This window comes from Ruegeria sp. K7, assembly GCF_056531785.1.
On sequence record NZ_JBQFMJ010000001.1, the window covers coordinates 1 to 909818 of the forward strand.

A 909818-nucleotide genomic window follows, 5' to 3' on the forward strand; every position below is an offset into this window, starting at 1 on the left:
ACACAATGCATCTTGGTCTCGACGCGGCTCCGGCGGTGGTAACCGCTCCATCTTCGCCAGAGGGCGCGGCCGAGGTATTTCGATGCCCGCAGCGCCTCGTTGCGAGCTACGGCACCAGCGGTGATGGTCTTCCATGGCTTGGCGTTCTTGCCGGGCGGGATGACGGCGTGGGCGCCGCGGTCAGCGATGGCATCGTGGCAATTGCGTGTGTCGTAGGCCCCATCTGCCGTGACGATGCCGATTTCCTGGTCCGCCGGGATCTGGCCGAGCAGGTCGGGCAAATCCGGTGCTTCACCAATGTGGCTCCCGGTGATCTCAACAGCCCGGATCTCCAGCGTTTCCTCGTCAATCCCGAGGTGGACCTTGCGCCAGACGCGATGCTTCGGGCCACCATGTTTGAGGGCGTGCCATTCGCCTTCGCCCTCGACCTTGATGCCGGTGCTGTCGATCAGCAGGTGTAGCGGACCCTTGGAGCCGCAATACGGGATATTGACGGCCAACGTCTTTTGACGGCGCGACAGCGTGCTGAAGTCGGACACCGTCCAGTCGAGGCCAACCAGTCGAAGCAGACTTTCGACGAAGCCAGTTGTTTGCCGGAGCGCCATCCCGAACAGCACCTTCATCGAAAGGCACGTCTGTATAGCGGCGTCGCTGTAGATCTGCTGGCGGCCACGCCTGCCTGTCGGCGCGCCATCCCAGCTCATCTCTGGGTCGAACCAGATCGTCAGCGAACCCCGGCGCTTGAGCGCTTCGTTATAAGCTGGCCAGTTCTTGGTCCTGTAGGTTGGGGGTGTAGGTCTGCTCATGCATCCCAGCTACCACACTGGATTCACAAGATGAATCCCTCACGCGTTTTGTGCAACAGAGCCGATTGCGAGACTTCGATCAGTGAGCGCGAGACGATTATCGGCGAGTGCTTGCTGCAATCGAAGAGCTTCCTTCAACTTTCCAGAGCTGGTACGTTAGGTGATCAATTCCCGATACTAGCAAAGAAGAGATATTGGTGTTCGCGGAAGGAAAAGGAACTTCGCTCAGCCCCGGGGATTTCTTCCCAATAGCAAAGAGGCGGAGGCCGCAAAATGAGGCATGCAACCTCCGCCCAAAGGGTTTCGTCATCAAATCAACAATCAATATGCCAAGCAATTTGGGATCATGATTTGGCCATTACACGGCAAATCAAAGAAGGCGGATTGCTATGAGAATCAACCAGATCGGGCCTCTCACCTCGCCTCGCCTCGTCGACATAGAGAACTTAGCGGGAGGACACTGAAACACTTCTTGTAATACCCAGTAGTTACTTGGTTGCAGTATGTAGAGTGTTTCTAGGCCGAAATATTCTACGGGCCGATACATTTTCAACACGTGTATTGACAAAAACAGACAACACACAATACCACTCAGGACAGCATACATTTTGGGAAATATGTAGGCTGCCCTATGGGGGTTTACCTATAAACATAAGGTTTCATGGGCGCTAGTTCGATTGTTCTAGATGCTTCTCGACCGCACCAAAAATCCTTTTAAAGCAATGTAAAATTACCCTGAAAGTGAGGCGGATTTAGGCTGCCTTAGATTGCGTCCCGCGCTTGGCAAAATATGCTTGCTGGCCATGTAGCGCTTTACGTCTGTGAAATAATTGATCTGGCGGATCGTTGAGGCAGTTTTTTGCAAGCCGAAGGTCACCGGAGCATATCCGAATTCTGGATGTGGCTAAAGTCACCACGGAATGACCGCTTAGTCGAAGATCTCATTACCACCAGCTTTGCATCACCCAAACATGTTCACCCAGCGGATCAGCATTGGCGCAAGGCAAATCAACAACAAAACGGGCATCATGCACATGGCCATAACGGCGGACATTTGCACTGGAAGGCGGTTTGCCTTTTCCTGAGCACGTAGTTCGCGATCAAGCCTCATGTCAGTCGCAAACCTGCGCAACGATGCGGAAATGCTGGTGCCATACTGGTTGGATTGCAAAAACGCGTTGGCAAATGAACTCAACTCGTCGATTCCGACCCGGTCGGCCATGTCAAGAAAGGCGGCCTGTCGTTCCTTGCCCGCCTGCAATTCCAGCTGAAGAATTGAGAACTCCTGCGAAATCTCGGGCGCCGCACTTGCCATCTCATGTGACACACGGATCATCGCTGCATCAAAACCCAGACCGGCTTCAATTGCCACCTGCAGCAGATCGAGTGCGTTTGGCAGGCTGTGTTCAATTGCCTGGCGGCGTTTCTTTATGCGAAAGCGCAACCAGATTGCGGGTCCATAGAAGCCCGAGACCATCAAAACCGTTACGATCTGCAATGTGTTCATCCAAGTAACACCCTGCAATATGCCGGCGATCCCCAATTGAACCTGGGTTTCTATTGGCAGCGCCATGGCCGCGACAAACGTGGCCGGAAATACAAATCCCAAAATTACACGGCAGCTGTAGTATGTGCGAATGGCGTGCTTTCGTTGAATGCCAGCCTGTCTTAGAAGCTTGCCAATCTTGGAACGTTCGTTCTTCGACGACGGAACGAACGCCTTGAGAAGCCCGTGCGGATCGCTGTTGTCGCCTTGAATGAGGTCAAAATCCTGACCGTGCCCACTTGAAACTGACCCTCCACGCATGCGCTGCGCCGCAGTGTTGTCGGCCTCGGTTAACCCGGACAGGCCCATGACAACAAAGAACACGCTAAGGGCAACTCCGACGAGCAAAAAGAACTGCGGCGAGAGGCTTTGCTCACTCAGAAACTCTTGAATAATATCCATATCATCAGCCCTTTTTTTAGAACTTGAACTTAACCAAGCGGTTCAAGATGAGCCCCTGAGCAATTGTCAGGCCTACAATCACGCAGGCGAAATAGGGAAACAGTGGGTCATTGCGAACGTCGCCGTAGAAGGTAGGCGTGGAAATTTCGATCGATAGGTAGATAATTACCGGCAAGATCGTGAGGATCAGGCTGCTCAGACGCCCTTCAGCGGAAATCGCCTTGATTTTCTTCTGCATTGTGTGCCGATCCCTGATGGTCTGAGACAGGATATTAAGAACCCGCGCAAGGTTGCCGCCGGTTCCATGCTGAATGCCAATACTCACGGCAAGGTACTTTGCGTCCTCGGTGCCAACGCGTTGCGCAAAGTCGTGAAAGGCAGTCGCGACATCATCGCCGTAATTGATCTGGTCTTTGATGATGCCAAATTCCGTGCCGATTGGATCCGGCAAGTCCGTTGCGACGTTTCCAACCGTAACAGCAACCGGATGACCAACCTTCAATCCCCGGGCCATCAAATCCAGAGCGTCCGGCAGTTGTTTTGTCAGCTTCTTCGATCGAGCGTTCTTCATGGCGACCAGCACGATGAACGGCCCAACGAGACCGAGAACCGCGCTCAGAAGGGCTGCCAATTCCTGGACGAGAAACCGGGACGCGCCTGCGAATGTCAACAAGGCCAAGAACACGACTGCGAGGGCAGCCCATATCGGACTGATCGTTAACCCCGCTTGAACGAGCAAACGGCGAAAACGAACTATTGGACCGGCTTTTTCTCCGGCGGCGAGCATCGCGGGATCCCGAAGGACTTGCAGTACTTGATCACTTGAGGCTCCGTCCTGAATCATCTTCATGCGCCGGTTCCTGGCTTCGCTTTGGGTTTCCCTGCGAAGCAGAAGCTGGTGCAGACCCTCGTAAACCAGCAGAATGCCCAGAAAAATCGCGATGTAGATCAGAATGTTCAGTGTATTTGGTTGCAGATCAATCATGACGTCATTGCCCCGCGAATAAACATATCGCTATCCACATCAATGCCCGCGGCAACCAGTTGGTCGAAGCATTTTGGTCGGATGCCGGTCGGCAGGAACTCTCCCAATACATCCCCGTTTTCAGACTTTCCGCGACGTTTGAAAACAAAGATGTCCTGCATGGTGATCGTGTCGTCCTCCATGCCGGTGATTTCCGAAATGCTGACGACCCTGCGTGTGCCATCGCTGAGGCGGCTCAGTTGCAACACGATTTGGATGGCCGAAGCGATTTGAGACCGGATGGTCTTGATGGGCAATTCTGCCCCCAACATAGTCACCATCTGTTCCACCCGGCTGAGCGCATCACGCGCTGAGTTTGCGTGAACGGTGGTCATCGACCCGTCATGGCCGGTGTTCATGGCCTGAAGCATGTCAAAACATTCAGCCCCACGAACTTCCCCGACAATAATGCGATCCGGCCGCATCCTGAGCGCATTGCGCACCAGATCGCGTTGAGTGATCACGCCCTGGCCCTCCGAGTTTGGGGGGCGGGTTTCCAGACGAACCACATGGCTTTGTTGCAGCTGAAGTTCGGCGGCGTCCTCGATTGTTACGATACGCTGATTGCCGTCGATAAAGGATGAAACGGCGTTTAGCATCGTTGTTTTGCCGGAACCGGTGCCACCGGAAATCAGGATGTTCAACCTTGCTTCGACCAGCGCCTCCAGAAGCTTGGCAGCTTTGCCGTTCATGCTTTCTCGCTGAACGAGCTTGTCGATCGTCAAAGGATTGCGCGAGAATTTGCGGATCGACAGCGCAGGCCCGTCCACGGAACACGGGCGAATGATTGCGTTGACACGGCTGCCGTCTTCCAGGCGCGCATCGACCCATGGCTGGGATTCATCAATGCGACGACCAACTTTGCTGACGATCTTGTCAATTATCCGAAGCAGATGGCGTTCATCGCGAAAGCGTGCCGTCGATTCTTCTAACAAACCAAAGCGTTCCACGTAGACTTGATCATATGAGTTGACCAGAATGTCGTTGACCGTCGGGTCTTCCAGAAGTGGTTCCAGCGGACCCAGCCCCATCACTTCGTGAATCAACTCGTCGACCAGTGATGTGAAAGCCTCGGACCGCAAATGAAGGTTTTCCGCCTCGATCAGGCCTGTCACCAACGATGCGATCTGACGTTTCAGCTCCGACCGCTCAACCTTGTCGATCACGGACAAGTTTAGCCGGTCAAGAAGTTCGCCGTGCAAACGGCTTTTGAGCTCCAGATGCGCTTGGAGATCAACGTCCACGGGTTCCGGAGTCACCTTGGGCCTGGGTACTTCGATTGGCTGCTCAAGGACCAAGACATTCGAATTGGATGCAGCCTTGCGTGATCTATACTCATTGAACACGGTGATCTCCTTTTTTAATTCGTTTTTGTTGCCACGGGCCGAACGTCTTCAGACATCGCGCCAGCAAGTTTTGTCAGGGCTTTGCCAAGGTCGGATCCCGGCTTCATGTCCACGATGGGACGCCCAAGATCGACTGAGTTGCGGGCGACCTTGTGGTTCTCGGGCAGCCAGTGTTTCAGCTTGGTTTTCAGGACGTTCTCTGCCTCGCGAACGTGCCCCGGCTTGAGCAGAGTCTTAGGTTCGCGGTTGACAATAACCTCGACCGGAAGAGAGACATTGGCTTCGCGGTAGAAATCAATCAAACGTCGCGCTTGGCGCACGCATGGCACGGTTGTGTCAGTAACCAACGCAAGCTGGGTCGCACGCTTGAAAATGGGTTCGACCCATTCGACAACGGCACAGGGCAGGTCGATGACAATATAGTCGTAACGACGTTGAAGCAGATCGAGCATACCTTCGAGAAGGTTCGTATGTATCGACTGAAGCGGAACCAAAGGGGCAGGCGCGCAAAGCACGTCGATGCCGAGTTTGTGGCTCTGAAGGATCGATGACAGGAAATGGTCATCGGGATCATCCGAGTTTTCGATGAACTGAAGGCACCCTCCGTTGTCTTCGAGATCCAGGAACACGTTTGCGTTTCCGAATTGCAGATCGAAGTCCAAAAGTGCGACGCGTTTTTTCTCGGTCTTCCGAAACAAGGAGCCCTTGCTGCCAACCAGCGAGCACGCAAGGTTCACCGCAACAGTAGACGCGCCGATACCGCCACGGGATTTTGCAACCGGGATAACCCGACCCAAGGCGGACAGACCGTTCCTCGTCGGAAGCTGCGGGGCGCTGCGCGATATGGTTCTTTCACTGACCGCAGCTTTCAATCCCTCGCCATCGATCGACAAGGGAAGCACTTCGTCGATACCAATTTTCCGCAGTTCACGGGCTTTGGTGATCGAAAGATCATTCTGCGTCAGCGCCACGAACAAGGTGTCATCATCGCGATGCGTCAGCAGTTCTTCGACGGCTTGTACCTCGCCCGAGTCATCCGGGTCGATTTCAAATATTACCACGTCATGCTTGAACGCCATTTCGCGGGCGGTTCCGTTCAGTGTTTTGAACGAGCCAGCCAATTCAGAAACTTTGTTTTCTCTTACAGCGGGAAACGCGTTTGCGACCGCCTGCGCGATTGTTTCTCCTGCTGACAGAAGCATGACCGATTGTGACTTGAGATCTGAAACGTGGTTACTCATTACCCTGACTCTCCTAATGCAAGGTCTTCAGCAGGCAGCGAGACGCTGAAATTGGAATAGCTGGCTGTCGAAGAGATTGTGCTGCTTGTCGCACCCGCGGCGTTGGCCAAAGCGGCCAGAGGCGACACGAACTGAAAATCACTCAGGTTCAGTTCAACAGTGACCATGGGTGTGTAAGGGCCGCCCAGAAAACCCAGATTGGAATTGAAATCATAGGAAAATTGCAGTGCGCTGATGGTTGTGCCCGGTGGCAGAAGCGGACTGACGCGATCCCAGATTTCCGACGCAGTGGCGTTGGTGGCGATACCTGAACACGCCGGGGTCACGGGATCGGCGCATATGCCGACCGAGGCACTGCATGAGGTGCCGAAACGGGGTTGGAGCGCAGATGTTCCTCGCGTGTGAGTTTGCGGAACGCCAGCACACGCAGGTGGACGCACCACGGCGATACGAGCGGCCAACTGCGCTGCTTTTTGTGCGTTCACTCCACTGTACGAAAGCCTGCCAAAGTCCAACAGTGCAAGGAACAGAAAAGAAAACAACGACACGACCAGAGCAAATTCGACCAGAACGCCACCATGCTGCTCTTGCAGGAATGAGCGTCCGCTCTGTCGAAAACGCGCGTGGATATCCAGCAGGCGTCTCATTGGCCAAAAATCCGCGATGTATCAGCGACGTCCGTGGTCACTGATGTCGCGCCGCTGCCGAACAGCGTCAGGATGCCGCCCAGCGGAAACTGAATGGTGATATTGGCACTCACCTGGCCAACAGGGGCGGGGTTCATTCTATAGGTGCCGGACACGCAAGACAGGCTTGGCGTCACGGAATTGACCGTCACGCTGGACGGAAACAGGTTATTTCCGTTGATGTCCTGCTCAACAATGCTTTTCAAAGTCGTGGTCAGCCCCGCAACAGAGCCACCGGATTTGCAGATATCTGCAGGTGTAACTCGCGACAAGTAGCGGCTGGCATCGCGCACACCGGCAATAACCGACTGGTACGACCACATAAGGCGCGCCGACTCCAGAGTTACGGCCAATAGAAGCAACATGACCGGCATAACAAGGCCGAACTCGACAAGGATTGCGCCGTCGTCGTTCCTGGCGAAACGTTTGAAAGGAAATCTGTGCCTCATACTCATGAACGTACGCCTTTAACGATACAACTGTACGACGTCGCGGAAGATGCCACCGAAGCCATTACCGCCGCTCCCAACACCGGTGACATCCGGGAAGCCGACGACCTCGCCGTGAATGTCAAAACTGGGTGGCGAGCTGCCATCATCGCCCACCGGTTCCGTCAGGAAGACGGCAACGAATTTTGTTACGGGAACCCCGGTCGTCGAACCGGAAACAGGGTTTTGTGCGCAATCAACGCCGGCCGCTGTTACAACGCGCCGCGCCGGGTCATTCGACATTTGGCTTGAACACATTGGGCGGCCGGTTTCGGCAAGCGAAGGATCAAGGATGGCGTTTGCGTTTGGTGCTGCGTAAGGGTTTGTATTTCCGTAGGCAATTTCCCGAAGATACATCCCGTATCGCGTGCCCGCGAATACTGAATTCGACCCTGACAACGGGGGCAGGTGAGTGTCACTGCCAACACCGTCTGCCAGCCCATCGGCCAGATCGTGGTTCTGGTTCAGGTAGCCGGCCCGATCCCAGGTGCCATCGCCGAAACGGTTGTTTCCGCCGCAGGTACCCGCCGCCATGCACAGGTCGCGACCAAGGCCGGTTGTGTCGGGTGTCGGTTGTTCGTTGCCTTGAATGCAAGCGCCGCCACCGTTCTTTTCAATGCCCTTGATCACGTTCGGCGCCGGTGCGAAATCTATGTTGTTTTTCTCGCCATTGAGAACAGAGCGGTAGATGTCAAAACGCACGTTGAATGCCGCGTTTGTGATGCCGACTTTCTGCCCTGGTTCCGTGTCCAGCCCGTTGGTGAGAATGCACTGGGTGATCTGGTTTTGCGCCGCGATGAGGCACGCCAGTTTGTTACCTCCTTCGTCTGCACACACACCCGAGGTGTCCTGGAAGTTTGCCAGATCGATGAAGCCAAAATTACCGGGCCCCCAGGCAGTACCGTTGCCGCCACTGCGAAGCAGGATTTGATCGCCGACTGTCAGAGTGGACTCCCAATTCGGCGGAAGGCAGAACATGAGAGGTGAAATATCGCACGCGGCTTTCGAGTATCCGGCCACCGCTTCGGCCGAAACGCTGGCCGCCGAGAAACCGCTCCCTCCAAGCATTTTGTCCAGTGCGGAAGCAAGGCTCATGCTCAGCGATTTCGGTGTTAAGACGACGTGCGCGAACTTTGCTTGACGCGGGTCTGTCGTGAGGTCCGCGCCGAGCGGCGTAAGATCTGAAGCAGGAAGCGCGGAGTGAAACGAGAGGGTATAGTCAGATGAACCTGAAAGCGCGGCGCTGCCATTCGCAAATGTCTGACTGTCACTAATCAGATTTGCCGCCGCATTTGTGGCCCGCGAAATCGCATTTGGTTGTCCGTCCAGCTCAGCGGCCGCAGCCAGGGCCACATTGTCCGCAAACGACTGAAGCTCGGCATGGGTAGAGTTCAACCGGCCAACATCCAGAGTGATCGCAAAGAAGCCGAGGAAAGCGACCAAGGCGGTGCCCCACAGGATTGCTACCGTACCACGGTCATCCTTGATGAATTCGGATATGAAAGCAGCTACTCGCATGGCAGGGCTTACTGGCTGGGTGCCTGGCTGATTTTTATCGTTCGAGCGCGAGGTTTGACCTGCGGCGTCGCGACCGCCGGTGCAAGCTGAGCATCTTTCTGGGGGGTCGTTTCCAGTTCGGTGACAGGCTCGGCTTCTGTTCTCTCTTCCGCTTCGTTGAGCTGCCTTTGGATGGTTACAACCTCGGTCTCGGTTCCGCGACGGACCGTTACAGTTGGTTGAGCTTCGACTTTCTCCACCGGGCCTTCTTCCTGCAGAAGATCGCGCAGGCGAACCATTTCCATGGGTTCATCTTCAACATTATCCAGTGTTCTGAGCGTCAGACTCAGTGTTCCAGCCTTTTGAGCCAGCGCCAGACGTTGTCCCTGCTGTGGAGTGACCTCAACGGTTATCGTCCGGGCGATCTCAGGTTGATCGCTGAGTTCCTCTGACTGCTGATCCACGCCAATCACGCGGATGTTCTGCAAGATGGTCACCGCGCGAAGTTCCTGCTTCGCACCTTGTGTCAGGACGATGTCTACATGATCGCCCGGCGTAACAAATCCGCCAACCGCAGTCACGGCATCGACCTCGATCGCCATGGCGCGGGTGTTTTCTCCAAGTTTCTGAACCAGCGTGACTTTTTCACCAAAGTTCGAAACCTTTGAAAGAAGCATTACTTCGCCGGGGTAGAACCGCCCTTTGGCGCGGCGCAATTGGCGGCGGTTGTCGGGAACAAGAACGTCAATTTCCGTGAAAACTCCGGCCGGAAGTGCTTCGCGCGGCCAGGGGTGGATCGTAACGTTGTGAGCTTCGATCGTTTGGCCAAATGCGATCTCCGATCGGGCCACATAAATTTCGACCAAATCTGCATCAGGCGATACGCTTGCCGTGTTGGCCTTGAACTGAATATGGTCTTTCGCCAGGTAAACGGAACCGGAAGCTATCGCAATTCCAAACAGCGTAGAAATGATTGGTCTGATACGCATATCTCTCTCCAAAAGTCTCGCACTCAAATACGGAACTTCGGTTTTCCTGTTTTTGCGAAATTCCTGGCGGTAAATTCTGCGCCGCCAAACTTGAGAGAGGGCGCAGAATTCTTTGATGTTCTGACCTGGTTTCGGTCAGCAGGTTGCACTGCCCAAAGCAGCACAGGCACCAGTCACGTTTGTATTGGTGGTAGTGCCCAGATACGAAAATGCACCGACTGCAATCGAGGCGACCACCAAAAGGGCCAGTCCGTACTCAACAATTGCCGCACCGCTTTCGTTCTTAGCAAACTTCTTCACAAATTTGATCATTATTTCCCCCAAAAGGTTAAGTTAGTTTCAACGCTCCACAGTAATGCAGCGCAAGCCAGGCAAAAACTGCTTTAGCTTGGAATCAGAATAGGGGCGAGGGAAGCAGCATCCTTCCCTCAAAGGTAAATATATTACACGCAAAGGATGTAAGTTGTATGTTGCTATCACTTAGAGGATTAAAAGAATTAACCCAGCATTAACAGGGCGTTAAAGCGCAAAAGAATCATCTCGGCTGTCAACAATGGCTCGGCCAAGGCTTCAATTGTAATCAATTTGATGGCCAGTTTTGGGGTGTGGAAATTTTTCTCTGGAGGGAGCTTGGTAGTTGAGAATATGCAGAGATTTGAAAAAAATAGATAAATATGAATGAGTTATAGTAATCTGCTTGTGGCCCGTTTGAACGCGGATGTGCGCCCTGCGCGGTGAAATCGGTTGCTCATGGGTTACGTGTAGAACAAATTTGTCGTCCAGGTTCGGACGTGTTTGGTTCGAAGATTTTTTTATCTAGTTGGGTTGTGGGGTATGAGTGTCAGTTTTGTTAAGAGCACCCACGCGAGGGACAGTTTTAACTTCGTGATGGAGTGGACGCGGGCTGTAAATAACAATGGCTCTATTCTAAATGCAGCAAATTTTTTAATGCGCCTGCTAAATGCGGATGCGCTTTTAATTGTCAGGGTTTCGAAAGCTGGTTGGAAAGTTAAGCACATTGCACGGTGTTGCGTCCAACAAGGGAAGATATGGCCGTCGCAACCTCAAACCCAAGCGGAATTGGTTTTCGGGGATTGCATCTCAAATGCAAAGCCGGGATCTATCTGGAAATTAACGGACATGATGCTATCCGGTGCGGCACCAATGTCTCGCTATCAATATCATAAACCTGAAGGGTTGGTCGAAGTCATTGTGGTTCCGCTTGAGACAACCGCGTCACATATCGACTACATTGAATTGCACTACAGTGTCAGCCCTCTGGGACCCGATCTGGATTTGTTAGCTGTTTTGACTTCAACTCTTTCGTCTGGATGGAAGAACCGTTTGCCCGGTGCGATTTCTGCAAAGTCCGAGCAGCCCCGCAGCCATCGTCTGTCCGAAGACAGCGGCGGCGACTATGTCCCGATCCTTGATCCTCAGAACCCGGCGGCGCTCAGCAGATGCGAGTTCCGGGTTTGTGCGATGATGAGGGAAGGAATGACAGTAAAGCTAATCTCGGAAACTCTTTCGGTTGGCCCCGCAACTGTTCGTTCACACCTCAGTTCAATATTCTCTAAAACCGGAACGTCCAATCAGGTCGAACTATTGCACCTGCTAAATCGGAACGCCCAAGCTGGAGGAAAGCTCAAGGGTTTTGCTTGTTGACAAGGCAAGCTTGTTACAGGTGTTCGAAGCGTCTTGGCTGACGAAAGAGGGGTCGGCGTGTGAATTGCTCAGACTTTTGCCCGAAGAAACAAACCCTTTTACGTGATGGTCAACTGAACTCAAATCGGGTCATGTGAGTGACGAAGACCCGGCGCTTTCCTTAATTGTCGATGACGTGGAGCGATAGCGTAAGGCTGCCCTGTCGTCGTACAGACGTTCCGGTCTGGCCTAGAGTACCGTCAGGTCCGTTTTTCAAATGCTGCGTCGTTTCTGTTGGCCTCAGCGTCTTCGCGCATCCATTCACGCTCTGATGTGCGATCTATTGCCCATGGCAAGGACGCCGGCCCATTGCATTTTGTTTTTGGGCTTTCGCAAGTGAGACTTTGGGGCAAGGACCCAGCCCGATTTTGCTCCGCTACCGTTGAGAGGTTGCCCGTGTCCCCGCTTGCTATTGCTCTGGCCCTTCAAGGACAACAGGCCGTCACCGTTCTGTAGTATCGTGCCGTTCTTCGTGTTCTTGATATGTGCTGCTGATTGCTATGCCATCCAGGCCCCCATCTTGTGGGAGGTTGGTTGCTACATGTTGACCCAATCCGAGACGGTCGGCATTTGCAAAACACACCGCAGCAAAGTGGTAAGGGTTACTTGCAACATTTAGCGGGGGTAACATGGTGCCTCTCGATCGCACCACTTTTTCAACGAAAATAGATAAGTTACAATAACTAACGTTCATTTGCGCTGTTGCGGACCAACCTGTAGCCACCCTACAGTTTCTCCATCTGAAAAATACCCGGTTTAGGCTTTATTTGACAGGCAATCTGGTCAAATAGGAACTTTCTCTGTGTTCTGGTGCGACGATCAAAGAGACTTCGTCGCACTCGCGAAATGATGTGTATCCGGAAGCCTGAAAGACTGGTGTTGACCGCAACTCTCGGTTATGGGCAACGGGCATCGCGAAACCTACAAACCAAGCAGTACTTACTGAGGCGAAAATGGAGCACTCCGGTCAAAAGAACATTGATATCGAGACCCTTCGAGGGATTTCGATATTTTTGGTCCTGATCGCGCACCTTCCCTTTCTGATGCCTTGGACGCAGCTTACCTATGACTATACCTCTCGACTGCAGTTCGGTGCTGGCGTTGATCTGTTTTTCGTAATCAGCGGGTACGTAATCTCACTTTCCATTTTCAAAGAACTGGAAACCGGAAAATACTCGGCCAAGGAGTTGTTGCTTCGGTTTTGGATCAGAAGGTTTTTTCGCCTAATTCCTGCGGCGGCAATCGTCGTTTTGGTGACATTCGCCTCGGTTGTTCTTTTGTCCGGGTCAGACTTCTACACACAGTATGGCGGCATCGAGCATACAGGATACGCGGCTTTTGCCGCCTTGACCCAATGGCTGAACCTTTGGGGGTTTGTGCAGATTGAAAATGGGCAACCAATCTCTCTGCTTGCGCATTTTTGGAGCTTGTCGCTGGAGGAACAGTTCTACTTTTTTTGGCCCATATTGGTTGTTGTGGTGCTGCGCAAGCAACGTCTGGTTTTTGGGTGTTCGATTTTTCTGGCCATATTTTCCTTTTTGCAGCGGACGGATGTTTACGATTTGGCATGGTGGTTTCGGTTGGACGGCGTGATCTGGGGATGCTTTCTCTATTTCACAGTCCCTGTGCTAAAGGCACGCTATCAAATCCCGCGCAACAGGGTCGTGGCTGTTCTAACCACGGGACTGGGTTTGCTAATGGCCCTGGGTGGCCCTGCTGTATTCGGACCCGGACCATTTGCCAGCACGCTCACAAGCATCGGGTGCGCGCTGTGCGTGTTCACGGCAATAATTAATGAGCGAGCTTTGCAATTCGCCGGATGGCCAGTCCGGGCAGTGAACTATATGGGGTCCCGATCCTATACAATTTACTTGTGGCACATCTTGATATTCTCGCTGGTCAAAGTGATGTGGGTTGAACTTTATCCCGGCGTTGAAAGCAGTTTTTCCGTTCCTATCGCGGTTCTGGTCGTGCTTTGCGTTGCTCCGTTTGGATTGATCATTGAATTCAGTTTTAACACCGTTGAAGCGCGAACCCGCGAATTCGGGCGCAACGTGGCGGCTTTGCTGGTGCCGGGCCAGACACACCAATCCCCACGCCGCATTGAGACTTCGGTTCAAGGCGTGCGTTAGCGCAAAATACACCGAGCAACACTCTGAAGGCTTTCACCTTGTCGATTTGATGAACGTTTGGTGCTGTTTTTGGCTGAGTGCAGATCTTATGGATCTGGTGGCTGCTTGGGATTCTTTTGGTTCCCAATCCCTTTCAAAGGCGAGTGCGAAGGTGCATCAGTTTGTTCGGGATTGCCGGTTTGCTGGATTCCCGTCTCGCCCCGTTCTGCGTGCTTGTGTAAGACAGTGGGCAATTCAGATTGGGAACGGCTTGAATGTCACAGACCATTACCATCTTTACGACGATGAAAAACGAAGGCCCCTATATGCTTGAATGGGTGGCTTTTCATCGGATTCTGGGCATCGACCATTTCGTGATATTCACCAACGATTGTGAGGACGGTACTGACGAAATGGCCCGCAGGTTGCAGGATCTGGGGCTTGCGACACATGTGTCGAACGAGGTGAAAGAAGGGGGAAACCCTCAGCACCAGATGTTGCGGCGGGCGCGGCGCAAGCCCAAAGTCAAGGAGTCTGACTGGTTGTTGTGCCTGGATGTCGATGAGTTCTGGAACATCCGCTGCGGCGATAACAGCTTTGGCGCGCTGATTTCCCAGGTGGAACATCGCGCGGGGCAGCCAGTGGATGCAATCTCGTTTGCGTGGAAGCTGTTTGGCAGCGCCGGAAACATCAGCTTTGAAGACCGGCCCGTGACCGAGGCGTTTGTGATGGCGGATATGGAATTCCCGTATCACTCCAGCCGTGCTTTCGGCTTGAAGACGCTGTTTCGCAATAACGGAAAATTCACCCGGTTCGGTCCACACAGACCAAAAGGCATTGAAGAAGGAAAAGAGGGCGACGTTGCCTGGTCGGATGCCAGCGGCAATCTGTTCCCTGCGGCAAAGGTCGGCTGGCGAGCCTGGCGAAACTTCGATCACAGCTTTGGTCGAATTCACCACTACTCGGTCCGGTCGATGGACGGGTTTCTGATCAAGCGTGACCGCGGGAGAACCAATCACATTAAAGTGGATCAGGGGCAATCCTACTGGATGGATATGAATGCCAACAAAGAGATGGACCAGTCCATCCTGCCGGCGGCCCGCCGCGCCGCGCCTTTGCTGGCCGAGTTGAAGGCGGATGAGGAATTGGCCCGCCTGCACGAACAGGCTTGCAACTGGCACACGGCGAAAGTTCAGGAAATCAAAATGCGCAAGGACTGGGTGGACTTCCGGTCCTGGCTTGCGGACAATCTTGTTTGAGCATCATGACCGACCTGTCCAAAGAGCAACTGAAGCCCGAACACCCTGACCGCAAGACAGGGTACGAACGCATCCTGACCGACCCCGCACCGCCATGGTTTGTGGAACTGTATCCGGGCGGCGAAGGCAGGGGCTTTCTGCAGAAACTTGAACGCCACGCGTTTCTGTTTCACCACCGATCGACCTCTCGCCTGATTGTAAGCTTTGACAACATCGCCAACGCCAACGACCTGTCCTTTGCGCGCGAACCATGGGGCTGGAAGTTTTTCAGGGACGAAGGGTGGTCTCATCTTGGGGTGTTTGCCCGGACCAAGGCCTGGTATCGCGACACGGAAATCATTTCGTATCTGGAAGGAAAGGCCCGCGAAGGTTTTTTTGCCCAGTTCGATCAGGTGGTTTTTGCCGGTGCATCCATGGGGGGCTACGGCGCACTGGCGTTTTCCGCTTTGGTGCCTGGGTCGACGGTGATTGCCTTCAACCCGCAGACAACGTTGGACGAACGGCTGGTGCCATGGGAAACCCGATACCGGTTCGGTCGGGTTCAGGACTGGGATCTGCCGCTCAGCGATACTGCCGAAACCATCAAAACCGCCAAACGGGTTTATGTGGCTTTTGATCCGTTTTTCGATCTTGACCGGCAGCAGGCGGCGCGCTTGCAGGGGGGAAATGTCATCCCGCTGAAGACCTGGTGTTCAAACCATTTCGCGGCCCCGATGCTGCGAAAGCTCGATTTGCTCAAGCCGGTCATGCTGGGTGCGATGGACGGCTCGCTTGAGGCCGCAGATTTTTTTCGGATGATCCGGGCGCGCAAGCGTTTGCCGGTCTACATGAACAGACTGGAAGAGATGAGCCGTGACCGGCATCCGAAACTGGCACACGCAGCACGTCAGAGGTTTCGTGCCCTTCGCAGGCAAGCGGCTGCTGACACTGCCCAGGCAACCTCATGACCCCAGGCAGGGGGGTCTTTATCGGTCAACGCAAGGACAGGATGGGCGCGCGCCTGTTGATGTTGTTGACATGTATCCGCCTGGCCGAGGATTTCGATACTGATTTGCGGGTGAACTGGTTCCCGAAAGGCGCGGATGCACCCGAGTTGGAACATCCACAAGAACTGTTTTCCCAAGCGTGGATGGCGGACCATTTCCTGGATACCGACGCGTTCGAGGCGCTGTCACAAAAAGCCCAACCGATCTGGAAATTTCAGAACGACAAGACACCGGACCGGCTGATCAAGCATCTGGATGCCGGGCGTGCGGTTCTGGTCGAGGAGGGGTTCCAGATTCTGACGTTCCCCTGGGAAGACATTGAAACGATCCGCCCCCGCTATCGAGAGTTCATTCACCGGATCGGCTTCACCGACGAAATCCGCACCATCATGGACCGTGCGGACCAGGCGTTGTCGGGGCAGGGGGTGTCAGCCTACCACATCCGCCGGGGCGACATTCTGAACGGGTTGCCGTGGAAACACTCAACCTGGCCCGCGAAGATTGAGACCGAGGAGCTGTACGAAGCCCATCTGGACAAGTTCGCCGACAATCCGGCGATCATGTTTTCGGATCAGCCGGAGCTGATCACCAGGTTTCAGAAGCGCTATCCGCAACTGATGCGCATGTCGGACATCGCAGATCTTTCAGAGAAGACCCGGGCCAAGCGGGACTTTCTGGAGCTTTATGCAATGTCCCGGGCGGACCAAGTGATTGCCCCCCCCGTATCGGCATTTTCGATGGCGGCGGCCAGGCTTTCCGGGCAAGAGAACAAGATGTTTCGCGATGTTTTGTCCCCGCAGGAAATAAGTGAGGCCAACGAAAAGACAGTGGATCGGCTGCGCAAGGGGGCGAACGGATTTATCAACGCGTCAGAGGCTGCACATATCTACGCCAAGGCGACCTTTCACTTGTTCTCGCTCCAGGCTGAAGACCGGGCAGAAGAGTCACGCCAGTTTGCGGAGTCTTTGCTTGAAGCCGGGGCGGACAACGCGTTCCTGCCTTTGTTGAATGCACTGAACTGCTTTTACCTGCGCCGCTGGAAAGAGGCGTTGAAGCTGACAGAACAAGCCTTGGCAAACCCCCATATCTGGCCCGAGGATCACGCCGTTGCCTGCGCATTGCAGGCCGCAATTCTGGGCAGTCAGAAAAAGCGGTGGCTTGCAGCACAGGCTTTCACTCGGGCCTTCTGGGCAAAACCGTTGAGGCCCGACGTCATCATATTTGGTTCGCGACTGGTGTTTCGGGATCAGGTTTCTTATCGGGCGATGCCGCCTGTGGACTGGACCATTCAAAAAGCGATCCGCAGATCCTGGTTCAACTTCAATGCCCATGTCGCTCAGCGTCGGGTATTATCACGCCTTCCCTGCAACTTTGATGTGATCTTGCTGGACTGGAGCGATCTCGCACTCGACCAAAAGGCGCGCCGGCTGAATTCGAGCAGGGACAGGTTGGTTATGTTGCAGGATTGGCTGGGCAACATGCAAAACCTGTCGGAGAAGATGCAGGTGCCGCTGGATAGCCCGGAGTACCAGAGCTTTTCTACAATCCTTCGGTACCGGCTGGATGATCTGCCGTTGGAAAAAGCAATAGATGTTTCCCGGAACGTATCAAGCCTTCGCCCTGAAAACACGCTGTATCTCAAACGTTTGGCCGAGCTGTACGAGGCGGACGGCGAGAATTCTCAGGCGCGGCTCAAGATGGCTGAGGCTGTTGGAAATGATCCGGGAAATCCATTTCTGGTGTTTGCCATGGGCGGCTTGCTGGAACGAATCGGCGCGTCCGAGCAGGGGCAAAACCAGATCCTCGAGGCGGCAGATCTGGATGACAATACAGCAGCGATTCAGGGGGCGGCCGGTCAGTTGTTGCTGAGGCGGGGGGACAAGAAAAAAGCCGCCGGATATCTGCGCAAGGCAAGGGACCTCTGTCCGCCATACAAGCGGTTCGCCAATCAACTGAAACGAACAGAAACCTGACCGGACGGGAGGATGACAGCGTTTGGGCGGCTTGAAGGCAGGTTCAAATATGTGAAAACTCGTGTAGGACTAACAGGTGATGTATCCGCCGAAACCGGGACAATAAAACCAACAAAGGGCAGTCAGTCATGAATGAACAGGACCCACGCTTTGTCAGCGTGACCCCGATGAAGAACGAAGGGCCGTTTGTTCTGGAATGGGTGGCGCATAACCGGGCCATTGGTGTCGATCATCAGGTGGTTATGACCAATGACTGTACCGACGGGACGGACGCTTTGCTGCAAAGGTTGGACGAGCGTGGTATTCTGACCCATGTCGACAACAATTCACGTCGGAAGACCAGCCCGCAGAAACGGGCTTATAACACGTTTCTGAAAATGGAAGTTGCCCGCCCGCAAGACTGGGTTGCCGTGATCGACGCGGATGAACAGATCGTGGTCAAGACCGGAGATCACACACTGCGCGCCCTGACCGAGGCTATTCCGGACGCCCGCACGATTTCGATGACATGGCGGTTGTTCGGAAATGCGGGTGTTGTGCGCTACGAGGATCGGTTCCTGTCGGATCAGTTCAGACAGGCCGCGCGCGAAATGACCATCCGGCCGTTTCAGGCGTGGGGATTCAAGACCATGTTTCAGCGCGAACTCTGGGACGGGTTGGGGGTTCACCGGCCGAAGCGTCCGACAGTCGAAACCATGGCGGAATGCCACTGGTACAACGGATCGGGTCAGTTGATGCCCGACCGTTATTACGAAAGAAGCTGGCGGTCCGCCCGCGATTCCGTCGGGTACGAGTTCGTTCAGGTCAACCATTACGCGCTGAAGTCCTGCGAAAGCTATCTGGTCAAGAAGATGCGCGGTCGCGCTCATCATCTGGGCGAAAGCCTGGGGATGGAATACTGGAACATGATGAACCAGAATGCCGAGACGGACAGCGCGATCGACGTCGTTGCTGACCGCAAACGCGAATTCTATTACGACATGCTTTCTGACCCTGAAACCGCCCGACTGCATCACCTGACCTGTGATCTTCACCGTCAGCAAATCGCGCAGCTGCGGGAAGTCCCCGAGATGCAGGATCTGATGCAGCAGATGACTGACGGTGCCGTAGCCGGGAAGGTGGAATGACGGTTCTTTTTCAGGTTTGCGGAGGCGCCTGATGCTTTGGCTTCATATCGGGATGCCCAAGACCGGCACAACCGCCTTGCAGGGTTTTGTTCGCACGAACGGCGGATTGCTGGACACGGCCGGGCTGCGATACATGGAAACCGGTCGCCGGCGCCACGAAAACAGCCGGCTGACGATCAGCCACAATATCATCGCCTTCCACATAAACCAGACGCAGCAGCCGACAGACGGGTTCCGCGAAGCCATGGCTCTGGAATACGAGGCGCACAAGGATAAAACCTGCCTGGTCTCGTCCGAGATGTTGTACTCGGTGGATCTGGACCGGCTGGCGCAGATTTTTTCCGATATTCCGGCCCGGCAGATGCGCATTACCTTCTACTGTCGGCGGTATTCCGACTTTTGGGAGGCGGACTATAAGCAGCGGGCAAAGAATGGTCGCTTGCCCTCTGGCGGAACGCAATACATCCGCGCTCGTCTAGACGAGATCGCCGAAAACCCCGAGCTGCTGAGTTACAGCGCCATGCTGACCCGAATCCGAAGCGCGTTTCCCGGCGTGACGGTCGCGCCTTTCTTGTATGATCGGTCCGTAATGGCCAATGGAAATATCGTGGACGATTTCATGTCACGCATTGGTTTCACGCTTCCCAAGGGTAGCACGGCAAATCTGCCGTCCAATCCTTCACAGTCCCGCGCGGCAAGCGAGGCTTTCGGGATTCTGGCCCGGTCCATCGGGCGCCAGCGAACCCGACAATTGCGGCGACGTGTTGTCGACGATCCGGTAATGATCCGGCGAAATGACGTGCTTGAACCGAAAGAGCGTTTGTGGCTGGACGAACATCTGGCCGCACAGGACACTGATTTTCAGCAGGAATTTTTCCCGGATCGCGATCAGTTGTTCCCGCCCGTGCAACTGAGTGACGCCGATTTACAGTTCCGCCGCGACTCGTCCGAAGAATATGAAGCACTGCGGTTGGCGTCAGAGATTGTTTTCCGAATGGCGCTTGAAGAGTGATCGCGCCTATTCGACAACGATTTCCTGCCTCTGCCGCCCGGTTGTCTTGTCGAATATCAATATCCGGTTGTCATCCGTTACAACCGCGTACCAGTTGTTTCCGATGGTCACGGCCTGCGCTTTGGCGCCGTCCGGCAGTTCGATCTGGTCGGGCAGGGTGGGGGTGCGGTCCGATAGCCGGATGACAATCAGCGCGAATGTCACTAGAACCCCGCCAATCATCACCACGGTCAACAACATGACCATGCGCCGCAGCAGCTTAAGCTGGGGCGTTTCCTGCGGTTCTTGGGGTTCAGAAGGGACAGTCATGGGCACCCGGCAGATTGAGTTTCAGATCGCGGCCGCTCCGCCGCCACGTCTTGATAAGGCGCTTGCGCGGGATGTGCCAGCGGAAGAAAACCTGTCCCGTACACGCCTGGGGCGTCTGATCGACGAGGGGGCGGTGCAGGTCGATGGTGTCGTGGTGGCCGATCCCAAGGCAAAAGTCACGGAAGGCGCGCAGATCGTTGTAACCGTTGCCCAAGCCGAAGACAGTCATATCGGCCCCGAAGACATCCCGCTGAACATCATTTACGAAGACGCGGATCTGGTCGTGATCAACAAACCTGCGGGCATGGTCGTTCACCCGGCACCGGGTTCGCCCAGCGGCACGTTGGTGAACGCGATTCTGTTTCATTGCGGCACGGATCTGTCCGGCGTCGGCGGTGTCAGGCGTCCGGGCATTGTGCATCGCATCGATAAGGAAACCAGCGGGTTGCTGGTCGTCGCCAAATCGGATGCGGCGCATCACGGTCTGGCGGCGCAGTTCGAAGCGCACAGTGTCGAGCGCTATTATCGCGCGATCTGTTACGGAGTGCCGGACGCCAACGATCCACGCCTGCGCGGCGTCAAAGGTGTCAGTTTCGAACCGGGCAATGTCATGCGCCTGACCACGCAACTGGCCCGGCACAAGACGGACCGGCAAAAGCAGGCCGTGTACTTTCACGGCGGCCGCCACGCTGTCACGCGCGCCCGGGTCGTCGAAACATTTGGCGCGCCCGCGTCTCTGTCCCTGGTCGAGTGTTGGTTGGAAACCGGTCGTACACATCAGATTCGCGTGCATATGGCACATGCGGGCCACGGGTTGGTCGGCGATCCGGTCTATGGCGGTAAGCGCAAACTGGCCGCCCGCGCGTTTGATCCGGCGACGGCCGAGGCTGTCCGCGCTTTTCCGCGTCAGGCACTGCATGCCGCGGTTTTGGGGTTTGAACACCCGGTCAGTGGCGAAAACCTGCGGTTCGAAGCGGCCTTGCCGAATGATATGGAAAGCCTGATAGAACGGCTGCGCGCGCCGCTGACACAATAAGCAAACCCCTGTGAGTAAGAGTTTCTTATCTTTCCTTTATCAAAGTTTAATCTCAAACTGTTAGCAGCACCTCTTGAATGGGCAGGGTTCCTTACCCATATCCTATGTTAAATACTTAAACATTTGTCGGAGGGACATGAAACATGGCAAATTACGCAAATCTCCCCGCGCCGACGCCCGAGGGCGGCCTGAACCGCTATATGCAGGAAATTCGCAAGTTTCCCCTGCTTGAGCCGGAAGAAGAATACATGCTGGCCAAGCGCTGGGTGGAAGAACAGGATACCGAGTCGGCGCACAAGATGGTGACATCGCATCTGCGTCTGGCGGCCAAGATCGCCATGGGCTATCGCGGCTATGGCCTGCCGCAGGCCGAGGTGATTTCCGAGGCGAATGTGGGCCTTATGCAGGCCGTGAAACGCTTTGATCCGGAAAAAGGATTCCGTCTGGCGACCTATGCGATGTGGTGGATCCGCGCCTCGATCCAGGAATATATCCTGCGGTCCTGGTCGCTGGTGAAACTGGGCACCACCTCGGCGCAGAAAAAGCTGTTTTTCAACCTGCGCAAGGCGAAGGCCCGCATTGGTGCGCTGGAAGATGGCGACCTGCGTCCTGAAAATGTTGCGCAGATCGCCAACGATCTGGGGGTGACCGAGGAGGAAGTCATCAGCATGAACCGCCGCATGTCCGGTGGGGATGCCTCGCTGAATGCGACCGTTGGGTCCGAAGGCGAAGGTACCATGCAGTGGCAGGACTGGCTTGAGGATGAAGATGCCGACCAGGCCGGTGACTACGAAGCCCGCGACGAGTTGGAAGCGCGCCGCGAGTTGCTGAGCGCTGCGCTGGACGTGCTGAATGATCGTGAGAAGGACATCCTGACCCAGCGGCGCCTGATGGATCAGGCCGTGACTCTGGAAGAGTTGAGCACGCAGTACAATGTCAGCCGCGAACGCATTCGCCAGATCGAAGTCCGGGCGTTTGAGAAGCTGCAGAAAAAGATGCGCGAGCTGGCCCGTGAAAAGGGCATGCTTGGAAACAGCCACAGCTGACCGGACAGCCTTAGCGGACCGGCCGGAATTTTCCGGCCGGTTTTTTCGTGCCCGCGCTGCAGGCCCCGGTTTCGAATTCTACAGCTTAGAAAATGGCTGGATTTGCCTGACTTGGGTGTGATTCACTGCTAAAGGTACACCGCCACAGGCTGAACCCAGCCTTGCGACGAGGCTGCAACATTTCAGCAGGACAGTATTCGGAGTTCACGATGCAAAAGCCGGTTCAATGGGGCATTCTGGGTGCCGCCAAATTCGCACGGCAGTTTATGGCACCTGCCATTCATGCCGCAGACGGGGCAAGACTGTCGGGGCTGGCAACCTCAGACCCTACCAAAGCTGAGCCGTTTCAGCAGTTCTGCCCGGATCTGGCGGTCTATGACAGCTACGATGCGCTTCTCTCGGATCCTGAGATTGACGCGGTATACATCCCGCTGCCCAATCACCTGCATGTCGAATGGAGCCTGAAAGCCCTTGATGCCGGAAAACATGTGTTGTGCGAAAAGCCGATGACCATGAAGGGCGAAGAATTCGACGCCCTGATCGGAAAACGGAATCAGACCGGTTTGTTAGCAGCCGAAGCTTATATGATCGTGCACCACCCTCAGTGGCAGTTCACGAAAAGGTTGATTGCCGACGGGGCGATCGGAAAGCTGGCACATGTGACCGGGGCCTTCAGCTTCGACAACCGGGCGGACACGACGAACATCCGTAATCGCGCGGAAACGGGGGGTGGTGGATTGCGGGACATTGGCGTCTACGTTATCGGCGGCGCACGTTTTGCGACGGGGCAAGAGCCTGTCTCGGTACAATCGGCAATTCGCTGGCAGGACGGTATCGACACGTTTACGGAAATCCGGGCGCAATTCCCTGACTTTACATATTCCAGCTATGTTTCGATCCGCATGCACCCGCATCAGGAGATGGTATTTCATGGCGAAGGCGGCGTGATCCGGCTGACAGCGCCATTCAACGCCCGGGTCTTTGGCGAGGCCCGTGTCGAATTGCATCGCCCGGGGCTGGAAGTGCAGGTCACGCGTTTCCCGGCGGATGATCACTACAAACTCCAGGTCGAAGCGTTCTGCCGGTCTGTTCGGGAAGGGGCTGACTACCCATGCCCGCTTGAGTTCTCGCGGGGAACGCAAGAAATGATCGATCAGGTTTTCAGTCAAGCCGTACCGCTCTGATCCACCCACTTGCCTACCATGGCGAGCCTCGGTTAGCCTGTCGGGTACCCATTCAGGAGGTGCCCTATGGCTGGTGGTTGGGCGCGCGATGGCGCGGTAAGTGAACAGATTGAGGCGTCAATATCCGATGAGCTTGCACGGATGCAGGCGCAAAAACGCCCTTTGGGAGAAAGCCTGACCCATTGTGCTGAATGCGAAGAGCCAATTCCCGAGAAACGGCGCAATGCGATCCCGGGGGTGAAACTGTGTCTGGACTGTCAGCAGGAACGTGACGGGGCGTTCAAAGCCCGCAGCGGCATCAATCGGCGCGGGTCAAAAGACAGTCAGCTGAAGTAGGTTCCAGCGGAGCGGCACCTTGCAAGGCAACTCTGCCAAGCACGTATCCCTCCTGCAAAACGGCTTGCTTCTTGGCTTTTTGGCTGCGTTCTTGTGGGGCACACACAGCGTTATCGTTCGCTATCTGACCAGCGATCTTGGGGGAATGCAGATCGCCACGACGCGGTTGTTCATCGCCGCACTCGCAATCTACTGCATGTTGCGAGCGATGGGGGCGTCAGTTTCGATCCGGTTTGGGGATTGGAATTTCCGTCTGGCTGTATTGTCGACGGTGGTGAACTACATTCTTTTCCACATCGGACTGGAGCATACCGGCGCGGCCAACGCGATGGTGCTGGAAAACACAGCGCCCTTCTTCGTTCTGGTGTTTCTCTACTTTTTCGCGGACACACCGGTTGGCCGGACCGAAGTTCTCGCGACGGTATTGGCGATCTTTGGTGTTTTTCTGACGGTCTACCAGGATTTCGAAGGTGGTGGAGAGCCTCTGCTTGGCGATGTGATGGAAATCGGTGCTGGCCTAAGCTGGGCCGTGTTCCTGATTTCCAGCAGCCGGGCTATGAGAGCCTCTGAATCCACGCCCGAACGTTTGAATTTCCTGTTTGGGATATTCATCTGTTCAGGCGTTATTCTGTTGCCGCTTTCCCTGTTCGGAATTCAGATGCCGACAGCAAACGATGTTGTTTTTCTGGTACTTCTTGGTGTGTTGCCAACGGCGTTGGCTTACTACCTTTGGTACGAAGCGGCAGCGCGGGTTTCGACCCTCACGGCCACTTTGATGTTCGCCGCTTCTGTGGTGTTCACCTTCATCAACTCAGCACTGTTTCTGGGGGCGGCCATCACGCCGCTGGCTGCAATAGGCGCTGCGCTGATCGTCCTGGCCATATTCCTCACGACCAAATCAAATGAGAAAGACTAGGGAAACCTAGCGAGATTTGCGCCTCCATCGCCGATACAGGTTGATGTCCATTGCCGCCACCATGATGCCCAACGGGATCATCCAGAAGCCTAGAATGGGAAGAAACCCAAGAACACCGCCGAGTATCAGCAGGATGCCCACGATGATCCGCCAGCCCCGTGGCACGGTTCGGCGAATTCGGTTCATGGCAGGGCGCAGGCGCGACTTCAATGCGGCCCAACGCCCTGTGGATTGGGTGCTCACCCCTCCATCGCCTCAAGTTCGTCAATGAAGCCAGAGATCATGGACAGGCCCTTGTCCCAGAACTTCGGATCGCTGGCATCAAGGCCAAACGGTGCAAGCAGTTCCTTGTGGTGCTTCGATCCGCCGGCACGCAGCATTTCGAAATACTTGTCCTCGAACCCTTCCGAGCCGCTGGCGTAAACGGAATAAAGAGCGTTCACCAAACCGTCGCCGAACGCATATGCATAGACGTAGAACGGTGAGTGGACGAAGTGTGGGATATAGGCCCAGAAGGTCTCGTACCCCTCCATGAATTCGAACGCGGGCCCAAGGCTTTCGGCCTGAACGCTCATCCAAAGGGCGTTGATGTCGTCCGGTGTCAGTTCGCCCTCGCGGCGGGCGGCATGCAGTTTGCACTCAAAGTCGTAGAAGGCGATCTGGCGGACGACAGTGTTGATCATGTCTTCGACCTTACCGGCCAGCAGCACCTTGCGCTGTTCTGGCGTTTCGGCCTGATCCAGCATCTTGCGGAAGGTCAGCATCTCGCCGAACACCGAAGCGGTCTCGGCCAGGGTCAGAGGCGTTGACGATAGCATTTCGCCCTGACCTGCGGCCAGCACCTGATGTACGCCATGGCCCAGTTCATGCGCCAGTGTCATCACGTCGCGCGGTTTGCCCAGATAGTTGAGCATTACGTAAGGATGCACCTCGGTGACTGTTGGGTGGGCAAAGGCGCCGGGGGCTTTGCCCGGTTTCACGGCGGCATCGATCCAGCCTTTTGAGAAGAACGGTGCTGCAATCTCACCCATGCGTGGGTCAAACGCGTTGTAAGCGTCCATCACCGTTTTTTCGGCTTCGGCCCAGTTAACGATGCGCGTGTCCTCCATCGGCAGGGGTGCGTTGCGGTCCCAAACCTGCATTACGTCCAGGCCCAGCCACTTGCGTTTCAGTTCGTAGTAGCGGTGGCTCAGCTTGGGATAGGCGGCGACCACCGCTTCGCGAAGGGCATCGACAACCTCAGGCTCGACATCGTTCGACAAATGACGCCCGGTTTGCGCGGTGGGCATTTTGCGCCAGCGGTCGACGATTTCCTTTTCCTTGGCCTGCGTGTTGTGAACCCGGGCGAAGGTTTTGACATTCTCCTGAAACACCGAAGCCAATTCCCGTGCCGCAGCCTCGCGTTTGCTGCGGTCCTGTTCGGTCAGCAGGTTCAGGGTGCCTTCGATATTCAGCTCTTCGCCATCCACGGTGAATGTGAGGCCGGCAATCGTCTCGTCAAACAAGCGCTCCCATGCATCTCCGACAACGCCCAGATCGTGCAGGAATTTTTCCAGCTCGTCGGACAGCTGATAGGGCTTCATCGCGCGAATACGGCGGAAAACCGGCTCGTAACGCCCCAGATCCGGGTTTTCATCAAAATGGGCACGCAGCACGGTGTCATCGATGCGGTTGATTTCCAGCGTGAAGAATACCAGCGGTGTCGTAAAGATTGTTATCTTTTCCTGCATGTCCGACAGGAACTTGGCTCGCTCGGCATCCGTGGTCAGCTGATAGTAGCGCAGGCCGGCAAAGGACATGATGCGGCCGGCAATTGCATTGATCTTTTCGTTTCGATGCACGCATTGCAGCAGCTCATCCGCGTCCAGATCAGCCAGTTTGCCTTCGTAGTCCGAGGCAAAGGAGGCGCATTCTTTCTCCAGCCACTCAAGATCACGGCCAATCTCGGGTGCGTCTTCCGCTTTGTACAGATCACTCAGATCCCATTCCGGCAAATTGCCCAGATTGTCAGCCCCGCCGACAGCGTTTGCGTCACGGACGGGAAAGGGAAGGTCGCGCATGGATCACCTCGATGTTTTGCTTTCGGAAACATCTAGGCGCGGTCGGCAGGGATCACAAGCGGCCAGAGTGACGGATCGGCTATTAGCTTTGCAAAGCCGCATTAGGTGCGGCGTTTGGCTGGCTGGCCCTGAAATGCGCGGCAAGTTGATCAAAGACCGGTCCCCGAACCTCGGGTGATTCCATCATGACCTCATGTTCGCCCTCGGGAACTTCAATCAGCTTGCCTTTGGGCCAGTTGGCCATTCGGGCCCGGATGGCGTCACGATCCACGATCCGTTCGTTTCCGCCCAGATACGTCAGGCATGGTACATCCGGCGCAGGCTGTTTCATCAGCCAATCACATTCCGTCAGCGCCTCGCGCAGCCAGATTGTCGACGGCGCCCCAAGCGCCATTTCCGGATGCGCAGCCAGTTGATCCTGCATCATCCGGTACATATCCGGATCGCGGGTCAGCATATTGTCTTCGAAGGGCTGAATGGTGACATAGCTGTCCAATGTCGTGGTCGGAGGCGTTTTCTCGCCCAGTCCGAATTTCGGCCCCCAATAGGCCGTCATCCAGCTGATCGGCCGCATGATTGTGGAAAAGTAAATGCCCCACATTGGCCCGGTGAAGGCACAGGCCGCAAAGCAGTTCTGCTCGATAATCGCCCGCAACGCTATGGCACCGCCCATTGAATGGCCGATCACGTACCAGGGCTTTGGCAGGTTCAGTTCTTTTGCCATGTCCAGAACGGCGCGGACGTCCTTCTGGTAATCCGGAAATTTCGCGACATGTCCGATCCGGGGGTTGTCCAGAAGGCGATCCGCCAGTCCCTGACCGCGCCAGTCTATCGCCAGGAAGGCAAAGTGCCGTTTTGTGAACTCTCCAGCCGCGTTTCCGTATTTTTCAATGTATTCCGTGCGTCCCGGAAACATCAGCACAGTACCATTTGCACTGTCTTCAGGCACCCAATGCGCGACACGGATGCGTTTGGCATCCGAAGTTTCCAGCCAATGGGCCTTGCCACCGGCAGGAGCGCCGGCCACAGCTTCAAACAAAGGGGCCGGCGAAAAATCCATCAGGCCAGCACCGAGGCAAGTTTCATGGCAATCCCCATGTCTCCGTCCACGCTCAGCTTGCCAGACATGAACGCGCCGGTCGGGTTCAGGTCACCGCTGAGGATCTGCTCGAATGTATCAGCATCCGCGCTCAGGGTCACGTCGGTGTCTTCGTCGCTGACACGCGCGCCGTCTGCATCCAGAACGATCGAACCCAGATCTGCGATGGCGAATTTGGCCGAAGCATCAAAAGCCCCGCCCGCCAGTTTTTCATTCAGCGCGGCTGCGGCCTTTTCAAGAATCTCGCTCATGATCTTCCTCATTTTGTTTATGCGCCGAGAATGGACATCCCCGGTCGCAACGCTACACTGAACAATGTTATGAGCATTGCAAACCACAATCTCAAAGGTATCGTCGCGGCACTTGCAACACTGATGGTGTTTTCCACCATTGGTGCGGCCCAGCAAGCCGACTCCAAGGACGAATCCGTGCTGTTGGAGCAACTGGCACAGTCCACGCCCCGGCAGGCGATCAGCATTGACCGTCAGTTGCAGTCGCTCTGGTCGCAATCTGGCTCGGCCTCGGCCGATCTGTTGCTGGAACGCGGGCGCGAGGCGCTTGAGGACGGAGACGTCAAGGCGGCGATTGAACATCTGACGGCTTTAACCGACCACGCACCGCAGTTCGCCGAAGGCTGGCACGCCCGGGCATCGGCGTTTTTCGGTATCGAACGCTTTGGCATGGCGGCGGCTGATCTGGAACATGCCCTATCCTTGAACCCGAACCAATACGAGGCCATCTATGGCTTGGGTCTGATCTTCGAGATGCTGGATCAGCCGGAAAAAGCGTACGAGGCCTATTCCCGCGCTTTGTCTATACATCCCCATCACGAAGAAGTAACCAATGCCGTGAATCGTCTAAAGCCTCAGATCGAAGGCAAGGCGCTGTAAGGTCCGGGGCAGGGGGCAAAGGTGAACGGGTCATCCCGAATCGTGGCCGTTCTTGGCCCGACAAACACAGGTAAAACCCATTACGCGATCGAGCGGATGCTGGGACACAGGACCGGTGTGATCGGCCTGCCGTTGCGTCTGCTGGCACGCGAGGTCTATGACAAGATCGTAGCCGTCCGTGGACCCTCCGTCGTGGCCCTTGTCACGGGCGAGGAACGGATCGTGCCACCGCGTGCGCAATATTGGGTCTGCACGGTCGAGGCGATGCCCGAAGGCATGGGCGCGGATTTTGTGGCCATTGATGAGATCCAGCTCTGCGCCGATCCCGAGCGTGGCCATGTTTTCACGGACCGCCTGCTGCGCGCGCGCGGGACCAGTGAGACGCTGTTTCTAGGGTCAGATACGATGCGGGGTCCCATCGCTGCGCTGGTGCCCGAAGCACAGTTCACCCGCCGCGAGCGGATGTCGCAGCTTGTCTACTCCGGCTCGAAAAAGATCAGCCGAATGTCTCCGCGCAGTGCCATCGTCGGGTTCTCGGTCGACAGCGTCTATGCGATCGCCGAACTTCTGCGCCGTCAAAAGGGTGGTGCGGCGGTTGTTATGGGGGCGCTCAGCCCGCGTACACGCAACGCGCAGGTCGAGCTATACCAGAATGGCGAGGTTGACTACCTGGTCGCCACTGATGCCATCGGAATGGGTTTGAACCTGGATGTGAATCATGTGGCGTTTTCGTCCCTGACCAAGTTCGACGGTCGCAGGATGAGACCTCTGGCGCCCAACGAACTGGCCCAGATCGCTGGCCGGGCAGGGCGCGGCATGTCCGACGGCACGTTCGGCGTAACGGGTGAGGCCCCGCCTTTAGGTGATGGTGTGGCGCAGGCGATCATGGACAGCCGTTTCACGCCGATGAAAAAGCTGAACTGGCGGAACGCCGCCTTGCGGTTCGGCTCGATCGAGGCGCTGATCCACTCGCTTGAGGTCAGCCCAAACGACGAACACCTTATCAAGGCCCGGCCAGCCGATGATCTGAACGTGCTGAAATCTCTCTCGCAAGTGACCGAGGTCTCGGCGCGCGCCAGCGACGGTCCGTCGATCCGTTTGCTGTGGGATGTCTGCCGAATTCCAGACTTTCGTGGCATCAGTCATGCCGAGCACGCAAGTCTGTTGGAGGTGATCTACAACTACCTGCACGAGCGTGGAACGATCCCGGATGACTTTCTGGCGCGGCAAATCCGCCGGATCGACCGAACCGACGGAGATATTGATGCGCTGTCCAAAAGGTTGGCATATATTCGCACATGGACATATGTTGCGCAACGAAACGGTTGGGTACGTGACGAATCCCATTGGCGCGAGGAAACGCGCACTGTAGAAGACAGGCTGTCGGACGCTCTTCACGAACGTTTGACTCAAAGATTTGTGGACCGGCGCACATCCGTTTTGTTGCGCCGGCTCAAACAGAAGGAGGCCCTTTTGGCCGAAGTAAATGACAAGGGTGAAGTGACCGTCGAAGGCGAATTCGTCGGTCGTCTGGAAGGGTTCCGGTTTATCCCGGACAAAAGCGCGCAAGGAACCGAGGCGAAAGCTCTGAAATCGGCGTCCCTGCAAGCTCTCGCGCCGCAATTCCATCTGCGTGCCGACCGCTTCTACAACGCGCCCGATACTGAAATTGATTACACAGATCAGGGCGGCCTGATGTGGGGCGAATACGCCGTTGGCAAACTGGTTGCCGGGGCGGAGCCTCTCAAGCCGGTCGTCGAGGTTTTTGTGGATGAGGCTGCGGGACCGGATGTGGAGCAGAAGGTTCAACGTCGTTTGCAGCACTTCATCGACCGCAAGGTCGCGGCGCTGTTTGAACCGCTGCTGAACCTGTCGCGCGACGAAGAGCTGTCAGGCCTGGCCAAGGGGTTTGCCTTCCGAATGGTCGAAGCCTTGGGTGTGCTGCCCCGTGCCGGCGTCGCGCAAGAGGTTAAGGATCTGGATCAGGACGCCCGTGGCGCGCTGCGCAAGCACGGCATTCGGTTTGGCCAGTTCACAATCTTCATGCCGCTTCTGCTGAAACCCGCACCGACGCGTCTGCGACTGGTGTTGTGGGCCCTGTCCAGCGGATTGCAGGAGTTTCCCGAAGCGCCCCCTCCGGGTCTGGTCACCGTGCCTGTCGCCAAGGGCGCGCCCGAGGGGTACGACACGATGTGCGGATACAGGGATGCCGGCGAGCGTTCGATCCGTATCGACATGCTGGAGCGTCTGGCCGACATGCTGCGTGCAGAAGACAGCCGCGGCGGGTTCGAAGCCAAACCCGACATGCTCTCGATTACCGGTATGACGCTTGAACAGTTCGCTGACCTGATGCAGGGGCTGGGCTACAAGGCCGAGCGTGGCGAACGTGAAAAGGTCAAACCGGCGGCTGTCGAAGCAGAACTGCCTTCGACAGATACAGCCGAGCAACGTGTCGCCGAAGAAGTGTCCGCATCCCAAGAGGCAACCGAAGATGTCGCAGCACCCGCCGAGGCGCCAGCCGAGGCCGCGACAAGCACCGAGGCGGCAGCCGAGGCACCGGCTTCGGATGAGCCGGAGGTCGAAGTATTCTACACCTTCACCTGGGGTCGTCAGCGGCAGCCGAACCGTGGCCCGCGCCGCGAGCAGGGGCAGGGCAAGGGCAAGCCGCGTGGCAAACCGCAGGAAGGCCGTGGAAAACCACACGGAAAGAAAGGCGGCAAGCCGCAAGGCTCCAAGACTTTCTCCTCCCGTCCTCCGAAAAAGGAAAAGGCGATTGATCCTGACAACCCGTTTGCAGCTGCGCTGATGGGTTTGAAGGACGGCAACTGACCCGAGATGGCCGAGGCCCGGCTGCGGATTGACAAATGGCTGTGGCAGGCGCGGTTCTTCAAGACCCGCAGCCTGGCCGCCAAACAGGTCAGCGGCGGACACGTGCGGGTAAACGGAAACCGTGTGGTGAAACCGGCGCATTCGGTCGGCCCCGGCGACGCTCTGACGTTCACTCAGGGGCGTATCGTGCGTGTCGTTCGTGTTGAAAAACTGGGCGAACGGCGGGGACCGGCACCCGAGGCGCAAACGCTGTACTCGGACCTGACCGAAAAGCAGAACGCACCACCGCGTAATCCGGGTTTTGAAGGAAAAGGTCGTCCAACCAAGAAAGATCGGCGCGCACTTGATCTTTCTCGACCTCCGGAATGCTGATCCTCACTTGAAGAGCAAGCCATACTGAATTAGCTAGACGCCCAAACCGCAAACGGGAACGCCGCTATGACCTATGTTGTCACCGAGAACTGCATCGCCTGCAAATACACCGACTGTGTCGAAGTGTGCCCGGTGGACTGTTTCTACGAGGGCGAGAACACACTGGTCATCCACCCAGATGAATGCATCGACTGCGGCGTGTGCGAACCGGAATGCCCCGCCGACGCCATTCGCCCCGATACCGAGCCGGGTATGGAAGAATGGGTCGAGTTCAACCGCAAATACTCCGAGCAGTGGCCGGTGATCGTGACCAAGAAAGATCCCCTGCCAGACGCGGAAGAACGTGATGGGGAAGAAGGCAAGATGGAGAAGTACTTCTCCGAAGCGCCGGGTGAGGGCGGTTAAACGATTCGTCCTGGAATCTGGTGGGAAACTGTAAAGATTGAGGGATATCCTTCTGATTCCCAAGCAGCTTTTCGAAATTTCCCCGGCGTAAGCTTTCAGATGCCACTTTTTTGTGGTATACTACGTCCCTACATGATGATCGGGATTGGGGTGCGCTCCGTAAGTATGCTTGCTTTGGAGTTCTGAGTTTTCAACACAACCGCCGCCAGACGGGGCTTAGATGCGCCCTGTGGTGGTGTTTTTGTTGTCTGTACCCCGGTCCGCAACGAAGGAAAAAAGTGAATGTCAAAATCGAAAAAGCTTGAGTTCCGCCCTAACGATTACGTTGTCTACCCTGCGCACGGCGTGGGTCAGATCATCTCGATCGAAGAGCAGGACGTTGCGGGGTTTTCGCTCGAGCTGTTCGTGATCTCATTCGAGAAAGATAAGATGACCCTGCGGGTTCCGACCAACAAGGTCACCGAATCCGGTCTGCGCTCGCTGAGTTCGCCGGACGTGATCAGTCAGGCGATGAAGACGCTTAAGGGCAAAGCCAAGGTCAAACGCGCCATGTGGTCACGCCGGGCGCAGGAATACGAACAAAAGATCAACTCGGGCGATCTGATTTCGATCGCCGAAGTGGTTCGCGACCTGCACCGTACCGATGACCAGCGCGAGCAGAGCTATTCCGAGCGGCAGCTTTACGAAGCCGCGCTCGAGCGTCTGACCCGCGAAGTCGCCGCAGTATCCGGGCATGGAGAGATTTCGGCTGCCAAGCAGGTCGATGAGGTTCTGATGTCGCGTGCCGCCTGATCTCAATCGGCTACCGAGTTTCGGGCCGTCCCTCATCGGGGGCGGCCTTTTTTTATTCTGCTGCTTGGTCCCCGGTGGGTTTGAGGGTAATTTTGCCCTGAACAAAGGGGGATAGGCAGTGAAGGTAAAGCAAGCGATAAAGTTCCTCTATATCGGAAAAGACCCGATATCGGTGCGGTTCAGGTATACCTTGATCCTGTTTGATGCTGCTACGATCATCTTCTTTGTCGCCACCGCACATGGCGGTCATGGGCCCGGTATCACTCTGGTCAGTATGATTGTGGGCCTGATCATCCTTATGGATTTTTCGGCGCGGCTCTGGATTTCGAAGGATCGCAAAAGACTGCTGCGCAAAATCTACACGCTGGCCGATATCGTCGTGATCCTGTCATTGATCCTGGACCCGTTCCTCACCGGCAGCCTGGCCTTCCTTCGAATATTGCGCGCGCTACGTCTGATCCATTCCTATCATCTGTTGCGCGATCTGCGACGCGACAGCCCCTTTTTTCGAACGCATGAAGACGCAGTGATTGCTGCGATCAACCTGCTGGTTTTTGTGTTTGTGACCTCGACGGCAGTTCTGGTCTACTTCATCCCGGAAACCAGCCAGACGCCATATATTGACGCGCTGTATTTCACGATGGCGACGCTTACGACGACAGGATTTGGTGACATCACGCTGTCGACACCGTGGGGCAAGCTGTTCTCAGTTTTCATCATGGTGGTCGGCGTCGCACTTTTCGTGCGGCTGGCGCAGGCGATATTCATGCCCCAGAAGGTCAGGCATAAATGCCGAAGCTGTGGACTTTATCGGCACGACCCGGATGCCGTGCATTGCAAACATTGCGGTGAGGTGTTGCGGATTGAAACCGGCGGTGTCGCCTAGAGCCGCGCAATCAATGCGACAAGGATCGTGACCTCGGCCAATTGCTGCGCCGCGCCTAGAATATCCCCGGTCTGACCGCCGATTTTTGCCTTTGCGACGATGGCCAACAGACCGACGATCAGCGCCGCGCAAAGTACCGGGAAAAGGGCAGAGCCACCGATCAGCGCCACCGAGACTGCACAAGCAACAATCAGGCCTGCAATTGCACTCATCGAACGGGGGCGACCTACAGAGTGACTTAGTCCGGATGAACGGGCATTTGGTAAGATGGCCATCAAAACGGGCATCATCGCACGAGACATTACGCATGCGGTCAGGATGGCGCTGATCCCTCCGGCCGTCAGCAGGGATGCGACAGCGAACACCCGGATCAATTGTGAAAACAAAAGTGCCAGAACACCATAGGTGCCGATATGGCTGTCTTTCATGATCTCAAGCCGCCGGTCCCGCGTGAACCCGCCCCAAAGCCCGTCAGCCGTGTCTGCCAGCCCGTCTTCGTGCATTGCGCCGGTTGCTGCAATCAGAACTCCCACCAGCAACCCGGCAGAGACAAGGGCCGGCACGTTCAGGGAGATGGCAATCCATCCCACCAGACAGGCAATTATTCCGACGGTCAGCCCTGCAATCGGGAAAGCCCACGCAGCCTGAGCCTGACGCGCGAATACATGATCCGGCAGCCGGGGAACGGGCAGGCGGGTCAGAAGCACCAAAGCCAGGGGTATATCCCAGCCGGAAATGAGTTTGGTGTCGTTTTTGAGCACTCCCGCGCCTTTCGGGGTCTTGTTGGTCTGGTTGCTTCGGTTAAACACACAGGACCACTCTGATGCAACGAGGCTTTCGATGCTGCCCGAACTTACCGACCTGAAAACTTTCCGGAATGCGCTGAGCTCTGCACCCGGCCCGTACGAAACCGCAACAACTGGCGCGTCCGAGCGCAACGGCCAACTGACCAAGCCTCCGGGCGCGCTGGGTCGGCTCGAGGATCTGGCGATCTGGTATGCGGGATGGCGTGGGGATGCCCGGCCGCAGATTTCCGCGCCTCAAGTGATCGTTTTTGCCGGAAACCACGGTGTTACGGCGCAAGGCGTATCAGCATTTCCACCTGAAGTGACCGTTCAGATGGTGATGAATTTTCAGCATGGCGGTGCGGCGATCAACCAACTGGCCAAATCGGCTGGTGCGACGATGAACGTACACGCGCTGGATCTGGACACGCCAACTGCGGATTTCACAAAAGCTCCGGCAATGGATGAGCAAGAGCTTCTGTCAGCGTTGCGTACAGGCTGGCAGGCGGTCGATCCAACGGCGGATCTGTTGGTGGTTGGCGAGATGGGGATCGGCAACACAACTCCGGCGGCCGCAATTGCCTGCGCCCTGTTTGGAGGCGAGGCGGCCGAATGGACCGGGCGTGGCACCGGCGTTGATGATGCGGGTCTGGCCAACAAAACCCGGGTGGTCACTGAAGGTGTCGCCCTGCATGGTCAGGCTGGCGACGGGCTGGATATCCTGCGCTGCCTGGGTGGGCGCGAGATTGCCGCCATGGCCGGTGCCATCGCGGCGGCACGTGTGTTGAGGATTCCGGTCATTCTGGACGGTTTCATCTGTTCGGCGGCTGCCGCGTGTCTGGCGGACGTGAACGAAGGGGCGCTGGACCACACAATTGCCGGCCACCAGAGCGCCGAGGGCGCGCATGGCGCGGTCCTGGCGCGGCTTGGCAAAGAACCTTTGTTGAACCTGGGCTTGCGGCTTGGCGAGGGGTCGGGTGGTGCGCTGGCGATCAACATCCTGAAAAGCGCCGTCGCCTGTCATTCGGGCATGGCAACGTTTGCCGAGGCCGGTGTCTCGGACGGCTAAACGCTATATCTGACCCGGGTAGGGGCCTGGGTCAGGCTGACTTCTTGGCGTTTTCTTCTGCCATCTCCAAAAGCGCGGTTTCCAGCTCCTTCTGAAGCTCGCGCGATCTTTCGATGTATTTCTTGTTCTCGGCCGTCGGCATTCCCGGTATCCACAATTCGGCCAGCTCGCGCACGGACATTCGATCATGATGATAGAATGTCTGTTCCGCCTGTGCTGCCTCATAGTCGCTGAGGCCGATGTTCTCCAAGACATAGCGGCCAGCGCGAAGTGAGCTGTCGAAGGTTTCTCGGACGATATCGTTCGCACCGGCCTGATACAGCTCATAAACGTGGTTGCGGTCATAGGCACGGGCGATGATGTGCAGATCAGGGCGTTGTCGCCTTGCGTAGCCAACCAGCCGCGTGACCTGCTTGTGATCGTCCATGGCTGCGACAAGAACGGATGCCTTTTCGATCCCTGCCGCGCGCAGCAGCTCGGGGCGGGTCGGGTCGCCCAAAAACCCTTTGACGCCGAACCTGCGCATCAACTGCACCGTGTCGATGTCGTGGTCCAGAACGACCGTCTTGAAACCACTTGCCCGAACCAGTCGGTTTACGATTTGGCCAAAGCGGCCTATGCCCGCGATGATTACCGGGCCTTTTTCGTCAATCTCGTCCGGTTCCGGCTGCGGGCGCACATCGCCGATGCGGCGCGACAGTTGATCGTAGATGATGAACAGCAGCGGTGTAATCAGCATCGTCAGCGCGATGATCATCAGAAGTTTCTGGGAAAGATCGGTGGGGATGACATTCTGCTGCGTGGAAAAGGCCAGCAGGACAAAACCAAATTCACCCGCCTGGGCCAGACCCAGAGTGAACAGCCAGTGATCGCGCCCGCGAAGCTTGAAGGCACGTCCGACGATAAAAAGGATGATCCCTTTGACCAGGATCACCAGAAGCGCTAGCCCGATCAGGTCAAAGGGATCGTTGAAGAAATAGCCCACGTTGATCCCGGCACCGACTGTAATGAAGAACAGCCCCAGAAACAGACCTTTGAACGGCTCCAGATCGCTTTCCATCTCGTGCCTGAATTCCGAACTGGCCAGAACCACGCCGGCCAGAAATGCGCCCAAAGCGGGCGACAGGCCAACCAGCGTCATCAGGAATGAGATTCCCACAACGATCATAAGGGCCAGTGCGGTATACATTTCTCGCAGGCGGGTGGCGTGAATGAATCTGAACAGGGGACGGGTCAGGTAGACACCCGCCAGAATGACGAAAGCAACGGCGCCGAGCGTGACCAGCGTGACCGCCCAGCCCGGCAAGCCCTCGACCAAGGACAGGCTGTGATGGGCCGCGCCATGCGCATCGACATTGCCACGGTCGATAGAGCCGTCGCCTTCAAGGTGCGGAACGCGCGGAAGGGCCAGCAACGGCAGCATCGCAAGGATCGGAATGACCGCAATATCCTGTGTCAGCAGAACCGAGAATGTGGCCCGCCCGCCATTGGTCTGCATCAGCCCCTTTTCCGACAAGGTCTGCAAAACGATAGCCGTTGACGACAGCGAAAGGGTCAGACCAACCGCCAATGCCACGGTCCACGGGTGGTTTGCGTATATTGAAACACCGGCGATCACCGCCGTCGACATTGCGACCTGAAGCCCGCCCAACCCCAATAGCTTGTCGCGCATATCCCAAAGGGCGCGCGGTTCAAGTTCCAGCCCGATCAGAAACAGCATCATGACGACGCCGAACTCGGCTACATGCTGCAGGCTTTCGGTTTCAGCACCGACCAGCCCCAGAATGGGCCCGATCACGATACCGGCCGCCAGATACCCCAGTACAGAACCCAACCCCAGACGCGCTGATAAAGGCACCGCAATAACTGCCGCCGCCAGATAGATCGTTGCCTGGTAAAGGAAATCGTCCATGTTTGTCCTCGTGTCCCGGTCAGGTCGGAAGGGGTGCGTCGCGCTTGAGTTGATCCATTACAATTTGGCTTTGCACCCTCGCAACGGCAGGATGCGGCAGTATGACCTGATGAAGCAAGCGGTTGAGCGCGGAAAGGTCATCACAGAATATGTGCAACAGATAATCTGCCTCTCCTGTCATCGTCCAGGCGCTTGTTATCTCAGGGCGGGCGTCGATCATGCGGGCAAAGCTGGCAGATTGTTCGGGGCCGTGCGTGCCCAGATGGACCTGGACGAAACCCTGCACGTGCAGTCCCAGTTTCAACGGGTCCAGGCGAGCGGCGTAGCCGGTGATGTATCCTTCCGCCTCCAGCCTTTGTCGGCGGCGCCCTGCCTGACTGGCTGACAGGTTCAGCATTTCACCCAGCTGATGTGCCGTCAGGTGCGCGTTCTTTTGCAGCGCAGACAGCAGGCGTGTGTCCATGGCATCCAACATATGCGGATTCGCCCCGTTTTTCTTGTCTTTGGTGCGTAAATCGCGCACATACCGCTAGTTTACACGAAAATTATGCGCAGAAACAGCGTCAATTAAGACGTATTTTAGAATCAGCAAAGAAATTCCTGTTTTTTAGGAGACCCGCCATGGGACCTTTCCCGCACAACGCACCGAAATCCGTAATCAGCAAAGAAAACCCGGCAGGGACCGACGGCTTCGAGTTTGTCGAATTCGCGCATCGAGAACCGCAGGAGTTGCGCGACCTGTTTTCGAAGATGGGATTCGAAAGGGTGGGGCACCACAAAAAGAAGCCCGGCGTCGAACTGTGGCAGCAGGGCGATGTCACGTATATCCTGAACTCCGACCCCGACAGCTTTGCAGCCAAGTTTGTTGCCGAACATGGACCGTGCGCGCCAGCAATGGGGTGGCGCGTGGTTGATGCCCAAAAGGCCTATGAGCACGCCGTTGCAAAAGGTGCCGAGCCTTACGATGCCGACGACAAAACACTGAACGTGCCAGCCATTAAGGGGATTGGCGGCTCGCTGATTTACTTCGTCGATCAGTATTATGACACGTCGCCCTACAACCAGGAATTCGAGTGGACGCAGCAATCCAAACCCCGCGGTGACGGGTTCTATTACCTCGATCACCTGACGCACAATGTCTACAAGGGGAATATGGACAAGTGGTTCCGGTTTTACGAAAACCTGTTCAATTTCCGCGAAATCCGCTTCTTTGACATCCAGGGAAAATTCACCGGTCTTTACAGCCGTGCGCTGACCTCGCCCTGTGGCCGCATCCGCATTCCGATCAACGAGGACAGAGGCGAGACCGGCCAGATCGTTTCGTACCTGAAGAAATACAAGGGTGAGGGCATTCAACACATCGCAGTGGGAAGTGAGGACATCTACGATTCAACCGACGCGATTGCGAAAAAGGGGCTGAAGTTCATGCCAGGCCCGAACGAGACCTACTACAACATGTCTACTGACCGGGTCGCGGGGCATTCCGAACCCCTGGACAGGATGATGAAGCACGGCATCCTGATTGATGGCGAAGGTGTCGTCGACGGCGGCGAGACACGGATCCTGCTGCAAATCTTCTCGAAGACTGTCATCGGACCGATCTTTTTCGAGTTCATCCAGCGCAAGGGTGACGACGGATTCGGCGAAGGAAACTTCCAGGCGCTGTTCGAATCCATCGAACGCGAACAGATAGAAAGTGGCGAGATTTCAGCCGCTTGACGCGACTATATAAAGCGCGCGCTGGCGTGTCAGCGCGCGTGTTTTTTTCCCATTCGATTTTGGCTGTTAACTGCGGGGCATTTTCAAAGTCACGTTGCGCCCCTTCTTTTGGTACTGCAACTGACTGTCCCCAATCGCGATTACACGGCCACCATCCAGCCGATCCCCGACCTTAAGCTTTTTGTAGCGGCCGCTGGGCAGCCGGATCAGGGCGCGGCGGTTCGCTGGCGAACCGTAGACTCCGATCAGGTTGAGCTTTCGCAGGTTGATGGCATTGTCCAGAGTGGCCTGACGGGCGACAGAAGCCCGGCTCGGAATTTTGGGCGCAACGGATTTTGCCGCAAACGATCCGACATCGTCACTGCTTTGATCGATGGCGGCCGTTGCTCCCAGATTGGCTGACGTGGTGGTTGCCTTCGGCGCGGAAGCCGCTGCCAGATCTGCCGGGCGGGATTTGGGGCGCGGAACCCGAACGACCGCCAACGCGGTCGGGGTTTCATCAATCTGAGGTTGCTCCTGCAGGGATTTTGGCCGCAGTTTCGGCCGCAGCCCGGACAACTCGTCCCGAGTCCGACCACCCAGCTGCTGGCGCTCGAACCCTTCGACCAGATCATCTGGCCTGATTTTCGGCCGCAGCCCAGCCAGCCTGTCATTGCCCTCTTCGACGATGGGTTCCTGTTCGAAGCGAACCGGGACTGCCGGCGGAACCGAAGACGGTCGTCCGAGGAAAACCATGACCCCATCCGGATTCAGTGTACCGTCGGCCGTGGGGGTAACCAAACCCCGCTCATCAAGTACAAACCGTGTGCCCGCGCCGCTGGGTGCAGCGGGCTGTTCGAATGGCTGATCAGTGTCAAACTTTTCAGCCGCAGGCAGCGCCACCGCGTCATGCGAAAGGTTCGATGGATCAAGCGATGACAGATACAGGTCGTCGGATTGCACCGCGGGGGGTGGGATCAGCGCTTCGGGCGCGGTCAGGACGACGCCTGTCTGGGATTGCAGTTCCTGTTGCGCCTGAGGATCGCGGGCCACCTGCTCGACGGGTGTTGGGCTGACGTCCAACGCCTCGAGAATAGCAAGATCCGTCGTGGTCGGCTCGGCTTTTTCCTCAACCACAGGCGGAGAGATGGGGGTTTCAGAGAGCTCTGTGTCCGGTTCTGACGTTTCTTCCACCGGGGGTGGAGGGACAGCGACTTCGGCAATATCGCTTTCCTGTTTCGGTGCTTTTTCAACCAGTACTTGCTCTGGCACACTTGGGGACGCCGTTTCGTCCGGAACGCTCTGCGCCAGAAAGGGTTCCGGGCTGATTTCGTCTTCGGATCCGGTCAGGAACCATAGCCCGATGGCGACTGCAAGAACGCCTGCGACCAATGCCAGAGCTGTGTAGAGTTTGGCTTCACCTGGGTGTGCCGCACCAGTGCCAATCTCAGCGCCTGGCGCGGTCTGCGCCCGGAATGCGATTGGGGCATCGGTCGCCGCGATAGCATGGACCGGAGTGTTCGATTCCGCTTCTTCTTCCGGCTCTTGCGCCGTATCGGCCGGTTCGGGTGCACCGGGCAGTTCTGTGGTTTCCCGAGGTAAGAATATGGGCTCGGTCGGAAAAGGGTTTGGGCCGGTTTCTGCACTGAATACGACAGGAATGAACCCGTGTTGGGTCGCGAACTCCCGGGCCTCGTCCAAAGTTTGCGTTGCCACTGCCGCGACGTGAGTTTGCTGTCCGTCCGTCGCTGTATCATAAGCCAGTTCGTCCAGTGTATACGGGATGGCCCCGGTCAGTGCATCGCGTACTTTCTGCCCAGTATCGTCTGCGTCCGGTCCTTCGGCTTCGACTGTCAAAAACCGGATTTGGTCTTCCGGAATCACGACCTTGCAGCTTAGGTCGTTTTCCAGCGCAAAACCCGCGTCGCGCAACGCCTGCATGCGATCCGGGAAATCCGGCGCATCCAGCGGAACCGTGCCAATGCAGAACCAGTCGTCATCCGAATGGTGATGCAGGGAAATTCCGTCGGCAGAAAATGATAACGCAAAAGCGGGTTTCATAACTCCGAAGAACCATAATTGTCATCGTCAATGCAAACGACATTGCGTTCGCAGCACGACAGTAAAGCAGGATATCGCCGAGGGAAAGAAAAAGCCAAGTCACCTCTTGTACGAGAGCGCCCGGTCACCCCATCTTAAGACAGCAAGAATTGGAGGGATCACCTTGAAGACATTTGCTTTTCTGGCCGCCATGCTGGCAATGACGGCGGCAAGCGCGGCCCATGCGGAAGAACGTCGCATCACCGTCAGCGCGGCAGGGACCGTTCAGGCCACACCCGACATGGCGACCATTACATTGGGTGTCACAAACCAGGATACGCAGGCTTCGGTGGCGATGCAGGCAACATCCGACGCGGTTTCCAGAATTTTGTCGCGACTGGACGAAAAAGGGATCGAGGCACGCGACGTGCAAACCCGCGATCTGTCCCTTTCGCCGGTTTGGTCCAACCGAAACAATGTGCCGGGGCAGAACCCGGAAATCACAGGTTTTGCTGCGTCGAACCGGGTTTTTGTTCGGGTGCGTGACCTGACCAAGCTGGGTGAGATCATGGATGCGGTCATTCAGGACGGTGCCAATGACTTTGGCGGCCTGAGTTTCGATGTTCAGGACCCCAAGCCGCTTGAAGCAAAAGCCCGAGCGCAAGCTGTCGCCGAGGCAACCGCCAAGGCCGAGCAACTGGCCCAGGCCGCGGGCGTGACACTTGGCCCGGTTCAGTCAATTGACGAACAGGGCGGGGGTGTGCAGCCCATGCCACATATGCGCCAGATGAGCATGGCCGAAGCAGGCAATGTTCCGGTTGCCGGCGGTGAGGTTTCAATCTCGGTCAATGTCTTGATGGAATTCGAAATTTTCGAATAAAGTCAGACCTCTGCGCGGGCTTGCAGCGGTTGTCGTTGCTTGCCCGCAGCGTCGAAATTCTCGGGCAGCAACCAGGCTTCAAAGGCTTTTCGGATGCGTGGCCATTCGCTGTCGATTATCGAATACCATGCCGTGTCACGATTACGTCCCTTATAGTGGGTCGCCTGCCGGAACACGCCTTCAAAAGTGAATCCAAGGCGTTCGGCCGCGCGTCGAGACGGTGCATTCAACGCATCGCATTTCCATTCGTAGCGGCGATAGCCAAGCTCATCGAAAACGCGGCGCATCATCAGGTACATCACCTCGGTCGATTGCGGCCTGCGCTGCAAAAGGGGCGAGAAGTGGATGTGACCGACCTCAATCGATCCGGCAGCGGGCGTGATTCTCAGGTACGAGGCCATGCCGACCGGGACGTCATTGGCATCCAGAACCGAGTGAAACATCGGATCAGCATCGGAACAATTGTTCTGGGCCCATTCGACAAAGGCGGCTTCGGACTCAAAGGGTCCGTAGGGCAGGTAGGTCCAGTTGTGGCCGTCCGCGTCGTTTGCAAACGCCCGGTACAAACCGGGCGCGTGCCTGTTGATATCCAGCGGTACAACGGAACAGAACCCTCCTTGCATCGGCGTGTAAGGCGGTGTCGGACGCGGGAAGTCACCCGAAACGGGCCAGCCAATCGGCTGGCCAAGGTCGTTCGTTTCGCTGCCGGTTGCCATGGATCAGGCGCTTGCCTTGCTGAGCGCCTGGTCAAGATCGGCAATCAGGTCGTCGGCATCCTCGATCCCGATCGACAGACGTACCACGTTCGGGCTGGCACCGGCGGCTTCCTGTTGTTCGGGCGTCAGCTGCCGGTGTGTGGTCGAGGCCGAATGAATGATAAGCGAGCGTGCGTCACCCAGATTGGCCACATGGCTGAATATCTCCAGCGCATTGACCAGTTTGATGCACGCGTCATAGCCGCCCTTGACCGCGAAGGTGAACAGGGCACCGGCCCCGCGCGGATAGCACTTCTGGACCCGATCATAATAGGGCGACGACGGCAGGCCAGCATAGGTGACATATTCCACGCGATCATCTGCTTCGAGCCACGCGGCGATTTTCTGGGCGTTCTCTACGTGGCGCTCCATTCTCAGGCTCAGGGTTTCGATCCCCATCAGCGTGTAATGCGCAGCCTGCGGGTTCATCGTCATGCCCAGATCACGCAGCCCGATGGCAATTCCGTGGAAAGTATAGGCCAGCGGGCCAAAGGTCTCGTGAAATTTCAACCCGTGATAAGCGGATTCCGGTTCGCTGAGCGACGGGAACTTGTCATTTGCGGACCAGTCGAACTTGCCTGAATCCACGATGCAACCGCCAGTGACAGTGCCGTTGCCCGTCAGGTACTTCGTGGTCGAATGAACCACCAGCGTCGCACCTTGTTCAATCGGGCGGCACAGGTAGGGCGTGGCCGACGTGTTGTCGACAATCAGCGGAATGCCAGCGGCGTCCGCCACATCCGCAAGCGCGCGGATATCGGTGACATAGCCGCCCGGATTGGCGATGGATTCGCAGAACACCGCCCGTGTGTTTTCGTCGATGGCATCCTTGACGGCGTCCAGATCGTCGGTGTCGACGAACTTGGCGGACCAGCCGAAGCGTTTGATGGTCTGGCTGAACTGCGTGACGGTGCCGCCATAAAGGCGGGTTGATGCAACCACATTGCAACCCGGCCCCATCAGCGGAAACAGCGCCATGATCTGCGCGGCGTGACCCGAGGAACAACAAACCGCACCCACACCGCCTTCAAGGGTCGCGACACGCTCTTGCAAAACAGCCACGGTAGGGTTGGTCAGGCGGGAATAGATGTAGCCGACCTCTTGCAGGTTAAACAGCGCGGCGGCGTGGTCCGCGTCGCGAAATACATAAGCGGTTGTCTGGTAGATCGGCGTCTGGCGCGCTCCGGTCGCCGGGTCGGGCCGGGCACCGGCATGAATTTGCAGCGTGTCGAAACCATAAGTGGGTCCATCAGACATCTGGAACATCTCCTGTTGGTATTTGTGTTGCAGAACCTCTAGGGCATTGGCCGCGTGCGCACAACGATCCAGTCAGCGCATCCACAGTCCTTTGCTCTTGATCTGGTTGCGGATGACCTGCTCGCGCTGGGGCAGGTTCTCGCGGTCGAACATATTGCGGATCTTCTCGCCCTTGCGTTGGATCACCAGCTTTTTCAGCGGGTCGTAGTTCTTCAGAACCTTCTTGATCCGGTTCGGCGCGGTCACTGTTTCCAGAACCTCGATGACATGATCCGGCTCGCGCGCGTAAAGCAGAGGGAACAGCCGGTAGTGGCAACTTACGGTGCCATCCAGCAATCCATCCGGCAGGGCGTCGCGCCCGCCGCCAAGCGCGTGGATCACCAGCGGCAACGCGGCCTGATCCAGCCAGGGGTCAAGGTTCTGGCCAACAAGCTCTGGGATATCCTCGTCGCGGATGGCAAGCGCGTATTCCAGAAACCGTTTTCCGAAAGCGTGTGGGCAGGAATAGAAAAAATACCCTGCATTGAAGTACAGATAGCGCCGCCAGTGATCCAGCGGTTGGTCTGTGTCGATCGAGCTTTCGAAGTCCAGCCCGAACCGTTGATAGAGCGCGCGCCAGATGCCGTCGAAACCGGGGCCATACAGCGTGGGTTTTGGCCATGTTCCTTCGACCTTCAATGAAGCGCCGGGGCGGTCGAAATCGAACGGAACTGTGTTCAGATCGCCCGTGATTAGGGTGTCGCTGTCAAAGAACACAAATGGCTCACCCTCTGGCATGGCCAGCAATGCTTCGATCTTGTTGCCATAAGGATAGCTTTCGCCGAAGGCATGGTTGTCAAAGGGCAGAATCTCGGCGTCCAGTTGTTTCAGGACTTTGAGAACATCCTCGTTCTGAATGCTGGGGTTTTGTTGCCAGCGCGGGCCGGGTTGGGGAACCGCAACAAACAGACGGCCTGTGAATCCCGGTGAACAATGTCGAAGCGAGGCGGCAAACAGCACAGCCTCGTATTGCAGGCGGTTGTTCTGTCCGATGATGACAATATTGAACTTGGGGGCCTTGGCCTGCATCGATAAACTCACGGATTTTCGCCGTTCTCCGGCGCTGCTCTGGTTCTGGTGACGCACTGTAAGCGGCAGACGACGCCAAAACCAGATGCGAGATTGGAAAACCGCTGCGGCGCGCCCAATTCTGAACGCGACGCAGGAATTCAAACAGGCCTGGACATGTTTGTCATCAATGGCGGCTGGTAGGAAGCCGTCGAGTCATTTGGCGCCTGGGACTGGCTGCGCTGTCCGTCGAATACCCGCTGTCCCACCGCTGCAGGTGATTATTGGACCATGTACGGAGTTTAACTCGAAGATTTTTCTCGAATAGTTAAATTTGACCAAAAGCAATTAAAAACAAAAAACTATACGGTGAAGTTGAGGTCGTTCTCTCAGCTTTTTCGACTTTTTGGTGATTTTATAAATTTTACCAATTGATAAAAAATTAGTTTGTGGCAAGCTGAGGTCACAATAAACATATCTACAGGGAGTAGAGTGATGGCACAGGGCCAGATGGTCCCCGGTATTGTCGCCGGGCGGCTTTCCAGCGATGAGCTGACCTCGAATTTCACGGATCTGCATCCGCCGCTGGCCGCGCATGAGGCGGCTGTGGCGGCGGATCGGTGCTATTTCTGCTATGACGCGCCATGCGTTACCGCTTGTCCCACGGACATCGATATTCCGTTGTTCATGCGCCAGATTCAGGCCGGTCAGCCGGAAGCGGCAGGCCAGACCATTCTGGAAAAGAACATTCTGGGTGGCATGTGCGCCCGGGTCTGTCCGACCGAAACATTGTGCGAGGAGGCCTGCGTACGCGAAACCGCAGAAGGGTCGCCGGTTGAGATTGGTCGACTGCAACGTTATGCCACGGACAGCGTCATGGCGACCGGGGTGCATCCTTTCGAAAGGGCGCCATCGACCGGCAAGACAATCGCTGTGGTTGGCGCGGGCCCTGCGGGACTGGCTTGTGCCCATCGTTTGGCCATGCATGGCCACGATGTGGTGATCCACGACGCCAGGCCCAAGCCGGGCGGGCTGAACGAATATGGTATCGCGGCCTACAAATCGACCAACAATTTTGCTCAGGCCGAGGTGGACTGGCTGCTGAAAATCGGCGGTATCGTGATCGAGACCGGTTCCGCACTGGGTGACACCATCTCGCTGGACGGGCTGCGCCAGAATTATGACGCGGTTTTCCTGTCGATCGGTCTGGCCGGGGTGAACGCACTTCGCGCACAAGGGCATGATCTGGACGGGGTGCGCAATGCGGTCGACTTCATCTCGGACGTGCGGCAGGCAGATGACCTTGCGCATCTGCCGGTTGGGCGCAACGTCGTGGTGATCGGCGGCGGCATGACTGCCGTGGATGCGGCAGTGAAATCCCGCCTTCTTGGCGCCGAACATGTGACCATCGCATATCGTCGCGGTCGCGACGCGATGGGAGCCAGCCGGTATGAGCAGGATCTGGCGGCCTCTCATGGTGTTCGAATTCTGTGCAACGTTCAGCCTGTGGCCATTCATGGAAATGGCTCTACCGCCGAGATCGAGCTTGAATATACCGAATCCCGCGAAGGCAAGCTGAGCGGAACCGGCGAAACCATTCGTGTTCCGGCGGATCAAGTCCTCAAGGCAATTGGTCAGACATTGGAAGGGGCACCTGAAGGTTTGGATCTGGACGGCAACAAGATCGTCGTTACGGGCGCGGGCCGCACGTCCATGGAAGGTGTCTGGGCCGGGGGCGACTGTGCAACCGGTGGCGAAGACCTGACCGTGACCGCGGTGGCCGAGGGCAGGGATGCCGCGATGGACATCCATGCAACGCTTGTTTCGTGATATAGTGAGGCATTGATCTTTCAATCGCATTGCTGAGGTGTTGCCATGTCCCGGATCGAAGAAGCCGTTGCCCGCCACTATACGACAGGTGAACTGACAGAACGCGTTCGCGATGCGCTACGGCAGAGCGGTATCGACCCGGACGCGGCCACGGTTGCCGACCTGAAAGCGGGCGACGAATTCCACACAGGCGGAGTTGCCGCGACGGATCATCTGTTTGCGCAACTTTCGCCGACCCACGCAACGCGGGTGCTGGATATCGGTTGCGGTATCGGTGGAACGTCGCGCTACATTGCGGACCGCTACACCTCGACCGTTACGGGCATCGATCTGACCCCTGAGTTCGTCGAGACGGCAACCGCCCTCAGTGCGATTGTCGGTCTTGAAAGCAAGGTGCGCTTTCTGACCGGAAGCGCTTTGGACATGCCGGTGCCGAACGCCAGCTTTGACCTTGCCGTCATGCTGCATGTCGGCATGAACATTCAGGACAAACAACGCCTGTTCGCCGAAGTGGCCAGGGTGCTGGCAAAAGGCGGCACCTTTGCGCTGTTTGACGTGATGGGCGGTGCGGTGGATGAACCGATGGTCTTCCCATTGCCCTGGTCGACGACGCCCGACACCTCGTTCGTGGACACGCCTGGTGCGTACAGGGACGCGGCCTCGGCTGTTGGATTTGAACTGATCACGGAAAACGACCGCTCGGAATTCGCGAAAGCGTTCTTTGAAGAGGTCTTTGCCCGCACGGCCGAAAGCGGCCCCGCACCGCTGGGGATCCATCTGATGATGGGTGATACTGCCCCTGAGAAGTTCAAAAACTATGTCGCAAACCTTGACGCCGGGCGCATCCGCCCGACCGAGATGATTTTCAAGAAAACCGGTTAACCCGGTAAGGAGAACCCATGGCCAATCTGACAACTGACTTTCTGGGAATTTCCAGCCCCAACCCTTACTGGCTGGCATCCGCGCCGCCGACGGACAAGGAATATAACGTACGACGCGCATTCGAGGCTGGATGGGGTGGTGTCGTGTGGAAAACGCTTGGTGCCGAAGGGCCGCCGGTCGTGAATGTGAATGGTCCGCGCTACGGGGCCATCTACGGCGCAGATCGTCGCCTGCTGGGCCTGAACAATATCGAACTGATCACCGACCGCCCGCTTGAAGTAAACCTCGAGGAGATGGCGCGGGTCAAAGCAGACTATCCTGACCGGGCGCTGATCGCCTCGATCATGGTACCGTGCGAGGAAGAGGCATGGAAAGCCATCCTGCCGCGCGTCGCAGAAACCGGAGCGGACGGGATCGAGCTGAACTTCGGTTGTCCACACGGGATGAGCGAGCGTGGAATGGGGTCGGCCGTCGGGCAGGTTCCGGAATATATCGAGATGGTTACCCGGTGGTGCAAAAAATACTATGACCGCCCGGTCATCGTGAAGCTGACACCGAATATCACCGATGTCCGCAAACCCGCTGCTGCGGCCAAGAACGGTGGTGCGGATGCCGTATCGCTGATCAACACGATCAACTCGATCACCAGCGTCAATCTGGACACGTTCAGCCCCGAACCCTCGATTGACGGTAAGGGCAGCCACGGTGGTTATTGCGGGCCGGCGGTCAAGCCGATTGCCTTGTCGATGGTGTCCGAGATTGCGCGCGCAGAGGCAACCCATGGGCTGCCGATTTCAGGCATCGGTGGCGTGACCACCTGGCGCGATGCTGCGGAATTCATGGCGCTGGGGTGCGGCACTGTTCAGGTCTGCACGGCGGCGATGACCTATGGGTTCAAGATCATCGATGAACTGACGGCCGGTCTGTCCAAATGGATGGATGAAAAGGGCTATTCCGACGTGTCTGAAATCGTTGGTCTGGCGGTGCCGAATGTCACGGACTGGCAATACCTGAACCTGAACTACGTGGCCAAAGCCAAGATCGATCAGGACCAGTGCATCAAGTGCGGCAGATGCTATGCCGCCTGCGAGGACACCAGCCATCAGGCGATTTCGATGTCCGCCGATCGCGTTTTTGAAGTGATGGATGATGAATGCGTGGCCTGTAACCTGTGCGTCGATGTCTGTCCGGTCGAGGGATGTATCTCGATGGAGCCGATGGCAGCAGGGGAGATCGACCCACGCACACAAAAGGTCGTTGAGCCCGGTTATGCGAACTGGACCACGCATCCGAACAACCCAATGGCGAAAGCGGCTGAATAATCCAGTATCTTTTGGACGAAAACCTGATCCGAGAAAACGCATCGAGTTTCTTCGGATCAGAAAATCGATCGGCCCTTTGTGACAGCTGAAGGTTCATTGGTTGGCGGTGCGGATAAGATGATATCCGCGCTGCTTTGTTTCATTTAGAAACCACACGCGGCCAGCTTTGCGTTTAATCCAGGGTTCCGGGTTGGGTCTGGTGCAAGAAGAAGACTCTTCCTTAAGTTTGTTAACTGCTTCTCAAGGGGTTAACAGTTTGCGGTACAAGGTTTCCATGAAGGGCGCTGCGCCTTCGAACGGGTCCTCCTCACCAAGAATTGCCCGGACCTGCACTTCAAAATCGGCGTAGTGCTGGGTCAGGGACCAGATGGAAAAAATCAGATGATAGGGATGAAGACGGGCGATTTTGCCCTGATCCATCCAGGTGGTCAGAACGGCAGTTTTTTGGTCGACCAGAGACTTCAGGTCATTAGACAGATTATCCCGGATACGAGGCGCGCCCTGAACCAGTTCATTGGCAAACAGGCGGCTTTCACGGGGTAATTCCTGGCTCATCTGGAGCTTGCGGTTGATGTAAGACAGGATCTCTTCCAGCGGATCGCCGTTTTCGTCCAGATCGTGAAGCGGGGCCAGCCACACGTCCAGAAGCCCGGACAGAAGGGCGGTGTGAATCGCCTCCTTCGAAGGGAAGTAATACAGAAGGTTCGGTTTGCTCAATCCGGCTTCGGCTGCGATTTGGTCCACCGTCGCACCGCGGAAACCATGGGCTGAAAAAACGTTCAGCGCCGCCTCGAGAATCGCTGCGCGGTTCTTTTTCTGAATTCGGGTAGGCGCACGGTCTTTTGGCATTGATCCCAGTTACCCCAATTTTTGTCCGACGGGTGTTGATTATGCTTAAATTTCCGTCGACGCGATGCAATTTCTTGACTGATGTCGAACCCGTGATAGCGTGAGTTTGACCAGATGGTCAAATCAAGACACCAAAAGCGAGCCAAATCGCAAGCAACAGGGGAAAACAGATGGCAGCTCCGGCGCAGAATCTCAGAATTAATGGAGACAGGCTGTGGGATAGTCTGATGGAGATGGCAAAGATCGGCCCCGGCGTTGCGGGCGGCAATAACCGCCAGACATTGACGGACGAAGATGCCGAAGGGCGCGCGCTGTTCCAGAAATGGTGTGAGGAAGCCGGTTGCACCATGGGACTGGATCAGTTGGGCAATATGTTCGCCCATCGCGAAGGCTCTGACCCTGATGCTCTGCCAGTCTATGTTGGGTCGCACCTGGACACGCAGCCGACCGGCGGGAAATACGACGGTGTGCTGGGTGTGCTGGGCGGGTTGGAGATCATCCGGACACTCAATGACCTGGGGATCAAGACGAAGCACCCGATCGTTGCGACCAACTGGACCAACGAGGAAGGCACCAGATATGCGCCGGCCATGTTGTCCTCGGGCGTGTTTGCGGGAATGCACACGCAGGACTGGGCCTATGACCGGGAAGACGCGGAAGGAAAGAAGTTTGGCGATGAGCTGAATCGCATTGGCTGGCGAGGAGACGAGGAAGTCGGTGCGCGAAAAATGCACGCCTTTTTTGAACTGCATATCGAACAGGGCCCCATCCTGGAGGCCGAGGAAAAGGACATCGGCGTTGTCACGCATGGCCAGGGCCTGAGCTGGACCCAGATCACGGTTACCGGCAAAGACGCCCATACTGGGTCGACCCCGATGCCGATGCGCAAGAATGCGGGTCTGGCCATGGCGCGCATCCTTGAGAAAGTGGACGAAATTGCGTGGTCCCACGCGCCCCACGCGGTTGGGGCGGCAGGGCATATCGACGTCTACCCCAATTCCCGAAATGTGATCCCGGGCAAGGTGGTGTTCACGGTAGACTTCCGCTCGCCCGAATTGGACGTGATCACCGACATGGAAAACCGGCTGCGTGTTGCTGCCGAGGACATCGTGGATGAAATGGGGCTTCAGATTGAATTTGAGAAAGTCGGCGGTTTTGACCCGGTGAAGTTCGATGAGACCTGCGTTGCAGCGGTTCGAAGCGCGGCTGATCGTTTGGGGTATTCCCATACAGATATCATTTCCGGCGCCGGGCACGACGCCTGCTGGATCAATCGCGTTGCCCCGACGGCGATGGTGATGTGTCCGTGTGTGGATGGCCTGAGCCACAACGAGGCCGAAGAGATCAGCAAGGAATGGGCTGCTGCCGGGGCGGATGTTCTGTTTCACGCGGTCGTCGAAACTGCGGAGATTGTGAAGTAGGGGGCTCTGCCCCCGTCGCCCGCTGGGCGACTCCCCCGGGATACTTTTGGCCAGATGAAGCAAGCGGCGCAGACCGCAACAGGGAGTTTGACATGAGCACTGTTATCAGGAACGGAACAATCGTCACCGCCGATTTAACGTACAAGGCAGACGTAAAGATCGAGGCCGGCGTAATCACGGAAATTGGTCCAGATTTGAAAGGCGACAAGGAACTGGACGCAACCGGGTGCTATGTCATGCCCGGTGGGATTGACCCGCATACGCATCTGGAAATGCCGTTTATGGGAACCTATTCCAGTGACGACTTCGAAAGCGGCACGCGGGCGGCGCTGGCCGGCGGGACCACCATGGTCGTCGATTTCGCATTGCCGAATCCGGGGGAAAGCCTGCTGGATGCCCTGAAACGCTGGGACAATAAATCGACGCGTGCAAACTGCGACTATTCCTTCCACATGGCAGTAACATGGTGGGGCGAGCAGGTCTTTGACGACATCAAGACCGTGATCGAGACGCGGGGTATCAACACGTTCAAGCACTTCATGGCCTACAAGGGCGCGCTGATGGTGAATGATGACGAGTTGTTTGCGTCCTTCAGGCGTCTGGCCGAACTGGGCGGGACTGCGTTGGTGCATGCCGAAAACGGTGATGTAGTCGCGGAACTCAGCGCCAAACTGCTGGCTGAAGGAAATACCGGCCCCGAGGCGCACGCCTATTCCCGACCGCCTCAGGTCGAAGGCGAGGCGACCAACCGTGCCATCATGATCGCCGACATGGCGGGCGTGCCGCTCTATGTCGTGCACACCTCGTGTGAAGAGGCGCATGAGGCCATCCGCCGGGCCAGAATGCAGGGCAAGCGCGTCTGGGGCGAGCCGCTGATTCAGCATCTGACGCTGGATGAAAGCGAGTATTTCAACCAGGACTGGGATCATGCGGCGCGCAGAGTGATGAGCCCGCCGTTCCGCAACAAGCAGCATCAGGACAGTCTGTGGGCAGGCCTGCAATCAGGATCGCTAAGCGTGGTGGCAACTGACCATTGCGCCTTTACGACCGAGCAGAAGCGGTTCGGTGTCGGCGATTTCACCAAGATCCCTAATGGGACCGGCGGGTTGGAAGACCGGATGCCAATGCTTTGGACCCATGGTGTCGAAACAGGGCGGCTGACGCCGAACGAGTTTGTGGCGGTTACATCGACAAACATCGCCAAGATATTGAATTGCTATCCGAAAAAGGGCGCAGTTTTGGTGGGGGCGGATGCCGATCTGGTCGTCTGGGACCCCCAAAAGACCAAAACCATCAGCGCGGGCACGCAACAATCCTCGATCGACTACAACGTCTTTGAGGGCAAGAAGGTCAAGGGTCTGCCACGTTTCACGCTCAGCCGTGGGCAAGTCGCGGTGCATGATGGCGAGATCAAAACGCAGGAAGGGCACGGTCAGTTTGTTGCGCGTGAGGCCAATACCCATGTGAACAAGGCGCTGAGCACCTGGAAAGACCTGACTGCCCCACGACCGGTGGAACGCACGGGTATTCCGGCGACAGGTGTGTGATTTGCGCGGACTACTTTGTTCCATGGCTTCGTTGCTATGTAGCGGAACTGTCGCGTATGCGCAGTCAGGTTTTCCGGTATATGGCAACAACTCGGGATGCGACGTTCACTTTGAACGCAGCACCGCCGAGGCAACAGACATGGCCTTGTTGAAAGAAGGGCGGTTGCTGTTTTACGAAACCGCCTGCGATGTCTTGGTTGTTGGAAATCAAGATGGACAGATATCGACACTGACGGCGAAATGTATCGGTTATGAAGAAACCTATGACTTTACATGGGATTTCTACAGCGATGGGCACGAGGGGTTTGTCCTTGCAAACCCTGACCAGACCTACGCGACGGTTTTGAGCGTTTGTCGGTGAAAGGACAAATATGACAAGTAATGAACAGCCCGTCATTCAGGCAAAACAGCTGGACCTCACCTTCCAGACCAATGACGGGCCGATCCACGCATTGAAAGATGTAAACCTGTCGATCGACAAGGGCGATTTTGTCAGTTTCATCGGCCCCTCGGGCTGTGGCAAGACCACCTTCCTGCGCTGTATCGCGGCACTTGAAACCCCGACCGGGGGAACCCTGACAGTAAACGGCATGACCCCGGATGAAGCGCGGCGGAACCGGGCCTATGGCTATGTGTTTCAGGCGGCGGGGCTGTATCCCTGGCGGACCATCGCCAAGAACATCAAGCTGCCGCTTGAGATCATGGGGTACTCGGCGGCCGAGCAGGATGAGCGTGTGAAGAACGTTCTGGAACTTGTTGATCTTGAAGGGTTTGGTGGCAAGTTTCCTTGGCAGCTATCCGGTGGGATGCAGCAACGTGCCAGTATTGCCAGGGCGCTGGCTTTTGATGCCGATATCCTGCTGATGGACGAACCTTTCGGCGCTTTGGACGAAATCGTGCGCGACCACCTGAATGAACAGCTTCTTGCGCTGTGGGCGCGGACGGAAAAGACAATCGGGTTTGTGACCCACTCGATCCCCGAGGCGGTGTATCTGAGCACCAAGATCGTAGTGATGAGCCCGCGTCCGGGACGGATCACGGATGTGATCGACAGCCCGCTGCCCAAGGAACGGCCTTTGGACATCCGGGATTCTTCGGAATTCATTGAGGTGGCCCACCGCGTGCGCGAGGGGCTGCGTGCCGGTCACGGGGATGACGTCTGATGCCGGGTGAATCTATCAGACGGGCAGAGCGGGACGATGTCCCGGCCTGCGCACAAGTTATCTCGACTTGGATGAAGGCAACATGCTGGATGCCCGAAGAACTGCCCGTGGAAAAGCTTGCCGGATTGATCAATGAGGCCTTTCCGCAACGCGAAATCTGGGTCGTGGGCGACCCGGTAGACTGCTACATGTCCGTTGATCCCGTGGCGTGCAAGGTCGGCGCATTATACTGCCTGCGAACCGGCAAGGGGATTGGTAAGCGGTTGTTGGACAAGGCCAAGGAAAATCGCGATTTTCTGTGGCTGACAACACATGAGCCGAACAAGGCAGCGCAAAGGTTCTATCGCCGGGAAGGGTTTGTCGAGGCCGGAACGGAGCCGCCCGTGCCGCCCGAAACCCTGCCAGTGATCCGGATGGAGTGGCGTGCATGAAGCAGATTGTTGCCGTGTTGACAGTCGTGGCTGCTATCGTTGCCATTTGGTACGCCGCCTGTGTTCCGATGAACATCAAGGGTGTGCTGTCCGAGCTTGAGCGCGGCGGGGCTGAGGTTCAGCCGCCGACCGCCAGCGCGCGCCGCGACATGGGAGAGGCCAGGCTGGTTTTGAGCAACAGCTTTGCGATCCCCGCCACGTGGGAGCAGAAAAAACCGCGCCTGCCATCCCCGCACCAGGTCGCGATCGAGCTGTGGGAGACCACGATAGGCAAGAATATCACCTCCAAGCGGTCGCTGGTGTATCATGGTTGGGTAACCTTAAGCGCCACGATGCTGGGTTTTGTCATTGGTACCGGGCTTGGCATTTTGCTGGCCGTTGGGATTGTCCATAGTCGGGTCATGGACCTGTCTGTTATGCCCTGGGCAATTGTCAGCCAGACGATCCCGATCATTGCTTTGGCGCCGATGATCATCGTCGTTCTGTATTCGGTGGGTGTTCAGGGGATTATTCCCAAGGCGATCATCTCGGCCTACCTGAGCTTTTTCCCGGTTGTTGTCGGCATGGTCAAAGGCTTGCGCAGCCCGGATGCCATGCAACTTGACCTGCTGCGGACCTACAATGCCAACACGTCGCAGGGGTTCTGGAAACTGCGCCTGCCCGCATCGATGCCGTACCTGTTCGCTTCGCTCAAAATCGGCATCGCAGCGTCGCTGGTCGGCGCAATTGTCGGAGAACTGCCGACAGGTGCGGTTGCCGGTCTGGGCGCGCGGCTGCTGGCAGGCAGCTACTACGGTCAGACGGTTCAGATCTGGTCAGCCCTGTTCGCGGCGGCCATTCTGGCGGCTTGCCTAGTGGGTCTGTTGGGTCTGATTGAACGGGCGGTACTGAAACGCATGGGGATGGCGCAATGATACTGGTTTTTGGTGCAGTCCTGTTGTGGGTGTTCGGCTGGTGGCTGAACAGCCGGCTGGCCAGTGGTCCCTGGGCCGACACGCGCATGGTCAGGTTTCTGGCCCCTCTGGTTTTCGGGCTGACGGTTGTTGGCATCTGGGAAATGCTGGTGCGTGGGCTGGATGTTCCTCTGGTCATTCTGCCCGCACCGTCGGTCATCGCGCTGCGGTTTGCGGACAGTTTGCCGATCCTCTGGGCCGATTTCGTGCAGACGATCATCAAAGGCGCCTTCAGCGGATATGTGATTGGTTGCGGCGCGGCGTTTCTGATGGCGATTGCCGTGGACCGGTGGGATTTCCTGCGCCTGGGTCTGCTGCCGGTTGGTAACTTCGTTGCTGCGCTGCCGATCGTGGGCACCGCACCCATTCTGGTGATGTGGTACGGGTTCGACTGGCATTCCAAGGCCGCCGTCGTGGTTGTGATGGTGTTCTTTCCCATGCTGGTCAACACCGTGGCTGGCCTGCGCGAAGCGACAACCATGCAGCGCGACCTGATGGAGACCTATGCGGCGACCTATTGGCAGAGCTTTGTGAAACTCCGCCTTCCTGCGGCGATGCCATTCATTTTCAACGGACTAAAGATTTCTACCACCTTGGCCCTGATCGGCGCTATCGTGGCCGAGTTCTTTGGTTCGCCCATAGTCGGGATGGGCTTTCGAATTTCGACCAGCGTCGGACAATTGTCGCTGGATATGGTCTGGGCCGAGATTGTTGTGGCCGCGCTGGCCGGAACGGCTTTTTACGGGCTGGTGGCTATGATCGAAAAGGCGGTGACATTCTGGCATCCGTCACAACGAGGATAACGCAGGAAAGAATTCAACAGACCCCGAAAACGGGGCACCAATAGCAACTAGGAGAAATGAAGATGAATAAGCTACTCAGCGGGGCGGTTACAGCCTTCAGCCTGGCAGCCACTACGGCGCTGGCGGCGGACGAGGTAACGCTACAGTTGAAATGGGTCGGTCAGGCGCAGTTCGCGGGCTATTTCGTGGCCGAAGCAAAAGGCTATTATGACGAAGAAGGGCTGGATGTCACGATCAAGCCCGGCGGCCCTGATATCGCGCCGGAACAGGTCATCGCAGGGGGCGGGGCTGACGTCATCACCACATGGATGGCAGCCGGACTTGCGGCGCGTGAGCGGGGCGTACCCTTGGTCAACATCGCGCAGCCCTTCAAGACCGGCGGATTGCAGGTCAACTGTTTGAAGTCCACCGGCGTTGAATCTCCGGAAGATTTCCCGGGGCGGACGATGGGTGTCTGGTTCTTCGGGAACGAATACCCGTTCTATGCATGGATGGCATCTCTGGGAATCGAGACGGATGGTGCGGATGAAAACGGTGTTACGGTTCTGAAGCAGGCGTTTTCGGCAGATCCTCTGATTCAGGGGCAGGCTGATTGCATTTCGACCATGACTTACAACGAGTACCGCCAGATCCTGCAGGCCGGTATCACCCCGGAAGAACTGGTGACCTTCAACTACCTGCAGATGGGCTTTGGTATGCTCGAAGATGGTCTGTACGTCATGGAAGAAAACCTGGATGACCCGGCCTTTGTCGACAAGATGGAGCGCTTTGTTCGGGCTTCGATGAAAGGGTGGAAATACGCTGCCGAGAACCAGGAAGAAGCAGCCGAGATCGTGCTGGAGTTTGACGAAACCGGCGCACAGGAACTGGATCATCAGGTCTATATGATGGGTGAAATCGCAAAGCTGATCGAAGGATCGGATGGCGCGCTTGACCCCAGCGATTATGAGCAGACCGTGAAGACGCTTCTGTCGGCCGTGTCCGCGGAAAACCCTGCCATCACGAAGGAACCGGAAGGGGCATGGACTCATAAGATCACGGATGCAGCATTGAACTGACAACCGGATTACTTGAAACAACGAAACGCGGCTTGGAAACGGGCCGCGTTTTTGGTTTGAGGTGCCGCAAAAGTGTCTGTACTTACAATCATTTCCGATTAGTATTTCGTTGTGAATTGATGCAATTCGTACGAGTTGGCCTTCAAGTGGGATGAAATGCAGGATTTTGCATCAGAATTCAGCAAGGCGATGGCTCTGATCCTGAACGGGGATACAGAGCTTTGGTCGATTGTCCTGCTATCCCTGCGCGTTTCGATCTTTGCCGTGTTGATTTCAGCCGCCATCGGCATGCCCTTGGGCGCTGCTCTTGCCGTGGCTCGGTTTCCGGGACGCCGAGTGCTGATTGTTCTGATGAACGCCCTGATGGGTTTGCCGCCCGTGGTGGTCGGGTTGCTTGTCTATCTGATGTTGTCACGGTCAGGGCCATTGGGCGTCTTGCAGCTGCTTTACACACCAACCGCTATGATCATCGCGCAGGTGGTTCTGGTCACGCCCATCGTCGCAGCATTGACACGACAGGTGGTCGAGATGCTGGCCGAAGAGTATTCGGAGCAGTTGCGCTCGCTTGGCGTGTCGCGACTGGCCTCGGTTCCGGTCTTGTTGTGGGATGCCCGGCTGGCACTTGCCACGGCGTTGCTTGCGGGCTTCGGGCGGGCCATTGCCGAGGTTGGCGCAGTGATCATCGTCGGCGGCAATATCAATCACGTGACGCGGGTCATGACGACCACCATCGCGCTTGAGACATCCAAGGGCAATCTGGCGCTTGCGCTGGCCCTTGGGGCGATCCTGATCGGAATTGCGGTAGCGGTAAATGCCATGGTCAGCGCGCTGAGCCTCAGGGCTGAACGGGAAGGATTACGCCATGCGTGATCTGGCCGGTGAAATGTATAGAAAACTGCAGGTGAAGGATCTCAGGATCGCGCGTGATGGCAAGGACCTGCTGAACGTGCGGGAACTGACTTTGGACGGGCCTGGCCCGACGTTGATCCTCGGGCCGAACGGGGCGGGTAAAAGCCTTCTTCTCAGGTGCCTGCATGGGTTGATCGCGCCGGACGGTGGTCGAGTGTTTCAGGACAATGTGCCGCTGAATGCCGAACACAAGGCACGTCAGGCGATGGTTTTTCAGCGGCCGGTTCTGTTGCGCCGCTCTGTTGCGGGCAATTTGGGCTTTGTGCTGAAACGACAGGGGCTGAACCACGCTCAGCGCAGGGACCGAATTGCAGAGCTGCTGACCGAGGGCGGACTGGAAGCCAAGGCGCGTCAAGCGGCACGATCCCTTTCCGGAGGTGAGGCGCAGCGATTGGCCATTCTTCGGGCACTGGCTACATTGCCCGATACCTTGTTTCTGGACGAACCGACCAGCGCACTTGACCCAGGCGCGACGCAGAAAATCGAACAGATGATCTTGCGGGCTTCCATGCGGGGCGTCCGCATCGTGATGGTGACGCACGACATCGGTCAGGCCCGGCGATTGGCGTCAGATGTGGTCATGATGCAGGCCGGTCATGTGGTTGAACATGGCGCCGCCAATCAGGTACTTGAGGCGCCGACAAGCGAAGCCTCGCGACGCTACCTTGATGGCGGACTGGTCACTTGAAAACTCGACGGAGAACTGAATGATCCGAAACTTCATTCGGGCAGCGGTTGTAGCGTTTGGCCTGCAGCTTGCCCCCGCGCAGGCGGAAGCGCCGTTTATCATCGTTCAATCGACCACATCGACGCAGAACTCGGGCCTGTTGGATTACATCCTGCCGGGTTTTGAAGTGGAAACCGGAATTGATGTTCGGGTCGTCGCGGTCGGCACAGGGCAGGCGATCAGGAATGCGATCAATGGGGACGGTGATGTCCTTCTGGTGCACTCAAAGCCCGCCGAAGAGCAGTTCGTTGCTGACGGCTGGGGCGTCGAACGCTTTGACGTCATGTACAATGACTTTGTGCTTGTAGGGCCCAAGTCGGATCCGGCCGATATTCGCGGCGGCTCCGATGTTCTGGCCGCCCTGTCTGCGGTAGCCGAGGCCGAGGCCCCTTTCGCCTCACGCGGGGATGACAGCGGAACCCACAAGGCCGAAATGCGTCATTGGGCCAGTGCAGGGATTGATCCGACCAAAGCGTCGGGGAGGTGGTACAGTGAAACCGGATCGGGAATGGGCGCCACGCTTAATGTGGCAAGCGGGTTGCAGGCCTATGCGCTGACGGATCGGGCCACCTGGCAGTCATTCGGAAACAAGGGCGATCTTGAAATTCTTGTCGAAGGTGATCCGCGCCTTTTCAACCAATACGGCATCATTCTGGTTAACCCGGAAAAGTATCCGGGTGTCAGGGCCGCTGCCGGGCAGCGTTTTATCGACTGGCTGACAGGGCCTGACGGGCAGGCCGCCATCGAGTCCTACCAGTTGGACGGCCAACAGCTGTTCTTCCCAAACGCCAGATGAAAGCAGGCGCTCAGCCACTGGCCCCGTTATGATGGACTGTTCCCATACGGGACAGATCGTATCCGCCGAATTCGGTTGCTCGAGTGGAAAATCGTTCTGATCGCAGGAATCCCAGCAGCTTTTGCAGGGGTGCGTCAAAATAAGCGCGTCGCCAGATTGCAAGGTCCAGCCTCTCGGTATGCGTCGGGACAAAACCAAGATTATACAGTCCGGCCAAGGCCCCCAATCCGAATCCGACCTCGGCTTTGGCATCGTGCAGGGCCACAGCCAGTTCTTCCTCGGTTCGGGCGCAGGATGGCAGCGCGTCCAGATCATCCCGAGTGAGGCCGCAGGCGGACAGTTGTACGTCGAACAGATGTTGGCTTGCCGCACTATCCTGACGGAGTATGACCCGCCGCGCTTTCAGGTCCTCAAATTCCCTGATGCCCGACACGCCTGGGGCCAGCAACAGACCGCGCTGTCTTTGCGCGATCTCGATAAGGACAACCGGTGCTTCGCCGAAGGTGTTGCGCATCGCCTGGGTGTTGAACCCGTTTTCTTCGTGGATATGCAACACGGCAGCCTGCGCGCTGCGATCTTTCAGGCGGTTCAGGCCGTCGAAAGACCCGTCGTAATATGTTGCCAGACCCGATCCGCTTTCCCGCAAGGCCCAGTCCAGTAGGGGATCGTGACTTCCTGCGACAATCGGCGGAAGGGGCGGTTCCGCGACCTGCGGCCCGGACCGCGACGCATTCAGCCAGGCGATGACCTCGGCTCGGGGGAACAGCAGCTTGCCCATCGCACGCACGCAAGGCACTTCGCCCGAGGAGGCCAGATCATAGGCCTTCCGCTCACCAATGCGCAGCAGGTCGGCCAGTTCTTTTGTGGTAAGGTAGTGGGACATTCAGTCGAGGCGTACCGCGGAACCAGACCCTGCGTCCGCAGCACTGAACCCGGCCTGTTTCAGAGCATAAGGCGCGCTGACAGTGATAACGACCATCGCCGCAACGGCGGCAAGAAAGGCTTTCATGGTTCCCTCCGGCTCAGTTTTCTGGTGCCGTGGCGCGGCGCAGAAAGTCGATCAGATCCACTCTGTCCTGTGACCCGGCGATCCGCTGCATCGGCATCTTCGATCCCGGAATGTAATGGTCCGGACCCTGATCGAACAAGGTATTAATTGTGTCCTCATTCCAAACGATATCAGAGTCTTGCAGCGTGTCCGAGTAGAAATATCCGGGCAGGGTGCCTGCCTGCCGGCCAAAAACACCGTGCAAAGTCGGTCCGGCCCGTCGTTCATTGTCGGGGGTCAAGCTGTGGCAGATCGAGCATTTTCGGGTAAACTGGCGTTCGCCATTGCTCATCTCTTCCGGGTTTTTAAGGAAGCTGGGTTCGGCTGCGGCCATTTGTTCCTGATCCCCAAGGGCGGCGACGGGCCAGCTGTACATCGCCTCGTCAATGCCGCCGGCATGGATGTTCTGACCGTCCGACGAGAAGGCCAATGCCCAAACCGGCCCGCGCAAGGTTGCACGGAAATCCTGCGCGATGCGCCATTCTACCGTGTCGATCACCATGATGTAGCCTTCGCCATCGCCGACCGCCAAAAGGTTGCGATCGGGGCTAAGCGCCAGCGCAAGGATTGGACGGCGGTCGAGCGTAAAGTCGCGTTCTTCGTCGGTTGTCAGGTCCAGGATGCGCGTCACACCGTCCACGGCGCCATAGGCGATCCAGTTGTCAGTGGAGTTCAGAACCAGTTCGTTAATACCGAACCCGTGTTCGACCATCCGGTCAGTTTCCTGTCCACTGGCAACGTCCCAAACGCGCAATGTACCGTCCATGCCCGCCGAGTATAACGTGGCCCCATCCGGGGAAAAGGTAACGGCATTCACGCCGCTGCCCGCCTGAAGTGTCAGCGAGGCCGAACCATCTTCTGGCCAAATCCCGATGGTTCCGTCCCAACTGGCCGTGGCCACATGCGTCTTCGAGGCGGCAAGCCCAACGATCTTGCCTTTGTGTTGGCCAACGATCTCTCCGTCCGGCCAGCGACGCAGCGTGAAATCGTCTCCGGCGGAGTAGACAGCTCGGCCGTTGAAGGCGACGGAATTGACGGCGGCCTCGTGCCCTTCAAGCCATTCCGGCTTGCGGTCCGACCACAGCCCGACCGAGTTGTCGAAACTGGCAGTCGCAATCCGTCCGTCCGGCGCAGCGGCGATCCCCATGATCGGCCCGCCGTGACCCTTGAGCGTGAAAAACTCGGCCAAAGCCGGGAAGGGGATCAGGGCCAGTGCTATGACCAGCTTGCGCATCTATTCCGCGGGCGAGGCCGCTGCCTTGCCAGCCTCTTTTTCCTGGACGTCTTCCAGCCACAGCGAATGATGCTCGCGCGCCCATTGTTCCTCGACCTCGCCCGTGCCCATGGCGTCAAATGCGCCCTCCATGCCGACCGAGCCCAGATAGATATGGGCTATGATGATGGCGATGAACACATACGCGACCATCACGTGCCAGACTTGGGCATACTGCATCTCTTCCTGCGGGGACATCTGCTCGGGCAGGGTCAGGCCCAGCATTTGCGGAAGCCCGGTCGCGTTGGCGACCGAGAAGGTCTTTGCGAACATCGGCAGTTCAAAGGGGAACAGAAGCGACAGACCGGACAAGCTAATTGAGACGCCAAGCAGGATACAGGCCCAGAAGATGATTTTTTGGCCCGCGTTGAACTTCCAGGCGGGCGGGTGACTGCCTTTGGAAAACAGGCCTCCTCCGGCAGCGAGCCATTTCAGGTCGGTCCGGTTGGGGATATTGTGGGCGATCCAGTTCACCGTGACGATGATCAGGCCAAGCATGAAAGCCCAGGCGAGGTTGTTGTGCAGCCATTTGCACCCCTGAGCAATCGTTGCAAACCCTTCCTTGCCGACAAGCGGGATCAGGAAGTCGCGGCCATATAGAGTCAGCAGACCCGTGACGCCGAGGATCAGGAACGACCCGGCAAACAGCCAATGGCCAAACCTTTCAAATCCATTGAAGCGGGTCACCGTGCGGCCGGTCCTTTCGCCATCGATGCGGATTTTCCCGCGGATCAGGAAAAACAATACGATGACCGCCAGCATTCCGCCCACGATATAGGTTCCGTATTCGCGCAGCGGTCCGGTTCGAAAGTTCAGCCACCACATACCGCCGTCTTGGATCAGTACTCCGGCCGCTGGCCCTTTGGACGACACCGTCACGTCTGCCGAGCCATAGCGAAGGGCGCGATAGACATCGCTGTCCGAGGCGACGCCGCGCGTCCCCAACTGGCCAAGCAAGCCTTCGGCGTTGCCTTGGCCGGTATTGTCCGAGCGATAGCTGTTATCCACCTTTTCGCCGCGCTGACGCGCCAGGATGTCTTCAAGCGTTGTCGCGCCGCCAGTCGCTGACCTGTCGGCAGGGGCGGGGGCTTGGGTTTCACTTGATTGGGCGACGGCGATCTGGGCCATCGAGAATGTCAGCAGCAATACGGTGAGCAAGCGGAACATCTGAACCTCGGTCAAAATCCCTAGTCAGACGACCCGGCGCAGCGGGTCGTCTGTTTGGTTCAAGAAAACGGTTTTATCCGTCTTTCTGGTCGTAGGCCGTGCCCCAACCCCAGGCGCCCGAGCCAAAGCCACGGGCGACGACGCGCTCGCGGTAGATGGCCGAGACCACATCGCCGTCACCGGCAAGCAGGGCCTTGGTGGAACACATTTCGGCGCAGATGGGCAGTTTGCCCTCGGCGATCCGATTGCGACCGTACTTGGCGAACTCTGCGGTCGAGTGCGTTTCCTCGGGGCCGCCGGCGCAGAAGGTACATTTGTCCATCTTGCCGCGCGATCCGAAGTTACCGGCCTGCGGGTATTGCGGCGCGCCGAATGGGCACGCGTAGAAGCAATAGCCGCAGCCGATGCACAGGTCCTTGGAGTGCAGGACGACGCCTTCCTCGTTCTGATAGAAGCAGTCGACCGGGCACACCGCCATGCAAGGTGCATCCGAACAATGCATGCAGGCAACCGAGATCGAGCGTTCGCCCGGATTACCGTCATTGATCGTCACCACCCTGCGGCGGTTGATGCCCCACGGCACCTCGTGTTCGTTCTTGCACGCGGTCACGCAGGCGTTGCACTCGATGCAGCGTTCAGCGTCGCAGAGAAACTTTGCTCTAGCCATTATCGTCCTCCTTACGCTGCCCAGATCTTGCAGAGAGTACACTTGGTCTCCTGCATCTGGGTCACTGAATCATAGCCATAGGTCTGGGCGGTGTTGGAACTTTCACCCAAGACATAGGGATCGGCACCAGCAGGGTATTTCGCCCTGAGGTCTTCGCCCTGGAAATGGCCGCCGAAGTGGAACGGCATGAAGGCCACGCCGGCACCGACCCTGTTGGTCAGCATCGCCATTACCTTGACCTTGCCGCCTTCGGGACCTTCGACCCAGACCTGCGACCCGTCACGAATACCAAGGTTGTTGGCATCGCGCGGATTGATCTCGACGAACATGTCCTGCTGCAGTTCAGCCAGCCACGGATTCGACCGCGTCTCATCACCGCCACCTTCATATTCGACTAAACGACCTGACGTCAGGATTATCGGGTAATCCTTTGAAAAGTCGTTCTTTTGGATCGAAGCATAAAGGGTGGGCAGGCGATAGGCATGCCGGTCCTCGTAGGTCGGATAGTCCTCCACCAGATCGCGCCGGTTGGTATAGAGCGGCTCGCGATGCAGTGGGATCGGATCCGGGAAGGTCCAGACGACCGCGCGGGCTTTTGCGTTCCCGAAGGGCGCACAGCCATGAGCGATCGCGACCCGCTGGATACCGCCGGACAGGTCGGTCTTCCAGTTGGTCTCTGGTCCCGCAACGGCGTCGATAGCCGCGCGTTCCTCAGCGGTGAGGTCACCGTCCCAGCCAAGGTCCATCAGCATCTGCATCGTGAACTCGGGATAACCGTCCTGGATTTCCGATCCAACGCTATAGACACCTTCGGCCAGCAGGTTATCGCCGTCGCGTTCTACGCCAAAACGGGCGCGGAAGGTCAGGCCGCCTTCGGCCACCGGTTTGGACATATCATACAGGTTCGGTGTCCCCGTATGACCCATTTCCGGTGTTCCCCAGCAGGGCCAGGGCAGGCCATAGTACTCGCCGTCGTTGGGTCCGCCAATGGCTTGCAGCGTGGTTCTGTCGAACGTGTGCTGGTTGGCCATATGGCTTTTCAGACGTTCCGGCGACTGACCGGTGTAGCCGATGGTCCAGAGGCCCGAGTTGAACTCACGGGTGATGCTTTCAACATTCGGCGTTTCCGGGTCTTCCATCTCGATATTGCGGAAGAACCGATCCGCCCAGCCGAACTTGTTGGCGAACTTGGCCATGATGACCTCGTCCGGCAGGCTTTCGAACAGCGGATCAACCACCTTGTCGCGCCACTGCAGCGAACGGTTCGACGCCGTGACCGAGCCACGGGTTTCGAACTGCGTGCAGGCGGGCAACAGGTAGACCCCATCGGTGCGGTCATGCAGAACGGCCGAGACGGTGGGATACGGGTCGATCACGACCAGCATGTCCAACTTCTCCATCGCCGTTTTCATCTCCGGGCCTCGCGTTTGCGAGTTCGGAGCGTGACCCCACAGAACCATGGCACGGACGTTGTTGTCCTGATCCATGTTCGCCGGGTCCTCCAGAACACCGTCGATCCATCGGGAAACAGGGATGCCACGTTCGTTCTGAAGTGGTTTGTCCTTGCCTTCCTTGTCCTTGATCGTGGCGAACTGGCCAGCCAGCCATTCCGGTTCTTCACCCCAGACGCGGGCCCAATGGCCCCAGGCGCCGGCCGACAGGCCATAGTAGCCGGGCAGGGTGTGTGATAGAACACCCAGGTCCGTCGCGCCCTGCACGTTGTCATGGCCGCGGAAGATGTTGGTCCCACCACCCGAGGCGCCCATGTTACCCAAGGCAAGCTGCAACACGCAGTATGCGCGTGTGTTGTTGTTGCCGTTGGTGTGCTGCGTACCGCCCATGCACCAGATCACGGTGCCGGGACGGTTGTTGGCCATGGTCCGCGCAACGCGCTTCAACTGCGAGCCCGGAGTACCGGTGACGCGCTCGACCTCATCCGGGTTCCACTTGGCAACCTCTTCACGGATCTGGTCCATGCCCCAGACACGGGTGCGGATGAACTCTTTGTCTTCCCAGCCGTTGTCGAATATGTGCCACAGGATACCCCAGATCAGCGCAACGTCTGTGCCGGGGCGGAAGCGGACATATTCATCTGCATGCGCCGCGGTGCGCGTAAAGCGCGGGTCGCAGACGATCAGCGGCGCGTTGTTCTGCTCTTTCGCGCGCAGAACATGCAGCAGTGAGACGGGGTGCGCCTCGGCCGGGTTGCCGCCGATGATGAAGATGGCCCGGGAATTGTGGATGTCGTTATACGAATTGGTCATGGCACCGTAGCCCCATGTATTCGCAACACCCGCAACAGTGGTAGAGTGGCAGATACGGGCCTGATGGTCCACGTTGTTCGTGCCCCAGTAGGCGGCGAACTTGCGGAACAGATAGGCCTGTTCGTTGTTATGCTTCGCGGACCCCAGCCAGTACACGCTGTCCGGCCCGGATTCCTCGCGGATGCTCATCATGCCGTCGCCGATCTCGTTGATCGCCTCTTCCCAGCTGATGCGCTTCCACTCGCCGCCTTCCTTTTTCATTGGATACTTGAGGCGACGCTCGCCGTGGGCATGCTCGCGGACCGAGGCACCCTTGGCGCAGTGCGCACCCAGGTTGAACGGGCTGTCCCAACCGGGTTCTTGCCCGATCCAGACACCGTTCTGCACTTCGGCGACGACTGTACAGCCGACCGAACAGTGGGTGCATACGGATTTGATATTCTCAACGGCCTGGTTTGCCGCTGTCTGGGCGCTGGCTGGCGTCACGGTTCCACCCGTGGCGCTGATCGCGGCAAGGCCGCCGATCGTCAGGCCCGAGCCACGCAGGAATGCGCGGCGATCGACGGTTTTTTCGCCGACCTGGGACAGGATACTTGTCCGCTGGGGGCGTCTCGCAACCCCGTTGGTCTTTTTCCTAAGCATTGTTTTCCTCCCTTGCTGGCCATGTGAGCCATGGCTGGCTTGGTACTGCTGAAGCCGACGTCAGGGCCAATCGCAACCGTCAGTCGGGTGTGACGTCGTCCGGATCAGACCCGGGCGCTGTCGTCGCGGCTCAGAAGCGCGCGCTTTTCAAGTATGCGCGCGTATGCGCTGTGTCCTGAATCCGGGTCTCGTCCGTCGGCAGCTCGGCTGCCTCGGCTTTCCCGGTCAGGCTGGCGGCGGCAACGGCAGCGGGTGCTGCGGTACCGGCCAGTTTCAGGAAATCGCGGCGTGTGGCGCCGTCTTCCTTGGTCTTGCTCATGGGCTCCTCCTTCCCAATTGCGAATTAGCGCCGTTTGGGGCGCTGGCGAATGGCAGCAAGTTACGCTGCCGTCATCCGGAAAGCCTCCCGCTCGATCTCCATGAAAACCCGGCCTGCTGTTCCGACCGAGGCATAGAGAACCGAAGCTTCGGCGGCTTCGAGATCCGAATAGAAATGCATGGCCCATGGGCCGATGTGCTTGTTCCAGAACACCTTCTGGTCCTCCAGCGTGGCAGGCGCGTCAAAGCGCCCGACGATCATGCCCGCCATCATCTCCATCAGCGACGCGATGTTGTCCTCGGGTTCAAACACGTTTTGCGCCCGCGTAATCCCACGCGCTGCCATGTCGTTGCGTAGATGGGCCAGTGGTTTCTCGTTCAGGAAACCCGTCAGGTAGAAGCTGGCATAAGGCAGCAACTCGCCCCGACCCAACCCGATGAACAGCGCATTGAATTCCCGTTCCGCCGCTGCGGGTTTGGTGACTTTGGCAACCCTTGCCATGGCCTGAATGGCCTTGCCCAGTTCAGTGTCGTCGCCACCCAATCCGGCCATCTGATCCAGCAGCAACTGATCCGGCGGGCCCGCCAACAGCAAACCAAGAAAGTTGTAGAAATCCGCGCGCAGTCGGTCTTCGGCCGAGACATCCAGGTTTTGCGCGTTGCTTGCGGTCATTGGGCTATCCTTCGAATTCAAACGTCATACGGCGCGGGGCAGGGGTTAGTTCGGTATCGTCAGGCGTATCGCTTTCTGCGACCTGTACAGGTTCCGGTCGCGTGTCCTCAACGAGTGCCGGTTCGTCCCGGACTTCGGTGATCACCTCGTCCTCGCCTTCGGGTGGACGTTCTTCTTCATCATCTTCGGCGGCCAGCGCCTCGACATGGGCCAGCATACCTTTGCCGACCTGATAGGCCGTCTGAATGTTCTCGATGACGCATGCGGCGTCCGTATAGTCCTCACCGTAGTCGACCAGCCCGTCCACATTGGCCAGAACCGGATTCAATCGCCACAGGCGTCGCAATGCACGTCGGCGGAGGCGGTCGGGGACGGCCTGGGCCATGAACCCTGAAATGTCGTCACCGGGTTTCAGATCATCCGGGTCCGGCAGATCGAATGCGGCAAGAATCTCCGCATCTGACTTCTCTTCCAGCTCTGCCTGCTGTTCTGCCACTTTCTGCGCTTCGGAGGAGGTGCGTTCAGCCTCGGCTTCAGCCTGAACGGCAGCCTTGCGGCGGGACCAGAAATCGCGCACTTCCGTCATTGCACGATCCTCCGCGGCGCGCGATACACGTCCGAGGCCTGCCGAATGCGCGCATCCCCTTTTCCATCTTCCACCAGATCGGTCCGTTTCTTGTCACGGCGGCGTTTGACGAACACCTCATCCCGGTGATGTTGCAGGGTAAAGTCGCGCACCCACGCAATCAGACCTTCGCTCATGGGGATTTTTTCGACGATCTCTTCTCCGGTATCTGCATAGTCCTGACCTTCAAAAGGAGAAGCCGTGATTAGAACCGCATTCAACGGATGATCTCCGTCAAGCTCGTCCCGCAAGACCAGATAGACGGACGGCTGAATGTCAGCGAGGTTCACCATGTAGGCTTCGGTTTCGTCTGCCCAGAGTGTCAGCGGAAGGGTGGCTGCGTGGTACTCCACGGCTTCCCCCTCGCGGCGCAATTCCTTCCAATCTGCAGGTCCTGCTCCGGGCAAAGCCGCCACTGCACGCCAGCTCCACCGCGCCCAACGGGTCACACCCGGTGTTTTGCGCACAACAACGCCAACCGGCATTTCGATCTGATTTGCGGCCCTGGCCACCTAATCCTCCCCGAAAGGCTCTCCCCTGCCTTCCTTGGTGTCCACTATGGTACACAATACGGCTTTTCGCCAAGCATCTTATTAGAGCGAAACATGACAATTGATCACCACAAGTTTATTTTTTAACCAATTGGTAATGAATTTTGGTGCCCGGGCGAGGGTTATGCGGGGTCGATCCGGCGAATAAACCCTTCTTTGGTGCCGTGGACATTGCCTCACTGCGCATACGGCTTAATGTGCTGAGGGTGGGGAAAGCGATGGGGATGGATATGGCCATAAAGATGCTGCTTTGCGATTGCGCAGGAACCCAATCGCTGGATGCGGACAAGGTGGCCTCGGCCTGCGACGTGGCGTGTTCCAAAATTCACAGCGCGCTGTGCACGCGGGAACTGGAAGCCGCCGCCGATGCGCTGAAAGGCGAGGATACGACAATCATAGCCTGCGGGCAGGAGCAGGACGTGTTTCGTGACCTTGCCGACGATCTGGGTGTTGAAACGCCCGGCTTTGTCGATCTGCGCGACCGCGCAGGTTGGTCCGAACAGGGGCAGGATGCGGCACCCAAGATGGCTGCGCTGGCCGCCGAAGCACTGCTGCCGCAACCGATCACTCCCAGCGTCGATGTCGTTAGCGAAGGGACCTGCTTTATCATTGGGCCGGGCGAGGCCACTTTTGCGCTGGCCGGGCGCTTGTCAGATACTTTGGCGATCACGGTTTTGGCCACGGATGACGCTGTACCGGTCTCCAGATCGTTTGACGTCGTGCATGGGGAACTGCGCACGCTGAATGGGGCGCTTGGTGCGTTCTCGCTGAAGCTGGACAGGTTGAGGCAGTTGAAACCCGGCGGGCGGGGCGCGTTCGGTTGGACCGACGCAAAGGATGGCGCGCGATCGGTCTGCGACATTGTGATCGACCTGACCGGCGGCACCCCATTTGTTCAGGCCCCGGCCAAGCGCGAAGGCTACCTGCGCACCGATCCGCGCGATGCGCTGGCCGTCGAAAGGGTGGCGTTTGATGCGGCGCAATTGGTTGGAACGTTCGAAAAGCCGCTCTATGTTCGTCTCGATGAAACCCTTTGCGCCCATTCCCGGGCGGAACAGGTGGCTTGCACGAATTGTCTGGACATTTGTCCGACGGGTGCAATTACTCCGGCCGGAGAACACGTCGCAATAGATCCGATGATCTGCGCCGGATGCGGCGAATGTTCATCGGTTTGCCCGTCGACGGCGATCACCTACGAGGATCCGCCCCTGGCCGCTTTGCTGTCCCGGATGCATGTCCTGGCGCGCACCTACCGAAGGGCCGGAGGCATCGCTCCGCGTTTGCTGGTTCACGATGCCCATGGGGCCGAGATGATCCGGCTTGCTGCCCGGTTCGGTCGGGGCTTGCCTGCGGATGTGATCCCGCTGGAACTGAGCGTGATCTCGGGCTTTGGTCATGCGGAAATGCTGGCCGGTCTGGCCCACGGATTTGCACGAGTCGATGTCCTGCTTTCGCCAACGACCGAAAAGGACGCGCTGGACAAGGAACTGATGCTGGCGCAGGCAATTGCCGATCCCGAGTGTCTTGGTGTGATTGATGAAACTGACCCGGATGCACTGTCTGACCGTCTTTACGATCAGCATGTCCCGCAGGCTTTGACCGATCCGGTCCTCCCCTTGGGAAATCGTCGGCAGGTCGCGCGACTGGCAGCGCAGGCGCTGAACCCTGGCGCCCATGAGCCGATCACTTTGCCACAGGGCGCGCCATATGGGGCCATTGCTGTTGATACGGATGCCTGCACGCTGTGTTTGAGCTGCGTGTCGCTGTGCCCGTCCGGCGCATTGGTCGACAACCCGGATATGCCGCAACTGAATTTCCAGCAGGACGCGTGTTTGCAATGTGGCCTGTGTCGGACGATCTGCCCCGAAAAAGCGATTGCTCTGGTCCCGCAGCTGGACCTGAGTGACAAAGCCCTGTCTCAGCAGGTGTTGAACGAGGAAGAACCCTTTGCCTGCGTCGAGTGTGGAGCGTTGTTCGGTGTGAAGTCCACGGTCGAGCGCATTATGGACAAACTGTCGGGAAGCCATCCGATGTTTGCCTCATCCGAACAGGCGCGGATGATCCAGATGTGCGACAATTGCCGTGTAAATGCGCAGTTTCAGCACCAGGACAATCCTTTTCAATCCAGCCCAAGGCCGCGTGTTGTCAACACCGAGGACTACTTCTCGAAGCGAAAGGATCACTGATGCTGCAGTGGCGCGCCCAGATCGGCCGCGCGGATGTGCGATACGAAGGCGAGGATGGCCTCCAAGTCCTCCAGCGTGATTTCGACCGGGTGAATAGGCGAGGGCCGGGTCGGATCGAACGGCGGTGTCAGCCCCGCGATTTGCGTGAACGAAGGGTGCGGGTTCAGCGCAAAGAAGGCTTCGAACCGCTCCGACCAGTCGGGCATGGCGCGCAGAACCGCAAAGGAAGGGGTCGAGCCCAGACCGTTCATGCGGTTGCGCGGACCAATAACATGACACCTTCCGCAATGGGTAAACGACAGCTCGCGCCCGATCTCAGTGTTCGCGTTCGTTGCCGTTTCTTCTGCAGTTTCAACGGTGTCAAACTGCGTATCGAAAGGAGGGCCCTGATCCGGCACAAAGCTTTCGATCGTGCGCTTTCCAATGTCCGACAGCATCCAGTCCTCAAACCGGACCTGGCGGGGGTCATCCTGAATACGAAGATGGTAGGTGACGCCATCCCGGGCAAAGACGGGCTTACCCGGCGGGGAGGCCGCCACAGACATTATCCCGTTTTCATCGGCGATAACCCGGATTCCGGTCTTGAGGGAAAAGCGCGGAAGAATATGTTGCAGTAGACCCGAGTCCCTCACCTGATCCGGAGCCGCAAGCCCAAGCGCCTCCTGCGATAACGAAGGGGTGGCAGACAGCGACAGGCTCAGGCACAAAAGGATGGCACGCATTCCCCAAGCCTAGCGGCGATAGGCGGATAGCGTCAAATAAACTGAAAAAGACGGAGACACATGCAATGACAGGCGATACCCACACTATGGGGCGGAACAAGGAAACAGTTGCATGAGTGTTCGTGACGCGGTTCTGGCGAACTTGAAAAAGATCACCGACCCGGTTTCGGGTCAGGACATCGTCAGTGCAGGTGTGGTGCGTGCCCTGAATGTCGAAGGTGAAACCGTTCGTTTCGTGCTGGAGATCGACCCGAAACAAGCCGAGCGGATGGAGCCGGTGCGTGCCGCCGCCGAACAGGCCGCGAAAATGGTCGAGGGCGTAGAAAAGGTATCCGCGATGATGACCGCGCATTCCGAAAAGGCGCCGCCGGATCTGAAGCCGAAACCCAAGCCTTCGCAGACAGGGCCACAGCCGGTTGCGGGTGTTGACCGGATCATCGCCGTGGCATCGGGCAAGGGCGGGGTCGGTAAATCGACGGTTTCCGCCAATCTGGCCTGCGCACTGGTCGCCGAAGGTCGCCGTGTTGGACTGTTGGATGCGGATGTTTACGGGCCATCGCAGCCGCGTATGCTGGGGGTTTCCGGACGACCGGCAAGCCCTGACGGAAAAACGATCCTACCGTTGCGCAATCACGGTGTCACAATGATGTCGATGGGCCTGATGACCAACGAAGGGCAGGCGGTTGTGTGGCGTGGCCCAATGCTGATGGGCGCGCTGCAGCAGATGATGAACCAGGTGCAATGGGGTGCACTGGATGTGCTGATCGTCGATCTGCCGCCCGGCACAGGCGACGTGCAACTGACGCTGAGCCAGAAGTTCCGGGTGGACGGTGCCATCGTCGTGTCAACTCCGCAGGACGTGGCACTGATCGACGCCCGCAAAGGCATCGACATGTTCAATCAGCTCAAAACGCCCATCGTGGGGATGATCGAGAACATGTCGACCCATATCTGTTCGAATTGCGGACATGAGGAGCATGTATTCGGACACGGCGGAGTGGCCTCCGAAGCCGCTGCGCTGGGCGTTCCGCTGCTGGGGGAAATTCCGCTGCATCTGGACATTCGCGTCGCAGCCGATGGTGGTGCGCCGATCGTGGTCAGCAAGCCAGACAGTCCGCAGGCCGAGGCGTTCCGCAAGATCGCCCGCGACATGATCGCCAAAGGCCAGGCATGACCGAGCCGGTCTTCCCCCCATTGCTGACCGGACATCCGGTTCAGGGCGGGGAAGACCCGTTTGACCGTGCGCAGGCCATGGCTGCGCTGGGCTGTGACGCGGGCGCGGTCGTTTACAATATTCAGGCAGACCGTCTGCGGGTTGCGATTGTCTTCGCGCCCGAGGTGCCGCTGCAGGACGCAATGGCCATGCTGCCGTTGTGCGCCGTGGGCTTCCAGAACGCTTTGGGCGCGCTGGCCCCGCCCGAGGTTGCCGTACATCTGGGCTGGGACGGTTTGATCTGCGTGAACGGGGCCCGGTGTGGGCAGTTTCGGGCCGCTGCTTCCGCCACTAGTTTGGAAGAAATCCCTGACTGGTTGGTGATCGGGTGGGAACTGGCCTTGTTGCAGACAAGCGATGCGCCCGGGGAAAACCCTGATGTAACAGCGCTTTATGACGAAGGCTGTGCCGAAGTCGGCCCGGTGCCGTTGGTCGAAAGCTGGTCGCGTCACATGCTGACCTGGCTCAATCGCTGGCAAGAGGACGGCAACGGCCCGTTGCACGCAGAATGGATGGGACTTCTGCGCGGCGTGGGTGAGCCGATTGAGGAACAGGGCATGTTCCTTGGCACGGATGAAAGGTTCGGTATGCTGATCCGCAAGGGTTCGGACACTCAACTGCGCCCACTGACTGAATTGCTGGAGGCATCCTGATGAAATTGGCCCGTGCCATTCACTTTGACGAAAGTGACATGAATGTCTTTCAGTCGCCTGCGCGCACCGGTGAATGGTGTATTTCGGGCGGGTTCGAGTTTTCGAACTGGGGGTCGGCTGATCTGGCAGGCAAGGCGCGGCAGGCCTTTGCCAACGGCTGGCTGGGGCTTGAGACATTCGGACGGGTGACATTCGTCGCCGTTACCAAGGTCGAACCATCCGAACTTGAACAGATCGCGCAGAGCCTCGCGGATCATTTCGTTCGTTTCTACGGAGCCCCGTCAATCGATGCAGCCCTGGGCGTTGCACAGGCCGAAATTGACCATATGTCCGGCCTGTGTGAAGAACACGCGCCCAACACGCTGCTGACCGTTGCTCGCGAGTTGACCGATTCAGGTGTTTATGAAGCGTTTCGCGTCATCGTTCCCCAAGATGCTGAACTTGAGGCGCTTGCCGTCCATGGGTCACTGGACGAATAGCGTTCAGATCGTATCGACAAAACCACCGAACTGACCGCGTTTGAAAATCAGGCCCTGACCAGTCCGGTACATCGCGGTTTCGACGCGGCCCACCAAGATCAGGTGATCGCCCGCTTCGTGCCGGTCATGCAGATGGCAATCAAACCGCGCCAGGCAGCCGTCCAGTTGAGGGCGACCGGCAGGATCCGCGCGCCAGTCTGCATGCGAGAAATCAAAGCCGTTTCGGGCAAACTTCAAAGCCTGATCCTGCTGCTCCTGCGCCATGACGTGGATCGAATAGTCCGTGCATGCGCTGAAGGCGTCAAAGCGGTTGGAATCCTTGGCAAGGCACCACAGAACCAGCGGGGGATCCAGCGACACCGAGGAAAAGGAATTCACGGTAATCGCGCGCGGCCCTTCGGCCGTGTTGGTCGTGATGACCGTCACACCTGTGCCGAAACAGCCCAACGCCTGGCGAAAGGCGTTGCTGTGATCAGGGCCCGGGGTGAAGGTTCTATCCGTCATTGCGCGCTCGTGTTTTAGACGCGCATCAGGTGCCATGAGCGGTCGGGTTTGTCCATGGAAAGGTGAAAATGGCGTGAATATTTACGCGTCAGTTCAGATCTTCCAGCAATCGCCCATGTTTGCGTGTTTCGACCAGAACATCGCCAAATGTCACCATCCCGCGTGCCCGAAGCATGGGCAGCATCTTGACCAGAGCCTCGGCCGTCGCGACGGCGTCGCCCAATGCCGTATGGCGCAGCGCCTCCGGGATTGTGATGTCCAGTCGCTCGCATAGTGCATCCAGGGTGTGTGTGTCGCTGGCACCGAACAGCACAGCTGACAGCAGGACCGTGTCCAAAATCAGGTGGTTCCATTCCACACCCATGCGTTTCTCATGCCGGCGCATAAACGCCATATCGAACGGGGCGTTGTGGGCCACAATGACCGCATCATGAGCGAACTGATGAAAAACGCGCCCAGCCTGAGCAATGTCCGGAGCCCCCTGGACCATGTGGTCGCTGACCTTGTGCACCTTGGTCGAAGCCGGAGGGATCGGAATTCCCGGGTTGACCAGCAAATCCAGATGCTCGCCTTCGACGATCCGGCCCTTGACCACCCGGACTGCGCCGATCTGCACAACTTCATCCTTGTGCGGCAGCAGGCCCGTCGTCTCGGTATCGAACACCACGAAACACAGGTCGGTCAGGGCGCGATGTTCGAATTCTACATCGGTGGCTCCGTCCAGCAGATCGAAATTGTAAACCAGCGGGCGGGCGGCCTCGGGCGGGATATTGGCGGCGCTGTCGTCGAAGATCAGCATGTAGCCGGGCGCATGGCCCAAGGGTTTCATACGCGCGGCATAGCTTTGGTTGCCATCAATGCTGGTCAGCGTACATGCGACCTCGAGCCCGGTCTTGCACATCTTCTCATACGCCGCTGTCAGCGGGTTCGGCTGCAGATACTCGAAAAGAGAGGCGTTCAGCCTAGGATGGGAAATCTGGGCCAAAACCTCGGCGGCCTGCGCGTCGTAGAGAACGATTTTATGCGTCGGACCAGCCAGCAGCATTGCCACCGGAATTTCCGTCAACAGCGCCGTAAGCTTCCGCTTTTCAGCCGCGAGATGAGCAGTTTCCGCAGCGACGGCTTCGGCGATATCAAGGGTCTTGTCAGTGAGCCGATCCGCAAGCCCTGCCGCTGCCGGGGCCAGATCCCCCAAATACCGCGCGGCCTGAAGGTCAAGGTCGCTGCTGACACCGGCATGCGCACGGGCGCGCAGTTCAGCCGACAAGCGCTCGATCGGTTTCGCGACATTGTCGTCAAACAACAGCCAGACGCCGACACTTAGCGCCAAAAGGCCAAAGGCGATAAGAATACCGGCAAAAACAAACGCATTGGCCAGGTCCGGATTGCCCGTTCGTGCGTATCCGACCCACAGGGCTGCAATGCAGACGGTCAATCCGCCAAGCGCCAGCAGACAGAAGAACAGGAATACTCTCAGACGCAGGCTCAGCCGGGTCAGCATGATCAGACCTCGCAGGTGGCTTCTATGACCGGGTCTCCGGAACCCGCCGCGATCCAGGTGGCATTCAGCAGCTGTCCGTCATCGGCGAATTCGGCACCGTCTGCCAGGTTGGCGCGGCTGTTTTCGGCGCAATTGACTGCAACGGGCAGTTTGGAAACCGGGGCCCAGCGACCGAAGAAATACAGATCCACCAGGCGTTGCTCGGGAACCTGCGCGTTGGTGCGCACCGATACGGTATCGATCGCGGCAAAACGATCCACGAAGGGCACGGCATAGGTCCAAGGTCGATAGAAAGCGCGGCTTTCGACCTCCTGCACGATTTCCATTCCTTCGGGCAATGTTTCAAGCTGGCGCCCATACCACGAATATTCGCTGGCGATGGTCACTCCGATCATCCCGGCACCGGCGGCAACCGGCGCGGTCCAGCGGGGCAGACGGCCACCGGAAAGCTTGTTCAACAGCATTGCGATGCCTGCAAAAGCAAAACCTGCAAAAACCGTGCCGATCAATTCAAGAAACATGGCTAACCTTTCTGACTCAGGCGCGTCTCGCCTCTTCTTCTTGTTCCAAATACGGTCGCCGAAAGCGATCCCATCGTACTCGTCAAACTACACTTAACCCAACATGCCCTTACCGTGGCCTACCGCCGACTGCATCGTTTTTACCACGACAAAGGCATCGCGCAGATGACTTCGCTCAAAGTCGGACAAATCCGACGGGGGCAGGTAATTGTCGGGATCTTTCGCAGCCTTGATCTGCCGAACCTGATGTTCAAGCCGGGTTTCGGCAATCAGATCGTAGGCGTCCAGCAGATCCCGCGCGCCAGCGGGGCTCAGCACGCCGCCGGCCTCGGCGGCTTTCAGGCGTGCACGTGTGTTAGCTTCGGTGAATTGCCCCTGCAGACTGTAAATCCGGGCCAGATCCACCACAGGCACGACGCCGTTATGTTTCAGATCCATCGTGTTTCGATGCTCGCCCGAACGGATCGTTGCAAAGCCGCGGAGCAAGCCCAATGGCGGCGTGTGCTTGAGCGAGTTGGAAATCATGTGGGCGACAAAGATTGAATTTGCGCTGGCCGCGCCGAGCGTATCTGCCTGAAGATCCGAGAACAGCTCGAACGCGCCGCCGATGGGGCGCAGGTCGAACATAACCGAGGCCAACATCTGTGCCTCGGGGTTGGGTTTGGCGATCCAGCCCTTGAAATAGTCGCGCCAGACGCGGACCGGCTGACACCAGCGCGGGTTGGTGGCCATCATGTCGCCGGGGCAATAGAAATACCCGCAGGTGTCCAGACCGTCCGAAATAAATTTGGCCAGATCAGCAAAATATGGCATCTGGGCGTCCGTCACCTTATCGTCCAGCATCAGGCAGTTGTCCTGATCTGAAACACCCGTCTGTTCTTGCCGCCCTTGCGAACCGCACGCCAGCCACAGATAGGGAACGGGTGGCGGCCCAAGTTTGCCTTCGGCCAATACCAGCAATCGCCGGGTGGCAGTATCGGCAATGTCGGTGATCAGGCGGGTCACGATCTCGTGCCGGTTCCCTCCGGCAACCAACTGCACCAGAAGTTGAGGGATTTCAGCCGTCACCAGCGCCATCTCCTCGGCGGATTGGGCGCGGGCGATCCGACGCACGAGTTCGGCGGAATTGACGGCCTGATAGTGGGTCAGGTCCGTTTGCGTGACGATGCCGACAAGACGTCCGCCTTCGGAAATGGGAATGTGGCCGATGCCGCGCTCCATCATCACATGCAGAACGTCCGAGCCGATATCCGAGGGCGAAAGTGTGACCGGATTTACCGTCATGATCGACGAAACCGGCGTTGCTGCGGGCATTCCGTCTGCCACGAACTTGCTTGCAATGTCCCTAAGCGTGGCAATGCCCAGAAGGGTCTCGCCTTCGGTTACGCAAAGCGACGAGATATGCCTTTCTCGCATCAACTGCGCCGCCTTCTGAACCGGGGTGGAAGGTGGGCAAGTCGCAGGATCGCGTGCCATCAACACGTCAATAGCGGTGGTTGCCAGACTTTGCGGGGTGGAGCGGTTGCCCCGGGTTCGGTTGAAGAATCTCGAGACCACATCATGATCGTCGATCAGTTGGCGCACCAGGGCGGGCGGCAGCAGAATCAGAACAGACGGCGTGTCCGCGCGCGCATGCGTTGCCGCCTTGCCGTCTTTCAGCAGCCCCCGCTCGCCAAAGGAGTTGCGTAGACCAAGGTGGGATACGACCGCGCCGTTTTCATCTGTGATTTCGACCTGTCCTTCGTAGATTACGAAAACACCGGGCAGGGGGCCGCCCAACGCGTAAACCGGGCTATTCGCTTCGACTTCATGAACCTCGATCTGCCGGGCAACGGCGTCCAGCGTATCCGTGGGCAGGGCGTCATAGGGGTGAACGGATTTCAGAAACCGGGTGATCTCATCATGGGACAGGGGCATAGGGTCGTCCTTGGCTTCTGAATGAAAAGCCCCGCCCGGTGGGATGCCGGGCGGGTACAGTGGATCGAAAGATGTGGTCAGCCATGGAGGGTACCGACCACATCAGGCTCATTTGTTCTGAGCTGCGCCCGCACCACGGGGAATGCGCACGCTTTCGACCAATTCGACGATCTCCGGCGGAGTCTCCTTGGTCATACCGGCGACGACGTAGGCAACGCCGAAGTTGATCATTGCACCAATGGCACCGAACGAAGTCGACTTGATCGGACCCAACAGCGGGTCAGCATCGGTGAACGAGTTGGTGTCCGGAATGAACAGCCAGCCCTTGTGCAGGAAGATGTAGACCAAGGTCACGGTCAGACCTGCCAGCATACCAGCAACTGCGCCAGTGTTGTTGATGCGGGTCGAGAAGATCCCCATCATCAGTGCCGGGAAGATCGAGGCCGCCGCCAGACCGAAGGCAAGCGCCACGGTTTGCGCCGCAAAGCCCGGCGGGTTCAGACCCAGGTAGGTTGCAACGACGATTGCCACGGCCATGGCGATACGAGCCGCCAGCAGTTCTCCTTTTTCAGAGATCTGCGGGTTGATCGCACCTTTGACAAGGTCGTGGGACACCGCCGACGAGATCGCCAGCAACAGACCCGCAGCGGTTGACAGGGCAGCCGCAAGACCACCGGCCGCGACCAGACCGATCACCCAACCCGGCAGGTTGGCGATTTCGGGGTTGGCCAGAACCAGGATGTCGCGGTTGAACTTGGTCAGTTCGTTACCAACCCAGCCTTTTTCTTCCGCAATGGCCTGCATGTCGGCATTCGCGTCATTGTAGTACTGGATCTTGCCGTCGCCGTTCTTGTCTTCCCAGTCCAGCAGACCGGTTTTCTGCCATGTCTGCATCCAGTCGTAACGTGGATCGGTGTCGATGTCTTCAACCGAAACAGCGCCACCTTCGATGCCACCGTTGGGCCACATCATGTCGGTGATGTTCAGTCGCGCCATTGCGCCAACCGCAGGGGCAGTCAGGTACAGCAGAGCGATGAAGACCAGCGTCCAGCCAGCCGACCAGCGGGCGTCAGACACTTTCGGCACGGTGAAGAAGCGCATGATCACGTGCGGCAGACCTGCGGTGCCGATCATCAGCGACAGTGTAAACAGTACCATGTTCAGCGTGTTCGAGTGGTGGGCGGTATATTCGTTGAAGCCCAACTCGGTCACGATCGCGTCCAGCTTGCTCAGCAGAGGCTCTCCGCCTGCGGTGTCGCCGAACAGTCCCAGCGCCGGGATCGGAGTGCCGGTCAGCTGCAGCGAGATGAAGATCGCCGGGATCGTGTAGGCGGTGATCAGCACGCAGTACTGAGCGACCTGAGTGTAGGTCACACCTTTCATCCCACCGAAAACCGCGTAGGCAAACACGACACAGGCACCGATCAGAAGACCGGATGTGTTCGACACTTCAAGGAAGCGGCCGAAGGCCACGCCAACGCCGGTCATCTGGCCGATAACATAGGTCACCGAAGCCACGATCAGACAGATCACCGCAACGATACGGGCGGTCTGGCTGTAGAAGCGGTCGCCGATGAATTCCGATACGGTGAACTTGCCGAACTTGCGCAGGTAAGGTGCAAGCAGCAGTGCCAACAGCACGTAGCCACCGGTCCAACCCATCAGGAAGGTCGAGTTGTCATAGCCGGTAAAGGCAATCAGACCCGCCATCGAGATGAACGAGGCCGCGGACATCCAGTCCGCCGCTGTCGCCATACCGTTGGTGACCGGGTGAACGCCGCGACCGGCGGCGTAGAATTCGGATGTGGAACCCGCACGGGCCCAGATCGCGATGCCGATGTACAGCGCAAATGACGCGCCGACAAACAGCAGGTTGATGGTAAACTGGTCCATGGGGGTTACTCCTCATCCACGCCGTATTCGGCGTCCAGCTTGTTCATGCGCCAGGCGTAGTTGAAGATCAGCACCAGAAAGACCAGAATCGATCCCTGCTGAGCGAACCAAAAGCCCAGGTCGGTGCCGCCAACAGCGATACCCGACAGCAGCGGACGCAGCAGAATGCCGAATCCGAAAGACACCAGCGCCCAGATCACGAGGCTGATGTAGATGAGGCGCAGGTTGGCCTGCCAATAGCCCTTATCGGCCTCGGCAGCCTGCGCGGAGTTTGTAGATTGATCCGCCATCGCGGGTTCCTCCTTCGCTTCGTCGTTGAGCGGCCCCTTGCCCAACTCCTCCAGTGCGTTGGGCCGCCTCTCGAATGCGCCGAACGCCGGGTGGCGTTTGGCAAAACTCCTCCGGTCCGCCAAGGCGGGTCCGTTGAAGTATTCTTTTGTTGGATCAGAGCCCCAAATTGGGCTTCACTTATCCCCTTAACTCATCGCGTCGCCGACGATCTGTTCCAGATCACTGGCGATGTCTTCGATCCGGCCCATGGCGTTGGTCCGTTTCAAAACCTCATGACTTTCGTAGTAGTCGATCAGCGGAGCGGTCTGCGCATGGTAGGCTTCCAGCCGGGACGCAACGGTTACCGCATTATCATCGGCGCGGCGCTTGAACTCCGTGTGACCGCATTTGTCACATTTTCCTTCGACCGCCGGTTTCTTGAACTGATCGTGGTACCCCTCACCGCAACCAGCACAGGTATAGCGGCCCGAGATGCGGGTGATCATCTCGGCATCCTCCACCTCAAGGCTGATCGCAGCGCTGATCTTCTGACTGTTTTCGGCCAACAGTTCATCCAACGCTTCGGCCTGAACCGTAGTCCGCGGGAATCCATCCAGAATGACACCCTTGGCGCAATCCGGTTCCGCCATCCGGTCGCGCAGGATGGCTATGACGATCTCGTCACTGACAAGATCGCCGGCTTCCATCACGGCCTTCGCGGCCTTGCCCGCCTCGGTTCCGGCAGCAACGGCGGCCCGAAGCAGATCGCCGGTGCTCAGTTGAACCAGCCCGAACTTTTCTTCAAGCATGCGGGCCTGTGTGCCCTTCCCGGCGCCCGGAGGGCCAAGAAGGATCAGAACGGCGGGTGTGGTGATCGTGGCAGCGTCCATCACATCCTCACTTGTTCGCACGGTTTTCGATCAGGTCTTCGACGACCGACGGATCAGCCAGTGTCGAAGTATCACCCAAGCTGCCAAAGTCGTTTTCGGCAATCTTGCGCAGGATACGGCGCATGATCTTGCCCGAGCGTGTCTTGGGCAGGCCAGGCGCCCACTGGATCACATCCGGGCTGGCGATCGGGCCGATTTCGGTCCGGACCCAGGTCCGCAGTTCTTTCAGCAGTTCGTCGCTGGGCTCACGATCATTCATCAGGGTGACGTAGCAATAGATGCCTTGCCCCTTGATTTCATGGGGGTAGCCAACGACAGCGGCTTCGGCGACGGCAGCATGCGCGACCAGTGCGCTTTCCACCTCGGCCGTGCCCATACGGTGCCCGGAAACGTTGATCACATCGTCAACGCGACCAGTGATCCAGTAATCGCCATCTTCATCACGGCGGCAGCCGTCACCAGTGAAGTAATAGCCCTTGTAGTCCGAGAAATAGGTCTTTTCGAACCGCTCGTGATCGCCCCAGACGGTGCGCATCTGGCCCGGCCAGCTGTCCTTGATGCACAGAACGCCTTCGACCCCATTGCCCTCAATCTCAACACCGGATTGCGGGTCCAGAACCACCGGCACAATGCCGAAGAACGGTTTCATGGCCGAGCCGGGTTTCATCGCGTGTGCGCCGGGCAGGGGGGTCATCAAGTGACCGCCGGTTTCGGTCTGCCACCAGGTATCAACGATGGGGCATTTCCCTTTGCCGACAACTTCGTTGTACCAGTTCCAGGCTTCGGGGTTGATGGGCTCGCCCACTGTGCCCAGAACGCGCAGGTCGCTCAGGTCGCATTTGTCGACGAATTCATTGCCTTGTCCCATCAGGGCACGGATTGCGGTCGGCGCGGTGTAGAACTGGTTCACCTTGTGCTTTTCGCAGACCTGCCAGAACCGCGAGGCGTCCGGAAATGTCGGCACACCCTCGAACATCAGCGTGGTCGCGCCGTTGGCCAGTGGGCCGTAGACGATATAGCTGTGGCCCGTGACCCAACCCACATCTGCGGTGCACCAGTACACGTCACCATCGTGATAATCGAAAGTGATCTCATGCGTCATGGCTGCATAGACCAGATAGCCGCCGGTGGTATGCACCACGCCTTTGGGCTGACCGGTTGAGCCAGAGGTATAAAGGATGAACAGCGGGTCTTCCGCGCTCATCTCGGCGGGCGCGCAGTAGTCATCCGCCTCAAGCGCCATTTCGTTGTAGTCGTGGTCACGCCCATCCACCCATGTGGTTTGGCCACCGGTCCGCTTGACCACCAGACATTTCACGGTGTCTTTGCAGTGCAGCAAAGCCGCATCGGCATTCGATTTCAGTGGCGTCTTGCGGCCACCGCGCGGGGCTTCGTCGGCAGTGATCAGGACCTTGGCGTCGCAGCCATTGACCCGCGCTGCCAGGGCGTCCGGGGAAAAACCTGCGAAAACAATCGAATGGATCGCCCCAATCCGGGCGCAGGCCAGCATGGCATAGGCGGCTTCGGGGATCATCGGCAGATAGATCACGACCCGGTCGCCCTTGCGCACGCCCATTGATTCCAGAATGTTGGCCATCCGGCAGGTGCGGCGGTGCAACTCGGCATAGGTGATGTGCTGCGCTGCGTCGTTTGGATCATCCGGCTCCCAAATGATCGCGGTTTGATCGCCGCGTGTCGCCAGGTGACGGTCCAGACAGTTTGCCGAAACATTCAGCGTGCCATCGGCATACCAGTTGATCTTCACCGAGCCAAAGCTGTAGTCCACATCCTTGACCTGAGTATAAGGCTTGATCCAGTCGACGCGCTTGCCCTGTTCATCCCAGAAGGCATCAGGATCACTGACAGAGGCCGCATACATTGCCGCGTATTTGTCAGCATCGATATGCGCACGGGACACGATTTCTGCGGATGGCGGATATGTTTTGGCATCTGCCTGGGCAGCGGTTGTCATACTGAGGCTCCTCCCTCTAGGACTGGATATTTATGAACCGATTTTGCCCGTCAAACAGGCAATGTCGACCCGTTTCCTCCCGATTGCGAATATACGGGGTTCTGAAAACAAATAAATAAATTGCCGTAGTTCCACGATTTGTTTGTAAACAAATTTCGTTATCTGGTTAAAAAGTGTAAAAAAATACGAAAAGTATAAAAAAAATGTAAAAATAACAATGCCTACCGTGTAACTGTTTTCGAATTGAAGTTTTCCGGAATTTCCCGGATGCCTTTTGGATTCCCAATTCTTCTTTCGATTGTACCGGCAGGTCGCGCCCTGAAGGCGGCAACTCATCAGCGTCTGCGGGGTTGGCACATCCGGATGTTGGCGCTAGCTTTATGTCCAAGCGCTCTGACCAAGGGGCGCATCACAGGGAGAGATCACTATGAACAGGATGTTAAGCGCCGCCGCCGTCGCGGCCACTGGCGTGGCCTTTGCAGGCGAAGCCGTTGCGACCGAATGGAACGCCTCGGTCTGGGGCAAGCGCCGCGCATTTACAGAGCATGTTGAAAAGCTGTCCGAACTGGTTGCCGAAAAGACCGGCGGCGAGTTCACAATCAACGTCAGCTATGGCGGTTTGTCAAAACCCAGGGAAAACCTGGACGGGATCGAGATCGGCGCATTTGAAATGGCGCAGTTCTGTGCGGGCTACCATCGGGACAAGAACCGGGCGATCACCGTTCTCGAACTTCCGTTTCTGGGCGTGAACAATCTGGACGAGGAAGTAGCGGTCAGCCACGCGGTTTATGACCACCCGGCCGTCAAAGAAGAAATGGCGCAGTGGAACGCCCGGATCATCATGACGTCGCCCATGCCGCAGTATAACCTTGTCGGCACGGGCGAACCGCGCGACACTCTTGCCGCTTTTGATGGTATGCGCGTGCGCGCGACCGGTGGGTTGGGCAAAGCGTTTGAAGCCGTAGGGGGCGTGCCAACATCAGTGCCCGCCACCGAAGCGTTCAACGCGATGGAATCCGGCGTTGTCGATACTGTGGCATTTGCCCAGCACGCCCACCTGTCCTTCGGCACCATCAACGAAGCCGACTGGTGGACGGCCAACCTGAACCCTGGCACCGTAAACTGCCCGGTCGTGGTGAACATCGACGCCTATGAGGCGCTTCCGGCAGAACATCGCGAAGCACTGGACAGTTCGATTGACGAGGCGATCGATCATTATCTGGCCAATTACGGGGCCCTGCTAGAAAAGTGGGACGGTGTTCTTGAGGAAAAAGGCGTTCAGAAAGTTATGATTGACGATGCCGTCCTTCAGGAGTTCCGCGCCAAGGCGGCCGATCCGATCCGCGAACAGTGGATTGCCGACATGACCGACCAGGGTCTGCCTGCGCAGGACCTGTACGATCTTGTTCAGTCGACACTGCAGCAGCAACGCGGCGGAAACTGATGTTATGAACCGGATGCCATCGGGCGTCCGGTTCTCTTCAACGACAAGGAAAAAGCAGGATGGCGGGACAGGCCACCGTGCTGGAGGATGGCAGTCGTCTCAGCCGTCTGGACCAGCATCTTCTTCGGGCAGAAAGACTGCTGGCCCTGATCAGCGGTCTGGCGGTTTTCTCACTGATGGTTCTTGCCGTTGTATCGGTGAGCGGCCGGAATGCGCTTAACGCACCATTGCCGGGCTATGTCGACTGGATTGAACAGGCGATGCCGCTGATCGCATTCCTGGGCGTTTCCTACGTGCAGCGAGATGGCGGGCATATTCGCATGGACATCGTCATCGCGCGTCTTCGCGGCCGGGCGCTTTGGTTCTTCGAGACGATTTCCGTCGTCTTGATCCTTGTCTTGATGATGGCCCTTGTCTGGGGCAGCTGGTCCCATTTCGAGCGGTCGTTTGATTTTGCCGCGCCGATGTGGAGCAGGGACAGTTCCATCGATATTGGTATCCCTCTGTGGCCGGCCAAACTGTTGGCTCCGGTGGCGTTCTCCGTTCTGTGCCTGCGTCTTGTTCTGCAGATCTGGGGCTATGGGCGCGCGTTTGTTCTGGGGCTGGATCACCCGGTCGCTGTGCCTCTTATCCAGGACGCGGCCGCGCAGGCCGCCGCCGAGGCCGATCAGTTCGAAGGACAAGGCTGACTCATGGACACGATTGATATCGGATTCTGGGTCACAGGCGGCCTGTTGTTTTTTGTGGTCACAGGAATGCGCGTCGCCTTTGCGGCGGGGCTGGCAGGGCTTGTGGGGCTGGTTTGGATTTTCTGGGCCAAATTCGGATATGACCCCGACCGCTTTGGCAAGGCGCTGACGGTGGCAGTGAAAACGGCCGGACAGGTGCCGCATTCCAAGGTGGCCTCACACACGCTCAGCCTGATCCCGACATTCATACTCATCGGCTATCTGGCCTACTATGCCGGGCTGACCCGCGCCTTGTTCGAGGCGGCAAAACGCTGGATTGCCTGGGTTCCGGGTGGTTTGGCAGTGTCGACCGTGTTTGCCACCGCAGGCTTTGCCGCCGTTTCGGGCGCGTCTGTCGCCACGTCTGCCGTATTCGCCCGGGTCGCAATCCCCGAGATGCTGGAGGTCGGGTACAACAAGCGATTTGCAGCAGGCGTTGTCGCCGCCGGCGGGACATTGGCTTCCTTGATCCCACCGTCCGCCATCCTTGTAATCTATGCGATCATCGTCGAGCAGGATGTTGGCAAGCTTTTGCTGGCCGGGTTTATTCCCGGCGCGTTCTCGGCGGTCATCTATGGGGGTTTGATCGTCGGCATCGCCGTTGTGTTCAAATCAGTCGGCCCGCCGGTAACTGGCTTTACCTGGAAGCAGCGTTTCGCATCGCTGCCAGGGGCAATGCCAATCGTCGCGGTGATCCTGATCATTATCTGTTTTGTCTACAACCCATTTGGCGAAAAAGCCTGGGGCACGCCGACTGAGGGTGGGGCAATCGGAGCCTTTATCGTGTTCTGCTTTGCCCTTTATCACGGCATGCGCTGGGGTGAATTGAAGTCGGCGCTGCTGGAAACCGCCAAGCTGACGGCGATGATTTTTTCGATCATCTGGGGCGTTCTGATCTACGTCCGTTTTCTGGGTTTCGCCGATCTACCCGGAGCGTTCTCCGACTGGATCACGTCGCTTGAAATGTCGCCCATGCTGATCCTGATCTGCATCCTGTTGGCCTATGCCGTGCTTGGAATGTTCATGGACGCGATCGGCATGCTGTTGTTGACATTGCCTGTTGTATACCCTGCGGTAATGGCACTGAACGGCGGCGAAGCTGTCAGCGCTGCCGAGAGTGCTTTTGGAATGTCCGGCCCGATGTGTGCGATCTGGTTTGGAATTCTGGTGGTCAAAATGGCCGAGTTTTGCCTGATCACGCCGCCAATCGGGCTGAATTGCTTTGTTGTGGCGGGGGTGCGTCCTGATCTCAGTGTTCAGGATGTCTTCAAAGGCGTGACACCGTTTTTTGTGGCCGACGCCGTAACCATCGCTCTGCTTGTGGCCTTTCCGGGTATCGTACTCTATCTGCCGTCCCTGGCTGGTTGACCTGGGTTTTTGCGAGGCTCTGCCTCGCGCTCCGGGATATTTTTGGCCAGATGAAGTAACGGATCTTTAATCAAATTGTCGGATACGGGATTGGCGGTACAGGCAGGGATGCCGATGACCGCGCCAGGTGAAGCTCTCCGGACCAATGGTCGGAGAGCGGATCCCTTGTTCATCTGGCCAAAAATATCCCGGGGGAGTCGCCCGAAGGGCGGCGGGGGCAGAGCCCCCTTGACCATTGAAATTCCCAGCTGGTTTCAGGTTTCGGCGCGCATCAACATGCCATAGAGGTCACGTGGATCGTCGGGGTCTGCCAGCATGTCCAGAGGCTCGAAGAAGTCTGTCCCTTCGATGGCGCGTTTGATGTAACGAAGGGCGGAAAAATCCTCGATCGCAAAACCGACACTGTCGAAAAGTGTAATCGCCCGTTCATCCGTGCGCCCCTTGGCCTGGCCTGTCATCACCTGCCAGATTTCAGTCACGGGGTGGTCTGAGTCCAGGGCCTGAATTTCGCCTTCGACCCGCGTTTGTTCGGGGTATTCAACAAATATCTCCGAACGCAGCAGGATGTCCTTGTGCAACTCGGTCTTGCCCGGGCAATCACCGCCGATTGCGTTTATGTGAACGCCGGGACCGACCATGTTGTCCGTCAGAATCGTGGCGTATTTCTTGTCGGCTGTGCACGTCGTGATGATCTGAGCGCCTTCGATGGCGTCTTCCGCCGTTTTGCAGGAAACAACAGTCAGACCCTTGCCTTGCAGGTTTGCCGCGCATTTGGCCGTTGCATTCGTGTCGGTGTCATACAGCCGTACAGTGTCGATGCCGCACATTGCCTTAAACGCCAGGCACTGGAACTCGGATTGAGCGCCATTGCCGATCATGGCCATCGTCGTTGCGGATTTCGGTGCCAGATAGCTGCCGACCAAGGCAGAGGTTGCTGCTGTTCTCAGGGCCGTCAGCATGGTCATTTCAGTCAAGAGGGTGGGATAGCCCGTGTAAACATCCGCCAGCAACCCGAACGCGGTCACGGTCTGCAGACCCTCGGACGTGTTTTTTGGATGCCCGTTCACATACTTGAAACCGTATGCCTCACCATCCGAAGTTGGCATCAATTCAATCACGCCATGGGGGGAATGGGCGGGGATTCGGGGCGTTTTGTCGAAGCTTTCCCATCGCTTGAAGTCAGATTCGATCTGCGCGGCAATCTGCGTGATCATCTTTTCAAGGCCGATATGATGGACGAGGCGCATCATGTTGTCGACAGAAACAAAGGGCACAAGCGCCTTGTCAGAAGGTTGCATCAGGATCTCCTATCGGCGGGACAGGTGAATGCCTGCGATCATGCAGCGCACGGATCCACCCGCTGTTTCAATTGTGGGAACCGAAAGCGGCAGTGGTTTTGCACTGGCTTCGATTATGGAAATCTGTTCGGGCGTCAGCGCTTCCAGCGCCCGGCTGGACAAAGCCAGGACCAGACCGTCTTGGCCAGCCAGCTCAATGGCGTTGCCCGCGAATTCCGCGATCTGATCGTGGGTCAGGTCGATGACTGCACGACCGGTTTCCTCCAGCCTGGCTTTGACTGTCGCGCGTCGCTCGGGGTCGGTGATCATGTCCAGGCAGATCAGTGCGTATTCGGTGCCGATACCCATCAGAACGTTGGTGTGATAGACATCGCGCCCCAGGGCATCTTTCGCTTCGAAAACAATAGGCTCATAGTTGAAGTGAGTACAGAACCGTTCCAGCAGAACGGGGTCGGCGCGGTTTGATTTTACCGTGTAAGCCACCCGACCAATGTGATCCAGGACCATCGCGCCGGTGCCTTCCAGCGCCAGCTTGTCCTGTTCCAGTCCGGAATAGTCGATCACGTCCTGAACCCGGTATTCCTGTTTCAGCATCTCGATGACGTCGGAACGACGTTCGCGCCGCCTGGAAGGAACGTACATCGGATAGATCGCGACATGCCCACCGGGATGGGTCGAAAACCAGTTGTTCGGGAACACACTGTCGGGTGTGTCCAGTTCTCCGTGATCGTCAAAGACGTGAACCCTGACACCTGCGGCCCGCAGTTGCGCGACTGCCTGATCATGTTCATCGCGCGCCGTAGATGAGGTTGCGGTCGCCGAACGGCTGGCAAGTGTCTGGAACGCATTGTCCCCGTGCGTTTCCGGGTTCGAGGCAAATGCATGCGGCCGGATCATCACGACGGCCGAAGGGGCTTGCAGCGACTGCATCAGAAACTCCGGGTGGGGCGGTCGAATATGCGGCGACCGAGTAACGAGGCGGCCAGATCGACCATCAGTTTTGCGGTTCGGCCGCGTTCATCCAGAAACGGGTTCAACTCTACCAGATCCAGCGAGCGTACGAGGCCGCTTTCATGCAGTAGTTCCATCACCAGATGCGCTTCCCGTTCGGTCGCGCCGCCGGGAACGGTGGTGCCCACGGCAGGTGCGATGGCGGGGTCAAGAAAGTCGACGTCCAGCGAGACGTGCAGGATACCGTTTTCTGCGCGGACGCGGTCCAGAAAGGCCATCAGCGGTGCTTTGATGCCATTTTCGTCAATGCTGCGCATATCGGCCAGCATGGCGCGGTCCTGTTCCAGCGCGGCCCGTTCCGCGGGATCGACCGAGCGCAGGCCGATCATGCCGACGCGGTTGGTGGGCACAGGTGCCGTGAGCGGCGGAAAAGCGTCAAACCCGTGGCGACCGGTGAAATAGGCGACCGGGGTGCCGTGCAAATTGCCGCTGCCGGTGCTGTCGGGCGTGTGAAAGTCGCTATGCGCATCCAGCCACAGAACAAAGAGGGGCCGTCCGATGCTGTGCGCGTGGGTTGCCATTCCTGCGACCGTACCCATCGACAGCGCGTGATCACCCCCCATGAAGATGGGCAAACCTTGGCGGGCGCTTTCTTGCGCCGCACGGCTCAGCGCCTGGGTCCAACCGACACATTCGGGCAAGGCGAACAGGTGAGGATGCTCGGCGGATTGGACGTCGTCAGGGCGGACATCACCGAGGTCCGATACGCTGTGGCCCAGATCCATCAGGGCCTTCTGCAAACCCGCGACGCGATAGGCATCAGGACCCATGCGGCATCCCTGCCGACGTTTTCCGGCGTCCATTGGGGCGCCGACAAGTATTATGTTTTCATTAGCCATGTGTTTGTCTAACCTTTCAACACGGCATCCCGGAAGATAGCAAAGTGCTCAAAAAGAAACCCGGATAAACATACTGGTAAGCGACGATGGACGATTTGGATAGCAGGCTGCTGAACGCATTGCACCGGGATGCGCGCGCCTCGCTGTCGGAGCTGGCGCAGATTCTGGGCGTGACGCGAACAACCGTCCGCAGTCGACTGCATCGTTTGAAACAGTCCGGAGAGATCGTCGGCTTTACCGTTCTGACGCGGCGCGATGTTGCGCAAAGCCCGGTTCGAGGACTAATGATGTTGGAAATCGAAGGCCGGGGAACCGAGCGGACCATGGCAAGGATCGCCGCCATGCGGCAGGTAAGAGCGGTTCATACGACCAATGGCAGCTGGGACCTGATTGCTGAGATCGGGGCCGAAACGCTGGCGGAACTGGACGAGGTTCTGTTTCAGATCCGGCGGATGGAAGGGATCACGCGGTCCGAAACCAACCTGCTGCTTTCAACGCGGAAGGGGCGCGTCTGACAGGGTGGAGGACTTGCTGCCTGTAGCGCTTTGAATGGTAAGGAAATTGTGCCAAACTCCGCCTGGGCGGTCGGGCAGGCTTTAGCGGCTTTAGTTCCGTATACGCGATTGGTTTGAAGCAGGGAATGTCGTGATGACCGTACAGGAAACAAGTGACGATTCCCGGGTTTTGCGGATGGCCGAGAAGGCTGCGGCCATGCTGGAAAGACCCTGGGTTCGTATCGCGGTTCCGATCCTTATCACGATCATTGCGTTGACCGTCCTGCACGAGTTGTCTTCGCATGTGAAATGGTCCGACGTTCAGACCGATATTGCGGGTACGTCCTGGAAGCTCATGTTTTTCGCGCTGTGCTGGACCGCATTCAGTTTTCTGTCGCTGTCCTTTTACGATGTGTTTGCGGTTAAAAGCTTGGCGGAAGACAAGGTTCCGCTGCCGGTCGCCGGAATGGCCGGGGCCAGTGGCTATGCTGTGTCAAACTGTCTTGGGTTTTCCTACATCACGGGAACCGCGATCCGGTATCGGATCTATGCGTCGCTTGGGCTGGATCTGGCCCGTGTGGCCGGGGTTATCGCGACCTCGTGGGTGGCCTTCTGGATGGGTATGGTCCTGATCCTTGGCATCTTGCTGACGTTGCATCCGGACGGGATATCTCAGGTTCTTCCGATCAGTGAAACGACCGAAACCGTAATCGGCCTGTGCCTGCTGGCCGGGTTGGCGGCTCTGTTTGTCTGGCTTGCCAGCGGCGGGCGCCGTCTGGCGTATGGTGGGTTTGGCTTCAACCTGCCCGGAGGAAAGCTGGCCAGCCTTTTGACGCTGGCGGCAGTAGGGGATCTTTTTGGCGCATCAATGACACTGTATGTTTTGATGCCGAACGATCTGGGCGTCGGGTTTCCCTATTTCTTTGCCATCTACGTGGCGGCAATTGCCGTCGGTATCCTCAGCCACGCACCCGGCGGGATCGGTGTGTTCGAGGCTACACTGATCGCGGGTCTCGGCGCCTCTGGCCGATCGGATGTGATCGCAGCCTTGTTGCTGTATCGCGTGGTTTACACGTTTCTGCCCTTCGTCATCGCCAGCCTGTCCATTGCAGTGGCCTATGCGCTGACACAGCGCGACAGGATTGGCGGAGCAGCCAGCTGGGTCTATCGCGCTTTTCGCCCGATTGTTCCAATGGTTGCAGCTGGCGTTTCTGCAGTGGCGGGCGTTGTATTACTGGTGTCCGGCGCGCTGCCGTCCAATTCCCAAAGCCTTGGCGCGTTACGCGAGGTATTGCCGCTTTCGTTCGTCGAAGCCTCGCATCTGGCGGGCAGTGTGGTTGGGGTTCTGCTGATCCTCGTATCACGCGGCTTGTTCCGTAAGCTCTATCGCGCCTGGGTCGTCGCGATGGTTCTGATGGTGGCCGGGTTCATCGCTTCGCTCACCCGCGGCCTGGATATCCATGAAGCGCTGAGTATGGTGGTGACCATTGCCGTTCTTGCCGTGTTTCGCGGCGCGTTTTATCGGGTCAGCGGCGCGTCGGTCTTCCGTCTGAATATTCCATGGCTGGTCAGTGTGCTGGCACTGATGGCGGTGATTTTTTGGATCGGTTTGTTCGCGTATTCGCACGTTGAATATCAAAACGCCCTGTGGTGGGAGTTCGCCTGGAACGGCGATGCCTCGCGTTTTCTCAGGTCCAGTCTGGTGGTTGCGGTTATCCTTGGGGTGGTGGCTGTAAATTCCCTGTTCGGGCGCGAGATCCCGGTTCCGGTGCGAACCGAAATACCGGAGGCGGTGGAACGGCTAGCGTTGCAAAGCGAAGACACCGAAGCCCAGATTTCACTGACGGGCGACAAGCAGTTCCTGATCTCGCCGGATGAAACCGCGTTTCTTGCCTATGCCGACACCGGAAACGCGCTGATCACCAAGGGCGAGCCTGTGGGCGATGAGACCGCGGGTCAGCAGCTGATCTGGCAACTGCGCGAACGGGCGGACCGCGAAGGCAAGCTGTGTGCTTTCTACAGTGTTTCGACCAAATACCTGCCAACCTTTCTGGATCTGGGGCTTTCGATCCTGAAAATTGGCGAGGTCGCTCGGGTTCCCCTGCAAGGGTTTTCGCTGGACGGCAAATCGCGCAAACGGTTTCGGCAGGCCAAGAACAGGGCCATACGTGATGGCTATGTGTTCGAGATCATTCCGAAGAAGGACCTGAAACCGGTCTTGCCGGAATTGCGTGAAATCTCGGATCACTGGCTGGCCGGTAAGGCAGGCGAAGAGAAGGGCTTTGCCTTGGGAGGTTTCGACGACGAGTATCTTTCGTATTTCGATCACGCCGTTCTGCGCAATGCCAAGACGGGCAGGATCGTGGCCTTCGCCAATCTGTTTCAGGGCGGGAACAAGTCTGAACTGTCGTTGGACCTGATGCGTTACGAGCCTGACAGCGCCAGTTTCGTCATGGATGCTTTGTTCGCCGAGATGATGGTGTGGGGGTCCGAGCAGGGGTTCCACTGGTTTTCGCTCGGAGCTGCGCCGTTCTCAGGGATCGAAAACCGGCAACTGGCTTCGCTCTGGAACCGGATCGGAGGATTCGTCTACGAGCATGGCGAGCAGTTCTATCACTTCGAAGGCCTGCGCGCGTTCAAACAGAAATTCGACCCCGAGTGGAGCCCGAACTATCTGGCCAGCCCCGGCGGTCTGGCGGCGCCACGCATCCTCTACGAGGTGAATATCCTGATCTCGGGCGGGTTGCGGGGGCTGACAAAATAGAACCTAGTTCAGGCTGACACCGGTCGGGGTCTTTTTCAGCAGATCACCCCAGTCGGTGCGGTATGCCATTTCGGCCAGAACGGTACCGGGCAAGAACTCCTGATTCTGCCGGATCTGCCATCCACCGCCCAAACCTTTGTAAATGGCGACCAGATTGCTGGATACTTGTTGACGTGCGCTGATCAGGTTGGCTTGCGACCGCAACAGGGCGGTTTGCGTGTTTAAAATCCGCGAATAGCTGGCGATGCCATCACGGTATTGGCTGATTGCAATCTCGGCGGCCCGGCGCGAGGCCGTAACACTGTTCTGATAGAATTCGACCTGCTTGCGGGCCTGCGCATAGGCGACCATGGCGCTTTCAACTTCGGAATAGGCAATCAGGACCGTGTTCTGATAGTTGGCGATCAGGGCCTGATAGGCGGCGTCCTGCGCCCGCACGTTGTTCTTGATCCGACCATAATTGAGTACGTTCCAGACAACACCCGCGCTGGCCAGCCCGGTGGTGCTGTTGGCGTTAAACAGGTCGCGCCCGCCCGATGCCTGCAGGCCGATTGAACCCGAAAGGATGAACTGCGGATAAAGATCGGCCATCGCAATCCCGACCTGCGCGGACTGCGCTGCCGCAGCCAGTTCAGCGGCCCGAACATCCGGGCGACGGCGCAACAGTTCCGCAGGTACACCGACCGCGACATTGGACCTTGCCGAGGGGATACGGCCAGAACTTCCAAGCAGGCTGGTCAAGCGCGATGGCGGTTGCCCCAGCAAGACGGCCAACGCATTCTTGGCTTGCTGCAAGTCGCTTTGCAGTTCAGGAACCAGCGCTTTTGTGTTGTTCAGCAAGGCGGTGGATTCCTGCACATCCAACTCGGTCGTGACGCCGTTGTTGAACCGCAGCTGCGTCAGATCCGCAGATTCCTGCTGAAGTCGGATATTCTCCTGTGCAACGACCAGGGATTCCTGCAATGCGCGGATATTGACGTAGAGGGCGGCAACGTCACCTGTCAGCGTCACAAGGGCATCGTCATAGTTGGCAACCTGCAGCGCCAGATTGGACCGTGCAGCCTGAACGCCGCGCCGCTGCGCGCCCCAGACATCCAGTTCCCATTGCGCGTCGAACCCGACCTGCGAAGTCGAGAACTCCGTGTCCAGCGGGATGATGCGGTTGATATCGGACACTGGATTGAGGTTGTCGCTGATCTGCCGCCTTTCAAGCGAGGCACCGACTGCCTGCGATTGCGGATAAAGCTCACCAAACGCGATGCCTAACTGCGCCCGCGCCTGCAGCACACGCGCCCCGGCCACCTGCAAGGTCAGGTTTTGCGCGTAGGCCTCGGCGATCAGTCTGTTCAGGGTGGGGTCGTTGAACGTTTCCCACCATTTTACCACGGGCGCGCTGCGCGAGGTCAGTCCGCTTTGCCCCGTGTTGGGATTGTTCACTTCGATCCATTGTTTGACGACCGGAGAGTTCGGGCGCACAAAGTCCGGGCCAACCGGAGTGCAGGCTGCAAAGGTCACGACACAAAGCGCGCTGCCCATCAATCTGCGGAAGGTTCTGGCCCGTATCATGATGCGCGTCCTCAAATATCCAGCGGTCGGATGAAGTTGGCGAAGGAATAAAGGCGGATGTTGATGCGCCTGAGAAACTCGAAGCTCTTGCCCTGACCGGTATAAATCGCCACTGCCGCGTGACCGCCCGCAGGGAAGGTGTGCCCCTCAGGGATATCGACCGAAATCTGCACGGCGATCCGTCCGGGTAATTTGGGCAGCTCAAAGCCGGGCAGGCGGCCTGAAGGCAGGTATTGACCTTGCCGGGTGGCCCACCAGATCGCCTCGACCTTGCCGGTCAGGATTTCGCCGGGATACAGGTCCAGCGCCACCTCAACCGGCTGACCGGGTTCGACGAATTTCAGGTTCTGTTGACGGTAGGTGGCCAGGACATAGGGATTGTCCTTTGTTACAAAGCTTGCGATTGCACCCAGACGGATATCCCCGACAACCAGGCCAGGTCGGGCCTGCTGGGAAACGATCATGCCGTCTTCGGGCGCATAGATCGTCGTGTTATCAAGGAAGTACTTGGCTTCGTCCAACTGTGACTGGGCCTGCAGGATACCGGTATTGACGCCATCAATCTGCGAGGCTTGCGCCAGTTTTGCTTTTTCAAGATTGGCTTCGGCTTCGTGCACCTGGGCCTGATCCTCAGTGACCTGTTCGTTCCATCGGTCAAGCTCATCCTGACGGGCGCCGCCTGCAGGAACAAGATTCTCGTATCGGGCCTGTTGCGTCTTCGCATAGGCCAACTGCGCATTTGCACGCTCAATTGCCTCGGACGCGGCTATGACATCCTGTTCAAGAATCTTCGCATTCTGCTCAGCGGCAACAAGCTGGGCTGTCGCGTTGTCCACCGCAAGCGAGAACACCGTATCGTCAAAACGATAAAGCGGGTCGCCCTTTTTGACCTCGGTGTTGGGTTCAACCAGAACCTCGGTCAAAACCGTTGGTTGCGTCAAACGGGGAACAATCTGGATAGTTGACCTGACAACATGACTGTCGATCGAGAATGGCTGAAAAAACCGCAAGGCGACCAGAAAGATCAGCAGCAAATGTGCGCCAACCCAGAACGAGACGATGCCCCAGACGATATTGAATTTCAGCCATTGCGCCTTGAAGAAAATGAACCAGACGAAAATGATGTAAAACAGCGTGATGCCAAGGGCGACGAACATGTGTTTTGACTTCCTTTGGCCTTAGCTTTTCTGCGCGTCGTCTGTATCAAGCGCGTCGCGGTATTCCGGTTTTACGACGCCGCCCAACCGTTTGATTTCATTCCGGATAGCATCTTTTTCTTCATCTGGTCCGCGGCGAAAATCAACGGTTACACCGTCGTGGAAAGCCCAGATAAAAGCGTGAACCCAGGGCACGATGGCCAAAAAACCCATCCAGCCCATGATCTTGACGGCTTCGGCATGAGGGTGATTGCGCTTGATCGCGATGCGACCGGGCAAACCCATGATGAACAGGAACAAGCCCATGACCGCCGCAAGCAGCAATATCAGCGCGACAAATGTCAGGTAGTCATAAAATTCCAGTGGCTGACCCAGTAACCCCATGCTCGTGCCTCCATTTTGGGAAGGTACCCCATCCTCAGGCGTAGGTGCCCGGTACGTCAATCGAATTGTCTCTGCCCGGCGGGATCAGGCCCAAATCAAGTGACCCTAAAGGCAAGAACAACCGTAAATTGTCCCGATACTGGCAGGCGATTGGATATGTGGCAAGCAATGGGGCAATGAACCAGGCAGAAATGTAATCCGTACCGCAGGTTAAAGGCAGAGCTTCACCTGAGTATCCCATTCCTCACATTTAGCTTTCAGATCATGTGGCAAAGCGTGGTCCGTGAAGAACATCCCGATATCGGCCAGCGATGCGATTCGCGCCGGGGCGGTGCGTTGAAACTTGGACTGATCCGCCACAAGAAACGTCTGCCGTGCCTGTGCGATGATCGTCTGGCTGACCTGAACTTCCTGAAAGTCGAAATCCAGAAGATCGCCATCGGCATCCAGTGCCGAACATCCGATGATCGCGTAATCGACCTTGAACTGCCGGATGGTCGAGGCCGTCAAATCTCCGATCAGGCCGCCGTCAGAGCGGCGCAGGACCCCACCCGCCACCACGACCCGGCATTCGGGGTTTTCAACCAGAATGTTGGCAACATTCATGTTGTTGGTAACGACCATCAGGTTCTTGTGGTCCAGCAGATGCCGGGCGACGGCTTCGGTCGAGGTTCCGATGTTCATGAACACCGACGCCCCGTCGGGAATGCTGGCTGCGCATATTTCGCCAATACGGGACTTGGCCTCTTCATTCAGGCCCCGGCGGTCTTCGTAACCGATATTTGAAACGCCCGAGTGCAAAACGGCGCCGCCGTGGACCCGGTCGAGTTTCCCCATGTCGGCCAGTTCCGCCAGATCCCTGCGAATGGTCTGCACCGTCACGCTGAACTGTTCCGCCAGCCCTTCGACAGTCACTCGCCCTTGTTGGCGAGCGATTTCCAGTATGTCGGACTGACGGAAGGAAAGAGACATGCAAACTCCTGTGTTCTAAGGTGTATTCGTTTTTGTTCTTTTTTTTCGATTTTTTCAAGAGGAATGGATTTTTAAGTCAATTCGCGACGTAAATTTCGTAAAAGCGAAAGGAAACGAAAATTATAATTGACGAAGCGAAGGCGGTTACGGTTAATGCGCATAGTTTTTCCAGACAGAGAATCGACCAGCTATGGAAGCGCAGGAAAACCCGATCACCGACCTTTTCATCATCGGCGGGGGGATCAACGGATGTGGAATCGCCCGGGACGCCGCCGGGCGGGGTCTTTCGGTTAGCCTGGCTGAAATGAACGATCTGGCCTCGGCCACGTCGTCGGCATCGACAAAGCTGTTTCACGGGGGTTTGCGGTATCTCGAATACTTCGAGTTTCGCCTTGTCCGAGAGGCCTTGATCGAACGCGAGACCCTGCTGCGGGCCATGCCGCATATCAGTTGGCCAATGCGCTTTGTGCTGCCCTATCACAAGGACATGCGATTTGACGCGGAAACGCCGACTTCGCGACTGCTCAGCACAGTGATGCCATGGATGCGGGGCAGGCGTCCGGCCTGGCTGATCCGGTTGGGTCTATTTCTCTATGACCATCTCGGCGGGCGCAAAATCCTGCCGGGCACATCGTCGCTGAACCTGCGATCGGTGCCGGAAGGCAGGCCTTTGCAGGGTAAATTCGAAACCGCCTACGAGTACTCCGACTGCTGGATCGAGGATTCGCGCCTAGTCGTCCTGAACGCCCGCGATGCGCAGGCACGCGGGGCCGAGATCATGGTTCGCACCGAAGTCATGTCTGCAGATCGCGTTGACGGGCTGTGGCATGTAACGGTTCGAGACCGGGATAGCGGAACCCAACGTGTCATTTGTGCAAAGATGCTGATCAATGCCGGCGGCCCCTGGGTCGGCGACATTATTCAGACCAGGATCCGCATGAATTCGCGCGATGGCGTGCGGTTGGTTCGCGGCAGCCATATCGTGACGCGCAGGCTGTACGATCACGACAAATGCTATTTCTTTCAGGGCGAAGACGGCCGGATCATTTTCGCAATTCCTTATGAGCAGGATTTCACCTTGATCGGAACCACCGATCAGGATCATCCTGATCCGTCCCAGCTGCCGGTCTGCACCGAGGGCGAGCAGGACTATCTGTGTGCGTTCGCCTCGAAGTACTTTGATCAACCCGTATCGCGCGAGGATGTCGTATGGACCTATTCCGGCGTACGCCCGCTTTATGATGACGGGGCCAGCAGCGCTACGGCCGCGACGCGGGATTATACGCTCAAGGTCGATGCACAGGGCGGTGCGCCTGTTCTGAATGTCTTCGGCGGAAAAATCACGACCTATCGCCGGCTGGCCGAAAGCGCGATGGAAAAGGTTGCCGAACATTTCCCGGCTCTGTCCGGGCCGTGGACCGCTGGTGTCGCGTTGCCGGGGGGTGATTTTCCGGTCGACGGGATAGAGGATCTGGTTCAGGGTTTGCGATCGGATTACGGTTTTCTGGACGAAAAATGGGCGCGCCGTCTGATCCGGGCCTATGGAACCGAAGCGCGGCTGATGCTGGGCAAGGCCCAAAACGCAGAAGATCTGGGGGAGGGGTTTGGAGCTTCGTTGACGGCTCGTGAACTGGCGTGGCTGATGGACCGGGAATTCGCGCGTAATGCCGAGGATGCAATCTGGCGGCGGAGCAAATTGGGTCTGCGCCTGAGCAGTGAACAGATCGCGCGCATTCAGCAGTGGATGGATGAGCGAAAATGATCAGGCGTAGCCGTATCCGCCTGATGGGCAGAAAAAAGCCCCGCGGAAAACGCAGGGCTTCTTTGTTCTGTTTTATGCAGTCTCTTTCGGTGGAGCCGGATCATTCCGGGTGCCCTTGACCCATTCCCGCAGGCTTTGCATCAGAGCGTACAGGACAGGCACAAGAATGACGCCGACCAGCGTTGCCGCCAGCATTCCGCCAAATACAGCCACTCCGATGGCCTTCTGGCTGGCCGCGCCCGCGCCATTGGCTGCAAGCAATGGCACAACACCCAGCAGGAACGAAAGTGCGGTCATCATAACCGCGCGGAAACGCTGGAATGCGGCCTCGGCCGCCGCGTCTCGGATCGACAGGCCATTGGCGCGCTGCTCCATCGCGAATTCGACAATCAGAATGCCGTTCTTCGAGGCAAGCCCCACAAGCATGATCATCCCGATCTGCGTGTAAAGATTGATGTCACTTCCCACGATGGCCACTGCAGCGACGGCGCCGAACAGGGCGACGATAACAGACAGCAGGATCGAGACAGGCAAAGTCCAGCTTTCATATTGTCCGACAAGGAACAGGTAGCCGAACAGAATCGCCAGTCCCAGGATCACTATAACCAGACTGCCCGATGCCAATTGCTGCTGCGCGGTCCCTGTCCATTCGAATGCGTAGCCGGGGGGCAGGGCATTTGCCGATTCCTCGGTCATCACAGTGATCGCGTCGCCGCTGGACAGCCCCGGTGCGGGGACTGCTGTCACGGTCGCGGATCGGAACAGGTTGTGACGTTTCAGCAGGACCGGCCCCAGCACGTTCTCGACGTCGATCAAAGTGCCGAGTGGCACCATCTCACCCTTGGTGGACCGCACATACAGGTTGGAGATGTCTTCGACATTGTCGCGATAGGTGCCGTCCGCCTGTATCATCACGCGATAGACCCGGCCAAACAGGTTGAAGTCGTTGACATAGTACGACCCCAACTGCGCCTGCATGGTCTGAAAGATCTCGGCCACGGACACTTGCAGCGTCTTTGCCTTCTCGCGGTCCAGATCGACAAACAGCTGCGGGACATTCGCGCGGAAAGTGGTATAGGCCTGACCGATTTCCGGGCGCTGATTGGCTGCGTACACGAACGATCCTACCGCCGAGGCCAGATCCTGGGGCGTACCCCCACCGGTCTGCTGAACCTCCATCTCGACACCGGCGGACATGCCAAGACCCTGAATGGGCGGTGGGTTGAACGCCACGATCGATGCAGCGGATTCGCCGTTTGCGATTGCCAGAACTTTGGCAAGGATGGCGTTTGCGCTCAGCTCGTCCTCTTGCCGATCATCCCAATTGTCGAGGTTTACGAAGATCGCAGCGCCGTTGGTGATCGTTCCGTTCAGAAGAGAAAACCCGTTGACCAGAACCGTGCTTGCGACACCGGGGATTTCCTGAATCTGCGCATCCACACGGCGCGTGACGGCTTCGGTCCGTTCCAATGTGGCGGCGTCCGGCAATTGAACGTCGACAAACAGATAGCCGTTGTCCTCGAGCGGGATAAAGCCGCTGGACGTGTTCGACATGATCGTGCCGGTACCCATGGCAAGGGCAACGATGACACCCAGCGCGATAACCGGCAGGATCAGAAGTTTGCGCACAATGGCGACATACCCGCCGCGTACCGTGCCAATGAACTTCTCAAACACGGCAAGCAGGCCTTTGGGCGGACCTGAGCGTTCTTTCAGCACAAGGCCGCACAAAGCAGGCGAAAGCGTCAGCGCGTTGATCGACGAAATCACCACCGCGGTCGAGATCGTGACAGCAAACTGGGAATACAATCGTCCCGAGATACCAGGCATGAAGGTCACGGGCACAAAGACGGCCAGCAGAACCAGAGTGGTCGCGATGACCGGCCCGGTGATCTGACCCATCGCCTTGCGGGTTGCCTCGGCCGGGGGCAGGCCCTCGTCCGCGATGATCCGTTCGACGTTTTCAACGACAACGATGGCGTCGTCCACAACGATCCCGATGGCCAACACCAATGCAAACAGAGAGATCGTGTTCAGCGACATCCCGAAAAGCAGCAGAAAGGCGAATGTCCCGATCAGTGACACAGGAATCGCCACAGCCGGAATAATCGTTGCGCGCCAACTGCCAAGGAAGACGAACACGACCGAGATCACGAGAATGAAGGTCAGGATCAGGGTCGAGACCACATCGTTCAGCGACTGCTGGACAAAATCGGTGGTGTTGAACGGCACCTGATATTCGACATCTGTCGGGAAGGCGCGAGACAAACGTTCGAGTTCCGCCTGCACACGCTCGGACACGGCCAGCGCGTTTGCTCCGGGTGCCTGATAAATGCCAAGCACGGTGGCCGGTACAGATTGGAAATACCCCGAAGCCGAGTAGAACTGGGCGCCAAGTTCAACCCGCGCGATATCCCGGACCCGAACGATCGAGCCCGCATCACCGGTCCGAATGACAATTTCACCGAATTCGGCAGCCGATGTCAGGCGTCCCTTAGTCTTGATCGTGTACTGGAATGTTTGTCCTTCCGGCACGGGCGGCGACCCGATTGAACCTGCCGAAACTTCGATATTCTGTTCGCGGATGGCGTTGATCACATCGCCGGGCGTAATGGACAGCGCGGCCATCTTGTCGGGATCCATCCAGATCCGCATGGCGTATTCCAGATTGGTCAGAACATCCGCCTTACCTACACCCTGCACACGCGCCAGCGCGTCCTTCAGGTTAATTGAGGCATAGTTCGACAGGAAGACGCTGTCATAAGTGCCATTGGGCGATGTCAGCGTTACAAGCAGCAACATGTTTGTCGATGCTTTCTGTGTAACCACGCCGGATGCAGTCACTTCGGTCGGCAATGACGACATGGCCTGCGCCACGCGGTTTTGCACGTTGACCGAAGCGATGTCAGGGTCGGTGCCCACTTCAAACGTAATGTTCAGCGAATACGATCCGTTATCGGATGAGGTTGACGTCATGTAGATCATGTCGTCCACACCGTTGACCTGCGCCTCGATCGGGGCGGCCACGGTGTTTTCCACGGTTTCAGCGTTCGCGCCTGTATAGGTCGTCGTGACGCTGACGACAGGTGGCGTGATGTCAGGGAACTGGGCGACCGGCAGGACAAGGTAGCCGATGCCGCCCATGATCGTCAGAACAAGCGAGATGACAAGCGCCAGCTTGGGCCGGCTGATGAACAGGGCTGAGAACATCCGTTATTCTCCCGGCTGCTCGGATGCGACAACCGCATCCACCGCGACACCCGGGCGAACCCTTTGCAGCCCTTCGACGATGACGCTTTCTCCCTCGCGCAGCCCGTCAAGCACGATGATCGCGGTGCCGAATGTATCGCCGGTGGTGATATAGCGTTGTTCGACCATCTGTTTGTCGTTGACGACCAGAACGAATTCGCCGCGCTGATCGCGTTGCAGTGCAGCCTGCGGGACCAGAACCCGCAAGGTCGGCTCCAATGCCTCGATATGGACATTCAGGAATGCACCGTCGAGGATCAGGCGGCTTTCGTTGTCGAACTGGGCGCGGACGGTGATGGCACCGGTCAGCGGGTCAATGCGGTTGTCGACAAATACGATCTCGCCGGTTTCGTCCAGCTCTGTGCCATTGGGCAGCGTCACCCTGACCACCGGGCTTTTGTTGCTTTCGGCCAGGGATGAGGCGTTTTCATCGACGGCCTGCAGAACCGTGGTGAACTGTTTTTCGTTCAGCGAGAAATTGACATAGATCGGCGCTTCGCTGACCAGATTGACAAGCGGCGGATTGGTCGGGCCGACGACGTCGCCGACACTGGTGGATACCCGTCCGATCCGGCCCGTGAAAGGCGCGTGAATTTCAGTGTAGCTCAGGTCCAGTTCTGCCTGTTGAATGGCGGCATTGGCCGCTTTCACCTCGGCCTCGGCGACCAGTTCGTTGGCGCGGGCAATATCGCGTTCCGATTCCGGCGTCGCGTCGCGCTTGTACAATTCTTCCTTACGGGCCAGATCGACCTTGGCCAGTTCCAGATTGGCCTCGGCGCGATCCAGATCGGCTTTGCGAGCCTCCAGAGTGGCCTGATACAGGTCGGGTTCAATAGTGAACAGCAGGTCGCCCTGGGTCACGGAGGCTCCGTCCTCGACATTCTGGCTATCTAGGAACCCGCTGACCCGGGCGACAATATCGACCTTGTCGATGGCTTCGGCGCGCCCGATGAACACGGCCTCGTCAGTGATTTCCTCGGAATAGGCGGCCGCGATGGAAACCTTGGGCGGCGGCGCGTCGCTTTGTTCCTGTGCCAGTGCAGGTTGGACCATGCCCAGACAGGCCAGAACGGCAAAATACTTGCCAAGTGTCCTGACTGCTCCGCTGCTACGGAAAATCGGGTGCTTTGCTGCAAGGGACATGGAAAGAGCCTCGTTCAATCTATGGATTAGGCGCCGCGATGGCATGTGTGCCTTTTTGAGTCGGCGGAATTACGTGGCAGGATGGCCGCTTTAAGACAATATCTCAAGTGTCTTGAATGTGTTCCCTTCCACTATGCATGCAGAGATTTCTCCGCCGATTGGTACATTTAGGTCGGTGCCCAAACAAAAACGGGGGCTCAAGCGGCCCCCGTTTTGGTATTTCAAATGAATGTTTGGTCAGGTGCGCGTTCCGGCAAACCGCGTTTGCCAGTCTTCGCGTTGTTCGTCGGTGATCTTGGCGAACAAAACCTCGGGCACTGTGAACGCGTGACCGGCGGGCAGGGCGTTGAGCGCGTCGGCGATATCGTCGGGCCAGCCGGTGTCCAGCGTATTCATCGCGCTCAGCATCCGGGCTGAGGTGTCGGGGATGAACGGCGCGCTTAGAACTGCATAAAGCCGGATCAGGTTCAGGCCCAGCCGAACCTGTGCGGCAGCCTGTTCAGGGTCTTCCTTGAAGGTCGACCAAGGGGCGGCGGCTTGCAGATATTCATTGCCCGCAACCCAGATGGCCCGCAGTTCTTGCGCGGATTTGCGGACATCCATCGCCTCCATGTGACCTTCATAAGCGCGAACACGTTTGGTGAGCTCCTCAATCAGCGCTTGTTCCCGGTCGCCGAAGGCACTGCCTTCCGGCACGGCCTCGCCGAATTTCGAGCGGCAGAACTTGGTAATACGGCTGACGAAGTTGCCCAGCACGTCGGCCAGGTCCTTGTTCGCTGATTGCTGGAAGTTTTCCCAGGTGAACTCACTGTCGCTGCTTTCGGGCGCATGGCTCAGCAACCACCAGCGCCAGTAATCGGCAGGCAGGATCTCCAGCGCCTGATCCATGAACACACCACGACCTTGGCTGGTTGAGAACTGGCCACCATCGTAGTTCAGGTAGTTGAAGGATTTCAGATGGTCCACCATCTTCCAAGGCTCGCCCGATCCCAGAATGGTCGCCGGGAAGGACAGTGTGTGGAAGGGCACGTTGTCTTTGCCCATGAACTGAACGTAACGCACGTCATCGGCACCCTTGTCGGTACGCCACCAGCGTTCCCAATCGGCGTCGGTCCTGCCGTTCGCATCCGCCCATTCCTTGGCGCAGGCGATGTATTCAATCGGCGCGTCGAACCAGACATAGAAGACCTTGCCTTCCATCCCCGGCCAGTCCTGTTCGCCTTTCTTGACCGGAACGCCCCATTCCAGATCGCGGGTGATACCCCGATCTTGCAGGCCGTCGCCGTCATGCAGCCACTTTTTGGCAATCGATGTGGTCAGGATCGGCCAGTCTGTCTTGCTGTCGATCCATGCATCCAACTGGTCTTTCATCGCTGATTGACGCAGATACAGGTGTTTGGTTTCGCGCACTTCCAGATCGGTCGAGCCGGAAATGGCCGAGCGTGGCTCGATCAGGTCGGTCGGGTCCAACTGCTTGGTGCAGTTCTCGCACTGGTCACCGCGCGCGCGCTCGTAGCCACAGTTGGGGCAGGTGCCCTCGATGTAGCGGTCGGGCAGGAACCGTTTGTCGGCGTTGGAATAGACCTGTTTCTCGCTGACTTCGCGGATCAGCCCGGCGTCATCCAGTTTGCCTGCAAAATGCTGCGTCAATTTCTTGTTCTGCTCGCTGGAGGAGCGTCCGAAGTGATCGAAGCTCAGGCCAAACCGCTTGGCGATATCGGCCTGAATGCCGTACATCTCGGCGCAATATTCCGCGACCGGTTTTCCTGCCTTGGCGGCAGCCAGTTCGGCCGGTGTCCCGTGTTCATCGGTGGCGCAAAGGAACATGACCTCATTCCCCCGGCCACGCTGGTAGCGTGCGTAAAGATCAGCAGGCAATTGCGAGCCGATCAAATTGCCGAGGTGTTTGATCCCGTTGATGTAAGGGATCGCCGAGGTGATGAGAATCCGAGCCATTTTCCGTTTCCGCGTATCTGTCTGCGCGCCCGTCTACAGTATGAATCTCGCCAGCAAAAGACCGGTTACACCGATAGACGCCCGAAAAGACGCGTAAGTGCAGAAGCAATGTGGCCTTCGCGCGGTGGTCTCGGACCATGTATGATGGTCGCGCAAATTGTTAACGGGGGTTTGAAATGAAGCTATTCGGGGTTCATCGCCTGATACAGGTGTCCGCCATTCTGTGTCTGACAGCATTCGCCACGCCGAGCGTTCAGGCTGACCAAAGCAAAGCCATGGATGCGATTGAAAGCTTTGACAAGGCGATGCTGTCGGTTTTTCGCCGTGGCCAGGATGCACTAACGTCTCAGACCCGACCGGTCATGGTGATCGCGCGGGATGTTACGATCCTGTCCGAGAATGGTCAGGTGTCCTTTCCCAGGGGCGCGCCAAGCTATCTAATATTCAAGTCCACATCCCACGTTCTTTTAGGGATCATCGGTGCCGTCACCCCCTGGCCCGAGGAAAATGACGCTGATGGAAGGTGGAAAAAGGACTTTGCAGCCATTGCGCAAGAAATCGACACGTTGTTGCCGTCGTTGGAGGGCCTTGACCTGCCTGAAAACGAGATTGCCCGACAACGACAGATGCTTGAGGCCGCGCGCACCTTCACCAGCGGGGCGGTGAAGCGCGGTACCCTCACGCGGCAGGACGTAGCAAACGCTATCAACGAGATGCGTCCGGTTTGGGCGGCCAACATGCGCCAAGCGGCTCGGGCCGAGCTGTCCACGTTGCACAAGGCCGTGTCAGATGCGCGTTCCGCTATCAGTAAAGAAGACTGGGACAAAATGTATGTCGTTCATCACGGCGGGTCCAATGTTACGGGGACCAATGTCGTGGAACTGTATCTGGAGCGCGTGATGCCGCAGAAAGTTGCGGCGGGCCAGGTCATGTTTGCGGAAAACGCGCATGGCAACGAGGCGATGGCTGATTTCGTCGGCTATGAGAGAATGCAACGTCACGTGGGGGCCTGGGCTTTCGGAGATCCGGGGCGAATGGAAGTTGATCTGCTGGGATATGAGGCAGGTTCAATTCTGGATGAAATGATCCCGTCTTCTCCGCCTTCGGACTAGCGTCCGGGGCTTAGTTTCTTACACAACTGCTTGAACAACCAACTATGCCGCGGCACGTCGTGAAAAGGCGCAGGCCGAACACTGTCGAACCCGGGCCGGGGCTTTCCCGGCCCTTGTTTTATCGACCTTCACGCGACCGTTTCAGCAGACGGCCGACCGTGAACGAGGTGCGGGGGGCATAGACATAGTTGGTCCGTTCTTCCGGCGTTGGCCGCGATCTCATCCGAGCCAGGCCAAACCCGATCAGGAACACATGGCCCAGCGCGACAAAGGCAAACAACGCTCCGGGACCGAATTCCTGGATCAGTGTAGACGAGACATAGGGCGAGGCGATTGCGCCAAGGGCGTACCAGAACATCAGAGCCGCAGATAGTTCGACCCGCTGTTCGGTTGTGGCAAAATCGTTGGCGTGTGCGGATGACACCGAAAAGATCGGGAATGTCGTGAAGCCGAACAGTCCTGCAGCCAGCATGACACCTACTGTGCCTGTGTCACTTGCCGCCATCGTCACCCCACAGCTGAGCACCGCCGCGAAGGACAACCAGATCAGCACCCATCGTCTGTCATATTTGTCTGCAAGCCATCCCATCGGGTATTGCGCCAACGCCCCGCCCAGCACGAACGAAGCCAGAAAGAACGCGATCTGATCCACGCCCAGACCCACTTCTTGCCCGTATACCGGGCCGACCATCCTGAACGATGCAGAACTCAGCGCGGCGACGATCACGCCCGCCACCGCCAACGGAGAGCTGCTCCAGGCGAGTTTTGGTCGTAGTCGCGGCGCGTCGGGTGTTTGGGGCTGGCTGGCCCGGGTCAACGTCAGCGGCAGCAACGCGGCGCAGCACAGGATGGCCAGCAAGTTGTACGAGACATAAGAGGCAGGCGGCAGGACCGCGATGATCAGCTGAGCGCTTAGGGACGCCCCCATATCCACGATACGATAGGTGCCCATGGCGCGCCCGCGTGTCTCGTTCGTGACCTTGGCGTTCAACCATGCCTCGATCACCGTATAGCTTCCCGCAACGCATGTGCCCGAGGCTACGCGCAACGCGGCCCAGATATATGGATTTTCAGTCAGTGTGTGTCCGATCAGCCCCATGGCCCCCAGCGCGGTGCACACGGCAAAAGCGCGGGAATGGCCGACGTTGCCCATCAGACGCGGAGCCCACCAGCATCCCACGAAAAAACCCAGGAAATGGGCCGAACCCAGCATACCGATCTGTTCGGTGGTAAAGTTGAGCGTCAGACCGGAAATTGCGTCCAGTGGTCCCACGCCGCCTGTCGACAGTTGTAGCAAAATGACAGAAAGAAACAGGGCCGCAAAGGAAATGAGTGTACGCATGATGTTCTCAACTTGACTGTCCGGGCCGGGATTTCACGCACGTTATCGACCTTGCGGAGTCGTTTTTGTCAAATCCCTTCAGTCTTTACGTTTGATTTCGGCACGAATGTCCAGCCCCACTGTGTCCTGCACCAGATCGGCGTAGCCCGACGCGCCAAAATCGTGCCGGTTCAGGGCGCCGCGCAGGCGGATCGACAATTCGTTCAGGTCTTGGGTCGCAGTGCCGCGCTGACGGTACAGCGCGGCCTGCAAGGTGATCGGACGTGTGATGCCGCGCAGGGTCAGATCGCCGGTAATTTGCGCGCCGTCAGAGATGCGGCCACTCAGGCCAAGTTGAATGCGGGTCGATCTGAAACGGATGGTCGGATAGGTGCTGGCGTCCAGCACACTCGCGCTCAGCATCGGTCCTTTTGCAATGGGCATTCGGGTTCGCGCCTTGGCAACATCCATGAGGACATCGACCTTGCTGTTGGCAAGGTCTGACAGGTCAAGGGCAATGCTGGCCGACCGGATCGGCATGGTGCCGGATTGCGGGATTCCAGCCAGGTCGAATGTAAAGCTGACTTTGGTTCCGTCTGGAACAAGTTCATAGGGTCGAAGGGCCGCCTGCGCGGGGTGCGCCAGCGCCGTTGCGGCCAGACCGGCCAAGACGTCGCGTCGTGTCAGGCGCGCCATGCGGTGCCGTGTTTGCATTGGAAATTGACTTGTCTGGTTAACATCGGGGCCCTGAGGTGGATTGGTTAGCTCTGACCCTCAGCTAGAGCCCGGCTTTGTGTTTGGCCAATCAAATCCTTCGTGAATGGCCCGATCAGGCCGGAACATCCTGCGCTTCGGTCCGGTGCAGGTGCAGGCCCGCGCGCGGTTTGGTCTGGGTGACTTGCCAGCTGACCGGGGGCAGGGCGCGGGCGCGGCGGCGGGTCAGTGTCCAGGATCGGGCCTCGCCCTTGTGGTTCGCCGCCATGTGCCAGCGCGTCTCGACACCTTGCGCGCCGCCATCGCCGGGTGTCAGCAGCAGCCCGAGCGGTGCCCGCCCCATCGCGCCGCCCTGTTCTGCGGCCAGATGCATCCGTCGTACCGGTGTCAGCCCGGGCGCACCGGGCAGGTCGCCAATGATCAGCGGGATGGCCCCGCTGCGCAACGCCTCTTCCATGCACCACAGCAGGTCTTCGGCGCGGTTGGGGCGGACGAACAGGAAACGCGCGGGGTCGGCAAAAGGCATCATCCCGTCAGGGTTCAGCTGGCCGGGCTCCCACGCGGGGGAAATCCACAGCACCGGCCCCTGTGCCTGACCCGCCAGCCACATGGCAAAGCTGCGTCGGGCAGGGCCGCAGGCCTCGTGCACGCGGGCCAGTTGCAGGGTGATCTGAGGGTGCAGTTTTATCCCCGGCGCCTCGCGCGCGGGTTTGCGGCCAAGAAGGTGTGCAGACATGCCGTCAGGTTAGCATGTTCCTACTTTGTTCTCAAGGCTGGATGTGATCCCGGAAGCCATTTAACGAGACAGGATCAGACGGCCATCGGCAAACTGGATGTTCGAGAAACGATGCAGATAATCCATGCCCAGAAGGGACTGATGCAGCTCGCCTTCGTTGATCCAGGCCGAGATGTTGCGGTCTACGATCGGGCCAAGCTCGAGGCTGTCAAGACGTACGGGCGCTGTCCGGACTTCTCCGTTCGCGGTGGCGGCGCGGCCAAAATAGTTCAACTGATCCGGATCAATGCCGACGCGCCTTGCGTCTGCGGAACTCAGGACAATCTGACTGGCTCCGGTATCGACGAGAAACGTAATCGGCTCTCCGTTCACCAGAACTGGCAGGTAATAGTGCCCGTCATAAGACCGGGGAACCTCAACCGTGTCGCCGGTTACGGACATCTGCGCCGAAGGGCCCACGGTTGAACGGATGTCTTCCCACAGGCCCACCACAGCTATCACGCCAATAAAGATGAACACCCAGGCCATCATCTGTTGCAGGGTCTTGTTCAGCGATTGCCGGTTCTGAGAGATGAACCAGGCCACCACCGCTGCGCCGAGCAGGCTCAGATACGCCAAACGTGCAATGCTGTCGCCATCCATACCGTTATCCCAACAATATTACCTGAGTGATATATGGGGATTCAGGACGCAAATCCAAAGGCCTTAAGGCCATCCAGGATGAACTGAACCGACAATGCCGCCAGCAACATGCCCAGCAGGCGGGTCAGTACGTTCAGCCCGGTTTTGCCCAGAATACGGGCCACAGCGCCGGATGTCAGATACATCACGAACACCATCGCCAGCACGACCAGCATCACACCGATGACGACGGCCAGCCCCTGTATGCCGGGCTGCTGACCCGCCAGCAAAATCATCGTTGCAATCGCGCCCGGACCTGCAATCAACGGAATGCCCAGCGGAAAGACCGACGGATCGGGGTGTTCTTCTTCTTCGGCGCTGGTTTCACGCCGTTTTGTTCGGCGCTCAAACAGCATGTCGAGCGCTGTCAGAAACAGCAGGACGCCACCGGCGACCCGGAATGCCTCCATCGAGATACCGACAAACCCCAGAAGCGCTTCGCCAAAGGCGGCAAACATGGCCAGAATGACGCCCGCCGTCAGACACGCGCGGATTGCGATCGAGCGGCGCGTGTTCCAATCCATGCCCTGGGTCAGCGCCACAAAGATCGGTGTTTGCGCAGGCGGGTCGAGCACCACGAATAGCGTCGTGAACGCGGTAATCAGGAATGCGCTGTCTATCACTGTTTGCTGCTCCGTTGCAGGTCTTGCAGGACACGCAAGGCGTCTTGCGACTGCGCTGCGGGGACATAGATGTGGTCGTGGTGATATCCCGCGACCATGTTTGCAGGTATTCCATGCCGCGCCAAAGCACCAGATACGGCGGCGGTAAGGCCTACGCCCTCCAGCGAGGAATGAACCTGCAATGTGATGCAGTGCATTGGGACCGTGTCTTGTGGCGCGCTGTCAATCGGGACGATCAGGGACAACCCCTCCGCCTCGACGCAGCTTGCACGTGTTCCGTCAGGCCAGGGTTTGTTGTCAGGCCAGACCACAAAGGCAAACGCACCAGGCTGCAAAACGGGGCGCATGCCGGAAATCATGGCATTGGTGTCCTTGACGGGTTGGGTCATGCGGATTCCGCCTGTTCCAGTCGTTCGGCGGCCGCAACCCACAAGGTCTCGGCCTTTTGCATGGCTTCGACAACTTCGGCAAATTTGCGGTTCCAGGATTCCAGATCGTTGATCCGGTCGTCTTCATACAGCGCGGGGTCAGCCAGTTTGGCCGACAGCTTCTCGTGCATGTCGCTCAACTTCTCGATCCGGTCCTCACATTTGCGCAGATCAGCGCGCAGAGCCAGCATCGCCTCGCGCGACGGGCGTTTGGGTTTGGCGGCTTGCGGCTTTTCCTTGAGCGGTTTTTCTCGGGCCAGCAGCATGGCGCGATAGGCTTCAAGGTCGCCGTCAAAGGGCTTGACCGTGCCGTCCGATACCAGCCAAAGCCGATCTGCGACCAGCGACAGCAAATGCATGTCGTGGCTGACCAGAACAACCGCGCCGGAATATTCAGTCAGCGCCTCGACCAGCGCCTCGCGACTTTCGATGTCCAAGTGGTTTGTCGGTTCGTCGAGGATCAGCATATGCGGCGCGTCGATCGTTGCGATCAGCAGCGACAGGCGGGCCTTCTGTCCGCCCGAGAGGCGGCCGACCACTGTCTCGGCCTGATCGGCGTTCAAACCGAATCCGGCCAGACGAGACCGCCACTTGCCCGGCGCCTCGTTTGGGCGCAGGCGGCGCAAGTGATCCAGCGGCGTTTCATCAACATAAAGCTCATCCACCTGATGCTGGGCGAAATAGCCGATCCGCAACTTGTTGCTGCGGGTCATTTTGCCGGCCATCAGGGGCAGGCGGTCGGACAGCAGCTTGGACAGGGTCGATTTCCCCTGACCGTTCTTGCCCAACAGCGCAATGCGGTCGTCCTGGTCGATGCGCAGGTTCAGACGTCGCAGAACCTCGGTCTCACCATAGCCCGTCACGCCGCCTTCGATCTGGATGATGGGCGGGGACAGCTCTTCAGGTTCAGGGAACGAAAACGCGCGCAGGGCGGCCTCTTGCGGGGTCGAGACCAGCTGAATGCGCTCGATCATCTTAAGACGCGATTGGGCCTGAACCGCCTTGGACGCCTTGTACCTGAAACGGTCCACAAAGCTTTGCAGATGGGCGATGCGCGCCTTGGCCTTGGCGTTCTCGGATTCGGCCTGCGCCAGCCGCTCGGCGCGACGCTCGGCGAATTTGTCATAGGGCACCGCGTAATAGGTCAGCTTGCGGTCTTCCAGATGAAGGATCGATCCCACCGCGCGGTTCAGCAGACCCCGGTCGTGACTGATGATGATGACCGTATGCGGATATTTCGCCAGATAACTTTCCAGCCACAGCGCACCTTCGAGGTCCAGATAGTTGGTCGGTTCGTCCAGCAGCAGCAGATCGGGTTGCGAAAACAGCACCGCCGCCAGTGCAACGCGCATCCGCCACCCGCCCGAGAAATCCGAACAGGGCCGCAACTGGTCTTCATCGTCAAAACCCAGTCCTTTCAGGATCGAAGCCGCGCGCGCCTCGGCCGACCAGGCGTTGATGTCGGCCAGTCGGGTCTGGATATCGGCAATCCGCGCCGGGTCGGTGGCTGCGTCAGCCTCGGCCAACAGCGCGCTGCGTTCGGTGTCGGCGGCCAGAACCGTATTGATCAGCGAAACATCGGAGGAGGGGACTTCCTGTGCCACCCCGCCAATCCGCGCGCGGCTGGGCAGTTTGATGTTGCCCGATTCCAGCGCCAGTTCCCCACGGATAAGGCGGAAGAGGGTAGTCTTGCCGGTGCCATTGCGCCCGACAAGACCCACCTTGTGGCCGTCAGGTATTGTTGCGCTGGCCCCGTCGAACAGGGGACGGCCTTCTACCGCGTAGGTTATGTCTTCGATCCGTAACATGAGCCGCTCATAACAGAGGGTGAAATTGGCCGCCAGCAGCTTGACATGTTCAGCACGCGATCAATGTGATAGCGCTGACATGATTTCACCCGGAACGGATTGTTGAATGAGACCAGCGCGAACGCCTCCATCCCTGATCACGCTGGTCCTAATCACTGCGTTGTCGGTTCTGTCGCTGAACATGTTTCTGCCATCTCTGCCTCATATCGGCGAGGACTTGCAGGCAGATTACGGTCTCGTGAACCTGTCTGTTGCAGGGTACCTGGCGCTGTCTGCGGTTTTGCAACTGATCATGGGGCCTTTGTCCGACAGGTTCGGTCGCAGGCCGGTATTGCTGAGCTGCATGGGACTTTTCGTCATTGCCTCGATCGGCTGCGCCATGGCCCAATCGATCTGGGTGTTTCTGGGTTTCCGAATGTTGCAAGGCGCTGTTATCGCGGGGCAGGTTCTGGCGCGTGCCGCCATCCGCGACATGCATCCTCCCAATGAGGCCGCCAGCAAATTGGGTTATGTCTCGATGGCCATGGCACTGGCGCCAATGCTTGGCCCGATGCTGGGCGGAGTGCTTGAGATGTTGTTCGGCTGGCGGGCCGGATTTGTTCTGTATTCCCTGATGGGAACAGGCCTTCTGGCGCTGGTCTGGGTCGATCTGGGCGAGACCAATACCAACACAACCGCAACATTCATGGCCCAGATGAAGCTCTATCCGCTGCTGTTCAACTCGCGACGGTTCTGGGGGTATTCATTCTGTGCCGCCTTTTCCATCGGCGGGTTCTACGCCTTTATTACCGGTGCGCCGCTTGTTGCGGCCACGTGGTTCGATCTGAACCCGGCCTTGCTGGGGCTTGGAATCGGGATCATCACGATGGGGTTCATGGCCGGAAGCTTTTTGACCGGACGGCTTGCAGCCCGCACAAGACTGAGCACCCTGATTCTTGCAGGGCGAGTGATCGCTTCGGTCGGCCCCTTGATCGGCTTGATGACCTTTGCAGGGGGTGTGGGGACTGTCTGGTCCTTCTTTGGTTCCGCCGTGTTTGTCGGGTTTGGGAACGGGCTGACCGTGGCCAACGCGACCGCTGGCTTGATGTCAGTGCGGCCCCAGCTTGCAGGCAGCGCAGCAGGTCTTTCGGGCGCTATGACAGTGGCCTTGGGCGCGATCCTGACTTCGGCCACCGGGGTACTGGTCACCCCCGGAAACGCACCCTTCATCGTGCTGGGGATGATGGGCGTCAGCAGTTTCGCGGGCCTTCTTGCCGTGCTCTATGTGCGCTGGATTGACCAGCGCGACCCGTTGCCCGACACGATCTGATCCGCAAAGCATCATAGTGCTTTTCTTAAGGGACAGACCATGCTAGGCGGCGCGCGATAGATTTCGGCGCGGGTCCGCGTCATATAGTAAGGAGAGGCCGACATGGCACTGGAACGCACATTCTCGATCATCAAACCCGATGCAACCCGCCGCAACCTGACTGGCAAGATCAACGCCAAGTTCGAAGAAGCCGGCCTGCGCATCGTTGCGCAAAAGCGCATCCACATGACGAAGGAACAAGCCGGCAAGTTCTACGAAGTACATGCCGAGCGTCCGTTCTATGACGAACTGTGCGAATTCATGTCGTCGGCTCCGGTTGTTGTTCAGGTTCTGGAAGGCGAAGGCGCCATTGCAAAGAACCGTGAAGTCATGGGCGCAACCAACCCTGCAGACGCAGCAGCTGGCACCATCCGCGCCGAGTTCGCTGAATCGGTTGGCGAAAACTCGGTCCATGGTTCGGACGCACCTGAGACAGCAGCGGTTGAAATCGCTTACTTCTTCTCGGGCATCGAGCTGGTCGGCTAAGCCACCACTTTGGTGAACAGATTAGGCCGCCTCCGGTTTCGGGGGCGGTTTTTTTTGTTCAAACTGACTTGAGGTCATTCGACGTGATGCGCACTCCGATGGCGTCGAGGTCCGAAACCAACTTCGATTGCGGGGCGGTCTTTGTATTGGCCTTGATCGCATCGAACCTTTGACGCAGCGCTTTCTTTTCCTCGCCTTTGCAATCGTTCCAGGGGCGGCCCTGCAATCCCATGACAAGTACATAGTAGCCAATGAAATGCGGTCGTGACCCTGCGTGAAGCAGCCGGGCATACGCCGCGTCGGCCCCCAGTTCGCGCAACTCCTGCGCCGAATGAATTCCAGCGCGTGCGCATGCCTGTTCAAAGGCAGGGCCGAGGTTGCGGATGGATGAAACAGGATCTGACATGCCCAAGTCTTATCTGGACGCCGCGATGCTGTCATCCGGTTGATGGAGTGTCGCCGGCCTGAAGGATAACATTGACGCAATGCTTGCCTGATCACCCAAGCTACGGTTTCATGGTGCCATATTGCCGTGCAGTCTCCGATGTTGGAAAATCAAGGAAACCGGTAACAATCGGTAGCCGAATACAATGTCGCGAAAGCCGGGTGATCGAAGAAGTGAGTGAGACAGAAATCATGGAAACTTTTTTGATCGATGAGCCCCGCGTGCCTCTCAAGGACCGACCCTGATGGTGCAACTGGCCGGAGTGTACGTTGTTGAAGGGAAATTTGACCCGCTTGCGTTCAACAAGGGCCTGAAAGGGCTGGCCTTACGGGTTGAAGGTGGGAATCCGCCGCAGTCCTTCAACTGGCTGGATTGCCACGATCAATCGCTCAGATCAGCGGGGTCGATCTTGCTGGAGGTCGGCGAAACACTGCGGCTTTTGCAGGGTAATGCAGAATTTCCGGTTCAGAAGGGCGCAGGCACGGGAAAGTTCGTTCAGGACCTGCCGGACGGTCCGGTACGTGATGCATTGAACGGATTTCCAAAGCTGCGTGCATTGATGAACCTAGGTGCAGGAGATTTGGAAATCCAGGAATTTGCCGCAGTTGACGATTTGGAAAAGACGCGTGTGCGCGGCGAACTGATTTCACTGAAATCCGAAAACAGGCAGGCGACCCTGGTGCGGGTTCGTTCCCTGCGCGGATATGAACCCGCCTATAAAACGATCTGCGCAGCATTGCAGGAAATGGCCGGGGACGCAGGCGGTCTTGATGTCGTTTACCCCATCCTGTTCCCTGAAACGCCCCCGTATCAATCCAAACCTATCGTACTATTGGGAAAAGAAGAGCCTTCAATCGAGGTTGCCGTGGATCTGATGCGTACCTTTCTGGCTGTTGCGCGGCGGAACGAAGCGGGTGTGATTGCTGACATTGATACCGAGTTTCTTCACGATTACCGCGTTTCGTTGCGGCGTGTCCGCTCGGTTCTCAGCCTGTTCAAAGGGGTCTTTTCACCTGCGCAAACGAATGCCCTCAAGCGGCAATTTTCCGACCATATGGCCCCAACCGGCCGTCTGCGGGACTTGGATGTATATCTTTTGGAAAAGGATATATATTTCAGCTTGATACCGTCCAATCTTCATGAGGGTGTCGAGGCCATGTTTCGGCAATTCCAGACGGAACGTGCGCAGAATCTTTCAAGCTTGTCCCGTCGGTTCCGCAGTGCAGCCTATCAAAAGCAGATGGAAGATCTTGCGGCGCTGCTTGCAGCTCCCCAGTCTTTGCAACCCGGGCCCAACGCCGAACGCGGCGCTTATGAATATGCTTGCGCCCTGATCTGGAAACGCTACCGCAAGGTTTGCAAAAGGGCGCGGCGTATATCCCCCATGACCCCGGATAAAGCGGTCCACGATCTCAGGATCGACTGCAAGAAACTCAGGTATCTTATGGAATTCTTTGCACCGCTGTTTGATGCAAAGGCATTCAAGTCGATCATCAAGCCGTTGAAAAAGTTGCAAGATAATCTGGGGCGTTTCAATGACTGTTCAGTCCAGCAGGAAGCGCTGCTAGGGTTTGTGACTAAACAGTCAAACACACAAGGCCGGGTGGATGCGCAAATGGCCTTGGCCGCTGGTGGGCTGATTTCGGTGCTTGATCAGCGGCAAAAATCCGAACGGGATCGTGTGATCGCCAATTTCAATCATTTTGACAGCCCGGACATCCGGCATCTTTTCCGCAGCTTTTTTCATCATAAGGGGGACTGAGGATTGAAAACCATTGCCTGCTACAGCAACAAAGGTGGTGTGGGAAAAACCGCGACCTCGGTCAATCTTGCCTATGCTTATGCGCGTTCGGGTCAAAACGTGCTGCTGTGTGATCTGGATTCCCAAGGGGCGTCAGGATTCTACCTGCGGGTAAAGCCGTCAAAGAAGCTGACTGAAGCACGATTCTTCGAGGATGTGGAACGGTTTACCAAATCGATCCGCGCCAGCGACTTTGACCGGCTGGACGTTCTGCCTGCCAACCTGACCTATCGCGATTTCGATGTTTTTCTGTCGCGAATGAAAAACAGAAGATCCCGGTTGAAGAAAGCCCTGGTTGCGGCGGGCAGTGACTATGATGTGGTCATTCTGGACTGTCCGCCAAACTTTTCGACATTGTCCGAGAACGTATTCAAGGCTGCCGATCAGATTGTGGTTCCAGTCATTCCGACGACCTTGTCGGAACGGACATTCGATCAGCTGATCGTTTTTTTTGAACAGCAAAAACTGCCCAAAAAGAAGCTCAAGGCCTTCTTTTCCATGGTGCAACGGCGCAAGACCCTTCATCTAGAAACGATGGATGGAATGCGAAAGCTGTATCGCAAGAGGTTCATGAAAACGGTCATACCCTTCGCAGCCGATATTGAACGCATGGGTAAGCACCGCGCGCCTGTCAGCGTTTATGCAGGCTCGAGCGTGGCAAGTCGGGCCTACAAGGCGCTGTTTGACGAGTTGGAGGCCCTGACATGAGCACGGAAATCGAACGCAAGTTTCTGGTGGCTGAACGGCCTGATCTGACAGAAACGCGCAAAGCCTTGGTGCGGCAGGGCTATCTTACTGCGCCAGACGATTCCACCGAACTGCGGTTGCGTCAGAAGAACGACGTTCATTACCTGACACTGAAGGGAAAGGGTGCAATGGTGCGTGTGGAAAGAGAGGCTGAAATCACACCCGAACAATTCAGCACCTTCTGGCCCGAGACCGAAGGCCGCAGGGTCGAAAAAGAGCGCTATACCGGGGAGCTGCCGGATGGTCGGGTGTTTGAGCTGGACGTGTTTCTGGGCGATCTTGCGCCCTTGTCTCTGGTCGAGGTCGAGTTCACATCGGAGGCTGAAGCAGAAGGGTTCAGGCCGCCAAGCTGGTTCGGTACAGATGTGACCGGGGATAAGCGTTATAAAAACAAGATGATGGCGATTGGCGGGATTCCCGATTAACCCTTTCGCGCCAGCGTCAGTGTTGCTTCAAGCCCCGGATTGCAATTACGTGCCGAGAATTTGCCCCCATGCATGTGCGAAATTGCCGCGACCAGCGCCAGACCCAGCCCGGAATTGCGCTCTGTGCGCGCGGGATCAAGCGTGACGAATGGCAGTTGCAAACGGGGCAGGTCCTCGGGCGGAACACCGGGACCCTGGTCTCTGACGCTAAGAAGAACGTAATCCTTTATTCCGGACAAGTTTATCGTAATTTCAGACCCTTCTGGCACGTATCTCATCGCATTTTCGAGTAAGTTTGACAAAGCCTGGGACAGTAATGGGCGATGCCCCTGAATAGGCTTTGCTTCGCCGGATACTACAAGTCGGATACCCTGGTCCGCCGCGACAGGCTCGTACAGGTCCACCACGTCGCTCACCAACTGTTGCAGGTCAACTGGTTCGAACTGTTCCCGGCCCAGACCGGCCTCGGCGCGTGAAATCTCGGTCAACTGACCCAAAACCCGCAAAACGTGGTCGATTTCATTGGTCGCGCGGGCGATGTCGACTTCTCGGTCCAGATCACTCTTGCCGGGATCGGTCAAGGCTTCGATCCTTTGCCGAAGCCGCGAAAGGGGCGACCGCAAATCATGCGCAATCGAGTTTGATGTCGTGCGCAGGTTGCTGATCAGTTCTTCGATCCGGTCCAGCATGTTGTTCAGGGTGCCTGCGACCTGATCGAACTCATCCCCCGTGCCGCGAATAGGAATGCGGCGGCTCAGGTCGCCGGACACGATGTTGTCCGCGGTGTCCGCAACATCCTTGAGACGGGAAAACACCAGCCGGGTTAACAACCATCCGGTCAGCAGGCTCAGGAGCAGTGCAATGGCTAGGGCGAGCGCTACTGATTGAAACAGCACACGGTCGAACTGCTGTCTGGCGGACGCGTCCCGTCCAACCAGAAGCCTTTCACCGCCGGGCAGCCGGACCGATGCCGCCGAAATCGGAACAAACTGATTGGATTCGGTTTGCCGCACCTGAAGATCGACCCAGCCGCTGCCTGCAGTCACATCATCAGGCCATTGTGCGAGATTACCGGCAAGAGGTGTCCCAAACCTGTCTGTCAACAAATACAAAGCGTCGCGTTCGGCAGCGTTCGCAAGACGGCGATCGATGGCTGAAATCAATCCGATCATGCCGCGTCTGTCGTATTCGTCCGCCAGCCCGGTCAGCTCGGCGGTTACGACAGACCGGGTTTCGCCTTCGATCGTTCTGTTTGCCGTCAAATAGACCAGTCCCAGAACGGTCGCAGTCAGCAATGTGCTGAGAATCATGCTGGCCAAAACAAGCCGCGTACGCGAATTTCGCAGGGACAGTCGCAGGTTAGCCATCAGAAATCATGTAACCGGCCCCCCGGACAGTTTCAATCAGGGGCTGGGCGTCGCCTTCATCCAACTGACGGCGGAGTTTTGAGATATGGACATCGACGACATTGGTATTGGGATCAAAGTGGTAGTCCCACACACCTTCCAGCAGCATGGTGCGGGACACCACGCGGTTCTTGCGGCGCAGGAAGAATTCCAGGATCTGGAACTCGCGCGGGGTCAGGGAAATTTCACGACCGTCGCGCGTGACCTTGCGGGTCAACAGGTCCATTTCAAGGTCCCGGCAGTTCAGGGTCGGGTTTTCTTCGGCTTCCTGAGGGCGGCGCAACAATGCCTCAATCCTTGCATGCAGTTCCTGAAACGAGAATGGCTTGACCAGATAATCGTCGGCACCGGCGCGCAAGCCTTTGACGCGCTCGTCAACGGCGCTCATGGCGGTCAGCATCAGAACGGGCGTCTTTAACCCGGCGGCGCGCATGGATTTGATCAGGGACAGTCCGTCAAGACCCGGCAGCATCCGGTCAAGGACGACAGCGTCAAATCCTCCGTCAGTTGCGTGGTAAAGCCCCTCACGGCCATCCGCCGCAGTTTCGACAACATATCCTTCTTCGCCAAACCCCTTGGCGATAAAGTCCCGTGTTTCTTCGTCATCTTCGACGATCAGAAGGCGTCTGCTCATGATCGAGGTTCCTTTCTGCCGGGATTTAAACACAAATTTCAGATAAAGCACATGCCGGGTGCGACCAGGCACACCCGGCAGTGCCGGCAGGCTGCGGACAATTCAGACCCGCCGGCGAGGCGCGCGCCAAATTTCCCCATCACGTGGCACGCGCATGTTGCAGATCAGGCGATTTCGACCGCGACGAAGATCTGGTTGCCACCGCGATTGATCAGAACCAGCGCAGGGTCAGTCTTTTCGCTGTCCAGCGCCGCCTTCAGGGCCTCCGGAGTGATGGTGTCCTGACCGCCCAGTTTGACGATGACATCGCCGCGCCGTAGCCCTGCTTTTTCAGCCGGGCTGTCCGGCGACATGTCGGTCACGACGACACCTTCGACGGATTGGTCAACGCCCATTTCGGCCCGCGCGGCATCTGTCAGCGGGGCAACTGTCACACCAAGGGATGTACCGGACAGGGTCTCGTCAACCGCCTTGTCGGGTTCCGCCGATGCAGACTGATGCTGTCCGATGGTCAGTTTGACCTGTTCTTCCTTGCCGTCGCGCAACACGGTCAGCGTGCTGTCCGTGCCGACCTTGGTCGTGCCGACAAGAAGCGGAAGCTCGCTGCTGGAATCGACGCTCTGGTCATTGAAGCTGAGGATCACGTCGCCCTGCTGCAGGGCGCCTTCCGCGGGGCTGCCGGGTACGACATCCGACACAAGTGCGCCTGCTGACGAATCGATCCCCAATGCGGCCGCGAGTTCGGGGCTTACGTTCTGGATCGAGACACCCAACCAGCCGCGGCTTACCTGACCATCATCCAAAAGGTCGGCGGTGATGTGTTCGACGATATTCGAGGTTACGGCAAAGCCCAGACCGACCGAGCCGCCGCTGGGTGAGTAGATGGCCGAGTTCACGCCGATGACTTCGCCTTCCATGTTGAACAGCGGGCCGCCCGAGTTGCCTTTGTTGATGGCCGCGTCCGTCTGGATGAACTCAGCATATGGCCCTTGCGAGATGTTGCGGCCTTTGGCCGAAACGATACCGGTGGTCACGGTCGAATGCAGACCGAACGGATTGCCGATAGCGACCACGTCTTCACCGACGCGGATTACTTCACTATCACCCATCTTGACGGCCTGCAGGTCCTCGCCCGCGTCGATTTTCAGAACGGCGATATCGGTCAGGGGGTCTGTCCCCACGATTTCGGCTTCGAACGTTCGGTCATCGCTCAGACGGACAGTAACCGTGGCGGCATTGTCTACGACATGGTGGTTGGTGACGATGTAGCCGTCCTCATCCAGCACAAATCCCGAACCCAGCCCCTGGGCCGGGCCGCGTTGGGGGGCATCGAAACCTTCAGGCATGCCGAAGCGCTTGAAGAACTCACCGAACGGGTGGCCTTCGAAATCAAACTCTTTTCCCTGAACCGGGGTAGGGGCGGCCTGTTGTTTGGCGATAATGGTCACGACCGATGGCGAAACGGATTCGACGAGGTCTGCCAGGGCTTCATCGGCCAACGACGGCAGGGCGGTCGAGGCCAGCATGGTTGCGCCCAGGGCGCTGGCGCCGATCCAGCCAGACGTGCGTGGCAAAAGAAGCGAGGATTTTCGGATGCTCATTTAGTTCTCCTGTTAACATCACGCGGTTACACCCGCGCGTTGAGACAGAAGATGCCGTTTCAGGTTTGGGCTTTCATGATCGCGAGATTAAGAAATCTTAATTCAGCCACATTCGGGCCTTCCTTTGTTACCAATCAGGTCAACCGATACCGGGCGTGAAAAGGGATCGCAGCTCACGAATCGGTGTATTGTTGCCAAAATCGCTGTCAATGGATGAAAACTGGTGAATTGAATCTGTTTGGTAAACAAAGGGGCCGCGCAAAGTTGTGCGGATCAGTAGATCGCTTTCAGGTTGTGAAGAGGTATTATCTACTGACTAGACCTGAGTGTAACGCATTTTCTTTTTGTCGTTATTGATCACTCCAAGCAATCATAAAACATCGGTTTGTAACTTGGCCATAAGAGCGTAATCGCGTTAAGGTTGAGCTTCAATAAGCGAGATGTTGCGCAAAAACTACCTGAATTCCTCGAAATTAACCGTTTCTTCCAATTTTAGATTGTTTGAAAGGGTCGGATAAGCGACGATGAAATTGTCCAAGCGAGGGGGAGCCAGAAGCACTAGGGGGTGCTGAAGGCTTACTCAGTACCAGAAGCGCTGAGCGGCATGTTAACGAGGGGGTCTTGTTTAGGTTCGGCAGCGTAATACCCGATAGCCTTGTAAGGTGGTTGGGTCGCGCTTTTGGAATTGGTGAAAAGTGGTAGTCTTGCTTTTGGGCAACCGGCCCGGTCGACAACGACCGGGCCGCGTCTATTTCGGGGGCCGTGTTCTGCGCCACTCGTCCCAGTCTTCTGGTGTATCCAGATCCAGCAGCGCGTTGCGTCCGGGCAGGCGGTGCAGATGAACCCTGTCGGAATGTGCACGCACAACGGATTGCGCACCTTCATCGCCCTTGAGTTGGCTCAGTAACGAAAAAAGCTTGTGGTCGAAAATGACAGGGTGCCCCGGCTTTCCGTTTTCTGCTGCACCACGCCAGATCAGGTTGTCCGGATGAGTTGTGACACAGGCCGCGACCGCCTCCAGATCATTGCCTGTTAATTCCGGAAGGTCCGCCAGCAGGACCATGACGGCTTTGGCTTCGGCTGGGATTGCGGCCATGGCACCGCGCAGGCTGGCGTTCATGCCTTCATCGGCATCCGGGATTTCCACCGCATGAACATCGAGTCCCTTTACGGCCCCGTAACGCGCATGAGGGGCAGGAGGCAGCGCAACGAAGACCCGCCCGACTGCCAAGGCAGCCCGGGCTGAGCGGCGCAACAAAGGGATGCCATCGACATCCTGCATCAGCTTGTCTGCACCGCCCATGCGGCTGGATTGCCCTGCGGCCAGAAGAATGACGGGTATCTGAATCATTCCGCCATCATGCTGGGGCTGCAGCCCCGAGTCATCCCCGCATCCGCATACCATCCGCATCGAACAGCGGTTTTGAGATCACGTGCGCCTTGCGCATCTGGCCAAGTATTTCGATTTCAACTTCAAGTCCGTCATGGGCGCGGTCGGCGGGCAGAAACCCCAGGGCGATAGATTTACCGGCGTAATGTGAATATCCGCCGGACGTGCAGAACCCGACAACTTCGTTGTCCAGCCAAATCGGTTCGTATGCGTTTACATCCGTGTCCTCCGCGTCGACTTCAAAGGCTACAAGCTGGCGTGTGGCACCGGCTTCCTTTTCGTGCTCGGCTGCCGCGCGGCCAATGAAATCAGTGTTTTTTGCAAACGAGATGAACCGATCCAGTCCGGTTTCCGCAGCAGTGTAATCCGGTGAAAACTCACGCATCCACGAGCCGAAAAACTTGTCCAGACGCAGGCTCATCATCGCGCGCATACCAAACGGCACCATTCCAAACTGTTGACCGGCCTGCCACAAGGTCTGCCACAACTGTCGTTGGGCCATCGGGTCGCAGAACACCTCGTACCCCAGATCGCCGGTATAGCTGACCCTCTGAACAATACAGTCCGTCATGCCCACCGTCATTCGGCGCACATCCATGAACTTCAGACCTGATACGTCGTCCCGCGTACAGGCTGCCAGAACATCGCGGGCCAGGGGGCCTGCAACCTGAAATCCGTTCAGGCGATCGCTGATGTTTTCAATCTCGACATTTCCGGTTTGGTTCTGCCGGAACCAACGCATGTGAAACGCCTGGCTGCCGTAAGAGGCGGTCAGTTGAAATTCTGTTTCACCCAGACAGGAAATGGTGAAATCACCGATCAGTTTTCCTTTGGGAGAAAGCATCGGAGACAGGGACAGCCGCCCGACTTGCGGAATTCGTCCCGCCATGATCCGGTCCAGCCAGGCCCGGGCATCAGGTCCCGTGACGCGGTATTTTCCGAAGTTGTGAACCTCGTTGATACCTACGGCTTCACGAACCGCGCGCACCTCGCGGCCGGTGGCCTCGAATGCGTCAGAACGACGGAAAGACGGGGTTTCGTAGTCCGGTTCATCGCCCTGGGCAAAGTAGTTGGGAACTTCCAGCCCGAATTGCTGGCCCCAGACCGCGCCCATGTTGCTGAAAATGTCATACATCGGTGTGGTTCGGTTTGGACGCGCAGCGGGCAGTTCCTCGTTCGGGTAGGCGACGCTGAACCTTTTCTGATAGTTTTCAATCACCTTCGGGCGGGTGTAGCCGGGGCTTATCCAATCGCCAAAGCGGGCAACGTCCATGGCAAAGACGTCCCGTTCGGGTTCGCCTTCGATCATCCACTGCGCCAGCGTCAGGCCGACGCCACCGCCTTGGCTGAATCCGGCCATCACGCCACAAGCTGACCAGTAGTTGCGCATGCCCGGCACCGGCCCGACCAGAGGGTTCCCGTCAGGTGCAAAGGTGAACGGGCCGTGGATCACGGATTTCACGCCCGCTTCGGCCAGAACGGGGAAGCGTTTATAGGCAAATTCGATACTGTCAGTGATTTTGTCATAATCATCGGGCAGCAATTCGTGGCCGAACTCCCACGGGGTTCCGTCCACGGCCCAAGGCTTGCAGGGCTGTTCATAAAACCCAATACACAGGCCGCGTCCTTCCTGCCGCAGATAGCTTTCGCCAGCGGGGTCCATCACATGCGGGTGTTCGCCGCCTGCGTCAATGATTGCTTCGATCTGCGGGATCGAGTCGGTAACGAGATACTGGTGCTCCATCGGATGCAGCGGGAAATAGATACCCGCCATCGCCCCGACCTCGCGGGCCCACAAGCCGCCAGCGTTGACAATATGTTCGGCGTGGATCGTACCCTTGTCGGTGACGACATCCCATGCGCCGTCAGATCGTTGCCGGGTTTCCCGGACCATGCAATGGGTTTCGATCGTGGCCCCGCCCATCCGGGCCGCCTTGGCATAGGCATGGGTCGTACCGGACGGGTCCAGATGCCCGTCAAGCGGATCATACAGCGCGCCGATGATGCCTTCGGTGTTGGTGATGGGCGCAATCTTGCGGATTTCATCGGGGCCAACGATTTCAGTGTCCAGCCCCATGAACCGGTGCTTGGCCCGTTCAGCCAGAAGCATGTCAAACCGGTCCTGATTATCGGCAAGCGTGACTCCACCCACGTGATGCAGCCCGCAGGACATGCCTGTGATCTCTTCCAGCTCTTTGTACAGGCGGATGGTGTAGCCCTGAAGGGCAGCCATATTGGTGTCGCCGTTCAGTGTGTGAAACCCCCCGGCCGCGTGCCAGGTGGATCCGCTGGTCAACTCTGACCGTTCCAGCAGCATAACATCTGACCACCCCAGTTTGGTCAGGTGGTACAGGACCGAGCATCCGACGACACCGCCGCCGATCACGGCAACCCGGGTTGTGAGATTCATGATTTGCTCCACAAGGTTTTTTGCCAGTCTGTATGGGCGGGCAAGGGATGCAACGCCAAATACGACATTGGGTGTCGCTTGGGCACGCAAACAATCGATTGCGTTGGGAGGCCGGACTTCTGCGGCTGGCTGCTATAGCATCCTGCGTCAGAGTGGGCGGATCTTCAGCCCGGTGATCCGGTTGCCTTCCCGTGCGGTGACTTCAAAGCGGAACCCGTGGAAGGAAAAGACCTGTCCGACCGTCGGGATCATCTGCGCCTCGTGAATGACCAGACCGGCGACGGTGTTGGCCTCTTCGTCGGGCAGGGTCCATTCCATCGCGCGGTTGACGTCTCGGATCGTCATCGCGCCTTCGACCAGAAACTGCCCGTCATCGGTCCGGGTGATGGCAATTTCTTCGTCCAGATCGAACTCATCCGCGATTTCGCCCACGATCTCTTCAAGAATGTCCTCAAGCGTGATCAGGCCGCGGAGCGAGCCGTATTCATCGACAACCAGTGCAAAATGACTGTGCATGCGCAGGAATTCCCGCATCTGATCGTCCAAAGTAGTGGTTTCGGGAACGAAATACGGATCGGTGGCCACCTTGGAGATGTCGAAGGACTTCAGCCGGTCTGTATCGCCATCATGTCCGCCCACCTGGGCATACATGGCGCGAAACAGATCCTTGGCGTGCACGACGCCGACAATGTTCTCGGGCTCGTCGCGGAAGACGGGCAAGCGGGTGTGCGGGCTTTCCAGACATTGTTTCAAAATTTTCTCGGGCGCGTCGTCCGCATCGATCATTTCGATATTGGATCGATGCAGCATTATCTCTTCCACCGCGCGATCGCCCAGATCAAGCGCGCCCAGAATGCGGTCCCGGTCTTCTTTTTCGACCACGCCTTCGGAATGTCCCAGATGCAGGGCGCCCGCGATTTCTTCGCGCACGGCAAGGATGTTGCTGTTGGGGTCAATCTGAACGCCAAACAGGCGCAACACGCCGCGCACCAGCAGACGCACCGCCGCGACGACAGGGGAAAACACCGTCACCACGATTCCGATGATAGGAGCCACCGCGGCGGCTGCTTTTTCCGCGTTCGTGATGGCATAGGTCTTTGGCAGAACCTCGGCAAAGATCAAAACCAACAAGGTCATCACCAGCGTTGCCAGCGCCACACCGCTTTCGCCGAACAGTCGCGTAAAAAGTGCCGTTGCCAGCGAGGCGGCAAGAATATTGACCAGATTGTTGCCCAGCAGAACCGAACCGATCAGCCGTTCATTGTCGTCGGTAATGTCCAACGCTTTTTGCGCACCGCGTGATCCCTTGTCGGCTTGTACCCGCAGCTTGCCGCGGGATGACGCGGTCAATGCCGTTTCGGATCCCGAAAAGAAGCCTGACAGAACAAGCAAAAATAGGATTGCGCCGGTGGTGAACCAAAAAGCGCCGTCGATCAGTGAAGAAGTGGGTTCCATTGTTCTTTATTGTTGATGCGGTTGCGATTGTTATGGGGGCGCTACCCCTCCGGATCAAGGGTTTAGCCCTTGTTGTCCGGGTCTTTCGCCAGCGGGTGATGCTCCAACACCAGTTCTGACAGGCGTTCGTCCAGAACATGAGTGTAGATTTCCGTGGTCGCCACATCCGCATGACCCAGCAAGGTCTGGATCGACCGAAGATCTGCGCCATTGGCCAAGAGGTGGGTGGCAAAGGCATGGCGCAGAGTGTGCGGTGTGACCTTTTCGGGCGAAACACCGCCCTGAACCGCCAGTTCCTTGACCAGCAAAAAGAACCTGTGCCGTGTCAAATGGCCGGACTTGCCCCGGGACGGGAACAGAAACCGGGATCTGTGCCCACCTTTCGCGACCGTTTGGTCTTCGGCCTCGTCCCGCAGGGGCAGCCATGCCGCCAACGCATCGCGGGCAGGCGGGGACAGGGGCACCATCCGCTCTTTCCTGCCTTTGCCCAGAACCAGAAGCATGCGCGGATCGCCACGCGCCGATGAAACCGGCAGCGAGACCAGCTCGGTCACACGCATTCCCGTGGCGTAAAGAAGCTCCATCAGACAGGTATTGCGAACCCGATCCGCGACACTGCGCCCGGTTTGGCGTGCGGCGTCCAGCAGCCTGTCGACCTCGGGTATATCCAGCGTTTTGGGCAATCGTTTGGGCCGTCCGGGACCCTTGATCTGAATGGCCGGGTTGGTGTCGCGCCAACCTTCCTCGAAGGCGAACCGGTACAATTGCTTGATGGCCGATAATCGCCGCGCGCGGGTCGAGCGAGACAGCCCCTGTGCGTCGCAATCGATCAGATAGGCTTCGATCCGGTCCCTGTCGGCGTCAGCGAAACTCGAAGACCGCCGCTCCAGCCAGGCCGCAATATCTTTCAGATCACGCCCATAGGCCAGCAGGGTGTTGGTTGCCGCGCCAAGCTCGGCCGCCTGAGCCTGTAAAAAGGTGGAAATCCACAAGTCCTGAGTGGCCGGGGATGCCATTCTCAAACTCCTTGAAGGATCAGTAACTGAAGCGCCGCGCGACGGGCTGTATCTTCAAGTCCGACGCGGCGCAAAGTGGCGATGGCAGCGGTCAGGTCCACAAGATTTCCGCGTGCACCATGCGCAAAGAGGGTCATAGCCTCCAGAATGGCCTCGCCCAGCTGATCATTGGCCAGCAAGGTTTCGATGTCGGATGGGATTGGTGCGGCCCAGACAAACCCCTCGGCAACGGCGTCTGCAAGTGGAGATGGTGATTTGGCACGACCGGGATCACCTTGCGCCAGTGCTGCCAGAAACTGTGTTCCTTGTTCCGTTTCCGGTATGTCAATTGCAGCGGCTTCGTACAATTCAGACAAAAGCAGAATGCGCCAGCGCAAGGCTTCGGATGCTTCATCTGGCAGCGTAACCCGTGACAGCCGTTCGGCAAACAGTTCGGCAAAAGGAACTTCCAGCCCGATGTCGTGCATCTGGTTCCAGACCGTCAGCAGGGCTTCGGCAATGGAGTCGGGGTTCCCGGTTTCAAGCGCGCTTTCAAACCGTTGAACAGCCGCAACCCGATCCCAGACCGCGCCCGAGGCCGCAGGTTTGCGTTCGGTATAAAGGCCAAGCAACTGATTGGGGGTCAAAGCGCCGATTCTCGTCAAACGTTCGGCTGCCTCGATCTGGGCTTTCCAGCCTGCAACATCGCGCAGGTCCGCGTTTGCAAATGCTCGGGGCAAAGGGGCCGAGGGCAAGCGTTCGCCAATGGCTTCAAACAGCCGGAAACTCAGCGGATCGGGGTTTTCAGGCTGCGGTAGATAGGCGGCCCCTTCAAACAGTTCGGGGCTAAGGAAGCGATCAAGAACCGCCAGATCTTCGTCGGGCAGAATTTGCAACGCATGCGCGGCTTCCAGTGTCAGCGCGGCCGAGACCCAGTCTCCGCGGCGCGCCTTGCAGAAGATTTGAGCAGCGTAGTCGGTCGACAGATAAGGCTGTGCAATCAAAGCGGTGCAGCTGCGGTCCTCGTCGCCAGTCAGAAGTGTGGCGTCAAACCAACGCTGAAATCGCGCTTGGCTATCGGTTGGTCCGGCAAGCTGAACCAGAGACTGGGCAGGATCAGCGGCCCCCAATTGCATCAGCCGGTCCAGGCGGGCCAATAACAGCGTTTCTTCCGCTTCTGGTCCCGAGGGCGCCCGCGCTTCAGATAGCAGCAGGGTGAACAGCAACCTTTGCATGGCTGCATTGTATTTGACCGGAACATCCGCAATCAGCTCGGCCAAACGATCTGGATCGCTGTTCTGCCACAGATCGACGGGCAGCCCGGTGACCGATGATGACACGAGGCCCAGCGGTTGCGACAAAGCCTCGAGCGGTGTGACCTGGACGTCGGGCTGAATGCCGGTCTGGGTAACCGGGGGTTCCAGCAGAACTGTACCTGGCAGGTTTTCGGGCGGATCGGTCAACCAGTCAATGGCCGAGAGAGGTTCCTGTTGCGCTTGCGCCGTACCAGCCAGAACCAGCAAAACCGCCGCTGCTTTAATTCGCATCCAAATCAACCGGTTCGCGTATTTCACTTTGCGGGGCAGAGAAGTCCGCGCCGAAGTAGGGGCCAACATAGGTATAGGCGACCAGCCCGATGAAACTCAGGCAAATGATATATATAACGAACTTGATCAAGCGGCCCATGGCTCAACGCTGCCTCAATTTTTGATTTTGACCAAGTTATAACTGGCAATTTTCACAAGATCACGTCATTCACGGTGAAATGAGCGAAATTAAGCATAACACCCGCACGGTTGACCCGTCAGCAGGCTTTGCACTGCACAAAACGGTTGTTTTGGTGGGAATGATGGGTGCAGGAAAGACGGCCGTGGGCCGCGCCCTTGCTGCGCGGCTTGGCGTGCCCTTTCTGGACAGCGATGCCGAAATCGAATCGGCGGCGAATATGACGATCCCGGAAATCTTTGAACGCGATGGTGAATCCTTTTTCCGGACCAAGGAAAACCAGGTCATCGGGCGGCTTCTGGATGAGGAAAAAGGCATCCTCTCGACCGGCGGTGGCGCATTTTTGTCGGGGGATAACCGACGGATGATCAGCGAACGTGGGGTGTCGGTCTGGCTGCGCGCCGATCTGAATGTGTTGTGGAACCGGGTCCGGCACAAAGACACGCGCCCCTTGCTGCGCACGGCTGATCCCCACGCGACCTTACGCGCCTTGTATGAAGATCGCGTGCCGGTCTATGCGCGGGCTGATCTGACCGTTGTTTCGGACGGCGAAATTTCGATCGACAATATGGTGAACCGGGTAATCGAGTCTTTGATGACGCGCCCGGACGTTCTGGAACAAAAATAAATGCATCAAACCGTAAATGTGGAACTTGGAGATCGGTCTTACAACGTTGAGATTGGACCCGATCTGTTGGCGAAGTCCGGCGAGTTTATCGCGCCCTTGCTGCATCGGCCAAAAGTGGCGGTACTGACGGATGCGAATGTCGCCGCATTACACCTGGATGGTTTGCGCGATGGGCTGCAATCTGCGGGCATCTGCATGAGCGCGCTGGCGCTACCCGCCGGCGAGGCGACAAAAAGCTGGCCTCATTTTGAACGTGCAGTGGAATGGCTGCTGGCGGAAAAGATCGAACGGCGCGATGTCGTTGTCGCCCTCGGCGGCGGCGTCATTGGCGATCTGGCCGGATTTGCCGCTGCGGTGTTGCGGCGCGGTGTGCGGTTCGTGCAGATCCCGACCTCGCTGCTGGCGCAGGTCGACAGCTCGGTCGGTGGAAAGACGGGTATCAACGCACCCCAAGGCAAAAACCTGATTGGCGCGTTTCACCAGCCCTCACTGGTGCTTGCGGATACCTCGGTCTTGGGCTCCATGACACAGCGGGACTTTCTTTCGGGCTACGGGGAAGTGGTAAAATACGGCTTGTTGGGCGATGCCGCGTTCTTTGAGTGGCTTGAAACGAATGGGCCTTCGGTGTCGTCCGGTGATATGCAGGCCCGCGTGCACGCCGTAACCCGGTCCGTCCAGATGAAAGCCGACATCGTTGCGCGCGACGAGACTGAGCAGGGTGATCGAGCCTTGCTGAATCTTGGTCATACGTTCTGTCACGTACTCGAGGCGGCAACAGGATATTCGGACAGGCTTTTGCATGGGGAAGGTGTCGCCATTGGATGTGCCCTGGCTTTTGAACTGTCCTCACGGCTGGGTCTATGCTCGCAGGAAGATCCCAGCAGGGTGCGGGCACATCTTCGGGCGATGGGGATGAAAACGGATCTGGCTGACATTCCCGGTGAATTGCCGGGGGCCGAGGCGTTGGTGGATCTGATGGCGCAGGACAAGAAGGTCATTGATGGCCAATTGCGATTTATTCTGGCGCGCGGGATAGGTCAGGCTTTTGTGACCTCTGATGTTCCGCGCGATGCGGTCCTGTCCGTGCTTGAGGATGCTCTTTCAATCAGCTGATTGTAAGGTGCTTTCAGCGACCGCGCAGAACCATCAGCTCACCGATATTTTCGCGTGTGATATACCCAATCATGCGCCCACCGGCAGTTCGGACGGCAATTGCGGGTGCGCCTTTGTGCAGACCATCCAGAACGGTTTCCAGGCCACTGGTCAATTGAACCGACGGAATATCCGTCTCCATAATCGAAGTGGCAGGGTCTGATCTGGGACGATCTCCCTCAAGAGCGGCAAATAGGCGGTTGCGGGTCACGAATCCCAATAGCGTTCCGTCGGCTTCAATCACCGGAAACTCGTGCTGCGTGGTATGAATGACGGCCTGCGCCGCGGTGTCGAGCGTATCGTCGGGCGAAAGCGGATGAAATTCGGTGATCATGGCGTCGCGCGCCAATACCCGCCGGGCCACAGACCGCATTGCGACATCCTGACTTTCCGCGTTGGCCGCGATAAAAACAAAGACAGCTATGAGCACCAGAATGGGGTTGCCTGTATTCAGGCCGAGAAAGCCCAAACCAATCGCCACAACTTGGCCGCCCATTGCTGCAACGCGGGTGGATTTGACCCGGTCCATCTTGAGACACAGCAGGGCCCGGAAAACGCGTCCGCCATCCATCGGAAATGCCGGGATCATGTTGAATGCAGCAAGCAGGAGATTGATATAAGCCAACCGGTTCAGAAGTCCGATATGGACCGAGTCGATCTGGGCCATCGTTTCAATGGGCATGCTGGCGCCAAAAGTGACCAGCACAAACCAGATCACGATATTGACCGCCGGCCCGGCCAGCGCCACCCAGACCTCTTGCATTGGCTTTTCCGGCATGCGTTCAAGCCGAGCAAGGCCACCGATGGGCAAAAGGGTTATGTCCGGGGTTTTGATGCCGAACCGCCGTGCCATAAGCGCGTGCCCGAATTCGTGCGCCACCACACAGGCAAACAGCAGCAGGACAAAGATGATGTTTTGCAGGGCTGCATTCCATCCACCCTGCGTATAGGCCGCGAACCCGATCCAGGCGAGCAAGAGGAAAAAGGTGACATGGACCCTCAGTTCGGACCCGAGCAGCCGGCCGAGAGAGAAGGACCATGTCATGATATGTCTCCGCTATGCTTAGAACGGAATCTCGTCGTCGTCGATTCCGCCTGATGCAGGGGACGGTGCGCTGGACTGGCCGCCGTAGGAGTCGCCATAGCCTCCGCCGGCCTGACCACCGCCATAGCCACCGGACTGGCTTCCGCCATAGCCACCACCGCCGCCTTCACCGCGTGCATCCAGCATGACCAGGGTTGAGCCAAATCCTTGCAAAACAACTTCGGTCGAATAGCGGTCCTGGCCAGACTGGTCCTGCCATTTACGCGTCTGCAACTGACCTTCAAGATAGACCTTCGAGCCCTTGCGTAAATACTGCTCGGCCACGCGAACCAGACCTTCGTTGAAGATTGCAACCGAGTGCCATTCGGTCCGTTCGCGCCGCTCACCTGTATTGCGGTCCTTCCATGTCTCGGACGTGGCGATGCGAAGGTTGCAGACCTTGCCGCCATTCTGGAATGTTCGCACTTCAGGATCGCGGCCAAGATTGCCGACCAGAATGACCTTGTTGACTGAACCCGCCATGTATTTCCCCGTACTGTTCTGACTTGATCGCGCCCGAATCTGGCGCCTGTGTTCCTGAGCGACCCTATACGGACTGCGATCTGGTTGAAACCGAGTTGATGGTTACAACACCCGGCGGGAAAACTCTCAGGATTTGTTTACCAAGCTTTCATTATTGGCTGGAATACCTATACTCCGGCAGAGTTTTGAGTGAGCAGGATAAGCATAAATGCGGTCTAAAATTGGTGGCTTCTTTGTTCTGGGCCTGTTGCTGGCGTCGGTTCCAGCCAGTGCGCAGACGTTGTCCAGCAAAAGCCGCAAGGACATATTCCTAAAGCAGGCCAAAGTCCTGGATAGCAGATCCGCGACCCAGTACCGCGGGTCCGAGCGGCTCAAACCGAAATCCGCCCAGGGGAAATTCAACAAACGTTATACCGGCAAATACCGGGGGCAATATCTGGCGCTGGCCCGCGACGCTGCGCGCAAGCACAGCATCCCCGAAGACCTTTTCCTGCGGCTGGTGCAGCAGGAAAGTGGCTGGAACCCGACAGCGAAGTCCCACAAGGGGGCGCTTGGGCTGGCGCAACTCATGCCACAGACCGCCAATCTGCTGGGGGTCGATCCGCTTGATCCAAAGCAAAATCTGGAAGGTGGCGCGCGGTACCTGTCGTGGCAATATCGCAAGTTCAAATCCTGGCCACTGGCTTTGGCGGCGTATAACGCCGGCCCCCTGGCCGTGGAAAAGCACGGGGGAATACCGCCATATGCGGAGACCCAGAACTACGTGAAGGTGATTTGGGGCGGCTGAAATGGCCTCGCTGCACTGCGGAGGGGCGGCTTCTTGATCGCCGGGTGACGGTCGGCCTAACCTGAGAGGGAAAGCTCCACCACCAACGAGGCATCCGATGCCACACAATCGCCCGGACATCCCGCAAGGTACAATGGCCAATTGGCAGCGGTTGGTGGATCTTGTGGCGCAGCTTGCCGATGTTCCGGCCAGCCTGATCATGAAGACGGATGCGCCCGATCACAGGGTTCTGGTCACGTCCGAACACCGGCAAAACCCCTATCCCGTCGGCATGAATTTTCAACTGCACCCGAAGCTGTATTGTCAGGGCGTCTTCGAACGCGACGGTGAACTGGTTGTCGAGGACGCGACATGTGACCCGGTCTGGAACGAAAATGAAGACCTTGAACACGGCATGTCCTTTTATATCGGGTTGCCGCTGAAGTGGCCGGACGGCGAGATATTCGGAACGATCTGCGTGCTGGACCGCCACCGCAACCGCCGCGCGCTGCTTTTCCGCGAGGGATTGATCCAGTTCGCCCGCATGGTCGAAGCTGATTTGGCTTTGTTGCAGGAGGTTTATCTGCGCCGCGCGCTTGAGGCGAAACTGAATGAGACGCTGGCGCAACTGGAAGACAGGGTTCAATCCCGCACGAAAGAACTGCGAGAGACCAACACAGCTTTGCGTGTATTGTTGTCCAGCCTCGACGACGACCGGAAGAAACGGGACCAGAAGATTGTCGAGCAGGTTCGGGCCATGGTTCTTCCGTATCTGCACAAACTGCGCGATCATCTGAACGCAGAAGACGCATCTCACGCGTATCTGGATCTTGCCGAGGATAATCTGAAACAGATCACCTCGGATATCTCTGACAAGTTGTCGGACGCGTTTTCGATCATGACACCGACAGAAATTGAAATCGCCCAGCTTGTTATGACGGGAAAGACCACCAAGGACATAGCCAAGGTTCTGTGCCGCGAAACTTCGACTATTGATTTTCACCGAAACAACATTCGCAAGAAACTTGGCCTAGAAGGCCGCGATCAGAACCTGCGCAGCCATCTGCTCACGATTTCGTGAAGGCTCAGTATGGGGAACGCCCCCATATTACCCCCCGATATTTCTCGTCTGAGAATGGATACCTTTGCTTGTTAGCCTGCCTGTGAAGGTGCGGATCGTACCGCACCTAACCAACACGGAGGTCAACACATGGATCGCAAGGATCTGAAGCCAACAATCATGAATGGATCACGGGACACACTGGCACCCGGCCTGTCGCGCCGATCATTCTTTCTGGCTGCTGGTGCGGCAGGTGTGGGGGCAGGGGTGTCTCTGGTTGCCGGATCGCCGGTACAGGCGCAATCGCAAGCCTGGCTTCAGCCCGGGAACAACAACCACGTCATCGACCTGCAGGGCTCGACCGGTCAGGCTTCGACCGGCGCTGTGGGGATTGATTATTACGGTCACTGCGCAATCAAGATCACATCGCCAAACGGGGCGACGGTTCTGTTCGACCCGTGGCGTGACGATCCGTCCGGTGCATGGGGTCTTTGGTTCCGCAATGAGTTTCCGCAGATATCCGTGGACATAACCATGTCGACCCACGCGCATTTCGATCATGATGCGATCGAACGGCCGAGTTCGACCATGGTGCTGGACAGGATGGTGGGAAACTTTGAATTTGCCGATCTCAAGATTACCGGGTTTGCGGACAAGCATGCCTGCGTTGCGCCGGGCTGGTATGACTGGACCAATGCGCTGGCGGAATTCGGAGCCGAGGCCTGCCCGCCGAACAATGTCGGCCACATGGACATGGTCGTCTACCTCGTCGAAACCGGCGGGATCCGCACCCTGATCTGGGGCGACAACCGCCACAATCCGCCGCAGGAATTCTGGGATGCCATCGGGCAGGTGGATGTTCTCACCCTGCCGGTGGACGGATCCCAGCACATCCTCAGTTATGATCAGGGCAATGATATCGTGGCCGGGCTGAAACCCAAGGTAATCATCCCGACCCATTACCTGAACGAAGTGACGTCATACACGCTGACAACGTTGCAGTCCGCAGATGAATGGGTGAAGGCGCAAAAGAGCCATACGATGCTCGACAGTGCCGGTCTGAAACTGGAGGCCGGCGAGGTCGCAGGCATGGATCAGGAATTCATGCATTTCGGAAACAACGTCCTGACCGGGTGAGCACAATTCTGACCGGGGCTACCACTCACAACATATCCCGGGCGCCGTCCAAAAATATGCGGCGCAAAAAAGCAAAGGCCGGTCTGACGACCGGCCTTTGTCAATAGATTCACGTTGCCTATTCTGCGGCAATCTTGATGACCGGCTCCATTCGGGCAAGGATATCCTCGGCCAAATGACATTTGACCTGATGACCGTCCGCCAGTGTCTGAACAGGCGGGACGCGTTGCTCGCACAGTCCATCCGGCACCTGTGACTTCCACCGACAGCGGGTCTGGAACGGGCATCCCGGCGGCGGGTTCATGGCCGATGGAATATCGCCTTCCAGAACGATGTGCTCCTTTTGGATCGACGTATCCGCGATGGGCACCGCGCTCAGCAGGGCTTCGGTATATGGATGATATGGTGGCGCAAAGACCTGATCTGTGGTCCCAAGTTCGACCACATGGCCCAGATACATCACCATCACACGGTCGCTGAGATAGCGCACGATCGACAGATCGTGACTGATGAACAGCAGCGTCGTTTTCTGTTTGCGCTGAATTTCCATCAACAGATCGGTCACGGCAGCCTGCACCGACACATCAAGCGCGGAAACGGGCTCGTCCGCCACAACGATGCGCGCGTCACCGGCAAAGGCACGGGCAATACCGACCCGTTGCTTCTGGCCACCCGACAACTGACGCGGCATACGGTCGGCGAAGGCGCGGGGCAGTTTCACCAGATCCAGCAGTTCCAGCATCCGCTTCTTGCGCTCTGCCTCGGAGTTGCCGACGCCAAAGATCTCCAAAGCGCGAATGATCTGACGCCCCACCGTCATCGAGGGGTTCAGCGTATCAAACGGGTTCTGGAACACCATCTGAACTTCACCAACGGTCTTGGCGTCACGTTCCTCGATCGGGACCTGTTCGATATTGCGGTTATCCAGAAGAATCTGACCGTCGGTTGCCGTTTCAAGCCCCATAAGGACCTTGGCAAAGGTGGATTTGCCGCAACCGGATTCACCCACAATGGCCAGCGTTTCGGATTCATGCGCCTCGAAACTCAGCGTTTCGTTGGCTTTCACCACCTTCTTCTCGCCGCCACCGAACAAGGCGTTCGCCGCAACCTCGTAGTACTTCTTGAGGTTGTCCATCTTGAGAACGGTTCGGCCGATCTCGGCCTTTTCCTTCTGTTCGCCCACAGTGATCGGGGCGTTCCAGTCGATCTCCTGAAATTTCAGACAGCGCGTGTGGTGCCGGTCATTGCCGGGCACCGCCTGCATCAGGATGTCCTGCGCATCACAGCGCCCTTCCTCGAAATAATCGCAGCGCGGACCAAAGTTGCATCCCGGAGGCCGCTCATGGGGCAAGGGGAAATTCCCGGGAATGGCGACCAGCGGGCGCGAATTCTTGTCCGCCCCCGGCAGCGGTATCGACCGGAACAACGCCTGCGTATAGGGGTGCTGCATCTCGTCGAACACATCCTTGATCGAACCGCGCTCGACAGCCTCACCCGAATACATCACGCACAGCCGGTCGCAGGTTTCCAGAACCAGACCGAGGTTGTGCGAGATAAACAACATCGAGGTGCCGTATTTCTTGCCCAGATCCTTGACCAGTTCGACGACCGCCGCCTCGACCGTCACGTCCAGTGCGGTCGTCGGCTCGTCAAGAATCAGCAGTGCCGGTTTCGACATCAGCGCCATGGCGATCACGATCCGCTGTTGCTGACCGCCCGACAACTGGTGCGGGAATGAGTTCAACATCCGCTCGGGGTCGGGGAGGCGCACATCGGTGACCACCTCCAGCGCACGGGCATAGGCCTCTTCAGCGCCCACACCCTCGTGGATCATCGGCACTTCCATCAGCTGCTTGCCGATCTTCATTGCCGGGTTCAGCGAGGCCATCGGCTCCTGATAGATCATCGCGATCTCGTTGCCGCGAATGTCGCGCAATTCCTCAGTGGTCATCTGGGATAAATCGCGGCCTTTGAACTTGATCGTACCACCGACGACACGCCCGTTCTTCCCCAGGTCCTGCATGACACCCAGCGCAACGGTCGATTTCCCGCATCCGGACTCACCCACCAGCCCCACAGCCTCGCCTGGCTGCACACTGACCGAGAAATCCATTACGGCGGGTATTTCCCGCAGGCGGGTAAAGAATGAAATCGACAGCTTGTCGATCTCCAGGATCGGGCCGTCATATTCCGCCAGTTTGTTCATCGTTTCCTACTCCCTGATGAAGCTGTTCAAGCGACCATCTTCAACTTTTCGAAAATACTCCGGGGGTCCGGGGGCAGGGCCCCCGGCCTCGATCACATCAGTCCTTCAGACTTTCTTCGCGCAAACCATCTGCCAGCAGGTTCAAACCAAGAACCAGTGACAAGAGCGCAAGTGCGGGCGGAAGGGCCGGGTGCAGATAGATCGACAACAGCTTGCGCCCCTCGTTGATCGTCGAACCCCAGTCCGGGCTTTCAGGCGGCAAACCCAATCCGAAGAAACCCAACGTTCCCAGAAGGATGGTGGTATAGCCGATACGAAGACAGAAATCGACGATCAGCGGGCCGCGCGCGTTTGGCAGGATTTCCCATAGCATGATGTACCAGGGACCTTCACCCCGGGTTTGCGCCGCCGCAACATAGTCGCGTGTCTTGATGTCCAGCGCGAGGCCACGGACGATACGGAACACGGTTGGTGAGTTCACAAAGACCACCGAAACGAACACGACCAGAATACCGCCCGGAATATCGAACAGATCCAGATAAGTCGGCAGGCCCCAGATGCGATAGTCATCGGTGTTGATCACGTAACCGCCTGTCGAAATCAGCGACAGGTACATCCAGATCGCAACGCCCAATACTCCGATCAGAAGTGGCGTTCGGAATTTTGGCCGCGTGTAATAGCGCGAGTTCAGCAGCACCCCAAGGAACAGGATCGGGAACAGGAACAGGACGGCCGCCATGTAGTTCGGCACACCTGTCGCGACGATCTCCGGAGTGACCAGCAGATAGAACAGCAGGATCACGGGGAAGGCCAGGATCAGGTTGGCGAGGAACGACAGAAACGTGTCCAGCCGTCCGCCATAGTAACCGGCCGGCAGACCCAACGTGATCCCGACCATGAATGCAAACATGGTGGCCAGTGGTGCGATCTGCACAACGATCCAGGCGCCCTTGACCATCCGGCTGAACACATCGCGCGCAAGATTGTCTCCACCCAGCAGATACCAGGCGAATTCGCCTTCCTCCAGGTTTGGCAGCGGAGTGCCGGGGACCTTGTTCTTCATACCCGAGACTTGCGCCAGCGGGTCGTGCGTCACGATCAGGTCCATCGCTCCGAAGATCCCGGTAAAGACCCAGAACATGACAAGGCCAAAACCGATCATGCCGATTGGGCTGTCGTACAGTTTGCCGTACAGACCCAGCCGCCGCTTGAAGGCGATCGACATGGCGTAAAGTATGATCAGTGACACCCAGACAGGCAGGAATTGTTGCGAGATGGCCCCGATGATACCGGCACCGGTTCCGAACAGGATGCCCAGCACGATATAGGCAAGCACCAGGCCGACTGAGGCCAGAAAACTAAGGCGCAATGACGACTGTATCAGCCCACGCACCCCGCCGGCCGAGCTGAGCGTGCCATCCGGATTGACGCTCACCTGGGCTTCGGGCAGGACGATACTGGCCAGAATCCAGACCAGGATCGACAATACCAGTACCGCAATCGCGATCATCAGCAGGGGATTCAGAAAGGCGATAGAGCCGGTCCAGCTTAGAGGTTCCATGTTCTATCTCCCTTACGAAATGCGGATGCGCGGGTTGAGGTACACATAGCCGATATCCGAGATCAGCTGCGTGATCAGCACCACGAAGACCGACACGACCGAGATTGCCAGCAACAGCTGAATGTCGTTGTTGCCCGCGGCTTGCACCAGCGCCCAACCGAAACCCTTGTAGTTGAACAGGGTCTCGACGATCACGACACCATTCAGCAGCCATGGGAACTGCAGCATGATGACGGTGAACGGCGCGATCAGTGCGTTGCGCAATGCGTGTTTCATCACGATATTGCCGAACGATACCCCTTTCAGACGGGCGGTCCGGATGTATTGAGCGGTCATCACCTCGGTCATCGAGGCGCGGGTCATCCGGGCGATATATCCCATCCCGTAAAGGGCAATGGTCAGAACCGGCAGAAAGAAGTTCTCGAATGTCGGGTTGTCCATCGCCTGTGTTGCCGTGCCCTTGAACCATTTCAGGCCGACCGTGGACGAGGTGAAGATCGCGATGAAGATAACACCGGACACATATTCAGGTGTCGCTGTCGTGATGATCGAAAATGTCGACAGGGAACGGTCCAGCGCCGATCCTTCCCGCATCCCCGCCAGTACACCGACCAACAGTGCCGAAGGAACCATCAGGACCAGAACCCAGAACATCAGATACCCGGTATTACCCAGACGCTTGGCGACAATGCTGCCGACGTCGTCCTTGAATACGGTCGAATAGCCCCATTCACCCTGCAGAACGCCGCAATAGCTGGGCGTCGTTTCCGGGGTCGTTCCAGGGCGTACACAGGTGCCGACAAACTGTCCGTCCGCCAGCGTGTTGGTGAACCCGGGGGCAACACCCAGCCATTGGCCGTATTTGATCAGCATCGGCTCTCTGTAGCCGCGGTTTTCAAGCCAGGCTTCCACCTGCTCGTCCGACATCCGCTGGTTGCCCTGTGTCTTGGCCAGTTTTTCAAGATTCGGGTAAAGATTGGTCAGAAAGAAGACCACGAATGTCAGACACAAAGCTGTAAGCAGCATCACGCCTGACCGACGGAGGATGAAAAGTCCCATGATGGCCCCGTTGTTCAGGTGTTCCGCAGATCATTGGACCATTATCTGGCCTCGGACATCCGACCCCGTGTCGGCTAGTCTGCGGCTGGAAAGGGGCGCCCCGATCAGGCGCCCCCGGTTTGCAGTCGGCAGTGTTTAGGCTGCCCAACCCCACTTGTAGTGGTGGTGTTCGAACGACACGTGCATGTCGGTGCCCACCAACCCGTCCTTCATGTGACGGTAGAGTGCGCGCCAGTATGGCTGGATCGTCACACCTTCTTCCTGGATCAGCGCGGCGCCACGTGCAGCGACCTCGCGGCGTTTGTCCGCATCCGCGATGGCAAGCGCTTCGTCGAGGATCGCGTCGAAGTCAGGATTGGACCAGCCGAATTCGTTCCAGGCTTCGCCCGATTTGTAGGCCAGCGCCCAGATCTGAACACCCAGTGGACGGTGGTTCCAGTTGGTCGAGCTGTAGGGATACTTCACCCAGTCGTTCCAGAACGTGTTGCCCGGCAGAACGGTCCGTTTGACGTTGATGCCCGCATCGCGAAGCTGCGCAGCCACGGCGTCTGTCGTGTTGCGGCGCCAATCGTCGTCGATCGAGATCAGCTCGTGCTCGAAATCGGCCATACCGGCCTCTTCCATCAGCTTGCGCGCACCTTCCGGGTCAACCTTCTGCGGTGGCAGTTCAGGGTATTCCGGGTGGATCGGACCGACGTGATGGTTCTCGGCAGTTGTGCCACGGCCGCCATAGCCCAGTTCCAGACAGACCGAGTTATCCACGGCCATCTGAAGAGCCTGGCGCACACGCTTGTCCGCATAGGGTTGCTTGCCGTCAACTTCGGCCAGCTGGTTCGGACGGATTACAATCGAAGCCATGGTGATAACTTCGGATTTCACGTAGCCGAGGCCGTCCATGACGTCGATGAATTCACCAACCGACTCGTACAGCATGTCGACTTCGTCAGATTCCAGAGCCGCCAGCCACGCAGACGGGTCGGTGCCGTAGTCAATGTATTCGATACGGTCGAGCGCCGGACGGCCGAAAACTTCCTCGCCCCACCAGGTATGTTCCTCGTTGCGGACAAGAACACCTTTGACGCCGACTTCCAGTTCGCTCATCAGATACGGACCGGTGCCCACGTTGTTCAGCAGGTCATTTTCGCTGAAGGACTGGTGAACGATCGCTGCCGGATAGTCAGACATGCCCGCAATCAGCGAAATGTCGGATTTGGGCAGGTTTAGCTTTACGGTCGTCGGGTCCACGACCTCGATGCCACCTTCGATCGCCTGACCCGTCCCTTCATCGACCAGCGTTGCAAAGCGACCCGCCATCGAGTTGGTTTCCGAGGACTTGTCGCACCAGCGCGCAATGTTGAACGCTACATCGTCGGCCGTGAAGTCGTCGCCATTGTTCCACTTCACACCCGGACGAACCTTGAGGGTATATTCTGTCGCGTCGTCGTTGATTTCCCAACCTTCCAGCAGCATACCCCGGAATGTACCGTCCGAGTTATACTCGACCAGATACTCAAGAGTACCGCGGCTGTAGTTGCCGATTTGCGACCAGTCATAGGTGCGCGGGTCTTTCAGGGCGCGAACCTCGGTCTGAACACGGATAGTTCCGCCTTCCTGTTTGGCATCTTCACCAGCGGCGCGCGCCGGAGCTGCCAGGCCGATCATGCCGTATGCCGCAGCAGCCGTAACACCCAGCCCCGTGGCGCGGGTCAGGAACTCGCGGCGGCTCAGCTTGCCGTCACGGTATTCCTGCGCGTGCATCTCTGCCGCCCAGTGAACTGGTGCCCCGGTCATGGTACGATTTTTCATCAAGATGTCTCCCTGTGGTACATTTGTCGATTTAGTGTGCTCGGAATAAGGCAGACCGGCCGGTCGCATTCAACGAGCAATTGGGTCTTCTTTTTTGGATTCTCACATTCCCCATGAATGTATTCCGCACCAGAATTCGGATTACGTCAATGTTCGAAATCGGCATACAGAGTACAAAAACGACATATGCGCCCCGTTCATCCGGGCGAGTCGCGGCGTGATGGAGCTTTTGGAAATGAATACATTCGTACACAAAGTCGTTCGCGACCGGCGAGATTTGGCAGGCCGTGAAGCAACATATTCAAGATGTGCCAGAGTATCCGGCACTCAGTTAGGAATGTTTAGTATCGTTTTGAGAAGTCTACGGGATTCCACTTTCCCATCCTGGCCCTGAACCACGTGCGCTGACGCTTGGCAAACTGCCGAGTGGAGATCGTGGCGCGTTCCCGGGCCTGATCCATAGCCATGCGGCCATCGAGGTAGGCAACCAGTTCCGGGACACCGATGGCCTTGCAGGCCGGCAGGGTCGGATCATACCGATCCAGCATCGCTTTAACCTCGTCCAAGGCCCCTGTTTCCAGCATGAGATCAAAGCGACGAATGATACGGTCCAGCAGCCAGTTTTTGTCGACGTCAAGAACAATGGGAACGGTATCAGACAAGGCAAGAACCGGGGGCGGGGTGTCCGCCTGCCACTGCGACAAACTGCGGCCGGTCGCGGTCTTTACTTCCCACGCGCGCTGAACGCGGGCGCGGTTGTTGATGTCCAGCTTGTCCAAAGTGTCGGGATCGATACCTGCGATCAGAGCGGGCAGTTCCATTTTATCCGCTTGCGCCCGCACTTCAGGTGGCGTCGCGGGAATTTCGGCCATTCCTTCAGTCAGTGCTGAAAAGTACAGCCCGGTGCCGCCCACAATTATGGGACGCTCAGCTGAGTTCAAAAGGGGTTTGACCTCGCGCAGCCAGTGTCCTGCCGAATAGATCTGGTCAAATGGTATGTGCCCGTAAAGACGATGTGGCGCGCGGGCTTCTTCCTCGACCGAGGGGCGCGCTGAAATCACCCGCCAGCAATCGTAAACCTGGCTTGCATCGGCATTGACGATGACACCACCGAACTTTTCGGCAATCTGTAAAGCAAGCGCTGATTTTCCGGACGCCGTGGGCCCCGCGATCAGAACGGGCTTGTCATCCGGAACGGGGGGCAACATGTCCCAAAACCGCGATGAGATTGCGTTGGCCATCTGGACTGCCTTATTCCTAACGTTCCGCATTGAACCTGAGGTGCTTTTGCTTCATTTTGCGCCGGAATTAAACCTGTGCCAGCCCGGAGCGCAACATGAACCAATCCCCTTCGACCGAGACAACCGAAACCCCCAAGACAAAATACAAGCGCGTGATGCTGAAAATATCGGGCGAAGCGCTGATGGGGGATCAGGGGTTCGGCCTGCATCCGCCCACCGTTCAGCGCATCGCGCAGGAGGTTAAGTCCGTGCACGATCTGGGCGTCGAGATCTGTATGGTTATCGGCGGGGGCAACATTTTTCGGGGCCTTAGCGGTTCGGCGCAAGGGATGGAGCGTACGACGGCGGATTACATGGGAATGCTTGCCACCGTCATGAACGCACTGGGCATGCAGTCCGCGCTTGAGGAGGTGGGTGTATTTACGCGGGTTATTTCCGCCATCCGGATGGACGAGGTGTGCGAACCCTATATTCGCCGCCGCGCCGTGCGACATCTCGAAAAGAAACGGGTCTGCATTTTTGCTGCCGGAACCGGAAACCCCTATTTTACAACGGATACGGCAGCCACGCTGCGGGCTAACGAAATGGCGTGCGAAGCCATCTTCATGGGCAAAAACGGTGTCGACGGTGTTTATGACAAGGATCCCAAGGTTCACGCCGACGCACAGCGCTATGACACCGTTAGTTATGACGATGTTCTGGCAAAACGCCTGCGGGTCATGGATGCCTCGGCCATTGCATTGGCGCGCGACAACAACCTTCCTTTGATCGTGTTTGGATTGGACGAACCTGGCGGTTTCCGCGGCATTCTTGCCGGTGAGGGAACTTATACCAAGGTTCAGGGCTGACAATCTGCTGAATGTCAAAAATCGGGCCGGTTCAAATCCCCGGCCTGTTTGCCTTTTTTGTCCGATTTGCGGTTCTGTTCATTGAAATGAAACCGCTGCTTTTGCAGGACGCTCGCCTCGCTTGCATAATCAAGAATATCGGCAGCAAATCTCTGATGAGCTTGAGATCCGATGAAGTCCTGACCGAGGTAGCGAAGTTGGACGGGTGTCTTTTCCCTTCACGTTCCGGTTGACCAACGCGAATGCGGCTGGCTAATTATCCGGGATCTTCGTTTGGGAACGTCCCGACTGAAGATCTGCCTGCACTTCCCTGTTTTCATGATAAGGTTTGCGGCTGGGCTGGAAGACCTGCCATGATTTCTGAGGGATCCGGGATCATGCCCGGGCACCTTGCCCCTGATGCGCAGCATGACGAGAAAGTAGCGAGCCATGACCAAACTGGATATCGATTTTGTTCGGGCACAATTCCCGGCCTTTTCTGAACCCGGCCTTCAGGGGAAGGCGTTTTTTGAAAACGCTGGCGGGTCTTATACATGCAAACCGGTCATCGACAGGCTGACGCGGTTCTACAGGCAGCGCAAGGTTCAGCCCTATGCACCTTTCGAGGCCAGCCGCCTGGCGGGCGAGGAAATGGATGAGGCGCGCGCCCGCATGGCCGCCATTCTGGGCGTTGACACAGATGAGCTGAGTTTTGGTCCGTCCACCACGCAGAATACATATGTCCTGGCGCAGGCGTTTCGGCAGTGGATGAAGCCGGGTGAGGCGATTGTTGTTACCAATCAGGACCACGAAGCGAACTCCGGACCTTGGAGGCGCCTTGCCGACGACCGGATCGAAATCCGCGAATGGAAAATTGATCTGGACACCGGTTCCCTGAACCCACAGGATCTGGAAGACCTTCTGGATGAAAAGGTGCGGCTGATCTGTTTCCCGCATTGCTCGAACGTTGTGGGCGAGATCAACCCTGTCACGGAAATCACCGCCATCGCCCATGCCGCAGGTGCATTTGTTTGCGTCGATGGCGTCTCTTACGCGCCGCATGGTTTTCCTAATGTTGGAGAACTGGGGCCGGATATCTATCTGTTTTCGGCTTACAAGACTTATGGTCCTCATCAGGGATGCATGGTCATTCGCCGCACGCTTGGGGAAATGCTTCCGAACCAGGCGCATTTCTTCAACGGTGATGTTTTGTACAAACGCTTTACCCCGGCAGGGCCGGATCATGCGCAGATCGCTGCAAGCGCGGGCATGGCCGACTATGTCGACCTTCTGTGCGATCACCACGGCGGGCCTGACACCGATGCAAGTGCGCGCGGTGAATTTGTTCACGACCTGATGCGCGCACATGAAATGGACCTACTTCAGCCGTTGCTGGATGCGGTAAAGGACCGCAACACGGTTCGCCTGATTGGCCCGGCGAACGCTTCGATGCGGGCACCTACGGTTGCGATATCGCTGAACCGTGAAGCGGAATCCGTTGCCCGTGACCTTTCCGATCATGGTGTTATGGCGGGTGGTGGTGACTTTTACGCTGTCCGCCCGCTTCAGGCGATGGGGGTCGCGCCGGAACACGGCGTATTGCGTGTCAGTTTCACGCACTACACTTCGAAACGGGAAGTCGATCAGCTTCTGGATGCGTTAGACAAGGTTTTGTGATCCGATTTCCGCCTGATTTCGTAATACGAATAAACACTTGGGGCGGATATGCAGAAAGACAATGCGCCAATACTATTATGGTTTCGCCGGGACTTGCGCCTGTCCGACCATCCCGCGCTTTGCGCCGCCGCAGCGACAGGCCGACCCGTCATTCCGGTTTTCGTATTTGACGACCTTGTGCGCGGTCTGGGTGCAGCCCCCAAATGGCGCCTGGGTCTGGGGCTCGAGGCGTTCGCCAGCAGGCTTCGGGACGTCGGTAGCCGCCTGATCCTTCGGCGCGGCAGTGCGCTGAGCGTTTTACAAGAACTGATAGCCGAGACCGGGGCCGCATCGGTTTTTTGGACCCGCGCTTATGATCCGGATGCCATCGCCCGTGACACCCGTATCAAGGCAACCCTGACAGATGGCGGTATTGATGCCAGGTCGTTCGACGGACATTTGCTGTTTGAACCGTGGCAGGTCGCAACCAAATCCGGACAACCCTTTAAGGTTTTCACACCGATGTGGCGCGCGGTGCGGGAGAAGGAGATACCTGTTCCGCAGGGCGCGCCATCACGGCTGAAAAATCCTGACAATTGGCCGGAAACCGAGGATATGGTCGACTGGTCCCTTGGCGCTGCGATGAACCGAGGAAGCCGGGTCGTTCGACCGTATGTGCAACCTGGTGAAAGGTCCGCCAATGATTGCCTGCTAGAGTTCCTGGATCGGATCGCACGGTATCAGGAACGACGCGATTGTTTGGATGTAGACGGCACCTCGAACCTGTCCGAATATCTGTCACTGGGCGAGATTGGGCCGCGAACGGTGTGGCACGCCGTTCAGAACGCCTCGATGATGGGCATTCCCGGAACCGACGCCTTTCTGCGGCAATTGATCTGGCGGGAATTCGCGTATCATCTGATGTATCACTCGCCTCGGTTACTGACGAACAACTGGCGGCCCGAATGGGATGGATTTCCTTGGTTTGAGGATGACCAAGCCCCGTCGGTAATGGCGTGGAAGCAGGCCAGAACCGGCGTTCCAATCGTGGATGCCGGACTTCGGCAGATGTATGTGACAGGCCGGATGCACAACCGCGCGAGGATGGTTGTGGCAAGCTATCTGACCAAACACCTCATGACACACTGGAAAGTCGGGATGAACTGGTTTGAGGATTGCCTGATCGACTGGGATCCGGCCTGTAACGCGATGGGTTGGCAATGGGTCGCAGGTTCGGGGCCGGATGCGGCGCCGTTCTTTCGGATATTCAATCCGCAGACGCAGGCACAGAAATTCGACCCGGATGCGGTTTACAGGCAACGATGGATCGCGGAAATCCAGGATAATCCACCGAAGACCGCGCTGGCATACTTTGAAGCTGCGCCCAATTCATGGGGGCTGACACCCGACGCGCCTTACCCTTCGCCGATTGTAGAATTGGCGGACGGTCGAAAACGAGCTCTGACAGCTTATGAACAGGCGAAAAGTCGGTAACGAACTGAAAACTTGCCAGAAACAGAAACTCGGCCTAGCTTATTTCTACGACCGCACAGGGGAGAGCGGATGATCCTGACCACGACTGAAGGGCAGAAGAACCTGCCCAGATATTTTTCACAAGTGCTGAAAATGCTTGGCCGGATGGAAAATGGACGGCTGGATATTGTCTTGCCTGATGGTCGGGTGTTTCGAACCGAAGGCGCAAAGCCCGGGCCGGTGGCGCAGGTCGATATTCATGATCCGGATGTTTTTTCCCGATTGGTTCGCGAGGGTGAGCTTGGTTTTTCTGACGCCTATCTGGAGGGCGGTTGGAGCACACCTGATCTGAGATCGTTCATGGATCTGGTACATCTGGAATCAGAGGCCGTTTATGACGATTTCACCGGTCGGTTTCTGGTTCAGGCCTATGAAAGGCTTCGGTTCTGGTTGCATCGAAACAATCGCAAACAGGCCAGGAAAAATATCTCTTACCATTACGATCTAGGCAATGATTTCTATTCACTGTGGCTGGACGATACGATGACCTATTCCAGCGCATTGTTCGAGACCGGGCAGGAAAGTCTGGAAAATGCGCAGATCGCAAAATACGCAAGCCTTGTGGACGAAATGGGTGCCAAGCCGGGGGATCACATACTGGAAATCGGCTGCGGCTGGGGTGGTTTTGCCGAATATGCCGCAAAGGAACGTGGGCTGCGCGTCACCGGCCTTACACTCAGTCAGGAACAGTTGAACTTTGCGCGGCAACGTATTGAAAATCTTGGGCTATCGGATCAGGTGGAGTTCAAACTTCAGGATTACCGCGACGAGCAGGGGCATTATGACGGGATCGCCTCGATCGAGATGTTCGAGGCGGTTGGGCAGAAGTACTGGCCTGTCTACTTCGAGACAGTACGCGACCGGCTGAAACCTGGCGGTCAGGCCACGCTTCAGATCATTACGGTGGGTGATCACCGCTGGGACTATTACAAAAACGGTGTTGATTTCATTCAGAAATACATATTTCCCGGTGGAATGTTGCCGTCGCCAACGATCCTCAGGCAAGAGATTGAACGCGCCGGGCTGAGTGTGATGAAGTCACGCGAATTCGGTAAAAGCTACGACCTGACTCTTCGACGCTGGTATGAGACGTTCAATGCCAAGTGGGAAGAGATTTCCCAAATGGGCTTTGATGAGCGTTTTCGCCGCATGTGGAATTATTATTTGACTGCATGCGGCGCGGCCTTTGACACCGGCAATTGCGATGTGACACAGATCACCATAGCAAAACCGAGTTAACGAACGGACCCCTCGTATGCCCAGTGCCTCACGTCTAGTTGCCGCTGTATGTCTGGTGGTGGTTGCCTTTATTGTCTCCACGATGATCATCGAAAACGGGGACGAGGGTAAGGATTACGGCTATTTCACTCTGGTCAACATTGCGCTTGGGTTCGTTTGCGGATGGAAAATCATGGGCAAGCGGGCTGGTCGCGGATGGACGGCAGGTGTCAACAACGGGCTTACCGGTGTCGCATCTTTGGTGTTCTGGGGACTTTTCGTGCAGGGCACCTATGAGATGTTCCGCCTGGCGATGCGTCACAGGTATGACGGCCCGTTCGAGGCGGTGCTTGCGATTTTCAAGCTTGGTGTCGAGTTTGGCGAGCAGCTGATTGTTCCGAACATTCTGGTGACGCTAGCGGTGGGCGCTGTCATAACCGGGTTGGCGACCGAAGAGGCGAGTCGCCGCTGGCGTTAAGGACTGAACAACGAAAGCTCTATCCCCGTGTCTGATCTATTTTTTTACGGCACGCTCAGGTGCCAGCCGTTGCTGGAACGTGTGCTTGGCCGCCCGCTGTCTGAGTTGAAAATATCTGAGGCCAGATTGCCCGACCACGCCGTCTATGGTGTGAAGGGGCAAAGCTTTCCGATGATTGTCAGCGAGAATGGCAGCAAGGCCGAAGGTTTGCTGGTGCAGGGATTCAGTCCCGAGGATTTGAAACGGCTGACTTACTACGAAGGTGGTTTCGATTACGACCTCAGCCCCCGTGACCTTGAGCTGCCTGACGGAACGAAGGCGACGGCAAGCGTATTCTTTCCAGAACCCAACCTTTGGACGCCGGACCAACCCTGGTCCCTGAAGGACTGGTTTGGAGATTGGGGAGAACTGACGCTACTTGCCGCAGATGAGGTGATGGCCCACTACGGCAAGGTCGAAGCCGCTGAGATTGCGCGAAGTTTTCCAGCCATCCGGACCCGGGCCTGGGCCAGGTTGGCTGCGCGCCGGCGTCAGACCGGTGATGCGCGCGATACGGCGCAGGACGTGATCGTCCATGATCGCAAGCCCGCCTACATCAACTATTTTGGGATTGATGAAATCAGGTTTCAACACCGCCAATACGACGGATCAATGGGTCCGGTTCTCAACTACAATGGGTTGATGCAGGGCAGCGCCGTCGTTGTTCTGCCCTACGATCCGGTACGGGACACGGTCTTGCTGGTCGAACAGTTTCGCGTGCCGGTCTTTTTGATCGACGACCCGGAACCCTGGATGTGGGAGCCGGTCGCGGGCATGATCGATCCCCGCGAAACGCCCGAACAGGCGGCAATTCGCGAAACTCAGGAAGAAGCGCACGTGACCCCCAGCGCGCTGGAATACGCTGGTGGGGTATATTCTTCCAGCGGTTCGTCGACCGAGTACGTCCATCTGTATCTGGGATTGGCTGACCTGACCGAAACGACCGACAATGGTGGCCTTTCTTCGGAGGGCGAGAACATCCGTAGCCGGATATTCTCGTATGCCGAATTCATCGGAATGGTTGACAGTCATGCCTTCAAGGACATGCCTCTGCTGACCTTGGCCCATTGGCTGGCACGACATCGCGACCGGTTGCGCGGTTAAGTTTCGTTGCTTGTGGTTGCTGCGGCGCGCCTGTAAATCTCTGACGATACCAAATTGAAATGAGGGCGCCATGCGCATTGCACGAGATCTTGCCGACGCAGTAGGGAAAACACCGTTGATCCGGCTGCGCCGCATCAGTGAAGAGACCGGTTGCGAGATCCTCGGCAAGGCCGAGTTCATGAACCCGGGGCAATCCGTCAAGGACCGTGCCGCTCTGTTCATCATCCGTGACGCAATTGCCCGGGGGAATCTGAAGCCAGGCGGGACAATTGTCGAGGGTACCGCAGGTAACACCGGTATCGGTCTGGCGCTGGTTGGCGCATCGATGGGGTTCAAGACTGTCATCGTGATTCCCGAAACCCAGTCGGAAGAGAAAAAGGACATGCTGCGTCTGGCAGGTGCCCAGTTGGTTCAGGTTCCCGCGGCGCCTTACCGCAACCCGAACAATTTTGTGCACTATTCACGGCGTCTGGCCGAAGAACTTGCGCAATCTGAGCCCAATGGCGCGATCTGGGCCAATCAGTTCGATAATGTTGCCAACCGTCAGGCGCATGTGGAAACAACGGGCCCCGAGATCTGGGAACAGACCGACGGCAAGGTCGACGGATTTGTCAGCGCCGTAGGTTCGGGTGGTACGCTTGCCGGTGTGGCCGAAGTGCTGCAGCCAAAGGGGGTGAAGGTGGCATTGGCCGATCCGATGGGCGCCGGGCTGTTTTCCTATTACACAACGGGTGAGATCGCGATGGAAGGCGGATCGATTGCCGAGGGTATCGGGCAGGTTCGGATCACCAAGAACCTTGAAGGGTTCACGCCTGATTTTTCCTACCAGATCACAGACAACGAGGCGTTACCCTATATCTTCGACCTGCTCCGTGAGGAAGGTCTGGTAATGGGCGGATCAACCGCGATCAACATGGCGGGTGCGGTCCGGTTAGCCAAAGAAATGGGACCAGGTCATACCATCGTAACCATCCTGTGCGACTACGGCACTCGCTATCAGTCCAAACTGTTCAACCCCGATTTTCTGCGTGAAAAAGAGCTGCCGGTTCCTGATTGGATGACCGATGCGCCACGCAGTATCCCGGGCGTGTTCGAGGACGTATGATGCGGCAGCAGGTCCGCCTGTTCCTGGCCCTTGTTGCGGTGTGTTTTGCCGTACTGGGCGGTTCTGCGTTCGCCCAGTTGTCTGATCGACAGAGCGAATACTATCAAGGCTGGGTCAAAACGGCGGATCGGGCCGAAGCGGTAATCGAGGCCAACAAGGCCTCAAACGCGGCTCTTGAAAATTTGCGGAGTGAAATCAGCGACTATCGCGAAGATTTCAACAATGCGCGGAGCGCGAATACAGAACGTATCAAAACGCTGGAAGGCCAACTGAAGGCGCTTGGTCCGGAACCGAAAGGTGATGCAACCGAACCAGAAGACATCGCCAACCTTCGAAATCACCTTGAGGAGCAGCTAAACAGTCTGCGGGTCCCTAGGATAATCTCGGAAGAGGCGTTCAGCCGGGCGAATGGTCTTATCTTCGAAATTGATCAATTGCTGCGGGACCGTCAGGCAAAAGAACTGCTAGAGCGCGGTCCGTCTCCTTTGAATCCTGCCCATTGGGGTCCCGCCTGGACCGATGTGAACGAAGCAGCGCGCAGTCTGTTCAATGAGGTGCGCAGAAACTTCCAAACAGACGTGGTGCATGAACGGTTTCGCGACCGCGGGTTGGGCATTCTTGCTCTGGTCGTGATAGCAGGTGTCCTGCTGTTCTATGGAAAGCGATGGTCTGAATCCGCCGGTGAATATCTGCGGCGTCTGGGCGGGCAGGGCAGTGGTGTCTGGGCTTTCCTGACCTCTCTGCTGCGGATCATTCTACCGTGGTTTGGCGTTGTGCTGCTGGTAACGGCAGTGTCGCTGACGGGTATTTTGGGCCTGCGCGGCGCTCTGCTGATGGAAAACGTGCCTTATTGGGCCGGGATCATACTTTTCTACGACTGGATTGGCCGACAGTTCCATGTTCTGCAGGAAGCGCAGGGATTTAAGAAGCTGTCGAGACAAAGGGTAAGAGAGTTACGAGTTCATCTAGATCTGTTGGCGGGGTTCCTGATCCTGCACGAACTGGTAAAGCTGTTTGAGCAGATCGAGAATATCTCTGACGCGACGCGTGCCGTGGTCGCGTTCCCGGTTATTTTCGGGACGGCCCTGCTGTTGCTGCGTGTTCGCCTTGTCCGAACCGTGGATACCACACCTGACCCGGATGAACCGGCCGCAACCGCTCGTGCTGCCGGGTTCAGTCAGCTGGTCGAGTTCATTCGCAGAGCCTTGTTCCTGCTGGGGATCGGCAGTCCCATACTCGCTGTTCTGGGATACACGAACGCGGCCGAAGCGATTGTTTTCCCGGCTGTAAAAACACTGGTCCTCATTGCCGCCTTGCTGATTTTCCAGCGTTTCCTGGCCTCGGTCTACGGATGGTTCAGCGGCAAAGGTGAAGCGGCCAAGGACTCGCTTTTTTCCGTTCTCGTCGGATTTACCATGGCCATTCTGGCGATGCCTATTCTCGCGCTTTACTGGGGCGCGCGCAGGACGGATCTGCAAGAGATCTGGTCCCAGTTGTTGCAAGGGTTTGATATCGGTGGGGTGACAATCTCCCCCAGCAATTTCTTCACCTTTGTTGTGGTCTTCGCCATCGGGTATGGCCTGACGCGCATGTTGCAAAGCGGGTTGAGGAACTCGCTGCTGCCCAAGACCAGTATTGATCCGGGCGGGCAAAACGCGATTGTGTCCGGCACCGGTTACGTCGGTATTTTCCTGGCCGCGTTGATTGCGATCACGATTGCAGGCTTCAACCTTTCGTCGCTGGCGATTGTTGCTGGTGCACTTTCGGTCGGCATTGGCTTTGGTCTGCAAACCATCGTATCGAACTTCGTTTCAGGCATTATCCTGCTGGTCGAGCGTCCCATCTCCAAGGGGGACTGGATCGATGTGAACGGAATGATGGGCTACGTCCGCGATATCTCGGTTCGATCTACACGGATCGAGACGTTTGACCGGACGGATGTGATCGTTCCCAACTCGGACCTGATCAGTGGCGTGGTCACGAACTACACCCGCGGCAACACGATCGGGCGGGTGATCGTGCCTGTTGGTGTGGCTTATGGCACTGATACCCGGCTGGTCGAAAAAATTCTGGGCGAGATCGCAAATGCGCACCCCATGGTTCTGGCAAATCCAGCGCCCAGCGTCGTGTTTCAGGGGTTCGGCGCGGATTCGCTGGATTTTGAAATCCGCGGCATTCTTCGGGATGTGAACTGGGTTCTGTCGGTGAAGTCTGACATGAACCATGAAATCAACCGGCGGTTTGTCGAAGAGGGGATCGAGATTCCGTTCGCACAGCGCGATGTCTGGTTGCGCAATCCCGAAGTATTGAAGGCAGGGGAAGCCCAAACCGAGCAGAAGTCAGCGGAAATCCCCTCCGCAACAACATCAACCGCGCCGGTTGAGATGACCGAAGCCGACATGCCTGATGCCGATGGGGACGAGGTTTGACCTTCATAAACGTGCTGTTGTTTTCCGGTGAATTTTCACCCTAATCGGGCCTTGCAAATCCCCCGGCGATAGTCCAAATATCCCGCTCACGGAGAGGTGGCCGAGTGGTCGAAGGCGCACGCCTGGAAAGTGTGTAGGCGGGAAACCGTCTCCAGGGTTCGAATCCCTGTCTCTCCGCCATAAACCAAACGAAGCCCAGATCCAGCCGTCTTCTGAGAGCCGCTGATTCAGACTTTTTTCGTTTGACCTATTTCGGTCGAGTCATATCCTTGCAGCTGACTGACCAGCGGTCCTTCTTTCAATAACAAATTACCCATTCAAAAAGGCCGCTTTTGTCGACTGCGTCAGGCGCACGGCGTTTGATGCCGATCCACGCATTGAAGTTGGAGTTTTTGGATGAACGGCTCGGAAAGGCTCTCGGAAAAGTCTGTTCTCGGAACATGGAAACTTGTCGCTTATCGCTTTGACTACGACGATGGCACGCACGAGGAACCATACGGGCCCGATCCGATTGGAATGCTTCACTATTCTGAGGACGGGCATGTATTCGTGCACATGATGGCAGCTGGTAGACAACCTCTTGGTTCGGACAGTTCGACCGCAACAAGCGAGGCCGCCAAAGCGGCGCTCGGCAGCCACATGTCCTATTGCGGTACGTTTCAAGTCTCTGACCAAACGGTCAATCATGAAGTACTAGTCTCGGTTTTGCAGGATTTTGTGGGCCTGACCTTGCAGCGGGAAATTGAGGTCGCAAAAGATCGGCTTACGCTTCGCGGCAAGAACGCGACGTTTGGAGGGAAACGTGAAACGGCCGTGCTGGAATGGGCGCGTGCAGGTTGAAAGGACTTGCTGTCGAGTTTGCCCTGAATGCTGGCCCACAGGATTCCGACGGCGGCTTACTTTGGACAGGAGGAGAGTAATGGCGCGCATTCTGGGTTTTTCAGAGCAGAACGTCATGGTGACGGGCGGCTCAAACGGCATCGGGCTCGCCGTCGCGAGAGCGTTCGCAGACGCTGGAGCGACGGTGACGGTTACCGGCAGAAGAGGATCGGTCGGGGAGTATCAGGCGGACCTTTCCGCCTTCCGATACCATCAGGTGAACATGGAAGACGAAGCCTCGGTAGCTTCCCTGGTCGCCGCGACTGGTCAGGTTGATGTTCTTGTCAACAATGCGGGAACCTTTGTTGATCCTCCTGAAGGCCTCTCACCCGAGGGGTTTGATCGAAACATGATTATCAACCTCAACTCGGTTTATCGCCTAAGCCACGGCCTGTACCCGAAATTGGCCAAACGGCCGGGATGCATCATCAATATCGCCTCGATGTACAGCTACTTCGGAAGCGGATCGGGGCCAGCCTATGCTGCAAGCAAAACCGGGATCGTTGGCCTGACCAAATCGCTTGCGGTCGCTTATGCGCGTGACGGCGTACGGGTAAACGCCATTGCGCCAGGATGGATCCGGACCAACCTGACCGCAGGATCGCAGGCAAACGACACGTTCAGTGCTTCCATCGTCCAGCGAACACCTTTGGCGCGCTGGGGTGAGCCAAAGGAAATGACCGGGACAGTTCTTTACCTTGCATCATCAGATCTGGCCGGATTTGTGACAGGCGTGACAATACCGGTGGATGGCGGTTATAGCGTGATGTAGGACAATGCGTCTACGTTTTCAGGCCGAACTATTCGTCAGAGAACGTATGGCGCCAGCCCCATTCCTACCACCATGGATCACTGTTCGTCATGTCGGTTGGTCGCGCGTGTATTGATTGGGTGATCAGTGGTGAATTGACTGGATGCTGCATTGTATCAAGACAGCGGCGCTTTTATATCTGGCTGGCACATGCTGTGGCTTTGCAAGACAGTTGCGGTGAATTTGACCTACTGGAATAACGCTTCATGATCGATCTGAGTTCTTTGGAACCACTGCGAAAAAGCCGCAATTACCTGATTTTCCAGCACCCTGAACAAGACAACGCGCTGCTCAAGGTCAGAACGGATAAACCGGTTCGCAGTCATTTTGTACCGCGATACGCTGAATGGCGTTATGGCAATCTGCGGCAGTGGAACCGCGAGGCAAATGAGTACCTGGCCGCACTGAGCCGAGGATGCCCCGAAATCGAGCGTCTGGCCCGGTTTATGGGATACGCGTCGACATCAGCGGGACCGGCACTGGTCGTGGAAAAGATGACCGGCCCGGGCGGCGATCTGGCACCGACGGTGTATCAGGAATTTGTCTCGTACGACGGCGACAAAGACAAAATCCGTGCGCTGCATGATGAATTCATGGATCTTCTGGATGATCTGGAACGCGGCAACATTCTGATGGGCGACATGGGGTTGGAAAACGTTGTTCGCGCTGAACAAAGGGGCGGGCGTCTGGTCGTGATTGACGGGCTGGGTGAAAGGGTTCTTCTGCCTTTGACGCTGTTTAGCAAACGTGCGTATCAGCATTCCATCTTGCGGAGACGCAAGCGCATGTCAGGCAGCTTTGGCGAATTTTGATCCGCGAAGCCTCGGCCTGCCATATCGTGGCCCGCGTACAGGGTTGATTTCCGGATCAGGCAGGACCTGCCTGCGCTAAATGAACGAAAGGAACGGTAGTGGAGCGTCAGAGGCAGGATCAGTTGACCGGTGTGTTTTATATCAACCTGGACCGCGTTCCCGAGCGGCGGGAGTTCATGGAGGCCGAGTTCGCCAAAGCCGGGTTGAGCAACGCAATTCGATTCAGTGCGACGGACGCGCAGGCAGAAGGGGCGCTTGAGGGGAACGGATACGTCCCGGGAACCGGTAGTCGTTGGGGCCTGAAGCAAAGCGAGATTGCCTGTTTTGAAAGCCACCGTGCCGTCTGGAAACAGATCGTGGATCAGGGACTGCAAGCTGCCGCGATTTTCGAAGACGATGTAGAAATGTCTGCCAGCGCCGGGGACGTGATTGAAACAGTTCTTTCCAATGGCCAAGTCTTTGATTTTGTGAAGCTTGACTACTCTCCCAAACCGTTGCGTTTCGGGCCACAGGAGACCATTGGTGGTGTCATGGCGAGACCGATGCTGGAAATGGCACCCAGTGCGGCTGCGTACATTCTTTCACAGGAAGGGTGCCGAAAGCTTTTGTCGTGGTCGGAAACCTACTCGGATCATTTGGACGATTTCGTATCTATTCCGCGCACCGACTGGCGCATGTTTCAAGTGTTCCCTGCTGTCGGGGTGCAGATGATCTGGTCGAAGCAACAGGGTCAGACGGCGGAAACTGTCAAAGTCAGTGAACGGTCACAGGACAAGGCAACGAATAGCGGTCTGGACAAGGGGCCGCATTGGTTTCGGGTCCGGCGCGAACTGCAGGCTGCGGGCCGAAAACTGCGTTGGCGAATGGGGCGGCAAAAGCGTCTGCTGCGCCAGGGCGGCTATGCAGGGTTCATTTCCACTGCGGATGATTTGAAGGTCTGAGACACTCGGCGACCCAGCAATTCCGGTCGTTGAAATCAGTGTTCCGGTCATAATCGTTAACAAAACTGTCAATTTGATATAGCCTTGCAGTGTTATGAAGAATTAACGCGCAGGTAATTGGTGTGGGTCAGACTATTTATGAAAAATACGGCGGGTTCAAAACCATCAGCCGTATCGTGATGACATTCTACGAAATGGCGCTGGACTCCGATGAAATCGGGGGGTTCTTCGAGGACATCGACATGCCGCGTCTGATCGATCACCAAACCAAGTTCGTTTCGTCACTGGTCGGTGGACCGGCATCGTTCAGTGATGAACGGATCGAGGCGGTGCATCGGAACCTGAACATCAGCCACTCGGACTTTGACGAGATGGCCGAATTGTTCGGGCAGGCATTGTCGATGCACGGAATGTCGGATGGTGATGTGAAAACGGCGCTGGCTGCAATCGAAGGGAAGCGCGCTATCATCGTGGCGCGGGACGCTGCATGAGTATTCTTGCAATCAATGAACAACTGCTGCGTGCAATCGGGGTAGGAGTGGCTGTTGTCCGTGCCTCGGATTTAAGTTTTGTCTTCTATAATGGACCCTTCAGCGAATGGTTCGGCACGCCAGCCGAAGGACAAACCCTGATGGACTTCCTTCCGGACCTGGATATGCGCGAACTGGAGGATGTGAAACAATCCGGTCTGCGTTATTCAGTGGAGTTGCAGATCAAGCCGAAACGCAGGACCCTGATATTTGCCACTGCCGTTTCCCTTGCCAATGGCCTTTCCGAGCAGGTCCTGGTTGTCGAGTGCCAGAACATCACCCGCATTCGTGAACTGGAAAGCATGATCGACAGCTATTCGACCATGGTGGAACGCAATACGCGCGAACTTGAGCGGGAAAAGGAACGGGTCGAAAGGTTGCTGCTGAACCTGATGCCTCGTGCGGTCTACGAGGAATTCAAGACGTTCGGCGTTGTGACACCGCAGCTTTATGAACAAGTGTCGGTGGTTATGCTGGACTTCGTCGGCTTCACCGATTTTGCTGCGAAAACGGACCCGACCGTCACGCTGAGCGAGCTGAATGATATTTTCACGGCATTTGACCGCATCGTTGAACAGTATGGATGTGAAAGGATCAAAACGATCGGAGATGCCTATCTTGCGGTGTCCGGTATGCCCGATGCGACGCCGGACCATGCAACGGCTGTCGCCCATTGCGCGGTCCGGTTCCTCAGGTATCTCGAGCGGCGCAACGAGACTCACCCCCACAAATGGCAGGCCCGTATCGGGTTGGGCATGGGCGCCGCGGTGGGGTCGGTCGTCGGTATCCAGAAATACGTCTACGACGTTTTTGGCCCGGCCGTGAACATTGCGTCCCGACTGCAAGTTTTTGCGAATCCAATGAAAATCGTTGCTCCGGAAGAAATGAAATATGCGTTGATTGACGAATTCCAGGTTTCGGATCTGGGACGCGTGGAAATCAAAGGCATGGGTGAAATGGACCTGATCAATGTGACGTCCGGCCTGAGCGTGCCGCAACCCAGAAAGGTTTTCTGATCTGGTTCAGTCATCCTGCGGAACCAGGCCAAGCCCCCTCAGGTAGATGCCGATGCCGGTCTCCAGAAGGTCTTCGGGCGGAAAGGGAGAGCTTGCGCCGGTATTTCGGGCAAACAGTTCCACGACACCGTGACTCATTGCCCAAATATGGGCGCTGAACATCGATGCGGGCGGGCGTTTTTCCGGTGGAATGTGCTTGGACAGCTCACTGGCGGCTTTTTCCAGAACGGCCTTGGCCCTGTTGGCGGCCATCGCCAGCTCAGGTGTCCGGTTCAGGGAAATACCGCTTTCAAACATCGAAATGTAGTGACCGGGATGTTTGCGGGCAAAGGCCAGATATGCCCGCCCGGTCGCCTCGAACGCGGCCAGTGCCGAGGGCTGGCCTTTGTCGTATGCGTACTGCATCAGGTCCGCAAACATCTCGAACCCCTGACGCGCAGCTTCGGCGATCAGGTCTTCGCGACCATGAAAATGCCGGTACACTGCGGCAGGGGTCACGCCCGCCGTCTTGGCAGCCTCGGACAGGGTGAACCCGGTGGGACCCTTTTCTTCGATCAAGGACAATGCCGCCTCGATCAGCGCTTGTTTCAGGTTTCCGTGGTGATACCCGCGTTTTGTCATCCAGGCCTCTGGCGTCTTTTGTTGTCATAACTTGTAAAGTAAGCAGGCTGGCCCGTCCAACAACTGCACCATGTTTGCCAGTCAATCGTACGCCTACGACTCCCAGATGTCCGGCCCGCCGCAAATCAGGGGATCGATCTCTCCGATCGCGCTCTTGTCCTTTTCGTCATAGTCCAGCGCGTGCAACACCGTACGAATGGCGGCCAGTCGCGCACGTTTCTTGTCATCCGAGCGGATGATGGTCCAGGGACAGTGATCCGAGTGGGTGCGGCTCAGCGTTTCTGCGATGGATTGGCTGTACTCATCCCATTTTCCAAGACCGTCAACATCGATCGGGCTGAGTTTCCATTGCTTGAGCGGGTCATTTTCGCGATCCAGAAAGCGATTGAGCTGTTCCGCGCGCCCGACATTCAGCCAGAACTTGAAGAAATGAATGCCGTCATTTACCAACCCGGTTTCCAGCGGGGCGACCTGACGGAAAAAGCGCTCCCGTTCTTCAGAGGTGCAAAAGCCAAAAACGTTTTCCACCACACCCCGGTTGTACCAGCTGCGATCAAAGAACACGATTTCACCTGCCGAGGGCAGATGCTGGATATAGCGTTGGAAATACCACTGGCTGCGTTCGGCATCCGATGGTTTGCTGAGCGCCACAACCCGCGCGCCACGCGGGTTCAGGTTTTCGCGAAAGCGTTTGATGGTGCCGCCTTTACCCGCCGCATCGCGGCCTTCAAAGATCAGCGCCACGCGATGATCCGATTCTTTCAGCCAGGCTTGCATCTTGACCAACTCGATCTGCAAAGCCTCCATCTGCCGATCGTATTCCTTGCCCTTCATTTTTTCCGAGTAGGGAAAAGAGGGGTTCAGAATTTCGCGTTTTCCGGCATCCTCAATCGCAGAGCGAACGTCTTTGGGCGCATCATTCCGGTAGTAGTCTTCGATCAAACCTTTGTCCGAACGGGCCATGCCTTACCTCGCGATAAAATCCATACCTGACTATGGATTAGCCGGAAGCCTAACGCAAACCGGCGCGTTGTGCGGCCCGGTCGATGGCCGAGGCAACCTCGGGCGCGGCGACCACTTGCGGCATATGCCCGATTCCATCAAGCAGGATCAATTCCGCAGCGGGGATCTGTTGGGTCAGCGGTTCCGCGTGCCAGTCGGTTTCAACCGTCGTGTCAGCCGTGCCATGTACGATCTCGGTTGGCACGGAAATCTCTCCGTACCGTGGTTGCAGCTCAGTGATCTCGTTCAGCAGGTTGGCGCGTTGCCGTGCATTGGCATGCATTGAATCGGGTCGCATCGTCAGCCCGGGGCCGAAATGCGCGGCGTAGCCTTCCGGGGCTTTCTGCGGCGCGAACACTTCATCCAATGCGCGTTCGACAAACCAGTCCGGCGTGTATGCGGACACGAACGGCAATGCCGCAAGGCGCCCCGTCGTGGTCGAGGCGAGCCGATTGAAACCATCCAGTGGTGTTTCCCAAGGGATGGCTGCCGGCGCGATCAAAACCAGCGCCGAAATGTTCTCGGGCCGGGTCACGGCCCATGCCAATGCAACGGAACCACCATAGCTTTGCCCGGCGACAATGGGTTTCTCGGCCCCAAGCTGGGCGGCCGCACGTTGCAGGATTTCGGCTTGCTCCGTGATGGTTTCGCCATTCGGGTTAAAGCTTTGGCTGTATCCGAGGCCGGGCCGGTCAAACACGATGACGCGAAAGCTTTGTGCCAGGATCGGAGCCAGCGCAACCGTCATGTCCCGCGTGTTTCCGCTGGAGCCGTGGATCAACACCACATCCGGTCCTTGGCCCATGACCACCGCGTGAACCGCAATGCCGTCAACGGTCAGGATTTCCCCTTCGGGCGGAAAAGCGGCCTCTGCGCTTTCCTGATATCGCGCGGCTCGCCAAAGGGTGAAGGCCCAGAACAGGGCGAGGGCAGTCAGGAGGATGACGGCAACACGCATCGACCCGCGTCAGGCCCGCAGGTCGGTCATTTCCATACCGATCCGAGTGATATCATAGGGGGTGGTTTCGTAGATTTCGCTGATCCAGTTACCATAAAGCAGATGCGCATGGCTTCGCCACCGGTTCTGCGGTGTCCTTGTTGGATCGTCATCGGGATAGTAGTTCAGCGGGACATTGATCGGCGTGCCGTTGGCGACGTCGCGGTCGTATTCCTGTTTCAGCGTGTCGCTGTCATACTCGAAATGGTTGAAGATATAGATCGCGCGATGGGCCTTGTCCTCGACCAGACATGGCCCGACTTCATCGCTGCCCAGCAAGGTGATCAATCCGGGTGCTGCGTCTATCTCATCCTGTTTCATCTCGGTCCAACGGCTGACAGGGATCACGCAATCGTCTGAAAATCCGCGCAGAAAGGGCGAGGATGGTTGCAGATTGCGATGACGGAAGCAGCCAAATGCCTTCGCGTCCAGTATGTGTTTCCTGACGCCATGAAAATGGTTGATCATGGCCATTCCGCCCCAGCACACTCCGAAAGTGGAATGCACGTTGGTTTGTGTCCACTGGAAGACTTCACTGATCTCGTCCCAATAGGTGACGTCGTTGAAATCCAGATGTTCGATCGGCGCGCCGGTGATGATCAGACCGTCGAACTTCTCGTCCTTCACCTCCTGAAAAGGGCGATAAAACTCCTGCATATGCTCGGCGGCGGTGTTCTTGGTCTGGTGCTCGGTCATGCGGATCAGCGACAGATCGATCTGCAAAGGCGTGGCGCCGATCAGGCGGGCGAACTGGTTTTCGGTCTGAATCTTCTTCGGCATCAGGTTCAGTAACCCGATGCGCAATGGCCGGATGTCCTGCCGCATTGCCTGATCCTCGGCCATGACCATGACGCCCTCGTTGCTGAGGACGTCAAATGCGGGAAGGTCAGATGGGATCTTGATTGGCATACTGGTCAAGCCTTTGCGGGAACAAGGTAAGTTTGAAAACTATGTTCGGTTGCGGTGGGTCTCAAGAGTGCGTTCGATCAACTCGTCGAAATCTCCGGCGTCCCGGACCGACGCAATCTCACGCGCGGGAATAGTGACGCCCCAATTGTCGGCCATCGCCTGGTAACGCGGCTGGCGGTGCGCCAGAGCCTGCGCATAGGTCCACCTGATGAAGGCATCGGGGTCGACCTCGGTCGGGGCGCAGTCATTCAGGGTCAGGTATTCGTCCCATACGCGGGTCAGAAACTCAGGCTGATAGGACATTGGCTTTGGGGCTTTGTCAAAGCGGCGGATCAGTTCGGAGGTGTGGTTTTCGTCGCCCTTGATCCAGATCATCAGTGTCTGGCCGGACAGTTCTGACAAGACCTGATCTCTGGGATCGCTTGGGTCGACCCACTCGCAGATCGATCCGCCCGTGTCACAGATGAAGTGCGGGTATTTGTAAAGCCGCTGAGCCCGGTCGACAAAATACTCGGTATCCAGCAAAGCGTGGATTTCTGCCAGCCGGAACTGTTCTTGCCTGCGGCGATATTCCTGCAGTTCCATTCCACCCAATTCCGGGTCGCCCGGTTTGCCCAGGTATGTCGCGACGGGCTTGAGGTTCTCGAATGAGATGTTCGACCCGATATAGATCGAGTCCGACAGCAGCAGGTCGCGTAGAAAGGGCACCTTCATCGCCTGCGCTTTGGCGTTGTCGGTAATGTACTCACCCATGTAACGGGTCCCGATCCGGTAATCGATCGAGTAGTGAAACCAATCCCCCGAGTCACGTAGAACGTTCGATACGTAAGTCTTGCCCAGGCCCGACATGCCGAAGAACAAAACCTTTTTCCGCGCAGCCTCGCGCCAGTCTTTCGCCGAATTGTAGATCATGACCCGCCGTTCCTTTTGGAACCTAGCTAAATCGGGCAGCGAGCGGCGTCAATCTCGCGGACCTGAGCGGTTGAGGATCAGCAGGCCCAGTGCCAGCACGGCAAATCCCGCAAACGCATTGGGCTGTAGCGTTTCGCCGCGAATAACTGCCCCCAGCACGATGGCGACAGGCGGAATTATCAATGTCACCAGCATCAGGTTTCCGCTGCCTGCCATCGCCAGGATCCGGTAATACAGCAGGTAGGCCCCGGCAGTAGCAATCAATGCGTAATACCCGATTGCCACCCATGCGGAAACGGGCAGGGCAAGCGTCGGGATACCATCCAGAAACAGAGCGAACGGAAGTATCAAAATCGTCGATGCCGTCAGCATTCCAGCCGCGGCGACTTGTGGCGGCAGGTCGGACAGGGTTGCCCTGGCCCATGCCCCGGCCAGAGCGTAGGAGACTGTTCCCGCGACAATCGCGATCTGTGCCGTGCTTTGCAGTGAGAAACTTGTGAAATTTTGAAGTCCAATGGCGATAGTGACGCCTGCAAAGCCAAGCGCAACGCCAACGATACGAGCTGGCGTCAAACGTTCGTCGTTGAAGCATAGTGCCGCCACGATCACGCCGAAAATGGCGGTTGCGGCATTCAATATCGACGTCAAACCGGATGTCACATAAAGCTGCCCCCATGCCATCAGCGAAAACGGAATGGCATTGTTCAGCAGACCCATGATCAAAAACGCCCCCCAGATGCGTGGGTTACGGGGAACGGGAAGCCGTTGAAACCAAACCACAGCCCAAAGCACCAGCATTGCCCAGAACACCCGATGCAGAACTGAGGTCACGAAAGGCACCGAATCCAGCGCGATACGAATGGCAACGAAGGATGCGCCCCAAATCAGGCCCAACAGACAAAGTTCGGACCAGGCGCGGGCGGAGAAATGTTTTTGAGAAGTCATGGTTTGTGTTCGCACGTCCGGACGTGCACGACGACCCGGATCCTGCGAAAAAAAGACCCCGCACGTCATGCGGGGTCAATTCCGTGTCTTGGCGATCAGTCCAGAGCGTATGTGATCTGGAAGCCCACGCTCCACGCACTGTTGCCCGAGAAGTCTGCCCGTGCCAATGGTCCTGCGCCGTCTGCGGTCGCGTCGCCGATATCGGTGTAGCGAACGCCGCCCGAGATTTTGGCCTTTTCAAGCGAGTAGGTTCCGCCCAGGCCAATGCTCCAGAACCCGTCGGTCGGCCCTAGGTTGGAAACCGGATTGCCCGACGAGGATTCGTAGCCCAGTGTCACAGCTCCAGAGAATTCTTCCGAGAACTGATATCCCAGACCAAGAGAGTAGGTGAACGTGGCTTCGTCGTAATCGACCAGGTTCGAGGTCGGCGGATAGTTTGGCGGGTTATATACCAGCTGTGGCCAGTCGACCCAGCGAATCGAGCCAAACAGAAGGGTCTTAGGCGCCACACCGGTCTGGAAGTCCAGGTTTACGGACTGCGGTGTTTCAATCTCGCTCGACGTGTCGAATGTTGCCACGGTTCCCGGTGTTATCGGGGGAAATGGCGGTGGGTTCAGCGATTCTGTCTGCGACCAGTCATGGCTGATCTTCGAGTTGTAGGTCAGTGCTACGCGCGCCGCGATCTCGGGCTTCTCCCACGCCACGCCAACCACGTAGCCAAACGCGATATCGGCATCGGTGTCCACTTCATATCCGGCGGCGAGCGGAACGGTAACGGACGCCTCAACACGTTGAGCGCGAATACCACCGATGGCGCTGAAGCCACCGTCGAACTTGTAGCGCAACAGCGCCGTGATGGCGTCGGTATCAGCCGTTGCTTCCAGAACACCGGAACGGCCGCCCGGAATTGGGTTCAATGACAACGGGTAATTGCTTGCGTATGAAATGTCCGCCCCGAACGGCTGATCGTACATGACCGCAAAATCAAGCTTGTCGGTCAGTGACGTTTTGAAGCCGAGGTGGGGTGTGAAGAAACTGTTGGCAACATCGCCTGAATCAACAGGCTGGCCAAGGGTAGCAGGATTCAAGCTGGGCATGGTGCCGCTGACGCTTGGGTCGGTATACCCCAAACGGAATTGGGCAACCGTACCTTTTTCGAAAATAAGGTTGATACCCTGTCCGCTTCGGTCCAGCCCCCCAGCCTGCGCGGCTGATGCACCGGCACATATCATGCACGCCTGTAGTAGCGCTCTCTTCATGTATTCCTCCCTGTTTGCCTCATAACAGTCGCTCTGCTTGGGTTGAGTGAATGGCAGAGCGAGCCCCGGTAGTAAGATTTGCGGATACTCGCTTTTCGTTTGTTTTAACGTCAATCGGTGACGGTGCGTTACTGGCTGCGACTATCCTGACTGACTGTTGCCAAACTGTTACGATTCTCGGACCAGACATTCAGAAATATCCCAGAAAAAATAACAGCCGCCCCCACAAGCGTCCATTGATCCAAAGGTTCGGAGTAGAGGACCATGCCGACGATGGCGATGGTCGGCAGCCTGGCAAAGTCAAACGGGATGACCACGGTGGCAGGTGCAATCGCCAGCGCGTTGGTGATGCAGAAATGCGCCAGCAAGCCGGCTATGCCGACCAGCACCAAATAGGGCGCGGTCTGTACGCTTGGCAGCCCGATCTCGCCATCAAGACCAGCGGCAGCAAAACCCAGTACGCCTTGCATCGCGGTGAGCCAGAAAACAATGCAGCCGATCTGAGCGGTCTGTGTGAGTTTCTTGGTGGTAATCGTTGTAAACGCAAAGAAAACAGCAGACGCGGCGGCCATAATAAGACCCGGGCTAAGCGGGGCGGCACCGGGGCGCGTGACAAGCAGGATTCCGGCAAATCCTATCAAAGCGGACAGCATTTTCAACGCGGTCAGACGCTCGCGCAGCAGCAGTGGGGAAAGCAGGATAACCCAGATCGGCTGGGTGAATTCCAGAGCAAAGACCTGCGCCAGCGGAATAACACCAACCGCGTAGAACCACAGATTCTGACCCGTGAAATGCAGCGTATTTCGCAGGGCGTGAAGCCCAAGTCGTTGGGCTGTAACCTGATGCCAATTGGCTGTCAGGGTCAGTACGGTTGCAACGATCGCAAAGCCTACGATGCTGCGATACATCATGATTTCGAAGGTGTCGTGAAACAGGCTCAGTTCGCGCCCGGCGACGGCCATTGACGAAAAGGATGCAATCGCACCCGTCATCCATAGGGCAGCTTTGCCCGTCTGAGTTTTGGTCCCGTTCACGTCAAGTCCATGATGTTAGTGGATCATGCGCTTGAAAAGGAACAAAAAATTCCAAGGGAAATAAACAGAAAAGCCGGGGTGGACCCGGCTTTTTGTCATTCCCATTCGATTGTACCCGGCGGTTTGGATGTAATGTCATAAGTGCAGCGGTTGATGCCTTTGACTTCGTTTATGATCCGAGTGGCCGTTTCGCCAAGGAATTCATGGCTGAACGGATAATAATCCGCTGTCATTCCATCCACTGACGTTACGGCACGAAGCGCACAGGCATAGTCGTAGGTGCGTCCGTCGCCCATCACACCGACCGTGCGAACGGGAAGAATGGCCACAAATGCCTGCCAGATGTCGTCATACAGCCCGTGTTTGCGAATCTGGTCGATGTAAACTGCGTCGGCTTCGCGCAGAATCGCCAGCTTTTCGCGGGTGATTTCGCCGGGGCACCGAATCGCCAGGCCGGGGCCGGGGAAGGGGTGGCGACCGATGAAACTCTGCGGCAGGCCCAGTTCCCGGCCCAGCGCGCGGACCTCGTCCTTGAACAGTTCGCGCAGGGGTTCGACCAGCTTCAGGCCCATCTTTTCTGGCAACCCGCCCACATTGTGGTGCGATTTGATGGTCACTGACGGGCCGCCCGAGAAAGACACCGATTCAATTACGTCGGGATACAGCGTCCCCTGAGCCAGAAACTCGGCCCCATCAATGGTGTCGGCGTGTTTCTGGAACACATCGATGAACAGCTTGCCGATGATCTTGCGTTTGGTTTCCGGATCGCTCTGGCCTTCGAGTTCACCCAGGAACAACTGGCTCTCATCCGCATGAATCAGTTGGATGTTGTAGTTGTCTCGGAACATGCCGACGACTTCTTGAGCCTCGTTTTTGCGCAGCAGACCGTGATCGACAAAGACGCAGGTCAGCTGATCGCCGATCGCTTCGTGAATCAGGATTGCGGCTACAGAGCTGTCTACACCGCCGGACAGGCCGCAGATGACCTTCTTGTCGCCAACCTGCTCGCGAATCTTTTCGATCATTTGCTCGCGGTAGGCGCCCATGGTCCAGTCGCCGCTGAAACCTGCCAGTTTCACGAAATTCTCGTACAGCTTTGCGCCCTTGGGCGTGTGGTGCACCTCGGGGTGGAACTGCACAGCATAGAAATGGCGATCGGTGTCGGCAGTAATCGCAAATGGCGCGTTGGGCGAGGTGCCGAACACCTCAAAGCCGGGGGCGATTTTGCTGACATGGTCTCCATGGCTCATCCAGACCTGCTCGTCACCGTCGGCAAACCATCCATTCAGGATATCCAACTGCCCTTTGGGCGTGACAAAGGCGCGTCCGAATTCCGCTGTGCCGTGCCCGCTTTCGACTTTGCCGCCCAGTTGGTGCATCATCACCTGTTGGCCATAACAGATGCCGAGGATCGGAACACCGTAGTCAAAGATCTCTTGCGGCGCGCGCGGAGAACCTTCCCGCGTCACACTGTCAGGACCGCCCGAGAAGATTACGGCCCGGGGGGCCATTTCCCGAACAAACTCCATCGTGACATTCTGATAGGGGTGAATTTCGCAATAGACATTCAGTTCGCGCAGGCGACGAGCGATCAGCTGCGTAACCTGGCTGCCAAAGTCGATGATCAGAAGGCGGTCATGGGATGTATCACTCATGTCCGCGCCATAGGCCAAGCACGGGAATTTCGCAAGTGTAAGGTCATCGTCGTCGTGCAGATCAGGTCGGAAGTGCAGGTTGCGATGATGACGGGGGATGCTTGCCACCTTGGGCTGACGCTGCTGGTCTATCAGCTTTGGCAGGCGTGCGAGGCAGGGATTCTAAAATCGCGGGGGTGAAACGCGCACTTTGGCCTCTTCATCTCTATCTCATAATTCCTTTCGAGCGGTTCGATTTACCGAAAGCTGACGTTGATCCGGGGCACAAACTATGTCGCTTTTATGTTCCAATGGCCGTTATCTTCCAATGTTCCGAACAGTTGTCACGATAAATAGGAACACAATCTGAAATTACCTGAGTATGGGGAAAGCAAATGGCTGAAGCATCAGCACGTCGCCGGAGTCGCGGTGGGGGCGGAGCCGCCCGCCGGGCAGAGCGCACTGCGGTTCGGATCGAAACCGCCAAGTACATTGAGCGCAATATTCCCAACTTCGAGATTCTCAACGAAGAAGCGTTGGAAATCATCGAGACCAACGCCGAGACCATTCTGGAAGAGGTCGGCGTTAACTTCGTCGACAATCCCGCCGCTCTGGAACGCTGGAAAGAGGCCGGTGCGGATGTGGATGGCGAGCGTGTGCGCATCCCGCGCGGACTGGCCCGCCAACTGATCAAGACCGCGCCCAGCCAGTTCACGCAACACGCGCGCGACCCGGGAAAATCGGTTGTCATCGGCGGCCGAAATATGGTTCTGGCCCCGGTCTATGGCCCGCCGTTTGTGCGCGACGCGCAGGGCGGCCGCCGCTACGCGACCATGGATGACTTCAACAAGTTCGTGAAGCTGGCCTATATGTCCAAGTGGCTGCACCATTCGGGCGGCACCGTGTGCGAGCCGACCGACATTCCGGTCAACAAACGCCATCTGGATATGCTGATGGCGCACATGACCCTGTCGGACAAGCCGTTCATGGGATCGGTCACTGATCCCAGCCGCGCGCAGGATTCGGTAGAAATGTGTGAAATCCTGTTCGGCAAAGAGTTCGTTCAGGAAAACACGGTCATGACCTCGCTGACCAACATCAACTCGCCGATGACCTTTGACGATGTGATGATGGGGTCGCTTGAAGTTTACGCGAAAAACAACCAGGCCTGCATCATCTCGCCCTTCATCGTAGGCGGCGCGATGGCGCCTGTTTCGGTAGCCGGCACACTGACTCAGGTTCTGGCCGAGGTTCTGGCGGGTGTTGCCTACAGCCAGATCATCCGCCCGGGTGCACCTGCGATCTTCGGCGCGTTTGTTACTTCGATCGACATGAACTCGGGTGCACCAACCTTTGGTACGCCGGAGGCCGCGCATATCACCTATGGTGCCGGTCAGCTGGCGCGGCGGCTTAACTTGCCCTACCGCTCGGCCGGCTCATTCTGCGGCTCGAAACTGCCGGATGCGCAGGCGGCTTATGAGACGTCGAATTCGCTGAACATGGGGCTGATGGCCGGTGTGAACTTCATGCTGCATTCCTGTGGCTGGCTCGAAGGCGGTCTGGTTGCCGACTTTGAAAAATTCGTCATGGACGCTGACCAGTTGGGTGTTCTTCACCACCTGGCCAAAGGCGTTGCCTATGACGAAAACGCGCAAGCCATGGAAGCCATCCGTGAAGTTGGACCCGGCGGTCACTATCTGGGCTGTGCCCACACACAGGCGAACTTCAAAGAAGCGTTCTGGAAGTCTGACCTGCTGGATTACAAGCCCTACGAGACCTGGGAAGACGAAGGTGGGCGCGACACGAGGCAACTGGCCTCGGCTCGGGTCGAGCACCTGCTGGCCAATTACCAGCAGCCGCAACTCGACCCGGCAATCAACGAAGCGCTGAATGCTTATGTGGCGGAAAAGAATGCCTCGATGCCGGACGCCTTCACCTGATAGATTACTGAAACTGCGCGGCGCGGCTGGCCTGATACAGCTGCGCCTCGCCTGAAATCGCAATCAGCAGATCCAGATGCCGTACCAGTGAATAGGCGGCGTCTTAGCTCTGTCGTTGCGCCTCTATTTCCTTCTCCATATCCATCAATCGCAAAAGGGCCGCACCGGTTCCGGGTAGTGATCCGTATCCCAGAATACGTTGGAGATGCCGGTCACGGTTGTACTCCTGCGCCCCGAAGTTGGCCGCGCGAGTCAACAGGCGCGGGCGGCGTAGCGTCGCGATCATTGTCATCAGGTCCTGCATTCTCGGGCTCCGTAACATTTATTTTGAGAGGCTGATTGTGTCACAACCTAAGCGAGTAGAATCTTTTTTGATATTCGCGCCGCACGTTGCTTTCATGAGTGTTTATCAAATTTGTATCAAATCTGGTTTTCGCCTTCAGGGGTTAACGAACGAGTAACGAAAGAAACCCTAGTTAGAATTGGTTAACTCATATTCCGAGGGTGATCTTAGACAGAATTTCTTGTCGGCGAGGACAAATGACTATGGAAAACAACGTGGCTTTCACTGTTCCGGCATGGGTGCCGGAAGGCGCGCAACGTTATCTGGATCACACGGAAACCGGCCGGTCGATCCGAGAAATTGCGCGAACAGCAGGGTGCCATGCTTCGACGATTCTAAGGCAGATCAGTCGGATCGAGACGCGCCGGGATGACCCCCTTGTGGACGCAGCGCTTCAGTCTCTGGCCGAGACACATTTCTCTGAATCCAAAGTCAGCCCTGGTTTCAGTTCCGATGTTTCAGACGGGACGCCCGAGGGGTTGGCCGCCGCCCGGGATGAGGAGTTCACCCGCGAAGCTCTCAGGGTTTTGCGCAGGCGTTGCGAAACCGGAGCGGTACTGGCGGTCGCCGAAGAAATGGACAAGGCCGTCGTTGTCCGCGATACCGGCAACAGCGCTGCCACCCGGACCGCAGTAGTTGATTGCCGGATCGCCCAGGCGCTTGCGCTGAAGGACTGGATCAACTGCGACAACCCGGGTCGGATTTCACGGTACCGAATTACGGCGCAAGGACGGGCGGCTCTGACCCGTCTAATTGCCCAGGCGGAAAACAAGGCCCGCGCCGGGAATGATCTTGGCATGGCCGAAGCGCAGGCGTCGTTTCAGGCGCACTCGGCTTCGGGCAACACGACTGCATCCCAGCCCGAGCGCGCCCGGCGAATCCGGTATAGCGCCACTGAAAGCCCGTCAATCGCGCTGGCCCGCAGGCGCGATCGGGACGGCAAGCTTTTCCTGGACGAAACTCTGGTCGCCGCAGGTGAGCGTCTGCGCGAGGACTTCGAACTTGCCCAGATCGGACCAAAAGTGGCGCAGAACTGGGACCTGTATCTGACAGGCGGTGGACGTGGTTCTTTCGGAAACAGCCCCCAAGTTGGAAACGGATCGTCGGATGCACGGGATCGCGTCGCGCGGGCACTGTCGGACCTAGGGCCGGGCTTGAGTGATGTGGCGTTGCGGTGCTGTTGTTACCTTGAAGGGTTGGAATTGGCCGAAAAACGTATGGGATGGTCTGCCCGGTCTGGAAAGATCGTGCTGCGCATCGCGCTGCAACGTCTCAAACGTCACTATGAAACGCAGGCCGGGCTCAATCGCATGATCGGATGATCGGCCGTCTACGCGATATGAGAGTCTTGCGTTGGTTGGGGTAAGTGATAATCAATGATTATGAACTTCACCCTCCGGCAGTTGCAGTATTTAAGGGCTGTTGCAGAACAGCGGAACTTTGGGCGTGCGGCACAAATTTGTCATGTGTCGCAGCCGGCTTTGTCCGTGCAGATCAAAACGCTCGAGGAAACACTGGGCGGTACATTGTTCGAACGTCAAGCCCGGGACATCCTGCTGACCCCGCTGGGTCGGGACGTTCTTGAACACGCCCGCCAGGTGCTTGGCGCTGCGGACAGGCTGGATCAGTTTGCAAGGGATCACTCGGGCGGGCACCGGTCCCTGTCGATCGGCATCATTCCGACTATTGCACCGTATCTGTTGCCCGGAGTTCTGGCTGGTCTGAGATCAGCAGACGTGTCGTTGCGCGTTCAGATTCGCGAAGCCCGAACCGAACGCTTGCTGAACATGTTGCGGGGCGGTGAAATTGACGCTGGGCTGATGGCGCTTCCGTCGGGCGGTAGCGAATTGTTTGAACTGCCCTTGTTCGAGGACAGGTTTCTGCTGGCAGGCAGCGCGGCCCGCGTACAGAGACTGGCGGATAATCCGGAAACCCTGCGACCTGTCGATCTGCAGACTGCGCAACTGATGCTGTTGGAAGACGGCCATTGTCTGACGGATCAGGCGCTGGACGTGTGTGGGCAGGACAGAAGCAGCGGTTTGATCAATATGGGCGCGTCTTCTCTGGCGACCCTGTCGCGACTGGTGGCCGAGGGATTTGGCCTGACTTTGATGCCCGAACTGGCCGCCCGTTCTGAAACCGAGGCCGTGCCGGGGTTACAACTCATGCGGTTCGGGGCACCACAACCGGCACGGACCGTGGGATTGGTACGTCGAAAATCCACAACCGGAGAGGACTGGTTCGACAAACTGGCCGGTGTAATCAGACAGGTCGGCGAAGAGATCGTGACCGCGACCCGCGAATAAGAAAAAGGCCCGACTTGGGCGGGCCTTCTCAACTTTCGGACTTAGGCCAGTGCTGGCTCTTTCGCTTCGCTCAGATGCGCCATCAGGGTCTCGGGCGACGAAACGCCATAGGGGTCCTCGGGGCAGTTATCCATCAGGCCGGGCTCTTCGAACCACGCTTCGACCACACCGTTATTGACAATGGCTGCATAGCGCCACGAACGCATGCCAAAGCCCAGATTGTCCTTGTCGACCAGCATTCCCATTTTGCGGGTGAACTCACCCGAACCGTCCGGGATGACCTTGACGTTTTTCAGGCCCTGATCCTGTGCCCATTTATTCATGACAAAGCTGTCATTGACAGACATGCAGTAAATCTCGTCGATACCTTGGGCGGCGAAGTCGGCATGGCCGTTTTCGAATCCAGGCAATTGGTAGGTCGAGCATGTGGGCGTAAATGCACCCGGAAGCGAAAACAGGATGACGCGCTTGCCGGCAAAATAGTCAGCCGTGGTTTTGTCTTCCCAGCGGAACGGGTTTGGTCCCCCGATGGCTTCGTCGCGAACGCGGGTGTGGAAGGTGACGTCAGGGAGTTTTGCACCGGTTTTCATAGTCGTATTCCTGTGATTCAAGTCCGATTGAGGGGTGATCTAAAACAGTTCCAAATCGCATTCAATGACCGTTATTCTGCATTTGCACGGTTGGCGGATGCCATCGGAAGCCACTGGAATTGAAAGTTTTAACATAAATCGGTTTAGAGGATGCTGCGCCTGCATCAATTGGAAGCATGGCGGCTATGCACCTGTGGTGTAGATCGGCCATGCGGACTATGTTAGGGAAAGAAAATTGACCCAAAGTCAGGATACCGAGCCGTGCGTGATCTGAAGATTCCCGAACAACGCCACCCTGAAAAAGCGCATCGCCCCGACAACGCTCAGCCGAAAAAGCCAAGCTGGATTCGGGTGAAGGCGCCGGGTGGCAAAGGATACGCCGACACCAGGCGGATCATGCGGGACAACAACCTTGTCACGGTGTGTGAAGAAGCCGGTTGTCCCAATGTCGGCGAATGCTGGAGCCAGGGCCACGCCACCATGATGATCATGGGTGACATCTGCACGCGCGGATGCACCTTCTGCAACATCGCAACCGGACGGCCGGACACTCTGGATGTGTTCGAACCGGGGCGCGTTGCACATGCAGTCGAGAAGTTGGGACTGAACCACGTTGTCATCACCTCGGTCGATCGTGATGATCTTGAAGATGGCGGGGCGGATCACTTCGCCCAGACCATTCGGGCTGTGCGCCATCGTTCGCCCAAAACGACGATCGAGATTCTGACACCAGATTTTCTGAAGTGTGATCCGGGAGTTCTGGAAGTTGTTGTCGAGGCCAAGCCAGATGTATTCAACCACAATCTGGAAACGGTCCCGGGTCTTTATCCCGAAGTGCGCCCTGGTGCCCGGTACTTCCATTCATTGCGTCTGTTGCAACGGGTCAAGGAACTGGATCCCTCGATCTTCACCAAATCGGGCATCATGGTCGGGTTGGGAGAAGACGAGCAGCAAGTACGGCAGGTCATGGATGACATGCGTGCTGCCGACATCGACTTTCTGACCATCGGTCAATACCTGCAACCCACGCCCAAACACCATGGTGTGGATCGGTTTGTCACGCCCGAAGAATTCGCTTCATACGAAAAGGCGGCTTATGGCAAAGGGTTCCTGATGGTTTCGGCCACTCCGCTGACGCGATCTTCGTACCACGCAGGGGATGACTTCGCACAGCTGCGCGCCGCGCGCCAAAAGAAGCTGGAGCAAGGGTGAAACCTGAAACCCTGTCGCGTCTGACCGCGCTGCGACACGAATTGCATCAATTTCCGGAACTGTCCGGTGAGGAACAAAAAACGGCCGCTCGGGTTGCCGACCTGCTGCGGTCTCTTGGTGCGGGTCGTGTTCTGACTGATATCGGCGGCCATGGCGTAGCAGCAGTATATGACAGCGGCCATCCGGGGCCCTGTGTTGCAATCAGGTGCGAACTAGACGGGCTTCCTATTCAGGAGCTTTCGAGCGCGCCTTACGTTTCGCGGGTCGCGGGCAAAGGTCATTTGTGCGGGCATGACGGCCATATGGCAATGGTGCTGGGCGTGGCCCAAGACCTCAGAGATAACCCGCCAAAATCCGGTCGTTTGGTTCTGATCTTTCAACCCGCGGAAGAGACGGGAAAGGGTGCCGCCGCTTATCGGGCCGATCCGAGGTTTTCTGAGTTTTCCCCGGATTATGTGTTTTCGCTGCACAATCTGCCCGGGCTTGAGCTGGGTCATGTCGAAATCTGCCGGCGCTCGGCCAACTGCGCCTCGCGCGGTATGCGGGTGGTTCTGACGGGAAAAACCTCACATGCCGCCGCGCCCGAGGACGGGATTTCGCCGATCGGTGCGCTTGCTTGGTTGTTGCCGGAACTGGCCGGGTTGGGGACAGGCGGTCCGCTGACCGATGATTTTGCCCTGACAACCGTGACGCATGCCAGCTTGGGCGAGCAGACTTTTGGCGTCGCTCCTGGGCAGGCGGAAATCTGGGTGACCTTAAGAACCGTTTCGGATGGGCGGATGAAAAATCTGGTCGAAGAGGCCGAGACGCTGGTCGGACGAGCGGCAAACAAAGCAGGGCTGCAGGTCGAAATTACCTATGATGACATCTTCGAGGCGTGCACGAACGACACCGAGGCGGTCAAAATCCTTTCCGACGCCTGCGCGTCTCGGAATGTGGCCTACCAGATTACTTCCGAGCCGCAGAAATTTTCTGAGGATTTTGGGCAGTTCGGCAAAGCGGCGAAAACGGCGATGTTCTGGCTTGGGGCAGGGGCCGATCACCCGCAACTGCACAATCCCGACTACGATTTCCCGGATGCGCTGATCCCGGTTGGTGCCACGGTTTTTTCGGCTGCAATTCGCTCACTGGTTGGTTGATCGCTCAATTCACCAAATCGCTGACAATTCCCACGGCCTCAATGACGGTTTGTGTGTCGTCTGAGATCGACAAAATTTCGTCATCCACGCGGACGTATCTCTGACCGGGAGGTAACGGTTTCAACTTCCAGCCATCAAGGTCATCCAAGTAGTCGAATTGCAGATCTTTCGGTAGTTTTTGGCCTCGCGTATAACGCTTTACCTGCCCGGGCGGAACAGCGACGCCATTATTGGATTTTATCGCCTTTTCGACTTTGGATTTGTCCGCACCTTTTGCTTTGCCTTTGTTATCTTTTGCATCCGCAAAACCAGTTGTCAGAGCGACTGTAAAGGCAGCCACAAGACCAATAGACGACACTTTCATTAGCAGAAACCTCCTTTGTTCTTCTAAGGGTAGTCTGCGGTTGAGCACATTGTCCATTGATATTCGGTTGCTTGAATTTATTGACTTTTCGTACAGTAGACATTTCAGGGGTTAGTCACAGATTTCCTGAACAACAAGCCAAGCACGCAATACAGCAATTGAAAGACCCTGAAATATTACGCCGAATACTAGCTTGTAGGCCCCACCTGAACTGCGCAGAACACGGCGAGGCTCCGTACGGTCCTCGGTCAGTTCTCGACAAAACGAACCTTGCCGATGAAAGGCAGGTTGCGGTTACGCTGTGCGTAATCGATCCCGTACCCCACGACAAATTCATCCGGAATTTCGAACCCGATCCAGTCCGAGCGGAAGTCAACCTCGCGCCGGCTGGGCTTGTCCAGCAAAGCAATAGACTTCAGTCGTTTGGGTTTCCGGCTCAGCAGCAGGTGGGTGACATGGTTCAGGGTGTGGCCCGTGTCGACGATGTCTTCGACAACCAACACGTCCCGGCCTTCAATTGCGCCGCGCAAGTCTTTGAGAATGCGCACTTCCCGGCTGCTTTCCATCGAGTCTCCATACGAGGATGCCTCGAGAAAATCGACCTCGATCGGCAAGTCCAGTTCCCGCACCAGGTCGGCGATGAACACGAAGCTGCCGCGCAGCAAGCCAACAACGACAAGCTTGTCCGTACCGCCAAACTCATCGGTGATCTCGCGACAGAGCTCTTCGATCCGCGCGGCAATCGCCTTGGCCGAGATCATCTCATCTATCACATATGCGCGGTCGCTCATTGCTGCCCCCTTGATCTTTGGCGCGCAACATACGACATGACGCGCCATTGTCACCTGCAAATACCGGACGCCATGCCCATTCATTCGGAAAACCGCCACCTGCCTTACACCGCTCAGCAGATGTATGATCTGGTTGCCGATGTGGCCAAATATCCGGAATTCCTGCCATGGTGTGCCGCGGCGCGGGTCCGCAAGACCTTTGCTGTTGGAGAAGCGCAGGTGATGGAGGCCGATCTGGTCATCTCTTTCAAAGTCTTTCGCGAGCGTTTTGGCAGCCGCGTGACTTTGTTTGCGGATCAGAAAAGGATCGATACCGAATACCTGGATGGTCCGTTCAAATACATGAAGTCCGACTGGCAGTTCGAGGACGCCCCGGATGGCGGCTGCAATATCACTTTCCATGTGGACTTCGAATTCAAGAATGCCATCCTGCAAGGCATCATTGGCGTTGTATTCAACGAAGCAATGCAGCGGATCGTGCGCGCGTTTGAAGCCCGGGCCGCCGCACTTTACGGCTAGTGTCCCAATCCTGAGGCTTTACCGGAGACGGGCGCACGCTAGACTGCGCTCATGACTGATTTCACTACCAAGATTGCCGCTATCGCCGCTGGCCCCGTTTCGACCTCATCCCAGACCCGGATCGTAACATCCCTGTCCGTGCTCGACTGGATCGCGGTAGGGCGGGCGGGCGCGGACGAACCTGTGTCGAAAACCGTCCGCGCAATGGTTCTAGCCGAGGCCGGCCTACAACAGGCCCGCTTGTTCGGCGGCGGTTCGGCGCCCTTGCGCGCGGCCGCGTTGGTCAACGGTGCGGTCTCACATGCGCTGGATTACGACGACACGCATTTTGCCCATATCGGACACCCCTCGGTAGCGGTTTTGCCTGCTGCGTTGGCCTTGGCAGAATGGGACGACCGTATTGTCGTTGACCTTCTTGAGGCCGCGCTGGTCGGTATGGAGGTCTCCATCCGCATCGGGCTGTGGCTGGGACGCGGTCATTATCAAGCTGGGTTTCACCAGACCGCAACGGCGGGCGTGTTTGGCGCGGCCGTTGCCGCCGGGCGGATATTGGGTTTCGAGGCCGGGCAAATGGAAAGAGCCCTGGGGCTTACTGCGACACGCGCCGCCGGGCTTAAGGCGCAGTTTGGAACCATGGGTAAGCCATATAACGCCGGTATGGCATCATCTGCCGGTGTCGAGGCGGCGCTGCTTGTTCAGCGCGGGTTTGAACCGAACTCCACCGCGCTTGAAGGGCAGTACGGGTTTGGCGCCCTTCATCATGGGGAGGGCGACATCGTCTCTGCACTCGATGGTTTGGGCGATGAATGGCTGTTCGAGTCCGTCAGCCACAAGTTCCATGCCTGCTGCCACGGGTTGCACGCCGCGCTGGAAGCGGCGCGTGACCTTGACATTGCGGAACCCGAAGTGGCCGAGATCAAGATCAAGACGCACCCGCGCTGGATGAGCGTGTGTAACCAGATGTCGCCGGACACCGGATTGGGTGCCAAGTTTTCCTATCGAACGGTGATTGCGATGCAGGCGCTGGGATTCGATACCGCATTGCCGGAAAGCTATTCGGCCAGAACCTGCGCCGACCCGCGCGTTGTGTCCCTGCGAGACCGGATTTCAGTCGAAGCCGATGACAGCCTGTCTGAAACGCAAGCACAGATATCTCTTCTGCGCCGCGATGGCGTTCGTCGTGAGGCGACCCATGATCTGCTGACGCCCATGGCTCTGTCGGACCGCGAAGACCGCGTCCGCGGCAAGGCGGCCAAACTTATCGGACACGAAGACGCGGACGCGATCTGGTCGATGCTGCGCACCGGGGGCCGCGCCCGCGAACTGCCCATCAATCCTGACGGTTAATCAACTCGCCAGTGCAGCGGGAAGCCCGGGTCGAACACGGTCACAGGGCCATCCCCTGTCTCGATTTTGGACGGGTAGGTCACCGCGTCACCTTTCGTCAGGGTGAGGCTGTCCTCATTCACAGGCAAGCCATAGAATGCCGGACCGTTGAGCGAGGCAAACCCTTCCAGCTTGTCCAGCGCGTCTTCACGCTCGAACATTTCCGCCAGCAGCGACATGGTGTTTGTCGCCGTGAAACACCCGGCGCAGCCGCAGGCCATTTCCTTGTTGGCATCCGTATGCGGTGCGCTGTCCGTGCCCAGGAAATACCGCGCATCGCCCGAGGTCGCTGCGGCCAGCAATGCAAGGCGGTGTTCTTCGCGTTTTGCGACAGGAAGACAATAATAATGAGGTTTGATGCCGCCAACCAGAATGTGGTTGCGATTGATGATCAGGTGATGCGCCGTAATCGTTGCGCCCAGTCCGGCCTCATTCGATTTGACATAATCGACACCGTCTTTCGTCGTAATATGCTCCATCACAACACGCAGTTCGGGCGTCGCCCTACGGATCGGATCCAGAACGCGGTCAATGAACACGGCCTCACGGTCGAAAATATCGATGTCGGCATCGGTTACTTCGCCATGCACACAAAGCGGCAAACCGATGCTCGCCATTTTTTCCAGTACAGGGCGGACCTTGTCGAAATCGCGCACGCCCGAGGCCGAGTTCGTCGTCGCGCCTGCCGGGTACAGCTTGACAGCCTTGATCAGGCCGCTGGCATGGGCGGCGGCAAGATCATCCGGGTCCGTATCTTCGGTCAGATACAACGTCATCAGCGGCTCGAAACTCATTCCTTCCGGCAGCGCGGCCAGAATACGCTCCCGATAGGCTGCAGCCTGTGCGCCGGTGACAACAGGGGGCACAAGGTTCGGCATGATGATGGCTCGCGCAAAGTGGCGTGCTGTTTCGGGCAGAACGGCCTGCAACATGGCGCCATCGCGCAGATGCAGATGCCAGTCGTCGGGGCGGCGGATCGTGATGCTGTCGGTCATGTGCCCCGGCTAGCACAAGGGTCGCAATCGTGAAAGACCTTGTCGAACCATCTGATCGCAGTAAGTCCAGAAAGACCCGTGGGGTTGACGCAAGACCGGCACCATGCCCTTGTGTGCGAAAGGAGATTGGCTGATGAACCACCCCCAATCCATTGATGCGGTTCAGAAGATGTTGGGCGCGCAGGGATACGTCTGCGGCCGGTCTCTGGCGACCGTTGTGTTTCTGTCTCTCAAACTGGGTCGCCCGCTGTTTCTGGAAGGCGAGGCCGGGGTTGGCAAAACCGAGATCGCCAAGGCGCTGGCTTCCGGTCTGGGGCGGCGGCTCATCCGGTTGCAGTGCTACGAGGGGCTGGATGCCGCATCGGCCGTTTACGAGTGGAACTTTCCTGCGCAAATGGTGGCAATCCGGACGGCCGAAGCGGCAGGTGCTGCCGACAGATCCGCCCTGCAGGCCGAACTGTTTTCCAAAGACTACCTCGTGGAACGCCCCTTGCTGCAGGCCATGCAGCCCGATGAAAACGGCGCGCCTGTACTTCTGATTGACGAACTGGACCGGACGGACGAGCCATTCGAAGCCTTTCTGCTGGAAGCTCTCAGTGATTTTCAGGTGACGATCCCGGAGCTCGGTACGATCAAAGCGCCGGAACCTCCAATTGTGATCGTCACGTCGAACCGAACGCGCGAGGTCCACGACGCGCTAAAACGACGGTGCCTGTATCATTGGGTCGACTATCCGGATTTCGACCGTGAAATCGAAATCCTGCATGCCCGCGCGCCCGAGGCTGCCGACGCCCTCAGTCGTGAAATTGTGGCCTTTGTCCAGCATCTGCGGACCGAGGACCTATTCAAGAAGCCCGGCGTCGCCGAAACGATCGACTGGGCCAAGTGCCTGTTGGCGCTGGATGTAATCAATCTCAGCCCCGAAGTGATCGGCGACACACTGGGCGCAATCCTGAAATATCAGGATGATATCCAGAAACTGCAGGGGTCCGAGGCGAAACGCATTCTGGATCAGGCCAAAGCCTCACTCGAACCGGCGTGATGCTTCATCTTTTCCGAAATACTCCGGGGGTATGGGGGCAGCGCCCCCATGCATTGTGATGGCCGAGCAACTGCCGATCGACATTCCCGATGATCCCAAACTGGCGCAGAATATCATCCATTTTGCCCGCGCCCTGCGCAAGGCCGGGTTGCCGATAGGAACCGGCCGCGTCATTGATGCCATCCGCGCCGTTGAAGCCGCCGGTTTTACCCGCAAGCAGGATTTCTACTGGACCCTCCACGCCTGTTTCGTCAGTCGTCCGGAACACCGCACCGTGTTTGCACAGGTGTTTCGCCTGTATTGGCGGGATCCACGCTATCTCGAACACATGATGTCCATGATGCTGCCGGCCATTCGCGGTGTTCAGGAGGAGCGCAAAGCGGATGCAGCCGAAAAGCGGGCAGCCGAGGCCCTGCTGGATGGTGTCGAAAAGGATCTGCCGGAAGTCGAGGATCAGGGTGAGGAAACCGAACTCGACATTGATGCCTCTCAGACAGCGTCGTCCGAAGAACGACTGCGAAATCTGGATTTCGAACAGATGAGCACCGACGAAATCGCACAGGCCAAACGGATGCTGTCGCGCTTGTCTCTGCCGGTCAAACCCATTGCTTCACGCCGTGGTCAAGTCAGCCATCTGGGTCATCGTATCGACCGGGCTCGAACGTTGCGGGCCGCGATGCGGCAGGGTGGGGACATGCGGGACATCGCCCGGCAACGGCCCAGACCGCGCTGGCCCAACCTTGTCGTTCTTTGCGATATATCGGGCTCGATGAGTCAATACAGCCGGATCATTCTGCATTTTTTGCACACCGTCTCGAATGCGCGCGGCGCGGGCTGGGCCAGGGTTCATGCTTTCACTTTCGGAACCCGACTGACGAACATCACCAGACACCTGCATCAGCGCGATGTCGATGCAGCGCTGGCCGCCTCCGGGGCCGAGGCGCAGGATTGGGAAGGAGGGACCCGTATCGGGGAGTGCCTTCACGCTTTCAACCGTGATTGGTCCCGAAGGGTCATGGGGCAGGGCGCGGTGGTTCTGCTGATCTCAGACGGGCTGGATCGCGGTGAGCCGGATGCACTGGCGAAGGAAATTGAGAGGCTGCATCTCTCTGCAAGACGCCTGATCTGGCTGAACCCCCTGCTGCGATGGGATGGCTTTGCACCCAAAGCCAAGGGAATTGCGGCCATGCTGCCCCATGTCGACAGCTTCCGGGCGGGTCATTCCATCGCCTCGCTGGAGGAACTGGCCCAGGTCATATCGCGGACCGACGACAACGGCGAGAAAGCGCGGCTGATGACCGCGCTTTCAGAGCAGTCTTAGCCTAGCTGCTTTTCATTGCACTCTCGTGCCATTTCCATGGCTTTGTAGGTGCCCGTCAGATCGACGGTAAAGGCGAATTCCTTTTCCGGAAAAACGACCATGACCTTCTGTTTGGCCAGATCGTCGGCGAATTGCGGGTTGTCCGACAGGACATAGCCACCGGAATAACCCTTGGTGATGTTCCCTTTCATGCCGGTACCTTCGCCGACATACAGGTTGTCACCCAGCATGATTGCGACCGCACCTTTTTCACCGCGTTTGATATCGGTTTTTTCCTTGGTGAATATGCCGACGTAGCCAACCCCGCGGTCTTCGGTCAGCCCCATCTGAACCACGTTTTCAGCGCTGTCCACGGCTTCAATCAGACAGGACTTCTTTTCCTTGTCCACAAAGACTTTCCAGCCCTCGACTTCTCCATACCGTTCGAATGTATCAGCCCATACAGCAGTCGAGGCCATCAGCCCCAATGCGGTCCCCAGTGAAAGAATACGTTTCAATTTTCTCTCCGATTCAAAAAAAGTGGCAGAGCATCAGGCGGCTTGCCAGATGCGGGGTCAGGCTAAAACCTGCGCCGAAAACAATCAATCCTAGGGTTTTTTGAATATGATGAAGCCGTCAGGTTGCCCCAAGGATCCGTTCGTCTTCCAGCAATGGGTTTCTTGCTGACCTCGCCGCAGGGCTGACTTTTCATTGCAGCAAACCTGCCTATGTTGGAACGGGAAACGCCAGGAGGTTTCGATGGATCGATTCGACAATAGCCCGGAGACAGCACTGAACTGGTTCCGCAAGGGCCGTGGCGCGGCCCTGGCGACCGTTGTCGATACCTGGGGCAGTGCGCCGCGACGGGTCGGATCGCAGCTTGTGATCGGGGGCGATGGCCGGATCGAAGGGTCGGTCTCCGGTGGATGTGTCGAGGGTGCAGTAATCGTCGAAGCAATGGAAGCCATCGATGAAGGCGAGGCGCGCCTGCTAGAATTCGGTGTCAGCGACGAGGACGCTTTTGCCGTCGGTCTGGCCTGTGGCGGCACGATACGTGTTCTGGTCGAGCCTGTCGGCACGGTTCTGACGGAAAACATGCTGACGGATCTGGTTGCGGCGCGCGCAGGGCGTGAAGCTGTCGCGTATGAAGTCAATATCGACACAGGGCACCGGGCTTTACGCCGGAACGCGTATCCCGAGAGGCTCCGCATGGACCGGTCCGGTTTTGAAGCGGACGGCAAGACCTTTGTGGCTGTCCACAACCCTCCGCTGCGGTTGATCATCGTGGGTGCGGTCCACATTGCGCAGGCGCTTGTTCCAATGGCGCGGATCGCCGGGTATGATCCTGCAATCATTGATCCGCGAGAAGCCTTCGCATCCAGCGCGCGGTTTCCCGGTGAAACCATTCTGACGGAATGGCCAGACGAGGCGGTCGCTCAACTGGGGCTGGATGCGCGGACCGCAGTGGTTTTGCTGACCCACGATCCCAAACTGGATGATCCGGCGTTGCAGGCCGCGTTGCAGGCTGATGTGTTCTATATAGGCGCACTTGGTTCTACACGCACACACGCCAAACGAGTGGACCGGATGAAGCAGGCTGGTTTTGAAAATGCGCAGATTGCCAGAATCCACGGTCCGATCGGACTGGATATCGGCGCTGCGGATCCTTCGGAAATAGCGGTCGCCATACTGGCGCAAATGACCGCCGTATTGCGGGGCAAGGCGTGAAATTCGGGCCGGTTCTGGTGTCCGAAGCCGAAGGGACAGTTTTGGCGCACTCGATTCAGGCTGGTACAACCAAACTGCGTAAAGGCGTGATCCTGTCGCGTGAACACCTTGAACAACTGACACAAGCCGGCCATTCCGAGGTTATCGTGGCCCGGCTGGAACCCGGGGATTGCCACGAGGACGAAGCCGCCCGAATGCTGGCCGAAGCTTTGGCGCCAGACCCGGCCGCTGCTGGTCTTCGGGTAACGCAGCCATTTACCGGGCGCGTCAACCTGCTGGCGGACGGGTCCGGCGTCGTGGTTCTGGATACAGATGCTCTGCGGCAGTTCAATCTGGTCAATCCAATGATAACGGTCGCCACTGTCCCCCAGCACCAGCAGATGGAAGCCGGTGGGATGGTCGCAACGATCAAGGTGATCTCTTATGCGGTTCCCGGCGGTGACGTGTTGCGGGCATCGCGACTGGCCGAGAACTCGATCCGGCTGGCCGTACCCGTCCACCGCACAGCCGGATTGATCGTGACCGACATTCCCGGCGGTCCACCGAATGAAAAGGGTATTGCTTCGATGCGCGGACGTGTCGAAGCGCTTGGGATGGAGTTGAACGATATCCGCATCGTGCCGCATCGAACGCCAGATCTGGCCGAAGCCATTGCCGCCATGCACGAGGATATCGTGATGATTCTGACAGGGTCTGCGACATCGGATCCCGCCGACGTGGCCCCCGAAGCCGTGCGCTCGGCTGGGGGTCAGGTAGACAGGTTTGGTATGCCGGTCGATCCCGGCAACCTGCTGTTTCTTGGCAGCTTGTCGGATCGTCCCGTCATTGGACTGCCGGGATGTGCGCGTGCGCCTGCCTTGAACGGGGCCGACTGGGTGTTGTCCCGCGTGGCCTGCGGCATCCCGGTGACCAGTGCGGATATCGCCCGGATGGGTGTTGGGGGATTGCTCAAGGAAATCCCGACACGACCGCAGCCCCGGGCCAGAAAGAAGGTGTGACGTCGGGGCATTTTGCCCGGTCGCCATTGCGGGCTAAGCTGTTGTGTTTGGCCAATCCCCCTGTTCGTGCACCTGCCAAAGATTTTTGTTCTCAAACGAAAATTACCGTGTTTAACTCGGCACAAGCAAAAAAACGAAATGGGAGGAACTTATGACACAGGTCTCAATGACCGTGAACGGAAAACCCGTGAGCGGTGATGTCGAAGGCCGGACCTTGTTGTCCAGCTTTCTGCGCGATCACCTGTCGCTGACCGGGACACATGTTGGTTGCGACACCGCGCAGTGCGGCGCGTGCGTCGTTCACGTGAACGGGGACGCGGTGAAATCCTGCAACATGCTGGCGCTTGAGGCGGACGGTGCCGACGTCGGCACGATTGAGGGGCAGGCCAACCCGGACGGTTCGCTGAACGTGATCCAGCAGGCGTTTCAGGATCACCATGGCCTTCAGTGCGGCTTTTGCACGCCCGGCATGGTGATGAGTGCCGCCGCGCTGCTGAAAGATAACCCGCGTCCGACCGAGGCCGAGATCCGGAAATATCTGGAAGGCAACCTGTGCCGCTGCACCGGGTATCACAACATCGTCAAGGCGATCATGGCCGCATCGGGCCAGGACGTTTCCAGCATCGCCGCCGAATAAAGCGGTCGCAAAGAATTTTCAGCGAAAATTCTTTCCCAGGGAGGAGAACAAGCAATGCCCAAAGACAGTGGCATCGGAGCCAGTTCCAAGCGGCGCGAGGACGTGCGCTTTCTGACCGGAGCGGGCAATTACACCGACGACATCAACGTACGTGGACAGGCCTATGTACATTTTCTGCGGTCCGACATCGCACATGGCCGGATCAAATCCATAGACACATCTGCGGCGGAAGCCATGCCAGGTGTGGTCAAAGTGTTCACCGGTAAGGACTTCGAAGGCGTGGGCGGGATGCCCTGCGGCTGGGAAGTCACCGACAAACACGGCGCACCCATGCAGGAGCCGCCGCACCCCATTCTGGCGCAGGGCAAAGTGCGTCACGTTGGCGATCCCATCGCCGCCGTTGTGGCCGATAGCCTTGAACAGGCGCGCGACGCGGCCGAGGCAATCGACGTGGATATCGATGAATTGCCAGCCGTTATGGATATGAAGGCCGCAGCGCAAGATGGCGCGACGCTGGTTCATGACGACCTCAAGAACAACATCTGCTATGACTGGCAGCTGGGCGAAGCGGACGACGCCAAGGTCAACGAGGTCTTTGCCAACGCGGCTCATGTGACCTCGCTGGATCTGGTCAACAACCGTCTGGTCGCCAACCCGATGGAGCCGCGCGTGGCCGTGGCCGAGTACAGCCGCGCGACCGAAGAGTATACTCTGTACACGACGTCGCAGAACCCGCACGTGATCCGTCTGCTGATGTGTGCCTTTGTTTTGGGTCTGCCCGAACACAAGGTCCGCGTGGTGGCCCCGGATGTGGGTGGCGGCTTTGGCACCAAGATCTTCCACTATGCCGAAGAAGCGTTCTGTACCTTTGCGGCAAAAGCCTGCGGGCGTCCGGTCAAGTGGACCGCCAGCCGGTCCGAGGCATTCATGTCGGATGCGCAGGGTCGGGATCACGTCAGCAAGATCGAGCTGGCGCTGGATGCGGACAATAATTTTGTCGGCCTGCGGACCAACACCTATGCCAATCTGGGCGCGTATCTGTCGACCTTCTCCAGCTCGGTTCCGACCTGGCTGCACGGCACACTGATGGCGGGCAACTACAAGACGCCGGTCATTCAGGTAAACGTGAAAGCGATGTTCACCAACACGGTGCCGGTGGATGCCTATCGCGGTGCGGGCCGCCCCGAGGCGACCTTCCAGTTGGAGCGCGTCGTGGACAAGGCCGCACGTGAGCTGGGCGTCGATCCGATTGCACTGCGCCGTCAGAACTTCATCACTCAGTTCCCCTATGACACGCCGGTGGCGCTGACTTATGACATTGGAAACTACAACGGGACGATGGACAAGCTTGAGGCCGCTGCCGATTTGGCGGGCTTTGCTGCACGTCGGTCGGCGAGTGAGGCCAAAGGCAAGCTACGCGGTCTTGGGATCAACTGCTATATCGAGGCCTGCGGCATCGCGCCCTCTAACATCGTTGGGATGCTGGGGGCCCGCGCGGGTCTCTATGACGCTGCGACGGTGCGCGTGAACGCGACTGGGTCGATCAGCGTCATGGTCGGTGCGCACAGCCACGGGCAGGGGCATGAAACCGCCTTCCCGCAGGTCGTGGCGGACATGATCGGCATCGACGAGTCGATGGTCGAGATCGTGCATGGGGATACGTCCAAGATCCCGTTCGGGATGGGCACCTACGGCTCACGTTCGCTTGCGGTCTGTGGGTCGGCCATGGTCAAGGCGACCGAGAAGGTGATCGATAAGGCGAAAAAGATCGCTGCACACCTGCTTGAAGCGTCCGAGGCCGATATCGAGCTGAAGGATGGTCAGTTCAGTGTCGCGGGCACCGATAAATCGGTTGCCTGGGGGGATGTGACCCTGACGGCATATGTCCCGCACAACTATCCGCTGGAGGTCGAGCCGGGGCTTGAGGAAACCGCCTTCTATGACCCTGCCAATTTCACCTTCCCGGCAGGTGCTTATGCCTGTGAGGTCGAGGTTGATCCGGACACCGGTCAGGTCAGCATCGAGAAATTCACGGCCGCGGATGATTTTGGCAATATCGTTAATCCGATGATCGTTGACGGCCAGGTCCATGGCGGTATCGGTCAGGGCATCGGTCAGGCCCTGCTGGAGAACTGCGCCTATGACGAGAACGGCCAGTTGCTGAGTGCGTCCTTCATGGATTACGCCATGCCGCGTGCCGATGATGTGCCATTCTATGGTGTCGACCATTCCAGCCAGACGCCGTGCACGCATAACCCATTGGGTGTGAAGGGCTGTGGCGAAGCGGGCGCGATCGGATCGCCGCCGGCAGTTGTCAATGCGGTGCTGGATGCGCTGAATTCGGGCGGGAAGGCGGTGGACCACATCGACATGCCGGTCAGCCCGTCGCGCGTCTGGGCAGCCATGAACGGCTGAGTTGAGAGGGTGGACCGGGGGCCAGCCCCCGGACCCCCGGAGTATTTCCAAAAAGATGAAGGGCCGGGAAACGCCCTTCGGAAAGGAAAAGCGAAATGTACAGTTTCGAGTTTGAAAAACCCTCGACCATAGCCGATGCGGTTGCCGCGTTGGCGGCCGAGGATGCACAGGCGTTGGGAGGAGGGCAGACCCTTATCCCGACGCTGAAACAGCGACTGGCGGCGCCATCATCCCTGGTATCCCTGAGCGGAATTGCCGAGATGAAGGGTGTTTGCATTGAAGACGATGGCTCGGTTGCGATCGGTGGGGCGACGACTCATGCCTCGGTGGCGCGTGATGCGGCGGGGTCGTACCCGGCACTGGCGGCGCTGGCTGGTCAGATCGGCGATCCGGCAGTGCGCAACCGCGGCACAATTGGCGGGTCGGTGGCAAACAATGATCCTGCAGCCTGTTATCCTGCGGGTGTTCTGGGATCAGGTGCGACCATCGTTACCAATACACGCCAGATTGCGGCAGATGACTTTTTTCAGGGCATGTTCACCACTGCGCTGGATGAGGGTGAAATCATTACGTCTGTCCGCTTTCCGGTGCCACAGGCGGCGAGTTACCAGAAGTTTCTGCAACCGGCGTCGCGTTTTGCGTTGGTGGGTGTGTTTCTTGCCCGTTTCGCTGACGGTGTTCGGGTTGCCGTAACCGGGGCCAGCGAAGATGGCGTGTTTCGATGGGGTGAGGCTGAGCAGGCCCTGAACAAGGAGTTCCGGCCGGATGCGTTGATGGACCTGAAGGTCAACCCCGCGAACATGATTGGGGACTTGCATGGCAGCAAGGAGTATCGCGCACATCTGGTCAACGTGATGACCAGACGGGCTGTCGAAGCGACGATGTATACAGCGCAATGAACAAGGACAACCCCCGGATTTACCGGGGGTTGATCTTTTGACGCACTCTGGGCGGCTTTGAAGGGCGCCAGTACGCGCCGGTTTCCTCACGAGCCTTCTGATATTCTTCCACGCGAATTCGTGCGGCGTCGCCGCCGGCGTCAAAGAGATGACCAAGCAAGCATTCCAGAACGGCCATCGCGCCCGAAAAGCTTGAGAAGTGGTGCAGGGATCGGGTGCTGACTGCCAGGACAACGTCGGGTTTGACGCCCGGGGCGATGACGTCACTGTCCGACAAAAGTATGATCTTCATTCCCATGTCGCGGGCATACCGCATGGCCTGAATCGTGTCCGCTGAATAAGGTTGGACGGTTATCGCGAACAGACAATCCTGCGTGTCCCCTTCGATCAGATCATCAATCGCGGAGCCCATTTGCCGAGGGATAAGCTGCATTCCGGGTTGTGCCATGCGTCCGGCGTAGCAAAAATACGAGGCCAGTGCATGGCTGGCCCGCGTGGCCGTCACAAAGCAACGCTTTGCATTGGATATGATATCCGTGGCCATCTGCATTTTCTTGGGGTCTATCTGCCGCAACGAGCGGGTGACGACGTTCAACTCATTCCGTGCGAATTGGGATTGAGCCGTAGCGAATTGCCCTTCTTGTCTGAGGCTGGACAGCCAGTCCTGTCCCAGCTGTTCCTCTCGGTCTGTGGCCAGAGCGTGCCGAAATGGCTGACGAAAGGCGTCAAACCCGTCAAAGCCCAGCCTCTGTGCCAATCGGACCAGAACGTTGGAACTGACGCCGATCTTTTGGGCGGTAACTCGAACCGGGTCGATACCGAAATCTGCCGGATGATCGATAATGTATTTTGCGGCTGCCTGAAGCTGTGTCGGCAGGTCATCGATGGTGCGGCGAAGGCGGCTGGTCAGTTGGGTTGGAGATTCCGGCATGTTCCTAGAAAAACATATGTTATGAAAAAGGCAATTTGAAAACACGCGGTCGGCAAGTAAATGGGGTGCAGGAATGCGGCTGGGGTTGGAGCAGGGAATGCAACGTCCGGAAAATGAATCATTCAGACCTTACGTAATGGTCGCGCCCAATGGAGCGCGGCGTAGTCACATTGATCATCCGAAGCTGCCTGTTTCGCTGGATGAAATATTGGCGACGGCCCAATCGTGTTTTGATGCCGGTGCACAGGGGCTGCATTTGCATGTCCGTGACGACCAAGGTGCCCATTCTTTGGATGCTGGGCGATACCGAGAAGCGATTGCCGAGTTGAGCCGCACTGTGCCGGAGATGGACATTCAGATCACAACCGAGGCCGCGGGCGTTTTTGATGTCGCGGCGCAGTTTGAATGTGTGAAGCAGGTCAACCCTGGCTGGGCTTCGATTTCCGTCCGTGAAACTGCCCGCGCGCCGGAGCTTGCGGCACGGCTTTATGGACTTTGTGCGGAACAGGGTACACGGGTTCAGCACATCCTTTATGATGCAGAAGATACTGCTTTGCTGGATCAGTGGCGGGACAAAGGGATTGTGCGACAAGAGCAGGCGGATCGCCTGCTGGTTCTGGGCCGCTACACAACAGGTGGAGAATCGACACCTGAAGATATTGATGGTTTCCCGCAAAATCCGGCGCCGTGGATGATCTGCGCCTTTGGGAAACAGGAACATATGTGCCTTGCCGAAGCCGCAAAGCGAGGCGGTGATGTGCGGGTTGGTTTCGAAAACAGCCTGACCGACGCACAAGGTCGAACATGGACAGACAATGCGGCATCGGTAGCAGCGCTGGTCGCAAAAATTGAGAGGATTTTGATATGAGCCATGTATTTCCACGTCACACCAAGGCCGAACTGCCGGTCGCAGCAGGCGGTGACGGATGTTACCTGATTGACGCTGACGGGCGGCGCTATCTGGATTGCGGGGATGCGGCGGTTTCCTGTCTGGGGCACTCCAACCCGGCCGTGATCAAGGCGGTACAGGAACAGGTTGAAAAGATCGCCTTTGCCCATACAGGCTTCATGACCTCGGAACCGGCAGAGGAATTGGCGGATTTGCTGATCGAACACGCGCCGGGTGATCTGGACCGGGTGTACTTCGTTTCCGGGGGGTCTGAGGCCACCGAAGCCGCGATCAAGCTGGCGCGCCAGTATTATCTTGAAATCGGTCAGCCCGAACGCCGGCATGTGATCGCTAGGCGGCAGAGCTATCACGGCAACACTCTGGGTGCGTTGTCGGCAGGTGGAAACGCGTGGCGGCGGGCGCAGTTCGCGCCGATGCTGATCGAGATGACCCATATCGCGCCCTGTTTCGAATACGCTGAAAAACCCGATGGCGAGAGTAGCTTTGACTATGGTCAGCGCGTCGCCAATGAGTTGGAAACCGAGATTCTACGGCTTGGTCCCGATACCGTGATGGCTTTCATGGCAGAGCCGGTTGTTGGCGCGACATTGGGTGCAGTTCCTGCGGTTGAGGGGTATTTTAAACGCATTCGTGAGATCTGCGACAAGTATGGCGTGTTGTTGATTCTGGACGAAGTGATGTGTGGCATGGGCCGGACTGGGCATCTGTTTGCCTGCAACCATGATGGGGTGGCGCCGGATATCCTGTGCATCGCCAAGGGTCTGGGCGCGGGGTATCAGCCGATTGGTGCGATGCTGTGTTCCGGTGCAATTTATGATGCGATCCGGGATGGGTCCGGTTTCTTCCAGCACGGACACACCTATATCGGGCACCCGGTTGCGACGGCTGCTGCCTTGGCTGTTGTAAGGGAGCTGACTAACCGCGATTTGCCGACCCGAGCTGGCGTGATGGGTGAAAAGCTGCAATCAGCGCTCGAGGCTGCGTTTGGACAACACCCGAATGTTGGCGATATCCGCGGCCGGGGGTTGTTCCGCGGGGTGGAACTGGTGGCCGATCGGGAAAGCCGCACGCCTTTTGACCCTGCGCTGGGTGTTGCGGGAAAGATCAAGAAGGCTGCTTTGGCCGAAGGGCTGATCTGTTACCCGATGTCCGGAACGCGCGACGGCAGGAAGGGTGACCACGTCCTGCTGGCACCGCCCTTTATCATTGAGGACGAGCAGATTGACGAACTGGTCGCAAAACTAAGCAAAGCCATCGAGGTTTCGCTGCCGGCCTGATCAAGTCAGAGAATTCTCAGAGGGCCGTGCCTTCCATGGCTCTCTGGTAATGCGCATTGAACGCCATGATCGGGTGTTCTGATTGCGATGAACACGCGTCATCGACCACCAGTGCCCCAAACCCGATCGCGCCACTTTCCAACCCTTTCTGAACCGAATCCACAATCGGGCCATCTTCGGCAAAGGTGGTGTTGCGGTGTTGCAGGATGATCTCTTGTTCAACGGCGTTCGGTTCGGATTCGGGCAGCCACCAGTCAACTTCGATCTTGGTTTTGTTAACACTGACCGGGGTCCAGCGATAGGTGTTCACGATCCCACCGGGGTAAACTTGCAGGGCAAAAAGCGGAAAGAACCACCATGTCAGGAACTTATCCGTGCGCGCCTCGGGGTCGGCGACATAGCTGTAGGATTTTTGACTGTCCGGGCGGGCCGGGCTTGCATGGCGAATGCCGTAATCGTGACCGCGCGTCCGGTATTGGTCCGGATCGACCACACCAGTTGTCAGAGTCTTGTGAACCACAGCGCAGTGATAGCATTCGTTGAAATTCTCGGCGACCACTTTCCAGTTCGCGCTGGCCAACCGTTCCGTCCGGTCCGCTCGTTTATAGTTGGGAAGGTTGGGCGCGTATTCAGCGATTTCGCCAAGCGCGCTTTCGGCCAGTTCGGCCATTGGCCGGGCGTCCGGGTCCAGGTTCAGCAGAATCAGCCCGAAGAACAGTTCAACCTGAACCGGGCGCAGCTTGTACCGGCTTTTGTCGAAGCCCGGAAACGCGGTGGCATTCGGCGCGGCGCGCAACTGTTCGGTCGTGTCATAGGTCCATGCGTGATAGGGGCACGTCATCTTTTTGGTGCAACCCTTGCCATTCAGCAATTCATGGCCGCGATGAACGCAAACGTTGTAAAAGGCGCGGATTTCGCCGTCTTTGCCCCGAATCACGATCACTGAGACGCCGCTGATGTCTTCGACAACATAGTCACCGAATTTGGGGATGTCGGTTACATGGCCTACCAAATGCCAGGACCGCCTGAATATCCGGGTGCGTTCCTGGGAAAAAACGGCCTCATCGCAATAGGCCTGCGTCGGCAGCGATTGATAAACGCCGCCCGCGAATGACATTTCACCCATCGTTACCTCCCCTTTATCCGGCATCTCACGCTTAACCGTATCGCGATTCCGCGCATTCCAGTTTTCGCCAGCGCGCGGTCGAAATCAGATCGCCTGAAATCGACCCATGGTCGCTTTCAGACCTCTAAAATGTGCGGACGGGGACAGGTGTGTACAAATCGCGAGGATTGAATTTTCGGTGAACAAAAAAACCCTGCCAGAGCAACTCTGACAGGGTTTGAAATCGGCTACTTGAAGAGCTTATTTCTGCGGAAGCGGGCCGATCATCATGATCATCTGACGGCCTTCCATCTTCGGCATGTTCTCGACCTTGCCGATTTCCTTGATGTCTTCGGCAACACGCTCCAACAGCTCGCGACCCAGGTTCTGGTGCGCCATCTCACGGCCACGGAAGCGCAGGGTGACTTTGACCTTGTCGCCCTTTTCCAGAAACTTGACGACGTTCTTCATCTTGACGTCGTAATCATGCGTGTCGGTGTTGGGCCGGAACTTGACCTCTTTCACCTCGATGATTTTCTGCTTCTTGCGGGCTTCGCTTTCGCGTTTCTGCTGTTCGTACTTGAACTTGCCGAAATCCATGATTTTGCAAACCGGAGGATTGGCATTGGGCGATATCTCGACCAGATCAAGTCCGGCATCAGCGGCCATCTGCATAGCTTTGGCGGGATGAACCACCCCTACGTTATCACCGTCAGCGCCGATCAGGCGGATTTCAGGGGCACGGATCTTTTCATTGACGCGCGGTCCGGTGTCTCTCTGCGGCGGCGCGTTGTGGGGTCTGCGGGCTATGGGTTCATTCCTTTGATGATTGCAGAATTTCGAGACCGGAATTTAGACCGGTGCGAAAGGCGTTTCAAGCAGCATAAAGGCCGGAAAACACGAAAAACCCGCCTTTGTTGGCGGGATTGAGCTGGCCGGGTTGTCAATTACCCGGCCAGCTCCAAAGATCAGCCGACAAAGGCTTTTTCGATGACGAATTCCTTGGGGTCGGAATTTGCGCCTTCGCGCAGTCCGAACTCTTCCAGAATTTCCTTGATATCGAGGTTGAAAGCCAGGCTGCCGCAAACCATCGCTCGGTCGGTTTCGGGTTTGATTCCGCCATCGATGCCCAGATCGGCAAATACGGTGCCGTCTTTCAGCAGGTTGGTGATGCGGCCCATCTTGGGGCTCTCTTCCCGGGTGGTGCTCGGGTAGTAGCGGATCTTGTCTGCAAAACCTTCGCCGATCAGTTCTGCCAGCAGTTCGTCCTGGCGGATGCTTTCGATCAGCTGGCGGCCGTACTCCAGTTCAGCCACTTCACGGCAGGTGTGCGTGATGATGACCTCATCATAATCCTCATAGGTCTGCGGCTCGCGCAGCAGCGAAGCGAAGGGCGCGAAACCAGTGCCGGTGGCAAAGAACCACAGGCGTTTGCCGGGCAGCAGCGCGTCGTGCACCAGGGTACCAACGGGCTTGGGGCGAAGGATGATCTGGTCGCCGGGTTTGATGTGTTGCAGCTTCGAGGTCAGCGGACCGTCCTGCACCTTGATCGAGTAGAACTCGAGTTCCTCGTCCCACGAAGGCGAGGCGATGGAATAGGCGCGCAGCAGCGGCTTTCCGTTATCGCCCAACAACCCGATCATCACGAATTCGCCCGAACGGAACCGCAGCGAGGCAGGGCGCGACACCTTGAAAGAAAACAGGCTGTCGGTCCAGTGTTTCACGTCAATTACAGTTTGCGCGTCCGGCAGGACGGGGGCCTTTACGGCAGTTACTTCGCTCACGGGCTTCATCTCTGTCATCGTTTACCTGCCGGTCTGCTAAACCGACATCTCCGTTTAATCGTTGATCCAAGTCAGGAAAAGGGGACAGATTGCCCCCTTTCTGTCACAAGCTGGCGATGTGCGGCCTTAACCGCGCAGGCGGGCCTGATAGTTGTTCTCATTCCAGTTGGCGCGGGCAAGCCACTGATCTTCGGGCTGACGGGTGGCAAGGCCATCATCAATCTCGACCTCGTCAAAGCCACTGCGCCGCGCCATCGCGTATTGGTCTGCCAGAACGTGCCCCTTGGCGCGCAGACGCCCGGTATAGCCTTTCAGGCGCAGGGTGCGGGCGATGGTAAAGCCGCGGCCATCTGCGAAGGACGGGAAATCGACCCGCACCAGTTCGGCTCGGCCAAGACGATCGTAGAGTTCATCCGGGTCGGTGTCTGAACTTACATCCAGGGCAACCACGTCATTGGCGGCATCATCCAGCGAAACAAAGCCGTCGGTCCAATCATCGGGGGAAAACCCCTGATCCGTTACGATTACATTCATTGCTTTTCTCCAACACGCACCATCTTGCCGTCGACAAAATGGATGCCGCATTCTTCCTTGTTCTGATCGCGCCAGCGTCCGGCGCGGGGGTCTTCGCCCTCTTTGACCGGCGAGGTGCAGGGCGCACAGCCGATCGAAGGATATCCTTTTGCCACCAGCGGATGCCGGGGCAGGCGGTTTTCGTCCATGTAGGCGCGCACATCTTCAGGTGCCCAATGCGCCAGCGGGTTGACCTTGATCCGGCCTGTTCCGTCCTCGACCTCGAAAAAGTCGAGCGCGGCGCGGGTGCCGGCCTGAAACCGTTTGCGCCCGGTGATCCAGCCGCAATAGCCCATAAGAGCCTTTTGCAGCGGGAATGTCTTGCGTAGGTTGCAGCACGCATCCGTGTCGCGCAGGCGCAGGGCGCCATAGGGGTCATCGCGCAGGACGTCTTCATCGTCCGCCCTGACGATCCGAACGTTTCTCAGTCCAAGACGCTCGCTGACCTCCTGCTGATATTCCAGCGTTTCGGTGAACAGCATCTGAGTGTCGATGAACAGGACCGGCGTTGCCTTGTCGACAACAGCCGCCATGTGCAGCAACACCACCGATTCCGCCCCAAAGCTTGACACAAGGGCAAGCTCATCGATCTCTTCAATCGCGCCATGCATCACGTCGTGTGCACTGTGGTGGCGGAATCGGGTGTTGAGGTCCTCGACCCGTTCAGTCAGTTCACTTCGGTCTTTACCCAGTTCCGTCTGGATCAGGTCAAGCGGCATTGGCCTGTGCCTCGGGGTAAAGCGCCGCCTTGAACGGCGCCATGCCAACGCGGCGGTATGTTTCCAGGAACGTCTCCTCTGCGCTTTCACGCTGGTTCAGGTAGGTGTCGACGATGCGTTCCACGGCGGGGACGATCTCATCGTAAGCAAAGCCCGGACCAGTGCGATCGCCGATGGCCGCGCTTTCGGTGGCATCACCGCCCAGAGTGATCTGGTAGTTTTCGACGCCGGCACGATCCAGACCCAGGATGCCAATATGACCCACGTGGTGGTGACCACAAGCGTTGATGCAGCCCGAGATCTTGATCTTCAGGTGGCCGATATCATGCTCGAGCTTCAACTCCTCGAAGCGGTTTGCAATCTCTTGCGCAACCGGGATGGAACGAGCGGTCGCCAGCGCACAGTAGTCCATGCCGGGGCAGGCGATGATGTCGCTGATCAGGCCGATATTGGCGGTTGCCAGTTCGTATTCCTTCAGCTTCGCATGGATCGCAGGCAGGTCCGATTTATGGACATGCGGCAGGATCACGTTCTGCTCATGGCTGATGCGCAGCTCGTCATAGGCGAACTCTTCGGCCAGATCGGCCATGACTCGCATCTGCTCGGCCGTTGCATCGCCCGGCGTCTGGCCGTGCTTCTTGATCGAGATGGTGACGATGGCGTGGTCCGCGTTCTTGTGCGGCGCGATGTTCGTATCGATCCACGAGCGGAAGACCGGATCATTGGTATAGGCGCTTTCAAAAGAAGCAACCGATCCTTCACGGAAAGCGGGGGCAGCGAAGTGTCCCTTGATATCGTCCAGCAGCGACATGTCGGCGCCTTTGAACTGCGGGCGGACCTTCAGGAAGCGCTCGTTCACCTTGGCACGGATGGCGTCGATGCCATGCTCATGCACGGTGATCTTGATACGCGCCTTGTATTTGTTGTCGCGGCGGCCGATCTGGTTCCACACGGATACGGTGGCCTCTAGATAGGCCAGCAGGTCGTCAAAGGCGACGAATTCCGACAGTTCCTTGCCGATCATCGGGGTACGACCCAGACCGCCGCCCACGATAACGCGGGCACCCAGAACGCCGTCACGCTCGACCAGTTGCAGACCGATGTCATGCGCCTTGATCACGGCGCGGTCGTTTTCCGAGCCGGTGATGGCGATCTTGAACTTACGCGGCATGAACTGGAATTCCGGGTGGTCGGTCGACCACTGGCGCAGCAGTTCGGCATAGGGGCGCGGGTCGGCGACCTCATCCGCGGCGGCACCGGCGAAATGGTCGGCGGTCACGTTGCGGATGGTGTTGCCCGAGGTCTGGATGGCGTGCATGCCAACCTCGGCCAGCGCGTCCAGCATGTCCGGCACGTCGTTCAGTTTCGGCCAGTTGTACTGGATGTTCTGACGGGTGGTGAAATGGCCATAGCCCTTGTCCCACTTTTCGGCCAGTAGGGCCAGCTGACGCATCTGAGCGCTGTTCAGCGTCCCGTAAGGGATCGCTACGCGCAGCATGTAGGCGTGCAGTTGCAGATACAGGCCGTTCATCAAGCGCAGGGGTTTGAATTCGTCTTCGGTCAGCGAACCGTCAATGCGGCGCTCGACCTGCGCGCGGAACTGCGCGTTGCGTTCTGCCAAAAATGCTGTGTCGAACTCGGAGTAGCGATACATGATTAGCTGTCCTTAGTTGCAGCCCCGAACCTTGGGGCCTTGTAGGGGAGAGTGAGAGGCCAGAGGTCAGGCCCGGGGCTGCGGGGAAGTTTCCTGTTTGCCGTGGGCATAGTTGGACGGACCAGTCCGGCGGAAGTCTTCCCGAAAATGAGTGGGCTCGGGGCCGCGTTCGCCGGCGACCGCGTCGGCCAGATAGGCGCCAACGATGGTATTCGCCTGACGTGCGGCATCCAGCAGACGCACCTGCGCGTGAGCTTCGTCAGTAATCAGTTCTGCCTCGGACAGATCGCGTGACCAGCGATCGTCTTCGGTCAGATAAATGACGTCTCCTTCCAGCAGGTCGTTGGCTGTAACCACTTTGGGTGTAAAAGCGCGGGCCATCAGGCAAGCTCCTTGTTGAATTCGGTCAGGGCCTCGGCTGCACGGCGCGGTGCAAGGCCAAAAAAGGTCAGTGCGGGGCCGTCCATTGCGGCGGCATGCAGATCGGCGGGCAATTGGTCCAGCGTCGTGGACAGCACCCTTTGGCCTGGGCGCGAAGCGTTTTCGACGATGGTGACAGGGGTTGCGCGGTCAGCACCGTGCATGATCAGACGGCCCTGAATGAAACGGGCGGATTTCTTGCCCATATAGATTGCAGCCACGGAACCGGGACGCGCCAGTGCATTCCAGTCATGGTCGGCAAAACCCTTCATGTCGTGACCCGTCAGGTACCGCACCGAGGAATTGCGACCGCGGCGCGTCAGGCTTTGACCGATGCCAGCAACAGCGGCAGAGGCGGCAGTGATACCGGGAATGATCTGCCAGGAAACACCTGCAGCCTCAACCGCTTCGATTTCTTCGTCCAGACGCCCGAATACAGTGGGGTCCCCCGACTTCAGACGGACCAAACGCTGACCCTTCAGTGCGTAGTCCACCAACAATGCGTCGATGTCTTCCTGTTTCCATGAGGGTCCGAAGCCGGCCTTGCCAACATCGACCAGTTCAGCGGTCTTGCCGGCCAACGCCAGAATTTCGAGGCTGATCAGGCGGTCATGCAGGACGATATCCGCATGCTCAAACGCGTTCAGCGCCTTAAGCGTCAGCAATTCCGGATCACCCGGACCTGCGCCGACGAAATCGACGTGCCCTTTATCCGTATATGTGTGCGATTGCCGCATCTGAGGATCTCGACCTGTGTTTGACTTGATCCTCAATATAGGAAATATTCCCGGAATAACGCCATATAGGCGATAAAATAAGAACGCACGTTCCGCACAGGCTGAGCTTTGGGACGTGGGTTCCGGAAATGGAAGGAAATTGGAATGTCGGTGCGGATTGATGATACGGATCGGAAAATTCTGGTCGAGCTGCAACGCGACGCCAGTCAGTCACTGGATGAAATCGCTGCAAGGGTCGGCAGTTCAAAGACACCCGTCTGGAACCGAATCCGAAAACTCAAAAGTGCAGGGGTCATTGGTCAACAGACAGTGTTGCTGGATGCCGAGGCACTGGGGTTCGAGGCGACGTTCTTTGTTCTGATCCGGACTTCCGAACATGAGGCCGAGTGGCAGCGTAAGTTCCTAAAGGCGCTGCGGGACCGTCCAGAAGTGCAGGAGGCGCACCGCCTTGCGGGGGACATCGATTACATCCTCAAGGTGCGCGTCAGAAATGCCCGCGCCTATGACGATTTTTATCAGACCCTGATCTCGGAAGTGCGGGTGCACAACGTCACGGCTCTTTTGTCGATGGAAGAGATCAAATCGACGACGATGCTGCCGCTGGGTGCGCTGGTTGTTGGTTAACGAAGTGGGGGGGCGCTGCCCCCGCCGCGCTGGAACGCGTCTCCCCCGGGATATTTGGGGCCAGATGAATAAAGGATCCGATTTCATCTGGCTATAAATATTCCCGCCGGAGGCATAGCGCATTATGCGCTATTCAGTCGGCGTGTGCTGGAACTCAGACGTGAACAAGAAGCCTAGTAAGCCCATGAAAGTGATAGCTGTTCGAATACTCCGGCTGTGCCGACAGTCGTAATTCTGGTGCCCGCTGAAACAACACCTGCAGTGCGATGCGCATCTCGAGACGGGCCAGCGGGGCGCCGACGCAAAAGTGCAGGCCGCCGCCGAAACTGGTGTTTGTGACAATGGGCCGGGTCGGGTCGAAGGTGTTCGGTGCATTCCAGACCGCGGGGTCGCGGTTTGCGGCACCCAGCAACAGCGCAACCTCATCGCCACGGCTGAAGCGGTTATTAAAGATCTCCACATCCTCATAGGCATAACGCGTGAACATGTGCAGTGGGGGATCATATCGCAGAATTTCTTCAACGGCGGCATCGATATCGTCGGGTGCAAGCGGACGGGATCCGGTTTGCAACAGGGTTTTCACCCCGTTCCCCAGGGAATGCACCGTGGCCTCGTGCCCGGCGTTGAGCAACAGGATGCAAGTGGCAACCAGTTCGTTGCGGGACAGTTTTTCTCCGTCCTCTTCGGCCGCAATCAGGCGCGTGATCAGATCGTCGCGGGGAACGCTGCGGCGCTGTTCGATGTAGCGGGTCAGAAAATCGGTAAATTCCTGTGCGGCCCGGGCAGCGTTGTCCCCGGTCTGGTGGTTCCGGCTGGCCTGATACATCGCGACCATGTCATGCGACCATCGCAGCAACTGTGGTGACATGTCCTCGGGGACGCCCAGAAGACGGCAGATCGTAATGACCGGTACCTGAGTGCAATAGGCGTCCAGGAGGTCGAACTCTGTCGCGGGGAACCGGTCCATCAGGGTGTGGCAAAGCTGCTCGATCGAAGGCGCCAGGGACGCGATTGAGCGTGTGGTGAAGGCGCGCATGACGAGGGCGCGCAGCCGCGTGTGCCGTGGAGGTTCAGCTTCCAGCAAGGAATGCGCTTCGACATTCAACCACGGCGCCAGATGGGCGGGGCCGGGTTCTTGCAATTCTGCCGGAACCTCTCGGCCAAACCTCCGATCCTTCAGCAGGGCCTGCACAGCGCGATAAGAAACAGCGGCCACTTTGTTGTAGTCGCCCCAATACACAAGGTCGCCGTACTGGCGCGCCTCGTCATAGAATGGGTAGGGGTTTTGCACGAAGCCGGGCTCGACCGGCGATTGAAAAAGCGTCTTCATGCGGCGCAGACTTGCCATGAGGCGCGTCGAATGCAAGACCCTATGTCATGTATCGAGTCTGGGTGATCCTTGGATTTCTGTTTGTCGTCGGACTGTTGTCTGCCGGGGTCTGGTCCTACGCCTATCGTCAAGCCCTGTCGCAACTGAGCGAAAAGGCCGAGGCAGATCTTGAACTTGCAGCAGACCGGCTGAGCACGCAGATGCAGGTGTATCAGGAGCTGGCGGTCCTGATGGCCGATCATCCAGCCCTGCACGAGTTAGAAACCCCGGCAGACAGGCAGGTGGCCCGGTCCCTGCTGCTGGATGTGTCCGACAAGACTGCTGCAGTGAACATGATGTATTTGGATTCCAACGGGCAGGTTCTGGTCGCGGCCCAGCCGGTAAGGCAGCCCGACATGGCCGGATATCCTGCTTTTGAGCGCGCCATGCAGGGGGCCATGGGAAGTGCCCATGGGGCCCTGCCGGAAAGCGGTGATCGGATTTATTCCTATGCGGCTCCGACCTTTGGACCCTCGGGTCAGGTTGAGGGTGCTTTGATGGTTGTCGCGGACGTGCAGGATGTTGAGCAAACCTGGCGCGGCAGCACCGAAGCGGTATTCTTCGTGGATGCGGAAGGCGTTGTCTTCATCTCGAACAGGTCCGATCTTCTGTTCTGGCGGCGCGCAGAGGGACAACAAGGGCTTTCACCGCCGGATGGCGGCACGGTCGATTTCAGCTCGACCCGGGTCGCCGGGCATGAATTGTGGACGCTGAACTGGGGGCGTTATTTGCCCCGTCACGCGCTGCACCTGACGCTTGACCTTCCGGTTATCGATATGACGGCCGAGGTGCTGGTGGACGTAGCACCGGCCCGGCGCTTGGCGGGATTACAGGCCGCCGCGGTTGCCGCAATCTGTCTGGCCTTTGGGGCATTACTTTTTCTGGCAACTGAGCGCAGGCGCACATTGGCCGAGGCAAACACTGTTCTGGAAAGCAAAGTCGCGCGGCGGACCCGTGATCTGACGGATGCAAACCTGGCCTTGCGGCGCGAAGTGTCCGAGCGGATGGAAGCGGAAGCCGCACTGAAGCGCGCGCAATCTGATCTGGTGCAGGCCGGAAAACTGAGTGCGTTGGGGCAAATGTCAGCGGGTATCAGTCACGAGTTGAACCAGCCGCTTATGGCCATTCAGCAGTTTGCGGATAATGGCGCCGCGTTCATGGAGCGCGGTCGGAGTGAAAAGGCCCGCGAAAACTTGGGGCGTATTTCAGAAATGGCGGCGCGTATGGCCCGTATCATCAAGAACCTGCGCGCCTTCGCCAGAAATGAAAGCGAACCGATGGGAAAGGTGGATCTTGTTCAAGTCATCAATACAGCCGTCGAACTGACCTCGGCACGGTTGCACGCTGAAGGGGTCACAGTGGATTGGCAGCCCGATGTTGAACCGGTCTTCGCCTGGGGTGGTGAGGTTCGGCTTGTTCAGGTTTTCGTCAACCTTATCAACAACGCCGCAGATGCCATGATCGAACAGGACGATCGATATATTCGCATATGGATCGACACCGACGCGCGAGTGTCCGTCACCGTGCGCGACAACGGTCCGGGAATCGAGGATCCCGAAAAGCTGTTTGAACCCTTCTATTCGACCAAGGCCGTTGGTTCGTCCGAGGGGATGGGGCTGGGCCTGTCGATTTCTTATGGGCTGGTTCAGAGTTTCGGCGGCGACATTCGGGGTTACAATTCACAGAGTGGCGCGTGTTTTACTGTCGAGCTGGATTTTTACGAGGATGACAAGGCCGCATGATGCACAAAGTCCTACTGGTTGACGACGATGCGGCGGTTCGGGACGCCCTGGCGCAGACGCTGGAACTGGCCGACTACGCTCCGATTCCTGCAGGGTCATTTGTGGCTGCGAAAGACCATATCCAGGCCGAATTTCCCGGTGTCATCATCTCGGACATCCGCATGCCGGGGCGAGACGGGTTTCATCTGCTGAATTACGCGCATGAAATCGACCCCGATCTGCCGGTCATCCTTCTGACCGGAGAGGGCGACATTCCGATGGCGGTGCAGGCCATGGGGCAGGGTGCCTTCGATTTCCTTGAAAAACCCTGTGCCGCTGCCGACCTTCTGGCGGTTCTGAAGAGGGCCATGGAAGCCCGTGCGCAGGTTCTGGAACAGCGCGCATTAAAACGCGAATTGGAACGAGGTGATCCCGCCGCCCGATTGTTGTTCGGACTGTCCCAGCAGGCCGAAGCACTGCGCGAACGTGTCCGCACCGTAGCACCGACCAACGCCGAGGTTCTGGTAACCGGGCCGGCTGGAAGTGGAATATCCAAGGTTGCCGAAGTGGTCCATATGATGTCGCCGCAGGCGCAGGGGCCCTTTGTCAAGCGGCCATCCTCGGGTCTGACCGCGGCGGAGCTGGTGCAGGTCTGTCATGACGCCGCTGGTGGCTCGCTGTTTCTGGATGAAGTGTCGGCAATGCCCGAAGCTACGCAGTATGCCGCGCTTGAGATTGTCGAGCAGGGCGCCGGGGTCCGCATTCTGGCGGGCACCACAGCGGACCTGTCGGCATTGTCTTCGCAGGGCCGTTTTCATGCGGATCTGTTCTATCGCCTTGACGTCATGCGGGTGCGCATCCCCTCGCTGGCAGAGCGTCCCGAGGATATTCCGGTGATCTTTCGCCACTATGTCGCGCAGGCCGCTGAACAGGCGGGGATTGCCGCGCCCGAGATAACCTCGGAACATCTGGCGTCCTTGATGGCCAGCGACTGGCCGGGCAATGCGCGCTCGCTGATGTCCGCTGCGATGCGATTTGTTCTGGGAATGCCCGAAGATGTCGCGCAGGCTGCTGATCTGGGGCTGAGCGAGCAGATGGCGCGTGTCGAACGTTCGCTGCTGATCACCGCCTTGGGTCGGCATAACGGGAAGGCCTCAGAAGCGGCGCGTGCACTGAAGCTGCCGCGAAAGACGTTTTACGACAAATTGGCACGCTACGGCATCCGCCCGGAAGACTATCGGCGGTGACGCGACCGCGCGGCCCAGTTTTACCTAAAAATTCTGCGGTTATGCGCGCTTGGCGGAGTATCCCGCCCCAAGGGAGTTGCTACCGGTGCGAATCTCCGGGTGTTTGATTCGGAACTCGTGAGTCGCCGTAGTGCGGAAATCCGCACAGTGCGCCAAAGGCCTGTGCGGATTTCCGCACATGGCTTCTTGGAGATCCTGAAGTTTCAGGTATTAAGTTCATATACGTATTTGATAAAAAACAATAAAATATCAAAAAAACAGCTATGAAACAAAAAGTTGTGAGAAGAGATTTGATTCGGTTCACTTCGCGTCATGGGGCGCTGCAAGAGTGCCCGATGAAGGGTTCTAGGAAGTCTGGGAGGACAATACAGATGAAAATCCTGACAACAGCTGCAACCGCGCTAGCACTGACCGTGACGGCTACTGCCGGGTTTGCAGCATGCGAAGACGGCGAAATTGTCGTTAAGTTCGCGCATGTGACAAACACCGACAAGCATCCCAAGGGCATCGCTGCTTCGCTACTGGAACAACGCGTCAACGACGAGATGCAGGGCGTCATGTGCATGGAGGTCTATCCGAACTCCACGCTCTACAATGACGACAAGGTTCTTGAGGCGATGCTGCAGGGCGACGTTCAATTGGCCGCGCCGTCGCTATCGAAGTTCGAAAAGTTCACCAAACAGTTCCGCCTGTTCGACCTGCCGTTCATGTTCAAGAATATCGACGCCGTGGATGCCTTCCAGGCCTCGGCGGACGGTCAGGCGATGAAAGACAGTATGCAGCGCCGCGGCCTGCAGGGTCTGGCCTTCTGGCACAATGGCATGAAGCAGATGTCGGCGAACAAACCGCTGGTTGACCCATCTGATGCGGATGGCCTGAAGTTCCGGGTTCAGTCCTCGGACGTTCTGGTTGCGCAGATGGAAGCCATCGGTGGCAGCCCGCAGAAGATGGCATTCTCGGAAGTTTACGGCGCGCTGCAGCAGGGCGTGGTGGACGGTCAGGAGAACACCTGGTCGAACATCTACGGCAAGAAGTTCTTCGAGGTGCAGGACGGCATCACCGAAACCAACCACGGTATCATCGATTATCTGGTGGTGACGTCGGTCGACTGGCTGGACAGCCTCGAGCCGGAAGTGCGTGATCAGTTCCTGACCATTCTGAGCGAAGTGACCGAGACCCGGAACAAGGAAGCCTTTGCCGTGAACGAAGCGGCCAAAGCTTCGATCACGGACGCCGGTGGAATCATTCGCGAACTGAACCCTGATCAACGTCAGGCCTGGGTCGATGCGATGAAGCCCGTTTGGGACAAGTTCGCTGACGATGTAGGTCAGGAAAAGATCGACGCCGCTCAGGCAATCAACGCCGGGTTCTGAACCCGGTCCAGGCCGCGCGTCAGGGGACTGGGGAGTTATCGACGCGCAGGCCGGGCGGGCCGAAAAGGCCCGCCCCAATCCTTCTCAACAATAAAAATGTGGGGACAGATAGATGTCTGGTGCGAAATCCGGCCATGGCGGGCTGGTCGACCATATCGAAGAAACCCTGATTGCGTTGCTCCTGGGCCTGATGACGGCCGTTACATTTGCAAATGTGATCGCGCGTTTCTTCTTTAATTCGAACATATTGTGGGCGCTTGAACTGACAGTGTTCATGTTTGGCTGGCTGGTGTTGCTTGGCGCATCTTATGCGGTGAAGAAGCACGCGCATCTGGGGGTCGACGCCATCCTGAATATGCTGGCCCCGGCACCGCGCCGCATACTGGCGCTGATCGCCGTAGCGTGCTGTCTGGTGTTTTCGCTGCTGCTGCTGAAAGGGTCGTATGACTATTGGGCTGTGTTTGCCGACCTGCCACCCACATCCGGACGCTGGTTCCCGACAGGGTTCGATACCGGAGCGCGCAGCCAGAGTTTCTACGAGGTCGACGATATTCCCATGGTCGCGCCGCTGCGCTTTCTTGAGGGCCTCATCAACTATGGCGAGGAATACGAGAAGCTTCCCAAGGTGGTGCCGTATCTGGTGTTGCCAGTTTCCATGCTGCTGCTGGTGATCCGCTTTTCGCAAGTCGCAGTGCAGATCTGGCGCGGTGAAACCGACCGTCTGGTCGCCAGCCACGAAGTCGAGGACGAGATCGAAGAAGTCCGGGCTCAGCAAGGAGAGCATGACTGATGGATGTAGTTCTTCTTTTCTCGATGGTCATTGGCCTGCTGCTGATCGGTGTTCCGATCGCGGTTGCACTTGGCCTCAGCTCGACCCTGTTCCTGCTGATCTACTCCGACAGTTCGCTCGCTTCGGTTGCTGGTACGCTGTTTGAGGCGTTCGAGGGGCACTTCACTCTGCTCGCGATCCCGTTCTTTATCCTGGCGTCGTCCTTCATGACGACGGGGGGCGTGGCGCGCCGGATCATTCGCTTTTCGATTGCCTGTGTGGGCCATTTGCCCGGCGGGCTGGCGATTGCGGGCGTGTTCGCCTGTATGTTGTTTGCAGCCTTGTCGGGGTCATCCCCTGCGACGGTGGTCGCAATCGGTTCGATCGTTATCGCTGGAATGCGACAGGTTGGGTATTCCAAAGAATTCGCGGCCGGTGTGATCTGTAACGCCGGAACCCTGGGTATCCTGATCCCGCCTTCGATCGTCATGGTGGTTTATGCAGCGGCAGTCGAGGTTTCGGTTGGTCGCATGTTCCTGGCAGGCGTCATTCCGGGCCTGTTGGCCGGTTTGATGCTGATGGTCGCAATCTATGTGATGGCGAAGGTCAAGAACCTGCCCAAGGGCGACTGGAAAGGCTGGGGCGAGATATTCGCATCAGCGCGTGAAGCTGGTTGGGGCCTGTTCCTGATCGTGATCATCCTGGGCGGCATTTACGGCGGTATCTTCACGCCGACCGAAGCCGCAGCGGTGGCCGCGGTTTATGCGTTCCTGATCGCCTGCTTCGTCTACAAGGACATGGGGCCGCTTAGCAGCGAGGGTGACGCGCAGAATATCTCGCTATTGAAGAAACCCTATGCACTGGTCACGGCGCTCTTTCACCCGGATACCAAGCACACGCTGTTCGAGGCTGGAAAGCTGACCGTTACACTATTGTTCGTGATTGCCAACGCACTGATCCTGAAACATGTGTTGACCGACGAACAGGTGCCGCAGCATATCGCCAGCGCAATGCTGTCGGCAGGCCTGGGACCGGTTACGTTTCTGATTGTGGTCAACGTGATCCTACTGATAGGTGGTCAGTTCATGGAACCCTCTGGCCTGCTCGTCATCGTTGCGCCGCTGGTGTTCCCGATTGCCATCGAGCTGGGCATCGACCCGATCCACCTGGGCATCATCATGGTGGTGAACATGGAGATCGGAATGATCACGCCACCGGTCGGCCTGAACCTGTTCGTGACCTCGGGCGTTGCGGGAATGCCGATGATGGGCGTCGTGAAGGCTGCGCTGCCATTCCTTGCGGTGCTCTTCGTCTTCCTCATCATGGTGACGTACATTCCATGGTTGTCGACCTTCCTGCCCAACACCTTCATGGGGCCGGAAATCGTGACCAATTAAACAGCGTCTAAATGACAACGCAAAAATCCGGGCGGCGCGATCCGCCCGGTTTTGTCTTGAAGAACAGAATTGAGTGACTATCTGCCGCTCAGAGGACGACCTCCCCAAAATGGGAAACTCTCCGGGACGACCCGGGCAAAACGAGGTCTCTCATATGCCCTGGATCATTCTGTTAACTGCCGGACTGCTTGAAATCGTCTGGGCCTTTGCCATGAAGCAATCGGCAGGTTTTACCCGGTTTTGGCCCACCGCGATTATGGGTGTGTCGATGTTGGGATCGTTCGCCCTGCTTGCGCTGGCAATGCGGACGCTGCCATTGGGCACAGCTTATGTCGTCTGGACAGGGATTGGCGCCGTTGGCGCGTTTCTGGTCGGTATCCTGTTTCTGGGCGAAGCGGTAACCGCCACGCGCATTTGCGCGGCGGTTCTAATCGTGGCCGGGATGATCACGATGAAGCTTGCCTGATCAGGCGTTTTCAAGCGCCTCGATGATCCCCGAGAAATCGGCGGCTTTCAGGCTTGCGCCGCCAACCAGCGCACCATCGACATTGGAGACGGCGAAAATATCTGCGGCGTTGCTGGGTTTTACCGAACCGCCATAAAGCAACCGGACCGAGCGCCCGACACCTTCGCCAAAGCGGCGCTCCAGACGCGCGCGAATAAAGTCGTGAACCTCTCCGATCTCGTTCAGAGTGGGAACTTTTCCGGTTCCGATGGCCCAGATCGGCTCATACGCGACGATCAGGTTTTCACCGGTCGACTGATCCGGAATAGACCCCGACATCTGGCCGCCAATAATATCAAGCGTATTGGCGGCTTCGCGTTGTTCCAGACTTTCACCAACGCAGATAACGGTCTTAAGACCGGCGTCCATCGCGACGCGGGCTTTGGCACGAATGTCCTCATTCTGTTCGGAATGATCCTCGCGTCGTTCCGAATGCCCCAGAATGACGGTCGTTGCGCCAGCGTCGACCAGCATGTCGGCGCTGATATCGCCGGTGTGGGCGCCGTTCGGGGCCGCGTGGCAATCTTGGCCGCCGATAGTAATGCCGGTTCCCTGCGTCGCCTGCGCGGCGCGGTGAACCAGTGTGGCCGGAGGGCAGATCAGAATATCGACAGTTGGGGCAGGGTGGGTGCTGGCCAGCACCTCAAGCTCGCCCAGCGCTTCGCTGGTTCCGTTCATTTTCCAGTTTCCAGCCGCCAGCTTGCGCCGCATCCCTGCACCTCTTCATTTTGACATCATTTCATTTTCGGATAGCACCCTACGCCCCACCTGACAATTCCGCGCAAGGGGTGCTGGACGGTCAAACGCCGGAAATTCCGTCTGCGCCAATACATACGGCACACCTGTTCAATAGGTGGCCGGAAACCCGGGAACCTTGGGGAGAATGTTGATGCGACGCACAGACGCCTTATCGCTGTTCAGTCAGCGCCTCGTCGAACTTGATCGACTCGCCGCAGCCGCATGCATCAACAACATTTGGATTGCGGAACTTGAAGCCGGACTCCAACAGAGTGACCTCGTAGTCGATCTCGGTCCCGAATAGAAACATTTGCGCCATGGGCGCAATCATGACCCGTGCACCGTCCTGTTCGACAACCTCGTCGTTAGGGTCCGCCTGATCCACATAGTCCATGGTATATTCCATGCCGGCGCATCCGCCTTTTTTCACGCCGATGCGCAGCCCGGCATGTCCGGCCGAGGCCATCAGACGAGCAATCTGCTCGGCCGCCTTGGGCGTCATGGTTACAGCCTGTTTGCCAGGAATGCCAAACATCAGGGGATCTCCGTCGTCGCGTTGACACTAATTTAGGGCTTTCGATCACCGGGCTCAAGTGAGCGCGGCCTATGATTGCGAAGATTTGCTTTGAAACGGCCGGTATGCGGGCACCGGTCGCCTTGCACCAGCGCAGCTGGCGGGATTAGCCTGATCCGAAGGGGCAACAGATATCCGTCCTTCGGTTCAACAACAATCACGAGGTTTGCAAATATGGCAGTGCGGTCAAAATATCTGAAATCAAATGCGCCGCTGGCGCTGTTGGGGCTGAGTTTTGCCGTTTTGGCTGGCACTGCGTGGGCTGCGTCGGACGGGCCCAGACACCCTGTCAATTGCGCAACCGCTGAAGGCGATCTGCGCGCGATTGCCTCAGAAAAAAAGCATGCCGAAGACAAGCAGTTGGAAAGTGTGGCGGCAATTACGCCTGCGGGCGCATTGCTTGGACTGGTTACCGGCACCGAAGGCAAAAGACTGCAAATGCTGTCCGGAGATTACGTCAAGCAATTGGACGATAGGGCAGCAGAGATCAAATCGACCTGCGGCAATCAGTAAATTGCAGTCTACCCTGAACGATCTGGACCGCCCTCGGGCAAGAGCGGTCCAATATTTGGGCCGGAGATTTCAAGGAGGGCAGGCGATCCAGCAGCCCGTGCGAACGACAAATGGAATGCACTATTTCGTCGACACACCGATTTGTTGCGCAGGTGTATGAAAGTTTTGCTACAGCCGTGTAACAGTTGGATGACTTTTTGACGACAACAGATTGTTTTTTGAAGATAATTCTCTGGTCACATAAATCCGAGTTCCAGTCGGGCTTCGTCAGACATCATTTCCATTCCCCAGGGTGGCTCCCAGGTCAGTTCAACGTCGACTTCCTTGATGCCGGCAACAGGCTCAACGGCTTCAACGATCCAGCCCGGCATGTCTCCGGCGACGGGGCAGCCCGGTGCGGTCAGGGTCATGATGACTTTGACTGCATTGTCCTCGGCAATCTCGATTGTGTAGATTAGCCCGAGATCATAGATATTCACTGGAATTTCAGGATCATAAACCGTTCGGCATGCCTCGACCACGGCCTCGTACAAGGGGTGTTCGATGGTCGAAGGGGCAATCAGCGGCGTGCCTTCAAACTGTTCACTGGGATGCGTCATTCTTGCCTCGGGTTTGTTACCTGAGAAAATATATAGGGAAAGGCCGGACCAGCGTCCAGTGCGGCAATGGCGCCCGCCTTGGGCGCCACCCCCGTTCAGTCATTGATATCGTGGTTGAACGTTTTGACCTGACCATGGGGCAGCGCGAATATGCGCCGAAGAACCAGCCAGGACACCAGCGACAACACCGCGAAGATCAGCAACAGTATCGGCAGCGAGGGCGTAAGCCCCGGTAAAATCAGCAGGATACCCGTGATTGCTGCACCGATGGCAAAGCCAAGAAAGATGAAACCCGGCAGCACGATTTCAAGGATTCCCAAGGCCAATGCGGCGGCCATCCAGATCCACCAGGTCAGCCAGAAGGGATCTGCCATCATTTTGCTCCTTTCAGCATCTTGAACGCATCACCGAAAGCCTCAAGGGCGTTTGCCGGCACGACGATCGTCTGTTTTCCGGTCCCGTTGCCCAATGCGTTAAGCGATTCGACCTGTTTCAGAGCGACCTGATATTGAGCGGCCTCGATACCGTTGTCCTGAATTGCCTTGGCAACGACACCGGTCGCATAAGCCTCTGCTTCGGCTTGAATACGCCGCGCCTTGGCGGTTTGTTCCGCCGCATAAAGTTCGGCATCGGCCTGCAGTTCAACAGCGCGCTTCATCCCTTCAGCTTCGGTAACCTGAGCCCGGCGTGCGCGTTCGGCATTCAGCTGCTGCAGCATGGCGTCACGGGTCGCTTGGTCCAAATTAACGTCCAGAATTTCGGCGCGGGTCACTTCGATACCCCAGTCATCGACGGCTGTTTCGACACTTTCCTGGATTTGGGAGATCAACTGGGCGCGGTTCGACTGTACTTCATCCAGATCCATTTTGCCGATCTCAGCGCGCACGATACCTGCCACCGTGGTCGCAATCGCACCGTCGACGTCACGGATTCGGTAGACTGTCTTTTCAGGCTCAAGAATGCGGTAGAACACCGATGTATCGATCTGGACCAGAACGTTATCCTTGGTGATTGCATCCTGCGTTGCGTTTGGAAGCTGACGTTCAAGAATGGATATTTTGTGGCGCGCAACGTCCAGGAAAGGAACGATAAAATTGATTCCTGGCCCCAAAACCGAGTGCAACCGACCGAAGCGTTCAATCACGAACTTTTCGGATTGCGGGACGATCTTAATGCCCTTCAGGATGACGATTACGATTAGGGCCGCCGCCAGCAGGTAAATGATGTTCGATGAAAGCAATCCGATGATCTGATCTTCGGTCATTTCTGTCCTCTTTATTGTGTACTATGGTATACACTTGGGGGTTGAGTCGCCCGATTTCAACTCTGGTATGGACAGATTGGACTCGGATGCAAACCAGTGAAGGCGTCGAAGTTCGAGGGAAGACAACAGATGTGTCCGCTTTGCATCCCGTCCTGATTGCGGTATCGGGCGCATATGAAACTGATTATCGACACAGATCCGGGAATCGACGATGCGATGGCTATTGCCTACGCCGCCGCCGCGCCGGAAATTGACCTGATTGGTCTGACGACCATTTTCGGAAACACGCATGTGCATCAATCCAGCCGTAATGCGCGGTTTTTGCTGCACAAACTCGGCCTTGATGCTGCAGTTGCGGAAGGCGCAGCCTTTCCGCTTGAGACGGACGCACATGTGCCGTCCGAACATGTCCACGGGCCGGAAGGGTTCGGAGACCTGACGGAAATCCCGCAGATCGGCGAAAACCATCCCCTGCCAGCGGCGGAATTTCTGGTCGAAATGGCACGCGAACACAAAGGCGAACTGGTCGTTTGTGCGGTTGGTCCGTTGACCAACATCGCCGATGCGATGCGCTTGGACCCGGAGTTTTCCCAAAATCTGGGTCGGCTGGTGATCATGGGGGGCGCCGTGTATTGCCCCGGAAACATCACCGCCCACGCAGAAGCCAACATTTACCACGATGCCCGAGCGGCGGATTTCGTTTTTGAGGCCCCCCCGAATACGGTTCTGGTTGGATTGGACGTCACGCTGAAGACCTTGTACCGGGGCGCGGATTTCGATGCGCTGGCCGAAAAGTCAACAGATATGGGCGCTTTTTTGCGCGACATTTCAAAGTTCTACCTTAAGTTCTATAAGGAAGTCGGTGGGCTGGAAGGATGCGGGTTGCACGACTCGACCGCCGTAATTGCATGCTCTCACGAACCGATGTTCGACATGGTCGAGACAGGCCTGCGCGTGATCGTCGGTGGGGAGGAAAACGGTGCCACGCGGCCGGATCCCTCGCGTCCCGCAGTTCGCGTTTGCAGGGATGTCGACGGCGAAGGCGTTGTGGCGTTGTTCACGGAGCGCGTTGTCACTTTGCCCTGACGGGTTGCAAAGGGCAGGCGGATCAGGCAAATCCTGCCCGGTTCAGCGACCCCGAGGCGACACAATGACAGACCGTTTTTCCTTTGATCTGAAGGCCACCGACGGCAAGGCCAGAACCGGCGTGATCTATACCCCGAGGGGTGAGGTTCGCACGCCTGCTTTCATGCCGGTCGGGACAGCCGCGACCGTAAAGGCGATGATGCCGGAAAGCGTTCGCGCCACCGGGGCCGATATCCTGTTGGGCAATACATACCACCTGATGTTGCGCCCCACCGCTGAGCGGATCGATCGCCTTGGCGGATTGCACAATTTCATGAACTGGGAGCGGCCGATCCTGACGGACTCGGGCGGATTCCAGGTCATGTCGCTGGCCGGGCTGCGCAAGCTTACGGAAAAAGGCGTGACCTTCAAATCCCATGTCGATGGGTCAAAACATGAATTGACGCCCGAGCGGTCAATGGAAATCCAGCGGCTCTTGGGATCGGACATCGTGATGTGTTTCGATGAGTGCCCAGCGTTGCCGGCCGATCGGCACCGCATCGCAGAATCCATGCGCCTGTCGATGCGATGGGCCGACCGGTCGCGCGAGGCGTTTGGGGACCGTCCGGGCCATGCACTGTTCGGGATCATGCAAGGTGGGCTGGAACGCGACCTGCGCGAGGAAAGCGCCGAGGCATTGAAGAAAATCGGCTTCGAAGGCTATGCCGTCGGCGGTCTGGCCGTGGGCGAGGGGCAGGAAGCCATGTTCGACTGCCTTGAATACGCGCCGGACTATCTTCCCTCGGACAAGCCCCGTTACCTGATGGGGGTTGGCAAGCCTGACGACATCGTGGGTGCCGTCGCACGCGGGATCGACATGATGGATTGTGTGCTGCCGTCGCGGTCTGGGCGAACAGGGCAGGTTTTCACCCGTCGCGGTGTGGTCAACATCAAGAATGCCCGTCACGCGGACGACCCGCGCCCGCTGGATGAAGCGTGCGGTTGCCCGGCCTGTTCAAACTACTCGCGCGCTTACCTTCACCATGTTTTCCGTTCGAACGAGATGATTTCGGGGATGCTGCTGACATGGCACAATCTGCACTATTTTCAAGAGATTATGCAGGGAATGCGAGACGCGATTTCCGAGGGTCGGTTTGCGGCTTGGCAAGGTGACTTTCACGCGCAGCGTGCGGAAGGGGATATTGAGCCTGTTTAGGCGGCAAATCCGGTTGGGTTTCAACAAAATTCGTGGATATGTCCGCGCGACGCCTTGCAGTCGGTAAATCATCCGGTCATTCTGATTGCCGACAAACGGCGATGAGGTTGAAAACAGGCGGTCAGCGCCCCACCTTTATCGTCCAAGACAGGAGATGGCCAAAGGTTGCCTTTCTAGGGACCAGTGCCGTCTTGCCAATGATAAGGATTGAGCATGCAAGAGCCTCTGAATTCCTCATACCCCGTACTGCCTTTGCGCGACATCGTGGTTTTTCCGCACATGATCGTGCCGCTGTTCGTGGGGCGGGAAAAATCCGTCCGTGCACTGGAAGAAGTGATGCAGGACGACAAGCAGATATTGCTGTCCAGCCAGATTGATCCGGGTGATGACGATCCCACCATCGAAGGGATTTACCAGTCCGGCGTTCTGGCGAACGTGCTGCAACTGCTGAAGCTGCCCGATGGCACCGTCAAGGTGCTGGTTGAAGGGCAGGCACGCGTGCAGATCACCGAGTTCCTGGAAAACGAAGATTTCTTCGAAGCCCGTGCGGAGTATCTGACCGAGATACCCGGCGATGTGACCACGACCGAGGCGCTGCTGCGCACCGTTGCGGATGAGTTCGAGCGCTATGCCAAAGTGCGCAAGAACATTCCCGAAGAAGCGCTTGCAGCAGTTGGCGAGACAACTGAGCCCGCCAAGCTGGCTGACCTCGTGTCGGGTCATCTGGGCATTGAAGTTGAGCAAAAGCAGGAGTTGCTGGAAACTCTGTCCGTCAGCGAAAGGCTCGAAAAGGTCTATGGCCTGATGCAGGGCGAAATGTCGGTTCTGCAGGTCGAGAAAAAGATCAAGACCCGCGTCAAATCCCAGATGGAGAAGACGCAGCGCGAGTATTATCTGAATGAGCAGATGAAGGCCATTCAGAAGGAACTTGGCGATGGCGAAGACGGCAGCAATGAAGTTGCCGAACTGGAAGCCAAAATCGCCGAGACCAAGCTGTCGAAAGAGGCGCTGGAAAAGGCGGAAGGCGAGCTAAAGAAGCTCAAGAACATGTCGCCGATGTCCGCCGAAGCGACCGTCGTGCGCAACTATCTGGACTGGATTCTGTCGCTGCCGTGGGGCACCAAGTCCCGTGTCAAAAAGGATCTGGGCCGGGCGCAGGATATTCTGGATGCCGATCACTATGGGCTTGAGAAGGTCAAGGAACGGATCGTCGAGTATCTCGCGGTGCAGCAGCGTTCGAAGAAGCTGAAAGGTCCGATCCTGTGCCTCGTTGGCCCTCCGGGTGTGGGTAAGACCTCGCTTGGTAAATCCGTTGCTAAAGCCACGGGGCGCGAGTTCATTCGCATCTCGCTGGGCGGTGTGCGCGATGAATCCGAAATCCGCGGTCACCGTCGCACCTATATCGGTTCGATGCCCGGCAAGATCATCCAGGCGCTGAAAAAGGCGAAGACCACGAACCCGCTTATCCTGCTCGATGAAATCGACAAGATGGGGCAGGACTTCCGTGGCGACCCGGCTTCGGCAATGCTGGAAGTGTTGGACCCGGAACAGAACAGCACGTTCATGGACCACTATCTTGAAGTGGAATATGACCTGTCGAACGTGATGTTCCTGACCACGTCGAACAGCTACAACATGCCCGGGCCTCTGCTGGACCGGATGGAGATCATCCCGCTGGCCGGCTACACAGAAGAGGAAAAGAGCGAGATCGCCAAACAGCACCTGATCGGCAAACAGGTCAAGAACCATGGTCTGAAAACCAAGGAGTTTGATCTGACTGACGAGGCGCTCCAAAAGATCATTCGCATCTACACCCGTGAAGCCGGGGTGCGGAACCTGGAACGTGAAATCGCCAAAGTGGCGCGGAAATCGCTGACCAAGATCATCAAGAAAGAGGCTGAATCCGTCACGGTGACGCCGGACAATCTTGATGAATTCCTGGGCGTGCCGAAGTTCCGCTATGGTCTTGCTGAGCAGGACGATCAGGTTGGTGTTGTTACCGGTCTGGCTTGGACCTCGGTAGGGGGTGATCTGCTGCATATCGAGGCGCTGAAACTGCCCGGCAAAGGGCGGATGAAGACCACCGGCAAGCTGGGCGACGTGATGAAGGAATCCATCGACGCGGCCTCGTCTTACGTGCGGTCGATTTCACCTCAGATCGGTGTGAAACCGCCCAAGTTCGACACGTTGGATATTCACGTGCACGTTCCGGATGGGGCAACCCCCAAGGACGGTCCTTCGGCCGGTTTGGCGATGGTAACGTCGATCGTATCGGTCCTGACCGGAATTCCGGTGCGCAAGGACATTGCCATGACGGGCGAGGTGTCGCTTCGCGGGAATGCAATGCCGATTGGCGGTTTGAAAGAAAAGCTGCTAGCTGCCCTGCGGGGAGGCATCAAGACGGTGCTGATCCCGGAAGAGAACGAGAAGGATCTAGCGGACATTCCGGATAACGTTAAGGAAGGCCTTAAGATCATTCCGGTCAAGCATGTCTCGGAAGTTCTGGAACAGGCACTTGTTCGCGCGCCAGATCCCATCGAATGGGACGAAGCGGCCGAGGAAGCAGCGGCAGCCGCCGCCAAGGCACCCGAAAGCACCGGACCGTCGGCGACTGCACATTAAGTTACCGGAAGTCAGGGCCGGGATACTGGCCACCTAAGAGAATATGGAGAAGCCTGCGGCAATTGCGGCGGGCTTTTTCATTTGGGTCACTCGGTTATTCAGAACCCGACAACGGGTTCCTTGGGATCCAGTATTTCTTCTTCGGCGATGTATTCCTGAAACTTTTCAGTGGATAGGGCTGAACGGACGGCAAGACTGAAGATCACGGCGGAAAACAGGATACACAGCAGAATATCCCAACCAAAGGGGATCTGCTTTTGCGCGCCTTCGCCGAATTGCCCAAGGAAAGAGATCAGCCCGATACCGGCAAAATAGGGCGCCAGCCACAAAGCTTCGGTTACGTCCATTTCGTCAAGACGGTTGCGGAACCGCAGCAGCAGAAGAACCATTCCAACGATCAATGCAATGCCAAGTCGCCAGACCGTGTCCCAACCGCTCCAGTAGACGACCAATGTGGCAACGGCAAAGGCCGTGACGGCGACCACCTTGACGGCCGGGATGCGGATCGAACGCGGGTGATCGGGCATGAGGTGGCGCAAGCAGACCACGGCGATTGGGCCGACGGCGAATGACAGGACGATGGCCGCTCCGTTCAACGCGATTACTGTGGCGAAAGGTACGGTCAGCAGGAAGAGCGTTCCGATCAGAAAATTCAGCGCCAGTGCCCAAAGCGGCACGCCGAACGAAGACAGCATTTGCAGGCGTTGCGGCAGGAAGCCGTTTTTGGACAACGCCATGGCAATACGCGCGTTCGAGCCAGTGGCCACCAATCCGTTGCCAAAAGGTCCGATTACCGAGCCGATGTTGAGCAGGCTGAGAAACCAGATGATCCCCACGGACATGATTATTCCGTCCAGCGGACCCTGACCGCCAAAGTTCAATTGTGCCCAACCATTTTTCAGCATTTCGGGATCAAGCGCGCCGATGAATGCGATCTGAAGTCCCAGATAAAGGGCCGCGCACAGAACGATGGATAGAACCAGGGCTGCGGGGATGGCGAATTTGGGGTTTCGAACTTCACCAGCCATGTCGACGACGTGGCGAAATCCGATGAAAGAGAATATCACGCCTCCGGTCGACACCGCTGCCATGATGCCCTGTAATCCATAGGGCGCAAAACCACCTGGCTGAGTGAAGTTTTCGGTGTTGAACCGTGTCGTGATCAGCAGGATCGACAGAACGATAGGGATAGCGATTTTGGCCCACGTCAGCGCAGCGTTGACCTGCGTGAAAAACTTCACCCCCAATGCGTTGACCGCGACGAACAGAAGCATGAAAACCAGTGCAACCGCGATGCCAGCCCCGGTCAGATCGCCGGTATCCGCAGCATGCAGCCAGGGCGCATAGGGCGCGAGGTATTTCAACATTGCCTCAACTTCGATTGGTGCGGTGGTGTTATATCCGATCCAGGCTGTCCACCCCATGGCCATCGAGACTATGTTGCCATGTGAAAACTGAGGCACCCGTGCAATTCCACCGGATATCGGCAGCATGGCCGAGATTTCGGCAAATGTTATGGCCAGAACAAACATGGCAACCGCGCCGATAATCCAGGACAGGATGGCCGCAGGACCAGCATGTTGCACGGCCAGCATAGGCCCGAACAGCCAGCCCGAGCCAATAATGCCACCAACCGAAATGAACGTCAGGCCAACAAGACCAATATCGCGCTTCAATTCAGCCATAAACAATCCTGAAAACAATGCCCGGAATTACCGATCAATTCCGGTCAGGATAGGCGGGGGAATCGCACTGTGACAAGCTTGCTCTCGAGCAACCCTCAATCAGCTCAACTTGTTGGTATTGAGGCAGTTCTGGAAGCACGCGTAAGCCAGCCTTGGTGTCACCGGGCTCCCAGCCAGACTCTAGTAGGCGGTTATTCTACGTCACCTGATTCCAAACAGCCCAGCTATTGCGCCTATCAGTAGTAGCCCGCTGGCGGGCAGGGGAACGGCTGATACTTTTAGATTGTCCACCCGATAACTGGCACACCAATCGTTACACCAAACCGTGTTGGGTCCGAACGGGTCGTACAAGTCATTCCAATAGGGGCCACTGATCGGGTTGTTCACGGTAAGTATCAACTGATCGATATGAGAGAACCCGCTAGATAACCTAAGCTTCTTTAGTTTCGGTATGACACTGTCCGACGTAAGTTGTGTCTGCGTCGGGCCGATCGACTGCGTTGCCACCGTAGCCCCGTTTCGCACTCCAGTGAAAGTCAGAGTTGCCACCGGCGCAATTCCTGACGTTGCCCACTGGAAGTAGGCTTGGCTGTTATCGTCTGCCGGTCTAGGCCCCGATCCCGACATGAAAATCCGCAATGCGCCCCAAACATCAATAGATTTTGCCGTGAATGTTGTTCCGCTTATGGCTCTGATTGTTGACGTCAGAATGCCACTATCGGAATGCAGGTACAGGTAGTTCCCTCCCAGATAGGTCGTGCTGTAATCGTAGATGAACCCGTTGGACGTCGCAGGTCCACCACCCGCATTGGGATAAACCGGGTTGTGATCGAACGTAACCGTCAAAGCACTGGCTGCATTGGCCAAGCACACGGCTAACGCCGCAAATATATGTTTCATCGCAATACCCTCTATCAATGTCTGCAGATTAGATAGCGAAGTATCACTTTGCAACTGATCGTAGAGGCGGTTCTTTTAGAGAAATGAGGCTTGGACGCCTGGCCGCGTTTTGGCTTCTGGCACCCATTCCTGTCGCCAGATCCGACAAGTCATTGAAAAGATGGTGGGTGATAAGAGATTTGAACTCCTGACATCTTCGATGTGAACGAAGCGCTCTACCCAACGCCACCATACGACTGTTCATTTTTCACTACAATCAGCGAGCACAGAATACCCAATGATTTCATTGGCCTACATTGTCACACAATGCGAGTGACTACACAAGCGCAGAGAAGTGGAAGATGCGCGCTGCATCTCTTTTTGCTGAGCAATTGCAGCGGATTTGCAGCGCAACTCATACCATGAGTGAACAAACACACGTCGTAACCGCTGACTACTGACAGTGTCAGCAGGTGCGAAACATACTTCGCCGTTCGAGCGGTACCCAGCCATTGCGCGCAATACCCCCGCCCAAACCAAAACGCCGGTACGAGTTGAACGCGCCTGTCGGCGGGATGTCGAACATCCCCCAGTATGGTCAGTTTCGGTCGCAAACTCTTGCAAGCCACAACGATCAACTGCACATTGGGACTGTAAATACAGGACAACGCACAAGAAAACCTACACGCTTCCTTTCGAATGTCGTGCTGCGCCGCGTTCTGCACGAACCCGGTATGTAGAAAGGCGTTGGTAGTTGGCGAAGGGCAGCACAGAAGCATTTGCGAGAGCAAAGATTGACGCATTGCTGCGCGATGCCGACTGGAACCTTACAGATGGAACCAGCGTTCATTTCGAGTACACACTGAGCGACGGCACACGCGCCGACTACGTGCTTTGCGATCGAAGCGGTCGCCCGCTTGCCGTGCTTGAAGCAAAGCGCGCATCCGTTGATCCGATTGCGGCGCAGGATCAGGGCAAGGCATACGCTGAGTTGCTCGACGTGCCGTTCGTGTTTCTCTCAAACGGCGAAGAAGTCTGGTTCTTTGATCGCACCGTTGATGCACACTCGCGCAAGGTAGCGACTGTGTTTGGTCAGGAAGATCTTGAGCGTCGCACCGCCAGCCTCAAAGTGCGCCGTGACCTCAACTCCGTGCCGACCGATACCTCAATCGCGGGCGGGGGCGGTCGTACTTACCAGCTTGACTGCATTGACGCTCTTTGCGGCGAAATCGCACTCGGGCGGCGCAAGTTGCTTGTCGAAATGGCAACAGGCACAGGCAAGACGCGAACCGCTGCCGCTTTCATCAAACGCCTGTTCGAAGCCGGGTACGTGACGCGCGTCCTGTTCCTTGTTGATCGCATCACACTCGCATCGCAGACAGAAGACGCTTTCACCGACTACCTCACCGACTACCCGTGTCAAATTTTGCGCGCCGGTCGCGGATTTGACCACGCAAAGCGCATCACGATCTCGACCTTGCAGACGATGATCAACGAGTATGATCAGCTTTCGTCGGGATACTTCGATCTGATCATCACCGACGAATGCCACAGATCAATCTACGGAAAATGGAGCGGTGTGCTCCGGCACTTCGATGGTATCCAGTTGGGTCTTACCGCGACGCCTTGCACAGTCGATCCTGAGGACATGCCTGACCCCGAAGACGGTTTGTTCGTCCGCGATACATTGCGGTTCTTCGAAGTTGATCGCCCGACATTCCGGTACACGCTCAGCGAAGCTGTCGAAGACGGCAATCTCGTGCCGTATCGCATCTACAAGGCAATGACCGTCAAAACTGCGGCAGATGATGGGTTCAAAGTACATCGCGCGGAACTTGATTGGTCTGCGATGGATGCCGATACATCAGCCGAGTTCGAGGAGTTGTTCGCGGAAGGTGATCCGATCACCGTCCACCCGAACGCATTGGAGCGAAAGTTCACAATACCCGAGCGTAACAGGGCGCTGGTTCGTGAGTTTCGGCAAACTGTCGAGAATGGTTTCCGAGGTAGCGACGGCGTCATGCGTTACCCAGCAGACGGCAAAACCATCGTGTTCGCCGTTACCAAACGCCATGCGGAAACGCTGGCGACAATGTTCGACGATCACTTTGCGGACAAGAAACCGAACTCTACGACACGCTACGCCGATTTTGTTGTCAGCGACCTCGGTGGCGGTCCGTCACCTGACGCCTCGACCATCATCAAACGGTTCAAGGAAGAGGAATTCCCGAAGATACTTGTCAGCGTGAACATGCTCGACACCGGCTTTGACTGCCCTGAAGTCGTCAACCTTGTGATGGCGCGCTTCACGCAGAGTGCGATCTTGTATCAACAGATGCGTGGACGCGGCACCCGTAAGGCACCACACATCTACAAAGCCAGCTTCACCATGTTCGATTTCGTCGGCGTGACAGACTTCCACGGCGACGATGACGAGAACATTCAAGGCGGTGTCACGGGGACATCGAAACCGACTACCGGACCTGTCACACCAAACTCGCTGTTGAACCTCGACGTGAACGACCACATCGATCCAGCGTCCCGCGACTGGGTCACGCTCGATGAGAATGGGCGCATCGTTCGTACTGACGAACACGAAGCCGCCGCCGCAGCCTTGGGTTTGCGATTTGAAGCGTGGTTCGAAGCACAAACCTTCGATGCCGAACAAGAAAGATGGGCGCGTCTGATTGAGAGCCGCGTCAAGGCGAACGCCATGTCGATCGATGGCTTCTGGGACTACGACTTCGACGATCCACCGTTCACGGGATTGGGCGGTTACGACCAAGCTGTTCGTGTCTTCGGTGGACAAGATGCCCTCGATTACGTTCTCGGCAGTCTCAACATCGCACTGTTTGACGGACCCGATGTGACTACGGCAGCCGCAACACCCGAACACCCGCTACACTGAAACCGAAAGACACCATGCCACTCAGCCCCGAACTCAGACAGAGCCTTGACCAAATCCGCGACCAGATGTGGGCGGGCGGTTACCCAAACCCTGCACAGAACGCCGAACAACTCAGCTTTCTGATTTTCTTTTACATGTTCGAGGCGGCTGACGCCGCGCAGATCAGGGCGGCACGTCGCCCCGGTGCCGAGCCTTACACAAGCGCCTTTGAGGGTGAGTGGACATTGAAGAACCCGCTCAACGCAAAGGATCGCGGTGCTGAAAGCGTAGCGAAGGATCTTCTACGTTGGTCGAACTGGGCAAACGCGCTGAACGGTGAACGGCTCGTCACTTGGGTGCGCGACGAGGTCTTCCCTTTCTACGCTGAGATTGCAGCGCAGGGTGTTACCAACTTCATGGACGGCGCACGTCTCGGGATTGATGATCCTACTGTGCTTGCTCAAGTGCTCAGCCGCATCAATGGCCTCCACCTTGAGACGATGGATGCGGACACCAAGGGTGATCTGTTCGAGCACGTACTGCGCCAAATCAAGCAAGCCGGTGAACTTGGACAGTTCCGCACCCCACGCCATGTGATCCGAACCATCGTTGAAATGGTGGACCCCCGCATTGGTGAAACCGTGTACGACCCGGCGGCTGGTACTGCCGGATTTCTCGTTGCAGCTTACGACCACATTCGCCTCGCCAATTCTTCGGACAGTGGCGCGCAAGAAGCGGTTGTCGACGGCAAGAGCATTCAGCGCGGACTTGGTGATTTACTCAGTCGCGATGCCTTCGCCCAACTGCAAACAGCAACCTTCTACGGCAACGATGTCGATCCGCAAATGGTGCGGCTCGCCACGATGAACCTGTTCCTGCGCGGTTTGGACAAGGTGCGCATACTTCGGCGTGACGCGCTTACGCGAACGCTGAACCGTGCTGAAAAGACAGAGATGGGATTGCCCACCGACGGCTTCGATGTCGTTCTCGCGAACCCTCCATTTTCGGGCCGTCTCGACAAAGACCGCATCGTTGAAGATGTGAAGGTTGGCACCACGACCCAAACCGAATTGTTGTTCCTGCAATACATGCTGAACCAGATGAAGCCAGGTGGCCGTTGCGGCGTCATCGTGCCTGAAGGTGTTTTGTTCGGCTCGACTGGCGCTCACAAGGAACTGCGCCGCAAGCTGATCGAAAACAACACTGTCGAGGCGGTGCTGTCGCTGCCCGGTGGCGTGTTCAACCCTTACTCAGGCGTCAAAACATCTGTGCTGATCTTCCGCAAAGGCGGCACAACTGACCGAGTGATGTTCCTGCATGCTGACAATGACGGCTACAAGCTGGACGCCAATCACGATACGCCGATCGACGCCGATGATCTACCAATGCTCGCAGATGCGTATGCGGACAGTGACGCGAACTGGCAGAAGTGGCAGGCACGCGATGAAGGTGCTGAATGGAGCGAACAATGGTGGTTCGCTGACACGGACGCGCTGCGCGAAGCCGATTTCAATCTGAGCGCGGGGCGGTATCGTCCACAAAGTCGATCTGAGGTCGTGCATCGCGATCCGATGGAAATACTGGATGAATTACAAGCCATCGAGCGCGAGATCTTGGAAGAATTGGGTGAACTCAGAGAAGCTGTAAGCGAGGCAGCTTCGTGAGTATCTCCGTACAAATTGGGGAAATCGTTTCGAGCATGGAGAGTGGTTTCGCGTGTGCGAAGTCCAAGCTCGTGGACAGCGGATTACCCCACTTGAGACCCTTCAATGTCGGCATGCATGGCCACATTGACGAAGAAGAGATGTACTTTGTGCCGCCAAGCGTCGCTCCAGCTTCGAAGAGGAGGATCGAAGCAGGCGATCTCTTGTTCAACAATACCAACAGCCGCGAATTGGTGGGCAAAGTTGCTTACGTCGAGCAAAGCATGGACGCTGGCTTCTCAAATCACATCACCCGTATTCGAGTGGATCGCAGCAAAGCGGAACCTGCATTTGTCGCGTTTGCACTGCGCAGAATGTGGAGCCAAGGCTTCTTTCGCGAGAACTGCAAGCAGTGGGTGAGCCAGGCTGGTTTTGGTCCAACAGAATTGGCGAAAGTAATGTTGAACTTGCCGTCACTCGAAGAACAGCGACGCGTTGTTGACATTCTGAACCGTGCGGCGAGCATCGAACGGCTGCGCGCGCAAGCCACTACCCAACTGCGCGACCTGATACCTGCGCTGTTCATCAAGATGTTTGGTGACCCCATCGACAATCCGATGGGGTGGGATGTGAAGCCTTTGGCCCAAATGTGCGCGATTGACAGCGATTTGCGCGTTCCGGACGTCACCACTGAGGCCAATCATTTGTGCATCGGACCAGACAGCATTGAGAAATCAACGGGGCAGTGGTTGAAGAAGACAACGGTCGCTGACGTCGCTCCACGAAGTGGCAAGTACCGGTTCAAAGAACGTGACGTTTTGTACTCGAAGATCCGCCCTGCGCTTCAAAAGTGTGTACTTGCAGACAGTAGCGGATTTTGCAGCGCCGACATGTATCCATTGAGATGCAACGATGATGTCGATCCGGCGTTTCTCTGGATGCTTCTACTGACAGATGCTTTCACATCCTACGCGGTCGGCAGTTCGACACGAGCACAAATGCCAAAAGTGAACCGAACTACGCTGTTTGCGTACCAAGCGATTTGTCCGCCGATTGAGATACAAAGAGAGTTCGGTGCATTGGCTGATCAGATTGCAGGAACTCACAAGATCATACTGAGTTCGTCTGAACGCGCTGCCGATCTGAGTGCATCGTTGGCGAACAAGATGTTTGGAAGCCAATCTGACACGCAGGCATCAGCAGGCTCACGAGATGAACCAGAAGAGGTGTGAAGCCGTCACAATGCGCCACCAAGACTACACCTTCTACACACCTGCTTAAGGAGACCGAAACAAGTGTGGAACGCCCTTTGGATCATCTACTGCGCACCGGGCTACCTTGTTCTGTGGGTGCTGTACTTGTTTCCGACCGAGTGGGGCATGAAACGAAACACCGTGCAAACAGGCCGCCAATGGCAAGCGAGAGGCGTTCTTGCGCCGTTGATTTCCACCGCAATCTACATTGCGCTGATCTTCATTTTTATCATGCCGTTGCTTGACGAGGCTTGAGAAAATCGACGGTCGGTAATTCGTACCGCCTGTGTTCCCGTTCGGCATCCCGCCAACGCTGATCCAACCACTCCGCCAATCGGATCGCGCCGTCGTATCGGCCTGAAGCCTGCAACCACGCTGCTGCGTCACGCAATGAAATCACCACGCGATTGTTGGACACACGACGTGAAGGCGGACCTTTGCCGCGCAGCCGAGACATCCGCAAAGTGTTGGGCTTGATCCCGCACACTCGACAGAACTCATGCGCGTAGATCGTACCGTCGTAGCGGATCATGCGCACAAGATCGGGAGCGTCGGCGGGCAAATTGTGCAGCGAAAGCGTAATGCCTGGGATCAGGCGCTGCGGCGGCTGCGCCGCGTCAGGGCGTGGATCATGGCTCATTCTTCGACCCGCCGTCTTCGTTCACTTCAATCCCGTGACGGCGCGCGCTGTCGATGACCATTTGTCGGATCATCTTCTTGCGTCGCAGTTCCGCCAAGCCTCTGCGCAGCTTCTGGCTCGGTGTTTCGTAGACCTTGAGCGGTCGCTGTAACCGCAATCGATTTCGCCTCATCACGCCAACTCCCGATTGAGCGGAACCACGTGGCCGAGCGAGCCACCGATGCCCTGCTTTCGTCGCGCCAGTTCATGCCCGTAGCTACTGAACAGTCGATGCAGGATCAGAACACCATCGTCGCGCTGCCTCAGTAACCCGGACCGCCTCAAGTCGCGGAAGCCACGCAGAGCCGCTGTACGTTGCATTGACATCGATGCAGCAGCCTGTGCGATCAGTGCTTGGTTGCCTTTGGTGCGCGATGTCTCACGGATCATACCCATGAGCAGTGTCGCGGCATCGGGTCCAAGTCGGTCGAACGCACGAGATGCGCCCGCGTCCGACAGCCTGATGGGTTCTGGCGTAGCCGCCTCGGGTATCTTTGCATTGTCACGTGTCATGCACTTGCTTCCTTGATGGCGGCCCCAGATTGCGGAGTGTCGTCGCTTCTGAATACCTGTTGCATCGCTTGCCGCACTTGCGCATCCGACATCTCGGGATTTGCAAGCAACGCCCGGCCATCGTTGATCAACTGCTGCATTTGATCGATCAGCAATGAGAATTCGGACCGCAGTGAGTTTCTTTCTTCGACAAGGCCAATACCGCGCCGCAAAGTGGCGTCCCTGTCTGCCTCAGCTTCATCGCGCTGGGACGTAAGTCGTTCAATGTCCTGCTCTTGGCGATCGGAAGTCGTCACTTTGTTGCGCCTGCCGCTCTTGGTGCCGGGGTCCTCATTGTGCGTAGCGATGAATGGTCGTTCAGCGGCTGGGTCGAGCGTGTGCTCGAACATCATTCGCATCGCCGCTGGTCCTTGCATGAGCAGAGGTGCGTTGATTTCCAGCTTTCCGTACTCGTTCCAGCGTTCGATCCCACACTGGACAAGCACTTCACGGGCGCGATGGTGCTGTTGCTCCGACATTTCGTCTGCCTGTTCGTACAGGTCGAACAAGAAATCCACGTCCACTGTTCCACCCGCCAACTCTGCGGCATTGATCAGTGCGGCGATGTGCTTGTCCCGCTCTGGCACCGATCTCCACGCGGCTTGCGACGCCGATGGATCTTCGATCTCAACGACACGGCGCGGCAAAGTCATCACGACATGTTCGTCGTCGATTTCACGCCATTCTTCAAAAGTGAACTGCCAGTTACCGTTTTCATCTCTCGCAAAGCCTTCCGCTGTCGATCTTTCTTCGTAACCAGCGTAGGTCAATTGCTCGACATCGCAGATGAGCAAGCGCGCAGCTTCGTGCTCTCGCGCCGCAATCAACAGCTTGAGCAGTTGCCACGCGGTATCGTGCATGGTCGCGAACGGAGTGCCATGGTGCGGCAAATCTTGGTTTTCGGCTGGCCGCCGACGTTTGCCGCTACCTGTCATTCTTGGTCTTCCCATGCGGTCGAAGACTGGTTCAGGCTTCTTCGCAATCATCATCACCGGGTTCTTGCCCATACCGTGACCGCGTGATGGATCGCGCCAAGGACCTGCTGCTGGTCGTGGCGGCAAATCATGTGAATTGGGGTGGCTACTCCGAGAGGAACAACTGTCTTCGATGCTTCTCTCGGAGTAGTCACCCTTGGTTTCGGTTCCGGTATTCACCCGAGTGCCCATCGGCCTTCCCTTCTCTTGATCTGCCCAACGGTGGATTGAGCGATGCCCCAAGCTTTGGCGATCTCCCTCTGTGATCGCGTATCCGCACGAATGGCTGTTTCCTGATCCGAATTGAGATCGACCGCGCGCGGATGCCGCGCTCCGCGTTCCAATACGCCGTGGCTGTATGCATCATGCGCGTTCTCACTTGGCGACCCGACCACCAGATGATCAGGGTTGACGCACGCCTCGTTTCCGCAAATGTGGCGCGTGTGTTGTCCCTTCGTGGGAACGGCCAGCGCTTGCGCAATCGTCGTCTTTCGGCCTCGATGCTTGAACGTTGGTCTGCCGCTCGTGTGCGATCGGTCGACGAACATGCAACCAAATTCATCTACGTAGGCGCACTCGGCTACGACGATCTCCAACGCCCTTGCCTGCGCTGACTGGTCCCAAGCGCCGTCAGCCATGTTGCAAAGCCCGATTGGCGGCGCTCTCGGAGGTCCTGTCGTCCAGCCAAACGTCCACCTCAGCCGCTTCGTAGCGAATGGTCCTCGCGGTGATCTTCACGGGCTTCGGACCATCACCACGCAATCGCATTCGCTTGAGCGTGCTTCGGCTGATCCCAAGGCGATGGGCGGTCTGGTCAGGGGTCAGAAGGCAAGAGTAGTCGGTCGATTTTGGCACTTCTGCCATGGCGTTCTCCAAGATACGTGAGGGGTGCGCCATGACATCGAGTTGCTTGTGTCATTTTCGTGCGGCTTCGATCCAGATCGTAGCCGATCGAGCCAAATCAGTCAAATCGATTGGCGATTTTCGCAAGCAAATCTGAGAGTTGCGGGTCATTGCTCATTTCGGCGTCAACACTACCGGTCAGCAAGTTTTGCTGCGATGTTCACAGCATCGAGGTGCGTGTACCGGAGCAGCATGCGGGTGTCTCGATGACCACTGATCAACGCCACCTCTGGCAGCGAAAAACCACGCTCGAAGTAGCTGCTGATCGCTTCATGGCGGCAATCATGAAAGCGGAGATCAGTGATGCCAGCACGACGCACAATTCTTCCCCATGCAAGCTGCACCGCATTCCCCTTCATTGGAAACACGCGCGCATCGGGATCGCACTTGTCGGAGCGAAGTTCGTCAAGAGTTCGTAGTGCTTTGGCTGACAATGGGATGGTACGGGCATGTCCATTTTTGGAAGTGCGCAACCTGATGACGGACAGCCTGACATCAACATCGCTCCACCTCACTGCAAGCAATTCACCGCGCCGCATGGCCGTTTCAAGGGCAAGGACGATCAACGGCATCATCAAAGGGTTCTGGTATCGGCCAGCACTCTCAACCAACGCAGTTTGCTCGTGCTGAGTGATCCGACGCTCTCGCCGGTTCCGAACAACCGGGCGCCTGACATCCCGGACAGGGTTGCAGGGTAGAGGTACGCCCCAGTCTCGCATGGCGATGTCGAGGGCATGCTGAACAACGCCCAGGTATCTACATACGCTCGATGGCTTCATTCTACGTAGCCGAACGTCCCTCCATTCTGCGAAGCGCGTCGTACTCAGCCGATCCAACCGCGTAGCACAAAGCTTGGCATCATCTCGCAGCATGCTTGCGATCATGCATGTCTCGTTTCGACCTGACTGCTTGCGCGACACAATTTCCCGATCGTAGCGACTGAGAATGTCGCCAAGCGTTTCGGACTTCAAACGCGCGGGATCAACGCGCAGGTTGCTCCGTTCCGCTTGTGTCTCGACGTCGCGCGCCCATGTCGTCGCGTCCTTCTTCGTCGTGAATGTCTTTGAAATGCTGGTGCCGTTTGCACGTACTTGCGCTTGCCACTTTCCGCTTGGACGCCTCAAGATGCTTGCCACTGGTGCCTTCTCCGCTGGTTGGCGGGCAATCAGTGCAGCGGATTTGCAGCAGAACCGGTTTACAGCGAACTGCGCCGATCAACCGAACAAAGATCAACTCTTTGATTTCGAACGAGAAGGCAATGGTGGGTGATAAGAGATTTGAACTCCTGACATCTTCGATGTGAACGAAGCGCTCTACCACTGAGCTAATCACCCGTGAGGCCGCCTCTTACATTGTGTCAGTCCGGTTCGCAAGATCAGATGCAGGTGGCGCAGAAACTTTGCTTGCCCTCAGCGCATTTCACGCAGAACCCGGCGCCTGTTCAAAGGGTGGGTTCGGGAAAAAATCAGGATAAGGCAAAAAACTTGAAAACGCCGCTTGACGATGCCGGGGCGTGGCCATAATACACCCCAACGTTCAGAGCGAACGGGCAGCGGGCGGTTGTAGCTCAGTTGGTTAGAGTACCGGCCTGTCACGCCGGGGGTCGCGGGTTCGAGCCCCGTCAACCGCGCCATCGCTGCCAGCCTTTGATCCGGGTCAATGGATCAGACATAGACCCTAAATGCGCGGTTGTAGCTCAGTTGGTTAGAGTACCGGCCTGTCACGCCGGGGGTCGCGGGTTCGAGCCCCGTCAACCGCGCCATTTCCCTGATTTCGTTGAATGACCGAAAACAGTTGCCCATTGGGGCGATCGACATGGGGCTAATGTCAGGAGTTGTCGGCAATAATCCGACTGTTCACACTTTGTTCTAACTTTTGTGTTGGAGACTCAGCCTGGCTCGCCTATTTCTAGGACACTTGTCTGTTGGGGGCCGAAATGGCTGAGCTGAAGAATATCGAGGTGCGCGGAGCGCGCGAGCATAACCTCAAAAGTATTGATGTTGACATTCCACGGGATCAGCTTGTGGTGATTACAGGTCTGTCTGGTTCGGGCAAGTCGTCGCTGGCCTTTGATACCATCTATGCCGAAGGTCAAAGGCGCTATGTCGAAAGCCTGTCCGCTTATGCGCGCCAGTTTCTGGACATGATGGAAAAGCCCGACGTTGACCATATCAGCGGCCTGTCCCCGGCGATTTCCATCGAGCAGAAAACGACGTCGAAGAACCCACGCTCCACCGTTGGTACGGTCACCGAGATCTATGATTATTTGCGACTGTTATTCGCGCGTGCAGGAACGCCCTACAGCCCTGCCACGGGTCTGCCCATTGAAGCGCAGCAGGTGCAGGACATGGTCGACCGCATCATGGCGATGGAGGAAGGGACGCGCGGATACCTTCTGGCACCCATCGTGCGGGACCGGAAAGGGGAGTACAAAAAAGAATTCCTCGAACTGCGTAAGCAGGGCTTCCAGCGCGTCAAGGTGGACGGGGAGTTCTATGAACTTGATGAGCCGCCCACTCTGGACAAGAAGTTTCGCCATGACATCGACGTCGTAGTCGACCGTCTGGTTGTACGCGAAGGGATGGAAACACGTCTGGCCGACAGCCTGCGGACTGCGCTGGATCTGGCCGATGGAATCGCGATTCTGGAAACCGCGCCGCGCGAAGGAGACCCCGAACGTATCACTTTCAGCGAGAATTTTGCCTGTCCGGTCAGTGGCTTCACGATCCCCGAGATCGAGCCGCGCCTGTTCTCGTTCAACGCACCTTTTGGGGCATGCCCGGATTGTGACGGTCTGGGAGTGGAACTGTTCTTCGATGAGCGTCTCGTAGTGCCGGACCAGACACTGAAACTGTATGATGGTGCACTGGCGCCGTGGCGAAAGGGTAAATCGCCGTACTTCCTTCAAACCATCGAAGCCATCGCCCGCCACTTTGAGTTCGACAAGAACACCCCATGGAAAGACCTGCCGGAGAAGGTTCAGCAGGTGTTTCTTCGGGGGTCTGGTGATGAAGAAATACAGTTCCGTTACGACGAAGGTGGACGGGTTTATCAAGTGACTCGCAGTTTCGAGGGCGTAATTCCCAATATGGAACGCCGTTACCGCGAGACCGACAGCGCCTGGATCCGTGAAGAATTCGAGCGCTATCAGAATAACCGCCCCTGCGGGACATGTGATGGCTACCGTCTGCGTCCCGAAGCCCTGGCCGTCAAAATCGCGGGCCTGCATGTTGGGCAGGTGGTTCAGATGTCGATCAAGGAGGCTCTGGCCTGGATCGAGGATGCTCCGAACCATCTGAACACGCAGAAAAACGAGATAGCGCGCGCAATTCTGAAGGAAATCCGCGAACGACTTGGATTCCTGAATAATGTTGGTTTGGAATACCTTACGCTGTCACGTTCAAGTGGAACCCTGTCTGGTGGCGAAAGCCAGCGGATCCGGTTGGCCAGCCAGATCGGTTCGGGTCTGACAGGGGTTCTGTATGTGCTGGACGAGCCGTCAATCGGGTTGCACCAGCGCGACAATGACCGTCTGCTTGGAACGCTCAAGAACCTGCGCGATCAAGGGAATACCGTGATCGTTGTTGAGCATGACGAAGAAGCCATCCGTGAGGCTGATTACGTTTTTGATATTGGTCCCGGCGCCGGTGTGCATGGCGGGCAGGTCGTAAGCCAGGGAACACCTGCGGAAATAACGGCGGATGCGGCCTCGATCACGGGGCAATACTTGGCCGGAACGCGCGAGATCGCGGTGCCCGCTGAACGGCGCAAGGGCAACAAGAAGAAGGTGTCGGTGGTCAATGCGACCGGGAACAACCTGAAGAATGTGACGGCTGGGTTTCCTTTGGCCAAGTTTGTCTGTGTGACCGGGGTTTCCGGCGGCGGGAAATCCACTTTGACCATTGAGACGCTGTTCAAAACGGCGTCGATGCGCCTGAATGGCGCGCGCCAGACACCTGCGCCGTGCGAGACGATCAAGGGACTGGAGCATCTGGATAAGGTCATCGACATCGACCAGCGGCCGATCGGGCGGACTCCGCGTTCAAATCCAGCAACTTACACGGGGGCGTTCACCCCGATCCGCGACTGGTTTGCCGGTCTGCCCGAGGCCAAGGCACGAGGGTACAAACCGGGACGGTTCAGCTTCAACGTCAAGGGAGGTCGGTGCGAGGCCTGTCAGGGTGACGGGGTCATCAAGATCGAGATGCACTTCCTTCCGGATGTCTACGTGACCTGTGAAACCTGCAAGGGTGCGCGGTACAACCGCGAGACACTGGAGATCAAATTCAAGGGCAAGTCCATCGCGGATGTTCTTGATATGACGGTGGAAGACGCGCAGGACTTCTTCAAAGCTGTGCCTTCCATTCGCGACAAGATGGACGCACTGGCGCGGGTTGGTCTGGGTTATATCAAGGTCGGACAGCAGGCCACCACGCTTTCGGGTGGTGAGGCGCAGCGGGTCAAGCTTTCAAAGGAACTGTCCAAACGTTCGACCGGGCGGACGCTGTATATTCTGGATGAACCGACCACCGGCCTGCACTTTGAAGATGTCCGTAAGCTTCTGGAAGTACTGCACGAACTGGTAGATCAGGGAAATACGGTCATTGTGATCGAACACAACCTGGATGTGATCAAAACCGCCGATTGGATCATCGATATTGGCCCGGAAGGTGGCGATGGCGGCGGACAGATTGTTGCCGAGGGCACACCCGAGCAAGTTGCGGAGTGTGAGGGCAGCCATACCGGGCACTACCTCAGGCCGATGTTGAATTTGGACCGGGTCGCTGCAGAATAGCGGCCCGTCAGTTTCCTAGTACAGGATATCCGCCACGGCGCCGATCAGGTTGAGAACTTTCCGCGTTTCAGGATCGATTCTGTAGACATAGTCGCCGGCGCGAACGTAATTGCCGCCTCGTTTCAGGCCGTATCGATAGGGATCGTCGATCCAGACATAGTCCCGTTCGATACGGTCGCCCGTCCGATATAGGTTTTTGACCTGTCCTGGTGGCACGCAGGGGACTGCCTTTTTGGCCAGACCGGGCGGGCAGTGCCCGGCCTTTCCCTTTCCGTTGCCAGCTTCGACCGCAGCCGTACTGATCACCAGCAAAGCGATGGATCCAAAAATTCTCAGAGTCTTCATCGGCGGCCCCTGCAATTATTCTGCACTGGTTTTAGCACGTACAGACCGGGACAAAGAAGTGACGACAAACAACTATTTTCGGGTCAGCAAAAAACTGCTTTACGCGCCTCAGCTCCGGCCTCTCTTTTCAAACCGGGGCAGCATGGCGGAAAAGTCTTTCCCCAACCCATCTTCAGCTTCGACAAATTGTTCATACAAGGCCGTTGCAGCCTGGCCCATGGGTGTGTCCGCATCCGATCCTTCCGCGGCCTGCTGGCTAAGGCGTAAATCCTTCAGCATCAGCTCTGCAGCAAAACCTGGTTTGTAGCCGTTGTCGGCGGGACTGGTGGGACCAACGCCGGGGGCAGGGCAATAGGCGTTCATTGTCCAGCTATATCCGGACGATGTACTGACGACATCAAACATCTTTTGACGATCCAACCCCAACTTGTCGGCCAGTGCAAAAGCCTCACAGGTCGCGATCATGGTGACGCCGAGGATCATGTTGTTGCAGATCTTTGCCGCCTGACCTGCGCCGGAGTCGCCGCAATGAACGGCCTTCTGGCCCATGACGTCGAACAGCGGTTCGGCCGTTGAAAACGCTTCTTTCAAACCACCTGCCATGAAAGTCAGCGTACCAGCTGCGGCGCCCCCAATACCGCCTGAAACCGGAGCGTCAACGGCTCTTAGCCCGGCTGCCAGGGCCTGATCCGCCACAGCGCGCGCGCTGTCGACGTCGACGGTTGAGCAATCAATCCAGGTGGCGCCTTTCTGCATGGCCGGAACAATCTCGTCCGCGACAGATCGCAAGATCTGACCGTTTGGAAGCATCGTAATTGCCACGTCTGCTCCGGCGACGGCCTCGGCCCCGGAAGATGCCATGGTGACCCCTTCGACTGTGACGTCTGCCATGTCAAAGCCAACCACAACATGCCCGGCCTTCGCCAGATTGGCGGCCATCGGTGCGCCCATGTTGCCGAGGCCGATAAACCCGATTTTCATCCTTATTCCTCCTCGAATGTCAGTGCGTCCGCGCCCAGTGGTTGCAGCATTTTCGAAACAACGACTGCGGGTACGGATTGATCCGCAAAGCTCCACCTAGGATTGCGGTCCTTGTCTATGATCTGCGCGCGAATGCCTTCCAGAAAATCCCCGTGTTCCATGGCGCGGAACGTAAACCGGAATTCCAGTTCCAACGCTTTGCGTATTGTCAGCGATGGCCCACGCAATCGATGCAGCATTTCTACGTAACAGGCCATCGACAAAGGTGAATGCCGTCCGAGTGTGGCCAGAGTTTTGGTGGAGAAATCCGGATCAGCGTTACGCAGATTGGTCAGGATGTCGCCCAGCGCCTCGCCCGAGAATATGTCATCGATCACAGGTTGGTCCTGCTCCAATGTACTCTCCGGCGGAGTCTGCGCGTGTTTGGCCAGTATCTCGGCATCACCAGAGGCTTCGAGCAGTTCCATGAGATCGGACCATTGGGACTGCGGGATATAGTGATCGGCAAATCCGGCATAAATCGCATCACCTGGCCCCATGCGTCGTCCGGTTGTTCCCAGATATTCACCTAACCGGCCGGGTGCCAGGGCCAGCATCAGCGTGCTGCCGACGTCCGGAACCAGTCCGATGGAGCATTCAGGCAATGCGATCTGCGCGGTCTCGCCCACGATCCGGTGACTTCCGTGGCACCCGATGCCAACACCGCCGCCCATTGTGAAACCCTGCAGAAAGCTGACCACCGGTTTGGGGTATTCGAAGATCAGGGCATTCAAGCGGTATTCATCGCGCCAAAAAGTTTGACCATAGGCGAAATCGCCTTTCATACCCGTTTCATAAAGCTCGGCAATGTCACCTCCGGCGCAAAAGGCCTTGTCGCCTTCGGCATCGGTAATGATCAGGTCAACCGAGTCATCTTCGCGCCAGTTCCGCAGGGCACTGTCTATGGCCATGCACATGTCATAACTAAGCGCGTTGAGCGCCTTGGGCCGTGTCAAAGTGATGCGCCCGGCGCGGCCTGTCACACGGATGTCGATATCTGGCATTTGATCCTCAGCGTTGGGCAAGCATCTGGCGGGCGACGATCACGCGCATGATCTCGTTGGTGCCTTCCAATATCTGATGCACGCGCAGATCACGCACAAGCTTTTCGATCCCGTAATCGGCCAGATAGCCGTACCCGCCATGCAACTGCAGACATTGATCGACGACTTTTGATCCCGTTTCGGTAACGAACTTTTTGGCCATCGCGCAGAATTTGCTGGCATCGGGTGTGCCCTGATCCAGCTTCCACGCGGCCTGCCGCAAGAAGACGCGTGCGGCCTGCAGTTCGATCTCCATATCAGCCAGTCGGAACTGCAGGGCCTGAAACTGGTCGATGGATTGACCGAATGCTTTACGCTCGGACATGTATTGCAAGGTCATGTCCAAGCCGGTCTGCGCCGCACCCAGAGAGCAGGAGGCGATATTCAAGCGCCCGCCGTCCAGTCCCATCATGGCGTACTTGAATCCATCCCCTTCGGTGCCGACCAGGTTCCCTGATGGTATCTTGCAGTCATCGAACTGCACCTGCGCCGTCGGCTGGCTTTTCCAACCCATTTTCTGCTCCAGCGCCCCGAAGCTGAGACCGGGCGTTCCGTCTTCGACATAAACGGTCGAAATCCCCTTGGGACCATCCTGACCCGTGCGCACCATGCAGACATAAGCATCAGAGTAGCCACCGCCCGAGATAAACGCCTTGGTGCCGTTCAGCGTGTAACCTTCGTTTGTACGTTCGGCGCGGGTTTTGAGCGCTGCAGCGTCCGAGCCCGAGCCGGGTTCGGTCAGGCAGTAGCTGAGGACCGTATCAAGACTGAGAACCTGTGGCATGATACGTGATTTCAGCTCGTCACTGGCGAAACTGTCCAGCATCTTTGCGCACATGTTGTGGATCGACAGAAAGGCTGCAACCGACGGGCAGGCCATGGACAAAGCTTCAAAAACCAGCGTTGCATCCAGCCTGCTCAGACCCGATCCTCCTGCGTCCTCAGAGACATACAAGCCACCGAAGCCCAGTTCGCCGATCCGGGGCCAAAGGTCTTTGGGAATGGTTCCATCCGCCTCCCATTGCCGCGCAAACGGAGCGATGTTTTCCTGCCCAAATGCATAGGCCATGTCGAAGATAGCTGTCTGTTCCTCGGTCAGCGCGAAATCCATGCCAATCCTTCCCGTCGATGCTGAATTGAACGATTGTTTATTTCCCAATCGTTACAGAAATTTTGCACGATCAGCAATCATGGGAAGTAAGGTTATGATATTGATCGGCCCCGGGTGCGCGATATCAGAGATCTTCGTGGAATTCCTCGATCAGGTGCTTCACGACCGCCTGACCGGGATCGTCCCCTTTTGCCACGGCCTCGGCGTGTACACGGCGCTGGCGTGTGGCGGACGTTCCGTTTTCCGCAATTTGCCGCAGGCGGGCCAATTCGGTCATCGTGCCCAACGCCTCGGTATCTTCCGCCAGCATTCCCATCAGTTCACCAATCAGTTCAGGCATTGGCTTGATTGAACGGTCGCCAAAATCGATCAGCCCCTCGCCAACGCCGTACCGTTGCGCGCGCCAGCGGTTTTCGCCGATGAGGAACCGGTCATAGTGACGCCAGCGCAGGTTACGGTCTTTCAAACGACACAGCATCCGGGTCAGCGCCTGGATCATCGCAGCCAGCGAAAGGGCGTGTTCCAGCCGGGGCTGCACATCCATGATACGGGTTTCCAACGTCGGAAACCGATGCGAGGGGCGCAGGTCCCACCAGATCTTTGAGGTGTCTTCGATGACGCCGAGTTCCACAAGGATTCCTGTCGTACGCTCGTATTCAGCCCAACTGGCCGGTACCGGAGGCAATCCGGTTCGGGGCAGGTTGTCGAACACGGTCAGCCGATAGGAGGACAACCCGGTGTCTTCACCGCTCCAGAACGGAGAGGATGTGGAAAGAGCCAGCAGGTGCGGCAAAAAGTAGGACAGTTGTGGCATCAGATCGGCACGCAGCGCCTTGTCTTCGACGCCGACGTGAACATGCATGCCGCAGATCAGCATGCGTCGTGCAACACCGCCAAGGGCATGTTGCAAGGCGTCATAGCGATCCTTGCGTGTATGATGCTGGTCTTTCCACTTTGCAAAGGGGTGGCAGGATGCGGCAATCGGAGCCAGATTGTATTCAGCGGCGCGCGTGGCAACGCAAGACCGCAACCGCTTGAGGTCCTCACGGGCCGCGCCAATCGTGGCATGAGGGCGGGTTCCCACCTCGATCTGGCATTGCAGGAATTCAGGGCTGACCTGACCTTCAAAATCGGCCTGGCAGGCATCCATCAAAGCGGCAGGTGCTTCGGACAATTGCAGGCTGTCGCGGTCCACAAGCAGGTATTCCTCTTCAATACCCAGCGTGAATTCCTGCTGCATGGCGGCCCTCCGGTCTTAATGTTCACGCCAGTGAATACGGAATTTGCCCTTTTGCCAAGTGTTTGCCGCGCAGGTGCTTGCGAAGCCTTGGTCGGCAAAGGTAAGGAGCGGGGAGTGTTCAACCACGGATCGGAGACGGCGGCGTGAAACCCAGGAAATTCCCGCGGACCAATGCAATTCTGGATCGCTTCGGCGTCAAGCTGATCGACAAAGTCACTGAACGGGATGAGCGCGCCCGACTGGAAAGCTTTGAACGGGCAGGCGGATTGGAACGCCCTGCATATGCCCTTTCTCCGGGAATGGATGGGTTCGATGTCGGCCCGCTGGTCGAGGAATATCACGAACATGCCGATGCGCTTGCGGCATTGAAGGACCCGTCGCGAAACAAGACCGGCTATCGCATCGGGAACGGATACTATGACAGCCCGGATGCGGACGCGCTTTATCTGATGATCCGCAGATTCAAGCCGAAACATGTGATCGAGGTCGGGTGTGGCAATTCAACCCGCGTCACGCGACAAGCGATCATTGATGGCGGGCTGAACACCCGCATTACGGCAATCGATCCGTATCCGAGGGCGGATATTGCGCATGTCGTGGATGATTTTGAACAAAAACGACTGGAAGCTGTCGATCCGGCGCTGTTTGAAAACCTGCAAGAAGGCGACGTTCTTTTCATCGATTCCAGCCATGTGGTCCGCATGAGCAACGACGTCGCGCATCTGTTCTGTCGCATCATTCCGGCCCTGAAACCAGGTGTCGTCATCCACGTGCACGATGTTTTTTTGCCCTACGAATACCCCACTCGTTTCTTCTATGATTGCCCCGGATGGGGCGAACAGTACATGCTGCACGCATTGCTGCAATCTGATTTGTATTCAATGCTTTGGCCGGGATATTACCTTCAGCGGGAACGCCCGGACGCGGTCGAGGCCTTGCCATTCCTGAAGGATGGTCGGGCACAGAGTATTTGGGTTCAGCTCAGAAAATCTTGACCTCAAAGTGATCCGCCACGCCGGGGCTGCCGTAACCCTTTCCATAACAAGCTGGAGAGGAGATGACAGCCATGTTTCGCCGCACATTCCTGGGCGCCGCCGCCGCGATTGCACTGACTTTGCCAATGCAGGCTCGTGCCGGGTCCGATATTGTTGATACCGCCGTCTCGGCCGGATCATTCACCACTCTTGTCGCCGCAGTTCAGGCTGCAGGGCTGGTTGACACTTTGAAAGGCGACGGACCTTTCACTGTTTTTGCCCCGACTGACGAGGCGTTTGCGGCATTGCCCGAGGGTACCGTTGAATCGCTTCTGCTGCCTGAAAACAAAGACCAGTTGGTATCCATCCTGACCTATCACGTGGTTCCGGCCAAAGTGATGTCAGGAGACATCGCAGGTAAGCGCGCGAAGGTGCTTACCGTTCAGGGCGACCGCCTTAGCGTGAACGCCAAGAACGGCGTCAAGGTTAACGGTGCCAAGGTGGTTCAGGCTGATATCGAAGCCAGCAACGGCGTGATCCACGTTGTCGACGCGGTGATCCTGCCTGAATAAGTTTCCCTACGAAAATGAAAAACCCCGGCCTTGAGGCCGGGGTTTTTTCGTCAGATCAGTCTGACTTGTGTGCCGATCTGCACCAGCGGGTACAACTGTTCGACATGCTGATTGTACAAACCAATGCACCCGGACGAGCTTTGACGACCGATTTTGCGCGTATCATGCGTTCCGTGCACCAGATAGGCAGGCCAGCCCAGATACATTGCGCGGGTTCCCAGCGGATTGCCCGGGTCGCCACCTTCCATTCGCACCGGCAGGTTCGGGTCACGCTCGCGCATAGATGCAGTCGGGGTCCAGCTGGGATTTTCCCGCTTGCGCACAACTTCGGTATACCCGCGTTTGGTCAGTTCCTCGCTCATCGGGACTGAGCTGGGATAGAGTTTATAGGTCCCATCCGGTGCCCAGTAGTGAACGGCACGGCTGGTAATATCGGCCAGCAGGCACCCGACGCCCAGTTCATTGAAGTGATCCTGCCAGTTCTGCTGCGAGAACGAGGACACATTGCGCCGCACCGGCAACTGCGTGCTGATGGCTTCTTCTTCCTGCGGAAATGCGTCAAGACTTTGCGCGCGTACCAGGGCAGGCGTCGCCAGAAAGGTCGCTGCGCCCAGCAATGCAGAGCGGCGGGTCATGCGGGGATTTGACAAGTTGGCCTCCGGTTCAGGAACTGCTCGGGTATTTATTTGGCGCTAAAATATTGTCAGCCGGTTCGGTTTTCCAGAGCTTTGCGTCTGAATTTTTCGTGAAATGGTCCCCGTTGGCGACGCTTCGCCGAAAAAAGCCCGGCCTGTGGCAGGCCGGGCATATCGTTTTTCAGGTCCGATGTGCAGATCAGTCCATCGCTTTGAAGTTGAACTCGCCACCTTCCTTGATGCCGGACGGCCAGCGCGACGTTACGGTTTTGGTCCGGGTGTAGAACTTGAAGCTGTCCGGACCGTGCTGGTTCAGGTCGCCGAACATGGATTTCTTCCAGCCGCCAAAGGTGTGGTAGGCCAGCGGAACCGGGATCGGAACGTTAATGCCCACCATGCCGATGTTCACGCGGCTGGCAAAGTCACGCGCGGTGTCACCGTCGCGGGTGAAAATCGCGGTGCCGTTGCCGTACTCGTGGTCCATCGCCAGCTTCAGCGCTTCTTCATAGGAGCCGGCGCGGACGGTCGACAGAACCGGGCCAAAGATTTCCTGCTTGTAGATGTCCATGTCCGGGGTCACGTGATCGAACAGGTGCGGACCGACAAAGAAGCCGTCCTCATAGCCTTGCAGACTGAAGTCGCGGTTGTCGACAACCAGTTTCGCGCCTTGTTCCACGCCCGAGTTGATCAGACCCAGAATGCGCTCTTTCGCGGCACCGGTGACAACGGGCCCCATGTCGACATCGTCGCCCGCGGTGTAGGGGCCGACCTTCAGCTTTTCGACACGGGGGATCAGTTTCTCGATCAGCGCGTCGGCTGTTTCCTCACCTACCGGAACAGCGACGGAAATGGCCATGCAGCGTTCGCCCGCCGCGCCAAAGCCTGCGCCAACCAGCGCGTCGGCTGCCTGATCCAGATCCGCGTCAGGCATGACGATCATGTGGTTCTTTGCGCCGCCAAAGCACTGCGCGCGCTTGCCGTTCGCGGTGGCACGCGAATAGATGTATTGCGCGATCGGGGTCGATCCAACAAAGGACACGCCCTGAATGACCTCGCTGTCCAGCAGCGTATCCACAGCTTCTTTGTCGCCATTGACGACCTGGAACACGCCTTTCGGCAGACCGGCCTCGACGAACAGTTCGGCCAGCATCAGCGGCACGGACGGGTCACGCTCGGACGGCTTCAGCACCACGGCGTTGCCGCAGGCCAGGGCAGGGCCGACATGCCATAGCGGCATCATCGCCGGGAAGTTGAACGGCATGATCGAGGCGACAACGCCCAGCGGCTGGCGCATGGAGTACATGTCGATGCCGGGGCCCGCGCTGTCAGTGAATTCACCCTTCAGCATCTGAGGCGCACCGATGCAGTATTCGATGACTTCCAGACCACGCTGCAGGTCACCCTTGGCGTCGGGAATGGTTTTACCGTGCTCGCGGCTCAGCGCCTCGGCCAGTTTGTCCATATCGCGGTTCATCAGGCCGACCATGGCCATCATCACGCGCGCGCGCTTCTGCGGGTTGGTCGCGCCCCAGGCCGGTTGTGCGGCGGCGGCGTTGGCAATTGCAGCAGTGGTTTCAGCGGCACTTGCCATCGGGCATTTGTACTGCACTTCGCCCGTTGCAGGGTTGAAGACGTCGTCAAAGCGGCCGGACGATCCGGCCACGTTTTCGCCGTTAATGAAATGGGTCAGTTCAGTCATAGCGAATTCCTCCGAAGTAAGTTGCGCGCACAATAGGCTTGCATAAATCACTTGAACAGAGGCAATGTCTCAAAGAAGTTTTGCAAAAATGCAAAGGTCTTGGATGAACCGGAACTGGGATGATATGCGGGTGTTTCTGGCGGTGGCCCGTGAACAAAGCCTGTCTGCCGCCGGCCGCCTGTTGAAGATCGACGCTGCAACCGTTGGGCGTAGAATCGCCCGGCTGGAAACCGCGCTGGAAACACCGCTATTCTCAAAATCTCAGCAGGGATACATTCTGACCACTGCCGGCGAACGGTTGGTCGAGCATGGTTTGCAGGCCGAAGAGGCGATGCGGGCAGCAGCCGGAACAGTTACGGGATCCTCCAAAACGCTGAGCGGTCAGATACGGATCGGTGCACCCGATGGCAGCGCCAATTACCTGCTGCCCCAGGTCTGCGCAAAGATCTGTGATGCAAACCCGGATCTGGACATCCAGATTCTGGCCCTGCCGCGGGTCATCAATCTGTCCCGGCGCGAGGCTGACATGGCAGTTACCGTCAGCGCCCCGACGGCAGGGAAATTGCTTGTCCAGAAGATCAGTGATTACCGGCTGCATCTGGTTGCCACGCAGGAATACCTGGCACAGCATGACGCCATTCATTCTGTGGACGACCTGCGAGGGCACCGGATGATTGGTTACATTCCTGATATGATCTTTGATCGTGAACTGGATTATCTCGTTGATCTTGGCGTTGACCGTGTCGCGCTTGCATCGAATTCCGTCTCAGTTCAGCTGCGCCAGGTCACGCTTGGCAGCGGCATCTGCGTCGCGCATGATTTCACGCTTCCGTTCCATCCGAACCTGCGGAAAATATTGACGGATCAGGTCAGTCTGACACGCAGTTTCCATCTGGTCCGGCACCTCGGAGATCAGCGCAATGAGCGACTGAATCGCTTTGCCGACGCGTTGACGCAGGGCATCCGCGAAGAGGTCGCGCGGCTTGAGGCTCAAGCTGCACCTTGACAGGTGCAAACATTCGGGCAAGGCTTTGAAAAAACAGTACGTTAGTCCGGAGGTTTTTTGCAAATGCTTGTACAGGCCATTCTCAAATCCAAGGCGACCAGCGGGGTAGTGACCGTTCAACCTTCGGCTACCGTGTCCGAGGCGGCCCAGATCCTTGCGGATAAACGGATCGGTACGGTGGTTGTGTCCGATGATGGCGGAGAAACAGCGGCCGGTATCTTGTCGGAACGCGACATTGTGCGCGAACTTGCCGCAAGCGGCAGCGGATGCCTGACCCAGCCGGTCAGCACGTACATGACCCGCGAGCTTGTGACCGCATCGCGGCAGGATTCCGTGCAGGACATCATGTCACGCATGACCGAAGGGCGCTTTCGACACATGCCGGTGATAGAAGACGGCAAGCTGGTCGGTATCGTCACTTTGGGCGACGTTGTCAAAGCGCAGCTATCCGAACTGGCGATGGAGAAAGACGCGCTGGAAGGCATGATCATGGGGCATTGATGCCCCTTGCATGTAACGGGGCCTCTTGCACCTGCGGCAGAGTTGTGTTTGCTTGCGCAGAAATTTTATTGCGCAGGAGGTCTCGATGAGGGTTGGATTATATCCGGGAACCTTTGACCCAATCACCCTGGGACATATCGACATTATCCGCCGCGCCTCGGCCCTGGTGGATAAACTGGTCATCGGCGTTGCAATCAACCGCGACAAGGGGCCGTTGTTCTCGCTGGAAGAACGCGTAGCCATGATCGAGGCCGAATGTGCCCATCTGAGCGATCAGACCGGGACCGAGATCGTCGCCCATCCATTCGAAAATCTGCTGATCGACTGCGCGCGCGATGTTGGCGCCCAGATCATTGTGCGCGGATTGCGCGCTGTGGCGGATTTTGAATATGAATTCCAGATGGTCGGAATGAACCGGGCGCTGGATGATACGGTTGAGACCGTTTTCCTGATGGCCGAGGCTCGACACCAGGCCATTGCCTCGAAACTTGTGAAAGAGATTGCCCGGCTGGACGGGGACGTATCGAAATTCGTTACGCCCCTCGTCAATGACGCCTTGCGCAAGAGGTTAGGCTAGGGCACCCATCGCGGCGGCAGTATCCAGCATCCGGTTCGAAAAGCCCCATTCATTGTCATACCACGCCAGAACCCTGACCAGTGTTCCGTCAGTGACTTTTGTTTCCGGCAGGGACACGGTCGAGCTGTGGGCATCGTGGTTGAAATCCACTGAAATCAGCGGACGGGTCTCGGCAGCCAGAACACCCGGGATCCTGGAAGCAGCACCCGTAAACAGCGCATTTACTTCGGCCTCCGTGGTTGGTCGCGACACCTCGGCGACCAGGTCAACGACCGACACATTCGGTGTGGGAACGCGAATGGCCTGGCCCGTCAGTTTGCCGGCCAGTTGGGGCAGCACGAGGCCGACAGCAGATGCTGCGCCCGTCGTAGTGGGAATCATCGACAACGCGGCGGCCCGTGACAGGTAAGGGTCCTTGCCTGCGGTATCGTGGACCGGCTGACTGGCCGTATAGGCATGCACCGTCGTCATGTTGCCATGCACAATGCCCAGCCCGGCATCCAGTGCCGCGGCAACAGGGGCCAGGCAGTTCGTTGTGCACGACGCGTTTGATACAACAGTGTCAGCGGCCGTCAGGTCTTTGTCGTTCACCCCAAATACGATTGTCTTGACCGCGCCATCACCGCGCGCAGGGGCCGAAATCAGGACCTTCTTTGAACCGTTTTCGAAGTGACGCGATGCAGCTTCGCGCGTGCGAAAAACACCGGTACATTCAAGAACCACGTCCACATCGGACCAGTTCAGGTTTTCGGGGTCGCGTTCACTGGAAAGTCTGATCGGTCCGGATCCGACATCCAATCCGGCATCTGTCAACCGAACAGGCCGTGTGTAACGCCCATGGACGCTGTCGAATTCGAAAAGATGGGCGTTTATTTCCGGTTTTGCCAGATCGTTGATTGCCACGATCTCGACGTCTGTACGGCCTGTTTCCATGACCGCGCGCAACACACCACGTCCGATCCGCCCAAATCCGTTGATTGCCAGCTTTAGTGTCATTTTCTGCTCCGTCGATTGTGGGCCTGAATAAGGTTAGCGCTAACAAAGCCAGATAACAGGAAATGTCAAGTAAAACCTCTGTCAGCGCCAGAAAGCGAGCCAGTCGAGAAAGCTGTAGAGTTTTTTGGCAAGGAACAACAAATGTTCGGTTCCGAACAATGCAAAGTCGAGGAAGAAACCGCCGAGGATGAACAGGCCGAGCCAGATGGCGATTTGATTGGTCATTTGCGCACCGCAGGAAAAAGCCCGCCCAGATAACCTGAGCGGGCCAAAATGTTCAATAACAGTCGGCTGGTTTAGTTAAGACGACCCATTGCAACAGCGACATCCGCCATGCGGACAGAGAAGCCCCATTCATTGTCGTACCATGCCAGAACGCGGACCATACGTCCGTCGACCACGCGGGTTTGGTCCGGCGCGAAGATCGAGCTTTCCTCGGTGTGGTTGAAGTCGGTCGAGACCAGCGGCGCGGGTTCGTAGCCCAGAACGCGCTGCATCGGGCCTTGCGCCGCTTCCTGCACGATCGCGTTAACCTCTTCGACCGTGACATCGCGCGACGCACGGAAGCTGAGGTCCACGGCGGAAACGTTCGGTGTTGGAACGCGGATGGCTGACCCATCCAGACGCCCTTTCAGGTTGGGCAGAACCTCACCCAGCGCCTTAGCGGCACCGGTGCTGGTCGGGATCATCGACATGGCGGCTGCGCGGGCGCGGTACAGATCGCTGTGGCGGCGGTCCAGGGTCGGCTGGTCACCGGTATAGGCGTGGATCGTGGTCATGATGCCGTGTTCGATGCCGATGCCTTCGTCCAGTACCTTGGCAAGCGGAGCAAGGCAGTTGGTGGTGCAGGAGCCGTTGGAAACCATTTTGTCCGCAGCAGTCAGACCGTTGTGGTTCACGCCAAACACGATTGTCTTGTCGACGTTTTTGCCCGGCGCCGACAACAGAACTTTCTGCGCGCCACGGTCCAGGTGGGTCTTTGCTTTAAGACCGTCATTGAACTTGCCAGTGCATTCCAGAACGACGTCACAGCCTTCCCAGTCCAGTTCGCTCATATCGTAGGTCGAGAACATCTGCATCGGGCCGCGGCCCAAATCCATGGTGTTGCCGTTGATGGAAACGTCACGCGGGAAACGTCCGTGAATGCTGTCATATTTCAGCAGGTGTGCCGAGGTTTCCAGCGGTCCGGTGGCGTTGACCTTGATCACCTCGATGTCGTTACGGCCGGATGCCGCGATATGTGACAGGGTACAGCGGCCAATGCGGCCAAAACCATTGATACCGACCTTGATGGTCATATGACGTCTCCAAATGCGCTTGCTTTGGGGGCCATATAACGGTGAAAGCGAATTCTCAAAAGGGCAAAAATGGCATATTTTTAAGGTGTTAGCGCAAACCTCACGCGATTGCGCTAACGCTTGCGCTAGCCGTGAGATCGGGTAGGGTCTCGATTGCGGCAGGTGACAGGAAAGGAAACGCGATGAGTGGTCTGTTGGCCCTGTTGGACGATGTGGCAGGGATTGCCAAGGTAGCAGCAGCTTCGGTGGACGATGTGGTGGCTGCCGCCGGCAAGGCCGGGGCAAAGACCGCAGGGGTCATCATTGATGACGCGGCTGTTACTCCGAAATACGTGCAGGGCTTTGCGCCAGCACGGGAGTTGCCGATCATCTGGCGTATCGCGCGCGGCTCGATTTTCAACAAGATCATTCTGTTGCTGCCGGTGGCTTTGCTGCTGGCCAATTTCGCACCCTGGCTGATCACACCACTTTTGATGCTTGGCGGGTCATACTTGTGTTTCGAAGGGGCCGAAAAGATCTTTCATGTTCTGTTCCCGCACGGAAGCCACGCGATTGAACAGGATATGAGCGTGCGCGATCCGGGCCATCTTGAGGAACAGAAGGTCAGGGGTGCCATCAAAACCGATTTTATCCTGTCTGCTGAAATCATGACCATCGCGCTGGCGGCGATCGAGGCCCCGAACTTATGGATGCAGGCCGCAACACTGGCCGTTGTCGGGATCGGGGTGACGGTAGCGGTCTACGGCTCGGTCGCGTTGATTGTGAAAATGGACGACGTGGGACTTTATCTGGCGAAAAACGCCCCGACACCTATTGGCCGGGGGCTGGGCAGGGGACTTGTGCGGGCCATGCCTGCTGTGATGAAAACCTTGTCGATTGTGGGAACTGCCGCGATGCTGTGGGTCGGAGGTTCAATTGTAATCCACGGGATGGAAGTTCTTGGGTTTGGCTGGCTGGGCCACCACATCCATGATTGGGCCTATGCCATCGGTCATTCCGTGTCCGATCAGTGGGTTGGAGCGGTGGAGTGGATATCCAAGGCCACTATGGACGGCGTGTTCGGTTTGGTCTGGGGTCTGATCCTTATCCCGCTTGCAACCAAAGTGATAATGCCGATCTTTGGAAAGTCCGGATCTCACTGAAACCAAATGGAAAAGGGCGGCCAGAGCCGCCCTTCGCTTGTTTGTTCTGGTTGCGCTTAAAGGCCCAGAAGTTCCTTGACCTTGGCAACAGTAGCCTCGGCAGTAATACCGAAATGCTTGTACAGCTCACCAGCCGGGGCTGAAGCGCCGAAGCTCGACATGCCGATAAAACCGGCCTTGGCCTCGCGACCACGCTCGCCCAGCAGCCAGCGATCCCAGCCACCGGCGCGGACGGCGGCCTCGATACCGACACGAACGGCGCCTGCGGGCAGAACGCGTTTGCGATAGGCTTCGTCCTGTTCGGCGAACAGTTCCATGCAGGGCATTGACACAACACGGGTGCCGATGCCTTCGGCCTCGAGCATCGCCTTGGCTTCCATCGCCAGAGAGACTTCCGAACCGGTGGCGATCAGGATGGCCTGACGCTTGGCTTCCGCGTCGGCCAGAACATATGCGCCTTGTGCGGTCAGGTTTCTGGCCTTGTGGTCCTTGCGTACGGTGGGCACGCCCTGACGGGTCAGGGACAGGACCGAGGGGCTTTCTTTGAACGTCAGTGCCAGTTCCCAGGCTTCGGCTGTCTCAACCGTATCCGCGGGGCGGAACACGTAGGTGTTCGGTGTCGCGCGGGAGATCGCCAGATGCTCGACCGGCTGGTGGGTCGGGCCGTCTTCACCCAGACCGATCGAGTCGTGGGTCATGACGAAGACCGAAGGCACCTTCATCAGTGCGGCTAGGCGCATGGACGGGCGGGCATAGTCGGTGAAGGCCATGAATGTGCCGCCATAAGGGCGGATGCCGCCGTGCAGCGCCATACCATTCATCGCAGCGGCCATACCATGTTCGCGAATGCCGTAGTGAATGTAACGGCCCTTGCGGTTTTCCGGCAGGAACACGGCCATATCGGCGGATTTGGTGTTGTTCGAACCGGTCAGGTCCGCCGAGCCGCCCACGGTCTCGGTCATGATCGGGTTCACGACATTCAAAACCTTCTCGGACGAGGCCCGAGTTGCCAGTTTCGGCTGGTCTTCCGACATCTGTTTCTTGAACGAGCGGATAGCACCGGCCAGTTTTTTGGGTGCTTCAAACGCGTAGGCGCGGTTGAACTCGGCCTGCTTGCGTTCGGACAGTTGTGCAAAACGCTCCTGCCATGCGGCGCGCTCGGTCGCGCCACGGGCGCCGATGACTTCCCAGGCAGACTTCACGTTGGCGGGGATTTCGAATGCGTCATGAGGCCAGCCGTAGCCGTCTTTTGCCGCCTTCAGCTGATCCTGATCGGTCAGTGCGCCGTGCCCCTTGGACGTATCCTGCGCCGCATGACCCAGTGCGATATGGCTTTCACAGGCGATCATGGTCGGTTTGTTGGATTTCTTCGCCTGTACGATGGCGGCGTCGATAGCTTTGGGATCATGGCCATCGATTTCGATCACCTGCCAGCCCGAAGCCGTGAAACGGCGCACCTGGTCGGTGCGGTCGGCCATATCGACGGTGCCGTCGATGGTGATGTTGTTGTTGTCCCAGAACACGATCAGCTTGCTCAGCTCATGACGGCCGGCCAGAGTGATAGCTTCCTGGCTGACGCCTTCCATCAGGCAACCGTCGCCCGCTATCACATAGGTGTAGTGGTCGACGACCTTCTTGCCGTAATGCGCGCGCTGAATTTCCTCGGCCATGGCAAAGCCGACGGCGTTCGAGATGCCCTGACCCAGTGGGCCGGTGGTTGTCTCAACACCTTCGATCAGGAAGTTTTCCGGGTGGCCCGCCGTTTTTGCGCCCAACTGGCGGAAGTTCTTGATCTCATCCAGCGTCACATCTGCATGGCCGGTGAGATACAGCAGCGAATAAACCAGCATCGAGCCGTGACCCGCCGACAGAATGAACCGGTCGCGGTCGGGCCAGTTCGGGGCTGACGCATCAAACTTCAGGTGCTTTTCGAACAGTACGGTCGCAACATCGGCCATGCCCATCGGCATGCCGGAATGGCCGGAATTGGCGGCGGCGACGGCGTCGAGGGTCAGGGTGCGGATGGCCGCAGCTTTGTCCCAGTGTTCGGGGTTGGCATTGCGCAGCGCAGTCAGGTCCACGGGCGTTGTTCCTTTGGGTTACAGGCAGGTTGAGCGCTCAATAACACTCAGCCCCCAAAGTTCAAGTGGAACCGGGCATTCCATGAGGTGGCCGCTTCAAGAAGACGGTCCAAGTCGTTGAAAGCAAACAGTGGGTATTTTCCGGAACAATCCGTTAGACTAGGCACAGAAGTGGTTTGCATTGATTCGGACAAACCCGAGAGATAACGAACCTTGAAAATGAGGTGACAGGGGCATGAGCCAGATCGAAGAACTACAGCGTCGCCTGACCGCCGCGATGGAGCGGATTGGCGCGGGTGTAGCGGCCATTCAGGACACAGCACCAGCCAAAGAAGGCGCAGATGACGAACTGCGCGTCGCGCTTGAGGACGAGCGTGTGGCGAATGCGCAGTTGGAAGAGCGGCTGAAATCTCTGAAAGAACGTCACGAACATGAAGTCGACGCGATGCGCGCCGATATGGAGGCTTTGCGCAACGTTCCTGTTGATGACGCCGAGAAAACGGCACTGCGCCAACAACTTGCCGATGCCAATGACAGGCTGGCCTCGGTTGAAGCTGCGCGGGCAGAGCTTGCCGACGCCAAGGCTGCGCTGGACAACCGTGAGGAACTGGAGGCGCTGAAGGCCGAAAACACTCGGTTAAGCGCATTGAGTGGAAAGCTGCAGGAGCTTGAGGCCGAAAATGCCCGGCTGCTGTCAGAGATCGCCGACACCGAGCGTCTGGAAGAACTTAACGCCGAACTGGAAATGCTGAGGGCGGAACGGTCAAGCCATGGGGCCGCGATGTCGCGGTTGGATGACGACCTGCAGCGCATGCGTAAAGCCAACGAACAGTTGCGGCGTTCGGTTGATGAGTTGCGCGCCGCCGTGCAGGACGGTCTGCCGGATGCGGAGATGCTGAACCGCGCCACAGTTGCCGAGTTGGAAGCAACGCGTGCCGCTCAGGCGACGGATGCAGCTGAGGCGCATGCGGTTCTGGCACGGCTGGAACCTTTGTTGTCACAGGCAAAGCTGGCAGAAGGTGAGGTGGAGTGATGCCCGAAGTAACCATTCATATCGGTGGTCGTGGTTTTGACGTCTCGTGCCAGGAGGGTGAAGAGCAATTTCTGCAGGCAGCGGCCCAAATGCTGGACGACGAGGCTCAGGTTCTGTCGGACCAGATCGGGCGCATGCCGGAATCACGAATGCTGCTGATGGCTGGCCTGATGCTGGCGGACAAAACCGTCGGAACCGAAGAAAAGGTCAAATCCCTTGAGGCAAAGCTCGCCGAGTTCCAAGCGGAGCTAGAGACGCTGCGAAATGCACCACCGCCGGAACCCGAGCGTGTTGAAGTGGCAGTCGTGCCGCCATCGGTGACCGACACCTTGGGAGAACTGGCTGCGCGGGCCGAAGCGCTGGCGTCAATGCTGGAAGAGAAGTCCGCGGGATGAGAATGCTGCGCAATCTGGCATGCTTTGGACTGCTGATGTCAGGATCGGCCGCTTTGAGTGAGATCGACATATTATCAGTGACTTTCACCTGCGAAAACGAAGTGCCGCTGCATGTGAGCTACTTTAATTCGACCGATGGATCAGGTGCTGCGGCGGTCATGGTCGACAACACTCTGGTCGCCATGCGCCAAGTCGAAAGCGGATCTGGGATTCGCTACGAGTCTTTGGGCACAGAGGGAACGTATATTCTGCGTTCCAAGGGCTGGAACGCTTCGATCAGCTATCTGGCGGCAGGAAGCGCCGCCAGTGAGCAGGTCATTTATCAGGAATGCAGCAGCCGGTAAGCGCCGATCAGGCGTTTGCTTCGCGGATTTTGTCGGCTGCTTCCTTGTTGTAGCCGACGCCGTTTTCGTCAAACAGCGTGTCCAGTTCACCCGACAGGGTCATTTCTGTAACGATGTCACAGCCGCCTACGAACTCGCCTTTGACGAAAAGCTGCGGCACGGTCGGCCAGTCGGAATAGTCCTTGATGCCCTGACGCACTTCTTCGTCGGCCAGAACGTTCACGTCGGTGTAGTCAACACCCATATAGTTCAGAACACCGGCCACACGAGACGAGAAACCACATTGCGGCATTTCCTTGGTGCCCTTCATGTACAGCACCACATCATTGGCTTTGACGGTTTCGTCGATCTGGGTCTTAACGTCGCTCATCTTGCTTGTCCTCTTCACCCGCATCCGGGGCGGTTGTTTCGTTTTGTGGGGCCTCTGGACCCCATCCTTCCGCTTCGAGCCGCCGATGCTCGGCCTGCGCCAAAGACAACGGATCCAGCCCGTATCTCTCTATTCCGCCCACCTGGCTGATTTCGTCCGGATCAGGACGGATATCGGCCAGCGAGCGTTTCTTGTTGCGCTTCAAATAGGCTTCAATAAGCGCTGCGGCAACAATCAATCCAACTACAATGCAAACGCCAAGCATCAGATCACTCATGTTCAGGCCTCCACTGGGGTTTGCGAGTGATGACGCCGGGTCTGATCATTCCGGAATTTTTGTAGTCAACGCCAGCGCGTGCAGCTCACCATCCGGGCCATCCATTTTGCCTTTCAACGCGGCGTAAACTGCGCGCTGTTGCTGCACTCTGTTCTTTCCGCGAAAGCTTTCGTCAACGACCATGGCAGACATATGAACACCATCATGCCCGCCAACCTGAATCTCCGCATCCGGAAAGGCTTCGCGCAGCAGGTGTTCGATTTCGTGGGCGCTCATTGGCATAAAGGTTACTCCTGAAGGTCTTTCCCAAGATGTAGAGCGATGCGCAGGGGCGTGCAAGGTGCCTCGGGGGTACCCCGTTTACAAATCCCGCGCCCGGTCGCGCGCGCAGGATTTCTGAATTTGGGATGTATGCAGGGTGGGCGTCAGGCTACCGCAGCGGCAAAGCTGCCACGGAAGATTTCCGCCAGTTCCGACAGCGGCGCTTCCGAACTTCCGATCCTGACAGCATCGCCCGTGAACCTGCCAACCGAGACCAGAGGGACACCGGCTTGACCGGCGGCGATCATCAGCGCCTCGGCCTGATCGAAGTTGCAGGCGACCAGATAACGGGCCTGATCTTCACCGAACAGGAACTCGGTCGATGCCTCGTCCAACTGAACGCCGACGCCAGACGCTTCGGCCAGTTCGAAAGCGGCCAGAGCAAGGCCGCCGTCGGCCAGATCGGTACACGCCTTGATCATGTTGCGGTTGGTGCGGATGAAATCTCCGTTGCGGGCCTCGGCCGCCAGATCGACATGGGGCGCATCACCGTTTTCGCGGTTGAACACCTCGGCCAGCAGGGCGGACTGACCCAGATGACCTTTGGTTTCGCCGATGACCAGCGCTACATGCCCCTCGCGGACTTCGTTGCCGATGATCTCGTCAGAATGCAGCAGCAGACCCACGGCGCCTATTGTCGGGGTCGGCAGGATCGCCTGACCATCTGTTTCGTTGTAAAGCGACACGTTGCCAGACACGATCGGCATATCCAGCGCGCCAACGGCTTCGCCGATGCCCTGAATGGCGCCGACAAACTGGCCCATGATCTCGGGCTTTTCCGGGTTGCCGAAATTCAGGTTGTCGGTCGTGGCCAGCGGCTTGGCCCCGACGGCTGTCAGGTTGCGATAGGCTTCGGCCACGGCCTGCTTGCCGCCTTCAACCGGGTTGGCGCGCACATAGCGCGGGGTAACGTCCGAGGTGAAGGCCAATACCTTGTCAGTGCCATGAACGCGAACCATGCCAGCGCCCAATCCCGGTGTGCGGGTGGAATCCGCCATCACCATGGTGTCGTACTGTTCATAAACCCATTGCTTGCCCGCGTAGTTGGGAGAGGACAGCAGGGCCTTCAATCCGTCGATCGGATCGATCTGTGGCACGTCGGCCAGTTCCTCGGCCTCGGGCGTCGGCTCCCACGGGCGGTCATATTCCGGTGCGGTCGAGGACAGTTTCGACAGGACAAGGTCAGCTTTGACTTCGCCATTGTGCATAATCAGGAAGCGGTCTTCGGCAATCGTTTCACCAACGATTGCGAAATCCAGATCCCATTTTTCGAATACTGCACGAGCTTCGGCCTCAAGTTCCGGCTTGAGGACCATCAGCATCCGTTCCTGGGATTCCGACAGCATCATTTCATACGCGGTCATGTCTTCTTCGCGCTGAGGCACGTTTTCCAGATCCAGACGCACACCAAGGCCGCCCTTGTCGCCCATTTCAACAGCCGAACAGGTCAGACCGGCCGCGCCCATGTCCTGGATCGAAATCACCGCGCCGGTCTGCATCAATTCCAGCGTTGCTTCCATCAGACGCTTTTCGGTGAAGGGGTCACCAACCTGCACGGTGGGGCGTTTTTCTTCGATGGTGTCATCGAATTCAGCCGAGGCCATTGTCGCACCGCCAACGCCATCGCGGCCGGTTTTGGCTCCCAGATAAACGACAGGCATACCGACGCCCGATGCGGCAGAATAGAAGATCTTGTCGCTGTCAGCGAGGCCGGCGGCGAACGCGTTCACAAGGCAGTTGCCGTTATAGGCAGGGTGAAAACGGACTTCGCCGCCCACACAGGGAACACCGAAACAATTGCCGTAGCCGCCGATCCCTTCAACCACGCCGTTGACCAGTTGGCGCGTCTTGTGGTGGCCCGGCTCGCCAAAGGACAGTGCGTTCATCGACGCAATGGGACGCGCACCCATGGTGAATACATCGCGCAGAATGCCACCCACGCCGGTCGCCGCCCCTTGGTAGGGCTCGATATACGAGGGGTGGTTGTGGCTTTCCATTTTGAAGACGACGGCCTGACCGTCGCCGATATCCACCACGCCCGCATTCTCACCAGGGCCGCAAATGACCTGAGGCCCCGAGGTGGGCAGCGTGCGCAGCCATTTCTTCGAGGACTTGTAGGAACAGTGTTCGTTCCACATGGCCGAAAAGATGCCAAGCTCGGTAAATGTCGGCTCGCGCCCGATGATCTCCAGGATCATGTCGTATTCTTCGGGTTTCAACCCGTGTGCTGCAATCAGATCCGGGGTGATGGCGGGCTCTTGCATGGTTTGTCCTGTGTCCGAGATGGCCGAGATTGCGCGCCTTTTAGGCCATGGGCGCGCCCGTGGGAAGGGTCAAGACCGCGCAGGGCGCAAGAACCGGGCCGAAAGCTAGGAGGAGAGCAATTACCCGGGCAAAAAAGAACCGGCGCGGTGCGCCGGTTCTTCAAGAATTTGGTCCAAAACCCGACAGCTAGGGCAGCTACCGCGCGCGGAGCTTATCAAGCACCACCTTGCTGCTTGTTCAACGAGTCAGCAGCGGCGGCGCCAACTGCGGCCTTTTGCTCTTCGGTCAGGGTTTCCGCCTCTTCCAGGCCGGGGATCGCAACACGGACTTCGCGGCGGGCAAAGTCGATTCCGTTTTCGTTGAAGGCAGCCTTGACCCGGTTGAAGATTTCCTTGCGCAGCGTGAACTGCTTGCCCGGTTTGGCCATGAACTTGCCTCGGATGATCATCCCGACATCGTCAAAGTCGAACACACCCTGAGATTTGAAGGGCTGCAAGAAACCTTCCTTGTGAGTTTCGTCCGCCATCATATCGGCCCCGATCTTCTTGAAGATCTTCTTGACCTTGTTGGGGTCAGTGTCGAAGGGCACCGTGAACTTCAGTTTCATGATGACCCAGTCACGGCTGAAATTCGTCAGCTTCTGAATTTCACCATAAGGGATCGTATGAACCGGCCCGCGATGGTGGCGCAATTGCATCGAACGGATCGAGATCTTTTCGACGGTTCCCATGGTGCCGCCCACATCCACGTATTCACCAACGCGGAAGGCGTCATCGATCAGGAAGAAGATACCGCCGACAATGTCGGCAACCAGCTTCTGCGCACCAAAGCCGATGGCCAGGCCGAGAACACCGGCACCGGCGAGGAGCGGCGTGATGTTGACGCCCAGTGCCCCGAGTGCCAGCAGGCCGAAGATGACGGCAATCGTCACCTGCGCGGTGATGCGCAGCAATGGCAGAACGGTCGCCAGACGCGAGCCGCCCGCACCGCCGCCTTCGCCACCGGCTTCTTCGTCCAAAGCTTCGGCGGCTGTCTGTTCTTTGGCCAGACGACGGTTGATCCAAAGCGAGACGACCTCGTTCATGATATAACCGACGGCAATAATCAGCAGAAACTCGATCACGGCCCCACCAACTTCGGCGCCGATGCCAGCGGAAGCGACATGCCGCAAATCCAACTGCCATGCCTGCGCAATCATCATCACGACAAACAGGCCTGCCAGAACACGGCCGATGCGGATATAGCTGCGCTTGGTCGACCGATACGCGCGTTCGGCAAGCGGGCCTTCGCCGGACATCGGCGGTTGCAGATGGCGCACTAATCCACGGATCAGAGTGTCGAGGGCGGGTGCAATCAGCAACCAGAACATAGTCGTGAAATGCGGGCCTTTGACCAACAGCGCCAGGATTGCCGGGTCGCGCTGTGCGGCAAGATACTCGACCAGCAGCCAGGTCACCGCCGAAACGCCGATTGCGAAGTACGGATAATACTGCGCGACTTCTTCATCGAATTTTGTGTGATCCGGATCGGTGCCCAGCATCATCTGCGACAGGCCCTCGCGCGCGGTCCAGGCGATCACGCCAATGTAGATATGAATAGCGCTATTCAGCCAGAAACCGATGCGGGTATCGCCGGGAGTGATACCGTTCAAACCATTGAAGCGGACAACGAACAGCGTAACCCCAATCAGGATCAGCAAACCAATCAGATTCCGATGCAGGTATTTTGCCCAGTGATCGTCAATGTTGACCAGTCTGAATTTTGGGTTGTTTGGTGCCATAATGAACCGCGACGCCGCCGCGCCCAATCGCGGGATCCAGATAAGATAGAATACGAAAGGGCCCGCAAATTTGAGCTGCTCGGGTGTCAAAAGGATCCGGCCCAGAGTCCGGATGACGATATAAAAAACAATCAACCCGGCGATCTCGCGGCAAAACCGGCGGAACAAAAAGCTCACGGCACCCCAAAGGTCGGCCTCATCCCCGACTTCGGTGTGTTTGTGCCATCTTCTGGTTAACAGATCGAACAACTTTTCAGCTATGAATCCCACAACCAGAACGCTTGCGACCAGCCCGATCAAAGTAAGCACACCGGTCGATCCGAGAGTTTCGGAAAAGTTGCTAAATGCTTTAACCTGCGCGCTGAAAATGTTTGGAAGTGTCGTCAGAACATTAGTCCATGAGGCAACCATCGCCGCCCATATTTCGTTGATTTCGGTCAGCGGGTCTTCCTGTCCTTCTGCCTCCTTGGCCCTCTTCTCGGCTACGGCATCCAACCGCTCTAACAAAAGGGCGCGCACCTGATCGTCAGACATGCGCGCAACCAAATCGTCCACCTGCTCGGGGCTCAGGTCATCAGGAACGACCGGGGCCGCCACCGTAGAGGATGAGCCTGTGTCAGACTCCTGAGCCAGCGCCGTACCCACAATAAACACGGATACGATCATCGCCAGCATTAGGCGAAGCAGATTGAACATGAGATTTCCCTCGAAAGTAGAAAATTTTTATTTTCCGGCAGCATAGAGGGAGTGTGGAACGATTCCCAGAAAAATTGGCTTGTTTTCAGAGGGCTTGGCTTTCGGGCCAAAAAAAAGGCCGAGCAATAAGCTCGGCCGTAGTCCAACAGGGAGGTATGAAGATGATGAGCGTTTCAGCATCACCGCCTTCGAGTGCCCATTTAGTGTGCGGTTTTCGTTCGTTCAAGATTTATTAGGCTGTTTGCTGCTCATGCCCGCTATGCCAAATGTGCATAGCTAGAGTTTTCCCAGCTTCTTCAACTGTTTCCGCTGTTCGATGATCTCATCCTGAACGAAATCCCGGAAGGCTGCCACGCGTTTGGAATGTCGCAATTCCTCGGGGTATGCGAGATAGACCGGCACATCCGCGCTTTCGATATCTGCCAGAATGGAAATCAGATGCGGGAAATCCTGCGTGACGTAGTCCGGCAGAACACCGATGCCAAGGTTGTGTAGTACACCCTGCAATACCCCAAAATAGTTGTTGACCGTCAGCAGCGAGCTGGGGTTGTGCGTCATTAAATGCCGGACCATTGCTGCGCTGGCACCAACCTGTGGGGCGGCGGGGGTCTGGCAGATCAGCCTGTGATTGGAAATCTCCTCAATCGATGCCGGAGAGGAATGCGTGTCCAAGTATTCTCTGGTTGCATAAAGCTGCATCCGGACCGTCATAAGACGCTTGCGCACGAGATCCGCCTGGCTGGGCTCTTTCATACGGATGGCAACATCGGCCTCGCGCATGGGAAGGTCCAGAACCCGTTCTTCCAACATCAGGTCGATGTTCAGGTCGGGATATTGTTCATATAATTTCGGCAGCCTGGGGGCCAGCCAAAGGGTTCCGAAACCGAAAGTGGTTGTTACTCGAAGAACCCCAAACACTTCTTCTTCGCTATCGCGGATGCGCGCGGCGGCGGCGTCCAGTCGTTTGGACATGGCCGAGGTCGCATCGAATAGCAATTCGCCCTGTTCGGTCAGAATCAGACCTCGGGCATGGCGATGAAACAAGGTGGCATCGAGTGATTCTTCCAGCGCGCGGATTTGGCGGCTGACGGCCGATTGGGACAGGTTAAGCTTGTCTCCGGCGTGCGTCAGGCTGCCCGCGTCTGCAACCGCGTGAAATATCCTAAGCTTGTCCCAGTCCATCGCCGCAACTTTCGTTATCCTAAGGAAGCCCTATATGAAATAGGTAACAAGTTCTACATTCAAACTGTGAAATCGTTACAATTCAGAGGATAGCGTCTATACAGGTCAGAAATTATGACCTAAAATATGTGTTAAGTTAGCAACCTGATCTGACGAGGGGAGGCGTCCGATGAGCGAGCCTAAGATTTCGCTGAATGACCGCTTTGATCTGACCAGAAATCCCGTTCTTCTGAACGGAACGCAGGCGCTTGTTCGGCTGATGCTGATGCAAAAAGCGCGCGACCAGAAGGCGGGTTTGAACACCGCCGGACTGGTGACCGGCTATCGCGGTTCGCCGCTTGGGGCGGTCGATCAGCAGATGATGCGAGCGCAAAAAGAGCTTTCGGAAAGCGATGTCACCTTTCAGTTCGGTCTGAACGAGGATCTGGCGGCAACAGCCCTGTGGGGCAGCCAGCAGGCCGGGTTGCGAGGAGACGGCCGGTACGACGGCGTGTTCGGGTTGTGGTACGGCAAGGGCCCGGGCGTGGACCGGTCCGGTGACGTGATGCGGCATGCGAATATGGCCGGAACCGCGCGCCATGGCGGTGTGCTGATGGCAATGGGCGACGATCACACCGGTGAGAGTTCGACCGTGTTGCACCAGTCGGAATGGTCTCTGGTCGACATGTACATGCCTGTGGTCAGCCCGGCAGGTGTTCAGGAGATCCTGGATTACGGTATCTACGGCTTTGCGCTCAGCCGTTTTGCCGGCGTTTGGGTTGGCTTGAAGACGATGAAAGACACGATCGAGGTGACTTCCGTCGTGGACGGCAGCCCGGATCGCATGGGGCTGGTGATGCCCGAGTTCGACATGCCCGAGGGCGGGTTGAACATCCGTTTGGGCGACACGCCTCACCTGCAGGAAGGGCGCATTATCGACTTCAAGCGTTTTGCGGCGGAAACCTTCTCTCATGCCAACAAACTGGACAAGCGTATCTGGGGTAAGCCGGGCGCGAAAATCGGGTTTGTTGCGGCGGGCAAAAACTGGCTGGACCTGACCCATGCCATGTCCCTGCTGAACATCGACGCAAACGAGGCCGAGCGGCTGGGCATTACCACCTATAAGGTGGGGCAGACCTTCCCGCTGGACATGGTTGGGTTCCACGACTGGGCTGAAGGCCTGGATCTGATCGTGATTGTCGAGGAAAAGCGCAAGCTGATCGAGGTTCAGGTCAAAGAGGCCATTTTCGACGATCGCCGCGGCCGCCGTGTCTATGGCTGGTACAAGGGCGGTGCCGGCACCTTGCACCGAGAAGAACTGTTCCCGACACGCGGCGCGCTGGATCCGATCATGATCGCCGAGAAAATCGGTGAGATCCTGATCGAAGAGGGGCACGATACAGACGGCGTTCGCGCCGGGCTGGCAAAACTGTCCGAAGCCCGCAGGGCCGACAACGCCCAGGAAATCGCGACGCGCCTGCCATATTTCTGTTCGGGTTGCCCGCACAACAGTTCTACCCGCGTGCCGACGGGAAGCCGCGCTTATGCCGGTATCGGCTGCCACTACATGGTTCAGTGGATGGATCGTGAGACGACAGGGTTCACTCAGATGGGCGGTGAAGGCGCAAACTGGATTGGGGAAGCGCCGTTTTCGACCACCAAACATGTGTTCCAGAACCTTGGGGACGGAACCTACAACCACTCGGGCGTTCAGGCGATCCGGGCGGCATTGTCGGCGGGGACAAACATCACCTTCAAGATCCTGTTCAACGATGCAGTTGCCATGACCGGCGGGCAGGACAATGAAGGCGGTCTGACGGCCGAACGTATTGTGGCCGAGGTCAAGGCAATGGGCGTTCAGACGGTGGCTGTTGTTTATGACGAAAAGGAAGACGTGAACTTCAAGGCGCTGCCCGCTAATGTCGAAACCTTCGAGCGCGCCGAACTTATGCGGGTGCAGGAACGTTTTCGCGAGATCGAGGGCGTGTCGGTTATTGTCTACGTGCAGACCTGCGCCGCCGAAAAACGCCGCCGCCGCAAGCGCGGAACATTTCCCGACCCGGACAAGCGGGTGTTTATTAACACTGACATCTGCGAAGGCTGCGGGGATTGCGGTGTTCAGTCGAACTGTGTCTCGATCGTTCCGAAGAACACGGAACTTGGTCGCAAGCGCGCCATTGATCAGTCCAGCTGCAACAAGGATTTTTCCTGTCTCAACGGGTTTTGCCCTTCATTCGTGACGTTGGAAGGCGCTCAGATCCGAAAGGAAGCGACGACCGAGATCGACTTGCCCGATCTGCCTATGCCGGAACTTCCGCGTATTGATGGAACTCATAACGTTGTCATCACTGGCGTCGGTGGCACCGGGGTTGTGACGCTGGGTGCCATTCTGGCGCAGGCGGCCCAGATCGACGGCAAGGGTGCTGGCATGATGGAAATGGCGGGTTTGGCGCAAAAAGGCGGTGCGGTGCACATCCATTGCCGGTTGGCCAACCGTCCTGAAGACATCAGTGCCATCCGTGTCGCGACCGGCGAAGCACATGCGCTGATTGGCGGCGATCTGGTCGTGTCTGCCGGGGCCAAAACACTGGGTCTGACCCGAACCGGCCAAACCGGCGCGGTGGTCAATAGCCATGAAACGATCACCGGCGACTTCACCCGGGACACCGATTTCCAGATCCCCAGCGACCGGCTGGAACTGGCGCTGCAGGCGCGATTGAAGGACGGCGTTTCGATGTTTGATGCAACCGAGCTGGCGCGCGCTGTCATGGGAGATTCGATCTATTCAAACATGATGGTCCTTGGTGCTGCCTGGCAAAAGGGTCTACTGCCGGTTTCACATCAGGCCGTTCTGCAAGCCATCGAACTGAACGGCACAGCGGTCGAACGCAACAAACACGCCTTTGATATTGGCCGGTGGGCAGTTCTGCATCCCCAGGAAGTCGATGCGATACTGTCGCCTTCCGTTGCAGAGTTGCCCAAATCGCTGGAGCAGATGATCGACTTCAGGACCGATCATCTTAAGAAATATCAGGGCAATCGTCTGGCAAAACGCTACCGCAAGGTGGTTGACGCTTTCGAGGACGCCTCGGTTCGCGACGCTGTGGCCAAAGGTTATCACAAACTGCTGTCCTACAAGGACGAATATGAGGTTGCTCGCCTTCTCCTGGATAGCCGGGAGCAGGCAAAGTCCGAGTTCGACGGCGACTTCAAGATGACCTTTCATCTGGCACCGCCAATAATGGGAGGGACCGGACCGAACGGGCGACCGCGCAAGCGTGCTTTTGGGGAATGGATGCTTGGACCGATGAAGCTTCTGTCCAAACTGAAATTCCTGCGCGGTACGCCCTTCGACATTTTTGGTTACAGTGCTGAACGCAAGATGGAACGTGCATTGATCCGTCAGTACGAATCCGACCTGCGTGAGATCACGCCATTGATCACGGCCGAAACACGTGACGCATTTGCGGCCCTCGCACGGCTTCCGCTGGAGATTCGCGGATTTGGACCTGTTCTGAGGGAGAACGAAGCCAAAGCAGCCAAAAAGCGCGAGGAATTGCTGGCGATCATCCGCGACGGCGGTCCCGAGATGCGTGCCGCGGCCGAATGACATGTCATAATCCTGTAACGGCATCTGTGCAAAAGGCTCACCTGCACCTAGATTGCGTGAAACAGACCGGAGTATCGCATGCCTTCGCGCCGTCATGTCGCCCGTGACATTTCCTATGCCTATTCCGCCGAGACCAGAGGCGGGAAGATGGTCATCAAGCTTATGGAGAATACGACCGGGCGTTTGCGTCTGATCAAACGGGCGGATGGGTACGAGCGCGAAGTCGCCAACGGCCGGGATTTCTGGGCGGTTATGGTCGAGCGGTACGGATTGTCACTGGATATCGTCGGCGGATCTTTGTCGAACATACCCGCTGACGGGCCGCTGATCCTGATTGCAAATCATCCGTACGGAATTCTGGATGGTCTGATGATGGGCCACATCCTGTCTCAGACGCGCGGAGATTTTCGGATATTGGCCAATCATGTATTCACAAAGGCCGAGGATCTGAATCGTATCATCCTGCCAATTTCGTTCGATAATACGAAGGAGGCGATGAAGCTAAACCTCGAAACGCGGAAGACGACCTTGGATTATTTGGGTAGTGACGGTGCCATCGGGATCTTCCCGGGCGGAACGGTCAGCACCGGAGCCAAACCGTTCTCGCACCCGATGGATCCGGGCTGGCGCGGTTTTACGGCCCGAATGGTTGCGAAATCGAATGCAACGGTTGTACCGGTTTTTTTTGACGGGCACACCTCACGCCTGTTTCAGATTGCCAGTCATTTGCACAATACGCTGCGCATGGGGTTGCTGATCAAAGAGTTCAAGAAGCGGGTCGACACGCCGGTTAAGGTGGTCATCGGTGAGCCCATTGGCCGGGATGTTCTGGACCCTTTGGGCAAGGACACGCGCAAGATGATGGATTTCTTGCGCAAAGCGACGTATGAGCTGTCTCCGAAACCGTTAAAGTCCTATGACTACGGGTATGAATTCGAGGAACGGCATCGCGCCTGAAGGGCAAATGGCAGTAGGTATATTTGATTCTGGTCTCGGCGGGCTGACCGTTCTGGACGCCGCACGGAAACGTCTGCCGGACGTGGATTTCCTGTATTTCGCGGACAGTTCGCACGCACCGTACGGTGTGCGCGATGCTGAGGATATCTATCAACTGACCCGCAAGGCAGTTCATGACCTGTGGGCAAAGGGCTGTGATCTTGTGATTCTCGCCTGCAACACCGCCAGCGCGGCTGCGTTGCGGCGGATGCAGGAAGAGGGCGTGCCCGACGGCAAGCGGGTTCTCGGCGTCTTTGTGCCGCTGATCGAGGCCCTGACGGAACGCCAATGGGGCGACAACTCGCCCCCGCGAGAGGTCGCCGTGAAGCATGTTGCTCTGTTTGCGACCCCGGCCACCGTTTCAAGTCGTGCGTTTCAGCGGGAACTGGCCTTTCGGGCCATCGGTGTAGATGTCGAGGCGCAGGCATGTGGCGGTGTTGTTGACGCGATCGAAGATGGCGACATGATTCTGGCCGAAGCGCTGGTGCGCAGCCACGTGGATGCCCTGAAGCGGAAGATGCCCGAACCACAGGCCGCCATTCTGGGTTGCACGCATTACCCTTTGATGGCCGAAACGTTTCAGCAGGCGCTTGGTCCGGATGTTCAAGTGTTCAGTCAGGGAGATCTGGTGGCGGAAAGCCTTGCGGATTACCTGCAACGCCATCCGAACATGCTTGGCTCGGGCGGGGGCGGGGGCGGGTTTCTGACGACCGGCAAACCGGGCATTGTCAGCGATCGGGCCACTCAGTTTCTCCGACGACAAATCACATTTGAGGCGGCCTGACTTAGGTCAAGGACGCCCGGACCCCCATTCCTTAATCCGATGACCGTCACATCGGCGGTCGTGATATGTGACACACTCATGCAAGAGGTCTGACATGACCCACAAAATCGCAATTCTTGGCGCTTCCGGCTATACCGGTGCGGAACTGGTGCGGCTGATCGCCGAGCACCCGAATAAGGAAATCACCGCTCTGGCCGCTGAACGTAAGGCTGGGCAGCCTATGGCGCAGGTTTTCCCACATCTGCGGCATATGAACCTGCCGGATCTGTGCAAGATTTCGGAAATTGATTTCTCGCAGATTGACCTGTGTTTCTGCGCATTGCCGCACAAAACCAGCCAGGAAATAATCCGTGATCTGCCGAAAAACCTGAAGATTATCGACCTGTCCGCTGATTTCCGCCTGCGCGATCCGGCGGAGTACGAGAAGTGGTACGGCAACCCGCACGCTGCATTGGAACAGCAGGAAGAGGCTGTTTATGGCTTGACCGAATTCTACCGCGATGAAATCCGGGCTGCGCGACTGGTTGCTGGCACAGGTTGCAACGCGGCGACCGGGCAATACGCATTGCGGCCGCTGATAACAGCGGGTGTGGTTGATCTCGATGACATCATTCTCGACCTGAAATGCGCCGTTTCAGGGGCGGGTCGGTCGTTGAAAGAAAACCTTTTGCACGCAGAGCTCAGTGAAGGGTACAACGCCTATGCCGTAGGCGGGACGCACCGTCACCTGGGAGAGTTCGATCAGGAGTTCTCGAAACTGGCGGGGCGGACCGTGCATGTGCAGTTCACACCGCATCTGATCCCCGCCAATCGGGGGATTTTGGCAACGACCTATGTGAAGGGCGACCCACACAGCATTTATGAAACACTGAGCAAGGCCTATGAAGCAGAGCCGTTTCTGCAGGTGCTTCCCTTTGGTGAAACGCCTTCGACCCACCATGTCAGGGGGTCAAACTTCTGCCATATCGGCGTGGTTGCAGATCGGATTGAACGTCGCGCGATTGTGGTCGCGGCACTTGATAACCTGACAAAAGGTAGCAGTGGCCAAGCCTTGCAGAACGCCAACCTGATGTTAGGTGAAAATGAAACCGCCGGGCTGATGATGGCCCCGTTGTTCCCGTGAGGAAAAGATGAAAACGCTCAAGAAACGCCGTCGAGTACAGATCATTTTGCTGGCAGCTGTTGCCCTGGCATTGTCGACGGCGTTGATTGGGTACGCCATGCGGGACGGCATCAACTTTTTCCGCTCGCCAAGTCAGGTCATCGCGGAACCTCCCAAACCGACCGAAGTATTCCGGATTGGCGGGCTGGTCGAAGAAGGGTCAATCATTCGCGGACAGGGCGAGACGGTCTATTTCAGCGTCACAGACGGCGGCGAAACCGTCAAAGTGGCATTCACGGGTGTACTGCCGGACCTGTTTTCGGAAAATCAGGGTATGGTGGGAACCGGAAGTTACGTGAACGGTGTCTTTGAAGCCACTGAAATACTGGCAAAACACGATGAGACCTATATGCCGAAAGAGGTCGTGGATGCCTTGAAAGAACAAGGGGTCTACAAAGAGGCCGATGAGAGCTGACCTCATCTGATCCGCATGCCTCCGGCGGCAGCGTAACCTTGAACAAAAAGAAGTAGGGCGTTGCATGTGACGGACATGCAGCGCCCTTTCTTTTTGCGCGTTGTTAATGCCTTTGACTGACCGTCTGACCTGATAGTTGAAATGAGGTCGGCATGCAGACGGTTCGGCAAATCGCCAGGGGCATAGTGGCACGAGAAGGCGGATATGTGGATGATCCGGATGACCCCGGTGGACCCACGAAGTTCGGTGTTACAATCAGCACGCTGCGGCGGTTGGGATTGGATCTGACCGGAGACGGAAAGATTTCGCACGCAGACGTGCGTGCACTGTCGCAAAATCAGGCAGTTGAGATCTTTCTGCAATACTATTTCGAGGAACCCCGCCTTGGGTTGTTGCCAGAAATGCTGCAGGCGACTATTTTTGACATGTACGTAAATGCCGGTGCCCATGCCGTCCGAATCCTGCAACGGTTGTTGGTGCAAATGGGTTTCGCGGTCACGGTGGATGGCGTGGTTGGTCCGCAGACGGCAGAGGCTTGCCGGGAAGCGGCTATGCCTGATGCGGCGGCGCTGCGTGATGCCTACGGTATCGCCCGACGAAACTACTATTTTCAACTGGCAGATCGGCGTCCTGCGTCCCGCAAATATGCGCGCACCCGATCCGGGGGAAAAGGGGGCTGGATTCGACGGGCGGAAGAATTTCTTTCACCCGATTACCACCTAAGCGACGCAGAGTTTCAAAGGAGAGTTTCACGATGGGGCTGATATCGGGCGTATTGTCATTTCTGTTCGGGGGCGGGCGAAACCTTGTGCGGGAAACAGTCGAAGTTTTCCACGAGAACGCCGATGCAGCAGCTGAGCGTTCCGTGACTGTCCAAGGGCAGGCGATGTCTCAGTTCGGCGCCGAGTTTCACAAAGGGCAAAAAGGTGCATTCGATCGGTTTATGGATGGGTTGAACCGAGTACCGCGACCGGCGCTGGCTTTGGGGACGTTGGGATTGTTTGTGGCGGCCATGGTCGACCCGATCTGGTTTGCGGCCCGAATGCAGGGGATTGCGCTTGTACCTGAACCTTTGTGGTGGCTGTTGGGGGTAATCGTTTCCTTTTATTTTGGCGCGCGTCACCACAGCAAAGTGCAGGATCTGCAACGAGAAATTGCCGCCGGGATGACACGGGTTCCTGTCGTCGTCGAGAATCTCAGAACCCTGCAAACGTTGGACAAGGATATGCCGACACATGTAGACGCCGGTGCAGAACAACCCGAAGTCGAGGCGACCGTCGACCTTGACGAAAACCGCGCGTTGGAGGACTAGAAGCGCCTGCGCGGTGCCTGACCCGCGACACTATGTGCGCCAAATCCTGGCGATTGTTGTTGGTGCTTGCCCCGCGACAGGTTTATATCGATGGCCATGATTACAGAACTTGGCCACTTTGCCCTGATCCTCGCCTTTTTTGTCGCCATCGTTCAAAGCGTGGTGCCCTTGATCGGCGCTGCAAAACGATGGACCGGCTGGATGGCGTTTGCGGAACCGGCTGCGATCTCTCAGTTCTTGCTGACCGCGTTTTCATTTGGTGCGTTGACGTGGGCCTTCATCACGTCGGACTTTTCGCTGCGTATCGTGGTAGAGAACAGCCATTCCGCCAAGCCGATGCTTTACAAGATCAGCGGCACCTGGGGGAACCACGAAGGTTCGATGCTGTTGTGGGTGCTGATTGTTACCATTTTCGGTGCCATGGCCGCGTTCTTCGGCGGCGGTCTGCCACCAACGCTCAAGGCGCGCGTGCTGGCGGTTCAATCGGCCATTGCTGTCGCGTTTTTCGCCTTTATTCTGTTCACTTCGAACCCGTTTGACAGGTTGGTTATCGCGCCGTTTGACGGCCGCGACCTGAACCCGCTGCTGCAGGATCCCGGCCTCGCGTTCCACCCGCCGTTCCTGTATCTGGGGTATGTCGGGCTGAGCATGGCTTTCAGCTTTGCCGTTGCAGCCCTCATCGAGGGCAGAATCGATGCGGCATGGGGGCGTTGGGTCCGGCCATGGACATTGGCGGCCTGGGTGTTTCTGACGATCGGCATCGCGCTGGGGTCATGGTGGGCCTACTATGAACTGGGCTGGGGTGGTTTCTGGTTTTGGGATCCGGTAGAAAATGCCTCGTTCATGCCGTGGCTGCTGGCTGCCGCATTGCTGCACTCGGCGATTGTTGTGGAAAAGCGCGAATCCCTCAAAAGCTGGACGATCCTGTTGGCCATTATAGCCTTCGGATTTTCGCTGATCGGAACCTTCATCGTACGGTCCGGCCTGCTGACCTCGGTTCACGCTTTTGCGAACGACCCGGAGCGGGGCGTGTTCATCCTGCTTATTCTGATTTTCTTCATCGGCGGTTCGCTGACCCTGTTTGCCACCCGCGCACAGGCCATGGAGGCGAAGGGTGTGTTTGGTATGGTCAGCCGCGAAAGCGCGTTGATACTGAACAACATCCTTCTGGCTGTTAGCTGTTTTGTCGTGTTTGTGGGAACCATGTGGCCGATGGTGGCGGAAATGGCCTTTGATCGGAAGCTTTCTGTTGGGGCGCCTTTCTTCAATGCGGCCTTTACGCCCTTCATGGTCGCGTTGGGCATTGCGTTGCCCGTTGGTGCCATGCTGCCCTGGAAACGGGGCAAGCTTGGCAAAACGGCCTGGTCGCTGCGCTACGCGTTTCTGCTGGCGCTTGCGCTGGCGTTGCTGGTCTGGGCGATGCAGACAGGACGCAGCGCTTTGGGGCCGGTTGGTCTGTTCCTTGGCGCATGGATCACATTCGGTGCAATCGTGGATTTGTGGAGCCGCACGGGCCGCAAAAACAACTTGAACCGCCTGGTGCGTCTTCCCGGTGCGGATTGGGGCAAGGCGGTCGCTCATACAGGGTTGGGGGTAACGATATTTGCCATTGCAGGCCTGACCGCGTGGGAGGTCGAAGACATACGTGTTGCGCAACCGGGCCAGCCATTTGAAGTCGGGCAATTCACCCTGACCCTGAATGATGTGCGCCGGGTACAGGGGCCGAACTACTTCTCGACCATGGCGGATGTAATTGTTGAAAAGAGCGGGCGACCCATCGCCACGCTGCATCCGGAAAAACGCGATTATCCCGTGGCGCGGATGCCCACGACCGAAGCGGCGATCGACTATCGTTTCCTGCGGGATGTGTATGTCGTGATCGGCGACCAACAGGCCGATGGCGGTTGGGTCATGCGGACCTATATCAAACCACTGGCGAACTGGATCTGGGGCGGGTGTATTCTGATGTCGCTTGGCGGAGTTCTCAGCCTGTCTGATCGTCGTTTTCGTGTGGCTGCCGGTGCCCGCAAGTCCCCGGCTGGCGGAGTACCTGCGGAATGAGACGTCTGGCTCTGATCCTGATGCTGATTGCCTCCCCGTTGATGGCTGTTCAACCGGATGAAGTGTTGGATGACCCGGCACTCGAAGCGCGGGCACGCGACATCAGCACCGGTTTGCGCTGCCTTGTCTGCCGAAATGAAAGCATTGATGAAAGCAATGCCGAACTGGCGCGCGATTTGCGCCTGTTGTTGCGTGAGCGGCTGGTGGCCGGGGACAGCGACGAAGAGGCTGTGGCCTATATCGTTGACCGTTACGGCGAATATGTTCTTTTGAAGCCGAAAGTGACCGGGTCAAACCTGATGCTTTGGCTGGCCGGTCCCATAATGCTGCTGATTGCCGCCGGAATGGGCTGGAACTTTTTGCGTAAGCGGTCACAAGGGCAGGGCGCGTCCGAAGCAGACGCCCTGAGCGAGAACGAGAAAGAGCGTCTGCGCCAAATTCTCGAAGACTGACGTTCGGTTTAGCTTTTCCTTCCCGCATTTATCCATCAGGTTCACCCAGGGTTCTGAGTTTGGGAGGAAACCATGGAATATGAAACGGTCCTTCTGGACATTGCGGACGATCTGGCGGTTCTTACGCTGAACCGGCCGGATAAGATGAACGCACTGACCACGCAAATGCGGGCCGAGATCATGCATGCGATGAAACATGCGGCCCGTCGCGCCAGGGCGATCGTGATAACCGGAGCTGGCAACGCGTTTTGCTCGGGGCAGGATCTTGGGGATGCTTCGAGCACTGGCAAGATCGACCTGGAAAGATCTTTGCGCGACGAATACGAACCGATGCTGGAAACGATCCACGATTGCCCGGTTCCGACAATCGCCGCGGTAAACGGGGCAGCCGCCGGTGCGGGGGCCAATCTGGCTTTGTGCGCGGATGTCGTGATTGCGGCTGAAAGCGCTTATTTTTTACAGGCATTCGCGCGGATCGGGTTGATGCCGGATGCCGGCGGTACATGGTTCATGCCGCGTCAGATGGGGATGGCCAAAGCGATGGGCGCGGCGCTGTTCGCGGACAAGATCACCGCGCGTCAAGCCGATGATTGGGGGCTGATCTGGGAATCCGTCAGTGATGCAGAGTTTGACGCGCACTGGCGCAAGCGGGCGTCTTATCTGGCCAGTGGGCCAACCGCTGCGTTTGCTGCGATGAAGAAGGCCATTCGCGGAACTTACGGCAAATCCCTGACGCAGCAATTGACGACCGAGGCTCATTTGCAGGGAGATTGCAGCCGCACCCGCGATTTTGCCGAAGGCGTCGTTGCATTCATGGAAAAACGCCCCCCGAAATTCGAGGGGCGCTGAAGCTCAAGCCCGGCGTCGACGGCGCGCGCGGCGGTCCGGGACTGCCGCATCCTCGTCAGTGCCGTCAGAGGCTGATGAGAATGGACCCAGTGCGCCCGTTATCTGATCCAGTGTCGGTCGATCACCCGGTGCGGTTGTGTCCAGCGCCTCGCGCATCTTACGAAGATGCTCAGGCATCGTGCCGCAACAGCCGCCAATAATAGTCGCCCCCGCGTCACGTGCCATGGCCGCGTACTGGCCCATCAACTCGGGCGTTCCGTCATAGTGGATGTGACCATTGACATATTTCGGTATGCCCGCATTCCCTTTCGAGATCACAGGCCGTTCTGTTCCCTGTGCCGCAAAACCCAGCACCGTGCGAAGGATATCCGACGCCCCGATCCCGCAATTGGCGCCGAAAGCCACAGGCGGATTGGGCAACGTTTCAACCAGCGAGGCAAAATCGGCGGATGTAACGCCCATCATGGTGCGACCCGCGGTGTCAAAGCTCATGGTCCCGCACCAGGGCATGTCAGCCAGCGCGAATGCTTCTGCTGCGGCCCGGAATTCCTCGGGCGCGCTGATGGTTTCCAGCCAGAGAACGTCGACGCCGCCTGCTTTTAGCGCTTCGGCCTGTTCATGAAACATTTCGACGGCATCTGCGTGTGACAGGCTGCCGACCGGCTCCATGATTTCGCCGGTAGGACCGACCGACCCGGCCACGATCACCGTGCGACCTGCCTTGTCGGCGACTTCGCGACCCAGTTCGGCGCCGATTCGGTTCAGTTCTGCAACGCGATCCTGTGCATCGTGCAGTTTCAGACGCGAGGCCGTTCCGCCAAAAGTGTTGGTCAGAAACAGATCGCTGCCGGCATCAACGGATCCCTGGTACAGCGCCCTGATCTTGTCCGGTGCGTCCACATTCCACAATTCCGGCGCGTCGCCCGATTGCAGTCCCATATTGAACAGATTGGTGCCGGTTGCCCCGTCCGCCAGAATGGCATCCTTGGTTTCCAAAAGTGTGCTAAGCGCGTTTGTCATGCGAGTCGTCCGAATAAAGGTGCATTCGACCGTTAAAAATTGAGACACCCCGTGTCTCACGACCGGGGCGTCAAATCAAATTCATAAAACTCATGAAGATCATGAGCTTTGTATTTTGGAGGTCAGATGTTTACTTCCGCCATGACCTGCTCTTTGGCTTCCACCAACAACTCAGCCATCTTTACGCGGATGGTCTTTTCGTCGGCAAGGTCGCCCAGATATCCTTTGACGGCGTCGACAACGTCGTCTTCGCTTACGTTTTGAAGATCTGTGTGCACCAGTTCCTGACCGTATTTGCGGGCTTGTTCTACCGTCTCACCCTTAAGCGTGGATGCCCAAACGGCCATAAAGCGGTTCCGGCGCATTCTGGCGATGAACTGCATTTTTTCATCATGCGCGAATTTGTTTTCAAACGCGGCTTCACGTTCGTCAAATGTGGTCATTTGTCGGGGACCCCTTGAGTTTCGAATTCTGTCTTCATGATATGACTATTGCACGTTGCGGACGCAAGGGATTTGCGCTGCGTCAAAGCCTCTCGGGTTGACGAACTTGCGAGAAAGGGGGGCTTGGACTATGAGAACGCCAACGTGAGGGGACTCATTCCCGCTCAGCAGACTGGAAAGGTCGCACATGGCGCGTCGCAAGAAAATCTATGAAGGCAAGGCCAAGATCCTGTATGAAGGCCCGGAACCGGGCACAATCGTTCAGTATTTCAAGGATGACGCCACGGCTTTCAACGCCGAAAAGAAAGACGTCATTGACGGAAAAGGCGTGTTGAACAACCGTCTGAGCGAGTTTTTCATGACCGGCCTGACCCAGATTGGCGTGCCGAACCATTTCATTCGCCGTCTGAACATGCGCGAGCAGCTTGTGCGCAGCTGCGAGATTGTGCCGTTGGAAGTGATCGTTCGCAACTATGCCGCAGGCTCGCTGTCCAAGCGTTTGGGCATCGCCGAAGGGACACAGTTGCCGCGTCCGATCATCGAGTACTGCTACAAGGATGACTCGCTCGGCGATCCGCTGGTTTCGGAAGAACACATTGCGGCCTTTGGCTGGGCTAGCCAGCAGGATATGGAAGATATCCTTAGCCTGGCGCTGCGCGTGAACGATTTCATGAGCGGTGTGATGCTGGCTGTGGGTATCCGCCTGATCGACTTCAAGATCGAGATAGGCCGCGTCTTCGAAGGTGATTTTCAGCGTTTGCTCGTGGCGGATGAAATCAGCCCGGATAGCTGCCGACTGTGGGACATCGAAACCGGACAAAAGCTCGACAAAGACGTGTTCCGGCGCGATCTGGGCAATTTGACCGACGCCTACTCCGAGGTCGCCCGGCGCTTGGGCATTCTGCCCAAAAGTAACGTGACCAAGCCGACATTGATCAACTGACCTAACAGGTCTGTTCGATTTGGAACAAAGCGCTGCCTCGGTTGAGGGGGCGCTTTTTCTTTGTTCAGTTCGGCATTTGCCAATCCGGCGTGTTGGAGCATGTCTGGGGTTTTTTTGAAAGGTGACAGAATCCTCTGCGTCAAACTGCATACCCCGTAGCCGCCAAGAAGGGTTGTCCAGCGCCCACAACCGCGCTATCCCCCGCGCAACGAAATGGGGCCTGGACCTTCGCCCCACAGGTGGAGTTTCGAAAATGAAAGCACGGGTGCATGTCATGCTCAAGAACGGGGTTCTGGACCCTCAGGGCGAAGCGGTGCGTCATGCATTGGGTGCCATGGGCTTTGATCAGGTCCAGGGCGTGCGTCAGGGCAAGGTGATCGATCTGGAACTTGCAGACGGCGCGACCGAGGCGGACATCACCGAGATGTGCGAAAAGCTGTTGGCTAACACGGTCATCGAACGCTACGAAATCGAACTAGTCTGAGCTTTCTCGGATCTGATCAAGGAGGGTCGGCCATGCGCGCAGCCGTAATCGTATTCCCCGGATCCAATTGCGATCGGGACCTTGCAGTTGCTTTTGAACAGGCGGGTTTCCAGGTCGATATGGTCTGGCACAAGGATGCCACATTGCCCGAGGGTGTCGACATTGTCGGTGTGCCCGGCGGATTTTCTTACGGCGACTACCTGCGTTGCGGTGCAATTGCTGCCCAGTCGCCGATCTGCAAGGCCGTTGTCAACCACACCAAGCGTGGTGGTTACGCCATTGGCGTTTGCAATGGATTCCAGATTCTGACCGAAACCGGCATTCTGCCCGGGGCGCTTCTGCGCAATGCCGGGTTGAAATACATCTGCCGCACAGTCGGCTTGAAGGTCGAAACCAGCGACAGCGCGTTTACGCAAGGCTACAATTCGGGGGATGTGATCGGAATTCCGATTGCTCATCACGATGGAAATTACTTCGCTGATGACGCAACATTATCGACCCTGCGAGAGCATGACCGCATTGCGTTCACCTATGCCGAGAACCCGAACGGGTCGGTCGGCGATATTGCGGGCATTCTCTCGGAAAACCGTCGCGTTCTCGGAATGATGCCCCATCCCGAGCGGGCAGCGGACGAAGGGCACGGCGGCACCGACGGAACGGCGTTGTTCCGCGCATTGTCCGGGGTTTTGGCACCAGCGTGACTTGAGGTCGCAACGCCGGACGCGTAAATTTCACGTATGAGCTCCGACGCGCCCACGAACATGCCCAAAATCGCAAAACCGCTTCGCGGCGCGCCGCTTGGATGGCGGTTGCGGGTTGCGGTTATCGTTTTGCTGGTGGCCGCCGCAGCCACCGTGTGGGTCACGAACCGTTTACTGACAGACAGGTTTACCGAATCCACCCGCAACCGGGCTGAGTTGCGGTTGACTCTGTATTCCGGAAACCTGCTGAGCGAGCTGCGCAGAAATTCGATCGTTCCGCAGTTGCTGGCGCGCGACCCGACATTGATCGCGGCATTGCAGTCGGGCGATTTTTCCCTTTCGACCCAACGCCTGATTTCCTTCGTTGAAGAGATCGGCGCGGCCTCGCTGATGCTGCTGGACCGTGATGGCCGCTCGGTCGCTGCCACGGACCGCAACCGTCTGGGTGAGTTGCATCGCAACTCGCCCTATTTTGTCGATGCGGCGCGATCGAACTCGACGATCTTTACCGTGATCGAGCGGGAATCGGGCGGCTACAGCTTTGTCTACTCCCGTCGCATGGAAGCCGGAACCGAGACCCTGGGCGTGATCGTTGTCGAGGTCGACCTGCAAAAATTTGAACGCGCCTGGGCCGGGATCTCCGATGCTGTCATGGTCGTGGACAGCACCGGCACCATCATTCTTTCAACCGAACCGCAATGGCGGGGACTGGACGAAAAGGCCGCGATGCTGCGCCAGCCTCCGCAGGGCGCGATTCAGCGTGCTATACGCGCGACCACTGACTGGACGGTCCTTCCGCCCGATGCCTATCTGCAAGGTGAGGCTGTGATGCGGATGGAGACCCGAATTCCGTTCCGTGGCTGGCAGATGACGTCCTTCACGACTTATTCCTCGATCCGGGAGAAGGTGAACAGCGTTTTGGCCCTGGAGATCATGGGCTTTGCGATTCTTCTGGCGCTAGCCTTCTATGCGCTCAGCCGACGCGCTGCTGTTCGGATGGTATCGATTCAGCGCGAGTCGGCAGAGCTTCGCGCATTGAACGCAAGGTTGCAGCGGGAAATCGCTGAGCGGGAACGGGTTGAAAAGACACTGGAAGTGGCCGAACAAACGCTGGCCCAAAGCTCGAAACTGGCCGCTTTGGGTGAGATGTCGGCCGCCGTCAGTCACGAGTTGAACCAGCCGCTGGCCGCCATGAAAACCTATCTGGCCGGCGCGCGTCTTTTGTTGCGCCGCAACCGCCCGGAAGAAGCGCTTGCAAGCTTTGGCCGCATTGACGGATTGATCGAACGGATGGGCGCGATCACCCGGCAGCTCAAGTCATATGCACGCAAGGGAGCGGACGCGTTTTCCCCTGTAAATCTTGGAGAAGCGCTGGCCTCGTCCCTGTCGATGATGGAGCCGCAACTGCGCCAGCGGCAGGTGAAGATCACACAAATTCTTCCCGAGGAGCCAGTGGTCGTGATGGGTGACCGGATGCGAATTGAACAGGTGATGGTCAACCTCTTGCGGAACGCGCTGGACGCCACCAAATCGGTGGCAGACCCGGATGTGGAAATTATCCTTGCGGCGGGCGATACTGCGGTACTGACGGTGCGCGACAACGGGTATGGTATAGAAGATATCGAGAACCTGTTTGAACCGTTCTACACCACCAAGCAGCCGGGTGACGGTGTTGGACTGGGGCTTGCCATCTCGTCGGGGATCGTGAACGACCATGGCGGACGGCTGACCGCACGCAACGGACAGCACGGTGGTGCAGTTTTCGAGATGCAGCTGCCGATACTTGGAAGCGACGGCCTTGAGGCCGCTGAATAACGAGGAATGACTATGGCACAGGCCATGAAAATCGCCATTGTGGACGACGAACAGGACATGCGCCAGTCGATCAGCCAATGGCTGGCGTTGTCAGGATATGACACCGAGACCTTTTCCAGCGCCGAAGACGCGCTCAAGGTTCTTGGTCCGGATTACCCCGGTATCGTCATTTCGGATATCAAGATGCCGGGAATGGACGGCATTCAGTTGCTGAAAAAGCTGATGGGGGCCGACAGCACGTTGCCCGTCATCATGATCACGGGCCACGGCGATGTGCCGATGGCGGTCGAGGCTATGCGGGTCGGGGCGTTCGACTTCCTTGAAAAGCCGTTCAATCCGGATCGTATGTCCGAACTGGCAAAACGCGCCAGCAATGCGCGTCGTTTGACCTTGGATAACCGCGCGCTGCGGCGCGAGTTGTCAGGTGGTACGCAGATCATGAATAAGCTGATCGGTGCCAGCCCGGTGATGGAGCGCCTGCGCGAGGATATCCTCGATCTGGGTCAGGCTGATGGTCACGTTCTGATCGATGGCGAGACCGGCACGGGCAAAACGCTGGTGGCGCATGCCCTGCACGCAGTGGGCAGCCGCGCGGGCAAGAAATTCGTTCTGGTTTCCTGTGCCGCGCTTGAGGAAGAGGCGCTGTCCAAGCGTTTGTTTGGCCCGATGATGCCGGAAGACGCACAATTGCCCGCCATCGAAGAAGCGCGCGGCGGCACGCTTGTTCTGGAGGATGTCGAGGCGTTGAGCGATACGCTGCAGGCACGTCTGCTGAGTGTCATGAACGATCAGGGTACTCCGGCCGAAACGCGGATTGTCGCGATCTCGAACCTGCAGGAAGCCGGCAAGACAAGCGAGGATGTGCTGCGTCCCGACCTGTTCTATCGTCTTGCGGCTTTGCGGATCACCATGCCGCCGTTGCGCCAGCGGGGTGAGGACATTCTGACGTTGTTCACACGTCTCAGCGAGCAATTCGCCGAAGAATATGGCTGTGATGCGCCGCAGGTCAGCGCGCAAGAGGCGGCGCAGCTATTGCAAGCCCCATGGCCCGGAAATGTGCGTCAACTGATCAACATTGCCGAGCGCGCGGTTTTGCAATCTCGGCGTGGGTCCGGCACCATTGCGTCTTTGCTGATGTCTGATCATGAAGAGATGCAACCGGTGATGACGACCGAGGGCAAGCCGCTGAAAGAGTATGTCGAGGCATTTGAACGGATGCTGATCGACAACACGATGCGTCGCCACAAAGGTTCGATTGCGTCTGTTATGGACGAATTGTGCCTTCCGCGTCGGACACTGAATGAAAAGATGGCCAAATACGGCCTGCAACGTTCTGATTACCTGTGACGTATTTCAGAGGGGGCCAGCTCCCTCTTGAGGCATTTTTGAACAGAATAAGCCGGGCGTCGGATGTGTCCGTGCGGTCTGATGCAGTTTGCCCATTGTCTTTTCCACAGGACTGCTTTTATTGTGTCCGGACGGGCAGGGCAGTTTTTGCGCTCTAAAGTCCCGAATCTTTGAGTTTCGCTGCGACGCCGCAAAAGGTGGTGCACCTTCCCGCCAGGCGACGCAGACCGATTGTGCCCCAATAGGGGCATCTGAACGCCTTAACCCGTGAAATGGCGGGTGAAAGGAATAAATGGGCAGGTAGCGGACGACCGCGCCTGTCGGAGAAGAACCGCGATGACGCGCGCGCAACGATTGAGTGACCGGGCAGGGGGCCAAAGCGCCAGACCCTGCCGCGCGCCGTCCGATATCGCCCTGACAAGACACCACCCCAAAAGCGCCTGTCCCCCCGGACAGGTAAGGACAACGCGTTTGGCGCGGTGCACCAAGGACAAATGGCTAAGAAAATGCTTATCGATGCCACCCACGCGGAGGAAACCCGCGTCGTGGTGGTCGACGGAAACAAGGTCGAGGAATTCGATTTTGAATCCGAAAACAAACGTCAGCTTGCCGGCAACATCTATCTTGCAAAAGTAACACGGGTTGAACCGTCGCTTCAGGCGGCGTTTGTGGACTACGGCGGAAACCGACACGGTTTTCTGGCGTTTTCCGAGATCCACCCGGATTACTATCAGATCCCTGTCGCCGACCGCGAAGCGCTGATGGAAGAGGAACGCGCCTACGCCGAAGCGATGAAGGCGCAGGACGAAGCCGAAGAATCCAAGCCCAAAAAGCGCCGGTCCCGTTCGCGGACCAAGGCGGCGGATGTGAAATCCGACGATGCCGTCGAGAGCATCGAGGTTTCGTCCGAACCCACGGGCATGGAAACGATCGATCTTGATGAAGGTGAAGAGGCGGCTGATCTGGCCGTTCCCGAAGGAACCTCTCCGGTTGAGCTTGTTGGCGAAACCCCGGTTGAAGAACCCGTTGACGATGCTGACGCGCCCGAGGATGCGGAAGGCGCGGCTGAGGATGCCGGGCAGGAAGCTGAGGCCGAAACCGTCGACACAGCAGACGGGGAAGAACCAACTGAGGTCGAGCCGGAAGATGGATCGGAAGCCGCTGCATCTGAAGAAGTGGCTGGCGAGGCAGAGGCCGTAGCTTCCGAGCTTGAAGAAGCGGTCGAGGACGACGCCGAGGACGACAGGGCAGGCGCCGAGGACGCGGATGATTCCGAAGCTCTGTTGGATGCCTCCACCAAAGATGAAACAATCGAGTCCGTGGCGGATGAAGATGACAGCGAAGATATCCGCCCGCCGCGCAAACCGCGCCCGCGTCGGTATAAGATTCAGGAAGTCATCAAGGTCCGCCAGGTTCTGCTGGTTCAGGTCGTCAAGGAAGAACGGGGCAACAAGGGTGCCGCTCTGACCACGTATCTGTCTCTGGCCGGTCGCTACTGCGTATTGATGCCAAACACCGCCCGTGGCGGCGGGATCAGCCGCAAGATCACCAATGCGCCAGACCGGAAGAAGCTAAAGGAAATCGCGGCAGAAATCGACGTGCCGACGGGTGCGGGGCTGATCATCCGTACCGCGGGCGCCAAGCGAACCAAATCCGAAATCAAACGGGACTATGAATACCTTCAGCGCCTGTGGGAACAGATCCGGGAACTGACACTTCAGTCCATCGCGCCAGCGAAGATTTACGAAGAAGGCGACCTGATCAAACGCTCGATCCGTGACCTCTATAATCGCGATATCGATGAGGTTCTGGTCGAGGGCGAGGGCGGGTATCGCATCGCCAAGGACTTCATGAAGATGATCATGCCGTCACACGCCAAAAACGTGAGAAGGTATGAAGACGCGCTGCCGTTATTCGCGCGCTACCAGGTTGAAAGCTACCTGGCGGGGATGTTCAACCCGACCGTGCAGCTGAAATCGGGTGGTTACATCGTCATTGGCGTCACCGAGGCACTGGTTGCGATTGACGTGAACTCGGGTCGCGCCACCAAGGAAGGCTCGATCGAGGAAACCGCTCTCAAGACGAACCTTGAAGCTGCCGAAGAGGTGGCGCGCCAGTTGCGTCTGCGCGATTTGGCTGGTTTGATCGTGATCGACTTCATCGACATGGACGAGCGGAAGAACAACGCCTCTGTCGAAAAGCGTCTGAAAGAGAAGCTGAAGACAGATCGGGCCCGCATTCAGGTTGGCCGGATCTCGGGCTTTGGTCTGTTGGAGATGAGCCGTCAGCGGCTGCGGCCGGGTATGCTGGAGGCAACAACGCAACCCTGCCCGGCCTGCCATGGTACGGGACTGATCCGCTCGGACGACAACATGGCGCTGACCATTCTGCGCCAGATTGAAGAAGAAGGCACTCGCCGCCGCTCGCGCGAGGTGCTGGTTCGGTGCCCGGTCAGCATCGCTAACTTCCTGATGAACCAGAAACGCGAACATATCGCCCAGATTGAATCGCGTTATGGGCTGTCGGTTCGCATTGAAGGCGATGTGCATCTGGTTAGCCCGGATTTCTCGTTGGAGAAGTTCAAGACCGCCAGCCGGATCGTTCCCGAGGCAACCGCACCTGTCGTTTCCGTTGATGCGTCACTGATGGATCTGGTTGACGCGACGGATGAGGATCAGCCGGAAGAAGAAACGGTACAGGCGGAAGACGAAAGCAAGCCAAAGCGCAAGCGTCGCCGCCGTCGCCGCAAGAAGAACAACGGCGCATCTGACACCCCAGAAGCAGCGTCTGATGACGGCGATGCAGCATCGGAGGCAACTGAGGTTGCGGCTGCTGATGTCGAAACCCAGGATGCAAGTGTGTCCGAGGGTGAGGATGAAAGTGAAAAGCCGGAGCCCAAGCCCAAGAAACGTCGCGCACCTCGTCGCCGCAAAAAGGACGCCGAGACTGAGGTTGCTGCAGAAGCACCAGTAGAGGCACCCGAGGCTCTGGCTGATCAACCGGTTTCGGAAGAAACCGCGGACGAGCCGCAGGAATCTGAGGAAAAAGTGGAGACTGCTGCGGCTGAACCTGAGTCGGACGCGGAAGAAGCAACCTCAGAGCCGCAGGTGGACGAAACGGCGCAAGAGGAACCTGTCGTTCCGGAGGAGCCGAAAGCCGAACCGGTCGCAGCACAAGACGTTTCTGAGCCCGTTGTTGAGGAGCCCGTACAGACTGCCGAGGAAACTCCGGAACCTGTTCTGGAAACCGTGGTCAAAGAACGTGAACCCGCCCAGCCACCAAAGCCCAAGCGGCGCGGATGGTGGTCGTTGGGCCAATAATACGGGAGGCGGGCGCAAGGCCCGCCTTTTTCATTTACGGCGTGAGTTCAAATTCAGGCCGATTTCCGGATCAGATAAACCTGGTGTCCGTCGATTTCCTCCTGCGACAGCAGGCTGTGCCCGCTTTCCGCACAGAAATGGGGGACATCGATAATTGCAGCGGGATCGTCGGCCAACATGCGCAACACAGCACCCGCCGGCATGGATTTCAGACGTTTGCGCGCTTTGAGCACGGGCAACGGGCACAACAGCCCCAAGGCATCAAGGGTTTCGGTCGGTTCAGACATATCGTTCAGATATTTCCACTTTGTCACGGTGTCCAGCACGCAAGCACGAGGATGTGACCGAATGGCCTCGTGACGCCGCCGGTTTCATACCCTATGTGCTGTTTCATGTTCGGAATTGAAATCATCGACGCGGGGCTTTTGCCTGCCATGTTCATCGCCATGATCGGCGGGTTGATCAGTTTTCTGTCACCCTGCGTTTTGCCGATCGTTCCGCCGTATCTGGCGTATATGAGTGGTGTGACCATCAACGAGATGCAGGATGAAACCAAAGCCCGCCGCAAGGCAACGCTGGCGGCCCTGTTTTTTGTCATGGGCCTGTCGACGGTGTTTTTGCTGTTGGGCTTCACAGCTTCAGCTTTTGGCGCCTTTGTTCTGACCAATCAGGTACTGTTCGCCAAGTTGTCTGGCGCGGTTGTCATCGTGTTCGGGCTTCACTTTCTGAACGTATTCCGCATTCCGATCCTCGACCGCGAGGCGCGCATGGAAACCGGCGATTCCAGCGGGTCCGTGTTCGGAGCCTACATTCTGGGCCTTGCGTTTGCATTCGGCTGGACGCCCTGTATCGGACCGCAATTGGGGGCTATTCTGTCGCTGGCCGCGTCTGAGGCTTCGGTGGCCCGGGGAACATTCCTGCTGGGTATATACGCCGCAGGGCTTGGAATTCCGTTCCTTCTGGCCGCTATGTTCCTGAACCGGTCAATGTCGGTCATGAACCGCATCAAGCCCTATATGGGTACGATTGAAAAGGCGATGGGCGGGCTTCTTCTGTTTGTCGGTATCATGTTGATAACCGGCCTTTTCACCGAGTTCAGTTGGTGGCTGCTGGAAACCTTTCCTGCGCTGGCGACGCTGGGCTGATTTTCCGATCCATCTTACCTTGGCCGTAATGCTGCGCTAACCTGCGTCGCAGAAGGTACGAGCATGAGCAGTCAGAAAAACCAGTCGCAGGTGCGCAAGCGCCGGGTGTTCTACATTCCGGGATACGATCCCATTCACCCGCGCCGATATCGCGAGCTTTATCGGAAGGAAGGGCGCGCACAGGGCGAAATTTCCGGCTATGACATTTCGTTGTCGGCCCGAACGAATGACGGTCCATATGGCTGGCATGTTTCCTCATGTCAGGACGGGCTTGCGGTCGATACCGATTTTGAAGTTCTGGTTTGGTCAGACATTGTCCGCGACAGCATGGATACCTCGATAGCCGCGACTTATCTTCAATTGGCGCGGACGGTCTGGATCTACCTGTCCACGGGGGCAATTTGGCGCCTGATGCGCTTGCGCAAAGGCCCGGTAATTGCAGCGCTTTACCCGGTGGGCATGTTGCTGGCGCAATTGATGGCGGCTTTTGGCGTGGTCTGGGCTGGTTTTACCTTGCTGGGTTGGCCCGGTCTGGCAGCGGGGCTTTTGGTGGCGCTTGTATTGCTGCGCTGGTTTCGAAAAATCGATAATCGGCTGTTTGCCTATTACCTGATGCATGACTACGCCTACTCCTCGCGCGAATGGGGCGGTGTGTCGCCGGAAATGCAATCTCGAATGCGCCAGTTTGTTGAACTGATCGGGCAAGCTATGGAAACAGAAGTGGACGAGGTTCTGGTGGTCGGGCACAGCTCGGGCGCGCATCTGGGCGTATCGGTTCTGGCCGACCTATTGCGGTCAGAACCCGTGTCCGAAGACGGACCTGTGTTATCCTTTCTGACATTGGGGCAGGTGGTCCCTATGGTGTCCTTTCTGCCCGATGCCCATCAGTTGCGCAGTGATCTACAATTCATGTCGTCCAGGACAGACCTGACTTGGATCGATGTCTCGGCCCCAGGCGACGGCTGCGCATTTGCCTTGTGCGATCCTGTGTGCGTCAGCGGCGTCGCCGGATCTGATAAGCGTTGGCCTTTGGTTCTGTCTGCTGCGTTCACGCAAACCCTTTCAGCAGACCGTTGGAAGGCATTACGCTGGCGGTTTTTTCGACTGCATTTTCAATATCTCTGCGCCTTCGACGAGCCCGGCGATTATGACTATTTCCGTATCACTGCCGGGCCACTGACATTGGGGGAACGGTTTCGCAACCGGGCACCATCGCGTTCGCGGATCGAAGAGGCGGTGTCAGGTTACACGTCGGTGCACTCGTGACCCCACCAAAACCCGTCTCTCGTCCCGACAAGGTGTCTTTGTGGCGCTATCTGAAGCTCTTTCGTCAGGATATCCTCTCGGCACAACCGCAACGCTTGTATCGGGCCTGGATGGCCGAGTTCAGGACGCCGTTCTTCCGGTCTTTCATGATCAATCAGCCTGAACTCATTGATTTGGTGCTGAAACAACGCCCCGACGATTTTCCGAAATCAGGCCGGATCAGCGAGGGATTGCGCCCGCTGCTGGGCGACTCCGTTTTCCTGACCAATGGCGAAACCTGGAAACGCCAACGCCGCATCATTGATCCGGCGTTTGAGGGGGGGCGGTTGAAGGATACGTTTCCGGCCATGTATGCAGCGGCGCAGGCCAGTGTTGACCGACTGCGAACGCGCGGCGGCCGCGACGTCGAATGCGAAGAAATCACCAGCCACGCGGCCGCAGATGTTATCTTTCGTACTTTGTTCTCGGTTCCGATCGAACACACCGTGGCGACACAGGTGTTTGACAAGTTTCGCACCTATCAGCGGGAACAACCGCTGCTGAACCTTGCGGCCTTTGTACCTGTCCCTAGCTGGGTGCCCCGATTTCATTCCCGCAAGACCCGCAGGACAGCGCGGGAAATCAGGGACCTGATTGCACGCCTCACGGACGAGCGGGCGGAGGCAATAGCCCTGGGGAAAGCACCCGATGACCTTGCAACCAAGATCATGACCAGGCCGGACCCGGAAACGGGGCGTTGTTTCGGGACGCAGGAGATGATCGACCAGGTGGCCATCTTCTTTCTGGCCGGGCATGAAACCAGCGCCTCGGCACTGGCCTGGGCACTTTACCTGATGGCGCTGTATCCGGAATGGCAGGATAAGGTCGCGGCAGAGGCGACGGCATTGGACGATCCTTCATTTGCCGCCGTTTCAGGCTTGAAGCTCAGTCGCAGTGTGTTTCGCGAGACCCTGCGCCTTTATCCACCCGTGCCCATGATGGTGCGAGAAGCCACCTGTCCCGAGCGTTTCAGAGATCGGGATGTCCCGCAGGGGTCGCAAATTGTTATCAGCCCGTGGCATTTGCACCGTCATGAGCGCCTGTGGGAAAACCCGGATGCCTTTGATCCAGCGCGGTGGGAGACGGAAAACGGCAAGACCTGCCAGCGGCACGCCTTCATTCCCTTCTCCGCCGGATCGCGGGTTTGTACCGGGGCAGGGTTCGCGATGATTGAAGGGCCGCTGATCCTGTCGATGCTGCTAAAGCACTATAGGTTTGAGCCAGTGACCGGACGCGATCCTGTTCCGGTCGCGCATCTGACGGTACGCTCGAAAGACGGGATATGGCTGCGGCTGGTTGAGCGCTAACAAACTACCATCGGTCAACGCCTTGTTGTATGCGATGGAAAACACGGAATCATTATTGAACGGGAAACAGATATGTCCAAAGCAGAACAGCGCGCGCAAATGTCCGACGGTGCAGGTTTCATCGCGGCACTGGATCAAAGCGGCGGTTCTACACCCAAGGCGCTGGCGCTTTATGGTGTTGAAGCCTCGGACTACACCTCGGAAGAAGAGATGTTCGGAGAAATCCAGAAGATGCGCGCACGCATCATTCTGGCGGACGACTTCACCAAAGCTAAGGTGATTGGCGCTATCCTGTTCGAACGCACCCTGAACGAGGAAATCGAAGGCCGCAAAGTCGCCGATTTTCTGTGGTCGGCCAAGGGCATCGTTCCATTTCTGAAAATCGACAAGGGACTGGAGGATCGGGCCAACGGCGTTCAGATGATGAAACCGATCCCCGGTCTGGCAGAAACGCTGGCCAAGGCCGATGGTGTCTTTGGAACAAAAGAACGCTCGGTCATTCACGAGGCCAACGCAGAAGGTATTGCCGCTGTTGTGGCTCAACAGTTTGACGTCGCACGCGAGGTGATCAGCGCGGGCATGGTTCCGATTGTCGAACCCGAGGTGAACATCCATTCGGAAACCAAGGCCGAGGCTGAGAGCATCCTGAAAGCCGAGATCCTCAAGAACCTGGACCAGTTGGCCGAGGGCCAGGACGTCATGCTGAAGCTGACCATCCCAAGCGAGGCCAATCTTTATGACGAAGTGGCAGATCACCCGCGGGTTCTGCGGGTTGTGGCCCTGTCAGGCGGCTATTCCACAAAGCAGGCCTGCGACCTGTTGAACCAGAATGGAAAGATGATCGCTTCCTTCTCGCGCGCGCTGACCGAAGGTCTCTCAAAACAGCAGTCCGATGCCGAGTTCAACGCGGCCCTGGGCGGCAATATCGACAAGATCTATCAGGCTTCGGTCTGACTCGTATCTAATTCGGCTTCTTGAAATCGCGGCGCATTTGCGCCGCTTTTTCACGCATGATGCAGCCTTCGGCGTGATCATTGACCAATCCCATAGCCTGCATGAACGCGAAAACGGTGGTGGGCCCCACGAACTTCCATCCGCGCTTCTTCAGGTCTTTCGACATTGCGACCGATTCCGGTGAAGTTGACGCTGTTTGCGGCGGTGGGGGAGTTTCAGCCTCATACCGCCAGACATATGCGGCCAGAGAACCCTCAAACTTGATAAGTTCCTGAGCACAACGGGCGTTGTTGATGACAGCCTCGATTTTGCCGCGGTGCCGGATGATGCCCGCATTCTGCAAAAGGCGTTCAACGTCTGCTTCAGTAAACTCTGCCATCCTGTTGAAATCAAAGCCGCAAAACGCTTCCCGGAAATTTTCGCGCTTTGACAGGATGGTGCGCCAACTCAGTCCCGACTGAAAACTCTCAAGGCACAATTTTTCGAATAGACGCTGGTCGTCTGAGACCGGATAGCCCCATTCCTGATCATGATACTCAAAGAACTCCGGCGCGGCCTGACACCAGGCGCAGCGCGGTTGACCGTCAGGCCCGGTGGTCGTTTTGCTCATGTCTGTACCTATTTTGTTCCAAATCAAGGTACACTTGCCTGCCAGACCTTTACAACCCTCAATCCCGGTTGCGATACCAGTTCAGAACAAAGACTCGAATGGCGGAAGCCAAACCTGTTTCAGGATCGCGGGCCGCATCAATTTCCGCCGCCAAGGAATTGATCGGCTTATCTTTTTCCTGTGCGATGTCACGGAACGCGCGCCAGAATTCGTCTTCCAAAGAAACCGAAGTGCGGTGCCCCTGAAGGGTCAGCGAGCGTTTGACCGGGCGGCCACTCATTCCTTCAGCTCGTGATTGTCGAGGTTACGCTTCTGTTTGTCTTGTCGAAGCCTGACAACCTCTTTTTCGGCCTTGGTTTGTCCAAAAGCCACAGCGTTTTGATCTGCGCGGGCCTTCTTTTCAGCCCGCGCTTTCTGTTTTCGGTACCGGTTCAAATTTACCGGCTTGCCCATCAGTCTTTCGGGCCAATCATCTGTTCAGGGCGTACCACTGCGTCGAAAGTGGCCTCATCCACAAAGCCAAGTGCGATGGCTTCTTCCTTGAGGGTGGTACCGTTCTTGTGGGCAGTCTTGGCAACGGTCGTGGCATTGTCATAACCGATGGTCGGCGCAAGCGCAGTGACCAGCATCAGCGATTCCGTCATCAGCTTTTCGATGCGCGACTCGTTGGCCTTGATGCCCAGCAGCATCCGTTCGGTAAAGCTGTCAGCGGCGTCGCCGAGCAATTGAATGGATTGCAACAGATTGTAGGACATCATCGGGTTGTAGACGTTCAACTCGAAATGACCCTGGCTGCCAGCGAACTTGATTGCGGCGTCGTTACCCATGACATGGGCGGCCACCTGCGTCAGCGCCTCGGCCTGGGTCGGGTTTACCTTGCCCGGCATGATCGACGAACCCGGTTCGTTTTCCGGCAGGATCAGTTCGCCCAGCCCCGACCGGGGACCCGAGCCCAGAAAGCGGATGTCGTTGGCGATCTTGTAGCAACTACCGGCAATCGTGGCCAAAGCCCCCGACAGGAACACCATCGCGTCATGCGCGGCCAGTGCTTCGAACTTGTTGGGTGCCGTGACAAAGGGCAGGCCGGTGATTTCGGCCATGTTTGCGGCAACCGCCTGGTCCCAACCGTGTTGTGTGTTCAGACCGGTACCAACAGCGGTACCACCTTGCGCCAATTCATAAATGCCGGGCATTGCGGCATGCACACGGGCAATTCCCTGACGAATCTGATGGGCGTACCCGCCAAACTCCTGACCCAGGGTCAGGGGCGTCGCATCCTGCGTATGCGTGCGTCCGATCTTGATGATGTCCTTGAATTCCTCGGCCTTCTGCTCGAGCCCGGAAGCCAGCTTTTCAAGACCCGGCAGCAGGACGTCACGAACGCTCATTGCTGTTGCGATGTGCATCGCAGTGGGGAAGGTATCGTTGGATGACTGCCCCATGTTGCAGTGATCGTTCGGATGCACTGGCTCTTTCGAACCGATAACGCCCCCCAGAATCTCGATGGCGCGGTTCGCGATGACCTCGTTCGAGTTCATGTTCGACTGGGTGCCGGATCCGGTTTGCCAAACGACCAGAGGGAAGTTGTCATCAAACTTGCCCTCGATCACTTCTCCGGCCGCCTGAATGACCGCGTCCGCAATTTTCGCATCCAGCTTACCGGTGGCTTTGTTCTGCATCGCGCAAGCTTTTTTGATCACACCCAGCGCGCGAACGATGGCAACCGGCTGCTTTTCCCACCCGATCGGGAAGTTCATGATCGAACGCTGTGTCTGAGCGCCCCAATACTTGTCAGCGGGCACTTCCAACGGGCCAAAACTGTCGGATTCGGTGCGGGTCTGAGACATCTGTCACTCCGTCATGTATGCAATTGTATGCCGTTTAGCGCCAAGCGGGTTGCAACGCAATCGGCCAGTTGCGCGCACCTTAAACTCAAGGGTGACAAAGGTATAGGCAGAGAACAGCGACAATTTTGTTGTCGGCGGGCGCATCCGTCCCATTGTGCCCGCGTCATGCTGAGCTACAATATAAGCATTATTGCGATGGAGGATCTGATGCACGTTTTCCGCACGACATTTTCCCCGACACTTGTCGCAATAGTGATGTGTGCTTTTGCGTGGGTGCTTGTTTCCAGCCATCCGGCGCAGGCGTCAAGCATCGCGCCGTTTTTGGGTGATTATACTGGGTCAGCCAATCTCGTGGACGAAGACGGGAGCGAGACGCCCAGAGACATGAGCGTTTCAATTCACGAAACCGACAACGGCTTCAATGTGAGTTGGACGACAACCACCTACAAGGCTGACGGGCGGATCAAGGAACAGAAATTCTCGATCGACTTTCAGCCGTCGGACCGGCCAGACGTGTTTTCTGCTGCGATGAAACGCAACGTGTTCGGGCACGAGGTTCCCCTGGACCCCATGAAAGGAGAGCCATTTGTCTGGGGGCGTATTGATGGTGAAACGCTGACCGTGTTTTCCCTATTTATCTCGGAAACCGGTGGGTACGAATTGCAGCAGTTTGACCGAACCCTGGCCGAAGGCGGTTTGAACCTGTCGTTTTCGCGGTTTCGCGATGGGGTTAAATCCCGTTCGGTGGAAACGTTTCTGAAAAAAGAATAACCCCGCCCAAGGCGGGGTCTGTTGCACGCAGAAGCTTGGTTATTTCCGGAAACTGTCCAGGGAAACCACATCCGCGTCATGCGGCTCATCCGGTTCTTCGACCTCGATGATTTCTTCGATATCTTCGTCCGCTTCTTCCTCGTCTTCCGGACTTTCGAAACGCAGCCCGAATTCCACAGACGGATCAACAAAAGTCTTGATGGCCGTGTACGGAATATAAAGCGGTTCAGGCGCATCACCAAAATTCAGAGTGATGGAAAACCCTGCATCGCCCACTTCAAGGTTTTCGAACCAATGCTGCATGACGATCGTCATTTCCTGCGGGTAGCGTTGACGCAACCAGTCGGCCAGTTCAACACCATCATGCCGGGTATCGAAGGTGATGAAAAAGTGGTGCGCGCCTGGCAGTCCATGTTCCGATACGCCGGTCAAAACCGTTTTGATCAGACCGCGCATGGCGGTGTGCATCAGGTTTCCATAGTCGATGTCTTGCGACATGTGTCATCCTCAAAAGTGGTAGCGTCTAGCATAGGGGATTTCAAAGGAAACGAAAGGCCGCGTTCCACCTGATTGTTCATAGGAGGTTCAGTAAGATTCCGGCGCAGGCCATCAGACCCAAAGTCGGAACCATCCATATTTTTAGGCGGAAAATCAACACTCCGGCAGCTAACGTCAGTATCAAAGCGGCGACGTCCAAAGTCGAAATATCGGGTACGGGAATTGATACAGGACCCAGAGTTCTTTCCGGAACTTGTCCAAATAGAACATTGAGGGCGAACCACAAGGATAGGTTGAGAATCACCCCTACAACCGCAGCGGTAATCCCGTGCAGAGCCGCAGACAGGCGCGGGCGGGCTGCCAGGTGATCCAGGAACGGCGCTGCCAGAAAAATCCACAGAAAGCAGGGAACAAACGTGGCCCAAAGGGCCACGGCACCCGCCGCAATAGCCATGGATGCGCCCCCAGACAACTGACCCGTCAACATGGCCACGAATTGTGTCACCAAAATCAGTGGGCCAGGTGTCGTTTCAGCCAACCCAAGCGCATCGATCATCTGATCCGTGCTGATCCATTGATATGTGTCGACGACTGTTTGCGTCATGTATGCCAGAACGGCATATGCACCACCAAATGTGACAACCGCGAGGCGCGCAAAGAACCACCCCAGATCGCTGAGAAGTTGCTGCCCCGTCAGGGTCAGAACTGCCAAGGGTCCAAGCCAGAGGGCCAGCCAAATCACCGCAGTTCTGATCGGACGGGACATGGTCAGGGCAACTGGCGCGGGTGTCAAAGGGTGCTGACCTTTGAAGGTCGCGAAGCCCCAGAGTGCGGCTGCAAATATGATCAGTGGAAACGGCAGATTAAGTGCAAAAATTGCCAGAAAGCCCAACAATGCAAGGATGCGATGTTCGGCATCGGAAAGGGCTTTTCGCGACAGGTTTCGCAAAGCCTGCAGGACGATGACGATTACAGTCGCCTTGATGCCCAGAAACCCGGCCTGTACAACCGGAAGTTCTCCGAAGGCGGCGTAAAGACCAACCAGAACCGCAATGATGATGGCGCCGGGTATGACGAAAAGGCCACCCGCAATCAATCCGCCAGGCACACCGCGCAGGCGCCAGCCGGCATAAGTTGCAAGTTGCATCGCCTCGGGTCCTGGTAGCAACATGCATAAGGACAAAGCGCGCAGATAGCTTTGTCCGTCCAGCCATGGTCTGCGTTCAACCAGTTCCTGATGCATCAGTGAAATCTGTGCTGCGGGACCACCAAACGACAGCAGCCCTATCCGGCCGAAAACCCGGATTAATTCGGAATAGTCGGGTGTCATTATTTTTGCTCGCCGGGCCAGTTATGGCCTTCTTCATACCCGTCCCGGGCCCAGCGGTACAGCGCATCATACAGAGCAAGGACAGCTAACAGGTTCTCATGATCATCCCGGTATTGGCGGGACAGGCCAACGGACAGAGCGAGCAGACCGGCCGCCTCTGGTGCGAGATCGTGACGGTCTGTGTTCGCCGCCCGGACAACAGTCGCCATCCGGTCAAGCGCGGACGTGTGAAGGTCGAACTTGTCTAGCATTGTGTCAAAGGTGCATTTGTCCCCGTCATGGTCCCAGACCGTGTTTTCAATATCAAATGGGGTGGCACCGAATATTCTGGCCGCTTCCTTCACTTCCGACGGCGCGACAAACAGAAAACGCGCGTTGGGGTCGACAAAACCCAGGATCAGCCAAGGGCATGCGATGCGGTCTATTTTGGGCCTGTGTCGGGTCACCCAAAGCGTCCGATTGTCAACCAGGGGCGGAATAGCGGAGTAGGGGACGCTTGGCGCCCCAGGCGTATCGCGCCAGGCCTGTATACCGCCCTCCAGAAACTCGGCCTGTTGTCCTTCGCTGCGCAGCCACGAAACTACGCCCTGGCTCAGCTTTTTGCCTTTTTGGCAAATGATTACACTGGAGCGCCCATCGATCGTCGCCATCAGGCCCTGCATGTCTGACGCGGAATGCCGTACTGAACCCGGAATCAGGACCGGATCCGCTGCAAAGTCTTCCTCGAGGCAGATATCCACCAAAACCGGCGCTGTCGGTGTTCCGATCAGTCGCAGCAGTTGTTTGGAGGTGATGGAATTTGGCGCAGCCATGGCATGTCTCCTGTCGCGTTCGGATACATGCGAAACTTGGGCTGACGCCTCACGGGGCGTTCGCAATGCTACCCCATACCCTTTGCTAACGTGGAACGGCTTTCATGGTCAAGGTCGCAGGTTTTGATCAGGCCCAGTCGAGTCGTTGTCCGGTCATGCAGACGGGCAGGGTATCTTCGGGAAACTGTCCAAGCTGTTCAAAAAAAGAAATAAAGTCGAACTGATTATAAGCCTCGACCATGCACCCGTCCTTGATGCGCGCGATGACGCTGCCGCTTGCCTGCAGCGGTGCGCCATTGTCGGCGCGGGTCGTCTGCAAATGGACAATGGCAGAAACCCAATCACCGTCTTCGATTATCTTCGGCAGGTCGACTTTTATGTCGCCAAGGATGTGCCGGAATGCGGTCACCAGATCACGGAAATCGTCAGCGCCAACCTGCATTTCCGGGATCAACCCCTCGGCCAGCGTGTCGGGGGCAAAGAACTGTCCGATGGCTTCTGTGTTGCCGTTTTCCCAAACCTCTGAATACCACTGCCTGAGCAATTCAGAATGTGACATCGCCGCTCTCCCTTCTGATGGAAGTGACGATGGCAAAAAGGAATGAACAATCCCTGAACAAGAGCGTGTTTCTGACCGGACAAATTGCATTGAAATGCAGGTTTCTGTTGCCAGGTACCTGCGAACCCCGCCTTACGCTGCTAGGCGCAAGGGCTTAAGTTTCGGTCTTGCTACTGCTTACGCAGCAACTGCAACCGGAGCACGATTGTCGTTTGCAATTGTACTATTTTCGCCGATAACGGTGGCAGACAGCCGAGACAAAGCTAACCCCTTTAGACGTTCGTCGATCCTGTTTCGGCCCCATGTTCCCCAAACGAAGGATATTGGTGGAGCCGCCGGGTACCGCCCCCGGGTCCGATCCGCTTATTACGAGCGCGTTTATGTCCATAGTCACGAAGGACCCTTCATATATAAGTGACGTTCCGATCGGATGCAAATCCAGATTATAACTGACACAATTGTTTCTTTTCAAATTGTTAAACTGATTTGTTCATATTCGCTAGGATCAGCCAGATTGCCAACGCCAGTTCGATTCCGCCGAAAACCATCGCCTTGGCCAGTGGCGGGTTGTCCAGTGCAATCGATACGAACCGGCCCAATGCCGCGCCGGCATAGACCACGCCAAGCATCGTGTAGGCCATTGGGCTACTGAACCACAAGACGGCAAGACCGGTGACTACGAACAATCCGCCAACTGAAGCGCGCATCTCGCTCAGGCCCATGGTGCTGTTTGTTGGGGCTAAATCCAGTGAAGCCGCAGTCCAGGCTGGAGCCAGAAAGCCGAAAAGGCCAAAGCCGATTGTCAGTATTGCGGCAAGCATATTCAGGGTCGGGGTCATTCCGGTCTCATGTCGTTTTTGTTGAAAGGGAGAGTAATGCGCATCTTCGCAAAGGAAAGAACCTAAATTGCCGACCACAGGCCCAGTATCCCCACAAAGATAAGGCTAAGTGCCCAGATGAGTTCAAGGTTGAACCAACTTCGTGACAGGAATTGCAGACCCAACCAGCGATAGACGGCATAGGCCAGAATGCCTCCGCCCAAAACCATCGCTGCTGTGTGAAGCGCGGCAACGGCCAGCACCAGAAGACCGTTGGTCGTCATGATCTCGGAAACCGCACGATGCCCGGCGTCCAGCTCATCCAGATTGCATAGTCCCAGATAGATTGGAACCAACATCAGCGCGGCGCCATGGGCCAGAGCGACAAGAAATGACCACAATGCCAGCTTTCCCGGAGCAACCCGGGACAGGGCGCGGGGGTGGCGACGGACAATCGCGATGTAAAGGCCCATGGCGATAACGATCAGGGCTGCGCCGATCCTAATTTCGCGCTGGTAATCCACCAAAACCGCCATCAGCGCGAACGGCAGCAAGACCCCGAGCATGGCCAGAAAGTGCCCCCCAGCCAAGGCAGTCAGCGCCCGCCAAAGGGCCGATTGCTTCTGCTCCATCAATGCCGCTGAAACGGCCAGCGGCCAGCCCATGCCGGGGTTCAGGCCGTGATATGCACCGCTAAGCACAACGGCCAGCCACAGGCCGGCCGTTGATGTCATCAGGAACTCCAAATCAGACGGACGGGTAGCAGAAACTGTCCGTCGAACAGTCGCCGCCTTCTAGCCGGATCTGGTGGCTGCGATAGCCCTTGGGGAAGTCGACCCAGAACTTCGGGTCCAGTGTCAGGCCGCCATTGTCACCGACATCGGCCTTGACCATGGCTGCGCCGCGTTCGCCCGGATAGAACTGATCATCCCAGGTGGAGTACAGCGAGTTGGTCCAGTAGACGCGTTTGCCATCCCGGCTGATCTCAACCATCTGCGGTCCGTAACCAAAGTCATTGCCGTTGGGATGCTTGGTCTTTTTGACGATCCCGCCGATCTCGACCTTGCCGGCCAGGGTCGGGTTCATCGGGTCCGACACATCGTATTGATGCATCTCACCGGTGCCCCAACAGGCGACGTAGAGGTACTTGTCGTCCAGACTCAGATCGATATCCGTAACCAGAGGCGGAACGGCCGAGAACCCCTTGAGAAGATCGGGAAGATCATCGGGATCAGCGGGTTGCGGATCGATTGTGATGGTTTTCTTGGCTTCGAACGTTCCGTCGTCATTGCGCCACCAGGTGAAGATGGCACCTTGAAGATTAGTGGTATCGACCACAACGCCACAGAAGCCGTGTTGCTTGACCGGATCATGCGCCGGGCGGATTTCCAACGCCATTTGATGGTTTTCGCCCAGATCAATGGTTTGGATATTCGTGCGGCTGCGCAGGTTCCAGAAATGGATGCGGTGGCCGTACTTGTTCGACAGCAGATCCTCGGCCACGATCCCGTTTTCAAACTGCGGCGGCAGTGCCCATTCGGAACTGACCATGTAATCACGCGGCAGGTTCCACCAGAAGTCATAGTGTTTGTCCTGAACCCCGCGTTCGATTTCATATCGGCCTATGATCTCGAAGCTTTCGCAATCCATGATGAAGATACCCGGCGGGCCGTCTGTGCCGTCTTTGCCACCGCCACCCAATGTGCTGACGTAGATGCCTTCGGGGCCGCAGTGAATGGTATGAGGCCGGGAATATCCCGTCTTGGCAAAAACTTCCTCGGGTTCGATGATCTTGTGAATCTTCGCTTCCAGCGGGTTTTTGACATCGATGATGTAAATGCGGCTGGACCGTATGCCGGGAATGATCAGATAGCGGCGTTCTAGAAATGCATGGCCGCTGAGCGGCGACAGCGATGATGAGCAGGCGTTCCAGCCGAAATGGTGAAACTCGTCACCCTTTTCGGGCATGATCACCTGATGAACGATTTTTCCGTAATCCGCCGAAGTCGGATCGACGTTAACGACAGCCAGACCATCCGGTTGCGAAAAGTCGGGGCTGAGCATCAGCGTGAAGGCCAGAGTTTCCGTTGGGCCCTCCATCGCGAGCTTGGCGGATGGGTAAAAGGTTGGGTCCGGTCTTTGGTTCATAACGTCCTCCCGTAAGTAATTGTAATTCAATTTGCATTGAGAGATCCGGTCTTCATGCCGGCTGTCATGCTGCCTGCCCGAGTGTCGTTTTCGTCTGCCTCCTCCGTCAAGCTTTATCTGATGCGAAATCAGGCTGGGTTGCGTCGGCGTTCAGCCACGTCATGGGCCAGTTGCCTCGTGTAGGTTTCCAGCTCGACGAGCGTTCGGTCCACCGCCACCGCATCGCGCGCCTCAATCGAATCGGCGATCCGGTTGTGCAGCGCAATGATCTCTTCCCGGGACCGGGCGGAGAAGGTGATCATGTTCATCAGCGGCTGCATCGCTTCGACCGCACCCGCCAGCTGGTAGGACAAAACCGGATTGCCTGCGGCGTCGACCAAAGCGCGATGAAAGGCAACATCCGAGGCACAAAAAGCTTCATCCGTCAGCCCGGGTTGTGACTGACGATAGATTTCGGCCCGCATCGTGGCCAGGTGGTCCGGGGTGTGACGCTCTGCCGAAAGGGCGGCACAGGCCCGCTCGAGCGCGTAACGGGCTTCGCAGGCGGTGTCGAAACTGACAGCATTCATTGACAGCAACAGGGTCGAGGTGGTGACTTGCTGTGAATAGGCGTCCTCAAAGCTCAGTTTGTTGACAAATGCACCACCCGAAGCGCCACGCTGGGTTCGGATAAGCGATTGCGCGGCGAGCCTTTTGAGCGCCTCGCGCACGGTCGGCCGCGAGACCTTAAACTGTTCCGACAACTCGGCCTCGGACGGCAGGCGCGCGTCGACAATCAACTCACCCGAGACAATGGCGTCGCGAATGGCCTGAGCGATCTGTGCCGACAAGTCTGCCGGTTTTTTGGGATCAACTTTCATGTCCGACACGCCAAAACTCAGTTTTTATTTGTCTGACATTTAAAAGTCTGACATTTGAAATGCAAGGACTGAGTCGGGAGGAGCGAGTGAGTCGCGCAGTTTTACGCAGCGGTCTTTGGCTGAGTTTCTACATCACGATCCTCTGGGCGTGGTGGATGATGTTCTTGATGAGCCGCGACATGGACCTCGATCTGATCGGGCGACCGGGTCCGATGGGCGAGGCGATGCGCGTGATGGACCCGCGCATGGACATGTACATGCCCATGGCGGAATTCGGTCCGCTGTTCTGGATGTGGGCTATCATGATGGCGGCCATGATGCTGCCGACTTTGGTTCCGACGCTGCGCAGTTACGATGATCTTATCCACAGCGCCAATGGAACGCGTGCCGGTTGGGTTGGCGTTTTGGCCGGGTATTTTCTGGTTTGGGTTGGATTTGCCGCCTTTATCGCCGCAGTTCAGCTTTCGCTGCTTTTTGGCGGCATAGTCGACATGCTCGGCATAGCCAAGTCCGGCTATCTCGGCGCTGGACTTATGATCGTTGTGGGCGCTTTTCAGTTCAGTCGCGCTAAAGAGGTGTGTCATGGTGTGTGTCACGCCCCGATGACGTACTTTCTTGGCCACTGGAAAACCGGTTTCTTGGGGGGTCTGCGGATGGGCCTTGGGCTGGGCGCATTTTGTGTCGGCTGTTGCTGGGGCTTCATGGCGCTGGGGTTTGTGGGCGGTGTCATGAGCCTGTTGTGGATGGGTCTGGCGACCCTGTTCATGGTTTTGGAAAAACTACCCCAGATCGGTCACGCGGTCATACGACCGCTGGGGTTCGCATTGATCGCGGGTGGTCTTCTTCTGCTCGTGTATCCTATCATATACGGAGGGTAAGCTTATGGCTAAAAACAGAAAAAAGGATTCCGACAAGCTTCCGATCAGCCAGCGGATCGACAGTCGCATGCCGAACCCCAAACGCCGCGAGATGAGCCCGACGGACTGGTCGATCAAGGGTGAGCTGATCCTGAATTGCTCCTGCGATGTGTTTTGCCCCTGCGTGGTTTCGCTGGGCGCGCATCCCCCGACCGAGGGACACTGCCACGCCTGGATGGGTATCATCATTGATGAGGGGCACTATGAAGGTGAGGACCTGTCGGGCCTGAACGTGGGATTGCTGGTCGATATTCCCGGCCGTATGGGGGAAGGCCAGTGGAAAGTGGCCGCGTATGTGGACGAACGCGCCAGCGGCAAGGCGTATAATGGCTTGCTTCAGATATTCAGCGGGCAGGCCGGCGGAACGACCGGGCTTTTTACAATGCTGGTCAGTGAAATCATCGGGGCCGAGCGTGCTCCGGTCGAGATTGAGCGGGACGGTACCAAACGTCGCATCATGATCGGCCGGAAGATTCAGGGTGAAATTGAAATGCTGGCAGGCAAGGACCCCGAGCATCCGGTGATGGTCTCCAACTCGAAGTATTGGATGGGACCGGACATCATTGTCGCGAAGGGAAACAAATCAAAGGTTCGCGATTATGGCCGGGTCTGGGATTTTGGTGGCAAGTCCGCTGAAATCTGCCCCATCGACTGGCATGGGCCCAAGTGATGATTACAGGTGGCTATGCGCGTCAAATGGCCAGATACAATAGCTGGCAGAACAACCAGTTAAAAGGGTTTCTGCAAGCGCTGCCACAAGAAGAACTGACGCGTGAGCGTGGTGCGTTCTTTGGCTCGATCATGGGAACGGCCAACCATCTTTTGTGGGGTGACTGGATCTGGATTTCGCGCTTTGACAAAGGAACGGGACCCGGTGGCGGGATCCCGGAAAGCACATCTGTCTGCGCTGGTCTGTCCGATTGGCTACCGCTTCGTGAGACTGTTGATGTCCGAATTGCCAAATGGGCCGACGAGTTGGGTGACGACGTCTTGACCGAAGACTTTACCTGGTTTTCAGCCGCAAAAGAAGCTGATGTCACAAAGCCTTACGCGCAATGCGTCATCCACATGTTCAATCACCAGACCCATCATCGGGGACAGTTGCACAAGATGTTGACGGAAGCCGGCTCATCCGCGCCGGTCAGTGATCTGGTTTTTCTGCCGGAGGGTGCCTGAATGGCCCTGATTTCACCGTCACGCCGACTGCGCCGAACACCTTTTTCCGAAGGTGTCGAGGAAGCGGGTGTCAAAGCGTACACGGTTTACAACAGGATGTTGTTGCCGACGGTGTTCGAGTCGCTTGAAACGGATTACCGCCATCTCAAGACTCACGTTCAGGTTTGGGATGTTTCTTGCGAGCGTCAGATCGAGGTTCGCGGTCCTGATGCGGCGCGCCTGCTGCAGATGCTCACCCCGCGTGATCTGAGCGGAATGGTGACCGGTCAGTGCTACTATGTTCCGATCGTGAACCAGGCCGGAGGGATGCTGAACGACCCCGTCGCGCTGAAATTGTCCGAAGACCGCTTTTGGATATCGATCGCGGACAGTGACTTGTTGTTCTGGGTCAATGGCTTGGCGAATGGGCTTGCACTGGATGTTCAGGTTTGGGAACCGGATGTCTCGCCTCTGGCGGTTCAAGGCCCAAAATCTGATGAGTTGATGGCGCGTGTTTTCGGCGACGGGATCCGCGACATCCGGTTTTTCCGGTTCGGCCTGTTCCGGTTTCAAGGGCGCGATCTTTTCATCGCGAGGTCCGGATACTCGAAACAGGGCGGGTTCGAGGTTTATGTAGACGGCAGTGATATCGGTATGCCGCTATGGAACGCCCTTTTCAAAGCCGGGGAAGATCTGCATGTGCGCGCCGGTTGCCCAAACCTGATTGAACGCATCGAAGGCGGGCTTTTGTCTTATGGTAACGACATGACCCACGAAAACACCCCGCATGAATGCGGGTTGGGCAAGTTCTGCAATACGGACGTCGTGACGGAATGTGTGGGTCGGGACGCTTTGGTGACGGCCTCCGAGAAGGGTCCCAAACAGCAGATCCGGCCGGTCGCGATTGACGGCGATCCAGTACCCCCGTGCGACCGGGCCTGGCCAACCTTCAGTGAAGGGAAACGGGTCGGGCAGGTCACATCGGCCGTCTGGTCGCCGGATTTCGGAACAAACGTTGCAATCGGAATGGTACACGCCAGCCATTGGGCAGCGGGTACGGAACTGGAAATTCAAACTTCACGGGGCATGCGCAAGGCGGTTGTTCAGGCCAAATTCTGGGCCTGACGGGCAGGGGCTATGCCCTCGTCACTGCACACCACCCCGAAAAATCTTACCAGGTAAATGCGATATCCTGGCTGTGAAAAGGAAAGGAAAGCACGATGTTCAATGCGTTGGTAATGGAGAAAGACGAAGAAAGCGGGTTGGCCAGTGCGTCGATCAAAGAACTGTCGATTGATGATCTGCCCCATGGCGAGGTTACGGTCGCCGTCGAATACTCGACCATAAATTACAAGGACGGTCTGTGCTTGTCGGCCAAAGGCGGCGGGCTGGTCCGCAGCTATCCGCATATACCCGGCATCGACTACGCAGGAACGGTCGAGACGTCTTCGGACAACAGATACAATCCGGGCGACAAAGTGGTTCTGACCGGCTGGCGCGTGGGTGAGGCCCATTGGGGCGGCTATTCGCAGAAAGCCAACGCACTGGCCGACTGGCTGGTTCCGTTGCCCGATGGGTTGGACGCGCGGCAGGCGATGGCTGTGGGAACAGCTGGTTTCACTGCCATGCTTGCGGTCATGGCGCTGGAGGACCATGGCCTGCAGCCGGGTCAGGGTCCTGTACTGGTCACAGGCGCGGCCGGAGGCGTTGGGTCCGTGGCAACTGCGATACTGGCCAATCTAGGCTATGAAGTTGCCGCAGTAACGGGGCGCGCGGAAGCTGCCGACTATCTGAAATCTCTGGGCGCGACCACGATCGTTCCGCGCGAGGATCTGAACGAGACCACAAAACGCCCGCTGGAAAGCGAGACCTGGGCGGGCTGTATTGATGCGGTAGGCGGTGCGATGCTGGCCCGGGTTCTGGGACAGATGAAATATGGCGCATCGGTTGCCGCGGTTGGTCTGGCCGGTGGGGCGGCCCTGCCTGCGACGGTCATCCCGTTCCTGTTGCGGGGCGTCAACCTGTTGGGCATCGACAGCGTGATGCAGCCTTATGACAACAGGGTGCGCGCGTGGAAACGTATCGCGACAGACCTGCCCATGGAAAAACTGAACGCCATGGTACAGCCTGCGTCTTTGAGCGATTTGCCCAAACTTGGCGCGGATATTCTTCAAGGACAGATTCAGGGCCGTGTTGTCGTTGATGTAAACGCGTGACGCACCCGGTGATTTTCTAACCGGCCAGCGCCAATGCTGGCCGGTTCTTTTGCCGAGGAAACACCTCAAAAATGCCGGAAACACCTCTGGTCATTGGCGCAATTCCGGCTCATCATTGCTATACATCCCATTTGCGATGGCTTAAGACCCATTCCAACAGTACCTGAAAACGGGGAGTGAGCAGCATGTCTGACGATTTTGAACTGGACACTGATGATTTGAAACGCCGCATGGACGGCGCAATGGCAAACCTGAAAACCGAATTTGCTTCCCTGCGGACTGGCCGGGCATCAGCGTCGATGCTGGAGCCGATCATGGTTGATGCCTATGGTTCGCTGACCCCGATCAACCAGGTTGGCACCGTCAATGTGCCCGAACCCCGGATGGTCACCGTGAACGTATGGGACAAATCCCTTGTCGGCAAAGTGGAAAAAGCCATTCGGGAAAGTGGGTTGGGTATAAATCCTCAACTGAACGGCACCATCATCATGCTGCCGATCCCCGAGTTGAACGAAGAGCGTCGTCGCGAACTGGGCAAGGTCGCAGGTCAGTACGCTGAAAGCGCGCGGATCTCCATTCGAAACGTGCGCCGGGATGGAATGGACCAGATCAAGAAGGCCAAGTCCGACGGCATGTCTGAAGACGACCAGAAATTCTGGGAGACCGAGGTGCAGGATCTGACCGATGAGATGATTAAATCGGTCGATACCGCGCTAGAGACCAAACAGGCAGAAATTATGCAGGTCTGAGCCGGAAGAATGCCCAACGATCCCCGCACTCCTATCGCCGCCGGACCGCGCCATGTCGCCATCATTATGGATGGCAATGGTCGTTGGGCACAAGCACGTGGCCGGCCTAGGCTGTATGGACATCACGCAGGTGCACGGCGTGTTCGCGAGGTGGTCGAAGCTTGCCCCGGTCTTGGCGTCAAGTATCTGACCGTATTCGCCTTTTCGACAGAGAACTGGAAGCGAACACAAGTTGAAGTCGCCGGACTGATGAGCCTGTTTCGCCGATACATCATCAAAGAAACGCGAACGCTGAAGGAAAACGGTATTCGCGTTCGCTTTATCGGTGACAGGGTGCGTCTGGATTCCAAGCTGACCAGACTGATGGACTCGCTTGAGGAAGAAACCCGAGACAATGACTTGGTCCATCTCACGGTTGCCCTGAACTACGGCGGGCGGGATGAAGTTGCCCGCGCTACGCAACGTCTGGCGCGCGACGTGGCAGCGGGCCGGTTGCGCCCCGAAGATGTGGATGAAGAAACGCTTCCAAGATACTTGGATACGCATGTTCTTCCGGATCCGGACCTTGTAATTCGCACCAGCGGCGAAGCGCGGATTTCGAACTTTCTTCTGTGGCAGTCAGCCTATTCCGAATATGAGTTCATCGACACGCTTTGGCCGGATTTCACAGCAGCTGAACTTGAACATTTGTGTCGGAACTTTGGCTCGCGCGAGCGCCGCTTTGGCGCAGTTCTCGCATGAGCGATGGTCGATGGTCTGACCTGACGGCCCGAATTCTGTCGGCAGCTGTTCTGGTTGCTATCGGTGCTGTGGAAGTGTGGCTTGGCGGATTGTGGTTCGAAGCATTCATCGCTGCGGCCTGCGCCATCATGACCTGGGAACTGGTTCGCATGATTGATCCGGGTCAAACCGGTCTGGCGGTTCAGTTGGGGATTTTGACCGGGGTTGCCGTTGTTCTCAGCTATCACCTGCCTGCGCTTTACACGTTGCCGTTTTTGCTGGCACCTGCGCTGGTCGGGGCAGGGCAGATCAGTCGGGCAAAAGGGCTTTATGCCGCGTTTGCCTTCTGGATCGCTGCTGCTGGCCTGGGTTTCATCTCGATCCGTGAAACCATGGGTTTTGGCTGGATGGTCTGGCTGATCGCCGTTGTCGTCGCAACAGATGTTGCAGGGTATTTTGTTGGCAAAACGTTTGGCGGCCCTAAGTTTTGGCCCAAGGTAAGCCCGAAGAAAACATGGTCCGGTACGGCAGGCGGTTGGGTTGCGGCAGCCATTGTTGGCGGTGTTGTCGCGATGCAGGCCGGGTTTGGTGTGCTGTTTGTGCTGATTTCGGTGCTGGCGTCGATGGCCAGTCAGGCCGGGGATATCGTGGAAAGCGCGGTTAAACGAAAGTTTGGCGTCAAGGACAGCTCGAACCTGATACCCGGGCATGGCGGCTTTCTTGACCGGTTCGATGGAATGATGGGGGCTGCCTTGTTCGTGTTGATCGCAGGGTTGTTCTACGCCCCCGGGGTTATGTAATGCGCAGGATCTCAATTTTTGGCGCGACCGGTTCCATCGGTCAAAACACCATTGACCTGATCGCCCGGAAACCTTCGTCCTACGATGTTGTTGCGCTGACGGGCGGGGCAAACATCCGACAACTGGCCGAAGATGCGCGCAGGCTCGGCGCTGATTTGGCCGTGACCGCCCATGAGGACCGGCTTGAGGATTTGCGGGACGCCCTTTCCGGCAGCCGGGTTGCGGTCGCGGCAGGCGAAAAAGCACTGGCCGAGGCTGCATCCCGCCCGGCCGACTGGGTGATGTCGGCCATTGTGGGTGCAGCCGGGTTAACTCCGGGCATCGAAGCCCTGAAACAAGGGGCGACGCTGGCCTTGGCAAACAAAGAGACGCTGGTGTGTGCTGGTTCTCTGGTTCTGGAGACTGCGCGCAAACACAACGCGCGCCTGCTGCCTGTGGACAGTGAACATTCGGCCGTGTTTCAGGCGCTGGTCGGAGAAAACATTGAGACCGTCGAACGGGTGATCATTACCGCCAGCGGCGGGGCGTTTCGTGATTGGCCCTTGTCGGACCTGGCCCTCGCGACGGTCGAGCAAGCGTCGAGTCACCCCAATTGGAACATGGGACAACGGATTACCATCGACAGCGCATCGATGTTCAATAAGGCGCTGGAGGTAATTGAAACGAAAGAATTCTTTGGAATAGACCCGGACCAGATCGAAGTTCTGATCCACCCGGAATCGATTGTACATGCATTGGTCGGGTTCAGTGACGGCGCTGTTATGGCCCATATGGGTGCACCGGATATGCGCCATGCCATTGGCTACGCTCTGCACTGGCCCGAAAGGCAGAGCCTGCCGGTCGACCGACTGAACCTGGCACGGCTTGGGCAGCTTCGGTTTCAGGACCCTGACGAATCGCGGTACCCCGCGTTGCGGCTGGCGCGCGAGGTGATGGCCCGTGGGGGTCTTTCCGGTGCTGTCTTCAACGCGGCCAAAGAACGTGCTCTGGACAGATTTATCGCCAAGGACATCGGATTTCTTGAGATGGGCGATACCGTTGCAGCGGTTCTGGACAGATTTGATACAGAAGATGGCCTTATTGATGCCCCTATGACCCTTGATAATGTGCAAAAAACGGACCATCTGGCACGTCAATGGGTCGACGAAGCCATTCTCCAACGAGCAGGATAAACCCTTGGACACTCTTACCCTGATCCCTCAATTCGGCAGCCTGCTGTACACGATTGTTGCTTTTGTGGTTGCACTGTCCGTCATCGTCGCGGTGCACGAATACGGCCATTATATCGTTGGACGTTGGTCCGGCATTCATGCCGAGGTGTTTTCGATCGGATTCGGTCCTGTCCTGTGGAGCCGCATGGACAAGCGCGGGACAAAATGGCAGATCGCCCTGTTGCCGTTCGGTGGTTACGTCAAGTTTCTTGGTGATGCCAACGCTGCTTCGGGCAAGGACGAAGCTGCGATGCACGAAATCACAGAACAAAGCCCTCAAGAAGTACGCCGTACCATGCATGGTGCGCCTTTGTGGGCCCGTGCGGCGACCGTCGCGGCGGGGCCCGCGTTCAACTTCGCGATGTCCATTCTGGTTTTCGGGCTGATCTTCTGGTCTCAGGGTGTTTCACGAGAGCCGTTGACCGTTGGCAAACTCCAACCATTGCCCGGTTCTGTTCAGGAGTTGCGGGAAGGCGATGAGATCATCGCAATTGCCGGTATTCCAACCCCGGAATTCGACGAGGAAATCTCGTGGACCGAGTTTACCGAGTCTCTGCCGGTTGAACCGAGCCTAGAATACACCATCATCCGGGACGGCGAGACACTGAATGTGTCCGCGCCCTGGCTGTTTCCGCCGCTGATCCAGCAGGTTACACCGCGCAGTGCTGCAATGGACATTCAACTGGCATCGGGCGACGTGATTACGTCAGTGGATGGAGACCCCATTTTTGCCTTCGAGCAATTGAAAGAGCGGGTCGAAGGATCTGACGGGCGTGTGCTGTTGCTGAACGTCTGGCGGGACGGCGCCGATCTGGAATTTGCCTTAGCCCCAAGACGTACGGATGAACCTCAGCCGGACGGCGGATTCGTAACGCATTGGCGTATCGGGATCGTTGGCGGGATGATGCTGGAACCGGCTACCGTTCCGGCGGGTTTGTTGGATTCCCTGACGGGCGGTGCACGACAGACTTTGCGCGTGATCAACGGTTCTTTGTCTGGCATCTGGCATATGATTACTGGGGCGATCAGCACCTGCAACATGTCCGGTCCTATCGGTATTGCCGAGACATCCGGAGCAATGGCCAGTCAGGGCGCGCAGAGTTTTGTGTTCTTCATCGCGGTTCTGTCGACGGCCGTAGGCCTTCTGAATCTGTTCCCGATCCCGGCATTGGATGGCGGTCATCTGGTGTTCTACGCGTATGAAGCGGTCGCGGGCAAACCGCCAAGCGACGCAGTCTTGCGGATTCTGATGGGAGTAGGGATCAGTTTGATACTTGGACTGATGCTGTTTTCTGTTAGCAACGACCTGTTCTGCTGAATGTGACGCCCCGCGCACATTGATGCCGCAATCTTGCCCAAATCCATGGCTAAGATTGTTTGGTGTATTGAAAGACAGGCTTAGAGACCGATGCCAAAGACTCTGCAAAAATCCTATCAAGGGTTCAGCGTTCTGTTCATATTGAACTGGGATGTTCTTTTGTGCTTTGGCGCGACAGCTCTGGCGCTTGCAGGTGGGGCATACCTGGCAGGTATGTGATTCTCGCCCAACATGTTGATTGATTTAGACGGCCCGCTGGGCCGTTTTGTGTTTTTGCGCTTTTGACAAGACCCTTCAATCCCGTTACTCAGCATTAAAAGTCTGAAAATTCTGGGTAGTGAAAAAAATGACGGACAGGCGGGGCGTGGGCATATTCTGCGGTGTGAACAAGACTGCAAACAATATTTTGTGGCGCACACTAACGTTTCTTTTTCTTTTTAGTGCAATGAGTTTCGTGGCTGCGCCGCAGACGGCACATGCCCAGAACTTCACGATCAATTCCTTCCAGGTGGAAGGTAACCGACGCATCGAAACCTCGACGATTATCTCGCGGACCGGAATCGAACCGGGTCAAACCGTGACGGCAGGACAGTTGAATGATGCCTATCAGCGATTGCTTGACAGTGGTGTTTTTGAAACAGTCGAACTGACACCGCGCGGGTCGATATTGGTAATCGAGGTTCAGGAATACCCCACGATCAACCAGATCAGCATCGAGGGCAATCGTCGCGTTAAGGACAATGTCCTGATGGATGCGATTTCCTCGCAGCCGCGCAGGGTCTTTACGCCTCAGGTTGCCGAAGCGGACGCGGACCTGATTGCTGATATTTACTCGGCACAGGGTCGCGTTGCTGCAACTGTCATTCCGCGCATTATCCGGCGCAGCGACAACCGTGTCGACTTGGTGTTCGAAATTGCCGAAGGCACAACGATCGAAGTTGAGCGGGTCAGCTTTGTCGGCAACCGCGCATATTCCGACCGGCGCCTGCGCAGGGTTCTGGAGACCAAGCAAGCGAACATCCTGCGGACTTTCCTGCGCGGCGACACGTTTATCGCGGACCGTATCGAATTCGACAAACAGGTTATTCGCGACTTTTACCTGTCGCGGGGCTATGTCGACTTTCGGGTCAACAGCGCAAATGTAGAATTCACCCGCGAACGGGATGCGTTCTTTCTGGTGATGAACATCACCGAAGGCCAGAAGTTCTCGTTTGGAAAAATCACGACTGTCAGCGAAATTCCCGGCGTTGACGCTGCCGCGTACCAGCAAGCCCTGAAAATCAAGCCGGGCGTAACGTATTCGCCTTCTCTGGTCGAAAACTCGATCGCCCGGCAGGAACGGTTGGGTCTGAAGCAGGGCGTTGATTTCCTGCGGGTAGAGCCGCGTGTTACCCGTAACGAGAGAGATCTGACGCTCAACGTCGAATTTGTTCTGACCCGCGGTCCGCGGATTTTTGTCGAACGGATCGACATTGAAGGAAACACGACGACCTTGGACCGTGTGATCCGCCGTCAGTTCGATACCGTCGAAGGTGATCCGTTCAACCCCCGCGAAATTCGCCAGAGCGCCGAGCGTATTCGTGCCCTTGGTTTCTTCGCAACGGCGGATGTGGAACCTCGTGAAGGGTCATCGCCCAGTCAGGTCATCGTTGATGTGGACGTCGAAGAACAGCCAACCGGCTCTCTCAGCCTTGGCGGTAGTTTCTCGGCCGCTGACGGATTTGGTATTGCGATCGGTCTGAACGAATCCAACTTCCTGGGACGCGGACAGAACTTGGGTCTTTCGCTTTCAACCGCGCAGGATTCGGAACAATACGTCATCAACTTTTCCGAACCCTATCTGTTGGGCCGGAAGCTGCGCTTCGATCTAGGCCTTGGTCTTTCGACAACCAATTCGAGCTTTGCAAGCTATGACACCGACACAGTCTTCTTCACCCCGCAAATCAGCTATGCGATTGGCGAACTTTCGTCGCTGAGCCTGCGTTACAGCTGGGACCGCAGTGAAATGACGCAGCAGGACAACCAGATCAACGGTGCCGTGATTGCCTCGGAAATTGCGCAAGGGGAACGCAGCAGCAGTGCCTTGGGTATTTCCTATGTGTATGACAGCCGGCTCGCCGGTCTGAATCCAAACGCTGGTGTCCTGTTTGAGGTCGGTGTGGACGCGGCCGGACTTGGGGGCGACGACAAGTTCATCAAATCGACCGCGCGCGGCATTGCCCAGACACGTGTTCTGAGCGAAGAGGTCGTCCTGCGCGCTTCACTGGAAATGGGCGCATTCCATTGGAGAGGCAACGATTTCAGCCGAACCGTGGATCGCTTTGTTCTTGGCCCAAGTACCTTCCGCGGCTTCGATCCGGCTGGTATCGGCCCGCGCGATCTGTCGAACGGTCAGGATGATGCGATTGGCGGCAACTATTACTGGGTGGCCCGCTTCGAATCTGATTTCCCGCTTGGCCTCCCCGAAGAACTGGGCCTGCGCGGTGGTGTTTTCTACGACGTCGGCAACCTCTACAACATCGACAACGTCAATACCGCAGGGGCGAATATCGTCGGTGCTGATGGCTCAATTCGCCATGTTCTGGGCGTGTCAGTTCTTTGGGATACACCGTTTGGCCCATTGCGCTTTAACTTCTCCAAAGCACTCAAAAAGGAAGACTTTGACCAGGAGCGCAGCTTTGACCTGACCATTCAGGCTCAGTTCTGATCCTTTGATGGTCATGCGGTTTATTCCAGACATTCAGGGCCCGGTTCGGGCCCTTTTTGTCATTCTGCTTTTGCTTGGCGGAGTTGCAACGCAAGGTACGGCACAGCAACTGGGTGTGCCGCAATCTGGTGTTTTGACATTGTCCAGCGAACGCCTTTTCGCTGGGTCAGAATTCGGTCAGCGCATCCTGCGCGAAATTGACGCCGAAAGTGCCTTGTTGGCGGAAGAAAACGAACGAATCGTTGCCGAATTGAGCAAGGAAGAAAAGGAACTGACGGAAAGGCGGTCGACGTTGACAGCCGAAGAGTTCCGGCCACTTGCCGAAGCGTTCGATGATAAGGTGCAATCCCACCGCGAAGGACAGCGGGCCAAACTTGATGCGCTCGCCCGCCGGAGCGAAAACTCCCGCAAGCTGTTTTTCGAGATGGTACAACCGGTTCTGGTCGACCTCTTGCGAGAGACCGGGGCATCGGTAATCCTCGAACAGTCGAATGTTTTGTTCCGCGCGGAGTCGTCCGATATCACCAACATGGCCATCCGTCGGATCAATGCGATGATCGGCGATGGTAGAAGATTGGATAACAAGGCAAGCGAATAGGCTTGCTTGCCCTTGTTCGCGGGTCTTGCTAACCACTCGAAAAAGAGAAATCCACGAAGGGACTCGTTTACCATGACGACGGAAACCAAGAGCGCCGACATTCAGTTGATCCAGCGGATCCTTCCGCATCGCTATCCGTTTCTGCTGGTCGACAAGGTGGTAGACATTTCCGGCTATCAGTCCGCGGTCGGCGTCAAGAACGTCACCATGAACGAGCCTCATTTTCAGGGCCATTTCCCTGGAACGCCGATCATGCCGGGGGTGACGATTGTCGAGGCAATGGCCCAGACCGCCGGTGTCATGCTGGGTGTCGGAATGGATGTCATCGACAGCGAGCTGCTGATCTATTTCATGAACATCGACAAGTGCAAATTTCGCCGGAAAGTGGTTCCCGGAGATGTGCTCGAAATGCACGTTGAAACCGTGCGTGGCAAAAAGGGCGGCAAGATCTTCAAATTCAGCGGTCGGGCAACCGTAGATGGCGAGGTTGCGGCCGAGGCTGAGTTTTCCGCCTATGTCGACTGGGACATGGAAAAAACAACATGAGCCGCATCCATCCCAGCGCAATCATCGAAGACGGCGCGCAGATTGGGCAGGACTGTGCCATCGGTCCGTTCTGTTATGTCGGTCCGCAGGTCAAACTGGCAGATCGCGTGGAACTGAAATCGCATGTTGTCGTGACCGGCGATACGTCGGTTGGCGAGGATACCGTTATCTTCAATTTTTCGGTCATCGGTGAGATACCGCAGGATCTGAAGTTCGGTGGCGAAAACACCCGGCTGGAAATTGGTCAGCGGAACCGCATTCGCGAACATGTGACAATCAACACCGGAACAGATGGTGGTGGCGGTGTTACGCGGGTAGGCGACGATTGTCTTTTGATGGCGGGTGTTCATGTGGCGCATGATGTGCAGATCGGCAATCGGGTCATCATGGTCAACCACGCCGGGGCTGCAGGGCATTGCATTGTCGAAGATGACGTAATCGTCGGCGGCATATCCGGTTTGCACCAATGGGTCCGCGTTGGTCGCGGTGCCATTATCGGGGCGCTGACAATGGTCGCCAACGACGTAATTCCATATGGACTTGTTCAGGCACCTCGTGGCGAACTCGACGGGTTGAACCTCGTTGGTTTGAAACGCCGGGGCGTTCCGCGCGAAGATATCGCCGCCTTGCGCGCGGCTTTCCGCGAGCTGTCGAGCGGCGAGGGGACGTTCATGGACCGGGCCCACCGGATCGGCGAAGGCAACAACAGTGAGTATGTGCGGCGCATCGTCGATTTCGTGACCGGACACAGTGACCGTTCATTCCTGACACCGGGGAAGTAGGACCGTGCTGGCTCTGATCGCAGGAACCGGGAAATTGCCGACCGAGGTGTTGAGCCATTTGCCCGAGCGCCCTGTGATCTGTGCGCTCGAGGGCTTTCTGCCTGATGACCTGACGCCAGACATCGTTTTCCCTATAGAGCGGTTCGGCAGTTTCATTGCTGATATTCAAACCCGTGGAGTGACCGAGATTTGCATGGCCGGCGCGGTGCGTCGCCCGAACATTGATCCTTCGCGGATCGATGCGGCGACGATGCCATTGGTTCCGGTTATTCAGAAGGCAATTGTCTCTGGCGACGACGGCGCGTTGCGCGCTGTGATCAGTATTCTGGAAGACAGTGGGCTTTCGGTTCGTGCGGCACAGGATCTCGCGCCTGAACTGTTGCCCCCGTTGGGATGTTTGACCGAAACCCAGCCTTCTGATGCGGATCTGGCGGATGCGGACCGCGCTGCCGGGATCGTGCGGGCCATGGGAGCGGCCGACATTGGTCAGGCCTGCGTGGTTTCCAAGGGCCAGGCCCTGGCGGTTGAGGGGATTTTCGGAACCGCCTGGATGCTGCAATCCCTGACCCAAAGGCCGGATGCGGGTGGCGGCATTCTGTACAAAGCCCCAAAACCCTCTCAGGATCATCGTGTTGATCTGCCTGCGATCGGACCTGATACTGTGTCAGATGCGGTTGCGGCAGGTCTGTCGGGGATCGTTATCGAAAAAGGCGGGGTCATCGTCCTTCAACGCGACCGGGTCGTCGAGGAATGCGACCGGCTGGGTCTTTTCCTTTTCGTTCGTGAGCGGTCGGTCTGATGCGCGTGTTTCTGGTCGCCGGTGAACCCTCGGGCGACCGGTTGGGCGGCGCGTTGATGGAAGGGTTGAAGACGCTTGTCCCGGATGTCGAATTCGACGGGGTAGGCGGCCCTTTGATGCAGGCGCAGGGATTGAACAGCCGATTCCCAATGTCAGAACTGTCTGTCATGGGCCTGGTTGAAGTGCTGCCGAAGTTCTTCCACCTCAAACGCCGCATTGCCGAAACCGCACAAGCGGTTCTGGATACGCAGCCTGATGTGCTGATTACCATCGACAGCCCGGATTTCTCGCTTCGTGTGGCCAAGCTGGTGAAGGCGGGCAGCAACATTCGCACCGTTCACTATGTTGCGCCTAGCGTTTGGGCTTGGCGTCCCGGTCGGGCCGACAAAATGGCCAAGGTCATCGACCACGTTCTGGCCTTGTTGCCGTTCGAGCCGCCATACATGACAAAGACCGGCATGGAATGCGATTTCGTCGGCCATCCAGTCGTCAACGAACCCATTGCTACGGATACGGACATATCGGAATTCCGAAGCGCCTATGATCTGGGAGAAGCACCGATCCTGCTGGCGCTTCCCGGATCACGCCGCGGGGAAGTCGAACGGCTTGCCCCGGTGTTTGGTGAATCCCTGAGTTTGTTTTTGCGCGATCATCCGGACATGCGCGTCGTGGTCCCGGCAGTTGCGCACATCGTCGATACGGTGCGCGATCAGATCCGATCATGGCCGGGCGAACCCGTAGTGATCGACCCACGCGAGCTAGAGGCGGATCAGGCGGCGTCTCGCAAACGTGCTGCGTTTTCAGCGGCAGATGTCGCACTGGCCGCGTCTGGCACGGTGTCGCTGGAACTCGCTGCGCAATCCACCCCAATGGTCATCGCCTATAAACTGACCTGGCTGACCCAGAAGATGGCCGAACGCATGGTCAAGCTGGATACGGTGACTTTGGTCAATCTGGTGTCAGACACCCGCACTGTGCCCGAATGCCTTTTGGACGATTGCCGCCCCGACAAGATTGCCGCAGCCTTGTCAAAGGTCATGGAAGTACCAGAGGCTCAGCAGGAGGCTATGGCCCTCACGATGGACCGTCTTGGGCGGGGTGGAGAGGCTCCGGGATTGCGTGCGGCCCGCGCCGTGCTGGCACGGATGCGAAACGGGCATGATTGATCACGCTCTGTTTGCACTGTCTGCGGGAATCGCGCAGGTCTCGACAAATCTGGACAACCTTGCGGTGCTGTTCGGTCTGATCGTTGTCATGGGCCGACGTCGTCCGGTCGTGGGGTTCGCCGTCGCGCAAACCGTCGTTCTTCTACTGGCAACCGCCGTCGCCATCGGGCTGAGCCACAGCACATATCCAACGACTATTGGATACCTTGGCATTGTACCACTTGCCTTGGGTATCCGGGGCATCTGGTTGCAGATTTCCGGGCGAGGAAAAACCGACGCCCAGCCGCAAGGGGCCGTGATCTCGGTTGTTCTGTTGTTTCTCAGCCTGTCCATAGACACGTTTGCAGTCATGACACCGCTTCTTGCGGAATCCTCGGCCTCATACAGATGGGCAGGGCTGTTTGGTGCTGTCACCGCCGCTTGTCTACTGACAGGAGTTGCGGCCTGGGGGGCACCTAAGGCCAAATTGTTTGCACCCAGAATGGCCCGGCTGGACCGGATCGCACCCTATATTATGGTCGCGGTCGGTCTGTATATTCTTCTCAATACCGGGACGGATGCCCTTTAGGCCCCAGACAGACTGAGGCCAGAAGCCACGTTAGTATCCCCGCCAGATCCATCCGCCGCCAAAAATGCGGCTTCCATCTGTTTCATAGAACACACAAGCCTGACCGGGCGAGATGCCTTCTTCCGGGGTCAGCAATTCCACCTCGGCGGTCGTGTCCGACAGTGGCCTGACAATCGCTTCGCGCGGTGGGCGGGTCGAACGAACCTTGACCGAGACATGCCATTCTTTTTGTGACGTGAACGGCTGGTCCCCCAGCCAGTTGATCTCGCGTACGGGAACGGTACGTGTGGCCAGCATTTCCTTGGGACCAACAACAACCTGTTTCTTGTCCACGTCCAGTTTGACGACATAAAGCGGTTCGCTCAGCCCACCGATGCCCAGCCCACGCCGCTGGCCAATGGTGTAGTGAATGACGCCGTTGTGTTGTGCCAGAACGCGACCGTCCGCATGAACAATTTCACCCGGTTCGGCAGCTCCGGGGCGCAGCTTTTCGATCACGCCGGCATAGTTTCCATCAGGAACAAAACAGATGTCCTGACTGTCAGGTTTATCTGCAACGGACAAGCCATACTGCGCGGCCATCTCGCGGGTTGCGTCCTTGGAAGGCAGGTGCCCCAAAGGGAAACGCAGGAAATCCAGTTGTTCCGGCGTGGTCGAGAACAGGAAATAAGACTGATCGCGGTTTGCATCTTCAGCGCTGTGCAGCTCGGGCCCATTGGGACCAACCTTGCGCTGGATGTAGTGGCCGGTTGCCATGCAGTCGGCCTCGAGATCCTTAGCGGTTTCCAGCAGATCCTTGAATTTCACACGCTCATTGCAACGAATACAGGGAACGGGCGTTGCGCCCGCCAGATAACTGTCAGCGAACTCGTCGATCACTGCGTCTTTGAAGATGTTTTCGTAGTCCAGCACGTAATGCGGGAAGCCCCGCTCTTCGGCCACGCGACGTGCATCGTGAATATCGATACCGGCACAACAGGCACCCTTCTTGGCCAGTGCCGCGCCGTGATCGTAAAGCTGCAGCGTTACGCCCACGACGTCATACCCCTGATCAGCCAGATAGGCGGCCACAACAGAGCTGTCCACACCACCGGACATGGCCACGACCACCCGGGTTTCCGAGGGCGGTTTGGCAAATCCAAGCGAGTTCAGCGGTGTCTCGGTATCGAGGGCCATGGCATTTCCAGTGCGGATTAAGAAAGACCGGCAGAATATAGGAAAATTCTAGACACTCTCAAGGGGCGGTTTCATGTGGCTTTAAGTATGCTGGGCGCAGCTTTGTCGCAGCAGAAAGTGAGGCGAACGATGTATTTGCACAAAGTTGAGGGGCCAAGATCGGTAACCCTGCCGGATGGAACGGTTTTATCACGGGCTGATCTGCCTCCGGCGGAAACGCGCCGCTGGGTCGCCTCGCGCAAGGCAACTGTCGTTCGGGGCGTTGTGTATGGGCTGATTACCCTATCGGACGCAAAGAAACGATATGGAATCAGTGACGAGGAATTCAATGGGTGGGTCGCCGCCGTCGCAGACTACGGGGTGGACGCATTAAAAGTGACAGCGTTAAAAAATATAGACAACCCAAGGTAGAGCATGAATAAATGATTCAACGGTAACACCGGGTTAACTATTTTTGATCAAGGTTGAATTGAAATTGCAATATTGACCTGAATTGGAGCAGTGAATGCGTATACTTCTTGTCGAGGATGATCCGACAACGTCCAAAAGCATCGAACTGATGCTGACACATGCCAACCTGAACGTTTACGCAACGGATCTCGGCGAAGAAGGCATCGATCTGGCAAAGCTTTATGACTACGACCTGATATTGCTGGACCTCAACCTGCCGGACATGACCGGACATGAAGTGTTGCGGCAACTGCGGATTGCTCGGGTCGAAACTCCGATCCTGATACTGTCGGGCGCGGACGATACCGAAAGTAAAATCAAAGGGTTTGGTTTTGGTGCCGATGACTATCTGACCAAACCTTTCCATCGTGAAGAATTGGTCGCCCGTATTCACGCGATCATCCGGCGCTCGAAGGGGCATTCGCAGTCCGTCATTCACACCGGACGCGTCGCAGTCAACCTCGACGCAAAAACTGTTGAGGTGGAGGGGAAAGCGGTTCACCTGACAGGCAAAGAATATCAAATGCTCGAACTGCTGAGCCTTCGAAAGGTAACAACCCTGACAAAGGAGATGTTTCTAAATCATTTATACGGCGGAATGGACGAACCGGAACTTAAGATCATTGATGTCTTCATTTGCAAGCTACGCAAGAAACTGAGCAATGCAACCGGAGGTGAAAATTACATCGATACGGTTTGGGGGCGGGGCTATGTTTTGCGCGATCCGCAAAACAACAGCCTCGATGAAACCCGAATGGCAGTCGGCGCCTGAGCGAAATCTGAAAATGCCGCTGCCGGTTCAGGGCGGCACCCTCACTCACGAACAGCACGACTGGACCTGGCCATGACCTCGCCCTATCACTGGGGTCCAAGATCACGTGACAGGGCGAGGCCATGAGCAACTCCATTCCGGTAACCGACCTGACAGAACAGGAAGCGCAGGAAGAACTGGCGCGCCTTTCTGACCTTCTGCTGCGCGCCAATACCCGATACCACACAGAAGATGCGCCTGAGATTTCGGATGCGGAGTACGACCGGCTCAAGCGCAGAAACGCAGAAATCGAAGCGCGGTTTCCGAACCTGAAACGTCCGGACAGCCCAAGCGAACAGGTTGGTGCGCGCGTCGCTGAAGGGTTTTCCAAAGTTGCACATTCTGTGCGGATGATGTCGCTGGGCAATGCCTTTGACGACGAAGACGTCAGGGATTTTGATCGTTCGATCCGGAAATACCTGGGGTTGCGGGATGATGCGCCGCTTGCCTTCACTGCAGAACCGAAGATTGACGGTCTGTCCTTGTCCTTGCGGTATGAGGGTGGAAAATTGGTTCAGGCCGCAACGCGTGGCGACGGTGAGGTGGGCGAGAACGTAACCGAAAACGCGCGCACGATTTCGGACATTCCTCAAACCATTGAAGACGCACCCGAAGTTCTCGAGGTTCGGGGTGAGGTCTACATGTCACACGTCGATTTCGACGACCTGAATGCGCGTCAGTCACAGGCTGGCGACAAAACATTTGCCAATCCCCGCAACGCCGCGGCCGGGTCTTTGCGTCAGTTGGATGCCTCAATTACTCGGACGCGCCCGTTGCGGTTCTTTGCCTATGCCTGGGGCGAATCGTCGGAACCTTTGGCCGACACGCAAATGGCCGCAATTGAACGTCTTGCAGGTTTCGGGTTCGCCACAAATACGCTGACCCGGCTGTGTGAAACAACCGGTCAGATGCTGGACCATTATCGGGACATCGAGGCGCAACGCGCAACGCTTGGCTATGACATCGACGGCGTTGTTTACAAGGTGAACGAACTGGCGCTTCAGGCCCGGCTTGGGTTTCGGTCGACCACACCACGCTGGGCGGTGGCGCACAAGTTTCCCGCAGAACTGGCCTGGACCCGGCTTGAGGCCATCGATATTCAGGTCGGCCGTACCGGCGCACTTAGCCCCGTGGCCCGGCTGCACCCAGTGACGGTTGGCGGGGTCGTCGTCTCCAACGCGACGCTGCACAACGAAGACTACATAGCCGGGCGCGATGCAAAAGGCGGAACAATCCGAGATGGCAAAGATATTCGGGTTGGCGACTGGGTTCAGGTCTATCGGGCAGGCGATGTGATCCCAAAAGTTGCCGACGTGGATCTGTCAAAGCGTCCCGTCGTCTCTGTTGTTTTCGAATTTCCAACACGGTGCCCTGAATGCGGAAGCGAAGCGATCCGGGAGGATGGGGATGCGGTTCGCCGCTGTACGGGAGGTATGATTTGCCCGGCACAGGCCGTTGAAAAGCTGAAGCATTTCGTATCTCGCAAGGCTTTCGATATCGAAGGTCTGGGCGCCAAACAGATCGAAATGTTTCATGACGACCCGACGCTACCGATCAACACACCCGCGGATATCTTCACTCTGAAAGAGCGTGACGCCAAAAACCTGGCGCGGTTGAAAAACAGGGATGGGTGGGGCGAGACCTCGGCCGGAAATCTGTTTGAAGCGATTGAGGAGAAGCGCACGATCCCGTTGGCGCGACTACTGTTTGCGCTGGGGATACGCCACGTTGGTGAAGTGGGCGCACGGGATCTTGCGTTGTTCTATCGGGATTGGGAAGCGATGGCGCAGGCCATTGATGCAGCCCGGCCGGCTGCCCTGGCCCAACGCGCTGCGGATGAAGCAGAGGAGGCTGAGCGCCAAGCCGCGACAGCCGGCAACCGAAGAGCACGGATCAAGGAAGCGCGCGATGCCGCGATAACCGGGTTGGATATCCCGAAGACGGCTGCACAGGCCTGGTCCGATCTGACCGGCATTGACGGCATCGGTGCGACTTTGGGGCTGTCCTTGTCCGATGCTTTCGCAAACTCGGAAGAGCGTCAGGCGTTTGACGATTTGCGCAGACACCTGACGATCATACCACCGGAGGCCCCGGCATCCGACAGCCCGGTTGCCGGAAAAACGGTTGTATTCACCGGAACGCTTGAAAAGATGACGCGTGCGGAAGCTAAAGCTCGGGCAGAAGCGTTGGGTGCCAAGGTTTCAGGTTCGGTCAGTCAGAAAACCGACCTGCTTGTGGCAGGTCCCGGCGCGGGGTCAAAGGCCAAGAAAGCGGCGGATCTTGGGATTACGACGTTGGATGAAGACGGCTGGCTGCAGCTGATCGGGGATGCATGAGCGGCCGCCCTGAACCCCTGTTCCCACTTTTCGCCCGGCTTGAAACACTTGAAGGTGTGGGTCCGAAAACAGCTCAGTTGTTGGGGCAGATCGGAATCGAGTCACCTCGTGACGTTTTGTTTGCTCTGCCATATGCCGTCATCGACCGGCGGCGGCGTGACACTATTCAGGGTGCAAACCTGCCAACAACACTGACGGTCGAGGTCACGGTCGGCACGCATCGCCCCCCAAGAACGAAAGGCGGCGCGTATCGTATTCACGTCGAGGACAGTCAGGCCGATTTCCAACTGGTGTTTTTTCACGCGCGTGGCGACTACCTTACAAAAATTCTGCCGCCAGGGGCACGCAGGTTGGTGTCAGGTAAACTGGAGCTGTTCGACGGAATGGCGCAAATGGTACACCCCGATCACGTGGTTTCGCCGGAACAGGCCGGAGAGCTGCCGGAGTTTGAACCTGTCTATCATCTGACCCAAGGCGTGACCCAGAAGACCGCATACAAGGCGGCGCAAAGCGCCTTGGCCCGCGCACCGGATTTGGACGAATGGATCGATCCGGCTCAGGTGGCGCGTCAGAACTGGCAGGGCTGGAAAACGGCCATCCAGTCGGCACATCATCCGCAAGGGGCAGATGACGTGGCAATGTTTGCACCCGCGCGTGAGCGTCTGGCTTATGACGAATTGCTGGCCCATCAGTTGACGCTGGCCCTGGCCCGAAGCCGGGAAAGGAAGTCGCGCGGGATTGTCAGCCGGGCAACCGGCGTTTTGCAATCGAAGGTGCTGAGCAGCCTGCCATATCGCCCCACAGGTGCACAATTGCGGGCCATCGAGGAGATTTCCGCCGACATGGCGTCAGCCGCACGAATGAACCGTTTGCTGCAGGGGGATGTTGGCGCCGGCAAAACGTTGGTCGCTTTCATGGCGTTGCTGATCGCGGTCGAGGCCGGCGGGCAGGGCGTCATGATGGCGCCGACCGAGATTCTGGCGCGGCAGCATCTGGAGGGATTGCGCCCACTCGCTGACGAGGCCGGTGTCGTGCTGGAAATCCTGACCGGACGGGACAAAGGCGCTGAACGCAAAGCCAAGCTGGCCGCGCTGAGAAAGGGTGATATTCAGATACTTGTCGGCACACATGCCGTTTTTCAGGGCGATGTGGAATTCAAAGCCCTGCATTTGGCCATTGTGGATGAGCAGCACAGGTTTGGTGTGCGCCAGCGAATGGAATTGTCGGACAAGGGGAAGGGCGCCGATGTCCTTGTCATGACCGCCACGCCGATTCCGCGCAGTCTGGCGCTCGCGCAATACGGAGACATGGATGTCTCGGTGCTGGATGAAAAGCCGCCCGGACGCAAGCCTGTCAAAACAGCCGTTGTCAGCACGCAACGCATGGATGAGGTTGTGGCCCACCTGAGGCACGCCATCGATGAAGGCAGGCAGTGCTACTGGGTCTGCCCGCTGGTGGACGAATCCGAGGTTTCAAACCTGACTGCAGCCGAGGAACGTTTCAAGCGGCTGCGCGCCATATTGGGGGATGGCGTGGTCGGATTGGTGCATGGACAAATGCCCCCGGCCGAAAAAGACGCCGCGATGGATGCCTTTCAATCTGGCAACACCAAGGTTCTGGTAGCAACGACGGTGATCGAGGTGGGCGTAAACGTTCCAAATGCTACGATCATGGTAATCGAACGCGCCGAGATTTTCGGGCTGGCGCAACTGCATCAATTGCGTGGGCGGGTCGGCAGGGGCCAGGACGCATCCACCTGTCTGTTGATGTATCAACCACCGCTGAGCGACGGCGGGCGCAAACGTCTTGAAGTCTTGCGCGAGACTGAGGACGGGTTTCGCATATCTGAGACCGACCTGCAGATGCGAGGAGCCGGGGATCTGATTGGAACCGCGCAATCCGGTTTGCCGAAGTTCCGTATTGCCGATCTGGAACGTCAGGCCGGATTGATGGCGGTTGCCCAGTCAGACGCCAGGGCATTGCTGTCTGCGGATCCGGATTTGACGTCAGACCGGGGCAAGGCCGCGCGAGTTCTGCTATGGCTGATGAAACAGGATCAGGCCATCCGTTTGATTTCAGTAGGTTAGGTGAGAAGTTCCATTTAGTTCACAAATGTTCTCAAAAAGTTCTTTACCGACTCGAAAAAATATGAGAACAAAAGGTCAACAAAGGATTAAAGCCCTGACCGGAGGTGAACCCATGCTGACCCAGATCAAATCCGCCATTACCCGCTCGCAAGCCACACTTGTTCAGGATGCGGCGGGCGCGGTGTCACTGGTCGTCATGCTGTTGGTTGCCCTTCACCTTCCCGTGGGTTTCTAAGCCTTTCTGCCTGCGATCTCGTGCCGATTAAGCCGCGCTTGTTTCCCCATTTCAGTCAAGGGTGACCTGCCTGTCCCAATTCCCTTGAGGGGCCATGCCTCGGCCCCACGCGGATATCCGGACCCCCACGAGAAACGCATTACCTGCCGCCGCCCTTTCCGCCCGGAAGGTGCGGCGGTTTTTTTTACAACTGGCCCGTTCTGAAGATTTCCATCAGCGCCGATAGAACTGAATTGACCGCAACCGAGGCCAGGATCATTCCCATGACGCGACTGATGATGGCCGATCCGGAATGCCCGATGACACGGATGATGGGGTCGGCCAACAACATCAATACCGCGGCGATTGCCAAAACCACCAGCATCACCAGCGCAGTAATTCCCTGATCCGCAAAGCTGTATCGATTGTTGTCGGTTAGAATGACGACAGCCAGCATTGCGCCGGGTGACGCCAAGGACGGCACCGCCAGTGGAAAGATTGCCGGGTTGGGTTTACTTGTGCTGATTGCAGAATCCTCTTCGACCAGGCGCTGATCGGTTTCCGATTTACTTTCCCCGAAAATCATCGTCAGCGCGAACAGGAACAGGATGATCCCCCCGGCCACCTGAAACGAGTTCAGGCCGATATCCAGCGCTTCGATCAGCAATTGACCGAACACAAGAAAAAACAGCAACACACCGGCGCTGATCAACGCAGCGAGTAATGCCGTCTTGCGACGAGCCGAAGCCTCGATGCCCGCCGTGACGGCAACAAAGACTGGAATTGTACCGATCGGGTCGATCACAACCCAAAGGGTCACGAAATGCTCAAGTAAATTATCCAAAACTCTCTCTCCCCAATTTCAGCCCGGAGACTAGAGAGATTTTCGAAAAAATACCACGTTCAGGCGCAGTTGGCCTGTTCTGCTTTTTCCATCGCCTCGGCCGTCGCGTCCAGCGCCAGTAAGATCGAGGCATGCCGGTTCTTGTAATCGCGGGCAGGCATCAGCACCTCAAGCCCGTCAAACGGCGCGTCGGGAGCAGGGCCTGCTTTTTTCAACATTGCCGACAGCTGTTCGCGCGCCAGTTCCACCTGCGCCCGGGTCGCGCCAATAATGGCCTGACCCACAACCGAAGCAGAGGCTTGCCCAAGCGCGCAGGCTTTCACATCCTGTCCAAAATCAGAAATCCGCCCATCGCGCAGTTTGACGTCAACGGTGACAGTGGACCCGCACAACGGAGACCTTTTCTTGACGCTCGCGTCCGGGTGATCCAGCCGGTCCAAATGCGGAATATCCGATGCAAGCGCCAGAATGCGGCCGGAATAGAGCTTGATTAGATCGTTCTCGCCGGACATGGCTTTCCCTCATTGGCTGTTCCCCATACATAGTGGCCAGCCCTCGGGATGCAAAAGGTTTTTGTCATGTCTGAAACACCCGTCTTTGATCCGTCCAACCTGAAATACAACGAATCCGGTCTGGTCCCCGCCATCGCTCAGGATGAGCAGACAGGCGACGTTCTGATGATGGCATGGATGAACGCCGACGCCATTCAGCGCACGCTGGATTCGCACCGCGTTACGTATTGGTCCAGATCCCGTCAGTCCTTCTGGGTCAAGGGTGAAACCTCGGGGAACGTCCAGGAACTGGTGGATTTCCGGGTCGATTGCGACCGGGATTGCCTGTTGGTTCTTGTGCGCCAGACAGGACCGGCTTGTCATACCAACAGGCGCAGTTGTTTCTACACAGCCGTAAGAGATGGTGAGGAAGTCGAATTGATGGCCCCGATGTCGTAGCGGCCGCTATAGCCCAACCATCGCACGGATATCGCCGGGGCTGGCCCCTTCGGCGCGGTATTTGGCGATCGCCCTGGCATCATCACGCTTGGCCAACCGTTTGCCGGTATCATCCCGGATCAGGTGGTGATGGTGGTAGAATGGCGTCGGAAGACCAAGCAGCGCCTGCAGCAGAACATGTATTCGGGTGGCTTCGAACAGGTCCTGTCCGCGAACAACATGCGTGACGCCCTGTGCCGCATCATCCAGAACGACGGAAAGGTGGTATGAGGTTCCCATATCACGCCGGGACAGGACTACATCACCGATGCAGGTTTCCATCTCCTCCGGAGTGAACTCAATCACTCCGGTCTCGCCGTTCGGGCCTTCACCCAATTCCGTGAAACTCGCTACCGATGTCGCCAGTCCTCCTGGTATCGTGCGGTCTTTGAAAAGGCTGGCGGCTTTTTTGGTTGCTGCCGAGATGTCCAGACGAAGCGGGATGTCCGTTGGCCGCCTGTCTCCGCCTGAACCTCGTTCTTTCAGAGTTCCACGACACGTTCCGGGGTAGATGATTCCATCCGGACCATGCAACGGCGCACCTTCTTGTGGGGCGCTGGCGGCGGCCAGAATGTCCCTTCGATTGCACGTACAAGGGTAAAGCAGGCCCTGAACCCAAAGATCATCAAGCGCTTTTTCATAAATCGCCGAACGCGCGGATTGGCGCACGACTGGTTCAGGCCAATGCAGGCCCAGCCATCTCAGGTCCTCATAAATCTGGTCTTCCCATATCAGCCGCGATCTGGAACGGTCGATATCTTCAATGCGTAGAAGAAACTCTCCGCCTTCGGCAATGGCCATTTCGCTGGCAAGCAAGGCAGAGTACGCGTGCCCCAGATGTAAAGGACCTGTGGGTGACGGGGCAAACCGGGTTACAAAAGTCACGTCTTTTCTACAACATACACTTCGGACTTCAGGTCCAGGCCGGGCAAGTGCGGGCCGTATTCGCGGAACAATAGACGCGCCGCGCCCATATCCAGCCAGTCATTCAATCGAACGGTGTAAGTATGATCCGCAAGCGCATGATCGTTAAAAGAAAATGCAAGCAATCCGCCCTTTGGAAGTGCATGCATCAGCATATCCAATGTCTCGGGCGGGGCTGCGCCGATGCCGATCACGCCAATCGCTGTGATTGCCTTGTACTCACCAGCCGTCAAAGGTTTTGAGTTTGTGATGTCGAAGGTCTTCAGGTTGCGATAAACCCCCTTGGCCTTGGCCCCTTCAAGCATCTGCGGCGTCGGGTCAGCACCGTCGACGATCTGAAAACCGGCATCCCTTAATGCGACGCCGGACAGGCCTGTGCCGCACCCGTAATCAAGAATTGGTGTCTGCGCCTCGGGCATTTTGGACCAAAGCGCTTCGGCAACACGTCCCGGCGTGGCATAGCCATTGGCGCCAACCTCGTCATCGTAGGACGGGGCCCATTTCTGATAATGTGCCCGGGTTTCCTGCGGGCTATCCAAATCGTAAGTGTCTTTGAGGTATTTGTCGCTCATACCGGTATGTTAGGCCCGGTTTGCCCGGCGCGTCCAGTCACCAATGCGCAAGCCAGTTCTTCCATTCAGCTTTAGCTCGGTCCGTATAGGCTTTGTAACGGTCCTTTCGCCCGCGCCGTCCGCCTTTAAGGCCGTCAACTGGGCGAAACAGGCCGAAATTTACGTTCATAGGCTGGAAAGTCTTGGCCTCGGCCCCTCCTGTGATGTGATGGATCAGGGCACCCATGGCACTGTCCTGCGGCACTTCAGGTTTGGAAAGACCCATGATTTCAGCGGCGGCCAAACGACCGGCCAACAGACCCATCGCCGCGCTTTCGACATAGCCTTCAACACCCGTGATCTGGCCAGCAAATCGGATATTTGGCTTGGATTTCAGTCGCATCTGCGAATCCAGCAATGTCGGAGAGTTGATAAAGGTATTCCTGTGAATGCCACCCAGACGCGCGAAACTGGCGTTCTCCAGCCCCGGGATCATGCGAAACACCTCGGTCTGGGCCCCGTATTTCATTTTGGTCTGGAAGCCGACGATGTTGAAAAGCGTTCCCAGCGCGTTGTCGCGGCGCAACTGAACCACCGCATGGGGTTTCACGTCCGGTTGATGCGGGTTCGTCAGGCCAACTGGCTTCATGGGCCCGTGCCGCAAGGTTTCACGACCGCGTTCCGACATGACCTCAATCGGCAGGCAGCCATCAAAATACCCTGCGGTTTCACCTTCGTGAAACTCGGTTTTGTCCGCAGCCAGCAACGCGTCGATGAACGCCTCATACTGATCGCGATCCATGGGGCAGTTCAGGTAGGCCGTTCGTTCCTCTTCGGTTTCGCCCTTGTCATAGCGCGACTGCATCCAGGCCCGGCTCATATCGATGCTGTCGGCGTAGACGATCGGTGCGATGGCATCGAAAAAGGCCAGCGACTCGGCTCCGGTCTCTGTGCGGATGGCTTCGCCCAATTCTGGCGATGTTAGCGGCCCGGTCGCAAAGATCCATTGTCCGACATCGGGCAGGGCGGTGATTTCCTCTCCGGTTATTTCGATACGAGGGTGCGCCCGCAATTTGGCGGTGACCGCCTCGGCAAACGGATCGCGATCAACCGCCAGCGCGCCACCGGCGGGCAGCCGATGCGCATCTGCGGTCGTCATGATCAACCCGTTTGCGGCGCGCATTTCCCAGTGCAGCAGACCGACGGCGTTCTGTTCATCGTCATCCGACCGGAAAGAGTTCGAACAAACCATCTCGGCCAGATTTCCAGTCTGATGCGCAAATGTGCCCACCTTGGGCCGCATTTCGTGAATCACGACATCCACGCCAAGCTCCGCAGCCTGCCAGGCCGCCTCGGACCCGGCCATGCCGCCGCCCACGATATGCAGTTTCTGTGTCATAATCTGCCACATAGGGCAGAGTGCTGACCGACGCAACAGAACTGCACGCGTCGAATAAAGTGCGGATTGAGAGGGGGATCTTGGGGTCGCCGCTGCGGGAATGTCTGCGCCGGTGAGAGAGACCAGCTCGGAGGGACCTTCCGCCCACGGCGACCCAAAAGTATCGTTGAGGCCTTAGCCTCGATCCAGCTTTGCCACAGTGTCGCCCTTTTGAAAAGTGCAAAAATACGGACAGTGAGGAAAAAAATGTAAAACAATTGCCTCATTGGTGCCAATTTGGCGGCCGTTTTTCGATAAAAGCCGAGATTCCCTCCTCGGTATCCCGATGCAGCATGTTTTCCGCCATTACGTCGCCGGCATAGGAATAGGCCTGCTGGATTGGCATTTCGAGTTGCTGGTAAAACGCCTCTTTCCCAATTTTTACGGCGGTTCCGAGTTTGGTCGCCAGGTGTTCGGCCAAAGACATCGTTTCATGTTCCAACAGCATTTCCGGCACTGCCCGATTCACAAGCCCCAGCTCAGCTGCCCTTTCGGAAGAAATGAAGTCGCCGGTGGTCAGCATCTCGAACGCATGCTTGCGCGGGATGTTCCGGCTAAGCGCAACCATCGGCGTTGAACAGAAAAGCCCGATATTTACCCCATTGACGCCAAACCGCGTGCCTTCGGCCGCAATCGCCAGATCGCAAGTCGCGACAAGCTGGCAGCCCGCGGCGGTCGCGATGCCATGTACCTGCGCGATGACGGGCTGGGGCAGGGACTGGATGGACATCATCATCCGGGCACACCGCGCGAACAGGTCCTGAAAATACCCCCGCCCACGGTCCGGAGCCTGGCGACCGGCGGTCATCTGCTTCAGGTCGTGGCCTGCGCAAAATGCCTTCCCGGCACCGGAAAGGATCACTGCGCGGATCGAGGCATCGGATTTCAGTGCGTCAAGCTCGGCCTGCAGCGCCGCCAGCATTTCGTCGCTCAGGGCATTCAGGCGTTCGGGCGCGTTCATTTTCAGATGTGCGATTGCGCCGGTGTCGTTACGTTCCAGAATTGCCATCTTGCCCTCCTGCTGGCTGTGCGCCAACTCTAGGGCGACAAGGCGAGGAGTGGAAGTATGTCGTTGGCGCTGAACAAAAAAGAACTGTCTGATTATCTGGCGCAGGTCTTTCCGCAGGTTCGCGAGGATTTCATGGTCGAGGAATTGTCTGACGACTCGGTCAAAATGCGCCTGATTGTTGCTGACCGGCACCTTCGGCCCGGCGGCACCATTTCGGGCCCTTCCATCTTTGCGCTCGCCGATGTCAGTGTCTATGCGATGGTTCTGGCCAGAAAAGGGCGGCAGGCTTTGGCGGTTACGACCAGCGCTTCAATGGATTTCCTGCGCAAACCCGATGGCGGCGCGGACATGATTGCACATTGTAGTTTGCTGAAACTGGGGCGGACATTGGCTGTCGGTGACGTCCTGATGTTTTCAGAAGGCTCGGACAAACCCGTTGCGCGGGCCAGCATGACATATTCTCTTCCGCCGGAAGGATCGGCTGCGGCCGCTTTTGGATAAAAAAGGCCGGGGGCATGCCCCGGCCAGGGAAGAGGTCCCAATAATGGGACTGGGGATCTCTAGTTCATCCAGAAATAGCGTTTGGTTTCGCGATAGGCCTGATGCCGGGTCAAACCGACATCCTGCAGCAATTTATCGTCCAGCTTTCCAAGATTGACGCGGCTGCGGCGGCGTTGTTCCCATTTGGTGACCGTCGCAGCAAACCGCACTGCCAGCGCGGCGATCAGCGGCAGCCGGGGGCTGTCGGTCAGCAGCATAAGGGCGGGGTTGTGCATTGCGCGTGTCATGTCATGGTTCCTTTCAAATTGTATTGACACAAAGCGTAAATGTTCGGTACATGTGCTTGATACATTCAGGATTGTGTCAAAATCAAAGGAAGAATTGTAATGGATACAATTTGGCCAGAGTCATTGCCAAAATCCAAAGGTCCCAAGTATACATTGGTGGCCGACACAATCCGAAAAGCCATTGATAACAATATTCTGGAAGTTGGTGCGAAACTACCTCCGGTCCGCGAGCTTGCGTATCGACTGCAGATCACGCCCGGCACTGTTGCACGCGCTTATACGATTCTGACGGACGAGGGCTTGCTACACGCCGAGGTCGGGCGTGGTACATTTGTAGCCCCGCCACAATCGCCCATTCTGGACGATGTCTGGGCTAGGCAGCTGCATTTGCGGGATGACAAGTACAACGCAAATGTAAGTCTGTTCAGCCCGCGCCTGGCCGATGCAGGGCAGGTGGCTTTGATCCGGGAATGCCTACAGAAGGTGGCTCAGTCCGATCCCGGCCTTTTCCTGAACTACCCAACGCGTGACGCGTACAAGCCGATGCGTCAGGCGGTGGTCGACTGGCTTTCAGATCTTCCGCTGGGCGCATTGACCCATGATGATATTGTACTGACACACGGCGGACAGAACGGGCTGTGCCTGGTGTTTCAGACTATCTTGCGTGGCCCCAAGCCGGTCGTTCTGGTCGAAGACTTGTCTTACGCCGGGTTCCGCCGGGCCGGAGAGTTGATGCGCGCGCAAGTTGTCGGCGTCAAAATGGACCGGTGGGGAATTGATCCGGACGCGATGGAGCATGTTTTGCGCCAGACCCCGGCACAGGCTGTTTGCGTCTCGCCCGAAGTACAAAACCCGACCGGGTCACACACGCCACTGGAACGGCGAAAAGAGGTTGTCGAGGTCGCCCGCCGCTATGACGTTCAGATTATCGAGGACGATTGTTATCGCATGGGGGACGCCCGCGAGCCAAGCTATCGCGCGTTGGCGCCAGAAAGGGGATGGCACGTTTCTTCGATCTCGAAAATTCTGACGCCGGCTCTGCGGGTCGGGTTCGCCATCGCACCAAGGGAGCGTAGCGTGGATCTGCGCCGTTCGGCAGAATACGGATATTTCGGCCTGGCGCAGCCGCTGGCCGAACTGACACGTCTGTTGCTGTCAGATCCCCGGACCCGAAAGGTGACGCAGGATGTGCGCAAACGGATGGGGGAATATGTGCGCGTGGCGGTAAACGCACTGGGCGGCTTCGATCTGAACTGGGCACCGGACGTGCCGTTTGTCTGGCTAAACCTTCCATCGGGGTGGCGCGCCGCAGCCTTCAGCCGCGCGGCGGAGCGTGAAGGAATTCAACTGCGCTCGGCAGATGAATTCGCACTGCGCGATGGTCGCGCCCCGAACGCGGTACGCATTGCCATGAACGGGCACGTGTCACTTGAACGATTTGAAGATGCGATGCACCGCTTGCGGGCTCTGCTAGACAACCCACCCGAACAAATCAGTGTCTGATTGCTAAGGCAGAGGCGATGGGTCCCCGAAGAATCCGGCCAAATGCGCAATTTTTCCTTGTGCATCCAGATGAACAAAATCATGTCCCGCAACCATGACCGAGCCATCAGGCGCCACCATGTGCCACGTAAAATGGACCACGTCATGATGTGATGTCGGGCTGCTGGTAATGTCGACGCGGCCATTCGCATCCTTCAGGACATTCCCAATATGCGCGCACAATTCCTTTCGGCCCGAAACATCGGCGGTTGGATCTACATATCGACCATTTTCTGCGAAACACTGCGTCAGCAATTCAAGGCGCTTATTCGCGTCAGTTTCCTGCCAGGCAGCTCCATACTTGGCTATTGTCCGGGTCAGTTCCTTCATTCGACTTCTCCGCATCCAAGAAACATTACATACCTGTGACTGTATCAGTGTGGTGAATGATGGCCATTTTGGACCAAGTTTTTTGGGGTAAAATAATACCTATTTTTTAACCTGCTGTAATTACTTAATTAAATCACGTTTGCATGTATTGACCGGGGGTTGCAGTAGGTCTAAACCCCATCCATCGAATTCGGGCCGCTCCTTCAGGGGCGGTCTTTCACATCAAACAGGACTATCCTGCCATGACAACCTTTTCTGCAACACCTGCAGACATCGACAAGAAATGGATCCTGATCGACGCCGAGGGCGTTGTTCTGGGCCGTCTTGCCTCGATCGTCGCCATGCGTCTGCGTGGCAAGCACAAAGCGTCGTTCACCCCGAACATGGACATGGGCGACAACGTCATCGTAATCAACGCTGACAAAATCCAGATGACCGGCAAGAAGCGCGAAGAAAACTTCTACTGGCACACTGGCCACCCGGGCGGCATCAAGTCGCGCACCAAGCAGCAGATCCTCGAGGGTGCACACCCCGAGCGCGTCGTGACCCAGGCGGTCAAGCGCATGCTGCCGGGCAACCGTCTGGCGCGCCAGCAGATGACCAACCTGCGCGTTTATGCCGGTGCTGAGCACCCGCACGAAGCCCAGGCCCCCGAAGTTCTGGACGTCAAGTCCATGAACAAGAAAAACACCCGGAGCTAATGACCGATGGCTGATCAGATCAATACTCTCGAAGAGCTGAGCGCCGTCGCAGGCGTTGAAACCGTGGCCGAAGAAGTCATCGTGCGTGAACCCGTACGTGACGAGCTGGGCCGTTCCTACGCCACCGGCAAGCGTAAAGACGCTGTTGCCCGCGTTTGGATCAAGCCGGGTTCCGGCAAGGTTACCGTGAACGGCAAGGATCAGGACGTCTACTTTGCACGTCCCGTTCTGCAGCTGATCCTGCGCCAGCCGTTCCAGGTTGCCGGCGTGGAAGGTGAGTTCGACGTTGTCGCAACCGTCAAAGGCGGTGGCCTGACCGGTCAGGCCGGTGCGGTCAAGCACGGCATCTCGAAAGCCCTGCAGCTGTACGATCCCAGCCTGCGCGGCGCCCTGAAAGCCGCTGGCTTCCTGACCCGCGACAGCCGCGTTGTGGAACGTAAGAAGTTCGGTAAGCGCAAGGCACGCCGTTCGTTCCAGTTCTCGAAGCGTTAATAAGCTACAGAGATTCAGTATTCAGACGGTCGCAAGAAATTGCGACCGTTTTTTTGTTCAGGCGCTTGCGCCAGTTGCAGGTGATAAACCGCTGGTTTCGTCTGAACGCAGGTTAATGTTCAGCTTTGCTTTGTTGCACCGCCGCTTCGGCGAGGCCTATGAACCTTTGCCTAATCTGATCAAGTTTGCGCTTGTTCATAAGGCGCGACCAGCGGCGAATGGGTATCATCTGTTTGCTGCCAAAACTGTCGATCCATACCCATCGCCCGGACCCGTCCGAGAACGACTGATAGACAATATTTCCAGCATTCTTGTTGCTGATAAGGACCTGTTCTTCGACCAACATGTCAAAGTGTTTGTTCAGTGAATCCAGATGTTCCTGCGTGAGACGCCCGCTTTGGGCCAGCTCCTTAAGGCTGGGTGACAATTGGCCGTCCGGTTCCGAAATACGCTCATACATCAGCGCAAGACCCAGATTGGTTTGGATGACGCCGCGGACTTCACAGACCGGAATAGGTTCGTCTCGGTTCTGATATCGAACCATCAGGTCAAAGGACTCATGAAATTCGCGCAAGAACCCTTTGAACACCGTGGACCGGCGAAAAAGACGGTCGAACCAGGTGTCCGTCACCAGGTTGGCGTTTTCGTCCTGGGTATGCGGTTGCGGAATTTTCAGAAGCGTGTCCGGCGAGTCAGGGTGTTGAAAAACAAACTGACGGTTTCCCTGCGCTATGACTTCGCAGTTTTGCAGGTTCAGCCGATTTTCGATTCGAGATGTAGCCATACCGCCAGATAATAACAGTTTCGTGACAGCGCAAGCTTAGCGGGTGCCGAGATCAGCGCCATGCATTCAATATGCAAGACCCGCCCAAGCGGGCGGGTCGTAGATGTTGAATTCAGGTAAGGAGTGTCCCTGAGCTATTCCTCATAGACCAGTTTCCAGACTCCGTTTTCAACCACGTTGACATAGACTGAATCGGCGCCCTGATGATCATCAGGGCCGAATGACATGTGATTCCCGATCAACTCGTCCTGATAGTCCAACGTTTCCATCGCGGCGATGAAGCTGTCGTGCGTCAGATCAGGGCCTGCGGCCTCAAGCGCCATGACCATCATTTCCGCCGCTGAATACCCCAGCATCGCAAAGCCCACCGGGTCTTCGCCTGTAGCCGTTTTGTATTCTTCAATGAAGGCTGCGGGCGCAGGTTCATCTGCCCGCGCCCACAAGTCCTGCCAGGAGGCTGCGGCGTAAAAGCCTTCGGTCACGCCGCCGGGCACCTGGGCGACCACGGTCAGGAAGCTGGCCGAGGTGCCGAGGAATTTCATATCCTCAAGGCCCATCTTCTTGGCAGTGCCCACAACGGTAATCGCCTGCCTTACCCCAAGCGCTATCGTCACGATATCGCAGCCTTCATCCCGCAATTTGCTGAGCGAGCCGACGAAATCCGTCTCATCCGGCTTGTGCGTGGTCTCGGCGGCAAAGCTGATGCCTGCTTCTTCCGCACCTGCCTTCGTTCCTTCAAGGATTTCTTCCCCGAAGTCTGTTGGCAGATACATGCTGCACACCGCCTGAGACCCGAACTGATCGGCCAGATACTTCACACCAACACGGCTTTGATCGAAGTAGGTCGAGAAGGAGGTGAATTTGTTGCGCATGGGCTCCTGCAACATCTGACGCGCGGCTGTCAGAGGGGCAACGTTGGGAATCCCCTTTGGATCCAACAGCTTGAACCCCGCCAAGTTCATTGGTGTTCCCAGCGATTGCAACATGGCAAAAACCTTGTCGCGATTCAGCAGCTTGTTATAGCCCTGCATGGCGCGTGGCATCTGATAGCCGTTGTCTTCGACGACAAAGCGGATAGTCCGGCCATGAACGCCACCTTCGGCGTTCACGCGGTCAAAGACCACATTTGCGCCCTTTGTGGCAGGAACACCAACTGCAGCGAAGATCCCGCTCAGATCATTGACCGAACCGATGACGATTTCACTATCAGTGACGCCCTGCGTTTCGGCCATCGCCAGATTCGGCGAAACCGACAGGGCGGCGAATGCTGCCAGTCCTTTCATCACGTTCTTCATGTTCATCCTCCCTTTGGGGTACACCATGTCTATTCGTACATATTTTCAATGAGATGTGCGTACTTCTTTTCAACAAAACTCCGTTTGAGTTTCATCGTGGCGGTCAGTTCGTCATCATCGGCAGTTAGCAGAACGTCGATGAGGCGAAAGTCCTTGATCTGCTCGACGCGGGCGAAGTCGTCGTTGACCGACGATACTTCAGCGCCGATCAGATCCCTTATTTCGGGAGCTGCACACAGGGACGCAAAGCTTGAAAACGGGATTTTCCGGCCTTGCGCGTATTTTTCTACGTTTTCCTGATCAATCATGATCAGGGCGGTCAGATACTTGCGCTGATCCCCGATGATGACCGCGTCCGAAATGTAGTGGCTGAACTTCAGGCGGCTTTCAATCTCGGCCGGGGTGACGTTCTTGCCGCCAGCAGTGATTATGATGTCTTTCAGGCGTCCCGTGATGGACACAAAGCCATCTTCGTCGATGCGGCCCATATCGCCTGTCTTAAGCCAGCCGTCGGCCGTAAATGTCTCGGCCGTTTTTGCGTTGTTGCGCCAGTAACCCTGGAAGATGTTTAACCCTTTGATCTGAATTTCGCCTTCGTCCGAAATCCGGATGTCATTGTTTGCTACTGCCTTGCCAATTGAACCGATCTTGTTGTCTGTCAGCGTGTTGATGGACGCCAGCCCGGCCGTTTCCGTCATGCCGAACCCTTCGATCAACGGCACGCCGATGGCCCAGTACCATTTCAGCAGCTCTTGCGAAATCGGCGCTGCCCCTGTGCCACCGCGCCGAATTCGATCCAGCCCCAGCATACGCCTGAGATTTCGCAGCACCAGCCTGTCCCACAGCCAAAAGCGCGCGGAAACACCCATCGGAATAGGCCTGTCGGAAAGCAGGTACTCAGCGCGGCGGTAGCCGGCCTTCAGGGCCATTCCATAGGCTGCGCGCCCTATCGGCGTAGCCTCCTGCGCCATGATCTGAACGTGTGAGAAGATCTTCTCCCATACCCGCGGAACCGCCGTGAAGGTTGTGGGTGAAACTTCCTGCAGGTTGGCAAAAACCGTCTCCGGGCTTTCCGCGAAGTTCACCGTGCACTTCGCGGCCAGAGGGAAGAATACCGATACATCCCGTTCCAGAATGTGACACAGAGGCAGGAAACAAAGCTGTTCGTCACTGGCCATGGTCGGCATCGAATGCGCTCCGGCTTCGATGGCGGCCAGAATGTTCTCGTGACTCAGCATTGCGCCTTTCGGCATTCCGGTGGTGCCGGACGTGTAGACCAGCAATGCCGTATCCGGAGGAGAGGCTTTGGCAATTTCTGCCGAAAACCGATCCGGTTCTTCTACAGCGGCCTGTCTCCCGATCTCATAAAGGTCATCGACCATCAGGCAATGTGGATGATCCAGGTCGTGCAGGCCTTCGTCCTCAAGGATGATGATCTTCAAAAGACCGGGGACGTCGCCTTGTATCTCGAGATACTTGTCCAGATGCTCTTCGTTTTCGACAATCAGAAACCGGCTGCCGCTGTCATTTATCAAATAGTTCAACTGCTTGGCCGAGTCAGTTGTATAAACCCCCGAAGCGATGCCACCGACGGCCTGAATGCCCATGTCGAACCAGGCCCATTCTTTGCGGTCCTCGGAAAGGATGGAAACGACCTCGCCCCGTCGCAGGCCAAGTTTCCGCAGTCCAAGCCCGATCCATTCGGCATGCTTCCAGTAGTCATTCCACGAGTAGGACTTCCAGATGCCATAATCCTTTTCGCGGTGTGCCGTCCGGCTACCCAGTTCCAAACAGCGCTTTCGGAACAACTGACCGATGGTGATGCAACCATCCACACAAACCGGGCGCTGACCTGGCATCGCATTGTACTGAACACCGTTGATCGCAGTCTGTGGGGGCAGGGGGCTGATATTCATCCGCCTACCTCCACGTCTTTCTGCGTTTCCAACGGCGGTTTTCGCGCGCACCGTCCTCTTGCACGCCCAGATAGAAATCTCGGATATCGTCGGATTTCATCAGATCGCCGGAAGGCCCGTCCATGACGATGCGGCCGACTTCCATCACATATCCATAATGTGCCAGTTCCAGCGCTGCGTTTGCGTTCTGTTCAACCAGCATCATTGTCATGTTCTGTTCTTCGTTCAGACGTTTCAGGATGCCAAAAATCTCCTGCACCAAAATGGGTGATAGCCCCAGCGACGGCTCATCCAACAGCATGATCTTCGGGTTCGCCATCAGCCCGCGCCCGATTGCCAGCATTTGCTGTTGCCCCCCCGAAAGCGTCCCGGCCTCCTGATGCCGCCTTTCTTTCAGGATCGGGAAATAGGAAAAAGCCAGTTCCCGGTCCTGTTCGATACGTGTCCTGTCGGTCGAGGTATAGGCCCCAAGGCTCAGGTTCTCGTCCACTGTCAGCAACGGAAAAACTTCGCGCCCTTCAGGGACGTGCACAATTCCTTTCCGAACAACGATGTGCGGCTCGGCCCCCTGAATGTCGCAACCTTCAAAGCTGATCTGCCCCTTTTCCGGGTCCATTACACCCGAGATCGTTTTCATCAGGGTCGTTTTGCCAGCACCATTCGCGCCCAGGATGGAAACGATCTGGCCCTCGTGTACCTCCAAAGATACACCGCGTATAGCCATGATAGGGCCGTAGAAGCTTTCTACATTGCGGATGGTCAGGATCGGTTCGCTCATGAAGCCTTCCCCAGGTACGCTTCGATAACGGCCGGATGCGACTGAACTTCTGCCGGTGTTCCCAAGGCCAGCCGGGCACCATCCGCCATGGCCAGAACCCGATCTGACACGCCGGACACCAACCCCATATCATGTTCCACCATCAGCACAGTGATTCCCATTTGCCGCCTGATATCGTCGATCCACCATCGCATGTCAGTTGTCTCTTCAACGGAAAGACCCGAGGCCGGTTCGTCCAGCATCAAAAGGCCGGGTTCGGTGGCCAATGCCCGCGCTACCTCGACGACTTTGCGGACACCGTAGGGCAGGCTCGATATCATCTTGTCGCGAAAGGCCTGCAGGTCGAGGAATTCAATGATCTCTTCAACCTTCTCACGGTTTTCAACCTCCTGTCTTTTTGCGGACGGTGTGAACAGAACCTGAGAAAGCAAATTAGCTTTACGATGCCGATGCCGCCCGACCAGCAGGTTTTGCAGGACCGTGGCATGCTCGAACAGTTCGATATTTTGGAATGTGCGCGCAACACCAAAACCGGCAACGCTAGAGGGTTTAACCCTCAGCAGATCATGTCCGTCGAATTTGATGGATCCGGAAACTGGATCATAAAACCGGGATATCAGGTTGAAAACGGTAGATTTTCCCGCACCATTCGGACCAACGATTGCGAAAACCTCACCCTTTTCAACTGAAAACGACAAGTCATTTACGGCCGTCAGTCCGCCAAACTTGAGGGTGACGTGTTCGAAGTTCAGAAGACTCATCTCAGACGCTCCGTTCTGAGATAGGATTTCTGCCTTTTGAACATATCTTTTCGGTAGAAGGGAAACAGCTCAAACCATGTGCGTATTTTCAGCCAACGGCCGTAAATGCCCATCGGCTCAAATAGAATGAACCCGATCAGGATCATTCCGAAAATACCAAACTCCAGTCCCGGAATGGCGACCGTGTTCCCACCGATCAAGGCCCCGACGTATTCCTTTGAAATGGAAAGGAATTGCGGCAGGAATCCAATGACAATCGCGCCCAGAAAGGCACCATGGATTGATCCAAGCCCGCCGATCACAATCATCATCAGCAACTGAATCGAAATCAGGACACTGAAAGTCTCGTTGTTGAACGCGCCGGCAAACATGCCCATCAGCGCGCCAGCCCAGCCCGTGACCATGCAGGACAAGGCGAACGAGATCATTTTGGTTCGGGCGATATCCACGCCCATGGCCTGTGCGGAAACCTCGGAATCCCGCACGGCGATAAAACTGCGCCCCAAAGGCGAGCGCAGAAGGTTGATATAGCCCAATGTGACAACAACCGAAATTGACAGAACCAGCCAGTAGAACCAGGACGGCGTTGCCCAGCGATCCACCGGATGCCCGAAAATCTCGACCCCGCCCAAATACTTACCCGAGACACCTCCGGTAATGGGTTCGGCCAGCACTATTATGTCATCCATGAGAATGGACAAAGCCATCGTGAAGATCGCCAGGTAAATCCCATGCAACCGCAGGGCAGGGATGGCAACAGTTACTCCGGCGATGCCGGTCAGAACCCCGGCCAGCGGAAACGCGACCACAAAGGGAATTCCAGCCTCGATCAGAATGACATTGGCGTAACATCCAACGGCCAGAAAGGCAGCGTGACCCAGGCTGACCTGACCGGTGTGGCCGGTCAGCAGCATCAATCCCAGTCCTGCGACCGCCCAGATCAGAACGTTTGTCAGTTCACCAAGATAGAAATCGTCCAGCCACCAGGGTGCGGCAGCGGCGATGGCAAGCAAGGCCAGGTACATTCCCAACTGATATCCGTCCTTCCACGGTCTGATGTCCTGCATGTAACTTGTTTTGAAAACAACCCGCATGATCAGACCTTCTTGATACGTACTTGGCTGAACAATCCGTTGGGTCGGAAAACCAGCACGGCCAGAAGCAAGGCGTAAGGGGCGATCTGGCTGTAACCCGCCGCGATGTAACGGCTTGCAAATGGTTCGATGATCCCAACAATCAACCCACCCGCCAAAGCGCCGGGCAAGCTTCCGAAGCCGCCGATAACCGCAGCCGCGAAGGCCTTGATACCAAGCAGTCCTGTTGTCGGGTCGACCGACCCCTTGGCGGCGAACAGAACACCCGCAATAGCTGCGACAACACCTGCCAGTGCCCATACAAAGCCCTGAACGCGCCGCACCGGAATGCCCATGTAATAAGCCGCCAGTTGGTTCTGCGAAGCCCCCTGCATCGCCAGCCCGAGCTTTGTTCTGTTGAAAAACGCATAAAGACCCCAGGTCAGAACAAAAGTGACCCCAATGACGGCCACGTCTTCCATCCCCAGAACCAGTCCGCCGAACCGGACCTCCTTGCCCGCCAGAGGGTTTTGCAGAGTTTGCGGCTCGTGCCCCCAGATCAAACCGGCGGCGAACCGGATGACAAAGCCCAGAGCAATTGTCAGGATTACAACGGCAGTCTGACTTTCACCAAACAGGCGTCGGATAATCAGGCGCTCGAGCAGATAGCCCAAAGCGCCCATCACCGCGAAGGAAATTGGCAGAGCAAGCCAGAAAGGCAGTCCCATATATTCGGTATTCGTCAGGCCGATGGTCACGAACGCCCCAAGCATCATGAAATCGCCCTGTGCGAAATTCACGGCCTCTGTTGCTTTGTAGATCAGCACAAAGCCAAGCGCGATCAGACCGTAGACACATCCGTTTGCCAACCCGCTGACCAGCAACTGCGCGTTGTCCAAATTCACCTCCCACGTCCGGTATGTCCGGCATCATTGGTGCCCGGTCGTTCAAAGGACGCCGCGGCTTGAGATTACTATGGCGCGATAATCACCGTTTCGTCACTCTTTTTTCGCGGCCCCAGTAGGTTGACGGCAAAACTTCCCGAGATAAGCCTTTCTGAAATTTCATTTTTCCAGCGCTCATCCTTCGCAGAGGGCCTTGGGCAAATGCGAACAAGTGCATTGTTGGATAATGCAAGACGGGGGCCGGTCCGGAAACCGGCCCCATCAGAATTATTGCTGCGTGAACAGCTGCTGCAGTTCCTGAATTTTCAAAGCAATCGTTTCCGGCGAAGCCTTGATTTCATCCAGAATCTTGATCGCCTGTGTCTTGACGTCTTGTGTCAGAGTGCTTTCCTGAACCGCTGCAACCATCTTGTCATAGTCAAAGTTCTGCAGGGTCAATGCGCCTTCTTCGATCCAGGACGAAAGCAACTCTTGGCCTTCGCTGCTCAGCGATGCGACTTGCTCGCCGGCCTGATCGGCCAGGTCTGTTGCGGTCTGTCCGGCCTGCTCGGCAAGCTCTGCCGCCTGATCCGAGATGGATGAGGCGGCTTCACTGGCCTGCTCCGTTGCGTTCTGCAGCGCTTCGTTGGCTGCATCCTGCGCGGCGGATGCAGCTTCGCTTGCGGCGTCGGCTGCATCCTCGGCGGCCGATTGCAATTGTTCTGCCGGAGTCGGCTCGGGTTGGTTCAGGATGTAATAGGCGCCTGCGCCAATGGCGGCGATGGCGATTCCGATAATTAGAGTGCGCGACATGAGTGTCTCCTTCAAATCTACTCGGTCGAGATGGGTCAAATCTACCCTTGGGCAAAGGGGGAAATCTCTGGATTTCTTTGCAAATTCGGATCTTGGGCCACAGCACGCTGATCCGACCGTGCAACAGCGGCAAGAATGTGCCGCCACGTTGGTCCTGGGTGTTGGCTTTCTTGAAAAAGACCGATCCGGTGATTGACGTCGGGCTGTTTAGAAAGAAACACTCTCATGTTTTTCAGGCAATGATTTTGTCTTCTTTCAACCGCGTACAGGCGAATGTTAACGCGAAAAAAGCCACAACACGCCGATGCACCAACCTCCTACGTCGGCTCAAACAATACATGAGGGGAGTATGGCGGAGAGACAGGGATTCGAACCCTGGGTGGGCTTGCACCCACAACGGTTTTCGAGACCGCCCCGTTCGACCACTCCGGCACCTCTCCGCGGGGGTCTGTGAGGGGGGGATTTAGTGAGGAACGCGCAGGGGTGCAAGCGGAAAATTCCCGAATTTCGAATTGGACTGATTTTCCATTGCCTGTCATTCTGAATCACATAGGCTCTTACTCATGATCAAGCTTGTTCGAAACGTCCTTCTGTCCGTGCTGATGCCGTTGATTGCGGTGGCAGCTATGGCGCAATCGCCTTCTGCTGCCAGCAGGGACCGGATTGAGGCCTTCCTGACAACGACCGGGTTTGATGTTGCGCTGGAAAGTATAGCTCTGACGTCGGCGTCAGCCCCCAAAATGCTTGGTATCGATCCTGAGGGGTTCGGATCGGACTGGACGCGCCTGGCGGAAGAAGTTTTTGACCTCAAGGATATGCACGAAATCGCCGTATCAATCCTTGAACAGACGTTGAGCGACGACTCGTTGAACCACGCCGTAGAGTTTTATGCGTCGGACCTCGGCCAACGGCTTGTCGAGGCTGAAAATGCTTCGCACCTGTACGAAGACGAGGACGACAAGCAAAAGCAAGGGAAGGAGATCATCTCAGAGCTTGTCAAAGACGGCTCGCACAGGGTCGAAACCCTGAAGCGCATGAATCGTGCCGTCGATTCAAGTGGAACCGCCCTTCGTGCGCTGCAGGAAGTGCAATTGCGCTTTCTTTTGGCGGCCAGCGCGTCTGGAGTTATCGACCTGCAGTTCAGCGCCGATGAATTGCGGGAAATGCTGCGCCGTAACGAAAGTGGGATGCGTCAGGCGATGCAATTGTCTGCTCTGGCAGGCGCCGCATATACTTATCAGGACTTCTCGGACGAGGATGTCGAAGCCTACACAAAAGCTCTGGAGCATCCGCAAATGCAGGAAGTTTATGAGCTGCTGAATGCAATCCAATACGAAATCATGGCCATGAAATTCGAAATTCTGGCGGCCCGTATGGCAGAATTGCATCCAGCTCAGGATATCTGATGCGTCTGGTTATTGGATTACTTATTGGACTGTTTGCATGCGGAACGGTCGCTGCATCCGAAAAGGTGGATCAACTGGCCGAGGCATTGCAGCTGAGCCAAATCATGGAGATCCTTCGGAAGGAAGGTCAGGCGCACCGGCAGGAACTGGATGAAACCCATCTGGACCAAAAGGGCGGCTCATTCCTGGAAGCGCAAGTCGAGGATATTTACGACACCGTCTGGATGCAGTCCCAGATAACCTCGGCCCTGACCGAGAATCTGACCAGCGTTCAGATGGATCAGGCTATTCTGTTTTTCGAAAGCGCTGTCGGCAAAACTGTGGTGTCACTGGAAAACTCGGCGCGGGATGCAATCTCGGACGAAACGATCGAGGAGATGGCCCGGCACGCGTATGAAAATGAGCCCCGCGACGACAAGTTCTTCAAGCTGGTGGATGAGTACATTCAGGTCAATGACCTGATCAATCAGAATGTTCAGAACTCTCTCAGCGCTGATTTCTTTTTCTTTCGCGGCCTTGATCTGGAAGAAAGCCAGGATGACGCCGAACTCTGGGCCCAGCTATTGGCGCAGACAAAGGAAAGGACTGAGGACGCTACCGTTTGGCTGTATTCCTTCCTTCTTCTGGCCTATCAACCCCTGACCGAGGCGCAAATGCGAGAGAACATCGCCTTTTCCCGTACAGACACAGGCCGAGCCCTGAACAAGGCGCTGTTTACGGGGTTTGACCAGATGTTTGACGAGATTTCGTATCAACTGGGCAGGGCGGTTGCGCACTCGATGAGGGCATCCGATCTTTAGCACCGCATTGGTGTTGACTTTCTCGGGCAATCTATGGATAAGCGCGCATCCCGGCCGGAATCTCCGCGCCGGGTCTCGTTATTATTTGACCTCAGGGTTTTGCCCTTAGGTCGTCACACAGCCCGAAAAGGGCGCGCTGTTCGAGGTGGCTTCGGCCAAAACGCCCACAAGGGGACCACAGAACGCGGTTTGGAAAAGGAAAGACGCATGTTTGCGGTCCTCAAGACTGGCGGCAAGCAGTACAAAGTTCAGGCGGGCGACGTGCTCCGCGTTGAAAAACTGGCTGCCGACGCAGGTGAAAAAGTTCAATTCAACGATGTTCTGATGCTGGGCGGCGACGCTCCGGTTGTCGGCGCACCGTTCATCGAAGGCGCAGGCGTTCAGGCCGAAGTGATCGAACAGGTCAAAGGTGACAAGGTCATCAAGTTCGTCAAACGCCGTCGTAAGCACAGCTCGAAGCGTACTGTTGGCCACCGTCAGAAACTGACTCTGGTCAAAATCACCGACATCCTGGCGTCGGGCGCTGACAAATCGGGCATCAAAGCTGCAACCGGTTCCGCTCCGGCTGGTGAAGCTGCTCCGGCGGCAAAAAAGCCTGCCAAGAAAGCTGAAGCCAAAGCAGAGGCACCCGCTGCCGCCGCTGACGATCTGACCCAGCTGAACGGTGTTGGTCCTGCCGCTGCCAAAAAGCTGGCCGAGGCCGGTATCGAGAGCTTTGCCGCTCTGGCCGCCTTGTCGGACGAGCAGATTGCTGCTATCGAAACGGTCAAAGTGAAACCCGAATGGGTTGAGCAGGCCAAAGAGCTGGCCAAAGGCTAAGGAGAGAGAGAATGGCACATAAAAAAGCTGGCGGTTCCTCCCGTAACGGTCGCGACTCAGCAGGTCGTCGCCTTGGCGTGAAACTCTATGGTGGTCAGGCCGCCATTGCAGGCAACATCATCGTGCGTCAGCGCGGCACCAAGTTCTGGCCGGGCGAAGGCGTAGGCATGGGCAAAGATCACACCATCTTTGCAACTGTCGATGGCGCCGTGAAGTTCCACAAAGGCCTCAAAAACCGCACCTTTATTTCGGTCCTGCCAGTGGCGGAGGCCGCAGAGTAAGCCGAAACCCAGAAGGTTTAATAAAAAATTCATGGGGGACCGGCAGAAAATGCCGGTCCCTTTTTCGTTTTAACGCAGTCGTGATCACCAGAACCGATGACAGTCGCCACCACCAGTTTCCTTATCTTTGCCGCCAGTCAGGTCGGCACGCCGGGACCGGCCAACATGGTCCTGCTCGGGACCGGCGCGCGCTATGGCTTTCGAGCGGCGTTGCCGTTTGTGGCCGGTGTCATATTGGGCAAACAACTGATCATTTGGCCCGTAGGTTTTGGGCTGCTGCAATTGGCTGAACAGGCGCCCCTGGTGTTTTCAGTCCTGAAATACGCTTCAGCGGCCTATATTTGCTGGCTTGCGTGGAAAATTGCGAACTTGCGTCTGTCGCGTGGTTCTACGCGTGAAGCCGCTCCGGGGTTCTGGGCGGGGCTGATTGTTCACCCGCTGAATCCCAAGGCCTGGGCGATGATCGTCGCCGGGTTTACCGGTTTTGTTGCTGCCGGAACGTCGAGTTTTGACGCGACGCTCACGATCGCTCTCTGCTTATTGTCCTGCCAGGTGATTTTGCACCCGATTTGGACATTTGCCGGAGATAGAATCGCCCATGCGGTTGAAGGTCGCCCCGTAGAAAAATATCTGATGTGGACGTTGGCGAGTTTGACAGTTGCGTCCGTATTTTTTGTGTTGTTCGGAGGAGGAACGAACTCATGAAGCTTGAGACTATAATCAATCAGCCGGTCATTGAAACCGAGCGGTTCGATCTGCGCCCGCTGCGCAGGTCGGATATGGGTCTCATCGAATATTATGCAGGCGAAAAACGCGTGGCGCGCATGACGACGTCGATCCCGCACCCGTTGCCGCCCGGCTCGGTCGAGGCATTTGTGACCCGCTCGATGGCTGACGACCGCGACGAGGATGTCTGGGCCATGGACGCCACCAAGGATGGCGGGCCTGAGCTGATCGGTGTGATCTCACTGATGCGGCTGGATCGCAATCAGTCCGAGGTCGGATATTGGGTCGCGCCCCTGTATTGGAACACTGGCATCGCCTCTCAGGCCGTCGAGGCCCTGGTCAATGCCAACCCGCTCGAGAACGCCACCATGTTCGCCAGCGTGTTTCAGGACAATCCGGCTTCGGCCCGGGTGCTGACACATTGCGGGTTCCAGTATCTGGGTGATGCGGAAAGCTATTCGGTGGCGCGCGACGCGAATGTGCCCACCTGGACATACAGCAAAAAACTCTGACTTGTGGCCGATGGGGCCTTTGCAGTAGGGGACAGTCATGAAATTTCTCGATCTTGCAAAGGTCTACATCCGGTCCGGGGCCGGCGGTGGCGGGTGCGTCAGCTTTCGGCGCGAAAAGTACATTGAATACGGCGGCCCCGATGGCGGAGACGGCGGTAAAGGCGGGTCTGTCTGGGCCGAGGTCGTGGACGGGCTCAACACCCTGATCGACTTCCGCTATCAGCAGCATTTCTTTGCCAAAAACGGCCAGCCCGGACGCGGGCAGCAGCGCACCGGCAAAGATGGCGACGACATCGTTTTGCGCGTGCCCGTCGGTACCGAGATTCTGGACGAAGATGAAGAAACGGTCATCTGCGACCTGACCGAGGTTGGCCAGCGCGTGCTGTTGGCCAAAGGCGGCAATGGTGGCTTTGGCAACCTGCACTTCAAATCGGCGACAAACCAGGCGCCACGACGGGCCAACCCGGGGCAGGCGGGTATCGACCGCACGATCTGGTTGCGGCTGAAACTGATCGCCGATGTGGGGCTGCTTGGTATGCCCAACGCCGGCAAGTCGACCTTTCTGGCGGCAACGTCGAACGCGCGCCCAAAGATCGCCGACTACCCCTTCACGACACTGCACCCGAACCTGGGGGTTGTGGGCGTCGACAATGTGGAATTCGTCGTTGCCGATATTCCTGGCCTGATCGAAGGTGCCCATGAAGGGCGCGGGATTGGCGACCGCTTTCTGGGCCATGTCGAACGGTGCGCGGTTCTGCTGCATCTGGTTGACGGAACCTCGGAAACTGTGGCCGAGGACTATCGCACCATCATTCACGAACTCGAGGCGTATGGTGGCAAACTGGCGGAAAAGCCGCGCATCACCGTGCTGAACAAGGTCGACGCGCTGGATGTCGACGAAACAGAAATGGTCAAGGCCGAACTGGAAGAGGCGGTTGGCGGCCCCGTCATGACCATGTCGGGCGTCGCGCATCTGGGTGTGACCGAGGTGCTCCGCGCCCTTAGAACGCAGATCGACGAAGACCGCCTGCGCCAAAAGCCCAACGAGGAGGCACAAGCTTGGCAACCCTGACCACTGCAAAACGTTTGGTTGTCAAAATCGGGTCCGCGTTGCTGGTGGACCGCGAGACGGGCCTGCTTCGATCCGAGTGGCTACGCTCTCTGGCCGAGGATGTGGTCTGGCTCAAGAATCAGGGCACGGATGTCATTCTGGTGTCCTCGGGCTCAATCGCTCTGGGGCGTGGCGTGTTGGGCCTGCCTATGGCCAACCTGCCGTTAGAGCAGTCGCAGGCCGCTGCTGCTGTCGGTCAGATTCGGCTGGCCCGTGCGTATGAAGAAGTACTTGCGCCTCATGACATCAAAACCGCTCAGGTTCTGGTGACGCTGGAAGACAGCGCAAACCGGCGCCGTTACCTGAATTCGCGGGCGACGCTTGAGACGCTGTTGAGCCTGGACGTGGTCCCGATCGTCAATGAAAACGATACCGTTGCAACGGACGAAATTCGCTATGGTGACAATGACCGTCTGGCCGCACAGATTGCTGTGACGGTTGGGGCCGACCAGTTGATCCTGTTGTCTGACGTTGACGGGTTCTACACCGGAAATCCCAACGACGACCCGAAGGCGACCCGCTATGACGTGATCGAACAGATCACGCCCGAGATTGAGGCCATGGCAGGCGATGCGGGTTCCGGGCTGTCAAAGGGCGGAATGAAGACGAAACTTTTGGCTGGCAAGATGGCGATCGCCGCCGGCTGCGATATGGCGATTACTGAAGGTTCCCCGCTGAACCCGCTGAAAACGCTCGAGAACGGCGCAAATTGCACATGGTTCACGGCGACATTGGATCCGCACGCCGCGCGCAAACGCTGGATTTCGGCAATGAAGCCGCGCGGAGAAATCAAAGTGGACGAGGGGGCAGCGCGTGCGCTGGCCAACGGCAAAAGCCTGCTGCCAGCAGGTGTTATCGAAGTGACCGGTGATTTCGGGCGTGGCGATCCCGTAGCGATTCTGGATCCCGTGGCGCGTCGTCTGGCGCAGGGCCTAAGCCGTTACACTGCGCAGGAAGCCGATGCGATAAAGGGGCGCAAATCTTCGGAAATCGAGGCGACACTCGGCTACCCGGGCAGGGCCGCCCTGATCCATCGCGACGATCTGGCACTATGATGACGTTCCCCGAAACGCAGAACACTCGGACCTGAAAGGCACATGACATGAAGGATTTCGACACCATTCCCGCCCTGATGGCCGATCTCGGAAAACGCGCCAAGGAAGCGTCGAACGCGCTTGGGTTTGCCAGCGCCGAACGTAAACACGCTGCGCTGATTGCAGCCGCCGACGCGGTTTGGGAAAACCGCGCGCAAATCATTGAGGCCAACCGGAAAGACCTGGAGTTTGGTCGCCAAAAGGGCCTGAGCGCCGCCATGATGGACCGCCTGATGCTGGATGAGGACCGTGTCCGCGGCATGGTCGACGGTTTGCGCGCCGTCGCTGAACAGGCAGATCCCGTGGGCGAAGTTCTGTCTGAATGGGATATGGCGTCGGGTCTGAATATTCAGCGTGTGCGCACACCGCTTGGCGTGATCGGTGTGATCTATGAAAGCCGGCCAAACGTAACCGCCGATGCCGGTGCACTTTGCCTGAAATCCGGCAATGCCGTGATTCTTCGGGGCGGTTCCGAGAGCTTTCACTCGTCGACAGCGATCCACGCCAGCCTTGTTGAGGGTCTTAAAGCCGCCAACCTGCCCGAGGACGCGATACAGTTGATCCCGACCCGGGATCGGGCTGCGGTTCAGGAACTGTTGACCATGACCGATTACGTGGATGTCATCGTCCCCCGCGGGGGCAAGGGTCTTGTCGGGCTGGTGCAACGCGAAGCACGGGTGCCTGTTTTTGCGCATCTCGAAGGCATCGTTCACATCTACGTGGACAAGGCAGCCGATCCCCAAAAAACGCTGGATGTGGTCCTGAACGCCAAGACGCGACGCACCGGCATTTGTGGCGCTGCAGAATGTCTTCTTGTTCACGAGGACGTTGCGAAGACACTGGGACGCGACGTTGTATCCGCCTTGATGGCGGCGGGTGTCGAAGTCCATGCCGAGGGCGATCTGGCCATTGAAGGCACAATCGCCGCGACCGATGAGGATTGGGGCAAGGAGTTCCTCGACAGCATAATTGCGGCTAAACCGGTTGCCGACATCGACGCGGCCATCGCGCATATCCGAGCCAATGGCTCAAACCATACCGATTGCATCATGACCGAGGACGCCAATGCCGCCGCGCGTTTTTTCGAGCGGTTGGACAGTGCCATTTTGATGCACAATGCCTCAACTCAGTTTGCCGACGGCGGGGAATTCGGAATGGGCGCTGAGATCGGGATTGCCACCGGCAAGATGCATGCCCGCGGCCCGGTGGGGGCAGCGCAATTGACCAGCTTCAAGTATCTTGTGCGCGGGAACGGGACGACCCGAACCTAAAAGCGCAAAGCAACCCGGGTTGCGGAAGTTTCAACCGCAATCCGCCGTCCCATGGCCGCCGAAGTCTCATGCAGCAGGGCAAACTGCACCTGAGCTGGTGTTACCTTGCCGGGAAACCGACCGGTCGCGACGTGCTTCCACAGATCGCAATCGATATTCAGTTTGTCCGCGTTCCCGGCCACGGTCCATTTCCCGTCATGCAGGGAAATCTCGACCTCGCCTCCCATAGGCATGGCACTTTCGCAGCACATCAATGCCAGAAAGGTCAGTTTCACCTGATTGCGGGGTGCGGGTTCGCCCAGGGTCCAATTGATCCGAACGCGGCCTGCGCGTTCGATATCCCGTAACAGATCTGCAATTTCGGTTCGTCCAAGCGGCTGGTCGCCCGCAGCGCCGAACGCCACGCGGAAAAAGCGAATTCTGGCACCGGCGCTGCCGACGCTGCCGGAAATCAACTCCATCTCAGGACCTTGCACGCTGCCAACCATCTCAAGCAGTTCCAGCCCGTTGGTGATCGCACCTATAGGGCTGATCAGATCGTGACAGATCCGGGAACCGATCAACTCGGCCAGGTTGACGTCCGTGCCGCCCATGCGTACCTCCTGCTGTATCTGCCGCCGGACCGGAGCCACCGCATGACAGACCTCAATGCTATTCTTGCACCGGGCATGTATGTCCGCCACCCGGATTTCCCCGATTGGGGCGTCGGACAGGTTCAGTCCAACATCGCAGGCAAGATCACCGTGAACTTTCGCGAGCAGGGGAAAGTGGTGATTGACGGGACACGTATTGCCCTGGTGCCGGTCTTTGATCTCTGAAACTGGTTTAGGAAAAGTTAACGGAACCTGCCAGAGCAGCGCATGTTGCTAAGCCGCAAAAAACTGCTGTATCAGGCGGACCAGTACCAAAAAGGATCAAACATCGCACATGCCCGACGCAGGCCCATCTTTCACAGTCAAACTTGCCGAAAACGAGGCGGAGCTTCGGGCGGCGCAGCGGCTACGCTATGACGTGTTCGTGCGCGAGTTGGGCGGCGGTGGGCGGATGGTTGACCATGATGCCGGTTTGGAGCAGGACAGCTTCGATCCGCATTTCGATCACATGCTGGCTTATGACGATACGACGGGCGAGGTGATTGGTGTCTATCGGTTGTTGCCCGGTGATCGGGCCGCTGAACTGGGGCAGTTCTACTCGGAAGATGAATATGATCTGACTGTCCTGAAAGAAAGCGGGCGCAAGCTGCTGGAACTTGGGCGATCGTGCCTGCACCCCGATTATCGGGGCGGCACGGCGATGTATTACATCTGGAATGGACTTGCGAAATACGTTGAAGACCGCAACATCGAAGTTCTGTTTGGTGTCGCCAGTTTTCACGGCACGGATGTTCAGGCACTTGCTCAACCCCTGTCGATGCTGCATCACAACCATCTGGCACCACCTGATCTGCGGGTACGTACCCAGCCAGGTGTCTTTCAGGACATGAACCTTGTCGACCCCGAGGATCTGGATCGGCGTGCTGCCATGGTGCAGGTGCCATCACTCATCAAAGCGTACCTGAGGCTGGGCGGATTTGTGGGCGAGGGGGCCTTTATTGATCATGCCTTCAACACCACCGATGTCTGCCTGATCCTGGACACAGCCCGCATGAACCAGCGTCAAAAGCGCATCTACAGCGGGGCGTAATCCTGTGAACGACCCGCTTTGGAATAGCGAGAATGCGCCGGATCCCATCCGATTGGGTCTGGGCGGTTGGCTTCTGGTGATCCTGCGCGGGCTGCCTTTGGCGGTTTTGGTGTTTGGTGGTCTGATCATCCTTTTGGCCCTTCGCCTGATCGAACGGCCACTTTACGACGTTCGAAGGCCGGTTACACCTTTCATCACACAGTTCGTCTGCAGGAATGCATTTCGAATACTCGGAATGGGGTATAGAACCTCAGGCGAATTGATGCGGGAACAAGGCGCGGTTGTGGCAAATCACACCTCTTGGCTGGACATTTTCGCACTCAATGCGCGCAAGCGCGTCTACTTTGTTTCCAAGGCCGAAGTTGCCAAATGGCCCGGCATTGGGTGGCTGGCCCGCGCAACCGGCACCGTGTTCATTGAACGTGACCGAAAGAAAGCCCGCGAGCAGACCAAGGTGTTCGAAACCCGACTGAAAGCCGGGCACAAGCTGTTGTTTTTCCCCGAAGGCACCTCGACTGACGGTTTGCGTGTTTTGCCATTTAAAACAACACTTTTCGAGGCGTTCTTTACCAGAGAATTGCGAGAGTTCATGTATGTCCAGCCGGTCACGGTGGTTTTCCATGAACCCGATGGGCGGCCTGCGCGGTTTTATGGCTGGTGGGGCGACATGGATTTCGGACCGCACCTTCTCAAGACACTCGCCGCACACAAGCAAGGCTCGGTTGAGTTGATTTATCACGCCCCCGCAAAAGTCAGCGACTTTGAGAACCGCAAGGCTTTGGCTGCACATTGCGAGGAGGCGGTTCGGCACGCACATAGCCTGGCGCGGCTCGAAAAATAAGGGCGAAAGACCCTTGCGCTGCCACTCAACCTGCCGTATACGCGCGCCATTCAAACCCGCAGGCGGGGTTTGGCCTTTTTGAGGGAGACATCCTCATCAAGACCGCCGGTTGGAGCATCCGCTTCTTTCACCCCCGCCGAGGCGTAAACCGGAAAAGGAAAGTAAAGCATGGCTCTTCCCGAGTTCACCATGCGTCAGCTGCTGGAAGCTGGCGTTCACTTTGGTCACCAGACACAGCGTTGGAATCCCCGCATGGGCCCGTTCATCTACGGCTCGCGCAATGGCATCCACATCATGGACCTGACCCAGACCGTTCCGATGCTGGATCAGGCTCTGCAGGCTGTTCGTGACACCGTCGCAAAAGGTGGCCGCGTTCTGTTCGTTGGCACCAAGCGTCAGGCTGCTCAGCCGATCGCTGAAGCCGCTGAAAAGTCGGCGCAGTACTACATGAACCACCGCTGGCTTGGCGGCACCCTGACCAACTGGAAAACCGTTTCCCAGTCGATCAACCGTCTGAACCAGATCGACGAAGCAATGGAATCGGGCGCCGAAGGCCTGACCAAGAAAGAGCGTCTAGGCATGGAGCGTGACCAGTCCAAGCTGCAGGCTTCGCTGGGCGGTATCCGCGAGATGGGCGGCGTTCCTGATCTGCTGTTCGTCATCGACGTCAAGAAAGAAGCACTGGCCATCGCCGAAGCCAACAAGCTGGGTATCCCGGTTGTGGCAGTTGTCGACACCAACTGCTCGCCCGACGGCGTTGACTACATCATCCCCGGCAACGACGACGCTGCACGCGCAATCGCTCTGTACTGCGATCTGGCCGCACGCGCCGCACTGGACGGCATGACCGCTCAGATGGGTGCTGCGGGCGTTGACCTGGGTGCGTTCGAAGAAGCTCCGGTTGAAGAAGCCGTTGCTGAAGAGGCCGAAGCAGAAGCACCTGCTGAAGCGTAAGCTGCCCGTCACCAAAATGACATATGGGGCAGGGTAGACCTGCCCCAATTCCGTTTGAATTGAGGAGAGCCAAAAGATGGCAATCACAGCAGCAATGGTTAAAGAACTGCGCGACTCGACCGGCGCAGGCATGATGGACGCAAAAAAAGCGCTGACCGAAACCGGCGGCAACATGGACGAAGCCGTTGACTGGCTGCGCACCAAGGGCCTGGCCAAAGCGGCTAAGAAATCTGGCCGTACCGCGGCAGAAGGTCTGGTTGCAGTTCACGTGGACGGTGGCACTGGTGTCGCTGTCGAAGTGAACTCGGAAACCGACTTCGTTGCGAAGAATGGCGAGTTCCAGGAAATGGTCGGCAAAATCGCCTACGCCGCCGAAGGCGTGGACAATGTCGAGGCGCTGCTGGCTGCTGATCTGGGCGGCAAGACCGTTGCCGACACGCTGACCGACAAGATCGCCACCATCGGAGAAAACATGTCGGTTCGCCGCATGGCCAAACTGTCGGGCGACACCGTTGTGTCTTACGTGCACAACGCTGCCACCAATGGCATGGGCAAAATCGGTGTTCTGGTTGCTCTGACCGGTGGTGACGAAGCAATCGGCAAACAGGTTGCAATGCACATCGCAGCTGTAAACCCGGCGGCCCTGTCCGAAGATGATATGGACCCGGCTGTTGTCGAGAAGGAAAAGCAGGTTCAGATGGACATCGCCCGCGAATCCGGCAAGCCCGAGCAGGTGATCGAAAAGATGATCGTAGGCCGCATGAAGAAATTCGTCGCGGAATCGACTCTGCTGAACCAGCAGTTCGTTGTGAACCCTGACCTGACTGTTGAAGCCGCTGCCAAAGAAGCTGGCGCGACCATCACCGGCTTCGTCCGTCTGGAAGTGGGTGAAGGCATCGTTGTCGAAAAAGAAGACTTCGCAGCCGAAGTGGCCAAGGCTGCTCAGGGCTGAGAATGCGGGGTATCAACAGATACCCCCACTAAGAAATAGGAACCGGTTACGTGAAAGCGTGACCGGTTTTTTTGGATTCCGGATGCACGTACGCAGAACGCTGCCGACTACCGCAAAATTGGAGAAAAGGTTGATTGAGGGGCCCCGCATGATGGGGATGGTCGAGGCCCCCCAAAATTTCCGACTCAACTACGTGGACCAATAGACGCATTTGAGTCAGAGCGACCGGAGAGCCCTGGTATTGCAAAGATCCGATCAATTGTTCCCTGGCTAAAGCCACCACTCACGGAACACTCTCACTTTGCAACTTATGGTAAGGATTCGGAAAGTCATGATTTCCTTACCTAAGGTAAATTGACGCAATTTAGCGTCAAAATTGATGCGTTATGCCTCCATAACGAACATCTGGTTCTGCAGCGAAGCTTTCAGGACAGCCTGCGCTGTTGTTTCAACTGCAAGTGACTCGCGCGCGAGCCTGAGGTGCTTTTCTACTGTCGCTGAAGTCAGCCCCATGAGCAGAGCAATATCCTGCGTTGTCTTGCCATCGCCGACCCATTGCAGCGCCTCACGCTGGCGCTTTGTCAGGGCCCGGTTGGGGGCGTGATAGGGCAGTGTCAGGATCTTCAGATGGGCGACATTGTTCATCAGCAGAATGTCTTCGCCGTGCTCACCCCATATCGCGTCAACATCATCCTGGCTCAGATCACTTCCGGCCGCCAGAGAGATTGCGCCCTTGGTGCGCATCGACACGGAATTGAAGCTGACAGTATATCCGGCAACAACGCCCATGGACTTGTTGAAATCCAGAACCTGCTTCTCCTGAGGAGACAACGAACCGTTGCTCTGCGAAGATTGTGCCAGATTCCAACTTTGCGCACCCTCATTGTTCAGCGCCCATTTCAACATTGGCGCATGGAAATACAGTCCACCCTGCAAAAAACCATCCAAATACGCCCGGCCGTGGTTTGTGAGGATGACAAAATCTTCGGGGTCTCCCAGCGACGTTTCTGTCCGGAACAACGTGTAGCCGTACAAAAGACGCTCGAACCCAAACTCAGCCATTTGACGGCAGTGCGCGTCCCATAGCTCTTCCAGAGTTTTCGTATAGCTCAGGAAATGAAGATATTCTTTCAGGTTCACGCCGCGCCACCTCCGTCATTGAGATGCGAAGCCAACGCATCCAAAGCCAGCACATAGCTTTGCGCCCCAAATCCGCAAATCTGACCAAGCGCCGCCTTGGCGATGTAGGACTTGTGGCGGAAGGATTCTCGCGCATGAATGTTTGACAGGTGGACCTCAATCGTCGGCAGCTCGACCGACGAAATCGCGTCCAGCAATGCAATTGAAGTGTGCGTATAGGCGCCGGCGTTCAGTACCAGACCATCATAAACCCCACGCGCCGCGTGGATGGCATCAATAAGCGCGCCTTCGTGGTTGGACTGAAGATGTGATACTGACAGCCCAATCGACTTTCCATGCGCTATGCACAGATCTTCGACGTCTTTCAAAGTGACGCTGCCGTAAATCTCAGGTTGCCGCGTACCCAGCAAATTGAGGTTTGGCCCATTTAATACCAGAATTTTGCGCATTATTTTACTGTCCCCATAACAGTTTGATAAACGTGAAATGGGGAAGATGTCTACATGCCATTGTTGTATAAAAATATGTAATAACTCCGTTGCGATACATACAAAACGGCGGCCGACACCTGCATTGGCTGGCTGGAGCAGCGAAATCCGCAATACAACACAGGTTTGGAAATACATGGCACGCCAGTCGACACTTGACCCTGACAGGACGCAACACATCCGCCACTGGATGCAACGCTATGTCGATCAGCGCAAATACGCAGGTTCTTCGTTGTTGCTGATCCAGGGCGGTAGAGAGGCGTTTTTCCATACCTGCGGGCATCGGGATCTTGCGCGCGAACTGCCTTTTGAACGTGACACAGTGGTTCGAATTTATTCGATGACCAAACCGATCACGTCCGTCGCCATCATGATGCTGGTTGAACGCGGTTTGTTTCCTCTGAACGCGCCGGTATCTGACTTTTTGCCCGAGTTCGCGGATATGCAGGCGCTTGTGTCTGACGCAACAAGGATTGATCAGACAGAACCTGCCACGACCCCGACGGTGCACCAGCTACTGACACACACAAGTGGCCTTAGCTATTCCTTTAACCCCGGAATACTGCCGGAAGCCATGGAAGCGCAGGAACTATTTTTCAAGCCGGATCAGGGCTTTCTGGCGGACAACGTAACAAAACTCGCGACCCTGCCACTGGCGTTCCAACCAGGGACCAGGTGGGAATACTCCGTCGCGACAGACGTTCTTGGCCGGATCGTCGAAATCGTATCCGGACAGTCCTTGGACGGGTTCCTTCTGCAAAATGTTTTTGACCCATTGGGCATGACAAAGACCGGTTTTTCAGTCCCACATGGAGCATCCAGCAGATTTGCGTCGCTTTACACCCCCTTGGCTGGCGATGCCATGGCGCTCAATTCCCCCGATGTCGGGGAAAACAGCCTGCGGCTTGTAGACGAAGCCGGGAAATCTCCGTTTGAACGCGCGACGATGTATTCCGGAGGTGGCGGTCTGGTAAGCACGATCGATGACTATGCCCGTTTCGCGGAAATGCTGCGAAATCGGGGGCAGGGGAACGGCCACCGCCTGTTGGGCCCCAAGACCGTTGAGTTTATGATGCATAACCATTTGCCGGGTGACATCGCATCGATGGGCCCGCGCAGTTTTGCGGAACAACCAATGGAGGGAATGGGGTTTGGACTTGCGGGCGCTATTGTTATCCAACCGGGTCGCACCCGGGTTGCCGGGTCCCAAGGGGATTTCAGTTGGGGCGGAATGGCTTCTACGTTTTTCTGGATCGACTACCAGAACGATCTGACTTCGGTGTTCTTCACACAGTTGTCTCCTTCTAGTTCGTACCCGTCCCGGGCCGAGCTAAAATCACTGGTTTTGGGTACAATCATTGAATGACCGGTCGGCGACTGTTACTTCGCCTGAAGAAATACACCAGTGAGACACAATATGACCGAAGCCGAGCGTATCCTTCTTGATCTTCTCAACGTTGAAAGGCTTGAACAAGACCTGTTTCGGGGCACCGGATCCGGCGGGGAAACCCCAACAAGAGTTTTCGGCGGTCAGGTCATAGCTCAAGCACTAGCTGCGGCATACAGGACAGTGGACGACCGGCTATGCCATTCGCTACATGCGTATTTCATACGACCCGGAAACCCTGATATTCCGATAATATATCAAGTGGATAGAGCGCGAGATGGAGGTTCTTTTACGACTCGCCGGGTTGTTGCGATCCAGAACGGCAAACAAATCCTGAACTTGTCGGCGTCTTTTCATATTCAGGATGATGGATGGGACCACCAACATCCCATGCCAGAGTCGAATTCACCGAACTCGTATCCCGCGCGATCAGAGTTGTATCACAAGTTGCTGGATCAAGTTCCGAAACGGCTGCATGGCGAACTGCTTCGGGAACGTCCGATCGAAGTTCGCGAAGTCAATCACCACAGCCCGATCCATCCGGTGAAATCCGATGACCGCAACCAAATCTGGTTTCGCATGTCAGCAGCGGCTGACACTGATCCAATCACACAACATCTGTTGTTGGCCTACGCGTCAGACATGTACCTGATGACGTCAGGGATGCGGCCGCACGGCCTGAGCTGGTATACTGGCGAAGTCAACAGCGCCAGCTTGGATCATGCGTTGTGGTTCCATGCACCGGTTCACTTCGAGAACTGGCATCTGTATTCGATGGATTCACCTTGGACAGGCCGTGGTCGCAGTTTTAACCGCGGTTCGATCTTTTCTCAGAATGGCGAACTTGTGGCTTCTGTCGCACAGGAAGGCCTGATGCGGAAGGCTGTCAAACAAGGTTAGAGATCTCTTCTAACCGATTGTTATGATGTTAGACTACTTTTGATTAGCAACGTGTCACCAAGAACGCGAAGGAGACTTTTTACCATAATACCGATTATACGAATTTGTGTATCCTGTAAAATTGACGGCCAAGCTGACGTCAACTCACGAACCTCTGAATAAAATCTTACCAACGACAACCACCCGGCTGCTAATATAGCAGCCGAGTGGCAGAATGTTCGCCGTCGAAATCCGGCGCTTAGAAAAACGCCTGCAAGCCGGTTTGCGCCCGCCCCAGGATCAATGCATGGACATCGTGAGTGCCTTCATAGGTATTCACGGTCTCCAGATTGACCATGTGGCGGATAACGTGAAACTCCAGAGAGATCCCGTTGCCACCGTGCATGTCGCGTGCCAGACGCGCGATATCCAGAGCTTTGCCACAATTGTTGCGCTTCACGATCGAAATCATTTCCGGCGCAGCTTCGGCCTGGTCCATCAGGCGTCCGACCCGCAGGCTGGCCTGCAGCCCCAGCGCGATTTCGGTTTGCATGTCGGCCAGTTTGCGCTGGAACAATTGCGTTTGCGCCAGGGGACGATTGAATTGCTTGCGGTCCAGTCCATACTGGCGTGCGCCATGCCAGCAGCATTCAGCAGCCCCCATGACCCCCCAGCTGATGCCGTATCTTGCGCGGTTCAGACAGCCGAATGGACCTTTCAGACCCTGAACATGGGGCAGCAATGCGTCTTCACCAACTTCGACGCCATCCATGACGATTTCACCGGTGATTGATGCACGCAGGCTCAGCTTGTTCTGAATCTTAGGGGCGCTCAGACCCTTGAGGCCTTTTTCAAGCACAAAACCGCGAATTTTGCCGTCATGCGCATCGGATTTGGCCCAGACAACAAACACATCCGCGATCGGTGCATTGGAAATCCACATCTTGCTGCCGTTCAACCGATAGCCACCATCGATCTTTTCAGCGCGGGTCTTCATACCCGCCGGATCCGAACCCGCGTCTGCTTCGGTCAGACCGAAACAACCAATCCACTCTCCGCTGGCCAGCTTGGGCAGGTATTTTTGCCGCTGTTCTTCACTGCCATAGGCATAGATCGGATACATCACCAGTGAGCTTTGCACCGACATCATCGATCGATAGCCGGAATCCACACGCTCGACTTCACGCGCCACCAGCCCGTACGAGACATAGCCGGCACCGATCCCGCCATATTCTTCGGGAATCGTGGTGCCCAGCAAACCCATTTCGCCCATCTCGCGAAAGATCTCGGGGTCTGTCTTTTCCTCCTCGAACGCCTGCGTAATCCGGGGTTGCAGCTTTTCCTGAGCATAAGCACGGGCGCTGTCCGCAATCATGCGTTCGTCTTCGTTCAGCTGATCAGACAGGCGAAAAGGATCATCCCAGGCAAATTTACCAAGATCCGGGGTATCCTTGGCGCGCAAGGTGGGTTTGGGGGTCGGGGCGTTCATGATCATTCTCCGCTCAGTCGGCTTCGCGGCAAAATAACCCGGAGCGCTGGCAAAAGACAGCAAGAGTTTAGCAATCACCCATGAGTGAATCGCATAGTTTCTGACCGGGCCGCCCTGCCCCTTGTTCAGCCCAAGGCGTAGCCAGCACCACGTACCGTGCGCACCGGATCGTCGCCCCCATGCTGTGTCAAAGCCTTGCGCAGGCGTCCGATATGCACGTCAACTGTTCTGGTATCGACATAAATGTCCCGCCCCCAGACCCGGTCCAGCAATTGCTCGCGGCTCCAGACCCGGCCTGGCTTTTCCATGAAAGTGCTGAGCAGGCGAAACTCGGTCGGGCCAAGTTTCAGCGGTTTGCTGTCGCGGCTGACTTTGTGTGTCTCGGAGTCCAGAACGATATCGTCATACTCCAGCCGCAGACCAACTGTCGCCGGACGCACACGCCGCAGTTGGGATCGCACCCGTGCCATGAGTTCGACGACTGAATACGGCTTGACGACATAGTCATCCGCGCCGGTTTCCAGCCCACGCACCTTGTCCACCTCTTCCGTACGGGCCGAAAGCATGATGATCGGAATGGAGCGCGTATCCGGCCGGGTTTTCAGACGCCGACAGACTTCGATCCCGCTGAGGTTTGGCATCATCCAGTCTAGCACGATGATGTCCGGGCTATCCTCATCGACCAACAGCAGGGCTTCGTCACCGTTGGCGGCTTTTGAGACGCGAAACCCTTCTGCTTCAAGATTGTAGGCCAGCACTTCGCGCTGCGCGGGTTCATCCTCGACAACCAGAACTGTGGGCTGATCAGCGGACATGATCGCGATCTCCTAGACGGTTTGCGAGGTGATATCAGCCTTGGGCCGCGCCTCGGAGGGTCGTTCACCGGTCACGAGATAAACAACCTGCTCAGCGATTGCAGTGACATGGTCGCCCATACGCTCGATGTTCTTGGCGATGAAATGCAAATGCATACACGACGAAATATTGCGCGGATCCTCGGCCATGAACGTCAGGAATTCGCGGAACAGACCGTTATACATCTGGTCCACCTCTTCGTCCCGTTCGATCACGTCGGCCGCCAGTTCGGCGTCGCGCTGGATATAGGCATCCAGGGCGTCCCGCAGCATACGCTCGACCTCGCGCGCCATACGGCGCAGAGCCGCAGCGCTTCCGTTGATCTCGCCTGCGTTGACCAGAACCGTGGTACGCTTGGCAATGTTCTTGGAATAATCGCCAATGCGTTCCAGGTTGGCCGAAACCTTCAGGACCGACAACACCAGCCTCAGATCGCCGGCCGTCGGGGACCGCAGCGCAATCAGACGCGCGGTTTCTTCGTTGATCAGGTCTTCAAGCGCGTCAATGGCCTTGTCGCCCTGCCGGACTTGCTGCGCCAGTTCCTCGTCGCGCGTCTCAAGCGAGCGGGCCGAGCTCATGATTGCGGCCTCGACCAGACCGCCCATCTTCATGATGTGGGCCTGGATCGTTTCAAGGTCGCGGTCGAATGCGGATGCAATATGTTGTTCGGTCATATCTGGTTACCTGTACTCAGCCGATCCGGCCTGTAATGTAGCTTTCCGTGCGGGGATCCACCGGGTTGGTGAAGATCTGGCCGGTTTCGCCAAACTCGACCAGGTTTCCCAAATGGAAGAAAGCGGTCTTCTGGCTTACACGGGCGGCCTGCTGCATCGAATGGGTCACGATCACCACAGAATATTGCGCGCGCAGCTCATCGATCAGTTCCTCGACTTGCGCCGTTGCAATCGGGTCCAGCGCCGAACAGGGTTCGTCCATCAGCAGAACCTCGGGCTCGGTCGCGACGGCGCGAGCGATGCACAGGCGTTGCTGCTGACCACCGGACAGACCTGTGCCCGGGGCATCCAGCCGGTCCTTCACCTCATCCCAGATCGCACCCCGGCGCAAGGATTTCTCAACGATCTCATCCAGTTCTGCCTTGTTCTTGGCAAGGCCGTGGATGCGAGGGCCGTAAGCGACATTGTCGTAGATCGACTTGGGGAACGGGTTGGGCTTCTGGAACACCATCCCCACTTTGGCGCGCAGCTGCACCGGGTCGACACGCTTGTCATAGATGTCTTCGCCGTCCAGCAGGATGTCTCCTTCGACCCGGCAGATGTCAATGGTGTCGTTCATCCGGTTCAGGCAGCGCAGGAAGGTGGATTTGCCGCACCCCGACGGGCCGATGAAGGCCGTCACCTTCTTGTCTTCGATCTCCACGTTCACGTCCTTGATGGCGTGGGCATCGCCGTAATAGACCTGAACGTTTTTCGCGGCGATCTTGATTTCTTCGGAGTCCACGGTTCTCTCCACTCGTGTCATGTCGTTCATTATTGCCTCCACTTACCAGCGGCGTTCAAAGCGGCGGCGCAGGATGACCGCAATCGTGTTCATTGTGACGAGGAAGATCAACAGAATGATGATGCCCCCCCATGCGCGTTCGTAAAAGGCCGGGTCGGCGCGCTTGGACCATTCGTAGATCTGCGCCGGCATGGCCGAGTTCGGGGACAGGAAGCCCGCAACAATACCGTCGGGCGGGTTCGAGGCGATAAAGCCCACCATTCCGATCAGCAACAGCGGAGCCGTTTCACCCAGCGCCTGCGCCAGACCAATGATGGTTCCGGTCAGAATACCGGGTGCGGCCAAGGGCAGAACATGGTGGAACACCGCCTGCATTTTTGAGGCCCCTACCCCAAGCGCTGCATCGCGGATCGACGGCGGCACGGCCTTCAATGATGCTCGGGTCGATATGATGATCGTCGGCAAGGTCATCAGCGTCAGCACCAAACCGCCGACCAGCGGAGCGGACGTTGGCAGGTGCATGTAGTTGATGAACACGGCCAGACCCAGGATACCGAACACGATGGACGGAACGGCAGCCAGGTTCGAGATATTCACCTCGATAATATCGGTCAGCCGGTTCTGCGGTGCGAATTCCTCAAGATAGATCGAGGCTGCAACACCAATCGGCAATGCCAGCGCCAGCACGACGAACATCATGAACAGCGAACCCAGCATTGAGACGCCGATCCCTGCCGCCTCGGGCCGTTGGTCGGACGCATCAGCACCAAGGATGAAGTCGGGGTTGAACGCCTTGTACAAAACACCGGCATCCCGCAACTGGTCAACGAAATCAAGTTGTTCGACCGAGATGCTCTTGTCGTTGGCAATCGAGTCGCGGGTTACTCGATCTTTCATGTAACCATCAACGCGGCTGTTGGTCAGAAACCGGAAGCTGACCGTATTGCCGATCTCATCAGGATTGGCGATGACGTAGTTCCGCAATTCCGCCTGCGCAGCTTTGGACAGGATACCGCCCATCTGTTTAGGTGTCAGTTCAGTCTGGATGCCCAGTTTTGCAACTTCGGATTCCAGCGCAGACGCGATCAGAGGCGCATAACCAAAGGTCGACACCTTCTTGATGTCCTCAATATTGCGGTTGCCCTTCTTGTCCAACTTGTCGGCCTTCAGGTCGACATCCAGCTCAAGATAGGTTTGCTGAAATGCCCCGGTGCCGGCGGTTACGATATTCGTAACCAGAACGACCAGCATCAGCAGCCCGATACCGATGGCGGCGATACCGTAAATCTTGAACCGGCTTTCAGCCGCATTGCGCCGCTTGGTGCGCGCGTCCTTTTCGAACAGCGATCCGCCCTTGGTTTTCGCGGTCGGAGCAGCGCCAGGTGTTTGGGAAATATCGGTCATTCGTACTGCTCCCGGTATTTGCGTACGATGTAGAGGGCGAGGATATTCAGGCCCAGCGTGATCACAAAGAGTGTCAGACCCAGCGCGAACGCGACCAGCGTTTCAGGGCTGGCAAAGTCGGTATCACCTGTCAACTGGCTGACGATCCGCGTGGTGATGGTGGTCATCGCCTCGAATGGGTTGCCCGAGAACTTTGCTATCGCACCGGCGGCCATCACAACGATCATCGTTTCACCAATGGCACGGCTGGCGGCCAGCAGAATTGCCCCGACGATGCCCGGCAGCGCTGCGGGCAGGATCACATTGCGCACGGTTTCCGAATGCGTGGCCCCAAGGCCGAGAGAACCGTCACGCATGGATTGCGGTACAGCGTTGATGATGTCGTCCGACAGCGAGGACACGAACGGAATCAGCATGATCCCCATCACCAGACCGGCCGTCAGAACCGCGTTGGAACTGGCCATCCAGCCCACCCCCAAAGCGCCACCATCACCGAAAAGGGAAACAAGCGCGGGACCAACCGTCAGCAAGGCAAACAAACCGTAAACGATGGTCGGGATACCCGCCAGAATTTCGAGCAGAGGTTTGGCGATCGACCGGGTCGCACCGGATGCATATTCCGACAGGTAAATTGCGGCGAACAGACCGATCGGCACAGCAACCAGCAGCGCAATCAGCGAGATGTATAGCGTGCCCCAGAGCAGCGGCAGAATCGACAGCTCACTTCCGCCACGGAAGTTGGGGGCCCAGGTGGTTCCCAGGAAAAAGTCTTTCCAGGAATGCAGCTGGAAGAAGTTCATGGTCTCGAACAACATCGACAGAACGATGCCGACGGTTGTCAGGATTGCAATCGACGCGGCGAGCAGCAACAGCGCTAGAACCCCCTGCTCGACCACATTGCGAGCCCGGAAATCCTTGTGCGTTCTGATATAGGCAAAAGCGGCACCAAACAGAGCAATCGCCAGAACGACGACCTGCATTGCCACCTTCCCGGTTGACGTCATGCTGCGGTACTTCTGCGCTGCCACCAAAATTGGCTGTGTGATGTCTTGCGTCAGAACCTGTCCGGACTCTTTCAGCGTTTTGGTCAGGGCTTCGATATCGGCATTGCCATCCCGGGCCTGCGGCTCAGCCATCGCGCCACTGGCCACAGCGCCGTCCAGACCATAAGCCACACGGCGCACCTCGCTCATAACCAAGCCGCGATCTGAACCCTCGGGGATCGCTTGATCAGGAATAAGGCCGGAAACAGTGCTGTTCACGATCATCGGCTGCACCAGAAGCCAGATGATCAGCACACCCAATGCCGGAACCAAAGCTGTCAGAGCAACGTTGTAGCCATAGTATGATGGCAGAGAATGCAAATCACGGGCCTCTCCAGCCGCGCTCGCCAATGCGCGGGACCGACCCGCGAAAAATCCAATCACTGCCAGTGCAAGCAGGATAAGCAACAGCCAGGATAGCGCCATGAGAACTCCGTAAGGATGGCAGAGTAGGAGTCAAAATGAACCGGGACGCAGAAAACGCCCCGGCTCCGTTCATATGAGTATTTAGGAGCCGCCGCCCAGAACGGTTTCGTTGGCTACTGTTTCCTGTACTTTGACCAGCTCTGGGTCGGATACCAGGCCGTATTCTGCCAGCGGGCCATCGGGGCCTGCGATCTCGTCAGCGACGAAAAACTCGGCATACTCTTTCAGGCCGGGGATTACGCCGATGTGGGCTTTCTTCACGTAGAAGAACAGCGGGCGCGAAACCGGGTATTCGCCGGATGCGATCGACTCGGTCGAAGGAACGATGCCAGACATGGTCGCGACCTGCAGCTTGTCGGTGTTGTTCTCATAGAACGCCAGACCAAAGACGCCGATGCCGTCCTTGTTGCTTTCGATACGGGCCAGGGTTTCGGTGTAGTCGCCGTCGATGTCGACCGAAACGCCGTCGGTACGCAGCGCGATACAGGCTTTTTCAGCTGCTTTCTTGTCGTCGCCGTTGGCAGCCTTGTAGACGTCAAAGTCGCCCAGATGCTCACAACCGGCCAGGATCACCTTGTCTTCGAACACTTCACGGGTGCCGTGCTTGGTGCCCGGGATGAAGGCTGCGATCGGCTGTGCCGGGAAGTTAGGGTTCACGTCGTCCCAGGTTTTGTTCGGGTTGTCGACCAGTTCGCCGTCGACGACGATTTGAGCGGACAGGGCTCTGTACCAGTCTTCCGGCGTGAACTCGAACGAGTTGCCGTTGATGTCGGATGCGAAAACGATGCCGTCATAACCGATCTGAACTTCGATGATGTCCGTCACGCCGTTCTCAGCGCAGGCTTTGATCTCTTTTTCGCGGATGGCACGCGAAGCGTTCGCAACGTCGATGGTGTTTTCGCCTACACCTTCACAAAAACGCTTCAGACCCGCCGAGGAACCGCCCGATTCAACAACCGGTGTCGGGAAGTCAAAGTTTTCACCGAAGGCTTCAGCAACGATCGAAGCGTAAGGCAGCACGGTTGACGAACCGGCAACCTGTACCTGATCACGCGCAGCAGCAGTAGTCGCCGAAACGGCCGCGATGGCCAGTGCAGAAGCCGACAGTTTTACAAAGGACATTTCAGTCTCCTTGACAAAGATATGTAGTGATCATCCCCATGATGATCTTGGGCGAACCTCTAAGAGGCGCGCGTAAGCCTTTTGTGACAGGTGTGTAACAGTTTCATGACAAGCCGGAGGAAAGTTGCATAACTTTGCGCAAAGCTGTCATGCCGTCGACGCAAGGCTTCCGTGAGCAGGTTTCAGGTTTCGCTGTGCCCGATGGGAAGGATCACAGTGAACGTTGTGCCCTGCCCCAATTCGCTTTCCACACGCAACCGGCCGCGATGCCGGTTGACGATGTGTTTTACGATCGCCAGCCCAAGTCCCGTCCCCCCCAACTGACGTGACCGGTGGCTGTCGGCCCGATAAAACCGTTCCGTCAGCCGGGGCAAATGTACTGAGTCGATACCTTGCCCCTTGTCCGCCACCTGAACACGCACAGACGGGCCACGTACGGTCGCGTCACGCTCCAAAAGCTCAAGCGTGACATCAACGACGCCGCCGCTGCTGCCGTATTTGATGGCGTTCTCGATAAGGTTGGTGAAGACCTGACGCAGTTGATCGGCATCACCCGGCAGCGACACGGAATCCGGCGGCGCGTTCAGAGACAAAGCGACTTGCACATCCTCTGCCAGCGGGCGCAGCGTATTTATCGTTGATTGCAACAGCCCCGTCAGGTCCACTGCTTCCTTTGGCCGGATACGTTCCTCGCTCTCGACCCGGTTTAGCGACAACAGATCGCCCACCAGACGGTTCATCCGGTTCGCCTCATCCATCATGATCTGCAGGAACCGGTCACGCGCGGCCTCATCCTTTCGGGCCGGGCCACGCAGTGTTTCAATGAACCCCATTAGGGCGGTCAAGGGGGTGCGCAACTCGTGACTGACATTCGCTACAAAGTCCCGCCGCATCTGGCTGGCCTGTTCCAGATGGCTCACGTCCTGGAAGATGGCCAAAACTGCCCCGCCCGAAACGGCACCGACCCCGTTTACGTATCTGCACTGGACCTCGAACGTGGTGTCCTGCGCACCGTCGTTGGACAGATGCTTTGTTTTCGCGGCCTCTTTCGTGCTCAGGCTTTGCTCCATCGCTTCGATAACCTGAGGCTGCCGCAGGATGGTTGCGAAATGTCGGCCATGAATGTTGCGGCCCAACAGAGTTATGGCATCAGTGTTGGCAGCAACGATCCGCTCTGTCTGGTCGACCATCAATGCTGGCATGGGAATGGCCGAAACAAATTCGTTTAGCTGATCTTCTGCCATTGCTGCGGCCTTTCTACTTGTCTCGTCAAAAGGCCTATGAAATCGGCTTCAGGGTTTCACGAAATTTCCGCATATTGTCCTGATAGTGCAGCGCGCTGAGTGTAAGCCGCTGCGCCGTCGCCTCATCCACCTGGCGCACGACCTTTCCGGGCGATCCCATGACCAGGGAATTGTCCGGTATCTCCTTGTTTTCGGTGATCAGCGCCCCGGCCCCGATCAGGCAGTTCTTGCCGATCCTGGCCCCGTTCAGAACGATGGCACCCATCCCGATCAAGGTATTCTCACCGATTGTGCAGCCGTGCAGCATGACCTTGTGGCCGATGGTGCAATTGGCCCCTATGGACAGCGGGAAGCCGGCGTCGATATGCATGACGCAGTTTTCCTGCACATTGCTGCCCGCACCTACGCGAATTTCCTCGTGATCGGCGCGGATGGTGCAGCCGAACCAGACCGAGGCGCCTTGCTCCAGCACGACCTTCCCAATCAAATTGGCGTCGGGCGCAACCCAGGTATCCTCGTGAAGTTGCGGTGTGTGTTCGCCCAGTGCGTAGATGGTCATGCCAAACCCTCGAACTCACTTTGCAATGTCCGCACATGATCCTGCAACGCGGGTTGCTGAATGCGGCGCATTCGCTCGGCGCTGACGATGGTTTTCAGCTTTTCTTCGGTTGCATTCAGATCGTCATTGATCAGCACGTAATCGTAATACCCCCAGTGGCTGATTTCGTCCCAGCTTTTGAGCATCCGTTTGGCGATCACTTCTTCACTGTCCTGCCCCCGGCTTTCCAACCTGCGTCGCAATTCCGGAATCGAAGGCGGAAGAATAAAGATCGAAAGCGCATGTTTGCCCAGATCCGAGTTCCGGATCTGCACCTCACCCTGCCAGTCGACATCGAACAGGACATCCTTGCCACTGTTGATCGACTCGCGAACCGGACCTGCGGGAGAACCATAGAAGTTTCCGAAAACATGCGCATGTTCCAGCATCTGACCGTCTGAAACCTGCTGACGGAACGTATCTTCGCTTAGAAAATAGTAATCGCGCCCGTGTTCTTCGCCCGGTCGCGGCGCGCGGGTTGTTGCCGAAACTGAAAACTCCAGCTCTGTGTCCCAACTCATCAACCGTTTGGCCAGCGTGGATTTGCCCGCGCCCGATGGCGAGGACAGAATGATAAGAAGGCCTCGTCTATCCGCCATATCCTTACGCTCCGATCTTATTCCACGTTTTGCACTTGTTCGCGCATCTGATCTATCACAGCCTTAAGTTCCAGACCTACGGCAGTAAGCTCCGCGCTTTGCGCCTTGGAACACAAGGTGTTGGCCTCGCGGTTGAACTCCTGCATCAGGAAGTCCAGCTTGCGTCCTACCGCCCCGTCCTGCGCCAGCAAAGTTCGGGCAGCGGTCACGTGGGCACCCAGTCTGTCAATCTCTTCGGTGATGTCCGCCTTTACGGCGATCAACGCAAGCTCTTGCGCGACGCGGTCCGGGTCCGCACCCTGAGCGTTGTCTAAAACGCGGGCCAGGTTCTCCTGCAACGCCTCGGCAGCCTTGCCTTTGCGCTTTTCGGCCAACTCAGCCGCCTGAGCTGTCAGCGCCGCGACCTGATCCAGTTGCCCGTCAAGTATACCGACCAATGCTTTTCCCTCGGCTCGCCGCATGTCGATAAAGGCGCCCAGAAGTGCAGGAAATTCAGACTGAAGATGTGCGACCAAAGGCGCGGCATCGTCCGTATCATTGCCCGCTTCCATCATGCCTTTCAACGCAAGCAAATCTGCGGCACAGGATGGCGCAAGCGTCAAGCCCCGCGCTGCAGCCATGTTTTCTGTTCGAGCCAGCGCATCCAATGCCGATTCCATCGCGGTTTCATTCAGCACAAGATCTGGTGCCGTTTCTTCGCGGCTCAGCCGCAACGACAAAGTCACATTGCCGCGGCTAAGAGATTTTGACAGTTCCCCCCGCAAGGCGGCTTCCAATCCGGTCAGCCAATCCGGCAGGCGCAGGCGCATGTCCAGACCCTTGCCATTCACGCTGCGGAGCTCCCACGTCCAGCTATGCGGCCCGAAAGCCCCCTTACCCGAGGCAAATCCGGTCATGGATCTGATCATGCCTGCCCTTTCTGTCGATGCCATTTCCTGCGTGCTTGCCGCACCTAATGCCATAGACCGCCACAGGGCAAGACCTTGCTGTGATTGCGTGAACTCCCGGAAGTTAACCATTCGTTAAAGAATTCCTCCAAAATTGAGTTAACCCGTGCCAATCTTCCTTTAATGGTTGTTGGAACGCCTATGGCCGTAATGCGTAGCATTTTATGAAAATGGCGTTTGATTGGTACGGGGTGACGAAAGTGAAGTCTCTTTTTGGGAATGGTTCCGGGTCTAAATTTGGAAAGATCGTTGCAATGGATCGTTTTGACAGTGGGCGCAGTCTTACTCCGATCCGTCAGGCCGAAGCCTACTGGACGGCTCTTTTAACCGGTGACGGCGTTCCGATGCGGTCACAGATCGACCCGCGCGGACTTGAGAATATTCTGGAATACACCTTTGTTCTTGAACGTATCGCCCCCGGTTTGGCGCGGTTCCGCCTTGCAGGCAGCCATCAGACCAAACTGGCTGGCAGGGAAGTCCGCGGCATGCCCCTTACCGCATTTTTCGAGGCCTCTGCGAGGCGGCAGATTACCGAAGTTCTGGAACGGGTTTTTTCGGAACCCGCGCTGGCAGAGATGGACCTGATCTCAAAAGGACGTTTGGGCAGCGCGCGTTTGCAGGCACGCATGATCCTTTTGCCACTGAGAAGCGATCTGGGCGATGTCAGCCGGATACTGGGCGTGATGGTCAGCGACGGCACCATTGGTGCCACCCCCAGACGTTTTGCGATCAAGGAAAGTCGGATCCGCGCTGTTTCCGAAATCCAAGCCCCCCAAATCGCACAGAAACAATTGGCCGAGGGGTTTGCCGAGAAACAAGAAGGGTTCAAACACCCCGCCTCTCATTTGCGGCTTGTCGTTTCGCGAAAGGATTGAACTAATCCGATCAAATGAAAACGGCGGGCACCATGGCCCGCCGTTCTGCTTTTCTGGGAAGCACTATCAGCTGGCTTCGCGCTTAACGCGGTCGCGGCGGAGGTTGGTCAGTTCCTCAGCGACCAGAAACGCCAGCTCCAGCGACTGGGACGCGTTCAGGCGTGGGTCGCAGGCGGTATGATAGCGATCCGACAGGTCTTCTTCGGTCACGGCCCGCACGCCACCGGTGCATTCGGTCACGTCCAAACCTGTCATCTCGAAATGAACGCCGCCGGGGATGGTGCCCTCGGCCTGATGCACACCGAAGAAGTCGCGCACTTCGCGCAGGACCGAGTCGAACGGACGGGTCTTGTAGCCCGTGGCCGACTTGATTGTATTGCCGTGCATCGGATCGCAGACCCAGGTCACCTTGGCGCCCTCTTCCTTGACGGCCTTGATCAGGCGCGGCAGATGCTCGCCCGCGTTACCCGCACCAAAGCGTGCAATAAGGGTCAGGCGGCCTTCTTCATTCTCCGGGTTCAGCTTCGACATCAGAACCTTGAGGTCTTCGGCCGTTGTGGTCGGGCCGCATTTCAACCCGATCGGATTCTGAACGCCACGGCAGAACTCGACATGCGCACCGTCAGGCTGACGGGTGCGGTCGCCGATCCAGATCATGTGCCCGGAGCCAGCCAGCCAGTTGCCGGACGTGGAATCAAGACGCGTCAGGGCCTCTTCATATTCCAGCAGCAGCCCTTCGTGACTGGTGTAGAACTCAACCGTCGAAAACTCATGCGTTGTATCCGCCGTGATCCCGGCTGCGCCCATGAAATCGATGGTGTCCTGAATACGATCCGCGATCTCGGAATATTTCTGGACATCCTGTTTGTCGGTGAAGCCCAGAGTCCAGGAATGGACACGGCTCATGTCCGCGAATCCGCCGGTCGAAAATGCGCGCAACAGGTTCAGCGTGGCCGCCGCCTGCGTGTAGGCCTGAAGCATCTTGTCCGGATTCGGAATCCGCGCCTCGGGCGTGAAGGCCAGTTCGTTGATGATGTCACCACGATAGCTGGGCAGTTCGACGCCATTCACCACCTCGGTCGGGGCGCTGCGCGGCTTGGCGAACTGGCCGGCCATGCGGCCGACTTTGACCACCGGCACCTTTGCACCATAGGTCAGCACCATCGCCATCTGCAGCATCACCTTGAAGGTGTCGCGGATCGCGTCCGCGCTGAATTGTTCAAAACTTTCAGCACAATCCCCGCCCTGCAGCAGGAAGGCTTCGCCGCGACCGGCGGCACCCAGATGTTGCTTGAGGCGCCGCGCCTCACCGGCAAAAACCAGCGGGGGATACTGTGAAAGCTGGGCCTCGACCTTGGCCAGGGCGGCCGCGTCGGTATAGTCTGGCATCTGAACCCGTGGCTTGTTGCGCCAGTCCGTTTTTTGCCATTCTGTCATAGCTTTGATCTCCGCTGAAGTAGTCAGGTCGCCTCTATACAAAATGTATTGAAGAGTGACCATATCCCATTTGCGCCCCTTGACGCCGCAAACAAGCTTTGGTCATGGTGACTGATAAAGCTGACGCCGGGAAAACGATCACCCGGCGCCGAATCAAGGACATCACGCCATGAAAGAGCAACGCCAAGTTGTCACGGTGCCAGACACTGCGTCCAATCCGCAAAACTTTGTTTTCGTTTTGCTGGACAAATTCTCACTTTTGTCCTTTGCGTCCGCGCTGGACAGCCTGCGGATCGCCAACCGCATGGCCGGTCGCCAGCTTTATACGTGGTCACTGGTGGGCGAAGGCGGTGACACCGTCAGTTGTTCCGCCGGAACGACCTTCAAACTGGACGCCGATCTGATCGAACTTCGCCGCGACGAGGTTGTCCTGATCTGCGGCGGTGTCGATGTGCAGACCGCAACCACGAAAAAAGTGCTGAACTGGTTGCGTCGCGAGGCGCGCCGAGGGCTCAAGGTCGGCGGGCTGTGTACAGCGGCTTACACGATGGCAAAGGCCGGTCTTCTGGACGGAAAACGGGCGACGATCCACTGGGAAAACTCCGACAGTTTCATCGAGGAGTTCGATGAAGTGGAACTGACCAAATCGGTGTTCCTGATCGACGGCAATCGCATGACGACCGCAGGCGGCACTTCGTCCATCGACCTGATGCTCAAGCTGATCGCTGATGAATTCGGTGAGGATCTGGCAAACGCTGTGGCCGACCAGATGATCTATTCATCGATCCGCACAGATCAGGATACACAGCGGCTGTCGACCCCGACACGGATCGGTGTGCGGCACCCCAAGCTGAGTCAGGTCATTCTGATGATGGAAAAGAACATCGAAGAGCCGATTTCGCCTTCGATTCTGGCGAAAGAAGTCGGCATGTCGACCCGCCAGCTGGAGCGTCTGTTCCGTCGCTATCTGAGCCGATCACCCAAGCGGTATTATATGGAACTGCGTCTTCACAAGGCCCGCAACCTGCTGATGCAGACGGATATGAGCGTCATCAACGTGGCACTCGCCTGCGGCTTTGCCAGCCCTTCGCATTTCTCGAAATGCTACCGGGCGCACTACAACACCACCCCTTATCGTGAGCGTGGAACGCAAAGCGGGCGGTTGTCGGTCTAAGGACCGCGGGGTTGGCGCGCTCAGCGTGACATCCTGTAGACCGCGCCCTGTCCTACGGAAATGAACCAGATTGCCCCATCGGGACCTTCGACGATGTCCCTCACACGCTCGGTCATCGGGCCTTTGATCTGCTCCACTTCGCGCAGCGGAGAACCTGCCAGACGCGCGATGTAGTCAAACTTGAGCGACCCGACAAAGATATCCCCCTTCCACTTGGGCCACATTTTGCCGGAATAGACAAGCAATCCCGAAGGGGCGATGGAGGGGTCCCAGTAATGTTCGGGCTGCTTCATGCCCGGCTTTGACGTGCCTTCACCGATCTTCTGACCGGAATAGTGCACACCGTAAGAGATCACCGGCCAACCGTAATTGGCGCCGGGCTGAACCAGATTGACCTCGTCGCCCCCCTTGGCCCCATGTTCCGACACCCACAAGCGGCCCCGGGCGTCCAGACCTGCGCCCTGCGGGTTTCGATGGCCATAAGACCAGATTTCAGGCCGTATCGCGGCCTGACCCACAAAGGGATTGTCTGCGGGAACCGAGCCATCGCGGTTGATCCGGATGACCGTCCCCAGATGATTGGACCTGTCCTGGGCCGCAGGACGGTCCCCACGCTCGCCCAGTGTCACGAACAAACTGCCATCCGTTGCTTCGACCACGCGCGAGCCGAAATGGCGGCCTCCTGATCCGCCTGGAATAGCCTCGAAAATGATGCGGACGTTGGTGAGCTTTTTTCCGTCTTCCGAAAGACGAGCCACCGCGACCGCTGTGCCTGCACCACCATGTTGAGCTTTGGAGAAGGTAAGAAAGATCTCTCTGCTACGCGCGAAATCACGGGCGATTGTGACATCCAGCAAACCGCCCTGCCCCGATGCGACCACGGCAGGCACGCCTGAGACCTGTTGGGTTCTGTCCCCGTCGAAATACAAAAGATCGCCGTCTCGCTCCGTCACCAGAAATATGTCGTCGGAGATGATCCCGATCGCCCACGGCGTATCCAGCCCGGTGGCCATTTCCTCGACACTTACCGGGCCCTGCGAGGTTTGCAGTTCATCCGCCCATGCGGTCACAGCAATCCCCAGCAGCGAAAGAATCGCGCAAACCCTGATCATCATTACCCTCCTGCTTTGGCCAGACGCCCAAGTTTTGGTTAAACCCAACAAAACAAATAGAGTTAGGACAAGCAAAAGCACTTTTTCGTTAGGACTTCCCTTTTTCGCATTGCTTGCCTAGGGTCATGGCCGGACGTTAACGTTCCAATATGGGAGTAACCTTATGAAAAAGCTGCTAACAGCAACTGCAGCAACCGCTTTGCTGGCCGGTACCGCCATGGCCGAAGATGTCAAACTTGGCATCCTGTTTGGCTTCACCGGCCCGATTGAATCTCTGGCACCGGCGATGGGGTCCGGCGCAGAAATGGCGATGGCCGAAGTCACGGAATCCGGCAAACTTTTGGATGGCGCAACCGTCACCGGAACCCGGGCCGATACCGGCTGCATCGACAACGGTCTGGCCACCTCGAACGGCGAACGCATGATTGCCGATGGCGTTGCCGGCATCATCGGCGGCGACTGCTCGGGCGTGACCGGCGCGATCCTGCAGAACGTCGCAATCCCGAACGGCATGGTCATGATCTCGCCGTCGGCAACGTCGCCCGGTCTGTCGACCATGGAAGACAACGGCCTGTTCTTCCGCACCGCACCTTCGGATGCGCGCGAAGGTCAGGTGATGGCAGACATTCTGAAAGACCGCGGCATCAACTCGATCGCTCTGACTTACACCAACAACGACTACGGCAAGGGTCTGGCGGACGCGATCCAGACTTCGTTCGAAGCAGCTGGCGGTGAAATCACCATAGTTGCGGCGCACGAAGACGGTAAAGCCGACTATTCGGCCGAAGTTGGCGCTCTGGCGTCGGCAGGTGGCGATATTCTGGTGGTTGCCGGTTATCTGGACCAGGGCGGTCTGGGCATCATCCAGTCGGCACTGGACAGCGGTGCATTCGACACGTTCGGTCTGCCCGGCGGCATGATCGGTGACTCGCTGCCCGCAAATGTGGGACCAGACCTGAACGGCTCGTTCGGTCAGATCGCCGGTTCGGGTGGTGAAGGTGCCGAGAAGTACTTTGCCATGGCCGAGGCCGGTGGCTTCGACGGCTCGTCGCCCTACTCGCCTGAATCCTATGACGCCGCCGCGTTGTTCATGCTGGCCATGCAGGCCGCAGGGTCGACCAACCCGGCGGACTACGGCGCCAAGATCATGGACGTCGCCAACGCTCCGGGTGAAAAGATCTATCCGGGTGAACTGGCCAAGGGTCTGGAACTGCTGGCCGCAGGTCAGGACATCGACTATGTCGGCGCTTCGGGCGTGGAACTGATCGGCCCCGGCGAGAGCGCTGGTTCTTACCGCGAGATCGAAGTGACCGACGGCGAAAACAAGACAGTCAACTTCCGTTGACGCCTCAGCACAAGTTATAAATCGAGCAGCCCGGGCCTTGTGTCCGGGCTGTTTCAATGACAAAAGACCGCACCTCTTCTCTGGGGATGGGACAACAAGAACGCCGAACAGGGCGGCAAGGGGATAATATGATCGTCGTCGAAGACGTGCATAAGCATTTCGGCGGGTTTCATGCGGTGGATGGGGCATCGCTGGAAATCCAAAAGGGTTCAATCACCGGTCTGATCGGGCCGAACGGGGCCGGAAAAACCACTCTGTTCAACGTGATCGCCGGGGTACTGCCCCCCACAAGCGGAAAAGTGTTCATGGACGGCGAGGACATCACCGGCCTGCCTCCGCATGAGCTGTTTCACAAGGGCTTGCTGCGCACCTTCCAGATCGCGCACGAATTCTCATCGATGAGCTGCCGCGAAAACCTGATGATGGTTCCCGGTGCCCAATCAGGGGAATCGCTGTGGAACACGTGGTTCGGCCGCAAACGCATCGCAGATGAGGAACGCGCTTTGCGCGCGAAAGCCGACGAGGTTCTGGAGTTCCTGACCATCGAACATCTGGCCGATCACAAGGCGGGTCAGGTCTCTGGCGGTCAGAAGAAACTGCTGGAACTGGGGCGCACCATGATGGTCGACGCCAAGATCGTGTTCCTGGACGAGGTCGGCGCGGGCGTGAACCGCACCCTGCTGATGACCATCGCTGACACGATCCTGCGTCTGAACAAAGAGCGCGGCTATACGTTTGTCGTCATCGAGCATGACATGGATTTCATTGGCAAGATCTGTGACCCGGTCATCTGCATGGCCGAGGGCAAGGTGCTGGCCGAAGGTACGCTGGACGAAATCAAGGCCAATGAGCACGTGATCGAAGCCTATCTGGGCACCGGTTTGAAAAACAAGGACAAGCTGGAGGCCCAAACATGACCGCTGGCACGAGCGACAATCCCTATCAGGATGACCACGGCAACAAGGACGCCTCGATCACCAACACCCGCGGTGCCGGCACCATGACGCCTGCACACAGTAAAAGCGGCGAAACCCACAGGGTCGAAGGTGGTCCCTTTCTGATCGGCGACACGATGACGGGCGGCTACGGCAAGGGCCCGGATATTCTGCATGACTGCACCATCGCCGTCGACAAGGGCGAAATCGCCGTGATCGTTGGCCCGAACGGCGCTGGCAAATCGACCGCGATGAAGGCCGTTTTCGGAATGCTGGACGTCCGGTCCGGTTCGGTGCGACTGGACGGCGAGGACATCACCAACCTCACTCCGCAGGACCGTGTGATCCGGGGGATGGGGTTTGTGCCGCAGACCTCGAACATCTTCACTTCCATGACGGTGGAAGAGAACCTTGAGATGGGTGCCTTCATCCGCCGCGACAACATCAGCCAAACGATGGAGCAAGTTTATGACCTGTTCCCCATCCTGCGCGACAAACGCAATCAGGCCGCCGGAGAGCTGTCCGGCGGCCAACGCCAGCAGGTCGCCGTGGGCCGCGCGCTGATGACTCAGCCGAAAGTTCTGATGTTGGACGAACCCACCGCCGGGGTCTCGCCCATCGTGATGGACGAGTTGTTTGACCGGATCATCGAGGTCTCGCGAACCGGCCTGCCGATCCTGATGGTCGAACAGAACGCCCGTCAGGCCTTGGAGATCGCCGACAAGGGATATGTGCTGGTTCAGGGTCGGAATGCCTATACTGGCACGGGCAGGGAACTGCTGGCAGATCCCGAAGTCCGTAAGAGTTTCTTGGGGGGGTGAGCAATGAGTTTTTCATCCATAGGACGGATATTCGCTTTATTGACCTGCACTCTTGCGCTCATATCAATTTTTCTGGGCGTCAAGTTGTTGTTATCAATTGACGCTCAGTTCTCCGAGGTCCACGGCCTGCCTACCGGCCCCAAAATCCCACTCCTGAACCAAGGCTTCTTGCTGCTCCTAGCCGGACTAGCGCTAGGCGTCCTCTGTGACATCAGTGACAGAGTCAGAGCCAATATGAACTTGTCTAAACAACCCTCGAGCGGAGAATAGCACTTGGACTTTCTCAACGCCTTTGTGGCGCTCTCCAACTTCGTCCTTGTTCCCGCGATCGCCTATGGCAGCCAGTTGGCGCTGGGCGCTCTGGGTGTGACGCTGATCTACGGTATCCTGCGGTTCTCGAACTTTGCCCATGGCGATACGATGGCCTTTGGCGCGATGATCGCCGTGCTGGTCACATGGGGCCTGCAGGCCGCCGGGGTCAGTTTCGGGCCGCTGCCGACCGCCTTGTTGGCCCTGCCCTTTGCCATTCTGGGCTGTATCGTTCTGGTACTGATCACGGACAGGCTGGTCTATCGGTTCTATAGGGAACAAAAGGCCAAGCCGGTCATTCTGGTGATCGTATCGATGGGCGTGATGTTCATCATGAACGGGCTTGTGCGGTTCATCATCGGGCCGGATGACCAAAGGTTCTCTGACGGCGCGCGGTTCATTGTTTCGGCGCGGGATTTCAAGGCGATGACCGGCCTGCAAGAAGGGCTGGCGATCAAGACCTCTCAGGGCATTACCGTGATCGTGGCGGTTGTTGCCGTGGCGCTGCTGTTCTGGTTCCTGAACAAGACCCGCACCGGTAAATCGATGCGGGCCTATTCGGACAACGAGGATCTGGCTTTGCTCTCAGGCATCAACCCCGAACGTGTTGTGATGATCACCTGGATCATCGTGGCTGCGCTAGCGACAACGGCCGGTGTGCTTTACGGCCTCGACAAAAGCTTCAAGCCCTTTGTCTATTTCCAGCTTCTGCTGCCGATCTTTGCCTCGGCGATCGTAGGCGGGCTTGGCAACCCTCTGGGTGCCATCGCGGGCGGGTTCATCATCGCGTTTTCCGAAGTGACGATCACCTACGCGTGGAAAAAGGTACTGACCTATCTGGCGCCGGAAAGTCTGGAGCCGTCAGGCTTGGTCCAGTTCCTGTCCACCGATTACAAATTCGCCGTCAGCTTTGCGATCCTGCTGATTGTGCTGCTGTTTAAGCCCACGGGTCTGTTTAAGGGGAAAGTGATATGAGCGAGCCCGTCAAAAACACACTGTTATTTGTTGTCGTTGGCGCTCTGATCCTGCTGACCGGGTTCACGCAAAGCTGGAACGCGGCGATCCTGATCCTGAACATGGGCCTGATCTCGGCCATCATGTCCATCGGGGTGAACCTGCAATGGGGCTTTGCGGGCCTCTTCAATGTCGGCGTCATGGGCTTTGTCGCGCTGGGCGGTCTGGCTGTTGTGCTGGTTTCGACCGCGCCAACGCCGGGCGCCTGGTCCGGTGGTGGCTTTGGTGTGATCCTCGCGCTGTTGCTGGGGGCCGCAACCGTCGTTGCGGCCGTGATGGTTGCACAGAAGATGCCCAAGGGGCGCACACAGACCCTGGCAATCATTGGTATTCTGGTCGTTGGTTTCTTTATCTACCGCGCCATCTTCGATCCCAACGTTGCCGCAATCGAGGCGATTGACCCTGCCGTTGCAGGCAATATCGGTGGTCTGAACTTGCCCGTTCTGCTGGCTTGGCCTGCTGGCGGTCTGCTGGCCGCCGGAGCGGCCTGGCTGATTGGCAAAACCGCGCTGGGTTTGCGCTCGGACTATCTGGCAATTGCGACGCTCGGTATCGCCGAGATCATTATCGCGATCATGAAGAACGAGGACTGGCTGGCGCGTGGTGTCAAGAACGTCTACGGCATTCCCCGCCCTTCCCCTGTGGTCGGGTATGAGGTCGACCTACAAAATGACCCCGGCTTCGTTGCCCGTGCCGAATGGTTCGGACTGGACCCGGTGACGGCTTCAACACTGTCCGTGAAACTTGGCTATTCCTTGCTGTTCCTAATTGTCCTTCTGGTTCTGCTGTGGATGGCGCAGATGGCGCTGAAAAGCCCGTGGGGTCGCATGATGCGCGCCATTCGCGACAACGAGGTCGCCGCCGAGGCGATGGGCAAAGACGTCACCCGCCGCCATCTGCAGATCTTCGTTCTGGGATCGGCCATTTGTGGCATAGCGGGCGCGATGATGACCACGCTGGACGGACAGCTGACGCCGGGCACCTACAACCCGCTGCGGTTCACTTTCCTTGTCTGGGTCATGGTGATCGTGGGCGGATCGGGCAACAACTTTGGCGCCGTCCTTGGTGCGTTCCTGATCTGGTTCCTTTGGGTTCAGGTAGAACCCATCGGTCTGTGGCTGATGAATCTGATCACTGCGGGTATGCCTGACGGAAGTGCACTCAAAGCGCACCTGATCGACAGCGCCGCGCATATGCGGTTGTTTACCATGGGATTGATTCTATTGATTGTTCTTAGATTCAGCCCGCGTGGTTTGATCCCCGAAAAATAATTTCAAACTTCTTACAATTGAGTGAACCGCGCCGGCTGTCCGGCGCGGTTTGTTGCATCGATAGAAAAAACTGACTAGACGGGTATATCAGTTGGATGGTTTCTGGCTGTTGTTCGGCACTCACTCACACTTAAACCGCCGATCTGTAACGATTTTGTATGTTAACCTAGAAAAGTTGTGTTCCACCATGAAAGCACCAACCACCAAAGCAGCCCTGGTTCTGCCTGTTCTCGCGGCTATGACAGCCTGCGTTCCGTCCCCAGAAAGCCTTGAAACAACACCTGTACAGGTCCAGACACCAAAAGGGGTTGTGACCTGCCAGCTCTATACTCTGAACCGGGTCATTTGGGATCGGGCCATCGATTATCCGGCAACCAAGATGTCAGTCGCCGAGGCGGACGCATACTGCCGACAGGAAGGTCAGCGCCGCCTCAATTAGAAACGGCGCATTCACTCAGCGATTGCGAAACAACCCGCCAAGTATGCCACGCACGATGCGACGGCCGGTCGTCCCTTTCAGTTCCTTGATCACCGCCTGACTCATGGCTGATGCAAACGTGTCCTGTTTCCGCGAAACGCGGGAAGAGGATCGGCTGACGCGCTGCCCTGAATACCTGCGGGCCGCGGCAAACTCGCGCTCGGCAGGTGTCTGTGTTTCAAACAGCTCTTCTGCCTCGGCAGCTTCGGCTTCCTTTGCTGCTGCGTCGGCCCGGGCCTGAAGTATTTCAAACGCCGACTTTCGATCAACGGGCTGATCGTATTTTGCCCGCATCCTCGACGCATCAAGGATCGCCTGCCGTTCGCTTTGCGTGATCGGGCCAAGCTGGGACCCCGGTGGCCGGATCAATGTGCGCTCGACGATCCCGGGTATGCCCTTCTTCTGCAGCATTGACGTTACCGCCTCACCCACACCGACCTCTCGGATGGCTTCCTCGGTATCGAACTCGGGATTCTCACGATAGGTTTCCGCAGCCAACCGCAGGTTCTTGCGATCCCGCGCCGTGAAAGCCCGCAAAGCATGCTGAATGCGGTTGCCCAACTGGCCCAGAATATCCTCGGGTATGTCGGCCGGGTTTTGGGATATGAAATACACACCGACCCCCTTTGACCGGATCAGGCGCGCGACCTGTTCAACTTTGTCCACCAGAACCTTCGGGGCATCATCGAACAGCAGATGGGCTTCGTCGAAAAAGAAAACCAGTTTGGGTTTCTCGGGGTCGCCCACTTCGGGCAGTTCTTCGAACAGCTCGCTCAGCAGCCACAGCAGGAACGTTGCGTATAGTCGAGGCGCGCCCATCAACTTGTCCGAGGCCAGAATATTCACCATCCCCTGCCCGTTCTGATCGGTTCGCATCAGATCCGCCAGATCCAGCGCTGGCTCTCCGAACAGTTTGGTTCCGCCCTGGTTTTCAAGAACCAGCAAACGGCGCTGAATCGCCCCGATCGACGCTGTCGATACATTGCCGTATCGCAGGGACAGCTGTGCGCGGTTTTCACCGATCCAGACCAGCAGAGCCTGCAGGTCCTTGAGGTCCAGCAGCGGCATACCTTCTTCGTCGGCCACACGAAATGCGATGTTCAGGATTCCTTCCTGTGCCTCGCTCAGTTCCATCAGACGCGACAACAGCAAGGGACCCATCTCGGTGACGGTGGTTCGGACCGGATGTCCCTGCTCGCCAAACAGGTCCCAGAACGTCACCGGACAGGCAGCGTAGGCGAAATCAGTCAGCCCGATGCGTTGCGCGCGATCCTGAAACGCCTGATGCAATTTGTGATCCGGGCTTCCTGACAAGGCCAGACCAGACAGGTCACCTTTGATATCTGACAGAAACACAGGCACGCCCGCCTTAGAGAAACCTTCGGCCAGAATTTGTAGCGTAACGGTCTTGCCTGTCCCGGTGGCCCCGGCGATCAAACCGTGTCGGTTGGCATATTTCAGCGTCAGACCCTGCGGTTCAGCGTAATCCTTGCCACCGCTACCCAGGAAAATACTGTTGTTCATGAATTATTCGCCTTGCTTATCACCGATCCCACGACAGCATACAAAGTTAACCTTTGACTGCGATAGTTTATTTGCCGCCTCATGGGCGAAGGCTCCGGGGTGGCAGACTTCCTCCCTGTCGACTGGCCGTGCCTTCGGGCACGGCATTTTTGTTTTCGGCCCGCTTTAAAATGAACTGGTCAGTATATTAAAAATTCAGGTTAGCAGTTGACCCGTGCGCCCCCCTTTCGTAACGTCTGCGCATAAATAAGTCGGCCAGTCCGACGGGGAGAAAATTCTAGGAAGGGAGCCGCTCCACCGGCTCCCTTTTTCATTGGCCCGGACTTTGTAAATAACAGAACAAATGGGCAAGAATCCGTTCACATCCTTCCAATAATGCAGCTTAGTGACTGACACCCTGTTTTAACGATGATAGACCGGGCAAAAAGCTCAATCACGCAACCGAGGCACTCATGATCAAGAACATCCTGTCTTTCAGCCTTGTTTCCGCGGCACTCTGGTGCAGCACCGCAGCCGCGCAGGAAACATCTCAGGACGACCAAACTCCGGCAGAGACACCGCAGACGGAAGCGGCTTCCGATCTGGACTTGGGCGAAACCGGTCCGCGCGTAGGTGAACAATACGTTAAAGAGGAAAGCGGCGACTGGGAAATCAGATGCCTCAAAACAGAAGCAGGTAAGGACCCCTGCTTGCTGCGGCAGACGCTGTCCGGGCAAGAAGGCCAGCCAATTGCGGAGATATCGGTCAACAAATTGCCCGAAGGTGTCGCAGCAGTTGCAGGCGCAACAGTCATTGTACCGCTCGAAATCATGTTGCAAGCGCAACTGGCTTTGTCGATCGATGGCGCTCCGGGGAAACGTTATGACTACCACCATTGCAACCCCATCGGCTGCGTGGCCCAGCTTGGGTTCACTCAAGGCGATGTCGATGCCATGAAGGCCGGCAGCACGGCCAAAATGTCTGTCGTCTCGGTTCTGGCACCCAACCAACTTCTTGAGATTGAGATTTCTCTGGCAGGGTTCACTGCAGGATTCGACAAGTTGGAAATCAACTGAACATCATCCGGACCAACAATCAAAGACGCCGCCGAATAATCTTCGGCGGCGTTTTTTGGTTTGTAAGCTATTTTGGCTTCAGATCCGCTTCAATGCCAGGACTGCATTCAATCCGCCAAAGGCAAACGCGTTGCTGAGTGCAACGTCAACTTTTGCTTCGCGCGCAATATTTGGGACCACATCCAGCGCACATTCCGGATCAGGCTCCTCATAGCCGATTGTCGGGGCAACTATCCCGTCCCGCAAAGCCATGATGCAGGCCAGCAGTTCCACCGCTCCGGTCCCGCCGATCAGATGTCCATGCATGGACTTTGTGGACGAGATCATAAGATCATCCGCATGCGGTCCAAAAACGTCCGCGACCGCTGCACATTCAGTTTTGTCGTTGGCGGCGGTGCCGGTCCCATGGGCGTTAATGTAGCCCACTTCGCTCGCGTTCAGCTTTGCATCAGCCAGGGCCCCGGCCATCGCACGGGATGCCCCCTGTTTGCTGGGCATGACAATATCGGATGCATCAGACGACATTGCAAAACCCACAACCTCGCACAGGATGTCAGCGCCGCGCGCACGCGCATGCTCATATTCTTCAAACACGAACACGCCGGCGCCCTCGCCCTGGACCATACCGTTTCGATTGGCACTGAACGGTCGACATGCGTCCTTGGACATAACGCGCAGGCCTTCCCAGGCCTTTACGCCCCCGAAACACAACATGGATTCCGAACCGCCAGTGATCATCGTGGGCGCAGCCCCGCTGCGAACCATTTGGAAAGCCTGTGCCATAGCATGATTTGACGAGGCGCACGCCGTCGAAACGGTAAAGCTCGGGCCTTTGAGGTTATGCTCCATTGACACATGGCTGGCGGCTGCGTTGTTCATCAACTTGGGAACAACAAAAGGATGAACGCGGTTCTTGCCGTCTTCGTAGACCGACCGGTAATTGTCGTCCCATGTGGAAACACCGCCACCGGCCGTTCCCAGAACGACACCGGAACGCGCCGCAATATCGCCGTGAAATTCGATCCCGGACTGATCAATGGCCTCTTTGGCAGCCATCAATGTGAATTGGGTAAACCGATCATAGAGCGACATTTGCTGGCGATTGAACCGGCCTTCGGCCTCGAACCCCCTGACCTGCCCACCGATCTTGATAGCCAAACGATCGACATCGCGAAACTCAAGTTCAGAGATGCCGCAGCGGCCTTCGCGCATGGCCTCTAGTGTATCGGGAACGGAATGGCCCAGCGAGTTGATCGTGCCCGCCCCGGTAATGACAACGCGTTTCATGAGGCTCAGTCAGACCTTTTCCGACACAAGCTTTTCGATACCTGAAATGATAGCTGCAACATTTGAGATGTCGAAATCGCTGGCCGTCGGTTCGTTGGCATTGAACGGCACCGAGATGTCGAACTCTTCCTCGATGGCAAAGATGCTTTCAACCAGGCCCAGACTGTCGATACCCAGGTCCTCGAGCGTACTTTCGGGCGTCACATCCGAAGGCTCCAGCACGGCTTGCTCAGCAATGATGGAGATGACGCGGTCGGTGATGCTCATATCGGTCCTCTGATTATCACGGTGGTTGTGATTTAATCGCTCGAAGACTGTTTGAAAACAGCCTTTTTCAGCGCCTCTACGTCACGCGCCATGCGCGGCAAGCGGCGTTGGGCCTTGTAGATATCGGTATGAGATTCCATTTTTATGCCCGGATAGCCCATAATTACCCGCCCGGCCGGAACATTGGACAGGATCTTGGTGCCCCCGCCGGCAATCACGCCATCCCCGATGAAAATGTTGTCCACGACGCCGGTCTGGCCGCCCAGCACAACATGATTTCCGATCTCAACGGACCCCGAAACACCGGTCTGCCCGCACAACAGGCAGTCCTGCCCAACGCGCGTGTTGTGTCCCACGTGGACCAGGTTATCCAGCTTGCAACCCGAGCCGATCACGGTGTTGCGTATGGTGCCGTTGTCAACGGTGCAGTTCGCGCCGACCTCAACATCATCGCCGATTTCCACCGCGCCCAGCGAATGGATTCTCAGCCAGTTCTGGGCCTTGGCATCCCCCGCATCTCCCATCGTTTTGCGAACGTTTTCCACGCCAGACACTTCCGGAGTGACAAAGCTGAACCCGTCGCTGCCAATGCGCGCACCCGGTTGCGCGACAAAGCGGTCACCGATCTTTGCACGTGCACCGATGCTGACCATTTCTCGCAGAACCGCAGATTCTCCCAGAACGGCGTCCATTCCGACAACGCAATGCGCGCCGATAACCGAACCGGCCCCAATGCGAGCCCGCGCACCAATGACCGTAAGTGGGCCAATCGAAACGTTTTCGGCAATCGTTGCGGTCGAGTCGACTACGGCCGAAGGGTGAATACCCGGAGCGACCCCCTGGCCTCGGTCTAGCATCGCCGTAATTCCTGCCATCGCCATCCGCGGGCGCGGCACAAAGATAGCGGCCTGCAAGCCCATCCCCTGCCAGTCCGCGCCTTCCCACACAACCGCAGCCTTTGCCGACCCGCCGGACAATGCGTCGGCGTATTTGGGCGACATGGCCATGGCCAGATCATCTGCGCCTGCATCGCCCGGTTCGGCGGCACGATAGACGATCAGGCTGGTATCGCCCTGGCATTCGGCGTCCAGCGCTTCGGCGATTTGCTTGATTGTGAATTGCATAGAGGGCTTCCTTGTATCAGGACTTGCCCCAGTGATTACCCCTGAACGTCCGGCAGGACCACCCCTGCCTTTTGCAGAGCCTCCCAGATCTTGCGATCGCGGTCGTAGACATCCCGGCGGTACTGAACTTCACCCTTTGGACCGATATACGCCGTCCGATAGATGATGTGAACAGGAACCGACTGCGCGAGATTTACCTTTGTTTCCTCGCCGGTATTCAGAACCCTGTGAAAAAAGGCCTTGGGGTCTTCTTCCTGCCGGGCAAGCAACGCATAGGCAAACTCAAACGGCTGCGCCAGACGGATACAACCGTGCGAGAAAGCGCGAACTTCGCGGGCAAACAGGTTTTTGTGCGGCGTATCATGCAGATAGATGTTGTGCTTGTTTGGGAACATGAACTTCACCAGGCCCAACGCATTGCTTTTGCTGGGTGGTTGCCGCATCGCGAACGGAAAATCCCGTGCAGTGAATTGCGTAAAGTCCACGGCGCCACGATTGACCTGACGGCCACTTCGGTCCGTGATCTGAATGTGACCAACCGCGTTTGGGTTGGACTGAAGTTTTGGCAAATATTCCTTGGTGATGATCGAGCGTGGTACGTACCAGCTGGGATTAATCACCATGTGTTCCATCATGTCCGAGAATTCGGGACTGCGCCGATCATGGGTGTTTTTACCGATGACGGCCCGCGTCTCAAATGATACCTGACCTTCATCCACGATCTTCGCCGAGAAGTCCGCCTGGTTCACCAAGATATGACGCGCGCCTCGTGAGTGCGGCAACCAACGCTCCCGCTCAAGCGCGACGTAGACAGCCTTGAGCCTGTCGCTGGCCGGACGGTTGATTTCGGTCAGAGTTCCATTTCCGGCAACGCCATCCGATTCAAGCCCATGGGCAGTCTGAAACGCCCGCACGGCCTCCAGCATTGCGGCATCAAATTCCGGGCTGGCGGTTGGTCTCAGGTATCCCATGGCCACCAAACGGTCACGCAACCGAATGACATTGGGTCCGGTATCACCGTATTCTAGTTTTGCAACTGGTACAGTCGGCCCCCAACCGCCCTGCTCAACCAGATTTTCAAGGACCATTTTCTGTTTCAGCAAAGACCGGTATTGCAGGGACTCTGGCACCAGTTGTTCTATGTACGTCGCACCTGTGGCTGATGCGACACCTTGCAAATGTTCCTGCGGCGACCTGCGATCGACTTCGCGCACCAAACCATCGTCAATCTGTGAAGGGCTCAACACGCCCGAGTACATATCCGTAGCATAACGCAGGAAAACCCGGCTTAAATCCGCTTCGATTGCACCCAAGTCCCTCTGGGAACGGGCATCGCGCATCTGCCCAAGCAAAGCCTGGACATCATAACGCGCATCCGGCAACCCGTGGAACGCGGCATTGGACAGGGCCTTAATCAAAGCGGCCCGGCGTTCAGCATGCTGTTCGGTCTGCCCAACCCAGATCAGCGAAAACCCGTTTTTTTTGTAGTATTCAGCCAGCGAAGACCCCGAATCCAGCGACTCGGCAACCGCCATGCGGAAGGCAGTCGGTGGGTTTGTCTCGAAATCGGCAAAGGCCGCTGTTGCTGCGAAACAGGCGGTCGCGAGGATACTGGTACAGGTCCGGAAAACAGAAAACATGAGATGGCCTTGGTTATTCAATGCTTTGCACCGATACATTCAGCGCCGAGCCAGTATGATTGGCGGACCGCCCGATTGTCTATTCACAAATTCATCAAATCTGCGCTTCTAACATCTGCTGATGCGTGATTGCATCGCCTTGGAAAGTGATTTCCCTAACCTTCTGTAATATATGCATCGCTGCATCAGTTGCGCAAAAACCTGCCGATATTTCCCCCTTGAAATGGTGTATCCGAAAGATTTCTTGGCGGACGAATCCGTCTGTGTCATAATTTCCGCATCTGGGATGGGAAAAAATTAATACGGCGCACGTAACATCGTGTGCAGGCAGGAACTAGTACGGGACGAAAAACGAAATGACCAAGAGCAGTGCTTCGGGCTTGACCCGGCGTGCCCTATTGGGTGCGTTCGCGGCCACAGCGGTAGTAGCCGCACCGACCTATTCCAATGCAGCAGGATTCCTTCGCGGCGGCGGTGATATTCGCCGCATTCGCATGTATTCCGGGCGCACCGGTGAACGCATCGACATGATTTACTGGGTTGACGGCAATTACATCAAAGACGCCGTCAAGGAAGTGAACCACTTCATGCGCGACTGGCGTACCGATCAGTCCAAGTCCATGGACCTGCGCACAATTGACATCATGGCCGCATCTCACAACCTGCTGGATGTCAACGAACCCTACATGCTGTTGTCCGGCTACCGGTCCCCTCAGACTAACGCGATGCTGCGATCGAAATCCCGCCGCGTTGCCAAGAATTCCCTGCACATGAAGGGCCAGGCGGCTGACTTGCGGTTGTCTTCACGCTCGGTTTCGCAAATGGCCAAAGCCGCCATTTCCTGCCGCGCAGGGGGCGTCGGCAAATACTACCGCTCGAATTTTGTCCACATGGACTGCGGCGAGGTTCGCAGCTGGGGAGGCTAAACACTACGTACAATTTCGAAGTGACGAGCGCCTTTGGGCGCTCTTTTTTTGTAGATGAAGGCACGAACACGTTGGGAGTTCGGACAAAGCATTAGCTGCGGAAACGCTACTCGCTCATGTGCCCGAAACATCTAATTTAGATAGATGGCGCACCTGAGAGGATTCGAACCTCTGGCCTCTGCCTTCGGAGGGCAGCGCTCTATCCAGCTGAGCTACAGGTGCCTTGGCCGTTAGCTAACCTTGTTCCGTTCCGGGTGCAACTGCAAATCTGTCGCCCGACATCAGGTTTCACGCGAACAGATCGTGGGCCAGTTCCAGTGCATCGATCAGTGTGTCGACCTCGTCAGTGGTATTGTAAAGCCCGAAGCTGGCGCGGCATGTGGCCGTTACCCCCAGATGATCCATCAACGGACCGGCGCAGTGATGACCGGCGCGAACGGCGACGCCTTTTTTGTCCAGAATGGTCGACACATCATGCGCGTGCCCTGCCCCGTCCAGTGTAAAACTGAAAATAGCGGCCTTGTCCGGGCGTGTGCCCTGCACTTGCACCCAGTTCAGGCCGGTCAGACGCTGCATGGCATAGTCCCGCAAGGCGGATTCGTGGGCGGCAATGTTCTCCATCCCCAGATCCATCATGTAATCCAACGCCACACCCAGTCCGATTGTCTGAACGATCCCGGGTGTACCGGCCTCGAACTTCATCGGCGGATCGTTATAGATCACCTGATCTTTGCTGACCTCTTTGATCATGTCGCCGCCGCCGATAAAGGGGCGCATTTCGGCCATGCGTTCGGACTTGATGTAGATCGCACCTGAACCGGAGGGGCCGTACAGCTTGTGCCCGGTGATGGCATAGAAATCACAGCCGATATCCTGAACGTTGACAGGCATGTGCACGGCACCCTGACTGCCATCCACCAGAACAGGCACCCCTTTTGCGTGGGCTCCTTTTGTGATCGCCTTAACGTCAACGACCGTTCCCAGCACGTTCGAGCATTGCGTCACAGCAACAAGCTTTGTGCGCGGTGTGATGGCGTCAATCACGGCCTGCGGGTCCAGTCCGCCGTCCGGGCCCACATCGACCCACTTCAGGACCACGCCCTGACGTTCGCGCAGGAAATGCCAGGGAACGATATTGGCGTGATGCTCCATGACACTCAGAACGATTTCGTCCCCGGCTTTCAGGCGGGGCATGGCCCAGCCATAGGCGACAAGGTTAATACCTTCGGTCGTGCCGGAATTCAGAACGATTTCATCCTCATCCGCCACACCAAGAAACCGGGCAACCGTGCCGCGGACGGCCTCGTACTTTTCCGTCGCGAGATTGGACAGGTAGTGCAGACCGCGATGCACGTTCGAGTATTCCTCGGCATAGGCGCGGGTAACTGCATCAATCACCACCTGTGGCTTCTGCGCCGAGGCACCATTGTCCAGATAAGTCAGGGGTTTCCCATTCACCTCTCGTGACAGGATGGGAAAATCAGAGCGGATTCTCTGAACATCATACATGGTCATATTCCCTATACGGGCCCGCTTGGGGTCAGGAGGAGGACAAAAGGTATCGCAATCAGCGCGGCCAGCAAGATCAGGCCAAACGCCTTTCCCAAGGATGCGAACTGATGCGCCTCGTTTAGGAAATGCAGGGTGATATAAAAACTGACCAACGCCGTTGCCAGCAACATTGGAACCATCAGGAACGGCAGTGTCATTGCAATGACCAGCGTAGCCAGCAAGGCAAGTATCTGGAGGAACTGCAGCCAGATCATCAGAACCATGATGTCTTCAAACGTCGCGCGTCCGCCCAGAAGTCGTCCGACAAACAGAAATGACGCGACGCTCAGCATCATTGCACCCGCTGACGTTACCAGATTCATGAGGACCGGACCGGGTGCCTGCGCCACATCCGGGCCAGACAGCCACACAAAGTAGTCAAGGCCGAACTGCACAATGGAGTTGAGCACGACAGCCAGAAAAAACGCCAGCCACAGGATCTCGCGCCCTGGGCGTAGTTTCATCAGGCGTCGGGCTGCCTCGGCCGGGCTGACCAAAGTCATCACCGCGAGGTTCCCCAGAAAACTCAGTTTCATGTCTCAGGCCTCTGTGCTTGTCTGAGGCCTGACAACCAGAACCAGACAAAGACTGCAACCCAAAGTAGCCCAACTACGGACAAGGTCGGCCCCGGACCGATAAATCCGGCCACCAATCCGTTCAAAAGAACCAACGGCGCGGACGACAGCAAAGCCCAGAACAAAGCCAACCGCGCGCCGTAGGCGGAACCGTTCCCACCCATAAGCCGTGCAGCCCAATGAGACACAAGGGCCACAAAATACAGAAGCAATGGCAGGATGATAACCGACCCCAACAAGGCGCCGCCCAGCAGCATGTTCAGCTCGACACCTTCCAGGTGCGCGCGCCGGGCCATTCCAGGCATCTGCGCGACAAAGGCGATTGTGCAGAAGGCCATGACAAAAGCCAGCGCCCGGTCTTCCCGTGGCCCCATATTCAGAAGCCGGCGCATGACACGCCCCGGCCCCCTGTACGTGGCCACGATATCCGTCGTCACAGGCATCAGCTGCGACGCGCCAGCCAGCCTTCCAGACGGGTCACGATGGCTTGGGCAAGCACCTCGTTTTCAATCTCGTCCACCGCTTCGGCCAGAAAGGCCAGCGTCAGCATGTTCGTGGCGTCTTTGAGCGATACCCCACGCGACCGCAGATAAAACAAGGCCGTTTCGTCAATCGCACCCGATGTGGACCCGTGCGAACAGGCCACATCATCGGCGTAGATTTCCAGTTCGGGCTTGGCCAGAAACTGGCTGTCATCATCCAGCAGCAAGGACTGGCTGATTTGATAGCCGTCAGTTTTCTGAGCACCCGCTTTCACAAGGATTTTGCCCTGGAACACGCCTGTTGCGCCATTCCGCAGAACTTTCTTGAAGACCTGGCGGCTTTCACAATTTACCGCGTCGTGGGTCACGAACACCGTGTCGTCGTGATGGAAATTACCATCTCCGACGCAGGCACCCGCCACATGAGCAACTGCGTCATCGCCAGTCAGCTCGACCACCTGCTCGTTTCGCGTCAGAACTCCGTTCACCGTTAGAGTAAAGGATTTGTAAACCGACTCGTGACCCAAACGCGTGAACATATGCGTGGCTGCGCGGCGCTCATGATCCCGACCCTGCGCGCGCACGTGATGCAGCGTGCCGCCGTCGGCGATGTCGATCTCCATGCATTTGTTAAACCGTGAAGCCGCCGGGCCGTTTTCCAGAATGGTCACCTCGGCCCCGCTTTCGACGCGCACGATGTGATGCAACATGGCGTCCGAGGTTTCAGAGGCATGCTGATAGATCAGGCTGATTGGCTTGCTGGGCGTGCCAGTCACGTGAATCGCAACACCATCGGCCGCAAAGGCCGTATTCAGCGCCGCCAGAGGTCGCTGAACCGGGGTCTGCCCGCGCGCTTCAAGAACGCCGTACAACTCCTTGGCCCAATGGATATCTTTGCAGCAGATGTCTTCGATCCGATCGATCGTCACACCTTCAAGCGTCAGGTCATCGGAATCTTCAGGGCTGAACACACCGTCGATGAACACAATTTTCAAACGGTCGAGATCATGGAACAGCAACGGCTCGTCGGACCGGAACAGAGCGGCCTGAGGGGCCTCGGGCGAAATCAGCGTGTCCGGGCGGGTGTATTTCCAATACTCATCGCGCCGTCCCGGCAGGCCCATTTCCAGAACTCGCGCCAGCGCATCTTCGCGGGCGGCACGCGTGCATCCGGCGTCGGGCATGACCAAACTGGCCAGCCGCGCCTCGGTCGCGGTTTGTTTAACTTCGGGCAGCCCCATCAGTTCACCTCGGCCAGAATGTCGGCATAGCCGTTGTTTTCAACTTCCAGCGCCAGTTCCGGGCCACCGGTTTTGACGATCCGACCGTCTGCCATGATGTGCACGACGTCGGGTTTGATATGGTCCAGCAGACGCTGATAGTGCGTAATCACCAGGAAACCACGGCCTTCGTCGCGTAGTGCGTTCACACCTTCGGCAACCAGCTTCATCGCATCCACGTCCAGACCCGAGTCCGTTTCGTCCAAGATGCACATCTTAGGCTCCAGCATCGCCATCTGCAGAATTTCGTTCCGCTTCTTCTCACCACCCGAGAAGCCGACGTTAACAGGACGCTTGAGCATATCCGCGTCGATCTTCAGCGATTTCGCCTTGGCGCGAACTTCTTTCAGGAAGTCGGCGGCCGAAAGCTCCTCCTCACCGCGCGCCTTGCGCTGAGCGTTTACGGCAGTGCGCAGGAACGTCATGTTGCCCACGCCGGGGATTTCGACTGGGTACTGGAACGCCAGAAAGATACCCGCGGCGGCACGCTCTTCCGGTTCCATTTCCAGAAGATCCTCGCCGTCCAGGGTGGCCGATCCTTCGGTCACTTCGTAACCATCACGGCCCGACAGCACATAGCTGAGTGTCGACTTGCCCGAGCCGTTCGGACCCATAATCGCGTGCACTTTACCTGCCTCGACAGTCAGGTCGACGCCTTTGAGGATTTGCTTCTCCTCTTCCTCAAGTTTCACGTGCAGGTTCTTGATTTCCAGCATTTTTTGTCCTTTTGCGTACCGCAAGGGGCATCCGATAGCCCCAGTCAATGACTATCCCAGCATCCGGCGCATGAGGCGTGCAGCAACCCATCCCAGGATCGCTCCTCCACCGACTGCCCAAACCGGGTTGATGAAGTTCATGTGATTGATGTTGACATAGGCAACACCCAGCAACCCGCCCAAAACCGGGAGTGCGTAACCCAACAGGGTCAACACGTCATCCTTTCGGATGGTCTTGCCAGGCTTACGAGCCATCAGCCAACCGAGCCTTCGAGAGAAATGGCAACCAGCTGCTGCGCTTCCATCGCGAATTCCATCGGCAGCGCCTGAAGCACGTCCTTGCAGAATCCGTTGACGACCAGCGCCACGGCCTCTTCCTCGTCCATACCGCGCTGGCGGCAGTAGAACAGCTGGTCGTCGTCTACCTTGGACGTCGTCGCTTCGTGCTCAACCCGGCTCGAGTTGTTCTTGACCTCGATATACGGCACCGTGTGGGCCCCGCATTTGTCGCCGATCAGCAAACTGTCGCACTGGGTATAGTTGCGGCTGTCCTTGGCTTTGGGGTGCATCGACACCAGCCCGCGATAAGTGTTCTGAGCCTTACCCGCGCTGATCCCCTTGGACACAATCCGCGACTTGGTGTTCTTGCCCAGATGAACCATCTTCGTACCGGTATCGGCCTGCTGATAGTTGTTGGTGATGGCGATCGAGTAGAACTCGCCCTGACTGTCATCACCGCGCAGGATGCAGGACGGATACTTCCAGGTCACGGCAGAACCGGTCTCGACCTGCGTCCACATCACCTTGGACCTGTCGCCCCGGCAATCAGCACGCTTGGTCACGAAGTTGTAAATGCCGCCCTTGCCGTTCTCGTCCCCAGGGAACCAGTTCTGAACGGTCGAGTATTTCACCTCGGCATCTTCTTCGACGATGATTTCGACCACGGCTGCGTGCAGTTGCGCGGTGTCGCGCTGCGGCGCAGTGCAGCCTTCCAGGTAGGACACATACGAGCCCTTGTCGGCGATGATCAGGGTCCGCTCGAACTGACCGGTGTTTTCCGCGTTGATGCGGAAGTAGGTGCTCAGCTCCATCGGGCAGCGCACGCCCGGGGGAATATATACGAACGATCCGTCCGAGAACACGGCAGAGTTCAGGGTGGCATAAAAGTTGTCGGATACCGGAACCACGGTGCCGAGATATTTTTTGACAAGTTCGGGATGCTCTTTGATCGCCTCTGAAATCGAACAGAAGATCACACCGGCCTTTTTCAGTTCTGCCTGAAAGGTCGTGCCGACAGAAACCGAGTCAAAAACCGCGTCCACCGCGACTTTGCGGCCCTCTGCAGGGGCGTCTTCCGCCCCTTCAACGCCAGCCAGAATCATCTGTTCTTTCAGTGGGATACCCAGCTTTTCGTATGTGGCCAACAGCTTAGGGTCGACGTCATCCAGCGACTTGGGCTTCTCTTCCATCGACTTGGGGCGGGCAAAGTAATACTGATTCTGAAATTCGATCTTGGGATAATTGACCATCGCCCAGGTCGGTTCGTCCATCTGGGTCCAGCGGTCAAACGCGGCCAGGCGCCATTCGGTCATCCATTCCGGCTCTTCATTCTTTTCCGAGATCAGACGGACGATATCCGGATTCACGCCCTTGGGCGCGTATTCCATTTCGATTTCGGTTTCCCAGCCGTACTTGTAGGTTCCGACCTCGCGCACCGCATCCACGGTTTCCTGATCGACACCTTCTTTTACCTGGGTCTGGTCCAAAGCGGCCATATGACACCCTCCGTCAGATCACGCGGCACGCGCGCGATGCTTTTTCTCTTTTTCAAGCCACGTTTCGGCGAAACGCAGCACATCTTCTTCACTCGTCCGAGGACCCAGCGACACGCGGATCGCGCTTGCGGCCGTCACCTCGTCATATCCCATGGCGGTCAATACGGTGCTGGCCCGAACCTTTCCGCTTGAACAGGCCGAACCTGCGCTGACCGCAAATCCTGACAGATCCATCTGCATGACTTGCGTTTCGCCCTTCCAACCGGGCGACGCGAAACACAATGTGTTTGGAAGGCGCTCGTGACCTTTTCCGACAAAAATAGTCGATTTGGAGCCGGCCTCAAGAGCGTTTTCTAGAATATTTCTAAATTCTGCGATTTGGTCCCAAACGCCGTTGGCCAGATCCCGCGCGGCTGCTTCAGCTGCAGCCCCGAACCCGGCAATTCCTATGACATTTTCCGTCCCGGACCGACGCCCCATTTCCTGCCCGCCGCCCTTGATCTGGGCCGGCAGATCCGTTCCGCGTTTCATCACAACCGCACCAACCCCTTTGGGTCCACCCATCTTATGGGCCGAGATCAGGGCCATCTGCACATTCAGCCAGTTGAACGCCACGGGAAGTTTGCCAAAAGCTTGCGTGGCATCCGTTACGGCCAGCCCTGCGGGCAAGGATTGCACGACACCGGTTTCAGAATTGGCCAGCTGCAAGCATGAGTTCTCGGGTTCAAGCACTTTAACTTCACCTGAAGGAAGAACCGACAAATCTTCAACGATCCATGATCTTACGGCATCATGTTCAACTTCTGATCCGTGCAGTCCGCGCCCCGACAACGCCAAAGCAGCGCCTTCTGTGGAGCCAGAAGTAAACACGATGTCGGCCCCATCAGCCCCAAATGCGGCTGCCACCTGAGCGCGTGCGCGTTCAACAAGCGCCTTAGCGGCACGTCCTTCCGCGTGGACAGATGACGGGTTTCCGCAGACATCCATCGCCGCGATCATCGCGTCGCGCGCCTCGGGCTGCAACGGCGTGGTAGCGTTATGGTCCAGATAAATGCGATTCATAGATGCATCTTTTCCAAGTTAGAAGCACAAGCCGTTTTGCCGCCCGAGATACTCATTTTTTATTCGTCCACAACCGCAAACAGACTGGGAACCGCCGGGCACGGCGCCAGATCGTTCTTGATGACATCCGAGAGACGCGTCTGATGCAGAAACACATAGACATTCGCGCTGAGACTTTCCCACAGGCGGTTGGTCAGGGATTGGGCCCGGCTTCCCGATGAAGCCCCCGAAGCGCCCGCGCCCTTTTGCAGAGCATCCAGGGACTCATCCACTGCGGCCAGAATTTCGACAACGCGGATTTCTGACGCAGGGCGTGCCAGTCGGTAACCGCCCCCCGGTCCGCGAACCGAAGCCACCAGTTCTGCGCGCCGGAGTTTGACGAACAACTGTTCAAGATATGGCAGGGAAATGTCTTGCCGTTCAGAGATTTCACCCAGTGTCACAAGCCCGTCTGTCGGTTGCAAAGCGATATCAGCCAGAGCAACCATTGCGTAGCGGCCTTTGGTCGACAGCTTCATTCACTTTCCTTCGTGGCAAGTTCAGTGCGAAATCATTGACGCCGCCGCTACCAATGCGTATCTCCGTCAGGCAGCGTCATACGCAATGCAACGTAATTAGAACCGTTCTAAGGTGTCCGACGATAACCGTCAAGTATTTCCGGCCGCCAGTAGTACAAAGACAGGACTAAAGCACATATGCCCGAGGTGATCTTTCCCGGACCAGAAGGCCGCCTGGAAGGCCGCTACCACCCGCAAAAGGAAAAAGACGCACCGATCGCCATCGTGTTGCACCCGCATCCTCAATTTGGCGGGACCATGAACAACAAGGTGGTCTATAACCTGCACTACGCGTTCTATAACATGGGCTTCACCGTGTTGCGGTTCAATTTCCGCGGCGTCGGCCGCAGCCAGGGTGAATACGATCAGGGCGTGGGTGAACTGAGCGATGCGGCATCCGCGCTGGATTACCTGCAATCGATGAACAACAACTCCAAGCATTGCTGGGTTGCTGGGTTTTCATTCGGCGCATGGATCGGAATGCAACTGCTAATGCGTCGCCCGGAAATCACCGGTTTCATCAGCGTGTCGCCCCCGGCGAACATGTATGACTTTTCATTCCTGGCGCCCTGCCCGTCTTCGGGCCTGATCATCAACGGCACCTCGGACAGGGTCGCACCGCCGGCCGATACCACTTCGCTTGTCAGCAAGCTGCACGAACAAAAAGGTATCACCATCACGCATACCGAGGTGGAAGGCGCAGACCACTTCTTCCAGGACCGCCATATGGATACGCTGATCGATACCACAACCGACTACGTAAAGCGCCGCCTGACCGAGAACACCCGCTGATGTCGGACACCATCGGCACTCTGGCGGCAAGGCTGGCCGAAGATACGTTGAAGGTTATGGATGAAACCGGCAATGACCGGTTCTTTGTGGAAGTTGGCGAGGTTCTTGCGGCGGCTTCCCAATCATTGGAAGAGGCGTTCCTGACCGAAATCCGGGTCCGCATGGCCGAGCGAAAGGCGCGACAATTCCTGGTCAAACACCTGTCCGCACATCGCTCGAAACTCAAGGCTATTGAAAAACAATGACTGACAGACTGTCCGCACAGATCGCGTTTCTGAAACAAGCGGACAGGCTGAAATCAGTTGATCGGGCAAATACACTGCTGGATCAGTCCCGGCACGAAAACTCAGCGGAACACAGCTGGCATCTGGCATTGTGGGCTTTGGTGATGGTGCCCTTGGCTGAGGAAGATGTCGATATTGATCGCGTCATCCGAATGCTTCTGCTGCACGATCTGGTCGAAATCATCGTTGGCGATCATCCGATCCATCTGGCGACAGATTGGTCAGCGGTGGAGCAGGCAGAACGGGCTGCCGCCGAAACGCTTTTTGGCTTGCTACCGTTCGATCAGACCTCGGAGTTCTTGTCCCTTTGGGCAGAGTTCGAGGCCGATGCGACACCTGATGCCCGTTTCGCCAAAATCCTTGATCGGTGCCAGCCGATGTTTCAGGTGCTCTGCGCACCAAATCCTGACCCCGAACACCTGACCGTTGTGCAGAACAATCTGGATGGTGGACGCGCTGCCTATCTCGAAACCGCATTTCCGTTTGCGTACCGACGGTCCCGGGCAATGCTGGATGGCGCAGACTTGCAAGAAACCGATCCTTTCTGGGACCGACTGCCGTTTCTGGCCGAAACAGATCAGTTGAAAACCGTATACCGTGCCTCGCGTCTTTTGTACGATCCAAGGTTCGAAAACTCGGCCGAGCATTCCTGGCATATCATGCTCTATGCCTGGGTCCTGTCGGAATACTCGGATCCATCTGTGTCAATCGATCGGGTTCTGCGCATGCTGTTACTGCATGATATCGTCGAAATCGACGCCGGTGATCACCCGATCCACGGGCAGGTCGATCACGCCGCGCAGGCCGCCGAGGAAGAAGCCGCAGCCGAACGTCTGTTCGGACTTTTGCCGGCGACACAACGGCAAATATTCCATTCATTGTGGCGAGAATTTGAAGCGGCGCAAAGCCCGGACGCCCAGTTCGCAAAAGCGGTTGACCGGTTTCAGGCACCTGTTGGAAATCTGGAAACCCAAGGCGGCACCTGGGCCGACTACAACGTCACTTTTGGGCAAATCGAAAAGCGGGTGGGGGTTCCCATTCAACGCGGGGCTCCACGGCTTTGGGGCTGGCTCAGACCCAGAATAGCCGAGTTTTTCGAAGTTACGGCCGGATAAGGGTGCATCAAAAAGAAAAAGGGGCAGAAGCCCCTTTTTCTGGCGTTTCGCGGACACTTAAACCTGTGTACCCTTTAACCGTTCAACAACCTGGGCTGCATCACTGTCGACGGACCCCCCGTCTGCAAGCCACCCTAGCGCCGCTACCAACACCGATAAAATAATGACGGTTCTTGCAAAATTCGTCATGACAAACTCTTCAAACTACTAAACTTAATACAAAAGCTGACATATCACATTCAGACTTCTGCAAATAGTCTGGTAATCCTGACCTTTGGTCACCTTTCGACGTCTACTGTCGTTGCCCCGCATGACAGAATATTCTTGCCGTTTGACAGGTTTTTATGCTCAAGCACACCTGAACATTCGTTGTGAGAGTTTTCCATTGCCCAAAGCCTATCTCTTCCTTCTTGTAGCCGTTTTGTCCGAAACGATCGGAACCACAGCATTGCAGGCCAGCCAGCAGTTTACACGCTTCTGGCCGTCGGTTCTGGTTGTTGTGGGGTATGGGTTCGCCTTTTACTTCATGGCACTGACACTGAAATTCATGCCGGTTGGCGTCGTTTACGCAATCTGGTCCGGGCTTGGAATATTTTTGATAGCCATCATTGGATTCGTGGTGTTCGGCCAAAGGCTGGACTGGCCAGCCGTGATCGGATTGACCTTTATTCTATCCGGAATCCTGATCATTCATCTGTTTTCCAAGACCGCAGGCCACTGAACGCGCGTTAGGGCTGGTATATTTTGTCGCGCCGCGTTATGCGCGCGACAACTTCCAGTTCAAAGGCTGACCTCTCATGGACCTGCGCAATATCGCAATCATCGCTCACGTTGACCACGGCAAGACGACCCTGGTGGATGAGCTGCTCAAACAATCCGGTGCATTCCGGGAAAACCAGGCCGTAGCCGAACGCGCCATGGACAGCAACGATCTGGAACGCGAACGTGGCATCACCATTCTGGCCAAGGCAACCTCGGTCGAATGGAAAGGCACGCGCATCAACATCGTCGACACCCCGGGCCACGCCGATTTCGGTGGCGAGGTTGAGCGTATCCTCAGCATGGTGGATGGCGTCGTCTTGCTGGTTGACGCTGCCGAAGGACCGATGCCGCAGACCAAGTTCGTGACTTCCAAGGCGCTGGCGCTGGGACTGCGTCCCATTGTGGTTCTGAACAAGGTTGATAAGCCGGATGCAGAACCCGACCGGGCTCTGGATGAATGCTTCGACCTGTTTGCCAACCTTGGCGCCGACGATGACCAGCTGGATTTCCCGGCCATGTATGCCTCGGGCCGTTCGGGCTGGGCCGACATGGAACTGGACGGGCCGCGCAAGGACCTGACCGCCCTGTTCGATCTTATCGTTGATCACGTCCCTGCCCCAAAGCAGGCAGAGAAGAAAAACGAACCCTTCCGCATGCTCGCCACCACATTGGGCAGCGACCCCTTCATCGGCCGCATCCTGACCGGTCGCGTGGAAAGTGGCACCCTGAAGGCGGGCGACAGCCTCAAGGCGCTCAGCCGGGACGGTAAATTGATCGAGAACTTCCGCGCGTCCAAAATTCTCGCCTTCCGCGGCCTGAGCCAGCAGCCGATCGATGTGGCCGAAGCCGGCGACATTGTCACCATCGCGGGCATGAGCAAGGCCACGGTGGCGGACTCGCTGGTGTCGCCTCAGGTTGACGAGGCCCTGCCCGCACAACCGATCGACCCGCCGACCATCACCGTGACCTTTGGGATCAACGATTCTCCGCTTGCCGGACGCGACGGGAAAAAGGTCCAGTCTCGGGTGATCCGCGACCGTCTCATGAAAGAAGCCGAGTCCAACGTTGCCATTCGCGTCACCGACACGCCCGGCGGCGAAGCTTTCGAGGTCGCAGGCCGCGGCGAATTGCAGATGGGCGTTCTGATTGAGAACATGCGACGTGAAGGGTTCGAACTCAGCATCTCGCGCCCGCAGGTTCTTTTCCGCGAGGAAAACGGACAACGGCTGGAGCCGGTTGAAGAAGTCACCATCGATGTGGATGACGAATATTCCGGAGCCGTAATCGAAAAGGTAACAGGTGCACGTAAAGGTGAACTGGTCGAGATGCGCCCTGCCGGTGCAGGCAAAACCCGCATCATTGCTCATGTCCCCTCTCGTGGTCTCATCGGGTATCATGGCGAATTCCTGACCGACACGCGTGGAACCGGCGTTTTGAACCGCGTCTTCCATGGTTGGGCGGCACACAAAGGCCCTATCCCGGGCCGGCGCGCCGGTGTTCTGATCTCGATGGAAAACGGCCAGGCAGTCGCCTATGCGCTGTGGAACCTCGAAGAGCGTGGCCGCATGTTCGTTGCTCCTCAGACCGACGTGTATCCGGGCATGGTGATCGGTGAGCATTCGCGCGATAACGATCTGGAAGTGAACCCTCTGAAAGGCAAGAAGCTGACCAACGTGCGCGCCAGCGGTTCGGACGACGCCGTGCGTCTGACGCCGCATGTACAGTTTTCTCTGGAAGAGGCGATTGCCTATATCGACGATGACGAACTGGTCGAAGTCACCCCCAACGCGGTCCGCCTGCGTAAGCGTTTTCTGGACCCGCATGAGCGTAAACGTATGGCAAAATCAGCCTGATCAACTGCAGGCTGCACATGTCCGACACGGAAACAATGGCGATTGTGTGGCATTTTTGCTTCCAACAAAGATTAAAACTAAAAAGCGGAAACCTGGGCAAATTGCCCGGTTTCCTTTGAAAAGAATAACGACTCTCCCTTAAATTGCATTTATTCGCAGTCACTCCCCCAAACTACATCTTGTGGTTTGGTTTTTATCAAGGTGTATTTGCGTCAATTGTGTGATGCTCTTCATACGCGCCTTGAACTAGACGGTGCATATGATCGGCATGGTTGAGTAAAAAGTACCAAGGAGTGCAACATGGGAACCCTGTCCCGCAACTTTCCGATTTACCTCGTGGCGACTGCTTTCTTAGTCGTTTCGGCTGACGAGTCTTTCGCTGCCGGTGTGTGCGACGTAAAAACTGCGCGCCAGTCCGGCGCATCATCTCAAGTCTTGTGCGAATGTGATGCTGTTACGAGTAGAATGATACGTTATGTCCAACGTCGCGCCGATTTCGACAAGATCGTGGCACGACTTGGCGCTGAGTGTGCGCCTCTGGCTGCACTGCTTACGGATTTTCCAACAGCGTCTACCGGAACCTCAAATCAAAGATCCGGGGACGGTCACCCAGATGAAAACCGCGATACCGGTACTCCCGGCGGAGAAAGCTCGGGCGGCGGAGTTGAAGCGACCGGTCCAAGTGGTGGTCCAGAAACCACAGGAGGAGGAACTCCCGGTGGTGAACAGCCCGGTGGTGAGCAGCCGGGTGGTGAACAGCCCGGCGGTGAGCAGCCAGGTGGTGAACAACCCGGTGGTGAACAGCCAGGTGGTGAACAACCCGGTGGTGAACAGCTCGGTGGCGAGCAGCCCGGTGGTGAAGAGCCAGGTGGTGAAGAGCCGGGTGGTGAAGAACCAGGCGGTGAAGAACCAGGCGGTGAAGAAGAGCCAACTTGAGGAACCACGGAAGTTACGGCCAGACGTCCGGGTTTGATCCTAGATAGCACAGTTAGCAGCGCACACGTAGCTCTTCGTGTTTTGAAACCTACCTGAAAAACATGGGTGCAAAGAATTTGCACCCATGCAACGTTTCTCAGCAACTCAAATACGATGCGTTGGGCTCAGCTATGACCGTAAACACCCACCCAGTGGCTAGGTCGTTTTGGGTCCTGCATGCGAAGAAACAGGTACCGCGTCGCTGTCCAGTGCTTGATCCGGTTTGTGAGGTTGTCCAATACCAAATCGCCGTTGGCTGAACGATAAACCAGAACTGCATGCGGCCCCCGGCGTCTGTCCAATACTGTAGCGATTAGCAGTTTGCTTGGATCTACCCCTGCGTGGATCAAATCTCTTTTCTTCAGCAGGGCAAAGTCTTCGCAATCACCGCCTCTTGCCGTTGGCAGTGCCCATCTCTCGCGGGTGTTATACTGGGACTGATCGGTCACTTCGCGGGTCGAGTTATTCACGCGCCGATTAACCTGCTCCACAACCTTCAATTCCTGTTGACTGGACATGGATACAGAACGTTTTCCTACACAGGCCCAATTATATTGACTGCAAAGATTGATGGCGCCGGAAGGTGGCGGTGAAGATGCGACACTTGGAATAAAGCCGCCCTCGGATGCGTGTGCTGTCGGGGCCGCGATAAACGTGCAGATACTCAAGATGCAAACGGTCGTGACGCCCGCCGATATTGGGAAAACTCTGGTGCGGAAGCGCTTCGCAAGTGTAATAAATAGTGACATTCCTACACCCCAATCCTGTGTTTTTTGCACGATCGCGCATTAAACAGGGCCGCACTCCGTCTTGCGAAACGACCTGCGAACATCCCAGCTTGGGCAATCACTTTAAAAAATTGGACAGAAAAAAGGGCGAAAATTCGATCTTCAATCTGACTTTTTCGCGCTAGAAATTAGATGGCGCGGTCACAATTGCGGCGCGAAACCCTTAAGACTGCGCGACTCCATATGATTAAGGTATTGTTATTATTAACTAAAAAAGCGCAACCCGCATAGGCGGGCCGAGCTTTTGAAATGGATTGTGACATAGGCTGAAGATTGCCGATCTGTCGCCGTATCCTAGAGAAATCTACAAAACGAGCTTTATAACCTGACAGTTACTCAGTGACTTCAACCACAACCAGCTCGCGCTCGCTCGCCTCACGGGCATGATTCAGCGCTTGCTGGTAGTCGTCCGAGTTGTAGCACTCGACCGCTGCTTCTAGTGACGGGAAGCGGGCGACAACATTGCGAGGACGCTCTTTGCCTTCCAGTTGAACGTAACGCGCAGCACGGGCAATAAACTCACCCCCGTGCTTGGCGATGGCTGGGCCGGCCAACTCGGCGTATTTTCCATATGCCTCGGCATCAGTCACTGTTACGTGCGCAATCCAGAGTGCAGCCATTTTATCCTCCCAATACCTGTTCCGCAGCCTTGATCGCCGCATCCGAATTCGAGGCGTCCTTGCCTCCGCCCTGCGCCATATCCGGACGGCCACCGCCGCCCTTTCCGCCCAGTTCAGCCACGGCAGCCCGCACCAAGTCGACTGCGGAGACTCGATCCGTCAGATCCTGCGTGACACCCGCCGCAACGGCCGCCTTGCCGCCGGCGTCGGCGATCAGCAGCACCGCCCCTGACCCGAGGCGGGTTTTGTGTTCATCAATCAGCGACGGAAGATCTTTCCCGGAAACGCCGCTCAAGGCCTGAGCCAGGAATTTGACGCCGTTCACCTGCTTGGCCTCTGCGCCACCGCCGGTCGACGGACCAGCCATGGCAAGATCACGGCGCAACTGAGCGACCTCATTTTGCAAGGACTTTCGTTCATCCAGCAGGAACTTCACACGCCCCACAACATCGTCAGGCTGAGCCTTCAGTTCCAACGCGATCTGGGCGACGCGGTGATCCTGTGCCGACAGATATCGGAACGCTTCATCCCCGGTCAGGGCTTCGATCCGGCGTACACCCGCACTACTGGCACTGTCACCAAGCACAACGAATGTGCCGATGTCCCCAGTCTGGCGGACATGCGTTCCGCCACACAGTTCGATCGACCAGGTTTCCCCGTCGCTGCCTTTGCCAGTCGGCGCCTTGCCCATCGACACCACGCGGACTTCATCGCCATATTTTTCGCCGAACAATGCCTGCGCGCCAAGTTCGCGCGCATCGTCGGGCGTCATGATCCGAGTTTCGACGGCCGAGTTCTGGCGAATGAAATCATTCACCTCTCGTTCGACTTTCTTAACCTCTTCCAGTGTCAGAGCCTTGGAATGGCTGAAGTCGAACCGCAGCCGATCCGCTGCGTTGAGCGAGCCGCGCTGCGCCACATGATCGCCCAGCGTTTCGCGCAAAGCCTCATGCAGCAGGTGCGTGGCCGAATGGTTCGCGCGAATTGCCGTGCGGCGGACGTGATCGACCTCAAGTTCGACTGCGTCGCCCTTGGAAAGCGTACCTTGATCCACGGTCACCTTGTGGGCGTAGACTTTGCCGTCGGCGAATTTTCTGGTGTCATCGACCAGCGCCACATCATCACGGTCCTCCAGACGGCGAATTTCGCCTGTGTCGCCGACCTGGCCACCGGCCTCGCCATAGAATGGCGTCTGGTTCACAACGACCCAGCCGCTGTCGCCCTGCCCGATTTTGTCGACCAAAGAACCATCAACAATCAGCGCGGCGATCTGACCTTCGGCCTTTTCGGTGTCGTATCCCAGAAAATCCGTAGCCCCGGCAGCATCGAGAACATCGAACCACACAGCCTGATCCGCCGATTCTCCGGACCCGGCCCAGGCGGCGCGCGCCTTGGCCTTCTGTTCGGCCATGGCCGCATCGAAACCGTCGGTATCGACTGTCCGACCCTTTTCGCGCAGCGCGTCCTGAGTCAGGTCCAGTGGAAAGCCATAGGTGTCATACAGTTTGAACGCGGCATCGCCGGGCAGCGGCGCGCCTTCAGGCAGTCCGGACATCTCGTCGTCCAGCAACTTCAATCCGCGGTCCAGGGTTTGCTTGAAACGGGTTTCTTCAAGCAGCAAAGATTCCTCGATCAGCGATTGCGCCTGCCCCAGTTCGGTGTATTGCGCGCCCATCAGTTGGACCAGCGTAGGCACAAGGCGATGCATAACCGGGTCCTTGGCACCCAGCAGATGGGCATGCCGCATGGCCCGGCGCATAATTCGACGCAGAACATAACCACGCCCGTCGTTTGAAGGCATTACGCCATCGGCAATCAGGAACGAGGTTGACCGCAGGTGATCCGCGATAACGCGGTGATGCACGTTCTTGTCACCGTACGGATCCACGCCGGTTGCCGCCGCGGACGCTTCGATCAGCGTCTTGAACAAGTCGGTGTCATAGTTGTCGTGGCTGCCCTGCAGAAGCGCACCAATCCGTTCTAGCCCCATGCCGGTGTCGATCGACTGCATGTCGAGTTCAACCATCGAACCGTCTTCGAACTGTTCGTTCTGCATGAAAACGATGTTCCAGATTTCGATGAACCGGTCTCCATCTTCCTCGGCCGAACCCGGAGGACCGCCCCAGATATGATCGCCATGATCATAGAAAATCTCGGTGCACGGGCCGCACGGGCCAGTCGGCCCCATCTGCCAGAAGTTGTCATTGGTTGCGATGCGGATTATCCGGTCTTCGGGCACACCGACCTTTTTCCAAATCTCAAACGCCTCATCATCGGTGTGATACACCGTTGTCAGCAAACGGCTTTTGTCGATCCCAAATTCCTTGGTGATCAACTCCCACGCAAACGGGATTGCATCATTCTTGAAGTAATCGCCGAATGAAAAGTTCCCAAGCATCTCAAAGAACGTGTGATGCCGCGCGGTGTATCCCACATTGTCCAGATCGTTGTGCTTGCCGCCCGCACGCACACATTTCTGCGCAGTAGTGGCACGCTGATAATCGCGAGTTTCAACTCCGGTGAACAGGTTTTTGAACTGCACCATGCCCGAGTTGACAAACATCAGTGTCGGGTCGTTGCGTGGGACCAGCGGGCTGGATGCCACCACTTCGTGCCCCTGTTTTGCAAAGTAGTTCAGGAAGGTGGATCGGATATCGTTCAGCGTGGGCATAAGGCTCTCTCAGCGCGCAATCATCTTGGTCTGCGAAGGTTTAGCCCCGTGCCCTCGCAGTGTCCACAGCATTGGTTTGGCGGAACGAAACAAGGCGACCCCGGAGGACCGCCCTGTTCCGTGCTTTCTACATCCTTCTGAAAGGAACCGTGGGATTTCTGTCGTTCGCTCCGGCGCGACGATTACGCTTCGAGAATATCATCCTCGTCCGCATTGGGGGGCATTTCGAAATCCAAGCCGTGAGCCGCCCGTATCTTATCCTCGATATCCAGGGCCACACGGGCGTTGTCACGCAGGAACTGCTTGGCGTTTTCTCGGCCCTGCCCGATCCGTTCGTCGCCATAGCTGAACCACGAACCCGACTTTTCGACCACACCGGCTTTGACGCCGAGGTCCAGCAATTCACCCATCTTGCTGATGCCTTCGCCATACATGATGTCGAATTCAACCTGCTTGAAGGGCGGCGCCACCTTGTTCTTCACGACCTTGACGCGGGTCTGGTTGCCAACCACTTCATCCCGATCCTTGATCGCGCCAATACGGCGAATATCCAGACGGACCGAGCTGTAGAATTTCAGCGCGTTACCACCAGTGGTGGTTTCCGGGCTGCCAAACATGACGCCGATCTTCATCCGGATCTGGTTGATGAAGATCACCATGCACTTCGAACGACTGATCGAGCCGGTCAGTTTGCGCATTGCCTGGCTCATCAGGCGGGCCTGCACGCCGACACTGCTGTCGCCCATGTCGCCTTCGAGTTCCGACTTCGGCGTCAGTGCCGCAACCGAATCGACGACAACCATGTTCACGGCCCCTGATCGTACCAGCGTATCGGTGATCTCAAGCGCCTGCTCGCCGGTGTCAGGCTGCGAGATCAGTAGTTCATCAAGGTCGACGCCCAGCTTACGGGCATATTGCGGATCCAGCGCGTGTTCGGCATCCACAAACGCACAGACACCACCGCGCTTTTGCTGTTCGGCAATGCAGTGAAGGGTCAGCGTGGTCTTGCCCGAGCTTTCTGGGCCGTAGATTTCCACGATCCGGCCCATCGGAAGACCGCCAATACCCAACGCGATGTCCAGTCCCAGCGATCCGGTTGAGCTTGCTTCGATGTCCTGCCTGGCGTCTTCGCCCAGCTTCATGATCGACCCTTTGCCGAACTGGCGTTCGATCTGGGCCAGGGCGCTGTCCAGCGCCTTTTGCTTGTCTGCGTTTTTCTTGTCGCTCATCGTCAGAAGATCCGCCATTGTCCTGTCGCTTTCCCTTTTGTCACACCCTTGAACGGGCGGCAATCGCTGCTTTGTTCGCCTCTTGTTCCTTATGGGACCAAAAGTAGAACATTTCAACAAAAACTTATGTAACTCACTGTTCCGGAATTGTGTTAAATATCCGTTTACGCCAATCTGCGTCAAAGCCGAACGTAAGAAGGACGCAGGTAAATGCTTGTTTTTTATAAAGAACGACTGGCTTTTTTGTCTGTCCCCAAAACCGGCAGCACCGCCTATCACACCGCCCTCCGGGATCATGCGGATATCGTCGTCACTGGCCCGCCTGAACTCAAACATGCGCCCGTTCGCCGCTACGATCGCTTTTTTCAGCACATTTTCCGCAAAGTGTTCGATACCGAGATGGAAATCATGGCCGTTGTACGCGAACCCGTAGATTGGCTGGGCAGTTGGTACAGGTTTCGCAGCCGCCAGGATCGCGTTGGTCATCCGCACTCAACACGTGGCCTGACTTTTGATGAGTTCGTGCAAGCCTACATGCAAGTTCCGCGACCTGAGTTTGCGGATGTCGGCAGTCAAAGCCAGTTCTTTCGCACCCGCAGCAATGGTTTCGGCGCACGTCACGTTTTCAAATACGAGCATCAGGACAAAATTCTGGACTTTCTTCAGGACCGTCTGAGCGTCAAAATTGATCTGCAGTGGGAGAATGTGTCTCCTCCTGGCGACCTGGCCCTGTCAGAAGAAACCGAACAGATGTTCCGCAACATACATGGCGCCGAGTTCGCCCTGCATGACTCCGCGCTCTAAGTCGTTCAATTCAGTTGCTGGAAGACCGCTTCAGTCAACTGATTCAACGAAAACGGCTTGGGCAGGAAGGTCGATCTGGCGATTTCGGGACCTGAACCGCTGAACGCGCCTTCGGTATAACCTGACATGAAGATCACGCTGACATCGGGCCGGGTTTCCATCGCTTTGCGCACCCACGTCGGACCGTCCAATCCCGGCATGACGACATCGGTTACGAATGCGTCGACTTTCAGAGTGGAATCTTCGAGCAGGCGCAAAGCCTCTTCTCCGGAATCCGCCTCGAGCACCTTGTACCCCTTCAACCTCAATGCGCGCGTGGCAAAAGCGCGAACGGGCGCTTCGTCCTCGACCAGCAAGACGACTCCGTCACCCTGTTTTGCATTTTGCGGAATCCGACTATCCTGCTGCGCTGGCACTGGCTCAGCCGGGGCCACCGAAACCGGCAGAAATACAGTGAACTCGGTTCCGAAGCCCTGGGCACTGTCGACAAAGATGAAGCCGCCGGTCTGTTTTACGATTCCGTAAACAGTCGACAGGCCCAACCCGGTGCCTTCGCCAGTTCTTTTGGTTGTGTAAAACGGCTCAAAAACCTTTTGCAGCTTGTCTGCTGCAATTCCGACACCGCTGTCGATCACCTTGACCGTCACATACTCACCCGGCGGAACGGTCGCCCGGTCCCGCCTAAGCGGTTGGCTCATCTCGATCACTTCAGTTTCAATCCGGATTTCACCGCCTTCTGGCATCGCGTCCCGCGCATTGACCACCAGGTTCATAAACACCTGCTCAAGCTGCCGCTTGTCTGCCCGAACTGGCTTCAGCACCGGATCATGACTGAGCGTCAATCGGATTTTTTCCCCGACAAGACGGTTCAGAAGATGGATGAGATCGGAAATCGTGTCGCGCAGATCCAACGCTTCGGGTCTGAGCGTTTGTTTGCGGGAAAATGCCAACAACTGGCTGACAAGCGCCGCAGCGCGATTGGCGTTCTGGTTGATCTGAACAAGATCACCGTAGTTCGGATCATTCTGATCGTGCCTCAGTAACAGCAAGTCACAGTGACCCGAGATCGCCGTCAGAAGGTTGTTGAAGTCATGCGCAACGCCACCGGCCAGTTGTCCGACCGCCTGCATCTTTTGTCCCTGCACAAACTGGGCTTCAAGCGTCTTCAGTTCGGTCGCGTCGTTCAGAACCGCAATCAGGCAAACCTGCCCTTCATGCAGTACACGGCTAAGTGTAACCTGGATAAAGATATCCTTGTCCTTCCGCGTCAGTTTCCGGAACTCGGAACGCGGGCCATCCTCACCGGCGACCGTGCGTGACAGCCAATCGGGAACCGGCTGCCCCAGCCCCTGCATGATTGCGACGACATTGGTCACACCGGGCTCAATATCTCCGATCAGTTTGTTGGCCAATATGTTGGCTTCAAGAATGCATCCGTCAGGAGAGAGACAAAGAACCGGCACCGGCAAATCCGAGAATGTCATCCGGGTCCGGCTTTTGGGCGCGATTTTCAGCGGCAAAAGGGCAAGATCGCGCACCATACCCGATCGCGAAACCTGAACAAACGTTCCAGGGACAGCGCCCTCACCTGTCTTGATCTGCAGAATGCTGCCCGGCTCGGGAACGTCACCGGCAATGGCCTGATCCAACGTTTCGGGTTGTCCCCCCAACAGTGCCTGCGCAGCGCTATTGGCTTGCAGAACGGATCCGTTTCTACCTTCCGTCAGAACCGGAATATCCAAACCTTCCCAACGCGAGCTTTCGTCCAATCCGAACCGCCAACAGTACAACCCATTGCCAAAGCCAAAAACGCTGACAGGGATGGTCGAACCCAGCGTCACGGCATCCTCGCGCGCACGGCCATTTTGGGCGACCTTCGATTGCAGCCGCAACAAGAGTGCTGCGGGGTTGGCAAAGACAGATCGTAGACAATGGTCGAGACGCTGCCCCTGCGTTGCACCAAACCGCCTGACGGCTGCCTGGTTGATGATCTGAATATTACCCTGACTGTCCGCGATCAGACATGGGGACAAGTCATTTTCAACAAACGCCGCCATAACGGATTTTGCGTTTCTTGCGCACCTGTCCGCCAACTGCCCGCGAAATAAGACAATACTTCCAGCAGCTGCCAAAGATCCGCCAACAACAATCAACCCAATCGACCATTCAGACGGAATCGCGTTTAGAAACGGTGCAAAGCACAATCCCAGCGCAACCAAGGCCAGCGCCAACAGGCGCGATACGGAAGGTGTGTGACGAACGGAAGGATCAGGAAAAAACTCAGTGGTGTCAGACATAAACGACTCGGAATGTTGGATACCGAGTATGACGGACCCAATACGGTTAATTCCCGCTTAACATAACATCAATGCAGGACTCTCTCGTTTAGGTTGTTAATGCTCCGTTTCTTGTCGCGTCAAGTGTGCCGTAAAAAACCCATCCGTTCCGTGTGTCACCTGCCATGACTTCTGAAACGCTAGGCGCCAATCCGGGTGCATTGTCTGAAACGCGTTCACAATTGCCTCGTTTTCGTCGACAAGCATAGAACACGTCGCATAAGCCAGCAGCCCGCCTGAATGGGTCAGTTGTGAAATCTGCTCGAGTATTTGTGCTTGAATGACGCAAAGATCCTGCAACTTTGCTTCGGTCAACGCCCATTTTCCAGCCGGTGCCCTGCGCCAAGATCCGCTGCCGGAACATGGCGCGTCCGCCAAGACGACGTCAAATGGGGCTTGCCGCAGGATGTCGTCAGCGGACAGTCGCTCGACGTTGACCCCTGCCCGTTCTGCCCGTGTTGGAATATCCTGCATCCGGGCTTCATTGATATCATGGGCATAAACCTGAACTCCGGGCCGGGCCGCCAATGCCAGTGCTTTTCCCCCGCCGCCTGCGCAATAGTCCAGCACGCGCATTCCGGGTTCAAGGTCGATCGATGCGGCGACTGCCTGACTCGCGGCATCCTGCAATTCGACCATCCCGGACGCAAATGCCCGGCTTTGCGTGATTCTGCGGGCACCCTCGATCACCTCAAGCGCAGTGTCGCAGGCCGGGTGCGGTCTGGTCAGGATGTCGTCCGACTCAAGCACTCGAACAGCCTCAGTCACATCGGACTTGACCAGATTAACACGCAATTGAACGGGGGCCCGGGACTGCAGGGCGTGGGCGGCAGGAATTGCATCCTCACCCAAAGACGCGCTGAACCTTGGCCAAAGCCATTCCGGGATGTCAAACTCCTCAGCTTTCGAGGAAAAACCCCGGCTTGTCTCGTGTTCGGCAACAGGGGGCGGTGCATGTCGTGCGCCCGAAAACAACCCGGCGATATCCTCGCCCTTGGCACGCGCCGACCCGATCATCAGACCCCGACCGGTTTCAGATCCGCCCAGTGCCAAAAACGAGCGCTTGCAGCGCAGGCCGTCAAACACGTGATCCCGCACCCCTGCCCGATCTTTCGAGCCTGCAAACCTGCTGCGCCGGGCCCATCCGGTCAATGCTTTTTCGACCGGTGCGCCATCCAGAATCTCATCCAGTATTTCGATGGCGGCCTGAATGCGGGCGGCAGGGGTCATAAGGCAACTCCGTCGTCAAACGAATGGTCGGAACAGATCATCGCAAAAACCAAAACGGCGCCCGGTAAAGGGCGCCACTGGTTGAACCATCGCAATTACATAACGCGGTAATTCGGGCTTTCACGCGTGATCTGGACGTCGTGAACGTGGCTTTCCTTCAGCCCCGCGCCAGTAATTTTTACAAAGGTGCAGTTGCGGCGCATTTCTTCAACCGAAGCACATCCGGTATAGCCCATTGCGGCACGCAGCCCGCCCACAAGCTGATGCACGACAGCGCTGGCCGACCCTTTGTAGGGCACCCGCCCTTCGATCCCTTCAGGCACCAATTTGTCGTTGGCGGCGTCCTTCTGGAAATACCGGTCGGCTGAACCACGTGCCATTGCACCAAGGCTGCCCATCCCCCGATAGGATTTGAAAGAGCGTCCCTGATAAAGGATCACCTCGCCGGGGCTTTCGTCGGTACCTGCAATCATCGAACCGACCATGGCGCAGGATGCGCCGGCTGCAATCGCCTTTGCGAAATCGCCGGAAAACTTGATACCGCCATCTGCGATCACCGGAACCTCGCCAGCGGCGGCGGCACAATCCATGATGGCCGTCAACTGCGGCACGCCGACCCCTGCGACCATCCGTGTCGTGCAGATCGACCCTGGACCGATCCCAACCTTGATGGCATCGGCCCCCGCGTCGATCAGTGCCTTGGTTGCCTCACCTGTCGCGACATTTCCAGCGATAATCTGGACTTCGTTCGACAGGGCCTTGACGCGCTTTACGGCATCAAGAACGCCCTGTGAATGCCCATGCGCCGTATCTACGACGATGATGTCCGCGCCCGAGTCAATCAGCTCTCCGGAACGCTCGAAACCCGCATCTCCGACCGAGGTTGCGGCTGCAACCCGCAAGCGACCCAGATGATCCTTGCACGCCGTGGGGTTAAGAACGGCCTGCTCGGTGTCTTTCAGTGTCAGAAGGCCCGTCAGCTTGCCACTGCCATCAACAACCAGAAGCTTCTCGATCCGGCGCGCACGCATAAGGCTCTTGGCCTCTTCCAGGTCCGCAGGCTCTTTCAGCATGGCCAGATTGTCCGATGTCATCATCATGTGAATCGGAGTGTCCTCGGACGTGGCAAACCGCATGTCGCGGTTGGTCACGATACCAACAACGCGGCCATCGCCATCGACTACCGGAAATCCGGTAAAATTGTAGCGCTGGACCAACGCCTTGGCGTCCGCAAGCGTCTGATCCGCCCGCAGGGTTACGGGGTTGTACACGATGCCGGATTCAAACCGTTTGACACGCCGAACCTCGCGGGACTGTTCCTCGACCGACAGGTTCTTGTGAATGACGCCAATTCCGCCCGCCTGTGCCATTGCAATGGCCATACGCGCCTCGGTCACGGTGTCCATGGCCGAACTGAGCAGTGGGATGTTCATGCTGATGTTGCGCGTCACACGCGTGGTTGTATCCGCCGTCGCAGGAAGGACACTGGATGCCCCCGGAACAAGAAGGACGTCGTCAAAGGTGAGTGCCTCACGAATCTGCATTTGCTAACCCCATGCAAAACCCCGTTTGACGGCGACCCTATTGCACGGATTCAGCCCAAGGGAAAGCCCCGCGTGCCAATAGTTTGCCCCGGTTGGCGGGCGGTCTGGTAAAAAACGACGCAAGCTGCGCAAAACGTGCCGCTGAATGCCCTTTCCCTTTGCGCGCAAACTCATATCTTGCCCGGCATACGCGCGAATACAAAAAGGCAGGCCTTCCATGACCACCGACCCACTTGTCGTCTTTACCCCATCGGGCAAACGCGGGCATTTCCCCGTCGGCACTCCGATCCTGACAGCGGCCCGCCAGTTGGGTGTGGACCTCGATTCGGTCTGCGGCGGGCGTGGCATCTGTTCCAAATGCCAGATCACACCCAGCTATGGTGAGTTTCCCAAGCACGGCGTCACCGTATCCGACGGCGCGCTGAGCGAATGGAACGCGGTCGAGCAGCGCTATGACGACAAGCGTGGCCTGAAACCCGGTCGCCGTCTGGGGTGCCAGGCATCGGTCCAGGGCGATGTGGTGATTGATGTCCCACCCGAAAGCCAGGTCCACCGTCAGGTTGTTCGCAAGGCGGCCGCCGCCCGCGCCATCACAATGGACCCAGCGACGCGCCTGTATTTCGTGGTGGTCGAGGAACCGGACATGCACTCGCCCACCGGCGATCTGGAGCGGTTGGAACGGGCTCTCCGTGAACAGTGGAAGATCGACGCCGTGACGGCAGACCTGTCGCTGATGTCCAAGCTTCAGCCAGTGCTGCGCAAAGGAAAGTGGGAAGTCACGGTCGCCGTCCACAAGGGCCACAACGATACAGTCGCGCGTATCGTCGAAATCTGGCCGGGTCTGCACGAGAGCGGCCTTTACGGCCTTGCCATCGACCTGGGTTCGACCACGATCGCTGCGCACCTGACCGATCTGGAAACGGGCGAGGTCAAGGCGTCCTCGGGGCTGATGAACCCTCAGATACGTTTTGGCGAAGACCTGATGAGCCGGGTTTCCTATTCGATGATGAACCCCGGCGGCGATCGGGAGATGACGAAAGCCGTGCGTGAGGCGATCAATGACCTGACTACCTCGATCGCGGACGAGGCCGGGATCGACGCCGCCCTGATTGTGGAAACCGTGTTTGTCTGCAACCCGGTCATGCACCACCTGCTGCTTGGCCTTGATCCGGTCGAACTGGGACAGGCGCCGTTCGCACTGGCCACATCCGAAAGCATGTCCCTGCCCGCCCGCCAGATGGATCTGACCAACATGAACCCGCGCGCGCAGGTCTATATCCTGCCTTGTATCGCAGGCCATGTAGGCGCGGATTGCGCTGCGGTCGCTTTATCGGAAGAACCCGGCAAATCCGAAGATCTGGTCCTGATCGTGGATGTCGGTACAAATGCGGAAATCCTGTTGGGCAACACCAGCCGCGTTCTGGCCTGCTCGTCGCCGACCGGTCCTGCTTTCGAAGGTGCCCAGATCAGTTCCGGCCAGCGCGCTGCCCCCGGCGCCATCGAACGCATTGAAATCGATCCCGCCACCAAGGAGCCGCGCTTTCGGATCATTGGATCGGAAAAATGGTCCGACGAAGACGGTTTCGATCTGGATGTTGCCACAACCGGAATCACCGGCATTTGCGGCTCCGGCATCATCGAGGCCGTAGCCGAGATGCGCATTGCAGGACTGTTGGACGAAGGCGGCCTGATCGGATCGGCCGAACAGACCGGCACGCTGCGCTGCATCCCCGAGGGGCGGACGCATTCGTACCTGATCCACGACGCCAGTGCCGATGGCGGCCCGCGCATTACTGTAACCCAGGGCGATATCCGGGCAATCCAACTGGCGAAATCGGCGCTCTATGCCGGTGCACGCCTTTTGATGGACGAAATGAAGGTCGACAAGGTCGACCGCGTGGTGCTGGCCGGAGCCTTTGGCGCGCATATCTCGACCAAACATGCGATGGTATTGGGAATGATCCCGGATGCGCCGCTAGAAAAGGTTTCCAGCGCAGGTAACGCCGCCGGGACCGGCGCGCGCATTGCATTGTGCAACATCTCATCCCGGTCCGAAATCGAACGGGTTGTGCGCGAAATCACCAAGATCGAAACCGCTATCGAACCTAAATTCCAGGATCACTTCGTCGCCGCCAACGCGATCCCACACAAATCAGATCCGTTCCCGGAACTGGCGCAAGTTGTCACCCTGCCATCGCCATCGTTCAACACAGGTGGCGGAGATGACGAAAAATCTGGCCGGCGCCGCCGCCGGAGGTCATAATCCGGCCATTGACAGGGGGCCGTCATGACTACAGCAAATGAGGAGCAAGCTGAGTATTGGGGAAAATCGGTTCTTGGGGCCAAATGGTTGATCCACGAGGACCAGCTTGACCATCTTCTTGCGCCAGTACTTGGTCTTGTGCTGGAACGCGCAGCGCTGAAGCCGGGAATGCGGGTGTTGGATATCGGTTGCGGAACCGGTGCCAGCACAATTGCTTCGGCGCAAGAAGTCGGTCGGAATGGCCGCGTTCTGGCTGCCGATTTCTCACAACCCTTCGCACATCGCACGCGCGAACGTTCCTTGGATTTGGGGCTGACGCAGGTTGAGGTCGAATGCGCGGACGCCCAGACTTTTGGGTTTTCCAAAGGGATCCAGGACGCGGTGATTTCCCGTTTTGGCGTCATGTTCTTCGAGGACCCGGTCGCCGCCTTCGCGAATATGGCAAGTGCGCTGAAACCCGGCGGGCAGATGACGTTTGCAGCATGGGGACCATTGTCGGACAACCCTTGGTTCAAGCTGCCCCATATCGCGGCCACAAATCAGCTTGGCCAACCCCCAAAAGTAGATCGCTATGCGCCCGGCCCCCTTGCCTTCCACGATATCGAACATGTGACGGATATGATGTCGCGCGCCGGACTGTGCGACGTTCGCGGTGAAACCGTATCCCTGTTCCTTCACGGGCCGGACACGCTTGAGGAAACTGCGGCACTGTGTATGCGCGTCGGCCCGGCCTCGCGCGTCATTTCGCATTTTGGCGCCTCAGACGAAGATATCGAAGCGATCCGGACCGCAGTCGCCGAGGCTTTCGCGACATACGCCACAAATGTGGGAATCCGCATCCCTGCTGCCATCAACCTGTTTCAGGCCCGCCGGGCCGCCTGAGGGCCCGAAGATCGAAACCCGGTGCAACGCCTAGCATGTTGCTTGTGAACTTATTACCCTGACTGACAACGCTAACGGGCTATACCAGCTGAACTGTGGTTTCACGATAACCGGGATATTTCTACTGTGAACGCCCGGCCAAATATCTAACTAGTTACGACATATAGGACACTGACGCGGTATCCACTCAGCCCTGAGAACGATCTGGCGCAGTGAGCATGAGACACTGAACATGGCGACCTACCGGACGCGTTTGATGCCGCGGCGAACAAAACCGATGGCCCCGTGTTCACGGTTCCTAAAGGTCGCAGACAGGCAAGCAGGATAAGGCTGGCATTTTTCAACTGTCCTCCGAGCTCCGGAACCATCCGTCAAAGGAGTTTGTGGCGCATCCCGGCTGCTTACTTGTCTTTAACCAGCATTTTTAATAACCTCTTCTCGTGTATTGTTAGATAATTAGAGACTGTGCCAAACGTCTTTTTTTTGCTCTTGTTTCAATAATGTAGAGCATAGCGCAATGACCGTTTTGGGGGTTGCTTATGTCAAAGGTTAGCGACACGAGTACGCTACCTGAAGTTGCTGGTGATGGCGGTGATGACGCGTCACAAATTCATGATTTTCTGCAGTCAGAAGAATGGCAGCAGAAGATTGAAAACGCGCGGAAACAGCGGAAGAAAAAACTTACGGAACTTGATGGGAACCGCAAGGAAAATCCGGACCGCAAACCTGATCAATCGGGAAAGGATCACTCAACCAAAAGGGTGAATGACTCCGGACCACAGCACTTGTGGGACAGGCTGGAAGAAGCACGTAGGCGAAGGCAGGCGGTGCTTGCGCGTTCCTCGGCTGAAGCCGAAAAGCATGCGCCAAGTGAGTCGGACGTCGGCGGTGGTGAGCAAGTCAGCAATGGTGCTGGAAGAGCAACTGCCGCGCCTCCTGAAGTCCTGCAAAAGAAAACAGGCTCAGCGGCATCCGGTCAAAAAAGACATCAACAGCTTGCGCCCAGTATTGCGTCTTTAAATGGCGCAAGTTCAGAAAGAAACAGTGGCCTTGAACGTTTGTTTCCGGTTGGGGATGTTCCCGCCAAAGACGACGAAACGAGTGTCGAACTTGAGAGTCGTGTTCGCTCGCCCTCAAGTGCAGGCCAACCGGTCGAAGATGCCGCTGAAAACATTCGCAGAAAGCTCAGTTTCCGCTGGCCCAAACAACAACAACCGCACAGAGGCCGATTTACTTCAATAGCCATTGGGTGTGGAATTGGTGTCGTATTTTCATTTTCGACAATGTTTGTATTGGCCCGGTGGGAATCAAATAGTGGAGAAAAATCATTCGCTTCCAGCAACTTGGATGTGGACACTTCCAGGACCACTACACTGCCGGAAAAGAGTTCTACGCAATCAACCAGTTCGCAAATAAAGGGGCCAGAATTCCCGCCACGTCTGATGGTTCGGTCGTTGACACAATCGGATGCGTCACCGAATGCGACTTCCTTCGGAAAAATTTTTGCAACGAATGAAAGCTCAAGCATAATCGCGTCTGCTCCACTCCCCATGAAGGAGATGTCATCTGATCCCAAGCTGTTCGAAGCAATGCTTCCACCGGTCGCTCCTTCGCTTCGTCCGGATCTGCTGACCCTTGAGACGCCAAAGCGGCCAACCGGAACTCCCGCCACACAGAATCCACAAAGTGCCTTCCCGAATTCTGCTTGGTCACACGATCAATTAGCGCAAGCGTCGTTAAATTTCAGAACGTCGATCATTTTGCCTGATGTTTCTGCGATCTTCGACAGTTTGAAAGCTGTTGTCGCAAATGCGACTGATCCAGGCTCAAGCGCTCCTGAGATTTCAGTCGAGCTGGTCTCATTGGTCTATGCCGAAGACCAACCTTCAACGCTGAAACAAGCTGTAGCGTTTCGGTCTGCGCCGAGCGAAACAGAATTTGCACTGAAAAGCCTTGATAATCTACCGGAATTTAACCTCGTCATTCCAGGCAAGGTAAGTCCGCCGGACGCGCCTGATTCAAATGATCGAACAGGAATTGATCTAAGAGAGCTTTCAAAAGCCCCCTTACCAAGAACAGAAGAAGTGTCGCCAAAATCAATTGCCAGACTGCATGACAATTTGGAACCACCTTTAACGTCGTCTGAGACGACAGATGGCGCAGCAAAGCCGCGTGAGGACACTGAATCAGCGGAAGAGATTGCCAGCAGCGGCGGCGCAGAATTTAAGCTGTTTATACCAAACAGCCTTGGCGCACGGACAGTGAACTCAGTGGTCAATAACCTCGTAGCGGCAGGTCATGAGTTAAGTGGAACAGCGCGCGTTGGCTTTGGGGTTAAACAATCCAACGTCCGGTTCTATCACAAGGAAGATGCCGCTCAGGCAACAGCGCTTGCGGAAGATGCCGGTGCTTTGTTGCGCGATTTCACGGGCTCTAAGTCCAAGACGCAAAACGGCGTCGTGGAATTATGGTTGGCCGGCAATAGTGCTACGAAATCCAAAGTGAAAAAGGTTCGTCGCAGCGCTTCTGCGACAGATCAAGTCGATCAGCTAAAAAGGCAAGTTTTGAGCAAACTAAAAACGGCGACAAACCAATGAATACCGGCCAGTTTCTGGCTGTAAGAGGCAAAACGATGTAGGTTAACAATCGGAGATCGGGGTTTAAGATGCCTAACTCTAAACTTGTTGCGATAGTAACTGCCCTATTGTTCTTACTGCCATCTCAGCATGTGCGTGCCGAAATTACATTGGAGCATTTGCTGACGATAGATCAGTTTTTGTCCGAGAATAACATCCAGGCTTTGTGGGATTATCTTCAAAAGAACCCAGACTTGCTATTGGGTGATGACGAATTATCACTTGAATTGCGCAGTTTTTTTGAAACCGTTTCACGGGGACAGGTGGATTACGGCTTTGCTGGTAATGCCGCAAACAGTGCAGAGGTTTCACAAGTTGGCAGCGCAGCGCTTGCTGCTTCTTCCCTGCACTGAAATCATGGCCCAATTGTCAAACATTCGAATTTCTAAAAAGGTGAAGATAGCATATGTAATTGAGCCCCGCTTTTTAGGTGGCACTTCCATGGCTGTCGCTGCCGAACTGCGCGTGGCCGCCGAGTTCGCTGATCTGGTGGTGCATGCGAGGACCTCCAAGATGTTTGGCAGCGGTCAGCATGTCGCGCCGGTGCTGCAGCGAGTGTTGGACGAGCTTCGTATTCCAATGGTTTGGGACGCCCCCCGGATATGCGCTGATTTTGTTATCTTGCACAATCCGTCTTTCCTGAAGTTTCAAAACTCTTTGAGCGCAGAGATTTATGCGCAGGAAATAGTCGTTGTAACCCACGAAAACTTCTTGCGTCCGGGCGACGAAGAAGGCTTCGACGTTTCAAACTGCCTGGATCAGATAGACTTGTCGACCCTCGCGCTTAGGAAAACGCTTGCGCCAATTTCGTCGTATAACCGTGAGACCGTCACAGACTGGTTGTCCAAATTTCGCAAGGCCCGCCATTGGACTGTCCTGGAAGATGACTGGTTCAACATCTTTTTCAGTGACAAAGGCGAACCATGCGAAAAGCCAGAGGACCGACGCGGTCGACATTCGCGACCTGGCTTCGAAAAGTTTCCATCTGTCGCCGATCTTGATTTGTGTTTTCCCAAACACGCGCAGGCCAATGTCATTCTTGGTGCGAACGCGTTGATGGACACGGACATCGTTCGTCCGCATTGGACTTTGTTTCCATTTGACGCGATCAGTCTGGAAGATTTTTTTGAGATGATAGATTTTTTTGTCTACTTTACAGCGCCGACTTGGCGAGAGAGTTTCGGGCGCGTAATTGCGGAGGCTATCGCAGCCGGCAAGGTCGTCTTGACGGATCCGGAAACCGCACAGACATTCGGAAATGCCGTAATCCCCTGTAGCCCCGGGGATGTGGACCGGATCATTTCTGACCTGATTTCTTCCCCCGACCGGTATCATGAGAAAGTTGCTGAGGCACAGCCGCTGCTTGAGCGCTACTCGGGCCAAAAATTCAAAGAGCGATTGGGCGCCATTCTGACCGCGGACAGAGAGGCGCTGACATGATTTTTGTTGAAGCGGGTACACTTTCAGTTCGGTCTTTTGACGCACAATTGATTTTTGCTCTGAAACTCCGAAAGCGTGGTTTCGATGTTTGCATCGATGCAATCTATTTTCCTGAGGATGCAGGGCGCGGAAGACACTACGAGGCTGCGACACTTCTCGCCGATACCGAAGAACTCGAAGCGGAAGCCGTGTTTGTCCTCGGCGCTGAAGAAGTAGATGACCGGCTGCTTGCCTCATTGCGACAAAAGCAACTCGGGACGGATGTTCCGGTAATCGCAACTGGCCGGTTCAGTACTCAGCAAAGCTACATTGGTGCAAAAGCCCGTCTCGCGTTTGCACTGGGGCGCGAAGCAACGGTCATTGATCTATCGGACCTTCAGCCGCGTTCCATTTCACCTTCAGCTATCAGCCCCCTGGTAACTGAAACTCGACCGATCACCCGGCCAATTGGTGAATTGGCGAACGTAACCGTCGTGTTGGGTTCCTTGGAGTTGGACGACTCTGAAACGTTGTCCTGTCTTTCCCGGATGAGCAATCAGGGCAGCTATGGCTTTAAGCTGGTTGTGAGCGGTGCGCAGAATGAGTTCCTAAAAGCCTCAAAATTCAACGATCTCCCCAGAGTTCTTTATACTGATCTTTCGCCTCTAACCCTCGCAAATTCAACGGATATCCTCGCGATGTTTGGGCATGGCATCGCAGGCGATCGGATGGCCGAGCTTGCGCTTGAAGTGATTGCAGCCGGTGGAGTCGTGATCGACTGCACCGAAGACGAGGTTTTGATATCGTCCGGAGCGCCGGCATTACTTGGACCCAAGACGCTTTTTGCTTTGGATGGATACCTGATCGGCAAAATTATCGGGAATACACCACACATCGCTGACCAAACACGAAAGTCTCCGTGGCTGCGGACAGTAGATATATCCCGGCTCGAAACCGCCGCAGGGCTTAGCGCCAAACCGCGACCACCCAAACGGACGTCGCCGAGAACCTTGTTCTTGCCAACTAACGGAGTTGGGTTGGGTCATGCGCAGCGGTGCACTGTGATCGCCAAGGCTTTGCCAAAACACATGTCCCCGGTGTTCGCGGCCTTCCCAAGTTGTGTTCCTATGGTTCGACGCGAGGGGATCGACTGTATACCGCTGGTCGCCCGATCAGACGTAAACGACAGTTCCAACGCGAATGACATCCTGACCTACCGGCGTCTGAACGCCGCATTACAAGAAGGCGACCGGTTCGTTTTTGACGGTGGCTATGTGTTCGATTCCGTCAATCGCGTAATCCGGGAACACAGATTATCCGCAGTCTGGATCCGCCGTGGCCTTTGGCCCAAGGGTCGGTCCCGACATATCATGCTTCGTCGTGAGGGCATATTCGACCGGGTCATCGTGCCGTCAGAGGCTTTTGAGGAGCTTAACGACGCTTACAGTTACGGTGAACATGTTCACAACATAGGGCCAATTTTTCGGCAGGTAGTGCAGTCGCCCGAGGACTCCGAAAACTTACGTGCGCGCCTGGCCGAGCGGTTTGGTCACGACTTTAAGCTGCTGATTGTCAGCATGTTAGGCGGAGGAGTTGCCTCTGACAGATCCGCTCAACTGCAAGCAATCTCAGGAATGCTTGAGTGCCGCGCAGACTGCCTTCACCTGGTCGTAACCTGGCCCGGTAGCGCGGTTCAGGCAGCCGCGTTTGGTTGGAAAAATTCAAAGGTGGTTCATACTTTAGAGGCTACAAAGCTATGTCTATCCGCCGACTTGGTAATATCTGCCGCCGGGTACAATTCGGTCCACGAGATCCTCTACCACAAGATTCCCGCAATACTTATCCCACAGTCTGCGCCTTATTTGGACGACCAGGAACGACGCGCAAGAGCACTATCTGACCGCAATCTTTGTGCAACCATTACAGAAGCGGAATTCATGAAGCTGGAACGAACGGTCCAGGTTTGTCTGGATGACGGGGGCGCGGAAGACTTTCGTGCAGCACTGCAACAAATAGAGCTGCCTGAATCCGGTGTATCCGCAGCTGCAGATATCATAGCGACGAGCTGAAAAAATGGCTGAAAACAACTGGTACAAGATAGTCAACACCTTCACGCCGGAAGTACCGGTTGATTTGGATGATGTTATCCTTCGAGATCGAGCTACGCGGCAATTTGGAAAAGTTCTGTTCCCCGATATGGACTTACTTCCGTCAACCGCACTTTGGGAACGCGAAGTTGAGGACCACACATATATTGGCGTCAGGATCGTTGAGCCCTCGAAGTCTCCATATACTGTTGCAAGATTACTCGCCGCCGCAGCAATCGAAAGAAATGTGGTTCCGATCATTCTGAGCCGAGTAGACTATTGTGGGCTCGAACAGTTTGGTTTTCGAATTGAACGCATCCCTGACGAGGAAACAGCGGCACGGTCAGCTGAGGCAGAGGTCGGGAAATTCTGCAACTTTGCTATTGTTATCGACGGTCACGACGTTGCCAGATTGAGTTAGGCAGTGTTGAAAACATGCCGATGTTCCTGATCTGAACATCTGGTGCAGAAATTCAAAGGGCTTCCGAGACTACCTCCAAAACAGGATCGTCAGGCTGGTTCAAAGCGCCAAAGATTGGTGTCACTGTGCCTATTTGACGACCAGGTTTATTGCGGCACTCGATCAATCGGGCCAAAAGAGGTAGCTGATTGAAGACCACAGGTCAGCGGCGCAGACACGGTCAAATTGAAGAACCAGAGAATCTGATCGAAGATAACGCTGCATAATCTGCGTTTATCAAAACTCAAAATTTGCGCAGTGAAAGCGCACTTTATTACAATTTTATAGACGCTTAGAGTATTTTCTTGGAGCGGGTAACGGGAATCGAACCCGTAACAAGAGCTTGGGAAGCTCGTGTGATACCTTTTCACCATACCCGCCTCTTTGGCAGGCATAGCATCGTCGCCGGATCGGGATCAAGCAGGATCGTTACTCGGTGCGGGCACGCAGGCTTTCAATCAGCGATTGTTCTACGTCTAATGCCTTGCCCGCCGCGTCCAGTGTTTGCCGGTCAAGGTGTTGCGGGTTCAGATCAACTTCTTCTGCAAACGCCTTAACAATGACTTTCATAGCATTGATTCTTGCGTATTTCTTGTTGTTCGCGGGGATCACATGCCACGGCGCTTTCAGCGTCGAGGTTTTGGCCAACATTTCATTCACGGCGACCTCGGTTATCTCCCATTTCTCACGATTACGGAAATCTTCGTAGGTCAGTTTCCAGCGTTTCAGCGGGTTTGTCAGCCGTTGGGTGAAACGTTGCATCTGCTCATCCTCTGAAATGTGAAAGAACAGCTTCACAATCCGGGTCCCGTCATCCACCAGCATGCGTTCGAAATCGTTGATCTCCTGATATGCTTCGCGCCAGCGTTTTTCAGGTGTAAGCTCCTCGATCCGTTCGACCAGGACCCTGCCATACCAGCTTCGATCAAATGCGGAAATTGCGCCCGAAGGTGGCAGACGTTCCCAAAACCGAAGCAGGTAGTGCCGGTTGAGATAGTAGTTTCGGGGCGCTCCGATCGGCCAGACCTTGAAACTGCGCGGGTCCAGCGCCTGACTGATCCGACGAATGGTTCCGCCCTTCCCTGCGGCGTCCCAGCCTTCGAACACAATCACGCCTTTCAGGTCGTGGAACAAAAAAGCCTGCTGTATCTTTGCAAGCTGCGCCTGAAGCCCCTCAAGCCGCTCGAAATACTCCTTTTTGGTCAGTCTCTTGCTGAGGTCCGCATCGGACAGTTTTGGTGGAATATGTTTGGTCATGAAATCACCTGATCGCAGCGTTCCGATCACGATATTCTGCGGCAGCATGGAAAAACAGCATTGATCAATATCAAAAAGAAAAGGCCGGGTGGAGAACCCGGCCTTTTGAAAAAAGTCGCAAACGGTTCAGGCGCGGCGACGACGGCCACCACCGCGACGGCCACCTGCAGCACCGGCTGCACCGGCTTCTTCCGGGTCTTTGTTGAACCGGATCCACTCTCCGCCATGCGCGTCATTGTTGGTCAGCAGGTTGGCAGCACGAATGGCCTCCATTTCCTTACCAGCACGTGGCTTGGTCGAGCCCAGACCGAACATCTGAACAAAGGCCTCATCATCCATGCCCTCAGGCAGGATGATTCCAGCCGCCGTGACCTGCTCTTTCTTCTCTGCGATCTTCTTCTGCGTCACCGGCAGCGCGACCGGGTTCATGATCGCCGAAGTCATGCCGGCGCCCATCGCCATCGGCAGGAACGCGTTGTTGATGCCGTGGCGGTTCGGCAGACCGAACGAGATATTCGACGCACCGCAAGTGGTGTTCACGCCCAGTTCCTCGCGCAGGCGACGGACCAGAGCGAACACCTGCTGACCAGCAGTTGCCATCGCGCCGATGGGCATGACCAGCGGGTCGACGACGATGTCATGCGCAGGGATGCCGAAATCGGCGGCGCGCTCAACAATCTTCTTGGCCACTTCGAAACGGACATCGGGGTCTTCCGAGATGCCGGTGTCATCATTCGAGATCGCAACAACCGGAACGTTGTATTTCTTGACCAGCGGCAGAACCAGTTCCAGACGCTCTTCTTCGCCAGTGACCGAGTTCAGCAGCGGGCGGCCCTGAGCTGCCTCAAGACCGGCTTCCAAGGCTCCGGGAACCGACGAGTCGATGCACAGCGGCACTTCGACCAGACCCTGCACCAGTTCGACGATCTTGCGCATCAGCGGCGGCTCGGTCTCGTTCGGGTTGGGGTTCGAGTTGTAGACAACGCCTGCATTGATATCCAGAACGGTCGCGCCTGCAGCAACCTGAGCGATGGCGTCCTTCTCAACGGTCGAGAAGTCCCCCGCTTCCAGTTCAGCGGCCAGTTTCTTGCGGCCGGTCGGGTTGATCCGCTCACCGATCACACAAAACGGTTCATCAAAGCCCAGAACGGCGGTTTTTGTTTTTGATTCTACGACTGTACGGGTCATGTCCGTTCCTTAGGAGTTTACAGGCTGTGCCGAAGCGCCGCCGTTGTCGATTGCCCAGTTGGCGTTGGTCTTGATACCACCAAGCGGGAAGAAATGTACGTTGGTGATGTTGAAGTCAGGGTTGGCGGCCTTGTGGTTGGCCAGCTCGGTCACAACATCGGTCGGCTCATAGGGCAGCAGAAGCTTGGAGACATCCATGGCACGCTTCTGCAGAACCTTCAGAGACGGGCCGACACCACAGGCAATCGCGAATTTGATCAGTGTCTGCAACTTGGCTGGTCCAGCGATACCAATGTGGATCGGCAGATCAATGCCCGCCGCCTTCAGACCGTCGGCCCATGCGATGATCGGCTTGGCGTCAAAGGCGAATTGGGTTGCCAGCGCCATCTCCGCGTCGGTGGTTTCACTGAACTTCTGTTTCCAGCGCAGCGCGTCGTCGACATTCTTGGTCGAACCGTCCGGGTCGATGTCCTTGTTTCCCTCGGGGTGGCCGGCAACGTGCAGACGTTTGAAGCCTGCCTTGTCGAACAGGCCAGTTTCCAGCAGCTGCATCGAGCTGTCAAAATCGCCGTGCGGCTTGGCAACACCACCGGCCAGCATCAGCGCCTGATCGACCCCTGCTTCGCCCTGGTACATCGAAATCCAGTTCTCAAGCGTCGCGGCATCCTTGATGATGCGCGCCGGGAAGTGCGGCATGACCGGATAGCCTTCGGCGGCAATGCGCTTGGCGGTCTGGACCATGTCTTCGATCGGTGTGCCCTCGATATGGGCGATGTAGACGCGGGTGCCTTCGGGCAGCAACGCGCGGAAATCCTCGACCTTCTCGGCGGTGCGGGGCATCACCTCGATCGAATAACCTTGCAGAAAGGCTTCGACGGTCGGATTCACCGGGGCCTTCTCGGCCACATCACGTTTCTTGAAATTCAGCAAAGCCATTGAGGCCTCCCTTTGTAAAAACCGGGCCTATGCCCAACCGTCGTTGGCGATCAGGGCCTTGATGCGGTCCTGATCGTATTCCGTTTCAAGGCGCACGGCCTCGGCTTCGGCGATTTCTGCCGGATCACCCTCGACCTCGAACGGGTCGGCCTTGCGCCATTCGGCCAGGTAGGCATCACTGTCCTTGGCATTTACCTTCATCGCAGCCCGGTCAATGGCTTGCTCGAACCGCTCCTCCAACTGCCGCTTGGCGCCACGCCGGCCTTTGCCAACGATGACCTGAGCGGGGATGTCGCGCCAAAAAACGATTGTGACGTCAGGCATCGCCTTTGATTCCTCCTTACCAGATGGACCGGTTCTAAACTTCAATATGGGCTCGGGTCGGTCGGTTTTCGACACACAACGCTTTTCAAGCGACCTTTTCGGCCCACAACGGGATACCGCGGGTTCTAACCCGTTTCGGTGCTCTGCGGGCACCTCAAAATTCTCAAGTTCTCGATGAAAACGGCACATAAACAAAAATTCCCCGGACCACACCTGCCGTCCGGGGATTGATTCAACTCAGAAGCGGGGCTTAACCGACCTGGCCACCGTCCTCGCGCGTGATGGCGATGATCGCCGAACGCGGCACCGAGTCACCGCCTTCGGGCCAGTGGCTGTTTCCATCCTCACCCGGGTGCTGAATGCCGACAAACATGGTTCGGCGATCCGGAGACCAGCTCAGACCGGTGACCTCGCATTCATTGGGGCCAACCAGAAAGCGGCGGATCTCACCTGTCACCGGGTCCCCTGCCAGCATCTGGTTGTTGCCATGGCCTGCAAAGTCACCGTCGTTGCCGTAATTGCCGTCAGTCTGGATCCAAAGCAGGCCATTGCTGTCAAACTTGAGGCCATCGGGCGAGTTGAACATGTTGTCGGCGTTTACGTTGTCGGATCCGGCATAAGCGTCACTGTGCACCGTGGGGTTGCCCGCCAGAACATACAGATCCCAGCCAAATCCAGCGGCGGTGTGGTCCCCGCCATCCGGACGCCAGCGAACGATCTGACCATAGTTGTTTTTGTCCCGCGGGTTCGGGCCATTGGCGGATGTGTCGTCGCCCCCTGCATTCGGTTTGACGCCTCGGTTCTTGTTGTTGGTCAGGCAGCAGTAGACCTCGGGCGCATTTGGGTTCGAGGCGACCCATTCCGGGCGGTCCATCGTGGTTGCGCCCACCGCAGAGGCACCCAGGCGCGTGTGAATACTGACCTCGGCCTGTGAAGCCAGCCCGGTGGTCTCGGGCGTCAGCTCCAGCCACTCTCCGGTACCGTCATCGTTGAACTTGGCGACCGAAAGCGTCCCGTTTTCAAGCAGCGCATTGGTATCTACTCCAGCCGCATAGACGCCGTCGGATACAAAGCGATACAGGAACTCGCCACGTTCGTCATCGCCCATGTAAACTACGATGCGACCATCGTTGTTGACCACGGTGTCAGCGTTTTCGTGTTTGAAACGGCCCAGGGCGGTCAGCTTACGTGGGGTCGAGTTGGGATCTCTCGGATCGATTTCGACGACATAACCTGCGCGGTTTGGTTCGTTGGGGTTCTTTGCGACATCGAACCGGTCGTCGATCCTTGCCCAGCCGTAACCCCAATCTTTGGCGGACACGCCGTAACGCTTAAGCTCGGCACTGGTTTCGTGGTTTTCATCTTCGGCCGAGAAATAGCCGTTGAAGTTCTCTTCACAGGCCAGATAGGTGCCCCACGGTGTCATCCCGTTGCCGCAATTGTTCCATGTCCCTTTGCAAGCTGTGCCCGATGGATCGGCTTCGGTTTTCATCAGGTCATGACCAGCGGCGGGCCCGGTGATCGTCATGTCGGTCTGCGGAGTGACGCGGCGGTTATACGGGCTGTCCTTGACAATGCCCCACTTGCCGTCGGTGTTGGCAATCTCAACAACGGTGACACCATGTGCCATCATGCCTTTGGCCACGTCATCGTCAGATGCCGGCTTGGCGTCAGGGTTGTTGCCCCAAATGATATCGCGATTGGTGTATTCATTGTTCACCACCAACAGCACGTGTCCATCATGGAAGAATACATCCTGTCCGTCGGTGTTGTCGCCGAAGGCGCGTTCCTGACTTGCACCAGTGCCGCGCGTGGCGTGATCAAACTCGGGCGCATCCGACCACAGCGGATCGCCCCAGCGCACCATGACCTCTGCCTTGTAACCGGCGGGCACAACGACATCGTCCGCTGTGGATACAGGGATCGCGTCGAACGAGAAACGGTTGGCAGCGGCACGCGCGCCTGTCGGCAGAATCGAGCCCCCAAACGCAGCAAAGCTGCCCATCGCCAGAACACTTCCCATAAATCCACGGCGCGACAGGGCGCGTTCGACGACGCGGTCAAAATCACATTCCTCAGGGCGTGGGTTTATGAGTTCATCATACTCGTCAAAAGAAAGGGTGCGCTCGTCTTTCATGGCAGACTCCGTATCTGGCTGTAAGCTTGTAAAGAACCCCGAACAGGGTTCTGACAAGACAGGTTGCACTTCAGTGTGAACGATGCGTGACATTCACCTTAAATTGAGTTTTGAAATCACTTGCACGACGGCGATGTGCCGCCTAGGGTCAGGTTAACTCGAAAATCGGAGGGCGTGAAGATGGCGCCCAAGCGTCCCAAAGGTGCGGGCGCGTTCCCGAAAGCGGTCGAAAGCCCCGCGCCGGCAAAACCCGATCCGGATGCACTATATGCGGCACTGGATCTGGGAACGAATAGCTGCCGCATGCTGATAGCCCAGCCCAAGGGCAGCGGGTTTCATGTGGTAGACAGTTTCTCCAAGTCCGTGCAACTGGGTGCGGGACTTGAACGCACCGGACGTCTGTCTCGGGCGTCTATGGCGCGTACCGTTCAGGCGCTCAGGATTTGTCAGCAGAAGCTCAAACGGAACCGCGTCAAGCGAATGCGTCTGATTGCAACCGAGGCTTGTCGGCGCGCCAAGAACTCGCGCGAGTTTATCCGCCAGGTCAAGCGCGAAACCGGCTTGACGCTGGAAATCATACAGCCCGAGGAAGAAGCCCGTCTGGCAGTCATCTCCTGCGCTCCGTTGGTGTCGACCAAGACCGAGCAACTGCTTGTTGTAGACATCGGTGGCGGTTCGACCGAGCTGGTGTGGATCGATATCTCATCCGTGCCGCGCCGGGATCGCCCCGCTGCAATCATGCGTCTTCACAACGGCTTTCACGCGGCTGAAAGCCCCTTTCCCGCTGCCAAGGTGGTGGATTGGATCAGCGTTCCGCTGGGCGTCGCCACATTGCGCGATCAGTTTCACGATGTCGAAGACGACTCGGCCCGCTTTGCGCTGATGAGTTGGTTTTTTGAGGAAAACCTTGCCGACTTCGCGCCCTACAAGGACGAACAGGCGCGGGAAGGATTCCAGATCGTAGGCACAAGCGGCACGGTGACAACCGTTGCTGCCTCTCATCTTGGTCTGAAACGCTATGACCGGACGAAGGTAGACGGTCTGCGCATGACCAGCGATCAGATTGACAAAGTCATACGTGGGTATCTAGAACTCGGCCCTCAGGGTCGGCGCCGGGATCCGCGCATCGGCGATGACCGGCAGGCCCTGATCATGTCCGGCTCGGCCATTTTGCAGGCTTTGTTACGATGCTGGCCTACCGACCGTCTTTCCGTGGCGGACCGGGGGCTGCGCGAAGGTCTGCTATATGCACAAATGAGCGCGGACGGCGTATTGGAAGACGGACCGTTCTGATGACGAAGACACCGACTGGCAAAAATACCTCAGGCCGCGGACAGCGCGACCTGAAGGTCAAGGTCAAGACTGCACGCGGGCGCAAGCTCAGCTCGACCCGCTGGCTCGAGCGGCAGTTGAACGACCCTTATGTAAAGCGCGCCCAAGCCGAAGGTTATCGTGGGCGTGCCGCATTCAAGATATTGGAGCTGGACGAGAAATTCCGCTTTCTGGTTCCGGGAGCCCGTGTCGTGGATCTGGGCTGCGCGCCCGGCGGCTGGCTGCAGGTCGCGGTCAAACGGGTCAATGCGCTGGGCGAGAAAAGCGGCAAGCGGATCGGTACTGTTCTGGGTGTCGATTTGCAGGAGGTTGAACCGGTCGCCGGTGCGACAGCTCATGTGCTGGACTTCATGGAAGATGACGCTGACCAGAAGGTCAAAGACTGGCTGGGCGGCAAGGCCGACGTGGTAATGTCAGACATGGCCGCTGCATCCTCGGGGCACAAGCAGACCGACCATTTGCGGATCATGGCGTTGTGCGAAACGGCCGCCTATTTCGCCTTTGACGTGCTGGAAGAAGGCGGCACCTTTGTCGCCAAGGTTCTGGCCGGCGGCGCTGAGGGCGATCTGCAAAAGCTGCTGAAACAGAAATTCGAGAAGGTGGCTAATGTCAAACCACCTGCATCACGGTCGGACAGTTCAGAAAAATTCGTTGTCGCAACTGGATTTAGGGGCTGAACTTAATCGTCCAGCAGTATCCGGTTTCCGCTTAGGCGTTGTTCGCGGAAGGAGGCGGTGGCCATCCCCTGAATAAGCAGAGCTTCACCGTGATTGATGTAAACGGGCGGTCTGGCCTGCAGTTCCGCAATCCGCTGATCGATTGTGACGTGGCGTGTGCGCTTTGGTTCGGGCGCTGGTTGTTCAGGCATGGCTGACCTCATGAAGAATGCCGGGATTTGTACCCTGCCCTGAGATTGCCAGCGGAATTTGCCATCAACATGGCGCAATACAGGCGCTGACATGCCGAACAAAGCGGCATTTCACGCCAAATACCTCAAATGTACGAGCAAACGGGTCGCCGGCAGCGCGCCCTACTTTTGTTAGTCTTTCGCTTGGGACTCGTTTTCAAGATCCATCAATGCACCGTTAAATTCCGCTCCCAGGATCAACATGGCGGCGCACAGGTACAGGAAAATCAGGGCCGCCATAGCCCCAGCCAGACCAGCATAGGTCGCGCTGTAAGTCGCGAATTTGCCGATATAGATGGAGAAAGCCCATCCGCCTGCGGCCCACAACGAAAGCGTCAAAAAAGCGCCCGGCAGAATCTGGGTCAACCGATGCCGACGCGTTGGCAACACCAGATGTGCGATGATCACCAAGCCCGCAGGCACGGCAACCGTAAAAATCCAGCCCAGCCTATCCACGGACAACCACCCTGATACATCAACGGCCGTGTTTTCCGTCACCAACCTTGTGTAAAAGGGAAGCACAACTTCTACCATTGCGATGATCAGAACGGAGGCACCACCGAGGATGACGAGGCCGATACACAAAAGCCGGGTCTTCCAGAACGGCCAGCTGTCACTGTCATGATAGGCTTGGTTCATAGCGGCGCGCACAGCGGCCACCCCGTTTGATGCAAAATAGATGGCGAGCAAACCGCCCAGCGTTATGACGCCCGAGCCGGCGTTGTCCAGCACCGCGCGCAGTTCGGCAACGATCGGTTTGGCCACATCTTCAGGCCACGCTCCGAAAATCAGGCCGATCAGATCGTCAGTGACGTAGCCCTGCGACAATGAACCAGCCAACGCGACGGTGAAAAGGACAAAAGGAAACAACGCCATCATCAAGGACATGGCGACATGGCTGCTCATCACAAAACCATTCTTGTCGACGAACCGCCGGATTGCCAACCACAGGGCACGAAGCGGACGATCAAACGAGGGAATCATGAACGCGTGCATGTCGCGAGTCTAACCCGCATAAGTCTTGCAAAGAACCCGCGTGCAGGCCTGTGTTGCCGAATAGACGCGTATAAATGCCTGAGCGCATTGCATAAACCCGCCGCGCTGTGCAGAATCGGACCGTGACCCTTAACAAATGTACCGGAAACTGTTCGTTCCATGGATCTGAAAGCCCAAGAATCGAGTGACCGCCCCATGCTCAGGCTGTCGGTTCTGCGAGACATTGTGATTGTCATCACTCTGATCGTGGTTGGCCTATATGCCGGTTCCGCATTCCTGATTCCGCTGACCATGGCGTTGCTGATAAACGTTCTGATCATTGCCCTCAGCGACCGGGTGATAGCCGTTACCCGCGCACCGGTCTGGCTGGCCAACATTGCCGGTGTGACCGTGGTTTTGGCAGGTCTGTTCATGATCATGTACATTGTGGGCAGCCAAGCCACGCAGTTCGCCCGTTCTGTCACCACATACGAAAGTCAGTTCGACGGCGCGGTAGAGCGCGTCACAGGGTTGGTCGGCAACGATGTCACGAAATTCATTCGGGACAATCTGGTCAGTCTGGACATGACTTATGTGGCCCGGATTCTGCTGGGCAGCGCTACCTCTCTGCTCAATCACTTCTTTCTAATCAGCCTATACGTCGCCTTTCTGATGGCCGAACGACTTGCTTTTCGCAAAAAGATCCAACTGGCCGCAGGCAACCCGTTGGCCGGGGCCGAGTTCGCCGCAATTCTGGACGCAATTACCGACAGTCTTCAACGCTATGTCGGTGTCAAAACCTTTATCAGCCTGATTACCGCCGGCATCAGCTATGCGGTGTTCCGGATTCTTGGCCTCGAATACGCTGAAACCTGGGCCGTTTTGACATTTGCGCTGAATTTCATTCCCTCGATCGGATCCATCATCGCCGTTGTCTTCCCGGCCATGATTGCGCTGGTTCAGTATGAAACCATCGGCCCGTTTCTGATTATCGTTTTTGGCTGCGGCACCATCCAGTTTCTGATTGGCAACTTCCTGGACCCTGCCCTGCTGGGAAGATCGCTCAATATGTCCACGTTTCTGGTGATACTGGCGCTGACCTTCTGGACAACTGTTTGGGGCCTGATCGGAGCCTTCCTGAGTGTGCCGCTGACCGTATGCATTTTGATCGTTTTCAGCCATATTCCCGCATTGAGACCGGTTGCAATTCTGATGTCACTGGACGGGCAATTGGGTGAAGATGGGTCCGACGAAAAGTAGTTAACTTGGTCCGGTCACCCTTCGCTAAGTTTAACCTGAAATTAGTATATTTTAATCTTCCTATGTGATAGTTCTGCCCTCGCAGGTACAGTTATTCAATCATTTCCCGAGGCTCTCTCAGAAAAAGAATTCAATCCGAGAATCAGCGCCTTACACATGATGTTTCAGCAGTTTTTCGGCTGAGCCGTCAATTTCGAAACGACCGGGTTCCAACCCGCCATTTCAGGAGCGTAAGATGTCATCAGAAAAACTCAGACCAACCCCACTATTGCGCAGGCTGGCTGCGGCCACATTTGCCGCGTGCCTTGCAATTCCGGCATGGGCACAGAATGAAAAGCCCAATATCCTTGTGATATGGGGTGACGATATCGGTCAATCCAATATCTCGGCCTATACGATGGGATTGATGGGTTACAGGACACCCAATATCGACCGCGTTGCCAATGAGGGTATGATTTTTACCGACTACTACGGTGAACAGTCCTGCACCGCAGGCCGGTCATCCTACATCATGGGTCAATCGGTGTTTCGCACCGGCCTGTCCAAGGTTGGGCTGCCTGGCGCAAAAGAAGGGATGCAGGTCGAAGACCCGACAATTGCGGGTTTGCTGAAGGACCACGGGTACGTCACCGGCCAGTTCGGCAAGAACCACCTTGGCGACCGGGATGAGCACCTTCCCACAAACCACGGTTTTGATAAGTTTTTTGGGAATCTCTATCACCTGAACGCCGAGGAAGAGCCCGAACATGAAGACTATCCCGGAGACGCGGTTTTACCCGACGGACGCACCTTCCGCGAGGCTTATGGCCCGCGCGGTGTCATCCGCTCAACCGCAGGAGGTCCGATTGAAGACACTGGTCCACTGACGAAAAAGCGCATGGAAACGGTGGACGAGGAAACGCTCGAGGCTGCCATAGAGTTCATTCGCAAGGCCAATCAGGATGGAACACCCTTCTATGTCTGGTGGAACGGCACCCGCATGCATTTCCGCACCCATGTAAAAGAGGAAATGCGCAATCAGGCAAATGAGATCATGGGCGGCGTGGCCGATGAATATACAGCCGGCATGATCGAACATGACATCCAGGTCGGTCAGTTGCTGGACCTGTTGGACGAACTCGGCATCGCCGACAATACAATCGTCCACTATTCCACCGACAATGGCCCGCACTACAACACCTGGCCTGATGCGGCGTCGACCCCGTTCTGGGGCGAAAAGAATACCAACTGGGAAGGCGGATGGCGCGTGCCATCAATGGTGCGCTGGCCCGGCAAGATTGAGCCGGGTTCTGTGACCAATGAAATCGTGCACCACATGGATTGGCTGCCGACATACCTTGCTGTCGCCGGTGATCCGGAGATCAAGGAAAAGCTGATGGCCGGCTATTCCTCGCCCGCGATGGGCCGCGATTACAAGGTGCATCTGGATGGCTACAATATTCTTCCGCTGTTGACAGGTGAAACCGCTGAAAGTCCGCGCCGGGAGGTGTTCTATTTCACCGATGACGGCGACCTTTCGGCTTTGCGGTTCGATGACTGGAAGCTGATCTTTCTCGAGCAGAAAGCATGGGCAACCCTGCGCGCCTGGATGGAACCCTTCACCCCGCTGCGCGTCCCGATCATCGTGAACCTGCGCCGCGATCCGTACGAACGCGGTTATCGCACGTCCAACACATATTACGACTGGATGATCGACCGGGTCTATTTCCTGGTGCCTGCCCAGCAATATGTCGGGCAATTCCTGAGCACGTTCCAGGAATTCCCGCCGCGGCAGAAAGCTGCCAGCTTCAGCCTGGATCAGGTGATGGACAAACTGTCAACTCCAACCAGCAACTAAAACTGCAAACAACTCGGGGCCGCCTGCAAGGGTGGCCCCAGTCATTTTGAACGGAGTGTTGTGTAATGCTGCGATTGTCTGCCATCGTCTTTGCGTTGACCTTTCCTGTCACCGGCAGTGCTGATCCCCTGCCAAGCTGGCAAAACACCGAGACCCGCGATCAGATTATTTCATTTTTAGAATCGGTAACGGATCCGTCCGGGCCAGCATATGTCACTCCTGCAGACCGGATTGCTGTTTTCGACAATGATGGCACCCTTTGGGCCGAGCAACCTGTGTATTTTCAGTTTATTTTTGCTATGGACCGTCTGGCCGAAAAGGCAGAACAGGATCCCTCGATCCTCACAACACCCATCCTGAAGGCGGCAGCGCAAGGAGATCTAGCGGCTGTCTTGGAAGGTGGGCATGATGCATTAATCGAAGTCGTCAACGCCTCGCATTCGGGCATGACCGTCGCCGAGTTTCAGGAAACGGTCGCACATTGGCTCGACGAGTCTCGCCATCCGCAAACTGATCTCCGCTATGATCAGATGACCTATCAACCCATGATCGAGCTGTTGCGCTACCTGCGTGATGAAGGGTTTAAGACATACATCGTTTCCGGCGGCGGCCTTCATTTCATGCGTGTTTTTGCCGAAAGCGCCTATGGCATTCCGCCCTGGCAGGTCCTCGGAACTTACGGCAATACAAGCTATGAAACGGTCGATGGCTCGCCAGATCTGGTCAAGGCACCGGGCATCGCCTTTATCGACGACAAGGAAGGCAAGCCAATCAACATCGAACGCACAATCGGCAAACGCCCGATTTTGGCAGGAGGAAACTCGGACGGAGATTTCGCCATGATGGAGTGGACGACGTCGGGCGAAGGACCACGACTGGGCATCCTGATACATCACACGGATGACAAACGCGAATGGGCTTATGACCGCGAAAGCCAGATTGGGAAACTGGCCGATGGTCTGGACAAAGGGCCCGGGATGGGATGGGTCATTGTTGATATGGCGCAAGACTGGTCGCGCATCTACACTGGGGCGAACTGAACAGGTTCGGAGCTTTCAACCTCATGTGGACACTGCTTGTTTCCGCGTTTCTGATATTTCTCTACGTCACCGCTGTGGTGTTCTCGATACGGGCTGCACAGACAGCCCGTACGCCACAAGGTGCAGTCGGCTGGGTGGTTTTTCTGATCGCAACCCCCATGCTGGCAGTGCCTATGTACCTGTTTCTGGGTCATCACCGATTTCGCGGATACCGCATTGCCCGAAAGGAAAGTGAACGGGTTGTCGAGGGCATCAAGACCTTTGCAGACTTCTCAAAGCCGGACCGAGAAAGCATGCAGATCAATCCACGCCCCTTCGAAGCCTTGGCGCATCTGCCGGTGTCCCGTGGTAATGGCGCGTCGTTGCTGATCGACGGTCAGGCAACCTTTGACGCAATTTTTGAGGCAATCGATGCCGCCAAGAATTATGTCCTGATCCAGTTCTACATCGTGCGTGATGACGCGTTGGGCCAGCAACTAAGGGATCGGCTGGTTGCGGCGGTTGAACGTGGGGTGCACGTACGCTTTCTGACTGATTCCGTGGGCAGCTATGGCCTGCCCACCGCATATCTTGAATCGCTGCAGCAAGCAGGAATAGATGTCGCAAACCCCAAGGAACGCCGTGGTCCAAAGTTCCGGTTTCAGTTGAATTACCGCAATCACCGCAAAACTGTAATCATTGATGGCGAGACCGGATTTATAGGCGGGCATAATGTCGGCGTGGAGTATCTGGGTCAGAACGCGCATTTTGGCCATTGGCGCGATACGCATGTCCGGATTACCGGTCACATCGTCCGCCAGTTGCAACTGATCTTTACCGAAGACTGGCACTGGGCCCATGAAGAAGACCTGATCGACCATCTGGATTGGGCCGGCAGTGAATCCGATCAGGACATGAACGCCCTGCTGGTTGCCACAGGCCCGGGGGACGAGACCGAGACCGGCGCGATGATGTTCTTTGCCGCCATCGCCGAGGCGAAAGAGAGATTATGGATCGCCTCGCCGTATTTCGTCCCGGACATTGACATCATGACGGCCCTTCAACACGCCGCCCTGCGCGGCGTGGACGTGCGGATTCTGGTCCCCGACATGATCGACCATCGCCTGCCCTGGCTTGCAGCCTTTGCCTATTTTGACGAAATCCGTGACTGCGGCGTTCGTGTGTTTCGATATGCCGACGGGTTCATGCACCAGAAGGCTTTCGTGGTTGATGATACTTTGGCAGCGGTGGGAACGACCAATCTGGACAATCGGTCCTTCCGCCTGAATTTCGAAGCGATGGCCTTGTTCTTCGACGCCCGGGCCGCTGAAGCTGCTGCAAGTATGCTGCGCACAGATTTTGAGAAAAGTTACGAACTGACCCGCACCCTGCAACAACAACCGGCACATATCCGCTTTGGAGCTCCTCTGGCGCGTCTATTCGCCCCTATCCTTTAACAACAACTCCTCCTGAAACACCCGAGTCATCAACGCGACCATGAAAGCGGTGGACAAGCCAAACGCCAAAAGGCCGGTCACGGATGCGAATGCCCCGAAGATACGCAGTTCTTCACCCAGAACGATGTCGCCGTATCCAAGCGTCGTGAACGTCACCAACGAGAAGTAGAGAGCCGAGTTCCAGTCGGGCAAGACATCACCAAAGACCCAGACAATGGCCCAAAGCCAGACTTGAAGGGTGTGAATCAGAACGATGAACACCAGCGCCACGCTGATCGGCGCGGCAGTAGTGAAAAAGCGGTGTGTGTCCTGCCACTTTTCAGTCAGTTTTTCAATCAACTGCGTGCACCATGTCAGCAAAGCAATCTCGATCAGAAAGCATATGCCCAGATAGATGCTGCCCCAGATGATCTGGTCGGATAAGGACATCCGCTCGCGCCTCGTGCCGAAGGGTGAAACCGTTGGCACAGCATGGACTTTTGCCCGGCCGGGAACAACCCCGGCCATCGACCAGTGCCGCACCTGCGGCGAAAGGAACCGGGAAAGCATGCGCACTGGACACTGGCGCGTCCCGTTGCACATTGTGACAGGAACCAGTCAGGATGCCCGGATGTTGCTTGTAGTTGATCAGGTCAGGAAATCGTACCCGGGTGGCCGCCCGGTTCTGAATGGCGTTTCTCTGTCACTTGATGCAGGCCAGACATTGGCGCTGACCGGGGAAAGCGGCAGCGGCAAAAGCACCTTACTGAACCTCGCTGCCGCGTTGGACAGTTTTGATAACGGCGAAATAACTCTGGACGGCACAGCGCTGTCGGCACTGGACGATCCGGGACGCGCCGCTTTGCGGTGCGACAGTGTCGCGCTGGTTTTTCAGCAGTTCAACCTGATCCCTTCGCTGACCGTCGGGCAAAACCTGTCCTTTCACGCCCGGCTGGCCAATCGCCACGACCCGGACTGGATTGCGCATCTGGCCGACAGGCTGGGGCTGACCGATCTGGTGCACCGCTATCCGGAAAACTTGTCCGGCGGACAGCAACAAAGGGTCGCCATAGGGCGCGCATTGGGCGTTCGGCCCAAGCTTTTGCTGGCGGATGAGCCAACGGGCAATCTGGACGAGACCGCCAGCGCGGCGGTACTGGATCTGATGCTGTCACTGGTCGCAGATACTGGAACGGCACTGCTGCTGGTCACCCATTCCCATGCCATTGCCGCGCGACTGGACCAGCACGCCCACCTTGCTGGCGGACACATCGCATGACCTTTGTGGTCGTTCAGGCGCTGTGGTCTCACTGGCGTAGGCATCCGTTGCAACTGGCAACGCTGCTGATTGGAATTGCGCTGGCAACCGGTCTTTGGTCAGCAGTGCAGGCCATCAATGCCGAGGCGCGGGCCAGTTATGATCGCGCCAATTCACAACTGGCAATTGGCCAGTATGACATTCTGAGAAACCCAGCGGGCCCGATCCTCATCGAACGCTATGTCGCGCTGCGCAAGGCCGGGTGGCAGGTTGCAGCGGTTCTGGAAGGGCCGTTTCGCATCGCTGATCGAACGCTGCGCCTGATGGGCGTGGACATGATCTCCTACCCCGCCCTGCCCGCAATTACGCAGGCAGAACAAAGCGCCGAGCCGCCCGAACCGGTCGACGTGCTGACAGCCCCGGGGGTGCTTTTGATCTCGCCGGTGTTGGAACCTGTGATCGCTGAACACTCCGGACTGCCCAAAGCGATCACGAGCGCGTCTCTGCCACCGGACGTTATCCTGACCGACATCGGCGTTGCCGAAACCCTTATGAACAGACGGGGTGAAATAAGCCGGTTGGTCATATTGCCCGTTCAACCCCGCACGGTCCCGCCTTTGTCGGAACTCGCACCCGAACTGGAACGGATCAGCCCGTCATCGCAGCTGGATACTGCGCAACTGACCGAAAGCTTTCATCTCAACCTTGCGGCCTTTGGCCTGCTGTCTTTCGCCGTAGGTCTGTTTATCGTTCACGGTACGGTTGGACTGGCTTTTGCCCAGCGACGCGGCATGATCCGGACTTTGCGGGCCTTGGGCGCCTCCATGCGTCGATTGGTTTGCCTGATCTTCGCAGAGTTGACCATGCTTGCTCTGGTCGGCGGCGGGCTGGGCCTTTTGCTCGGCTTCTTTCTGGCAGGTGCACTACTTCCTGACGTGGCAGCCACCTTGCGCGGTTTGTATGGCGCCCCTGTCAGCGGACAGTTGTCGTTGCAGCCTCAATGGGCCGCTGCAGGCATCGCCATGGCCGTTGCCGGTACGCTGATGGCCAGTGGACACGCGCTATGGCGGCTGTCTCGAATGCCACTTCTTGCGGGTCCGGGCCTGCAGGCGTGGGGCAAGGCCACAAGCTCACGCCGGATTGCGGGCTTCACCGGCCTCGGGTTGATCGTTGCGGGTTGCCTCGCCTTGTTGGTTTTCCCCGGGCTGATCGGCGGGTTTGCCCTGTTGGCTGGTATCCTGACCGGATCGGCCCTGCTGCTGCCTGCGTTTCTTTCAGCAATCGTTCATGTCCTTGAGCGCAAGGCCCGCAGTCCTGTCGCGCAATGGGTCTGGGCGGACATGAGGGCGCAGCTTCCCGGCCTTTCACTTGCCTTGATGGCTTTATTGCTGGCGTTGGTCGCGAATATCGGTGTCGGGACGATGGTGTCCAGCTTTCGGCTGACATTCACCGGCTGGCTGGATCAGCGCCTGACGTCCGAATTGTACGTCACGGCCATAGACGACCAACAAGGCCAGGAAATCGTCGACTGGCTCTCCCCACAGGTGGATGCCATCCTTCCGATCCGCCGGGTCGAACTGCCCCATGAAACTGGTCCCTTGTTCCTGTACGGTGTGATCGATCATGCGACATACCGGAAGCACTGGCCGCTGATCGCTTCGTCGCAGGATGTCTGGGATCGCGTCATGGCCGGAGAGGTTGTTCTGATAAACGAGCAACTGGCCCGCCGTTCCGACCTGTGGCCCGGAGATCAGTTGGCCCTAACACCCGGTCGGATGCTGGAAGTTGCTGGTGTCTATTCCGACTACGGCAATCCGACGGGTCAGGCCATCGTGTCGATGGAACAGCTAAATGCCATCGCGCCCAATACTCCGGCTCGGCGTTTTGGTGTCCGTGTTTCCCCAGAAACCGCAGGTCAACTGGCGCAGGCGGTCCGAGACCGTTTCGAATTACCGCGCGAAAGCGTTGTCCAACAGGCAGCGATGAAGGCGCAATCCATAACTGTGTTCGAGAAGACATTCGTTGTGACTTCGGCGCTGAACATTCTGACACTCGGCGTTGCCGGATTCGCTATCCTGACCAGCCTTCTGACATTGTGGACACAACGGCTGCCGCAGATCGCGCCGGTCTGGGCCCTTGGGTTGAGCCGCGCACACCTGGCCCGGCTGGAGTTGCTGCGCAGCGGGTTGTTGGCCATCCTGACGGCCTGCCTGGCGCTGCCGCTGGGCCTTGTTCTGGCCTGGGTTCTGCTGACTGTCATCAATGTGCAGGCTTTTGGCTGGCAGTTGCCGATGTTCCTGTTCCCAAAGGAATGGTTGGTATTATTCGGATTGACCGTTACCGCCGCGCTTGCCGCCGCAGCCCTGCCCGGCTTGCGCTTGCTACGCCTGCCCCCGGCGGACCTGCTGAAGGTGTTTGCCAATGAACGTTAGGACCTTGCTTTTCATGTTGCTATTGGCGCTTCCCTGTCCGGCTTTGGCACAGGGCTATGCCGGGTTGGGTGGCTCCGCCGAGGGCTTTGATGTTCCTGAACCCGGCTACCAATTCAATTTCCCGCAGGATCACGGCCCGCATCCGTCCTTTCGCATCGAATGGTGGTACCTGACGGCAAATCTGCGCGGTAAAGATGGGCTGGATTACGGTGTACAGTGGACCCTGTTTCGCTCAGCGCTGAAACCGGTTGAAACTGGTGGTTGGCAGAGCCCTCAGATCTGGATGGGGCACGCCGCTGTCACAACGCCCGATACCCACTATTTTGCCGAGCGCCTGTCGCGTGGCGGTATCGGGCAGGCCGGGGTTTCCTCGCACCCCTTCGAGGCATGGATTGACGAGTGGCGAATGGGTGGTCCGGACCTGAATACCCTGTCGTTGACAGCAAATGGCGAAACCTTTGGATATGACCTGTCGCTGACAGCCGATGGACCGCTGGTCTTTCACGGAGAGGATGGGTATTCAGTCAAATCCGCAGATGGTCAGGCCAGCTACTACTATTCTCAGCCCGCCTACACGGTCCGGGGCACACTGCACTTGCCGGACCGGGATGTGGAAGTCACCGGTCAGGGGTGGCTGGATCGCGAATGGTCATCGCAACCTTTGGCTGCGGACCAAACCGGCTGGGACTGGTTCTCGCTCAGCTTTGAGGGCGGCGACAAGCTCATGGCGTTCCGTCTTCGCGGCGCGCGCGGAGACTTCACCTCGGCCACTTGGATCGGCGCGAACGGGGAGGCAACCAGCCTGCCGAATGGGTCTGTTTCAATGACGCCGCAGGAAACCGCAATCGTCGCAGAACGCGATATTCCGGTTCGGTGGCGTGTCAGGTTACCGGATCGTGACCTAGATGTCGAAGTATCGGCCCTGACGCCAAATGCGTGGATGGGCACACGGTTCGAATACTGGGAAGGCCCGATCAAAATAAAAGGCACCCACGAAGGTCGCGGGTACCTTGAGATGACAGGCTACTGAAGCAGCGCTGACCTAACGGACGACATAAACTGAAACGTTCGCGTGCCGCACGACGCGGGCGGCATTGGGCCCCAGCAGATAATCCTTCAGATCGGGCTTATGCGCGCCGATCACGATCAGATCGCTTCCCGCGCTTTCCGCTGTCTTCAGAATTTCCTGATAGGCGGTTCCGGTTGCCACCACATGACGCACTTTTTCGTTGCGTTCTTTGCCCAATGTGGCCTCGCACATTTCCGACAGTCTGGCATGCGCGTCCTGGAGCGCCTTTTCGTGATGATCGGGTTCGAAGAAGCCGGACACCCAGGTTTCACCAAAATCCGGAACGATCGACACGACATCCAGTTGCGCGCCCTCCATCTCGGCCAGTGCACCGGCTTTTTTCAGGACCGGGACATCCAGATCCCCGTTGCTGATATCAACAGCGCAAAGAACAGAACGTGTCATGCGGGCACCTCTTGTCTTGCGGCGCGGCCGCGTTGCAGGAAGGCGATCAGACCCAGCAGGATCATCGCCGGGATGTAGACCAGTTGTTTCGGCGGCTGGCTGGACGGCAGACTGACCGAGGACAGGCGCACGGCCTCGTCCCCGTAATAGTCGAAATTGCCCAGATCATCCGCCACTGGCGAGCCGAACAGGGGTTCTTCCAGTTTGACCAACCCGTCTTCTTCGATCAGCAGCAAGCCCATCGCCTCGACACGCGCGGCACCGCCTTCTTCACTGCCGACCGGGACGACGATGGTTGTGTCAACCATCTGCAAGGTGTCGAAATCCGGCCCGCTGATGACCATCCGAACTTCGGTTCCCGGTGCAGTTTCACCCATCGCCTCGACAAACGCGGAAGGTTCGACCGTTTCGAATGGCGGTGAAAAGCGATCCATGAAGAAGTCCGGCCGGAACAGTGCGAAAGCCACAAAGATCAGCGCAACGCTTTCATAGATGCGGCTGTGGGTCAGGAAGTACCCCATCGTGCCAGCCGTAAATACGAGGATAGCTATCGTCGCAAATATCGCCACGATAATGCCTTCGACCCAAGTGACATCGATCAACAGAAGATCTGTGTTGAAGATGAACACAAAGGGCAGAGCCACGGTGCGCAAACTGTAGAAGAACGCGGTGAACCCAGTCTTGATTGCGTCGCCCCCCGACACGGCGGCAGCGGCAAAGCTGGCCAGACCAACCGGCGGCGTCACGTCGGCCATGATGCCGAAGTAGAACACAAACAGGTGCACGGCGATCAACGGAACGATCAGGCCGCTTTGAGCGCCCAGTTCAACCACGACACCCGCCATCAGCGAGCTGACGACGATGTAGTTCGCCGTGGTCGGCAGGCCCATGCCCAGGATCAGGCTGAGAAGCCCCACCATCACCAGCATCAGGATCAGGTTGCCGCCCGAAAGGAACTCGACCAAGTCAGCCATAACCTGTCCGACACCCGTCAGGGTCACAGTCCCCACGATCACACCCGCAGTGGCCGTCGCCAGCGCGATACCGATCATGTTGCGCGCACCGTCGATCAGGCCCTGCCACAGGTCAGCAACACCTTCCTTGAATGTCGCGGACATGTTGGTTTGTCCCCGGAACAGCGCCTTCAGCGGTTTCTGCGTGAGAAGGATCACAAACAGCAGTGCCGTGGCCCAGAAAGCCGACAGACCGGGCGACTTCTGTTCGATCATCAGGAAATAGACCAGAACGATGATTGGCAGAAGGTAATGCAGACCTGCCTTGTAAATCTCGCCAATGACCGGCAGCGTGACTTCCTTGGCATTGGGATCATCAGGCTCCAGGTCCGGAACTTGCGCCGCCAGATACAAAAGCCCGACATAGATCGCGCAGACAATCAGGCTGAGGATAAGCCCGGCTTGCGTCGGCACCCAGCTGGTCACGGCATCGACCGGAAATTGCGAGCCATAGCAGAGCCCCGCAAAGATCAGGAAGAAGGACAGCATCCCGACTACGGTTCGCGCCAGATGCACGTCGCGGTCGCCCAGCGTGGGCATGTTCCGCTTCACCGCCTCAAGATGAACGATGTATACCAGTGCGATGTAGGAAATCGCGGCAGGCAGGAACGCGTGGGTGATCACCTCGACGTAAGAGATGCCCACATACTCCACCATCAGGAAGGCTGCGGCCCCCATCACGGGCGGCATGATCTGACCATTGACCGAACTGGCGACCTCGACCGATCCGGCCTGTTCGCTGGAAAAGCCGACGCGCTTCATCAGTGGGATAGTGAATGTTCCGGTGGTCACGACATTGGCGATGGACGAGCCCGAAATCAGGCCGGTCGCCGCCGAACCCACCACGGCCGCCTTGGCCGGGCCACCGCGCAGGTGGCCAAGCGCGCCAAAGGCCATTTTGATAAAGTAGTTCCCTGCCCCGGCCTTATCCAGCAATGCACCGAACAGCACGAACAGGAACACGAATTTCGTCGAAACACCAAGGGCGATGCCAAAGACACCTTCGGACGTGATCCACATGTGGCTCATCGCCTTCTTGAGGCTCGCGCCTTTCCAGCGGATTACTTCGGGCACCCATTCGGAAGAGCCGAAGAATACATAGGCAAGAAAGATTGTGGCAATGATCGCCATCGCCGGGCCAAGCGCGCGGCGCGCGGCCTCGAACAGCAGCAATAGACCACCCAGAGCGACCCATTTGTCCGTGTCGTCTGCCAGACCGCCCGCATTGACGATCTTGTCGTAGAAGAAGAAACCGTAAAGCGCGACAAACGCGCCCAGAATTCCCATGATCCAGTCCTGGATCGGGATGTAGTTTCTGGGGCTGGATTTCAACGCAGGATAGGCCGCGAAGGCCAGGAACATCGCAAAAGCAAGATGGAACTGCCGTGCGTTATTCACAATGCTGCCGGGAAGAACATAGTTTGCGATCGGTGACGCCAGAAGCACCTGAAAAATCGACCAGATCGCGGCGACAATTGCCAGAAACAGGCCCACGTTTCCGGCTGGATCACGGGCCCCTGCATCCGAAGATGCGACCAATTCCTGAAGTTCTTCTTCGGATAGCGGACGATTGCCCTGCTGATCAGCGCTCATCAAATCTCTCCCCGTTCAGCGGCCGGTTTCCGGCGCGGTTTTTTGTTCCGGTGTTTCACCGGTTGAAAAACGAGGCGCCGAAAAGCGCCTCGTCAAATTGTTTAGGACGGATTACTGAATCCAGCCTTTTTCTTTGTAGTACTTCTCGGCACCCGGATGCAGCGGAGCCGACAGGCCGTCCGCAATCATCTCTTCCGGCTTGAGGTTGGCAAATGCGGGGTGCAGCTTTTTGAAGTCATCGAAATTCTCGAAGACCGAGCTTACAACTGCATATACAGCGTCTTCCGAAACGTCAGCCGATGTGACGAATGTCGCGCCCACACCAAAGGTCTGGGTGTCGCCATCCGATCCACGATACATCCCGCCGGGGATTGTAGCAGTACGATAGAACGAGTTGTTTTCAACCAGCTTGTTGACCGCATCGCCGCTGACATTCACCAGAACTGAGTCACAAGCGGTGGTTGCTTCCTGGATCGAACCCGACGGGTGACCAACAGTGTAGACCATCGCGTCAATCTGGTTGTCGCACAGGGCAGCAGACTGTTCGGCTGCCTTCAGCTCGGTTGCCAGCTCGAAATCGCCGGTGGTCCAGCCCATTTCGCCCAGCAGGACTTCCATGGTGCCGCGCTGACCGGAACCGGGGTTACCGATGTTGACGCGCTTGCCTTTCAGGTCCTCGAAGTTGGTGATACCGGAATCGGCCCGCGCAACAACGGTGAACGGCTCGGGGTGAACCGAGAATACGGCGCGCAGGCCTTCGAACGGGCCAGCCTCTTCAAATTTCGAGGAACCGTTATATGCATGGTACTGCCAGTCGGACTGGGCCACACCAAACTCCAGTTCACCTTCGCGGATGGTGTTGATGTTGTAGACCGAACCGCCGGTCGATTCGACCGAGCAGCGTACCCCGTGTTCCTTGCGGCCCTTGTTCACCAGACGGCAGATCGCACCGCCGGTCGGATAGTAAACGCCAGTCACGCCACCGGTGCCGATTGTGATGAATTCCTCCGCAAAAGCAGCAGGCGCCATCAGCGCAGCGGTTACAAGCGCGCCAAGGCCCAGTTTGCTGTTGTTTTTCATTTTCGTGATCTCCCAAATCTTTATTGTGGTCGGAAGATCCGTAAACAACCCCTCCTAAGAGCTTGTCAACACAGCAAGTTCCCCCGTCGACAAAACGGGCTCACGCACCTGAATTTCAAAAATCTCCCAACACTTACGACGTTTCATTCCAATACATCGCTTGTCAACCCCCGCATCCCGCAAGCCCGTGCAAAGCCGCATATCTGACGGTGTTTCCCGAACTTTCCCCCGGACGATCCAAGGACAGTCCCTTTCAGCCCCACAAATGCGGTTCGGCAAACTCGACCGAATTGCCGGCCGGGTCCCGCACATACAGCGAACGGGCCCCGTTTGGCCAATCAAACTCGGCATCCAGGGGTACGTTCCAATCGAGCAGATGCTTGCGCATTGCGTCCATTTCGACCCGCGAAATGGCAAGGCACACATGCCCGGGCCCGCGCGCGCCATGCGGCGGCACCGGCAAGTCAGGATTTCGCGGTGCTTGTTCCGTTTCCTCGGCGTTGAACAACAACAACACGGAACGGCCCACGCGGAAGAACACGTGCCGGTTGTCCACGCGCTGGATTTTCTCCAACGCCAGAATGTCGCCGTAAAAACGCTCTGCCGCGTCCAGATCATTGACGTAAAGCGCCGCCTCCAGAACTGCCGACGGGCGCGGTATGTCCGGTGTGACTTTCATGAGCCCAGTGTACCTCAGGCCCTGCCTTCTGTCACCGTCGCGGTCTGCGGTCCCTCTTTCGTTGCGGTGCTGCGGAAACCTCAGGCATGGGCAGGCTTTCCCATTGCCCCGGCTGCAATCCCTCCAGCGTCCAATCCCCGATGCGGGCGCGAACCAGACGCAATGTGGGATGTCCGACCGCTGCCGTCATCCGGCGCACCTGCCGATTGCGCCCTTCGCGCAGGGTCAGTTCGATCCAGCAATCAGGAACCGTCTGACGCACCCGGATTGGCGGCGTCCTGGGCCAAAGACTTTCCGGTTCGTCAATCACCCGCGCCTTTGCGGGTCGGGTTGGCCCATCATTCAGTTCGACCCCTTCGCGCAGCGCCTTCATCGCGGCAGCGTCGGGAATACCCTCGACCTGAACCCAGTAGGTCTTGGCCATCTTGTGTTTCGGGTCGGAAATCTGTGCCTGCAGCTTTCCGTGATCCGTCAGCAGCAGCAAACCCTCGCTGTCCCGATCCAGCCGTCCGGCCGGATAGACACCGGGCAGATCGATGTAGTCGGACAGCGTGCTGCGCGGCGAATCTCCGTTCGCCCTGTCGGTAAACTGCGGCAGGACATCGAAAGGTTTATTGAAGCGAATGAACCAGGACATGAACTACGCCATAGCGCGCAGAAACTACCTAGCGCAAGCTGTGGATAACTGTCACGCGATTGTTACGGATTCGCATTAATCAATCCCCGAGATATTGTGGAAAATCAGGGCTTGTCAGAGTTTTAACACGATATATAGTTAAGTTAAGGCCGGGGCGGGTGTTCCCCGCTCTGATGTCAAAAAACGGGCAGTGCAGAGCGAGGAGCGATTCTGTTATGGACGGAGACTTCAGGACCGAATTTGTCAGGGAACCCGGTGCACTCAGGCGTCATCCGGCACTGGTCCTGAACGCTGATTATCGCCCCCTGTCCTATTATCCTCTGTCTCTTTGGCCATGGCAGGAGGCGATCAAGGCCGCCTGGCTCGATCGGGTCGACATCGTGGCCGAATATGACGAAGTTGTCCGCAGTCCCAGTACCGAGATACGAATACCTTCGGTCGTTGTTCTGAAAGACTATGTAAAACCCAGAAAGCGCGTGGCCTTCACGCGCTTTAATTTATTTCTGCGGGATGAATTCTGTTGCCAGTACTGCGGCAGCCGAGGCGACCTGACTTTTGACCACGTTGTTCCGCGCGCGGCGGGCGGCGTGACCAGCTGGCAGAACGTGGTGGCAGCATGCAGCCCATGTAACCTGCGAAAAGGGTCAAAATCGCTGCGGCAAGCTGGCATGTCTCTGCGCAAGCCACCCCGCCAACCCGATGCCGAGGCACTGCGCAATATCGGGCGCAAGTTCCCGCCCAACCATCTGCACGACAGCTGGATCGACTTCCTGTATTGGGATGCGGAACTGGATCAGATCTGACGTTTACCGGGCCCGCCACGCTGCAAGCCAGACCAGAACCAGACCGGCCGACAATACGGCATTCCACCCTGCCATGGACAGACCAAGCATTTCCCACGGGATGTCGTCACAGCGCACCAGCGGCGCGTTCATGATCTGATCCATCAACTCGGTCGTCGACAACCCACCAATGTCGCTGGACGTGCAGCTGCTGGGACCTTCCCACCACTTCTGCTCGACGCCGGCGTGATACACACCGATACCCGCCGTGGTCGCAGCGGCAAAAGCCCCCAGAAGCGGCAGAACCGAGACCCGTGGCAAGGCAAGCGCCACGGCACCAATCAACGCTGCGGCGGCGTGCGGATACCGCTGCCAAATGCACATCTTGCAGGGTGCCAACCCGCCAAGGTACTGGAATCCCCATGCCCCCAACAGCAAGGCGACAGACCCAGCGGCCGCAATCAGCACTAATTTGTTTCGGTTGGTCATAGGTACTTCACCGCGAAAAATCCGCCGAACAACAGCAAGATGAACACGGTAAACATCAGGCCCAGGCGCTTTTCAATGAAATCGCGTATCGGTTCGCCGAACCCCCACAAAAGCCCTGCAACAACAAAGAACCGCAAGGCCCGTGCCAGAATTGAGGTCGCAACAAACGTCCCAAAGGGCATCCCGGTCCAGCCGGACATGATCGTAATGACCTTGTAGGGGAATGGCGTCACGCCTGCGGTCAGCACAGCCCAGAATCCGAAATCATTGAAACGCTCGTTGAACTCTTCCATGGCATGGCCTTTGCCCATCGCCTCAAGGACCGGTTGGCCGATGCTTTCATAAAAGAAGGCTCCGATCGCGTATCCCAGCATCCCCCCCAGCACCGAAGCCACGAGGGCAACGGTCGCGATGAGCCATGCCCGCGACGGCCGCGCCAGGATCATTGGAATCATCAGCACATCCGGCGGGATCGGAAAGAACGAGCTTTCCACAAATGCCACAATGGCCAGCGCCCAAAGAGCATGCGGATGTTCAGCCAGACGGATGGTCCAGTCATAAAGGGATCGCAACATAAAACACTAAGGTCCAAATCTCACACCCGGCAAGGCAAACCATGCGCCCACCGGGGCGTCAACCGTTCAAAGGCAAACAATCCGGATACTGGTTGTTTTTTGCCTCTGGACCTTCCCCGCGTTGGGCGATAATCCAGTGTTCGTGGCCCAAGTGGCGGAATGGTAGACGCAGGGGATTCAAAATCCCCCGCCTTCACGGGCGTGAGAGTTCGAGTCTCTCCTTGGGCACCACCAGCCAAAGAACGATATCGCGGAACCGGTAATATCCATTAGGATATTTTCGTATTATCGTGTTCCTTAAAGATAAATTCCGGAAGCCGCTTCATCATGCCAGTGTTCGCCTGAACGTAAATAAAAAAGACCGAAACACTTCCAACCCGACTCGCATCTACCGTCAGCAGTTAGGTTGCTGGTAACGAGCTTCCCCACATAATCGGATTCAGCAACCAAAACTCTAGGTGGCCGGTGTTGAGTGGAAGGAAACAAGAAAATGGGATGAACAAAGTGTATTGTGCGAGTTCACCTTGGGCAGGACGAACTGTTTCCAAAAAAATGACAATGAGCTTCCTAAAGCTCTACAGAGGGTTTTGTGCTAGCTTTGCCGTTTTCGGCTCAGAAGACCGTATTTGACAGCCCAGGCCCGGAAGGATCGGCGTTTTCCACCCTCGCGTTTCACAGCTTGCTTTGAGTGCGCGCCTCCCATTCTGTTGAACTCGAAGACATCAATAATGCGTTCGGCGCAGCCACAAGCCTCGCCCATCCCGACTTTGGCGAAGTAGAACTTTTCAAAGGACTCCGGATTCTTCATGGCAAACCTCCCTGACCTCATTGAAGCGCGTCTATTGGGCTTTGCCAAATCACTCCTTCGCGGCTCAAGGCGCGAAGAAGTGACTGTTAGGCTTTGATCCGCGAGGTGTTATCGCCCAGACAAAGCAATCGCATACAAACGCAGCTAATCTGCAAAACAGGATGGTTCCATGCAGCCGTGTTGCAATCTCAGAAAACTGAGGGCGGAGAAACCCGCGCCCACTACTTCGTTATTTGGCTCTCAGAAATGCTTACAAGCTCAACTTGTCGCGCATAAACGCCAAGGCCACGCCAAGTCCGTCAGGATCGATTCCGTGGCCCGTGCCCTTCATGACATGTGCGTAAATCTCTTTGAAACCAGCGCCTTGCAAAGCTTCCGCCGCCTCGGGAAGCGATTGCGGAGGCACGACATCATCAGAATCGCCATGGACCAGTAGAATCGGCATGCGGCTGACGGTCTCCTCGGCCAGCATGTCAGGCTCCAGCAACCGGCCCGAGAAGGCCACGATACCGGCAACCGGGTCTTCGCGCCGGGGGGCGACGTGCAGGCTCATCATGGTGCCCTGCGAAAAGCCGAACAGCACCACCTGTTCGGGCAGCACGTCCTCGTCCACCATCAGTGCGTCAAGAAAGGCGTTGAAGTCTTGGGCCGCCATTTCCATGCCCCGGCGCGCCTCTTCCTCGGACGAGCCATCGATCCACGGGATCGGAAACCACTGAAACCCGTTGGGCATTCCGGGGATCTGTTCCGGCGCATCCGGGGCCACAAACAGCGTGTCGGGCAGATGTTCGCCCAGCGGGTCGGCAAGGCCCAGCAAATCAGCCCCATTGGCGCCGTAACCGTGCACGAATACCACGACCGAGCGTGTATCCCCCGAAACCGGCTCTTTCCGGAGCGCATTCAAAACCCGTGTCATCTGATCCCTTCTCGTTCTTTCGCGACCCGGTAATAGGCCCACAATACCCGCGCCGCAACCGACCGCCACGGTGACCAGGCTTCGGCCATTTGGCGCAACTCCTTTTCCGTCGGGCGTTTTGGCAGGTCGTACAGAATTCGCGCAGCCTCCTGCAATGCCAGGTCCCCAGGCGCGATCACGTCCGCGCGGCCCAACGAGAACATCGCGTAGATCTCGGCGGTCCAGACGCCGATGCCTGGCACTTCGGTCAATGTGGCCACAACATCCGCGTTAGGAGCATCGCGCAATGCCCTGTAATCAATACGTGCTTCGGCCAGCGCGCGGGCGTATCGGATTTTCTGACGGCTCAGCCCCACGGCGCGCAGATCGTCATCGGTCGCCCACATGATCTTGCTTGGTCCAGTGAGCTTGGCATCCTGCAGCCGTTTCCAGATCGCATTGGCCGAAGCCACGCTGACTTGCTGGCTGACAATCGCACTGAGCAGCTGCGCAAATCCATCCGGGCGACGACGCAAGGGCAATGGCCCGGTTTGGTCCATCGCGTGGGCCATGCGTGGACAGGTTTCTGCCAGCCACCCTGCCCCTTCGGCAACGCATTCGGGCGTTTCGATGATGCGTCCGACGGACATGGCCTCTCCATAGTGTGATACGGGCCGCACGTTAGGCACATATGCCGCATATGCAACCCGCTTGTGTGCCGGGGATTTCACCGATACCCATGCCCCATGACGATGATCACTGCCTCTCCCGACAATTCTCAGGCCAAACGCAACGTAGCGGTTCTGGTTGCCGCGCAGGCCATTCTGGGCGCGCAAATGCCGATGATGTTCATTGTCGGCGGGTTGGCGGGGCAGTCGCTAGCCAGCAACCCCTGCCTTGCAACATTGCCTATCTCACTGATCGTGCTGGGGTCGATGCTGGCCGCCACACCGATCTCGGCGATCATGCAGAAATGGGGTCGCCGGGTGGGTTTTCTGGTTGGTGCGACTGCCGGAGCTTGTGGTGGCGTTGTCGGGGCGTACGGCCTGTACCTGGGGTCTTTCCCGATCTTCCTGCTGGGCAGCCTGTTGACCGGTATCTATATGAGCGCACATGGCTTTTACCGTTTTGCCGCCGCCGATACTGCGTCAGACGGCTTTCGTCCGAAGGCGATTTCCTACGTCATGGCCGGTGGGCTTGCCGCTGCAATCATAGGACCCCAGATCGTCAAGCTGACGGCGCAAGCGTATGTCATTCCATTTCTCGGCACCTATCTGGCCGTGATTGCCGTAAACGTATTCGGGTCGGCCCTGTTCTTTTTCCTCGATATTCCCACACCGGAAAAACCCGCCGAAGACGCGCCGAAGGGCAGAACGCGGATCGAAATGCTCCGGACGCCGCGCATTGCGGTGGCGGTGATTTGCGCCATGGTGTCCTATGCGCTGATGAACCTTGTAATGACATCCACTCCACTGGCGGTTGTAGGTTGCGGTTTCAGCCCGAATGATGCGGCGGATATCGTGACCAGCCATGTTCTGGCGATGTATGTCCCCAGCTTTTTCACCGGCCAACTGATAGCCCGGTTCGGGGTTGAAAAGATCGTCGCGCTCGGGCTGGCCATTCTGGCAGCGGCCGGCGTCGTTGCCCTGCAAGGCGTTGAGCTTGGCAATTTCTTTGTTGCCCTGATCCTGCTCGGGATCGGCTGGAATTTCGGCTTTATCGGCGCGACCAGCATGCTCGCGGACTCGCACGACTTGAACGAGCGTGGACGGATGCAGGGACTGAACGATCTGCTGGTATTTGGCGGTGTTACTCTGGCGTCGCTGGCATCGGGGGGACTGTTGAACTGCTCGGGCGGTTCACCGGTCGAGGGATGGACGGCCGTCAATCTGGCCATGATCCCATTGTTGACGCTGGCCGGTGGCGCATTGTTGTGGCTGGTTCTTAAACCGGCCGAGGCCGAAACAGCCTGACAAACGTATTACCAGCGACCGCTGACGGACCGCCACATCAGTGACGCGCGGCGACTGACTTCCCCTTGCCACAATGTGCCATTGGCGACGCGTTCAGGCTGCGCCAACGCCTGCTTCAACACCCAGTCCGCCTGCCAGCCAGCGAATAGCGCGGGTCTGGCCTGCACTGAAACATCCGCCCGCCTTGCGCGCGCGCTGTTCAGCCGATCCAGCCCAGCCTGCGCCAATGCGCGTACGGCATCGGGTGTTCCCTTCAACAAAGGAATGCGGCCGCGCGCCTCAAGCTCGGGGATGGCGCGGAACCAGTTGGCGACCCCGACGCCATAGCCAAAATCGCGCAAAACGGCTTCATCTGCAGCGCCGAGCGCCTGCGCTGACGCGACCATCAATGTTCCCGCACTCTGGTCGATATAGGTATCGAAGTGCTCTTCATCTTCGAAAGAGTCTTTGTATATATCCCAACGCCTTACCGCCACATATTCATCCATAGCCGAGGCCAGATGAGGGCTGAGAACCCTGGATAGCGGCGTCACGACCTCATGCCGTCTTACCGTCGGGCCTTGGGCGATTTCCTGAAGCGCATCTCGCCACCATTGCAGGCGCATTTCCGCGATCATCGGCTCTTGCGTCACCCACGGCGCCCTCGCAACTTCGACATTCAGTGCGTAAATGGGAAACAGGACCGCGCGTGCAGGAACCGGGGCGGCCATTGCCGCCATGAATCGATCCGGATCCGCCCGGTGCACCAGTTGCGCACAGGCCTTGAGATCGTCGTCGAATTGCACGCTCACTCTGCCGCTTCCGAACGCGGATTGCAGTCGCGTATCAGTTTCCACTGGATCGCATCCAGCAGCGCCTCAAACGAGGCATCAACTATGTTGGCACTGACACCAACAGTTGACCATCGACGTCCCTGCCCGTCTTCGCTGTCGATGATGACCCGCGTGACCGCCTCGGTGCCGCCCTGAGTAATGCGCACCTTGAAGTCGACCAGATGCATGTCATTCAGTATCCGCGAATACTGACCCAGATCCTTGGCCAACGCCTTGGCGAGGGCGTTGACCGGGCCCCGGTCGCTGCCGTCGCCGTCCAGCGATTCACTGACCGACAGTTTCTTTTCCCCGTCGACCTTCACTACAACGACGGCCTCGGAGAGGCTGACCATCTTGTTGTATTTGTTCTTGCGCCGCTCAACCGTGACCTTGTAACGCTTGACCTCGAAGAACTGAGGCAGTTGCCCCAGTTCCGCACGGGCCAGCAATTCAAAGCTCGCCTGTGCGGTGTCGTAGGAATACCCAACCGCCTCGCGCTGCTTGATCCCCTCCAGTATGCGCCCCAGCGCCGGATCGCCGGCTTCGACCGTCAGCCCGGCTTCGGTCAGGCGTTTGCGCAGGTTCGATTGCCCGGCCTGGTTCGACATCGGAATGATGCGCGAATTGCCAACAGTCGCCGGGTCGACATGTTCATAAGTCGACGGGTCCTTAAGAATCGCGCTGGCATGCAGCCCTGCCTTATGCGCAAAGGCCGAGGCCCCGACATAAGCCGACTGCTTGCTGGGCACCCGGTTCAATATGTCGTCCAGCATCCGACTGATCCGCGTCAGACCGGACAAGGCTTCGTGACTGACGCCAACCTCATAGGTCGAGGCATAGGGTTCCTTCAGCAAAAGCGTCGGAATCAGGGCAGTCAGATTGGCGTTGCCGCATCGCTCGCCCAATCCGTTCAGCGTACCCTGTATCTGGCGCGCGCCTGCATCTACCGCGGCCAGCGAACAGGCCACCGCGTTTTCCGTGTCGTTATGGGTGTGAATACCCAGACGATCCCCAGGCAGCCCGGCGGCAATCACCTCGGAAACGATGCGCCCGACCTCCGCAGGCAAGGCACCACCATTAGTGTCACACAACACAACCCAGCGCGCACCGGCGTCCAGTGCTGCGCGACAAACCGAGATCGCATAGTCCGGATTGTCCTTGTATCCATCAAAGAAATGCTCGGCATCGAACAAAGCCTCGCGACCCTGCGCCACGACATGCGCGACCGAGGCCCGTACGTTCTCGGTGTTTTCCGCAAGGTCGATGCCAAGCGCGTCGGTCACGTGATAATCATGTGATTTCCCCACCAGACAAACCGCCTGCGTTCCCGCATTCATCACCGCCGCCAGAACGTCATCATTGTCTGCGGACCGACCCGAGCGTTTGGTCATCCCGAACGCGGTCAGACAGGCCGAAGTCTTTGGTGCCACATCGAAAAACGCACTGTCCGTCGGGTTGGCACCCGGCCAGCCGCCTTCGACATAGTCAATCCCCAGCGCATCCAGCGCCTGCGCGATCTGGACCTTTTCAGCGGTCGAGAACTGAACGCCCTGTGTCTGCTGCCCATCGCGCAGGGTGGTGTCATAAAGATAGAGCCGTTCCTTGGTCATCACACACCTTCCAGCTTGGATGCATCAAAGCCCGCGCCGGGGACCAGTTCGACACCGTCCTTACTCATCCGAACTTCAATGCCTGCGGAAACGTACAAGGCTTTCAGACGATCCACTTCAGCGAAATCCTTGCTCTGCATGGCAGCAGCCCGCGCCTGAACAAGCTTTTCGGCATGGCCGGACAAATCGACGCTATCTGTATGCGCCCAGTCCCCCATCTCATCCGTCAGAAGCCCAAGAAGACGGGCACCAGCCAACAGACCAGCAGCGTCCCCGTTCGCTGCGAGCCGGTGCAGTTCCGCGACGGCACCCGCAGTATTCAGATCATCGGCCAGCGCCTCCACAAACGCGGGTGTCACGCTGCCGGCGGGCTCGATGCCCGCTGTCAGCGTCCGCCATTTGCGCAGCGTCCCCCCGGCCTCGCGCGCCTTTTTCTCCGTCCAGTCCATGGGCTTGCGGTAGTGAGTTTGCAGGAACACAAAGCGGATCACCTCGCCCGGCACACCCTGCTCCAGCAGATCATGTACGGTAAAGAAATTGCCCAGAGATTTGGACATTTTCTTCCCTTCGACCTGCAACATCTCATTGTGCAGCCAGACCCTTGCGAACTCACCATGCGGATGCGCGCACTTGCTTTGGGCGATTTCGTTCTCATGATGCGGGAACATCAGGTCATTGCCGCCCCCATGAATGTCGAAGCTTTCGCCCAAGAGTTCATAAGCCATGGCCGAGCATTCGATATGCCATCCCGGACGTCCACGGCCCCAGGGTGACTCCCAACCAGGCAACTCATCGGTCGAGGGCTTCCACAGCACAAAATCCATCGGATTCTTCTTATAGGGCGCAACCTCGACACGCGCGCCTGCGATCATGTCGTCGACCGACCGCCCAGACAGGTTTCCGTATTCTTCCTTCCAACTGTCCACCGCGAACAGCACATGACCTTCGGCGGCATAAGCGTGCCCCTTTGCGATCAGGTCTTCGATCATTGCAATCATCTGCTCGACAAATTGTGTCGCTCGCGGCATCTCGTTCGGCTCCAGCGCCCCCAGGGCGCCCATGTCGTGCAGATACCAGCCGATGGTTTCATCCGAACGCTCCTGCACCAACTGCTCAAGCGACCCGAACGCGCCTGCCTGCTTTCGGGCCAGCGCCGTCGCATTTATCTTGTCATCCACATCCGTGAAGTTGCGCACATAGGTCACGTGTTCCGGGCCGTAGACATGGCGCAGCAATCGATAAAGCACATCGAACACCACCACGGGCCGGGCATTGCCAAGATGCGCGCGGTCATAGACGGTCGGGCCGCAGACATACATCCGCACATTGTCGGCATCGATCGGCACGAAATCTTCCTTCGTCCGCGTCCGTGTGTTGTGCAGTCTGATGGTCGTCATCTGGTGGGCTCCTAAGAAACAGCAATAGCTTGCGCGTTGGCGCGGGCTTAGCAACTTGTCTCAGGGATGAAAACGAAAGAAACCGGCCCGCTTGAGAAATCAGCAGGTAATGCAGCAGATAATGATGCAGGTTATCCGGTTCATGAGGACCGATTACCACGTAAAACACGTCAAGCCAAGGCTTGTGATCGCGCGTATGACGGGGCACTCTGCCTTGTATGAGCCGAGATCTCGTGAACTCCATATGCCGTGACCTACCCGGAGCGGAAGTGTCCGACCCCTGGGGTGGCGGTCATGACGCGTGGAAGATTGGCGGCAAGATGTTTGCCTGCATTGGCACGGCGGGCACCGGCGTTTCAGTAAAAACCCCTGATGTCGACACTGCGCAGATGCTGATCGAAGCGGGCGTCGGCACCAAAGCGCCCTATTTCCACCGCAGCTGGTTGCTGCTGCCATGGGAAACGGATGCCGACGAGATGCGCCACCGACTGACCGCTTCCTATGACATTGTGCGCAAATCGCTTACCAAAAAAGTACAGGCTGAGTTGCCACCTCGTAGCTGATTGACAATACAACGCCATTCAGACCCAGCCGAAAAACGAGTTCCCGCCAAGCGCAGAACGGAGCGATACCGCAGCCGACGGGGGCGTTGTCCTTGCAGATCAACCTTGCCCACCAATCCAACCGGAGCGGTCTTTTCCGCCGACCCGTTTCAAAGCATCTCTGGTATTTGCCGAACACGCGACCTTTGACTGATTTCGGACGAAGTCGATGATACTCAGGTTTGGGGTGGCGTCCATATTTCGCCTCGTACTGAGCCGGGTATGGCCGAACGCATCTTGGTCGTCGGCTCAATGTCCAAATCACATATTACGACAGGCTCGCGCCGCAGTTGGATCGTCGAGATTGAAGACGTCAACTCCCAACTGGTTAATCTGGCAACACACACCATGAATGGTGTTCCCGGGTCTATTCAGGACGCCGCGAGTATTGCGTTGAACTCGGGCAGTGATATGAAACAGGAATTCTCGGAACTCGTCCGCAATCGGCGAACCTTGGCTATCAAACTGTTGAGCACTCGGAACGTTGTCAGGCTGGTGCCCAAACAGGGGACATGTATTTGATGCTGAATGTTCGTATCAACAGGCGAAGTGGTGAGGCATTTGCAATGGCGCTGCTCGAAACGCATTCCATTGCGGTGAGGCAAGGTGAGAGCTTGGGCAGAGTTGCGGCTAGTCACATCCGGGTTGCGATGACGATCGAAAACGACCTCTTTATTGCAGCGCTGCAAACACTGCGTGATTTGGCAATGAACGCTCCCGGGAGAAGCCGAAACAGTGATCAGAACCGGAAGGTCGTCCGCAGATTGAAAGTGTTGGCGCCAAGACTGCCATTTGATCGGGTCACATTGTCAAAATTCTGACGTAGCGCCTCGCCGCTGATGATGAATCTGTCATTGACCGGATAGGCAACGCCGATTCCGTAGACCGCTGCTGTGTCATTGTCGGCGGAGGTATCGATCCGTGCGGCGCCGACCACCACATACCCCAGCGCCGGTCCGAAATCGTACCCGCCGCGCAATTTCAGCAGTGTCAGACTGTCTAATGTCCCTTCCCCCTGACCGAGGTTCAGCGACAGGTGATTGTATTCCAATTCGCTTCCCAGAACGAAGCTTCCGAAATCGTGGTCATAGCCGACATGGAGTCCAAAACTGGAATCGTCACCGCTGGATCCGTTGGGGCCATCCGCTTCAGTATACCCAAAGCTGAATCCTGCATAACCCCCGGTCCAATCCTCGGCGACCGCCGGGACGGCACTTAACATTGTCACTGCGACAATGAGGGCCGTGCTGAATTTCATTCACGTCTCCAACATGTTACAGCCCCGATGAGCGGGAATTTCGGGGCGCTTACAAACCATTTACCCGAACATTGGGTCCGAGAACCGATATTTCAATTCTGATAACAGACAGGTTAAAAAATAGTGATCCCACTATATCAGATTTCCACCCGAACGGGAAGAAATCTCACGCTGAAACCCATTCGACAAAGAAAGGGAGCAATGGCGACCTATTTCTAAGTTTGGGTCGCAAACAGGACAGATCATGTCGCCGGGTGAAGGATAACTACGGCCAACGTAAGAGGTCCGCATGAAAAGCGACTACTGGAAAATCCGCCTGATCAGCCGCACCATTGGTGCGGACCGCGGGCGTGCGGCGCGGGGAAGACCATTCCCAGGGTGAATTAAGCCACTCTTCAGGAACAGCTCTTAATCCGGACCAAACACATGAACGACCAAACCCGTACTTCCTCTCGCAGCGGCGGACGCTCCGCGCGCCGTGCCGCCCGTGCCTCTGCTCTGCCCGATCACCTGCGCCCCGTGCGGCCCGGGATGGAGGGCGGTACCCTGAACGTGCTGACCCAAGCACAGTTGGAACGCATTCACGAAGCTGCGCTGACAGCGCTGGAAACGATTGGCCTTGCGGATGCGCCGCAAAGCGGGATCGATTATCTTGTTGCCGCAGGCTGTACCCTGGGTGATGACGGTCGCATCCGGTTCCCGCGTGCGCTGGTGGAAGATACCATCGCCAAAGCCAATCGTTCCGTGACGCTTTACAGCCGGGATGGAAAGACCGATCTGGAACTGTCAGGCACGCGTGTTCATTACGGCACGGCTGGCGCGGCTGTCAGCATGGTCGATGTACACGGCCAGGAATACCGCGATTCGACCGTGCAGGATCTGCATGACGCCTCACGCATCTGCCAGCAGCTTGACAACATTCACTTTGTGCAGCGTCCGATGGTTTGTCGCGATATTGCGGACAACCTTGAGATGGATCTGAACACAGTCTACGCCACGACCTCGGGCACGTTCAAACATATCGGCACATCCTTTACCGAACCCAGCCATGTGGCCCCGGCGATAGAAATGCTGCACATGATCGCGGGCGGCGAGGACAAATGGCGCGAGCGGCCGTTCATGTCCAACTCGAACTGCTTTGTCGTTCCGCCAATGAAATTCGCAACGGAAAGCTGCGAAGTGATGGAAGAATGCATCAAGGCCGGGATGCCGGTCCTGCTGCTGTCGGCGGGAATGGCCGGGGCAACTGCGCCCTCGACGATTGCGGGCGCAATCACTCAGGCAACGGCGGAATGCCTGGCCGGTCTGGTTTACGTCAATGCCGTCAAACCCGGTGCGCCAGCCGTTTTTGGCACCTGGCCCTTTGGTCTGGACCTGCGCACCGGCGCGATGTCCATCGGTTCGGGTGAACAGGCCCTTCTGACCGCGGGCTGCGCCCAGATGCACAGGTTCTACGACCTTCCGGGCGGTGCCGCCGCCGGAGCATCGGATGCGAAACTTCCGGACATGCAGGCCGGGTGGGAGCAGATGTGCTCGAACGTTATGGCCGGATTGTCGGGCCTGAACATGGTCTACGAAGCGGCTGGAATGCACGCCTCATTGTTGGGCTTCTGCTTTGAAAGCCTGATCCTCAGCGATGACCTGATCGGCCAAGCGCAGCGCTGCGTGCGCGGGATCGAAGTGACGGACGAAACTTTGGCGCTGGACCAGATGGCGGCCGTCTGCATGGGCGGACCGGGTCACTACCTTGGCACGGATGCCACGCTCAGCCGCATGCAGGCAGATTATGTCTATCCGACCTTCGGCGATCGCTCCTCACCCAAGGAATGGGTGGAACTCGGCAAACCTGATCTGATTGAGAAAGCGATCAAGCGAAAAGAGGAAATCCTGTCAACACCGTCGCCGGCACAATTCGACCCGCTGTTGGATGCTGAACTTCGAAGCAGATTCAACATTCACTTGCCGAGATGAGACACTGAAAAGCGGCCTGAAATGCTCAGGCCGCTTTCCCGCACCCGGATTTAGCCGTCACTAGATGGAAGCAAACCCGCTTCCTGTGCGACGGCAATCTCGGCCTGATCCAGCGCGCCGTCGCCATTTGCATCCATGGTCGAGAACCCGTCTGCGTCGACATCGGGCAGAATTGCCTGCACTTCTTCAATTGTCAGTACGCCATCCCCGTTTGTGTCCACTGAGGATTGAGCGACGGCCAGTGTGGGCAATCCAAGTACGATTGCTGAGAATACAGCCAGATTTTGGCGTTTCATTTCGGTGCCTCCTGAGAGTTTTGTTGTCTGTTTTCTGTCCGGACAGGCCCCAGAAACACCCGATTGACGTCTTCTGTAACTCGCAATAGTTGAGGGTGTACAATTAAGGCCAATCATTGCGTGTTTTGCAGAGTCGTATCTGCGGTCCACCGCCAAGAAAAACACTCGAGGTTCTGTTCGGCGGATCTTGCCCGATGACAGGAGCGCATTCCGGCAAGGCTTTGCTCAGGTCAAAAAAGAAAGGGGGCCGAAGCCCCCTGTCAGTTTCGCCTTCCAGGCTCGTATCGTTGACCGCCCGGTGTTTTTTTGCCTGCGGCCTGGACTGCGCATGGGACGAGCGCACCCGCCCCGTGAAAGAGTGGGAAGGACCGATATTCCGCCCCACCCTGTTCCCGGCCAACACGGGCATGTCGGCCGAGTGGAGAAAGGTCAGTTGGTAAGTCTCAGAGCCTTTCTCCGTATTCGTCGGGGCCGGTCACTGTGGCAGCATCCGACCCCTGCGCCCCGGGGTGCCAGGGCGCTAAACGTCAGCTACACCCGCTTGTCGCGCCACAGGTGTTGCATTTCATGCAGGTACCGTTCCGCACCAGCGTGTAGTTTCCGCATTCTCCACACGGGTCGCCCTCGTATCCCTGCATCTTCGCCTTCGTACGGGCGTCCATGCTGGTCGCGACGGCTGTCTCCGCAACCGGTGCCGCAAATTGCGCTGCGGATTCGGCCATGCCGTTCGCGCCGGACTGCCCGCCATTGAACACCATCAGGTCCTGCGGCAATCGCTTGCGAAGGTAGCCAGTCGAACTGATTTGCTTCAGTACTTCCAGGGACTTGGACGCCGCAGTTTCGCTAATTTCCGAAACGTTCGACAACCCGTCTTCCTCTCCCCGGCCCAGATCATCAAAGGTTGCGCCTTCGGGCTTCACATGGGCCAGGTCGGTGCGGTCGAGATAAGACACCGCCAGTTCGCGGAAGATGTAATCCAGGATCGACGTCGCGTTCTTGATCGAGTCGTTGCCCTGTACCATCCCTGCCGGTTCGAACTTGGTGAAGGTGAACGCATCCACGAACTCTTCAAGCGGTACGCCATATTGCAGACCAACCGACACAGCGATGGCAAAGTTGTTCATCATCGCCCGGAAGCCGGCACCTTCCTTGTGCATGTCGATGAAAATCTCACCCAGCTTGCCGTCCTCGAATTCACCGGTCCGCAGATAGACCTTGTGGCCACCCACGATCGCCTTTTGAGTATATCCCTTTCGGCGATGCGGCAGTTTCTCGCGATGGCTGCGGATCATTTCCTTGACCACAACCTTCTCGATCACTTTCTCGGCCAGAACGACGGCTTTTTCCTGCGCCGAACCGCTTTCCAGCACTTCTGCCGCTTCGTCGTCATCCTCGACCAGCGCCGCGGCCAGAGGCTGCGACAGTTTCGAGCCGTCGCGATACAGCGCGTTGGCCTTCACACCCAACGACCACGACAATTCATAGGCCTTCTGGCAGTCCTCGATGGTCGCGTCATTCGGCATGTTGATCGTTTTCGAGATCGCGCCCGAGATGAAGCTTTGCGCTGCTGCCATCATGGTGATGTGGCTATCAACCCCAAGGAAACGCTTGCCTTTCTTGCCGCATGGGTTGGCGCAGTCGAAGATCGAATAGTGTTCTTCTTTCAGATGCGGCGCACCTTCCAGCGTCATGGTTCCGCAGACATGGTCGTTCGCCGCGTCGATATCCGCTTTGGTAAAGCCCAGATGGCGCAGCAGATCGAATGTCGGGTCATTCAGCTTGGTGGCTGGGATACCCAAAACGCCGGTGCAGAAGTCCTCGCCCAATGTCCACTGGTTGAAGACGAACCGGATATCAAAGGCGCTTTCCAGCGCGGCATCCACTTTGGCCAATTCATTCGGGCCAAAGCCATGTCCGGTCAGCGAGGTGTGGTTAATCCCCGGCGCGTTGCCGATGGTGCCGTGACCAACCGCATAACCCACGATCTCTTCAATCTGAGACGAGGAATAGCCCAGCTTCTCCAGCGCCGACGGCACCGAGCGGTTGATGATCTTGAAATAGCCGCCACCCGCGAGCTTCTTGAACTTCACCAGCGCAAAGTCCGGCTCGATCCCGGTAGTGTCGCAATCCATCACCAGGCCGATGGTACCGGTCGGCGCGATCACCGTGGCCTGCGCATTGCGGTAACCGTTCTTTTCACCGAGGCTCAGCGCCTCATCCCAGGCGGACATGGCCAGGTCGATCAGACGCTTGTCCGGACAGTTGCCGTGGTCCAGAGGCACCGGCTTGACGGCCAGTTTCTCATATCCATTGGTCACACCTTGTGCGGCACGGCGATGGTTGCGGATAACGCGCAGCATATGGTCGGCGTTGCGCTCGTAGCCTTTGAACGGGCCAAGCTCGCCCGCAATCTCCGCCGAGGTCGCATAGGCCACACCGGTCATGATTGCAGTCAACGCGCCACAGATCGCACGCCCCTCATCCGAGTCATAGCTGTAGCCCATGTTCATCAGCAGGCCGCCGATGTTTGCGTAACCCAGACCCAGCGTGCGGAAGTCATAAGACAGCTGCGCGATTTCCTTCGACGGGAACTGCGCCATGGTCACCGAGATTTCCAGCGTCAGGGTCCACAGGCGCGAAGCATGCATGTAGTCCGCCGCCTGAAACTCACCATCCTTGAGGAAGGTCAGCAGGTTCATCGAGGCCAGGTTACAGGCCGTGTCGTCGAGGAACATGTATTCCGAACACGGGTTCGACCCGCGAATCTCACCATCTTCGGGGCAAGTGTGCCATTCGTTAACGGTGTCGTGGAACTGGATACCCGGGTCAGCGCAGGCCCATGCGGCGTGGCCCACCTTCTCCCACAGATCGCGTGCTTTGACGGTCTTGGCGACCTTGCCATCGGTGCGGTTGATCAACTCCCAATCCGCGTCTTTTTCAACGGCGGTCAGGAACGCATTGGTCACGCGGATCGAGTTGTTCGAGTTCTGACCTGAAACCGAGCTGTAGGCTTCCGAATCCCAATCCGTGTCGTAGGTCGGGAACTCGATGCTGTCGTGTCCCTGCCGCGCGTAATCCAGCACGCGCTTGATGTAAGTCTCTGGGATCGCGACTTTCTTCGCCTCGCGCACCGCTTTCTTCAGGCTATCATTCTTGTTGGGGTCGTACGCGTCGTCTTGCGCGCCGTCCCAGCTTCGGATGGCCTCGAAAATGCCGTTCAGCATCTTCTCGTGCATCTTCGATCCGGCAACGATCGAGGCCACCTTCTGCTCTTCGATCACCTTCCATTCGATGAATTGCTCGATGTCCGGGTGATCTGCATCGACGATCACCATCTTTGCTGCTCGACGGGTTGTCCCGCCTGATTTGATCGCGCCAGCGGCGCGGTCGCCGATCTTGAGAAAGCCCATAAGGCCCGAGGACTTACCACCACCCGACAGCGCCTCACCTTCTGCACGCAGATGGCTGAAGTTGGTCCCGGTACCAGAGCCGTATTTGAACAGGCGCGCCTCGCGCACCCACAGATCCATGATGCCGCCTTCGTTCACCAGATCATCATCGACCGACTGGATGAAGCACGCGTGCGGCTGCGGATGTTCGTAAGCGGATTTCGATTTGGTCAGCTTGCCGGTTTTGTAATCGACATAGTGGTGGCCCTGAGCCGGACCGTCGATGCCGTAAGCCCAGTGCAGACCGGTGTTAAACCACTGCGGGCTGTTCGGCGCCGCGCGCTGGGTGGCCAGCATATAGCGCATCTCATCAAAGTAAGCGCGCGCATCATCCTCGGATGAGAAGTACCCGGCTTTCCAGCCCCAATACGCCCAAGCGCCGGCCAGACGGTCGAACACCTGCTTGGACGAGATTTCGCCGTCAAACTCAGCGTCTTCAGCGGGAACCGAGCGCCACAGGAATTCGGGAACGTCCTTTTCTTTGACTTTCTTCAGCTTGGACGGAACACCAGCCTTGCGGAAATATTTTTGGGCGATGACATCGCTGGCAACCTGGCTCCAGCTTGAAGGGATTTCGATATTCTCGAGACGGAAAACAATTGTCCCATCCGGGTTGCGGATTTCGGATGTTGCCGAAACAAATTCCAGATCTGCATATGCATCCTGCCCGGATTTGGTGAATTTTCTGTCAATCTTCATGTCCGCCGCCCTAGCTACAACCAGCTTAATTTTCGGTTTTCGACACCAAATCTTGTTTGCGGGGTGTCGACCGCCTGCCACCGATTTCCGGACAAAAGGGTATCGGTCGCTGCCTTTGACAGCGCATAGCCGAACAATTCGGCTGCACGTGGCATTGGTATGCTTTCCGTCCCTCGCCCGTTGCCTTATTCTGGTAAGTGCCTACCAGATATTGTGGCACGTCTTTCGGCCCATACAATCTGACGTATATACCCATATGTGGTCAACGGGCTTTTTCGATCTTTTTTCAAATCTTTTTTGTTGACCTCATCCCATGACGAGTCCGCAATTCACTTGTCCACGATTCCTCCACAGGTAAGACGCACCCACGCAGGACCTGACAGCCGGTCGGCTCAAATTGATTTCTCTTTTTTCTCGCCGTGGTTATCGGCCAATTATCATGCAACGCGATGTTAATGCTCGGGCCAGAGAATCATCGTCCCGCGCGCCGGTCCCGTGTCATAGTGAAATCATCGCTAAAATCTGAACCCTGTTGGTTTTACATATGAATCTGCTTCATCTGCTGCCAGTTGCCGCGCTGATCGTGTCCTGCACACCACAAGACACGTCCCCGTCATCGCGCAGCGCTCAATTCCCGGAGTATCCCCAAAAGCTGTTCAGTGCGTTTGAAACCGACTGCGCGGGCCCGGGCAACAAATATGTAAAAACCGACCGAAACACCGTCGAATGTCGTGAGTTGCTGCCCCCCGACATGACGGCCTATCTGATTCTCAACTTTGACGGTTATCCTCAAAACCTGCCGCAGATCGTGACGTATCTGCATTCCAGCAAGATCCAGGCTGGCTATCGGGTTGATGCCGAGTTGTTTTTTCTGGTGCCGCAGAAAAGTGGGAAGACCGTGAAGATTCCAGTGCAAAGCGAGATGGTTAATCGCGATTTTTCGCGGCTGTACTCCGAATTTGGCGGGAATCCGATTTGATCGAAAAAGTGGTCGGGGCGGCAGGATTCGAACCTACGACCCCCTGTACCCAAAACAGGTGCGCTACCAGACTGCGCCACGCCCCGGACCGTGCGCCTTCCTAAACGTGCCGATTTGATTTGAAAAGCCCTAACAGGGCCAAATCGCAGGTCCGCGCGAAAAAACTTTGTGCCTCATCTGGGAACCGGGCGTTATCAGGTACCGCGCCGCGAGACCGGCATTAATTTCCAATACCGCAAATACGTTACCCCCACCGTCGACAGGGGTCAGATCACCCGGAACCGCATTGTGGTGCACTTTCATTACGGACCCGGACCGATCCAGAAAAATCATGTCCAAAGAAATCAGCGTGTTCTTCATCCAGAACGCCACGGGTTGCGGCGGATCGAAGACAAACAGCATCCCCGACTGTGTCGGCAGTGATTCCCGAAACATCAAGCCGCGCGCACGGTCCTGAGGCGAGATCGCAAGTTCGATATCAAACCGAATGTGAGTTTTGTCGTTCCTGACATAGATCCTGTCTTCCCGACAGGCCGCCAATGCGGTTTCAGCCCACATTAATGAAAGAATAATGAGAACCGAGAGAAACCTGATCATTGGCACTTATGCGTCCAGGGCAGCTTCCCAGGCCAGTACCTGCGCCGCCATACGTCCCCGCTTGCCGTCGATAACACGCATCGCCAGGGCCTCGCCCGGCTGAAGATCGGCCAGCCCGGACCGGCGCAGAACCTCGATGTGAAGAAAAACGTCTTCATCACGGCCAAAGACATTTGCAAAGCCAAAGCCCTTGCCCTTGTCGAACCATTTGACGCGCGCCGCCTCAAGCGGTGCGTTGGCAATCACGACCGGGTCAAGATCGGCGAAATCGGCCAGCAGCATGGCATCTGCGCGTGCGGGAGGATCGACGCTCACGACTTCGACCGCCTGAACACCGCGATCGGTGCGATGCGTCATAATCTCGATACCAGCGCCATCGGCGACCGAACTTTGCCCGAAATTGCGCAACACGTTCACATGCAACAGAATATCCGGGCCGCCTTCGTCGGACACAACAAATCCGTACCCCTTTGCGGGATCGAACCATTTAACGTGTCCACGTACGCGGTACATGTTGTTCAGATCTTCTGGCACTGTTTTACCATCGCGAAAATTAGCACTTCGTTAAGGGTTTGATGTGTATGGGAATGGCGCGCAAATTCAAGCTGAAAAAAATCATTGTTTTCTGCGTGTTGCATTTCACGATACGCGAACGTCATGGATTCAACCTCTGCACTTGCCACGCGGAACCCGATTGATCCCGCCGCCATCTGAACCGATCATGCAAACGAAATGCACCATCGGCCCAAAACTCGATTTCCGTCGGCTCCAACCGATACCCGCCCCAGAACGGCGGGCGTGGCGGATTGGGTCCAAGCTTCGCCGTTACTTTCGCCACTTCCGCCATCAGAACCGACCGGCTGCTCAGCGGCTGCGATTGTTTGGAAGCCCAGGCCCCCAAACGGCTTTTCAGTGATCTCGAGGCATAGTATTCATCCGCCTTCGGACCATCCTCGCGCGATATTGTACCACGAACTCGGATCTGCCGCCGCAAGGATTTCCAGTGCATGACAAAAGCCGCTTTGCTGGCACTTTCCAGTTCCACTGCCTTGGCGCTTCCATAGTTCGTGTAGAATACAAAGGCGTCCGGCTCGATTTCCTTAAGCAGAACCATGCGCACATTGGGCATCCCGTCCGAATCTACGGTCGCCAAAGCAATCGCATTCGGATCGTTAGGTTCAGACTCTCTGGCCTCGCCCAGCCACCGCTCCGCCAATTCAAACGGATCAGTTCCGGCAAAAATGCCGCTACGCTCGTTCATTTCCATCCCCTGGAAAGTAATGTTGACGACCCTAAGGCGAGAACCCGCTGCGGGCAAGACCCGCTCAGCCTTGAAGCAGCGCATCCAATGGCCTAAACCACTCTGATAAAACCGGGACAGGCGGAGATCCAAATATGTCTAATCAGTTGATGGCCGGAAAACGCGGCCTCATCATGGGACTGGCCAATGACAAATCAATCGCATGGGGAATCGCCCGCGCCCTGTCCGAAGCAGGCGCTGAGCTGGCCTTCTCGTATCAGGGCGATGCGTTGAAAAAACGGGTTGACCCACTGGCGGCCCAGTTGGGTGGCGATATCGTGTTGCCCTGTGACGTCAGTGATGAGGCATCCATTGACGGGTTGTTCGCGCAGCTTTCTGAAAAATGGGGCAAGCTGGACTTTATCGTCCATGCCATCGGATTCTCGGACAAGAACGAACTGCGCGGGCGCTATGTCGATACGTCACGGGCTAATTTCAACCTGACGATGGACGTGTCGGTCTATTCCTTTACCGCAGTGATGCAGCGCGCAGAAAAACTGATGTCCGAAGGCGGCAGCGCAATCACGCTGACCTATTACGGGGCCGAGCAGGTGATGCCGCACTACAACGTGATGGGCGTCGCCAAGGCCGCGCTGGAGGCATCGGTCAAATATCTGGCTGAAGACCTGGGCAAGGACGGGATTCGCGTAAACGCTATTTCCGCGGGTCCGATCAAAACACTGGCGGCAAGCGGTATCGGCGATTTCCGCTATATCATGAAGTGGAACGAATATAATTCACCCCTGCGCCGGAACGTGACCATCGACGATGTCGGCAAATCCGCCCTATACCTGTTGTCCGACCTCAGCAGCGGTGTAACCGGTGAAAATCTGCACGTGGATTCGGGGTATCACATCGTCGGCATGAAAGCCGTCGATGCGCCGGATATTGAAAAGGGTTGATCAGATGAGCGCCAAAGACCGCTTGCCGCACGAAAAAGGGTTTCATATCAGCTGGGACCAGATTCACCGCGATTCCCGCGCCCTGGCGTGGCGTCTCGATGGCCAGGGGCCCGACGACGGCGCCTGGCGCGCGGTCGTGGCCATCACTCGGGGCGGTATGGCTCCTGCGATGATCGTCAGCCGGGAACTGGATATTCGCACGGTCGATACGATCAGCGTCCGCTCGTACCATCATCAGGAACAAGGCGAGGCCGAAGTGCTCAAGGCACCGGATGCCAAGCTGATGAGCGACGGAACTGGTGTGCTGATCATCGACGATCTGGTCGACAGCGGCAAAACGCTGGAACTTGTACGCGACATGTATCCCAACGCGCATTTCGCCACAGTCTACGCCAAGCCCAAAGGTCGTCCGATGGTGGACACCTTCATCACCGAGGTCAGCCAGGACACGTGGATTTTCTTCCCCTGGGACATGGCCCTGCAATATGTCGAGCCTTATCGCGGCACCGATTGATCCCACGCCGCGGTTTCTTCTGTTCAAAATACCTCGGAGCGCGGGGCAGTGCCTCGCAAAAACCGCATGACACATACACGCACCACCGCCACTTTCGCCCCTCCGGTGATGGAGGCGCGACGCTGGCTGGAAGGCGTCGAGTTTCCCGAAGACCGGCCTCTGATCAATGTCAGTCAGGCCGCGCCCGTGGACCCTCCGCCACTCGAACTGCGAAAGGCAATGGCAGAGTTCGCGATTTCCGAAAACAGCGCCCATCTTTACGGGCCTGTGTTGGGCAATACCGACCTTCGCACAGAGCTGGCCCGCCAGATCGGGGCACATTATCAGTCCCATGTCGAACCGGAACAGGTCGCAATCACATCAGGATGCAATCAGGCATTTTCTGCTGTGATCGCCGCGATCACGGATCAGGGGGACGAGGTTATCCTGCCAACCCCTTGGTATTTCAATCATAAAATGTGGCTCGACATGGCTGGTGTGCGGGCTATTGATCTTCCCACGGGTGATGATCTGCTGCCGGACGTGGCACGGGCCCGAGACCTGATCACCGAAAAGACACGCGCGATTGCGCTGGTCACTCCGAACAATCCAGGCGGCGTCGAATACCCTTCCGAACTGGTTGGGGCGTTCTATGATCTTGCCCGTGAGGCCGGCGTCAAACTGTTGGTGGATGAGACCTATCGGGATTTCGACAGCCGGTCCGGTGCTCCGCATGAACTGTTCCGTCAGCCCGACTGGCAGGATACATTTGTTCATCTCTACTCGTTTTCCAAGGCCTTCCGTCTGACCGGCCACCGGGTCGGAGCCATCGCGGCAAGTCCGCAACTTTTGGCCGAGATCGAAAAGTTTCTGGACACGGTTGCTATCTGCCCGGGTCAGATTGGCCAGTTCGCCGCGTTGTGGGGGATGCAGAACCTGTCACAATGGCTTGCGTCCGAACGTGATGAAATCCTGGATCGCCGTGCAGCCATCGCGGAAGAGATGCCCAGACTGGCGGCTAAGGGCTGGCGATTGCTTGGGCTGGGCGCGTATTTCGCATATCTTGAACATCCATTCGACATTCCGTCAGATGAGCTTGCCCAAAAGCTGGTGGCCGAAGCTGGTGTTCTGCTGTTGCCAGGTACCATGTTCACACCCACTGAGGATGCGGCGGGCCAACGGCAGGTGCGCATCGCTTTTGCCAACATCGACCGCGTGGGTATCGAACGATTGTTCGACCGTCTTCAGGCGCTTTCCATCTGATCTTGCCCCCCGGCGGTCCGCGTCGTATTCAGGGCCGCAACCAACAGGGCAGTCATCTGCCGACAAAAGCATGAAAGAGGGCGTCCATGGCCGCAGGCATGAAAAACCTATCAAAGACCTTCGTCTGGATTCTCATGGGCTTGCTGATGCTTGGACTTGCAGGGTTCGGCGCCGTAAACCTCAGCGGTACGGTGCGGACGGTGGCGCAGGTCGGCGATGAAGTGGTTCCGATCAACGCATATGTGCGCGAACTGCAGCGTGAAATCCGCGCGGTCGAGGCCCAGACAGGTCAGGCCCTGCAAATGTCGCAGGCACAGGAGTTGGGACTGGGCCAACTGGCGTTGTCCCGTCTGACGGCTCTGGCTGCGTTGAACAACGAAGTGGCTCAGCTGGGCGTTTCGATTGGCGATGAAAACCTGCAGAAGGAAATCGTCGCGATCCCGGCATTTCAGGGCGTGGACGGCAATTTCGACCGCGAGACCTACCAGTTCCAACTGGAACAGGCGGGGATGACCGATGCCGAGTTCGAAGCTGATCTTCGCAAGGAATCCGCGCGGACCATTGTCCAAGGGGCGGTTGTCGGCGGCGTCGTAATGCCTGCAACGCTGTCGGACGTATTGACGGACTATGTCGGCGCACGGCGCAGCTTTACCGTCGCGACACTTGGGGCCGATGCCCTGACCGCACCGATTGCTGAACCCACGGACGAGCAGTTGCAAACGTATTACGACGAAAACACGGATCGTTTCACCCTGCCCCGCACCAAACGCCTGACGTACGCGATCCTGTCGCCCGAAATGTTGCTCGACAGCGTTGAAATCCAGGACGACGCCTTGCGCAGCCTCTACGATCAGCGCATCGCTGAATTCCAGCAACCGGAACGACGCCTCGTCGAACGGCTGGCCTTTTCGGACGAAGCGGCCGCTATGGATGCCATGGCGCAGTTCGAGGTTGGCGGCACGACATTTGAACAGCTAGTGCGCGATCGCGACCTCGAACTGAGCGACATTGATCTGGGCGACGTGACCCGCGAAGACCTCGGCGAAGCGGCCGATGCTGTTTTTGAGGCAGATCTTGATGCCGTGGTTGGACCTCTGCCGTCCGTGTTTGGCCCTGCGCTGTTCCGGATCAACGGATCACTGGCAGCAAACAACATCCCGTTTGAAGACGCTGCCCCTGACCTGCGCGAGGAACTGGCAGCCGAGCGTGCACGGCGTCTGATCGAGGCGCAGGCCGAGGACATCAACGACATGCTTGCCGGTGGGGCCACCCTGGAAGAACTGGCAGGCGAAACCGAGATGGAACTGGGCCAGATCGAATGGACCCGTGAGAACGAAGAAGGTGTCGCCGCATATGAGGGCTTTCGTGCCGCTGCCGAAGCCGTTCGCGAAGGCGACTTCCCCGAAATCGGCTTTCTCGAAGACGGCTCGATTTTCGCATTGCGCCTGAATGAGGTTCTGCCGCAGCGGCCTGAACCGCTTGAGACCGCCCGTGACCGTGTGGCCGAGGCATGGGTTCAGGCTGAAACAGGCAAGGCCTTGCAGGATCAGGCCAACACTGTCTTGACCCAACTGGCGACCGACGGCGACTTTGCCGCGACAGGTTTGCCGTTCCGGGTAGAAAACGCCTTGACCCGCACCGCTTTCCTTGATGACGCTCCGGTCGGATTCATGACCCAGGTCTTTGAAATGGAGCCGGGGGAATTGCGGGTTGTCCCCGGCAATAATGCCGCCCTGATCGTCAGGCTGGATGAACTGCTACCGCCGGCTGAGACCGACGAACTGCGCCAGATGAAAGCCGCGCTGGAAGTCCAGATGAACCAGGCACTGGCTCAGAACATTTTTGACGCCTATGTGCGCGATGCCCAGACTCGTGCCCGCCCAGTTATTGATCAGCGTGCGCTGAACGCCGTGCAGGCGAGCTACTAAAAGAGAGCGGACATGGCCCTGACCCCAGAATTTGACGCATTCGCGCGTGCCTACGAGGCAGGCGCGAATCAGGTCGTCTATACCCGCCTGGCCGCCGATCTGGACACGCCCGTCTCGCTGATGTTGAAACTGACGGGGGCTCAGAAGGACGCTTTTGTTCTGGAATCGGTCACGGGGGGCGAAGTCCGCGGGCGCTACTCGATCATCGGTATGAAGCCGGACCTCATCTGGCATTGCCATGGTAAGACGTCCTCGCTGAACCGCTCTGCCCGGTTCGATCCGGACGCCTTCGTGCCGCAGGACGGCAATCCTATGGACAACCTGCGGTCGCTCCTGGCCGAATCCCGCATCGACCTGCCTGAAGAACTGCCGCAGGCTGCGGCGGGGCTGTTCGGCTATCTTGGCTATGACATGGTGCGGCTTGTCGAATACCTGCCGGATGTGAACCCCGACCCGCTGGGCCTGCCGGATGCGGTGATGCTGCGCCCGTCGGTGATCGCGGTACTGGATGGGGTCAAAGGCGACGTGACAGTCGTGTCCCCTGCCTGGGTCAGCGAAGGTCAATCCGCCAAGGCCGCCTATGCGCAGGCTGCCGAACGCGTCATGGATGCTGTCCGCGATCTGGAACGCGCGATGCCGACCGAATCCAGGGATCTGGGTGATGCGCATGAGATCGCCCCACCCGTTTCGAACTTCACCAAATCCGGCTATATGGAAGCGGTTGAAAAGGCCAAGGAATATATCCGCGCAGGCGATATCTTTCAGGTGGTTCCGGCCCAGCGTTGGACACAGGAATTCCCGCTGCCGCCTTTTGCGCTGTATCGATCCCTGAGGCGCACAAACCCTTCGCCGTTCATGTTCTATTTCAATTTCGGCGGATTTCAGGTTGTCGGCGCAAGCCCGGAAATTCTGGTACGTGTCTTCGGGGATGAAGTTACGATCCGCCCCATCGCCGGCACCCGTCCGCGCGGAGCGACGCCGGAAGAGGACAAGGCGAACGAAGTCGATTTGCTTGCCGACAAGAAAGAGCTGGCCGAGCACCTGATGCTGCTGGATCTGGGCCGCAATGACACCGGGCGCGTTTCCAAAATCGGCACCGTGCGCCCCACGGAAGAGTTCATCATCGAACGCTACAGCCACGTGATGCATATCGTCTCGAACGTTGTTGGCGAACTGGCAGAGGACAAAGACGCGCTGGACGCGTTTTTTGCAGGGATGCCTGCGGGCACGGTCTCGGGTGCCCCGAAGGTGCGCGCGATGGAAATCATTGATGAACTCGAACCCGAAAAGCGCGGTGTTTACGGCGGCGGCGTCGGGTATTTCAGCGCCGGCGGCGACATGGACATGTGCATCGCCCTGCGCACGGCAATCGTTAAGGACCAGAAACTGTACATTCAGGCCGGCGGCGGTGTTGTTTATGACAGCGACCCAGAGACTGAATATATGGAAACGGTCCATAAATCGAACGCAATCCGGCGCGCTGCAGCGGATGCTGCCCGGTTTACAGGATCAGGAAACAGCTAAAGAAAAAGGCGGCGATCCCCCGACCAGCCGCCTTTTATTGAATTTTCCCTGACGTTCACTGAACTTCTTTCAACATCACGGCCGAGATCGGTGCCATTGCAACCCGGTTGCCGCGATCCTCAAGCCCCCATAGCAGCAGTGCGGAAATCGTTTCTGGTCTCAAACGTCCCAGCATCACAACCGTTCCCTGCTGCCCGGCCCGGAATGCAGCCTGATCCAGAAAGCGGCGCATGATCTTCGGGTCCTGCCTTGCTCCGTCAATGTCGCGGAACACGACACCTGAAGGTGTCCCGTTGCGGGCGGCGAGTTTCTGAACCGTGTTCAAACCGTTGTCCTGCGTGATCAGACCGCGCCCGGTTCCGGCCGCAATCGCCGCCACCTGATCCGCCACCTGACGATTACCCTGAATGCCGGTGTTTACACCTTCCAGAATACCCACCGTTTCCGGCAGCGTCTCGAACCAGACCGCCAAAGACACCTCGGCGTCCTGTGCATTTGCGGCTTCCGGCAAGTCCGCGATGGCCATTACTTCAAAACCGGCCTCGCGGTGGCGCGCCATCTTTTCGGCGGCGTCAGGATCCGACGGGCTGATCGCAAAACTCAGCGGATAGGGAAAATCACGCAAAGCCTCGGCCCCAAAGGCACCTTCGTCGTCAATGAGGATGATCGACATCAAAGGCTTGGATTCCGGGTTTTCGAAGCTGGCCGCGTATGCCTCGATCGGTTTTCCGACCGGCACCTGCTCGGTCTCTTCGGCTTCCACAACAGGGTCGTCCCGTTCAGTCAAGGGAACCACGCGCCTGCCAATTGTCGTGCCCGCCGTTGCGGGCTGATCGCCCCCGATCTGCGGCAAGGTCGCGATACGGGGCAGATTGCGAGGAAGAGTATCCTCATCCCCTTCCACGGCAATGGGGCTGTTTTCAAACGGATTCTCAACCTTCGGTTCTTCCGGCGTGCCCGGCAGTAGTGCAGGCTCTGCTTCCGGTTCCAGAACAGCGACTTCTTCGGCTGGTGGTGCCGGAGGTTCAGGCGCGGTATCGGCCACCTCAGGCAAAGATTCGACCTGTGGCGTGCCAGCGGGAATTGCAGGGGCGGGTGGTGCAACCGGTGCGTCCGGGGCAACCGCAACTTCAGGTTCGGGCGCTACGTCCGGCGTTTCGATTGCGGGCTCACTCTCTCCTACGACGGGTTGCGTATCCGGCGTGGGGTCGACATTTGTCACCCCTGCAAGGGAATCTGATTGTTCATCGACGGGTTCCGGTGCTTCAGGCGGAAGTTCGACCAGATCGGCGTCGGTTCCGGCATCCGGTGCATCGGCCGTCGACGCCGGATCCTCGAGCGGCGCAGGTTCGGGTGCGTGCGTTGAGACGGCCGGTTTTGACGACAAAGGCGTGTTCAACGACAGAACCGCGCCCAAAGCCAGCACGACAACCGCACCGGCGATTATTCCTCCGACAAATCCGCCCATTTCTTTTGCCTCTCGTCTTTCTCTGCGTCGATCGCTTCTGCGCCGTCTGCTGCGGCAATTCCCTGTCAGGTCCGTCCTTTGCGGGATGTCCCCTTGACGCTGCCCCACAAGCCTGAGCATGTATGTCCCGACATTATACCGTGGCCCGTGGTTGCATCGCCAGCCCGAAATGCCCAAGCCGAGACAAGTGCCCAAATGCTGCTGCTGATCGACAACTACGACTCGTTTACTTACAACCTGGTACATTATTTGGGCGAACTCGGTGCCGAAATGGTCATTCGCCGCAATGATGCGCTGGACGTGCAGGAGGCAATGGCCATGAACCCGGCCGGCATTCTGCTCAGCCCCGGTCCCTGCGACCCGGATCAGGCCGGGATTTGCCTGGCCCTGACGCAGGCGGCCGCCGAGACACGCACTCCGTTGATGGGTGTATGTCTTGGACATCAAACCATCGGACAGGTCTTTGGCGGGAAAGTCGTGCGGTGCCACGAGATCGTACATGGTAAGATGGGCATCATGCACCACACAGGCAAAGGGGTCTTCTCGGGCCTGCCTTCCCCGTTCGAAGCAACCCGGTACCATTCACTGATCGTGGAGCGCGAAAGCCTGCCTGATTGCCTTGAGATCACGGCCGAACTGGAGGACGGCACCATCATGGGTCTGCAGCATCGGGATTTGCCGATCCACGGCGTCCAATTCCACCCCGAATCCATCGCATCGGAGCATGGGCACGCACTGTTGAAAAACTTCCTGCAAGAACTGAAAGTCCCCGCATGAGCGACGCACTGAAACCGCTGATCGGGGCCGCGGCCGACCGCCCGCTGACCCGTGCCGAGGCCGAGCAGGCCTTTGGCATCCTTTTTGATGGCGAAGCCACGCCCAGTCAGATTGGCGGGTTGCTGATGGCCATGCGCACACGCGGTGAAACCGTGGATGAATACGCCGCGGCCGCCGCCGTCATGCGCGCAAAGTGCAATGCCGTCAAAGCACCACCCGGGGCGATTGACATCGTTGGCACCGGTGGCGATGGCAAGGGTACGCTGAACATCTCCACCGCAACCGCCTTTGTTGTGGCGGGCGCAGGTGTAACTGTGGCAAAACACGGCAATCGCAATCTCAGTTCAAAATCCGGTGCGGCAGATGCGCTGGGGCAACTGGGCATCAACGTGATGGTCGGCCCGCAAACAGTTGAAAAAGCTTTGAAAGAAGCTGGCATTGGCTTCATGATGGCGCCCATGCATCATCCGGCAATTGCCCATGTGATGCCAAGTCGACAGGAACTTGGCACACGAACGATCTTCAATATCCTCGGCCCGCTTACGAACCCCGCCGGAGTAAAACGGCAGTTGACCGGCGCGTTCAGCCGCGATCTGATCCGGCCCATGGCCGAAACCCTGGGCCTGTTGGGGGCGGAGCACGCCTGGCTGGTTCACGGCTCGGACGGAACCGATGAACTGACAATCACCGGCGTCAGTTGGGTTGCCTCTTTGGAAGACGGGACCGTTAAGGAGGTTGAACTGCACCCCGAAGATGCCGGACTGCCCGTGCATCCGTTCGAAGATATCCTTGGCGGCACACCGGAAGAAAACGCAGTTGCATTCCGAGCACTACTGGATGGCGCACCATCGGCCTATCGTGACGCCGTTCTGCTAAATTGTGCTGCGGCGCTTGTCGTTGCGGATGCTGTTAGTGACTTGCGCGACGGCGTAGAAATGGCCGTTGAGAGTATCGACAGCGGCAAAGCCCGGGAAAAAATCACAACTCTTGCCCGAATTACACAGGAAGCCGCATGACAGAGACCGTTCTGGACAAAATAAAAGCCTACAAACTGGAAGAGGTTGCGGCAGATAAGGCGAATAAGGCACTGGAAACGCTGGAAAGCGAGGCACGCGAAGCACCCGAAGTTCGTGCGTTCGCCGAAGCATTGCACACCGCCGCGCGTTCTGGGTATGGGCTGATCGCAGAGATCAAAAAAGCCAGCCCGTCGAAAGGGTTGATCCGCCCGGATTTTGATCCTCCCGCACTGGCCAAAGCGTACGAGGATGGCGGTGCCGCCTGCCTTTCTGTTCTGACCGATACCCCCAGTTTTCAGGGCGCGAAGGAATATCTTGTTCAGGTGCGCGAGGCCGTTTCCCTGCCCGTTCTGCGCAAGGATTTCATGTACGACCCCTATCAGGTGATTGAGGCCCGCGCGCTTGGTGCCGATTGCATTCTGATCATCATGGCGTCCGTCGAGGACTCTCAGGCCGCCGAATTGGAACAGACAGCATTCGATTGGGGCATGGACGTCCTGATCGAAGTACATGACGAGGCAGAACTTGAACGCGCGGCAGTTTTGAAAAGCCCGCTGTTCGGAATAAACAACCGCAATCTCAAGACGTTCGAGACCACTCTTGACACAACGCGGCGACTATCGAAGCTGGTTCCGGCCGATCGAACCATCGTCTGTGAAAGCGGTCTGGGATCGCCGGAAGATCTGGCTGATATTGCCCGATACGGCGCACGCTGCTTCCTGATCGGCGAAAGCCTGATGCGTCAGGATGATGTCGAGGCAGCGACCCGCGCCCTGTTGGCGCGTCCTCTGGTTCCCGGGGTGATGTGATGCCATTGACCCATTTTGACGCTCAGGGTCAGGCGCATATGGTGGATGTGTCGGACAAGGCCGTGACGGACCGTATCGCCGTTGCAGCCGGCCACATCAGGATGGCACAGGAAACCTTTGAAATTATTTCCGAAGGTCGGGCCAAAAAGGGTGATGTACTGGGTATTGCGCGCCTTGCGGGCATCATGGGTGCAAAAAAGACGCCAGACCTGATCCCTCTGTGCCACCCCCTGCCTGTGACGAAAGTATCGGTGGAACTGATGCTTGATCCCGATCTGCCGGGTGTTCGGATTGAGGCGACGGTTAAGACGTCCGGCCAGACCGGCGTCGAGATGGAGGCGCTGACCGCCGTGTCTACCGCTGCATTGACGGTGTATGACATGGCCAAGGCCGTGGACAAGGCGATGGAGATCGGAGGCATCCACGTTCTTCTGAAAGACGGAGGAAAATCAGGACGTTATGAGGCGGAATGATCACCGTTGATGAAGCCCGGGAACTGCTGTTTGACCTGGTTGAACCATTGCCAGTCGAACATGTCCCGCTTGCCCAATCCGCAGGCCGCGTTCTGAATCAAGATGTAGCAGCCACGCGTGATCAGCCTCCATTCGCGGCATCATCAATGGACGGGTACGCCGTCAAATCGACCGAAGTTGAACTTCATGCGATGTTCAAACTGGTGGGTGAATCGGCAGCAGGCCAACGTTTCGAAGGAACTGTCGGCCCGGGACAGGCCGTTCGGATTTTCACCGGCGCCCCGGTACCGGATGGTGCCGATTTCGTGGTCATTCAAGAAGATGTCGAGCGCCGGGGGGATCTGATCACCATAACGGATACACCTGGTCAGAAAACGAACATACGTCCTGCCGGAGTGGATTTCAGAGCCGGTGCCAAAATCACCGCGCCGCGCCAGATTCGTGCCGAAGACATGGCGCTGATGGCTGCCATGAACATCCCGGTCGTTCCGGTGACACGCAAACCGGTGGTTGCGTTGATCTCGACGGGCGATGAACTCGTGATGCCCGGCGAAATACCCGGCCCGGATCAGATCATCGCCTCCAACACCTTTGGCTTGCATGCATTGCTGCAGGGGTTGGGCGCCGAGGTGCGAATGCTGCCGATCGCACAGGACACGGTCTCATCACTTGAAACCGCATTCGCTCTGGCGCAAGGGGCGGATCTGGTGGTTACGATTGGTGGCGCGTCAGTTGGCGACTACGATCTGGTGTCTGACGTTTCGCAAGGTCTTGGGATGCAGCGCGCCTTCTACAAAATCCGTATGCGCCCGGGGAAACCGTTGATGGCAGGACGTTTAGGGGATGCAGCTATGGTGGGTCTGCCGGGCAACCCGGTCAGTGCCATGGTATGTGGCTACCTGTTCCTCGCTCCCATGGTTCGACGCATGCTGGGGTTGGAGCAGACGCTGCAACCGCTCAGATCCGCTAAACTGACTGAACCAGTAGGGGACAACGGCCCGCGCGAACACTATATGCGCGCCGTTCGGGACGAAAACGGTATCCGGGCCTGTGCGGATCAGGACAGTTCCCTGCTTAGTGTTCTGGCACAGGCGAATGCGCTGATCGTTCGCCCTCCGCACGATCCCGCACGCGATACAGGTGACGAGGTTCAGTACCTGCCGATCTGAAAACCGGCAAATCCGTTGACACAAAACGTGAACATGCGTAGAACAAAAGAAAACGCATGACCATCGAGGTGTGAGCAATGCTGACCAAGAAGCAATTGGATTTGCTGGAATTCATCCACAAACGCGTGCAGTCGGACGGTGTTCCGCCAAGTTTCGATGAAATGAAGGCGGCGCTGGACCTCAGATCGAAATCCGGCATTCATCGCCTGATCACTGCATTGGAAGAACGCGGGTTTATCCGACGCCTCGCCCACCGGGCGCGCGCGATCGAGATCGTGAAGCTGCCTGAAAGTCTCGGTGGCGAACCCACGGCCGCATTCTCGCCCCGCGTGATTGAAGGTGACAAACCAGCGGGCCCACGCCCTGCGAATTTCGAACCTGTTTCAGTCGACGCACTGGAATTGCCGGTAATGGGGCGGATCGCTGCTGGTGTCCCGATCGAAGCGATCAGCCATGTATCGCATCGCGTGGCGGTTCCCGGCACGATGGTGTCCGGCAAGGGCGAACACTATGCGCTTGAGGTTCGCGGTGACTCGATGATCGATGCCGGGATCAACGACGGTGACGTGGTTGTAATCCGGGAAACATCGACCGCAGACAACGGCGATATCGTAGTGGCCCTGGTTGAAGAGCAGGAAGCAACATTGAAACGGTTCTTCCGCCGTGGCCAAGCCATTGCGCTGGAAGCCGCAAACCCGGCCTATGAAACCCGTGTTCTGCCCGAGGACAAAGTCAGGGTTCAGGGGCGACTCGTCGGCCTGATCCGAACTTACTGACCGCTCAGGAGTTCCCGGGCCTACCCGGGGACCATAGCCTTTGGCCCGACAGTTCCGAGCTTGTTCGCACAGTCTGACCCGAGATGGAAAGGCTGCCGGTCTGTCGCAGAATCCCAGCATCGATGATTTGGCATCCCCCGCTCAACGACAGTTCAAAAGCAGACACGATGATCTGGTTGGATTTGCATTCATCAAACAGTTGAACCGCCTTTTTGCCGGACAGATGTACCAGTTCAGTGCCTTTCAGGTCATATCGGGCGATTTTTTTATCCGTCTGCGGCCACCTTCCGGCTGCAAGCACCTGATCAACACCGTCACCGTCATTCTCAAGCCAGACCGACGCGACAAAGCCGCTTCCTTTCGCCTTGCTCAGCGCCCGACCGTTCTCGGTCATCACACCAACCAACGCGCCGGAATCGGCGATAAGAACCTCGGGGCGATGCCCCTGCCCCCACAACAGAAAAGCCGTGGCAACGGGCACCACACCGGCCCATCTCGCCTTGCCATGCCACAGAGATAACCACAAAGCCCCCAGCGCAAACACCGGCAGCACAAAGTCTGGTGGGCTGGCGACAAAGCCCTGCGCGCCTTCCAGCCCTGACACCCATTCGGAAACGCCCAAAATCCAGCGCAGGCCGATTCCCATGACGCTTAACGCTAGTGCTTCCAGCCCAAAGGGTGACAGCAAGGCCGCAACCACGGCCGATGGGACCACGATTGTTCCCATCACAGGTACCGACAAAACGTTCGCCAGCAACCCGTAGTGCGACATCGTGTTGAAATGCGCCGCGCCGATCGGGGCAGTTGCCAGGCCTGCAATTGCAGATGACAAGAGGACTCCTGCAACCGGTCTAAGCCATTTGGGACCGGGGAGCGGGCCAAAATCTCGCAATGCACCAAACACAACAACCAGGGCTGTAGTGGCAGCAAATGACATCTGAAAGCCCGGGCTCAGCAAAGATTCCGGGCGCAGAACCAATACTGCTAATGCGGCTACCGCTACTGTGCGCAGAGAGATCGCTCGCCGGTCGATCAGCACGGCCCCAAACATGACACTAACCATGATAAAGGCTCTTTCCGTTGCGACATTTCCACCGGAAAGCAGCAGATAGATCACGGCGGCGAACAGAGCGCAAAGCGCTGCCAGCTTTCGAACTGGTGCGCGCAATGCCAATGGAGGAACCGAAGAAAGCCCGATACGGCAAATCACATAAACGAACCCGGTCAGCAGCCCCATATGCAGGCCGGATATCGCAAGTAGATGTGCCAGATTCGAGGCCCGCAGGCTTTCAAGCGTGGATTGCCCCATGCCGCTGCGGTCCCCTGTTGTAACGGCAGCGGCAAATCCTCCGACCTCACCGGGCAGGACTGAACGAACCTTGCTCGAAATCGTGGCCCGCCAGGACGCGATCCAAATTTGGCTGTCACCTACTGTCGCCGCTTCGGTGGTAAGTAATGGAACGCGCGTGTATCCAACGGCCCCCAGGCGCTGGAACCATGCATGTCGGCGGAAATCGAACCCGCCAGGTTCCACCGGACCCTGGGGTGGCGAAAGATGAGCCGTCGTCATAATCCGTTGCCCCGGAACCAGAGGCCCCACACTACCGTGCAAAGAAAGCCGGATGCGCCGGGGCCTGCTGTTCACGGGTAGATCCCCTAATCGTACCCGGTCCAGCGTGACCCGCAGCGCATCCGACGCAGAGCGATCCAGGGCCACGACCCGCCCCTCGACCGGGCCGTAGTAACGCCACGACAGGACCGGCTCTGCCACCATGTGGGAACGCGCGCCAGCAAGAATGAACCCGCCAGCGATCAGCGCACCCCCCAATGCCAACGCCGGCCAGCCGGACCGCAACCGAACCCCGAGGATCCCGATTGCCAAGCCAATTCCAGCCACCCAAACATACAGCTCCCGGTCCGGCTCGAACCGCAAACTGAAGTACAGGCCAATGCCTGCGGCCAGACAAACCGGAGACCAGTGGAACAAAGACCCACTCTGGTTCCGCAGCGCGACCTCAATCCGTGCAAGAACGCGCATGGTTGCCCCCGTCCTTCGGGCTCGTTAGACAGGCGCCAAACTAAACCCGACACGGTTACCAAAAGGTTAATCAACACAATGTCCGATCAGGTCGTCACCCGTTTTGCCCCTTCCCCCACCGGTTTTTTGCATATCGGTGGCGCGCGGACCGCGCTGTTCAACTGGCTGTATGCGCGGGGACGTGACGGTAAGTTCCTGCTGCGGATCGAGGATACCGACCGTGAACGTTCGACCCCGGAAGCAACAGAAGCCATCCTGCAGGGCATGGCCTGGCTGGGTCTGGATCATGACGGGGATGTGATCAGCCAGTTCGAGGGCGCGGACCGCCACGCCGAAGTTGCGCTGCAATTGCTGGCCGAAGGAAAGGCTTACAAGTGTTTCTCGACACAGGACGAGATCGCCGCCTTCCGCGAACAGGCGCGCGCCGAGGGAAAATCGACCCTTTTCCGCAGCCCCTGGCGCGACGCTGACCCGGCCTCGCACCCCGACGCGCCGTATGTGATCCGCATCAAGGCCCCGAAGGAAGGCAGCACCGTTATCCACGATCAGGTTCAGGGCGACGTAACCATACGCAACGACCAGTTGGACGACATGGTTCTGCTGCGGTCGGACGGCACCCCCGTCTATATGTTGGCCGTCGTGGTCGATGATCACGATATGGGCGTGACCCACGTCATTCGTGGCGACGACCATCTTAATAACGCTGCCCGCCAGATGATGATCTATCAGGCGATGGGCTGGGATGTCCCGGTCTGGGCCCACATCCCGCTGATTCACGGGCCTGACGGCAAGAAACTCAGCAAACGCCATGGCGCATTGGGGGCACAGGAATACCAGGCATTGGGTTATCCTGCTGCTGGAATGCGCAATTATCTGGCGCGCCTGGGCTGGAGCCACGGAGATGATGAGTTCTTCACCGATGCACAGGCCAAAGAATGGTTCGACCTGGACGGTATCGGCAAAAGCCCGGCCCGTTTCGATCTGAAAAAGCTGGAAAACCTGTGCGGCCAGCACGTCGCGATTTCGGACGATGCTGCGCTGCGGCAAGAAATCGAAGCCTACCTGGCCGCCGCCGGCGAACCTGCTCTCAGCGCGACACAAAGTGGTGATCTCGAGCGTGCGATGTATTGCCTCAAGGATCGGGCACGGACTTTCCCCGAACTGCTTGAAAAAGCACATTTTGTTCTGACGTCACGTCCCATCGAGCTCGATGAGAAAGCGGCAAAAGCCCTTTCATCTGTATCCGATGGTATACTGAGAGAATTGACGCCGCACGTGCAAAATGTTAGCTGGACGCGAAGCGAGCTGGAGGACGCCCTGAATTCGTTTGCTGAATCTCAGGGACTCAAGTTCGGCAAGCTGGCCGGCCCCTTGCGGGCGGCGCTGGCGGGTCGGGCTGTAACGCCTTCGGTTTTTGACATGATGCTTGTGCTGGGACGGGATGAGACCCTGGCACGGCTTTCTGATGCAGCGAAGTAAACCCAATCTTCATATTCGGGTAACGCTGCTCGGCTAACACCCGGTCTGTACGCCTGCGTACAGCCGTCGCCGCAAGGTCGGACTGTGATCCGGCCAGCGCATGATTGAGGAAGGGACAAAGATGACCGACAGCAAAAAAACAGCCACTCTGAACGTCCATGGCAAGGATTATGAGTTGCCGGTTCGTTCACCGACCGCCGGGCCCGACGTCATCGATATCCGCAAACTGTACAGCGAGGCGGGCGTTTTTACCTATGATCCTGGATTCACTTCGACCGCAAGTTGCGACAGCACGATCACCTACATTGACGGCGAAAAGGGTGAGTTGTTGCATCGGGGCTATCCGATCGACCAACTGGCAGAGAAGTCGCATTTCCTCGAAGTCTGCTATCTGCTGCTCTACGGGGAACTGCCGGTCGCAAAGGATCTAGAAAAGTTCGAAACCACGATCACGCGGCACACAATGCTGCATGAGCAGATGCAGTATTTCTACCGTGGCTTCCGCCGGGACGCACATCCAATGGCGATCATGGTGGGCGTTGTTGGTGCAATGTCGGCGTTTTACCACGATTCCACCGACATTTCGGACCCACACCAGCGTGAAGTCGCGTCGCACCGTCTGATCGCCAAGATGCCGACAATTGCCGCCTGGGCGTTCAAGTACCACATAGGCCAACCCTTCGTTTACCCGCGCAATGATCTTGATTATGCGTCCAACTTCCTGAGCATGTGCTTTGCAGTGCCGGCAGAAGAATATGAAGTAAACCCGATCCTGAGCCGAGCAATGGACCGGATTTTGACGCTGCACGCAGATCACGAGCAGAACGCCTCGACCTCGACCGTGCGCCTGGCTTCGTCTTCGGGCGCGAACCCGTTTGCCTGTATCGCAGCGGGTGTTGCATGCCTTTGGGGTCCCGCACATGGCGGCGCCAACCAGGCCTGTCTCGAGATGCTTGAAGAGATCGGCAGCGTGGATCGTATTCCGGAGTACATCGCTCGCGCCAAGGACAAGAACGACCCGTTCCGCCTGATGGGCTTTGGCCACCGCGTCTACAAGAACTTTGACCCCCGCGCCAAGGTGATGAAGCAATCGGCGGACGAGGTTCTGGACCTGCTGGGTATCGAAGACAACCCAAAACTGCAGGTTGCAAAGGCGCTGGAAAAGCAGGCGCTGGATGACCCGTATTTCGCCGAGAAGAAGCTGTTCCCGAATGTCGACTTCTACTCGGGCATCATTCTTGAGGCGATGGGTTTCCCGACTTCGATGTTCACCCCGATCTTTGCGCTGTCCCGCACCGTTGGCTGGGTCAGCCAGTGGAAAGAGATGATCGCCGATCCTCAGAACAAGATCGGGCGTCCGCGCCAGCTGTATCTGGGTGAAACAATGCGCGACTATGTGGATATCGAAAACCGCTGATCGCAGCTGGCTATTTTCCCAGAACGCCCCGGCCTGCCCGGGGCGTTTTTCGTTAAAACAGGCTAAGTTGGTCCCCAGCCTGAGGCGGCCGTTCAAACAGGTCACACCGCAAAGGCGTTGTCCGGGTACTCAGTTGCAATCGTTTGGTCGCCAGCCTGAAGCGTTTGGCGATGATCTGCGCATATTCACCTTCGCCGCGCATTCTGTGACCCCAACGCGGGTCGTATTCACGTCCGCCATGCATGTCCCGCAACAATGACATGATCTTGTTCGCCCGTGCCGGCTCATGCTCCAACAGCCATTCGCGCCAAAGCTCCGAGACTTCCCGTGGCAGGCGCAGCATGATCCAGCTGGCGGACTCGGCCCCGGCCTCCTTCCCGGCCTCAAGCAGGTTTTCGAGCTCGCGGTCCGTCAGCCCGGGCACGACCGGGGAGGTCATGACACGAACCGGGACCCCTGCCCCAGCCAACTGCCGGATCATCCGCAGGCGGCGCTGTGGCGATGGTGCACGAGGCTCAAGCCTGCGGGACAGTTGCGCATCCAGCGTCGTCAAAGAAACCCCGACGCACGCCAATCCGCGTTCAGCCATGGGGGCCAGAATATCCAGATCTCGTTCGATCAGCGCACCCTTGGTGACAACCGCGACCGGATGCTGGAAGTCCTTGAGAACGGACAGGCACGACCTTGTAATCAAACGGGTTTTCTCGACCGGCTGATAGGGATCGGTATTCGTACCGATTGCTATTGGCGCAACCCGGTAGCTTTTGGATGACATCTCGCGCCGCAGGATTTCGGCGGCGTTGGGGCGCGCAATCAGACGGGTTTCAAAATCCAAGCCCGGCGACAATCCCAGATAAGCATGAGTCGGGCGAGCAAAACAATACACGCACCCATGTTCGCACCCGCGATAAGGGTTAATCGATCTGTCGAACGAAAGATCCGGCGACCGGTTATAGGTGATCAGGCTACGGGCGGATTCATCTCGCAGTTCCGTCCGTAAGGGCGGAAGATCCTCTTCAATGTCCCAACCGTCATCGCAGGCAACGGTCTGCAAACGCTCAAACCGCCCCGTTGCGTTTGTCGCGACACCTCTGCCACGAATGTTAGGTTGCTGCATCCCGTTGTTCTCTTTTTGTTCTATTGCAATGTAGATGCAGCTTTTCCCGGACACAAGCATCGATTTCCGCCTAATTATCGCCGCGCTACAGCGATGGAATCCAGAGTCAGGCCATTGGTCCGTGGCTTTGTCATAATCTGAATGAGTTGCAGGATCATTCTGCAAATTATTCATTCGGGCGGGTCAATAATTTGACCTATAAGTCGGTCCCGGATCGGCCGACGTCGCAATCGTCACAGTCGAACTGCGGCAAAATGGTCAAAACGGGAAAAACGCCACCACGGGCCAAGGGTCCGCACAGCTCAGGGAAATGCCCCATGTCCGATGAGGAAGACATCGTCCTGTCCGAACTGAATGACGACGAACTTGTCGAACAGATGTTCGACGATCTTTATGACGGCCTGAAAGAAGAAATCGAAGAAGGTGTGAACATCCTGCTGGAACGCGGATGGACCCCTTACGACATTCTGACCAAAGCGCTGGTCGGCGGCATGACCATCGTTGGCCATGACTTCCGTGACGGCATCCTCTTCGTTCCCGAAGTACTGCTGGCCGCAAACGCGATGAAGGGTGGCATGGCGATCCTCAAGCCGCTGCTGGCCGAAACCGGTGCCCCACGCGTGGGCAAGATGGTGATCGGCACCGTCAAGGGCGACATCCACGACATCGGCAAAAACCTTGTGTCGATGATGATGGAAGGTGCTGGTTTTGACGTGGTCGACATCGGCATCAACAACCCGGTCGAAAACTATTTGGAAGCGCTGGAAACGGAAGAGCCGGACATTCTGGGCATGTCGGCCCTGCTGACCACCACAATGCCCTACATGAAGGTGGTGATCGACACCCTGGTCGAACAGGGCGTTCGCGATGACTATATTGTTCTGGTAGGCGGCGCCCCCCTGAACGAAGAGTTCGGCAAAGCGATTGGCGCTGACGCCTATTGCCGCGATGCGGCCGTGGCCGTGGAAACCGCCAAAGACTTTGTGTCGCGCAAGCACAATCAAATGGCGGGCTGACAAGCTCAGGACCGAGTTCATAAAGCCGCCCGCCACCGGGCGGCTTTTTTGTTCGCCCGGTCGCAATTCTTGCCGTGTTGCCAATCGATTTCGCGACAGGGCTTGCCACATGGATGGATCGCGCCTTTTCTGATCAAAGGACTGCCGGGGAGGCAACGCAATGCAACAGGACCGCATACCTGACGATGCCAGCCTTACAACCGAAGGCTATTCCGGCGATGAAAAGCAGGGGCGCATCCTTTTGCTGGCTTGCGGCGCGCTGGCACGTGAAATACTGGATCTGAAAAAGCGTAACGGCTGGGATCACATGGCGCTAACCTGCCTGCCTGCCATCCTGCACATCCACCCCGATCGCATCACTCAGGCCGTTGAGGACGCCGTCGCCAAACATCGCGACAATTATGACCAGATCTTTGTTGTCTACGCCGATTGCGGAACCGGAGGGCTGTTGCAAAAGGCGTGCGCCGAACTGGGTGTCGAAATGGTTCAGGGACCGCATTGCTATTCCTTCTTCGAAGGTAACACCCGGTTCGAGGCGCGCGGCGAAGATGAAACCACGGCTTTCTATCTGACCGACTTTCTGGCCCGCCAGTTCGATGCGTTCATTTGGAAACCTCTGGGCCTCGACCGGCACCCTGAACTGCGCGACATGTATTTCGGCAATTACACCAAGCTCGTGTACCAGGCGCAAACCGACGACCCCGATCTGACCGCTCGCGCGCGCGACTGCGCCGACCGCATGGGCCTGGAATTCGAGCGGCGGTTTACCGGCTACGGAGATCTCGAAACCACCCTGGCAGACTGGGCAGCCCGGTCTTCTTCTGTCTGAAAATACCTTGGGGTGCGCGCGACTGGCCGCTCGCCCGTCCCGATCAAGCGTTTTCCCGCGCTACATCGCGAATCCGTTCGATCATCGAACGCAGGCCGTTGGACCGTTGCGCTGACAAATGATCGTTCAGACCCAATCTCGCCAGTTCCCCGCCGGCGTCCACCATCGGCACGTCACGCACTGGCAACCCATTGTACAACGACCGCAACACCGCAATCAGGCCGCGCACGATCAGTGCATCGCTGTCGCCGTCAAAACGAAACACACCGTTGTCGATCATCGGATGCAGCCAGACCTGGCTGGCGCATCCATGAACCTTTGTGGCCGGAACCTTCAGCGCCTCGTCCAGAGGTTCCATCGCCTTGCCCTGATCGATGACATGACGATACCGGTCTTCCCAGTCCTCAAGGAATTCGAAATCTTCGACGATCTCTTCAAAGGCAGGCGTTGCCATGTTGCCGCGGTCCTTTTGTTACCTTCACTTTTTTGACCTATGCCGAGCATGCGCGTCTGTCCAGTCCCAGTCCGGCTTTTCAAAGCATGGAAATTGCGCTAACCCATTGTCGGAACTACTGCTCAGGGCTTTGAGACCATGAAAAAAACACTCACCTTTCTAATGGTCGCATCGCTGACCCTGTCTGCCTGCAATAGCTGGCGCGATTCTCGGGCGAACCCTTCGAACTGGTTTGGCCCGGGCACGCCCCCACCGGAGGAGGTTCCGGTCGACGAAGCCAATGCGCTTATCCCGAAGCAACGCACCGGAACCGGCCTGTTTTCCCGCCCCGAAGAAGCGGATACGAGCGTCCTGCTTGCAAGGATCGATGAACTGAGGATCGATCCAACACCCTCGGGCGCGATTGTCTATGCATCCGGCACGGCAATACGCCAGGGCGCCTTCAATGCGCGTCTGGTTCCTGTTGTCAGTGAAGAGAACTCGAAAAACGGCGTTCTGGAATTCGGCTTTCGGGTAAATTACCCCAAGGCTCAGACCCGCCAAGGTTCCGAGAGGTCCCGGATGGTTTCGGACGCGATCAATGTCAGCCTGCAGGATCTGCAATCCATCCGTCTGGTGCGGGTGGTCGGCCAGCAGAACACGTTGGAATCGCGGCGGCGCTGATCGGCGTCAGAGGGAAACGACCTTCACGACCTGCCCTTTGGCGGCCAGGGCGATCTTGCCCTCACACAGTTTCAGGGCGTCTTCACCGAACACCTCAAACCGCCAACCCGACATGGCTGGCAGTTCACGTTCGCCCGCTGCGATCTGATCCAGCTCGGAACTGGTTGCAATCAGTTTGGCCGCCACACCCGAACTTTCGGTTTTTGACTTTAGCAGAACGCGCAGCAAGTCAGATAGCGCCGGGTTGACCTTGAGGTTGTCGCGCGCCTTGTCGACCAGCGGTAGATCCGACGAAGGGCAATTCACACCTGTTTCAACCGCTGCCAGAATCCCGTTGGCAATTGCGCCTTTGCGCGCCTCGCGCAGCAACAAACGTGAACCGCCCAGATCTGATGCCGTTTTCGGTTTGGTCGATGCCAGCTCGATCAATGCGTCATCCTTGAACACGCGGCTGCGTGGCACATTGTTTTCCTGCGCGTATGCCTCGCGAAACTTGGCAAGCTCACGCACGACAGCCAGAAATCTTGCCGAATTCGTGCGCGTTTTGACACGCTTCCAAGCTTCCTCAGGCCGCATTTCATAAGTGCCAGCCTCGGTCAGGGTGCGCAGTTCTTCGGCCACCCAATGGCTGCGGCGTGTTTTTTCCAGCTCAGCCGCCAGATGTTCGTAAATCTGACGCAGGTGGGTCACGTCCGCCAGCGCATAGGTCTTTTGCGCATCGGTCAGCGGGCGCCGTGACCAATCCGTAAAGCGAGAAGTCTTGTCGACGCCCTGTCGGCAAATCTTGCGCACAAGCGTCTCATAGCCGACCTGTTCGCCAAATCCGCAGACCATTGCGGCCACCTGCGTATCGAACAGGGGTTTTGGGAAGACACCCGCCTCGACCCAGAAAATCTCCAGATCCTGACGCGCAGCGTGGAACACCTTGACGACGTCCTCATTCCGAAACAGGTCGAAAAGCGGTTCAAGCGACAGCCCATCCGACAGTGGGTCCACCAGAACGGCGCTGTCTTCGTCGTTGGAAGGGACGGCAAGCTGAACCAGGCAGAGTTTCGAATAATAGGTACGCTCGCGCAGAAACTCGGTGTCCACGGTGACATAAGGGAAGTCCGCCGCGGCCTTGCAGAATGCGGCCAGCTCTTGCGTCGTTGTCAGGGTTTTCATTCGCCGTACTGTTCTTGCTCTTGCTCTTTCAACTGCCCGTTTTTGACCTCGTCCCGAGCCTTTGAGCAAACCATAGGCAGAATAACAGCCGCGTGTAAATCACCCACAGCGGATCACGGTAGCAGAACTGGCGACCTGTTGCCTTCTGCATACCTTCTCAGCACGGCAGGATACAGTTTGTGTTCCCAGGCCAGCACGCGCTCCGCCAAAGATTCCGGCGTATCGCCTGCTTCGACCCTGACTCGCGCCTGTCCCAGTATCGGCCCGTCATCCAGCGCAGCGGTGACTTCGTGCACCGAGCATCCATGCTCTGCGTCGCCCGCCGCGATGGCCCGGGCATGCGTGTCCAGACCTTTGTACTTGGGCAGCAGGGAGGGGTGGATATTCAGCATCCTGCCCTGAAACTGGGAAACGAAATCGCCGGTCAGCACCCGCATGAATCCGGCGAGGCACACAATATCCGGCTGTGCTTCCTGCAAGTGTTTCAACAGTTCGGCTTCGAAAGCGGCGCGATCACCGTTGAACGGGCGGTGATCCACCACAGCGGTCGGAATGCCCCGATCCGTGGCCTTTCTTAAACCGCCGGCCTGCGCGTTATTGGCCAGAACCAGACAGGGCCGCGCCGGATGGTCGTCGGTCATACTGTCAACCAAAGACACCATGTTCGATCCGCCACCGGAAATCAGGATGGCGACGCGCTTATGGCTCACAGCAATTTACCGGAATAGGACACACCGGGCTGATCGGTAACGGTGCCAATGCGGGAAACGGTTTCTCCGGCTTCAGTCAACAGGTTTGCCAATTCATCAGCACGGTCAGCGGCGCAGACAACGATCATGCCGATGCCGCAGTTGAAAGTCTTGAGCATCTCGGCTTCGGCAATGCCGCCGACCTGAGCCATCCAGCCAAAGACCGGGGGCAGTGTCCACGAACTCAAATCGATTTCGGCACCCAGATCGTCGGGCAGAACCCGAGGCAGGTTTTCGGTCAGACCGCCACCGGTAATATGGGCCAGCGCATGTACGCCCCCGGCCCGGATCGCCCGCAGTGCTTGTTTCACATAAAGCCGAGTCGGGGTCAGCAATGCCTCGCCCAACGACCCGTCACCAAACGGAGAATCTGCATCCCAGCCCAGGCCCGACATCTCGACCAGTTTGCGCACCAGCGAATACCCGTTGGAATGCACCCCATTGGACGCCAGTCCCAGCAGAACATCGCCTTGCCGCACACCTGCCGGCAGATGCGCACCGCGTTCCATGGCACCGACCGAGAAGCCGGCCAGATCGAAATCTCCTTCCGGGTACATGCCCGGCATTTCCGCCGTCTCTCCACCGATCAGGGCACAGCCAGACTGAACGCAACCTTCAGCAATACCTTCGATGATCCGGGCTGCTGTATCGGTATCCAGCTTGCCGGTCGCAAAGTAGTCCAGGAAAAACAGCGGCTCGGCCCCCTGACAGATCAGGTCGTTGACGCACATGGCGACAAGATCGATGCCCACGCCGTCGACAACGCCAGTATCGATGGCAATCCGCAGCTTCGTTCCAACTCCGTCCGTCGCACCGACCAGGATCGGATCGGTGTATCCCGCGTCTTTCAGATCGAACAGGGCGCCAAACCCGCCCAGGCCGCTCATCACTCCGGAACGGTTGGTCCGCTTGGCCGCAGGTTTAATGCGGTCCACCAATGCGTTTCCCGCATCAATATCGACACCTGCGTCAGCATAGGTGATTCCGTTCTTGCCCGCTGTCATGGCCAACCCTTCCTGAATGCTATTCGCGCGGGTTATTCGATTGCGCCGCGCGTTGCAACGGTCAGGCGCAACAGGTGTGTCACTGAACGCCGTCGGATGCCGTGAACGCCAAGAATTTCAGATTGAGCACCGAACACTCTTGGCGTGCCGATAACATTGCTGTACGTAGCGCCTGTTCCTGGGGGATTAGCTCAATTGGTTAGAGCAGAGCGCTCATAACGCTTTGGTTGGGGGTTCAAGTCCCTCATCCCCTAGGAGAGTGGATTTCCTCATATTACGTTCAGGTACTGTCCGGTGTTAGTTGGACAAGGAACAATAGTTCCGATTCGCGGTCCAGAATCATAACCTTAGCCAGGTGTGGCGAACCTTGTGCAGCGAGAGGGTGGATACCGGAAAAGTGGTGAGCCGTGCAGGACTCGAACCTGCTGCCTCCAAATTAGGAATTTGGCGCTCTATCCAGATGAGCTAACGGCCCTTGCCTCCCAAAGTAATTCGGGGAATGCCCGGACAATGTCAACGGTGTAACGCTTTTGCATTACCGACGGCCGGCCAAGGCACTCAATTTGCTTTCAGCCGAAATATGAAACGAAGACCGAAAAGGCAAAGGTTACTGGGTATTCTTCCCATAGAGCGCAGTTTCAAGATACCGGTCCGGAAGCCCTCCGCAATCGTAGCCGCGATTCGCGCCGGAACTGCCGTTACCGTCCAATAATGATATCCGCACACAGTCCGCCCAGTCGGCTGCTTTCGGCCAGCCGCAAAACGCCGCCGTGCGCGCGGGCTATGTCGGCCACAATCGCCAGCCCCAATCCCACGCCGCTGCCCTTGTTTTGATTCCGGGACGGATCAAGCCGGGTGAAGGGCTTGACCGCCTCGGTGCGCTGTTCCGCAGGGATGCCGGGTCCGTCATCTTCGACCCTGACCCGCAACGACTTCTGCGTCAGGGTCAGACTGACCTCTGCCCTGTCGCCATAGCGAACCGCATTACCGATCAGATTTTCAACGGCGCGCCGAAATGCCGTCGGGCGCAACATCACGGTTCCTCCGCCTTCGACTGAAACCAGTTCAACCGCTAGCCCGGCGCGCTGTGCATCGTCCACAATCTGCCGCAGCAGGATTTCCGGGTTCACTTCTTCCGGTGCGCCCTCGGCGGCACCCCGCGAAAACTCCAGAAATGCATCCAGCAGCGATTGCATCTCATTCACGTCCTGCAACAGGGGCGCTGCTTCATCCTCGGGCAACATCGACAGACCCAGTTTCAGACGCGTCAACGGCGTTCTCAGGTCGTGGCTGACCCCGGACAACATCAGGGTACGTTGTTCCATCTGACGTTCGATCCGCGCGCGCATGTCCAGAAAGGCGCTTCCTGCCGCGCGAACTTCGGTGGCGCCTCCGGGTGAATACGGCACGACCCTGCCCCGCCCGAAGGCCTGGGCCGCGTTTGCCAGCCGGGTGATCGGTCGCAGCTGATTACGCATGTACAGAAAAGATATCGTTGTCATCACTATGGCGAAGAACACCATCGTAACAATCAACTGATGTGGTGTTGTAGGTGACAGGCGGCGACGGTCGAATGTCAGTTGTAGCAGTCCCAGGTCCGTATCCAGGTACAGCCGGGCTTCGTGACCGCTGGGAAGGGCCACAGCCGTCAGATTCGGAATCAGCGCTCGCAATTCCGCTTCCACCTGAGGCGCGATGAAATCGTACCAGCGCCGCCTGCCGACATCGGGCTGTTCGTTCAGGTCAAGAAACCGAAGCTGCATTTCGAGCGTGGCCAGTTCGGGCCGTATCGCAGCCAACACCTGCTGCTGCGTTTCGGCGTGTTCAACGGCCTCGGTCACCAGCATCACTTCACGCGACGTCGCGCGCGTCATCTGCGCGGTGACATCCTCCAGGTGTTTTTGCAGAAACGCGATTCCCACCACCAGCAGCAGGACAGCGACCGGCAGAACAATGATCAAGGCAGCCCGGGTGTACAGGCTGCGCGGCATATATGGTTTGAGCCAATGCGTTGACATGCGCTAAACCTAGCGAGCCGCACCGGCAAGAGAAAGAGCACATCGCCCATGCAAGCCCCCGACGATTTCGACCCGCCGACAGGACAGGCCGAGCAATTGCAACCCGGCCTCAGACGCATCGTAGCTCCAAACCCGTCACCGATGACGTATCGCGGGACCAATACTTATCTGCTGGGCTCAGGCGACGTCGCGGTTATCGACCCCGGCCCCCTCAGCGAACCGCATCTCGACGCCATTCTGGGCGCGCTGAACCCAGGGCAGAAGATCAGCCACATCTTTGTCACCCACAGCCATCTGGACCATTCTCCACTCGCCGCCCCTTTGTCCGCCCGCACCGGTGCGCCGATTCTGGCTTTTGGCGGCCCCGAGGCTGGGCGCAGCGACGTAATGCGCGAACTTGCGCAGAACGGCCTTGTTGGCGGTGGTGAAGGAATAGACGGGGATTTTCGCCCGCATGTCGAACTGGCAGACGGCGAAACCGTTGACGGCGACGGCTGGCAGGTCGAGGTTATTCATACGCCGGGCCATCTGGGAAACCACATCGCGCTCGCCTGGGGTGATGTGTGCTTTACAGCGGATCACGTGATGGGCTGGGCCAGTTCTCTGGTGTCTCCACCGGACGGGGATCTGACCGACTTCATGGTCGCCTGTGAACGTCTTCGTGCCCGTGACTGGTCTGTCTTTCACGCGGGACATGGTTCACCCATTGCCGATCCCGCCGCCCGGTTGGACTGGCTGATCAGCCACCGAAGAAGCCGTGAAGCCCAGATACTGCAGGCACTCAGCCATAACCCCGGAACCGCCCGCGAGCTGGCCATACGGATCTACACCGACACGCCAGAAACACTTCTGCCCGCAGCCGAGCGGAATGTTTTTGCGCATCTTGTTGATCTTTGGGGAAAATCGCGCGTTCGTCCGACAGGAAAATTGTCGACCGACGCTTGTTTTCACAGGGTGGAATAAGCCGAAAAGAATTTTCGTTTTTCCGGTCGTTCTGCTCTGGACGGCGAAATCCGAGGTTGCTATACGGCCCTCAGTTCCGGCGTAGCTCAGCGGTAGAGCAGTTGACTGTTAATCAATTGGTCGTAGGTTCGATCCCTACCGCCGGAGCCAAATTTTCCAATAGGTTACGCAAAAAGCCGCCCGCTGAAAGGCGGCTTGCGTCCCTTATGCGTCCCCGGAAAGAGTGCGATTCTACGGCAATCCGTGGACCTTGAAGATTTCGACGAAGGTCTGGTCCGTGTACGCGCGCAGCGGGTCTGACTTTGCCACGTCATAGCAGGCGTCTTTGATCCGCAATGCCAATTCCGTTTTGAAGGTGCGGTTGTTTTTCTTGATCTCTACGACCCGGAGGATGGCCCCTGCCCCTTGGTGGCATTCGTTCAACTCGACCAGTTCGTCTTCGACCAGGCTGACCGCCTCTGGCGTGTTCGCTTCCTTGGCGACTTTCTTGAGGTAGTCTGCGGCTTGGTCCTTGTCGCCCTTCTCGCAGGCTTGCTGTGACCATCTGATGTAGTCTTTCCAGATGCGCACGTCTTTCTCGGAGACGTCTGCGATCGCGCTGGTGCCGATCAATGCGGCTGCGATGGTGCTGGCGATCAGCCTCATTTCGCTGCCTCCGCCATTTTTTCCGGCCAGTTTTACTGCCGTGCCGGTCGCCGCGACCATCATCATTTTTCCGCTGCCGCCGATGTCGTTGTATTCGATGCTGACGCCGACCACCGCGTCTGCGCCTAGCGCCACGGCTTCTGCCTTGAGGTCTTCCATCGCCTGCTGGCGCGCGTCCTTCATCGCTGTCTGCATTGTCTGCGAGTTGCCCCCAACCGCGCCCCGAAGGTCGGCCATCATGTCCTTGAAGACGCTCACGCCTAAGACGGTCTCGCCCGCGACGATGCCGAGGCGTTCTGTGACCGGCAGGTTGTGCGCCGTCTCCGTGGTGACGATCATGCCCGCCGCTTGAGCTTGGATGGTGCGCTGTTGTTCTTCCCGCTCTGCGATCTCGATTTGGCGCACTTCTCTTGGCGCTCCGCCGCTGTGGATTGCGATTTGGTCGAGGTGGCAGTCTACGCAGTACCCGATCACTTGTTTGAGGAAGCTGACTTTCGTGCCGCATTTTTTGCAGTTCATTTTGTGTTTCCTGAAAACTCTAGTTTTTCCAATTCTTTCGCAAAACTATCCAACCCATAGGCCAAACCAGCGGCGATAAACCGATCCACACATTTCGTTTCTGCAAATTGCTTTCTGTCAATTTCACTGTTTGGAGGAACGTTGGTCCACCAATCCATATTATTGACCCAAGCAGCAGTACCCTTTGCCGGAAAAATTGTCTTGCCCAACTGTTCCTGTACAAAATTCATTGCTTCGAAAAGTTCATAGCTTCCGCTCATTTCAGCAGCGACGTAACATAGACAATGCGCGGTTTGAAATTCCTTCGCCTCGCTCGCGATAGACGATGTTCCAGCAACGGAAGTAGCAATTAAGATTGCGAAGATTTTCACTGTTTCGATCCCTATTTCTTGATTGGCGCGGCGCCCGAACTCAAGTGCCGCACGATTTCGATTGAATCTGAAACTAAGGCATCAGCAATTGGTCAGCTTGGCTTGCAGCGCTAGGACCTTACCCTTGGTGGCCGCGATGTCTCCTGAGACGTCCGCTCCGGACAGGCTAGATACTGGGACGCCAATTAGAAATACGCCCACCGCGTCGCCCACAACTGCGCCTTCCTGCTTGCTCGACAGCGCCGCTAGGCGTGTCTGCTCTTGGTGCAGGATATTTGCTGCCTGTGAACATGACGTATTGGTGTATGCGCCGGCCATGCTTACCGGTGCGATGGCTGATGGCGATTGCGCGCAAGCCGATACCAATGTACCGCCCAACAGGGCCGTAGCGACAACAGCTTTTTTCATTTTTCCGATCCTTTCCTTATTCATGCTTTTCTCAGCAATCAACCTAGGCAAGCGAGCGGTTCACTGATTTTCAAAGATTGCCGTTGAGTTTGTGATTTTTGCCAAAATTGAACTTTTTGCTGCTGAAAAAGCATCAATAGACATCTGTTTTAATGTGATTTTCTCTGAAACATTAACAATGTCAAAAATTGTTATTAAACCACAACACAAAGTCTCGTCGCCACGATAACGACGAGTGTTTTGGGTAGTGCTTAGGGATTGGTCGCGCGATGAGTAAGGTTGATATTTCTCGTTTGAGCCATCTGATAGATGTCTTCAATTCCATTTCGGACGACAAGTCATCTTTGGAGCGAGTTCTCCATGCAGCCGGGCTGTCAGCTGATGATATCGCGCCGAACGTCGAAGAAGTACTTGCTTCAAAGGAAGCAGGATTCGTAAGAGCGGCCTGCGATGAGCTTCGGGACAACATTTTCGGAGCCAAAGCAGGTCTCACCTTTAAGGAATCTGCCTCATTAACGGGCTATATTGCAAAATACTCAAAGAGCCTTGAAGCCGCAATCCGGAACACATCGAGGTTTTCAACTCTAATTGATCCCGCTTTTTCGTACACTCTGAACATATCTAGCAACTATTGTTCCTTCGTAGTGTCCTACAAGGACGCGACCTTCGCGAAGTTCCACAGGCACACCGAGTTCGCTTTATTTGGAGCAATCTCTCGGATGCGATCGCTAACTGGGGTCGATTTCTACCCCGTAGAGGCTCGATTTAAGCACGAAAGAAACTCACCGCGTGATCTCGAAAAAATTGTTGGGTTTCCGCTTTCCTTTGGCGCTGAGAACATAGAGGTTATTTTGCCCCTCTCTGTTTTAGATCTGCCTATTCCAACCTACGAACCTCGCCTGAGAATGCACCTGATGAAGTACGGCGAGCAGTTGTTGAGCCAAGTCCCTAACGAGAAACCCGGCCTCCGATCAAGAATTGAAGCGCTGCTTTCCAACGGGTTACCGGGAAGAATGCTGCCAGCAGAAGAAATTGCCTCTTGTCTTGGCATGAGCAAAAGGACATTTGCGAGAAAGTTGAATGAGGAAGGCTTAGGTTACCGAGAAATCGTCGACGAGCTAAGGTGTGATCTCGCCAAAACTTATTTGAAAGATGGCATCAACGTTTCCGAAATTTCATTCATTCTTGACTACGCAGACTCCGCCGCTTTCTCGACTGCATTCAAAAGGTGGACCGGTGAAACTCCGAGTGCATATCGCCAATCCGCCTAGCTTCTAAGGACGGGGGCGGTTCGCAAGCTTCGGATTTCCTGCCGCGACCCCCGCCCTCCGGTTCTTTCGCGCAACGCGGTTAAATTATTATTATTTTTTAGCGATTTATCAAAGATTATCAAACAATTACAAATAAAGGGAAAAGCCGAAAATTGCTAGGCAAAAGGCCAAACAGGGCCTTAGCTCAATAAACTGAATGAATTCTGATACTTATGAGGATTTGTGGTCGTTGGGCATATTGACCCTCTGGGCGGGCTGGCCAAAAAGACTGTAGAATACTCAGAGCAATCTGGTTTCTGAAGGGCGGTAGAATACAAAGTTTGAATGCCGTCTTTGGGCTCAACGAGACCGTTGGCCGCGCCGTCAAGGAAAGTCCGCCTTGAGTCGCCGCCGTATCAGATCAGAGGAACTTGTACTTCACCCCTCAAAAAAACGTATTTGCATCTGGACCTCCGCTTTGCCTGTTGATACACGCAGCTCAGTTCCGGCGTAGCTCAGCGGTAGAGCAGTTGACTGTTAATCAATTGGTCGTAGGTTCGATCCCTACCGCCGGAGCCAAAATTCCAGAAAACCAAGAGCTTAACCGGTCAGCGCATTCGCGTGATCTGAACGCAAAATGCGTTTCATCACCTTGCCGGTTGCACTCAGTGGAAGGGTGTCGACAAAGACGACCTTGTCCGGGATTTGCCACGAGGCGATTTTCCCATCAAAGAACGACAATATCTCGTCCGGCGCCGGATCCTGCCCCTCGGCGCGGACCGCCACCAGCAGTGGGCGCTCGCCCCATTTGGCGTGTGGTACGCCGACGACGGCGGCCGTGGCCAGTTGAGGATGCGCAACGGCAATGTTCTCCAGTTCTACCGAACTGATCCATTCGCCACCCGACTTGATGATGTCCTTGGACCGGTCGCGGATCGTCATGTATCCGTCCGCGTCCAGCGTGGCGACGTCTCCGGTCGCAAACCAGCCATCCTGCAATAGGTCCTCGTCCTGCATCCGGAAATAGCTGTCCAGCACCCAATGCCCACGCACCAACAGGTCGCCCTGCGTCTGTCCGTCGTGCGGCAGATCGTTGCCTGCGTCATCCACGATTTTCAGCTCGACCCCAAACGGCGGGCGACCTTGGTTTTCGCGCAACCTGTGCTGTTCTTCAACCGGAAGGTCACGGTGTTTTGCCAAAGCAACATTTGCAGTGCCCAGGGGGCTCATCTCGCTCATGCCCCAGGCGTGCACCGTGTCGACACCATAGGATTCCCTGAACGTTTCGATCATTGATGGCGGGCATGCGGCACCACCGATCACCGTACGGTTCAGACTGGCCAGCTTGCTGCCGGACTGTTCGGCATATGCCAGCAAACCCTGCCAGATCGTCGGCACACCCATGGCCAGCGTAACGCCATATTTGTCGATCAGCTTGACCAGCGCTTCCCCGTGCAGATCAGGGCCAGGCAGAACCATGTGTGATCCGGACATGGCACAGGCATAGGGCGACCCCCAGGCATTGACGTGAAACATCGGAACCACCGGCAGGACCACATCAACCGCCGAAAACCCGATGACATCCGTAGCGTTCGACGCAAAGCTGTGCAGCACCGTCGAACGATGGGAATACAGAACCCCCTTTGGGTTCCCGGTTGTTCCGGACGTGTAGCACAGGCCCGCAGCGGTATTTTCATCAAAGCTGGGCCAATCAAAGTCCGCCTTGCCGGTTTCCAGTAGCTCGTCATAGAACTGCAATCCTGGGATCTGCGACAGGGCATCCTGATTTCTCGGTCCCATCAGTACGTAGTGCTGTACTTCGTTCAGTTTGTCGCGCAGCGCCGCGACCAAAGGGATGAAGGTCGCGTCAAAGAACAGGACCCGATCCTTGGCGTGGTTGATGATATATGTAAGTTGTTCGGGAAACAGGCGCGGGTTCACAGTATGGCAGACATACCCGGCACCCGAGGTTGCGTAGTAGATTTCCAGATGGCGGCGGTTGTTCCATGCAAGCGTACCAATCCGGTCCTGCGACTGCAGGCCCAGTTGCGTAAGTGCGGACGCAAGCCGACGCGCATTTCGGGCAATCTCGGACCAGTTGGTCTGTGTGACGGTTCCATCGGTTTCTACCGAATGAATCTCGGTCTGTCCGTGATAGCGTTCCGCATGATCAATCAGCGACGAAATCAGCAATGGCTGCGTCATCATCTGTCCCAGCATGGGCATCCTCCCTTTGGCTGCGCCGCAAGAGGCCCGCGGCGCTGATCCCTGATCATCAATCTGCACCGGACCAAGTCTCGGCGGTCTGATCAGAGCGTCTCCCCCGACAAATCCTGCCAATCATTTAATTGTCTGACAATAAAAGAATGTACAAAACCGCGCTAAGGGAGCCGGTGTTATTAGGGAATTCAGGCTCTGTGACGTAGGGCGTAGCCTACCAAGGCAGCGGTCGAACCGTCCTTTTCCGCAGCCTTTTCGTCGCCGTCGACGATTGGTCCCAGAGATGTGGCCAGCTCTTTACCCAGCTCAACGCCCCATTGGTCGAACGAGTTGAGGCCCAGCAGAATGCCCTCCACGAAAACCCGATGTTCATAGAGCGCAATGATCTGGCCCAGCACAAACGGGGTCAGCTTTGGATAGATCAGCGTCGAGGATGGACGGTTTCCCGGAAACACGCGGTGACGCGCCTGCCGCTCCAGTTCATCGCCCTTCAACCCCTTGTCTGCCATCCGCGACCGCGCTTCCTCCAGCGAACGCCCGCGCATAAGCGCTTCGGATTGGGCAAGGCAATTGGCCAGCAAAAGGCGGTGGTGATGCGCCAGTTCAGGTTCGTGTCCTTCCGCGGCCACCATGAACTCGCACGGTATGATATCGGTGCCCTGGTGGATCAGCTGGTAAAAGGCGTGCTGTCCGTTTGTTCCCGGCTCTCCCCAGACAACCGGGCCAGACGGCACGGTCAACGGGCTGCCATCCATGGCGACCGACTTGCCGTTCGATTCCATTTCAAGCTGTTGGAAATAAGCCGGAAGACGCAGCAAACGCTGATCATAGGGCAGAACGGCGCGGCTGGGATAGCCCAGTACCTGACGGTGCCAGACACCGACAAGCGCCAGCATCACCGGCATATTCTCGGACCACTCAGCGGACCGGAAATGCAGGTCCATTGCCTGACCGCCGCGCAGGAACGCGTCAAAGGCGTTGGACCCGACGGCGATCATCACCGGCAGGCCAACTGGCCCCCAGACGGAATAGCGCCCGCCGACCCAGTCGGCGAAACCAAATACGCGGTCTTCCGGGATGCCAAAGGCCTGCGTCTTGTCAAGCGCGCTTGACACGGCGGCAAATTGACGTGCCGGGTCACCGCCGCCGTCCAGCATCCAGGCGCGCGCTGTCCGGGCATTGGTCATTGTTTCGATGGTCGTGAACGTCTTGGAGGCGACTATGACCAGCGTTCGCGTGGGATCCAGCTGGCGCAAAGTATCCGCAATATGCGCACCATCCACGTTCGAGACATAGTGCAGCCTTGGACCGTCATGGTATGGCGAAAGCGCATGGGTGGCCATGACGGGCCCCAGGTCGGATCCGCCGATCCCGATATTCACTACATCCGTAAAGCTACCGCCTGCCCCAACGATCGAGCCTCCGCGTACTTCTTCCGCAAAAACGCGCATCCGCTGCAATGTGTCCAGAACCTCTGGCATCACATCCTGACCATCGACCTCAACCGGCCCGCCATCCAGATTTCGCAGCGCGGTGTGAAGGACCGCGCGCCCTTCGGTCTGATTTATTTTTTCTCCGCCGAACATGGCGGTACGCTTGTCGGCCAGACCCGCAGAATCGCAAAGCCCGGTCAAGGCATCACGGATTTCGGAGTTGATCAGGGTTTTGGAGTAGTCGAACAGCAGATCTCCGGCAGATGCCGAAAACTGGTGCGCCCGGTCAGCGTCGCTGTCGAACAGGTCCAGAATGCTGTGATCCTTCGCAGATGTTGCCAGCGATTTGAGAGTGTCCAACTGCATTGCCATCACTCCGCCCAGTGAACCGTCAAACCGCTCAGAACCGCGGCGATCGGCGCTTCTTCCGGCGGCAGTGACATTGCGCGTTCCAGCGCCTCGCGCTTGGATGCGCCATAGATGACCAGATGTTTGGACAGCGCCCCATCCAGTACCGGCGCGGTCAGGGTGATGCGCGCTTCGGGCTGAACTTCGGTGCGAGCCACCGCCAGCGTAGGTGCGTGGCTGCTCAGGGCTGCTTCAAGCCCGTCCATCCCGGGAAACAACGATGCCGTGTGCATGTCTTCGCCCATGCCCAGCACCAGAACCGACAGAGGCAGAACCGGGGCAATCAGGCTTTCAATCTCTGGTAAAATCTCTTCGGGCGCCTTGCCGGAAACATAAAGCGGAAGATATTGCGCGACCGAGGCCCGGCTGGTCAGCAAACGCTCGCGAATAAGCCGTTCGTTCGAGCGGTCGTGGTCGCCCGGAACGCAGCGTTCATCCGTCGGCAGGACACATACCCGGTCCCACTCAAGATCGGCGGCGCAAAGCCCATCGAAGATCGGCCCCGGTGTCGTGCCCCCCGGAACAGCCAAAGACACCACGTCATGGTGCAGCAAGGCCGCCTCAAGATCCCCGGCCAACGCGTTTGCCACATCGATGGCCAGCATGTCGCGGTCTGCATATTCCTGAATATTCATGGCTTTATCCCTTGCCAGTGGCGACCATCTCTTTTCATCAGCTGCTCGGCGTCGCCCGGACCGGTGCTGCCTGTATCATAGGGTTTCGGCACGTCACCCCGCGCCTGCCACCCGGCAATGATCGGGTCGGTCCAGGCCCACGCGGCCTCGACCTCGTCCCCGCGCATGAACAGGGTCTGGTTGCCCCGGATCACGTCCATGACAAGCCGTTCATAAGCGTCCGGCGGGTCCTGATTTTCGGGGCCCAGAGCAACGGCAAAGCTCATGTCCAGCGGCACGTCGATCAGACGCATCCCCCCTTGTCCCGGTTCCTTGATCGTGACCTTGAGCGTGATGCCCTCATTTGGCTGCAGCCGGATGGACAGCGCATTGGCATGCCGCCCGGATTCCTCACCAAAGATCGAGTGCGGCGCATCCTTGAACTGCACATTGATCACCGAGGACCGCGCCACCAGCCGCTTGCCTGTACGCATGTAGAACGGGGTCCCCGCCCACCGCCAATTGCTGATATGGGCCCGCAAGGCCACGTAGCTTTCCGTGGTCGAACGCGGGTTGCCCACAACGTCACGATAGCCGGGCATGCCGCCGCCTGCCGCAAATTGACCGCGCACGATGTGGTGCGGCTCAACCGGGTCCAGTGCACGAATGACTTTCAGTTTTTCATCCCGCACCGCGTCCGGGTCGAACTTGGCCGGCGGTTCCATCGCGATCAGGCACAGAAGCTGCATCAGATGGTTCTGCATCATATCACGCATTGCACCTGCGCGGTCATAATACTCCTCGCGGCCGTCTATGCCGACGGTCTCGGCAACGGTGATCTGGATGTGATCGACATACTGGCTGTTCCACAACGGTTCGAACAGCATGTTCCCGAAGCGGACGGCCATCAGGTTCTGAACCGTTTCCTTGCCCAGGTAGTGATCAATCCGATAGATTTGCCCTTCTTCGAAATGCGCCGCCAAAGTCGCATTCAGGGCCCGCGCACTGTCCAGATCATGCCCAAAAGGTTTTTCAACCACGATCCTGGTTTGCGATGTCGCCAGATCGTTGGATTTGATACGCTCTGCAAGTGGGCCAAACAATCTTGGACCAACCGAAAAGTAAAAGGCGCGGATGCGGTCGATTGTCAGTTTTTCCGCCAGCCGGTCCCATCCCACTGTCGACAGGCCGTCCAGAGCGACATAATCGACACGTTGAAGGAAGCTTTCCAGCGCCGCTTCGTCCTGACAATGCCGGGACGCGTGCTGACGCAGAGATTCGGCCACGATATCGCGGAACCCCTGGCAGTCATGATCCCCTCGTGCCGCGCCGATGATCTGAACATCGTCGGGCCATTGCCTTGCACAGAACCTCCGGAACAACGCAGGAAGAATCTTGCGCTTTGCCAGATCGCCGGTTGCGCCGAAAATGACCAGATCGAACGGGTCCACAGGTATGACACGAGAAACCATGGGTTTTCCTTACCTTGCCCCTGACGGCATGTCCAATGTTAGCGCAATCAATCGTCAATTCTCGCAGGTCATCAAAACTCTGTCAGGACCGCCGCGTCATACTTAACTCTGCTGTCCCGAAAGGTTAAGTCATTCTGACGACTGCAAGGAACCGGATACGGGAATGAAAGACAACGCTGCCCAAATCGCCAATGCTGGAAAATTTCAGGACAAACTGATGACAGCAGACGGTCAGATTCGCGCCTCGGTAAAGCTGAGCAATCCCGAAACGCTTTGGTTCAACACCGGAACCCTATGCAATATCGAATGCGTGAACTGTTATATTGCCAGCAGTCCAACCAACGATGCTCTGGTCTATATCACGGCGGCGGAGGTGACTGATTTTCTGAAGCAAATCAAATCCAGAAACTGGCCGGTCCGCGAAATTGGATTCACTGGGGGCGAGCCGTTCATGAACCCCGAGATGATCGACATGACCCGGGCCGCCTTGGAACACGGGTTTGAGGTCCTGATCCTGACCAACGCCATGAAACCGATGATGCGCCGCAAGATGCGCGAGGGCCTTTTAGGTCTGCAACGTGACTTTGGCGACAAGCTGACATTGCGGGTCTCGGTCGATCACTTCCTGCCCGAACTGCACGACAAGGAACGCGGCACAGGAAGCTTTGGCAAAACCCTGACCGGGATGGAATGGCTGCGCGACAACGGGATCAAAATGGCGGTTGCCGGTCGTACGGTCTGGGGGGATACCGACACAGAAAGCCGCGCCGGCTATGCGGCGGTTTTTGCAGAGCATGGCTTTGACATCGACGCGCACGACCCGGGTCAAACTGTCCTGTTTCCCGAGATGGACGAAACCGCCGAAGTACCTGAAATCACGACCGCTTGTTGGGGCATATTGGACAAATCTCCCAATAGCGTCATGTGCGCCTCGTCCCGCATGGTGGTCAAACGCAAAGGCGCGGATCGTCCGGCGGTTCTGGCCTGCACCTTGCTGCCCTACGCGCCTGAGTTCGAGATGGGGCCGACACTTGCGGACGCCGAGGCGGACGTGCACCTGAACCACCCCCATTGCGCCAAATTCTGCGTCCTGGGCGGCGCAAGCTGTTCCGCCTGAACCTCAGTTCAGTTCCGGGGATTTCCAATATTTGGTTCCGGACGCCCCGGCAGAGACGCGCCAGCCCTTTTTGCTGAGCACAAAGAATGAACGCCCCTCGGTGAAACGGACCGTCTCGCTTTTGCTGTCATCGCCGTACATGGCACCGGATTCAGCCGTCGCGTCGTATCCGTAAGCGATAAAGTGTTCCAGATCTGCGGGGGTCTCGAACAGGATGACGAACTTGGTTTCAAAACCGCCAATGCCGATGGCTGCACCAACCCCACCTGTTCCCATGTTCATGTAAGTGTGCTGACCTGTTTCTTTTGATACCGCCACGCCTCGGCCATATCCTGCGGAAACAGGAAAAACCGTGACTTTTCGGGAATCAAACACCGCGTAGCCCGCACTGATTTCGTAAAGAAACGCCGCATCCGGGTTTTCCGCCAGCAACTGGGTCAGTACCGTTTCCGCCATAGCATCCAGCTTGGCGCGTGTTTCTTCCGGGGTGGCTTCGTTAGACACCAGATCGGCGGTTGAATTGAGCGTCTCATCAACCGCGCCTGCACCCTTCTTGAGTGTCCCCCCGACGGCTTCGGCCCCCTGACCGATGGCGTCCGCCGTGCTTTCAGCACCCTTTTTTATCTTGTCCAAAACTCCTTCGGACGATGCCGGCCCGCAAAACGTCAAACAGGCGGCAACCGCAATCATTACTCTCTGCATCAGGCTAATCCGTGTGTGATCCGAAGTCTGAAGCGCACCTTAACCGATACAACAGAAAATGACACAGGCAACATCAACAGCTGCCTTTCTGGTCCGTTTTCAGTTCACCCGAAATTCACCTACCATGTTACGCCATTCACCCGGTGCGATCATCTTGCGATGCGTGAACCGGACGGAATGAAGCGGCCCTTCGATTTCGCGTTGCCAAAAGTCAATGAAATCAAACAGCTTCGGGTGATCCGGCGCAAGATCGTAATCCTGCCAGATGAACGTATTCAGGACATGAATGTAGTCGGGCATGTGATAGAAGAATTCCGCTGTTGTCAGCCCGTACCCCTTTAACATCAGCTCCGTTTCACTTCGCTCCATGCAGACCTCCGATTTCTGTCAAGGTCTCTTCAGCATAGCATGCAAACCACCTAATCCTTACTTAACAATATGTTACTCTGATGTTACCGAGGTTATTCTTGCGCGATTACGCAGGTTGCTTGCACCTTATGTGCCGGGTCTGATAAGGTGCATCCACAAGATATAGACTCCGCACAAAGAACGGGCAGTTTACGTGAGCGATACGCCAGAAACCCCTGAAAACATGGACGAAACCCCACCGGCACGCCCCGCTTATGACGGCCCGACGGTGTCCATCGAATCCGAGATGCGCACGTCGTACCTCGATTATGCGATGTCCGTCATCGTCAGCCGCGCCATCCCCGATCTGCGCGACGGGCTGAAACCGGTCCACCGGCGTATCCTCTATGCTATGCACGAGACGGGGAACACGCACGACAAGGCATACCGCAAGTCCGCGCGTCCTGTTGGCGATGTGATGGGTAAGTACCACCCGCACGGTGACAGCGCGATCTATGACGCGTTGGTGCGGATGGCGCAGGATTTCTCGATGTCGCTGCCGCTTCTGGATGGTCAGGGCAACTTTGGATCGATGGACGGCGACAACCCGGCGGCCATGCGGTACACCGAAGTCCGAATGGACAAACCTGCTGCGTCGCTGCTGGCCGATATCGAAAAAGAGACGGTCGATTTTCAGGACAACTACGACGGCAAGGACAAGGAACCGACTGTCCTGCCCGCGCGCTTCCCGAACATGCTGGTCAACGGTGCCGGCGGTATTGCCGTTGGTATGGCGACCAACATCCCGCCACATAATCTGGGCGAAGTGGTCGATGCCACGCTGGCGCTGATCGACGATCCGGACCTGACCTCCGAGCAACTTATCGAATACGTCCCCGGTCCCGATTTCCCGACCGGCGGCGTGATGCTGGGCCGCTCCGGTGCGCGCAAAGCCTATCTGGAAGGCCGCGGCAGCGTCATCATACGCGCCAAGACCCGCGTCGAGGAGATCCGCAAAGACCGTTACGCCATTGTCGTGGACGAGATTCCCTATCAGGTGAACAAAGCTGCGATGATCGAAAAGATCGCCGAAGCCGTGCGTGAGAAACGCATAGAAGGCGTTGCTCATGTACAGGACGAGTCCGACCGCAACGGTGTACGCGTGGTGGTCGAGCTGAAGCGCGATGCAACGCCCGAAGTGGTTCTGAACCAGCTTTACCGGTTCTCGCCGATGCAAACCTCGTTCGGCTGCAACATGCTGGCGCTGAACGGTGGCCGCCCCGAGCAGTTGACCCTGCGCCGCTTCCTGACCTCGTTCATCGACTTCCGCGAAGATGTTGTCGCCCGCCGCACGGCATACGACCTGCGCAAGGCCCGCGAACGCAGCCATATCCTGTGTGGTCTGGCAGTGGCCGTTTCGAACGTGGACGAGGTGGTCGCCACGATCCGCTCATCCGCCGACGCCGCCGAGGCGCGCGAGAAGCTGATGACCCGCCGCTGGCCCGCTGCCGAAATCGAGGGCTACCTGCGCCTGATCGACGACCCTCTGTCAAGAATGAACGACGACGGCACCTATAACCTGACCGAAGTTCAGGCCCGTGCCATCCTCGAACTGCGCTTGCAGCGTCTGACTCAACTGGGCGTCAAAGAGGTCACGGACGAGCTGGAGCAACTGGCCGCCAAGATCAAGGAATACCTGGGTATTCTGTCCTCGCGCGAGCGCATCATGGGCATCATCGGCGATGAGTTGCGCGAAGTGCGTGACCAGTTCGCCGTTCCACGCCGCACCGAGATTGTCGACTGGTCCGGCGACATGGAAGACGAAGACCTGATCGAGCGTGAAGACATGGTCGTGACCGTCACTTCGGGCGGGTACATCAAACGCACGCCGCTGGCCGATTTTCGCGCCCAGAAACGCGGCGGCAAGGGTCTGTCGGGTATGCAAACCAAGGAAGAGGACGTGGTCACCACCCTCTTTGTGGCCAACACCCATACGCAGTTGCTGTTCTTCACCACCGACGGGATGGTCTACAAGCTCAAGACCTGGCGTTTGCCGCAGTCCGGGCGCACCGGCAAGGGCAAGGCTATCGTCAACATCCTGCCGATCCCGACCGGCGTCTCCATTGCGGCTATCATGCCGGTGGATGTACCGGATGATGAATGGGAGAACCTGCAGATCGTATTCGCCACCAGCGCCGGGGATGTGCGCCGCAATGCGCTGAGCGATTTCACCAACGTCAAGCGCAACGGTAAAATTGCGATGGACCTGCCGGAAGGCGTGGAACTGGTGAATGCGCGCATCTGTTCGGAAGATGACGACGTGATGCTGGTCACCAATTCCGGCCGCGCGATCCGGTTTCAGACCACGGCTGTCCGGGTTTTCAAGGGCCGCAAGTCGACGGGTGTACGCGGCATCAAGCTGACCAACGGCGACCGGGTCGTTTCAATGTCGGTCATCCGCCATTTCGAGGCAACCTCGGACGAGCGTGCCGCTTATCTCAAAATGCGCCGCCTGATGGCCGGTGTTACCGATGAGGCCGAGGCCGACGAGGATGAAGGCAACGCCGACAGCGTTCTGCCTCAGGAGCGGTATGCCGAGATGTCGGCGGCCGAAAACCTGATCCTGACCATCACGACAGGCGGTTCGGGCAAGCTGAGCTCCAGCCATGATTACCCGGTTCGCGGGCGCGGTGGCATGGGCGTTGCGGCCATGGACAAAGCCATGCGCGGTGGCGAACTGGTGGCTTCGTTCCCGGTTGAAATCGACGATCAGATCATGCTGGCCACCTCCAAGGGCCAGTCGATCCGGGTGCCGGTCGATGGCATTTCCTTCCGCTCGCGTTCGGCAGGTGGCGTGAAGGTGTTCAACACCGGGAAAGGCGAAGAAGTCGTCAGCGTTGCCTGGATTGCCGATCAGGGCGACGAAGAGACTGAAGAGTAAATTCTGCCGGGCCGCGCAGTCATTCTCTGCGCGGCCCGGCAGCAAAAAGCGTTTCTGTCTCGGTATCTTCCGAATAGAGTGACGCCATGTTCATCCTGATCGCCTGCCTGCTGCTTGTCACCGGTTTCCTCGGCTATCGCTACTGGTCCAAAAGGCAGACACGGAATTCTTTGCTGGCGTCTCCTTTGTCCGATCACGAGCGTGCCGTGATCGCCGATCAGGTTCCGATGATCAGACGGCTCCCGGCCCGGTTTCGGACCACGCTGGAGGGCAAAGTCAACCTGTTCCTCGATCAGGTCGAGTTTTATGGCTGTGACGGGCTGGACGTGACCGAGGAGATGCAGCTTTCGATCGCGACGCAGGCCTGTCTGCTCGTGGTGAACAGTGATCTTTGGTACAACAATCTGACCACGATCCTGATTTATCCCAGCGCTTTCAAATCCCGTCAGAGCCGACGCAGCGGTTACGTCGTGACCGAAAAAGAAATCGTCCGCACCGGTGAAAGCTGGGACCGGGGGCCGGTTATCCTATCCTGGGCGCATAGCCGTCAGGGCGCGATGGATGACCGTGACGGGCAGAATGTCGTATTGCACGAATTCGCCCACCAGATCGACGACCTGTCAGGCGGCACAAACGGCGTACCAGTCCTGAGCGAAGGTCAGAGCTTTGCCGAGTGGGAACGCGTCTTCCTTACCGCTTTTGACGCCCATGTTCACGCGGTCGAGACCGGGCGTCACACTGTTATCGATCCGTATGGCGCCACCGGGCACGAAGAATTCTTCGCGGTTTCTGTCGAGGTGTTTTTCGAACGGCCCCAAGCTCTGAAACACGAGGTGCCGGATGTATACGAACAGTTGTCCAAACTGTTTCGTCTGGACCCGGTGACGTGGGGTTGAACTGCGGCCCGGCTGCGAAACCCCGGGCGCAATTCTTTCAACACAATCCGTAAATCGATCCGAACTTTTCTTCCAGATAAGTCAACAGCGGCTCTGGACCCGGCTCCAAACCACTGGCGCGGGCGATGATTTCCCGCGGCGCATACAGCCCGCCATGACGCTGCACATTTTCGCGCAGCCATCCGGTTGCACCCGATGTATCGCCCTTGGCAAGCTGCGCATCCAAACCCGGAACTGCGGCGCGCAAGGCCTGATGCAGACACCCTGCATAGACATTGCCCAGCGAATAGGTCGGGAAGTACCCAAACAGCCCGACCGACCAGTGCACGTCCTGCAAACATCCGTTCGAGGGCTTGTCGACCGCGTAACCGAAATCGGCCTTGAACCGGTCGTTCCAGGCAGCCTCCAAGTCACTCACCTGCAGATCACCTGCCATCAGCGCACGTTCCAGATCAAAGCGCAGCATGATGTGCAGATTGTACTGCACCTCATCCGCTTCGGTCCGAATGTACCCGTTGTGGACGCGGTTGACGGTTGCATAAAACGCCTCCGCATCGGGGATTCCAAAACCGCCGAAAACCTCGACCATCTGACCGAACAGCCAGCCCGTGAAGGCGCGCGAGCGGCCCAGCTGGTTCTCGTATATCCGGCTTTGGCTCTCATGCACGCCCATGGACACGCCGCTGCCCAGCGGGGTCAGCAGATAGGCACTGTCAATGCCCTGTTCATACGCGGCGTGGCCAACCTCGTGAATCGTTGAGTAGAAACAATTGAACGGGTCGGTCTCGCTGGTCCGCGTGGTAATCCGCACATCCAGACCAGAGCCCGAGCTGAACGGATGCACCGCCTTGTCCACGCGGCCGTTGTTCAGGTCATAGCCGAAGGCTACAGCCAGCTGTTGCGACAGTTTCATCTGCGACGCTTCATCAAACCTTCCGCTCAGCGCAGCCGGTTCCGGTCGGTCCAGAACCGCAGCACGCAGGGCAACCAGCCGCGGGCGCATCTCATCAAAGATGGCGGCGATCTGGGCACCCGTCGTATAGGGCTCATAATCCTCGACCATAGCGTCATAAATGTCGCCGCCCTGCGCCAGGGCCTCACCTTCCTGACGTTTCAGCGAGACGACCTCAGCCAGAACCGGAAGAAAGGCCGATACATCTTCATCCGCACGAGCCTGCGCCCATTTCCCCTGCGCCGCAGATGTCACGCGGGCAATTGCCGTCGCCAGATCAGCCGGCACCTTGACCGCCCGTTCATAAGCACGGCGAATTTCGCGCAACTGGGCCTTGCCGATCTCGTCTTGAGGCGCGGCCTGATCCAGCCAATCGGCCACCCGCGGGTCAGACCGACGGGCATGCAGAACCGCCTCGATCGCCGCCATTTCCTCGGCCCGTTGAGGGGCAGCCCCACGCGGCATGACTGTTTCCTGATCCCAACCCAAACGCCCGGCAATCTGTCCCAGGGCCGAAGTTTCGCGCTGAAAAGCCATCAGGTCATTGAATGCAGTCATGTAAGTCACGCTCCGCGTAGTGAAGTTGCGATGGGATAGGCCGTCAGGAAACGCGCACGCAGGATCAGCGTCCAAACCACAACGGCCATGAACTGATGGAATATGGCGATCTGCCATGGCGCCCCGTAGACCACCGTCAGGATTCCCACGACCACTTGCAGCGACAAGGCCGCAAAGGTCGCATTGAATGCAAATCGGGTCTGGAGATGCGCGCTGGTTCCGCCACGACGCCAAACGACAAACGCAAACGCGAACAGAAGATAACCGGCGCAGCGATGGATGAACTGCACCAGCCCCGGGCTTTCGAAGAAGTTCCGCCAGATCGGTTCCAGCATTGTTGCGTCAGGCGGCAGAAGCTGCCCGCCGATCAACGGCCAGTCGGTATAAGAACGACCGGCGTCGATCCCCGCAACCAAGGCGCCAATGAGTATTTGCAAAAAGGCGAAATGCATCAGGCCGGTTGAGAGAGAAAACAGCTTTGCCTCTTTCGCACGGCGGGCCTGCATCAGGTCGCGCTCCTCCCGGCCCAGCAGAAGGATGTACCAGGCGAGGAACCCTAAGATCACGAAGGCCAGCCCCAGATGAATTGCCAGCCGATAGCTGGCGACGGCCGTCATCCCTTCGCCCTGGGTCACGCCCGAGGCGACCATCCACCAGCCAACTGCACCCTGAACGCCACCCAATGCGCCGGGGATCAGCAATCGTCCGGTCCAACCGGTCGGTATCTTGCGCGTCACCAAGAAGCCCAGGAACCCGAGCGCCCAGACCAAACCGATCACACGGCCCAGCTGCCGATGACCCCATTCCCACCAGTAGATCGACTTGAAATCATCGAGTTCCATCCATTGGTTCTGAATGCGCCATTGATCGATCTGCTTGTATTTGTCGAACTCGGCCTGCCAGTCGGCCTCGGACATCGGCGGGATGGCTCCGGTAACAGGGCGCCATTCGGTGATCGACAATCCGCTGTCGGTCAGCCGCGTCAGCCCGCCTACGGCGATCATGATCACGACCAGGGCAAACAGGCTCATCAGCCAGACACGAATGGCCCCGCGCGCACCGCCCCGGCCCCGGTCGATCATCCCCGGCTGCACCGCCTTTTGTTTTTCGGTGTCCGAGACTTCTTCGAAGATGCTGCGCTTGCCGCTCATGCCGTCCTCATGCCTTTGATTTTCACGCAAGCTAGGGCTACCGGAGTGTAAGGTCCAGCCTCAGCCCTTTTCCTTCCAGCGGACCATCTGCCGCATGACACCGTGCAACATCTGCACATCTGCCCGTGTCATGTTCATCCGCGACCACAGATTGCGCAGGTTCACCTTCATCCCATCGGCCTTCTCAGGCGGATAAAAGAAACCCGCGGTCTCAAGCCGGTCTTCGAAATGTTCGGCCAGTTTCTCAACCTCGATCCCTGTCGCCCAGTCGCCCTTGCCCAGATCGGTGGTCTCGTGCACCACGTCTCCTGTCTGGCGCATCCACTCGTAAGCGGTCAGCAGCACGCACTGACCGAGGTTCAGCGAGGCGTACTCAGGGTTCACAGGAACCGAAATGATGGCGTTTGCCTTCGCAATATCCTCATTCTCAAGCCCTGCGCGTTCCGGTCCGAACAGAACCGCAACCTTTTGACCGGCCGCAACTTTTTCGGCGGCCAGTTGCATGGCGCGCTCGGGGCTGTAAACCGGTTTGGTCAACCCGCGCTGACGGGCCGTGGTGGCAAAGACAAAGGTGCTGTCCTCAAGCGCTCCGGCCAGGTCGTCGAACAGCTGCGCCTCATCCAGCAGCCGCCCCGCGCCGCTGGACATGGCCACTGCCTTGGGGTTGGGCCAGCCGTCCCGGGGAGCCACGATACGCATCCGATCCAGACCGAAATTCCACATCGCGCGCGCGGCTGCGCCGATGTTTTCACCCATCTGCGGGCGCACAAGCACGAATGAGGGCTGGGATTTGTCGCTGGGCATGGCTTACTCCGAAAGTTCCGCCCGCTCTAATACCCTGTCACCGACGAGGCAAGCCAATCACCTTGTTCTGCTCTCAAATACCCGCTCGGCAGGCATAAAAGTTTGCTTCCCCCGCTCAATCCGCTAAACCCCGCCAAAGACAGAAATCCGAAGGACGCGCCAATGGACACCCCCGAGCAGCCGCAGATCTACCTGATCACACCGCCGGCCATCGAACTGAGCCGATTCCCTGAAAAACTGGCGCGCGTTCTGGACAGCACAGAAATCGCGTGCATCCGCTTGGCGCTGGCGGGCAATGACGAAGATGCAATCGCACGCGCGGCCGATGCCTGCCGTGAAGTGGCCCATGCGCGGGACGTGGCGCTGGTGATTTCAAACCACGTTCTGCTGGCGCAACGTCTGGGTCTGGACGGGGTGCATCTGGATGACGCCGCCCGTTCCGTGCGGTCCGCCCGTAAGGAACTGGGGGCAGATGCGATCGTCGGCAGCTTTTGCGGAGCTTCCAGCCATGACGGCATGACCGCCGGTGAAGCCGGGGCGGACTATGTCGCCTTCGGGCCGGTTGGAACAGACAAGCTTGGCGACGGCACGCGCGCCGAACAAGATCTGTTTCAGTGGTGGTCCGAGATGATCGAAGTCCCGGTAGTGGCCGAAGGCGGCCTGACGGCTGAACTGATTGGCAGTCTGGCCCCATGCACCGACTTTTTTGGGATCGGCGACGAAATCTGGGCGGGTGATGATCCTGTCGCAGCGCTGACCACTTTGTTGGCGCCACTTTCCTAGAAAGGCAGGAAGGGCCGAACAAAGGTAAATGCCCCGAAGCCGGCAATCACGAGGGATAGCAGAACCGAAATCCGAAGCCTGAGCCGGATCGATCTGCGAGAAACCGCCAGTGCCAATGCAAATACCACGGCAGCGGCCGAGACCGGCACGGTCAACGCGCCCAGACCAAAGCCCAGAACCGCCGGTGCCAGCCGATCCGGCGGTACTCCGATCGTCGTCAAAGCGAAGGCCTGGCTTAAACCGATCAGACCACCCACCAGAGCAACGGTCAGCAAACGCAGAAAGCCCGGTCGCCGGACTGTAACGTTCCACACACCCAGCACCACGGTTGCTGCGGGCATGAGATACGGCAACCATGCTGAGGGCATCGTGACAAGCTGTAGCGTGCCCAATCCCAGACCAATCGATGTGGCCAGCGCGAAAGCAGAAAGCTGCCATAAGGCCGCCGACACCCAAAGGGCGTGCAGCACCAGCAGCAACGCAATCAGGATAACCGGCAGCCCCACTGTCGTGGCATACACGATTCCGTTGGAGAAATAGGCCTTCAGGGTTTGACCCGGGTCCAGACCGGCCCCACCCCGCAGCGGAATCAGAGGGCTTGCCTCGCCCGCCACAAGATACCCGGTATAAGGCGCATCCACCCCCTGCTGCCTGAGGACCATCGGCCCGTGACCTTCCGGCCAGGTCAGCTGCAGGCTGGACGCGCCGGGCGGTAAAGCCCCGGCCAGCAGAACCCGTGAAATCCTTGGCACCTCAGGGTCTCCGGCCACAGGAACGCGGGAACCTTCGTAGGACAGCGTGACGGGTCCACCTGCCAACACGTTCATGGACGGCGACCAGCCTTTAATGAACTGCTTTATGTGCGGCTCAAGTTCCGAAGACGCCAAGCGGCGAAGTCTTCTGTACTCACCTGAAACGGGCGACGGATCCGCCGAAGGGTTAATCCCGGCGACGAATGCCTCGGCATTCATGCTGATTTCCAGAAACAATGTGCCCTGATTGATCCGAAAATCCACCACTGTCGGTTTCGCCGTCTGAGCTGATGCGTTGCCGACTGCAATCCAGAAAACCAAAGGAGCAACGAGAAAAAGAAGTACAGGGCGGGTTTTGCATAACGCTCTGACAATGCGGCTCATTTGCTGCAATCCAACATGAACATGAATACCGACAACATATCCTTCGATTGTTCTGCCGATGACGCGCGATGGCAAGCCAAAACGGCAGGCAGTGGCAGGAATTCCCGTCGGCGTTAACGTTCTGACTTGCACGGATCACGGGGCTGCGGCATGACAACGGCATGACTCAGACCAGTGAAATTTTGTGTATCGGGTCCGTCCTGTGGGACGTGATCGGACGATCCGCCAGCGTCATGCGTCAGGGCTCGGACGTTCCGGGGCGGATTACCCGACTGCCTGGTGGCGTGGCGATGAACATCGCAATGACGCTGGTCCGCTTTGGTATGACCCCAACCCTGTTGACCGCCGTTGGCCGTGATCCCGAAGGTGACGAGCTTGTGCACGCCTGTGCCCGCCTTGGGATGGTGACAGACCATATTTACCGCTCGCAGGATTTGCCGACAGACCGGTACATGGCGGTCGAAGGTGCAAACGGTCTGATTGCCGCGATCGCGGATGCCCACTCTCTCGAAGCCGCCGGGGCCAAGATCCTCCGGCCACTGATGCACGGGCCATTGGGGTACGAGAATACACCGTTTGAAGGTCCGGTTGCGCTGGACGGGAACCTGACGCAAGACCTGCTGGAGGAGATCGCGCAAAGTCCGGCGTTCTCTCGCGCCGATCTGCGCGTTGCCCCGGCCTCACCCGGCAAGGCCGAGCGCCTTATACCTTTCCTCAAACACGCCCGCGCGACGCTTTACGTCAACCTCGAAGAAGCCGGACTGCTGTGTCAGCGCGAGTTCGAGGATTCCGAAAGCGCTGCCCAGGGCCTGCTGGATCGGGGCGCGCTACGGGTCTTGGTAACGGATGGCGGCAACTCGGCCACTGTCGGCTCGGCCGATGGCATCCAGACCCAGAAACCCCCATCCGTATTGGTCACGCGCGTGACCGGCGCGGGTGATACTTTTATGGCGGCCCATATTGCCGCTGAAGCAAATGGCGCAGATAGCGACGCGGCCCTGACCCGCGCTCTGCACGCCGCCGCAACATATGTTTCCGGAGAAACCCCACTGTGATCGACATCCAATACTCAGCCGAGGTCCGCGCCGCCAAAGACGCAGGCCAGCCCATCGTCGCGCTTGAAAGCACAATCATCACCCACGGAATGCCCTACCCGCAGAACATCGAAGTCGCCGCGCAGGTCGAGCAAGATATTCGCGACGCAGGGGCGGTTCCCGCCACCATGGCTGTGATCAGGGGCAAACTGCATGTCGGGCTTGAACCTGACCAGTTGCAGGATCTGGGCAAGGCGCAGGGCGTCGCCAAAATCTCGCGCGCCGACATGGCCACCTGTATTTCGACCGGCGGCACCGGTGCGACAACCGTTGCTGCGACGATGATCGCCGCTCATTACGCGGGGATCGAGGTTTTTGCCACCGGCGGCATCGGTGGCGTGCATCAGGGGGCTGAAACCTCGTTCGATATTTCCGCCGACCTGCATGAGCTTGCCCAGACGCCGGTGACGGTCGTGGCTGCGGGTGCCAAGGCCATTCTGGATCTGGCCAAAACGCTCGAGGTTCTGGAAACGCTGGGCGTTCCGGTGATTGCTCATGGTCAGGATGAATTCCCGGCCTTCTGGTCAGCCAAATCACCCTATGCCGCGCCTTTGCGCATGGACAGCCCGGAAGAGATCGCAAAGGCCCACTCAACCCGCCGCGCACTTGGCCTGCCCGGGGGACAACTTGTTGCAAACCCGATCCCCGAGACCGACCAGATCCCGGCCGATGAACTGGCACCGATCATCGCATCAGCCCAATCCGACGCCGAGACACACCGGATCACGGGAAAAGGCGTCACCCCTTATCTTCTGCAACGCATCTTCGAGCAGACCAAGGGCCGATCCCTGACGGCCAATATCGCGCTTGTTCGCAACAACGCTCGCCTTGCCGCCGGCATCGCAAAGGCTTTGACCCGCAACACCACCTGACACCGTCCCTATTGCACCATCACGCCAGACTGCTTAATTGCAGTCTGCAAACCGCTCGGAACTAAGATGAATACACCGTTTGACGAAGAACCGCATCGCCGCCCCGGCCTGTTTGCAGGCCTGCGGGCGTCGTTTCTGACGGGGATTGTCGTCATTGCGCCGGTCTGGCTTACAATCTGGCTGATCTGGTCCGTGGTGGGCTGGATCGACAGTGCGGTCCTGCCGCTGGTGCCGCAAAGGTTTCAGCCGCAGGAATATGTCGGCATCAACCTGCGCGGCGTCGGGGTCATCATCTTCCTGATCTTCACGGTGATCGTGGGCTGGGTGGCCAAGGGCATACTGGGACGTTCGCTGATCCTTTTTGCAGAACGCGTTGTTGATCGGATGCCTGTCGTCCGCTCGGTCTATTCCGGGATCAAGCAAATTTCCGAAACGGTTTTTGCCCAAACAGACCGCTCGTTCGAAAAGGCTTGCCTTATCCAGTATCCGCGCCGTGGTATCTGGGCCATCGGCTTCGTGTCCACCACCGCCAAAGGCGAGGTCAGCCGCCTTGCGGAGACCGGCGGCGAACTGCTCAGCGTGTTTGTTCCGACGACCCCGAACCCCACATCCGGGTTTCTGCTGTTTTTTCCGGCCGAAGACGTCATCCTGCTGGACATGACGATCGAGGATGCCGCGAAACTGGTGATCTCGGCTGGTCTTGTCTATCCAAACGAAAAAGACCCGACCCGCCCGCCAGAGTGATCAGCCAAACATCGCACGCAGATCTACTGTGCTACGCGCACCCAGATCGGTTTTGTGGGCTGACAGAAAGCCCTCCGCGGCTGCCCGGCCAGCCTTTTTCAGCTTGTGCAGGATCACCGGGTTGGGAACGGTCTTCGTGGCAACCGACAGACTGTTCATCAACTCATTGTCTGCGATCATGTGAACCAGAACCCGGCTCATCTCACCCGCCTTCAGTTTGCCCTCACGCAACAAGCGCTGCACAAAGTCAATCGCCCTGAGTTCGCGAAACAGGGACGAATTGAAGCTGATCTCGTTGATCCGGTTCTGAATCTGCTGTGGTGTCTTCGGAACCTCGTCCCGCTCAAGCGGGTTGATGTTCACGATGACCACATCATCCGGCAACTCGTCATTGAACAAAGGAAACAGCGCAGGATTTCCCGTAAAACCTCCGTCCCAATAGGCCTCGGTTCGCCCCGTTTTCGGATCGAATATCTCTACGGCCTTGAACAGCGTCGGCAGGCAGGCCGAGGCGAGTATGGCATCGGTCGATACATCCTCGCCAGTGAACACCCGGATCTTGCCGCTGCGCACGCAGGTCGCACAGACAAACAGCTGCGGGCCTTCAGTCGCGCAAATCTCGTCGAAGTCAAAACGGTCGATAACAGGCTTTAGCGGGTTCTGGTAAAACGGACCGTAGGCATAAGGCGAAACCATGCGCGACCACGCGTCGCCAAACGAATAGGGAAGCGAATACTCCATGGCCTGCGCGATCTGGGCAGGCTCAAGCGCCTGCATCCAGTTGGCAATCCGCATGTCGCCAACCGCCCCCATGCGCTCCCATAATCCGTTCAGACACTCGCGCGCGCCTTCGCGCCCGGCCCGCACCATCCCGGACTTGAAAGCCGCCCCGTTTAACGCCCCTGCGGATGTGCCAGTAATCGCGGCAACCTCAATATCCTCTTCATCCAGCAACCGGTCCAGTACACCCCAGGTAAAGGCGCCATGTGCGCCGCCGCCCTGCAAAGCCAGATTGATCCGTTTCAAAAGCCCGCCCCTTCATCTTTTCCGAAATACTCCGGGGGTATGGGGGCCGCGCCCCCATGAAACACTACAGGGCAGTCCAACCGCCATCGACGGAAATCGTCGTCCCGGTAATCTGCGCCGCCGCATCCGAGCACAAAAACAAAGCCGTCCCGCCAAGTTGCTCGACCGTGGCAAACTCTTTCGAGGGCTGGCGTTCCAGCATCACGTTCTTGATCACGTCCTCGCGGCTCATGTTGTATTCTTTCATCGTGTCGGGGATTTGCGCCTCGACCAGCGGTGTCAGAACATAGCCCGGGCAAATGGCGTTGCAGGTGATCGGCTCCTGCGCCGTTTCCAGCGCAACTGTCTTGGTCATGCCGACCACACCATGTTTGGCCGACACATAGGCCGCCTTGTAGGGCGACGCCGTCAGACCATGGGCCGACGCGATATTGACGATGCGCCCCCACCCGGCCTTTCGCATCATTGGCAAAGCTGCCGCCATCGTGTGAAAGGCCGAGTTCATGTTGATCGCGATGATCGCATCCCATTTGTCGACCGGGAACTGGTCGATCGGCGCGACGTGCTGAATGCCCGCATTATTGACAAGAATGTCGCAAGCCCCGGCCTTTTCGATCAGGGCCCGGCAATCATCCCCATTGGACATGTCGGCCTGGATATATCGCGCGTTGGTTCCGGTCTCGTTCGAGATTTCAGCAGCCAGTGCATGGTCCTCATCCCGATCGGTGAACGAATTCAAAACCACATTGGCGCCCGCCCTGGCCAGTTCGCGCGCAACGCCCAGCCCGATCCCCGAATTCGATCCCGTGATAATTGCAGTCTTTCCCAAAACGCTCATCGCCGCTCTCCTGCTGAGTCAGAATTTCCGACACAGTGCCATGCTGCACGTGCAAAGAAAACGGGGAAAGCTGGGGCCAATACAACTCCTCGCGCACCGGCATCCTCATCACAAAAAAACGCCCGCACGAAGCGGGCGTTAAGTTATTGAGGCAGGTTTCATACAGGCAAGAAACCTATCGAGCAGTGCATCCTTTATAAGCAATTCTGCGCCTTCGTCCAAGCTAAAAGTTTGATAATAAGAAAAATCATGGCTACGGTGAATCCCAACAAAATAAGGCCAGAGCAGGATTGTTTCCAAAATGAGCCCCGATTTTTCACCCTCCCTTCGTTCAATGCTGGTGGGAATCACCGGCATTTTTGCGACCACATTTGCCCATGCAGATTCGTCTCATGGCATAGCTATGTATGGCGATCCCGCCCTACCACCGGATTTTGTGTCTCTGCCTTACGTAAACCCGGATGCACCAAAAGGCGGAAAGGTCGTTTTCGGGAATACCGGCGGCTATAACAGTTTGAACCCGTTTGTGCAAAAAGGCACGTCACCCTGGCAACTGAGATTCTGGACCCATGAGAGCCTGATGGGCCGATCCTGGGACGAACCTTTCACTCTTTACGGGTTGTTAGCCGAATCAGTTGAGACGGCCGAGGACCGATCCTGGGTGGAATTCACGCTGCGCGAGAACGCCCGATTCTCGGACGGCAGCCCAGTCACCGTGGACGACGTGATGTGGTCCTATGAAACTCTGGGGACCGAAGGGCATCTCCGGTATCGCGGGTTGTGGTCCAAGATCGGCAGCATCGAACAGACCGGTCCACGCTCGGTCAGGATCACATTCAACGAACCCGACCGCGAACTGGCCCTGATTGCGGGCCTGCGCCCGATCCTTCAGAAGGCGCAATGGGACGGCAAGGATTTTGCCGACGCACAGTTGCACGATGTTCCAATCGGCTCGGGACCTTATGTCGTCGAGGACTATGAGGCCGGGCGCTTCGTAAACCTGCGCCGTAACCCGGACTACTGGGGCAGCGATGTTCCATTCCGCCGTGGCACCATGAACCTCGATGAAATGAGGATCGAGTTCTACGGCGATCAGACCGTGTTGTTCGAAGCGTTCAAGGCTGGGGAACTCTCCGCCATTCGGGAATTCAACGCCGACAAGTGGGACACGCAATACAGTTTCCCCGCCGCGCAGCGCGGAGACGTAGTCAAAACGGAAATCCCGCATGGCAAACCGTCGGGCATGACCGGCTTTGTGATGAACACGCGAAAGGCGCCATTCGATGACTGGCGCGTGCGCGAGGCGCTGACGCTGGCGTTCAACTTCGAATTCATCAACGACACCATCACCGGCGGTGCCCAGCCCCGGATCACCTCGTATTTCTCGGGCTCGGACCTGGCGATGCAACCCGGGCCGGCGACAGGCCGGGTCGCCGAGTTGCTGCAACCGTTTGCCGATGACCTTCTCCCCGGAACGATTGAAGGCTACAGCCCACCACAAGGCGATGGCTCGGCGCGCAACCGCGCCAATATCCGAAAGGCCGCGAACCTGCTGTCCGAAGCGGGCTGGACCATTCAGGACGGTGTGCTGCGCAACCAGAATGGCGATGCTTTCGCCATGACCGTCTTGCTGCAGCAAGGCGACAGCGATATGGCCACCGCAGTCGAAATCTATTCCCGTGCACTGGAACGCCTTGGCATTCAGGTGACAACCGAAACGGTAGACAACGCGCAATACACCGGTCGCATCTCGGAACACGATTTCGATATGACGCCATTCCGAAGGGCCATGTCCCTGTCCCCCGGAAACGAGCAGCGCCTCTATTGGGGCAGCGATGGCGCGAACACGCCCGGGACCCGGAACCTGATGGGTGTCACTTCACCCGCGGTCGACGCGATGATCGATGCGATGCTGGCTTCGGAAACGCGGGAAGACTTTGTCGCGGCCACCCGCGCGCTTGACCGCACCCTGACCGCTGGCCGGTATGTCATTCCCATCTGGAACTTCGATGTCGGCCGTATCGCGCATGTGAAAGAGCTTAAGTACGCGCCAAACCTGCCCATTTACGGCGATGGCCCTCAATACATGCCCGAGGTCTGGTGGTATCAGGAATAATCTGCAGTGGGTGTACGCCGCTTCGGCCGCATTTGTGCGGCGAAACCCGCTTTACCAACGCCTCGTAACGCTCGTCTAACGTGTGCTGCCCCGGTCTTCTCGGATGGCGGTTGTCAGGGAATACTTCGGCGGAAAGTGGCACATGTCAAAACACCGCAGCATATGACTGCTTACGCGACGTTCGCCGCAATATGTTGTTGGACGTTCAAATTTCAGCGAAAATTGCTCCAATGGACACAAGAACCTTTACGGATCGGGTGCCGGGCATGTAACGTGTCATCAAATCGAACTTCAGTGAACCGTGCAAAAGTTGTTGAGTTTCGGTGATATAGTTGCGGGCGGTTCGCCCTGCCCTGGTGGTTCACGGACCGGCCGCCACTCACTCCGAAACGCAGGTCCGTGGCCCGTTGCGGACGTTCCGCAGCGGGCATTTTCCATTCCGGTCATCACATCCCCGGGTGCGACATTTTGTCATGCATGTATATACCCCGCCCCTACGTAACCTGATATCTGGGGGCCGGGCAGTCCTGTAGCACAAGAAACGGAAAGCTCGCTGATGATTATGAAATGGACAGAACTGACGCAGGACTGGAACGGATCCTTGGCGCGCGCTAAACGGCGCTTTCCGAACCTGCGTGATCAGGATGTCGCGCATTTCCGGCAAGACAGAAAACAGTTCGAGGCTTACCTAGCGGAACGGCACCACCTGACCGTGAACGAAGCCCGGGAAGAACTGGAGGATTTCCTGTTCACCGAAAGCCTGAATCGCGAATTCGATCAGACGTTACGCAAGTGACGTAACCCACAGGATCAACGCGTCTTCGTCACTGACCGAGACGACGTTGTGACCCATGCTTCCGTCGTAATAGGCGCTGTCGCCGCGGCGCATTTCGACAGGTTCATAATACTCGGTATAGAGCCGCACGACGCCTGTCAGAACGTACAGGAATTCCTCACCATCATGACGAACCCAGCCGTCGAACTCGTCCATCGAGCGGGCGCGTACGCGGGCCCGGTAAGGCAGCATTTGTTTCTTCGTCAGCGTTTCGGCCAGCAACTCATGCTCGTATGTCGTCGTGGCATGGGCCGCACCTTCCCCCATCCGTGTGACGGACATGCGTCCAATGACCTGATCGCGCTGGGGTGGCGTGAACAGTTGAGGCACTGAAATCCCCAGCCCCGTCGCGAGTTTCTTCAGGGCATCATAGGTCGGCGACATCTGACCGTTTTCGATCTTGCTGAGCGTTGAGCGCGCCAGACCGGCCTGGGTCGCCGCCTGTTCCAGCGTCCATTTGCGGGCCTTGCGCAATTCGCGCACGCGCGCGCCCAGATCCAATGGCTCGGGTTCGACATTTTCACCGGCATCGCGGGCGATACGGATCAGGGATTTCGGGTCCTGCGTTCTCATGGCACTTCTATAGGGCCGGGCCGCGCCGCTTGCAACGCGCCTTGCCCCGCGTTAGCCAGACGATATGCTGTCCATTTTTGATCAGGGTCCGCCTGCCCCTTGCCCCGCCCCGTTTAATCTCGCAGCGCACGTTCTGCGCCACGCAGAGCGGATTCCGGAAAAAACCGCGCTCTCCGTTCTGAATGAAACGGCGACCGAGGACTGGAGCTATCGGCAACTGCTGTCTGCCGTTTTGGGCACCGGTACAGGGTTGTTGCAGGCCGGGTTGAAACCCGGCGACATCGTTCTGATGCGCCTTGGGAATACCGTCGATTTCCCGATAGCCTACTTGGGGGCGATTGCCGTCGGTGTCGTTCCTGTTCCGACGTCATCGCAACTGACGGCGCCTGAAACGGCCCGCATGATTGACGACCTGTCTCCGGCCGCCATGCTGAAGGCACCGGATGTTGCCTGTGCCCCGCACCCCCGGCAGATCGATCTCGCAACGTTGCGTGCCATGCGTGATCTGCCGCCCGCCACCTTTGATCTCGGTGATCCGGATCGACTGGCTTATGTGGTCTATACCTCGGGGACATCGGGCAAGCCGCGTGCGGTTGCGCATGCGCATCGCGCGATCTGGGCACGGCAAATGATGGTGGACGGGTGGTATGGGCTGCGCCCCGAGGATCGGCTGTGTCATGCCGGTGCGTTCAACTGGACCTACACGCTGGGCACTGGCCTGATGGATCCGTGGACCATCGGGGCGACGGCGCTGATCCCCGAACCGGGAACCGATCCGGCAGCATTGCCCGACTTGTTGCGGCGTCACGGGGCCACAATCTTTGCCGCAGCACCCGGCGTGTACCGAAAGATGGTTCAACGGACAGACCGGCTCAGCCTGCCCCACTTGCGCCACGGACTGTGCGCAGGCGAAAAACTGTCGCGCCACCTGCACGAACGCTGGACCGAGGTGACGGGAACCGAACTTTACGAAGCCTACGGCATGTCCGAATGCTCGACCTTCATTTCCTCCAGCCCTGAAAACCCGGCCCGGGGCGAGGCATTGGGCCAGCCGCAACCCGGTCGCAAGATCGCCATTCTGGGACCCGATGGCCCTGTTCCGCAGGGGCAGGAAGGCACAATCGCCATCCACCGGTCCGACCCCGGCCTGATGCTGACTTATCTGAACGCCCCGGATGAGGCTCAGGCCCGCATGCAGGGTGAATGGTTCCTGACCGGAGATCAGGGCGCCATGGCGGTCGACGGGCAAATCACCTACCTGGGTCGCGACGATGATATGATGAATGCGGGCGGCTATCGGGTTTCGCCGGTCGAGGTCGAGGCGGTCTTGTCAAAATACCCCGGGATCACACAGGTCGGTGCCGCGGCGGTCGAGGTCAAGCAGGACACATTTGTGATAGCTGCCTTTTACACCGGCCCCGAAACTCTGGACGAGACGGCCTTGCGTGCCTATGTCCAGGACAACCTTGCGCGTTACAAACAGCCCCGCGCTTTCATACATCTGCCGGCGCTTCCCGCAGGCGGCAATGGGAAACTCCTGCGTCGCGCATTGCCGGCCTATTTCAAGGCACCGAACTCATGACCCAATCCGTCAAGCTTGATATTCTGTCCGATCCGATCTGTCCGTGGTGCTATATTGGCAAAACCCATCTGGACAAAGCGCTGGCCGCCATACCGGACCATCCTTTCGTGATCGAATGGCATCCGTTTCAACTGAACCCCGACATGCCGGACGCGGGCATGGACCGCCGAGAATACCTTGAGCGCAAGTTTGGCGGCAAGGATGGTGCCGTGCAGGCCTATGCGCCCGTGGTTGAACACGCCGAAAATGCTGGCCTGAAAATCGATTTCGAGGGCATGAAACGCACGCCCAACACACTTGATGCGCACCGGCTGATCCATTGGGCCGGGATTGAAGGCAAGCAGGACGCGGTGGTCGACGCCTTGTTCGATGCTTATTTTGTGCAGGCACGCGACATCGGCGACCATGAGGTGCTTGCCGACATCGCCGACAGCCAGGGAATGGACGCGGCTGTCGTCATGAAGCTGCTGAAATCCGACGCGGACCGGGACGATATCCGCAACCGCGATACGCATTCACGGGAAATGGGTGTTGGGTCAGTACCGACCTTCATCGTGGCCAACAAACACGCAGTTCCTGGCGCCCAGCAGCCGGAAATGTGGGAAAAAGTCATCCGCGAAATCATGTCTCAACTTGAGGCTTCCCCTGCAAATTAGCACATAGTCCTGTGCGTTTGCGCCATAGCGCCGCCTGATTTGCCGTGATAGCGCAAGCAGGTAAGGAGTTCCCCATGACCAATCGCATGTCGCGGGGCGAGTTCATTGCTTTGATAGCAATGATGTTCGCCACGATCGCGTTCTCTATCGACTCGATGCTGCCTGCACTGCCCGAAATCGGCGCAGAGCTCAGCCCTGATGATGTGAACCGGGCGCAACTGATCCTGACATCCTTTGTTCTGGGCATGGGGCTTGGCACATTTTTCACCGGCCCGATCTCGGACGCGCTGGGGCGCAAGCCCGTCATCTTTGGCGGTGCAGTGCTATATATCGTGGCGTCCGCTGTTGCCTGGGCAAGTTCCTCGCTTGAACTGGTTCTGGCCGCGCGTGTTCTTCAGGGACTTGGTGCCGCCGGTCCCCGCGTGGTGGCCATGGCCATTATCCGCGACCTCTATTCCGGGCGCGAGATGGCCCGGATCATTTCGATCGCGATGATGATATTTACGCTTGTTCCCGCGATTGCGCCGATGCTGGGCGCAGGCGTGATAGCCCTGTTTGGCTGGCGCGGGATTTTCGTATCCTTCATCTTGTTCGCCCTGATTGTTGTGATGTGGATGGGAAAACGGTTGCCAGAATCGCTGGCCCGCGAAGACCGTCGCCCGTTTCGCCTGCCGCTGCTGGTAGCGGCCACGCACGAGATGATGTCACACCCAACGGTGCGCCTTTCGATACTGGTTCAGACCCTGTGCATGGGCATTCTGTTCACCATGCTGACCATGGTGCAGCCGGTCTATGACGTGATCCATGACAGTGCGGACAGTTTCCCGTTCTGGTTCGGGTTTGTCGCGCTGATGTCTGGTTCGGCCAGCCTGTTGAACGCCGCGATTGTCGTCCGCGTGGGTATGCGGCGCGTGGTGACATGGGCGCTTGGGGCACAGATTCTGATCACGTCCTGCGTCATATTTCTGAATATGGCGAACCTGACGCCCGCCGCCTCATTCGCGGTGTTTGTTTTCTGGCAGACCACCATCTTCTTCATGGCTGGCGTCACTTTAGGCAATTTGAATGCCATCGCGATGGAACCGATGGGCCACATCGCAGGCATGGCGGCATCTGTGATCGGGTCAATCTCGACCGTTCTGGCCGCAGCCATCGCAGCACCTGTGGGCCTCTTGTTCGATGGCTCAGTGACACCGCTGACAACGGGCATCCTTGCCATGTGCGTCATGGCTTTCGGCGTGATGGTTCACATGGCTCGCGTCGAAAACAGATTACTGGCCTGAGCCTGTGCAAATGCCCTGAATCACGTTAAGCTTTCCGCGATTTTCGGGGGAGTTTTCTATGAGTGATTACTATGATCTGGGCACATACTCTAGCCCCGTCACCACATCATCGGAAAAGGCGCAGCTGTGGTTCGACCGAGGTCTGATCTGGACCTACGGCTACAACCACACCGAGGCCCTGGCCTGTTTCCAGCGCGCGGCGGAACATGATCCGGACTGCGCCATGGCGCATTGGGGCGTGGCTTACGCAGCCGGACCAAACTACAACCTGCCGTGGGAATTGCTGGACGATCAGGGACAGCAAAAGGCATTGGCCGAGGCTTATGACGCCACCCAAAAAGCACTGGCGCTGGCTGAATGGTGCACTCCGGTTGAACAGGCGCTCATCCGCGCCCTGCCCGCCCGCTATCCTCAGCGCGAGCCGATCGCGGATATGCACGACTGGGACCACGATTTTGCGGACGCGATGCGGGCGGTTTTTGCAGCTTTTCCCGATCACCTGGATCTGCGCACCATATTTGTCGAGGCGTTGCTGAACCTGACACCCTGGAAAATGTGGGATCTGGAAACCGGTCAACCCGCCGACGGCGCCGCCACCCTTGAAGCGCAGGACACCCTGGAATGGGCCATGGCGAACGACCCGGCTGCCATGTCGCATCCGGGGCTTTTGCACTTGTATGTGCACCTGATGGAGATGTCGCCCACTCCTGAAAAAGCACTGAAAGCCGGGGACGTGTTGCGCACTCTGGTGCCGGACGCAGGTCATCTGGTGCACATGCCCACCCATATCGATGTCCAGTGCGGCCACTACCAGAACGTCACCCATTGGAACGAAAAAGCCACCGAAGCAGATTTGAAGTATTACGAACGCGAAGGTCCGTTCAACATCTACACCGGTTACCGTCAGCACAACTATCACTTCACCATCTACGGCGCGCTGTTTATGGGCCAGATGGAACCGGCCCTGCGTGCCAATCAGGGCATCTGGGACACCACGCCCGAGGAAATGCTGCGCATCGAAAGCCCGCCGATGGCGGACTATTTCGAAAGCTACATGTCCATGGGGCCGCATATCCTTATCCGTTTTGGCCGTTGGGACGAAGCCAAGGCTCTGGAACTGCCCGAAGACCCGGATCTCTACTGCACATTGACCGCGACCACGCTCTACGCCCGTGCCATCGCATTTGCAGCGACGGATCAGGTGGCCGAGGCCGAAGCGGAAGAACAGAGGTTTCTTGCCGCCCGGGGCCGCGTCCCCGAAACCCGGCGACTGCACAATAATCGTGTCGTCGACCTGCTGGATATTGCAGCTGAGATGCTGCGGGGCGAAATCGAATACCGCAAGGGAAACTTCGACACGGCCTATGCACACCTGCGCCGCTCGGTCGAATTGGATGACACTTTGCCTTATGACGAACCCTGGGGCTGGATGCAGCCAACCCGCCACGCACTCGGGGCCTTGCTGTTTGAACAGGGCCACGTAGCCGAGGCCGAAGCTGTCTACCGCGAGGATCTAGGACTGGGCGGCTCGCTCAGCCGTGCGTCGATCCATCCCGACAATGTCTGGAGCCTAAGGGGGCTATACGATTGCCTGAAATCCCGAGGTGACTCCATTGAAATCAGGCAGATCAAACAAAGACTGGATCTGGCTCTGGCCCGTGCAGACCGCGCGGTCGCCGCTTCGTGCTTCTGCGCCCAGTCCGCAATGAAGGCCGCCGAATGAGACTGCTCCCTGCCCTGATGCTTTTGGCTGCCGGTCTTCCCGTTCAGGCCGAACGCATGACGTTTACCCCGGTCGACCAGGCCGAACGTGACCCGACGCTGGTGACGTTCCGCGCCAACCTGCTCGCTGATATCGCGGCCCGCGACACCGAAGCGGTTGTGGCGGTGGCCTGCCCGGACATCTATCTCAGCCACGGCGGCAATGGCGGCCCCCGGGAACTCAGGGAAAACCTGACACTTCCTGCCGACACCCTGGCCGAGGAATACCGAGATCAGGCCGACGAGATGCGCGAAGCCTACTGGTCCGCGCTCGAGGAAACCCTCGCCGCGCCCGGTTATTTTGACGATCTGGGCGAATTTTGGATGCCGTATCAGTGGAAGATCGGCCTGCCCGCATCCGTCGACCCGTTCAACGCTTATTTTGTGACTGGCTCCGGGGTGTCACTGCGGGTGGGCGCAGACCGGACCGCTGACATTGTCGATCTGATAAGCCATGAGGTCGTGCTGATTAGCGAATACGATCCTGACGCCGAATACCAGAAGGTCATGCTGACCGACGGCGCGCGAGGCTTCATGCACCGCGACTACCTCTGGCCTATGACCGGTCATCGCGCGGCGCTGGTAAAATCCGACCAGGGGGAATGGCAGTTGTGCACCTTCGTGGGCGGTGACTGAGCGCGACGCTCAGACCTTGGCCTTGTTCTTCACGGCAACCACCTTCTCGGCCAGATCGCGGGCAATGGCAAACGCGCCCTTAATCTTGTCGCTGTCTTTCTTCCAATCCCTGCGCACAACAATCTTGTTGTCCTTGACCTTCGCCAGTCCGCGCTGGTTCTGAATGAAATCGACCAATCCCTGAGGCGAGGCGAACTTGTCGTTGTGGAACTGGATCGTCGCGCCCTTCGGTCCTCCATCCAGTTTGGCGATACCCGCCCGCTTGCACATCGCCTTGATGCGCACGACCAGCATCAGGGTGTTCACCTCTTTCGGAAGCGTGCCAAAGCGGTCGATCAGTTCGGCTGCAAACCCTTCCAACTCGACCTTGGTCGAGAGCGACGAGAGGCGGCGATACAAGCCCAGCCGTACATCCAGATCCGGCACGTAATCCTCGGGGATCAGGACCGGCACACCCAGATTGATCTGCGGAGCCCATTGATCATCAGCATCCGACAACCCTTCCATCTCACCGGCTTTGATCTTGGCAATCGCCTCTTCCAGCATCGACTGATACAGTTCATAGCCCACGTCGCGCATCTGGCCGGACTGCTCCTCGCCCAGCAGGTTGCCTGCACCACGAATGTCCAGATCCTGGCTGGCAAGGGTGAAACCTGCGCCAAGCGTATCCAGCGAACCCAGAACGCGCAGGCGTTTTTCAGCCGTGGCGGTCAGCTTCTGGCGTGGCTTGGTGGTCAGATAAGCATAGGCGCGGGCCTTCGAACGCCCGACCCGGCCCCGTATCTGATACAACTGCGAAAGGCCGAACATATCCGCGCGATGCACGACCATGGTGTTTGCGGTCGGAATATCCAGACCGCTTTCCACAATCGTCGTGGCCAGCAGCACATCGTATTTGCCGTCGTAGAAAGCATTCATCCGGTCATCGAGCTCGCCAGCCGCCATTTGGCCATGAGCGATGACATAAGTCAGTTCCGGCAGCTGTTCTTTCAGGAATTCCTCGATCTCGCGTAGATCGGATATTCGCGGCACCACGTAGAAGCTCTGCCCACCCCGATAATGTTCGCGCAGCAGCGCCTCGCGGACAGTGACCGCATCGAATTCGCTGACATAGGTACGGATGGCCAGACGGTCGATAGGCGGGGTGCCGATGATCGAAAGATCGCGCACGCCTGTCAGCGACAGTTGCAAAGTACGCGGGATCGGCGTGGCTGTCAGGGTCAGCACGTGAATGTCCGAGCGCAATTGTTTCAGACGCTCTTTATGCGCCACTCCGAAATGCTGTTCCTCGTCGATAATCAGGAGGCCCAGATTGTTGAACCGAATACCCTTGGCCAGCAACGCATGGGTACCGACCACGATATCAATCGTTCCCCGCGCCAGTCCGTCCCGGGTCTGCTGCGCCTCTTTGGCCGAAACAAAGCGTGAGAGCTGCCGGACCTCCAGGGGGAACCCTCTGAAACGGTCCCTGAAGCTGGCCGCGTGCTGGCGGGCCAGCAGCGTCGTGGGCGCAACCACCGCCACCTGAACACCGGACATGGCAGCGACAAATGCCGCGCGCATGGCAACCTCGGTCTTGCCAAAACCCACATCGCCGCAGATCAGGCGGTCCATCGGCGCGCCTGAATGCATGTCCTCCATCACCTCGGCAATGGCGCGCAACTGGTCGTCGGTTTCCTGATAGGGGAAACGGGCGCTGAACTCCTCCCACGCATGCGGCGGCGGGTCCATGACCGGAGCCTTGCGCAGGGCGCGTTCGGCGGCGATACGGATCAGCTTGTCCGCCATTTCGCGGATGCGCTCTTTCAGTTTGGCTTTCTTGGCCTGCCAGGCGCCACCGCCCAAACGGTCCAGCAGACCTTCTTCGTGACCGTATTTTGACAGCAACTCAATGTTTTCAACCGGCAGATACAGTTTGGACTGTTCCGCGTATTCCAGCAGAAGGCATTCGTGCGCGGCCCCAGCTGCCGTCACCACTTCCATCCCCATGTAGCGACCGATGCCATGGTCGACATGAACAACAAGATCACCGGGGCTGAGCGATTGGGTCTCGGTCAGGAAATTCTCGGCCTTGCGGCGTTTTCTTGGCTGCCGGATCAAGCGGTCGCCCAGAACATCCTGTTCTGCAATCACCGTCAGACCGGGGGTTTCGAACCCGTGCTCCAGCGCCCAGACAGCCAAGTACAACCCGCGCTTGCCGATGCGAGTGCCGTCCTTCACCGGGATCGCCTCGGCCAGGCCTTCATCCTCGATCAGACCGGTCAGGCGTTCGCGGGCGCCTTCGGAATAGGACGCGATCAGAACCGGCCCCTTGGCCAGTTTGTCGGTGATGTGACTGGCCAGTGCGCCAAACAGGCTGATGTTTTCCTGCTGTCGTTCGGGGGCGAAATTGCGCCCGATCCGGCCACCTGCGTCGATCACGCCCGGTCCGCTTGCCTGCGGCAACGGGCTGAACTGCATCACGCGCCGGTCTGCAACAGCCTGTTCCCAGGCCCCGTCATCCAAGTACAGCAAGGCTGGCGGAGTTGGCTTGTAGACCGTGTCCATGCGCGACCGGTTTTCCAGCGCCAGCCTGCGGGTTTCATACTGATCAGCAATACTGTCCCACCGGGCCAGCCGCGCGGGCGTAACCTGATCATCCAACAGGATCGTCGCACCGGACAGATAGTCGAACAGTGTCTCCAGCCGGTCATGGAAGAAAGGCAGCCAGTGCTCCATCCCCTGATGCTTGCGCCCGGCACTGACCGCTTCGTAAAGCGGGTCATCCGTACCTGCGGCGCCGAATTCGATGCGATAGTTCTGACGGAACCGGGTGATCGCGGCTTCGTCCAGAATGACTTCCGATACCGGGGCCAGTTCGACAATTTGCAGTTTCTCGGTGGTGCGTTGCGATACCGGGTCGAACCGGCGTGCACCGTCCAGAACATCGCCAAACAGATCCAGACGAACGGGGCCGGATTCACCGGGCGGGAATATGTCGATGATCCCGCCCCGGATGGCATAGTCGCCGGGCTCCATTACCGTGGGGCTTTGGGTGAACCCCATGCGAACCAGAAAATTGCGCAATGCGTCTTCGTCAATGCGATGCCCGACCCGCGCAGTAAAGGCCGCTTCGCGCAGGACCTCACGGGCCGGCACGCGCTGGGTTGCGGCATTCAGGGTCGTCAACAGCACGAATTGCTGCGGCATCTGATGCACCAGCGCCGCCAGGGTCGCCACCCGTGTGGCCGAAATATCGGCGTTGGGCGAAACCCGATCGTAAGGCAGGCAATCCCAGCCGGGAAACACAAAGACCGGCATTTCCGGCGCAAAAAAGGCCAGCGCGGCCCGCATCGCCTCCATCCGCTTGTCATCACGTGCGACATGGGCCACCGGACCGCCGGTCCGCGAAATCTCTTTCAGAACAAGCTGCGCGTCAAACCCTTCGGGGGCTCCGCCAACTGTTACGTGGTCCGCAGCCTTCATCGTCTCGCCTTTCCGACTTGTCTATCCCAGTGGTCCCAGAGAAAAGTTCTGATACATGCCCCAGAAGGCCGTGACCAGTATCGAAAACATGCCGATCAACTGTGTGTACAGCCTGCATCGCATCAGGGTCCGGATGACCAAGTCAGGTTTGGGGATCTGCTGCAGCCGACGCGCGGTCGCCACATACAACATGACCACGATCGACATCGGAAACATCAGCAGGAAAACAGCCTGCGCGAACTCCACCCCATAATAAAAGCCCGATATCGCAAGCCCGGTCAGCACAAAGCACGAAATCGCAAACAAAATGGCACCGGACATGTCCATGATGTACAGCATGCGGTTCGTGTTGATCCGGACGATATCCATCAGGTCCGTTTCGGCCTGCCCGCCCGAGCGTCGCGCGCGCACGATCAGATCATAGGGCACGCCAAGGACCCAATGGCTCACCGATGACCACATGACAGCCAGTGCGATCCAGAACCACAGGTTCGAGAAGCTTCGCAAATCAATGACTTCGGTAATCGAAGAGTATAAGTCCAAGCCATAACCCCTTAAACATTGTCTTACGGGGTTTTGTCACAATGCCGCGTCGATTGTTACCCTTGAGACCTACGCGTTTTCATGCCACCCAAAGCACGATTGTTCAAGGAGAACGCGCCATGAAACCGACCATCGCCCCCTATCCGCTCGCCCGTTTCCGCCGGGCCCGCCAGTCTGCGGCGATCCGGGGGCTGGTCCGCGAGAATACGCTGACGCCGGATGACCTGATCTGGCCGGTGTTCGTGCGCGACGGCGAAGGGGTCGAGGAACCGGTGCCGTCAATGCCGGGCGTCGTGCGCCGATCGGTCGATCTGATCGCCCACGCCGCCGTCGAGGCGCAGGCGCTTGGCATCCCAGCAATCTGTATTTTCCCCTATACCGACAGCGCCCTGAAAACCGAAGACTGCGCCGAAGCGTGGAATCCTGACAACCTGTCGAACCGGGCCATTCGTGCCATCAAGGATGCTGCCCCCGATATCGCCGTCATGACCGATGTGGCGCTGGATCCGTACAACATTAACGGCCATGACGGGTATGTCGTCGATGGCGAGATCGTAAATGACCGCACGGTCGAAGCACTGGTGAAAATGACGCTGGCGCAGGCGGATGCTGGCGCGGACATCATCGGCCCGTCGGACATGATGGATGGACGTATCGGTGCGATGCGCCACGCGCTCGAGTCTGCGGGGCATCACAACGTCATGATTCTCAGCTACGCCGCCAAGTATGCCAGCGCGTTTTACGGTCCATTCCGCGATGCGGTTGGCGCATCGGGCGCACTGACCGGCGACAAGAAGACCTATCAGATGGACCCGGCCAATTCGAACGAGGCGCTGCGTCTGATCGAACGCGACCTGACCGAGGGCGCCGATATGGTGATGATCAAGCCGGGCATGCCTTATCTTGATATCTGCCGTCAGGTTAAAGACACGTTTGGCGCGCCGACCTATGCCTACCAGGTGTCGGGCGAGTTTGCGATGATCCGGGCGGCGGCCCAGAACGGATGGATCGATGGCGAGAAGGTGATGCTGGAAAGCCTGATGGCGTTCAAACGCGCCGGCTGTGACGGAGTTCTGACCTATTTCGCGCCTGAGGTCGCGCGCCTTCTGCAAGGCTAAAACCCCGCCCTGTCGCAATTTTTCGCCGATTGAAGGCCCCTGACCCGCAGCTTTCCCGTGACAGCCGGGCGCAATCGGCGTATTCTTGCACACAAGATCGGGAACACCCGACATATCAGGCACTTATTACAGAGACAGGAAACATGAGCAGTTCCAATTCCCCCCGACTGGGTCGTCGCGGCTTTGCACTTGGCATGGCAGGGCTGACATTTACCGCCGCCTGCGGGAACGGCGTCGGCAACACCAACGCAGCGACCATCGACGCCCGTGTCGATGCGACGCTGAACGAAATGTACAGTAAGTACCCGAACACGATCGAGATCGCCAGCAAGGCGAACGGTATGCTTGTCATGCCTCTGATCACCGAAGCCGGGTTCATCTTCGGCGGCGGTTTTGGCCAGGGCGCATTGCGAGTTCAGGGCGCGACAGTCGACTATTATTCCGCTGTCAAAGGCTCAGCCGGGCTGCAGATCGGCGCGCAGCAATACGCGCATGTTCTGTTCTTCATGACCGAAGACGCGCTGAACGACTTCCGCCGCTCCAACGGTTGGACCGCAGGCGCGGACATCGGCTATGTGGTCGACGCAACCGGCAGCAGCGTCGGGGCCAGCACCACGACATTGCGCACGCCTGTGATCGCGGCGGTCTTTGGTCAGGCGGGCCTGCTGTTCGGGGCGACCGTCGAAGGCATCAAATACACGCGTATCATTCCGTAACACCTGGTTACCACTCCCCCTCCTGCGGAGCCCCGCCACGTGTCGTTCAGCAGTGGCGGGGCTTACGTTTTTTGCGTTGACGACACGGAAATTGTTGTTCGGCTCCTCTTTCGGTTGGGATCGCCTTCCACTACTCTCGCCGCAAACGAATACGAAAAAACTGTGGGGCAAGGATGGGTCTTGTATTTCGCTGGCTGGTGCGCATCACGTCGGGTCTTGTCCTGCTGGCCGTGGCGGCGGTTGCACTGGTCTATTTCCTCGCCAGCCAGTCCCTGCCCGAATACAATCAGAACCTTAAGGTCAGTGGCCTGACCAGCCCGGTTGAAATCGTGCGCGACACATCAAACGTGCCGCATATTCTGGCCGAAAATGATCCGGATGTGTTCTTCGGCCTCGGATATGTGCATGCGCAGGATCGTCTTTGGCAGATGACCGTTATGCGCCGCACCGCGCAGGGGCGTCTGTCGGAAATTTTCGGTGCCCGAACTGTCAATATCGACAAGCTGCTGCGCCGTCTCGACCTTTATGGACTGGCCCATCGTTCTGTCGAGGTTCAGGACGACTACACCAAAGCTGCGCTGAAAGCCTACGCTGCTGGCGTGAACGCCCGGCTGAATGAAATCAACGACAAGGCCCTTGGGCGCGGCGCACCCGAGATGTTCCTGTTCAGCGCCCCGGTCTCCCCCTGGCAACCGGGGGACAGCATCGCCGCTATCAAACTGATGGGCCTGCAATTGTCGGGCCATTTGCAGGACGAGGTGCTGCGCGCACGTACTTCACTGATGCTGAACAACCCGGACCGACTGGCGGACATACTGCCCGACGTTCCCGGCCCGGGGATCGCCGCATTGCCCGAATATGCCAGCCTGTTCCCCGGCTTGCCCCGATACGCGCGGGGAACGCCGATGCCTGACACCCCGCTTTCGCCCTTTCCAAAACGCGGCCTTGCCGGTGCGTCGAATGCCTGGAGCGCCGCGCCATCGCGGTCTGCCAGTGGCGGAACCCTGCTTGCGAACGACCCACATCTTGGCTTTACCGCACCCGGCGTGTGGTATCTGGCACGACTGGGGCTGGCCAAAGGCGGCGTGATCGGCGCGAGTATTCCCGGCATTCCCGCCATCATGACCGGGCGCAGCGACCGGTTGGGCTGGGGCCTGACCTCATCTTATCTGGACGATCAGGATGTCCATATCGAACAACTGAACCCGGAAAACCCTGAAGAATACCTGACACCGGACGGATACAAGACATTCCAGACCCGCCCGTCGATCATCGAGATCAAAGACCAGCCGCCCATCACTCTGACCCTGCGCTGGACGGAAAACGGCCCGGTGCTGCCCGGCACTCACTACGATCTGGAAACGATCACACCAACGGGCCATGTGGCCTCGCTTGCGTGGACGGCGCTTAGCTCGCGTGACACGTCGATGACCGCTTCGATGGCGCTGATGAACGCGGATACGGTGCAGCAGGCCATCACGGCGGCCGAAGATCTCATCTCGCCGTCGCAAAACCTGTCACTGGTGGACAAGGACACGATCGCCATGAAGTTGATTGGCGCCATGCCACAACGCGACTTGCGCAACCAAAGCAAGGGCCGCATTCCGACCCCCGGCTGGCTGGCCGAGAACCGCTGGCAAGGCCGCATGCCTTATGCCGACAACCCAGAGTTCGTGGCCCCAAGGGGTGGCGTTCTGGGTAACACCAACAACAAGATCATAGACCGCCCCTTCCCTCAGCACGTGTCGTATGAATGGGGCGACACCCAGCGTGTCCATCGCTGGGAACGCCTGATGCAGTCACGCGAGGTGCATACCCGCGACAGCTTTATCGAGGCGCAGCTCGACACCGTAAGTTTCACTGCCCGGTCTCTGTTACCCCTGATTGGAGCGGACCTGTGGTTCACCGGCGAATCCGCTCCTGTCGGCACAGCGGAGCGTCAGCGTCAGATCGCCCTAGCCCTACTGGCCGAGTGGAACGGCGAGATGAACGAGCATCTGCCGGAACCGCTGATCTATGCGGCATGGCTGCGCGCGCTGCAGAACCGGCTGATCGCGGATGAACTTGGCCCGCTGGCCAGCGAGTTCAAACATGTCGAACCGCTGTTTATCGAAAGGGTCTACCGCGACATCGACGGGGCCTCGGTCTGGTGCGACGTCCGTCAAAGTGCGCCGGTTGAGACCTGCACCAACATGGCAAGACTGGCGCTGGACGATGCGCTGATCTGGATTGCCGAGAATTACGGCAGCGCCCTGGAATCCCTGCGCTGGGGCGACGCGCATCAGGCCACCCATGACCACCCGGTTCTGGGTTCGGTTCCGGTGCTGCGCTATTTCGTGAACATTCGTCAATCGACCAGCGGCGGAGACAATACCCTGCTGCGCGGCCGAACCTCGGGCGAAGGGCCCGACCCGTTCCAGAACGTACATGGCGCAGGCTATCGCGGCGTTTATGACTTCGCCGACCCAGACAGTTCGGTCTTTATTACCGCCACGGGTCAATCGGGCCATTTTCTGTCACGCTATTACGACGATCAGGCGCAACTGTGGCGGCGCGGAGAGTATCTACCAATGTCTCTGGACATCGACCTGGCCCGTGCCGCGGCCGTCGGTGTCACCCACCTGATCCCGCGTTAATACCCCTCGTCGGCAAGACCTTGCCCCTTTTTTGCGCGGACGTGGACGCAAACGGGTGTTTTCGCCTACGATCTGCGGGCGGACTATTTGGGACCGGGGGCACAGATGGCCAGTATTCAGGACAGGCTGAACAATCTCGCGCGCGACTATGCGATTGCATGGAGTTCGGGCGACGCAGATGTCGTAGCCAGTTTTTTTGCATCAGACGGCCAGATTTCAATCAACCGGGGAGACCCGATCGTAGGTCGCGCGGCGATTGCTGAAATGGCGCGTGGCCTTTTCGCAGAATTTCCCGATCTGGAAGTCAGGTGCGATATGCTGCGTTGGGCCGGAAATCACGCGATTTTTGTCTGGACACTGGAAGGGCACCATGCGCAAACCGGAAACCATGTCGTCACCCGCGGCTGGGAAGAATGGGAACTGACGGCCGATCATGAAGTCCAGTCTTCACTGGATTGGTTCGACGCCGATGAGTATCAGCGTCAAATCGACGGGCGATAGGCACAAGTCCAGACCGGGTTATTCCGAGGTAATCGAATATTTGCGTGGAATGCCTTCTGTAACCATGAACCAGCGCGAGGCTTTCATGCGTTCCTGATGTGCGCCGAACGCAGCCCGGTTTTCAAAGACCTCATTGACGTTGAACTGACCGGGGATGCCCGGATCCTCAACGACCTCGAAGGTGACACAACCGGGTTCGGCGCGCGTCAGCGCGATATGTTCTGAAAGCGCGGCACGGACCTGTTCAAGCCGGTCGGCAGGCACAGCGATGTGCCCGCTCAAATAGACCTTCTTGCTGTCTTCCCTCTTCAAAATCAAACCCCGGTTCAAAGAGCAGCAAATTGCGCCGCTTGTTTCGCGGTCCAAAGCACCGTGATCTCGAACCCGTTCTCGGTCTGTTGCTCGGACCGGACCACATCCTGCCGAAACAGCCACGCGCGCTTGCCGCCATCGGCAAACCCCAGCGTCAAAGTTTCCTTGTGCCGCACGCCCCGCAATTTGGTTGCAATCTCGGCCAGCAGCGCCTCGACGCCTTCGCCGGTCACTGCCGAGATGGCAAAGATCGAAGCATCACGTTCCGCACGCGCCAAAGCGGCCACACGTTCGTCGTCAGTCATCAGGTCGATCTTGTTCCAGACCTCCAGCCGGGGCCGTTCATCATCGACCCCCAGCGATGTCAGAATGGCCTCGACATCCTGTGCCTGTGCGTCGGAGTCCTCGTGGCTGATATCGCGGACATGCACAACCAGATCGGCACCCAGCACCTCCTCCAGCGTGGCGCGAAATGCGGCGACCAGTTCGGTGGGCAGGTTCGAGATAAAACCAACGGTATCCGACAGGATCACCTCGGGGCCGTCCGGCAGTTCGACCCGCCGCATGGTCGGGTCCAGCGTAGCGAACAACATGTTCTTGGCCATCACTTCAGCACCGGTTAGGCGGTTGAACAAGGTGGATTTTCCGGCGTTGGTATACCCAACCAGTGCAACAATCGGATACGGAACCTTGGCACGCGCAGCGCGGTGCAGCGTGCGGGTCTTGACCACCTTCTGCAACTGGCGGCGCAGGCGCACAAGCTGTTCGTCAATCGCACGCCGGTCAGCCTCGATCTGGGTTTCACCGGGTCCACCGACAAAACCCAGGCCGCCCCGCTGGCGTTCCAGGTGGGTCCAGGCCCGAACAAGACGCGTCCGCTGATAGCTGAGCGCGGCCATCTCGACTTGCAACACACCTTCGCGGGTGCGTGCCCGATCGCTGAAGATCTCCAGGATCAGTCCGGTCCGGTCAAGGATTTTGACCTTCCACGCTTTCTCAAGATTGCGTTGCTGAACCGGCGTCACCGGGCCATCGATCAGAACCAGTTCGATATCGTGCTCGTGCAGTCGCTCGCCTAGCTCTTCGATTTTGCCGCTTCCGAACAAAAGCCCCGGCTGGGCCCGTTGCAGGCGAACGATTTCCGACCCGACCACATCCAGATCGGGCAAAGCAGCGGCTAGTGCCACCGCTTCTTCCAGCGCCGGTCCCGGGACACGGCGCTGTTCATCTGATTTGATTTCAGGATGCAGCACCCAGGCCCGGGTGCGCGCCCTCTCATGTTCCATCAAGAGGCGTCTTCGCCCTCATACAAGCTGATCGGCTGCGACGGCATGATCGTCGAAATCGCGTGCTTGTAGACAAGCTGCGACTGTCCGTCGCGGCGCAACAATACGCAGAAATTGTCGAACCAGGTGATCACACCCTGCAATTTCACACCGTTGATCAGGAAAATCGTGACCGGAACCTTTGCTTTCCGTACATTATTCAGGAACGCGTCCTGAAGATTCTGTCTGTCCGAAGCCATATTTTTATAATCTCGCCATTGTTCTTGCTACGCGCTGCGGACCAACGCGCTCCCTCCGGGTGAGTATGGAGCGGAGTTCACAGATATTCCAGATTAAAAATCAGGCACTAATTCCTTTTGCTGACCCCACGTCAGTCCCGCCAGAGGGCCGGGGTGATCAAGGCAATGATCGCCAGTGTTTCAAGCCGGCCGATTACCATTGCTGCGCACATCGTCAGTTTTGCACCTGCAGTCATATCGATCAGCCGGATCGGAACGTCAGTTGCCAGTTCAATCAAGGGGCCGGTCGTACTCAGCGCGGCAACAGTCAGAACCATTGCCTGTTCGAACCCGGCCCCCATGGCGGCGAGCAACAGATTGAACACCGCCGCCGTAAGCGCGAACATCATCAAGAAGATCCAGGCGATGAAGGCGCCATTGGTCTGAATGCGCCGGTTCCCGCCGCCAACGCCGCTGACCGATGACGGATAGATCAGCCGGTCGATCTCGCGCGCGCCATTGAGGTATAGCGCAAACACACGCAACAGCTTGACCCCGCCGGCCGTGGTGGCGACCCCTCCCCCGATCAGGGCCAGCCCCATCAGGATCAGACCCGGTGTTCCCAGCCCCGAAAGCTGTTGCGCATCGTCCCAGTTGCTGCTTTCGAATCCTGCCGTTGTCAGAAAAGACAAGGCTGTAAATGTCATGCCCCATATCACCTTAAGGCCCTGAAGCACCGACATCTGGCCGTCGATTTCGTTCACACCAGCCAGCACGCGAAAGAACAGCAGGGCTGCTACGGCAACCACGATCAACAATCCGATGCGAAATTCGGGGTCCTTATCCAGCCGGGAATAGCCGGAGGTCGCCGTATCTGCCGAAAACGTCAGCCGTGACAACGCGAAGAACAGGAACAGGAACAGGATCGCCTCACCGGTCAAACCTGCCTGAGCCCCTTCCATCCCGCCCACCGGGGAAATGCCCGAGGTCGCCATGACCGACATCGCGTGGCTTACGGCGGTCAGGCCAACCTCACCGGCAATCAGCAGCAATATCCAGACCACCGCAGTCAGCCCTGCATAGACGGGTGTCAGGGTTCGCGCAACACGCAGCAGGCGTCCCCTTGGATCAACCTTTTCGCTTTGCGCAACACCGGAAACCGGTCGTCCCGGCTGACCCTGCGCGGTAATCTCAAACCCGCCCAAGGACAACGGCGCCAGAATCGCCGCTGCGGAAATCCACATCAGCAAACCACCCATCCAGCCCACAAACGCCCGCCACAGATGCAGCGGCGCAGTCAGGCGGTCGGGGTTCGGAAACAGGTCGGCGCCGGTTGTGGTCATCGCGCTGACCATATCAAAATACGCGTTCAGGAAGGTGGTGTTGCCAAGCGCATCGTGAAACGGGATCGCCAAAAACACGGGCAGAACGGTAAAACAGCCCAGCAGAACGGCCAACTGCCCCAATGTGCCGCGCCGAGGTATCCTGTTGGACGAGGCCAGCGCGATGCTCGCCACAAGAAACAGTCCAAGCAGGCCCGAGTAGAAGAACGATCGCGACGTGTCGTGGTCATCCAATACCAGCGCGTAGACTGCGGGCACCCACATCGAGAACGCGGTTATTCCCCAAATCAACAGAAACAGCGGCAAACGCCGCAAAAGCCCGATCCGTTGTGTCCGCGCGTGTGCCATCAGAAGAAATCGATCGAAACCTGCATCAAGCGCTCGACCTCGGGTACGTCCTTGGCCATGGCAAAGATGGCCACCACATCCTTTTCATCAATCCGCAGGCTGCCGGTTGGGCGCAGCAACTCGTCGCCCTTGCGCACCGCGCCGACCAGAACGCCTTCGGGGAAATCGATGTCGCGCAGTCTCTGCCCGGCCATGGGAGAAGTTGACAGTACTTCGGCCTCGATCACTTCCGCCTCGGCATCGCCGATGGAATAGACCTGCCGCACCCGGCCGTGACGGATATGGCGCAGGATCGAGCTGACGGTGGTCGCGCGCGGGTTAATATAAGCGTCGATCCCCAAAGGCCCCATCAGCGCCACCATGCTGGGGTCGTTGATCAGCGCAATCGCCAGCGCGCATCCCTCGGCCTTGGAGCGTACCGCGGCCAACAGGTTGGCACGGTCGTCATCCGTGACGGCCAGCATCGCGTCGGCCCGTTCAATGCCTGCCTCACGCAGCAATGCCGCATCCAGCCCGTCGCCGTTCAGAACAATCGTCCGCTCCAGCGCTTCTGCGGCCAGTTCGGCGCATCGGCGGTCGCGTTCGATGATCTTGGCGCGCACGCGGCTTTCGCGTTCTTCCAGTGTGCGAGCCACTTCAAGGCCGACATTGCCGCCACCCACAATGACGACTCGGTCTTGTTTCTTTTGTGCTTTGCCGAACACCTCCATCGTGCGCTCGACGTCATTGACGCTGGTGAAGACATAGCATTCGTCACCTATAAACAGCTGATCCTCGGATTCCGGTGCAAACAGCGTGCCGTCCCGGCGTACACCGACTACGATCGAGCTGAGCGTGGAAAACAGGTCGGTCAGCTGTCTGAGCGGCGTGTTGATGATCGGACAATCTTCATCCACTCGGATGCCCAGCAATTGCGCCTTGCCATCCATGAAAATCTCGGTGTCAAAAGCCGCCGGGGCCGACAGGCGGCGCATGGCGGCGGCGGCGACCTCGCGTTCCGGGCTGATCACCACGTCGATGGGAAGATGGTCCCGGCGAAACAGGTCCGCATGAATCGCTGTCAGATAGGATTTGGACCGAAGACGAGCGATTTTTCGCGGTATCGAAAACACCGAATGCGCCATCTGGCAGGTGACCATGTTCACCTCATCCGAGTGGGTCGCGGCGATGATCATGTCTGCATCGCGGGCCCCGGCCCGTTCCAACACATCCGGATAGCTGGCGAAGCCTGCGATACCCTGCACGTCCAGCGTTTCGGTCGCGCGTCGCACCAGATCAGGATTGTTGTCCACCACTGTCACGTCGTTCAGTTCGCCCGAAAGGTGCCGTGCAATTTGCCAGCCGACCTGACCCGCACCGCAAATGATGACCTTCATGTTCCTGGCCCTTCTGCCTGAAATCTTTGAATGACAGATGCCCCCAAAGCGGTCAATTGAATTGTCATGGAACAGGGAGTGAGGCAAGATATGCGCATGAAAACAATGCTACGCGCCTTTATTCCTTTGTTCTTGCTGTCTTCTTGCGGGCCTCTGTCACTCTATTACCGCGAAGGTGCCAGCGTGGCGCGATTGCAGCAGGAGACCACGCAATGCCAGGTAAAGGCCCTGAATGAAGTGCCTGTTGCCAACCAGGTCCGCCAAAGCCCACCCGTCTATTGGCCGGGGCGCACCTATTGCGATGGTCGCGGCCACTGCTACCGTTCACCCGGATGGTGGGAACCCGGACGCGTCTATACAGTTGATGTGAATCAGGACCTGCGCAACACGGTCGAGGCGCAATGCATGGCCAAAAAGGGTTTTCGCCCGGTCAGCCTGCCACCTTGCAAACAAGCGGTGAAATCCCGGGTATCGCTGACCCGTACGACAACCCTGCCGCCGCTAAGCACCGAGTCCTGTTTCGTGAAGTTCGACGACGGGTCGTTTCAGATCATAACGCCGGGCCACACCGGCTGAACCGGCGGGTTATTCCGCCGGTTCCGGTTCATCCAGTTGCGCGACACGCGCGCCGGATTTGTTCGATGTGACCACGCCAAGCGACTTCAGCTTGCGGTGCAGCGCACTGCGCTCCATCCCGACGAAACTGGCGGTGCGACTGATATTGCCGCCGAAACGGTTAATCTGTGTCAGCAGATACTCCCGCTCGAACGCCTCGCGCGCCTCGCGCAGCGGCAATGTTGCCAGCGCGCCGGACAGAACCACGCGACCAGAATCTTCGGCCTTTTCCTCGTCGTTGGGCAGTTCCCGCGCCTCGATCGGGCCGGTTCCATCCCCCAGGATCAGCACACGTTCGATCAGGTTTTTGAGCTGACGCACATTGCCCGGCCATGTCATGGTCTGCAGCAGTGCAATTGCCTCGTCCGACAATTCGCGAACGGGCAAGCCCTGCGCTTCGTTGCACATTTCGATAAAGTGCTGCGCCAATACCGGAATGTCCTCACGCCGGTCTTCTAGAGACGGCACCGCAATCGGAACAACATTCAGGCGGTGATACAACTCTTCCCGGAACCGTTCAGCGGTGATCTCTTCCTCCAAGTCCCGATTGGTCGAAGATATGACGCGTAGATCAACCCGGACCTTGTCGGTTCCGCCAACCCGCTGAAACTGCTGATCCACCAGAACCCGCAGAATCTTGGACTGCGTGCCCAATGGCATATCGGCGACCTCATCAAAGAAGATCACGCCGCCATGGGCTTCCTCAAGCAGGCCTGATTCAACACCGCGTTCCGATGTCTCGCGGCCAAACAGCACCTCTTCCATCCGCTCGGGCTCGACCCCGGCGCAATTCACGGTCACGAAAGGCGCATTGGCACGATTGGAATGTGCGTGGATATAGCGTGCCGCGATTTCCTTGCCCGACCCGGCAGGGCCGCTCAGCATCACGCGGCCATTGGACTTCGTCACCTTGTCCAACTGGCCCTGCATCGCACGGAACGATGCCGATTTGCCGATCATGTCCGAGCAGCTGACTTCCTTGCGCTTGAGCGACGCGTTTTCGCGACGCAAACGCGAGGTTTCCATCGCGCGCCGGATCACCACCATCAACTGGTCAATGTTGAATGGCTTTTCGATAAAGTCGTAAGCGCCCTGTTTGATGGCTGCTACGGCAATCTCGATATTCCCGTGACCGGAAATAATCACAACGGGCACGTCCGGGTTGTCGCGCTTTACCGCTTTCAGGATGTCGATCCCGTCCATTCGGCTGTCCTTGAGCCAAATGTCGAGGATCAAAAGACCCGGAGGTTCAGCGTTGATCGACGCCATGCAATCGTCCGAATTGCCAGCAAGTCGGGTTGAATAGCCTTCGTCCTCCAGAATGTCGGACACCAGCTCGCGAATATCGCGTTCGTCATCTACGATCAGAATGTCGCTCATCTTTGGCCTGCTTTCAGTTTGTTGGTTTTAATAGCCTGCTTCTGTGGCGCGACTGACGGGGAATCACTGCCCCCAGGTAACCGGATCACGGCCATTGCGCCAAAATGGTCCTGTCCGTCAAATACGGGCGCGTCTTCCAAAGTCAGCGCTCCGCCATGTTCTTCGATGATCTTCTTCACGATGGGCAGGCCAAGGCCGGTGCCCTCGTCGCGGGTGGTCACATAGGGTTCAAACAGACGCGCCCGGTCTTCCGGCAGTCCGACCCCGTTGTCCGCGATGGTGATCTGTGTCCCGGCATCATCTGTCGATACCCTAACCTTGATCTGCGGCTTGAGGTTTTCAGGTGCACCTTTTTCCTTCAAGGTTCCAATGGCTTCGCCGGCGTTCTTGATAAGGTTGGTCAGGGCCTGATTCAACATCGTCGCATCCACATCCGCCGGAATCGCGCGGTTGGGCAGATCTGCATCGATCTGCACATCCGGCTGCCCGGCCTGCTGGAGCAGAACAGCCTCGCGCACCAGATCAACGATGTTTTCCTCGCGCCGTTCCGGTTCAGGCATGCGAGCGAACTTCGAGAATTCGTCAACAATGCGCCGCAGGTCGTTCGTCTGCCGGACAATGACATCCGTCATCGATTCCAGGCTGCTGCTGTCCTCCTCGTCCAGCTTGCGCGAGAACTTTCGCTTGATCCTCTCGGCGCTCAACTGAATCGGGGTCAGAGGGTTTTTGATCTCATGCGCGATCCGGCGCGCCACGTCGCCCCAGGCTGCCATCCGCTGCGCGCTGACCAGGTCGGTCACGTCGTCAAAGGCAACCACATAACCTTCCAACCCGCCATCCTCACCGCGCCGAGTAGCCATGCGGACCAGAAGGTTCTCCAACTGGCCCTTGCGGGTGACTTTTATCTCTTCCTGAACAGCCTCTTGCCCGCTTTCCTTAAGGTTCTCGAACAAAGGCAGGAACTCGGGTACCGCGATACCGATCGCCAAAAGTTCTTCGCCCCGCGACCAGTCCAGCAGACGCTGGGCGGATCGGTTCACAAATGTAACGCACCCGTCAGGATCAACTCCGACGACCCCTGAGGTTACAGAACTGAGCACTGAATCGAATAGGCGCCGACGGTGTTCGATATGGCGAGTGTTTTCCAACAGCGTGTCCCGCTGGCCTTTCAACTGGCGGGTCATCTGGTTGAAATACCGACCCAGCATCGCGATCTCGTCATCGCTGGCCTCTTCAATAACCTGAACGCTCAGGTCACCCGCGCCAACACGCTGCGCTGCTGTGGTCAGGCGGCCCACCGGGCGAGACAAGCGTTCAGCAAACCACATGCCCAACGACATCGCCGCCAGGATCAGGATCACCGCGAAACCCAGATACAACAGGCCGAATTCAAACAGCACCCTGCCCCGTTCGCTTTCAAGCTGCTGATAGAACTGCGCTGTTTCCTTGGTGTCATCCAAAAGGGTCAGCAATTGCCCGTCCACGTCACGGCTGACATAAAGGTAACGGTCCAGATACGCCCGCAGAGGGACCAGCGCCCTGAATTCGCTGTTTTGCCAGTCCGCGATGATCAGCAGGCCCCGGTGGGTCGCGTTCGCCAGTTGCTCAGCCGTGGGTTCTTCGTAGTTGAACAGGTAAGACCTGTCGCCCCGGGCCCGGATATCGCCGCTACCGTCAATGACATAAGCTTCACGCAGGCCACGCTGAATCTGCGACTGGCCCTGGGCCAGAACCTCGCGCAACTCAGCGTCAGAAATATAATAATCCAGAGACCGAGCATTATCCAAAAACCGGGCCAGAACGGTCGCGTCCTGTGTCAGGCCCTGACGGTGTTCCTGTTCATAGGCTTCGGCCGCACTGAGCGACGACCCGACAACTTCGCGCACACGATCCGAAAACCAACCCTCCAGACCGATATTCACGGTCAGTCCGGCAAAAATTGCCACGGTCACAGTCGGCACCAGCGCCAGCAGCGTGAACGCGCCGATCAGGCGCAAATGCAAACGGGAACCTGCTGACTTGGCGCGTCGGGCCGCGATCAGACTGCCGACCTGACTCAGTACAAGTGCGGCCACGACCAGCACATAGACAAGGTCGGCCAACAGGATCAGGCGCAATGTCGGCGCGGCCGAACCCAGATCGAACGGACCAATGACAAGATAGGTGGCAAGCGCCAGTGCTGGCCCCAGAAGAACCAGCCCCAAGGTGCCGAAATTGCGCAGTTTTCGGGATTTTCGCCATCGATTAATCGATGGTATTGGCCCGCTCTGTGCCCGGGTTGCCACCGTCTGCCCTCATCCTGATGTGCCGCTTGTGCGGCTTACCGCCATATGTCGTGGTCCTTGCCAGGTAGAAACCCGAATGCCACGGTTTGTGTGGCGATATTACATCAGTTTGCGACGGCGTGTCACCTCAATATCGAGGTCGATGATCTTTTTTCGCAGCGTATTTCGGTTAATCCCCAGTAAATCCGAACATTTTGCCTGATTTCCGCCGGTTGCGTCCAACGCGATTTCGATCAGCGGCGCCTCAACTTCGCGCAGGATACGCTGATACAGTCCCGGAGGCGGCAACATGTTGCCGTGCAGATCGAAATACCGCCGCAGATGCCGCGCGACCGAGGCCGACAGTTTCTCACGCTCTCCGCCCCCCAGAACCGGTTCGGCCTCAGGCTGGCTGCCCAGAACCATCTCGACTTCGGTTTTGGATATCTCATCCGCCTGACTGGTCAGCCCAAGGCGGCGCACCGCGTTTTCCAGTTGCCGCACATTCCCGGGCCACGAATAACGGCGCACCAGTTCAACCGCTTCGGCGCTGAGCCAGCGTTTCGTGCCGGTCTCACGCTCTTCCCGTGCCAGAAAATGATCGGCCAGCAAAGTAATGTCGTCCATTCTTTCGCGCAGGGCCGGAACGTGGATCGTCGCGCCACACAGACGATAATACAGATCCTGGCGCACGCGGCCGCTTTCCATTGCTTCGGTCAGGTCCGACTGGCTGGTTGCCATGAAGCGCGGCAGATGATCGCCCGGGCTGTCCATCATCCGCACGATCCGGGCCTGAATGTCGTCTTCGATATCTGCGATTTCGTCGATCAGCAGGGTGCCGCCCCGAACCCGCGCCATGACGCGGGCGGGTCCTTCCAGATCCCGCAACTCAGACGCGGTGACGGACACAAAGGGCAATGTCCGACGATCCGAGAAGTCATGTATTGCCTTCGCAATCAATGACTTGCCGGTTCCACTTTCACCGGAAATCATAACCGGCAGATCGGTGTTCATGACCCGCGCCACCAGCCGGTACAGCGCCTGCATAACCGGCGTACGCCCGACCAGAGGCAATTCCTCCGGGCGATCCCGAACCAATTCCGGGGCACCAGACTGCGGGCGTTGCTTCTGATCCAGCGCCCGGGCCGTTCTTTTCATCAGATCCGGCAGATCAAAAGGCTTCGGCAGATAGTCATAAGCGTCGGCCTCAGCCGCCTGAATTGCCGTCATGATCGTGTTCTGGGCCGAGATCACGATAACCGGCAATCCCGGCCTGTCCTGCGCGATCTTCGGCAGCATCTCAAGCCCATTGCCGTCCGGCATGACCACGTCCGAGATGACCACATCGCCTTTGCCCTCTCCGACCCAGCGCATCAGCGTCGTCAAAGAAGAAGTTGCGTGCACCTTGCATCCCGCACGGGTCAGTGCCTGCGTCAGAACCGTCCGGATCGTGCGGTCGTCATCTGCGACCAGAACTGTGCCATCCATCTGCTGTTCTCCTTGCTATGCCATTTGCCGCCGGTTTCAATTTCATTGCGCGTCCCGTGGCGCCCGCCTGAGTGACAGGCGAAAAACCGTCCGGCCCGGAACCGACTCGGCCGAAACCCAGCCGTCGTGGTCGGAGACGATCTTGCTGACCAGCGCCAGACCAAGACCCGTGCCGTTTTCCCTGCCAGAGACAAAGGGATCGAAAATGTCGCTCAGGATGTCTTCGGGCAAGCCGGGGCCGTCATCGATGATTTCGATCTGCAGTGGCAGGGAATGGCCGGACCCATCGTTGCGCCGCAGACGAAATGAATGTTCGAAATAGGTGCGCAGGCGAATGGTCCCGCCTTCCGGCCCGGCTGCCTCGGATGCGTTTTTCAGAAGGTTCAGAATGACCTGCAGGATCTGGTCCTGATCGCCAAAGGCCAGCGGCAGCGACGGATCATAATCCTCGACAATCTTCATATGTGCGCCGAACCCCAGCAGCGCCGAACGCCGCGCACGGTCCAGCACGTCATGCAGGTTGACCGGTTGGAAGTCCGGCTGCGACAGGTTTCCGAACTGCTCCACCTGCTCCAACAGCTTTACGATCCGGCGGCTTTCTTCGACAATTAAGTCTGTTAACTCAATATCTTGCTGAGAGATATTCATGCTAAGCAACTGGGCAGCTCCAGTGATGCCAGCCAGCGGGTTTTTGATCTCATGCGCCAGCATTTCGGCCATTCCGATAGCCGATTGCGCGGCGGATTTCACCGTGTTCCCGCGAGTCATCCGTCCGGCCAGTTCGCGCGGAGAAAGGATCATGATCATTGATCCCGGATGGCCCATCAACGGCGCGATCTGCAGCGCACATTGCAGCGGCGCACGGCTGCCCGATCCAACATCCACATCATTGACGAACAACGGCGAACCATTCTGCCGTGCTCTCAGAAACGCCTCCTCCAGGGGGGCGTCGACGGCTATCTGATCCCACACCGGATGCCCGACAACCGAACGGCGCGAGGCGTTCAGGAACCCCTCACCCGCCGAATTGACGTCGGCGATCCGGTCGTCACCGTCGATGATGAATGCGGGAACCGGCAATGAGGCCCAAATGCTCTGGTCCGAGGTCATGCCGCCGCTTCCCCCTGATGCGGGATTGCATCCGCGATCAAACGCAGAACTTCGGATGTATCACGCGATGTCAGTATCGCGCGGCGCAAGCCGACGGGCGTTCCTGCTTCATCCATGTACCACCCAAGATGCTTGCGCGCGACGCGCAGACCAAGGTCGGGTCCATAGAAATCCAGCATGGCCTGATAGTGCTCCTGCACCATCGCGCTCAGATCATGCCCTGTCGGAACGTCCGGCGCGTCGGCACCGAACAGGTCGTGACATAACTGCGCCAGTAACCAGGGCTTTCCTTGCGCCCCTCGTCCGACCATCACGCCGTCGGCGCCCGAGTGAACCAAGGCGGTCCGTGCGGTTTGCGTGTCAACGATATCACCGTTTGCGATGACCGGAATGGTCACTGCCTCTTTCACCGCACGGATGGCCTGCCAGTTTGCGTGTCCCTTGTAGAACTGACACCGTGTTCGACCGTGGATCGTGACCATCCGAATACCGGCATCCTGCGCCCTGCGCGCCACATCCGGCGCGTTCAGCAAGCTGTCGTCCCAACCCAGCCGGGTCTTCAGCGTCACTGGGACATCCACCGCCTCCACCACCGCCTCGATCAGTGTCAGGGCATGGTCGGGCGTTTTCAGCAGGGCCGAACCCGAATACCCGTTGGTCACCTTCTTGGCTGGACAGCCCATGTTGATGTCGATCACCCGCGCGCCGCGATGAGCGACCTGCCGCGCGGCTTCCGCCATCCAGCGTGCTTCACGCCCGGCAAGCTGAACGGCGGTATTTTCGACATCCGCCGAAAGCTCGGCCCGTTCGCGCACGCCCGGTTTTGCCTGCACCATTTCCTGGCTGGCGACCATTTCGCTGACAACCATGCCCGCGCCAAAGCGCATCACCAGATCGCGATACGGGCGATCGGTGATTCCGGCCATCGGCGCCAGCAAAACCGGCGGGTACAAAGGCTTGTCAGCAAGATGCAGGGTCAAAGTGCTTATTCCTTGGGCAGTTGCGCATTTAATATCGAATTCTGCGCATATGACCAAGAAATCCGCATGCCACAAGCCTGCAAAATCATCACATGCCTAATTTTTAGGCAGATTGACGCGGGCGATTGCCTCTGCATTCACCGCATCCTAAACAATGACCCAACGCAGGAGAGCAGACCTCATGACCACCGCCGCCATTATTGTCGCCGCCGGACGCGGAATGCGCGCGGGTGGCGGAACGCCAAAACAATGGCGCAACTTGGCCGGACGTCGCGTGGCCGACTGGACAATCGACAGGTTCCGGGGACTGGTTGATCACATCGTCCTGGTCCTTTCCCCCGACGACCAAGCCACTCGAGCCGAATTTGGCGGTACCGATCTGATTGTGGCGACGGGAGGAGCAGACCGCGCCGGGTCTGTCCGTAATGGCTTGCAGGCACTGGCGGACAAGACTGTAACACACGTCCTGATCCACGATGTCGCCCGGCCTTGTGTCAGCCGCGCCACCATCCTCGACGTACTGGCGGCACTGAACGACAACAGCGCCGCGGCACCGGGGGTGGCGGTGACCGACGCGCTCTGGACGGGAGACGGTTCCGCTGTCACGGGCACACAAGATCGCACAGGATTGTATGCGGCCCAGACCCCTCAGGGATTTCACTATGACGCCATCGTTGCAGCCCATGCCGCACACCCCGGCGGTGCCATGGACGACGTTGAAGTCGCCCGCGCGGCAGGGATAGGCGTGGCTATCGTGCCCGGCGACGCAGACAACATCAAAATCACCCGACCCGAGGATTTTGCCAGGGCGGAACGTATCATGGGAACGAACATGGAAGTAAGGCTGGGCAACGGGTACGACGTTCACCGATTTGGCGATGGAGATCATGTGATCCTGTGCGGTGTAAAAGTGCCGCATGATCGCGGGCTTCAGGGACATTCAGATGCCGATGTCGGGATGCACGCCGTAACCGACGCAATCTATGGCGCGCTGGCGCAGGGAGATATCGGTCAGCATTTCCCACCATCGGATCCGCAATGGAAAGGGGCCGCCAGCGCGATATTTCTGCGGCACGCGGTCGAACTGGCCGAACAGATGGGCTACCGCATCTCGAATGTCGACTGCACACTTGTTTGCGAATATCCCAAGATAGGTCCTCACGCGCTCGCGATGCGCGAAGAAATGTCGAAAATCATGGGATTGCGGGCCGATCAGGTCTCGGTCAAGGCGACCACGTCCGAACGTCTGGGCTTTACTGGCCGTAGTGAGGGCATCGCGTCACTGGCCACGGCCTGTCTGGTGAAGTCATGAACGCGGCGCGTCTGATTGGAACCGTTGGCGGCGTAGGCTATCTGCGCCCCGCCCCCGGCACCTGGGGGTCACTGGGCGCGCTGCCGATGGTCTGGGTATTGCACACGCTGGGTGGCTTCCCCTTGCTGGCCCTGGCTACTCTGATCGTCTTTGTTGCAGGAATCTGGGCCACAAAGGTCATGACGGCAGGTCAGGATGACCACGATCCGTCGGAAATCGTGATTGACGAGGTTGCAGGGCAGTTCATCGCCCTCTGGGCAATTTCCTACCCGGCCTGGGCGCACGGGCTGGAAATCACCGCGCTCTGGCCCGGTTGGGTTGCGGGTTTCGTGCTGTTTCGCCTGTTCGACATCACCAAGCCCGGCCCTGTCGGCTGGGCCGACCAGCGTGGCGACCCAATGGGCGTGATGCTGGATGACGTGATCGCCGGTGTGTTTTCAGCCATCTGCGTCGCGCTGCTGGCCGGCTTTTCGCATGGGGTACTGGGCCTGTGAGCGTCACCGACATCCTGAACCGGGCCAAGGCACAGGGGGTGATGATCGCCACAGCCGAAAGCTGCACTGGCGGCCTTGTTGCCGCCGCGCTGACAGATATTCCCGGCAGCTCTGCCGTTGTGGAACGCGGCTTTGTCACCTACACCAATACCGCCAAACAGCAGATGCTGGGCGTGCAGGCTGACACGCTGGAAGCCCACGGAGCAGTATCAGAGCAGGTCGCCCGGGAAATGGCCGAGGGCGCGCTGAAGCACTCGGGCGCTCAGCTGACTGTTTCTGTCACCGGAATTGCCGGTCCGGGTGGGTCTGAATTCAAGCCGGAAGGTCGTGTGTGCTTCGGTCTGGCGGCCGAAGGCCAGGACACCATAACCGAAACCGTCGAGTTTGGTGCCCTGGGCCGGGACAAGGTGCGCATCGCCGCGCGGGACCACGCCCTTGATCTGTTGTATCGGCACCTCCTGAAAGGCGCCAAAGCTCAGGGCCTGTGACCTAAGACCACTCAACGCACAATCACGTGATGCCGAGTAACATCATCCGCGGCGCAGGCAGCCGGTTCCCCCCTTTTTCTTCTGCCACATTGCTCACAAAGTGCTGAGCTGCAACGTGTTTCCTCAGGTCGGCCCACTTGGCTGCGGGCATACTGTTTCAGCTACCGCACAGGCATGACTGACACTAAGCGGGAGGCAATTTGCCGGTTGCACAGCGAAGTCCCTTTCGCGTAAATGCCCTGATCCGGGCAGGCCTAGCCCACCTAGGCCCGTCCAGCAGCCCGCAAGGGCAAAAGCGGACCTTATTCAAGGTCCGCTTTTCTTTTGGGCCAACCCCTCTCGACAGCGCCCCTTTGGACGGGCTATCAGCCCGCAACGTCATTTCAGCCCCGAGGTTCCGCCATGATCCCCAGTTCATTTCCCGACAGCACCGAAATCGCCCGTTTGACCGCGCGGATGCTACTGGAGATCAGGGCCGTGCATTTCAACGCACGCGAGCCGTTCACTCTGGCCAGCGCCTTGCCCAGCCCGACCTATATCGATTGCCGCAAGCTGATCTCGTACCCGCGCATCCGTTCGACCTTGATGGATTTTCTGACCGTCACCGTGATGCGTGATGCGGGCTTTGAAGCATTCGACAACATTGCCGGCGGCGAAACCGCGGGTATCCCCTTTGCCGCCATGGTTGCAGAACGCATGGCTCTGCCGATGACCTATGTGCGCAAGAAACCCAAAGGCTATGGCCGCAACGCCCGGATCGAAGGAGCCATGAGCGAAGGCGAACGCGTTCTGTTGGTCGAAGACTTGACCACCGACGGCGGCTCGAAGCTGTCTTTCGTCGACGCGATCCGCGAAACCGGCGCGACCTGCGGGCATACTGCCGTTATCTTCTACTACGGCATCTTCCCCGAAACCGAAAAAACTCTGGGTGATCATGGGGTGCAACTGCACAGCCTGTGTACCTGGTGGGATGTTCTGGCCGAGGCCAAGGCGCAGAAAGCGTTTGATCAGGAAACACTTGATGGGGTCGAAGCATTCCTGAACGATCCGCGCGGCTGGCAGGAAGCGAATAAGGGCTGACGTGACGCAAACCGTTTCCCAATCGGAAACATTGCCGAATACGCCCAACGCTCCATCCACAACATGTTGACGGACCCCTGCCCCATCCTGCAATATGATGGGGCGGGAAGATATGCACAGGCTATCCCCAGAAAACATACAATTTGCGCCGACTCAGGGCGCTGCGTTATGGCCTCTGTCCAAGGGGCAAGAGAACAGCAATGAACGAGATCAGCAGTATCGAGCAGGCAGCGGCGCAAATTCAGAACGCCGAAACAATGCCGCACTCCATCGAGGCCGAGCAGCAGCTTCTGGGCGCGATCCTGACCAATAACGACCTTTATGACCGGGTAGCCTCGATCATCGGGGCCGAGCATTTCTATGATCCGGTCCACGCCCGCATCTACGAAGTCGCGGCCGCGCGCATCGCCAAGAATGCGCTGGCCTCGCCTGTGACGCTGAAATCTTTCATGGCCGAGGATGAAGGCCTGAAGGAACTTGGCGGGCCGGCCTATCTGGTCAAATTGGCCGGCGCCTCAATCAGCGCCTTCGCGGTGCATGACTACGCGCAAATGATCTATGACCTCGCCATCCGGCGCGAACTGATCCGTCTGGGCCGGGACATCTCGGACAAGGCGGCGCGGGTTGACGTTTCCAGCGAACCAAAAGAACAGATCGTCGAGGCCGAGCAGCAGCTTTACCAGTTGTCCGAGCAGGGCCAGACCGAACAGGGTTTTCAATCCTTCCTCAAGGCGGTCACAGAAGCCGTCAATGTCACCAACGAGGCGTACCAGCGCGGTGGCGGCATGGCAGGGATTTCCACCGGTCTGGCCGATCTGGACAAGCAACTGGGGGGCCTGCACCCATCGGACCTGATCATTTTGGCGGGCCGCCCGTCGATGGGAAAAACATCGCTGGCGACCAACGTGGCCTTCAACGTGGCCAAAGCGTACAAGCGTGGCTTGAAGTCGGACGGCAGCGAGGGCGCGGTTGACGGTGGAGTGGTCGGCTTCTTCTCGTTGGAGATGAGCGCCGAGCAGCTTGCGGGTCGGGTTCTGGCCGAAGCGTCCGAGATTTCCTCGCACAAGATCCGCCAAGGTGACATGACCGAAGCCGAATTCCGCCGCTTCGTCGATGCTGCCAAGGAGCTTGAGGCGTGCCCCCTGTTCATCGACGACACGCCCGCCCTGCCGATTTCACAGCTGGCCGCCCGCGCACGGCGGCTGAAACGCACCCATGGGCTGGACCTGCTGGTGATCGACTATCTGCAACTTTGCCGCGGCATGTCCGACAACCGCGTCAACGAGATCGCCGAGATTTCGATGGGCATGAAAGCCATCGCGAAGGAACTGAACATCCCGGTGATCGCGCTGTCTCAGCTTTCCCGTCAGGTCGAAAACCGCGACGACAAGCGCCCACAACTGTCCGATCTGCGGGAATCGGGATCGATCGAACAGGATGCGGACGTGGTGATGTTCGTGTTCCGCGAGGAATACTACAAGGAACGCGAAAAGCCCGGCGATCACGAGTTGGAAAAGATGGAAGAGTGGAAGCAGGCCATGGAACGCCTGCACGGCAAGGCCGAAGTCATCGTCGGCAAGCAGCGTCACGGCCCCATCGGCACGGTCGAGCTGTCCTTCGAGGCCCAGTTCACCCGTTTCGGAAATCTGGTCAAACCCTGGCAACAGGGCGGACAGATCGAAGGGTATTGATCCCTTGACCTGGGCAAACTGATATGCACGGATCGGGCCATGCTGTTTTGTCTTGCTCATAAACCCCGTCGCGTGGTGCTTGAACGCCACTTCGGGCACCGCCGCAAACGCTTTGCCGGATAGATCGGGGGCATTTTCTGCCCCTGCAATCTTCCTCAACAAAGCGAAAGAACAATGACAGAATTCACTGAAATCCCCGTCATCCGTCTGGGCGCGCGCCCCGAGGATGAAATCGCAGCCGATTTTCGGGCTGCTTATGGAACAACAGGCTTCGGCTATATCGAAGATCACGGCATAGATGCCGATCTGATCAGCGATGTCTTCGAGGTCTCAAGACAGTTTCACGCGCTACCGCTTGACGAAAAACTTGCGATCGCCGTTGACCGAACCCACCGCGGCTATATCGCCATCGATACGTCAACGGATGTAAACTCGACCCTGGCCGATGTGACCAAACCCAATCAGTCGGCAAGCTTCATGATGATGCGCGAAGACCCAAAGGCCGATCCCGGTATCTACCTGTCGGGCCCGAACCGGTGGCCGGATCTGCCGGGTTTTCGGACCACGCTGGAGGCCTACGCCCGCGCCATGTCCGATCTGGGGCGCAGGTTGATGAGAACTGCCCTAAAGGCCAGTAGTGCCACCGATTTTTCTGTTCTTTCGGCCTTCGACACTCCGACCATCTGGCTGCGGTTGCTGCACTATCCACCGCAATCTGAAGCCAGCCCTGGTGATCTGTTCGGCTCGGCACCCCATACCGATTTTGGTTGCCTGACCTTGCTGGCGCAGGATCAGGTGGGTGGATTGCAGGTCAGAACCCCTGCCGGAAATTGGGTCGATGTCCCCACACGCCCCGGGGCATTTGTCGTCAATGTCGGGGATATGCTGCATCGGATGTCGAATGGCCGCCTGTTGTCCACACCGCATCGCGTCATCAACCGTTCGGGTCGTGAACGATACAGCGTGCCGTTCTTCTTTGACCCGCATGTGAGCACAATTGTCGAACCTCTGCCCGGCACCGGCGCCCCCGGGTTCAAGCCTTTGTTGTTTGCCGATTTCCTGCGATCTGAGCTTGAAGCTGCTTATGAGGCCCATAAACCCGAGGGGAATTGAAGCATTCCCTCTTGACCTGCCGCGATCCAATGTCATGAACAGTTCCATGAGTACTGCACGTTTGACGATCAATCTTCAGGCGCTCGCCAGCAATTGGCGGGCGCTCGACGCAAAAACGGATGTCGAAACCGGCGCCGTGGTCAAGGCGGATGCCTATGGCCTGGGTGCCGGGCCTGTCTCGGCGACGCTGGCCGAAGAAGGCGTCCGGAAGTTCTTTGTCGCCGTCGCCGAAGAAGGCGCCGTTGTCCGGCAGGCGGTCGGCCCCGGTCCGATGATCGGCGTGTTCTCCGGCCATATGGAAGGCGACGCCGATCTGCTGCGGGATCACGATCTGACACCATTGATCAACTCGCCCCAGCAGTTTCAGCGCCATTGCGAGGCACTGCCGGATCACGGCTTTGGCATTCAGCTCGACAGCGGCATGAACCGTCTGGGATTGGAACCTTCCGACTGGGCCGCACTGCGCCCGCAGGCCGAGGCGCTGAACCCGGTCGTGGTGATGTCACATCTGGCTTGTTCGGACGAGCCCGATCACCCTATGAACCAACAACAGTTGCGCACCTTCCGCGAGATGACAGACGGGGTTGCCGCTCCCAGATCGTTGGCGGCCACCGGCGGCATCTTGCTGGGACCCGAATTCCATTTCGACTTCTGTCGCCCGGGCGTCGGACTATATGGCGGTCTGCCGTTCGCCGCCGCAAAACCCGTCGTGACAGCCGATCTGCCTGTTGTGCAGACCAGGGATCTGGCCGTGGGTGAAACCGTTGGCTATGGCAACAGCTGGACCGCGCGCCGACCGTCACGGATTGCAACCGTCGCGGCTGGCTATGCCGACGGGCTGCACCGCGCCATCGGTGGCGGCATAGACATGTTCTCTGGCAATCAGCCATGCCCCGTGGTCGGCCGCATCTCGATGGATCTCATCACCGTCGATGTCACCGACCTGCCGCATGCGCCCGAGCGTCTGCGCATTCTGAACGGACATCAAACCGTGGATGATCTGGCCGAGGCCGCAGGTACCATTGGCTATGAAATCCTGACCTCACTGGGCAACCGATACTCCAAGGGCTACGTGGAATGAACCCCCTTTCCCTTCTGGGTGGTCTTGGACGCGTCGTCCTGACCATGCTGGCGGCATTCGGCCGTGTCGGACTGTTCGCGTTGGATGCGGTCTCTCATATCTTTCGCCCGCCGTTTTACCCGCGCGAATTCGGCATCGCGCTGCTGAATATCGGCTGGCTGTCGCTGCCCGTCGTCGGCCTGACCGCGATTTTCACCGGCGGCGCGCTGGCGCTGCAGATCTACGCGGGCGGCGCGCGTTTCAATGCCGAAGCCGTCGTGCCCCAGATCGTTGCGATCGGCATGGTACGCGAGCTTGGTCCGGTGCTGGTTGGCCTGATGATCGCCGCGCGCGTAACTTCGTCCATCGCCGCCGAGATCGCGACAATGAAAGTGACCGAGCAGATCGACGCGCTGGTCACGCTGTCCACGCACCCGATGAAATACCTCACCGCACCACGTGTGTTGGCGGCGCTGATCACCGTGCCTGCTCTGGTCGCGGTTGGCGACGTAATCGGCATCATGGGCGGCTATACGGTCGCCACGCAAAACCTGGGCTTCAACCCGGCGGCCTATCTGAAAAACACCGTGGATTTCCTGGAAACCCGCGATATCGTTTCGTCGCTGGTCAAAGGTGCAGCCTTCGGCATGATCGCAGCCATCATGGGATGTTACTACGGCATGAATTCGGGCCGCGGCGCGCAGGGCGTGGGCCGCGCCACCAAGGGCTCGGTCGAGGCCGCCGCTGTGCTGATCCTCGCCGCAAACTTTGTTCTGACAGGGGTGTTCTTCTCGCTATGATCCGGATGGAGAACGTACAGAAAGCCTTTGGCGACAATCAAGTGCTGCAGGGCATGAACCTTGAGATCCCCAAAGGCACCTCGATGGTCATCATCGGCGGTTCGGGCACCGGCAAGTCCGTGGCGCTGAAATGCATCCTCGGCCTGATCAAGCCCGACAGTGGCATGATCTATGTCGATGGCAAAGACGCCACTAAGGGTGACCGAGATGCGTTTCTTGCGCGCTTTGGGATGCTGTTTCAGGGGGCTGCGCTGTTCGACTCCTTGCCTGTCTGGCAAAACGTCGCCTTCCGCCTGCTGCGCGGTTCGCTGAAACGCCCTGCTGATGAGGCGCGCGAAATCGCCATCGAGAAACTGCGGCGCGTGGGCCTGAAATCCAACGTCGCCGACCGCTTTCCGGCCGAACTGTCGGGCGGCATGCAAAAACGCGTGGGCCTCGCGCGCGCCATTGCTGCCGAGCCCGAAATCATCTTTTTCGACGAGCCCACCACGGGATTGGACCCGATCATGTCTGGCGTCATCAACGACCTGATCCGCGAGATTGTGACCGAGATGGGCGCCACAGCGATGACCATCACCCACGACATGAGCTCGGTCCGTGCGATTGCCGACAACGTGGCCATGCTGCACGGCGGCGTGATCCAGTGGACCGGCCCGGTCGGCCAAATGGACGCCTCGGGAGATCCTTATGTGGAGCAGTTCATAAGTGGCAGTGCCGAGGGGCCGATTGAGGCGGTGCGGTAATTCGAAGACTAAGGTAGAACCATGAAAGATACGATTATTTTAATGAAGATTCATGAGTCTGTTGAAGAGCTAAGACAGTTAAATGGCGGGTCACTAAGTTCTGATACGAAACGCAATCACTCATTGAATACTGAGTACGCGCGACTGTAATCAAGGATTAGAAGCTTGGCGAAAAGGGTCGAAATCGAGTTGCCATCACCCTCACAGAGTTCGACTGAGGGTGCGATGGATACCATGCTAGACGAAGTCAAATTAATTGAAATCGCAATTGCTCTGCGGTTGGGTGAAGCCGAAATAGAAGAAGAACTTCATCAAGATACCATCGAGTTTAGCTTGGAAGAAATTGCCAAAATCGAAGACCTCATATCTAGAGCTAGAAAGCAAATTAGAGTTTCCGAGCTATTTAATGAGGATCACAAAGATCGTCTCCTTCGAAGGTTAGAGAAAATTCAAGCTGAAATTCATAAAAAAGCCAGCGATTTAGATGTTGCGCTTGCAGCAATGGTAGAAATTGGAACAGCTGTTGGTGATACTGCAAGAAATGCAGAACCAGCAGTTGGATTGATTGAGAGAATTGTTGGAATGTTTAATTTGAAAACAGCTGAACCGCTTCAATTGCCAGCTCCTCATAAGCAAATTGAGGACTTGAGACCGCCTGAGGAATAATGACCCTCCGCCTCGCCACCCTCTCGCTCCTGATCCTCTACCCCATCGCATGGTTCGCCCCGCTGATGCGAGCCGGTCTACTGCCGATCTTTGGCCTCAGCGAAATCAGCGTCATCACCGGCCTGCAATCCCTCTGGAGATCCGACGTCTTCCTCGCGCTGATCGTCACCGTCTTCGCCCTCTTCGCGCCCTACGTCAAAACCATCGGCACCGCGCTGATCCAATGGAATCTGCTGGACGCCCGCGTCCAACCCGCGCTGAACATCCTCGGCAAACTGGCCATGGCCGACATTTTCCTCATCGCGCTTTACATCACGCTGGCCAAGGGCATCTCCTACGCCACCATCGAAACGGCGTGGGGTCTTTATCTGTTCACGGGCTGTATTCTGGCGTCAATCGCCGTGGGCCACGTTACGGAAATGACATGCAGTTCACGAAATCCTCAGGTCTAATTGATTGAAATCATTATACTGAGTATCATCTTCCTAATTCGAGCAGTTTTGTTTTTGTACCTTGCCGGTCCTTTGCGGATCACGTTGTGTGTTTGACGAACCCCGCCGCCCGGACCCGGCCAGTGCCGGTTTGCGAGAAGGAGTTGGGACGTCATGGACGCCATCCATACTATCACATTGCAATGTCAGAATGCCTTTCTACGACTGACTTTTTTCCTGATCTGCGCGTCGGCCCTCGCAGCGGTTTTGGCCACCACTCTATCGGCCGCCGGTGTCTGGCCCTGGTTGTCGGTGCAGGCCGGAATTGCAGGGTCCGGCACGATAGATGCGGGCATGTTTGTCCAGATCGGCCTGACTGCACTGATTCTCATGCTGGCCTTCTACCTGCCCTCAAACGCCAGAATGATGGCGCTGGAAAAGACGCATCGCAAGTTTTCCCTGAACATGCAGGATGTGATCGATGCCTATCAGGTGGCCCATGCCGCCGACCGCTGCGGAGCCTTCGCGCTTGCCTCCGAGTTCGACGCGGTTAAGGAACGCCTGGCCTTTCTGCGCGATCACCCGGACCTTCAGTCGCTCGAACCCGAGGTTCTGGAACTGGCCGCACAGATGAGCCAGGTCAGCCACGAACTGGCACAGACCTATGGCGCGGACAAAGTGGCCCGCGCCCGCACCTTCCTGAAACAACGTCAGGAAGAGATCGAGCTGTTCCGTCAACGAATCGAAGATGCCCAGACCGTCCAGCACGAGCTGCGCCAGTGGACCCGCGATATCGAGATCGAGGAATCCATCGCCAAATCCCAGCTTGCGCGCCTTCGCGACGAACTGTTCGAGCTTCTGCCTGAACTTTCGACCCAATTGCAAACACCGCCCGACGGAAGTGACCCCGGCGCCGCAAGCGTCATTGCCATGTCACCGCCCCGGGCCGCCGAATAAGCCACCCACCCCGGCGCGCCAGCGCCCGCCATGGCCGACGGCCCGCAGGGCCCGAGGTCGTGGCCGCCACCGGCGGTGAAGAAAGCCCCGCAAGGGCTTGAAGAACCGTCCCGGCTCGGGCACGAATTGCGCCATGGCTAAAACGACTTCTTTCTCCTGCAACGCCTGCGGCGCGTCGCATTCCCGCTGGTCCGGACGATGTGACGCCTGCGGTGAATGGAACACCATCACTCAGGAAGCGCCCCTTTCCGCCGGCCCGGCTAAGAAATCGCTGGGCGGCAAGCGTGGACAGGCCGTAGCGCTTTCCGACCTGTCGACCGAGGAAACACCCCCGCCGCGCACCCTGTGCGGCGTCGAGGAACTGGACCGGGTGTTGGGCGGCGGTCTTGTGCCTGCCTCGGCCCTGTTGGTCGGCGGCGACCCCGGTATCGGCAAATCCACCCTGCTGTTGCAGGCAGCGGCCAGATTTGCCCGGGCAGGCGTTAAGACGATCTATGTCTCGGGCGAAGAAGCCAGCGCGCAGGTCCGCATGCGCGCGCGCCGTCTGGGGCTGGAAGACGCCCCCGTGCAACTCGCCGCTGAAACCAACCTGCGCGACATCCTGACGACGCTGGAAACAGAAAAGCCGGGCCTCGCCATCATCGACTCGATCCAGACCATGTGGGCCGACAATGTCGACAGCGCCCCCGGTTCAGTGTCACAGGTCCGCGCCGCGGCCCACGAGCTGACGACCTTTGCAAAGCGCCACGGGGTCTCGATCATCATGGTTGGCCATGTCACCAAGGAAGGCCAGATCGCCGGTCCCCGCGTGGTCGAGCATATGGTCGACACGGTGCTGTATTTCGAAGGCGAGCGTGGCCATCAGTTCCGCATCCTGCGCGCGGTCAAGAACCGCTTTGGCCCCGCCGACGAAATCGGAGTGTTCGAAATGACCGGCAAAGGGCTGGCACAGGTCACGAACCCCTCGGCCCTGTTCCTGTCGGAACGTGGCACACCCAGCCCAGGCTCGGTCGTCTTTGCCGGGATCGAAGGCACCCGGCCCGTGCTGGTGGAATTGCAGGCCCTCGTCGCGCCCTCGCCGCATTCCCAGCCCCGCCGCACTGTCGTCGGGTGGGACAGCGGAAGGCTTGCGATGATCCTCGCCGTACTCGAAGCCCGATGTGGTATCCCCTTTGCCGGTCTCGATGTTTACCTGAACGTGGCAGGCGGGCTGAAAGTCAGCGAACCCGCTGCCGATCTGGCCGTGGCTGCAGCACTGCTCAGCGCGCGTGAGGACACTGCCTTGCCCGCCGACACGGTCGTTTTCGGAGAAATCTCGCTTTCCGGGGCACTTAGACCGGCCCCGCAGACCGAAAACAGGTTGAAAGAAGCGCAAAAACTTGGTTTCACGGCGGCAATTGCTCCGGCAGGTGGCAAAACCGGCACTGTGGCAGGTCTGACACTCACCCGACCCTCTGATTTGGTCGGGTTTGTTGGCGAAACCTTCGGAGCAGGTTAAAGTCCCGCCCGAGGGGCAGAAAACGAACAGGCGAGGGCCATGGAAGGTTTTACAATAATTGACGGGGTAGTCGCCCTGATCGTCGTGCTGTCGGGCATTCTGGCCTATTCGCGCGGCTTCATGCGCGAGGTTATGGCCATCGCAGGTTGGGTCGCCGCCGCAGTTCTGGCCTTTATCTTCGCACCACAGGCCGTTCCGCTGGTCAAGGAAATCCCGGTCGTCGGAGACTTCCTGCGCGACAGCTGCGAATTGTCGGTGATCACCGGCTTTGCGGGTGTCTTTGCCATCGCACTGATCGTGGTCAGCATCTTCACGCCGCTGTTTTCATCGCTGGTCCAGCGCTCGGCGCTTGGCGGCCTGGATCAGGCACTCGGTTTTTTCTTCGGCATCGCGCGGGGCATTCTGTTGGTGGCCATCGCCTTCTTTGTCTACGACACGGTGATGACCGGCCAAAGCTATACCATCGTTGACGAAAGCCGTTCGGCCAAAGTCTTCGAACAGTTCAGTGGCAAGATCGAAGAGCAAAACCCCGAAGCGGCCTTAGGTTGGGTTACGACCCAGTATGAAGAACTGGTCGCCAGCTGCACCGCAGGCAACTCGGAAGGTTGATACGCCTTATCAGTTGAGTTTGCAGACAGGCCCGGCAATGCCCGGGCCTTTTTTTGTTTGCGGGTCTCAGACAAACCCCTCGCCGCCGCAGACCGTGCATCGGATCGTTTTTAGCCCAAAACATCCGTCGCATCTGCTTGAGATCGGTTTGCCAAGGATATCGCGGCTTTTGACCACTTCTCCGGCACCGTTGCAGATCTGGCATGGCGCACGTCCCATGCCCCGGCATCGGTGACATCGGCGCTTTGCTGGGGCCGCTTCCTTGGCCTTTGGCTTATGCTGCCACATAGGTAACATCCAGTCCGGTAACAAACCGCCTTAACGGTCGGCATTGTTCGCATGACAGCATAAGTCGGAAAAAATGTCATCTTCCGCGTGAATTCAGACAAATATTGGCCTGCGGCAAATCGCGATTGTGATCGTTAGATGACACACGCGCCGTTAGGTATTATGTGGAACCCAAACCGACATGGAATCGGAGCTGCCGGTCTTGCTGTATCTGTTTTCTTTCGCGCTTGCCCTTTTTGCGATGGCGCGACTTTGCCGTTCTGAAGACTGGCGACAACGGGTACAAATACCATCCGGCAAATACTCCGGTTCCGGCCATTGAGAACACTCACCACAAGAACGTCATAGGAATTGGAGCCCGTACATGTGTGGGATTTTGGGGATCGCAAGCAGGACACATGATGTCTTTGCGGAAATCTATGACGGGCTGCTGATGCTGCAGCACCGGGGTCAGGACGCCTCGGGCATCGTCACATATAACGGTGAGTACTTTCGTGAAAAGAAGGCGAACGGGCTGGTCAAGGACGTCTTCAACGCGCAAGACGCCGAAACCCTTCTGGGGAAAACCGGTATTGGTCATGTCCGCTATCCCACGGCAGGTTCGCTCAGCGCGGCCGAGGCGCAACCGTTCTTCGTGAACGCGCCTTACGGCATCTATCTTGTTCATAACGGCAACATCACCAACACCGCAGAACAGCGCGAGAAGGTCACCGGCAAATACAGCCGCCACCTGCGCACCACATCCGACTCGGAAATCCTGCTGAATGTTCTGGCCGACAAGGTGGCCGATGCAATCAAGGTCAACGGCAATGCCGAGCCCATTCGCAATATCTTTGCCGGCGTAAAGATGACGATGGAGCGGGTTCAGGGTGCCTATTCGGTGATCTGTCTGGTTGCCGGCGTCGGCATGCTGGCGTTCCGCGATCCCTATGGAATCCGTCCCCTGTCCGTTGCCAAACGCGATGTGGACGGAGATGGCGACGACTATGCCTTTGCGTCCGAAGACGTGGCATTCGGCATCAACGGCTTTGACAAGCTGCGTGACGTGAAACCCGGTGAGGCGATCCTGATCGATCTGGAAGGAAACATGCACGCGTTCCAGGCGGTTGAGGGCCAACTGACCCCCTGTATCTTCGAATACGTCTACCTTGCGCGGCCGGATTCGCTATTGGACGGCGTTTCGGTCTACAAAACACAGATGCGCATGGGCCAAACGCTGGCCCGCCAGATCGAGGCTGCCGGTCTTGAGATTGATCGCATCATCCCTGTGCCGGACAGCGCACGCCCCGTCGCGCTCGAGGCCGCCAAGATCACCGGCATCCCCTATCGCGAAGGTCTGGTCAAAAACCGCTATGTCGGGCGCACATTCATCATGCCTGGCCAGCAGGAACGACAGAAATCCGTGCGCCGCAAGCTGAATGCCATTCCGCTTGAGTTCGAGGACCAGAACGTTCTGCTGATCGACGATTCGATCGTGCGCGGCAACACGATCAAGAAAATCGTCCAGATGTGCCGCGAGGCCGGCGCCAAAAAGGTGTACGTCGCCAGCGCCTCGCCCCCGGTCAAATACCCGAATGTCTACGGCATTGACATGCCCACCAAGCATGAACTGATCGCCAACGGCAAAACAATCGAGGAAATCCGCCAGGAACTGGGCGCGGACGCCCTGTTTTATCAGGAACTGGATGACCTGATCTGGGCCGCGAAAGAAGGCAATCCCGAGATCAAGCAATTCGACTGCTCGTGTTTTGACGGCAATTACCCAACCGGAAGTGTCAGCGAGGAATATCTTGAAAGCCTCGAAAACAGCAGCCGGGTCAGCCAGAAGAAACAGGATATGATGGTTGTCGGCGGGTCGTGGAACGCAGCCAAGCTCGCGTCTGGTTGAACTGCGTCAACTGACACGATCCGGCCGCACGATTCGAACTAACACACTGCCCGAAAGCTATTTATGAGTGGGTTTCCGCTCACAACCCCGCGGCGAACACGGCATGAATCCAACCGGTTCCTTCCAGCGTGATCATTTGCCCGTGTCGCCACGTTCGACCGGGCTTTTGTTCGTCGAACGCATTTGGTACGCGCAAGCCAACCACCACCCGATAACAGGGACCGGGCCCTGCCCGGCCAGAACTTATGTCGAACTCCAAAGTGAAGGCCGCAGCCACCCAGAAAGGTGCGCTGAAAAAGGGGTCTGTTTCCCTCCTTGGGGTCTTTGGCCCCACCACGAATATGCGCGCATTGATGCGGATGTCTTCGGGCCGCGTAAAAGAGGTCAAAACCGGCAGCCGAGTGGCTTCGGGCACTATTGTTGCGATTGATGAAGACGGCGTCATGCTGCGACAAAGCGGCCAAACGCACCGGATTGCCATTCCCGGCTCGTGATCGCGACTTGACGCCCTGCGCGCACGGGTCCAAACCGCAACCATGACTGATCAGACCAAAATCGCCCTCATCACCGGGGCCTCGCGCGGGCTGGGTGCCGCTCTGGCCGAAGCGTTGGCACCCGAACACCACATTGTTGCCGTTGCCCGCACCACGGGCGGGCTTGAGGAACTGGACGACCGCATCAAGGCCAAGGGCGGCAGCGCCACTCTGGCGCCGATGGACATTGCCGATCCTAACGCCATGGCGACCCTGTGCCGGGGCATTCACGACCGCTGGGGCAAGGTCGATCTTTGGCTGCACACCGCAATCCACACCTCGGCCCTGACACCCGCGCATTTCATCGACCCCAAGGAATGGACCAAGGCGGTTAATACCAACGCCAACGCAACCTCGGTGCTGATCCCGTATATCGCGGCGCTGCTGGGCGAAGCCGGCCACGCCGTGTTCTTTGACGACCCCAAGGCGGGCGAGAAGTTCTATGGCATCTACGGCGCAACCAAGGCCGCGCAGATGGCGCTGGCCCGAAGCTGGGCGGCCGAGACCGAGCGGACAGGACCGCGGGTTTCTATCGTGGAACCTGCGTCAATGCCAACCGCCGTGCGCGCCCGCTTCCATCCCGGTGAAGACCGCGATGTATTGACCAGCGCTGCGGACGAGGCCGCGCGTATTCTGGCGCTGCTATAGGAATGGCCCTGACGGGCCATGCCTCCGGCGGGGATATTTTTGGCCAGATGAAGCGAGCGGGTCAGGCGATATGAACACCGTTGCGTCCGGCCAGATCGACGAAGAACTGCCAGGCCACGCGACCGGACCTTGCGCCACGCGTGGCCTGCCATTCAATGGCTTCGGCCCGAAGGGTCTGAGCATCGACCGAAACGCCGTAGGCGGCGCAGTATTGGTCGATCATCGCCAGATACTCATCCTGATCACAGGGATGGAAACCCAGCCACAGGCCGAACCGGTCCGACAGGGAAACCTTTTCCTCGACCGCTTCGGAGGGGTTGATGGCGCTTGAGCGTTCGTTCTCGATCATGTCACGTGGCATCAAATGGCGACGGTTCGAGGTGGCATAGAACACCACGTTCTCGGGGCGGCCCTCGATACCACCATCCAGCACCGCCTTTAGCGACTTGTAGTGTTGGTCGTCATGGCTGAACGACAGGTCATCGCAGAACAGAATGAACCGGTAAGGCGCGGCCCGCAGATGGTTCAGAAGACGCGCGACCGAGCCCATGTCCTCGCGCTGCAATTCCACCAGTTTGAGGTCTGGATGCACATGCTGCAAAGTGCCATGCACAGCTTTGACGAGGCTGGATTTCCCCATTCCCCGCGCGCCCCACAGCAAGGCGTTGTTGGCCTTGAATCCTGCAGCGAAACGGCGCGTGTTGTCCAGAAGCGTGTCACGAGAGCGGTTGATCCCCACCAGCAGATCCAGATCGACCCTGTTGACCTGCTCGACCGGCGTCAGGCGATCCGGCTCAACATGCCAGACAAATGCCGATGCCACGGCGAAATCGGGCGCGGCCAGCGGTGCAGGTACCATACGCTCCAGCGCGTCGGCGATACGGTTCAGGGCTAGGTCGTCCATCGGCTCCTCCGGTCATCTCTGCCTGTGTCAAACCATGTTCGCCCGGACGCAACAAGGGCCGGCAAGAAAAAGGCGCGCCAGAAACCGGCGCGCCTGATCCAATACTTTCAGCAGATTTACCTGGCGTCTTCTTCCTTTACGATCTCTTCGTCTGCTTCTTCTTCGTCGTCATAGTAGCCATCGGCGCGCAATTGCTCTTCGCGCTTTTTCTCGACCCGAGCCACCAGGAATATCGAAATCTCATACAGCCCGTAGACCACGACGAACAGGATGATCTGGGTGATCACGTCCGGCGGTGTCACGATGGCGGCCAGCACCAGAATGCCAACGACCGCGTATTTGCGCACCGCGCCCAGCCCCTCGGCGCTGACCAGCCCGGCCTTGCCCATCAGGGTCAACAAAACCGGCAACTGGAAGCACAGGCCAAAGGCCACGATGAACTTGATCGTCAGGTTCAGGTATTCCTGCGCTGAGCCCTGGAACACCACACTCAGCGGCGCTGCGTTTGTTCCGTCGGCAACCGCTTCGCCTTCCGCTCCGAATTGCTGGAAGCCCAGGAAAAAGTCATAGGCCAAAGGTGTGACCACGTAGAAGGCAAAGCTTGCCCCCAGCAGAAACATGAAGGGCGACGCCAGCATGAATGGCAGAAAGGCGTTCTTTTCCGACCGATAAAGGCCGGGCGCCACGAACCGCCACATCTGCATCCCGATATAGGGAAAAGCCAGCATGAAACCGCCCAGCAACGAGACCTTGATGGCGACAAAGAACCCTTCCTGCGGCGATATGAAAATCAGCCCGCAATCCTGTCCACGCTCGGTCAGTACCTCGCACAGTGGCTGCGTCAGAAAGTTGAAGATCGGCGTGGCCACCGTAAAGCAGATGATCATACCGATCAGAAACGCCACCACGCAATGGATCAACCGTGTGCGCAGTTCGGCCAGATGCTCGATCAATGGGGCCGAGGTATCTTCGATCTCGTCGGTCTTGGTCATGTCTTGCTTTCAGTGTTCAGCGCCGCTTCCGCCTCTTCTGCCTTGGCCAACGCGTCTGCGGCTTCTTTCGCCTTGCGGTCGGCGGCGGCGCGAGCCGTTGCGGCCTGGATCTTCTTGGCCTGTTCCGCCCGTTCCGCGGCCAGTTTGCCGGTTTCGCTGTCCGGGTCGAACTTGGTCGGATCCATGCTTTTGGCCATATCCTGCGCGGCCTGCTTTACCCCGTCCATGGCGGTGTTGACAGGATTGGCAGCGGCATTCAGACCCTTCTTGATCTCGTTCACACCTGCCTGGTCCGCCGCTTCGTTCATGGCGCTGGAAAACTCACGCGCCATACCGCGCGCCTTGCCGACGAATCGACCGACATTGCGAAACAGAACCGGCAGGTCTTTGGGCCCCACCACGATCAGCGCAACGATGCCGATGACAAGAAGCTCGGTCCAGCCCAGATCAAACATCCGCGCTTAGACCTTGTCTTTCTCGGTCTCGGGCGTGACATCCTTGGCCAGCTCGGACGCGTCCTGTTCAATCTCTTCCGTTCCGTCCTTGACGCCTTTCTTGAACGCGGTGATGCCTTTGCCCACTTCGCCCATCAGCGAGCTGATTTTACCGCGGCCAAACAGCACCAGCACCACGACGGCAATCAGCAGAAGGCCGGGAAGACCGATATTGTTGAGCATGTCTTTTCTCCTCTTGCGTCGGCGCCACGCGCCGGAAATGTGAACTGGGTCCGTGTCTACGCCTGCAAAGCGCTCTGCAAAAGTGAGGCAGGTCAATTCCGCGCATAAATGTGAACCGGTGGCGCGGTTTTTGCGGACTCGCAATTCTCAACTGACAGGTTTATGTCAGTTGTAAAGGGCTAGGCAGAGGGCATCGAAACCTGGTCAACGGAGAATCAAATGACCCATGTTGCTGAAATCGTCACCTTTACCCTTGCCAACGGAACCACCCCGGAAGAGTTCGTGAAACTCAGCCAGGCGTCCGAGGCATTTGTCCGCGCTGCCCCCGGATTTGCCCATCGCCAACTGAGCCAGGGTGAGGATGGCCGTTGGACGGATTACGTGATCTGGACAGACATGAAGGCGGCCAAGGATGCCGCAGCGCAGTTCCCGCAGCAGGATTTTTGCGCGGGCCTGATGGCTGCCATCAACCCCGAAAGCATCCAGATGCGCCACGAGAATGTGTTATGGAACATGACCGCCTGAGGCAGGTCAGGACGGTGCGTCATGCGCCGCTCTGACCGCCTGTTCGACATCATCCAGATCCTGCGCGACGGCAAACTGCACCGCGCGCAGGACATCGCGGACCGGCTCGAGGTGTCGGTCCGCACCATCTATCGCGACATGGACACGCTGGTCGCCTCGGGCGTTCCGGTCGAGGGCGAACGCGGCGTCGGCTATATGGTGCGCGAGCAGATCACCCTGCCTCCGTTGAACCTGACCCCCGCTGAACTCGAGGCGCTGAACCTCGGCATGGCGATTGTGGCCGAGGCGGCCGATCCCGACCTTAAATCCGCTGCTGAATCACTGGCCGACAAAATCGACGCCGTGCTGCCCACTCAGGTCGTGGCCGAAGCCGACAGCTGGAAGTTCGCCGTCTACCCCTTTGCCGACGCCGCGCGCGGACTGGCGCATATGGCCCCGATCCGCGCCGCAATCAAATCCCGCCAGAAACTGCGCCTGTCCTACCGCCGCATCGACGGCGTCCTGACCGATCGCGTGATCCGCCCGCTGCACATGGAATACTGGGGCCGAGTATGGACCCTCACCGCCTGGTGCGAGCTGCGAGACGGTTTCCGCGTCTTCCGTATCGATCTGATCGAGGCAGTCACACCAATGCCCGAGATCTTCCCCGACGAACCCGGCAAAAGGCTCAGCGACTACGACCCGCACAGCTGACCGGCTTCATCTTTTTCAAAATACTCCCGCCGGAGGCATGGCCCGGAACGGGCCATTTCCGTCACTTGAGGTAAGGCTCGGGATCGACGGCTTCGAACCCCTGCCGCACCTCGAAATGCACATAGGCCTCGTCACCGCCCCGCAGGGCCGCGATTTGCTGTCCTCTCCGGACCCTGTCGCCTTTCTTGACGGCAACGTCGGCAACATTGGCATAAATCGTAACCAGATCATTGCTGTGCTTCACCAGAACGATCGGAACCTGATTTGCGTCCTCCGTCACAGCAGCCACAGTCCCGGCATCAGCTGCCTTGACCGGCGCCCCCGCACTCGAGGCGATGTCGATCCCCTTGTTTTTGTTCTTGTCGAACGTGCGGATGATCGTCCCGCTGACCGGCAAGGACAAGGCGGCGGTGCTGGTGTTTGTCGGCGCTTCCGCCGTCACATCAGGCGCTTCGGCCAATGGCGCAACCTCTTCGTCCGGCAAGGGCTGCGTGGCACTGGGGGGTGTCGGCGTCGGAGATCCCTGCCCCGGCTGCGTGACATTCGTTGCAGTAGTGGCCGCTGCCGCGGACCTGCGTGGCGCTGGCTGATCCTTGACCGGGATCAGCAGGTACTGGCCCTCGCGCACAGTGAAATCGGACCCAAGACCGTTCCACTCCGCCAGGGACTCCACCGGCACCTGATACAAACGCGAAATGGTATAGGCCGTTTCCCCACGCTTGACCTTGTGCCGAACCGGTTCGGGCCCCACCGGTGCAGGTGTGGGTGATACAGGCTTTGCCGGCTCCAATGTCGTGGTCTGAACACCCCCGCTCTCGGGAGCCTCATCAATGGCGGACCCGGCCAGGGCTGCAATATCGACGTTGCTGCCGCCGCCGACCGAACGCGGCAGCGCCAGAACTTCGCCATCGCGCAGAGGGTCAGTGACATTCAAACCGTTGAACCGGGCTAGTTCCAACGGAGGCAGCCCAACACGTGCGGCCACGTCATTGACGGTATCGCCGCCGCGGGCCACCGCGACCTGATAGTTGGGATAGGTGATGACCCCACGCGCGTCAGGAGCCGGACGATTGCCCGTGGCCGCCAGCGCCGCATCGGCGGTCGAAAATCCGCCTACATTGCCCCGCAGGTCATAGTCCAATGGCCCCTCGCACCCGGCAAGAATTACCAATGCCGTCGCTCCAAGGGCGCACCGGCGCATTGCTGATTTGGAAACTGCTCTCATCATGCTGTCCTCAACGCCTGCCCCTGTTTTCCGGGGTTCCGGCGCATAGTTCGGAAATATCAACTACGCCCCATCCTTCCCAAGCCCTTCCAGCAAGGGCACAAAACGGACAGGCAACAATTCATCATAGTCCAGCCCGGTTTCGGTTCGCCTGACCCGGATCAGAGTCTGAACCGCATCCGACTGGCCCACCGGCAACACCATAATACCGCCGATTTTAAGCTGCGCCAAGAGCGGCCCGGGCGGGTCTTCCGCAGCGGCGGTCACAATGATCCGATCGAACGGGGCCTGCTCGGGCAGACCGTACGATCCATCCGACAGCATGGCCGTCACATTTGTCAGGCCCAGTTCGCGAAACAACTCACCGGTTTCGCGCACCAGGCGCTTGTGGCGTTCAACCGTGTAAACCCGGCGCGCCAGCTTCGCAAGGATCGCCGCCTGATAGCCCGAGCCGGTTCCGATCTCCAGAACTGTGTCCCTTGGCCGAACCTCCAGCGCCTGCGTCATAAGCCCCACGACCGACGGCTGGCTGATCGTCTGACCACATGCAATCGGCAGGGGTGTATCCTCATAGGCGCGTTCCGCGAACAGGCCCTTGACGAAGCGGCCCCGGTCGATCTGTTCCATCGCCGCCAGAACGCGCGCATCCGTCACCCCGCGTTTTCGCAGGGCGAACAGAAACTGCATGGTTGTTTCAGGGTTAAGTCCGCTCATTCGATCGCCTTCAGCGCCTCCAGCGTATCATGCGCCGTCAGGTCTGCCCGCATCGGCGTGACCGAGATGTAGCCTTCCAGATTGACCGCCGCGTCGGTCCCCGGAGCGGTCGGGTTATGCTGATACCCGCCCTTGATCCACAAGAACCGCCGCCCCGAGGGCGAGCTGTGCGATTCTACCGAAAAGCATGTGTCCCGGCGATACCCCTGCGCTGCGACACGGGTGCCCAACACTTCATTCGCAGGCACTGGTGGGAAATTCACGTTGTAGAACAACCGGTAATCGCCCTGCTCTTGCGGTGTGGCATCCAGAATGCGCCGGACAAGATCCGCGCCGAACCGGCCAGCGGCCTCGAACGGATCCTCGAGGCCCAGATTCCGGGGGCCAAAATATTGCGACAGGGCAATCGCAGGCACGCCCTGTAATGCCGCCTCCATCGCGCCGCCGATGGTCCCGGAATACAGCGTGTTCTCGGCCGAGTTGTTGCCCCGGTTGACGCCGGACAAAACCAGATCGGGCCGCTGGTTCTTCATCACATCATGCAGGCCCGCAAGAACGCAGTCAGCGGGCGAGCCTTCGGCGGCAAAGCGACGCTCGCCCATTTTGGCGATCATCATGGGATGGGTATAGCTGATGCAATGACCAACGCCGGACTGTTCGAAGGCCGGGGCAACGACCCAGACCTCTCCGCCTGGCCCTGCCAGTTCGGCTGCAATCGCCTCAAGCGTGATCAATCCCGGCGCATTGATGCCGTCATCGTTGGTCAGAAGAATACGCATGTGCCCGAATTACCCCCGCGTTTCGCCCTTGATAGACCCAGCCCCACGCTGCGGCAAGCAATGCACGTCCGCAATCTGCGGCTTTCACGCACCACTTGGCACTAAACTGAGCCATAGCCCCTCAGACCGGGAATACGAAACACCGGTTGCGGCGAACCGTCAGCCACATGACCCGACCCGGGCTAGGTACAAAAACATTCGGAACAGTGGCTTTCAGGGTCGAGCCATCATGATCCATCTCAAACTCGACAAGGCTTTCATTGCCCAGAAAGCGCGCGCGCTGCACCACCCCACGCGCAGCAACCCCATCCGTGTGCGTCGGCAGCGGCCCCTTGCCGCCCCGGTCGAAGTCCAGTCGCACATGCTGTGGTCGAAACACTATCTCGACATCGGTGCCATCCGGGACACCCGGCGCCAGAAACTGCCCGAAAGGCGTTTCCGCCAAAGCTCCGTTCACCTGCGAACGCAACACGTTGACATCGCTGAAAAAAGCAACAGCCGCCTTGTCTGCCGGACGCGTATACACGTTATACGGCGCGCCCTGCTGAATGATCTTGCCGCGGCGCATCAGGGCAATCTCATCGGCCATACGCATCGCCTCTTCGGGCTCGTGCGTTACAAGCACCACCGCCGCGTCTTCTTCCTTGAGGATGGCCAGCGTCTCATCCCGGATGCCATCGCGCAAACGATTGTCGAGGCCCGAAAAAGGCTCGTCCATCAACATGATGCGCGGGCGCGGTGCCAGCGCGCGGGCCAGCGCCACGCGTTGCTGCTCACCACCTGACAGGTGATGCGGAAACCCATCGATGAACCGCATCAGATCGACTTTGGTCAGCAGTTCCTCGACCCGGGCGCGTTTTTCCTCTTTCCGGCCTTTCAGACCGAACGCAACGTTGTCCGCCACGCTCAGATGGGGAAACAGGGCAAAATCCTGGAACATCAACCCGATCTCGCGCCGTTCCGGCGGGACACGGAAAACCGTGTCGCAGATCAGCTTGCCGTCGACGTAGATCTCGCCCGAGTCCTGCATCTCGACCCCGGCGATCATGCGCAGCGTGGTGGACTTACCACAGCCGGACGGTCCCAGCAGACATGTTACCTGCCCTGCCTGCACCGTCAGCGAGACGTTATCCACCACGACCTGACCGTCATAGCGCGCGACCAGATTGCGAATCTCCAGACGAGGAGGAGGAGTTTTCTCTACTGTCACCGATGAACCCCGTTGCCTTTCCCGATCAAATTCATCGGGCTTGGGCGGGGATAACAACCCCGCCCCTCAGGCGCAAGGGATCAGCAGCATCCACCAGAGGCGGCTTCTCCTGTGGCTTCGAACGGACTTTCGCCCCCGCAACCTTCGAAGATGCCATAATGAGTCGAGAAATCACCAATGAACTCGAAATGCCGTGCAAAGCGCGTATCGTGCAGCATCATCCAGGTGTTGCCGCAAACCGGGTAAACCTTGCCGGTTTCTATGGCATGGTGGTCGTCCAGCTCAAACAGATGCGGCGCGTTGGGAATGGTGCCCTTGTAGATCACGGCCTGACCGTAATCCTCGCAGGCAGGTTCCAGATCAGGCAGCTTGAACAACCGGTAGGTGGCCGAAAGAAAATTCAGTGGCGCGACGCGCTCTTCCAGAACCGGATTTTCAATGGTCAGCGGACGGTGCGTCACCCGGCGCGGATCACCAAACCCGGCCTTGCGCGCCATTGACAGGAAGTCGTTCCAGTACAACGCCCCGGACAGGCACTCGCCGTACAGAACCTTATCCTCAGCCATGGCGGCAGGAACACGGCGGTCAGCGTACACGTCCGAGAAATACATCTCGCCGCCCTCTTTCAGCAGCCGATGCGCGCCACGCAGAACAGAATCCTTGTCGGTGGCCAGATTAATAACGCAGTTGGACACGATGATGTCGAACGATCCGGGCTCAAGATTCAGTTCGTCCAGCTTTTCGATGTAGCCGTGATGGAATTCCACATTGCTGGCGGCATATCCGAACGCATTTGCGTGATAGTCCTGATGCGCCCGCGCGACGTCCAGCTGTTCCGGCGTCATGTCCACGCCAACGACGCGGCCCTTTTCGCCGACCATGGCGGACAACGCATAAACGTCACGGCCCGCACCGCACCCCAGATCGAGGATCGACATTCCTTCCAGGTCCAGCGGCGCAATCAAGCCGCAGCCGTAGTACCGTGTCAGCACCTCGTCATGCACCCGGGACAGAATCTTCTTCAGATGATCCGGCATGTCATCGGGCGTGCAGCATGCGTTGGTCTGCAAATCCGAACTGCCTTGCAGGACTTCGCCATAATAGTTCTGCACCGCCTCATGCTTCATCACCTGAATCCTTTCCTCAGCCCCTGTTCAGCAGCTAGTGCAAGACCGGCTGGCGCGCAATCAGGCGACCGCCATTCTGACAAAAGCGTGAGAGCTTCTTGCCGTCTCAGCCAAGCAGTTCGAAATCCGCACCGGCGCGTATTTTTCCATTCACCTGAATCTCCAACCGGTGCATGCCCGGCACCAACCGAAAGGTGCTGGCATCGCCCTTCAGCTTGTGTTTCTTGGCCAGTCTCAGTGTGCCGTCGCGCAGAACGGACTGTTTCAGCTTGTGAACTTTGGGTGAAATTTTTCCGCCAGGCCTTTGAAAGTGAATGATATAATCAACCAAAACTGGTTGATCTCCTGAACCTCTCAGATCAACTGAAAACTCCAGCGCCTCACCAATCCTGGCATCCCCATGCAGGTCAACGCCGACGATCAGTTCGGCATCGGGATCATAACCCAGCATCTTCATCGCCCTTGCATGGCCCGATTTCACCAGCCCGCGCAGGGCATGAGAGGTCATCCAGCTTAGCTCGTCAGCGTTCTGCCGGCCGTCCGACAGCCAGATCTGCAATCGATCCAGAGCCAGATCCGGGTCCGTTTTGGTGATATCGTTCAGATGGTTCGCCACAGACCGCGTGACATATCGCGTGTTGTCGCCGTGCAACCTGTCCAGCAGTGGCACCGGATCGCTCAACTCCAGCCCCACCGCCTGCCCCCAAGGCAATCGAGGCCGCGTGCCTTCACTGACCAGACGACGCACGTGATAACTGGAATGCAAGCACCAATCCTGCATTCTCTCGATCACAAGATCCGGGTGGGCGTTCAAAAACGGTCTGATCGCCCATTCCATCGAGAACCGCTGCGTCAGTTCCTCAAGTACATCCAGTGCCAGATCGGGGTAGTTCAGCCCTGCCGACACCACCCAATCGCCCAAGGGCGCAAAGATGAAATCTCCGAAATCATCATCGGTCTTGTCCGGATCCAGAGGCGGCGGCAGCGCGCGCAGGATCACCGGGGCCACATCAGGCAATTCACCGGGAACTGCCTGTTGCAGGCACTCGGCAATCCAGGCCATCCGCTCTTTCAACTCAAGTTCTGGCAACCGCTGCATGACACGCGCCTGAAAGGCAGGTGCGTCAAAACCAGTATCAGAAGCTGAGAATAAACCCGCAAGATAGCTGGTTTTTTCCGCGTTGAACAATTGGTCCTTAAGTGAAAACCCCTGCGCCATGCTCACATCGTCAGATTGGTGCCGCCGCCATCCAGCAGGATGTTCTGTCCAACGATGAACCCGGCATGTTGCGAGCACAAAAATGCACATGCCGCGCCGAATTCCTGCCGCGTGCCATATCGCCGGGCAGGAATGGTCGCCTCGCGTTCCGCGCGCGCCTCATCCATTGAAATCCCCTTCTGCGTCGCGACGCCGCCGTCCAGCGACACCGCGCGATCCGTGGCATGAATACCCGGCAGCAGATTGTTGATGTTAACCCCGCGCGGGGCCACCTGTCGGGACGTCCCGGCTACATAGCCCGTCAGTCCGGTCCGCGCCGCGTTCGACAAACCCAGCGCCGGGATCGGCGCGCGCACGGATTGCGAGGTAATATTCACCACCCGGCCCCAGCCTTTGTCCATCATTCCCGGCAGCAGTGCCTTCATGAACGCAATCGGCGTCAGCATGTTGCTGTCCAGCGCCTTGATAAAATCATCCCGATCCCAGTCTGACCACAATCCGGGCGGTGGCCCACCGGCATTTGTCACAAGAATATCAACACCCTGCGCGGCGTCTATCACCTGGTTCTGCCCCTCGGCCGAGGTCACGTCGCAGGCCACCGTCAGCACGTCAACGCCATGTTCCGTTCGCAACCGGGCGGCTTCGGTCTCCAAAGCATCTGCCCCGCGCGCGTTCATCACCAGATCGACACCGGCTGCGGCCAGGGCTTCGGCACAGCCAAGACCCAAACCCTTGCTACTGGCACAGACAAGTGCGCGTTTTCCACGTATTCCCAGATCCATCCGATCCTCCCCATCTGTTGTTGACCGCATGTCTAGCACCGGCCAGACAGGGAAGACCAGAAGTCAAAGCGCGTCAGTAAAAGAACTCTTCGCGCACGATCTTTCCATTGGCGACGTGATAGATGCCTACCTCTTTCATGTCGAAGCTTTCACCGCTTTCCTTGACGGTGCCCTGCACTTCAAAGATCACGGCAAAACGGTCGTCGCCGTGCGGGAACGGATCGCTGACGGATGCTCCGGACACCTCGTGCGCACTTTCCCACCATTCATGCTTGCCCCGGATCGCATCGCGGCCATGGGTTTCACGGCCCATGCCTTCCATTTCATGCGCTTCTACCGAAACAGCATCCTGCGCATAGAGTTTCTCCAAATTCTCCTTGGCCCGGTTTTCGCGGCAACCGGCAACCAGTTCGTCGGCAATCTCTTTCAAATTCATCGATATTCCCCGAAATTTGTTCACTATATGTTCTTATTGCCATAACGGTATGATTCGAACCAGCCCCTTTGTCTTGCCTCGGCAGGATTCCACGCCTATACGCGCGCTCATGCTTGATACCGCCTCGAACCAACCCGTATTGCCGCCCGAGATTGCCCGGCGCCGGACATTTGCCATCATCTCGCACCCGGATGCGGGCAAAACAACGCTGACTGAAAAGTTCCTGTTGTACGGGGGCGCAATTCAGATGGCTGGCCAGGTGCGCGCCAAGGGTGAGGCGCGGCGGACGCGTTCGGACTTCATGCAGATGGAGAAGGATCGCGGTATCTCGGTTTCCGCCTCTGCGATGTCGTTCGATTATGGGAACTTTCGGTTCAATCTGGTGGACACGCCCGGTCACTCGGACTTCTCAGAGGATACCTATCGCACCCTGACAGCCGTGGACGCCGCCGTGATGGTGATCGATGGCGCAAAGGGCGTTGAAAGCCAGACGCAGAAACTGTTCGAGGTCTGTCGCCTGCGCGATCTGCCCATCCTGACCTTCTGCAACAAGATGGACCGCGAAAGCCGCGATACGTTCGAGATTATCGACGAAATCCAGGAAATGCTGGCCATCGACGTCACGCCCGCCGCGTGGCCTATCGGTGTCGGGCGCGACTTTATCGGCTGCTACGACATGCTGCGCGACCGGCTGGAACTGATGGACCGGGCCGACCGCAACAAGGTGGCCGAAAGCATTGAGATCAAAGGGTTGGACGACCCCAAACTGGCCAAGCATGTGCCCGAACACTTGCTGGAAAAGCTGCTGGAAGAGGTCGAAATGGCGCGCGAACTGCTGCCCGCCCTGGACCCGCAGGCGGTACTGGAAGGCCACATGACCCCGATCTGGTTCGGCTCGGCGATCAACTCGTTCGGCGTTAAGGAACTGATGGAGGGCATCGGTGCTTACGGACCGCAGCCGCAGGTTCAGTCCGCTGAACCGCGCCAGATCGCGCCCGACGAAAAGAAGGTCGCCGGGTTTGTATTCAAGGTTCAGGCCAATATGGACCCAAAGCACCGCGACCGTGTGGCGTTCGTGCGCATGGCTTCTGGCCATTTCAAGCGCGGCATGAAGCTGACGCATGTGCGATCGAAAAAACCGATGGCGATCTCGAACCCCGTCCTGTTCCTAGCCTCCGACCGCGAATTGGCGGAAGAAGCCTGGGCTGGGGACATCATCGGCATTCCGAACCACGGCCAACTTCGCATCGGCGACACGCTTACAGAAGGCGAAGCGCTGCGCGTGACCGGCATCCCATCGTTCGCTCCGGAGTTGTTACAAGGTGTTCGCGCAGGCGACCCGATGAAGGCTAAGCACCTTGAAAAGGCTCTGATGCAGTTTGCCGAAGAAGGCGCGGCCAAGGTGTTCAAACCCTCGATCGGCTCGGGTTTCATCGTAGGCGTCGTTGGCGCGCTGCAATTCGAAGTGCTCGCAAGCCGGATCGAGATGGAATATGGCCTGCCCGTGCGTTTCGAAGCGTCGCAGTTCACCAGTGCCCGCTGGGTCAGCGGCGACAAGCCCGAAGTTGAAAAGTTCGTGAATGCCAACAAGCAGCACATCGCCCATGACCACGATGGTGACATTGTCTATCTGACCCGCTTGCAATGGGACATCGACCGGGTCGTCCGCGACTATCCAGCGCTGAACCTGACGGCGACCAAAGAGATGATGACCTGAGCCCTTGCCTGCTCTAACCTGCAGGCAAGAAGGCGAAACCGGGCACGGCATGGCAAGAAAACCAACCTGGGGCATTGTGTCCACAATTCGGGGTCCGGCTCCGGATATCCTCGGATTTGCGGCCTATCACCTCGATCTGGGGCTGGACCGGATGTACCTTTTTCTGGACGAGCCCAATCCGCAGGCTTTCGAAGCCCTCCGGGTCCATCCAAAGATAGACGTGTGGGTCTGTGACACCGCATTCTGGGAAAGGCGAAAGCGGGACCGCCCGGACAAACACCAGGTGCGCCAGACAGCAAACGCCACCTACACGTACCGCAAGACAGACCTGAACTGGCTGGCCCATATCGACCTGGACGAGTTCCTTTGGCCGAAACGCCCGGTTCCAGACCTGCTGGCGCAGGTTCCAGATGACATTCCCGCCGCCCGCACCCGCCCGATCGAGGCGCTGGCGACCGGCAAAGATCTGTACAAGGCCTTTATTCCCAAAGGCCGGGGCCGCGACACGCTGGTGCAAACCCTTTATCCCACCTACGGCGCTTTTGTTCTGGGCGGTTTCCTCAGCCACATCCAGGGCAAGCTGTTCGTTCGTACCGGCATGTCGAAGATCAACTTTCGCATCCACAACCTGTTCCAAAACGGGGAAATTCTGCGCGATTGCGTGGAACTGGATGGCATGGACCTTTGCCACCGCCATGCGCCCGATTGGGAACACTGGCTGGCCCACTATCCGTTCCGGATCGCACGCGGGTCCTATCAGCCCGGCATGTCCCCCAACGTCGCGCGCGAGCGTGGCGGCGTGAACATGAATGAACTTCTGGGCATGATCGAAGCAGAAGATGGCGTGGATGGGCTGCGCCGCTTTTTTGACGAGATGAGCGGCGCAGACCCCGCGACACGCACCCGGCTGGAAGATCACGGCATGATCCGGCACCGCCCCCTTGATCTGGACGCAAAAATCGCGAAACACTTTCCCGGAACCAATTGAATCGTTGCGGAAAACTGAATACACGCCTTTAGCGCCTCCAGATTAAACGCTCTTCATTTGACCTGGTGTTACGATTTTGTTATGTCCCGCCCAAGCCGAAATGCGCATGGGGCGCATGGCCATCCGGGCCCGGCATTTTACAGACGCGCGGGCCAGGTCAAGTGTCCGCATGAACCGGACATATATGACAAAGTTTAACGAACTGAACCTGAACCCGAAGGTCCTCAAGGCTATTGAGGAAGCCGGATACGAAACACCCACTCCGATCCAGGAAGGCGCGATTCCACCTGCGCTTGAGGGCCGCGATGTGTTGGGGATCGCCCAGACCGGTACTGGCAAAACCGCCAGCTTTACCCTGCCGATGATCACCCTGCTGGCTCGTGGCCGCGCGCGTGCACGTATGCCGCGCTCGCTGGTGCTGTGCCCGACCCGGGAACTGGCCGCTCAGGTGGCGGAAAACTTCGACACCTATTCCAAGCACCTGAAACTGACTAAGGCGCTGCTAATCGGCGGCGTCAGCTTCAAGGAGCAGGAAGCGCTGATTGATCGGGGCGTCGATGTTCTGATCGCCACACCGGGCCGCCTGCTGGACCATTTCGAACGCGGCAAGCTGTTGCTGACCGGGGTGCAGATCATGGTGGTAGACGAAGCCGACCGGATGCTGGACATGGGATTCATCCCCGATATCGAACGCATCTTCTCGCTGACGCCGTTCACCCGGCAGACCCTGTTCTTCTCGGCCACCATGGCGTCCGAGATCGAACGCATCACGGACACCTTCTTGTCTGCCCCCGCCCGGATCGAGGTTGCCCGTCAGGCCACCGCGTCCGAGACCATCGAGCAGGGCGTGGTCATGTTCAAGGGTGGTCGCCGCGACCGTGAAGCCAGCAACAAACGCAAGGTTCTGCGTGCGCTGATCGATTCTGAAGGCGACAAATGCACCAACGCGATCATCTTCTGCAACCGGAAGACCGACGTGGATATCTGCGCGAAATCGCTGAAGAAATACGGCTACAATGCCGCAGCAATCCATGGCGATCTGGACCAGTCGCAACGGATGAAAACACTGGACGGTTTCCGCGACGGCTCTCTGCGCCTGCTGGTCGCCTCCGACGTGGCGGCACGCGGCTTGGATATTCCATCGGTCAGCCATGTGTTCAATTTCGACGTACCGGGCCATGCCGAGGATTACGTCCACCGCATTGGCCGCACAGGCCGCGCCGGGCGTGAGGGCAAGGCCATCACGATCTGCTCGGGCCGCGATGAAAAGGCACTGGATGCGATTGAAAAACTGATCCAGAAGGATATTCCGCGCATCGACAACCCGGTCAAAGATGAACCCAAACCGGACACCCCGAAGCCCGAGAAGAAATCCAGATCTTCCGAAGGCCGACAAAGTGAAGGCAAGCGGGAAAAAGAACCCAAACCCCGCGGGCGCAACCGTCACGAGGACAACGGCCCATCAGTCGTGGGCATGGGCGATCACCTGCCAAGCTTCATCGCCCTCAGCTTTGATGAACGCCGCGCGGGCTAGATCGCCAGCACCAACGCCAAAATTGATATTCCAAGCAAAGACATCCCGGCGATCTCACGCCGGGTGATGGTTTCGCGGAAAAACAGCAACGAAGCCAGCAGGCTGAGGATCAGTTCCACCTGCCCCAACGCTTTGACGTAGGCCGCATTTTGCAGCGTGAACGCAAAGAACCAGCAGAACGAACCACACAAGCTGGTCAGCCCGACAAAAACACCGGTTCGCCGGGTGTCCCAAACGGCCCGCAATTCGGCCCGGTCACGCCATAGCAGCCACAGCCCCATGCTGAGGAACTGAAACATGATCACGGCGGCCAGCGTGACCAGCGCGCGGAACCATGCATCCAGATCGCCCAATTGCATCGATGCACCGCGATAACTGACTGATGAAAAGGCAAAAAGTACGCCGGACCCCAACCCCAGCTGTGACGCCTTGTTGGTCAGGTGGCGCCACCACTCTCCGTCGCCGCCCGGTGTTTTGGACAACAAGAACACCGCCGCCAAACCCAGCAGGATGGCAATTAATGCCCCTGATGAAACCTGATCGCCAAGGATCAGGAAACCGACGATAGCCGTCTGAATCACTTCGGTTTTCTTAAAGGTGATACCCACAGCAAAATTGCGCTGTTTGAACAGAGCTACGACGCAGATCGTCGCCAGAATCTGAGTGGTCCCGCCAAGAACCGCAAACATCCAGAACTTCGCGGATAAATGTGGCAGTGCAAAACCGGTCGATTGCATGGCAACGATCAGGCCGATGACGGCCAGCGGCATCGAATAGGCAAACCGCGCGAATGTGGCACCTGCCGCACTCAGTTGAATGCGGCTCAGTGATTTTTGCAGCATGAACCGCACGGTCTGAAACGCAGCGGCCGCAACGGTGACGGGAATCCATAGGCTCATGGCTTCCCTTTTGTCCTTAAATCAACCCTTTGGCCAGAGAGGATGCGCCACCGGATCTTTGGCGCTCCAGAAATACTGACGGAAGATTTGTCCGTAAGAACGATAGACATAGGCCTCGTTGCAGGCCAGATACCGTTCCTTGTTATTCCGGTAAAGCGCAGGCAGCTGATACCACGGTGTGCCCGGGTTCATATGATGAACGACGTGCAGGTTGTTGTTCAGAAACAGAAAAGCCAACGGACCGCGATCTTCGACGATAACGGTTCGGGCCCGCGATTTCTCATGCGCGCGATGCTCCAGAAAAGTGCGGATCTTTACCAGTGCCAGCCCAATATAGGCCGAAATGACAAACGCCCAGACCGGCATGGCAGACGCAGCAGCAATCCACAACACCACGGCCACCCCGGGCAGATGCAATGCCCATGCCAGCAGAATGGCCGGATCGCCGCGCAGCGCCCCGCGCAACTCATCGCGAAAGAATGCGGTCTGGCCAATCAGAGGACCCAGAACCATGCGGCCCAGAAGCGTGTTGTTGGCGCTGTAAACCAGCTTTTGCCAGCCGGCCAAAGACTCCCATACCTTGGGGTCCAGATAATTGGTTTCGGGGTCATCATAGGGGTCGGTCAGTGCCGCATCACGATGATGCGCAAGATGCATATCCCGGAACCGGTTATATGGAATGAACAATGTCAGCGGCAGCGCCATTAGCGCCTCGTTCACCCATTTGGTTCGAAACGGATGGCCATGCAAAGCCTCATGAGTCAGGGAAGAATGCAGTGCCGATATAACCCCCATTGCCGGGATGGCCAACCAAAGGCTCCAAGACGCCACGAAGAAGACTGTCAGCAACCACGCCCCGTAACAAGCAAGAATCAATGCGAAAGTGCGCCACTCGGGACCAGAACGCTCAGACATCACGCCCCCATGTGATGCCGGCCCAGACACGTTCGTAAATCACATACAGGGTCAGTCCGATGGCTGTGTTGATGATTGCCAGCGTACCGCCAACTGCCGCCGATCCGGTTGCGATCAACCCGACCAGCGTCATCATTGCCAGCCCCATCGCATTCCAAACCACAGCCTTCACGACTGATCTGCGCCGTGTCTCCATTCCGTCACCCATAGTCTTGTTATGTTTCAAGATTTATCGGCTACAGAGGGGCGTGAGAATTCTGAATATGATTAACAAAACTCATCAAACGTGATATTTATTATCATATGCAGGAAAAAATCGACAAACGAGATCGCGCTGCGCAGTTTCGTCTGCGTCTGGCCCGCGCCATGGAAGAGCGCGGTGTCAGTCAAAGCGCACTGGCCCGGGGAATCGGTGTGGACCGATCCACAGTTTCACAGCTTTTGGCCGACGCGGGCGCCCGGTTACCAAATGCACATGTCGTTGGCAGTTGCGCTTCGGCGCTTGGTGTTTCTGCGGACTGGCTGCTCAGCCTCTCCAACCGCCCCGAAAGCGCGGCAGAGCTGCTGGCCAGTTCCCTGACAATGGCCGAAGCCCCCCGCGCCCTGGTTGATGAGCGTATCTTTGAGTGGCATCAGGAAGCGGCAGGATACAAGATCCGCTATGTCCCGGCCACCCTGCCCGACATGCTGAAAACCCGCGCCGTTCTGGAATGGGAATACGCCCCCCATCTGGGTCGTACGGCCGATCAGGCGATCGGTGCGTCTGCCGACCGGCTCGCGTGGATGCGCAGTGCGCAATCGGACTATGAGATCGCGATGCCGCTTTATGAAATCCACAGTTTTGCCCATGGCACGGGCTACTATCAGGATCTGCCTTTGCAGGTCCGGCTGGATCAGATCGATCACCTGCTGGAACTCTGCGAATTGCTCTATCCACGATTGCGCATCTATCTGTTTGATGCCAAAAGACTCTATTCCGCACCAGTCACGATATTCGGCCCCCTTCTGTGCGTTTTCTACGCCGGCAGCCATTACATGGCTTTCCGCGATCGGGACCGGGTCGAGGTTTTCACCCGCCATTTCGATACCCTGATCCGCGAGGCCGACCTGACCGCCCGCGATTTTCCGGATCATCTGCGGCAATTCAGGTCAGCGATCTCAGGTCCATCTCAGACGCAGTGATGCAGCCTGGCAGTTCCTGTGTTATGGTGCCTTCGCGCGAACGTTTGGGACATCCGATCACAAGACGGAGGACTACAGGAATGGACGCACTGAAAACGGCAGAATACGCACGCGCCCTATATACCGCGCACGGCGACCGGGCCGAGGCAGAAGCCGCACAGAAAATGCGCGAATGCGAAGCTTCCGGCAACACACAGGAAGCTCAGGACTGGCAGGCCGTGCGCAGCGCTATCCGTCAGTTGCGTGGCCCAAATCAGGCCTGACGCTTAGACTTTGGGGTCGGGGTTGACGGTGTGACCATCCACGGCAATCACCTGCCCTGACACCAGCCTTGCCGCATCCGAGGCGAGAAAGACCGCCATATTGGCGATATCCTGCGCCTCGACGAATCGGCCCATCGAGGTGCCCGCGGCATAGCCCTGGTAAACCTGGTCGCGCGTCATTCCTTTGGCCGCAGCCTCACGCTGCAAAACGCCCTCCATTCGGGGGCCTTCGACAGCGCCCGGGCAGATTGCATTGGCGCGAATACCATGTGGCCCCAGTTCCATCGCCAGCGTCTTCATCAACCCGATAACGGCCCATTTCGCCGCTGAATAAGGCGCGCGAAACGGATACCCATATTGTCCGGCCGTCGAAGACGTCAGGATAATGCTTCCCGCCTGCGCCGATTTCATCATCGGGACCGCATGTTTGGCTGCCAGAAATGCGCCGTCCAGATTGACCGCAACACAGGACCGCCACGCGGCCAGATCGATATCCTCGATCGCGTCAGTCGGCCCTGCGATCCCCGCATTGGCGCACAGCACGTCCAGTCCACCAGCCGCACCGGCCGCCTGAAAGACGGCGCTCATGTCGTTCTCGCTTGTCACATCCGTACAATGCGCCGTCCAGTGATCCGGCAAGGCCTGCAGCGCCGCCTGATCGATATCCGTCACCCAGACCTCATAGCCCGCTGCGTCAAACGCATCGGCCATGGCACGACCGACGCCCGCGGCGCCGGCCGTGACCAGAACCCGCCGGGTCATGACGGTTTCCGAATGGCTACACCCGCACCTTCGGGGTATGGCAGTTCAGCCTGCGCGGCGGCAATTCGCGCCATCGCATCCTCGATTTCGGCCGAAGGCGCGCTGGGGCGGCGGGTTTCCAGGCTGACATGCAGCAAAAAGCTCTCACCCGTTGCCAGCAGCTTGTCGCCCTCGTACATGCTGTGGAAAACGTGCAGCTTCTTGCCCTGACCCAACAGCATCTGCGTGCGCACTTCGATCTTTGCGCCCGCATGGACTTCGTCGATATAGCGAAGGTGGTTCTCAGCGGTGAAATAGCTGCCGCCCGAGGCGATGTAATCCGCGTCACAGCCAATGATCTCCATGAACCGGTCAGTCGCCGCAGCAAAAGCCTCGAGGTATTTGGCCTCGTTCATGTGACCGTTGTAATCGGTCCAGTCCAGCGGCACCGCCCGCGACAGGGTCAGGATCGGCTGGCTCAGATCCGCCTGTTCCAGAATCGGCAGCGCGCCGGGCCGCAGCATTGCGTCATGCTGGTTCAGCACCGCACCTGCCCCGTAATTCTGCAGCTTCAGCGCCCGCATCATCCCGACAAGGTTGTTGTCGCGGATACGCTCCAGTTCGCGGATAGAGTGCATCCCGGATTGTGCATCGGACTGTTCGGCGATCATATCGACAAGTTCATCGGTAAATTCCGGCACGTCCATCAGCTTGGTCCAGGGCCATTGCAGGGCTGGCCCGAACTGCGCCATGAAATGCCGCATCCCGGCCTCGCCCCCGGCCACGCGATAGGTTTCGAACAGCCCCATTTGCGCCCAGCGGATGCCAAAGCCCATACGGATCGCCTCATCGATCTCTTCCGTGGTCGCAATTCCATCCTTGACCAGCCACAGCGCCTCACGCCAGACGGCCTCGAGAAACCGGTCTGCAATATGCGCGTCGATCTCTTTCTTGACATGCAGCGGGAAGAATCCGACCGACGTCAGCATTTCCTTGGCCTTTGCAACAAGCTCGGGCGCGTTCTTCTCGGTCGGCACCAGTTCGATCAACGGCAGCAGATACACCGGATTGAACGGGTGCGTCACGACGATCTGTTCGGGGCGCAGTGCGCCTTCCTGCAACTCCGAAGGCTTGAAGCCGCTGGTCGAGGACCCAATGATCGCGCCCGGATCACACGCCTCCTGCAACCCCTTGTAAACCTTCAATTTCAGCTCTAGCCGCTCGGGCACGCTTTCTTGAATCCAGTCCGCACCCCTGACGGCATCGGCCATATCCTCGTGAAAGCTCAGCGCCCCCTCGGCCGGCAAAGGCACATCGCTGAGACCGGGCAACGAGCGACGCGCATTCTCCAGCACTTCGCCAATTTTGCGCTCGGCTTCCGGGTCCGGGTCGAACACCCGAACATCCCAGCCATTCAGCAGAAACCGTGCGGCCCATCCGCCGCCGATTACACCACCACCAATGATCGCCGCTGTTTTCATGTCATCCTGCCAGTTGAACGCGCATATTTCATCTTTTTCTAAATACTCCGGGGGTTTGGGGGCTGGGCCCCCAAGTACCGCTCCATTCTCACTTCGCTACCGGAACCCGTTTGACCAGTCCCAGCTTTTCACGCACTTCCTGCGGTCCGATCACCCGTGCACCCATGTTTTCGATGATGTTGCCCGCGCGCTCCACCAACTGCCAGTTCTCGGCAAGCACGCCTTTCTCCAGCCACAGATTGTCTTCCAGCCCGACGCGTACATTGCCGCCCGCCAGAACCGAGGCGGCAACAAAAGGCATCTCGTTCCGTCCCAGCGAGAACGCGCTGAAGGTCCAGTCATCCGGCACATTGTTCACCATCGCCATGAATGTGTTCAGATCGTCCGGCGCGCCCCAGGGGACGCCCATGCACAGCTGGACCAGGGCGTTGGGTTCCAGAATACCTTCCTTGACCAGTTGCTTGGCAAACCACAGATGGCCGGTGTCAAACGCTTCGATTTCCGGCTTCACACCCAGGTCCGTCATCATCTTGCCCATCGCGCGCAACGCGCCGGGCGTGTTTGTCATGACGTAATCGGCTTCGGCAAAGTTCATGGTGCCGCAGTCCAGCGTGCAGATTTCGGGCAGACACTCCGCAACATGCGCCACACGCTCGGACGCACCGATCATGTCCGTTGCGGCTTCATTGACAGGGAACGGGTTCTCAATCCCGCCAAACACGATGTCGCCGCCCATGCCGGCGGTCAGGTTCAGAACCGCATCAACCTCGGCATCGCGAATGCGGTCGGTGACCTCGCGATAGAGGGCCAGGTCACGCGACGGTGCGCCAGTTTCCGGGTCGCGTACGTGGCAATGCACCACCGCTGCGCCAGCCTTGGCCGCGGCAATCGCACTTTCGGCGATCTGCTTCGGCGAGCGCGGCACATGCGGGCTGCGATCCTGCGTCCCGCCCGATCCGGTGACAGCACAGGTGATGAAGACTTCGCGGTTCATTTCCAGAGGCATTGCGTTTTCCCCAAGTTATACCCGGCTTCACCTTGGGTTTTCCCCAGGCTTTTCCCCGGATTCTGATTTGCGTTGCCGCCGACTCTGACGCAGCCTTGGGAAAACACTTGCCAGAATGCGAATCGAACTTGATGAAATCCGCAAAAAACATACTTCAGCCCGAACAACGCGCCCTGAAAACGGCGGTACTGGTGCTGGACGAATGCAACACGCTCAGCTTCGCTTCGGCCGTTGATCCAATGCGCGCGGCCAACCGTCTGGCAGACCGCCCGGCCTTTGACTGGGATTACGTCACCGCAACGGCTGATCCTGCAATGCTGACCAGCGCCCTGCAGGTGCCCGGGATCCCCCTGGCCCGGCTGCAAAGCTGCGAGTTGATGATTGTCGTCGCCGGGTTCCAACTCGCCCGCCATGCCACGCCCAGCCTGCTGGCGGGCCTGCGCCGCATTGCCGGCACCGGCGCCACTATGGCCGGTATCGATGGCGGACCGTGGCTGCTGGCCGAAGCCGGTCTGCTAAACGGCCACCCTGCCACAACGCACTGGGAAGACCTCAGCAGTTTCGCCGCGCGGTTCCCCGAAGTCGACGTCCGCCCGGACCGTTTCACCGTATCGGATGGCCGCCTGACATCGGGTGGTGCGATTCCCGCGGTCGAGATGATGCTTCACATCATCGCCGCCCGCCATGGCGCCGGCTTCGCCGCGCGGGTTTCGGGCCTGTTCCTCTACGAAGGCGCGCCGCAACCTTCGAAACCCCAAAGCCGCACCGGCGCACCGCATCGCCATTCTGCCCTGACCGCCCGCGCCAATTCGCTGATGGAATCCTCGCTCGACGAACCACTGCCGCTGGCCTATATCGCCGACCGTCTGGGCACCAGTCCCCGTACCCTGCAACAACAATTCCGGCTGCGCCTGAACACCACGCCGCAGGACCACTACCTGCAATTGCGCCTGGCCGAGGCGCGCCGCCTTGTCACCGACACGGACATGCCACTGATGGATGTGGCCCTTGCCACCGGATTCGCCTCACAATCCAGCTTTGCCCGCGCCTTCCGTACGGCCCACGGCCTCTCGGCCCGTGACCTGAGGCAAGACCGGACCCAGCCCACGCATCACTGACCAAACCGGTCAATTGTTCAGAAAGACCTCGGGGAAGACACTGCTGGCGACGGGGACTGCGCCGCTAGAACGGCATCGGATGGGCCCGGTGCGCTTGATTTATCTCGGCCAGAACGTCCGTCGACAATTCAAGATCGGCACCGCGCAGAATATGCTCCAACTGCAAGACGCTCGTGGCCCCGAAGATGGCTGACATCATGAAAGGTCGGGTCCGGCACCAGGCCAGCGCCATGTGAACCGGGTCCAACCCGTGGCGGTCCGCGATCTCGAGGTAGGCCGCCACGGCATCAAAGACACGCGCGGACCCGCGCCCCCCCATTGCCGGCACCAGCGACATGCGCGATCCGGCCGGCACTGCCCCATTTTGGTATTTGCCGGTCAGGAACCCTGCGGCCAAAGGGGAAAAGGCCATCAGCCCCACATCCTCGTGTACGCTCAGCTCACCCAGATCGGTGTCGAAGTGGCGGCAGAGCAGCGAATACTCGTTCTGTACGGACGCCACCCGTGGCGCGCCCATCTGTTCGGCCAGCCGCAGCCACTGTGCCGTCCCCCACGCACTTTCGTTCGATAGGCCGAATGCGCGGATATTGCCCTTGTCCACCTGCGCCTGCAGCGCCGTAAGGCACTCCTGCATGTTCTCCAGAACTTCTACGGTATTCTGCCCCGATGGCGCATAATCCCAGTTCTGCCGAAACATGTAGCTGCCGCGATTGGGCCAGTGAAACTGGTAGAGATCGATGCAATCCGTCTGCAACCGCCGCAGCGAGCCTTCGATGGCCTCGGGGATGGTCTGCCCGGTGATTGGAGCGCCGTCGCGGGCGTGGGCAAACCCCGCGCCGGAATGCTTGGTGGCCAACACATAGTCGCCCCGTCGTGACCGGTTTGCGGCATTCCAGTTGCCCAGAATTTCCTCGGTCCGCCCGACCGTTTCCCTCGAGACCGGGTTCACCGGGTACATCTCGGCCGCATCCACAAAGTTGACCCCGGCATCCAACGCCAGGTCGATCTGCGCATGCGCCTCGGGTTCTGAAGTTTGCGTGCCAAACGTCATCGTGCCCAGACACAGGTCCGACACCATGATGCCCGTACGGCCCAGAGGCTTGGTTTTCATCCGTCACTCTCCTGACTTGTTTTCGAAAATCAGGCCTCAGCCTTCTTTTCCCACCGCCCCGACGCCTCGGACCAGTATTGCGCCGAGCATCCTGCTGCGGTCAGCGCCTTCCACTGCCCCCGTGCGTGCTGAACGGCCCGTTCGTCGTTGCCATCGAACAGGATGCACACCCGTTCCAACGCGGCAATCTCGTCGGCCTCGACCCGCGCGCCATCCACCGCCATAACGCAGGATGGCTCATTTGCGGCATCCGCCGTGGTGGTCAGCAGGATGGGCTGAGCCACATCATGCGGCCCGCCTTCCCGACCATGCGGCAGGAACCCCTCCTCGGGACCCAGCCACAGTTTTTCATCCAGCCAGTCCATTCGCGCGGGATCGGTCCCCCGCACGGCAATCCGCCACCCGGCCTGCCGCGCCTTGTCAAGCAGCACCGACAGGGTCTGCTCCAAAGGCTGCCGGGTCAGGTGATAGAAATAGACGGCCCCCATCCGATTACTCGAAATTGTCCTGCACGAACCGGCTCAGTGCGCGCACGCCCCAGCCCGTGGCCCCCTTGGGAGCGTAAGACGTCTCGGTTGAAACCGAGGCAACACCGGCAATGTCCAGATGAATCCACGGCGTCTCTTCCTTGACAAACCGTTGCAGGAACTGCGCCGCAGTGATTGAACCCGCAGGCCGTCCGCCCACGTTTTTCATATCCGCAATGCGTGATTTCAACTGTTTGTCATAGGCCTCGCCCAGCGGCAGCCGCCACGCGCCCTCATCTTCGGCCCCGGCAGATTTCAGGAACGCATCGCAGAACGTGTCGTTGTTCGAGAATACACCGGCATTTTCATGCCCAAGACCGATGATGATCGCACCTGTCAACGTGGCCAGATCGACCATGCCAACGGGCCGGAACCGTTCCTGCGCATACCACATGACATCACACAGAACCAACCGCCCCTCGGCGTCGGTGTTGATGATCTCGACCGTATCGCCCTTCATCGAGGTGATCACGTCACCGGGCCGCGTGGCATTGCCCGAGGGCATGTTTTCGACCAGCCCCACCAGCCCGACGACATTGGCCTTTGCCTTGCGTTTTGCCAGCGCCCGCATGGTGCCCGCCACAACGCCCGCGCCGCCCATGTCCATCGTCATGTCTTCCATGCCACCGGCGGGCTTCAACGAAATGCCGCCGGTGTCGAACACGACGCCCTTGCCGACCAGCGCCAGCGGCGCATCGTCCTTGTCGCCCCCGTTCCACTGCATCACCACCACTTTTGAGGGGCTATCAGACCCCTGTCCGACGCTCAGCAATGTGCGCATTCCCAACTCGGCCAGCTTGTCTTCTTCCAGAACCTCGACCTCGAGCCCCAGCGCCTCCATCTCTTTCAGACGATCGGCGAACTCGGTTGTGGTCAATACGTTGGCAGGTTCGTTGGTCAGGTCACGGGTCATCCGCACGCCGTCGGCCACGGCATAAAGCGGCGCAAAGGCGGCCTCGACCTCGTCATGATTGCCGTGGCTGATGGTGACGGTGCCAGGTTCCTCCGCGTCCTTGGTCTTGTGCGCGTCGAAATCGTAACTGCGCAACGCGATACCCGTGGCCAGATCTTCGCACCGCAGCTGATTGGCCGCCATCACCAGCAGATCCTTGCCCCCTGCCAGCTTGGCCAGTGCTGCACCCCCCTTGCGCGCCTCGGCCCGCTCAGGCCGGCGCGGCAGCACCAGAACATCCAGCGCTTCCGCAGCCATCCCACCCGGCCAGCCCAGCGAGATGACATCCCCGGTCTTGGCCTTGCCGAACTTCTCGCTTTCAACCAGTCGCGCAACCGCACCACGTGTCAGGCGATTGGCGCGGCGGGCGGCTGGGCCCATTTTCCCCTCTGACGTGATGATGATCGCCACGCGCCCCTCGGCCTGCGCCATTGCATCCACATCGAAGGCCTGAAAACGGACCGGAACCAGACTGCTCATTGCAAACTCCTCAAAATCTGTTCCCCAAGACCTAGCCCGCACCGCGCGGCTTGACCAGATAGCAGTTTTCCCCAGCCGTCATTTGCATTAAAGTCCCGCAAAAAGAACCGACAGGCATCGGGGGACAAGACTTGGCACCAAACGGCAGGCACAAGCCGTCGCGCAGAAAATCACGTTCCGGCAAATGCGGCCCGGCCCCTTGCTTTTTCGGGCTGATGAGGGCGTTGTCGTGATCCTCGACCGCTATTTCGCCCGCAGATTCCTGCAAAGTTTTCTGGTCATTGGCGGCATTTTTCTGACACTGATGATTCTGATCGATATGATCGAACAGATCCGCCGTTTTGACGATTCCAACCTGTCTTTTGGGCGCCTGCTACAGCTGACTTTGCTGAACACTCCCGCTGCCGTCAGCGAGATGTTGCCTTTGCTGATCATTCTGTCGACCATTGCCCTGTTCATTGGCCTGGCCCGCAGTTCAGAACTGGTTGTGACCCGTGCAACCGGGCGGTCCGGCATCCGCGCTCTGGCTGCGCCGGTCGTTCTGGCGCTGATTATCGGAGCTCTGGCCGTGGCCCTGCTGAACCCGATCGCTGCGGCAACGTCCGAAGAATACCGGCGTCTGGCGGACAGCTACCGTAACGACGGCCGTTCGACCCTGTCCATCAGCCGTGATGGCCTGTGGCTGCGGCAAGGGGCGGAGGACGGGCAATCGGTCATTCACGCGCAGGGCACCGAGAATGACGACATCCTGCATCTGACTGGTGTCACGATCATCACCTTTGGTCAAAACGGCAAACCGACACAACAGATCATTGCAGACGAAGCCCGGCTGGAAGATGGCAGATGGGTCCTGCAGGACGCCAAGATCTGGTCCCTGAAAGATGACGAAAACCCCGAATTGAATGCGGTGACGCATGACCGGCTGGACCTGCCCACGTCCCTGACCCGTCAGCGCATCCTGGATTCGCTGGGCCAGCAGGACTCGGTCTCAGTCTATGATCTGCCGCAACTGATCAACGATCTGGGAGAGGCCGGGTTTTCGACAAAGCAATATGAGGTCTGGCTGCAATCCGAGCTCGCGCGGCCCTTCTTTCTGGTCTCGATGGTCCTCATCGGCGCCGCCTTTACCATGCGCCACGTGCGTTTCGGCGGCACAGGCATCGCTGTGCTGACGGCCGTTCTACTGGGCTTTGCCATGTATTTCATCCGTAATTTTGCACAAATCCTGGGGGAAAACGGACAATTGCCGGTCTACGTCTCGGCCTGGGCGCCACCCTTTGCGGCGCTGCTTTTGTCGCTGGGCCTGTTGCTGCACGCGGAGGACGGCTGATGCGGCACTTGCTACCCTTGTTGCTGTCCGGTGCGCTGATCCACAGCGCGCCAGCTATCGCCACAGCGCAGTCCGCGCCTGTACCAGATGCCGGACAAGCGGCTGAATCGCAGGACCTTCCGGCCCTTCTGGTCGCAGACAAGATCTTTATCACTCCGGATCGCAAGCTGATCGCCGAAGGCAATGTCGAGGCGTTTCAGGGCGACATCAAACTGACGGCCAGCAGCATCATCTATGATCGTGAAACCGGTTCGCTCGAACTGCAGGGTCCGATCCGGATCGATCAGGAGGGCCGCACCACGATTCTTGCCGATTCGGCAGAACTGGACAACGGTATCCAGAATGGTCTTTTGATCGGCGCGCGTATGGTGTTCGACCAACAGACCCAGATCGCCTCGGTCGAGGCGCGTCGCGCCGCTGGTCGATACACGCAGCTCAGCAAGGTTTCGGCCACGTCCTGCCATGTTTGTGCCGACGGTCGTGCGCCACTGTGGCAGATTCGCGCCCGCAAGGTCACGCACGACCAGTTGGAGCGGCAGTTGTATTTCGAAGGCGCACAGTTCCGTGTGCTGGATTTCCCTGTCTTCTACTTTCCGTATTTGCGCCTGCCGGATCCAACACTGGAACGCGCGACAGGGTTTCTTGTACCGTCCATTCGAACCACCTCGCAGCTTGGGACCGGCGTTCAGGTGCCGTATTTCTTCAAGCTCGGTGACCACAAGGACCTGACCCTGATCCCGTACCTGTCTTCGGGCACACGAACGCTGGGCTACCGGTACCGGCAAGCGTTCAAAACAGGCCGCATCAACATCGAAGGGGCCTACACACGCGACGACATACAGCCGAACCAGGATCGCGGCTATCTGTTCGCAAATGGCTTTTTTCTCTTGAAGAACGACTTCCGGTTCCTGTTCAGCATCAACACCACGTCTGACGACGGCTATCTGGCGGATTACGGTCTGCCCAATTATGACCGCCTGCGCAGCGAAGTCGCGCTTGAGCGGATCAAACGGGATACGGCCTTCAGGACCAGCCTGATCCACTATAAAACGCTGCGTGACAGCGAAGATCAGGATGAAATCCCGTCGCGGATTTTCGACTTGAACTACCAGAAACGATACTTCCCCCAAAGTGTTGGAGGCGAAGTCCGCCTGTCTTTTCTCAGCCATGCATACGAGCGTACCAGCGATGCCGATGTCACCGGGCGCGATGTGGCGCGCGCCACCGTTGACGCCGAGTGGCTGCGCAGCTGGATATTCGCCACCGGATTACGGGCTGACGCTCAGTTCGGTGCATCGGTGGACAGGTTCAACATCCGGCACGACAGCAATTTCGCAGATAACGTCAACCGGCTCACTCCTCGTGCGGCAATGACGCTGCGCTATCCGATGCAGCGCCGCGAAGCATCCGGTGCCTCGCAGGTGCTGGAACCCATCGCTCAGGTCGGGTGGACCCATGTGTCGACCAATGACGTGCCGATTGACGAAAGTACATTTCAGGAATTCGATCAGGGTGATCTGCTTTCCCTGTCCCGCTTTCCCGCAGTCGATCGCCGTGAAGACGGACCGACCGGCGTTGTGGGCGTCAACTGGGCGCGGTACGGCATCAATGGCTCACGTGCATTGGCAACGATAGGTCAGGTTTTCCGCGCCGATGCCGACCCGGCCTTCAACCTGACATCCGGTCTTCAGGGCACGTCTTCCGATTTGCTGATTGCCGGGCAGGTAGACACGGTCAAGGGCTGGTCCATTGGCGGGCGCGGCCTGATCAACGGCGATTTCAGCTTTGCAAAAGCCGAACTGCGTGGTCAATGGGCGCGCGGTGACGATGCAATCGTCGGCAGCTATGTCTGGCAGGAGCCGGACCCGGACGAGAACGTGGATGACGAAATCTCAGAATTCTGGGTGAACGGGCGCTACAGAATAGACGAGAACTGGTTGACCCGCGCCGAGGCGCGCTATGACCTCAGCGAAGACGAACCGATCCGGTACGGGTTTGGGCTGACCTATCAGAACGAATGTGTTCAGGTTAACATGAGCGTCAGTCGACGCTTCACATCAACATCAAGTATTGAGCCTTCGACGGAATTCGGGTTTACCGTTGCCCTGACAGGTTACGCCATCGACGGCGGCGGTAAGAAGTACAAAAGATCATGCAGCTGATATCAGGTTTCTCAAGGTTTATTCTTTCCGGCTGGATCAGGCGGGCCATTCCGGCGCTTGCTGCCGCGGTCATCACGCTCGCAGCCGGGCAGATCTCGGCCCAAAGCCTGTTCTCGCCGGCGATCCGCGTCAACCAGGACATCATCACCTGGTACGAGTTGCAGCAACGCCAGCAATTGCTGACCGTTCTGGGCGTTCCCGGCAGTTCAGACCAAGAGGTGCGCGAAGCCTTGATCGAAGACAGCCTGCGCAACCAGGCCTTGCGGGATGCCGGCATCACGGCAACACCCGAAGACATTGAGGTCGGTATCGACGAATTCGCATCCCGCGGTCAGCTGTCGTCCGACGAATTCCTCAATGCCCTCAAAAATGAAGGGGTCGATCGCGAAACCGTGCGGGATCTGGTCGCCAACCAGCTGGCTTGGCGCGAGTTCATCAGCACACGCTTTCTTTCCCAATCCCGCCCTTCGGAAGACGAGATCAATCGCGCACTGGGACAAGGCGGCAATGGCGGCCTGCAGGTTCTGCTGTCTGAAATCATCATCCCGGTGACCCCGCAAACTCTGCCTCAGGCCCAGGTCCTGGCTGACGAAATCTCGAAACTCGAAGGCTATGACGCCTTCTCCGCCGCCGCCACACAGTACTCAGCCGCCGCTACCCGTGATAATGGCGGCAGGCTGGAATGGCTGGGCCTGACCGACCTGCCCCCGGCCCTGCAACCGGTGCTTCTGGGCCTCAAGAACGGCGAAATCACCGCGCCGCTGTCGCTGCCCAATGCTGTCGCCCTGTTCCAGATGCGCGGCGTTCGCGAGGTTTCGACCGCCGCGCCCCGTTATTCCGAGATCGACTATGCCGCGTATTACCTGCCCGGCGGGCGCAGCGCGGAAACCCTGGCCCGGGCCAACAGGCTGAAGGAAGAGATCGACACCTGCGACGACCTTTATGGCATCGCGAAGGATCAGCCAGCTGCAGCACTGGATCGTGTCTCTGCGGCCCCGTCGGAAATCCCGCGCGATGTTGCGCTGGAACTGGCCAAGCTGGACAACAACGAGGTGTCGACAACGCTCACCCGCAACAACGGGCAGACCCTGATGTTCCTGATGCTGTGCACCCGCACTCTGGACAGGGGCGAGGACACGACGCGCCAGGACATTGCGAATGCCCTGACCCAGCAGCGCCTGCAAGCCTTTGCCGACAGTCTTCTGGAACAGATGAAGGCCGATGCCACCATCATCTCGCAATGACCGCACCTATTGCGCTCAGTTGCGGGGAACCGGCCGGGATCAGCCCTGAAATCGCCGCTGGCGCATGGTCCCAATTGCGCGGCGCCTGCCCGTTTTTCTATATCGGCGACGCTGCACACCTGCCCAAAGGCACCCCGATCCGAAAAATAAGCGCACCATCGCAGGCGCAAGCCGTCAGCGCCGAGGCCCTGCCTGTGCTGCACATGGAATTTCCCGCGCCCAACCGACCGGGCCATCCCGATCCGGACAATGCGCCGTCGATCATCGATGCCATTGAACTGGGCGTCAACCTCGTGCGCTCGGGCGAGGCTTCGGCGCTGTGCACCGCGCCCATTCACAAAAAGGCCCTGATCGACGGGGCCGGGTTTTCCTTCCCCGGTCATACCGAGTTTCTGGCGGCCCTCGCCGGTCAGGAACGCGCGGTGATGATGCTGGCCAGTTCCAATCTGCGCGTCGTGCCCGCCACGATCCACATCCCGCTGTCCCGCGTGCCGTCCGAACTGACGCCAGATTTGTTGCGCGACACCATTGCCATCACGGCTGACGGTCTGCGCCGTCAATTCGGCATCGCACACCCCCGTATCGCGGTGGCGGGCCTCAATCCACATGCTGGCGAAGGCGGCAAAATGGGAATGGAAGAACTGGACTGGATCGCGCCGCTTCTGAAAGACCTGCCAACCAACGGCTACACCGTCACCGGCCCCCATCCGGCCGACACGATGTTCCACGCCGCCGCCCGCGCCCGATACGATGCCGCAATCGCCATGTATCACGATCAGGCCCTGATCCCGATCAAGACACTGGATTTTGACAAGGGCGTAAACGTAACGCTGGGCCTGCCCTTCATACGCACGTCGCCTGACCACGGCACCGCACTGGACATCGCCGGAAAAGGAATCGCCAATCCCACAAGCCTGATCGAGGCCCTGAAACTTGCCCAACAGATGGCACAAACCCCTTGATCCTTCACCTGGTCGAAAATATCCCCGCCGGAGGCAAAAAATCTCTGGCGCTTACCCACCAACCCGCGCCACGGTAGTCGGATCATGAGCGCAATCGACACCCTCCCCCCTCTGCGCGAGGTCATCGCGACACATCAGCTCTCGGCCCGTAAGTCGCTGGGTCAGAACTTTCTGCTCGACCTGAACCTGACCGCGAAGATCGCCCGTCAGGCCGGGGATCTGGCCCAATGCGATGTGCTGGAAATCGGCCCGGGCCCCGGCGGACTGACCCGTGGACTGCTGTCCGAAGGCGCGCGCAAGGTCGTCGCGGTCGAAAAAGATAAGCGCTGTATCGCCGCCCTGAACGACATCGCTGCCGCCTATCCCGGCAAGCTTGAGGTGATCAATGGCGACGCTCTGGAAATCGACCCTCTGGCCCATCTGACCCCGCCGATTCGCATCGCGGCCAACCTGCCCTACAATGTCGGCACCGAACTGCTGGTGCGGTGGCTCACACCGCCCGAATGGCCGCCGTTCTGGCAAAGCCTGACCCTTATGTTCCAGCGCGAAGTGGCCGAGCGTATCGTCGCCCAACCCGGAAGCAAGGCCTATGGCCGCCTCGCTATCCTGGCCCAGTGGCGGGCCGAGGCGCGTATCGCCATGTCCCTGCCGCCCGGCGCGTTTACTCCGCCGCCCAAGGTTTCAAGCGCAGTGGTCCACCTGACCGCCCTGCCCGAGCCGCGTTTCCCGGCAAATGCCGCAACACTGTCCCGAGTGGTCGCCGCTGCCTTCAACCAGCGCCGCAAGATGCTGCGCGCCTCGCTGAAAGGCGTGGCCCCGGATATCGAGGATCGTCTGCTGGCTGCTGGTATCCAGCCCACGGACCGGGCCGAACAGGTCCCTCTGGAAGCCTTCTGCGCGCTGGCGCGGGAAGTTTCCAAAGGCTGAAACAAAAAACCCCGGGCCTAACCCGGGGCTTCTTCTCAACCGATACGAGCGCTTACTCAGCCGCTTCCGGCGCGTCGCCTTCACTTGAAGGCGCTTCTTCAGCAGGTGCAGGCGCGGCCTTGGGCTTACGGCCCCGGGGCTTGCGCGCGGGTTTTTCCTTTTTCTCGGGCGTTTCGGCGACCGGCGCATCCTCTTTGCTTTCCGGCGTCTCGACCAGACCCGATTCCGGCGTTGCCTCCTCAGAACCGAAATCCATCACGTCGGGCTGCGGTGCCTCGGCCGGGTCTGCCTGGCGGGCAGCTTCACGTTCCTGACGTTCGGCGCGTTCGCGATCGCGTTCGGCCTGGCGCTCGCGATTCTGGCGCTCCTGCTCTTCGCGGCGCGCATCAATCTCGCGCTGCGCTTCGCTCAGCATGCGCAAATAATGCTCGGCGTGCTGCTGGAAGTTTTCTGCCGCCACGCGGTCGTTGGACAACTGAGCGTCACGCGCCAGCTGATTGTACTTATCAATGATTTGTTGCGGCGTGCCACGCACCTTGCCCTCGGGGCCTGAACTGTCGAAAACCCGGTTTACGACGTTACCACCAGAAGGGCGATTGCGGTTATTCTTGGCCCGCGAGCGGGATTTTGAAGATCTCATCTTATTTTACGTCAGCCTTGTCATTCGCTGTCGATCAACCCGTACCTTACGCTGCTCAGAGGCTTGTCCCGTACCGCGTCATCGACTTTTTTGGGCTTGGCGTCAGGGGTGCGCTGCAAAAGCGCCAGCCTCGCTGACTACTCTGAGTAAGCATGTCCTGCCCGCGCAGACAAGGGGTTTATCGGATATTTCGCAGCTTTTTTACTTTCGCAGGCGCATTTCAGCCTCAGTTTTCGGGCCTAACCGGGCATTCTTGCGACAATTACCCGATCCCGCCCGTCCAGATCGGGAATGACACGAATTTCAGCCAGTCCGGCGGCATCAAACAACGCGGACACATAGTTGGCCTGCGTCGGTCCGATTTCGACCAGAAGACGCCCGCCCCGCGACAGAAAATCAGGGGCCGATGACGCGATCCGACGATACGCATCTAGCCCGTCGCCCTCATCTGTCAACGCTAGTCGCGGTTCATGTTCGCGTACTTCGGGGGAAAGTTCCTCCATTTCGGAAAGCGAGATATAAGGCGGGTTCGAAACGATCAGGTCAAACATGCCATCAACCGCACCAAACCAGTCGGAATGCCAGACATCGATGCGGGCCTGCACCTGATGCTGCACCGCATTGGCGCTGGCCTGCAAACAGGCGGCTTCGCTGAGGTCGACACCAACCCCGGTTGCGCTGCGCCGCTCGGCCAGCAGCGTAATCAAAATACACCCGGACCCGACCCCCAGATCCAACACCCGGTCAAAAGGTTCGCTCAGGGCCGCTTCGATCAGCACTTCGGTTTCGGGGCGCGGGTCCAGCACATCACGGCTGACGCGAAACCGACGGCCGTAAAACTCGCGCTCACCCAACAGGTGCGAGACCGGAACGCGTATGGCCCGAAGCGAGATCAGCTGGTCATAGCGCTCGGCGATATCCGGCGACAGCTCTTCTGGCGCGATCAGAGTGACCCGGCTGGCTTCGATCCGGGCCGCATGAGCAAGCAACAGCCGCGCGTCCCGCGCCGGATCTTCAACTCCTGCCGCGCGCAGCCGGGCAGTTGCCGCCACCATCGCCTGCGCCGCAGTCTGCGCCCCGGTCATTGCGCCATCTCGGCCAGAAGCCGCGCCTGATCATCTGCGGTCAGCGCATCGATCACCTCGTCCAGATCGCCGTGCATCACCTGATCCAGCTTGTACAGAGTCAGATTGATACGGTGATCCGTCATGCGTCCTTGGGGGAAATTATAGGTCCTGATCCGCTCGGACCGGTCGCCCGAGCCGACCTGACTGGCCCGATCCGCCGAACGCTCGCTGTCGATTCGCTGCCGCTCCAGATCGTAAAGCCGCGTTTTCAGCACCTGCATCGCAATCTCGCGGTTGCGGTGCTGGGATTTCTCGGAACTGGTTACCACGACGCCGCTGGGCAGGTGGGTGATCCGTACGGCCGAGTCGGTGGTGTTCACGTGCTGACCACCAGCCCCCGACGACCGCATCGTGTCGATGCGGATGTCACCCGCGTCAATCTGGATATCCACGTCCTCAGCCTCGGGCAAAACTGCCACCGTCGCCGCCGAGGTGTGAATTCGTCCGCCGCTTTCGGTTTCAGGAACCCGCTGAACCCGATGCACGCCGGATTCGTATTTCATACGCGCAAAGACGTTGTCACCCTTGATATGCGCCACCACTTCCTTGATCCCGCCCAGATCGGAGGACTGCTCCTCAATGATCTCGAACTGCCAACCCCGCGCTTCGGCATAGCGCTGATACATGCGCAGCAGGTCTCCGGCGAACAAAGCGGCCTCATCCCCGCCGGTGCCGGGACGGATTTCCAACATCGCCGGGCGCGCATCCGCTGCGTCCCGCGGCAACAACGCCAGTTGTAACGCGTGCTCTGCGTCGGGAATACGTGCCTGCAACGCCGGGATTTCCTCCTCGGCCAGTTCCTTCATGTCGGGGTCGGCCAGCATCACTTCAGCCTCGGCCAGATCGGCCACCAACTGACGCCATGCCATGATCTGATCCACAACCGGTTTGAGGTCGGAATACTCTTTGGCCAAGGCCGCAATATCACCGCCCGACGCGCCATCTGCCATGGCCGCTTCGAGGTACTGGAATCGCTGAGTTATCTGTTCAAGGCGTTCTTCGGGGATCATGCGCGGGGTGTCTATCATCCGGGGGCTTTGGTCAAGGGCAAGCCTTGTGCTAAGCTGTTATTCATGAAACGGATCGTGCTTGTTCTTGCCCTCTGCGCGGCACCTGCCATGGCCGATGTGGTCGGCCCCGGCGGCAAGGTTCAGGATTGTTATTGCACCGATAAATCCGGCACCCGAGTCGAACTGGGAGAGATGATCTGCCTGCAGGTCGATGGCCGCATGTTCATGGCCCAATGCCAGATGTCACTGAACGTCCCCATGTGGCGCGAGGTGCAGGAGGGGTGCCTGTCCTCAGGGCTGCAACAAAGCCAACCACCGGTCGACACGAGCCCGGTTTACCCCAAAATCTGAACGCCCGAACCGCAATCTGCCATGAATGCGCAGGATGTCTCCGTCTTGCTGTGCCGTTGTGTAATCGGGAAACCCTAATGTCGGTGTTCGGGTGACATATGTCACCATTCCATCACCAACCGACCCGGCCAAAACCGTTGTCCGTGGAGCGGCCCTTGCAATGGTATCAAAACGCACCAACCCGTCCGGACCGGTTTCAACCACACGCACAACGCCGCCTTTCATGTCCCGGTCCGTGTTACCAACCGGGGCGACATGCCATGTCACGGGATCGGACGGAGCCAGCCGAATGAAAGCCGCCAGTCCAACCAACAGTGCAACACAAAGCCACAGCACCATCTTTGTCATCCCGATCCCAACCCTTTGACAAACCCTAGCCGGATCGCGATGCGGGGCAATATGCGACCCCGGTTATCGTGACGTCACACCGGGCAGGATGCAGATCAATTCAAACAACAGGTTCGCCGCTGTCAGCGCCGTGTTGCCGGACGGATCGTAGGGCGGCGAAACCTCGACCAGATCGCAGCCCACGACATTCATGCCGCCAAGCGCATGGATCAGTTGAAGCGCCTGCGGTGTGGTTAGCCCCGCAATCTCGGGTGTCCCGGTGCCGGGCGCATAGGCCGGGTCCAGACTGTCAATGTCGTAGGTGATGTAAACCGGATGATCCCCTACAGACTTGCGGATAAGCGAGCCGATCTCGGTCAGGTTCTGCTGCCACAGTTCCCAGGCCGGATATTGGCGGAAACCCCATCCCTTCGCTTCAGTGAAATCGCTGGCGGCGTAGCCGGACCCGCGAATTCCGATCTGAAAGGTCTTGTCGGGAATGATCAGCCCCTCTTCGTAGGCGCGGCGGAAGACGGTGCCATGGGTCTCACGTTCGCCAAACATTTCGTCATTCACGTCCGCATGGGCATCCACATGCACCAGGGCGACCGAACCGTGCTTTGCCGCAATCGCGCGCAGGATCGGCAGGGTGATCGAATGATCGCCCCCCATCGCCACCGGGGTCACGTTCTGCGCCAGAATGCCGTTATAGCTGTCCTTGATGATCTTCAGACTGTCAGCCAGCGAAAACGTATTGATCGCCAGATCGCCGATATCGGCAATCTGCAAACTGTCAAACGGCGCGGCGAATGTCGCCATGTTATAGGGGCGGATCATCGCGCTTTCACTTCGGATCTGTTTCGGCCCGAACCGCGTGCCCGACCGCCACGAGGTGCCGATATCCATCGGAATACCCAAAACCGCCACATCCAGCCCCTCAAGCGAGGCCGCCTGCGGCAGACGCATGAAGGTGTTCGGTCCGGAAAACCGGGCCAGATCATTGCCGCTGATCGGTTGGTTGAAATCTGCCATGCCTTTTGACCCTCCTGCCCGTCTAAACAATCAAGCACATACCGGAACTATGACTAACCAAATGTTAAACCGGAGCCAGCTTGTTCCAGCCCAGCAGACAAATGATCTGCGTCGCCACATGCGCCCCGGCAATCGCGGTGGCGCCGGAGGTGTCGAACGGAGGCGAAACCTCGACCACATCGCCGCCCTTGATGTTGATCCCGGCGATGTCGCGCAGAATGATCTGCGTCTGGATCGAGGTCAGCCCGCCCCAGACAGGCGTCCCGGTACCGGGGGCAAAGGCAGGGTCCAGCCCATCAATGTCAAAGCTCAGGTAAACGGGACTGTCGCCCAGAATACCCTTGATCTTCTGCGCCACGGCGGCAGGACCGGACTCATACACTTCGCGCGCGTCGATGATGTTGACGCCCAGCGTATCCTCGTTGTGTGTGCGAATCCCCACCTGAACCGAGCGTTTCGGGTCCACGATCCCGGACTTCACCGCCTTGTAGAACATCGTGCCGTGGTCCACGCGGGACATGTCGTCATCGGCCCAGGTGTCCGTGTGCGCATCGAATTGCAGCAGCGATATCGGCCCGTATTTTTCGGCATAGGCTTTCAGGATAGGGAAGCTGATGTAATGGTCCCCGCCCAGCGTGACCGAGGCGACATTCGCCTCCAGAATGGTGCGGATGTGATCGGTCAGCGTATCCGGAAAGGCCGGGATGTTGGCGTAGTCATAGGCCATGTCGCCATAGTCCACGATAGCCAGCTCGCTGAGCGCATCAAAGGGCCAGCCATAAGGCGCATCGGGCGATTGCAGTGCGCTGGCCTCGCGGATCGCGCGGGGGCCCAGACGGGTGCCGGGACGGTTGGTGACAGCCTGATCAAAAGGTACGCCTGTCACGGCGATATCAACTCCGCTCAGGTCCTTGGTATACAGCCGCCGCAGGAACGAAGTCGCGCCCCCGAACGTGTTCTCGTAGGACAACCCCTTGAGGTCGGGATTGGTGAACGCCTCATCCACCTGATTTTTTGCGTCTTCCAGTGCCATGTCTTCTCCCTGTCAGCCCAGCGGCTGCGCCTTTTCCACGATCCGGGCAAAGAATGAGGCCCCGACCGGTGCGATGTCGTCGTTGAAGTTGTATTTCGGGTGATGCAATCCTGCACCTTCACCCTGTCCCAGAAACAGATATGCGCCGGGGCGTGCCTGCAGCATATAGGAAAAATCCTCGGCCCCCATCTCGCGCCCGCTATTGGCCGTGACCCGGTCATCGCCGGAAACCTCGCGGGCGACTTCAGCCGCAAATACCGCCTTGACGTCATCGTTGACCGTGGCTGGGTAACTGACGTCATAGTCCAGCCGCGCTTCGACACCGTAGGATACCGCCTGCCCCTGCACGATCTGCTCCATCCGCTCCATCACCATCTTCTGCACATTGGGATCAAAGGTGCGCACGGTGCCGTTTATATAGGCCGTGTCGGGAATCACGTTGTTCACGGTTCCGGTATGAATCTGCGTGACCGAAACCACCAGATCATCCAACGCGTAGTTATTGCGGCTGACGATGGTCTGGATCGCCTGCGCGATACCGCAGGCCGCCATCACCGGATCGCGGGTTTCATGCGGCATCGCGCCATGGCCGCCCCTGCCCTGTATATGCACCTCGAACGTGTCGACCGCCGCCATGATCGGGCCGGGCGTTGTGTGGAACGCCCCTTCGGCAATTCCCGGCGCGTTGTGCAGCGCATAGACCTGCGAGATGTCAAACCGGTCCATGATGCCTTCTTCCACCATCACGCCGGCCCCGCCGCCTTCTTCCTCGGCGGGCTGAAAGATCAGCGCAACCCGCCCCCGGAAATTCCGTGTCTCGGCCAGATACCGCGTGGCCCCCAGCAACATGGTCGTGTGCCCATCATGGCCGCAGGCATGCATCTTGCCCGGATTCGTCGAGGCATAGGCTACACCAGTCTCCTCCGTGATCGGCAGCGCATCCATATCCGCACGCAGGCCAATGGTCGGCCCTTCACCCTGCCCGTTGATGATGGCGACCATGCCGGTTTTGGCGATCCCTTCGTGCAGTTCATCCACGCCGAACTCGCGCAGACGGTCCGCAACAAAAGCGGCAGTTTCATGGCATTCGAACTCCAGTTCCGGGATTTTATGCAGGTGCTGGCGCCATGCGGCCATATCGGCAGAGAAATCGGCAATTCGGTTGACGACGGGCATCGGGGGTGGACTCCTGATCCAAGCTGCGGGATGGATGCATCTGACACCGGAACAAGGGGCTTCGCAATGGCTGAAAATCCGCTGATCACCGACTCTGACGCTGGGATCGAGCGCTTGCTGGAAATCATGCGCCGCCTGCGCGACCCCGAATCGGGGTGCCCGTGGGATATCGAACAGGATTTCGCCACCATCGCCCCTTACACGATCGAAGAAGCCTACGAGGTCGCTGACGCCATCGAGCGTGAAGCCTATGATGAGCTGAAGGGCGAGTTGGGCGATCTGCTGTTCCAATCGGTCTTTCACGCGCAGATGGCCGAAGAAGCCGGACATTTCACCTTTCAGGACGTGGTGCGCACCATGTCGGACAAGATGGTCGACCGCCACCCGCATGTGTTCGGCGACGAGTCCCGCGATAAATCCGCCGAACAACAGACAGCGGACTGGGAAACCATCAAGGCGGCAGAGCGTGCAGGCAAGAAACAGAAAGGAGCGTTGGACGGGGTTGCGGCCAACCTGCCTGCCCTGCTGCGTGCCCATAAATTGCAAAAACGCGCCGCCCGGGTTGGATTTGATTGGCCTGATGCCAGCCACGTGTTGGCCAAGATCACGGAAGAGGCCGCTGAACTGGAAGAGGCGCGCGACAGCATGGACGCCGACGCGCTCGAGGACGAATTCGGTGATCTGCTGTTCGTGATCGTCAACCTTGGCCGCCACTTAGGCATCGAACCCGAGGCCGCCCTGCGCCGCACAAACGCCAAGTTCACCCGCCGCTTCGAAAAGGTCGAAGCCCGGCTGGCCGAACGCGGTAAGACGCCCACCCAAAGTGATCTGGCCGAGATGGACGCGCTTTGGGACGAGGTGAAAATCGAGGAACACCGCGCCAATGGCAAACTCCCGCCGGTAAGCGCAACAACCGGGGCCTGAAACAACTGGACAAGACACGCTCAGCTTGTCAGTGTCCGACCTTCACCACCCCCGGAGGCAGAGCATGACCGCCCGCAAGATCATAATCGACACCGATCCCGGACAGGACGATGCCGTCGCCATCCTGTTGGCGTTGGCCAGCCCCGAAGAGGTCGAGGTTCTGGGCATCACCGCCGTCGCCGGAAACGTGCCGCTGGAACTGACGGCCAAGAATGCGCGTATCGTCTGCGAACTGGCCGGTCACACCGAAGTGCCCGTTTATGCCGGATGCGACCGCCCGCTGAACCGCCCTCTGATCACTGCGGAACATGTGCACGGTAAAACCGGCCTGGACGGCCCGGTTCTGCCCGACCCTCAGATGCCGCTGGCGCAAGGCCACGCGGTCGATTTCATCATCGATACCCTGCGTACACAGGCACCGGGGACCGTGACGCTTTGCCCGCTGGGTCCGCTGACCAATATCGCAACGGCGTTTCAGAAGGCCCCCGACATTGTCGACCGCGTTCAGGAAATTGTCCTGATGGGCGGGGCTTATTTTGAGGTCGGAAACATCACCCCAACAGCGGAATTCAACATTCACGTCGATCCGGAAGCTGCTGATATCGTGTTCAGATCCGGCAGGCCAATCGTCGTCATGCCGCTGGATGTCACTCACAAGGCACTTGTCACCAGACCCCGAAATGACGCCTTCCGCGCGCTCGGCAACAAGGTCGGCATCGCCGTGGCCGAAATGACAGATTTCTTCGAGCGGTTCGACATGAACAAATACGGCAGCGAAGGCGCTCCGCTGCACGATCCCTGCGTCACCGCCTATCTGATCCGTCCCGACCTGTTCAGCGGGCGTCACATCAATGTCGAGATTGAAACCCATTCGGAACTGACCATGGGCATGACCGTCGCAGATTGGTGGGGCGTCACCGACCGCGCACCAAACGCCACATTCATGGGCGATCTGGACGCTGATGGTTTCTTTGCACTGCTTACAGAAAGGCTGGCCCGGCTATGACCGCAGCACTCCGCCTCGCCCGACCGGACGACCTGGACCGCCTGATGACGCTGGTTTCCGCATTCCATGCCGAGACCGGAATTGAACAGGATGCCGACCAGCGGCGCGAAGCTCTGCGTCCCCTTCTGGAAGGAATCCCGCATGGGTGCATATACCTGATTGGCCCCGGCCGGGCTCCGCTGGGCTATATCATCCTGACTTTCGGGTGGTCGGTCGAGTTCGGCGGCATGGACGGCTTTGTCGATGAAATCTACATCCGCCCGGCCGTGCGTGGCCGCGGTATCGCTTCCGAAGTGCTGCACGATCTGCCCAAAGCCCTTGCCGAGGCCGGAGTGACGGCCCTGCATCTGGAAGTCGATCGCACCAATGACGCTGCGCAAAAACTCTACCTGCGCAGCGGCTTCAAGGCCCGCGACCGCTATATGCTGATGAGCAGAACGCTCTAGCGGCTTTCCCCGCGGAAGATCACATCGGGGTTATACATTTCCTGAACCGGGTCATCCTGAGACACCTGCATCCCTGTGATCGGGTAGGTATCGGGTCCTGCGCAGGCCGCAAGGAAGGATACGGACAGGGCCGAAACCATCAGAAGGAATTTTGATACAGACATCGTGAGCTCCTTTCTGCAATGCAATCAGGATAACTCATGTTGAGACACCGCCGTTAGGAACAAGTTCACACATAACGATATAATACTCGGCCATTTTCCGCCGATATGTCTGTTTTCGCGGTCTTTTGACCAGCATATTCACTGCTAGAGCATTGATAACCATAGACGATCCAGCGATCGGACTTTTCGAGCGTTTTCCTAATTTCGTCTCGGATTTTTTGAATATTTTCTGTCCTCGCATCCCGAAATTTACACTTTCGCGACAAAACGCGCCCCTTTGCCACAACCTGAAAGCGATACGGAGAACTGAGATTTTCACCACATGCTCCAGTGACAGACAGCAAGGCGGCAGCTTGAAAACGCCCCCCATCAAAAGCCCTATCGTTTGTAACACATAGAATGAGCAACCGATCTGGCACCTGTTTGACGCCGCTCTGGTTCTCCCAAGCCCTGGATGGGCGAACATAGACCCGATTGCTGATCAGCTCGGTTCTACCACACTGCTGCGCCCCACAACTCGGCCAGAACCCGTCAAACAATCATATTTCCCAAGCTGCTTGCCGAATGGCATGAACCGGGCGACTACGGGAACTCTTGTCCGAGGCACCTATCCCCAATTCACTGAAATGCCGTACCCCGCCCCCGCCTAATCGGCGAGGGAGGAACATGTTTTTTTGACACGCGGGCCAAAGCATCTGACTCCGCAATGATCTTCAGTCAGGATTCTTATTATTTTTGCCGAAAGGCTCCGATTCAGCGCAGGATCGATGCTCCGGCATATTCCGCGACCTCACCCAGTGACTCCTCGATCCGGATCAGTTGGTTGTACTTGGCCAGCCGGTCGGACCGCGCGAGCGAGCCGGTTTTGATCTGACCACAGTTGGTTGCAACCGCCAGATCAGCGATGGTTGCGTCCTCGGTCTCGCCCGAGCGGTGCGACATCACATTGGTGTAGCGTGCGCGATGCGCCATATCGACAGCGCGCAGGGTCTCGGTCAGCGATCCGATCTGGTTTACCTTGACCAGCATCGAGTTGGCACAACCGCGCTCGATCCCTTCGGCCAGACGCGCCGGGTTAGTTACAAACAGATCATCACCCACCAACTGCACCTTGTCGCCGATCATGTCGGTCAGAGCTTTCCAGCCGTCCCAGTCATCCTCGGACATGCCGTCTTCGATCGAGATGATCGGGTAATCCTTGACCAGCGCCGCCAGATACTCGGCATTTTCCTCGGACGTCAGCGAGATATTCTCGCCCGACAGGACGTATTTGCCGTCCCTGTAGTATTCAGTTGCCGCACAATCCAGCGCCAGGTGGATTTCCTCGCCCGGCTTGTAGCCTGCCTTTTCGATGGACTGCAGGATGAAATCCAGAGCCTCGCGGGTGGACGCAATATTGGGGGCAAAGCCGCCCTCATCGCCGACACCGGTGGCCAGACCAGCGGCCGACAACTCACGTTTCAGCGTGTGGAACACCTCGGACCCCATGCGCACGGCTTCGCGGATATTCGCGGCCGAGGTGGGCATGATCATGAATTCCTGAATGTCTATCGGGTTGTCTGCATGTTCACCGCCGTTGATGATGTTCATCATCGGTACAGGCAGAACACGGGCCGAAGTGCCGCCCACATAGCGATACAATGGCTGCGTGGTAAAATCCGCTGCGGCCTTGGCAGTCGCCAGTGAGACACCCAGGATCGCGTTTGCGCCCAGACGGCCCTTGTTTTCGGTCCCGTCCAGTTCGATCATCGCCTGATCGATCGCCACCTGCTCGGTCGCGTCAAAACCAACCAGTTCTTCCGCGATCTCACCGTTCACGGCGGCGACGGCTTCCAGAACGCCCTTGCCCATATAGCGCGACTTGTCGCCATCGCGCTTTTCCACCGCTTCATAGGCGCCGGTTGATGCGCCAGAGGGCACAGCGGCGCGTCCCATGGTGCCGTCTTCCAGGATCACGTCCACTTCGACCGTCGGGTTGCCCCGGCTGTCCAGAATTTCACGTGCATGGATGTCGATGATGGTGCTCATAAGGCCCGTCCCTGTGGCTGCGTTCAGTTGCACGCCTCATACCATCAACGGGTGAAAAGTAAACCGGTCATGTTATCGCTAACACATCAATCAGGTGGCCTTTAGGGCTAACAGCACCCTGTTTGCGCCAAACTGCGACGATCCGTCAGGCCGCAACTGCAATGGCACGCGCCAGACGGCGCTCGCGAACAAAGGTGTAAAGGCCGGAACCCATGATCAGCATGGCACCGGCCAGTGTCATCTGGTCGGGACGTTCGCCGAACATCAGCATCCCTGCGGCAATCGAGAAGACCAGGCGGGTGTACCGGAATGGCGTCAGGGCCGACGCCTCACCGATCCGCATCGCGGTTACGATGCCATAATATCCCAGAACGCCAAACCCGATCGCGCCAAGATAAGGACCGATCTGCGCCGTTTGCAGCGGAATGACCGGTTGAGCCGAAAACACCATCAGAACCGCACCGGCAAACGCCACCGCGATGTAGGCCTGCAGCGCCACAACAGATGACGCGACGCGAACATCAAGTTTCCGCGTGATCAGATCCCGCGCCGCAATGGCAATCACGGTTGCCACGACAAACAGGGACTCGGGCTGGAAACCTTCAAGTCCGGGACGAATGATCATCAGAACACCGATGAAGCCAACGCCAATCGCGCTCCACCGCCGCCAGCCTACCTGTTCCCCAAGAAACAGCGCCGCCCCCATTGTCACCGCAAGCGGCATCGCCTGGAACACGGCTGCAACTGTGGACAGGTCGACAAGCGACAGGGCGGTAACAAAGGTCAGTGCCCCCACCGCTTCGGTCGCGGCACGGGCCAGAGGCAACGGCTGCCACGCCACCGGATCAAGGATGCGTTTGCGTGTGGCCAACGACATCAGCACGAAGACAAGGCTGCAAAACAGCCCCAGAACAATCATGATCTGGCCGGTCGAAACACTGGTCGACAGATGCTTGATGAACATGTCTTCAAGCGAAAAGGCCGCCATCGAGCCAATGATCAGCAATATGCCGTTTACGTTGTTCATGCGCGTGTCCGTTTGGGTGGGCTGAAAAAATCTGAGCCTGTGAGTCACCAAAACCGGAACATTCGCGACGTCGCAAGCCGGATTACGACAGGTTTAATGAATTGATTTGAAGCGACCAATCGCTTTTCGTGATGGGTCAGTCCTGTTCCAGCGGAACACCATACAGTTCCAGCCGGTGCCCTTTCAGCTTGTAGCCCAGCTTGGCGGCAATCTTTTCCTGCAGTGCCTCGATCTCGGGATCAACGAACTCGATCACCTCGCCCGACTGCATGTCGATCAGATGATCGTGGTGATCGCGCTCGGCGTCCTCATACCGCGCGCGTCCGTCGCCGAATTCCAGCCGCTCCAGTATTCCCGCCTCTTCGAACAATTTGACGGTCCGGTAGACTGTGGCAATGGAAATGCCGGAATCAACGGCCGAGGCGCGCGTGTACAGTTCTTCGACATCCGGATGGTCTTCGCTTTCCTCCAGCACCTGGGCAATTGTGCGGCGCTGCCCCGTCATGCGCAGCCCTTTGGCTTCGCATCGGGTGATGATCGTATCCGGCATGATGACCCCCAGAAGTGTTCGGGTTTCTGTCTTAGTACGTCTGCACGGCGCGCGCCACAGGTGATTTTCCAGTGCGCCCTAGACTGCAGACCGCAGGTCAGCCCAGACCGGCAGATGATCCGACGCAATATGCGCCGGCCGCGCGTTATGTACACCGTGCAGCATTGCCTCAAGGCCGCCGCCCAGCGCGATTCGGTCCAGCGCGCCCAGGGGTTGCGCCGCCGGAAAGCTTGCGACCGGAGGCAGAAACCGCATGCCCGGAACCAGGTGATCCAGCACGGGCTGACGCGACCATTCGTTGAAATCCCCCGCCCAGACAGTCGGCATACTGTTCTGCCCCGCATCGCTGCGCCTGAGTTGCGTCAACTGCTGGCGGCGTGATGCGGGCAGCAGGCCCAGATGCATCCCCATAACCCGAAGCGGACCGATCTGAGTATCGAATTCCACCTGAACGGCCCCGCGCGGCTCCAGCCCCGGCAACTCGTGATGGGATGCGCTGCGCACCTGTATGGCGTCACCCCGCCAGATTACCGCGTTCCCGTGCCAGCCCAGGCTGCCCGCGCCGCCCAGGTCGACAATGTTCCAGCCAGCTTCGTCCAGCATGAAATGCGGCAGCGCCGCAGGCCGGGGCGGCAGACGTTTGTCGGCCTCCTGCAACACCACGATATCCGCTTTCATTCCCTCCAGAACCTGAAGGATACGCTGCGGCTGGCGCCGAAGGTCCAGCCCGACGCATTTCTGAATGTTGTAGCTGGCAAGTCGAAGGGTCGGCGAACGGGTCATGGGCTTCCGGTTGTCGTAGACCTCTAAGATTGCGTCGCCCGTTCCCGTGTGCAACCCCGGAATACTTGTTTTTCGGTGCAATATCCGCGCAGTTCAAATCATTGGCGAAATGCACGCCATTGACTATTTGTGCAGCGGATTGATGTTACTTCGGGGTAAAACGGGATGGCAATGCCGGACACAGACAAGAAGAAACGCCTCGAGGGTCGGTCGCTGCTTGTGGCCATGTGGGGCAACCTGTTCATGGCTGGCGCCGGTATTCTGGCCGGTATCCTGTCAAACTCCAATGCGATTATGATGGATGGCCTGTTTTCCTTGATCGGTTTCGGCTCTGCCGTTCTGGGCCGCCGGATCAGCCAGCGCGTCGGCGCAGGACCCGACAAGCTGCGTCCTTTCGGATATGCGGCGGACGAGGCCATCTTCTCCACCTTCCGTGCCCTGTCACTGCTGGGGCTTGTCCTGTTCGCCATCACAAACGCAATCAAGAACATCTACAGCTATCTCAGCGGCATTGATCCCGAGCCGCTGAATTTCGCGCCGATGTTCGTTTATTTCGCGACGATCGGGGCCACCTGTCTTTTCCTCTGGGCCTTTCATCACTTCACCTGGCGAAAGACCGGAAAGAACAGTTCGATCCTGCGTCTGGAGGCCCGCGCTTCGCTTTTCGATGGCATGATCACCGCCGCCGCCGGACTGGGTCTGGGCGCCATCTACCTATTCCGCGATGGCCCCCTTGCGCCCATCGCTCCGATCGGGGACTCGATCATCGTTCTGGTGCTCTGTCTGCTGGCTGTCGGTACCTATTTTCGCGAGTTCCGGGGCGGTTTGGGAGAACTGGCGAATGTCACCGCAAACCCGGAACATCTGGCGACCGCGCGCCGGGCCCTGCGCGAAGCCATCGCCGAAGACGGCGGAACCTTGCGGGACATGTCTGTGACAAAACAGGGGCGCAGCTTTTTGGTGACGGTCTACTATGATCCGGGCCGCCCCGTCACTGCAAACGAAATCGATACCCTGAACCTGCGTATGATCAGCGATGCACGAACCGCACTACCTGAATCGGATGTGTTGCTTTTGGTCACCCAGTACCAACGGCGCTGGCCGGACACGATCAACCCGTATCAGGCGAAACCCTAGCCTCTGCGCTCACGTGCCACAGAAGGTCGCCCGGACCACCTCACTTTCGGTCGGGGGCCGCATCAAGCCGGCCGCATCGGGCTGATCCACGTATGGGTTCGCCAGTACCTTATTCAGACGGTGAAACGGCGCGTAGTCTCCTTTCACGGCGGACTGAATCATCTGTTCGACACGGTGATTACGCGGGATGAAAGCCGGATTGGCCATTGCCATAACGCTTTTCGGGTCTGCCTCGCGTGCCAGACGCGCATGCCATCCTTCGGCCCAGGCGTCAAACGCCTCGCGCTCGGTGAACTGGTCCCGTGCAGCATCGCTGCCCAGCGCGCGGAAGGTATTGGTGAAATCGGCGCCGTTCTGGGCCATCCGTGTCAGCAGGTCGGAAATCATTTCAAGGTCGCCGTCCTCTGCCGTCGCAAGACCGATCTTGGCCCGGAACCGGCGCAACCAGTTCGCCTGCAGCAGCTCGGGCATGGCGTGCACGATCTCCGTCGCCTCCTCGACGGCGGCTTCCTTGTCCTCTATCTGCTGGATCAGCGATGTGGCCAGTTGCGCCACATTCCAGACGGCAATCTCGGGCTGGTTGGAATAGGCATACCGCCCCATCCGGTCAATCGAACTGTAGACCGTGTTCGGATGATAGCTGTCCATGAAGGCACACGGCCCGTAATCGATGGTCTCTCCGGCAACCGAGCAATTGTCGGTGTTCATCACCCCGTGAATAAACCCCACACTCATCCAGCCCGCGATCAGTTGCGCCTGCGCGTCGACAACCGCACGCAGCAGGCCCATCGGACCCTCTGCGCCGGGATAATGGCGCGCAATCGCATAGTCCGTCAGTCGTTTCAAACTGTCCAACTGCCCGCGCGCGGCAAAGACCTGAAACGTGCCGACCCGCAGATGGCTTTGCGCGATCCGGGTCAGAACCGCGCCGGGCAACGGGCCTTCCCGCAGAACGACCTCACCCGTTTCCACTGCCGCCAGCGCCCGGGTCGTCGGGATGCCCAGCGCGTGCATGGCTTCGGACACCAAGTATTCGCGCAGCACCGGCCCCAGCCAGGCGCGTCCGTCCCCTTGCCGCGAAAACGGGGTCGGTCCTGATCCTTTCAACTGAATGTCCCGGCGCACCCCATCCGTGCCGACCGTCTCACCCAAAAGCACGGCGCGGCCATCGCCCAGTTGCGGATTGTAATGCCCGAACTGATGCCCGGCATAAAGCTGCGCCAACGGTTCGGCCCCTGCAGGCACGGCGTTTCCGGCAAAGGTCTCGGCCATTTCCTGCACATCACCCGCAGAAATTCGCAGAACTTTGGCCAGATCGGCATTGAACGCGATCATCTGCGGTGCTCGAACAGGAACCGGCGCCTGCCGCGCAAAAAACGTATCCGGCAGTCGGGCGTAGGAATTGTCGAAGGGGATCGTCAGGGTCATGCGCCAAACATATGGCCTGTGCCTGCGATTGCCATAGCGGATTGCGCCATCCCGTGCATAATTGACCCGAACATCCGAGGATCAAATGACCGCACAAGAGATCATCAATCACCTGCAAATGCAGCGCCACCCTGAAGGCGGCTGGTTCCGGGAAACCTGGCGCGCCAGCAATTCAGGCCGCGCCACTGGAACCTGCATCTATTTCCTTCTGCAGCAAGACGAAAGCAGCCACTGGCACCGTGTCGATGCCACCGAAATCTGGCTTTACCACGCCGGCGCGCCGTTGGTCCTTTCGCTGAGCGCAACCAGCCACGGCCCGGCCACCGATCACCTGCTCACCCCCGATCTGTCTGAGGGTGAGCCGCAACTGATCGTGCCGGAAAACCACTGGCAATCCGCCCGCAGCACCGGCGCCTATACATTGGTCAGTTGCACGGTCTCGCCGGGGTTTCAGTTCGAAGGCTTCGAACTGGCCGAACCCGGCTTCGACATCCCGCGCGGCTGACCTCATGGATCACCGCGCACTCGTCTCTTCCATCCCGGCAGACACAAAGGACCGTCTGCAAAGGCGCTCGGACATCTTCGGGTTGAAACATCTTCTGATCTATCTTGGGGTTCTGACTGCAACCAGTGCCGGCATCGCTGCACAAATCCCGTTCTGGCCCGTTCTGCTCTTGCCGCAGGGCATTCTTCTTGTCTTCCTGTTCACGCTCAGCCACGAATGCACCCACAAAACCCCGTTCCGGACCGGATGGCTCAACGACGCGGTCGGCCACGTGGTCTCGGTTCCCATCGCGCTGCCCTTCACATGGTTTCGCTTTTTCCACCTGGCCCACCACAAATGGACCAATCACCCGCAGAATGACCCCGAGCTCGACGGCAAGCCCCGCCCGGACAACTGGCGCAGCCTTGCGGTCTACCTCAGCGGCTGGCCATACTGGTCCGGCATGGCACAGGTGATGTTCCGAAACGCTTTCGGCAGGATCGACGCGCCCTACCTGCCCGCCCGCCAGCATCGCGCAATCCGGGCCGAGGCGCGCTGTCTCCTGTCCCTCTACACCCTCGCGGTCCTCAGCCTGTTGTTTTCCCCAACCCTCTTCTGGCTATGGATCCTTCCGGTTCTGATCGGCCAGCCGTTCCTGCGTCTCTACCTGTTGGCCGAACACGGCCTCTGCCCGCCCGTCGCCAACATGCTGGAAAACTCACGCACCACCTTCACCAACAGGCTGATCCGCTTTCTCGCCTGGAACATGCCCTACCACGCGGAACACCACGCGTTTCCGAACGTCCCGTTCCATCAGTTGCCCGAACTGCACCGCTGGACACAGGCGCATCTGAAATCCACGTCAAACGGCTATGCCGAATTCACCTCGGACTACGCCCAAAGCCTTAGCCGTTAGGATCCGTTCTTCATCTGGCCCCAAATATCCCGGGGTGAGGCCGCAAGGCCGAGGGGCAGCGCCCCTTACCCGCCAACCGCGACCCCACGGGACGGCGAGGATACAATCCCGCCCCCCACCAACGCCTTGACCCCGGTTGTTCCCGGGCACGAGGTCGGCAGCCCCCGCGCGACGCGCACCGCGAGATAGGCAAACGCCTGCGCCTCCAGCATGTCGCCATCCAATCCAACGGCCTCGACCGGTTCGACCGGACAGTCCAGTGACACACTCAGCATCTTCATCAGCACCGGATTGCGCCGTCCGCCGCCCGTAACCAGCACCCGTTCGGGCGGTTTCGGGCAATGTTCCATCCCCTGCGCCACACCGGCCGCGCACATTCCGGTCAGGGTTGCGACTGCATCCGCATCGCCGAGCTCTCTGACCAGTTCAATCATCTCGGCAAAATCGTTGCGATCCAGTGATTTCGGCGGCATCCGGGCAAAGAACGGCTCTGCCAGAAACAGCTCAAGCGCGCCTGTCTCCACCGTACCGCCCCGCGCCACGGCCCCGTCCCGATCCATTGGCAGACCCAAGCGCGCCTGCATCAGATCGTCAACCGGCGCGTTGGCCGGACCGGTGTCAAAAGCCAGCAATGCACCCGGCGTCTCTGGCCCGGCACAGGCCGGATCCACATAGGTCAGGTTGCCGACCCCGCCAAGGTTCAGGAAACACAGTGGCCGGGTCGCGCCAATCCATTTGGCGCAGGCAAAGTGAAAGAACGGTGCCAGCGGCGCCCCCTCGCCCCCCATCGCCACGTCGTCGCTGCGGAAATCCCAGACCACCGGCAAGCCCAGCGCCTGCGACAGGCCAACTCCATCGCCAACCTGCAACGTCCCTTGTGTTTTCGGCGCATGGGCCAGGGTCTGTCCGTGAAACCCGATGACGTCCACCTCTTCGAACTCTGACAGAAGCTCGGCATGGGCGCGGGTCACCAACTCTTCCGCCGCGTCGACCTCGGGGCCGTGCCAGCGTCCCAGCGCCTTGCGCAACAGCGTGCGTTCCTCATCCGAATACGCGCGGTACAGGCTTTCCCCAAACCCGAGAATCTCGCGCCCGTCCGTTACCACCACGGCGGCATCCACCCCGTCCAGGGAAGTTCCGGACATGGCGCCCAAAGCTCTGACGGACCCGTTTTTCTTGATGGCCTGCCCCACCCTTGTCTCTCCTGCAACTTCATTCTGCGCCTGAAATCCCGGCGTCAGGCTCAACCTGCCCATGTATAGCCGCACAAAGCAAGTCGCATGGAATTCGCCGATCACAAGGCAACCGAAATCGTTGCCTCAAATCTATATCCAGCCCGGCACCGCACTCCGACACTCGGGGGATTTGCGAAAAAGTGACCGAGTATGGCAAGTTACAACCGTATCGAAACCTGAACACCCGAGTCATTACCCGATGCAGCGACCGGACACCCCCGAGGGCACCAATCCGATTGAAGCCCGCAACTACCAGCTGATTTTCTGGTCAGGCGCGCTGGCGACGATCGGCGGGCAACTGGTCAACCCCCGGCTGGTTCTGCCATTCCTCTATCTTGCGCTTGGAGCCCCCACCTTCGTTGCAGGCCTGCTGCTGCCGTTTGTCACCGGCGCAAGGCTGATCGCTGAAATCTTCGTCTCGCCCTTCATCAACCGCGTGACCCGCGCGAAAGTGGCGGTCTATATCCCAAACATCCTGACCGGGGCCATCCTGGCCGTCGTGGCGTTGTTTGCCACCAACCTGCCACAGATCATGGTGGTCGCATTGTTCCTGATTACCGCGATCATCATGGGCCTGTGTCAGGGGATCACCAGCCTCGGCACCAGCCAGATCTACGGCGTCTCGGTTCCCAAGGCCAAGCGCAACCGGATGGTCTTTGCCCAGGCCACGATCTCGGGCGTTCTGGCAATCGTGATCGTCTGGATCACCAAGGATCTTCTGGCCTCAGAAGAACCCCTGCAACGCCATATCGTCGTCATGTGGTGCGGTGTTGTCGCGATGTTTGCCGCCGGTATCAGCTTTGCCGGTGTCCGCCTGCTTGAGGAAGAACACGCTGCCAAACCCGCACCGGCACAAAAGCCCAAGCCCCTTGCCGAGCTTGCCACCGGCTTCAAAACCGGCATGGCCCTGGGCTGGTATCGCAAATTTCTGACCGCCCGTATGATCTTCATCTCGGTGGAACTGGCCATGCCGTTCTACACCATCCACGCGGCGACCTACCATGTAGGCACCAAACACTCGCTCAGCTACTTCGTCATGGCCGCCAGCGCAGGTGTCGTGATCGGCTCGGTCGTCTGGGGCTGGCTCAGCGGGCGCATATCGGTCAAGCCGGTCATGTGGCTGGGGTGCCTGATTTCGATGATATCGGCCATTCTGGCGCTGGCGTTCACGATGCTGGGTTACGCACAGAACGTCTGGCTCTACGCGCTGGTGATCCTGCTGCTGTCCGTCGGAGGTAATGGCGTGATCTACGGTCGCTACCTCTATCTGATCGAGTTGACCGAGGAAAAGGAACGTCCCTACCTTGTCGCGCTGGGGGACGTGATTGCCGGATTGGTCGGCATCGTGTTCGCCGCCATTCTTGGCGCCGTGGCCCATCTGCATGACCCGGTCACGCCCATTTTCGTGCTGGCGGTGCTGAACCTGATCGCAATGATATACGCGTTCAGCCTGCCACCGGTCGACCAGTCACCTGAACCGAAAGACCCCTAGGCATCGATCTCAGCGAAAAAGGTGCCTTTCCCTTACCCATCCCGCCGCCTATACAGTGCCCCGCAACATCAACCCCGAGGGCACGATATGAACTACCACCCCAAATCGGATTTCATCGCCACGATGATCGAGCGCGGCTTTCTCGCCGACTGCACCGATTATCAGGGCCTTGACGACGCGCTGATCAGCGGGGTGCAAACTGCCTATATCGGATATGACGCCACGGCGCAGTCGCTGCACGTGGGTCATTTGATGAACATCATGGTTCTGCGCTGGCTGCAAAAGACCGGCCACAAGCCGATCACCCTGATGGGCGGCGGCACGACCAAGGTGGGCGACCCCTCGTTCCGCTCGGACGAGCGCCCTTTGCTGGGCCCCGAACAGATCGACGCCAATATCGCGGGCATGAAGCAGGTTTTCGCCAAATACCTGTCCTATGACGACAGCGAGACCGGCGCGCTGATGCTGAACAATGCCGAATGGCTGGACGGTCTGAACTACCTCGATTTCCTGCGCGATATCGGGCGGCATTTCTCAGTCAACCGGATGCTGAGCTTTGAATCGGTGAAATCACGCCTGGACCGTGAACAATCGCTGTCCTTCCTCGAGTTCAACTACATGATCCTGCAGGCCTACGACTTCCTCGAGCTGAACCGCCGCTATGGCTGCGTTCTGCAGATGGGCGGTTCAGACCAGTGGGGCAATATCGTCAACGGCATAGACCTGACCCGCCGGGTTCTGGATCAGGAGATCTACGGCCTGACCACACCGCTGCTGACGACCAGCGATGGCCGCAAGATGGGCAAGTCGCAGGGCGGCGCGGTCTGGCTGAACGGTGACATGCTGAGCGCCTACGAATTCTGGCAGTTCTGGCGCAACACCACCGACGCAGATGTGGGCCGCTTCCTTAAAATCTTCACAGAACTCCCTGTCGAGGAATGCAACCGCATGGGCGCGCTGGCCGGGTCCGAGATCAACGAGGCCAAAATCCGTCTCGCCAATGAGGTCACCACCCTGCTGCACGGGGCCGACGCCGCCGCGACGGCAGAAGCCACCGCCCGCGAGGTGTTCGAAAAAGGCGGTGTCGGAGGTGATCTGCCCACCCTAACCCTCAGCGTGGATGAACTGGGCGACGGCATGTCCATCGTGCAGATCATCGTGAAATCCGGTCTGGCAAAATCGGGCAAGGAAGCCAAACGCCTGATCGCCGAAAACGGCGCCAAACTGGACGACGCACCGTTGACGGATGCGGGCCTGATGATCGACGCAGGTGCGCTGTCTTCACCGATTAAGCTGAGCGCCGGAAAAAAGCGTCACGCGCTGGTGCAGCTGGGCTGAACACAAATACAATTCTTCGAAGCGGCCACCTGACCGGTGGCCGTTTTCGTTTGACCGCCAAGCTTAACCATGGGCGGAGCGCCAGCTAAGTGGACAAGGTCGCAAGTCTGGAAAAGAAACTCTGGATTTGCAGGGGGAAAAACAGGCTGACAAAAGGCCTTACATCCCAGTGCAAAGGACGTACCCGAGCCAGAATTTGCGAAAAACTGCAGTTTCGGCGATAGTTTTGGTTAAGCCAAAACCAAGGGAGGGGCTTCCGGTGTTTCAAAGTCTCCAATTCACGCGCGCTGTTTTGTGCGTTGCCTTTGCAAGTTCCGCAAACGCTCAAATTTATGGTCATGAATTCGAAGGTGCCCAAGCACCGATCCGTGAGGGGGAACAACCCGTTATTCCTTTGGACACTGAAGATCCAACTTACAATGCATGGCGCACTCCTTTGCCAAGTTTTGAAGGAGAGCGTGAAGGACGAGAACCCGGGGTTGTCGACCCTCAGCGTTTCCCTGGCCAAGGCTATATGCAACTCCCAACTTTCTTGCACCAACCGTTAGCATTCACGCCCGGCGATCTAGCCGCTGCTGAAGTTGACGTCGCCATCATGGGTGCCTTTACTGACATGGGGACCGGCGCACGCGGGGCGTCGCGCGGTCCGAATGCAGTTCGTAACTCCTCGTTGTATCTCGGCCGTGGGGCGCGGCAGCCGCATATGCACGTCATGGTTGATCCGCTGCAGGAAATGACAGTTGTTGACTACGGAAACGCCCCGAACGACATCATGAGCACCGAGCGCACAATTCATGCGGTCCGTTCTTTTGTTGGTCAGGCAGCGGCAGTGCAACACGCTGACGGCAGCCATGTGATACCTTTTATTGTTGGTGGTGATCATTCATTGATGTATCCGAACGTGGCAGCCATGACGGACGTTTATGGCAAGGGTAACGTGGGCGTCGTTCATTTCGATGCACACTACGATGCCGGAAAGTATGGCTTTGGACACCTGATCAACCATGGCATGCCTGTTTTCAGGTTGATCGAAGAAGACTTGGTCGAGGGCAAAAACTTCATTCAAGTCGCATTGCGCGGATACTACCCGGATGAAAAAGCGTTTGAGTGGATGCGCACCAACCAATTCCGCTATCATACCATGGCCGAGATCGAACATCGCGGCTGGGACGCTGTTATGGAAGACGTCATTGCGGAAGCAAATGACGGGCCGGAGTTTATCTATATCTCTTTCGACATCGACACTTTTGACCCGGCATTTGTCCCCGGCACGGGAACGCCCGAACCTGGCGGCCTGATGCCGCGCGAGATCTTTCCGATAATTCGTCGTCTCTGCGCCGAGTCGAATGTGATTGGGTTCGAAATTGTCGAACTGGCTCCGTTGATGGACCCAACCTACGTTTCGGCTTTGAATGCCAATCGAACGATCAGGGAATGCCTGACCGGCATTGCGATGCGTAAACAGGGTCTGACCGAACCGGATTACAAAAGCCCGCTCACTGTTTCACACGGTCAGAATGACAATTAGACTTCTTGTCTGTTCAGTCTTCTTTGTTTCTCTGACCGGTTTGGCAGCACAGTCCGAGCCGCAGAAGATTTCGTGGTCAGATCTTCGCGAAGGCCGCCTTGTCGAGTGCGCTCAGTTTTTGGATGAATACCTGTCAAACCCAAGTTGCCTGCCCAGAGACTTAAGCGATCGTATGCTATCGATGCAGATTGCCGAATGCGTGCCGGGGAACTCTGACCTGGAAGGCGATCTTGTTCTCATTGCCGGGTACGCTCATCCCGTTGAGTTTGAATTCAAGGACGTGAAAGACTTCCTGTTAGTGCCTCTGTTGTCTCAGACGTGCCGGCATCCAACCGCACCACTTCCTGATCAGGTAATTTCTGTTGAGTATCCGGAAGGCGTCGACATATCTGCGGATCCGGTTTGGGTTACAGGTGAAATCTTCATCCGACAGTCTCAGAGCGAACTCGCGCCTTCAGTCTACAAGATCAAAGCTTCGGACGTTGTTACAGCAACCATTCCTGACGTCTCAGCCGCCGAGTGAAACCACCCGTCAGGCGATAAACTACCCAATTGAGACGGAAACGGACCTTCCTGCACACACGACTGGACAGGCATAGCCTCTTCCCATTAAATGAACATACGTTCAAATCACCGCAGAGGAGCCCGCCATGCAATTGTCCACCACAGCCGCGATCGTCACCGGCGGCGCATCCGGATTGGGCGAAGCCACTGCCCGCCATTTTGCGGAAAACGGTGCTCAGGTCACGATTCTGGACCGGGACGCTGATCGGGGAACGCAGGTGGCAAAGGATATCAATGGGCACTTCGCGAATACGGACGTAACTGACGAGGCCTCGGTCTCTGCTGCCATTGCATTGGCCACAGACAAGATGGGCAAGATCACGGCCGCCGTGAACTGCGCCGGTATCGCTTATGGCATCAAGACGGTCGGCAAGGATGGCCCCCACCCGCTGGACGCGTTCCAGCGAACCATCGACATCAATCTGGTCGGCACCTTCAACGTGTCACGTCTCGCCGCAACCGAGATGGCGCGGAACGAACCCGAACCCGACGGCGCACGCGGGGTGATCATTAACACGGCGTCGATCGCGGCTTTCGACGGTCAGAAAGGTCAGGCCGCCTATGCTGCCTCCAAAGGTGGCGTGGTGGGCATGACCCTGCCCATGGCCCGTGATCTGGCCTCGACCGGCATACGCGTCATGACCATCGCGCCCGGTATCTTCATGACCCCGATGCTGGCCGGGTTGCCGGAAGAGGTGCAGCAGCAGCTTGCCGCCGACGTGCCCAATCCGCCCCGTCTGGGTGATCCGCGTGAATACGGGCGCCTGGCTGGATTCATCGTCGAGATGGGTTACCTGAACGGCGAAGTCATCCGCATCGACGGCGCGCTGCGCATGCGCTGATGCACCGAAAATGGCCGCAGGAATTTGGTACAAATCAAACACACCCGGGATGCCGGGACGTACAAAACAGTACTAAGTGCCCTCGGCCTTTTCTTCCAGCATCAGCCATTCTTCCTCGGCGGCGGACAGTTTCTCCTGCCGCTCGACCAGCGCATCGGTGGCTTTCTGAAACTTGACCGGCTCGCGGGTAAACAGCTCCGGATCAGACATCAGGTCTTCCAGCTTGGCAATCTCGGCCTCAAGGCGCGTGATCTCGGCCGGAAGCTTTTCCAACCGGTGCTTTTCCGAGAAGGACAGTCCCGATTTCGGCTTCGTTTCCTGCTTGACCTTTGCCTTTGAAGGTTTTGATTTTTCTTCTTTCTTATCGATCACGTCGCCGCGTTGCGCGATGTAATCCGACCAGCCGCCAGCATAGACCGTGGCGCGCCCATTACCCTCCATCGCGATGGTAGTGGTGGCCACGCGATCAAGAAAGTCCCGGTCATGGCTGACCAGCAAAACCGTGCCATCATAGTCGTCCAGCAGTTCCTGCAACAGGTCCAGCGTCTCGACATCCAGATCGTTGGTCGGTTCGTCCAGCACCAGTAGATTCGATGACTTTGCCATCAGCTTCGCCAACAGCAAACGTGCCTTTTCCCCACCAGACAAAGACTTAACGGCGGCTCTCGCCTGCCGCTCGTCAAACAGAAATTCCTTTAGATAGCCAACCACATGCTTGGGCTGGCCGCCGACCATAACCTGATCAGCCTTGCCCGACACCCGCATGTCCGGATCACCGGTCAGGCTGTCCCACAAGGTCATGTCGGGATCAAGCTGCGCCCGTGTCTGATCGAAAACCGCGATCTCCAGATTGGTCCCCAGGTTGACCGCGCCCTCATCCGGCGCCTCTTGTCCCAGAAGCATCTTCAACAGCGTCGTCTTGCCCACACCATTGGGCCCGACAAAGGCCACACGATCACCGCGCTGAACCAGCAGATCGAAATTTCGCACGATCTGCGTATCCCCAAAGCTCTTGGCCAGCCCTTCGGCCACAATCACTTTTCGGCCGGATTTCGGGCCGGATTCCAATGACATGGCGGCAGCGCCCTGACGATTGATCTGCGCTGCTTTCTCCGCCCGCAGTGCCTGCAAGGCACGCACACGACCCTGGTTGCGCTTGCGTCTGGCGCTGATGCCTTCAACTGCCCATTTCGCCTCGGACTTGATCAGCCGGTTCAGCTTGTGGCGTTGCTGGTCTTCCTCCTCCCAGACCTTGTCCCGCCACGCCTCGAACGCGTCAAACCCCTGTTCCTGCCGCCGCACCGACCCGCGATCAATCCACAAAGTCGCCCGCGTCAGTGCGCGCAAAAAGGCACGGTCATGCGAGATCAGGACAAAAGCCGCCCGCGCTGACCCCAGCTCGCGTTCAAGCCACCCAATCGCTTCGATATCCAGATGGTTGGTCGGCTCGTCCAGCAACATAAGATCCGGTGCTTCGGCCATCAGCTTGGCCAGCGCCGCCCGCCGCCGCTCGCCGCCCGAGGCGGTCTCAACCGCGCGTGACGGATCGAACTTCAACCCCTCACCGGCGCGTTCCACTTTGTACAGTTCGCCCGGCTCCAATCCGCTGGACGCGTAATCGCCCAGCGTTGCGAACCCTTCCATCGTCGGGTCCTGCTCCATGTACCCAACCGATTTTCCGGGCGGCACAACGATTTCGCCGTGATCAGGCTCGACCAGACCCGCCATCACTTTCATCAATGTGGATTTGCCTGATCCGTTGCGCCCGACAAGGGCCACCCGATCACTGGGCTGGACCACAAGATCAAGCCCGGAAAACACCGGATCACCCCCGAACGTCAGGGAAATACCGGACATCTGCAACAAAGGAATTCTTGCCATGCCCGCCAGCTAAACCGGCTGACGGGACGCGTCAACGCCCCCGCTTCACCTTTTCCAAAATACTCAAATCACCCGGCCACGGTTCGCAGCAAACGTTTGCGGCCCGGGGGTATCGCTCCGATCTCAAGCCCGGTAAACACATGCAACGTGTTCATGTGCCGGTCCACCACCGCATGATCGCTGACCCAGCCCCCCATCATCAGATAGGTCCGCAACAGTGGCGGCATACGCAGCATCGCCTTCCTCACATCCGGCCTGCGCCGCAGGCGCGCGGCAAAGCGGAAAACATCCGGTGCCTTGACCCGGGGCAACCAGCGCTTCGGCGCCAGATGGCGATGTTTGAGCATGGCGAATGCGTCCAGGTACTCGGCCGTCTCTGTGCCTGCGAAAGAGGAACAGCCAAACAGCATCCGGACCTCGTTCTCGTCCACATAGGTGGTCATGGTACCCCACGCGACGCGCAGTATGTCGTGATCGAAATAGTCGGGATGTATGCAGAACCGCCCCATCTCGACCATCCGCCCGCTGAAACCTTCAAGCGCCGAAAGGTCATAGAATTGCGAGGAATAGCTACGCCCGATGTCAGCGCCGCTGTTCATTGTCAGCATGCGGAAGCAGCAAACCAATTGCCTGCAGTTTCGCACGTCTTCAACCAGTATATGCGCGCAGATCGGATCGAAATCGTCCTGATCGGCCTGCCCCGTTCCAAAAGCCAGTGTCCGCAGTCGCTGCGCCGCCGCAACGTCCTGCGGTGACTGCGCAAGACGGGCGCGATACCGCCCCTTACCGAGCAAAAGTGCCATGGTCGCATCCTCCGCGGTTGCTGACCCGAAATCGACATGCCGTATCGATACCATGCAATGTGTGACTGTCGTGTAACCATCGCAAGTTTGGCGGAACTTTAGTTTGTTGCCCCCGGGATGTTGGCCGGGTTGAAGTTGCCAATGTTACCGATCAGCTGGCGAATAAGCCCTTGGTCCTCGATGTTGGATTCGGTGACGCGGCGCTCCAGCGGCACTACGATTCCATCCTCCAGGCCAAAACGTTCAATGTTTCGCACAACACCCCGCTGGTCGAAACTGATGGCCAGCAACTCTCGCGATACCACTTCGGGCTTCTTGGGGCCGTAAAACCGGACACGCGACGCCACATAGTAGTACCCCGAATCCCGAACTACACCGGTCGAGGTGGGCGCGCCGACCGCTTCGGCCACGCTGTCGCGGGTGTCTACGCCAACTTTGATTTCTGCCAGCTCTTCGGCCGGTGGAATATAGCCGTGGTTTTTGTAGGTCGCCGTACAGGCACCCAGGGTTGCCAGGCACGCGGCAAAGACAAGCGTCTTTGACGCCGGATTGAACCTGTTCACGATCTTCAACATTTGCACCCTCTTGCCTTGGCCTCTTGCGGCTTCTATCCGATTACAGAAACCGGTGCCTCGGTTCAACACAGGAAAGGGCCATGAAGTGAGCAACCATACATCTCTGCGGGTGGCCGACCTGCCGCAAAACACGCCGACGCCGTTTGATTTGCGCCCTGGCACACAATCTTTGGCGGCAATCAAGGACGAACTTGGGCTGCTGGGGCTGCGCAAACTCAGCTTCAAGGGAGACGTGCGCGCGCAGGGAAAGCGAGACTGGGTGGTCAGCGGCAAGCTCGGCGCGACGGTCGTTCAGCCCTGTGTCGTCTCGCTGGATCCGGTGACAACCCGGATCGATATCCCGGTCACACGAGTATTTCTGGCCGACTGGAGCGACCCGGACGAAGAAGAGTTCGAAATTCCCGAAGGGGACGAAACCGAACCGCTGGGCACCGAAATCGATCCGCAAGCGATCATGATCGAGGCGCTGTCGCTGGCCTTGCCCCAATACCCGCGCAAGGACGGCGCGGAACTGGGGCAAGCTGACTATACCGAGCCGGGCAAACAGGCGATGACGGATAAGGACGTCAAGCCGTTCGCCGGACTGGCCGGTTTGCGCGATGCGATGAAAAAAGACGAGTGACACGAGGGCGATTTCCTGTCATAGCAGGCGCTCAGAAAAATCGCTTGAACATGACGAGAATCGCAGTATTTTCGCGCGCTCATCGGAATTTGGGTTGGACATTGCGGGGCTCGTCCCCTAAACGCGCGTCAAACCACGAGAAAACGAAGAATGAAACCCCGGCCACAGCGAATCTGTCGGCCCATAGTAGACAAAGGTTGAGACCATGGCCGTCCAACAGAACAAAGTTTCCAAGTCGCGTCGCAACAACCGCCGCGCACACGACGCTCTGGTTGCTGCAAACCCGAACGAATGCCCGAACTGCGGTGAGCTGAAGCGCCCGCACCACGTTTGTGCATCCTGCGGCCACTATGATGATCGCGAAGTCGTCGCACAAGCCGACGAAATCGATCTGGACGAAGACGCGGCCTAAGCCTGACAGGACGCAGGCCCAGGCATGACGGATCAGCCCACGCACAACGACCGGATCATCATCTCGGTTGATGCTATGGGTGGTGATGCAGGGCCCGCTGCCGTTGTCGCGGGTATTGCCAAATCGGCAAGTAAGAACCCGGACATCGGATTCATCCTGCACGGGCCGGAAGAAGAGCTGCGCAGACTGGTTGCCAAACGGCGTGTCCTTGAAGGGCGCGTCGTTTTTCGTGATTGCCCGGACGTGGTCACGATGGAGGACAAGCCCAGCCAGGTGGTGCGCAACGGCAAGCAGACCTCGATGTGGTCGACGCTGGAAGCGGTCCGCGAGGGCGATGCCCACGGCGCGGTGTCCTGCGGCAATACCGGCGCGCTGATGGCGTTGTCTATGATGCGCCTACGCAAATTGCCCGGTGTTAACCGTCCGGCCATCGCCATTCTGTGGCCTTCGCGCAACCCGCAGGGCTTCAACGTGATGCTGGATGTCGGGGCGGATGTCCGCGCCGACGCTAAAGATCTGCTGCAATATGCATTGATGGGCGCATCCTACGCGCGCAATGGCATGGCGCTTGGCCGCCCCCGCATCGGCTTGCTGAACGTGGGGACCGAAGAACATAAAGGCCGCGCCGAACTGAAAGAAGCCCACACCATGATCACGGAATTCGCAGAGCAGGCGAATTTCGAGTTTGTGGGTTTCGTCGAAGGCAGTGATATCCCCGGCGACAAGGCTGATGTCATTGTAACCGATGGCTTTACCGGCAATGTCGCCATCAAGACCGGAGAAGGCACAGCCAGCCTGATAGGCGACCTGCTGCGTGAGGCGTTCAAGTATTCACCCCTGTCCCGGCTGGCCTCGGTTCTTGCGATCACCTCGTTGCAACGTCTGAAGAAACGTATTGATCCCCGTCGTGTGAATGGCGGCGTGTTTCTGGGCCTGAACGGGACCGTCGTGAAATCGCATGGCGGAGCGGATGCCACGGGTGTCTCGGCGGCCGTCAAACTGGCGTTTACCCTGGCCGAGTCGGGTTTCGCTGAAAAATTGGCGGCACGGGTTGCATCCACAGCCGAGCTTGCACAAGATGCCGCGCATACTCCGCCCCAGGCGGAAGAATAACAAAAAAGGCAGTACCTACAAAATGGCAGGCCGTTCAGTTGTAGTTGGTATCGGGCATTATTTGCCGGAACGCGTGGTCCCGAACTCTGAATTCGAAAAAACGCTGGATACAACGGATGAGTGGATTCGCACCCGTTCCGGGATCGAACGCCGCCACTTTGCCGCCGATGATGAGACGACATCCGATCTGGCCATCAAGGCAGCAACTGCTGCGCTGGATGATGCCGGTCTGACCGCCGATGATATCGATGCCATTGTTCTGGCGACCTCGACCGCCGATCTGACCTTCCCGTCCGCTGCTACAATGGTGCAGGCCGGACTGGGCATGACCCGTGGTTTTGCTTTCGATGTGCAGGCTGTTTGCGCCGGGTTTGTTTTTGCGCTCGGCAATGCGAACGCGTTGATCCTGGCCGGTCAGGCAAAGCGGGTTATGGTGATCGGCGCCGAGACGTTTTCGCGAATCATGGACTGGACCGACCGGTCGACCTGTGTGCTGTTCGGAGATGGCGCCGGTGCGCTGATACTTGAGGCACAGGAAGGTGAAGGCACGGCGCAGGACCGTGGAATTCTGGCGACCGACCTGAACTCGGACGGGCGCTACAAGGATCTGCTCTATGTCGATGGTGGTGTATCCACCCAATCGACCGGCCATTTGCGGATGCAAGGCAATCAGGTGTTCCGCCATGCCGTCGAAAAGCTGGCCGGAACAGCGAACACCGCGCTTGAACGAGCCGGCCTTGGCAGTGCCGACGTGGACTGGATCGTCCCGCATCAGGCCAATATCCGCATCATTCAGGGCACGGCCAAGAAGATGGGATTGCCCATGGAAAATGTCGTTGTCACAGTTCAGGATCATGGAAACACATCTGCAGCCTCGATTCCTCTGGCCCTGTCGGTCGGCAAGAAGCGTGGCCAAATCAAACCCGGCGACCTGATCGTTACCGAAGCAATTGGCGGCGGTCTCGCCTGGGGTGCTGTAGTCCTGCGCTGGTAACAGGCGCAATTCGGCTTACATGTCCGCTTGCAATTCATTGATATTGACAGCGAATTTGCCCTACCCCTATGCTTTGTTATCAACAGGGGAAATGGCATGGGCGACAAAACACTGACCCGAATGGATCTGAGCGAGGCCGTCTTTCGTGAAGTTGGCCTTTCACGCAATGAAAGCGCGCAGCTGGTCGAAAGCGTGCTGAACCACATGTCCGACGCACTGGTGCGTGGCGAACAGGTGAAGATTTCATCTTTCGGTACCTTCAGCGTTCGCGACAAAACCGCCCGTATCGGCCGCAACCCCAAAACCGGTGAAGAGGTTCCCATTCAGCCGCGCCGCGTGCTGACTTTCCGTCCGTCGCATCTGATGAAAGATCGCGTCGCCGCAGGGAATCGCAAGTAAGTTCAGGACGCCACGATTATGAGCAAGTCCCCCGACGCGTTTCGCACCATCAGTGAAGTTGCGGACTGGTTGGGCGTTCAGGCTCATGTTTTGCGGTTCTGGGAAAGCCGCTTCACGCAGGTCAAACCTGTCAAACGTGCTGGTGGCCGCCGGTATTACCGCCCCAATGACATGCGGCTGCTGGGTGGCATCAAGAAGCTTCTGCACGAAGATGGGACCACCATCAAAGGTGTTCAGCGTATCCTGCGCGAACAGGGTGTCGCGCATGTGGCCTCGCTGTCTCAGCCGCTCGAGGATGCGGCCGAGGCGGATGTGGTCACTCAGGACGGCACCGTCGTTCCGTTCACCGCTCCCCCTGTCCCGCCATCCGGTCAGATTGATCTTGATCTGGGCGACAGCGATTCCGTTACCCCGGAAGTTTCGGCCCGGCCCGAAGCAGCGGAAGCCCCGGCAACAAACGGCTCGGAAGCCGCTAGGCAGGCCGAACCAGAATATCTGGATGAGGCACCTTTGCTGGGCGGTATCGCATCGCAAGCCTGGAACAGGACCGAGTTTGACGAGGACCTGCTGAAGCAAATCGCCCCCGTCGCAAATGAACTGCGCGCACTGTTGAACAGAATAGAAAACCGATCGGCAGGATAAGAAAAAAGGCGATGATTTCCTCTTGCCCCTGCCGGGAAAGTCTTTATGAACACCTCAACGTCGGGCTATGGCGCAGCCTGGTAGCGCGTCCGTCTGGGGGACGGAAGGTCGCAGGTTCGAGTCCTGCTAGCCCGACCAAATCACACCGACGTTTATGGCAGACAGGCCAGATCCCGCTCTGGCATCAGGGGGGATCGGAATGACAGGCGTATGCCCGAACCAGCAGATCGAGGCAATGATTGCGCGCGGTGAGATTACCGCCAACCCCGATGTCCTTCCAGCGCAAATCCAACCTGCCAGCCTGGATTTGCGTCTTGGAACAGTGGCTTACCGGGTGCGCGCTTCGTTCCTTGCGGGTGAAGGACGCACAGTCGCGGATCGTCTGGCCGAGTTCGAGATGCATCGGATCGACATTACCGACGGTGCCGTTCTGGAAAAGGGATGCGTTTATCTGGTGCCACTGATGGAGTCGCTGGCCCTGCCTGCCGACACCAGCGCCGTGGCCAACGCCAAAAGTTCGACCGGGCGGTTGGACCTGCTGACCCGAACCATCACCGACGAAGGCACGGAGTTCGACCGGGTTCCGAAGGGGTATTCCGGCCCGCTTTATGCTGAGATTTGCCCCCGCTCGTTCTCGGTTCTCGTTCGTCCGGGGATGCGCCTGAACCAGATCCGCTTCCGTCAGGGTCAGGCCGTGCTGAGCGACGCGGAATTGACTGCGCTGCACGCTGAATCGCCGCTGGTCGATGGCCCTGCGGTGATTCAGGACGGGCTGGGTTTTTCGGTCGATCTGCAATTGCCGGACACTGATCTGGTTGGGTATCGGGCCAAACCCCATACCGGCGTGATTGACCTGGATCGCATCGGTGAATATGACCCGCAGGATTACTGGGAAGAAGTGCGGACCCGAAATGGCTGCATCATCCTTGATCCGGGCGCATTCTACATCCTCGTCAGTCGCGAGGCGGTTCATATCCCACCTATGTACGCCGCTGAAATGGCCCCATACTTGGCGATGGTCGGAGAGTTTCGCGTGCACTATGCCGGCTTCTTCGACCCTGGTTTCGGCCACGCCGCCGCCGGTGGCGAAGGATCGCGCGGCGTTCTTGAAGTGCGTTGCCACGAAGCGCCCTTCGTTCTGGAACACGGGCAGGTCGTCGGGCGTCTGGTGTACGAAAAAATGTCCGAGATGCCGACGCAGCTATACGGCGCCGGGATCGCCTCGAACTATCAAGGACAGGGGTTGAAACTGTCCAAGCATTTCAAAGCAGTCGGTTAACGGTCAGAACTTCATGAACCGGCGCATCTGCCGGGTCATGCGCTGAGCCTGTTTCATGCCCTGCGCCTGCCGATTGGCGCTTTCCTGCATGTGACGGTCGGCCTCCGGGTCGCGGGGCGCATCATTTGTCTGCCCGGGCTTGCGGGTCATCCGGTCGGCCATATCAAAGCTCATGTCCACGCCCCGCGTGACAAGCCGGCGCATGACCTGACGCACGATCATGTCGATGATCCGATTAGCATTCATTGCTTAACTCCGTTTTCTGCCCTTAACCTAGTCGATCCATGCGGCAACAAATGGGCGTCCTGCCTACTCGCCCTCGAACAGCTCGGTCTGCTCGTCGTCCGCCTCTTCTTCGCGCCCTTCACCCAGCGGGATCGTGCCCGGAGGGGGCCTGTTCTCGAGCAGACCGGCGGCGCGCAATTCCTTGAGGCCCGGCAGATCGCGGGCATTCTCAAGCCCGAAATGATCCAGAAACTCCGGTGTCACAACAAATGTCACCGGTCGACCCGGTGTCATGCGGCGACGGCCCAGCCTGATCCATTCCATTTCCAGCAACTGGTCGATGGTTCCGCGTGATACCGAAACGCCGCGAATTTCCTCGATCTCGGCTCGGGTACAGGGTTGGTGATAGGCCACAATGGCCAGCGTCTCAATCGCGGCACGGCTGAGTTTGCGGGTCTCGACCGTTTCCTTCTGCATCAGAAAACCCAGATCGGGGGCGGTACGGATCGCCCAGGCTTCGCCCACACGCACCACGCGCACGCCCCGCCCCTCATAACGTTTCTGCAACAATTCAACAGCTTGCGCGGCGTTGCTGCCATGAGGCATGCGCGCCTCAAGATCGGCGATCGTCACCGGCTCGGCACTGGCGAAAAGCACGGCCTCGACCATACGTTCCTGTTCCGCCAGGGGCGGCGCTTCGAACAGGGTGCCGGTGCCTTCGTCTTCGGGGGCGTCAGTCACGAGTGTCAGTCCTCTTGCGCAGATGGATCGGAGCAAAGGTTTCGCTCTGCTTGATCTCCATGTGTCCTTCTTTCACCAGTTCCAGCGAGGCTGCAAACGTTGCCGCCGTGGCAGAGCGCCGCCGCATCGGGTCGGCATTCCAGCCCTCGGGCAGATAGGTCTCCATATCTGTCCAGGTGCCAGCGAACCCGATCAGGGGACGCATCCGCTCAAGCGCCTGCTCCATGGTGAATACGGCGTCGCGGTCCATCACAAACGGGCGGAACTCGTCGCGGGTCCGGATACGCGCATAGCCCTGCATCAGGTCCAGCAGCGTCGCTGAGTACGTCACGGTGCGGATGCGGGTGACATCCTCGCCCTGCCCGCGTTTGAAAAAGTCGCGCCCAAGCTGGTCGCGCGCCATCAAACGCGCGGCCGCGTCGCGCATCGCCTGCAGTCGCTCCAACTGGAACGCCAGATGGGCGGCCAGTTCCTCGCCCGAGGGGCCTTCATCATCCGGGTCAGGGGGCAACAACAGACGGGACTTCAGAAACGCCAGCCAGGCGGCCATAACCAGATAATCGGCAGCCAGTTCGATCCGCAGTGCACGGGCTTTTTCGACAAAGGCCAGATATTGCTGCGCCAGCGCCAGAACCGAGATTTTGCGCAGATCGACCTTTTGCGTCCGTGACAAGGTCAGCAGCACATCCAACGGGCCCTCGAACCCGTCGACGTCAACAATCAGCGCCTCGGCTGCCAGCCGGTCCGCGACTGAGACCGGGTCTTCGCTGAAAAGGTTATCGTTCATACACCTGCCCGCCCATTAGGGCAGATAGTTCCGCCTCGGCCGCGGGGATGTCAAGTTCCCGAGGGGCTTTGCGCATCGCCAGCGCCCGTTCAGCGCGGGTTTGCGCCTGCCCGGTCATCTCTCCGGCAGCTTCAAGTACTCTGGCCCGCGCTTCGAAGCACCCGTTGCAGTGCAGAACCACGTCGCACCCTGCGGCAAGTGCCTGACCGGCAATGTCTTCGGGCGCGCCGCTGAGCGCCTTCATCGAGATATCGTCGGTCATGATCAGGCCATCAAAACCGATCTTGTCGCGGATCAACGCAATCATCGTCGGCGAAATCGTTGCCGGTTGTGGATCGATCCGGTCGTAGACCAGATGCGCGGTCATCCCCATTGGCAGGTCGTTAAGGGCGCGAAACGGTGCAAAGTCGGCCTGTGCCAACTCGTCCTGTTCCAGATCCACATGCGGCAGGTCATGGTGGCTGTCCAAAGTCGAGAGACCATGCCCCGGCATATGCTTGATAACCGGCAGGACACCACCATCCAGATGCCCCTGCGCCACGGCATTGCCAATTTTCGAAACCGATGCAGGATCAGTGCCGTAGCAGCGGTTCTTCAGAAACGGGTGCGTTTCGTCGCGGGCCAGGTCAACCATCGGGGCGCAATTGCTGTCGATCCCCAACTCGAACAACTCATTCGCAATCAGACGATAGCGTAGGTACATGGCGCGTTCGGCCTGATCGCCAGCGCGGCTGGCGTGGTCCAGTGGGGACATCCATTCCCTGGCCAAAGGCGAGCGCAAGCGCTGAACCCGGCCGCCTTCCTGATCGATTGTGATGGGGCAGTTGCGGCCCACCGCCTCGCGGAAATCATCGCACAGGGCACGGATCTGATCTGCGGTGTCGATGTTGCGGCCAAACAGAATAAACCCAAAAGGGTTCATCTGACGGAACAGGCTCTTTTCATCAGGCGTCAGACGCAGGCCTTCGGCATCGGTGATCGCGGCACCAAATGTCACCGTACTGCAACTGGGATGCAGTCAGCCCCCTGTGCCTGGAGCGCCGCGCAGAACTGACGCGAGTCGCTCAGATCGTCGAACCCCAGAACGCGCAGGCGATAGAACGTCCGGCCACCACTTGAGGTTTTCTGGATAACTCTTTGCTTTCCATCCATATATTCATCAAATCGCCCGCTCATCCGGCCCCATTCTGCCTGCGCGACTTCAACGCTTTCATAGGCCCCCAACTGGGCCATCCGGGTGCCCTTCGGCAGTGCATTCGGATCAACATCCAGCCCGACCGCCGCTTTGACGGCGGCATTGATTGCGGCCTCGGTCTGGCTGTCCGCAGGCACACCGCGATGCACCGCGCGCGCCGGTCGCACCACCGGACGCAGAGATCTGCGAACGCCGGGCAGAACCGCCAGTTCTGGATCCGGCAATTGTGCGGCCAGATCAGCCGGATCAATGGCGGGCTCGTCATCAAGCGTGGACAGCGAGGCCAATTGCACGCCTTCTTCTTCCACCTGATCGGGGCTGGCAGCTTCCTGGGCCAGCTCGGCAACCAGCGCGTCAACTGAGCCCTGCCGCAACCGCGCGGCCTCTTGATCCGAGATCGGCTCTTCGATGTGGTGAACGGCCTTTGTCGGCTTCAAGGTGCCCATCGGAGCATCCTCGTCCGCCAATGAAACCGGACGCGGTGCAAGGATCAGGCGATCAGCCGGCGCGGCGGCCGAGCCTTGCGCGGCGACTGCGTTCACGGCAAGCCCCTGGTGATCGGCGGGTGTTCCACCCGGGTTTTCCGGCTGGATACGCATCGGTCCTTCGACAGCGCGCACCACCGGGACCCCGCTGACATCGCGCATGATCAGTTTGTAACCCCAGACAGCGACACCGGCGACCAGCGCCAGAGAGGCGACCGCACCAAGCACATTGACGATCCGGCCCAGTCCAACCGCACTGTGCGGGGCATCATAATCCTGCATGTCGTCGGAAAAATCATAGCCATCTTCGGGATGCGCTTGATTCGTGTAATGCATGTGCCCGGGGCCTGTCTGCCCCGAGTAATCGTAACTCGTCATTTCCGCCTCACCGCCCGAATGCGCCTTAATACGTGGCGCGCGGGTCATTTCTTGTCTGCCTCGATCCGGCGGTTCGGGCGGTGTTGGTTACCGCATCTCCTGCGCCGGAGTGACGCCAAGAATACCCAAGCCCGCTGAAATCACAACAGAAACGGCCCGGGCCAAAGCGATTTTCGACTGGCTTGTGGCAACATCGCCATCCTGGATAAAGCGCAGTTGGGTTTCGTCATTGCCTTTGTTCCACAGCGCGTGGAAGTCGCCCGCAAGCTCGTACAGGTAGAATGCAACCCGGTGCGGCTCGTTGGTACGCGCGGCGATTTCCACCAGACGCGGCCATTCGGCCAGTTTTTTGGCGACCGTCAGTTCAGAGGCATGGTCGTTCTTGCCCAAATCCGCCCCGGCAAGGGTCGCGTCATCTGTGGCAATCCCCGCCTCGGCTGCGCGGCGCAGCACGCTCATGACGCGGGCATGGGCGTATTGCACGTAGAACACGGGGTTCTCGCGGCTCTGTTCCTGCACCTTGTCGAAATCGAAATCCAACGGCGCGTCGTTCTTGCGCGTCAGCATCACAAAGCGGGTCACGTCTGGCCCAACCTGATCGACCACATCGCGCAGAGTGACAAAGTTCCCTGCCCGTTTTGACATCTTGAACGGCTCGCCATTCTTCCACAGTTTCACCAACTGGGTCAGCTTGATATCCAGCGGCACCTTGCCATCGGACAGCGCCGATACAGCCGCCTTCATCCGTTTGACATAGCCACCGTGGTCCGCGCCGAACACATCGATCAGCGCGTCAAAGCCGCGGCTAACCTTGTCATAGTGATAGGCGATGTCCGGGGCGAAATAAGTCCAACTGCCGTCCGACTTCTTGACCGGACGGTCGACATCGTCGCCATGCTCGGTCGACTTGAACAGGGTCTGCTCGCGCGGTTCCCAATCCTCGGGCTTTTTGCCCTTCGGCGGCTCAAGTACGCCTTCGTAAATCAGGCCCTTGTCGGTCAGCGATTGCAGCGCCGCCTCGATCCGGCCCGTGCCGTAGAGCGACTTTTCGGAGAAGAACACGTCCATTTCGACGCCCAGCGCCTTCAGATCGGCCCGGATCAGATCCATCATCGCATCGGTGGCAAAGTCGCGCAGCTCTTCCAGCCATTCGCTTTCCGGCTTGTCGATCAGGCTGTCGCCGTATTTCTCTTTCAGCGCTTCACCGATCGGGATCAGGTAATCCCCGGGATACAGCCCTTCGGCGATCTCGGGACTCAGTCCGTTGGCTTCGCGATAGCGTTCATAGGCAGACCGCGCCAGCACATCGACCTGCGCGCCGCCGTCGTTGATGTAATATTCACGCGTCACATCGTGGCCCGAGTAGGCCAGCAGGCTTGCCAGAGCGTCACCGAATACCGCCCCCCGCGTATGGCCCACGTGCAGCGGACCGGTGGGGTTCGCGGACACGTATTCCACGTTCACTTTCTGCCCGTGACCCATGGTCGAACGGCCATAGTCTGTGCCCTTTTCCAGCACGGCAGCCAGAACACCCTGCCATACAGCGGGTGCCAGACGCAGGTTCAAAAAGCCCGGCCCGGCGACCTCGGCACTGGTGATCCGGTCATCCGCCGCCAGTTTCCCGGCCAGAACATCGGCAATGTCGCGCGGCTTCATCTTTGCTGGATTCGCCAGCACCATCGCCGCGTTGGTCGCCATGTCGCCATGCGCGGCGTCACGCGGCGGCTCGACGGCCACGTTGTCAAAGCTCAGCCCTTCGGGCAAAGCGCCTTCGGACTGCATCTGCGCCAGCGCGTCCAATACTAGGCCGCGGATCTCGGAAAACAGGTTCATTACGGATGTCCTTTTGCTTGCCCGGCGGTTTACCACGCAAAGCGGCAAGGTCAATGGAAGCGATCAGTTTAGGCTTGGTTTAGACGTGAACCGGGCTAATGTCGGCAAAAACCACCAACAGGAGTACCAATTATGCGTCTTGCCCTGCCCCTTGCCCTGCTGCTGACAACATCCCTGCCGGTTTGGGCGGATATACCTTCGCCCCAAGGCCACGTGTTGCTGACCCTGGGCGGTGCGATATCCCAGACAAACCTGCCCGCGCGCAGCGAAAATGACGGCGGATTGCTGGGATACCTCGAGGTCCAGCACGATGGCGGCGCAGGCTTTGATGCGGCAATGCTGGATGCGCTGGAACAGACCGAGATTTCAATCACCTATGGCCGCGAAGGAAACAAGCGAGAGATTGCCTTTTCCGGGCCACTTCTGTCGGACGTGATGAAGATGGCGGGTGCGGAAGGCAAAACAACAAGGCCCATGGCCATGGACGGCTATCAAGCCGAAATTGCGTGGGACAGCATCGCCGCCCACAAGCCCATTGTTGCAACCCACGCAGATGGCGCACCAATGGGGATCGGCGGATATGGCCCCACCATGATCGTATTCCCGCCCACCGATGACGCCGACCTAGCCCAGACACAATCCGGGCAACAGGTCTGGGCGCTGGCCTATATCGGGGTCGAGTAGTCAGTCCTTCGTAGCTGAAACACCGGTCAGCCTTGCGTGATCCTGCAAGGCGAACCGGTCCGTCATACCGGCGATATAGTCCGAGACTATGCGCGCCAACGCGGTTTCACCTTGGGCGGCTTCGATGTCCTCGTGCCAGCGCGCGGGCATCTGTTTCGGGTCGCTCAGGTAGATGGGGAAAAGTTCCTCAACAACTTTTCCGACCTCGGCCCGCACTTTCATGACGCTGGGCGCGCGATACATGCGCGAAAACAAGAAGGCTCGGATTTCCCGGAGCCGCGCCCACAAGTCGTCTGAGAACCGCACAACCGGATAGCCAAGGTTGCGAGTATCCTCGACCGATTGCGCGCCGGAAGCCGCAATCAGTTTGGTTGATGTGTCGATGACATCAGCGACCATAACACCAAAGACCCGCCGAAGCGCTTCATGCCGACGACGGTACGCGTCCAGACCCGGGTATTTTTGATCCACTTCCGAGTAGCAATCGCCGACGATAGGAAGTTGCAGGATCTCATCGTCCGAAAACAAACCTGCGCGCAAGCCATCCAGCAGGTCGTGGTTGTTATAGGCAATGTCATCCGACAGCGCAGCCACCTGAGCCTCGGCACTTGCATGGGTGTGCAGTTCAAGGTCGAAACCCTGATTGCATTCCGCCAGTGCCCACGGCAGGTCACCGACAACCGGGCCGTTGTGCTTTGCGATGCCTTCCAGACATTCCCAGGTCAGGTTGCAACCATCAAACTCGGCATAATGGCGCTCCAGCCTCGTGACGATCCGAATGGCTTGGGCGTTATGATCAAAGCCGCCATAGGGTTTCATCAAAGCGTGCAATGCGTCCTCGCCGGTGTGCCCGAAAGGTGTATGCCCCAGATCATGAGCCAGCGCGACGGCCTCGGTCAGTTCGGGGTTCAGCCGCAACGCGCCAGCAATCGTGCGCGCGACCTGAGCGACTTCGATGGAATGGGTCAGGCGCGTGCGATAGCTGTCACCCTCATGCTCGACAAACACCTGCGTCTTGTGCTTGAGGCGTCGAAACGCGCTGGCATGAATGATCCTGTCCCGGTCGCGCTGAAAGCATGACCGGAAACTGCTTTCCTCCTCGGGAACTAGCCGCCCCCTTGCGCGGCCCGGATCCGAGGCAAAACACGCTCGCTCCAATAGTCTTGTCCTTGTCGCCTGTCCTTGCAATTTCTATATTGTAAGGTAATGCGGAAATAAACCTTTGGAGCCCGGCATGAATCTGCCTCCGACAGTTACAGAACGCGCTTTTGATCGACTGGCTGAAATCGGCGCGGCAGATCAGGGTCAGGCCCTGCGCGTTGCAGTGGAAGGCGGCGGATGTTCCGGTTTTCAATACGAAATCGCGCTGGATGTCCCGAAAGAGGATGACCTTGTTCTGGAAGGAAAAGGCCAGAAGGTCATTGTGGACTCGGTCTCGTTGCCGTTTCTTGAAAATGCGGTGATCGATTTCTCGCAGGAACTGATCGGGGCGCGGTTTGTGATTGATAATCCCAATGCCACGTCCTCCTGTGGCTGCGGCACATCTTTCTCAATGTAGCGACTCAAATGGGGGCTCTACCCCACCCCGGGAAAGACCCGACTCCCCCAAGGCGTTTACAGACAAAAGAAGCATGGTCCCTGCTCTGCTTCTGTCTTAAGAACCTCGAACGGCGAGGCCGAGCCTCGCAAATCCGCCCATGATCTTGCCGCAGGGCCTTTTCTGGGCGATAGGTTGCCCAAAGCCACGGAGGACCGCGCATGAAAATCGCCACATTCAACATCAATGGCATCAAGGCGCGGGCCGAAGCGCTGCCCCGGTGGCTGGACGATGCGCAACCGGATGTGGTGCTTCTTCAGGAAATCAAATCGGTAGACGAGAATTTCCCACGGGAAATGTTCGAAGAGCGGGGATACAACGTCGAGACCCACGGCCAGAAAAGTTTCAATGGCGTGGCCATCCTGTCCAAGTTGCCGCTAGAGGACGTGACCCGCGGATTGCCGGGCGATGATGCGGATGAACAGGCACGCTGGGTCGAGGCGACTGTCGTCGGCAAAAAGGCTCTGCGCATTTGCGGTTTGTATCTGCCGAACGGAAATCCCGTTCCGGGACCGAAATACGATTACAAACTGGCGTGGATGGACCGGCTTTATGAGCGGGCCAAAGATCTGTTGGCCAGTGAAGAGCCCGCCTTGATGGCCGGTGACTACAACATCATCCCTCAGGCCGAAGATGCCAAACGTCCGGACGCCTGGCGCGAGGACGCCCTGTTTCGTCCGGAAAGCCGTGCAGCGTTTCGCAAGATCCTGAACCTTGGGTTTACCGAGGCGTTTCGGGCACGCACGCAGGGGCCGGGCCACTATTCATTCTGGGACTATCAGGCCGGGGCCTGGAACAAGAATGACGGTATTCGCATTGACCATTTTCTGCTGACCCCTCAGGCGGCCGACCTGATGCGCGATTGCCGGATCGATGCCGAGGTTCGCGGACAGGAAAAACCATCCGACCACGTTCCGGTCTGGGTCGATTTCGATCTGTAAATCGTCACGCCGTGGCGTCGTAACTGTAGATCCACTCATACCGCCGCCCCAGTCGCGGCCCCATTGCGGTCAGTGCCATCTGTGCTGCTACGCGCATCGGCCCGCGCAGATGAAAGTTGCGCGCATTGGCAGTTGCCGTTTCGACTACCTGTCTGGCGCGCGCAGCGCGCGCGGTTTCATAATTGCCAAGCGCATCCGCCAGACTGTCGGCCTGAAACGAACGCGCCAGTATCAGTGCATCTTCCAGTGCGAGACAGGCGCCCTGCGCCATAAACGGAAGCGTCGGATGGGCGGCATCCCCCAGCAAGGCAATGCGTCCATTCTGCCATTTCCGTGCAACCGGCCGAAGGTGAAGCGCCCAGACAAAAGTCTCTTGCACTTCGCCCAGAATCTCACGCACTTTTCCGCCAAAATCCGAGAACCGTTGGCGCAATTCCTCCGGATCACCCGCAAGGCGCCAGTCTTCCTGTTGCCAGTCTGATCGTTCCTCGATCGCGACAATGTTCATAAGGCTCTGATCCCGCAGGGGATAAGTCACGACATGCTGCCCCGGCCCCATCGTCAAATGCGCCTTGGGTGCGCTCAGCTCGACACTCCAGGGGATTGTCGCGCGCCAGGCAATCTGATGGGAAAAACCCGGTATCTCTTCGCCGTTCAGATAGGGACGAATGGCGCTGCGGCCGCCATCTGCCGCGATCAGACAATCGACCGTCAGCAGATCACCGTTTGCCATCCGGATCTCGACACTATCGTCGTCTTCCCGGATGTCCTGAACTTGGCTGTTCAAACGGATTTCCACGCCAGCCGCCTGGGCGGAGTTCAGCAGCAATTCAATCAGGTCCGCCCGGTGATAGTAATAAGTGGGACCTGCCGAAGGTTCCCGTATTCGGCTGATGAAGCGGCCGGTTTTGTAATCACGCAAAACCGTTCCATAGGACCGCTGGCCAGATTCGATGGCGCCACTCACCGCACCCAATGCTTTCAGCACCACCATGCCGTTGGCACTGATCTGCAACCCGGCCCCGACCTCGCTGATGTCGCTGGCCTGTTCAAGGACCACCACATCAGCTCCGGTCTGACGCAATGCGGTGGCAGCGGCAAGGCCGCCGATTCCCGCACCCACAACCGCGATTTTCAAACCCTGAGTATTCATGAATCAGACTTACCGCACAAAAAACGCCGGAGCCAATGGCCCCGGCGTTTTTGAATTGCAATATTCCGGCGGTTAATCGTCGCGGTGGACTTTTTCACGGCGCTCGTGACGCTCTTGCGCCTCAAGCGTCATGGTCGCAATCGGACGCGCATCCAGTCGCTTAAGCGAGATCGGATCGCCCGTCATCTCGCAATACCCGTATTCGCCCTCGTCAATCCGGCGCAGCGCCGAGTCGATCTTAGCCACTAGCTTGCGCTGACGATCACGGGTACGCAGTTCCAGCGCGCGGTCTGTTTCCTCGCTTGCGCGGTCGGCGACATCCGGGATGTTACGCGTGTTGCCCTGCAACCCTTCGATGGTATCGCGGCTGCCTGCTAAAAGTTCATTCTTCCAATCGGTCAGCTTGCGTCGAAAATATTCAAGCTGGCGGTCGTTCATGAACGGTTCATCTTCGGCCGGTCGATAATCTTCCGGCAGAAAAACTTCCTGTTTCATTTGTGCTCCCTCGGTACGGCCAGAAACGTCGGTCGCGGTCGTTTCACCTGACATTTGGCACCCCCTCTGCGCAGCATTTATCCGACGGCGCAGGGAATGTCACTACACAAAACCCGGACTGCTGCGCCGTCATCATGTCAGTATCTAATAATGATACTTTGCAAGGGAAAACCTTGTTTTTCTGTGGAGTTTTCCGGGCCTTTTCCGGGCAGTTTGTTAACAGCGCAACTTTAGGATGAGGGCGAATCAATTCCCAGGCCTTCCCGGGCTGCAATTTTGCCTGCACGGACGCAGCGGCGCGGGTTGTCAAACCCGCCCGCCCTCTGTACCCCAAGGGGCGCAAATTCCGCCCATGACGGGCACGATACGACACGGGGGCCCAATGACCACACGTTTCCAAGGTACAGCCGAATATGTTGCCACAGACGACCTCAATATCGCCGTCAATGCCGCTGTGACCCTTGAACGCCCGTTGCTGGTCAAAGGTGAACCCGGTACTGGCAAGACCGAACTGGCCAAGCAGGTGGCCGGTGCGCTGGGTCTGAGAATGATCGAATGGAACATAAAGTCGACCACCCGCGCGCAACAGGGTCTGTATGAATACGATGCTGTCAGCCGCCTGCGCGACAGCCAGCTGGGCGAAGAGCGCGTGCACGACGTGTCGAACTACATCCGCAAGGGCAAGCTGTGGCAGGCATTCGAGACGGACGAAAAGGTCGTTCTGCTGATCGATGAGATCGACAAGGCCGATATCGAGTTTCCAAACGACCTGCTGCAGGAGCTCGACAAGATGGAGTTCCATGTCTACGAGACCGGAGAGACCATCCGCGCCAAAAACCGGCCGATCGTAATCATTACCTCGAACAACGAAAAAGAACTGCCCGACGCATTCCTGCGCCGCTGCTTCTTCCACTACATCCGCTTTCCGGATGAGGCCACGATGCGCCGGATCGTCGACGTGCACCACCCAGGCATCAAGGACGCGCTGCTGACCACGGCCCTGACCCAGTTCTACGAAATCCGCGAAACTCAGGGGTTGAAGAAAAAACCTTCGACCTCGGAAGTGCTGGACTGGCTCAAGCTGCTTCTGGCCGAGGATCTGACAGCCGAAGACCTGAAGCGTGATGGTGTCAACGCTCTGCCCAAGCTGCATGGCGCACTGCTTAAGAACGAGCAGGACGTGCATTTGTTCGAACGCCTTGCTTTCATGGCGCGCAGCAAGCGGTAATTCCGCCGATATGGCTGAACATCGGGTGATCGCGGGTTGCCTTGGGTCCGACCGGATGTCAGCATAACTCCGGCCAGCCCCGGCGCATCGCGCCCCGAGACCGACATGAATTGACAGGATCTGCAACAGATGCCCGACGCCCCAACAGTTCGCCCCTTGCGTAGCGAGGACAGGGATCAGTGGTCCGACATGTGGCGCGACTACCTGGCGTTCTACGAAACATCGGTTCCGGACGACGTCTATGACACGACCTTTTCCCGTCTTCTGGGAGATGACCCAAGTGATTTTTCCTGTTTCGTTGCCGAACTGGACGGGCAACTGATCGGGCTGACTCATTTCCTGTTTCACCGCCACGCCTGGAAGGTTGAACAGGTTTGCTATCTGCAGGATCTGTTCACACGCCCCGAAGCGCGCGGCACGGGTGTCGGGCGGGCACTAATCCAGGCGGTCTATGACGAGGCGGATCGCCAAGGTGCGCCGTCAGTCTACTGGTTGACCCAGGATTTCAATCATACTGCCCGAAAACTCTACGACCGCATTGGAAAGCAGACTCCGTTTATCAGGTATCAGCGTCCATGATGCGATGGGTTGCTCTTTGTCTGGCGGCCGCATCGGCGGGCTGTGCGTCTGTCAAAACGACGGAACCCCCGACCCGGGTGCAAGCGGTGGAAACCGTGCTGCCCCCGGCAAAGATGTTCACAAGATCTTATCCGATGCCGCCCGCGCGCTCGAACGGAAACATCGCTGCTGATTTTATGTCGCTGCATTTCGCACTGGAATCCGGCGCGGTTCTGCCCGTGTTCACGCGCTTTGAAGGTCCGGTCACTGTCCGGTTGACCGGCACTCCGACCGCCAGCATGCAACGCGATCTGACCAGGTTGCTGACCCGCCTGCAACGTGAAGCCGGGATCGACATCCGTCAGATCAGGGACGGTCAGGCCAACATTACCATCGAGGCGGTCGGTCAGAAACAAATCCACAGCATCTTGCCCAATGCCGCCTGTTTTGTGGTGCCAAACGCATCCAGTTTTGAAGAATACCGCCGCGACCGGCGTAAACGCAAAAGCAACTGGACCGAATTGCGCAAGCGCGAACGTCTGGGGATTTTCATCCCATACGACGTTAGCCCACAGGAAATGCGCGACTGCCTTCACGAGGAACTGGCGCAAGCGCTGGGGCCGCTGAATGACCTGTATCACCTGCCGGATTCGGTTTTCAACGACGACAATATCCACACCGTCCTGACCGGCTTTGACATGCTGATCCTGCGCACCGCCTACGCGCCCGAACTGCGCAACGGCATGACCCCTGAACAGGTCGCGGCCGCCCTGCCCGGAGTTCTGAGCCGCCTGAACCCACGCGGTGACAGATTGCCGAAGCAACCCGTTTCGGAAACGCCGCGCGAGTGGATTGTTGCGATACAGAAGGCGCTTGGGCCGGGTCAGGGCTCGTCCAGACAGGTCCGGGCGGCCGAGAACGCAGCGCGGATCGGAAAAGCGCGCGGCTGGACAGATCATCGCCGCGCTTACCCACACTATCTGTTGGGCCGCATGGCCCAGTTCGATGACCCGCTGGAAGCGAAACGTCAGTACGACATTGCCATGCAATATCTGATGCAGACCCCCGGCACCGAAGTTCATAGGGCGCATGTCACCACACAGACCGCTGCCTATTCGCTGGCGCAAGGCAGAGGGCCGGAGGTTCTGCCTCAACTGGACAACGCGATTGATGTCATGACAAAGGCCGAAAACGCCTCGATCCTGGCCACGCTGCTGCTGTTGAAATCCGAAGCTCTCAATCAGGCCGGTCGCCCGGAACAGGCACGCGCCGTCAGGCTGGACAGTCTTGGGTGGGCAAGATACGGCTTCGGCTCGGATCTGGTAATGCGTTCTGTGACTCAGGAAGTCGCCGCGACGAACGCCAACACTGAAAACAACGGATGACAGGCGAATGGTAGTGGTTCTGGGCATGGCGGTTCTGGGCGCAATTCTGGGGGCGCTGACCGCGCGAAAACGCAATGGGTCCGGGGCGGACATTGCACAATACGCCGCCGGATACGGCATCGCGTTCGCATTGGCAGGTTTGGTGATGTCCCTGATCCTGGTTCGTCTGGTAGCCTGATCCGATGTTTCTGCCCTTCTTCGAAAACCTTCGCAAAGCAGGCATTCCGGTGTCTCTGCGCGAGTATCTGACGTTTCTGGAAGGGATGAAAAAAGGGCTTGCCACCTATGATGTCGAGGCCTTCTATTACCTCGCCCGCGTGTCGATGGTGAAGGACGAACGCAACATCGACAAATTCGACCGGGCCTTTGCCGCCAGCTTCGAAGGACTGAACGAAATCGGTTTCGATCAGGTGCTGGAGGCGGTCGATATCCCCGCCGAATGGCTTGCCAAGATGGCTGAAAAGCACCTTAGTGACGAGGAAAAGGCCGAAATCGAGGCTCTGGGCGGGTTTGAAAAGCTGATGGAGACGCTGCGCGAGCGTCTGAAGGAGCAGCAAGGCCGCCACCAAGGCGGCAACAAGTGGATCGGCACCGCCGGAACCTCGCCGTTCGGCGCCTATGGCTACAACCCCGAAGGCGTACGGATCGGTCAGAAGGAAAGCCGCCATCAGCGCGCGGTCAAGGTCTGGGATAAGCGTGAATTCAAAAACTTAGACGACACAGTTGAACTAGGCACGCGCAACATCAAAGTGGCACTGAAACGCCTGCGTCGCTGGGCCCGTGAAGGGGCTGCCGAAGAACTGGATCTGGACGGAACCATCCGGGCCACGGCAGAACACGGCTATCTGGATGTCAAAACCCGGCCTGAACGTCACAACGCCGTAAAAGTGCTGCTGTTTCTGGACGTGGGCGGTTCGATGGACCCGCATATCAAGGTGGTCGAGGAGCTGTTCTCGGCCGCCCGGACCGAGTTCAAGCATCTTGAATACTACTATTTCCACAACTGCCTCTATGAAGGCGTCTGGCGCGACAATCGCCGCCGTTGGGATCAACAGACACCGACCCACGAAGTGCTGCGCACCTATGGTCCGGACTACAAGTGTATCTTTGTCGGCGACGCTTCGATGAGCCCTTACGAGATCGCCTATCCCGGTGGCGCGAACGAGCATTGGAACAAAGAGGCCGGTCAGGTCTGGCTGCAACGCGCGCGCGAGCAGTGGACATCGAACCTGTGGATCAATCCGGTCCCCGAGAAATACTGGGAATACACTCACTCGATCGGAATGATCCGGGAGATTTTCGAGGATCGCATGGTGCCGATGACACTGGCTGGACTGGAGCAAGGGATGCGCGAACTGACGCGGTAACGTCAGGGGAGCCGGGCGCAAGGCGCACCATGTTATGATGTACCATTCTCACCATGTCGGAGAGGTACACGAAAATGATCATTCGCATCTTTCAGGTTGTAGCACGCCCTGGCAAAGAGGAAGAGTTTGGCAGGTTTTTTCATGAAATCGCTATTCCGCTTATGAAAAGCACCAAGGGAATTGTAAATGTGCTTCCTGGTGCGCCGCGGAAAGAGACCCCCCAGAGAATTCAGTTTTGTCATGGTTTGGGAGAGTTTGGACGCCCTGAAAGCCTTTGTCGGGGAAGATTACGCCAGCCCGCATATCGACGCCGCCGAGGCTGAACTGGTCGAAAGCAGATTGATAAAGCACTACAATCTGGTCGAAACCTGAGTTCAAATGCCCAGATCAAAACAAGCGTTCAATCCGAGAATTCAGGTTGCCCTGACCGGCCTGCACGCCCATATCTGAACTATGCTTCGTCTGACCCCGATCCTGCTGGCCATAGCCTATGCCGTCGTGATGTATCGCATCTCGGTCTGGCGCACGCATCGGGAACTGGATGCCAAATCGACCGAGCTGGCAGACCCGGCACTGAAGCGGATGACCGACCGGCTGGCTGCCGCTTTGAATGTGGATCGGGTGCCGGTCTATATTTACGAGATTGATCCGGTTAACGGGCTGGCCTCGCCGGATGGCCGCATCTTCATCACACGCGGCTTTTACCGGAAATTCGCAAACGGAGAGGTTTCTGCCGAAGAAATGGCCAGTGTCATCGCTCATGAGCTGGGCCATGTTGCGCTTGGACATGCACGGCGGCGGATGATCGACTTTTCCGGGCAGAACGCTTTGCGCGCAGCGCTGATGATGCTGCTGAACCGGTTCATTCCCTTCATCGGTGCCTGGATTGCCAATATGCTGACGCATCTGCTGGCATCGCGACTGTCGCGTGGCGATGAGTATGAGGCGGATGAGTATGCCGCTGCGCTTCTGACCAAGGCAGGGATCGGAATTGGCCCGCAGAAATCACTGTTTCACAAGCTGGAAGGCCTGACCCAGCAGCGCGCCGGTGTTGTTCCGGCCTGGTTGATGAGCCATCCGAAGACGGATGAGCGGATTGCGGCGCTGGAAGTCCTTGAACAGCGTTGGGGATCAAACGGTTAGGGTCGGAACTTGGGGGCGCCGCCCCTTTCGCTCTCCGAGGGACTTTCAAACAGAAGTCGTATGCAGCGCTTTGCCCAGACGCGGCAGGCGGGCTTTTTTCATGAGCGCGCGCATGGTCCATTGATCGCCGGACAGACGGTTGGCTTCGGCCAGAACGCGCGCGGCGTTTTGGGCCATTCCGTTGGGGTCGGTAGTCCAGAAACCATGCAGAAATGTATCGGGGTCGACGCGGTCAAGTCCCTCTTCGGCCAGAAGGTTCCTGGGAAAATCCTTGGCGTTTACCGTGACAATAACATCAGCGGAACTGGCGATTGCTGTTGCCAGCACGTGGATGTCGGCGGCATCAGGCAGCCACAGTCGGTTTTCGATACCCGGAGCCGCTGACTTTGCTGCGCCCGGCCATTGCGTCTGTGTCAGAGCGATTTCGGCGCGGGCCTGCATTTCACCGTCAGGGCCCAGCTTGCGCGCGGCACGGGCCCATTCCTCGAGGATACGATCCGACCAGACAGGTGTGAAATGGCCCAGACGGGCCGCGCCCAGCAGCATCTCTCGCATCACCGTGGGGTAGATGACGCAGGTGTCCAGAACCGCCTTCACAGTCGGAAGAACACCGCTTTGAGGTAGCCGCTTTCGGCCAGTTGCGGCAGCTGCGGGTGGTCGGAACCGGCGAAACCTGTGTGGATCAGTTGCGCTTGCCGCCCGGCCCGCCCGATCCCGCGGGCGGATGCGTCCCTGAAGCGGCCCAGATCCGCCGCGTGAGAACAGGAGCACAAGCCCAGATACCCGCCGGGTTTGACCAGCGGGGCGGCCAGACGCGCAACACGTTCATAGGCCCGCAAACCGGCATCAAGCGCTTGTTTCGAAGGTGCAAATGCCGGGGGGTCGCAGACCACAACGTCAAAGCGGGCTCCTTCTTCGCCCAACTGGGTCAAAACATCGAACGCATCACCCTGCCGCGTGCTGAAGCGGTCGGAAAAGCCCGAGGCCGCGGCCCCCTTGGTCGCCAGGTCCAGCGCTGCCGCAGATCCATCCACGGATAGCGCACCAGCAGCGCCGCCCGCCAACATCGCCAGACCGAAGCCGCCCACATGGCTGAACACGTCCAGTACCTGAGCACCGGGATGCACCAGTCTGGCGGCAAAGGCGTGATTTGGGCGTTGATCGTAAAATAGGCCGGTTTTTTGACCGCCCGTCAGATCGGCCATGTAGGTCGCGCCATTCATCGGAACGGGCAACGGAGCATCCGGGACCGTACCGCGCAGGGTCATGTTCACATCATCCAGCCCTTCCAGCCCGCGCGTACGACCAGAGGCATTCTTGAGCACCGTGGAAACCCCGGTCACCTTGACCAGCGCATCGGTCAGCCTGTCCAGATGAGCTTCGGCCCAAGCGGCGTTGGGCTGGATCACGCAGGCGTCACCAAAACGATCGATGATGACAGCGGGGAATCCGTCAGCCTCGGCATGCACGAGGCGGTAATAGGGTGCGTCGTACAAACGCTCGCGCATCTCCAGCGCCCGTGTCAGGCGAGTTTCGAACCACGCTGCATCAAGCCGTGCGTTCAGATCGCGATCGAGAACGCGGCACATGATTTTTGAATCCGGGTTGACCGCCACTAGCGCTATCGGCGCCCGTTTGTCATCTTCCAGAACGGCAAGCGAACCAGCCGGGATTTTTCGCGTGCGGCGGTCGGTGACGATGTCATTGGCATAAACCCAGGGAAAACCATGGCGCAGACCGCGCGCATTGGCCTTGGGTTTCAGACGGATGGAAGGGCGATCTGTTTCAGCAGGCTGGGTCATGCCGCCCTCTTAGTGGCGAACGCGGGCCTGCGAAACCCCTTGTTTACCTGTCGCGCCCGCGCCAGCCGCCGCGCCGCTTCGGAGCCTGAGCGGTTTGAAGCCCCTCACGCAGTACCTTCGTCATAGGATGTTCAGCATTTTCAGTTGCATAAGCCGCGTGCAACTCGGTCAGGGCCTGCGTCTGATCACGATCCGCAGGCAAGCTGAGCGCCCAGTCCAGAAAGATACTGCGGCATTCGGGCAAAGTGATGCCGTCTATGCGATAGGCTTCGAGTATCAGACCCTTGTGATCGTTTGGATCAGAGTTTCGGCCCATCGTCTTCCCCTTGCATCACCATCCCGATCAGCCGGGCGGCCGTATCGTAGCTTTCCTGCAGCGCGTTCTGCAACTGGCTGACCTGGTCAAATCCGGTGGCCCGGCAAAGGAAGGCGGTGCCGCCTTCGCCGATCTGATCTGCCTCGATCACTTTGCCCGACAGCAGTCGCGCAGCGCATTGTACCGACCAGCATAGGTCGTAACAGTCCTTCAGGGATTGTGCCTGCGCGACATCCAGCAACCCGGCAGCGACCGCGCCATCCAGCCCGGAATGCACGTCGCGTTGGGGAATGCCGGCCAGCAACGCTCCGGTTTCGGCCATCAGTTCGATATCCATCATCCGCCCCGGGCCGTTCTTGGCATCCCAGATACCAGCCGGCGATTTTGCGGCGGCAAGCCGTTCCCGCATTTCGGCGACCTCCCGCAAGATCTTGTCCCGATCGCGCGGCTGCGCCATGAAATCTGCGCGGAAGGTTTCGATCGCATCGCCAAGGTCCGGGTCACCGCCCACGACGCGGGCACGGGTCAGCGCCAGATGTTCCCACACCCAGGCCTCATTTTTCTGGTAATTGGTAAAACTGGCCCAGCTTGTAGCCACCGGACCCTGATTGCCGGAGGGGCGCAGGCGCATGTCGACCTCGTAAAGCCGTCCTTGCGACATCGGTGCAGACAAGGCGGTGATCAGGGCCTGTGTAAATCGCGCAAAATACGGACGCGTGCCCAACGGACGCGGCCCGTCCGACATATCCTGATCCAGCGGATCATAGATGACAATCATGTCCAGATCGGATTGCGAGTTGATCTGCCCCGCCCCTAGCGAGCCCATGCCCAGAACCACGGCCCCGCGCCCCGGCGCCGGACCATGTTTGCGGGCAAACTGTTCGGCCACGCAGGGCAGGATTGCGGCGATCACGGCATGAGCCAGTTCGGCGTATTGCCGCCCGGCCTCTACACCGTCAATCAATCCGCGCAGGTGGTGTACACCGATGCGGAAATGCCATTCCTTGCACCAGCGCCGTGCCAGATCCAGCCGGGATTCATAATCGTCCTCACCAGACAACGCCTGCGTCAACTCAGCCTCAAGCGCGGCCTGCCCGGGCCAATCGGCAAAGAAACTGCCGCCAATAACGGCATCAAAAACCGAAGCGTTGCGCGACAGATGCGTGGCCAGTGCGTGCGAAGTACCGACAATATCGATCAGCAGGTCGATCAGTTGCGGGTTGGCTTCGAACAGGGAAAACAACTGAACCCCGGCGGGCAATCCGGCCAGAAACCCATCAAGCGCCTGCAACGCCTCGTCGGGCTGGGCTGTCTTGGCCAGACGCGAGAGCAATTCGGGCTTCAGGCGTTCGAATATCCGTGCGCCGCGCTGCGAGCGTAAAGCGGGGTAAGTCGGCCAGCGGGCTAAAACGTTCTTGTCAAATTCTACGCTTTCTACCGAGGTCGGCCGTTGGCCATGCCCCGGGGCGAAAAACCCTTCGGTCAGTTCATGTACTTCGGTCAGCCTGCGGGTCAGGTCCGATTGCAACGCGGCGCTGCTGATCCCCATCAGGCAGGCGACGCGTTCAATTCCGTCTTCGGATTTCGGAACCTTGTGGGTCTGGGCGTCGTGAATCATCTGGATGCGGTGCTCAACCTCGCGATGAGCACGGTAATGATCGCTGAGCTTTTCTGAAACGTCCTGCGGCACCCACCCCTTGTTCGCCAGCGCCGCCAACCCCGGAACCGTTGCGCGCAGCCGCAGATCCGGGTCGCGGCCACCCGCAATCAACTGGCGTGTCTGGGTGAAGAACTCGATTTCCCGAATGCCACCCTGCCCCAGTTTCATGTCATGGCCGGGAATGGTCAGCGTGCCGCCGGTCCCCTTGTTTTCCCGAATGCGCAAGCGCATGTCGTGGGCGTCCTGAATCGCTGCAAAGTCCAGATGGCGGCGCCAGACAAAAGGGCGCAGCGCGTCAAGAAACCTGTCCCCGGCGGAAATATCGCCCGCGCAGGGGCGCGCCTTGATATACGCGGCACGTTCCCACGTGCGGCCCAGGCTTTCATAATACCGTTCCGCCGCTTCCATCGCCATGCACACCGGTGTCACGGCCGGGTCGGGGCGCAGCCGCAGATCGGTGCGGAAGACATAGCCATCAGCGGTTTTCTCGCTCAGCGTGGCGCAGAAATTGCGGGTCGCGCGCACCATGCTTTGCCGCGCGTCATAGAAATCATCCGGTTCGAAACGTGTCTCGTCGAACAAGACGATCAGATCGATGTCCGAACTGTAATTCAGTTCGTGCGCACCCATCTTGCCCATAGCCAGGATGACCATTCCCGCAGCGTTTACAACATCTTCCTCGGTCATTCCCGGCAGTTTACCGCGTCTGATCAGAGCCGCGATTTCCGCCTTGGCGGCGACATCCGCTGCCAGCGCACCAAAATCGGTCAGCGCTGCGGTCACTTTTTCCAGAGGCCAGGCCCCGGACAGATCAGCAAGCGCGGTCAGCAAGGCCACGCGCCGCTTGGCCTGCCGCAGCCCCGGTTTCAACTGATCCGGCGGCAAAGCACGGGCGGTATCCATCACATCTGCCAGCGCCTGATCAGGGTGGTGCAATGCGCCCGACAGCCATTCGGCCTCTCGTTCAACAAGGCTTTTCAGATAAGGACTGGAACCGGCTGTTCCGGCGATCAGATCACCTTGTTCGCTGGTCAGATCGGGCACCAACGCCCGCGTCTCGGCCCCCAAAACGGGATCATAGGCAAGCGGTGCGCGAATAATGGCAAGTGCATCTGTCATGCGCGCAGGTTGCGCATCACCGTTGAGCAACGTCAATGAGACAATCCGGTCACTCTCCGGTCAAAGGCGTGTCCTGACTGAAACTGTTCACCCAAACGCCGTGCCGCCTTTCCCAAAGAGATGAAATCAACATCGCCTCTTTCATCTTCGAATTCGGGCGCGTGTAGTCAGCGCGATAACTCAGCAATACGATGTCCTCCGTCAAAACCCGGAGCCTCGCATCGCCGAGTTCAAAACTGGCCATCGTCGGCGCATCCGCGAACTGCCCGACATGAGCGTCACGGTTCGCAAAGCCCGTTGGGTATACGCCTAAGAAATCCGGGCTCAGCAAGGCCCGGTCAGCCGTCGCGTCCCCCTCGACCAGCGCCGTCCAGACCTGGCGTTCAAGCGAAAGGATTTCTTCCAATGTCGGGGCGGATTTGTATTCGCGGTCATCCATAGCCGGAACCTGCGCGCGTGACGCCCCTGCGTCAACCGCAGTTGAGGAAATTGCCAAAATGTAAATCTTTTTCACATTACCCCTTGCAACCCGGTTTTACCGCTCCCATCTTGGTGATGTGAAGACGATTTACATCAACCCCGGAGACCTGAAATGACCGCATTGTCCGACCACGCCACTCCCCAAAACCCGGGATGGCTGCACCGTTCCGAGGCCTGGCTTGACGACAAAGGCAAAGGCGCCTGGATCGCCGTCATGGTGCTTGGTTTCATCATTTTCTGGCCGATTGGCCTGGCCCTTCTGGCCTACATGATCTGGAGCAAACGTATGTTCAGCAAATCCTGCAGCCGCCGCAAAACCTGGCACAGCCACATGAGCGCCATGAAACCTTCGGGCAACAGCGCATTTGACGCCTACAAGGCCGACACGCTGGCCCGACTGGAGCGTGAACAGGCAGATTTCGAAGCATTTCTGCATCGCCTGCGCGAAGCCAAGGACAAGGCCGAATTCGACCAGTTCATGGATGAACGCGCCCGCGAAAACCATGATGAGCCGGAAAACGGCGAGCGCGCCTGATCCAGCCTTGCCCTGTCCCGTCATTCGGGACAGGGTACACCTGCATAACCTCCCGGAATTCCTTTGATGACCCACCTGCCCGATCCCGACCGCCAGCCTGAATTCTATCAGTCCGTGGCGACCAAACGCTTTGTCGCATGGCTTTTCGACATCGCCTTCATCTCGCTTCTTTGCATCGTCCCGGTCTTCCTGACATTTGGAATGGGCGTTTTCTTCCTGCCCCTGACCTACGGGATCATCAGCTTTGTGTACCGGGTTGTCACCATCTCTAACGGATCCGCGACGCTGGGAATGCGCTTCATGAACATTGAATTGCGCGATGCCTTCGGTGCACGGATGGATACCGGCAAAGCACTGGCCCATACCGCCGGCTATTTTGTCAGCATGGCATTCTTCGTGATCCAGATCATCTCTGTCATCATGATGCTGACCAGTTCCCGCTGCCAGGGGCTGACCGACGCGTTCCTTGGAACCGTCATGATCAACCAGCGGGCATAAAAGAACCGACGCCTTGAATCACTTGGCGGCTCGTGGAAGCGTTGCTATCATCGCGTTGCGGGATACACGGGACTTTCATGCGACACACGCTGCCAATAGCGCCACAATTCTATGTGACGGCACCACAGCCCTGTCCTTATCTTGAGGGCAGGATGGAGCGTAAATTGTTCACCGCCCTTCAGGGTGATGGCGCCGATCAGTTGAATAACTCGTTGTCCCAACAGGGTTTTCGCCGATCTCAAAATGTACTCTACCGCCCGTCCTGCACGGACTGCGCCGCCTGCCTGTCCGCCCGGATCGACGTGTCGACCTTTCAACCCAACAAAAGCCAGAGGCGCGCCGCAAAACGCAATGAGGGTCTGGAGCGCCGCGCCAACTCCCCTTGGGCGACGGACGAACAGTACGAGCTGTTTCGCCGCTATCTCGATACCCGCCACGCCGATGGCGGTATGGCGGACATGGACGTTTTCGAGTTCGCCGCGATGATTGAGGAAACGCCGATCCGCAGTCGAGTGGTTGAATATGCTGACCCCAAAACCGGCGATCTGATCGCTGTCAGCCTGACAGATGTGCTCGATGACGGGCTCAGCATGGTCTATTCCTTTTACGACCCCGCCCAACCGTCCAATTCGCTTGGCACCTACATGATCCTCGATCATATCGATATCGCGCGCGAGGCTGGCCTGCCTTACGTGTACCTGGGTTACTGGGTTCCGGGCAGTCCCAAAATGGGATACAAGGCCCGGTTCTCGGGTCTGGAAGCGTATATTCAAAACGAATGGAAACCTATCCGGGATCCTGATGGCCTGCCTGACGCGCAGCATCATCCATTGTCTACAGCTCCGATTGCGGAACAAGTCGCCAATATTCAGCTGCCTGACCGCCACCCGACTAAAGGCTGAACAGCATCCATGCGCCAAAACCTGCACGCCGTCACGCTGGTGGTTCCGGATTACGACGAGGCGATTGCATTCTATACCAAAACACTGAATTTTGCGCTGTTGCAGGATATTGCGCTTGGCGAAGGCAAGCGATGGGTTCGTGTTGCGCCACCGGGTTCCGGAGGCGCATCGCTTTTGCTCGCACAGGCTGACGGTCCCGACCAAAAGGCCGCCATCGGCAATCAAACAGGCGGCCGTGTCGGCTTTTTTCTGGAAACTGACAACTTCCAACGGGACCACGCCGCAATGCGTGAAAACGGTGTCCATTTCGAAGAAGACCCCCGCCACGAACCCTATGGCACCGTCGCCGTCTGGTGCGATCCGTTCGGCAATCGCTGGGACCTGATCCAGTTCACCTGATCCGTATCTTCATCTGGCTGAAAATATCCCGGGGATGAACTGGCCAAAGGCCAGGAAGGGGCTGGCCCCTTCATACAAAGTTCAAAGCAAAGGGGGCCCGAAGGCCCCCTTTTCATTTTGTCAGTCTTTGATCAATTCGGGATCAGATCCGGCACAATGGTCACAATCGATGGGAAGAACCACAGGATTCCGATGCCCACGACCTGAATCAGGACAAACGGAACGATCCCACGATAGATATGACCTGTTGTCACCTCCTTAGGCGCAACGCCCCTCAGGTAGAACAGCGCAAACCCAAATGGCGGTGTCAGGAACGAGGTCTGCAGGTTCACCGCCACCATGATCGTCACCCATTTCGGATCGAACGACCCGCCATAGATCACAGGTCCCACGATCGGGATCACGATGTAGATGATTTCCAGGAAATCCAGCACGAACCCAAGGATGAACAGCACCAGCATCACGATCAGGAAGACCGTGAACTCGTTGTCGAAACTCTTGAGGAATTGCTGGATATAGTGCTCGCCCCCGAACGAGATCACCACCAGGTTCAGCAATTGCGAGCCGATCAGGATCGTGAACACCATCGAGGTCACTTTTGCGGTTTCCCGCACCACAGGTGTCAGAACGCCGCTGGAGAACAACACCCAGCATCCGAACAGCAAGCCGAACAAGGCGAAAAGATAGGTACCGTAGGCCAGGAAGAAGGCTATCCAGGTCTCAGCGGTGACACCGCCCTGATTGATCCTAAGGTCGAAATTCACCCCAAGCAGCAAACAGATGATCACGGCAAAGGTCGACCAGATGATAATATTACCCGACCGTTCCTGATCCTTCAGCTTGCGGTATGCAGCCAGCATGATCGCACCACCAGCCCCCAGCGCGGCTGCCGGTGTCGGGTTGGTCACACCACCAAGGATCGAGCCGAGAACGGCGATGATCAGAACCAGCGGCGGGAACACCACGCGGATCAGATCATTGGTCGCACAGCGCGCGGCGGCCTCCTTGCAGCCATAGATGGCCAGCGCAAAAGGCAACGCCAACAGCACGAACGTGGCCCCTGACGTGGTCGTCGGCGCAACCAGCAGCACATCGACCAGCAGCATCAGCAACAAGCCAATCCCACCCACGATCAAGGGCTGCACGGGACGGGACGGCGCGATGCCGCGGCCCAGCACCAGTGTCAGGCCCAACAGTACCACAACAATCGCAACGCCGGTTCCGATCGGCGCTGCGGCAGCGATCTTGGCTTCCTGCGCGGCGGCCAGTTCTTCCTCGCTCAGCCGCTGCGCCTCGGACACGCCACCGGCAGCGTCAATCGCCTCTTGCTCGGCGACGGCCTGATCCCATGCTTGCTGCCCATGTAGCTCGATCATCGACGCCTGACATTCGGCCGACACGCTGGTCCGCAGCGAAGCGCCCTGCCCGATATCCGAAAACCCGGAGACAGTGATATTCTGGCTTCCGATAACGCCAACACTGCTCAGCAGAAAGGCACCGGCGATCAATGCCACCGGAGCACCCAACAGCCATGTCAGACCCTCGGCGCGCGTGATTGGTTCACCGCCACCGCCGGACATCTCGACCGCGGGCGCCTTTTCCGGGTTGAGCAGAGCGTAGCCAAAGGCATAAAGCGCATAGAGCAACGCGAGCATGATACCCGGCAGCAATGCCGCCTGAAACAGCGTACCCACCGAAACCACAGCAGGCTCACCCAGGTAGGTCAGCGCGTCGGTACACCCGGCCTCAACCGCCCGGGTTTCCTGTGCGGTGGAATACAGATCACCCGCCAGCGTTCCCAGCAGAACGATCACGATGGAGGGCGGAATGATCTGCCCCAGCGTGCCCGAGGCAGCGATCACACCTGTCGCAAGTTCCGGCGAGTAGTTGTTGCGCAGCATAGTGGGCAACGCCAGCAGACCCATGGTCACTACGGTCGCGCCCACGATACCGGTCGAGGCAGCCAGAAACGCGCCCACAACCACGATCGAAACGGCCAAACCACCGGGCAGCGGGCCAAAGACACGGGCCATGGTGGTCAGCAGGTCGTTCGCGATTTTCGAGCGTTCCAGGGTGATGCCCATCAGCACGAACATCAAAACGGCCAGAAGGGTTTCAATCGACTGCCCAGCCAGAACACGCTCGTTCATCCGGTTCACGATGAAGGATACGTTCCGGTCCAGCGCTGTTTCCCATCCTGCGGTAAAGACCGGTTCTGCGATTCTCGGCAAGTCCGGATATCGAAACACCGAGATCACATCTGGTTTGACACCCGAATTCACGACGTCCCGATAGGCTTGTGACCCGGTGTCGATTGCCTGATGGACCAGCAAACCGGCGCTGTCCAGAGCCGCGATGATCCCGAACGAGATCACCCCGGCCCCACCAATGGCGAAGGCCACCGGAAAGCCGCTCAGAATGCCTCCGAAAAGGCAGAAGAATACGATAATGAGGCCTATCTCGACGCCATCAAGTCCGAATAGCATTGTCTTGGTCTCCGTCCTTAATGTGCGCCTTCGTAGGCTTCTTCACCCTCACCAAGGCTGTCCTTGTCGAGGTATTTTCCTTCGCTTTCCGGCCCTTCCACAAATTCCAGGTAAGATCGGTACAGGAATGCAATCGCGTGCAGAAACACCATTGCAGCAAAGGCAATCAGCAGAATTTTGAACAGGAAGTAGCCGTTGAAACCATTGGGGCTGAAACCGATGGTTTCGACGTTCCAGCGCATCGCGCGGGATTTCATGACCAGCCTGTCCAGCGTGTCACTGGCCGACGGTTTCGGCACGATCAGGTGCCGCCACATGAAATACCAGCCGTACATCCAGGTCAGTACCGCCACTGGCATCATGAACAGGACCGACCCCAACATGTCGACCACACGCTTGGCCCGGTAACTGATCCCGGCATAAATCAGGTCGACGCGTACGTGACCGCCCTGCACAAATGTGTAGGTGCAGCACAGGCATACGACCATGGCGTTGTAAAGTTTAAGCTCTTCAGCATACCAACTGATGTCCATCTGGATCGGAATACCGAAACCAAATGCCATGTCCGGACGCGCGAACACGCGCTGCATGAAAACGATGACGATCTGCTGGATGACCATCAGCAGACCGGCCCAGGCAAAGAACCGGCCAGTGGTGTTGGCGAACCCTTCGAGACCGCGCACCATCCCCCACATAAAGTTCCTGAAATACAGCCCAACGGCCGTCAGAACTAGAAAGATGGTGAAAACCACAAAGAAGAACTCGACCGACCCGCCGTAGTAGACAAAGCGCATGATCGCCTCTTTGTCCGACCAGTTCAGCCAGAGCTGCGGATGCGTGATGGCGTATCCGAAATTATAGAAGGCTTCGGCAATGTTCTGAATGAACCACACCAGTCCATTCCACAGGGCGCCGAAGAACGAGATACCGTTTTCGTCCTGCATGTTGTCCCCAGGTCGCGTCAGTTGCACTTGTTATTATAGCCGGTTTGAAATCACCGTGCATGTGCAACAGGAAAGGTTCCCCCGCGTGTGCGGGGGAACCATGTGAGTGTGAGCCGGATGTTAGCCGCGGACGCGGTCGCGCTGCGAGGTGTAGACGCCCGACGACAGGTTGAGCCATGCCGAAGACGCGGTCGACGAAGCAACCGCGCTGTCGTGGATCTTCTTGAACAGCTCGTCGCCCATGTTCTCGTCCAGCACTTCCTGGCTGGCTTGGCCAAATGCATCCCAGACGCTGTCAGGGAATTCCATGACCTTGACGCCACCCGACTGCAGACGCTGCAGTGCTGCACCGTTGTTGGCCAGGAACTGCGACAGGTTCCACTGGTGACATTCGCCTGCAGCGATCTCGATGATCTTCTGCTGGGCGGGTGTCAGGCTTTCGAACACGTCGCGGTTGGTTGCCAGCGACAGGCCCGCATTCGGTTCATGGAAGCCGGCGGTGTAGTAAACCTTGGTGATTTCCTGGAAACCGGCCTTTTCGTCGGCCCACGGACCGATCCACTCGGTTCCGTCAATCGCGCCCGAGGACAGCGCCTGATACACTTCCGAACCCGGAATGTTCTGAACCGAAGCGCCCAGTTTACCCAGTGCTTTACCGCCCAGACCCGGCATGCGGAACTTCAGACCGTTGAAATCTTCGGGGCTGTTGATCTCTTTCGAGAACCAGCCGCCCGCCTGTGCACCGGTGTTACCGGCCAGGAACGACTTCAGACCAAAGATCTGACCCAGTTCGTCATGCAGCTCCATGCCGCCATCCTGGTAGTACCAGTTCACCATTTCCTGCGCGGTCATGCCGAACGGAACAGCGGTGAAGAAGGCATAGCCCGGGTGCTGACCAACGAAATAGTAGTCAGCGGCGTGGTACATGTCGGCCTGACCGGACGATACCGCGTCAAACACCTCGAACGCGCCAACCAGTTCGCCTGCAGCTTTGATGTCAACGGTCAGATTGCCATCAGACATTGCCGTGATGCTGTCGGCGCAACGCTGGGCGCTGTCGAAAACACCAGCCAGACCACGACCCCACGAAGTCACCATGGTCAGCGTGCGCTTGCCCTGCGCGTAAGCCGGTGCCGCCAGCGTGGTGGCTGCAGCTGCCGAGCCGCCCAGTGCAGATGTTTTCAGAAATGAACGACGATCCATATGAGTGTTCCTCCCCTACATATTCAAAAACCCGGCGACAGCCGGGTCAGTCGTTTTCGGTGCGCGTCAGCCTAAATGTCGTCGCGGGAATGTGAATACCAAGTACTACGTAGACGATCAGTTTTTTTCATCTCGCCAGATGCAAATACCGTGCTTATCAGGCCCGTTCCGCTGAATTTCCGCCAAATCTGATTTTCCGTCCCCGCAATCCTTTTGCTTTTCCGGCCGGGCTTGCGTATCGATTCGAACATGGCAGGGCTTCGACATCTGGTCTCACTCACCTATGCGCAAAAGCTGTCGCTTGTTGCGGCAATTCCTCTGGTTTTGGCAGTGGCCGCGATTGCTTTGGTCGTCGCTTATGAATCGCGCGCAACTGCCGAAAGCGAGATACAGGCGCTTGAGCGGCGCCTGATCGAGGCCAAAAAGGAAGAACTGCGCAACTACGTCACACAGGCCCGCAACGGATTTGCCTACATCTATGGTCGCGCCGAGCCTGATGATGACACGGCTAAAAGTCTTGTGACGCAAATCCTGGCAGCGATGATCTATGGCAAGGACGGGTTCTTCTTTGTTTATGACTATGACGGCAACAACCTGGTCAGTCCGCGCCAGACCGAGTTCATCAACCGCAACTGGGTCGGCCTGACCGACAGTGACGGCACCCCTGTCGTGGATGAGTTCATCCGCATGGCCCGCCAGGGCGCAGGCTGGCACAGTTTCATGTGGCAAAAGCCCTCGACCGGGGAAGAAGCGCAAATGATAGCCTATGTGGTCGGATTGCAGGACTGGCGCTGGGTTGTCGGCACCGGCGTTTTTATCGATGACATCGTCGCCACGGTCGCCAACGCAAGGGCCGAGGTCGAAGCGAGGGTGCGACGAACATTCATGTATATCGGCGGCATTGTTCTGGCGGCGGTACTGATCGTGTTCGCATCGGGCATGTTGCTAAATTTCCGCGAGCGGCGGCTGGCGGACGCCAAGCTGAAAGAGCTGACCCAACGCGTGTTTGACGCGCAAGAGGAAGAACGGGGCCGCGTGGCGCGCGAGTTGCATGACGGGATCAGCCAGATTCTGGTCGGTGTTCGATACGCGCTGGACAATGCGCGCCGACGTCTGCTTCGCGGTGATGATGACGGTGCCCGGGACCCGCTCGACAAGGGGATCGACAACCTGGGCTCTGCCATCACCGAAGTCCGCCGCATCAGCCGGGACCTGCGTCCCGGAGTACTGGACGATCTGGGCCTTGGCCCTGCCCTCAAGGCGCTGACCGACGATTTTGCCGAGCGCACCGGGATTGAAACCGAATTCACCACAGTCGTTTTCCGAAATCGACTGGATCAGGACAGCAAGATCGCGCTCTACCGTATCGCACAGGAGGCACTGACCAACATCGAACGTCACTCCGGGGCGACCCGTGTTACAATCGACCTGCGCGGGCACAAGAAGGGTGCGACCATGCGCATCACCGACAATGGCTGCGGCCTGCGCACCGGGCCGGACCAGTCCAGCGCCGGGATTGGATTGCGTAATATGCAGGAGCGTATCGAACAGCTTGACGGATCGCTGCGCATTCTGTCATCACGCGGCGCGCAAAGCGGAACAGTAATCGACGTCGACCTGCCCCTCAGCCACCTCTTGTCCCCTCAGGACGACGCGACACCGAACCGAAAGGCCGGGACATGACCGAGCAAACAATCCGAGTCCTTATCGTTGATGACCATCCCATGGTCGCCGAAGGCATCCAGTCCATCCTCGAAAGCTATGACGGGATCGAAGTCGTCGGAACCCTCGGCAGCGGGCAGGACGCAGTGGATCAGGCGGCGCGGTTGAACCCGGACGTTGTTCTGATGGATCTCAACATGCCGGGCATGGGCGGGCTCAGCGCCACAGAAATCATTCTGGAACGCCTGCCCGACATTCGTATCCTGATCCTGTCCATGCATGACAGCCCCGAGTACATTTCGACCGCCCTGAGTCATGGCGCGAAAGGATACATCCTAAAAGACGTCCCGACCGATGAGATAAAACATGCCATCGACGCGGTGATGAAGGGCGAACAATATCTGTGCACCGGGGCCAGCGGGTCGCTGAAACCAAAAGGCGACAACGCACGCGAAGCGCTGACCGGGCGGGAACAGACGATCCTGCTGGAACTTGCGCAAGGTAAATCGAACAAGGACGTCGCGCATGCGCTGGATATTTCCGTGCGCACCGTCGAAACGCACCGCAAGAACATCAAGCGCAAACTCGGCATCTCATCGACTGCCGGTCTGACCCGTTATGCGCTGGAACATGGCATGTTGCAGGGGACAAGCCCCGGCTTTTGATACGCGCGCAGCGCTGCCCGCCCCAACCAGAGGAGATGCGCCAAAGGCGTATTGACGATGGGCGGGAGGGTTTATCCCTGCGGTCTCTCTCTGATGTCCTCACCAAAGAAAACCAGTGTCCCGTCTTCATCTATCACGTGGAATTCGCGCTGCTCATAGGGCTGGTCAAACGGTGGGCGCACGCGGCCCGCTGGTAGGTCGGCCAATCCCGCACGCAGGCTTTCGAACAGATCGTCGATGCCCTCGACATCGATGTAAAAGGACTGATCATCGACCAAAGGGCGGCCATCATCGCGTTGCGGGCATTGCAAAAGGCGGATCGCGACGGCTCCGTGCCTCAGGAATGCATAATTGTCCTGCCTGAAATTGCAGGTAAACCCAAGTCGTTCGGTGTAGAAGCGGATCTGGGCATCTAAGGAAGAACACAAAACGAATGGTGTCAGTTGCAAAATTCGCGGCATGAGGCTCCTTTCGGCCGATTGATCACGGGTTCCCAAATCCCGATATGGGGTCAATCCAGCAACTGATCTCGCCGATTCCCTTCGCGTTCATAATGATGCGGCAATACGCGACCGTAAAGTTGCCGAGTCCGCTCGACACCGCCGCACATCCCTGCCGTCTCGACAAACGAGAATATCCCGACGTAGCGATTGCGCGGTCCCTTGACCGGAGCAACCCGATGCAGCGCATACCGCCCCTTGAATATCTGCAGATCCCCAGGCTGAAGTTCCAGTTCACGTACCTGCGCCCGGTTGCCATCCAGTATCGAGGCCACCTGGCTGAAATTCTCGTCTTCTGCCGTGCGCAAATTGGGCACATATTCAAATGTTCCGCCGGTTTCGCCGTTTTGGATGGCAAGCGTAACGGTGAAATTGTTGGTATCAAAGTGCCACGGAAAGCCCTGCCCCTCCTCGACCACGTTGATTATCACGTCCGCCAGGGGATCGTCGTAACGGAAGAACCGGTCCTCGGACTCGTCAAGCGCATCCCGCACGAACGGCATGAAGCCTTCATATTCGTAAATCCGGCGCAAGGGGCCGGAATCCGGGAAATTGTCCGCCGGAACAAACGCGTTTGATCGGTCATAGAAACGTCGTATCGGATGGCCGATCCCGAACCGGGGATCGTCCTTGGTGAAATAGGCGTTTGTCCGGTTGAACGAGCGATGTGCCTGGGGGGCGACCGCATCGGCTTCGCGCACCAGCAGGTCCAGCCCCGCCTGATGCACAAACCCGGGCAAAACCGCGCATCCGTCCCTGTCCAGATCCCGCCGCAGATCGGCGATCATCTGATCATAGGCGCGCGAGTCCGGCCGGTCGATCGGATACCGTCCCAGATCCACCAAATCCTGTAGCATGGTTCGCCTCCTGAAACTGTTGACCTGGGTTCAGCGTGACCCAGACAATTGCACCTCTCATGTCAATTTCAGACATGGGGCTGACGCAATTAGACCACTGCTGACATGGCAAGGATTGACCCCAACCGGCCCGATTTCACGGAAATTCCGGGCATGCGGCAATCTGCGCAACAAAATGTCGCAAAAACCCTGCCCTGAGATAGAAAATTGGCACAATTGCCTGTTGACGCCCCTTCCCCTCGCTCATAATGTCCCCCCACGCAAAGAAGGAGCCTCTGGCGATGAAAACGCTAGTCGTAATCGTAGGAACCACGCGCATGGGCCGGTAACGGTAAACCATAATCGAACCCATGCGCCTCCGAAAATCTCGGGGGCTTTTTTTTGTCAAACGCAAGACACATGTCGCGAACGGAGCAAAGCAGATGACACGTGAGATGACCGGCGCAAAGATGGTGGTTCAGGCCCTCAAGGATCAGGGCGTGGACACGGTATTCGGATACCCCGGCGGCGCCGTGCTACCGATCTATGATGAGATCTTTCTGCAAAACGACATTCGCCACATCCTGGTACGTCACGAACAGGGCGCGGTTCATGCAGCCGAAGGCTATGCCCGCTCGACCGGGAAGCCCGGCGTTGCGCTTGTAACGTCCGGCCCCGGTGCCACAAACGCGGTAACGGGTCTGACGGATGCATTGCTGGACTCGATCCCGATCGTCGTTCTGACCGGTCAGGTTCCCACATTCATGATCGGCTCGGACGCCTTTCAGGAGGCCGACACCGTTGGCATTACCCGCCCATGCACCAAGCACAACTGGCTGGTCAAGGACACGGATTCTCTGGCCGCGACCATGCACGAGGCCTTTCATGTCGCCAAATCGGGCCGCCCCGGTCCGGTGCTGATCGACATCCCGAAGGATGTGCAGTTCGCCTCGGGCGAATACAGCCCGCCCAAGCCCTCGACTTCGCATTACCAACCGGTGCTGAAAGGTGATCTGGAAGAGATCACCGAACTTGTCGCGGCAATGGAAACCGCGAAAAAGCCCGTGTTCTATACCGGCGGCGGCGTGATTAACTCGGGCCCTGCCGCCAGCCAATTGCTGCGCGAACTGGTGGATGCGACGGGCTTTCCGATCACCTCGACCCTGATGGGTTTGGGTGCCTATCCGGCGTCGGGTAAGAACTGGCTGGGTATGCTGGGCATGCATGGTCTTTATGAAGCCAATCTGGCGATGCACGATTGCGATCTGATGATCAATATCGGCGCGCGGTTCGACGACCGGATTACCGGTCGGATCGATGCGTTCTCGCCCAAGTCGAAAAAAGCCCATATCGACATTGATCCTTCGTCGATCAACAAGGTGATCCGTGTGGACATCCCGATTGTTGGCGACGTCGCCCATGTTCTTGAGGACATTCTGAAAGTCTGGAAAGCCCGCGGGCGCAAAACCAATGCCGCTGCCGTCAAGAAATGGCAGGCTCAGGTCGATGAGTGGCGCAAGGTCAACTGCCTCGCCTATACCAACAGCGAAAAGACCATCAAGCCGCAATACGCGCTGCAACGGCTGGAAGAACTGACGAAGGACCACGACCGTTACATCACAACCGAAGTGGGCCAGCATCAGATGTGGGCCGCGCAGTATCTTGGGTTCGAAGACCCCAACCGCTGGATGACCTCAGGTGGCCTGGGCACGATGGGCTACGGCTTCCCCGCCTCCATCGGCGTACAGATGGCGCATCCCGACGCGCTGGTCATCAACGTTGCCGGAGAGGCATCCTGGTTGATGAACATGCAGGAAATGGGCACCGCAGCGCAGTATCGTCTGCCGGTGAAACAGTTCATCCTGAACAACGAACGTCTTGGCATGGTACGTCAGTGGCAGGAATTGCTGCATGGCGAACGCTATTCCCATTCGTGGTCCGAAGCGCTGCCCGATTTCGTCAAGCTCGCCGAGGCGTTCGGAGCCAAGGGTATCCTGTGCACTGACCCGGCCGATCTGGATGATGCGATCATGGAGATGATCAACTATGACGGCCCGGTGATCTTCGACTGTCTGGTTGAAAAGCACGAGAACTGCTTCCCCATGATCCCGTCGGGCAAGGCGCACAATGAGATGCTGCTGGGCGAGGCCGAAACGCAGGGCGTCATCGACTCCAAAGGCTCGGTTCTGGTCTGACAAAAATCGACAAATTTTGTCGGGCGCCTCTTGTGCCCGGCACTATGTGATGACGAAAGGGACATAAATGTCTGCCCTACATATCAAAAAAGGCGCAAATCGCCATTCGGCCTACAACCTACGCCCGACTTTCTCGGACGTGCAGGAACAGCATACGATCGCCGTTCTGGTCGAAAACGAACCGGGTGTTCTGGCCCGCGTGATCGGACTGTTCTCGGGCCGCGGTTACAACATCGATAGCCTGACCGTGGCCGAGGTGGATCACACCGGCCATCTTAGCCGTATCACCATCGTCACCACCGGCACGCCGCAAGTGATCGAGCAGATCAAGGCGCAGCTTGGCCGGATCGTTACCGTCCATGACGTGCATGACCTGACCGTCGAAGGTCCCTCGGTCGAGCGTGAACTGGCGATCATCAAGGTTGTGGGCGAAGGTGACAAGCGGGTCGAGGCGCTGCGTCTGGCGGACATCTTCCGTGCCAACGTGGTCGACAGCACGCTGAATTCCTTCATCTTCGAGATCACCGGCGCCCCGGACAAGATCGACGCCTTCGCCGATCTGATGCGTCCTCTGGGCCTTTTGGAGATCGCCCGTACTGGCGTTGCCGCACTGCTGCGCGGCGACTGAGCTGAAAACTCCGCTCCGGACACAAGATCATTGCGACCAGGGCGGGCCAGCCCGCCCTGGTTAGCGCCCCAATTGACTGTAACGCGCACGTCGGTGTGGTTGCGGTTCAACTGCCATACGCCTCAGAAATCGAAAATAAGACCACTCAAATGGCGATTTAGCCTATTGCGTTTATTCCTTTGGGCGTTAGCCTCTACACGCGACGAGACGTGACCACACGTCCGTCAGGTGTTCAGTCACGATTTCAGACGCAGCGCGCCCTATGAGCCGCACGTGTCCTTGGTTCCAAAAAGAATACGTGAGTTCCGGGACGAGAATGACGAATGACTTCCGCAGCCCTGCTGAATTGCGCAGAATGTTCGGCGCAAATCTGAGATTGCTGTCTCACCAGTACCCCTCTGTCTCAGAGCTTTGCCGCCAGCTTGGTATCAACCGGACGCAGTACAACAGATATCTTAGCGGCGAGAGCTTTCCCAGGCCCGACGTACTGGACCGCATTTGCCGCTTTTTCAAAGTCGACGCCCGTATCCTGCTGAAACCACTGGACGAGATCGCCCAGCCTTTCCGCCACCCCGCAGCCTCGGCCCTGACCGAGTTCCTGGGGTCTGGCCCGAATGCCTTGCCCGAGACCCTGTTTCCTGCCGGATTCTACTATGCGACGGAATCGGCGCTGGACAGCAACACCGCGCTGCGGCATCGGTTGTTCTACGCCCGCAGACTGCCGCAATGTACGCTTGTGCGCAGCTACGAGCCTCGTCCCACCATGCCCGAGGCGCCGCCCAAAGAACGTGAGGTTCAGGGCATTGCCGCCTGCGCTGGTCGTCAGATCTATATCCTGATGTCACAGCGTGACGCGCAAAACAGCCGGATGTTCCTGATCTCTCATCATTCCGGAGATCAGGCCGGTCAACTGCGGGGCGTGGCAATCAGATTGTCGGACACATCCACGGACCCCAGCGGGACACAGCGGATCATGTTGCGGCATCTGGGATCGGACCGGTCCGCAGTCTTCGGCGCGGCAAGAGCCGCACGCGCCTGGCTATGATCCTGTACTTGGAACAAGCCCCCTGCCTTACTCGGAAACAGCATTCTGTTCCTGCGTGATCAGCCGGTACAGATGCCAACTGGCGTGCCCCAGTAACGGCAACACAAGAAACAACCCAAGAAACCAAGGCAACATCGCCACAAAGGTCAGAACCGCAATAAACATGCCCCACCCAATCATGACCGGGAAATTGTCACGGACATAGCCGAAGCTGGCGATCATGGCGGTTACGAAATCCAGTTCGCGATCCAGCAGCATCGGAATCGAAAGCACTGTGACCATATACAGCACGGTCGCGAATATTGCGCCAACGACCGAGCCGATGGCCAGCATCGCCAATCCGTTCGCAGTCAAAAACACCTCAATCGAGGAAGAGACATTCGTCATGGTGGAAAGCCCCATGAACAAAGCGAAAATCATGTGCCCCAGAAAGAACCAGAACAGAAACATCACTACGATGATCGCACAGATTGAGGGCAACTGGCGGCGGCCCTGCTGCAGCACCACGCCAAAAATCGACCCGAAATCCAGCGGTTCTCCCTGCTCAAGCCGATGGGATACTTCGTAAAGTCCAACCGCCGCAAATGGCCCAAGCAGCGGGAAACCGATCGCGGCAAGAACAAGCCAGTAGGTGGTTCCTGTTTTCAAAGTGACCCATGCCATTGCCCACCCGGCCAACACGTAGAATCCCGCGAACAGAAACCCGAATACCGGCGCCTGACGATAATCGGCCCATGCCTGACGAATAGCCTGCCGCAGCATCGCCGTATCGGCCTGCTGCATTGTCGGAACGCCAAAGGGTTTTTCCATGTCTGTCTCTCCTCCCCAGCGACCCTATTGCAGGGCCGGTCGTTTTTGGGGCCAGCCGGTTGCATCGTGATAGCTTGCCCCGATGGACAAAAGCTTTGCATCAGCGCCGCGCGGCCCGAAAATCTGCATTCCCATTGGCAGACCGTTCTCTCCAAAACCCACAGGAACCGACAGGCAGGGCAACCCGATCAGGCTGACCGGTGTGACGACCTGCATCCAGCGGTGATAGGTGTCCATCGCCTGCCCGTCTATTTCGGTCGGATACGCAGTTTCGACGGCAAAAGGCCACACTTGAGCCGTTGGCAGCGCCAGCGCATCATACGTCTCAAACAAACGGGCGGCACATCGATACCACTCGGATCGCAGAACGCTGGCGTGATGCACGTCCATCGCACTTAGCGCCAGTCCCCGATCCAGCTCCCATTGTGCGGTATCCTTCAGCACGTCCCGATGCTCGGACAGTTCCAAAAGCCCAGCCGCAACGCTCCAGGATCGCAGTGTAATCCAGCTGTCCCAGATCTGGCTTGCGTCAAAAGGCGGTTTTGTTTCTTCGACCTCGGCCCCCAAATCCGAAAACACGGTCAGCGCGGACCGGCACAGATCGGCGATCCCGGTTTCGAACGGAAAGGCACCGCCCCAGTCACCCAGCCAGCCAACACGCAAACCGGTGAGATCAACCGGCTGCACAGGTGATACAGCGCCGCCATCAACTGACAATGGCTGACCTGCATCCGGACCTGCCATGACGTCCAGCAAAATACCCAAATCTTGCGGGCTGCGGGCCATGGGGCCCAATGTCGAAAGCTGATGCAGAAAACCGTCTCCGATCGGTTCACTCGGAACCCGGCCCCAGCTTGGCCGGAACCCGTATACATTGTTCCAAGCCGCCGGGTTGCGAAGGCTGCCCATCATGTCCGAGCCATCCGCCAAGGCCACCATACCCGTGGCCAACGCCACCGCCGCGCCGCCGGACGAACCACCGCAGGTTCGGGCGGGGTCGTACGGGTTGCGCGTGGCGCCATACACCGGATTGAACGTATGCGATCCCAGCCCGAACTCGGGTGTATTGGTTTTGCCGATCAGAATGGCGCCGGCAGCCCGCAATCTTTCTGCGATCAGATCGTCCCGCTCGGGCACGTTGTTTCGGTAAATCGGCGATCCATGAGACGACACAATCCCGGCCACATTGACCAGATCCTTGACCGCCATGGGCAGTCCATGCAGCGGGCCGCGCCGGGGACCGGCATCCAGCGCCTCAGCCTCGGACATCAACTCATCCTCATCGCGCAGGGCGACGATGGCGTTGACCTCTCCATTAACGCTGGCAATCCGATGCAAGGTTTCGCGCATCAACTCAGCAGCCGTCAATTGCCCCGAGGACAGCGCAGACAGCAATGCAACGGCGGAAGTTTGGCTCAGATCCATGGGAGTTCATCAGCTCAGATACAACGTGGTCGCCACCAGCCTAGCCGGGGCAACCTGCCAATTAAACCCACTGTTTACATGTATCTTTTCGGGACCCCCAGGCACCCCGACGGATCCGCTTCATCTGGCCAAAAATATCCCGGGGGAGTCGCGGCCCGCCGCGACGGGGGCAGAGCCCCCTTGGTATCAGCCGTCGCCCTGCGCTTCGGACCGGCTTTTGCCGGCAACGTTCTGGGCCAGCGTGGCTGCCATAAACCCATCCAGATCACCGTCCAGAACCCCTTTGGTATCCGAGGTTTCGTGATTGGTCCGCAGGTCCTTGACCATCTGATAAGGCTGCAACACGTAAGACCGGATCTGATTGCCCCACCCGGCATCGCCCTTGGCTTCGTGCGCCGCGTTGATATCGGCGTTGCGACGGTCCAGTTCCTGCTGGTACAGGCGCGATTTCAGCGCCTTCATGGCGATGTCACGGTTCTGATGCTGCGACTTCTCGGACGATGTCACAACGATGCCCGTGGGGATGTGCGTGATCCGAACCGCCGAGTCCGTGGTGTTCACGTGCTGACCACCGGCACCCGAAGAGCGGTAAGTATCGATGCGGATGTCCGACGGGTTCACCTCGATCTCGATATTGTCGTCTACCACCGGATAGACCCAGACCGAGCTGAACGACGTGTGCCGCTTGGCCGCCGAGTCATAGGGCGAGATGCGCACAAGCCGGTGCACCCCGCTTTCCGACTTTAGCCAGCCATAGGCGTTGTGGCCTGAAATCTTGTAGGCGGCAGACTTGATCCCCGCCTCTTCACCCGCGGTCTCGGACTGCAATTCGACCGTATAGCCCTTTTTCTCGGCCCAGCGCACATACATCCGCGCCAGCATCGAGGCCCAGTCACAACTTTCGGTGCCCCCCGCGCCCGAGTTGATCTCAAGGAACGTGTCATTGCCGTCTGCCTCGCCATCCAGCAGGGCCTCAAGCTCTTTCTTGGCGGCCTTGGCCTTCAGTTTCCTGATTGCGTCCTCGGCGTCGGCGACGACTTCTTCGTCCTCTTCCATCTCGCCCAGTTCGATCAGTTCGACATTGTCACTCAGGTCGGTCTTGATCGACTCGTAGGTTTCGATGGCATCGACCAGCATCTGGCGCTCGCGCATCAGCTTCTGAGCGTTCTCCGGGTTGTCCCAAAGGTTCGGGTCTTCGACGCGTGCGTTAAATTCCTCAAGCCGGTGCGGCGCCGTTTCGTAATCCATGCGCTTCGCCAGCAGCTCCAGCGACTTTTCTATTTCCGCCACAATATTCTGGGTTTCGGCGCGCATGGTTTTGTCCCAACTTGCTCAATCAGGCCTGCGTGATAGCAAGAGGCGTGAGCCACCACAAGACAAGTGAGGTGCGAATGAAGGATGCGTCGGGCGAGTTTTTGACAGTTGGGACCTGACACGCATCGCGTTGCTTGCGGACACGGGGCTGGCCCAAGATCTGTCAAGCAGTCAGCACACGCACGACCCGCTTCACGGCGATCTGCATACCGACAACGCGCTACTATCGGATGCCGGTCCTCGGGTTATAGATGCCAAGGGATATCTGGGGGATGCCGCTTTCGAACTGGCAAACGCTCTGCGACATCCAAAAGGCATGCCGGAACTTGTACGCGAGCCTTCGCAAGTTAGCCGCTGCCTGTCGTTCTATTCGGACGCACTGGACGTGCCGGCCAAACGGTTTGCCAAATGGGCTGCTGCCAAATGTGCGCTATCGATCTGCTGGCGGTCTTGTGAACAGATTACCGATGACAGCGAACTGACCTGTTGAACCTATTCCTACAAGTTGCGGACTAGTACAGTCCGCCCCCCTGCAGATCACCCTGGCTTGCGTTGGGTCCGACCGTAACTGTGCTTCCGGTGGAAGTTGTCACCTGCCGACCCGATCCGCTGACTTCTTCGAACAGTGGCAAATCGGATCCCATGGCAAAGCCGCCATCGAAAATCCGGTCTATGAAGCCATCGACACCGTCGCGGAAATACTCGGCAACCACATATTCCCCGACCGCATCCTCTGGCAAGCGCGCCCCGCTGAAACGGTCAATCTTGATGAAGTGCCCGCCTGGCGGAACTTCGAACGGACCGCCGCCATATTTCTCGACCGCCTTTTCCATGAAACTTTGGAATACCGGCCCGCACATCGTACCGCCATAGGCGCCACTGCCCATCGGACGCGGTCGGTCGTAGCCAATATAGCAGCCGGCCACGATGTTCGAGGTGAAGCCGATAAACCAGGCGTCCTTGGATTCGTTGGTGGTGCCGGTCTTGCCGGCAGTCGGCACCGGCAGGTTGACAACACGCGACGCGGTGCCGCGATCAACCACGCCTTTCATCATAGACGTCAATTGATAGGCGGTGATGGCATCCATAACCTGTTCGCGGTCGGTCACGATCTGCGGCGACTCATCCGGTTCCAGCCAGGTTGAGTTGCAGTCCAGACACTGGCGGTCATCATGCCGGTAGATCGTCTTTCCGAACCGGTCCTGGATACGGTCGACCAGAGTGGGTTCGACCCGCTCGCCGCCGTTCGCGAACATCGCATAGGCGGCGACCATTTTGTACAGCGTCGTTTCTTCCGATCCCAGCGAGTTCGCAAGGAACGCGCCCATTCGGTCATAAACACCAAACCGTTCGGCATATCCCGCAACCACCGGCATCGTCACCTCCTGGGCCAGACGGATGGTCATGAGGTTCCGCGACTGTTCGATCCCGGTGCGCAGCGGTGTTGGCCCGTAGAATTTGTTCGACGAGTTCTTGGGCCGCCAGAGACCCTGCGGCGTGTTCACCTCAATCGGGGCGTCCACAACGATGGTGGCGGGACTGTAACCACTGTCCAGCGCAGCGGCATAGACGAAAGGCTTAAAGCTGGACCCCGGCTGACGCTGAGCTTGCGTGGCACGGTTAAACACCGAATCCTGATACGAGAACCCGCCCTGCATCGCCAGAACACGGCCCGAGTTCACATCCATCGCGACGAAACCGCCCTGCACCTCAGGCACTTGGCGGGCAGACCACTGCCCTTCTTCCCCGGCCATCACCAGAATGACATCGCCGCGCTTGAAATTGTCCTTGAAACTGCCCTGCATCCATTTGATGTCTTCGCGTGGAATGGTTCCGTCTGCCGGACCGTTTTCGATACCCACGGTCAGCGACTGATCGGCCACATTCATCACAACAGCCGGATACCATTGGGTCGGCAATTCGACATCGCGCGGAATTTCCATGATGGCCAGCGCCTCGCGCCACTGGGCTTCCTCGGCCAGTTTTTCTTCCGGGATCACCTCACCCGTACCGCGCCATTTCCCGCGCGAGCGGTCGTATTTCTGCAGGGCCGTGCGCAGGGCCTTGGCAGCTTCGACCTGCATTTCCTCGTCCACCGACGCACGCACCGTGAAGCCGCCGGTAAAGAATTCACCCTCGCCGAAATCTTCGCTTAGCTGGCGGCGGATTTCGTCGGTGAAATAGTCACGGGGCGGCAATGCCGTGCGGAAGCTTTCAAAGTCACCGTTCTGTACCGAGCGCAAAGGCATGTTGACCTCGGCCTCATAGGTAGCCCGGTCAATGTAGCCGTTCTGGTTCATTTCCCGCAGCACGTAGTCGCGACGCGCCAGCAAGCGTTCCTTTTGCAAAACCGGATGGTAGTTTGACGGCGCCTTCGGCATGGCAGCCAACATGGCGGCCTCATGCGGGGCCAGTTCCTGCAGCGTCTTGTTGAAATACGTCTGTGCTGCTGCCGTCACACCGTAAGAGTTCTGGCCCAAAAAGATCTCGTTCATGTAAAGTTCGAGGATCTGTTCCTTGTCCAGAGTGTCTTCAAGCCGGGTCGCAAGGATGATTTCCTTGATCTTGCGTTCGGCCTGCCGGTCGCCGGACAACAGAAAGTTCTTCATGACCTGCTGCGTGATGGTCGACGCGCCGCGCACGTTTTCACCTTTGGATTTCACCGCTTCGACACCCGCAGCAATTATCCCGCGCGGGTCATAGCCCTGATGGGTGTAGAAATTCTTGTCTTCCGCCGAAATAAAGGCCTGCTTCACCAGATCCGGGATTTCCTCGGACGGTGTGAACAGGCGGCGCTCCTGGGCGAATTCGTCGATCAGCTGCCCTTTACCGGAATAAATCCTGCTGATCGTGGGCGGCTTGTACTGCGCCAGTGATTCATGACTGGGCAGGTCGCGCCCATACATCCAGAAGACCGCACCGATGACCAGTGCCGCCATGAAGATACCCAGAGTCACGAGGCTGAAGATCGCCCCGAAAAACGAAAGAATGAACCGGATCACTGTACTGCCTTTTACTCGCGGTGCGGCCTATATAGTGTCGGCCCCACGCCAGGTCAAAACACCATGGCGTATTCTAGCCTGTTTGCGACGCGGGGTCACTGGCCAATCAATGAGCGTCTGATCACATCCTGCTGTCGCCAGTTTTCCAGACCGTTGTAAATCCCACGCGCCATTTGCGCGCGCCATTCGGAATTTTGCAGGTTTTTCAGGTCTCTGGGGCTGGAAAGAAAACCCAGTTCGACCAGCACCGAGGGAATGTCCGCCGCCTTGAGAACCGAGAAAGAGGCCGTACGTACGGGCCGCCGGTTCATCGGACCACCTTGCTGCGCCATGCCGTTGGCCAAAGCCCGCGCCAATGCGTTGGTGCGCGGTCTGGTTTCCTGACGGGCCATGTCCAGCAAAACATCCGCAACCTGATCGTCGGCCCCGTTCAGATCCACCCCCGAGAGCAGGTCGCCCCGGTCGTGACGTTCCGCAAGTTTCTGGCTGGCAACATCCGATGCGTCAGTTGACAGGGTATACACGGCCGCGCCATGCGCCTGCCCGTCCGACAGGGAATCCGCGTGCAGCGAGATGAACACATCGGCACCGGCCCGATGCGCCAGCGCAATTCGCCGCTCCAGCGAAACAAACTGGTCTTCGACGCGGGTCAGAACCACTTCATACCCGCCTGAACGCAGCAATAGCTCTTTCAGTTCGCGCGCAAAGGTCAGCATCAGGGTTTTTTCATCGGTGCCGCCAACCTCGGCCCCCGGGTCGATGCCGCCATGTCCAGGGTCCAGCATGACGCGAATGGGTCCGTCAGGATCACGCGGCGCCGCCGGAAGTGGGGCGGTCGCTTCCGGCAAATCCCAACCGGGAACCTGAGGAGCACCGGCGCTGGCATTGAATACGTCGAACTCGACCCCCTTGAGCATAAGGGACAACACCGCAGTGCCCGTCATCTGATCCAGCTTCAACTGCGCCGTATCGACACCCATCGGCGCACCAAGTTCCAGAACCAGACGGGACCAGCCGGGGACGTAAGTGCCGAACTGCACCCCACTGATCCGTTCGGATTGCAGGAATTCAATGCTGATCAGACCGGTCCAGTCGACCTCGCGGAAGTCAAGCACCATGCGATACGGATCCCGCAATGTGAAAACGCGGTAAGGCACGCCCTGGCTCAGCCCGATATCCACCTTCACGCCGGTTCGGCCGACATCCGAGATACGGCTTTGGTCCGGCTGCACGCGCGCAAGGGCGCTGAAATCCTGCGCTGCGACAGCGCTCGTCAGCGCCCAGATCAGCGCGAAGGCATAGAAAAGTCTGCTCATGGCCTCAAGTTTTCCCGAGATCGTGTTGCGCAGACCCTACTGTACCAGCGCCGGTTTGTGAACGGGTTACACTGCCTGCGGGATGGCCCCTCGTGCCGCCATGAAGCTGCGCAGCCGCTGCAACCCTTCCTGTATGTCCGCCGTCGAGCGGGCATAGGAAAATCGAAGGGTCTTGTGGCCGCGTTCGGGATCGAAATCCAGCCCCGGCGTCACCGCCACACCGGCCTGTTCCAAAATCTCAGCCGCAAAGGCGCGGCTGTCCTGCGTCAGGTCCGATACATCGGCATAAACATAGAAAGCGCCGTCCGGCGGTGCGATATTGGTAAATCCGGCTTTGGGCAGCCCATCCAGCATGAGGGCTCGGTTTTGCCGGTAGACGTCCAGATTGGCTTGCAGTTCGTCCTCGCAATCCATCGCGGCCAGCGCCGCGACCTGGCTGGCGTGTGGGGCGCAGATGAACATGTTCTGAGCGATCCGCTCGACCACGCGCACTTGGTCCTCGGGCACCACCATCCAGCCGACCCGCCAGCCGGTCATCGAGAAATACTTGGAGAACGAGTTGATGACGTAGCATTCATCCGTCAGTTCCAGCGCGGTGACGGCTTTGGCCTCGTATTCCAGGCCATGGTAAATTTCGTCGCTGATGAATGACGCGTTCTGTCCGTGGGCCGCATCGATCAGCGCAGCCATAGCCGGTCGATCCAGCATGGTGCCGGTCGGGTTTGCCGGGGACGCCGCCATCAAACCTTGCAGATCAAGCCCCGCGAAATCCGCCGGGACGGGTTGCAGGCGGTTTTCCGGCGCGGTCGGCAGATCGACCGGAACCAGCCCAAGCGCCCTGAGGATCTGCCGGTAAGAAGGATAGCCTGGCGCGCCGATACCGACACGATCGCCGCTGTCGAAAAGCGCGGTGAACGCCAGCAGAAACCCACCGGAAGATCCGGGCGTAATCACCACCCGGTCCGGGTTCAGATCGACATTGTACCACTCGCCATACATTTGTGCGATCCGTTGCCGCAGCGCCGGCAGGCCCAGCGAAACGGTATAGCCCAGCGGCGACTGACCCATGGCCGACGCCAAAGCCTCGACTGCGCCTTTGGGGGCACCGGTCCCAGGCTGCCCGACTTCCATGTGGATGATATGGCGTCCTGCTTCTTCGGCGCGGCGCGCGGATTCCATCACATCCATCACGATGAAGGGATCGACCCCGGATCGGGTTGAGTTTCTCATGGCCATCTCCCATGTTGCGGCCATGGCTTTTGAACGCGTATCCAGGCTGGCGTCAATCCCGGCCATGTTACTGATCGCGGTGACATGGTTAACGGGCGCTGTTCCTGCCAAGTCGCAGGGCCTGATCCGCGATCCTGACATCGAACACGGATTGCGGGAACTGGCGTTTCCGGTGCTGCGGGCGGCTGGACTGAACACGAACAGGGTGCGGATTCTGGTGGTCCACGACAAGACGTTCAACGCCTTCGTCATCGACTACAACGCTATCTACGTGAACTACGGGCTGATCCTGACCGTCGACAGCCCCGAGATGCTGCAGGCTGTCATCGCACATGAGGCCGCACATATCGCAAATGGCCATCTGGCCAGACGTGTGGAAAACCTGCGCGCCGCAAAGCGCAATGCTTCTCTGGGAACCGCTTTGGCGCTGATTGTCGCCGCAGCGGGCGGTGGCGAAGCAGCGGGCGGCATCGCTGCCGGGACCTCCGGTTCGGCCCTGCGCAGCTTTCTGGGGCATACACGCGCCGAAGAGGCATCGGCAGACCGCAGCGCGGCGGGTTATCTGCGATGGGCGGGCATCTCACCAAAGGGCATGGTGGCCCTGCATCGCAAGTTTGCCGGCCAGGAACTGCTGAGCGAGGCAAATCAGGATCCTTATACACGGTCCCACCCCACCAGCCGGGAACGCCTGCGCGCGGCCGAGGCGTTTCTTGACGAGTTCGGAGACAACTCGACCCACAACGCCAATGCCGACTACTGGTTTGCCCGCGTCAAGGGCAAGCTGTCTGCGTTTCTGCGATCGCCTGCCTGGACAATGCGACGCGCGCGCGAGGAAAGCGCGGAGGATATTCGCCTAATGCGCCAGGCAGCAGCGCACCACCAGAACCGAGATCTTGCCGCGGCGCGCGCGGCGATTGACGGGGCACTGGCCATTCGCCCGGACGATCCGTACTACTACGAACTCAAGGGGCAGATATTGCTGGAAAACAGGCAGATGGATCAGGCTGTTGCCGCCTACGGCCGTGCTGTTGAAATGGCCCCGAACGACTCACTTATCCTCGCCGGGTACGGGCGTGCGCTGCTGGCGCAAGGGCAAACCGAGAACGCCCTGCAAGCGCTTGAAAAAGCCCGCGCGCGCGATTATCGAAACGGTCGGCTGATGCAGGATCTGGGGGTTGCCTATTCTCAGGTCGGCAACAACGGAATGGCCGCGGTTGTGACAGCGGAACGATATGCCCTGCAAGGTCGCATGGCCGATGCAGGCATCCACGCAAAACGGGCCATAAGGCAATTGCCCGAAGGGTCTCCGGGGTGGCAAAGGGCGCAGGATGTGCTGATAGCCTCGGAACAGGTAGAAAAGAAAAGGAAACGCAGATGATCCTCAGACATGCAGCCATGGCCCTTGTTGGGCTGTCCCTGATCACCGGACCGGTGCAGGCACTGGACCTGAACGACATGAGCGACGCCGAAAAGGCCGAGTTCGGTACACAGGTTCGCGAATACCTGCTGCAAAACCCCGAGGTGATCCTCGAGGCGATCAACATTCTGGAGCAGCGCAACGCCGCCGCCGAGGCCGTGGCTGACCAGGAACTGGTCGCCGCCAATGCCGAGGAACTGTTCAATGACGGCTATAGCTGGGTGGGCGGAAACCCCGATGGCGACATCACTCTGGTCGAGTTCATGGACTATCGCTGCGGATATTGCCGCCGTGCGGTCCCTGAAGTGGACGCTCTGCTGGCGGAAGACGGGAACATCCGGCTGATCATCAAGGAATTCCCAATCCTTGGCGAAGCTTCGATGATATCGTCGCGCTTTGCCGTGGCGACCAAACATGTAGCAGGTGCAGATGCCTACAAGCAGGTGCACGATGCACTGCTTGAATTCACAGGCGAACCCAACGAAGTCACGCTGCGTCGTCTCTCGGATGGTCTGGGTCTTGAAACCGACGACATCATCGCCGCCATGGACAGTGACGCGGTTTCCAAAGAGATCGCCCAAACCCGAGAACTGGCGCAACGCATGCGGATTTCCGGCACCCCGTCGTTCGTGCTGGGTACTGAACTTCTGCGCGGCTACCTGCCTGCCGACCAGATGCAACAGATTGCGGACGGTGTTCGGGCCGAACAAGGGTAACGATTCCGGGATTACCCTTTGATGTTCATTGAAAAATAGGCCGCTTCGCGCGGCCTTTTTTACTTTTTCCCGGTGTTTTCGAAGTTTGCAAAGCCTTCGGCGAAGTCGGAGTGCCATCGGGACAAGGGCGGACGGTTCTGGGTGATATCCTCGACATTCCACGCGATCCGGCGCTCGTCGCGGGTTCGGTCCACGTCATTGTCCGGGCAAAGGATGTAGAAATCCCCGTCCGCCATACGATGGATGAAATGATCTACCGTTTGCTCGCTTGTCCAGGCCCCGGCAGGCTTTTCCGGCAGAAAGGCGGCGATCATCCCGGTGTAGGTAAAGCCCGGAACGAAAAGATGCACCGATATCGGCGCGCGCGCCTCGCGCAACTCATACGCCAATTGCTCGCTCAGCACTTTCACGGCGGCCTTGCTCACATTGTAGCCGGGATTGCCGGGCGGAGTCGTGATGCCCTGCTTTGATCCGGTATTGATCACGACTGCCGGCCGGTCCGCCTCGATCATGCGGGGCAGAAAGGCCTGAACGCCGCGCAATACGCCCAGAAAGTTGATTTCCAGCAGTTTCAGCCAGTTCGCCATCTCCGACCACGCTTTGGTCGGCAGACCGACCCCGGCATTGTTCATGAGAACTGCAACCGGACCGGTTGCAAAGGCCTTTTCGGCCAGTGCGTCGATGTCTTCCTGTTTGGAGACATCGGTGGCAACACCAATGACCTGCGAACCTTCAGCAGCGTTGGCACTGACCTCGGCCACGGCCTCGTTCAGCTTGTCCCCCGGCAAATCCGCCAGAATGACACTAAGCCCGCTTTGCGCAAACCTAAGGGCCGCAACCCGCCCTACACCGCTGGCCGCCCCTGTGACAACGGCGACACCGCCTTGTTCAATTGCCTTTTCATACATCGCTGACCTCTGGTTTACTCGGCGGCCTCCTGTGCGGCATCCAACTCAGCCGCCTTCTTCTCGACCTGTTCAACAATATGGTCGATCATCTGATCGTTCGACATCTTGTGGCTGGCCTTGCCGGCCAGATAGACCATGCCCGAGCCTGCCCCGCCGCCGGTAAAGCCGACATCGGTCATCAGCGCCTCTCCGGGGCCGTTCACGACACAGCCGATGATGGAAAGACTCATCGGGGTCTTGATGTGTTCAAGACGCTGTTCCAGCGCTTCGACTGTCTTGATCACGTCGAACCCCTGGCGCGCGCAGGAGGGGCACGAGATGATGTTCACCCCACGATGGCGCAGGCCCAGCGATTTCAGGATTTCGTATCCTACCTTCACCTCTTCGACTGGGTCGGCGGACAGGCTGACGCGGATCGTGTCACCAATGCCCATCCACAGCAAGTTGCCCAGACCGATTGCGGATTTGATTGTACCCGAGACAAGTCCGCCAGCTTCGGTGATCCCCAGATGGATCGGGGCGTCCGTTGCTTCGGCAATGCCCTGATAGGCCGCTGCGGACAGGAACACGTCGCTGGCCTTTACGCTGATCTTGAAATCGTGAAAATCATTGTCCTGCAGGATGCGGATATGCTCCAGCCCGCTTTCGACCATCGCCTCGGGGCATGGTTCGCCATATTTCTCAAGCAGGTGCTTTTCCAGGCTACCTGCGTTCACGCCGATCCGGATCGAACAATTGTGGTCGCGCGCGGCCTTGATTACTTCTTTCACCCGTTTCTCGTCGCCGATATTGCCGGGGTTGATCCGCAGGCAGGCAGCGCCGGCTTCGGCCGCTTCGATGCCGCGGCGGTAATGAAAGTGGATATCGGCCACAATCGGTACCGGGCTTTCGCGCACGATCTCTTTCAGCGCTTTCGATGACGCCTCATCCGGGACCGACACCCGCACGATGTCCGCGCCGGCCTCGGCTGCGGCTTGCACCTGTGCCACAGTGGCCGCCACATCCGTTGTCAGGGTGTTCGTCATCGTCTGAACCGCGATCGGTGCATCACCACCTACGGCGACATCTCCAACCATGATCTGACGGGATTTGCGGCGGTAGATGTTACGCCACGGACGAACGTGATTGAGCGACATGAGGACGGGTCCAGAACAGCCAGAGTTGCGACTTTAGATAGTCCGGCAACGGCGCTATCGCAATGGCAAGATCACTCGGACGGAGTTTCTGCCGCCTGTGTCTGCAACTCGGCGACCAGTTGCTTGAGCGCACTGTTTTGTTCTGCCTCAAGGTCGGCAACCTGGAACCGCTCGGCCACCGCGTCTTTCGACAGCACGACACCCTTGGTGACTGTACCGGGTGCCCCAACAGGACCGAAGTGTTCACCGTTCATCGAGAAGTAAACCGCGCCCGATGCCCCTGCCCGCAATTGAGGCGGTTCTTCGGTCAGCGGCACTTCGAATGTACTGCCTTTTTCGACCGTGCCCAGCGTCCCTTCGAACAGAATGCTGCCATCCGCCGCCGTGATCCGCATCCAGGATGGGTTCACAGCTACGATCTTGAGGGTGGTGTCGATCTGTTCGACCACCTGCGGCAGCGCGGGGCGTTCGACAGTGTGAACTTCGGCCAGCTGAATTTCGGGCAGCTCCGGCGGGCGGAAGGCACCCACTTCCCGCGGATCAAGGGTCGAAATCGGTGCGTCACGCGCGACCAGAACCGGAACGTCCAAAGCCTGCGGGCGATAAAGGCGGTCCAGTGCCTCGGCGCTGGGTGTCTCAAGTGCCGCCACTTCCTGAACATCTTCTTTCGAACGCGCAGCATCCAAGGGATCAAGGTCGGACAGAACCACCGGTGCCTGTTCGACCGGGCTGACCTGAACCTGCTGAATCCGGTTCAGAACCGACCAGCCGCCATATCCAATACCGCAGATGACCGCCAAAAGAACCAGTGAAGATCCTATGGCACGCGGCTCGATCTGACTTACGAACGATTCCCTGCCGGGCAGATACGGTGTGTTCGGAGAAATAAACGGGTCACGGCCCATCGGTCCCCGGGATGGCAGATTGCCTGTACCCTTGCGGATGACCGAAGCTTCGGCCGACATGCCGTGCGCAACCTCGAACCCGCTTTCCTGGCAGAACGCGGCGAAGGTATCATCCGGGTTCATACCCAGATAACGCGCGTAAGAACGCACATACCCGGCGATAAAGCCGGGCGTGTCGAAGGCGTCAGGGTCGGCGTTTTCTATCGCGGCGATGTAGTTGGCTTTGATCCGCAACTCGCGCTGAACATCCAAAAGCGACTTGCCCATTGTGGCGCGTTCGCCACGCATCACATCACCCAGCCGAACCTCGTAGTCGTCAAAACCCTTCGGTCTGACGTCGGTATCCTGTTCGGAATCGCGCTGAGATCTGCGCCCAATCATTCCTGCTGCCCCATTCTGCCTTCGCGTGTGTTTCACGCTAACGGCGAATCATCCCCAAAACGATTCGTCCGATGCTTTTGTTGCCGTTAGCTTAACACGCGTCAAACACGTTGCACACTTTGGTGTTAGATTAACCCGCAAGTTCGGCGCGATTTAGCGCACAATGTGACCAAAGTTCGTCCATAGCGTGTACAAGGCGGTCCATTTCGTTCGGACCATGCACTGGAGAAGGGGTAAACCGAAGACGCTCGGTTCCACGGGGGACAGTTGGGAAATTGATTGGCTGCACATAAATGCCGTAATCGTCCAACAGCATATCGCTCAGCTTTTTCGTGTGCACCGGATTTCCGACAATCACCGGAACAATGTGACTGCCGTGATCGATCAATGGCAGACCAAGCCCCTTGAGCCGCAGCTTGAGGATACTTGCCTGCGTCTGATGCTGCTCGCGCAGTTCGGGCGCACGCTTGAGATAAGCGACCGACGCCGCCGCCCCGGCTGCAACCGCAGGCGGCAGAGAGGTGGTGAAGATGAAGCCCGGCGCATAGGAACGCACGGCATCGCACATTTTTGCACTGGCGGCGATATATCCACCCATCACACCATAAGCCTTGGCGAGCGTTCCGTTGATAATGTCGATGCGATGCGCCAGGCGATCACGTTCGGTTACGCCCCCGCCGCGCGGGCCGTACATGCCAACCGCGTGCACTTCGTCGATATAGGTCAGCGCGCCGAATTCATCGGCCAGATCGCAGATTTCTTCGATTGGGCCAAAATCGCCGTCCATTGAATAAACGGATTCGAACGCAATCAGCTTGGGCGCGGCCGGGTCGTCAGCCTCCAGCAGCTCACGCAGATGTGCGACGTCGTTGTGACGGAAGATCCGCTTGGCCCCGCCGTTGCGGCGCACGCCTTCGATCATCGAGGCATGGTTCAGCGCATCGGAATAGATGATCAGACCGGGGAACAGTTTCGGCAGCGTGCTGAGCGTCGCATCGTTGGCGATATAAGCACTGGTAAACAGCAGCGCAGCTTCCTTGCCGTGCAGGTCAGCCAGTTCAGCTTCCAGCCGTTTGTGGTAAACGGTCGTGCCTGAAATGTTGCGCGTTCCGCCCGAGCCTGCTCCGGCTGCATCCACCGCCTCGTGCATGGCGTCCAGAACGACCGGGTGCTGGCCCATCCCCAGATAATCGTTGCCGCACCAAACAGTGATGTTTTGCTGCGAGCCATCCGGGCAAGTGCGTACAGCATGGGGAAAATGGCCCTTGCGACGCTCGATGTCGATAAAGGTCCGGTAGCGCCCTTCTTCATGTAGCCTGGCAATCGCTGAATCGAGCTGAGCTGTATAATCCACCGGTCTCTCCTTGCACCCCGATCTGGTCGTCCACAACCGGGTAACTTACTTTATCAACTGGCACCTTTTCAGGCCATAGCGGCCAGGTTCCCTACCCCGTCTGCCTATCCGTGTTGCGGGGCGGGCCACTTTGATTTGCATCAACTATCCCCTATCACAACGGCAGACAAGTAAAGTTACGGCCATCAGACGCGAGGAAACGACGCAGGCCGCCGTGTTTGGCACTTCGATTTCATCAGTATAGACCAAATTCCCGTCGATACACACTGGACGGCGCGGCCAGCACTGGTAGGCTCCGCGCAAATTCACAACCATTCAGGAGAAAGCAATGTCGCTTGACGCTGTTCTGAGCAGGATCGACGACGATCTGACCACTTCTATCGACCGTCTGATGGAGTTTCTTCGCATCTCCTCGATCTCGACAGACCCGGCCTTCAAGGAAAAGGTCGATCAGGCGGCAGACTGGCTGGTATCCGATCTGCAAAGTATCGGTATCGACGCCGAAAAACGCGTGACACCTGGTCACCCCATGGTTGTCGGTCATGTTGGTGACGACCATTACGCCCCGCATGTTCTTTTCTATGGTCACTATGATGTGCAGCCGGTCGACCCGCTAAACCTCTGGAACCGCGGTCCCTTCGACCCGGCGCTGGAAGACACCGAACATGGTCAGGTCATTCGCGGGCGCGGCTCTTCGGACGACAAGGGCCAGTTGATGACCTTTGTCGAAGCTTGCCGCGCCTGGAAAGCGGTTCACGGGAACCTGCCCTGCCGCATAACATTCTTTTTCGAGGGTGAAGAGGAGTCCGGATCGCCATCGCTGGTGCCGTTCCTTGAGGCCAACAAAAAGGAATTGCAGGCCGATCTGGCCCTGGTTTGCGACACATCCATGGTATCGCGCGGTGTGCCTTCGATTGCATCGCAGCTGCGCGGAATGCTGAAAGACGAATTCACCATCGTCGGCCCCCGCATCGATCTGCACTCGGGCCACTATGGCGGCCCGGGCCTGAATCCTTTGCGGGAGTTGTCGAAAATCGTCGCCTCCTTCTATGACGATGAAACCGGACGCGTTGCGGTTGATGGCTTCTATCAAGGCGTCTACGAAGTTCCCGCCGAACAGTTACGCCAGTGGGAGGGCTGCGGATTTGACGAAGCCGAATACCTGAACTCGGTCGGGTACACACAGCCGCACGGTGAAAAGGGTTATTCCACGCTGGAACAGCAATGGGCGCGCCCCACGCTTGAGGTGAACGGGTTGTGGGGGGGCTACAACGGCGCGGGATCGAAAACCGTTATCCCGTCCGAGGCACACTGCAAAATCACCTGCCGTCTGGTGGGCGACATGGACCCGGACGCGTTGCGCAACAAAATCCGCAAACATGTCGAGGACCGCCTGTCACCCGATGCCAAAGTAGTTTGGGACAGCGATCTGGAGGGGTCCCCCGCTTCGGTCATGAACCTTGACCGCCCTGAGTTCGAAGCGGCGCGCGGCGCGCTTTCGGATGAATGGGATCGAGAAGCAGTCTTCACCGGCATGGGCGGATCGATCCCTGTGGTTGGCTATTTCAATACGGTTCTGGGATTGGATTCGATGCTGGTCGGGTATGCCAATGACGATGATGCTATTCACTCACCGAATGAAAAATACGATGTGAAAAGCTTTCACAAAGGCATCCGCTCATGGGCCCGTATTCTTGACGCCCTGACCCGCTGAACCGGTTTTAGGCGAGGCTCTGCCTCGCGCTCCGGGATATTTGGGGCCAGATGAACAGGGGATCCTTCATTCATCTGGCTCAAAATATCCCGGGGGAGTCGCCTATAGGGCGGCGGGGGCAGCGCCCCCTGATGCGCTACATGTGGATTACACGCCCATAGGCATCGAGAACGCTCTCATGCATCATTTCTGACAGGGTCGGATGCGGGAAGACCGTGTTCATCAAATCTTCTTCCGTGGTCTCCAACTGACGCCCCACAACATAGCCCTGGATCAGTTCGGTAACTTCCGCGCCGATCATATGGGCCCCCAGCAACTCACCCGTTTTGGCATCGAATACGGTCTTGATCAGACCTTCCGGTTCACCCAAAGCGATGGCTTTGCCGTTGCCGATGAAGGGGAAGCGGCCGACTTTTACGTCATACCCAAGTTCCTTTGCCTTGGCTTCAGAATAGCCGACAGATGCAACCTGCGGCTGGCAATAGGTGCATCCCGCAATGCTCTCAGGTTTCACCGGGTGTGCGTGCTGACCTGCGATCAAGTCTGCGACCATGACACCTTCGTGACTGGCCTTGTGCGCCAGCCAGGGCGCACCGGCGATATCACCAATCGCATAAAGACCATCGACTCCGGTGCGGCAATATTCATCCGTCACAACATGGGTTCGGTCAATTTTGACGCCCAGCGCCTCGAGCCCCAGGCCTTCAACATTTCCGACAATGCCCACGGCAGAAATCACGGTATCAAAATCGTGCTTTTCGACCTTGCCCTTGACCTCGATATGGGCCGTGACTTTACCCTTCGCGCGATCCAGTTGCTTGACCATGGCTTTTTCCATGATCTTCATGCCCTGCTTGGTAAATGCCTTCTTCGCCAGACCGCTGATTTCCGCGTCTTCAACCGGCAGAACCCGATCCATGACTTCAACTACGGTCGTGTCGGCACCCAACGTGTTGTAGAAGCTGGCAAATTCGATGCCAATTGCGCCGGAACCAATGACCAGCAACTTTTTCGGCATCCGCGGTGGTTGCAGCGCATGCTTGTATGTCCAGACCAGATCGCCGTCGGCCTCGAGGCCCGGCAGTTCGCGCGCACGGGCACCGGTGGCCAGGACGATATTCTTGGCGGTCAGTTCCTCGGTCCCCTTGTCGGTTTTGACGCTGACTTTCCCTTTGGCAGGGATTGTTGCCTCACCCATCACGACGGTGACTTTGTTTTTCTTCAGAAGATGTCCAATTCCGCCCGACAGTTGGGCTGCAACGCCGCGCGAGCGTTTGACGACCGCGTCGAGGTCATAGCCGACCTTATCCGCGCTCAGGCCGAAATCCTTCGCGCGTTCCATCAGATGGAAAACTTCGGAAGACCGCAGCAGCGCCTTTGTCGGGATACATCCCCAGTTCAGGCAGATGCCCCCCAAATGTTCACGTTCGACAACAGCGGTTGTCAGACCCAGCTGTGCGCCGCGAATGGCAGCGACATATCCGCCGGGACCGGCACCGATTACGATCAGATCAAAAGATTGTGCTGCCATGTGTTCCTCTCGGCGCAGGTCGATTGAAAATTAGTTTACCATTAAACTATTCCCCGCAATGCATCAATATACAGTCTCCGCGACAAAAGCGACGCAAGGTCACCCAAATCGAAAGGCGCGGATTTCTGCCTATACCGACGGAAGAACGGGCGTTAGAACAAATGCGACGGAGTTCTCCGGCCTTTCCTGATCAAGCTTCAATAGAAAGACGACTCATGGCCAAAACGCTTAAGGATCTTGTACTTGCCCTGCTGAACGCGACTTTGCTTCTGCTGGCGCTGTGCCTGTTTTTGGGATGGAAACTGGCTTCGACCCTCGAGGGGATAACGACAGGGTTTGCTGAAAAGCTGCAGGTCGTGGCACCCCTGCAGGAACAGGCACAAGGCATCAGGGATGACATCAAGGGGTTGAAGGATGAACTGACATTGATCCAGGTAAATGGTGACGTTCTGGATAGCGCAGTAAAACTACGCGTGACAACCGCACTGGATCGCTTGCAAGAAACACAGGATCGTCTGCAATCGGTTCAGGAGCGCTTCACTGATCTGTCAGAGTCCCCGGACGATTTGATCAACAATGCAATTCATACATCTGCCGACGCTATCGCCGACAGAGTCATCGCGATCCGTGAGTGTAAACCTGCGTCCTAGCTTGCGGCCTGCAATTCGCGAACGGTGGACCCGTAGCCACCTTTGCTTACATAAGCGGCCTCATGTTCCGTCATCTGCCGCGACAACGCTTCGTTGCGATAGGGAAAGCGACCGAACTTGCGGATAACTTCGCGATGCGCGCGGGCATGCAACAGGTTGCCCGGGTTGCATTCGCTGAGGTTCTGACAAATCAGGCGTACACACCGTTCCTGATCACACAGATTTTCCGAATGCATCATCGGAAGATAAAAGAACTGCCGGGCGGGTTCATCAATCTTCAGATCCCAGCCTTTGTCGACCGAACATTTCGCAGCCGCCAGCGCTGCACGATCCGTCGAGAATGCCTTGCCAGAGCCCCGGAACATGTTTCGCGGGAACTGGTCCGTCAAAATGATGTAGGCCAAAGCACCGCTGGGATAGGTGAGCCAAAGAGAAAACTTGCCCTCTTTCGCGGCTTCCCAGGTTTTTAAGAACTTGTCCCGGATTTTCGCGTCCAGCGCGTCATCCTGAATATACCATCCTTCGGGGCCAACTTCATCTAACCAAAAACTCAATACTTCTTCAGGCGTAACCATTGCCGTCACTCCGTGCATTGTCCTCCCCAGGGACGTAACGTCATTTAAGGCCGTTTTACAGAAGTGTTACAGTAACATATTGCAACACTTGCGACATAAATCCGTGTCCTAGGCATCAACCCGCTCAGCCTGCTCGGCTTCGGCGGCTTCGATGGCAACCTCCTGCGCCAATTCAAACGCCACAGGCGAAGCCGTCGGGTAAAGCGTCGACATGGTGCCAGTTTCGTCGACCGGTACAGAAGCGCGCTGTGTCATACGGTATAGCGAATAGAAGGCCATCACGAATAACAGTGCGGCAATAAACAGAAAAAAGCCCGGTGGCCCGAAGATCGCATCACCCATCAGCCAACCGGTGATCAGCGGGCCTGCAATTGCTCCAAGCCCGTTGATGAATACAAGACCGCCGGATGCGGCGGGCATGTCATCGTGGTCCAAGAAGTCGTTCGTGTGGGCAATCAGCAGGGAATATAGCGGGTTGGACATTCCGCCGATCAGGAAGGCCGCGCCCAGAAGGATTGGAAACGATACGCCGAAAAGCATGGCCACTGTTGACCCGCAGCCACCCAGCGTTGCGACGACAAGGATCAGCACACGCCGGTCCATACGGTCGGAAAACCAACCCAACGGGTATTGCAGTACCATCGCGCCGATATAAAACGAGGCGACAAAGGTCGAGATTTCGACCAGCGAAAGCCCTGCCCGCGCGCCGTAAACGGCGGCCATGCCGAACTGAGCTGAAAAGACGCCACCCAGCAGGAACATGCCTACGCAGCCCAGGGGTGATATCCCCATCAGCTGAAGCAACGTCATGGGTTTGGCGGTGTCAAATGCCGGGGTCGGTGAAATCGACAGCAAGATGGGCGCAAAGGAGACCGAAACAAGGATCGATGCGATCACGAATGTCTCATAGCCTGCCGGGTCGCCGACCAGCATAAGGGCCTGAGCACTGATGATCCCCGCCATCTGCACAATCATATACAGCGACAGCGCCTGCCCGCGGTTTTCATTGCTGGCCGCGTTGTTCAGCCAGCTTTCAGCGGTCACATAAACACCGGAAAAGCAGAAACCGATTACCACGCGCCCGAGAATCCAGGCAATCGGATCGGTCAGCATCGGGTACATGATCATCACAGCCGAGATGAACGAGGCCAGCGCCGCAAAAACACGTACATGGCCAACTCGCCGGATCATTTCCGGCGCCAGACGGGACCCACCCAGAAACCCAAGGAAGTATGCCGACATAACAAAGGACATCTCGAGGGTCGAGAACCCTTCGATTTCGCCGCGGACACCCAGGATTGTACCCTGCAGGCCGTTGCCGATCATCAGCAACCCCATACCGAGAAGAAGCGCCCATGCGCTGGAAAGAACCTGAAGCATCGGGGCCTCCGAAAATTGCCAATCTATCTGTCCGCACCGCAGTCAGATCAAAAAACACTCTGATCGTGCTTGTCTATGATATTGCCAGCGCCTGATCCAGCGAACGCGCCATTCACGGGATTAAAAGCGACGCGTCTCCGTACGAAAAGAAGCGATACTTCCGGGCGATTGCGTTCGCGTAGACCTTGCGCATCCGATCCTGTCCCATCAGGGCCGAAACCAGCATCAACAAAGTGGATTTCGGCAAGTGGAAGTTGGTCATCAGCGCATCTGTGACGTTAAAACGAAAGCCGGGATAAATGAAGATATCCGTATCCCCTTCCCAGGCTTCGATCTCGCCATTTCGGGCCGCGCTTTCGATCAGACGCAATGCAGTGGTTCCCACAGGAATGACCCGCCCGCCCGCGGCTTTGGTCGCCCGGATATCGGCGGCGGCTTCGGCACTGACCCTGCCCCATTCGGCATGCATCTTGTGGGTTTTGACATCCTCGACCTTGACTGGCAGGAAGGTTCCGGCCCCGACATGCAGAGTGACATGAGTGATCGAAACACCCCGGTCCGCCAGCGCCTGCATCAAGGGTTCATCGAAATGCAACGACGCGGTCGGCGCGGCCACCGCGCCCGAATTTCTGGCCCAGATCGTCTGATAATCGGTCTTGTCTTGATCGTCCGCCGGACGTTTCGCTGCAATGTAAGGGGGCAAAGGCATCGCACCGGCCTGTTCAAGCGCCGCATCGAAATCCTGGCCCGTCAGGTTGAAGCGTAAAAAGGCCTGTCCGTCTGCGACGGTCTCCAGCGTCGCGCTCAGTTGGTCCGAGAAGCGGATTTCCTCACCCGGCTTCACCTTCTTCAACGGTTTGACCAAAGCGGACCATGTGCCATCGGCCTGCGGATCCAGCAAAGTCGCCTGGATCGCGGCCGATACCGGCCCCTGCGCGCTGTCGCGATGGCGGTGTCCGTTCAGGCGTGCGGGGATCACGCGCGTGTCATTCAGCACCAGCCTGTCACCGGGCTCCAACCAATCGGGCAGATCGAACACATGCCCGTCCGAAATTGAATCCCCCTGCGCCACCAGCAAACGGGCCGAGGAACGCGGGCTGGCGGGCCGCGTGGCAATCAGGTCTTCGGGCAGATGGAAATCAAAATCGCTGAGTTTCATGGCCGCGCCATACAAGGCCGCGATAGATTCGGCCACAGTCGCGTTCAATGATCTTTAGGCGGGGAACCGTAGGTGCGTTTGGGCTCATCCGGCTTGGGTGCCTGGGCATTCGGGCCATCCGACACGGTGGGTGCAGGGGCACGCATCAGGTCCCGCAGAAACAGGGGCGCCAGACCCGACAAAGGATTCACCGAAACCTTGGGATTCGTCAGCGGCCCCTTCAGCGTGTAGTTGAAGCCAAAAACACCTTCACCCTTTCGGGTCAAAACGCTACCGATGGCATTCACCAGGTAGATGGGTGAGATCGCCCCGCGCAAATTCAGTCGCTGGGCTACAGTATCAATGCTTCCGTCAAAAGACAGGCCCATCGACGGCCCAACCGCGCTGCCGCTGAGCACCTTGACCTCTGTCGGCGTGATCCGCATCCGGCTGTCGATTGCCGAAAAGAAAATGCCCTGCCCTGCCATTTCATCCACCAGCCCCACCAGGCTGATGGCATTCAGAAGCGCCGCCATGGCTGGCGCATCCTTGATCCGCGTATCTACGATCTTCAGGATAACGTCGTAATTTCCGGGACCTGCAACCGGCTCAAGTTGCAGGTCAAATCCTCCGCCCCGCGCCTGCGTTATCACCCCGGCCGAGCGCAAAACCGCCCCCGCGTCCTGTGATTTCAGGGTGACAGCGCTGCGCCCCGCGCGCGGCGTGACCTGACCCTGTACGGTCGCCCCGCCATTGACCTGCGCAGTGAAACCGCCGTTGACGCCCCCGGTTGTCGCAAACGCGCCTTTGAAACCGGTCAATGCAACGGCTTCCGTGATCTGCAGACGATCCAGCGCGACGTTCAGTCTTGGCCCGGCCCCTGCACCACCACCGCCACTGCTTTGGCCAAAGGTTGCCTTTGCCATGTTCATGACACCGCCCAGCACCCGAATGTCCGGGGCCCCGGCCCCGCGCGCGATCAGTTCGGCAGGCACGGCCAGCCAATCACCCAAATCGAACGAGCTGAAGCTGACCCGGTCGAACGCCCCCCCTTCGCGGAACGAAATCGACGCCTTGCTGCGCAGCCCTGCTGCGTCGATCTGCAACAGATCCACCTTCAACTGATCGCCGAGCGTCGCTTCGACATCCATCGTGCCCGCGCTTCCGTCAGCTTTACGCCAGCCAAGTTCCGGTATCGCCAGACCAACGCCGACAAGATCAGACGTCGCCGTCAGCCTTGGCGGCTCTCCTCCACCGATGCCCAAATCGAAATCGGCCGTCCCCTGCCCGGTCAGCATCCCGTTTGGCAGGCCGGCCTTGAGTTCATCCATAAGGCGGGGTGAGAGTTCAATCTGGCCGCTCAAGGTGCTGCGCTGCGCACCGCCGGTGCCAATCGGCTGGTTCCAGCGCGCCTGTACCGGCACAGCACCGAACAAACCGTAACCTTCAATGGCAATGTCGTTCTGATCACCGGTCAGCGTCAGGCGGTCCGCGCTGACGGTGAAACCGGGCACCAGCCGGTCGCTGAACAGGTTCCCCAGCTCTCCGGTGAAATGAAACTCGGTATCCTCAAAATCCAGCCCCTTATGCATTGGCAAGGCCAGCGTGCCTTCAACCTTCAGGTCGCCATCCGCCAGTTCAACCGGCAGATTTGCCTTGCTCATCAGTTGCAATGGTGGGCGCTCCAGCAGTGACAGGGCCGCCGTTGTGCTGCCGCTTGCCTGAATACGTGCGATGGCCGGAGAGGACTTCTTGATGGCTGTATCAGGAATAATGAAGGACGTGCCCGATGCGTCCACCGGCCCACCTACGTCAGGGATCACGACCCCGCTTTGCGCGGTCACGGTGAACCGGTCGCTCAGCAGGCTTGCCTGCCCCTGTGCGTCCTGAACCGGAGGCAACGTTTTTGCAAATCGGACAGTCGTTTCACTGAACCCGAAGTCCAGATAGATATCGGGCTTAACTCCCGGTTTCAGCCTCAAAGCAAAATCCACGTTCGAAAGATTGCCTTGGTAGACGTTCTCGGAAACCCATTTCCTGGGTTTCGGGGCCAAACGCTCGGGCCAATAGTTCAACAGATCGTCGGATGGCATTTTGTCCAGATGGGCATCCAGACCACCGGCCCAGCCATCGGTCAGACCTTCCAGCCGCCCCGACGCAAGCAAACGGTGGCTGCCATCCTCAATCACCATCTGGCCAAGTCGCAGGCGAAATGGGGCAAGCTTCATCTGGAAATCAAGCTCGGCACGCGACAGTTCGAGCGTCTTGGGAAACAGATTGGCCGGGTTGATCCGGATGGCGCTCAGCCTCAGCTGCGATGACAGGCTTTCAAGCACATTATTTTCCAGACCGTGCAAAAACGCCTTGCCGTCGGCGTGTACGGACCCCCATGCCGACTCGATTGACACCTCGTTGAAATCCAGCGTCTGGCCTTTGGGATCGTAGGTGAAATACGTGCGCGCGGCTTCAAACGGGATCGGTTTGATATCTGCTGTCGGCTGCACAGCACCCGCCCCGAGGTTCAGCGTTGCAAACACCGGACCCAAAGCACCTTCGGTATCGAAACTGCCGCGCAACGCGCCAGAGATCCGGGTCTTGAGCACCTGCAACCACGACAGTGCCAGACTTTGTCCGGCAATATCCTCGGAGGGCAGATCAGTAATGGAAATGCCGAAACTGGCCTGCGGCGAACCCAGTGTACTTGTGTAATTTGCCTCGATCGTGCTGGCGTAATCGCGCCCGGTCAGTACCGAAAACCCGGTGGCAAGCCGCATCTCTCCCGCGCTGCGAATGGCCTGAATGTGGCCCCCGTCCAGAACCCAGGACCGGCCCAGGCGCAAATCCTGGTAGCCCAGAGTGATCGCATCCAGTTCCACCGACGTCAGAGCGGACAGGAGCGGCGACAGGAATATCTCGTCGGCTTCCTCGATCAGCTGCGCCAGATCGGGCGCCTCTTGAACCGGCGCGCTGCCGGAGCCGACGGTCAGTGTCAGCGTACCGTCCAGCCCCCGGGTCAGGTCGATCTGGGCACCGCTGAGCATGATACGCTTGGGCCGCACGTTACCGCGCAACAGGGGGCGCATCGCCAGGCTGGCCTGCAAGTCAGAAACCTGTGCGATTTGCTGACCTGCCGCATCGCTGATACTTACGTCGCTCAGCCGCAATCTGGGTCGCCACCCTTCGTGGATAACGAAAGTGACATCCCCAAAGCGGATCTGCAGCCCGCCCAGCGTCCTCTCCAGACGTTCTTCGACCCGGTCGCGCAGCCAGGCGGGCGCATGCATCGTCTGGCCCAGAACCATGAATCCGGTGAAAAGACCCAACAGAACCAACAGCGCGACACCCCGCATCGCCCAAAGGCTGGCGGCGCGGCGACGTGACCGCCGACGTGGAGGCTGGCTGGCCTCTCCGGTCTGCTGTTCTTCGTTTTCCGTCAAAGCGTTCACTACACCTTTCAACCTGCTCGTGCCGCCCTATAGTCCGATAAACCGAACTTGACCAATTCAACGGAGTTTCCAATGCCCGATGTTTCAGACATAGCCCCCGATTTCGCCCTGCCACGGGACGGAGGCGGTGAAATTACCTTGTCGGACCTGCGCGGCCAAGCCGTCGTCTTATTCTTTTACCCCCGTGATGATACGCCGGGCTGCACCAAGGAATCCATCGGTTTCTCGGAACAACTTCAGAGCTTTGCGGAAGCTGGCGCTCAAGTTTTCGGCATCTCGAGGGACAGTGTGGCCAAGCACGACAAATTCGTCGCCAAGCATGGACTGACCACACCGCTGTTGTCAGACGAGGGATCGACCACTTGCGAGGACTACGGGGTCTGGGTGGAAAAGAACATGTATGGGCGCAAATCCATGGGGATCGAAAGATCAACCTTTCTGATCGACGCTGATGGTCGGATCGCCCGGGTCTGGCGCAAGGTCAAGGTGTCCGGTCACGTCGACGAGGTGCTGGAGGCTGTACGCGCACTTTAGGTTCGGCCCCCTCGACCCAGGCGACCATACGGTCTATCAACCGCGCGACACCAGGCTACTGCGGAGGATACCCGTGTCCGACACGCTGACGACGATGGCGACCGAAGTTCTGAACACGGCAGATGGGCGGGCCAAGACCGCGCTTTCCAAGCGCCATGCCGCCACATGGTTTGCTGCCCGCAGGGGTGAAGCGCCTGGGATTGAAATCGGCACCGCCACGCCACCTCTGAACCCGGCCCGGCCGGAAAGGCCCGAACTGCGGTCACCACGCGACGTACCCAAACGCCGCCCCGGCTCCGAGGCCGGTCGCATCGCGCTGTTACACGCAGTGGCCCATATCGAGCTGAATGCAGTGGACCTGCACTGGGATATCCTCGCCCGGTTCGGTCACATCTCCATGCCGATCGGGTTTTATGACGATTGGGTCAAATGCGCCGAAGAGGAGTCGCGCCATTTCGAAATGGTCTGTGATTGCCTTGAACAGATGGGCAGTTTCTATGGCGCCCTGCCCGCCCATGCCGGAATGTGGCGCGCGGCTGAAGATACGGCCGACGATTTGATGGGGCGGCTGGCCGTGGTGCCAATGGTGCTGGAGGCACGTGGCCTGGACGTCACGCCGGGCATGATCGAAATCTTCCGCAAGGCTGGTGCAGATGAAGCCATCGCCGCGCTTGAGGTGATCTATGCCGAAGAGGTCGGCCACGTGGCGTACGGCTCGAAATGGTTTCATTTTCTGTGTGGACGCGAAAACGCCGACCCAAAAGACGTGTTCCACCAGCTTGTCCGGCGCTACTTTCATGGCGCCCTGAAACCACCTTTCAACGAAGAGAAACGCGCCGAAGCGGGACTGCCCCCGGATTTCTACTGGCCCCTCACTGAAGAGATGCCATTGCCGGGAAGCACATGATCTGGGGGCCAATGCGGCTGTTTAGGCAAAATCCCGCCGACAATTGGCCCATTACCGGCTGTTAAGTTGTCTCTCCGGTCAACAAACTTGCCCAAATCGAACCGGCCCTCTATGCACTTCGCCCAAGGGACGGCTATCACTCACGACCGGTCCCGAAAATGGGGACGAGAGAGGGAAGACGCGTGCGAACACGTCTGGCAATCAAAATTCACTCACTGCTCGAGCGGCACTTTCCCGAGCGCAGAGTTTTTCTGAAATCCGACCAGGACACCCGCTTCATCCGGCTGAGTTCCGAAACCCAGATTGCGGCGGTTGCCGGTGTGGCCATCATGGTCGGCTGGACCGCCGTTGCCACGGCGATCCTGCTGATGGACAGTATCGGGTCGGGCAATTTCCGCGATCAGGCAAGGCGCGATCAGGCGACATATCAGGAACGGCTGAATATCATCTCGGAAGAACGCGACGCGCGCGCGCAGGAGGCATTGGCCGCGCAGGACCGGTTCAACGCCGCGCTTGAGCAGATTTCCGTCATGCAATCAGAACTGCTGGCATCGGAAAATCGCCGCCGTGAATTGGAAACCGGGATTGACGTGATCCAGACCACGTTGCGCGCGACGATGAAGCAGCGCGAAGAGGCGCGCACCGAGTTGGCCCAAGTGCAACAGGGCACCGATGGGGGCGACGTCTACATGGCCGCTGCCGCGAACCCCGCGCAAATGGGTTTCATGACCGAAGCGCTGGCGCGGACGGCGCAGGAACGCGATCAGATCGCCGCCAATGCCCGCGATGCGTTGGATCAGCGTGACGAGCTTGAACTGGAAATCCGCCTGATGCAGGAGCGCAGCGACGAGATTTTCCGGCAACTGGAAGAAGCGATGGTCATTTCTGTCGAGCCCCTGGATAAGATGTTCCAGCAGGCAGGTATGCCCACAGACCGTATCATCGAAGAGGTCCGGCGCGGATATAGCGGTATGGGCGGTCCGCTGACCCCTTTATCCTTCAGCACGCGCGGTGAGGAGTTATCTCCGGAAGAAATCCGCGCGAACCGTCTGCTGCAGCAGATGGACCAGTTGAACCTCTACCGTATTGCAGCGGAAAAAGCGCCCTTTGCGAGCCCGGTGCGTGCCGCGGTGCGATACACCAGTGGCTATGGCACCCGTCGTGACCCCAAAACCGGTGGGCGCCGCATGCACAATGGTGCAGATTTTGCCGGGCCGCACGGCACGGATATCTTTGCCACGGCCGATGGCGTTGTCACCCATGCGGGCTGGCAGTCAGGCTTTGGGCGGCTGGTAAAGATCAAGCACGCGTTCGGACTTGAGACACTTTACGCTCATAACACAAAGATCCGCGTGAAGGTCGGTCAAAGGGTCTCGCGCGGGGATCATATTGCTGATATGGGTAGCACCGGACGGTCAACCGGCACGCATCTGCACTATGAGGTGCGGTCGAACGGGAGACCTGTGAACCCAATGACTTACATCAAGGCTGCGAGAAATGTTTTCTAAGAGCAAAATCAACGAGCCCGGTTCCAAGGCACCTGAAGCGGCCAAGCCGGCCGCCCCGGCAACACCGGCAGCACCCACCTCGACCGAGACCAAGGCCAGCACTCCGCCCAAGCCGAAGCCACCAGCATCGGTTCTGTCGTCGGACCTGCACATCACAGGCAACATCAAGACGTCCGGCGACATCCAGGTGGAAGGCACCGTCGAAGGCGATATTCGCGCCCATTTGCTGACCATTGGCGAGACGGCCACCATCAAGGGTGAAGTGACTGCCGATGACGTGGTGATCAATGGCCGCATTGTCGGCCGGGTCCGCGGCCTGAAGGTCCGCCTGACTTCGACCGCACGGGTTGAAGGCGACATTATCCACAAGACCATCGCCATCGAAAGCGGTGCGCATTTCGAAGGTTCGGTGCAGCGTCAGGACGACCCGCTGAACCCTGGCCGCAGCGGCAAGTCGGGTGCTAACCCGGCAGCGGAAGTCAGCCAGTAACCTCTGCTGAAACAGCAATAGTCTGGAAAACGCCGCAGCAACACTGCGGCGTTTTTCTTTGACTGCATCCGGGCCTTCTAGGTCTCACGCTGGTTCCACGTGGCATTGGTTTCTATGATTCCCGCAACTGCAATTGCCTTTTCGGCAAGTTCTGCCTTGGTGTCGTCTGCAAAAGCCAGCTTCTCAAACCTCTGATGCATCTCTTTTGATGTGTAGAAGTCGAATATTCTGGAGTTGTTCGGGCTTGGCCAAAAGGCGGTGATCCAAATCGCCTCGCGACCAGGAACGCGACCGGCGCACCAGTCGTTCCAGAACCGGCAGACCAGCTTGTCATCGGCAACATCCGCAACCTGCGCCAGCAGGGTTTCCAATGGCCACCCACCCAGGCTGAACATACAGATCGTATCATCCAGGTAATCATGCCCTTGCCGGTCGATCTCGCGCATCAGGAAGAGGCGCTGAAACCGATCGAGCACATTCCATTCCTCGGCTGACCAGTTATCCGGGTTGCCGGTTTCAAACCGGCTCAGGCTGACTTCAAGCCCGTTCGAACTGACGTCTTCATCACATGCCAGAACTTCCAGTATACGTGGCAGGAGATAGGCCCAAATTGTCTTATCGACGCCTTTCGGATCACATGCCGCAAAGAACCAATCCCGAATGTAGTGCAGAGGCAGGTCTTCAATATCCGGATTGAAGAAATCCGCTTCGATGGACGCCTCCATGCAGCACCCTTCGCAGACGCCGGTTCGTGTTGGCCTGGGGTAGGAAAGAACGCGATATGCATCTTCGATGACACCGGCGAACGGATGGTCCCCGGGCAGTTTTGCACTAGGTGGCATTTTCTGTTTTTGACCCATCCAAGATTTGACCTTGATCGCAAACGACTGAACAAGACTTACTGCCGAGGTCCCGTCACAGAAACACTCATCAGGAATTTACACAATATCTCGGGCCTCGGATGTGATGTGCGTGCCGCAGTCGGCAACTGACGGTCAATAGAACATCAGCTCAGGATGCTTATGCGACGCGGGTTTCACGTCCCCTATGCTCAGGCGAATGAGCAGCGCAGCCAGGGCGTCCTCGATGGTCTGTTGAGTGCGGCCCGTTTTCGCAAAAAAGCTCTCCGATTTCATTAGTTTCACAAAACGTGTTTTTTGAATTAACCTGAAAATCATTGTTTTCTGGAGGACTTTTGATGTCATCAAAATTAATGGCAGAGTTTTTCGGCACCTTCTGGTTGGTGCTGGGCGGGTGCGGCAGTGCGGTACTTGCTGCAGGTGTAGCTGATGTTGGTATTGGCTGGCTGGGCGTTTCGTTTGCGTTCGGCCTGACCGTGCTGACAATGGCCTATACGGTCGGGCATATTTCAGGCGGACATTTCAACCCTGCCGTCAGCCTGGGGCTTATGATTGGCGGGAGGTTTCCGGCCAAGGATCTCTTGCCCTACTGGGGCGCGCAAGTGGTTGGCGCGATTGTTGCGGCGATTGTTCTGTATATGATCGTCAGCGGTGCACCCGGTTTTGAAGGCGTGGGCGGGTTTGCATCGAACGGGTACGGTGATGCATCGCCCGAAGGGTATTCGATGATGTCCGCACTGGTCATCGAGATCGTTCTGACGGCGTTCTTCATTCTGATCATTCTGGGTGCGACGTCTGCCGGCGCGCCTGCGGGTTTTGCCCCGATTGCCATCGGTCTGGGCCTGACTCTTATCCACCTGATCTCGATCCCGGTCACGAATACGTCGGTCAACCCGGCGCGGTCGACTGGTGTGGCGCTGTTTGCGGATGGTCCGGCGCTGGCGCAGCTGTGGCTGTTCTGGGTCGCGCCGCTGATCGGGGCCGCGATCGGAGCGGTAATCTGGAAAGTAATGTCCCCGGAAGACTAGGGTGAATTCTGTCGGAGGCCGTTAAGGGCGGCCTCCGACCATCCATTGCCCGTTCGGCCAGAAGGCATGAAAGGCAAAGGCAAACATGACATCGTGGACAACGTCCCTGCCCTTGTCATTCCGCACGCGGATCGATCCGATATCACGCCCTTTTGCTATCCGCCCCGTATCCAGCGCCGAGGCCTGACCCGTTGACCACCGTATCGTCAGCCCCGCTTCCTGCACTTCATGTTCTTCGTTCAGGCGCGTCAGAGGCCATGCCTTGTCCCCCACACGCACGACCCGTTCAAGCGGTGGAATGCCGTGCGGCGGGTCTTGTCCGGAGTACAGAAACGGTCGACGCGACGTGTCATAGCCTCGATAGGGGTTGCGCCCATAGTCGCGGCTGTAGGCGGGTTCAGCCATCACCAGCCCGTCGGGATTGCGGGCGCTGAAATCGGCCCAGCTTTCCATCCAAACCGGCAAAGTCCTGAGTTCGCGACCTGTCATGCGTCCGACAATGGCCTGACCCGTCGCCTGCTGCCACCAGCTTTGGGTTTCGCGGTCATACATCACCATATCGGAATGACGCAGTTTACCGGTAACGCCAAAACTCAACACACGATTGGACAAACGCCGATCAAACACGATGGCCGAGTTGCAAAGCGGACAAAATGTAACTGCGATGGGGGTGCTGCCGATACGGTCGTTCACGATCTCATGCCACATCAGATAGCGGATTGGATAGGCGCGTGGCGCGGCTCCCTCCAGTTCCACAGTTATCACAGGTTCGACATCTGCAAGCGAGCCGCTGGAAACGCGGACAAAGCCGGGATCGTCCAATGCCGGAATCCCATCTTTCGGTGGGCCACCGGACCGGATTTCCGACCAGTTCGTTACTGCGGATTTTCTGAAATCGGTCTCCGGCCATTCCGCACGCCACTCATCAGGACCGGCTCCTGTGGCCGTGGCCCAAATCATCAACGCACATGTAAAGAGAACGCGCATCAGCCCACCTCTTGACGTTCTGACATGCTGACGCAGCTTTCCCCCTTGGACCAGACCGATACACGCAAAATTGAATGCACCGGATCGGGGCAAAGAAGCTGCCGCTGGCACCAAATTCTGTCGCCATCATCAGCCAAAATCATGGGCCGTCAGAACCGGCGCACCATTCAAGGAGGCTACCCTGACGGATTTTTCACAGGCGATCGCCGATGCGATCCCTGCTGCTGCAATGTTGACATTGAAAGATGTAAGCCACTTAGCTTCGTTTCAGACGCCGGAAGCTCATACCGTGCGATCCACGATTTCATCGAAGGGTAGCGGAATGGGAAAACCCGGCGCGAAACAGCGCCGGGTTTGAGGTATTACTCGGTCACGGTGACTTTTTTCATCACGTCAGGCTGCCCGATGACGGCACCGTTCTGCCCTTCACCGCGTTTGATCGCATCAACAACATCCATGCCGTCCGTGACTTTTCCGACGACCGTGTACTGGCCGTCCAAAAACGGACCGGGCTCGAACATGATGAAGAACTGCGAGTTGGCGCTGTTGGGGTTATTACCCCGCGCCATGCCTACAACGCCACGATCGAACGTCACGTCCGAAAACTCGGCAGGCAAGTCCGGACGTTTGGAACCGCCGCGCCCGGCTAAACCCGCGTTGAACTCATCAGAGTTCTGATCGCCGAAATGCACGTCACCCGTCTGTGCCATAAACCCGTCAATCACGCGGTGGAATATCACACCGTCATACTGACCTTCGCTGGCCAGCGCTGCGATCTGTTCAACATGTTTGGGGGCTACGTCGTCGAACAGGTCGATGGTGATGGTACCATTGGCCCCTTGACCTTCGACTTCGATCTCAAGCCCGGTTGCCAGCGCCGGGCCGGCAATCAGAGCAAAAACTGCCGCCAGCTTATGCATCTGCCGCCACCTTGACGCTGACCATCCGGTCGGGGCTTGCAGGCGGCTCGCCGCGGGTGATGGCGTCGACATGCTCCATGCCTTCGATAACGCGGCCGTAAACGGTGTACTGGCCGTTCAGGAAATGATTGTCCTTGAAGTTGATGAAGAACTGCGAATTCGCCGAGTTCGGGTTCTGTGACCGGGCGGCACCCAGTGTTCCCCGGTCGTGGGGCAGTTTCGAGAATTCCGCCGGAACGTTCGGCAGGGACGAACCGCCAGTACCTGCCATGCGCAGGTTGAACCCGTCTTCCATGTCGCCATGCTGTACGTCGCCGGTTTGCGCCATGAAACCGTCGATCACACGGTGAAAGGCCACGTTGTCGTATTCGCCCGCACGCGCCAGTTCCTTCATCCGCTCACTGTGTTGGGGCGCCACGTCCGGCAGAAGCTCGATGACGACATTGCCATCCTTCAGTTCGATGATGATGGTGTTTTCGGGATCCTTGATCTCGGCCATTTGGCCCTCCTGTCGTTTATCTTGCGCAAATACCTATGATGCGGGCGCATGAATGCCAAGTGACGCATTGACCTGAATGCAAAATGCAGGAAAAGAACCGCCTAGATCGGTTCAAAAATGACGAGGATTGGGCGATGAGCTGGAAAACGCTGGACGATATGGACATGGGCGACAAACGGGTGCTGGTGCGCGTGGACATCAACGTTCCGGTCGTGGACGGCGTCGTGACCGATGCAACCCGTATTCAGCGGATCGTTCCGACCGTGCGCGATATCCTGAACGCAGGCGGTAAACCTATCCTGCTGGCCCATTTCGGACGCCCCGGCGGTGAACGCCGCGAGAGCCTGTCTCTGAAACAGCTGGTACCGACCCTGGAGGCTGCTTTTGGAGCCGAGGTTCTGTTTGCCGCCGATTGCGCCGGTGCCGAAGCCGAACTGGCCGCGCAGGAACTGAAGCCCGGTCAGGTGCTGCTGTTGGAAAACACCCGTTTCCATGCGGCAGAGACCAAGAACGGTGCGGACCTGGCCGCAGGTATGGCACGCCTGGGTGATCTGTATTGCAACGACGCGTTTTCCGCCGCGCACCGCGCCCACAGCTCGACCGAGGCGCTTGCCCGTTTGCTTCCCGCTTGCGCCGGTCGTCTGATGCAGGCCGAACTTGAGGCGCTGGAAGGCGCCTTGGGTTCACCGAAACGCCCCGTCACTGCCGTTGTCGGTGGGGCCAAGGTATCGACCAAGCTGGAGTTGCTGGGCAATCTGATCGACAAGGTCGACTATCTGGTCATTGGCGGAGGTATGGCGAACACATTTCTTGTCGCCAAGGGCATTGATGTCGGGAAATCGCTGGCCGAAACCGCGATGAAGGACACGGCTGCGGAAATTCTGGCAAAGGCGGAGACGTCGGGCTGCACGATTGTCCTGCCCCGCGACATCGTGGTCGCCGAAAAGTTCGAAGCCCATGCTCCGCATCAGGTTCTGCCATCTGATGGATGCCCCCCGGAGGGTATGATCCTGGATGCCGGCCCCGAAAGTGTCGCGGCCATCACCGAAATCTTTGCGCAAAGCCAGACCCTGATCTGGAACGGCCCGCTGGGTGCTTTCGAGCTGGAACCCTTCGACGCTGCCACAAACGCCGCAGCGCTTAAAGCGGCTGCGCTGACCCGGTCGGGCAAGCTGATCTCGGTTGCTGGTGGGGGTGACACGGTTGCCGCCCTTAATGCGTCGGGGGCAGCCAGCGATTTCACCTACATCTCAACCGCCGGCGGCGCGTTTCTTGAGTGGATGGAAGGCAAAACCCTGCCCGGCGTCGCGGCATTGGAAGGCTAGTCGTAAAGACAAATTGGCTGCATTTCGCGCCTCATGATAAACTCTCCTTATTGATTTGGAGATTTTGTCATGACGTACCTTGCCTGCCTGATCGTTGCATTGATCCCCGCCTATTCCGCCGCACAATCCAGTTGTGGCGGACAAACCCAACTCGACGCCAATTTCTGTGCCAAGGAAAAATGGGAAATCGCGGATCGCGAGTTGAACCGTATCTGGGCCGAAGTCAAACCGCTTGCCGATGCGCGTGGGAACGGTCAATCCCTGTTGAACGAACAGCGCGCCTGGCTGAAAGCGCGTGACGCGACTTGCGATCCGGAGCTGGCAAGCGATGGCAGCGCGGCGCCCATGTTCTATTGGGCCTGCATGGAGCAGCAAACTCTGACCCGCAATCAGGCGCTGGCGGCATGGCGCTGAGAAACCTAATTCGGCAATTCGCAAAAAAGTGCGAATCAAGGGATTCACAACGCGAATCGCCTGTGACATAGTGCGATCAGATGTCCGCAAAGGGCACGTTTTTGAGGCAGACTTCATACGGCGGTTAACAGAGTGTCCCGTTCCCATCGGCCCGGTTTGGGCTCAGTTTTGTTCTTCATGGTGGCTTTCATGCTGGGTGTCTATTTCACCTTCGCCGCCGTGCAGGGCGATTTTGGCCTGTTCAGACGGGTCGAGATTGCTGCGGAACGGGACGCTCTGTCGCGCGATCTGGCCCGGCTTGAGGCTGAGACCTCGCAAATGGAAAACCTGACCCGCCGTCTGTCGGACACTTACCTGGATCTTGATTTGCTGGACCAGCAGGCCCGTTCGGTTCTGGGTATGGTCCGCACGGATGAAATCGTCATTCACTGATCCCTGAGGTTTCAGATTTTTCATCGAAAAACCTTTGCCCGCAGTCTTTTAACGAAGACCGCAAGGCCAAGGATCGCGCATCCTGCCCCTGCGTTACTTTTACTCTCGCCAGATGCGGTCAAATGTTCTATGAGATAGTTTAACGCTAAACTATCTTGCCGAAAGGGGGAGATTGCCACAATGGCTGCGCGAAAAACCACAAAGAAACCAAACGTTTCTGCGGACGAACTCAAACTCTATTATCGCGAAATGTTGCTAATCCGCCGATTCGAGGAGAAGGCGGGACAACTATACGGTATGGGTCTGATCGGCGGATTTTGCCATTTGTACATCGGTCAGGAGGCCGTTGTGGTCGGTCTCGAAGCTGCTGCCGAAGAAGGCGACAAGCGCATCACCTCTTATCGTGATCATGGCCATATGCTGGCCTGCGGCATGGATCCCGGCGGCGTGATGGCCGAACTGACCGGGCGCGAGGGCGGCCTGTCCAAGGGCAAGGGCGGCTCGATGCACATGTTCTCGAAAGAGAAACATTTCTACGGCGGCCACGGCATCGTGGGCGCGCAGGTGCCATTGGGCGCGGGTCTGGCCTTTGCCGACAAGTACAAGGGCAACGGAAGGGTGACATTCACCTATTTCGGCGACGGAGCGGCGAACCAGGGTCAGGTGTATGAAACCTTCAACATGGCTGCCCTGTGGGATCTTCCCGTTGTCTTCGTGATCGAGAACAACCAGTACGCCATGGGCACCGCGCAAGCCCGCTCTACCTCGACCCAGGACATTTACGTTCGCGGAGAAGCCTTTGGCATTCCCGGCGAGATCGTCAACGGCATGGATGTTCTGGCCGTCAAGGAAGCCGGCGAAAAGGCCGTCGCCCACTGCCGCGCGGGCAAGGGTCCGTATATCCTTGAGGTCAAGACTTATCGCTACCGCGGCCACTCGATGTCCGACCCGGCCAAGTATCGCACACGGGAAGAAGTTCAGAAGGTCCGCGAGCAAAGCGACCCGATCGAACATGTGCGCGAGCTGCTGTTGTCCGGCAAACACGCGACAGAAGATGATCTGAAAGCAATCGACAAAGAGATCAAAGAGGTCGTCAACAAGGCCGCCGAATTCTCGAAAGAAAGCCCCGAGCCGTCGCTGGACGAGCTCTGGACCGACATCTACGCCTGAGAGGACGAATAAGACATGGCAACCGAAATTCTGATGCCCGCCCTTTCGCCCACGATGGAAGAGGGCACGCTGGCCAAATGGCTGGTCAAGGAAGGCGACACCGTTTCATCCGGCGACATCATGGCCGAGATCGAAACCGACAAGGCCACGATGGAGTTCGAAGCCGTCGACGAAGGCATCGTTGGCAAGATCCTGATCGAGGAAGGCACCGAAGGGGTCAAGGTGAACACTCCAATCGCCATTCTGGTTGAGGAAGGTGAAGACGCCTCGGCCCTGCCGTCGGCCGCGCCCGCTGCTGAAGTGGCGCCCGAGGCTGCCCCGGCGGCGGTCGCTGCTGCGGCTCCGGCTGCTGCACCGGCGGCACCGGTGGTGGATCTGTCCCCCGACTGGCCGGCAGATGCCGAAATGAAACCCCAAACCGTTCGCGAAGCCTTGCGCGACGCCATGGCCGAAGAAATGCGTGGCGATGAGGACGTTTACCTGATGGGCGAAGAAGTCGCCGAGTATCAGGGCGCCTACAAAATCTCGCAAGGCCTGCTGGACGAATTCGGCAGCAAGCGTGTGATCGACACTCCGATCACCGAGCACGGGTTTGCCGGCATCGCGGTGGGTTCGGCCTTTGGTGGGTTGAAACCGATTGTCGAGTTCATGACCTTCAACTTCGCCATGCAGGCAATTGACCAGATCATCAACTCGGCCGCCAAGACACTTTACATGTCCGGCGGTCAGATGGGTTGTCCGATCGTGTTCCGTGGCCCGAACGGCGCAGCGGCACGCGTTGCAGCCCAACATAGCCAGGACTATGCGGCATGGTACATGCAGGTGCCCGGCCTCAAGGTTGTCATGCCTTACTCTGCCGCTGACGCAAAAGGTCTGCTGAAGTCTGCCATCCGCGATCCCAACCCGGTCGTTTTCCTGGAAAACGAAATCCTGTATGGTCGCAGCTTTGACATGCCTCAGGTCGACGACCTGACCGTCCCGCTGGGCAAGGCCCGTATCTGGCGCGAAGGTTCCGACGTAACCATCGTCAGCTTCGGTATCGGCATGCAGTTCGCACTGGAAGCCGCCGACAAGCTGGCCGAGGAAGGTATCAACGCCGAAGTGATCGACCTGCGCACAATCCGCCCGATGGATACAGGCGCAATCATCAATTCCGTGATGAAGACCAATCGCCTGGTGACTGTCGAGGAAGGTTGGCCGCAAGGTTCTGTTGGCAGCTATATCTCATCCGTGGTGATGCAGGAGGCGTTCGATTACCTCGACGCGCCGGTCATCAACTGCACCGGCAAGGATGTTCCGATGCCCTACGCTGCAAACCTGGAAAAACTGGCGCTGGTGACCACCGATGAGGTGATCGCAGCCGTCAAACAAGTGACGTACCGCTAGGCGATGATTGCAAGGAACGCAGATTATCCTTCGGGAGCAGACTGGCTTTTCGAAAGCCTCGATGCCGCACGAAAGGACAACAACCGCAATCTGCTTTATGTTTGCGCAGCGTTCCTTGCCGTTTCCTTCATCAGCATAGCTTTGAATCTGGAAGGCCTGAACGGGATCGAGTTTCAGTTTTCCTTTATCGTTGGAAGTCTGACCGACGCCTGGCCTATCCGGGCAATGCTGAGCGTTGCCTGTATCGTTTCGTATGCTTCCGTCATCTACATCGTGCTCGAGCAGCAGCGCTTGCAGCTTGGCATGGATTACCTGGCGGTTTTGGATCACAGCGACGCGGCGGCACTGGGAAACTTCACTGAGTGGCTGAAGACAAACCACCCGCATGTGTCGCGCGCGCGTTCCATGGTGATTGGTGTGTTCGTCACCTTTTGTGCCGCTATTCTGCTTATCGACATCGCAACGCTGATCTACTCATTCTCGAAGTAAGAGGACATGAAGACATGCCCACCGAAATTCTGATGCCCGCCCTTTCACCCACCATGGAGGAAGGAACACTTGCCAAATGGCTGGTCAAGGAAGGCGACACCGTCGCCTCGGGTGACCTGCTGGCCGAAATCGAAACCGACAAGGCCACGATGGAGTTCGAGGCCGTCGACGAAGGTGTTGTTGGTAAGATCCTGATCCCGGAAGGCACCGAAGGGGTCAAGGTCAACACCGCTATTGCGGTTCTTCTGGACGATGGCGAAAGCGCCGATGATATCGCGGCCGCGCCTGCCGCTGCTCCAGCGGCTGCGCCTGCAGCCGCCGCGGGCAACGAGGCTGCCGCGCCCGCGGCACCCGAGGCGCCGGCCCCTGCCCCGGCTGCTCCGGCCAAAGCCGATGGCGGACGCATCTTTGCATCACCTCTGGCCAGACGCATCGCGGCGCAGAAAGGCCTGGATCTTGCGCAATTGTCCGGATCGGGTCCCCATGGCCGTATCGTCAAGGCAGATGTGGAAGGCGCAACAGTAACCGCACCTGCTGCGGCACCCGCCGCAGCCGCGTCAGCACCTGCAGCGGCGGCGGCTCCAACTGGCCCATCCGCCGATATGGTTGCCCGCATGTACGAGGGTCGTGAATACGAAGAGATCAAACTCGACGGGATGCGCAAGACCATCGCCGCGCGTCTGGGTGAAGCAAAACAGACCATCCCGCATTTCTATCTGCGCCGCGACATCAAGCTGGATGCACTGCTCAAGTTCCGCAGCCAGTTGAACAAACAACTGGAGGGCCGTGGCGTAAAGCTGAGCGTCAACGACTTCATCATCAAGGCCGTCGCCAACGCGCTGCAACAGGTCCCGGAATGCAACGCCGTCTGGGCGGGCGATCGGGTGCTGCAACTGAAGCCGTCGGATGTCGCCGTTGCGGTTGCAATCGAAGGCGGCCTGTTCACCCCAGTTCTGCAGGACGCCGACACCAAATCGCTTTCTGCGCTGTCAACCGAGATGAAGGACCTCGCCGGTCGTGCCCGTGAACGCAAGTTGGCACCGCATGAATATCAGGGCGGTACATTCGCGGTTTCGAACCTCGGCATGTTTGGTATCGACAATTTCGACGCCATCGTGAACCCGCCCCATGCAGGTATTCTGGCCGTTGGTACAGGGTTGAAGAAGCCGGTCGTGGGTGAAGATGGCGAACTGACGGTCGCCACGGTCATGTCGGTCACAATGTCGGTTGATCACCGGGTCATTGACGGCGCGCTTGGCGCACAGTTGCTGCAAGCCATCGTGGACAATCTTGAAAACCCGATGGTCATGCTGGCCTGAAACAAGACAACAGCCTCGCCGCATCCTTGATCCGGCGAGGCTTTGCCCCTTGTTCAGGATGTGAGAGGGCGAGATCACCATCGGCTTTGTTCAGAAAGATCGGCGTCTCGCATCTCATTGCGCATGGCTCCTTTACCTGTCGGAGTGCAATGACCTCTGCGAAATCAGTCAGAATTTTGCTGATGCTCATTTTTGCTGGCGACAGCACTTCCAGCGCCATTAAGGGCCAAGCCCAACAACTATCCGCGCGAAAATTCCCGTTTCAGTTCATCTGATCCTGCTGCATTCGCAAGACAGAAAACGGCGCGATAGTTTGATCAAAGAGCGCAAGAAGCGATGGGAAGAAAGAAGGTGCGAGCGGTCGGAGAAAATGAACAACCGCTCGAACTGATTTGCCTTACTGGTCTTTGCCCAGCATGTGGTCCATCGAGATCGACGGCTGATCACAGCCCGCCTCACCCACGATCTTGGCAGGAATGCCCGCCACGGTCTTGCAAGGCGGAACCTCCTGCAGCACCACCGATCCGGCGGCTATGCGACTGCAGTTACCGACCTTGATATTGCCAAGCACTTTGGCCCCGGCCCCAATCAGAACACCGTTTCCGATCTTCGGATGGCGCTGTTCTTCTTCTTTGCCGGTTCCACCAAGCGTCACAGAATGCAGCATCGAGACGTTATCACCGACAACGGCGGTTTCCCCGATCACGATGGAGTGTGCGTGATCGATCATGATGCCTTTTCCGATCTGCGCGGCCGGGTGAATGTCGATCCCAAAAATCTCGGACGAACGCATCTGGAAGAAATAAGCCAAGTCATGACGGCCCTTGCGCCACAGCCAATGCGCGACACGATAGGCCTGCATTGCCTGGTAGCCTTTGAAATACAGAATGGGCTGCAACAGCCGGTGGCAGGCCGGGTCGCGTTCGTAGACGGCCATCAGGTCTGCCCGCGCTGCTTCTATCAATCCGTGGTCGTCGGCATAGGCCTCGTCCACGATCTCGCGCAGAACCATCATCGACATCTCGTTCGAGCACAGCTTGGCCGCCACCCGATACGACAGCGCACGTTCAAGGCTGCGGTGATGGAGGATACATGCGTGCACCAACCCGCCCATCAATGGCTCTTTTTCAACAGCCGCGTGCGCCTCGGCCGTGATCCGATCCCAGACCGGATCCATGTTTCTCACTTTGGTGCGCGTTTCAAACATAGCTATTGATCCCTTGCTGCGCCTAGAATGCCATTTAGTTGTAAAAACACCAAACGCAAACCCTTGATCCGCAGTGTAACGAAAATGAATGAGTCCGAACTGGCCGATTTCGAAACACAGATTCGCGACCGATTGCGCGAACTGGCCGCGCAATCAGAGGCGGGCAAAGACGCCCAGGCGATTGTTCAGTTGGATCAACAGGCCGTGGGGCGCCTCAGCCGAATGGATGCGCTGCAAAATCAGGCCATGGCCAAGGCCCAGCAAGCAAACCGGGATCTTGAGGCCCGCCGATTGCAAGCCGCCCTGACACGGATCGGCGATGGTGAGTTCGGGTATTGCGAGGATTGCGGCGATGAAATCCCGCGCGGGCGGCTGGACCTTGATCCGGCGGCTGGAAAATGTGTCAGCTGTGCGTCCGGCTAACCAGAAAACGGATCAGTTGGCTCAGAACCATTTCAAAGCACTGGCAATATTGAATATCTCCAAAGTCTGGTTCATCCGCCAGCAGACGGCAGCGCGCAGCGGCCATCAACGATCCGTTGCCGAATATCGGATGCAGATCGCCGGTTCGCCTGACATGTTGATCGGCCAGCTCAGCCTCGGCGATCATTAGGGCGCACAGTTTCTGACGCTCCCACTGCGGCGCGGCCAACAAGGCCCGCGCCGCAGCACTGACATCCCCGTGAAGGACAGGACGCATGGATTTGCCTATCCGACCACAAGCCCGGCAAACAAGCCCGCGCCGAAAACGGCCGAGACTTGCGCCACCTCGACACTATATGGGCCGCTGGCGCCGTCGGTTGATTTCATCGCCGCGGAATAGTGCCACTGCGGAGTGCCGGTCAGGTCTTCCCTCAAAACCGCAGCGCCGGACCGAACCCGAACCAGATAGGATTCGCTTTCCTCACCCAGCGGTACATCCAGCCCTGACCAATCATCGCCATCAATACGTGTGCGCCGCACCCACGAGATCATGTCACCGCCTTCGGATTGGGCTGCTTTGAGATGCGCAGGTGCATATGGCCGCAAGCCGTTTCCGTCGAAAGCCTGAATCTGATGCACAAAAGACGCGTCTTCATGCCCCCGTGTTGCGGGCCCGATGCGATAATGTCTGGCGACCCGGCGCTCTGAGCGTGACAGGCTGGTCTGATAGATATGATCGTTCAGCATCACGAACAAAGATCCTTCCGGCCAGGCGTCCGGCATTAGGGCGTCGGTTCCCACCTGCCCACGCAACCGTCCTGAAAGCGCATATGTGTCGACCTCCTGCATATCTGCCGTCGCGAACTGAAAAACCTCTCAGTTCCCCAGTGTGCCGTCACCAATTGCCGCCAAATTCGCACCGTTGAGCAATGCCTGACGCGGCCGCGATTCCAGCACGCCGTCGATTAATTTGACCCGCAGCGGCGCACCCTCGTCCCACATACCCTGGGTGGCCCGCATCAAGGGGCTTTCGGTCACTCCGATAATCGCCTGCCCCGGGATCAGTCCGCTCAAAGCGTAACCTTCATCATCCGACGCCGAATAGACCGCTACATTTCCTGGCCACGGTTTCGCGGATACGGCCAGATATGGCGCGTGTGGCACCTCGGATCCTGTAAGCAATGGCAGATCCATGAACACCGGCAGAACTGGCACCGGAGCGACATGGGGTTTTTCAGTCACTGCATCGTCAGGCAAATCAGACGGCGTGTAGACGCCCGGTTCGACCCTTACCGCATCCACAATCTGAAGCTCCGCCTGTTCCAGCCGGTCGATCCGGTACAGCGCGCCCTGTCCGTTCGAGGGCAACCGGACGACATCGCCCGCCCCCAGATGCATCATCGAAGGCGGTAGCGCATCGCGGGCTGTCTCACGCGACACGCGCGCTTCGCTCAGCCATCGTTCGGCGGTCTGGCGTCCCTCGGCCCGCGTCATTGACAGGGGCATCTCGTTGACCGACACGGAATGGGTGCTGTCATCGGGCAGGATCGCCTCCTCGGCGACAACATCGTGATCGGCATCGGATTGCACAAATCGCAATCGGACACGGCCGGTCATTTCAGCCTCGGCTTCGCGGCGATGTTCGATGTCTCCGCTAACCTCTTCACTCTGCGCCAATTGATCAGATGACAGATCAACAGGCCGCCGACCGTCACGCATCCGGAAAACAAGCATGCCGTCACGCTCGATTGCGTCGAAACCGTAGCGTAACATCAGGGGCTGCAACGCGGAACGCGCATCGGAAACATCTTCGACCGCGTAACCGAGCACGACGCCATATAGCTCGGACACATCGATCTCGCGAACACCGGCTCCATAACAGATCTCTGTCACGACGGATGCAAGTGTATCCTCCTTGGGCAATCCCGGCTTGTCTGTGATGTTGTTCGACAAAGCTTGTCTCCACTTTTTGGCAACTTCGGATCAGCCCCTCTAACTGCCCGAGTTATTTTGCTGTACCAGCAAGATCTGCATCCTCCCCGGCTCCGATTTGCCTGCGCAGTTCTTCCGCTGCCTGGCGCAAACCGCGAATGGACGTCTCGAGCGACTGCAAAAGTTCAGCCGTTTGGGACATCCGCTCTTCCGGGGTAATCAAAGTCATGTTTGCCTGTGACCTCATGCGAGAGTTTTTCCGCACGAGAGAAACGAAAAACGGCCACCGGGTTGCCCCGGGGCCGTTGCCCACTTCTTCTAGCATGACACAACTTATACGCGATAAAGGCCGCACAGTCAAGGCTTCGCGCAACGTCGGCGCAACAGGCATCGTGACAAAATTATTAATGATTTCTTTCGCCTACCGGGCAAACTTCAAGCCTTTGTCGAACAATCAACGCAAAGGCAAAGGCGCCCGTGTTTTGTTTTGACGCAGCACGAAATTGCTCCGGGTATCGCGAACCAGCCCGGACTTCAGAAGACGCTGCATGATAAAGCCCTCAAGGTCCTCCGGTGTTCGTGCATACACTTTCAGAATAAAATCATGGTCCCCGGTGATGGACGCGCACTCCACTATCTGCGGTTCAGTCTCCACCAAACGCAGGAATGACTTGATGCTGTCCTCGTGATGATCTCGCAGCGCAACATGGACATAAGCGATCGCATTCAACCCGATTTCCTTGGCCCTGAGCTGCGCCCCATAGCCGGCAATAACGCCCGACGCTTCCAGATCACGCACCCGCCGCCAGCATTGCGAGGCCGACAACCCGGTTCGCTCTGCCAGATCCTGCATCGACAACCGGCCGTTCAGCTGCAATTCCCGCAAAACCGCAATATCCGCATCATGAAGCATATGTTTCACAATTTCCTTTCTGGGCGTCCATACATTTCAAAATAGCAATCCAATTGCCTCTTTCCAGACATTTATTTCAACCTGAAGGGCTACAATTGTTTCAGGAGGATACATCATGCCCAAATCAACCAGCTACGTCGCGAAAATACCCGACAGCCGCGGCCACATAGTCTACACGGATGAAGAGAACGCGGTTTGGGCCGATCTCTATGCCGCGCAAGCGCCAAATGTTCAGCGCTACATGGCGCGCGAATACCTGGACGGGCTGGCACGCCTCGATCTTCCCAAAACAACCGTACCGTCTTGCGCGGACATCTCCGAGCGTCTGCTGGATCTGACCGGCTGGCGGGTACAGCCGGTTCCGGCCCTCATCGGGTTCAAGACTTTCTTCGGCATGCTGGCGGATCGAACTTTCCCTGCGGCATCCTTCATTCGCTCACGTGAAGATTTTGACTATATTGAGGAGCCCGACATTTTTCATGAAATCTTCGGCCATACTCCGTTGCTGAGTGATCCGCGTTTTGCGGCGTTCAGCCATGCTATCGGTAAAGCCGGGCAACAGGCGGGACCGAACGACTACGCCTGGCTGATCCGGCTATACTGGTTCACAATCGAATTTGGGCTGCGTCGCCAGGAAGGTGGTATCAAAGCGCTGGGATCAGGATTGGCTTCCTCGCCCACCGAACTTGTATACGCCGTGAACAGCGACATACCAGATCGGGACCCGTTTGATGCCCTGACGATCCTGCGCACTCCTTATCGGATCGATATGCACCAGATGGGGTATTTTGTGCTAAACGATCCAGAGGACCTGTTCGAAGCGGCCGAGCGCAACCTTCTGGCCGACGTCCACCGCGCCCAGTCTCTCGGTCTGCTGCCGAACAAGTTCCCTGAAAAAACAACCGCTGCCGAGTGATCCACAATGACACAGAAACTAGCAGATCAAACATGCGTCCCTTGTTCCGGCGGCATACCGCCGCTGACCGCGCAAGACGCCAAGTCGCATCTCAAGGCCCTCAGCCCGGACTGGCAGCTTGATTCCGAAACCAAAACACTGACGCGACGCTTTAAGTTCAAGGGATTTGCCAAGGCGACCTATCTGGCCAATCTTTGCGCATGGCTCGCCGATCAGCAGGGGCATCACCCCGATATCAGTTTCGGCTATGGTTACGTAGTGGTCCGGCTCACCACGCATGAGATCGGCGGCCTCAGTGACAATGACTTCATCTGGGCCGCAAAACTGGACGCTCTGACGGCGTAGCACGATAACCACCCCAAACAAGCGCTTGCATTCAGCAACGCTTGACAATTGCGCTTATAACCCTCATGTGCCGCTCAACACAGCGCTGACGCGTGAGCATCGGCAGGCTCGTAGCCTGCCTAAAGCGCTCCTACCCTCCAGTTCCCCTTCACGCAGGGTTCTTGATGCGATGGCCGGATGGCGCAGGACCCGCCTGCCCGTCCTGAGGTCTCGCTAAACCCTGCCGGTCGCGCAAGTTGCGTGGCCAGAATTTCATGTTCGCGGCCAACCCGGCTTTGCGGACCAAAAAGGAATACGATTTGTTCGACTTCGACATGCTGGGTCTTGCACCCGCTCTGAATGACGCCCTGAAAAACGCGCAACTTACCCAACCCACCCCCATCCAGAACCAGGCCATTCCGCTTGCGCTTCAGGGACACGATATTCTAGGTCTGGCCCAGACCGGTACAGGTAAAACGCTGGCCTTCGGCCTGCCGCTGATTGACCACCTTCTGGCCCAGCCAGGCAAGCCGGCCCCCAAAACGGCAAAGGCACTGATCCTGGCCCCTACACGCGAACTGGTCAATCAGATCGCTGAAAGTCTGCGCAATCTGACCAAAAAGACCAAACTGCGTGTAGCGACCGTTGTTGGTGGCCAGTCCATCAACAAGCAGATTTCGTTCCTGTCACGCGGCACCGACATCCTCGTGGCAACGCCCGGACGCCTGATCGACCTGATGGATCGCGGCGCCGTCGATCTGGGCGCCGTCCGGCATCTTGTGCTGGACGAAGCCGATCAGATGCTGGACATGGGCTTCATCCACGCCCTGCGCCGCATTGCGCCGCATCTGGGCAGCCCGCGCCAGACCATGCTCTTCTCAGCCACGATGCCCAAGCAGATGGAGGAACTCAGCCGCGCCTATCTGACTAACCCGCAAAGGGTGCAGGTTTCGCCACCGGGCAAGGCTGCGGACAAGATAACTCAATCCATCCACTTCATCGACAAGCCCGGAAAGCCCGGCAAACTGCGTGATATTCTGTCCACCGACCCCGAGGCGCTGACGCTTGTGTTTTCCCGCACCAAACATGGCGCAGAAAAGCTGATGAAGGGGCTGGTCGCAGACGGATTCAACGCGGCATCGATCCATGGCAACAAAAGCCAGGGACAACGCGACCGCGCCATCAAGGCGTTCCGCACGGGCGAGATCAAGATTCTTGTGGCGACAGACGTGGCCGCACGCGGGATCGACATCCCCGGCGTTGCCTATGTGATCAACTATGACCTGCCCGAGGTGCCCGACAATTATGTCCACCGCATCGGGCGGACGGCCCGTGCCGGGCGCGAAGGTGAAGCCATCGCGTTTTGCGCACCGGAAGAAGTCGATCTGCTGCGGCAAATTCAAAAGCTGATGAAGTTTGAGATTCCCGTCGCCAGCGGCGCGTTGCCTGAAGCAGCCGAGCCTCAGAAACCTGCGCGCCGTCAGGGCAATCGTCGCAGGGGTTCCAAACCGCATTCGGGTTCCGGAAACTCGAACGCCGCCCCTTCCAGGCGGCGCAGGCAACGCCGTCGCCCGGCGGCCTGATTGCACAAAAACAATAATGGCCGGCGGCGATGCGCCCCCGGCCACTTATTCATGTCTCTTGCGGATTAGTTGCCCGAGTTGCGCTCGGCTTCGATCTCACGCCATTTGGCAACATTGCGGTTATGCTCCTGCAAGGTTTCCGCAAAAGCATGACCGCCAGTTCCGTCAGCAACAAAGAAGACATAGTCGGTTTCTTCTGGTGCAACTGCGGCCTCCAGACTTGCCAGTCCCGGATTGGCAATCGGTGTCGGCGGAAGCCCATCGATCAGGTAAGTATTCCAAGGGGTTGCGCGCCGCAGCTCACTCCTCCGCAATCCGCGTCCAAGGACACCCTGACCCTTGGTGATACCGTAGATTACGGTCGGGTCTGTCTGCAGCTTCATACCCTGCTTCAAGCGGTTCACGAATACGCTGGCTACCTGTCCGCGCTCTTCCGGCACGCCGGTTTCCTTTTCGATGATGGACGCAAGGATCAGCATTTCTTCCGGGCTTTCCAGTGGCAACCCGTCCTGACGGCTTTCCCAGACTGCATTGATCCGAAGCTGCTGCTTTTCCTGCATTTTCTGTAAGACAGCATTCCTGTCGTCGCCTGGCTTGATGTCATAGCTGTCAGGTGCCAACTCACCCTCGGCCGGAATTTGGGTTACGTCACCACTCAGCGCATCAAATGACTTCAGCGCGTCAACAACCTGCCACGCGGTCACGCCCTCGGCCACTGACACCCGATAGCGCGTGTCAGCCTCGCCACGTTTTTCTGCGTATTCCGCCGGAGTTTCCTCATCTGATCCAAATGAGGCAACCTCGACAAAGTCCAAAGTCGCAGGGTCCAGTTCGCGTACACGGGTCTGCGTGCGGGTTACACCGATACGGTACTCGATCTCGGAACCACAGGTGCTTACACCACTGCTGGTGATCTCGTCGATGATCTGCTGCATCGAGGCGCCTTCGCGCACCAGAAAGCTGCCCGCCTTCAATTTCTGCGCCTGATCCGTATAGTCGGCGCCCATGCGAAAGATCATGGCATTGCTGATCGCACCCTGATCCTCCAGATCGCGACTAACACGTGTCATGTTCGAACCGCTTTCCACCCGCAGGCAGATCGCGGATTGCAGCGGACCTTCAGCCTTGTATTGCGATTGCCCCCAAAGGATCAGACCGCCCATCAGAAACAGGCCGACCACCAGCAGGGTCAGCGCGTTGGACGCTAGGGCCCGCCACATTTAACTGACCTTTCCGAAGATCACGCTTGCGTTTGTGCCGCCAAAGCCGAACGAATTGGAAAGCGCGACGTTGATCTCACGCTCACGCTTAGCGTTCGGTGCCAGATCGATGGGTGTTTCAACCGCCGGGTTGTCCAGATTGATCGTCGGCGGTGCCACCTGATCGCGGATCGCAAGGATCGAGAAGATCGCCTCAATCGCGCCAGCAGCCCCTAACAGGTGACCGGTGGCCGATTTGGTCGAGGTCATGGTCGCCTTGCTGGCATGTTCGCCCAGCAAACGCTCCACTGCGCCCAGCTCGATCGTATCCGCCATGGTCGAGGTGCCATGCGCATTGATATAGTCCAGATCTTTCGGTTCCAGCCCGGCACTGCGCAGCGCTGCTTTCATCGAACGCTCGGCCCCATCACCGTCCTCGGACGGCGCGGTGATGTGATAGGCGTCACCGGACATGCCATAGCCCAGAACCTCGGCGTAGATCTTCGCGCCGCGCGCCTTGGCATGTTCATATTCTTCCAGAACAACGATGCCTGCGCCCTCGCCCATGACGAACCCGTCGCGGTCGATGTCATAAGGGCGGCTGGCCCTCTTCGGATCATCGGCATATTTGGTCGACAGTGCCTTACACGCGTTGAAACCGGCAATACCGATCTCACAGATGCAGCCTTCACCGCCACCGGCCACCATCACGTCAGCGTCGCCGGCGCGGATGATGCGGCTGGCGTCGCCGATCGCATGCGCCCCGGTGGAACAGGCGGTCACGACCGAATGGTTCGGTCCCTTGAAGCCATGACGGATCGACACCTGACCCGACGCCAGGTTGATCAGCGCGCCAGGAATAAAGAAAGGCGAAACACGCCGCGGGCCCTTGTCGCGGATCAGATTGGCAGTTTCCGCGATGGACCCCAGCCCACCGATGCCCGAGCCGATCAGAACACCAGTCCGCAGGCGGCTTTCCTCATCTTCAGGCAACCAGCCGGAATCCTGACAGGCCATGTCTGCAGCAGCAATCGAATACAGAATGAAATCTTCGATCTTGCGCTGTTCTTTCGGCGGCAGCCAGTCGTCAGGGTTGAAAGTCCCGTTCGTGCCGTCTCCACGCGGCACTTCGCAGGCATATGTCGTGGTGACACCACTTGCCTCAGCATCGAAATGGGTAATCGGGCCCGCGCCGGATTCCCCATCCAGCAGCCGCGACCAGGTTTCCTCGACCCCACTGGCCAAAGGAGTGACCAATCCCAGACCGGTTACAACGACTCTGCGCATGAAATGCCTCTTGCCTGCTTCCTGTATGAGAACCGTCCATACCCCGCCCCGGGGGGCGGGGGCAAGAGCAAGGGCGCATTCCTTGTTAGCGTCATTTCGCCAATGCCGGTCATATATTGTGGTTCAGCAGGAATGCACCACCGCTCTGCAAAAAAACCGCCCCTTCCCTGAAACGGAAAAGGGCGGGCTAAATATACCGGGCCGGTCCTATTGGAACTGCGCCACCGGTTCATGGGCAGCGGCCGCAACCTTAAGCGCTTCGGACAGGCTCAGTGTCTTGCGGAACAGCGCACGGCCCACAATCGCGCCCGAGATGTTAGAGATGTAGGCCAGCCGCGATATATCGTCTGCCGTGCGAACGACGCCGCTGGCAATGACCGGGGTCCGAGAGTGCTTGGCCAGACCCGAAATCAATCCCAACTGCGCTTCGACGTCATCCATGTCGCTGTCGATATCAGTGACCAGAATAGCAGCAAATGGCGTGTCGGCAAAAGCATCGATGAACGCTTCTGGCGTAAAGGCACTTTGGCTGCGCCAGCCTTCTGTCATAACCTGACCTTGCCAGACATCCACGGCCAAAACGATCTGGTCGGGGTGCAGTTTGGCAAGTTCCTTGACCACGTGCGGATCACGCGCGGCCAGAGTTCCGATCACAACCCGGCCGGCACCTTTGTCGATCCAGTGCTCGACGTGCTCGCGGCTTCGCATACCGCCGGCAAGCTGCACCGGCATTTCCGCGCTTCGAATTATTTCTTCAATCAGTTCGGCGTTGGTATTGCGCCCTTCGATTGCGTCGAAGTCCGTCAGTTGCATCCATTCGGCCCCGGCCGCGGACCAGCTGCGTGCGGTTGCAACCGGATCGACATGCCAGACCATGGCTTCATCGAGACGGCCTTTGTCCAGCGAGACACACCGTCCGTTCTGCAATTCCATCGTGGGATAAATCCTCATGAGCATGCTCCTTCGCCCAATCGCTGTAAAATCCAGCATAGCATAGACAGCGCCGAAACGGTTGCTTCAAACAGTTTCGGCAAACCACGCTCTATTTGCGGCATTGCTACAATTACTGTGTTTCAGGCGCGTGCTGGCGGACCATTTCGCCGTAACAGATGGACAGGCGTATCCATGTATTCGCATTCACGCATCAGAACGTAGCCCAGCTTCTGCGCCAGACATTGCGATGCTTCATTTGTGGCATCCACCATGGCGACCAACGGCCCGGGAATGACCCTGTCGAACCAGTCGTGCGCAGCCTGTGCGGCCTCGTATCCCAGTCCTTTTCCCTGCGCTTCGGGGGCCAGGACCCAGCCTGCCTCGGGGAAACGGCCAAAATCCTCACCCAGACCCCGGTCGCCGTAGAAAAATCCTGCCTGACCGATCATCTGCCGATTCGATTGCTGGATCACCGCCCATTGTCCGAATCCGGCCATCTGCCAGTGTCCGGCATTACGCAGGAACGCATCCCACGCCTCGCCCCGTGATTTCGGTTTGCCGCCGATATGGCGCACAACACACGGATTTCGCCAGATTTCCGCAAAGCGGTTGAAATCTTCCGGTCGCATCGCACACAGCGTCAGTCGCGCCGTGTTTATCATCGGGGTGGATCTTATCATGCCCTGCCCGCCTGGAATTTTGCCTCAGTGGAAACAGTGCGAAGCAATAAGACGCCGTGCAAGCGGGAAATCGGTCCGGGCACAAAAAAACGGCGCCTCCGTTGCCCGGAAGCGCCGCTCTATCTCGACACGAAACGCTTAGGACGCTTCGCTGATGAATTTGACGGCGTCGCCAAAGGTCTGGATGGTTTCGGCTGCGTCATCGGGAATTTCGATGCCGAACTCTTCTTCGAAGGCCATAACCAGTTCAACAGTGTCCAGGCTGTCCGCGCCCAGATCGTCGATGAAGGACGCGTTTTCCGCGACTTTGTCTTCTTCGACACCCAGGTGCTCAACAACGATCTTTTTAACGCGATCTGCGACGTCGCTCATGTCTTTTCCTCATTCCGTTTCAGGGCGCATTGCCCGGTTCTGCCCTTGCCCGCTCAGGCTGGCTTTGGTTTGCCCGTTCCGGGCGGTTTGAGACCCGGCTGACCGGGCATGGCGAAGACCAACCTGAATGACCGGCCCCCACATATCTGCGCCGCCTATAGCACAGACAACGCACAAGGCAAACGGTTTCGCGCCTGCCCTGCGCCGCGCTTACAACATGGCCATACCGCCATTCACATGCAAGGTGGTTCCGGTAACATATCCCGCTTCGGGGCTAGCCAGATACAGAACTGCGGCGGCAATCTCCGAAGGGTCACCCATACGGCCCGCCGGAACCTGCCCCAGAATTCCGCTCTTCTGGTCGTCCGTCAGTTTGTCGGTCATCGCGGTGGTTATAAAGCCCGGAGCCACGGCGTTCGCGGTGATTCCGCGGCTTGCCACTTCGTAGGCCAGCGATTTGGTCACGCCCACCATTCCGGCTTTGGACGCCGCATAGTTCGCCTGCCCCGGATTACCGGTTGCGCCCACCACGGACGAGATATTGATGATACGACCCCAGCGGGCCTTCATCATGCCGCGCAGAACGCCTTTGCACAGTTTGGCGGTCGCGGTCAGGTTCACGTCAATCACGCTCTGCCATTCTTCATCCGACATGCGCATAAAGATGTTGTCGCGCGTGATGCCCGCATTGTTCACCAGAATATCAACGGATCCCATCGCTTCGGCCGCCTGCTTCGGCAGCGCTGCAACCGCTTCGGCGTCGCTCAGGTTGCAGGGCAAAACGTGGGCCCGTTCGCCCAGTTCGTCCGCAAGCGCCTGCAATGGCTCGACCCGTGTGCCGGAAAGCCCTACCGACGCGCCCGCCGCATGCAGGGTACGCGCAATTTCGCCCCCGATACCGCCCGAAGCCCCGGTGATCAACGCATTCTTACCTGTCAAATCAAACATTCGGTTTCCCTCTTGGTTCGTCTGTGTCGACGCGTGTGGAGATTACGATTCGGCCTGCACCGCATTCTGCACGTCTTCGGGTGTACCGACAGCCTTGCCGCCAATAGCCCGGTCGATCTTTCGGATCATGCCCGACAGCGCCTTTCCCGCGCCAATTTCCCATGTCTCGGTCACACCCTGCGCGGCCATGTACTGCACACTTTCACGCCACCGGACCGAACCCGTCACCTGTTCGACCAGCAACTGGCGGATCAGATCCGGGTCCGTCACGGCCTCGGCACGCACATTCGCCACCAAGGGAACGGCCGGCGCCTTTATTTCGACCGAGGCCAGAGCCTCGGCCATCACATCGGCAGCCGGCTGCATCAAAGCACAGTGGAAAGGCGCGCTGACCGGCAGCATGACCGCCCGCTTGGCTCCTTTTTCCTTTGCAATGACTGCGGCACGTTCCACAGCCGCCTTGGAGCCCGATACCACAACCTGTGTGGGATCATTGTCGTTCGCCGCCTGGCAGACCTCGCCCTGCGCGGCCTCTTCCGCAACCGCGCGAACGGCCTCCAGATCCAGCCCCAGCACAGCGGCCATCGCGCCTTCACCTACCGGCACGGCGCTCTGCATAGCCTGACCGCGTGTGCGCAGCAGGCGGGCAGTATCGGCGACCGACAAAGCCCCTGCAGCAGCAAGCGCCGAATATTCACCCAGCGAATGCCCCGCGACATAGGACGCATTGCTAATCGCAACCCCTTCGGCCTCAAGCGCGCGCATCGCCGCCATCGAGGTCGCCATCAGCGCCGGTTGCGCATTCTGTGTCAGCGTCAGTGTTTCGATCTCGCCATCCCAGATCAGGCTGCTCAGCTTTTCCCCCAGTGCCTCGTCCACTTCGTCAAATACCGCCTGCGCGGCGGGATAGGCTTCGGCCAGTGCTTTGCCCATACCGATGGTCTGGGCGCCCTGCCCCGGGAAAACGAACGCGAGTGTCATTGCAACCTCATGGATGACGTTAGGTTGCGGCGGGGTGTAAACCGACAATTGGCCCGGCACAAGCATTGCCTGCGCTCTGCATTCCGGCACCATCGCTGTGCGCACGGTCATATTGTGTCCTGTTCACACGGATATAGGTTGTGTCCAGACCTTCACCTTCGGAGCATCCGATCAATGCACTCGAAAAATACCTTCTCTACCTACGGAAGTATTGCCAAGACCTTTCACTGGTTGACGGCATTGCTGATTTTCACGGCATTGCCACTGGGCTTTTTTGCCAACAACCTGGCCCAGGCGATCTATGACCCGTCAATTCCGACTACCGAGGACGACATCGCGCAGGCCGCACGGCTGTTTTCGCTGCACAAAACTGTGGGCATCGCCGTCTTTTTCGTGGCCTTGGCCCGTATCCTCTGGACGATGACACAAACCAAACCCGGTTTGCTGAACGCAGAAAACAAGCCCGAAGCATTCGCCGCCGAAACAGTGCATTGGCTATTGTATGGTTCGCTTGTGCTGGTTCCCCTGACCGGCTGGCTGCACCACGCAGCCGCCGAAGGGTTCGCACCCATCCTGTGGCCCTTTGGCCAGAACCTGCCATTCATTCCCAAGTCGCCCGCTCTGGCTGAACTGACTGCCAGCCTGCATTGGCTGTTCATCATCGTATTGGCGGGTTCGCTGGTGCTTCACATCGCAGGAGCGCTGAAACACCATGTCGTGGATAAGGACAGTACGCTGCGTCGGATGTTGCCGGGCGCAACGGATGCGCCCAAGCCGCCCGCACAGAAACACTCACTTGTCCCCGCCGCCGCCGCGCTGGTCATCTGGTGCGGTGTGCTGGCGGCTGGCTGGACCACCGGTGTTTTCACCAAACACTCTGCCGTTTCCACTGAAACCGCCGAACTTGCAGAGGTTCAGTCGGACTGGCAGGTGCAGGAAGGAAACCTGTCGATCACGATCAAGCAACTTGGCAGCCCTGTAACCGGCAGCTTCTCTGACTGGACCGCCGCGATCACTTTCGACGAACCGGCAGAACCCGGCCTCGCAGGGTCGGTGGACGTGACCATTGCCATCGGCTCGCTGAGCCTCGGAACCGTAACGGATCAGGCCATGGGCGCGGATTTCTTCGACAGCGGCCAGTTCCCGACCGCCAGCTTCGATGCCGACCTGTTCAAAACCGAATCCGGATACGAGGCGCGTGGCCCCCTGACAATCCGAGACAAGACGCTGGACATCGCTTTGCCCTTCGCTCTGAGTATTCAGGATGATGTCGCAACAATGACCGGAGAAATAACGCTGGACCGGCTGAGTTTCGACATTGGCAAAAAAATGCCCGCTGAAGACTCGCTGGCGTTTGCCGTGACCGTTGCAGTAGAGTTGACCGCGTCGCGGGCCAAGTAACATTGACCAACAAAAAAACCGCCGGTGTTTCAGCACCGGCGGTTTTCTATTCAAAAGCCAAATCTGTCTTATTCAGCCTTTTGCGCTTCGATCGAGATAGAAATTTCCACCTCGTCACTGACGAACGGCGCGAATTGGCCCAGGTCGAAGTCGCTGCGCAGCAGGGTTGTGGTCGCGTCGAACCCGGCCCACTGCTTTCCAGCCATCGGATGCTCGCCAACCTGATTGAGCGTTGCATCCAGCACCACGGGCTTGGTGATATCGTTCAGGGTCAGATCGCCGGTGATCTTGGCAGTGTTCTCGCCTGTCACTTCAATACCGGTCGAGGTAAAGGTGGCCAAATCACCCTCGGCCGCAGCAAAGAAATCCTCGGACATAAAATGATCTTCGCGCGGTTTCCAGCCCGTGATCATCTCGACCACCGGCATCGAGACGGTCACGCTCGACGCAGCGGGGTCTTCCTGATTGAACATGATCTCGCCTTCAAAACCCGAGAACATCCCGGTTGTGGTCGAAAACCCGAGGTGATTGTAAGTAAAGACGACCTGGCTGTGGCTTGAGTCCAGAACATATTTCTCGGCAGCAGCAAAAGCCGATGTTGCTGATACGGCCAGTGCGGCGGCCAGGAGGATAGGTTTCATAACAAACTCCGCAGAATTGGTGGTGCAACCCAGAATGGTTGCTCACTAACGTAAATGTGCCGCCCAAGGGCGGCACTCAACCTCTATTCTCTCACAAATTCTGTTCTTTTTTGAACAGAACGGGATTTAGGCGAAGATCGTAACGTTTCCGCTAAGTTGCCCCTTGAGCGCCCGGCTTACATCCGCTGATTGCAGCGGCAGCTTCATCAGAAGGCTGCCATCCATGTCGAACAACTCGACCTGATCATCCGCAAAACGTGCACCCCCCAGGGTTTCATAGCTGCGACGCAGAACCGTTTGCGGGCGACCATTTTCGTTTTTCTGCAGCACGCGCACTTCGCGGCGGATCGGATCAAAATATGCGTCCGGCCGGGCATCCATAATCTCGATCGTCAGCAAACTGACCCCGACCAGCAGGAACATCATCGAAGCCGCCAGTTTGATGGGCCACACTTCGGGTCCTGCAACGGACCCGGACATAAGCCACATGGAAAACGCGGCTACGATCAAAATCAGGCCCAGGGCCCGCGCCAAGATCATTCTCGCTTTCCAGTTTGGTGCGAAGGCCACCATGACAGGCACAGAATGTTCAAATCGCGAACCAGTGGCCGTTTTGTGAATTGCGTTTGTGTTCGTAGCGGTCATTTTCTTTACCCCGTCTCAGGTTGCCGTACTGAATTTGCTCGTTCCGGCTAGTCCCCGGCATACAAAACAACTTTGAGCCGAAAAGCGTCAGGAATTGGGCACGCCAAAGGAATTAGGGCGACTTCACAAAGGCATATGTGGCGGGGCTTGCCCCTCGCGCTCAAACGTGTATATGGGGCCATCCTTCGCAAGAGTTATGAATCGCGCAGCCTCTCGTGGCAGGGTCGCGAAGGACCAGAAAGCCCCGCCTTTGAAATGCGCCTTGATATAAACAGGAGTGCACATGCCACTGTATGAGCATGTAATGATCGCGCGTCAGGACCTGTCCAACGCGCAGGCGGAAAGCCTCGTCGAACATTTCGGCACCGTTCTGGCTGACAACGGCGGCAAGCTGGTTGATAGCGAGTACTGGGGCGTCAAGACGATGGCCTACAAGATCAACAAGAACCGCAAAGGCCACTATGCCTTCCTGAAGACAGACGCTCCTTCGGGCGCCGTTCAGGAAATGGAACGCCTGATGCGTCTGCACGAAGACGTCATGCGCGTTCTGACCATCAAGGTCGACGGCCACGAAGACGGCCCGTCGGTTCAGATGCAAAAGCGTGACGAGCGTGGCGACCGCCGCGAGCGCCGTTGATCAAAGCCTGACGAAAGGACACAAACCATGGCCGCAAAACCATTTTTCCGCCGCCGCAAGGTCTGCCCGTTCTCGGGTGAGAACGCGCCGAAAATCGACTACAAAGACACCCGTCTGCTGCAGCGCTACATCTCTGAGCGTGGCAAGATCGTACCTTCGCGCATCACCGCCGTTTCGGCGAAAAAGCAGCGTGAACTGGCCCGTGCTATCAAGCGCGCGCGCTTCCTCGCCCTGCTGCCCTACGCCGTGAAGTAAGGAGAGACTGACATGCAAGTTATCCTTCTGGAACGCGTCGCGAAACTGGGTCAGATGGGCGACGTCGTTGACGTCAAACCCGGCTACGCCCGCAACTTCCTGCTGCCCCAGGGCAAGGCGCTGAGCGCATCGAGTGCCAACATCGCGTCGTTCGAAGCCCAGAAAGCGCAGCTTGAGGCACGCAACCTGGAAACCAAGAAAGAAGCTGAAGCACTGGCTGAAAAGCTGGACGGTCAGCAGTTCATCGTGATTCGCTCGGCATCGGATGCCGGCGCTCTCTACGGCTCGGTCACGCCGCGTGACGCCGCAGAGGCCGCAACCGAAGCAGGCTTCACTGTCGATAAGAAACAGGTCGTTCTGATTGCTCCGATCAAGGAACTGGGCCTGCACTCGCTCGCAGTCAAACTGCACCCCGAGGTCGAAGTCGAGATCAAGATGAACGTTGCACGTTCGGAAGAAGAAGCCGAACTGCAAGCCTCCGGTAAATCGATCCAGGAACTGGCTGCTGAAGAAGAAGCTGCCGCGGAATTCGAGATTGCCGAACTGTTCGACGACATCGGTTCTGCCGCTTCGGAAGACGAAGATCTGGCACCGGAAGCTTCGGCTGAAGAAGACGAAGCCAAAGCCTGATCCGACAGGAAATGACGAGAAAGAGGCTGCGTACCATGCGCGGCCTCTTTTTATTTCAGCAAGTTTTTGCTGCTCCAAAAAACCCAACCTTGCAGTCAGAATTTCGTTTCATATCATCGGCCCCTCCATTGTCGGAGCTATCTTATGACTTTGTTCCTTCGCCGCAGTGTGCTGGCTATTCTGATTGCAACGCCCATCGCCGCCTGTAGCGGCTCCAACCGGCCCTCAGACGAAGCATTTGATCCACCGCTTTATCCGAACGAGACCGCCGAACTGCGCGAATCGATCAACAAGTGGGCCGATCACTACGAACTGCCGCGCGAACTGGTACACAAGCTGGCGATCCGGGAAAGCACACATCGGCCATGGGCGGTCAACCGGCCGTATTACGGGTTGCTGCAAATCCTTCCCGCAACGGCTCGCTCGATGGGGTATGACGGGAAAGCGCAAGGCTTGCTGGATGCAGACACCAATCTGGAATTCGCCGGAAAGTACCTAAGGGGGGCATGGTTGTTGTCCGATGGGGATCAGCAACGGGCGATTTTTCTGTACGCAAAGGGCTTCTATCCCGAAGCGAAAGCGCGAAAAATGCTGGTCGAAACGGGCCTGCGATCGGAATAAACCCCCTCAAAACGCCCCGAACTTCGCGTCAACCGGAGGTAATCCGGGATATTAAGTGCCGAAAAGGTATGTTTTTCCCCGTTCTGTTGCTTTAAGTACGCAATAAGCATACGCGGCTTGCACAAATGGCTTGCACAACACCCCAAGGTTGACGCAACGTATACACCGTGAAGGACGAAGACGGCATTTCTTTGGGGCTAGGAGTGTCACTGTAAGGGTTGGACCGGTGAAACTGATAGACTTGGCCGCAATCGACCATGAGGAAAAGTCGGCCTCAGACATCATCAATGCCGTCTGCGATGAGCTCGGCTTTGACTACGCTTCCTATGCAACCATGAACCCCATCAAAGGTGATGTGCAGGGTTATGCGAACTACCCTGACGAGTGGAAGATTCACTATGGCAGCCACGGCTATCACCATTTCGACCCCACGATTTATCAGTCAGTGCTTAGCATCGCGCCCGTTGACTGGGGGCGGTTTAACCATGACGAGAAATTCCATGCTGTCTTCCGCGATGCGAATGATTTCGGGATTACATCGCGCGGGCTGACTGTTCCGATCCGGGGGCCGTACGGCGAATGCGGAATGCTCAGTGTCACAAGGGATTGCTCGGACGCGGAGTGGGAAAAGCTGAAGAAGCATGTGATGGGCGATCTTCAGATGGCCGCGGTTCACGCGCATGACACCGTTATGCAATCCGGTCTTTTGGCGAAAGCGTTGTACCTGCCGACCCTTTCGACCCGGGAAAAAGAGATCCTGCAATGGGTCGCCGAGGGTAAATCTCAGCAGGACATTGGCGATATTCTGTCCATTTCACACCGCACGGTAGAAGTGCACATGCGTTCGGGCCGCGAGAAACTCGGCGCGCTCACCACTCCGCAGGCCATCGGACGGGCCATCGGAATGGGCCTAATTGCCCCAGGTTAATCAAAAAAAAGACAAAATTACGGGAAACCCCCAATAGTCTTAAACCGAATCTTGGTTAAATTCGAAGACACGGTAACCAGACTGTAGGGGGATGGAAATGATCATCGTAATTGATGGTATGAACCAGCACAAATTCAAAGACGTATTGGACGACATGTTCAAGCTGCGGGCACGGGTTTTCGGGGATCGCCTTGGCTGGGATGTCAACATCAAAGATGGGCGCGAGCGCGATCACTTTGACGACCTACATCCTGCACATGTTGTCAGCATCAACGACGAAGGGGACGTCGTTGGGTGTATGCGACTGTTGCAGACGACCGGGCCACACATGCTGGCCGACGTCTTCAGCTCTATCCTGGATGGCGAGGCACCCATACGCAGTGCCCAGGTCTGGGAAGCGACGCGCTTCTGCGTCGACACCAAGAAACTTGGACGCGGACGCGGTAAGAACTCTGTATCCTACGTCACCAGCGAAGTCATGATCGGCTCGTTCGAATACGCACAGACAGCCGGAGTTCTGGACTCGATCGCAGTGATCGATCCAGTGATGAACCGGGTCCTGCAACGTTCAGGCAACGCGCCCTATGACTATGTCGGCACAGCCAAGCCCATGGGCAAGGTCGTCGCCATGGCCGCACTCATGGATTGCTCGGATGAACGGATTGCAGGAATTCGCAACTATGCCGGGATTGAGCATGATGTCTTCCTGACCGAGGAAGCGGCTCTGGATCTTTATGCCCATGGCAAGACCGAAGCAGCGCCACAGCAGCCGGTCGCTAACTTCGACCATCAGCCGCTTTCGCAACTGGAACGGTACTTTGTCGAACAGATGAACGCGGCCACGAGCAAGGCCGAAGTCGAAGATGTTCTGAAACTGATCGAAGAGCTTTCGGACCGATTTACGCCAGAGCAAAAGACCGCTCTGCTACGAACCCCCCGTGCTTTTGCTCATGAGGCCTGACCCCCTCACCTCATAAGTACAAAGCCACCCATGCGGAGCCGTCTAATTTCAGACGGCTCCGCTTTTTTGTGCCCCACGTTGCCCGGGGGGGGGGGTGGAAGAGGATTACTCCTCTTCCAGTGCCTCAACGGCTTTTTGCAGATCGTCCTTGCTGACTTCTTTGTCGGCAACCTGCGCCAGTTCAACGATGTAATCGATGACCTTGTCTTCGAAGATCGGCGCGCGTAGCTGCTGCTGCATCTGAGCGTTCTGCTGCACGAACTCAAAGAACTGCCGCTCCTGACCCGGGTATTGGCGGGCCTGGTTCATGATAGCTTGCGTCATTTCTGCGTCGGTGACTTCAACCTCGGCCTTCTGGCCCAGTTCGGCCAGCAGCAGGCCCAGGCGCACGCGGCGTTCCGCCAGTTTGTTGTGCTCGTCAGTGGGCTCAATCTCACCGTGGTCATGGCCTTCCACTTCCGGGTTCTCTTCGTGCCACAGCTGGTGTGCGATCTGCTTGGCTTCAGCCTCAACCAGCGACGGCGGCAGGTCGAACGAGACTTTCTCGTCCAGCACATCAAGCAGAGCACGCTTCATGACAGCGCGCGACGCACCCGCGTATTCGGCTTCCAGACGCTCAGCGATCTGGCCCTTCAATGCGGCCAGGTCTTCGGCACCGAATTTGGTGGCCAGCTCGTCATTGATCTCGGCAGCGACGGGCTCTTTCACCTCTTTCACGGTGCAGGTGAATACAGCGTCTTTACCGGCCAGATGCTCGGCACCGTATTCCGCAGGGAAAGTCACGTTGACGTCTTTTTCTTCCTCGGCCTTCACACCAACCAGCTGCTCTTCGAAGCCGGGGATGAAGCTGTTGGAACCCAGAACCAGCGGATAGTCTTCGGCGGAACCACCTTCGAACTCTTCGCCGTCAACCTTGCCCACAAAGTCGATCACAACCTGATCGCCATCTTTCGCTTTGGAACCCTTGCGGCGCGCTTTGAAGTCCTGCGCGGTTTCGGCCAGGTTGTTCAGCGCTTCTTCGACGGCTGCGTCGTCTGCTTTGACAATCAGCTTATCCAGTTCGACCGACTTCAGGTCTACTTCGGGGATCGCAGGCAGCGCCTCATAGGACATTGCGACCTCGACGTCGTCGCCTTCTTTCCAGTCCTCATTGGTCATTTTGACCTCGGGCTGCAGCGCAGGACGGTCGCCGCTGTCCTCAAAGTGCTTGTTCATCGCACCGTCGATGCTCTCCTGCATCGCTTCGCCCAACAGGCGCTGGCCGAACTGCTTTTTCAGCAGCGCCATCGGTACCTTGCCTTTGCGGAAACCTTTCATTTCGATTTCCGGCTGCGCTTCGGTCAACTTCTCATTGACCTTTTCATCCAGCTCGGCTGCGGATACGACGATATTGTAGCCGCGTTTTAGACCTTCGTTCAGCGTCTCGGTAACCTGCATTATGGTAGTCCCCATAGGATTCGGGGCGCGCAAAACGGCGCGCCGGGCAAATTTGACGCCTTCTATTTGCCCAGCCGCCCGCGTGCAAGGGGGCAAAGCCCGGATCAGCTTTGTTTTGCCGCTGAATTGAACAAAAAAGCGCCCCGGAACGAACCGGAGCGCATGCTTGTCTCAGAAGCAGGATCAGAACCGCCAGCGCGCGCCCAGAACCCACGCTTCGTTTTTGTCGAAACTGATCGTGTCGTCGAAATCGTGGTTGCGGTACTTCAGATATGCGTCGGTGTTGATGCTGTCGAACCGCTGAACGATGGCAATACCCCAGGACTTGGTGCTTGAACCGCTGTTCTCAAAATCCGACCCGTCGAAATAGTCGATACCGACGCCGGTTTTGCCCAAGGACACCCAGTCTCCTTCATACGCCAGCTTGGTGTACCAATAGTCCGGATCGCTTGCACCGGATGAGGTGTCATCGCGCGAACCAAGGGCAGCGGTAAAGCTGAACCCGCTGGGCAGCAGAACCGAGGCTGACCCGATCGTGTCTTTCCGCTCACCGGATGAGTTGTCAAAATCGCGCACGGCATAGGCGATGCTAGCGGCGAACTCGACGCCGTTGGAGAACGTATTGCCGTAGGAAACCGCGATGTCATAGTAGTCGTCGTCATCGCTGCTGGACAGAATGTTCTGACCATAGGCAATTGCCGCCGAGAACCCGTTGAAATCCGGCGTGTCATAGCGGATGCGCCCGCGACGCGCCCCGTCAAAGTTGCTGGACGAGTCGCCCACTGTAATCGTGCTCAGTGTGCCTGTGGGATCACGATAGAAGAACGCTCCGTTTTCATCGTTGGTGAACGAATACAAAGCGGTCCCGACATAAGACAGATCAACTTCTGCGGCCCCATCTGATGCCATGCTGCCCTGACCAGCCGAGAACTTTCCGTACCCCCCCTTAAGCGAGAAATCGACGTGGCGAATGTCTTCGCGCGACCATCCGTTGTTGTTGGTGCCGAACTGGTTGGCCGTCCCTGTGCTGGGCAAGCCCAGGCCGGTTTCCAACCAGAACATGAACTCGTTGCTGCCATAAGGCTGCATCAACCGCAGACCGACCCGGCTGTTGGACAGGTCGTTGTCCAGAACACGTGTCTCGGTATCCTGGCCGTCGTCCACCGAAACAAGAGCGGGGTGGAACTGTCCGTATAGATGCACATATCCGCCGCTGTTATTTTCATATTTCAACTCAGCAGCAGCTGGTATCGCGCCTGTTGCCGCCAAAATCGCGGCTATTGATGAGTTTCTGAGAATCTTAGTCATATCTGTCACCATGATGGGGTTCTGGTTTCACGTCCCGCCCATTTGTTCACGAAAATCTGAGGTTCCAATAGCCGGCATTTCAGACAGTAGAAGCATTGCATATTAGCCACATCGAGAGCCCAAGGCAGAGATTTATACTCAATAATTTCAACCGCTTAAATCTGACTTTCAGCAGTCAAAGGTAGTCTGCAAGAAAATTCTGCCAATCAGCCATGCAACTGGCAAACACTTGCTGTGCATTTTCGTCAACGCCGCTGGCAAAATTACGCCGATCAGCCAGCTTTTCGGCGACCCACCGCGCAGACAATCAAACATTCAACTATTTCAAAACATTTGGCAACTGCTCGGGCAGGTCCTCGGCAATCAGTCCGGGGCCAAATTGCCGCGCACATTCCACATGCAACCACGTAGCAGCTTCTGCGGCCTGCATCGGCCCAAGCCCTCGCGCCATCAATCCGGTGATGAAGCCTGCAAGAACATCTCCGGCCCCTGCCGTGGCCAGCCATGGCGCCGATCGGTCATAAAACGCCGAGCTTATGGAACACCGCCCGTCCGGCGCCGCGATCACAGTATCCGGCCCCTTGAACAGAACCACGCATCCTGCCCGCTCGGCAGCATCACGGGTTGCGTCAACCTTGGAATATGCCGGGCCTTTGTCGGGAACTTCTTCCAACTTTTGTGCAATATCCGGAAACAGCCGGGCAAACTCGCCCCCGTGTGGTGTCAGAACGCAGGTCTCATACAAATGATCGAACAATGCCTTGGGGTCCTCTGAAAACGCCGTCAACGCATCTGCATCCAGAACGGTTGAGCGCCCTGCCGACAGTGCCGCCGGCACCAAGTCACGAGCGCGATCCAGCCCCATTCCCGGTCCAAGGCACAATGCATTCAGTCGCCCGTCCTTCAGCACCCGGGAAAGCTCGTCGGCCCCTTCAGCCAGTTGCAACATGACAGCGGTGACCTGTGCGGCAACTTCCAACTGCGCGGCCGGGGGCACACCAATTGTCACCAGCCCTGCCCCAATCCGCAACGCGCCCCGCGCGGCCAACCGCGCGGCGCCGGTTTTGCCCGGTCCGCCGGAAAGGATCAGGGCATGGCCATAAGAATATTTGTGATCCTTCGGTTCCTTCGAGACCCGAAAACTCTCTTCCAAAACCAGCTTAACAACTCGATTGTCTTCTTCACGTTCAAGGCCGATCGACTTTGTCCGAACCACACCGCAATTGGCGGGGCCTTCGCCGATCATGTGACCAACCTTCATGTCGTGAAAAGTTACGGTGAGATCCGCTTGGATCACATTTCCCAGCACGCGCCCACTGTCGGCGCACAAGCCGCTGGGAATATCGATTGCAACCACCCGCAAGCCGCGTCCTGACGACAGGTCCCTTACCCGCTCATTCGCCAACAAGGAGAAGCCGCCCAGAAACGGTCGCGTCAGCCCGGTTCCGAACAATCCATCAATTATCAGGTCTAGGTCTGAGGGGAAATTGAGATTGTCATCTGCAAGCGTATCGATCTTTCGGACACTGACGTCGGACTTGCCTTGGCACCGCTCAAAGTTTCTTCGTGCGTCAGGCGGGAGTTTTGCGGCGTCGCCGTACAGAAACACCTCAACCTCCCAGCCCCACTCTTTCAACAACCGGGCAACGACAAACCCGTCACCACCATTGTTTCCCGGCCCGCACAGCACCAATGCGCGACCGGACGTTTTTGCCAGCTCGGGCCATTCCTCAAAAATCGCCTCAACAACGCCCTGCCCGGCGCGTTCCATGAGTTCCAGACCGGTAACCTTGCCCGATTCAATCGCAGCCAGTTCAATCGCCCGCATCTGCGCCGCCGTCAGCAAATCCGTCATCTCATCTCCCGCGCGATTCAATTTCGATTACATTTTGTGCAACTCGATGAAAATTTAACCGCTCGCTGAAATTCTACGCACAAGCAACCGGTCCGTTTCGCAATCAGATTGCCCAGCGATCTTAGACGTGATCACTGCCAACCTGACAAGCAGATTAGGAGGCCGGGATGAAGAAGATCGAAGCGATCATCAAACCGTTCAAACTGGACGAAGTGAAAGAGGCGCTGCAGGACGTTGGCGTCCAGGGCCTCAGTGTCATCGAGGTTAAAGGGTTCGGCCGTCAGAAGGGCCATACCGAACTCTACCGCGGCGCGGAGTATGTGGTCGACTTCCTACCGAAGGTAAAAGTCGAGGTGGTGTTGGACGACGATCAGGTCGACGCGGCCATCGAAGCCATCGTGGATGCCGCCAAAACCGACAAGATCGGCGACGGCAAGATCTTTGTCTCACCCGTCGAACAAGCCATCCGCATCCGTACCGGCGAGACCGGCTCGGACGCCCTGTAAATCAACCGAATATCCTGACATATCTATCAGAAGGACCAAGGGAATGAGCGCAGAAGCAGTTCTCAAAACTCTCCGCGAAGAAGACGTCGCCTACGTCGACATCCGCTTCACCGACGTGCGGGGCAAGTTGCAGCACGTGACCGTCGATGTGGATCTGGTCGATGAAGACTTCCTGGAAGAAGGCTTTATGTTCGACGGCTCCTCGATTGCTGGCTGGAAGTCGATCGAAAACTCGGACATGAAACTGATCGCCGACACTGAATCGGCCTATATCGATCCGTTCTACGCCGAAAAAACGCTGTGCCTGCACTGCTCGATCGTTGAACCTGACACCGGCGAAGCTTATGGCCGCGACCCGCGCGGCACCGCACAGAAGGCCGAAGCCTATCTGAAAGCCAGCGGCGTTGGTGACGTGGCCTATATGGGCCCCGAAGCCGAATTCTTCCTGTTCGATGATGTCCGTTATTCCAATACAATGAATAAGGTATCGTTCGAAGTTGATGCAACCGACGCGGCCTGGAACACTGATACCGAATACGAAATGGGCAACATGGGCCACCGTCCGGGCGTCAAGGGCGGTTACTTCCCGGTGAACCCGATCGACGAGGCGCAGGACCTGCGTTCGGAAATGCTGTCGACCATGAAGCGTCTGGGCATGAAGGTCGACAAGCACCATCACGAAGTTGCCTCGTGCCAGCACGAACTGGGTCTGATCTTCAACAGCCTGACCAAACAGGCGGACGAGCTGCAGAAGTACAAGTACGTCATTCACAACGTGGCACATGCCTATGGCAAGTCGGCAACTTTCATGCCCAAGCCCATCTATGGCGACAACGGCACCGGCATGCACGTGAACATGTCGATCTGGAAAGAAGGCAAGCCGCTGTTCGCAGGCGACAAATACGCCGACTTGTCAGACGAAGCCCTGTGGTACATCGGCGGTATTCTGAAACACGCCAAGACCCTGAATGCTTTCACCAACCCGTCGACCAACAGCTACAAGCGTCTGATCCCGGGCTTTGAGGCACCTGTTCTGCGCGCCTATTCGGCACGCAACCGTTCGGGCTGCATCCGTATTCCATGGACCGAAAGCCCGAAAGCCAAGCGCGTCGAGGCCCGCTTCCCCGATCCGGCTGCAAACCCCTACCTGGCGTTTGCCGCGCTGCTCATGGCCGGTCTGGACGGCATCAAGAACAAGATCGATCCGGGCGAAGCCATGGACAAGAACCTGTACGATCTGCCTGCCGAAGAACTGGCCGACATCCCGACCGTTTGCGGCTCGCTGCGCGAAGCTCTGGAATCTCTGGCATCCGATCATGACTTCCTGCTGCAGGGCGACGTGTTCACCAAAGACCAGATCGACGGCTACATCGCGCTGAAGATGGAAGAGGTCGAAACCTACGAGCACACGCCGCATCCGGTTGAATACGGCATGTACTACAGCTGCTGATCAGGAACTTTCGACGAAAATTCTCGCAAAGGGGGCGTCCATCGGGCGCCCCTTTTCTTGTCGCCGCACTGGATTTGACGGATTGCGAGTGATCTTTCACACTCGGGCCACAGATCCCAGCGGAGAAATCTCATGCCCGCCAGTGACGCGCCTTTTTCACCTTATTCGCATTTCATTACGTCTGCGGACGAACTGGAACAGATTACCGGTGCGCCCCTGCCGCAGATTGTTGCCAAGGAAATACCGGCATTGGATCAGATGTGCCGCGATTTCATCGGCACCTCACCGTTTTGCCTGATCGCGTCGGCCAATCCCGACGGTCACCTTGATATCTCGCCCCGCGGCGATCCCGCGGGGTTTGTCGAAATCCTGTCTGACACTCTGATCGCTATCCCGGATCGCCCCGGCAACAAGCGAGTGGATACGTTTCATAACATCCTGCATGACCCACGCGTGAGTGTGATCTTTCTGGTCCCCGGGAAAATGGAAACATTGCGATTGCGCGGCACGGCCCGGCTTTGCGCCGATCCGGATTTGCTGAGCGGTATGACCATGAACGGCAAAGCACCAAAGCTGGCACTACTGATCCATATCCAGACGATTTTTGCCCATTGCCCAAAGTGCATCGTCCGCTCTCATCTTTGGCAACCCGAAGAATGGCCGGATTCATCTCATCTACCCAATATGAACGCGATGATGGTCAAACACGCCAGAATCGACGCCACGCCGGAACAGTGGTTTGAAAGCCTCAAAGAGGCAGGAGAACTGGACCTTTACTGACCCCTCCCGGGAATTCGTTTGCCATTTCCCGCATGGCGCGTACGCTGCCCCAGAGTTTCAAGTTATTGGATAGGTTTCATGCTTCGACTTGCAACGGCGATATTCTGTGCCTTGTCCCTGCCGTCCCCGGCACTCTCCGCGCCTTGCGGCAACACCGGCAGCGGGTTTGAGGTATGGAAGGCCGATTTCGCCAAACAGGCGCGGCGCGCGGGAGTAAAGAAGAAAGGGCTGCAGGCACTGGCCCAGACGCAATACGCCACGCGAACAATTTCAGCAGATCGTAACCAGAAAAGTTTCAAATACTCGCTGGACAAGTTCATGCAGGTGCGCGGCGCCGACACGATTGTCGCGCAGGGACGCAAGCGAAAGGCCCGCAACCCGCAGTTTTACGCCGCGCTTGAACGGCAATACGGCGTACCTGCCGGTGTTCTGATCGCCATTCACGGCATGGAAACAGGGTTTGGAAACTTCATGGGCGACAGCCAGGTTGTTTCCGCAATAACGACACTGGCCTATGATTGTCGCCGTTCCGAATTCTTCATTCCGCACGCAATCGGGGCATTGAAACTGGTGGATCAGGGCAGCGTCACGATGGCGACAAAAGGGGCAAAACATGGCGAGCTGGGCCACACACAGTTCCTGCCGGGGAATGCCCTGACCTATGGTGTCGATGCGACGGGTGACGGTCGGGTAGACTTTTACAACATGACCGACGCCCTGGCTTCGACCGCGAATTTTCTTCGCAAGAAAGGGTGGAAACCCGGCCGGGGCTATCAGAAAGGACAGCCCAATTTTGCGGTTATCCAGCAGTGGAATTCCGCCTCGGTCTATCAGCAATCCATAGCAATCATGGGGCAGCGAATCGACCAATAGGCGAAACAAGGTTCCAACACAGGCGATCCCAACTTTGGCCACATTGTCGCCACAGATGCCCGAATTTCCCCCTAGTCTCTTGGTTTCCAAAGCGTAATCAATCCCTCGAAAATTGATTTTTTTTGCATTTTCGTCAAATTCTCCCCCAGATCACCCGCTAGTCTGCGGTCTCAGACAGAAAGCGACAAAGGAATGCGCGGTGAGTCGGAAGCACAGCTATCATGGCGGTCTGCAATTTGACGGTGAGACCAAGGGCGCGATTGAACGCTTTGGCAATATCGTCGCGGCAACGCTAGAAGACTATGGTCATCTGATCGAGCGAAAGTCGCTGCTCAGCGGCACCGAGGCCAGCATCGTCTCAAGCCAGTATCTGGTTCGTCTGACACTGGATACGGAATTGAACGGGGTCGACGACCGTTTCGACCGGCTGGACCGCACTGCTGGCCTAAAAACGATACCCAGACCGCCGGTGACACGACCGAAGAACCGTCTGGTCATTTCGGTCTCACCGGTGTCAGCTTTGTTGGATGACAGCGAAATTTCCGAGCTTATGCTGGTTGTGATCCTGTATCGCATGGTCGACATCTGCTCGACCCAGCGCGTGGAGTGGCTTTCGCCCAACGCGGTACTGACCATCGAACAGTTCATGAGCGCGTTTGATACGCTAATGCCAAGCAAACCCAGGGACAGAAAACAGATATTTCAGTCCGTAACCGGCCCGTTTGCAGGCGTCAGCACCTCGAATACCGCAGATCATTACCAGCCGGAAGCCGCGATACCGAAACCGAACGCAAGGCCGATCCAGTTGTCGGACGATCAATTGCTGAGCATCGCGTTCAGAACAGATCAGACGGATCAACAGGCCCACGCACCGATTGAACCGACCACCGACGAGGATGAAAAGCCCAGCGACATCCTGCGTCTGACAAGTTGGGGCCTGACCGGGGCCGTGGCCAGCATGTCGGCACCGATCGCACTTTCTCTGGCGGCCGTGAACCTGATCCGGGGCGAGGATTTCCGACTCAATACTCAGGTTCTGGCTTTTACGGTCGCGATCGTGACCCTTAATTCCAGTGGCGCATTTGCAGGTGTTGCCGGTGCCCTAGGTCTATAAAGCTTTTCTAGAAGACCCTCCTAGGAGGCCCCGCCATCAGGCGGGGTTTTCCATTTCCAGCACCCTGTCCGCCGCCAGAACATAAGTGTGGATCGAGAAAACAACGGTGCGCGTTTGGGGCAGTCTTAGAATGGTCTGACGCTCGCTGCGCAGAAAAGGCGTGTTTCCCGGATCCCGGATTTTCCGCGGCTCGCTGGTACTGCGGGGCTGAAACAGCTCGGCGTCATCGTACCACAGCGCGTTAAAGCGCCAGAGTGGCCGATCCGGCTGAATCCCGTCAAACAGACGCTGAACCCGCCTGGCGACGTTTTCATCATAACTGTTGACGGTATGATGAATATCGATCAGCGGACGCATGAATTTCTCGGACAGTCGCCAACTGGCCGGGAAACACAGGATCGCACCGGTCAGAACATGTTCGCCGCCCTGTTTCTGCAGAATGCAAAAATCTTCCTGAACAAGCCGACACAGAGTATCCAGGGGCCTTGCGCGGTCAATCAGCACTTCCGCCCCGTCAGACCGGATCACATGATCGGAGGCTGCGGAATAAACCTGCCGCAACACCATATCCAGCAATTCTTGCGCAGCCGGTTCCGCACCGGGATCCAGTGCCAGAACATCATCGCGTCGCTCTGCCAACAAATCCTCGCGCCTGCGCATCTGGGCTGCAAACGCTTCGTCGCGGGTCAACCAGTCTTCAGGGCGTGCGGGTTGGATCCCCGGCAGCGGCTTCGCAGCCAGCGGGTTATAGGGAATGTCTTGTTGCAGTATTTCAGTCATGGCCTAGGGCTATCACCGTATTTTGCTATTGTCGGTCCAAAAGCGACTGAACATGGGTCGCAAACTACTAAGACGGCATGGGACGGTACGACCATCTTTGCCGGGCCAAAAGGGAGCGAAGCCATGAATCAGCATTACCGGGACACCCGCAAGATCGACCCGACCAAGGGGGCAACGCTGGGTGACGGTACGCCAAACGAAAATGACCGCATAGAAATCGGCCCGACCCAATTGGCGTTTGCAGAATGGGAACAAGCGGGTCTGGTTCTTCCCGATCTGGCCCGGATGCGGGAATATCGGTGGAAACGGCTGACCCAATCTATCGTTGATCGCGGATACGGCGGGTTGCTGATGTTCGATCCGCTGAACATCCGATACGCCACCGATAGCACCAACATGCAGCTGTGGAATACACATAACCCCTTTCGCGCGGTTCTCTTATGCGCCGACGGCTATATGGTGATCTGGGACTACAAGAATTCTCCCTTTCTGTCCAAGTTCAATCCACTGGTGCGTGAACAGCGTTCGGGCGCTGATCTGTTTTATTTCGACCGCGGTGACAAGGTGGACGTGGCCGCCGATGTTTTCTCAAACGAGGTGCGCCTTCTGATCGACGAACACAGCGGCGGCAACAAACGACTGGCAGTGGACAAGATCATGCTGCACGGGCTGCGCGCACTTGAGGCGCAGGGATTTGAGATCATGGAAGGCGAAGAGGTCACCGAAAAGACCCGCGCTATCAAAGGTCCCGACGAAATCCTCGCCATGCGCTGCGCCAATCACGCCTGTGAAACCGCTGTTGGCGAGATGGAAAAGTTCGCCCGCGCCAATGTTGGTGACGGCAAGACCTCGGAAGATGATGTCTGGGCTGTCTTGCACGCCGAAAACATCCGGCGCGGCGGCGAATGGATTGAAACGCGCCTGCTTGCCTCGGGCCAGCGAACAAACCCCTGGTTTCAGGAATGTGGCCCCCGAATTACCCGAAAGAACGAAATTATTGCCTTTGACACGGACCTGATCGGTTCCTACGGGATCTGCATCGACATTTCCCGTACCTGGTGGATCGGCGACGAAAAGCCGCGCGCCGACATGATCTATGCCATGCAGCACGCGCATGAGCATATCATGACCAACATGGAAATGCTGAAGCCCGGCGTCACGATCCCCGAATTGACGGCCAATGCTCATAGGCTGGACGACAAGTTCCAGGCCCAGAAATACGGCTGCCTGATGCATGGCGTGGGCCTGTGCGATGAATGGCCTCTGGTTGCCTATCCGGATCAGGCGGTTGCGGGTGCCTACGACTACCCGCTTGAACCGGGCATGGTTCTGTGTGTCGAGGCAGCGGTCGGAGAAGTCGGCGGCGACTTTTCGATCAAGCTTGAGGATCAGGTTCTGATCACCGAGGACGGATATGAGAACCTGACGAAATATCCCTTTGATCCAGCCCTGATGGGTTTGGCTTAGGTCACCTTCCAACCAGACCGCGTCACCTGGCATTCTGCGAGAGGTTCTGCCTCTCGTGCCTTCACAGATGCTTTTGGCATAAGAAGAACCAGGGAATTCCTGTCACCTCCGCGTGAGGCACATGTCAGGCGGGTTGAGATAAGGCGTCGCTGTGCCCACTGTGAAGCCAACGACCAAGGAGTTCCTTATGCCGACCGAACGCATTACATTTTCCGGGCACGATGGCAGCCAACTGGCAGCCCGCCTTGACCTGCCCGACGGGCCGGTTTTGGCAACAGCCCTTTTTGCGCACTGCTTTACCTGTTCCAAAGACATCCCTGCCGCGCGGCGCATTTCTGCGCGCCTGGCGGTCATGGGCATTGCCGTGCTGCGTTTTGATTTTACGGGTCTGGGACATTCTGGAGGCGAGTTTGCAAACACGACTTTTTCGTCAAATGTTGAAGATCTGATCGCGGCGGCGACTTATCTGGAAGGGCGTGACATGGCTCCTGCCCTGCTGATCGGGCATTCGCTGGGCGGGGCCGCTGTTCTGCGGGCACGTGCGGGCATTCCCTCGGTCAAGGCTGTTGTCACTCTTGGCGCACCGGCCGATCCCGGGCACGTGTCCCACCATTTCGAAGCCGCGTTGCCGGAAATCGAACAGGACGGTTCGGCCGAGGTTCTGCTGGGCGGGCGGCCGTTTCGGATCGGTAAGGCCTTTGTGGATGACATTTCAGAATCCGCTTTGACCCCGGCCATCGGTGATTTGAAGGCTGCACTTCTGATCCTGCATGCCCCACGTGACGAAACGGTGAGCATCGACAATGCCGGTGCGATTTTCCAGGCCGCCAAACATCCCAAAAGCTTTGTCACACTCGATGATGCCGATCACCTGATAACGCGCGCTTCCGATGCCGAATACGCCGCCGATGTAATCTCGGCCTGGGTTGGACGTTACGTACCCTTGTGTCCGCCCGCACCGCCGCCCGGCGCGCCGGAAGGTGTGGTGCGGGTGATCGAGGCCGACCCATCCGGCTTCTTGCAGGATATTCAGGCTGGCCCCCGTCACCACGCGGTTGCGGATGAGCCAGCCTCGTACGGGGGTACGGATCGGGGCATGTCGCCCTATGGTTTCGTGTCATCCGGCCTGGGTGCGTGCACGTCCATGACCATCCGCATGTATGCGCGGCGCAAGAACTGGCCGCTGACCCATGTCAGCGTCGATGTCTGCCATGACAAGGTTCATGCGCAGGATGCCGGCCTTGTCACGGAAGGCAAGGTTGACCTATTCCGCAGAAAAATCCGGCTGGAAGGCTCGCTGACGCAGGACCAACGCACCCGGCTTATGGAAATCGCCGACAAATGCCCCGTGCACAGAACTTTGGAAGCGTCCGTCCACATTACAACCGAATTGCTGCCGACCTGAACGCCCCGTTTATCACCGTCGGCGGGGAGCCGGCCGGTGAATCGGCGGCCGGGCGGCCGGAGGCCGGGTCACCGGCGGCTTCGCCACGGGTGGCCTCGGACGTGTCGGTGGTTGCCCGCCGGGTCGGTTCGGTCGATCAGGTCTGACTGGCCTGTTCACGTCAATATCGACATCCACGTCATGGTAGTAGTCGTTCCACAGCATCGAGTCGTAAAACGGGTCATATCCATATCCGACCCCGACACCAACCGAGACACCGTCGCATGCCGTCAGCAGAAGGCTGGATGCCCCAAGCCCCAGCGCCAGAACCGAGGGTTTGATAAATCTTCTTGTCATCTGAACCTCCTTACCGCGCAGGCTGGAATGACGCGAAAACGGCATTCAGTGTATCGGCATAGGCCGGATCCGCTCCGTTGCGCAGGATTGCGACGACGATCGCAACCCGGTCACGCGGCAGATCGATCACAGTGGCGGTAAAGTTCACCCCCCTGCCATCCCTGTTGCCTGTCCCGCGGATCACACGTGCGGGCAAACCGCCGATGCGCCTGTCACTGGTACTTGTGACCGTCGGCTCCTTGACCAGAAACTTGTCGATATCTTCCAGATAACGCAGCCCGTCAGCGATGCTTTTGACACTGTTCGGCGACACAAAACCCATCCAGACATTATCGTCAGTGACTGGACGCATCCCCATAACCCGGGCCACAGCACGCGGATCGCCAAGTTGCGTATCTTCGATTTCCCGAATTCCGCCAGTGCGCAGTGTCCAGAAATCGGGAACGTCAAATCGGAACAGCGCGCGCCCGTCGTCGGTATAGGTGACCGGTGTGTCCGCCGATGCGGGTGGGATGCATGCCAACCACATCCCCGCACAGGTAGCCAGTGCGGAATTCAAAATAATACGCATATCTCAATAACCTGTTGGTTTCACTTCACGCAGCTTGGCCCACCAAAACGGTACTTGTCCAGCATCAGGGCGCGCATGGTTCGGGAAACCGGGCGGCAACGGTCTTCAATATGCAGCGCTCAGTTACTTGACCAACCCATATCTTCAATCAACGTAAGTCCCATCCGTCACGCCGCCATTGTCATCGACAAAACGCACCCTCTGCCCGCTTACCTGAACGTCGTAACACGCCCACAAATCCGAAGGCGGCCAAAGCGAACAGTACCTGTCGTCACGCACATTCCAGCGGCCCGAACTGGGCCTGCCCGAAAAATACTGGGTCAGCATATTGGCGTCGAAACTCTGCCAGGCTCCTTCTCCATAATCGAGCTTCTTGCCGGTCAAGGCGACAAGTATCTCGTTGCCCGACAACTGGCGGAACTCCTCTGCGGCCAGAAATCCGGGCCACAGCATCAAAATCAGGGCAAACCGTCTCATCTCGGCACTCGCACCTTGTTCCCTAATGCATGCACGGCTAAACCCCGCGCAACGCCTCATCCCAAACACAAAAAGGTGCAGCCGCCAATGATTCCCCGTTATTCCCGCCCTGACATGGTTGCCATCTGGTCGCCCGAGACCAAGTTCCGCATCTGGTACGAGATTGAGGCGCATGCCTGTGACGCCATGGCCGATCTGGGGGTGATCCCGCGCGAAAACGCCGAAGCCGTCTGGAAAGCCAAGGACGTGGAATTCGACGTGGCCCGCATCGACGAGATCGAAGCCGTCACAAAACACGACGTCATCGCCTTTCTGACCCATCTGGCAGAACATGTCGGCAGCGATGAGGCGCGATTTGTCCATCAGGGCATGACCAGCTCGGACGTGCTGGACACGTGTTTCAACGTGCAGCTGACCCGCGCCGCAGATATTCTGGTCGCCGACCTCGAAGGTCTGCTGGCCGCTCTGAAACGCCGCGCGATTGAACACAAGGACACCATCCGCATCGGCCGCAGCCACGGCATCCACGCCGAACCTACCACCATGGGCCTGACCTTTGCCCGGTTCTACGCCGAGATGGACCGCAACCTGTCCCGGATGCGCGATGCGCGCGCCGAGATTGCCACCGGCGCGATAAGTGGCGCGGTTGGCACCTTCGCCAATATCGACCCGCGCGTCGAAGAACATGTCTGCGACCAGTTGGGTTTGGTGCCCGAGCCGATCAGCACGCAGGTCATTCCTCGCGACCGTCATGCGGCGTTTTTTGCAACGCTGGGCGTCATCGCCAGCAGCATCGAAAACATCGCCATCGAAATCCGTCACATGCAGCGCACCGAGGTGCTGGAGGGGGCCGAGTTCTTCTCGATGGGTCAGAAAGGCTCCTCGGCCATGCCGCACAAGAAAAACCCGGTCCTGACCGAGAACCTGACCGGGCTGGCGCGCATGGTACGCGCGGCCGTGATCCCGGCGATGGAAAACGTGGCGTTGTGGCACGAGCGCGATATTTCGCACTCCTCGGTCGAGCGCATGATCGGCCCGGACGCCACGATCACCTTGGATTTCGCACTGGCTCGTCTGACCGGCGTGATCGACAAGATGCTGATCTTCCCCGAGAACATGATCGAAAACATGAACAGGTTCCCCGGCCTTGTGATGAGCCAGCGGGTGCTGCTGGCGCTGACCCAAGCTGGCGTCAGCCGCGAGGACGCCTATGCCATGGTTCAGCGCAACGCACTGAAAGTCTGGGAACACCGCACCGATTTCAAAGAAGAGCTGCTGGCAGACCCCGACGTCACCGCCGCATTGAGCGTCGAGGAAATCGAAGAGAAATTCGACCTTGGCTATCACACCAAACACGTGGACACGATTTTCGCCCGCGTCTTTGGTGAATAGCGCAGACGTTTGATTTCTCTCAGGACCCGGGTCGCTTCCCCGATCCGGGTCTTGTTTTTTGCCAGATTGACGGAATTGGGTTATCCTGCAGGTGCATTTTCCGGATGGGAGAGTCCAATGTTTCGAACCATTCTCTGCGCGTTGACATTTTCCTGCGTTGCATCGGTCGCACTTGCCTGCAGCAATCACACCAATCAGACCCAGTCCTGCGCACCCGGCACAATCTGGGATACCGAGACACAAAGCTGCACCAAAGTCGTCAACAGCTGAAAAATCTTTCCTGCTTGTGAATAAAAGCGATCAGTCAATTGTTAGCTTTTCTGAAGATCACGCTATGCTTTTGACAAGTTCCTTTGAAAACGGAGTAGGAATATGCGCCTCGTACTAGCTTCAGCACTTGCCCTTCAGGCTTTTGTGCTCGCTCCCGCCGCGTTTGCAGCAGGTGGTGGCGACAGCAGCCCCCCAAAGCCGACAAACACGACCAAGAAATGCCTGTTCGGGCGCGTGTATGACGAGACGGCCGGTCGCTGTGTCAAACCGAACAAAACCAATTTCACCGAAGATCAGCTTTATGATGCAGTTCGGGAAATGGCCTACGATGGCCAGTATGAAAACGCGCAGGCGATATTGCGCGTGATGGATCAGAATGACGACCGCGTCATGACCTACTGGGGCTTTACCTATCGCAAGATGGGCGAACTGGAACTGGCCAACGTGTTTTATCAAAACGCTATCTCCGCCAACCCGGACAACATCCTTGCCCGTAGCTATATGGCGCAGGGTTTTGTTGCAGAAGGGAAAACCGATCTAGCCATAGCACAGTGGCGCGAGATCAAGGCACGGGGCGGCGAAGGCACATGGGCTGAGACCTCTCTGCGCGATGCAATCCGCACCGGGCTGACCTACAGCTACTGAGGTTCAGGGTAAATTTACCTGTTGCTTCGTAATCTGCTCGTGAAATCGCAATTTGGGACCGCGGGCAGATGCAAGACGCCAAAGCTCTGGTACATATATCTCCGGCTGCTTCGACGCCAGTGATCGAAGGGGAAGAAGAAGACGCAGCGCGTGTTGTGCCCCGACAGCTCAGTAACCGGCAAAAAGCCGCTGTTATCGTTCGGCTTCTTCTGAACGAAGGCGCCGACATTCCCTTAGAAGAACTCCCGGACGCCTTGCAGGAGAAACTGACCCATCAGCTGGGACAGATGGGTCTGGTGGACCGCGTCACGCTTGATGCGGTCGCTCGGGAATTCACGCGCGGGCTTGAAGGCGTCGGCTTGGCCTTCCCGCACGGGCTGGCAGGCGCTCTGGATGCCGTCAACGGCAAAATTACACCGGCAACGGCAGCGCGATTGCGAAAGGTTGCCGGCGCGCGTCAGATCGGCGACCCGTGGCTGCGCCTTCGTGAAATACCTATCGAAGATCTGGCCAGTATGGCACAGGCGGAAAGCACCGAAATTGCCGCCGTGATGTTGTCCAAGCTTGATAAGCCCAAGGCCGCAGAACTGCTTGGTCACCTTCCAGGCCCCGTGGCCCGCCGCATAACCTATGCCGTATCCAAAACGGCCAACATCACGCCCGAAGCGGTTGAGCGGATTGGATGGTCGCTGGCCGCCCAACTGGATCAGCGCCCTGCACCGGCCTTTGCGGACCACCCCGGCGCCCGCGTCGGTGCAATCCTGAACCAGTCAGCCGCAACAACCCGGGACGGGTTGCTGACCGCGCTGGATGAAGAGGATTCCGACTTTGCCAGTGTGGTACGCCAGTCCATCTTTACCTTTGCTCACATATCAACCCGCATCACTGCACGGTATCGATCAACCCGTGCTAGTGACCGCATTGGCGGGCGCAATCGCGGATGAAGACAGGGCTTCGGTCGAATTCCTGCTTTCCAACATTTCTACGCGCATGGCGGAAAATCTGCGCGAGGAAATGGGTGAACGGGGCAAGGTCAGGCAAAAGGATGCGGACGACGCGATGGCGCAGATTGTCGGTGTCATTCGCGCACTGGTGGATGAAGGAGCCATCACCTTGATCGAAGAAGAAGGCGATGGACAATAATGCTACACGCCGGAACGCAATGGTGATCCTTCTGGAATTGCTGAACGCTTGTGGTTGCGGTTTCTGACCTGTATGTCTGAGCCCGCAAATCGAATATCCGGTGAGACACCTACATGCCCGTCGAAAAGTCGGAACTGAGCCGCTTTGAGCTTGGTAAATACTACATCACCAGCCTTTTCCTCAAAGCTGTAATCGGTACGATGCGGCTATTGCCGTACGAGCGGCGCATTGCGGCAATGGGTGCCATTGTGCGCGGCCTGTCGCCGATTGTTGGCTTCACAAACCGCGTGCGCCGCAATCTCAAACTCACATGCCCCGATCTGCCCGATGCCGAGGTTCGCCGCATTTGCAGCGCCGTTCCCGACAATGCGGGCCGGGCGATCATGGAGCATTTTTCACCCGAAGGCTTTTCCGAGCGGCAGAAGGATGCCAAAATTTCGGGTACCGGCATCGCTGCTTTTGATGCCGCCGTGGCCGAAGGCAAACCGGTCATGATGATTACCGCGCATTTCGGACACTACCTCGCGGCCCGGATTGCGCTGCAGAACCGCAGCGGCAAACCCATCGGGTGCCTGTATCGCCGAATGGCCAACCCGTATTTCAATGACATATACGTTGAAGCTTTCTACAAAACCGGTGAGCCCATGTTCGAACAGGGTCGTCGGGGCATGGTCGAAATGGTTCGTTCGCTCAAAAAAGGCGGGATCATCGCCATCGTGTCCGACCTGCACGCCCATGGCGGAGAAGAACTGACTTTTTTCGGCAAACCGGCTGTCACCTCGGTTTTGAATGCGGAACTGGCGATCAAATATGGTGCCGTGCTGATCCCATGCTATGCAGTGCGCCAGCCGAACGGGATCGATTTCGAGATCATTCTGCATGATCCTGTTCCACATACCGACGCCAAAACAATGACCCAGTTCACCAACGATGATCTTGAAGCCGTGGTTCGCAAACACATGGGTCAGTGGTTTTGGATTCACCGACGCTGGAAAACATGGAACGGGCTGGGGGTTCAGCCAGAAGATATGCCCTAATTCATTCTGCCTTAGCTGCAGCAACGATGGGGCCGTGCCCCGTTTTCTGCACCAGCACAACTGCAGGAATATCCGAGGTCAACACCGTCGAAAACCGCTGTGGCGCGACCCCGTCCCACTGCCCGGCGCTCTGCCAGGATTCGACAACATTGGCATAGTCCAGTTCGTGTCCCGCCAACTCGCCCCTACGGATCGAGGCGTGTCGCATCGGAGAATACTGAACGACACGCACGTCATACGTCTCTCCAACCGGTAGATTGACGGGGGTCACATCCACAACAACGTCGTTCCCAGTCCGGCTGGCATTGACCGAAGCCTTAGGGGCGGCTTTGAGATGCGCGTCAATCAGTCGGTTCAGTTCCCGCAATTGCGCGCCAACGATGTCCTGTTGGCCGTTTATCACCATCTGCGGTGTGTAAATCATCGACCGCCCGCCCTGACGGGCATAGGCGCGTTGACGCGTGGTATGATCGGGATCGGCAAATTCGTCCTTCCAGCCGATGTAGTCCCAGTAGTCGACGTGTAGCGCCAGCCCGATGACGTCGTCGCGCTTAACCAGATCATGCAGGATTCGATCCGCAGGCGGGCAGGATGAACAGCCCTGAGAGGTGAAAAGTTCCACAACGACAGGATCGTTTTCAGCCAGAACCGGTGCCGCCAATAGCAATGACGTAAGCGTTGAAAAGATAGTCATTCTGAACATGGCGGCCTCGGTTTGGTCAGTTGCCAGACAGGTTTAGACCGTTCAAAGATCAACCGCCAATCAAGGTTTCTTGAGACCTGTGACACCCAAAATGTAAAAAATGTGTGCAATGGTATACAAAAATTGCCGCACTTGTCGTGTTGGACCTTGAACCAAGGCTAAACGTGATGCAGATACCCCTCAGCGAATCCCATAATCCACGTCATTTTGAGAGGGAGGCCATTAGATGCCCATCAAAGTCGGACAGGATACCGCCAAGACACGCCGCAGCCTGAGCGTGAATGGCAAGTCCATTTCCTATTACTCGATCCCCGCCGCGCAAGAGGCCGGTCTGGGCGATTTTTCCAAGCTTCCCGCCGCGCTGAAAGTCGTGCTGGAAAACATGTTGCGGTTCGAAGATGACGGCTTTTCGGTCTCGGTCGACGACATCAAGGCTTTTGCCGAATGGGGCGCCAAGGGCGGCAAGAACCCGCGCGAGATCGCCTATCGTCCGGCGCGCGTCCTGATGCAGGACTTCACCGGCGTTCCTGCCGTAGTCGACCTTGCCGCGATGCGCGACGGAATCAAGGGTCTGGGCGGCGATGCTCAGAAGATCAATCCGCTGAACCCGGTTGATCTGGTCATCGACCACTCGGTGATGATTGACGAATTCGGCAATCCGCGCGCGTTCCAGATGAATGTCGACCGCGAATATGAGCGGAACATGGAGCGTTACCAGTTCTTGAAGTGGGGACAGTCGGCCTTCAACAACTTCCGCGTTGTGCCCCCCGGAACCGGTATCTGCCACCAGGTGAACCTGGAGTATCTGGCGCAGACCGTCTGGACCGACACCGACCAGAATGGGGATGAAGTCGCCTACCCCGACACGCTTGTCGGAACTGACAGCCACACCACAATGGTCAACGGCATGGCCGTTCTGGGTTGGGGCGTCGGCGGGATCGAGGCCGAGGCCGCGATGCTGGGTCAGCCGATCTCGATGCTGATCCCCGAAGTCATCGGCTTTGAACTGACCGGCGATCTGGTCGAAGGCACCACCGGGACCGACCTTGTTCTGAAGGTCGTGGAAATGCTGCGTGAAAAAGGCGTCGTGGGCAAATTCGTCGAGTTCTACGGCGAGGGTCTGGACCGTCTGCCGCTGGCCGACCGTGCGACCATCGCCAACATGGCGCCGGAATACGGCGCGACCTGTGGTTTCTTCCCGATTGACGGTGAAACGCTGCGCTACCTGCGCAACACCGGCCGTGACGAAGATCGCATCGCATTGGTCGAAGCCTACGCCAAAGAAAACGGTTTCTGGCGCGATGAGAACTATGCGCCGATCTACACCGACACCCTGTCGCTGGACATGGGCACCATCGTTCCCGCGATCTCGGGCCCGAAACGCCCGCAGGACTATGTCGCACTGACCAACGCCAAGGCCGCTTTCACCAAGGAAATGGCCGAGACGTTCAAGCGTCCAATGGGCAAGGAAGTCGCCGTCAAAGGCGAAGACTACACCATGGAATCGGGCAAGGTCGTAATCGCCTCGATCACCTCGTGCACCAACACCTCGAACCCATACGTGATGATTGGCGCGGGTCTGGTGGCGCGCAAGGCGGCTGCGCTGGGTCTGGACCGCAAGCCGTGGGTCAAAACCTCGCTGGCACCGGGTTCGCAGGTTGTGTCGGCCTATCTTGAAGCCGCCGGCTTGCAGGAAGATCTGGACCAGATCGGCTTCAACCTTGTCGGTTACGGCTGTACCACCTGTATCGGCAACTCGGGTCCCATACAGAAAGAGCTGTCCGATGCGATTGCCGAGGGCGATTTGGTTGCCACGTCGGTCCTGTCGGGCAACCGCAACTTCGAAGGCCGTATCTCGCCTGACGTACGTGCCAACTATCTGGCCTCACCGCCGCTGGTTGTCGTTTACGCACTGGCCGGCACGATGGATATCGACCTGACGTCGGAACCGATTGGTCAGGACAAGGACGGCAATGACGTCTTCATGAAAGACATCTGGCCGACCCAGCAGGAAGTTGCGGAACTGGTCGAACAGACCGTGACCCGCGAGGCGTTCCAGTCGAAATACGCCGACGTCTTCAAGGGCGACGAGAAGTGGCAGTCGGTCGAGACCACCGATGCGGAGACCTATGACTGGCCCCCGACCTCGACCTACATTCAGAACCCGCCCTACTTCCAGGGCATGGGGTCCGAGCCTGGCACGATCTCGAATATCGATGGCGCCAAGGTTCTACTGATCCTGGGTGACATGATCACCACCGACCACATCTCGCCTGCAGGTTCCTTTGCGACGACAACTCCGGCCGGCAAGTATCTTACGGACCGTCAGGTTCAGCCGCGCGAGTTCAACTCGTACGGGTCGCGCCGCGGCAACCACGAGGTCATGATGCGCGGCACTTTTGCCAACATCCGCGTCAAAAACGAGATGCTGGACGGCGTCGAAGGCGGCTATACCAAAGGCCCTGATGGCGAACAGACCTCGGTCTACGAGGCGTCGATGGCTTATCAGGAACAGGGCGTTCCGCTTGTCGTCTTTGGCGGCGAGCAGTACGGCGCGGGGTCTTCGCGTGACTGGGCGGCTAAAGGCACGGCCCTGTTGGGCGTCAAGGCCGTGATCGCTGAAAGCTTCGAGCGTATTCACCGTTCGAACCTGGTTGGCATGGGCGTTATCCCGTTCGAGTTTACCGGTGGCGATACTCGTAAATCGCTAGGTCTGAAGGGGGATGAAACGGTTTCGATCCACGGTCTGGATACCATCCAGCCGCTGCAAGAGGTTCCCTGTACCATCATCTATGGTGACGGTTCCGAGAAGACCATCACCCTCAAGTGCCGCATCGATACCGCGCCCGAGATTGAATACATCGAGAACGGCGGCGTGCTGCACTATGTGTTGCGGAACCTGGCCAAAGCAGGCTGAGCCGGGACAGATAAAGCTTTTTGAAGGGCGCCCTTTGCGGGCGCCTTTTTCTTGCGCGGCATTGCCTCGCTCTACAGGGTATTTTCAAACAGAAGAAGTTGCCTTTTGCCCCTAACCCCGTTCTGGTGTGAGCAGGAGAAGCAGATGAAAAAAGTGGCATTGGTTACGGGCGGCGCACGGGGAATTGGGCGGGCGATTGTCGAGGAACTGGAAAAAGATCACCGGGTCGCATTCACATGGCGCTCCACTGAGCCGACGCAGTTGAAAGCGAACCACAACCTGCTGTCAATACGGTCTGACCTGACGCAAAAGGAGCAGCCAGAAGCTGTCATAGCACAAGTTCTGGATCATTTTGGCCAGTTGGATGTGATCGTGAACAACGCCGGTCTGGTTGCCTCAACTCCGAAAGAGCATTTTGAAGCGGAAGACCATCGGGCGATCCTGGATCTGAACCTTCTGGTTCCGGCCGCATTGCTGGCAGCGGCCCTGCCGCACCTTCATCCGGGGGCGGCCGTCGTCAGCATATCTTCGGTCAATTCGGTACTACCACCACGTGACGCGGTCACCTATGGGGCCAGCAAAGCGGCGCTGAACCTCTGGACCCGCGCCATGGCGAAAGAGCTTGGGCCGGCCGGAGTTCGCGTCAATGCGGTCGCGCCGGGTGCGATCAACATCCCCGAGGCACCACGTCCGGATGACCTGACCGAGTTATTCGTCAAGGACACCGCGCTGGGACGCGCCGGAACCCCAAGCGATATTGCCGGGGCCGTGCGATTTCTGTGTTCCGACGCGGCATCCTTCATAACCGGAGAGGTTCTGACGGTCTCAGGCGGGTATCGCCTTTGAATGCAGTCGGCCCAAGCTTACCAGCCTATTGCACTGCCGCCTTCTCCAGTGCAGGGCGGATCGTGCTTGCGATGACACGCTGGGTGATTGGCCCGGCATGGCGCAGAATGATGGTGCCCTCGCCGTCAATCACATAGGTCTCAGGTACGCCGTAGACGCCCCAGTCCAACCCCATACGCCCCTGCTCATCCCGTCCGATCCCAGCGTAGGGATCGCCCAGTTCGGTCAGAAAAGCTTCGGCATTACCCAACGGGTCTTTGTAATTGATGCCGTAGATCGGAATGCCTTCCTGCGCCAGAGCCTCCAGATTCGGGTGTTCGGCCCGGCACGGGGCGCACCAGCTGGCCCAGTAGTTGACCAGCTTGACCTCTCCGTCGCGCAGGGTGGCATCGTCGAAGCCGGATTTGCCGGGGAACTCGGTCATGACGACGGGCGGCGCGGTCTGGCCTTCCCGGGCCGAGGGCAATGCATTGGGGTCGTCGCGGAACATCCCGATTCCCGCCAAAACGGCAAACGCGCCAAAGATCAGCGGCGGCGCGATCATAAGTGGCGAGATCTTAGCCATTGCGCGTCATCCTCTGTTCGATTTTTTCCATTTCGGCGCGCACCTTGCGTCCGCGCAGCACGCTGAACACGACCAGCGCAACCAAAAGGACAATCGAGGCCGCATAGGCCGACAAAACCGTATCCGCATATTTACCAAGATCGGGGATCATCCGCCCACCCTTTCCCGTGCCAGCAGCGCCTTGATCCGGCGCGCCCGGATTTCCGTGCCGGCGCGATACAGCACCAGCGCGATGAACAGAAGGACAAAGCCAACGATGCACAAAAGCAGCGGGTAGAAATAGATGTTGCTGACCTTCTCTTCGGTATCCGCCCCGGTCACAGCTGCAGCGCGCATCACCGATGCACCCTGATGCAGACCCTGATTCCAGAAATTCACCGCATAGCGGCTGAGGATCGCAAAGACCGACCCCACCAGACACAACACCGATGTCAGGTCGGCCGCTGTATCAGGGTCCTCAATCGCCTCCCACAGCGCGACATAGCCCAGATAGAACAGGAACAGGATCAGGAACGAGGTCAGGCGCGGATCCCAGGCCCACCATGTTCCCCACATCGGCTGCCCCCAGATCGCGCCGGTTGCCAGTGCGATCAGTGTCATGACTATTCCGACCGGTGCCGCAGCCCGCGCAGCCAGCGCGCTGACATGATGGCGCCGCACCAGCCAGACCAGCGATGTCGCCAGCATCATCAGCCAGCAATTGATCGCCATCAAAGCGGCGGGCACATGCAGATAGATGATCTTGACGGTCGAGCCCTGTTTGTAGTCGTCAGGGGTAAAGAAAAACCCCCAGATCAGGCCGACGACAATGCAAACCGTCGAGGTGAACCAGAAGAACGGCAGCACACGTTCACTGGTGGCAAGAAACTTGCGCGGGTTGGCATATTCCCAGAGGGCGTTGGCTTTGGCTGCAATCGACATGGGCTCTATCTAGTCCGACTCGGGTCTGTTCTCAATTGACATCAGTCAAAGTTGTGGCGGTTCACCGCAGATTGATCCGCAGCACGGCAGCACTGGCAAAGGGCAGCAGGGCTATGGTTGCCGCCGTGATCCCGGCCAGCATCAACAGGGGCGTTTGTGTTTCCATCCCCGTCGCGCCGCGTCGGGCGACTTCGGCACCGAAAATCAGCGTCGGCACATAAAGCGGAAGAACCAGCAGTGACAGCAGCAGTCCGCCACGTTTGAGCCCCACGGTCAGCGCCGCGCCAAACGTGCCGATGACGCTCATCGCCGGGGTGCCGATCAGAAGCGAGATGACCAACCAGAAAAACCCCGGCGCAGGCAGGTTCAGCAACACGCCCAGAAACGGCGCGGCCAGGACCAACGGCAAGCCGGTGGTCAGCCAATGGGCCAGCGCCTTGATCGTCACGACAGCCTCGAGCGGCAGTGGCGCGGTGGCCAGAAGGTCCAGTGATCCGTCCTCCCAATCCAGTGCCAGAAGACGATCCAGCGACAAGAGGCACGCCAACAGCGCCCCTAGCCACAGGACGCCTGGCGCGATCGTCGACAGCAGCGAGGATTGCGGCCCTACGGAAAACGGCACCAGAACGGTGACTATCAGAAAAAAGGCCAGACCCAGACCAAAGCCCCCGCCCGCACGGAAGGCCAGCTTCAAGTCGCGCAATAACAGGGCGATCACAGGAAACCTCCGTCAAAATCGTCGATGGGTTTTGGTTTGGCCTTGTTGGGACCGACATCCAGAACCTCTCCGTCAAGCCCTAGGTCGATATGGGTGGCGATCAGGGCCGAACCACCCTGCCCCAGATGTGCCCGCACCGCATCGGCGAACATCTGCACGGCATTGCGATCCAGAGACACGGTGGGTTCGTCCAACATCCAGATCGGGCGTCCGGTGACCAGCATTCGGGCCAGACCCAGACGACGTTTCTGACCTGCGGACAGGTTGCCTGCGTGGCGGTCTGCCAGATCATTCAGGTCAAAGGCGTCCAGCGCGGGCTGAATGTCCGGTGTGCCAAAAACCGAAGCCCAGAAAGTCAGGTTTTCTGTCACTGACAGGGTGGGTTTCAACCCATCCGAATGCGCGGCATAGGCGATCCGGTCTTCAGCCCCTTCGATCCGGCCAGCCAAGGGCGGCTGCAACCCGGCCAGCGTTCGCAGCAGGGTTGTTTTTCCAATCCCGTTGGGGCCGCGCAGGATCAGTGCGCGGCCGGGTTCCAGCACAAAGCTCAGTCCTTCGAGAACAGGGATACCGCCCCGGGTGACGGCAAGATCGCTAACGGTCAGTGTCATGAGTTCCGCTTATCTTATTGCTGCCAGACGCAAAAGGCGGGATTTGCCGCAGGAGAACAGTCTTTGCGTTTCTGGAAAGAGGCGGAGCGAGGGGCCGGCCCCTCGCGCTCCCCGGGATATTTTTGGCCAGATGAAGAGCGGATCCGGTCAAACGGGGATCAGGGCCAGCGCCACGCGCCGGCCTTCGGACAGCAGCACGTTATAGGTACGGCAGGCCGCTGGTGAGTTCATGATCTCGACCCCAAGCCCTGCGTCCTCCAATGCGACACGCAAGCCAGCCGGGATGTGAGACAGTTCAGCGCCGGTGCCGATGAAGACCACATCGACATCGTCGGACAACTCCAGCAAAGCGTCCTGATCATCGTAGCCGCCCCAACCGGCGGTGCCGGTCGGACCGGTTAGAACAGACCCTTCGTAGACCTGCCCGCCGATGCGGAAGAAGCCGGGACCGTAGCCGTCAACCGGTGCAGAGCTGTTGTATGTTATCTCGTTCAAGCGCATGGCCCGTGTTTATCCCCAAAGCGGCAAGCCCGACAAGGCCGCAATGGCAATCGCCAGATAGGCGCTTGCACGGTAGATCCTCTCGCGCTCGGGCCGGAAAAGCCACCCTCCCAGCCAGTTTCCAGCCAGGTTCGGAACGGCCAGCGCCAGACCCAGCCCGATCGACGCCAGGGTGACCCGGCCCATTCCAGTCAATATGCCAAGCAACAGGAAATCAAAGGCAAAGAGGAACAACAGAATTGTGGCCCGAACAACTTCAATCGGCAGCGGACGCGACATGTAGAACAGAATGACGGCGGGACCCGGCAACCCTGCGACACCACCAAGGAAACCAGCGGCTGCTCCGATCCCCGCAACCATGGCGCGGCGCACGCGCCCCCGATAGCGCAGCCCCGAGACAAGGACGGCGAGCATGAACAGTGAGATCAGGCTGACCACGTACCGGAACACCACGGGTTCCACCTGCGTCAGTAGCCACAACCCGATCGGCAACGTCACCGCACATCCAAGGACCAGCCGCAGAAGATCCGACCGATCGACGGCGACCCAGGCCCGGCGTAGATTCGGAACCGGACCGAAAATATCCATGACTGTCAGGGCAATCAGCGCACCGAACGGGCCCAGAATTGGCGCGGACAGAGGAAGAAAGATCAGAGCGGTGCCGAACCCGGAAAAACCGCGCACGACACCGCCCAGAAAAGCCGCGAACAAAACGATGGCCAGCCCCGCCGGGGACTGGCCCGAAAGCTCAGGCATCGATGTTTGCGAACTGGTTACCTGCGGTGTTTGACGGCTTGGACCAGTCGCGCTTGACCCCCAGCCACAGCAGGATGGTCGATGCCACGAAGACCGAGGAATAGGTGCCCACGATCACGCCCCAGATCATCGCAAAGACAAAGCCGCGGATCACGTCCCCGCCCAGTACATACAACGAAATCAGCGCCAGCAGAGTGGTGACCGAGGTCATCACCGTCCGGCTGAGTGTTTCGTTGATCGAAAGATTCAGAACCTCTTTGAGGTCCTTCTTCTTGTACTTGCGCAGGTTCTCGCGCACCCGGTCGAACACAACCACTGTGTCGTTCAGAGAGTAGCCGACAATGGTCAGCAGCGCCGCGATGATGGCCAGATCGAAGCGGATCTGCAGCTCTGAAAAGATACCGATGGTCAGGATCACGTCATGTACCAGCGCGGCCACTGCACCCAGGGCAAACTGCCATTCGAACCGCAGCCAGATGTAGACAAGCACCGCAGCGATGGCCAAAGCCACAGCGATAACCGCAGTCTGGATCAGCTCGCCGGACACTTTTGGACCAACGGATTCGACCGAGACGAACTGAATATCCGGCACCGCAGCTTGCAACGCCCCTTCCACTGCTGTCACGGTTGCAGCGGAAACGGCTTCGGCATCGGCTTGCGCCTGAATGCGGATCATTGCGACGTTTTCGTCTTCGCCGAAAGTCGGATCGAAAATCTCGGTGATGGTCACGTCACCCAGTTCGAGCGGCGCGATGGCATCGCGATAGGTGCCCACATCAATTTCCTGCGCGCTTTGCGTCCGAATCGTGGTGCCGCCGCGAAAGTCGATACCAAAGTTCAGACCCTGGATCAGGAACGAGGCGAAGCCCACGATCATCAGCAAAGCCGAAATGCCCAGCCAGACTTTCCAGCGGCTGAAGAAGTCGAACGAGGTTTCCTTGGGAACAAGTCTAAGTCGCATATCAAACCTCGATCGTTTTGGGACGGCGGCGTTCGAACCAGATGACGATCATCAGGCGCGTCACGAAGATCGCGGTGAAGACCGAGGTCAGAATGCCCAGACCCAGAGTGATGGCAAAGCCGCGCACCGGACCGCTGCCCATGGCGAACAGGATCGTCGCAGTGATAAATGTAGTGACGTTGGCGTCCAGAATGGCCGACAGCGCCTTTTCGTAGCCCAGTTCAATGGCACGTGAGGGCCCTCTGGCGGATTTCAGTTCCTCGCGTATGCGCTCAAAAATCAGCACGTTGGCGTCGACTGCCATGCCAACCGTCAGCACGATGCCCGCAATACCCGGCAGGGTCAGCGTTGCACCGATCACCGAAAGAAGGCCGAACAGCAGTCCAACGTTTATGATCAGCGCGATATTGGCGAACACTCCGAACAGGCCATAGCTGAGCGCCATGAAGACCAGCACTGCGGCAAAGGCCACCGTGGTGGCCACCTTCCCCGCATCGATGCTGTCCTGCCCCAGTTCGGGACCGATGGTACGTTCTTCAAGGAACTCAAGCCCCGCAGGCAGGGCACCGGCGCGCAGCAGCACAGCCAGGTTGGTGCTTTCTTCTACTGTGAAATTGCCGGTGATTATACCGGACCCGCCCGGAATGTGGGATTGGATCACGGGGGCCGAAATCACCTCATCATCCAGCACAATCGCGAACGGTGCGCCGATGTTATCGAGGGTATAATCGCCGAACTTGCGCGCGCCCGAAGTGTTGAACCGGAAGTTGACTGCGGGGCGGCCGTTCTGGTCGAAGGACGGTTGCGCATCCACCAGTTCTTCACCGGTCACGACCGGAGCGGATTCGATGGTGTAGAAAACTTCGCTTTCGTCCAGCGAGGGCACGACTTTTTCACCGATACCCGGTACGGCATCCGGGTCGGTCCCACGGCCCACAACCGGATTAAAGGTCAGTTGCGCGGTCGTTCCGATGATCTCTTTCAACTCACCTGCGCTGCCGACGCCCGGGACCTGAATCAGAATACGGTCCGTACCCTGACGCTGAATGGTGGGTTCGCGTGTTCCGACCTCATCGATACGGCGACGGATGATTTCCAGCGCCTGACGCACGGTCCGGTCATCCGAAGCCAGTTTCTCGGCTTCGGACAATTGCACGACGATCATGTCACCGTCGGCGCGCGCTTCGATGTCGTTCGCCCCAACACCGGTCAGCGTCTGCACCTGACGCGCAAGACCACGTACAACTTCCAGCCCGCGAGACATGCCTTCGGGTTGGCTGATCCGTACGCGAATCTCATCCGGTGCCGATGGCTGCTTGCGGATGGTCCCAACCGTCCCGCGTTCATCGCGCAGGGCGTCGCGAATTTCCGGCCACATCGCCTCCATTCGGGCTTCGTATACATCGCTGGTCTGGACTTCGGCCAAGAGATGCGCGCCACCGCGCAAATCGAGGCCCAGGTTGACCAGAGAAGACGGCAGCCAGTTTGGCCACTGGGCGGCCTCGGCCTGCATTTCCGGAGTATCAATGCCAAGTTCAATGGCGGTTTTGGCGTCGTTCGATTGCTCGACACGCGTATAGAACGCATTCGGCAGGGCCATGAGCAGACCGATCACACAGACCGACCAAATCAGAACCCGCTTCCAGGTATCAATGTGCAGCATTACCCTGCCTTTTCAAGGGATTGTCGCGCGAAGTTATTTCGCAGGCTCGGTCTTGTTCAGAACCTGTGCAATGGTCGATTTGACCACACGCACCTTGACGCCTTCAGCGATTTCAACCTCGATCTCGTTTTCGCCTTCCTTGACCTTGGATACTTTGCCGATCATCCCGCCCTGGGTGACGACCTGATCGCCCCGGCGCACGGCGTCGACCATCGCCTGATGTTCCTTCATCTTCTTCTGCTGCGGACGGATCAGCAGGAAATACATGATCGCGAAAATCAGGATCAGCGGGAGAAACTGGGCGATTGCGCCACCTTCCATGGGACATTCCTTTTACTTTGGATCGCGGACAAGCTCCGCAAATTTGGCGGGAACCTATGCTTTGAGGTGTCCGTTTGCAAGCAAAGGCGGCGGTGTAACCCGTCCTGATTGTGTCACCGTGTCGAAAGATGTTTCCAAGCGTTGCAGATATACCCTAGGAACGACGGTCGGGCGGGGTATAGTCAGGCCGTGGGGGTCACAATGAATCAGCTATATAAACACCTGCAAGCATTAAAAGTTTTGCTGATCGCAGCCCTGCTGGCTTTTGCCATGTGCACTGCCGGACACACACAGGAAGCACCCCCCGAAATTCTGGCCCCAGAGACCGATGAAACGGATGTTTTCAAGGCCCCGGTGGTCGTCGATGGCGAAACACTGTTCTTCCTGCGCGGCTCCAGCGCATTGCCGGCATCGGAACGGGCCGAGCAGGTCCAGAAGATTATTGTCGAAGTCGCCGAATCTTCGGAAGACCCCGATGTCGACATTACTTTCGAAAAAACCGATCTCGGTACACGCATTTTCGCTGATGGCGTCAGAGTTTCGATCGTTACCGTCGCCGATGCGGAACTGGACCAGATGGAACTGGACGTTCTCAGCCTTCTGCATGGCGACGCGATAGAAGAGGCGATTGTCGACTACCGTGCGAACCGGACGGACCAGGCGCGCGTGTCAGGCGCGATCGAGGCATTAGCCTGGACTGTCGGCTTTGCATTGTTTGTCATCATTATCATGTGGCTTCACCGGCGCATCCGGCGACGCACCCTGAAGCTGGTCAAGCGCTATCTCAAGGACGTCGAAACAGCGACCGCCAAAAGCGTTCAAGCCGAAGCGATTGCAGCCCTGATCCGATACGGCCTGAATTTCATCCTGCTGGTCATCTTCTTTCTGGGCTTTTACTACTACCTGTCCTTTGTCCTTCTGGCTTTTGCCGAAACCCGGTATTTCGCGCAACTGCTGCTGACTTATCTGACGGAACCTGTCCTGCTGATCTTCAAGGGCATCCTCAGCTATATCCCGAACCTGATCATGCTGGGCCTGATCGCCTGGATCACCGTCTACGTAATCCGCGGCATGAGGGTGTTCTTTGATGCGGTCGAGGCCGGGTCCTTCGAAATGGGCGATTTCGAAAAGCACTGGGTGAATCCGACATTCAATATTGCCCGTGTCATCGTGATCCTGATCGCGCTGGTCTTTGCCGTGCCCTACATTCCGGGCTCGGATTCGGCCGCGTTTCAGGGGCTGACCATTCTGGTCGGCGCCATGCTGTCGCTGGGTGCGAACTCGGTCGTGTCGAACATGCTTGCTGGCCTGTTTGTGATTTATCGCCGTTCAACTTCGATCGGGGATCGCATTCAGATTGGTGACCATATCGGTGACGTGGTGCAGATCAAGTTGATGGAGACGCATCTGAAGTCCATCAAGAACGAGCTGATCTCGATCCCAAACGCGCAGCTGATGAACTCGGATGTGGTGAACTTTTCCAAGCAAACAGATGGCAGCGGCCTGTTGTTGCACACCACTGTCGGCATCGGTTATGAAGAGCCGCCCGAAAAGGTCGAGGCGATGCTGATCGAGGCGGCCAACCGTACCAAAGGGATCAAGTCCAAGCCCGTCCCCTTTGTGCTGTGGACCGCGCTGGCCGATTACGCGATCAACTACCAGATCAACGGGTACACCACACGCGGCAGCATAATCCCGAAAATCCGCTCGGATCTGCATCGCAATATCGTGGCCGTTTTCAACGAAAACAGTGTTCAGATCATGACGCCCTCTTATATGGCCGATCCACCCGAACCCAAGATCCCTGCCGAGGCTTGGGACGGCCATCTGGCGCATGAAGTCACCGAAGAGGAAGAGAAATAGTCCGGGCGTCTTGTCCCGGCTACACCCTCCCCGCGAGATAGTGCATAAGCGGTTCCAGTGATTCACGTATTCAAGGATCTGAACAATGCACGACATCCGCGCCATTCGCGAAAACCCAGCCGCCTTCGACGCCGCCCTTGCGCGCCGTGGGGACGCGCCGGTGTCGTCGGACCTGCTCAGGCTGGATGAAAGCCGCCGCGCCAAGATACTTGCCGCCGAGACCGCTCAGGCCGAGCAGAACAAGGCCAGCAAAGAAGTCGGCGCCGCCAAGGCGCGCGGCGACGAAACCGAGTTCGAGCGTCTGCGCGCACTGGTGGCCGAGAAAAAAGCCGAGATCGCCCGGATGCAGACCGAAGCCAAGGATCTGGACGCCCTGCTGACCGACCAGTTGGCGCGCATTGCCAACGTCCCTGCCGACGACGTGCCGCAAGGCGCGGATGAAAACGAAAATGTCGAGGTCAATCGCTGGGGTGCTCCGCGTAATTTCGCATTCGAACCCAATGAGCACTACGAAATCCCTTCCGTTGCCGCGGCGATGGACTTTGAAACCGCCGCCAAAACCAGCGGCAGCCGGTTCGTGAACCTGTCGAAAGGCGTCGCCCGCATTCATCGCGCACTGGCGCAGTTCATGCTGGACACGCATATCGACAAGAATGGCCTGACGGAAATGCAGACGCCCGTTTTGGTGCGGGACGAGGCGATGTATGGCACCGACAAACTGCCTAAATTCGGCGAGGACAGCTATCAGACCACCAATGGCTGGTGGCTTATTCCGACATCCGAGGTTACGCTGACCTATTCCGTCGCCGGTGACATTCTGGAAGAAAGCGCCCTGCCCATCCGCATGACCGCGCACACCGCCTGTTTCCGGTCCGAAGCCGGAAGCGCGGGAAAGGACACGGCAGGCATGCTGCGGCAGCACCAGTTCGAAAAAGTCGAGATGGTCTCGATCACCCATCCCGACAACTCGGATGACGAGCAAAAGCGCATGCTGCGCTGCGCCGAGGATTTGCTGGAGCAATTGGGCATCCCCTATCGCACTGTGGTTCTGTGCACGGGTGACATGGGCTTCGGCGCGCGCCGGACCTACGACATCGAGGCATGGCTGCCCGGGCAGGATGCATACCGCGAGATCAGTTCGGTTTCGACAACAGGGGCCTTTCAGGCCCGCCGCATGAACGCGCGTTTCCGCCCCGAAGGCGGCGGCAAGCCGGAATATGTTCACACCCTGAACGGCTCGGGTCTTGCGGTTGGGCGCTGCCTGATTGCCGTCCTGGAAAACGGTCAGAATGAAGACGGAACCGTCACCATTCCGGATGTCCTGGCCCCCTATCTGGGCGGCAAGCTGACTTTGCAGACGGACGGCACGCTGGCCTGAAACAAAGAACCGGCAACCGTCTGAAACGGTGCCGGTTTTCGAAACAAGTCGAGGCGGAGAGGGACTACTTCTTCGCCTTTTTTTTGTCCTTCTTCTTTTTTCCCTCTTTTTTGCCGGACTTCTTGGCGGCGTCTTTGCCTGACTTCTTGGCAACGTCTTTCTTCGCCTTGTCCTTTTTGGACTTGGCCTTCTGTTTGGCCTTTTTGGACTTGGCCTTCACTTTATCTTTCGCCTCGGAAAAGGCCGCCTCCATCTCGCGCCGCTTCTTGGCGGCTTTTTCGGCTTTGGCCTTGGCTTTGGCCTTTTTCTGGGCTTTGGCTGCTGCCTGTTCCTTCGCAGCTTTTTCTTCGGCCGCCTTGCGCGCCTCTTCTTTTGCCCGCTTTTCAGCGGCAGCCGCAGCTACGGTTTTGCGGGCCGCAGGTTTTCGGGCCGGTGCGCGCCGGGACGTCGGCTTGGTCCCAGTTGGCTTGGCAACAGCTTCCTTGGCGGCTGCGATCAGTGTTTGCGCACGTGATGCACCAATGCGCGGGATTTTGACCAGATCAGCGGCGTTTGCCTTGGCGATGGCTTCCGCAGTTTTGAATCCATTGTCGCTCAACGATTTTGCAAGCGCTTGGCCCACACCTTTTATGTTGGTCACTGCGGTCATTACTGGTCCTTTCCAATTCGTCGCTCGAATACATATATACGTCGGATGTACATCCCCCCAACCCCCTGATAGCTTGGCTCACCGCATGATGTTAGCCGCTATGAGCCAGATTGCCTGTCGAGGCCTTCCTGGGGAACGGAACAAGGCGTTTGGCTTCCTCATCCCAGAGCTTCAGGTTCAGTGCTGCCACCGCCTCGCGAAACTTGATCCGCCGCGGGGTGAATTCAGGCGGCAGGTTATAGTGGCAGGCGCGCAGCCGATAGGACGGGATGCGCGCGTTGAAATGGTGGATATCATGCAGCGTGATGCAGGCGACCGCATTGTCGAACCACCAGCCGAAGTCCAGCGCTGAAGAACCCTGCAAAGCGGCAACCTGTGGGTCCAGATCCGGTCGGCGATCCCAGTATGTGTCTTCAAAGTTATGCTGAAGATACACAAGAAACACCCCCAGCATTCCGCCCAACAACGAAAAAACCAACCAGACCAGAATCCCCGATGTCCCGGCCACATAATAAAGCAAACCCAGAAACACGATGATCGACAGATTGTGCAACAGCACCCCACCTGCCCCAAATCGCACGGTGTTCTTGGGCCAGCGATAGCGAATGAAGTAGGTGAACAGCGCACCAACCGGCACGAGGATGAGCGGATTGCGATAAAGCCTGTAGAACAGACGGGATTTCCAGTCTGCGCGCTGCCATTCGCGCAGCGTCATGGTGTGAATTTCACCGGTCTCACGATGTTCCAGATTGCCGATACCGGCGTGGTGCAGATTGTGGTTCTGCTTCATCACCTCGAAAGGTGCAAAGGTGAAGGGTGACAAGCCATGCCCCGCCCATTCGTTCTGTTGACGCGTCTCAAACAGGGAATGATGACCGCAATCGTGCTGCAACACGTAAAGGCGCACTGCCGAAAATGCGAAAACAATGCCGGCCGGGACCATGACATACCACCGGTCCACGAAGATGATCGCCAAAGCCAGCGATGTGAAATACACCGCAAAAGTCCCAAAATAGCTCAGGCTGGCAAGCCGATTGTCCTGAACCGCATATCGGCGGGTATATTCCCTGAGATCCATAACCGCCCCACTTTCCTCTTTTGGTCGGCGTGAACGTTCATCGTCAGATTATACACGAATAGTCTCAAAGCAAGACCGGCGCGGGTAATTGTTATGCTCCAACAAGGGCATAGATAGCATTTTCTTTCAGACATTGTCCAAGTGATCGGGGAAATCCGCTCAAGTCTTTGCCAAGCTGTTCCGTCACCGGCGCCGAGATTGACCCCACGGCACCTTTGTCTCGCATTCTCAAGATCAAAACTGACGGCGCCAGTACGAACAAATATCGCGATGTTTTTATCTTTTTTGACTCATGTTCGCGATTGACCGAAAATCGGGGCCGCGTGCTTCGCAATTTTCATGAACCGGCCGAAGCGTACCGAGTCTTTGGAATCGAGCACATATCAAAATCCATGATCGGGTCCGGCTGCGTCAGCCGGACCTGCCCCAAAGATCAGCCCCGCCCCTTCAGGTGCTTTGCCAGGGCCCCGGCGTTTTTCTTGCGCCGCCCCTTGTACGGGTTCTTGTCCCCTTGCCCTCGCAGGGTCAGCCGGATCGGTGTGCCGGGCATGTCGAAATCCTCACGCAACCCGTTCACCAGATACCGCGAATAACTGTCCGGCATCTTGTCCGGGTGCGAGCACATGACCACGAACCCAGGCGGGCGGGTCTTGGCCTGGGTCATATAGCGCAGCTTGATCCGACGTCCCTGCGGTGCCGGCGGCGGGTGCTGTTCCAGCATGGCTGCCAGCCAGCGGTTCAGGGCTGCGGTCGGCACACGGCGGTTCCAGACGTCATGAGCGCGCAGGATGGCGGCACGAAGACGCTCAAGCCCCCTGCCCGTTTTCGCTGAAACGGTGATCAGCGGGGCACCGCGCAACTGGGGTAACAGCCGTTCAAAGGATTCTTTCAGATCGCGCAGTTTTTCTTGCTTTTCCTCTTCGATGTCCCATTTATTGACCGCGACGACCACGGCACGGCCTTCGCGTTCGGCCAGATCGGCGATGCGCAGGTCTTGTTGTTCAAACGGTATGGCCGCGTCCAGCAGAACCACCACGACCTCGGCAAACTTGACCGCGCGCAGCCCGTCCGAAACGGACAGCTTTTCCAGCTTCTCCTGCACCTTGGCCTTTTTGCGCATGCCGGCGGTGTCGAAAATCCGCATCGGCGTGCTGTTGCCATCGGGATCGGCCCAGTCGATCCGCAAGCTGATGGCATCGCGGGTAATCCCGGCTTCGGGACCTGTCAACAGACGATCTTCGCCCATAATCTTGTTGATCAGGGTGGATTTTCCGGCGTTTGGACGACCGACAACAGCGACCTGAAGCGGTTTCGCATCGGTGATCAGGCGCGCTTCGCCTTCGCCCTCTTCGTCCAGTTCCACATCTGTCACAGGCGTCTCATCGGCCTGTTGTTCTGCCATCGCGTCCGCCAGAGGCATGAGGTGGGCGTAAAGGTCGGTCATTCCTTCGCCATGCTCGCCCGACAGGCGCACGGGCTCTCCCAAACCCAGATTATAAGCCTCAAGCACGCCGGCATCCGCCGCGTTTCCTTCGGCCTTGTTGGCCGCAAGGATCACATGTTTGGATCGTTTGCGCAGGATTTCCGCGAACATCTCGTCCGTGGGGGTCAGCCCCACACGAGCATCGATCATGAACAGGCAGACATCGGCCATGTCCACCGCGCGCTCGGTCAAGCGGCGCATCCGCCCCTGCAGACTGTCATCCGTTGCATCCTCAAGACCCGCCGTATCGATCACGGTGAATCGCAGATCGCCAAGCCGCCCTTCGCCTTCGCGCAGGTCACGTGTCACGCCGGGTTGATCGTCGACCAGGGCCAAGCGCTTGCCCACAAGGCGGTTGAACAGTGTGGATTTGCCCACATTCGGGCGCCCCACGATAGCGAGGGTCAGCGACATGATACTCAACTTTCAAGACTCAAGGTGCGCCCTTTAGCGCATCTTGCCGTCAACGGAAAGCGTGCAGTGCACCTTTGGTGGACACGATATACAAAGTGCGCCCCGCAACAACGGGCGACGCGGTCGCCCCGCCGGGGACTTCGATCCGGTGAACCAGGGTTCCGTCAACCGGGCTGTAAAAGCGCACGTACCCGTCATTTGAGGCCACAACGATGCGCCCGCCAGCAAGGATCGGACCATAATGCGCAAAGATCGCCCCGCGCCGTCCGGGCTTGTCCTTGACAAATCCGGGCAGGTCCTGCGCCCAGATCACCGATCCGTCTGTTGCGTTCAGTCGCACCAACTGGCTGCGGTCGCTGATCAGGAAGACGCTGTTTCCGACCGGCCAGACCGTATCAACCGCACCTTCGTTGGCGGTCCATTTACGTTCTCCGGACCCGCCTTCCAGTGCCACGGTCCGGCCCGAGTGGTTGCCAATGTAGATCGTGTCCCCGGTTACCATTGGCCCCCCGGTGACATCAACGATCCGGGCCGCCGCGCGACCACGACGTCCGCCCGCGACCGAAGCGTTCCAACGGCGGATGCCGCCCCTGCGGAACGTCGCGGCAATATCACCGGATCCGAAAGCAAAGACCGCGAGGTCCGAGGTCAGCGCAGGCGACGGTGCCCCAAGCACGTTCCCAACGCTGGGTGTTCCTTCGACCTGCCAGGCAATACGGCCATCCTTGGTATTCACAGCCCAGCCGGTCTCATCCCCGGCGACGACGTAAAGCAACCCGTCTTTGACCAGCGGCGCACCGCTGCCGGTTGCGTTCAGCCGCTTCTGCCAGCGTTGCGCGCCGGTCTTGGCATCCAGCGCCGTGAGACGACCAAACCCGGATGAGACGTACAAAACCCCGTCGGCATAGGCCATTCCGCCGCCTGTCGCGTCGGAATCACCGTCGCTTGGGGGGATAAGGTTGGTGCTCCAGGCGACCTGCCCCTGAGGCGTAACGGCCGACACTGTGGCTCCGGAATCGAGGGTATAAATCAGCCCGCCTGCAACAACCGGTTCCGCTGTAATCCTTTTCTTGCGGGAATCGCCTTCGCCAATCGAAGTGGACCAGATACGTTGCGGCGCTGAGCTGAGCGCAGCGTTTGTGGTTCGAAAAGCGGCTGTGCCCGGGCTCTGCGCCCAATTGGCGTTCGATGTCTGCCCCGGAAGGCTGATCGGTTTGGACCCACGGGTTTCAACGGTTTCGGTATCGGACGCGGGACGGATGTCTTCGCGCTCACCGGGCAGAATGACTTCGGGTTCCTGACAGGCCGCAAGCGTCGTCAGGGCAATCGCCGCCAATGGCAGTCCAATGCGGGGGAATAGTCTCGTTACCATGATGTTCCGAACTCGCCTGTCGTCATTCTTGTTTCGCTGTCTCAATCAGCCTTGCTGGGCGACCAGTTGTTCCGGTTCGCCCCCCAGCGCCACGATCAGCTGGGTCGCACGCTGCTGCAGATCGACACCAACTTCGGCATCCTGCCGCAGCGCTTGCAGACGATCAATCGCGGCGGCGGTGTTGCCCTCGGCGACATCAATCAGCGCAAGCTGTTCTTCTGCCAACAGACGCAGCGGCGCACCGGGCGCGGCCAGTGCCTCGAATTGTAGGCGACGCTCGTCTGCCGAAAGGGTTTCACTTTGCAACAGCAACGCCTTGAAGTTCGCGATGGCGCGATAGATTTCGGGCAGATCAGCTTGCGTCGCAACCGCGTTCAGGCTGGTCACGGCATCCTGCGCCGAACCGGCCTCGTTCTGCGATGCGGACAGCAGCATTTTCAGAACTGCGTCCCCACCCGGCGATTGCGTTTGTATCCCGCTTAGACCGGCGGCACGTTCGGCGGAATCATCTTGCGACAACGCCGCAAGAATTTCATCGCCCAGCGCCTGAGCCTGACTTGTAATGCTGGCTTTGCGATATTCGTTGAAAGCGGCCCCGCCTACGATAAGTACCACCGCTGCAATGCCCACCCAGCCCCAACGGCGCAAAAGCAGATACAGCCGGTCGCGGCGCACCTCTTCTGTCACCTCATCAATGAAACTGTCGACGTCGCTCATCCCTGCCCCCAGGCTTAGTGTCCTGTCATATTAGCGCCATGTCATACCCCGGCACCACGTCCAAGCCAAGGGTCCGATTTCGCACATTTTCACCGGCTTAGTGCGCCCTTGCGAAAAAAACTAAACCGAACTATTCAGTTCAGTATGGAAATGGCCTATGCCGGACCCCATTTTGAGGCATAAGCGCCAGTGAAAATCTGGCAATGAATCCTAGGAGAATTTCTGCATGCGATTGATTTCATTCGCAAACGCGCTTTTGGTAATTGTTGCATTATACTTTTTGGTGTTCGAAAGGGACGCGCTGTTCGCCTTTGCTGGAAAAGATGACGTAGCGGAAGCACAAGCCTCTGAAGGTGGTGAGGGCGCGGAAGCTGCCCAAAATCCGGATGCAATCAAGGTCGTCGCCTTGCGGTCATCGGCGCGCGAGATCGACAGCGCAGTGTTGTTGCGTGGCCAGACCAAGGCGAACCGTCAGGTCGAAGTGCTGGCCGAAACGATATCGACCGTTGTGTCAGAACCCAAGCGCAAGGGCACTTTTGTCGAGGCCGGAGATCTTTTGTGCGAACTCGACCCTGGCACCCGCCCGGCCAGCCTGGCCGAAGCGATGGCGGGCAAGCTTGAGGCCGAAAGCCGCATCCCCGAAGCCGAGGCCCGGCTTGCCGAAGCACATGCGCGCGTGGCCGAGGCCGAGATCAACCTGAAAGCGGCGCGCAAGCTGTCTGAAACGGGTTTTGGGTCGGAAACACGCCGGATTTCCAGCGAAGCGGCCATGAGCACCGCTGAAGCAGGTGTGAAATCGGCCGAAGCAGGTCTGGAGGCCACTCGCGCCGGCATCGAAGCTGCTGCAGCCGAGGTGAAAGCGGCCCAGCGCGAGATTGACCGCCTCACCATCGAAGCGCCGTTCCGTGGCCTGCTGGAAAGCGACACGGCGGAATTGGGCAGCCTGATGCAGCCGGGATCGCTGTGCGCAACCGTCATTCAGCTGGATCCGATCAAGCTGGTGGGTTTTGTTCCCGAGACCGAAGTGAACCGGATCATTGTGGGGTCCGAGGCTTCGGCCAAACTGGTGACCGGTCTTGAGGTTACGGGCCGTGTGACATTCCTCAGCCGTTCCGCCGATGAAACCACCCGGACCTTCGAGGTTGAGATCACCGTTCCGAACTCGGAACTGGCCATCCGCGACGGCCAGACCGCTGACATTCGCATCGCAGCCGAAGGCGCCAAGGCGCACCTGCTGCCGCAATCCGCATTGACGCTGAACAATGAAGGCCAATTGGGGGTTCGCACAATTGCAGCGGGCAATGTAGTCGACTTCATGCCTGTTCATCTGCTGCGTGACACCGCAAGCGGTGTCTGGATCGACGGATTGCCTGAAACGGTGGATATCATTGTCGTTGGGCAGGAATTCGTGACCAAAGGCGTCAGTGTCGCGCCGACCTACCGGGAATTGTCGCAATGACGGGTATTGTCAGTTGGGCCGCCGACAGGGCCCGAATGGTCCTGGCCTTCATCGCGATCTCGTTGATGGTCGGCGGGTTTGCTTATGTCAGCCTGCCAAAAGAAGGCGAGCCGGACATCGAAATCCCGGCTCTGTTCGTCTCGGTTTCGTTCCCCGGCATTTCGGCCGAGGATTCCGAGAACCTGCTGATCAAGCCCATGGAAACCGAACTGGCGGATCTGGACGGTCTGAAGGAAATGACCGCCACCGCCGCAGAAGGCTATGCCGGGATTGCACTTGAGTTCGACTTCGGTTGGGACAAGACCGCGATCACTGCCGATGTCCGCGACGCGATGAACAGCGCGCAGGCTGATTTCCCCGACGGGGCCGAGCAGTACTCGCTGAACGAGATCAACTTCTCCGAATTTCCAATCGTCATCGTCAACCTGACCGGCGCGGTTCCCGAACGCACAATGGCCCGTGTTGCCAAAGACCTGCAGGACGATCTTGAAGCACTGGATTCCGTTCTGGAAGCCGGGATTGCCGGCAATCGGGACGAACTTCTTGAAGTGGTGATCGACCCGCTACGTCTTGAGGCCTATAACGTCACCGCCGCAGAACTGATCAACGTTGTGCAGAACAACAACCAGCTGATCGCTGCTGGTGAGGTCGAGACGGCGCAAGGCACATTCTCGGTCAAAATCCCTTCGTCCTTCAAGACGGCGCAGGATGTTTACGGGCTGCCGGTCAAGGTCAATGGCGACCGCGTTGTCACGTTGGGCGAACTGGCGCAGATCAATTACACCTTTGAAGACCGTGAAGGCACTGCCCGGTTCGATGGTGAGGCCACCGTTGCCCTGCAAGTGGTAAAGCGCAAAGGCTTTAACGTCATCGACACGGTCAACGAGGTCAAAAAGGTCGTTGCCGAGGCTCAGAAGATCTGGCCACCGGAACTGGCGGCAGCAGTCGATGTCGGCACGTCGAATGACCAGAGCCGTATCGTCGGCTCGATGGTAAGCCAGCTTGAAGGTTCCGTCCTGACGGCCGTTGCGCTGGTGATGATCGTTGTGCTGGCGTCGCTGGGTACACGTGCCGCGCTGTTGGTGGGTTTTGCGATTCCGACCTCGTTCCTGTTGTGCTTTGCTTTCCTGGCCATGATGGGCGTCAGCATTTCGAACATGGTGATGTTCGGCCTGATCCTTGCGGTCGGGATGCTGGTCGACGGGGCCATCGTGGTGGTCGAATACGCTGACAAGCGCATCAAGGAAGGCGTCGGCCCGATGCACGCCTATGTCGAGGCGGCACAGCGGATGTTCTGGCCCATCGTATCATCGACGGCGACCACGCTTTGTGCGTTTCTGCCCATGCTGTTCTGGCCTGGCGTTCCGGGCGAGTTCATGAAGATGCTGCCGATCACGCTGATCTTCGTTCTGTCATCCTCGCTGATTGTAGCGCTGATCTATCTGCCCGTGATGGGCGGTGTTTCGGGCCGTTTGAGCCGGACTTTTGACCGCACGTCGAACTGGCTGCGCGCGCGAACCCGCTGGTGGGTACGCGCCCTATTGGTTCCGCCATCGCTTTACCTGATTTTCCTGGGTGCGATGCAGGTTCTGAACCCGACCTATCTGCTTCCAATCGGTGGTACAGCAGGCAGTTTGTTCGGCGCGTTTCTGTTTCTGACGGGCGCCTTTGCAGGGTCGGTCACGCTGAGCGCGGCAAAGATCAAACGCCGCGAAGACGACCATGTGCACACGGCCAAGGAACACACGGTCTTTGGCTATATGGTGAAATTCCTCGTTGGAAATCCGATCATGCCGATCGTCTCGATCGCGGTGATCGGCTTTGCCGTTGTATCTGTGATGACGGCCTTTTCGAACAACAACCGCGGCGTCGAGTTTTTTGTTGAGACTGAGCCCGAACAGGCCACCGCCTATGTCCGCGCCCGTGGCAACCTGTCTCTGGCGGAAAAAGACGCAATTGTTCTGGCCGCTGAACAGACCATCAGCGCGCACCCGGCTGTTATCAACGTCTTCGCCTTTGCCGGTGAAGGTGGGCTGAACCAGAACACCGGTGGCGCGCAGGCCCCCGGCGACACCGTTGGCCGTGTGCAATTCGAAATCATCCCGTGGGAAGACCGCCCGAACGTGTCAGAGCCGATCCTTGGCGGGCTGTTTGACCGTCATTTCATCGACCCCAAATACGACGGCGATAGGGTGCTTGAGGAACTGACCGCAAATCTGGCCAAACTGCCCGGCATCATCGTCGAGCTTCAGCCGCTGGATCAGGGTCCGGCCTCGGCCAAACCGGTGCATCTGCGCATCAAGGGCAACAATTGGGAGGAGTTGACCTCAGCAACCCTGTCCGCGCGCGAGGCGTTCGACACCACCCCCGGTCTGGTCAGGATCGAAGACACCCTGCCCCTGCCCGGCATTGACTGGCAGATCGACGTAGACGTGGCCAAGGCGGGCCGCTTCGGGGCCGATGTGGCGACTGTGGGCGCTATGGTGCAACTGGTGACACGCGGTATCCTGCTGGGTGAGATGCGCCCGGACAATACCGATGAAGAGGTCGAGATTCGTGTGCGCTTGCCCGAAGAAGACCGCGTTCTTTCCACGCTGGATTCGCTGAAGGTCCGCACTTCGGATGGTCTGGTGCCACTATCGAATTTCGTAACCCGCAAGCCGGTTGAAAAACTGGCCGAGATCAACCGCATCAATCAGGAGCGGTATTACGACATCAAAGCGGACGTAGAACCGGGGCTGAGCAAGGTCGTTATCACCGACGCGGACGGCACAGAACAAAGGCTGGCCGTTGTCCGGGCGGTTGCGGAAGGCGCGGAGCCTAAGGGCGCGACCCTGACCAGCCCCGATGGTGAGGCGTATGAGATTGTCGAGCTGACCGGTAGCCAGAGCGCCGAGGATATCCGGTCTGCGATTAAGGATGGCGACGCGCAGTTCTCGCTGATCAACCCCAATGAACGGATTGCCGTCCTGACGGAGTGGTTGGATACTGGACCTTTCTCGAAAGCGGTCAGCTGGGAATGGACCGGCGACCAGGAGGAACAGGAAGAGTCCGGCGCCTTCCTTGTGAATGCATTCATGGGTGCGCTGGGATTGATGTTCGTGATCCTGCTGGCGCAGTTCAACTCGTTCTACAACTCCGTGCTGGTGCTGCTGGCGGTTGTTCTGTCCACAACCGGGGTGCTGATCGGAATGATGATCATGCAACAGCCGTTCTCGATCATCATGACTGGGACGGGCATCGTGGCGCTGGCCGGGATCGTGGTGAACAACAACATCGTTCTGATCGACACTTATCAGGAATACAGCCGCTACATGCCCCGGATCGAGGCCATCGTCCGCACCGCCGAGGCGCGCATTCGTCCGGTTCTGCTGACCACTTTGACCACGATGGCGGGTCTGACACCGATGATGTTCGGTCTGTCGCTGGACTTCATCAACGGCGGTTATTCCATCGACAGCCCCACCGCCCTGTGGTGGAAACAGCTTGCCACTGCGGTTGTCTTTGGCCTGGGTATCGCGACCGTACTGACACTGATCGTGACACCATCGCTGTTGGCGCTGCGAGTCTGGGTGGCGACCTACACAATCTGGCTGGGCAAGGCACTGGCCCGCGCCTCGGCAGGCCGCGCCAGCCGGCTGGCACAGGATATGGCCATTGGACGGGCGGCGCGAAAAGCGCAGGCGACCGAGGTTATCTGGGAGGACGATGAGGTCACAGACGCTCTGTCCGTGGCCAAACCGGACCAGGCGTCGGATCAACCACCCAATCCGCCTCTGAAAGCAGCAGAATAAAGATCATGGGCCGGCCAACACCGGCCCTTTTCAATTCTGCAATCGTGTCCAGGTCTGATGGCCACAAAGGTGATGTTCACATCCTTTGACCTTGAGCGTGTCGCCCTGCAACGTCATCTGAGGCACCGCCTCGACATCCAGTAGTGGCACCCAGAACTCTCCGCCGCCATATGTGCCCGAACCTTCGCTGGACACATCCCAGAACAGTTTCTTCCCGATATTGGGCGTCTGCACCTCTTTTCCGGATTTGTCATAGGCCGACAAAATCTGACCGCAAAACTTGCCGCCACACGCCGTAATCTTGATGTGCGAGATCAAGTCCTTTCGATCCGGCTCGGTCTTCCAGACGCCTTCGATCGGATCAGCTGCGGCCAGTGTGGGAAGGTTGATTGCCACGGCAAGTATGCCCGCAATTGTACCTTTTCGAACAAATCGACGCATCGGAAATCTCCTGTAAGAACAGGCTTATTTTATCACAAAATCATCCTGCCGGACACAACGCGCGTCAGGCAGCCTGCGTGTCCGATTGCTGCCGGTTCCATAGCTGCGCATAGCGCCCGGCTCGAGAGAGCAACTCGTCATGCGTGCCCTGTTCCAGGATCTCGCCCCGTTCCAGCACAACGATGCGATCCGCTTCGGCAATCGTGCTCAGGCGGTGAGCGATGGTCAGCACAGTCCGCCCCTCTCCCGCCCGCGCTAGGGCGTCCTTGATGTCCTGTTCAGTGTCGGTATCCAGCGCCGAGGTCGCCTCATCCAACAACAAAATCGGCGGATTCTTCAGCAAGGTGCGCGCTATACCAACGCGCTGCTTCTCACCGCCTGACAGTTTCAGCCCCCGCTCGCCAACCTTTGTGTCATAGCCGTCAGGCAGGCTGGCGATGAAGTCGTGTATCTGAGCAGCTTTCGCGGCCTCTTCCACGTCGGACTGGCTGGCCCCTTCGCGGCCATAAGCAATATTGTAGCGGATCGTGTCATTGAACAGCACCGTGTCTTGCGGCACGACACCGATGGCCGCGTGCAGACTGGTCTGACTGACATCGCGGACATCCTGTCCGTCGATTTTCAGCGCGCCACCGGTGACATCGTAGAACCGGAACAAAAGCCGCCCGATGGTCGACTTGCCGGACCCAGTCGCCCCGACGATTGCAACGGTTTGCCCTGCCGGTACGGTCAGGGATACCCCTTTGAGGATTTCCCGGTCGGCCTCATACCCGAACCGCACATCTTCCAACGTCACCTCGCCGCCATTCACCTTCAAATTGGGTGCACAAGGCTTGTCGGTTACCTCGGCGGGCTGTTCGAGCAGATCGAACATCTGCCCCATATCCACCAGAGACTGGCGGATTTCGCGATAGACCGTGCCCAGGAAATTCAGCGGCACGGTGATCTGGATCATGTAGGCGTTCACCATCACGAAATCGCCCACCGTCAGGCCTCCGTTCTGCACGCCGATGGCCGCAAGAACCATGACACCGATCAGCCCGCAGGTGATCAGGAAGGACTGTCCAAAATTCAGAAAGGCCAGCGAATAAGCGGTCTTGAGCGCGGCCTTTGCATAAGCCTTCATCGAAACGTCATACCGTTCGGATTCGCGCATCTCCGCATTGAAATACTTGACGGTTTCGAAGTTCAGCAGGCTGTCGATAGCGCGCTGATTGGCTTCGGTGTCCTGATCATTCATCTCGCGGCGCAGCTTGACCCGCCATTCCGTCACCGCGAACGTGAACCAAATGTAAAGTGTGATGGTGACGGCGACGACAACCAGGTACCACACGTCGAACAGCCACATCAGGATGATCGCAACCAGCAGCAGTTCCAGGATCAGCGGCCCAATCGAAAACAACAGGAACCGCAGCAGGAACTCTACCCCTTTGACGCCCCGCTCGATAATCCGGCTCAGACCGCCTGTTCGGCGTGTCACGTGATAGCGCATGGACAATTGGTGGATGTGCTGGAAGGTTTCCAGCGCAAGCGCACGCAAAGCACGCTGTCCAACCGGCGCAAAAGCCGCATCGCGCAATTGCTGGAACCCAACGGTCATCATCCGCGCGACGCCATAGGCCACTGTCAGCCCGACAGCACCAAGCGCTATGGGCGGCACACCTTCGCCCGCCAACGCATCGACCGCGCCCTTGTACAGAATCGGCGTATATACCGCGATCAGCTTGGCCACGACCAGCATCGTCAGCGCCAGAACAACGCGGCGCTTAACCCACGGCTCGTCATCGGGCCACAGGTAAGGTGAAACCTTTCGGATCGTGCGCCAGCCAGAGCGCCGTTCGTCAGGTTCTGACCCGTTATCAGATTGCATTGGGGCTGTCCGTCGCTTCACGTGTCTGTCCTGAGATCAGAAATAGGCCCCCGCCCCCAAAAGGGCCAGAGCCGGGTGTTCATTCGGGGATGGTAAAGATTTGACCAGGATAAATCAGGTCCGGATCGCGGATCGAGTCGCGGTTGGCCTCGAAAAGTTTGACGTAGAGAATACCGTCACCAAAACGTTCCCGCGAAATCGCCCAGAGTGTGTCGCCTTTCTGAACCGTGACTGACCGGATTGCGGCGGTTTGGCTCTCGGCATCCGCTTCATCCAACTGATCAGCGGCCTGCAACGTCTCGATTGGCTCTCGCTTGAATGGGGTTTCCAGTCGACTGACGACGGTTCCGTCCAGGGCCACTTCATCCACCCGCAATGTATAGATACCTGGGTCGATACCCTCGATCTCGCCCCGCCATTTTCCGTCTTCCGCAGACGGAAGATCGCCGACAAGGCGGTTGTCCAGATAAAGACGCACAGCCGATCCGCCCTGCGCACGCCCCGTCAGCTCGACTTCGCCGGTTTCCGAATAGCCAATCGTATCCAAAGCAATCTGATCCGGCTGCTGAGTTTGCGTCGCAGGAGGCTGCACCAGTTCGACACCTTCTTCACCAGACCGCAATACGGCGACCTGCTGATCCTGAGAAGCCTCGGCTGCCGGTTCAGATACGGTGGGTTCAGTTTCTGCGGTGTCGGTTTCGGCGGTTTCAGTATCTGCCGTTTCGGATTCGGGCTGGGGCTGATCCTCAGAAGATGCCTCTGCCGTCTGCTCCTCTTGCGAAATCACAGGCTGTTGGTCTGTTCCCGTGTCTTCCGCTGCTGCGGTCTCGGTCGGTTCGGGTTCCGTGACTTCCACTTCGGATGCACCGGGCTCAACCGTTTGCGCTCCGGCATTCTCTGGCGGTTCGGCCGAAGCCACCTCGGTCTGTTGCGGCTCGGGTGCGGGCAGCGCCGCTATCAGGTAATCATCCGAACGCGACGCCGTGGCTCCGTCGGATGTCTCCAGCACCAAGCCCCTTGCGATATCGGAAAACGGGATTACGACAAACTCGGCAAATTGCCCGCTGGCATCGACCGTGAAGCTGTGCACAGGCTCACCATCCAGCAAGACGCGGACTTCGGAACCCGGTTCGGCGGTGCCGGACAACAGGGCGTTCCCGTCCGTTTCGATAAAAACCTGATCCAGAGCAGGCGCGATGACCGGCGTGGGCGCAGGTTCAACTGCCTCCCCGGTCTCAGCCTTTTCCTCGCCCGCCGGTTCCGGTTGGCCCTCGCCTTGCCCGGCCTGATCTACAGACTGCTCAGGCTCCGCCGTTTCCTCAGGCTGCGCAGGCTTTTCAGCGGTTTCTTCTGCTTCGGTGGTGACATCTTCCTGTGGCGCTTCGGCAGCGAGTTCGGTCTGCTGAGGCACCGGAGTGTCCTGTTCATCGCCAAAAATGCCGGACAGATACAAACCTCCCGCTCCGATCAGAGCTGCAATTCCAGCGATCAATCCCCAGAGGAAGTTTCCAGAGCTTCCGCTTCCCGACTTGGCGTCCATTCTTTTCCTTTCACTCCGCAGCGCAAATGCTTTGACTTTCACACATTCTGCCTGACGGTTGAGGCAACCTATCAATCCCGCTATCAGGGGTCAAAACCTCAGACACAAGCCCGGAGAACCCATCTGATGTCTCAGAAATCAGTCTGTGTGTATTGCGGGTCACGCAATGGCACAAATCCCGCCTATGCCGCAGCCGCCGAAGCGTTCGGCACATTGCTGGCAAATGAAGGCTGGCGTCTGGTTTATGGTGCCGGAGATGTCGGGCTGATGGGCGAGGTCGCGCGCGCGGCGCAGTCCGCCGGAGGCGAAACGTTCGGTGTCATCCCGGTGCATCTGGTCCGGCGCGAGGTCGGCAAGACCGACCTGACCCATTTCGTGATCACCGAGACAATGCACGAGCGCAAGAAGGTCATGATCATGAATGCAGACGCGGTTGTCGTTCTGCCGGGTGGCCCCGGGTCGCTGGACGAACTGTTCGAAGCCCTGACATGGCGGCAGCTAGGCCTGCACGACAAACCCATCCTGATCCTGAATGTTGATGGATACTGGGACAAGCTGCGCGAACTGGTCGCGCAGGTCATGGATCAGGAATTTGCCGATCCATCGCTAGGCGAGTTCCTGACCTGGGTGGACTCCCCAACAGGGGCCATTGAGGGCCTGCGTTCGCTTCTGACTTAACTTAGTATGTTCGGAACCCCGGGGGACCGTTTGGCCTCCCGGGGAAAAAATAGTCAGGAAACCGCAGGCTTTGCCAATCGCTGACGCAAAACCTGTTCGACCTTGTGCAACGGGTGGTTTGTCAGGGTTTTGTCGACCTCGGCGACCACTTTGGCCAGCACTTCGCTGTGCAGGCGGCGGCGCAACAGGCCCAGAACATGAGGGCTGGCGACAAGAACAAGCCGCTTGAACGCACCATTCAGCCCCTTTCGATTCAGCAAATCCGCCACATCCTGAACGAACAAGGATTTGGCGTGGGCTTTCCAGTTCGTCTCTTCCATGGCCGACTTCTGGTTCGGCCCGGAATCGAACCGGCGTCCTGCACGGTCCTTGCGTTTGTTGTCCGCTGTGTCCTGCTCTTCAACCGAGACGACGACAAGATTGGGATCTTCGGCGTCTGTGATGTTTTCCATCACCAGCGCCTTTTCCCCGTCTGCGATGATAACCCATGTTCCCTGTTCAATTGCGACCATAGTGATCTCCTGTATCGGCCGTTGAGGTCGCCCCCCGCCCCTTGGGCACAAGTCTTTTGTGGCGTGCCAACACTGGATTGGCGCGCTTACTGTCGCTTGTCTATTTGATTTGCAGCTCTCTCCTGCCGCCTACTTTACGTAGGGTCTGCGGGGCACGATACAATCCCGGCGAAGGCAAAAGTCGACGTATCGGCAGGTTTTCACCAGCGCTAAGAAAAGGATCAGGCCGACATTTCGATCACTGTAATCTCAGGCGTGACCCCCAGCCGAACGGGCAGGATTGAACAGCCAATACCGCCTGAAACCACCAGATCCCGCCCATCTTCCTGCACGTGCCCATAGGCGTACCGATTGCCATAGCGGGATGGCACCACGGGCGACCAGCCAAACAGGCGCACCTGTCCGCCATGAGTATGCCCGGACAGGGTAAGCGCAACTTTCTTTGGTACTTTTGGAAAAACATCCGGTTCATGCGCCATCATCACGACCGGCGCATCGTCCGTTACCTGACTCAAGGTGCCCGGCAGATCATCCAGCCCCTGATACCCGCCGCCTTTGCGCCGGATAGCCCATTGATCCTCAAGCCCGGCCAGCCAGAAACCCAACGCCTCAAGCTTGATCGCGGTGTTCGACAGAACCGTGATGCCTTTGCGTCCCAGCGCCTCGGCGTAGATATTCGGCCCACCACCCCGCTGCTGAGCCTGCCGGTCATCCCACCAGTCGTGGTTGCCCAACACCGAAAACACCCCGTGCGGCGCATCAAGATCAGAAAGAACGTCGGCCAGATCGTCCGGCCTGACCGGCTGCATGAAGGTTTTCAGGTCTGCCGAGTAATCCCCAAGCAGCAATATGAGATCCGGCGCCAGTGCGTTGGTGCGCCGCACGATCTGGCGAATGCGGTCAAGCCCGATCATCGGCTCTCCGACATGCAGATCAGCCAGAACCGCAATACGAACCGGGGGCGCAGTCCAGTCGGTTCGTTTCAGGCGCCATTTACGTACGCGCAGCCGCAGGGCCGGCTCGATGAAAAAGCCATAAGCCGCAGTAAAAAGGCCTGCCAGCGTAACCGCCAGCAGACCCCGTATGAACCCTCGTCGGGTCAATGATTACATCCGCGATGCAACGTTTTCCCAGTTCACCAGATTGTCGAGGAAGTTCGAAAGGTAAGCCGGACGCTTGTTGCGGAAGTCGATGTAGTAGCTGTGCTCCCACACATCGCAACCCAGCAGTGCGGTTTGGTTAAAGCACAGCGGGTTCACGCCGTTTTCGGTCTTGGTCACGGCCAGCGATCCGTCCGCGTTCTTGACCAGCCACGCCCAGCCCGAGCCGAACTGACCGGCACCAGCAGCGCTGAACTGCGACTTGAATTCGTCAACCGAGCCGAAGCTTTCGGTCAGCGCCTTCTCCAGTTCGCCGGGCATGGCGTTGCCACCGGGGCCCATCATTTCCCAGAACTGGTTGTGGTTCCACAGCTGGCTGATGTTGTTGAAGATGCCATTCTGGGCGACAGCGTTTGCGTCATAGGTGCCAACGATGATCTCTTCCAGCGACTTTCCGTCCCACTCTGTCCCGGCGATCAGCTTGTTGCCGTTGTCGACATAGGCCTTGTGGTGCAGGTCGTGGTGATATTCCAGTGTTTCCGCGGACATACCCTTGGCTGCCAGCGCGTCATGTGCATAAGGAAGATCAGGAAGTTCAAAAGCCATATCGGCCCCCTGTTTAAAATGTAAGTTGCGGTTCCCAAGGTTAAATGCTTTGGCAGCCGCCGCAGGTCAAGAGCCGAGACAAGAAAACCCGGAGGCAGACGATGCTGACACAGGCGCGCAAGATGTTCTACCGCGCCCGCGGATACTATGCGGGCAACCTGAACGGCGAGCCGTTCCGTCTGGACCCCTATCATTCGAAATTCTGGCGCAAGGCGACTGCGGGTGACTGGGAACCCGAGACCTTCGCCGTCCTTGATGAGTACCTGACGCCGGGCAGCGATTACCTTGACATCGGTGCGTGGATTGGCCCCACCGTCCTTTATGGCGCACGCAAGGCGCGGCATGTCTGGTGTTTCGAGCCGGACCCGACGGCCTACCGACATCTGGCGTGGAATCTGGACCTGAACGACATCCACAACGTGTCGGCCTTTGGTGTGGCGCTGTCAGACCAGTTCGGTGTGGCCCGCATGGCATCCCTGCGCGGAGAGCCCGGCGATTCCACCAGTTCATTGCTTCATGACGGCGCACATGGCAGCGATGCGCTGACCATTGCCTGGGATCAGTTCGAGGCGGTGAATGATCTGTCTGGCGTGTCACTGGTCAAAATGGATATCGAAGGGGCCGAGTTCTTCGTACTGCCAACCCTGTTGTCATGGTTGGAAAAGGTACGGCCTGCACTGTATCTCTCTCTCCACTCCCCCCTGTTGGCCGACGAAGATCGCCTGACCCGCACATCCGAGCTGCTGGAAAGCCTTTCCTTTTACTCCAATGTTTGTGACGAAAGCGGGCAACCGGCAGACGTTCAAACAATGCTCAAACCCGAAGAATTGACACGCTATCGCGCGATTGTTCTGCACGGGTAGAATGCAACAATCCACCTTCTCATTTTACGTGCGGTTCTGCTTGTTTTTTCCCGAGCTAAACCTGTTTCCTTCCGCCAGTAACTCATTGATGAATAAGATAAGAAATGAAACGACTATTTGGAATTATCATTGCGGCATTTGCTGCTCAGACGGCAGCGGCAGAAGATTTGACACATCATTGCAAGGTCAAGGGTCGGGAAGGCTGGATTGCACCGGAATACTACTTTCGCATTGATCCAGAAGCCAACAAAGCGAAGGTCGTCAGTAACTACCACGACTGGATGGACGCAAACCTGAATACCCGCAGAAACGACATTTACCAGATGAGCTGGAAGGTCACATTACCGAGTTCGGACGGTCAGGCGGTGCGCATGCGGTATCAGGCAAACCTCGATCAAGCCAAAAACAAGATCAAAGTCCGCGGTAGCTTTGGCAACGTAAGTGCATCAAACAAACCATACGGGACCGGAAACTGCGCGTTGGTCAAATAAAAAAGCCCCGGATGACCCGGGGCTTCTATTTCAACTGCACTTAGGCAGAGGTCAGTAAACCCCAACTTCACTGCCCGGCTGCGCCGCGACTTTCAGCAGTTTGAACACATAATCTGCGGCGGACCGGAAACAAACCACCCGGAAGGTTTCGGTGTCATCCATCCAGAACGCACCTGCCACCTGTGCCAGACGCGAGCGCCGAATTTGGCCGGGCTGGAATGCCTCTTCCGAGAACTCGACCGGAGCCAGCTTGCCCAGTACCTCGCGAGCGCTGCCGCCCGAGATGCGGAACACTGCGCGGGCATCCGAGACGTTGACGGCCAGGGCGTGTGTGCCGCTCAGGGCATTGGTCATCGCGGCCAGCTTGGCTTCGACCTCGGCGTAGGGCACCAGCACCAGCAATTCGTCGGTCGACATCCAGCAAACGCCGGTATCGCCGTTCACCAAAGCCTCGCGCTGGCCAGGAACCTTTTGGCCCGTGGCGTCTTTGACCGCCTTGGCAAGCACCTTGTCGGACAGGTCGCCGCGCAGAGTGATCATACCCTGCAGACCGCATTCCTCGACCTTGGCAATGCCGTCGAAGCTTGCGTGATTCAGTGCGCTGATGGGTTCAGACATTCTGCTTCTCCCCGTCCTTGTCGTAGAAGATCGGATCCACGATCTTGGCTTTGTAGACTTTGTCATCCGTTCCCGGGAACTCGACAATCTCACCCATCCGGTCAGGCCCGTGTTTGATCAGACCCATGGCGATGCCCTTGTCCAGGTTGGCCGAGTAATAGGTCGAGGTCACGCGTCCGATCATATTGCGCTGACCGTTGGCGTTGACGCCCTCACCCACTGCGTAGGCACCATCCGGCAGAACCGATCCATCCACAGTCTCAAGCCCGACCAGTTTCCAACGTTCAGGATCGGCCATGTGGCTTCGCGAATGGGCGCGTTTGCCCAGATAGTCCTCTTTCTTTTTCGACAGCGCCCAGTGCAGCCCCAGATCCTGCGGGATCACGGTGCCGTCGGTCTCGTCGCCGATCATGATAAAGCCTTTCTCGGCCCGCAGGATGTGCAGACATTCGGTGCCGTAAGGCATCACGCCGAACTCTTTACCTGCCTCCATCAGCGCGTCCCAGAATGCCTGACCCTGAGAGGCCGGAACCGCGATTTCATAGGACAGCTCACCCGAGAACGAAATGCGGTAGGCGCGGCAATCGAAGTCACCGATCTCGCCATCACGCCATTCCATGAAAGGCAGCGCTTCTTTGCTGACGTCCATGCCGCCCAGCTTCTCAAGCACCTTGCGGGCGTTGGGGCCGACCACGGCGACCTGCGCGTATTGCTCGGTCACGTTGGCCACGAAGACTTTCCGGTCCCACCATTCGGTCTGCAGCCACTCTTCCATGTGCCCATGGATACGCTCGGCCCCGCCGGTGGTGGTGTGGCACAGCCATGTGTCCTCGTCGACGCGGGCAACAACGCCGTCGTCGATCAGGAAACCGTTTTCCGAGCACATCAGGCCATAGCGGCATTTGCCGACCTTCAGCGTGGACATCATGTTGGTGTACATCATGTCGAGGAACTTGCCGGCATCCGGGCCTTTGACAATCAGTTTGCCCAGCGTCGATGCATCAAGCAGGCCAAGGTTTTCGCGGGTGTTCTTGACCTCGCGATTGACCGCGTCATGCACGGACTCTCCGGGACGCACGTAGGCGTAGGTCCGGCGCCAGTGGCCGACCGGCTCCCAGTCGGCGCCGTTCTTGTCATGCCAGTTGTGCATCGGTGTTTGGCGGATCGGCTGGAACACTTCACCACGCGCTTCGCCGCCGATCGCGCCCATCGAAATGGGGGTATAGGGCGGGCGGAAGGTTGTGGTGCCCACCTTCGGAATCTCGGATTCCAGCGCATCAGCCAGGATTGCCAAGCCGTTGATATTGCTCAGCTTTCCTTGATCGGTCGCCATGCCCAGCGTGGTGTAACGCTTGGTGTGTTCAACGCTTTCGTACCCTTCACGCGCAGCCAGCTGGACGTCGGAAACTTTGACGTCATTCTGGAAGTCGAGCCAGGATTTCATGCGTAGCTGGATTTCGGCATTGGCAGGCATCAGCCAGACAGCTTCCATCGCCGCTTCGCCGGTAGCTTCCCCAGCCGGGGCCTTAGTGTTCTTCGGTTTGAACCCGGCCGCCTTGGCCGCCGCTTTGCCAGCGGCATGGGCATCGGACAGCACCTCGCCCAGCGCCAGCGGACCGTTCGAGGAACCCGCGGCAAGAACGAAACCTTCACCATTTGCACCCAAAGGCGGGCGCGCCGGATCGGGACGGAAATGGGCTTGCGCCTCATCCCAGATCAGCTTGCCCCCACAATGCGACCACATGTGAACCACCGGAGACCAGCCCCCCGACATGGCGACCGCATCGCATTCAACTTCTTCGCGAGCGCCCCCGATGCCTTCCTGATTGCAGATCGCAACTTTCTTGACACGTTTGCCGCCTTTGACTTTGGCGATGGCCTTGCCCGGATCGACACGGATGCCAAGCTGACGCGCCTCTTCGGCCAACGGCCCGGCAGATGTACGTGCATCGACAACGCGCAGGACATCAACGCCCGCCTGTTTCATCAGGATCGCCGTGCGATAAGCGTCGTCGTTGTTGGTGGCGACGATGACACGTTCCCCGGGGGTCACGCCCCAGTTGATCACATAGTCGCGCATGGCCGAAGCCAGCATCACACCCGGCACATCATTACCGGCAAAGGACAGCGGACGCTCGATCGCGCCTGTTGCAGTCACGATCTGTTTGGCCCGGATCCGCCACAAGCGATGGCGCGGGCCTTGCGTGCCCGGTTTGTGATCGTTCAGACGCTCGTAACCCAATGCGTAACCATGGTCATAAACCCCTGCGCCCATGCAACGGGACCGCATGGTAACGTTGCTCATTGTTTCGAGTTCGGAAACCAATTGTTCCACGAACTTATCCACAGGCTCACCATTGACGGTTCCGCCGTCAACCGGAGCGCGACCGCCCCAATGTGCAGTCTGCTCGATCAGCAGAACCTTGGCACCGGATTGCGCCGCTGCTTTGGCCGCCTGAAGACCGGCCACGCCGCCGCCGATCACCAGAACATCGTTGAAGGCGTAGAAGTGTTCATAGGTGTCCGCGTCCTTGGTTTCCTTGTCCGGCGCTTTGCCCAGACCGGCGGACTGGCGGATGAACGGTTCGTAGACATGCTTCCAGAACGGCTTGGGATGGATGAACATCTTGTAGTAGAAGCCGGCCGGCAGGAACCGCGACAGGTGAGTGTTGACGGCACCGATGTCGAATTCCAGGTTCGGCCAGTGGTTTTGCGAGATCGCGGTCAGGCCGTTGAACAGCTCGGTCGTGGTGGCACGCTGGTTCGGCTCGAAGCGGCCGCCCTGCCCGAGACCGACCAGAGCGTTCGGTTCCTCGGCCCCGCTGGCGACAACGCCACGCGGACGGTGATACTTGAACGACCGGCCCATCATCATCTGATCATTGGCCAGAAGGGCCGAGGCAAGCGTATCGCCCTCGTAGCCCTGCATCGCGGTGCCGTTGAAAGTAAAGGTGACCTGTTTCGACCGGTTAATCAGTCGGCCGAGTTTTGCGAGACGGGTGCTCATTTTGCGGACCTTTCGCAGGTGGAGGTGTCGGAGCCTCCGGCGGGAGTATTTTTGAAAAGGTGAAGCATCAGGAGAACTCTCTCCACGTCCAGCCGGGCCGTTTGACGGTGATGGCATCCTTGATGTCTTGCGGCGGTTCGGAGGTCTGAGCGGTGTAAGTGCCAAAGACCTCGAGCGTTTGGGTACAACGCGCGGCGTGGAACCACTTGCCACAGCCATTGGCGTGCCGCCAGCGTTCGAAATGCACGCCTTTGGGGTTTTCACGCATGAACAGGTAGTCGTGGAATTCGTCATCCGACGAGCCAGGGCCAAAGCGCTTCAGATGCGCCTCGCCACCAGCGGCCAGTTCGGTTTCTTCGGCGTCAACGCCGCAATAGGGGCAATTCAGGATCAGCATTTTGTCATCCTTTCAGCAGCAAGCCGTCGTTTGACGTCCGCGCAATTCGTAGTCAGGGGCAGAGACGATTTTTCGGTGAAAAATCTCCATCAGTGCGCCACCCCTGCGGCGACGCTTTCGTCGATGAAGCGGCCCTCTTTGAAGCGGTCCAGCGAGAAGGCTTCGGTCAGTGGCGAATGACCGGTGGCCATCAGCTGTGCCATGCCCCAGCCCGAACCCGGGATCGCTTTGAAGCCGCCCGTGCCCCAGCCGCCGTTGATAAAGCAGCCCTGCAGCGGTGTTTTCGACAGGATCGGCGAGCGATCACCGGTCATGTCTACAATGCCGCCCCATTGACGCAGCATTTTCAGGCGCGAGATCATAGGGAAGGTCTCGACCAGCGCGCGCACCGTTTCCTCGATATGGTGGAACGATCCACGCTGGGTGAAGTTGTTGAACCCGTCCGTGCCGCCGCCGATCACCATCTCGCCCTTGTCGGACTGAGACATGTAGCCGTGCACGGTGTTGGCCATTACGACAACGTCCATGCAGGGTTTGATCGGCTCGGATACCAGCGCTTGCAGCGCGATGGCTTCCAGCGGCAGGCGGAAGCCTGCCATCTCGGCCAGTTGCCCCGAATGCCCGGCAACAACGATGCCCAGCTTGTCACAGTCAATGGCGCCCTTGGTGGTATCGACACCAACCACGCGGCCATTGTCCGAACGGACGCCGGTGACTTCGCACTGCTGAATGATGTCCATGCCCATCGCGGAACAGGCGCGGGCATAGCCCCACGCCACCGCGTCATGGCGTGCGGTACCGCCGCGTTCCTGCCAAAGCGCGCCCAGAACCGGATAGCGCGGGCCGTCCAGATTGATGATCGGCACCAATTCCTTGACACGTTCAGGCGTAATCCACTCGGTCTTGACGCCCTGCAAGGCGTTGGCGTGTGCTGTGCGCTGATAGCCGCGGATCTCGTGCTGTGTCTGCGCCAGCATCATCACGCCGCGCGGGCTGAACATGATGTTATAGTTTAGGTCCTGGCTCAAATCCTCATAGAGGCTGCGCGCCTTTTCGTAGATCGCCGCCGACGGGTCCTGCAGATAGTTCGAGCGGATGATCGTCGTGTTCCGGCCGGTGTTGCCACCGCCCAGCCAGCCTTTCTCAATCACGGCCACGTTCTGGATGCCGTAATTCTTACCCAGGTAGTATGCAGTGGCCAGGCCATGTCCCCCCGCACCAACGATGATTACGTCGTAGCGTTTCTTGGGTTCGGGCGACCGCCAGGCGCGTTCCCATCCTGTGTGGTAACGAAGCGCTTCGCGCGCAACGGCAAAGGCTGAATAGTGTTTCATAAGCGAATCCATCCGGTTCGGTGATTGGGCGCAGATATGACCTGTGGCGACAGTTTACCCCTGCCGCACAACGCCGCAATATCGCACTATTGCGACATGTACGCCATTCGCGGCCATTTGTCCCTTTTGTCGGGCGGCCAGCGGGTCTAAGTCAGGGCAAGCGTTTCGGAGATACTATGACGTTCTGGGTCCTGATCTTACTGACTGCACTGCTGATTGCCGTGTTTTTGGGATATTCCATGCTGCGCAACAGGAAAAACCGCGAACCTGCCGCGGCCTATGACCTGCGCGTCTACCGTGAACAGTTGGCGGGCGTGGACCGGGACCTGGCCCGAGGCGTAATCCCAGCAGCGGATGCCGACAGGGTACGCACCGAGATCTCTCGTCGCATTCTCGCTGCGGATGCGCAGATGCAGCAGTCTGCAGCGGGCAACGGCCCGTCGCGTGCCGTTACGGTCGGATCACTTGTTGTCGTGGCGCTTGTGCTGGTGGGTGGTGCAATGGGGCTTTATCGTCAACTCGGTGCCAACGGGTTGCCGGATCAACCACTGGAAATGCGACTGGAAATGGCCAAGAGCCTGCGCGCCGATCGTCCGGCTCAGGCCGAATTTGAAGCGTCGACACCGCACGCGCCGACGCCTCAGCTGAAAGAAAGCTATGTCGAATTGCTGGGCCAGTTGCGCGAAACCGTGGCAAGCAGGCCCGATGACTTGCAGGGTCACATACTGCTGGCCCAACATGAGGCCAACGCAGGCAATTTTCAGGCTGCTTACAAGGCGCAGCAACGCGTGATCGAACTGTCGGGTGATGCAGCGCCAGCGGATGCTTATTCCCACCTGGCCGAGATGATGATTCTGGCGGCGGGCGGATATGTTTCGCCCGAGGCTGAGGACGCGCTGAAACAGGCGCTGGATCGCGACCCGCATCATGGACCTGCTCGGTACTATTGGGGGCAGATGCTTGTGCAGACCGGACGACCCGACCTGGCCTACCGGCTTTGGGCCGATGCACTGGCCCAAGCGCCCGCCGGCGCACCCTGGGCAGATGCGATCCGCGCCCAAATTGACGAACTGGCCTTCAGGGCGGGCGTTTTCAATGCTCCGGAAATCCCGGCACCTTCCACCGCGCCAGGCCCTGATCAGGCCGCTGTCGACGCAGCAGCGGAACTGACGCCGGAAGAACGTCAGGACATGATCCGCGGAATGGTCAACCAGTTGTCGGACCGGCTGGCAACCGAAGGCGGATCGCCCGAAGAATGGGCCCGCCTGATTGCAGCACTGGGCGTTCTTGGCGAAGCGGAACGGGCAAGCGGAATATACGACGAAGCGCAATCTGTTTTCGCCGGCAATGCCGATGCGCTGGACATGCTGGCCGCGGCCGCCCGAAGGGCAGGTCTGGAACCATGATCCACGATCAGTTCGAAGATTTCGCCGCCGCGCTGGCCCCGATGACGGCGCTCATGGGGTTGGACCTTGGCGAGAAGACGATCGGCGTGGCGGTTTCGGACCGGATGCGCGGGGTGGCCAGCCCGCTCGAGACGGTCCGGCGCAAGAAATTCACGCTCGATTCCGCGCGGCTTCTGGAAATTGTTGCTGACCGCGAAATCGGAGGAATACTTCTGGGCCTGCCCAAAAACATGGACGGAACTGAAGGCCCCCGATGCCAGTCAACCCGCGCTTTTGCCCGGAATCTGTCGCGCCTGACGGACCTCCCCATCGGTTTTTGGGACGAGAGATTAAGCACAGTTGCGGCAGAAAAGGCACTGCTTGAGGCGGATACGACACGAAAACGTCGCGGACAGGTTATTGATCACGTCGCTGCTGGTTATATTTTGCAAGGAGCGCTCGACAGGTTGCGCTTTCTTTAAAAAGGCGGGTTGGCGCGATGACAAACATGGTTTGGAAAAGGAATGAGGTGGAAAGCCCCTGCGTCCAGATCTGTGTTGTGCACCCGACGGAACGTATCTGCACAGGATGCTACCGCACCCTTGACGAGATTTCGCGCTGGTCCAAGATGGAAAGCAGCGAGCGGGCGGAAATCATGACAGACCTGCCGGCTCGTAAACCGCGTCTCGCGAAACGGCGTGGTGGCCGCGCTGCCCGCCTGAACAAAGGCTGACACTTCAATTCCAGAATAGACCTGTCTGAAGCTGCGCCGCTGCGGGCCGAGTGAACTCCGAGGGGGTTGAGTTCGCGGATCGTGAGTGAGTGGCCAGCACAGCGGCGCGATCAGTTCAGTTGTCTCTCCGCGAAGGGATCAGCCAGCCGTAAGCCAGGATTTTGCGTTTTCGATTTCGTCCGATGGGAAATACTGCGTTCGCGCTCCCAACACGTGGCTTGCCACTTTTTGCGCAATCCTCTGCCAGCCCTTGTCGCCAACAATTGCTGCGCGATCAAGCATCCCGATATGCCCCTGCGCCAGACGGAAATGTGCAGCCAGTGCCGTCAGCCCCTGCCAGCCATCAAATTCCCGCAGATCAATCAGTAACCTGAACCCGTCCCGCTCGCTAAGCAAGCTGTCCAGATCGGTCTCGGCCTGCTTGTATTCATCGGGGTCCAACTTGCCCATCAAGGAAATCTGAATACACGGGCCGCCCAGATCTGTGACATGAATGGCCCCGAGGGATTCGCGCATCCAGCGCCGGGCGGCTTCCAACTCGGTCATCTCGAATACCTGCACCGGGCACGGCAGGATCGGAGCTGCCAGCCGGATGCTAGTCTGAACCCAGCCCTGATCGGCCACCACTGCGATCCGGTCGAAGCCGCGCCAATGGCTCAGACCAAGTTTGGTGTCAGACCACGCGGCTCCAAGGTCGTAACCTTTGAACTCCGGATGCACGATCGCCAGAAGGCGAACCGCGTCATGCTCGGTCAAAGCAGCTTCGATGGCCGGAACAAGGGTCGAAGCATAGTCGTCGGCAGTGATCTGGCCAGACAGTTCAACTTCAATCTGTGCACCATCAGAATTCGTGTGGACGGTCATCATACCGAAAATCCTCCAAAGCTAAACAATGGCAGGACGTTACGGAGTTTCGAGCCACTCGGCTACACCCCCGGCACATTCAGGGCGGAAATAGGCGATCATCCGTCCGTCGGGCCCACAACTTGCGGTCTCAGCCCACGGGGCGACCCCATGCAGACAGTGTCGATGCAAAAGATAAGCCTCGCCCGGCGCGGCCGGCAGTTCGATTCGAGGACACGTGTCGAAGACCTCTCGTCGTGCCGTCTGGTAGATTTCGGTTACGTCGATCTGATGCAGTGCCTCATCCGGGTGTCCGGCCATGGCGTTCCGAAAGGCAGCCCCCATGATCTTGTGGCTCCCCTCCCACAGAACCATCGGCGAAGCATCGGCGCTGGCTTTGTTCAGGGGAATTCCCAAAATCCACGCGTGCGGCTCATCCACATGTCGGCGGCGGCCAGTGCCAGAGGGGCGCAGTCCGTCCACATGGGCGGCATCCTTGTTTCGCCTGTACCGTGCGGCCGCCTCGCTTTCGCCACGTCGGGGGCGCGGGTAGCCGGGGTAGATGACCGAGACCTGCCCTTTGTGCAGCGGCAGAACACCGTACTGCCCAGTGATGAAGTCCATCGCATGCCCGGCCAGCGGCAGCGAACGCCCCACCCGGCCCTGGCGATCATTGGTCAGAGCATCGACACCGATGAACCACGTCCCCTCGCAATCGAGCCACGGAGCGTGCGCCGGGTCCGAGACCGAGCTTCGGGCGGCAGGCAAAGCCTTTTCAACCCATTCGGCCAGAACCGGATCATAAGGAAACGAGATCCAGCCCTTATCTTGAAAATGGTCTACCATCCCACCGCCTTGCGAAGCATGTTGAGGGCGACCAGTGTCAGAAACACGGCAAAAACCCGTTTTAGGGGTTTCGGATCCATCGCGTGGGCCAGTTTCACCCCCCAGGGCGCCGTAATCATCGTCATTGCGACCACCACGCCAAACGCAACCAGATTAACCGCCCCGATTGTCAGCGGCGGACGATGCTCGACCGGGATTTCCACAAACAGAAAGCCCAGGACCGATGGCACTGCGATAATCACGCCGAACCCGGCGGCAGTGGCCACGGCGCGGTGAATGGGGGTGTTGAAAAGGCTCATCAAAGGCACACCGAAACTGCCACCGCCAATCCCCATCAGCACGGAAAAAAAGCCGACCGATGGCGAAAGAACCGCACGGCGCACCCCTTTCGGCATGGCGTCACCCAGCCGCCATTCTGACCGGCCCAGCCCCAGATAAGCCCCGATGACTATGCCGAGTATCCCAAACAGGGCCTGCAGCGCCTCTGTTCGCAAGGCCGAAGCCACCAGCACACCCAGAACGGCACCAATAGCAATACCAACGCCCCATCCGCGCAGGATATCCCAGTCCACCGCGCCTTTCTTGTTGTGCGCAAGCACGGACCGGACAGACGTGACGATGATCGTGGCCAGAGACGTCGCCAGACACAGCTGCATCAGTTGCGGCCCGCCATATCCAAGCGTCTGAAACGCATAGAAAAACGCAGGTACCAGAACAATTCCGCCCCCGACTCCCAGCAACCCGGCCAGCACTCCGGCCAGGGCCCCGATCACAAGCAAAAGGCCCAGCATTTGGGCCAGCAACATCGTCTCGGGCATTGTCCCCCCAAACCGGTGTCAAACCGGATATTGTCTAAACCTCAGCCAGTGGCGCAACCTGTTCCAGCGCCTGCAGCATCACCTCGGGCCCGGCCCCGGAATGTACTGCCCCCTCGGACAGTGCGCGTCGCCATGCCCGCGCACCGGGTCGTCCGGCGAACAGGCCCAGCATGTGACGCGTGATCTGGTGCAGTCGCCCACCGTCGGCAAGGTGTATTTCGACATAAGGCACCATTTCATGGACAACTTCAAACGGGTCAGTGGCAAGTCCTGTTTGAAAGATCAGCGGGTCAGCATCGCAAAGAATGTCGGCGGGCTGATGATAGGCCGAACGTCCGATCATCACACCATCCAGCCCGGCGTCCAGATGCTCCCTCGCTTGTTTCAGCGAGGTGATACCGCCGTTGATCGAGACATGCAGATCAGGAAAAGCCGCTTTCATCCGATGCACCAGACCGTAGTCCAGCGGCGGAATATCGCGGTTTTCCTTTGGGCTGAGCCCTTGAAGCCAGGCCTTGCGCGCGTGGATCGTAACGCGACCGCAGCCTGCCGCGCGGATTGCCTCCAGAAATGCAGGCAGCACTTCTTCGGCTTCCTGATCATCGACGCCAAGGCGGCATTTGACGGTAACTTCGATATCGACAGCATCAATCATCGCCGCCACGCATTCGGCGACGCGAGAGGGGTCCTTCATCAACACCGCCCCAAACGTGCCCGACTGAACCCGATCGGAAGGGCAGCCGCAATTCAGGTTAACCTCATCATACCCGGCTTCTGCGCCCAAGCGCACTGCTTGTGCCAATTCTTCAGGATCCGACCCGCCCAGTTGCAGGGCAACTGGGTGCTCCTGCGGGCTGTAGTCCAGCAAATGAAGTGCCCCACCCCGGACCAATGCCGGGGCGGTCACCATTTCCGTATAAAGCAGGGTTTGACGACTGAGCAACCGATGAAAAAACCGACAATGCCGGTCTGTCCAGTCCATCATGGGGGCCACGCTCAGACGCGCTGCTTTCTGTGCGTTTTTCGTCAATGCGCTGGCTCCGTGTTCGTGCAAGCAAAGCGCCCCGAGATTTGGCCAGCCTGTCTTGCCGGTTCCGGAGCACTGGGGTTTCTGATTCGAGCGTGCCACGGTGTAGCATATTCGGTGAGAGCGAACAGCGACTTGAACGCGATGTGATCCGGCACCCATCACGCTCAAGGTTTTACTCAAATTTGCCCGAAGGCCGGCGATCAAACCACGGAAGGAAGATGCCCAGTTAGCGTACTGGGCTTTTTGTTGAGAGGGCTCGAAGTTGTCCGGCCCTCGACCTTCAGTCGCTATTTGCCGCGAATACGACGTTCCGGTCAGCACCCTTAGAGCTTGGATTGCACTCCGATACCTGGCGTTCACCTTTTGCCGAGCGACGTGTCCGAAAGCTTAGTAAATATAGCGGATCTGATCGGTCCAGTATCGCTCGACCCGGCGCAGTGAGGTGGTGATATGTTCGATCCCGTCAAATTCCAGAACACCACGGCTCTGCAAGCCTTCGGCATGGCGCGAGAACAGCTCGGCCACGATGTCGCGAACCTCTCGGCCGCGTGGGGTCAGGCGCACCCGGACGGACCGCCGGTCAATCTCGCATCTCTGGTGATGCATGTAACCCATTTCGACCAGTTTCGTGAGGTTGTAGCTGACATTGCTGCCCTGATAATAACCCCGGCTTTTTAGTTCGCCCGCCGTCACCTCGTGATCGCCAATATTGAACAGAAGAAGTGCCTGCACCGCATTGATTTCCAGCACACCGACACGTTCGAATTCGTCCTTGATGACATCCAGCAGCAACCGGTGCAGCCGTTCGACAAGGGCCAGCGCCTCAAGATAGCTGGTCATGAACCCTTTGGTTCCCGGCGCGGAAACCTGCAATTCCATACTCATCCGACCCTCCGATTCAGTCGCGCAGTTTCTGACACGATGAACCGAATTTCCGAAAAATCGGTTAAGTGGGATTTTCCGTTACTTTTGAAAGGTCTGCGCGATATCCGCGATCAGGTCCGCAAAGTTTTCAGGAGGCCTGGCCTGCCCAGTCACCCATTGATAAAGGTCCTGATCGTTTTCGTGCAGCAGCGCATCGTAGGCATCCAGACCGACCGTATCCATGCCCGCAAGGTTGCGGTCGGCATAGGCCGAAAGGATCAAATCCATCTCTTTGATCCCGCGCCGCATCGAGCGCATTTTCATACGCTTGATCCGAACATCGCGTGTTTCCGTCACTGTTGAGGCTCCAACATCAGGCGGATCTTTTTCTCAAGACGCGCCGCGCGTTCGGCGCTGGCGCGCATTTCGCCACGAATTGCGCGCAACTCGGCGGCGACGCCTGCCAACTCCAGACTTTCGGCATCCTCCTCCAAGGGGGCGCCCATCCCCTCACCTTCTCCGGTCAGCAACCACATGATCGAGACATTCACCATGCCCGCCATAATCGACAGACGGTTCGCGCGCGGCTCGGACAGATCGTTCTCCCACGCGACAATGGTCGCCTTTTTTACACCCAGCCTGCGGGCCATCTCAGACTGTGACATCCCGGCCGCTTCTCGCGCGCCAGCCAGACGATCCCCAAATGTTGCTGCATCCGGTCCGAACCAGTCGTATTCATCAGTCATCTGGGGCTCCAAATCTATTTTTCATAGCGCTTGATCGTCATTCGGGCGCACCCTATGACAGACAGACAAAACATACAAACCGAGGCCACTCATGAGTTTCCTGTCTGCGACACTGTCACGCGTAAAACCTTCGCCCACAATCGCGATGACGGCAAAGGCGGCTGAAATGAAGGCCGCCGGACGCGACGTCATTGGCCTCAGCGCGGGCGAACCGGATTTCGACACCCCGCAGAACATCAAGGACGCGGCGGTCGCTGCCATTGCCGCCGGCAAGACCAAGTATACCGCCCCCGACGGTATCCCCGAACTCAAGCAGGCGGCCTGCGCCAAGATGAAGCGCGATCACGGGCTGGATTACACGCCGGCCCAGATTTCGGTCGGAACGGGCGGAAAGCAGACGCTGTACAACGCGCTGATGGCGACGATGAATCCGGGCGACGAAGTTGTCATCCCCGCGCCATACTGGGTCAGCTACCCGGACATGGTGCTTTTGGCCGGGGGCACGCCGGTTGTGGTCGAAGCCAAACTCGAAAACAATTTCAAGCTGACCGCCGAACAGCTTGAGGCCGCGATCACGCCGAAGACAAAGTGGTTCATCTTCAACTCTCCATCGAACCCAACCGGGGCCGGATATAGCCGGGAAGAACTGAAGGCGTTGACCGATGTGCTGATGCGCCACCCGCATGTCTGGATCATGTCCGACGATATGTATGAGCACCTGGCTTATGACGGGTTCGAGTTCTGCACCCCTGCTGAGGTTGAGCCGGGACTGTATGACCGTACGCTCACCTGCAACGGCGTATCCAAAGCCTATGCCATGACCGGCTGGCGGATCGGTTACGCCGCGGGCCCGGTCGAGATCATTGCGGCCATGCGTAAAATCCAGTCGCAATCCACCTCTAACCCGTGTTCAGTCAGCCAATGGGCCGCGGTTGAGGCACTGAACGGCACCCAGGCGTTTCTGGCCCCCAACAACGAGACCTTCAAACGGCGCCGCGATCTGGTTGTCGAGATGCTGAATGAAATCGACGGCATTTCCTGCCCCACGCCCGAAGGCGCGTTCTATGTGTACCCGTCCATCGCAGGTCTGATCGGAAAGACCAGCCCTGCAGGCACCCTTATTGACAGTGACGAAGCCTTTGCCACCGCATTGCTGGAGGAAGCGGACGTTGCCGTTGTCTTTGGTGCGGCCTTTGGGCTGTCGCCGAATTTCCGGATCAGCTACGCGACTTCGGACGCGGCCCTGAAAGAGGCGTGTACCCGCATTCAACGGTTTTGCGCCGCACTGATCTGATCGGAGAAAAATCTTGTCGACAGACCTGCCGGAATACTATTTCCGTGTCCGCGAAAACGGAGCGGTCGTGTTCAAAATCGATACGGCAAATCGACATCGCCGGATCGAAATGGATCAGATCGCCGTTATCAACATTCGAAATGACGACGTCAAAGCTCATGGGCAGCACACGCTTTCCGATGCTGACAAGGCCGAGATCCAACGCTGGATGACAGAACGTAAAGCCCTGTTGGCGAAACGTGACATTGACGACATTCACCGCGCGGTCGACTACCTGAACCTGACGACACAGTGGGCCCAGTCCAAGGCCACGGAAGAACAGCTTGAAGATGTCAGCGACCGGTTGCTGATGGCGATGCACGACCTCCGGACTGTGCTTGTACGCAAGAAGGCCGATCGCCTGAACAAAAACTGATCAGGCCGCCGGTCTTTCGACAGGCAACCCGACCTCTCGCACGGACCTGTACCAGAAACGGGCCATCAGCATCACCGCAGCGCAGGCCAGCCCAATGACAAGGCCAAGCCAAACTCCGATACCCTCCATACCCCGCATGAAGCCAAAGTAGTAAGACGCCGGAATACCGATCACCCAATAGCTGAGCGCGGCCATCACCATTGGGATCTTGGCGTCCTGCACACCGCGCAACAAGCCCAGCGCGATGACCTGAGCGCCATCAACCAGCTGGAACAGGGCTGCCATGGCCAGAAGCCCGGTGCCGATCGCCAGAATCTCCGGACGCTCGGGGTTGTCCGCTTCCATAAACAGGGAAATCAACGGTTCGGCGCAAGTCAGAAACAGGATGATCGTCAGCACTGACACAACCAGCGACATCCCGGTTACGGCAATCGCGCCTTTTTCCAGGTGCGCTCGATCCTTCCGGCCCAGCGCGTTGCCTGCCCTTATGGTGGCGGCGTTTGAAAGGCCCAGGTGAACCATGAACGTTGCCGAGGCGAGGTTCAGCGCAATACCGTGCGCGGCCAACGGTACCTGCCCGATCCATCCCATCATCAGGGCCGAAGTGGCAAACAGGGAAACCTCGGCCAGCATGGTCAGGCCGATAGGAACGCCCAACCGCAGAACACTGCCGAACATTTCCCAATCCGGCCGCCAGAAACGCTGAAACAGGCTGTGTTCAGGCAAAACGCGCACGGCATAGTAGATGACGCAAATCAACGAAACGATCTGCGTCACAACCGATGCGATGGCGGCCCCCATGACACCAAGTTCCGGAGCCCCCCAATTGCCAAAGATCAGCGCGTAGTTCGTCACCGCGTTCACCAGGGCAGCGGCAACGGTAATCCACAAGACGATCTGTGTACGCTCCAACGCAGCCAGATAAGACTTCAGCACCATGACCAATAGCGCCGGGATGATCCCCCACCCTGCGACACGCAAGTACTCCGACGCTGTTTGAGCAACCTCCGGCTCCTGCTTCAGGGCGATCAGTATGGGATAGGACCACCAAAGCAGCGGCATGATCAGGGCCGAGTAAATCAGCGACAGCCACAACCCCATGCGGGTTGATCTTCGGATGCTGGTTTCGTTCTCCTCCGCCGCGGCCGTTGCGACCATGGGCATGACCGCCAAGCCGAATCCTGCGCCGAAAAGGAACAGAACAAAGTAGTAACTGCTGGCCAGCGTCACCGCAGCCAGCGCTTCGACCCCGTACCATCCCAACATGATGGTATCGGTCAGGCCAATCGCATACTGCGCAAGATGCCCGCCAATCAGGGGCAGACCGAGAACGGCAATCGCGCGAAAATGGCCGGGATATGACATGACTTTGCTCATCGCAACAGCCATAGGCCCGGCCATCGTCAGGGACAAGAGCCGATCAGCGAATTTTCAAACTGAGACTCCGAATTCCCCAAAGGCCAGATTGTTCATAAACGCGCTTCGGGATGCAGCGACGTACCCAGCACGTGATCCGAACGATGTATGACGTGATGCGCCTGCCCGACGATCAGCGGATCAGGCTCGTCAACCAATTCGTGATCCTTGTCCGGGTAATCCAGCGTCGACAAGAAATGCCGCATACAGTTCAGCCGTGCGCGTTTCTTGTCATTCGATTTGACAATGGTCCAGGGCGCATCGGCGGTGTCGGTGTAAAAGAACATCGCCTCCTTCGCCTCGGTATAATCATCCCATTTGTCCAGACTGGCCTTGTCGATTGGCGACAGCTTCCACTGCTTCAGCGGATCGGTTTCGCGGCTCTTGAACCTGCGTTGCTGTTCGGGCTGCGTGACCGAGAACCAGTACTTGTACAACTGGATACCCGATCGCACCAGCATCCGTTCCAGTTCGGGCGTCTGCCGCATGAACTCAAGGTATTCGTTTGGCGAACAGAACCCCATCACGCGCTCGACACCTGCCCGGTTGTACCAGGACCGGTCGTAGAACACCATTTCACCCACCGTCGGCAGTTCCTGCACATACCGCTGATAGTACCACTGCCCCTTCTCTTCCCACGTCGGCTTGTTCAGGGCCACCACGCGGGCCTGACGGGGGTTCAGGTGCTCCATGAACCGCTTGATCGTGCCGCCTTTGCCCGCCGCGTCGCGCCCTTCAAACAGCAGAACAAACCGCTGGCCCGTCTCCTGCGCCCAAAGCTGCACCTTGAGCAATTCAGCCTGAAGCTTCGCCTTTTCCGCCTCGTAGGTTTTGCGCGCCATCTTGTGGCCGTAAGGGTACTTGCCGCTCTCGAAAGCGTGCCGGATTTTCTCGGCGCATGGCTGCGCGGCATCCTGAACTTCAGCCTGTACAGTATTGATCTCAGTGGGTTTCAAGTCGGTCTGGACGATTGCCGCCATGCATATGCTCCTGGGTTTCAATGTTTCCCGGAACGCCTAGCAGAAACTCATAAAATTCGCTTTGATCGGCATCAAACTCCGACAGGCGCAACAGCCTGCCCACGCCCGCTTGCGCCCTTACCGATGGCCCCAATCGTCGGGGTTGTCGGAGTTGTTTGGCGCCAGTCCCAAAACATCCCCCTTGGTCGAACACCCCAATCCCAAAACTGTCCGGTTGGCATAGGAAAAATAGGAACAGACCTGATTGATCTCGAGGATCTCTCCGTCGTCCCACCCCGCACCTCGCAAAGCGATCACATCGGCCTCGGTCAGTTCGGCCGGCGCTTCGGTCAGCTTGCGGGCATATCCCATCGCTGCCACCTGTGCTGCATCCAGCGGCGCCGTTTCCGGCTGTCGCGCCTCAATCGCTGCGCGTATGGCATCACCTCGCAAAGTATCACCCAGCAACCGCTGCAACCCGTTGAAGTGATGTTCCACACAATAGCCGCACCGATTCAGCGAGCTGACCCAGACACCCAGGACTTCGAGAAACCATTTGGGAATCTGGTTGCCTGAATGGTGCAGCACGTTCTTGTAGATCGCCATGTGGCCTTCCATCGAATGCGGGCGCAGGCTGTGCGCCATCATGATGTTGTCCACGTTGTTGTCCGGGCCGGTCACTCGCTCATACAGCTTTCGCAACTTACCTTTCGCCTCGTCAAACGGAATGGTTTTGATCCAGCTCATTCGCAATCCTCTCTATGGGCCAAACGCCCTTGGCCGTGAACCCTCAGCGCTCTGTCGGGATATTGATGCCAAAGGAATAGGCGGAACAAAAGTCCTGAAAACAGCAGACTAAGAAAAGCCCGGATCTGTCACGCTTGGGTCTTGCGGCAAACAAATGTCGTAGCCGACAACGGCATCGTCATTTCGCTTGGGCCAAAAGTGCGGTGCAGAGCAGACGCCATTTCCCTGGCAACGTCATCCGAAGAAACTCCGCCTCGGGATCTGATTTCATCAATCAATGGATTCCCGAAAACCAAAGCTTTCGCAAATGTCTCGGGCGCCTCAATGCGTTTGCTCAGTCGAATGGTCTCGTACCTGATGTCACCCCATCCTGCCTCGGCAAGGTCCGCCTTGACCAACTGTGGATCACCGTAGTGAAAGGGAACCTTATAAAACCCGGGCGGATCATCCGGAAAAAACTGTCGGGCCACTTCGTGAGCCATCTGCGAAAACGGGTTCTCGGACATTGCGCTCCACACGTTGAAAACGTAACGGCCGCCGGGCTTGATAACTCGGGCTGCCTCGCGGAATGAGGCAACTTTGTCGGGAAAGAACATCACTCCAAACTGGCAAACCATAAGATCGAAACGGGCTTCCTCAAATGGTAGATCCATTGCATCCGCGACTGAGAACCGGAGATTATCGCCCTCTTCGAGTTTCTTTTTTGCCACCTCCAGCATCGGCCCGTTCAGATCCGTCACCAGCAAACTGGCGTCCTTCGGTAATCTGTCGCGCAGCTTGCCACTGACAATTCCGGTGCCAGCCGCCAGTTCGATTACATTTGCCACGGCCTCTGCACAGCATTCGTCGACAAGCCGGTCTGCATAGTCGACAAAAATATTGGGCCCTAGCCCCTTGTCGTAATGCTCAGGAATCTCTCCAACAAAACCGGACGCGCTCGTGTTCATCAACCCACTCCTTTGCAATAAGGCCGTTGCTCGAACCCAGACTAGCAAATTACCGTCGATCAGGCGAAAACTCAGCCGCCAGCACATCTATCCACAACACCTCGCGCCCCTCTTCCCCCCGCACACATCACCTGCCATAATGGAGTAAACCCAAAAACAAGAGCAGCACCCATGCCCGACGATCTGTTGACGCCCAGCGCCACCGCCGCCTATGACGCCTCCTCGATTGAGGTGCTTGAAGGGCTGGAACCGGTCCGCAAACGCCCCGGCATGTATATCGGCGGCACGGACGAACGCGCTTTGCACCACATGGTTGCCGAAATCCTCGACAACTCGATGGACGAGGCCGTGGCCGGACATGCGAACCGGATCGAGGTCGAACTGCACTCGGATTACGCTTTGACGGTGCGCGACAATGGGCGCGGTATACCGATCGATCCGCACCCAAAGTTCCCGGACAAATCGGCGCTGGAGGTCATTCTTTGCACCCTGCACGCGGGCGGTAAATTCTCGGGCAAGGCCTACCAGACCTCGGGCGGTTTGCACGGCGTGGGTGCGTCCGTTGTCAACGCTTTGTCGGATTCGATGGTCGTGCAGGTGGCGCGCGACAAACAACTGTTCGAACAGCGGTTCTCGCGCGGTATCCCGCTGGGCCCAGTCGAGAAAATCGGTGCGGCCCCCAACCGGCGCGGCACCACCGTCACCTTCCACGCGGATGCGGAAATATTCGGCCATCACCGGTTCAAGCCCGCCCGCCTGTTCAAGTCGATCCGATCCAAAGCCTACCTTTTCTCGGGCGTCGAAATCCGCTGGAAATCCGCCATCGATGATGGTGAAACCCCGACCGAGGCGAGTTTTCACTTTCCCGGCGGTCTGTCGGACTATCTGAAAGAGACCATGAACGGCTCGTCCACCTATGCCGAGCAGCCCTTTGCCGGCACCGTTGACTTTAACGAGAAATTCGGCGCCCCCGGCAAGGTCGAATGGGCGATCAACTGGACGCCCTCGCGCGACGGTTTCATCCAATCCTACTGTAACACCGTTCCCACGCCCGAAGGCGGCACTCATGTGGCCGGGTTCTGGGCCGCAGTTCTCAAAGGGATCAAGGCCTACGGGGAACTGATCAACAACAAAAAGGCCGGTCAGATCACCCGCGACGACCTGATCACAGGCGGCTGCGCCCTGGTGTCGTGTTTCATCAGTGAGCCGGAATTCGTCGGCCAGACCAAGGACCGTCTGGCCACGGTCGAGGCACAACGGCTGGTCGAAAACTCGGTCCGCGACCATTTCGATAACTGGCTGGCCGCAGACACGAAATCCGCCGGGGCGATCCTCGACTTCCTCATCCTGAGGGCCGAAGAACGCCTGCGCCGACGGGCCGAGAAGGAAACACAACGCAAGTCCGCCACTAAGAAACTTCGTCTTCCCGGCAAGTTGGTGGACTGTTCCAGTTCAACACGCGACGGTACGGAATTATTCATCGTCGAGGGGGACTCGGCGGGCGGGTCCGCCAAAATGGGCCGCGACCGCAAAACACAGGCCCTGCTGCCCCTGCGCGGCAAGATCCTGAACGTGCTGGGCGCCGCCAGTTCGAAACTGGGTACCAATGCCGAAATCAACGACCTGACGCAGGCGCTGGGTGTCGGCCTTGGCACCAGGTTCAACGTCGACGACCTGCGCTATGACAAGGTCATCATCATGACCGACGCGGATGTGGACGGGGCGCATATCGCATCGCTGCTGATGACGTTCTTCTTCACCCAGATGCGCCCGATGATCGACGCGGGCCACCTGTATCTGGCCTGCCCGCCCCTTTATCGCCTGACCCAGGGCGCCAAGCGCGTCTATTGCCTGGACGAGGCTGAGCGCGACGAGTGGCTTGAGAAAGGTCTGGGCGGCAAAGGCAAGATCGACGTGTCCCGCTTCAAGGGTCTGGGTGAGATGGACGCCAAGGATCTGAAAGAGACCACGATGGACCCGGCATCCCGCAAACTGATCCGCGTCACGATTGATGAGGACGAACCCGGCGAGACCGGCGACCTGGTCGAGCGCCTGATGGGCAAAAAACCCGAACTGCGGTTCCAATACATTCAAGAGAACGCACGGTTTGTGGAGGAGTTGGATGTTTGAAGTCAAATAATAGAAACGACCTCGAAGTCGCCTATGAGCGTGTCATAGATCGTTATCATCGCCTTAACGACATTGTCGAAGACCTAATACTCCACAAGTTAGACGAGAATAAACTGAAGTACTCAGGAGTTAAAAGCCGCGTAAAATGCATTGATAGCTTTCTCGAAAAATGCCAGAAAAAGGAATATGAACAACCCCTAGATGAATGCACAGACATCCTTGGAATTCGAGTTATTTCCTATCTTGAAAGCGATATCGAAAAGATAGAGTCTATAGTTCGCGATCTCTTTAGCGTTAACGAAAAAGATTCGATAGACAAGAGAAGACCAGAAAGCACTCGCGAATTTGGCTACAGATCCTTACACCTAATTTGTAAGCTTGGGGATGCGAGAAGTAGTTTACCTGAGTACTCCGACTTGCACGCATTAGAGTTTGAAGTTCAAATTCGTACAGCCCTACAAGACACCTGGGCTGAGATTGAGCACGCTTTCAATTACAAATCCAAAGCCGCTCTTCCTGCTGCTTTAGAGCGTAAGTTGTTTGGCGCTTCTGCCGTATTAGAAACCGTAGACGCGACCCTCGCAACTGTAACGAAAGAAGCAAACGAATATTTTGAGCTAGTAGCCAGCGGCGCTACTGGCCACGGTTCAGACCCTTTAACAAGCGTTGGAATTGAAGCGTTTGTTAAGAGCTACGTGGAAAAAAACAGTATTCCAAACATTGATGATAACCCCAAATATAAGAACTGGAGTGAAACCGCCATTGTTGAGTTAGAGAAATTTGGAATCGAAACTCTCGCTGACCTCGATAAGCTCATGAATTCCATTCCACAAAGAAACTATCTTAGCTTTGTTAATAGCAATAACAAATTCAATCCGATTCAGATTGTTCGAATTCCAATGATTTTTTCAGACCCGAAGAAATTTTTCGAAAAAATCGATACTTCAACTCTTCCAAATGTTGGTTCAAGAGTTGCTGGTCTGGTACAGGAAGAGCATCCTGACCTAGACATACGCGACTTGCTTGAGAAGAATGGGTTTCCAGCGATCGGAGATGATTAGCAAGCGTAGGATGGGTTTCTAACCCATCAATTTTTCCACATCTAGATGGATGAAAAACCCATCCTAATTCACCACAGTTCTCGTGCAAGACGCGAGCGTGAATGTGCAACACCTCAACGCGCCGGTAGGCCGGACTTCAGCCCGGCACACCGCAACCCCCTTGCCTAACCCGTTGACCCCGTTCACACTTGCGCACAATCCGTCATAGAAGAACGACATTTGAGGTTCCGAGCGTCCAAGACCCAATTTCAACGAACACGAGATTTCGAACGGGAGGACGACATGAAATCATTAACCCTCGGGCTGGCCTTTGCCGTGCTGGCCAGCCAGGCAAACGCGCAGCAGGCTCTGCTCACCGCGTCACCAATTCCGGTCGGGGCAGAGTTACGGTTCTGCTACTATCAGGGCATGGCCTATTCACTGGATTCCTTCGTGGTGATCTCGGGCGACAACACCGTCACCACTACCTCAACATCGCGAGAGGAACATCTGCTCCGCTGTGTCAAACGGGATGATGGCACGATGAGCTGGCGGCCACAAAGCAGCTTTCAGACCAGCCGGTGATGCAATGGCGGGCCTGCTAGCCCACCTTTCCATCCAACCAATCGGCAATCTGCCCGGCGGGTTTTTCCCAGCCGGGTTCCATGAACAGAAAATGCGCGTGATCCTTTACGGGCATAAAGGTCGCGCGGTCTCCGTACAATTCCGCCAAAGCGCGGCAGGTGTCAGGGTTCACCGCCCGATCCTCGGTGCCTGAAACGATCAGCACGGGGCAGTCGACCTTGTCGATGTCGACCTTCATTGCGTGGTGGTCGTCGAACATCCAGAAGAACATCTCGAACATCACCCGGCCGCTTTCGGCGCCCAACTGGTCAAACACCGCGTGTTGTTGCGCCTCGGGCATCTTGTTCAGCGCAAAGGGCGCCATCAGGTCGAACTCGACTCGCATGGGTTGCTTCCAGAACGCCCCGCCCTCCATCAGCGCGCGGGGGATGGCCCGTTCGTCGTCGGTTTCGGGCAAGGTGCCCCACGCTGCATTCGGGTTGATCAGCACGATGGCGCTGGCCAACCCGCGCGCCGCCACCTGCTGGGCCACCACGCCCGCAATCGCATGGCCAAGGAGAACCGGCTTGCTGTCCAGTCCCTTCACAAGTTCCGCGATGTCGTCCGCATAATCCGTCACACTGGTATCGGTCAGGCCCGGATCAGGCTCGGCCTTCGGATCTCCGCCATGATGTCGCAATGCGGGGGTGTGCACGGTCCAACCCCTGTCGCGGAAGAAACCCGCGTAATCCTGCATGCACCAAGGCCCGGCAAAGGCCCCGTGGATCAGAACAATCTCTTTGGTCATGAAAACGCTCCCTCATCACTCCGACTCAATATGAGAGATCGGGGGCGCACTCAGCAAGATGGTCTTGGGGGGATTAAACGGCCAGCCCGATCAGCGCCACGCCAACGGCCATCAGAACCGCGGCCCCCAGCCGCCGCATCCAGTTGCCTTCTTTCAGGAAAATGAACCCGATCAGCGCCGCGAAGATGACCGAGGTTTCGCGCAGCGCCGAAACCGCGCCCAGTGGGGCAAAGTTCTTGGCGTAAAGCACCAACCCATAGGCCGCCATCGACACCAGGCCGCCCAACAGGCCAACAACCCACACGTTAATAGGATAATCCGCCAGTTTCTTTCGCCTGCGGATGCCGACGAATCCGGCAATAAACAGGTGCAGAAAAGCCCCCCAGGCCCAGTAGCTGAGCGTGTTTCCCGACAAGCGCACCCCGATCCCGTCGAACACCGAATAGATCGAGATACACACCCCTGTGCCTATCGCGAACAACAGCGTCGAGCGCCCGAGCCCCGAACGCAATGCCCTCCAGTTGCTGAGCTGGATACCAACCGCGATCAGAGCAATCCCGGCCCAAGCCTGCAGGGGCAGCATTTCGCCCACCAACAGCATCGCCCAGAGGGACACCAGCGCCGGTACGATCCCGCGGGCGATGGGATAGACGACGCTCAGGTCACCGTGCTGATACGCCTTGCCCAGCATGAAATAGTACCCAAAATGCACGAAGGTCGAGATCAGGATGTAGGGGAAGCTCTCGGCGCTGGGCATGGGCAGCATGACAACCATGATCGCACCGGGAATAGCCTGCCCAAGAGCCACCAAGCCCATCGTCGTGGTTCGGTCGGCCGCAGATTTGACTATTGCGTTCCAAACTGCATGCAGCATTGCAGCCGCCAAAGTGATGGCGATGACAAACGGGGTCACGTCCGAACCTTTCGTGAAACAAAACCGGCCCGCAAAACGGGCCGGTGTCCTATTGTCACAAAGAGAGGTGGATCACAACGCGGTGTTAAAGAGGTTTGTGAGGTTCTCTTGGGTAAGTTCGACCGGGTTTCCGCCACAGGAGGGGTCGATGAGTGCGCCCTGGACGAGGTCCGGGATTGCGGATTCGGTGACGCCCAGTTCGGAGAGCTTGCGCGGGATGCAGAGGCTGTCGTTGAAGTCCTGCGCAAAGGCGCGGAAGCCGTCAAATCCGCCATCGATGCCCAGATAGGCCGCGGCCTGCGCGAACCGGTCGGCGATGGCGGGGGCGTTGAAGTCCAGCACGGCGGGCATACAGACCGCGTTGGTGGTGCCGTGATGGGTGTTGAAGTGCGCGCCGACCGGGTGGCTCATGGCGTGGATCGCGCCCAGGCCCTTCTGGAAGGCGGTGGCGCCCATGGCGGCGGCGCTCATCATCTGGGCGCGGGCCTCGATATCGGTGCCGTCGGCATAGGCGCGCGGCAGGTAATCCTTGACCAGGCGCATCCCTTCCAAAGCGATGCCCTGGCTCATCGGATGGTAGTGCGGGCTGGAATAGGCCTCGACACAATGGGCAAAGGCATCCAGCCCGGTACCTGCGGTGATGAACCTGGGCATGCCCACGGTCAGTTCCGGATCGCAGATCACCACCGTGGGCAGCACTTTCGGGTGGAAGATGATCTTCTTGGCGTGCGTCTCGGAATTGGTGATGACGCTGGCGCGACCTACCTCCGACCCGGTGCCTGCCGTTGTTGGCACCGCGATGATCGGGGCGATGGCATCGGCATCGGCGCGGGTCCACCAGTCGCCAATGTCTTCAAAATCCCAGACTGGCCGCGTCTGACCTGCCATGAAGGCCACCATCTTGCCCAGATCCAGACCCGAGCCGCCGCCAAACGCTATCACCCCGTCATGGCCACCCGCGTTGTAAGCCGCGACACCGGCCTCAAGGTTCTTCTCATTCGGGTTCGGGTCCACGTCGCTGAACAGGCCGCGCCCCAGACCGGCGGCCTCCATGATATCCAGCGTTGCCGTGGTGATCGGCAGGTCGGCCAGCCCCTTGTCGGTGACCAGCAGCGGGCGTTTCATCCCGGCGGCCGCGCAGGCCTCGGGCAGTTCCCGGATTCGGCCTGCGCCGAATTTGATCGCAGTCGGATAAGACCAGTTTCCTTGAAGGCTCATGTCCTGTTTTCTCTCAATGTTCGGGCCCGTCCCGCAGAGGGGGAGAACGGGACGGGCGGGTATCCTCAGCCAGTCACCTTTTTCAGGTGATACGACTTTGGACGGGTCAGGTTGTGATAGCCGATCACGGACAGCCCGCCGCCACGACCGGTATTCTTGCAGCCGGTCCAGCACAGGCCCGGGTCCAGATAGTCGGCCCGGTTCATGAACACGGTGCCGGTCTCGATCCGGTCCCCGACCCGCGCGGCGCGGTCCACATCGCGCGTCCAGAGCGACGCGGTCAGGCCAAATTCGCTGTCATTCATCAGCGCGATGGCTTCTTCGTCCGAGGACACTTTCATGATGCCAACGACGGGGCCAAAGCTTTCGTCCCGCATCACCCGCATGTCATGGGTGACGCCTGTAAGAATCTGGGGTGTCAGATAGGCGCCGCCATCATCCTCGGGGAAAGTGTCGATATGCGCCACCGCGCCAGCCGCAACCGCCTCGGCAATCTGCGCCCGCACCTCGTCGGCAAAGCGCACATTCGCCATCGGGCCGAGGGTCGTCCCGGTATCCAGCGGGTTGCCCAGCTTATAACCTTTCACAACCTCAACCGCCTTGGCAACGAAGTCATCATACAGGCTATCATGGACGTAAATCCGCTCAATCCCGCAGCAGCACTGGCCCGAATTGAACATCGCCCCGTCGATCAGCGTATCCACGGCGGCGTCCAGATCGGCATCCTCCATGACATAGCCCGGATCCTTGCCGCCCAGTTCCGTGCCGACACCGGTGAATGTCCCTGCCGCCGCGCGTTCCATCGCCCGACCGCCCCCGACCGAGCCGGTGAAGTTCACGAAGTCGAACGCATTGCCAGCGATCAGATCATTGGTCACGTCATGGCTCAGAAAAACATTCTGGAACACATCCTCGGGCACACTTGCCGAATGGAAGGCCTGCGCCATACGCTCCCCCACCAGCAGGGTCTGCGTGGCATGTTTCAGGATCACAGTGTTGCCCGCGATCAGCGCCGGTGCCACCGTGTTGATTGCGGTCATGTAGGGGTAGTTCCACGGCGCCACCACAAACACGACCCCGTGCGGGATGCGCTTGATATAGCGCCTGAACGTCTCATCCTCGCCCACCGCGATATCGGCCAGAGAGGTTGCGGCAATCTCGGCCATGTAACTGGCGCGCTCATTGAAGCCGCCGAACTCACCGCCATAGCGCACCGGGCGACCCATCATATGGGCCAATTCCGGCACGATCTCGTCATTCATCGCGCCAACGGCGGCTACGCCCGCCATTACAAGATCAATCCGCTCCTGCAACGGCCGCGCCGCCCAGCCCGCCTGCGCCGCGCGGGCCTTTGCGGCCAGCTCAAACGCAGCTTCGCGCGACAGCACTTCCCGCTCGGCAAAAACCGATCCATCGACCGGAGAGATACACTTCAGTGTCTGGGCCATCCCAACCTCTTGACTGTTCGCAGGGCGCGCCCTGCTTCATCTTTTTCCAAATACTCTCGCCGAAGGCACCCGGGCGTGCAGCGCCCGCTCTCCCCTAGCCTACGCCCGCTCGAAGCCCCGGGCCACTTCCCAATCCGTCACCACGCGCTCGAATTCCTCAATCTCGACCTCGGCCGCGCGGGTATAGTGATCCACCACATCATCCCCCATAGCCCCGCGCAACATCGCCGAGCCATGCAGCGCGTTGCGCGCATCCTTCAACGTGCCGGGGATCATGCCCGTGTCGCCCTGATAGACATCGCCCCTTGCAGGCGGTTGTAGCTCCAGCCCCTCTTCGATACCCGCAATCCCGGCCGCCAACATTCCGGCCATCGCCAGATAGGGGTTCATGTCCGACCCAGGGATCCGGCACTCGACCCGAACTGACTTGGTGCCATCCCCGCACAGACGGAACCCGGCGGTGCGGTTGTCCACCGACCAGATGATCCGCGTCGGCGCAAAGGTGCCCTTCATGAACCGCTTATAGCTGTTGATGTAAGGCGCCATGAAGTATGTGTAATCGGCAGCGTATTTCAGCAGGCCCGCCATATAGCTTTTCATCAGCACCGACATGCCCAGTTCGTCCTCCGCGTCATAAAACGCAGGCTTGCCATCGGCCCAAAGCGACTGGTGCACGTGGGACGAACTGCCCACCTTGTCGTGATGCCATTTCGGCAGGAACGTCGCCGCATGGCCGTGCTGCCAGGCGATCTCTTTCACCGCGTTCTTGGCAATCGAGTGATATTCAGCCGTATCCATCGCCGGCGCGTATTTGATGTTCAGCTCTTCCTGCCCGGTCTCGGCCTCACCCTTCGAGTTTTCGACCGGAATGCCCGCATTCCACAGATGGTTGCGGATCGGCCGCATCACATGCTCTTCCTTGGTGGTCTGCAGGATGTGATAATCCTCGTTATAGCCCGAGATCGGTTGCAGATCGCGGAACCCCTCCTTGCGGATCGCATCAAAGCTCTTTTCGAACAGGAAGAACTCCAGCTCGGTGGCGCACATCGCCTCATAACCCATCGCCTTCAGGCGGTTCACCTGCTTCTTCAGGATCGAACGCGGCGCATGCGGCACCTCTTGATGCGTGTGATGATCCAGCACATCACACATCACCATCACGGTCCCCTCAAGCCACGGCACCGGCCGCAGCGTGTCCAGATCCGGCTTCATGACGTAGTCGCCGTATCCCCGCTCCCAGCTGGTCGAGGCATACCCGTCCGGCGTCCCCATCTCGAGGTCCGTTGCCAGCAGATAGTTACAGCAATGCGTCTCCTCCCACGCACCCGCAACAAAATGACCCCCATGAAACCGCTTCCCCATCAAACGGCCCTGCATGTCAACAAAACAAACCAAGACTGTATCAATGTCACCGGATGCGACCTGGGATTTCAGGGTTTCGAATGTCAAAGTTGCGGTCATGAAACAAACCTCTAGCTGCTGACGGGGGCACCAAACGCGGTGCCCCCGAGTTTGGTATCAATCGAAGGTATAGGGAGCACCGGCCTGGTTGATGACCGAGTTGTACTCGCGGAAGATGCCAACAATCTTCTGGTGAATCTCGCCTTCCTGCGCGACCTCATCCCAGAATTCAATGGCTGCGTTTTCAACCTCTTTCCATTCCGAGGCCGGAACTTGCCGCAGTTCCAGCTTGTCGCCGTTGGCACGCAACGCCGCTTCGCCACCCCAGTACCACTGGTTGCGATAGGTGTGGCCCGCCTCGATCCCGGCCATGACAACCGATTTCAGGTGATCGGGCAGTTCCGCCCAGCGTTCCTGATTTGCGAACCACGAACCGATCCAGGCACCCGAGATGTTGTTGGTCAGGAAATAGTCGGTCACATCGGCCCAGCCAACGGTGTAGTCTTCCGTGATGCCCGACCATGCCATACCGTCCAACTCTCCGGTCTGAACCGCAACTTCGGCATCCTCGTAAGGAATGTTCACCGGCACGACGCCAAACTTGGCCAGGAAGCGACCCGCCGTCGGGAAGGTGTACAGCTTCAGCCCGTCCAGATCGCCGAGCGTTTTGATTTCCTTCTTGGTGTTGAAGTTGCACGGGTCCTGACCCGCAGCAGACAACCACGCCACACCGACCTTTTCGTATTCCGACCGCCAGATATCGGCCAGACCGTACTGATTGAACAGCACGGGCACATCAAGGATATGTTTGGTCGCAAAGGGGAAGTAGCCGCCGAACTGGCGCAGCGGGGTCGGCGACGCCATCGAGTCGTCGTCTGAATGCACCCCGTCGATGGTACCGCGCTGCAGCGCCTGGAACAGTTCGCCGGTGGGAACGATCTGATCGGCAAAATACAGCTCGATCTCAAGTTCGCCATTTGCGTTGGCGTTGATATAGTCGATGGCGGGCTTGGTCACGTGCTCGCCCAATGCGCTGCCAGCGTAGGTCTGGAACCGCCACTTGATGGCCGACTGTGCTTTGACGATTGCAGGGCTTGCCAGAGTGGCCGCCCCGGCCAGCCCCGCCGACCTTAGAAATCCGCGTCTTGTTGTCATTATCCTTCTCCTCTGTTTAGTCGAACTGAGTTTCGCCCCTTTGCGGGGTCTTCTGACTTATTTTCCATAGACATAATTCGGCAGCCAAAGCGCGATTTCGGGGAAGATGATGATCGTGGCCAAGGCGCAGGCCATCACCAGAACAAAAGGAATGATCGAGCCGTAGATGTCGCGCAGCGTAATTTCCGGCGGTGCCATCGCCCGCATCAGGAACAGGTTGTAGCCAAACGGCGGCGTCATATACGCGATCTGCGTTGTGATAGTATACAGAACGCCGTACCAGATCAGATCAAAGCCCAGCTCTCCGACCAGCGGCACATATAGCGGGGCCACGATCACCAGCATCGCGGTGTCGTCCAGGAACGTGCCCATCAGGATAAAGCTGAGCTGCATCAGGACAAGGATCATCCAAGGGGACAGTCCCAGCTTTTCGGTGAACAGGCTTTCGATGGCCTTGACCGCGCCCAGCCCGTCGAACACGGCACCAAATGCCAATGCCGCCAGAATGATCCACATGAACATGCAGGATATTCCCAACGTATGCCGCATCGAGTTTTCAAACACTTCACGGGTCAGGCGCCCTTTCAGCGCTGCTGCCAGCAGCGCCGTGATCGCACCAATGGCCGAAGATTCAACCAGCGAAGTCCAGCCGTTCACGAAGGGGACCATCATCACCATGAAAATCCCGACCGGCAGTAATCCGGCCTGCAGAAGGCGCAGCTTCTCTCTCAGTGGGATATCGCGTTCTTCGGCTGGCAGAACCGGGCCCAGCGACGGGGTGATCCGGCACCGGATGATGATATAGATGATGAACATGGCGGCCATCATCAGGCCAGGAAGAACCCCGGCCAGCCAAAGCTGACCAACCGGCTGACGGGCGATCATGGCATAGAGAACCAGAACCACAGATGGCGGCACCAGAATTCCTAATGATGACCCTGCCTGGATCACCCCGGTGACCATGCGTTTGTCGTAGTTCCGCCGCAGCAGTTCCGGCAGAGCAATCGTGGCCCCGATGGCCATGCCCGCTACGGACAGCCCGTTCATCGCCGAAATCAGCACCATCAGCCCGATGGTTCCGACCGCCAGCCCGCCCGACAGTCCGCCCATCCAGACATGGAACATCTTGTACAGATCATCCGCGATCCGGCTTTCGGACAGGATGTATCCCATAAAAATGAACATCGGCAGCGTCAGCAGCGGATACCACTTCATAACCTTGATCGCAGCCGCGAATCCAAGATCATAGCCGCCGCGATCCCCCCACAGGAACAAGGCCGACACCACCGCGACAAAGCCGATCGCACCAAACACCCGCTGACCTGTCAGCAGCATCAACATCATTGATGCGAACATCAGCAAGGCAATCATCTCGTAGGACATCAGATTACCTCTCGGGGGATGTCGTGGCCGCAAAGGCGCAGGATGTCTTTGAAGAACTCAGAAATGGCCTGCAAAAGCATCAGGAAGATGCCGACAACCATGATCAGTTTGACCGGCCACAGATACGGCCGCCAGATGGTTGCGCTGCGCTCTCCTCCGTATTGGAACGAGTACATCAGGCTGTCCCAGCCGCCCCACAACAGGATGATCAGATAGACAATAAGGAACATGACGGTAAACGCGTCAGTCCACGCCTTGCGCCTATGGGACCATTCTCCGTACAGCAGATCCATTCGCACATTCGACCCCATCTGGATCGAGTACGGCCCGCCAAGCATGTAGTAGGCAACCATCGCGAACTGTGCCATTTCCAGGGTCCAGAGCGACGGAACAAAAAAGGTTTTCGAGATTGAAGACCACAGCAGGATCGCCATCATGGCGAACAGCCCCCACATCATCACGCGGCCAACCCTGTGATTGACCGCGTCGATGACCCGCACATATATCTCCATCGCCCGGATCACATTTCTGTCCTTTCCCCGAAATCGTTCAACGTGCGGCTGATCCATGGCACAAGACACGCCGCCATCGCCTTTTGCTGATCCTCCGTTCGGATCAGATCATTCCGGATCTCGATCATCACATTCAAAAGCCCATTGGGCTTCGCCTGCGCATCCAGCGTATGCGCTACGCCGTCCGCGGCCGAGTACGGCTCGTTCAGGCGGGTTTCAAACTTCAGATCAACAGGTGCAGACGCCATCATGGCCTGCGCAAACCGATCATCTTCGCCATGCAGTAACCCCAGCTCTACCGATCGGGGCTTGCCGTGATAGACCGGCGTGAAACTGTGGACTGTCACCATCAGCCGCAATGTCTTTCGATGCGATTGAATCTGATTGGATAAGCCGGTGCAAAAGGGCCTGTAAACATGGTCTATTCTGTCCTGCCGCTGCTGCGGGGTTAGATCGGCGTTGGCGGGGATTCGGATATCTTCGCTTTTCACCACCATTGCCCCGATCGCTTCGGGCGGGCGGTTGCAATCATAGACAAGCCGAGACACTCCGCCATGAACCAATACCGCAGACATGTCCGCCGCGATCAGCCGGGCTACCGCCAACGCACCAGGATCCCACGCGATGTGGCTTTCCAGCGCCGCAGCGGGCAACCCCAGATCGCCAAGCGCTTCGGGAACACGGTTCGACGCATGCTCGCACACCACAACCACGGCGGGAGCATCGTTTTTCGCTTCGATATGAACGACCGGTCCGTAGTCCAATGTGCAATCCCGTGATTCCAGAAAGCGCCCCAGATTGGGCGTGTGGAAAAAATTCCACATCGGACATTCACCTGTCAATATTTTTCCTGTACAAATTTCCCCAACCTTGATTGCAGTGAAAAAATATTCACATCACAGTCGACGTCATCAAACAGGAGGGTCCAACCGTGCGGGTAACGGACAGGCTGCTGACACACCGGGACAAGCTGACCCCATCCGAAAGGCAACTGGTCAGCGTGTTGCTGGATGACTATCCGATGGCCGGTTTGGGCAGCATAACAGAACTGGCCAGCACGGCGGGGGTTTCCACCACGACAGTCGCGCGCATGTTGCAGAAAACCGGGTTTGACGGTTACCCGCAGTTTCAGGCAGCGCTGCGCCACGAGGTTAAAGAGATGATCTCGGGGCCCGAAGCCAAGCGCGATCTCTGGCAGAACGATCTGCCCGAGGAACACATCCTGAATCGCTACTCCGGGCGAACGCTGGAAAACCAGAAACGCACGATCGATGAAGTGGATCCGGCGGAATTTGACAGTTTCTGCCGGTTGCTGTGCGACCCGGACCGGCGCATTTTCCTAACCGGAGGAAGAATAACCGGCACTCTGGCGCAGTATCTCTACCTGCACCTGCAAATGATCCGGCCGGATGTCAGAATGCTGCCTGTTGCCGCCTCGTGGACACATGACTTGCTGGACGTGCGTAAAGGGGATGTCCTGATCGCGCTGGATGTCCGGCGGTATGAAAACTCGACCTTGCTGATCGGGCAGCTCTGCCATGAGCGTGAGGCGGAAATTGTGCTGTTCACTGACCAATGGCGCTCACCCATTCACAGGCTGGCCAAGCACACGTTCAGCGCACGCATCTCGGTACCGTCAGCGTGGGACTCGATGGCCGCCATTCTGGTTTTGATGGAGTGCGCCATTGCCGAAGTACAGGAACGTCTGTGGGATTCGGTGAAAGCGCGGACCGACGAGCTGGAACAGGCCTTCGACCGCACGAAACTCTTTCGGAAATTCGGGCAGAGTTCAGGGTCTTAACATCTGCCGAATGGCGACCCATCCCAATCGGTACAACTGCCCGTGAACACTGTTGCCAGCCGGACGGCAGTCCGTACACTTTGAACCCATGACGTTCATTACAGAAAACCAGCTGCCACTGCTGATCCTCTTCTTTCTGGTGGGTTCGGTCGGAACGGCATTTTTGTTTCGCAAGCCGGCCGGGCACCGGGCCTGGAAACTTGCCGACTTGGTCTGGGTCGTGCTGGGCGGCATCGGCGCGCTGGTGGCGGTGCTGGCGGGCCTTTATACCTCGGACAGTTCGCGGCTGGACCGGCAGATCGACGTGGCCTATGCAGCAACGCTGGCATTTGATCGCGATGCGGCGCGGTTCCGGTTGCGGTTCTGCGACCCGGCCTATGACCCGGATACAGCAGTTTTGTGCGACAAGGTCGAGTTCCTGTCGGCTTCAACCGCCAGCAATGCCGACCTGCCGCTGTTCATAGCCGTTACGAACGAGGTTGCGCCGCTACAAGGTCTGCATTTTCTGTTCGGAACCGGGGCCAAGGACGACATGGACGAAATGCGCCACATGGCCGCCACGGCCGACGCTTTCAACATCGACCAGTTTCTTGTCTTCACCTCGTTGGATGAAAAAACCCAGACCGCAATCGACAACATGCGTCGCAAAGTGCCTGCAATCGCCGGGGACTATCTTATTCTGGCGCAAAGCTATGATGACCTGATCGAACAGGTCGGCAAGCTGAAGGATGAATGGGAATACCTGCAGGCCAACGCGCATATTCTGGGTCTGCAGATCGTCGCTTTGTGCCTGGTCAGTTTCGCCGCTCCGTTCCGGCTGGGCAAATCGCTGGTCGAACTGCGCACCGCATTCAACGCCGATACTGCTGTGCCAGTTGTTCCGGATCGGCCCCCAGAAAATAGCGAAACACCAGCCACAGGTTCCGCCCTCCCCGACGCAGCCAGCCCAAACGCTCATAGCGCTCCGCGCTCGTAACGGCACGCACGGGCAGGATGCGCACGCGCGGCAGCGCCCGGACCAACGCGACATCCTCCATCAAAGGCTGCTCCTTATAGCCGCCAGCAGCAAGATAGGTTTTGCGCGGCACCAGCAACCCCTGATCGCCATAGGGTAAGCCAAACAGGCGGCTGCGCAGATTGGCCCAGCCGGCGACCCATCGGGGCGCAAATCCCCAGGCCTGAAACTGCAACAGAAACGCAGCCGGTGCACCGGTTTCCAGATGTGAGGCCACCGCGTCGCTCCACCCATTTTGCAGGACCGTATCCGCGTGCAAAATCATCAACCACTCAGCCGAAGCCGTTTGGCATCCGCGCCGCAATTGTCCACCGCGCGAAGGCGCGCCTTCAACGATCCTGGCTCCGGCCTCGTCCGCCATGGCCAACGTCTCATCCGTTGACCCTCCATCGGTAATCACTAACTCGCGGATAAGACCCGCCTGCACCCCCTCCATCAGCGACTGCAAGGTTCCGGGCAGCGAGCCAGCAGCGTTCAGGGTCGGGATCACGATGCTGATTGGCGCGGGCACGTCCGTTAACCTCTGGTCATGGTCACGGAAACTCCTATATCACGGAGCCCAAGGAAATGACGAGGACCACCCCATGCCCAATCGCCGCATTTTGCGCCTTTCCGGTAAGGACACTGACAGCTTTTTGCAGGGGCTGGTCACGAATGACGTCAACAAGCTGGCCCATGGCCTCGTCTACGCTGCATTGCTGACGCCGCAGGGCAAATATCTGGCCGATTTCTTTCTGAAACGGGACGGGGATGCCATTTTGCTGGACGTTGCCGAAGAATTGGCGGACGGGGTGGCCAAACGGCTGGGCATGTACAAACTGCGCGCCGATGTGACCATCGAAAACAGTGATTTGAACGTACAACGCGGAACCGGGCCTGCACCCGAAGGCGCCCTGCCCGACCCGCGCCATCCCGAACTGGGCTGGCGTGCCTATACATCGGCGGCGGACGGCGATGATGGCACCGACTGGGACGCGATAAGGGTACGGCGCTGCATTCCGGAAACCGGGGTCGAACTGACACCCGACACCTTTATCCTTGAAGCCGGGTTCGAAGCGCTGAACGGCGTGGATTTCAAGAAAGGCTGCTATGTTGGGCAGGAAGTCACGGCCCGCATGAAGCACAAGACCGAACTGCGCAAGGGTCTGCGCGGGGTGAGCGTTGATGGCATTGCGGCGGTCGGAACCCCGATTACCTCAGGCGGAAAACCTGCCGGGACCCTTTTCACCCAGTCCAATGGCCTAGGGATCGCCTACCTGCGCCTGGACCGCGTCGGGGACGACATGACAGCCGAAGACGCGAAGGTTACATTGGCCCCTTAACATGTTGCCAAAGCGGCACGACTGCGCCCAGGAACTCTGCCCTGCCCTTTGAACATGGCCACCCGCGCTGTCACACTGGTTTGAGTTCAGCAAACCGGATGCTTCAATGTTTCAGCTATACAGAGCGATCTGGCGTGCCAGCGCCGGGCGGCAGATCTTCCTAATCGTTTTGTCCATTGCAATCGCAGGTCTGGCGGCCGTTCCGCTGGAATTTCAGCGCGATATCATCAACCACCTCACCTCGGACGAGGTCACGACGGAAAAGCTGATTTATCTGGGCACGGGAATGATGTCCGTCATTCTGCTCAGCCTCGCGCTGAAATGGCTTTTGGGGTTTCGCGCCGGAACACTGGGCGAGGACATGATCCGCATGATCCGCCAGCGATTGCTGGTGCGGGCCTCGGATGTAAAGGCGTCAGGCGAGGCTGTTCGCAAGGGAACCATGACCACCGCCATTTCGGCCGAAGCCGAAGAATTGGGTAAGTTTGCGGGCGGCGCATTTTCAGACCCCGTGGTTCAGATCGGAACCCTGATCAGCGTGATCGGCTATATCTCTTCGACCCAACCAGGTCTGGGCATGATCGCCTTTTCGATGATCGTCCCGCAAATCGTCATCGTGCTGATCTCGCAGCGTAAGGTGAACGTCTTTGTCGCCGAGCGTGTTCATATCCTGCGGGGCGCAACCGACAAGCTGACCATCGAGGAGATCGACGCAGTCTCGAAAGAGGTCGACGCCTTGTTCGATGATATTTATGAGACCCGGCGAAAAATGTTCCTTTGGAAGCTGTCCGCCAAGTTTCTGCTTAGCGTAATCAATGGGGCCGGAACTGTCGGCGTGCTGATGCTGGGCGGCTATCTGGTGCTGAACGGCAAAACGGATGTCGGGACGGTCGTCGCAGCCACGAGCGGGCTTGGCCGAATTCAGGGCCCCACCGCGTTCCTGATCGCGTTCTACCGGCAGGTCAGCGCAAACCGCATCAAATACGAACTCATGCTCGAGCTTTTCGGCCCCCACCCCGAGCGCTATCGGCAGATCGAAAGAAGTAGGTAAGAAAAACCGCGCGGCACGGAACCGCGCGGTTTTTCACTTTTCAAACAAGGGGCGCGTTATGCGCGCTCGGAATATTCCATGGTTTCGGTGTTCACGACGATCATTTCGTCCTGCCCGATGAAGGGCGGCACCATGACCTTGACACCGTTGTCCAGAATGGCCGGCTTGAACGAATTCGCGGCGGTCTGGCCTTTGACGACCGGCTCGGTCTCGACAATTTTGCAGGTCACTTTTTGCGGCAGCGTGGCGTTCAATGCTTCGCTTTCATAAAATTCGACAACAATTGTCATGCCGTCCTGCAGAAACGGGCGGCGCTCGCCCAGCAGATCGGCAGGCAGTTCGATCTGCTCATAGGTTTCGGAATCCATGAACACCAGCATGCCATCGGATTCGTACAGGAACTGCTGATCTTTCTGCTCAAGGCGGACGCGTTCGACCTTGTCCGCCGAGCGGAATCGCTCGTTCAACTTCGAGCCGTTGCGCAGGTTACGCAGTTCGACTTGGGCAAAAGCACCACCTTTACCGGGCTTTACGTGGTCAACTTTGACCGCGGCCCAAAGCCCGTCGTTATGCTCAAGCACATTGCCGGGGCGAATTTCGTTCCCATTTATCTTGGGCATTACATAAATCCTTCACAAACGGTTGATGCGTCAGTTCCCGTCCCTATATCTGGCGTGACCACACCTGACAAGACAACGACACCTAGTGCTGCACTTGCAGCAAGCCATGCACATGACGCAACGCAACTATGCATTTTAAGTGTATCCGAATCGCACCTAATAGGTCATAAGAGCCGCCACGCCGAAAATGCAAGAGCAAGAACAACAAGGATTGACGAGATGAGAGATTTCGTTGACGGCACTGCCTTTAACAACGAGCAAGGCAATCGTGCTCGCAAACTTTTTGCAGCCGTTGTTTTGGCTGCTTTGGACGATGCCATTGCCGATGACAAGAAATACGGCAACGGCCCGGAACAAATCGCCCGCTGGGCCCGTTCGCGCGATGGTCGCGAGGTGCTGTCCTGCGCGGGTATCGACCCCAACGAGCGGGTCGTCAGCGGACTGATGGAGTTCGTTGGCCGTGGCGTGCGCACTTCGGTCGCGCTGTCGCGTGAAGAAAGCGAGCGTCGCAACGCCGCACAGCAAGCTGAAGCCGCCTGATCAACGGCGTCTTCCGGTGAAAAAACGCGCCCCCAACTACGGGCGCGTTTTTCTTTTGAACGCTTCAGAAGAACAAAAGCCACTGGCGCGCGTCCCAGATCTCGGCTGCCAGCATTGCCGCAAAGAACAGCTTGGCTGAAACCGACAACCCTCTTTGCCACAACAGCAGGTATGAACCTGCACAGACCGCGACGGACACAGGCGCGACCCATAGGGCGTGATGTGTGCTGTCCCAATAGCTGACCGGGCTATCAAACACCCAGTCCGTCAGGGGCCAGAGGTGCGGGCGACCATCCCCTGCGTGCAGCAGGAAATCCATTGTCACATGCAATAGCGCGGCCAGGGTGGCGACGATCAGTAAGGGCCAGCCGCGCCAGATACCGATCAGCAACATCGCCCCCCACAGAAAGAAGGAATTGTCGATGGCAAAGACCGTTTGCCATGATTTCGAATAGTAGAGCTGGCCGAAAACCACCTGTTCAGGAATGCCCAGAACTAACAGCGACACGCCAGCCATAAGATAGAGCGACAAATCCGGCAGCAGAGACCCCAGCAACGCCGCCGACAAGGTTCGGCCCCGGGCTGGTCGCGCAAATGCGGCCGCACCGATCAAAAGATGCGCGGGCGTGTTCATCCGGGCTTTCCCTTTGGCCTCAAATCAGGTCATCTGCGCCTCAACGTATAGGAGACGCCCATGGTTCGCGCCATCATGATTCAGGGAACCGGCAGCAATGTTGGCAAGTCGGTTCTGGTCGCCGGTCTGGCGCGGGCCTTTACAAAGCGCGGGCTGAAGGTTGCTCCGTTCAAGCCGCAGAACATGTCAAACAATGCGGCCGTGACCGAGAACGGTGGCGAGATCGGGCGCGCTCAGGCGTTGCAGGCCATGGCTGCGAAACGACCGACGCATACCGATATGAACCCGATCCTGCTGAAGCCGGAAACGGATACCGGGGCGCAAATTATCGTGCAGGGCAAACGCGCGGGAACGATGAAGGCTGGCGACTATCGCAAGGATAAATCCAAACTACTGGGCGCCGCGCTGCAAAGCTTTGACCGGTTATGCAGCGACGCCGATCTGGTGCTTATCGAAGGTGCGGGCAGCCCGGCTGAAACCAATCTGAGAAAGGGCGACATTGCCAACATGGGGTTTGCCTGCGCAACAGGGGTGCCGGTGGTGCTGGTCGGCGACATCCATCGCGGTGGCGTGATCGCGCAGATCGTCGGAACACAGGCTGTTCTGGAAGATCGCGATCTTGCAATGATCAAGGGTTTCGCCGTCAACCGGTTCAAGGGCGATGCTTCACTGTTCGATGAAGGGCGCGATGACATTGCCGTGCGGACCGGCTGGCCCTGTCTGGGCGTGGTTCCGTGGTTTCACGATGCCTGGAAACTTCCCGCCGAAGACATGATGGACATCCGCTCTCATGGTGGCGGGGCGTGCAAGGTAGTTGTCCCGCAACTGGAGCGCATGGCGAATTTTGACGATCTCGATCCTTTGTCGGCCGAACCCGGCGTGACGGTCGAGATTGTCCCCGCCGGGCGGGCCCTGCCCGGTGATGCCAATCTTGTGTTGCTGCCCGGCAGCAAGTCCACCATCGGCGACCTGGCCTATTTCCGGGCACAGGGTTGGGATGTGGACCTTATGGCGCATGTCCGTCGCGGCGGCCATGTTCTGGGCCTGTGCGGCGGCTATCAGATGCTGGGCAAAACCATTTCTGACCCGGACGGCGTCGATGGTCGTCCGGGCAAAGTCGACGGTTTGGGCCTGCTGGACGTCGCAACCGTCATGGCCGGGGACAAGCACGTCAGACTGCGCACTGCAAAGGCACTGACAGGCGGAGAAACCGTCACCGGCTATGAGATACATATGGGACGCACCGACGGAGCCGATTGCGACCATGCCTGGCTGGAGATTGACGGCCGCCCGGAAGGCGCTGCCAGTCGAAATGGCCGTATCCGTGGCAGCTATCTGCACGGCATCTTTTCGTCAGACACGTTCCGCGCCAGTTATCTGGCGCAGTTCGGTGTGAATTCAGACCTCAGCTACGATGACGGTGTGGAACAGACGCTGGATGATCTGGCGGATCATCTGGAACAGCACATGGATCTGGACCTGTTGCTGTCCCTGGCCGCGCCGCCGAACCGCCAGTAACAGTTTATTCGAGGTTCTGAGCAGACAATGCGCGGTGGATCTCCCGCCGCACCAGTTTGCGCAGATTTCGCGTGATGCGTTCACCAAGAACACCCTGCAATTCCTGCCGGACCACATCGGCCACCAGTTCCCGCAATGCATCCTCGTCCAATGTGGGAACATTCAAATCGTCTGGATCATCTGCTTCAGGCTCTGCCCGTTCAGAATATGACGCCTGCGAAGATCGTACAAATGTCGCCGAGAAGTTTTCGTCTTCAGTTTCGTCAATCTGGTCGTCAAGTTGCTCGGATCCAGCCACGAACCCGCCTGCCCCATCCCAGCTCAGTGGGTTGACCTGCGTCCCCGAATAAGCGTCATCGCTGTTCCCGTCAGGCTCCCACTGGTCCTCGGTCCGGGCTATGGCGGCCTCAAGCGCCTCGATCTTTGCGCTCAGACTGCCCGCGAGATCGTCTGCAGCCCCTGCTTTGGGCTCGTCTTCCAACACTGATGTATTGGCAGGCTCACGCTCACCGTTTTTGATGATGTCACTGGCGCTCAGCACCAGAGGTTTTGCGGTGCGTTCTGCTTCGCACCCGGGAACACCTTCCGGCGCTTCCTGCTTTCTTTCAACCCTGACGGGATCATCGACCCGTAGGGAATCGGTCAGAACCAGCCGGCTTGGCTTGCGTTTGGACGCCAAATCGGGAACCTTGCGGCTTTCTTCGCTGACCAGACGTTTGACCGAGGACAGGACGTCCTCGATCCCTGCTTTTACGACATTATCCGTCATTGTTCTCTACCGCTCTATCCTTACGGATAAGTGTAGCCAAACAATTCGAACCTCACAACCGATAGTATTGCCCGTCAGTCACGACGCAACGCTTTGAGGACGCGATCCAAGTCACGGCTTTGCTTGCTGACCTGTGCCGGGGCCTTTTTGACGAGGTTATAGTACAGCGTCGGATCATAAATCTGCACAGCAAGACCAAGGCGTTCTGCGGTCAGAAGGCCCTGGGCCCGCAACAAATCATAGGCTGCGCGGGTTCGCTCTACGCGCGATCTGACTTCGACGAGTTGCGCATCCAACAGATCCTGCTGAGCGTTCAGCACATCCAAAGTTGTCCGGGCCCCCAACGTCGCTTCTTCACGGATACCATCAAAAGCAACCTGCGACGCACGAACCCGTTCGGTCGATGCTCTCAAGCTTGCACTGGCCGCCTGAAAAGCCGCGTACTGGTTTGTTACGCCTTGCGTAATGTTCTTTTGAACATTCAGCAGGTTGGCGCGCGACGCATCGCGTTGCGCCATGGCCCGACGGACGTTAGCTGCCAGTCGGCCACCGGCATAAATCGGCTGCCTGAAAGTTAGCGAGACACTGGCATCGTTGATGTAATCGCTGTTGTCATAGCGTTCTGTAACACCCGCGTCAGCATCCAGGGAAACGTTCGGGCCCAAGTTTGCCCGCTGTTGCTGCACGATGAGATCCAGCGCTCGCACCTGATGCTGCGCCGACAGAATCGCTGGATGGTTACGTTGCGCCAGGCTGATCGCTTCCGCTTCGGAGCGAGGCAGACTGGGCAAACTTGGCTGACCGGCTGTTCGTCCGGGAGCATTACCGACCGCATTTACATATTCAGCTTGCGCGATATCCAGATCGCCACGTGCCACGGCCAAATCAGCCTGTGAGCCTGCCAATTGAGCCTCGGACAGTGCCACGTCTGTCCGGGTGACTTCACCAACCTCGAAGCGATCATTTGATGCGCGAAGTTCCTCTGCCGAAACCTCGACGTTGTTCTGGGTAATGGCCACAGTCTCTTCCTGCTCCAACACATCCAGATAGGCACTTGCCGCCCGGCCCAGAACTTCCTGCTCGATATCAATCAGGCTCTGTCGGGTCGCCAGCACAGTTTCTTGAGCCGATTGTTTCCCCAAGATCGATGCACCGCCATCATACACGAGTTGGTTAAGCGTCAGACCCGTGAAAAACCGAGAAGGTTCGTTGGTCGTGACCACATTATTGGTCCGTGCACGGGTGTAGTCCTGGCTTACCTGGACGGCCCAGTTGATGATCGGCCGCAGCGCTGACAGCGCAATGGCGACATCTTCGTCCGCCGCACGCAACAACGCCCTGTTCTGCTCAAGCAAACCGCTTGTATTGTACGCGCCGATGAACGCATCGGTCAGATTATCGGCCCAGACCGCGCGGCCGGGTATTGCGCTCAAGGCAATGGCGGTGGTCAAGGCCGCTGCCCTGACCAGTCTACCAGTTGGCGTACCACGCATAACCAAGTCCTCTCAAATCAAAATAACACTGCTCGTTGGGCAGTTTGCGCCTTTGTTTTCAACTAATCAAGGCAGCGAAATAATCTGCTTTCGGACTATAGCGAAAATGCACTTTCGGCCGAAAATGCCTTCAGAACCGGCGCGCTGGCATTGAACGCATGGCGCCAGGTGACACGCCCGCCGGATTTATAACCGATGCGCACCGCCCCCAGTTCACCCTCCATGAACAGGCAGGCAATCCGACCGTGATCCTTGAGTTGCGCCAGCAAGTCCTGCGGAACCTGTTCGACACCCCCCTGCACCATGATCACGTCATACGGCCCATGTTCAGCAGCCCCCTGTTCCAGAGGGCCGACATGCACGATGGCATTGTCGGCGTCAGCTTCCATCAAAAGCGTCTGCGCTTCGCCGGCCAGGCTTTCCTCTTCCTCGACAGCGACGACCAGTTGCGCCATGCGCGCGGCAACCGCAGTCGAGTACCCAAACGCCGGAGCGATGTCCATCACCACCTCGTTGTTGGAAATGTTGAGCACATCCAGCATCTTGGCCAGCGTCCGCGGTTCGGTCATGTACCGCCCGTCGCCCAGATCGATCAGATCTTCGACATAGGCGGCTTCGCGCTGTGCGTGCGGCACAAAATTCTCGCGTTTGACGCTGAGCATCGCATCGATGATGGGGAACTTGGTGACATCGGAAGGCCGGACCTGAGTATCGACCATCGTTTGGCGACGTTTTGCGAAGTCTGTCATTGGATCGCTCACTTGCTCTCTTGATTGTTTGGCTTGTGCCACATCCCTTGCCAGCCAGCAACGGCTCATGCACTGAATCTTGCCGATGATGCCCGGTTTGCACATTATGCGGGACGGCAATTCCAAAGCCGGATGCCAAAATTGCAATCAATCCTCTGGACGCCCCAGACGAAAGCTGTTAAAACGCCTCTCACACCACGGCAAGTAATTGATTTTACTTAAAAAGGCGAGTTGGCGGAGTGGTGACGCAGCGGATTGCAAATCCGTGTACACCGGTTCGATTCCGGTACTCGCCTCCATATCTCCCTGTCAACAACCGATAATTCTGACTGAGGGCGTTTTCACGAAGGTTCACTGCCCTTGCAGCAAGAATGGCTGGCTCAGGCCGCTGTCGCGCGTTGGGCCGTTACCCGATTGAACCAGCTGACGATCTCTTGCAGGTCAGGTGTGATTTCCTCAGCGGCGCCTCCTGTGAACTCCTGAAATTTCTCGTTGTTCAGGCCGTTGACACCGACCAGAACGGGAATATCCCGCGCCAGGGCTTCAGCGATGACAGGGCGGAAGCCGCGGCCGTCCGCCTCGTGTTTGCCGAACTTATTGATAATCAGAAGCTGCGGATTGTCGTCCAGAGAAGCAGTTACATATCCGACGGCCTGCTCCAGCGCGGCCGGGTCAAGACGGCAACCACGCGACTGGGTGCCCAGAGACTGGGAAATCCGAATGGTCTCACCCTCGGGCAACACCCGGACGTCCATGTCGCATTTGCTGCTGTCCGCGCATTCGGTGTTGGTCTGAACCACACCAACCAGCCGCGCGTCAGCGTTCAGAAGATGCTCGGCCACAGCGCTCAGCAGGCGGTCGGTTGCGCCGCGATCGGTGGTGGTGACATAGGCCAGGTACATTCAGAGACCCTCTTCTTACAAATACATGACATTCCAGATAGCACGCATGTCTGTGCTCGGCCACACCTCGCGTCAAGGCAGGGGGGAAAGGCCAATCACAGGTGTGTGCAGGTGAAGCAGAACCGCAAATACGGCAAGCGCGACAAGACCGGACCATTTGCCCGGCCATGGGCGCGGTGCGCGTAGCGAGAAGCGCGCGGTATTGCGCGACAGACGCGTCCATTCGATACCCATCGCCCGCGCCTTGCGGCGGTCGATCAGCGCCATACCCATTACAGCGAAACCCGCGAATAGCCCGAAAAGGATGACATGGGACAGGCTGCCATTGGCCAGTAGGTGCGCGCCGGCCCACAACATCAGCGCTGCCAAAACCGGATGGCGCGTGGTGCGCAGGATGCCCGGGTTCTCGGGGTCAAAGGCGCGGTATCCCAGCCCTCCGAACGAAAACGGGTTCTGGATCGACAGCCCCACTATGGCCAGCCAGCAGGCAATCGGCATGATCAGCAGCGGTATCCAGCGAAAAAGCGCAAAAGGCGGTATGACTTCGACATAAGGCGCCTGTGCGGCCGCGACGACAAGCCAGCCCAGCACCAGCAGGGACAGGGCGGAATAGGCAGCGAAATACCGCCTGCGCCCCATCGTTTCGATCAGCCTGCCACGCACGGCGGGACGAGCCGGGACAACGTGGGTCAGAAGGAAGGTGATCAGCGCTGCAAGGAAGAGGGCCCAACCGGTCATGATAAACTCCGAACATATTGCGCCCGGTTTAGGCTGCGGCGCGGGGGTGGTCCTTGTCCGAAATCAAGTCGGGCGCAGGGGCAGATACGCTGCCCCTGCCCTTGTTCACAAGCCCAGTGCCTTGCGCCGTTCTTCGGCAAAGCCCTGCACCATGCGGTCGGCAATCAGCGCCAGGATGGCCATCGCGGCACCAGCCGAGATACCAAGCCCCACATCGGCCTGCCCAAGCGCCAGATAGATCGACTGGCCCAGGCCGGTCGTCCCGATCAGCGCCGCAATCACCAGCATGGCAAAGGCATAAAGGATGGTTTGGTTCAGCCCCAGCAGGATGGTCGGCGCCGCGTAAGGCGCACGCACGTCACGCATGATCTGCCACTCGGTCGCGCCGCTTGAAATGGCGGCCTCCATCATCTCTTCCGGTGTATTGACCAGTCCGTGCCGCGTGTAACGGATCATCGGGACGATGGCATAGGCGCAGATCGCCAGAAAGGCAGAGAACTCGCCAATCTGAAACACCATCAGCACCGGGATCAGGAACACGAACAGCGGAATCGTCTGCAGCATGTCACAGATCGGGCGGACGATTTTCCACACCGGCTCCCATACCGCGCTGGCCAGACCGATCAGCCCGCCAACTACGGCGCAGGAAAACACCGCAGCACCGCTGAGGTAGAGCGACAGCAGCGCCCTTTCCCACAGGCCCGAGACGAGGATGGTGCAGAGCAGCCCCACCGACAGCGCTGCCAGACGCCAGCCGCCCGCAACCCAGCCAAGGGCGGCGGTTCCGGTCAGGACAAACGGCCAAGGCAGGTTGGCAATTCCGGTTTCCAGCATGCCAATCAGGATCAACACGACCAGTCCACCGGTCAGGTGCCCGCGCCACGCCATCAGCAGGGTGATACCGGCACCGGCGGCGAACAGGCCGTAACTCATCCCGGGTGTCCACTGGAACCCCCAGGTAAACGGCAGAACCGCCTGATCAAGACCGATCCGCAACGGCAACAGAACATAGAACAGCGAGTTGTTCTTGAGCGCATCCAGCCACGGTCCGTTCGCCTGCGTGAACGCCGTCAGACCACTGTCGACCGCTTCGGCCATGGGGTCCAGAAGCGTCAGTTCGGACGGATCCGGAAGCCATGCCCAAAAGGCGGCCGTGAACAGCACGGTAAAGCCCAGGACAGCCCAAACGACGCGTTGGTCATAACGCTTGCGCTCGGTCGCCAGAATGCCGCTCATCCGGTCGATCACCACGGCGAAAACCACAATCACCAGACCGGCCAGCAGGGATTCACCGAACTGCGCCTTGCGCATGGTCAGCAGAACCTCCCAGCCGATGTCGTTGAATCCGCCGATAACAGCCGCAATGATCACCATCGACAGCGCCGCCATCAGACATTGGTTCACACCAACCATGATCTGCGTCGCGGCGGCGGGGATTTCCACCTGAAACAGTTGCTGAAACCGGGTGCCGCCGGACATGATGGCAGCCTCTTTGATTTCGGGCTCGACCCTTTCGAGGCCCAGCATCACGTTTCGCGCCATCGGCGGCGCGGCGTAGATGGCCGAGGCGATCAGACCAACAACGGGGCCGAAACCAAAGAGCAGCAGCAGCGGCGTCAGATAGGCAAAAGTCGGCACAGTCTGCATCACGTCCAGCACCGCCTGCACAAAGGATTTCACCTTTGGCACCTCATTCGCGAGGATACCGATCGCTCCGCCAACGATCAGCGCGACCGGCACCGAGACGGCGACCAGCGCCAGGGTGTTCATGCTCTCGGCCCAGTAGCCTGAGGCCAGGACAAAGCTGAGGCCGAAGAACCCCAACGCCGCCATCGGCAAGCCGCCGAGATACCAGCCCAATGCCGTGACAAGACCGATGAGGATCGGCCACGGGGTATTGGCAAGCACATAGTTGGCCGCATTCATCGGATAGGTCATCAGATCGGAAAACAACCGCATGGCGGGTTTGATCCCGTTGAGGAACCAGTCCAGGAACGCGCCCACCCATTGGGTCGCAGGCAGTTCCCACGCGGTGGGCCATTTCACCAGCCACGGGGCGACGCCTTCCAGTGCAAGACACACGGCACCGACGATCACGGTGATCAGGGCCGCCCGCGCGCCTGCAGTCAGCCGCGCCCGATGCGCAGAAATATCCGTAGCTGCGGTCATGTGTCATCCACCTGAAGCGCGGCAGCCAGATCCGACGGGTGGACACTACCGACGATGTTGCCTGCCTCGTCACGCACAGGCACCGGTTCGTACAGTTCCATGCAATGTGCAAGGGCGGCGTCCAGCGTCATCGCCGTGGTCAGTCCCGGATCATCCGGCCCACACTCACTTTCGCCTCCGCGCATGACCGAGGCGACCTTGGCGTGCTGGCCCTTGGCCACATCTTTCGAGAATTCGCGCACGTAGTCGTCGACCGGGCGCAGCACGATATCCGTGGGCGTTCCGATCTGAACGATCTTGCCGTCGCGCATGATCGCTATCCGGTCGGCCAGCTTCAGCGCCTCTTGAATGTCGTGCGTGATGAAGACGATGGATTTCTTCAGCGTCGCCTGAATGCGCAGGAACTCATCCTGCAACTGGCGGCGGATAAGGGGGTCGAGGGCCGAAAACGGCTCGTCCAGAAACCAGATATCGGGATTCACGGCCAATGACCGTGCGATGCCAACACGCTGGCGCTGACCGCCCGAAAGCTGGCGTGGGAAACTGTCTTCGCGGCCTTCCAATCCGACCAGCGATATTACTTCCTGCGCGCGGGCCAGACGTTCCTTTTTGCCAACGCCCTGAACACGCAGCGGGTAGGCCACATTTTCGGCAACAGTCATGTGCGGGAACAGACCAAAATGCTGGAACACCATGCCCAGCTTCTTGCGGCGCAACTCGGTCAGCGTCTTCTTTGATGCGCCAATGACATTTTCGCCGTCCACATGGATTTCTCCGCCCGTTCCGGGCAGCAACTGCGAGATACACCGGATCAACGTGGACTTGCCCGACCCCGAGAGCCCCATGATAACGAAAAGCTCGCCCTCCTGGACTTCGAAATTCGCGTCCTGAACGGCCGGAATTAACCCGTTTTCGCGCAGATCGGCGGCGGCTTTTTCAGAGTCGTTCCCTGACCGAGACAGCGCGTCGGTCAGGGCTTTGTCAGCACCAGGGCCAAAGACCTGCCAGAGATTCCGGCAGGCGATGGCTGGCGTGTTTGCGTCAGTCACTTATGCGGCTCACTTGGTTGCCGCGTCGACGACCGGACGCCATTTGCCTTCATTCTCGGCCATCCAAGCGGCGACAACTTCTTCGACCGAGCCGCCATCAACGTCGATCGCACCCATCATCGGCTGCTGGTCTTCGACCGCCAGTTGATAGTTGGTCAGGATCTCGTACGCGGCCGGCCATTTCTCCTCCATGCCGCTCCAACCGGCTTTGAAGATGCGCGAGGGCGAGAAGTCGCAGTCATTCACCGCGTTCGGGTTCGGACCCCAGGCAGGATCGTTAAAGCAAGCCTCTTCGCCAGCAGGCAGGTCAACGAATTGCACGTCATAGGCCGACATCGCCCAGTGCGGCTGCCAGAAGGTGATCAGCAGCGGCGACTTGCGTTCAGTCGAAGCGCGCAATTCCGCGATGAGAGCACCTTCCGAGCCCGCAGGAACCGCTTTGAAAGGCAACTCAAGACCCGTCATACGATCGGCGCCGGGTGTACCCCAGTCTGCAGGATAGTCGACCAGACGCCCGCCGGGCAGCGTCTCGGCCGTAGCAAAGACCTGCGCGCAGTCTTTCAGCGCTTCCCAAGCAGGCAGGCCGGGGCACAGATCGGCCACATGGGCCGGGTATGCGATACCTTCTTTGGCATCCAGCCCAAGATCGCCGATTTCGACTACGGTGCCTTCGTCGATTTTCTTGGCATATTCGTCCGACACGTTAGACGACCAGATTTCCAGCGTTGCGTCGATGTCGCCATCGGCCAGCGCCTGGAACTGGTTCATCATGCCCGCTGTGACGTATTCAACGTTATATCCTGCGGCCTTCAGCATCTCGCCCGCGACATGCGTTGTAACGTGCTGACCGGTCCATTCGTTGATTGCCAGCTTGATCGGCTCGTCCACGGCGCCCATATCCGCCGCCTGTGCCGATCCCGCGACCGCAAGGGCCAAAAGGCTTACACTCAGTTTTTTCATGATTTTTCTCCCTGTCTTCTTTGTTTTGCCCACCCCGACGCGTTTTTACGCCGGCTGACTTGTCTGGTGACAATACCATGTCGCAACATGCACAAATTTAGCCGGAAAAGGAAAGTGAACACTGACACCAGAGCTAAGCTAATTTCACTTTTTTGGCGCGATTTCCCCCACCCGCTTTGCAACGCAACTGCACCGTCCTGGCTTGTTGCTGAGGTTTGCCAGGGCACCGGACATTGATTGACGAGTCAATCACAAACCCGAATCCCCTGTTTTGTCGAGCATTTCTTTGCAAAACCGTCTAAATTTCTGCATTTCGCAATAGTCGCGATCTATTGAATCCGGCCAACCGGGCGCAACTTGCCCCCTTGCCAGAAAGGAACAAAAAGGAAACACTAGCGCCGGAGGAACCGAATGATGCGCCATTTTGACGAAATCTACAGCATTGCCGCCGGCCGGCATGGCGGCCCTGACAGGCTGGAGGAAAAGCTGAGCAAACCCAAAAGCACCGCTGAGCTGGCCGCCATGCCGGACGACCGCTGGTTGTCGACAATAACAAAAACCATTTTTCAGGCGGGATTCAGCTGGAAAGTCATCGAATCCAAGTGGGATGGGTTCGAAACGGCATTTGACGGATTTGATGTCGGGCGGTGCGCCTTCATGGACGACGAAAAGTTCGACAGCCTGCTGCAAGACACTCGTATCGTGCGCAACGGAACAAAGATCGCCGCCGTTCGGGACAACGCCGCGTTTCTGCTGGGACTGCGTGAAGAAGGCGGAGCGGGTCAGGTTCTGGGCGGCTGGCCTTCGCACGACTACATTGGCCTGCTGGCCATGCTGGCCAAACGCGGGGCGCGCCTTGGAGGGGCTTCGGCTCAATATGCAATGCGGTTTGCCGGGCGTGACAGTTTTATATTGTCACAGGACGTCACCGCGCGGCTGATCGCCGAGGGCATCATTGATAGGCCCGCTACGTCGAAAAAGGCAATGGCCGCAGTACAGCAAGCTTTCAACACATGGATGGAGCAATCCGGCCGATCGTTGACAGAAATCAGCCGTGTTCTGGCGACGAGCCTCTAAAATCACCTTGCAGGCGGAATGCGTCGTACTAGGCTGCTAGGCATGATCACTCGCGTTATGCTAGTCGCCCTGTTTCTGCTTGCGTCCTGCAGCCGCCCGCTGACAGAGACCGAACGCGCGTTTACCGATACCATTCAGGGCAAAAGCCTGGACATTGATCGCGTCCGACTTGTCGATGGCGCGCCCGTGCTGCCCATTACATACTATCGCGAGGCGCGACCGCGTCTGGCCTGCCGGGATCGCATTCTGCCACCGGCCGAAGAGGGGCTTGTCACCAGCACCCCTGCCGCAGTGGCCCTGTTCAACCGGGTCTATTTCTCGCGTGACTGGTATCTTGAGAATTACATGTCCGGATTTCCGGACGAAATGAACCTGATAGCCGCAATGCTGCTGGCGCATGAACTGACCCACGTCTGGCAGTGGCAGAACCGCGAAACCACCGGGTATCATCCATTACGCGCAGCGGCAGAACATGGCGGACGCAAGGATCCCTATTTGTTCGACCTCGCAACTTCGCCTGACTTTCTTTCTTACGGATTCGAACAACAGGGCGCGATCGTCGAGGAATATGTGTGCTGCCGGGCGCTGGATCCCCAGGCGGCCCGCACGCAGCGTCTGCACGACATGCTGGGTGTGCACTTCGACCTGTCACCGCTGCCCGAGAAGGGGCGCGAGCGTGACGTCGCCCTGCCGTGGCGGGGCGCGGAAATCAACGGCATTTGCAGCTGATCACCGTCAATTTTGCAGCGTTTCCAGATAGGCGACCAGATCGACAATCGGCTGGCTCGTCAGAATCGGCTGACCGTCATGCGTTTTGATCGCCGTGTCCTGCCCTTCGAAGAACGGCCCATACACAGGCATCGGGCTGCCGTGCGAGACCAGAGGATCGCGCCCGTCGATCCGTGCCACAACTCTTGCCCGTGGAAACACACCATTGGCATCCGCCAATTGGGTCAGGTCAGTGGGCTGAATGACCAAGACACCAGCCATCGGACCCTGACCCGTTGCTTCGATCCCGTGACAGGTGGCGCAGTGGCGCAGGTACAAATGGCTACCATTTTCGGCATCCTGCGCTGGCGCTTGGGACGCCAGAAAGACGGCTGTCAGAAATGTGACCCGGGCGGCGGACATTCTCATCGTAGTCTCCTGTCAGGATTGGCAATTGCAGGCTTGCCCGTTCTGCGGCTAGGGGCAATGATCCAGATCAACGCAACAAGGGCAAAGGATCGGGCAATGACACAATACGCAGCCATCATGCTGGCAGCCGGGGTCGGCGTGCCTCTGCTGGCGGGTCTGAATGCGGCCTTGGGTAAACTGATCGGGTCGCCGACCACGGCGGCAGTGGTTCTGTTCGCCGTTGCCCTGACCGCTTCGGCGCTGGTCATGTTGGTGTTTCCCGGCTTCGACGCGCTTTCAAAAATTTCAGAAGCCCCGAAACACCTGTTCCTCGGCGGCGTTCTGGTCGCCTTTTATGTGTTGTCCATCACCCACGTGGCCCCGCATTTTGGCGTTGGGAACGCAGTGTTCTTTGTCCTGCTGGGCCAGTTGATCAGTGCAGCCGCCATTGACCATTTTGGTCTGTTTGGCGCCCAGATCACACCCCTAACCTGGATGCGGGCGGGCGGGATTGCTGTTATGGCAGTTGGCGTCGCCATCACTCAACTGGCTTGAGAACACCGCCGTCCAACCGCACGATCCGGTCCATCCGCGCGGCCAGATCCGGGTTGTGAGTGGCGATCAACGCCGAAAGCCCCTCACCCCGCACAAGTGACATCAGCGCATCGAAAACCTGATCCGAGGTCTCAGGGTCCAGATTGCCGGTCGGTTCATCCGCCAGCAAAACGCGCGGCGCATTGGCCAGCGCCCGGCAGAATGCAACGCGCTGTTGCTCTCCTCCTGACAGGGCCGCCGGGCGATGATCGGCGCGGGACGCAACCCCAACCCGCCCCAGCAGTGACATAGCCCGTTCACGGGCAGCTTTTTCGGATACGCCATTGGCCAGTTGCGGAAGGGTTATATTCTCAAGCGCCGTGAATTCCGGCAGCAGATGGTGGAACTGATAGACAAATCCCACATCGCGCCGCCGCAATGCTGTGCGGGTACGGTCGCCTTTGCCCGAGGCATCCTGACCCGCAATTTCAACCGATCCGGCATCGGGGGCATCAAGAAGCCCGGCAATGTGCAGAAGCGTCGACTTTCCGGCACCCGACGGTGCCACCAGCGCCACAGCCTCACCCGCGCGAAGTTCCAGATCTGCACCGCGCAGAACCTGAACCTCGCCCGGAGTGCCCCTCAGATAGGTCTTGGTCAGACCGTTCAGCCGCATCGTCACATCATTCATAGCGCAGCGCCTCAACCGGGTTCAGCCGCGCCGCACGACGAGCAGGGAAATAGGTGACAAGAAAGGACAGACCCAACGAAAGCGCGACTGCCTTGAGCACATCGGTCAGGTGCAATTCGGCGGGCAAAGCGTAGATGCCGCGAATGGACGGATCCCAGACACCGCCTCCCATGACGTAGTTCACGAAGGAAAAGATCGGATCGATATAGATGGCGAACAGGCACCCAAGGACCACGCCCATCACCGTTCCGATGATGCCGGTAAATGCGCCGCAAATGAAAAACACCCGCAGAACGGACCCTTCACTCAGACCGATGGTGCGCAGGATGCCGATGTCCCGCCCCTTGTTCTTGACCAGCATGATCAGGCCGGAGACGATATTCATCGCCGCGATCAGCACCAGGATCGACAGGATGATGAACATCACGTTGTCCTCTACCTCGAGCGCGCGCAAGAACCCGCCCGAAGCGTCCTGCCATGTCCAGATCTGGCTGCGTTCGCCTGCGGCTTCGAGTATCGGTATCAGGATCGGGTTGAGAGTCTCGGGCTGCGTTACCATTACCTCGATCTCGTCCGCGACACCTTCGCGGTTGAAAAAGCTCTGCGCCCTGTCAAACGGCATGTAGACCCTGGTCCGGTCAATATCGTAGCGGCCGGCCGAAAAGACATAGACCACGCGGTAAGCATTCACCCGCGGCGACGTGCCAAAGGCGGTTTTGACCCCGTTGGGCGAGGTCAGCTTGATCGTATCGCCGACTGTCGCCCCGATGCTGCGGGCAACACCCGAACCCAGGGCAACTACTTCTTCACCGTCCTGAAACCCGGACAGATCACCAATGGCTTGTTCACTTTCAGCAATACCCGGCAAATCCCGCAGGTCGTCGGGGCGAATGCCAAAGACCTCGACCCCGCTGCTGCGGTCGCGGTTGGTGATCAGCACTTGTCCCTTGACCAACGGCGCGGCCCGCTCGACCCCGTCAACCTGCGCGATACGCGCGGCCATGCGGTCAAAGTCCGCAATCGTCCTGTCCACGCTGCCCTGCTGACCCACCTGGCCAGCCGAATAGACGGTGACATGCGCGTTGGCTCCCAAAATGGTACCGACAAACTCGGACCGGAACCCGGACCGCACCGCCAGGGTCGCGATCAGGGCAAACACGGCCAGGGTGATCCCGATCAGGGAAATCCAGGTCATCACGCTGACGCCGCCTTCGGCGCGACGAGCGCGCAGATAACGCCAGGCGATTTTCCATTCAAAAGGGGCAAAGGGCGGGGGTGTGGTGGCCATGCCTGCTCCGGTTTTTCTGTTTGCGGCGACCCTTTCGGCATTTGCCCGGATGGTCAAGCGACTTGTCACCGCCAGTGTCTTTGCTAGCCGGAAAGGGCCGAAGTTTGATCCAATACAGCCTTTGTTCTGGCCGGGTCGCTGATGCCGCGGCTTTCCAATGCCTTGAATACCCGTTCGCGCAGATCTTCGGGCAGTTTCGAAACCGCCCGATTGTGCAATCCAAGGCTAAGTGACTGCGGATAGTCCAGTCGTGACACCTGCGCGCTCAGAACGTCCTGCGAATAGGTGGGCCACATACCGACGCTGTTGTTTTCAATCGGCTGAAACCAAGGTCCGTAACCTTCAGGTGAGCCCATACAAAACGCGTTAAGTAGCATGAACTCGGAAGGCCGCCGCCGCGACGCAAAGAGAGCCTGCACCGAACCGTAATGCGCATTGATTTCGTCCAGCAGCGCCAAAACAAGCGATCGTCGGACCGGGAACGGTGTCGCAAAGTTCGTTGTTTCAAGATCGGCGGTATCGGGCTTGTTAACCCCAAGTGCCTCCAAACTCTCAGACAACCAATTGCGGTGAAAATCGCTTTGAACCGGAATGAACGGGATTTGGGCAGCGCCATCCTGTGAAAAGAACTCAGATTGTTCAAAGGAGCGCAAAAACACGTTCTTGGTATCCAGGATAACGATATTCTCAGCATCTGCCACGCGTGCGGCACCCAGTTTCAGCACCTGCTGAGCGCGATACCCGTTGTTGCCCCGCCACCCGCCTTTTCGGGCGAACGGAATCCGGAAACGGTTCTCGATCAGGACCCGGTCACGCCAGGGCCGTTCTGAACAATGCCCGGTGCCCAGCAATACGTCGTCGCCGCTTAGCACCTTAACCTTGGGCAGCAACGGACCATAAGACGGCAGGATTGGATCGATCTTCTGTCTGAGCGACGCCTCGTCAATGTCGTTCATGATGACATGGATCGATGCGACGCTTCGGGGGTCAACGAACCGGGCAAATGACAACGCCTGCAATTCCAGCAAGGGATAGTCCTTGGAATACACAACCGTTGCAAAACTCAGCACGTCCGTATCCCCCGTCTGAACCAGACCGATTTACCACTCTGATATCTTGTGTCCAGCCCGGCAATTGCAATGCCGGAACGAATCAAACGCGGTCGGTCCGTCTGGAAGGGCTCGGGCTTAAGGCGACAGAGCAACAAGCGGGCTATACCAATAGTTGTGACATCCTTCACAGACAGCGCTGAATTGTTTCACCTATGATATCAATGCGGGTATTGCGTGAATTATTGAACTCAAAATGCAACATTTTCAGAGTAATTTTATTTCAAATTTTGATTATTCTGAGAAATTTTGACACCCTGTAATGGGGGAACACATTTCAGAGCGGGGGTCGCTCATGTTAATTAAGCGGAAGACTGAGGTGTCGGGATCTATTGTGGCCCGAACGGCATCCACAGAACTCGATTGCGAAACAGCGGCTCTGCTGCGCGCAGCAATCCGCCCGTTATTCGCCAGCGCGGCAAGCTGGGGTAGCCTGGCAGACATCCTGAAAGACAAAGGATACAGGCTGGCATTCCGAAAGGGCCGCCTGTGCATCACCGACAGAACATCCGGCGAGAGGGTTTGCGGACTGCGTTTTCTTGGGTTCGAATTCAAGGATCTGGTGCGTAAGCTTGGGCGTCCGATTGTCGTCGCCCATGGCGGGCAGGCAGATGGAGAAGTTCTTACGGCACGCCCATCCCGGAACGGCACTTGAATTAAGAAACTAGAACTTTCGCCAAAACTGCACCGAACGGCGCAGGGTCTTTAACAGGCAATGGCGCGCGGCCCGTTTGATCGCCTCGGGCGTATCGGGTCGACGCAGAACTTCAAGCATCAGGTTGGCCGGCATGTGTCCGCGCCGATAGTATCCAAAGAAATCCTGCTGCGTCAGCCCATGGGCCGTTCTGAAATCCGCGTAATATTGCATCCAGACACGGGCATAGTCCTGCCCTGTTGCGTCATCGTCGCTGGTCACACCTCTTTCCCAGAACAATGAGACCGGATCATCCATCCGCTCACCCTGATAGCCACCACCGACCAGGCGCAGCATCAGGTCGTAATCGGCAGCAACGCGAAACTGCGTGTCATGTCCGCCCAGTGCAAGAAAGACACCCCGTTTTATGAAAACCGAGTTATGGCAGAACGGCATCCGCTGCAGGACCGCCGTAAGTGACATCCGTTTCTCCCGGCTTTCCGATCCGTCCGCGTGCTTGCGCAGTGTCGACCCGAACAGGAAATCGGGCGCGGTTGCCTCAAGCCGATCCGCCGCCATGTTAAGCACATCATCTGACGCCAGAGCGTCGTCCGAGTTCAGGAACAGCAGATACGTTCCGCGCGCGGCCTGTGCCCCCTTGTTCATCGCATCGTACAGACCGGCATCCGGTGCGCTGATCACGCGTGTACGCAGGGCGTCTGCCGTCGCCTCATTCAGAAACGCAGTTGTTCCATCCGACGAAGCGCCATCCTGAATGACGTGCTCGGCCCGAACGCAGTTCTGCCGCGCCATGCATTCGATGACGCCCAGAAAACTGTCCTGCCGCCCTTGGGACAGCAGGTTGTAAGTCGCCGTGATCACCGAGATCAGCGGCGTGTCGGTCTGCTCAGGCGATCTGCTCATAAATCCCGGCGATCTTGGTGACCGCGGCCTCGGGGCTCAGTTCCTCACTTTCGCCGGTGCGTCGGCTGGTCAGTTCGACCACGCCGTTCTTCAGGCCGCGCGGACCAACAGTGATGCGCCACGGCAGGCCGATCAGGTCCATGGTTGCGAATTTGCCCCCTGCCCGCTCGTTGCGGTCATCATAAAGCGGCTCAAGCCCCAGCGCGGTCAGCGCCTTGTAGATCTTGTCGCAAGCCGCATCCGCTTCTTCATCACCCTGTTTCAGGTTGACGATACCGCAATGGAACGGGGTCACGCCCTCGGGCCAGATGATGCCCTTGTCGTCATGGCTGGCTTCGATGATCGCGCCGATCAGGCGGCTGACACCGATGCCGTGGCTGCCCATGTGAACCGGAACCGGCTTACCGTCGGGGCCTTGCACGGTTGCACCCAGCGGTTCGGAATACTTGGTGCCGAAATAGAAGATCTGGCCGACCTCGATTCCGCGCGCGACGCGGCGGCGCTCTTCCGGGATCTGGTTGAACAGCGCCTCGTCATGGGTTTCGTCGGTGCGCGCGTATTTCGAGGTGAACTCCTCGAGGATCGCCTGACACTGCTCGCGGTTGTCATAATCGATCTCGCGGTCGCCAAAGGTCAGATCGGTAACGGCGCTGTCATAGAAAACTTCGGACTCGCCGGTATCAGCCAAAACCAGGAACTCATGCGTGTCGTCACCACCGATGGGGCCGGAATCGGCACGCATTGGGATGGCTTGCAGCCCCATACGCTCGTAAGTGCGCAGGTAGCTGACCAGATGGCGGTTATATGCGTGCAGCGCGTCTTCCTTGTTCAGGTCGAAATTGTAGCCGTCCTTCATATAGAATTCACGACCACGCATCACGCCGAAACGGGGGCGGATTTCATCGCGGAATTTCCACTGAATCTGATAGAGGGTCAGCGGCAGATCCTTGTAGCTGCTGACATGGCCACGGAAGATGTCGGTCACCAGTTCCTCAGCCGTCGGCGTATACAACATGTCGCGCCCGTGACGGTCCTGCATTCGCAGCATTTCCTGACCGTAATCGTCGTAACGTCCGGATTCGCGCCACAGGTCCGCGGATTGCAAAATAGGCATCTGGATGGCGATGTGACCCGCCCGCGCCTGTTCCTCGTGCACGATGTTTTCCAACTTGCGCAGAACTTTGAAACCCAACGGCAGCCACGAATAAATCCCGGCCGCGGCTTGCTTGATCATCCCGGCACGCAGCATCAGCCGGTGGCTGACGATCTGGGCCTCCGAGGGGGTTTCCTTGAGAACGGGCAGAAAGTAACGGCTGAGGCGCATTGTATGACCTTCAAAGGTGAGAATTCGACTTCAAAGCTGCTTATTGCAAAGCCCCGCCGGGGGCAATCGGCCATTGGCGATTTTGCGACCTCGGAGCAGTCGGTTTTTTGATTGACCCGCCAGTCAGCATTCAAGATGGTAGCGGGAACATTTCCTCAGGAGGTCCCCGTGCAAACCATTCAGGAACCCGCCCGCCAGATCCCCGTAGTTCATCAGACCGACGTTCTAGTTGTAGGTTCCGGCCCCGCCGGCCTTGCCGCCGCACTGGCAGCGGCACGGGCGGGGGCGAAAGTGTCCTTGGTCGACCGCTTCGGTTGCATGGGGGGGAACATCACCGCTGTCGGGGTCGAAGGTTTCGCCTGGTATCGCCACGAACAGACGGTCGAAGCTGGCGGCATCGGCATGGAGTTCGAAACCCGTGCCAAGGAGATGGGCGCTGCGGTGCCGGAAAGCCAGTCGCTGAGCTATGAGCTCGACAGCGAGGGCTTCAAACTGGTGGCAGACAAGCTGGTCGAAGAGGCTGGTGTGCATCCGATGCTGCACCGTCAGTTTGTCGCTCCGATCATGGAAGGCAACCGGATCACCGGGATCATCACCGAATCCAAGGCAGGGCGCGAGGCGATACTGGCCAAGGTGGTGATTGATGCCACCGGGGACGCTGATGTGGCTCACCGTGCAGGCGCACCGACCCACAAGACCCCACGCGAAGACATGATGGCGGCCTCGGTCATGTTCCATCTGGCCGGTGTCGACAAACGGGCGTTTATGGAAGGTGTCAAATCCGACCCGCAGACCTATAAGGACTGGGGCGGCGGCGGTGAGTGGAACATCGAGACGAGCGGCAAAGAAGACGATATGTTCTCGCCCTTCGTGCACAAACCGTTCCAACAGGCCATTGATGAAGGGCTGATCCCGTCGCACCTGAACACCATCGCCGGTACATGGGGCGCAATGCATGACACGGGTGAGCTGACCTACATGAACCTCATCCATCTGGCCGAGATAGACGGCACCGACCCCGACAGCCTGACGCGCGGCGAGATCGAAGGCCGACGTCAGTCGATGCTGGCCATCGAGGCGCTGCGCCGGTTCATGCCCGGTTGTGAAAACGCCCGTCTGCGAAACTTCGGGATGACGATCGGCATCCGCGACACCCGTAAGATCGACGCGATCTATAACATGACCGAGGATGACGCCCGCCATCAGGGTCGGTTCGAAGACACGATCGGCATCTACCCCGAGTTCATCGACGGCTATGGCATCCTGATCTTGCCGACCACAGGCCGATACATGCAGGTCCCTTACCGATCCATGCTGCCAAAAGGCGTGCGGGGCCTGCTGGTGGCGGGGCGTTCGCACGGCGCAGACCGCGTCGCCCATGCCGCGACCCGAAACATGGCCTGCTGTGCTGTCATGGGTCAGGGCGCCGGAATTGCAGCGGCGTTGTCCCTCAAAAGCAATCAGGACGTGCACGAATTGAACCTGAGCCCGGTTCACGCCGAACTTGAACGCCAGGGGGTGAGGATCAACTGATGAACCATATTCCTACCATCGACATCGCCCCCCTGAACGACAAGGCTCATCCGGGCTTTGACACCACCGTTCAGCAAATCCTGGACGCTTGCACCAGCATCGGCTTCCTATCGATTACAGGCACCGGTGTTCCCCCGAATATGGTCGAGCAGGTTCGGGACTGCGTTTGTGAGATCTTCGGCATCGATGACAGCAGTAAATGGGATCAGGCCATCACCCGTGACAATTATCGCGGCTATATTCCCATGGGATTTTTCACCCCGAACGACGGATCGGGGACCGCCGACAAATACGAAGGCTACAAGTTGCATTTCGAAACCCCATCGGATGCGCGTATCCGTCAGGACTGCGCCCTTTATGGGCCAAATCTCTGGCCACGCGAAGTCTCGGGCGCTCGGGACGTCATCCTGAATTACTGGGCTGAACTGGATCGCGTAACAGACCATTTGCTTGGGGCGCTGGAAGTCGGGTTGAAGCTTGAGCCGGACAGTCTGCGCGACGCGTTCCGCGACCCGATGACCAATATGACTTTGCTGCATTACCCGCCTCAGGCCGCCGAGGAAGCGGGCTATGGCATTCATCCGCACAAAGACACCGACGCACTGACCATCATCGCGCCCGATCCCGTCGGCGGGCTCGAGGTTCAGACGCGGGCCGGAGACTGGATTACTCCGGATTGCCCGCCCGGTGGCTTTGTCGTCAATATCGGCGACATGCTGGAGCTTTGGTCGGGGGGACGGTTGAAATCAACTCCGCACCGGGTCGTCAACCGATCGGGGCGGGAAAGGTATTCCTTTCCGTATTTCGCCGTGCCGCGTCATGATGTTGTCATCCAACCCCAATTGCCACCCCTACCGGGCTTTGACCGGCCCGCAGTCCATTGCGGGCACTGGTCGGCAGAGATCTGGCGCACAAACTGGTCAGATGAAATGGCGGATGAGGAAACCCCCGAACTAGGAACATTGCACAGCTGACACCCCAAAATCTCAGCGGGCATGAACCACTTGCATCGCGGGCGCGCATGGGCCAAGAACACGTGCAAGAGCCAAACTCAGGGGACCGATATGGCCTTGCCCGTTAAGGATCAGCTCAGATACTGGGGCATCGCCGCAGTGGTGATTGCCCTTCTTTTGTGGGCTCTTGGGGACGTGCTTCTGCCCTTCGTCATCGGTGGTGCGATTGCATATTTTCTGGATCCGGTCGCGGATCGGCTTGAAAATCTGGGTCTCTCGCGCATGGCGGCGACGGGCATCATTACCGTAGTCGGTGTGCTGGGTTTCGTCCTGGCGATCCTGATGGTTGTTCCCGCATTGATTACTCAGCTGATCGATCTGGTCGAGATCATGCCCAGCCTGTTCAAGGAACTGCGCGGGTTTATCGAACGACAATTCCCGTCCCTGCTGGACCGTCAGTCCAACTCGCATCAGTTTCTGGTTTCTCTTGGCGAGACCCTGAAATCGAAGACCGGCGATGTCCTGCAAACGGTCGTCGCCTCGTTGGGGTCGGCAATAAACGTGGTCGTTTTGCTGGTCATCGTGCCGGTGGTTACCGTTTACCTGCTGCTGGACTGGGACCGCATGATTGCTCGAATAGCCGAGCTTTTGCCGCGTGACCATGCGCCGACAATCAAGAAACTGGCCGGGGAAATCGATGATGTCCTGGCCTCGTTCGTACGGGGCATGGGAACGGTCTGTCTGATCTTGGGCACGTACTATGCCATCGCGCTGATGCTTGTCGGCCTGCAGTTCGGGCTGATTGTCGGGTTCATTGCCGGACTCGTCACCTTCATCCCGTATCTGGGCGCGCTGATCGGCGGCACGCTGGCGATCGGGTTGGCGCTGTTTCAGTTCTGGGGTGACTGGGCCCATATCGGGTTGGTCGCAGGTGTATTCGCACTTGGGCAAGTGACCGAAGGCAATTTCCTGACACCCAAACTTGTCGGCAATTCGGTCGGCCTGCATCCGGTCTGGCTGCTGCTGGCGCTGTCCGTGTTTGGGGCACTGTTCGGTTTTGTGGGCATGTTGGTGGCTGTTCCGGTCGCCGCAGCGCTCGGCGTACTGGCCCGGTTTGCCACTTCGAAATATCTGGAAAGCCGCCTGTATACCGGGCTGGAAGGGCTGGATCAGGAAGACAAGTAAATGGCACGCCAGCTCAGCTTTGACCTTCCGGCGAAAACCGCGCTGGGACGCGAGGATTTTTTTGTTTCCCCCGCCAACGCTCTGGCGGTGGCAATGATTTCCGCCTCGTCCTGGCCAGGCAACAAACTGGTGCTCAGCGGACCGGCAGGTTCGGGGAAAACACATCTGTCGCATGTATGGGCGGCGGAAACCGGCGGACGGATCATTTCGGCCACCGATCTGAAGCACGGCGAGGTGCCCGAGTTGGCCCAGACTTCGGTCGCGGTCGAAGATGTACCCATGATCGCAGCCGACGCTGAAAAACAGAAAACGCTGTTTCATCTGCACAATCTTGTTCTGGCCGAAGGCCACGCGCTGTTGATGACCGGACGGCTGGCGCCGAAGCTTTGGCAGCTGCCTCTGGCCGATTTGCAAAGCCGTATCGAAGGCGCCCATCAGGTCGCCCTGGACCCGCCCGATGACGCCCTTCTGGGGGCCGTGCTGGCCAAGCTGTTCGTGGACCGGCAGCTCAACCCCGGACCCGAGGTGATTTCCTATCTGGTCAAGCACATGGACCGGCGTTTCGAAACGGCGGCAGAGGTCGTGGCCCAACTGGACAAGCTCGCACTGTCGGAAAGGCGCGACATCACTCGGGCGCTGGCGATCCGGATTCTGAAACACCATGCCGGCGACGGCCATTGAAGAGATTGACCCGAATCCGGTGATTTCGCATCCTGAGACAGGAATATCTGGGAAAGACATGGATCAGACTATCGATACCACCATCCCCGACTGGGGACCTTTCGGAAGACCGCTATTTTCTGATCCCCGCGTCAGGGACTTGTCCCGGGTCGGTGTTGTCGATGTCGGGTCGAACTCGGTCCGTATGGTCATATTTGACGGGGCGGCCCGCTCACCCGCGTATTTCTACAACGAAAAGGTGATGTGCGAACTGGGCGCGGGTCTGTCGGAGACCGGGCACCTGAACCCCAGAGGGCGTGTTCGCGCCTTGGATGCCCTGCGCCGGTTCCAGCATCTGGCCGACAACCTTGATCTGCCCGGTCTGCACGTTGTCGCAACCGCCGCAGTACGCGAAGCCAAGGACGGGCAGGAGTTTTGCGACGAGGTCAAAGCCGAAACCGGCCTACACGTTTCGATCATTGATGGTCTGGAAGAGGCCCGTTTCTCCGCTCAAGGCGTGCTTCTGGGATGGCCGGGTGCATACGGTCTGATCTGCGATATTGGCGGTTCATCCATGGAACTGGCCGAGATCGGCGAAGGCCAGACCGGCCGCCGCGTGACATCCGCGCTGGGTCCGTTGAAATTGCGGGACATCAAAGGCGGGCGTCGTGCCCGCAAGGCGCACATCAAATCCACCATGGAAGAACTGCGCGATCAGTTGGGCCCCCAGCGGGATCGCCTGTTCCTGGTGGGCGGCAGCTGGCGCGCCTTTGCACGGCTGGACATGCTGCGGCGGGGTTATCCGCTGAACGTTCTGCATGAATACAGGATGACCCACAAGCAGGTGCACGAAACCATCCGGTTCATCGAAAAGGGCGACCCCGAGAAACTGCGCAGCCGGGCTGGTGTTTCCAGCTCACGCATGGCGCTTATCCCTTATGCGATGGATGTGCTGTCCCGACTGATCCGCACTTTCAAACCCAAGGACATCGCCATTTCAAGCTATGGAATCCGCGAAGGGCTTCTGTACGAACAGATGCCGCAAAGCCTGCGCGATTGCGACCCGCTGATCGAGGCCAGCCGCTTTTCGGAAGCCAAGGACGCCCGTCTGCCCGGTTTTGGAAAACACCTGTTCGATTTCGTCATGCCGCTGTTCAAATCGGCCCCGTCAACCCGCGTCCGGCTGGTCAAGGCCGCTTGCCTTCTGCACGATGTCAGTTGGCGCGCTCATCCCGATTATCGGGCAGAGGTCTGTTTCGACTACGTGACCCGCGCCAATCTGGGTGGGCTGAAGCATTCGGAAAGGGTGTTCATTGGTCTGGCCTTGCAGCACCGCTACCGCAACAAACGCGAAGGTAACCGGTTCGCGCCGCAATATGAACTGCTGGATGAAAAGAGTCAGAAGCAGGCCGAGATTCTGGGCAAGGCAATGCGCTTTGGCGCAATGCTGTGGATGAAGAATGACGCCACGATGGGCAAACTTCGTTATTTCCCAAAGAAACGCCAGTTGGATCTGATTTTGCCGAAAGCCGCCGAACCGCTGTTCAACGAAACCGCCGAAGCACGCTTCGGCTCTCTGGCTCAGGCATTGAAGTCCGAGACCAAGGTTATCATCAAGGGGTAATCCCCTGTAAACGCTCAGATATCCGTTACACCTTCGTCCGGCTCTGGTTTTTCCTCAGGAGTTTGCGGGGTGTCGTCCTGCGGTTTCCGGCGGATGATGATATCGCCATTGGGCAGGATCTCCGGTGCCTCATAAACGCTCCAGTCCTGTATCTCCTTGGTCATTTCTGCCAGTGCCGGTCCCATTTCCTCAAAAAAGGACAGCATGGCAGGACCAAACTGTTCAGCCAGGTCGCGCAAATCATCGAGCGTGGGCTCCATTTCCTTGCGCAGGCCTTCGAAGAAAAGCTCGGCGCCGCGCTCCATCAGGGACTTGCCGGTATCTTCCTGCGCGCTGGCTGGGAACGCAGTGGACGTCACGATCAGACTTATCAAAAGCACTCGTTTCATGGGGCCAAACATAAGCACTGCGGGAAGGCGTTGAAAGATCACAGGTCAATATCCAGAGTTACGGGAAAATGGTCCGAGGCCGTCAGCAGTGCGTCCCGCAATTCCGCGTTCGAACGGATCGCGTCGTCCCGCAACGGATGCCAGATTCGCCAGACCGGATTTCGCTGGCGCAGCGGATCGCTGATCATGATGTAATCCAGCAATGCCTCAAGAAAATCTCCCTTGTCCCGGCGCACAAACCGGGCCGTCGAAGGTGTTTCCCCACCGACAGAGCCGTAAGCGGTTGCGGCATTGGGATCAAACAAACCGGACTGCAACAAAATCTCGACGGATGAGCGCCCGAATAGGTTCTCGAACTCGTCCAGGCCCGGGCCGTCGTTAAGATCACCCAGCAAAATCACCGGTTCGTCCTCGGCAATGTGCTGTTCGACGCGCCGGGCCAGCCAGATCGCCTGAGCCAGTTGTTTGCGCCGGTTGGAAATTGAAATCCGGATCGCCTCGTCCCGGCTTTCCGCGCCGCGCGGCGCTTTGGATTTCAGATGTGCCCCAATCAGGCGAAATTTCGCACCCGACTTTGTTTCCACCGCCAATTCCATCGGTGGCTTTGAAAAAAGCACAACATCCTCGGTTGCGTCGATATCCAGATCAATCCGAAATTCGGTGTCAAACCGGGGTGCTGTCTGATGGTCGAATGGCTGCGCAGACCGCGTCTTTGGATCATGGCGCACCATCAGCAACTGAGGATCAAACAAAAGTGCCAGTTCCTGATGGGTTTCATTAGCGAAGCCCATGACCGCATGAGTGGTGCGCAAATCGAAGGCTTCCGCAAAACCCTGCAACGCGCGGACGGTGTTCTGCGTTTTGCCGGTGTTTGGGGCCTCAACGATCAGAATGGCATCTGCGTCGATAGCCGTCAGAACCTTGGCGATCGCCTCGACCTGCTGGGCCCGGGTGACATCAAAGCGGCCGGACCAGCCGTCATCGACGATCAGACGATCCTGGCGATCAAACAAGTTGGCGAACCATTCGATATTGTAGGTCGCCAAACGCATCCGTTCAGACCTTTGCACCGTTTATTTCGTCCCAGGCGCGGTTGATGTCGATCATCTTTTTCTCGGCCAGCCGGATTGCCTCCTCGGGCACGCCGCGCGCCATCATGGCGTCAGGATGGGTTTCGCGCACTAGCTTGCGCCAGATGTTGCGAATTTCGGTCAACGGCATGTCCCTTGTCACGCCCAGAACGGTATACGGATCGTTTGGGGCATCCGGCACGAAACGGGCGCGCAGCGCCAGAAACTGAGCGTCGGTTTGCCCGAATATCCGGCTGACTTCTTCCAGAAACTCGTTTTCGTTCGGGTGATAAAACCCGTCGGCCATGGCAATGTGAAACAGGCCTTCCATCAGGTCGCACAACGTCGTGCTGTCTTCGTCGAACATCCTGGCGATCTTGCGGGCATAGTCCTGATAGCCGGCCACGTCGGTTCGGGCCATGTTGAACACCCGCGCCGCGCCTTCTTCGTCTTCGCGGGCAATCTGGAACACATCGCGAAAGGCCGTAACCTCGTCCCGCGTCACCTGCCCGTCTGCCTTGGCCATCTTGGCGCCCAGCGCGATCACAGCGATTGTAAAGGCCACCGACCTTTCGGGCGGTGAGCGCAGTTTCTCAAAAACGGCAGTCAGGCTTTCACCTTGTGCCAGTGCGCTCAGCGCATCGGATATACGGGTCCAGATCGACATGGCCGCACCCTAGCGCCACAAATCGCGCGTGTCAGGTGCGACAGATCAGTCCTGACCAATAATTTTCTGCATCAGTACCAGATCCAACCTGCGGCCCCATTTGCAGCCCACTTGGGGCATTCGTCCGACTTCGGTGAAACCGATGCGAGCGTGAAAGGCGATGGCAGCCGGATTTTCCGAGGATATTCCCGCCACAAGCACGTGGACGCTCTCGGCCCGGGCCACCTCTTCCAACCGGCTCATCAACGCGCGGCCGATCCCCTTGCCACGTGCTGATGGAGCTAGTTGAATCGAGTGCTCGCGGCATTCGGCATACCCCGGCCCGGATCGGAACCGAGTATACGAAGCGAAACCGACAACCTCGCTATCCAGTTCAGCCACCAAAAACCCCGCACCGCGGGCTTCGATGTCGGCTGCAATTCCCGCGGCAGTCCGCTCCTCGGATGTGAACGTAACCAGGGTATCCCTGATGATCGCGTTGGTAATTTTAGCAATCGCCGGTGCATCCGCAATCTGTGCCTGCCGAACCCTCATTCCAGAACGCGACGTCCGTTTGGTGTCTCGAATTCAGCGCGCAGGCCCGGCGAGCCCTGGTGAAACTCAACACCCTCAACCGGCCCGGTGCTTTGGGCAAGCTTCGTTGCTTCGGGATGGGACACCAGCAATCTCAGCAACCGGCAACCACTGGCCTGCAACATTTCGGCGGGGTGCAGATCGCCCTGCCACTGTATGAATGCGGGATAGAGGTTGTCATAAGGCAGGCGCTCGGACGATGGCACGATCATGCGCCAGCGCAGCGCCCCGCGCTCCAGATCTGTCGGGTCTAACGGGCCACCCGGCACGGTGGCCGCCTCGATATCCTTCACACGGCAGATCCAGTTGGTCAGGCGCGGTGCACCCTGGAACCGGTCCAGATCGAACCACCGGGTGCGCTCAGGTTGCGCCGCATTCGGGTCAACTGCAATCGCTTCCAGATACAAGCCATCTTCAAGTCCGAGCAGCTTGTTATAAGTACCGAATTTCTCATGCTTGCCGCCTGTCTCAAGCCTGACCCCCAAGGCGTCCTCGACATGCGCGGCAGCAGCCTCCAGCGTTTCCCCTGCGACGGCCAGATGATCCAGTTCCATTTCCACCCCATCATAAAAGGCAGCGCAGAAAACGCGCTGCCTTTCCCAATAAAGCTGTCCTCGGACATCTGCGCCACAAGATTCTTCGTTGAAAAATCTTGTCTGGGCCTTACCCCTTGGCTTCGCCGATCAGGCGCAGAATATCCTGTGCCGCTTCGGGGATATTGGTGCCCGGACCAAAGATCGCTTTGACGCCGTGGTCGTAGAGGAACTGATAATCCTGCTGTGGGATCACCCCGCCGCAGATCACGATGATATCCTCGGCACCGGCTTTCTTGAGTTCCTCGACCAGTTGCGGGGCCAGTGTCTTGTGGCCTGCCGCCTGTGAAGAAATGCCGACCACGTGGACGTCATTGTCGACGGCATCCTGAGCCGCCTCGGCCGGTGTCTGGAACAGAGGACCAACGTCGACGTCAAACCCGATATCCGCAAAAGCAGTCGCGATCACCTTGGCACCCCGGTCATGACCATCCTGCCCCATCTTGACGACCAGCAACCGCGGGCGGCGGCCTTCGGCCTCGGCGAAATCTTCGATGGATTTCTGGATCGCGGCAAAACCTTCGTCACCCTCATAGGCCGCTCCATAGACACCGGCCAGCGTTTTCACTTCGGCGCGGTGGCGGCCGAATTCCTTCTCCATTGCCATGCTGATCTCTCCTACGGATGCGCGGGCGCGGGCGGCCTCGACCGCAGCAGCCAGCAGGTTTCCGCCCTCTTGGGCAGTCTTCGTCAACGCGTCCAGTGCCTGTTGGCAGGCGGCCTCATCGCGGGTAGCACGGATGCGCTCCAGACGTGCAACCTGTGCCTCGCGCACGGCGACGTTGTCGACGTCGAGAATGTCGATCGGGTCTTCCTGTTCCTTGCGGTATTTGTTGACGCCGACGATCACCTCGTCACCCCGATCGATCATGGCCTGACGACGCGCAGCACTTTCTTCGATCCGAAGCTTGGGCATGCCGCTGGCCACGGCCTTGGTCATGCCGCCCATCTCCTCGACCTCATCCATCAGGGTCCAGGCTTTTTCGATCAGCTCGTTGGTCAGGCTTTCGACGTAGTAGGAACCCGCCAGCGGATCGACCACATCCGTCACGCCGGTTTCCTCCTGCAGGATCAATTGCGTGTTCCGCGCGATGCGGGCCGAGAAATCGGTCGGCAACGCAATCGCTTCGTCCAAAGCATTTGTGTGCAGCGACTGGGTGCCGCCCAAAACCGCGCTCATCGCCTCATAGGCGGTACGGATCACATTGTTATAGGGGTCCTGTTCCTGCAGCGACACGCCGGAAGTCTGGCAATGGGTGCGCAGCATCTTGGATCGTTCGGACTTTGCCCCGAACTCGGTCATCACGCGATGCCACAGGGTCCGCGCGGCACGCAGTTTGGCAGCCTCCATAAAGAAATTCATGCCGATCGCAAAGAAGAACGACAGGCGACCTGCGAACTTGTCCACGTCCATCCCGGCTTGCGTCGCGGCACGAACATATTCGCGCCCGTCAGCCAGCGTATAGGCCAGTTCCTGCACCAGGTTCGCTCCGGCCTCTTGCATGTGATAGCCCGAGATTGAGATCGAGTTGAACTTGGGCATCTCGTTCGACGTGTAATCGATAATATCCGAGATGATTTTCATCGAAGGCTCAGGCGGATAGATATAGGTGTTGCGCACCATGAACTCTTTCAGAATGTCGTTCTGAATGGTGCCGGACAGGACGGATTTGTCGTGGCCCTGTTCTTCGCCTGCAACAATGAAGCTTGCCAGAATCGGAATCACCGCGCCATTCATCGTCATCGAGACCGAGACTTTGTCCAGCGGGATGCCGTCGAACAGACTCTTCATGTCCTCGACGCTATCAATGGCCACACCAGCCTTACCCACGTCTCCGACAACGCGCGGGTGGTCACTGTCATAGCCCCGGTGCGTGGCCAGATCGAAGGCCACCGAAACGCCTTGCTGACCGGCCGCCAGGTTGCGGCGATAGAATGCGTTCGATTCCTCGGCGGTGGAAAAACCGGCATATTGGCGGATGGTCCACGGACGGCCTGCATACATTGTCGCCTTCACACCGCGTGTAAACGGTCCAAAACCCGGCAAAGACCCCATATGCGGCAGTTCCGCCGTGTCCTCAGACGTATACAGCGGTTTGACGTCGATGCCTTCCAGCGTTTCTTTGGTCAGATCATCCAACGGACGACCGCGCAGCTCTTTCTCGGCAAGCGCTTTCCAGTCCTTCGTGTCGGTCATTTCGATTTCCTCTTATCAATTCGGGGCGCGGCCGGTTTGCGACAGCACGCGTATGTTCAATCCCGCCCTTCAATCCGGCCCGGGCGCGGAAAATTGAGCGTTGAGTGCAAATCGCTGGTCGCAATCGCCTGCACAGTGGCTATATTCAGTGGAACAGGAGGCCATATGACACGCACGCTTGCCCTTGTTTTCTCGGCACTATTCCCGCTGGCCGCGCTGGCCGCTGATGGCACAGCACCAGCAGATGACAGTTTTGTCCGACCCGCTGGCGACAGCGAACTGGACGAGTTCCTATGGGTCAGCCGACCCATCGTTGTCTTTGCCGATACACCTGCCGATCCACGGTTCCAGCAACAGATCGACATGCTGCTGGAAGGTGAAGACGCCATGCGCGACCGCGACGTTATCGTGCTGACGGATACCGATCCCAAGGCGCGGTCGCCCATTCGGTCACAACTGCGCCCGCGTGGATTCCAGATGGTGTTTGTCGACAAGGACGGGGTGGTGAAACTGCGCAAGCCCAGCCCGTGGAGCGTGCGCGAGATTGGCCGGTCCATCGACAAGACCCCCTTGCGCGAACGCGAGATTCGCGAGCGGCGCGAGGGCGGCTGAGCACTTTCGCCAAGCCCATTGGCCCCGGCGATGATCGCCGGTGGCCCTTGGAGATATGACAAAAGCGCAGCCATGTTCACTCGAATTCCATGATCACGTCGTCCACGGCGAGACTGTCGCCGGGACCTGCGTTGATCTTCGAGACCACGCCTTTTTTCTCGGCGCGAAGGATGTTCTCCATCTTCATCGCCTCGACGGTGCACAGCGCCTGACCTTCCTGAACTTCCTGCCCCACTTCGACGTCGATCTTCACGATCAGGCCGGGCATCGGGCACAGCAGCATTTTCGAAGTATCCGGCGGCAGTTTTTCCGGCATCAGCCTGGCCAGCTTGGCCTGACGCGGGGTGCGCACGTGCACCTTGATATCCGCGCCCCGGTTTCGGATGCGGAACCCGCCCGAAACCTTGCCCACCTTCAGCACCAATGGATTGCCATCCACATCCAGTACTGCCAGTTGATCACCTGGCGTCCAGTCTGAGGACACACGGTGCACGGTGCCATCTGCGAAGCTCACCGTTGAACCTTCAGGGTCGGCGGCAATTGTTGTGTCAAACTCCTGCCCCTGCAACGTCACCGTCCATTTGGTGCCAACCTTGCGTTCGTGGTTGTCCATCCGGCCCGATACGCGGGTACGGCGAATTTCGGCAACCCGGTGCATGGCAGAACACGAGGCCGCGATCCGCCGCAACTCGACCTCGGGCAGTTGAACCCCATCGAAGCCGTCTGGATATTCTTCAGCAATAAACGCTGTGGTCATGTCGCCGCTGACGAATTTCGGGTGATCCATGACAGCAGACAGGAACGGCAGGTTGTGGCCGATGCCTTCAACCTCGAAACTGTCCAGCGCCACGCGCATCGCCTCAATCGCCTGCTCACGGGTTGGTGCCCAGGTGCAGAGCTTTGCGATCATCGGGTCGTAATACATGCTGATCTCGCCGCCCTCATAGACGCCGGTATCATTGCGCACTGCAGCCTCGCCCGAGGGGGCCTCACCCTGCCATTTGTCATTGACCAGCAACGGACCGGCTGCGACTTCCTGCGGCGGACGATAGCGAGTCAGACGGCCAATCGACGGCAGGAAGTTGCGATACGGATCCTCGGCATAAAGACGGTTTTCGATCGCCCAGCCTGTCAGGGTCACGTCATCCTGCGTAATCGATAGCGTCTCACCTGCGGCCACGCGGATCATCTGTTCCACCAGATCGACGCCGGTAATCAGTTCCGTCACCGGGTGTTCCACCTGCAAACGGGTGTTCATTTCGAGGAAGTAGAAATTCTTTTCCCCATCGACGATGAATTCCACAGTGCCTGCACTGGCGTAGTTCACGGCCTTTGCCAGCGCGACCGCCTGTTCCCCCATCGCCTTGCGTGTTTCGGGATCAAGGAACGGCGACGGTGCCTCTTCCACCACTTTCTGGTTCCGGCGCTGGATCGAACATTCGCGTTCGCCCAGATAGATGCCGTTACCATGGCTGTCGCAAAGAACCTGAATTTCGATGTGCCGCGGCTGGGTCACGAATTTCTCGATGAAAATTCGGTCGTCGCCGAAGGAATTGGCCGCTTCGTTCTTGGACGACTGGAAACCCTCGCGCGCTTCTTCGTCATTCCATGCAATCCGCATCCCCTTGCCGCCACCACCGGCACTGGCTTTGATCATGACGGGATAGCCGATGTCGTTCGAGATCTTGACCGCCTCGTCGGCATCTTCGATCAGCCCCATGTAACCGGGAACCGTCGAAACACCGGCGTCCTGCGCGATCTTCTTCGAGGTGATCTTGTCACCCATGCTTTCGATGGCACCCACCGGGGGGCCGACAAAAGCGACGCCTTCGGCCTCAAGCGCTTCGGCGAATTTCGAGTTCTCGGACAAGAAGCCATAACCGGGATGGACCGCCTGTGCACCGCTTTGACGGATGGCATCCATCACCTTGTCGATCACGATGTAGGACTGGTTCGCCGGTGGCGGTCCGATATACACCGCCTCATCCGCCATCGAAACGTGCAACGCGTTCTTGTCGGCGTCAGAATAAATGGCGACCGTACCGATACCCATCTTGCGAGCGGTCTTGATGACCCGGCAGGCGATCTCGCCCCGGTTGGCGATCAGGATCTTGTTGAACATGAGACGTCCTTTGGCTTGGTGTTCTGAAAATGCAAAACGCCGCCGCAGGGGACTCCCCCCGCGACGGCGTTCTGCATGATGGCGGACGGGGCGGAACGCGCCCCGAAAAGCTTTGAGTTAGTCGCAGGTACCCTGCGACTTGCAATACAGTACGTTGCCCGCGGCACCGACCGCAGCGCCGACGACCGGGTTTGCGTCCAGAACGACCGCGCCCAGGGCGCCCGCTCCGCCGCCGATGACCGCTTGTTCGCCGGTGGTTTCGCCACAGGCCGCAAGGCCTGCGCAGGCCGCGACCACAAGGAAGATGCGTGAGGTTTGCATGGTTTCTGCCCCTTCAGATTTCTTGGTTTCCTTGCGGCCAGATGCCGGAAGCCCGCATTGTTATGCAATAACAACGGCGGCAACCAAACTTTTTGCGCAGTTTTTTGCCGCTTGTTGCCTACTGTCTGAGAAAAGAAAAACGCGGGCAGGATATTGTGGGGAACACAAGCCTGCCCGCGATAGGAAGGGGTACGGAATAGTAGGTGCTTGTGCGACGCAGGCAAAGTAGAGCCGCACGGCCCTTCCACCATGCACGGCACAATCCCGGCGGCAAACAAAGTATTGTTTCCACCCCGAATACCGGCTGGATTTTGCCCATCCTGCGTAATGCCGCGCAATTTCGCGCCGACAAGACCTTTGCCGTATCCATATTCCAGCACACCAGAAGGTGTCACATTCCTGTGACAGACCTGGCTTCCAAGTGCGATTTGGGCAAAAGGCAAATCACGAACGCCTTGGAATTCGAAAGCCAAATTTTCTCTCGATTTCCGTGCGTTACGACCCTCTTTCACCCACACGTGAAGGTGCTTGGGATTTCCCGCACGATTGCTTGAGAAATCGGGCCCATTTTGTCCCGTTGTCGTGATTTCCATCGGATTTTGGGACGTGGAACTGTGCTTGTGCACACTCGCATACAAGGAAATACCCAAATGATAATAAAGAGAAAAACGGCCCTTCTGCTCGCCGTCTCGGCGCTCGGATTCAGCGGATTGAAGGCCAACGCCCAGGATGCTCAGACCCAGGCCGAACTGGATGCCCTGCGCGCCCGTGTCGAAGCGCTGGAGGCCGCCAAATCCGGTGCCGGGACCGGCGATCTGAGGATCGGCAACACCACTCTGGACGTCTACGGATATATCAAGGCCGATTTCTTCTACGACTTCGACTACGACCAGGGTGACACCGCCTTCGTAAACAACATCGGTGAGCCTGCAAACGAGACCAGTGGCACATTCGGAGCGACTGTTCGTCAGTCCCGAATCGGGCTGCGTACCAGCACGCCTTCCGGTATCGGCGAAATCGGAGGTCAGCTGGAACTGGATCTGTTCGCCTCGGGCGGAGCGGCTGAACTGCGCCTGCGCCATGCCAATATCACGATCGGAGATAGCTAGCTGATCGGTCAGTACTGGACCAATTTCCAGCCGCTGGACACCTATCCGACCTCGGTTGAATTCAACGGTCCTGTCGGTATCCCATTCGCTCGTGTGCCACAGGTGCGCTACTCCAATACCCTTGGGTCCAACACCACATTCTCGGCTTCGATAGAAGAGAACGTCAGCGCGTCCAATTCGAGAAATCCTGTTTTCACCGGTGCCATCGAGTACGACGACGGCACATATATTGCCCGCGCATCCGCCCTCTATGGCAAGGCCGAATCCGGCACGGTCGAAGTCGATCAGACAGGCTTTACCCTCTCGGGCTCGGTCCGGCCGTGGCAGGGGGGGCTGTTTCAGGTCAACTACGTAGACGGTGAGGCGCTTGGCCCCTACCTGATCGGCCTGGGTGATGCCATCGTCAACGGCCGGGCAAATGACGTCGACGGCTATACCATCGAGTTCCGCCAGGACATTGGTACGAAATGGAATGTCGGTATCGCCTACGGTCGCGAAGATTACGATCTGCCCACCTCGACCGGCACGTTGTCCTTCACCGAGCTTGAGACGATCCATGTGAACGCCTTTTACCAGGCAACCGACAACCTGACATTCAGCGCCGAATACTTCTTTGGCGAACGGAACGATGCCCCCACTGGCCGGACGTTTGACGGCGACCGGGTCCAACTGGCGGCGCAGTTGAACTTCTGACATCCCATACCGGCCCTGCCCGGCTTCGGGCAGGGTTTTCCCTCGGCGGATATGGGACATGGCGGCAAACACGATCAGCGCACCCCGTCGAAGATTTCAGGAAAGGAATGGCGCGCGACGTCCAGATCAATCACCAGCAACGCGTCGTAGCTGGCAGGGTCGAACGGGTCTTCTGCCGCAATTACTTCGCGCCCGAACAGCCAGCTCAGCCGCCCTGCGTCCAAATTGCCACGCTCAAACGGCTGGTCACCGAAATGTTCCCACAACGCTTCCATGAACGCCGCGTCCGCGCGCCGGTCCGCTGGTTTGCGATCCCGGAAACGCTCGCGCCGGGTCAGAGGCGTTACACCTTTGGGGTTGGCGCGCCGGATGACGAACTGGAAATCGGTGCCGGACAGACGGCCGGGGAAACCACGATGTTTCAGCATACCTGAACCTCGGCCATCAACATGTTGAAAAAGACACAGGACTTACATCCAACCAGAGCTGGTTTCATTGCGCGCACCTCCACGGTCGCCGGTTTTTTCTGAAACGCACTGATGTCATGAAAATCACCGATCACGATCAGAGCCCTTCCCAGATACACCGGGAATCCTCCAACCGGTAGGCCTCGAAAAACTGCGTTGCGTCGGGCGCGGCATTACCGAATTCGGTGGCGCGGTCGGAAAAGGAAATCACGACGAGGGCCGGCTCAAGTTCATGCTTCGCCACATAGGGAACCGCCAGGATTTCACAAAGATGCGCCATATCGGCCGACGCCACATCATAACCGATCCGCCCAACTGTCGAACCGATCTTGGGCGCGATGAAGCGAAACCTCAGCCACAATTCACCTGGGTTATTGTCCAGCAGAACATCGCTCAGCTCGACCGGCTGACCTGACGGGACAGGCAGAAGGCTTTGGGCCAAAACTTCCGCAGGGGATGCAAGCAATGCGCCAGCTAAAACAAATGCGCGACCCCAGCCCTGCCAGTGGCAGGCTCCTCTCTCCGGGGTCGCGGGCGCAGCGTTGACACGCCGCGCTAATCTGTTTTTGGCTGGTTGTTCCATAAACCTGTTTCGGCCTCAAAGTCGGATTTTCAGCTTCGCAATCGTTCCGCCATCAAATTCGGCAGACCGGCGCCAATTCGAGGTGGGCCGCCCCACCCCGGCCATCAAAGCGGGATATTGTCGTGCTTTTTCCACGGGTTCTTCAGCTTCTTGTTCCGCAAACTCGCAAATGCCCGCGAGACACGGCGACGCGTAGAGTGTGGCATGATGACTTCGTCAATAAATCCGCGCTCGGCCGCGACGAACGGATTGGCAAAGCGATCCTCGTAATCCTGCGTATGCTGCGCGATCTTGTCCGCGTCGCCCAGATCGGCGCGGTGAATGATTTCGGTCGCGCCCTTGGCGCCCATCACTGCGATCTCGGCTGTCGGCCAGGCGTAATTGAAATCGCCACGCAAATGCTTCGACGCCATCACGTCATAGGCTCCGCCGTAAGCCTTGCGCGTGATGACGGTTACTTTCGGAACCGTTGCCTCGCCATAGGCGAACAGAAGCTTTGCACCGTGTTTGATCACGCCGCCATATTCCTGGCTGGTGCCGGGCAGGAAACCCGGAACGTCGACAAGTGTCAGGATCGGAATCTCAAAACAGTCACAGAAGCGCACGAACCGTGCTGCCTTGCGCGAGCTGTCGATGTCCAGACATCCGGCCAGAACCATCGGCTGGTTGGCCACGACGCCAACGGTCTGCCCCTCAAGCCGGATGAATCCGGTGATGATATTCTTCGCGAAATCCTCCTGGATTTCGTAGAAATCACCCTCATCCGCGACCTTCGCGATCAGTTCCTTCATGTCGTAGGGCGTGTTTGGGTTGTCCGGAACCAGCGTATCCAGCGAAGATTCAATGCGATCGGGTTCGTCAAAGAACGGACGCACGGGCGGCTTTTCGCGGTTGTTGAGCGGCAGGAAATCAACCAGACGGCGCACTTCGGCCAGCGCCTCGACATCGTTTTCAAATGCACCGTCGGCAACCGAAGACTTCTTTGTATGAGTAGACGCACCACCCAACTCTTCCGCCGTCACGACCTCGTTCGTTACGGTTTTAACAACATCGGGACCGGTCACGAACATGTAGGATGTGTCTTTGACCATGAAGATAAAGTCGGTCATCGCCGGGCTATAGACCGCGCCGCCCGCACAGGGCCCCATGATTACGCTGATCTGCGGCACAACGCCCGAGGCCATGATGTTACGCTGGAACACTTCGGCGTAACCCGCCAGTGACGCAACACCTTCTTGAATACGCGCTCCACCCGAGTCGTTGATACCGATCACCGGGGCTCCGTTCTGCACTGCCATATCCATGATCTTGCAGATCTTCTGTGCGTGGGTTTCAGACAGCGAGCCGCCAAAAACCGTGAAGTCCTGACTGAACACATAGACCATGCGGCCATTGATCGTGCCCCATCCGGTCACAACACCGTCACCGGCAGGTTTCTGATTTTCCATTCCGAAGTCAGTACAGCGATGGCTGACGAACATATCGAATTCTTCAAAGCTGTCTTCGTCCAGTAGCAATTCGATCCGCTCGCGCGCCGTCAGTTTGCCCCGCGCATGCTGCGCATCGATCCGCTTTTGCCCACCGCCCAGCCGCGCATCGTTACGGCGATCTTCAAGCTCGGAAAGGATGTCTTTCATGACGATAACCCCTGTAAAATTTGGCCGGACCTTATACGGAGTCATGCAAGGACCAAAGCAACTTTCGGCAAATTTGCAAACTATTGGCAATCAAGTCATTGAATAGTGTAAATTTGCTAATTTTTCGATTGGCGCTGCGAGGCCGATGGTAATCTCATCTGCGCCCCCTATACATGCACATCATGCAATTCAGCTCGACCTCGGTGCGCAGATCGCCGCCTTCAATCACAACACTGGTCATCCTATCGGGGCTTTCGGCCCTGAGCATGAATCTGTTTCTGCCCAGCCTGCCCAACATGGCAGAGTATTTTGAGACGGAATACCGGGTGATGCAGTTGTCGATTGCCCTGTATTTGCTGATAAATGCGGTGCTGCAGATACTGATTGGCCCAATAGCGGACAAGGCCGGGCGCAGGCCCGTTATGCTGTGGGGGCTCGGGCTTTTTTTGCTGGCGACTTTAGGCTGCATCTATGCCCCGAATGTCGAGATTTTCCTGGCGTTTCGAATGTCTCAGGCCGTTGTCGTGGTCGGGATGGTCCTCAGCCGAGCCGCCGTTCGCGACCTTTACGAACAGGACAAAGCCGCCTCGATGATTGGATATGTCACCATGGGCATGGCGGTCGTTCCGATGATCGGTCCAGCAATTGGCGGCATCCTGGAAGAGGTCTTTGGCTGGAAAGCCAACTTCTGGTTTCCTTTTCTGGTGGGCGCTCTTGCGATCTGGCTGACCTATTCGGATTTCGGTGAAACCAGCATCAAAAGCGGCAAGACACTGTTGCAGCAGTTTCGGGAATACCCGGAACTTCTCACGTCTCCGCGGTTCTGGGGATACTCTCTGTCCTCCGCGTTTTCGTCTGGCGCGTTCTTTGCTTATCTCGGCGGCGCCCCCTTCATCGGAACCGAGGTCTTTGGCATGACCGCGGCAGAAATCGGCATCTATTTCGGCGCGCCAGCACTTGGCTATTTCTTCGGCAACTTCCTGAGCGGGCGCTACTCGGTTCGCTTTGGCATCAACAAGATGGTTTTGTGGGGAAGCTGGCTGAACGCGCTTGGTGTATTCCTGTCTGCTCTACTGTTCCTGGCCGGCTTGGGAACCGCCATCAGTTTCTTCGGGTTTATGACATTTGTTGGCGTCGGCAACGGCATGGCGATCCCCAATGCAACATCCGGCTCGCTGTCCGTTCGCCCCCATCTGGCCGCAACAGCATCCGGTCTGAGCGGAGCGATCATGCTTGGCGGCGGCGCAGCGCTGAGCGCACTTGCGGGCGCGCTTCTGACACAGGAAACCGGCGCAATGCCGTTGCTTTGGCTAATGCTCACAACCGCGGTTCTGGCCATCGCAGCCATCAGCCTTGTCATTTGGCGGGAACGACAGCTGGGTCTTTGAACTTTCTTGCACGCAGCGGTTTGCAAAGTTAGCCTGCGCTGAAAGAAAAGTTGCAAAGACACGCCATGGCCACTCAAAAGCTCTATGCCGGCGCAAAGCTGCGCGAAATGCGCACGCGCCTGACCCTGACGCAAAAGGAATTCGCAACCAAGCTTGGCGTTTCCCTGCCCTATCTAAACCAGATGGAGAACAACAACCGACCGATCTCGACAACGGTTGTTCTGGCTCTGGCGCAAGAATTCGGGATGGATGTCACCGAGCTCAGCACCGGTGACAGCGAACGGCTGGTGTCGGATATGCGCGAAGCGCTCGCCGACCCGGTCTTCGACGACGCAATGCCCCCTCTTGCCGACTTGCGACTGACTGCATCGAACGCGCCGGCGCTGGCACGTGCCTTCATTGCATTGCACCGCACGTATCGCCAGACGCACGAACGGCTGGCCTCGCTGGACGAGGCCCTGGGGCGCGAGGATTCCCGAATTCAGGCCAGCCCCTGGGAAGAGGTGCGCGATTTCTTCCACTATTGCGACAACTATATCGACGCTGTTGACCGGGCCGCCGAACGGTTTTCAACACGCGCGGAAGAAGCCGGAGGCATACGCGCCGCAGCCCTCAACAGCCTGTCCGAGCGGGGCATCCGTGTCGAGTTCACGGACATCTCGGAAACGCGCAAATATGACATAGCAAGCAAAACGCTGTCTCTGTCTTCACGCGCCGCGCCGCAAACGCAGGTCTTTCAGTTGCTGCTGCAGGTTGCGCTGATTTCTCAGGACAAACTACTTGAAGCAACCCTGGATTTCGCCCGCTTCCAAAGTGACGAAGCCCGCGCCATCGCCAAAATCGGGCTTGCGAACTACTTTGCCGGGGCTTCCCTGATGCCCTACGGTGCCTTCTTGGCCGCCGCGCAAGAGGATCGCCACGATCTGGAATTGCTCAGCATCAGATTCGGCGCATCGATCGAACAGGTTGCCCACCGCCTGTCCACTTTGCAACGGCCCGGAGCCAAAGGCATCCCCTTCTTTTTTGTTCGCGTGGATCAGGCCGGAACGATCACCAAACGCCATTCAGCCACACGACTGCAATTTGCGCGCTTCGGCGGCGCCTGCCCGCTGTGGAATGTCCACCGCGCATTCGAAACGCCAGGTCATTTCCTTCTTCAACTTGCCGAAACGCCGGACGGAGTGCGTTATATCTCCCTGGCACGCGACGTATCGAAATCCGGCGGTTCATTCGGGGCCCCGGTGCGCCGCTACGCCATTGCACTGGGGTGCGAAGTGCGTCACGCGCAGGCTCTGGTCTATGCCGACAACCTGGATATCAGCAATGCCAGCGCCTATGAACCGATCGGGATTTCCTGCCGGATTTGCGAACGTCAAACCTGTCACCAAAGGTCCGTTCCCCCGCTGGAACGCAGGCTGACAATCGACGCCCATACCCGAGGAACGCTGCCCTACGAAGTCACCTGAAACTTTCCCCGGGATCTTCATCTGGCAAAAAATATCCCGGGGGAGTCGCGGCCTGCCGCGACGGGGGCAGAGCCCCCGATTGGGTCAGTTTTTCGAAAGGATCGCCCAGATTTCATCCTTCAAGGCCGCGCGCTTCTTGCGCAACTCAACTTCAGCCAGTTCCTCCATCGGCTCGACATTGGTCTCGGCCCGATGCACGGTCCGGTTGATCTCATGATATTCGTCCGACAGCCGGGCAAAATGCGCGTCGGACTGCTTGAGTTGGCTCATCACTTCGACCTTTTCCGGAAACTCTTCGGCCAGTTCATGTGGTGTGTGAGACATTCGTGTAAGCTCCTCGAAATGTTGTTGTCCCCACGGATAAACATGTTCCGGCGATACCGCTTTGACCCGGATCAAATTGGCGACATCAAAAGGCTGGATTCACCGCTTTGCAGGTCGCCAACCCGCCAAACGCGCCGCCCTGGCGTCACAGAACCAACGCTCGCCCTTTGCCTTGTTGATCTTTGTCGCCGTATAGAAAGCCTGCCCGGACACGTGGTAAATCTTTTCTCCACGAGGCGAGATATTTCCCTTGATCTGGCACGTTTCCTGCCGGGGCAAACCTGCGGTCCCGGCGCGGTGCACCCAGGGCACCGGAATCACTGTTGCGTGCAGACCCTTCTTTTCCTTCGCGGCCCTCTGTTCAATCGGCACATATTCTTGGGAGTATTTGCGATACGCAAAGGCCAGCCCATCATCGACCAGCGTAAGAGCTGCAACGCTCCCCGCTACATCACAACGAGCAACCACACGGCCATACCTGTCCCGATCCACCGGTTCGCAGGAGGCCGGTCGCCCATCGAACCTTTGTCTTGCAACCTGCGTTACCCACGCGCCACAGCGCCATTCGACACCTTGCGCGTCCCGACATGTCTGATCCAATTCGGGGGCGTCAATTCCAAACAAACGGATCCTGATTCCGCCGACATCCCACGTATCCGCGTCCACGACCCGCACAGTCCCGATTGGCCGGTCAGCGGCCAGAACCATCTGCGGCAGCATCAGAACAAAATACAAACAAAGTCTTAACATACCCCCGATATGCCCCTGACCAGCGACGCATTCAACGGGGGATGTTAAGAAACGTTAACGCTGAGCGGTCTCCCACTCTGGATGGACCCATGGCCGGTCATTCGAACTGGGCAACGCATCTTTGCCCAGCAGGTGATCCGACATTTTTTCGCCCACCATGATCGATGGCGCATTCAGGTTTCCGTTGGTGATTTGCGGGAAAATCGAACTGTCCGCGACCCGCAGACCATCTACACCGATCACACGCCCCTGCGGGTCGACGACAGCGTTCTTGTCGTCTGCCCGCCCCATACGGCATGTCCCGCAAGGGTGATACGCACTTTCGGCATGTTCGGCGATGAATTCGTTCAATTCCTCGTCGGACTGAACGCTGGCTCCGGGCTGGATCTCTTTGCCCGCATAGGGTTTGAAGGCGTCCTGACCGAAGATCTCGCGCGTCAGGCGGATGCAGGTGCGGAAATCCGCCCAATCCTCTTCGTGGCTCATGTAATTGAAACGAATGACCGGCGCGTCCTCGGCCCGGGCCGAGCGCAGCGTTATCGCCCCGCGCGAAGGTGAGCGCATGGGGCCGACATGCGCCTGGAAACCATGCCCCTCGGCCGCGGTCTGCCCGTCGTAGCGCACGGCGATCGGCAGGAAATGATACTGGATATCCGGATACCGCACACCGGGTTTCGAGCGAATGAACGCGGCACTTTCAAACTGGTTCGAAGCACCCAGACCCGTTTTAGTGAACAGCCACTGGGCACCGATCAGCCCTTTGCTGAACAGGTTCCAGTGCTTGTACAGCGTGATCGGCTGCAGCGATGCCTGCTGGATATACAGTTCCAGATGATCCTGCAGGTTAGCCCCAACCCCGGGGCGATCCGCGACAACGCCGATCCCATGTTCAGCCAGATGTGCCGCGGGCCCAATACCGGACAACATCAGCAGCTTGGGCGAGTTTATCGAAGAAGCGGCCAGAACCACCTCACGCCGGGCGCGAATGATCTCCTTTTTGCCGCGCCGGACCAATTCGACGCCCATGGCGCGGCCGTTTTCCATTACGACACGTGTCGCAAGGCCACGCAGGATGTCGCAGTTATCCCGTTTGAGAGCCGGCTTCAGATAGGCATTCGCAGCAGACCAGCGCCGTCCTTTCCAGACGGTTTGCTCCATCGGGCCGAACCCTTCCTGCTTTTCACCGTTATAATCGCCGGTTACCTGGTATCCCGCCTGTTGTCCGGCATCGACAAAGGCCTGGAACAGTGGGTTTTCGCGCGGGCCACGCGACACGTGCACGGGCCCGTCAGTGCCGCGCCACGTCGGATCGCCCCCATGCCCGCCGTCGTGCCAGGATTCCATTCGTTTGAAATACGGCAGGACATCCGCATAGGACCACCCGTCGGCGCCCATTTCCGACCAGGTGTCGTAGTCATGGGCATGACCGCGTACATAGACCATACCGTTGATCGACGACGATCCGCCGATCACCTTGCCGCGCGGACAGGCCAGCCGGCGGTTGTTCAGATGCGGCTCGGGTTCGGAACTGTAGCCCCAGTCATAGCGCGACATGTTCATCGGATAGCTGAGTGCGGCGGGCATCTGGATGAACGGTCCCGCATCGGTGCCACCATGCTCGATCACCAGGACCGAAGCCCCGGCCTCGCTGAGGCGATAGGCCATCGCGCACCCTGCGGATCCTGCACCCACAATGACAAAATCTGCTTCCATTTTCAGGTCTCCTGTTCCCGCCGGGCCAAGGTTTTTCGTTGAAAAACCCAATTGCCTCCGGCGGGAGTATTTTCAAAAAGATGAAGAGGTTATTCGCCGCGCGGGAAGCGGGCGTTTTCCTCGACGATATTCAGATCCATGTGATTGCGCATGTAACGCTCCGATGCTTTTTGCAGCGGCTGGTAATCCCACGGATAATATCCCCCCTGCCGCAACGCCTCGTACACGACCCAGCGGCGCGCCTGACTGGCTCGCACGTCTGCGTCGAAACGATCCAGATCCCAGCGCGCCTCGGATTTCGCGCGCAGGGTTTGCAGTGTGCCAGCGTGTTCGGGGTTCAAGGCAAGGTTGGTCAGTTCGTGCGGATCGGCCTCAAGGTCGAACAGTTGATCCGGGTCCAGTGTGCAGCGGTTGTATTTCCACTTGCCGTAGCGCAATGAGACAAGCGGCGCATATGATGCTTCGGCCGCGTATTCCATGGCCACGGGCGCGGTGCGCTCGCCGCCCTGAGCCAAGGGAACAAGGTTCTCGCCATCGGTCCAGGGCGCGATCTCCTCCATGTCGACGCCAGCCAGAGCGCCCAGCGTCGGTGTCACGTCGATGGTCGATACCGGGGTGTCGATACGCCCTGTTGGAAGATCAGGGGCCGAGATCATCAGCGGCACCCGTGCCGAGCCTTCGTAGAAGTTCATTTTGAACCACAGGCCCCGCTCGCCCAGCATGTCGCCGTGGTCTGAAACGAACATGATGATCGCCTCTTGCCGCGTCGTTTCCAGCACCTCGATGATCTCGCCGATCTTGTCGTCAAGATAGGTGATGTTGGCGAAATAGGCGCGCCGGGATTTGCGGATGTCTTCTTCGGTGATGTCGAAACTGCGCCAGTCATTGGCATCGAAGATCCGTTTTGCATGCGGATCCTGATTGTCGTAGCCGATATCGGCGATCTCGGGCAGAAGATGCTCGCAATCCTCGTAGAGATCCCAGTACTTGCGCCGGGCGACATAGGGGTCGTGCGGGTGGGTGAAGCTGACGGTCACGCACCAGGGGCGGTCGCCTTTGCCGCGCGCCAGATCGTAAAGCTTGGCCTTGGCGTTATAGGCAACCTCATCATCATATTCCATCTGGTTCGATATTTCGGCCACGCCCGCGCCTGTCACCGAACCCATGTTGTGATACCACCAGTCAATTCGCTCGCCGGGTTTGCGATAGTCCGGTGTCCAGCCGAAATCGGCCGGGTAAATGTCAGTGGTCAGGCGATCCTCAAACCCGTGCATCTGGTCGGGACCGACGAAGTGCATCTTGCCGGACAGGCAGGTGTAATAGCCTGCGCGACGAAGGTGATGCGCGTAGGTGGGAATATCGCTACGGAACTCGGCCGCGTTATCGTAAACACCGGTGCGCGAAGGCAACTGGCCGGACATGAAACTGGCCCGACCGGGCGCACAAAGGGGCGACGCGGTATAGGCATTTGCAAAACGGGTCGAACGCGCGGCCAGTTTCTTGAGGTTGGGCGCATGCAGCCAGTCCGCGGGACCATCGGGAAAGAGGGTTCCGTTCAGCTGATCCACCATCAGGATCAGAATGTTCGGCTTTGTCATTTTTCAGCCTCGAGCAAAGTGTTGAGGACACGCATTGCGTGGTTAACGGCCAGTTGCGGCTCTTCCGGTGCGCTCAGCGCCGCGCGGATATACAGCCCGTCGATCAGGGCAATCATGTTCTCGGCAGCTTCAACCGGGTCACTCATCAGCGGTCGCAGGCTGTCGATCAGGTTGGATCTGATCCGCGACTGGTAGATTTGCCAGAGACGCAACGCATCGTCATTGGTTTGCGCCAGAACATAAAAGGTCATCCAGGCAGTGATCACATCAGGTGTGAAACACGAGGGTGCAAAGCATGCCCGGATAATGGCCTGCGGTCTTTCCCTTGCTTCCGCGCCTTTCAGTTGCTCGCGGGCTTCGGCACCGAAATCGGATAGAATGCGGCGCATGGCGGCCAGAAATATCTGATCCTTGCCGCCAAAATAGTGATGCGCCAACGCGCTGGACATGCCCGCCCGTTTGGCGATCTGGCTAACGGTCACGTCGAGGGACTTTTTCAGACCAAGCTCGGCAATCGTCGCGCGGACGATTGCATCCCGACGGATCGGTTCCATTCCGAGTTTTGGCATGCCTACCTCTCAGCAGCTGGGTTTACCAAACGCTAAGGGGGTTTTATTGACTCGTCAATCAATAACGTTCAGGCCGAGCGGCCACTTCAGTATTTCGGGCCGACTCCCGGCGGCGTTACGGCACTGCGGTTCAGGACCGCTTCGCGCCATGAGATGAAACTGACGGCAGCGAGGATCAGCGTTCCACCAGCAACCACCCAGACATCCACCCGTTCATGAAATACCAGTGCACCCATCAAAGTTGCCCAGATCAGTTGCAGGAACGTGACCGGCTGGGTTACCGCAACAGGTGCCGCCTGAAGGGCCAGCGTCATGAAGTAATGACCAGCTGTCGCGAAACAGGCGATCAGAAACAATACACCCAAATCGTGCAGGCTGGGCGGGATCCAGACGGCATAGGCAAACGGGAACAGGGCGATTGTAACCCAGATTGACAGGTGCGCGACCACGACCGAAGGCGGGATATCCCGGACCAGAAGCTTGGCCAACAGGTAAGACCCGCCAAGGGTCAGCGCCGTTCCCAACATGGCGACATGGCCTGGCGAAACCTCTCGAAACCCGGGGCGCAGAATGATCAGAACCCCGATCAGGGCAACCAAAATTGCGGCAATCCTGCGAAAGGCCAGCTTTTCCCCCAGAAACAGCGCGGCGCCCAGCGTGACGTAAATCGGTGTCATGTAGTTCATTGCCGTCACTTCGGCCAAGGGGATCTGTGTCATGGCAAAGAACCACAGCACGACCGCCACAGCGTGGATAATCCCCCGCAGCCCGAACAAAGTCAGGTCTCTTTTGGTCAGATGCGTTGCCATGATCGTTCGCAAGGCAGGCAGCAGAAACACCAAACCAAGCGCATACCTCAGAAAGGCCGCCTGTATAGGATCCATGGACGAGCCAAGGGTCTTCACCAAAGCCGTCATCATGACAAAGGACAGCCCGGCGGAGAACATCCAGAACATACCTGCGATCGGACGGATGGATACTGCTGCTGTTGTCATGTCAGTGGTTGAACACCGAAACCGGCGGCGGGACAACCCTTCACATCGCAACAAGTTTCAGTGCAATGGCCAACATGATGATCCCGATCACCACATCAAGAATTTGCCATGCCCGGGGGCGGGTGAAAATGGGCGACAAGATCCGCGCGCCATATCCCAGTGAAAAGAAAAAAACAAAACTGGAAAGCATGGCTCCGACCGCAAATCCCAGTCGGTCGTCATACTGCGCCGATATCGACCCGATCAGAACAACCGTATCCAGATAGACATGCGGGTTGAGCCATGTGAAGGCCAGAACGGCCAGCAAAGCCGCCCGCAGGCTGGTACGGTGTCCATTTTCCACCTCCATCACTGCGCCGCCACGCCAGGCCGACAGCAGGCTGCGCAGGCCGTACCATGTCAGGAAGGTGGCTCCACCATACCGCATTATCGGCTCGAACCAGGGAGCGGCCTGCGCCAGCGAGCCAAACCCGGCGACACCGGCGGCGATCAGTACGGCGTCCGAGACGGCGCAGGTCAGACAAAGGGTGAAGACATGTTCGCGACGCAAACCCTGCCGCAGGACAAAGGCGTTTTGGGCGCCAATGGCCAGGATCAGGCTAAAGCCCAAGGCAAAACCGGCGATCAGAGATGTGGACATGGAGCCTCCTGCGTTCCGACCGTTGACTAAAACCAACAAGGCGATCTATCAAATTAAAGATGTTGATCCAGATTAAGCGCAGCTAATGCTGCTGGACCCCAACCACCTGTCCGCCCTGTCGGCAATTCTGCGTCACGGCAGTTTCGAAGCGGCTGCTTCCGAGCTGGCCGTTACGCCCTCGGCCATTTCACAACGGATCAAAGCGCTGGAAGACCGCGTCGGTGCCGCTTTGATCAACCGCGGCACGCCCTGCTCGGGTACGCCTGCAGGTATTCGCATCGCCCGGCACGCTGAGGACATCAGCCTTCTTGAGGCGCAGTTGTCCCGCGAACTGACCCTTCAACAGGGTCCGGAACCAGCAAGAGTACGCATCGCCATTCCGGCGGACACTCTTGCGACATGGTTCATTGATGCGATGGCGCAGACGCGGGGTATTTTGTTTGATCTGGTCGTGGATGATCAGGACCATTCGGCAGAATGGCTCAGGCGCGGCGAGGTCAGTGCGGCGATCACCGTGGGCGGACAGCCCGTGACCGGATGCGATACCACACCGCTAGGCGTCCTGCGCTATCTGCCGACAGCCAGTCCCGCTTTCATGGCGAAGTGGTTTCCGAATGGTGTCGACGCCACGTCACTGGCGCGGGCCACGTGTCTGACGTTCAACAGAAAGGACAATTTGCAGAAGATGTGGATTGCCCGCCAATTCAGCGGTCGGATTTCACCGCCGTCGCACTATCTGCCGTCCTCACACGGGTTTGTCGACGCAGCCCTGGCCGGATTGGGTTGGGGCATGAACCCTGAGACGCTGGTCCGTCCGGCGATTGCCGTAGGGCGCTTGCAGGAAGTCATTCCAGACACGCCTTTGGACATCCCGCTCAGCTGGCAGGTGGGCCGTGTACTGGCGCCAGCCTTGAAACCCTTAACCAAAGCGGTCAGACAAGCCGCCGCCCAGTGGTTGATCCCAGAATAACCACACCAAACAAAGATTAAATACCCCGAGGAATACTATGTTTTCACGTGATAAAATCAACTACACCCCACTACCGCTGCCGGACCGCAGCGATATGACAGACGCTGAGATGGCAACGGCAGCCGAAAGCTTTTATGACGTCATGCGCAAGCGCCACACGGTCCGCGACTATTGCGATCGAACGGTTCCGCGCGCGGTGATTGAAAGTTGCATCCGCACGGCGGGAACGGCCCCGTCCGGCGCCAACCATCAGCCATGGCATTTCGTGGCCGTATCTGACCTGGGGCTAAAACAGCGCATCCGGGAGGAGGCCGAGGAGGAGGAACGCCGGTTCTATGCAGGCGGCGCTGGTGATGAGTGGATCAAGGCGCTGGAGCCGATCGGGACAAACGATGTCAAGGAAAACCTGACCGTCGCACCCTGGCTGATTGTCGTCTTCGCCCAGCGTTGGGGGCATTTCGATGACGGTACCCGGTACAAGAATTACTACGTCCCAGAAAGCGTCAACATCGCCACCGGGTTTCTGCTGGCGGCGCTGCACCACGCCGGGCTCAGCACTTTAACACACACCCCTAACCCCATGCGTTTTCTCAATGATGCACTGAACCGACCTGCTTCCGAAAAACCGACAATGATCATCGCAGTGGGCCATCCCGCTGCAGACGCGACCGTCCCGTCCGTTGCAAAACTAAAGAAACCGCTGGAAGACATCTCGTCTTTCTTCTGACAACCCGTCAGACCGAGGGCACAAAAAAACCCGGCCTGACGGGCCGGGTTTTTCAATCAGTCATGCGGCGCCTTACAGTTGCGCCATAACCTCGTCCGAGGCCTCGAAATTGGTGGTGACGCGTTGTACGTCATCGTCATCTTCCAGCGCATCAACCAGTTTCATCAGCTTTTGCATGTCCTCAAGGCCCAACTCGGTCGTTGTTGTGGGCTTCCAGACCAGCTTGGTCGACTCGGTCTCACCCAGCGCGGCCTCAAGCGCGTTGGACACGTCGTTCAGATCGGTATCCGCGCACCAGATGATGTGCCCGTCGTCCGAGCTTTCGACGTCTTCGGCACCCGCCTCGATGGCCGCTTCAAAGATGGTGTCCGCGTCGCCTGCCGAGGCCGGGTAGACCACTTCGCCCTTGCGGTCGAACATGAAGCCGACCGACCCGGTCTCGCCCAGGTTTCCACCGTTCTTCGAAAAGGTCGACCGGACGGTCGATGCGGTCCGGTTGCGGTTGTCGGTCATCGTTTCAACGATGACGGCCACGCCATTCGGGCCGTAGCCCTCGTACCGGATTTCTTCGTAATCGTCGCCCTCGCCCGCCTGCGACTTCTTGATGGCGCGGTCGATCACATCCTTGGGAACCGAGTTCGACTTGGCCTCTTTCACCGCCAGACGCAGGCGCGGGTTCTTGTCGGGGTCGGGATCGCCCATCTTGGCGGCAACGGTGATTTCTTTCGACAGCTTGGAAAACAGTTTGGACCGCGCGGCGTCCTGACGCCCCTTGCGGTGCTGGATGTTGGCCCATTTGGAATGGCCTGCCATGTTGCGTCCTCGTGATAGTGATTGCGTATTCGGCGCTCATATAGACGGTTGCAGGGCCTAGGATCAAGAGAGCGGCTTGTCCAACCCGTAAGCGTGGGTATGGTGGCCTCATGACGACTGACCAGATCATTCTATTCGCACTTTTCATAACCGTATTTGCACTGCTTCTGTGGGGCAGGTTCCGATACGATCTGGTCGCGTTCTCGGCGCTTCTGATCGGTGTTGTGCTGGGCGTTGTGCCCGTTGACAATGCCTTTTCAGGCTTCGGCCATCCGGCCACGATCATCGTTGCGCTGGTCCTTGTGGTCTCAGCCGGGTTGGTGCGGTCTGGCGCGGTGTTCCTGATCACCCGCACCCTGGTCGATGCTTCGCGCGGACTTGGCGCCCATATCGCGCTGATGGGCGGGATCGGGGCCGTGCTGTCTGCCTTTATGAACAACGTCGCGGCGCTGGCGCTGCTGATGCCGGTGGATATTCAGACCGCCCGCAAGGCGGGCCGATCGGTCGGGCTAAGCCTGATGCCGCTAAGTTTTGCCACGATTCTGGGCGGCATGGCCACGCTGATCGGCACCCCGCCCAACATCATCATTGCATCGATCCGGGCTGAAACACTTGGCGAGCCGTTCCACATGTTCGATTTCGCCCCCGTTGGCGGGTTGGCCGCGATTGCCGGGCTGGCCTTTGTTGCGCTGATCGGATGGCGACTGATCCCGGACCGGGGGCCGCAGACGGAAACCTCCGAAGCGTTGGCCGAGTACATCGCCGAACTCACTGTTCCGCCCGAGTCCCCTCATATCGGCAAACGGGTCAGTGAGCTTTACGAGGTGGCGGAAAAATCGGACGTCGTCATCATCGGGCTGATCCGGGGTGGCAAACGCCGTTATGGCCGATCCACCCATGCCACGCTGCACGAGGGCGACGCGCTGGTACTTGAGGCGCGACCCGAGGCGTTGGATGAGTTCCGCACGGCGCTCAACCTGGATTTCTCGGACACGCGGCGACAGGAGTTGCTGACCGCCGAAGGCGACGGGTTGGAAGTGATCGAAGTCGTCGCCCCCGAAAGCGCCCGCATCACGGGCCGCACGGCGCAAGGGCTGGGCCTTGCCTGGCGGCAGAGCACCGTACTGATGGGCATTTCGCGTCAGGGCCGCAACATCACCGAACAGGTCCGGAAGACCCAGGTTGAAGCGGGTGACATCCTGCTGCTGCTTTGCCCTCGGGATCGGGGGGCGGACGTTACTGAATGGCTCGGCTGTCTTCCGCTGGCCACGCGCGGGCTGAATGTCACGGCAAACGACAAAGCGTGGCTTGCCATCGGACTTTTCGCCGCCGCCGTACTGGCTGCCAGCGTCGGTCTGATCTACCTGCCGATTGCCCTGGGACTGGTCGTCGTCGCCTATGTATTGACCAAAATCATGCCGATTGCCGATATCTACAACCATATTGAATGGCCGGTCGTTGTCCTGCTGGGTTCCATGATCCCGTTGGGCAGTGCGTTGGAATCTTCAGGCGGCACCGAATTGATCGCAAACGCACTTATACAACTGACAAACGGCTTGCCGGCCTGGGCCATTCTGACCGTGCTGATGATCGTCACAATGACCCTTTCGGATGTTCTGAACAACACGGCAACAGCCATCGTTGCGGCCCCTGTCGGCATCCAGATGGCCCGAACGCTTGAAGTGTCGCCGGATCCGTTCCTGATGACAGTCGCAGTTGCCGCCTCGGCTGCGTTCCTGACGCCCATCGGGCATAAGAACAACACACTGGTTCTTGGGCCGGGCGGATATCGTTTCGGCGACTATTGGCGCATGGGCCTGCCGCTGGAAATCCTGATTATCGCGGTTTCGGTTCCGGCCATACTTGTGTTCTGGCCGCTTTGACGGGTAAGGGCAGAACATGAAACGCTTTTTGATCCTGCAACTGCGCCCTGAAACTGATGCATCGGACGCCGAGTACGCCTCGATTCTCGACAAAACCGGGCTTCACGCGGACCAGACCCATCGCATCCGGCTGGATTGCGAGACTTTGCCCGAGGGGCTTAGTGTTTCGGACTACGCGGGCATTATCGTGGGGGGAGGTCCTGGCTGCGTCAGTGACGATCCGGCTTCGAAATCGCCGCTGGATGCTCGTATCGAAAACACCATCATGGGATTGATGCCGCAGATCACCGCGTTGGATCATCCCTTTATGGGCTGTTGTTACGGGTTGGGCATTCTGGCCGCACATCTGGGGGGCGACGTCAGCAAGAACCGCTTTGGCGAGCCGGTCGGCCCTTCGATCTGCCGCCTGACCGAGGCCGGCGCGGCCGACCCGCTGACCGCAGGTCTGCAATCAGAATTCGAAGCCTTTGTTGGCCACAAGGAAGCCGTCCAGAACCTGCCGGATGGTTGCGTGCATCTGGTGGCTTCGGACCCCTGCCCGTTCCAGATGATCCGATGGGGGCAGAACGTTTATGCCACGCAGTTCCACCCCGAGGCGGATGCAGAGGGCTTTGAACAGCGCATCAACATCTACAAAGACCACGGTTATTTCCCGCCAGAAGATGCGCAAACGCTGATCGATCTGTGCCACGCCGCCGACGTTACCCAACCCGGCGAAATCCTGCGGCGGTTCGCTCAGCGCTATGGCTGACCCAACGACGTGGTTGCCTGATCCGTCGCCCCTCGCATAGGTTGATCCGAACAGCTTTGGGAGGAGTTGTTCTTGGATCTGCTCATCAATGTCGGCCTGCCCGTTTCGTTGGCCATCATCATGCTGTCTCTTGGTATCGGACTGGAGGCGGCCGATTTCCGTCGCGTGCTAAGCCGACGGTATCCGTTCGCGATCGGTGCCTTGTCTCAGGTAGTTTTGCTGCCCGTCACCGCTTTTGCTGTCGTAAAGCTGTTCGCCTTGCCGCCCGCAATAGCAGTCGGGTTCATGTTGCTGAGCTTTTGTCCCGGCGGCGTGACCAGCAACATCCTGTCCCGGCTTGCCAGGGGCGATGTCGCGCTGTCCGTCAGTCTGACCGCCGTAATCAGCCTGTTGTCCATCGTGACCGTGCCCGTACTGGCCGCATGGTCGATCAGCCATTTCATGGCCGAGGATGCGCCCGAGGTGTCGATCAGCGGACTGGCCATCGCCATGTTTCTGATCACCACCCTGCCCGTGGCCATTGGTGTCGGCCTGCGCCATTTTGCAACCGGGTTTGCCGATCGGGTCGAACCCGCGCTGGCCAAAACCGCTACTATCCTATTCATCCTGATCGTCATCGCCGCCCTGGCCGGAAACTGGCAGTTGTTCATCGACAACCTCGGCATCATGGGTGCCGGGCTGGTCACACTGAACCTGGCGCTGCTGCTGATCGGACTGGGACTGGCGCGCGCAGCCAATCTGTCGTGGAATGAAAGCAAGACGATTTCCATCGAAACCGGCATTCAGAACTCGACACTGGGTATCACGCTGGCGGCCTTGATCACTGGAACAGAAAGCGGGTTCAGCCCGCTGGCCCTGCCCTCGGCCGTTTATGGCATCACAATGTATTTCGTGGCTCTTCCGTTTCTCGTCTGGTTCCGCAACCGCTGAAAGGACATTTCATGACCAACAATACTGCAGATGCAATTGTCGTTGGCGGCGGTCTTGCCGGTCTGGCAGCGGCGGCGGAACTTGGCGACCGCGGCAAGAAAGTGATCATAGTTGATCAGGAACCTGAACACTTTCTGGGCGGTCAGGCGTTCTGGAGCCTTGGCGGATTGTTCATGGTCGACACGCCCGAGCAACGCCGCATGGGCATCCGCGACTGTCAGGATCTTGCCCTGCGCGATTGGATGGGCAGTGCGCAGTTTGACCGCGACGATGACCTCTGGCCCCGCAAATGGGCAGAAGCCTATGTCGAGTTTGCCGCTGGCGAGATGCGCCCGTGGTTGCATCATATGGGCCTGCGCTGGTTTCCGGTGGTGGGCTGGGCCGAACGCGGCGGATCTTTCGCGGATGGACATGGAAATTCGGTCCCGCGCTTTCACATTACATGGGGCACCGGACCGGGCGTGCTGGAACACTTCATCCGCCGGGTGCATGAACATGTCGGCACCGGGTTGATCCGGTTGGAATTCCGCCATCAGGTCAGCCACATCATCATGCAGAACGGCGCGGCCAAAGGCGTTTCGGGCGAAGTTCTGGCCGACGACGACACCCAACGCGGTGGCAAGACCAACCGCGACGAGGTTGGCGAGTTCGAGTTCTATGCGCCGTCAATCATCGTCACGTCCGGCGGCATTGGCGGCAACTTCGAAATGGTGCGCAAAAGCTGGCCGCGCGAGCGTCTGGGCGCCCCGCCGCAGGACATGGTCGCGGGCGTTCCCTATCACGTCGATGGCCGGATGATCCCGATCAGCGAAAAGGCGGGCGGGCATGTCATCAACGGCGACCGGATGTGGCACTACACCGAGGGCGTGCGGAACTGGGATCCGATCTGGCCAGCCCACGGAATCCGCATTCTGCCCGGCCCCAGCTCAATGTGGTTCGATGCCAAGGGCAACCGGATGGAACCGCCCTGCCTGCCGGGTTTCGACACTTTGGGCACGCTGCGTGAAATCCTGAAAACGGGATACGAATACAGCTGGTTTGTCCTGACCCAGAAAGTGATCAAGAAGGAATTTGCCCTTTCGGGGTCCGAGCAGAACCCGGACTTCACCTCGGGCAGTTGGAAAGAGGTGATCCGTCAACGTGTCCTGTCCGGCTCAAAAGCCACCGGGCCGGTCGAGGCGTTCAAGGAAAAGGGCGAGGATTTCGTCGTTGCCAACACCCTGACCGAACTGGTGCGGGGCATGAACCATCTGGGCGATGACCTGATTGACGAAGCTCACTTGCGCGCCCAGATCGAAGCGCGGGATTCGCAGGTCGACAACCCGTTCTCGAAGGATGCACAGATGATGGCGATCCTGGCGGCGCGCAACTATCGCGGCGACCGGCTGATCCGCACGGCCAAGCCGCACAAGTTCCTTGATCCTTCAAACGGGCCACTGATCGCCGTCAAACTGCATGTTCTGACACGCAAGACGCTGGGCGGTCTGCAAACCAATCTGGACAGCCAGATGATCGGCGCAGACGGGCAGACCGTGCCCGGCCTTTTCGCCGCCGGCGAGGTCGCGGGATTTGGCGGCGGCGGCTATCACGGATACAACGCGCTGGAAGGCACGTTTCTGGGTGGTTGCATTTTCTCAGGCCGCAACGCAGGACGGTCCCGGGCCGTGGCCTGAGGATCTATTTTGCGCGGTTTAGCTGCACGACCGGTTCGCCGGCACTGTTCAGAAAATTCAGCGTGTCGCTTTTGAACGCAAAGGTGGTCACGTCCTGCAGTGCCTGGAAGAACTCCCGCTCGACCTCATCCTGTGGCGGTGGGCAAGCCCGCAGTGTGGCCGCCATGTTGTCAGGAAAAGCGATATCGGTGCCGGCTATCTCTGCCTGACCGGAAAAGCGATTGCATCCGCCGCTGCCAGAAAAACTGCCATCTTCAGCAAATGTTATTTCGGGGAATTTGTCCGTTTCCAGAACCGCACCGTTCAGACCCATCGCCACCCAGGTCGACCCTTGCAAAGCTTCCGCGCCCTGTGGGCGGGCCTGCACCAGCAAAAGGTCTGCGGTGTTACCAGCGTCTCCGGTCAGCACGGGATAAGCGGTATCGGTGGTGAACAACAACTTGTCGCCCAGAAAAATCGATCCCCGGACGACATAGCGCATTTCATCACGGATCAGCGCGTCATCGTAAGCCAGTTCATATGTCGCCGGTACGCCATCAAGGGCAAAACGCTGAGAGGCGAGCGTAAGCGCCGGGGCATCCACACGCGAAACATCCTGCAATTGCACATAGAGGGTCGCATCGGGCGGAACCGCTATCCGTTCGCGATATGTGGCGGTTCCGGTCAGAGTTCCGGCGGAACTCTGACTGCCAAGCAGGGTCAAAAATACTGCGCAGGCGACGATGGCCTGCCCGATCCTGGGAAAAGGCATTGTTCTGTCCTTGCTTTGATACTCTAAGCAGAAAAGATTGTGCCCGGATCGGCATTTACAAGAGCAGCCCGCCAAATTCGGCGGTTCCACGCCGGTCCTACAATGGCCAGATCAGCGGGATCAGAAGCGAAGCCAGCAAACCAACTGTCAGATTCAGCGGAACGCCGACCTTCAGGAAGTCGGTAAACCGATACCCGCCGGGGCCATAGACCATCATATTGGTCTGATACCCGATCGGGGTAGCAAAAGACGCGGACGCCGCCACCATGACCGCCACCACCAACGGGCGCGGATCGATGCCGACCGCTTGTGCAAGTCCGATAGCGATAGGCGTCACCACAACTGCCACCGCATTGTTCGAAACCAGCTCGGTCAGAACGGATGTCAGCAGATAGACTGCCCATATAATCAGGAACGGCGGAAGGGCACTCAAGCCCGGCGCGATCGCCTCGACAATCAGGGATACGGCGCCGGATTTGTCTAGGGCCGCTCCGATTGCCAGCATCGAAAAGATGAGGGCCAGCAGCCGGCCTTCGATAAAGGAAAACGCCTCATCCGCGTCGATGCATCGGGTGATCAGAACGACGGCAACCGCAAGGATCGACAACAACAATATCGGTGCCACACCAAGGGCAGCCAGAGCGACGATGCCCACCAGAGCGCCGATGGCAATTGGCGCGTGACTGCGCCGGAACGCCCGCGCCGAAGGTTGGGAAACATCGACCATATCCATATCCGCCGCCAATCTCTGAATGTCCGCGGGCGCGCCCTCCAGCAGCAGGGTATCGCCCACGCGCACGATCAGATCATCCAGCTGACGTCCGATATTCTGGTTCCGGCGGTGCACGGCCAGCACGTAAACGCCATAGCGGCGGCGCAGGCGCAGCGCGCCAAGGGTTCGGCCAACCATGCGGCAGCCCGGTGTGATCAGAACCTCGACCGTCTTGGTTTCGACAGCGGAAACCTGATCGACCCGCTTGAGTTCCTTGTTGCGCTGAAGGCTGAGCAGCTCGGTCATCTCGGTCCGCAGAACAACGCGATCCCCGACTTTCAGGTTCACGTCCTTCAGATTTCGCCGCAGCGACTCGTCCCCCCGGATCACGTCGATCAGGCGGACTCCGGGGCGTTTGAACAGTTGCACGCCCATCACTTCTCGGTCGATCAGGTTGCTGTCAGGCGGCACCACCGCTTCGGTGAAGAACTTCATCTTCGAACGGTCGCTGAGCATTGTGGCCATACTGTCGCGTGCAGGCAGCAGGCGCGGCGCGATGAAGCGCAGGTAGACCATGCCGTAAATCACCAGAGCGATCCCCAACGGGGTCACTTCGAAGATGGTAAAGGGGGTCATTCCCTGCGCCCGGGCAACGCCGTCGACCAAAAGATTGGTCGAGGTGCCGATCAGCGTCAAGGTTCCGCCCAGAATGGCAGCATAGCTCAGCGGAATCAGCAACTTCGAAGCGGGCATGTTCAGCGTTCGTGCGATCTGTACGAACACCGGGATCATCACAACAACCACCGGTGTGTTGGACACGACGGCCGAGGCCAGAATGACGAACCCCATCAGCAGGCCAATTGCTATTCGTGGATTGACCTGCGCCTGTTTCTGCGCCGTCGATGTAAAGGCGTCCAACGCCCCGGTCCGGACCAGAGCGCCCATGATGATAAACATCGCGGCGATGGTCCACGGGGCCGGGTTGGACAAGACCGCAAGCGCGCTTTGGTAGGGCAGAATGCCGGTTACCAGCATCAGTGCGACCCCACCGATGGCAACGACCTCGGTCGGATAGATTTCGCGCAGGAACATGACGAACATGCCCGCGACAATCGCAAGCGCCAGTATCGCGCTGCCGGTGTCTGTCAATTGAAGGAATTGCATTCGTGGTATTCTGTCCGAACCCTAACCCGGCCTGAGCGCCTGACATGCAGTTTCACGCATTGCTCGGGGTTGAGCAAGCCTGTCATGCACCCGGCGGGCCTGCTTGTTGCAGCCGGCCGCCCACCCGCACCATGTGAATCGACTTGGCCTGACCGTCGCGATCATCGGTTTCGACAAAAACTCCGCTTAGCGTGGCTTCGCCATTCGCAGGTGTGAACCGGGCCTTGGGCATTCCGGTGATAAACCGCCTCATCGGCTCCTGCTTGTCCATGCCGATGACCGAATCGTAGTCTCCGCACATCCCGGCATCCGTCAGATAAGCCGTGCCGCCCGGCAATATCTGCGCATCTGCCGTCGGCACGTGAGTGTGCGTGCCGACCACAAGGCTGGCACGCCTGTCGCAATAGTGACCCATGGCCATTTTTTCGGACGTTGCCTCGCAATGCATGTCGACAATGATGGCCTGCGCCTGCCCGCCACGCGGATGCGACTTGAGGATCGGCTCAATGGCCGAGAACGGATCGTCAAAGGGCCGCTTCATGAACACCTGCCCCAAAACCTGCACAACCAGCACCTTGCGCCCACCCGGCGCGTTGAACAGACGATGCCCCCGACCGGGCGCACCCTTGGCGAAATTCACCGGTCGCACGATGCGCGATTCTTTCTCGATGAATTGCAGCATGTCTTTCTGGTCGAACGCATGATCGCCCAGTGTCAGGCAATCGGCCCCCGCATCCAGCAACAGCTTTGCGTGATCACCCGTAAGCCCCATCCCGTTCGAGGAGTTTTCACCGTTGACCACAACGAAATCCAGCCGCCATTCGTCGCGCAGACGCGGCAGATGCTGTTGTATGGCCGCGCGTCCCGCGCGGCCCATGACGTCACCCAGAAAAAGTATCCTCATTCAAACCGTCCTAAGTGTGGCATCAGGCAAGCACAAGCGGTTAAACTGTCTGCATAATCCGTCAATACACCCAACACAGGAGAATTTATATGTTCCGCATCTTTGTGGCGATGTTTGGTCTGGCTCCGCTGGCAGCATGTGATCAGCCTTCTTCCGGCGAGTCTTCCACTCAGCTGGCCAACCCGGCCGCGACCTTTTGCGTGGAAAGCGGCGCACGGTATGAGATCCGGGACGGTGCTGACGGCCAGTCCGGCGTCTGCATTCTGGAAGACGGGCGCGAAGTCGACGCTTGGGAATATTTCCGCGAAAACAACCCGGCCTGACGTTCAATCGGAAAAGGTCAGAACGCGGCTTTCAGTGATCACCATATCCAGCGGCTGATCTGTCGGCTCCAGAGGCAACCCCTCGGCCTGCTGTGCATCAAATGCAAACCCGATGGCCAACGTCGGGCGTTTGGCGCGCAGCCCCTCCAGCGTGCGATCATAGAACCCGCCGCCATAGCCCAGCCTGCCGCCCTGCGCGTCATAGGCAACCAGTGGCACGATCAGGATCTCGGGGTCGAAGTAGTCGTCGACCTCGGGCACTTTGGCGCCAAACGGCCCATCTTTCAAAACACCATCGGGGGTCCAACGGGAAAACCTCAGTGGTTGCCCCGCGGCCTGAATCACCGGAACGCCGACCGGCCCGTAGGCCGACGCCTCGGCCATTGCCGCCAGCGGGTCGATCTCGGTGCGGATCGGCATGTAGCCCGACAGCGGCACCCCGCGGTACCCGGCCAGCACCTCGGACAACCGCCCTGCCGCGCCGGGCATGCGCGTGTCAAACGCCGCCTTGCGGCGGGCGAAAGCGGCCTTTCGGGCGGCGGCCTTGATTTCTGTCAGATCGGTCGTTTCGGTCACAATAGCACCACGCTGGCAAGCCCCAGAAAGATGAAGAACCCCATGACATCCGTGGTTGTCGTCACAAAGGTTCCAGATGCCAGCGCCGGGTCAACACCCATACGGTCCAGCAAGACCGGTACTACCGTACCTGCAAAGCCCGCGATGATCATGTTCACGACCAGCGCGGACCCGATCACGACACCCAATAGCGGCGAATCGAACCACAACATGCCAACCGTGCCGAGAACGACCGCAAAACACAGACCGTTGAGCATCCCAACCAGCAACTCCCGCCGGATCACGCGCCTAACGTTCGAACCCGTCAGGTCGCGTGTTGCCAATGCACGCACGGCAACCGTCAGCGACTGAGTGCCCGCATTGCCGCCCATCGATGCAACGATCGGCATCAGAATCGCCAGAGCTACCAGTTGGTCGATGGCCGCTTCGAACTGCGAAATCACCAGCGAGGCACAGATGGCGGTACACAGGTTCACCGCCAGCCACGGCAGTCGGCGCCTGCTGGTCGCAGCCACGCTGTCGGACAGCGAGCTTTCGTCGCTAACCCCGGCCAGACGCAGGATGTCTTCCTCGTGTTCTTCGTCCAGAACAACCATCGCATCGTCGATGGTGATTACACCCACCAACCGCCCATCGTCATCCATGACCGGAGCCGAGATCAGGTGGTACTGGTTGAAGGCATAGGCCACATCCTCTTCGTCCTGATCGACGGGGATGGTATAGAATTCCTCTTCTGCGATGTCGCGCAGCGGAACTTCGCGCCGGGTTGCCATCAGTTTTCCCAGGGCGACCTGGGCCACCGGTTTCAGGCGGGGATCGATAAGAATGACGTGATAGAATTGCTCGGGCAGGTCGTCATTGGCGCGCATGAAATCAATGGCCTGACCCACCGTCCAATGCTCGGGCGCCATGACCACTTCGCGCTGCATGAGGCGACCGGCGGAATTTTCCGGGTAAGACAGCGCCTGCAGGGCAGCGATCCGCTCGGCACGCTCCAACGCGCCCAGGATGGCTTCCTGCTGAGGTTCCTCAAGGTCTTCCAGCAGGTCGACGACATCGTCGCTTTCCATATCGCGGACAGCATCGGCCAGAACATCCGGGCGCAAAACGCCAATCACTTCTTCCCGAACCACTTCATCCAGTTCGGAAAGAATGTCGCCGTCGAACTCCTTGTCATACAGCCGGATCAGCCGGGCACGATCGAACGGATTGATCTGCTCCAGAAGGTCGGCGATGTCAGCCGCGTGCAGCGGCTCCATCAATTCGACGAGTTTGTCGCGATCTTCTAAATCGACAGCGTAAAGGATGGCTGCCACAGTCCTGCGGTCCAGCGCGTAGACATCTTCGTCCTCGGCGGACTCGGTTACGGGTTCATCAAAGCCTGTTGTCATATGCTGCCCCCGCGAATTTCCATTTGCCCCTAATTAGAAGAAGCAGCTACCGGAAAACAATGACAATGCGCCAATTTACCGGCATCTTCCGCGCGCTTATGGTGTTTCGCGGTCTCAGCCGGGCGGAGGAAAGCGGAAATGGCGCAAAAAACACTGTTGAAGGGACGTGTCCTGAGCTTTTCGGGCTCACCTTTCGAAGGTGAACCGAAAGATGCCGTCACCATCAGCGAGGCGGTCGTCATCGATGAAGGCCATATCGCGGCCGTTGGTGACACCCGGAGCCTGACAGAAGCGCATCCGGATGCCGCAATCGTCGATCACGGACAGCACCTGATCATGGCAGGGTTCGTTGACGCGCATGTGCACTATCCGCAGACAGCCATGATTGCCAGCTGGGGCAAGCGGCTGATCGATTGGCTACACTCCTATACATTCCCCGAAGAGATGAAGTTTGGTGAAATCACCTATGCCAGCGAGATCGCCAACCGGTATCTGGACCTGACGGCTGCGCATGGGACAACAACGATGTGCAGTTTCTGCACCATCCACCCGGAAAGCGTCGACGCCTTTTTCACTGCGGCGCAGCAGCGTGGACAGCGGGTCGTGGCCGGCAAGACCTGTATGGATCGCAATGCACCCGAGGGTCTGCGCGACACGGCACAGACGGCCTATGATCAGTCCGAAGCACTGCTGGAGAAATGGCACGGCATCGACCGGCTGTCCTATGCCATTACGCCCCGTTTTTCACCAACTTCGACCCCGGAACAGCTTGAAGCCATGGGGGCATTGTGGGCCGAGCACCCACATTGCCTGATGCAGACGCACCTGAGCGAACAGACAGATGAGATCGAATGGGTCCGGTCGCTGTTTCCCGACGCGCGCGACTACCTGGACACCTACGAAAAGTTCGGCCTGCTGGCCAGCCATGGCCTGTATGGTCACGCCATTCATCTTGAGCCACGGGAACGCGACCGGTTGCGCGAACTGGATGCGGCCCTGATTCACTGCCCGACCTCGAACACGTTCATAGGCTCGGGCCTGTTCGACATGGCCGGGCTGATGAAAGACGGTCACCGGGTCGGGCTGGCGACGGATACCGGCGGAGGATCGAGTTTCTCGATGTTGCGGACAATGGCCGCAGCTTACGAGATCGGCCAGTTGCGCGGATCGCCGTTGCATGCGGCACAATTGTTGTGGCTGGCCACCGTCGGATCGGCCCGGTCGCTGCGAATGGACAATTGCATCGGCAATATCGCCCCGGGGATGGAGGCGGATCTGGTGGTTCTCGACCTGGCCTCGACCCCGGCCATTGCCCAGCGCGAAGCCTGCGCAGAAGACCTGTGGGAAGCCGTTTTCCCAACCATCATGATGGGGGATGACCGGGCCATTGCCGAGGTCCGGATTGCCGGCAAACCAGTCACGGTTTGAAGGAATACGCCTGACGGCGCATTCCTCCGGCAACGGAATTTCTGAACAGACGACGAGATCGACGCTTATCTGGCAAGCGCCCGCGCAAGTTCATTCTGGCGTTCGATCACGCGGGGCATGTCCAGCGTGGTTATGTGCCCATCTCGCACGATTTGTCTGCCTTCGACGAACAGATGTTTGACCCGAAACGGCCCCGCAAGCAGCAAGGCGGCCGGATCCCAGCTTCCCGCGCTTTCTATGCCGGATACATCCCAGATCGCGATATCGGCGCGTTTGCCCGGCATAAGCCGCCCGCAATCGGGGCGATTGAGCACGTCTGCACCGCCACGGGTTGCTATCTCGAGCGCTTCGCGGGCCGACATGGCATCCGCGCCATTCGCGACCCGCTGCAACAGCATCGCCTGCCGGGCCTCGGCCACCAGATTGCCGCCGTCATTGCTGGCCGACCCGTCAACGCCCAACGCAACCGGAACGCCCGCGTCGCGCATTGCGCGGACCGGCGCTATGCCTGACCCCAACCGGCAGTTTGAACACGGGCAATGCGCAACACCGGTGCGGGTTCGGGCAAACAGATCGATCTCGGCACTGTCCAGCTTGACGCAATGGGCGTGCCAGACGTCCGAACCGGTCCACCCCAACTCCTGCGCATATTGGCCCGGACGGCATCCGAATTGTGACTGGGAATATGCAATGTCTTCGTCATTTTCGGCCAGATGCGTGTGCAGCATCACGCGCTTGTCCCGTGCCAGCACCGCCGTGTCGCGCATAAGTTCACGACTGACCGAGAATGGTGAGCACGGGGCCAGACCGACGCGGCACATCGACCCTTCGGATGGATCGTGGAATTTGTCCACAACGCGGATCATGTCAGACAGAATATCCTGCTCTGCCTCGACCAACATGTCCGGCGGCAGACCACCATCGCTCTCACCGATACTCATCGCACCGCGTGTCGGATGAAAGCGCAGGCCCAGTTCGGCGGCGGCGGCGATGGTATCGTCCAGCCGCGCGCCATTGGGATAAAGATACAGATGATCGGAACTGAGCGTGCATCCCGAAAGCGCCAGTTCGGCCAATCCGATCTGAGCAGAGACGAACATCTCTTCCGGGCCAAAGCGGGACCAGATCGGGTAGAGTGTTTGCAGCCAGCCAAACAACAGCGCATCCTGACCTCCGGGAACCGCCCGGGTCAGAGTTTGGTAAAGGTGGTGGTGCGTATTCACCAGGCCGGGGGTCACGACGCAGCCCATAGCGTCGTGCACGTCACCGGTTGTGGTAAGCCCCTGCCCCAATTCAGCAATAACGCCGTCCCGGATCAGGATGTCCGCGCCATTCAGTTCCTGCCGATCGTCATTCATCGTCAGAATGAAATCGGCATTCTTTATTAGAGTATCAGTCAATTTGTGCCCTCCTGCATCAGTCCGTCTCGTGCAAGAAGTGCATGGGCTGGCGGAAAACGGACACAAGAACCAGCCATCGGCACTGTACCGGCTGCTGCGGGTGCCATCAACAGGTTTCAGAAATTGCGAAGAATCTCTAGCGCAGAGGCGTGGATGTCCGGGTTGGCAGCCGCCAGTGCGCGGCCTCCATTGTGGGCCGGTCTGCCCTGCCAATCTGTCACGATACCACCCGCCGCCTGAATGACGGCGATCGGCGCCTGAATGTCATAAGCGTTCAGTCCGGCCTCGATCACCAGATCAACCTGCCCTGCCGCCAGAAGGGCGTAGGCGTAACAGTCCATTCCATAACGGGTCAGTCTGGCTTGCTGAGACACCGCCTCAAACCCGGCCCGGTCTTCAGGCGTTCCAACTTCGGGAAAGGTTGTGAACACCATCGCCTGATCCAGCGATTGCGTAGACCGGGTCCTGAGCTGTCGGGTGCCTGTCGGGCCTGTGACCTGTGCCGCGTGTGCGGACCCCACGAACCGCTCACCAATATAAGGCTGGTCAATCACACCCAGGATCGGCCCGTCCTGCGTGCTCAAAGCAATCAAAACGCCCCATGTCGGGGTACCGCTGATGAACCCTCGCGTACCATCGATCGGATCAAGAACCCAGGTCCGCCCGCTGGTGCCGTCGGCATGGCCGAATTCCTCGCCGAAAATACCATCCTGCGGGCAGCGCCGCGCCAGAACGGCCCGCATCGCCTTTTCCGCCTCGCGGTCAGCGACGGTTACGGGGTCAAACCCATCAGCCAGTTTGTTGGACGTTTCAAGATCGGACTGCCGGAAGTAAGGAAGTATGGCCGCGCGCGCCGCATCGGCCATTTCCCCGGCGATTTCCAGATCGGTTGCTGAACTTTGATACATGCGCAACCCGTGCGGTCAGCGCGTTCCGAAGTCAAGCCTGCTGATCAGGCGACGTCACTGAGAACACGCGCCAGTTCGAACAGACGCCGGCGCTGGTTTTCCGGGATCGCGTAGTACGAGCGAACCAGATCCAAAGCTTCCTTATCTCCCATCAGATCGGCAGGCACCGATTTCTTCCCGGCATCTTCTTTCTGGGTTTCTTCCAGACCCTCAAAGAAAAAGCTGACCGGCACATCCAATGCTTCGGCGATGTCCCAAAGGCGCGAAGCGCTGATCCGGTTGGCCCCCGTTTCGTATTTCTGGATTTGCTGAAACTTGATACCAACCTGCTCGGCCAGCTGCTGCTGGGTCATGCCAATCAGCCAGCGGCGATGCCTTACGCGTTTGCCCACATGGACATCGACGTGATGAGTCATTGGTATTCTCCTCTACTACACACACAACTGCCGGGGGTTACGCAAAAAAACAAACGTGTTCGCCAACCTAGCGAGCCGCTGTTAACTATTCCCTAATTCAGGAATGTGCTCCCCCCGAAACAGCACCAGATTTCAATATCACCTCTTTTGTCTTTTTTTTCAAGAAGGTTGAATCAGTAACATCGTATAATGGTTTGTGGTTGTACAACCGCCGGTTTTGAGCGTTCTGTTTCCCGAACAGACACAATCCACGAAGCCCTATTATACATCATTCACGCGCCCTCTGGTAATTGATTGACATTCCCCCCGCATCGCTGACCTATGCGAAAAACAAGGAGCGCGACGATGCTGGCCTTTCGCCTTCAATCCGGAGAATCAACAGCCCGGCTCTGCAACATCGACGTCCCAAAGCCGGGGCGGGATCAGGTTCGGGTCGCTATTAAAGCGTGCGGATTGAATTTTGCGGATCTGCTTATGCAGAACGGCACCTATCAGGACACCCCGGATACTCCGTTTACGTTGGGCATGGAGATCGCGGGTATTGTTGATGAAATTGGAAACAATGTCTCTCATCTGAAGCCCGGGGACCGTGTTGCGGTCTATTCAGGTCAGGGTGGATTGGCCGAGTTTGGCGTATTCGATGCCGAAAGGGCGATTCTCCTGCCCGATCAGATCAACTTCGAGGACGCTGCCGCCATTCAGATTGCATACGGCACCAGCCATATCGCGTTGGATCATCGTGCGCGCCTGCAACCCGGCGAAACCCTTTTGGTCACCGGCGCGGCGGGCGGCGTCGGCCTGACTGCCGTCGAAATCGGCAAACTGATGGGCGCGACAGTGATTGCGCAGGCCCGTGGTTCTGAAAAGCTTGCGGTGGCCCGCGCGGCAGGTGCGGATCATCTCGTGGATGCCTCCGAAGACCTGCGCGCCCGCGTCAGGGAACTGGGTGGGGCGGACGTGGTTTATGATGCGATTGGCGGCGACGTGTTCAAAGCCGCCTTTCGTGCCACAAACCCCGAAGGCCGACTGCTACCGATCGGCTTTGCGGGTGGAGAGGTTCCACAAATTCCGGCCAACCATCTTCTGGTCAAGAACCTGACCGTGATCGGGCTTTATATCGGTGGGTATCTGAAATTCAGGCCGCAGATCGTGCGCGACAGCTTTGACACGCTGTTCCGTTGGCGCGCAGAAAGCCGGATCAAACCGCATATCAGCCACACCCTGCCACTGGAGGACGTGGAACAGGGCATGCGTTTGCTGAAAGAACGGAAATCAACCGGCAAGATCGTCATCACGATCTGAGGCCTGTCACCCGACCACGGCCTTCAATGGTGTGCCGCCCACCATGCGGAAATTCTGACGAACCAGCGACGCCAGCTCCTCGATCACCGCGCCGCGACCGGGATCCCCTCCGTAAAGGTTGATCATGTGGGCAGGCAGCTCTGGCAATGCCCCACCCGAGTCGATTTGCTGCAGATGCGCGGCCTCCGTTCCATCCAGCATTGCGTGAACGGCAAGATCGGCGCTGACGGTCGCTTCGATTGTACGGTCGTTTTCTGTTTCGACAGACAATTCCCAGGGGATACCCGCCGCGTCCAGCGCCGCAATGACCTGAGGCCGGAACAAACAGCGCCGACCAAGCGCCAAAGGCAATGGGCGCTTGCGCCACGCCGACCCGCCAGAAGCTCCAATCCAGCGCAACGGCAACTCGGCCACGGTTTCCGCACCTTCGGCCGCCGAGGCCTCGGTCGTCAGTATCAGATCACATTCGCCGCGCTTGTACATGTCCTTGAGTTGCAGCGAATAGGACGAAACCAGCTGGACGCGGACACGCGGAAAATCTGCGTTGAAACGCTGTAGCACGCGCGGGATCGCCGGATAAACAATGTCATGCGGCACGCCCAGCACGACTTCGCCTTCGAAAGCCTGATCGGTGAGTTTCGAGATCACTTCGTCGTTCAGGGCGATCATGCGGCGCGCGTAGGCCAGCAATTGTTCGCCCGACGCCGTCAACGCGATGGTTCTGCCGCTGCGATCCAGTAGCTCAAGGCCCAGAAGCTCCTCCAAACGCTTGAGCTGCATCGAAACCGCAGATTGCGTCAGGTGCAGAAAACCGGCGGCGCGTGTGACGCCGCCCTGATCGGCCACGGCAACGAAGGACCGCAAAGTGGTGATGTCCAAATTTCTCATTTCAATAATCCTGATGGTTCACGTCAAAAACATTCATTTTTAAAATGTGCCACAGTGATCCATATAAATCAAGGAAGTTGATGCAAACCGCATTAATCATCACCGAGCAAGGAAAGGACAATCGTTATGACCCAAATTGCAGCATCACACGAGCACGTATGCAAACAGCCATCGAAAGGCTTCAAATTGCGGGATCTTCTTGGCCTTGCCCGGCAGCGTCGTGACCTTGCCAAGCTGGATGGCAACGCACTGAAAGACATCGGCGTGACACACACCGAGGCCAGTCGCGAAGCAGCCCGCCCGTTCTGGGATGCTCCCGAAAACTGGCACAAACGTCTGTATTGACCGGCCAAGCATCGCGATCTGGCGGCAACTGAAACAATGCCGTCAGATTTGTCGAGTGTTTTAGCAGGTTTTGGGCGTAAAACTCTTGAAACATGTGCCTCACTCTCCGATATTTGCAGGGAAATCGGTCTGCAACTGCGGGCTGAACCAGAATTGCGAAGGGAGACCCTTAATGGCACAATTTGACACGATCCGGACGGCGACCGGTGCGCGCGCCGCCCAGATTGACGAGGGCCTGCGGGCCCACATGAACAAAGTCTACGGCACCATGTCCGTGGGCATGCTGATCACTTTCCTGGCTGCATGGGCCATCGCCGGCCTTGCGACCACAACTGATCCGTCTGCCGCGGCAGCTCAGCTGAGCGAGACCAAGTATCTGACGTCGCTCGGATACGCACTGTTCGCTTCGCCGCTTAAATGGGTGATCATGTTCGCTCCGCTGGCCTTCATCTTTGGCTTCAGCGCCGGGATCAATCGCCTGTCCGCAGCCGGCGCACAGACGGTGTTCTACCTGTTTGCCGCTGTCATGGGTGTATCGATCAGCTGGATCTTCCTGGTCTTCACCGGCCAGTCGATCATTCAGGTGTTCCTGATCACCGCGATCGCCTTCGCGGGCCTGTCGCTGTATGGTTACACCACCAAAAAAGACCTTTCGGCGATGGGTACGTTCCTGATCATGGGCGTGATCGGCCTGATCGTGGCGTCGATCGTCAACATCTTCATCGCCTCGTCTGCCATGGCTTTCGCCATTTCGGTCATCGGCGTTCTGATCTTTGCCGGTCTGACCGCGTATGACACGCAGAACATCAAGGCCACATACCTGCAAATGGCCCACTCGGGTGATCAGGAATGGCTGGGCAAAGCCGCCATCATGGGCGCGCTGAGCCTGTATCTGGACTTCATCAACATGTTCATGTTCCTGCTCCAGCTGTTTGGCAACCGCGAATAACGCGGCGCACAATCCAATACGAAAGGGCGGGTCCGAAAGACCCGCCCTTTTCTTTTGCGGAAAGAAAACCAATGACGATCCAGGATATCCGGCCAGATCAGGCCCATCTGATTTTACCCCTGCTGCACCAGGTTCATGACCTGCATCTGGAACATCAGCCTGAAAGATACGCAGCGCTGCCGGCGGATGCCGAGCTGGCCGACTACCTGCAATCCCAGCTCATGCAACCCAACCTGTTCGCTGTCGGCTTTTTCGAAAGCGACAAGCTGCTGGGTTACGCCATTTTCGAGATTTCCCGGCGTCCCGCGTCACCCTTTCACCCGGTTGATACCCGCGCTGTTCTCCACCAGATCAGCGTCGACAGGGCCGCGCGCCGCCGTGGCATCGGCACCGCGCTGCTGGAAACCGTCAAATCGCGGCTGAGGCAGGTGGGCGGAAGCGTTCTCACGGCCTCGGTCGCCAGTTTCAACGCCCCGTCCCAGGCCCTTATGGCCCATTCCGGGCTGAACCATTCTCTGACCACGATGGAATGGCGCGATCCGATCCCTCAATGAAAAAGCTCCACCGAAAAGGTGGGGCCCAATCAAATTCGTTGTCAGCCCGGGTATCAGCTACAGTTCAGAGGCACCGCAAAACCGGAGCTGCGACTGTCAGACCCTTTCCGGTAAACTTCGCCAGCTGGCAGGCACCCGGTGAACCGTTCCGTGTTGGCGCCAAACGCCGCTCCGGTGGAACTGTCCACTTTTCCACCGTTGCTGGCGGTGCGCAGAACCCCGAAAAGCGTGCCGTTTACGCTGACAGTGCTCAGGTACAGGTTGTTGCCCTGGGTAGACAATTGAACCGCGCTGACATCGGATTGCCCGCCATTGGCAATCGCCACACCGGCGATTTTTGACAATTCAGTCTCATCCGAGACGACCGAAACGGTCGGAATTTTCGCAAGTTCCGCAGGTACATTGGTCGCTGGCGGTGCAAATGCAACTGCGCCTTCGACTTCCGAGACCGTGCGCGGTTCACCATCAATGCCGGTAAAACCAACGCCCTGGCGGTTGAACGGGTCCTCACAGGCCGACAGGCTCAGAACGAGGGTCGAAGATAACAAGATTTTTTTCATGGCGCTCAACGTTTTGTGGCGGTTTGCTCAACCGTAGCGGCAGGTCGCCACGAAAAGCAAGACGCCGGCGATGCGATTGGGCCATATGCTGATGCTCTGCTGCAACGGCCATGGACGTGCATAGGAAAGCACAAACGCGCTTGTGAAACGTTGAAAAACGAAAAAGGGTCCTGCTTCGCAGAACCCTTTAACTGTGTCCGGCAGGACAGGCAGATTACTTGATCTTGCCTTCCTTGTACTCGACATGCTTGCGAGCGACCGGGTCGTATTTACGAATGGTCATCTTCTCGGTCATGGTGCGAGCGTTTTTCTTGGTCACGTAGAAGTGGCCCGTGCCCGCGGTCGAGTTCAGACGGATCTTGATTGTCGTCGGCTTCGCCATGGTTATCTCCTGCGTCCGAAAAGGCAGGGGCCTTTCGGTTGAATTCCTATGAGCGTGCGCTTTTACGCGCTGCACAGCCCATGTCAAGGGCTATCGCGCGCATCGAGGCAGCAGAAGTTGGGATGGCCTTATGCAGGAAGTGTCGGTGCCCCCATATAGGTATGAATCTGATTACATTCCGCGTCCGACAGCCCCAATGCGGTTGCCAGCTGACGCAGGTATGACGCCTCACGCGCGTTATCCAGACGAATCGCAGCCAGAGACGTGGCGTATATCTGTGTTTTCAAAGGTCCGCCCGCAGCGGCCGCCAAGCCCATGACATCAATCGGCGCGTTCAGTTGTTCTTGAACGAAGGCCCGCTCCTCATCGCTGATGTCGTCGCCCAACTCTCCCAGAATTGTTTCTTTCTCATGGGTGTCCAGTTCACCATCCGCCTTGGCCGCCTGAATCATCGCCCGCAGCATCAGCTTGGCCTGCTCCTCCATGACGGCGCCACCGGGTGTTCCCCGGAACACGGTATCCATCATGTCCGCCGTTTGCTGGCTGCCCGACCTTGCCGCGCCTTGCATGGCGTTCATCAGACCGCCCAGCCCAGCGGCACCTGCCGGGTTGACCATACCCAGCTTGCCGATCATCTCCTGAAGTCCGGCGGCCCCGCCGGGCATGCCGAACTGCTCGGCCATCTTGCCAAGCTGGTCCATGCCAAATCCGCCCCCCGCACCCTGCATTGCATCCTGCAGGCCGGCCATACCACCCATCTGCTTGTATTTCTCCAGTCCTTTCGCGGCAGCAAACCCTACGGCCACCGAGGCAAGTGCTTTCATGAAACTCATAATCGTCCTCCCGATTCAAAAATTACTCCTTACCGCACCTACTCAGACGCCCTTGAACCCTGCCTTCGAAATTCGTCGGACAACGGCTGGACTGTTGCGGACTGAAAACTCAGCAGACACAAGACTATACGAAAACGAAAAACCATGTTCGCGCTTGTGCATTTCCATCATTAAATTGGCGCTTTCCCGCACATGCGGAGCTTCAATTGCCCGGATCACGAATTCGTGATACCGTGCCGCCAGTTCAAAGACCCAAGAAGCCATCTAAGCGCTTAACGCTTGAGGCACCAAAAACAGGCGAAACCTCTGTCAGCAGAGTTTTAAGGCATGTTTTTCTGGGGGGCTATCATGACAGAATGGACTATTCAGGGGGAAGAGCTGGCCAATTGTAACTGCAATTTCGGTTGTCCTTGCCAGTTCAGCGTACTTCCCACACATGGGAATTGCGAAGCGGTTGTCGTCTTTGACATTGAAGCTGGCAAATATGGCGATACCGATCTGGCGGGCTTACGCGCTGCCGGCGTCTATTACTGGCCCGGACCGATCCACGAAGGCGGCGGTCAGATGCAGCTTATCATCGACGAAAGCGCCAGTCCCGATCAGCGGGCGGCCCTGCAAGCGATCATGACCGGCGAGGACACCGATGAAATGGCCACCATGTGGTACGTCTACAGTGCCATGGCCCCGCAGAAACACGAAACTCTGTACCTTCCGATCGAGCTGGACTGGGATCGCGAGGAACGCAAGGGGTTCGCGAAAGTCCACGGTATCTTCGACGTTGAGGTCAACCCGATCCCGCATATCGTATCCGGAGCGCCGCACCGCGCATCCATCCAGCTGCCGAACGGGTTCGAGTACCGCCACGCGGAATCCGCCGCAGGTACGACGAGAACATCAGGGGGTGCCATAAGCCTGACATTTGATGCCACCCACGCGCACTTGGCGCATCTCAACATTTCCGGCCACGGTGTTTTGGGCGCTTAACAGGGGCGTCGCATGACACGAAACTCTGACGCACCGCCCGTGGCGGTCGCTGAGCGGTTGCTGCGACAGGACAGGCTGATCGTTCTGGTCAGTGTCTTGGTCATCGTTCTCGGGGCCTCATGGTACACGATTGCCGGGATCGGCATGAACATGTCTGCCGTCGAAATGACAAGGATGGCCCGGCCAATCGGTGAGCCCATGCAGATGCCGGTCGACCGGCCATGGAGCCTGCCCTACGCGCTGCTCATCTTTTTGATGTGGTGGGTCATGATGATCGCCATGATGACCCCCAGCGCGGCCCCTGTTGTCCTGTTGTTCCTGGCCCTCAAACGTGTCGGCGCTGACAAGGCTGATGCGGCCCGCCTCAGCTTGCTGTTCCTCGCAGGATACCTAATCGCCTGGGCAGGCTTCAGCCTGCTTGCGACACTGGCGCAATGGGGTCTTGAGCATGTCGGCCTGTCTGATGGCCCCATGATGACCGTCCGGTCAAAGGCATTTGCAGGCTGTGTCCTGATTGCGGCTGGCCTCTATCAGCTTTCATCGCTCAAATCCGCTTGTCTGCGACATTGCCAAAGCCCCGCCCGGTTTCTAGCCGAACACAATCGGCCCGGCGCATCGGGTGCGTTCAGCATGGGCGTCATTCACGGGACATTTTGTCTGGGCTGCTGCTGGGCCCTGATGCTCTTGCTGTTCGTCGGCGGCATCATGAACCTCTACTGGATTGTCGCCATCGCAATTTACGTTGCGCTGGAAAAACTTCTGCCCCGAGCCCGCTGGCTGATCCCGGCGACGGGCATCGGGTTGATTGCAACAGGTGCCTGGGTGCTGGCAAGCGCGATAACTTCCGGCACCTAGGCTCTCAAACGGCCAGGGAACCGGCCGAATTCAGGGTTCCGTCACATTGATCCCAGGAGGAGAAAATGCCTTTATTCATAACTTACGCCACCTATTCCCAATCCGGCATCAAGGGAATGCTGCAAAAGCCATCAGACCGCACCGCGCCGGTCAAAGCCCTGCTTGACAAGGTGGGCGGCAAGCTGCTGGCATTCTATATGACCACCGGATCGAACGATGTGGTTGTGATCAGTGAGGCACCTGACGGCACCGACGCAGTTGCGGTCGGAATGGCCGTCGGCGCATCGGGCGCCGTCGACAAGATAGAGACGGTCCGCGCGTGGACGGCAGAGGATTTTGTTGCCATCACGGAAAAAGCGGCGGCCCTCACCGGTGCCTACACACCACCCGGAGGATAGGAGGATACGCGCGGAGGGCCTGTAAGCCGGATCTTGTTCCGGGGTTGCCCCCTTCGATGACCATTCCTCTAGGCCGCACATTGCTGAGCGGCTCAAGCTGCCAACCCGGTCCCTCTCGGCCAAGACGCGCTTAGCGGCGGTATCGGCTTGCGCCGACCGGCCCGCGCGGGGACCCTATTTGGCATTGCTCCCGGTGGGGCTTGCCGTGCCGCCGCTGTTGCCAGCGGCGCGGTGGGCTCTTACCCCACCGTTTCATCCTTACCCTGCAAGCAAGGCGGTTTGTTTTCTGTGGCGCTTTCCGTCGGGTTGCCCCGCCCGGGCGTTACCCGGCACCGTTGCCTTGTGGAGTCCGGACTTTCCTCTCGGGCTTGCACCCCAGCGGCCATCCGGCCCTCCGCGCTGACGTTGGGTATGCCTTGGGGGCGGTGGCGTCAAGAGTGGTCAGGGTGCGAAGGGGCCAGCCCCTTCTTGGCCTGCGGCCAATTCAACCCCGGGATATTTTTGGCCAGATGAAGCCCGGACTTGTTCTGGGGAGACTCAGCTGATCGGCGCAAGGTCAGCGGGTGTGAGTGGACCTTTGGCCCAGGGGCGGTATCTGAGCCGAACGGCGGTGAGGAGTGTTTCGTCATCCGTGTCAGCGGTATAGCCCGCTAGGCGGGCCTTGGTGCGGAACTCTTGTGTCAACGCGTTCAGAGGGCATCTTCCCTGCCCTCGCCGCGCCGCAAGCCCCTGACGTTCAAGCCGAGGCCAGTCAAAGCGGGGGCCGGGGTCTGATTTGCGGCCCGGTGCCATGTCTGAATGCCCGATCACGCCTTGCGGTGGGATCGACCAGCGCGTCATGATTTGGGGTAACAGGTGTTCCAGCACATTCATCTGAAGGTGCGAAAAGGGATGAAAGCCTGTGTTGTCCAGCTCGATCCCAATCGAGCGTGAGTTGATATCGCTTTGACCGAGCCACTCCCCTGTCCCGGCATGCCATGCGCGGTTTTCCTCGGGCACCATTTGCCAGAGGGTGCCATCATTTCCGATCAGGTAATGTGCGGAGACTTCGGCCTGCGGATCGCACAGACGTTCCAAGGCCGCCTGTGCGCTGTCCATCGCCGTGTAGTGGAGTACAACCAAAGACGGCTTCAACCTGTCGCGGCGCGGTCCGAAATTTGGCGACGGGTGCCAGATCGGCGTCAGGGGATCAGTTGCTGACGGCACTGCGGAACGGGCTTGGGTCCCAGTTGCAAGCATAGCCGTCACCGTCCGGGTCAAGCCCCTGACGATCCCGCTGCGGGCCGCCATTTGACAGAAAATCGATCTGTGCCTGATCCGGGGAAGGGTATTTCGCGCAGTTGCGTTGCGCCTTGGCCTGCAGATTGAACCCGGCACGGCTGTAGAGCTGGGTCCCCACGGGGTTCGACGTGTTCAGAGCATATTGAACGATGTTGGGCTGTCCGTCCGACCCCCGCTGCGGTACGGCGGTTGGTGCGACGACCTCGTAAGTCTGGCGGTTCTGTTCGATCAGGGCGGCGTCGGATTCGATGCTGCGGCGGTTGGATACGGCCGCAAAATCCTGTTCGTCGGAAATTCCCTGTGCATTGGACACCGGGACCGGAGTGGATGCGCCCTGCGGAGAAGTGCTGGCCAAGGCGGCGGCTGTCTGAGAAGCGATGTCCGCATTGGCCCCGGTCGCCACGGGTGTCACCGCACCCGGAGCGCCAAGCGGTTGTGCGGACACGTCCACCGGGCGAAGCAACGGATTACCGCCCAGACCCTGCCCGGCCAGTTCAGCCTCGCGTTGCGCCTGGTAATCAGGCGTGTTGAATCCCGTGTTGGCCACTGGTGCCACGTCGGTGCAAGCCGCCACCACGCCGATGGCGGGGATCAGAAGCAAAAAGCGCATGTGACTGCTCCGTGTCTGCTGCTCTGGTTGCCAGAGGCTTACCACCATTTCCCCGGCTTGGCCACGAAACCGGCCGCGTTTTCCAGCGCGTAGGCGGTGTTGAGCAGATCGCCTTCGTCCCATGGGCGGCCGATCAGTTGCAGGCCAAGGGGCAGACCTTGTGAATCGAGGCCCGCAGGCACCGAAATACCGGGCAGACCGGCCAGGTTCACCGTCACAGTGAAGACATCGTTCAAATACATTTGAACAGGGTCGGCTTCGGTCATCTCGCCCAGACCAAAGGCGGCCGACGGTGTCGCCGGTGTCAGAATCGCATCGACTCCGGCGGCAAACGCGTCCTCGAAATCTTTCTTGATCAGGGTCCGAACGCGGCGGGCGCGGTTGTAGTAGGCGTCATAGAAACCGGCTGACAGCACATATGTGCCAATCATGACACGGCGCTGCACCTCATGCCCGAAACCCTCGGCGCGGGTCTTTTCGTACATCTCGGTGATGCCGTCACCCTGCGCCAGTTGCGCGCGGCGGCCATAACGCACACCATCATAACGCGCGAGGTTCGAGGACGCCTCGGCCGGGGCGATCACGTAATACGTTGGCAGCGCGTATTTGGTGTGGGGCAGCGAAATATCGACAATCTCGGCACCCGCTGCTTTCAGCATCTCGGCCCCTTCGGCCCAGAGCTTTTCAATCTCAGCAGGCATACCGTCCATGCGGTATTCTTTCGGGATACCGATTTTTTTGCCCTTGATGTCCCCGGTCAGCATCGCCTCGAAATTCGGCACCGCCAGTTCGGCACTGGTCGAGTCCTTGGGGTCGTGGCCGCACATCGCCTCGAGCATGATGGCCGCATCGCGCACGTTCTTGGTCATCGGACCGGCCTGATCCAGCGAAGAGGCAAAGGCGACGATGCCCCAGCGCGAGCAACGACCATAGGTCGGCTTGATGCCGGTGATGCCGGTGAAGGCGGCAGGCTGACGGATCGAACCGCCGGTATCGGTGCCGGTCGCCGCCAGACACAGGTCGGCGGACACGGCCGAAGCCGACCCACCGGATGAACCGCCTGGTGTCAGTTGCGCGTCGTCATTGCCACGGCGCCAGGGGCTGACCGCGTTGCCATATACAGAGGTTTCGTTACTGCTGCCCATGGCGAACTCGTCCATGTTCAGCTTGCCCAGCATAACCGCGCCCGCATCGGCCAGTTGCTGCGAAACGGTGGATTCGTATTCCGGCTTGAAACCTTCCAGAATCTTCGAGGCCGCCTGCGAGGGCACGCCCTTGGTGCAGAACAGATCCTTGATGCCGATTGGCAAGCCACACATCGACGGTGCGTCGCCGCCCTTGATCCGCTCATCAGCCGCCTTGGCGCGCGCCAGTGCAATCTCGGGCGTCTTGTGGACAAAAGCCTTCAAAGCATCTGCTTGATCGATTGCTTTCAGGCAGGCTTCGGTCAGCTCGACTGAGGTCACGTCACCCTTGCGCAGCGCGTCTCGGGCTTCGGACAGGCCCAGTTTGTTCAGATCGCTCATGTCTTACTCCACCACTTTGGGGACTGCGAAAAAGCCTTCGCGGGCGTCGGGGGCATTGGCCAGAACCTTGTCCTGCTGGTTTCCGTCAGTGACCACATCCTCGCGACGTTTCAGGCGCATCGGCTCGACCGAGACCATCGGCTCGACCCCTTCGACATCCACTTCGTTGAGTTGCTCGATGAACCCAAGAATGGTGTTGAACTCGGACGCCAGCGCCGGCAGCGCGTCGTCCTCGACCTTGATCCGGGCCAGTTTGGCCACCTTGGCGGCGGTGCTTTGGTCAATCGACATCGGAAAACCTCATATGCGTTAGGGGGCATTTACCCGTCTGCCGCACCGGTCGCAAGACCAACAGACTCGGCGGATGATCGAAGGTGATCATGGCAGGTCCGAAGCACCCCATTCAATTCTGAATATCTCATATGCAATAAAGTGAACTACGCGGTTCACTTTGCGCCTTGAAAAACTGAACTGCACTGTTCACTTTCTAACATGTGCAACAGCACAAAACCCGGAGAAAGATCATGAAAACCTTCATCACCGCCTTCGTTTTGTCCGCAACTGCCGCCATTGCGCCAGCAATGGCTTCGGGCTTTGATTTCACCCCGTTGACCCGCACCCTGACCTTCCCCGAACCGGTTACCCAGCCGGTCACCAAGGACACCACAATTCGCGGAAACTAAATAGAAGGAAGCGCCGGATCAGATATGACGCGACTGATCCGGCGTTGCTGCAATTGCATGCTGCGGACCCTGCGACAAGCCGCTACCATAGGGCGAAAGGACCCGCCGGGAGATCCGGCAGGCGAAGACTTGCCAGACTATGGAGCCATACATGAGCGCACAAAAACAAGCCGTCCTGGACGCAATCGACGCAGTCAACAGACAAGATCCCAACCAGGATGGCGGAGAGCCGGAGGCCCTGCTTTATGGCAAGCGGATGAGCAAGGAGCTTGCGCGGCTGTTCCCCGACGCCTCTGACGCGCTGCAGATTGCGGTACGCGGTCAGCACGTGGAACGCTGGAAACTGGCACGCAGCGAATACCCCGAAGGGCGGGCTGGTTATCTGGCTTGGCGCAAGGCGCAGGGCGTTCACCATGCCGAAGTCGTCATGAGCCTGATGAAAAAGGAAGGCTACGGCACCGATCAGATCGATGCCGCGGGCCGGATGCTGCGCAAGCAAGGCATCAAACGCGATGCCGAAGTGCAGGCCCTGGAAGACGTGATCTGTTTCGTCTTTCTCAAATGGTACTTCCAGCCCTTTGCTGCAAAACATTCGGCCGAGAAGATTCAAAGCATCGTCGAGAAAACGGCCCGAAAGATGTCTGGCGAAGGGCGCGCGCGGGTGTTACGGGAATTCGGCCTGCCCGATCATCTGGCCGATGCCTTTCGCGCCGATCAGACCTGATTTTCGGCCAGAGCCTTTCTGTAGACTTCGATCATCCAACCCAGCATCGTTGCGTTCAACAGATGCCACATAAAGTGTGTGCCCATCGGGAGTTGGGCACACAGGGCCGGATCAAGCGCGCGGAACGTGATGGACAGGATCAGCAGTACTGCCCCGGCGGTCATGCCGCGCGCCAGAACAGGTTTTTTCGACCGCAACAATGCAGCATAGATCAGGATCAGTAACGGGACCGGCGCATAGGCGGCGGACCCGCCAAGACCTGGAACAAACCGAAACAGCGGGATTGTCGCAGCCGCATAAGGGATGAACAGCGCGGTGCCGACCAGCGCCCATACCGGAGACATCCGCCAGATGTCGCGGTTAACCGCATAGATGTAGACCAGAATGAACAGCAGGATGGGCGTTGTATCGGCAATAGCCGCCCAAACCTGTGCATGAGTATGAAACAGAAAACTGCCCACTCCGATCAGGGCGAGCACTGCGACCAGCACCATCGCCAAGGGCATACCCTGCCCTCGCACCCGGCACCACATTACCCATGCAGCAACCAGGAAGGCCGCATTGGTCAGCGCATTGACCGGTTCAGCCCAATAGGCGGGCGACAGTCGTTCGCAATAGCCATCGATTTCCTGCATCCAGTCCATGGATTTTTACATAGCCGATGCTAGGCTGAGGCCAACAGTCTGAATGGGAGGATTTTCATGAATATCATCTGGTTGGGTCACGGCAGTTTCCGCATCGAAACCGGCGGTCAGGTCTTGCTGATCGATCCCTGGCTGAGCGGTAACCCCGTCCTGCCCGAAACTCAGCATGACGCGGCGGTCGAAGGGGCCACGCATATTCTGCTGACTCATACCCATTTCGACCATGTGGTCGATATCCTTCCCTTGGCGAAGCGCCTGGGCGTGCCGGTTGTCGGCCAATACGACCTGATGGGTTTTTGGGGCGAAACTGAAGGCATTGAAACGGTCGGGTTCAACAAAGGCGGCACGGTCGACCTGAACGGCATCAAGGTTTCGATGGTACCTGCGTCGCACAGTTCAACCTTTTCGACGCCGGAGGGGCTGCGCACCGGCGGCACCGAGGTCGGGTTCATGATCGTCACCGAGGGCAAAACGCTGTATATCTCTGGTGACACCGATATCATGGCCGACATGAACTGGATGGGCGACTATTACAAACCGGATATCGGCATTCTGTCCGCGGGCGGCCATTTCACCATGGACATGAAAGGCGCGGCTTATGCGTCCAAGCGCTATTTCAATTTTCGGACCGTGATACCCTGCCACTACAAAACCTTCCCGATCCTTGAGCAATCTGCGCAGGATCTGAAAGACGGCCTGCCCGGCGTCGATGTGATCGAGCCTGAAGTGATGCAGGCGATTAAACTATAGGTCCGATGTGAGCGGCGAGGTTTCTCCTTCACCGGAATTGATCGCGGTTGTGCGGCGATGGAACAAGGCCGTGCAAGACAGGGACCGCGCGGTTTTGGAGAACATGCTCTCAACTTCGGAACACCTGCGTTATCAGGGATCGGCGGATGAAGAATCCTGGTCCGGGCAGGTGTTCCGACAGGGTTTCGTCGATCATACGAAAGAAATTCCCGACTATGCCTGGCAGGAACATTCGCTGGAAGCCTTCGAGTGCGGAAACGCCGGTTGGGCACATTGTGAAGCGACGATGACCTTTGCCACGAACGGCAAAGCCGCGTTGCACCGATTTACCTTTGTTCTCCATCTGGAAAATGGCGTCTGGAAAATAATGCAGATGCATGTCTCCAATCCGACCTCTAACATGGAAAAGATCGGGATCGAACATGAGGCCCTGAATGCGCTGATCGAAGCGGCACGGCGCGAGTTCACGCAGGAGCAGAGCGAGGGCACCGCCTCGGTCATGTTCACAGACATTGCCGGATCATCCGAAATCACACGGCGACTGGGCGATCAGGAGTGGATCAAAATCATATCGGATCACTTTGATCTGGCAGAGAAAGTGATCCATGCGCATCAGGGGCGTCTGGTCAAATCGCTCGGCGACGGCACCATGTCGATTTTTCCGTCCGTCCATGAAGCAGTTCAGGCGGCCGTCAATTTCCAACGGGAAAACAGGTCGGCCACAGTCGACACGGCGCTTGGCCTTCGGATTGGGATTCATACCGGCGACGTCATCCACAAAGACGAAGATTTCTTTGGGTCCGTCGTCAACAAGGCGGCGCGGGTTACGAATGTCAGCGGGCCATACGAAATCCACGTGACTGACGTGACAAGGCTGCTGGTGGGCAACACCGCCGGATTGAAGTTCAGTGCCCCAAAACCAGTTCAGCTGAAAGGGTTCGGCGGGCACCAGACAGTTTACCTTTTGGACTGGACCTAGACCCTTTCAAACCACGTCAGGGTAAGATCACTTGCCGGCCCGCTTATCGGCAAAGAACTCAAGCAGCAGGGTTTCGCATTCTTTGGCTGCGATACCATCATAAACATCCGGCTTGTGATGCGTCTGCGGGTGGGTAAAGACCCGTGCGCCATGTGCCACACCGCCCGATTTCGGATCGGCAGCCCCGAAATAAACACGCCGGATGCGCGCGGCGGCCAAAGCGGCAGCGCACATCGCGCACGGCTCCAGCGTGACATAAAGGTCATGATCCGGAAGTCGCTCGGACGCGGCATCGGCGCAGGCAGCGCGTAGGGCCAGAATCTCGGCATGGGCGGTCGGATCATTCAACTCGCGCGTCCGGTTGCCTGCGGTCGCAACAATCCGACCGTCGGGCGCGATGATAACCGCACCGACCGGAACCTCTCCGCGTTCGCCTGCCAATCTGGCCTGTTCCAGCGCCGCGCTCATATGCGATCTGAATTCCATATCTCTGACTGCATCAGAAACCTGCCTTTCGCAAGCGGGCAGGATAGGTTATGGCCGGGTCCATGAGCAACACCCCTCCTCCCGGCGACCGGATCGCCAAGGTCCTTGCCCGCGCGGGCGTCGCCTCGCGCCGCGAGGCTGAACGCATGATCGAAGCAGGTCGCGTGGCCGTGAATGGCAAGGTGATCGACAGCCCGGCGCTGAATGTCACCTCGAAAGACAGAATTGTGGTCGATGGCAAACCGGTATCCGAACCCGAGCCCTCGCGCCTTTGGCTGTATCACAAACCTTCTGGGCTGGTGACAACCACACACGACGAAAAGGGCCGCGCGACGATTTTTGACAAACTGCCCGAGGACATGCCCCGGGTCATGAGCGTCGGGCGGCTTGACCTCAATTCCGAGGGGTTGCTGCTGCTGACGAATGACGGTGGCATCAAGCGCAAGCTGGAACTACCTTCGACCGGCTGGCTGCGCAAATACCGCGTCCGGGTGAACGGACGGCCGAAGGATGAAGAATTCGAGCCGCTGCGCAAAGGGCTGGTGATCGACGGGGAACGGTTTCAGCCGATGACCGTTTCCCTGGACCGCCAACAAGGGGCGAACGCCTGGCTGACGATCGGCCTGCGCGAAGGCAAGAACCGCGAGATTCGCCGTGCAATCGAGGATATCGGGTATGCGGTGAACCGCCTGCTCCGGGTCTCGTATGGCCCGTTCCAGTTGGGCGACCTGAAGCCCGGCGAGGTCGAAGAAGTGCGCCGCCGGGTGATGCGGGATCAGCTGGGGCTGGATGGCGGTGAAAAACCCGATGGCACCGCTAAACGGACCACGCGCCCACAACGAAAACGTCCCCCGGTCGGCAAGAAAACTCGCAAGTGACGCCAGTCACACAACCTTCCCCCTAGCGCCAAGCCCGCGCATACACTAAATTTTCTGTGAACGCGGAAGTCCTTGGGGGTGCCATGTCCGGAAGCGGAGTGCAAAAACTGGCCTACGCGGCACTGCTGGTGCTGTTGTTTGGAGTGTGCACCGGCCTGCTGGGAGGGCTATAGGCGCATGGCCAAAAAGTACGGCGGAAAATACAGCCCCCAGGGTGATACGACACCTTCGGATCAGCCCAAGCGCGGACAATTTGACAGTGCGCGGGTCGAACCTGCGGGCGCGCGGGCGAATGTTCTTTTCATTCCGGCAATCCCCCTGGTGTTCCTGTCTCTGAACGACGGTGCCATCGGCATGACCATGGGTCTTGTGGCTGCCGGTTTGCTGACGGCGGCTGCGTTTCTGCTGCGCGAAGGCCTGCGCGCCGAAGGGGCCTACAACGCCCGTCGCACAGCCCGCCGCCCCGCTTTTCCACGCAAGATTTTCGCCAGCATTCTGACCGGGTTGGGTGTGGCGCTTGCCTCGTACCGGACCGAGTATCTGGATGCCGAGGCGGTTTCGCAGGTCAGTCTGTTAGCGCCTGTTCTGTTTGGCGCAGCGGCGGCGGTTCTGCACTCGGTCTCGTTTGGCCTTGATCCGATGAAAGACAAGGGCATGGAAGGTATAGACACCTTTCAACAGGATCGCGTCGCACGTGTAGTGGAGGACGCCGAAGCCCATCTGTCCGAAATGACCGACGCAATCAAGCGCGCCGGGGACCGTACCGTCGAAGCCCGGGTTGAACGCTTTCAGGACACCGCGCGCGATCTGTTTCGCACAGTCGAGGAAGACCCGCGCGATCTGGCCGGTGCCCGCAAATACCTGACGGTTTATCTGCAAGGTGCCCGCGATGCGACGATCAAGTTTGCAGATGTCTATGCGCGCACCCGCGATGCGCAGGCCTTGTCAGATTATTCATCGTTGCTGGATGATCTGGAACAGAATTTCGCCGCGCGCACCCGCAAGATGCTATTGGATGACCGAAGTGATCTGACGGTTGAAATTGAAGTGCTGCGCGAAAGGCTGCAGCGCGAAGGCGTCCGGTTGGACTGACCGGCCATTATTTGAGCGAGGAATATCCCCATGTCCGATGAGATCAAGAAAAAGGCCGTTGAAGCTGAAACGATTGTGCAGGAAGTGACTGCCGTGGCCCTGCCCGAGCCCAAGGCCGATATTGTTCCGCTGGAAGAGGCCGATGAACCTGTCGGCGCCGAAATTCGCAAGCGGATGGAAGAGATCGACATGGGCAATACCAATTCGATCGTGTCCTTTGGTTCGTCGGCACAGGCCGAGTTGCAAGAGATCAGCCAGGCCATGCTTGCGGACGTACGCAACAAGGATGTTGGTCCCGCTGGCGACAGCCTGCGCGATATCGTAACCACGATCCGCGGGTTCTCGGTCAGTGAACTGGACGTACGCCGCGAACGTAGTTGGTGGGAGAAATTGCTGGGTAAGGCCGCGCCCTTTGCCAAATTCACAGCGCAGTTCGAAGATGTGCAAGGCCAGATCGACAAGATCACCGACGATCTTCTGGGGCATGAACACACCCTGCTCAAGGACATCAAGTCGCTGGATTTGCTATACGAAAAGACGCTGGGCTTTTATGACGAACTGGCGCTTTACATCGCGGCGGGCGAGGAAAAGCTGACCGAACTGGACAGCCACTACATCCCGGAAAAAGAGGCCGAGGTTCAGGCCGCCGCTGAGGGCGAACAGGTAATGGAAGCGCAGGAGCTGCGCGATCTGCGCGCCGCGCGCGATGATCTGGAACGCCGCGTTCACGACCTAAAGCTGACCCGGCAGGTGACAATGCAATCGCTGCCATCGATCCGTCTGGTTCAGGAAAATGACAAGTCGCTGGTGACCAAGATCAACTCGACCTTGGTCAACACAGTCCCGCTGTGGGAGACGCAGCTTGCGCAGGCCGTCACGATCCAGCGCAGCGCCGAAGCTGCCTCGGCCGTGCGCGAAGCCAACGACCTGACCAACGAATTGCTGACCTCGAACGCGGCCAATCTGCGCCAATCCAACAAGATGATCCGCGAGGAAATGGAACGCGGTGTCTTTGACATTGAGGCCGTCAAAAAGGCCAATGCAGACCTGATCGGCACGATCAACGAAAGCCTTGCCATCGCCGATGAGGGCAAAGCCAAACGCGCTGCCGCCGAAGAAGAGCTGAAAAAGATGGAGGCTGAACTGCGTGACACTCTAGCGGCGGCCAAAGCCCGAAAGGATGGCATTGGCGACAATGCCGGAACCGCTGTATCGGGCTGAGGCGGGCCGGGGCGTGCGTCCGTTGAAATGTCTCAAGGTCCTGCTGGGACTTGTTTCGCTGTTGGCTCTGGCCAATTGCGACGAAGCGCTGACGACGTCAATTGTTCCCGAGGCTCGCCCGGCCGAACCGGCGCCGCAGCCCAATGCCTATGTTCCCCCGTCTGCGGCAAGTCAGGATCTGGCGCGTTTCTATCAGCGGGTCGAGCGCGATCTGCTGACACGCGGATTGCTTCGTGTGGACGGTGGCGGCCCGGATACGCCCTATGATGCCGACGATCTGGCTCGCAATTTCGAAGCCATCGCGTTTTACAGTGAATACCCTGATCACGCCGTGGCGATTGGTTCAGGACAGACCGATGGGCAGCTCAGTCGCTGGTCGGGGCCGGTGCGCATCCAGACCGAGTTTGGGCCGTCAGTTCTGCCCGAAACACGCAAGCGGGATTCGGAACTTGTCCAAGGCTACACCGAACGTCTGGCGAAACTGACGGGGCACCCTGTGTCGGTCGTCAGTCGCAAGGCCAATTTTCACGTCTTCTTTGCCGGCAAGGACGACAGCGCCTACGTCGTCGCCCGCGTGAAACAGCTGATACCGAATATCAGTCAGGCCTCGCTGGATCTGATCGCCAATCCCCGCGCCAGCTTCGACTGTTTCGTGCTGGCCTCGGCCACAAGAACGTCACCGTATAAATACGTACGTGCTGTCACGCTGATCCGTTCCGAATTGCCTGATCTGGTGCGGCGCAGCTGCATTCACGAGGAAATCGCCCAAGGCCTGGGTCTGTCCAACGACAGCCCCACAGCGCGACCGTCGATTTTCAACGACGATGACGAGTTTGCGCTTCTGACCAGCCATGACGAGAAATTGCTGACTATTCTTTACGATCCACGTCTGCAGCCTGGCGTGTCTGTTGAAGATGCCAGGCCCGTGGTGCGTATCATTTCACGCGAGTTGATGGGTCAGTCGCTCTGACCTCAAGGACAGGAGAACCCAGATGGGAATTTTCGATTTTCTGACCGGCGAATTCATTGACGTCATTCATTGGGTGGATGACACCCGGGATACGATGGTCTGGCGGTTCGAACGCGAAGGACACGAGATCAAGTATGGCGCCAAGCTGACGGTGCGCGAGGGACAGGCGGCGGTGTTTGTGCACGAGGGGCAACTGGCGGATGTGTTCACGCCGGGCCTTTACATGCTTGAGACTAACAACATGCCGATCCTGACGACGCTACAGCATTGGGACCACGGCTTTCAGTCTCCGTTCAAATCCGAGATCTATTTCGTCAACACGACCCGGTTCAATGACCTGAAATGGGGCACCAAGAACCCGATCATGTTGCGCGATCCCGAGTTCGGTCCGACCCGCATCAGGGCCTATGGAACCTACACGATCCGCGTGAAGGACCCCGCTAAATTCCTGGTCGAAATCGTCGGCACTGATGGCGAATTCACCATGGACGAGATCAGTTTTCAGATCCGCAACATCATCGTGCAGGAGTTCAGCCGGGTGATCGCCGGGTCGGGCATTCCGGTTCTGGACATGGCGGCCAATACAGCCGATCTGGGCAAGCTGATCGCGGCAGAGGTGTCGCCGGTGCTGGATGGCTACGGGCTGGAAATGCCTGAGTTCTATATCGAAAACATCTCGCTTCCGCCCGCGGTCGAGGCTGCGCTGGACAAGCGGACATCGATGGGGCTGGCGGGAGATCTTGGCAAGTTCACCCAGTATTCCGCAGCCGAAGCAATGACGGCCGCCGCCAGCAACCCCGGTCAGGGAGGCGGTATGGGCGCGGGTCTTGGCATGGGAATGGGCATGGCGATGGCGCAGCAGATGTCGAACATGGCAGCGGGTCAGCCGAGCGGCCCCTGGGGCGCGTCCGCCCCCGCTGCTCCGCGACCGGCAGCGCGTGTGGCACCGCCGCCCCCGCCGCCCGTGGAACATGTCTGGCACATCGCGGTGGACGGACAGGTTAGTGGGCCGTTTTCCAAAGCCAAAATGGGCCGCATGGCCACGGATGGCGAAATCACCCGCGACACGCATGTCTGGACGGCCGGACAGGACGGCTGGAAAAAGGCCGGTGATGTGCAGGAACTGGCGCAACTTTTCACCATTCTCCCGCCGCCGCCGCCGGGTGCGTGACCCGATGGGAAGGTCTGTTGCGCCGGTCTTCATCGCCGTCGCTTTACTGAGCGGATGTGCGGGACCGGGCCGCGAACCGGCCGCGCCCTCTCTTCCTCCGCTCGCGGTAGACGCCGCGCGGCAGAGTTTTATCAAGGCTCATCCGGGGGCTGCCGCCGATTTGTTCGATGCCAAAGGCGACGGTTTCCGGATATTCCAGAATGGCCGGGCTGAATACCGGTCATTTGGGGCGCTATCCGATCTTCGCACGTCCACCTATGTGTCGGAGATGTCAGGCAACCGGATATGTCTGGCTGCGGCTGATCAGTGGTCAGGCGCGTGCCTTGACCTATTCGGCAATCCCGAAGGCACAATTCTGATTCAGGTCGAGTTCGGCAATGGCGCCAGACGCAGCTACCAAACGCAGGTCGTTCCGGCATCTGATTTCTAAGACCATTTGGAAAGCAACTGAACACGCGCCTGTAAGAGACAGTAAACCCTGGTGAAATGGCAATGACCGATCCTGAGCAACTCACTGTTACACAAACAGACGAACACCGCTTTCCATGCAACCAGTGTGGCGCTGATTACCGGTTCAACCCCGGCGACGGCACGTTGACCTGCGATCACTGTGGGCACTCGGTGTCGATTGGTGCGGGTCCGTGGGGCGGTGCAAGTCTTCGCGAGCTGGATTTTGACGCGGCAGTTGCAGATCGCCTGCCAGACAGCGAGATTGAGGAAACCCGGGTTCTGTCCTGCCCGAACTGTGCCGCTCAAGTCGAATTCGACCCCGCCACGCACGCGGCGGAATGCCCGTTCTGCGCCACGCCAGTAGTCACGGATTCGGGCGTGAACCGTCACATCAAACCCAAAGGGGTATTGCCGTTTGCGCTGGATGAACGTTCGGCCCACAAGGCCATGGGTGATTGGCTCGGCCGGCTGTGGTTCGCCCCGAATGGCCTGAAAGAATACGCCCGCAAGGGGCGGAAGATGCAGGGTATCTACGTGCCCTACTGGACGTTCGACGCCGATACCAAATCCCGATATCGCGGTGAGCGGGGTGTGATCTACTATGAAACCATAACGGTCATGCGCGATGGGAAGCGGGTTCAGCAACAGGTCGCAAAGGTGCGCTGGTCTCCCAAATCGGGCCGCGTGGCGCGGTTTTTCGATGATGTTCTTGTGCTCGCCTCTCGCTCATTGCCGAAACGTTACACCGATGCTCTGGAGCCCTGGGACCTGCCCGCGCTTGCGCCTTATCAGCCGGAGTATCTGGCGGGCTTTCGGGCCGAAGCCTACACGGTCGAGTTGAAGGACGGGTATGCCGAAGCGCGGGCGCATATGGCGCGCGTCATCGAACGGGATGTGCGCTTTGACATCGGGGGCGATCGTCAGCGTGTGCATGCCGTAGAAACCGATGTGCGGGATGTTACCTTCAAACATATCCTGCTGCCGGTCTGGATGGCGGCCTACAAATACCGCGGTCAGACCTATCGATTCGTAGTGAACGGGCGGACCGGCCGGGTTCAGGGGGAACGGCCCTGGTCGGCCATCAAGATCACGATCGCGGTGGTGCTTGGACTTCTGGTCGCGGCCGGGGTTGGCTACCTGGCGGCGGCGGGCCAGCAATAGACTTACAATCCGTCGTCCGGACCCTTGATCTTCGCCCAACCCGCAGCCATCCTGCGCGCCGTTGGGGTGAAGGAGAGATCGGGTGACGCTATCGGCATTGAACGGCTTGCTGGAGGATCGACACTCCTGCCGCGCCTTTTTGTCAGATCCGGTAACGCGGGATGATATCCGGAAGATCCTGACCAGCGCGTCCCGGGTGCCAAGTTGGTGTAATGCACAGCCCTGGCAGGTCGTTATCACCAGCGGCGCGGAAACCGAGCGGTTCCGGCAGGCCATGATGCATGAAGCCGCGACCGGCACCCCTGCCCCGGATCTGCGCTTTCCCAGCTCATATTCAGGTACCTATCAGGAACGCCGCCGTGCCTGTGGATGGGCATTGTACGAATCGGTCGGGATCGAGCGCGGCGACCGCACGGCATCGGCGCGGCAAATGAGCGAGAATTTTGCCCTTTTCGGTGCGCCCCATTGCGCCATTATTTCCAGCCCGGCCGAGCTAGGCCCTTACGGTGCAATGGATTGCGGTGGATTTGTCACGGCGTTTACGCTGGCGGCGCAGGCTCTGGGCGTGGCCACTATTCCCCAGGCGGCGCTGGCCGCTTACAGCCCGTTTCTGCACCGGTTTTTTCAGATCCCGGATGATCGCCTGATCCTGTGTGCGATTTCTTTCGGGTACCCGGACAGGGACCACCCTGCGAACGGTTTTCGAACCAACCGCGCAGACGTGGATGAAATCGTGGACTGGCGGGGCTGACGTCGGTGTTCCCGAAAAGAATGAACTAGGAGAGAAGACATGCGGGCCCTTCTGCAACGCGTGACGCGCGCATCCGTATCGGTCGGCGGAACAGTGATCGGTCAGTCCGGCACCGGTCTGCTGATCCTTGTCTGTGCTATGCGGGGTGACGACGAACAGCAGGCGGACAAGCTGGCGCAGAAGATTGCCAAAATGCGTATCTTTCAGGACGACGCCGGAAAGATGAACCGGTCGCTGCTGGATATCCGCGGATCGGCCCTCGTGGTCAGTCAGTTCACACTGGCCGCCGATACGTCGCGCGGCACCCGGCCAGGATTTTCCGAGGCTGCGCCTCCGGAACAGGGCAAACAGCTTTATGAAACGTTTGCAGACAAACTGGCGGCTCAGGGTGTTGCCGTCGAAACAGGAGAATTCGGCGCGACTATGGCCGTCGAACTGGTCAACGATGGACCGGTCACAATCTGGGTGGAAAACTGATGTCCCAAGCGGAAAAAGCACAACGGATCTGGCAGGCCGGCGTTTCGGCGGTGGATGGGTACACGTCTGTTAGACAGGCGTTGAGCGATATCCCGATGCCCGATCGCATCCTTGCCGTGGGCAAACCGGCAGCGGCCATGGCGCGGGCGGCCCTGGAACATTTTGGTGCATTGCCGACACTTGTCGTAACCAAGGACGATCACGGCCGCGACCTGCCTACGCATGTTGAGGTGATCGAGGCCTCGCACCCTGTTCCAGACCACCGCAGTCTTGCGGGCGGCAAAGCCCTGCGTGAGGCCGTCGAGAACATGGCGGACGGATCACATCTTCTGTTGCTGGTGTCCGGCGGCGCCTCGTCGCTGGCCGAGGATCTAGTGCCGGGCAAAACTCTGTCCGATCTGGAACAGTTGAACAAAAGACTGTTGTCCGAGGGGCTGGATATTACCGCCATGAACGCCGAACGGCGCAAGCTGTCGCGGATCAAGGGAGGCGGTCTGTTGACTGGTTTTTCGGGCGCGCGCGTGACCGTTCTGGCCATATCTGATGTGCCCGGTGATGACCTCAACGTCATCGGGTCGGGCATCGGCGCACTGCCCGATGATCACGCCTACAAGGCAACGGCCCGGATCGTGGCGTCGAACGCTCATGCGCGGGGCGCAGCAGCGGAATTGGCGGTGGAAGCCGGATACACGGTGCTGGCCAACGAGGAGTGTCTGCACGACGACTATCTGGAAATTGCCCGGACGCTGGGGCCGCGGTTGCGGTCCATGTCGACGGGTGCCATGATTTTTGGTGGCGAACCAACGGTTGTACTGCCGCAAAACCCCGGCCGCGGGGGGCGGAATCAGGCGCTCGCGCTGGCTCTGGCACGGGAAATCGCCGGGACCGAGGGGCTGACACTGGTGGTCGGCGGGACCGATGGAACCGATGGTCCCACACTGGCTGCGGGTGCAATTATCGACGGATCAACATGGGGCGAGGGCGCAGAGCAGGCATTGCAACGGGCCGACAGCGGGAGCTTTCTGGACAAAGCAGGCGCATTGCTGATCACCGGTCCAACCGGAACGAACGTTATGGACCTGCTTGTCGTGGTGCGCGCGTGAACGGGAATGATCTGGTCCCGAAGTCGCGCGATGTTGGTCGTTTCGGACAGAGGTCGGTCCGCAAAACCAGAAAAAACTGACGTATTTTGCGCCCGCACATCGACAGTTATCAAACCTTTCGTGAAGAAAGTTTCACTGATGAGATACGCCTGGATCGCGATATAGTATTGAAGGACAAGTAATCTGGTCGCGTTCCCTCTGGATGAGCGACCTTCGAGACACAACATTTTTAGGCTGGGACGGCATTTCTTGAAATTTTAGTTCTTGTCGCCTGCTCTAAAATGCGCGAACTTTGACTCGTGCGTCAATAAAAAGCCCAGAAAGGGCCTGCAACTCTACCAACCGGGAGATTCTTGAATGAACGAACAACTCACTCACATGACCAAACAGGTTACAGCTGGCAAGCTGACCCGTCGCGAATTCATGGGGAAAGCAGCGGCATTGGGTGTAACTGCGGCAATGGCCAGCACCATGTTTGCAGATGCCGCGCGTGCGGCAGGCCCGAAAAAGGGCGGTGATCTGAAGTTCGGCCTGCAGGGCGGCGAATCCACGAACTCGCTTGACCCGGCAACCTATGCAAGTTCGGTTCCGTTCCAGAACGGCAAGCAATTCGGAGACCAGCTGGTCGAAGTCGCGCCGGACGGCACGATCGAACCGCGTCTGGCCGAAAGCGTTGAAGGCAGCGCAGATGCCAAGGTCTGGACTTTCAAGCTGCGTCAGGGTGTCGAATTCCACAACGGCAAGACAATGACCAGCGAAGACGTGCTGAAGACCATGCAGCGTCATTCGAACGAAGATTCGAAGTCGGGTGCTCTGGGCATCATGAAAGGCATCGAGTCGATGAAGGCCGATGGCGACAACTTCCAGGTCACGTTGAGCGAGCCGAATGCGGACCTGCCCTATCTGATGGCCGACTACCATCTGATCATTCAGCCGGATGGCGGCATGGACAACCCTGGTGCGGGTATCGGTACCGGCCCTTACAAGCTGGAAGTGGACGAACCGGGTGTCCGTCACCTGTTCACCAAAAATGAAAACCACTGGAACAGCGATTTCGGCAACTTTGACAGCGTCGAAGTCGTTGTTATCAACGATGCAACCGCACGGACGGCTGCGCTGCAATCCGGTCAGGTCCATGCGGTCAACCGTGTTGAACCCAAAGTTGCCGACCTGCTGGGCCGCGCACCGAACCTGACGGTGCACTCGACTGCTGGTCGCGGACATTATGTCTTCATCATGCATTGCGACACTGCGCCGTTTGACAACAACGAACTGCGCACCGCGCTGAAATACGCCATCAACCGCGAGGAACTGGTGGACAAAGTGCTGCGCGGCTATGGCTCGATCGGAAATGACATGCCGATCAACGCAGCCTACCCCCTGTTTGATGAGACCATCGAACAGCGCGAATTCAGTGTTGAAAAAGCTGCTGAGCACTACAAGAAGTCCGGCCATGACGGCTCGCCGATCGTTCTGCGTGTCGCCGACGGTGCCTTCCCGGGTGCTGTGGACGCCGCTGCGCTGTTCCAGCAAACCGCTTCGCAGGCGGGTATTCCGCTGGAAATCAAGCGTGAACCCAACGATGGATACTGGTCCGAGGTTTGGAACGTTCAGCCGTTCTGTGCGTCGTACTGGGGTGGCCGTCCGGTTCAGGATCAGATGTACTCGACCGCATATCTGTCCAGCGCCGACTGGAACGACACGCGGTTCAAGGTTCAGGCGTTCGACGATCTGCTGTTCGCCGCGCGCGCGGAGTTGGACGCCGAGAAGCGCAAGGGCATCTATAGCCAGATGGGTCAAATGGTCCGCAACGAAGGCGGCCTGATCTGTCCGATGTTCAACGACTTTGTCGAAGGCGTGAGCAACCAGCTGGACGGCTGGGAATCTGACCCGACTCAGGAGATGATGAACGGCAACATGTCCCGCAAAATGTGGTTCGTCTGATACGGGCTACGGATAATGCACCCCATCATCAAACTGGTTTCCCAGCGCCTTGCGCTGGGAATCCTTTTGCTGTTCGGCGCTTCGGCCCTGATTTTCGGCCTAACCGAAGCCCTTCCCGGAGACGCCGCGCAAGCCGTCCTGGGGCAGTCCGCAACGCCTGAAGCCCTGACCAACCTGCGAGAGGAGATGGGCCTGAACCGCCCTGCCCTGACACGCTATTTCGAATGGCTGGGAGGTATCGTTCAGGGTGATCTTGGCCAGTCACTCACCAACAAGCTCGATATTGCCGAGAGCATTGGAAAACGACTTGGGAACACTCTGTTTCTGGCGTGTGTTGCCGCAATCGTGTCCGTCCCGCTTGC

Annotated in this window: 896 protein-coding genes, 15 tRNA genes, 2 other RNA genes and 3 pseudogenes (1 of these 916 running past the window's edge); 442 read left to right on the forward strand and 474 right to left on the reverse strand. The window is 58.0% G+C overall.

Features of this window, described 5'->3' with window-relative positions:
* The 10 genes from ACR0FE_RS00005 to ACR0FE_RS00050 all read right to left on the reverse strand — a co-directional run.
* Positions 1-806: IS5 family transposase (locus tag ACR0FE_RS00005; RefSeq protein WP_480910109.1), on the reverse strand; the 806-nt coding region annotated here is incomplete at its 3' end.
* A gap of 961 nt (positions 807-1767) precedes the next feature.
* A complete protein-coding gene (locus ACR0FE_RS00010; protein WP_480910110.1) occupies positions 1768-2754 on the reverse strand; it encodes a type II secretion system F family protein in 987 nt (328 codons plus the stop codon).
* Positions 2755-2770: 16 nt separating this feature from the next.
* Entirely contained in the window at positions 2771-3739 is a 969-nt protein-coding gene (locus tag ACR0FE_RS00015; RefSeq protein WP_480910111.1) for a type II secretion system F family protein, read from the reverse strand.
* On the reverse strand, positions 3736-5124 hold the full coding sequence (locus ACR0FE_RS00020) for a TadA family conjugal transfer-associated ATPase (protein ID WP_480910112.1): 1389 nt from the start codon (positions 5122-5124) through the stop codon (positions 3736-3738). The genes ACR0FE_RS00015 and ACR0FE_RS00020 overlap by 4 nt, the downstream gene beginning before the upstream one ends.
* Before the next feature lie 14 nt (positions 5125-5138).
* Positions 5139-6365, reverse strand: coding sequence for a CpaE/TadZ family protein (locus ACR0FE_RS00025; RefSeq protein ID WP_480910113.1), 1227 nt, complete (start codon positions 6363-6365; stop codon positions 5139-5141).
* Entirely contained in the window at positions 6365-7012 is a 648-nt protein-coding gene (locus ACR0FE_RS00030; protein ID WP_480910114.1) for a TadE/TadG family type IV pilus assembly protein, read from the reverse strand. The genes ACR0FE_RS00025 and ACR0FE_RS00030 overlap by 1 nt, the downstream gene beginning before the upstream one ends.
* A complete protein-coding gene (locus tag ACR0FE_RS00035) occupies positions 7009-7506 on the reverse strand; it encodes a TadE/TadG family type IV pilus assembly protein (RefSeq protein WP_480910116.1) in 498 nt (165 codons plus the stop codon). Before ACR0FE_RS00035 ends, ACR0FE_RS00030 begins: the two co-directional genes overlap by 4 nt.
* 12 nt (positions 7507-7518) lie before the next feature.
* The gene (locus tag ACR0FE_RS00040; protein ID WP_480910118.1) at positions 7519-9057 is read right to left on the reverse strand and encodes a TadE/TadG family type IV pilus assembly protein; all 1539 of its coding nucleotides are present in this window, start codon (positions 9055-9057) and stop codon (positions 7519-7521) included.
* A gap of 8 nt (positions 9058-9065) precedes the next feature.
* Positions 9066-10025 (reverse strand): Flp pilus assembly protein CpaB, encoded by a 960-nt coding sequence (gene cpaB / locus ACR0FE_RS00045; RefSeq protein WP_170676618.1) that lies wholly within the window; start codon positions 10023-10025, stop codon positions 9066-9068.
* 135 nt (positions 10026-10160) lie between these two features.
* Positions 10161-10337 carry a Flp family type IVb pilin gene (locus ACR0FE_RS00050; RefSeq protein ID WP_170616089.1) on the reverse strand — a complete coding sequence of 59 codons (177 nt, stop codon included), beginning with the start codon at positions 10335-10337 and terminating at the stop codon, positions 10161-10163.
* 522 nt (positions 10338-10859) lie between these two features.
* On the opposite strand from ACR0FE_RS00050, the gene ACR0FE_RS00055 reads away from it, so the two are divergent.
* From ACR0FE_RS00055 to ACR0FE_RS00085, 7 genes are all read left to right on the forward strand, one after another.
* Positions 10860-11690 (forward strand): helix-turn-helix transcriptional regulator, encoded by an 831-nt coding sequence (locus tag ACR0FE_RS00055; protein ID WP_480910121.1) that lies wholly within the window; start codon positions 10860-10862, stop codon positions 11688-11690.
* A 992-nt stretch (positions 11691-12682) separates the two neighbouring features.
* Entirely contained in the window at positions 12683-13861 is a 1179-nt protein-coding gene (locus tag ACR0FE_RS00060; protein ID WP_480910123.1) for an acyltransferase family protein, read from the forward strand.
* Positions 13862-14115: 254 nt separating this feature from the next.
* Complete coding sequence (locus ACR0FE_RS00065; protein WP_480489688.1) at positions 14116-15099, forward strand: glycosyltransferase family 2 protein; 984 nt, start codon at positions 14116-14118, stop codon at positions 15097-15099.
* Between the two features lie 5 nt (positions 15100-15104).
* The gene (locus ACR0FE_RS00070; RefSeq protein ID WP_170815668.1) at positions 15105-16046 is read left to right on the forward strand and encodes a hypothetical protein; all 942 of its coding nucleotides are present in this window, start codon (positions 15105-15107) and stop codon (positions 16044-16046) included.
* Positions 16043-18058, forward strand: a complete 2016-nt coding sequence (locus tag ACR0FE_RS00075; protein ID WP_480910126.1) for a hypothetical protein — start codon at positions 16043-16045, stop codon at positions 18056-18058. Before ACR0FE_RS00070 ends, ACR0FE_RS00075 begins: the two co-directional genes overlap by 4 nt.
* Positions 18059-18186: 128 nt before the next feature.
* Positions 18187-19185, forward strand: coding sequence for a glycosyltransferase family 2 protein (locus ACR0FE_RS00080; RefSeq protein ID WP_480910127.1), 999 nt, complete (start codon positions 18187-18189; stop codon positions 19183-19185).
* Positions 19186-19216: 31 nt separating this feature from the next.
* Positions 19217-20197 (forward strand): hypothetical protein, encoded by a 981-nt coding sequence (locus tag ACR0FE_RS00085; protein WP_480910129.1) that lies wholly within the window; start codon positions 19217-19219, stop codon positions 20195-20197.
* Positions 20198-20203: 6 nt separating this feature from the next.
* Here the strand turns inward: ACR0FE_RS00085 and ACR0FE_RS00090 are convergent, their stop codons facing one another.
* Positions 20204-20506 carry a DUF6476 family protein gene (locus tag ACR0FE_RS00090; RefSeq protein WP_170616105.1) on the reverse strand — a complete coding sequence of 101 codons (303 nt, stop codon included), beginning with the start codon at positions 20504-20506 and terminating at the stop codon, positions 20204-20206.
* Here ACR0FE_RS00090 and ACR0FE_RS00095 point away from each other — a divergent pair.
* The 5 genes from ACR0FE_RS00095 to ACR0FE_RS00115 all read left to right on the forward strand — a co-directional run bounded on the left by ACR0FE_RS00095 (position 20505) and on the right by ACR0FE_RS00115 (position 25024).
* On the forward strand, positions 20505-21542 hold the full coding sequence (locus tag ACR0FE_RS00095) for an RluA family pseudouridine synthase (protein ID WP_480910131.1): 1038 nt from the start codon (positions 20505-20507) through the stop codon (positions 21540-21542). The two genes, ACR0FE_RS00090 and ACR0FE_RS00095, sit on opposite strands and share 2 nt — an antisense overlap.
* 143 nt (positions 21543-21685) lie before the next feature.
* Positions 21686-22588 carry an RNA polymerase sigma factor RpoH gene (gene rpoH, locus ACR0FE_RS00100; RefSeq protein ID WP_480910133.1) on the forward strand — a complete coding sequence of 301 codons (903 nt, stop codon included), beginning with the start codon at positions 21686-21688 and terminating at the stop codon, positions 22586-22588.
* A gap of 209 nt (positions 22589-22797) precedes the next feature.
* The gene (locus ACR0FE_RS00105) at positions 22798-23772 is read left to right on the forward strand and encodes a Gfo/Idh/MocA family protein (protein WP_480910135.1); all 975 of its coding nucleotides are present in this window, start codon (positions 22798-22800) and stop codon (positions 23770-23772) included.
* Between the two features lie 66 nt (positions 23773-23838).
* Positions 23839-24108, forward strand: a complete 270-nt coding sequence (locus ACR0FE_RS00110; protein ID WP_480713582.1) for a DksA/TraR family C4-type zinc finger protein — start codon at positions 23839-23841, stop codon at positions 24106-24108.
* Positions 24109-24127: 19 nt separating this feature from the next.
* A complete protein-coding gene (locus ACR0FE_RS00115; RefSeq protein WP_480910137.1) occupies positions 24128-25024 on the forward strand; it encodes a DMT family transporter in 897 nt (298 codons plus the stop codon).
* Between the two features lie 6 nt (positions 25025-25030).
* Here the strand turns inward: ACR0FE_RS00115 and ACR0FE_RS00120 are convergent, their stop codons facing one another.
* The 4 genes from ACR0FE_RS00120 to ACR0FE_RS00135 form a co-directional block, all read right to left on the reverse strand.
* Entirely contained in the window at positions 25031-25267 is a 237-nt protein-coding gene (locus tag ACR0FE_RS00120; protein ID WP_480440186.1) for a hypothetical protein, read from the reverse strand.
* On the reverse strand, positions 25264-27084 hold the full coding sequence (locus ACR0FE_RS00125) for a M3 family oligoendopeptidase (protein ID WP_480910139.1): 1821 nt from the start codon (positions 27082-27084) through the stop codon (positions 25264-25266). Before ACR0FE_RS00125 ends, ACR0FE_RS00120 begins: the two co-directional genes overlap by 4 nt.
* An 82-nt stretch (positions 27085-27166) precedes the next feature.
* Entirely contained in the window at positions 27167-28144 is a 978-nt protein-coding gene (locus ACR0FE_RS00130; RefSeq protein WP_480910141.1) for an alpha/beta fold hydrolase, read from the reverse strand.
* Entirely contained in the window at positions 28144-28434 is a 291-nt protein-coding gene (locus ACR0FE_RS00135; RefSeq protein ID WP_480910143.1) for an SCP2 sterol-binding domain-containing protein, read from the reverse strand. Before ACR0FE_RS00135 ends, ACR0FE_RS00130 begins: the two co-directional genes overlap by 1 nt.
* A 69-nt stretch (positions 28435-28503) precedes the next feature.
* Between ACR0FE_RS00135 and ACR0FE_RS00140 the strand changes: the two genes are divergently transcribed.
* The 6 genes from ACR0FE_RS00140 to ACR0FE_RS00165 all read left to right on the forward strand — a co-directional run bounded on the left by ACR0FE_RS00140 (position 28504) and on the right by ACR0FE_RS00165 (position 34357).
* Entirely contained in the window at positions 28504-29073 is a 570-nt protein-coding gene (locus ACR0FE_RS00140; RefSeq protein WP_480440189.1) for a tetratricopeptide repeat protein, read from the forward strand.
* Positions 29074-29094: 21 nt separating this feature from the next.
* Positions 29095-31902, forward strand: a complete 2808-nt coding sequence (locus ACR0FE_RS00145; protein WP_480910145.1) for a helicase-related protein — start codon at positions 29095-29097, stop codon at positions 31900-31902.
* A gap of 6 nt (positions 31903-31908) precedes the next feature.
* Positions 31909-32274, forward strand: a complete 366-nt coding sequence (locus tag ACR0FE_RS00150) for an RNA-binding S4 domain-containing protein (protein WP_480910147.1) — start codon at positions 31909-31911, stop codon at positions 32272-32274.
* A gap of 66 nt (positions 32275-32340) precedes the next feature.
* A complete protein-coding gene (gene fdxA / locus ACR0FE_RS00155) occupies positions 32341-32679 on the forward strand; it encodes a ferredoxin FdxA (protein WP_170616129.1) in 339 nt (112 codons plus the stop codon).
* Positions 32680-32961: 282 nt separating this feature from the next.
* Complete coding sequence (locus ACR0FE_RS00160) at positions 32962-33471, forward strand: CarD family transcriptional regulator (RefSeq protein WP_170616131.1); 510 nt, start codon at positions 32962-32964, stop codon at positions 33469-33471.
* A gap of 118 nt (positions 33472-33589) precedes the next feature.
* Positions 33590-34357 carry an ion channel gene (locus ACR0FE_RS00165; protein ID WP_170619040.1) on the forward strand — a complete coding sequence of 256 codons (768 nt, stop codon included), beginning with the start codon at positions 33590-33592 and terminating at the stop codon, positions 34355-34357.
* Here ACR0FE_RS00165 and cobS read toward each other — a convergent pair.
* The gene (cobS, locus tag ACR0FE_RS00170) at positions 34354-35118 is read right to left on the reverse strand and encodes an adenosylcobinamide-GDP ribazoletransferase (protein ID WP_480910149.1); all 765 of its coding nucleotides are present in this window, start codon (positions 35116-35118) and stop codon (positions 34354-34356) included. The genes ACR0FE_RS00165 and cobS overlap by 4 nt on opposite strands.
* Before the next feature lie 79 nt (positions 35119-35197).
* On the opposite strand from cobS, the gene cobT reads away from it, so the two are divergent.
* Entirely contained in the window at positions 35198-36211 is a 1014-nt protein-coding gene (cobT, locus tag ACR0FE_RS00175; protein WP_480910151.1) for a nicotinate-nucleotide--dimethylbenzimidazole phosphoribosyltransferase, read from the forward strand.
* Between the two features lie 31 nt (positions 36212-36242).
* On the opposite strand, the gene ACR0FE_RS00180 is transcribed toward cobT, so the two are convergent.
* Together ACR0FE_RS00180 and ACR0FE_RS00185 are read right to left on the reverse strand one after the other, a co-directional pair.
* Positions 36243-38123, reverse strand: a complete 1881-nt coding sequence (locus ACR0FE_RS00180) for a monovalent cation:proton antiporter-2 (CPA2) family protein (RefSeq protein ID WP_170616137.1) — start codon at positions 38121-38123, stop codon at positions 36243-36245.
* Positions 38124-38142: 19 nt separating this feature from the next.
* On the reverse strand, positions 38143-38598 hold the full coding sequence (locus ACR0FE_RS00185) for an Lrp/AsnC family transcriptional regulator (protein WP_170616139.1): 456 nt from the start codon (positions 38596-38598) through the stop codon (positions 38143-38145).
* Between the two features lie 146 nt (positions 38599-38744).
* On the opposite strand from ACR0FE_RS00185, the gene hppD reads away from it, so the two are divergent.
* Complete coding sequence (gene hppD / locus ACR0FE_RS00190; RefSeq protein ID WP_480910153.1) at positions 38745-39842, forward strand: 4-hydroxyphenylpyruvate dioxygenase; 1098 nt, start codon at positions 38745-38747, stop codon at positions 39840-39842.
* A 66-nt stretch (positions 39843-39908) separates the two neighbouring features.
* Here hppD and ACR0FE_RS00195 read toward each other — a convergent pair whose 3' ends face one another.
* Positions 39909-41882 carry a hypothetical protein gene (locus ACR0FE_RS00195; RefSeq protein ID WP_480910155.1) on the reverse strand — a complete coding sequence of 658 codons (1974 nt, stop codon included), beginning with the start codon at positions 41880-41882 and terminating at the stop codon, positions 39909-39911.
* Between the two features lie 163 nt (positions 41883-42045).
* On the opposite strand from ACR0FE_RS00195, the gene ACR0FE_RS00200 reads away from it, so the two are divergent.
* Positions 42046-42741 (forward strand): SIMPL domain-containing protein, encoded by a 696-nt coding sequence (locus ACR0FE_RS00200; protein ID WP_480910157.1) that lies wholly within the window; start codon positions 42046-42048, stop codon positions 42739-42741.
* Positions 42742-42743: 2 nt separating this feature from the next.
* Here the strand turns inward: ACR0FE_RS00200 and ACR0FE_RS00205 are convergent, their stop codons facing one another.
* The 3 genes from ACR0FE_RS00205 to ACR0FE_RS00215 form a co-directional block, all read right to left on the reverse strand.
* Positions 42744-43457 (reverse strand): GNAT family N-acetyltransferase, encoded by a 714-nt coding sequence (locus ACR0FE_RS00205; protein ID WP_170806173.1) that lies wholly within the window; start codon positions 43455-43457, stop codon positions 42744-42746.
* 3 nt (positions 43458-43460) lie between these two features.
* Positions 43461-44753 (reverse strand): O-acetylhomoserine aminocarboxypropyltransferase/cysteine synthase family protein, encoded by a 1293-nt coding sequence (locus ACR0FE_RS00210; RefSeq protein WP_170616150.1) that lies wholly within the window; start codon positions 44751-44753, stop codon positions 43461-43463.
* Positions 44754-44825: 72 nt separating this feature from the next.
* Positions 44826-45821 (reverse strand): hypothetical protein, encoded by a 996-nt coding sequence (locus ACR0FE_RS00215; RefSeq protein WP_480911364.1) that lies wholly within the window; start codon positions 45819-45821, stop codon positions 44826-44828.
* Positions 45822-46295: 474 nt separating this feature from the next.
* On the opposite strand from ACR0FE_RS00215, the gene ACR0FE_RS00220 reads away from it, so the two are divergent.
* From ACR0FE_RS00220 to preA, 3 genes are read left to right on the forward strand one after another with little or no spacing between them, the layout of a single operon-like run.
* On the forward strand, positions 46296-47630 hold the full coding sequence (locus ACR0FE_RS00220; protein WP_480910159.1) for an NAD(P)-dependent oxidoreductase: 1335 nt from the start codon (positions 46296-46298) through the stop codon (positions 47628-47630).
* 45 nt (positions 47631-47675) lie between these two features.
* Entirely contained in the window at positions 47676-48512 is an 837-nt protein-coding gene (locus ACR0FE_RS00225) for a methyltransferase domain-containing protein (protein WP_170616154.1), read from the forward strand.
* A 17-nt stretch (positions 48513-48529) separates the two neighbouring features.
* Complete coding sequence (preA, locus tag ACR0FE_RS00230; protein ID WP_170616156.1) at positions 48530-49834, forward strand: NAD-dependent dihydropyrimidine dehydrogenase subunit PreA; 1305 nt, start codon at positions 48530-48532, stop codon at positions 49832-49834.
* Positions 49835-50074: 240 nt separating this feature from the next.
* Here the strand turns inward: preA and ACR0FE_RS00235 are convergent, their stop codons facing one another.
* Complete coding sequence (locus ACR0FE_RS00235; RefSeq protein ID WP_170616158.1) at positions 50075-50683, reverse strand: TetR family transcriptional regulator C-terminal domain-containing protein; 609 nt, start codon at positions 50681-50683, stop codon at positions 50075-50077.
* A 170-nt stretch (positions 50684-50853) separates the two neighbouring features.
* Here ACR0FE_RS00235 and ACR0FE_RS00240 point away from each other — a divergent pair, with 170 nt between their 5' ends.
* The 11 genes from ACR0FE_RS00240 to ACR0FE_RS00290 all read left to right on the forward strand — a co-directional run bounded on the left by ACR0FE_RS00240 (position 50854) and on the right by ACR0FE_RS00290 (position 60491).
* Entirely contained in the window at positions 50854-52104 is a 1251-nt protein-coding gene (locus tag ACR0FE_RS00240) for a Zn-dependent hydrolase (protein ID WP_480910162.1), read from the forward strand.
* A gap of 92 nt (positions 52105-52196) precedes the next feature.
* On the forward strand, positions 52197-53651 hold the full coding sequence (hydA, locus tag ACR0FE_RS00245) for a dihydropyrimidinase (protein WP_170616162.1): 1455 nt from the start codon (positions 52197-52199) through the stop codon (positions 53649-53651).
* A gap of 22 nt (positions 53652-53673) precedes the next feature.
* Positions 53674-54012, forward strand: a complete 339-nt coding sequence (locus ACR0FE_RS00250; protein ID WP_170616164.1) for a hypothetical protein — start codon at positions 53674-53676, stop codon at positions 54010-54012.
* 10 nt (positions 54013-54022) lie between these two features.
* Positions 54023-54814 carry an ABC transporter ATP-binding protein gene (locus tag ACR0FE_RS00255; RefSeq protein ID WP_480910165.1) on the forward strand — a complete coding sequence of 264 codons (792 nt, stop codon included), beginning with the start codon at positions 54023-54025 and terminating at the stop codon, positions 54812-54814.
* Complete coding sequence (locus tag ACR0FE_RS00260; protein WP_170616168.1) at positions 54814-55245, forward strand: GNAT family N-acetyltransferase; 432 nt, start codon at positions 54814-54816, stop codon at positions 55243-55245. Before ACR0FE_RS00255 ends, ACR0FE_RS00260 begins: the two co-directional genes overlap by 1 nt.
* Positions 55242-56159: an ABC transporter permease gene (locus tag ACR0FE_RS00265; RefSeq protein ID WP_480910167.1), complete on the forward strand. Its 918-nt coding sequence runs from the start codon at positions 55242-55244 to the stop codon at positions 56157-56159. Before ACR0FE_RS00260 ends, ACR0FE_RS00265 begins: the two co-directional genes overlap by 4 nt.
* A complete protein-coding gene (locus ACR0FE_RS00270) occupies positions 56156-57001 on the forward strand; it encodes an ABC transporter permease (RefSeq protein WP_170616172.1) in 846 nt (281 codons plus the stop codon). The genes ACR0FE_RS00265 and ACR0FE_RS00270 overlap by 4 nt, the downstream gene beginning before the upstream one ends.
* Positions 57002-57063: 62 nt before the next feature.
* Entirely contained in the window at positions 57064-58059 is a 996-nt protein-coding gene (locus tag ACR0FE_RS00275; protein ID WP_170616174.1) for an ABC transporter substrate-binding protein, read from the forward strand.
* 156 nt (positions 58060-58215) lie between these two features.
* Entirely contained in the window at positions 58216-58929 is a 714-nt protein-coding gene (locus tag ACR0FE_RS00280) for an ABC transporter permease (RefSeq protein ID WP_480910170.1), read from the forward strand.
* On the forward strand, positions 58922-59656 hold the full coding sequence (locus ACR0FE_RS00285) for an ATP-binding cassette domain-containing protein (RefSeq protein WP_480910172.1): 735 nt from the start codon (positions 58922-58924) through the stop codon (positions 59654-59656). The genes ACR0FE_RS00280 and ACR0FE_RS00285 overlap by 8 nt, the downstream gene beginning before the upstream one ends.
* Positions 59657-59675: 19 nt before the next feature.
* Complete coding sequence (locus ACR0FE_RS00290; protein ID WP_480910174.1) at positions 59676-60491, forward strand: ABC transporter substrate-binding protein; 816 nt, start codon at positions 59676-59678, stop codon at positions 60489-60491.
* A 10-nt stretch (positions 60492-60501) separates the two neighbouring features.
* Here ACR0FE_RS00290 and ACR0FE_RS00295 read toward each other — a convergent pair whose 3' ends face one another.
* The 10 genes from ACR0FE_RS00295 to ACR0FE_RS00340 all read right to left on the reverse strand — a co-directional run bounded on the left by ACR0FE_RS00295 (position 60502) and on the right by ACR0FE_RS00340 (position 69680).
* On the reverse strand, positions 60502-61374 hold the full coding sequence (locus ACR0FE_RS00295) for a substrate-binding domain-containing protein (RefSeq protein WP_480910176.1): 873 nt from the start codon (positions 61372-61374) through the stop codon (positions 60502-60504).
* The gene (locus ACR0FE_RS00300; RefSeq protein WP_321253456.1) at positions 61375-61500 is read right to left on the reverse strand and encodes a hypothetical protein; all 126 of its coding nucleotides are present in this window, start codon (positions 61498-61500) and stop codon (positions 61375-61377) included.
* A gap of 13 nt (positions 61501-61513) precedes the next feature.
* Positions 61514-62773, reverse strand: coding sequence for a c-type cytochrome (locus ACR0FE_RS00305; RefSeq protein ID WP_480910178.1), 1260 nt, complete (start codon positions 62771-62773; stop codon positions 61514-61516).
* Positions 62774-63979: a formate dehydrogenase subunit gamma gene (locus ACR0FE_RS00310; RefSeq protein ID WP_480910180.1), complete on the reverse strand. Its 1206-nt coding sequence runs from the start codon at positions 63977-63979 to the stop codon at positions 62774-62776.
* Positions 63980-64052: 73 nt separating this feature from the next.
* Positions 64053-64646, reverse strand: coding sequence for a formate dehydrogenase FDH3 subunit beta (gene fdh3B / locus ACR0FE_RS00315; protein ID WP_037307340.1), 594 nt, complete (start codon positions 64644-64646; stop codon positions 64053-64055).
* Between the two features lie 11 nt (positions 64647-64657).
* On the reverse strand, positions 64658-67552 hold the full coding sequence (locus tag ACR0FE_RS00320; RefSeq protein WP_480811432.1) for a formate dehydrogenase subunit alpha: 2895 nt from the start codon (positions 67550-67552) through the stop codon (positions 64658-64660).
* A 130-nt stretch (positions 67553-67682) separates the two neighbouring features.
* Positions 67683-67871 carry a ubiquinol-cytochrome c reductase iron-sulfur subunit N-terminal domain-containing protein gene (locus tag ACR0FE_RS00325; RefSeq protein ID WP_170676697.1) on the reverse strand — a complete coding sequence of 63 codons (189 nt, stop codon included), beginning with the start codon at positions 67869-67871 and terminating at the stop codon, positions 67683-67685.
* Between the two features lie 60 nt (positions 67872-67931).
* A complete protein-coding gene (locus tag ACR0FE_RS00330; protein WP_480910183.1) occupies positions 67932-68543 on the reverse strand; it encodes a TorD/DmsD family molecular chaperone in 612 nt (203 codons plus the stop codon).
* A 4-nt stretch (positions 68544-68547) separates the two neighbouring features.
* Complete coding sequence (locus ACR0FE_RS00335; protein ID WP_170616194.1) at positions 68548-69129, reverse strand: DUF3306 domain-containing protein; 582 nt, start codon at positions 69127-69129, stop codon at positions 68548-68550.
* Positions 69126-69680, reverse strand: coding sequence for a DUF3305 domain-containing protein (locus tag ACR0FE_RS00340; RefSeq protein WP_170616196.1), 555 nt, complete (start codon positions 69678-69680; stop codon positions 69126-69128). The genes ACR0FE_RS00335 and ACR0FE_RS00340 overlap by 4 nt, the downstream gene beginning before the upstream one ends.
* 269 nt (positions 69681-69949) lie before the next feature.
* Between ACR0FE_RS00340 and ACR0FE_RS00345 the strand changes: the two genes are divergently transcribed.
* Positions 69950-71905, forward strand: coding sequence for a 4Fe-4S binding protein (locus ACR0FE_RS00345; protein ID WP_480911366.1), 1956 nt, complete (start codon positions 69950-69952; stop codon positions 71903-71905).
* Here the strand turns inward: ACR0FE_RS00345 and ACR0FE_RS00350 are convergent.
* Positions 71899-72627: a hypothetical protein gene (locus ACR0FE_RS00350; protein WP_480910185.1), complete on the reverse strand. Its 729-nt coding sequence runs from the start codon at positions 72625-72627 to the stop codon at positions 71899-71901. The genes ACR0FE_RS00345 and ACR0FE_RS00350 overlap by 7 nt on opposite strands.
* A 112-nt stretch (positions 72628-72739) precedes the next feature.
* On the opposite strand from ACR0FE_RS00350, the gene ACR0FE_RS00355 reads away from it, so the two are divergent.
* From ACR0FE_RS00355 to ACR0FE_RS00365, 3 genes are read left to right on the forward strand one after another with little or no spacing between them, the layout of a single operon-like run.
* The gene (locus ACR0FE_RS00355; protein WP_480489701.1) at positions 72740-73801 is read left to right on the forward strand and encodes an Mrp/NBP35 family ATP-binding protein; all 1062 of its coding nucleotides are present in this window, start codon (positions 72740-72742) and stop codon (positions 73799-73801) included.
* Positions 73798-74493 (forward strand): biotin/lipoate--protein ligase family protein, encoded by a 696-nt coding sequence (locus tag ACR0FE_RS00360; protein ID WP_480489702.1) that lies wholly within the window; start codon positions 73798-73800, stop codon positions 74491-74493. Before ACR0FE_RS00355 ends, ACR0FE_RS00360 begins: the two co-directional genes overlap by 4 nt.
* Positions 74493-74972, forward strand: coding sequence for a DUF6505 family protein (locus tag ACR0FE_RS00365; RefSeq protein WP_480910187.1), 480 nt, complete (start codon positions 74493-74495; stop codon positions 74970-74972). Before ACR0FE_RS00360 ends, ACR0FE_RS00365 begins: the two co-directional genes overlap by 1 nt.
* Positions 74973-74975: 3 nt before the next feature.
* Here the strand turns inward: ACR0FE_RS00365 and ACR0FE_RS00370 are convergent, their stop codons facing one another.
* From ACR0FE_RS00370 to acs, 8 genes are all read right to left on the reverse strand, one after another.
* Positions 74976-75476: a flavin reductase family protein gene (locus ACR0FE_RS00370; protein ID WP_480910189.1), complete on the reverse strand. Its 501-nt coding sequence runs from the start codon at positions 75474-75476 to the stop codon at positions 74976-74978.
* 88 nt (positions 75477-75564) lie between these two features.
* The gene (locus tag ACR0FE_RS00375) at positions 75565-76977 is read right to left on the reverse strand and encodes an exonuclease domain-containing protein (RefSeq protein ID WP_170676717.1); all 1413 of its coding nucleotides are present in this window, start codon (positions 76975-76977) and stop codon (positions 75565-75567) included.
* 2 nt (positions 76978-76979) lie between these two features.
* Entirely contained in the window at positions 76980-77498 is a 519-nt protein-coding gene (locus ACR0FE_RS00380; protein ID WP_480910191.1) for a hypothetical protein, read from the reverse strand.
* A 93-nt stretch (positions 77499-77591) separates the two neighbouring features.
* Positions 77592-79415 (reverse strand): DUF294 nucleotidyltransferase-like domain-containing protein, encoded by a 1824-nt coding sequence (locus tag ACR0FE_RS00385; protein ID WP_480910193.1) that lies wholly within the window; start codon positions 79413-79415, stop codon positions 77592-77594.
* Positions 79416-79523: 108 nt separating this feature from the next.
* Complete coding sequence (locus ACR0FE_RS00390) at positions 79524-81308, reverse strand: sodium:solute symporter family protein (RefSeq protein ID WP_170616216.1); 1785 nt, start codon at positions 81306-81308, stop codon at positions 79524-79526.
* Between the two features lie 5 nt (positions 81309-81313).
* Positions 81314-81598 carry a DUF4212 domain-containing protein gene (locus tag ACR0FE_RS00395; protein WP_170348424.1) on the reverse strand — a complete coding sequence of 95 codons (285 nt, stop codon included), beginning with the start codon at positions 81596-81598 and terminating at the stop codon, positions 81314-81316.
* Between the two features lie 186 nt (positions 81599-81784).
* The gene (locus tag ACR0FE_RS00400; RefSeq protein ID WP_480910195.1) at positions 81785-82468 is read right to left on the reverse strand and encodes an adenylate kinase; all 684 of its coding nucleotides are present in this window, start codon (positions 82466-82468) and stop codon (positions 81785-81787) included.
* A gap of 7 nt (positions 82469-82475) precedes the next feature.
* Positions 82476-84440, reverse strand: coding sequence for an acetate--CoA ligase (gene acs / locus ACR0FE_RS00405; RefSeq protein ID WP_480910197.1), 1965 nt, complete (start codon positions 84438-84440; stop codon positions 82476-82478).
* A 427-nt stretch (positions 84441-84867) separates the two neighbouring features.
* On the opposite strand from acs, the gene ACR0FE_RS00410 reads away from it, so the two are divergent.
* From ACR0FE_RS00410 to ACR0FE_RS00420, 3 genes are read left to right on the forward strand one after another with little or no spacing between them, the layout of a single operon-like run.
* Positions 84868-85884 carry a C4-dicarboxylate TRAP transporter substrate-binding protein gene (locus ACR0FE_RS00410; RefSeq protein WP_480910199.1) on the forward strand — a complete coding sequence of 339 codons (1017 nt, stop codon included), beginning with the start codon at positions 84868-84870 and terminating at the stop codon, positions 85882-85884.
* Between the two features lie 59 nt (positions 85885-85943).
* Positions 85944-86573, forward strand: coding sequence for a TRAP transporter small permease (locus tag ACR0FE_RS00415; RefSeq protein ID WP_170616227.1), 630 nt, complete (start codon positions 85944-85946; stop codon positions 86571-86573).
* Between the two features lie 3 nt (positions 86574-86576).
* Complete coding sequence (locus tag ACR0FE_RS00420; protein WP_480910201.1) at positions 86577-87980, forward strand: TRAP transporter large permease; 1404 nt, start codon at positions 86577-86579, stop codon at positions 87978-87980.
* Positions 87981-88234: 254 nt separating this feature from the next.
* On the opposite strand, the gene ACR0FE_RS00425 is transcribed toward ACR0FE_RS00420, so the two are convergent.
* The 3 genes from ACR0FE_RS00425 to rocF are packed head-to-tail and all read right to left on the reverse strand — an operon-like array spanning position 88235 to position 91128.
* Positions 88235-89281 carry an ornithine cyclodeaminase gene (locus ACR0FE_RS00425; RefSeq protein ID WP_480911368.1) on the reverse strand — a complete coding sequence of 349 codons (1047 nt, stop codon included), beginning with the start codon at positions 89279-89281 and terminating at the stop codon, positions 88235-88237.
* 6 nt (positions 89282-89287) lie between these two features.
* Positions 89288-90208 carry a citrulline utilization hydrolase CtlX gene (ctlX, locus tag ACR0FE_RS00430; RefSeq protein WP_170616232.1) on the reverse strand — a complete coding sequence of 307 codons (921 nt, stop codon included), beginning with the start codon at positions 90206-90208 and terminating at the stop codon, positions 89288-89290.
* Positions 90208-91128, reverse strand: coding sequence for an arginase (gene rocF, locus ACR0FE_RS00435; RefSeq protein WP_170616235.1), 921 nt, complete (start codon positions 91126-91128; stop codon positions 90208-90210). Before rocF ends, ctlX begins: the two co-directional genes overlap by 1 nt.
* A gap of 86 nt (positions 91129-91214) precedes the next feature.
* On the opposite strand from rocF, the gene ACR0FE_RS00440 reads away from it, so the two are divergent.
* Both ACR0FE_RS00440 and mprF read left to right on the forward strand, forming a co-directional pair.
* Positions 91215-91643 carry an Lrp/AsnC family transcriptional regulator gene (locus ACR0FE_RS00440; RefSeq protein WP_170616238.1) on the forward strand — a complete coding sequence of 143 codons (429 nt, stop codon included), beginning with the start codon at positions 91215-91217 and terminating at the stop codon, positions 91641-91643.
* Positions 91644-91776: 133 nt separating this feature from the next.
* A complete protein-coding gene (gene mprF / locus ACR0FE_RS00445; RefSeq protein ID WP_480910204.1) occupies positions 91777-94386 on the forward strand; it encodes a bifunctional lysylphosphatidylglycerol flippase/synthetase MprF in 2610 nt (869 codons plus the stop codon).
* 3 nt (positions 94387-94389) lie between these two features.
* On the opposite strand, the gene ACR0FE_RS00450 is transcribed toward mprF, so the two are convergent.
* The 4 genes from ACR0FE_RS00450 to ACR0FE_RS00465 all read right to left on the reverse strand — a co-directional run bounded on the left by ACR0FE_RS00450 (position 94390) and on the right by ACR0FE_RS00465 (position 98465).
* Positions 94390-95952: an efflux transporter outer membrane subunit gene (locus tag ACR0FE_RS00450; RefSeq protein WP_480910206.1), complete on the reverse strand. Its 1563-nt coding sequence runs from the start codon at positions 95950-95952 to the stop codon at positions 94390-94392.
* Positions 95953-95963: 11 nt separating this feature from the next.
* Positions 95964-97109, reverse strand: coding sequence for an HlyD family secretion protein (locus ACR0FE_RS00455; RefSeq protein WP_170616245.1), 1146 nt, complete (start codon positions 97107-97109; stop codon positions 95964-95966).
* A 21-nt stretch (positions 97110-97130) separates the two neighbouring features.
* The gene (locus ACR0FE_RS00460) at positions 97131-97493 is read right to left on the reverse strand and encodes a DUF3302 domain-containing protein (protein ID WP_170616246.1); all 363 of its coding nucleotides are present in this window, start codon (positions 97491-97493) and stop codon (positions 97131-97133) included.
* A 210-nt stretch (positions 97494-97703) separates the two neighbouring features.
* Positions 97704-98465 (reverse strand): DeoR/GlpR family DNA-binding transcription regulator, encoded by a 762-nt coding sequence (locus ACR0FE_RS00465; protein WP_321253395.1) that lies wholly within the window; start codon positions 98463-98465, stop codon positions 97704-97706.
* 190 nt (positions 98466-98655) lie between these two features.
* On the opposite strand from ACR0FE_RS00465, the gene glpD reads away from it, so the two are divergent.
* The gene (gene glpD / locus ACR0FE_RS00470; protein WP_480910208.1) at positions 98656-100227 is read left to right on the forward strand and encodes a glycerol-3-phosphate dehydrogenase; all 1572 of its coding nucleotides are present in this window, start codon (positions 98656-98658) and stop codon (positions 100225-100227) included.
* A 72-nt stretch (positions 100228-100299) separates the two neighbouring features.
* Here glpD and ACR0FE_RS00475 read toward each other — a convergent pair whose 3' ends face one another.
* The 3 genes from ACR0FE_RS00475 to metG form a co-directional block, all read right to left on the reverse strand.
* Positions 100300-103437, reverse strand: a complete 3138-nt coding sequence (locus ACR0FE_RS00475; protein WP_480910210.1) for an efflux RND transporter permease subunit — start codon at positions 103435-103437, stop codon at positions 100300-100302.
* A 3-nt stretch (positions 103438-103440) separates the two neighbouring features.
* Entirely contained in the window at positions 103441-104619 is a 1179-nt protein-coding gene (locus ACR0FE_RS00480; protein WP_170616254.1) for an efflux RND transporter periplasmic adaptor subunit, read from the reverse strand.
* A gap of 237 nt (positions 104620-104856) precedes the next feature.
* On the reverse strand, positions 104857-106575 hold the full coding sequence (gene metG, locus ACR0FE_RS00485; RefSeq protein WP_480910212.1) for a methionine--tRNA ligase: 1719 nt from the start codon (positions 106573-106575) through the stop codon (positions 104857-104859).
* Positions 106576-106751: 176 nt separating this feature from the next.
* Between metG and ACR0FE_RS00490 the strand changes: the two genes are divergently transcribed.
* The gene (locus tag ACR0FE_RS00490) at positions 106752-107687 is read left to right on the forward strand and encodes a hypothetical protein (protein WP_480910214.1); all 936 of its coding nucleotides are present in this window, start codon (positions 106752-106754) and stop codon (positions 107685-107687) included.
* Between the two features lie 118 nt (positions 107688-107805).
* On the opposite strand, the gene ACR0FE_RS00495 is transcribed toward ACR0FE_RS00490, so the two are convergent.
* From ACR0FE_RS00495 to ACR0FE_RS00525, 7 genes are all read right to left on the reverse strand, one after another.
* The gene (locus ACR0FE_RS00495; protein ID WP_480910216.1) at positions 107806-109029 is read right to left on the reverse strand and encodes an MFS transporter; all 1224 of its coding nucleotides are present in this window, start codon (positions 109027-109029) and stop codon (positions 107806-107808) included.
* A 78-nt stretch (positions 109030-109107) separates the two neighbouring features.
* A complete protein-coding gene (locus ACR0FE_RS00500; protein ID WP_480910218.1) occupies positions 109108-109704 on the reverse strand; it encodes a YceI family protein in 597 nt (198 codons plus the stop codon).
* Between the two features lie 133 nt (positions 109705-109837).
* Complete coding sequence (locus tag ACR0FE_RS00505) at positions 109838-110458, reverse strand: ImuA family protein (protein WP_480910220.1); 621 nt, start codon at positions 110456-110458, stop codon at positions 109838-109840.
* A 60-nt stretch (positions 110459-110518) separates the two neighbouring features.
* On the reverse strand, positions 110519-111100 hold the full coding sequence (locus ACR0FE_RS00510) for a retropepsin-like aspartic protease family protein (protein ID WP_321253383.1): 582 nt from the start codon (positions 111098-111100) through the stop codon (positions 110519-110521).
* 41 nt (positions 111101-111141) lie between these two features.
* Positions 111142-111762, reverse strand: coding sequence for a MarC family protein (locus ACR0FE_RS00515; RefSeq protein ID WP_170616279.1), 621 nt, complete (start codon positions 111760-111762; stop codon positions 111142-111144).
* Complete coding sequence (locus ACR0FE_RS00520; protein WP_170824572.1) at positions 111759-112151, reverse strand: ACT domain-containing protein; 393 nt, start codon at positions 112149-112151, stop codon at positions 111759-111761. The genes ACR0FE_RS00515 and ACR0FE_RS00520 overlap by 4 nt, the downstream gene beginning before the upstream one ends.
* A complete protein-coding gene (locus tag ACR0FE_RS00525; RefSeq protein WP_480908894.1) occupies positions 112148-113998 on the reverse strand; it encodes an ABC-F family ATP-binding cassette domain-containing protein in 1851 nt (616 codons plus the stop codon). Before ACR0FE_RS00525 ends, ACR0FE_RS00520 begins: the two co-directional genes overlap by 4 nt.
* Before the next feature lie 106 nt (positions 113999-114104).
* Here ACR0FE_RS00525 and ACR0FE_RS00530 point away from each other — a divergent pair, with 106 nt between their 5' ends.
* The gene (locus tag ACR0FE_RS00530; RefSeq protein ID WP_480910222.1) at positions 114105-115307 is read left to right on the forward strand and encodes a multidrug effflux MFS transporter; all 1203 of its coding nucleotides are present in this window, start codon (positions 114105-114107) and stop codon (positions 115305-115307) included.
* Positions 115308-115409: 102 nt separating this feature from the next.
* Positions 115410-115832, forward strand: a complete 423-nt coding sequence (ndk, locus tag ACR0FE_RS00535; RefSeq protein ID WP_155143779.1) for a nucleoside-diphosphate kinase — start codon at positions 115410-115412, stop codon at positions 115830-115832.
* Positions 115833-115890: 58 nt separating this feature from the next.
* Here the strand turns inward: ndk and ACR0FE_RS00540 are convergent, their stop codons facing one another.
* Positions 115891-116238 (reverse strand): TfoX/Sxy family protein, encoded by a 348-nt coding sequence (locus ACR0FE_RS00540; RefSeq protein WP_480910224.1) that lies wholly within the window; start codon positions 116236-116238, stop codon positions 115891-115893.
* A gap of 283 nt (positions 116239-116521) precedes the next feature.
* Here ACR0FE_RS00540 and ACR0FE_RS00545 point away from each other — a divergent pair, with 283 nt between their 5' ends.
* From ACR0FE_RS00545 to ACR0FE_RS00555, 3 genes are read left to right on the forward strand one after another with little or no spacing between them, the layout of a single operon-like run.
* Positions 116522-118039 (forward strand): CHAD domain-containing protein, encoded by a 1518-nt coding sequence (locus tag ACR0FE_RS00545; RefSeq protein WP_480910226.1) that lies wholly within the window; start codon positions 116522-116524, stop codon positions 118037-118039.
* Positions 118040-118042: 3 nt separating this feature from the next.
* Entirely contained in the window at positions 118043-118786 is a 744-nt protein-coding gene (locus ACR0FE_RS00550; protein ID WP_480910227.1) for a ParA family protein, read from the forward strand.
* The gene (locus ACR0FE_RS00555; RefSeq protein WP_480910229.1) at positions 118783-119250 is read left to right on the forward strand and encodes a CYTH domain-containing protein; all 468 of its coding nucleotides are present in this window, start codon (positions 118783-118785) and stop codon (positions 119248-119250) included. The genes ACR0FE_RS00550 and ACR0FE_RS00555 overlap by 4 nt, the downstream gene beginning before the upstream one ends.
* On the opposite strand, the gene ACR0FE_RS00560 is transcribed toward ACR0FE_RS00555, so the two are convergent.
* The 9 genes from ACR0FE_RS00560 to ACR0FE_RS00600 form a co-directional block, all read right to left on the reverse strand.
* A complete protein-coding gene (locus tag ACR0FE_RS00560; RefSeq protein WP_480910231.1) occupies positions 119247-120617 on the reverse strand; it encodes a sensor histidine kinase in 1371 nt (456 codons plus the stop codon). The genes ACR0FE_RS00555 and ACR0FE_RS00560 overlap by 4 nt on opposite strands.
* The gene (locus tag ACR0FE_RS00565; RefSeq protein ID WP_170616300.1) at positions 120610-121290 is read right to left on the reverse strand and encodes a response regulator transcription factor; all 681 of its coding nucleotides are present in this window, start codon (positions 121288-121290) and stop codon (positions 120610-120612) included. Before ACR0FE_RS00565 ends, ACR0FE_RS00560 begins: the two co-directional genes overlap by 8 nt.
* 164 nt (positions 121291-121454) lie before the next feature.
* Positions 121455-122891 (reverse strand): DegQ family serine endoprotease, encoded by a 1437-nt coding sequence (locus ACR0FE_RS00570; RefSeq protein ID WP_480910233.1) that lies wholly within the window; start codon positions 122889-122891, stop codon positions 121455-121457.
* A gap of 748 nt (positions 122892-123639) precedes the next feature.
* A complete protein-coding gene (locus ACR0FE_RS00575) occupies positions 123640-124242 on the reverse strand; it encodes a nucleotidyltransferase family protein (RefSeq protein WP_480910235.1) in 603 nt (200 codons plus the stop codon).
* Between the two features lie 31 nt (positions 124243-124273).
* Positions 124274-126691 (reverse strand): GcvT family protein, encoded by a 2418-nt coding sequence (locus ACR0FE_RS00580; RefSeq protein WP_480910237.1) that lies wholly within the window; start codon positions 126689-126691, stop codon positions 124274-124276.
* Between the two features lie 147 nt (positions 126692-126838).
* Positions 126839-128146, reverse strand: a complete 1308-nt coding sequence (locus tag ACR0FE_RS00585) for an HlyC/CorC family transporter (protein WP_170616307.1) — start codon at positions 128144-128146, stop codon at positions 126839-126841.
* Between the two features lie 62 nt (positions 128147-128208).
* On the reverse strand, positions 128209-129162 hold the full coding sequence (locus tag ACR0FE_RS00590; protein ID WP_480910240.1) for a site-specific tyrosine recombinase XerD: 954 nt from the start codon (positions 129160-129162) through the stop codon (positions 128209-128211).
* A 2-nt stretch (positions 129163-129164) separates the two neighbouring features.
* Positions 129165-130688, reverse strand: coding sequence for a hypothetical protein (locus ACR0FE_RS00595; protein ID WP_480910242.1), 1524 nt, complete (start codon positions 130686-130688; stop codon positions 129165-129167).
* Positions 130678-130827, reverse strand: coding sequence for a hypothetical protein (locus ACR0FE_RS00600; RefSeq protein ID WP_170619029.1), 150 nt, complete (start codon positions 130825-130827; stop codon positions 130678-130680). Before ACR0FE_RS00600 ends, ACR0FE_RS00595 begins: the two co-directional genes overlap by 11 nt.
* 79 nt (positions 130828-130906) lie before the next feature.
* On the opposite strand from ACR0FE_RS00600, the gene ACR0FE_RS00605 reads away from it, so the two are divergent.
* A complete protein-coding gene (locus tag ACR0FE_RS00605) occupies positions 130907-131494 on the forward strand; it encodes a shikimate kinase (RefSeq protein ID WP_480910244.1) in 588 nt (195 codons plus the stop codon).
* Entirely contained in the window at positions 131495-132607 is a 1113-nt protein-coding gene (gene aroB, locus ACR0FE_RS00610) for a 3-dehydroquinate synthase (RefSeq protein ID WP_480910246.1), read from the forward strand.
* A 13-nt stretch (positions 132608-132620) separates the two neighbouring features.
* On the opposite strand, the gene ACR0FE_RS00615 is transcribed toward aroB, so the two are convergent.
* Both ACR0FE_RS00615 and ssb read right to left on the reverse strand, forming a co-directional pair.
* The gene (locus ACR0FE_RS00615; protein ID WP_480910248.1) at positions 132621-133691 is read right to left on the reverse strand and encodes a site-2 protease family protein; all 1071 of its coding nucleotides are present in this window, start codon (positions 133689-133691) and stop codon (positions 132621-132623) included.
* 18 nt (positions 133692-133709) lie between these two features.
* Positions 133710-134213, reverse strand: coding sequence for a single-stranded DNA-binding protein (gene ssb, locus ACR0FE_RS00620; protein WP_480910250.1), 504 nt, complete (start codon positions 134211-134213; stop codon positions 133710-133712).
* A gap of 208 nt (positions 134214-134421) precedes the next feature.
* Here ssb and ACR0FE_RS00625 point away from each other — a divergent pair, with 208 nt between their 5' ends.
* From ACR0FE_RS00625 to ACR0FE_RS00635, 3 genes are all read left to right on the forward strand, one after another.
* Complete coding sequence (locus ACR0FE_RS00625; protein WP_321253332.1) at positions 134422-135000, forward strand: lytic transglycosylase domain-containing protein; 579 nt, start codon at positions 134422-134424, stop codon at positions 134998-135000.
* Positions 135001-135097: 97 nt separating this feature from the next.
* The gene (locus tag ACR0FE_RS00630) at positions 135098-136060 is read left to right on the forward strand and encodes a LuxR C-terminal-related transcriptional regulator (protein ID WP_480910252.1); all 963 of its coding nucleotides are present in this window, start codon (positions 135098-135100) and stop codon (positions 136058-136060) included.
* A 129-nt stretch (positions 136061-136189) separates the two neighbouring features.
* Positions 136190-137176 carry an MBL fold metallo-hydrolase gene (locus tag ACR0FE_RS00635; RefSeq protein WP_170616341.1) on the forward strand — a complete coding sequence of 329 codons (987 nt, stop codon included), beginning with the start codon at positions 136190-136192 and terminating at the stop codon, positions 137174-137176.
* 118 nt (positions 137177-137294) lie between these two features.
* Here the strand turns inward: ACR0FE_RS00635 and ACR0FE_RS00640 are convergent, their stop codons facing one another.
* The 5 genes from ACR0FE_RS00640 to miaA all read right to left on the reverse strand — a co-directional run bounded on the left by ACR0FE_RS00640 (position 137295) and on the right by miaA (position 145016).
* Positions 137295-139382 (reverse strand): dipeptide ABC transporter ATP-binding protein, encoded by a 2088-nt coding sequence (locus tag ACR0FE_RS00640; protein ID WP_480440213.1) that lies wholly within the window; start codon positions 139380-139382, stop codon positions 137295-137297.
* 97 nt (positions 139383-139479) lie between these two features.
* Positions 139480-140943 (reverse strand): ABC transporter permease, encoded by a 1464-nt coding sequence (locus ACR0FE_RS00645; protein ID WP_170616345.1) that lies wholly within the window; start codon positions 140941-140943, stop codon positions 139480-139482.
* Between the two features lie 12 nt (positions 140944-140955).
* Entirely contained in the window at positions 140956-142002 is a 1047-nt protein-coding gene (locus ACR0FE_RS00650; RefSeq protein WP_170676800.1) for an ABC transporter permease, read from the reverse strand.
* Between the two features lie 135 nt (positions 142003-142137).
* Positions 142138-143808 (reverse strand): ABC transporter substrate-binding protein, encoded by a 1671-nt coding sequence (locus ACR0FE_RS00655; protein ID WP_170806228.1) that lies wholly within the window; start codon positions 143806-143808, stop codon positions 142138-142140.
* A gap of 341 nt (positions 143809-144149) precedes the next feature.
* Complete coding sequence (gene miaA, locus ACR0FE_RS00660; RefSeq protein ID WP_480910255.1) at positions 144150-145016, reverse strand: tRNA (adenosine(37)-N6)-dimethylallyltransferase MiaA; 867 nt, start codon at positions 145014-145016, stop codon at positions 144150-144152.
* 128 nt (positions 145017-145144) lie between these two features.
* On the opposite strand from miaA, the gene pyrH reads away from it, so the two are divergent.
* The 15 genes from pyrH (at position 145145) to ACR0FE_RS00735 (ending at position 160427) form a co-directional block, all read left to right on the forward strand.
* The gene (gene pyrH / locus ACR0FE_RS00665) at positions 145145-145897 is read left to right on the forward strand and encodes a UMP kinase (RefSeq protein WP_480910257.1); all 753 of its coding nucleotides are present in this window, start codon (positions 145145-145147) and stop codon (positions 145895-145897) included.
* Between the two features lie 429 nt (positions 145898-146326).
* The gene (locus ACR0FE_RS00670) at positions 146327-147553 is read left to right on the forward strand and encodes an aminotransferase class V-fold PLP-dependent enzyme (RefSeq protein WP_480910259.1); all 1227 of its coding nucleotides are present in this window, start codon (positions 146327-146329) and stop codon (positions 147551-147553) included.
* Between the two features lie 48 nt (positions 147554-147601).
* The gene (locus ACR0FE_RS00675) at positions 147602-149026 is read left to right on the forward strand and encodes a cryptochrome/photolyase family protein (protein WP_480910261.1); all 1425 of its coding nucleotides are present in this window, start codon (positions 147602-147604) and stop codon (positions 149024-149026) included.
* Between the two features lie 69 nt (positions 149027-149095).
* The gene (locus ACR0FE_RS00680) at positions 149096-150304 is read left to right on the forward strand and encodes an SAM-dependent methyltransferase (protein ID WP_170616359.1); all 1209 of its coding nucleotides are present in this window, start codon (positions 149096-149098) and stop codon (positions 150302-150304) included.
* 16 nt (positions 150305-150320) lie between these two features.
* Positions 150321-150761, forward strand: coding sequence for a TrgA family protein (locus ACR0FE_RS00685; protein ID WP_170616361.1), 441 nt, complete (start codon positions 150321-150323; stop codon positions 150759-150761).
* Between the two features lie 27 nt (positions 150762-150788).
* The gene (locus tag ACR0FE_RS00690) at positions 150789-151904 is read left to right on the forward strand and encodes an NUDIX domain-containing protein (protein WP_480910264.1); all 1116 of its coding nucleotides are present in this window, start codon (positions 150789-150791) and stop codon (positions 151902-151904) included.
* Positions 151905-151974: 70 nt separating this feature from the next.
* The gene (locus ACR0FE_RS00695) at positions 151975-153009 is read left to right on the forward strand and encodes a cysteine synthase A (RefSeq protein ID WP_480910266.1); all 1035 of its coding nucleotides are present in this window, start codon (positions 151975-151977) and stop codon (positions 153007-153009) included.
* Complete coding sequence (locus ACR0FE_RS00700) at positions 153009-155438, forward strand: DUF3772 domain-containing protein (protein WP_480910268.1); 2430 nt, start codon at positions 153009-153011, stop codon at positions 155436-155438. Before ACR0FE_RS00695 ends, ACR0FE_RS00700 begins: the two co-directional genes overlap by 1 nt.
* A gap of 90 nt (positions 155439-155528) precedes the next feature.
* Positions 155529-155618: transfer RNA gene (locus ACR0FE_RS00705), tRNA-Ser, on the forward strand.
* 216 nt (positions 155619-155834) lie between these two features.
* Entirely contained in the window at positions 155835-156278 is a 444-nt protein-coding gene (locus ACR0FE_RS00710; protein ID WP_480910270.1) for a lipocalin-like domain-containing protein, read from the forward strand.
* Between the two features lie 79 nt (positions 156279-156357).
* Complete coding sequence (locus tag ACR0FE_RS00715) at positions 156358-157089, forward strand: SDR family NAD(P)-dependent oxidoreductase (RefSeq protein WP_480910271.1); 732 nt, start codon at positions 156358-156360, stop codon at positions 157087-157089.
* A 245-nt stretch (positions 157090-157334) separates the two neighbouring features.
* Positions 157335-157940 (forward strand): YrbL family protein, encoded by a 606-nt coding sequence (locus ACR0FE_RS00720; RefSeq protein ID WP_480910273.1) that lies wholly within the window; start codon positions 157335-157337, stop codon positions 157938-157940.
* Positions 157941-158038: 98 nt separating this feature from the next.
* Positions 158039-158881: a glycosyltransferase family 25 protein gene (locus tag ACR0FE_RS00725; protein WP_480910274.1), complete on the forward strand. Its 843-nt coding sequence runs from the start codon at positions 158039-158041 to the stop codon at positions 158879-158881.
* 122 nt (positions 158882-159003) lie between these two features.
* Positions 159004-159372, forward strand: a complete 369-nt coding sequence (locus ACR0FE_RS00730) for a group I truncated hemoglobin (protein ID WP_170616712.1) — start codon at positions 159004-159006, stop codon at positions 159370-159372.
* Positions 159369-160427, forward strand: a complete 1059-nt coding sequence (locus ACR0FE_RS00735; RefSeq protein WP_170616714.1) for an adenylate/guanylate cyclase domain-containing protein — start codon at positions 159369-159371, stop codon at positions 160425-160427. The genes ACR0FE_RS00730 and ACR0FE_RS00735 overlap by 4 nt, the downstream gene beginning before the upstream one ends.
* Positions 160428-160433: 6 nt before the next feature.
* Here the strand turns inward: ACR0FE_RS00735 and ACR0FE_RS00740 are convergent, their stop codons facing one another.
* The 9 genes from ACR0FE_RS00740 to guaA form a co-directional block, all read right to left on the reverse strand.
* On the reverse strand, positions 160434-161048 hold the full coding sequence (locus ACR0FE_RS00740; RefSeq protein ID WP_170616716.1) for a TetR/AcrR family transcriptional regulator: 615 nt from the start codon (positions 161046-161048) through the stop codon (positions 160434-160436).
* A 93-nt stretch (positions 161049-161141) separates the two neighbouring features.
* Positions 161142-162011 carry a polyphosphate kinase 2 gene (gene ppk2 / locus ACR0FE_RS00745; RefSeq protein WP_480910277.1) on the reverse strand — a complete coding sequence of 290 codons (870 nt, stop codon included), beginning with the start codon at positions 162009-162011 and terminating at the stop codon, positions 161142-161144.
* Positions 162012-162060: 49 nt separating this feature from the next.
* Positions 162061-163008, reverse strand: coding sequence for an alpha/beta fold hydrolase (locus tag ACR0FE_RS00750; protein ID WP_170616720.1), 948 nt, complete (start codon positions 163006-163008; stop codon positions 162061-162063).
* Between the two features lie 9 nt (positions 163009-163017).
* Positions 163018-163956: a homoserine O-acetyltransferase MetA gene (metA, locus tag ACR0FE_RS00755; protein ID WP_480910279.1), complete on the reverse strand. Its 939-nt coding sequence runs from the start codon at positions 163954-163956 to the stop codon at positions 163018-163020.
* Between the two features lie 39 nt (positions 163957-163995).
* Positions 163996-164868 (reverse strand): ATPase, encoded by an 873-nt coding sequence (locus ACR0FE_RS00760; protein WP_480909282.1) that lies wholly within the window; start codon positions 164866-164868, stop codon positions 163996-163998.
* 48 nt (positions 164869-164916) lie between these two features.
* On the reverse strand, positions 164917-165813 hold the full coding sequence (locus ACR0FE_RS00765; RefSeq protein WP_480910281.1) for a DMT family transporter: 897 nt from the start codon (positions 165811-165813) through the stop codon (positions 164917-164919).
* Positions 165814-165908: 95 nt separating this feature from the next.
* Entirely contained in the window at positions 165909-167072 is a 1164-nt protein-coding gene (locus ACR0FE_RS00770; protein ID WP_480910282.1) for an OmpP1/FadL family transporter, read from the reverse strand.
* A gap of 128 nt (positions 167073-167200) precedes the next feature.
* Positions 167201-168106: a DMT family transporter gene (locus ACR0FE_RS00775; RefSeq protein WP_480910284.1), complete on the reverse strand. Its 906-nt coding sequence runs from the start codon at positions 168104-168106 to the stop codon at positions 167201-167203.
* Positions 168107-168201: 95 nt separating this feature from the next.
* Positions 168202-169761, reverse strand: a complete 1560-nt coding sequence (guaA, locus tag ACR0FE_RS00780; RefSeq protein WP_480910286.1) for a glutamine-hydrolyzing GMP synthase — start codon at positions 169759-169761, stop codon at positions 168202-168204.
* Between guaA and ACR0FE_RS00785 the strand changes: the two genes are divergently transcribed.
* Both ACR0FE_RS00785 and ACR0FE_RS00790 read left to right on the forward strand, forming a co-directional pair.
* Positions 169744-169941, forward strand: a complete 198-nt coding sequence (locus ACR0FE_RS00785; protein ID WP_170676842.1) for a hypothetical protein — start codon at positions 169744-169746, stop codon at positions 169939-169941. The two genes, guaA and ACR0FE_RS00785, sit on opposite strands and share 18 nt — an antisense overlap.
* Before the next feature lie 194 nt (positions 169942-170135).
* Entirely contained in the window at positions 170136-171680 is a 1545-nt protein-coding gene (locus ACR0FE_RS00790) for a trimethylamine methyltransferase family protein (protein WP_480910288.1), read from the forward strand.
* Positions 171681-171684: 4 nt separating this feature from the next.
* On the opposite strand, the pseudogene ACR0FE_RS00795 reads toward ACR0FE_RS00790, so the two are convergent.
* Positions 171685-172002 (reverse strand): annotated as a pseudogene (locus ACR0FE_RS00795) (DUF6477 family protein).
* 224 nt (positions 172003-172226) lie between these two features.
* Between ACR0FE_RS00795 and ACR0FE_RS00800 the strand changes: the two are divergent.
* Positions 172227-173345, forward strand: a complete 1119-nt coding sequence (locus tag ACR0FE_RS00800) for a DUF6456 domain-containing protein (RefSeq protein ID WP_480911370.1) — start codon at positions 172227-172229, stop codon at positions 173343-173345.
* A gap of 60 nt (positions 173346-173405) precedes the next feature.
* On the forward strand, positions 173406-174329 hold the full coding sequence (locus ACR0FE_RS00805; protein WP_480910290.1) for a LysR substrate-binding domain-containing protein: 924 nt from the start codon (positions 173406-173408) through the stop codon (positions 174327-174329).
* Positions 174330-174370: 41 nt separating this feature from the next.
* Here the strand turns inward: ACR0FE_RS00805 and ACR0FE_RS00810 are convergent, their stop codons facing one another.
* Entirely contained in the window at positions 174371-174919 is a 549-nt protein-coding gene (locus ACR0FE_RS00810) for a peroxiredoxin (RefSeq protein ID WP_170616739.1), read from the reverse strand.
* Positions 174920-175180: 261 nt separating this feature from the next.
* On the opposite strand from ACR0FE_RS00810, the gene lipA reads away from it, so the two are divergent.
* Both lipA and ACR0FE_RS00820 read left to right on the forward strand, forming a co-directional pair.
* Entirely contained in the window at positions 175181-176131 is a 951-nt protein-coding gene (gene lipA, locus ACR0FE_RS00815) for a lipoyl synthase (RefSeq protein WP_480910291.1), read from the forward strand.
* Positions 176128-177270, forward strand: a complete 1143-nt coding sequence (locus ACR0FE_RS00820) for an amidohydrolase (RefSeq protein WP_480910293.1) — start codon at positions 176128-176130, stop codon at positions 177268-177270. Before lipA ends, ACR0FE_RS00820 begins: the two co-directional genes overlap by 4 nt.
* A 4-nt stretch (positions 177271-177274) precedes the next feature.
* Here ACR0FE_RS00820 and ACR0FE_RS00825 read toward each other — a convergent pair whose 3' ends face one another.
* Both ACR0FE_RS00825 and hpt read right to left on the reverse strand, forming a co-directional pair.
* Positions 177275-177634, reverse strand: a complete 360-nt coding sequence (locus tag ACR0FE_RS00825; RefSeq protein WP_170616745.1) for a hypothetical protein — start codon at positions 177632-177634, stop codon at positions 177275-177277.
* A gap of 248 nt (positions 177635-177882) precedes the next feature.
* Complete coding sequence (gene hpt / locus ACR0FE_RS00830; protein ID WP_170616748.1) at positions 177883-178425, reverse strand: hypoxanthine phosphoribosyltransferase; 543 nt, start codon at positions 178423-178425, stop codon at positions 177883-177885.
* Positions 178426-178497: 72 nt separating this feature from the next.
* On the opposite strand from hpt, the gene ACR0FE_RS00835 reads away from it, so the two are divergent.
* Both ACR0FE_RS00835 and ACR0FE_RS00840 read left to right on the forward strand, forming a co-directional pair.
* Entirely contained in the window at positions 178498-178944 is a 447-nt protein-coding gene (locus ACR0FE_RS00835; RefSeq protein WP_480910295.1) for a type II toxin-antitoxin system RatA family toxin, read from the forward strand.
* 51 nt (positions 178945-178995) lie between these two features.
* Positions 178996-180291 carry an MmgE/PrpD family protein gene (locus ACR0FE_RS00840; RefSeq protein ID WP_480910297.1) on the forward strand — a complete coding sequence of 432 codons (1296 nt, stop codon included), beginning with the start codon at positions 178996-178998 and terminating at the stop codon, positions 180289-180291.
* Here ACR0FE_RS00840 and pyrC read toward each other — a convergent pair.
* Positions 180288-181325, reverse strand: a complete 1038-nt coding sequence (gene pyrC / locus ACR0FE_RS00845) for a dihydroorotase (RefSeq protein ID WP_480910299.1) — start codon at positions 181323-181325, stop codon at positions 180288-180290. The two genes, ACR0FE_RS00840 and pyrC, sit on opposite strands and share 4 nt — an antisense overlap.
* A 133-nt stretch (positions 181326-181458) precedes the next feature.
* Here pyrC and ACR0FE_RS00850 point away from each other — a divergent pair, with 133 nt between their 5' ends.
* Together ACR0FE_RS00850 and ACR0FE_RS00855 are read left to right on the forward strand one after the other, a co-directional pair.
* Positions 181459-182367, forward strand: a complete 909-nt coding sequence (locus ACR0FE_RS00850) for an AAA family ATPase (protein WP_170616755.1) — start codon at positions 181459-181461, stop codon at positions 182365-182367.
* A 58-nt stretch (positions 182368-182425) separates the two neighbouring features.
* On the forward strand, positions 182426-183688 hold the full coding sequence (locus ACR0FE_RS00855; protein WP_480910302.1) for a vWA domain-containing protein: 1263 nt from the start codon (positions 182426-182428) through the stop codon (positions 183686-183688).
* Here ACR0FE_RS00855 and ACR0FE_RS00860 read toward each other — a convergent pair.
* Positions 183685-184185: a hypothetical protein gene (locus tag ACR0FE_RS00860; protein ID WP_170616759.1), complete on the reverse strand. Its 501-nt coding sequence runs from the start codon at positions 184183-184185 to the stop codon at positions 183685-183687. The two genes, ACR0FE_RS00855 and ACR0FE_RS00860, sit on opposite strands and share 4 nt — an antisense overlap.
* A 241-nt stretch (positions 184186-184426) precedes the next feature.
* Here ACR0FE_RS00860 and ACR0FE_RS00865 point away from each other — a divergent pair, with 241 nt between their 5' ends.
* The 5 genes from ACR0FE_RS00865 (at position 184427) to ACR0FE_RS00885 (ending at position 190344) form a co-directional block, all read left to right on the forward strand.
* Positions 184427-185395: an XdhC family protein gene (locus ACR0FE_RS00865; protein WP_480910304.1), complete on the forward strand. Its 969-nt coding sequence runs from the start codon at positions 184427-184429 to the stop codon at positions 185393-185395.
* Positions 185392-186393 (forward strand): molybdopterin-binding protein, encoded by a 1002-nt coding sequence (locus ACR0FE_RS00870; RefSeq protein WP_480910306.1) that lies wholly within the window; start codon positions 185392-185394, stop codon positions 186391-186393. Before ACR0FE_RS00865 ends, ACR0FE_RS00870 begins: the two co-directional genes overlap by 4 nt.
* Positions 186394-186544: 151 nt before the next feature.
* Complete coding sequence (locus tag ACR0FE_RS00875; protein WP_170806253.1) at positions 186545-187030, forward strand: (2Fe-2S)-binding protein; 486 nt, start codon at positions 186545-186547, stop codon at positions 187028-187030.
* 54 nt (positions 187031-187084) lie between these two features.
* Positions 187085-189445 carry a xanthine dehydrogenase family protein molybdopterin-binding subunit gene (locus ACR0FE_RS00880; protein WP_480910308.1) on the forward strand — a complete coding sequence of 787 codons (2361 nt, stop codon included), beginning with the start codon at positions 187085-187087 and terminating at the stop codon, positions 189443-189445.
* A 95-nt stretch (positions 189446-189540) separates the two neighbouring features.
* Positions 189541-190344, forward strand: coding sequence for an FAD binding domain-containing protein (locus tag ACR0FE_RS00885; RefSeq protein WP_480910310.1), 804 nt, complete (start codon positions 189541-189543; stop codon positions 190342-190344).
* A 19-nt stretch (positions 190345-190363) separates the two neighbouring features.
* Here the strand turns inward: ACR0FE_RS00885 and ACR0FE_RS00890 are convergent, their stop codons facing one another.
* Positions 190364-191275, reverse strand: coding sequence for a MurR/RpiR family transcriptional regulator (locus ACR0FE_RS00890; protein WP_170816530.1), 912 nt, complete (start codon positions 191273-191275; stop codon positions 190364-190366).
* Positions 191276-191372: 97 nt separating this feature from the next.
* Between ACR0FE_RS00890 and ACR0FE_RS00895 the strand changes: the two genes are divergently transcribed.
* Positions 191373-192143, forward strand: a complete 771-nt coding sequence (locus tag ACR0FE_RS00895) for a beta-keto acid cleavage family enzyme (RefSeq protein ID WP_480440236.1) — start codon at positions 191373-191375, stop codon at positions 192141-192143.
* Positions 192140-193462, forward strand: a complete 1323-nt coding sequence (locus tag ACR0FE_RS00900; protein ID WP_480910313.1) for an aspartate aminotransferase family protein — start codon at positions 192140-192142, stop codon at positions 193460-193462. Before ACR0FE_RS00895 ends, ACR0FE_RS00900 begins: the two co-directional genes overlap by 4 nt.
* A 16-nt stretch (positions 193463-193478) precedes the next feature.
* Here the strand turns inward: ACR0FE_RS00900 and ACR0FE_RS00905 are convergent, their stop codons facing one another.
* From ACR0FE_RS00905 to cobA, 8 genes are all read right to left on the reverse strand, one after another.
* Positions 193479-194588: an aromatic ring-hydroxylating oxygenase subunit alpha gene (locus tag ACR0FE_RS00905; protein WP_480910315.1), complete on the reverse strand. Its 1110-nt coding sequence runs from the start codon at positions 194586-194588 to the stop codon at positions 193479-193481.
* Between the two features lie 240 nt (positions 194589-194828).
* On the reverse strand, positions 194829-195419 hold the full coding sequence (gene infC / locus ACR0FE_RS00910) for a translation initiation factor IF-3 (RefSeq protein ID WP_480440513.1): 591 nt from the start codon (positions 195417-195419) through the stop codon (positions 194829-194831).
* A 116-nt stretch (positions 195420-195535) separates the two neighbouring features.
* The gene (locus ACR0FE_RS00915) at positions 195536-196369 is read right to left on the reverse strand and encodes a ferredoxin--NADP reductase (protein WP_480910317.1); all 834 of its coding nucleotides are present in this window, start codon (positions 196367-196369) and stop codon (positions 195536-195538) included.
* A 108-nt stretch (positions 196370-196477) separates the two neighbouring features.
* Positions 196478-196885, reverse strand: coding sequence for a DUF934 domain-containing protein (locus ACR0FE_RS00920; RefSeq protein WP_170616778.1), 408 nt, complete (start codon positions 196883-196885; stop codon positions 196478-196480).
* Complete coding sequence (locus tag ACR0FE_RS00925) at positions 196882-197643, reverse strand: phosphoadenylyl-sulfate reductase (RefSeq protein ID WP_480910320.1); 762 nt, start codon at positions 197641-197643, stop codon at positions 196882-196884. The genes ACR0FE_RS00920 and ACR0FE_RS00925 overlap by 4 nt, the downstream gene beginning before the upstream one ends.
* Entirely contained in the window at positions 197633-199297 is a 1665-nt protein-coding gene (locus tag ACR0FE_RS00930; RefSeq protein ID WP_480910321.1) for a nitrite/sulfite reductase, read from the reverse strand. Before ACR0FE_RS00930 ends, ACR0FE_RS00925 begins: the two co-directional genes overlap by 11 nt.
* Before the next feature lie 66 nt (positions 199298-199363).
* Positions 199364-199678 (reverse strand): DUF2849 domain-containing protein, encoded by a 315-nt coding sequence (locus ACR0FE_RS00935; protein ID WP_170806260.1) that lies wholly within the window; start codon positions 199676-199678, stop codon positions 199364-199366.
* Positions 199678-200454 (reverse strand): uroporphyrinogen-III C-methyltransferase, encoded by a 777-nt coding sequence (cobA, locus tag ACR0FE_RS00940; protein ID WP_480910323.1) that lies wholly within the window; start codon positions 200452-200454, stop codon positions 199678-199680. Before cobA ends, ACR0FE_RS00935 begins: the two co-directional genes overlap by 1 nt.
* Positions 200455-200598: 144 nt before the next feature.
* Between cobA and ACR0FE_RS00945 the strand changes: the two genes are divergently transcribed.
* The gene (locus ACR0FE_RS00945; protein ID WP_170616790.1) at positions 200599-201078 is read left to right on the forward strand and encodes an Lrp/AsnC family transcriptional regulator; all 480 of its coding nucleotides are present in this window, start codon (positions 200599-200601) and stop codon (positions 201076-201078) included.
* A 154-nt stretch (positions 201079-201232) separates the two neighbouring features.
* Here the strand turns inward: ACR0FE_RS00945 and ACR0FE_RS00950 are convergent, their stop codons facing one another.
* Complete coding sequence (locus tag ACR0FE_RS00950; protein WP_480910325.1) at positions 201233-202408, reverse strand: cytochrome P450; 1176 nt, start codon at positions 202406-202408, stop codon at positions 201233-201235.
* 47 nt (positions 202409-202455) lie between these two features.
* Here ACR0FE_RS00950 and ACR0FE_RS00955 point away from each other — a divergent pair, with 47 nt between their 5' ends.
* The 6 genes from ACR0FE_RS00955 (at position 202456) to ACR0FE_RS00980 (ending at position 209420) form a co-directional block, all read left to right on the forward strand.
* Positions 202456-204189, forward strand: a complete 1734-nt coding sequence (locus tag ACR0FE_RS00955; protein WP_480910327.1) for a sensor histidine kinase — start codon at positions 202456-202458, stop codon at positions 204187-204189.
* Positions 204186-205415, forward strand: coding sequence for a sigma-54-dependent transcriptional regulator (locus ACR0FE_RS00960; RefSeq protein WP_480906427.1), 1230 nt, complete (start codon positions 204186-204188; stop codon positions 205413-205415). Before ACR0FE_RS00955 ends, ACR0FE_RS00960 begins: the two co-directional genes overlap by 4 nt.
* 371 nt (positions 205416-205786) lie before the next feature.
* Positions 205787-206788 carry a DctP family TRAP transporter solute-binding subunit gene (locus ACR0FE_RS00965; protein WP_480910329.1) on the forward strand — a complete coding sequence of 334 codons (1002 nt, stop codon included), beginning with the start codon at positions 205787-205789 and terminating at the stop codon, positions 206786-206788.
* A gap of 112 nt (positions 206789-206900) precedes the next feature.
* Entirely contained in the window at positions 206901-207578 is a 678-nt protein-coding gene (locus ACR0FE_RS00970; protein WP_480910331.1) for a TRAP transporter small permease, read from the forward strand.
* A complete protein-coding gene (locus ACR0FE_RS00975) occupies positions 207578-208954 on the forward strand; it encodes a TRAP transporter large permease (protein WP_170616801.1) in 1377 nt (458 codons plus the stop codon). The genes ACR0FE_RS00970 and ACR0FE_RS00975 overlap by 1 nt, the downstream gene beginning before the upstream one ends.
* Before the next feature lie 154 nt (positions 208955-209108).
* Positions 209109-209420 carry a DMT family transporter gene (locus ACR0FE_RS00980; RefSeq protein ID WP_170616804.1) on the forward strand — a complete coding sequence of 104 codons (312 nt, stop codon included), beginning with the start codon at positions 209109-209111 and terminating at the stop codon, positions 209418-209420.
* On the opposite strand, the gene tpiA is transcribed toward ACR0FE_RS00980, so the two are convergent.
* Both tpiA and ACR0FE_RS00990 read right to left on the reverse strand, forming a co-directional pair.
* The gene (gene tpiA, locus ACR0FE_RS00985) at positions 209421-210170 is read right to left on the reverse strand and encodes a triose-phosphate isomerase (protein ID WP_170616806.1); all 750 of its coding nucleotides are present in this window, start codon (positions 210168-210170) and stop codon (positions 209421-209423) included.
* A 196-nt stretch (positions 210171-210366) separates the two neighbouring features.
* A complete protein-coding gene (locus tag ACR0FE_RS00990; protein ID WP_170616808.1) occupies positions 210367-210732 on the reverse strand; it encodes a HesB/IscA family protein in 366 nt (121 codons plus the stop codon).
* A gap of 213 nt (positions 210733-210945) precedes the next feature.
* On the opposite strand from ACR0FE_RS00990, the gene ACR0FE_RS00995 reads away from it, so the two are divergent.
* The gene (locus ACR0FE_RS00995; protein ID WP_170806265.1) at positions 210946-211284 is read left to right on the forward strand and encodes a hypothetical protein; all 339 of its coding nucleotides are present in this window, start codon (positions 210946-210948) and stop codon (positions 211282-211284) included.
* Positions 211285-211520: 236 nt separating this feature from the next.
* Here the strand turns inward: ACR0FE_RS00995 and ACR0FE_RS01000 are convergent, their stop codons facing one another.
* The 3 genes from ACR0FE_RS01000 to ACR0FE_RS01010 form a co-directional block, all read right to left on the reverse strand.
* Entirely contained in the window at positions 211521-211883 is a 363-nt protein-coding gene (locus ACR0FE_RS01000) for an SUF system Fe-S cluster assembly protein (protein WP_170616812.1), read from the reverse strand.
* A 95-nt stretch (positions 211884-211978) separates the two neighbouring features.
* Complete coding sequence (locus ACR0FE_RS01005) at positions 211979-212257, reverse strand: NfeD family protein (RefSeq protein ID WP_170616814.1); 279 nt, start codon at positions 212255-212257, stop codon at positions 211979-211981.
* Complete coding sequence (locus ACR0FE_RS01010; protein ID WP_170616816.1) at positions 212257-213147, reverse strand: SPFH domain-containing protein; 891 nt, start codon at positions 213145-213147, stop codon at positions 212257-212259. Before ACR0FE_RS01010 ends, ACR0FE_RS01005 begins: the two co-directional genes overlap by 1 nt.
* 174 nt (positions 213148-213321) lie before the next feature.
* Between ACR0FE_RS01010 and ACR0FE_RS01015 the strand changes: the two genes are divergently transcribed.
* From ACR0FE_RS01015 to lon, 3 genes are all read left to right on the forward strand, one after another.
* On the forward strand, positions 213322-214233 hold the full coding sequence (locus ACR0FE_RS01015) for a nucleoside hydrolase (protein WP_480910339.1): 912 nt from the start codon (positions 213322-213324) through the stop codon (positions 214231-214233).
* 64 nt (positions 214234-214297) lie between these two features.
* Entirely contained in the window at positions 214298-215428 is a 1131-nt protein-coding gene (gene tgt / locus ACR0FE_RS01020; protein ID WP_480910342.1) for a tRNA guanosine(34) transglycosylase Tgt, read from the forward strand.
* A 213-nt stretch (positions 215429-215641) separates the two neighbouring features.
* Positions 215642-218050: an endopeptidase La gene (gene lon, locus ACR0FE_RS01025; RefSeq protein WP_480910344.1), complete on the forward strand. Its 2409-nt coding sequence runs from the start codon at positions 215642-215644 to the stop codon at positions 218048-218050.
* 98 nt (positions 218051-218148) lie between these two features.
* Here lon and ACR0FE_RS01030 read toward each other — a convergent pair whose 3' ends face one another.
* Complete coding sequence (locus tag ACR0FE_RS01030; protein WP_480910346.1) at positions 218149-219735, reverse strand: APC family permease; 1587 nt, start codon at positions 219733-219735, stop codon at positions 218149-218151.
* Between the two features lie 201 nt (positions 219736-219936).
* Positions 219937-220635, reverse strand: a complete 699-nt coding sequence (locus ACR0FE_RS01035) for a VPLPA-CTERM sorting domain-containing protein (protein ID WP_480910347.1) — start codon at positions 220633-220635, stop codon at positions 219937-219939.
* Positions 220636-221368: 733 nt separating this feature from the next.
* On the opposite strand from ACR0FE_RS01035, the gene ACR0FE_RS01040 reads away from it, so the two are divergent.
* The 4 genes from ACR0FE_RS01040 (at position 221369) to ACR0FE_RS01055 (ending at position 226652) form a co-directional block, all read left to right on the forward strand.
* Complete coding sequence (locus ACR0FE_RS01040; protein WP_480910349.1) at positions 221369-223522, forward strand: DEAD/DEAH box helicase family protein; 2154 nt, start codon at positions 221369-221371, stop codon at positions 223520-223522.
* A 14-nt stretch (positions 223523-223536) separates the two neighbouring features.
* Complete coding sequence (locus tag ACR0FE_RS01045) at positions 223537-225165, forward strand: HsdM family class I SAM-dependent methyltransferase (protein ID WP_480910352.1); 1629 nt, start codon at positions 223537-223539, stop codon at positions 225163-225165.
* The gene (locus ACR0FE_RS01050) at positions 225162-226376 is read left to right on the forward strand and encodes a restriction endonuclease subunit S domain-containing protein (RefSeq protein ID WP_480910353.1); all 1215 of its coding nucleotides are present in this window, start codon (positions 225162-225164) and stop codon (positions 226374-226376) included. Before ACR0FE_RS01045 ends, ACR0FE_RS01050 begins: the two co-directional genes overlap by 4 nt.
* Before the next feature lie 63 nt (positions 226377-226439).
* The gene (locus ACR0FE_RS01055; protein ID WP_480910355.1) at positions 226440-226652 is read left to right on the forward strand and encodes a hypothetical protein; all 213 of its coding nucleotides are present in this window, start codon (positions 226440-226442) and stop codon (positions 226650-226652) included.
* Here ACR0FE_RS01055 and ACR0FE_RS01060 read toward each other — a convergent pair.
* From ACR0FE_RS01060 to ACR0FE_RS01080, 5 genes are all read right to left on the reverse strand, one after another.
* Positions 226627-227037 carry a hypothetical protein gene (locus tag ACR0FE_RS01060; protein ID WP_480910358.1) on the reverse strand — a complete coding sequence of 137 codons (411 nt, stop codon included), beginning with the start codon at positions 227035-227037 and terminating at the stop codon, positions 226627-226629. The genes ACR0FE_RS01055 and ACR0FE_RS01060 overlap by 26 nt on opposite strands.
* Positions 227027-227209, reverse strand: a complete 183-nt coding sequence (locus ACR0FE_RS01065) for a hypothetical protein (protein WP_480910361.1) — start codon at positions 227207-227209, stop codon at positions 227027-227029. Before ACR0FE_RS01065 ends, ACR0FE_RS01060 begins: the two co-directional genes overlap by 11 nt.
* The gene (locus tag ACR0FE_RS01070; RefSeq protein WP_480910364.1) at positions 227209-227589 is read right to left on the reverse strand and encodes a hypothetical protein; all 381 of its coding nucleotides are present in this window, start codon (positions 227587-227589) and stop codon (positions 227209-227211) included. The genes ACR0FE_RS01065 and ACR0FE_RS01070 overlap by 1 nt, the downstream gene beginning before the upstream one ends.
* Positions 227586-228635 carry a hypothetical protein gene (locus ACR0FE_RS01075; RefSeq protein ID WP_480910367.1) on the reverse strand — a complete coding sequence of 350 codons (1050 nt, stop codon included), beginning with the start codon at positions 228633-228635 and terminating at the stop codon, positions 227586-227588. Before ACR0FE_RS01075 ends, ACR0FE_RS01070 begins: the two co-directional genes overlap by 4 nt.
* 143 nt (positions 228636-228778) lie before the next feature.
* The gene (locus ACR0FE_RS01080; RefSeq protein WP_480911372.1) at positions 228779-229036 is read right to left on the reverse strand and encodes a hypothetical protein; all 258 of its coding nucleotides are present in this window, start codon (positions 229034-229036) and stop codon (positions 228779-228781) included.
* On the opposite strand from ACR0FE_RS01080, the gene ACR0FE_RS01085 reads away from it, so the two are divergent.
* Complete coding sequence (locus ACR0FE_RS01085) at positions 228926-229216, forward strand: hypothetical protein (RefSeq protein WP_480911396.1); 291 nt, start codon at positions 228926-228928, stop codon at positions 229214-229216. The two genes, ACR0FE_RS01080 and ACR0FE_RS01085, sit on opposite strands and share 111 nt — an antisense overlap.
* 16 nt (positions 229217-229232) lie before the next feature.
* On the opposite strand, the gene ACR0FE_RS01090 is transcribed toward ACR0FE_RS01085, so the two are convergent.
* Entirely contained in the window at positions 229233-229466 is a 234-nt protein-coding gene (locus tag ACR0FE_RS01090) for a helix-turn-helix transcriptional regulator (RefSeq protein WP_480910370.1), read from the reverse strand.
* A gap of 170 nt (positions 229467-229636) precedes the next feature.
* Complete coding sequence (locus ACR0FE_RS01095; RefSeq protein ID WP_480911374.1) at positions 229637-230389, reverse strand: site-specific integrase; 753 nt, start codon at positions 230387-230389, stop codon at positions 229637-229639.
* Positions 230390-230558: 169 nt separating this feature from the next.
* Here ACR0FE_RS01095 and ACR0FE_RS01100 point away from each other — a divergent pair, with 169 nt between their 5' ends.
* Positions 230559-230774: a hypothetical protein gene (locus ACR0FE_RS01100; RefSeq protein WP_480911397.1), complete on the forward strand. Its 216-nt coding sequence runs from the start codon at positions 230559-230561 to the stop codon at positions 230772-230774.
* On the opposite strand, the gene ACR0FE_RS01105 is transcribed toward ACR0FE_RS01100, so the two are convergent.
* Positions 230765-230839 (reverse strand) — tRNA-Val (locus ACR0FE_RS01105). The two genes, ACR0FE_RS01100 and ACR0FE_RS01105, sit on opposite strands and share 10 nt — an antisense overlap.
* A gap of 222 nt (positions 230840-231061) precedes the next feature.
* Between ACR0FE_RS01105 and ACR0FE_RS01110 the strand changes: the two genes are divergently transcribed.
* From ACR0FE_RS01110 to uvrA, 3 genes are all read left to right on the forward strand, one after another.
* Positions 231062-231138, forward strand: a tRNA-Asp gene (locus ACR0FE_RS01110).
* Between the two features lie 52 nt (positions 231139-231190).
* Positions 231191-231267 (forward strand) — tRNA-Asp (locus ACR0FE_RS01115).
* 174 nt (positions 231268-231441) lie between these two features.
* Complete coding sequence (gene uvrA, locus ACR0FE_RS01120; protein ID WP_480910373.1) at positions 231442-234300, forward strand: excinuclease ABC subunit UvrA; 2859 nt, start codon at positions 231442-231444, stop codon at positions 234298-234300.
* A gap of 15 nt (positions 234301-234315) precedes the next feature.
* Here the strand turns inward: uvrA and ACR0FE_RS01125 are convergent, their stop codons facing one another.
* The 5 genes from ACR0FE_RS01125 to ACR0FE_RS01145 all read right to left on the reverse strand — a co-directional run bounded on the left by ACR0FE_RS01125 (position 234316) and on the right by ACR0FE_RS01145 (position 239059).
* Positions 234316-234645 carry a hypothetical protein gene (locus ACR0FE_RS01125; protein WP_480489779.1) on the reverse strand — a complete coding sequence of 110 codons (330 nt, stop codon included), beginning with the start codon at positions 234643-234645 and terminating at the stop codon, positions 234316-234318.
* A 108-nt stretch (positions 234646-234753) separates the two neighbouring features.
* Positions 234754-235626 (reverse strand): 3-hydroxyisobutyrate dehydrogenase, encoded by an 873-nt coding sequence (mmsB, locus tag ACR0FE_RS01130; protein WP_480489781.1) that lies wholly within the window; start codon positions 235624-235626, stop codon positions 234754-234756.
* Positions 235627-235628: 2 nt separating this feature from the next.
* Positions 235629-236669 carry an enoyl-CoA hydratase/isomerase family protein gene (locus ACR0FE_RS01135; RefSeq protein ID WP_480910376.1) on the reverse strand — a complete coding sequence of 347 codons (1041 nt, stop codon included), beginning with the start codon at positions 236667-236669 and terminating at the stop codon, positions 235629-235631.
* A 7-nt stretch (positions 236670-236676) separates the two neighbouring features.
* On the reverse strand, positions 236677-237819 hold the full coding sequence (locus tag ACR0FE_RS01140; RefSeq protein ID WP_170616835.1) for an acyl-CoA dehydrogenase family protein: 1143 nt from the start codon (positions 237817-237819) through the stop codon (positions 236677-236679).
* 124 nt (positions 237820-237943) lie between these two features.
* A complete protein-coding gene (locus tag ACR0FE_RS01145) occupies positions 237944-239059 on the reverse strand; it encodes a carboxylate-amine ligase (RefSeq protein ID WP_170616837.1) in 1116 nt (371 codons plus the stop codon).
* A 143-nt stretch (positions 239060-239202) separates the two neighbouring features.
* On the opposite strand from ACR0FE_RS01145, the gene ACR0FE_RS01150 reads away from it, so the two are divergent.
* Together ACR0FE_RS01150 and ACR0FE_RS01155 are read left to right on the forward strand one after the other, a co-directional pair.
* Positions 239203-240054 (forward strand): class I SAM-dependent methyltransferase, encoded by an 852-nt coding sequence (locus tag ACR0FE_RS01150; protein WP_480910380.1) that lies wholly within the window; start codon positions 239203-239205, stop codon positions 240052-240054.
* 71 nt (positions 240055-240125) lie between these two features.
* Positions 240126-240605, forward strand: a complete 480-nt coding sequence (locus ACR0FE_RS01155) for a fasciclin domain-containing protein (protein WP_170616841.1) — start codon at positions 240126-240128, stop codon at positions 240603-240605.
* Between the two features lie 50 nt (positions 240606-240655).
* Here the strand turns inward: ACR0FE_RS01155 and ACR0FE_RS01160 are convergent, their stop codons facing one another.
* Positions 240656-241240, reverse strand: coding sequence for a L,D-transpeptidase (locus ACR0FE_RS01160; RefSeq protein WP_170676933.1), 585 nt, complete (start codon positions 241238-241240; stop codon positions 240656-240658).
* Between the two features lie 199 nt (positions 241241-241439).
* Positions 241440-242939, reverse strand: a complete 1500-nt coding sequence (locus ACR0FE_RS01165) for a CoA-acylating methylmalonate-semialdehyde dehydrogenase (RefSeq protein ID WP_480910383.1) — start codon at positions 242937-242939, stop codon at positions 241440-241442.
* A 103-nt stretch (positions 242940-243042) separates the two neighbouring features.
* On the opposite strand from ACR0FE_RS01165, the gene ACR0FE_RS01170 reads away from it, so the two are divergent.
* The 3 genes from ACR0FE_RS01170 to coaD all read left to right on the forward strand — a co-directional run bounded on the left by ACR0FE_RS01170 (position 243043) and on the right by coaD (position 245023).
* The gene (locus tag ACR0FE_RS01170) at positions 243043-243945 is read left to right on the forward strand and encodes a LysR family transcriptional regulator (protein WP_170616845.1); all 903 of its coding nucleotides are present in this window, start codon (positions 243043-243045) and stop codon (positions 243943-243945) included.
* Positions 243946-244008: 63 nt separating this feature from the next.
* Positions 244009-244446: a CBS domain-containing protein gene (locus ACR0FE_RS01175; RefSeq protein ID WP_170619007.1), complete on the forward strand. Its 438-nt coding sequence runs from the start codon at positions 244009-244011 to the stop codon at positions 244444-244446.
* Positions 244447-244531: 85 nt separating this feature from the next.
* Complete coding sequence (gene coaD, locus ACR0FE_RS01180; RefSeq protein WP_170616849.1) at positions 244532-245023, forward strand: pantetheine-phosphate adenylyltransferase; 492 nt, start codon at positions 244532-244534, stop codon at positions 245021-245023.
* Here coaD and gap (ACR0FE_RS01185) read toward each other — a convergent pair.
* The 3 genes from gap (ACR0FE_RS01185) to gap (ACR0FE_RS01195) all read right to left on the reverse strand — a co-directional run bounded on the left by gap (ACR0FE_RS01185) (position 245015) and on the right by gap (ACR0FE_RS01195) (position 247317).
* On the reverse strand, positions 245015-246019 hold the full coding sequence (gene gap / locus ACR0FE_RS01185; protein ID WP_480910388.1) for a type I glyceraldehyde-3-phosphate dehydrogenase: 1005 nt from the start codon (positions 246017-246019) through the stop codon (positions 245015-245017). The two genes, coaD and gap (ACR0FE_RS01185), sit on opposite strands and share 9 nt — an antisense overlap.
* Before the next feature lie 81 nt (positions 246020-246100).
* On the reverse strand, positions 246101-246244 hold the full coding sequence (locus tag ACR0FE_RS01190) for a hypothetical protein (RefSeq protein WP_170616853.1): 144 nt from the start codon (positions 246242-246244) through the stop codon (positions 246101-246103).
* Positions 246245-246315: 71 nt separating this feature from the next.
* Positions 246316-247317: a type I glyceraldehyde-3-phosphate dehydrogenase gene (gene gap / locus ACR0FE_RS01195; RefSeq protein WP_170816535.1), complete on the reverse strand. Its 1002-nt coding sequence runs from the start codon at positions 247315-247317 to the stop codon at positions 246316-246318.
* Positions 247318-247499: 182 nt separating this feature from the next.
* Between gap (ACR0FE_RS01195) and ACR0FE_RS01200 the strand changes: the two genes are divergently transcribed.
* Positions 247500-248459: a DUF808 domain-containing protein gene (locus tag ACR0FE_RS01200; RefSeq protein WP_170616857.1), complete on the forward strand. Its 960-nt coding sequence runs from the start codon at positions 247500-247502 to the stop codon at positions 248457-248459.
* Between the two features lie 56 nt (positions 248460-248515).
* On the opposite strand, the gene tkt is transcribed toward ACR0FE_RS01200, so the two are convergent.
* Entirely contained in the window at positions 248516-250540 is a 2025-nt protein-coding gene (gene tkt / locus ACR0FE_RS01205; protein ID WP_480910392.1) for a transketolase, read from the reverse strand.
* Positions 250541-250775: 235 nt separating this feature from the next.
* Here tkt and ACR0FE_RS01210 point away from each other — a divergent pair, with 235 nt between their 5' ends.
* Genes ACR0FE_RS01210 through ACR0FE_RS01220 form a run of 3 tightly spaced genes read left to right on the forward strand, consistent with a single transcriptional unit; the run spans position 250776 to position 252312 of the window.
* Positions 250776-251573: a hypothetical protein gene (locus ACR0FE_RS01210; protein ID WP_480910395.1), complete on the forward strand. Its 798-nt coding sequence runs from the start codon at positions 250776-250778 to the stop codon at positions 251571-251573.
* On the forward strand, positions 251573-251968 hold the full coding sequence (locus ACR0FE_RS01215) for a cell division protein ZapA (RefSeq protein WP_480910397.1): 396 nt from the start codon (positions 251573-251575) through the stop codon (positions 251966-251968). The genes ACR0FE_RS01210 and ACR0FE_RS01215 overlap by 1 nt, the downstream gene beginning before the upstream one ends.
* A 2-nt stretch (positions 251969-251970) precedes the next feature.
* Positions 251971-252312 (forward strand): MliC family protein, encoded by a 342-nt coding sequence (locus tag ACR0FE_RS01220; RefSeq protein ID WP_480910400.1) that lies wholly within the window; start codon positions 251971-251973, stop codon positions 252310-252312.
* A 7-nt stretch (positions 252313-252319) separates the two neighbouring features.
* On the opposite strand, the gene grxD is transcribed toward ACR0FE_RS01220, so the two are convergent.
* The 6 genes from grxD to ACR0FE_RS01250 form a co-directional block, all read right to left on the reverse strand.
* Positions 252320-252682, reverse strand: coding sequence for a Grx4 family monothiol glutaredoxin (gene grxD, locus ACR0FE_RS01225; protein WP_170616867.1), 363 nt, complete (start codon positions 252680-252682; stop codon positions 252320-252322).
* Complete coding sequence (locus ACR0FE_RS01230; RefSeq protein WP_170616869.1) at positions 252669-252959, reverse strand: hypothetical protein; 291 nt, start codon at positions 252957-252959, stop codon at positions 252669-252671. Before ACR0FE_RS01230 ends, grxD begins: the two co-directional genes overlap by 14 nt.
* A gap of 45 nt (positions 252960-253004) precedes the next feature.
* Entirely contained in the window at positions 253005-253241 is a 237-nt protein-coding gene (locus tag ACR0FE_RS01235) for a BolA/IbaG family iron-sulfur metabolism protein (RefSeq protein ID WP_170619006.1), read from the reverse strand.
* 143 nt (positions 253242-253384) lie between these two features.
* Positions 253385-255544 (reverse strand): phosphoribosylformylglycinamidine synthase subunit PurL, encoded by a 2160-nt coding sequence (purL, locus tag ACR0FE_RS01240; protein WP_480910403.1) that lies wholly within the window; start codon positions 255542-255544, stop codon positions 253385-253387.
* A 215-nt stretch (positions 255545-255759) separates the two neighbouring features.
* Positions 255760-258021, reverse strand: a complete 2262-nt coding sequence (locus ACR0FE_RS01245; RefSeq protein ID WP_170619005.1) for a mechanosensitive ion channel family protein — start codon at positions 258019-258021, stop codon at positions 255760-255762.
* 276 nt (positions 258022-258297) lie between these two features.
* Entirely contained in the window at positions 258298-259203 is a 906-nt protein-coding gene (locus ACR0FE_RS01250) for a LysR family transcriptional regulator (RefSeq protein WP_480523946.1), read from the reverse strand.
* 169 nt (positions 259204-259372) lie between these two features.
* Here ACR0FE_RS01250 and ACR0FE_RS01255 point away from each other — a divergent pair, with 169 nt between their 5' ends.
* From ACR0FE_RS01255 to ACR0FE_RS01300, 10 genes are all read left to right on the forward strand, one after another.
* Positions 259373-262792: an indolepyruvate ferredoxin oxidoreductase family protein gene (locus ACR0FE_RS01255; protein WP_480910406.1), complete on the forward strand. Its 3420-nt coding sequence runs from the start codon at positions 259373-259375 to the stop codon at positions 262790-262792.
* 78 nt (positions 262793-262870) lie between these two features.
* The gene (locus ACR0FE_RS01260; protein ID WP_480910409.1) at positions 262871-263749 is read left to right on the forward strand and encodes a lysophospholipid acyltransferase family protein; all 879 of its coding nucleotides are present in this window, start codon (positions 262871-262873) and stop codon (positions 263747-263749) included.
* Positions 263750-263756: 7 nt separating this feature from the next.
* Positions 263757-264572: an aspartate/glutamate racemase family protein gene (locus tag ACR0FE_RS01265; RefSeq protein WP_170616883.1), complete on the forward strand. Its 816-nt coding sequence runs from the start codon at positions 263757-263759 to the stop codon at positions 264570-264572.
* 94 nt (positions 264573-264666) lie between these two features.
* Positions 264667-265695 carry an N-acetyl-gamma-glutamyl-phosphate reductase gene (gene argC / locus ACR0FE_RS01270; protein WP_480910411.1) on the forward strand — a complete coding sequence of 343 codons (1029 nt, stop codon included), beginning with the start codon at positions 264667-264669 and terminating at the stop codon, positions 265693-265695.
* Positions 265696-265702: 7 nt separating this feature from the next.
* On the forward strand, positions 265703-266149 hold the full coding sequence (ccmE, locus tag ACR0FE_RS01275; protein WP_170619004.1) for a cytochrome c maturation protein CcmE: 447 nt from the start codon (positions 265703-265705) through the stop codon (positions 266147-266149).
* A gap of 152 nt (positions 266150-266301) precedes the next feature.
* A complete protein-coding gene (locus ACR0FE_RS01280; RefSeq protein ID WP_480910413.1) occupies positions 266302-266913 on the forward strand; it encodes a holin-associated N-acetylmuramidase in 612 nt (203 codons plus the stop codon).
* Positions 266904-267461 carry a holin family protein gene (locus ACR0FE_RS01285; RefSeq protein WP_480910415.1) on the forward strand — a complete coding sequence of 186 codons (558 nt, stop codon included), beginning with the start codon at positions 266904-266906 and terminating at the stop codon, positions 267459-267461. Before ACR0FE_RS01280 ends, ACR0FE_RS01285 begins: the two co-directional genes overlap by 10 nt.
* Positions 267462-267557: 96 nt before the next feature.
* Entirely contained in the window at positions 267558-269522 is a 1965-nt protein-coding gene (locus ACR0FE_RS01290; RefSeq protein WP_480910417.1) for a heme lyase CcmF/NrfE family subunit, read from the forward strand.
* Positions 269519-269974 carry a cytochrome c-type biogenesis protein gene (locus tag ACR0FE_RS01295; protein WP_480910420.1) on the forward strand — a complete coding sequence of 152 codons (456 nt, stop codon included), beginning with the start codon at positions 269519-269521 and terminating at the stop codon, positions 269972-269974. Before ACR0FE_RS01290 ends, ACR0FE_RS01295 begins: the two co-directional genes overlap by 4 nt.
* Before the next feature lie 72 nt (positions 269975-270046).
* The gene (locus ACR0FE_RS01300; RefSeq protein ID WP_480910422.1) at positions 270047-270823 is read left to right on the forward strand and encodes an enoyl-CoA hydratase-related protein; all 777 of its coding nucleotides are present in this window, start codon (positions 270047-270049) and stop codon (positions 270821-270823) included.
* A gap of 3 nt (positions 270824-270826) precedes the next feature.
* Here ACR0FE_RS01300 and bmt read toward each other — a convergent pair whose 3' ends face one another.
* Together bmt and ACR0FE_RS01310 are read right to left on the reverse strand one after the other, a co-directional pair.
* Positions 270827-271843 (reverse strand): betaine--homocysteine S-methyltransferase, encoded by a 1017-nt coding sequence (bmt, locus tag ACR0FE_RS01305; protein WP_480910425.1) that lies wholly within the window; start codon positions 271841-271843, stop codon positions 270827-270829.
* A gap of 122 nt (positions 271844-271965) precedes the next feature.
* Positions 271966-272286 (reverse strand): DUF1476 domain-containing protein, encoded by a 321-nt coding sequence (locus ACR0FE_RS01310; protein ID WP_170616899.1) that lies wholly within the window; start codon positions 272284-272286, stop codon positions 271966-271968.
* Positions 272287-272473: 187 nt separating this feature from the next.
* Between ACR0FE_RS01310 and purC the strand changes: the two genes are divergently transcribed.
* From purC to ACR0FE_RS01340, 6 genes are all read left to right on the forward strand, one after another.
* Entirely contained in the window at positions 272474-273229 is a 756-nt protein-coding gene (gene purC, locus ACR0FE_RS01315; RefSeq protein WP_480910427.1) for a phosphoribosylaminoimidazolesuccinocarboxamide synthase, read from the forward strand.
* Between the two features lie 253 nt (positions 273230-273482).
* Positions 273483-273713 carry a phosphoribosylformylglycinamidine synthase subunit PurS gene (gene purS, locus ACR0FE_RS01320; RefSeq protein ID WP_170616903.1) on the forward strand — a complete coding sequence of 77 codons (231 nt, stop codon included), beginning with the start codon at positions 273483-273485 and terminating at the stop codon, positions 273711-273713.
* Between the two features lie 32 nt (positions 273714-273745).
* Positions 273746-274414, forward strand: coding sequence for a phosphoribosylformylglycinamidine synthase subunit PurQ (purQ, locus tag ACR0FE_RS01325; protein ID WP_480910430.1), 669 nt, complete (start codon positions 273746-273748; stop codon positions 274412-274414).
* 60 nt (positions 274415-274474) lie between these two features.
* Positions 274475-276229: an ATP-binding protein gene (locus ACR0FE_RS01330; RefSeq protein ID WP_170616907.1), complete on the forward strand. Its 1755-nt coding sequence runs from the start codon at positions 274475-274477 to the stop codon at positions 276227-276229.
* A 12-nt stretch (positions 276230-276241) separates the two neighbouring features.
* The gene (locus ACR0FE_RS01335; RefSeq protein WP_170616909.1) at positions 276242-277576 is read left to right on the forward strand and encodes a sigma-54-dependent transcriptional regulator; all 1335 of its coding nucleotides are present in this window, start codon (positions 276242-276244) and stop codon (positions 277574-277576) included.
* A gap of 494 nt (positions 277577-278070) precedes the next feature.
* Positions 278071-280896, forward strand: a complete 2826-nt coding sequence (locus ACR0FE_RS01340; protein WP_480910432.1) for an Rne/Rng family ribonuclease — start codon at positions 278071-278073, stop codon at positions 280894-280896.
* Positions 280897-280949: 53 nt separating this feature from the next.
* On the opposite strand, the gene ACR0FE_RS01345 is transcribed toward ACR0FE_RS01340, so the two are convergent.
* Positions 280950-281183, reverse strand: coding sequence for a sulfurtransferase TusA family protein (locus tag ACR0FE_RS01345; protein ID WP_170676984.1), 234 nt, complete (start codon positions 281181-281183; stop codon positions 280950-280952).
* Positions 281184-281288: 105 nt separating this feature from the next.
* On the opposite strand from ACR0FE_RS01345, the gene ACR0FE_RS01350 reads away from it, so the two are divergent.
* From ACR0FE_RS01350 to ACR0FE_RS01365, 4 genes are all read left to right on the forward strand, one after another.
* Positions 281289-282041, forward strand: coding sequence for a cytochrome c biogenesis CcdA family protein (locus ACR0FE_RS01350; protein WP_170615107.1), 753 nt, complete (start codon positions 281289-281291; stop codon positions 282039-282041).
* A gap of 63 nt (positions 282042-282104) precedes the next feature.
* Positions 282105-283307, forward strand: a complete 1203-nt coding sequence (locus tag ACR0FE_RS01355; RefSeq protein ID WP_480910435.1) for a hypothetical protein — start codon at positions 282105-282107, stop codon at positions 283305-283307.
* The gene (locus ACR0FE_RS01360) at positions 283304-284653 is read left to right on the forward strand and encodes a cytochrome P450 (protein WP_480910437.1); all 1350 of its coding nucleotides are present in this window, start codon (positions 283304-283306) and stop codon (positions 284651-284653) included. The genes ACR0FE_RS01355 and ACR0FE_RS01360 overlap by 4 nt, the downstream gene beginning before the upstream one ends.
* 72 nt (positions 284654-284725) lie before the next feature.
* Complete coding sequence (locus ACR0FE_RS01365; protein WP_480910439.1) at positions 284726-285607, forward strand: fructose bisphosphate aldolase; 882 nt, start codon at positions 284726-284728, stop codon at positions 285605-285607.
* A 7-nt stretch (positions 285608-285614) separates the two neighbouring features.
* Here the strand turns inward: ACR0FE_RS01365 and ACR0FE_RS01370 are convergent, their stop codons facing one another.
* From ACR0FE_RS01370 to fumC, 4 genes are read right to left on the reverse strand one after another with little or no spacing between them, the layout of a single operon-like run.
* Positions 285615-286217, reverse strand: coding sequence for a DNA-3-methyladenine glycosylase I (locus ACR0FE_RS01370; RefSeq protein WP_480910442.1), 603 nt, complete (start codon positions 286215-286217; stop codon positions 285615-285617).
* Positions 286218-286275: 58 nt separating this feature from the next.
* Positions 286276-286497, reverse strand: coding sequence for a ribbon-helix-helix domain-containing protein (locus ACR0FE_RS01375; RefSeq protein ID WP_170615102.1), 222 nt, complete (start codon positions 286495-286497; stop codon positions 286276-286278).
* The gene (locus tag ACR0FE_RS01380) at positions 286494-286670 is read right to left on the reverse strand and encodes a DUF4169 family protein (protein ID WP_480910445.1); all 177 of its coding nucleotides are present in this window, start codon (positions 286668-286670) and stop codon (positions 286494-286496) included. The genes ACR0FE_RS01375 and ACR0FE_RS01380 overlap by 4 nt, the downstream gene beginning before the upstream one ends.
* Positions 286670-288064, reverse strand: a complete 1395-nt coding sequence (fumC, locus tag ACR0FE_RS01385; RefSeq protein WP_480910448.1) for a class II fumarate hydratase — start codon at positions 288062-288064, stop codon at positions 286670-286672. The genes ACR0FE_RS01380 and fumC overlap by 1 nt, the downstream gene beginning before the upstream one ends.
* Before the next feature lie 255 nt (positions 288065-288319).
* Here fumC and ACR0FE_RS01390 point away from each other — a divergent pair, with 255 nt between their 5' ends.
* Entirely contained in the window at positions 288320-288835 is a 516-nt protein-coding gene (locus tag ACR0FE_RS01390) for a hypothetical protein (protein ID WP_480440515.1), read from the forward strand.
* A 39-nt stretch (positions 288836-288874) separates the two neighbouring features.
* Here ACR0FE_RS01390 and ACR0FE_RS01395 read toward each other — a convergent pair whose 3' ends face one another.
* The 9 genes from ACR0FE_RS01395 to ACR0FE_RS01435 form a co-directional block, all read right to left on the reverse strand.
* Positions 288875-289333 carry a ClpXP protease specificity-enhancing factor SspB gene (locus tag ACR0FE_RS01395; protein WP_170615098.1) on the reverse strand — a complete coding sequence of 153 codons (459 nt, stop codon included), beginning with the start codon at positions 289331-289333 and terminating at the stop codon, positions 288875-288877.
* A 76-nt stretch (positions 289334-289409) separates the two neighbouring features.
* Positions 289410-290663, reverse strand: coding sequence for a chromate efflux transporter (gene chrA / locus ACR0FE_RS01400; RefSeq protein ID WP_480910451.1), 1254 nt, complete (start codon positions 290661-290663; stop codon positions 289410-289412).
* Entirely contained in the window at positions 290663-291475 is an 813-nt protein-coding gene (locus ACR0FE_RS01405; RefSeq protein ID WP_480910454.1) for a chromate resistance protein ChrB domain-containing protein, read from the reverse strand. The genes chrA and ACR0FE_RS01405 overlap by 1 nt, the downstream gene beginning before the upstream one ends.
* Before the next feature lie 127 nt (positions 291476-291602).
* Positions 291603-292034, reverse strand: coding sequence for an ester cyclase (locus ACR0FE_RS01410; protein ID WP_480910457.1), 432 nt, complete (start codon positions 292032-292034; stop codon positions 291603-291605).
* A 93-nt stretch (positions 292035-292127) separates the two neighbouring features.
* Positions 292128-292474: a transfer-messenger RNA gene (ssrA, locus tag ACR0FE_RS01415) on the reverse strand.
* 36 nt (positions 292475-292510) lie between these two features.
* Complete coding sequence (locus ACR0FE_RS01420) at positions 292511-292873, reverse strand: DUF4345 family protein (RefSeq protein ID WP_480910459.1); 363 nt, start codon at positions 292871-292873, stop codon at positions 292511-292513.
* A gap of 62 nt (positions 292874-292935) precedes the next feature.
* A complete protein-coding gene (locus tag ACR0FE_RS01425) occupies positions 292936-293586 on the reverse strand; it encodes a hypothetical protein (RefSeq protein WP_170615093.1) in 651 nt (216 codons plus the stop codon).
* 13 nt (positions 293587-293599) lie between these two features.
* A complete protein-coding gene (locus ACR0FE_RS01430; RefSeq protein WP_480523997.1) occupies positions 293600-295000 on the reverse strand; it encodes a selenium-binding protein SBP56-related protein in 1401 nt (466 codons plus the stop codon).
* A 128-nt stretch (positions 295001-295128) separates the two neighbouring features.
* Positions 295129-295860, reverse strand: a complete 732-nt coding sequence (locus ACR0FE_RS01435) for a FadR/GntR family transcriptional regulator (RefSeq protein WP_480911376.1) — start codon at positions 295858-295860, stop codon at positions 295129-295131.
* Between the two features lie 59 nt (positions 295861-295919).
* Between ACR0FE_RS01435 and ACR0FE_RS01440 the strand changes: the two genes are divergently transcribed.
* The 18 genes from ACR0FE_RS01440 to ACR0FE_RS01525 all read left to right on the forward strand — a co-directional run bounded on the left by ACR0FE_RS01440 (position 295920) and on the right by ACR0FE_RS01525 (position 312112).
* Positions 295920-296738 carry a DUF2182 domain-containing protein gene (locus ACR0FE_RS01440; protein WP_480910462.1) on the forward strand — a complete coding sequence of 273 codons (819 nt, stop codon included), beginning with the start codon at positions 295920-295922 and terminating at the stop codon, positions 296736-296738.
* Between the two features lie 4 nt (positions 296739-296742).
* Positions 296743-297447 carry a DUF1326 domain-containing protein gene (locus tag ACR0FE_RS01445; RefSeq protein WP_170615090.1) on the forward strand — a complete coding sequence of 235 codons (705 nt, stop codon included), beginning with the start codon at positions 296743-296745 and terminating at the stop codon, positions 297445-297447.
* Entirely contained in the window at positions 297447-297953 is a 507-nt protein-coding gene (locus ACR0FE_RS01450) for a DinB family protein (RefSeq protein ID WP_480910465.1), read from the forward strand. The genes ACR0FE_RS01445 and ACR0FE_RS01450 overlap by 1 nt, the downstream gene beginning before the upstream one ends.
* Positions 297954-299057 carry a dimethylsulfoniopropionate demethylase gene (locus ACR0FE_RS01455; RefSeq protein ID WP_480910468.1) on the forward strand — a complete coding sequence of 368 codons (1104 nt, stop codon included), beginning with the start codon at positions 297954-297956 and terminating at the stop codon, positions 299055-299057.
* A gap of 95 nt (positions 299058-299152) precedes the next feature.
* Positions 299153-300148 carry an acryloyl-CoA reductase gene (gene acuI / locus ACR0FE_RS01460; protein WP_480910471.1) on the forward strand — a complete coding sequence of 332 codons (996 nt, stop codon included), beginning with the start codon at positions 299153-299155 and terminating at the stop codon, positions 300146-300148.
* 185 nt (positions 300149-300333) lie between these two features.
* The gene (frr, locus tag ACR0FE_RS01465) at positions 300334-300897 is read left to right on the forward strand and encodes a ribosome recycling factor (protein WP_170618994.1); all 564 of its coding nucleotides are present in this window, start codon (positions 300334-300336) and stop codon (positions 300895-300897) included.
* A gap of 9 nt (positions 300898-300906) precedes the next feature.
* Positions 300907-301638 carry an isoprenyl transferase gene (locus ACR0FE_RS01470; RefSeq protein WP_170615086.1) on the forward strand — a complete coding sequence of 244 codons (732 nt, stop codon included), beginning with the start codon at positions 300907-300909 and terminating at the stop codon, positions 301636-301638.
* Positions 301635-302417: a phosphatidate cytidylyltransferase gene (locus tag ACR0FE_RS01475; RefSeq protein WP_170824552.1), complete on the forward strand. Its 783-nt coding sequence runs from the start codon at positions 301635-301637 to the stop codon at positions 302415-302417. The genes ACR0FE_RS01470 and ACR0FE_RS01475 overlap by 4 nt, the downstream gene beginning before the upstream one ends.
* Entirely contained in the window at positions 302417-303589 is a 1173-nt protein-coding gene (gene dxr, locus ACR0FE_RS01480) for a 1-deoxy-D-xylulose-5-phosphate reductoisomerase (RefSeq protein ID WP_480910476.1), read from the forward strand. The genes ACR0FE_RS01475 and dxr overlap by 1 nt, the downstream gene beginning before the upstream one ends.
* Before the next feature lie 4 nt (positions 303590-303593).
* Positions 303594-304946, forward strand: a complete 1353-nt coding sequence (gene rseP / locus ACR0FE_RS01485; protein WP_480910479.1) for an RIP metalloprotease RseP — start codon at positions 303594-303596, stop codon at positions 304944-304946.
* A gap of 90 nt (positions 304947-305036) precedes the next feature.
* A complete protein-coding gene (locus ACR0FE_RS01490) occupies positions 305037-305165 on the forward strand; it encodes a hypothetical protein (protein ID WP_480713544.1) in 129 nt (42 codons plus the stop codon).
* Positions 305166-305292: 127 nt separating this feature from the next.
* Positions 305293-307653 (forward strand): outer membrane protein assembly factor BamA, encoded by a 2361-nt coding sequence (gene bamA / locus ACR0FE_RS01495; protein WP_170615082.1) that lies wholly within the window; start codon positions 305293-305295, stop codon positions 307651-307653.
* 13 nt (positions 307654-307666) lie between these two features.
* Positions 307667-308251 carry an OmpH/Skp family outer membrane protein gene (locus ACR0FE_RS01500; RefSeq protein WP_480440266.1) on the forward strand — a complete coding sequence of 195 codons (585 nt, stop codon included), beginning with the start codon at positions 307667-307669 and terminating at the stop codon, positions 308249-308251.
* A 72-nt stretch (positions 308252-308323) separates the two neighbouring features.
* Positions 308324-308797: a 3-hydroxyacyl-ACP dehydratase FabZ gene (gene fabZ / locus ACR0FE_RS01505; protein ID WP_170615080.1), complete on the forward strand. Its 474-nt coding sequence runs from the start codon at positions 308324-308326 to the stop codon at positions 308795-308797.
* Positions 308794-309579 carry an acyl-ACP--UDP-N-acetylglucosamine O-acyltransferase gene (gene lpxA, locus ACR0FE_RS01510; RefSeq protein WP_170615079.1) on the forward strand — a complete coding sequence of 262 codons (786 nt, stop codon included), beginning with the start codon at positions 308794-308796 and terminating at the stop codon, positions 309577-309579. The genes fabZ and lpxA overlap by 4 nt, the downstream gene beginning before the upstream one ends.
* Before the next feature lie 4 nt (positions 309580-309583).
* The gene (locus ACR0FE_RS01515) at positions 309584-310378 is read left to right on the forward strand and encodes an LpxI family protein (protein ID WP_480910483.1); all 795 of its coding nucleotides are present in this window, start codon (positions 309584-309586) and stop codon (positions 310376-310378) included.
* A complete protein-coding gene (lpxB, locus tag ACR0FE_RS01520; RefSeq protein WP_480910486.1) occupies positions 310378-311544 on the forward strand; it encodes a lipid-A-disaccharide synthase in 1167 nt (388 codons plus the stop codon). Before ACR0FE_RS01515 ends, lpxB begins: the two co-directional genes overlap by 1 nt.
* Entirely contained in the window at positions 311537-312112 is a 576-nt protein-coding gene (locus ACR0FE_RS01525; RefSeq protein ID WP_480910489.1) for a hypothetical protein, read from the forward strand. Before lpxB ends, ACR0FE_RS01525 begins: the two co-directional genes overlap by 8 nt.
* 30 nt (positions 312113-312142) lie before the next feature.
* Here the strand turns inward: ACR0FE_RS01525 and mnmA are convergent, their stop codons facing one another.
* Positions 312143-313288, reverse strand: coding sequence for a tRNA 2-thiouridine(34) synthase MnmA (gene mnmA, locus ACR0FE_RS01530; RefSeq protein WP_480910492.1), 1146 nt, complete (start codon positions 313286-313288; stop codon positions 312143-312145).
* Between the two features lie 129 nt (positions 313289-313417).
* Between mnmA and sciP the strand changes: the two genes are divergently transcribed.
* The 5 genes from sciP (at position 313418) to ACR0FE_RS01555 (ending at position 319207) form a co-directional block, all read left to right on the forward strand.
* Positions 313418-313699, forward strand: a complete 282-nt coding sequence (gene sciP / locus ACR0FE_RS01535; RefSeq protein ID WP_480910495.1) for a CtrA inhibitor SciP — start codon at positions 313418-313420, stop codon at positions 313697-313699.
* Positions 313700-313793: 94 nt separating this feature from the next.
* Complete coding sequence (gene ctrA / locus ACR0FE_RS01540; protein WP_480910497.1) at positions 313794-314510, forward strand: response regulator transcription factor CtrA; 717 nt, start codon at positions 313794-313796, stop codon at positions 314508-314510.
* Between the two features lie 122 nt (positions 314511-314632).
* Complete coding sequence (gene ligA, locus ACR0FE_RS01545) at positions 314633-316885, forward strand: NAD-dependent DNA ligase LigA (protein WP_480910500.1); 2253 nt, start codon at positions 314633-314635, stop codon at positions 316883-316885.
* The gene (recG, locus tag ACR0FE_RS01550) at positions 316882-318972 is read left to right on the forward strand and encodes an ATP-dependent DNA helicase RecG (protein WP_480910503.1); all 2091 of its coding nucleotides are present in this window, start codon (positions 316882-316884) and stop codon (positions 318970-318972) included. The genes ligA and recG overlap by 4 nt, the downstream gene beginning before the upstream one ends.
* 112 nt (positions 318973-319084) lie before the next feature.
* The gene (locus ACR0FE_RS01555) at positions 319085-319207 is read left to right on the forward strand and encodes a hypothetical protein (protein ID WP_480910506.1); all 123 of its coding nucleotides are present in this window, start codon (positions 319085-319087) and stop codon (positions 319205-319207) included.
* A 184-nt stretch (positions 319208-319391) separates the two neighbouring features.
* Here the strand turns inward: ACR0FE_RS01555 and ACR0FE_RS01560 are convergent, their stop codons facing one another.
* The gene (locus ACR0FE_RS01560) at positions 319392-320030 is read right to left on the reverse strand and encodes a MarC family protein (protein WP_170615071.1); all 639 of its coding nucleotides are present in this window, start codon (positions 320028-320030) and stop codon (positions 319392-319394) included.
* Between the two features lie 59 nt (positions 320031-320089).
* Positions 320090-320542 (reverse strand): iron-sulfur cluster assembly scaffold protein, encoded by a 453-nt coding sequence (locus ACR0FE_RS01565; RefSeq protein WP_170615070.1) that lies wholly within the window; start codon positions 320540-320542, stop codon positions 320090-320092.
* A 48-nt stretch (positions 320543-320590) separates the two neighbouring features.
* On the opposite strand from ACR0FE_RS01565, the gene hisI reads away from it, so the two are divergent.
* A complete protein-coding gene (hisI, locus tag ACR0FE_RS01570; RefSeq protein WP_480910510.1) occupies positions 320591-320980 on the forward strand; it encodes a phosphoribosyl-AMP cyclohydrolase in 390 nt (129 codons plus the stop codon).
* A 6-nt stretch (positions 320981-320986) separates the two neighbouring features.
* Here hisI and gluQRS read toward each other — a convergent pair whose 3' ends face one another.
* The 4 genes from gluQRS to ACR0FE_RS01590 form a co-directional block, all read right to left on the reverse strand.
* A complete protein-coding gene (gene gluQRS / locus ACR0FE_RS01575) occupies positions 320987-321904 on the reverse strand; it encodes a tRNA glutamyl-Q(34) synthetase GluQRS (protein WP_480910512.1) in 918 nt (305 codons plus the stop codon).
* Positions 321901-322515 (reverse strand): class I SAM-dependent DNA methyltransferase, encoded by a 615-nt coding sequence (locus ACR0FE_RS01580; RefSeq protein ID WP_480524043.1) that lies wholly within the window; start codon positions 322513-322515, stop codon positions 321901-321903. Before ACR0FE_RS01580 ends, gluQRS begins: the two co-directional genes overlap by 4 nt.
* A 37-nt stretch (positions 322516-322552) precedes the next feature.
* Complete coding sequence (gene trmFO, locus ACR0FE_RS01585; RefSeq protein ID WP_480910515.1) at positions 322553-323893, reverse strand: methylenetetrahydrofolate--tRNA-(uracil(54)-C(5))-methyltransferase (FADH(2)-oxidizing) TrmFO; 1341 nt, start codon at positions 323891-323893, stop codon at positions 322553-322555.
* Positions 323894-324155: 262 nt separating this feature from the next.
* Positions 324156-324968, reverse strand: a complete 813-nt coding sequence (locus ACR0FE_RS01590; protein ID WP_480489837.1) for an enoyl-CoA hydratase — start codon at positions 324966-324968, stop codon at positions 324156-324158.
* Positions 324969-324998: 30 nt separating this feature from the next.
* On the opposite strand from ACR0FE_RS01590, the gene ACR0FE_RS01595 reads away from it, so the two are divergent.
* Complete coding sequence (locus tag ACR0FE_RS01595) at positions 324999-325442, forward strand: PaaI family thioesterase (protein ID WP_170806327.1); 444 nt, start codon at positions 324999-325001, stop codon at positions 325440-325442.
* A 59-nt stretch (positions 325443-325501) separates the two neighbouring features.
* On the opposite strand, the gene ACR0FE_RS01600 is transcribed toward ACR0FE_RS01595, so the two are convergent.
* Entirely contained in the window at positions 325502-325729 is a 228-nt protein-coding gene (locus tag ACR0FE_RS01600; RefSeq protein ID WP_170615063.1) for a DUF1127 domain-containing protein, read from the reverse strand.
* Between the two features lie 99 nt (positions 325730-325828).
* Here ACR0FE_RS01600 and ACR0FE_RS01605 point away from each other — a divergent pair, with 99 nt between their 5' ends.
* A complete protein-coding gene (locus ACR0FE_RS01605; RefSeq protein ID WP_170806328.1) occupies positions 325829-327232 on the forward strand; it encodes an aminotransferase-like domain-containing protein in 1404 nt (467 codons plus the stop codon).
* Positions 327233-327235: 3 nt separating this feature from the next.
* Here the strand turns inward: ACR0FE_RS01605 and ACR0FE_RS01610 are convergent, their stop codons facing one another.
* Entirely contained in the window at positions 327236-327601 is a 366-nt protein-coding gene (locus ACR0FE_RS01610; protein ID WP_480910519.1) for a nuclear transport factor 2 family protein, read from the reverse strand.
* A gap of 242 nt (positions 327602-327843) precedes the next feature.
* On the opposite strand from ACR0FE_RS01610, the gene rplM reads away from it, so the two are divergent.
* Positions 327844-328302, forward strand: a complete 459-nt coding sequence (gene rplM / locus ACR0FE_RS01615; RefSeq protein WP_480910521.1) for a 50S ribosomal protein L13 — start codon at positions 327844-327846, stop codon at positions 328300-328302.
* A 6-nt stretch (positions 328303-328308) separates the two neighbouring features.
* The gene (rpsI, locus tag ACR0FE_RS01620; protein WP_170615060.1) at positions 328309-328794 is read left to right on the forward strand and encodes a 30S ribosomal protein S9; all 486 of its coding nucleotides are present in this window, start codon (positions 328309-328311) and stop codon (positions 328792-328794) included.
* 112 nt (positions 328795-328906) lie between these two features.
* On the opposite strand, the gene ACR0FE_RS01625 is transcribed toward rpsI, so the two are convergent.
* The 9 genes from ACR0FE_RS01625 to ACR0FE_RS01665 form a co-directional block, all read right to left on the reverse strand.
* Entirely contained in the window at positions 328907-329578 is a 672-nt protein-coding gene (locus ACR0FE_RS01625; protein WP_480910523.1) for a YrbL family protein, read from the reverse strand.
* A gap of 134 nt (positions 329579-329712) precedes the next feature.
* Complete coding sequence (locus ACR0FE_RS01630) at positions 329713-330873, reverse strand: ABC transporter substrate-binding protein (RefSeq protein ID WP_480910526.1); 1161 nt, start codon at positions 330871-330873, stop codon at positions 329713-329715.
* Between the two features lie 29 nt (positions 330874-330902).
* Entirely contained in the window at positions 330903-332789 is a 1887-nt protein-coding gene (locus tag ACR0FE_RS01635) for an AMP-dependent synthetase/ligase (protein WP_480910529.1), read from the reverse strand.
* Positions 332790-332793: 4 nt separating this feature from the next.
* Positions 332794-333567, reverse strand: a complete 774-nt coding sequence (locus ACR0FE_RS01640; protein ID WP_480910531.1) for an ABC transporter ATP-binding protein — start codon at positions 333565-333567, stop codon at positions 332794-332796.
* A complete protein-coding gene (locus tag ACR0FE_RS01645) occupies positions 333564-334328 on the reverse strand; it encodes an ABC transporter ATP-binding protein (protein WP_480910533.1) in 765 nt (254 codons plus the stop codon). The genes ACR0FE_RS01640 and ACR0FE_RS01645 overlap by 4 nt, the downstream gene beginning before the upstream one ends.
* Positions 334325-335422, reverse strand: coding sequence for a branched-chain amino acid ABC transporter permease (locus ACR0FE_RS01650; RefSeq protein ID WP_480910536.1), 1098 nt, complete (start codon positions 335420-335422; stop codon positions 334325-334327). The genes ACR0FE_RS01645 and ACR0FE_RS01650 overlap by 4 nt, the downstream gene beginning before the upstream one ends.
* A gap of 2 nt (positions 335423-335424) precedes the next feature.
* Complete coding sequence (locus ACR0FE_RS01655) at positions 335425-336300, reverse strand: branched-chain amino acid ABC transporter permease (protein ID WP_480910539.1); 876 nt, start codon at positions 336298-336300, stop codon at positions 335425-335427.
* Between the two features lie 273 nt (positions 336301-336573).
* The gene (locus ACR0FE_RS01660) at positions 336574-337098 is read right to left on the reverse strand and encodes a hypothetical protein (protein WP_170677080.1); all 525 of its coding nucleotides are present in this window, start codon (positions 337096-337098) and stop codon (positions 336574-336576) included.
* A 350-nt stretch (positions 337099-337448) separates the two neighbouring features.
* Positions 337449-337538, reverse strand: a tRNA-Ser gene (locus ACR0FE_RS01665).
* A gap of 123 nt (positions 337539-337661) precedes the next feature.
* Between ACR0FE_RS01665 and ACR0FE_RS01670 the strand changes: the two genes are divergently transcribed.
* The 9 genes from ACR0FE_RS01670 to ACR0FE_RS01710 all read left to right on the forward strand — a co-directional run bounded on the left by ACR0FE_RS01670 (position 337662) and on the right by ACR0FE_RS01710 (position 345118).
* Positions 337662-338504, forward strand: coding sequence for a DUF2059 domain-containing protein (locus tag ACR0FE_RS01670; protein WP_480910542.1), 843 nt, complete (start codon positions 337662-337664; stop codon positions 338502-338504).
* Positions 338504-339304: a DUF2059 domain-containing protein gene (locus ACR0FE_RS01675; protein WP_170615050.1), complete on the forward strand. Its 801-nt coding sequence runs from the start codon at positions 338504-338506 to the stop codon at positions 339302-339304. The genes ACR0FE_RS01670 and ACR0FE_RS01675 overlap by 1 nt, the downstream gene beginning before the upstream one ends.
* A gap of 207 nt (positions 339305-339511) precedes the next feature.
* Complete coding sequence (locus tag ACR0FE_RS01680) at positions 339512-340123, forward strand: 50S ribosomal protein L21 (protein ID WP_480489958.1); 612 nt, start codon at positions 339512-339514, stop codon at positions 340121-340123.
* A gap of 11 nt (positions 340124-340134) precedes the next feature.
* Positions 340135-340404: a 50S ribosomal protein L27 gene (rpmA, locus tag ACR0FE_RS01685; protein ID WP_010440093.1), complete on the forward strand. Its 270-nt coding sequence runs from the start codon at positions 340135-340137 to the stop codon at positions 340402-340404.
* A gap of 96 nt (positions 340405-340500) precedes the next feature.
* Complete coding sequence (locus ACR0FE_RS01690) at positions 340501-341109, forward strand: LysE family translocator (protein WP_170677087.1); 609 nt, start codon at positions 340501-340503, stop codon at positions 341107-341109.
* Positions 341106-341642: a GNAT family N-acetyltransferase gene (locus tag ACR0FE_RS01695; protein WP_170615047.1), complete on the forward strand. Its 537-nt coding sequence runs from the start codon at positions 341106-341108 to the stop codon at positions 341640-341642. Before ACR0FE_RS01690 ends, ACR0FE_RS01695 begins: the two co-directional genes overlap by 4 nt.
* Before the next feature lie 37 nt (positions 341643-341679).
* Positions 341680-342714 (forward strand): GTPase ObgE, encoded by a 1035-nt coding sequence (obgE, locus tag ACR0FE_RS01700; protein WP_480910547.1) that lies wholly within the window; start codon positions 341680-341682, stop codon positions 342712-342714.
* The gene (gene proB, locus ACR0FE_RS01705) at positions 342702-343808 is read left to right on the forward strand and encodes a glutamate 5-kinase (protein ID WP_170806343.1); all 1107 of its coding nucleotides are present in this window, start codon (positions 342702-342704) and stop codon (positions 343806-343808) included. The genes obgE and proB overlap by 13 nt, the downstream gene beginning before the upstream one ends.
* Positions 343809-343855: 47 nt before the next feature.
* On the forward strand, positions 343856-345118 hold the full coding sequence (locus ACR0FE_RS01710; RefSeq protein WP_480910550.1) for a glutamate-5-semialdehyde dehydrogenase: 1263 nt from the start codon (positions 343856-343858) through the stop codon (positions 345116-345118).
* On the opposite strand, the gene ACR0FE_RS01715 is transcribed toward ACR0FE_RS01710, so the two are convergent.
* Positions 345115-345711 (reverse strand): histidine phosphotransferase family protein, encoded by a 597-nt coding sequence (locus ACR0FE_RS01715; RefSeq protein ID WP_480910553.1) that lies wholly within the window; start codon positions 345709-345711, stop codon positions 345115-345117. The genes ACR0FE_RS01710 and ACR0FE_RS01715 overlap by 4 nt on opposite strands.
* Before the next feature lie 42 nt (positions 345712-345753).
* Between ACR0FE_RS01715 and ACR0FE_RS01720 the strand changes: the two genes are divergently transcribed.
* The 5 genes from ACR0FE_RS01720 to tsf all read left to right on the forward strand — a co-directional run bounded on the left by ACR0FE_RS01720 (position 345754) and on the right by tsf (position 349548).
* Positions 345754-345936, forward strand: a complete 183-nt coding sequence (locus ACR0FE_RS01720) for a DUF3553 domain-containing protein (protein WP_170615042.1) — start codon at positions 345754-345756, stop codon at positions 345934-345936.
* Positions 345937-346045: 109 nt separating this feature from the next.
* A complete protein-coding gene (gene olsB / locus ACR0FE_RS01725) occupies positions 346046-346801 on the forward strand; it encodes an L-ornithine N(alpha)-acyltransferase (protein WP_480910555.1) in 756 nt (251 codons plus the stop codon).
* A gap of 4 nt (positions 346802-346805) precedes the next feature.
* A complete protein-coding gene (gene olsA, locus ACR0FE_RS01730; protein ID WP_480910558.1) occupies positions 346806-347642 on the forward strand; it encodes a lyso-ornithine lipid O-acyltransferase in 837 nt (278 codons plus the stop codon).
* A 168-nt stretch (positions 347643-347810) separates the two neighbouring features.
* The gene (gene rpsB, locus ACR0FE_RS01735) at positions 347811-348596 is read left to right on the forward strand and encodes a 30S ribosomal protein S2 (protein ID WP_170615039.1); all 786 of its coding nucleotides are present in this window, start codon (positions 347811-347813) and stop codon (positions 348594-348596) included.
* A gap of 76 nt (positions 348597-348672) precedes the next feature.
* A complete protein-coding gene (tsf, locus tag ACR0FE_RS01740; protein ID WP_170615038.1) occupies positions 348673-349548 on the forward strand; it encodes a translation elongation factor Ts in 876 nt (291 codons plus the stop codon).
* 384 nt (positions 349549-349932) lie between these two features.
* On the opposite strand, the gene ACR0FE_RS01745 is transcribed toward tsf, so the two are convergent.
* A complete protein-coding gene (locus ACR0FE_RS01745; RefSeq protein WP_480910562.1) occupies positions 349933-350688 on the reverse strand; it encodes an autoinducer binding domain-containing protein in 756 nt (251 codons plus the stop codon).
* A complete protein-coding gene (aroQ, locus tag ACR0FE_RS01750) occupies positions 350685-351137 on the reverse strand; it encodes a type II 3-dehydroquinate dehydratase (RefSeq protein WP_170615036.1) in 453 nt (150 codons plus the stop codon). Before aroQ ends, ACR0FE_RS01745 begins: the two co-directional genes overlap by 4 nt.
* 175 nt (positions 351138-351312) lie before the next feature.
* Here aroQ and ACR0FE_RS01755 point away from each other — a divergent pair, with 175 nt between their 5' ends.
* Positions 351313-352542 (forward strand): serine hydrolase domain-containing protein, encoded by a 1230-nt coding sequence (locus ACR0FE_RS01755; RefSeq protein ID WP_480910565.1) that lies wholly within the window; start codon positions 351313-351315, stop codon positions 352540-352542.
* 51 nt (positions 352543-352593) lie between these two features.
* Positions 352594-353463: an acyl-CoA thioesterase gene (locus tag ACR0FE_RS01760; RefSeq protein WP_170615034.1), complete on the forward strand. Its 870-nt coding sequence runs from the start codon at positions 352594-352596 to the stop codon at positions 353461-353463.
* A gap of 238 nt (positions 353464-353701) precedes the next feature.
* On the opposite strand, the gene ACR0FE_RS01765 is transcribed toward ACR0FE_RS01760, so the two are convergent.
* The 11 genes from ACR0FE_RS01765 to ACR0FE_RS01815 all read right to left on the reverse strand — a co-directional run bounded on the left by ACR0FE_RS01765 (position 353702) and on the right by ACR0FE_RS01815 (position 364576).
* On the reverse strand, positions 353702-354931 hold the full coding sequence (locus tag ACR0FE_RS01765; protein WP_480910568.1) for an acyl-CoA dehydrogenase: 1230 nt from the start codon (positions 354929-354931) through the stop codon (positions 353702-353704).
* 125 nt (positions 354932-355056) lie between these two features.
* On the reverse strand, positions 355057-355746 hold the full coding sequence (phoB, locus tag ACR0FE_RS01770) for a phosphate regulon transcriptional regulator PhoB (RefSeq protein ID WP_170677117.1): 690 nt from the start codon (positions 355744-355746) through the stop codon (positions 355057-355059).
* Between the two features lie 12 nt (positions 355747-355758).
* The gene (phoU, locus tag ACR0FE_RS01775) at positions 355759-356460 is read right to left on the reverse strand and encodes a phosphate signaling complex protein PhoU (RefSeq protein WP_480910571.1); all 702 of its coding nucleotides are present in this window, start codon (positions 356458-356460) and stop codon (positions 355759-355761) included.
* Positions 356461-356476: 16 nt separating this feature from the next.
* Positions 356477-357274, reverse strand: coding sequence for a phosphate ABC transporter ATP-binding protein PstB (gene pstB, locus ACR0FE_RS01780; RefSeq protein ID WP_170677121.1), 798 nt, complete (start codon positions 357272-357274; stop codon positions 356477-356479).
* Between the two features lie 12 nt (positions 357275-357286).
* Complete coding sequence (pstA, locus tag ACR0FE_RS01785; protein WP_480910574.1) at positions 357287-358648, reverse strand: phosphate ABC transporter permease PstA; 1362 nt, start codon at positions 358646-358648, stop codon at positions 357287-357289.
* Positions 358645-360117, reverse strand: a complete 1473-nt coding sequence (gene pstC / locus ACR0FE_RS01790; RefSeq protein WP_480910576.1) for a phosphate ABC transporter permease subunit PstC — start codon at positions 360115-360117, stop codon at positions 358645-358647. Before pstC ends, pstA begins: the two co-directional genes overlap by 4 nt.
* 81 nt (positions 360118-360198) lie before the next feature.
* The gene (locus tag ACR0FE_RS01795; RefSeq protein ID WP_480910578.1) at positions 360199-361239 is read right to left on the reverse strand and encodes a substrate-binding domain-containing protein; all 1041 of its coding nucleotides are present in this window, start codon (positions 361237-361239) and stop codon (positions 360199-360201) included.
* A 182-nt stretch (positions 361240-361421) separates the two neighbouring features.
* On the reverse strand, positions 361422-362483 hold the full coding sequence (locus tag ACR0FE_RS01800) for a sensor histidine kinase (RefSeq protein ID WP_480811567.1): 1062 nt from the start codon (positions 362481-362483) through the stop codon (positions 361422-361424).
* 34 nt (positions 362484-362517) lie between these two features.
* Positions 362518-363042 carry a gamma carbonic anhydrase family protein gene (locus ACR0FE_RS01805; protein ID WP_170824539.1) on the reverse strand — a complete coding sequence of 175 codons (525 nt, stop codon included), beginning with the start codon at positions 363040-363042 and terminating at the stop codon, positions 362518-362520.
* Entirely contained in the window at positions 363039-363680 is a 642-nt protein-coding gene (gmk, locus tag ACR0FE_RS01810; protein ID WP_321252965.1) for a guanylate kinase, read from the reverse strand. Before gmk ends, ACR0FE_RS01805 begins: the two co-directional genes overlap by 4 nt.
* Before the next feature lie 17 nt (positions 363681-363697).
* Entirely contained in the window at positions 363698-364576 is an 879-nt protein-coding gene (locus tag ACR0FE_RS01815; protein ID WP_480811568.1) for a YicC/YloC family endoribonuclease, read from the reverse strand.
* Between the two features lie 305 nt (positions 364577-364881).
* Between ACR0FE_RS01815 and ACR0FE_RS01820 the strand changes: the two genes are divergently transcribed.
* On the forward strand, positions 364882-365502 hold the full coding sequence (locus tag ACR0FE_RS01820) for a PAS domain-containing protein (RefSeq protein WP_480910583.1): 621 nt from the start codon (positions 364882-364884) through the stop codon (positions 365500-365502).
* Positions 365503-365568: 66 nt separating this feature from the next.
* Here the strand turns inward: ACR0FE_RS01820 and ACR0FE_RS01825 are convergent, their stop codons facing one another.
* Positions 365569-366939, reverse strand: a complete 1371-nt coding sequence (locus tag ACR0FE_RS01825) for a class II 3-deoxy-7-phosphoheptulonate synthase (RefSeq protein ID WP_170615021.1) — start codon at positions 366937-366939, stop codon at positions 365569-365571.
* 169 nt (positions 366940-367108) lie between these two features.
* On the opposite strand from ACR0FE_RS01825, the gene ACR0FE_RS01830 reads away from it, so the two are divergent.
* The gene (locus ACR0FE_RS01830) at positions 367109-368113 is read left to right on the forward strand and encodes a GlxA family transcriptional regulator (RefSeq protein WP_170615020.1); all 1005 of its coding nucleotides are present in this window, start codon (positions 367109-367111) and stop codon (positions 368111-368113) included.
* Positions 368114-368133: 20 nt separating this feature from the next.
* Here the strand turns inward: ACR0FE_RS01830 and ACR0FE_RS01835 are convergent, their stop codons facing one another.
* A complete protein-coding gene (locus ACR0FE_RS01835) occupies positions 368134-369225 on the reverse strand; it encodes a PQQ-dependent sugar dehydrogenase (protein WP_480911378.1) in 1092 nt (363 codons plus the stop codon).
* A 163-nt stretch (positions 369226-369388) separates the two neighbouring features.
* Between ACR0FE_RS01835 and ACR0FE_RS01840 the strand changes: the two genes are divergently transcribed.
* The 6 genes from ACR0FE_RS01840 (at position 369389) to ACR0FE_RS01865 (ending at position 375359) form a co-directional block, all read left to right on the forward strand.
* Positions 369389-370570, forward strand: a complete 1182-nt coding sequence (locus ACR0FE_RS01840) for an ABC transporter substrate-binding protein (protein ID WP_170615018.1) — start codon at positions 369389-369391, stop codon at positions 370568-370570.
* Between the two features lie 128 nt (positions 370571-370698).
* A complete protein-coding gene (locus ACR0FE_RS01845; protein ID WP_480524111.1) occupies positions 370699-371487 on the forward strand; it encodes an ABC transporter ATP-binding protein in 789 nt (262 codons plus the stop codon).
* Complete coding sequence (locus ACR0FE_RS01850) at positions 371484-372326, forward strand: ABC transporter ATP-binding protein (RefSeq protein ID WP_480910588.1); 843 nt, start codon at positions 371484-371486, stop codon at positions 372324-372326. The genes ACR0FE_RS01845 and ACR0FE_RS01850 overlap by 4 nt, the downstream gene beginning before the upstream one ends.
* Positions 372327-372599: 273 nt before the next feature.
* Positions 372600-373610: a branched-chain amino acid ABC transporter permease gene (locus ACR0FE_RS01855; RefSeq protein WP_170615015.1), complete on the forward strand. Its 1011-nt coding sequence runs from the start codon at positions 372600-372602 to the stop codon at positions 373608-373610.
* Positions 373607-374920: a branched-chain amino acid ABC transporter permease gene (locus tag ACR0FE_RS01860; RefSeq protein ID WP_170618984.1), complete on the forward strand. Its 1314-nt coding sequence runs from the start codon at positions 373607-373609 to the stop codon at positions 374918-374920. The genes ACR0FE_RS01855 and ACR0FE_RS01860 overlap by 4 nt, the downstream gene beginning before the upstream one ends.
* 187 nt (positions 374921-375107) lie before the next feature.
* Positions 375108-375359 (forward strand): hypothetical protein, encoded by a 252-nt coding sequence (locus ACR0FE_RS01865; RefSeq protein WP_170677152.1) that lies wholly within the window; start codon positions 375108-375110, stop codon positions 375357-375359.
* Between the two features lie 15 nt (positions 375360-375374).
* On the opposite strand, the gene ACR0FE_RS01870 is transcribed toward ACR0FE_RS01865, so the two are convergent.
* Positions 375375-376922 (reverse strand): helicase HerA-like domain-containing protein, encoded by a 1548-nt coding sequence (locus ACR0FE_RS01870; protein ID WP_480910591.1) that lies wholly within the window; start codon positions 376920-376922, stop codon positions 375375-375377.
* A 452-nt stretch (positions 376923-377374) separates the two neighbouring features.
* On the opposite strand from ACR0FE_RS01870, the gene ACR0FE_RS01875 reads away from it, so the two are divergent.
* Positions 377375-377977 carry an invasion associated locus B family protein gene (locus ACR0FE_RS01875; RefSeq protein ID WP_321252945.1) on the forward strand — a complete coding sequence of 201 codons (603 nt, stop codon included), beginning with the start codon at positions 377375-377377 and terminating at the stop codon, positions 377975-377977.
* Between the two features lie 78 nt (positions 377978-378055).
* On the opposite strand, the gene ACR0FE_RS01880 is transcribed toward ACR0FE_RS01875, so the two are convergent.
* The 4 genes from ACR0FE_RS01880 to ACR0FE_RS01895 are packed head-to-tail and all read right to left on the reverse strand — an operon-like array spanning position 378056 to position 382295.
* Complete coding sequence (locus ACR0FE_RS01880; protein ID WP_480910594.1) at positions 378056-379264, reverse strand: beta-ketoacyl-[acyl-carrier-protein] synthase family protein; 1209 nt, start codon at positions 379262-379264, stop codon at positions 378056-378058.
* Between the two features lie 9 nt (positions 379265-379273).
* Positions 379274-379531, reverse strand: coding sequence for an acyl carrier protein (locus tag ACR0FE_RS01885; RefSeq protein WP_170806364.1), 258 nt, complete (start codon positions 379529-379531; stop codon positions 379274-379276).
* A 32-nt stretch (positions 379532-379563) separates the two neighbouring features.
* Positions 379564-380655 (reverse strand): UDP-3-O-(3-hydroxymyristoyl)glucosamine N-acyltransferase, encoded by a 1092-nt coding sequence (lpxD, locus tag ACR0FE_RS01890; protein ID WP_170806365.1) that lies wholly within the window; start codon positions 380653-380655, stop codon positions 379564-379566.
* Positions 380656-380690: 35 nt separating this feature from the next.
* Positions 380691-382295, reverse strand: coding sequence for a L,D-transpeptidase family protein (locus tag ACR0FE_RS01895; protein WP_480910596.1), 1605 nt, complete (start codon positions 382293-382295; stop codon positions 380691-380693).
* 356 nt (positions 382296-382651) lie between these two features.
* Here ACR0FE_RS01895 and mepK point away from each other — a divergent pair, with 356 nt between their 5' ends.
* Entirely contained in the window at positions 382652-383221 is a 570-nt protein-coding gene (gene mepK, locus ACR0FE_RS01900) for a peptidoglycan L,D-endopeptidase MepK (RefSeq protein ID WP_170615006.1), read from the forward strand.
* A gap of 145 nt (positions 383222-383366) precedes the next feature.
* On the opposite strand, the gene ACR0FE_RS01905 is transcribed toward mepK, so the two are convergent.
* The 10 genes from ACR0FE_RS01905 to iscR all read right to left on the reverse strand — a co-directional run bounded on the left by ACR0FE_RS01905 (position 383367) and on the right by iscR (position 391180).
* Positions 383367-383443: transfer RNA gene (locus ACR0FE_RS01905), tRNA-Arg, on the reverse strand.
* A 66-nt stretch (positions 383444-383509) separates the two neighbouring features.
* Positions 383510-384730, reverse strand: a complete 1221-nt coding sequence (locus tag ACR0FE_RS01910) for a cysteine desulfurase (RefSeq protein ID WP_321252919.1) — start codon at positions 384728-384730, stop codon at positions 383510-383512.
* An 11-nt stretch (positions 384731-384741) separates the two neighbouring features.
* Positions 384742-385308: a Yip1 family protein gene (locus tag ACR0FE_RS01915; RefSeq protein WP_480910599.1), complete on the reverse strand. Its 567-nt coding sequence runs from the start codon at positions 385306-385308 to the stop codon at positions 384742-384744.
* The gene (locus ACR0FE_RS01920) at positions 385305-385790 is read right to left on the reverse strand and encodes a YIP1 family protein (RefSeq protein WP_480910602.1); all 486 of its coding nucleotides are present in this window, start codon (positions 385788-385790) and stop codon (positions 385305-385307) included. The genes ACR0FE_RS01915 and ACR0FE_RS01920 overlap by 4 nt, the downstream gene beginning before the upstream one ends.
* Positions 385790-387070 (reverse strand): SufB/SufD family protein, encoded by a 1281-nt coding sequence (locus ACR0FE_RS01925; RefSeq protein WP_170615002.1) that lies wholly within the window; start codon positions 387068-387070, stop codon positions 385790-385792. The genes ACR0FE_RS01920 and ACR0FE_RS01925 overlap by 1 nt, the downstream gene beginning before the upstream one ends.
* A complete protein-coding gene (gene sufC / locus ACR0FE_RS01930; protein ID WP_170615001.1) occupies positions 387070-387825 on the reverse strand; it encodes a Fe-S cluster assembly ATPase SufC in 756 nt (251 codons plus the stop codon). The genes ACR0FE_RS01925 and sufC overlap by 1 nt, the downstream gene beginning before the upstream one ends.
* A 51-nt stretch (positions 387826-387876) precedes the next feature.
* Positions 387877-388080, reverse strand: a complete 204-nt coding sequence (locus tag ACR0FE_RS01935) for a hypothetical protein (RefSeq protein ID WP_480908511.1) — start codon at positions 388078-388080, stop codon at positions 387877-387879.
* Positions 388080-389600, reverse strand: a complete 1521-nt coding sequence (gene sufB / locus ACR0FE_RS01940) for a Fe-S cluster assembly protein SufB (RefSeq protein WP_480910605.1) — start codon at positions 389598-389600, stop codon at positions 388080-388082. The genes ACR0FE_RS01935 and sufB overlap by 1 nt, the downstream gene beginning before the upstream one ends.
* Before the next feature lie 18 nt (positions 389601-389618).
* Complete coding sequence (locus ACR0FE_RS01945) at positions 389619-390662, reverse strand: cysteine desulfurase family protein (RefSeq protein WP_480910608.1); 1044 nt, start codon at positions 390660-390662, stop codon at positions 389619-389621.
* A 59-nt stretch (positions 390663-390721) separates the two neighbouring features.
* Positions 390722-391180 carry a Fe-S cluster assembly transcriptional regulator IscR gene (gene iscR / locus ACR0FE_RS01950; protein ID WP_170614997.1) on the reverse strand — a complete coding sequence of 153 codons (459 nt, stop codon included), beginning with the start codon at positions 391178-391180 and terminating at the stop codon, positions 390722-390724.
* A gap of 177 nt (positions 391181-391357) precedes the next feature.
* Between iscR and ACR0FE_RS01955 the strand changes: the two genes are divergently transcribed.
* From ACR0FE_RS01955 to ACR0FE_RS01980, 6 genes are all read left to right on the forward strand, one after another.
* Positions 391358-392011: an alpha/beta hydrolase gene (locus tag ACR0FE_RS01955; protein ID WP_170614996.1), complete on the forward strand. Its 654-nt coding sequence runs from the start codon at positions 391358-391360 to the stop codon at positions 392009-392011.
* Positions 392011-392256 (forward strand): hypothetical protein, encoded by a 246-nt coding sequence (locus ACR0FE_RS01960; protein ID WP_170614995.1) that lies wholly within the window; start codon positions 392011-392013, stop codon positions 392254-392256. Before ACR0FE_RS01955 ends, ACR0FE_RS01960 begins: the two co-directional genes overlap by 1 nt.
* A complete protein-coding gene (locus ACR0FE_RS01965; protein ID WP_480910611.1) occupies positions 392253-393410 on the forward strand; it encodes an HD domain-containing protein in 1158 nt (385 codons plus the stop codon). The genes ACR0FE_RS01960 and ACR0FE_RS01965 overlap by 4 nt, the downstream gene beginning before the upstream one ends.
* A gap of 385 nt (positions 393411-393795) precedes the next feature.
* A complete protein-coding gene (locus ACR0FE_RS01970) occupies positions 393796-394131 on the forward strand; it encodes a DMT family transporter (RefSeq protein ID WP_321252898.1) in 336 nt (111 codons plus the stop codon).
* A 76-nt stretch (positions 394132-394207) separates the two neighbouring features.
* Complete coding sequence (gene typA, locus ACR0FE_RS01975) at positions 394208-396025, forward strand: translational GTPase TypA (RefSeq protein WP_480910614.1); 1818 nt, start codon at positions 394208-394210, stop codon at positions 396023-396025.
* 475 nt (positions 396026-396500) lie between these two features.
* Positions 396501-396998 carry a hypothetical protein gene (locus ACR0FE_RS01980; RefSeq protein ID WP_480910617.1) on the forward strand — a complete coding sequence of 166 codons (498 nt, stop codon included), beginning with the start codon at positions 396501-396503 and terminating at the stop codon, positions 396996-396998.
* A gap of 127 nt (positions 396999-397125) precedes the next feature.
* On the opposite strand, the gene ACR0FE_RS01985 is transcribed toward ACR0FE_RS01980, so the two are convergent.
* The 4 genes from ACR0FE_RS01985 to recA form a co-directional block, all read right to left on the reverse strand.
* On the reverse strand, positions 397126-397749 hold the full coding sequence (locus ACR0FE_RS01985) for a transglutaminase-like cysteine peptidase (protein WP_170614991.1): 624 nt from the start codon (positions 397747-397749) through the stop codon (positions 397126-397128).
* 371 nt (positions 397750-398120) lie between these two features.
* Entirely contained in the window at positions 398121-398408 is a 288-nt protein-coding gene (locus ACR0FE_RS01990) for a DUF1330 domain-containing protein (RefSeq protein WP_480910620.1), read from the reverse strand.
* 1 nt (position 398409) lies between these two features.
* Entirely contained in the window at positions 398410-401079 is a 2670-nt protein-coding gene (gene alaS, locus ACR0FE_RS01995; RefSeq protein ID WP_480910623.1) for an alanine--tRNA ligase, read from the reverse strand.
* A gap of 182 nt (positions 401080-401261) precedes the next feature.
* The gene (recA, locus tag ACR0FE_RS02000) at positions 401262-402326 is read right to left on the reverse strand and encodes a recombinase RecA (protein WP_170614988.1); all 1065 of its coding nucleotides are present in this window, start codon (positions 402324-402326) and stop codon (positions 401262-401264) included.
* A 192-nt stretch (positions 402327-402518) separates the two neighbouring features.
* Between recA and ACR0FE_RS02005 the strand changes: the two genes are divergently transcribed.
* Positions 402519-403112, forward strand: a complete 594-nt coding sequence (locus tag ACR0FE_RS02005) for a sulfotransferase family 2 domain-containing protein (RefSeq protein WP_170614987.1) — start codon at positions 402519-402521, stop codon at positions 403110-403112.
* A 5-nt stretch (positions 403113-403117) separates the two neighbouring features.
* On the opposite strand, the gene ACR0FE_RS02010 is transcribed toward ACR0FE_RS02005, so the two are convergent.
* The 3 genes from ACR0FE_RS02010 to guaB form a co-directional block, all read right to left on the reverse strand.
* Entirely contained in the window at positions 403118-405409 is a 2292-nt protein-coding gene (locus ACR0FE_RS02010; RefSeq protein WP_480910626.1) for an ATP-binding protein, read from the reverse strand.
* 96 nt (positions 405410-405505) lie between these two features.
* Positions 405506-406678 carry an RsmB/NOP family class I SAM-dependent RNA methyltransferase gene (locus ACR0FE_RS02015; RefSeq protein ID WP_480910628.1) on the reverse strand — a complete coding sequence of 391 codons (1173 nt, stop codon included), beginning with the start codon at positions 406676-406678 and terminating at the stop codon, positions 405506-405508.
* A gap of 95 nt (positions 406679-406773) precedes the next feature.
* On the reverse strand, positions 406774-408222 hold the full coding sequence (gene guaB / locus ACR0FE_RS02020) for an IMP dehydrogenase (RefSeq protein ID WP_480910630.1): 1449 nt from the start codon (positions 408220-408222) through the stop codon (positions 406774-406776).
* A 217-nt stretch (positions 408223-408439) separates the two neighbouring features.
* Here guaB and ACR0FE_RS02025 point away from each other — a divergent pair, with 217 nt between their 5' ends.
* The 7 genes from ACR0FE_RS02025 (at position 408440) to ACR0FE_RS02055 (ending at position 417930) form a co-directional block, all read left to right on the forward strand.
* Positions 408440-410485 carry an ASKHA domain-containing protein gene (locus ACR0FE_RS02025; protein ID WP_480910633.1) on the forward strand — a complete coding sequence of 682 codons (2046 nt, stop codon included), beginning with the start codon at positions 408440-408442 and terminating at the stop codon, positions 410483-410485.
* Positions 410486-410509: 24 nt separating this feature from the next.
* Entirely contained in the window at positions 410510-411367 is an 858-nt protein-coding gene (locus tag ACR0FE_RS02030; protein WP_480910635.1) for a class I SAM-dependent methyltransferase, read from the forward strand.
* A 539-nt stretch (positions 411368-411906) separates the two neighbouring features.
* Positions 411907-413964: a hypothetical protein gene (locus ACR0FE_RS02035; RefSeq protein ID WP_480910638.1), complete on the forward strand. Its 2058-nt coding sequence runs from the start codon at positions 411907-411909 to the stop codon at positions 413962-413964.
* Positions 413965-414032: 68 nt separating this feature from the next.
* Positions 414033-414356: a hypothetical protein gene (locus tag ACR0FE_RS02040; RefSeq protein WP_480910641.1), complete on the forward strand. Its 324-nt coding sequence runs from the start codon at positions 414033-414035 to the stop codon at positions 414354-414356.
* A gap of 88 nt (positions 414357-414444) precedes the next feature.
* On the forward strand, positions 414445-415443 hold the full coding sequence (locus ACR0FE_RS02045) for a hypothetical protein (RefSeq protein WP_480910643.1): 999 nt from the start codon (positions 414445-414447) through the stop codon (positions 415441-415443).
* Positions 415440-417491 (forward strand): glycosyltransferase, encoded by a 2052-nt coding sequence (locus ACR0FE_RS02050; protein WP_480910646.1) that lies wholly within the window; start codon positions 415440-415442, stop codon positions 417489-417491. Before ACR0FE_RS02045 ends, ACR0FE_RS02050 begins: the two co-directional genes overlap by 4 nt.
* Positions 417492-417495: 4 nt before the next feature.
* Positions 417496-417930 (forward strand): hypothetical protein, encoded by a 435-nt coding sequence (locus tag ACR0FE_RS02055; protein ID WP_480910649.1) that lies wholly within the window; start codon positions 417496-417498, stop codon positions 417928-417930.
* Positions 417931-418275: 345 nt separating this feature from the next.
* Here ACR0FE_RS02055 and ACR0FE_RS02060 read toward each other — a convergent pair.
* The 6 genes from ACR0FE_RS02060 to ACR0FE_RS02085 all read right to left on the reverse strand — a co-directional run bounded on the left by ACR0FE_RS02060 (position 418276) and on the right by ACR0FE_RS02085 (position 423811).
* Positions 418276-418349 (reverse strand) — tRNA-Gly (locus ACR0FE_RS02060).
* Between the two features lie 49 nt (positions 418350-418398).
* Complete coding sequence (locus ACR0FE_RS02065) at positions 418399-419226, reverse strand: polyphosphate kinase 2 family protein (protein ID WP_480910651.1); 828 nt, start codon at positions 419224-419226, stop codon at positions 418399-418401.
* A 126-nt stretch (positions 419227-419352) separates the two neighbouring features.
* Positions 419353-420414: a methyltetrahydrofolate cobalamin methyltransferase gene (locus ACR0FE_RS02070; protein WP_170614975.1), complete on the reverse strand. Its 1062-nt coding sequence runs from the start codon at positions 420412-420414 to the stop codon at positions 419353-419355.
* Positions 420415-420423: 9 nt separating this feature from the next.
* Positions 420424-421350 carry a methylenetetrahydrofolate reductase gene (locus tag ACR0FE_RS02075; RefSeq protein WP_170614974.1) on the reverse strand — a complete coding sequence of 309 codons (927 nt, stop codon included), beginning with the start codon at positions 421348-421350 and terminating at the stop codon, positions 420424-420426.
* 27 nt (positions 421351-421377) lie between these two features.
* Positions 421378-421674 (reverse strand): virulence factor, encoded by a 297-nt coding sequence (locus tag ACR0FE_RS02080; protein WP_170614973.1) that lies wholly within the window; start codon positions 421672-421674, stop codon positions 421378-421380.
* 250 nt (positions 421675-421924) lie between these two features.
* Positions 421925-423811 (reverse strand): PhoX family protein, encoded by a 1887-nt coding sequence (locus ACR0FE_RS02085; protein WP_480910655.1) that lies wholly within the window; start codon positions 423809-423811, stop codon positions 421925-421927.
* Between the two features lie 180 nt (positions 423812-423991).
* Between ACR0FE_RS02085 and ACR0FE_RS02090 the strand changes: the two genes are divergently transcribed.
* On the forward strand, positions 423992-425104 hold the full coding sequence (locus ACR0FE_RS02090; protein ID WP_170614971.1) for a Ppx/GppA phosphatase family protein: 1113 nt from the start codon (positions 423992-423994) through the stop codon (positions 425102-425104).
* Positions 425104-425820, forward strand: a complete 717-nt coding sequence (locus tag ACR0FE_RS02095; protein WP_480888982.1) for an RlmE family RNA methyltransferase — start codon at positions 425104-425106, stop codon at positions 425818-425820. The genes ACR0FE_RS02090 and ACR0FE_RS02095 overlap by 1 nt, the downstream gene beginning before the upstream one ends.
* A 2-nt stretch (positions 425821-425822) precedes the next feature.
* On the opposite strand, the gene ACR0FE_RS02100 is transcribed toward ACR0FE_RS02095, so the two are convergent.
* Positions 425823-426011 carry a hypothetical protein gene (locus ACR0FE_RS02100; RefSeq protein ID WP_480910659.1) on the reverse strand — a complete coding sequence of 63 codons (189 nt, stop codon included), beginning with the start codon at positions 426009-426011 and terminating at the stop codon, positions 425823-425825.
* A 171-nt stretch (positions 426012-426182) separates the two neighbouring features.
* Entirely contained in the window at positions 426183-427046 is an 864-nt protein-coding gene (locus ACR0FE_RS02105) for a YihY/virulence factor BrkB family protein (RefSeq protein WP_170677233.1), read from the reverse strand.
* Between the two features lie 159 nt (positions 427047-427205).
* On the opposite strand from ACR0FE_RS02105, the gene ACR0FE_RS02110 reads away from it, so the two are divergent.
* The 4 genes from ACR0FE_RS02110 to cls all read left to right on the forward strand — a co-directional run bounded on the left by ACR0FE_RS02110 (position 427206) and on the right by cls (position 432598).
* The gene (locus ACR0FE_RS02110; RefSeq protein ID WP_480910662.1) at positions 427206-428285 is read left to right on the forward strand and encodes an AI-2E family transporter; all 1080 of its coding nucleotides are present in this window, start codon (positions 427206-427208) and stop codon (positions 428283-428285) included.
* Between the two features lie 235 nt (positions 428286-428520).
* On the forward strand, positions 428521-430122 hold the full coding sequence (locus ACR0FE_RS02115; RefSeq protein ID WP_480910664.1) for an arylsulfatase: 1602 nt from the start codon (positions 428521-428523) through the stop codon (positions 430120-430122).
* 65 nt (positions 430123-430187) lie between these two features.
* Positions 430188-431162 carry an HAD family hydrolase gene (locus ACR0FE_RS02120; RefSeq protein ID WP_480910666.1) on the forward strand — a complete coding sequence of 325 codons (975 nt, stop codon included), beginning with the start codon at positions 430188-430190 and terminating at the stop codon, positions 431160-431162.
* Positions 431163-431185: 23 nt separating this feature from the next.
* Positions 431186-432598 (forward strand): cardiolipin synthase, encoded by a 1413-nt coding sequence (cls, locus tag ACR0FE_RS02125; protein WP_480910669.1) that lies wholly within the window; start codon positions 431186-431188, stop codon positions 432596-432598.
* On the opposite strand, the gene ACR0FE_RS02130 is transcribed toward cls, so the two are convergent.
* Positions 432578-433147 carry a potassium channel family protein gene (locus ACR0FE_RS02130; RefSeq protein ID WP_480440522.1) on the reverse strand — a complete coding sequence of 190 codons (570 nt, stop codon included), beginning with the start codon at positions 433145-433147 and terminating at the stop codon, positions 432578-432580. The two genes, cls and ACR0FE_RS02130, sit on opposite strands and share 21 nt — an antisense overlap.
* 61 nt (positions 433148-433208) lie before the next feature.
* On the opposite strand from ACR0FE_RS02130, the gene ACR0FE_RS02135 reads away from it, so the two are divergent.
* The 3 genes from ACR0FE_RS02135 to ACR0FE_RS02145 are packed head-to-tail and all read left to right on the forward strand — an operon-like array spanning position 433209 to position 437297.
* Entirely contained in the window at positions 433209-433856 is a 648-nt protein-coding gene (locus tag ACR0FE_RS02135; protein ID WP_480910672.1) for an ABC transporter ATP-binding protein, read from the forward strand.
* Entirely contained in the window at positions 433853-436267 is a 2415-nt protein-coding gene (locus tag ACR0FE_RS02140) for an FtsX-like permease family protein (protein WP_480910674.1), read from the forward strand. Before ACR0FE_RS02135 ends, ACR0FE_RS02140 begins: the two co-directional genes overlap by 4 nt.
* Complete coding sequence (locus tag ACR0FE_RS02145; protein WP_480910676.1) at positions 436257-437297, forward strand: lipocalin-like domain-containing protein; 1041 nt, start codon at positions 436257-436259, stop codon at positions 437295-437297. The genes ACR0FE_RS02140 and ACR0FE_RS02145 overlap by 11 nt, the downstream gene beginning before the upstream one ends.
* Before the next feature lie 12 nt (positions 437298-437309).
* Here the strand turns inward: ACR0FE_RS02145 and ACR0FE_RS02150 are convergent, their stop codons facing one another.
* The 5 genes from ACR0FE_RS02150 to ACR0FE_RS02170 all read right to left on the reverse strand — a co-directional run bounded on the left by ACR0FE_RS02150 (position 437310) and on the right by ACR0FE_RS02170 (position 442743).
* Complete coding sequence (locus ACR0FE_RS02150) at positions 437310-437741, reverse strand: universal stress protein (protein ID WP_170677240.1); 432 nt, start codon at positions 437739-437741, stop codon at positions 437310-437312.
* On the reverse strand, positions 437738-440347 hold the full coding sequence (locus ACR0FE_RS02155) for a TRAP transporter permease (protein WP_321252834.1): 2610 nt from the start codon (positions 440345-440347) through the stop codon (positions 437738-437740). The genes ACR0FE_RS02150 and ACR0FE_RS02155 overlap by 4 nt, the downstream gene beginning before the upstream one ends.
* A 111-nt stretch (positions 440348-440458) precedes the next feature.
* The gene (locus tag ACR0FE_RS02160; protein ID WP_170614958.1) at positions 440459-441427 is read right to left on the reverse strand and encodes a TAXI family TRAP transporter solute-binding subunit; all 969 of its coding nucleotides are present in this window, start codon (positions 441425-441427) and stop codon (positions 440459-440461) included.
* 253 nt (positions 441428-441680) lie between these two features.
* Positions 441681-442106 carry a VOC family protein gene (locus tag ACR0FE_RS02165; protein WP_170614957.1) on the reverse strand — a complete coding sequence of 142 codons (426 nt, stop codon included), beginning with the start codon at positions 442104-442106 and terminating at the stop codon, positions 441681-441683.
* Positions 442107-442137: 31 nt separating this feature from the next.
* A complete protein-coding gene (locus ACR0FE_RS02170; protein WP_480910680.1) occupies positions 442138-442743 on the reverse strand; it encodes a pseudouridine synthase in 606 nt (201 codons plus the stop codon).
* Positions 442744-442958: 215 nt separating this feature from the next.
* Here ACR0FE_RS02170 and ACR0FE_RS02175 point away from each other — a divergent pair, with 215 nt between their 5' ends.
* Positions 442959-443546, forward strand: coding sequence for an HNH endonuclease (locus ACR0FE_RS02175; protein ID WP_170614955.1), 588 nt, complete (start codon positions 442959-442961; stop codon positions 443544-443546).
* A gap of 3 nt (positions 443547-443549) precedes the next feature.
* Here the strand turns inward: ACR0FE_RS02175 and ACR0FE_RS02180 are convergent, their stop codons facing one another.
* Both ACR0FE_RS02180 and ACR0FE_RS02185 read right to left on the reverse strand, forming a co-directional pair.
* On the reverse strand, positions 443550-444014 hold the full coding sequence (locus ACR0FE_RS02180) for a disulfide bond formation protein B (protein ID WP_480910683.1): 465 nt from the start codon (positions 444012-444014) through the stop codon (positions 443550-443552).
* Positions 444011-444589 (reverse strand): YqaA family protein, encoded by a 579-nt coding sequence (locus ACR0FE_RS02185; protein ID WP_480910685.1) that lies wholly within the window; start codon positions 444587-444589, stop codon positions 444011-444013. The genes ACR0FE_RS02180 and ACR0FE_RS02185 overlap by 4 nt, the downstream gene beginning before the upstream one ends.
* 145 nt (positions 444590-444734) lie before the next feature.
* Here ACR0FE_RS02185 and ACR0FE_RS02190 point away from each other — a divergent pair.
* Positions 444735-444820, forward strand: a tRNA-Leu gene (locus ACR0FE_RS02190).
* Between the two features lie 361 nt (positions 444821-445181).
* On the opposite strand, the gene ACR0FE_RS02195 is transcribed toward ACR0FE_RS02190, so the two are convergent.
* The 3 genes from ACR0FE_RS02195 to ACR0FE_RS02205 all read right to left on the reverse strand — a co-directional run bounded on the left by ACR0FE_RS02195 (position 445182) and on the right by ACR0FE_RS02205 (position 446942).
* Positions 445182-445397, reverse strand: a complete 216-nt coding sequence (locus tag ACR0FE_RS02195) for a hypothetical protein (RefSeq protein ID WP_170677246.1) — start codon at positions 445395-445397, stop codon at positions 445182-445184.
* 250 nt (positions 445398-445647) lie between these two features.
* Positions 445648-446313 carry an alpha/beta fold hydrolase gene (locus ACR0FE_RS02200; protein WP_170805657.1) on the reverse strand — a complete coding sequence of 222 codons (666 nt, stop codon included), beginning with the start codon at positions 446311-446313 and terminating at the stop codon, positions 445648-445650.
* Entirely contained in the window at positions 446310-446942 is a 633-nt protein-coding gene (locus ACR0FE_RS02205) for a DNA-3-methyladenine glycosylase family protein (RefSeq protein WP_480910689.1), read from the reverse strand. Before ACR0FE_RS02205 ends, ACR0FE_RS02200 begins: the two co-directional genes overlap by 4 nt.
* A 96-nt stretch (positions 446943-447038) precedes the next feature.
* Between ACR0FE_RS02205 and ACR0FE_RS02210 the strand changes: the two genes are divergently transcribed.
* Positions 447039-448265, forward strand: coding sequence for an MFS transporter (locus ACR0FE_RS02210; protein ID WP_480910690.1), 1227 nt, complete (start codon positions 447039-447041; stop codon positions 448263-448265).
* Positions 448266-448273: 8 nt separating this feature from the next.
* Here the strand turns inward: ACR0FE_RS02210 and ACR0FE_RS02215 are convergent, their stop codons facing one another.
* Genes ACR0FE_RS02215 through cysS form a run of 3 tightly spaced genes read right to left on the reverse strand, consistent with a single transcriptional unit; the run spans position 448274 to position 452084 of the window.
* Complete coding sequence (locus ACR0FE_RS02215) at positions 448274-449050, reverse strand: squalene/phytoene synthase family protein (protein ID WP_170615109.1); 777 nt, start codon at positions 449048-449050, stop codon at positions 448274-448276.
* Positions 449051-449052: 2 nt separating this feature from the next.
* A complete protein-coding gene (cimA, locus tag ACR0FE_RS02220; RefSeq protein WP_480910693.1) occupies positions 449053-450687 on the reverse strand; it encodes a citramalate synthase in 1635 nt (544 codons plus the stop codon).
* Positions 450687-452084: a cysteine--tRNA ligase gene (cysS, locus tag ACR0FE_RS02225; RefSeq protein ID WP_480811606.1), complete on the reverse strand. Its 1398-nt coding sequence runs from the start codon at positions 452082-452084 to the stop codon at positions 450687-450689. The genes cimA and cysS overlap by 1 nt, the downstream gene beginning before the upstream one ends.
* A 66-nt stretch (positions 452085-452150) precedes the next feature.
* Between cysS and ACR0FE_RS02230 the strand changes: the two genes are divergently transcribed.
* The 3 genes from ACR0FE_RS02230 (at position 452151) to ACR0FE_RS02240 (ending at position 453208) form a co-directional block, all read left to right on the forward strand.
* Positions 452151-452306, forward strand: a complete 156-nt coding sequence (locus ACR0FE_RS02230; RefSeq protein WP_480811607.1) for a hypothetical protein — start codon at positions 452151-452153, stop codon at positions 452304-452306.
* The gene (locus tag ACR0FE_RS02235) at positions 452303-452647 is read left to right on the forward strand and encodes an MmcQ/YjbR family DNA-binding protein (protein WP_170614945.1); all 345 of its coding nucleotides are present in this window, start codon (positions 452303-452305) and stop codon (positions 452645-452647) included. The genes ACR0FE_RS02230 and ACR0FE_RS02235 overlap by 4 nt, the downstream gene beginning before the upstream one ends.
* Before the next feature lie 261 nt (positions 452648-452908).
* Positions 452909-453208 (forward strand): aminotransferase class I/II-fold pyridoxal phosphate-dependent enzyme, encoded by a 300-nt coding sequence (locus tag ACR0FE_RS02240; RefSeq protein WP_480910695.1) that lies wholly within the window; start codon positions 452909-452911, stop codon positions 453206-453208.
* Positions 453209-453425: 217 nt separating this feature from the next.
* Here ACR0FE_RS02240 and ACR0FE_RS02245 read toward each other — a convergent pair whose 3' ends face one another.
* On the reverse strand, positions 453426-453944 hold the full coding sequence (locus ACR0FE_RS02245) for an outer membrane protein (RefSeq protein ID WP_480910697.1): 519 nt from the start codon (positions 453942-453944) through the stop codon (positions 453426-453428).
* A gap of 426 nt (positions 453945-454370) precedes the next feature.
* On the opposite strand from ACR0FE_RS02245, the gene ACR0FE_RS02250 reads away from it, so the two are divergent.
* Positions 454371-455915 carry a trimethylamine methyltransferase family protein gene (locus tag ACR0FE_RS02250; RefSeq protein ID WP_480910698.1) on the forward strand — a complete coding sequence of 515 codons (1545 nt, stop codon included), beginning with the start codon at positions 454371-454373 and terminating at the stop codon, positions 455913-455915.
* Positions 455916-455965: 50 nt separating this feature from the next.
* Here the strand turns inward: ACR0FE_RS02250 and ACR0FE_RS02255 are convergent, their stop codons facing one another.
* A complete protein-coding gene (locus tag ACR0FE_RS02255; RefSeq protein ID WP_480910701.1) occupies positions 455966-456211 on the reverse strand; it encodes an EF-hand domain-containing protein in 246 nt (81 codons plus the stop codon).
* A 527-nt stretch (positions 456212-456738) separates the two neighbouring features.
* Positions 456739-460359 carry a vitamin B12-dependent ribonucleotide reductase gene (locus ACR0FE_RS02260; protein ID WP_480910703.1) on the reverse strand — a complete coding sequence of 1207 codons (3621 nt, stop codon included), beginning with the start codon at positions 460357-460359 and terminating at the stop codon, positions 456739-456741.
* A gap of 544 nt (positions 460360-460903) precedes the next feature.
* Here ACR0FE_RS02260 and ACR0FE_RS02265 point away from each other — a divergent pair.
* On the forward strand, positions 460904-461338 hold the full coding sequence (locus ACR0FE_RS02265; RefSeq protein WP_480910706.1) for a hypothetical protein: 435 nt from the start codon (positions 460904-460906) through the stop codon (positions 461336-461338).
* A gap of 9 nt (positions 461339-461347) precedes the next feature.
* On the opposite strand, the gene ACR0FE_RS02270 is transcribed toward ACR0FE_RS02265, so the two are convergent.
* The 4 genes from ACR0FE_RS02270 to pdxH form a co-directional block, all read right to left on the reverse strand.
* Positions 461348-461424 (reverse strand) — tRNA-Pro (locus tag ACR0FE_RS02270).
* 43 nt (positions 461425-461467) lie between these two features.
* Positions 461468-461935 (reverse strand): DUF192 domain-containing protein, encoded by a 468-nt coding sequence (locus ACR0FE_RS02275; protein ID WP_480910709.1) that lies wholly within the window; start codon positions 461933-461935, stop codon positions 461468-461470.
* Positions 461936-461941: 6 nt separating this feature from the next.
* Entirely contained in the window at positions 461942-462448 is a 507-nt protein-coding gene (locus tag ACR0FE_RS02280) for a cold-shock protein (RefSeq protein ID WP_480440326.1), read from the reverse strand.
* A 142-nt stretch (positions 462449-462590) separates the two neighbouring features.
* Positions 462591-463196 (reverse strand): pyridoxamine 5'-phosphate oxidase, encoded by a 606-nt coding sequence (pdxH, locus tag ACR0FE_RS02285; protein WP_480910711.1) that lies wholly within the window; start codon positions 463194-463196, stop codon positions 462591-462593.
* Positions 463197-463330: 134 nt separating this feature from the next.
* Here pdxH and fabI point away from each other — a divergent pair, with 134 nt between their 5' ends.
* The 5 genes from fabI (at position 463331) to trpE (ending at position 469345) form a co-directional block, all read left to right on the forward strand.
* The gene (fabI, locus tag ACR0FE_RS02290; protein ID WP_480910714.1) at positions 463331-464137 is read left to right on the forward strand and encodes an enoyl-ACP reductase FabI; all 807 of its coding nucleotides are present in this window, start codon (positions 463331-463333) and stop codon (positions 464135-464137) included.
* Between the two features lie 4 nt (positions 464138-464141).
* A complete protein-coding gene (gene gpt, locus ACR0FE_RS02295; protein ID WP_170614934.1) occupies positions 464142-464651 on the forward strand; it encodes a xanthine phosphoribosyltransferase in 510 nt (169 codons plus the stop codon).
* Between the two features lie 66 nt (positions 464652-464717).
* Positions 464718-465893 (forward strand): aminotransferase, encoded by a 1176-nt coding sequence (locus ACR0FE_RS02300; RefSeq protein ID WP_480910717.1) that lies wholly within the window; start codon positions 464718-464720, stop codon positions 465891-465893.
* 86 nt (positions 465894-465979) lie between these two features.
* Complete coding sequence (locus ACR0FE_RS02305; RefSeq protein WP_480910720.1) at positions 465980-467821, forward strand: SurA N-terminal domain-containing protein; 1842 nt, start codon at positions 465980-465982, stop codon at positions 467819-467821.
* Between the two features lie 12 nt (positions 467822-467833).
* On the forward strand, positions 467834-469345 hold the full coding sequence (trpE, locus tag ACR0FE_RS02310) for an anthranilate synthase component I (RefSeq protein WP_480910723.1): 1512 nt from the start codon (positions 467834-467836) through the stop codon (positions 469343-469345).
* Between the two features lie 55 nt (positions 469346-469400).
* Here the strand turns inward: trpE and ACR0FE_RS02315 are convergent, their stop codons facing one another.
* The gene (locus ACR0FE_RS02315; protein WP_480910724.1) at positions 469401-470813 is read right to left on the reverse strand and encodes a divergent polysaccharide deacetylase family protein; all 1413 of its coding nucleotides are present in this window, start codon (positions 470811-470813) and stop codon (positions 469401-469403) included.
* 195 nt (positions 470814-471008) lie between these two features.
* On the opposite strand from ACR0FE_RS02315, the gene ACR0FE_RS02320 reads away from it, so the two are divergent.
* The 6 genes from ACR0FE_RS02320 (at position 471009) to lexA (ending at position 475833) form a co-directional block, all read left to right on the forward strand.
* Positions 471009-471590: an aminodeoxychorismate/anthranilate synthase component II gene (locus tag ACR0FE_RS02320; protein ID WP_170805641.1), complete on the forward strand. Its 582-nt coding sequence runs from the start codon at positions 471009-471011 to the stop codon at positions 471588-471590.
* On the forward strand, positions 471587-472606 hold the full coding sequence (gene trpD, locus ACR0FE_RS02325) for an anthranilate phosphoribosyltransferase (RefSeq protein WP_480910727.1): 1020 nt from the start codon (positions 471587-471589) through the stop codon (positions 472604-472606). The genes ACR0FE_RS02320 and trpD overlap by 4 nt, the downstream gene beginning before the upstream one ends.
* Entirely contained in the window at positions 472603-473415 is an 813-nt protein-coding gene (gene trpC, locus ACR0FE_RS02330; RefSeq protein ID WP_480910729.1) for an indole-3-glycerol phosphate synthase TrpC, read from the forward strand. Before trpD ends, trpC begins: the two co-directional genes overlap by 4 nt.
* On the forward strand, positions 473415-473888 hold the full coding sequence (gene moaC, locus ACR0FE_RS02335) for a cyclic pyranopterin monophosphate synthase MoaC (protein ID WP_170614926.1): 474 nt from the start codon (positions 473415-473417) through the stop codon (positions 473886-473888). Before trpC ends, moaC begins: the two co-directional genes overlap by 1 nt.
* Positions 473885-475057, forward strand: a complete 1173-nt coding sequence (locus ACR0FE_RS02340) for a molybdopterin molybdotransferase MoeA (protein WP_480910732.1) — start codon at positions 473885-473887, stop codon at positions 475055-475057. Before moaC ends, ACR0FE_RS02340 begins: the two co-directional genes overlap by 4 nt.
* Before the next feature lie 77 nt (positions 475058-475134).
* Complete coding sequence (gene lexA / locus ACR0FE_RS02345; RefSeq protein WP_170614924.1) at positions 475135-475833, forward strand: transcriptional repressor LexA; 699 nt, start codon at positions 475135-475137, stop codon at positions 475831-475833.
* Between the two features lie 4 nt (positions 475834-475837).
* On the opposite strand, the gene ACR0FE_RS02350 is transcribed toward lexA, so the two are convergent.
* Positions 475838-477871, reverse strand: coding sequence for a ComEC/Rec2 family competence protein (locus ACR0FE_RS02350; protein WP_480910735.1), 2034 nt, complete (start codon positions 477869-477871; stop codon positions 475838-475840).
* A gap of 78 nt (positions 477872-477949) precedes the next feature.
* Here ACR0FE_RS02350 and gltX point away from each other — a divergent pair, with 78 nt between their 5' ends.
* Positions 477950-479350, forward strand: coding sequence for a glutamate--tRNA ligase (gltX, locus tag ACR0FE_RS02355; protein WP_480910738.1), 1401 nt, complete (start codon positions 477950-477952; stop codon positions 479348-479350).
* 121 nt (positions 479351-479471) lie between these two features.
* The gene (gltA, locus tag ACR0FE_RS02360) at positions 479472-480767 is read left to right on the forward strand and encodes a citrate synthase (protein WP_170805634.1); all 1296 of its coding nucleotides are present in this window, start codon (positions 479472-479474) and stop codon (positions 480765-480767) included.
* A gap of 52 nt (positions 480768-480819) precedes the next feature.
* On the opposite strand, the gene ACR0FE_RS02365 is transcribed toward gltA, so the two are convergent.
* Positions 480820-481884: a PA0069 family radical SAM protein gene (locus ACR0FE_RS02365; RefSeq protein WP_480911382.1), complete on the reverse strand. Its 1065-nt coding sequence runs from the start codon at positions 481882-481884 to the stop codon at positions 480820-480822.
* Positions 481885-482201: 317 nt separating this feature from the next.
* Between ACR0FE_RS02365 and ACR0FE_RS02370 the strand changes: the two genes are divergently transcribed.
* On the forward strand, positions 482202-482900 hold the full coding sequence (locus tag ACR0FE_RS02370; protein ID WP_480910741.1) for a corrinoid protein: 699 nt from the start codon (positions 482202-482204) through the stop codon (positions 482898-482900).
* 160 nt (positions 482901-483060) lie between these two features.
* A complete protein-coding gene (locus tag ACR0FE_RS02375) occupies positions 483061-483729 on the forward strand; it encodes a DUF1638 domain-containing protein (RefSeq protein ID WP_480910744.1) in 669 nt (222 codons plus the stop codon).
* A gap of 43 nt (positions 483730-483772) precedes the next feature.
* Here ACR0FE_RS02375 and ACR0FE_RS02380 read toward each other — a convergent pair whose 3' ends face one another.
* Positions 483773-484183 carry a SufE family protein gene (locus tag ACR0FE_RS02380; RefSeq protein WP_170614917.1) on the reverse strand — a complete coding sequence of 137 codons (411 nt, stop codon included), beginning with the start codon at positions 484181-484183 and terminating at the stop codon, positions 483773-483775.
* Between the two features lie 138 nt (positions 484184-484321).
* Here ACR0FE_RS02380 and ACR0FE_RS02385 point away from each other — a divergent pair, with 138 nt between their 5' ends.
* Positions 484322-484846: a hypothetical protein gene (locus ACR0FE_RS02385; protein ID WP_170614916.1), complete on the forward strand. Its 525-nt coding sequence runs from the start codon at positions 484322-484324 to the stop codon at positions 484844-484846.
* A 6-nt stretch (positions 484847-484852) separates the two neighbouring features.
* Here ACR0FE_RS02385 and rnd read toward each other — a convergent pair whose 3' ends face one another.
* From rnd to purM, 3 genes are all read right to left on the reverse strand, one after another.
* Positions 484853-486010: a ribonuclease D gene (rnd, locus tag ACR0FE_RS02390; protein WP_480910746.1), complete on the reverse strand. Its 1158-nt coding sequence runs from the start codon at positions 486008-486010 to the stop codon at positions 484853-484855.
* A 113-nt stretch (positions 486011-486123) separates the two neighbouring features.
* Positions 486124-486720 carry a phosphoribosylglycinamide formyltransferase gene (gene purN, locus ACR0FE_RS02395; protein WP_480910748.1) on the reverse strand — a complete coding sequence of 199 codons (597 nt, stop codon included), beginning with the start codon at positions 486718-486720 and terminating at the stop codon, positions 486124-486126.
* On the reverse strand, positions 486717-487763 hold the full coding sequence (purM, locus tag ACR0FE_RS02400; protein ID WP_480910751.1) for a phosphoribosylformylglycinamidine cyclo-ligase: 1047 nt from the start codon (positions 487761-487763) through the stop codon (positions 486717-486719). The genes purN and purM overlap by 4 nt, the downstream gene beginning before the upstream one ends.
* Positions 487764-487943: 180 nt before the next feature.
* Here purM and ACR0FE_RS02405 point away from each other — a divergent pair.
* Positions 487944-488017: transfer RNA gene (locus ACR0FE_RS02405), tRNA-Met, on the forward strand.
* Positions 488018-488161: 144 nt separating this feature from the next.
* On the opposite strand, the gene ACR0FE_RS02410 is transcribed toward ACR0FE_RS02405, so the two are convergent.
* A tRNA-Arg gene (locus ACR0FE_RS02410) sits at positions 488162-488238 on the reverse strand.
* 223 nt (positions 488239-488461) lie between these two features.
* The gene (locus ACR0FE_RS02415) at positions 488462-489781 is read right to left on the reverse strand and encodes an ATP-binding protein (protein WP_480910753.1); all 1320 of its coding nucleotides are present in this window, start codon (positions 489779-489781) and stop codon (positions 488462-488464) included.
* A gap of 48 nt (positions 489782-489829) precedes the next feature.
* Between ACR0FE_RS02415 and ACR0FE_RS02420 the strand changes: the two genes are divergently transcribed.
* Positions 489830-490744 carry an MBL fold metallo-hydrolase gene (locus ACR0FE_RS02420; RefSeq protein ID WP_480910756.1) on the forward strand — a complete coding sequence of 305 codons (915 nt, stop codon included), beginning with the start codon at positions 489830-489832 and terminating at the stop codon, positions 490742-490744.
* Between the two features lie 75 nt (positions 490745-490819).
* Positions 490820-490894, forward strand: a tRNA-Asn gene (locus tag ACR0FE_RS02425).
* A gap of 81 nt (positions 490895-490975) precedes the next feature.
* Here ACR0FE_RS02425 and ACR0FE_RS02430 read toward each other — a convergent pair.
* The 3 genes from ACR0FE_RS02430 to ACR0FE_RS02440 form a co-directional block, all read right to left on the reverse strand.
* Complete coding sequence (locus ACR0FE_RS02430; RefSeq protein ID WP_480910759.1) at positions 490976-491908, reverse strand: YbjQ family protein; 933 nt, start codon at positions 491906-491908, stop codon at positions 490976-490978.
* Positions 491905-492279 carry a hypothetical protein gene (locus tag ACR0FE_RS02435; RefSeq protein WP_480910762.1) on the reverse strand — a complete coding sequence of 125 codons (375 nt, stop codon included), beginning with the start codon at positions 492277-492279 and terminating at the stop codon, positions 491905-491907. Before ACR0FE_RS02435 ends, ACR0FE_RS02430 begins: the two co-directional genes overlap by 4 nt.
* An 81-nt stretch (positions 492280-492360) precedes the next feature.
* A complete protein-coding gene (locus tag ACR0FE_RS02440; protein ID WP_170610858.1) occupies positions 492361-492687 on the reverse strand; it encodes a hypothetical protein in 327 nt (108 codons plus the stop codon).
* Between the two features lie 269 nt (positions 492688-492956).
* Between ACR0FE_RS02440 and ACR0FE_RS02445 the strand changes: the two genes are divergently transcribed.
* Together ACR0FE_RS02445 and ACR0FE_RS02450 are read left to right on the forward strand one after the other, a co-directional pair.
* Positions 492957-493958, forward strand: coding sequence for a helix-turn-helix domain-containing protein (locus tag ACR0FE_RS02445; protein WP_480910764.1), 1002 nt, complete (start codon positions 492957-492959; stop codon positions 493956-493958).
* A 483-nt stretch (positions 493959-494441) separates the two neighbouring features.
* A tRNA-Asn gene (locus ACR0FE_RS02450) sits at positions 494442-494516 on the forward strand.
* Positions 494517-494537: 21 nt separating this feature from the next.
* Here ACR0FE_RS02450 and ACR0FE_RS02455 read toward each other — a convergent pair.
* The 4 genes from ACR0FE_RS02455 to zwf form a co-directional block, all read right to left on the reverse strand.
* Positions 494538-496157, reverse strand: coding sequence for a long-chain-fatty-acid--CoA ligase (locus ACR0FE_RS02455; protein ID WP_480910767.1), 1620 nt, complete (start codon positions 496155-496157; stop codon positions 494538-494540).
* A gap of 188 nt (positions 496158-496345) precedes the next feature.
* Entirely contained in the window at positions 496346-497956 is a 1611-nt protein-coding gene (gene pgi / locus ACR0FE_RS02460) for a glucose-6-phosphate isomerase (protein WP_480910770.1), read from the reverse strand.
* A gap of 5 nt (positions 497957-497961) precedes the next feature.
* The gene (gene pgl, locus ACR0FE_RS02465) at positions 497962-498633 is read right to left on the reverse strand and encodes a 6-phosphogluconolactonase (protein ID WP_170805623.1); all 672 of its coding nucleotides are present in this window, start codon (positions 498631-498633) and stop codon (positions 497962-497964) included.
* Positions 498630-500084 carry a glucose-6-phosphate dehydrogenase gene (zwf, locus tag ACR0FE_RS02470; RefSeq protein ID WP_480910773.1) on the reverse strand — a complete coding sequence of 485 codons (1455 nt, stop codon included), beginning with the start codon at positions 500082-500084 and terminating at the stop codon, positions 498630-498632. The genes pgl and zwf overlap by 4 nt, the downstream gene beginning before the upstream one ends.
* A 163-nt stretch (positions 500085-500247) precedes the next feature.
* Between zwf and ACR0FE_RS02475 the strand changes: the two genes are divergently transcribed.
* Positions 500248-501201, forward strand: a complete 954-nt coding sequence (locus ACR0FE_RS02475) for a radical SAM protein (RefSeq protein ID WP_480910776.1) — start codon at positions 500248-500250, stop codon at positions 501199-501201.
* A gap of 3 nt (positions 501202-501204) precedes the next feature.
* Here ACR0FE_RS02475 and ACR0FE_RS02480 read toward each other — a convergent pair whose 3' ends face one another.
* Together ACR0FE_RS02480 and ACR0FE_RS02485 are read right to left on the reverse strand one after the other, a co-directional pair.
* Positions 501205-501834 carry a hypothetical protein gene (locus tag ACR0FE_RS02480; RefSeq protein ID WP_170677313.1) on the reverse strand — a complete coding sequence of 210 codons (630 nt, stop codon included), beginning with the start codon at positions 501832-501834 and terminating at the stop codon, positions 501205-501207.
* A 168-nt stretch (positions 501835-502002) separates the two neighbouring features.
* Complete coding sequence (locus tag ACR0FE_RS02485; protein ID WP_170610835.1) at positions 502003-502272, reverse strand: usg protein; 270 nt, start codon at positions 502270-502272, stop codon at positions 502003-502005.
* 193 nt (positions 502273-502465) lie between these two features.
* Here ACR0FE_RS02485 and gyrA point away from each other — a divergent pair, with 193 nt between their 5' ends.
* Positions 502466-505192 carry a DNA gyrase subunit A gene (gyrA, locus tag ACR0FE_RS02490; RefSeq protein WP_480910780.1) on the forward strand — a complete coding sequence of 909 codons (2727 nt, stop codon included), beginning with the start codon at positions 502466-502468 and terminating at the stop codon, positions 505190-505192.
* An 86-nt stretch (positions 505193-505278) separates the two neighbouring features.
* Positions 505279-506088, forward strand: coding sequence for a M90 family metallopeptidase (locus ACR0FE_RS02495; RefSeq protein WP_480910783.1), 810 nt, complete (start codon positions 505279-505281; stop codon positions 506086-506088).
* A 37-nt stretch (positions 506089-506125) separates the two neighbouring features.
* Here the strand turns inward: ACR0FE_RS02495 and ACR0FE_RS02500 are convergent, their stop codons facing one another.
* Genes ACR0FE_RS02500 through ACR0FE_RS02510 form a run of 3 tightly spaced genes read right to left on the reverse strand, consistent with a single transcriptional unit; the run spans position 506126 to position 509553 of the window.
* Positions 506126-507598, reverse strand: a complete 1473-nt coding sequence (locus ACR0FE_RS02500) for a carboxypeptidase M32 (RefSeq protein ID WP_480910786.1) — start codon at positions 507596-507598, stop codon at positions 506126-506128.
* A 5-nt stretch (positions 507599-507603) separates the two neighbouring features.
* Positions 507604-508749 (reverse strand): heme A synthase, encoded by a 1146-nt coding sequence (gene ctaA, locus ACR0FE_RS02505; protein ID WP_480910789.1) that lies wholly within the window; start codon positions 508747-508749, stop codon positions 507604-507606.
* Between the two features lie 60 nt (positions 508750-508809).
* On the reverse strand, positions 508810-509553 hold the full coding sequence (locus ACR0FE_RS02510; protein ID WP_170610821.1) for an RNA methyltransferase: 744 nt from the start codon (positions 509551-509553) through the stop codon (positions 508810-508812).
* Between the two features lie 162 nt (positions 509554-509715).
* Between ACR0FE_RS02510 and ACR0FE_RS02515 the strand changes: the two genes are divergently transcribed.
* Positions 509716-510336: a thiamine phosphate synthase gene (locus tag ACR0FE_RS02515; RefSeq protein ID WP_170610818.1), complete on the forward strand. Its 621-nt coding sequence runs from the start codon at positions 509716-509718 to the stop codon at positions 510334-510336.
* Here ACR0FE_RS02515 and ACR0FE_RS02520 read toward each other — a convergent pair.
* Complete coding sequence (locus ACR0FE_RS02520) at positions 510333-511355, reverse strand: HupE/UreJ family protein (RefSeq protein WP_480910793.1); 1023 nt, start codon at positions 511353-511355, stop codon at positions 510333-510335. The genes ACR0FE_RS02515 and ACR0FE_RS02520 overlap by 4 nt on opposite strands.
* A 278-nt stretch (positions 511356-511633) precedes the next feature.
* Between ACR0FE_RS02520 and ACR0FE_RS02525 the strand changes: the two genes are divergently transcribed.
* The 3 genes from ACR0FE_RS02525 to ACR0FE_RS02535 all read left to right on the forward strand — a co-directional run bounded on the left by ACR0FE_RS02525 (position 511634) and on the right by ACR0FE_RS02535 (position 514182).
* Positions 511634-512527, forward strand: a complete 894-nt coding sequence (locus ACR0FE_RS02525) for a PfkB family carbohydrate kinase (protein ID WP_480910795.1) — start codon at positions 511634-511636, stop codon at positions 512525-512527.
* On the forward strand, positions 512524-513438 hold the full coding sequence (locus tag ACR0FE_RS02530; protein WP_480910797.1) for a pseudouridine-5'-phosphate glycosidase: 915 nt from the start codon (positions 512524-512526) through the stop codon (positions 513436-513438). The genes ACR0FE_RS02525 and ACR0FE_RS02530 overlap by 4 nt, the downstream gene beginning before the upstream one ends.
* Positions 513439-513504: 66 nt before the next feature.
* Positions 513505-514182 carry a DUF502 domain-containing protein gene (locus ACR0FE_RS02535; RefSeq protein WP_170610807.1) on the forward strand — a complete coding sequence of 226 codons (678 nt, stop codon included), beginning with the start codon at positions 513505-513507 and terminating at the stop codon, positions 514180-514182.
* Here ACR0FE_RS02535 and ACR0FE_RS02540 read toward each other — a convergent pair whose 3' ends face one another.
* The 3 genes from ACR0FE_RS02540 to ACR0FE_RS02550 all read right to left on the reverse strand — a co-directional run bounded on the left by ACR0FE_RS02540 (position 514183) and on the right by ACR0FE_RS02550 (position 516403).
* Positions 514183-515208 (reverse strand): patatin-like phospholipase family protein, encoded by a 1026-nt coding sequence (locus ACR0FE_RS02540; RefSeq protein ID WP_480910799.1) that lies wholly within the window; start codon positions 515206-515208, stop codon positions 514183-514185.
* Between the two features lie 64 nt (positions 515209-515272).
* Positions 515273-516046 (reverse strand): 3-hydroxybutyrate dehydrogenase, encoded by a 774-nt coding sequence (locus tag ACR0FE_RS02545; protein WP_170805611.1) that lies wholly within the window; start codon positions 516044-516046, stop codon positions 515273-515275.
* Positions 516047-516184: 138 nt separating this feature from the next.
* Positions 516185-516403, reverse strand: coding sequence for a hypothetical protein (locus ACR0FE_RS02550; protein WP_480888991.1), 219 nt, complete (start codon positions 516401-516403; stop codon positions 516185-516187).
* On the opposite strand from ACR0FE_RS02550, the gene ACR0FE_RS02555 reads away from it, so the two are divergent.
* Positions 516348-518162 carry an extracellular solute-binding protein gene (locus ACR0FE_RS02555; protein WP_480910802.1) on the forward strand — a complete coding sequence of 605 codons (1815 nt, stop codon included), beginning with the start codon at positions 516348-516350 and terminating at the stop codon, positions 518160-518162. The genes ACR0FE_RS02550 and ACR0FE_RS02555 overlap by 56 nt on opposite strands.
* Positions 518163-518724: 562 nt before the next feature.
* Positions 518725-518958, forward strand: coding sequence for a hypothetical protein (locus ACR0FE_RS02560; RefSeq protein ID WP_321252695.1), 234 nt, complete (start codon positions 518725-518727; stop codon positions 518956-518958).
* On the opposite strand, the gene ACR0FE_RS02565 is transcribed toward ACR0FE_RS02560, so the two are convergent.
* Positions 518947-519570: an XRE family transcriptional regulator gene (locus tag ACR0FE_RS02565; RefSeq protein WP_170610796.1), complete on the reverse strand. Its 624-nt coding sequence runs from the start codon at positions 519568-519570 to the stop codon at positions 518947-518949. The two genes, ACR0FE_RS02560 and ACR0FE_RS02565, sit on opposite strands and share 12 nt — an antisense overlap.
* Positions 519571-519634: 64 nt before the next feature.
* On the opposite strand from ACR0FE_RS02565, the gene ACR0FE_RS02570 reads away from it, so the two are divergent.
* The 5 genes from ACR0FE_RS02570 to ACR0FE_RS02590 all read left to right on the forward strand — a co-directional run bounded on the left by ACR0FE_RS02570 (position 519635) and on the right by ACR0FE_RS02590 (position 525488).
* Entirely contained in the window at positions 519635-521152 is a 1518-nt protein-coding gene (locus tag ACR0FE_RS02570; protein ID WP_480910804.1) for a class I adenylate-forming enzyme family protein, read from the forward strand.
* Positions 521149-521808: a DsbA family oxidoreductase gene (locus ACR0FE_RS02575; RefSeq protein ID WP_170610790.1), complete on the forward strand. Its 660-nt coding sequence runs from the start codon at positions 521149-521151 to the stop codon at positions 521806-521808. The genes ACR0FE_RS02570 and ACR0FE_RS02575 overlap by 4 nt, the downstream gene beginning before the upstream one ends.
* Before the next feature lie 74 nt (positions 521809-521882).
* Positions 521883-523091, forward strand: a complete 1209-nt coding sequence (locus ACR0FE_RS02580) for an MFS transporter (protein WP_480910806.1) — start codon at positions 521883-521885, stop codon at positions 523089-523091.
* 58 nt (positions 523092-523149) lie between these two features.
* Positions 523150-524814 (forward strand): tetratricopeptide repeat protein, encoded by a 1665-nt coding sequence (locus ACR0FE_RS02585; RefSeq protein ID WP_480910808.1) that lies wholly within the window; start codon positions 523150-523152, stop codon positions 524812-524814.
* The gene (locus ACR0FE_RS02590) at positions 524811-525488 is read left to right on the forward strand and encodes an SH3 domain-containing protein (protein ID WP_480905448.1); all 678 of its coding nucleotides are present in this window, start codon (positions 524811-524813) and stop codon (positions 525486-525488) included. The genes ACR0FE_RS02585 and ACR0FE_RS02590 overlap by 4 nt, the downstream gene beginning before the upstream one ends.
* A gap of 9 nt (positions 525489-525497) precedes the next feature.
* Here ACR0FE_RS02590 and mfd read toward each other — a convergent pair whose 3' ends face one another.
* Together mfd and ACR0FE_RS02600 are read right to left on the reverse strand one after the other, a co-directional pair.
* Positions 525498-528953 (reverse strand): transcription-repair coupling factor, encoded by a 3456-nt coding sequence (gene mfd / locus ACR0FE_RS02595; RefSeq protein WP_480910811.1) that lies wholly within the window; start codon positions 528951-528953, stop codon positions 525498-525500.
* 21 nt (positions 528954-528974) lie between these two features.
* Complete coding sequence (locus tag ACR0FE_RS02600) at positions 528975-529496, reverse strand: component of SufBCD complex (protein ID WP_170610777.1); 522 nt, start codon at positions 529494-529496, stop codon at positions 528975-528977.
* 119 nt (positions 529497-529615) lie between these two features.
* On the opposite strand from ACR0FE_RS02600, the gene hemB reads away from it, so the two are divergent.
* The 4 genes from hemB (at position 529616) to ACR0FE_RS02620 (ending at position 534467) form a co-directional block, all read left to right on the forward strand.
* Positions 529616-530614 carry a porphobilinogen synthase gene (hemB, locus tag ACR0FE_RS02605; RefSeq protein ID WP_170619164.1) on the forward strand — a complete coding sequence of 333 codons (999 nt, stop codon included), beginning with the start codon at positions 529616-529618 and terminating at the stop codon, positions 530612-530614.
* A 143-nt stretch (positions 530615-530757) separates the two neighbouring features.
* Positions 530758-531330, forward strand: a complete 573-nt coding sequence (locus tag ACR0FE_RS02610; RefSeq protein WP_170610771.1) for a lipid-binding SYLF domain-containing protein — start codon at positions 530758-530760, stop codon at positions 531328-531330.
* Positions 531331-531503: 173 nt separating this feature from the next.
* Positions 531504-533966, forward strand: a complete 2463-nt coding sequence (locus tag ACR0FE_RS02615; RefSeq protein WP_480910814.1) for a penicillin acylase family protein — start codon at positions 531504-531506, stop codon at positions 533964-533966.
* A 105-nt stretch (positions 533967-534071) separates the two neighbouring features.
* A complete protein-coding gene (locus ACR0FE_RS02620) occupies positions 534072-534467 on the forward strand; it encodes an SgcJ/EcaC family oxidoreductase (RefSeq protein ID WP_480910816.1) in 396 nt (131 codons plus the stop codon).
* Between the two features lie 18 nt (positions 534468-534485).
* Here the strand turns inward: ACR0FE_RS02620 and ACR0FE_RS02625 are convergent, their stop codons facing one another.
* The 5 genes from ACR0FE_RS02625 to trkA all read right to left on the reverse strand — a co-directional run bounded on the left by ACR0FE_RS02625 (position 534486) and on the right by trkA (position 539350).
* Complete coding sequence (locus tag ACR0FE_RS02625; protein ID WP_480910818.1) at positions 534486-534749, reverse strand: putative quinol monooxygenase; 264 nt, start codon at positions 534747-534749, stop codon at positions 534486-534488.
* Between the two features lie 44 nt (positions 534750-534793).
* Positions 534794-536065, reverse strand: coding sequence for a GTPase HflX (gene hflX / locus ACR0FE_RS02630; protein ID WP_480910820.1), 1272 nt, complete (start codon positions 536063-536065; stop codon positions 534794-534796).
* Positions 536065-536304: an RNA chaperone Hfq gene (hfq, locus tag ACR0FE_RS02635; protein ID WP_010440340.1), complete on the reverse strand. Its 240-nt coding sequence runs from the start codon at positions 536302-536304 to the stop codon at positions 536065-536067. Before hfq ends, hflX begins: the two co-directional genes overlap by 1 nt.
* Before the next feature lie 131 nt (positions 536305-536435).
* Positions 536436-537974, reverse strand: a complete 1539-nt coding sequence (locus ACR0FE_RS02640) for a TrkH family potassium uptake protein (protein WP_170610757.1) — start codon at positions 537972-537974, stop codon at positions 536436-536438.
* Positions 537974-539350 (reverse strand): Trk system potassium transporter TrkA, encoded by a 1377-nt coding sequence (trkA, locus tag ACR0FE_RS02645; RefSeq protein ID WP_480910823.1) that lies wholly within the window; start codon positions 539348-539350, stop codon positions 537974-537976. The genes ACR0FE_RS02640 and trkA overlap by 1 nt, the downstream gene beginning before the upstream one ends.
* A 96-nt stretch (positions 539351-539446) precedes the next feature.
* Between trkA and ACR0FE_RS02650 the strand changes: the two genes are divergently transcribed.
* Positions 539447-539926, forward strand: a complete 480-nt coding sequence (locus ACR0FE_RS02650) for a hypothetical protein (RefSeq protein ID WP_170619163.1) — start codon at positions 539447-539449, stop codon at positions 539924-539926.
* A gap of 9 nt (positions 539927-539935) precedes the next feature.
* On the opposite strand, the gene ntrX is transcribed toward ACR0FE_RS02650, so the two are convergent.
* The 5 genes from ntrX to dusB all read right to left on the reverse strand — a co-directional run bounded on the left by ntrX (position 539936) and on the right by dusB (position 547187).
* Positions 539936-541345, reverse strand: coding sequence for a nitrogen assimilation response regulator NtrX (gene ntrX, locus ACR0FE_RS02655; RefSeq protein WP_170610749.1), 1410 nt, complete (start codon positions 541343-541345; stop codon positions 539936-539938).
* Positions 541342-543630, reverse strand: a complete 2289-nt coding sequence (locus ACR0FE_RS02660; RefSeq protein ID WP_480910825.1) for a sensor histidine kinase NtrY-like — start codon at positions 543628-543630, stop codon at positions 541342-541344. Before ACR0FE_RS02660 ends, ntrX begins: the two co-directional genes overlap by 4 nt.
* A gap of 99 nt (positions 543631-543729) precedes the next feature.
* Complete coding sequence (locus ACR0FE_RS02665; RefSeq protein ID WP_170610742.1) at positions 543730-545097, reverse strand: response regulator; 1368 nt, start codon at positions 545095-545097, stop codon at positions 543730-543732.
* Positions 545098-545139: 42 nt separating this feature from the next.
* Positions 545140-546207 carry a two-component system sensor histidine kinase NtrB gene (locus ACR0FE_RS02670; protein WP_480910827.1) on the reverse strand — a complete coding sequence of 356 codons (1068 nt, stop codon included), beginning with the start codon at positions 546205-546207 and terminating at the stop codon, positions 545140-545142.
* Positions 546204-547187 (reverse strand): tRNA dihydrouridine synthase DusB, encoded by a 984-nt coding sequence (gene dusB / locus ACR0FE_RS02675; protein ID WP_480910829.1) that lies wholly within the window; start codon positions 547185-547187, stop codon positions 546204-546206. Before dusB ends, ACR0FE_RS02670 begins: the two co-directional genes overlap by 4 nt.
* Before the next feature lie 181 nt (positions 547188-547368).
* Between dusB and ACR0FE_RS02680 the strand changes: the two genes are divergently transcribed.
* The 17 genes from ACR0FE_RS02680 to ACR0FE_RS02760 all read left to right on the forward strand — a co-directional run bounded on the left by ACR0FE_RS02680 (position 547369) and on the right by ACR0FE_RS02760 (position 563486).
* Complete coding sequence (locus ACR0FE_RS02680) at positions 547369-548499, forward strand: bifunctional 2-C-methyl-D-erythritol 4-phosphate cytidylyltransferase/2-C-methyl-D-erythritol 2,4-cyclodiphosphate synthase (protein ID WP_480910831.1); 1131 nt, start codon at positions 547369-547371, stop codon at positions 548497-548499.
* Entirely contained in the window at positions 548496-548993 is a 498-nt protein-coding gene (locus ACR0FE_RS02685) for a phosphatidylglycerophosphatase A family protein (RefSeq protein ID WP_480910833.1), read from the forward strand. The genes ACR0FE_RS02680 and ACR0FE_RS02685 overlap by 4 nt, the downstream gene beginning before the upstream one ends.
* A complete protein-coding gene (locus ACR0FE_RS02690; protein ID WP_480910835.1) occupies positions 548990-549481 on the forward strand; it encodes a CinA family protein in 492 nt (163 codons plus the stop codon). Before ACR0FE_RS02685 ends, ACR0FE_RS02690 begins: the two co-directional genes overlap by 4 nt.
* A gap of 402 nt (positions 549482-549883) precedes the next feature.
* Positions 549884-550561 (forward strand): orotate phosphoribosyltransferase, encoded by a 678-nt coding sequence (locus ACR0FE_RS02695; protein WP_480910837.1) that lies wholly within the window; start codon positions 549884-549886, stop codon positions 550559-550561.
* A 200-nt stretch (positions 550562-550761) separates the two neighbouring features.
* Complete coding sequence (locus tag ACR0FE_RS02700; RefSeq protein ID WP_170610722.1) at positions 550762-552252, forward strand: replicative DNA helicase; 1491 nt, start codon at positions 550762-550764, stop codon at positions 552250-552252.
* A 174-nt stretch (positions 552253-552426) separates the two neighbouring features.
* Positions 552427-553365, forward strand: a complete 939-nt coding sequence (locus tag ACR0FE_RS02705; protein WP_480910839.1) for an isopenicillin N synthase family dioxygenase — start codon at positions 552427-552429, stop codon at positions 553363-553365.
* 46 nt (positions 553366-553411) lie between these two features.
* Positions 553412-554446 carry an alanine racemase gene (gene alr / locus ACR0FE_RS02710; RefSeq protein WP_480910841.1) on the forward strand — a complete coding sequence of 345 codons (1035 nt, stop codon included), beginning with the start codon at positions 553412-553414 and terminating at the stop codon, positions 554444-554446.
* Positions 554443-555225, forward strand: a complete 783-nt coding sequence (locus ACR0FE_RS02715) for an MlaE family ABC transporter permease (protein ID WP_170610714.1) — start codon at positions 554443-554445, stop codon at positions 555223-555225. Before alr ends, ACR0FE_RS02715 begins: the two co-directional genes overlap by 4 nt.
* Positions 555222-555968 carry an ABC transporter ATP-binding protein gene (locus tag ACR0FE_RS02720; protein WP_170610710.1) on the forward strand — a complete coding sequence of 249 codons (747 nt, stop codon included), beginning with the start codon at positions 555222-555224 and terminating at the stop codon, positions 555966-555968. Before ACR0FE_RS02715 ends, ACR0FE_RS02720 begins: the two co-directional genes overlap by 4 nt.
* A 225-nt stretch (positions 555969-556193) precedes the next feature.
* The gene (locus tag ACR0FE_RS02725; RefSeq protein ID WP_480910844.1) at positions 556194-556634 is read left to right on the forward strand and encodes a hypothetical protein; all 441 of its coding nucleotides are present in this window, start codon (positions 556194-556196) and stop codon (positions 556632-556634) included.
* Positions 556634-557086: a paraquat-inducible protein A gene (locus ACR0FE_RS02730; RefSeq protein WP_480910846.1), complete on the forward strand. Its 453-nt coding sequence runs from the start codon at positions 556634-556636 to the stop codon at positions 557084-557086. Before ACR0FE_RS02725 ends, ACR0FE_RS02730 begins: the two co-directional genes overlap by 1 nt.
* 153 nt (positions 557087-557239) lie before the next feature.
* Positions 557240-558022 carry a DNA repair protein gene (locus ACR0FE_RS02735; protein WP_480910848.1) on the forward strand — a complete coding sequence of 261 codons (783 nt, stop codon included), beginning with the start codon at positions 557240-557242 and terminating at the stop codon, positions 558020-558022.
* A gap of 133 nt (positions 558023-558155) precedes the next feature.
* Complete coding sequence (gene radA, locus ACR0FE_RS02740; protein WP_480910851.1) at positions 558156-559520, forward strand: DNA repair protein RadA; 1365 nt, start codon at positions 558156-558158, stop codon at positions 559518-559520.
* Positions 559521-559559: 39 nt separating this feature from the next.
* Positions 559560-560129: a CvpA family protein gene (locus tag ACR0FE_RS02745; RefSeq protein WP_170610697.1), complete on the forward strand. Its 570-nt coding sequence runs from the start codon at positions 559560-559562 to the stop codon at positions 560127-560129.
* A 652-nt stretch (positions 560130-560781) separates the two neighbouring features.
* Positions 560782-562305, forward strand: coding sequence for an amidophosphoribosyltransferase (gene purF, locus ACR0FE_RS02750; RefSeq protein WP_170610695.1), 1524 nt, complete (start codon positions 560782-560784; stop codon positions 562303-562305).
* 245 nt (positions 562306-562550) lie between these two features.
* Positions 562551-562799: a hypothetical protein gene (locus ACR0FE_RS02755; RefSeq protein WP_480910854.1), complete on the forward strand. Its 249-nt coding sequence runs from the start codon at positions 562551-562553 to the stop codon at positions 562797-562799.
* 42 nt (positions 562800-562841) lie between these two features.
* Positions 562842-563486, forward strand: a complete 645-nt coding sequence (locus tag ACR0FE_RS02760; protein WP_480910857.1) for an SDR family NAD(P)-dependent oxidoreductase — start codon at positions 562842-562844, stop codon at positions 563484-563486.
* 61 nt (positions 563487-563547) lie between these two features.
* Here the strand turns inward: ACR0FE_RS02760 and ACR0FE_RS02765 are convergent, their stop codons facing one another.
* The 4 genes from ACR0FE_RS02765 to ACR0FE_RS02780 all read right to left on the reverse strand — a co-directional run bounded on the left by ACR0FE_RS02765 (position 563548) and on the right by ACR0FE_RS02780 (position 566059).
* The gene (locus ACR0FE_RS02765; protein WP_480910860.1) at positions 563548-564390 is read right to left on the reverse strand and encodes an ATP-binding protein; all 843 of its coding nucleotides are present in this window, start codon (positions 564388-564390) and stop codon (positions 563548-563550) included.
* A gap of 116 nt (positions 564391-564506) precedes the next feature.
* Complete coding sequence (tatC, locus tag ACR0FE_RS02770) at positions 564507-565382, reverse strand: twin-arginine translocase subunit TatC (protein ID WP_170610684.1); 876 nt, start codon at positions 565380-565382, stop codon at positions 564507-564509.
* Positions 565379-565837 carry a Sec-independent protein translocase protein TatB gene (gene tatB, locus ACR0FE_RS02775; RefSeq protein ID WP_170610681.1) on the reverse strand — a complete coding sequence of 153 codons (459 nt, stop codon included), beginning with the start codon at positions 565835-565837 and terminating at the stop codon, positions 565379-565381. Before tatB ends, tatC begins: the two co-directional genes overlap by 4 nt.
* A gap of 6 nt (positions 565838-565843) precedes the next feature.
* Complete coding sequence (locus ACR0FE_RS02780; RefSeq protein WP_170610679.1) at positions 565844-566059, reverse strand: twin-arginine translocase TatA/TatE family subunit; 216 nt, start codon at positions 566057-566059, stop codon at positions 565844-565846.
* Positions 566060-566278: 219 nt separating this feature from the next.
* Here ACR0FE_RS02780 and ACR0FE_RS02785 point away from each other — a divergent pair, with 219 nt between their 5' ends.
* Positions 566279-566584, forward strand: coding sequence for a hypothetical protein (locus ACR0FE_RS02785; RefSeq protein WP_170610676.1), 306 nt, complete (start codon positions 566279-566281; stop codon positions 566582-566584).
* Between the two features lie 21 nt (positions 566585-566605).
* A complete protein-coding gene (locus tag ACR0FE_RS02790; protein ID WP_480490080.1) occupies positions 566606-567277 on the forward strand; it encodes a helix-turn-helix transcriptional regulator in 672 nt (223 codons plus the stop codon).
* A gap of 61 nt (positions 567278-567338) precedes the next feature.
* On the opposite strand, the gene ACR0FE_RS02795 is transcribed toward ACR0FE_RS02790, so the two are convergent.
* From ACR0FE_RS02795 to ACR0FE_RS02830, 8 genes are all read right to left on the reverse strand, one after another.
* On the reverse strand, positions 567339-568502 hold the full coding sequence (locus ACR0FE_RS02795; RefSeq protein WP_170610969.1) for a M23 family metallopeptidase: 1164 nt from the start codon (positions 568500-568502) through the stop codon (positions 567339-567341).
* A 63-nt stretch (positions 568503-568565) separates the two neighbouring features.
* The gene (locus ACR0FE_RS02800; protein WP_170610670.1) at positions 568566-569216 is read right to left on the reverse strand and encodes a protein-L-isoaspartate(D-aspartate) O-methyltransferase; all 651 of its coding nucleotides are present in this window, start codon (positions 569214-569216) and stop codon (positions 568566-568568) included.
* Complete coding sequence (gene surE, locus ACR0FE_RS02805; protein ID WP_480910865.1) at positions 569213-569995, reverse strand: 5'/3'-nucleotidase SurE; 783 nt, start codon at positions 569993-569995, stop codon at positions 569213-569215. Before surE ends, ACR0FE_RS02800 begins: the two co-directional genes overlap by 4 nt.
* Positions 569996-570116: 121 nt before the next feature.
* A complete protein-coding gene (locus ACR0FE_RS02810) occupies positions 570117-571205 on the reverse strand; it encodes an ABC transporter ATP-binding protein (protein WP_480905388.1) in 1089 nt (362 codons plus the stop codon).
* A gap of 80 nt (positions 571206-571285) precedes the next feature.
* Positions 571286-572332 (reverse strand): methyltransferase domain-containing protein, encoded by a 1047-nt coding sequence (locus ACR0FE_RS02815; RefSeq protein WP_480910868.1) that lies wholly within the window; start codon positions 572330-572332, stop codon positions 571286-571288.
* A gap of 106 nt (positions 572333-572438) precedes the next feature.
* Positions 572439-573551 (reverse strand): hypothetical protein, encoded by a 1113-nt coding sequence (locus ACR0FE_RS02820; RefSeq protein WP_480910871.1) that lies wholly within the window; start codon positions 573549-573551, stop codon positions 572439-572441.
* 2 nt (positions 573552-573553) lie between these two features.
* On the reverse strand, positions 573554-574333 hold the full coding sequence (locus tag ACR0FE_RS02825; RefSeq protein ID WP_170610654.1) for an SDR family oxidoreductase: 780 nt from the start codon (positions 574331-574333) through the stop codon (positions 573554-573556).
* Between the two features lie 73 nt (positions 574334-574406).
* Positions 574407-574769, reverse strand: a complete 363-nt coding sequence (locus ACR0FE_RS02830) for a nuclear transport factor 2 family protein (RefSeq protein ID WP_170610651.1) — start codon at positions 574767-574769, stop codon at positions 574407-574409.
* A gap of 109 nt (positions 574770-574878) precedes the next feature.
* Here ACR0FE_RS02830 and ACR0FE_RS02835 point away from each other — a divergent pair, with 109 nt between their 5' ends.
* The 3 genes from ACR0FE_RS02835 (at position 574879) to ACR0FE_RS02845 (ending at position 579008) form a co-directional block, all read left to right on the forward strand.
* Positions 574879-576486 carry a peptide chain release factor 3 gene (locus tag ACR0FE_RS02835; RefSeq protein WP_170824489.1) on the forward strand — a complete coding sequence of 536 codons (1608 nt, stop codon included), beginning with the start codon at positions 574879-574881 and terminating at the stop codon, positions 576484-576486.
* A 49-nt stretch (positions 576487-576535) separates the two neighbouring features.
* Positions 576536-577474, forward strand: a complete 939-nt coding sequence (locus tag ACR0FE_RS02840; RefSeq protein ID WP_480910873.1) for a glycosyltransferase family 2 protein — start codon at positions 576536-576538, stop codon at positions 577472-577474.
* Between the two features lie 184 nt (positions 577475-577658).
* Positions 577659-579008 carry a DEAD/DEAH box helicase gene (locus ACR0FE_RS02845; RefSeq protein ID WP_480910875.1) on the forward strand — a complete coding sequence of 450 codons (1350 nt, stop codon included), beginning with the start codon at positions 577659-577661 and terminating at the stop codon, positions 579006-579008.
* On the opposite strand, the gene ACR0FE_RS02850 is transcribed toward ACR0FE_RS02845, so the two are convergent.
* From ACR0FE_RS02850 to ACR0FE_RS02860, 3 genes are read right to left on the reverse strand one after another with little or no spacing between them, the layout of a single operon-like run.
* A complete protein-coding gene (locus ACR0FE_RS02850) occupies positions 579005-579907 on the reverse strand; it encodes an EamA family transporter (protein ID WP_170619158.1) in 903 nt (300 codons plus the stop codon). The two genes, ACR0FE_RS02845 and ACR0FE_RS02850, sit on opposite strands and share 4 nt — an antisense overlap.
* Positions 579908-579928: 21 nt before the next feature.
* The gene (locus ACR0FE_RS02855) at positions 579929-580822 is read right to left on the reverse strand and encodes a fatty acid desaturase (RefSeq protein ID WP_480910877.1); all 894 of its coding nucleotides are present in this window, start codon (positions 580820-580822) and stop codon (positions 579929-579931) included.
* Positions 580815-581018 carry a DUF2061 domain-containing protein gene (locus tag ACR0FE_RS02860; RefSeq protein WP_170610965.1) on the reverse strand — a complete coding sequence of 68 codons (204 nt, stop codon included), beginning with the start codon at positions 581016-581018 and terminating at the stop codon, positions 580815-580817. Before ACR0FE_RS02860 ends, ACR0FE_RS02855 begins: the two co-directional genes overlap by 8 nt.
* Before the next feature lie 107 nt (positions 581019-581125).
* Here ACR0FE_RS02860 and ACR0FE_RS02865 point away from each other — a divergent pair, with 107 nt between their 5' ends.
* Both ACR0FE_RS02865 and ACR0FE_RS02870 read left to right on the forward strand, forming a co-directional pair.
* Positions 581126-582004 (forward strand): helix-turn-helix domain-containing protein, encoded by an 879-nt coding sequence (locus ACR0FE_RS02865; RefSeq protein WP_480910879.1) that lies wholly within the window; start codon positions 581126-581128, stop codon positions 582002-582004.
* An 80-nt stretch (positions 582005-582084) separates the two neighbouring features.
* Entirely contained in the window at positions 582085-582267 is a 183-nt protein-coding gene (locus ACR0FE_RS02870) for a hypothetical protein (RefSeq protein WP_170610632.1), read from the forward strand.
* Positions 582268-582270: 3 nt separating this feature from the next.
* Here the strand turns inward: ACR0FE_RS02870 and ACR0FE_RS02875 are convergent, their stop codons facing one another.
* The 3 genes from ACR0FE_RS02875 to bcoG all read right to left on the reverse strand — a co-directional run bounded on the left by ACR0FE_RS02875 (position 582271) and on the right by bcoG (position 585495).
* The gene (locus ACR0FE_RS02875; RefSeq protein ID WP_480910882.1) at positions 582271-583029 is read right to left on the reverse strand and encodes an SDR family oxidoreductase; all 759 of its coding nucleotides are present in this window, start codon (positions 583027-583029) and stop codon (positions 582271-582273) included.
* Positions 583026-584489, reverse strand: coding sequence for a carnitine 3-dehydrogenase (locus ACR0FE_RS02880; RefSeq protein WP_480910883.1), 1464 nt, complete (start codon positions 584487-584489; stop codon positions 583026-583028). Before ACR0FE_RS02880 ends, ACR0FE_RS02875 begins: the two co-directional genes overlap by 4 nt.
* 88 nt (positions 584490-584577) lie before the next feature.
* A complete protein-coding gene (gene bcoG / locus ACR0FE_RS02885) occupies positions 584578-585495 on the reverse strand; it encodes a 3-dehydrocarnitine:acetyl-CoA trimethylamine transferase BcoG (protein WP_480910885.1) in 918 nt (305 codons plus the stop codon).
* A 131-nt stretch (positions 585496-585626) separates the two neighbouring features.
* On the opposite strand from bcoG, the gene ACR0FE_RS02890 reads away from it, so the two are divergent.
* Positions 585627-586613, forward strand: coding sequence for a GlxA family transcriptional regulator (locus ACR0FE_RS02890; protein ID WP_480910888.1), 987 nt, complete (start codon positions 585627-585629; stop codon positions 586611-586613).
* A 64-nt stretch (positions 586614-586677) separates the two neighbouring features.
* Here ACR0FE_RS02890 and ACR0FE_RS02895 read toward each other — a convergent pair whose 3' ends face one another.
* From ACR0FE_RS02895 to ACR0FE_RS02905, 3 genes are read right to left on the reverse strand one after another with little or no spacing between them, the layout of a single operon-like run.
* Positions 586678-587724, reverse strand: a complete 1047-nt coding sequence (locus ACR0FE_RS02895) for an aldo/keto reductase (RefSeq protein WP_480910891.1) — start codon at positions 587722-587724, stop codon at positions 586678-586680.
* A gap of 29 nt (positions 587725-587753) precedes the next feature.
* Positions 587754-588212 carry a DNA polymerase III subunit chi gene (locus ACR0FE_RS02900; RefSeq protein ID WP_480910894.1) on the reverse strand — a complete coding sequence of 153 codons (459 nt, stop codon included), beginning with the start codon at positions 588210-588212 and terminating at the stop codon, positions 587754-587756.
* Between the two features lie 4 nt (positions 588213-588216).
* Positions 588217-589683, reverse strand: coding sequence for a leucyl aminopeptidase (locus ACR0FE_RS02905; protein WP_480910897.1), 1467 nt, complete (start codon positions 589681-589683; stop codon positions 588217-588219).
* A 229-nt stretch (positions 589684-589912) separates the two neighbouring features.
* On the opposite strand from ACR0FE_RS02905, the gene lptG reads away from it, so the two are divergent.
* The 5 genes from lptG (at position 589913) to rsmA (ending at position 596308) form a co-directional block, all read left to right on the forward strand.
* Positions 589913-591013 (forward strand): LPS export ABC transporter permease LptG, encoded by a 1101-nt coding sequence (gene lptG, locus ACR0FE_RS02910; protein WP_480911385.1) that lies wholly within the window; start codon positions 589913-589915, stop codon positions 591011-591013.
* A complete protein-coding gene (locus ACR0FE_RS02915; RefSeq protein ID WP_480910900.1) occupies positions 591013-593175 on the forward strand; it encodes an LPS-assembly protein LptD in 2163 nt (720 codons plus the stop codon). The genes lptG and ACR0FE_RS02915 overlap by 1 nt, the downstream gene beginning before the upstream one ends.
* Entirely contained in the window at positions 593166-594419 is a 1254-nt protein-coding gene (locus ACR0FE_RS02920; RefSeq protein WP_170610603.1) for a peptidylprolyl isomerase, read from the forward strand. The genes ACR0FE_RS02915 and ACR0FE_RS02920 overlap by 10 nt, the downstream gene beginning before the upstream one ends.
* Positions 594416-595381: a 4-hydroxythreonine-4-phosphate dehydrogenase PdxA gene (gene pdxA / locus ACR0FE_RS02925; protein ID WP_170610600.1), complete on the forward strand. Its 966-nt coding sequence runs from the start codon at positions 594416-594418 to the stop codon at positions 595379-595381. Before ACR0FE_RS02920 ends, pdxA begins: the two co-directional genes overlap by 4 nt.
* 84 nt (positions 595382-595465) lie before the next feature.
* On the forward strand, positions 595466-596308 hold the full coding sequence (rsmA, locus tag ACR0FE_RS02930; RefSeq protein WP_480910903.1) for a 16S rRNA (adenine(1518)-N(6)/adenine(1519)-N(6))-dimethyltransferase RsmA: 843 nt from the start codon (positions 595466-595468) through the stop codon (positions 596306-596308).
* Between the two features lie 52 nt (positions 596309-596360).
* On the opposite strand, the gene ACR0FE_RS02935 is transcribed toward rsmA, so the two are convergent.
* The 3 genes from ACR0FE_RS02935 to prfA form a co-directional block, all read right to left on the reverse strand.
* Positions 596361-596948 carry a DUF4167 domain-containing protein gene (locus tag ACR0FE_RS02935; RefSeq protein WP_170610596.1) on the reverse strand — a complete coding sequence of 196 codons (588 nt, stop codon included), beginning with the start codon at positions 596946-596948 and terminating at the stop codon, positions 596361-596363.
* 239 nt (positions 596949-597187) lie between these two features.
* A complete protein-coding gene (gene prmC / locus ACR0FE_RS02940; protein WP_480910906.1) occupies positions 597188-598033 on the reverse strand; it encodes a peptide chain release factor N(5)-glutamine methyltransferase in 846 nt (281 codons plus the stop codon).
* Positions 598030-599085 carry a peptide chain release factor 1 gene (prfA, locus tag ACR0FE_RS02945; RefSeq protein WP_480911387.1) on the reverse strand — a complete coding sequence of 352 codons (1056 nt, stop codon included), beginning with the start codon at positions 599083-599085 and terminating at the stop codon, positions 598030-598032. Before prfA ends, prmC begins: the two co-directional genes overlap by 4 nt.
* A 63-nt stretch (positions 599086-599148) precedes the next feature.
* Between prfA and ACR0FE_RS02950 the strand changes: the two genes are divergently transcribed.
* A complete protein-coding gene (locus ACR0FE_RS02950; RefSeq protein WP_170677441.1) occupies positions 599149-599436 on the forward strand; it encodes a hypothetical protein in 288 nt (95 codons plus the stop codon).
* On the opposite strand, the gene ACR0FE_RS02955 is transcribed toward ACR0FE_RS02950, so the two are convergent.
* From ACR0FE_RS02955 to ACR0FE_RS02970, 4 genes are all read right to left on the reverse strand, one after another.
* Positions 599377-599784, reverse strand: coding sequence for a DUF1499 domain-containing protein (locus tag ACR0FE_RS02955; RefSeq protein WP_480910909.1), 408 nt, complete (start codon positions 599782-599784; stop codon positions 599377-599379). The genes ACR0FE_RS02950 and ACR0FE_RS02955 overlap by 60 nt on opposite strands.
* Before the next feature lie 63 nt (positions 599785-599847).
* Positions 599848-600795 carry an agmatinase gene (gene speB / locus ACR0FE_RS02960; protein ID WP_480910912.1) on the reverse strand — a complete coding sequence of 316 codons (948 nt, stop codon included), beginning with the start codon at positions 600793-600795 and terminating at the stop codon, positions 599848-599850.
* A 64-nt stretch (positions 600796-600859) separates the two neighbouring features.
* Positions 600860-601828, reverse strand: a complete 969-nt coding sequence (gene speB / locus ACR0FE_RS02965; protein WP_170610578.1) for an agmatinase — start codon at positions 601826-601828, stop codon at positions 600860-600862.
* A 12-nt stretch (positions 601829-601840) separates the two neighbouring features.
* A complete protein-coding gene (locus ACR0FE_RS02970) occupies positions 601841-603004 on the reverse strand; it encodes a M20 aminoacylase family protein (protein WP_480910916.1) in 1164 nt (387 codons plus the stop codon).
* A gap of 66 nt (positions 603005-603070) precedes the next feature.
* On the opposite strand from ACR0FE_RS02970, the gene mazG reads away from it, so the two are divergent.
* From mazG to ACR0FE_RS02985, 3 genes are all read left to right on the forward strand, one after another.
* Complete coding sequence (gene mazG / locus ACR0FE_RS02975; RefSeq protein WP_170677449.1) at positions 603071-603928, forward strand: nucleoside triphosphate pyrophosphohydrolase; 858 nt, start codon at positions 603071-603073, stop codon at positions 603926-603928.
* A 64-nt stretch (positions 603929-603992) separates the two neighbouring features.
* The gene (locus tag ACR0FE_RS02980) at positions 603993-604934 is read left to right on the forward strand and encodes a nucleoside hydrolase (protein WP_480905326.1); all 942 of its coding nucleotides are present in this window, start codon (positions 603993-603995) and stop codon (positions 604932-604934) included.
* Positions 604931-605380: a GNAT family N-acetyltransferase gene (locus tag ACR0FE_RS02985; protein WP_170610566.1), complete on the forward strand. Its 450-nt coding sequence runs from the start codon at positions 604931-604933 to the stop codon at positions 605378-605380. The genes ACR0FE_RS02980 and ACR0FE_RS02985 overlap by 4 nt, the downstream gene beginning before the upstream one ends.
* On the opposite strand, the gene ACR0FE_RS02990 is transcribed toward ACR0FE_RS02985, so the two are convergent.
* The 6 genes from ACR0FE_RS02990 to ACR0FE_RS03015 form a co-directional block, all read right to left on the reverse strand.
* A complete protein-coding gene (locus ACR0FE_RS02990) occupies positions 605377-605544 on the reverse strand; it encodes a hypothetical protein (RefSeq protein ID WP_170610563.1) in 168 nt (55 codons plus the stop codon). The genes ACR0FE_RS02985 and ACR0FE_RS02990 overlap by 4 nt on opposite strands.
* Positions 605545-605609: 65 nt before the next feature.
* Positions 605610-606083, reverse strand: a complete 474-nt coding sequence (locus tag ACR0FE_RS02995) for a hypothetical protein (protein ID WP_170805560.1) — start codon at positions 606081-606083, stop codon at positions 605610-605612.
* A gap of 214 nt (positions 606084-606297) precedes the next feature.
* Complete coding sequence (gene eno, locus ACR0FE_RS03000) at positions 606298-607572, reverse strand: phosphopyruvate hydratase (RefSeq protein ID WP_480910921.1); 1275 nt, start codon at positions 607570-607572, stop codon at positions 606298-606300.
* A 145-nt stretch (positions 607573-607717) separates the two neighbouring features.
* A complete protein-coding gene (locus ACR0FE_RS03005; protein ID WP_480910924.1) occupies positions 607718-608599 on the reverse strand; it encodes a DMT family transporter in 882 nt (293 codons plus the stop codon).
* A 136-nt stretch (positions 608600-608735) separates the two neighbouring features.
* On the reverse strand, positions 608736-609149 hold the full coding sequence (locus tag ACR0FE_RS03010) for a Fur family transcriptional regulator (protein ID WP_170610551.1): 414 nt from the start codon (positions 609147-609149) through the stop codon (positions 608736-608738).
* 78 nt (positions 609150-609227) lie between these two features.
* A complete protein-coding gene (locus ACR0FE_RS03015) occupies positions 609228-609932 on the reverse strand; it encodes an endonuclease/exonuclease/phosphatase family protein (RefSeq protein ID WP_170610549.1) in 705 nt (234 codons plus the stop codon).
* Positions 609933-610103: 171 nt separating this feature from the next.
* On the opposite strand from ACR0FE_RS03015, the gene ACR0FE_RS03020 reads away from it, so the two are divergent.
* Entirely contained in the window at positions 610104-611069 is a 966-nt protein-coding gene (locus ACR0FE_RS03020) for a cation diffusion facilitator family transporter (protein ID WP_480910927.1), read from the forward strand.
* 9 nt (positions 611070-611078) lie between these two features.
* On the opposite strand, the gene ACR0FE_RS03025 is transcribed toward ACR0FE_RS03020, so the two are convergent.
* Complete coding sequence (locus ACR0FE_RS03025; protein WP_480910930.1) at positions 611079-612497, reverse strand: protein adenylyltransferase SelO; 1419 nt, start codon at positions 612495-612497, stop codon at positions 611079-611081.
* A gap of 85 nt (positions 612498-612582) precedes the next feature.
* Between ACR0FE_RS03025 and ACR0FE_RS03030 the strand changes: the two genes are divergently transcribed.
* Both ACR0FE_RS03030 and ACR0FE_RS03035 read left to right on the forward strand, forming a co-directional pair.
* Positions 612583-613002 (forward strand): cupin domain-containing protein, encoded by a 420-nt coding sequence (locus ACR0FE_RS03030; protein ID WP_480910932.1) that lies wholly within the window; start codon positions 612583-612585, stop codon positions 613000-613002.
* 4 nt (positions 613003-613006) lie between these two features.
* Positions 613007-613897 (forward strand): fatty acid desaturase, encoded by an 891-nt coding sequence (locus ACR0FE_RS03035; RefSeq protein ID WP_170610538.1) that lies wholly within the window; start codon positions 613007-613009, stop codon positions 613895-613897.
* A gap of 65 nt (positions 613898-613962) precedes the next feature.
* On the opposite strand, the gene ACR0FE_RS03040 is transcribed toward ACR0FE_RS03035, so the two are convergent.
* Positions 613963-615090, reverse strand: a complete 1128-nt coding sequence (locus tag ACR0FE_RS03040; RefSeq protein WP_480440526.1) for an anhydro-N-acetylmuramic acid kinase — start codon at positions 615088-615090, stop codon at positions 613963-613965.
* A 241-nt stretch (positions 615091-615331) separates the two neighbouring features.
* On the opposite strand from ACR0FE_RS03040, the gene ACR0FE_RS03045 reads away from it, so the two are divergent.
* The 5 genes from ACR0FE_RS03045 to ACR0FE_RS03065 all read left to right on the forward strand — a co-directional run bounded on the left by ACR0FE_RS03045 (position 615332) and on the right by ACR0FE_RS03065 (position 620896).
* Entirely contained in the window at positions 615332-616624 is a 1293-nt protein-coding gene (locus tag ACR0FE_RS03045; RefSeq protein WP_480811698.1) for an MFS transporter, read from the forward strand.
* A gap of 87 nt (positions 616625-616711) precedes the next feature.
* A complete protein-coding gene (tyrS, locus tag ACR0FE_RS03050) occupies positions 616712-617962 on the forward strand; it encodes a tyrosine--tRNA ligase (RefSeq protein ID WP_170677471.1) in 1251 nt (416 codons plus the stop codon).
* Between the two features lie 226 nt (positions 617963-618188).
* Entirely contained in the window at positions 618189-619490 is a 1302-nt protein-coding gene (locus ACR0FE_RS03055) for an agmatinase family protein (protein ID WP_480910935.1), read from the forward strand.
* A complete protein-coding gene (locus ACR0FE_RS03060; protein WP_480522445.1) occupies positions 619480-620013 on the forward strand; it encodes a DUF3299 domain-containing protein in 534 nt (177 codons plus the stop codon). The genes ACR0FE_RS03055 and ACR0FE_RS03060 overlap by 11 nt, the downstream gene beginning before the upstream one ends.
* Before the next feature lie 127 nt (positions 620014-620140).
* Complete coding sequence (locus tag ACR0FE_RS03065) at positions 620141-620896, forward strand: 3-hydroxyacyl-CoA dehydrogenase (RefSeq protein ID WP_170610524.1); 756 nt, start codon at positions 620141-620143, stop codon at positions 620894-620896.
* A gap of 72 nt (positions 620897-620968) precedes the next feature.
* On the opposite strand, the gene ACR0FE_RS03070 is transcribed toward ACR0FE_RS03065, so the two are convergent.
* From ACR0FE_RS03070 to ACR0FE_RS03080, 3 genes are all read right to left on the reverse strand, one after another.
* Positions 620969-622777, reverse strand: a complete 1809-nt coding sequence (locus ACR0FE_RS03070; protein WP_480910938.1) for an ABC-F family ATP-binding cassette domain-containing protein — start codon at positions 622775-622777, stop codon at positions 620969-620971.
* A gap of 68 nt (positions 622778-622845) precedes the next feature.
* Positions 622846-623580 carry a GNAT family N-acetyltransferase gene (locus ACR0FE_RS03075; RefSeq protein WP_480910941.1) on the reverse strand — a complete coding sequence of 245 codons (735 nt, stop codon included), beginning with the start codon at positions 623578-623580 and terminating at the stop codon, positions 622846-622848.
* A 98-nt stretch (positions 623581-623678) separates the two neighbouring features.
* Entirely contained in the window at positions 623679-624155 is a 477-nt protein-coding gene (locus ACR0FE_RS03080; RefSeq protein WP_170610518.1) for an outer membrane protein assembly factor BamE, read from the reverse strand.
* An 85-nt stretch (positions 624156-624240) separates the two neighbouring features.
* Between ACR0FE_RS03080 and ACR0FE_RS03085 the strand changes: the two genes are divergently transcribed.
* The 8 genes from ACR0FE_RS03085 (at position 624241) to ACR0FE_RS03120 (ending at position 629616) form a co-directional block, all read left to right on the forward strand.
* Positions 624241-624777 carry a YceD family protein gene (locus ACR0FE_RS03085; RefSeq protein WP_480910943.1) on the forward strand — a complete coding sequence of 179 codons (537 nt, stop codon included), beginning with the start codon at positions 624241-624243 and terminating at the stop codon, positions 624775-624777.
* 205 nt (positions 624778-624982) lie between these two features.
* Entirely contained in the window at positions 624983-625189 is a 207-nt protein-coding gene (rpmF, locus tag ACR0FE_RS03090; protein WP_008756996.1) for a 50S ribosomal protein L32, read from the forward strand.
* Between the two features lie 24 nt (positions 625190-625213).
* A complete protein-coding gene (plsX, locus tag ACR0FE_RS03095) occupies positions 625214-626302 on the forward strand; it encodes a phosphate acyltransferase PlsX (protein WP_480910946.1) in 1089 nt (362 codons plus the stop codon).
* A gap of 22 nt (positions 626303-626324) precedes the next feature.
* Entirely contained in the window at positions 626325-627296 is a 972-nt protein-coding gene (locus tag ACR0FE_RS03100; RefSeq protein WP_170610510.1) for a beta-ketoacyl-ACP synthase III, read from the forward strand.
* 96 nt (positions 627297-627392) lie between these two features.
* Positions 627393-627695 (forward strand): integration host factor subunit alpha, encoded by a 303-nt coding sequence (gene ihfA / locus ACR0FE_RS03105; RefSeq protein ID WP_008755922.1) that lies wholly within the window; start codon positions 627393-627395, stop codon positions 627693-627695.
* Positions 627696-627713: 18 nt separating this feature from the next.
* Entirely contained in the window at positions 627714-628337 is a 624-nt protein-coding gene (locus ACR0FE_RS03110; protein ID WP_480910949.1) for a MerR family transcriptional regulator, read from the forward strand.
* A 61-nt stretch (positions 628338-628398) separates the two neighbouring features.
* A tRNA-Pro gene (locus ACR0FE_RS03115) sits at positions 628399-628475 on the forward strand.
* A 61-nt stretch (positions 628476-628536) separates the two neighbouring features.
* Positions 628537-629616, forward strand: coding sequence for a 2'-deoxycytidine 5'-triphosphate deaminase (locus ACR0FE_RS03120; protein WP_170610504.1), 1080 nt, complete (start codon positions 628537-628539; stop codon positions 629614-629616).
* Positions 629617-629619: 3 nt separating this feature from the next.
* Here ACR0FE_RS03120 and ACR0FE_RS03125 read toward each other — a convergent pair whose 3' ends face one another.
* The 6 genes from ACR0FE_RS03125 to argS form a co-directional block, all read right to left on the reverse strand.
* The gene (locus ACR0FE_RS03125; protein WP_170610500.1) at positions 629620-629862 is read right to left on the reverse strand and encodes a hypothetical protein; all 243 of its coding nucleotides are present in this window, start codon (positions 629860-629862) and stop codon (positions 629620-629622) included.
* 63 nt (positions 629863-629925) lie between these two features.
* The gene (scpB, locus tag ACR0FE_RS03130; protein ID WP_170610498.1) at positions 629926-630582 is read right to left on the reverse strand and encodes an SMC-Scp complex subunit ScpB; all 657 of its coding nucleotides are present in this window, start codon (positions 630580-630582) and stop codon (positions 629926-629928) included.
* Complete coding sequence (locus ACR0FE_RS03135) at positions 630575-631369, reverse strand: segregation and condensation protein A (RefSeq protein ID WP_170677493.1); 795 nt, start codon at positions 631367-631369, stop codon at positions 630575-630577. Before ACR0FE_RS03135 ends, scpB begins: the two co-directional genes overlap by 8 nt.
* Complete coding sequence (gene nagZ / locus ACR0FE_RS03140) at positions 631359-632366, reverse strand: beta-N-acetylhexosaminidase (protein ID WP_480910953.1); 1008 nt, start codon at positions 632364-632366, stop codon at positions 631359-631361. Before nagZ ends, ACR0FE_RS03135 begins: the two co-directional genes overlap by 11 nt.
* On the reverse strand, positions 632363-633475 hold the full coding sequence (locus ACR0FE_RS03145; RefSeq protein ID WP_480910956.1) for an SPOR domain-containing protein: 1113 nt from the start codon (positions 633473-633475) through the stop codon (positions 632363-632365). Before ACR0FE_RS03145 ends, nagZ begins: the two co-directional genes overlap by 4 nt.
* 39 nt (positions 633476-633514) lie before the next feature.
* The gene (argS, locus tag ACR0FE_RS03150; protein WP_480910958.1) at positions 633515-635260 is read right to left on the reverse strand and encodes an arginine--tRNA ligase; all 1746 of its coding nucleotides are present in this window, start codon (positions 635258-635260) and stop codon (positions 633515-633517) included.
* Between the two features lie 132 nt (positions 635261-635392).
* Here argS and ACR0FE_RS03155 point away from each other — a divergent pair, with 132 nt between their 5' ends.
* Positions 635393-635944, forward strand: a complete 552-nt coding sequence (locus tag ACR0FE_RS03155; RefSeq protein WP_480910961.1) for a putative pterin-binding protein — start codon at positions 635393-635395, stop codon at positions 635942-635944.
* Here the strand turns inward: ACR0FE_RS03155 and ACR0FE_RS03160 are convergent, their stop codons facing one another.
* Positions 635945-637102 (reverse strand): deoxyguanosinetriphosphate triphosphohydrolase, encoded by a 1158-nt coding sequence (locus ACR0FE_RS03160; RefSeq protein ID WP_480910963.1) that lies wholly within the window; start codon positions 637100-637102, stop codon positions 635945-635947.
* A 76-nt stretch (positions 637103-637178) separates the two neighbouring features.
* Between ACR0FE_RS03160 and ACR0FE_RS03165 the strand changes: the two genes are divergently transcribed.
* Complete coding sequence (locus ACR0FE_RS03165) at positions 637179-637502, forward strand: HesB/IscA family protein (RefSeq protein ID WP_480910966.1); 324 nt, start codon at positions 637179-637181, stop codon at positions 637500-637502.
* A 200-nt stretch (positions 637503-637702) separates the two neighbouring features.
* Positions 637703-638482: an exodeoxyribonuclease III gene (gene xth / locus ACR0FE_RS03170; protein WP_480910969.1), complete on the forward strand. Its 780-nt coding sequence runs from the start codon at positions 637703-637705 to the stop codon at positions 638480-638482.
* 4 nt (positions 638483-638486) lie between these two features.
* On the opposite strand, the gene ACR0FE_RS03175 is transcribed toward xth, so the two are convergent.
* Together ACR0FE_RS03175 and dksA are read right to left on the reverse strand one after the other, a co-directional pair.
* Positions 638487-639635, reverse strand: coding sequence for an FAD-dependent monooxygenase (locus ACR0FE_RS03175; protein WP_480910972.1), 1149 nt, complete (start codon positions 639633-639635; stop codon positions 638487-638489).
* Positions 639636-639707: 72 nt separating this feature from the next.
* Positions 639708-640130 (reverse strand): RNA polymerase-binding protein DksA, encoded by a 423-nt coding sequence (gene dksA / locus ACR0FE_RS03180; protein WP_170610471.1) that lies wholly within the window; start codon positions 640128-640130, stop codon positions 639708-639710.
* Between the two features lie 382 nt (positions 640131-640512).
* On the opposite strand from dksA, the gene ACR0FE_RS03185 reads away from it, so the two are divergent.
* From ACR0FE_RS03185 to ACR0FE_RS03215, 7 genes and pseudogenes are all read left to right on the forward strand, one after another.
* Positions 640513-641358 (forward strand): AAA family ATPase, encoded by an 846-nt coding sequence (locus ACR0FE_RS03185; protein WP_170610468.1) that lies wholly within the window; start codon positions 640513-640515, stop codon positions 641356-641358.
* A 129-nt stretch (positions 641359-641487) separates the two neighbouring features.
* Complete coding sequence (locus ACR0FE_RS03190; protein ID WP_480910976.1) at positions 641488-641937, forward strand: N-acetyltransferase family protein; 450 nt, start codon at positions 641488-641490, stop codon at positions 641935-641937.
* Positions 641934-643301, forward strand: a complete 1368-nt coding sequence (locus ACR0FE_RS03195) for a DUF2927 domain-containing protein (RefSeq protein WP_480910979.1) — start codon at positions 641934-641936, stop codon at positions 643299-643301. The genes ACR0FE_RS03190 and ACR0FE_RS03195 overlap by 4 nt, the downstream gene beginning before the upstream one ends.
* Positions 643302-643308: 7 nt before the next feature.
* A complete protein-coding gene (locus tag ACR0FE_RS03200) occupies positions 643309-643479 on the forward strand; it encodes a hypothetical protein (RefSeq protein WP_170610462.1) in 171 nt (56 codons plus the stop codon).
* Between the two features lie 4 nt (positions 643480-643483).
* Complete coding sequence (locus ACR0FE_RS03205) at positions 643484-644668, forward strand: vWA domain-containing protein (RefSeq protein WP_480910982.1); 1185 nt, start codon at positions 643484-643486, stop codon at positions 644666-644668.
* Positions 644669-644742: 74 nt separating this feature from the next.
* Positions 644743-645040 (forward strand): annotated as a pseudogene (locus ACR0FE_RS03210) (antibiotic biosynthesis monooxygenase family protein).
* 81 nt (positions 645041-645121) lie between these two features.
* The gene (locus tag ACR0FE_RS03215; RefSeq protein WP_170805531.1) at positions 645122-645811 is read left to right on the forward strand and encodes a M48 family metallopeptidase; all 690 of its coding nucleotides are present in this window, start codon (positions 645122-645124) and stop codon (positions 645809-645811) included.
* 45 nt (positions 645812-645856) lie between these two features.
* Here the strand turns inward: ACR0FE_RS03215 and ACR0FE_RS03220 are convergent, their stop codons facing one another.
* Genes ACR0FE_RS03220 through ACR0FE_RS03240 form a run of 5 tightly spaced genes read right to left on the reverse strand, consistent with a single transcriptional unit; the run spans position 645857 to position 651147 of the window.
* Positions 645857-646408: an RSP_2648 family PIN domain-containing protein gene (locus ACR0FE_RS03220; RefSeq protein ID WP_480910984.1), complete on the reverse strand. Its 552-nt coding sequence runs from the start codon at positions 646406-646408 to the stop codon at positions 645857-645859.
* A complete protein-coding gene (locus ACR0FE_RS03225; protein ID WP_480910986.1) occupies positions 646405-647613 on the reverse strand; it encodes an RSP_2647 family RNA methyltransferase in 1209 nt (402 codons plus the stop codon). Before ACR0FE_RS03225 ends, ACR0FE_RS03220 begins: the two co-directional genes overlap by 4 nt.
* 43 nt (positions 647614-647656) lie before the next feature.
* On the reverse strand, positions 647657-647929 hold the full coding sequence (locus ACR0FE_RS03230; RefSeq protein WP_170610450.1) for a hypothetical protein: 273 nt from the start codon (positions 647927-647929) through the stop codon (positions 647657-647659).
* Complete coding sequence (locus ACR0FE_RS03235; protein ID WP_480910990.1) at positions 647913-650708, reverse strand: [protein-PII] uridylyltransferase family protein; 2796 nt, start codon at positions 650706-650708, stop codon at positions 647913-647915. The genes ACR0FE_RS03230 and ACR0FE_RS03235 overlap by 17 nt, the downstream gene beginning before the upstream one ends.
* 49 nt (positions 650709-650757) lie before the next feature.
* Positions 650758-651147 carry a nuclear transport factor 2 family protein gene (locus ACR0FE_RS03240; RefSeq protein WP_170610947.1) on the reverse strand — a complete coding sequence of 130 codons (390 nt, stop codon included), beginning with the start codon at positions 651145-651147 and terminating at the stop codon, positions 650758-650760.
* A 153-nt stretch (positions 651148-651300) separates the two neighbouring features.
* Here ACR0FE_RS03240 and ACR0FE_RS03245 point away from each other — a divergent pair, with 153 nt between their 5' ends.
* From ACR0FE_RS03245 to ACR0FE_RS03260, 4 genes are all read left to right on the forward strand, one after another.
* Positions 651301-651723: a DUF2852 domain-containing protein gene (locus tag ACR0FE_RS03245; RefSeq protein ID WP_170619150.1), complete on the forward strand. Its 423-nt coding sequence runs from the start codon at positions 651301-651303 to the stop codon at positions 651721-651723.
* 66 nt (positions 651724-651789) lie between these two features.
* Positions 651790-652221, forward strand: coding sequence for an RDD family protein (locus tag ACR0FE_RS03250; RefSeq protein WP_480910994.1), 432 nt, complete (start codon positions 651790-651792; stop codon positions 652219-652221).
* A gap of 77 nt (positions 652222-652298) precedes the next feature.
* Positions 652299-653123 (forward strand): arginyltransferase, encoded by an 825-nt coding sequence (locus tag ACR0FE_RS03255; RefSeq protein WP_480490123.1) that lies wholly within the window; start codon positions 652299-652301, stop codon positions 653121-653123.
* 9 nt (positions 653124-653132) lie between these two features.
* Positions 653133-653522, forward strand: a complete 390-nt coding sequence (locus ACR0FE_RS03260) for a VOC family protein (protein WP_480910997.1) — start codon at positions 653133-653135, stop codon at positions 653520-653522.
* 131 nt (positions 653523-653653) lie between these two features.
* Here ACR0FE_RS03260 and ACR0FE_RS03265 read toward each other — a convergent pair whose 3' ends face one another.
* The 3 genes from ACR0FE_RS03265 to ACR0FE_RS03275 form a co-directional block, all read right to left on the reverse strand.
* Entirely contained in the window at positions 653654-656008 is a 2355-nt protein-coding gene (locus tag ACR0FE_RS03265; protein ID WP_170805524.1) for a TRAP transporter large permease subunit, read from the reverse strand.
* Between the two features lie 17 nt (positions 656009-656025).
* The gene (locus ACR0FE_RS03270) at positions 656026-656952 is read right to left on the reverse strand and encodes a TRAP transporter small permease subunit (protein ID WP_480911000.1); all 927 of its coding nucleotides are present in this window, start codon (positions 656950-656952) and stop codon (positions 656026-656028) included.
* Positions 656953-657072: 120 nt separating this feature from the next.
* On the reverse strand, positions 657073-658155 hold the full coding sequence (locus ACR0FE_RS03275) for a TRAP transporter substrate-binding protein (RefSeq protein ID WP_170805523.1): 1083 nt from the start codon (positions 658153-658155) through the stop codon (positions 657073-657075).
* 249 nt (positions 658156-658404) lie between these two features.
* Between ACR0FE_RS03275 and ACR0FE_RS03280 the strand changes: the two genes are divergently transcribed.
* Entirely contained in the window at positions 658405-659838 is a 1434-nt protein-coding gene (locus tag ACR0FE_RS03280) for a cache domain-containing protein (RefSeq protein ID WP_170805522.1), read from the forward strand.
* Complete coding sequence (locus tag ACR0FE_RS03285) at positions 659835-660482, forward strand: response regulator transcription factor (protein WP_170610423.1); 648 nt, start codon at positions 659835-659837, stop codon at positions 660480-660482. Before ACR0FE_RS03280 ends, ACR0FE_RS03285 begins: the two co-directional genes overlap by 4 nt.
* Before the next feature lie 71 nt (positions 660483-660553).
* On the opposite strand, the gene ACR0FE_RS03290 is transcribed toward ACR0FE_RS03285, so the two are convergent.
* The 3 genes from ACR0FE_RS03290 to ACR0FE_RS03300 all read right to left on the reverse strand — a co-directional run bounded on the left by ACR0FE_RS03290 (position 660554) and on the right by ACR0FE_RS03300 (position 662191).
* On the reverse strand, positions 660554-660943 hold the full coding sequence (locus ACR0FE_RS03290; protein ID WP_480911003.1) for a bleomycin resistance protein: 390 nt from the start codon (positions 660941-660943) through the stop codon (positions 660554-660556).
* 50 nt (positions 660944-660993) lie between these two features.
* Positions 660994-661839, reverse strand: coding sequence for a HalD/BesD family halogenase (locus ACR0FE_RS03295; protein ID WP_170610419.1), 846 nt, complete (start codon positions 661837-661839; stop codon positions 660994-660996).
* A 136-nt stretch (positions 661840-661975) separates the two neighbouring features.
* On the reverse strand, positions 661976-662191 hold the full coding sequence (locus ACR0FE_RS03300) for a hypothetical protein (RefSeq protein WP_480811723.1): 216 nt from the start codon (positions 662189-662191) through the stop codon (positions 661976-661978).
* A 70-nt stretch (positions 662192-662261) separates the two neighbouring features.
* Here ACR0FE_RS03300 and ACR0FE_RS03305 point away from each other — a divergent pair, with 70 nt between their 5' ends.
* From ACR0FE_RS03305 to ACR0FE_RS03315, 3 genes are all read left to right on the forward strand, one after another.
* Entirely contained in the window at positions 662262-664013 is a 1752-nt protein-coding gene (locus tag ACR0FE_RS03305; protein ID WP_170610417.1) for an acetolactate synthase 3 large subunit, read from the forward strand.
* A gap of 67 nt (positions 664014-664080) precedes the next feature.
* Complete coding sequence (gene ilvN, locus ACR0FE_RS03310; protein WP_480911007.1) at positions 664081-664641, forward strand: acetolactate synthase small subunit; 561 nt, start codon at positions 664081-664083, stop codon at positions 664639-664641.
* Between the two features lie 316 nt (positions 664642-664957).
* The gene (locus tag ACR0FE_RS03315) at positions 664958-665686 is read left to right on the forward strand and encodes a helix-turn-helix domain-containing protein (RefSeq protein ID WP_480911010.1); all 729 of its coding nucleotides are present in this window, start codon (positions 664958-664960) and stop codon (positions 665684-665686) included.
* A gap of 27 nt (positions 665687-665713) precedes the next feature.
* Here the strand turns inward: ACR0FE_RS03315 and ACR0FE_RS03320 are convergent, their stop codons facing one another.
* The 3 genes from ACR0FE_RS03320 to prfB form a co-directional block, all read right to left on the reverse strand.
* The gene (locus ACR0FE_RS03320; RefSeq protein ID WP_480911013.1) at positions 665714-666496 is read right to left on the reverse strand and encodes a DUF2189 domain-containing protein; all 783 of its coding nucleotides are present in this window, start codon (positions 666494-666496) and stop codon (positions 665714-665716) included.
* Positions 666497-666520: 24 nt separating this feature from the next.
* The gene (locus tag ACR0FE_RS03325) at positions 666521-667921 is read right to left on the reverse strand and encodes an amidase (RefSeq protein WP_480911015.1); all 1401 of its coding nucleotides are present in this window, start codon (positions 667919-667921) and stop codon (positions 666521-666523) included.
* A 186-nt stretch (positions 667922-668107) separates the two neighbouring features.
* On the reverse strand, positions 668108-669235 hold the full coding sequence (gene prfB, locus ACR0FE_RS03330) for a peptide chain release factor 2 (RefSeq protein ID WP_170610394.1): 1128 nt from the start codon (positions 669233-669235) through the stop codon (positions 668108-668110).
* Between the two features lie 130 nt (positions 669236-669365).
* Here prfB and ACR0FE_RS03335 point away from each other — a divergent pair, with 130 nt between their 5' ends.
* A complete protein-coding gene (locus tag ACR0FE_RS03335) occupies positions 669366-669725 on the forward strand; it encodes an aminoglycoside phosphotransferase family protein (RefSeq protein WP_480911018.1) in 360 nt (119 codons plus the stop codon).
* Positions 669726-669747: 22 nt separating this feature from the next.
* On the opposite strand, the gene ACR0FE_RS03340 is transcribed toward ACR0FE_RS03335, so the two are convergent.
* The 3 genes from ACR0FE_RS03340 to ACR0FE_RS03350 all read right to left on the reverse strand — a co-directional run bounded on the left by ACR0FE_RS03340 (position 669748) and on the right by ACR0FE_RS03350 (position 674783).
* Complete coding sequence (locus tag ACR0FE_RS03340; protein WP_170610366.1) at positions 669748-672237, reverse strand: PBP1A family penicillin-binding protein; 2490 nt, start codon at positions 672235-672237, stop codon at positions 669748-669750.
* Between the two features lie 95 nt (positions 672238-672332).
* Positions 672333-673553 carry an N-acetylmuramoyl-L-alanine amidase gene (locus ACR0FE_RS03345; protein WP_480911021.1) on the reverse strand — a complete coding sequence of 407 codons (1221 nt, stop codon included), beginning with the start codon at positions 673551-673553 and terminating at the stop codon, positions 672333-672335.
* Between the two features lie 66 nt (positions 673554-673619).
* Positions 673620-674783, reverse strand: coding sequence for a pyridoxal phosphate-dependent aminotransferase (locus ACR0FE_RS03350; RefSeq protein WP_480911024.1), 1164 nt, complete (start codon positions 674781-674783; stop codon positions 673620-673622).
* Here ACR0FE_RS03350 and ACR0FE_RS03355 point away from each other — a divergent pair.
* Both ACR0FE_RS03355 and ACR0FE_RS03360 read left to right on the forward strand, forming a co-directional pair.
* On the forward strand, positions 674782-676161 hold the full coding sequence (locus ACR0FE_RS03355; RefSeq protein WP_480911026.1) for a M48 family metalloprotease: 1380 nt from the start codon (positions 674782-674784) through the stop codon (positions 676159-676161). The genes ACR0FE_RS03350 and ACR0FE_RS03355 overlap by 2 nt on opposite strands.
* A complete protein-coding gene (locus ACR0FE_RS03360; protein WP_480911029.1) occupies positions 676158-676916 on the forward strand; it encodes a DsbA family protein in 759 nt (252 codons plus the stop codon). Before ACR0FE_RS03355 ends, ACR0FE_RS03360 begins: the two co-directional genes overlap by 4 nt.
* A 59-nt stretch (positions 676917-676975) precedes the next feature.
* On the opposite strand, the gene ACR0FE_RS03365 is transcribed toward ACR0FE_RS03360, so the two are convergent.
* The 4 genes from ACR0FE_RS03365 to hemA all read right to left on the reverse strand — a co-directional run bounded on the left by ACR0FE_RS03365 (position 676976) and on the right by hemA (position 681600).
* Positions 676976-677824, reverse strand: a complete 849-nt coding sequence (locus ACR0FE_RS03365; protein ID WP_480911032.1) for an SDR family NAD(P)-dependent oxidoreductase — start codon at positions 677822-677824, stop codon at positions 676976-676978.
* Between the two features lie 14 nt (positions 677825-677838).
* Positions 677839-678960, reverse strand: a complete 1122-nt coding sequence (gene ispG / locus ACR0FE_RS03370; protein WP_170677562.1) for a flavodoxin-dependent (E)-4-hydroxy-3-methylbut-2-enyl-diphosphate synthase — start codon at positions 678958-678960, stop codon at positions 677839-677841.
* Between the two features lie 71 nt (positions 678961-679031).
* Positions 679032-680246, reverse strand: coding sequence for a helix-turn-helix domain-containing protein (locus tag ACR0FE_RS03375; protein ID WP_170805511.1), 1215 nt, complete (start codon positions 680244-680246; stop codon positions 679032-679034).
* Between the two features lie 130 nt (positions 680247-680376).
* Positions 680377-681600 (reverse strand): 5-aminolevulinate synthase, encoded by a 1224-nt coding sequence (gene hemA / locus ACR0FE_RS03380; RefSeq protein ID WP_170610341.1) that lies wholly within the window; start codon positions 681598-681600, stop codon positions 680377-680379.
* A 328-nt stretch (positions 681601-681928) separates the two neighbouring features.
* Between hemA and ACR0FE_RS03385 the strand changes: the two genes are divergently transcribed.
* Positions 681929-683314, forward strand: coding sequence for a M20/M25/M40 family metallo-hydrolase (locus ACR0FE_RS03385; RefSeq protein ID WP_480911037.1), 1386 nt, complete (start codon positions 681929-681931; stop codon positions 683312-683314).
* A 136-nt stretch (positions 683315-683450) separates the two neighbouring features.
* On the opposite strand, the gene lpdA is transcribed toward ACR0FE_RS03385, so the two are convergent.
* Positions 683451-684845: a dihydrolipoyl dehydrogenase gene (gene lpdA / locus ACR0FE_RS03390; protein WP_480911040.1), complete on the reverse strand. Its 1395-nt coding sequence runs from the start codon at positions 684843-684845 to the stop codon at positions 683451-683453.
* Between the two features lie 215 nt (positions 684846-685060).
* Between lpdA and ACR0FE_RS03395 the strand changes: the two genes are divergently transcribed.
* Positions 685061-685495: a hypothetical protein gene (locus tag ACR0FE_RS03395; RefSeq protein WP_321252380.1), complete on the forward strand. Its 435-nt coding sequence runs from the start codon at positions 685061-685063 to the stop codon at positions 685493-685495.
* Here ACR0FE_RS03395 and ACR0FE_RS03400 read toward each other — a convergent pair.
* The 4 genes from ACR0FE_RS03400 to ACR0FE_RS03415 all read right to left on the reverse strand — a co-directional run bounded on the left by ACR0FE_RS03400 (position 685492) and on the right by ACR0FE_RS03415 (position 692034).
* Positions 685492-686070 (reverse strand): DUF924 family protein, encoded by a 579-nt coding sequence (locus ACR0FE_RS03400; protein ID WP_170610329.1) that lies wholly within the window; start codon positions 686068-686070, stop codon positions 685492-685494. The genes ACR0FE_RS03395 and ACR0FE_RS03400 overlap by 4 nt on opposite strands.
* Before the next feature lie 108 nt (positions 686071-686178).
* Positions 686179-687450: an MFS transporter gene (locus ACR0FE_RS03405; protein WP_170610327.1), complete on the reverse strand. Its 1272-nt coding sequence runs from the start codon at positions 687448-687450 to the stop codon at positions 686179-686181.
* A gap of 112 nt (positions 687451-687562) precedes the next feature.
* On the reverse strand, positions 687563-688609 hold the full coding sequence (queA, locus tag ACR0FE_RS03410; protein ID WP_480911389.1) for a tRNA preQ1(34) S-adenosylmethionine ribosyltransferase-isomerase QueA: 1047 nt from the start codon (positions 688607-688609) through the stop codon (positions 687563-687565).
* Positions 688610-688653: 44 nt separating this feature from the next.
* Positions 688654-692034, reverse strand: a complete 3381-nt coding sequence (locus tag ACR0FE_RS03415; RefSeq protein WP_480911045.1) for a YhdP family protein — start codon at positions 692032-692034, stop codon at positions 688654-688656.
* A gap of 72 nt (positions 692035-692106) precedes the next feature.
* Between ACR0FE_RS03415 and ACR0FE_RS03420 the strand changes: the two genes are divergently transcribed.
* The 4 genes from ACR0FE_RS03420 (at position 692107) to ACR0FE_RS03435 (ending at position 695473) form a co-directional block, all read left to right on the forward strand.
* Positions 692107-692568 carry a peroxiredoxin gene (locus tag ACR0FE_RS03420; RefSeq protein ID WP_480911048.1) on the forward strand — a complete coding sequence of 154 codons (462 nt, stop codon included), beginning with the start codon at positions 692107-692109 and terminating at the stop codon, positions 692566-692568.
* Positions 692569-692662: 94 nt separating this feature from the next.
* Positions 692663-693475, forward strand: coding sequence for a ferritin-like domain-containing protein (locus ACR0FE_RS03425; RefSeq protein WP_480911390.1), 813 nt, complete (start codon positions 692663-692665; stop codon positions 693473-693475).
* A 182-nt stretch (positions 693476-693657) separates the two neighbouring features.
* On the forward strand, positions 693658-694983 hold the full coding sequence (locus ACR0FE_RS03430) for a M23 family metallopeptidase (protein ID WP_321252372.1): 1326 nt from the start codon (positions 693658-693660) through the stop codon (positions 694981-694983).
* Positions 694973-695473 carry a bactofilin family protein gene (locus ACR0FE_RS03435; RefSeq protein WP_170610317.1) on the forward strand — a complete coding sequence of 167 codons (501 nt, stop codon included), beginning with the start codon at positions 694973-694975 and terminating at the stop codon, positions 695471-695473. Before ACR0FE_RS03430 ends, ACR0FE_RS03435 begins: the two co-directional genes overlap by 11 nt.
* 77 nt (positions 695474-695550) lie before the next feature.
* Here the strand turns inward: ACR0FE_RS03435 and ACR0FE_RS03440 are convergent, their stop codons facing one another.
* Together ACR0FE_RS03440 and ACR0FE_RS03445 are read right to left on the reverse strand one after the other, a co-directional pair.
* On the reverse strand, positions 695551-696315 hold the full coding sequence (locus ACR0FE_RS03440) for a hypothetical protein (protein ID WP_480911052.1): 765 nt from the start codon (positions 696313-696315) through the stop codon (positions 695551-695553).
* Positions 696316-696468: 153 nt separating this feature from the next.
* Entirely contained in the window at positions 696469-696678 is a 210-nt protein-coding gene (locus ACR0FE_RS03445) for a hypothetical protein (protein WP_480811740.1), read from the reverse strand.
* Here ACR0FE_RS03445 and aqpZ point away from each other — a divergent pair.
* Positions 696672-697361 carry an aquaporin Z gene (gene aqpZ / locus ACR0FE_RS03450; RefSeq protein ID WP_480811741.1) on the forward strand — a complete coding sequence of 230 codons (690 nt, stop codon included), beginning with the start codon at positions 696672-696674 and terminating at the stop codon, positions 697359-697361. The two genes, ACR0FE_RS03445 and aqpZ, sit on opposite strands and share 7 nt — an antisense overlap.
* A gap of 21 nt (positions 697362-697382) precedes the next feature.
* Here the strand turns inward: aqpZ and ACR0FE_RS03455 are convergent, their stop codons facing one another.
* A complete protein-coding gene (locus ACR0FE_RS03455; RefSeq protein WP_480911056.1) occupies positions 697383-698348 on the reverse strand; it encodes a DUF3179 domain-containing protein in 966 nt (321 codons plus the stop codon).
* Between the two features lie 70 nt (positions 698349-698418).
* Between ACR0FE_RS03455 and ACR0FE_RS03460 the strand changes: the two genes are divergently transcribed.
* Positions 698419-698706, forward strand: coding sequence for a hypothetical protein (locus ACR0FE_RS03460; protein ID WP_480911059.1), 288 nt, complete (start codon positions 698419-698421; stop codon positions 698704-698706).
* Positions 698707-698710: 4 nt separating this feature from the next.
* On the opposite strand, the gene ACR0FE_RS03465 is transcribed toward ACR0FE_RS03460, so the two are convergent.
* On the reverse strand, positions 698711-699268 hold the full coding sequence (locus ACR0FE_RS03465; protein ID WP_170676460.1) for a peptidylprolyl isomerase: 558 nt from the start codon (positions 699266-699268) through the stop codon (positions 698711-698713).
* Complete coding sequence (locus ACR0FE_RS03470) at positions 699261-699767, reverse strand: peptidylprolyl isomerase (RefSeq protein WP_170610303.1); 507 nt, start codon at positions 699765-699767, stop codon at positions 699261-699263. The genes ACR0FE_RS03465 and ACR0FE_RS03470 overlap by 8 nt, the downstream gene beginning before the upstream one ends.
* Before the next feature lie 134 nt (positions 699768-699901).
* On the opposite strand from ACR0FE_RS03470, the gene ACR0FE_RS03475 reads away from it, so the two are divergent.
* The 7 genes from ACR0FE_RS03475 (at position 699902) to ACR0FE_RS03505 (ending at position 706302) form a co-directional block, all read left to right on the forward strand.
* Entirely contained in the window at positions 699902-701092 is a 1191-nt protein-coding gene (locus ACR0FE_RS03475; protein ID WP_480911062.1) for a phosphoglycerate kinase, read from the forward strand.
* A 69-nt stretch (positions 701093-701161) separates the two neighbouring features.
* Entirely contained in the window at positions 701162-701506 is a 345-nt protein-coding gene (locus ACR0FE_RS03480; RefSeq protein ID WP_480911064.1) for a lysozyme inhibitor LprI family protein, read from the forward strand.
* Positions 701507-701638: 132 nt separating this feature from the next.
* On the forward strand, positions 701639-701938 hold the full coding sequence (locus tag ACR0FE_RS03485; RefSeq protein WP_170610294.1) for a septum formation initiator family protein: 300 nt from the start codon (positions 701639-701641) through the stop codon (positions 701936-701938).
* Positions 701939-702118: 180 nt separating this feature from the next.
* Complete coding sequence (gene pdhA / locus ACR0FE_RS03490; RefSeq protein WP_170610291.1) at positions 702119-703108, forward strand: pyruvate dehydrogenase (acetyl-transferring) E1 component subunit alpha; 990 nt, start codon at positions 702119-702121, stop codon at positions 703106-703108.
* A gap of 15 nt (positions 703109-703123) precedes the next feature.
* Entirely contained in the window at positions 703124-704494 is a 1371-nt protein-coding gene (locus tag ACR0FE_RS03495) for a pyruvate dehydrogenase complex E1 component subunit beta (RefSeq protein WP_480911067.1), read from the forward strand.
* A 3-nt stretch (positions 704495-704497) separates the two neighbouring features.
* Positions 704498-704983, forward strand: a complete 486-nt coding sequence (locus ACR0FE_RS03500) for a hypothetical protein (RefSeq protein WP_170610286.1) — start codon at positions 704498-704500, stop codon at positions 704981-704983.
* Positions 704984-704997: 14 nt separating this feature from the next.
* The gene (locus ACR0FE_RS03505; protein WP_480911069.1) at positions 704998-706302 is read left to right on the forward strand and encodes a pyruvate dehydrogenase complex dihydrolipoamide acetyltransferase; all 1305 of its coding nucleotides are present in this window, start codon (positions 704998-705000) and stop codon (positions 706300-706302) included.
* Between the two features lie 397 nt (positions 706303-706699).
* On the opposite strand, the gene cysE is transcribed toward ACR0FE_RS03505, so the two are convergent.
* On the reverse strand, positions 706700-707509 hold the full coding sequence (gene cysE / locus ACR0FE_RS03510; RefSeq protein ID WP_170610280.1) for a serine O-acetyltransferase: 810 nt from the start codon (positions 707507-707509) through the stop codon (positions 706700-706702).
* Between the two features lie 84 nt (positions 707510-707593).
* On the opposite strand from cysE, the gene ACR0FE_RS03515 reads away from it, so the two are divergent.
* Positions 707594-707932, forward strand: a complete 339-nt coding sequence (locus tag ACR0FE_RS03515) for a TraR/DksA C4-type zinc finger protein (RefSeq protein ID WP_170619146.1) — start codon at positions 707594-707596, stop codon at positions 707930-707932.
* Here the strand turns inward: ACR0FE_RS03515 and ACR0FE_RS03520 are convergent.
* From ACR0FE_RS03520 to ACR0FE_RS03535, 4 genes and pseudogenes are all read right to left on the reverse strand, one after another.
* Positions 707913-708209, reverse strand: coding sequence for a DUF7742 family protein (locus ACR0FE_RS03520; RefSeq protein WP_480907417.1), 297 nt, complete (start codon positions 708207-708209; stop codon positions 707913-707915). The genes ACR0FE_RS03515 and ACR0FE_RS03520 overlap by 20 nt on opposite strands.
* A gap of 8 nt (positions 708210-708217) precedes the next feature.
* Positions 708218-709825: pseudogene (locus tag ACR0FE_RS03525) on the reverse strand (phage tail protein).
* A gap of 112 nt (positions 709826-709937) precedes the next feature.
* Entirely contained in the window at positions 709938-710093 is a 156-nt protein-coding gene (locus ACR0FE_RS03530) for a hypothetical protein (protein WP_480911073.1), read from the reverse strand.
* Between the two features lie 225 nt (positions 710094-710318).
* Positions 710319-710777, reverse strand: coding sequence for an Lrp/AsnC family transcriptional regulator (locus ACR0FE_RS03535; protein WP_170610932.1), 459 nt, complete (start codon positions 710775-710777; stop codon positions 710319-710321).
* A gap of 115 nt (positions 710778-710892) precedes the next feature.
* On the opposite strand from ACR0FE_RS03535, the gene phhA reads away from it, so the two are divergent.
* From phhA to ACR0FE_RS03550, 3 genes are all read left to right on the forward strand, one after another.
* Positions 710893-711693 (forward strand): phenylalanine 4-monooxygenase, encoded by an 801-nt coding sequence (phhA, locus tag ACR0FE_RS03540; protein ID WP_170610269.1) that lies wholly within the window; start codon positions 710893-710895, stop codon positions 711691-711693.
* A 6-nt stretch (positions 711694-711699) separates the two neighbouring features.
* Positions 711700-712038: a 4a-hydroxytetrahydrobiopterin dehydratase gene (locus ACR0FE_RS03545; RefSeq protein ID WP_170610266.1), complete on the forward strand. Its 339-nt coding sequence runs from the start codon at positions 711700-711702 to the stop codon at positions 712036-712038.
* A gap of 299 nt (positions 712039-712337) precedes the next feature.
* Complete coding sequence (locus ACR0FE_RS03550; protein ID WP_321254918.1) at positions 712338-713600, forward strand: DEAD/DEAH box helicase; 1263 nt, start codon at positions 712338-712340, stop codon at positions 713598-713600.
* Between the two features lie 65 nt (positions 713601-713665).
* Here ACR0FE_RS03550 and mltG read toward each other — a convergent pair whose 3' ends face one another.
* The 7 genes from mltG to fabD all read right to left on the reverse strand — a co-directional run bounded on the left by mltG (position 713666) and on the right by fabD (position 720000).
* The gene (gene mltG, locus ACR0FE_RS03555) at positions 713666-714820 is read right to left on the reverse strand and encodes an endolytic transglycosylase MltG (RefSeq protein ID WP_480811758.1); all 1155 of its coding nucleotides are present in this window, start codon (positions 714818-714820) and stop codon (positions 713666-713668) included.
* A complete protein-coding gene (fabF, locus tag ACR0FE_RS03560) occupies positions 714821-716086 on the reverse strand; it encodes a beta-ketoacyl-ACP synthase II (protein ID WP_480911079.1) in 1266 nt (421 codons plus the stop codon).
* 207 nt (positions 716087-716293) lie between these two features.
* Positions 716294-717037, reverse strand: coding sequence for a 1-(5-phosphoribosyl)-5-[(5-phosphoribosylamino)methylideneamino] imidazole-4-carboxamide isomerase (locus ACR0FE_RS03565; RefSeq protein ID WP_170610259.1), 744 nt, complete (start codon positions 717035-717037; stop codon positions 716294-716296).
* Between the two features lie 122 nt (positions 717038-717159).
* The gene (locus ACR0FE_RS03570; RefSeq protein WP_480911082.1) at positions 717160-717699 is read right to left on the reverse strand and encodes a GNAT family N-acetyltransferase; all 540 of its coding nucleotides are present in this window, start codon (positions 717697-717699) and stop codon (positions 717160-717162) included.
* A gap of 138 nt (positions 717700-717837) precedes the next feature.
* Complete coding sequence (locus ACR0FE_RS03575; RefSeq protein ID WP_008756330.1) at positions 717838-718071, reverse strand: acyl carrier protein; 234 nt, start codon at positions 718069-718071, stop codon at positions 717838-717840.
* 210 nt (positions 718072-718281) lie between these two features.
* Complete coding sequence (gene fabG, locus ACR0FE_RS03580) at positions 718282-719019, reverse strand: 3-oxoacyl-[acyl-carrier-protein] reductase (RefSeq protein ID WP_170610255.1); 738 nt, start codon at positions 719017-719019, stop codon at positions 718282-718284.
* Between the two features lie 42 nt (positions 719020-719061).
* On the reverse strand, positions 719062-720000 hold the full coding sequence (fabD, locus tag ACR0FE_RS03585; RefSeq protein WP_480911393.1) for an ACP S-malonyltransferase: 939 nt from the start codon (positions 719998-720000) through the stop codon (positions 719062-719064).
* A gap of 174 nt (positions 720001-720174) precedes the next feature.
* Between fabD and ACR0FE_RS03590 the strand changes: the two genes are divergently transcribed.
* Positions 720175-721401, forward strand: coding sequence for a cytochrome b/b6 domain-containing protein (locus ACR0FE_RS03590; RefSeq protein WP_480911086.1), 1227 nt, complete (start codon positions 720175-720177; stop codon positions 721399-721401).
* A 68-nt stretch (positions 721402-721469) separates the two neighbouring features.
* Here the strand turns inward: ACR0FE_RS03590 and ACR0FE_RS03595 are convergent, their stop codons facing one another.
* Both ACR0FE_RS03595 and ACR0FE_RS03600 read right to left on the reverse strand, forming a co-directional pair.
* Complete coding sequence (locus tag ACR0FE_RS03595) at positions 721470-722042, reverse strand: YceI family protein (RefSeq protein ID WP_170676422.1); 573 nt, start codon at positions 722040-722042, stop codon at positions 721470-721472.
* Between the two features lie 126 nt (positions 722043-722168).
* Positions 722169-722687, reverse strand: coding sequence for a hypothetical protein (locus ACR0FE_RS03600; RefSeq protein WP_480522521.1), 519 nt, complete (start codon positions 722685-722687; stop codon positions 722169-722171).
* Between the two features lie 283 nt (positions 722688-722970).
* Between ACR0FE_RS03600 and rpsF the strand changes: the two genes are divergently transcribed.
* From rpsF to ACR0FE_RS03630, 6 genes are all read left to right on the forward strand, one after another.
* Positions 722971-723324 (forward strand): 30S ribosomal protein S6, encoded by a 354-nt coding sequence (gene rpsF, locus ACR0FE_RS03605; RefSeq protein ID WP_170610248.1) that lies wholly within the window; start codon positions 722971-722973, stop codon positions 723322-723324.
* 27 nt (positions 723325-723351) lie between these two features.
* The gene (rpsR, locus tag ACR0FE_RS03610) at positions 723352-723579 is read left to right on the forward strand and encodes a 30S ribosomal protein S18 (protein WP_005608650.1); all 228 of its coding nucleotides are present in this window, start codon (positions 723352-723354) and stop codon (positions 723577-723579) included.
* Between the two features lie 12 nt (positions 723580-723591).
* Complete coding sequence (rplI, locus tag ACR0FE_RS03615; RefSeq protein ID WP_170610246.1) at positions 723592-724209, forward strand: 50S ribosomal protein L9; 618 nt, start codon at positions 723592-723594, stop codon at positions 724207-724209.
* A gap of 144 nt (positions 724210-724353) precedes the next feature.
* Positions 724354-724830 (forward strand): lytic transglycosylase domain-containing protein, encoded by a 477-nt coding sequence (locus tag ACR0FE_RS03620; protein WP_170610244.1) that lies wholly within the window; start codon positions 724354-724356, stop codon positions 724828-724830.
* A gap of 226 nt (positions 724831-725056) precedes the next feature.
* Complete coding sequence (locus ACR0FE_RS03625) at positions 725057-725758, forward strand: helix-turn-helix transcriptional regulator (protein WP_170610242.1); 702 nt, start codon at positions 725057-725059, stop codon at positions 725756-725758.
* Positions 725759-725855: 97 nt separating this feature from the next.
* On the forward strand, positions 725856-726719 hold the full coding sequence (locus ACR0FE_RS03630) for an acyl-homoserine-lactone synthase (RefSeq protein WP_170619144.1): 864 nt from the start codon (positions 725856-725858) through the stop codon (positions 726717-726719).
* 105 nt (positions 726720-726824) lie between these two features.
* Here ACR0FE_RS03630 and tig read toward each other — a convergent pair whose 3' ends face one another.
* From tig to ACR0FE_RS03645, 3 genes are all read right to left on the reverse strand, one after another.
* Positions 726825-728156 carry a trigger factor gene (gene tig / locus ACR0FE_RS03635; RefSeq protein WP_170610238.1) on the reverse strand — a complete coding sequence of 444 codons (1332 nt, stop codon included), beginning with the start codon at positions 728154-728156 and terminating at the stop codon, positions 726825-726827.
* A gap of 183 nt (positions 728157-728339) precedes the next feature.
* Entirely contained in the window at positions 728340-729464 is a 1125-nt protein-coding gene (locus tag ACR0FE_RS03640) for a porin (RefSeq protein ID WP_480911093.1), read from the reverse strand.
* 319 nt (positions 729465-729783) lie between these two features.
* On the reverse strand, positions 729784-731319 hold the full coding sequence (locus ACR0FE_RS03645; RefSeq protein ID WP_480911096.1) for an NAD(P)H-hydrate dehydratase: 1536 nt from the start codon (positions 731317-731319) through the stop codon (positions 729784-729786).
* A 167-nt stretch (positions 731320-731486) separates the two neighbouring features.
* On the opposite strand from ACR0FE_RS03645, the gene ACR0FE_RS03650 reads away from it, so the two are divergent.
* From ACR0FE_RS03650 to ACR0FE_RS03670, 5 genes are all read left to right on the forward strand, one after another.
* Complete coding sequence (locus ACR0FE_RS03650) at positions 731487-731825, forward strand: P-II family nitrogen regulator (RefSeq protein ID WP_108800222.1); 339 nt, start codon at positions 731487-731489, stop codon at positions 731823-731825.
* A 43-nt stretch (positions 731826-731868) separates the two neighbouring features.
* Entirely contained in the window at positions 731869-733275 is a 1407-nt protein-coding gene (gene glnA / locus ACR0FE_RS03655; RefSeq protein WP_170610233.1) for a type I glutamate--ammonia ligase, read from the forward strand.
* 132 nt (positions 733276-733407) lie between these two features.
* The gene (locus ACR0FE_RS03660; RefSeq protein WP_480911100.1) at positions 733408-734055 is read left to right on the forward strand and encodes an MSMEG_1061 family FMN-dependent PPOX-type flavoprotein; all 648 of its coding nucleotides are present in this window, start codon (positions 733408-733410) and stop codon (positions 734053-734055) included.
* Positions 734056-734133: 78 nt separating this feature from the next.
* Positions 734134-734928: a lytic murein transglycosylase gene (locus ACR0FE_RS03665; RefSeq protein WP_480911103.1), complete on the forward strand. Its 795-nt coding sequence runs from the start codon at positions 734134-734136 to the stop codon at positions 734926-734928.
* A gap of 199 nt (positions 734929-735127) precedes the next feature.
* Positions 735128-736042 carry a hypothetical protein gene (locus ACR0FE_RS03670; protein ID WP_170610227.1) on the forward strand — a complete coding sequence of 305 codons (915 nt, stop codon included), beginning with the start codon at positions 735128-735130 and terminating at the stop codon, positions 736040-736042.
* Between the two features lie 36 nt (positions 736043-736078).
* On the opposite strand, the gene ACR0FE_RS03675 is transcribed toward ACR0FE_RS03670, so the two are convergent.
* Entirely contained in the window at positions 736079-736822 is a 744-nt protein-coding gene (locus tag ACR0FE_RS03675; RefSeq protein WP_480911105.1) for a heme-dependent oxidative N-demethylase family protein, read from the reverse strand.
* A gap of 123 nt (positions 736823-736945) precedes the next feature.
* Here ACR0FE_RS03675 and dddP point away from each other — a divergent pair, with 123 nt between their 5' ends.
* Complete coding sequence (gene dddP, locus ACR0FE_RS03680) at positions 736946-738289, forward strand: dimethylsulfonioproprionate lyase DddP (protein WP_170610223.1); 1344 nt, start codon at positions 736946-736948, stop codon at positions 738287-738289.
* 187 nt (positions 738290-738476) lie between these two features.
* The gene (locus ACR0FE_RS03685; RefSeq protein ID WP_480911108.1) at positions 738477-739694 is read left to right on the forward strand and encodes a bifunctional alpha/beta hydrolase/OsmC family protein; all 1218 of its coding nucleotides are present in this window, start codon (positions 738477-738479) and stop codon (positions 739692-739694) included.
* 12 nt (positions 739695-739706) lie between these two features.
* Here the strand turns inward: ACR0FE_RS03685 and ACR0FE_RS03690 are convergent, their stop codons facing one another.
* The 3 genes from ACR0FE_RS03690 to ACR0FE_RS03700 all read right to left on the reverse strand — a co-directional run bounded on the left by ACR0FE_RS03690 (position 739707) and on the right by ACR0FE_RS03700 (position 741078).
* Positions 739707-740030 carry a hypothetical protein gene (locus tag ACR0FE_RS03690; protein WP_170610219.1) on the reverse strand — a complete coding sequence of 108 codons (324 nt, stop codon included), beginning with the start codon at positions 740028-740030 and terminating at the stop codon, positions 739707-739709.
* Positions 740031-740040: 10 nt separating this feature from the next.
* Positions 740041-740601 carry a hypothetical protein gene (locus tag ACR0FE_RS03695; RefSeq protein ID WP_480911111.1) on the reverse strand — a complete coding sequence of 187 codons (561 nt, stop codon included), beginning with the start codon at positions 740599-740601 and terminating at the stop codon, positions 740041-740043.
* Between the two features lie 144 nt (positions 740602-740745).
* On the reverse strand, positions 740746-741078 hold the full coding sequence (locus ACR0FE_RS03700) for a hypothetical protein (protein WP_170610215.1): 333 nt from the start codon (positions 741076-741078) through the stop codon (positions 740746-740748).
* Between the two features lie 87 nt (positions 741079-741165).
* Between ACR0FE_RS03700 and purB the strand changes: the two genes are divergently transcribed.
* From purB to ACR0FE_RS03730, 6 genes are all read left to right on the forward strand, one after another.
* Positions 741166-742470, forward strand: a complete 1305-nt coding sequence (gene purB, locus ACR0FE_RS03705) for an adenylosuccinate lyase (RefSeq protein ID WP_480911113.1) — start codon at positions 741166-741168, stop codon at positions 742468-742470.
* A gap of 117 nt (positions 742471-742587) precedes the next feature.
* A complete protein-coding gene (locus ACR0FE_RS03710; protein WP_480911116.1) occupies positions 742588-742740 on the forward strand; it encodes a chitin-binding domain-containing protein in 153 nt (50 codons plus the stop codon).
* A 102-nt stretch (positions 742741-742842) separates the two neighbouring features.
* On the forward strand, positions 742843-743385 hold the full coding sequence (locus ACR0FE_RS03715) for a hypothetical protein (RefSeq protein WP_321252289.1): 543 nt from the start codon (positions 742843-742845) through the stop codon (positions 743383-743385).
* Between the two features lie 68 nt (positions 743386-743453).
* The gene (locus ACR0FE_RS03720; protein WP_480911119.1) at positions 743454-744329 is read left to right on the forward strand and encodes a flagellar motor switch protein FliG; all 876 of its coding nucleotides are present in this window, start codon (positions 743454-743456) and stop codon (positions 744327-744329) included.
* Positions 744298-744528 (forward strand): FliG C-terminal domain-containing protein, encoded by a 231-nt coding sequence (locus tag ACR0FE_RS03725; RefSeq protein WP_480911122.1) that lies wholly within the window; start codon positions 744298-744300, stop codon positions 744526-744528. The genes ACR0FE_RS03720 and ACR0FE_RS03725 overlap by 32 nt, the downstream gene beginning before the upstream one ends.
* A 113-nt stretch (positions 744529-744641) precedes the next feature.
* Complete coding sequence (locus ACR0FE_RS03730; protein ID WP_170610208.1) at positions 744642-745565, forward strand: lysophospholipid acyltransferase family protein; 924 nt, start codon at positions 744642-744644, stop codon at positions 745563-745565.
* Position 745566: 1 nt separating this feature from the next.
* Here the strand turns inward: ACR0FE_RS03730 and ACR0FE_RS03735 are convergent, their stop codons facing one another.
* A complete protein-coding gene (locus ACR0FE_RS03735) occupies positions 745567-746259 on the reverse strand; it encodes a DUF1223 domain-containing protein (RefSeq protein ID WP_480911125.1) in 693 nt (230 codons plus the stop codon).
* 235 nt (positions 746260-746494) lie between these two features.
* On the opposite strand from ACR0FE_RS03735, the gene acnA reads away from it, so the two are divergent.
* Positions 746495-749185 carry an aconitate hydratase AcnA gene (acnA, locus tag ACR0FE_RS03740; RefSeq protein WP_170805461.1) on the forward strand — a complete coding sequence of 897 codons (2691 nt, stop codon included), beginning with the start codon at positions 746495-746497 and terminating at the stop codon, positions 749183-749185.
* A gap of 144 nt (positions 749186-749329) precedes the next feature.
* Positions 749330-750031 (forward strand): SDR family NAD(P)-dependent oxidoreductase, encoded by a 702-nt coding sequence (locus tag ACR0FE_RS03745; protein ID WP_480908948.1) that lies wholly within the window; start codon positions 749330-749332, stop codon positions 750029-750031.
* Positions 750032-750056: 25 nt separating this feature from the next.
* Here the strand turns inward: ACR0FE_RS03745 and ACR0FE_RS03750 are convergent, their stop codons facing one another.
* From ACR0FE_RS03750 to yajC, 10 genes are all read right to left on the reverse strand, one after another.
* Positions 750057-750596: a DsbE family thiol:disulfide interchange protein gene (locus tag ACR0FE_RS03750; protein WP_170610201.1), complete on the reverse strand. Its 540-nt coding sequence runs from the start codon at positions 750594-750596 to the stop codon at positions 750057-750059.
* Positions 750589-750747 (reverse strand): heme exporter protein CcmD, encoded by a 159-nt coding sequence (gene ccmD / locus ACR0FE_RS03755; protein ID WP_170610199.1) that lies wholly within the window; start codon positions 750745-750747, stop codon positions 750589-750591. The genes ACR0FE_RS03750 and ccmD overlap by 8 nt, the downstream gene beginning before the upstream one ends.
* On the reverse strand, positions 750744-751517 hold the full coding sequence (locus ACR0FE_RS03760; protein WP_170610197.1) for a heme ABC transporter permease: 774 nt from the start codon (positions 751515-751517) through the stop codon (positions 750744-750746). Before ACR0FE_RS03760 ends, ccmD begins: the two co-directional genes overlap by 4 nt.
* A 61-nt stretch (positions 751518-751578) precedes the next feature.
* Positions 751579-752235 carry a heme exporter protein CcmB gene (gene ccmB / locus ACR0FE_RS03765; protein WP_170610195.1) on the reverse strand — a complete coding sequence of 219 codons (657 nt, stop codon included), beginning with the start codon at positions 752233-752235 and terminating at the stop codon, positions 751579-751581.
* Positions 752232-752846, reverse strand: coding sequence for a heme ABC exporter ATP-binding protein CcmA (ccmA, locus tag ACR0FE_RS03770; RefSeq protein ID WP_170610193.1), 615 nt, complete (start codon positions 752844-752846; stop codon positions 752232-752234). The genes ccmB and ccmA overlap by 4 nt, the downstream gene beginning before the upstream one ends.
* Before the next feature lie 147 nt (positions 752847-752993).
* On the reverse strand, positions 752994-753347 hold the full coding sequence (locus tag ACR0FE_RS03775; protein ID WP_480911132.1) for an Mth938-like domain-containing protein: 354 nt from the start codon (positions 753345-753347) through the stop codon (positions 752994-752996).
* Between the two features lie 9 nt (positions 753348-753356).
* Complete coding sequence (locus tag ACR0FE_RS03780) at positions 753357-754103, reverse strand: TSUP family transporter (RefSeq protein WP_480911135.1); 747 nt, start codon at positions 754101-754103, stop codon at positions 753357-753359.
* On the reverse strand, positions 754096-755064 hold the full coding sequence (gene secF, locus ACR0FE_RS03785) for a protein translocase subunit SecF (RefSeq protein WP_170676372.1): 969 nt from the start codon (positions 755062-755064) through the stop codon (positions 754096-754098). Before secF ends, ACR0FE_RS03780 begins: the two co-directional genes overlap by 8 nt.
* 1 nt (position 755065) lies before the next feature.
* Entirely contained in the window at positions 755066-756727 is a 1662-nt protein-coding gene (gene secD / locus ACR0FE_RS03790; protein ID WP_480911138.1) for a protein translocase subunit SecD, read from the reverse strand.
* 33 nt (positions 756728-756760) lie between these two features.
* On the reverse strand, positions 756761-757048 hold the full coding sequence (gene yajC, locus ACR0FE_RS03795) for a preprotein translocase subunit YajC (protein ID WP_170610183.1): 288 nt from the start codon (positions 757046-757048) through the stop codon (positions 756761-756763).
* Positions 757049-757249: 201 nt separating this feature from the next.
* Between yajC and ACR0FE_RS03800 the strand changes: the two genes are divergently transcribed.
* Both ACR0FE_RS03800 and serS read left to right on the forward strand, forming a co-directional pair.
* Complete coding sequence (locus ACR0FE_RS03800) at positions 757250-758911, forward strand: mechanosensitive ion channel family protein (protein ID WP_480911141.1); 1662 nt, start codon at positions 757250-757252, stop codon at positions 758909-758911.
* An 85-nt stretch (positions 758912-758996) separates the two neighbouring features.
* Positions 758997-760289 (forward strand): serine--tRNA ligase, encoded by a 1293-nt coding sequence (serS, locus tag ACR0FE_RS03805; protein ID WP_480911144.1) that lies wholly within the window; start codon positions 758997-758999, stop codon positions 760287-760289.
* A gap of 64 nt (positions 760290-760353) precedes the next feature.
* Here the strand turns inward: serS and ACR0FE_RS03810 are convergent, their stop codons facing one another.
* The 5 genes from ACR0FE_RS03810 to ACR0FE_RS03830 form a co-directional block, all read right to left on the reverse strand.
* A complete protein-coding gene (locus tag ACR0FE_RS03810; RefSeq protein WP_170805453.1) occupies positions 760354-760938 on the reverse strand; it encodes a helix-hairpin-helix domain-containing protein in 585 nt (194 codons plus the stop codon).
* 91 nt (positions 760939-761029) lie between these two features.
* Positions 761030-762016: a fatty acid desaturase gene (locus tag ACR0FE_RS03815; protein ID WP_480911147.1), complete on the reverse strand. Its 987-nt coding sequence runs from the start codon at positions 762014-762016 to the stop codon at positions 761030-761032.
* 433 nt (positions 762017-762449) lie between these two features.
* Positions 762450-763913 carry a ribosome biogenesis GTPase Der gene (der, locus tag ACR0FE_RS03820; RefSeq protein WP_170610174.1) on the reverse strand — a complete coding sequence of 488 codons (1464 nt, stop codon included), beginning with the start codon at positions 763911-763913 and terminating at the stop codon, positions 762450-762452.
* Positions 763914-763962: 49 nt separating this feature from the next.
* Entirely contained in the window at positions 763963-765285 is a 1323-nt protein-coding gene (locus ACR0FE_RS03825) for a PQQ-like beta-propeller repeat protein (RefSeq protein ID WP_170610172.1), read from the reverse strand.
* Between the two features lie 45 nt (positions 765286-765330).
* The gene (locus ACR0FE_RS03830) at positions 765331-766002 is read right to left on the reverse strand and encodes a hypothetical protein (protein WP_480911151.1); all 672 of its coding nucleotides are present in this window, start codon (positions 766000-766002) and stop codon (positions 765331-765333) included.
* Between the two features lie 226 nt (positions 766003-766228).
* Here ACR0FE_RS03830 and ACR0FE_RS03835 point away from each other — a divergent pair, with 226 nt between their 5' ends.
* Together ACR0FE_RS03835 and ACR0FE_RS03840 are read left to right on the forward strand one after the other, a co-directional pair.
* Positions 766229-767461: an efflux RND transporter periplasmic adaptor subunit gene (locus ACR0FE_RS03835; protein WP_480911153.1), complete on the forward strand. Its 1233-nt coding sequence runs from the start codon at positions 766229-766231 to the stop codon at positions 767459-767461.
* Entirely contained in the window at positions 767458-771255 is a 3798-nt protein-coding gene (locus tag ACR0FE_RS03840; RefSeq protein WP_480911156.1) for an efflux RND transporter permease subunit, read from the forward strand. The genes ACR0FE_RS03835 and ACR0FE_RS03840 overlap by 4 nt, the downstream gene beginning before the upstream one ends.
* 30 nt (positions 771256-771285) lie before the next feature.
* Here the strand turns inward: ACR0FE_RS03840 and ACR0FE_RS03845 are convergent, their stop codons facing one another.
* The 3 genes from ACR0FE_RS03845 to ACR0FE_RS03855 all read right to left on the reverse strand — a co-directional run bounded on the left by ACR0FE_RS03845 (position 771286) and on the right by ACR0FE_RS03855 (position 775106).
* Complete coding sequence (locus ACR0FE_RS03845) at positions 771286-771696, reverse strand: DUF2147 domain-containing protein (RefSeq protein WP_170610164.1); 411 nt, start codon at positions 771694-771696, stop codon at positions 771286-771288.
* Positions 771697-771760: 64 nt separating this feature from the next.
* A complete protein-coding gene (locus ACR0FE_RS03850; protein WP_170610162.1) occupies positions 771761-773566 on the reverse strand; it encodes an ABCB family ABC transporter ATP-binding protein/permease in 1806 nt (601 codons plus the stop codon).
* 79 nt (positions 773567-773645) lie between these two features.
* The gene (locus tag ACR0FE_RS03855) at positions 773646-775106 is read right to left on the reverse strand and encodes a LysM peptidoglycan-binding domain-containing protein (RefSeq protein ID WP_480911159.1); all 1461 of its coding nucleotides are present in this window, start codon (positions 775104-775106) and stop codon (positions 773646-773648) included.
* Between the two features lie 126 nt (positions 775107-775232).
* Here ACR0FE_RS03855 and ACR0FE_RS03860 point away from each other — a divergent pair, with 126 nt between their 5' ends.
* Complete coding sequence (locus ACR0FE_RS03860; protein ID WP_480911161.1) at positions 775233-775784, forward strand: LOG family protein; 552 nt, start codon at positions 775233-775235, stop codon at positions 775782-775784.
* A 53-nt stretch (positions 775785-775837) separates the two neighbouring features.
* On the opposite strand, the gene ACR0FE_RS03865 is transcribed toward ACR0FE_RS03860, so the two are convergent.
* From ACR0FE_RS03865 to ACR0FE_RS03875, 3 genes are all read right to left on the reverse strand, one after another.
* Complete coding sequence (locus ACR0FE_RS03865) at positions 775838-776296, reverse strand: host attachment family protein (protein ID WP_480911164.1); 459 nt, start codon at positions 776294-776296, stop codon at positions 775838-775840.
* A gap of 221 nt (positions 776297-776517) precedes the next feature.
* Positions 776518-777399: a metallophosphoesterase gene (locus ACR0FE_RS03870; protein WP_480911166.1), complete on the reverse strand. Its 882-nt coding sequence runs from the start codon at positions 777397-777399 to the stop codon at positions 776518-776520.
* A 3-nt stretch (positions 777400-777402) separates the two neighbouring features.
* The gene (locus tag ACR0FE_RS03875; RefSeq protein ID WP_170325347.1) at positions 777403-778002 is read right to left on the reverse strand and encodes a superoxide dismutase; all 600 of its coding nucleotides are present in this window, start codon (positions 778000-778002) and stop codon (positions 777403-777405) included.
* Positions 778003-778103: 101 nt separating this feature from the next.
* On the opposite strand from ACR0FE_RS03875, the gene ACR0FE_RS03880 reads away from it, so the two are divergent.
* Positions 778104-778865, forward strand: coding sequence for an FkbM family methyltransferase (locus ACR0FE_RS03880; protein WP_170676336.1), 762 nt, complete (start codon positions 778104-778106; stop codon positions 778863-778865).
* Between the two features lie 104 nt (positions 778866-778969).
* Entirely contained in the window at positions 778970-779356 is a 387-nt protein-coding gene (locus ACR0FE_RS03885; protein ID WP_480911171.1) for a hypothetical protein, read from the forward strand.
* A 51-nt stretch (positions 779357-779407) separates the two neighbouring features.
* On the opposite strand, the gene ACR0FE_RS03890 is transcribed toward ACR0FE_RS03885, so the two are convergent.
* The 4 genes from ACR0FE_RS03890 to ACR0FE_RS03905 form a co-directional block, all read right to left on the reverse strand.
* Positions 779408-779974 (reverse strand): sarcosine oxidase subunit gamma, encoded by a 567-nt coding sequence (locus tag ACR0FE_RS03890; RefSeq protein ID WP_170610149.1) that lies wholly within the window; start codon positions 779972-779974, stop codon positions 779408-779410.
* Complete coding sequence (locus tag ACR0FE_RS03895) at positions 779967-782981, reverse strand: sarcosine oxidase subunit alpha family protein (RefSeq protein ID WP_480911174.1); 3015 nt, start codon at positions 782979-782981, stop codon at positions 779967-779969. The genes ACR0FE_RS03890 and ACR0FE_RS03895 overlap by 8 nt, the downstream gene beginning before the upstream one ends.
* Positions 782982-783048: 67 nt before the next feature.
* Positions 783049-783378: a sarcosine oxidase subunit delta gene (locus tag ACR0FE_RS03900; protein WP_170676330.1), complete on the reverse strand. Its 330-nt coding sequence runs from the start codon at positions 783376-783378 to the stop codon at positions 783049-783051.
* An 89-nt stretch (positions 783379-783467) separates the two neighbouring features.
* Positions 783468-784712 (reverse strand): sarcosine oxidase subunit beta family protein, encoded by a 1245-nt coding sequence (locus ACR0FE_RS03905; protein WP_170610143.1) that lies wholly within the window; start codon positions 784710-784712, stop codon positions 783468-783470.
* A 176-nt stretch (positions 784713-784888) separates the two neighbouring features.
* Between ACR0FE_RS03905 and ccmI the strand changes: the two genes are divergently transcribed.
* From ccmI to ACR0FE_RS03920, 3 genes are read left to right on the forward strand one after another with little or no spacing between them, the layout of a single operon-like run.
* The gene (gene ccmI, locus ACR0FE_RS03910; RefSeq protein ID WP_480911178.1) at positions 784889-786118 is read left to right on the forward strand and encodes a c-type cytochrome biogenesis protein CcmI; all 1230 of its coding nucleotides are present in this window, start codon (positions 784889-784891) and stop codon (positions 786116-786118) included.
* On the forward strand, positions 786115-786579 hold the full coding sequence (gene ruvX, locus ACR0FE_RS03915) for a Holliday junction resolvase RuvX (protein ID WP_170610139.1): 465 nt from the start codon (positions 786115-786117) through the stop codon (positions 786577-786579). Before ccmI ends, ruvX begins: the two co-directional genes overlap by 4 nt.
* Before the next feature lie 17 nt (positions 786580-786596).
* A complete protein-coding gene (locus ACR0FE_RS03920) occupies positions 786597-786830 on the forward strand; it encodes a DUF1289 domain-containing protein (protein WP_170610137.1) in 234 nt (77 codons plus the stop codon).
* Positions 786831-786968: 138 nt separating this feature from the next.
* Here the strand turns inward: ACR0FE_RS03920 and ACR0FE_RS03925 are convergent, their stop codons facing one another.
* The 7 genes from ACR0FE_RS03925 to ACR0FE_RS03955 all read right to left on the reverse strand — a co-directional run bounded on the left by ACR0FE_RS03925 (position 786969) and on the right by ACR0FE_RS03955 (position 791977).
* Positions 786969-787694 carry a SpoIIAA family protein gene (locus tag ACR0FE_RS03925; protein WP_480911182.1) on the reverse strand — a complete coding sequence of 242 codons (726 nt, stop codon included), beginning with the start codon at positions 787692-787694 and terminating at the stop codon, positions 786969-786971.
* A 39-nt stretch (positions 787695-787733) separates the two neighbouring features.
* Positions 787734-788519, reverse strand: coding sequence for a hypothetical protein (locus tag ACR0FE_RS03930; protein ID WP_480490186.1), 786 nt, complete (start codon positions 788517-788519; stop codon positions 787734-787736).
* Complete coding sequence (locus ACR0FE_RS03935; RefSeq protein ID WP_480911186.1) at positions 788513-789337, reverse strand: sulfite exporter TauE/SafE family protein; 825 nt, start codon at positions 789335-789337, stop codon at positions 788513-788515. The genes ACR0FE_RS03930 and ACR0FE_RS03935 overlap by 7 nt, the downstream gene beginning before the upstream one ends.
* Positions 789338-789371: 34 nt before the next feature.
* Positions 789372-790367 carry a tRNA dihydrouridine(20/20a) synthase DusA gene (gene dusA / locus ACR0FE_RS03940; RefSeq protein ID WP_480490190.1) on the reverse strand — a complete coding sequence of 332 codons (996 nt, stop codon included), beginning with the start codon at positions 790365-790367 and terminating at the stop codon, positions 789372-789374.
* A gap of 387 nt (positions 790368-790754) precedes the next feature.
* Positions 790755-791252 (reverse strand): winged helix DNA-binding protein, encoded by a 498-nt coding sequence (locus tag ACR0FE_RS03945; protein ID WP_170610129.1) that lies wholly within the window; start codon positions 791250-791252, stop codon positions 790755-790757.
* Between the two features lie 78 nt (positions 791253-791330).
* Positions 791331-791588 carry a succinate dehydrogenase assembly factor 2 gene (locus ACR0FE_RS03950; RefSeq protein ID WP_480490192.1) on the reverse strand — a complete coding sequence of 86 codons (258 nt, stop codon included), beginning with the start codon at positions 791586-791588 and terminating at the stop codon, positions 791331-791333.
* Positions 791585-791977, reverse strand: coding sequence for a helix-turn-helix domain-containing protein (locus tag ACR0FE_RS03955; RefSeq protein WP_170676314.1), 393 nt, complete (start codon positions 791975-791977; stop codon positions 791585-791587). Before ACR0FE_RS03955 ends, ACR0FE_RS03950 begins: the two co-directional genes overlap by 4 nt.
* A gap of 91 nt (positions 791978-792068) precedes the next feature.
* Between ACR0FE_RS03955 and ACR0FE_RS03960 the strand changes: the two genes are divergently transcribed.
* Positions 792069-793271: a pyridoxal phosphate-dependent aminotransferase gene (locus tag ACR0FE_RS03960; protein WP_480490194.1), complete on the forward strand. Its 1203-nt coding sequence runs from the start codon at positions 792069-792071 to the stop codon at positions 793269-793271.
* Between the two features lie 13 nt (positions 793272-793284).
* Positions 793285-793686 (forward strand): hypothetical protein, encoded by a 402-nt coding sequence (locus ACR0FE_RS03965; protein WP_480490196.1) that lies wholly within the window; start codon positions 793285-793287, stop codon positions 793684-793686.
* Here the strand turns inward: ACR0FE_RS03965 and ACR0FE_RS03970 are convergent, their stop codons facing one another.
* From ACR0FE_RS03970 to ACR0FE_RS03985, 4 genes are all read right to left on the reverse strand, one after another.
* Positions 793687-795063 carry an MATE family efflux transporter gene (locus tag ACR0FE_RS03970; protein ID WP_480911192.1) on the reverse strand — a complete coding sequence of 459 codons (1377 nt, stop codon included), beginning with the start codon at positions 795061-795063 and terminating at the stop codon, positions 793687-793689.
* A 92-nt stretch (positions 795064-795155) separates the two neighbouring features.
* On the reverse strand, positions 795156-796082 hold the full coding sequence (ppk2, locus tag ACR0FE_RS03975) for a polyphosphate kinase 2 (protein WP_480490199.1): 927 nt from the start codon (positions 796080-796082) through the stop codon (positions 795156-795158).
* Positions 796083-796199: 117 nt separating this feature from the next.
* Entirely contained in the window at positions 796200-796808 is a 609-nt protein-coding gene (locus ACR0FE_RS03980; protein ID WP_480911196.1) for a carboxymuconolactone decarboxylase family protein, read from the reverse strand.
* A gap of 128 nt (positions 796809-796936) precedes the next feature.
* The gene (locus tag ACR0FE_RS03985) at positions 796937-797755 is read right to left on the reverse strand and encodes a class I SAM-dependent methyltransferase (protein ID WP_480911199.1); all 819 of its coding nucleotides are present in this window, start codon (positions 797753-797755) and stop codon (positions 796937-796939) included.
* A 171-nt stretch (positions 797756-797926) separates the two neighbouring features.
* Here ACR0FE_RS03985 and parE point away from each other — a divergent pair, with 171 nt between their 5' ends.
* The 3 genes from parE (at position 797927) to ACR0FE_RS04000 (ending at position 801510) form a co-directional block, all read left to right on the forward strand.
* Entirely contained in the window at positions 797927-799885 is a 1959-nt protein-coding gene (gene parE / locus ACR0FE_RS03990) for a DNA topoisomerase IV subunit B (RefSeq protein WP_480911202.1), read from the forward strand.
* Complete coding sequence (locus tag ACR0FE_RS03995; RefSeq protein ID WP_480911205.1) at positions 799882-800946, forward strand: GTP pyrophosphokinase; 1065 nt, start codon at positions 799882-799884, stop codon at positions 800944-800946. The genes parE and ACR0FE_RS03995 overlap by 4 nt, the downstream gene beginning before the upstream one ends.
* 282 nt (positions 800947-801228) lie before the next feature.
* A complete protein-coding gene (locus ACR0FE_RS04000) occupies positions 801229-801510 on the forward strand; it encodes a hypothetical protein (RefSeq protein WP_170610108.1) in 282 nt (93 codons plus the stop codon).
* A 16-nt stretch (positions 801511-801526) separates the two neighbouring features.
* Here the strand turns inward: ACR0FE_RS04000 and ACR0FE_RS04005 are convergent, their stop codons facing one another.
* The 9 genes from ACR0FE_RS04005 to ACR0FE_RS04045 form a co-directional block, all read right to left on the reverse strand.
* A complete protein-coding gene (locus ACR0FE_RS04005) occupies positions 801527-802297 on the reverse strand; it encodes an alpha/beta hydrolase (RefSeq protein WP_480911210.1) in 771 nt (256 codons plus the stop codon).
* A 73-nt stretch (positions 802298-802370) separates the two neighbouring features.
* Positions 802371-803210 carry a DMT family transporter gene (locus tag ACR0FE_RS04010; RefSeq protein ID WP_170816613.1) on the reverse strand — a complete coding sequence of 280 codons (840 nt, stop codon included), beginning with the start codon at positions 803208-803210 and terminating at the stop codon, positions 802371-802373.
* 72 nt (positions 803211-803282) lie between these two features.
* Complete coding sequence (locus tag ACR0FE_RS04015; RefSeq protein WP_480911213.1) at positions 803283-804428, reverse strand: iron-containing alcohol dehydrogenase; 1146 nt, start codon at positions 804426-804428, stop codon at positions 803283-803285.
* Between the two features lie 65 nt (positions 804429-804493).
* Complete coding sequence (locus tag ACR0FE_RS04020) at positions 804494-805876, reverse strand: aldehyde dehydrogenase family protein (protein WP_480911216.1); 1383 nt, start codon at positions 805874-805876, stop codon at positions 804494-804496.
* Between the two features lie 99 nt (positions 805877-805975).
* Positions 805976-807337, reverse strand: coding sequence for a glutamine synthetase family protein (locus ACR0FE_RS04025; RefSeq protein ID WP_480911219.1), 1362 nt, complete (start codon positions 807335-807337; stop codon positions 805976-805978).
* A 57-nt stretch (positions 807338-807394) separates the two neighbouring features.
* Positions 807395-808432: a TRAP transporter substrate-binding protein gene (locus ACR0FE_RS04030; protein ID WP_321252208.1), complete on the reverse strand. Its 1038-nt coding sequence runs from the start codon at positions 808430-808432 to the stop codon at positions 807395-807397.
* Between the two features lie 57 nt (positions 808433-808489).
* A complete protein-coding gene (locus ACR0FE_RS04035; protein WP_170610096.1) occupies positions 808490-809815 on the reverse strand; it encodes a TRAP transporter large permease in 1326 nt (441 codons plus the stop codon).
* Complete coding sequence (locus ACR0FE_RS04040; RefSeq protein ID WP_321252206.1) at positions 809815-810339, reverse strand: TRAP transporter small permease subunit; 525 nt, start codon at positions 810337-810339, stop codon at positions 809815-809817. Before ACR0FE_RS04040 ends, ACR0FE_RS04035 begins: the two co-directional genes overlap by 1 nt.
* The gene (locus ACR0FE_RS04045; RefSeq protein WP_480906892.1) at positions 810336-811151 is read right to left on the reverse strand and encodes an N-formylglutamate amidohydrolase; all 816 of its coding nucleotides are present in this window, start codon (positions 811149-811151) and stop codon (positions 810336-810338) included. Before ACR0FE_RS04045 ends, ACR0FE_RS04040 begins: the two co-directional genes overlap by 4 nt.
* A gap of 107 nt (positions 811152-811258) precedes the next feature.
* On the opposite strand from ACR0FE_RS04045, the gene ACR0FE_RS04050 reads away from it, so the two are divergent.
* Entirely contained in the window at positions 811259-812128 is an 870-nt protein-coding gene (locus tag ACR0FE_RS04050; RefSeq protein ID WP_480522605.1) for a MurR/RpiR family transcriptional regulator, read from the forward strand.
* 851 nt (positions 812129-812979) lie between these two features.
* Here ACR0FE_RS04050 and ACR0FE_RS04055 read toward each other — a convergent pair.
* Entirely contained in the window at positions 812980-813654 is a 675-nt protein-coding gene (locus tag ACR0FE_RS04055; RefSeq protein WP_480911226.1) for a TIGR04283 family arsenosugar biosynthesis glycosyltransferase, read from the reverse strand.
* A gap of 73 nt (positions 813655-813727) precedes the next feature.
* Here ACR0FE_RS04055 and ygfZ point away from each other — a divergent pair, with 73 nt between their 5' ends.
* Positions 813728-814465 (forward strand): CAF17-like 4Fe-4S cluster assembly/insertion protein YgfZ, encoded by a 738-nt coding sequence (ygfZ, locus tag ACR0FE_RS04060; RefSeq protein ID WP_170816618.1) that lies wholly within the window; start codon positions 813728-813730, stop codon positions 814463-814465.
* A 106-nt stretch (positions 814466-814571) separates the two neighbouring features.
* The gene (locus ACR0FE_RS04065; protein WP_480911230.1) at positions 814572-815516 is read left to right on the forward strand and encodes an ABC transporter transmembrane domain-containing protein; all 945 of its coding nucleotides are present in this window, start codon (positions 814572-814574) and stop codon (positions 815514-815516) included.
* 56 nt (positions 815517-815572) lie between these two features.
* Here ACR0FE_RS04065 and efp read toward each other — a convergent pair whose 3' ends face one another.
* A complete protein-coding gene (gene efp, locus ACR0FE_RS04070; RefSeq protein ID WP_170610085.1) occupies positions 815573-816136 on the reverse strand; it encodes an elongation factor P in 564 nt (187 codons plus the stop codon).
* Between the two features lie 219 nt (positions 816137-816355).
* Here efp and ACR0FE_RS04075 point away from each other — a divergent pair, with 219 nt between their 5' ends.
* On the forward strand, positions 816356-816676 hold the full coding sequence (locus ACR0FE_RS04075) for a DUF6280 family protein (protein WP_037310273.1): 321 nt from the start codon (positions 816356-816358) through the stop codon (positions 816674-816676).
* A 64-nt stretch (positions 816677-816740) separates the two neighbouring features.
* Here the strand turns inward: ACR0FE_RS04075 and ACR0FE_RS04080 are convergent, their stop codons facing one another.
* Positions 816741-817310, reverse strand: a complete 570-nt coding sequence (locus tag ACR0FE_RS04080) for a cobalamin biosynthesis protein CobQ (RefSeq protein WP_480911233.1) — start codon at positions 817308-817310, stop codon at positions 816741-816743.
* Positions 817311-817370: 60 nt separating this feature from the next.
* On the opposite strand from ACR0FE_RS04080, the gene ACR0FE_RS04085 reads away from it, so the two are divergent.
* Positions 817371-818828 carry a cobyric acid synthase gene (locus ACR0FE_RS04085; protein ID WP_480911236.1) on the forward strand — a complete coding sequence of 486 codons (1458 nt, stop codon included), beginning with the start codon at positions 817371-817373 and terminating at the stop codon, positions 818826-818828.
* A gap of 4 nt (positions 818829-818832) precedes the next feature.
* Here the strand turns inward: ACR0FE_RS04085 and ACR0FE_RS04090 are convergent, their stop codons facing one another.
* The 3 genes from ACR0FE_RS04090 to ACR0FE_RS04100 form a co-directional block, all read right to left on the reverse strand.
* A complete protein-coding gene (locus tag ACR0FE_RS04090; protein WP_480911239.1) occupies positions 818833-819597 on the reverse strand; it encodes a hypothetical protein in 765 nt (254 codons plus the stop codon).
* A gap of 74 nt (positions 819598-819671) precedes the next feature.
* Positions 819672-821090 (reverse strand): TolC family outer membrane protein, encoded by a 1419-nt coding sequence (locus ACR0FE_RS04095; RefSeq protein WP_480911242.1) that lies wholly within the window; start codon positions 821088-821090, stop codon positions 819672-819674.
* Positions 821091-821185: 95 nt separating this feature from the next.
* A complete protein-coding gene (locus tag ACR0FE_RS04100) occupies positions 821186-821839 on the reverse strand; it encodes a protein-L-isoaspartate O-methyltransferase family protein (protein WP_480911245.1) in 654 nt (217 codons plus the stop codon).
* Between the two features lie 225 nt (positions 821840-822064).
* On the opposite strand from ACR0FE_RS04100, the gene ACR0FE_RS04105 reads away from it, so the two are divergent.
* Positions 822065-822138, forward strand: a tRNA-Cys gene (locus ACR0FE_RS04105).
* Positions 822139-822219: 81 nt separating this feature from the next.
* Here ACR0FE_RS04105 and ACR0FE_RS04110 read toward each other — a convergent pair.
* The 5 genes from ACR0FE_RS04110 to ACR0FE_RS04130 form a co-directional block, all read right to left on the reverse strand.
* On the reverse strand, positions 822220-822741 hold the full coding sequence (locus ACR0FE_RS04110) for a DUF2478 domain-containing protein (protein WP_480911246.1): 522 nt from the start codon (positions 822739-822741) through the stop codon (positions 822220-822222).
* Between the two features lie 72 nt (positions 822742-822813).
* Positions 822814-823479 (reverse strand): NnrU family protein, encoded by a 666-nt coding sequence (locus ACR0FE_RS04115; protein WP_480811857.1) that lies wholly within the window; start codon positions 823477-823479, stop codon positions 822814-822816.
* Between the two features lie 105 nt (positions 823480-823584).
* A complete protein-coding gene (locus ACR0FE_RS04120) occupies positions 823585-825648 on the reverse strand; it encodes an ABC transporter permease (RefSeq protein WP_480811858.1) in 2064 nt (687 codons plus the stop codon).
* Entirely contained in the window at positions 825645-826697 is a 1053-nt protein-coding gene (locus ACR0FE_RS04125) for a betaine/proline/choline family ABC transporter ATP-binding protein (RefSeq protein ID WP_170805327.1), read from the reverse strand. Before ACR0FE_RS04125 ends, ACR0FE_RS04120 begins: the two co-directional genes overlap by 4 nt.
* Positions 826698-826706: 9 nt before the next feature.
* Positions 826707-827657 (reverse strand): ABC transporter substrate-binding protein, encoded by a 951-nt coding sequence (locus tag ACR0FE_RS04130; protein ID WP_170609981.1) that lies wholly within the window; start codon positions 827655-827657, stop codon positions 826707-826709.
* A 414-nt stretch (positions 827658-828071) separates the two neighbouring features.
* Here ACR0FE_RS04130 and ACR0FE_RS04135 point away from each other — a divergent pair, with 414 nt between their 5' ends.
* Both ACR0FE_RS04135 and ACR0FE_RS04140 read left to right on the forward strand, forming a co-directional pair.
* Positions 828072-828734, forward strand: a complete 663-nt coding sequence (locus tag ACR0FE_RS04135; RefSeq protein WP_480812033.1) for a DNA-3-methyladenine glycosylase I — start codon at positions 828072-828074, stop codon at positions 828732-828734.
* A 42-nt stretch (positions 828735-828776) separates the two neighbouring features.
* Positions 828777-829463 carry a hypothetical protein gene (locus tag ACR0FE_RS04140; protein ID WP_480906918.1) on the forward strand — a complete coding sequence of 229 codons (687 nt, stop codon included), beginning with the start codon at positions 828777-828779 and terminating at the stop codon, positions 829461-829463.
* A gap of 6 nt (positions 829464-829469) precedes the next feature.
* On the opposite strand, the gene ACR0FE_RS04145 is transcribed toward ACR0FE_RS04140, so the two are convergent.
* The gene (locus tag ACR0FE_RS04145) at positions 829470-829871 is read right to left on the reverse strand and encodes a c-type cytochrome (protein WP_480911250.1); all 402 of its coding nucleotides are present in this window, start codon (positions 829869-829871) and stop codon (positions 829470-829472) included.
* Positions 829872-829967: 96 nt separating this feature from the next.
* On the opposite strand from ACR0FE_RS04145, the gene ACR0FE_RS04150 reads away from it, so the two are divergent.
* Positions 829968-830405 carry a DMT family transporter gene (locus ACR0FE_RS04150; protein ID WP_170609975.1) on the forward strand — a complete coding sequence of 146 codons (438 nt, stop codon included), beginning with the start codon at positions 829968-829970 and terminating at the stop codon, positions 830403-830405.
* Here the strand turns inward: ACR0FE_RS04150 and ACR0FE_RS04155 are convergent.
* The 3 genes from ACR0FE_RS04155 to ACR0FE_RS04165 all read right to left on the reverse strand — a co-directional run bounded on the left by ACR0FE_RS04155 (position 830389) and on the right by ACR0FE_RS04165 (position 833433).
* Complete coding sequence (locus ACR0FE_RS04155) at positions 830389-831075, reverse strand: ABC transporter ATP-binding protein (RefSeq protein ID WP_170609973.1); 687 nt, start codon at positions 831073-831075, stop codon at positions 830389-830391. The genes ACR0FE_RS04150 and ACR0FE_RS04155 overlap by 17 nt on opposite strands.
* On the reverse strand, positions 831068-832363 hold the full coding sequence (locus ACR0FE_RS04160; RefSeq protein WP_170609971.1) for a lipoprotein-releasing ABC transporter permease subunit: 1296 nt from the start codon (positions 832361-832363) through the stop codon (positions 831068-831070). Before ACR0FE_RS04160 ends, ACR0FE_RS04155 begins: the two co-directional genes overlap by 8 nt.
* 83 nt (positions 832364-832446) lie before the next feature.
* A complete protein-coding gene (locus ACR0FE_RS04165) occupies positions 832447-833433 on the reverse strand; it encodes a DUF6492 family protein (protein ID WP_480911253.1) in 987 nt (328 codons plus the stop codon).
* Between the two features lie 358 nt (positions 833434-833791).
* On the opposite strand from ACR0FE_RS04165, the gene ACR0FE_RS04170 reads away from it, so the two are divergent.
* Positions 833792-834127, forward strand: coding sequence for a hypothetical protein (locus tag ACR0FE_RS04170; RefSeq protein WP_480525721.1), 336 nt, complete (start codon positions 833792-833794; stop codon positions 834125-834127).
* Positions 834128-834136: 9 nt separating this feature from the next.
* Here ACR0FE_RS04170 and ACR0FE_RS04175 read toward each other — a convergent pair whose 3' ends face one another.
* Together ACR0FE_RS04175 and proS are read right to left on the reverse strand one after the other, a co-directional pair.
* Positions 834137-835030 carry a glycosyltransferase gene (locus tag ACR0FE_RS04175; protein ID WP_480911254.1) on the reverse strand — a complete coding sequence of 298 codons (894 nt, stop codon included), beginning with the start codon at positions 835028-835030 and terminating at the stop codon, positions 834137-834139.
* Complete coding sequence (gene proS / locus ACR0FE_RS04180; RefSeq protein ID WP_480911256.1) at positions 835014-836354, reverse strand: proline--tRNA ligase; 1341 nt, start codon at positions 836352-836354, stop codon at positions 835014-835016. The genes ACR0FE_RS04175 and proS overlap by 17 nt, the downstream gene beginning before the upstream one ends.
* Positions 836355-836522: 168 nt before the next feature.
* On the opposite strand from proS, the gene ACR0FE_RS04185 reads away from it, so the two are divergent.
* The 5 genes from ACR0FE_RS04185 to ACR0FE_RS04205 all read left to right on the forward strand — a co-directional run bounded on the left by ACR0FE_RS04185 (position 836523) and on the right by ACR0FE_RS04205 (position 842309).
* Positions 836523-837887, forward strand: coding sequence for an FAD-dependent oxidoreductase (locus ACR0FE_RS04185; RefSeq protein WP_480911258.1), 1365 nt, complete (start codon positions 836523-836525; stop codon positions 837885-837887).
* The gene (locus tag ACR0FE_RS04190; protein WP_480911260.1) at positions 837887-838861 is read left to right on the forward strand and encodes an isopenicillin N synthase family dioxygenase; all 975 of its coding nucleotides are present in this window, start codon (positions 837887-837889) and stop codon (positions 838859-838861) included. The genes ACR0FE_RS04185 and ACR0FE_RS04190 overlap by 1 nt, the downstream gene beginning before the upstream one ends.
* Before the next feature lie 90 nt (positions 838862-838951).
* Complete coding sequence (locus ACR0FE_RS04195) at positions 838952-840025, forward strand: AI-2E family transporter (RefSeq protein WP_170609960.1); 1074 nt, start codon at positions 838952-838954, stop codon at positions 840023-840025.
* Positions 840026-840706, forward strand: a complete 681-nt coding sequence (locus ACR0FE_RS04200; RefSeq protein WP_480911262.1) for a P-loop NTPase family protein — start codon at positions 840026-840028, stop codon at positions 840704-840706.
* 58 nt (positions 840707-840764) lie between these two features.
* Positions 840765-842309, forward strand: coding sequence for a Ppx/GppA family phosphatase (locus ACR0FE_RS04205; RefSeq protein WP_170824813.1), 1545 nt, complete (start codon positions 840765-840767; stop codon positions 842307-842309).
* 14 nt (positions 842310-842323) lie between these two features.
* Here the strand turns inward: ACR0FE_RS04205 and ACR0FE_RS04210 are convergent, their stop codons facing one another.
* The 6 genes from ACR0FE_RS04210 to scpA form a co-directional block, all read right to left on the reverse strand.
* Positions 842324-842698, reverse strand: coding sequence for a hypothetical protein (locus tag ACR0FE_RS04210; protein ID WP_170824812.1), 375 nt, complete (start codon positions 842696-842698; stop codon positions 842324-842326).
* A 38-nt stretch (positions 842699-842736) separates the two neighbouring features.
* Positions 842737-843750 carry an endonuclease/exonuclease/phosphatase family protein gene (locus tag ACR0FE_RS04215; RefSeq protein WP_480911265.1) on the reverse strand — a complete coding sequence of 338 codons (1014 nt, stop codon included), beginning with the start codon at positions 843748-843750 and terminating at the stop codon, positions 842737-842739.
* 4 nt (positions 843751-843754) lie between these two features.
* Positions 843755-844435: a molecular chaperone DjiA gene (locus ACR0FE_RS04220; protein ID WP_170609951.1), complete on the reverse strand. Its 681-nt coding sequence runs from the start codon at positions 844433-844435 to the stop codon at positions 843755-843757.
* A 45-nt stretch (positions 844436-844480) separates the two neighbouring features.
* Positions 844481-844969: an N-acetyltransferase family protein gene (locus ACR0FE_RS04225; protein WP_480911267.1), complete on the reverse strand. Its 489-nt coding sequence runs from the start codon at positions 844967-844969 to the stop codon at positions 844481-844483.
* Complete coding sequence (locus ACR0FE_RS04230) at positions 844966-845562, reverse strand: VOC family protein (protein WP_480911269.1); 597 nt, start codon at positions 845560-845562, stop codon at positions 844966-844968. Before ACR0FE_RS04230 ends, ACR0FE_RS04225 begins: the two co-directional genes overlap by 4 nt.
* Positions 845563-845671: 109 nt before the next feature.
* The gene (gene scpA, locus ACR0FE_RS04235; protein WP_480911271.1) at positions 845672-847798 is read right to left on the reverse strand and encodes a methylmalonyl-CoA mutase; all 2127 of its coding nucleotides are present in this window, start codon (positions 847796-847798) and stop codon (positions 845672-845674) included.
* 165 nt (positions 847799-847963) lie between these two features.
* Here scpA and ACR0FE_RS04240 point away from each other — a divergent pair, with 165 nt between their 5' ends.
* Positions 847964-848410 (forward strand): DUF4174 domain-containing protein, encoded by a 447-nt coding sequence (locus ACR0FE_RS04240; protein WP_170609943.1) that lies wholly within the window; start codon positions 847964-847966, stop codon positions 848408-848410.
* A 76-nt stretch (positions 848411-848486) separates the two neighbouring features.
* Here the strand turns inward: ACR0FE_RS04240 and ACR0FE_RS04245 are convergent, their stop codons facing one another.
* Together ACR0FE_RS04245 and ACR0FE_RS04250 are read right to left on the reverse strand one after the other, a co-directional pair.
* Positions 848487-850532: an ATP-binding protein gene (locus ACR0FE_RS04245; RefSeq protein ID WP_480911273.1), complete on the reverse strand. Its 2046-nt coding sequence runs from the start codon at positions 850530-850532 to the stop codon at positions 848487-848489.
* Between the two features lie 117 nt (positions 850533-850649).
* A complete protein-coding gene (locus tag ACR0FE_RS04250) occupies positions 850650-850853 on the reverse strand; it encodes a hypothetical protein (protein ID WP_170609939.1) in 204 nt (67 codons plus the stop codon).
* A 650-nt stretch (positions 850854-851503) separates the two neighbouring features.
* On the opposite strand from ACR0FE_RS04250, the gene ACR0FE_RS04255 reads away from it, so the two are divergent.
* Both ACR0FE_RS04255 and ACR0FE_RS04260 read left to right on the forward strand, forming a co-directional pair.
* The gene (locus tag ACR0FE_RS04255; protein ID WP_480911275.1) at positions 851504-851962 is read left to right on the forward strand and encodes a DcaP family trimeric outer membrane transporter; all 459 of its coding nucleotides are present in this window, start codon (positions 851504-851506) and stop codon (positions 851960-851962) included.
* A gap of 102 nt (positions 851963-852064) precedes the next feature.
* Positions 852065-852655, forward strand: coding sequence for a hypothetical protein (locus ACR0FE_RS04260; protein ID WP_480911277.1), 591 nt, complete (start codon positions 852065-852067; stop codon positions 852653-852655).
* 74 nt (positions 852656-852729) lie between these two features.
* Here ACR0FE_RS04260 and ACR0FE_RS04265 read toward each other — a convergent pair whose 3' ends face one another.
* The 3 genes from ACR0FE_RS04265 to ACR0FE_RS04275 form a co-directional block, all read right to left on the reverse strand.
* Complete coding sequence (locus ACR0FE_RS04265) at positions 852730-853083, reverse strand: hypothetical protein (RefSeq protein ID WP_170609935.1); 354 nt, start codon at positions 853081-853083, stop codon at positions 852730-852732.
* Between the two features lie 136 nt (positions 853084-853219).
* A complete protein-coding gene (locus tag ACR0FE_RS04270; protein WP_170610904.1) occupies positions 853220-853564 on the reverse strand; it encodes a DUF6497 family protein in 345 nt (114 codons plus the stop codon).
* A 245-nt stretch (positions 853565-853809) separates the two neighbouring features.
* A complete protein-coding gene (locus ACR0FE_RS04275) occupies positions 853810-855342 on the reverse strand; it encodes an acyl-CoA carboxylase subunit beta (protein ID WP_170609933.1) in 1533 nt (510 codons plus the stop codon).
* 182 nt (positions 855343-855524) lie between these two features.
* On the opposite strand from ACR0FE_RS04275, the gene ACR0FE_RS04280 reads away from it, so the two are divergent.
* Entirely contained in the window at positions 855525-856730 is a 1206-nt protein-coding gene (locus ACR0FE_RS04280) for a multidrug effflux MFS transporter (protein WP_170609931.1), read from the forward strand.
* Positions 856731-856795: 65 nt separating this feature from the next.
* Positions 856796-858196, forward strand: coding sequence for a helix-turn-helix domain-containing protein (locus ACR0FE_RS04285; RefSeq protein ID WP_170609929.1), 1401 nt, complete (start codon positions 856796-856798; stop codon positions 858194-858196).
* 84 nt (positions 858197-858280) lie between these two features.
* Here ACR0FE_RS04285 and ACR0FE_RS04290 read toward each other — a convergent pair whose 3' ends face one another.
* From ACR0FE_RS04290 to ACR0FE_RS04320, 7 genes are all read right to left on the reverse strand, one after another.
* The gene (locus tag ACR0FE_RS04290; RefSeq protein WP_170609927.1) at positions 858281-858520 is read right to left on the reverse strand and encodes a DUF465 domain-containing protein; all 240 of its coding nucleotides are present in this window, start codon (positions 858518-858520) and stop codon (positions 858281-858283) included.
* Between the two features lie 99 nt (positions 858521-858619).
* Positions 858620-859270, reverse strand: coding sequence for a thermonuclease family protein (locus ACR0FE_RS04295; RefSeq protein WP_480911280.1), 651 nt, complete (start codon positions 859268-859270; stop codon positions 858620-858622).
* Positions 859271-859324: 54 nt separating this feature from the next.
* Complete coding sequence (gene betA / locus ACR0FE_RS04300; protein WP_480911282.1) at positions 859325-860983, reverse strand: choline dehydrogenase; 1659 nt, start codon at positions 860981-860983, stop codon at positions 859325-859327.
* 89 nt (positions 860984-861072) lie between these two features.
* Positions 861073-862581: a choline-sulfatase gene (betC, locus tag ACR0FE_RS04305; protein WP_480911284.1), complete on the reverse strand. Its 1509-nt coding sequence runs from the start codon at positions 862579-862581 to the stop codon at positions 861073-861075.
* On the reverse strand, positions 862578-863150 hold the full coding sequence (gene betI / locus ACR0FE_RS04310) for a choline-binding transcriptional repressor BetI (RefSeq protein ID WP_480911286.1): 573 nt from the start codon (positions 863148-863150) through the stop codon (positions 862578-862580). Before betI ends, betC begins: the two co-directional genes overlap by 4 nt.
* Positions 863151-863236: 86 nt before the next feature.
* Positions 863237-864145: a DMT family transporter gene (locus tag ACR0FE_RS04315; protein ID WP_480911288.1), complete on the reverse strand. Its 909-nt coding sequence runs from the start codon at positions 864143-864145 to the stop codon at positions 863237-863239.
* 40 nt (positions 864146-864185) lie between these two features.
* On the reverse strand, positions 864186-864785 hold the full coding sequence (locus tag ACR0FE_RS04320) for a LysE/ArgO family amino acid transporter (protein ID WP_170805299.1): 600 nt from the start codon (positions 864783-864785) through the stop codon (positions 864186-864188).
* An 85-nt stretch (positions 864786-864870) separates the two neighbouring features.
* On the opposite strand from ACR0FE_RS04320, the gene ACR0FE_RS04325 reads away from it, so the two are divergent.
* A complete protein-coding gene (locus ACR0FE_RS04325) occupies positions 864871-865755 on the forward strand; it encodes a LysR family transcriptional regulator ArgP (RefSeq protein WP_480911290.1) in 885 nt (294 codons plus the stop codon).
* Between the two features lie 37 nt (positions 865756-865792).
* Positions 865793-866482: a nitroreductase family protein gene (locus tag ACR0FE_RS04330; protein WP_480911292.1), complete on the forward strand. Its 690-nt coding sequence runs from the start codon at positions 865793-865795 to the stop codon at positions 866480-866482.
* Positions 866483-866554: 72 nt separating this feature from the next.
* Here the strand turns inward: ACR0FE_RS04330 and ACR0FE_RS04335 are convergent, their stop codons facing one another.
* A complete protein-coding gene (locus ACR0FE_RS04335; protein ID WP_170609910.1) occupies positions 866555-867295 on the reverse strand; it encodes a YebC/PmpR family DNA-binding transcriptional regulator in 741 nt (246 codons plus the stop codon).
* Positions 867296-867405: 110 nt separating this feature from the next.
* Between ACR0FE_RS04335 and ACR0FE_RS04340 the strand changes: the two genes are divergently transcribed.
* The 4 genes from ACR0FE_RS04340 to ACR0FE_RS04355 all read left to right on the forward strand — a co-directional run bounded on the left by ACR0FE_RS04340 (position 867406) and on the right by ACR0FE_RS04355 (position 872532).
* Positions 867406-869178 (forward strand): SLC13 family permease, encoded by a 1773-nt coding sequence (locus ACR0FE_RS04340; RefSeq protein WP_480911294.1) that lies wholly within the window; start codon positions 867406-867408, stop codon positions 869176-869178.
* A 16-nt stretch (positions 869179-869194) separates the two neighbouring features.
* Positions 869195-869929, forward strand: coding sequence for a glutamine amidotransferase (locus ACR0FE_RS04345; RefSeq protein ID WP_480811881.1), 735 nt, complete (start codon positions 869195-869197; stop codon positions 869927-869929).
* A gap of 72 nt (positions 869930-870001) precedes the next feature.
* On the forward strand, positions 870002-870859 hold the full coding sequence (locus tag ACR0FE_RS04350) for a bile acid:sodium symporter family protein (RefSeq protein ID WP_170805294.1): 858 nt from the start codon (positions 870002-870004) through the stop codon (positions 870857-870859).
* An 11-nt stretch (positions 870860-870870) separates the two neighbouring features.
* On the forward strand, positions 870871-872532 hold the full coding sequence (locus ACR0FE_RS04355; protein WP_480911297.1) for an FAD-binding dehydrogenase: 1662 nt from the start codon (positions 870871-870873) through the stop codon (positions 872530-872532).
* Between the two features lie 4 nt (positions 872533-872536).
* Here the strand turns inward: ACR0FE_RS04355 and ACR0FE_RS04360 are convergent, their stop codons facing one another.
* From ACR0FE_RS04360 to ACR0FE_RS04370, 3 genes are all read right to left on the reverse strand, one after another.
* Complete coding sequence (locus tag ACR0FE_RS04360) at positions 872537-873283, reverse strand: YbaY family lipoprotein (protein WP_480911299.1); 747 nt, start codon at positions 873281-873283, stop codon at positions 872537-872539.
* 97 nt (positions 873284-873380) lie between these two features.
* Entirely contained in the window at positions 873381-875159 is a 1779-nt protein-coding gene (locus ACR0FE_RS04365) for an SLC13 family permease (RefSeq protein WP_170805291.1), read from the reverse strand.
* 82 nt (positions 875160-875241) lie between these two features.
* Positions 875242-876063: a TIGR00282 family metallophosphoesterase gene (locus ACR0FE_RS04370; protein WP_480911301.1), complete on the reverse strand. Its 822-nt coding sequence runs from the start codon at positions 876061-876063 to the stop codon at positions 875242-875244.
* A gap of 89 nt (positions 876064-876152) precedes the next feature.
* Here ACR0FE_RS04370 and ACR0FE_RS04375 point away from each other — a divergent pair, with 89 nt between their 5' ends.
* The gene (locus ACR0FE_RS04375; protein WP_170682013.1) at positions 876153-876386 is read left to right on the forward strand and encodes a DUF333 domain-containing protein; all 234 of its coding nucleotides are present in this window, start codon (positions 876153-876155) and stop codon (positions 876384-876386) included.
* A 3-nt stretch (positions 876387-876389) separates the two neighbouring features.
* Here ACR0FE_RS04375 and ACR0FE_RS04380 read toward each other — a convergent pair whose 3' ends face one another.
* Together ACR0FE_RS04380 and mgtE are read right to left on the reverse strand one after the other, a co-directional pair.
* Positions 876390-876962, reverse strand: a complete 573-nt coding sequence (locus ACR0FE_RS04380) for a 5-formyltetrahydrofolate cyclo-ligase (protein WP_170682014.1) — start codon at positions 876960-876962, stop codon at positions 876390-876392.
* Positions 876959-878353 (reverse strand): magnesium transporter, encoded by a 1395-nt coding sequence (mgtE, locus tag ACR0FE_RS04385; RefSeq protein WP_480911304.1) that lies wholly within the window; start codon positions 878351-878353, stop codon positions 876959-876961. Before mgtE ends, ACR0FE_RS04380 begins: the two co-directional genes overlap by 4 nt.
* Before the next feature lie 138 nt (positions 878354-878491).
* Here mgtE and guaD point away from each other — a divergent pair, with 138 nt between their 5' ends.
* Positions 878492-879781, forward strand: coding sequence for a guanine deaminase (gene guaD, locus ACR0FE_RS04390; protein ID WP_480911306.1), 1290 nt, complete (start codon positions 878492-878494; stop codon positions 879779-879781).
* 65 nt (positions 879782-879846) lie between these two features.
* On the opposite strand, the gene ACR0FE_RS04395 is transcribed toward guaD, so the two are convergent.
* The 3 genes from ACR0FE_RS04395 to ACR0FE_RS04405 all read right to left on the reverse strand — a co-directional run bounded on the left by ACR0FE_RS04395 (position 879847) and on the right by ACR0FE_RS04405 (position 882505).
* Complete coding sequence (locus ACR0FE_RS04395) at positions 879847-881181, reverse strand: 8-oxoguanine deaminase (RefSeq protein WP_480911308.1); 1335 nt, start codon at positions 881179-881181, stop codon at positions 879847-879849.
* A gap of 116 nt (positions 881182-881297) precedes the next feature.
* Complete coding sequence (gene hisN / locus ACR0FE_RS04400) at positions 881298-882089, reverse strand: histidinol-phosphatase (protein ID WP_170609886.1); 792 nt, start codon at positions 882087-882089, stop codon at positions 881298-881300.
* Positions 882090-882133: 44 nt separating this feature from the next.
* Positions 882134-882505, reverse strand: coding sequence for a helix-turn-helix domain-containing protein (locus ACR0FE_RS04405; RefSeq protein ID WP_170609884.1), 372 nt, complete (start codon positions 882503-882505; stop codon positions 882134-882136).
* 345 nt (positions 882506-882850) lie between these two features.
* Between ACR0FE_RS04405 and ACR0FE_RS04410 the strand changes: the two genes are divergently transcribed.
* Positions 882851-883807 carry an NADPH:quinone oxidoreductase family protein gene (locus ACR0FE_RS04410; protein ID WP_480911310.1) on the forward strand — a complete coding sequence of 319 codons (957 nt, stop codon included), beginning with the start codon at positions 882851-882853 and terminating at the stop codon, positions 883805-883807.
* Positions 883808-883813: 6 nt separating this feature from the next.
* Here ACR0FE_RS04410 and ACR0FE_RS04415 read toward each other — a convergent pair whose 3' ends face one another.
* A complete protein-coding gene (locus ACR0FE_RS04415; protein WP_170609881.1) occupies positions 883814-884695 on the reverse strand; it encodes a LysR family transcriptional regulator in 882 nt (293 codons plus the stop codon).
* A 126-nt stretch (positions 884696-884821) separates the two neighbouring features.
* Between ACR0FE_RS04415 and ACR0FE_RS04420 the strand changes: the two genes are divergently transcribed.
* From ACR0FE_RS04420 to ACR0FE_RS04430, 3 genes are all read left to right on the forward strand, one after another.
* Entirely contained in the window at positions 884822-885040 is a 219-nt protein-coding gene (locus ACR0FE_RS04420; RefSeq protein ID WP_170609879.1) for a DUF1127 domain-containing protein, read from the forward strand.
* Positions 885041-885212: 172 nt separating this feature from the next.
* Positions 885213-885989 (forward strand): Bax inhibitor-1/YccA family protein, encoded by a 777-nt coding sequence (locus tag ACR0FE_RS04425; RefSeq protein WP_170609877.1) that lies wholly within the window; start codon positions 885213-885215, stop codon positions 885987-885989.
* 71 nt (positions 885990-886060) lie between these two features.
* Complete coding sequence (locus tag ACR0FE_RS04430) at positions 886061-886543, forward strand: N-acetyltransferase family protein (protein ID WP_480911313.1); 483 nt, start codon at positions 886061-886063, stop codon at positions 886541-886543.
* A 53-nt stretch (positions 886544-886596) separates the two neighbouring features.
* Here ACR0FE_RS04430 and ACR0FE_RS04435 read toward each other — a convergent pair whose 3' ends face one another.
* The 4 genes from ACR0FE_RS04435 to ACR0FE_RS04450 form a co-directional block, all read right to left on the reverse strand.
* On the reverse strand, positions 886597-887103 hold the full coding sequence (locus ACR0FE_RS04435; protein WP_170609874.1) for a hypothetical protein: 507 nt from the start codon (positions 887101-887103) through the stop codon (positions 886597-886599).
* Between the two features lie 214 nt (positions 887104-887317).
* Positions 887318-887485: a 50S ribosomal protein L33 gene (gene rpmG / locus ACR0FE_RS04440; protein ID WP_010441901.1), complete on the reverse strand. Its 168-nt coding sequence runs from the start codon at positions 887483-887485 to the stop codon at positions 887318-887320.
* 128 nt (positions 887486-887613) lie between these two features.
* A complete protein-coding gene (locus tag ACR0FE_RS04445; protein WP_321252040.1) occupies positions 887614-888318 on the reverse strand; it encodes a DUF533 domain-containing protein in 705 nt (234 codons plus the stop codon).
* 42 nt (positions 888319-888360) lie between these two features.
* Entirely contained in the window at positions 888361-888582 is a 222-nt protein-coding gene (locus tag ACR0FE_RS04450; RefSeq protein WP_480911316.1) for a hypothetical protein, read from the reverse strand.
* Between the two features lie 84 nt (positions 888583-888666).
* Here ACR0FE_RS04450 and ACR0FE_RS04455 point away from each other — a divergent pair, with 84 nt between their 5' ends.
* From ACR0FE_RS04455 to ACR0FE_RS04465, 3 genes are all read left to right on the forward strand, one after another.
* Entirely contained in the window at positions 888667-889302 is a 636-nt protein-coding gene (locus tag ACR0FE_RS04455) for a DUF1326 domain-containing protein (RefSeq protein ID WP_170609870.1), read from the forward strand.
* A gap of 12 nt (positions 889303-889314) precedes the next feature.
* Positions 889315-890157: a DUF2182 domain-containing protein gene (locus tag ACR0FE_RS04460; RefSeq protein WP_480911318.1), complete on the forward strand. Its 843-nt coding sequence runs from the start codon at positions 889315-889317 to the stop codon at positions 890155-890157.
* 65 nt (positions 890158-890222) lie between these two features.
* Positions 890223-890555 (forward strand): GYD domain-containing protein, encoded by a 333-nt coding sequence (locus ACR0FE_RS04465; protein WP_170609866.1) that lies wholly within the window; start codon positions 890223-890225, stop codon positions 890553-890555.
* A gap of 6 nt (positions 890556-890561) precedes the next feature.
* Here ACR0FE_RS04465 and rnpB read toward each other — a convergent pair.
* From rnpB to gatC, 5 genes are all read right to left on the reverse strand, one after another.
* Positions 890562-890953, reverse strand: an RNA gene (gene rnpB, locus ACR0FE_RS04470) — RNase P RNA component class A.
* A gap of 139 nt (positions 890954-891092) precedes the next feature.
* On the reverse strand, positions 891093-891794 hold the full coding sequence (locus ACR0FE_RS04475) for an N-acetylmuramoyl-L-alanine amidase (RefSeq protein WP_480911320.1): 702 nt from the start codon (positions 891792-891794) through the stop codon (positions 891093-891095).
* Entirely contained in the window at positions 891745-892446 is a 702-nt protein-coding gene (locus tag ACR0FE_RS04480; protein ID WP_480911322.1) for a hypothetical protein, read from the reverse strand. The genes ACR0FE_RS04475 and ACR0FE_RS04480 overlap by 50 nt, the downstream gene beginning before the upstream one ends.
* A gap of 38 nt (positions 892447-892484) precedes the next feature.
* Positions 892485-893972 carry an Asp-tRNA(Asn)/Glu-tRNA(Gln) amidotransferase subunit GatA gene (gene gatA, locus ACR0FE_RS04485; RefSeq protein ID WP_480911324.1) on the reverse strand — a complete coding sequence of 496 codons (1488 nt, stop codon included), beginning with the start codon at positions 893970-893972 and terminating at the stop codon, positions 892485-892487.
* 3 nt (positions 893973-893975) lie between these two features.
* Positions 893976-894263, reverse strand: a complete 288-nt coding sequence (gene gatC, locus ACR0FE_RS04490) for an Asp-tRNA(Asn)/Glu-tRNA(Gln) amidotransferase subunit GatC (protein WP_170325838.1) — start codon at positions 894261-894263, stop codon at positions 893976-893978.
* Positions 894264-894496: 233 nt separating this feature from the next.
* Here gatC and ACR0FE_RS04495 point away from each other — a divergent pair, with 233 nt between their 5' ends.
* Both ACR0FE_RS04495 and ACR0FE_RS04500 read left to right on the forward strand, forming a co-directional pair.
* A complete protein-coding gene (locus ACR0FE_RS04495) occupies positions 894497-894655 on the forward strand; it encodes a hypothetical protein (RefSeq protein ID WP_170609858.1) in 159 nt (52 codons plus the stop codon).
* Positions 894656-894806: 151 nt separating this feature from the next.
* Positions 894807-895379: a DUF4202 domain-containing protein gene (locus ACR0FE_RS04500; RefSeq protein ID WP_480911326.1), complete on the forward strand. Its 573-nt coding sequence runs from the start codon at positions 894807-894809 to the stop codon at positions 895377-895379.
* Here ACR0FE_RS04500 and ACR0FE_RS04505 read toward each other — a convergent pair.
* On the reverse strand, positions 895370-896023 hold the full coding sequence (locus ACR0FE_RS04505) for a ceramidase domain-containing protein (protein ID WP_480911328.1): 654 nt from the start codon (positions 896021-896023) through the stop codon (positions 895370-895372). The two genes, ACR0FE_RS04500 and ACR0FE_RS04505, sit on opposite strands and share 10 nt — an antisense overlap.
* A gap of 57 nt (positions 896024-896080) precedes the next feature.
* Here ACR0FE_RS04505 and ACR0FE_RS04510 point away from each other — a divergent pair, with 57 nt between their 5' ends.
* Entirely contained in the window at positions 896081-896773 is a 693-nt protein-coding gene (locus ACR0FE_RS04510; RefSeq protein WP_480911330.1) for a metal-dependent hydrolase, read from the forward strand.
* Positions 896774-896780: 7 nt separating this feature from the next.
* Positions 896781-897752, forward strand: coding sequence for an adenylate/guanylate cyclase domain-containing protein (locus ACR0FE_RS04515; RefSeq protein WP_480911332.1), 972 nt, complete (start codon positions 896781-896783; stop codon positions 897750-897752).
* A gap of 27 nt (positions 897753-897779) precedes the next feature.
* On the opposite strand, the gene ACR0FE_RS04520 is transcribed toward ACR0FE_RS04515, so the two are convergent.
* The gene (locus ACR0FE_RS04520; RefSeq protein WP_170609848.1) at positions 897780-898238 is read right to left on the reverse strand and encodes a nucleoside deaminase; all 459 of its coding nucleotides are present in this window, start codon (positions 898236-898238) and stop codon (positions 897780-897782) included.
* 62 nt (positions 898239-898300) lie between these two features.
* Between ACR0FE_RS04520 and ACR0FE_RS04525 the strand changes: the two genes are divergently transcribed.
* From ACR0FE_RS04525 to ACR0FE_RS04580, 12 genes are all read left to right on the forward strand, one after another.
* Positions 898301-899116 (forward strand): pseudouridine synthase, encoded by an 816-nt coding sequence (locus ACR0FE_RS04525; protein ID WP_480911334.1) that lies wholly within the window; start codon positions 898301-898303, stop codon positions 899114-899116.
* Between the two features lie 177 nt (positions 899117-899293).
* On the forward strand, positions 899294-900208 hold the full coding sequence (locus ACR0FE_RS04530; protein ID WP_170682035.1) for a 5-bromo-4-chloroindolyl phosphate hydrolysis family protein: 915 nt from the start codon (positions 899294-899296) through the stop codon (positions 900206-900208).
* Between the two features lie 30 nt (positions 900209-900238).
* Positions 900239-901429 carry a toxic anion resistance protein gene (locus tag ACR0FE_RS04535; RefSeq protein WP_480911336.1) on the forward strand — a complete coding sequence of 397 codons (1191 nt, stop codon included), beginning with the start codon at positions 900239-900241 and terminating at the stop codon, positions 901427-901429.
* On the forward strand, positions 901404-902399 hold the full coding sequence (locus ACR0FE_RS04540) for a DUF2927 domain-containing protein (protein ID WP_480911338.1): 996 nt from the start codon (positions 901404-901406) through the stop codon (positions 902397-902399). The genes ACR0FE_RS04535 and ACR0FE_RS04540 overlap by 26 nt, the downstream gene beginning before the upstream one ends.
* Positions 902400-902421: 22 nt before the next feature.
* A complete protein-coding gene (locus ACR0FE_RS04545; RefSeq protein WP_480911340.1) occupies positions 902422-903570 on the forward strand; it encodes an SPFH domain-containing protein in 1149 nt (382 codons plus the stop codon).
* 4 nt (positions 903571-903574) lie between these two features.
* Positions 903575-904000, forward strand: a complete 426-nt coding sequence (locus ACR0FE_RS04550; RefSeq protein ID WP_480911342.1) for a hypothetical protein — start codon at positions 903575-903577, stop codon at positions 903998-904000.
* A 62-nt stretch (positions 904001-904062) separates the two neighbouring features.
* On the forward strand, positions 904063-905181 hold the full coding sequence (locus ACR0FE_RS04555; protein ID WP_480911344.1) for a TFIIB-type zinc finger domain-containing protein: 1119 nt from the start codon (positions 904063-904065) through the stop codon (positions 905179-905181).
* Between the two features lie 82 nt (positions 905182-905263).
* Complete coding sequence (locus ACR0FE_RS04560) at positions 905264-905932, forward strand: nitroreductase (RefSeq protein WP_480911346.1); 669 nt, start codon at positions 905264-905266, stop codon at positions 905930-905932.
* Between the two features lie 39 nt (positions 905933-905971).
* Positions 905972-906409 carry a D-aminoacyl-tRNA deacylase gene (gene dtd, locus ACR0FE_RS04565; protein ID WP_480811910.1) on the forward strand — a complete coding sequence of 146 codons (438 nt, stop codon included), beginning with the start codon at positions 905972-905974 and terminating at the stop codon, positions 906407-906409.
* Positions 906409-907512, forward strand: coding sequence for a glycerate kinase type-2 family protein (locus tag ACR0FE_RS04570; RefSeq protein WP_480911348.1), 1104 nt, complete (start codon positions 906409-906411; stop codon positions 907510-907512). The genes dtd and ACR0FE_RS04570 overlap by 1 nt, the downstream gene beginning before the upstream one ends.
* A 357-nt stretch (positions 907513-907869) precedes the next feature.
* Positions 907870-909456, forward strand: a complete 1587-nt coding sequence (locus ACR0FE_RS04575; RefSeq protein WP_170609826.1) for an ABC transporter substrate-binding protein — start codon at positions 907870-907872, stop codon at positions 909454-909456.
* A 15-nt stretch (positions 909457-909471) separates the two neighbouring features.
* Positions 909472-909818: the 5' portion of an ABC transporter permease gene (locus tag ACR0FE_RS04580; protein WP_480911350.1), read on the forward strand. Its footprint extends 610 nt past the window's final position; 347 of the gene's 957 nt are visible here — the first part of the coding sequence; its start codon is at positions 909472-909474; its stop codon lies off the right edge, out of view.

What these genes read in the sequence shown, in the direction of transcription:
- ACR0FE_RS00010 (WP_480910110.1), bottom strand. Translation starts at nt 2,754, where the DNA reads ATGGATATTATTCAAGAGTTTCTGAGTGAGCAAAGCCTCTCGCCGCAG.
- ACR0FE_RS00015 (WP_480910111.1), bottom strand. Translation starts at nt 3,739, where the DNA reads ATGATTGATCTGCAACCAAATACACTGAACATTCTGATCTACATCGCG.
- ACR0FE_RS00025 (WP_480910113.1), bottom strand. Translation starts at nt 6,365, where the DNA reads ATGAGTAACCACGTTTCAGATCTCAAGTCACAATCGGTCATGCTTCTG.
- ACR0FE_RS00030 (WP_480910114.1), bottom strand. Translation starts at nt 7,012, where the DNA reads ATGAGACGCCTGCTGGATATCCACGCGCGTTTTCGACAGAGCGGACGC.
- ACR0FE_RS00035 (WP_480910116.1), bottom strand. Translation starts at nt 7,506, where the DNA reads ATGAGTATGAGGCACAGATTTCCTTTCAAACGTTTCGCCAGGAACGAC.
- ACR0FE_RS00040 (WP_480910118.1), bottom strand. Translation starts at nt 9,057, where the DNA reads ATGCGAGTAGCTGCTTTCATATCCGAATTCATCAAGGATGACCGTGGT.
- cpaB (WP_170676618.1), bottom strand. Translation starts at nt 10,025, where the DNA reads ATGCGTATCAGACCAATCATTTCTACGCTGTTTGGAATTGCGATAGCT.
- ACR0FE_RS00050 (WP_170616089.1), bottom strand. Translation starts at nt 10,337, where the DNA reads ATGATCAAATTTGTGAAGAAGTTTGCTAAGAACGAAAGCGGTGCGGCA.
- ACR0FE_RS00055 (WP_480910121.1), top strand. Translation starts at nt 10,860, where the DNA reads ATGAGTGTCAGTTTTGTTAAGAGCACCCACGCGAGGGACAGTTTTAAC.
- ACR0FE_RS00060 (WP_480910123.1), top strand. Translation starts at nt 12,683, where the DNA reads ATGGAGCACTCCGGTCAAAAGAACATTGATATCGAGACCCTTCGAGGG.
- ACR0FE_RS00065 (WP_480489688.1), top strand. Translation starts at nt 14,116, where the DNA reads ATGTCACAGACCATTACCATCTTTACGACGATGAAAAACGAAGGCCCC.
- ACR0FE_RS00070 (WP_170815668.1), top strand. Translation starts at nt 15,105, where the DNA reads ATGACCGACCTGTCCAAAGAGCAACTGAAGCCCGAACACCCTGACCGC.
- ACR0FE_RS00075 (WP_480910126.1), top strand. Translation starts at nt 16,043, where the DNA reads ATGACCCCAGGCAGGGGGGTCTTTATCGGTCAACGCAAGGACAGGATG.
- ACR0FE_RS00080 (WP_480910127.1), top strand. Translation starts at nt 18,187, where the DNA reads ATGAATGAACAGGACCCACGCTTTGTCAGCGTGACCCCGATGAAGAAC.
- ACR0FE_RS00085 (WP_480910129.1), top strand. Translation starts at nt 19,217, where the DNA reads ATGCTTTGGCTTCATATCGGGATGCCCAAGACCGGCACAACCGCCTTG.
- ACR0FE_RS00095 (WP_480910131.1), top strand. Translation starts at nt 20,505, where the DNA reads ATGGGCACCCGGCAGATTGAGTTTCAGATCGCGGCCGCTCCGCCGCCA.
- ACR0FE_RS00090 (WP_170616105.1), bottom strand. Translation starts at nt 20,506, where the DNA reads ATGACTGTCCCTTCTGAACCCCAAGAACCGCAGGAAACGCCCCAGCTT.
- rpoH (WP_480910133.1), top strand. Translation starts at nt 21,686, where the DNA reads ATGGCAAATTACGCAAATCTCCCCGCGCCGACGCCCGAGGGCGGCCTG.
- ACR0FE_RS00105 (WP_480910135.1), top strand. Translation starts at nt 22,798, where the DNA reads ATGCAAAAGCCGGTTCAATGGGGCATTCTGGGTGCCGCCAAATTCGCA.
- ACR0FE_RS00110 (WP_480713582.1), top strand. Translation starts at nt 23,839, where the DNA reads ATGGCTGGTGGTTGGGCGCGCGATGGCGCGGTAAGTGAACAGATTGAG.
- ACR0FE_RS00125 (WP_480910139.1), bottom strand. Translation starts at nt 27,084, where the DNA reads ATGCGCGACCTTCCCTTTCCCGTCCGTGACGCAAACGCTGTCGGCGGG.
- ACR0FE_RS00130 (WP_480910141.1), bottom strand. Translation starts at nt 28,144, where the DNA reads ATGGATTTTTCGCCGGCCCCTTTGTTTGAAGCTGTGGCCGGCGCTCCT.
- ACR0FE_RS00135 (WP_480910143.1), bottom strand. Translation starts at nt 28,434, where the DNA reads ATGAGCGAGATTCTTGAAAAGGCCGCAGCCGCGCTGAATGAAAAACTG.
- ACR0FE_RS00140 (WP_480440189.1), top strand. Translation starts at nt 28,504, where the DNA reads ATGAGCATTGCAAACCACAATCTCAAAGGTATCGTCGCGGCACTTGCA.
- ACR0FE_RS00150 (WP_480910147.1), top strand. Translation starts at nt 31,909, where the DNA reads ATGGCCGAGGCCCGGCTGCGGATTGACAAATGGCTGTGGCAGGCGCGG.
- fdxA (WP_170616129.1), top strand. Translation starts at nt 32,341, where the DNA reads ATGACCTATGTTGTCACCGAGAACTGCATCGCCTGCAAATACACCGAC.
- ACR0FE_RS00160 (WP_170616131.1), top strand. Translation starts at nt 32,962, where the DNA reads ATGTCAAAATCGAAAAAGCTTGAGTTCCGCCCTAACGATTACGTTGTC.
- cobT (WP_480910151.1), top strand. Translation starts at nt 35,198, where the DNA reads ATGCTGCCCGAACTTACCGACCTGAAAACTTTCCGGAATGCGCTGAGC.
- ACR0FE_RS00180 (WP_170616137.1), bottom strand. Translation starts at nt 38,123, where the DNA reads ATGGACGATTTCCTTTACCAGGCAACGATCTATCTGGCGGCGGCAGTT.
- ACR0FE_RS00185 (WP_170616139.1), bottom strand. Translation starts at nt 38,598, where the DNA reads ATGTTGGATGCCATGGACACACGCCTGCTGTCTGCGCTGCAAAAGAAC.
- hppD (WP_480910153.1), top strand. Translation starts at nt 38,745, where the DNA reads ATGGGACCTTTCCCGCACAACGCACCGAAATCCGTAATCAGCAAAGAA.
- ACR0FE_RS00195 (WP_480910155.1), bottom strand. Translation starts at nt 41,882, where the DNA reads ATGAAACCCGCTTTTGCGTTATCATTTTCTGCCGACGGAATTTCCCTG.
- ACR0FE_RS00205 (WP_170806173.1), bottom strand. Translation starts at nt 43,457, where the DNA reads ATGGCAACCGGCAGCGAAACGAACGACCTTGGCCAGCCGATTGGCTGG.
- ACR0FE_RS00210 (WP_170616150.1), bottom strand. Translation starts at nt 44,753, where the DNA reads ATGTCTGATGGACCCACTTATGGTTTCGACACGCTGCAAATTCATGCC.
- ACR0FE_RS00215 (WP_480911364.1), bottom strand. Translation starts at nt 45,821, where the DNA reads ATGCAGGCCAAGGCCCCCAAGTTCAATATTGTCATCATCGGACAGAAC.
- ACR0FE_RS00220 (WP_480910159.1), top strand. Translation starts at nt 46,296, where the DNA reads ATGGCACAGGGCCAGATGGTCCCCGGTATTGTCGCCGGGCGGCTTTCC.
- ACR0FE_RS00225 (WP_170616154.1), top strand. Translation starts at nt 47,676, where the DNA reads ATGTCCCGGATCGAAGAAGCCGTTGCCCGCCACTATACGACAGGTGAA.
- preA (WP_170616156.1), top strand. Translation starts at nt 48,530, where the DNA reads ATGGCCAATCTGACAACTGACTTTCTGGGAATTTCCAGCCCCAACCCT.
- ACR0FE_RS00235 (WP_170616158.1), bottom strand. Translation starts at nt 50,683, where the DNA reads ATGCCAAAAGACCGTGCGCCTACCCGAATTCAGAAAAAGAACCGCGCA.
- ACR0FE_RS00240 (WP_480910162.1), top strand. Translation starts at nt 50,854, where the DNA reads ATGGCAGCTCCGGCGCAGAATCTCAGAATTAATGGAGACAGGCTGTGG.
- hydA (WP_170616162.1), top strand. Translation starts at nt 52,197, where the DNA reads ATGAGCACTGTTATCAGGAACGGAACAATCGTCACCGCCGATTTAACG.
- ACR0FE_RS00250 (WP_170616164.1), top strand. Translation starts at nt 53,674, where the DNA reads ATGGCTTCGTTGCTATGTAGCGGAACTGTCGCGTATGCGCAGTCAGGT.
- ACR0FE_RS00255 (WP_480910165.1), top strand. Translation starts at nt 54,023, where the DNA reads ATGACAAGTAATGAACAGCCCGTCATTCAGGCAAAACAGCTGGACCTC.
- ACR0FE_RS00260 (WP_170616168.1), top strand. Translation starts at nt 54,814, where the DNA reads ATGCCGGGTGAATCTATCAGACGGGCAGAGCGGGACGATGTCCCGGCC.
- ACR0FE_RS00265 (WP_480910167.1), top strand. Translation starts at nt 55,242, where the DNA reads ATGAAGCAGATTGTTGCCGTGTTGACAGTCGTGGCTGCTATCGTTGCC.
- ACR0FE_RS00270 (WP_170616172.1), top strand. Translation starts at nt 56,156, where the DNA reads ATGATACTGGTTTTTGGTGCAGTCCTGTTGTGGGTGTTCGGCTGGTGG.
- ACR0FE_RS00275 (WP_170616174.1), top strand. Translation starts at nt 57,064, where the DNA reads ATGAATAAGCTACTCAGCGGGGCGGTTACAGCCTTCAGCCTGGCAGCC.
- ACR0FE_RS00280 (WP_480910170.1), top strand. Translation starts at nt 58,216, where the DNA reads ATGCAGGATTTTGCATCAGAATTCAGCAAGGCGATGGCTCTGATCCTG.
- ACR0FE_RS00285 (WP_480910172.1), top strand. Translation starts at nt 58,922, where the DNA reads ATGCGTGATCTGGCCGGTGAAATGTATAGAAAACTGCAGGTGAAGGAT.
- ACR0FE_RS00290 (WP_480910174.1), top strand. Translation starts at nt 59,676, where the DNA reads ATGATCCGAAACTTCATTCGGGCAGCGGTTGTAGCGTTTGGCCTGCAG.
- ACR0FE_RS00295 (WP_480910176.1), bottom strand. Translation starts at nt 61,374, where the DNA reads ATGTCCCACTACCTTACCACAAAAGAACTGGCCGACCTGCTGCGCATT.
- ACR0FE_RS00300 (WP_321253456.1), bottom strand. Translation starts at nt 61,500, where the DNA reads ATGAAAGCCTTTCTTGCCGCCGTTGCGGCGATGGTCGTTATCACTGTC.
- ACR0FE_RS00305 (WP_480910178.1), bottom strand. Translation starts at nt 62,773, where the DNA reads ATGCGCAAGCTGGTCATAGCACTGGCCCTGATCCCCTTCCCGGCTTTG.
- ACR0FE_RS00310 (WP_480910180.1), bottom strand. Translation starts at nt 63,979, where the DNA reads ATGTTCCGCTTGCTCACCGTATTGCTGCTGACATTCTCGATGGCCCAG.
- fdh3B (WP_037307340.1), bottom strand. Translation starts at nt 64,646, where the DNA reads ATGGCTAGAGCAAAGTTTCTCTGCGACGCTGAACGCTGCATCGAGTGC.
- ACR0FE_RS00320 (WP_480811432.1), bottom strand. Translation starts at nt 67,552, where the DNA reads ATGCTTAGGAAAAAGACCAACGGGGTTGCGAGACGCCCCCAGCGGACA.
- ACR0FE_RS00325 (WP_170676697.1), bottom strand. Translation starts at nt 67,871, where the DNA reads ATGAGCAAGACCAAGGAAGACGGCGCCACACGCCGCGATTTCCTGAAA.
- ACR0FE_RS00330 (WP_480910183.1), bottom strand. Translation starts at nt 68,543, where the DNA reads ATGACCGCAAGCAACGCGCAAAACCTGGATGTCTCGGCCGAAGACCGA.
- ACR0FE_RS00335 (WP_170616194.1), bottom strand. Translation starts at nt 69,129, where the DNA reads ATGACGGAAGTGCGCGATTTCTGGTCCCGCCGCAAGGCTGCCGTTCAG.
- ACR0FE_RS00345 (WP_480911366.1), top strand. Translation starts at nt 69,950, where the DNA reads ATGGCCATAAAGATGCTGCTTTGCGATTGCGCAGGAACCCAATCGCTG.
- ACR0FE_RS00350 (WP_480910185.1), bottom strand. Translation starts at nt 72,627, where the DNA reads ATGCGTGCCATCCTTTTGTGCCTGAGCCTGTCGCTGTCTGCCACCCCT.
- ACR0FE_RS00355 (WP_480489701.1), top strand. Translation starts at nt 72,740, where the DNA reads ATGAGTGTTCGTGACGCGGTTCTGGCGAACTTGAAAAAGATCACCGAC.
- ACR0FE_RS00360 (WP_480489702.1), top strand. Translation starts at nt 73,798, where the DNA reads ATGACCGAGCCGGTCTTCCCCCCATTGCTGACCGGACATCCGGTTCAG.
- ACR0FE_RS00365 (WP_480910187.1), top strand. Translation starts at nt 74,493, where the DNA reads ATGAAATTGGCCCGTGCCATTCACTTTGACGAAAGTGACATGAATGTC.
- ACR0FE_RS00370 (WP_480910189.1), bottom strand. Translation starts at nt 75,476, where the DNA reads ATGACGGATAGAACCTTCACCCCGGGCCCTGATCACAGCAACGCCTTT.
- ACR0FE_RS00375 (WP_170676717.1), bottom strand. Translation starts at nt 76,977, where the DNA reads ATGCTGACCCGGCTGAGCCTGCGTCTGAGAGTATTCCTGTTCTTCTGT.
- ACR0FE_RS00380 (WP_480910191.1), bottom strand. Translation starts at nt 77,498, where the DNA reads ATGTTTCTTGAATTGATCGGCACGGTTTTTGCAGGTTTTGCTTTTGCA.
- ACR0FE_RS00385 (WP_480910193.1), bottom strand. Translation starts at nt 79,415, where the DNA reads ATGCCCCTGTCCCATGATGAGATCACCCGGTTTCTGAAATCCGTTCAC.
- ACR0FE_RS00390 (WP_170616216.1), bottom strand. Translation starts at nt 81,308, where the DNA reads ATGGACCAGTTTACCATCAACCTGCTGTTTGTCGGCGCGTCATTTGCG.
- ACR0FE_RS00395 (WP_170348424.1), bottom strand. Translation starts at nt 81,598, where the DNA reads ATGGCGGATCAATCTACAAACTCCGCGCAGGCTGCCGAGGCCGATAAG.
- ACR0FE_RS00400 (WP_480910195.1), bottom strand. Translation starts at nt 82,468, where the DNA reads ATGGACGCTGCCACGATCACCACACCCGCCGTTCTGATCCTTCTTGGC.
- acs (WP_480910197.1), bottom strand. Translation starts at nt 84,440, where the DNA reads ATGACAACCGCTGCCCAGGCAGATGCCAAAACATATCCGCCATCCGCA.
- ACR0FE_RS00410 (WP_480910199.1), top strand. Translation starts at nt 84,868, where the DNA reads ATGAACAGGATGTTAAGCGCCGCCGCCGTCGCGGCCACTGGCGTGGCC.
- ACR0FE_RS00415 (WP_170616227.1), top strand. Translation starts at nt 85,944, where the DNA reads ATGGCGGGACAGGCCACCGTGCTGGAGGATGGCAGTCGTCTCAGCCGT.
- ACR0FE_RS00420 (WP_480910201.1), top strand. Translation starts at nt 86,577, where the DNA reads ATGGACACGATTGATATCGGATTCTGGGTCACAGGCGGCCTGTTGTTT.
- ctlX (WP_170616232.1), bottom strand. Translation starts at nt 90,208, where the DNA reads ATGCAGTCGCTGCAAGCCCCTTCGGCCGTCGTGATGATCCGGCCGCAT.
- rocF (WP_170616235.1), bottom strand. Translation starts at nt 91,128, where the DNA reads ATGGCTAATGAAAACATAATACTTGTCGGCGCCCCAATGGACGCCGGA.
- ACR0FE_RS00440 (WP_170616238.1), top strand. Translation starts at nt 91,215, where the DNA reads ATGGACGATTTGGATAGCAGGCTGCTGAACGCATTGCACCGGGATGCG.
- mprF (WP_480910204.1), top strand. Translation starts at nt 91,777, where the DNA reads ATGACCGTACAGGAAACAAGTGACGATTCCCGGGTTTTGCGGATGGCC.
- ACR0FE_RS00450 (WP_480910206.1), bottom strand. Translation starts at nt 95,952, where the DNA reads ATGATACGGGCCAGAACCTTCCGCAGATTGATGGGCAGCGCGCTTTGT.
- ACR0FE_RS00455 (WP_170616245.1), bottom strand. Translation starts at nt 97,109, where the DNA reads ATGTTCGTCGCCCTTGGCATCACGCTGTTTTACATCATTTTCGTCTGG.
- ACR0FE_RS00460 (WP_170616246.1), bottom strand. Translation starts at nt 97,493, where the DNA reads ATGGGGTTACTGGGTCAGCCACTGGAATTTTATGACTACCTGACATTT.
- ACR0FE_RS00465 (WP_321253395.1), bottom strand. Translation starts at nt 98,465, where the DNA reads ATGTCTCTTTCCTTCCGTCAGTCCGACATACTGGAAATCGCTCGCCAA.
- glpD (WP_480910208.1), top strand. Translation starts at nt 98,656, where the DNA reads ATGGAAGCGCAGGAAAACCCGATCACCGACCTTTTCATCATCGGCGGG.
- ACR0FE_RS00475 (WP_480910210.1), bottom strand. Translation starts at nt 103,437, where the DNA reads ATGTTCTCAGCCCTGTTCATCAGCCGGCCCAAGCTGGCGCTTGTCATC.
- ACR0FE_RS00480 (WP_170616254.1), bottom strand. Translation starts at nt 104,619, where the DNA reads ATGTCCCTTGCAGCAAAGCACCCGATTTTCCGTAGCAGCGGAGCAGTC.
- metG (WP_480910212.1), bottom strand. Translation starts at nt 106,575, where the DNA reads ATGGCTCGGATTCTCATCACCTCGGCGATCCCTTACATCAACGGGATC.
- ACR0FE_RS00490 (WP_480910214.1), top strand. Translation starts at nt 106,752, where the DNA reads ATGAAGCTATTCGGGGTTCATCGCCTGATACAGGTGTCCGCCATTCTG.
- ACR0FE_RS00495 (WP_480910216.1), bottom strand. Translation starts at nt 109,029, where the DNA reads ATGCGTACACTCATTTCCTTTGCGGCCCTGTTTCTTTCTGTCATTTTG.
- ACR0FE_RS00500 (WP_480910218.1), bottom strand. Translation starts at nt 109,704, where the DNA reads ATGGCGCGCCTGACACGACGCGACGTCTTGGCCGGTCTGGCCGCAACG.
- ACR0FE_RS00505 (WP_480910220.1), bottom strand. Translation starts at nt 110,458, where the DNA reads ATGTCTGCACACCTTCTTGGCCGCAAACCCGCGCGCGAGGCGCCGGGG.
- ACR0FE_RS00510 (WP_321253383.1), bottom strand. Translation starts at nt 111,100, where the DNA reads ATGGATGGCGACAGCATTGCACGTTTGGCGTATCTGAGCCTGCTCGGC.
- ACR0FE_RS00520 (WP_170824572.1), bottom strand. Translation starts at nt 112,151, where the DNA reads ATGACCCAACCCGTCAAGGACACCAATGCCATGATTTCCGGCATGCGC.
- ACR0FE_RS00525 (WP_480908894.1), bottom strand. Translation starts at nt 113,998, where the DNA reads ATGTTACGGATCGAAGACATAACCTACGCGGTAGAAGGCCGTCCCCTG.
- ACR0FE_RS00530 (WP_480910222.1), top strand. Translation starts at nt 114,105, where the DNA reads ATGAGACCAGCGCGAACGCCTCCATCCCTGATCACGCTGGTCCTAATC.
- ndk (WP_155143779.1), top strand. Translation starts at nt 115,410, where the DNA reads ATGGCACTGGAACGCACATTCTCGATCATCAAACCCGATGCAACCCGC.
- ACR0FE_RS00540 (WP_480910224.1), bottom strand. Translation starts at nt 116,238, where the DNA reads ATGTCAGATCCTGTTTCATCCATCCGCAACCTCGGCCCTGCCTTTGAA.
- ACR0FE_RS00545 (WP_480910226.1), top strand. Translation starts at nt 116,522, where the DNA reads ATGGTGCAACTGGCCGGAGTGTACGTTGTTGAAGGGAAATTTGACCCG.
- ACR0FE_RS00555 (WP_480910229.1), top strand. Translation starts at nt 118,783, where the DNA reads ATGAGCACGGAAATCGAACGCAAGTTTCTGGTGGCTGAACGGCCTGAT.
- ACR0FE_RS00560 (WP_480910231.1), bottom strand. Translation starts at nt 120,617, where the DNA reads ATGGCTAACCTGCGACTGTCCCTGCGAAATTCGCGTACGCGGCTTGTT.
- ACR0FE_RS00565 (WP_170616300.1), bottom strand. Translation starts at nt 121,290, where the DNA reads ATGAGCAGACGCCTTCTGATCGTCGAAGATGACGAAGAAACACGGGAC.
- ACR0FE_RS00570 (WP_480910233.1), bottom strand. Translation starts at nt 122,891, where the DNA reads ATGAGCATCCGAAAATCCTCGCTTCTTTTGCCACGCACGTCTGGCTGG.
- ACR0FE_RS00575 (WP_480910235.1), bottom strand. Translation starts at nt 124,242, where the DNA reads ATGATTCAGATACCCGTCATTCTTCTGGCCGCAGGGCAATCCAGCCGC.
- ACR0FE_RS00580 (WP_480910237.1), bottom strand. Translation starts at nt 126,691, where the DNA reads ATGAATCTCACAACCCGGGTTGCCGTGATCGGCGGCGGTGTCGTCGGA.
- ACR0FE_RS00585 (WP_170616307.1), bottom strand. Translation starts at nt 128,146, where the DNA reads ATGGAACCCACTTCTTCACTGATCGACGGCGCTTTTTGGTTCACCACC.
- ACR0FE_RS00590 (WP_480910240.1), bottom strand. Translation starts at nt 129,162, where the DNA reads ATGGCATCCCCGGCCACTCAGGACTTGTGGATTTCCACCTTTTTACAG.
- ACR0FE_RS00595 (WP_480910242.1), bottom strand. Translation starts at nt 130,688, where the DNA reads ATGCGAATTAAAGCAGCGGCGGTTTTGCTGGTTCTGGCTGGTACGGCG.
- ACR0FE_RS00600 (WP_170619029.1), bottom strand. Translation starts at nt 130,827, where the DNA reads ATGGGCCGCTTGATCAAGTTCGTTATATATATCATTTGCCTGAGTTTC.
- ACR0FE_RS00605 (WP_480910244.1), top strand. Translation starts at nt 130,907, where the DNA reads ATGAGCGAAATTAAGCATAACACCCGCACGGTTGACCCGTCAGCAGGC.
- aroB (WP_480910246.1), top strand. Translation starts at nt 131,495, where the DNA reads ATGCATCAAACCGTAAATGTGGAACTTGGAGATCGGTCTTACAACGTT.
- ACR0FE_RS00615 (WP_480910248.1), bottom strand. Translation starts at nt 133,691, where the DNA reads ATGACATGGTCCTTCTCTCTCGGCCGGCTGCTCGGGTCCGAACTGAGG.
- ssb (WP_480910250.1), bottom strand. Translation starts at nt 134,213, where the DNA reads ATGGCGGGTTCAGTCAACAAGGTCATTCTGGTCGGCAATCTTGGCCGC.
- ACR0FE_RS00625 (WP_321253332.1), top strand. Translation starts at nt 134,422, where the DNA reads ATGCGGTCTAAAATTGGTGGCTTCTTTGTTCTGGGCCTGTTGCTGGCG.
- ACR0FE_RS00630 (WP_480910252.1), top strand. Translation starts at nt 135,098, where the DNA reads ATGCCACACAATCGCCCGGACATCCCGCAAGGTACAATGGCCAATTGG.
- ACR0FE_RS00635 (WP_170616341.1), top strand. Translation starts at nt 136,190, where the DNA reads ATGGATCGCAAGGATCTGAAGCCAACAATCATGAATGGATCACGGGAC.
- ACR0FE_RS00640 (WP_480440213.1), bottom strand. Translation starts at nt 139,382, where the DNA reads ATGAACAAACTGGCGGAATATGACGGCCCGATCCTGGAGATCGACAAG.
- ACR0FE_RS00645 (WP_170616345.1), bottom strand. Translation starts at nt 140,943, where the DNA reads ATGGAACCTCTAAGCTGGACCGGCTCTATCGCCTTTCTGAATCCCCTG.
- ACR0FE_RS00650 (WP_170676800.1), bottom strand. Translation starts at nt 142,002, where the DNA reads ATGGGACTTTTCATCCTCCGTCGGTCAGGCGTGATGCTGCTTACAGCT.
- ACR0FE_RS00655 (WP_170806228.1), bottom strand. Translation starts at nt 143,808, where the DNA reads ATGAAAAATCGTACCATGACCGGGGCACCAGTTCACTGGGCGGCAGAG.
- miaA (WP_480910255.1), bottom strand. Translation starts at nt 145,016, where the DNA reads ATGTTGCCCCCCGTTCCGGATGACAAGCCCGTTCTGATCGCGGGGCCC.
- pyrH (WP_480910257.1), top strand. Translation starts at nt 145,145, where the DNA reads ATGAACCAATCCCCTTCGACCGAGACAACCGAAACCCCCAAGACAAAA.
- ACR0FE_RS00670 (WP_480910259.1), top strand. Translation starts at nt 146,327, where the DNA reads ATGACCAAACTGGATATCGATTTTGTTCGGGCACAATTCCCGGCCTTT.
- ACR0FE_RS00675 (WP_480910261.1), top strand. Translation starts at nt 147,602, where the DNA reads ATGCAGAAAGACAATGCGCCAATACTATTATGGTTTCGCCGGGACTTG.
- ACR0FE_RS00680 (WP_170616359.1), top strand. Translation starts at nt 149,096, where the DNA reads ATGATCCTGACCACGACTGAAGGGCAGAAGAACCTGCCCAGATATTTT.
- ACR0FE_RS00685 (WP_170616361.1), top strand. Translation starts at nt 150,321, where the DNA reads ATGCCCAGTGCCTCACGTCTAGTTGCCGCTGTATGTCTGGTGGTGGTT.
- ACR0FE_RS00695 (WP_480910266.1), top strand. Translation starts at nt 151,975, where the DNA reads ATGCGCATTGCACGAGATCTTGCCGACGCAGTAGGGAAAACACCGTTG.
- ACR0FE_RS00700 (WP_480910268.1), top strand. Translation starts at nt 153,009, where the DNA reads ATGCGGCAGCAGGTCCGCCTGTTCCTGGCCCTTGTTGCGGTGTGTTTT.
- ACR0FE_RS00710 (WP_480910270.1), top strand. Translation starts at nt 155,835, where the DNA reads ATGAACGGCTCGGAAAGGCTCTCGGAAAAGTCTGTTCTCGGAACATGG.
- ACR0FE_RS00715 (WP_480910271.1), top strand. Translation starts at nt 156,358, where the DNA reads ATGGCGCGCATTCTGGGTTTTTCAGAGCAGAACGTCATGGTGACGGGC.
- ACR0FE_RS00720 (WP_480910273.1), top strand. Translation starts at nt 157,335, where the DNA reads ATGATCGATCTGAGTTCTTTGGAACCACTGCGAAAAAGCCGCAATTAC.
- ACR0FE_RS00735 (WP_170616714.1), top strand. Translation starts at nt 159,369, where the DNA reads ATGAGTATTCTTGCAATCAATGAACAACTGCTGCGTGCAATCGGGGTA.
- ACR0FE_RS00740 (WP_170616716.1), bottom strand. Translation starts at nt 161,048, where the DNA reads ATGACAAAACGCGGGTATCACCACGGAAACCTGAAACAAGCGCTGATC.
- ppk2 (WP_480910277.1), bottom strand. Translation starts at nt 162,011, where the DNA reads ATGGCCCGTTCGGACAAAGGTTTGATCGAAGACTACTACCGGAATGAT.
- ACR0FE_RS00750 (WP_170616720.1), bottom strand. Translation starts at nt 163,008, where the DNA reads ATGCGTGTTGCCGTCATCCTCCTGACTGCCCTCGCCCTGTTCTGGGCC.
- metA (WP_480910279.1), bottom strand. Translation starts at nt 163,956, where the DNA reads ATGCCAATCAAGATCCCATCTGACCTTCCCGCATTTGACGTCCTCAGC.
- ACR0FE_RS00760 (WP_480909282.1), bottom strand. Translation starts at nt 164,868, where the DNA reads ATGATCTACAATTCGGCGAAAGACTGGCGCGAGGCTGCGCGGAAAAAG.
- ACR0FE_RS00765 (WP_480910281.1), bottom strand. Translation starts at nt 165,813, where the DNA reads ATGACTTCTCAAAAACATTTCTCCGCCCGCGCCTGGTCCGAACTTTGT.
- ACR0FE_RS00770 (WP_480910282.1), bottom strand. Translation starts at nt 167,072, where the DNA reads ATGAAGAGAGCGCTACTACAGGCGTGCATGATATGTGCCGGTGCATCA.
- ACR0FE_RS00785 (WP_170676842.1), top strand. Translation starts at nt 169,744, where the DNA reads ATGGGATGTATCACTCATGTCCGCGCCATAGGCCAAGCACGGGAATTT.
- guaA (WP_480910286.1), bottom strand. Translation starts at nt 169,761, where the DNA reads ATGAGTGATACATCCCATGACCGCCTTCTGATCATCGACTTTGGCAGC.
- ACR0FE_RS00790 (WP_480910288.1), top strand. Translation starts at nt 170,136, where the DNA reads ATGGCTGAAGCATCAGCACGTCGCCGGAGTCGCGGTGGGGGCGGAGCC.
- ACR0FE_RS00800 (WP_480911370.1), top strand. Translation starts at nt 172,227, where the DNA reads ATGGAAAACAACGTGGCTTTCACTGTTCCGGCATGGGTGCCGGAAGGC.
- ACR0FE_RS00805 (WP_480910290.1), top strand. Translation starts at nt 173,406, where the DNA reads ATGAACTTCACCCTCCGGCAGTTGCAGTATTTAAGGGCTGTTGCAGAA.
- ACR0FE_RS00810 (WP_170616739.1), bottom strand. Translation starts at nt 174,919, where the DNA reads ATGAAAACCGGTGCAAAACTCCCTGACGTCACCTTCCACACCCGCGTT.
- ACR0FE_RS00825 (WP_170616745.1), bottom strand. Translation starts at nt 177,634, where the DNA reads ATGAAAGTGTCGTCTATTGGTCTTGTGGCTGCCTTTACAGTCGCTCTG.
- hpt (WP_170616748.1), bottom strand. Translation starts at nt 178,425, where the DNA reads ATGAGCGACCGCGCATATGTGATAGATGAGATGATCTCGGCCAAGGCG.
- ACR0FE_RS00835 (WP_480910295.1), top strand. Translation starts at nt 178,498, where the DNA reads ATGCCCATTCATTCGGAAAACCGCCACCTGCCTTACACCGCTCAGCAG.
- ACR0FE_RS00840 (WP_480910297.1), top strand. Translation starts at nt 178,996, where the DNA reads ATGACTGATTTCACTACCAAGATTGCCGCTATCGCCGCTGGCCCCGTT.
- pyrC (WP_480910299.1), bottom strand. Translation starts at nt 181,325, where the DNA reads ATGACCGACAGCATCACGATCCGCCGCCCCGACGACTGGCATCTGCAT.
- ACR0FE_RS00850 (WP_170616755.1), top strand. Translation starts at nt 181,459, where the DNA reads ATGAACCACCCCCAATCCATTGATGCGGTTCAGAAGATGTTGGGCGCG.
- ACR0FE_RS00855 (WP_480910302.1), top strand. Translation starts at nt 182,426, where the DNA reads ATGGCCGAGCAACTGCCGATCGACATTCCCGATGATCCCAAACTGGCG.
- ACR0FE_RS00865 (WP_480910304.1), top strand. Translation starts at nt 184,427, where the DNA reads ATGGATCGATTCGACAATAGCCCGGAGACAGCACTGAACTGGTTCCGC.
- ACR0FE_RS00875 (WP_170806253.1), top strand. Translation starts at nt 186,545, where the DNA reads ATGACACAGGTCTCAATGACCGTGAACGGAAAACCCGTGAGCGGTGAT.
- ACR0FE_RS00880 (WP_480910308.1), top strand. Translation starts at nt 187,085, where the DNA reads ATGCCCAAAGACAGTGGCATCGGAGCCAGTTCCAAGCGGCGCGAGGAC.
- ACR0FE_RS00885 (WP_480910310.1), top strand. Translation starts at nt 189,541, where the DNA reads ATGTACAGTTTCGAGTTTGAAAAACCCTCGACCATAGCCGATGCGGTT.
- ACR0FE_RS00890 (WP_170816530.1), bottom strand. Translation starts at nt 191,275, where the DNA reads ATGCCGGAATCTCCAACCCAACTGACCAGCCGCCTTCGCCGCACCATC.
- ACR0FE_RS00895 (WP_480440236.1), top strand. Translation starts at nt 191,373, where the DNA reads ATGCAACGTCCGGAAAATGAATCATTCAGACCTTACGTAATGGTCGCG.
- ACR0FE_RS00900 (WP_480910313.1), top strand. Translation starts at nt 192,140, where the DNA reads ATGAGCCATGTATTTCCACGTCACACCAAGGCCGAACTGCCGGTCGCA.
- ACR0FE_RS00905 (WP_480910315.1), bottom strand. Translation starts at nt 194,588, where the DNA reads ATGGGTGAAATGTCATTCGCGGGCGGCGTTTATCAATCGCTGCCGACG.
- ACR0FE_RS00915 (WP_480910317.1), bottom strand. Translation starts at nt 196,369, where the DNA reads ATGACAGAGATGAAGCCCGTGAGCGAAGTAACTGCCGTAAAGGCCCCC.
- ACR0FE_RS00920 (WP_170616778.1), bottom strand. Translation starts at nt 196,885, where the DNA reads ATGAATGTAATCGTAACGGATCAGGGGTTTTCCCCCGATGATTGGACC.
- ACR0FE_RS00925 (WP_480910320.1), bottom strand. Translation starts at nt 197,643, where the DNA reads ATGCCGCTTGACCTGATCCAGACGGAACTGGGTAAAGACCGAAGTGAA.
- ACR0FE_RS00930 (WP_480910321.1), bottom strand. Translation starts at nt 199,297, where the DNA reads ATGTATCGCTACTCCGAGTTCGACACAGCATTTTTGGCAGAACGCAAC.
- ACR0FE_RS00935 (WP_170806260.1), bottom strand. Translation starts at nt 199,678, where the DNA reads ATGGCCCGCGCTTTTACACCCAAAGTGGTTACAGCCAACGACCTGCTG.
- cobA (WP_480910323.1), bottom strand. Translation starts at nt 200,454, where the DNA reads ATGCGGCAATCGCACACATATACGGATAAAGGGCACGTCGATTTCGTC.
- ACR0FE_RS00945 (WP_170616790.1), top strand. Translation starts at nt 200,599, where the DNA reads ATGTCGGTGCGGATTGATGATACGGATCGGAAAATTCTGGTCGAGCTG.
- ACR0FE_RS00950 (WP_480910325.1), bottom strand. Translation starts at nt 202,408, where the DNA reads ATGAAGACGCTTTTTCAATCGCCGGTCGAGCCCGGCTTCGTGCAAAAC.
- ACR0FE_RS00955 (WP_480910327.1), top strand. Translation starts at nt 202,456, where the DNA reads ATGTATCGAGTCTGGGTGATCCTTGGATTTCTGTTTGTCGTCGGACTG.
- ACR0FE_RS00960 (WP_480906427.1), top strand. Translation starts at nt 204,186, where the DNA reads ATGATGCACAAAGTCCTACTGGTTGACGACGATGCGGCGGTTCGGGAC.
- ACR0FE_RS00965 (WP_480910329.1), top strand. Translation starts at nt 205,787, where the DNA reads ATGAAAATCCTGACAACAGCTGCAACCGCGCTAGCACTGACCGTGACG.
- ACR0FE_RS00970 (WP_480910331.1), top strand. Translation starts at nt 206,901, where the DNA reads ATGTCTGGTGCGAAATCCGGCCATGGCGGGCTGGTCGACCATATCGAA.
- ACR0FE_RS00975 (WP_170616801.1), top strand. Translation starts at nt 207,578, where the DNA reads ATGGATGTAGTTCTTCTTTTCTCGATGGTCATTGGCCTGCTGCTGATC.
- ACR0FE_RS00980 (WP_170616804.1), top strand. Translation starts at nt 209,109, where the DNA reads ATGCCCTGGATCATTCTGTTAACTGCCGGACTGCTTGAAATCGTCTGG.
- tpiA (WP_170616806.1), bottom strand. Translation starts at nt 210,170, where the DNA reads ATGCGGCGCAAGCTGGCGGCTGGAAACTGGAAAATGAACGGAACCAGC.
- ACR0FE_RS00990 (WP_170616808.1), bottom strand. Translation starts at nt 210,732, where the DNA reads ATGTTTGGCATTCCTGGCAAACAGGCTGTAACCATGACGCCCAAGGCG.
- ACR0FE_RS00995 (WP_170806265.1), top strand. Translation starts at nt 210,946, where the DNA reads ATGGCAGTGCGGTCAAAATATCTGAAATCAAATGCGCCGCTGGCGCTG.
- ACR0FE_RS01000 (WP_170616812.1), bottom strand. Translation starts at nt 211,883, where the DNA reads ATGACGCATCCCAGTGAACAGTTTGAAGGCACGCCGCTGATTGCCCCT.
- ACR0FE_RS01005 (WP_170616814.1), bottom strand. Translation starts at nt 212,257, where the DNA reads ATGGCAGATCCCTTCTGGCTGACCTGGTGGATCTGGATGGCCGCCGCA.
- ACR0FE_RS01010 (WP_170616816.1), bottom strand. Translation starts at nt 213,147, where the DNA reads ATGACCGAAGATCAGATCATCGGATTGCTTTCATCGAACATCATTTAC.
- ACR0FE_RS01015 (WP_480910339.1), top strand. Translation starts at nt 213,322, where the DNA reads ATGAAACTGATTATCGACACAGATCCGGGAATCGACGATGCGATGGCT.
- tgt (WP_480910342.1), top strand. Translation starts at nt 214,298, where the DNA reads ATGACAGACCGTTTTTCCTTTGATCTGAAGGCCACCGACGGCAAGGCC.
- lon (WP_480910344.1), top strand. Translation starts at nt 215,642, where the DNA reads ATGCAAGAGCCTCTGAATTCCTCATACCCCGTACTGCCTTTGCGCGAC.
- ACR0FE_RS01030 (WP_480910346.1), bottom strand. Translation starts at nt 219,735, where the DNA reads ATGGCTGAATTGAAGCGCGATATTGGTCTTGTTGGCCTGACGTTCATT.
- ACR0FE_RS01035 (WP_480910347.1), bottom strand. Translation starts at nt 220,635, where the DNA reads ATGAAACATATATTTGCGGCGTTAGCCGTGTGCTTGGCCAATGCAGCC.
- ACR0FE_RS01045 (WP_480910352.1), top strand. Translation starts at nt 223,537, where the DNA reads ATGCCACTCAGCCCCGAACTCAGACAGAGCCTTGACCAAATCCGCGAC.
- ACR0FE_RS01060 (WP_480910358.1), bottom strand. Translation starts at nt 227,037, where the DNA reads ATGAGCCATGATCCACGCCCTGACGCGGCGCAGCCGCCGCAGCGCCTG.
- ACR0FE_RS01065 (WP_480910361.1), bottom strand. Translation starts at nt 227,209, where the DNA reads ATGAGGCGAAATCGATTGCGGTTACAGCGACCGCTCAAGGTCTACGAA.
- ACR0FE_RS01070 (WP_480910364.1), bottom strand. Translation starts at nt 227,589, where the DNA reads ATGACACGTGACAATGCAAAGATACCCGAGGCGGCTACGCCAGAACCC.
- ACR0FE_RS01075 (WP_480910367.1), bottom strand. Translation starts at nt 228,635, where the DNA reads ATGGGCAAGAACCCGGTGATGATGATTGCGAAGAAGCCTGAACCAGTC.
- ACR0FE_RS01085 (WP_480911396.1), top strand. Translation starts at nt 228,926, where the DNA reads ATGCCGCGCTCCGCGTTCCAATACGCCGTGGCTGTATGCATCATGCGC.
- ACR0FE_RS01090 (WP_480910370.1), bottom strand. Translation starts at nt 229,466, where the DNA reads ATGGCAGAAGTGCCAAAATCGACCGACTACTCTTGCCTTCTGACCCCT.
- ACR0FE_RS01095 (WP_480911374.1), bottom strand. Translation starts at nt 230,389, where the DNA reads ATGATCGCAAGCATGCTGCGAGATGATGCCAAGCTTTGTGCTACGCGG.
- uvrA (WP_480910373.1), top strand. Translation starts at nt 231,442, where the DNA reads ATGGCTGAGCTGAAGAATATCGAGGTGCGCGGAGCGCGCGAGCATAAC.
- ACR0FE_RS01125 (WP_480489779.1), bottom strand. Translation starts at nt 234,645, where the DNA reads ATGAAGACTCTGAGAATTTTTGGATCCATCGCTTTGCTGGTGATCAGT.
- mmsB (WP_480489781.1), bottom strand. Translation starts at nt 235,626, where the DNA reads ATGAAAATCGGGTTTATCGGCCTCGGCAACATGGGCGCACCGATGGCC.
- ACR0FE_RS01135 (WP_480910376.1), bottom strand. Translation starts at nt 236,669, where the DNA reads ATGCCAGATATCGACATCCGTGTGACAGGCCGCGCCGGGCGCATCACT.
- ACR0FE_RS01140 (WP_170616835.1), bottom strand. Translation starts at nt 237,819, where the DNA reads ATGGATTTCGCGCTGACCGAGGAACAGACAGCTATCTTCGACATGGCC.
- ACR0FE_RS01145 (WP_170616837.1), bottom strand. Translation starts at nt 239,059, where the DNA reads ATGCAGCAGGAATTCACGCTGGGTATTGAAGAGGAATACCTGCTTGTG.
- ACR0FE_RS01155 (WP_170616841.1), top strand. Translation starts at nt 240,126, where the DNA reads ATGTTTCGCCGCACATTCCTGGGCGCCGCCGCCGCGATTGCACTGACT.
- ACR0FE_RS01160 (WP_170676933.1), bottom strand. Translation starts at nt 241,240, where the DNA reads ATGACCCGCCGCTCTGCATTGCTGGGCGCAGCGACCTTTCTGGCGACG.
- ACR0FE_RS01165 (WP_480910383.1), bottom strand. Translation starts at nt 242,939, where the DNA reads ATGACTGAACTGACCCATTTCATTAACGGCGAAAACGTGGCCGGATCG.
- ACR0FE_RS01170 (WP_170616845.1), top strand. Translation starts at nt 243,043, where the DNA reads ATGAACCGGAACTGGGATGATATGCGGGTGTTTCTGGCGGTGGCCCGT.
- ACR0FE_RS01175 (WP_170619007.1), top strand. Translation starts at nt 244,009, where the DNA reads ATGCTTGTACAGGCCATTCTCAAATCCAAGGCGACCAGCGGGGTAGTG.
- coaD (WP_170616849.1), top strand. Translation starts at nt 244,532, where the DNA reads ATGAGGGTTGGATTATATCCGGGAACCTTTGACCCAATCACCCTGGGA.
- gap (WP_480910388.1), bottom strand. Translation starts at nt 246,019, where the DNA reads ATGACACTAAAGCTGGCAATCAACGGATTTGGGCGGATCGGACGTGGT.
- ACR0FE_RS01190 (WP_170616853.1), bottom strand. Translation starts at nt 246,244, where the DNA reads ATGACCAATCAAATCGCCATCTGGCTCGGCCTGTTCATCCTCGGCGGT.
- gap (WP_170816535.1), bottom strand. Translation starts at nt 247,317, where the DNA reads ATGACCATCAAGGTCGGTATCAATGGTTTTGGCCGCATTGGCCGCTGT.
- ACR0FE_RS01200 (WP_170616857.1), top strand. Translation starts at nt 247,500, where the DNA reads ATGAGTGGTCTGTTGGCCCTGTTGGACGATGTGGCAGGGATTGCCAAG.
- ACR0FE_RS01210 (WP_480910395.1), top strand. Translation starts at nt 250,776, where the DNA reads ATGAGCCAGATCGAAGAACTACAGCGTCGCCTGACCGCCGCGATGGAG.
- ACR0FE_RS01215 (WP_480910397.1), top strand. Translation starts at nt 251,573, where the DNA reads ATGCCCGAAGTAACCATTCATATCGGTGGTCGTGGTTTTGACGTCTCG.
- ACR0FE_RS01220 (WP_480910400.1), top strand. Translation starts at nt 251,971, where the DNA reads ATGCTGCGCAATCTGGCATGCTTTGGACTGCTGATGTCAGGATCGGCC.
- grxD (WP_170616867.1), bottom strand. Translation starts at nt 252,682, where the DNA reads ATGAGCGACGTTAAGACCCAGATCGACGAAACCGTCAAAGCCAATGAT.
- ACR0FE_RS01230 (WP_170616869.1), bottom strand. Translation starts at nt 252,959, where the DNA reads ATGAGTGATCTGATGCTTGGCGTTTGCATTGTAGTTGGATTGATTGTT.
- ACR0FE_RS01235 (WP_170619006.1), bottom strand. Translation starts at nt 253,241, where the DNA reads ATGCCAATGAGCGCCCACGAAATCGAACACCTGCTGCGCGAAGCCTTT.
- purL (WP_480910403.1), bottom strand. Translation starts at nt 255,544, where the DNA reads ATGCAAGAGCCCGCCATCACCCCGGATCTGATTGCAGCACACGGGTTG.
- ACR0FE_RS01245 (WP_170619005.1), bottom strand. Translation starts at nt 258,021, where the DNA reads ATGTTCAATCTGCTTCGCCTAATGCTGGCGATGATCGTATCCGTGTTT.
- ACR0FE_RS01250 (WP_480523946.1), bottom strand. Translation starts at nt 259,203, where the DNA reads ATGGACTGGGACAAGCTTAGGATATTTCACGCGGTTGCAGACGCGGGC.
- ACR0FE_RS01255 (WP_480910406.1), top strand. Translation starts at nt 259,373, where the DNA reads ATGAGCGAGCCTAAGATTTCGCTGAATGACCGCTTTGATCTGACCAGA.
- ACR0FE_RS01260 (WP_480910409.1), top strand. Translation starts at nt 262,871, where the DNA reads ATGCCTTCGCGCCGTCATGTCGCCCGTGACATTTCCTATGCCTATTCC.
- ACR0FE_RS01265 (WP_170616883.1), top strand. Translation starts at nt 263,757, where the DNA reads ATGGCAGTAGGTATATTTGATTCTGGTCTCGGCGGGCTGACCGTTCTG.
- argC (WP_480910411.1), top strand. Translation starts at nt 264,667, where the DNA reads ATGACCCACAAAATCGCAATTCTTGGCGCTTCCGGCTATACCGGTGCG.
- ccmE (WP_170619004.1), top strand. Translation starts at nt 265,703, where the DNA reads ATGAAAACGCTCAAGAAACGCCGTCGAGTACAGATCATTTTGCTGGCA.
- ACR0FE_RS01280 (WP_480910413.1), top strand. Translation starts at nt 266,302, where the DNA reads ATGCAGACGGTTCGGCAAATCGCCAGGGGCATAGTGGCACGAGAAGGC.
- ACR0FE_RS01285 (WP_480910415.1), top strand. Translation starts at nt 266,904, where the DNA reads ATGGGGCTGATATCGGGCGTATTGTCATTTCTGTTCGGGGGCGGGCGA.
- ACR0FE_RS01290 (WP_480910417.1), top strand. Translation starts at nt 267,558, where the DNA reads ATGATTACAGAACTTGGCCACTTTGCCCTGATCCTCGCCTTTTTTGTC.
- ACR0FE_RS01295 (WP_480910420.1), top strand. Translation starts at nt 269,519, where the DNA reads ATGAGACGTCTGGCTCTGATCCTGATGCTGATTGCCTCCCCGTTGATG.
- ACR0FE_RS01300 (WP_480910422.1), top strand. Translation starts at nt 270,047, where the DNA reads ATGGAATATGAAACGGTCCTTCTGGACATTGCGGACGATCTGGCGGTT.
- bmt (WP_480910425.1), bottom strand. Translation starts at nt 271,843, where the DNA reads ATGACAAACGCGCTTAGCACACTTTTGGAAACCAAGGATGCCATTCTG.
- ACR0FE_RS01310 (WP_170616899.1), bottom strand. Translation starts at nt 272,286, where the DNA reads ATGACCACATTTGACGAACGTGAAGCCGCGTTTGAAAACAAATTCGCG.
- purC (WP_480910427.1), top strand. Translation starts at nt 272,474, where the DNA reads ATGGCGCGTCGCAAGAAAATCTATGAAGGCAAGGCCAAGATCCTGTAT.
- purS (WP_170616903.1), top strand. Translation starts at nt 273,483, where the DNA reads ATGAAAGCACGGGTGCATGTCATGCTCAAGAACGGGGTTCTGGACCCT.
- purQ (WP_480910430.1), top strand. Translation starts at nt 273,746, where the DNA reads ATGCGCGCAGCCGTAATCGTATTCCCCGGATCCAATTGCGATCGGGAC.
- ACR0FE_RS01330 (WP_170616907.1), top strand. Translation starts at nt 274,475, where the DNA reads ATGCCCAAAATCGCAAAACCGCTTCGCGGCGCGCCGCTTGGATGGCGG.
- ACR0FE_RS01335 (WP_170616909.1), top strand. Translation starts at nt 276,242, where the DNA reads ATGGCACAGGCCATGAAAATCGCCATTGTGGACGACGAACAGGACATG.
- ACR0FE_RS01340 (WP_480910432.1), top strand. Translation starts at nt 278,071, where the DNA reads ATGGCTAAGAAAATGCTTATCGATGCCACCCACGCGGAGGAAACCCGC.
- ACR0FE_RS01345 (WP_170676984.1), bottom strand. Translation starts at nt 281,183, where the DNA reads ATGTCTGAACCGACCGAAACCCTTGATGCCTTGGGGCTGTTGTGCCCG.
- ACR0FE_RS01350 (WP_170615107.1), top strand. Translation starts at nt 281,289, where the DNA reads ATGTTCGGAATTGAAATCATCGACGCGGGGCTTTTGCCTGCCATGTTC.
- ACR0FE_RS01355 (WP_480910435.1), top strand. Translation starts at nt 282,105, where the DNA reads ATGAGCAGTCAGAAAAACCAGTCGCAGGTGCGCAAGCGCCGGGTGTTC.
- ACR0FE_RS01365 (WP_480910439.1), top strand. Translation starts at nt 284,726, where the DNA reads ATGTCCAAAGCAGAACAGCGCGCGCAAATGTCCGACGGTGCAGGTTTC.
- ACR0FE_RS01370 (WP_480910442.1), bottom strand. Translation starts at nt 286,217, where the DNA reads ATGAGCAAAACGACCACCGGGCCTGACGGTCAACCGCGCTGCGCCTGG.
- ACR0FE_RS01375 (WP_170615102.1), bottom strand. Translation starts at nt 286,497, where the DNA reads ATGAGTGGCCGCCCGGTCAAACGCTCGCTGACCCTTCAGGGGCACCGC.
- ACR0FE_RS01380 (WP_480910445.1), bottom strand. Translation starts at nt 286,670, where the DNA reads ATGGGCAAGCCGGTAAATTTGAACCGGTACCGAAAACAGAAAGCGCGG.
- fumC (WP_480910448.1), bottom strand. Translation starts at nt 288,064, where the DNA reads ATGTCTCAGACCCGCACCGAATCCGACAGTTTTGGCCCGTTGGAAGTG.
- ACR0FE_RS01390 (WP_480440515.1), top strand. Translation starts at nt 288,320, where the DNA reads ATGTGTGCTTTTGCGTGGGTGCTTGTTTCCAGCCATCCGGCGCAGGCG.
- ACR0FE_RS01395 (WP_170615098.1), bottom strand. Translation starts at nt 289,333, where the DNA reads ATGTCGCAAGACATCGACTATGGAAACCTGATGCACACCGCCATGCGC.
- chrA (WP_480910451.1), bottom strand. Translation starts at nt 290,663, where the DNA reads ATGACACCCGACTATTCCGAATTAATCCGGGTTTTCGGCCGGATAGGG.
- ACR0FE_RS01405 (WP_480910454.1), bottom strand. Translation starts at nt 291,475, where the DNA reads ATGGCTGCGCCAAATTCCATCACCTCCAAACAACTGCTGCGACTGATC.
- ACR0FE_RS01410 (WP_480910457.1), bottom strand. Translation starts at nt 292,034, where the DNA reads ATGTCACATTCTGAATTGCTCAGGCAGTGGTATTCAGAGGTTTGGGAA.
- ACR0FE_RS01420 (WP_480910459.1), bottom strand. Translation starts at nt 292,873, where the DNA reads ATGACCCCGACCCTGAATATGCTTGCCGCAATACTGACAATCGGCTTT.
- ACR0FE_RS01425 (WP_170615093.1), bottom strand. Translation starts at nt 293,586, where the DNA reads ATGACATCAACGGCCGGCCTGTGGCTGGCCGTTGTGCTTAGCGGTGCA.
- ACR0FE_RS01430 (WP_480523997.1), bottom strand. Translation starts at nt 295,000, where the DNA reads ATGAACCAAAGACCGGACCCAACCTTTTACCCATCCGCCAAGCTCGCG.
- ACR0FE_RS01435 (WP_480911376.1), bottom strand. Translation starts at nt 295,860, where the DNA reads ATGAAAGTTGATCCCAAAAAACCGGCAGACTTGTCGGCACAGATCGCT.
- ACR0FE_RS01440 (WP_480910462.1), top strand. Translation starts at nt 295,920, where the DNA reads ATGCAAGGACTGAGTCGGGAGGAGCGAGTGAGTCGCGCAGTTTTACGC.
- ACR0FE_RS01445 (WP_170615090.1), top strand. Translation starts at nt 296,743, where the DNA reads ATGGCTAAAAACAGAAAAAAGGATTCCGACAAGCTTCCGATCAGCCAG.
- ACR0FE_RS01450 (WP_480910465.1), top strand. Translation starts at nt 297,447, where the DNA reads ATGATTACAGGTGGCTATGCGCGTCAAATGGCCAGATACAATAGCTGG.
- ACR0FE_RS01455 (WP_480910468.1), top strand. Translation starts at nt 297,954, where the DNA reads ATGGCCCTGATTTCACCGTCACGCCGACTGCGCCGAACACCTTTTTCC.
- acuI (WP_480910471.1), top strand. Translation starts at nt 299,153, where the DNA reads ATGTTCAATGCGTTGGTAATGGAGAAAGACGAAGAAAGCGGGTTGGCC.
- frr (WP_170618994.1), top strand. Translation starts at nt 300,334, where the DNA reads ATGTCTGACGATTTTGAACTGGACACTGATGATTTGAAACGCCGCATG.
- ACR0FE_RS01470 (WP_170615086.1), top strand. Translation starts at nt 300,907, where the DNA reads ATGCCCAACGATCCCCGCACTCCTATCGCCGCCGGACCGCGCCATGTC.
- ACR0FE_RS01475 (WP_170824552.1), top strand. Translation starts at nt 301,635, where the DNA reads ATGAGCGATGGTCGATGGTCTGACCTGACGGCCCGAATTCTGTCGGCA.
- dxr (WP_480910476.1), top strand. Translation starts at nt 302,417, where the DNA reads ATGCGCAGGATCTCAATTTTTGGCGCGACCGGTTCCATCGGTCAAAAC.
- ACR0FE_RS01490 (WP_480713544.1), top strand. Translation starts at nt 305,037, where the DNA reads ATGCCAAAGACTCTGCAAAAATCCTATCAAGGGTTCAGCGTTCTGTTC.
- bamA (WP_170615082.1), top strand. Translation starts at nt 305,293, where the DNA reads ATGACGGACAGGCGGGGCGTGGGCATATTCTGCGGTGTGAACAAGACT.
- ACR0FE_RS01500 (WP_480440266.1), top strand. Translation starts at nt 307,667, where the DNA reads ATGCGGTTTATTCCAGACATTCAGGGCCCGGTTCGGGCCCTTTTTGTC.
- fabZ (WP_170615080.1), top strand. Translation starts at nt 308,324, where the DNA reads ATGACGACGGAAACCAAGAGCGCCGACATTCAGTTGATCCAGCGGATC.
- lpxA (WP_170615079.1), top strand. Translation starts at nt 308,794, where the DNA reads ATGAGCCGCATCCATCCCAGCGCAATCATCGAAGACGGCGCGCAGATT.
- lpxB (WP_480910486.1), top strand. Translation starts at nt 310,378, where the DNA reads ATGCGCGTGTTTCTGGTCGCCGGTGAACCCTCGGGCGACCGGTTGGGC.
- ACR0FE_RS01525 (WP_480910489.1), top strand. Translation starts at nt 311,537, where the DNA reads ATGATTGATCACGCTCTGTTTGCACTGTCTGCGGGAATCGCGCAGGTC.
- mnmA (WP_480910492.1), bottom strand. Translation starts at nt 313,288, where the DNA reads ATGGCCCTCGATACCGAGACACCGCTGAACTCGCTTGGATTTGCCAAA.
- sciP (WP_480910495.1), top strand. Translation starts at nt 313,418, where the DNA reads ATGTATTTGCACAAAGTTGAGGGGCCAAGATCGGTAACCCTGCCGGAT.
- ctrA (WP_480910497.1), top strand. Translation starts at nt 313,794, where the DNA reads ATGCGTATACTTCTTGTCGAGGATGATCCGACAACGTCCAAAAGCATC.
- ligA (WP_480910500.1), top strand. Translation starts at nt 314,633, where the DNA reads ATGAGCAACTCCATTCCGGTAACCGACCTGACAGAACAGGAAGCGCAG.
- recG (WP_480910503.1), top strand. Translation starts at nt 316,882, where the DNA reads ATGAGCGGCCGCCCTGAACCCCTGTTCCCACTTTTCGCCCGGCTTGAA.
- ACR0FE_RS01555 (WP_480910506.1), top strand. Translation starts at nt 319,085, where the DNA reads ATGCTGACCCAGATCAAATCCGCCATTACCCGCTCGCAAGCCACACTT.
- ACR0FE_RS01565 (WP_170615070.1), bottom strand. Translation starts at nt 320,542, where the DNA reads ATGTCCGGCGAGAACGATCTAATCAAGCTCTATTCCGGCCGCATTCTG.
- hisI (WP_480910510.1), top strand. Translation starts at nt 320,591, where the DNA reads ATGCAAAAGGTTTTTGTCATGTCTGAAACACCCGTCTTTGATCCGTCC.
- ACR0FE_RS01580 (WP_480524043.1), bottom strand. Translation starts at nt 322,515, where the DNA reads ATGAGCGACAAATACCTCAAAGACACTTACGATTTGGATAGCCCGCAG.
- trmFO (WP_480910515.1), bottom strand. Translation starts at nt 323,893, where the DNA reads ATGACACAGAAACTGCATATCGTGGGCGGCGGCATGGCCGGGTCCGAG.
- ACR0FE_RS01595 (WP_170806327.1), top strand. Translation starts at nt 324,999, where the DNA reads ATGTCGTTGGCGCTGAACAAAAAAGAACTGTCTGATTATCTGGCGCAG.
- ACR0FE_RS01600 (WP_170615063.1), bottom strand. Translation starts at nt 325,729, where the DNA reads ATGACACGCGCAATGCACAACCCCGCCCTTATGCTGCTGACCGACAGC.
- ACR0FE_RS01605 (WP_170806328.1), top strand. Translation starts at nt 325,829, where the DNA reads ATGGATACAATTTGGCCAGAGTCATTGCCAAAATCCAAAGGTCCCAAG.
- ACR0FE_RS01610 (WP_480910519.1), bottom strand. Translation starts at nt 327,601, where the DNA reads ATGAAGGAACTGACCCGGACAATAGCCAAGTATGGAGCTGCCTGGCAG.
- rplM (WP_480910521.1), top strand. Translation starts at nt 327,844, where the DNA reads ATGACAACCTTTTCTGCAACACCTGCAGACATCGACAAGAAATGGATC.
- rpsI (WP_170615060.1), top strand. Translation starts at nt 328,309, where the DNA reads ATGGCTGATCAGATCAATACTCTCGAAGAGCTGAGCGCCGTCGCAGGC.
- ACR0FE_RS01625 (WP_480910523.1), bottom strand. Translation starts at nt 329,578, where the DNA reads ATGGCTACATCTCGAATCGAAAATCGGCTGAACCTGCAAAACTGCGAA.
- ACR0FE_RS01630 (WP_480910526.1), bottom strand. Translation starts at nt 330,873, where the DNA reads ATGAAGAACGTGATGAAAGGACTGGCAGCATTCGCCGCCCTGTCGGTT.
- ACR0FE_RS01635 (WP_480910529.1), bottom strand. Translation starts at nt 332,789, where the DNA reads ATGAATATCAGCCCCCTGCCCCCACAGACTGCGATCAACGGTGTTCAG.
- ACR0FE_RS01640 (WP_480910531.1), bottom strand. Translation starts at nt 333,567, where the DNA reads ATGAGCGAACCGATCCTGACCATCCGCAATGTAGAAAGCTTCTACGGC.
- ACR0FE_RS01645 (WP_480910533.1), bottom strand. Translation starts at nt 334,328, where the DNA reads ATGAGTCTTCTGAACTTCGAACACGTCACCCTCAAGTTTGGCGGACTG.
- ACR0FE_RS01650 (WP_480910536.1), bottom strand. Translation starts at nt 335,422, where the DNA reads ATGCGGGTTGTTTTCAAAACAAGTTACATGCAGGACATCAGACCGTGG.
- ACR0FE_RS01660 (WP_170677080.1), bottom strand. Translation starts at nt 337,098, where the DNA reads ATGTCGCGCACTCTAATTATCGGAATCGCCATCGCCGCCATTGGCGCA.
- ACR0FE_RS01670 (WP_480910542.1), top strand. Translation starts at nt 337,662, where the DNA reads ATGATCAAGCTTGTTCGAAACGTCCTTCTGTCCGTGCTGATGCCGTTG.
- ACR0FE_RS01675 (WP_170615050.1), top strand. Translation starts at nt 338,504, where the DNA reads ATGCGTCTGGTTATTGGATTACTTATTGGACTGTTTGCATGCGGAACG.
- ACR0FE_RS01680 (WP_480489958.1), top strand. Translation starts at nt 339,512, where the DNA reads ATGTTTGCGGTCCTCAAGACTGGCGGCAAGCAGTACAAAGTTCAGGCG.
- rpmA (WP_010440093.1), top strand. Translation starts at nt 340,135, where the DNA reads ATGGCACATAAAAAAGCTGGCGGTTCCTCCCGTAACGGTCGCGACTCA.
- ACR0FE_RS01690 (WP_170677087.1), top strand. Translation starts at nt 340,501, where the DNA reads ATGACAGTCGCCACCACCAGTTTCCTTATCTTTGCCGCCAGTCAGGTC.
- ACR0FE_RS01695 (WP_170615047.1), top strand. Translation starts at nt 341,106, where the DNA reads ATGAAGCTTGAGACTATAATCAATCAGCCGGTCATTGAAACCGAGCGG.
- obgE (WP_480910547.1), top strand. Translation starts at nt 341,680, where the DNA reads ATGAAATTTCTCGATCTTGCAAAGGTCTACATCCGGTCCGGGGCCGGC.
- ACR0FE_RS01710 (WP_480910550.1), top strand. Translation starts at nt 343,856, where the DNA reads ATGAAGGATTTCGACACCATTCCCGCCCTGATGGCCGATCTCGGAAAA.
- ACR0FE_RS01715 (WP_480910553.1), bottom strand. Translation starts at nt 345,711, where the DNA reads ATGGGCGGCACGGACGTCAACCTGGCCGAGTTGATCGGTTCCCGGATC.
- ACR0FE_RS01720 (WP_170615042.1), top strand. Translation starts at nt 345,754, where the DNA reads ATGACAGACCTCAATGCTATTCTTGCACCGGGCATGTATGTCCGCCAC.
- olsB (WP_480910555.1), top strand. Translation starts at nt 346,046, where the DNA reads ATGCCCGACGCAGGCCCATCTTTCACAGTCAAACTTGCCGAAAACGAG.
- rpsB (WP_170615039.1), top strand. Translation starts at nt 347,811, where the DNA reads ATGGCTCTTCCCGAGTTCACCATGCGTCAGCTGCTGGAAGCTGGCGTT.
- tsf (WP_170615038.1), top strand. Translation starts at nt 348,673, where the DNA reads ATGGCAATCACAGCAGCAATGGTTAAAGAACTGCGCGACTCGACCGGC.
- aroQ (WP_170615036.1), bottom strand. Translation starts at nt 351,137, where the DNA reads ATGCGCAAAATTCTGGTATTAAATGGGCCAAACCTCAATTTGCTGGGT.
- ACR0FE_RS01755 (WP_480910565.1), top strand. Translation starts at nt 351,313, where the DNA reads ATGGCACGCCAGTCGACACTTGACCCTGACAGGACGCAACACATCCGC.
- ACR0FE_RS01760 (WP_170615034.1), top strand. Translation starts at nt 352,594, where the DNA reads ATGACCGAAGCCGAGCGTATCCTTCTTGATCTTCTCAACGTTGAAAGG.
- ACR0FE_RS01765 (WP_480910568.1), bottom strand. Translation starts at nt 354,931, where the DNA reads ATGAACGCCCCGACCCCCAAACCCACCTTGCGCGCCAAGGATACCCCG.
- phoB (WP_170677117.1), bottom strand. Translation starts at nt 355,746, where the DNA reads ATGTCCGCTGATCAGCCCACAGTTCTGGTTGTCGAGGATGAACCCGCG.
- phoU (WP_480910571.1), bottom strand. Translation starts at nt 356,460, where the DNA reads ATGACCGAACAACATATTGCATCCGCATTCGACCGCGACCTTGAAACG.
- pstB (WP_170677121.1), bottom strand. Translation starts at nt 357,274, where the DNA reads ATGAACGACATGACACGAGTGGAGAGAACCGTGGACTCCGAAGAAATC.
- pstA (WP_480910574.1), bottom strand. Translation starts at nt 358,648, where the DNA reads ATGACCGATATTTCCCAAACACCTGGCGCTGCTCCGACCGCGAAAACC.
- pstC (WP_480910576.1), bottom strand. Translation starts at nt 360,117, where the DNA reads ATGGCGCTATCCTGGCTGTTGCTTATCCTGCTTGCACTGGCAGTGATT.
- ACR0FE_RS01795 (WP_480910578.1), bottom strand. Translation starts at nt 361,239, where the DNA reads ATGTCCTTTGTAAAACTGTCGGCTTCTGCACTGGCCATCGCGGCCGTT.
- ACR0FE_RS01800 (WP_480811567.1), bottom strand. Translation starts at nt 362,483, where the DNA reads ATGGCAGAAGATCAGCTAAACGAATTTGTTTCGGCCATTCCCATGCCA.
- ACR0FE_RS01805 (WP_170824539.1), bottom strand. Translation starts at nt 363,042, where the DNA reads ATGACCATCTACGCACTGGGCGAACACACACCGCAACTTCACGAGGAT.
- gmk (WP_321252965.1), bottom strand. Translation starts at nt 363,680, where the DNA reads ATGGCGGATAGACGAGGCCTTCTTATCATTCTGTCCTCGCCATCGGGC.
- ACR0FE_RS01815 (WP_480811568.1), bottom strand. Translation starts at nt 364,576, where the DNA reads ATGACCGGATTTGCCTCGGGTAAGGGGGCTTTCGGGCCGCATAGCTGG.
- ACR0FE_RS01820 (WP_480910583.1), top strand. Translation starts at nt 364,882, where the DNA reads ATGGATCGTTTTGACAGTGGGCGCAGTCTTACTCCGATCCGTCAGGCC.
- ACR0FE_RS01825 (WP_170615021.1), bottom strand. Translation starts at nt 366,939, where the DNA reads ATGACAGAATGGCAAAAAACGGACTGGCGCAACAAGCCACGGGTTCAG.
- ACR0FE_RS01830 (WP_170615020.1), top strand. Translation starts at nt 367,109, where the DNA reads ATGAAAGAGCAACGCCAAGTTGTCACGGTGCCAGACACTGCGTCCAAT.
- ACR0FE_RS01835 (WP_480911378.1), bottom strand. Translation starts at nt 369,225, where the DNA reads ATGATCAGGGTTTGCGCGATTCTTTCGCTGCTGGGGATTGCTGTGACC.
- ACR0FE_RS01840 (WP_170615018.1), top strand. Translation starts at nt 369,389, where the DNA reads ATGAAAAAGCTGCTAACAGCAACTGCAGCAACCGCTTTGCTGGCCGGT.
- ACR0FE_RS01845 (WP_480524111.1), top strand. Translation starts at nt 370,699, where the DNA reads ATGATCGTCGTCGAAGACGTGCATAAGCATTTCGGCGGGTTTCATGCG.
- ACR0FE_RS01850 (WP_480910588.1), top strand. Translation starts at nt 371,484, where the DNA reads ATGACCGCTGGCACGAGCGACAATCCCTATCAGGATGACCACGGCAAC.
- ACR0FE_RS01860 (WP_170618984.1), top strand. Translation starts at nt 373,607, where the DNA reads ATGAGCGAGCCCGTCAAAAACACACTGTTATTTGTTGTCGTTGGCGCT.
- ACR0FE_RS01865 (WP_170677152.1), top strand. Translation starts at nt 375,108, where the DNA reads ATGAAAGCACCAACCACCAAAGCAGCCCTGGTTCTGCCTGTTCTCGCG.
- ACR0FE_RS01870 (WP_480910591.1), bottom strand. Translation starts at nt 376,922, where the DNA reads ATGAACAACAGTATTTTCCTGGGTAGCGGTGGCAAGGATTACGCTGAA.
- ACR0FE_RS01875 (WP_321252945.1), top strand. Translation starts at nt 377,375, where the DNA reads ATGATCAAGAACATCCTGTCTTTCAGCCTTGTTTCCGCGGCACTCTGG.
- ACR0FE_RS01880 (WP_480910594.1), bottom strand. Translation starts at nt 379,264, where the DNA reads ATGAAACGCGTTGTCATTACCGGGGCGGGCACGATCAACTCGCTGGGC.
- ACR0FE_RS01885 (WP_170806364.1), bottom strand. Translation starts at nt 379,531, where the DNA reads ATGAGCATCACCGACCGCGTCATCTCCATCATTGCTGAGCAAGCCGTG.
- lpxD (WP_170806365.1), bottom strand. Translation starts at nt 380,655, where the DNA reads ATGCAATTCACAATCAAGCAAATCGCCGAAGCGCTGGACGCCGAATGC.
- ACR0FE_RS01895 (WP_480910596.1), bottom strand. Translation starts at nt 382,295, where the DNA reads ATGTTTTCTGTTTTCCGGACCTGTACCAGTATCCTCGCGACCGCCTGT.
- mepK (WP_170615006.1), top strand. Translation starts at nt 382,652, where the DNA reads ATGACCAAGAGCAGTGCTTCGGGCTTGACCCGGCGTGCCCTATTGGGT.
- ACR0FE_RS01910 (WP_321252919.1), bottom strand. Translation starts at nt 384,730, where the DNA reads ATGTATGATGTTCAGAGAATCCGCTCTGATTTTCCCATCCTGTCACGA.
- ACR0FE_RS01915 (WP_480910599.1), bottom strand. Translation starts at nt 385,308, where the DNA reads ATGAAACTGAGTTTTCTGGGGAACCTCGCGGTGATGACTTTGGTCAGC.
- ACR0FE_RS01920 (WP_480910602.1), bottom strand. Translation starts at nt 385,790, where the DNA reads ATGCCTGTGACGACGGATATCGTGGCCACGTACAGGGGGCCGGGGCGT.
- ACR0FE_RS01925 (WP_170615002.1), bottom strand. Translation starts at nt 387,070, where the DNA reads ATGGGGCTGCCCGAAGTTAAACAAACCGCGACCGAGGCGCGGCTGGCC.
- sufC (WP_170615001.1), bottom strand. Translation starts at nt 387,825, where the DNA reads ATGCTGGAAATCAAGAACCTGCACGTGAAACTTGAGGAAGAGGAGAAG.
- ACR0FE_RS01935 (WP_480908511.1), bottom strand. Translation starts at nt 388,080, where the DNA reads ATGGCTCGTAAGCCTGGCAAGACCATCCGAAAGGATGACGTGTTGACC.
- sufB (WP_480910605.1), bottom strand. Translation starts at nt 389,600, where the DNA reads ATGGCCGCTTTGGACCAGACCCAGGTAAAAGAAGGTGTCGATCAGGAA.
- ACR0FE_RS01945 (WP_480910608.1), bottom strand. Translation starts at nt 390,662, where the DNA reads ATGAATCGCATTTATCTGGACCATAACGCTACCACGCCGTTGCAGCCC.
- iscR (WP_170614997.1), bottom strand. Translation starts at nt 391,180, where the DNA reads ATGAAGCTGTCGACCAAAGGCCGCTACGCAATGGTTGCTCTGGCTGAT.
- ACR0FE_RS01955 (WP_170614996.1), top strand. Translation starts at nt 391,358, where the DNA reads ATGCCCGAGGTGATCTTTCCCGGACCAGAAGGCCGCCTGGAAGGCCGC.
- ACR0FE_RS01960 (WP_170614995.1), top strand. Translation starts at nt 392,011, where the DNA reads ATGTCGGACACCATCGGCACTCTGGCGGCAAGGCTGGCCGAAGATACG.
- ACR0FE_RS01965 (WP_480910611.1), top strand. Translation starts at nt 392,253, where the DNA reads ATGACTGACAGACTGTCCGCACAGATCGCGTTTCTGAAACAAGCGGAC.
- typA (WP_480910614.1), top strand. Translation starts at nt 394,208, where the DNA reads ATGGACCTGCGCAATATCGCAATCATCGCTCACGTTGACCACGGCAAG.
- ACR0FE_RS01980 (WP_480910617.1), top strand. Translation starts at nt 396,501, where the DNA reads ATGTCCAACGTCGCGCCGATTTCGACAAGATCGTGGCACGACTTGGCG.
- ACR0FE_RS01985 (WP_170614991.1), bottom strand. Translation starts at nt 397,749, where the DNA reads ATGTCACTATTTATTACACTTGCGAAGCGCTTCCGCACCAGAGTTTTC.
- ACR0FE_RS01990 (WP_480910620.1), bottom strand. Translation starts at nt 398,408, where the DNA reads ATGGCTGCACTCTGGATTGCGCACGTAACAGTGACTGATGCCGAGGCA.
- alaS (WP_480910623.1), bottom strand. Translation starts at nt 401,079, where the DNA reads ATGCCCACGCTGAACGATATCCGATCCACCTTCCTGAACTACTTTGCA.
- recA (WP_170614988.1), bottom strand. Translation starts at nt 402,326, where the DNA reads ATGGCGGATCTTCTGACGATGAGCGACAAGAAAAACGCAGACAAGCAA.
- ACR0FE_RS02005 (WP_170614987.1), top strand. Translation starts at nt 402,519, where the DNA reads ATGCTTGTTTTTTATAAAGAACGACTGGCTTTTTTGTCTGTCCCCAAA.
- ACR0FE_RS02010 (WP_480910626.1), bottom strand. Translation starts at nt 405,409, where the DNA reads ATGTCTGACACCACTGAGTTTTTTCCTGATCCTTCCGTTCGTCACACA.
- ACR0FE_RS02015 (WP_480910628.1), bottom strand. Translation starts at nt 406,678, where the DNA reads ATGACCCCTGCCGCCCGCATTCAGGCCGCCATCGAAATACTGGATGAG.
- guaB (WP_480910630.1), bottom strand. Translation starts at nt 408,222, where the DNA reads ATGCAGATTCGTGAGGCACTCACCTTTGACGACGTCCTTCTTGTTCCG.
- ACR0FE_RS02025 (WP_480910633.1), top strand. Translation starts at nt 408,440, where the DNA reads ATGACCACCGACCCACTTGTCGTCTTTACCCCATCGGGCAAACGCGGG.
- ACR0FE_RS02030 (WP_480910635.1), top strand. Translation starts at nt 410,510, where the DNA reads ATGACTACAGCAAATGAGGAGCAAGCTGAGTATTGGGGAAAATCGGTT.
- ACR0FE_RS02035 (WP_480910638.1), top strand. Translation starts at nt 411,907, where the DNA reads ATGTCAAAGGTTAGCGACACGAGTACGCTACCTGAAGTTGCTGGTGAT.
- ACR0FE_RS02040 (WP_480910641.1), top strand. Translation starts at nt 414,033, where the DNA reads ATGCCTAACTCTAAACTTGTTGCGATAGTAACTGCCCTATTGTTCTTA.
- ACR0FE_RS02045 (WP_480910643.1), top strand. Translation starts at nt 414,445, where the DNA reads ATGGCTGTCGCTGCCGAACTGCGCGTGGCCGCCGAGTTCGCTGATCTG.
- ACR0FE_RS02050 (WP_480910646.1), top strand. Translation starts at nt 415,440, where the DNA reads ATGATTTTTGTTGAAGCGGGTACACTTTCAGTTCGGTCTTTTGACGCA.
- ACR0FE_RS02055 (WP_480910649.1), top strand. Translation starts at nt 417,496, where the DNA reads ATGGCTGAAAACAACTGGTACAAGATAGTCAACACCTTCACGCCGGAA.
- ACR0FE_RS02065 (WP_480910651.1), bottom strand. Translation starts at nt 419,226, where the DNA reads ATGACCAAACATATTCCACCAAAACTGTCCGATGCGGACCTCAGCAAG.
- ACR0FE_RS02070 (WP_170614975.1), bottom strand. Translation starts at nt 420,414, where the DNA reads ATGACCCGTACAGTCGTAGAATCAAAAACAAAAACCGCCGTTCTGGGC.
- ACR0FE_RS02075 (WP_170614974.1), bottom strand. Translation starts at nt 421,350, where the DNA reads ATGGCTTTGCTGAATTTCAAGAAACGTGATGTGGCCGAGAAGGCCCCG.
- ACR0FE_RS02080 (WP_170614973.1), bottom strand. Translation starts at nt 421,674, where the DNA reads ATGCCTGACGTCACAATCGTTTTTTGGCGCGACATCCCCGCTCAGGTC.
- ACR0FE_RS02085 (WP_480910655.1), bottom strand. Translation starts at nt 423,811, where the DNA reads ATGAAAGACGAGCGCACCCTTTCTTTTGACGAGTATGATGAACTCATA.
- ACR0FE_RS02090 (WP_170614971.1), top strand. Translation starts at nt 423,992, where the DNA reads ATGGCGCCCAAGCGTCCCAAAGGTGCGGGCGCGTTCCCGAAAGCGGTC.
- ACR0FE_RS02095 (WP_480888982.1), top strand. Translation starts at nt 425,104, where the DNA reads ATGACGAAGACACCGACTGGCAAAAATACCTCAGGCCGCGGACAGCGC.
- ACR0FE_RS02100 (WP_480910659.1), bottom strand. Translation starts at nt 426,011, where the DNA reads ATGCCTGAACAACCAGCGCCCGAACCAAAGCGCACACGCCACGTCACA.
- ACR0FE_RS02105 (WP_170677233.1), bottom strand. Translation starts at nt 427,046, where the DNA reads ATGCACGCGTTCATGATTCCCTCGTTTGATCGTCCGCTTCGTGCCCTG.
- ACR0FE_RS02110 (WP_480910662.1), top strand. Translation starts at nt 427,206, where the DNA reads ATGGATCTGAAAGCCCAAGAATCGAGTGACCGCCCCATGCTCAGGCTG.
- ACR0FE_RS02115 (WP_480910664.1), top strand. Translation starts at nt 428,521, where the DNA reads ATGTCATCAGAAAAACTCAGACCAACCCCACTATTGCGCAGGCTGGCT.
- ACR0FE_RS02120 (WP_480910666.1), top strand. Translation starts at nt 430,188, where the DNA reads ATGCTGCGATTGTCTGCCATCGTCTTTGCGTTGACCTTTCCTGTCACC.
- cls (WP_480910669.1), top strand. Translation starts at nt 431,186, where the DNA reads ATGTGGACACTGCTTGTTTCCGCGTTTCTGATATTTCTCTACGTCACC.
- ACR0FE_RS02130 (WP_480440522.1), bottom strand. Translation starts at nt 433,147, where the DNA reads ATGCTTTCCCGGTTCCTTTCGCCGCAGGTGCGGCACTGGTCGATGGCC.
- ACR0FE_RS02135 (WP_480910672.1), top strand. Translation starts at nt 433,209, where the DNA reads ATGTTGCTTGTAGTTGATCAGGTCAGGAAATCGTACCCGGGTGGCCGC.
- ACR0FE_RS02140 (WP_480910674.1), top strand. Translation starts at nt 433,853, where the DNA reads ATGACCTTTGTGGTCGTTCAGGCGCTGTGGTCTCACTGGCGTAGGCAT.
- ACR0FE_RS02145 (WP_480910676.1), top strand. Translation starts at nt 436,257, where the DNA reads ATGAACGTTAGGACCTTGCTTTTCATGTTGCTATTGGCGCTTCCCTGT.
- ACR0FE_RS02150 (WP_170677240.1), bottom strand. Translation starts at nt 437,741, where the DNA reads ATGACACGTTCTGTTCTTTGCGCTGTTGATATCAGCAACGGGGATCTG.
- ACR0FE_RS02155 (WP_321252834.1), bottom strand. Translation starts at nt 440,347, where the DNA reads ATGAGCGCTGATCAGCAGGGCAATCGTCCGCTATCCGAAGAAGAACTT.
- ACR0FE_RS02160 (WP_170614958.1), bottom strand. Translation starts at nt 441,427, where the DNA reads ATGAAAAACAACAGCAAACTGGGCCTTGGCGCGCTTGTAACCGCTGCG.
- ACR0FE_RS02165 (WP_170614957.1), bottom strand. Translation starts at nt 442,106, where the DNA reads ATGAAAGTCACACCGGACATACCGCGCCCGTCGGCAGTTCTGGAGGCG.
- ACR0FE_RS02170 (WP_480910680.1), bottom strand. Translation starts at nt 442,743, where the DNA reads ATGTCCTGGTTCATTCGCTTCAATAAACCTTTCGATGTCCTGCCGCAG.
- ACR0FE_RS02175 (WP_170614955.1), top strand. Translation starts at nt 442,959, where the DNA reads ATGGACGGAGACTTCAGGACCGAATTTGTCAGGGAACCCGGTGCACTC.
- ACR0FE_RS02180 (WP_480910683.1), bottom strand. Translation starts at nt 444,014, where the DNA reads ATGACCAACCGAAACAAATTAGTGCTGATTGCGGCCGCTGGGTCTGTC.
- ACR0FE_RS02185 (WP_480910685.1), bottom strand. Translation starts at nt 444,589, where the DNA reads ATGTTGCGATCCCTTTATGACTGGACCATCCGTCTGGCTGAACATCCG.
- ACR0FE_RS02195 (WP_170677246.1), bottom strand. Translation starts at nt 445,397, where the DNA reads ATGAAGAATCCGGAGTCCTTTGAAAAGTTCTACTTCGCCAAAGTCGGG.
- ACR0FE_RS02200 (WP_170805657.1), bottom strand. Translation starts at nt 446,313, where the DNA reads ATGACACGGGTTTTGAATGCGCTCCGGAAAGAGCCGGTTTCGGGGGAT.
- ACR0FE_RS02205 (WP_480910689.1), bottom strand. Translation starts at nt 446,942, where the DNA reads ATGTCCGTCGGACGCATCATCGAAACGCCCGAATGCGTTGCCGAAGGG.
- ACR0FE_RS02210 (WP_480910690.1), top strand. Translation starts at nt 447,039, where the DNA reads ATGACGATGATCACTGCCTCTCCCGACAATTCTCAGGCCAAACGCAAC.
- cimA (WP_480910693.1), bottom strand. Translation starts at nt 450,687, where the DNA reads ATGACCAAGGAACGGCTCTATCTTTATGACACCACCCTGCGCGATGGG.
- cysS (WP_480811606.1), bottom strand. Translation starts at nt 452,084, where the DNA reads ATGACGACCATCAGACTGCACAACACACGGACGCGGACGAAGGAAGAT.
- ACR0FE_RS02230 (WP_480811607.1), top strand. Translation starts at nt 452,151, where the DNA reads ATGAAAACGAAAGAAACCGGCCCGCTTGAGAAATCAGCAGGTAATGCA.
- ACR0FE_RS02235 (WP_170614945.1), top strand. Translation starts at nt 452,303, where the DNA reads ATGAGCCGAGATCTCGTGAACTCCATATGCCGTGACCTACCCGGAGCG.
- ACR0FE_RS02240 (WP_480910695.1), top strand. Translation starts at nt 452,909, where the DNA reads ATGGCCGAACGCATCTTGGTCGTCGGCTCAATGTCCAAATCACATATT.
- ACR0FE_RS02245 (WP_480910697.1), bottom strand. Translation starts at nt 453,944, where the DNA reads ATGAAATTCAGCACGGCCCTCATTGTCGCAGTGACAATGTTAAGTGCC.
- ACR0FE_RS02250 (WP_480910698.1), top strand. Translation starts at nt 454,371, where the DNA reads ATGAACGACCAAACCCGTACTTCCTCTCGCAGCGGCGGACGCTCCGCG.
- ACR0FE_RS02255 (WP_480910701.1), bottom strand. Translation starts at nt 456,211, where the DNA reads ATGAAACGCCAAAATCTGGCTGTATTCTCAGCAATCGTACTTGGATTG.
- ACR0FE_RS02260 (WP_480910703.1), bottom strand. Translation starts at nt 460,359, where the DNA reads ATGAAGATTGACAGAAAATTCACCAAATCCGGGCAGGATGCATATGCA.
- ACR0FE_RS02265 (WP_480910706.1), top strand. Translation starts at nt 460,904, where the DNA reads ATGAATCTGCTTCATCTGCTGCCAGTTGCCGCGCTGATCGTGTCCTGC.
- ACR0FE_RS02275 (WP_480910709.1), bottom strand. Translation starts at nt 461,935, where the DNA reads ATGATCAGGTTTCTCTCGGTTCTCATTATTCTTTCATTAATGTGGGCT.
- ACR0FE_RS02280 (WP_480440326.1), bottom strand. Translation starts at nt 462,448, where the DNA reads ATGTACCGCGTACGTGGACACGTTAAATGGTTCGATCCCGCAAAGGGG.
- pdxH (WP_480910711.1), bottom strand. Translation starts at nt 463,196, where the DNA reads ATGAACGAGCGTAGCGGCATTTTTGCCGGAACTGATCCGTTTGAATTG.
- fabI (WP_480910714.1), top strand. Translation starts at nt 463,331, where the DNA reads ATGTCTAATCAGTTGATGGCCGGAAAACGCGGCCTCATCATGGGACTG.
- gpt (WP_170614934.1), top strand. Translation starts at nt 464,142, where the DNA reads ATGAGCGCCAAAGACCGCTTGCCGCACGAAAAAGGGTTTCATATCAGC.
- ACR0FE_RS02300 (WP_480910717.1), top strand. Translation starts at nt 464,718, where the DNA reads ATGACACATACACGCACCACCGCCACTTTCGCCCCTCCGGTGATGGAG.
- ACR0FE_RS02305 (WP_480910720.1), top strand. Translation starts at nt 465,980, where the DNA reads ATGGCCGCAGGCATGAAAAACCTATCAAAGACCTTCGTCTGGATTCTC.
- trpE (WP_480910723.1), top strand. Translation starts at nt 467,834, where the DNA reads ATGGCCCTGACCCCAGAATTTGACGCATTCGCGCGTGCCTACGAGGCA.
- ACR0FE_RS02315 (WP_480910724.1), bottom strand. Translation starts at nt 470,813, where the DNA reads ATGGGCGGATTTGTCGGAGGAATAATCGCCGGTGCGGTTGTCGTGCTG.
- ACR0FE_RS02320 (WP_170805641.1), top strand. Translation starts at nt 471,009, where the DNA reads ATGCTGCTGCTGATCGACAACTACGACTCGTTTACTTACAACCTGGTA.
- trpD (WP_480910727.1), top strand. Translation starts at nt 471,587, where the DNA reads ATGAGCGACGCACTGAAACCGCTGATCGGGGCCGCGGCCGACCGCCCG.
- trpC (WP_480910729.1), top strand. Translation starts at nt 472,603, where the DNA reads ATGACAGAGACCGTTCTGGACAAAATAAAAGCCTACAAACTGGAAGAG.
- moaC (WP_170614926.1), top strand. Translation starts at nt 473,415, where the DNA reads ATGCCATTGACCCATTTTGACGCTCAGGGTCAGGCGCATATGGTGGAT.
- ACR0FE_RS02340 (WP_480910732.1), top strand. Translation starts at nt 473,885, where the DNA reads ATGATCACCGTTGATGAAGCCCGGGAACTGCTGTTTGACCTGGTTGAA.
- lexA (WP_170614924.1), top strand. Translation starts at nt 475,135, where the DNA reads ATGCTGACCAAGAAGCAATTGGATTTGCTGGAATTCATCCACAAACGC.
- ACR0FE_RS02350 (WP_480910735.1), bottom strand. Translation starts at nt 477,871, where the DNA reads ATGCGCGTTCTTGCACGGATTGAGGTCGCGCTGCGGAACCAGAGTGGG.
- gltX (WP_480910738.1), top strand. Translation starts at nt 477,950, where the DNA reads ATGTCCGATCAGGTCGTCACCCGTTTTGCCCCTTCCCCCACCGGTTTT.
- gltA (WP_170805634.1), top strand. Translation starts at nt 479,472, where the DNA reads ATGACCGACAGCAAAAAAACAGCCACTCTGAACGTCCATGGCAAGGAT.
- ACR0FE_RS02365 (WP_480911382.1), bottom strand. Translation starts at nt 481,884, where the DNA reads ATGCAGCAACCTAACATTCGTGGCAGAGGTGTCGCGACAAACGCAACG.
- ACR0FE_RS02370 (WP_480910741.1), top strand. Translation starts at nt 482,202, where the DNA reads ATGTCCGATGAGGAAGACATCGTCCTGTCCGAACTGAATGACGACGAA.
- ACR0FE_RS02375 (WP_480910744.1), top strand. Translation starts at nt 483,061, where the DNA reads ATGCAACAGGACCGCATACCTGACGATGCCAGCCTTACAACCGAAGGC.
- ACR0FE_RS02380 (WP_170614917.1), bottom strand. Translation starts at nt 484,183, where the DNA reads ATGGCAACGCCTGCCTTTGAAGAGATCGTCGAAGATTTCGAATTCCTT.
- ACR0FE_RS02385 (WP_170614916.1), top strand. Translation starts at nt 484,322, where the DNA reads ATGAAAAAAACACTCACCTTTCTAATGGTCGCATCGCTGACCCTGTCT.
- rnd (WP_480910746.1), bottom strand. Translation starts at nt 486,010, where the DNA reads ATGAAAACCCTGACAACGACGCAAGAGCTGGCCGCATTCTGCAAGGCC.
- purM (WP_480910751.1), bottom strand. Translation starts at nt 487,763, where the DNA reads ATGACAGCGGGCAAGAACGGAATCACCTATGCTGACGCAGGTGTCGAT.
- ACR0FE_RS02415 (WP_480910753.1), bottom strand. Translation starts at nt 489,781, where the DNA reads ATGTCAACGCATTGGCTCAAACCATATATGCCGCGCAGCCTGTACACC.
- ACR0FE_RS02420 (WP_480910756.1), top strand. Translation starts at nt 489,830, where the DNA reads ATGCAAGCCCCCGACGATTTCGACCCGCCGACAGGACAGGCCGAGCAA.
- ACR0FE_RS02430 (WP_480910759.1), bottom strand. Translation starts at nt 491,908, where the DNA reads ATGAACTGCAAAAAATGCGGCACGAAAGTCAGCTTCCTCAAACAAGTG.
- ACR0FE_RS02440 (WP_170610858.1), bottom strand. Translation starts at nt 492,687, where the DNA reads ATGAAAAAAGCTGTTGTCGCTACGGCCCTGTTGGGCGGTACATTGGTA.
- ACR0FE_RS02445 (WP_480910764.1), top strand. Translation starts at nt 492,957, where the DNA reads ATGAGTAAGGTTGATATTTCTCGTTTGAGCCATCTGATAGATGTCTTC.
- ACR0FE_RS02455 (WP_480910767.1), bottom strand. Translation starts at nt 496,157, where the DNA reads ATGCTGGGACAGATGATGACGCAGCCATTGCTGATTTCGTCGCTGATT.
- pgi (WP_480910770.1), bottom strand. Translation starts at nt 497,956, where the DNA reads ATGCAGTTGGACACTCTCAAATCGCTGGCAACATCTGCGAAGGATCAC.
- pgl (WP_170805623.1), bottom strand. Translation starts at nt 498,633, where the DNA reads ATGAATATTCAGGAATATGCAGACCGCGACATGCTGGCCATCGATGTG.
- zwf (WP_480910773.1), bottom strand. Translation starts at nt 500,084, where the DNA reads ATGGTTTCTCGTGTCATACCTGTGGACCCGTTCGATCTGGTCATTTTC.
- ACR0FE_RS02475 (WP_480910776.1), top strand. Translation starts at nt 500,248, where the DNA reads ATGAAAGACAACGCTGCCCAAATCGCCAATGCTGGAAAATTTCAGGAC.
- ACR0FE_RS02485 (WP_170610835.1), bottom strand. Translation starts at nt 502,272, where the DNA reads ATGGAGCGAAGTGAAACGGAGCTGATGTTAAAGGGGTACGGGCTGACA.
- ACR0FE_RS02495 (WP_480910783.1), top strand. Translation starts at nt 505,279, where the DNA reads ATGTTCATCCTGATCGCCTGCCTGCTGCTTGTCACCGGTTTCCTCGGC.
- ACR0FE_RS02500 (WP_480910786.1), bottom strand. Translation starts at nt 507,598, where the DNA reads ATGACTGCATTCAATGACCTGATGGCTTTTCAGCGCGAAACTTCGGCC.
- ctaA (WP_480910789.1), bottom strand. Translation starts at nt 508,749, where the DNA reads ATGAGCGGCAAGCGCAGCATCTTCGAAGAAGTCTCGGACACCGAAAAA.
- ACR0FE_RS02510 (WP_170610821.1), bottom strand. Translation starts at nt 509,553, where the DNA reads ATGCCCAGCGACAAATCCCAGCCCTCATTCGTGCTTGTGCGCCCGCAG.
- ACR0FE_RS02515 (WP_170610818.1), top strand. Translation starts at nt 509,716, where the DNA reads ATGGACACCCCCGAGCAGCCGCAGATCTACCTGATCACACCGCCGGCC.
- ACR0FE_RS02525 (WP_480910795.1), top strand. Translation starts at nt 511,634, where the DNA reads ATGACTCAGACCAGTGAAATTTTGTGTATCGGGTCCGTCCTGTGGGAC.
- ACR0FE_RS02535 (WP_170610807.1), top strand. Translation starts at nt 513,505, where the DNA reads ATGAATACACCGTTTGACGAAGAACCGCATCGCCGCCCCGGCCTGTTT.
- ACR0FE_RS02545 (WP_170805611.1), bottom strand. Translation starts at nt 516,046, where the DNA reads ATGAGCGTTTTGGGAAAGACTGCAATTATCACGGGATCGAATTCGGGG.
- ACR0FE_RS02555 (WP_480910802.1), top strand. Translation starts at nt 516,348, where the DNA reads ATGAGCCCCGATTTTTCACCCTCCCTTCGTTCAATGCTGGTGGGAATC.
- ACR0FE_RS02550 (WP_480888991.1), bottom strand. Translation starts at nt 516,403, where the DNA reads ATGCCGGTGATTCCCACCAGCATTGAACGAAGGGAGGGTGAAAAATCG.
- ACR0FE_RS02560 (WP_321252695.1), top strand. Translation starts at nt 518,725, where the DNA reads ATGAAATGGACAGAACTGACGCAGGACTGGAACGGATCCTTGGCGCGC.
- ACR0FE_RS02565 (WP_170610796.1), bottom strand. Translation starts at nt 519,570, where the DNA reads ATGAGAACGCAGGACCCGAAATCCCTGATCCGTATCGCCCGCGATGCC.
- ACR0FE_RS02570 (WP_480910804.1), top strand. Translation starts at nt 519,635, where the DNA reads ATGCTGTCCATTTTTGATCAGGGTCCGCCTGCCCCTTGCCCCGCCCCG.
- ACR0FE_RS02575 (WP_170610790.1), top strand. Translation starts at nt 521,149, where the DNA reads ATGACCCAATCCGTCAAGCTTGATATTCTGTCCGATCCGATCTGTCCG.
- ACR0FE_RS02580 (WP_480910806.1), top strand. Translation starts at nt 521,883, where the DNA reads ATGACCAATCGCATGTCGCGGGGCGAGTTCATTGCTTTGATAGCAATG.
- ACR0FE_RS02585 (WP_480910808.1), top strand. Translation starts at nt 523,150, where the DNA reads ATGAGTGATTACTATGATCTGGGCACATACTCTAGCCCCGTCACCACA.
- ACR0FE_RS02590 (WP_480905448.1), top strand. Translation starts at nt 524,811, where the DNA reads ATGAGACTGCTCCCTGCCCTGATGCTTTTGGCTGCCGGTCTTCCCGTT.
- mfd (WP_480910811.1), bottom strand. Translation starts at nt 528,953, where the DNA reads ATGAAGGCTGCGGACCACGTAACAGTTGGCGGAGCCCCCGAAGGGTTT.
- hemB (WP_170619164.1), top strand. Translation starts at nt 529,616, where the DNA reads ATGAAACCGACCATCGCCCCCTATCCGCTCGCCCGTTTCCGCCGGGCC.
- ACR0FE_RS02610 (WP_170610771.1), top strand. Translation starts at nt 530,758, where the DNA reads ATGAGCAGTTCCAATTCCCCCCGACTGGGTCGTCGCGGCTTTGCACTT.
- ACR0FE_RS02615 (WP_480910814.1), top strand. Translation starts at nt 531,504, where the DNA reads ATGGGTCTTGTATTTCGCTGGCTGGTGCGCATCACGTCGGGTCTTGTC.
- ACR0FE_RS02620 (WP_480910816.1), top strand. Translation starts at nt 534,072, where the DNA reads ATGGCCAGTATTCAGGACAGGCTGAACAATCTCGCGCGCGACTATGCG.
- hflX (WP_480910820.1), bottom strand. Translation starts at nt 536,065, where the DNA reads ATGGAACATGAGAGGGCGCGCACCCGGGCCTGGGTGCTGCATCCTGAA.
- hfq (WP_010440340.1), bottom strand. Translation starts at nt 536,304, where the DNA reads ATGGCTTCGGACAGACAGAATCTTCAGGACGCGTTCCTGAATAATGTA.
- ACR0FE_RS02640 (WP_170610757.1), bottom strand. Translation starts at nt 537,974, where the DNA reads ATGGCACACGCGCGGACACAACGGATCGGGCTTTTGCGGCGTTTGCCG.
- trkA (WP_480910823.1), bottom strand. Translation starts at nt 539,350, where the DNA reads ATGAAGGTCATCATTTGCGGTGCGGGTCAGGTCGGCTGGCAAATTGCA.
- ACR0FE_RS02650 (WP_170619163.1), top strand. Translation starts at nt 539,447, where the DNA reads ATGAAAACAATGCTACGCGCCTTTATTCCTTTGTTCTTGCTGTCTTCT.
- ntrX (WP_170610749.1), bottom strand. Translation starts at nt 541,345, where the DNA reads ATGAGCGACATTCTGATCGTAGATGACGAACGCGATATTCGCGAGCTG.
- ACR0FE_RS02665 (WP_170610742.1), bottom strand. Translation starts at nt 545,097, where the DNA reads ATGGATGGCACAGTTCTGGTCGCAGATGACGACCGCACGATCCGGACG.
- ACR0FE_RS02670 (WP_480910827.1), bottom strand. Translation starts at nt 546,207, where the DNA reads ATGACCTCGGACCAGAGCATTTGGGCCTCATTGCCGGTTCCCGCATTC.
- ACR0FE_RS02680 (WP_480910831.1), top strand. Translation starts at nt 547,369, where the DNA reads ATGACCACCGCCGCCATTATTGTCGCCGCCGGACGCGGAATGCGCGCG.
- ACR0FE_RS02685 (WP_480910833.1), top strand. Translation starts at nt 548,496, where the DNA reads ATGAACGCGGCGCGTCTGATTGGAACCGTTGGCGGCGTAGGCTATCTG.
- ACR0FE_RS02695 (WP_480910837.1), top strand. Translation starts at nt 549,884, where the DNA reads ATGATCCCCAGTTCATTTCCCGACAGCACCGAAATCGCCCGTTTGACC.
- ACR0FE_RS02700 (WP_170610722.1), top strand. Translation starts at nt 550,762, where the DNA reads ATGAACGAGATCAGCAGTATCGAGCAGGCAGCGGCGCAAATTCAGAAC.
- ACR0FE_RS02705 (WP_480910839.1), top strand. Translation starts at nt 552,427, where the DNA reads ATGACAGAATTCACTGAAATCCCCGTCATCCGTCTGGGCGCGCGCCCC.
- alr (WP_480910841.1), top strand. Translation starts at nt 553,412, where the DNA reads ATGAGTACTGCACGTTTGACGATCAATCTTCAGGCGCTCGCCAGCAAT.
- ACR0FE_RS02715 (WP_170610714.1), top strand. Translation starts at nt 554,443, where the DNA reads ATGAACCCCCTTTCCCTTCTGGGTGGTCTTGGACGCGTCGTCCTGACC.
- ACR0FE_RS02720 (WP_170610710.1), top strand. Translation starts at nt 555,222, where the DNA reads ATGATCCGGATGGAGAACGTACAGAAAGCCTTTGGCGACAATCAAGTG.
- ACR0FE_RS02725 (WP_480910844.1), top strand. Translation starts at nt 556,194, where the DNA reads ATGGATACCATGCTAGACGAAGTCAAATTAATTGAAATCGCAATTGCT.
- ACR0FE_RS02730 (WP_480910846.1), top strand. Translation starts at nt 556,634, where the DNA reads ATGACCCTCCGCCTCGCCACCCTCTCGCTCCTGATCCTCTACCCCATC.
- ACR0FE_RS02735 (WP_480910848.1), top strand. Translation starts at nt 557,240, where the DNA reads ATGGACGCCATCCATACTATCACATTGCAATGTCAGAATGCCTTTCTA.
- radA (WP_480910851.1), top strand. Translation starts at nt 558,156, where the DNA reads ATGGCTAAAACGACTTCTTTCTCCTGCAACGCCTGCGGCGCGTCGCAT.
- ACR0FE_RS02745 (WP_170610697.1), top strand. Translation starts at nt 559,560, where the DNA reads ATGGAAGGTTTTACAATAATTGACGGGGTAGTCGCCCTGATCGTCGTG.
- purF (WP_170610695.1), top strand. Translation starts at nt 560,782, where the DNA reads ATGTGTGGGATTTTGGGGATCGCAAGCAGGACACATGATGTCTTTGCG.
- ACR0FE_RS02755 (WP_480910854.1), top strand. Translation starts at nt 562,551, where the DNA reads ATGTCGAACTCCAAAGTGAAGGCCGCAGCCACCCAGAAAGGTGCGCTG.
- ACR0FE_RS02760 (WP_480910857.1), top strand. Translation starts at nt 562,842, where the DNA reads ATGACTGATCAGACCAAAATCGCCCTCATCACCGGGGCCTCGCGCGGG.
- ACR0FE_RS02765 (WP_480910860.1), bottom strand. Translation starts at nt 564,390, where the DNA reads ATGGACGACCTAGCCCTGAACCGTATCGCCGACGCGCTGGAGCGTATG.
- tatC (WP_170610684.1), bottom strand. Translation starts at nt 565,382, where the DNA reads ATGACCAAGACCGACGAGATCGAAGATACCTCGGCCCCATTGATCGAG.
- tatB (WP_170610681.1), bottom strand. Translation starts at nt 565,837, where the DNA reads ATGTTTGATCTGGGCTGGACCGAGCTTCTTGTCATCGGCATCGTTGCG.
- ACR0FE_RS02780 (WP_170610679.1), bottom strand. Translation starts at nt 566,059, where the DNA reads ATGCTCAACAATATCGGTCTTCCCGGCCTTCTGCTGATTGCCGTCGTG.
- ACR0FE_RS02785 (WP_170610676.1), top strand. Translation starts at nt 566,279, where the DNA reads ATGACCCATGTTGCTGAAATCGTCACCTTTACCCTTGCCAACGGAACC.
- ACR0FE_RS02790 (WP_480490080.1), top strand. Translation starts at nt 566,606, where the DNA reads ATGCGCCGCTCTGACCGCCTGTTCGACATCATCCAGATCCTGCGCGAC.
- ACR0FE_RS02795 (WP_170610969.1), bottom strand. Translation starts at nt 568,502, where the DNA reads ATGAGAGCAGTTTCCAAATCAGCAATGCGCCGGTGCGCCCTTGGAGCG.
- ACR0FE_RS02800 (WP_170610670.1), bottom strand. Translation starts at nt 569,216, where the DNA reads ATGAGCGGACTTAACCCTGAAACAACCATGCAGTTTCTGTTCGCCCTG.
- surE (WP_480910865.1), bottom strand. Translation starts at nt 569,995, where the DNA reads ATGCGTATTCTTCTGACCAACGATGACGGCATCAATGCGCCGGGATTG.
- ACR0FE_RS02815 (WP_480910868.1), bottom strand. Translation starts at nt 572,332, where the DNA reads ATGAAGCATGAGGCGGTGCAGAACTATTATGGCGAAGTCCTGCAAGGC.
- ACR0FE_RS02820 (WP_480910871.1), bottom strand. Translation starts at nt 573,551, where the DNA reads ATGGCGCAGGGGTTTTCACTTAAGGACCAATTGTTCAACGCGGAAAAA.
- ACR0FE_RS02825 (WP_170610654.1), bottom strand. Translation starts at nt 574,333, where the DNA reads ATGGATCTGGGAATACGTGGAAAACGCGCACTTGTCTGTGCCAGTAGC.
- ACR0FE_RS02830 (WP_170610651.1), bottom strand. Translation starts at nt 574,769, where the DNA reads ATGAATTTGAAAGAGATTGCCGACGAACTGGTTGCCGGTTGCCGCGAA.
- ACR0FE_RS02835 (WP_170824489.1), top strand. Translation starts at nt 574,879, where the DNA reads ATGCTTGATACCGCCTCGAACCAACCCGTATTGCCGCCCGAGATTGCC.
- ACR0FE_RS02840 (WP_480910873.1), top strand. Translation starts at nt 576,536, where the DNA reads ATGGCAAGAAAACCAACCTGGGGCATTGTGTCCACAATTCGGGGTCCG.
- ACR0FE_RS02845 (WP_480910875.1), top strand. Translation starts at nt 577,659, where the DNA reads ATGACAAAGTTTAACGAACTGAACCTGAACCCGAAGGTCCTCAAGGCT.
- ACR0FE_RS02850 (WP_170619158.1), bottom strand. Translation starts at nt 579,907, where the DNA reads ATGAGCCTATGGATTCCCGTCACCGTTGCGGCCGCTGCGTTTCAGACC.
- ACR0FE_RS02855 (WP_480910877.1), bottom strand. Translation starts at nt 580,822, where the DNA reads ATGTCTGAGCGTTCTGGTCCCGAGTGGCGCACTTTCGCATTGATTCTT.
- ACR0FE_RS02860 (WP_170610965.1), bottom strand. Translation starts at nt 581,018, where the DNA reads ATGGAGACACGGCGCAGATCAGTCGTGAAGGCTGTGGTTTGGAATGCG.
- ACR0FE_RS02865 (WP_480910879.1), top strand. Translation starts at nt 581,126, where the DNA reads ATGCAGGAAAAAATCGACAAACGAGATCGCGCTGCGCAGTTTCGTCTG.
- ACR0FE_RS02870 (WP_170610632.1), top strand. Translation starts at nt 582,085, where the DNA reads ATGGACGCACTGAAAACGGCAGAATACGCACGCGCCCTATATACCGCG.
- ACR0FE_RS02875 (WP_480910882.1), bottom strand. Translation starts at nt 583,029, where the DNA reads ATGACCCGGCGGGTTCTGGTCACGGCCGGCGCCGCGGGCGTCGGTCGT.
- ACR0FE_RS02880 (WP_480910883.1), bottom strand. Translation starts at nt 584,489, where the DNA reads ATGAAAACAGCGGCGATCATTGGTGGTGGTGTAATCGGCGGCGGATGG.
- bcoG (WP_480910885.1), bottom strand. Translation starts at nt 585,495, where the DNA reads ATGCCTCTGGAAATGAACCGCGAAGTCTTCATCACCTGTGCTGTCACC.
- ACR0FE_RS02890 (WP_480910888.1), top strand. Translation starts at nt 585,627, where the DNA reads ATGAAATCCGCAAAAAACATACTTCAGCCCGAACAACGCGCCCTGAAA.
- ACR0FE_RS02895 (WP_480910891.1), bottom strand. Translation starts at nt 587,724, where the DNA reads ATGAAAACCAAGCCTCTGGGCCGTACGGGCATCATGGTGTCGGACCTG.
- ACR0FE_RS02900 (WP_480910894.1), bottom strand. Translation starts at nt 588,212, where the DNA reads ATGGGGGCCGTCTATTTCTATCACCTGACCCGGCAGCCTTTGGAGCAG.
- ACR0FE_RS02905 (WP_480910897.1), bottom strand. Translation starts at nt 589,683, where the DNA reads ATGAGCAGTCTGGTTCCGGTCCGTTTTCAGGCCTTCGATGTGGATGCA.
- ACR0FE_RS02915 (WP_480910900.1), top strand. Translation starts at nt 591,013, where the DNA reads ATGCGGCACTTGCTACCCTTGTTGCTGTCCGGTGCGCTGATCCACAGC.
- ACR0FE_RS02920 (WP_170610603.1), top strand. Translation starts at nt 593,166, where the DNA reads ATGCAGCTGATATCAGGTTTCTCAAGGTTTATTCTTTCCGGCTGGATC.
- pdxA (WP_170610600.1), top strand. Translation starts at nt 594,416, where the DNA reads ATGACCGCACCTATTGCGCTCAGTTGCGGGGAACCGGCCGGGATCAGC.
- rsmA (WP_480910903.1), top strand. Translation starts at nt 595,466, where the DNA reads ATGAGCGCAATCGACACCCTCCCCCCTCTGCGCGAGGTCATCGCGACA.
- ACR0FE_RS02935 (WP_170610596.1), bottom strand. Translation starts at nt 596,948, where the DNA reads ATGAGATCTTCAAAATCCCGCTCGCGGGCCAAGAATAACCGCAATCGC.
- prmC (WP_480910906.1), bottom strand. Translation starts at nt 598,033, where the DNA reads ATGACCGGGGCGCAGACTGCGGCGCAGGCGATGGTGGCGGCAACTGCC.
- prfA (WP_480911387.1), bottom strand. Translation starts at nt 599,085, where the DNA reads ATGATCCCCGAAGAACGCCTTGAACAGATAACTCAGCGATTCCAGTAC.
- ACR0FE_RS02950 (WP_170677441.1), top strand. Translation starts at nt 599,149, where the DNA reads ATGAAACGGATCGTGCTTGTTCTTGCCCTCTGCGCGGCACCTGCCATG.
- ACR0FE_RS02955 (WP_480910909.1), bottom strand. Translation starts at nt 599,784, where the DNA reads ATGACAAAGATGGTGCTGTGGCTTTGTGTTGCACTGTTGGTTGGACTG.
- speB (WP_480910912.1), bottom strand. Translation starts at nt 600,795, where the DNA reads ATGGCAGATTTCAACCAACCGATCAGCGGCAATGATCTGGCCCGGTTT.
- speB (WP_170610578.1), bottom strand. Translation starts at nt 601,828, where the DNA reads ATGGCACTGGAAGACGCAAAAAATCAGGTGGATGAGGCGTTCACCAAT.
- ACR0FE_RS02970 (WP_480910916.1), bottom strand. Translation starts at nt 603,004, where the DNA reads ATGCCCGTCGTCAACCGAATTGCCGATTTCTCTGCCGATATGGCCGCA.
- mazG (WP_170677449.1), top strand. Translation starts at nt 603,071, where the DNA reads ATGGCTGAAAATCCGCTGATCACCGACTCTGACGCTGGGATCGAGCGC.
- ACR0FE_RS02980 (WP_480905326.1), top strand. Translation starts at nt 603,993, where the DNA reads ATGACCGCCCGCAAGATCATAATCGACACCGATCCCGGACAGGACGAT.
- ACR0FE_RS02985 (WP_170610566.1), top strand. Translation starts at nt 604,931, where the DNA reads ATGACCGCAGCACTCCGCCTCGCCCGACCGGACGACCTGGACCGCCTG.
- ACR0FE_RS02990 (WP_170610563.1), bottom strand. Translation starts at nt 605,544, where the DNA reads ATGTCTGTATCAAAATTCCTTCTGATGGTTTCGGCCCTGTCCGTATCC.
- eno (WP_480910921.1), bottom strand. Translation starts at nt 607,572, where the DNA reads ATGAGCACCATCATCGACATCCATGCACGTGAAATTCTGGACAGCCGG.
- ACR0FE_RS03005 (WP_480910924.1), bottom strand. Translation starts at nt 608,599, where the DNA reads ATGAACAACGTAAACGGCATATTGCTGATCATTGGCTCGATGGCGGCC.
- ACR0FE_RS03010 (WP_170610551.1), bottom strand. Translation starts at nt 609,149, where the DNA reads ATGCCGGATACGATCATCACCCGATGCGAAGCCAAAGGGCTGCGCATG.
- ACR0FE_RS03015 (WP_170610549.1), bottom strand. Translation starts at nt 609,932, where the DNA reads ATGACCCGTTCGCCGACCCTTCGACTTGCCAGCTACAACATTCAGAAA.
- ACR0FE_RS03020 (WP_480910927.1), top strand. Translation starts at nt 610,104, where the DNA reads ATGCCGGACACAGACAAGAAGAAACGCCTCGAGGGTCGGTCGCTGCTT.
- ACR0FE_RS03025 (WP_480910930.1), bottom strand. Translation starts at nt 612,497, where the DNA reads ATGACCCTGACGATCCCCTTCGACAATTCCTACGCCCGACTGCCGGAT.
- ACR0FE_RS03030 (WP_480910932.1), top strand. Translation starts at nt 612,583, where the DNA reads ATGACCGCACAAGAGATCATCAATCACCTGCAAATGCAGCGCCACCCT.
- ACR0FE_RS03035 (WP_170610538.1), top strand. Translation starts at nt 613,007, where the DNA reads ATGGATCACCGCGCACTCGTCTCTTCCATCCCGGCAGACACAAAGGAC.
- ACR0FE_RS03045 (WP_480811698.1), top strand. Translation starts at nt 615,332, where the DNA reads ATGCAGCGACCGGACACCCCCGAGGGCACCAATCCGATTGAAGCCCGC.
- tyrS (WP_170677471.1), top strand. Translation starts at nt 616,712, where the DNA reads ATGAACTACCACCCCAAATCGGATTTCATCGCCACGATGATCGAGCGC.
- ACR0FE_RS03060 (WP_480522445.1), top strand. Translation starts at nt 619,480, where the DNA reads ATGACAATTAGACTTCTTGTCTGTTCAGTCTTCTTTGTTTCTCTGACC.
- ACR0FE_RS03065 (WP_170610524.1), top strand. Translation starts at nt 620,141, where the DNA reads ATGCAATTGTCCACCACAGCCGCGATCGTCACCGGCGGCGCATCCGGA.
- ACR0FE_RS03070 (WP_480910938.1), bottom strand. Translation starts at nt 622,777, where the DNA reads ATGGCAAGAATTCCTTTGTTGCAGATGTCCGGTATTTCCCTGACGTTC.
- ACR0FE_RS03075 (WP_480910941.1), bottom strand. Translation starts at nt 623,580, where the DNA reads ATGGCACTTTTGCTCGGTAAGGGGCGGTATCGCGCCCGTCTTGCGCAG.
- ACR0FE_RS03080 (WP_170610518.1), bottom strand. Translation starts at nt 624,155, where the DNA reads ATGTTGAAGATCGTGAACAGGTTCAATCCGGCGTCAAAGACGCTTGTC.
- rpmF (WP_008756996.1), top strand. Translation starts at nt 624,983, where the DNA reads ATGGCCGTCCAACAGAACAAAGTTTCCAAGTCGCGTCGCAACAACCGC.
- plsX (WP_480910946.1), top strand. Translation starts at nt 625,214, where the DNA reads ATGACGGATCAGCCCACGCACAACGACCGGATCATCATCTCGGTTGAT.
- ACR0FE_RS03100 (WP_170610510.1), top strand. Translation starts at nt 626,325, where the DNA reads ATGGCAGGCCGTTCAGTTGTAGTTGGTATCGGGCATTATTTGCCGGAA.
- ihfA (WP_008755922.1), top strand. Translation starts at nt 627,393, where the DNA reads ATGGGCGACAAAACACTGACCCGAATGGATCTGAGCGAGGCCGTCTTT.
- ACR0FE_RS03110 (WP_480910949.1), top strand. Translation starts at nt 627,714, where the DNA reads ATGAGCAAGTCCCCCGACGCGTTTCGCACCATCAGTGAAGTTGCGGAC.
- ACR0FE_RS03120 (WP_170610504.1), top strand. Translation starts at nt 628,537, where the DNA reads ATGACAGGCGTATGCCCGAACCAGCAGATCGAGGCAATGATTGCGCGC.
- ACR0FE_RS03125 (WP_170610500.1), bottom strand. Translation starts at nt 629,862, where the DNA reads ATGAATGCTAATCGGATCATCGACATGATCGTGCGTCAGGTCATGCGC.
- ACR0FE_RS03135 (WP_170677493.1), bottom strand. Translation starts at nt 631,369, where the DNA reads ATGAACGATAACCTTTTCAGCGAAGACCCGGTCTCAGTCGCGGACCGG.
- ACR0FE_RS03145 (WP_480910956.1), bottom strand. Translation starts at nt 633,475, where the DNA reads ATGACCCGCGCGCCACGTATTAAGGCGCATTCGGGCGGTGAGGCGGAA.
- argS (WP_480910958.1), bottom strand. Translation starts at nt 635,260, where the DNA reads ATGAACCTGTTTTCCGAGATCCGCGGCCTAGTATTGGACGCGCTGGCG.
- ACR0FE_RS03155 (WP_480910961.1), top strand. Translation starts at nt 635,393, where the DNA reads ATGCGTCTTGCCCTGCCCCTTGCCCTGCTGCTGACAACATCCCTGCCG.
- ACR0FE_RS03165 (WP_480910966.1), top strand. Translation starts at nt 637,179, where the DNA reads ATGAATCTGCCTCCGACAGTTACAGAACGCGCTTTTGATCGACTGGCT.
- xth (WP_480910969.1), top strand. Translation starts at nt 637,703, where the DNA reads ATGAAAATCGCCACATTCAACATCAATGGCATCAAGGCGCGGGCCGAA.
- ACR0FE_RS03175 (WP_480910972.1), bottom strand. Translation starts at nt 639,635, where the DNA reads ATGAATACTCAGGGTTTGAAAATCGCGGTTGTGGGTGCGGGAATCGGC.
- dksA (WP_170610471.1), bottom strand. Translation starts at nt 640,130, where the DNA reads ATGAAACAGGAAGTTTTTCTGCCGGAAGATTATCGACCGGCCGAAGAT.
- ACR0FE_RS03185 (WP_170610468.1), top strand. Translation starts at nt 640,513, where the DNA reads ATGACCACACGTTTCCAAGGTACAGCCGAATATGTTGCCACAGACGAC.
- ACR0FE_RS03190 (WP_480910976.1), top strand. Translation starts at nt 641,488, where the DNA reads ATGCCCGACGCCCCAACAGTTCGCCCCTTGCGTAGCGAGGACAGGGAT.
- ACR0FE_RS03195 (WP_480910979.1), top strand. Translation starts at nt 641,934, where the DNA reads ATGATGCGATGGGTTGCTCTTTGTCTGGCGGCCGCATCGGCGGGCTGT.
- ACR0FE_RS03200 (WP_170610462.1), top strand. Translation starts at nt 643,309, where the DNA reads ATGGTAGTGGTTCTGGGCATGGCGGTTCTGGGCGCAATTCTGGGGGCG.
- ACR0FE_RS03205 (WP_480910982.1), top strand. Translation starts at nt 643,484, where the DNA reads ATGTTTCTGCCCTTCTTCGAAAACCTTCGCAAAGCAGGCATTCCGGTG.
- ACR0FE_RS03215 (WP_170805531.1), top strand. Translation starts at nt 645,122, where the DNA reads ATGCTTCGTCTGACCCCGATCCTGCTGGCCATAGCCTATGCCGTCGTG.
- ACR0FE_RS03225 (WP_480910986.1), bottom strand. Translation starts at nt 647,613, where the DNA reads ATGACCCAGCCTGCTGAAACAGATCGCCCTTCCATCCGTCTGAAACCC.
- ACR0FE_RS03230 (WP_170610450.1), bottom strand. Translation starts at nt 647,929, where the DNA reads ATGGGCCGAAACTCTGATCCAAACGATCACAAGGGTCTGATACTCGAA.
- ACR0FE_RS03235 (WP_480910990.1), bottom strand. Translation starts at nt 650,708, where the DNA reads ATGACAGATGCACTTGCCATTATTCGCGCACCGCTTGCCTATGATCCC.
- ACR0FE_RS03240 (WP_170610947.1), bottom strand. Translation starts at nt 651,147, where the DNA reads ATGGATGACCGCGAATACAAATCCGCCCCGACATTGGAAGAAATCCTT.
- ACR0FE_RS03245 (WP_170619150.1), top strand. Translation starts at nt 651,301, where the DNA reads ATGACCGCATTGTCCGACCACGCCACTCCCCAAAACCCGGGATGGCTG.
- ACR0FE_RS03250 (WP_480910994.1), top strand. Translation starts at nt 651,790, where the DNA reads ATGACCCACCTGCCCGATCCCGACCGCCAGCCTGAATTCTATCAGTCC.
- ACR0FE_RS03255 (WP_480490123.1), top strand. Translation starts at nt 652,299, where the DNA reads ATGCGACACACGCTGCCAATAGCGCCACAATTCTATGTGACGGCACCA.
- ACR0FE_RS03260 (WP_480910997.1), top strand. Translation starts at nt 653,133, where the DNA reads ATGCGCCAAAACCTGCACGCCGTCACGCTGGTGGTTCCGGATTACGAC.
- ACR0FE_RS03265 (WP_170805524.1), bottom strand. Translation starts at nt 656,008, where the DNA reads ATGCTATTCGGACTTGATGGCGTCGAGATAGGCCTCATTATCGTATTC.
- ACR0FE_RS03270 (WP_480911000.1), bottom strand. Translation starts at nt 656,952, where the DNA reads ATGCAGGACGAAAACGGTATCTCGTTCTTCGGCGCCCTGTGGAATGGA.
- ACR0FE_RS03275 (WP_170805523.1), bottom strand. Translation starts at nt 658,155, where the DNA reads ATGGATCGTCGTTCATTTCTGAAAACATCTGCACTGGGCGGCTCGGCA.
- ACR0FE_RS03280 (WP_170805522.1), top strand. Translation starts at nt 658,405, where the DNA reads ATGGCAGGGCTTCGACATCTGGTCTCACTCACCTATGCGCAAAAGCTG.
- ACR0FE_RS03285 (WP_170610423.1), top strand. Translation starts at nt 659,835, where the DNA reads ATGACCGAGCAAACAATCCGAGTCCTTATCGTTGATGACCATCCCATG.
- ACR0FE_RS03290 (WP_480911003.1), bottom strand. Translation starts at nt 660,943, where the DNA reads ATGCCGCGAATTTTGCAACTGACACCATTCGTTTTGTGTTCTTCCTTA.
- ACR0FE_RS03295 (WP_170610419.1), bottom strand. Translation starts at nt 661,839, where the DNA reads ATGCTACAGGATTTGGTGGATCTGGGACGGTATCCGATCGACCGGCCG.
- ACR0FE_RS03300 (WP_480811723.1), bottom strand. Translation starts at nt 662,191, where the DNA reads ATGGGTTCGATTATGGTTTACCGTTACCGGCCCATGCGCGTGGTTCCT.
- ACR0FE_RS03305 (WP_170610417.1), top strand. Translation starts at nt 662,262, where the DNA reads ATGACACGTGAGATGACCGGCGCAAAGATGGTGGTTCAGGCCCTCAAG.
- ilvN (WP_480911007.1), top strand. Translation starts at nt 664,081, where the DNA reads ATGTCTGCCCTACATATCAAAAAAGGCGCAAATCGCCATTCGGCCTAC.
- ACR0FE_RS03315 (WP_480911010.1), top strand. Translation starts at nt 664,958, where the DNA reads ATGACGAATGACTTCCGCAGCCCTGCTGAATTGCGCAGAATGTTCGGC.
- ACR0FE_RS03320 (WP_480911013.1), bottom strand. Translation starts at nt 666,496, where the DNA reads ATGGAAAAACCCTTTGGCGTTCCGACAATGCAGCAGGCCGATACGGCG.
- ACR0FE_RS03325 (WP_480911015.1), bottom strand. Translation starts at nt 667,921, where the DNA reads ATGGATCTGAGCCAAACTTCCGCCGTTGCATTGCTGTCTGCGCTGTCC.
- prfB (WP_170610394.1), bottom strand. Translation starts at nt 669,235, where the DNA reads ATGCGCGCCGAAACCCAGAATATTGTGGCGGAAATAGAAAAGTCGCTG.
- ACR0FE_RS03345 (WP_480911021.1), bottom strand. Translation starts at nt 673,553, where the DNA reads ATGAGCAGACTTTTCTATGCCTTCGCGCTGATCTGGGCGCTGACGAGC.
- ACR0FE_RS03355 (WP_480911026.1), top strand. Translation starts at nt 674,782, where the DNA reads ATGGCCATCTCCCATGTTGCGGCCATGGCTTTTGAACGCGTATCCAGG.
- ACR0FE_RS03350 (WP_480911024.1), bottom strand. Translation starts at nt 674,783, where the DNA reads ATGAGAAACTCAACCCGATCCGGGGTCGATCCCTTCATCGTGATGGAT.
- ACR0FE_RS03360 (WP_480911029.1), top strand. Translation starts at nt 676,158, where the DNA reads ATGATCCTCAGACATGCAGCCATGGCCCTTGTTGGGCTGTCCCTGATC.
- ACR0FE_RS03365 (WP_480911032.1), bottom strand. Translation starts at nt 677,824, where the DNA reads ATGTATGAAAAGGCAATTGAACAAGGCGGTGTCGCCGTTGTCACAGGG.
- ispG (WP_170677562.1), bottom strand. Translation starts at nt 678,960, where the DNA reads ATGTCGCTCAATCACGTTCGTCCGTGGCGTAACATCTACCGCCGCAAA.
- ACR0FE_RS03375 (WP_170805511.1), bottom strand. Translation starts at nt 680,246, where the DNA reads ATGATTGGGCGCAGATCTCAGCGCGATTCCGAACAGGATACCGACGTC.
- ACR0FE_RS03385 (WP_480911037.1), top strand. Translation starts at nt 681,929, where the DNA reads ATGTCGCTTGACGCTGTTCTGAGCAGGATCGACGACGATCTGACCACT.
- lpdA (WP_480911040.1), bottom strand. Translation starts at nt 684,845, where the DNA reads ATGGCAGCACAATCTTTTGATCTGATCGTAATCGGTGCCGGTCCCGGC.
- ACR0FE_RS03395 (WP_321252380.1), top strand. Translation starts at nt 685,061, where the DNA reads ATGGCCAAAACGCTTAAGGATCTTGTACTTGCCCTGCTGAACGCGACT.
- ACR0FE_RS03400 (WP_170610329.1), bottom strand. Translation starts at nt 686,070, where the DNA reads ATGGTTACGCCTGAAGAAGTATTGAGTTTTTGGTTAGATGAAGTTGGC.
- ACR0FE_RS03405 (WP_170610327.1), bottom strand. Translation starts at nt 687,450, where the DNA reads ATGCTTCAGGTTCTTTCCAGCGCATGGGCGCTTCTTCTCGGTATGGGG.
- queA (WP_480911389.1), bottom strand. Translation starts at nt 688,609, where the DNA reads ATGAAACTCAGCGATTTTGATTTCCATCTGCCCGAAGACCTGATTGCC.
- ACR0FE_RS03420 (WP_480911048.1), top strand. Translation starts at nt 692,107, where the DNA reads ATGCCCGATGTTTCAGACATAGCCCCCGATTTCGCCCTGCCACGGGAC.
- ACR0FE_RS03425 (WP_480911390.1), top strand. Translation starts at nt 692,663, where the DNA reads ATGGCGACCGAAGTTCTGAACACGGCAGATGGGCGGGCCAAGACCGCG.
- ACR0FE_RS03435 (WP_170610317.1), top strand. Translation starts at nt 694,973, where the DNA reads ATGTTTTCTAAGAGCAAAATCAACGAGCCCGGTTCCAAGGCACCTGAA.
- ACR0FE_RS03440 (WP_480911052.1), bottom strand. Translation starts at nt 696,315, where the DNA reads ATGCCACCTAGTGCAAAACTGCCCGGGGACCATCCGTTCGCCGGTGTC.
- aqpZ (WP_480811741.1), top strand. Translation starts at nt 696,672, where the DNA reads ATGTCATCAAAATTAATGGCAGAGTTTTTCGGCACCTTCTGGTTGGTG.
- ACR0FE_RS03445 (WP_480811740.1), bottom strand. Translation starts at nt 696,678, where the DNA reads ATGACATCAAAAGTCCTCCAGAAAACAATGATTTTCAGGTTAATTCAA.
- ACR0FE_RS03455 (WP_480911056.1), bottom strand. Translation starts at nt 698,348, where the DNA reads ATGCGCGTTCTCTTTACATGTGCGTTGATGATTTGGGCCACGGCCACA.
- ACR0FE_RS03465 (WP_170676460.1), bottom strand. Translation starts at nt 699,268, where the DNA reads ATGCATAAGCTGGCGGCAGTTTTTGCTCTGATTGCCGGCCCGGCGCTG.
- ACR0FE_RS03470 (WP_170610303.1), bottom strand. Translation starts at nt 699,767, where the DNA reads ATGGCCGAGATCAAGGATCCCGAAAACACCATCATCATCGAACTGAAG.
- ACR0FE_RS03475 (WP_480911062.1), top strand. Translation starts at nt 699,902, where the DNA reads ATGAGCTGGAAAACGCTGGACGATATGGACATGGGCGACAAACGGGTG.
- ACR0FE_RS03480 (WP_480911064.1), top strand. Translation starts at nt 701,162, where the DNA reads ATGACGTACCTTGCCTGCCTGATCGTTGCATTGATCCCCGCCTATTCC.
- pdhA (WP_170610291.1), top strand. Translation starts at nt 702,119, where the DNA reads ATGGCTGCGCGAAAAACCACAAAGAAACCAAACGTTTCTGCGGACGAA.
- ACR0FE_RS03495 (WP_480911067.1), top strand. Translation starts at nt 703,124, where the DNA reads ATGGCAACCGAAATTCTGATGCCCGCCCTTTCGCCCACGATGGAAGAG.
- ACR0FE_RS03500 (WP_170610286.1), top strand. Translation starts at nt 704,498, where the DNA reads ATGATTGCAAGGAACGCAGATTATCCTTCGGGAGCAGACTGGCTTTTC.
- ACR0FE_RS03505 (WP_480911069.1), top strand. Translation starts at nt 704,998, where the DNA reads ATGCCCACCGAAATTCTGATGCCCGCCCTTTCACCCACCATGGAGGAA.
- cysE (WP_170610280.1), bottom strand. Translation starts at nt 707,509, where the DNA reads ATGTTTGAAACGCGCACCAAAGTGAGAAACATGGATCCGGTCTGGGAT.
- ACR0FE_RS03515 (WP_170619146.1), top strand. Translation starts at nt 707,594, where the DNA reads ATGAATGAGTCCGAACTGGCCGATTTCGAAACACAGATTCGCGACCGA.
- ACR0FE_RS03520 (WP_480907417.1), bottom strand. Translation starts at nt 708,209, where the DNA reads ATGCGTCCTGTCCTTCACGGGGATGTCAGTGCTGCGGCGCGGGCCTTG.
- ACR0FE_RS03530 (WP_480911073.1), bottom strand. Translation starts at nt 710,093, where the DNA reads ATGACTTTGATTACCCCGGAAGAGCGGATGTCCCAAACGGCTGAACTT.
- ACR0FE_RS03535 (WP_170610932.1), bottom strand. Translation starts at nt 710,777, where the DNA reads ATGCTTCATGATGCGGATATTGCGGTTTTGCGGGAATTGCAGCTGAAC.
- phhA (WP_170610269.1), top strand. Translation starts at nt 710,893, where the DNA reads ATGCCCAAATCAACCAGCTACGTCGCGAAAATACCCGACAGCCGCGGC.
- ACR0FE_RS03545 (WP_170610266.1), top strand. Translation starts at nt 711,700, where the DNA reads ATGACACAGAAACTAGCAGATCAAACATGCGTCCCTTGTTCCGGCGGC.
- mltG (WP_480811758.1), bottom strand. Translation starts at nt 714,820, where the DNA reads ATGTGGCGGGCCCTAGCGTCCAACGCGCTGACCCTGCTGGTGGTCGGC.
- fabF (WP_480911079.1), bottom strand. Translation starts at nt 716,086, where the DNA reads ATGCGCAGAGTCGTTGTAACCGGTCTGGGATTGGTCACTCCTTTGGCC.
- ACR0FE_RS03565 (WP_170610259.1), bottom strand. Translation starts at nt 717,037, where the DNA reads ATGAGGATTTATCCCACGATGGAATTGCAGAACGGACGGTGTGTCTCG.
- ACR0FE_RS03570 (WP_480911082.1), bottom strand. Translation starts at nt 717,699, where the DNA reads ATGATAAGATCCACCCCGATGATAAACACGGCGCGACTGACGCTGTGT.
- ACR0FE_RS03575 (WP_008756330.1), bottom strand. Translation starts at nt 718,071, where the DNA reads ATGAGCGACGTCGCAGATCGCGTTAAAAAGATCGTTGTTGAGCACCTG.
- fabG (WP_170610255.1), bottom strand. Translation starts at nt 719,019, where the DNA reads ATGTTTGATTTGACAGGTAAGAATGCGTTGATCACCGGGGCTTCGGGC.
- fabD (WP_480911393.1), bottom strand. Translation starts at nt 720,000, where the DNA reads ATGACACTCGCGTTCGTTTTCCCGGGGCAGGGCGCCCAGACCATCGGT.
- ACR0FE_RS03590 (WP_480911086.1), top strand. Translation starts at nt 720,175, where the DNA reads ATGCACTCGAAAAATACCTTCTCTACCTACGGAAGTATTGCCAAGACC.
- ACR0FE_RS03595 (WP_170676422.1), bottom strand. Translation starts at nt 722,042, where the DNA reads ATGAAACCTATCCTCCTGGCCGCCGCACTGGCCGTATCAGCAACATCG.
- ACR0FE_RS03600 (WP_480522521.1), bottom strand. Translation starts at nt 722,687, where the DNA reads ATGACCGCTACGAACACAAACGCAATTCACAAAACGGCCACTGGTTCG.
- rpsF (WP_170610248.1), top strand. Translation starts at nt 722,971, where the DNA reads ATGCCACTGTATGAGCATGTAATGATCGCGCGTCAGGACCTGTCCAAC.
- rpsR (WP_005608650.1), top strand. Translation starts at nt 723,352, where the DNA reads ATGGCCGCAAAACCATTTTTCCGCCGCCGCAAGGTCTGCCCGTTCTCG.
- rplI (WP_170610246.1), top strand. Translation starts at nt 723,592, where the DNA reads ATGCAAGTTATCCTTCTGGAACGCGTCGCGAAACTGGGTCAGATGGGC.
- ACR0FE_RS03620 (WP_170610244.1), top strand. Translation starts at nt 724,354, where the DNA reads ATGACTTTGTTCCTTCGCCGCAGTGTGCTGGCTATTCTGATTGCAACG.
- ACR0FE_RS03630 (WP_170619144.1), top strand. Translation starts at nt 725,856, where the DNA reads ATGATCATCGTAATTGATGGTATGAACCAGCACAAATTCAAAGACGTA.
- tig (WP_170610238.1), bottom strand. Translation starts at nt 728,156, where the DNA reads ATGCAGGTTACCGAGACGCTGAACGAAGGTCTAAAACGCGGCTACAAT.
- ACR0FE_RS03640 (WP_480911093.1), bottom strand. Translation starts at nt 729,464, where the DNA reads ATGACTAAGATTCTCAGAAACTCATCAATAGCCGCGATTTTGGCGGCA.
- ACR0FE_RS03645 (WP_480911096.1), bottom strand. Translation starts at nt 731,319, where the DNA reads ATGACGGATTTGCTGACGGCGGCGCAGATGCGGGCGATTGAACTGGCT.
- ACR0FE_RS03650 (WP_108800222.1), top strand. Translation starts at nt 731,487, where the DNA reads ATGAAGAAGATCGAAGCGATCATCAAACCGTTCAAACTGGACGAAGTG.
- glnA (WP_170610233.1), top strand. Translation starts at nt 731,869, where the DNA reads ATGAGCGCAGAAGCAGTTCTCAAAACTCTCCGCGAAGAAGACGTCGCC.
- ACR0FE_RS03660 (WP_480911100.1), top strand. Translation starts at nt 733,408, where the DNA reads ATGCCCGCCAGTGACGCGCCTTTTTCACCTTATTCGCATTTCATTACG.
- ACR0FE_RS03665 (WP_480911103.1), top strand. Translation starts at nt 734,134, where the DNA reads ATGCTTCGACTTGCAACGGCGATATTCTGTGCCTTGTCCCTGCCGTCC.
- ACR0FE_RS03675 (WP_480911105.1), bottom strand. Translation starts at nt 736,822, where the DNA reads ATGACTGAAATACTGCAACAAGACATTCCCTATAACCCGCTGGCTGCG.
- dddP (WP_170610223.1), top strand. Translation starts at nt 736,946, where the DNA reads ATGAATCAGCATTACCGGGACACCCGCAAGATCGACCCGACCAAGGGG.
- ACR0FE_RS03685 (WP_480911108.1), top strand. Translation starts at nt 738,477, where the DNA reads ATGCCGACCGAACGCATTACATTTTCCGGGCACGATGGCAGCCAACTG.
- ACR0FE_RS03690 (WP_170610219.1), bottom strand. Translation starts at nt 740,030, where the DNA reads ATGACAAGAAGATTTATCAAACCCTCGGTTCTGGCGCTGGGGCTTGGG.
- ACR0FE_RS03695 (WP_480911111.1), bottom strand. Translation starts at nt 740,601, where the DNA reads ATGCGTATTATTTTGAATTCCGCACTGGCTACCTGTGCGGGGATGTGG.
- ACR0FE_RS03700 (WP_170610215.1), bottom strand. Translation starts at nt 741,078, where the DNA reads ATGAGACGGTTTGCCCTGATTTTGATGCTGTGGCCCGGATTTCTGGCC.
- purB (WP_480911113.1), top strand. Translation starts at nt 741,166, where the DNA reads ATGATTCCCCGTTATTCCCGCCCTGACATGGTTGCCATCTGGTCGCCC.
- ACR0FE_RS03710 (WP_480911116.1), top strand. Translation starts at nt 742,588, where the DNA reads ATGTTTCGAACCATTCTCTGCGCGTTGACATTTTCCTGCGTTGCATCG.
- ACR0FE_RS03715 (WP_321252289.1), top strand. Translation starts at nt 742,843, where the DNA reads ATGCGCCTCGTACTAGCTTCAGCACTTGCCCTTCAGGCTTTTGTGCTC.
- ACR0FE_RS03720 (WP_480911119.1), top strand. Translation starts at nt 743,454, where the DNA reads ATGCAAGACGCCAAAGCTCTGGTACATATATCTCCGGCTGCTTCGACG.
- ACR0FE_RS03730 (WP_170610208.1), top strand. Translation starts at nt 744,642, where the DNA reads ATGCCCGTCGAAAAGTCGGAACTGAGCCGCTTTGAGCTTGGTAAATAC.
- ACR0FE_RS03735 (WP_480911125.1), bottom strand. Translation starts at nt 746,259, where the DNA reads ATGACTATCTTTTCAACGCTTACGTCATTGCTATTGGCGGCACCGGTT.
- acnA (WP_170805461.1), top strand. Translation starts at nt 746,495, where the DNA reads ATGCCCATCAAAGTCGGACAGGATACCGCCAAGACACGCCGCAGCCTG.
- ACR0FE_RS03745 (WP_480908948.1), top strand. Translation starts at nt 749,330, where the DNA reads ATGAAAAAAGTGGCATTGGTTACGGGCGGCGCACGGGGAATTGGGCGG.
- ACR0FE_RS03750 (WP_170610201.1), bottom strand. Translation starts at nt 750,596, where the DNA reads ATGGCTAAGATCTCGCCACTTATGATCGCGCCGCCGCTGATCTTTGGC.
- ccmD (WP_170610199.1), bottom strand. Translation starts at nt 750,747, where the DNA reads ATGATCCCCGATCTTGGTAAATATGCGGATACGGTTTTGTCGGCCTAT.
- ACR0FE_RS03760 (WP_170610197.1), bottom strand. Translation starts at nt 751,517, where the DNA reads ATGTCGATTGCAGCCAAAGCCAACGCCCTCTGGGAATATGCCAACCCG.
- ccmA (WP_170610193.1), bottom strand. Translation starts at nt 752,846, where the DNA reads ATGACACTGACCGTTAGCGATCTTGCCGTCACCCGGGGCGGTATCCCT.
- ACR0FE_RS03775 (WP_480911132.1), bottom strand. Translation starts at nt 753,347, where the DNA reads ATGCGCTTGAACGAGATAACATACAACAGCTCTGCACCGGTTGACGGC.
- ACR0FE_RS03780 (WP_480911135.1), bottom strand. Translation starts at nt 754,103, where the DNA reads ATGCCTGAGCTTTCGGGCCAGTCCCCGGCGGGGCTGGCCATCGTTTTG.
- secF (WP_170676372.1), bottom strand. Translation starts at nt 755,064, where the DNA reads ATGCGACTTAGACTTGTTCCCAAGGAAACCTCGTTCGACTTCTTCAGC.
- secD (WP_480911138.1), bottom strand. Translation starts at nt 756,727, where the DNA reads ATGCTGCACATTGATACCTGGAAGCGGGTTCTGATTTGGTCGGTCTGT.
- yajC (WP_170610183.1), bottom strand. Translation starts at nt 757,048, where the DNA reads ATGGAAGGTGGCGCAATCGCCCAGTTTCTCCCGCTGATCCTGATTTTC.
- ACR0FE_RS03800 (WP_480911141.1), top strand. Translation starts at nt 757,250, where the DNA reads ATGAATCAGCTATATAAACACCTGCAAGCATTAAAAGTTTTGCTGATC.
- serS (WP_480911144.1), top strand. Translation starts at nt 758,997, where the DNA reads ATGCACGACATCCGCGCCATTCGCGAAAACCCAGCCGCCTTCGACGCC.
- ACR0FE_RS03810 (WP_170805453.1), bottom strand. Translation starts at nt 760,938, where the DNA reads ATGACCGCAGTGACCAACATAAAAGGTGTGGGCCAAGCGCTTGCAAAA.
- ACR0FE_RS03815 (WP_480911147.1), bottom strand. Translation starts at nt 762,016, where the DNA reads ATGGATCTCAGGGAATATACCCGCCGATATGCGGTTCAGGACAATCGG.
- der (WP_170610174.1), bottom strand. Translation starts at nt 763,913, where the DNA reads ATGTCGCTGACCCTCGCTATCGTGGGGCGCCCGAATGTGGGCAAATCC.
- ACR0FE_RS03825 (WP_170610172.1), bottom strand. Translation starts at nt 765,285, where the DNA reads ATGGTAACGAGACTATTCCCCCGCATTGGACTGCCATTGGCGGCGATT.
- ACR0FE_RS03830 (WP_480911151.1), bottom strand. Translation starts at nt 766,002, where the DNA reads ATGAGCGACGTCGACAGTTTCATTGATGAGGTGACAGAAGAGGTGCGC.
- ACR0FE_RS03835 (WP_480911153.1), top strand. Translation starts at nt 766,229, where the DNA reads ATGCGATTGATTTCATTCGCAAACGCGCTTTTGGTAATTGTTGCATTA.
- ACR0FE_RS03840 (WP_480911156.1), top strand. Translation starts at nt 767,458, where the DNA reads ATGACGGGTATTGTCAGTTGGGCCGCCGACAGGGCCCGAATGGTCCTG.
- ACR0FE_RS03845 (WP_170610164.1), bottom strand. Translation starts at nt 771,696, where the DNA reads ATGCGTCGATTTGTTCGAAAAGGTACAATTGCGGGCATACTTGCCGTG.
- ACR0FE_RS03850 (WP_170610162.1), bottom strand. Translation starts at nt 773,566, where the DNA reads ATGCAATCTGATAACGGGTCAGAACCTGACGAACGGCGCTCTGGCTGG.
- ACR0FE_RS03855 (WP_480911159.1), bottom strand. Translation starts at nt 775,106, where the DNA reads ATGGACGCCAAGTCGGGAAGCGGAAGCTCTGGAAACTTCCTCTGGGGA.
- ACR0FE_RS03860 (WP_480911161.1), top strand. Translation starts at nt 775,233, where the DNA reads ATGTCTCAGAAATCAGTCTGTGTGTATTGCGGGTCACGCAATGGCACA.
- ACR0FE_RS03865 (WP_480911164.1), bottom strand. Translation starts at nt 776,296, where the DNA reads ATGGTCGCAATTGAACAGGGAACATGGGTTATCATCGCAGACGGGGAA.
- ACR0FE_RS03875 (WP_170325347.1), bottom strand. Translation starts at nt 778,002, where the DNA reads ATGGCTTTTGAACTTCCTGATCTTCCTTATGCACATGACGCGCTGGCA.
- ACR0FE_RS03880 (WP_170676336.1), top strand. Translation starts at nt 778,104, where the DNA reads ATGCTGACACAGGCGCGCAAGATGTTCTACCGCGCCCGCGGATACTAT.
- ACR0FE_RS03885 (WP_480911171.1), top strand. Translation starts at nt 778,970, where the DNA reads ATGAAACGACTATTTGGAATTATCATTGCGGCATTTGCTGCTCAGACG.
- ACR0FE_RS03890 (WP_170610149.1), bottom strand. Translation starts at nt 779,974, where the DNA reads ATGTCTGAACCCATCAGCGCACTGAATCACGCAAGCTTCGACGGCATT.
- ACR0FE_RS03895 (WP_480911174.1), bottom strand. Translation starts at nt 782,981, where the DNA reads ATGAGCACCCGTCTCGCAAAACTCGGCCGACTGATTAACCGGTCGAAA.
- ACR0FE_RS03900 (WP_170676330.1), bottom strand. Translation starts at nt 783,378, where the DNA reads ATGCTGATCCTGAATTGCCCCTATTGCGGCGTTGACGCCGAAGAAACC.
- ACR0FE_RS03905 (WP_170610143.1), bottom strand. Translation starts at nt 784,712, where the DNA reads ATGAAACACTATTCAGCCTTTGCCGTTGCGCGCGAAGCGCTTCGTTAC.
- ccmI (WP_480911178.1), top strand. Translation starts at nt 784,889, where the DNA reads ATGACGTTCTGGGTCCTGATCTTACTGACTGCACTGCTGATTGCCGTG.
- ruvX (WP_170610139.1), top strand. Translation starts at nt 786,115, where the DNA reads ATGATCCACGATCAGTTCGAAGATTTCGCCGCCGCGCTGGCCCCGATG.
- ACR0FE_RS03920 (WP_170610137.1), top strand. Translation starts at nt 786,597, where the DNA reads ATGACAAACATGGTTTGGAAAAGGAATGAGGTGGAAAGCCCCTGCGTC.
- ACR0FE_RS03925 (WP_480911182.1), bottom strand. Translation starts at nt 787,694, where the DNA reads ATGACCGTCCACACGAATTCTGATGGTGCACAGATTGAAGTTGAACTG.
- ACR0FE_RS03930 (WP_480490186.1), bottom strand. Translation starts at nt 788,519, where the DNA reads ATGGTAGACCATTTTCAAGATAAGGGCTGGATCTCGTTTCCTTATGAT.
- ACR0FE_RS03935 (WP_480911186.1), bottom strand. Translation starts at nt 789,337, where the DNA reads ATGCCCGAGACGATGTTGCTGGCCCAAATGCTGGGCCTTTTGCTTGTG.
- ACR0FE_RS03945 (WP_170610129.1), bottom strand. Translation starts at nt 791,252, where the DNA reads ATGAGTATGGAATTGCAGGTTTCCGCGCCGGGAACCAAAGGGTTCATG.
- ACR0FE_RS03955 (WP_170676314.1), bottom strand. Translation starts at nt 791,977, where the DNA reads ATGACTGATGAATACGACTGGTTCGGACCGGATGCAGCAACATTTGGG.
- ACR0FE_RS03960 (WP_480490194.1), top strand. Translation starts at nt 792,069, where the DNA reads ATGAGTTTCCTGTCTGCGACACTGTCACGCGTAAAACCTTCGCCCACA.
- ACR0FE_RS03970 (WP_480911192.1), bottom strand. Translation starts at nt 795,063, where the DNA reads ATGAGCAAAGTCATGTCATATCCCGGCCATTTTCGCGCGATTGCCGTT.
- ppk2 (WP_480490199.1), bottom strand. Translation starts at nt 796,082, where the DNA reads ATGGCGGCAATCGTCCAGACCGACTTGAAACCCACTGAGATCAATACT.
- ACR0FE_RS03980 (WP_480911196.1), bottom strand. Translation starts at nt 796,808, where the DNA reads ATGAGCTGGATCAAAACCATTCCGTTTGACGAGGCGAAAGGTAAGTTG.
- ACR0FE_RS03985 (WP_480911199.1), bottom strand. Translation starts at nt 797,755, where the DNA reads ATGAACACGAGCGCGTCCGGTTTTGTTGGAGAGATTCCTGAGCATTAC.
- parE (WP_480911202.1), top strand. Translation starts at nt 797,927, where the DNA reads ATGCCCGACGATCTGTTGACGCCCAGCGCCACCGCCGCCTATGACGCC.
- ACR0FE_RS04000 (WP_170610108.1), top strand. Translation starts at nt 801,229, where the DNA reads ATGAAATCATTAACCCTCGGGCTGGCCTTTGCCGTGCTGGCCAGCCAG.
- ACR0FE_RS04005 (WP_480911210.1), bottom strand. Translation starts at nt 802,297, where the DNA reads ATGACCAAAGAGATTGTTCTGATCCACGGGGCCTTTGCCGGGCCTTGG.
- ACR0FE_RS04015 (WP_480911213.1), bottom strand. Translation starts at nt 804,428, where the DNA reads ATGAGCCTTCAAGGAAACTGGTCTTATCCGACTGCGATCAAATTCGGC.
- ACR0FE_RS04020 (WP_480911216.1), bottom strand. Translation starts at nt 805,876, where the DNA reads ATGGCCCAGACACTGAAGTGTATCTCTCCGGTCGATGGATCGGTTTTT.
- ACR0FE_RS04025 (WP_480911219.1), bottom strand. Translation starts at nt 807,337, where the DNA reads ATGACCGCAACTTTGACATTCGAAACCCTGAAATCCCAGGTCGCATCC.
- ACR0FE_RS04030 (WP_321252208.1), bottom strand. Translation starts at nt 808,432, where the DNA reads ATGACAACAAGACGCGGATTTCTAAGGTCGGCGGGGCTGGCCGGGGCG.
- ACR0FE_RS04035 (WP_170610096.1), bottom strand. Translation starts at nt 809,815, where the DNA reads ATGTCCTACGAGATGATTGCCTTGCTGATGTTCGCATCAATGATGTTG.
- ACR0FE_RS04045 (WP_480906892.1), bottom strand. Translation starts at nt 811,151, where the DNA reads ATGTGGAATTTTTTCCACACGCCCAATCTGGGGCGCTTTCTGGAATCA.
- ygfZ (WP_170816618.1), top strand. Translation starts at nt 813,728, where the DNA reads ATGCCCAATCGCCGCATTTTGCGCCTTTCCGGTAAGGACACTGACAGC.
- ACR0FE_RS04065 (WP_480911230.1), top strand. Translation starts at nt 814,572, where the DNA reads ATGTTTCAGCTATACAGAGCGATCTGGCGTGCCAGCGCCGGGCGGCAG.
- efp (WP_170610085.1), bottom strand. Translation starts at nt 816,136, where the DNA reads ATGCCCAAGATAAATGGGAACGAAATTCGCCCCGGCAATGTGCTTGAG.
- ACR0FE_RS04075 (WP_037310273.1), top strand. Translation starts at nt 816,356, where the DNA reads ATGAGAGATTTCGTTGACGGCACTGCCTTTAACAACGAGCAAGGCAAT.
- ACR0FE_RS04080 (WP_480911233.1), bottom strand. Translation starts at nt 817,310, where the DNA reads ATGAACACGCCCGCGCATCTTTTGATCGGTGCGGCCGCATTTGCGCGA.
- ACR0FE_RS04085 (WP_480911236.1), top strand. Translation starts at nt 817,371, where the DNA reads ATGGTTCGCGCCATCATGATTCAGGGAACCGGCAGCAATGTTGGCAAG.
- ACR0FE_RS04090 (WP_480911239.1), bottom strand. Translation starts at nt 819,597, where the DNA reads ATGACGGATAATGTCGTAAAAGCAGGGATCGAGGACGTCCTGTCCTCG.
- ACR0FE_RS04095 (WP_480911242.1), bottom strand. Translation starts at nt 821,090, where the DNA reads ATGCGTGGTACGCCAACTGGTAGACTGGTCAGGGCAGCGGCCTTGACC.
- ACR0FE_RS04100 (WP_480911245.1), bottom strand. Translation starts at nt 821,839, where the DNA reads ATGACAGACTTCGCAAAACGTCGCCAAACGATGGTCGATACTCAGGTC.
- ACR0FE_RS04110 (WP_480911246.1), bottom strand. Translation starts at nt 822,741, where the DNA reads ATGTACCTGGCCTATGTCACCACCACCGATCGCGGCGCAACCGACCGC.
- ACR0FE_RS04115 (WP_480811857.1), bottom strand. Translation starts at nt 823,479, where the DNA reads ATGACCGGTTGGGCCCTCTTCCTTGCAGCGCTGATCACCTTCCTTCTG.
- ACR0FE_RS04120 (WP_480811858.1), bottom strand. Translation starts at nt 825,648, where the DNA reads ATGACCGCAGCTACGGATATTTCTGCGCATCGGGCGCGGCTGACTGCA.
- ACR0FE_RS04130 (WP_170609981.1), bottom strand. Translation starts at nt 827,657, where the DNA reads ATGAAAAAACTGAGTGTAAGCCTTTTGGCCCTTGCGGTCGCGGGATCG.
- ACR0FE_RS04135 (WP_480812033.1), top strand. Translation starts at nt 828,072, where the DNA reads ATGCGCCATTTTGACGAAATCTACAGCATTGCCGCCGGCCGGCATGGC.
- ACR0FE_RS04140 (WP_480906918.1), top strand. Translation starts at nt 828,777, where the DNA reads ATGATCACTCGCGTTATGCTAGTCGCCCTGTTTCTGCTTGCGTCCTGC.
- ACR0FE_RS04145 (WP_480911250.1), bottom strand. Translation starts at nt 829,871, where the DNA reads ATGAGAATGTCCGCCGCCCGGGTCACATTTCTGACAGCCGTCTTTCTG.
- ACR0FE_RS04150 (WP_170609975.1), top strand. Translation starts at nt 829,968, where the DNA reads ATGACACAATACGCAGCCATCATGCTGGCAGCCGGGGTCGGCGTGCCT.
- ACR0FE_RS04155 (WP_170609973.1), bottom strand. Translation starts at nt 831,075, where the DNA reads ATGAATGATGTGACGATGCGGCTGAACGGTCTGACCAAGACCTATCTG.
- ACR0FE_RS04160 (WP_170609971.1), bottom strand. Translation starts at nt 832,363, where the DNA reads ATGGCCACCACACCCCCGCCCTTTGCCCCTTTTGAATGGAAAATCGCC.
- ACR0FE_RS04175 (WP_480911254.1), bottom strand. Translation starts at nt 835,030, where the DNA reads ATGAGCAGATCGCCTGAGCAGACCGACACGCCGCTGATCTCGGTGATC.
- proS (WP_480911256.1), bottom strand. Translation starts at nt 836,354, where the DNA reads ATGCGCCTCAGCCGTTACTTTCTGCCCGTTCTCAAGGAAACCCCCTCG.
- ACR0FE_RS04190 (WP_480911260.1), top strand. Translation starts at nt 837,887, where the DNA reads ATGAACCATATTCCTACCATCGACATCGCCCCCCTGAACGACAAGGCT.
- ACR0FE_RS04195 (WP_170609960.1), top strand. Translation starts at nt 838,952, where the DNA reads ATGGCCTTGCCCGTTAAGGATCAGCTCAGATACTGGGGCATCGCCGCA.
- ACR0FE_RS04200 (WP_480911262.1), top strand. Translation starts at nt 840,026, where the DNA reads ATGGCACGCCAGCTCAGCTTTGACCTTCCGGCGAAAACCGCGCTGGGA.
- ACR0FE_RS04205 (WP_170824813.1), top strand. Translation starts at nt 840,765, where the DNA reads ATGGATCAGACTATCGATACCACCATCCCCGACTGGGGACCTTTCGGA.
- ACR0FE_RS04210 (WP_170824812.1), bottom strand. Translation starts at nt 842,698, where the DNA reads ATGAAACGAGTGCTTTTGATAAGTCTGATCGTGACGTCCACTGCGTTC.
- ACR0FE_RS04215 (WP_480911265.1), bottom strand. Translation starts at nt 843,750, where the DNA reads ATGCGTTTGGCGACCTACAATATCGAATGGTTCGCCAACTTGTTTGAT.
- ACR0FE_RS04220 (WP_170609951.1), bottom strand. Translation starts at nt 844,435, where the DNA reads ATGTCGATCTGGACCCGTATATCCGATGCGCTGAGCGCACTGGCACAA.
- ACR0FE_RS04225 (WP_480911267.1), bottom strand. Translation starts at nt 844,969, where the DNA reads ATGAGGGTTCGGCAGGCACAGATTGCGGATGCACCGGCGATTGCTAAA.
- ACR0FE_RS04230 (WP_480911269.1), bottom strand. Translation starts at nt 845,562, where the DNA reads ATGGAACTGGATCATCTGGCCGTCGCAGGGGAAACGCTGGAGGCTGCT.
- scpA (WP_480911271.1), bottom strand. Translation starts at nt 847,798, where the DNA reads ATGACCGACACGAAGGACTGGAAAGCGCTTGCCGAGAAAGAGCTGCGC.
- ACR0FE_RS04240 (WP_170609943.1), top strand. Translation starts at nt 847,964, where the DNA reads ATGACACGCACGCTTGCCCTTGTTTTCTCGGCACTATTCCCGCTGGCC.
- ACR0FE_RS04245 (WP_480911273.1), bottom strand. Translation starts at nt 850,532, where the DNA reads ATGTTCAACAAGATCCTGATCGCCAACCGGGGCGAGATCGCCTGCCGG.
- ACR0FE_RS04250 (WP_170609939.1), bottom strand. Translation starts at nt 850,853, where the DNA reads ATGCAAACCTCACGCATCTTCCTTGTGGTCGCGGCCTGCGCAGGCCTT.
- ACR0FE_RS04255 (WP_480911275.1), top strand. Translation starts at nt 851,504, where the DNA reads ATGATAATAAAGAGAAAAACGGCCCTTCTGCTCGCCGTCTCGGCGCTC.
- ACR0FE_RS04265 (WP_170609935.1), bottom strand. Translation starts at nt 853,083, where the DNA reads ATGCTGAAACATCGTGGTTTCCCCGGCCGTCTGTCCGGCACCGATTTC.
- ACR0FE_RS04275 (WP_170609933.1), bottom strand. Translation starts at nt 855,342, where the DNA reads ATGAAAGACATCCTTTCCGAGCTTGAAGATCGCCGTAACGATGCGCGG.
- ACR0FE_RS04280 (WP_170609931.1), top strand. Translation starts at nt 855,525, where the DNA reads ATGCAATTCAGCTCGACCTCGGTGCGCAGATCGCCGCCTTCAATCACA.
- ACR0FE_RS04285 (WP_170609929.1), top strand. Translation starts at nt 856,796, where the DNA reads ATGGCCACTCAAAAGCTCTATGCCGGCGCAAAGCTGCGCGAAATGCGC.
- ACR0FE_RS04290 (WP_170609927.1), bottom strand. Translation starts at nt 858,520, where the DNA reads ATGTCTCACACACCACATGAACTGGCCGAAGAGTTTCCGGAAAAGGTC.
- ACR0FE_RS04295 (WP_480911280.1), bottom strand. Translation starts at nt 859,270, where the DNA reads ATGTTAAGACTTTGTTTGTATTTTGTTCTGATGCTGCCGCAGATGGTT.
- betA (WP_480911282.1), bottom strand. Translation starts at nt 860,983, where the DNA reads ATGGAAGCAGATTTTGTCATTGTGGGTGCAGGATCCGCAGGGTGCGCG.
- betC (WP_480911284.1), bottom strand. Translation starts at nt 862,581, where the DNA reads ATGACAAAGCCGAACATTCTGATCCTGATGGTGGATCAGCTGAACGGA.
- betI (WP_480911286.1), bottom strand. Translation starts at nt 863,150, where the DNA reads ATGCCAAAACTCGGAATGGAACCGATCCGTCGGGATGCAATCGTCCGC.
- ACR0FE_RS04315 (WP_480911288.1), bottom strand. Translation starts at nt 864,145, where the DNA reads ATGACAACAGCAGCAGTATCCATCCGTCCGATCGCAGGTATGTTCTGG.
- ACR0FE_RS04320 (WP_170805299.1), bottom strand. Translation starts at nt 864,785, where the DNA reads ATGTCCACATCTCTGATCGCCGGTTTTGCCTTGGGCTTTAGCCTGATC.
- ACR0FE_RS04325 (WP_480911290.1), top strand. Translation starts at nt 864,871, where the DNA reads ATGCTGCTGGACCCCAACCACCTGTCCGCCCTGTCGGCAATTCTGCGT.
- ACR0FE_RS04330 (WP_480911292.1), top strand. Translation starts at nt 865,793, where the DNA reads ATGTTTTCACGTGATAAAATCAACTACACCCCACTACCGCTGCCGGAC.
- ACR0FE_RS04335 (WP_170609910.1), bottom strand. Translation starts at nt 867,295, where the DNA reads ATGGCAGGCCATTCCAAATGGGCCAACATCCAGCACCGCAAGGGGCGT.
- ACR0FE_RS04340 (WP_480911294.1), top strand. Translation starts at nt 867,406, where the DNA reads ATGACGACTGACCAGATCATTCTATTCGCACTTTTCATAACCGTATTT.
- ACR0FE_RS04345 (WP_480811881.1), top strand. Translation starts at nt 869,195, where the DNA reads ATGAAACGCTTTTTGATCCTGCAACTGCGCCCTGAAACTGATGCATCG.
- ACR0FE_RS04355 (WP_480911297.1), top strand. Translation starts at nt 870,871, where the DNA reads ATGACCAACAATACTGCAGATGCAATTGTCGTTGGCGGCGGTCTTGCC.
- ACR0FE_RS04360 (WP_480911299.1), bottom strand. Translation starts at nt 873,283, where the DNA reads ATGCCTTTTCCCAGGATCGGGCAGGCCATCGTCGCCTGCGCAGTATTT.
- ACR0FE_RS04365 (WP_170805291.1), bottom strand. Translation starts at nt 875,159, where the DNA reads ATGCAATTCCTTCAATTGACAGACACCGGCAGCGCGATACTGGCGCTT.
- ACR0FE_RS04370 (WP_480911301.1), bottom strand. Translation starts at nt 876,063, where the DNA reads ATGAGGATACTTTTTCTGGGTGACGTCATGGGCCGCGCGGGACGCGCG.
- ACR0FE_RS04375 (WP_170682013.1), top strand. Translation starts at nt 876,153, where the DNA reads ATGTTCCGCATCTTTGTGGCGATGTTTGGTCTGGCTCCGCTGGCAGCA.
- mgtE (WP_480911304.1), bottom strand. Translation starts at nt 878,353, where the DNA reads ATGACAACAGGCTTTGATGAACCCGTAACCGAGTCCGCCGAGGACGAA.
- guaD (WP_480911306.1), top strand. Translation starts at nt 878,492, where the DNA reads ATGGCGCAAAAAACACTGTTGAAGGGACGTGTCCTGAGCTTTTCGGGC.
- hisN (WP_170609886.1), bottom strand. Translation starts at nt 882,089, where the DNA reads ATGTATCAAAGTTCAGCAACCGATCTGGAAATCGCCGGGGAAATGGCC.
- ACR0FE_RS04405 (WP_170609884.1), bottom strand. Translation starts at nt 882,505, where the DNA reads ATGACTCATCACGTCGATGTCCATGTGGGCAAACGCGTAAGGCATCGC.
- ACR0FE_RS04410 (WP_480911310.1), top strand. Translation starts at nt 882,851, where the DNA reads ATGCTGGCCTTTCGCCTTCAATCCGGAGAATCAACAGCCCGGCTCTGC.
- ACR0FE_RS04415 (WP_170609881.1), bottom strand. Translation starts at nt 884,695, where the DNA reads ATGAGAAATTTGGACATCACCACTTTGCGGTCCTTCGTTGCCGTGGCC.
- ACR0FE_RS04420 (WP_170609879.1), top strand. Translation starts at nt 884,822, where the DNA reads ATGACCCAAATTGCAGCATCACACGAGCACGTATGCAAACAGCCATCG.
- ACR0FE_RS04425 (WP_170609877.1), top strand. Translation starts at nt 885,213, where the DNA reads ATGGCACAATTTGACACGATCCGGACGGCGACCGGTGCGCGCGCCGCC.
- ACR0FE_RS04430 (WP_480911313.1), top strand. Translation starts at nt 886,061, where the DNA reads ATGACGATCCAGGATATCCGGCCAGATCAGGCCCATCTGATTTTACCC.
- ACR0FE_RS04435 (WP_170609874.1), bottom strand. Translation starts at nt 887,103, where the DNA reads ATGAAAAAAATCTTGTTATCTTCGACCCTCGTTCTGAGCCTGTCGGCC.
- rpmG (WP_010441901.1), bottom strand. Translation starts at nt 887,485, where the DNA reads ATGGCGAAGCCGACGACAATCAAGATCCGTCTGAACTCGACCGCGGGC.
- ACR0FE_RS04445 (WP_321252040.1), bottom strand. Translation starts at nt 888,318, where the DNA reads ATGAGTTTCATGAAAGCACTTGCCTCGGTGGCCGTAGGGTTTGCTGCC.
- ACR0FE_RS04450 (WP_480911316.1), bottom strand. Translation starts at nt 888,582, where the DNA reads ATGGCTTCTTGGGTCTTTGAACTGGCGGCACGGTATCACGAATTCGTG.
- ACR0FE_RS04455 (WP_170609870.1), top strand. Translation starts at nt 888,667, where the DNA reads ATGACAGAATGGACTATTCAGGGGGAAGAGCTGGCCAATTGTAACTGC.
- ACR0FE_RS04460 (WP_480911318.1), top strand. Translation starts at nt 889,315, where the DNA reads ATGACACGAAACTCTGACGCACCGCCCGTGGCGGTCGCTGAGCGGTTG.
- ACR0FE_RS04465 (WP_170609866.1), top strand. Translation starts at nt 890,223, where the DNA reads ATGCCTTTATTCATAACTTACGCCACCTATTCCCAATCCGGCATCAAG.
- ACR0FE_RS04475 (WP_480911320.1), bottom strand. Translation starts at nt 891,794, where the DNA reads ATGCTTGCAACTGGGACCCAAGCCCGTTCCGCAGTGCCGTCAGCAACT.
- ACR0FE_RS04480 (WP_480911322.1), bottom strand. Translation starts at nt 892,446, where the DNA reads ATGCGCTTTTTGCTTCTGATCCCCGCCATCGGCGTGGTGGCGGCTTGC.
- gatA (WP_480911324.1), bottom strand. Translation starts at nt 893,972, where the DNA reads ATGAGCGATCTGAACAAACTGGGCCTGTCCGAAGCCCGAGACGCGCTG.
- gatC (WP_170325838.1), bottom strand. Translation starts at nt 894,263, where the DNA reads ATGTCGATTGACCAAAGCACCGCCGCCAAGGTGGCCAAACTGGCCCGG.
- ACR0FE_RS04495 (WP_170609858.1), top strand. Translation starts at nt 894,497, where the DNA reads ATGAAAACCTTCATCACCGCCTTCGTTTTGTCCGCAACTGCCGCCATT.
- ACR0FE_RS04500 (WP_480911326.1), top strand. Translation starts at nt 894,807, where the DNA reads ATGAGCGCACAAAAACAAGCCGTCCTGGACGCAATCGACGCAGTCAAC.
- ACR0FE_RS04505 (WP_480911328.1), bottom strand. Translation starts at nt 896,023, where the DNA reads ATGGACTGGATGCAGGAAATCGATGGCTATTGCGAACGACTGTCGCCC.
- ACR0FE_RS04510 (WP_480911330.1), top strand. Translation starts at nt 896,081, where the DNA reads ATGAATATCATCTGGTTGGGTCACGGCAGTTTCCGCATCGAAACCGGC.
- ACR0FE_RS04520 (WP_170609848.1), bottom strand. Translation starts at nt 898,238, where the DNA reads ATGGAATTCAGATCGCATATGAGCGCGGCGCTGGAACAGGCCAGATTG.
- ACR0FE_RS04525 (WP_480911334.1), top strand. Translation starts at nt 898,301, where the DNA reads ATGAGCAACACCCCTCCTCCCGGCGACCGGATCGCCAAGGTCCTTGCC.
- ACR0FE_RS04530 (WP_170682035.1), top strand. Translation starts at nt 899,294, where the DNA reads ATGGCCAAAAAGTACGGCGGAAAATACAGCCCCCAGGGTGATACGACA.
- ACR0FE_RS04535 (WP_480911336.1), top strand. Translation starts at nt 900,239, where the DNA reads ATGTCCGATGAGATCAAGAAAAAGGCCGTTGAAGCTGAAACGATTGTG.
- ACR0FE_RS04540 (WP_480911338.1), top strand. Translation starts at nt 901,404, where the DNA reads ATGCCGGAACCGCTGTATCGGGCTGAGGCGGGCCGGGGCGTGCGTCCG.
- ACR0FE_RS04545 (WP_480911340.1), top strand. Translation starts at nt 902,422, where the DNA reads ATGGGAATTTTCGATTTTCTGACCGGCGAATTCATTGACGTCATTCAT.
- ACR0FE_RS04550 (WP_480911342.1), top strand. Translation starts at nt 903,575, where the DNA reads ATGGGAAGGTCTGTTGCGCCGGTCTTCATCGCCGTCGCTTTACTGAGC.
- ACR0FE_RS04555 (WP_480911344.1), top strand. Translation starts at nt 904,063, where the DNA reads ATGACCGATCCTGAGCAACTCACTGTTACACAAACAGACGAACACCGC.
- dtd (WP_480811910.1), top strand. Translation starts at nt 905,972, where the DNA reads ATGCGGGCCCTTCTGCAACGCGTGACGCGCGCATCCGTATCGGTCGGC.
- ACR0FE_RS04570 (WP_480911348.1), top strand. Translation starts at nt 906,409, where the DNA reads ATGTCCCAAGCGGAAAAAGCACAACGGATCTGGCAGGCCGGCGTTTCG.
- ACR0FE_RS04575 (WP_170609826.1), top strand. Translation starts at nt 907,870, where the DNA reads ATGAACGAACAACTCACTCACATGACCAAACAGGTTACAGCTGGCAAG.